The organism is Bradyrhizobium sediminis, assembly GCF_018736085.1.
GTDB classification, from domain to species: domain Bacteria; phylum Pseudomonadota; class Alphaproteobacteria; order Rhizobiales; family Xanthobacteraceae; genus Bradyrhizobium; species Bradyrhizobium sediminis.
The window spans coordinates 2572449-3478180 of the sequence record NZ_CP076134.1; the positions used below are offsets into that span (position 1 = coordinate 2572449).

873 protein-coding genes, 12 tRNA genes and 14 pseudogenes (2 of these 899 cut by a window edge) are annotated in these 905732 nt (G+C 63.5%); 467 read left to right on the plus strand and 432 right to left on the minus strand.

Going from position 1 to position 905732, the window contains the following annotated elements:
• Window positions 1–552 carry the 5' end (the start) of a polysaccharide deacetylase family protein gene (locus KMZ29_RS12410; protein ID WP_215623906.1) on the minus strand. It extends 813 nt beyond the left edge of the window, so 552 of the gene's 1365 nt are visible here — the first part of the coding sequence; the start codon lies at window positions 550–552; its stop codon lies beyond the left edge, outside the window.
• Between the two features lie 89 nt (window positions 553–641).
• Complete coding sequence (locus KMZ29_RS12415; protein WP_215623907.1) at window positions 642–1412, minus strand: polysaccharide deacetylase family protein; 771 nt, start codon at window positions 1410–1412, stop codon at window positions 642–644.
• 127 nt (window positions 1413–1539) lie between these two features.
• On the opposite strand from KMZ29_RS12415, the gene mgtE reads away from it, so the two are divergent.
• The 4 genes from mgtE (at window position 1540) to tolA (ending at window position 5194) form a co-directional block, all read left to right on the plus strand.
• A complete protein-coding gene (gene mgtE, locus KMZ29_RS12420; protein ID WP_215623908.1) occupies window positions 1540–2961 on the plus strand; it encodes a magnesium transporter in 1422 nt (473 codons plus the stop codon).
• 85 nt (window positions 2962–3046) lie between these two features.
• Window positions 3047–3349 (plus strand): helix-turn-helix domain-containing protein, encoded by a 303-nt coding sequence (locus KMZ29_RS12425; protein ID WP_215623909.1) that lies wholly within the window; start codon window positions 3047–3049, stop codon window positions 3347–3349.
• Between the two features lie 181 nt (window positions 3350–3530).
• A complete protein-coding gene (locus tag KMZ29_RS12430) occupies window positions 3531–4349 on the plus strand; it encodes an aldo/keto reductase (protein ID WP_215623910.1) in 819 nt (272 codons plus the stop codon).
• Complete coding sequence (gene tolA / locus KMZ29_RS12435; protein ID WP_249779905.1) at window positions 4346–5194, plus strand: cell envelope integrity protein TolA; 849 nt, start codon at window positions 4346–4348, stop codon at window positions 5192–5194. Before KMZ29_RS12430 ends, tolA begins: the two co-directional genes overlap by 4 nt.
• Before the next feature lie 353 nt (window positions 5195–5547).
• On the opposite strand, the pseudogene KMZ29_RS12440 reads toward tolA, so the two are convergent.
• Together KMZ29_RS12440 and KMZ29_RS12445 are read right to left on the minus strand one after the other, a co-directional pair.
• A pseudogene (locus tag KMZ29_RS12440) lies at window positions 5548–6083 on the minus strand (AraC family transcriptional regulator); the annotation flags it as partial.
• 189 nt (window positions 6084–6272) lie between these two features.
• Entirely contained in the window at window positions 6273–6950 is a 678-nt protein-coding gene (locus KMZ29_RS12445) for a DUF599 domain-containing protein (protein WP_215623911.1), read from the minus strand.
• A gap of 130 nt (window positions 6951–7080) precedes the next feature.
• On the opposite strand from KMZ29_RS12445, the gene KMZ29_RS12450 reads away from it, so the two are divergent.
• From KMZ29_RS12450 to KMZ29_RS12470, 5 genes are all read left to right on the plus strand, one after another.
• Window positions 7081–7740 carry a glutathione S-transferase family protein gene (locus tag KMZ29_RS12450; RefSeq protein WP_215623912.1) on the plus strand — a complete coding sequence of 220 codons (660 nt, stop codon included), beginning with the start codon at window positions 7081–7083 and terminating at the stop codon, window positions 7738–7740.
• Window positions 7741–7964: 224 nt separating this feature from the next.
• Window positions 7965–8168, plus strand: a complete 204-nt coding sequence (locus KMZ29_RS12455) for a hypothetical protein (RefSeq protein ID WP_215612231.1) — start codon at window positions 7965–7967, stop codon at window positions 8166–8168.
• A gap of 151 nt (window positions 8169–8319) precedes the next feature.
• The gene (locus tag KMZ29_RS12460; RefSeq protein ID WP_215623913.1) at window positions 8320–9291 is read left to right on the plus strand and encodes a hypothetical protein; all 972 of its coding nucleotides are present in this window, start codon (window positions 8320–8322) and stop codon (window positions 9289–9291) included.
• Window positions 9292–9329: 38 nt separating this feature from the next.
• Window positions 9330–9770 (plus strand): DUF1489 family protein, encoded by a 441-nt coding sequence (locus tag KMZ29_RS12465; protein ID WP_215606301.1) that lies wholly within the window; start codon window positions 9330–9332, stop codon window positions 9768–9770.
• A gap of 53 nt (window positions 9771–9823) precedes the next feature.
• Window positions 9824–10819: a DUF4365 domain-containing protein gene (locus KMZ29_RS12470; protein ID WP_215623914.1), complete on the plus strand. Its 996-nt coding sequence runs from the start codon at window positions 9824–9826 to the stop codon at window positions 10817–10819.
• A 97-nt stretch (window positions 10820–10916) separates the two neighbouring features.
• On the opposite strand, the gene panC is transcribed toward KMZ29_RS12470, so the two are convergent.
• Window positions 10917–11768: a pantoate--beta-alanine ligase gene (gene panC, locus KMZ29_RS12475; protein WP_215623915.1), complete on the minus strand. Its 852-nt coding sequence runs from the start codon at window positions 11766–11768 to the stop codon at window positions 10917–10919.
• Between the two features lie 283 nt (window positions 11769–12051).
• Between panC and KMZ29_RS12480 the strand changes: the two genes are divergently transcribed.
• The 4 genes from KMZ29_RS12480 to KMZ29_RS12495 all read left to right on the plus strand — a co-directional run bounded on the left by KMZ29_RS12480 (window position 12052) and on the right by KMZ29_RS12495 (window position 15894).
• Window positions 12052–12975, plus strand: coding sequence for a division plane positioning ATPase MipZ (locus KMZ29_RS12480; protein ID WP_215623916.1), 924 nt, complete (start codon window positions 12052–12054; stop codon window positions 12973–12975).
• Window positions 12976–13325: 350 nt separating this feature from the next.
• Window positions 13326–14201: an alpha/beta fold hydrolase gene (locus KMZ29_RS12485; RefSeq protein ID WP_215623917.1), complete on the plus strand. Its 876-nt coding sequence runs from the start codon at window positions 13326–13328 to the stop codon at window positions 14199–14201.
• A 119-nt stretch (window positions 14202–14320) separates the two neighbouring features.
• A complete protein-coding gene (locus tag KMZ29_RS12490; RefSeq protein WP_215623918.1) occupies window positions 14321–15088 on the plus strand; it encodes a vWA domain-containing protein in 768 nt (255 codons plus the stop codon).
• Window positions 15089–15165: 77 nt separating this feature from the next.
• Window positions 15166–15894 carry a DnaJ domain-containing protein gene (locus KMZ29_RS12495; protein ID WP_215623919.1) on the plus strand — a complete coding sequence of 243 codons (729 nt, stop codon included), beginning with the start codon at window positions 15166–15168 and terminating at the stop codon, window positions 15892–15894.
• A 230-nt stretch (window positions 15895–16124) separates the two neighbouring features.
• Here the strand turns inward: KMZ29_RS12495 and KMZ29_RS12500 are convergent, their stop codons facing one another.
• Window positions 16125–17951 (minus strand): serine hydrolase, encoded by a 1827-nt coding sequence (locus tag KMZ29_RS12500; protein WP_215623920.1) that lies wholly within the window; start codon window positions 17949–17951, stop codon window positions 16125–16127.
• A gap of 404 nt (window positions 17952–18355) precedes the next feature.
• On the opposite strand from KMZ29_RS12500, the gene KMZ29_RS12505 reads away from it, so the two are divergent.
• Window positions 18356–18697: a phasin family protein gene (locus tag KMZ29_RS12505; RefSeq protein ID WP_215623921.1), complete on the plus strand. Its 342-nt coding sequence runs from the start codon at window positions 18356–18358 to the stop codon at window positions 18695–18697.
• A gap of 78 nt (window positions 18698–18775) precedes the next feature.
• On the opposite strand, the gene KMZ29_RS12510 is transcribed toward KMZ29_RS12505, so the two are convergent.
• A complete protein-coding gene (locus KMZ29_RS12510) occupies window positions 18776–20137 on the minus strand; it encodes a vWA domain-containing protein (RefSeq protein WP_215623922.1) in 1362 nt (453 codons plus the stop codon).
• A gap of 504 nt (window positions 20138–20641) precedes the next feature.
• Here KMZ29_RS12510 and clpS point away from each other — a divergent pair.
• The gene (clpS, locus tag KMZ29_RS12515) at window positions 20642–20974 is read left to right on the plus strand and encodes an ATP-dependent Clp protease adapter ClpS (RefSeq protein ID WP_215612220.1); all 333 of its coding nucleotides are present in this window, start codon (window positions 20642–20644) and stop codon (window positions 20972–20974) included.
• A 230-nt stretch (window positions 20975–21204) separates the two neighbouring features.
• Window positions 21205–23625, plus strand: coding sequence for an ATP-dependent Clp protease ATP-binding subunit ClpA (gene clpA, locus KMZ29_RS12520; RefSeq protein WP_215623923.1), 2421 nt, complete (start codon window positions 21205–21207; stop codon window positions 23623–23625).
• Between the two features lie 86 nt (window positions 23626–23711).
• Here clpA and KMZ29_RS12525 read toward each other — a convergent pair whose 3' ends face one another.
• From KMZ29_RS12525 to KMZ29_RS12535, 3 genes are all read right to left on the minus strand, one after another.
• On the minus strand, window positions 23712–24071 hold the full coding sequence (locus KMZ29_RS12525) for a PilZ domain-containing protein (RefSeq protein ID WP_215623924.1): 360 nt from the start codon (window positions 24069–24071) through the stop codon (window positions 23712–23714).
• Window positions 24072–24231: 160 nt separating this feature from the next.
• A complete protein-coding gene (locus KMZ29_RS12530; RefSeq protein WP_215623925.1) occupies window positions 24232–24405 on the minus strand; it encodes a hypothetical protein in 174 nt (57 codons plus the stop codon).
• 27 nt (window positions 24406–24432) lie between these two features.
• A complete protein-coding gene (locus tag KMZ29_RS12535) occupies window positions 24433–24789 on the minus strand; it encodes a PilZ domain-containing protein (protein ID WP_215623926.1) in 357 nt (118 codons plus the stop codon).
• 236 nt (window positions 24790–25025) lie between these two features.
• Here KMZ29_RS12535 and KMZ29_RS12540 point away from each other — a divergent pair, with 236 nt between their 5' ends.
• Together KMZ29_RS12540 and KMZ29_RS12545 are read left to right on the plus strand one after the other, a co-directional pair.
• A complete protein-coding gene (locus KMZ29_RS12540) occupies window positions 25026–26024 on the plus strand; it encodes a lytic transglycosylase domain-containing protein (RefSeq protein ID WP_249779906.1) in 999 nt (332 codons plus the stop codon).
• Window positions 26025–26070: 46 nt separating this feature from the next.
• Complete coding sequence (locus tag KMZ29_RS12545) at window positions 26071–26694, plus strand: hypothetical protein (protein WP_215623927.1); 624 nt, start codon at window positions 26071–26073, stop codon at window positions 26692–26694.
• A gap of 11 nt (window positions 26695–26705) precedes the next feature.
• Here the strand turns inward: KMZ29_RS12545 and KMZ29_RS12550 are convergent, their stop codons facing one another.
• Window positions 26706–27494 (minus strand): DUF6650 family protein, encoded by a 789-nt coding sequence (locus KMZ29_RS12550; protein WP_215623928.1) that lies wholly within the window; start codon window positions 27492–27494, stop codon window positions 26706–26708.
• Window positions 27495–27719: 225 nt separating this feature from the next.
• Here KMZ29_RS12550 and KMZ29_RS12555 point away from each other — a divergent pair, with 225 nt between their 5' ends.
• The 3 genes from KMZ29_RS12555 to tsaA are packed head-to-tail and all read left to right on the plus strand — an operon-like array spanning window position 27720 to window position 29333.
• Entirely contained in the window at window positions 27720–28457 is a 738-nt protein-coding gene (locus tag KMZ29_RS12555) for an AzlC family ABC transporter permease (protein WP_215623929.1), read from the plus strand.
• Window positions 28454–28798, plus strand: coding sequence for an AzlD domain-containing protein (locus KMZ29_RS12560; protein WP_215623930.1), 345 nt, complete (start codon window positions 28454–28456; stop codon window positions 28796–28798). The genes KMZ29_RS12555 and KMZ29_RS12560 overlap by 4 nt, the downstream gene beginning before the upstream one ends.
• A 43-nt stretch (window positions 28799–28841) precedes the next feature.
• Window positions 28842–29333 (plus strand): tRNA (N6-threonylcarbamoyladenosine(37)-N6)-methyltransferase TrmO, encoded by a 492-nt coding sequence (tsaA, locus tag KMZ29_RS12565; RefSeq protein WP_215623931.1) that lies wholly within the window; start codon window positions 28842–28844, stop codon window positions 29331–29333.
• A gap of 103 nt (window positions 29334–29436) precedes the next feature.
• Here tsaA and KMZ29_RS12570 read toward each other — a convergent pair whose 3' ends face one another.
• The 4 genes from KMZ29_RS12570 to KMZ29_RS12585 form a co-directional block, all read right to left on the minus strand.
• Window positions 29437–29859 carry an HIT family protein gene (locus KMZ29_RS12570; RefSeq protein WP_215623932.1) on the minus strand — a complete coding sequence of 141 codons (423 nt, stop codon included), beginning with the start codon at window positions 29857–29859 and terminating at the stop codon, window positions 29437–29439.
• Window positions 29860–29907: 48 nt separating this feature from the next.
• Entirely contained in the window at window positions 29908–31161 is a 1254-nt protein-coding gene (locus tag KMZ29_RS12575; RefSeq protein ID WP_215623933.1) for a GNAT family N-acetyltransferase, read from the minus strand.
• 112 nt (window positions 31162–31273) lie between these two features.
• Window positions 31274–32020 (minus strand): glycerophosphodiester phosphodiesterase, encoded by a 747-nt coding sequence (locus KMZ29_RS12580; RefSeq protein WP_215623934.1) that lies wholly within the window; start codon window positions 32018–32020, stop codon window positions 31274–31276.
• A 12-nt stretch (window positions 32021–32032) separates the two neighbouring features.
• Complete coding sequence (locus tag KMZ29_RS12585) at window positions 32033–32500, minus strand: RidA family protein (protein ID WP_215623935.1); 468 nt, start codon at window positions 32498–32500, stop codon at window positions 32033–32035.
• Between the two features lie 233 nt (window positions 32501–32733).
• Between KMZ29_RS12585 and KMZ29_RS12590 the strand changes: the two genes are divergently transcribed.
• Window positions 32734–33612, plus strand: a complete 879-nt coding sequence (locus tag KMZ29_RS12590) for a cell envelope integrity EipB family protein (RefSeq protein WP_215623936.1) — start codon at window positions 32734–32736, stop codon at window positions 33610–33612.
• Window positions 33613–33768: 156 nt separating this feature from the next.
• On the opposite strand, the gene KMZ29_RS12595 is transcribed toward KMZ29_RS12590, so the two are convergent.
• From KMZ29_RS12595 to KMZ29_RS12610, 4 genes are all read right to left on the minus strand, one after another.
• Window positions 33769–33987, minus strand: a complete 219-nt coding sequence (locus KMZ29_RS12595; protein WP_215624436.1) for a hypothetical protein — start codon at window positions 33985–33987, stop codon at window positions 33769–33771.
• Between the two features lie 204 nt (window positions 33988–34191).
• Window positions 34192–34569 (minus strand): nuclear transport factor 2 family protein, encoded by a 378-nt coding sequence (locus tag KMZ29_RS12600; protein WP_215623937.1) that lies wholly within the window; start codon window positions 34567–34569, stop codon window positions 34192–34194.
• Between the two features lie 274 nt (window positions 34570–34843).
• Complete coding sequence (locus KMZ29_RS12605) at window positions 34844–36136, minus strand: DNA polymerase IV (RefSeq protein ID WP_215624245.1); 1293 nt, start codon at window positions 36134–36136, stop codon at window positions 34844–34846.
• Window positions 36137–36138: 2 nt separating this feature from the next.
• Window positions 36139–36438: a DUF3572 domain-containing protein gene (locus KMZ29_RS12610; RefSeq protein WP_215612203.1), complete on the minus strand. Its 300-nt coding sequence runs from the start codon at window positions 36436–36438 to the stop codon at window positions 36139–36141.
• A 231-nt stretch (window positions 36439–36669) separates the two neighbouring features.
• On the opposite strand from KMZ29_RS12610, the gene KMZ29_RS12615 reads away from it, so the two are divergent.
• Together KMZ29_RS12615 and KMZ29_RS12620 are read left to right on the plus strand one after the other, a co-directional pair.
• A complete protein-coding gene (locus tag KMZ29_RS12615) occupies window positions 36670–37035 on the plus strand; it encodes a response regulator (protein ID WP_215606327.1) in 366 nt (121 codons plus the stop codon).
• A gap of 12 nt (window positions 37036–37047) precedes the next feature.
• Window positions 37048–38421, plus strand: a complete 1374-nt coding sequence (locus KMZ29_RS12620; protein ID WP_215623938.1) for a PleD family two-component system response regulator — start codon at window positions 37048–37050, stop codon at window positions 38419–38421.
• An 86-nt stretch (window positions 38422–38507) separates the two neighbouring features.
• Here KMZ29_RS12620 and KMZ29_RS12625 read toward each other — a convergent pair whose 3' ends face one another.
• Window positions 38508–39107, minus strand: a complete 600-nt coding sequence (locus KMZ29_RS12625) for a TetR/AcrR family transcriptional regulator (RefSeq protein ID WP_215623939.1) — start codon at window positions 39105–39107, stop codon at window positions 38508–38510.
• Window positions 39108–39269: 162 nt separating this feature from the next.
• Between KMZ29_RS12625 and KMZ29_RS12630 the strand changes: the two genes are divergently transcribed.
• Window positions 39270–40502, plus strand: a complete 1233-nt coding sequence (locus KMZ29_RS12630; RefSeq protein ID WP_215623940.1) for an MFS transporter — start codon at window positions 39270–39272, stop codon at window positions 40500–40502.
• A 69-nt stretch (window positions 40503–40571) separates the two neighbouring features.
• Here KMZ29_RS12630 and ccoG read toward each other — a convergent pair whose 3' ends face one another.
• Window positions 40572–42011 (minus strand): cytochrome c oxidase accessory protein CcoG, encoded by a 1440-nt coding sequence (gene ccoG, locus KMZ29_RS12635; protein ID WP_215623941.1) that lies wholly within the window; start codon window positions 42009–42011, stop codon window positions 40572–40574.
• Between the two features lie 15 nt (window positions 42012–42026).
• Window positions 42027–42197, minus strand: a complete 171-nt coding sequence (locus tag KMZ29_RS12640; RefSeq protein ID WP_369810103.1) for a hypothetical protein — start codon at window positions 42195–42197, stop codon at window positions 42027–42029.
• Between the two features lie 227 nt (window positions 42198–42424).
• On the opposite strand from KMZ29_RS12640, the gene KMZ29_RS12645 reads away from it, so the two are divergent.
• Both KMZ29_RS12645 and KMZ29_RS12650 read left to right on the plus strand, forming a co-directional pair.
• Window positions 42425–42943: a YeeE/YedE thiosulfate transporter family protein gene (locus KMZ29_RS12645; protein WP_215623942.1), complete on the plus strand. Its 519-nt coding sequence runs from the start codon at window positions 42425–42427 to the stop codon at window positions 42941–42943.
• A 17-nt stretch (window positions 42944–42960) separates the two neighbouring features.
• Window positions 42961–43578, plus strand: coding sequence for a YeeE/YedE thiosulfate transporter family protein (locus KMZ29_RS12650; RefSeq protein WP_215623943.1), 618 nt, complete (start codon window positions 42961–42963; stop codon window positions 43576–43578).
• Between the two features lie 70 nt (window positions 43579–43648).
• Here the strand turns inward: KMZ29_RS12650 and rpmG are convergent, their stop codons facing one another.
• From rpmG to topA, 5 genes are all read right to left on the minus strand, one after another.
• The gene (rpmG, locus tag KMZ29_RS12655) at window positions 43649–43816 is read right to left on the minus strand and encodes a 50S ribosomal protein L33 (RefSeq protein WP_045008041.1); all 168 of its coding nucleotides are present in this window, start codon (window positions 43814–43816) and stop codon (window positions 43649–43651) included.
• Window positions 43817–44028: 212 nt separating this feature from the next.
• Window positions 44029–44763 carry an NUDIX hydrolase gene (locus KMZ29_RS12660; RefSeq protein ID WP_215623944.1) on the minus strand — a complete coding sequence of 245 codons (735 nt, stop codon included), beginning with the start codon at window positions 44761–44763 and terminating at the stop codon, window positions 44029–44031.
• 132 nt (window positions 44764–44895) lie between these two features.
• Window positions 44896–45324, minus strand: a complete 429-nt coding sequence (locus KMZ29_RS12665; protein WP_215623945.1) for a DUF983 domain-containing protein — start codon at window positions 45322–45324, stop codon at window positions 44896–44898.
• Between the two features lie 4 nt (window positions 45325–45328).
• Window positions 45329–47671, minus strand: coding sequence for a ribonuclease R (gene rnr / locus KMZ29_RS12670; RefSeq protein ID WP_215623946.1), 2343 nt, complete (start codon window positions 47669–47671; stop codon window positions 45329–45331).
• Window positions 47672–50422 (minus strand): type I DNA topoisomerase, encoded by a 2751-nt coding sequence (gene topA / locus KMZ29_RS12675; RefSeq protein WP_215623947.1) that lies wholly within the window; start codon window positions 50420–50422, stop codon window positions 47672–47674. It abuts the gene before it with no gap.
• 403 nt (window positions 50423–50825) lie between these two features.
• Here topA and KMZ29_RS12680 point away from each other — a divergent pair, with 403 nt between their 5' ends.
• A complete protein-coding gene (locus KMZ29_RS12680) occupies window positions 50826–50969 on the plus strand; it encodes a hypothetical protein (RefSeq protein ID WP_215623948.1) in 144 nt (47 codons plus the stop codon).
• Between the two features lie 36 nt (window positions 50970–51005).
• Here KMZ29_RS12680 and dprA read toward each other — a convergent pair whose 3' ends face one another.
• The gene (gene dprA, locus KMZ29_RS12685; RefSeq protein ID WP_215623949.1) at window positions 51006–52118 is read right to left on the minus strand and encodes a DNA-processing protein DprA; all 1113 of its coding nucleotides are present in this window, start codon (window positions 52116–52118) and stop codon (window positions 51006–51008) included.
• Between the two features lie 153 nt (window positions 52119–52271).
• Between dprA and KMZ29_RS12690 the strand changes: the two genes are divergently transcribed.
• The gene (locus tag KMZ29_RS12690; protein ID WP_215623950.1) at window positions 52272–53510 is read left to right on the plus strand and encodes an amidase; all 1239 of its coding nucleotides are present in this window, start codon (window positions 52272–52274) and stop codon (window positions 53508–53510) included.
• 138 nt (window positions 53511–53648) lie between these two features.
• Here the strand turns inward: KMZ29_RS12690 and plsY are convergent, their stop codons facing one another.
• From plsY to KMZ29_RS12705, 3 genes are read right to left on the minus strand one after another with little or no spacing between them, the layout of a single operon-like run.
• Window positions 53649–54242 carry a glycerol-3-phosphate 1-O-acyltransferase PlsY gene (plsY, locus tag KMZ29_RS12695; protein ID WP_215623951.1) on the minus strand — a complete coding sequence of 198 codons (594 nt, stop codon included), beginning with the start codon at window positions 54240–54242 and terminating at the stop codon, window positions 53649–53651.
• A 41-nt stretch (window positions 54243–54283) separates the two neighbouring features.
• Window positions 54284–55585, minus strand: coding sequence for a dihydroorotase (locus tag KMZ29_RS12700; protein ID WP_215623952.1), 1302 nt, complete (start codon window positions 55583–55585; stop codon window positions 54284–54286).
• A 4-nt stretch (window positions 55586–55589) separates the two neighbouring features.
• Window positions 55590–56543, minus strand: coding sequence for an aspartate carbamoyltransferase catalytic subunit (locus tag KMZ29_RS12705; protein WP_215606344.1), 954 nt, complete (start codon window positions 56541–56543; stop codon window positions 55590–55592).
• 140 nt (window positions 56544–56683) lie between these two features.
• On the opposite strand from KMZ29_RS12705, the gene KMZ29_RS12710 reads away from it, so the two are divergent.
• The 3 genes from KMZ29_RS12710 (at window position 56684) to KMZ29_RS12720 (ending at window position 60003) form a co-directional block, all read left to right on the plus strand.
• Window positions 56684–57490, plus strand: a complete 807-nt coding sequence (locus KMZ29_RS12710) for a M15 family metallopeptidase (protein WP_215623953.1) — start codon at window positions 56684–56686, stop codon at window positions 57488–57490.
• 90 nt (window positions 57491–57580) lie between these two features.
• On the plus strand, window positions 57581–59224 hold the full coding sequence (locus tag KMZ29_RS12715) for an acyl-CoA dehydrogenase family protein (RefSeq protein WP_215623954.1): 1644 nt from the start codon (window positions 57581–57583) through the stop codon (window positions 59222–59224).
• A gap of 2 nt (window positions 59225–59226) precedes the next feature.
• Window positions 59227–60003 carry a CPBP family intramembrane glutamic endopeptidase gene (locus tag KMZ29_RS12720; RefSeq protein ID WP_215624246.1) on the plus strand — a complete coding sequence of 259 codons (777 nt, stop codon included), beginning with the start codon at window positions 59227–59229 and terminating at the stop codon, window positions 60001–60003.
• Window positions 60004–60012: 9 nt separating this feature from the next.
• Here KMZ29_RS12720 and KMZ29_RS12725 read toward each other — a convergent pair whose 3' ends face one another.
• From KMZ29_RS12725 to KMZ29_RS12735, 3 genes are all read right to left on the minus strand, one after another.
• Window positions 60013–60939: an AEC family transporter gene (locus KMZ29_RS12725; RefSeq protein WP_215623955.1), complete on the minus strand. Its 927-nt coding sequence runs from the start codon at window positions 60937–60939 to the stop codon at window positions 60013–60015.
• A gap of 6 nt (window positions 60940–60945) precedes the next feature.
• Window positions 60946–61434: a Holliday junction resolvase RuvX gene (gene ruvX / locus KMZ29_RS12730; protein WP_215623956.1), complete on the minus strand. Its 489-nt coding sequence runs from the start codon at window positions 61432–61434 to the stop codon at window positions 60946–60948.
• Window positions 61435–61530: 96 nt separating this feature from the next.
• Entirely contained in the window at window positions 61531–62466 is a 936-nt protein-coding gene (locus tag KMZ29_RS12735) for a cyclase family protein (protein ID WP_215623957.1), read from the minus strand.
• A 269-nt stretch (window positions 62467–62735) separates the two neighbouring features.
• Between KMZ29_RS12735 and KMZ29_RS12740 the strand changes: the two genes are divergently transcribed.
• A complete protein-coding gene (locus tag KMZ29_RS12740) occupies window positions 62736–62951 on the plus strand; it encodes a hypothetical protein (RefSeq protein ID WP_215623958.1) in 216 nt (71 codons plus the stop codon).
• Here KMZ29_RS12740 and KMZ29_RS12745 read toward each other — a convergent pair.
• Window positions 62938–63828, minus strand: coding sequence for a LysR family transcriptional regulator (locus KMZ29_RS12745; protein WP_215623959.1), 891 nt, complete (start codon window positions 63826–63828; stop codon window positions 62938–62940). The two genes, KMZ29_RS12740 and KMZ29_RS12745, sit on opposite strands and share 14 nt — an antisense overlap.
• Before the next feature lie 105 nt (window positions 63829–63933).
• Between KMZ29_RS12745 and KMZ29_RS12750 the strand changes: the two genes are divergently transcribed.
• The 9 genes from KMZ29_RS12750 to KMZ29_RS12790 all read left to right on the plus strand — a co-directional run bounded on the left by KMZ29_RS12750 (window position 63934) and on the right by KMZ29_RS12790 (window position 71664).
• A complete protein-coding gene (locus KMZ29_RS12750) occupies window positions 63934–64917 on the plus strand; it encodes an NAD(P)H-dependent flavin oxidoreductase (protein WP_215623960.1) in 984 nt (327 codons plus the stop codon).
• A gap of 16 nt (window positions 64918–64933) precedes the next feature.
• On the plus strand, window positions 64934–66010 hold the full coding sequence (locus KMZ29_RS12755; protein ID WP_215623961.1) for an NAD(P)H-dependent flavin oxidoreductase: 1077 nt from the start codon (window positions 64934–64936) through the stop codon (window positions 66008–66010).
• 81 nt (window positions 66011–66091) lie between these two features.
• Window positions 66092–66379, plus strand: coding sequence for an Asp-tRNA(Asn)/Glu-tRNA(Gln) amidotransferase subunit GatC (gatC, locus tag KMZ29_RS12760; protein WP_215623962.1), 288 nt, complete (start codon window positions 66092–66094; stop codon window positions 66377–66379).
• 85 nt (window positions 66380–66464) lie between these two features.
• The gene (locus tag KMZ29_RS12765) at window positions 66465–66677 is read left to right on the plus strand and encodes a hypothetical protein (protein ID WP_215606356.1); all 213 of its coding nucleotides are present in this window, start codon (window positions 66465–66467) and stop codon (window positions 66675–66677) included.
• Window positions 66674–68146 carry an Asp-tRNA(Asn)/Glu-tRNA(Gln) amidotransferase subunit GatA gene (gatA, locus tag KMZ29_RS12770; protein WP_215623963.1) on the plus strand — a complete coding sequence of 491 codons (1473 nt, stop codon included), beginning with the start codon at window positions 66674–66676 and terminating at the stop codon, window positions 68144–68146. The genes KMZ29_RS12765 and gatA overlap by 4 nt, the downstream gene beginning before the upstream one ends.
• Window positions 68147–68148: 2 nt before the next feature.
• On the plus strand, window positions 68149–68442 hold the full coding sequence (locus KMZ29_RS12775; RefSeq protein ID WP_215623964.1) for a hypothetical protein: 294 nt from the start codon (window positions 68149–68151) through the stop codon (window positions 68440–68442).
• Window positions 68439–69917, plus strand: coding sequence for an Asp-tRNA(Asn)/Glu-tRNA(Gln) amidotransferase subunit GatB (gatB, locus tag KMZ29_RS12780; RefSeq protein ID WP_215623965.1), 1479 nt, complete (start codon window positions 68439–68441; stop codon window positions 69915–69917). The genes KMZ29_RS12775 and gatB overlap by 4 nt, the downstream gene beginning before the upstream one ends.
• Before the next feature lie 57 nt (window positions 69918–69974).
• Window positions 69975–70187, plus strand: coding sequence for a hypothetical protein (locus tag KMZ29_RS12785; RefSeq protein ID WP_215623966.1), 213 nt, complete (start codon window positions 69975–69977; stop codon window positions 70185–70187).
• 1210 nt (window positions 70188–71397) lie between these two features.
• Complete coding sequence (locus KMZ29_RS12790) at window positions 71398–71664, plus strand: hypothetical protein (protein ID WP_215623967.1); 267 nt, start codon at window positions 71398–71400, stop codon at window positions 71662–71664.
• 96 nt (window positions 71665–71760) lie between these two features.
• Here KMZ29_RS12790 and KMZ29_RS12795 read toward each other — a convergent pair whose 3' ends face one another.
• The gene (locus KMZ29_RS12795) at window positions 71761–72030 is read right to left on the minus strand and encodes a DUF3551 domain-containing protein (RefSeq protein WP_215623968.1); all 270 of its coding nucleotides are present in this window, start codon (window positions 72028–72030) and stop codon (window positions 71761–71763) included.
• A gap of 249 nt (window positions 72031–72279) precedes the next feature.
• Window positions 72280–72373: transfer RNA gene (locus KMZ29_RS12800), tRNA-Ser, on the minus strand.
• A gap of 952 nt (window positions 72374–73325) precedes the next feature.
• Here KMZ29_RS12800 and KMZ29_RS12805 point away from each other — a divergent pair.
• On the plus strand, window positions 73326–74846 hold the full coding sequence (locus KMZ29_RS12805) for a porin (RefSeq protein ID WP_215623969.1): 1521 nt from the start codon (window positions 73326–73328) through the stop codon (window positions 74844–74846).
• Window positions 74847–75022: 176 nt separating this feature from the next.
• A complete protein-coding gene (locus KMZ29_RS12810; protein ID WP_215623970.1) occupies window positions 75023–75304 on the plus strand; it encodes a DUF3551 domain-containing protein in 282 nt (93 codons plus the stop codon).
• 37 nt (window positions 75305–75341) lie between these two features.
• Here the strand turns inward: KMZ29_RS12810 and KMZ29_RS12815 are convergent, their stop codons facing one another.
• Entirely contained in the window at window positions 75342–77570 is a 2229-nt protein-coding gene (locus KMZ29_RS12815; protein WP_215623971.1) for a lytic transglycosylase domain-containing protein, read from the minus strand.
• 230 nt (window positions 77571–77800) lie between these two features.
• Here KMZ29_RS12815 and dapA point away from each other — a divergent pair, with 230 nt between their 5' ends.
• The 4 genes from dapA (at window position 77801) to KMZ29_RS12835 (ending at window position 80443) form a co-directional block, all read left to right on the plus strand.
• On the plus strand, window positions 77801–78691 hold the full coding sequence (gene dapA, locus KMZ29_RS12820; RefSeq protein ID WP_215606365.1) for a 4-hydroxy-tetrahydrodipicolinate synthase: 891 nt from the start codon (window positions 77801–77803) through the stop codon (window positions 78689–78691).
• A 90-nt stretch (window positions 78692–78781) separates the two neighbouring features.
• On the plus strand, window positions 78782–79195 hold the full coding sequence (gene mscL / locus KMZ29_RS12825) for a large conductance mechanosensitive channel protein MscL (protein WP_215624247.1): 414 nt from the start codon (window positions 78782–78784) through the stop codon (window positions 79193–79195).
• A gap of 67 nt (window positions 79196–79262) precedes the next feature.
• Complete coding sequence (gene smpB / locus KMZ29_RS12830; RefSeq protein WP_215623972.1) at window positions 79263–79736, plus strand: SsrA-binding protein SmpB; 474 nt, start codon at window positions 79263–79265, stop codon at window positions 79734–79736.
• 125 nt (window positions 79737–79861) lie between these two features.
• Entirely contained in the window at window positions 79862–80443 is a 582-nt protein-coding gene (locus tag KMZ29_RS12835; protein WP_215623973.1) for a peroxiredoxin, read from the plus strand.
• Here the strand turns inward: KMZ29_RS12835 and KMZ29_RS12840 are convergent.
• Together KMZ29_RS12840 and KMZ29_RS12845 are read right to left on the minus strand one after the other, a co-directional pair.
• The gene (locus KMZ29_RS12840; RefSeq protein WP_215623974.1) at window positions 80440–81129 is read right to left on the minus strand and encodes a uracil-DNA glycosylase; all 690 of its coding nucleotides are present in this window, start codon (window positions 81127–81129) and stop codon (window positions 80440–80442) included. The genes KMZ29_RS12835 and KMZ29_RS12840 overlap by 4 nt on opposite strands.
• The gene (locus KMZ29_RS12845; protein WP_215606369.1) at window positions 81107–81736 is read right to left on the minus strand and encodes a LabA-like NYN domain-containing protein; all 630 of its coding nucleotides are present in this window, start codon (window positions 81734–81736) and stop codon (window positions 81107–81109) included. Before KMZ29_RS12845 ends, KMZ29_RS12840 begins: the two co-directional genes overlap by 23 nt.
• 348 nt (window positions 81737–82084) lie before the next feature.
• Between KMZ29_RS12845 and rpoZ the strand changes: the two genes are divergently transcribed.
• The 9 genes from rpoZ to recO all read left to right on the plus strand — a co-directional run bounded on the left by rpoZ (window position 82085) and on the right by recO (window position 90419).
• Window positions 82085–82477 (plus strand): DNA-directed RNA polymerase subunit omega, encoded by a 393-nt coding sequence (rpoZ, locus tag KMZ29_RS12850; protein WP_024512695.1) that lies wholly within the window; start codon window positions 82085–82087, stop codon window positions 82475–82477.
• A 257-nt stretch (window positions 82478–82734) separates the two neighbouring features.
• On the plus strand, window positions 82735–85035 hold the full coding sequence (locus tag KMZ29_RS12855; protein WP_215623975.1) for a RelA/SpoT family protein: 2301 nt from the start codon (window positions 82735–82737) through the stop codon (window positions 85033–85035).
• Window positions 85036–85163: 128 nt separating this feature from the next.
• Window positions 85164–85952 carry a pyridoxine 5'-phosphate synthase gene (locus KMZ29_RS12860; RefSeq protein ID WP_215623976.1) on the plus strand — a complete coding sequence of 263 codons (789 nt, stop codon included), beginning with the start codon at window positions 85164–85166 and terminating at the stop codon, window positions 85950–85952.
• On the plus strand, window positions 85949–86368 hold the full coding sequence (gene acpS, locus KMZ29_RS12865) for a holo-ACP synthase (RefSeq protein ID WP_215623977.1): 420 nt from the start codon (window positions 85949–85951) through the stop codon (window positions 86366–86368). The genes KMZ29_RS12860 and acpS overlap by 4 nt, the downstream gene beginning before the upstream one ends.
• Window positions 86369–86645: 277 nt before the next feature.
• Window positions 86646–87404: a signal peptidase I gene (gene lepB / locus KMZ29_RS12870; RefSeq protein WP_215623978.1), complete on the plus strand. Its 759-nt coding sequence runs from the start codon at window positions 86646–86648 to the stop codon at window positions 87402–87404.
• Entirely contained in the window at window positions 87401–88219 is an 819-nt protein-coding gene (rnc, locus tag KMZ29_RS12875; protein ID WP_215623979.1) for a ribonuclease III, read from the plus strand. Before lepB ends, rnc begins: the two co-directional genes overlap by 4 nt.
• Complete coding sequence (gene era, locus KMZ29_RS12880; RefSeq protein WP_369810104.1) at window positions 88209–89138, plus strand: GTPase Era; 930 nt, start codon at window positions 88209–88211, stop codon at window positions 89136–89138. Before rnc ends, era begins: the two co-directional genes overlap by 11 nt.
• Before the next feature lie 11 nt (window positions 89139–89149).
• On the plus strand, window positions 89150–89530 hold the full coding sequence (locus tag KMZ29_RS12885) for a hypothetical protein (protein WP_215623981.1): 381 nt from the start codon (window positions 89150–89152) through the stop codon (window positions 89528–89530).
• Between the two features lie 133 nt (window positions 89531–89663).
• The gene (recO, locus tag KMZ29_RS12890; protein ID WP_215623982.1) at window positions 89664–90419 is read left to right on the plus strand and encodes a DNA repair protein RecO; all 756 of its coding nucleotides are present in this window, start codon (window positions 89664–89666) and stop codon (window positions 90417–90419) included.
• Between the two features lie 13 nt (window positions 90420–90432).
• Here recO and KMZ29_RS12895 read toward each other — a convergent pair whose 3' ends face one another.
• Window positions 90433–90675, minus strand: coding sequence for a toxin-antitoxin system YwqK family antitoxin (locus KMZ29_RS12895; protein ID WP_215623983.1), 243 nt, complete (start codon window positions 90673–90675; stop codon window positions 90433–90435).
• 77 nt (window positions 90676–90752) lie between these two features.
• Between KMZ29_RS12895 and parC the strand changes: the two genes are divergently transcribed.
• Window positions 90753–93005 (plus strand): DNA topoisomerase IV subunit A, encoded by a 2253-nt coding sequence (parC, locus tag KMZ29_RS12900; RefSeq protein WP_215623984.1) that lies wholly within the window; start codon window positions 90753–90755, stop codon window positions 93003–93005.
• A gap of 217 nt (window positions 93006–93222) precedes the next feature.
• Complete coding sequence (locus KMZ29_RS12905) at window positions 93223–94149, plus strand: cation diffusion facilitator family transporter (protein WP_215623985.1); 927 nt, start codon at window positions 93223–93225, stop codon at window positions 94147–94149.
• A gap of 754 nt (window positions 94150–94903) precedes the next feature.
• Here KMZ29_RS12905 and chrA read toward each other — a convergent pair.
• The 10 genes from chrA to KMZ29_RS12955 all read right to left on the minus strand — a co-directional run bounded on the left by chrA (window position 94904) and on the right by KMZ29_RS12955 (window position 104567).
• Complete coding sequence (chrA, locus tag KMZ29_RS12910) at window positions 94904–96298, minus strand: chromate efflux transporter (protein WP_215623986.1); 1395 nt, start codon at window positions 96296–96298, stop codon at window positions 94904–94906.
• On the minus strand, window positions 96295–97113 hold the full coding sequence (locus tag KMZ29_RS12915) for a chromate resistance protein ChrB domain-containing protein (RefSeq protein ID WP_215623987.1): 819 nt from the start codon (window positions 97111–97113) through the stop codon (window positions 96295–96297). Before KMZ29_RS12915 ends, chrA begins: the two co-directional genes overlap by 4 nt.
• 140 nt (window positions 97114–97253) lie before the next feature.
• Window positions 97254–97985 (minus strand): sulfite exporter TauE/SafE family protein, encoded by a 732-nt coding sequence (locus tag KMZ29_RS12920; protein ID WP_215623988.1) that lies wholly within the window; start codon window positions 97983–97985, stop codon window positions 97254–97256.
• A gap of 135 nt (window positions 97986–98120) precedes the next feature.
• The gene (locus KMZ29_RS12925; RefSeq protein WP_215623989.1) at window positions 98121–98315 is read right to left on the minus strand and encodes a hypothetical protein; all 195 of its coding nucleotides are present in this window, start codon (window positions 98313–98315) and stop codon (window positions 98121–98123) included.
• A gap of 57 nt (window positions 98316–98372) precedes the next feature.
• Window positions 98373–99542: an MFS transporter gene (locus KMZ29_RS12930; RefSeq protein ID WP_215623990.1), complete on the minus strand. Its 1170-nt coding sequence runs from the start codon at window positions 99540–99542 to the stop codon at window positions 98373–98375.
• A 51-nt stretch (window positions 99543–99593) separates the two neighbouring features.
• A complete protein-coding gene (locus KMZ29_RS12935) occupies window positions 99594–100955 on the minus strand; it encodes an NAD(P)-binding domain-containing protein (RefSeq protein WP_215623991.1) in 1362 nt (453 codons plus the stop codon).
• 49 nt (window positions 100956–101004) lie between these two features.
• Entirely contained in the window at window positions 101005–101322 is a 318-nt protein-coding gene (locus KMZ29_RS12940; RefSeq protein WP_215623992.1) for an ArsR/SmtB family transcription factor, read from the minus strand.
• Between the two features lie 90 nt (window positions 101323–101412).
• Entirely contained in the window at window positions 101413–102639 is a 1227-nt protein-coding gene (arsJ, locus tag KMZ29_RS12945) for an organoarsenical effux MFS transporter ArsJ (protein WP_215623993.1), read from the minus strand.
• Between the two features lie 4 nt (window positions 102640–102643).
• On the minus strand, window positions 102644–103684 hold the full coding sequence (locus KMZ29_RS12950; protein ID WP_215623994.1) for an ArsJ-associated glyceraldehyde-3-phosphate dehydrogenase: 1041 nt from the start codon (window positions 103682–103684) through the stop codon (window positions 102644–102646).
• Window positions 103685–103694: 10 nt separating this feature from the next.
• The gene (locus KMZ29_RS12955; RefSeq protein WP_215623995.1) at window positions 103695–104567 is read right to left on the minus strand and encodes an arsenate reductase/protein-tyrosine-phosphatase family protein; all 873 of its coding nucleotides are present in this window, start codon (window positions 104565–104567) and stop codon (window positions 103695–103697) included.
• Between the two features lie 260 nt (window positions 104568–104827).
• On the opposite strand from KMZ29_RS12955, the gene arsB reads away from it, so the two are divergent.
• From arsB to KMZ29_RS12970, 3 genes are all read left to right on the plus strand, one after another.
• Window positions 104828–105886: an ACR3 family arsenite efflux transporter gene (gene arsB, locus KMZ29_RS12960; RefSeq protein ID WP_215623996.1), complete on the plus strand. Its 1059-nt coding sequence runs from the start codon at window positions 104828–104830 to the stop codon at window positions 105884–105886.
• Window positions 105883–106290, plus strand: a complete 408-nt coding sequence (arsC, locus tag KMZ29_RS12965) for an arsenate reductase (glutaredoxin) (RefSeq protein WP_215623997.1) — start codon at window positions 105883–105885, stop codon at window positions 106288–106290. Before arsB ends, arsC begins: the two co-directional genes overlap by 4 nt.
• A 147-nt stretch (window positions 106291–106437) precedes the next feature.
• Window positions 106438–106872, plus strand: a complete 435-nt coding sequence (locus KMZ29_RS12970; protein ID WP_215623998.1) for a universal stress protein — start codon at window positions 106438–106440, stop codon at window positions 106870–106872.
• Between the two features lie 20 nt (window positions 106873–106892).
• Here KMZ29_RS12970 and KMZ29_RS12975 read toward each other — a convergent pair whose 3' ends face one another.
• Entirely contained in the window at window positions 106893–108140 is a 1248-nt protein-coding gene (locus tag KMZ29_RS12975) for an MFS transporter (RefSeq protein ID WP_369810105.1), read from the minus strand.
• Between the two features lie 149 nt (window positions 108141–108289).
• Here KMZ29_RS12975 and KMZ29_RS12980 point away from each other — a divergent pair, with 149 nt between their 5' ends.
• From KMZ29_RS12980 to KMZ29_RS12995, 4 genes are all read left to right on the plus strand, one after another.
• On the plus strand, window positions 108290–109672 hold the full coding sequence (locus KMZ29_RS12980) for an Nramp family divalent metal transporter (RefSeq protein WP_215623999.1): 1383 nt from the start codon (window positions 108290–108292) through the stop codon (window positions 109670–109672).
• A 183-nt stretch (window positions 109673–109855) separates the two neighbouring features.
• Entirely contained in the window at window positions 109856–110416 is a 561-nt protein-coding gene (locus tag KMZ29_RS12985) for a carboxymuconolactone decarboxylase family protein (RefSeq protein WP_215624000.1), read from the plus strand.
• A gap of 1 nt (window position 110417) precedes the next feature.
• Window positions 110418–111275 (plus strand): SDR family NAD(P)-dependent oxidoreductase, encoded by an 858-nt coding sequence (locus KMZ29_RS12990; RefSeq protein WP_215624001.1) that lies wholly within the window; start codon window positions 110418–110420, stop codon window positions 111273–111275.
• Between the two features lie 12 nt (window positions 111276–111287).
• Entirely contained in the window at window positions 111288–111818 is a 531-nt protein-coding gene (locus tag KMZ29_RS12995; protein WP_215624002.1) for a VOC family protein, read from the plus strand.
• A gap of 88 nt (window positions 111819–111906) precedes the next feature.
• Here the strand turns inward: KMZ29_RS12995 and KMZ29_RS13000 are convergent, their stop codons facing one another.
• The 3 genes from KMZ29_RS13000 to hemB all read right to left on the minus strand — a co-directional run bounded on the left by KMZ29_RS13000 (window position 111907) and on the right by hemB (window position 114647).
• Window positions 111907–112683: an arginyltransferase gene (locus KMZ29_RS13000; RefSeq protein WP_215624003.1), complete on the minus strand. Its 777-nt coding sequence runs from the start codon at window positions 112681–112683 to the stop codon at window positions 111907–111909.
• A gap of 169 nt (window positions 112684–112852) precedes the next feature.
• A complete protein-coding gene (locus KMZ29_RS13005) occupies window positions 112853–113419 on the minus strand; it encodes an RDD family protein (protein WP_215624004.1) in 567 nt (188 codons plus the stop codon).
• 169 nt (window positions 113420–113588) lie between these two features.
• Window positions 113589–114647: a porphobilinogen synthase gene (gene hemB, locus KMZ29_RS13010; RefSeq protein WP_215624005.1), complete on the minus strand. Its 1059-nt coding sequence runs from the start codon at window positions 114645–114647 to the stop codon at window positions 113589–113591.
• 211 nt (window positions 114648–114858) lie between these two features.
• Here hemB and KMZ29_RS13015 point away from each other — a divergent pair, with 211 nt between their 5' ends.
• From KMZ29_RS13015 to KMZ29_RS13085, 15 genes are all read left to right on the plus strand, one after another.
• The gene (locus KMZ29_RS13015) at window positions 114859–115320 is read left to right on the plus strand and encodes a DUF6163 family protein (protein WP_215624006.1); all 462 of its coding nucleotides are present in this window, start codon (window positions 114859–114861) and stop codon (window positions 115318–115320) included.
• A 411-nt stretch (window positions 115321–115731) separates the two neighbouring features.
• Window positions 115732–116247 carry a transcriptional regulator LdtR gene (ldtR, locus tag KMZ29_RS13020; protein ID WP_215606401.1) on the plus strand — a complete coding sequence of 172 codons (516 nt, stop codon included), beginning with the start codon at window positions 115732–115734 and terminating at the stop codon, window positions 116245–116247.
• 205 nt (window positions 116248–116452) lie between these two features.
• Window positions 116453–116677, plus strand: a complete 225-nt coding sequence (locus tag KMZ29_RS13025) for a hypothetical protein (RefSeq protein ID WP_215624007.1) — start codon at window positions 116453–116455, stop codon at window positions 116675–116677.
• Between the two features lie 20 nt (window positions 116678–116697).
• Window positions 116698–116919: a hypothetical protein gene (locus KMZ29_RS13030; protein WP_215624249.1), complete on the plus strand. Its 222-nt coding sequence runs from the start codon at window positions 116698–116700 to the stop codon at window positions 116917–116919.
• Window positions 116920–117091: 172 nt separating this feature from the next.
• Complete coding sequence (locus KMZ29_RS13035; protein ID WP_215624008.1) at window positions 117092–118642, plus strand: anti-phage dCTP deaminase; 1551 nt, start codon at window positions 117092–117094, stop codon at window positions 118640–118642.
• 417 nt (window positions 118643–119059) lie between these two features.
• Window positions 119060–119686: a glutathione S-transferase family protein gene (locus KMZ29_RS13040; protein ID WP_215624009.1), complete on the plus strand. Its 627-nt coding sequence runs from the start codon at window positions 119060–119062 to the stop codon at window positions 119684–119686.
• A gap of 172 nt (window positions 119687–119858) precedes the next feature.
• Window positions 119859–120899, plus strand: a complete 1041-nt coding sequence (locus KMZ29_RS13045) for an IS110 family RNA-guided transposase (protein ID WP_215621526.1) — start codon at window positions 119859–119861, stop codon at window positions 120897–120899.
• Window positions 120900–121394: 495 nt separating this feature from the next.
• Entirely contained in the window at window positions 121395–122705 is a 1311-nt protein-coding gene (glyA, locus tag KMZ29_RS13050; protein WP_249779908.1) for a serine hydroxymethyltransferase, read from the plus strand.
• A 12-nt stretch (window positions 122706–122717) separates the two neighbouring features.
• Window positions 122718–123200: a transcriptional regulator NrdR gene (gene nrdR, locus KMZ29_RS13055; RefSeq protein WP_215606404.1), complete on the plus strand. Its 483-nt coding sequence runs from the start codon at window positions 122718–122720 to the stop codon at window positions 123198–123200.
• Complete coding sequence (ribD, locus tag KMZ29_RS13060) at window positions 123197–124351, plus strand: bifunctional diaminohydroxyphosphoribosylaminopyrimidine deaminase/5-amino-6-(5-phosphoribosylamino)uracil reductase RibD (protein WP_215624010.1); 1155 nt, start codon at window positions 123197–123199, stop codon at window positions 124349–124351. Before nrdR ends, ribD begins: the two co-directional genes overlap by 4 nt.
• The gene (locus KMZ29_RS13065; protein ID WP_215624011.1) at window positions 124351–124959 is read left to right on the plus strand and encodes a riboflavin synthase; all 609 of its coding nucleotides are present in this window, start codon (window positions 124351–124353) and stop codon (window positions 124957–124959) included. Before ribD ends, KMZ29_RS13065 begins: the two co-directional genes overlap by 1 nt.
• 172 nt (window positions 124960–125131) lie before the next feature.
• On the plus strand, window positions 125132–125623 hold the full coding sequence (gene ribH, locus KMZ29_RS13070; RefSeq protein WP_215624012.1) for a 6,7-dimethyl-8-ribityllumazine synthase: 492 nt from the start codon (window positions 125132–125134) through the stop codon (window positions 125621–125623).
• 2 nt (window positions 125624–125625) lie between these two features.
• Window positions 125626–126114 (plus strand): transcription antitermination factor NusB, encoded by a 489-nt coding sequence (gene nusB, locus KMZ29_RS13075; protein ID WP_215624013.1) that lies wholly within the window; start codon window positions 125626–125628, stop codon window positions 126112–126114.
• Window positions 126115–126267: 153 nt separating this feature from the next.
• Window positions 126268–127269 (plus strand): thiamine-phosphate kinase, encoded by a 1002-nt coding sequence (thiL, locus tag KMZ29_RS13080; protein WP_215624014.1) that lies wholly within the window; start codon window positions 126268–126270, stop codon window positions 127267–127269.
• A gap of 204 nt (window positions 127270–127473) precedes the next feature.
• Window positions 127474–129594, plus strand: coding sequence for a sodium-translocating pyrophosphatase (locus KMZ29_RS13085; RefSeq protein ID WP_215624015.1), 2121 nt, complete (start codon window positions 127474–127476; stop codon window positions 129592–129594).
• Between the two features lie 155 nt (window positions 129595–129749).
• On the opposite strand, the gene KMZ29_RS13090 is transcribed toward KMZ29_RS13085, so the two are convergent.
• Window positions 129750–130751 (minus strand): Bug family tripartite tricarboxylate transporter substrate binding protein, encoded by a 1002-nt coding sequence (locus tag KMZ29_RS13090; protein ID WP_215624016.1) that lies wholly within the window; start codon window positions 130749–130751, stop codon window positions 129750–129752.
• A 150-nt stretch (window positions 130752–130901) separates the two neighbouring features.
• A complete protein-coding gene (locus KMZ29_RS13095) occupies window positions 130902–131387 on the minus strand; it encodes an outer membrane protein assembly factor BamE (protein ID WP_215624017.1) in 486 nt (161 codons plus the stop codon).
• A 122-nt stretch (window positions 131388–131509) separates the two neighbouring features.
• Between KMZ29_RS13095 and KMZ29_RS13100 the strand changes: the two genes are divergently transcribed.
• From KMZ29_RS13100 to KMZ29_RS13140, 9 genes are all read left to right on the plus strand, one after another.
• Window positions 131510–132061, plus strand: a complete 552-nt coding sequence (locus tag KMZ29_RS13100) for a ubiquinol-cytochrome C chaperone family protein (protein ID WP_215624018.1) — start codon at window positions 131510–131512, stop codon at window positions 132059–132061.
• Between the two features lie 14 nt (window positions 132062–132075).
• Window positions 132076–132648, plus strand: coding sequence for a YceD family protein (locus KMZ29_RS13105; protein ID WP_215624019.1), 573 nt, complete (start codon window positions 132076–132078; stop codon window positions 132646–132648).
• A 323-nt stretch (window positions 132649–132971) separates the two neighbouring features.
• Window positions 132972–134027 (plus strand): phosphate acyltransferase PlsX, encoded by a 1056-nt coding sequence (plsX, locus tag KMZ29_RS13110; protein WP_215624020.1) that lies wholly within the window; start codon window positions 132972–132974, stop codon window positions 134025–134027.
• Window positions 134024–135001, plus strand: coding sequence for a beta-ketoacyl-ACP synthase III (locus tag KMZ29_RS13115; RefSeq protein WP_215624021.1), 978 nt, complete (start codon window positions 134024–134026; stop codon window positions 134999–135001). Before plsX ends, KMZ29_RS13115 begins: the two co-directional genes overlap by 4 nt.
• Before the next feature lie 130 nt (window positions 135002–135131).
• Window positions 135132–135464 (plus strand): integration host factor subunit alpha, encoded by a 333-nt coding sequence (locus KMZ29_RS13120; protein ID WP_215606417.1) that lies wholly within the window; start codon window positions 135132–135134, stop codon window positions 135462–135464.
• A 35-nt stretch (window positions 135465–135499) separates the two neighbouring features.
• On the plus strand, window positions 135500–136060 hold the full coding sequence (locus KMZ29_RS13125) for a MerR family transcriptional regulator (protein WP_215624022.1): 561 nt from the start codon (window positions 135500–135502) through the stop codon (window positions 136058–136060).
• A gap of 425 nt (window positions 136061–136485) precedes the next feature.
• A tRNA-Pro gene (locus KMZ29_RS13130) sits at window positions 136486–136563 on the plus strand.
• A 243-nt stretch (window positions 136564–136806) separates the two neighbouring features.
• Entirely contained in the window at window positions 136807–138126 is a 1320-nt protein-coding gene (locus tag KMZ29_RS13135; protein WP_215624023.1) for an HD domain-containing protein, read from the plus strand.
• Window positions 138123–138665: a hypothetical protein gene (locus tag KMZ29_RS13140; RefSeq protein WP_215624024.1), complete on the plus strand. Its 543-nt coding sequence runs from the start codon at window positions 138123–138125 to the stop codon at window positions 138663–138665. The genes KMZ29_RS13135 and KMZ29_RS13140 overlap by 4 nt, the downstream gene beginning before the upstream one ends.
• Before the next feature lie 3 nt (window positions 138666–138668).
• On the opposite strand, the gene KMZ29_RS13145 is transcribed toward KMZ29_RS13140, so the two are convergent.
• From KMZ29_RS13145 to KMZ29_RS13155, 3 genes are all read right to left on the minus strand, one after another.
• Window positions 138669–140498, minus strand: coding sequence for a carbamoyltransferase family protein (locus tag KMZ29_RS13145; protein WP_215624025.1), 1830 nt, complete (start codon window positions 140496–140498; stop codon window positions 138669–138671).
• 8 nt (window positions 140499–140506) lie between these two features.
• Window positions 140507–140656, minus strand: a complete 150-nt coding sequence (locus KMZ29_RS13150; RefSeq protein ID WP_215606419.1) for a DUF5989 family protein — start codon at window positions 140654–140656, stop codon at window positions 140507–140509.
• A gap of 104 nt (window positions 140657–140760) precedes the next feature.
• Window positions 140761–141144 carry a hypothetical protein gene (locus KMZ29_RS13155; RefSeq protein ID WP_249779909.1) on the minus strand — a complete coding sequence of 128 codons (384 nt, stop codon included), beginning with the start codon at window positions 141142–141144 and terminating at the stop codon, window positions 140761–140763.
• A 203-nt stretch (window positions 141145–141347) separates the two neighbouring features.
• On the opposite strand from KMZ29_RS13155, the gene KMZ29_RS13160 reads away from it, so the two are divergent.
• Together KMZ29_RS13160 and KMZ29_RS13165 are read left to right on the plus strand one after the other, a co-directional pair.
• Window positions 141348–142535 carry an SGNH/GDSL hydrolase family protein gene (locus KMZ29_RS13160; RefSeq protein ID WP_215624027.1) on the plus strand — a complete coding sequence of 396 codons (1188 nt, stop codon included), beginning with the start codon at window positions 141348–141350 and terminating at the stop codon, window positions 142533–142535.
• Window positions 142536–142601: 66 nt separating this feature from the next.
• Window positions 142602–143570, plus strand: coding sequence for an SDR family NAD(P)-dependent oxidoreductase (locus KMZ29_RS13165; RefSeq protein WP_215624028.1), 969 nt, complete (start codon window positions 142602–142604; stop codon window positions 143568–143570).
• A gap of 153 nt (window positions 143571–143723) precedes the next feature.
• On the opposite strand, the gene KMZ29_RS13170 is transcribed toward KMZ29_RS13165, so the two are convergent.
• Window positions 143724–144665: an acetamidase/formamidase family protein gene (locus KMZ29_RS13170; protein ID WP_215624029.1), complete on the minus strand. Its 942-nt coding sequence runs from the start codon at window positions 144663–144665 to the stop codon at window positions 143724–143726.
• 166 nt (window positions 144666–144831) lie between these two features.
• On the opposite strand from KMZ29_RS13170, the gene KMZ29_RS13175 reads away from it, so the two are divergent.
• The 3 genes from KMZ29_RS13175 (at window position 144832) to KMZ29_RS13185 (ending at window position 147837) form a co-directional block, all read left to right on the plus strand.
• A complete protein-coding gene (locus KMZ29_RS13175; RefSeq protein ID WP_215624030.1) occupies window positions 144832–145629 on the plus strand; it encodes a YdcF family protein in 798 nt (265 codons plus the stop codon).
• Window positions 145630–145732: 103 nt separating this feature from the next.
• Window positions 145733–146521 carry a DUF169 domain-containing protein gene (locus KMZ29_RS13180; RefSeq protein WP_215624031.1) on the plus strand — a complete coding sequence of 263 codons (789 nt, stop codon included), beginning with the start codon at window positions 145733–145735 and terminating at the stop codon, window positions 146519–146521.
• A gap of 131 nt (window positions 146522–146652) precedes the next feature.
• Window positions 146653–147837, plus strand: coding sequence for a saccharopine dehydrogenase family protein (locus tag KMZ29_RS13185; RefSeq protein WP_215624032.1), 1185 nt, complete (start codon window positions 146653–146655; stop codon window positions 147835–147837).
• A gap of 2 nt (window positions 147838–147839) precedes the next feature.
• On the opposite strand, the gene KMZ29_RS13190 is transcribed toward KMZ29_RS13185, so the two are convergent.
• The 4 genes from KMZ29_RS13190 to KMZ29_RS13205 form a co-directional block, all read right to left on the minus strand.
• Window positions 147840–149114, minus strand: coding sequence for an O-antigen ligase family protein (locus KMZ29_RS13190; protein ID WP_215624033.1), 1275 nt, complete (start codon window positions 149112–149114; stop codon window positions 147840–147842).
• A gap of 136 nt (window positions 149115–149250) precedes the next feature.
• On the minus strand, window positions 149251–150777 hold the full coding sequence (locus tag KMZ29_RS13195) for an undecaprenyl-phosphate glucose phosphotransferase (protein ID WP_215624251.1): 1527 nt from the start codon (window positions 150775–150777) through the stop codon (window positions 149251–149253).
• Between the two features lie 140 nt (window positions 150778–150917).
• The gene (locus KMZ29_RS13200; RefSeq protein ID WP_215624034.1) at window positions 150918–152051 is read right to left on the minus strand and encodes a glycosyltransferase family 4 protein; all 1134 of its coding nucleotides are present in this window, start codon (window positions 152049–152051) and stop codon (window positions 150918–150920) included.
• Window positions 152052–152053: 2 nt separating this feature from the next.
• Entirely contained in the window at window positions 152054–152710 is a 657-nt protein-coding gene (locus KMZ29_RS13205; protein WP_215624035.1) for a polysaccharide biosynthesis/export family protein, read from the minus strand.
• Between the two features lie 181 nt (window positions 152711–152891).
• Here KMZ29_RS13205 and KMZ29_RS13210 point away from each other — a divergent pair, with 181 nt between their 5' ends.
• The 3 genes from KMZ29_RS13210 (at window position 152892) to KMZ29_RS13220 (ending at window position 157637) form a co-directional block, all read left to right on the plus strand.
• Window positions 152892–155195, plus strand: coding sequence for a GumC family protein (locus KMZ29_RS13210; protein ID WP_215624036.1), 2304 nt, complete (start codon window positions 152892–152894; stop codon window positions 155193–155195).
• A 166-nt stretch (window positions 155196–155361) separates the two neighbouring features.
• The gene (locus tag KMZ29_RS13215) at window positions 155362–156576 is read left to right on the plus strand and encodes a Bcr/CflA family efflux MFS transporter (RefSeq protein WP_215624037.1); all 1215 of its coding nucleotides are present in this window, start codon (window positions 155362–155364) and stop codon (window positions 156574–156576) included.
• 428 nt (window positions 156577–157004) lie between these two features.
• Window positions 157005–157637 carry a LysE family translocator gene (locus KMZ29_RS13220; protein ID WP_215624252.1) on the plus strand — a complete coding sequence of 211 codons (633 nt, stop codon included), beginning with the start codon at window positions 157005–157007 and terminating at the stop codon, window positions 157635–157637.
• An 84-nt stretch (window positions 157638–157721) separates the two neighbouring features.
• On the opposite strand, the gene KMZ29_RS13225 is transcribed toward KMZ29_RS13220, so the two are convergent.
• Window positions 157722–158915 carry a GNAT family N-acetyltransferase gene (locus KMZ29_RS13225; RefSeq protein ID WP_215624038.1) on the minus strand — a complete coding sequence of 398 codons (1194 nt, stop codon included), beginning with the start codon at window positions 158913–158915 and terminating at the stop codon, window positions 157722–157724.
• 132 nt (window positions 158916–159047) lie between these two features.
• Here KMZ29_RS13225 and KMZ29_RS13230 point away from each other — a divergent pair, with 132 nt between their 5' ends.
• A complete protein-coding gene (locus tag KMZ29_RS13230; RefSeq protein WP_215624039.1) occupies window positions 159048–160094 on the plus strand; it encodes a polysaccharide deacetylase family protein in 1047 nt (348 codons plus the stop codon).
• Here the strand turns inward: KMZ29_RS13230 and KMZ29_RS13235 are convergent.
• A complete protein-coding gene (locus tag KMZ29_RS13235; protein ID WP_215624040.1) occupies window positions 160091–160297 on the minus strand; it encodes a DUF2842 domain-containing protein in 207 nt (68 codons plus the stop codon). The genes KMZ29_RS13230 and KMZ29_RS13235 overlap by 4 nt on opposite strands.
• A 93-nt stretch (window positions 160298–160390) precedes the next feature.
• On the opposite strand from KMZ29_RS13235, the gene KMZ29_RS13240 reads away from it, so the two are divergent.
• On the plus strand, window positions 160391–161476 hold the full coding sequence (locus KMZ29_RS13240) for a COX15/CtaA family protein (protein WP_215624041.1): 1086 nt from the start codon (window positions 160391–160393) through the stop codon (window positions 161474–161476).
• 211 nt (window positions 161477–161687) lie between these two features.
• The gene (locus tag KMZ29_RS13245) at window positions 161688–162509 is read left to right on the plus strand and encodes an outer membrane protein (protein WP_215624042.1); all 822 of its coding nucleotides are present in this window, start codon (window positions 161688–161690) and stop codon (window positions 162507–162509) included.
• Between the two features lie 99 nt (window positions 162510–162608).
• On the opposite strand, the gene KMZ29_RS13250 is transcribed toward KMZ29_RS13245, so the two are convergent.
• The 5 genes from KMZ29_RS13250 to KMZ29_RS13270 all read right to left on the minus strand — a co-directional run bounded on the left by KMZ29_RS13250 (window position 162609) and on the right by KMZ29_RS13270 (window position 166413).
• Window positions 162609–163067: a hypothetical protein gene (locus KMZ29_RS13250; RefSeq protein WP_215624043.1), complete on the minus strand. Its 459-nt coding sequence runs from the start codon at window positions 163065–163067 to the stop codon at window positions 162609–162611.
• A gap of 84 nt (window positions 163068–163151) precedes the next feature.
• A complete protein-coding gene (locus KMZ29_RS13255) occupies window positions 163152–163367 on the minus strand; it encodes a hypothetical protein (RefSeq protein WP_215624044.1) in 216 nt (71 codons plus the stop codon).
• Window positions 163368–163461: 94 nt separating this feature from the next.
• Window positions 163462–164742 (minus strand): O-acetylhomoserine aminocarboxypropyltransferase, encoded by a 1281-nt coding sequence (locus tag KMZ29_RS13260; protein ID WP_215624045.1) that lies wholly within the window; start codon window positions 164740–164742, stop codon window positions 163462–163464.
• Window positions 164743–164894: 152 nt separating this feature from the next.
• Entirely contained in the window at window positions 164895–165479 is a 585-nt protein-coding gene (locus KMZ29_RS13265; protein WP_215624046.1) for a CoA-binding protein, read from the minus strand.
• 109 nt (window positions 165480–165588) lie between these two features.
• Complete coding sequence (locus tag KMZ29_RS13270; RefSeq protein ID WP_215624047.1) at window positions 165589–166413, minus strand: enoyl-CoA hydratase; 825 nt, start codon at window positions 166411–166413, stop codon at window positions 165589–165591.
• A gap of 74 nt (window positions 166414–166487) precedes the next feature.
• Between KMZ29_RS13270 and KMZ29_RS13275 the strand changes: the two genes are divergently transcribed.
• The 6 genes from KMZ29_RS13275 (at window position 166488) to KMZ29_RS13300 (ending at window position 170167) form a co-directional block, all read left to right on the plus strand.
• On the plus strand, window positions 166488–166916 hold the full coding sequence (locus KMZ29_RS13275; protein WP_215624048.1) for a PaaI family thioesterase: 429 nt from the start codon (window positions 166488–166490) through the stop codon (window positions 166914–166916).
• Window positions 166917–167070: 154 nt separating this feature from the next.
• Window positions 167071–167535 (plus strand): 50S ribosomal protein L13, encoded by a 465-nt coding sequence (gene rplM, locus KMZ29_RS13280; protein WP_215606446.1) that lies wholly within the window; start codon window positions 167071–167073, stop codon window positions 167533–167535.
• Between the two features lies 1 nt (window position 167536).
• Window positions 167537–168013 carry a 30S ribosomal protein S9 gene (gene rpsI, locus KMZ29_RS13285; RefSeq protein WP_215606447.1) on the plus strand — a complete coding sequence of 159 codons (477 nt, stop codon included), beginning with the start codon at window positions 167537–167539 and terminating at the stop codon, window positions 168011–168013.
• 229 nt (window positions 168014–168242) lie between these two features.
• Window positions 168243–169469, plus strand: coding sequence for a GGDEF domain-containing protein (locus KMZ29_RS13290; RefSeq protein WP_215624049.1), 1227 nt, complete (start codon window positions 168243–168245; stop codon window positions 169467–169469).
• 55 nt (window positions 169470–169524) lie between these two features.
• Window positions 169525–169761 carry a hypothetical protein gene (locus KMZ29_RS13295; RefSeq protein ID WP_215624050.1) on the plus strand — a complete coding sequence of 79 codons (237 nt, stop codon included), beginning with the start codon at window positions 169525–169527 and terminating at the stop codon, window positions 169759–169761.
• A 103-nt stretch (window positions 169762–169864) separates the two neighbouring features.
• A complete protein-coding gene (locus tag KMZ29_RS13300) occupies window positions 169865–170167 on the plus strand; it encodes an antibiotic biosynthesis monooxygenase family protein (protein WP_215624051.1) in 303 nt (100 codons plus the stop codon).
• 16 nt (window positions 170168–170183) lie between these two features.
• On the opposite strand, the gene KMZ29_RS13305 is transcribed toward KMZ29_RS13300, so the two are convergent.
• A complete protein-coding gene (locus tag KMZ29_RS13305) occupies window positions 170184–171305 on the minus strand; it encodes an AI-2E family transporter (protein ID WP_215624052.1) in 1122 nt (373 codons plus the stop codon).
• Between the two features lie 155 nt (window positions 171306–171460).
• On the opposite strand from KMZ29_RS13305, the gene KMZ29_RS13310 reads away from it, so the two are divergent.
• The gene (locus KMZ29_RS13310; RefSeq protein WP_215624053.1) at window positions 171461–172153 is read left to right on the plus strand and encodes a hypothetical protein; all 693 of its coding nucleotides are present in this window, start codon (window positions 171461–171463) and stop codon (window positions 172151–172153) included.
• A 96-nt stretch (window positions 172154–172249) separates the two neighbouring features.
• The gene (locus tag KMZ29_RS13315; protein ID WP_215624054.1) at window positions 172250–173020 is read left to right on the plus strand and encodes a gamma-glutamyl-gamma-aminobutyrate hydrolase family protein; all 771 of its coding nucleotides are present in this window, start codon (window positions 172250–172252) and stop codon (window positions 173018–173020) included.
• A 51-nt stretch (window positions 173021–173071) separates the two neighbouring features.
• Here the strand turns inward: KMZ29_RS13315 and KMZ29_RS13320 are convergent, their stop codons facing one another.
• From KMZ29_RS13320 to KMZ29_RS13330, 4 genes and pseudogenes are all read right to left on the minus strand, one after another.
• Complete coding sequence (locus tag KMZ29_RS13320; RefSeq protein ID WP_249779949.1) at window positions 173072–174109, minus strand: 2-dehydropantoate 2-reductase; 1038 nt, start codon at window positions 174107–174109, stop codon at window positions 173072–173074.
• Window positions 174110–174199: 90 nt separating this feature from the next.
• Window positions 174200–174901, minus strand: a pseudogene (locus KMZ29_RS26715) (fumarylacetoacetate hydrolase family protein); the annotation flags it as partial.
• A 229-nt stretch (window positions 174902–175130) separates the two neighbouring features.
• Complete coding sequence (glnA, locus tag KMZ29_RS13325) at window positions 175131–176540, minus strand: type I glutamate--ammonia ligase (protein ID WP_215624055.1); 1410 nt, start codon at window positions 176538–176540, stop codon at window positions 175131–175133.
• 119 nt (window positions 176541–176659) lie between these two features.
• Window positions 176660–176998 (minus strand): P-II family nitrogen regulator, encoded by a 339-nt coding sequence (locus KMZ29_RS13330; protein ID WP_011441447.1) that lies wholly within the window; start codon window positions 176996–176998, stop codon window positions 176660–176662.
• A 391-nt stretch (window positions 176999–177389) separates the two neighbouring features.
• On the opposite strand from KMZ29_RS13330, the gene KMZ29_RS13335 reads away from it, so the two are divergent.
• On the plus strand, window positions 177390–178892 hold the full coding sequence (locus KMZ29_RS13335; RefSeq protein WP_215624056.1) for an NAD(P)H-hydrate dehydratase: 1503 nt from the start codon (window positions 177390–177392) through the stop codon (window positions 178890–178892).
• 625 nt (window positions 178893–179517) lie between these two features.
• On the opposite strand, the gene KMZ29_RS13340 is transcribed toward KMZ29_RS13335, so the two are convergent.
• Complete coding sequence (locus KMZ29_RS13340) at window positions 179518–180600, minus strand: enolase C-terminal domain-like protein (protein ID WP_215624057.1); 1083 nt, start codon at window positions 180598–180600, stop codon at window positions 179518–179520.
• Window positions 180601–180768: 168 nt separating this feature from the next.
• Between KMZ29_RS13340 and KMZ29_RS13345 the strand changes: the two genes are divergently transcribed.
• From KMZ29_RS13345 to KMZ29_RS13360, 5 genes and pseudogenes are all read left to right on the plus strand, one after another.
• Window positions 180769–181164 carry a RidA family protein gene (locus KMZ29_RS13345; RefSeq protein ID WP_215624058.1) on the plus strand — a complete coding sequence of 132 codons (396 nt, stop codon included), beginning with the start codon at window positions 180769–180771 and terminating at the stop codon, window positions 181162–181164.
• Between the two features lie 128 nt (window positions 181165–181292).
• Window positions 181293–181376: pseudogene (locus tag KMZ29_RS26995) on the plus strand (hypothetical protein); the annotation flags it as partial.
• A 159-nt stretch (window positions 181377–181535) separates the two neighbouring features.
• Window positions 181536–182501 carry a heterodisulfide reductase-related iron-sulfur binding cluster gene (locus tag KMZ29_RS13350; protein WP_215624059.1) on the plus strand — a complete coding sequence of 322 codons (966 nt, stop codon included), beginning with the start codon at window positions 181536–181538 and terminating at the stop codon, window positions 182499–182501.
• Window positions 182498–183238, plus strand: a complete 741-nt coding sequence (locus tag KMZ29_RS13355; protein ID WP_215624060.1) for a Crp/Fnr family transcriptional regulator — start codon at window positions 182498–182500, stop codon at window positions 183236–183238. Before KMZ29_RS13350 ends, KMZ29_RS13355 begins: the two co-directional genes overlap by 4 nt.
• Before the next feature lie 36 nt (window positions 183239–183274).
• Complete coding sequence (locus KMZ29_RS13360; RefSeq protein WP_215624061.1) at window positions 183275–183574, plus strand: DUF1330 domain-containing protein; 300 nt, start codon at window positions 183275–183277, stop codon at window positions 183572–183574.
• A gap of 5 nt (window positions 183575–183579) precedes the next feature.
• Here the strand turns inward: KMZ29_RS13360 and KMZ29_RS13365 are convergent, their stop codons facing one another.
• Window positions 183580–184911: a multicopper oxidase family protein gene (locus tag KMZ29_RS13365; RefSeq protein ID WP_249779910.1), complete on the minus strand. Its 1332-nt coding sequence runs from the start codon at window positions 184909–184911 to the stop codon at window positions 183580–183582.
• Window positions 184912–185159: 248 nt separating this feature from the next.
• Here KMZ29_RS13365 and KMZ29_RS13370 point away from each other — a divergent pair.
• The 6 genes from KMZ29_RS13370 (at window position 185160) to KMZ29_RS13395 (ending at window position 192319) form a co-directional block, all read left to right on the plus strand.
• A tRNA-Leu gene (locus KMZ29_RS13370) sits at window positions 185160–185244 on the plus strand.
• A gap of 174 nt (window positions 185245–185418) precedes the next feature.
• Window positions 185419–186780 (plus strand): trigger factor, encoded by a 1362-nt coding sequence (gene tig, locus KMZ29_RS13375; RefSeq protein ID WP_215624062.1) that lies wholly within the window; start codon window positions 185419–185421, stop codon window positions 186778–186780.
• 279 nt (window positions 186781–187059) lie between these two features.
• Window positions 187060–187695, plus strand: a complete 636-nt coding sequence (locus KMZ29_RS13380) for an ATP-dependent Clp protease proteolytic subunit (protein WP_215612083.1) — start codon at window positions 187060–187062, stop codon at window positions 187693–187695.
• Window positions 187696–188116: 421 nt separating this feature from the next.
• On the plus strand, window positions 188117–189391 hold the full coding sequence (gene clpX, locus KMZ29_RS13385; RefSeq protein WP_028345767.1) for an ATP-dependent Clp protease ATP-binding subunit ClpX: 1275 nt from the start codon (window positions 188117–188119) through the stop codon (window positions 189389–189391).
• A 318-nt stretch (window positions 189392–189709) separates the two neighbouring features.
• Entirely contained in the window at window positions 189710–192136 is a 2427-nt protein-coding gene (gene lon, locus KMZ29_RS13390; RefSeq protein ID WP_215624063.1) for an endopeptidase La, read from the plus strand.
• Window positions 192137–192242: 106 nt separating this feature from the next.
• Window positions 192243–192319 (plus strand) — tRNA-Val (locus KMZ29_RS13395).
• Window positions 192320–192420: 101 nt separating this feature from the next.
• Here KMZ29_RS13395 and KMZ29_RS13400 read toward each other — a convergent pair.
• From KMZ29_RS13400 to KMZ29_RS13410, 3 genes are read right to left on the minus strand one after another with little or no spacing between them, the layout of a single operon-like run.
• Complete coding sequence (locus KMZ29_RS13400; RefSeq protein ID WP_215606464.1) at window positions 192421–192624, minus strand: YgaP family membrane protein; 204 nt, start codon at window positions 192622–192624, stop codon at window positions 192421–192423.
• Window positions 192625–192660: 36 nt separating this feature from the next.
• Window positions 192661–193104: a thioredoxin TrxC gene (trxC, locus tag KMZ29_RS13405; protein WP_215624064.1), complete on the minus strand. Its 444-nt coding sequence runs from the start codon at window positions 193102–193104 to the stop codon at window positions 192661–192663.
• Entirely contained in the window at window positions 193101–194387 is a 1287-nt protein-coding gene (locus tag KMZ29_RS13410; protein ID WP_215624065.1) for an NAD(P)/FAD-dependent oxidoreductase, read from the minus strand. The genes trxC and KMZ29_RS13410 overlap by 4 nt, the downstream gene beginning before the upstream one ends.
• Window positions 194388–194514: 127 nt before the next feature.
• On the opposite strand from KMZ29_RS13410, the gene KMZ29_RS13415 reads away from it, so the two are divergent.
• From KMZ29_RS13415 to KMZ29_RS13430, 4 genes are all read left to right on the plus strand, one after another.
• Complete coding sequence (locus tag KMZ29_RS13415) at window positions 194515–194826, plus strand: ArsR/SmtB family transcription factor (protein WP_215624066.1); 312 nt, start codon at window positions 194515–194517, stop codon at window positions 194824–194826.
• A 95-nt stretch (window positions 194827–194921) separates the two neighbouring features.
• Window positions 194922–195911 carry an efflux RND transporter periplasmic adaptor subunit gene (locus tag KMZ29_RS13420; protein ID WP_215624067.1) on the plus strand — a complete coding sequence of 330 codons (990 nt, stop codon included), beginning with the start codon at window positions 194922–194924 and terminating at the stop codon, window positions 195909–195911.
• Window positions 195908–199117, plus strand: coding sequence for an efflux RND transporter permease subunit (locus KMZ29_RS13425; RefSeq protein WP_215624068.1), 3210 nt, complete (start codon window positions 195908–195910; stop codon window positions 199115–199117). Before KMZ29_RS13420 ends, KMZ29_RS13425 begins: the two co-directional genes overlap by 4 nt.
• 153 nt (window positions 199118–199270) lie before the next feature.
• Window positions 199271–200128 (plus strand): class I SAM-dependent methyltransferase, encoded by an 858-nt coding sequence (locus tag KMZ29_RS13430; RefSeq protein WP_215624069.1) that lies wholly within the window; start codon window positions 199271–199273, stop codon window positions 200126–200128.
• 12 nt (window positions 200129–200140) lie between these two features.
• Here KMZ29_RS13430 and pepT read toward each other — a convergent pair whose 3' ends face one another.
• Both pepT and KMZ29_RS13440 read right to left on the minus strand, forming a co-directional pair.
• Window positions 200141–201409: a peptidase T gene (gene pepT / locus KMZ29_RS13435; RefSeq protein WP_369810107.1), complete on the minus strand. Its 1269-nt coding sequence runs from the start codon at window positions 201407–201409 to the stop codon at window positions 200141–200143.
• Between the two features lie 105 nt (window positions 201410–201514).
• Window positions 201515–201814 (minus strand): HU family DNA-binding protein, encoded by a 300-nt coding sequence (locus tag KMZ29_RS13440; RefSeq protein ID WP_215606472.1) that lies wholly within the window; start codon window positions 201812–201814, stop codon window positions 201515–201517.
• 213 nt (window positions 201815–202027) lie between these two features.
• Here KMZ29_RS13440 and KMZ29_RS13445 point away from each other — a divergent pair.
• Together KMZ29_RS13445 and KMZ29_RS13450 are read left to right on the plus strand one after the other, a co-directional pair.
• Window positions 202028–202104 (plus strand) — tRNA-Asp (locus tag KMZ29_RS13445).
• 125 nt (window positions 202105–202229) lie between these two features.
• Window positions 202230–202529: a hypothetical protein gene (locus KMZ29_RS13450; RefSeq protein ID WP_215624071.1), complete on the plus strand. Its 300-nt coding sequence runs from the start codon at window positions 202230–202232 to the stop codon at window positions 202527–202529.
• Window positions 202530–202538: 9 nt separating this feature from the next.
• Here the strand turns inward: KMZ29_RS13450 and KMZ29_RS13455 are convergent, their stop codons facing one another.
• Both KMZ29_RS13455 and KMZ29_RS13460 read right to left on the minus strand, forming a co-directional pair.
• Complete coding sequence (locus tag KMZ29_RS13455; protein WP_215624072.1) at window positions 202539–203189, minus strand: hypothetical protein; 651 nt, start codon at window positions 203187–203189, stop codon at window positions 202539–202541.
• Between the two features lie 281 nt (window positions 203190–203470).
• A complete protein-coding gene (locus KMZ29_RS13460) occupies window positions 203471–203668 on the minus strand; it encodes a hypothetical protein (RefSeq protein WP_215606474.1) in 198 nt (65 codons plus the stop codon).
• A 427-nt stretch (window positions 203669–204095) separates the two neighbouring features.
• Between KMZ29_RS13460 and KMZ29_RS13465 the strand changes: the two genes are divergently transcribed.
• The 21 genes from KMZ29_RS13465 to KMZ29_RS13565 all read left to right on the plus strand — a co-directional run bounded on the left by KMZ29_RS13465 (window position 204096) and on the right by KMZ29_RS13565 (window position 223276).
• Window positions 204096–204461, plus strand: coding sequence for an NADH-quinone oxidoreductase subunit A (locus KMZ29_RS13465; protein WP_215606475.1), 366 nt, complete (start codon window positions 204096–204098; stop codon window positions 204459–204461).
• Window positions 204452–205048, plus strand: coding sequence for a NuoB/complex I 20 kDa subunit family protein (locus KMZ29_RS13470; protein WP_215606476.1), 597 nt, complete (start codon window positions 204452–204454; stop codon window positions 205046–205048). Before KMZ29_RS13465 ends, KMZ29_RS13470 begins: the two co-directional genes overlap by 10 nt.
• Window positions 205049–205058: 10 nt before the next feature.
• On the plus strand, window positions 205059–205673 hold the full coding sequence (locus KMZ29_RS13475) for an NADH-quinone oxidoreductase subunit C (RefSeq protein WP_215619749.1): 615 nt from the start codon (window positions 205059–205061) through the stop codon (window positions 205671–205673).
• Between the two features lie 2 nt (window positions 205674–205675).
• A complete protein-coding gene (locus KMZ29_RS13480) occupies window positions 205676–206872 on the plus strand; it encodes an NADH-quinone oxidoreductase subunit D (protein WP_215619750.1) in 1197 nt (398 codons plus the stop codon).
• Complete coding sequence (locus tag KMZ29_RS13485) at window positions 206872–207828, plus strand: FkbM family methyltransferase (RefSeq protein WP_215619751.1); 957 nt, start codon at window positions 206872–206874, stop codon at window positions 207826–207828. Before KMZ29_RS13480 ends, KMZ29_RS13485 begins: the two co-directional genes overlap by 1 nt.
• 14 nt (window positions 207829–207842) lie before the next feature.
• Window positions 207843–208454, plus strand: a complete 612-nt coding sequence (gene nuoE, locus KMZ29_RS13490) for an NADH-quinone oxidoreductase subunit NuoE (protein WP_215612067.1) — start codon at window positions 207843–207845, stop codon at window positions 208452–208454.
• A complete protein-coding gene (locus tag KMZ29_RS13495; RefSeq protein ID WP_215606881.1) occupies window positions 208451–208666 on the plus strand; it encodes a hypothetical protein in 216 nt (71 codons plus the stop codon). Before nuoE ends, KMZ29_RS13495 begins: the two co-directional genes overlap by 4 nt.
• 20 nt (window positions 208667–208686) lie before the next feature.
• A complete protein-coding gene (gene nuoF, locus KMZ29_RS13500; protein WP_215606481.1) occupies window positions 208687–210012 on the plus strand; it encodes an NADH-quinone oxidoreductase subunit NuoF in 1326 nt (441 codons plus the stop codon).
• Between the two features lie 11 nt (window positions 210013–210023).
• Window positions 210024–212099: an NADH-quinone oxidoreductase subunit NuoG gene (gene nuoG / locus KMZ29_RS13505; RefSeq protein ID WP_215624255.1), complete on the plus strand. Its 2076-nt coding sequence runs from the start codon at window positions 210024–210026 to the stop codon at window positions 212097–212099.
• Window positions 212100–212103: 4 nt separating this feature from the next.
• The gene (nuoH, locus tag KMZ29_RS13510; protein WP_215619752.1) at window positions 212104–213174 is read left to right on the plus strand and encodes an NADH-quinone oxidoreductase subunit NuoH; all 1071 of its coding nucleotides are present in this window, start codon (window positions 212104–212106) and stop codon (window positions 213172–213174) included.
• Window positions 213175–213181: 7 nt separating this feature from the next.
• Window positions 213182–213676, plus strand: a complete 495-nt coding sequence (gene nuoI, locus KMZ29_RS13515; protein ID WP_215606483.1) for an NADH-quinone oxidoreductase subunit NuoI — start codon at window positions 213182–213184, stop codon at window positions 213674–213676.
• Between the two features lie 9 nt (window positions 213677–213685).
• Window positions 213686–214324 (plus strand): NADH-quinone oxidoreductase subunit J, encoded by a 639-nt coding sequence (locus tag KMZ29_RS13520; RefSeq protein WP_215619753.1) that lies wholly within the window; start codon window positions 213686–213688, stop codon window positions 214322–214324.
• Window positions 214321–214629, plus strand: coding sequence for an NADH-quinone oxidoreductase subunit NuoK (gene nuoK / locus KMZ29_RS13525; RefSeq protein WP_171581897.1), 309 nt, complete (start codon window positions 214321–214323; stop codon window positions 214627–214629). The genes KMZ29_RS13520 and nuoK overlap by 4 nt, the downstream gene beginning before the upstream one ends.
• 8 nt (window positions 214630–214637) lie before the next feature.
• Window positions 214638–216701, plus strand: coding sequence for an NADH-quinone oxidoreductase subunit L (nuoL, locus tag KMZ29_RS13530; RefSeq protein WP_215619754.1), 2064 nt, complete (start codon window positions 214638–214640; stop codon window positions 216699–216701).
• Complete coding sequence (locus KMZ29_RS13535; RefSeq protein ID WP_215619755.1) at window positions 216701–218209, plus strand: NADH-quinone oxidoreductase subunit M; 1509 nt, start codon at window positions 216701–216703, stop codon at window positions 218207–218209. The genes nuoL and KMZ29_RS13535 overlap by 1 nt, the downstream gene beginning before the upstream one ends.
• Window positions 218210–218219: 10 nt before the next feature.
• Complete coding sequence (gene nuoN / locus KMZ29_RS13540) at window positions 218220–219656, plus strand: NADH-quinone oxidoreductase subunit NuoN (protein ID WP_215619756.1); 1437 nt, start codon at window positions 218220–218222, stop codon at window positions 219654–219656.
• Complete coding sequence (locus KMZ29_RS13545; RefSeq protein WP_215619757.1) at window positions 219657–220469, plus strand: biotin--[acetyl-CoA-carboxylase] ligase; 813 nt, start codon at window positions 219657–219659, stop codon at window positions 220467–220469. It begins immediately after the preceding gene.
• Window positions 220469–222139, plus strand: coding sequence for a ribonuclease J (locus tag KMZ29_RS13550; protein WP_215619758.1), 1671 nt, complete (start codon window positions 220469–220471; stop codon window positions 222137–222139). Before KMZ29_RS13545 ends, KMZ29_RS13550 begins: the two co-directional genes overlap by 1 nt.
• 77 nt (window positions 222140–222216) lie before the next feature.
• The gene (mce, locus tag KMZ29_RS13555; RefSeq protein ID WP_215619759.1) at window positions 222217–222621 is read left to right on the plus strand and encodes a methylmalonyl-CoA epimerase; all 405 of its coding nucleotides are present in this window, start codon (window positions 222217–222219) and stop codon (window positions 222619–222621) included.
• Window positions 222622–222623: 2 nt separating this feature from the next.
• The gene (locus KMZ29_RS13560; RefSeq protein WP_215606491.1) at window positions 222624–222899 is read left to right on the plus strand and encodes a DUF1467 family protein; all 276 of its coding nucleotides are present in this window, start codon (window positions 222624–222626) and stop codon (window positions 222897–222899) included.
• A 29-nt stretch (window positions 222900–222928) separates the two neighbouring features.
• Complete coding sequence (locus tag KMZ29_RS13565) at window positions 222929–223276, plus strand: hypothetical protein (protein ID WP_215619760.1); 348 nt, start codon at window positions 222929–222931, stop codon at window positions 223274–223276.
• 5 nt (window positions 223277–223281) lie between these two features.
• Here the strand turns inward: KMZ29_RS13565 and KMZ29_RS13570 are convergent, their stop codons facing one another.
• The 4 genes from KMZ29_RS13570 to KMZ29_RS13585 form a co-directional block, all read right to left on the minus strand.
• Window positions 223282–223707: a globin gene (locus tag KMZ29_RS13570; protein WP_369810015.1), complete on the minus strand. Its 426-nt coding sequence runs from the start codon at window positions 223705–223707 to the stop codon at window positions 223282–223284.
• A 392-nt stretch (window positions 223708–224099) separates the two neighbouring features.
• On the minus strand, window positions 224100–224813 hold the full coding sequence (locus KMZ29_RS13575) for a sulfite exporter TauE/SafE family protein (protein WP_215619761.1): 714 nt from the start codon (window positions 224811–224813) through the stop codon (window positions 224100–224102).
• A gap of 87 nt (window positions 224814–224900) precedes the next feature.
• The gene (locus KMZ29_RS13580; protein WP_215619762.1) at window positions 224901–225140 is read right to left on the minus strand and encodes a hypothetical protein; all 240 of its coding nucleotides are present in this window, start codon (window positions 225138–225140) and stop codon (window positions 224901–224903) included.
• Window positions 225140–225784 carry an SCO family protein gene (locus KMZ29_RS13585; protein WP_249779685.1) on the minus strand — a complete coding sequence of 215 codons (645 nt, stop codon included), beginning with the start codon at window positions 225782–225784 and terminating at the stop codon, window positions 225140–225142. Before KMZ29_RS13585 ends, KMZ29_RS13580 begins: the two co-directional genes overlap by 1 nt.
• An 806-nt stretch (window positions 225785–226590) precedes the next feature.
• Between KMZ29_RS13585 and KMZ29_RS13590 the strand changes: the two genes are divergently transcribed.
• The 13 genes from KMZ29_RS13590 (at window position 226591) to KMZ29_RS13650 (ending at window position 240735) form a co-directional block, all read left to right on the plus strand.
• Window positions 226591–227046, plus strand: coding sequence for a DUF2946 family protein (locus KMZ29_RS13590; protein WP_215619763.1), 456 nt, complete (start codon window positions 226591–226593; stop codon window positions 227044–227046).
• A 161-nt stretch (window positions 227047–227207) separates the two neighbouring features.
• Window positions 227208–229511 carry a TonB-dependent receptor gene (locus KMZ29_RS13595; protein ID WP_215619764.1) on the plus strand — a complete coding sequence of 768 codons (2304 nt, stop codon included), beginning with the start codon at window positions 227208–227210 and terminating at the stop codon, window positions 229509–229511.
• Window positions 229512–229676: 165 nt separating this feature from the next.
• The gene (locus KMZ29_RS13600; RefSeq protein WP_249779686.1) at window positions 229677–230087 is read left to right on the plus strand and encodes a DUF2946 domain-containing protein; all 411 of its coding nucleotides are present in this window, start codon (window positions 229677–229679) and stop codon (window positions 230085–230087) included.
• 92 nt (window positions 230088–230179) lie between these two features.
• Complete coding sequence (locus KMZ29_RS13605; protein ID WP_215619765.1) at window positions 230180–232399, plus strand: TonB-dependent receptor family protein; 2220 nt, start codon at window positions 230180–230182, stop codon at window positions 232397–232399.
• A 146-nt stretch (window positions 232400–232545) separates the two neighbouring features.
• A complete protein-coding gene (locus tag KMZ29_RS13610) occupies window positions 232546–233079 on the plus strand; it encodes a copper chaperone PCu(A)C (protein WP_215619766.1) in 534 nt (177 codons plus the stop codon).
• Window positions 233080–233087: 8 nt separating this feature from the next.
• Window positions 233088–233609: a YcnI family protein gene (locus KMZ29_RS13615; protein ID WP_215619767.1), complete on the plus strand. Its 522-nt coding sequence runs from the start codon at window positions 233088–233090 to the stop codon at window positions 233607–233609.
• Window positions 233610–233618: 9 nt separating this feature from the next.
• Window positions 233619–235193: a copper resistance CopC/CopD family protein gene (locus KMZ29_RS13620; RefSeq protein WP_215619768.1), complete on the plus strand. Its 1575-nt coding sequence runs from the start codon at window positions 233619–233621 to the stop codon at window positions 235191–235193.
• 187 nt (window positions 235194–235380) lie between these two features.
• Window positions 235381–236700 carry a proline--tRNA ligase gene (gene proS, locus KMZ29_RS13625; RefSeq protein WP_215624259.1) on the plus strand — a complete coding sequence of 440 codons (1320 nt, stop codon included), beginning with the start codon at window positions 235381–235383 and terminating at the stop codon, window positions 236698–236700.
• Window positions 236701–236775: 75 nt separating this feature from the next.
• A complete protein-coding gene (locus KMZ29_RS13630; RefSeq protein ID WP_215601777.1) occupies window positions 236776–238056 on the plus strand; it encodes a lipoprotein-releasing ABC transporter permease subunit in 1281 nt (426 codons plus the stop codon).
• 7 nt (window positions 238057–238063) lie between these two features.
• On the plus strand, window positions 238064–238762 hold the full coding sequence (locus KMZ29_RS13635) for an ABC transporter ATP-binding protein (RefSeq protein ID WP_215619769.1): 699 nt from the start codon (window positions 238064–238066) through the stop codon (window positions 238760–238762).
• A gap of 262 nt (window positions 238763–239024) precedes the next feature.
• Entirely contained in the window at window positions 239025–239180 is a 156-nt protein-coding gene (locus KMZ29_RS13640) for a hypothetical protein (protein ID WP_215619770.1), read from the plus strand.
• 203 nt (window positions 239181–239383) lie between these two features.
• On the plus strand, window positions 239384–240292 hold the full coding sequence (locus KMZ29_RS13645; protein ID WP_215624260.1) for an IS1595 family transposase: 909 nt from the start codon (window positions 239384–239386) through the stop codon (window positions 240290–240292).
• A 125-nt stretch (window positions 240293–240417) separates the two neighbouring features.
• On the plus strand, window positions 240418–240735 hold the full coding sequence (locus KMZ29_RS13650; protein WP_215619771.1) for a hypothetical protein: 318 nt from the start codon (window positions 240418–240420) through the stop codon (window positions 240733–240735).
• Window positions 240736–240753: 18 nt separating this feature from the next.
• On the opposite strand, the gene KMZ29_RS13655 is transcribed toward KMZ29_RS13650, so the two are convergent.
• Window positions 240754–240909: a hypothetical protein gene (locus tag KMZ29_RS13655; RefSeq protein WP_215619772.1), complete on the minus strand. Its 156-nt coding sequence runs from the start codon at window positions 240907–240909 to the stop codon at window positions 240754–240756.
• A 13-nt stretch (window positions 240910–240922) separates the two neighbouring features.
• Here KMZ29_RS13655 and KMZ29_RS13660 point away from each other — a divergent pair, with 13 nt between their 5' ends.
• The 19 genes from KMZ29_RS13660 to lpxB all read left to right on the plus strand — a co-directional run bounded on the left by KMZ29_RS13660 (window position 240923) and on the right by lpxB (window position 263313).
• A complete protein-coding gene (locus tag KMZ29_RS13660; protein ID WP_215619773.1) occupies window positions 240923–241477 on the plus strand; it encodes a hypothetical protein in 555 nt (184 codons plus the stop codon).
• Window positions 241478–242013: 536 nt separating this feature from the next.
• The gene (gene dnaE / locus KMZ29_RS13665) at window positions 242014–245526 is read left to right on the plus strand and encodes a DNA polymerase III subunit alpha (protein WP_215619774.1); all 3513 of its coding nucleotides are present in this window, start codon (window positions 242014–242016) and stop codon (window positions 245524–245526) included.
• 45 nt (window positions 245527–245571) lie between these two features.
• On the plus strand, window positions 245572–246516 hold the full coding sequence (locus tag KMZ29_RS13670) for a DUF1186 domain-containing protein (RefSeq protein ID WP_215619775.1): 945 nt from the start codon (window positions 245572–245574) through the stop codon (window positions 246514–246516).
• A gap of 258 nt (window positions 246517–246774) precedes the next feature.
• Window positions 246775–247392 carry a TetR/AcrR family transcriptional regulator gene (locus KMZ29_RS13675; RefSeq protein ID WP_215619776.1) on the plus strand — a complete coding sequence of 206 codons (618 nt, stop codon included), beginning with the start codon at window positions 246775–246777 and terminating at the stop codon, window positions 247390–247392.
• Between the two features lie 44 nt (window positions 247393–247436).
• Window positions 247437–247961: a bifunctional 3-hydroxydecanoyl-ACP dehydratase/trans-2-decenoyl-ACP isomerase gene (gene fabA, locus KMZ29_RS13680; RefSeq protein WP_215619777.1), complete on the plus strand. Its 525-nt coding sequence runs from the start codon at window positions 247437–247439 to the stop codon at window positions 247959–247961.
• A gap of 311 nt (window positions 247962–248272) precedes the next feature.
• The gene (locus tag KMZ29_RS13685; RefSeq protein WP_215601781.1) at window positions 248273–249271 is read left to right on the plus strand and encodes a 30S ribosomal protein S2; all 999 of its coding nucleotides are present in this window, start codon (window positions 248273–248275) and stop codon (window positions 249269–249271) included.
• Window positions 249272–249405: 134 nt separating this feature from the next.
• A complete protein-coding gene (gene tsf, locus KMZ29_RS13690; RefSeq protein ID WP_215619778.1) occupies window positions 249406–250329 on the plus strand; it encodes a translation elongation factor Ts in 924 nt (307 codons plus the stop codon).
• 70 nt (window positions 250330–250399) lie between these two features.
• A complete protein-coding gene (gene pyrH / locus KMZ29_RS13695; protein WP_215612041.1) occupies window positions 250400–251116 on the plus strand; it encodes a UMP kinase in 717 nt (238 codons plus the stop codon).
• A gap of 72 nt (window positions 251117–251188) precedes the next feature.
• A complete protein-coding gene (gene frr / locus KMZ29_RS13700) occupies window positions 251189–251752 on the plus strand; it encodes a ribosome recycling factor (RefSeq protein WP_215601784.1) in 564 nt (187 codons plus the stop codon).
• 16 nt (window positions 251753–251768) lie between these two features.
• On the plus strand, window positions 251769–252527 hold the full coding sequence (locus KMZ29_RS13705; RefSeq protein ID WP_215601785.1) for an isoprenyl transferase: 759 nt from the start codon (window positions 251769–251771) through the stop codon (window positions 252525–252527).
• Window positions 252524–253369 (plus strand): phosphatidate cytidylyltransferase, encoded by an 846-nt coding sequence (locus tag KMZ29_RS13710; protein ID WP_215619779.1) that lies wholly within the window; start codon window positions 252524–252526, stop codon window positions 253367–253369. The genes KMZ29_RS13705 and KMZ29_RS13710 overlap by 4 nt, the downstream gene beginning before the upstream one ends.
• A gap of 4 nt (window positions 253370–253373) precedes the next feature.
• The gene (gene dxr, locus KMZ29_RS13715) at window positions 253374–254597 is read left to right on the plus strand and encodes a 1-deoxy-D-xylulose-5-phosphate reductoisomerase (protein WP_215619780.1); all 1224 of its coding nucleotides are present in this window, start codon (window positions 253374–253376) and stop codon (window positions 254595–254597) included.
• 44 nt (window positions 254598–254641) lie between these two features.
• On the plus strand, window positions 254642–255793 hold the full coding sequence (gene rseP / locus KMZ29_RS13720) for an RIP metalloprotease RseP (protein WP_215619781.1): 1152 nt from the start codon (window positions 254642–254644) through the stop codon (window positions 255791–255793).
• A gap of 172 nt (window positions 255794–255965) precedes the next feature.
• Window positions 255966–258488, plus strand: coding sequence for an outer membrane protein assembly factor BamA (bamA, locus tag KMZ29_RS13725; RefSeq protein WP_215619782.1), 2523 nt, complete (start codon window positions 255966–255968; stop codon window positions 258486–258488).
• Window positions 258489–258615: 127 nt separating this feature from the next.
• Window positions 258616–259683 carry a UDP-3-O-(3-hydroxymyristoyl)glucosamine N-acyltransferase gene (gene lpxD / locus KMZ29_RS13730; RefSeq protein WP_215624261.1) on the plus strand — a complete coding sequence of 356 codons (1068 nt, stop codon included), beginning with the start codon at window positions 258616–258618 and terminating at the stop codon, window positions 259681–259683.
• Complete coding sequence (gene fabZ, locus KMZ29_RS13735) at window positions 259683–260144, plus strand: 3-hydroxyacyl-ACP dehydratase FabZ (protein WP_215619783.1); 462 nt, start codon at window positions 259683–259685, stop codon at window positions 260142–260144. Before lpxD ends, fabZ begins: the two co-directional genes overlap by 1 nt.
• Before the next feature lie 206 nt (window positions 260145–260350).
• The gene (gene lpxA, locus KMZ29_RS13740) at window positions 260351–261157 is read left to right on the plus strand and encodes an acyl-ACP--UDP-N-acetylglucosamine O-acyltransferase (RefSeq protein WP_215619784.1); all 807 of its coding nucleotides are present in this window, start codon (window positions 260351–260353) and stop codon (window positions 261155–261157) included.
• A gap of 108 nt (window positions 261158–261265) precedes the next feature.
• Window positions 261266–262123: an LpxI family protein gene (locus KMZ29_RS13745; protein ID WP_215619785.1), complete on the plus strand. Its 858-nt coding sequence runs from the start codon at window positions 261266–261268 to the stop codon at window positions 262121–262123.
• Window positions 262123–263313, plus strand: coding sequence for a lipid-A-disaccharide synthase (lpxB, locus tag KMZ29_RS13750; RefSeq protein ID WP_215624262.1), 1191 nt, complete (start codon window positions 262123–262125; stop codon window positions 263311–263313). The genes KMZ29_RS13745 and lpxB overlap by 1 nt, the downstream gene beginning before the upstream one ends.
• A 68-nt stretch (window positions 263314–263381) precedes the next feature.
• On the opposite strand, the gene KMZ29_RS13755 is transcribed toward lpxB, so the two are convergent.
• The 4 genes from KMZ29_RS13755 to gltX form a co-directional block, all read right to left on the minus strand.
• Window positions 263382–263561 carry a hypothetical protein gene (locus tag KMZ29_RS13755; protein ID WP_215619786.1) on the minus strand — a complete coding sequence of 60 codons (180 nt, stop codon included), beginning with the start codon at window positions 263559–263561 and terminating at the stop codon, window positions 263382–263384.
• 150 nt (window positions 263562–263711) lie between these two features.
• A protein-coding gene (locus tag KMZ29_RS13760) for an IS630 family transposase (protein ID WP_215619787.1) occupies window positions 263712–264778 on the minus strand; the annotation gives its coding sequence in 2 pieces (ribosomal slippage) (window positions 263712–264289 and window positions 264289–264778; 1068 coding nt in all).
• A 500-nt stretch (window positions 264779–265278) separates the two neighbouring features.
• Window positions 265279–266580: a citrate synthase gene (gene gltA / locus KMZ29_RS13765; protein WP_215619788.1), complete on the minus strand. Its 1302-nt coding sequence runs from the start codon at window positions 266578–266580 to the stop codon at window positions 265279–265281.
• A gap of 159 nt (window positions 266581–266739) precedes the next feature.
• Complete coding sequence (gltX, locus tag KMZ29_RS13770; protein WP_215619789.1) at window positions 266740–268164, minus strand: glutamate--tRNA ligase; 1425 nt, start codon at window positions 268162–268164, stop codon at window positions 266740–266742.
• Window positions 268165–268299: 135 nt separating this feature from the next.
• On the opposite strand from gltX, the gene KMZ29_RS13775 reads away from it, so the two are divergent.
• Window positions 268300–269982, plus strand: coding sequence for a glutamine--tRNA ligase/YqeY domain fusion protein (locus KMZ29_RS13775; protein ID WP_215619790.1), 1683 nt, complete (start codon window positions 268300–268302; stop codon window positions 269980–269982).
• Between the two features lie 29 nt (window positions 269983–270011).
• Entirely contained in the window at window positions 270012–270398 is a 387-nt protein-coding gene (locus KMZ29_RS13780) for a YybH family protein (RefSeq protein ID WP_215619791.1), read from the plus strand.
• A gap of 30 nt (window positions 270399–270428) precedes the next feature.
• Here KMZ29_RS13780 and KMZ29_RS13785 read toward each other — a convergent pair whose 3' ends face one another.
• On the minus strand, window positions 270429–270701 hold the full coding sequence (locus KMZ29_RS13785; protein ID WP_215619792.1) for a hypothetical protein: 273 nt from the start codon (window positions 270699–270701) through the stop codon (window positions 270429–270431).
• A gap of 210 nt (window positions 270702–270911) precedes the next feature.
• Here KMZ29_RS13785 and KMZ29_RS13790 point away from each other — a divergent pair, with 210 nt between their 5' ends.
• Window positions 270912–273191: a ComEC/Rec2 family competence protein gene (locus KMZ29_RS13790; RefSeq protein ID WP_215619793.1), complete on the plus strand. Its 2280-nt coding sequence runs from the start codon at window positions 270912–270914 to the stop codon at window positions 273189–273191.
• A 62-nt stretch (window positions 273192–273253) separates the two neighbouring features.
• On the opposite strand, the gene KMZ29_RS13795 is transcribed toward KMZ29_RS13790, so the two are convergent.
• The 7 genes and pseudogenes from KMZ29_RS13795 to KMZ29_RS13825 all read right to left on the minus strand — a co-directional run bounded on the left by KMZ29_RS13795 (window position 273254) and on the right by KMZ29_RS13825 (window position 280119).
• Window positions 273254–273484 (minus strand): hypothetical protein, encoded by a 231-nt coding sequence (locus KMZ29_RS13795; RefSeq protein WP_249779687.1) that lies wholly within the window; start codon window positions 273482–273484, stop codon window positions 273254–273256.
• Between the two features lie 62 nt (window positions 273485–273546).
• Complete coding sequence (locus KMZ29_RS13800) at window positions 273547–273969, minus strand: hypothetical protein (protein ID WP_215619794.1); 423 nt, start codon at window positions 273967–273969, stop codon at window positions 273547–273549.
• Window positions 273970–274210: 241 nt separating this feature from the next.
• On the minus strand, window positions 274211–274918 hold the full coding sequence (gene lexA, locus KMZ29_RS13805; protein ID WP_215601799.1) for a transcriptional repressor LexA: 708 nt from the start codon (window positions 274916–274918) through the stop codon (window positions 274211–274213).
• A gap of 214 nt (window positions 274919–275132) precedes the next feature.
• The gene (locus KMZ29_RS13810) at window positions 275133–276344 is read right to left on the minus strand and encodes a molybdopterin molybdotransferase MoeA (RefSeq protein WP_215619795.1); all 1212 of its coding nucleotides are present in this window, start codon (window positions 276342–276344) and stop codon (window positions 275133–275135) included.
• A gap of 107 nt (window positions 276345–276451) precedes the next feature.
• Window positions 276452–277081 (minus strand): HAD-IA family hydrolase, encoded by a 630-nt coding sequence (locus tag KMZ29_RS13815; RefSeq protein WP_215619796.1) that lies wholly within the window; start codon window positions 277079–277081, stop codon window positions 276452–276454.
• Window positions 277082–277148: 67 nt separating this feature from the next.
• Window positions 277149–278356: pseudogene (locus KMZ29_RS13820) on the minus strand (MFS transporter).
• A gap of 299 nt (window positions 278357–278655) precedes the next feature.
• Complete coding sequence (locus tag KMZ29_RS13825; RefSeq protein WP_215619797.1) at window positions 278656–280119, minus strand: porin; 1464 nt, start codon at window positions 280117–280119, stop codon at window positions 278656–278658.
• Window positions 280120–280884: 765 nt separating this feature from the next.
• Here KMZ29_RS13825 and KMZ29_RS13830 point away from each other — a divergent pair.
• Window positions 280885–282057 (plus strand): NADH:flavin oxidoreductase/NADH oxidase, encoded by a 1173-nt coding sequence (locus tag KMZ29_RS13830; RefSeq protein WP_215619798.1) that lies wholly within the window; start codon window positions 280885–280887, stop codon window positions 282055–282057.
• 81 nt (window positions 282058–282138) lie between these two features.
• Here the strand turns inward: KMZ29_RS13830 and moaC are convergent, their stop codons facing one another.
• From moaC to KMZ29_RS13850, 4 genes are read right to left on the minus strand one after another with little or no spacing between them, the layout of a single operon-like run.
• Entirely contained in the window at window positions 282139–282648 is a 510-nt protein-coding gene (gene moaC, locus KMZ29_RS13835) for a cyclic pyranopterin monophosphate synthase MoaC (RefSeq protein WP_215619799.1), read from the minus strand.
• Between the two features lie 3 nt (window positions 282649–282651).
• Window positions 282652–283473 carry an indole-3-glycerol phosphate synthase TrpC gene (trpC, locus tag KMZ29_RS13840; RefSeq protein ID WP_215619800.1) on the minus strand — a complete coding sequence of 274 codons (822 nt, stop codon included), beginning with the start codon at window positions 283471–283473 and terminating at the stop codon, window positions 282652–282654.
• Window positions 283474–283488: 15 nt separating this feature from the next.
• Window positions 283489–284502 carry an anthranilate phosphoribosyltransferase gene (gene trpD, locus KMZ29_RS13845; RefSeq protein WP_215619801.1) on the minus strand — a complete coding sequence of 338 codons (1014 nt, stop codon included), beginning with the start codon at window positions 284500–284502 and terminating at the stop codon, window positions 283489–283491.
• Between the two features lie 17 nt (window positions 284503–284519).
• Window positions 284520–286421 (minus strand): peptidylprolyl isomerase, encoded by a 1902-nt coding sequence (locus tag KMZ29_RS13850; RefSeq protein ID WP_215619802.1) that lies wholly within the window; start codon window positions 286419–286421, stop codon window positions 284520–284522.
• A gap of 245 nt (window positions 286422–286666) precedes the next feature.
• Between KMZ29_RS13850 and tpiA the strand changes: the two genes are divergently transcribed.
• From tpiA to KMZ29_RS13895, 9 genes are all read left to right on the plus strand, one after another.
• Complete coding sequence (gene tpiA, locus KMZ29_RS13855) at window positions 286667–287425, plus strand: triose-phosphate isomerase (protein WP_215619803.1); 759 nt, start codon at window positions 286667–286669, stop codon at window positions 287423–287425.
• Between the two features lie 147 nt (window positions 287426–287572).
• On the plus strand, window positions 287573–287968 hold the full coding sequence (gene secG / locus KMZ29_RS13860) for a preprotein translocase subunit SecG (protein ID WP_215619804.1): 396 nt from the start codon (window positions 287573–287575) through the stop codon (window positions 287966–287968).
• 166 nt (window positions 287969–288134) lie between these two features.
• Window positions 288135–289766, plus strand: coding sequence for a CTP synthase (gene pyrG, locus KMZ29_RS13865; protein WP_215619805.1), 1632 nt, complete (start codon window positions 288135–288137; stop codon window positions 289764–289766).
• A gap of 106 nt (window positions 289767–289872) precedes the next feature.
• The gene (locus KMZ29_RS13870; protein WP_215619806.1) at window positions 289873–290199 is read left to right on the plus strand and encodes an NIPSNAP family protein; all 327 of its coding nucleotides are present in this window, start codon (window positions 289873–289875) and stop codon (window positions 290197–290199) included.
• A gap of 37 nt (window positions 290200–290236) precedes the next feature.
• Entirely contained in the window at window positions 290237–291106 is an 870-nt protein-coding gene (locus KMZ29_RS13875) for a VOC family protein (protein ID WP_215619807.1), read from the plus strand.
• 67 nt (window positions 291107–291173) lie between these two features.
• Window positions 291174–292013 carry a 3-deoxy-8-phosphooctulonate synthase gene (kdsA, locus tag KMZ29_RS13880; protein ID WP_369810129.1) on the plus strand — a complete coding sequence of 280 codons (840 nt, stop codon included), beginning with the start codon at window positions 291174–291176 and terminating at the stop codon, window positions 292011–292013.
• Window positions 292010–293224 carry an MFS transporter gene (locus KMZ29_RS13885; RefSeq protein WP_215619809.1) on the plus strand — a complete coding sequence of 405 codons (1215 nt, stop codon included), beginning with the start codon at window positions 292010–292012 and terminating at the stop codon, window positions 293222–293224. The genes kdsA and KMZ29_RS13885 overlap by 4 nt, the downstream gene beginning before the upstream one ends.
• A 361-nt stretch (window positions 293225–293585) precedes the next feature.
• Complete coding sequence (locus KMZ29_RS13890) at window positions 293586–294401, plus strand: substrate-binding domain-containing protein (protein ID WP_215619810.1); 816 nt, start codon at window positions 293586–293588, stop codon at window positions 294399–294401.
• Complete coding sequence (locus KMZ29_RS13895; RefSeq protein ID WP_215619811.1) at window positions 294370–296298, plus strand: putative bifunctional diguanylate cyclase/phosphodiesterase; 1929 nt, start codon at window positions 294370–294372, stop codon at window positions 296296–296298. The genes KMZ29_RS13890 and KMZ29_RS13895 overlap by 32 nt, the downstream gene beginning before the upstream one ends.
• Before the next feature lie 29 nt (window positions 296299–296327).
• Here the strand turns inward: KMZ29_RS13895 and queF are convergent, their stop codons facing one another.
• Window positions 296328–296780 carry a preQ(1) synthase gene (gene queF, locus KMZ29_RS13900; protein ID WP_215619812.1) on the minus strand — a complete coding sequence of 151 codons (453 nt, stop codon included), beginning with the start codon at window positions 296778–296780 and terminating at the stop codon, window positions 296328–296330.
• A gap of 504 nt (window positions 296781–297284) precedes the next feature.
• Window positions 297285–297935, minus strand: a pseudogene (locus KMZ29_RS27075) (Vgb family protein); the annotation flags it as partial.
• A 176-nt stretch (window positions 297936–298111) separates the two neighbouring features.
• Here KMZ29_RS27075 and eno point away from each other — a divergent pair.
• Window positions 298112–299395: a phosphopyruvate hydratase gene (gene eno / locus KMZ29_RS13910; RefSeq protein ID WP_215619813.1), complete on the plus strand. Its 1284-nt coding sequence runs from the start codon at window positions 298112–298114 to the stop codon at window positions 299393–299395.
• Window positions 299396–299410: 15 nt separating this feature from the next.
• On the opposite strand, the gene KMZ29_RS26725 is transcribed toward eno, so the two are convergent.
• A complete protein-coding gene (locus tag KMZ29_RS26725; protein ID WP_249779951.1) occupies window positions 299411–300598 on the minus strand; it encodes a D-alanyl-D-alanine carboxypeptidase family protein in 1188 nt (395 codons plus the stop codon).
• A 343-nt stretch (window positions 300599–300941) separates the two neighbouring features.
• On the opposite strand from KMZ29_RS26725, the gene KMZ29_RS13925 reads away from it, so the two are divergent.
• The 12 genes from KMZ29_RS13925 to KMZ29_RS13980 all read left to right on the plus strand — a co-directional run bounded on the left by KMZ29_RS13925 (window position 300942) and on the right by KMZ29_RS13980 (window position 314754).
• Window positions 300942–302081 carry a zinc-binding dehydrogenase gene (locus tag KMZ29_RS13925; RefSeq protein WP_215619815.1) on the plus strand — a complete coding sequence of 380 codons (1140 nt, stop codon included), beginning with the start codon at window positions 300942–300944 and terminating at the stop codon, window positions 302079–302081.
• Between the two features lie 222 nt (window positions 302082–302303).
• Complete coding sequence (locus KMZ29_RS13930; protein WP_215619816.1) at window positions 302304–302861, plus strand: NADPH-dependent FMN reductase; 558 nt, start codon at window positions 302304–302306, stop codon at window positions 302859–302861.
• Window positions 302862–302927: 66 nt separating this feature from the next.
• Complete coding sequence (locus tag KMZ29_RS13935; RefSeq protein ID WP_215619817.1) at window positions 302928–303245, plus strand: FtsB family cell division protein; 318 nt, start codon at window positions 302928–302930, stop codon at window positions 303243–303245.
• Between the two features lie 153 nt (window positions 303246–303398).
• Window positions 303399–304421 (plus strand): pyruvate dehydrogenase (acetyl-transferring) E1 component subunit alpha, encoded by a 1023-nt coding sequence (pdhA, locus tag KMZ29_RS13940; RefSeq protein WP_215619818.1) that lies wholly within the window; start codon window positions 303399–303401, stop codon window positions 304419–304421.
• 34 nt (window positions 304422–304455) lie between these two features.
• Entirely contained in the window at window positions 304456–305868 is a 1413-nt protein-coding gene (locus tag KMZ29_RS13945; protein WP_215619819.1) for a pyruvate dehydrogenase complex E1 component subunit beta, read from the plus strand.
• 3 nt (window positions 305869–305871) lie between these two features.
• The gene (locus KMZ29_RS13950; protein ID WP_215601827.1) at window positions 305872–306177 is read left to right on the plus strand and encodes a DUF5076 domain-containing protein; all 306 of its coding nucleotides are present in this window, start codon (window positions 305872–305874) and stop codon (window positions 306175–306177) included.
• 2 nt (window positions 306178–306179) lie between these two features.
• A complete protein-coding gene (locus KMZ29_RS13955) occupies window positions 306180–307529 on the plus strand; it encodes a pyruvate dehydrogenase complex dihydrolipoamide acetyltransferase (protein ID WP_215619820.1) in 1350 nt (449 codons plus the stop codon).
• Window positions 307530–307662: 133 nt separating this feature from the next.
• Window positions 307663–309084 carry a dihydrolipoyl dehydrogenase gene (gene lpdA, locus KMZ29_RS13960; protein WP_215619821.1) on the plus strand — a complete coding sequence of 474 codons (1422 nt, stop codon included), beginning with the start codon at window positions 307663–307665 and terminating at the stop codon, window positions 309082–309084.
• 161 nt (window positions 309085–309245) lie between these two features.
• Window positions 309246–310487 (plus strand): threonine synthase, encoded by a 1242-nt coding sequence (locus KMZ29_RS13965; RefSeq protein ID WP_215619822.1) that lies wholly within the window; start codon window positions 309246–309248, stop codon window positions 310485–310487.
• A gap of 57 nt (window positions 310488–310544) precedes the next feature.
• Window positions 310545–311516 (plus strand): tripartite tricarboxylate transporter substrate binding protein BugD, encoded by a 972-nt coding sequence (locus tag KMZ29_RS13970; protein WP_215619823.1) that lies wholly within the window; start codon window positions 310545–310547, stop codon window positions 311514–311516.
• Window positions 311517–312224: 708 nt separating this feature from the next.
• On the plus strand, window positions 312225–313949 hold the full coding sequence (gene ilvD / locus KMZ29_RS13975; protein ID WP_215619824.1) for a dihydroxy-acid dehydratase: 1725 nt from the start codon (window positions 312225–312227) through the stop codon (window positions 313947–313949).
• Entirely contained in the window at window positions 313936–314754 is an 819-nt protein-coding gene (locus tag KMZ29_RS13980; RefSeq protein WP_215601834.1) for a tetratricopeptide repeat protein, read from the plus strand. The genes ilvD and KMZ29_RS13980 overlap by 14 nt, the downstream gene beginning before the upstream one ends.
• Before the next feature lie 60 nt (window positions 314755–314814).
• Here KMZ29_RS13980 and xth read toward each other — a convergent pair whose 3' ends face one another.
• Window positions 314815–315606 carry an exodeoxyribonuclease III gene (xth, locus tag KMZ29_RS13985; protein ID WP_215619825.1) on the minus strand — a complete coding sequence of 264 codons (792 nt, stop codon included), beginning with the start codon at window positions 315604–315606 and terminating at the stop codon, window positions 314815–314817.
• Window positions 315607–315762: 156 nt separating this feature from the next.
• Between xth and KMZ29_RS13990 the strand changes: the two genes are divergently transcribed.
• Genes KMZ29_RS13990 through KMZ29_RS14000 form a run of 3 tightly spaced genes read left to right on the plus strand, consistent with a single transcriptional unit; the run spans window position 315763 to window position 320881 of the window.
• On the plus strand, window positions 315763–316890 hold the full coding sequence (locus tag KMZ29_RS13990) for an efflux RND transporter periplasmic adaptor subunit (protein ID WP_215619826.1): 1128 nt from the start codon (window positions 315763–315765) through the stop codon (window positions 316888–316890).
• A gap of 3 nt (window positions 316891–316893) precedes the next feature.
• The gene (locus KMZ29_RS13995; RefSeq protein ID WP_215619827.1) at window positions 316894–320022 is read left to right on the plus strand and encodes an efflux RND transporter permease subunit; all 3129 of its coding nucleotides are present in this window, start codon (window positions 316894–316896) and stop codon (window positions 320020–320022) included.
• A complete protein-coding gene (locus KMZ29_RS14000) occupies window positions 319988–320881 on the plus strand; it encodes an amidohydrolase family protein (RefSeq protein ID WP_249779688.1) in 894 nt (297 codons plus the stop codon). The genes KMZ29_RS13995 and KMZ29_RS14000 overlap by 35 nt, the downstream gene beginning before the upstream one ends.
• 6 nt (window positions 320882–320887) lie before the next feature.
• Here KMZ29_RS14000 and erpA read toward each other — a convergent pair whose 3' ends face one another.
• A complete protein-coding gene (gene erpA, locus KMZ29_RS14005; protein WP_215611994.1) occupies window positions 320888–321217 on the minus strand; it encodes an iron-sulfur cluster insertion protein ErpA in 330 nt (109 codons plus the stop codon).
• 108 nt (window positions 321218–321325) lie between these two features.
• Here erpA and KMZ29_RS14010 point away from each other — a divergent pair, with 108 nt between their 5' ends.
• From KMZ29_RS14010 to surE, 14 genes are all read left to right on the plus strand, one after another.
• Window positions 321326–322537 (plus strand): deoxyguanosinetriphosphate triphosphohydrolase, encoded by a 1212-nt coding sequence (locus KMZ29_RS14010; protein WP_215619828.1) that lies wholly within the window; start codon window positions 321326–321328, stop codon window positions 322535–322537.
• A 51-nt stretch (window positions 322538–322588) separates the two neighbouring features.
• Window positions 322589–324385, plus strand: a complete 1797-nt coding sequence (gene argS / locus KMZ29_RS14015) for an arginine--tRNA ligase (protein WP_215619829.1) — start codon at window positions 322589–322591, stop codon at window positions 324383–324385.
• Window positions 324386–324507: 122 nt separating this feature from the next.
• The gene (locus KMZ29_RS14020) at window positions 324508–325971 is read left to right on the plus strand and encodes an SPOR domain-containing protein (protein ID WP_215619830.1); all 1464 of its coding nucleotides are present in this window, start codon (window positions 324508–324510) and stop codon (window positions 325969–325971) included.
• 46 nt (window positions 325972–326017) lie between these two features.
• Window positions 326018–327046, plus strand: a complete 1029-nt coding sequence (nagZ, locus tag KMZ29_RS14025; RefSeq protein WP_215619831.1) for a beta-N-acetylhexosaminidase — start codon at window positions 326018–326020, stop codon at window positions 327044–327046.
• On the plus strand, window positions 327043–327873 hold the full coding sequence (locus tag KMZ29_RS14030; RefSeq protein ID WP_215619832.1) for a segregation and condensation protein A: 831 nt from the start codon (window positions 327043–327045) through the stop codon (window positions 327871–327873). The genes nagZ and KMZ29_RS14030 overlap by 4 nt, the downstream gene beginning before the upstream one ends.
• Before the next feature lie 21 nt (window positions 327874–327894).
• Window positions 327895–328611, plus strand: a complete 717-nt coding sequence (gene scpB, locus KMZ29_RS14035; RefSeq protein WP_215619833.1) for an SMC-Scp complex subunit ScpB — start codon at window positions 327895–327897, stop codon at window positions 328609–328611.
• Between the two features lie 168 nt (window positions 328612–328779).
• Window positions 328780–329016: a twin-arginine translocase TatA/TatE family subunit gene (locus KMZ29_RS14040; protein WP_215619834.1), complete on the plus strand. Its 237-nt coding sequence runs from the start codon at window positions 328780–328782 to the stop codon at window positions 329014–329016.
• An 89-nt stretch (window positions 329017–329105) separates the two neighbouring features.
• Complete coding sequence (gene tatB / locus KMZ29_RS14045; protein WP_215619835.1) at window positions 329106–329603, plus strand: Sec-independent protein translocase protein TatB; 498 nt, start codon at window positions 329106–329108, stop codon at window positions 329601–329603.
• Window positions 329600–330427: a twin-arginine translocase subunit TatC gene (tatC, locus tag KMZ29_RS14050; RefSeq protein WP_215619836.1), complete on the plus strand. Its 828-nt coding sequence runs from the start codon at window positions 329600–329602 to the stop codon at window positions 330425–330427. The genes tatB and tatC overlap by 4 nt, the downstream gene beginning before the upstream one ends.
• A 146-nt stretch (window positions 330428–330573) precedes the next feature.
• A complete protein-coding gene (gene serS, locus KMZ29_RS14055; RefSeq protein WP_215619837.1) occupies window positions 330574–331917 on the plus strand; it encodes a serine--tRNA ligase in 1344 nt (447 codons plus the stop codon).
• 107 nt (window positions 331918–332024) lie between these two features.
• Window positions 332025–332462, plus strand: coding sequence for a hypothetical protein (locus tag KMZ29_RS14060; protein WP_215619838.1), 438 nt, complete (start codon window positions 332025–332027; stop codon window positions 332460–332462).
• Window positions 332463–332468: 6 nt separating this feature from the next.
• Window positions 332469–332624: a hypothetical protein gene (locus KMZ29_RS14065; RefSeq protein ID WP_215619839.1), complete on the plus strand. Its 156-nt coding sequence runs from the start codon at window positions 332469–332471 to the stop codon at window positions 332622–332624.
• 106 nt (window positions 332625–332730) lie between these two features.
• The gene (locus KMZ29_RS27080; RefSeq protein WP_215619840.1) at window positions 332731–332874 is read left to right on the plus strand and encodes a hypothetical protein; all 144 of its coding nucleotides are present in this window, start codon (window positions 332731–332733) and stop codon (window positions 332872–332874) included.
• Between the two features lie 165 nt (window positions 332875–333039).
• A complete protein-coding gene (gene surE / locus KMZ29_RS14075; RefSeq protein ID WP_215624265.1) occupies window positions 333040–333807 on the plus strand; it encodes a 5'/3'-nucleotidase SurE in 768 nt (255 codons plus the stop codon).
• 105 nt (window positions 333808–333912) lie between these two features.
• On the opposite strand, the gene KMZ29_RS14080 is transcribed toward surE, so the two are convergent.
• Window positions 333913–334290, minus strand: coding sequence for a response regulator (locus tag KMZ29_RS14080; protein ID WP_215619841.1), 378 nt, complete (start codon window positions 334288–334290; stop codon window positions 333913–333915).
• A 242-nt stretch (window positions 334291–334532) separates the two neighbouring features.
• On the opposite strand from KMZ29_RS14080, the gene KMZ29_RS14085 reads away from it, so the two are divergent.
• From KMZ29_RS14085 to KMZ29_RS14095, 3 genes are all read left to right on the plus strand, one after another.
• Entirely contained in the window at window positions 334533–335183 is a 651-nt protein-coding gene (locus KMZ29_RS14085) for a protein-L-isoaspartate(D-aspartate) O-methyltransferase (protein WP_215619842.1), read from the plus strand.
• A 108-nt stretch (window positions 335184–335291) separates the two neighbouring features.
• Entirely contained in the window at window positions 335292–336626 is a 1335-nt protein-coding gene (locus KMZ29_RS14090; RefSeq protein ID WP_215619843.1) for a peptidoglycan DD-metalloendopeptidase family protein, read from the plus strand.
• A 275-nt stretch (window positions 336627–336901) separates the two neighbouring features.
• The gene (locus KMZ29_RS14095) at window positions 336902–338410 is read left to right on the plus strand and encodes a DHA2 family efflux MFS transporter permease subunit (protein ID WP_249779690.1); all 1509 of its coding nucleotides are present in this window, start codon (window positions 336902–336904) and stop codon (window positions 338408–338410) included.
• 5 nt (window positions 338411–338415) lie between these two features.
• Here KMZ29_RS14095 and KMZ29_RS14100 read toward each other — a convergent pair whose 3' ends face one another.
• The gene (locus tag KMZ29_RS14100) at window positions 338416–339387 is read right to left on the minus strand and encodes an ATP-binding protein (RefSeq protein ID WP_215619844.1); all 972 of its coding nucleotides are present in this window, start codon (window positions 339385–339387) and stop codon (window positions 338416–338418) included.
• 180 nt (window positions 339388–339567) lie between these two features.
• On the opposite strand from KMZ29_RS14100, the gene yajC reads away from it, so the two are divergent.
• From yajC to KMZ29_RS14125, 5 genes are all read left to right on the plus strand, one after another.
• On the plus strand, window positions 339568–339933 hold the full coding sequence (gene yajC, locus KMZ29_RS14105; RefSeq protein WP_215601854.1) for a preprotein translocase subunit YajC: 366 nt from the start codon (window positions 339568–339570) through the stop codon (window positions 339931–339933).
• A gap of 43 nt (window positions 339934–339976) precedes the next feature.
• A complete protein-coding gene (secD, locus tag KMZ29_RS14110) occupies window positions 339977–341578 on the plus strand; it encodes a protein translocase subunit SecD (RefSeq protein WP_215619845.1) in 1602 nt (533 codons plus the stop codon).
• Window positions 341579–341694: 116 nt separating this feature from the next.
• Window positions 341695–342696: a protein translocase subunit SecF gene (gene secF, locus KMZ29_RS14115; protein ID WP_215619846.1), complete on the plus strand. Its 1002-nt coding sequence runs from the start codon at window positions 341695–341697 to the stop codon at window positions 342694–342696.
• 2 nt (window positions 342697–342698) lie between these two features.
• Window positions 342699–343082 (plus strand): Mth938-like domain-containing protein, encoded by a 384-nt coding sequence (locus KMZ29_RS14120; RefSeq protein ID WP_215619847.1) that lies wholly within the window; start codon window positions 342699–342701, stop codon window positions 343080–343082.
• On the plus strand, window positions 343079–343939 hold the full coding sequence (locus KMZ29_RS14125; protein WP_215619848.1) for a phytoene/squalene synthase family protein: 861 nt from the start codon (window positions 343079–343081) through the stop codon (window positions 343937–343939). Before KMZ29_RS14120 ends, KMZ29_RS14125 begins: the two co-directional genes overlap by 4 nt.
• 98 nt (window positions 343940–344037) lie before the next feature.
• On the opposite strand, the gene KMZ29_RS14130 is transcribed toward KMZ29_RS14125, so the two are convergent.
• The 6 genes from KMZ29_RS14130 to KMZ29_RS14155 form a co-directional block, all read right to left on the minus strand.
• Window positions 344038–345162, minus strand: a complete 1125-nt coding sequence (locus KMZ29_RS14130; RefSeq protein WP_215619849.1) for a serine/threonine protein kinase — start codon at window positions 345160–345162, stop codon at window positions 344038–344040.
• Between the two features lie 7 nt (window positions 345163–345169).
• Window positions 345170–346603, minus strand: a complete 1434-nt coding sequence (trmFO, locus tag KMZ29_RS14135; RefSeq protein ID WP_215619850.1) for a methylenetetrahydrofolate--tRNA-(uracil(54)-C(5))-methyltransferase (FADH(2)-oxidizing) TrmFO — start codon at window positions 346601–346603, stop codon at window positions 345170–345172.
• A gap of 103 nt (window positions 346604–346706) precedes the next feature.
• Window positions 346707–346859: a DUF1127 domain-containing protein gene (locus KMZ29_RS14140; RefSeq protein WP_016846063.1), complete on the minus strand. Its 153-nt coding sequence runs from the start codon at window positions 346857–346859 to the stop codon at window positions 346707–346709.
• Between the two features lie 438 nt (window positions 346860–347297).
• The gene (locus KMZ29_RS14145; protein ID WP_215619851.1) at window positions 347298–348113 is read right to left on the minus strand and encodes a lytic murein transglycosylase; all 816 of its coding nucleotides are present in this window, start codon (window positions 348111–348113) and stop codon (window positions 347298–347300) included.
• An 11-nt stretch (window positions 348114–348124) separates the two neighbouring features.
• A complete protein-coding gene (locus tag KMZ29_RS14150) occupies window positions 348125–348328 on the minus strand; it encodes a hypothetical protein (RefSeq protein WP_215619852.1) in 204 nt (67 codons plus the stop codon).
• 19 nt (window positions 348329–348347) lie between these two features.
• Complete coding sequence (locus KMZ29_RS14155; protein WP_215619853.1) at window positions 348348–349259, minus strand: DUF2189 domain-containing protein; 912 nt, start codon at window positions 349257–349259, stop codon at window positions 348348–348350.
• Between the two features lie 257 nt (window positions 349260–349516).
• Between KMZ29_RS14155 and KMZ29_RS14160 the strand changes: the two genes are divergently transcribed.
• Complete coding sequence (locus KMZ29_RS14160; RefSeq protein WP_215619854.1) at window positions 349517–349888, plus strand: DUF3597 domain-containing protein; 372 nt, start codon at window positions 349517–349519, stop codon at window positions 349886–349888.
• 120 nt (window positions 349889–350008) lie between these two features.
• Here the strand turns inward: KMZ29_RS14160 and KMZ29_RS14165 are convergent, their stop codons facing one another.
• Together KMZ29_RS14165 and KMZ29_RS14170 are read right to left on the minus strand one after the other, a co-directional pair.
• Entirely contained in the window at window positions 350009–350428 is a 420-nt protein-coding gene (locus KMZ29_RS14165) for a PaaI family thioesterase (RefSeq protein WP_215619855.1), read from the minus strand.
• 182 nt (window positions 350429–350610) lie between these two features.
• Entirely contained in the window at window positions 350611–350889 is a 279-nt protein-coding gene (locus KMZ29_RS14170) for a GNAT family N-acetyltransferase (RefSeq protein WP_215601865.1), read from the minus strand.
• A 102-nt stretch (window positions 350890–350991) separates the two neighbouring features.
• Here KMZ29_RS14170 and KMZ29_RS14175 point away from each other — a divergent pair, with 102 nt between their 5' ends.
• From KMZ29_RS14175 to KMZ29_RS14200, 7 genes are all read left to right on the plus strand, one after another.
• Window positions 350992–351936 (plus strand): tetratricopeptide repeat protein, encoded by a 945-nt coding sequence (locus KMZ29_RS14175; RefSeq protein ID WP_215619856.1) that lies wholly within the window; start codon window positions 350992–350994, stop codon window positions 351934–351936.
• A gap of 155 nt (window positions 351937–352091) precedes the next feature.
• Complete coding sequence (locus KMZ29_RS14180; RefSeq protein ID WP_215619857.1) at window positions 352092–352496, plus strand: SPW repeat protein; 405 nt, start codon at window positions 352092–352094, stop codon at window positions 352494–352496.
• 307 nt (window positions 352497–352803) lie between these two features.
• The gene (locus tag KMZ29_RS26880; RefSeq protein ID WP_256441534.1) at window positions 352804–352932 is read left to right on the plus strand and encodes a hypothetical protein; all 129 of its coding nucleotides are present in this window, start codon (window positions 352804–352806) and stop codon (window positions 352930–352932) included.
• 244 nt (window positions 352933–353176) lie between these two features.
• Window positions 353177–354778, plus strand: coding sequence for an acyl-CoA synthetase (locus KMZ29_RS14185; RefSeq protein WP_249779952.1), 1602 nt, complete (start codon window positions 353177–353179; stop codon window positions 354776–354778).
• A 4-nt stretch (window positions 354779–354782) separates the two neighbouring features.
• Window positions 354783–355649, plus strand: a complete 867-nt coding sequence (locus KMZ29_RS14190; RefSeq protein WP_215624267.1) for a PCC domain-containing protein — start codon at window positions 354783–354785, stop codon at window positions 355647–355649.
• A 239-nt stretch (window positions 355650–355888) separates the two neighbouring features.
• Window positions 355889–356443 carry a hypothetical protein gene (locus KMZ29_RS14195; protein ID WP_215619859.1) on the plus strand — a complete coding sequence of 185 codons (555 nt, stop codon included), beginning with the start codon at window positions 355889–355891 and terminating at the stop codon, window positions 356441–356443.
• 476 nt (window positions 356444–356919) lie between these two features.
• Window positions 356920–357684, plus strand: coding sequence for an AAA family ATPase (locus KMZ29_RS14200; protein WP_215619860.1), 765 nt, complete (start codon window positions 356920–356922; stop codon window positions 357682–357684).
• A gap of 45 nt (window positions 357685–357729) precedes the next feature.
• Here the strand turns inward: KMZ29_RS14200 and KMZ29_RS14205 are convergent, their stop codons facing one another.
• The 3 genes from KMZ29_RS14205 to KMZ29_RS14215 form a co-directional block, all read right to left on the minus strand.
• On the minus strand, window positions 357730–359679 hold the full coding sequence (locus KMZ29_RS14205) for an endonuclease NucS domain-containing protein (protein WP_215619861.1): 1950 nt from the start codon (window positions 359677–359679) through the stop codon (window positions 357730–357732).
• A gap of 5 nt (window positions 359680–359684) precedes the next feature.
• Window positions 359685–362798 (minus strand): excinuclease ABC subunit UvrA, encoded by a 3114-nt coding sequence (uvrA, locus tag KMZ29_RS14210; RefSeq protein ID WP_215619862.1) that lies wholly within the window; start codon window positions 362796–362798, stop codon window positions 359685–359687.
• A gap of 333 nt (window positions 362799–363131) precedes the next feature.
• Window positions 363132–363872 (minus strand): outer membrane protein, encoded by a 741-nt coding sequence (locus KMZ29_RS14215; RefSeq protein WP_215619863.1) that lies wholly within the window; start codon window positions 363870–363872, stop codon window positions 363132–363134.
• 482 nt (window positions 363873–364354) lie between these two features.
• Between KMZ29_RS14215 and KMZ29_RS14220 the strand changes: the two genes are divergently transcribed.
• The 3 genes from KMZ29_RS14220 to gyrA all read left to right on the plus strand — a co-directional run bounded on the left by KMZ29_RS14220 (window position 364355) and on the right by gyrA (window position 368351).
• The gene (locus tag KMZ29_RS14220; RefSeq protein ID WP_215601875.1) at window positions 364355–364849 is read left to right on the plus strand and encodes a single-stranded DNA-binding protein; all 495 of its coding nucleotides are present in this window, start codon (window positions 364355–364357) and stop codon (window positions 364847–364849) included.
• Window positions 364850–365017: 168 nt separating this feature from the next.
• The gene (locus KMZ29_RS14225) at window positions 365018–365416 is read left to right on the plus strand and encodes a DUF2306 domain-containing protein (RefSeq protein ID WP_215619864.1); all 399 of its coding nucleotides are present in this window, start codon (window positions 365018–365020) and stop codon (window positions 365414–365416) included.
• A 205-nt stretch (window positions 365417–365621) separates the two neighbouring features.
• On the plus strand, window positions 365622–368351 hold the full coding sequence (gene gyrA, locus KMZ29_RS14230; protein ID WP_215619865.1) for a DNA gyrase subunit A: 2730 nt from the start codon (window positions 365622–365624) through the stop codon (window positions 368349–368351).
• A 146-nt stretch (window positions 368352–368497) separates the two neighbouring features.
• Here the strand turns inward: gyrA and KMZ29_RS14235 are convergent, their stop codons facing one another.
• Entirely contained in the window at window positions 368498–368755 is a 258-nt protein-coding gene (locus tag KMZ29_RS14235) for a hypothetical protein (protein ID WP_215619866.1), read from the minus strand.
• Window positions 368756–369027: 272 nt separating this feature from the next.
• Here KMZ29_RS14235 and coaD point away from each other — a divergent pair, with 272 nt between their 5' ends.
• The 5 genes from coaD to queA all read left to right on the plus strand — a co-directional run bounded on the left by coaD (window position 369028) and on the right by queA (window position 372215).
• Window positions 369028–369525 (plus strand): pantetheine-phosphate adenylyltransferase, encoded by a 498-nt coding sequence (coaD, locus tag KMZ29_RS14240; RefSeq protein WP_215619867.1) that lies wholly within the window; start codon window positions 369028–369030, stop codon window positions 369523–369525.
• A 26-nt stretch (window positions 369526–369551) separates the two neighbouring features.
• A complete protein-coding gene (locus KMZ29_RS14245; protein WP_215619868.1) occupies window positions 369552–370115 on the plus strand; it encodes a peptidylprolyl isomerase in 564 nt (187 codons plus the stop codon).
• Window positions 370116–370118: 3 nt separating this feature from the next.
• Complete coding sequence (locus tag KMZ29_RS14250; protein WP_215619869.1) at window positions 370119–370562, plus strand: UCP034077 family protein; 444 nt, start codon at window positions 370119–370121, stop codon at window positions 370560–370562.
• Window positions 370538–371002 (plus strand): peptidylprolyl isomerase, encoded by a 465-nt coding sequence (locus KMZ29_RS14255; RefSeq protein WP_215611954.1) that lies wholly within the window; start codon window positions 370538–370540, stop codon window positions 371000–371002. Before KMZ29_RS14250 ends, KMZ29_RS14255 begins: the two co-directional genes overlap by 25 nt.
• 136 nt (window positions 371003–371138) lie before the next feature.
• The gene (gene queA, locus KMZ29_RS14260; protein ID WP_215619870.1) at window positions 371139–372215 is read left to right on the plus strand and encodes a tRNA preQ1(34) S-adenosylmethionine ribosyltransferase-isomerase QueA; all 1077 of its coding nucleotides are present in this window, start codon (window positions 371139–371141) and stop codon (window positions 372213–372215) included.
• 21 nt (window positions 372216–372236) lie between these two features.
• Here the strand turns inward: queA and KMZ29_RS14265 are convergent, their stop codons facing one another.
• From KMZ29_RS14265 to KMZ29_RS14280, 4 genes are all read right to left on the minus strand, one after another.
• Complete coding sequence (locus KMZ29_RS14265) at window positions 372237–373193, minus strand: N-acetylmuramoyl-L-alanine amidase family protein (protein ID WP_215624268.1); 957 nt, start codon at window positions 373191–373193, stop codon at window positions 372237–372239.
• Between the two features lie 283 nt (window positions 373194–373476).
• The gene (locus KMZ29_RS14270) at window positions 373477–374604 is read right to left on the minus strand and encodes a hypothetical protein (protein ID WP_215619871.1); all 1128 of its coding nucleotides are present in this window, start codon (window positions 374602–374604) and stop codon (window positions 373477–373479) included.
• 218 nt (window positions 374605–374822) lie between these two features.
• Window positions 374823–375236 (minus strand): DUF1127 domain-containing protein, encoded by a 414-nt coding sequence (locus KMZ29_RS14275; RefSeq protein WP_215619872.1) that lies wholly within the window; start codon window positions 375234–375236, stop codon window positions 374823–374825.
• A gap of 490 nt (window positions 375237–375726) precedes the next feature.
• Window positions 375727–376764: an aspartate-semialdehyde dehydrogenase gene (locus KMZ29_RS14280; protein ID WP_215619873.1), complete on the minus strand. Its 1038-nt coding sequence runs from the start codon at window positions 376762–376764 to the stop codon at window positions 375727–375729.
• 324 nt (window positions 376765–377088) lie between these two features.
• Here KMZ29_RS14280 and tgt point away from each other — a divergent pair, with 324 nt between their 5' ends.
• Window positions 377089–378222 carry a tRNA guanosine(34) transglycosylase Tgt gene (gene tgt / locus KMZ29_RS14285; protein ID WP_215619874.1) on the plus strand — a complete coding sequence of 378 codons (1134 nt, stop codon included), beginning with the start codon at window positions 377089–377091 and terminating at the stop codon, window positions 378220–378222.
• Window positions 378223–378311: 89 nt separating this feature from the next.
• On the opposite strand, the gene KMZ29_RS14290 is transcribed toward tgt, so the two are convergent.
• Both KMZ29_RS14290 and KMZ29_RS14295 read right to left on the minus strand, forming a co-directional pair.
• Window positions 378312–379251 (minus strand): IS630 family transposase gene (locus KMZ29_RS14290; protein WP_369810016.1). Its coding sequence is split into 2 segments (ribosomal slippage): window positions 378312–378914 and window positions 378916–379251, totalling 939 coding nucleotides; the frame shifts between segments, so codons are not numbered across the junction.
• 91 nt (window positions 379252–379342) lie between these two features.
• The gene (locus tag KMZ29_RS14295) at window positions 379343–379558 is read right to left on the minus strand and encodes a hypothetical protein (protein WP_215601892.1); all 216 of its coding nucleotides are present in this window, start codon (window positions 379556–379558) and stop codon (window positions 379343–379345) included.
• Window positions 379559–379821: 263 nt separating this feature from the next.
• Here KMZ29_RS14295 and cysK point away from each other — a divergent pair, with 263 nt between their 5' ends.
• The 3 genes from cysK to KMZ29_RS14310 are packed head-to-tail and all read left to right on the plus strand — an operon-like array spanning window position 379822 to window position 381482.
• Window positions 379822–380799, plus strand: coding sequence for a cysteine synthase A (gene cysK / locus KMZ29_RS14300; RefSeq protein ID WP_215601893.1), 978 nt, complete (start codon window positions 379822–379824; stop codon window positions 380797–380799).
• 4 nt (window positions 380800–380803) lie between these two features.
• Window positions 380804–381043 (plus strand): BrnA antitoxin family protein, encoded by a 240-nt coding sequence (locus KMZ29_RS14305; protein ID WP_215619876.1) that lies wholly within the window; start codon window positions 380804–380806, stop codon window positions 381041–381043.
• A 43-nt stretch (window positions 381044–381086) separates the two neighbouring features.
• Window positions 381087–381482: a hypothetical protein gene (locus KMZ29_RS14310; RefSeq protein WP_249779691.1), complete on the plus strand. Its 396-nt coding sequence runs from the start codon at window positions 381087–381089 to the stop codon at window positions 381480–381482.
• A 56-nt stretch (window positions 381483–381538) separates the two neighbouring features.
• On the opposite strand, the gene KMZ29_RS14315 is transcribed toward KMZ29_RS14310, so the two are convergent.
• Together KMZ29_RS14315 and KMZ29_RS14320 are read right to left on the minus strand one after the other, a co-directional pair.
• Window positions 381539–382963, minus strand: a complete 1425-nt coding sequence (locus KMZ29_RS14315) for a caspase family protein (RefSeq protein WP_215601895.1) — start codon at window positions 382961–382963, stop codon at window positions 381539–381541.
• Between the two features lie 223 nt (window positions 382964–383186).
• A complete protein-coding gene (locus tag KMZ29_RS14320) occupies window positions 383187–384062 on the minus strand; it encodes a DMT family transporter (protein WP_215619877.1) in 876 nt (291 codons plus the stop codon).
• A 270-nt stretch (window positions 384063–384332) separates the two neighbouring features.
• Between KMZ29_RS14320 and KMZ29_RS14325 the strand changes: the two genes are divergently transcribed.
• Window positions 384333–384731 (plus strand): RidA family protein, encoded by a 399-nt coding sequence (locus tag KMZ29_RS14325; RefSeq protein ID WP_215619878.1) that lies wholly within the window; start codon window positions 384333–384335, stop codon window positions 384729–384731.
• Between the two features lie 13 nt (window positions 384732–384744).
• Complete coding sequence (locus KMZ29_RS14330) at window positions 384745–384954, plus strand: hypothetical protein (RefSeq protein ID WP_215601898.1); 210 nt, start codon at window positions 384745–384747, stop codon at window positions 384952–384954.
• Between the two features lie 190 nt (window positions 384955–385144).
• Here KMZ29_RS14330 and KMZ29_RS14335 read toward each other — a convergent pair whose 3' ends face one another.
• From KMZ29_RS14335 to KMZ29_RS14345, 3 genes are all read right to left on the minus strand, one after another.
• Window positions 385145–385708 carry a hypothetical protein gene (locus tag KMZ29_RS14335; protein ID WP_215601899.1) on the minus strand — a complete coding sequence of 188 codons (564 nt, stop codon included), beginning with the start codon at window positions 385706–385708 and terminating at the stop codon, window positions 385145–385147.
• Window positions 385653–386015 (minus strand): hypothetical protein, encoded by a 363-nt coding sequence (locus KMZ29_RS14340; RefSeq protein WP_215619879.1) that lies wholly within the window; start codon window positions 386013–386015, stop codon window positions 385653–385655. Before KMZ29_RS14340 ends, KMZ29_RS14335 begins: the two co-directional genes overlap by 56 nt.
• A 172-nt stretch (window positions 386016–386187) precedes the next feature.
• Complete coding sequence (locus KMZ29_RS14345; protein WP_215619880.1) at window positions 386188–386778, minus strand: formyltransferase family protein; 591 nt, start codon at window positions 386776–386778, stop codon at window positions 386188–386190.
• Between the two features lie 309 nt (window positions 386779–387087).
• On the opposite strand from KMZ29_RS14345, the gene KMZ29_RS14350 reads away from it, so the two are divergent.
• Entirely contained in the window at window positions 387088–387444 is a 357-nt protein-coding gene (locus tag KMZ29_RS14350; protein WP_215619881.1) for a hypothetical protein, read from the plus strand.
• Window positions 387445–387565: 121 nt separating this feature from the next.
• On the plus strand, window positions 387566–387823 hold the full coding sequence (locus tag KMZ29_RS14355; RefSeq protein WP_215601903.1) for a hypothetical protein: 258 nt from the start codon (window positions 387566–387568) through the stop codon (window positions 387821–387823).
• A gap of 60 nt (window positions 387824–387883) precedes the next feature.
• Here KMZ29_RS14355 and KMZ29_RS14360 read toward each other — a convergent pair whose 3' ends face one another.
• Window positions 387884–388453 carry a TetR/AcrR family transcriptional regulator gene (locus KMZ29_RS14360; RefSeq protein WP_215619882.1) on the minus strand — a complete coding sequence of 190 codons (570 nt, stop codon included), beginning with the start codon at window positions 388451–388453 and terminating at the stop codon, window positions 387884–387886.
• Window positions 388454–388594: 141 nt separating this feature from the next.
• Between KMZ29_RS14360 and KMZ29_RS14365 the strand changes: the two genes are divergently transcribed.
• Window positions 388595–388972 carry a DsrE family protein gene (locus KMZ29_RS14365; RefSeq protein WP_215619883.1) on the plus strand — a complete coding sequence of 126 codons (378 nt, stop codon included), beginning with the start codon at window positions 388595–388597 and terminating at the stop codon, window positions 388970–388972.
• Between the two features lie 267 nt (window positions 388973–389239).
• The gene (locus KMZ29_RS14370; RefSeq protein ID WP_215619884.1) at window positions 389240–389815 is read left to right on the plus strand and encodes a DUF2939 domain-containing protein; all 576 of its coding nucleotides are present in this window, start codon (window positions 389240–389242) and stop codon (window positions 389813–389815) included.
• A gap of 122 nt (window positions 389816–389937) precedes the next feature.
• Here KMZ29_RS14370 and KMZ29_RS14375 read toward each other — a convergent pair whose 3' ends face one another.
• The 5 genes from KMZ29_RS14375 to KMZ29_RS14395 all read right to left on the minus strand — a co-directional run bounded on the left by KMZ29_RS14375 (window position 389938) and on the right by KMZ29_RS14395 (window position 395200).
• Complete coding sequence (locus tag KMZ29_RS14375; protein WP_215619885.1) at window positions 389938–390639, minus strand: Abi-alpha family protein; 702 nt, start codon at window positions 390637–390639, stop codon at window positions 389938–389940.
• A gap of 109 nt (window positions 390640–390748) precedes the next feature.
• On the minus strand, window positions 390749–391366 hold the full coding sequence (locus KMZ29_RS14380; protein WP_215619886.1) for a hypothetical protein: 618 nt from the start codon (window positions 391364–391366) through the stop codon (window positions 390749–390751).
• 193 nt (window positions 391367–391559) lie between these two features.
• A tRNA-Lys gene (locus KMZ29_RS14385) sits at window positions 391560–391635 on the minus strand.
• A gap of 150 nt (window positions 391636–391785) precedes the next feature.
• Window positions 391786–394464 (minus strand): glycosyltransferase, encoded by a 2679-nt coding sequence (locus tag KMZ29_RS14390; protein ID WP_215619887.1) that lies wholly within the window; start codon window positions 394462–394464, stop codon window positions 391786–391788.
• A 181-nt stretch (window positions 394465–394645) separates the two neighbouring features.
• On the minus strand, window positions 394646–395200 hold the full coding sequence (locus tag KMZ29_RS14395) for a beta-1-3, beta-1-6-glucan biosynthesis protein (RefSeq protein ID WP_215619888.1): 555 nt from the start codon (window positions 395198–395200) through the stop codon (window positions 394646–394648).
• 256 nt (window positions 395201–395456) lie between these two features.
• Between KMZ29_RS14395 and KMZ29_RS14400 the strand changes: the two genes are divergently transcribed.
• Window positions 395457–397082, plus strand: a complete 1626-nt coding sequence (locus KMZ29_RS14400; RefSeq protein WP_215619889.1) for a glycoside hydrolase family 17 protein — start codon at window positions 395457–395459, stop codon at window positions 397080–397082.
• On the opposite strand, the gene KMZ29_RS14405 is transcribed toward KMZ29_RS14400, so the two are convergent.
• Both KMZ29_RS14405 and KMZ29_RS14410 read right to left on the minus strand, forming a co-directional pair.
• Window positions 397042–397422, minus strand: a complete 381-nt coding sequence (locus KMZ29_RS14405; RefSeq protein WP_215611918.1) for a hypothetical protein — start codon at window positions 397420–397422, stop codon at window positions 397042–397044. The two genes, KMZ29_RS14400 and KMZ29_RS14405, sit on opposite strands and share 41 nt — an antisense overlap.
• Window positions 397423–397534: 112 nt before the next feature.
• Window positions 397535–398743: a hypothetical protein gene (locus tag KMZ29_RS14410; RefSeq protein ID WP_215619890.1), complete on the minus strand. Its 1209-nt coding sequence runs from the start codon at window positions 398741–398743 to the stop codon at window positions 397535–397537.
• Between the two features lie 178 nt (window positions 398744–398921).
• Between KMZ29_RS14410 and glmU the strand changes: the two genes are divergently transcribed.
• Entirely contained in the window at window positions 398922–400277 is a 1356-nt protein-coding gene (gene glmU, locus KMZ29_RS14415; protein ID WP_215619891.1) for a bifunctional UDP-N-acetylglucosamine diphosphorylase/glucosamine-1-phosphate N-acetyltransferase GlmU, read from the plus strand.
• 42 nt (window positions 400278–400319) lie between these two features.
• On the opposite strand, the gene KMZ29_RS14420 is transcribed toward glmU, so the two are convergent.
• Window positions 400320–400550 (minus strand): hypothetical protein, encoded by a 231-nt coding sequence (locus tag KMZ29_RS14420; RefSeq protein ID WP_215619892.1) that lies wholly within the window; start codon window positions 400548–400550, stop codon window positions 400320–400322.
• 225 nt (window positions 400551–400775) lie between these two features.
• On the opposite strand from KMZ29_RS14420, the gene glmS reads away from it, so the two are divergent.
• On the plus strand, window positions 400776–402602 hold the full coding sequence (glmS, locus tag KMZ29_RS14425) for a glutamine--fructose-6-phosphate transaminase (isomerizing) (protein ID WP_215619893.1): 1827 nt from the start codon (window positions 400776–400778) through the stop codon (window positions 402600–402602).
• Window positions 402603–402711: 109 nt separating this feature from the next.
• Complete coding sequence (locus tag KMZ29_RS14430; protein WP_215624270.1) at window positions 402712–403488, plus strand: DUF502 domain-containing protein; 777 nt, start codon at window positions 402712–402714, stop codon at window positions 403486–403488.
• 125 nt (window positions 403489–403613) lie between these two features.
• Here KMZ29_RS14430 and KMZ29_RS14435 read toward each other — a convergent pair whose 3' ends face one another.
• Window positions 403614–403901 (minus strand): GIY-YIG nuclease family protein, encoded by a 288-nt coding sequence (locus KMZ29_RS14435; RefSeq protein WP_215619894.1) that lies wholly within the window; start codon window positions 403899–403901, stop codon window positions 403614–403616.
• A gap of 164 nt (window positions 403902–404065) precedes the next feature.
• Window positions 404066–406174 (minus strand): ATP-dependent DNA helicase RecG, encoded by a 2109-nt coding sequence (gene recG / locus KMZ29_RS14440; protein ID WP_215619895.1) that lies wholly within the window; start codon window positions 406172–406174, stop codon window positions 404066–404068.
• A gap of 174 nt (window positions 406175–406348) precedes the next feature.
• Between recG and KMZ29_RS14445 the strand changes: the two genes are divergently transcribed.
• Both KMZ29_RS14445 and mfd read left to right on the plus strand, forming a co-directional pair.
• Window positions 406349–406639 (plus strand): FAD assembly factor SdhE, encoded by a 291-nt coding sequence (locus KMZ29_RS14445; RefSeq protein WP_215619896.1) that lies wholly within the window; start codon window positions 406349–406351, stop codon window positions 406637–406639.
• Entirely contained in the window at window positions 406636–410154 is a 3519-nt protein-coding gene (gene mfd / locus KMZ29_RS14450; RefSeq protein WP_215619897.1) for a transcription-repair coupling factor, read from the plus strand. The genes KMZ29_RS14445 and mfd overlap by 4 nt, the downstream gene beginning before the upstream one ends.
• 3 nt (window positions 410155–410157) lie before the next feature.
• On the opposite strand, the gene KMZ29_RS14455 is transcribed toward mfd, so the two are convergent.
• The 3 genes from KMZ29_RS14455 to KMZ29_RS14465 all read right to left on the minus strand — a co-directional run bounded on the left by KMZ29_RS14455 (window position 410158) and on the right by KMZ29_RS14465 (window position 414703).
• Window positions 410158–411390 (minus strand): GGDEF domain-containing protein, encoded by a 1233-nt coding sequence (locus KMZ29_RS14455; RefSeq protein WP_215619898.1) that lies wholly within the window; start codon window positions 411388–411390, stop codon window positions 410158–410160.
• A gap of 87 nt (window positions 411391–411477) precedes the next feature.
• Entirely contained in the window at window positions 411478–412983 is a 1506-nt protein-coding gene (locus tag KMZ29_RS14460; RefSeq protein WP_215619899.1) for an AMP-binding protein, read from the minus strand.
• A gap of 4 nt (window positions 412984–412987) precedes the next feature.
• Complete coding sequence (locus KMZ29_RS14465; RefSeq protein WP_215619901.1) at window positions 412988–414703, minus strand: extracellular solute-binding protein; 1716 nt, start codon at window positions 414701–414703, stop codon at window positions 412988–412990.
• A 377-nt stretch (window positions 414704–415080) separates the two neighbouring features.
• Here KMZ29_RS14465 and KMZ29_RS14470 point away from each other — a divergent pair, with 377 nt between their 5' ends.
• The gene (locus tag KMZ29_RS14470) at window positions 415081–415878 is read left to right on the plus strand and encodes an invasion associated locus B family protein (RefSeq protein ID WP_215619902.1); all 798 of its coding nucleotides are present in this window, start codon (window positions 415081–415083) and stop codon (window positions 415876–415878) included.
• Window positions 415879–415968: 90 nt separating this feature from the next.
• On the opposite strand, the gene hspQ is transcribed toward KMZ29_RS14470, so the two are convergent.
• Window positions 415969–416301 carry a heat shock protein HspQ gene (hspQ, locus tag KMZ29_RS14475; RefSeq protein ID WP_215619903.1) on the minus strand — a complete coding sequence of 111 codons (333 nt, stop codon included), beginning with the start codon at window positions 416299–416301 and terminating at the stop codon, window positions 415969–415971.
• A gap of 121 nt (window positions 416302–416422) precedes the next feature.
• On the opposite strand from hspQ, the gene KMZ29_RS14480 reads away from it, so the two are divergent.
• Window positions 416423–417376: an AEC family transporter gene (locus KMZ29_RS14480; RefSeq protein ID WP_215619904.1), complete on the plus strand. Its 954-nt coding sequence runs from the start codon at window positions 416423–416425 to the stop codon at window positions 417374–417376.
• A gap of 65 nt (window positions 417377–417441) precedes the next feature.
• Here KMZ29_RS14480 and KMZ29_RS14485 read toward each other — a convergent pair whose 3' ends face one another.
• The gene (locus KMZ29_RS14485) at window positions 417442–418638 is read right to left on the minus strand and encodes a UbiH/UbiF family hydroxylase (protein WP_215619905.1); all 1197 of its coding nucleotides are present in this window, start codon (window positions 418636–418638) and stop codon (window positions 417442–417444) included.
• Window positions 418639–418770: 132 nt separating this feature from the next.
• Here KMZ29_RS14485 and pcsA point away from each other — a divergent pair, with 132 nt between their 5' ends.
• From pcsA to KMZ29_RS14500, 3 genes are all read left to right on the plus strand, one after another.
• Entirely contained in the window at window positions 418771–419505 is a 735-nt protein-coding gene (gene pcsA / locus KMZ29_RS14490) for a phosphatidylcholine synthase (protein ID WP_215619906.1), read from the plus strand.
• Window positions 419502–420227 carry a TerC family protein gene (locus KMZ29_RS14495; RefSeq protein WP_215611902.1) on the plus strand — a complete coding sequence of 242 codons (726 nt, stop codon included), beginning with the start codon at window positions 419502–419504 and terminating at the stop codon, window positions 420225–420227. The genes pcsA and KMZ29_RS14495 overlap by 4 nt, the downstream gene beginning before the upstream one ends.
• Window positions 420228–420316: 89 nt before the next feature.
• Complete coding sequence (locus tag KMZ29_RS14500; protein ID WP_215619907.1) at window positions 420317–421291, plus strand: quinone oxidoreductase family protein; 975 nt, start codon at window positions 420317–420319, stop codon at window positions 421289–421291.
• Between the two features lie 103 nt (window positions 421292–421394).
• Here KMZ29_RS14500 and KMZ29_RS14505 read toward each other — a convergent pair whose 3' ends face one another.
• From KMZ29_RS14505 to rimO, 3 genes are all read right to left on the minus strand, one after another.
• Window positions 421395–422591: an acetylornithine transaminase gene (locus KMZ29_RS14505; protein ID WP_215619908.1), complete on the minus strand. Its 1197-nt coding sequence runs from the start codon at window positions 422589–422591 to the stop codon at window positions 421395–421397.
• Window positions 422592–422873: 282 nt separating this feature from the next.
• Entirely contained in the window at window positions 422874–423602 is a 729-nt protein-coding gene (locus KMZ29_RS14510; protein WP_215619909.1) for a hypothetical protein, read from the minus strand.
• A 61-nt stretch (window positions 423603–423663) separates the two neighbouring features.
• Complete coding sequence (rimO, locus tag KMZ29_RS14515; RefSeq protein WP_215619910.1) at window positions 423664–424989, minus strand: 30S ribosomal protein S12 methylthiotransferase RimO; 1326 nt, start codon at window positions 424987–424989, stop codon at window positions 423664–423666.
• Window positions 424990–425101: 112 nt separating this feature from the next.
• On the opposite strand from rimO, the gene KMZ29_RS14520 reads away from it, so the two are divergent.
• From KMZ29_RS14520 to KMZ29_RS14540, 5 genes are all read left to right on the plus strand, one after another.
• Entirely contained in the window at window positions 425102–425692 is a 591-nt protein-coding gene (locus KMZ29_RS14520) for an ANTAR domain-containing response regulator (RefSeq protein WP_215601933.1), read from the plus strand.
• Window positions 425689–426855 (plus strand): CmpA/NrtA family ABC transporter substrate-binding protein, encoded by a 1167-nt coding sequence (locus tag KMZ29_RS14525; protein ID WP_215619911.1) that lies wholly within the window; start codon window positions 425689–425691, stop codon window positions 426853–426855. The genes KMZ29_RS14520 and KMZ29_RS14525 overlap by 4 nt, the downstream gene beginning before the upstream one ends.
• Before the next feature lie 326 nt (window positions 426856–427181).
• Window positions 427182–428963, plus strand: a complete 1782-nt coding sequence (locus KMZ29_RS14530; protein ID WP_215619912.1) for a NirA family protein — start codon at window positions 427182–427184, stop codon at window positions 428961–428963.
• The gene (locus tag KMZ29_RS14535) at window positions 428960–430567 is read left to right on the plus strand and encodes a sulfite reductase subunit alpha (RefSeq protein WP_215619913.1); all 1608 of its coding nucleotides are present in this window, start codon (window positions 428960–428962) and stop codon (window positions 430565–430567) included. Before KMZ29_RS14530 ends, KMZ29_RS14535 begins: the two co-directional genes overlap by 4 nt.
• Before the next feature lie 176 nt (window positions 430568–430743).
• Entirely contained in the window at window positions 430744–430896 is a 153-nt protein-coding gene (locus KMZ29_RS14540; protein WP_215619914.1) for a hypothetical protein, read from the plus strand.
• A gap of 9 nt (window positions 430897–430905) precedes the next feature.
• On the opposite strand, the gene KMZ29_RS14545 is transcribed toward KMZ29_RS14540, so the two are convergent.
• From KMZ29_RS14545 to pxpB, 3 genes are read right to left on the minus strand one after another with little or no spacing between them, the layout of a single operon-like run.
• A complete protein-coding gene (locus tag KMZ29_RS14545; RefSeq protein ID WP_215619915.1) occupies window positions 430906–431676 on the minus strand; it encodes a LamB/YcsF family protein in 771 nt (256 codons plus the stop codon).
• 47 nt (window positions 431677–431723) lie between these two features.
• On the minus strand, window positions 431724–432776 hold the full coding sequence (locus KMZ29_RS14550; RefSeq protein ID WP_215619916.1) for a 5-oxoprolinase subunit C family protein: 1053 nt from the start codon (window positions 432774–432776) through the stop codon (window positions 431724–431726).
• On the minus strand, window positions 432773–433504 hold the full coding sequence (gene pxpB / locus KMZ29_RS14555; RefSeq protein ID WP_215619917.1) for a 5-oxoprolinase subunit PxpB: 732 nt from the start codon (window positions 433502–433504) through the stop codon (window positions 432773–432775). Before pxpB ends, KMZ29_RS14550 begins: the two co-directional genes overlap by 4 nt.
• 239 nt (window positions 433505–433743) lie before the next feature.
• Here pxpB and KMZ29_RS14560 point away from each other — a divergent pair, with 239 nt between their 5' ends.
• Both KMZ29_RS14560 and KMZ29_RS14565 read left to right on the plus strand, forming a co-directional pair.
• Window positions 433744–434442, plus strand: a complete 699-nt coding sequence (locus KMZ29_RS14560) for a ribonuclease activity regulator RraA (RefSeq protein WP_215601941.1) — start codon at window positions 433744–433746, stop codon at window positions 434440–434442.
• A 139-nt stretch (window positions 434443–434581) separates the two neighbouring features.
• Entirely contained in the window at window positions 434582–434986 is a 405-nt protein-coding gene (locus tag KMZ29_RS14565; RefSeq protein WP_215619918.1) for a (R)-mandelonitrile lyase, read from the plus strand.
• Window positions 434987–435001: 15 nt separating this feature from the next.
• Here KMZ29_RS14565 and KMZ29_RS14570 read toward each other — a convergent pair whose 3' ends face one another.
• Window positions 435002–435361 carry a hypothetical protein gene (locus tag KMZ29_RS14570; protein WP_215601943.1) on the minus strand — a complete coding sequence of 120 codons (360 nt, stop codon included), beginning with the start codon at window positions 435359–435361 and terminating at the stop codon, window positions 435002–435004.
• Window positions 435362–435581: 220 nt separating this feature from the next.
• On the opposite strand from KMZ29_RS14570, the gene KMZ29_RS14575 reads away from it, so the two are divergent.
• Window positions 435582–435854, plus strand: coding sequence for a hypothetical protein (locus tag KMZ29_RS14575; protein WP_215619919.1), 273 nt, complete (start codon window positions 435582–435584; stop codon window positions 435852–435854).
• Here the strand turns inward: KMZ29_RS14575 and KMZ29_RS14580 are convergent.
• From KMZ29_RS14580 to KMZ29_RS14620, 9 genes are all read right to left on the minus strand, one after another.
• A complete protein-coding gene (locus KMZ29_RS14580; RefSeq protein ID WP_215619920.1) occupies window positions 435851–436669 on the minus strand; it encodes a DUF2147 domain-containing protein in 819 nt (272 codons plus the stop codon). The genes KMZ29_RS14575 and KMZ29_RS14580 overlap by 4 nt on opposite strands.
• 224 nt (window positions 436670–436893) lie before the next feature.
• The gene (locus tag KMZ29_RS14585; protein ID WP_215619921.1) at window positions 436894–437301 is read right to left on the minus strand and encodes a hypothetical protein; all 408 of its coding nucleotides are present in this window, start codon (window positions 437299–437301) and stop codon (window positions 436894–436896) included.
• A gap of 113 nt (window positions 437302–437414) precedes the next feature.
• Window positions 437415–438839, minus strand: a complete 1425-nt coding sequence (locus KMZ29_RS14590; RefSeq protein WP_215619922.1) for an amidase — start codon at window positions 438837–438839, stop codon at window positions 437415–437417.
• A 69-nt stretch (window positions 438840–438908) separates the two neighbouring features.
• Window positions 438909–439898: a hydroxyacid dehydrogenase gene (locus tag KMZ29_RS14595; protein WP_215619923.1), complete on the minus strand. Its 990-nt coding sequence runs from the start codon at window positions 439896–439898 to the stop codon at window positions 438909–438911.
• A 36-nt stretch (window positions 439899–439934) separates the two neighbouring features.
• Window positions 439935–441035 (minus strand): ABC transporter ATP-binding protein, encoded by a 1101-nt coding sequence (locus KMZ29_RS14600; protein WP_215619924.1) that lies wholly within the window; start codon window positions 441033–441035, stop codon window positions 439935–439937.
• A 5-nt stretch (window positions 441036–441040) separates the two neighbouring features.
• The gene (locus KMZ29_RS14605; RefSeq protein ID WP_215619925.1) at window positions 441041–441955 is read right to left on the minus strand and encodes a carbohydrate ABC transporter permease; all 915 of its coding nucleotides are present in this window, start codon (window positions 441953–441955) and stop codon (window positions 441041–441043) included.
• The gene (locus KMZ29_RS14610; protein ID WP_215619926.1) at window positions 441955–442893 is read right to left on the minus strand and encodes a carbohydrate ABC transporter permease; all 939 of its coding nucleotides are present in this window, start codon (window positions 442891–442893) and stop codon (window positions 441955–441957) included. The genes KMZ29_RS14605 and KMZ29_RS14610 overlap by 1 nt, the downstream gene beginning before the upstream one ends.
• A gap of 136 nt (window positions 442894–443029) precedes the next feature.
• Window positions 443030–444370, minus strand: coding sequence for an ABC transporter substrate-binding protein (locus tag KMZ29_RS14615; RefSeq protein ID WP_215619927.1), 1341 nt, complete (start codon window positions 444368–444370; stop codon window positions 443030–443032).
• A 185-nt stretch (window positions 444371–444555) separates the two neighbouring features.
• The gene (locus tag KMZ29_RS14620) at window positions 444556–444708 is read right to left on the minus strand and encodes a hypothetical protein (RefSeq protein ID WP_215619928.1); all 153 of its coding nucleotides are present in this window, start codon (window positions 444706–444708) and stop codon (window positions 444556–444558) included.
• Between the two features lie 161 nt (window positions 444709–444869).
• Between KMZ29_RS14620 and KMZ29_RS14625 the strand changes: the two genes are divergently transcribed.
• Together KMZ29_RS14625 and KMZ29_RS14630 are read left to right on the plus strand one after the other, a co-directional pair.
• Window positions 444870–445571 (plus strand): Spy/CpxP family protein refolding chaperone, encoded by a 702-nt coding sequence (locus KMZ29_RS14625; protein WP_215611877.1) that lies wholly within the window; start codon window positions 444870–444872, stop codon window positions 445569–445571.
• A gap of 459 nt (window positions 445572–446030) precedes the next feature.
• Window positions 446031–446279 (plus strand): PilZ domain-containing protein, encoded by a 249-nt coding sequence (locus KMZ29_RS14630; protein ID WP_215619929.1) that lies wholly within the window; start codon window positions 446031–446033, stop codon window positions 446277–446279.
• A 25-nt stretch (window positions 446280–446304) separates the two neighbouring features.
• On the opposite strand, the gene KMZ29_RS14635 is transcribed toward KMZ29_RS14630, so the two are convergent.
• Both KMZ29_RS14635 and KMZ29_RS27005 read right to left on the minus strand, forming a co-directional pair.
• Entirely contained in the window at window positions 446305–446631 is a 327-nt protein-coding gene (locus tag KMZ29_RS14635; protein ID WP_249779692.1) for a DsbA family protein, read from the minus strand.
• Window position 446632: 1 nt separating this feature from the next.
• On the minus strand, window positions 446633–446977 hold the full coding sequence (locus KMZ29_RS27005; protein ID WP_369810017.1) for a hypothetical protein: 345 nt from the start codon (window positions 446975–446977) through the stop codon (window positions 446633–446635).
• Window positions 446978–447152: 175 nt separating this feature from the next.
• Here KMZ29_RS27005 and KMZ29_RS14645 point away from each other — a divergent pair, with 175 nt between their 5' ends.
• The 3 genes from KMZ29_RS14645 to KMZ29_RS14655 are packed head-to-tail and all read left to right on the plus strand — an operon-like array spanning window position 447153 to window position 448575.
• Window positions 447153–447506, plus strand: coding sequence for a hypothetical protein (locus KMZ29_RS14645; RefSeq protein ID WP_215619931.1), 354 nt, complete (start codon window positions 447153–447155; stop codon window positions 447504–447506).
• Window positions 447503–448045 (plus strand): outer membrane protein, encoded by a 543-nt coding sequence (locus KMZ29_RS14650; protein WP_215619932.1) that lies wholly within the window; start codon window positions 447503–447505, stop codon window positions 448043–448045. The genes KMZ29_RS14645 and KMZ29_RS14650 overlap by 4 nt, the downstream gene beginning before the upstream one ends.
• Window positions 448033–448575: an outer membrane protein gene (locus KMZ29_RS14655; protein ID WP_440131711.1), complete on the plus strand. Its 543-nt coding sequence runs from the start codon at window positions 448033–448035 to the stop codon at window positions 448573–448575. Before KMZ29_RS14650 ends, KMZ29_RS14655 begins: the two co-directional genes overlap by 13 nt.
• A 49-nt stretch (window positions 448576–448624) precedes the next feature.
• Here the strand turns inward: KMZ29_RS14655 and KMZ29_RS14660 are convergent, their stop codons facing one another.
• Entirely contained in the window at window positions 448625–448876 is a 252-nt protein-coding gene (locus KMZ29_RS14660) for a hypothetical protein (RefSeq protein WP_215619934.1), read from the minus strand.
• A gap of 152 nt (window positions 448877–449028) precedes the next feature.
• Between KMZ29_RS14660 and KMZ29_RS14665 the strand changes: the two genes are divergently transcribed.
• Window positions 449029–449217, plus strand: coding sequence for a hypothetical protein (locus KMZ29_RS14665; protein ID WP_215619935.1), 189 nt, complete (start codon window positions 449029–449031; stop codon window positions 449215–449217).
• Between the two features lie 68 nt (window positions 449218–449285).
• On the opposite strand, the gene KMZ29_RS14670 is transcribed toward KMZ29_RS14665, so the two are convergent.
• The 15 genes from KMZ29_RS14670 to KMZ29_RS14740 form a co-directional block, all read right to left on the minus strand.
• Entirely contained in the window at window positions 449286–450311 is a 1026-nt protein-coding gene (locus tag KMZ29_RS14670; protein WP_249779693.1) for a phage portal protein, read from the minus strand.
• 28 nt (window positions 450312–450339) lie between these two features.
• A complete protein-coding gene (locus KMZ29_RS14675) occupies window positions 450340–450888 on the minus strand; it encodes a hypothetical protein (protein WP_215619936.1) in 549 nt (182 codons plus the stop codon).
• Window positions 450888–451595 (minus strand): HK97 family phage prohead protease, encoded by a 708-nt coding sequence (locus KMZ29_RS14680; RefSeq protein ID WP_215619937.1) that lies wholly within the window; start codon window positions 451593–451595, stop codon window positions 450888–450890. The genes KMZ29_RS14675 and KMZ29_RS14680 overlap by 1 nt, the downstream gene beginning before the upstream one ends.
• Window positions 451595–452848, minus strand: a complete 1254-nt coding sequence (locus KMZ29_RS14685; protein ID WP_215619938.1) for a phage major capsid protein — start codon at window positions 452846–452848, stop codon at window positions 451595–451597. The genes KMZ29_RS14680 and KMZ29_RS14685 overlap by 1 nt, the downstream gene beginning before the upstream one ends.
• Entirely contained in the window at window positions 452833–453180 is a 348-nt protein-coding gene (locus tag KMZ29_RS14690) for an HNH endonuclease (RefSeq protein WP_215619939.1), read from the minus strand. Before KMZ29_RS14690 ends, KMZ29_RS14685 begins: the two co-directional genes overlap by 16 nt.
• Entirely contained in the window at window positions 453171–454685 is a 1515-nt protein-coding gene (locus KMZ29_RS14695) for a terminase large subunit domain-containing protein (RefSeq protein WP_215619940.1), read from the minus strand. Before KMZ29_RS14695 ends, KMZ29_RS14690 begins: the two co-directional genes overlap by 10 nt.
• 136 nt (window positions 454686–454821) lie before the next feature.
• Window positions 454822–455172 (minus strand): hypothetical protein, encoded by a 351-nt coding sequence (locus KMZ29_RS14700; RefSeq protein WP_215619941.1) that lies wholly within the window; start codon window positions 455170–455172, stop codon window positions 454822–454824.
• 301 nt (window positions 455173–455473) lie between these two features.
• Complete coding sequence (locus tag KMZ29_RS14705; RefSeq protein ID WP_215619942.1) at window positions 455474–457300, minus strand: primase-helicase family protein; 1827 nt, start codon at window positions 457298–457300, stop codon at window positions 455474–455476.
• 131 nt (window positions 457301–457431) lie between these two features.
• Complete coding sequence (locus tag KMZ29_RS14710; protein WP_215619943.1) at window positions 457432–457719, minus strand: hypothetical protein; 288 nt, start codon at window positions 457717–457719, stop codon at window positions 457432–457434.
• Complete coding sequence (locus KMZ29_RS14715; protein WP_249779694.1) at window positions 457716–457997, minus strand: helix-turn-helix transcriptional regulator; 282 nt, start codon at window positions 457995–457997, stop codon at window positions 457716–457718. Before KMZ29_RS14715 ends, KMZ29_RS14710 begins: the two co-directional genes overlap by 4 nt.
• 81 nt (window positions 457998–458078) lie before the next feature.
• Window positions 458079–459224, minus strand: coding sequence for a tyrosine-type recombinase/integrase (locus KMZ29_RS14720; protein ID WP_215619944.1), 1146 nt, complete (start codon window positions 459222–459224; stop codon window positions 458079–458081).
• 158 nt (window positions 459225–459382) lie between these two features.
• Window positions 459383–459472, minus strand: a tRNA-Ser gene (locus KMZ29_RS14725).
• Between the two features lie 272 nt (window positions 459473–459744).
• Window positions 459745–460521, minus strand: coding sequence for a hypothetical protein (locus KMZ29_RS14730; RefSeq protein WP_215619945.1), 777 nt, complete (start codon window positions 460519–460521; stop codon window positions 459745–459747).
• A gap of 108 nt (window positions 460522–460629) precedes the next feature.
• Window positions 460630–461067 (minus strand): hypothetical protein, encoded by a 438-nt coding sequence (locus KMZ29_RS14735; protein WP_215619946.1) that lies wholly within the window; start codon window positions 461065–461067, stop codon window positions 460630–460632.
• Window positions 461068–461195: 128 nt separating this feature from the next.
• Window positions 461196–461792: a hypothetical protein gene (locus KMZ29_RS14740; protein WP_215619947.1), complete on the minus strand. Its 597-nt coding sequence runs from the start codon at window positions 461790–461792 to the stop codon at window positions 461196–461198.
• A 1151-nt stretch (window positions 461793–462943) separates the two neighbouring features.
• Between KMZ29_RS14740 and KMZ29_RS14745 the strand changes: the two genes are divergently transcribed.
• Window positions 462944–463876, plus strand: coding sequence for a septal ring lytic transglycosylase RlpA family protein (locus tag KMZ29_RS14745; RefSeq protein ID WP_215619948.1), 933 nt, complete (start codon window positions 462944–462946; stop codon window positions 463874–463876).
• Between the two features lie 17 nt (window positions 463877–463893).
• Here the strand turns inward: KMZ29_RS14745 and KMZ29_RS14750 are convergent, their stop codons facing one another.
• Entirely contained in the window at window positions 463894–464844 is a 951-nt protein-coding gene (locus KMZ29_RS14750; RefSeq protein WP_215619949.1) for an alpha/beta fold hydrolase, read from the minus strand.
• A gap of 164 nt (window positions 464845–465008) precedes the next feature.
• Between KMZ29_RS14750 and KMZ29_RS14755 the strand changes: the two genes are divergently transcribed.
• The 6 genes from KMZ29_RS14755 to KMZ29_RS14780 are packed head-to-tail and all read left to right on the plus strand — an operon-like array spanning window position 465009 to window position 471674.
• Window positions 465009–466283 carry a D-alanyl-D-alanine carboxypeptidase family protein gene (locus KMZ29_RS14755; RefSeq protein ID WP_215619950.1) on the plus strand — a complete coding sequence of 425 codons (1275 nt, stop codon included), beginning with the start codon at window positions 465009–465011 and terminating at the stop codon, window positions 466281–466283.
• 2 nt (window positions 466284–466285) lie between these two features.
• The gene (tmk, locus tag KMZ29_RS14760; RefSeq protein ID WP_215619951.1) at window positions 466286–466978 is read left to right on the plus strand and encodes a dTMP kinase; all 693 of its coding nucleotides are present in this window, start codon (window positions 466286–466288) and stop codon (window positions 466976–466978) included.
• The gene (locus tag KMZ29_RS14765; RefSeq protein WP_215619952.1) at window positions 466975–468021 is read left to right on the plus strand and encodes a DNA polymerase III subunit delta'; all 1047 of its coding nucleotides are present in this window, start codon (window positions 466975–466977) and stop codon (window positions 468019–468021) included. Before tmk ends, KMZ29_RS14765 begins: the two co-directional genes overlap by 4 nt.
• A 58-nt stretch (window positions 468022–468079) precedes the next feature.
• Window positions 468080–470011 (plus strand): methionine--tRNA ligase, encoded by a 1932-nt coding sequence (metG, locus tag KMZ29_RS14770; RefSeq protein ID WP_215619953.1) that lies wholly within the window; start codon window positions 468080–468082, stop codon window positions 470009–470011.
• A gap of 14 nt (window positions 470012–470025) precedes the next feature.
• Window positions 470026–470817, plus strand: a complete 792-nt coding sequence (locus KMZ29_RS14775; protein WP_215619954.1) for a TatD family hydrolase — start codon at window positions 470026–470028, stop codon at window positions 470815–470817.
• Entirely contained in the window at window positions 470814–471674 is an 861-nt protein-coding gene (locus KMZ29_RS14780) for an MBL fold metallo-hydrolase (RefSeq protein WP_215619955.1), read from the plus strand. The genes KMZ29_RS14775 and KMZ29_RS14780 overlap by 4 nt, the downstream gene beginning before the upstream one ends.
• Before the next feature lie 69 nt (window positions 471675–471743).
• On the opposite strand, the gene KMZ29_RS14785 is transcribed toward KMZ29_RS14780, so the two are convergent.
• The 6 genes from KMZ29_RS14785 to KMZ29_RS14810 form a co-directional block, all read right to left on the minus strand.
• Window positions 471744–472706, minus strand: a complete 963-nt coding sequence (locus KMZ29_RS14785) for a TRAP transporter substrate-binding protein (RefSeq protein WP_249779695.1) — start codon at window positions 472704–472706, stop codon at window positions 471744–471746.
• A 41-nt stretch (window positions 472707–472747) separates the two neighbouring features.
• Window positions 472748–474055, minus strand: a complete 1308-nt coding sequence (locus KMZ29_RS14790; protein WP_215619956.1) for a TRAP transporter large permease — start codon at window positions 474053–474055, stop codon at window positions 472748–472750.
• 1 nt (window position 474056) lies between these two features.
• Complete coding sequence (locus KMZ29_RS14795) at window positions 474057–474602, minus strand: TRAP transporter small permease (protein ID WP_215619957.1); 546 nt, start codon at window positions 474600–474602, stop codon at window positions 474057–474059.
• Window positions 474603–474885: 283 nt separating this feature from the next.
• The gene (locus tag KMZ29_RS14800; RefSeq protein WP_215619958.1) at window positions 474886–475464 is read right to left on the minus strand and encodes a LysE family translocator; all 579 of its coding nucleotides are present in this window, start codon (window positions 475462–475464) and stop codon (window positions 474886–474888) included.
• Between the two features lie 18 nt (window positions 475465–475482).
• On the minus strand, window positions 475483–476439 hold the full coding sequence (locus tag KMZ29_RS14805) for an IS481 family transposase (protein WP_215619959.1): 957 nt from the start codon (window positions 476437–476439) through the stop codon (window positions 475483–475485).
• A 213-nt stretch (window positions 476440–476652) separates the two neighbouring features.
• Window positions 476653–477237, minus strand: coding sequence for a hypothetical protein (locus KMZ29_RS14810; RefSeq protein WP_215619960.1), 585 nt, complete (start codon window positions 477235–477237; stop codon window positions 476653–476655).
• 77 nt (window positions 477238–477314) lie between these two features.
• Between KMZ29_RS14810 and KMZ29_RS14815 the strand changes: the two genes are divergently transcribed.
• Entirely contained in the window at window positions 477315–477860 is a 546-nt protein-coding gene (locus KMZ29_RS14815; RefSeq protein WP_215619961.1) for a DUF2975 domain-containing protein, read from the plus strand.
• Between the two features lie 8 nt (window positions 477861–477868).
• A complete protein-coding gene (locus KMZ29_RS14820) occupies window positions 477869–478111 on the plus strand; it encodes a helix-turn-helix domain-containing protein (RefSeq protein ID WP_215619962.1) in 243 nt (80 codons plus the stop codon).
• A 96-nt stretch (window positions 478112–478207) separates the two neighbouring features.
• Here KMZ29_RS14820 and KMZ29_RS14825 read toward each other — a convergent pair whose 3' ends face one another.
• Together KMZ29_RS14825 and KMZ29_RS14830 are read right to left on the minus strand one after the other, a co-directional pair.
• Window positions 478208–479854 carry an acyl-CoA synthetase gene (locus KMZ29_RS14825; protein WP_215619963.1) on the minus strand — a complete coding sequence of 549 codons (1647 nt, stop codon included), beginning with the start codon at window positions 479852–479854 and terminating at the stop codon, window positions 478208–478210.
• 251 nt (window positions 479855–480105) lie between these two features.
• Window positions 480106–481065, minus strand: a complete 960-nt coding sequence (locus KMZ29_RS14830; protein WP_215619964.1) for a ketopantoate reductase family protein — start codon at window positions 481063–481065, stop codon at window positions 480106–480108.
• A 212-nt stretch (window positions 481066–481277) separates the two neighbouring features.
• Here KMZ29_RS14830 and KMZ29_RS14835 point away from each other — a divergent pair, with 212 nt between their 5' ends.
• The 3 genes from KMZ29_RS14835 to KMZ29_RS14845 are packed head-to-tail and all read left to right on the plus strand — an operon-like array spanning window position 481278 to window position 483671.
• Complete coding sequence (locus tag KMZ29_RS14835; RefSeq protein WP_215624275.1) at window positions 481278–481832, plus strand: TetR/AcrR family transcriptional regulator; 555 nt, start codon at window positions 481278–481280, stop codon at window positions 481830–481832.
• A 58-nt stretch (window positions 481833–481890) separates the two neighbouring features.
• The gene (locus KMZ29_RS27010) at window positions 481891–482103 is read left to right on the plus strand and encodes a hypothetical protein (RefSeq protein ID WP_215619965.1); all 213 of its coding nucleotides are present in this window, start codon (window positions 481891–481893) and stop codon (window positions 482101–482103) included.
• Entirely contained in the window at window positions 482097–483671 is a 1575-nt protein-coding gene (locus KMZ29_RS14845; RefSeq protein WP_215619966.1) for an amidase family protein, read from the plus strand. The genes KMZ29_RS27010 and KMZ29_RS14845 overlap by 7 nt, the downstream gene beginning before the upstream one ends.
• Before the next feature lie 189 nt (window positions 483672–483860).
• On the opposite strand, the gene KMZ29_RS14850 is transcribed toward KMZ29_RS14845, so the two are convergent.
• Together KMZ29_RS14850 and KMZ29_RS14855 are read right to left on the minus strand one after the other, a co-directional pair.
• On the minus strand, window positions 483861–484667 hold the full coding sequence (locus tag KMZ29_RS14850) for an enoyl-CoA hydratase/isomerase family protein (protein WP_215619967.1): 807 nt from the start codon (window positions 484665–484667) through the stop codon (window positions 483861–483863).
• A 39-nt stretch (window positions 484668–484706) separates the two neighbouring features.
• A complete protein-coding gene (locus KMZ29_RS14855) occupies window positions 484707–485468 on the minus strand; it encodes a PA4824 family protein (protein ID WP_215619968.1) in 762 nt (253 codons plus the stop codon).
• A gap of 62 nt (window positions 485469–485530) precedes the next feature.
• Here KMZ29_RS14855 and nthA point away from each other — a divergent pair, with 62 nt between their 5' ends.
• From nthA to KMZ29_RS14870, 3 genes are read left to right on the plus strand one after another with little or no spacing between them, the layout of a single operon-like run.
• A complete protein-coding gene (gene nthA / locus KMZ29_RS14860) occupies window positions 485531–486166 on the plus strand; it encodes a nitrile hydratase subunit alpha (RefSeq protein ID WP_215619969.1) in 636 nt (211 codons plus the stop codon).
• On the plus strand, window positions 486166–486822 hold the full coding sequence (nthB, locus tag KMZ29_RS14865) for a nitrile hydratase subunit beta (protein WP_215619970.1): 657 nt from the start codon (window positions 486166–486168) through the stop codon (window positions 486820–486822). Before nthA ends, nthB begins: the two co-directional genes overlap by 1 nt.
• A complete protein-coding gene (locus KMZ29_RS14870) occupies window positions 486822–487208 on the plus strand; it encodes a nitrile hydratase accessory protein (protein ID WP_215619971.1) in 387 nt (128 codons plus the stop codon). The genes nthB and KMZ29_RS14870 overlap by 1 nt, the downstream gene beginning before the upstream one ends.
• On the opposite strand, the gene queC is transcribed toward KMZ29_RS14870, so the two are convergent.
• A complete protein-coding gene (gene queC / locus KMZ29_RS14875) occupies window positions 487205–487921 on the minus strand; it encodes a 7-cyano-7-deazaguanine synthase QueC (RefSeq protein WP_215619972.1) in 717 nt (238 codons plus the stop codon). The genes KMZ29_RS14870 and queC overlap by 4 nt on opposite strands.
• A gap of 131 nt (window positions 487922–488052) precedes the next feature.
• On the opposite strand from queC, the gene mazG reads away from it, so the two are divergent.
• The gene (gene mazG, locus KMZ29_RS14880) at window positions 488053–488868 is read left to right on the plus strand and encodes a nucleoside triphosphate pyrophosphohydrolase (RefSeq protein ID WP_215619973.1); all 816 of its coding nucleotides are present in this window, start codon (window positions 488053–488055) and stop codon (window positions 488866–488868) included.
• A 72-nt stretch (window positions 488869–488940) separates the two neighbouring features.
• Here mazG and hflX read toward each other — a convergent pair whose 3' ends face one another.
• The 7 genes from hflX to dusB all read right to left on the minus strand — a co-directional run bounded on the left by hflX (window position 488941) and on the right by dusB (window position 498348).
• Window positions 488941–490317, minus strand: coding sequence for a GTPase HflX (hflX, locus tag KMZ29_RS14885; RefSeq protein ID WP_215619974.1), 1377 nt, complete (start codon window positions 490315–490317; stop codon window positions 488941–488943).
• An 11-nt stretch (window positions 490318–490328) separates the two neighbouring features.
• The gene (hfq, locus tag KMZ29_RS14890) at window positions 490329–490577 is read right to left on the minus strand and encodes an RNA chaperone Hfq (protein ID WP_006020546.1); all 249 of its coding nucleotides are present in this window, start codon (window positions 490575–490577) and stop codon (window positions 490329–490331) included.
• A 256-nt stretch (window positions 490578–490833) separates the two neighbouring features.
• Entirely contained in the window at window positions 490834–492204 is a 1371-nt protein-coding gene (gene ntrX, locus KMZ29_RS14895; protein WP_215619975.1) for a nitrogen assimilation response regulator NtrX, read from the minus strand.
• A 17-nt stretch (window positions 492205–492221) separates the two neighbouring features.
• Window positions 492222–494549 (minus strand): sensor histidine kinase NtrY-like, encoded by a 2328-nt coding sequence (locus tag KMZ29_RS14900; protein ID WP_215619976.1) that lies wholly within the window; start codon window positions 494547–494549, stop codon window positions 492222–492224.
• A 173-nt stretch (window positions 494550–494722) separates the two neighbouring features.
• Window positions 494723–496165 (minus strand): nitrogen regulation protein NR(I), encoded by a 1443-nt coding sequence (ntrC, locus tag KMZ29_RS14905; protein WP_215619977.1) that lies wholly within the window; start codon window positions 496163–496165, stop codon window positions 494723–494725.
• Window positions 496166–496174: 9 nt separating this feature from the next.
• Complete coding sequence (locus KMZ29_RS14910) at window positions 496175–497350, minus strand: two-component system sensor histidine kinase NtrB (protein ID WP_215619978.1); 1176 nt, start codon at window positions 497348–497350, stop codon at window positions 496175–496177.
• Window positions 497347–498348, minus strand: coding sequence for a tRNA dihydrouridine synthase DusB (dusB, locus tag KMZ29_RS14915; protein ID WP_215624276.1), 1002 nt, complete (start codon window positions 498346–498348; stop codon window positions 497347–497349). Before dusB ends, KMZ29_RS14910 begins: the two co-directional genes overlap by 4 nt.
• Window positions 498349–498635: 287 nt before the next feature.
• Between dusB and KMZ29_RS14920 the strand changes: the two genes are divergently transcribed.
• Window positions 498636–499817, plus strand: coding sequence for a bifunctional 2-C-methyl-D-erythritol 4-phosphate cytidylyltransferase/2-C-methyl-D-erythritol 2,4-cyclodiphosphate synthase (locus KMZ29_RS14920; protein WP_215619979.1), 1182 nt, complete (start codon window positions 498636–498638; stop codon window positions 499815–499817).
• Window position 499818: 1 nt separating this feature from the next.
• A complete protein-coding gene (locus KMZ29_RS14925; protein WP_215611820.1) occupies window positions 499819–500421 on the plus strand; it encodes a CinA family protein in 603 nt (200 codons plus the stop codon).
• Here the strand turns inward: KMZ29_RS14925 and KMZ29_RS14930 are convergent, their stop codons facing one another.
• Complete coding sequence (locus tag KMZ29_RS14930; RefSeq protein ID WP_215619980.1) at window positions 500422–500880, minus strand: type II toxin-antitoxin system RatA family toxin; 459 nt, start codon at window positions 500878–500880, stop codon at window positions 500422–500424.
• A gap of 10 nt (window positions 500881–500890) precedes the next feature.
• Window positions 500891–501850, minus strand: coding sequence for a lipoyl synthase (gene lipA, locus KMZ29_RS14935; protein WP_215619981.1), 960 nt, complete (start codon window positions 501848–501850; stop codon window positions 500891–500893).
• Between the two features lie 145 nt (window positions 501851–501995).
• Between lipA and KMZ29_RS14940 the strand changes: the two genes are divergently transcribed.
• Window positions 501996–502595, plus strand: a complete 600-nt coding sequence (locus KMZ29_RS14940; protein WP_215619982.1) for a DNA-3-methyladenine glycosylase — start codon at window positions 501996–501998, stop codon at window positions 502593–502595.
• 235 nt (window positions 502596–502830) lie between these two features.
• Here KMZ29_RS14940 and KMZ29_RS14945 read toward each other — a convergent pair whose 3' ends face one another.
• From KMZ29_RS14945 to KMZ29_RS14970, 6 genes are all read right to left on the minus strand, one after another.
• Window positions 502831–503217, minus strand: a complete 387-nt coding sequence (locus KMZ29_RS14945; protein WP_215619983.1) for a VOC family protein — start codon at window positions 503215–503217, stop codon at window positions 502831–502833.
• Window positions 503218–503224: 7 nt separating this feature from the next.
• Window positions 503225–506092 (minus strand): valine--tRNA ligase, encoded by a 2868-nt coding sequence (locus KMZ29_RS14950; RefSeq protein ID WP_215619984.1) that lies wholly within the window; start codon window positions 506090–506092, stop codon window positions 503225–503227.
• 150 nt (window positions 506093–506242) lie between these two features.
• Complete coding sequence (locus tag KMZ29_RS14955; RefSeq protein WP_215619985.1) at window positions 506243–507022, minus strand: PopZ family protein; 780 nt, start codon at window positions 507020–507022, stop codon at window positions 506243–506245.
• A gap of 370 nt (window positions 507023–507392) precedes the next feature.
• Window positions 507393–508799 (minus strand): TolC family outer membrane protein, encoded by a 1407-nt coding sequence (locus KMZ29_RS14960; protein WP_215619986.1) that lies wholly within the window; start codon window positions 508797–508799, stop codon window positions 507393–507395.
• A 218-nt stretch (window positions 508800–509017) separates the two neighbouring features.
• Complete coding sequence (locus tag KMZ29_RS14965; protein WP_249779696.1) at window positions 509018–509695, minus strand: protein-L-isoaspartate O-methyltransferase family protein; 678 nt, start codon at window positions 509693–509695, stop codon at window positions 509018–509020.
• A gap of 166 nt (window positions 509696–509861) precedes the next feature.
• Complete coding sequence (locus KMZ29_RS14970; RefSeq protein WP_215619987.1) at window positions 509862–510041, minus strand: hypothetical protein; 180 nt, start codon at window positions 510039–510041, stop codon at window positions 509862–509864.
• A 270-nt stretch (window positions 510042–510311) separates the two neighbouring features.
• Here KMZ29_RS14970 and KMZ29_RS14975 point away from each other — a divergent pair.
• Window positions 510312–510386 (plus strand) — tRNA-Asn (locus tag KMZ29_RS14975).
• 160 nt (window positions 510387–510546) lie between these two features.
• Window positions 510547–510759, plus strand: a complete 213-nt coding sequence (locus KMZ29_RS14980) for a hypothetical protein (protein ID WP_215619988.1) — start codon at window positions 510547–510549, stop codon at window positions 510757–510759.
• Window positions 510760–510780: 21 nt separating this feature from the next.
• On the opposite strand, the gene KMZ29_RS14985 is transcribed toward KMZ29_RS14980, so the two are convergent.
• On the minus strand, window positions 510781–511038 hold the full coding sequence (locus KMZ29_RS14985; RefSeq protein WP_215619989.1) for a hypothetical protein: 258 nt from the start codon (window positions 511036–511038) through the stop codon (window positions 510781–510783).
• A 254-nt stretch (window positions 511039–511292) separates the two neighbouring features.
• Here KMZ29_RS14985 and KMZ29_RS14990 point away from each other — a divergent pair, with 254 nt between their 5' ends.
• Window positions 511293–511472, plus strand: coding sequence for a hypothetical protein (locus KMZ29_RS14990; RefSeq protein ID WP_215619990.1), 180 nt, complete (start codon window positions 511293–511295; stop codon window positions 511470–511472).
• 64 nt (window positions 511473–511536) lie between these two features.
• Here the strand turns inward: KMZ29_RS14990 and KMZ29_RS14995 are convergent.
• The 9 genes from KMZ29_RS14995 to KMZ29_RS15035 all read right to left on the minus strand — a co-directional run bounded on the left by KMZ29_RS14995 (window position 511537) and on the right by KMZ29_RS15035 (window position 528391).
• A tRNA-Cys gene (locus KMZ29_RS14995) sits at window positions 511537–511610 on the minus strand.
• Between the two features lie 78 nt (window positions 511611–511688).
• Window positions 511689–512420: a tRNA-uridine aminocarboxypropyltransferase gene (locus tag KMZ29_RS15000; RefSeq protein ID WP_215619991.1), complete on the minus strand. Its 732-nt coding sequence runs from the start codon at window positions 512418–512420 to the stop codon at window positions 511689–511691.
• Window positions 512421–512480: 60 nt separating this feature from the next.
• Complete coding sequence (locus KMZ29_RS15005; RefSeq protein ID WP_215619992.1) at window positions 512481–515588, minus strand: efflux RND transporter permease subunit; 3108 nt, start codon at window positions 515586–515588, stop codon at window positions 512481–512483.
• 60 nt (window positions 515589–515648) lie between these two features.
• Complete coding sequence (locus KMZ29_RS15010) at window positions 515649–517409, minus strand: NosD domain-containing protein (protein ID WP_249779954.1); 1761 nt, start codon at window positions 517407–517409, stop codon at window positions 515649–515651.
• A 107-nt stretch (window positions 517410–517516) separates the two neighbouring features.
• Window positions 517517–519388: a hypothetical protein gene (locus tag KMZ29_RS15015; RefSeq protein ID WP_215619994.1), complete on the minus strand. Its 1872-nt coding sequence runs from the start codon at window positions 519386–519388 to the stop codon at window positions 517517–517519.
• Between the two features lie 6 nt (window positions 519389–519394).
• Window positions 519395–522292 (minus strand): tetratricopeptide repeat protein, encoded by a 2898-nt coding sequence (locus KMZ29_RS15020; RefSeq protein WP_215619995.1) that lies wholly within the window; start codon window positions 522290–522292, stop codon window positions 519395–519397.
• Between the two features lie 154 nt (window positions 522293–522446).
• Window positions 522447–525581 carry an efflux RND transporter permease subunit gene (locus tag KMZ29_RS15025; protein WP_215619996.1) on the minus strand — a complete coding sequence of 1045 codons (3135 nt, stop codon included), beginning with the start codon at window positions 525579–525581 and terminating at the stop codon, window positions 522447–522449.
• A gap of 52 nt (window positions 525582–525633) precedes the next feature.
• Window positions 525634–526947 (minus strand): efflux RND transporter periplasmic adaptor subunit, encoded by a 1314-nt coding sequence (locus KMZ29_RS15030; RefSeq protein ID WP_215624278.1) that lies wholly within the window; start codon window positions 526945–526947, stop codon window positions 525634–525636.
• Window positions 526937–528391, minus strand: a complete 1455-nt coding sequence (locus KMZ29_RS15035) for an efflux transporter outer membrane subunit (protein WP_215624279.1) — start codon at window positions 528389–528391, stop codon at window positions 526937–526939. The genes KMZ29_RS15030 and KMZ29_RS15035 overlap by 11 nt, the downstream gene beginning before the upstream one ends.
• Before the next feature lie 556 nt (window positions 528392–528947).
• Between KMZ29_RS15035 and KMZ29_RS26740 the strand changes: the two are divergent.
• From KMZ29_RS26740 to KMZ29_RS15050, 3 genes and pseudogenes are all read left to right on the plus strand, one after another.
• Window positions 528948–529370 (plus strand): annotated as a pseudogene (locus tag KMZ29_RS26740) (DUF1365 family protein); the annotation flags it as partial.
• Between the two features lie 294 nt (window positions 529371–529664).
• On the plus strand, window positions 529665–530894 hold the full coding sequence (locus tag KMZ29_RS15045; protein ID WP_215619997.1) for an SAM-dependent methyltransferase: 1230 nt from the start codon (window positions 529665–529667) through the stop codon (window positions 530892–530894).
• An 86-nt stretch (window positions 530895–530980) separates the two neighbouring features.
• The gene (locus tag KMZ29_RS15050) at window positions 530981–532015 is read left to right on the plus strand and encodes a cysteine synthase A (RefSeq protein WP_215619998.1); all 1035 of its coding nucleotides are present in this window, start codon (window positions 530981–530983) and stop codon (window positions 532013–532015) included.
• A gap of 52 nt (window positions 532016–532067) precedes the next feature.
• On the opposite strand, the gene KMZ29_RS15055 is transcribed toward KMZ29_RS15050, so the two are convergent.
• Genes KMZ29_RS15055 through KMZ29_RS15070 form a run of 4 tightly spaced genes read right to left on the minus strand, consistent with a single transcriptional unit; the run spans window position 532068 to window position 536582 of the window.
• Window positions 532068–532808 carry an amino acid ABC transporter ATP-binding protein gene (locus tag KMZ29_RS15055; protein ID WP_305855077.1) on the minus strand — a complete coding sequence of 247 codons (741 nt, stop codon included), beginning with the start codon at window positions 532806–532808 and terminating at the stop codon, window positions 532068–532070.
• A 10-nt stretch (window positions 532809–532818) separates the two neighbouring features.
• Window positions 532819–534342: an amino acid ABC transporter permease gene (locus KMZ29_RS15060; protein ID WP_215619999.1), complete on the minus strand. Its 1524-nt coding sequence runs from the start codon at window positions 534340–534342 to the stop codon at window positions 532819–532821.
• On the minus strand, window positions 534339–535544 hold the full coding sequence (locus tag KMZ29_RS15065; RefSeq protein WP_215620000.1) for an amino acid ABC transporter permease: 1206 nt from the start codon (window positions 535542–535544) through the stop codon (window positions 534339–534341). Before KMZ29_RS15065 ends, KMZ29_RS15060 begins: the two co-directional genes overlap by 4 nt.
• A 21-nt stretch (window positions 535545–535565) precedes the next feature.
• Complete coding sequence (locus tag KMZ29_RS15070) at window positions 535566–536582, minus strand: amino acid ABC transporter substrate-binding protein (RefSeq protein WP_215620001.1); 1017 nt, start codon at window positions 536580–536582, stop codon at window positions 535566–535568.
• A gap of 354 nt (window positions 536583–536936) precedes the next feature.
• Here KMZ29_RS15070 and metC point away from each other — a divergent pair, with 354 nt between their 5' ends.
• The gene (gene metC, locus KMZ29_RS15075) at window positions 536937–538130 is read left to right on the plus strand and encodes a cystathionine beta-lyase (protein ID WP_215620002.1); all 1194 of its coding nucleotides are present in this window, start codon (window positions 536937–536939) and stop codon (window positions 538128–538130) included.
• Window positions 538131–538242: 112 nt separating this feature from the next.
• On the opposite strand, the gene KMZ29_RS15080 is transcribed toward metC, so the two are convergent.
• Window positions 538243–538407 (minus strand): hypothetical protein, encoded by a 165-nt coding sequence (locus KMZ29_RS15080; protein WP_215611795.1) that lies wholly within the window; start codon window positions 538405–538407, stop codon window positions 538243–538245.
• Between the two features lie 284 nt (window positions 538408–538691).
• On the opposite strand from KMZ29_RS15080, the gene KMZ29_RS15085 reads away from it, so the two are divergent.
• Window positions 538692–540389 (plus strand): Na/Pi cotransporter family protein, encoded by a 1698-nt coding sequence (locus KMZ29_RS15085; RefSeq protein WP_215620003.1) that lies wholly within the window; start codon window positions 538692–538694, stop codon window positions 540387–540389.
• Between the two features lie 6 nt (window positions 540390–540395).
• On the opposite strand, the gene KMZ29_RS15090 is transcribed toward KMZ29_RS15085, so the two are convergent.
• The 12 genes and pseudogenes from KMZ29_RS15090 to KMZ29_RS15140 form a co-directional block, all read right to left on the minus strand.
• Window positions 540396–541763 (minus strand): vWA domain-containing protein, encoded by a 1368-nt coding sequence (locus KMZ29_RS15090; RefSeq protein WP_215602009.1) that lies wholly within the window; start codon window positions 541761–541763, stop codon window positions 540396–540398.
• Window positions 541763–542710 (minus strand): AAA family ATPase, encoded by a 948-nt coding sequence (locus KMZ29_RS15095; protein ID WP_215602010.1) that lies wholly within the window; start codon window positions 542708–542710, stop codon window positions 541763–541765. The genes KMZ29_RS15090 and KMZ29_RS15095 overlap by 1 nt, the downstream gene beginning before the upstream one ends.
• Entirely contained in the window at window positions 542710–543786 is a 1077-nt protein-coding gene (locus KMZ29_RS15100; RefSeq protein WP_215620004.1) for an acyl-CoA dehydrogenase family protein, read from the minus strand. Before KMZ29_RS15100 ends, KMZ29_RS15095 begins: the two co-directional genes overlap by 1 nt.
• 317 nt (window positions 543787–544103) lie before the next feature.
• A complete protein-coding gene (locus KMZ29_RS15105) occupies window positions 544104–546005 on the minus strand; it encodes a UvrD-helicase domain-containing protein (RefSeq protein WP_215620005.1) in 1902 nt (633 codons plus the stop codon).
• A 2-nt stretch (window positions 546006–546007) separates the two neighbouring features.
• Window positions 546008–547861 carry an ATP-dependent nuclease gene (locus tag KMZ29_RS15110; RefSeq protein WP_249779697.1) on the minus strand — a complete coding sequence of 618 codons (1854 nt, stop codon included), beginning with the start codon at window positions 547859–547861 and terminating at the stop codon, window positions 546008–546010.
• Window positions 547862–547894: 33 nt separating this feature from the next.
• Window positions 547895–547966, minus strand: a pseudogene (locus KMZ29_RS27090) (hypothetical protein); the annotation flags it as partial.
• Between the two features lie 246 nt (window positions 547967–548212).
• Window positions 548213–548542: a lipid-A-disaccharide synthase N-terminal domain-containing protein gene (locus KMZ29_RS15115; RefSeq protein WP_215620007.1), complete on the minus strand. Its 330-nt coding sequence runs from the start codon at window positions 548540–548542 to the stop codon at window positions 548213–548215.
• Complete coding sequence (locus KMZ29_RS15120; RefSeq protein ID WP_215620008.1) at window positions 548535–549299, minus strand: glycosyltransferase family 2 protein; 765 nt, start codon at window positions 549297–549299, stop codon at window positions 548535–548537. Before KMZ29_RS15120 ends, KMZ29_RS15115 begins: the two co-directional genes overlap by 8 nt.
• A 59-nt stretch (window positions 549300–549358) precedes the next feature.
• A complete protein-coding gene (locus tag KMZ29_RS15125) occupies window positions 549359–550204 on the minus strand; it encodes a phosphatase PAP2 family protein (RefSeq protein ID WP_215620009.1) in 846 nt (281 codons plus the stop codon).
• A 1-nt stretch (window position 550205) separates the two neighbouring features.
• On the minus strand, window positions 550206–551948 hold the full coding sequence (locus tag KMZ29_RS15130) for an ArnT family glycosyltransferase (protein ID WP_215620010.1): 1743 nt from the start codon (window positions 551946–551948) through the stop codon (window positions 550206–550208).
• Between the two features lie 50 nt (window positions 551949–551998).
• Window positions 551999–554197, minus strand: coding sequence for a penicillin-binding protein 1C (gene pbpC, locus KMZ29_RS15135; protein ID WP_215620011.1), 2199 nt, complete (start codon window positions 554195–554197; stop codon window positions 551999–552001).
• Window positions 554194–559401 carry an alpha-2-macroglobulin family protein gene (locus tag KMZ29_RS15140; protein WP_215620012.1) on the minus strand — a complete coding sequence of 1736 codons (5208 nt, stop codon included), beginning with the start codon at window positions 559399–559401 and terminating at the stop codon, window positions 554194–554196. Before KMZ29_RS15140 ends, pbpC begins: the two co-directional genes overlap by 4 nt.
• A 290-nt stretch (window positions 559402–559691) precedes the next feature.
• Here KMZ29_RS15140 and KMZ29_RS15145 point away from each other — a divergent pair.
• Both KMZ29_RS15145 and KMZ29_RS15150 read left to right on the plus strand, forming a co-directional pair.
• Window positions 559692–559768 (plus strand) — tRNA-Arg (locus tag KMZ29_RS15145).
• A 358-nt stretch (window positions 559769–560126) separates the two neighbouring features.
• Complete coding sequence (locus KMZ29_RS15150) at window positions 560127–560900, plus strand: hypothetical protein (protein ID WP_215620013.1); 774 nt, start codon at window positions 560127–560129, stop codon at window positions 560898–560900.
• Window positions 560901–561020: 120 nt separating this feature from the next.
• Here KMZ29_RS15150 and KMZ29_RS15155 read toward each other — a convergent pair.
• Window positions 561021–561414: pseudogene (locus tag KMZ29_RS15155) on the minus strand (hypothetical protein).
• 321 nt (window positions 561415–561735) lie between these two features.
• On the opposite strand from KMZ29_RS15155, the gene KMZ29_RS15160 reads away from it, so the two are divergent.
• Window positions 561736–561975, plus strand: a complete 240-nt coding sequence (locus KMZ29_RS15160; RefSeq protein WP_215620014.1) for a hypothetical protein — start codon at window positions 561736–561738, stop codon at window positions 561973–561975.
• Between the two features lie 97 nt (window positions 561976–562072).
• The gene (locus KMZ29_RS15165; protein ID WP_215620015.1) at window positions 562073–562417 is read left to right on the plus strand and encodes a GrlR family regulatory protein; all 345 of its coding nucleotides are present in this window, start codon (window positions 562073–562075) and stop codon (window positions 562415–562417) included.
• 190 nt (window positions 562418–562607) lie between these two features.
• Here the strand turns inward: KMZ29_RS15165 and KMZ29_RS15170 are convergent, their stop codons facing one another.
• The gene (locus KMZ29_RS15170) at window positions 562608–563924 is read right to left on the minus strand and encodes an ISNCY family transposase (RefSeq protein WP_215620016.1); all 1317 of its coding nucleotides are present in this window, start codon (window positions 563922–563924) and stop codon (window positions 562608–562610) included.
• A gap of 193 nt (window positions 563925–564117) precedes the next feature.
• Between KMZ29_RS15170 and KMZ29_RS15175 the strand changes: the two genes are divergently transcribed.
• The gene (locus tag KMZ29_RS15175; RefSeq protein WP_215620017.1) at window positions 564118–564348 is read left to right on the plus strand and encodes a hypothetical protein; all 231 of its coding nucleotides are present in this window, start codon (window positions 564118–564120) and stop codon (window positions 564346–564348) included.
• A 52-nt stretch (window positions 564349–564400) separates the two neighbouring features.
• Here KMZ29_RS15175 and KMZ29_RS15180 read toward each other — a convergent pair whose 3' ends face one another.
• Entirely contained in the window at window positions 564401–564583 is a 183-nt protein-coding gene (locus tag KMZ29_RS15180; RefSeq protein ID WP_215624426.1) for a hypothetical protein, read from the minus strand.
• Window positions 564584–564695: 112 nt separating this feature from the next.
• Between KMZ29_RS15180 and KMZ29_RS15185 the strand changes: the two genes are divergently transcribed.
• The gene (locus KMZ29_RS15185; RefSeq protein WP_215616321.1) at window positions 564696–565049 is read left to right on the plus strand and encodes a DUF6481 family protein; all 354 of its coding nucleotides are present in this window, start codon (window positions 564696–564698) and stop codon (window positions 565047–565049) included.
• 72 nt (window positions 565050–565121) lie between these two features.
• Here the strand turns inward: KMZ29_RS15185 and KMZ29_RS15190 are convergent, their stop codons facing one another.
• On the minus strand, window positions 565122–565355 hold the full coding sequence (locus tag KMZ29_RS15190; RefSeq protein ID WP_215620018.1) for a pentapeptide MXKDX repeat protein: 234 nt from the start codon (window positions 565353–565355) through the stop codon (window positions 565122–565124).
• A gap of 273 nt (window positions 565356–565628) precedes the next feature.
• Between KMZ29_RS15190 and dctP the strand changes: the two genes are divergently transcribed.
• The gene (dctP, locus tag KMZ29_RS15195; protein WP_215620019.1) at window positions 565629–566651 is read left to right on the plus strand and encodes a TRAP transporter substrate-binding protein DctP; all 1023 of its coding nucleotides are present in this window, start codon (window positions 565629–565631) and stop codon (window positions 566649–566651) included.
• Between the two features lie 153 nt (window positions 566652–566804).
• On the opposite strand, the gene KMZ29_RS15200 is transcribed toward dctP, so the two are convergent.
• From KMZ29_RS15200 to KMZ29_RS15215, 4 genes are all read right to left on the minus strand, one after another.
• On the minus strand, window positions 566805–567710 hold the full coding sequence (locus tag KMZ29_RS15200) for a hydroxymethylglutaryl-CoA lyase (protein ID WP_215620020.1): 906 nt from the start codon (window positions 567708–567710) through the stop codon (window positions 566805–566807).
• A gap of 19 nt (window positions 567711–567729) precedes the next feature.
• The gene (locus tag KMZ29_RS15205; protein WP_215620021.1) at window positions 567730–569736 is read right to left on the minus strand and encodes an acetyl-CoA carboxylase biotin carboxylase subunit; all 2007 of its coding nucleotides are present in this window, start codon (window positions 569734–569736) and stop codon (window positions 567730–567732) included.
• 2 nt (window positions 569737–569738) lie between these two features.
• The gene (locus tag KMZ29_RS15210; RefSeq protein WP_215620022.1) at window positions 569739–571343 is read right to left on the minus strand and encodes a carboxyl transferase domain-containing protein; all 1605 of its coding nucleotides are present in this window, start codon (window positions 571341–571343) and stop codon (window positions 569739–569741) included.
• 207 nt (window positions 571344–571550) lie between these two features.
• Window positions 571551–571856, minus strand: a complete 306-nt coding sequence (locus KMZ29_RS15215) for an ETC complex I subunit (protein WP_215611774.1) — start codon at window positions 571854–571856, stop codon at window positions 571551–571553.
• A gap of 232 nt (window positions 571857–572088) precedes the next feature.
• Between KMZ29_RS15215 and KMZ29_RS15220 the strand changes: the two genes are divergently transcribed.
• Window positions 572089–573240, plus strand: a complete 1152-nt coding sequence (locus tag KMZ29_RS15220) for an OpgC domain-containing protein (RefSeq protein ID WP_215620023.1) — start codon at window positions 572089–572091, stop codon at window positions 573238–573240.
• 60 nt (window positions 573241–573300) lie between these two features.
• Here the strand turns inward: KMZ29_RS15220 and KMZ29_RS15225 are convergent, their stop codons facing one another.
• The gene (locus KMZ29_RS15225; RefSeq protein WP_215620024.1) at window positions 573301–575112 is read right to left on the minus strand and encodes a carbamoyltransferase family protein; all 1812 of its coding nucleotides are present in this window, start codon (window positions 575110–575112) and stop codon (window positions 573301–573303) included.
• 385 nt (window positions 575113–575497) lie between these two features.
• Here KMZ29_RS15225 and KMZ29_RS15230 point away from each other — a divergent pair, with 385 nt between their 5' ends.
• From KMZ29_RS15230 to KMZ29_RS15260, 7 genes are all read left to right on the plus strand, one after another.
• Window positions 575498–575785 carry a hypothetical protein gene (locus KMZ29_RS15230; RefSeq protein ID WP_215611771.1) on the plus strand — a complete coding sequence of 96 codons (288 nt, stop codon included), beginning with the start codon at window positions 575498–575500 and terminating at the stop codon, window positions 575783–575785.
• A 206-nt stretch (window positions 575786–575991) separates the two neighbouring features.
• Window positions 575992–576819 (plus strand): universal stress protein, encoded by an 828-nt coding sequence (locus KMZ29_RS15235; protein ID WP_215620025.1) that lies wholly within the window; start codon window positions 575992–575994, stop codon window positions 576817–576819.
• A 14-nt stretch (window positions 576820–576833) separates the two neighbouring features.
• The gene (locus KMZ29_RS15240; RefSeq protein ID WP_215620026.1) at window positions 576834–577661 is read left to right on the plus strand and encodes a universal stress protein; all 828 of its coding nucleotides are present in this window, start codon (window positions 576834–576836) and stop codon (window positions 577659–577661) included.
• A gap of 158 nt (window positions 577662–577819) precedes the next feature.
• On the plus strand, window positions 577820–578233 hold the full coding sequence (locus tag KMZ29_RS15245; protein WP_215620027.1) for a translational machinery protein: 414 nt from the start codon (window positions 577820–577822) through the stop codon (window positions 578231–578233).
• 124 nt (window positions 578234–578357) lie between these two features.
• Window positions 578358–579350 (plus strand): efflux RND transporter periplasmic adaptor subunit, encoded by a 993-nt coding sequence (locus KMZ29_RS15250; RefSeq protein WP_249779698.1) that lies wholly within the window; start codon window positions 578358–578360, stop codon window positions 579348–579350.
• Window positions 579347–580582 carry an ABC transporter permease gene (locus KMZ29_RS15255; RefSeq protein WP_215620029.1) on the plus strand — a complete coding sequence of 412 codons (1236 nt, stop codon included), beginning with the start codon at window positions 579347–579349 and terminating at the stop codon, window positions 580580–580582. The genes KMZ29_RS15250 and KMZ29_RS15255 overlap by 4 nt, the downstream gene beginning before the upstream one ends.
• The gene (locus tag KMZ29_RS15260; RefSeq protein ID WP_215620030.1) at window positions 580579–581289 is read left to right on the plus strand and encodes an ABC transporter ATP-binding protein; all 711 of its coding nucleotides are present in this window, start codon (window positions 580579–580581) and stop codon (window positions 581287–581289) included. The genes KMZ29_RS15255 and KMZ29_RS15260 overlap by 4 nt, the downstream gene beginning before the upstream one ends.
• Window positions 581290–581311: 22 nt before the next feature.
• Here KMZ29_RS15260 and KMZ29_RS15265 read toward each other — a convergent pair whose 3' ends face one another.
• The 4 genes from KMZ29_RS15265 to ftsH all read right to left on the minus strand — a co-directional run bounded on the left by KMZ29_RS15265 (window position 581312) and on the right by ftsH (window position 586682).
• A complete protein-coding gene (locus KMZ29_RS15265; RefSeq protein WP_215620031.1) occupies window positions 581312–581500 on the minus strand; it encodes a hypothetical protein in 189 nt (62 codons plus the stop codon).
• Window positions 581501–581528: 28 nt separating this feature from the next.
• Window positions 581529–581993, minus strand: a complete 465-nt coding sequence (locus KMZ29_RS15270) for a baeRF12 domain-containing protein (protein WP_215620032.1) — start codon at window positions 581991–581993, stop codon at window positions 581529–581531.
• 163 nt (window positions 581994–582156) lie between these two features.
• A complete protein-coding gene (gene mgtA / locus KMZ29_RS15275) occupies window positions 582157–584730 on the minus strand; it encodes a magnesium-translocating P-type ATPase (protein ID WP_215620033.1) in 2574 nt (857 codons plus the stop codon).
• A 107-nt stretch (window positions 584731–584837) separates the two neighbouring features.
• Window positions 584838–586682: an ATP-dependent zinc metalloprotease FtsH gene (ftsH, locus tag KMZ29_RS15280; RefSeq protein ID WP_215620034.1), complete on the minus strand. Its 1845-nt coding sequence runs from the start codon at window positions 586680–586682 to the stop codon at window positions 584838–584840.
• 151 nt (window positions 586683–586833) lie between these two features.
• Between ftsH and KMZ29_RS15285 the strand changes: the two genes are divergently transcribed.
• Together KMZ29_RS15285 and KMZ29_RS15290 are read left to right on the plus strand one after the other, a co-directional pair.
• A complete protein-coding gene (locus tag KMZ29_RS15285; protein ID WP_215620035.1) occupies window positions 586834–587055 on the plus strand; it encodes a ChaB family protein in 222 nt (73 codons plus the stop codon).
• Between the two features lie 111 nt (window positions 587056–587166).
• Window positions 587167–587766 carry a hypothetical protein gene (locus KMZ29_RS15290; RefSeq protein WP_249779699.1) on the plus strand — a complete coding sequence of 200 codons (600 nt, stop codon included), beginning with the start codon at window positions 587167–587169 and terminating at the stop codon, window positions 587764–587766.
• Window positions 587767–587781: 15 nt separating this feature from the next.
• On the opposite strand, the gene KMZ29_RS15295 is transcribed toward KMZ29_RS15290, so the two are convergent.
• Window positions 587782–588444 (minus strand): phosphoribosyltransferase, encoded by a 663-nt coding sequence (locus KMZ29_RS15295; protein ID WP_215624281.1) that lies wholly within the window; start codon window positions 588442–588444, stop codon window positions 587782–587784.
• Entirely contained in the window at window positions 588444–589151 is a 708-nt protein-coding gene (locus tag KMZ29_RS15300) for a dienelactone hydrolase family protein (RefSeq protein ID WP_215620036.1), read from the minus strand. The genes KMZ29_RS15295 and KMZ29_RS15300 overlap by 1 nt, the downstream gene beginning before the upstream one ends.
• A gap of 53 nt (window positions 589152–589204) precedes the next feature.
• Here KMZ29_RS15300 and KMZ29_RS15305 point away from each other — a divergent pair, with 53 nt between their 5' ends.
• The gene (locus tag KMZ29_RS15305; protein ID WP_249779700.1) at window positions 589205–590347 is read left to right on the plus strand and encodes a hypothetical protein; all 1143 of its coding nucleotides are present in this window, start codon (window positions 589205–589207) and stop codon (window positions 590345–590347) included.
• A gap of 8 nt (window positions 590348–590355) precedes the next feature.
• Here the strand turns inward: KMZ29_RS15305 and KMZ29_RS15310 are convergent, their stop codons facing one another.
• Window positions 590356–591384, minus strand: coding sequence for a ribose-phosphate diphosphokinase (locus KMZ29_RS15310; RefSeq protein WP_215620037.1), 1029 nt, complete (start codon window positions 591382–591384; stop codon window positions 590356–590358).
• A gap of 251 nt (window positions 591385–591635) precedes the next feature.
• Between KMZ29_RS15310 and KMZ29_RS15315 the strand changes: the two genes are divergently transcribed.
• The 4 genes from KMZ29_RS15315 to KMZ29_RS15330 all read left to right on the plus strand — a co-directional run bounded on the left by KMZ29_RS15315 (window position 591636) and on the right by KMZ29_RS15330 (window position 595562).
• On the plus strand, window positions 591636–592040 hold the full coding sequence (locus KMZ29_RS15315; RefSeq protein WP_215620038.1) for an Hsp20/alpha crystallin family protein: 405 nt from the start codon (window positions 591636–591638) through the stop codon (window positions 592038–592040).
• Window positions 592041–592049: 9 nt separating this feature from the next.
• A complete protein-coding gene (gene lon / locus KMZ29_RS15320; protein WP_215620039.1) occupies window positions 592050–594440 on the plus strand; it encodes an endopeptidase La in 2391 nt (796 codons plus the stop codon).
• Window positions 594441–594504: 64 nt separating this feature from the next.
• Window positions 594505–595191 carry a CBS domain-containing protein gene (locus tag KMZ29_RS15325; protein WP_215620040.1) on the plus strand — a complete coding sequence of 229 codons (687 nt, stop codon included), beginning with the start codon at window positions 594505–594507 and terminating at the stop codon, window positions 595189–595191.
• A 125-nt stretch (window positions 595192–595316) separates the two neighbouring features.
• Window positions 595317–595562 carry a hypothetical protein gene (locus KMZ29_RS15330; protein ID WP_215620041.1) on the plus strand — a complete coding sequence of 82 codons (246 nt, stop codon included), beginning with the start codon at window positions 595317–595319 and terminating at the stop codon, window positions 595560–595562.
• A 69-nt stretch (window positions 595563–595631) separates the two neighbouring features.
• On the opposite strand, the gene KMZ29_RS15335 is transcribed toward KMZ29_RS15330, so the two are convergent.
• The 4 genes from KMZ29_RS15335 to KMZ29_RS15350 all read right to left on the minus strand — a co-directional run bounded on the left by KMZ29_RS15335 (window position 595632) and on the right by KMZ29_RS15350 (window position 599309).
• A complete protein-coding gene (locus KMZ29_RS15335) occupies window positions 595632–596747 on the minus strand; it encodes an alpha/beta fold hydrolase (RefSeq protein WP_215620042.1) in 1116 nt (371 codons plus the stop codon).
• 86 nt (window positions 596748–596833) lie between these two features.
• A complete protein-coding gene (gene ligD / locus KMZ29_RS15340; protein WP_215620043.1) occupies window positions 596834–597760 on the minus strand; it encodes a non-homologous end-joining DNA ligase in 927 nt (308 codons plus the stop codon).
• Window positions 597757–598719 carry a non-homologous end-joining DNA ligase gene (gene ligD / locus KMZ29_RS15345; protein WP_369810019.1) on the minus strand — a complete coding sequence of 321 codons (963 nt, stop codon included), beginning with the start codon at window positions 598717–598719 and terminating at the stop codon, window positions 597757–597759. Before ligD (KMZ29_RS15345) ends, ligD (KMZ29_RS15340) begins: the two co-directional genes overlap by 4 nt.
• On the minus strand, window positions 598716–599309 hold the full coding sequence (locus KMZ29_RS15350) for a DNA polymerase ligase N-terminal domain-containing protein (protein WP_215620044.1): 594 nt from the start codon (window positions 599307–599309) through the stop codon (window positions 598716–598718). Before KMZ29_RS15350 ends, ligD (KMZ29_RS15345) begins: the two co-directional genes overlap by 4 nt.
• A 195-nt stretch (window positions 599310–599504) precedes the next feature.
• Between KMZ29_RS15350 and KMZ29_RS15355 the strand changes: the two genes are divergently transcribed.
• The 4 genes from KMZ29_RS15355 to KMZ29_RS15370 all read left to right on the plus strand — a co-directional run bounded on the left by KMZ29_RS15355 (window position 599505) and on the right by KMZ29_RS15370 (window position 602636).
• Window positions 599505–599936, plus strand: coding sequence for a L,D-transpeptidase (locus KMZ29_RS15355; RefSeq protein ID WP_215620045.1), 432 nt, complete (start codon window positions 599505–599507; stop codon window positions 599934–599936).
• Between the two features lie 136 nt (window positions 599937–600072).
• Window positions 600073–600615, plus strand: coding sequence for an Hsp20/alpha crystallin family protein (locus KMZ29_RS15360; RefSeq protein ID WP_215620046.1), 543 nt, complete (start codon window positions 600073–600075; stop codon window positions 600613–600615).
• 86 nt (window positions 600616–600701) lie between these two features.
• Window positions 600702–602324 carry a chaperonin GroEL gene (gene groL / locus KMZ29_RS15365; RefSeq protein WP_215620047.1) on the plus strand — a complete coding sequence of 541 codons (1623 nt, stop codon included), beginning with the start codon at window positions 600702–600704 and terminating at the stop codon, window positions 602322–602324.
• Window positions 602325–602336: 12 nt separating this feature from the next.
• The gene (locus tag KMZ29_RS15370; RefSeq protein ID WP_215620048.1) at window positions 602337–602636 is read left to right on the plus strand and encodes a hypothetical protein; all 300 of its coding nucleotides are present in this window, start codon (window positions 602337–602339) and stop codon (window positions 602634–602636) included.
• A gap of 217 nt (window positions 602637–602853) precedes the next feature.
• On the opposite strand, the gene KMZ29_RS15375 is transcribed toward KMZ29_RS15370, so the two are convergent.
• Window positions 602854–604059 (minus strand): BtaA family protein, encoded by a 1206-nt coding sequence (locus tag KMZ29_RS15375; RefSeq protein WP_215620049.1) that lies wholly within the window; start codon window positions 604057–604059, stop codon window positions 602854–602856.
• Between the two features lie 159 nt (window positions 604060–604218).
• Here KMZ29_RS15375 and KMZ29_RS15380 point away from each other — a divergent pair, with 159 nt between their 5' ends.
• Both KMZ29_RS15380 and KMZ29_RS15385 read left to right on the plus strand, forming a co-directional pair.
• On the plus strand, window positions 604219–604923 hold the full coding sequence (locus tag KMZ29_RS15380; RefSeq protein ID WP_215620050.1) for a class I SAM-dependent methyltransferase: 705 nt from the start codon (window positions 604219–604221) through the stop codon (window positions 604921–604923).
• Window positions 604920–605243, plus strand: coding sequence for a DMT family transporter (locus KMZ29_RS15385; RefSeq protein WP_215620051.1), 324 nt, complete (start codon window positions 604920–604922; stop codon window positions 605241–605243). The genes KMZ29_RS15380 and KMZ29_RS15385 overlap by 4 nt, the downstream gene beginning before the upstream one ends.
• Here the strand turns inward: KMZ29_RS15385 and KMZ29_RS15390 are convergent.
• The 10 genes from KMZ29_RS15390 to phnG all read right to left on the minus strand — a co-directional run bounded on the left by KMZ29_RS15390 (window position 605227) and on the right by phnG (window position 613307).
• Window positions 605227–606237: a lysylphosphatidylglycerol synthase transmembrane domain-containing protein gene (locus KMZ29_RS15390; RefSeq protein WP_249779701.1), complete on the minus strand. Its 1011-nt coding sequence runs from the start codon at window positions 606235–606237 to the stop codon at window positions 605227–605229. The two genes, KMZ29_RS15385 and KMZ29_RS15390, sit on opposite strands and share 17 nt — an antisense overlap.
• A 135-nt stretch (window positions 606238–606372) precedes the next feature.
• Complete coding sequence (locus KMZ29_RS15395; RefSeq protein WP_215620052.1) at window positions 606373–606984, minus strand: pyridoxamine 5'-phosphate oxidase family protein; 612 nt, start codon at window positions 606982–606984, stop codon at window positions 606373–606375.
• A 3-nt stretch (window positions 606985–606987) separates the two neighbouring features.
• Window positions 606988–607533, minus strand: coding sequence for a phosphonate metabolism protein/1,5-bisphosphokinase (PRPP-forming) PhnN (phnN, locus tag KMZ29_RS15400; protein WP_215620053.1), 546 nt, complete (start codon window positions 607531–607533; stop codon window positions 606988–606990).
• Between the two features lie 35 nt (window positions 607534–607568).
• A complete protein-coding gene (locus tag KMZ29_RS15405) occupies window positions 607569–608726 on the minus strand; it encodes an alpha-D-ribose 1-methylphosphonate 5-triphosphate diphosphatase (protein ID WP_215620054.1) in 1158 nt (385 codons plus the stop codon).
• A 14-nt stretch (window positions 608727–608740) separates the two neighbouring features.
• Window positions 608741–609439 carry a phosphonate C-P lyase system protein PhnL gene (phnL, locus tag KMZ29_RS15410; RefSeq protein WP_215620055.1) on the minus strand — a complete coding sequence of 233 codons (699 nt, stop codon included), beginning with the start codon at window positions 609437–609439 and terminating at the stop codon, window positions 608741–608743.
• 10 nt (window positions 609440–609449) lie between these two features.
• Window positions 609450–610253, minus strand: a complete 804-nt coding sequence (phnK, locus tag KMZ29_RS15415) for a phosphonate C-P lyase system protein PhnK (protein WP_215620056.1) — start codon at window positions 610251–610253, stop codon at window positions 609450–609452.
• A complete protein-coding gene (locus KMZ29_RS15420; RefSeq protein WP_215620057.1) occupies window positions 610246–611130 on the minus strand; it encodes an alpha-D-ribose 1-methylphosphonate 5-phosphate C-P-lyase PhnJ in 885 nt (294 codons plus the stop codon). The genes phnK and KMZ29_RS15420 overlap by 8 nt, the downstream gene beginning before the upstream one ends.
• Entirely contained in the window at window positions 611127–612230 is a 1104-nt protein-coding gene (locus tag KMZ29_RS15425; protein ID WP_215620058.1) for a carbon-phosphorus lyase complex subunit, read from the minus strand. The genes KMZ29_RS15420 and KMZ29_RS15425 overlap by 4 nt, the downstream gene beginning before the upstream one ends.
• Before the next feature lie 3 nt (window positions 612231–612233).
• Complete coding sequence (gene phnH / locus KMZ29_RS15430; protein WP_215620059.1) at window positions 612234–612842, minus strand: phosphonate C-P lyase system protein PhnH; 609 nt, start codon at window positions 612840–612842, stop codon at window positions 612234–612236.
• 3 nt (window positions 612843–612845) lie between these two features.
• Window positions 612846–613307 carry a phosphonate C-P lyase system protein PhnG gene (phnG, locus tag KMZ29_RS15435; protein WP_215620060.1) on the minus strand — a complete coding sequence of 154 codons (462 nt, stop codon included), beginning with the start codon at window positions 613305–613307 and terminating at the stop codon, window positions 612846–612848.
• 118 nt (window positions 613308–613425) lie between these two features.
• Between phnG and phnF the strand changes: the two genes are divergently transcribed.
• Window positions 613426–614154 carry a phosphonate metabolism transcriptional regulator PhnF gene (gene phnF, locus KMZ29_RS15440; RefSeq protein ID WP_215620061.1) on the plus strand — a complete coding sequence of 243 codons (729 nt, stop codon included), beginning with the start codon at window positions 613426–613428 and terminating at the stop codon, window positions 614152–614154.
• Window positions 614155–614169: 15 nt separating this feature from the next.
• Here phnF and phnE (KMZ29_RS15445) read toward each other — a convergent pair whose 3' ends face one another.
• The 5 genes from phnE (KMZ29_RS15445) to phnC form a co-directional block, all read right to left on the minus strand.
• Entirely contained in the window at window positions 614170–615027 is an 858-nt protein-coding gene (phnE, locus tag KMZ29_RS15445) for a phosphonate ABC transporter, permease protein PhnE (RefSeq protein ID WP_215620062.1), read from the minus strand.
• Window positions 615027–615911 carry a phosphonate ABC transporter, permease protein PhnE gene (phnE, locus tag KMZ29_RS15450; protein WP_249779702.1) on the minus strand — a complete coding sequence of 295 codons (885 nt, stop codon included), beginning with the start codon at window positions 615909–615911 and terminating at the stop codon, window positions 615027–615029. The genes phnE (KMZ29_RS15445) and phnE (KMZ29_RS15450) overlap by 1 nt, the downstream gene beginning before the upstream one ends.
• Before the next feature lie 91 nt (window positions 615912–616002).
• A complete protein-coding gene (gene phnD / locus KMZ29_RS15455; protein WP_215620063.1) occupies window positions 616003–616938 on the minus strand; it encodes a phosphonate ABC transporter substrate-binding protein in 936 nt (311 codons plus the stop codon).
• Between the two features lie 65 nt (window positions 616939–617003).
• Window positions 617004–617942 carry a phosphonate ABC transporter substrate-binding protein gene (gene phnD / locus KMZ29_RS15460; protein ID WP_215620064.1) on the minus strand — a complete coding sequence of 313 codons (939 nt, stop codon included), beginning with the start codon at window positions 617940–617942 and terminating at the stop codon, window positions 617004–617006.
• Between the two features lie 53 nt (window positions 617943–617995).
• Entirely contained in the window at window positions 617996–618811 is an 816-nt protein-coding gene (phnC, locus tag KMZ29_RS15465; protein WP_215620065.1) for a phosphonate ABC transporter ATP-binding protein, read from the minus strand.
• 191 nt (window positions 618812–619002) lie between these two features.
• Between phnC and KMZ29_RS15470 the strand changes: the two genes are divergently transcribed.
• From KMZ29_RS15470 to KMZ29_RS15490, 5 genes are all read left to right on the plus strand, one after another.
• Complete coding sequence (locus tag KMZ29_RS15470; protein ID WP_215620066.1) at window positions 619003–619671, plus strand: transferase hexapeptide repeat family protein; 669 nt, start codon at window positions 619003–619005, stop codon at window positions 619669–619671.
• Entirely contained in the window at window positions 619668–620861 is a 1194-nt protein-coding gene (locus tag KMZ29_RS15475; protein WP_215620067.1) for an alpha-D-ribose 1-methylphosphonate 5-triphosphate diphosphatase, read from the plus strand. The genes KMZ29_RS15470 and KMZ29_RS15475 overlap by 4 nt, the downstream gene beginning before the upstream one ends.
• A 20-nt stretch (window positions 620862–620881) precedes the next feature.
• Window positions 620882–621589 (plus strand): DUF1045 domain-containing protein, encoded by a 708-nt coding sequence (locus KMZ29_RS15480; protein WP_215620068.1) that lies wholly within the window; start codon window positions 620882–620884, stop codon window positions 621587–621589.
• A gap of 135 nt (window positions 621590–621724) precedes the next feature.
• Complete coding sequence (locus KMZ29_RS15485) at window positions 621725–623653, plus strand: hypothetical protein (protein WP_215620069.1); 1929 nt, start codon at window positions 621725–621727, stop codon at window positions 623651–623653.
• Between the two features lie 13 nt (window positions 623654–623666).
• Entirely contained in the window at window positions 623667–625316 is a 1650-nt protein-coding gene (locus KMZ29_RS15490; protein WP_215620070.1) for a PEP/pyruvate-binding domain-containing protein, read from the plus strand.
• 76 nt (window positions 625317–625392) lie between these two features.
• Here the strand turns inward: KMZ29_RS15490 and KMZ29_RS15495 are convergent, their stop codons facing one another.
• Complete coding sequence (locus KMZ29_RS15495; protein WP_215620071.1) at window positions 625393–626976, minus strand: alkaline phosphatase D family protein; 1584 nt, start codon at window positions 626974–626976, stop codon at window positions 625393–625395.
• A gap of 84 nt (window positions 626977–627060) precedes the next feature.
• On the minus strand, window positions 627061–627924 hold the full coding sequence (locus KMZ29_RS15500) for a LysR family transcriptional regulator (RefSeq protein ID WP_215620072.1): 864 nt from the start codon (window positions 627922–627924) through the stop codon (window positions 627061–627063).
• Window positions 627925–628087: 163 nt separating this feature from the next.
• Here KMZ29_RS15500 and KMZ29_RS15505 point away from each other — a divergent pair, with 163 nt between their 5' ends.
• From KMZ29_RS15505 to KMZ29_RS15530, 6 genes are all read left to right on the plus strand, one after another.
• A complete protein-coding gene (locus KMZ29_RS15505; RefSeq protein ID WP_215620073.1) occupies window positions 628088–629248 on the plus strand; it encodes an ABC transporter ATP-binding protein in 1161 nt (386 codons plus the stop codon).
• Window positions 629249–629297: 49 nt separating this feature from the next.
• Window positions 629298–630188: a carbohydrate ABC transporter permease gene (locus tag KMZ29_RS15510; protein WP_215624286.1), complete on the plus strand. Its 891-nt coding sequence runs from the start codon at window positions 629298–629300 to the stop codon at window positions 630186–630188.
• Window positions 630185–631021: a carbohydrate ABC transporter permease gene (locus KMZ29_RS15515; protein WP_215620074.1), complete on the plus strand. Its 837-nt coding sequence runs from the start codon at window positions 630185–630187 to the stop codon at window positions 631019–631021. Before KMZ29_RS15510 ends, KMZ29_RS15515 begins: the two co-directional genes overlap by 4 nt.
• Window positions 631022–631054: 33 nt before the next feature.
• On the plus strand, window positions 631055–632338 hold the full coding sequence (locus KMZ29_RS15520) for an ABC transporter substrate-binding protein (RefSeq protein WP_215620075.1): 1284 nt from the start codon (window positions 631055–631057) through the stop codon (window positions 632336–632338).
• 84 nt (window positions 632339–632422) lie between these two features.
• Entirely contained in the window at window positions 632423–633247 is an 825-nt protein-coding gene (locus KMZ29_RS15525; protein ID WP_215620076.1) for a phosphodiesterase, read from the plus strand.
• Window positions 633244–634092: a phosphodiesterase gene (locus KMZ29_RS15530; RefSeq protein ID WP_215620077.1), complete on the plus strand. Its 849-nt coding sequence runs from the start codon at window positions 633244–633246 to the stop codon at window positions 634090–634092. The genes KMZ29_RS15525 and KMZ29_RS15530 overlap by 4 nt, the downstream gene beginning before the upstream one ends.
• A 135-nt stretch (window positions 634093–634227) precedes the next feature.
• Here the strand turns inward: KMZ29_RS15530 and KMZ29_RS15535 are convergent.
• The 5 genes from KMZ29_RS15535 to KMZ29_RS15555 form a co-directional block, all read right to left on the minus strand.
• Window positions 634228–634304: transfer RNA gene (locus KMZ29_RS15535), tRNA-Pro, on the minus strand.
• A 66-nt stretch (window positions 634305–634370) separates the two neighbouring features.
• Entirely contained in the window at window positions 634371–634859 is a 489-nt protein-coding gene (locus KMZ29_RS15540; RefSeq protein ID WP_215620078.1) for a DUF192 domain-containing protein, read from the minus strand.
• Window positions 634860–635010: 151 nt separating this feature from the next.
• Window positions 635011–635676 (minus strand): cold-shock protein, encoded by a 666-nt coding sequence (locus KMZ29_RS15545; RefSeq protein WP_215620079.1) that lies wholly within the window; start codon window positions 635674–635676, stop codon window positions 635011–635013.
• Between the two features lie 200 nt (window positions 635677–635876).
• A complete protein-coding gene (locus KMZ29_RS15550) occupies window positions 635877–636638 on the minus strand; it encodes an SIR2 family NAD-dependent protein deacylase (RefSeq protein ID WP_215620080.1) in 762 nt (253 codons plus the stop codon).
• A gap of 84 nt (window positions 636639–636722) precedes the next feature.
• Window positions 636723–636965: a hypothetical protein gene (locus KMZ29_RS15555; protein ID WP_215620081.1), complete on the minus strand. Its 243-nt coding sequence runs from the start codon at window positions 636963–636965 to the stop codon at window positions 636723–636725.
• Between the two features lie 262 nt (window positions 636966–637227).
• Here KMZ29_RS15555 and KMZ29_RS15560 point away from each other — a divergent pair, with 262 nt between their 5' ends.
• Complete coding sequence (locus KMZ29_RS15560; protein WP_249779049.1) at window positions 637228–637419, plus strand: hypothetical protein; 192 nt, start codon at window positions 637228–637230, stop codon at window positions 637417–637419.
• A 122-nt stretch (window positions 637420–637541) separates the two neighbouring features.
• Here KMZ29_RS15560 and KMZ29_RS15565 read toward each other — a convergent pair whose 3' ends face one another.
• A complete protein-coding gene (locus tag KMZ29_RS15565) occupies window positions 637542–637733 on the minus strand; it encodes a hypothetical protein (protein ID WP_215624427.1) in 192 nt (63 codons plus the stop codon).
• A 270-nt stretch (window positions 637734–638003) separates the two neighbouring features.
• Between KMZ29_RS15565 and KMZ29_RS15570 the strand changes: the two genes are divergently transcribed.
• The 4 genes from KMZ29_RS15570 to KMZ29_RS15585 all read left to right on the plus strand — a co-directional run bounded on the left by KMZ29_RS15570 (window position 638004) and on the right by KMZ29_RS15585 (window position 640178).
• The gene (locus tag KMZ29_RS15570; RefSeq protein WP_215620082.1) at window positions 638004–638189 is read left to right on the plus strand and encodes a hypothetical protein; all 186 of its coding nucleotides are present in this window, start codon (window positions 638004–638006) and stop codon (window positions 638187–638189) included.
• Window positions 638190–638467: 278 nt separating this feature from the next.
• Complete coding sequence (locus KMZ29_RS15575) at window positions 638468–638920, plus strand: VOC family protein (protein WP_215602089.1); 453 nt, start codon at window positions 638468–638470, stop codon at window positions 638918–638920.
• Window positions 638921–639135: 215 nt separating this feature from the next.
• A complete protein-coding gene (locus tag KMZ29_RS15580; RefSeq protein ID WP_215620083.1) occupies window positions 639136–639306 on the plus strand; it encodes a hypothetical protein in 171 nt (56 codons plus the stop codon).
• Window positions 639307–639530: 224 nt separating this feature from the next.
• Window positions 639531–640178, plus strand: coding sequence for a glutathione S-transferase family protein (locus tag KMZ29_RS15585; protein ID WP_215620084.1), 648 nt, complete (start codon window positions 639531–639533; stop codon window positions 640176–640178).
• 42 nt (window positions 640179–640220) lie between these two features.
• Here KMZ29_RS15585 and KMZ29_RS15590 read toward each other — a convergent pair.
• From KMZ29_RS15590 to KMZ29_RS15605, 4 genes are all read right to left on the minus strand, one after another.
• Window positions 640221–641160 (minus strand): IS630 family transposase gene (locus KMZ29_RS15590; protein WP_369810020.1). Its coding sequence is split into 2 segments (ribosomal slippage): window positions 640221–640823 and window positions 640825–641160, totalling 939 coding nucleotides; the frame shifts between segments, so codons are not numbered across the junction.
• A gap of 91 nt (window positions 641161–641251) precedes the next feature.
• A complete protein-coding gene (locus KMZ29_RS15595; protein WP_215602092.1) occupies window positions 641252–641404 on the minus strand; it encodes a hypothetical protein in 153 nt (50 codons plus the stop codon).
• Window positions 641405–641435: 31 nt separating this feature from the next.
• Complete coding sequence (locus KMZ29_RS15600; RefSeq protein ID WP_215620086.1) at window positions 641436–641678, minus strand: porin; 243 nt, start codon at window positions 641676–641678, stop codon at window positions 641436–641438.
• Between the two features lie 35 nt (window positions 641679–641713).
• Window positions 641714–641971, minus strand: coding sequence for a PilZ domain-containing protein (locus KMZ29_RS15605; RefSeq protein WP_215616123.1), 258 nt, complete (start codon window positions 641969–641971; stop codon window positions 641714–641716).
• Between the two features lie 302 nt (window positions 641972–642273).
• Here KMZ29_RS15605 and KMZ29_RS15610 point away from each other — a divergent pair.
• From KMZ29_RS15610 to KMZ29_RS15635, 6 genes are all read left to right on the plus strand, one after another.
• Window positions 642274–642348, plus strand: a tRNA-Glu gene (locus KMZ29_RS15610).
• 146 nt (window positions 642349–642494) lie between these two features.
• A complete protein-coding gene (locus tag KMZ29_RS15615) occupies window positions 642495–643727 on the plus strand; it encodes a Zn-dependent hydrolase (protein WP_215620087.1) in 1233 nt (410 codons plus the stop codon).
• A gap of 198 nt (window positions 643728–643925) precedes the next feature.
• Window positions 643926–644216 (plus strand): type VI secretion protein, encoded by a 291-nt coding sequence (locus KMZ29_RS15620; protein ID WP_215620088.1) that lies wholly within the window; start codon window positions 643926–643928, stop codon window positions 644214–644216.
• Window positions 644217–644320: 104 nt separating this feature from the next.
• Window positions 644321–645355 carry a PrsW family glutamic-type intramembrane protease gene (locus KMZ29_RS15625; protein ID WP_215620089.1) on the plus strand — a complete coding sequence of 345 codons (1035 nt, stop codon included), beginning with the start codon at window positions 644321–644323 and terminating at the stop codon, window positions 645353–645355.
• 107 nt (window positions 645356–645462) lie between these two features.
• Entirely contained in the window at window positions 645463–646035 is a 573-nt protein-coding gene (locus tag KMZ29_RS15630; protein ID WP_215620090.1) for an HdeD family acid-resistance protein, read from the plus strand.
• Between the two features lie 232 nt (window positions 646036–646267).
• A complete protein-coding gene (locus KMZ29_RS15635) occupies window positions 646268–647353 on the plus strand; it encodes a 3-deoxy-7-phosphoheptulonate synthase (RefSeq protein WP_215620091.1) in 1086 nt (361 codons plus the stop codon).
• 157 nt (window positions 647354–647510) lie between these two features.
• Here KMZ29_RS15635 and KMZ29_RS15640 read toward each other — a convergent pair whose 3' ends face one another.
• From KMZ29_RS15640 to epmA, 4 genes are read right to left on the minus strand one after another with little or no spacing between them, the layout of a single operon-like run.
• Complete coding sequence (locus tag KMZ29_RS15640) at window positions 647511–647765, minus strand: hypothetical protein (RefSeq protein WP_215620092.1); 255 nt, start codon at window positions 647763–647765, stop codon at window positions 647511–647513.
• 28 nt (window positions 647766–647793) lie between these two features.
• On the minus strand, window positions 647794–648009 hold the full coding sequence (locus tag KMZ29_RS15645; protein ID WP_215620093.1) for a hypothetical protein: 216 nt from the start codon (window positions 648007–648009) through the stop codon (window positions 647794–647796).
• 4 nt (window positions 648010–648013) lie between these two features.
• Window positions 648014–649126 carry a lysine-2,3-aminomutase-like protein gene (locus KMZ29_RS15650; protein WP_215620094.1) on the minus strand — a complete coding sequence of 371 codons (1113 nt, stop codon included), beginning with the start codon at window positions 649124–649126 and terminating at the stop codon, window positions 648014–648016.
• A complete protein-coding gene (epmA, locus tag KMZ29_RS15655; protein ID WP_215620095.1) occupies window positions 649123–650193 on the minus strand; it encodes an EF-P lysine aminoacylase EpmA in 1071 nt (356 codons plus the stop codon). The genes KMZ29_RS15650 and epmA overlap by 4 nt, the downstream gene beginning before the upstream one ends.
• A gap of 91 nt (window positions 650194–650284) precedes the next feature.
• Between epmA and KMZ29_RS15660 the strand changes: the two genes are divergently transcribed.
• From KMZ29_RS15660 to KMZ29_RS15670, 3 genes are all read left to right on the plus strand, one after another.
• A complete protein-coding gene (locus tag KMZ29_RS15660) occupies window positions 650285–651013 on the plus strand; it encodes a hypothetical protein (protein WP_215620096.1) in 729 nt (242 codons plus the stop codon).
• Between the two features lie 203 nt (window positions 651014–651216).
• Window positions 651217–651783: an elongation factor P gene (efp, locus tag KMZ29_RS15665; protein ID WP_215620097.1), complete on the plus strand. Its 567-nt coding sequence runs from the start codon at window positions 651217–651219 to the stop codon at window positions 651781–651783.
• Window positions 651784–651798: 15 nt separating this feature from the next.
• A complete protein-coding gene (locus tag KMZ29_RS15670) occupies window positions 651799–653448 on the plus strand; it encodes a M23 family metallopeptidase (RefSeq protein WP_215624287.1) in 1650 nt (549 codons plus the stop codon).
• Window positions 653449–653451: 3 nt separating this feature from the next.
• Here KMZ29_RS15670 and KMZ29_RS15675 read toward each other — a convergent pair whose 3' ends face one another.
• Window positions 653452–653931 carry a carboxymuconolactone decarboxylase family protein gene (locus KMZ29_RS15675; protein ID WP_215620098.1) on the minus strand — a complete coding sequence of 160 codons (480 nt, stop codon included), beginning with the start codon at window positions 653929–653931 and terminating at the stop codon, window positions 653452–653454.
• Window positions 653932–653984: 53 nt separating this feature from the next.
• Here KMZ29_RS15675 and KMZ29_RS15680 point away from each other — a divergent pair, with 53 nt between their 5' ends.
• Both KMZ29_RS15680 and KMZ29_RS15685 read left to right on the plus strand, forming a co-directional pair.
• Complete coding sequence (locus KMZ29_RS15680; protein ID WP_215620099.1) at window positions 653985–654572, plus strand: MarR family winged helix-turn-helix transcriptional regulator; 588 nt, start codon at window positions 653985–653987, stop codon at window positions 654570–654572.
• Between the two features lie 56 nt (window positions 654573–654628).
• Window positions 654629–655864, plus strand: a complete 1236-nt coding sequence (locus KMZ29_RS15685) for a lytic murein transglycosylase (protein ID WP_215620100.1) — start codon at window positions 654629–654631, stop codon at window positions 655862–655864.
• A 128-nt stretch (window positions 655865–655992) separates the two neighbouring features.
• Here the strand turns inward: KMZ29_RS15685 and KMZ29_RS15690 are convergent, their stop codons facing one another.
• The 8 genes from KMZ29_RS15690 to KMZ29_RS15725 form a co-directional block, all read right to left on the minus strand.
• Window positions 655993–656802, minus strand: a complete 810-nt coding sequence (locus KMZ29_RS15690; RefSeq protein WP_215620101.1) for an SDR family NAD(P)-dependent oxidoreductase — start codon at window positions 656800–656802, stop codon at window positions 655993–655995.
• Between the two features lie 31 nt (window positions 656803–656833).
• Entirely contained in the window at window positions 656834–658675 is a 1842-nt protein-coding gene (gene recJ, locus KMZ29_RS15695; RefSeq protein ID WP_215620102.1) for a single-stranded-DNA-specific exonuclease RecJ, read from the minus strand.
• A 108-nt stretch (window positions 658676–658783) separates the two neighbouring features.
• Entirely contained in the window at window positions 658784–659503 is a 720-nt protein-coding gene (locus KMZ29_RS15700; RefSeq protein WP_215620103.1) for a haloacid dehalogenase type II, read from the minus strand.
• A 144-nt stretch (window positions 659504–659647) separates the two neighbouring features.
• Entirely contained in the window at window positions 659648–660097 is a 450-nt protein-coding gene (locus KMZ29_RS15705; protein WP_215620104.1) for a GNAT family N-acetyltransferase, read from the minus strand.
• Window positions 660098–660107: 10 nt separating this feature from the next.
• Window positions 660108–661106 carry a class II fructose-bisphosphatase gene (gene glpX, locus KMZ29_RS15710; RefSeq protein WP_215602113.1) on the minus strand — a complete coding sequence of 333 codons (999 nt, stop codon included), beginning with the start codon at window positions 661104–661106 and terminating at the stop codon, window positions 660108–660110.
• Window positions 661107–661186: 80 nt separating this feature from the next.
• Window positions 661187–662506 (minus strand): homoserine dehydrogenase, encoded by a 1320-nt coding sequence (locus KMZ29_RS15715; protein ID WP_215620105.1) that lies wholly within the window; start codon window positions 662504–662506, stop codon window positions 661187–661189.
• A gap of 80 nt (window positions 662507–662586) precedes the next feature.
• Window positions 662587–663807: an LL-diaminopimelate aminotransferase gene (locus tag KMZ29_RS15720; protein WP_215620106.1), complete on the minus strand. Its 1221-nt coding sequence runs from the start codon at window positions 663805–663807 to the stop codon at window positions 662587–662589.
• A 182-nt stretch (window positions 663808–663989) separates the two neighbouring features.
• Window positions 663990–664280, minus strand: a complete 291-nt coding sequence (locus KMZ29_RS15725) for a hypothetical protein (protein ID WP_215620107.1) — start codon at window positions 664278–664280, stop codon at window positions 663990–663992.
• A gap of 273 nt (window positions 664281–664553) precedes the next feature.
• Here KMZ29_RS15725 and KMZ29_RS15730 point away from each other — a divergent pair, with 273 nt between their 5' ends.
• Window positions 664554–666359 carry a PHA/PHB synthase family protein gene (locus KMZ29_RS15730; protein WP_215620108.1) on the plus strand — a complete coding sequence of 602 codons (1806 nt, stop codon included), beginning with the start codon at window positions 664554–664556 and terminating at the stop codon, window positions 666357–666359.
• 71 nt (window positions 666360–666430) lie between these two features.
• Window positions 666431–666829, plus strand: a complete 399-nt coding sequence (locus KMZ29_RS15735; RefSeq protein WP_215624288.1) for an MAPEG family protein — start codon at window positions 666431–666433, stop codon at window positions 666827–666829.
• A gap of 12 nt (window positions 666830–666841) precedes the next feature.
• Here the strand turns inward: KMZ29_RS15735 and KMZ29_RS15740 are convergent.
• The 6 genes and pseudogenes from KMZ29_RS15740 to KMZ29_RS26745 form a co-directional block, all read right to left on the minus strand.
• Window positions 666842–667434 (minus strand): annotated as a pseudogene (locus tag KMZ29_RS15740) (class I SAM-dependent methyltransferase).
• Window positions 667435–667475: 41 nt separating this feature from the next.
• Window positions 667476–668465: an N-acetyl-gamma-glutamyl-phosphate reductase gene (argC, locus tag KMZ29_RS15745; protein WP_215620109.1), complete on the minus strand. Its 990-nt coding sequence runs from the start codon at window positions 668463–668465 to the stop codon at window positions 667476–667478.
• The gene (locus tag KMZ29_RS15750) at window positions 668462–669145 is read right to left on the minus strand and encodes an FMN-binding negative transcriptional regulator (RefSeq protein WP_215620110.1); all 684 of its coding nucleotides are present in this window, start codon (window positions 669143–669145) and stop codon (window positions 668462–668464) included. The genes argC and KMZ29_RS15750 overlap by 4 nt, the downstream gene beginning before the upstream one ends.
• 263 nt (window positions 669146–669408) lie before the next feature.
• The gene (locus tag KMZ29_RS15755; protein WP_215620111.1) at window positions 669409–670392 is read right to left on the minus strand and encodes an MBL fold metallo-hydrolase; all 984 of its coding nucleotides are present in this window, start codon (window positions 670390–670392) and stop codon (window positions 669409–669411) included.
• Between the two features lie 166 nt (window positions 670393–670558).
• Window positions 670559–671089, minus strand: coding sequence for a DedA family protein (locus tag KMZ29_RS15760; RefSeq protein ID WP_215624289.1), 531 nt, complete (start codon window positions 671087–671089; stop codon window positions 670559–670561).
• 293 nt (window positions 671090–671382) lie between these two features.
• Window positions 671383–671535: pseudogene (locus KMZ29_RS26745) on the minus strand (translation initiation factor 2); the annotation flags it as partial.
• A gap of 95 nt (window positions 671536–671630) precedes the next feature.
• Between KMZ29_RS26745 and parE the strand changes: the two are divergent.
• The 4 genes from parE (at window position 671631) to KMZ29_RS15780 (ending at window position 675963) form a co-directional block, all read left to right on the plus strand.
• Window positions 671631–673688, plus strand: coding sequence for a DNA topoisomerase IV subunit B (gene parE / locus KMZ29_RS15765; RefSeq protein WP_215620112.1), 2058 nt, complete (start codon window positions 671631–671633; stop codon window positions 673686–673688).
• Between the two features lie 227 nt (window positions 673689–673915).
• Window positions 673916–674710, plus strand: a complete 795-nt coding sequence (locus KMZ29_RS15770; RefSeq protein ID WP_215620113.1) for an outer membrane protein — start codon at window positions 673916–673918, stop codon at window positions 674708–674710.
• A 176-nt stretch (window positions 674711–674886) separates the two neighbouring features.
• A complete protein-coding gene (locus KMZ29_RS15775; RefSeq protein ID WP_215620114.1) occupies window positions 674887–675072 on the plus strand; it encodes a hypothetical protein in 186 nt (61 codons plus the stop codon).
• 120 nt (window positions 675073–675192) lie between these two features.
• The gene (locus KMZ29_RS15780) at window positions 675193–675963 is read left to right on the plus strand and encodes an SDR family NAD(P)-dependent oxidoreductase (protein WP_215620115.1); all 771 of its coding nucleotides are present in this window, start codon (window positions 675193–675195) and stop codon (window positions 675961–675963) included.
• Window positions 675964–676072: 109 nt separating this feature from the next.
• Here KMZ29_RS15780 and KMZ29_RS15785 read toward each other — a convergent pair whose 3' ends face one another.
• Window positions 676073–676813, minus strand: a complete 741-nt coding sequence (locus KMZ29_RS15785) for an FAD-dependent monooxygenase (protein ID WP_249779704.1) — start codon at window positions 676811–676813, stop codon at window positions 676073–676075.
• A 144-nt stretch (window positions 676814–676957) separates the two neighbouring features.
• A complete protein-coding gene (locus KMZ29_RS15790; protein ID WP_215620117.1) occupies window positions 676958–678451 on the minus strand; it encodes a caspase family protein in 1494 nt (497 codons plus the stop codon).
• Window positions 678452–678885: 434 nt separating this feature from the next.
• On the opposite strand from KMZ29_RS15790, the gene KMZ29_RS15795 reads away from it, so the two are divergent.
• Together KMZ29_RS15795 and KMZ29_RS15800 are read left to right on the plus strand one after the other, a co-directional pair.
• Window positions 678886–680361, plus strand: coding sequence for a DEAD/DEAH box helicase (locus KMZ29_RS15795; protein WP_215620118.1), 1476 nt, complete (start codon window positions 678886–678888; stop codon window positions 680359–680361).
• Window positions 680362–680503: 142 nt separating this feature from the next.
• Window positions 680504–681577, plus strand: coding sequence for a GGDEF domain-containing protein (locus KMZ29_RS15800; protein WP_215620119.1), 1074 nt, complete (start codon window positions 680504–680506; stop codon window positions 681575–681577).
• Window positions 681578–681685: 108 nt separating this feature from the next.
• Here KMZ29_RS15800 and KMZ29_RS15805 read toward each other — a convergent pair whose 3' ends face one another.
• The 8 genes from KMZ29_RS15805 to KMZ29_RS15840 all read right to left on the minus strand — a co-directional run bounded on the left by KMZ29_RS15805 (window position 681686) and on the right by KMZ29_RS15840 (window position 689400).
• Window positions 681686–682135, minus strand: coding sequence for a TfoX/Sxy family protein (locus tag KMZ29_RS15805; RefSeq protein WP_215620120.1), 450 nt, complete (start codon window positions 682133–682135; stop codon window positions 681686–681688).
• A 158-nt stretch (window positions 682136–682293) separates the two neighbouring features.
• A complete protein-coding gene (locus KMZ29_RS15810) occupies window positions 682294–682707 on the minus strand; it encodes a HesB/IscA family protein (protein WP_215620121.1) in 414 nt (137 codons plus the stop codon).
• Between the two features lie 79 nt (window positions 682708–682786).
• Window positions 682787–683188: an SUF system Fe-S cluster assembly protein gene (locus tag KMZ29_RS15815; protein WP_215620122.1), complete on the minus strand. Its 402-nt coding sequence runs from the start codon at window positions 683186–683188 to the stop codon at window positions 682787–682789.
• Window positions 683185–684432, minus strand: a complete 1248-nt coding sequence (locus KMZ29_RS15820) for a cysteine desulfurase (protein WP_215620123.1) — start codon at window positions 684430–684432, stop codon at window positions 683185–683187. The genes KMZ29_RS15815 and KMZ29_RS15820 overlap by 4 nt, the downstream gene beginning before the upstream one ends.
• The gene (gene sufD, locus KMZ29_RS15825; protein WP_215620124.1) at window positions 684429–685754 is read right to left on the minus strand and encodes a Fe-S cluster assembly protein SufD; all 1326 of its coding nucleotides are present in this window, start codon (window positions 685752–685754) and stop codon (window positions 684429–684431) included. The genes KMZ29_RS15820 and sufD overlap by 4 nt, the downstream gene beginning before the upstream one ends.
• A 19-nt stretch (window positions 685755–685773) precedes the next feature.
• The gene (gene sufC, locus KMZ29_RS15830; protein ID WP_215620125.1) at window positions 685774–686526 is read right to left on the minus strand and encodes a Fe-S cluster assembly ATPase SufC; all 753 of its coding nucleotides are present in this window, start codon (window positions 686524–686526) and stop codon (window positions 685774–685776) included.
• 137 nt (window positions 686527–686663) lie between these two features.
• Window positions 686664–688145, minus strand: coding sequence for a Fe-S cluster assembly protein SufB (gene sufB / locus KMZ29_RS15835; protein ID WP_215620126.1), 1482 nt, complete (start codon window positions 688143–688145; stop codon window positions 686664–686666).
• 85 nt (window positions 688146–688230) lie between these two features.
• On the minus strand, window positions 688231–689400 hold the full coding sequence (locus KMZ29_RS15840) for a cysteine desulfurase family protein (protein ID WP_215624290.1): 1170 nt from the start codon (window positions 689398–689400) through the stop codon (window positions 688231–688233).
• Window positions 689401–689716: 316 nt separating this feature from the next.
• Between KMZ29_RS15840 and KMZ29_RS15845 the strand changes: the two genes are divergently transcribed.
• Together KMZ29_RS15845 and KMZ29_RS27015 are read left to right on the plus strand one after the other, a co-directional pair.
• Entirely contained in the window at window positions 689717–690364 is a 648-nt protein-coding gene (locus tag KMZ29_RS15845) for an alpha/beta hydrolase (protein WP_215602141.1), read from the plus strand.
• A gap of 5 nt (window positions 690365–690369) precedes the next feature.
• Window positions 690370–690511 (plus strand): annotated as a pseudogene (locus tag KMZ29_RS27015) (DUF1697 domain-containing protein); the annotation flags it as partial.
• 93 nt (window positions 690512–690604) lie between these two features.
• Here KMZ29_RS27015 and KMZ29_RS15855 read toward each other — a convergent pair.
• Window positions 690605–691285: a glutathione S-transferase family protein gene (locus tag KMZ29_RS15855; protein ID WP_215620128.1), complete on the minus strand. Its 681-nt coding sequence runs from the start codon at window positions 691283–691285 to the stop codon at window positions 690605–690607.
• Window positions 691286–691367: 82 nt separating this feature from the next.
• Entirely contained in the window at window positions 691368–692471 is a 1104-nt protein-coding gene (locus KMZ29_RS15860; protein WP_215624291.1) for an anhydro-N-acetylmuramic acid kinase, read from the minus strand.
• A gap of 168 nt (window positions 692472–692639) precedes the next feature.
• Here KMZ29_RS15860 and tyrS point away from each other — a divergent pair, with 168 nt between their 5' ends.
• Window positions 692640–693893, plus strand: a complete 1254-nt coding sequence (gene tyrS / locus KMZ29_RS15865) for a tyrosine--tRNA ligase (protein ID WP_215620129.1) — start codon at window positions 692640–692642, stop codon at window positions 693891–693893.
• Between the two features lie 54 nt (window positions 693894–693947).
• Window positions 693948–695195, plus strand: coding sequence for an MFS transporter (locus KMZ29_RS15870; RefSeq protein ID WP_215620130.1), 1248 nt, complete (start codon window positions 693948–693950; stop codon window positions 695193–695195).
• 14 nt (window positions 695196–695209) lie between these two features.
• Here KMZ29_RS15870 and KMZ29_RS15875 read toward each other — a convergent pair whose 3' ends face one another.
• Entirely contained in the window at window positions 695210–698923 is a 3714-nt protein-coding gene (locus KMZ29_RS15875; RefSeq protein WP_215620131.1) for an AsmA-like C-terminal region-containing protein, read from the minus strand.
• 205 nt (window positions 698924–699128) lie between these two features.
• Here KMZ29_RS15875 and KMZ29_RS15880 point away from each other — a divergent pair, with 205 nt between their 5' ends.
• Window positions 699129–699899, plus strand: a complete 771-nt coding sequence (locus KMZ29_RS15880) for a peroxiredoxin (protein ID WP_215624292.1) — start codon at window positions 699129–699131, stop codon at window positions 699897–699899.
• Window positions 699900–700000: 101 nt separating this feature from the next.
• Window positions 700001–701362 carry a M23 family metallopeptidase gene (locus tag KMZ29_RS15885; protein ID WP_215620132.1) on the plus strand — a complete coding sequence of 454 codons (1362 nt, stop codon included), beginning with the start codon at window positions 700001–700003 and terminating at the stop codon, window positions 701360–701362.
• A 37-nt stretch (window positions 701363–701399) separates the two neighbouring features.
• Here the strand turns inward: KMZ29_RS15885 and KMZ29_RS15890 are convergent, their stop codons facing one another.
• Window positions 701400–702626 carry an ABC transporter substrate-binding protein gene (locus KMZ29_RS15890; protein ID WP_215620133.1) on the minus strand — a complete coding sequence of 409 codons (1227 nt, stop codon included), beginning with the start codon at window positions 702624–702626 and terminating at the stop codon, window positions 701400–701402.
• Window positions 702627–702870: 244 nt separating this feature from the next.
• On the opposite strand from KMZ29_RS15890, the gene KMZ29_RS15895 reads away from it, so the two are divergent.
• The gene (locus KMZ29_RS15895) at window positions 702871–704931 is read left to right on the plus strand and encodes a carbamoyltransferase C-terminal domain-containing protein (protein WP_215620134.1); all 2061 of its coding nucleotides are present in this window, start codon (window positions 702871–702873) and stop codon (window positions 704929–704931) included.
• Here the strand turns inward: KMZ29_RS15895 and KMZ29_RS15900 are convergent.
• The 5 genes from KMZ29_RS15900 to KMZ29_RS15920 all read right to left on the minus strand — a co-directional run bounded on the left by KMZ29_RS15900 (window position 704894) and on the right by KMZ29_RS15920 (window position 712035).
• Window positions 704894–705826 carry a DMT family transporter gene (locus KMZ29_RS15900; protein WP_215620135.1) on the minus strand — a complete coding sequence of 311 codons (933 nt, stop codon included), beginning with the start codon at window positions 705824–705826 and terminating at the stop codon, window positions 704894–704896. The two genes, KMZ29_RS15895 and KMZ29_RS15900, sit on opposite strands and share 38 nt — an antisense overlap.
• Window positions 705827–705916: 90 nt before the next feature.
• Entirely contained in the window at window positions 705917–706786 is an 870-nt protein-coding gene (locus KMZ29_RS15905) for an NAD(P)-dependent oxidoreductase (protein ID WP_215620136.1), read from the minus strand.
• 3 nt (window positions 706787–706789) lie between these two features.
• Window positions 706790–707921 (minus strand): peptide chain release factor 2 gene (gene prfB, locus KMZ29_RS15910; protein ID WP_215616063.1). Its coding sequence is split into 2 segments (ribosomal slippage): window positions 706790–707851 and window positions 707853–707921, totalling 1131 coding nucleotides; the frame shifts between segments, so codons are not numbered across the junction.
• Between the two features lie 124 nt (window positions 707922–708045).
• Entirely contained in the window at window positions 708046–710535 is a 2490-nt protein-coding gene (locus KMZ29_RS15915; RefSeq protein ID WP_215620137.1) for a penicillin-binding protein 1A, read from the minus strand.
• A gap of 204 nt (window positions 710536–710739) precedes the next feature.
• Window positions 710740–712035, minus strand: coding sequence for an N-acetylmuramoyl-L-alanine amidase (locus KMZ29_RS15920; RefSeq protein ID WP_215620138.1), 1296 nt, complete (start codon window positions 712033–712035; stop codon window positions 710740–710742).
• A gap of 707 nt (window positions 712036–712742) precedes the next feature.
• On the opposite strand from KMZ29_RS15920, the gene KMZ29_RS15925 reads away from it, so the two are divergent.
• Entirely contained in the window at window positions 712743–715772 is a 3030-nt protein-coding gene (locus tag KMZ29_RS15925; RefSeq protein WP_215620139.1) for an Rne/Rng family ribonuclease, read from the plus strand.
• 105 nt (window positions 715773–715877) lie between these two features.
• Here the strand turns inward: KMZ29_RS15925 and ltrA (KMZ29_RS15930) are convergent, their stop codons facing one another.
• From ltrA (KMZ29_RS15930) to KMZ29_RS15945, 4 genes are all read right to left on the minus strand, one after another.
• Window positions 715878–717254, minus strand: a complete 1377-nt coding sequence (gene ltrA / locus KMZ29_RS15930) for a group II intron reverse transcriptase/maturase (protein ID WP_369810021.1) — start codon at window positions 717252–717254, stop codon at window positions 715878–715880.
• Window positions 717255–717713: 459 nt separating this feature from the next.
• Window positions 717714–718481, minus strand: coding sequence for an IS5 family transposase (locus KMZ29_RS15935; protein ID WP_215624293.1), 768 nt, complete (start codon window positions 718479–718481; stop codon window positions 717714–717716).
• 103 nt (window positions 718482–718584) lie between these two features.
• The gene (locus KMZ29_RS27020) at window positions 718585–719040 is read right to left on the minus strand and encodes a GFA family protein (RefSeq protein ID WP_215620140.1); all 456 of its coding nucleotides are present in this window, start codon (window positions 719038–719040) and stop codon (window positions 718585–718587) included.
• 99 nt (window positions 719041–719139) lie between these two features.
• The gene (locus tag KMZ29_RS15945) at window positions 719140–719910 is read right to left on the minus strand and encodes an SDR family NAD(P)-dependent oxidoreductase (RefSeq protein ID WP_215620141.1); all 771 of its coding nucleotides are present in this window, start codon (window positions 719908–719910) and stop codon (window positions 719140–719142) included.
• A gap of 305 nt (window positions 719911–720215) precedes the next feature.
• On the opposite strand from KMZ29_RS15945, the gene KMZ29_RS15950 reads away from it, so the two are divergent.
• Window positions 720216–722858 carry an EAL domain-containing protein gene (locus tag KMZ29_RS15950; protein WP_215620142.1) on the plus strand — a complete coding sequence of 881 codons (2643 nt, stop codon included), beginning with the start codon at window positions 720216–720218 and terminating at the stop codon, window positions 722856–722858.
• Window positions 722859–722945: 87 nt separating this feature from the next.
• Here the strand turns inward: KMZ29_RS15950 and KMZ29_RS15955 are convergent, their stop codons facing one another.
• The 3 genes and pseudogenes from KMZ29_RS15955 to KMZ29_RS15965 all read right to left on the minus strand — a co-directional run bounded on the left by KMZ29_RS15955 (window position 722946) and on the right by KMZ29_RS15965 (window position 725980).
• The gene (locus KMZ29_RS15955; RefSeq protein ID WP_215620143.1) at window positions 722946–724361 is read right to left on the minus strand and encodes a coiled-coil domain-containing protein; all 1416 of its coding nucleotides are present in this window, start codon (window positions 724359–724361) and stop codon (window positions 722946–722948) included.
• Between the two features lie 31 nt (window positions 724362–724392).
• Window positions 724393–724650: pseudogene (locus tag KMZ29_RS15960) on the minus strand (cation:dicarboxylate symporter family transporter); the annotation flags it as partial.
• A 142-nt stretch (window positions 724651–724792) separates the two neighbouring features.
• The gene (locus KMZ29_RS15965; protein WP_215620145.1) at window positions 724793–725980 is read right to left on the minus strand and encodes a pyridoxal phosphate-dependent aminotransferase; all 1188 of its coding nucleotides are present in this window, start codon (window positions 725978–725980) and stop codon (window positions 724793–724795) included.
• 116 nt (window positions 725981–726096) lie between these two features.
• Between KMZ29_RS15965 and KMZ29_RS15970 the strand changes: the two genes are divergently transcribed.
• The 7 genes from KMZ29_RS15970 (at window position 726097) to aat (ending at window position 732675) form a co-directional block, all read left to right on the plus strand.
• Entirely contained in the window at window positions 726097–727500 is a 1404-nt protein-coding gene (locus KMZ29_RS15970) for a M48 family metalloprotease (protein WP_215620146.1), read from the plus strand.
• Window positions 727501–727585: 85 nt separating this feature from the next.
• Entirely contained in the window at window positions 727586–728353 is a 768-nt protein-coding gene (locus tag KMZ29_RS15975) for a DsbA family protein (RefSeq protein ID WP_215620147.1), read from the plus strand.
• A 202-nt stretch (window positions 728354–728555) separates the two neighbouring features.
• Window positions 728556–729239: a DUF1236 domain-containing protein gene (locus tag KMZ29_RS15980; protein ID WP_215620148.1), complete on the plus strand. Its 684-nt coding sequence runs from the start codon at window positions 728556–728558 to the stop codon at window positions 729237–729239.
• Window positions 729240–729497: 258 nt separating this feature from the next.
• Entirely contained in the window at window positions 729498–729965 is a 468-nt protein-coding gene (aroQ, locus tag KMZ29_RS15985) for a type II 3-dehydroquinate dehydratase (RefSeq protein WP_215616048.1), read from the plus strand.
• Window positions 729966–730021: 56 nt separating this feature from the next.
• A complete protein-coding gene (gene accB / locus KMZ29_RS15990) occupies window positions 730022–730501 on the plus strand; it encodes an acetyl-CoA carboxylase biotin carboxyl carrier protein (RefSeq protein WP_215620149.1) in 480 nt (159 codons plus the stop codon).
• 86 nt (window positions 730502–730587) lie between these two features.
• Window positions 730588–731925 (plus strand): acetyl-CoA carboxylase biotin carboxylase subunit, encoded by a 1338-nt coding sequence (gene accC, locus KMZ29_RS15995; RefSeq protein ID WP_215620150.1) that lies wholly within the window; start codon window positions 730588–730590, stop codon window positions 731923–731925.
• 69 nt (window positions 731926–731994) lie between these two features.
• On the plus strand, window positions 731995–732675 hold the full coding sequence (gene aat / locus KMZ29_RS16000; protein WP_215620151.1) for a leucyl/phenylalanyl-tRNA--protein transferase: 681 nt from the start codon (window positions 731995–731997) through the stop codon (window positions 732673–732675).
• Between the two features lie 18 nt (window positions 732676–732693).
• On the opposite strand, the gene KMZ29_RS16005 is transcribed toward aat, so the two are convergent.
• Window positions 732694–733656 (minus strand): DUF2155 domain-containing protein, encoded by a 963-nt coding sequence (locus KMZ29_RS16005; RefSeq protein WP_215620152.1) that lies wholly within the window; start codon window positions 733654–733656, stop codon window positions 732694–732696.
• A gap of 237 nt (window positions 733657–733893) precedes the next feature.
• Between KMZ29_RS16005 and KMZ29_RS16010 the strand changes: the two genes are divergently transcribed.
• From KMZ29_RS16010 to KMZ29_RS16020, 3 genes are all read left to right on the plus strand, one after another.
• Entirely contained in the window at window positions 733894–734673 is a 780-nt protein-coding gene (locus KMZ29_RS16010) for an SDR family NAD(P)-dependent oxidoreductase (RefSeq protein ID WP_215620153.1), read from the plus strand.
• Window positions 734674–734791: 118 nt separating this feature from the next.
• The gene (gene lipP1 / locus KMZ29_RS16015; protein ID WP_215620154.1) at window positions 734792–735739 is read left to right on the plus strand and encodes a LipP1 family hormone-sensitive lipase; all 948 of its coding nucleotides are present in this window, start codon (window positions 734792–734794) and stop codon (window positions 735737–735739) included.
• 74 nt (window positions 735740–735813) lie between these two features.
• On the plus strand, window positions 735814–737034 hold the full coding sequence (locus KMZ29_RS16020; RefSeq protein ID WP_369810132.1) for an SLC13 family permease: 1221 nt from the start codon (window positions 735814–735816) through the stop codon (window positions 737032–737034).
• Between the two features lie 57 nt (window positions 737035–737091).
• Here the strand turns inward: KMZ29_RS16020 and KMZ29_RS16025 are convergent, their stop codons facing one another.
• On the minus strand, window positions 737092–738036 hold the full coding sequence (locus KMZ29_RS16025; RefSeq protein WP_215620156.1) for a GlxA family transcriptional regulator: 945 nt from the start codon (window positions 738034–738036) through the stop codon (window positions 737092–737094).
• Window positions 738037–738272: 236 nt separating this feature from the next.
• Here KMZ29_RS16025 and KMZ29_RS16030 point away from each other — a divergent pair, with 236 nt between their 5' ends.
• Window positions 738273–738959, plus strand: coding sequence for a DJ-1/PfpI family protein (locus tag KMZ29_RS16030; protein ID WP_215620157.1), 687 nt, complete (start codon window positions 738273–738275; stop codon window positions 738957–738959).
• Window positions 738960–739077: 118 nt separating this feature from the next.
• On the opposite strand, the gene ltrA (KMZ29_RS16035) is transcribed toward KMZ29_RS16030, so the two are convergent.
• The 5 genes from ltrA (KMZ29_RS16035) to KMZ29_RS16055 form a co-directional block, all read right to left on the minus strand.
• Window positions 739078–740445, minus strand: a complete 1368-nt coding sequence (ltrA, locus tag KMZ29_RS16035) for a group II intron reverse transcriptase/maturase (RefSeq protein ID WP_440131713.1) — start codon at window positions 740443–740445, stop codon at window positions 739078–739080.
• 723 nt (window positions 740446–741168) lie between these two features.
• Window positions 741169–742108 (minus strand): IS630 family transposase gene (locus tag KMZ29_RS16040; RefSeq protein ID WP_369810016.1). Its coding sequence is split into 2 segments (ribosomal slippage): window positions 741169–741771 and window positions 741773–742108, totalling 939 coding nucleotides; the frame shifts between segments, so codons are not numbered across the junction.
• 91 nt (window positions 742109–742199) lie between these two features.
• Window positions 742200–742898, minus strand: coding sequence for a DUF8737 domain-containing protein (locus tag KMZ29_RS16045; protein ID WP_215620158.1), 699 nt, complete (start codon window positions 742896–742898; stop codon window positions 742200–742202).
• A gap of 71 nt (window positions 742899–742969) precedes the next feature.
• Window positions 742970–743413, minus strand: a complete 444-nt coding sequence (locus KMZ29_RS16050; protein WP_215620159.1) for a MarR family winged helix-turn-helix transcriptional regulator — start codon at window positions 743411–743413, stop codon at window positions 742970–742972.
• Between the two features lie 72 nt (window positions 743414–743485).
• Window positions 743486–743896, minus strand: coding sequence for an NADH:ubiquinone oxidoreductase subunit NDUFA12 (locus tag KMZ29_RS16055; protein WP_215620160.1), 411 nt, complete (start codon window positions 743894–743896; stop codon window positions 743486–743488).
• Window positions 743897–744156: 260 nt separating this feature from the next.
• Here KMZ29_RS16055 and KMZ29_RS16060 point away from each other — a divergent pair, with 260 nt between their 5' ends.
• Complete coding sequence (locus KMZ29_RS16060) at window positions 744157–744717, plus strand: BA14K family protein (protein WP_215620161.1); 561 nt, start codon at window positions 744157–744159, stop codon at window positions 744715–744717.
• 62 nt (window positions 744718–744779) lie between these two features.
• On the opposite strand, the gene KMZ29_RS16065 is transcribed toward KMZ29_RS16060, so the two are convergent.
• Window positions 744780–745679, minus strand: coding sequence for a DMT family transporter (locus tag KMZ29_RS16065; protein ID WP_215620162.1), 900 nt, complete (start codon window positions 745677–745679; stop codon window positions 744780–744782).
• Window positions 745676–746575 (minus strand): DMT family transporter, encoded by a 900-nt coding sequence (locus tag KMZ29_RS16070; protein ID WP_215620163.1) that lies wholly within the window; start codon window positions 746573–746575, stop codon window positions 745676–745678. Before KMZ29_RS16070 ends, KMZ29_RS16065 begins: the two co-directional genes overlap by 4 nt.
• Before the next feature lie 772 nt (window positions 746576–747347).
• Here KMZ29_RS16070 and KMZ29_RS16075 point away from each other — a divergent pair.
• The 3 genes from KMZ29_RS16075 to KMZ29_RS16085 all read left to right on the plus strand — a co-directional run bounded on the left by KMZ29_RS16075 (window position 747348) and on the right by KMZ29_RS16085 (window position 753014).
• Complete coding sequence (locus KMZ29_RS16075) at window positions 747348–751094, plus strand: vitamin B12-dependent ribonucleotide reductase (RefSeq protein ID WP_215620164.1); 3747 nt, start codon at window positions 747348–747350, stop codon at window positions 751092–751094.
• Window positions 751095–751212: 118 nt separating this feature from the next.
• Window positions 751213–752052 (plus strand): LAPAL motif-containing putative phage structural protein, encoded by an 840-nt coding sequence (locus KMZ29_RS16080; RefSeq protein WP_215620165.1) that lies wholly within the window; start codon window positions 751213–751215, stop codon window positions 752050–752052.
• Window positions 752053–752087: 35 nt separating this feature from the next.
• Complete coding sequence (locus tag KMZ29_RS16085; protein ID WP_215620166.1) at window positions 752088–753014, plus strand: hypothetical protein; 927 nt, start codon at window positions 752088–752090, stop codon at window positions 753012–753014.
• A 711-nt stretch (window positions 753015–753725) separates the two neighbouring features.
• On the opposite strand, the gene KMZ29_RS16090 is transcribed toward KMZ29_RS16085, so the two are convergent.
• Together KMZ29_RS16090 and KMZ29_RS16095 are read right to left on the minus strand one after the other, a co-directional pair.
• Complete coding sequence (locus KMZ29_RS16090) at window positions 753726–754544, minus strand: hypothetical protein (RefSeq protein ID WP_249779706.1); 819 nt, start codon at window positions 754542–754544, stop codon at window positions 753726–753728.
• A gap of 496 nt (window positions 754545–755040) precedes the next feature.
• On the minus strand, window positions 755041–756555 hold the full coding sequence (locus KMZ29_RS16095) for an IS1182 family transposase (RefSeq protein ID WP_215620168.1): 1515 nt from the start codon (window positions 756553–756555) through the stop codon (window positions 755041–755043).
• A 711-nt stretch (window positions 756556–757266) separates the two neighbouring features.
• Here KMZ29_RS16095 and KMZ29_RS16100 point away from each other — a divergent pair.
• Together KMZ29_RS16100 and KMZ29_RS16105 are read left to right on the plus strand one after the other, a co-directional pair.
• The gene (locus KMZ29_RS16100; protein ID WP_215620169.1) at window positions 757267–757506 is read left to right on the plus strand and encodes a hypothetical protein; all 240 of its coding nucleotides are present in this window, start codon (window positions 757267–757269) and stop codon (window positions 757504–757506) included.
• A gap of 124 nt (window positions 757507–757630) precedes the next feature.
• The gene (locus KMZ29_RS16105; protein WP_215620170.1) at window positions 757631–757864 is read left to right on the plus strand and encodes a DUF6894 family protein; all 234 of its coding nucleotides are present in this window, start codon (window positions 757631–757633) and stop codon (window positions 757862–757864) included.
• A 16-nt stretch (window positions 757865–757880) separates the two neighbouring features.
• On the opposite strand, the gene KMZ29_RS16110 is transcribed toward KMZ29_RS16105, so the two are convergent.
• Window positions 757881–758066, minus strand: a complete 186-nt coding sequence (locus KMZ29_RS16110) for a hypothetical protein (protein WP_215602189.1) — start codon at window positions 758064–758066, stop codon at window positions 757881–757883.
• Window positions 758067–758351: 285 nt separating this feature from the next.
• On the opposite strand from KMZ29_RS16110, the gene KMZ29_RS16115 reads away from it, so the two are divergent.
• Window positions 758352–759266 (plus strand): hypothetical protein, encoded by a 915-nt coding sequence (locus tag KMZ29_RS16115; protein ID WP_215620171.1) that lies wholly within the window; start codon window positions 758352–758354, stop codon window positions 759264–759266.
• A 19-nt stretch (window positions 759267–759285) separates the two neighbouring features.
• Here KMZ29_RS16115 and KMZ29_RS16120 read toward each other — a convergent pair whose 3' ends face one another.
• The 6 genes from KMZ29_RS16120 to KMZ29_RS16145 form a co-directional block, all read right to left on the minus strand.
• Window positions 759286–759747 carry a septal ring lytic transglycosylase RlpA family protein gene (locus KMZ29_RS16120; protein ID WP_249779707.1) on the minus strand — a complete coding sequence of 154 codons (462 nt, stop codon included), beginning with the start codon at window positions 759745–759747 and terminating at the stop codon, window positions 759286–759288.
• A 262-nt stretch (window positions 759748–760009) separates the two neighbouring features.
• Complete coding sequence (locus KMZ29_RS16125; RefSeq protein WP_215624294.1) at window positions 760010–760846, minus strand: metal-dependent phosphohydrolase; 837 nt, start codon at window positions 760844–760846, stop codon at window positions 760010–760012.
• A 165-nt stretch (window positions 760847–761011) separates the two neighbouring features.
• Entirely contained in the window at window positions 761012–761800 is a 789-nt protein-coding gene (locus KMZ29_RS16130; protein WP_215620173.1) for an SDR family NAD(P)-dependent oxidoreductase, read from the minus strand.
• Between the two features lie 149 nt (window positions 761801–761949).
• Window positions 761950–762144, minus strand: coding sequence for a DUF2783 domain-containing protein (locus KMZ29_RS16135; RefSeq protein ID WP_215620174.1), 195 nt, complete (start codon window positions 762142–762144; stop codon window positions 761950–761952).
• A 14-nt stretch (window positions 762145–762158) separates the two neighbouring features.
• The gene (locus tag KMZ29_RS16140; protein ID WP_369810023.1) at window positions 762159–763769 is read right to left on the minus strand and encodes an FAD-dependent oxidoreductase; all 1611 of its coding nucleotides are present in this window, start codon (window positions 763767–763769) and stop codon (window positions 762159–762161) included.
• A 92-nt stretch (window positions 763770–763861) separates the two neighbouring features.
• Window positions 763862–764401: a VOC family protein gene (locus KMZ29_RS16145; protein WP_215620175.1), complete on the minus strand. Its 540-nt coding sequence runs from the start codon at window positions 764399–764401 to the stop codon at window positions 763862–763864.
• 224 nt (window positions 764402–764625) lie between these two features.
• Between KMZ29_RS16145 and KMZ29_RS16150 the strand changes: the two genes are divergently transcribed.
• The 3 genes from KMZ29_RS16150 to KMZ29_RS16160 all read left to right on the plus strand — a co-directional run bounded on the left by KMZ29_RS16150 (window position 764626) and on the right by KMZ29_RS16160 (window position 767878).
• Window positions 764626–765114, plus strand: a complete 489-nt coding sequence (locus KMZ29_RS16150; RefSeq protein WP_215620176.1) for a MarR family winged helix-turn-helix transcriptional regulator — start codon at window positions 764626–764628, stop codon at window positions 765112–765114.
• Window positions 765115–765285: 171 nt separating this feature from the next.
• Window positions 765286–765606, plus strand: coding sequence for a hypothetical protein (locus KMZ29_RS16155; RefSeq protein ID WP_215620177.1), 321 nt, complete (start codon window positions 765286–765288; stop codon window positions 765604–765606).
• A 187-nt stretch (window positions 765607–765793) separates the two neighbouring features.
• The gene (locus KMZ29_RS16160; protein WP_215620178.1) at window positions 765794–767878 is read left to right on the plus strand and encodes a methyl-accepting chemotaxis protein; all 2085 of its coding nucleotides are present in this window, start codon (window positions 765794–765796) and stop codon (window positions 767876–767878) included.
• 15 nt (window positions 767879–767893) lie between these two features.
• On the opposite strand, the pseudogene KMZ29_RS16165 reads toward KMZ29_RS16160, so the two are convergent.
• From KMZ29_RS16165 to KMZ29_RS16175, 3 genes and pseudogenes are all read right to left on the minus strand, one after another.
• Window positions 767894–768602 (minus strand): annotated as a pseudogene (locus KMZ29_RS16165) (GrlR family regulatory protein).
• A gap of 88 nt (window positions 768603–768690) precedes the next feature.
• Window positions 768691–768840: a hypothetical protein gene (locus KMZ29_RS16170; protein ID WP_215602199.1), complete on the minus strand. Its 150-nt coding sequence runs from the start codon at window positions 768838–768840 to the stop codon at window positions 768691–768693.
• A 64-nt stretch (window positions 768841–768904) separates the two neighbouring features.
• Window positions 768905–769378 carry a hypothetical protein gene (locus KMZ29_RS16175; protein ID WP_215620179.1) on the minus strand — a complete coding sequence of 158 codons (474 nt, stop codon included), beginning with the start codon at window positions 769376–769378 and terminating at the stop codon, window positions 768905–768907.
• Window positions 769379–769485: 107 nt separating this feature from the next.
• Here KMZ29_RS16175 and KMZ29_RS16180 point away from each other — a divergent pair, with 107 nt between their 5' ends.
• On the plus strand, window positions 769486–769929 hold the full coding sequence (locus tag KMZ29_RS16180) for a DMT family transporter (RefSeq protein ID WP_369810024.1): 444 nt from the start codon (window positions 769486–769488) through the stop codon (window positions 769927–769929).
• A 2-nt stretch (window positions 769930–769931) separates the two neighbouring features.
• On the opposite strand, the gene KMZ29_RS16185 is transcribed toward KMZ29_RS16180, so the two are convergent.
• From KMZ29_RS16185 to KMZ29_RS16200, 4 genes are all read right to left on the minus strand, one after another.
• Complete coding sequence (locus tag KMZ29_RS16185; RefSeq protein WP_215624296.1) at window positions 769932–770648, minus strand: tetratricopeptide repeat protein; 717 nt, start codon at window positions 770646–770648, stop codon at window positions 769932–769934.
• Between the two features lie 34 nt (window positions 770649–770682).
• Window positions 770683–771366 (minus strand): substrate-binding domain-containing protein, encoded by a 684-nt coding sequence (locus tag KMZ29_RS16190; RefSeq protein ID WP_215620181.1) that lies wholly within the window; start codon window positions 771364–771366, stop codon window positions 770683–770685.
• Between the two features lie 18 nt (window positions 771367–771384).
• Window positions 771385–772074 carry a GrlR family regulatory protein gene (locus KMZ29_RS16195; RefSeq protein WP_305855078.1) on the minus strand — a complete coding sequence of 230 codons (690 nt, stop codon included), beginning with the start codon at window positions 772072–772074 and terminating at the stop codon, window positions 771385–771387.
• Between the two features lie 171 nt (window positions 772075–772245).
• Window positions 772246–773283 (minus strand): glutamine synthetase beta-grasp domain-containing protein, encoded by a 1038-nt coding sequence (locus tag KMZ29_RS16200; protein ID WP_215620182.1) that lies wholly within the window; start codon window positions 773281–773283, stop codon window positions 772246–772248.
• Between the two features lie 558 nt (window positions 773284–773841).
• Here KMZ29_RS16200 and KMZ29_RS16205 point away from each other — a divergent pair.
• On the plus strand, window positions 773842–774042 hold the full coding sequence (locus tag KMZ29_RS16205; RefSeq protein ID WP_215620183.1) for a DUF2735 domain-containing protein: 201 nt from the start codon (window positions 773842–773844) through the stop codon (window positions 774040–774042).
• Between the two features lie 93 nt (window positions 774043–774135).
• Here the strand turns inward: KMZ29_RS16205 and KMZ29_RS16210 are convergent, their stop codons facing one another.
• The gene (locus tag KMZ29_RS16210) at window positions 774136–774450 is read right to left on the minus strand and encodes an MliC family protein (RefSeq protein ID WP_215620184.1); all 315 of its coding nucleotides are present in this window, start codon (window positions 774448–774450) and stop codon (window positions 774136–774138) included.
• A 99-nt stretch (window positions 774451–774549) separates the two neighbouring features.
• On the opposite strand from KMZ29_RS16210, the gene KMZ29_RS16215 reads away from it, so the two are divergent.
• Window positions 774550–775296: a tyrosine-protein phosphatase gene (locus KMZ29_RS16215; RefSeq protein WP_215620185.1), complete on the plus strand. Its 747-nt coding sequence runs from the start codon at window positions 774550–774552 to the stop codon at window positions 775294–775296.
• A 33-nt stretch (window positions 775297–775329) separates the two neighbouring features.
• Here the strand turns inward: KMZ29_RS16215 and KMZ29_RS16220 are convergent, their stop codons facing one another.
• On the minus strand, window positions 775330–775527 hold the full coding sequence (locus KMZ29_RS16220) for a hypothetical protein (protein ID WP_215602208.1): 198 nt from the start codon (window positions 775525–775527) through the stop codon (window positions 775330–775332).
• 224 nt (window positions 775528–775751) lie between these two features.
• Between KMZ29_RS16220 and fabG (KMZ29_RS16225) the strand changes: the two genes are divergently transcribed.
• On the plus strand, window positions 775752–776432 hold the full coding sequence (gene fabG / locus KMZ29_RS16225) for a 3-oxoacyl-ACP reductase FabG (protein ID WP_215620186.1): 681 nt from the start codon (window positions 775752–775754) through the stop codon (window positions 776430–776432).
• Between the two features lie 3 nt (window positions 776433–776435).
• Here fabG (KMZ29_RS16225) and KMZ29_RS16230 read toward each other — a convergent pair whose 3' ends face one another.
• Window positions 776436–777143, minus strand: coding sequence for a hypothetical protein (locus tag KMZ29_RS16230; RefSeq protein ID WP_215620187.1), 708 nt, complete (start codon window positions 777141–777143; stop codon window positions 776436–776438).
• 226 nt (window positions 777144–777369) lie between these two features.
• On the opposite strand from KMZ29_RS16230, the gene KMZ29_RS16235 reads away from it, so the two are divergent.
• From KMZ29_RS16235 to KMZ29_RS16245, 3 genes are all read left to right on the plus strand, one after another.
• Entirely contained in the window at window positions 777370–778056 is a 687-nt protein-coding gene (locus KMZ29_RS16235; RefSeq protein ID WP_215620188.1) for a DUF2161 domain-containing phosphodiesterase, read from the plus strand.
• Window positions 778057–778084: 28 nt separating this feature from the next.
• On the plus strand, window positions 778085–778384 hold the full coding sequence (locus tag KMZ29_RS16240) for a putative quinol monooxygenase (protein WP_215620189.1): 300 nt from the start codon (window positions 778085–778087) through the stop codon (window positions 778382–778384).
• An 85-nt stretch (window positions 778385–778469) separates the two neighbouring features.
• The gene (locus KMZ29_RS16245; RefSeq protein ID WP_215602213.1) at window positions 778470–778775 is read left to right on the plus strand and encodes a hypothetical protein; all 306 of its coding nucleotides are present in this window, start codon (window positions 778470–778472) and stop codon (window positions 778773–778775) included.
• 76 nt (window positions 778776–778851) lie between these two features.
• Here KMZ29_RS16245 and KMZ29_RS16250 read toward each other — a convergent pair whose 3' ends face one another.
• On the minus strand, window positions 778852–779475 hold the full coding sequence (locus KMZ29_RS16250) for a GNAT family N-acetyltransferase (protein ID WP_215620190.1): 624 nt from the start codon (window positions 779473–779475) through the stop codon (window positions 778852–778854).
• A 157-nt stretch (window positions 779476–779632) separates the two neighbouring features.
• Window positions 779633–780031 (minus strand): PaaI family thioesterase, encoded by a 399-nt coding sequence (locus KMZ29_RS16255; RefSeq protein ID WP_215602215.1) that lies wholly within the window; start codon window positions 780029–780031, stop codon window positions 779633–779635.
• Between the two features lie 208 nt (window positions 780032–780239).
• Between KMZ29_RS16255 and KMZ29_RS16260 the strand changes: the two genes are divergently transcribed.
• Together KMZ29_RS16260 and KMZ29_RS16265 are read left to right on the plus strand one after the other, a co-directional pair.
• Window positions 780240–781034 carry a cobalamin-binding protein gene (locus KMZ29_RS16260; protein ID WP_215620191.1) on the plus strand — a complete coding sequence of 265 codons (795 nt, stop codon included), beginning with the start codon at window positions 780240–780242 and terminating at the stop codon, window positions 781032–781034.
• A 592-nt stretch (window positions 781035–781626) separates the two neighbouring features.
• The gene (locus KMZ29_RS16265; protein WP_215620192.1) at window positions 781627–782589 is read left to right on the plus strand and encodes an IS110 family RNA-guided transposase; all 963 of its coding nucleotides are present in this window, start codon (window positions 781627–781629) and stop codon (window positions 782587–782589) included.
• A 725-nt stretch (window positions 782590–783314) separates the two neighbouring features.
• On the opposite strand, the gene KMZ29_RS16270 is transcribed toward KMZ29_RS16265, so the two are convergent.
• Window positions 783315–783668 carry a DUF2200 domain-containing protein gene (locus KMZ29_RS16270; RefSeq protein WP_215620193.1) on the minus strand — a complete coding sequence of 118 codons (354 nt, stop codon included), beginning with the start codon at window positions 783666–783668 and terminating at the stop codon, window positions 783315–783317.
• Between the two features lie 159 nt (window positions 783669–783827).
• The gene (locus KMZ29_RS16275) at window positions 783828–785108 is read right to left on the minus strand and encodes an ArgE/DapE family deacylase (protein ID WP_215620194.1); all 1281 of its coding nucleotides are present in this window, start codon (window positions 785106–785108) and stop codon (window positions 783828–783830) included.
• Between the two features lie 75 nt (window positions 785109–785183).
• Here KMZ29_RS16275 and KMZ29_RS16280 point away from each other — a divergent pair, with 75 nt between their 5' ends.
• The gene (locus tag KMZ29_RS16280) at window positions 785184–785348 is read left to right on the plus strand and encodes a hypothetical protein (protein ID WP_215624428.1); all 165 of its coding nucleotides are present in this window, start codon (window positions 785184–785186) and stop codon (window positions 785346–785348) included.
• The gene (locus KMZ29_RS16285) at window positions 785345–785629 is read left to right on the plus strand and encodes a DUF6719 family protein (protein ID WP_249779710.1); all 285 of its coding nucleotides are present in this window, start codon (window positions 785345–785347) and stop codon (window positions 785627–785629) included. The genes KMZ29_RS16280 and KMZ29_RS16285 overlap by 4 nt, the downstream gene beginning before the upstream one ends.
• A gap of 45 nt (window positions 785630–785674) precedes the next feature.
• Here the strand turns inward: KMZ29_RS16285 and KMZ29_RS16290 are convergent, their stop codons facing one another.
• Window positions 785675–786901, minus strand: a complete 1227-nt coding sequence (locus KMZ29_RS16290; protein WP_215620195.1) for a serine hydrolase domain-containing protein — start codon at window positions 786899–786901, stop codon at window positions 785675–785677.
• Between the two features lie 132 nt (window positions 786902–787033).
• Window positions 787034–787444 (minus strand): hypothetical protein, encoded by a 411-nt coding sequence (locus tag KMZ29_RS16295; protein ID WP_215620196.1) that lies wholly within the window; start codon window positions 787442–787444, stop codon window positions 787034–787036.
• Between the two features lie 186 nt (window positions 787445–787630).
• Between KMZ29_RS16295 and KMZ29_RS16300 the strand changes: the two genes are divergently transcribed.
• Window positions 787631–788047, plus strand: coding sequence for a hypothetical protein (locus tag KMZ29_RS16300; RefSeq protein ID WP_215620197.1), 417 nt, complete (start codon window positions 787631–787633; stop codon window positions 788045–788047).
• Between the two features lie 56 nt (window positions 788048–788103).
• Window positions 788104–788343, plus strand: a complete 240-nt coding sequence (locus KMZ29_RS16305; RefSeq protein WP_249779711.1) for a hypothetical protein — start codon at window positions 788104–788106, stop codon at window positions 788341–788343.
• Window positions 788344–788386: 43 nt separating this feature from the next.
• Here the strand turns inward: KMZ29_RS16305 and KMZ29_RS16310 are convergent, their stop codons facing one another.
• Window positions 788387–788935 (minus strand): CreA family protein, encoded by a 549-nt coding sequence (locus KMZ29_RS16310; RefSeq protein ID WP_215620198.1) that lies wholly within the window; start codon window positions 788933–788935, stop codon window positions 788387–788389.
• 218 nt (window positions 788936–789153) lie between these two features.
• On the opposite strand from KMZ29_RS16310, the gene KMZ29_RS16315 reads away from it, so the two are divergent.
• The 5 genes from KMZ29_RS16315 to KMZ29_RS16335 all read left to right on the plus strand — a co-directional run bounded on the left by KMZ29_RS16315 (window position 789154) and on the right by KMZ29_RS16335 (window position 795011).
• A complete protein-coding gene (locus tag KMZ29_RS16315; RefSeq protein WP_249779712.1) occupies window positions 789154–790914 on the plus strand; it encodes a L,D-transpeptidase in 1761 nt (586 codons plus the stop codon).
• Between the two features lie 94 nt (window positions 790915–791008).
• A complete protein-coding gene (locus KMZ29_RS16320; RefSeq protein WP_369810025.1) occupies window positions 791009–792658 on the plus strand; it encodes a hypothetical protein in 1650 nt (549 codons plus the stop codon).
• A gap of 76 nt (window positions 792659–792734) precedes the next feature.
• Entirely contained in the window at window positions 792735–793310 is a 576-nt protein-coding gene (locus KMZ29_RS16325) for a glutathione peroxidase (RefSeq protein WP_215624300.1), read from the plus strand.
• 170 nt (window positions 793311–793480) lie between these two features.
• Complete coding sequence (locus tag KMZ29_RS16330) at window positions 793481–794419, plus strand: polysaccharide deacetylase family protein (protein WP_215620200.1); 939 nt, start codon at window positions 793481–793483, stop codon at window positions 794417–794419.
• A 22-nt stretch (window positions 794420–794441) separates the two neighbouring features.
• Window positions 794442–795011 (plus strand): dihydrofolate reductase family protein, encoded by a 570-nt coding sequence (locus KMZ29_RS16335; protein WP_215620201.1) that lies wholly within the window; start codon window positions 794442–794444, stop codon window positions 795009–795011.
• Here KMZ29_RS16335 and KMZ29_RS16340 read toward each other — a convergent pair.
• From KMZ29_RS16340 to aspS, 3 genes are all read right to left on the minus strand, one after another.
• Window positions 794996–795448: a DoxX family protein gene (locus KMZ29_RS16340; RefSeq protein ID WP_215620202.1), complete on the minus strand. Its 453-nt coding sequence runs from the start codon at window positions 795446–795448 to the stop codon at window positions 794996–794998. The two genes, KMZ29_RS16335 and KMZ29_RS16340, sit on opposite strands and share 16 nt — an antisense overlap.
• Window positions 795449–795586: 138 nt before the next feature.
• Entirely contained in the window at window positions 795587–797896 is a 2310-nt protein-coding gene (locus KMZ29_RS16345) for an NADP-dependent malic enzyme (RefSeq protein ID WP_215620203.1), read from the minus strand.
• Between the two features lie 54 nt (window positions 797897–797950).
• On the minus strand, window positions 797951–799723 hold the full coding sequence (gene aspS, locus KMZ29_RS16350; protein WP_215620204.1) for an aspartate--tRNA ligase: 1773 nt from the start codon (window positions 799721–799723) through the stop codon (window positions 797951–797953).
• 223 nt (window positions 799724–799946) lie between these two features.
• On the opposite strand from aspS, the gene KMZ29_RS16355 reads away from it, so the two are divergent.
• Together KMZ29_RS16355 and rnd are read left to right on the plus strand one after the other, a co-directional pair.
• Window positions 799947–801425, plus strand: coding sequence for a protein adenylyltransferase SelO (locus KMZ29_RS16355; RefSeq protein ID WP_215620205.1), 1479 nt, complete (start codon window positions 799947–799949; stop codon window positions 801423–801425).
• 419 nt (window positions 801426–801844) lie between these two features.
• Window positions 801845–802993 carry a ribonuclease D gene (rnd, locus tag KMZ29_RS16360; protein ID WP_215620206.1) on the plus strand — a complete coding sequence of 383 codons (1149 nt, stop codon included), beginning with the start codon at window positions 801845–801847 and terminating at the stop codon, window positions 802991–802993.
• 44 nt (window positions 802994–803037) lie between these two features.
• On the opposite strand, the gene KMZ29_RS16365 is transcribed toward rnd, so the two are convergent.
• From KMZ29_RS16365 to KMZ29_RS16375, 3 genes are read right to left on the minus strand one after another with little or no spacing between them, the layout of a single operon-like run.
• Window positions 803038–803601 carry an isochorismatase family protein gene (locus KMZ29_RS16365; protein ID WP_215624301.1) on the minus strand — a complete coding sequence of 188 codons (564 nt, stop codon included), beginning with the start codon at window positions 803599–803601 and terminating at the stop codon, window positions 803038–803040.
• A gap of 29 nt (window positions 803602–803630) precedes the next feature.
• On the minus strand, window positions 803631–804239 hold the full coding sequence (locus KMZ29_RS16370; protein ID WP_215620207.1) for a GNAT family N-acetyltransferase: 609 nt from the start codon (window positions 804237–804239) through the stop codon (window positions 803631–803633).
• Complete coding sequence (locus KMZ29_RS16375) at window positions 804226–804834, minus strand: hypothetical protein (protein WP_215624302.1); 609 nt, start codon at window positions 804832–804834, stop codon at window positions 804226–804228. Before KMZ29_RS16375 ends, KMZ29_RS16370 begins: the two co-directional genes overlap by 14 nt.
• 68 nt (window positions 804835–804902) lie before the next feature.
• Between KMZ29_RS16375 and KMZ29_RS16380 the strand changes: the two genes are divergently transcribed.
• Entirely contained in the window at window positions 804903–805940 is a 1038-nt protein-coding gene (locus KMZ29_RS16380; protein ID WP_215620208.1) for a LysR family transcriptional regulator, read from the plus strand.
• A 13-nt stretch (window positions 805941–805953) separates the two neighbouring features.
• Here KMZ29_RS16380 and KMZ29_RS16385 read toward each other — a convergent pair whose 3' ends face one another.
• Complete coding sequence (locus KMZ29_RS16385) at window positions 805954–807111, minus strand: autotransporter outer membrane beta-barrel domain-containing protein (protein ID WP_215620209.1); 1158 nt, start codon at window positions 807109–807111, stop codon at window positions 805954–805956.
• Window positions 807112–807481: 370 nt separating this feature from the next.
• Here KMZ29_RS16385 and KMZ29_RS16390 point away from each other — a divergent pair, with 370 nt between their 5' ends.
• Window positions 807482–807685 (plus strand): cold-shock protein, encoded by a 204-nt coding sequence (locus tag KMZ29_RS16390; RefSeq protein WP_079569050.1) that lies wholly within the window; start codon window positions 807482–807484, stop codon window positions 807683–807685.
• 88 nt (window positions 807686–807773) lie between these two features.
• On the opposite strand, the gene KMZ29_RS16395 is transcribed toward KMZ29_RS16390, so the two are convergent.
• The 4 genes from KMZ29_RS16395 to purM all read right to left on the minus strand — a co-directional run bounded on the left by KMZ29_RS16395 (window position 807774) and on the right by purM (window position 811331).
• Entirely contained in the window at window positions 807774–808706 is a 933-nt protein-coding gene (locus tag KMZ29_RS16395) for a ketopantoate reductase family protein (RefSeq protein ID WP_215620210.1), read from the minus strand.
• Window positions 808707–808784: 78 nt separating this feature from the next.
• Complete coding sequence (locus KMZ29_RS16400; protein WP_215620211.1) at window positions 808785–809516, minus strand: glutathione S-transferase family protein; 732 nt, start codon at window positions 809514–809516, stop codon at window positions 808785–808787.
• A gap of 63 nt (window positions 809517–809579) precedes the next feature.
• Window positions 809580–810233 carry a phosphoribosylglycinamide formyltransferase gene (purN, locus tag KMZ29_RS16405; RefSeq protein ID WP_215624303.1) on the minus strand — a complete coding sequence of 218 codons (654 nt, stop codon included), beginning with the start codon at window positions 810231–810233 and terminating at the stop codon, window positions 809580–809582.
• Between the two features lie 24 nt (window positions 810234–810257).
• Window positions 810258–811331 carry a phosphoribosylformylglycinamidine cyclo-ligase gene (gene purM / locus KMZ29_RS16410; protein ID WP_215620212.1) on the minus strand — a complete coding sequence of 358 codons (1074 nt, stop codon included), beginning with the start codon at window positions 811329–811331 and terminating at the stop codon, window positions 810258–810260.
• Between the two features lie 157 nt (window positions 811332–811488).
• Here purM and KMZ29_RS16415 point away from each other — a divergent pair, with 157 nt between their 5' ends.
• From KMZ29_RS16415 to ppx, 4 genes are all read left to right on the plus strand, one after another.
• Window positions 811489–812031 (plus strand): CDP-alcohol phosphatidyltransferase family protein, encoded by a 543-nt coding sequence (locus KMZ29_RS16415; RefSeq protein ID WP_215620213.1) that lies wholly within the window; start codon window positions 811489–811491, stop codon window positions 812029–812031.
• A 102-nt stretch (window positions 812032–812133) separates the two neighbouring features.
• Window positions 812134–812811: a P-loop NTPase family protein gene (locus KMZ29_RS16420; RefSeq protein WP_215620214.1), complete on the plus strand. Its 678-nt coding sequence runs from the start codon at window positions 812134–812136 to the stop codon at window positions 812809–812811.
• 140 nt (window positions 812812–812951) lie between these two features.
• On the plus strand, window positions 812952–815150 hold the full coding sequence (locus KMZ29_RS16425) for an RNA degradosome polyphosphate kinase (protein WP_215620215.1): 2199 nt from the start codon (window positions 812952–812954) through the stop codon (window positions 815148–815150).
• 12 nt (window positions 815151–815162) lie between these two features.
• Window positions 815163–816665, plus strand: a complete 1503-nt coding sequence (gene ppx, locus KMZ29_RS16430; RefSeq protein WP_215620216.1) for an exopolyphosphatase — start codon at window positions 815163–815165, stop codon at window positions 816663–816665.
• Window positions 816666–816695: 30 nt separating this feature from the next.
• Here the strand turns inward: ppx and KMZ29_RS16435 are convergent, their stop codons facing one another.
• The gene (locus KMZ29_RS16435; protein WP_215620217.1) at window positions 816696–817568 is read right to left on the minus strand and encodes a TerC family protein; all 873 of its coding nucleotides are present in this window, start codon (window positions 817566–817568) and stop codon (window positions 816696–816698) included.
• Between the two features lie 63 nt (window positions 817569–817631).
• Window positions 817632–818054 (minus strand): nucleoside-diphosphate kinase, encoded by a 423-nt coding sequence (gene ndk / locus KMZ29_RS16440; protein ID WP_215620218.1) that lies wholly within the window; start codon window positions 818052–818054, stop codon window positions 817632–817634.
• Between the two features lie 307 nt (window positions 818055–818361).
• Between ndk and KMZ29_RS16445 the strand changes: the two are divergent.
• Both KMZ29_RS16445 and KMZ29_RS16450 read left to right on the plus strand, forming a co-directional pair.
• Window positions 818362–818613: pseudogene (locus KMZ29_RS16445) on the plus strand (sulfur globule protein precursor).
• Between the two features lie 118 nt (window positions 818614–818731).
• Entirely contained in the window at window positions 818732–820609 is a 1878-nt protein-coding gene (locus KMZ29_RS16450; protein WP_215620219.1) for an ABC-F family ATP-binding cassette domain-containing protein, read from the plus strand.
• A gap of 41 nt (window positions 820610–820650) precedes the next feature.
• On the opposite strand, the gene KMZ29_RS16455 is transcribed toward KMZ29_RS16450, so the two are convergent.
• The 3 genes from KMZ29_RS16455 to KMZ29_RS16465 all read right to left on the minus strand — a co-directional run bounded on the left by KMZ29_RS16455 (window position 820651) and on the right by KMZ29_RS16465 (window position 823306).
• Window positions 820651–821178: a hypothetical protein gene (locus KMZ29_RS16455; RefSeq protein ID WP_215624304.1), complete on the minus strand. Its 528-nt coding sequence runs from the start codon at window positions 821176–821178 to the stop codon at window positions 820651–820653.
• A gap of 162 nt (window positions 821179–821340) precedes the next feature.
• Entirely contained in the window at window positions 821341–821793 is a 453-nt protein-coding gene (locus tag KMZ29_RS16460) for a DNA polymerase III subunit chi (RefSeq protein WP_215620220.1), read from the minus strand.
• A gap of 10 nt (window positions 821794–821803) precedes the next feature.
• Window positions 821804–823306: a leucyl aminopeptidase gene (locus KMZ29_RS16465; RefSeq protein WP_215620221.1), complete on the minus strand. Its 1503-nt coding sequence runs from the start codon at window positions 823304–823306 to the stop codon at window positions 821804–821806.
• Between the two features lie 350 nt (window positions 823307–823656).
• Here KMZ29_RS16465 and lptF point away from each other — a divergent pair, with 350 nt between their 5' ends.
• The 13 genes from lptF to KMZ29_RS16530 all read left to right on the plus strand — a co-directional run bounded on the left by lptF (window position 823657) and on the right by KMZ29_RS16530 (window position 838059).
• Window positions 823657–824823, plus strand: coding sequence for an LPS export ABC transporter permease LptF (lptF, locus tag KMZ29_RS16470; RefSeq protein ID WP_215620222.1), 1167 nt, complete (start codon window positions 823657–823659; stop codon window positions 824821–824823).
• Window positions 824820–825917 (plus strand): LPS export ABC transporter permease LptG, encoded by a 1098-nt coding sequence (gene lptG / locus KMZ29_RS16475; protein WP_215624305.1) that lies wholly within the window; start codon window positions 824820–824822, stop codon window positions 825915–825917. The genes lptF and lptG overlap by 4 nt, the downstream gene beginning before the upstream one ends.
• Window positions 825918–825973: 56 nt before the next feature.
• Entirely contained in the window at window positions 825974–828412 is a 2439-nt protein-coding gene (locus KMZ29_RS16480) for an LPS-assembly protein LptD (RefSeq protein ID WP_369810133.1), read from the plus strand.
• Between the two features lie 74 nt (window positions 828413–828486).
• Window positions 828487–829431 carry a SurA N-terminal domain-containing protein gene (locus KMZ29_RS16485; protein WP_215620223.1) on the plus strand — a complete coding sequence of 315 codons (945 nt, stop codon included), beginning with the start codon at window positions 828487–828489 and terminating at the stop codon, window positions 829429–829431.
• A 3-nt stretch (window positions 829432–829434) separates the two neighbouring features.
• Window positions 829435–830439 carry a 4-hydroxythreonine-4-phosphate dehydrogenase PdxA gene (gene pdxA / locus KMZ29_RS16490; protein ID WP_215620224.1) on the plus strand — a complete coding sequence of 335 codons (1005 nt, stop codon included), beginning with the start codon at window positions 829435–829437 and terminating at the stop codon, window positions 830437–830439.
• Entirely contained in the window at window positions 830436–831296 is an 861-nt protein-coding gene (rsmA, locus tag KMZ29_RS16495) for a 16S rRNA (adenine(1518)-N(6)/adenine(1519)-N(6))-dimethyltransferase RsmA (RefSeq protein WP_215620225.1), read from the plus strand. Before pdxA ends, rsmA begins: the two co-directional genes overlap by 4 nt.
• 14 nt (window positions 831297–831310) lie before the next feature.
• Entirely contained in the window at window positions 831311–832369 is a 1059-nt protein-coding gene (locus KMZ29_RS16500; protein WP_215620226.1) for an alcohol dehydrogenase, read from the plus strand.
• Window positions 832370–832609: 240 nt separating this feature from the next.
• Entirely contained in the window at window positions 832610–833248 is a 639-nt protein-coding gene (locus tag KMZ29_RS16505; RefSeq protein ID WP_249779713.1) for a FadR/GntR family transcriptional regulator, read from the plus strand.
• Complete coding sequence (locus tag KMZ29_RS16510) at window positions 833245–834141, plus strand: amidohydrolase family protein (RefSeq protein WP_215620228.1); 897 nt, start codon at window positions 833245–833247, stop codon at window positions 834139–834141. The genes KMZ29_RS16505 and KMZ29_RS16510 overlap by 4 nt, the downstream gene beginning before the upstream one ends.
• 38 nt (window positions 834142–834179) lie before the next feature.
• A complete protein-coding gene (locus KMZ29_RS16515) occupies window positions 834180–835181 on the plus strand; it encodes a TRAP transporter substrate-binding protein (protein WP_249779714.1) in 1002 nt (333 codons plus the stop codon).
• Window positions 835182–835210: 29 nt separating this feature from the next.
• On the plus strand, window positions 835211–835720 hold the full coding sequence (locus tag KMZ29_RS16520) for a TRAP transporter small permease (protein ID WP_215620229.1): 510 nt from the start codon (window positions 835211–835213) through the stop codon (window positions 835718–835720).
• Window positions 835717–836994 carry a TRAP transporter large permease gene (locus KMZ29_RS16525; RefSeq protein WP_215620230.1) on the plus strand — a complete coding sequence of 426 codons (1278 nt, stop codon included), beginning with the start codon at window positions 835717–835719 and terminating at the stop codon, window positions 836992–836994. The genes KMZ29_RS16520 and KMZ29_RS16525 overlap by 4 nt, the downstream gene beginning before the upstream one ends.
• Before the next feature lie 126 nt (window positions 836995–837120).
• Window positions 837121–838059, plus strand: coding sequence for a hypothetical protein (locus KMZ29_RS16530; protein ID WP_215620231.1), 939 nt, complete (start codon window positions 837121–837123; stop codon window positions 838057–838059).
• Window positions 838060–838065: 6 nt separating this feature from the next.
• Here the strand turns inward: KMZ29_RS16530 and gmk are convergent, their stop codons facing one another.
• The 7 genes from gmk to fabD all read right to left on the minus strand — a co-directional run bounded on the left by gmk (window position 838066) and on the right by fabD (window position 844851).
• A complete protein-coding gene (gene gmk / locus KMZ29_RS16535) occupies window positions 838066–838725 on the minus strand; it encodes a guanylate kinase (protein ID WP_215620232.1) in 660 nt (219 codons plus the stop codon).
• 3 nt (window positions 838726–838728) lie between these two features.
• Window positions 838729–839616, minus strand: a complete 888-nt coding sequence (locus tag KMZ29_RS16540) for a YicC/YloC family endoribonuclease (protein ID WP_215620233.1) — start codon at window positions 839614–839616, stop codon at window positions 838729–838731.
• 104 nt (window positions 839617–839720) lie between these two features.
• A complete protein-coding gene (gene mltG, locus KMZ29_RS16545; RefSeq protein WP_215620234.1) occupies window positions 839721–841007 on the minus strand; it encodes an endolytic transglycosylase MltG in 1287 nt (428 codons plus the stop codon).
• Between the two features lie 126 nt (window positions 841008–841133).
• Window positions 841134–842399 carry a beta-ketoacyl-ACP synthase II gene (gene fabF / locus KMZ29_RS16550; RefSeq protein ID WP_215620235.1) on the minus strand — a complete coding sequence of 422 codons (1266 nt, stop codon included), beginning with the start codon at window positions 842397–842399 and terminating at the stop codon, window positions 841134–841136.
• A 96-nt stretch (window positions 842400–842495) separates the two neighbouring features.
• Window positions 842496–842735, minus strand: a complete 240-nt coding sequence (locus tag KMZ29_RS16555; protein WP_006610957.1) for an acyl carrier protein — start codon at window positions 842733–842735, stop codon at window positions 842496–842498.
• Between the two features lie 296 nt (window positions 842736–843031).
• Complete coding sequence (gene fabG / locus KMZ29_RS16560) at window positions 843032–843769, minus strand: 3-oxoacyl-[acyl-carrier-protein] reductase (RefSeq protein ID WP_215620236.1); 738 nt, start codon at window positions 843767–843769, stop codon at window positions 843032–843034.
• Between the two features lie 122 nt (window positions 843770–843891).
• On the minus strand, window positions 843892–844851 hold the full coding sequence (gene fabD, locus KMZ29_RS16565; protein ID WP_215620237.1) for an ACP S-malonyltransferase: 960 nt from the start codon (window positions 844849–844851) through the stop codon (window positions 843892–843894).
• A gap of 340 nt (window positions 844852–845191) precedes the next feature.
• Between fabD and rpsF the strand changes: the two genes are divergently transcribed.
• The 4 genes from rpsF to rplI all read left to right on the plus strand — a co-directional run bounded on the left by rpsF (window position 845192) and on the right by rplI (window position 847653).
• Entirely contained in the window at window positions 845192–845662 is a 471-nt protein-coding gene (gene rpsF, locus KMZ29_RS16570) for a 30S ribosomal protein S6 (protein ID WP_215606738.1), read from the plus strand.
• A gap of 5 nt (window positions 845663–845667) precedes the next feature.
• The gene (gene rpsR / locus KMZ29_RS16575; protein ID WP_002711478.1) at window positions 845668–845907 is read left to right on the plus strand and encodes a 30S ribosomal protein S18; all 240 of its coding nucleotides are present in this window, start codon (window positions 845668–845670) and stop codon (window positions 845905–845907) included.
• 127 nt (window positions 845908–846034) lie between these two features.
• Complete coding sequence (locus KMZ29_RS16580; RefSeq protein ID WP_215620238.1) at window positions 846035–847006, plus strand: DUF2232 domain-containing protein; 972 nt, start codon at window positions 846035–846037, stop codon at window positions 847004–847006.
• 53 nt (window positions 847007–847059) lie between these two features.
• Window positions 847060–847653, plus strand: a complete 594-nt coding sequence (gene rplI / locus KMZ29_RS16585; RefSeq protein WP_215620239.1) for a 50S ribosomal protein L9 — start codon at window positions 847060–847062, stop codon at window positions 847651–847653.
• Window positions 847654–847697: 44 nt separating this feature from the next.
• On the opposite strand, the gene KMZ29_RS16590 is transcribed toward rplI, so the two are convergent.
• The 4 genes from KMZ29_RS16590 to KMZ29_RS16605 form a co-directional block, all read right to left on the minus strand.
• Window positions 847698–848174, minus strand: a complete 477-nt coding sequence (locus KMZ29_RS16590; protein ID WP_215620240.1) for a PaaI family thioesterase — start codon at window positions 848172–848174, stop codon at window positions 847698–847700.
• Complete coding sequence (locus KMZ29_RS16595; RefSeq protein WP_215620241.1) at window positions 848171–848773, minus strand: TetR/AcrR family transcriptional regulator; 603 nt, start codon at window positions 848771–848773, stop codon at window positions 848171–848173. The genes KMZ29_RS16590 and KMZ29_RS16595 overlap by 4 nt, the downstream gene beginning before the upstream one ends.
• 96 nt (window positions 848774–848869) lie before the next feature.
• The gene (locus KMZ29_RS16600) at window positions 848870–849805 is read right to left on the minus strand and encodes a hypothetical protein (RefSeq protein ID WP_215620242.1); all 936 of its coding nucleotides are present in this window, start codon (window positions 849803–849805) and stop codon (window positions 848870–848872) included.
• A 266-nt stretch (window positions 849806–850071) separates the two neighbouring features.
• A complete protein-coding gene (locus KMZ29_RS16605; protein ID WP_215620016.1) occupies window positions 850072–851388 on the minus strand; it encodes an ISNCY family transposase in 1317 nt (438 codons plus the stop codon).
• Window positions 851389–851644: 256 nt separating this feature from the next.
• Between KMZ29_RS16605 and KMZ29_RS16610 the strand changes: the two genes are divergently transcribed.
• Window positions 851645–852895: a cyclopropane fatty acid synthase gene (locus tag KMZ29_RS16610; RefSeq protein WP_215620243.1), complete on the plus strand. Its 1251-nt coding sequence runs from the start codon at window positions 851645–851647 to the stop codon at window positions 852893–852895.
• 109 nt (window positions 852896–853004) lie between these two features.
• Here KMZ29_RS16610 and KMZ29_RS16615 read toward each other — a convergent pair whose 3' ends face one another.
• Entirely contained in the window at window positions 853005–853559 is a 555-nt protein-coding gene (locus KMZ29_RS16615) for a GNAT family N-acetyltransferase (RefSeq protein WP_215620244.1), read from the minus strand.
• A 134-nt stretch (window positions 853560–853693) separates the two neighbouring features.
• Here KMZ29_RS16615 and KMZ29_RS16620 point away from each other — a divergent pair, with 134 nt between their 5' ends.
• Window positions 853694–854152: an RpiB/LacA/LacB family sugar-phosphate isomerase gene (locus tag KMZ29_RS16620; RefSeq protein ID WP_215620245.1), complete on the plus strand. Its 459-nt coding sequence runs from the start codon at window positions 853694–853696 to the stop codon at window positions 854150–854152.
• Here KMZ29_RS16620 and KMZ29_RS16625 read toward each other — a convergent pair.
• A complete protein-coding gene (locus KMZ29_RS16625; protein WP_215620246.1) occupies window positions 854149–854289 on the minus strand; it encodes a hypothetical protein in 141 nt (46 codons plus the stop codon). The two genes, KMZ29_RS16620 and KMZ29_RS16625, sit on opposite strands and share 4 nt — an antisense overlap.
• 209 nt (window positions 854290–854498) lie before the next feature.
• Between KMZ29_RS16625 and KMZ29_RS26885 the strand changes: the two genes are divergently transcribed.
• From KMZ29_RS26885 to KMZ29_RS16640, 4 genes are all read left to right on the plus strand, one after another.
• Entirely contained in the window at window positions 854499–854621 is a 123-nt protein-coding gene (locus tag KMZ29_RS26885) for a hypothetical protein (RefSeq protein ID WP_256442489.1), read from the plus strand.
• Between the two features lie 249 nt (window positions 854622–854870).
• Window positions 854871–856373: a replicative DNA helicase gene (locus KMZ29_RS16630; RefSeq protein WP_215620247.1), complete on the plus strand. Its 1503-nt coding sequence runs from the start codon at window positions 854871–854873 to the stop codon at window positions 856371–856373.
• A 48-nt stretch (window positions 856374–856421) separates the two neighbouring features.
• A complete protein-coding gene (gene alr, locus KMZ29_RS16635; RefSeq protein ID WP_215620248.1) occupies window positions 856422–857669 on the plus strand; it encodes an alanine racemase in 1248 nt (415 codons plus the stop codon).
• 141 nt (window positions 857670–857810) lie between these two features.
• Window positions 857811–859100: a hemolysin family protein gene (locus tag KMZ29_RS16640; RefSeq protein ID WP_215620249.1), complete on the plus strand. Its 1290-nt coding sequence runs from the start codon at window positions 857811–857813 to the stop codon at window positions 859098–859100.
• A gap of 287 nt (window positions 859101–859387) precedes the next feature.
• On the opposite strand, the gene KMZ29_RS16645 is transcribed toward KMZ29_RS16640, so the two are convergent.
• Together KMZ29_RS16645 and KMZ29_RS16650 are read right to left on the minus strand one after the other, a co-directional pair.
• Window positions 859388–859786: a type II toxin-antitoxin system HicB family antitoxin gene (locus KMZ29_RS16645; RefSeq protein WP_215620250.1), complete on the minus strand. Its 399-nt coding sequence runs from the start codon at window positions 859784–859786 to the stop codon at window positions 859388–859390.
• A 5-nt stretch (window positions 859787–859791) separates the two neighbouring features.
• The gene (locus KMZ29_RS16650) at window positions 859792–859980 is read right to left on the minus strand and encodes a type II toxin-antitoxin system HicA family toxin (protein WP_215615945.1); all 189 of its coding nucleotides are present in this window, start codon (window positions 859978–859980) and stop codon (window positions 859792–859794) included.
• 241 nt (window positions 859981–860221) lie between these two features.
• On the opposite strand from KMZ29_RS16650, the gene radA reads away from it, so the two are divergent.
• From radA to KMZ29_RS16675, 5 genes are all read left to right on the plus strand, one after another.
• A complete protein-coding gene (gene radA / locus KMZ29_RS16655; RefSeq protein WP_215615944.1) occupies window positions 860222–861697 on the plus strand; it encodes a DNA repair protein RadA in 1476 nt (491 codons plus the stop codon).
• Window positions 861698–861857: 160 nt separating this feature from the next.
• Window positions 861858–862487: a CvpA family protein gene (locus KMZ29_RS16660; protein ID WP_215620251.1), complete on the plus strand. Its 630-nt coding sequence runs from the start codon at window positions 861858–861860 to the stop codon at window positions 862485–862487.
• A gap of 32 nt (window positions 862488–862519) precedes the next feature.
• Window positions 862520–864028: an amidophosphoribosyltransferase gene (gene purF / locus KMZ29_RS16665; RefSeq protein ID WP_215624308.1), complete on the plus strand. Its 1509-nt coding sequence runs from the start codon at window positions 862520–862522 to the stop codon at window positions 864026–864028.
• Between the two features lie 142 nt (window positions 864029–864170).
• A complete protein-coding gene (locus KMZ29_RS16670) occupies window positions 864171–864911 on the plus strand; it encodes an SDR family NAD(P)-dependent oxidoreductase (RefSeq protein WP_215620252.1) in 741 nt (246 codons plus the stop codon).
• Window positions 864912–865104: 193 nt separating this feature from the next.
• On the plus strand, window positions 865105–866334 hold the full coding sequence (locus KMZ29_RS16675) for an ABC transporter substrate-binding protein (RefSeq protein WP_215620253.1): 1230 nt from the start codon (window positions 865105–865107) through the stop codon (window positions 866332–866334).
• 352 nt (window positions 866335–866686) lie between these two features.
• On the opposite strand, the gene KMZ29_RS16680 is transcribed toward KMZ29_RS16675, so the two are convergent.
• The 4 genes from KMZ29_RS16680 to KMZ29_RS16695 all read right to left on the minus strand — a co-directional run bounded on the left by KMZ29_RS16680 (window position 866687) and on the right by KMZ29_RS16695 (window position 872800).
• Complete coding sequence (locus tag KMZ29_RS16680; protein WP_215620254.1) at window positions 866687–870067, minus strand: autotransporter domain-containing protein; 3381 nt, start codon at window positions 870065–870067, stop codon at window positions 866687–866689.
• Between the two features lie 308 nt (window positions 870068–870375).
• Window positions 870376–870615 carry a DUF6894 family protein gene (locus tag KMZ29_RS16685; protein WP_215620255.1) on the minus strand — a complete coding sequence of 80 codons (240 nt, stop codon included), beginning with the start codon at window positions 870613–870615 and terminating at the stop codon, window positions 870376–870378.
• A 345-nt stretch (window positions 870616–870960) separates the two neighbouring features.
• Window positions 870961–872097 (minus strand): helix-turn-helix transcriptional regulator, encoded by a 1137-nt coding sequence (locus tag KMZ29_RS16690; protein ID WP_215620256.1) that lies wholly within the window; start codon window positions 872095–872097, stop codon window positions 870961–870963.
• A 454-nt stretch (window positions 872098–872551) separates the two neighbouring features.
• A complete protein-coding gene (locus tag KMZ29_RS16695) occupies window positions 872552–872800 on the minus strand; it encodes a hypothetical protein (protein WP_215624429.1) in 249 nt (82 codons plus the stop codon).
• On the opposite strand from KMZ29_RS16695, the gene KMZ29_RS16700 reads away from it, so the two are divergent.
• Window positions 872799–873470 carry an outer membrane protein gene (locus KMZ29_RS16700; protein ID WP_369810134.1) on the plus strand — a complete coding sequence of 224 codons (672 nt, stop codon included), beginning with the start codon at window positions 872799–872801 and terminating at the stop codon, window positions 873468–873470. The genes KMZ29_RS16695 and KMZ29_RS16700 overlap by 2 nt on opposite strands.
• Window positions 873471–873601: 131 nt before the next feature.
• Here the strand turns inward: KMZ29_RS16700 and der are convergent, their stop codons facing one another.
• The 3 genes from der to KMZ29_RS16715 are packed head-to-tail and all read right to left on the minus strand — an operon-like array spanning window position 873602 to window position 876290.
• A complete protein-coding gene (der, locus tag KMZ29_RS16705) occupies window positions 873602–874987 on the minus strand; it encodes a ribosome biogenesis GTPase Der (protein WP_215620258.1) in 1386 nt (461 codons plus the stop codon).
• A 53-nt stretch (window positions 874988–875040) separates the two neighbouring features.
• The gene (locus KMZ29_RS16710) at window positions 875041–875601 is read right to left on the minus strand and encodes a hypothetical protein (protein ID WP_215624309.1); all 561 of its coding nucleotides are present in this window, start codon (window positions 875599–875601) and stop codon (window positions 875041–875043) included.
• A 35-nt stretch (window positions 875602–875636) separates the two neighbouring features.
• Window positions 875637–876290 (minus strand): tetratricopeptide repeat protein, encoded by a 654-nt coding sequence (locus KMZ29_RS16715; protein WP_215620259.1) that lies wholly within the window; start codon window positions 876288–876290, stop codon window positions 875637–875639.
• 325 nt (window positions 876291–876615) lie between these two features.
• Between KMZ29_RS16715 and KMZ29_RS16720 the strand changes: the two genes are divergently transcribed.
• Window positions 876616–876861, plus strand: a complete 246-nt coding sequence (locus KMZ29_RS16720; protein WP_215606742.1) for a PilZ domain-containing protein — start codon at window positions 876616–876618, stop codon at window positions 876859–876861.
• Between the two features lie 125 nt (window positions 876862–876986).
• Window positions 876987–877802 (plus strand): tetratricopeptide repeat protein, encoded by an 816-nt coding sequence (locus KMZ29_RS16725; RefSeq protein WP_215620260.1) that lies wholly within the window; start codon window positions 876987–876989, stop codon window positions 877800–877802.
• A 48-nt stretch (window positions 877803–877850) separates the two neighbouring features.
• On the opposite strand, the gene KMZ29_RS16730 is transcribed toward KMZ29_RS16725, so the two are convergent.
• The 5 genes from KMZ29_RS16730 to KMZ29_RS16750 all read right to left on the minus strand — a co-directional run bounded on the left by KMZ29_RS16730 (window position 877851) and on the right by KMZ29_RS16750 (window position 882981).
• Window positions 877851–879119: a CpaE/TadZ family protein gene (locus tag KMZ29_RS16730; RefSeq protein WP_215620261.1), complete on the minus strand. Its 1269-nt coding sequence runs from the start codon at window positions 879117–879119 to the stop codon at window positions 877851–877853.
• Complete coding sequence (locus KMZ29_RS16735) at window positions 879116–879859, minus strand: CpaD family pilus assembly protein (protein ID WP_215620262.1); 744 nt, start codon at window positions 879857–879859, stop codon at window positions 879116–879118. Before KMZ29_RS16735 ends, KMZ29_RS16730 begins: the two co-directional genes overlap by 4 nt.
• A gap of 39 nt (window positions 879860–879898) precedes the next feature.
• Window positions 879899–881371, minus strand: coding sequence for a type II and III secretion system protein family protein (locus KMZ29_RS16740; RefSeq protein ID WP_215620263.1), 1473 nt, complete (start codon window positions 881369–881371; stop codon window positions 879899–879901).
• Window positions 881372–881387: 16 nt separating this feature from the next.
• Window positions 881388–882185: a Flp pilus assembly protein CpaB gene (cpaB, locus tag KMZ29_RS16745; RefSeq protein WP_215620264.1), complete on the minus strand. Its 798-nt coding sequence runs from the start codon at window positions 882183–882185 to the stop codon at window positions 881388–881390.
• Between the two features lie 631 nt (window positions 882186–882816).
• Window positions 882817–882981: a Flp family type IVb pilin gene (locus KMZ29_RS16750; RefSeq protein WP_215620265.1), complete on the minus strand. Its 165-nt coding sequence runs from the start codon at window positions 882979–882981 to the stop codon at window positions 882817–882819.
• A gap of 354 nt (window positions 882982–883335) precedes the next feature.
• Between KMZ29_RS16750 and KMZ29_RS16755 the strand changes: the two genes are divergently transcribed.
• Window positions 883336–884166, plus strand: a complete 831-nt coding sequence (locus tag KMZ29_RS16755) for a hypothetical protein (protein WP_249779715.1) — start codon at window positions 883336–883338, stop codon at window positions 884164–884166.
• Window positions 884167–884289: 123 nt separating this feature from the next.
• Here the strand turns inward: KMZ29_RS16755 and KMZ29_RS16760 are convergent, their stop codons facing one another.
• The 14 genes from KMZ29_RS16760 to KMZ29_RS16825 all read right to left on the minus strand — a co-directional run bounded on the left by KMZ29_RS16760 (window position 884290) and on the right by KMZ29_RS16825 (window position 899117).
• On the minus strand, window positions 884290–885375 hold the full coding sequence (locus KMZ29_RS16760) for an IS5 family transposase (RefSeq protein WP_215620267.1): 1086 nt from the start codon (window positions 885373–885375) through the stop codon (window positions 884290–884292).
• 269 nt (window positions 885376–885644) lie between these two features.
• Window positions 885645–886711 (minus strand): IS630 family transposase gene (locus KMZ29_RS16765; protein ID WP_215620268.1). Its coding sequence is split into 2 segments (ribosomal slippage): window positions 885645–886222 and window positions 886222–886711, totalling 1068 coding nucleotides; the frame shifts between segments, so codons are not numbered across the junction.
• Between the two features lie 209 nt (window positions 886712–886920).
• Complete coding sequence (locus tag KMZ29_RS16770) at window positions 886921–888537, minus strand: class I adenylate-forming enzyme family protein (protein ID WP_215620269.1); 1617 nt, start codon at window positions 888535–888537, stop codon at window positions 886921–886923.
• A gap of 14 nt (window positions 888538–888551) precedes the next feature.
• The gene (gene panB, locus KMZ29_RS16775) at window positions 888552–889376 is read right to left on the minus strand and encodes a 3-methyl-2-oxobutanoate hydroxymethyltransferase (protein ID WP_215620270.1); all 825 of its coding nucleotides are present in this window, start codon (window positions 889374–889376) and stop codon (window positions 888552–888554) included.
• A 1-nt stretch (window position 889377) separates the two neighbouring features.
• Complete coding sequence (locus KMZ29_RS16780; RefSeq protein WP_215620271.1) at window positions 889378–889962, minus strand: NnrU family protein; 585 nt, start codon at window positions 889960–889962, stop codon at window positions 889378–889380.
• A 231-nt stretch (window positions 889963–890193) separates the two neighbouring features.
• The gene (locus KMZ29_RS16785; protein WP_215620272.1) at window positions 890194–890664 is read right to left on the minus strand and encodes a GNAT family N-acetyltransferase; all 471 of its coding nucleotides are present in this window, start codon (window positions 890662–890664) and stop codon (window positions 890194–890196) included.
• Window positions 890665–890909: 245 nt separating this feature from the next.
• Window positions 890910–892529: a peptide chain release factor 3 gene (locus KMZ29_RS16790; protein WP_215620273.1), complete on the minus strand. Its 1620-nt coding sequence runs from the start codon at window positions 892527–892529 to the stop codon at window positions 890910–890912.
• Window positions 892530–892635: 106 nt separating this feature from the next.
• Window positions 892636–893643, minus strand: coding sequence for an inorganic phosphate transporter (locus tag KMZ29_RS16795; protein WP_215620274.1), 1008 nt, complete (start codon window positions 893641–893643; stop codon window positions 892636–892638).
• 14 nt (window positions 893644–893657) lie between these two features.
• Window positions 893658–894302 (minus strand): DUF47 domain-containing protein, encoded by a 645-nt coding sequence (locus KMZ29_RS16800; RefSeq protein WP_215624310.1) that lies wholly within the window; start codon window positions 894300–894302, stop codon window positions 893658–893660.
• 158 nt (window positions 894303–894460) lie between these two features.
• The gene (locus KMZ29_RS16805) at window positions 894461–895420 is read right to left on the minus strand and encodes a branched-chain amino acid ABC transporter permease (RefSeq protein ID WP_215620275.1); all 960 of its coding nucleotides are present in this window, start codon (window positions 895418–895420) and stop codon (window positions 894461–894463) included.
• 1 nt (window position 895421) lies between these two features.
• Window positions 895422–896285 carry a branched-chain amino acid ABC transporter permease gene (locus tag KMZ29_RS16810; protein WP_215620276.1) on the minus strand — a complete coding sequence of 288 codons (864 nt, stop codon included), beginning with the start codon at window positions 896283–896285 and terminating at the stop codon, window positions 895422–895424.
• Window positions 896286–896365: 80 nt separating this feature from the next.
• Window positions 896366–897586, minus strand: a complete 1221-nt coding sequence (locus KMZ29_RS16815) for an ABC transporter substrate-binding protein (protein ID WP_215620277.1) — start codon at window positions 897584–897586, stop codon at window positions 896366–896368.
• A 33-nt stretch (window positions 897587–897619) separates the two neighbouring features.
• Window positions 897620–898369, minus strand: coding sequence for an ABC transporter ATP-binding protein (locus tag KMZ29_RS16820; RefSeq protein WP_215620278.1), 750 nt, complete (start codon window positions 898367–898369; stop codon window positions 897620–897622).
• On the minus strand, window positions 898362–899117 hold the full coding sequence (locus tag KMZ29_RS16825; protein ID WP_215615914.1) for an ABC transporter ATP-binding protein: 756 nt from the start codon (window positions 899115–899117) through the stop codon (window positions 898362–898364). Before KMZ29_RS16825 ends, KMZ29_RS16820 begins: the two co-directional genes overlap by 8 nt.
• Window positions 899118–899505: 388 nt before the next feature.
• Between KMZ29_RS16825 and KMZ29_RS16830 the strand changes: the two genes are divergently transcribed.
• Entirely contained in the window at window positions 899506–900108 is a 603-nt protein-coding gene (locus tag KMZ29_RS16830) for a PAS domain-containing protein (RefSeq protein WP_215620279.1), read from the plus strand.
• On the opposite strand, the gene KMZ29_RS16835 is transcribed toward KMZ29_RS16830, so the two are convergent.
• Window positions 900105–900482: an ArsC family reductase gene (locus KMZ29_RS16835; RefSeq protein WP_215615912.1), complete on the minus strand. Its 378-nt coding sequence runs from the start codon at window positions 900480–900482 to the stop codon at window positions 900105–900107. The genes KMZ29_RS16830 and KMZ29_RS16835 overlap by 4 nt on opposite strands.
• A gap of 76 nt (window positions 900483–900558) precedes the next feature.
• Here KMZ29_RS16835 and KMZ29_RS16840 point away from each other — a divergent pair, with 76 nt between their 5' ends.
• Together KMZ29_RS16840 and KMZ29_RS16845 are read left to right on the plus strand one after the other, a co-directional pair.
• A complete protein-coding gene (locus KMZ29_RS16840; protein WP_215602306.1) occupies window positions 900559–900717 on the plus strand; it encodes a DUF5993 family protein in 159 nt (52 codons plus the stop codon).
• A 10-nt stretch (window positions 900718–900727) separates the two neighbouring features.
• A complete protein-coding gene (locus KMZ29_RS16845; protein ID WP_215620280.1) occupies window positions 900728–901288 on the plus strand; it encodes a disulfide bond formation protein B in 561 nt (186 codons plus the stop codon).
• A 5-nt stretch (window positions 901289–901293) separates the two neighbouring features.
• On the opposite strand, the gene KMZ29_RS16850 is transcribed toward KMZ29_RS16845, so the two are convergent.
• Window positions 901294–901998 carry a glutathione S-transferase family protein gene (locus KMZ29_RS16850; protein WP_215620281.1) on the minus strand — a complete coding sequence of 235 codons (705 nt, stop codon included), beginning with the start codon at window positions 901996–901998 and terminating at the stop codon, window positions 901294–901296.
• Between the two features lie 80 nt (window positions 901999–902078).
• On the opposite strand from KMZ29_RS16850, the gene KMZ29_RS16855 reads away from it, so the two are divergent.
• Entirely contained in the window at window positions 902079–902945 is an 867-nt protein-coding gene (locus KMZ29_RS16855) for an SDR family oxidoreductase (RefSeq protein WP_215620282.1), read from the plus strand.
• Between the two features lie 4 nt (window positions 902946–902949).
• Here KMZ29_RS16855 and KMZ29_RS16860 read toward each other — a convergent pair whose 3' ends face one another.
• The 4 genes from KMZ29_RS16860 to KMZ29_RS16875 form a co-directional block, all read right to left on the minus strand.
• Window positions 902950–904164 carry an MFS transporter gene (locus KMZ29_RS16860; protein ID WP_215620283.1) on the minus strand — a complete coding sequence of 405 codons (1215 nt, stop codon included), beginning with the start codon at window positions 904162–904164 and terminating at the stop codon, window positions 902950–902952.
• A 153-nt stretch (window positions 904165–904317) separates the two neighbouring features.
• On the minus strand, window positions 904318–905010 hold the full coding sequence (locus KMZ29_RS16865) for a GNAT family N-acetyltransferase (protein WP_215620284.1): 693 nt from the start codon (window positions 905008–905010) through the stop codon (window positions 904318–904320).
• Entirely contained in the window at window positions 905007–905600 is a 594-nt protein-coding gene (locus KMZ29_RS16870) for a hypothetical protein (protein ID WP_215620285.1), read from the minus strand. The genes KMZ29_RS16865 and KMZ29_RS16870 overlap by 4 nt, the downstream gene beginning before the upstream one ends.
• Before the next feature lie 4 nt (window positions 905601–905604).
• Window positions 905605–905732 carry the 3' portion of an SWIM zinc finger family protein gene (locus KMZ29_RS16875; protein ID WP_249779716.1) on the minus strand. 1552 nt of this gene lie beyond the right edge of the window, so 128 of the gene's 1680 nt are visible here — the last part of the coding sequence; its start codon lies beyond the right edge, outside the window; it ends in the stop codon at window positions 905605–905607.

The window sequence follows — 905732 nt, forward strand, 5'->3', positions numbered from 1 at the left end:
TTCCTCGGTCCCGTCGGCGCGCGCTAGACCGGGAAAACGAAAGAACGGAGCCGGCGCACTGCCGTCTCCCAGCGCCGCGGATACCGACGCAATGCCTTCGTCGATCTCCTGCCGGGCGCGTTCGATCGGCAAGCGGTGCATGTTGGTCGGATGATTTTGGCTGTGGGTTGCGACGGTATGACCGGCGTCGCGGACCTTGCGGACGCCTTCCGGATTGGCCTGGGCCTGACGGCCGACCAGGAAGAAGGTCGCCTTCACGCATTGCGAAGCGAGGATTTGCAGAATCTGGTTGCTGTGCCGCGGCAGCGGCCCGTCGTCGAAGGTCAGCACCACCTCGCCGTCCGCAAGCGGCAGGGTTTCGCCATATTGCATGGTGCCGATGCGGGGATGATCCTTCGGATCGACCACCAGGGTTCGCGAGGTGCCGAGCGCATCGGGATGCCCCGGGCAATCGGCGGCCGACGCCGCCTGCGCGGTTGTGCAGGCGAGCAGCCCCAGCCACAGCGCGATCCGGTGCCGGGTCCGGACTTCATGCAACACATTACCGATCATGCGACACCGTCATTTCCGTTTACGCGAATAATTACATGCCGCGCCATGAACGCAGCCTTAATTGCCCGATTTTCGCACATAATTCCAGCCTAGGGGACGCGGGCGAGCCCGACGCTGCGCGCCGGCTCCAGATGAACCACTCGATAGCGATTATCATGGAGATAGCGCAAAAAGGCCGGCAGCATGGCCGCGGTCTGCGCCTTGGGGTCGTGCAGCAGGATGATGCCCTTGCCGGCGGCCTTGAGGCGGTCGGTAAGCAGCTTCAATTGCTCCTGCGGGGGCATGGGATTCCAGTCGCTTGCCCACAGGTCGGCGCCGAACACCGCAATTCGCCGCGACTCCAATTTCTCGAGCGCCTGAGGGGTCATCTCAAAGTAGGGAAAACGAAAAAATGGCGTACTCGGGGTCGACGCTGCGGCCCCGTGAAGCGCCTTCTCGACGGCGGCGATGCCTTTGTCGATTTCAGCCTCGGCATCAGCCGGCTTCGCGTATTTGAGGTTGCGGTGCGTCCAGGTGTGGTGGCCGATGGTGTGGCCTTCAGCTGCGATACGCCGAACCAGGGCTGGATGCTCCGATGCCGACTTGCCGATCAGGAAAAAGGTCGCGCGCACGCATTCCTGCGCCAACGCCGCCAGCACCCGCGACGTCGTCGCGGGCCACGGGCCGTCATCGAAGGTCAGCATGACCTCGTGATCTGCCAGCGGCAGGGTCTGCGGAAAGCTCTTCAGGCCCACCCGCGGCGTGGCGGCGGGATCGACGGTCAGAACGCGCCAAGTGCCGAGCGTCCCTGGGCGCGGACAGTCCGCCGCCTGCGCCGCCGTGGCCCACGCGATCGAGGCGACGAGCGCGATTCCCAGCATCTTCATCAGTTCAGTGCCCATGCTCGTCCGCGCGTATTTGTCATTGCGCTAGGTGTTGCCGATTGGGTATTGCGTCAAGCGATAACTCTGACGAGTTCGCGAATTCTGTCAAACGGCGAGGCGCGGTATGGCCGAAGATATCGACACTGCCCAGGCCGCCGACGCGTCGTTGCTCGACCGTTACCCGATGCGCGACGAACATGGCGGGATTCGTCACGAATTCGTCGCGGAAATCGCGCGCGCGGTTCAATCGGCCGATGCCGCATTTTTACGCGCCATCGTCGCCGAACTCCATGAAGCCGACCTCGGCGACCTGATCGAGGCGCTTGAACCCGAAGACCGCGTCAGCCTTGTCGAATTGACCGGCGCCGATTTCGATTTTTCCGCGCTCAACGAGGTCGACGACTCCGTCCGCGAGGAGATCCTCGAGGAACTCGAACCGGAAACCGTCGCGGAGGGCGTCCGTGAACTGGAATCCGACGACGCCGTCGAACTGCTGGAGGCCCTCGACGAGGAGGACCAGGAGGAAATCCTCGAGAAGCTGCCGCCGTCGGAGCGCGACGCGCTCGAGCGCAGCCTGGACTATCCGGAAAATTCCGCCGGCCGGCGGATGCAGACCGAATTCATCGCGGTGCCGCCCAATTGGACCGTGGGGCAGGCGATCGACTACATGCGCGACACGCCCGACCTGCCCGAACGGTTCTACGAGATCTACGCCATCGATGCCGCCCAGCATTGGCAGGGCGCCGTGTCGCTCGATGCGCTGTTGCGCGCGCGCCGGCCGGTGCCGCTGGCCGACCTGATCGACGAGAACCGCCGCCGCGTCTCGGTCATGGACGACCAGGAGGAGGTGGCGCGGCTGTTCGGCAAATACAATCTGGTCGCGGCTCCCGTCGTCGATACCGAAGACCGGCTGGTCGGCGTCATCACCATCGACGACGTGGTCGACGTGATCGAGGAAGAGGCGGATGAAGACCTGAAGGCGCTGGGCGGCGTCACGTCGGACGAAGAACTGTCGGACAGCGTCTGGACCATCGCCAAGGGCCGCTTCAACTGGCTGCTGGTCAACCTGGCCACCGCCTTTCTCGCCTCCTCGGTGCTCGGCCTGTTCGAAGGCCAGCTCGAAAAGATGGTGGCGCTGGCGGTGCTGGCGCCGATCGTCGCCAGCCAGGGCGGCAATGCCGCGACCCAGACCATGACGGTCGCTGTGCGCGCCCTGGCGACCCGCGAACTGGGCGCGAACAACGCCTATCGCGTGGTGATGCGCGAGGGCCTTGTCGGCCTCGTCAACGGCCTTGCCTTTGCCGTCATCACCGGGATTGCCGCGGTGGCCTGGTTCCAGATCCCGGGGCTTGGCGTGGTGATCGGCCTTGCGATCATCTGCAATCTGGTTGCCGGCGCGCTCGGCGGCATTCTGATCCCGATGGTGCTGGAGCGGGTGCGGGCCGATCCGGCGGTGGCATCGGGCACCTTCGTCACGACGATTACCGACGTGGTCGGCTTCTTTTCGTTCCTCGGCATCGCCACCCTGTGGTTCGGGCTGAAATAGCTCGGGTTTCAGCCGCCGCACGGCGCCGGTATCGTTAATCAAGACTTAACGCGCATCGCCGACAATCCTGCTTAGGGAATCGGACATGCGGCGCTTACGGCTGAAGGCGGACGGACGGATCGTCGAATTGCGGGACGGGCAGGAGTTTCCGCTCGCGCCGGCTTTGATCTCGGCCGCACCGGCAGAGGCGACGCCGCCGGTGGTCCGCGACCTTCGCCAGCGTGCGCGGCTGACCCAGCTTGAATTCGCCGCGCGGCTCGGGGTGCCGGTCGAAACCATCCGCAACTGGGAGCAGGGCAAACGCATCCCGCGCGGACCGGCGCGGGCGCTGCTCGCCGTGATCGCCGCCGCTCCCGAGACGGTTTTCGCCGCCTTGGCCAGAACCTGATCGAGACCCGATCAAGGCGTGATTAAGCAGAGCTTGATCCGGGCAGGCGATTTCAACGGATGATCGCCCGCACAATCTTAAGAACGCGATCTGACAATCCATCGTAACTTCGCGGGCCGATGTTGGCAGAGCGATCCCGGCGGGACATAATCGCGCCCGGCTTTGGCATGAGTATCGGTCCATGCAGTTCATCGAGGCCAACGGCGCCAACATCCCCGCAATCGGGCTCGGCACCTGGGAATTGCGCGGGCGAACCTGTGCGCGCGTGGTCGAGCAGGCGATGCGGCTCGGCTATCGCCACATCGACACCGCGCAGGCCTATGAGAACGAACGCGAGGTCGGCGAGGGCCTGCGCGCGTCGCGGATCCGCCGCGACGACGTGTTCGTCACGACCAAGATCTGGACCACGCATTTCGCGCCGAACGATCTCGAGCGATCCACCAAGGAAAGCCTGACCAAGCTGCGGCTCTCCGAAGTAGATCTCTTGCTGCTGCACTGGCCCAATCCGCAGGTACCGCTCTCGGAGACGCTGGGCGCGCTGGCGCATGTCAGGCAACTCGGCATGGCGAGGCATATCGGCGTCTCCAACTTCACCGTGGCCTTGATCGATGAGGCCGTCGCCACATGTCCGGAACCCCTGGTGTGCGATCAGGTCGAATACCATCCCTATCTCGACCAGACCAAGGTGAAGGAGGCTTGCGCCCGTCATGGCATGGCCGTCGTCGCCTATAGCCCGATCGCGAAGGGCCGCATCAAGACCGACCCGGCGCTGGCGGCCATCGGAAAAACCCACGGCAAGACGCCCGCGCAGGTTTGCCTGCGTTGGCTGGTGCAGCAGAATGTTGCCGCGATACCGCGGACCTCGAAGATCGAGCGGCTGTCGGAGAATATCGAGATCTTCGACTTCGTGCTGTCCGATGACGAGATGGACCGGATCTCCGGGCTGGGCAGCGCCAGCGGCCGGCTTACCGATTACGGCTTCGCGCCGAAATGGGATTGAGCCTGCCGCGGCGTCCGCTATTCTCCAGTATAGTGGAACTCAGGCAAACCATACGCACAGGCATCGCGGCATCGGCGATCGCGCATCTGTCGGTTCTGATGCTGGTGCTGCTGTTTGGCGAGGTGCATCCGTTCGGTTCGGTGACGGCCGAGCCGATCGCGGTCGATATCGTCACCGCAGAGGAAGTCGCGGAGAAAAAATCGGAGCCGCCTTTGGCGCCCGAGGCAAAGCCTTCCGATGCCTTCGACCTCGCGGCGAAATCCGCTGCTGGGAGTTCAATGGCACCGGCCGCCGCCCCGCAAGAGGCGGCCGCTCGGTCTCAAGAGCCAGCGGCGCCGTCGCCGCCACCTTCCGCCGGAAAGATGGCGGCAGTGCAGCCGCCACCGCCGTCGCAGCCGACATCGCCGGCCTACGTGCCTGCCGAGCCCGATCTGTCCGTCAAGTATCAAGTGGTGCTTGGCTTGCCGCAGGACCTGTCCCCGGCGGGATCCGGCGGAAAATCCGGCGATCCCTTCGACGCTCCCGCGTCAGTACCGGCCGACATCGCATCCAATCTCGTCGCGGAGTTCCGGCGGCATCTGAGGACATGCTTGAGGCTGCCGCGATCGATCGCGCCATCGGACCGCCTCAGGATCAAGCTGCGGGTGTACCTGTCGCCCGAAGGCAGGCTGGCGGCGGAGCCTGTGCTGATCGAAGCCAGCGCGTCGGCAAAGGGGCCGGCGCTGATGCAAGGCGCCATCGGCGCGCTGCAGGCATGCCAGCCCTATGCGATGCTGCCGGCGGACCGGTACGGCGAATGGAAGGTGCTCGACCTCAGTTTCACGCCGCAGGATTTTTCGGGCTAGGCGAGCTGGTGGGTTGGAGTTGAATTAATTCGCCGCAAGCGCGAAGCACCAACGATATGCGCCGCGGACGTGGCGCGGCGCCCACCGCAGCGCCTCTACAAAAAATCGCAAAAACAACCCCATGCAAAGTAGAATTTCTCGACTCGCAGCACTCGTACCGCTTGGCGTCCGGGCACGCGACGATGGATAGTCCGCCGTCGTGCGGGGAAGCTGGGAACGGCGAGGGGTGGTGGATAGCAGCCTGTCCGCTTCTCGCGATCGGAGGGGACAAGCCGCCATCCGAGGGCGTTGTTTCAGTGGCAGAAACAGTTCCGCGACCGCTTCATGCTCCGGCACTTCCGGGAAAAAGCTGAGCCAGCGGCCTTGCGCCACGCGATGAACCGCTGGATGGTGGCGCTTTTCGTTGCCGGGTCGCCCCGATGCTCCATGATCGCCACCGGCGTCGGTGCCACATCGCGGATCGTCACGTCGTCAGTGGTAAAAGTCTTCTGCATGAGCTTGCTCCTCGCGTTGTCGAGAGGCCCGAAGGCCGCAAGCCACGGCTCCCAGTCGGGAGACTTCCGGAACGACGAAGGCGATTGCCCAAAGCGTTGCCGAAAGGCGCGGGCGAAGGCATCCGGTGCGTCGTAACCGGCGTCCATCGCATGTCCGTGACGCTTTCGTCGTCCCTGTAGGCCAGCCGGTGCGAAGCACGCTTCAAACGGGCAAGCTGGACATAACGATGCACGGACAACCCGAAGGTCGCCGTAAACTGCCGGTGGAAATGGAACTTGGAGAAGGCCGCGACGCGGCCCACCGTTTCCAAGTCAAGATCACCGTCAAGATGCTGGTCCATGTAGTTCAGCACCCGCTGCATCCGGGCATGGTAGTTTTGAACCGCCGCCTTCATCGTTCCTCCGTGGCGGCACCAGCTAGTCGTTCATGGCCATAACGTGCTCGACCGATATTGCGGTTTGGGATGGATTAACCGGAAACTTCCCACGACCGCTTGCAGGCGAGCATCGGCATTCGCGGAATGACCGCAACTGCGTGGCAGCGCTCGGAAAGGGCGCGGGTACCAAGCGTCGGATATTGGCGACTAGCTGCCCATCGCGCGCCAGGCGTTCGAGGCGAATTGCCGGCGCCAGGTGACGATCACGACCGCCGCGGTCGTGATGAACAGCACCCAGGGGCTGACGAACCAGCCGAGATAGCCCAGTGCAAAGAAGAACGCGCGCTGCCCGCGGTTGAAATGCCTGCCTGCGGCTTCGAACAGACTTGTGGTCCTGACGACATGCGCTTCGGCTTCCGCGGTGTCGCGTTGCTGGGCCGGCGGCATCGCGCCGAGCAGGATGGCGACGTAGTTGAACAGCCGGTACGCCCAGGCGAACTTGAAGAAGGCGTAGATGAAAATCAGGATCAGCCCGACGCATTTGATTTCCCACAGCGCGGGTGTGGGCGTGAGATCGACCGGCAGCGCGCCCAGCACGGCAAGTGCTTCGTTGGTGGCGCGCAGCAGCGCCAGCGCGCCGCCGATCGCGATCAGGCTGGTGGAGGCAAAAAAGGCGGTGCCGTTCTGCAGCGCCGCCATGATCTGCATGTCGACCATGCGGGCCTCGCGATCGAGCATGCGCCGGACCCAGACCCCGCGATAGACGTTCATGCGGGCAGAAAGGCTGTCGCGGCCGTAGGCGGTATGCTCGAGCGTGATGGCGTAGACCGTCCATTCCAGGACGAAGAAGCCGAACGCCAGAATATCGACCCAATAAGCCGCCATGCATCATCCCCGTGCTTCTCGAATGCTGCCACGTGAGGTGCCATCGCGGCAACCGGTGCGACGACGGTCGGTGCGGTTGAAGAGGTGCCGAGCGCTGTGGCAAGCTGGCCCGCCAAACAGGAATCATCGCATGGCTCTGAAGCTCGTGATCGGCAACAAGAACTATTCGTCGTGGTCGATGCGGCCGTGGCTGGCGCTGCGCGCCAACGACATCGCCTTCGAAGAAGTGTTCATTCCGCTCTATACCGACGACAAGGCCGACAAGGAGCGGATACTGAGTTTCACCCATTCGGGCAAGGTGCCGGCCTTGATCGACGGCGACGTTACCGTCTGGGATTCGCTGTCCATCATCGAATACGTCGCCGAACGGTTCCCGGAAGCACGGCTGTGGCCCGAAGACCGCGCGCACCGTGCGCATGCGCGTTCGATTTCGGCGGAGATGCATTCCGGCTTCATGCCCTTGCGCAACGAATGCGGCATGAACCTGCACCGGCCGGTCCGCGCCATCGAGCTGTCGGCCGATGCGCGCGCCAATGTTGCGCGCATTCAGGAGATCTGGATCGATTGTCGCGAGCGCTATGGAAAATCCGGGCCTTTCCTGTTCGGAGCCTTCGGCGCCGCGGATGCCATGTTTGCGCCGGTGGTGCACCGCTTTCGCACCTATGCGATTCCGGTGGCGCCGGCGGCAACGGCCTATATGGAGACCATGATGTCGGTGCCGGCGTTTCAAGATTGGACGCAAGGGGGGCTTGCCGAAACCCTCCTCATCGCGAAGCTCGAGGCGGTGTGAGGCACGGAACTGCAAGGGCGGGCCACGGTTCCGGCAGGGCGGTCGGGCAAATTAGTCCAGAACCGGCGAATTGGCAACTATCTCACTGAAAAATATGCATAATCTGTGCATTTGCCATGCCCGGATGTGACTGGCCACCGCGTTTACCCCTGTGCTATGTTGTCACAGGGTTTTCAGTCGGCCGTTGCAGCGGGGACCGTGGGCATGGCTGGCGTTTTTGCGTGATGGAGAGGGCGTTGAAGCATAAATTCACCGTTGGAGAGACCGTTTATTTCACTGCCAGCAATGTTGCGCGTCCGGCCGCCAGCGGCACCTATGAAGTGATCAAGCTGCTTCCGACCGATGGCGACGACTGCCAGTACCGGATCAAGAGTTCGACCGAGGCTTTCGAGCGGGTGGCCAAGGAAAGCCAGCTCCACGTCTCCTGACGGAATTGCGTGCAAGGCCGGGTGCAGCGGTTCCCATTTCGCTCGCCGTCAAAAGGCCCCGTTCGCGGAATCATTCTAGCTGAGTGCGAAGGAATCACCGTTCGCGTTCGTTGGTTGAATGCATTTGTTGCTGCGTGAGGGGACATCGCGCATGAACTGGGCCTGGGCTACATCGCTCGATCAATTCTGGCGTTCGCCATCGTTTCCGTTGTGGCTGACCTTGGCCGCAGCGGGTTTTTTCGCGATCATCGCCCTGATCACGCTGTTGCGGGCCGAGAAATCGGTCGCCAACGGCGCGCTGACGGTGATCACGCTTTTGGCCATCGGCATCGCAAGCGCCGCCACCCTTCGCGGGTCTGGGGAATACGGCCGCAGCGCATCCGGCGAGATCCGATCTCCGCCGCCGGTGGTCACGGCGCTGCCGGCGTTGTCGTGTATCGACGATCTGGCGGGCGATGCCGTTCTGACCGCCTGCGAGAAGACGCTGTTCGGTTCCGCCGAAAACGCCGCCGCCGCGCTGGCCTATGCGGCCTCGCAGATCACGCGGCTGACCGCGTCAGGCGACGTCGCCGCCGCAAACAAGAACCTGACGCCGGAACTCGCAAGCTTGCGCCGCGCGGTCGAGCGCGACCGCTACGGGCTGATGGCGTATGTGCTGACCGCGCGCGACCATTGCACGCCGTCGGACTGCGCAGCGTTCCGGGCGCTGACCGAGCGCCGCCAGATCGTGGCCAATATGGACGAGCGGACCTATGACGGCCTGATCACGCGTTATTTGCCGACATGGAACGCGCCCGGGCCCGCGGCGGCGGCTGCTCCCGTGGCGGCGCTCGCGCCCACGATGCCGACCGGCAAACCCACCAACGCCGATTTTCCTTCGGCGGCTTCGACCCCGCCGGTCAACATCATGACGCCTGAGCCGGGTACCGCGCCGACGGCGCCGCGCGCGCCCGCGGCGGTGGCCAATGCGCCGCTGCCGTCACCGCGCCCGGCATCGACTGCCGGGGCGGCGCCGGCGGCGGCCAAGAAACCGCCCGCGCCGAAATCCGCACGCGCTGCGCCGGTCCAATTGGCGCCTGCGGCACACGCTCCTGCGGCTCCAGCGGCGGCCGACAACGATTGATGCTTTCAAAAGCCGGCACCGGCCGCTAACTTCTTTTCATGCCACTTCATCTCATCAAGCTCGCGGTCGGCTGCGAGTCCGTCAAGGAACTCAAGGGTTGGGTCGCCGAGCGCATGCAGACGGCCAGGAAAAAAGGCCTGCCGCTCCATCATATTCACGTCACCCGGATGACGCCCAAGCGCGTCGAGGAATTGCTCGCCGGCGGCTCGCTGTACTGGGTGATCCGCGGCGAGATCGCGGCGCGGGAAAAGATCATCGCGGTCGAGCCGTTCCGCGACAAGGACGGCATCGGACGCTGCCGGCTGGTGATGCAGCCGAAGGTGATCGCAGTGTCGCCGCGGCCGATGCGACCATTCCAGGGCTGGCGCTATCTGACCGAAGATGCCGCGCCGCCCGATCTCGGCAAAGCGACCGCTGCCAGCGTCGCGGCGATGCCCGAGCCGATGCGCAGGGAACTGCGCGATCTTGGACTGCTTTAGAGCAGATGCCGCGGCGCACGCCTTCCCAACAAATTGGGTCTCTCGGGCAACGGATGGCAGCGACTGCTTTTGAGCGACTTGGCGGCTGGATTGTCCGAAATCAGGAAGAGGATGTCGGCATTGACATGGAGGCGGAGCTCTCCGATCCAGACCCGAGCGGTCAATTTCTAAAATGCCAAATCAAGAGCTTCAAAGGCAAGGCGGGGCCAAAAGTAGTTCGTCTCAAAAATACCTTTTTGAAATATGTTTACGAGTGTCGAATTCCCATCATCCTAGTACAAGTCGAGGTCGTCACTGGATCCGTGTGGTTCTGCTGGCTTCAGGGTCAAATTGAGACGAAGCGACTTCAACGCTCAATTTATGGATCGAAGAGCCAGACAGCAATTGCCGCTGAATGGCTGACGCCCCTTGATGGTGCGGGGAGTGAGCAGCTCAGAGCTATTGCGCGTGGTATTCACCCCATAGCGCTTGCAACACAGATTCGTGGCCTTATTCGGTTTGGCCTTGAGATCCACGACCATGAGCTTGTGGGAGCCGCAAATAGCCTCCTGTTCAAGTATCACAAGGATATCTCTTTCTTCCCGCTCGATCTGGTGATCGATGAAGTCCTGTCCTTGGGAAATCGAATCCGAGCGACACTTGAGGGAAACGCATTATCTGAGTTGCTCTACATGCTCGCTCGCTCTTTTGGCGATTGCTTTAGTCAAGAGCAGATCCGCAAGGTGGTTGTCCGTGAGGACAGTTATTCTAGAACAGGCATCAATGCTCTGGGCATCATGTACGATCAATTTCCGGCGCATATGAGAGCCTTGCAGCTCGGTGAGCTGTTTAGGGATTTTGACGACTGGCGGGTCGCGTATTTCTGCAATCTTCGCGATAAATACGCGGGCGTGTCGGTCTTCGAACTCATGACAAGTGACTATGACTGCGCACTCGATGGCTACAACTTGCATCCCAGCGTAAAGGAACGCGGGCACGATAGATGGGCGAACCGGGGTGACTGCGCTCTTCTCGACTATGCCTACGAGATGGAGGAATCGTCGTGTTGATCTTCAGCCGGAATAGAGGCGGGTTCGAGAAGGCCGCCGTCTGCGTCGCGGCGATGCCCGAGCCGATGCGCAGGGAACTGCGCGATCTTGGACTGCTCTAAACCGCGATATTGTCGATCAGGCGGGTCTTGCCGAGCCTTGCCGCCACCAGAATTCGCACCGGTCCATCCTTGACCGAGGCGATCGGCGCCAGCGTTTCGGCGTGCCGGGCCTCGAAATAGTCGAGGATAAAACCGGCCGTCGTGATCAACGCGGCGCCGCCGGCCATCGCCGCGGCGAGGTCGTCGCCCGCACGCAAGCGCGCTGCACTTTCCTTCATGGCGCGGTACAGCACCGGCGCCGTCAGCCGTTCTTCCGGCGACAGATAGACGTTGCGCGAGGACATCGCGAGGCCGTCGCGTTCCCGCACCGTGCGCGAGCCGATCACCTTGACGCCGAGGTCGAGATCCCTCGCCATCCGCGTCACTACCCGCAGCTGCTGGAAATCCTTTTCGCCGAAGATCGCGAAGTCCGGCCTGACTTGTGTGAACAGTTTGCCGACGACCGTGGCGACGCCGCCGAAGAAGTGCGGCCGGAAGCGGTCTTCCAGTCCCGCGGTGGCCGGCCCCTCCGGCACGATCCGGGTGGCGAAGCCGTCCGGGTACATGGTCTTGACGTCCGGATTCCAGATCAGGTCGACCTCTTCGGCGGCAAGCTTGGCGACGTCGGCCTTCCAGGTGCGCGGGTACGAGCCGAAATCCTCAGACGGCGCGAACTGCGTGGGGTTAACGAAGATCGAGACGATGACCTTCCTGGCGCGGCGTTTCGCCAGCCGGACCAGCGACACATGGCCGTCATGGAGCGCTCCCATGGTTGGCACCAGGGCGGTGGTGGCCTTCTTCGCGCGGATGCCGTCGAGGGCGCGACGCAGCGCGGGGACCGTGCGGACGATCATGGGGTTTCGTGACATCTGGACTCGATCTGTCGGGGGTAAGGAGGCCGGCGCTTCCGACCGTGCGGAGGGAAGGCCGATCTTATCAAGGCCGCGGCTTGGTCGCCAAGCGGCTCGCTGCCCGCATGAGGCCGGGCCGGTCCCTTCAGATATCCACCGGACGTGCGGTCGCTCACAGACGTTGTCGATCCGGGCATGGGATTCATGATTAAGGCAGACAGCCAGTGATCCTGGAGTGCTATCGCGCATTTCACTTGACCGCGGTCGTGCAGAATTTGAAGATATTTACAGGGGCTGAATCATGTTGGTGCAGACTAGTCAGGGTCAGTCGGGTTCGGCGCACGTGGTTGTGCTGGGCAACGAAAAGGGCGGGTCGGGAAAATCCACCACAGCCCTGCACATCGCTGTCGCCCTGATGAAAGCCGGCCAGCGCGTCGCCACCGTCGATCTGGACTGCCGCCAGCAAAGCTTCACTCGCTATATCAACAACCGAAGCGCCTGGGCGCGCCGCACCGGCCTCGATCTCGAGATCCCCGTGCATCGCTGCATCAAGCTCGGCGAGACCATGCAGATCGCCGACAACGAGACTTCCGAATCCCAGCAATTCATGGACGCCGTCAGTGCGGTCGAGCGCACCTTCGATTTCATCGTGATTGATACCCCGGGGTCGGACAGCTATCTGATGCGGCTGGCGCATTCGATGGCCGACACGCTGGTGACGCCGATCAATGACAGCTTCCTCGATTTCGATGTGCTGGGGACGGTCGACCCCGCCACTTATTCCGTGACCGGCGAGAGCCACTATGCGGAGATGGTGCGCGATGCACGGCGCAAGCGCCGCCAGCTCGACGGCGCCACGACCGACTGGATCGTGGTCCGCAACCGGTTGTCGATGCTTGGATCGCGCAACAAGCAGCTGGTCGCCGATGGTCTCAATGAGTTGTCATTCCGGCTCGGCTTCCGCTCGATCGATGGCTTTGCCGAGCGCGTGGTGTACCGCGAATTCTTCCCGCGCGGGCTGACTGCGCTGGACGACCTCGACGAGGCGACGCTCGGCACCCGTCCGAGTCTCGGCCATGTGACGGCGCGCGAGGAGGTGACGAGCCTGCTGCGCCAGTTGAAGCTGCCGCTCGATGAGCGCGGCCGGCGTCGGGCCGCTAACCGGGCCGAATGGTTTACCCAGGTCGATAAGCCGCTGGAGCTCCACGACATCCTCGGCGCCTGAACCTTGCGGTGGGTGGCTACCGCAAGCCCCGACTTGGTGGTGAGAGCGGTACCGGGCGGCCGGCGAGGGTGCGGCCCGCTGGAACGGATCGCCGCGCTGCGCGTTTTTACTGGGCTTTTAACTTACAGTTGAACGGGACGTTGATTGGCCGCGTCCAAACAGGGAGGACCGGATTTGGCGTCTTCGACTGAGCGGTTGCACAATACCAGGGTGCGACGCACAACGTTCAGGCGACGAATTCACAACATTTGGTCTTCCTGTCACGTCGGCGTGACATATATCATGGACAAGGGCCCGCAGAGTCCCGACCAATAAAATAGCCCCGTTCGATGGGGGCCCTGAGGACGAACATGAAACGTGGAATTGCCGTTCTGCTTTCGCTAATCCTGCTGGTTGCGGTTGGCTATTTCACCGCAAGCAAGTGGGCGATCCGTCATGAGACGGTGACATTCTATGATGCTGCGCGAGGCAACCGTCCGGTCCCGGTCCATATCGCCGTGCGGTACGATAAGGAAATGCAGGCGGATGCCGGCATGATCACGCTGCCGGTGGCGGTCCTCAACCACGGCAACACCGTCAAGAACACCGAGTATTCGTTCCTGGCCAACGTGTTTGCCGCGCGCGGCTATATCGCGCTCAGCCCCCAGCATGATCTGCCGGGCGATCCTCCGATGGTGACCAAGCCCGGCGAGCTCTATGTCGGCCGTCTGCCGCAAATGCAGCGCGGCGTCGACAATATCCATTTTGCCCTCGCGGAAATGAAGAAGCTTCAGCCCAACGCCGACTACGCCAAGGTGACGATGGTCGGACATTCGTTGGGCGGCGACATCTCGATGCTTTTCGCCAAGGAACATCCCGACCATGTCAAGAAGGTCGTGACGCTCGACAATCTGCGGGTGCCCTTCGTCACCGAGGGCAAGTTCAAGATCCTGTCGTTCCGCTCGAAGGATGCACAGTTCAAGCCGGACCCCGGCGTCGTTCCCGATGCCGAGCAGTGCGAGAAGTCGGGTATCACCGTCGTGGACACCGGCTTCCAGCACAACGATATGCGTGACACCGGTCCGGATACGGCGAAGGCCTCGATCCAGAGCATGCTTGACAAATTCCTGAGCGATACCGACAGCGAGCTCGGGCCGGTCGATACCAAGTCGCCGAAGATCACCCAGCCGGGCCCGGTCTCGCTGCTGGACCCCGGGAAGAAAACCGCGCGCCCCGTGGCGAATTGATCGTCGCCGGTATCAAGACGGTTACCGTAACCTGTTGCGGGCGAGAGGGCGCGGTCGCTGCGCATTGACCGCCTGCCGATCCCGGCCCACATAAGGCTCGCTGCAAATTGCGAGTGCTGATGTCCGGCGAACCCACCAAACCGAAATCCGCAGGCGAGGTATCCGCATCGCAGAAGGCTGCGTCCGGCAAGGCCGGTCCGTTGCCGGAGGCGAGGCCGTCGGCTTCGGAGGAAATCGCCGCCTTCGTCGCCAAGGCCCGCGCGATGTCGCCGCATGCGGCCGGCGCGCGGGGCCGGCTGGTATTCGCGCTCGACGCCACCATGAGCCGGCAGCCGACATGGGACATGGCCTGCGCACTGCAGGCCGACATGTTTCGCGAGGCGGCCTCGCTCGGCAGCCTCGATATCCGCCTCGTCTATTATCGCGGCCTCAACGAGTGCCGGGCCACCGGGTGGATCTCCGACAGCGCGCAATTGGCGAAGCTGATGGGCAAGATCGATTGCCGCGGCGGTAACACCCAGATCGGCAAGGTGCTGTCGGAAGCGCGGCGGGAGGCGGTTTCCTCAGGCGTGCGTGCGGTGGTGTTCGTCGGCGACGCCATGGAGGAAGGGGTCGACGATCTCTGCGCCAAGGCCGGCGAACTCGGACTGCTCAAGGTGCCGGTCTTCATGTTCCAGGAAGGGCACGACACCGTCGCCGAGCAGGCGTTCCGCGAGATCGCGCGGCTGACCGGCGGCGCGTGGTGCAGGTTCGATCCCGGCGCCGCCGCGCAACTGCGCGAACTGCTGCGCGCCGCGGCGGCCTACGCCGCTGGCGGACGCGAGGCGCTGCTGCGGCTGTCGAAGACCGGCAGCGGTGCGGCCAAACTGCTCGGCCAGATGAAGTGATCGGGTTTCCCCGCTTCCGGAGCGAAGCGGCGATTGCCCGGCATGCTTTTTGTCGCTGACCCCACTATATTGGGCAGATGCCAACCCTGATCGCCGGCGTCGTCGCCGTTATCCTGCTCTATTCGCTGCTGCAGATGTTTCGTGCGGCCAACCCGGTTATTTTGGCCCGTGCCATCAAGATCGGCGGCGGCATCGTGGCGCTTGCGGTAGCCGCCTTTACCGGCCTCAAGGGTGAACTGGCCGTGGCGATCCCGCTTGGCATCTTCGGCGCCGGGCTGCTCGGCTGGTCGCCATTCGGGCCGTCAGGTTTCAGCAATATCGGCGGGATCTTCGGCGCCGGCGCGAAGCGCTCCGCCGGGCAAACCTCGAGGGTCCGTTCACAATACCTCGACATGACGCTCGATCACGACAGCGGCGAGCTGACGGGCCGGATCGTGGCCGGGCCTCACGCCGGCCATTCGCTGGACGAATTCGATCTGCCGCAGCTGACGGCGATGATTTCAGGCTTCGATGCCGAGAGTGTCGCGCTATTTGAAAGCTATCTGGACCGCCGGTTTCCCGCCTGGCGTCAGGACGCGCAGGGACACGCGGCAGGGAGGCAGAGCCGCCCGGCGCCGAGCGGCAAAATGACGGACGAGGAGGCCTACCAGATCCTTGGCCTGCAGCCGGGGGCGGGGCGCAGCGAGATCGGACGGGCGCATCGCGCGCTCATGAAGAAACTGCATCCCGACCAGGGGGGGTCTACGTACCTCGCCGCCCGTGTAAACGAGGCCAAGGATACTTTGCTTCGCACGCATCTAAGCTAACTCCGGGCAACGCCACCAAACGCTACAAGCCGAGAGTCGCTTCTGGTCTTCTCCGTCCAACGCCCCGTTGCCGCCCGCCGTTGTCCGGCGTGGTCGATCTTTGGTCATTTAGTATTAACCGCAAATTCTTGACGAGAAGTTTGCAAGCGCGGGATTTGCCGTGCGATCCCGCCAAATACGAAAATGCCGGCGCGTGGCACCGGCATCGCGACCTCAAAAGAGATGAGGGATCAGTTGCGGACGGTGATGCAGGAGATGTCGGAGCGCTTCAGGGTCCGGCAAACCGCTTCGGCCTGGTCGCGGTCGAGGCCGGCAAAGCGAGCCCGGTACAGCTTCCGGTCACCCTTGGCGACCACCGGCTCGGTGAACGGCTCGGCCTTGGCCAACAGGCCGCGGGCCTGGCCGCGGGCGGCTTCGATACGCGCGCGCGCTTCGCCTTCGCTTTCCAGCGCACCGACCTGAACGATCCATCCGGTGTGGGCGGCGGCCGGCTTGATGGCGACGTTCTGCTGAACGGTCTGCGGCTGCGCGCGGGGCGCCGGCTCGGCATAGGCCATCGCCTGCGAGGCGGGGGCGGGCGGGGCGCTCGTGGCCGGCAACACGCCGAGGATTCCGTTTCCGGTGCCGTGGTTGGCCGGCTGCGGCGGCATTTCGGGTTTGGCGACTTCCGTCCTGGCGACTTGGGTCTTGGCGACCTCAACCTTGCCGGTTTCGGCCTTGGCGACCACTGCGCCGGAGGTCTCCGGGACTTCCACGCGCGCCGGCGGGATCGCATTGGTGACCGGGGTTGCCGGCTGCGCCGGACCGGCGGAGGCCAGTTTGATCGCTCCGGCCTTGACCTGGACCGTCTTGACCCGGACCGGCTTCATCGGCTCGGACGAGCCGGGGATTGCGGCGATCTGCTGGGTTTGAATGACGCCGTTGGTCAAAGGCGCGGGCTCGGCCTTGGCATGCGTCGGCACAGCTGCGGCAGCGGCGGCGAAGATCGACGGCTTTGAAGCCGGTGCGATCGAACGGGTCGTGGGCGCTGCGGCGGGCTCCGACGGCGCGGAGGCGACCTGGACGGCAGCCTGGGGCTGCACCATCGGCGTCGGCCGCTCGGCGGCCTCGGCCACATCCGCGTTGGCGCCCGAAGCGTTGCGCTCGGCGATCGCGGCAACGGTGCGTTTGGTTGAAGCCTTTTCGAGATTTTCAGCAAGCAAATTGCGCATGATGGCGTCGCGCGAACCGCCGCTGCGGCCTCCGAGCACCACGCCGACCAGGTGACGGTTGCCTCGGCGCATCGAGGTCACGAGATTGAAGCCCGAGGCGCGGGTGTATCCGGTCTTGATCCCGTCGACGCCCTCGACGTTGCCGAGCAGGCGATTGTGGTTGCGGATCGAATGGCCGCGATAGTTGAACGACGCGGTGGCGAAATAGCGATAGTAGCGCGGAAAGCGGTCCTGGATAGCGCGGCCCAGGGTCGCCTGATCGCGCGCGGTGGTGATCTGCGCGTCGTTGGGCAGGCCGGAGGCGTTGCGATACACCGTCTTGGTCATGCCGAGCGCGCGCGCCTTGCGCGTCATCAACTGGGCAAAATCGCCTTCATCGCCGGCGATGGCTTCCGCGATCACGACGGCCGCGTCGTTGGCGGAGCGCGTTACCAGTCCCTTGATGGCGTCTTCGACCCTGATGGTTTGACCCGGGCGCAGGCCGAGTTTGGTCGGCGCCTGCTCGGAGGCGTGCTCGGACACTACCATTTCGGAATCGAGCTTCAGCTTGCCGGTTTCGAGGCGCTCGAACAGCATATAGAGTGTCATGATCTTGGTGAGCGAAGCGGGATGCCGGCTGGCGTCGGGATTGTTGGCTGTCAGCGTCGCGCCGGAATTGGCGTCGACGATGATCGAAGCGAAAGCCGGGCTGTAGCTCTGCCGCGCTTCGTGGTGGCGCACATGGTGCCGTCGGTAGCGGCGGGCGTCGGCGGCGTCGGTGGTGAAAATGACCGCAGTGGTGACGGTAGCCAGACCGAGTATGCAAACTCGCAAAACACGCGAGGAAGCCAAGGTTGTGCGAAGCATAAACTTCCCCGTCCCAATTTCTGACTTGATCACCGGTTCGTGAGGCCAAATTATGCCCAACGGCCGGCAACGTTTCCCTGCTCGAAGTCCTTGTCCCGGCCTGCATTTTTGCCGGAATGGCCGATCAGGCCACCGCTCTGGCTAAGACGCTGTTCACAAACAATTTTTCAGACTGTTGTCCGGAACGCGAACAAGTCCGGGAATCAGGTTAGGCGGGCTGAGTTTCCAAAAGATTAAGCAACCGTTGCGTAATCCCCCGGTGTTCGCGGCAAATTCCCTCTATTTGTGCATCGCACAAATATTCTTGACTTTTTTGTGCGGTGCACTATAGAGGAGAGCGTCAGGGAGCCGGGACCTCCCGGCAGATCAATCGGTTCACACATCAGTCCGGGAAGGACTCCATCATGGTCAAAGTTGAAGACATTCAGCAGTACGGCAAAGAGCAGTTCGAGACGGTCGTTGCCTCCGCGACCACCCTGCAGAACGGCATTCAGGCGATCGCCAGCGCCTACGGCGATTACACCAAGAAGTCGTTCGAGGATACCAAGTCGATGGTCGAGAAGCTTTCCGGCGTGAAGTCGCTGGACAAGGCGATCGAAGTGCAGACCGAATTCGCGAAGTCCGCCTACGAGACCTTCGTGGCCGAGTCGCAGAAGATCGCCGGGCTCTATACCGATCTTGCCAAGCAGACTTTCAAGCCGTTCGAAGGACTGGTCTCGAAGTTCACCCCGGCGGCCACGAACTAAGCCCGGCGCAGGTTTACAAGGAATCAAAAAGCCCGGCCGCGATGGCCGGGCTTTTTTCTTGTTCGGATCGGCGAAGGCCTATTTCGCGACGCGGAGTTTCGACAGCGAGGTACCGATCGAGTTGAAGACCGATACGGTCTGGCTGGCCGAGGTCACCAGGAAGAACTTGTCGGTGCTGCTGGCGCAGTATTGCAGCACCGCAGAGACCGGGTCGGGTGGCGAGCCGGTATTGACGTGGACCGTGTAGATCGTGATGCCTGCGGCCTTGGCGTTGTCGCACAGGATCTTCTGGCGGGCGTCGATCTGGGACGCGTTGTTGTACCAGCGGTTCTGCGTGTTCAGGCCGTCGGACAACAGGATGATGGCGTCCTTGTAGGTATAGTTCGGATCCTTGGCGGGCGCATTGAACGGCGCTCCGGCGCCCAGCGTCATCCATGCCCACGCCAGGCCGATGCCCTGGTTGGTCATTCCGGTCGGCTCCATGCCATCGATCAACGTTTTCAGCTGGGTCCAATTGTAGCTCAGCGGCATGATCGTCTGCAGATAGGGGTTGTTGTTCGACTTGCAGTACTTGTTGCTGCTGGAGCCATATTCTTCAGCCGGGAACAGCGTCGACCGAGTGGCCGAGGTCGGCGTCGTATTCATCGTGTCGTAGCTCTGGTCGCGGTCGGTGAGGCAACCGCTCCAGGTGTTGTGGTTCGCCGGCGTCCACGTCTTGCCGTTCGCCACGCAGGTGCTTTGCTTCTTGTATGTCGTGTTGCTGCACGTGCCGTAGTCGGTCCAGTCGATCCAGGGCTGATTGTAGTTGCTGGCGCCCATATTGACGTCCTTGGCGAAAGGAACGATCGAAATGTAGATGTCGCCGGGAGTCTTGGCGAGCCCGCTCAATTGATCGATCAGGGCTTTGGCCGCCTGCTGCAGCGCCGGCATTTTGCCGTCGTCGCGCATCGAACCGGTGTTGTCGAGCGCCATCGCCACCCGCATCCGCACGTTGCCCCAGGCCGATGTGGACGAGGTGTTGAAGTTGATGTTCGGGAAGCCGGCGACCTTCATGAACTGGGTCGTGACCGCGCCGGAGCCGGTGACCTCGATGGTGGAGCCCATGCTGGTGCTGGCCGTGTAGACCGCATTGATCGAAACAGAATTGGCGTCGGTATTGGTGTAGAGCGCGGCGAAATAGGCCTGAGCCTTGGCATTGATCTGGGATTGGTCGATGAGCCCTTCGGACAGATCCTTCGAGAGCATCAGGGCGGTCGAGTCGAGCGCGGCCTGCATCGAGGAGCGCGCAGCGTTGGCGCGGGTATAGTCGATGGCCGCGCCGATGAAGCTGATGATGGGCACGAGCGCGATGGCGAAGATCACCGCGATATTGCCCTGGTTGGCGGCGGCGAAGCGGCGGGCCGCTCCGCGAAACTGGCTGGCAATGGATGTAGCGGGCATGATTGTCACCGAAATGGGGGTTGTGCGGCCATTTCGGTTCGGGCGCCTAAACAGGTGGTGAATCCGTCTGGTGAAATCCGGCTCAATTCCCGCATAGGCCCGAATCGGCCGCCGGAAGCACTTGCTATCCTCAATGCCCGCTAAACGGTCACCAGCCTGGCTTTGTCAAATCCGGCAGAATTGATTAACCTTGCGGGGATCGCCGGGCCTGGGAATCGGTCCGCCGCGACTCGCATTTGGCTGATATTTGCGTGCTTGCGGCGAGCCGAAGCTGGACCCATATTTGGAGCTATCGACCCAGCTGGTGGGGCCGAGCCGCCCGGGAGCGGCGAGTGGAAAGTGTCTGGGAACCCGTTGGATGGCTCCGGAAGGGGACGTCAAGCGAGGCCTTCTCCGGTCGCTGCCTGGTTTCCCGTGGGGATTTCGAACGCCTGTGCCATGCTGCAATTGACTTCCAGATTTGACTCCGCCGCCGCGCCCGCTGTCGCCGCATCTGCTCCCCGAATGGGCAATGATGAGAGCAATACCGGGGGGACCGGTGGCCCCGCCACGTCCGTCATCGCCAAGGTCAAGCCGAAGACCAAGCGCCCGAATCTCTATCGCGTGCTGATATTGAACGACGACTACACGCCGATGGAGTTTGTCGTTCACGTCCTCGAGAAGTTCTTCCAGAAGGACGTCGAAGCGGCGACCAAGATCATGCTCCACGTCCATCACCATGGAATCGGGGAGTGCGGGGTGTTCACCTACGAAATCGCCGAGACCAAGGTGACGCAGGTGATGGATTTTGCGCGCAAGCACCAGCACCCCCTGCAATGCGTAATGGAAAAGAAGTAGCCTCGCGCCCAGGCCCGCCAAAATGGGAACGGGTTTTGCATCGTGCTGGGCGGGCCGGCGTCGGCAGTTCGCAGGGCCGGTTTCGGGGTAAAAGTGCCGCATCCATCCGGTGCAAAACCGTTCTTGCGGAACCGGCCTTTCGCCATGATCGTGCGTAACTATATGACAAAGGTTGTTGTTGCCTGACCGGGCAACGGCGATCATGATGGCGGGGGCCATAGAGGACGCGAATGCCAACTTTTTCTCAGAGCCTGGAACAATCCCTGCATCGTGCGCTCGCGATCGCAAACGAGCGTCACCATCAATATGCGACGCTGGAACATCTTCTGCTGTCGCTGATCGATGATAGCGATGCGGCCGCCGTCATGCGTGCCTGCAGCGTCGATCTCGACAAGCTGCGCACCAGCCTCGTCAACTATCTCGAGACCGAATTCGAAAATCTGGTCACCGACGGCGCCGACGATGCCAAGCCGACGGCAGGTTTTCAGCGCGTGATCCAGCGCGCCGTGATCCATGTGCAGTCTTCCGGCCGCGAGGAAGTGACCGGCGCCAATGTGCTGATCGCGATCTTCGCCGAGCGCGAGAGCCATGCCGCTTATTTCCTGCAGGAGCAGGACATGACCCGCTACGACGCGGTCAATTACATCAGCCACGGCATCGCCAAGCGGCCCGGAGTCTCGGAGGCGCGCCCGGTGCGCGGCGTTGACGAGGAAACCGAGACCAAGGGCAATGAGGATTCCAAGAAGAAGGGCGAGGCGCTCGATACTTACTGCGTGAACCTCAACAAGAAGGCGCGCGACGGCAAGATCGATCCGGTGATCGGCCGCAATTCGGAGATCAACCGCGCCATCCAGGTGCTGTGCCGGCGCCAGAAGAACAATCCATTGTTCGTTGGCGAAGCCGGCGTCGGCAAGACCGCGATCGCGGAAGGACTGGCGAAGCGCATCGTCGACAGCGAAGTGCCTGAAGTATTGGCGGCGGCCACCGTGTTCTCGCTCGACATGGGCACGCTGCTCGCGGGCACCCGCTATCGCGGCGATTTCGAGGAGCGGCTGAAGCAGGTCCTCAAGGAGCTCGAGGCGCATCCGAACGCGATCCTGTTCATCGACGAAATCCACACCGTGATCGGGGCAGGGGCCACCTCCGGCGGCGCGATGGACGCGTCCAATCTGTTAAAGCCGGCGCTGGCTTCGGGCACCATCCGCTGCATGGGCTCGACCACCTACAAGGAATACCGCCAACACTTCGAGAAGGACCGCGCGCTGGTGCGCCGGTTCCAGAAGATCGACGTCAACGAGCCGACGGTGGAAGACGCGATTGCGATCCTCAAGGGTTTGAAGCCCTATTTCGAGGACTATCACCGGCTGAAATACACCAACGAGGCGATCGAAGCCGCGGTGCAGCTGTCGTCGCGCTACATTCACGACCGCAAGCTGCCGGACAAGGCGATCGACGTGATCGACGAGTCGGGCGCGGCGCAGATGCTGGTCGCCGAGAACAAGCGCAAGAAGACCATCGGCATCAAGGAAATCGAGACCACGATCGCGACCATGGCGCGGATTCCGCCCAAGAGCGTGTCGAAGGACGATGCCGAGGTGTTAAAGCATCTGGAACAGACGCTGAAGCGCGTGGTGTTCGGCCAGGACAAGGCGATCGAGGCGCTGGCCGCTGCGATCAAGCTGTCGCGCGCCGGCCTGCGCGAGCCGGAAAAGCCGATCGGCTCCTATCTGTTCTCCGGTCCGACCGGCGTCGGCAAGACCGAAGTGGCAAAACAGCTCGCGGCCTCGCTCGGCGTCGAACTGATCCGCTTCGACATGTCCGAATATATGGAGCGGCATACCGTGTCGCGCCTGATTGGCGCGCCTCCGGGCTATGTCGGCTTCGACCAGGGCGGCCTCTTGACCGACGGCGTCGACCAGCATCCGCATTGCGTGGTGCTGCTCGACGAAATCGAGAAGGCGCATCCGGATCTCTACAACGTGCTGCTGCAGATCATGGATCACGGCCGGCTCACCGACCACAACGGCAAGCAGGTCAATTTCCGCAACGTGATCCTGATCATGACCACCAATGCCGGCGCCGCCGATCTGGCGCGTCAGGCGTTCGGCTTCACGCGCAGCAAGCGGGAGGGCGACGATCACGAAGCGATCAATCGCCAGTTCGCGCCCGAGTTCCGCAACCGGCTGGATGCCATCGTCTCGTTCGCGCATCTCAATCCCGATGTGATCGGCATGGTGGTCGAGAAGTTCGTGCTGCAGCTCGAGGCGCAGCTCGCCGACCGCGACGTCACCATCGAGCTGTCGGATCCGGCCAAGGCATGGCTGATCCAGCACGGCTACGACGAGCAGATGGGCGCGCGGCCGATGGCGCGGGTGATCCAGGAGCACATCAAGAAGCCGCTGGCGGACGAGGTGCTGTTCGGCAAGCTCAAGGGCGGCGGCCATGTTCGCGTCGTGCTGGTCAAGGACGAGGCGAGTGCGGAGGCCGGCGCCGAGAAGATCGGGTTCGAATTCGTCGAGGGCCCGGTGACGCCGAAACCGGAAAAGCTGCCGGGCACGCGCAAGCGCAACGTCCCGCGCAAGCCGAAGCCGGGCGGGCCCGGTGGCGGCTCGAAGGGCCCGGCCTCGCGAGGTCCGCTGGTTAAGGCCTGAGCGGTCGATACCGCGAATTTAGAAAGCCGGCGTGTCGCAAGACTGCCGGCTTTTTTGATGGATAGAGCGCGCGTCACGCGGGTGTCTCAGCCTTCGCCGATCAGCTCCTTGATGCGGCGCTGCAACTGGCGCTTTTTCTGCTCGCTCTTGCGCAAGCGCTCCTCGAGGTCGGAGACCGGCAGTTCGACGGGGGCTTCGTCGCGGAAGGCCACGCCGACGAAATTGTCGCGCCACCAGACGACTTTGGCGAGGAAGGTATGGCCTTTTCGCGTGATCTTCAGCGACATCTGCTCCCTGGGCAGCTTGACGACATTGCTGAACTCGAGATGAGCGCCTTTTTCGGAGATGTTGCGGACCACGCAATCCCTGCTCGCGCCATTTTCGCCGATTTCGGCGACGCCGCCATAGATGACCTTGCCGCGTGTGCTTTGGCGTCGTTCCGGCATCGGATAATCTCCCAATAAGGAGGCAGGACCTTACCCGGGTTCGCCGCGCGCGAAAGCCCGCGCCCGGCATTATGCGGCGTTAACGTAAACCGGCGATGGGCGGAACCGTCCGCATCCCGCAAAGCCGGCCACTCCCCGAGACGCCCTCGGTGCGGCCGGTCTAGTTGTTCTGGCGTTTCAGGGCCGCGGCGACGGCTTCATACTTCCCGGTGACGACGTCGCCGACCACATAGAGTGTAGCGGAAAGCGCCAGTCCGACGCCGGCTGCGATAATGACAAATTCGAGTCCGGTGCCGCCGCCTTCGGCCGCGAGGAAAGCCCGGAAGGTCTGCATGCTTCTTCGCATCGATGGCAGCGCCCTTCAATGCTCGGACAAGAGTTGAGCGATCCGGCTCTGCAATTCGCGCCGCTCGGACTCACAACGCCGCAGCCGCCGCGCCATATCGAGGTCGATCGGTTCGTTGCGCGATACCGAGCGGAACGTCAAACCGGCCTGGTCGGCGTTAACCCAGACCATCTTCGCGCGAAACGTGCGGTTCTTCTTTGGAATGAACAGATCGATCTCCTCCGGCAGCAACGCCGGATTTTCAAACTCGATCTTGGCGCCGTCGTCGGAAAAATTGCGGACGATGCACTCGATCGTGGAGCGCCGCTCATTGAAGGCGACCACGCCGTTATAAATCACACGCGAGCGCTGGGTTTGGCGTTGTTCGATCATGTCCGCAGCCTCCGATTAACGAATTGCTAATTATATACTCGCGGTTGTCGAATGTGGGAATGGTGAACTTTGGATTGCTGTTCTTAAGGTAAATCAGCGCGGGGGAATCAGGCCGCTGTTTCGCGCAATTCGCGCCGCAGCCGCGCCAGCGCCATCATTCTTGCGGATAGCTGCAGCTCGATAGCTGGATGGTGGGTTCCCCGTGTCAGGCGCGGCCTGTGATGAACAGAGCTACCATGCGAACGGTCATTGGTCTGCGAGCCCTGCTTTGCATTGTGGTCGTGATGCTGCTGCAGCCTGCGGCGCGGGCGACGGCCGAGGATGCGGCTGCCGGCGGCGAAGTGGCAAAGCCGGGTGCCGAGGGACCCGCCACAAGAGATGAGGACAAGGGCAGGGCGCAGAAGCCAGCGGACAACACGCGGGAGAGCGACACAAGCGAGGCGATGTGCCTGATGATCGAATCGGCGGCGAGGGCCAATGACCTGCCGCTCGAATTCTTTGCCCGCGTGATCTGGCAGGAGAGCCGGTTTCAATCCGATGCGGTCGGACCGGTCACGCGCAACGGCCAGCGCGCGCAGGGCATCGCGCAGTTCATGCCGGGAACCGCCAGTGAACGGCGGCTGCTCGATCCCTTCGATCCCGTGCAGGCGCTGCCGAAATCCGCGGAATTCCTGCGCGAATTGCGCGGGCAATTCGGCAATCTCGGGCTTGCCGCGGCCGCCTACAATGCCGGCCCGCGGCGGGTGCAGGAGTGGCTGGCCGGCTCCGGCATGATGCCGCAGGAGACGCGCAATTACGTCTCGGCCATCACCGGCGCGACCGTCGAGGACTGGGCGAGGCCCGGCACGAAGGAAAAACTGCCCGACCGCGCGCCGAACGCCTCTTGTCGCGAATTGATGGCGCTGCTCAAACGCGCGCCCAATCCCTTCGTCACCGAGTTGGAGCAGCATGTGAAGTTCGGCGCGGCAAAACCCTGGGGCGTGCAACTCGCCGCCGGCTTCAACCGCGACCGGGCGCTTTCGATGTATGCCCGCGCGATGAAGCGATTGAGCGCCGTGATCGGCGACCAGGACCCGAGCCTCCTGGGATCGACGTTCCGCAGCCGCGGCACCCGCACATTCTACCAGGTGCGGATCGGCGCCGACACGCGCTCCGCCGCCGACGAACTCTGCAACCGCATCCGCCGCGCCGGCGGGGCGTGCTTCGTGTTGAGGAATATGAGGGGCAGGGGGTGACGGCGCGTCGAAGAATGGCGCTATACTGTTCCAGACAGGATTGGCCATGGCGTTGCTCGTTGACGAGACTGCGAAGGGCATAGCCCTCGACCGACGGGCTCTGCCTGAATGCCTCCACGTACCGATCGCCGCGGTCGATGAGGACGCAATTGGCAATTACGTTGGAGACGTGGAGCGAGTTGTGTCAGGCCGAGGCTTGCGAAAAGCCCTCCTTGTCACCGTGCCAGAATCCGCCGCGATCGATCCGCTTCTGCCAATCAGCGATCATCCCAACGTCGGTATTTTCCATGCCCGCCAGCAGGTATGGGTTCACGTTGCGTATAAACCTTATCGGGCCGCCTACAAGAGGGCTTTTCCGGATGAAAATATCGACGGTCTGATCCTGAGCCACGCTATGAACCGGGACACTGCGGCTCACAAAGGCTTCGATTTCGTAAGAATTACCCCGGTGTCCGGCGTTGCGAACCTGAGTAGCGCGTTTTCGGAACAGTGGGCAAAAGAACTGCACAAGCCGAAACTGCCCGTGGTTACTCGCCGCACAGGTCCACCCTTTATTCAGTATGCCGATCTATCCGATCTGATGTTGATGCTCGACATGATGCTCGGCGGCGGCGTCATGGACGCCGTCAATGAAGGCCAGAAAATGCTGGAACGAAAAGCACAAAGTTAATATGGCGCGCGTTACTCCTCTACCGGCGTTGGCGTGATGCGCTTCAGGTCTGGACTTAGTCTGATATCGTAAGCCGCCGCCAGATTTCCGATTTGAAACCCAACTGATTTACGCAGGGTCGCTAAGGCGTCCCGGAATTGCAGCCACTCAGGGTCGTTTCCATTGCAGTGCAATGTTGAAAGGTCTGATTGCTCGACCTCGCTAAAGAAGACAAGGATGGTTTTCGTTAACGAGAGCAGGATCTGATCCAGCCCGCTGCCGTCTGGCAGGCCGCCGCGCCAAGTGGCGAGCTGTGAACGAAGCCTGTCGAGCGAATGGCGGACACGGTCTGGAAATTCAGCGTCGAATGATGCCCAAAAAACTCGATGGTCTTCGAGCATGGCGATGACCTGTTTTGCAAGCGCGGGCGCGGCGCGCCGCGTTTGAATGAGCGCGAGACTTTGGGAATAGCCTTTGGTCCGAACCTCCGCGATCATCGCCTCATGGTTGCGCTTCCATTGTCGCAACAATTCCGCGGAATGCGGCGCTGCATCCTTGTCGACGATGTCGCCGCACACGCGGCACAGCCAGAGCCCGTTTGTAATTGCCCGGCGTTCAGCAGATGACTGGGCTGGATTGTAGCGCGGACCGTTCGGGGCTGCCGCATGAATATGCGCTGCATGTCCTGTTGAAAGGCTCTTGCTCTCATCGGAGTGAGGGCCCGCCGTAAGCTTGACGCAATCCGGGTTCGAGCAGAAATGCGCTGCCCGAATTGAGAGTGTCTTCTTTGTGGCCTGCGAAAATTCGTCACGAGAGGTCATGATTTCCCGAAATCCGATGGCCCGGTCCAAGGGGGGCATTATAGGTTAGCCGGTATCGCCACATTCTAAACATGAGAACTGAGTCGTGGCAGCCTGCACGTCCGGCGAAAAGCGGGTCAGCCGTTAGGCTACGCCTGACAGGATGGCAGCTCTGCCTGCCGTTCGCTTGACGCAAGCCCCTTTCGCCAGCGTTATGCGCGCGCGACTCAAACTGGCAGGCTGCCCTTGCCCCTTCCTCCGCAGGACTCCCCGAGTTGGCAAAGTCCCGTGCGGGCATTCGCATGGGGCGTGCGCTCGGTCGCTTCGACGGTGCTGACGCTGGTGCTGTTTGCGACCTATCTCGGCATCGGCGCGCTGGCGCATGACACGCATTTCAGCCTGGGATGGGTGTTGGCGAGCACGGCTCTGGTCTGGGCGGGGCCGGCGCAGATCATCCTGATTTCGACGCTGGGTTCGGGGGCCACCGTGGTGCAGGCGGCCATCGCCGTGACCGTCAGCGCGATCCGGCTGTTCCCGATGGTGGTGTCGGTGTTGCCGATGATGCGGACGCCGACGACGAAACGGCGTCATCTGGTGCTGGCGACGCATTTCATCGCGGTCACCCTGTGGGTCGAATGTTTTCGCCTGTTCCCGAAGGTGCCGCGCGAGCGGCGTATCGCGTTTACGCATGGGCTCGGCATCGGACTGTGCTCGGTATGCCTGATCGCGACCGCGCTCGGCTATGGGCTTGCCGCCAACCTGCCGCGACTGTTCGCCGCCGCGATCCTGCTGTTGACGCCGCTGGCCTTCCTGCTGTCGACCGCGCGCAACTGCCGGCAGCTCTCCGATATCCTGGCGCTGGTGTTGGGGTTGGCGCTGTTTCCGCTCGTATCCCTGCTGCACACCGGCGTCGATATCCTGATCAGCGGCGTGTCGGCCGGCACCATTGCCTATGGCGTTCACTGGTGGCGGGAACGCCAATGAGCACCTTCATCGGCGACTGGCATGCGCTATTGGTGCTCGTGATCGCGGGCTTCCTGCCCAATGAGGTTTGGCGGATGCTCGGCCTCTGGTTCGGCGGCGGCGTCGACGAGGGCTCCGAGGTGCTGGTCTGGGTGAGGGCGGTGGCGACCGCGATCCTGGCCGGCGTCATCGCCCAGATCCTGGTGCTGCCGCCCGGCGCGCTGGCCGGCGTGCCGGACTGGTTGCGCTACGGCGCGGTGGCTGCCGGATTTGCCGCCTTCATGCTGACCCAGCGGTCGATCTTTGCCGGCGTGGTCTGCGGCGAAATCGTGATGCTGGCTGGCAAATGGTGGCTGGGCTGATACTGTCCGGCATCTCAACGCATCATCTCACTGGACTAGCGACATGGTTGCAAAGACTGAAGTTCGCGAGGGAGAACTCGCGGTCGATCTGCCCAAGGCGAGCAACGCTTCGCTCTACTTCATCGGCCGTATCCGCACGCCCTGGACCTCGCGCGATATGACGCCGCGGCAGGGCCGTCAGGACGGTCCGGTGTGCCGGCTCGAGGTTTTCGAGCCGTGGGTGCCGGCGCTGAAGGGCGTCGACTTCTACTCAAATCTCGAGGTGATCTACTGGCTGCACCAGTCGCGCCGCGATCTGGTGCTGCAGAGCCCGAAGAACAACAGGAATACGCGGGGCGCGTTCTCGCTGCGCTCGCCGGTGCGGCCGAACCCGATCGGAACGTCGATCGTCAAGCTGGTCGGCGTCGAGGGCAATGTGGTGCTGGTGCGCGGCCTCGATTGCCTCGACGAGACGCCGCTGCTCGATATCAAACCCGACCGCTGCGAATTCACCCCGCTGGCGCAGCCGCACCCCGGGGACTTCGAGGCGGAGTAAGCTCGCCTCCGTGCGTCATTGCGAGGAGCGTAGCGACGAAGCAATCCATGCCTTTCTCGTGTTGACATGGATTGCTTCGCTTCGCTCGCAATGACGATGGGGGCTACTTCAACGCCGCGATCAGCTTGGTCGCGTTGTCTTCCAGCACCTTGGCGTCTTCCCGGCGGCTGGCCGGCGGCAGCAGCGCGACGCCGTCGTGACGGGGCATCACGTGCATGTGCAGATGAAATACCACCTGTCCGCCGGCGGCTTCGTTGAATTGCTGCACGGTGATGCCGTCGGCCTTGAAGGCGATCATCGCCGCTGCGGCAATCCTGTGGGTGCCGCGCGCGACATGGGCGTAATCCTCGGGCTTGATGTCGAGGATGTTGCGGGCAGGGGCCTTCGGGATCACCAGCGTATGGCCGGGCGAGCGTGGCATGATGTCGAGAAACGCCAGCACGTAGTCGTCCTCATACACCTTGTGGCAGGGAAACTCGCCGCGCAGGATTTTCGCGAAGATGTTGTTGGTGTCGTAGGCGGGCATGGCAGTCTCCTGATATCGAATCCAGATCGCACTTCGTGATGTCGATCGTCAAGGCGCCTCTTCGGCAGCCTTGCGGAATGGCCCGGCCTCGGTGAGTTCGCGCGCGGCCTCGGCGACATAGGCGCGTTCGCGCCGCAGATATTCGTCGATGGCGCGGGCGAGGCCGGGGTCGGCGATGTAGTGCGCGGAGTAGGTGGTCTGCGGCAGGTATCCGCGCGCGATCTTGTGCTCGCCCTGCGCGCCGGCCTCGACGGTTTTCAGGCCGCGCGCAATCGCAAAGTCGATCGCCTGGTAATAGCAGACCTCGAAATGCAGGAACGGATGGTGCTCGATCGCGCCCCAGTGGCGGCCGAACAGGGTATCGGAGCCGATGAAGTTGATGGCACCTGCGATCCAGCGGCCGTTGCGTTTGGCCATCACCAGCAGCACATCTTCGGCCATGCTTTCGCCGATCAGCGAATAGAACGCGCGGGTGAGGTAAGGGCGGCCCCATTTGCGCGAGCCGGTCTCCATGTAGAAATCGAAGAAGGCGTCCCAGGCGTCCTCGGTGATATCGCTGCCGGTCAGCGCATGGATCGTGATGCCCTCGGCGGACAACGCCTCGCGGCGTTCGCGCTTGATGGCCTTGCGGTGGCGCGAGTTCAGGGTGGCGAGGAAATCATCGAAGCAGCGGTAGCCCTGATTATGCCAGTGGAATTGCTGGTCGGTCCGCTGCAGGAAGCCGTATTCAGCCAGGAACTTCCACTCCGCCTCGCGCGCAAAGGTGACGTGGACCGACGAGGCGTTGGTCGCCTCGCACAGCGCGATCAGGCCGCTCGCGAGCGCGGTGCCGATTCGCTCGCGATCGACGCCGTCGCGGATCAGCAGGCGCGGCCCCGCCGCGGGTGTGAACGGAACCGAAGCCTGCAGTTTCGGATAATAACGGCCGCCGGCGCGTTCATAGGCATCGGCCCAGCCACGGTCGAACACGTATTCGCCCTGCGAGTGCGATTTCAGATAACAGGGCACGATTCCGGCGATGCTGCCGTTGAGCTTGGCGACGAGGTGACGCGGACCCCAGCCGGTCCGCGCGCAGGCCGAGCCGGACTCCTCCAAGGCCGAGAAAAAGGCGTGTGAAACGAAGGGGTTATAAGGGCGCCTTAAACCGGCGCCGGACTCGCCTGTCGTATCGCGTGAAGCCAGCGTGTCGAGGCCATTGAGACTGTTGAAACCGCAGGCCGGATTGGCGCAGGCATCCCAATCCGAAGCCGGGATCTGGCTGACGGACGGCAGCGATTCGAGGGTGATTTCGGATGACGCCATCGGCAATTCGGACCGGTCACGGGTTGCGATCAGCCATCGCACATGGTGACCAACACCGCTAAAGATCGGGCATTGCGCCCGCGACTTCAAGGGTGGGGAACACCCACCGAGGTCAGGGTCGAAACCCCTCGAAAATCATCTGATCGGCGTAGCGCGCGGCCCGCACGCGCTGCTCCGGGGTGCGCACGGTCCAGGTCAAGAGCGGCAGGCCGAAGACATGGCGGGCGATCCAGGGAGCAGGGGCCGGCAACTGGTTGACCCAGAATGCCACGAAATGCGGCCGGGTACGGAAGGCGTGACGGAGATGCAGCATGCCGTGGCGCTGCTCCGGGGTCAGCTTCTTCCAGTAGTCGTCGTCATAATTGCGCTGGGCGACGATGCCGCGCGGACGCTCCGGGATCTCTTCGCGCAGCGCCAGCACCTGATCCGGATCGAACGACATGACGGCCGCGGGCCCGGAATAGCTGGCGAGCACTTCGGCCATCCGCGCCACCAGCTTGCGGTCGCCGTCATAGTGGCTCTTCACCTCGATCACCAGCGGCACGCGGCCCGCCACCAGCGCGCAGAGATCGCCGAGCGACATCATCCGCTCGGCGGTATTATTGAACTTGACCGCCTTCAGTTCGGCTGCGGTCTTGCCGAGCAGGGGGCCCGAGCCCTCGGTGAGGCGGCCGAGGGCGTCGTCATGATGCACCATCGCCTCGCCGTCGGCGGTGAGCTGGACATCGCATTCGATGCTGAAATTGCCGTCGATCGCAGCCTGAAACGCGCCCGGCATGTTCTCGATGATGCCACGCGACGCGTCATGCAGCCCGCGATGGGCCACCGGCCGCGCCGTCAGCCAGTCAGGTGCGCGCACGTCATGGCTCCTCTAGGCGACCTCGAAGACGCCATCGACCTCGACCGCCGCGTCCGACGGCAGCGAGGCGACGCCGACGGTGGTGCGGGCATGGCGGCCCTTGTCGCCGAAGGCTGCGACCATCAGGTCCGACGCCCCGTTCATCACCTTCGGCCCTTCGAGAAAGTCCGGCGTCGAATTGATGAAGCCGCCGAGCCGGACCACGCGCACCACCTTGTCGAGGTCGCCGAGCGCGGCCTTGATCTGAGCCAGCAGGTTGACTCCGCAACTCTGCGCCGCGGCGTAACCTTGCTCGATGGTGACGCCGGCCCCCAACTTGCCCTTGGCGGTCAGCTTGCCTTCCGCGTTGGCGCATACCTGGCCGGAAACGAACAGCAGGTTTCCGGTGCGCACGAAGCCGACGTAATTCGCCATGGCGGCGCGGGGCTCCGGCAGGACCACACCCTGTGCCGCCAGTTTCTGCTCGACCGTACCCGCCATGCTTCGTCCCCGTTTGAATTGACTGACGCCCGATTTCGCTTGCGATCGGGCCGCTTTGTTTCGCGCATCGTGCCGTCACTTGCAAGCGAGCCGCGGACCGGCGGCTGGCGCGGGAACAGGCCAAGAAACACGGCGGCCCGGCCGGCGATTCGTGCATTTTCGTGAAGCGGCCCTAGTTGCGGCGCAATAGGACGGTCACTATTGTGACGATTCAGGCGCAGGAAAGACAACATATGGCTCGATGGTTCCGGATTTCGTCGCGTGACATCCGTTCGGTGCTGCTGGCGACGGCCGCGGTTGCCGTCGCCTCCGGTTTTGCCGGCGGCAGGGTGCAGGCCGCGGCGAGCGGCCCGTTTCTCGCGCACCAGGCGCTTTATGAACTCAAGCTGGTGAAGTCGCGCGGCTCCAATTCGATCAACAATGCGCGCGGCCGCATTCTCTATAATTTTTCCGGCAGCGTCTGCGAGGGCTACACCTCGGAATTCCGCCAGGTCTCGGAACTCGACAGCGGCGAGGGCAAGCTGACGCTGAGCGACCTGCGTTCGACCTCCTGGGAGGACGGCGCCGGCAAGAGCTACCGCTTCAAGATCGCCACCCGGATGAACGACACCGACTCCAGCCCCGTCGACGGCGTCGCCGAGCGCAGCGGCGATCATATCACGGTCAAGCTGAAGCAGCCCGAGGCCAAGACCTTCACCCTCGACGGCTCCACGGTATTCCCGACCGAGCAGATCCAGCGCATCATCGCCGCCGCGCGCGAGGGAAAATCCCTGCTGGAACTGACGGTCTATGACGGTTCTGACAACGGTGAGAAGGTCTACAACACGCTGTCGGTGATCGGGCAGCCGATCCCGGGCGACCGCAGCATCGCCTCGCCCGATCCCTCCACCGCCAACGACGTCATGAAGCCGCTGACGCGCTGGCCGGTCACGGTGAGCTATTACGACCGCGACGCCAAGGCCAAGGACGGCGAGCAGACGCCGGTCTATGCGATGTCGTTCGAGCTGTTCGAGAACGGCGTCTCGCGGGCGCTGGTGCTCGACTACAATGACTTCGTCATTTCCGGCGCGATGGGCAAATTCGACGTCAGGGATTCCAAGCCGTGTAAGTGACGGCGAGATTGCTTTTTCGCAACTTAATAAAGGACCGTCATTGCGAGGAGCGAAGCGACGAAGCAATCCAGCTTGCCACGCAATGAAAGAAGCTGGATTGCTTCGCTTCGCTCGCAATGACGGGGTCTGATCTCCAGAACGCAGGAATTCCGATCGTCAACCTGACTTGTTGACCTTCTTTACCTTCGCGTCGGTGGCCTCTATCGATGCGGCCAATTCCAGGATGGCTTTCGCAAGAAGGTCGGCGGCTTCCTTCGCGTCCTGAGATCGCTCGGCTCGAAGCGCGTAATTTCTGGCTGACGATAGTGACATCGGTGACGCGGCCTTTCTCGCCGGAAAACCCGCCGGGTTGAGGCGGTGGATTTCCTTACGCACTACTTCTCGCGGCCTCTGCGGTGATCCGCGAATGACCAAGACCTAGCGGTCGGCGGTTAATATTTCTCCAGCCTGCATGACCTCGACGCCCGCAACGGCGGTCCCGCTTGATCCGCTTTACCCCCCAACAACGGACATTGTCGACTGATGAACGATGTTCGTTTGGTGCCAGTCGTGACCTCGCGCAATCAGATCCCAGCAGTATCAATTCCGTTCAACGAGTTTCCAATATGAGTCTTTTCGAACCACTTCGCCTGCGCGGAAGGTGTAGAAGTCGCAACCCTGCACTTCCACCTTCTTTCCATCCCGACCAGTGCCAGTGAGGCACCATTTCGAAATGCCGGTTTGAGATTCCGAATCCACAAAATGCTCAGCATTCCCGTAATGGACGTCGGGCAGTCCTTCAAAACGTGCAGCCAGCCCTTCTCGCACATTCTCCTTACCCTCAAAACGGGAGCCATACGGTTTACTCCCCTTCGGCATCTCCAAAACGCAATCATCCGCAAAGAATCTCATGATCCGATCCAGATCATGCGCGTTGAACGCATCGCATATCTCTACTAGCTTGGCTCGAATATCCATCTGCGCCTTGCCCTACTTCAATACGCCGCTATTTCGGCAGGCTAACGCCCCACGAGCTTAGTCAATCACGTCATCCTGGTGCGGACAACGCATAGTTGGCCCAAGTCCGCTCCGGGTCATTTCCGGAAGTGCGACAGCGCCGCTTCCAGGTCCGTTTTCGCTTTTTTTAGCGGATGTCGCAGACGATCCCGTCAGGTCCACAAATTGCCCGATGGGCGCGTTACCTGAGGAGCAAAGGCTGTGAGTCTTCCTGGCCTCCATCCGGGTTACACGTCTATTCCTCTTCCGCCTTCTCCGGCCCGTCATAGGCGATGCCCCGGATCACGGCGGCGTTGCCGAATTTCTTGCGCAGGTCGTCGATGGCGCGTTCGGCATGGGCCGAGCGGCGGTCGAGCATGTCGGTGTCGTCGGTCTGCGAGCCTTCGCGCAGCGCGCTGACGCCGGCGCCCATCAAGCGGAACGCGGTGCCGTCGATTTCCTTCGCCAGCATCTCGCGGGTCACCGCGAAGATCTTCGCCGCGAGCTGCGTCGGCGCGTGGATCGATTGCGAGCGGGTGCGCTGCCTGAAATCGGCGGTCTTCAGTTTCAGCGTGATGGTCAGCCCCGAAAGGTCGCTGCTTTTCAGGCGCGACGATACCTTTTCGCAGAGCCGCCACAGCGTCTTTTCCAGTGTGGCAAAATCGCGGATGTCGGTGTCGAAGGTGGTTTCGTTGGAAATGGTCTTGGCGCCGCGATCGGGCACCACGGGGCGATCGTCGATGCCGCGCGCCAGCCGCCACAGCCTGCGCCCCTCGGCCGCGAACTGCCGCATCAGCTCGATCTCGTCGGCGCGCTGCAGGTCGGCGATGGTGCGAAAGCCGCGCTGCAGCAGCTTCTCCTGGGTCGCCGGCCCGACGCCGTAGATGAAGCCGACCGGCCGGTCCGCCAGCATCTTCAGCGCTTCGTCCTGATCGAGCGCGGCAAAGCCGCGCGGCTTGTCCAGGTCGGAGGCGATCTTGGCCAGGAACTTGTTGCAGGACAGACCGACCGAAACCGTGATGCCGATGTCGCGCTCGATTTCGCGGGCAAAGCGCGCCAGCACTTTTGCCGGGATCATGCCGTGTACGCGCTGGGTGCCGGCCAGGTCGAGAAACGCCTCGTCGATCGACAGCGGCTCGACCAGCGGCGTCAGCGCCTGCATGGCATGGCGCACCTCGCGGCCGACCCTGACATATTTGGCCATGTCGGGCCGGATCACGACCGCGGAGGGGCACAGCGCCAGCGCCTTGAACATCGGCATCGCCGAGCGGATGCCGAAGGTGCGGGAGACATAGCAGGCCGCCGACACCACGCCGCGCTTGCCGCCGCCGATGATGACCGGCTTGTCGGCGATGTCAGGATTGTCGCGCTTCTCGACGGTGGCGTAGAACGCGTCGCAATCGATATGCGCCAGCGTCAGCGCAGGCAGCGCGTGGTGACGGACGAGGCGAGGGGAGCCGCAATGGCTGCATCGCCGGGCCGCGAAATCCAGATCATGGAGGCAATCCCGGCAAAAGCAGGTCGGTCCCTCCAATGCTGGCGCAGTCAGGTTCACGGCACGTCGCGCTCCCACCGGGGATCGTTGAGCGCCTGATGGGCCGCGGCAATGTTGGTGGGATGGAGCTGCGAGGCGCTCGCAAAAGCCTTCACGGTTGCGTCATCGCGCATGACGAAATCGAGCACTGAGGCGAGAAATTGCGGGTCAGACGCGGCGTTGCGCAGGGTCTCCGGACCGATGCCCGATTCGGCCAGGAACAGGCCCAGCCGCTCGGGGTCGCCGGCGATGAAGGACAGCGCCTGAACTGCAACGATTTCAGCTACTTCCCGGGGGTTGTGAACAGGCTTTTTCAACTGATCCGTTTGCCTTTCCGTTAACTTATGGTCTCTAATTTGGAATCATCATGCCCGAGTCTGCGGAACGTGTTCAAGCAAGTGGAAACCACTTCGCATAAAGATGGCATGTCGGCTTAACGGGTTAGAGCGAATCTGGCGCTAGTTTGAATTCACTTTTCGACATGCCCGCCGGCAGTGCCTGATGCACCGCCGGCCGGGTCTGTTTCCTAGGGGATTGGGAGGGACGGGATGGCTAAAACCGTCCTGATCGTGGAGGACAACGAGCTGAATATGAAGCTCTTTCGCGATCTGTTGGAAGCGCATGGCTATCAGACCTCGGGTACCTCAAACGGTTTCGAGGCGCTCGATCTCGTGCGCAAGCTGCGTCCCGATCTTATATTGATGGATATCCAGCTGCCGCAGGTGTCCGGCCTCGAGGTCACGCGCTGGATCAAGGACGATCCGGAGCTGCGTTCCATACCGGTGGTCGCGGTGACGGCCTTCGCGATGAAGGGTGACGAGGAACGCATCCGCGAGGGCGGCTGCGAAGCTTATTTATCGAAGCCGATTTCGGTCGGCAAATTTATTGAAACCGTCAGGCGATTTATCGGCTAGGAGTGATTTGAGATGTCAGCGCGTATTCTCGTCGTCGATGATGTCCCCGCCAACGTCAAGCTGTTGGAGGCGCGGTTGTCGGCCGAGTATTTCGACGTCCTGACCGCGTCCAACGGCACCGAGGCGCTGGAGATCTGCGCGCGCGCCGAATGCGACATCATCCTGCTCGACGTGATGATGCCTGACATCGACGGCTTCGAGGTTTGCCGCCGGCTGAAGTCGAATCCGGCAACGCATTTCATTCCGGTGGTCATGGTCACCGCGCTCGACAGCCCGGCCGACCGCGTGCGCGGGCTCGAGGCCGGCGCCGACGATTTCCTGACCAAGCCGGTGTCCGACGTCGTGCTGATCGCGCGGGTGCGTTCGCTGACCCGGCTGAAGATGATGACCGACGAGCTGCGCATGCGCGCCATCACCTCGCTCGAGATCGGCGTGCAGGCGCCGGAGCGCAGCGCGGTCGCCGATACCGGCAAGGGCGGTCGCATCCTGCTTGTCGACGACCGGCCGTCGTCCTACGAACGGCTGGCGCCGGTGCTCTCAACCGAGCATACCGTCGACGTCGAGACCAATCCGTCGGAAGCGCTGTTTCGCGCCGCCGAGGGCAATTACGACCTGCTGATCGTCTCGCTCGGCCTCGATAATTTCGACGGCCTGCGGCTGTGCAGCCAGGCGCGTTCGCTGGAGCGCACCCGGCAGGTGCCGATCCTCGCCATTGCCGACGCCGACAACAATGCCCGGCTGCTGCGCGGGCTCGAGATCGGCGTCAACGACTACCTGCTGCGCCCGGTCGACAAGAACGAATTGCTGGCGCGGGCGCGCACGCAGATCCGCAAGCGGCGCTATACCGACCATCTGCGCGACAACGTGCAGAACTCGATCGAGGCGGCGATCACCGACGCGCTGACCGGGCTGCATAACCGCCGCTACATGGAAAGCCATCTGGGAACGCTGGCCGAGCAGGCATCGAGCCGCGGCAAGCCGCTGGCGCTGATGATGCTCGACATCGATTTCTTCAAATCGATCAACGACAATTACGGCCACGACGCCGGCGACGACGTGCTGCGCGAATTCGCCGTCAGGATCCGCAAGTCGATCCGCGGCATCGATCTCGCCTGCCGCTACGGCGGCGAGGAATTCGTCATCGTGATGCCGGAAACCGACCTGCATGTCGCGGGCATGGTGGCCGAACGGCTGCGGCGCTCGATCGCGGGCGAGCCGTTTGCGGTCAACAAAGGCACCAAACGCATCGAGGTCACGATCTCGATCGGGCTGTCGACCCTGGAGCGCAAGGGCGAGTCCGTCGCCGACGTGCTCAAGCGCGCCGATACCGCGCTCTATCGCGCCAAGCACGACGGCCGCAACCGCGTGGTTTCGGCGGCGGCATAATCTCTCCACTGTCGTCCCTGCGAACGCAGGGACCCATATCCACCAGCGGTTATGGGTGAAACGAAATCCAGCAACAGCGACCTGTTCTATACCGCGCCGCCGCGGCGTATGGGTCCCCGCGTTCGCGGGGACGACGGTTGAGTGTGCTCTCCGCCAACCTCCACCCCCGCATTCGCCAGCAGCACCTTCGCGGCCTGCTTTGCCGCGCGCGCCATCGAGGGATCGTTGCGCACCAGGTCCTGCGCGATCGAGCCGTCGACCAGCAGCGTCAATTGGGTCGCGAGGCCTTCGGCGTCGGTGACGCCGAGCTGCTGCAACAGATCGCGGAACCAGAGGCGGCGGCTTTCCTTGAAGGCGATCGCGATCTTCCTGACCGACCGATCCTCGGTACCGAGTTCGGCCACCGCGTTGACGAACGGGCAGCCGCGAAAACCCTTGGACGCGAAACCGCGTTCCAGCCGGTCGAAGGTGCCGAGAATCTGTTCGACCGGTGGCTTGTCGGAGGCGGGGGCCTGCGTGAAGCGCCGCTGCAGGTAGGCCGCTATCAATTCGTCCTTGGAAGGGAAGTGGTTGTATAGCGTGCGCTTGCTGATGCCGATTTCGGCGGCGATGGTGTCGACGCCGACGGCGCGGATGCCGCGCAGATAGAACAGGCGGTCGGCGGTTTCGAGAATCCGCTCCTTCATGGCCGGTTTTTCGTGTGGCGGCATATCCCGTGGAAAACCTTTCTCCGCCTGCCTTGACAGCAGCGCCGCCTTGCATGCTAATTACACAGATCGGTGTAATCAAGTCCGATGCGACGGCAGGGCGGCAATTTTGGGCCGCGGCCCAACGGGAGAAGAACAAAAATGCCCCTGCTGCAGATCCTGCGTCCCACGCTCCCGATCCTGATCGGCGCCTCATTGATGCTCACGCTGAGCATGGGCCTGCGGCAAAGTCTCGGCATCTTCCTGCAGCCGCTGACGCAGGACATCAGGATATCGGTCTCCGATTTCACGCTGGCGCTGGCGGTGCAGAACCTCGCTTGGGGATTCCTGCAGCCGCTCGCCGGTGCGATGACGGTGCGGTTCGGCTTTCGCCCGATCATGATTGTGGGTTCGGCGCTTTACATCGTCGGCCTTGCGCTGATGGCGAGTGCGCAGGGGATGCTCAGCATCATGATCGGGGCGGGCGTGCTGATCGGCATGTCGCTGGCCTGCACTGCCAACGCCATCGCCATGTCGGTGGCGGCGCGTGCGGTGCCTGCGGCGGTGCGCAGCACTGTCATGGGCATCGTCTCGGCGGCGGGATCGCTCGGCGCGCTGCTGTCGGCGCCGATCGGGCAGGTTCTGAACGAGGGCTATGGCTGGCGGACGGGCCTGACCGGCTTTGTGATTCTGTCGCTGCTGATGCTGCCTGCGGCCTGGTACGCGGGCCGGGTCGACAAGGTTCCGCTGCCGCCCAAGGGACCCGACGACATCGCCGATACTTCGGCCGCCGTGGCGGTGAAGATCGCGTTCGGCAATGCGTCGTTCGTGGTGATGACGCTGGCCTATTTCGTCTGCGGCATGCAGCTCGTCTTTCTCACCACGCACCTGCCGTCGTATCTGGCGATCTGCGGCATGGATCCGATGCTGAGCGCGCAGACGCTGGGCATGATCGGCGGCTTCAACGTGCTGGGCAGCCTGTTCTTCGGCTGGGCCGGCGAACGATGGAACAAGCTGGCGTTGCTGGGCGCGATCTACATTTCGCGCTCGCTGATTCTGGCCTGGTACTTCACGCTGCCGGCGTCGCCGGCAACGACGCTGCTGTTCGGCGCACTGATGGGCTTCCTGTGGATGGGTGTCGGACCGCTGGTCGCCGGCGCGGTGGCCGAAATGTTCGGGCTGCAATGGCAGGCGATGATCCAGGGCCTCGCCTTCATGAGCCATCAGCTCGGCAGCTTTCTCGGCGCCTATGGCGGCGGACTGCTGTACGACCAGCTCGGCTCCTACACCATGGCGTGGCGGATCGGCGTGGCGCTCGGCCTGGCCGGCGGAATCATCCAGGTCGCATTTGCGCTGATCCGGCCATCGGCGCCGCCGATGGTGGCGGCGCGATAGGCATAGCGTTTTCGAGCGAAGTGGGTACCGGTTCGCGTAAAGAAAACGCGTCCAATAAAAGCTATCGCATCAGTGGCCGGCCGGCACAAAGTGGTCGCGTACCGAGGCGGTCTGGCCGGTTGCGGTTTCGGCGGCCCTGAACTCGATGTCGGCTGCTTCCTTCGGCAGCTTCGCCGCTGGCACCTGCACGGACACCCTGACTTCCCTGGTCTGGTCGGGCCCGACCTCGACGATCAGTTTCCCGTCCGCGCCGCGTTCGATCCCTGAGGTGCGAATCTCGGCGGCGGGAAGACCCAGCACTTCCAGCGCGAAGGAGCGGGACACGCCGGCCTTGTTGAGGAAGCGTATGGTAAAATCGTTCCGGACGCTGCCGTCGCTCAGGGTGACGAACAGCGGGCTGCGTTCGTGCAGTGCGCTGATGCCCATCGAGCTGCGGGTCGCCAGCGTGTACAGCATGATGCCGCCGACCACGGCGATGATGGCGGCGTAGAGCACGGTGCGCGCCCGGATCAGGCGATAGACCGGCGGCTTGCCGGCGAGCCGGCGCTCGGCGTTGATGTCGGTGTCGTAGGCGATCAGCCCGGTCGGCCGGTTGGTCTGCTGCATGATCGCGTCGCAGGCGTCGATGCAGAGCCCGCATTGAATGCAGCCGAGCTGGATGCCGTCGCGGATATCGACGCCGGTCGGGCACACATTGATGCATTGGTGGCAATCGATGCAGTCGCCGGCAGGCTCGCCGGCGAGGCGCAGCTGCTCGGCCTTCTTGACCGAGGTGCGGGGCTCGCCGCGGTCACGCCGGTAGGTGACGTTGAGCGCCCATTCGTCCGTCAGCGCCGCCTGGATGCGCGGCCACGGGCACATATAGATGCAAACCTGCTCGCGCGCGTGGCCGGCGAACACATAGGTGGTCGCGGTCAGGATGCCGATCCAGAGATAGGCGACGAATGGCGCCTGCAAGGTGGCGAGTTCCTTCACCAGCGTCGGCGCATCGGCGAAATACAGCACCCAGGCGCCGCCGGTCCACCAGGCGATCATCAGCCACAGGAAGTGCTTGGTGGCGACCTCGCGCACATGGCTGAAGGTCCAGGCCCGCTTGTCCTTCAGGATGCGGTCGCGGCGGTCGCCCTCGACCCAGCGTTCGACGGCGTAGAACAGGTCGGTCCAGATGGTCTGCGGACAGAGATAGCCGCACCAGATGCGGCCTGCGACCGCGTTCATCAGGAACAGCGTCATCGCCGCGATGATCAGAAGGCCGGTGAAGTAATAGACCTCCTGCGGCCACAGCTCGATGAAGAAGAAATAGAAGCGGCGATGCGGCAGGTCGAGCAGCACCGCCTGGTTGGGCAGGCCGGGTCCGCGGTCCCAGCGCACGAAGGGCAGCAGGTAGTAGACCGCCAGTCCTACCGCCAGCAGCGTCCATTTGATCCGGCGAAACCGGCCATGGACGGCCTGCGGATAGACCTTCTTGCGGGGCGCATAAAGCGGCCCTTCGATGATGGTTTCGCCCATGACTTTGCTTTCGGATTATCGCGCCGCGGAGGCACCGATCATTCTTGCGACCAGATAGGACAGCGGCATTGCCACGGCGAAGCCGGACAGCACCGCGAACGGAATGTTCTTCATCGCCTCGGTGGCGAAGGAGGGGACGGCCAGCACCGCGATCACCGCGGAGCCTGCGAGCGCAGTCCCGAGCATTATCCAAACGAGGAGTGAGATCTTGAACACAGCCCCACCTTTCCTGCTTGTAGAAAAACGTACTGCTCCAGCATATCGATCGACGCATCGATCGGCAGCCAATCACCGCTGCATTGCAACATTCTATTCGCCGCATTCGGCGAAACCGGTTGATCCATATCAATAAGGCATTGCCGACCGACAATATATTATGCAATGCTAATATACTGATTTGAGGGAGGTTGCTGATGTCGCCTTTTGACAAGGCCTGGTCGCCTTACGCCGCGGGTATCCTGATAGGCCTGTTGCAGATCCCGGCATTCCTGATCATCGAGACCGCACTTGGGGCATCGTCTTCATATGTCACTGTGGGTGCTGCGATTACCGGCCTGCTCGATCCGTCGCTGCTCAAGATCGATTATGCGGCCAAGCATATCGTGGCGAACGCCAAGAATCTCTGGCAGGTCGCGCTGGTCGGCGGCATTGCCGTGGGCGCCTTCGCATCGATGAAGCTGTCGGGCGCGGTCCGCGCGCCGGTCTCGCCGATCTGGGCAAAAGCGCTCGGCTCGCCGTCGCGCGGCTTGCGCTACGCGGTGGCGTTTGGTGCCGGCTTTCTGATGCTGTTCGGCGCACGGATCGCCGACGGCTGTACCAGCGGTCACGGCCTGTCGGGAATGGCGCAATTGTCGGTCGGCTCCACGGTCGCGGTCGCCGCGATGTTTGCCGGCGGCATTGCTACCGCCCTGCTGCTGCTGCGTCGCATTTAACCTCGGGAGGGATGGTCATGTCATCCGTTGCAGTCGGAATTCTAAGCGGCGTGCTGATGGGGATAGTGTTCGGCTTCGCGCTGGAAAAATCGCGGGTGTTCGAACCCGGAATGATCGTCGGCCAGATGCAGTTGCGCAACTGGATCATGCTCAAGGTGTTTCTAAGCGCGGTCGCGACCGGGGCAGTGGTGCTGGCGTTTCTCCATGGCTTCGGCTTCGTCAAGCTGCAGCCCAAGGCCGCGCTCTATGCCGCCGACATCGTCGGCGGGCTGATCCTCGGCGCGGGTATCGCGCTGGCGGGCGCATGTCCCGGCACCACGCTGGCGCAGATCGGCGTCGGCTATCGCGACGCGATCTTTACGCTGCTCGGTGGATTGTCCGGCGCGGTGGCGTTCTCCTACGCCCAGCCCTGGCTTGCCAAGTCGCTGATCGGCAGCGGGCCGAAACTGATCTTTTCGGATCTCGCCGGCATTCCCTACTGGCAGGGCGCGCTGGCCTTGGCCGCGGTCATCGTCGTCATCCTCGTGCTGATCGAGCGGCTGCGGCCGTGGCGCGACGATCTCGGCGCCGATGTCGACGGCGACGTTGCGGAGAAGTCATCGCAGCCGCGTGAGCGTCTGGCGCCTGCGGAATGACCTGACGCTGTTCGCCAAACAAAAACGGGGCCGCAAGGCCCCGTCCGGAAGTCGGTAACGTCCCGCGATGTTACTTGATCTTGGATTCGCGGAATTCGACATGCTTGCGCGCGACCGGGTCGTACTTCTTCTTGACCAGCTTGTCGGTCATGGTGCGCGAATTCTTCTTGGCGACGTAGTAGAAGCCGGTATCCGCCGAGGAAACGAGCTTGACCTTGATGGTGACCGCTTTGGCCATGTCGGGAACCTTTGATGTCTGGGAATCGGACGCCGGCCCATCAGGCCCGCATTTGCCGCGCAACCTAGCTTCTGATCGTCCAAAGTCAAGGTTTTAGCGGCCAAAAACCCTCGCAAAACCAGCGATTAACCCTCAAAGAAGTGGTTTTTCGGCCGCGGCAGGCCGAGAATTTCGCTGACTCTCCCTGCCATGATGGGAGGAGGGGTGGGCGCTCAAGCCTCGCCCAGCACATCCTTCTGCATCTTGCCGCCGTAGAAATGGAAGAACGGCACCGGCGCATCGTGGCTGAGCGGACCGGTGGCGAGACGCTTTTCCAGTTCGTTGAGAACGTTCCTGGTCATCGGGTGCGCGTCGGCGAGGTGCTTGGAGCCGAGATCGACCCAGACCAGCTCCACCAGTTCGGCCTCGGCATGGACCACGCCTTCGACGCGGTGCGCGATGGCTGACGCGTCCGCGGTAAAGAACCGGGTATCGAAACGGCGGACGCGGCCGGGCGGGGTGATGGCCCGCGCAATCAGGAAAAGGCCGGACGGATCTGGCAACAAGCCCGCTTCGGTGAAGGGTTTCCACGCGCCTTCCAGCGCCGGCGTCTTGCCGTCGGTCTTGCGCCCGAGGCAGAGCCCGGTTTCCTCGCAGGCCTCGCGGATCGCGGCGACCGCAAGCGATTTCGCGCGCGACGGCGTGATCTTGGGGCTGCCCTTGAGCAGGTTGGTTTCCAGCGCCTTCGTTATCGGGGCCGCCACCGGGACGCGGTTGTCCGATTTGTCGACGCGGCCGCCCGGAAAGACGAACTTGCCGGGCATGAACACCACCTTGTCGTGGCGCTTGCCGACCAGCACTTTCGGAGTGGCGGCGGCGCGATCGACCAGGATCAGCGTGGCGGCGTCCTTCGGCCGGAAATAAGGGTGGTGATCAGCTTCTTTTTCTTCTTTTGCAGCCTCGCTCATTTCGCTCCCGTTTCTTTTCTCGGGCCTTTTCGGTTCCGATCAAATCAGAACCGGGCTCGATTGTTTTGTCTGACGCGTTTTCTTCACGCGAACCGGCTTCCACGTCGCTTGAAAACGCAATGAAACGCCACGCTACTTGTCGGAATTTTGCTCGTCAAATCCATGCATGCGCAACGCCCATTGGAACCCGACCACCGCGCCTTTCACCGGTTGCAGCAACAGCAGGGAGGCGATCAGGGTGCCCGGCAGGTAGATCGACAATTGCAGTGGCACGGGAGGCGAAAAGTGGGTTTCGATCGTCAGCGCCAGCGGCACCATGACGTGACCGACGATGACGATGACGAGATAGGCCGGAAGATCGTCGGCGCGATGCGGCGTGAAATCCTGTTTGCAGACCGAGCAGTGATCGTCCACTTTCAGGAACGCGCGAAACAGCTTGCCTTCGCCGCAGCGCGGGCAGCGGCCGCGCAATCCGCGTGTCAACGCGGTCCAGACATTGCGCTTGGCGGCCGGCGCCGAATCTGCCGTCCAGATTTTCGCATGTGCAGTGACGGTATCCATCATCTCATCCTTTGAAGGGCTTGCCCTTCTTCGATTTGCCTGACTTGCCGCCTGACTTGGCCTTGCCCGGCCTGCGGTCTTTCTTGCGCGAGCTGCGGCCCGGATGCGCCTTCGCCTTGGCCCGCATCGTGTCATCAGCGCCCGGGCGTCGGTGCCCGCGCGGCGCGATCTTGCCTTCCGAAAGTAGTTCGAACCGCAGCGCGCCCGCGACCGGGGCTGCTTCTACCAGACGAACGTCGACAACGTCACCCAGCCGGTGCATGGCACCGCTGCGTGTGCCGACCAGCGCGTGGCGCGTCGCGTCATAGTTGAAATACTCGGTGCCCAGCGTCCGGATCGGGATCAGGCCGTCGGCGCCGGTATCCGAGAGTTTGACGAACAGTCCGGAGCGGGTGACGCCGGAGATGCGGCCCTGGAACGTGACCCCGATGCGGTCGGCGAGGAAATGCGCGATCAGGCGGTCGGCGGTTTCGCGTTCCGCCTTCATGGCGCGGCGTTCGGTGACGGAAATCTGGGCAGAGACCTCGGCCAGCGTTTCCACCGTCTCGGTCTCCGGCAACGCGCCTTCGCCGAGGCCGAGACCGCGGATCAGGGCGCGATGCACGACGAGGTCGGCATAGCGGCGGATCGGCGAGGTGAAATGCGCATAGCGCCGCAAGTTGAGGCCGAAATGGCCGTAATTCTCGGCGGCGTATTCGGCCTGGGATTGCGAGCGCAGCACTACTTCATTCACCAGCAGTTCGGCATCGTGCCCCCTGACCTGCGCCAGCACGTAGTTGAACAGCGAGGGACGCAACGCGCCGCTCTTGGCGAACGGCAGATTCAGGGTCTTGAGGAATTCCCGGAGGTTATGAACCTTCTCGAGCGTCGGTTCATCATGCACCCGGTAGATCAGCGGCAGCGCCTTCTTTTCGAGCATCTCGGCCGCGGCGACATTGGCGAGGATCATGAATTCCTCGATCAGTTTGTGCGCGTCCAGCCGCTCCGGCACGATCACGCGGTCCACCGTGCCGTCGGGCTTCAAGAGGATCTTGCGTTCGGGCATGTCGAGATCAAGCGGCTCGCGTTCGTCGCGTGCCTTCTTCACGGTCGCATAGGCGTCGTAGAGCGGTTTCAGGATCGGATCGAGCAGGGGGCCGGTGGTGTCGTCGGGCCGTCCGTCGATCGCCGCCTGCGCCTGCGCGTAGTTCAACTTCGCCGCCGAACGCATCAGGATGCGATGGAAACTGTGCGACCGCTTGCGGCCGTCACTGCCGATCACCATCCGCACCGCCAGTGCGCCGCGCGGCTCGCCCGGCACCAGCGAGCACAGATCGTTGGAGATGCGCTCGGGCAGCATCGGCACCACGCGGTCCGGGAAATACACCGAATTGCCGCGCGTCAGCGCATCGCGATCGAGCGCCGAGCCCGGCCGCACATAGAATGCGACGTCGGCGATCGCGACGCTGACGATGTAGCCGCCCCTGTTGTTGGGATCGGCGTCCGGTTCGGCATGCACCGCGTCGTCATGGTCCTTGGCGTCGGGCGGGTCGATGGTGACCAGCGGCAGTTCGCGCCAGTCCTCGCGGCCGGCAAGCGTCGCCGGCTTGGCCGCCTCGGCCTCGCGCAGCGCTGATGGCGTGAAGGCTTGCGGAATTTCGTGGGAGTGAATGGCGATCAGGCTGACCGCTTTTTCGGACGCCAGCGATCCCAGCCGCTCCCTGACCTTGCCCGAGGCGAGGCCGAAACCGCGTGAGCGGACGAGGTCGACGCTGACGAGGTCGCCGTCCTCGGCGCCGCCGGTATCGGCCTTGGCGATGTTCAATTCACGCCCGGCCTGTTTCTTGTCGACCGGAATCAGCCGTCCGCCGCCGGCGGGGTTGCTGCGGAAGATACCGAGCACGCGAGCCCTGGCGTGATCGATGACCTTGATGACGCGGGCGCGATAGACCGCGCCTTCGGCGTCGTCCAGTTTCTCGATGCGCAGCAATGCGCGGTCGCCGACGCCGGCCGCGGTGCCCGGTTGCGGCCGTCTTGGAATATGAATGCGGAGTTTCGGCGGCTCGCCGCTTTCGACCTCGTCCCATTCGGTCGGGGTCGCGATCAGCTCACCGTCGGCATCGCGGCCGCTGATGTCGGCCATCAGGGTCGCGGGCAGGGCGGCAGGCTCGGCGATCTTCCTGCCGCGTTTTTCGATTGCGCCGGCGTCGGCCAGTTCACGCAGGATGCGTTTCAGTTCGGCGCGATCGGCGTTCTTCAGGCCGAACTCCCGCGCGATCTCGCGGGTGCCGACCTTTCCCGGATGCGCGCGGATAAAGGCGACGATGGCGTCCCGTTCGGGAAAACCTCTGTCGCGTTGCCTGGCCATTTACCCGCGGGCCTTGCCGGCGCTTTTCTTCGCCGGCGTCTTGGGCGCGGGCTTCGCCGCCGATGTCTTGGCGGCCGGCGTCACCGGCGCGCGCGCCTTGCTGACGGAATCGGTCTTCGGCTTGGCCGCGGCTTTCTTCGCGACCGCCTTCTTGGCCGGCTTCGGCGCCTTGGCCTCCGCCTCGGCCTTGGCAGGCTTCTTCGCAGGCGCCTTCTTCTTGCCCCGCGCGGGCTTGCCGCCGCCCTTGGCCACGCGCTCGTCGATCAGCGCGATGGCTTCCTCCAGCGTGATGGTGTCCTGCGTCTTGTCGCTCGGGATCGTGGCATTGACGCCGCCGGCTGTGACATAGGCGCCGTAGCGCCCGCTCTTGACCGCGACGCCGCCGAGGGTGGGGTGATCGCCCAGCGGCTTGCCGGGATCGGCGCCGAAGCGGCGGCCGCTCGGTCCCTTGGCGATCTTCTCGGCGATCAGCGTCACCGCGCGGTTGAGGCCAATGTCGAATACTTCGTCGCCGGCCTCCAGGCTGGCATAGGTCTTTTCGTGCTTCACGAACGGGCCGAAACGGCCGAGCCCGGCAATGATCGGCTCGCCGGTCTCCGGATGCTTGCCGATCTCGCGCGGCAGCGACAACAATTTCAGCGCCAGATCGAGTTCCATGTCGGAAGGTGACATGTTCTTCGGAATGCCGGCGCGCTTCGGCTTCTCGCCTTCGGCATAGTCCTTCTGCTCGCCGAGCTGGATATAGGGACCGAACCGCCCGGCCTTTACCACGACGTCACGATCGGTCTCGGGATCCTTGCCGAGGATGCGATCGGCGCTGGCCTCGCTGTCGGCGGCGAGCGGGCGGGTATAACGGCACTCCGGATAGTTGGTGCAGCCGACGAAGGCGCCGAATTTTCCGGCCTTGAGGTTGAGCTTGCCGGTGCCGCAGGTCGGGCATTGCCTGACATCGCCGCCATCCGCGCGCGGCGGATAGATGTGCGGCCCCAGCATGTCGTCAAGCGCGTCGAGCACCTGCGTCACCCGCAGATCCTTGATCTCGTTGACGGCGCCGATGAACCCGGTCCAGAAATCCTGCAGCACCTGCTGCCAGGAAATCTCGTTGTTGGAGATGCGGTCGAGCTTCTCTTCGAGGTCGGCGGTGAAGTCGTATTCGACATAGCGGGCGAAGAAGTTTTCCAGGAACGCGACCACGACGCGGCCCTTGTCCTCGCCGTGCAGGCGCTTCTTCTCCAGCCTGACGTAGCCGCGGTCCTTCAGCACCTGCAGGATCGAGGCATAGGTCGAGGGACGGCCGATGCCGAGCTCTTCCATGCGCTTGACCAGCGAGGCCTCCGAGAAGCGCGGCGGCGGTTCGGTGAAGTGCTGGGTGACGGCGAGATCCTGCCGCTTCAGCGCTTCGCCCTCGCTCATGGCGGGAAGGCGGCGGCTGTCCTCGTCGTCGCCGTCGTCGTCGCGGCCTTCCTGATAGAGCGCGAGGAAGCCGTCGAACTTTACCACCTGGCCGGTGGCGCGCAGTTCCAGCACGCGGGAGCCGGCTTTCGCCGCGATGTCGACAGTGGTGCGTTCGAGCTCGGCGGATTCCATCTGGCTGGCGATGGTGCGGATCCAGATCAGTTCGTAGAGCTTGGCCTGATCGGTATCGAGGCGGCGGCGCATCTCGGCCGGACGTCGCGACAGATCGGTGGGGCGGATCGCTTCATGCGCTTCCTGGGCATTCTTGGCCTTGGTCTGGTACTGGCGCGGCGCTTCCGGCACATAGGCGTTGCCGTAATCCTCGCCGATCACCTTGCGCGCCTGCGTGATCGCCGAACCGTCGATCTGCACGCCGTCGGTACGCATATAGGTAATGAGTCCGGTGGTCTCGCCGCCGATGTCGATACCCTCATAGAGCCGCTGCGCGATCCGCATGGTGTGGGCCGGCGCGAAGCCGAGCTTGCGGCTGGCTTCCTGCTGTAAGGTCGAGGTGGTGAAGGGGGCCTGCGGATTGCGTCGCGCGGGCTTGGCTTCGACGGTGGAGACCGCGAAGTTGGCGGCCTCGATCGCCTTCTTCAAGTCTTCGGCTTCGGCGCCGCTGCCGATGTCGAGCCTTTGAATCTTCTTGCCGTCGGCGCCGACCAGCCGCGCCTCGAAGGCTTCGCCGCGCGGCGTCGTCAGCGTCGCCACCAGCGACCAGTATTCGCGGGGAACGAATTTCTCGATTTCGAGCTCGCGGTCGCAGACCAGCCGCAGCGCCACCGACTGCACGCGGCCGGCCGAGCGCGCGCCCGGCAATTTGCGCCACAACACAGGCGACAGCGTAAAGCCGACCAGATAGTCCAGCGCGCGGCGCGCCATATATGCGTCCACCAGCGCACCGTCGATCTGGCGCGGGTGCTTCATCGCGTCCGTCACCGCCTGCTTGGTGATGGCGTTGAACACCACGCGCTCGATCTTGTGGTCCTTGATCGCGCGCTTTTCCTTCAAGACCTCCAGCACGTGCCAGGAGATCGCTTCGCCCTCGCGATCGGGGTCGGTGGCGAGGATCAGCCGGTCGGCTCCCTTGAGCGCCTTGGCGATATCGTTGAGCCGGCCGGCCGCCTTGGGGTCGACCTCCCAGATCATCTGGAAGTTGGCGTCCGGATCGACCGATCCGTTCTTGGCCGGGAGGTCGCGGACATGGCCGAACGAGGCCAGGACCTCGTAGGACGAGCCCAGATATTTGTTGATCGTCTTGGCTTTCGCCGGCGACTCCACAATGACGATATTCATGTCATTCCAATAGCTTACGGGAAAAATAACGGGCCGGTTCCGCGAGACTCGCGCCGGCCGTTGCGACCCGAACATGGGTGGTGAGGCCGCCCCTGTCAAATCCGCAGATGTTAAGGGGGGCTCAAAGGGACACCTTGAGGCGTCCTTATGGTTGTAAAATACGTCTTATAGTTGCGCTCTCAAAAAGAGTATTTCAAAGAAATGATCGCAATAAGGGCAGCCGGCGCGAGCGCGCAGGCCGAAACGCGCCGGCGTCGGTTGGCTCTGGGATTTGGTTTCAGTTCGGCCATCCACACCTCTCGTCATTGTTGCGTGCGGCAATAAGCGTACTGAACCTTCATCGCCGTTGGGCAGATGCTTCCAAAGCAGGGAGCTTTGACCCCTGATATTTGGAGAGTCTGACATGCCGAAAGCGTTTCGCGCGTCATCTCCGGCCACCAGGAAGCCCGACAATAGCCCGCTGGTTACGATCGCATTGTTTTGCGGGAGCGGCCTGCTGGTGTCGCTCGTCGCCATGATGGCGGGCGTACAGGGGGCCTGGAACTAGCTGCGTGCACGGTGCGTGCGGAACGCGCGGTGCCCCTTAAATCAGCGACACCAGCCCGCCGCCGTGGCGTTCGAGACGTCCGGCGAGTTCGAGTTCCAGCAGCACGGCGCGCACCACGGCCGGCGAGACGCCGGCCATCCGGATCAGATCGTCGAGCAGCACCGGCGTCGGCCCGAGCAGGGCAGTGATGCGCGCGCGGTCGCTTGTTCCGGGCTCGACATCCAGCGGCTCATCGTCGGATTCGCGCAAATCGAGCGGGCGTCCCATGATCGGCTCGACGGCGGTGATGATGTCGGAGGCTTCCGTGGTCAGCGTCGCGCCCTGCTTGATCAAATCGTTGGTGCCGGCGGCGCGCGGATCGAGCGGCGAGCCCGGCACCGCGAAAACCTCGCGGCCCTGTTCGGCGGCGATTCTTGCCGTGATCAGCGATCCCGAGCGAAGCGCGGCTTCGACGACGACAACGCCAAGTGCTGCCCCCGAGATCAGCCGGTTGCGCCTTGGAAAATCGCGGGCGCGCGGCACGTGCCCCAGCGGCATTTCCGAAATCGCAGCCCCGCCGGAATCGAGTATCGCAGCCAGCAGGTCTTCGTGCTCGGGCGGATAGATCCGGTCATGGCCGCCGGCCAGCACCGCCACGGTGCCGCCGCTGATACTGGCGCGATGCGCCGCCTGGTCGATGCCGCGCGCCAGTCCCGACACGATGACAAAACCGGCATCGCTGAGATCGCGCGCCAGGGTGCCGGCAAATTTCAGCCCGGCGCCGGAGGCGTTGCGCGAGCCGACCACGGCGATCATCGGCCGCATCAGCGCGTCGGGCGCGCCGCGCACACCGAGCAAGGGCGGCGCATCGTCGAGGGTGGCGAGCCGCGGCGGATAGCTGACCTCGTCCGGCGCAAGCAGGCTGACGCCGATCCTCTGGCTGGCAGCCAGTTCGGCGCCCGCATCCTCCTCGCTGCAGATCCGGCCCGGACGCGCCGCGCCGCCACGCCGCGCCAGCTCGGGCAGCCGCTCCAGCGCGGCGCGCGCATTGCCGAAATGATGGAGCAGCGAGCGGAAGGTGCGGGGACCGACATTGTCACTGCGGATCAGCCGCAGCCGGTCGATCCGCTCGGCGTCGGTGAGGTGGGTGGTGCTGGTTCTAGTGTCCATGCTAGCGCAGCTTCGCCCAACCGTAGGGTGTGATCAACTCGTTTTAAGCGCGTGCGGCCTCTCTGCGTCATGCCTGGCCTTGTGCCGGGCATCCTTGCCCGATCCCGGCCCACTCCGTAAAAGCGGTGCGCTCTTTCACAGGAAACCATGGCCATGATCTCGCTCGCCGACCTCCAGCGCCGCATCGAAGCCGGCGAGCTCTCGCCCGATGCGGCGATCGCGCAGTCGGTCGAGGCTGTCGACGCGCATGACAAGACCATCGGTGCCTTTGTTTGCCGCGCCGAAGATCCCCGCGCGGCCAATTCCGGCCCGCTGCGCGGCATCGCGGTCGGGATCAAGGACATCATCGAGACCTCGGAGTTTCCGACCGAGATGGGTTCGTCGATCTACCGGGGTTTTCGGCCGCGCGCGGATGCGCCCGTGGTGATGATGCTGAAGCGGGCGGGGGCGACCATCGCCGGCAAGACCACGACGACGGCGTTCGCATTCGTCGACCCGACCGCGACGCTCAATCCGCGCAACCATGGTCATACGCCGGGCGGCTCGTCCTCGGGCTCGGCGGCAGCGGTCGCAGCCGGCATGATTCCGCTGGCGCTGGGGACGCAGACCGGTGGCTCGGTGATCCGGCCGGCCTCGTTCTGCGGCGTGGCCGCCATCAAACCGTCGTTCCGGATGCTGCCGACCGTCGGCGTGAAATGTTATTCGTGGACGCTGGATACGGTCGGGCTGTTCGCGGCCGGGGTCAAAGACCTCGCGCATGGCCTTTCCGCCATGACCAACCGGCCCGAATTGATGCCGAATGCGACGATCGCGACGCCACGCATCGGCGTGGTGACGCAGGATTTCGCCGGCGCGCCGGAGCCGGCGGGTGCCGACGCGCTGCGGATCGCAACGCGGGCGGCGGAACGTGCCGGCGCCACCGTCCGCGAACTGGCCTTGCCCGACATCGTCGCCGAGGCGTGGCGAATTCATCCGACCTTGCAGGAATACGAGGCGCATCATGCGCTGGCCTGGGAATACCGCACGCATCGCGACGCCATCCCGCCGCTGCTGCGCGCCAGACTCGACGAAACCACAGGGCTGCTGCCCGCCGACTACGATGCAGCGCGACGGATCGCGAACCGCGCCCGCAAGGCGCTGGCGCAACTCTTCGACGATGTCGACGTGCTGCTGACATTCTCCGCGCCGGGCGCTGCGCCGAAGGGATTGGCCTCGACCGGCGATCCCCGCTTCAACCGGCTGTGGACGCTGATGGGCGTGCCTTGCGTCAACGTTCCCGCCTACGTGGCGGACGGCGGCTTGCCGGTGGGTGTGCAGGTGATCGCGCGGTTCGGCAATGATACGGGAGCGCTGGAGGCGGCGCGGTTTGTGGAAGAGGCGCTGAGGCGGTGATGAAGGTGCCCGTCATTCCGGGACACGCGTCTTCGCGTGGACCCGGAATCTGGAGGTTGGGGAACGAGATTCCGGGTTCGCGCTAACGCGCGCCCTCAGACGCGCCAATTGGCGCGTCGGGGAATGACGACTACGTTTTCACTTCTCCCCGATCCGTCCCTCGGTGCCCGCCTGCAACCGCTTGATGTTTTCGCGGTGCATGTAGAACAGCAGCAAGGTCAGCACGGCGAACAATGAGGCCAGCGCGAGGTGGCCGAACCACCACAGGAAAATCGGCGTGACGAAGCTGGCGACCAGCGCCGACAGCGACGAGTAGCGCGTCGTCGCGGCGGTCCCAAGCCACAACACGCAGAACACCACGGCGGCCGGCCAGAACAGGCCGATCAGCACGCCGATATAAACAGCGACGCCCTTGCCGCCCTTGAACTTCAGCCAGACCGGGAACAGGTGGCCGAGGAACGCGCCGAGCCCCGCCAGCATCGCGGCGTTGGGGCCGCCGAAATAGCCTGATATCACCACCGCGACCGTGCCCTTCAGCATGTCGCAGAGCAGCGTCGCTGCGGCGAGGCCCTTGCGGCCGGTGCGCAGCACATTGGTGGCGCCGATATTGCCGGAGCCGATCGAGCGCAGGTCCTGCGTGCCGGCGAGTTTGGTGAGGAGCAGCCCGAACGGGATCGAGCCGAGGAGATAGCCGAGGATCAAGGCCACCGGCAGCCATGCATCAGGTGACATCACCGTGCCTCCCTTTGTCGTGCAACCCGCTTGAAAACGCTCTAGACATGCTCAAACACCGTCCGGCCGCCGACGATGGTGCGCACGACGCGGCCCGAGAAGCGGGCTTCGTCGAACGGCGTGTTCTTGCACTGCGATTTGAGATCGGCGGGATCGAGCACCCACGGCGTGTCGGCATCGATCACGATCACGTCGGCCGGCGAGCCCGACCGCAGCGTTCCGCCCGGCAGCCCGAGCAGTTCGGCCGGGCGCGTCGACATCGCGCGGATCAGGGTTTTGAAATCGGTCTCGCCATTGTGGATCAGCCGCAACGCCGCCGGCAGGATGGTCTGCAGGCCGATGGCGCCATAGGCGGCTTCCGCAAACGGCAGCCGCTTGACCTCGACGTCCTGCGGATTGTGGTCGGACATCACGACGTCGATCAGGCCGGAGGCGACGGCGGCGACCAGCGCGAGGCGGTCGTCCTCGGTGCGCAGCGGCGGCGACAGCTTCAGGAATGTCCGGTAGGGGCCGATGTCGTTCTCGTTCAGGGTCAGGTGATTGATCGAGACCGAGGCGGAGACCGCGAGGCCCGCATCGCGCGCGCGCTTGAGGATTTCCAGCGACTCGATGCAGCTCAGCGAGGCCGCGTGATAGCGCCCGCCGGTCAGTGCGACCAGGCGCATGTCGCGCTCCAGCATCACGGCCTCGGCGGCATTGGGGATGCCGACCAGCCCGAGCCGTGCTGCGAACTCGCCCTCGTTCATGACGCCTTCGCCGACGAGGTTGGGATCTTCGGTATGGTGCACGATCAGCGCGTCGAAGTCGCGGGCATAGGTCAGCGCGCGCCGCATCACCTGCGCATTGGTGACGCTGCGGTCGCCGTCGGTGAACGCCACGGCGCCGGCGGCCTTCAGCAGGCCGATCTCGGTCATTTCTTCGCCGCGCATGCCTTTTGTCAAAGCCGCCATCGGGTGGATGTTGACGATGGCGGTGTCGCGGGCGCGGCGCAGCACGAAGTCGACCGTGGCGGAATTGTCGATCACCGGGGAAGTATCGGGCTGGCAGATGATGGTGGTGATGCCGCCGGTCGCCGCCGCCTGGCTCGCGGAGGCAAAGGTTTCGCGGTGGCTGGCGCCGGGTTCGCCGACGAAGGCGCGCATGTCGATCAGCCCGGGGGCTATGATCTTGCCGGCGCAGTTGATGATATCGGTGCCTTCGGGCACCCCTGCGGCGCCGATGCCGCGCCTGGAATCGCGGATCACCCCGTCGGCGATCAGGACGTCGCCGGGGCCGTCGAAATCCCTGGAGGGATCGACCACGCGGGCATTGGCGAGCAGGATCGGGCGGCGGTCGGTCAGCATGGCCTCACGCGTTCGGCAGGTTGCGGGCGAGCGCTTCGAGCACTGCCATCCGCACCGCCACTCCCATTTCCACCTGTTCGCGGATCAGCGATTGGGCGCCGTCCGCCACGATCGAGTCGATTTCGACGCCGCGGTTCATCGGCCCCGGATGCATCACCAGCGCGTCGGGCTTGGCGTAGGCGAGCTTCTTCTGGTCGAGGCCGAAATAGTGGAAATATTCGCCCGACGACGGCACGAACGAGCCGTTCATGCGCTCGCGCTGCAGCCGCAGCATCATCACGATGTCGGCGCCGTTCAGCCCCTCGCGCATGTCGCGGGCCACTTCGACGCCCATCCGCTCGATGCCGCGCGGCAGCAGGGTGGAGGGCGCGACCACGCGTACCCGGGCGCCCATGATGTTGAGCAGGAGGATATTGGAGCGCGCCACCCGCGAATGCATGACGTCGCCGCAGATCGCGACCACCAGCCCTTCGAGCCGGCCCTTGTTGCGGCGGATGGTGAGGGCGTCGAGCAGCGCTTGCGTGGGGTGTTCATGGGCGCCGTCGCCGGCGTTGATCACGGAGCCGTCGACCTTGCGCGCCAGCAGTTCCACCGCGCCGGAGGCATGGTGCCGGACCACCAGGATGTCCGGGTGCATGGCGTTCAGGGTGACCGCGGTATCGACCAGGGTTTCGCCCTTGCGCATCGAGGAGGACGACACCGACATGTTCATGACGTCGGCGCCGAGCCGTTTGCCGGCGATCTCGAACGAGGACTGGGTGCGGGTCGAAGCCTCGAAGAACAGGTTGATCTGGGTGCGGCCGCGAAGCGAGGTCCGCTTCTTGTCGACCTGGCGGTTGAGCTCGACATATTCTTCGGAAAGGTCGAGCAGGCCGGTGATGTCGGCAGCGGAAAGGCCCTCGATTCCCAGCAGATGCCGGTGACCGAGGACGAAGGTCGATTTCGATGCAGGGGTCATTAAAGCGAGAGCTATAGGCAGGGTTGGCGCGCGGGGCAAGCGCGAATAGGTACCTTGCGAGTTATCCCCCGATCTGTCCGCGGGGAGGGTAAAGAGGGTTGCCGCAATGTCGCCGCGTTCGGCGCGCGGGAAGGCATAGGATGCAGAAATTGAAGCTGATTGCGGCGATCGCGTTAACCGGTTTTGCCTTGGTTGGCTCCTTGGCTGGCTCCTTGGCTGGCTCCTTGGCCGCCGGCCCGGCGGCTGCGGCCGCGCAGGCCTTGCCCGGCGGCTTCGTGTTCCTGCGCGACATCGATCCGACCATCCTGCAGGACATCCGCTACGCCGGGTCGAATAATTTCGTTGGCCGGCGGCTGGCGGGCTACGAGGCGGGCGAATGCGTGGTGAAGCGCCAGGTCGGTTTGGCGCTGAAGAGCGTCCAGCAGGAACTGGCCAGGCAAAGACTGTCGCTGAAAATGCTGGACTGCTACCGCCCGGCGCGGGCGTCGCACGACATGGTGGTGTGGGCGCAGAACGGCCGGGAGACGCCGGCCGAGCGGCGCTACAACCCGGCCATTCCCAAGAAGGATCTGTTCCGGCTCGGCTATATCGCCGAGCGCTCCCAGCATTCGACCGGGGCAGCCCTCGACCTGACCCTGGTCGATCTGGCGGCCGACAATTCTGCCGCTTTCGATCCCGCCAGGGCCTATGCCGACTGCACCGCTGCCGTCAGCGCCCGCGCGCCGGAAGGCAGCGTCGACATGGGCACCGGCTACGACTGCTCCGACGCCAAGTCGCACGCCGCCGCGCGCTCGATCGCGCCGGATCAGCGCCGCTGGCGCAACACGCTGGTGGCCGCGATGGCGAAGCAAGGTTTTGTGAACTATTCGAAGGAGTGGTGGCATTTTTCAATGCCGGGCGCGGGCGGACCCGCATATGATTTTCCGATCACGCGGCGTGCCAGGTAGCAAAGCTCGTCATTGCGAGCGCTCGCAATGACGGCCTCCCCAATCGGACTGGTTCCGTCGTAGAATGGTTGCCAATCCAAGGAACGACTCATGACCCAGCCTTCCTTCGCGACCCATGAAGTGTTCAACCAGTCGCCGCCGTTTTGCGATGTCGACCTGTTCACCGCAGACCGGCCGCTGGTCGAGGCGGTCGCCGCCAATGGCGGGGCCTCGGCCCAGAAGGAACTGTCCGAATTCGGCCAGCACTGGGGTTCCGCCGCGATGGCGGAGCGGGGCCGCATCGCCAACGAGAACACGCCGAAACTGCGGACCTTCGATTCCCGCGGCAACCGCCGCGACGAAGTCGAGTTTCATCCGGCCTATCACGAGCTGATGGCGCACAGCGCCCATGGCGGCGTGCACAATTCGACCTGGGACGCGCAGGGCCGGCCGGCCGGCGGCGCGTCGGAAGTCGTGCGCGCGGCGAAATTCTACATCGCGGCGCAGGTCGAGACCGGCCATCTCTGCCCGGTCACCATGACGCGGGCCTCGGTGGCGGCGCTGGCGGCGCAGCCGGATCTGCTCGCGAGGACCATGCCCGTGATCGGCACCCGCGCCTACGATCCGACCTTCGCGCCGTGGTGGACCAAGCGGGGCATGACGCTCGGCATGGGCATGACCGAGAAGCAAGGCGGCACCGACGTGCGCTCCAACATGACCCGCGCCGAACGGGACGGCGACGGCTATCGCATCACCGGCCACAAGTGGTTCATGTCGGCGCCGATGTGCGACGCGTTCCTGGTGCTGGCGCAGGCGGAAGAAGGCCTGACCTGTTTCTTCATGCCGCGCTTCAAGCCCGACGGCTCGATCAACGCGGTCCAGTTCCAGCGGCTGAAGGACAAGCTCGGCAACCGCTCCAATGCTTCCTCCGAGGTGGAATTCGTCGGCGCCCATGCGACGCGGGTCGGCGACGAGGGCACGGGCATTCGTACCATCATCCAGATGGTACAGCTGACCCGGCAGGACTGCGCGATTGCGTCCGCCGGCCTGATGCGTTCGGGGCTGGCGCATGCGCTGCATCACGCCCGTCATCGCAGCGTGTTCCAGAAACACCTCGCCGACCAGCCGCTGATGCAATCGGTGTTGTCAGACATGGCGCTGCACGTCGAAGCGTCGATCGCGCTGGTGATGCGGCTCTGCCGCGCCTTCGATCAGGCGCCAAACGATCCGGGCGAGGCGGCCTATATGCGGCTGCTGACGCCGGCGATCAAATACTGGGTGTGCAAATGCGCGCCGGGATTTCTCTACGAGGCGATGGAGTGCCTCGGCGGCAACGGCTATGTCGAGGAGGGCATCCTGGCGCGGCACTATCGGGAGTCGCCGGTCAATGCGATCTGGGAAGGCTCCGGCAATGTGATGTGCCTCGACGTGTTGCGCGCGCTGTCGCGCGAGGGCGAGGCGGCCGGGGCGGTGCTGCAAGGGCTCGCCGACGAGGCCAAGGGCCTGCCCGGCGCCGGCGACGCGGTCGCGTTCATCGCCAGGGCCTTCCGCCGTCCGGACGGCGAGCGGGTCGCAAGGCTCGCAGTCGAGAGGCTGGCGCTGCTGGCGGCGGCGGTGGCGCTCAATAAAGTGTCGCCGCGCCATGCCGAATTGTTCGCGGCGACCCGTCTCGCCGGCAATCACGCCAGCATGTACGGCGCGGTCGATCTCGCCAATGACGATGTCCGCAGGTTGCTGGAGCGGGCCTTGCCTTGATGATGGATTCCCTCGATCCCGCCGGTCCGCCGGTCACGGTGAGGCCTGCCCGGCACGCGCCACGAATCTGGAAGTTCTGGGGCACCGCGCTGTGGGGCCTGTTCATCTTCGCCGCGCTGTTCGTGGGACAGATCGCGGTCGTGGCCTGGTTCGTGCTGCGGCGGGAAGGGCCGATCGACATCGTCGCCGCTATCCACGTGCTCGGCGGCGGCCTCACCATCTCGCTCTCGGTGATCACGGGGGTGCCGGCCGCGCTCGGCGCGATGTGGATCGCCACTCACCGGTCGCGCACGCCGTTTGCCGAATACCTCGCGCTGCGTTGGAGCACGTGGGGCAATCTGGCGATCGGCGTCGGCGCGCTGTTCGTGCTGGTCGTCGGATGGGACCTGCTGTCGCGCGCGCTTGGCCGCGAAGTCGCGCCGGGTTTCATGGTCGACGTGCTGAAATCGGCGCGCGCCGATGGCGCGTTGTGGCTCCTGATCGTCGCGTTCTGCGTCGCCGCGCCGGTCTCGGAGGAATTCTTTGCCCGCGGCTTTCTCTACCGCGGCTGGTCGGAATCGTTTCTCGGGGTTCCCGGCGCCATTCTGCTGTCGTCGCTGGTATGGACCGCGCTGCACCTGCAGTACGACTGGTTCTTCTTCGCCGAAGTGTTTTCGATCGGGCTATTGCTCGGCTGGCTCCGCTATCGCAACGGTTCGACCTGGCTGACGGTGGTCGTGCACGGCCTCAACAATCTCGCCGCGACGCTGCAGAGCATGTGGCTCGCGGCGTACGGATAGGGCGCTCTCTTACGCCACCAGCGCAATCGCGATCGGCATGGTGATGGCCGCAAGGATGGTCTGCAGCGTGATGATCTGCGCCAATAGCGGTGCGTCGCCGCCCATCTGGCGGGCCAGCACGTAGGCGCTCGACGATGTCGGCACCGAGGTGCAGCACACTACGACCACGAGATTGGGCCCTGAGACCTCAAACAGCAGCGCCAGCGCCACCGCGACCGCCGGCATCAGGACCAGCTTGAGGAAGATGGTCAGCGCCGCCGGGGCGCTGGGGCGGAACAGTCCTTCGAGGTGCAGGCCGGCTCCGGTGACCAGCAGGCCGATCGCCAGCGACGAACTGCCGAGGGCGCTGGCGACTTCGTGCCAGACGCGCGGCAGCGGCAGATGCGACAGGTTGATGGCAAGGCCGATCGCGCAGGCCCAGATCAGGGGATTGCGCACCACGGTCATGGCGATGGTGCGGATCGACTGCTTGTCCGGTGAGGCGTAGTGCGCCAGCACGGTAACGCTGAGCACATTGACCAGCGGGATGATCGCCACCATCGCCACCGAGGCCAGCGCGAGGCCGAGATTGCCGTAGAGATTTCCGGCGACCGCGAGCGCGACATAGGTCTGCCAGCGCGTCGCGCCCTGAAAGATCGAGGTGAAAGCCGGGCCGTCGACCATGCCCTTGGCGGCCAGCAAGGGCCGCAGGGCCAGGCACAGTCCCGACATCAGCAGCGCCGACAGCAGCAGCGCGCCACCGACGCCGGCGACCGGCACCGTTGCCAGGTCCGCCTTGGCCACGGTCTCGATCAAGAGGGCCGGGAACAGCACGTAATAGACCAGCCGTTCGAGGCCGTGCCATTGCGTCTCCAGCCGCATCAGGCTTCGCTTCAGGCCGAAACCCATCACGATCAGCAGGAAAACCGGCGCCAGCGCGCCGAGAACGACACCCATCGCCAGCTACCCCTCGCGCGTTTCGCGCAAGTTCGCCAGCCGGTCCAGCGCGCCCTGCAGGATGTAGATCGCGGCGTGTTCGTCGATCACCTCGGCGCGCCGGGCGCGACTCATGTCCATGCCGATCAATTCGCGCTCGACCGCGGCGGTCGAGAGCCGCTCGTCCCACAGGGCGATCGGCAGATTGGTCAGTTTGGAAAAATTGCGGGCGAAGGCGCGGGTCGATTGCGCACGCGGACCTTCGCTGGCGTCCATGTTGATGGGCAGGCCGAGCACGAAGCCGGCGGCGTTGCGTTCGGTCGCGATGGCGATCAGCCGCGCAGCATCGGCCTTGAACGCCTTGCGCTGGATGGTTTCGACCCCGGTCGCCAGCCTGCGGTCGGGATCGGATACCGCGACGCCGATGGTCTTGGTGCCGAGATCGAGGCCGACAAGGGCGCCGCGTTCGGGCCAGTGCGCGGCGGCGTCGATCAGCGGTAGAATGAGAGCAGGCATGGCATTCGCTTAGCACGCGCCTTGCCGGTCACGCAAAGCCGGATCGCTGCGTGGCGCTCCAGGAGAGGAACGCCACGCCGCGTCGTCGATGAGTCGTTAGCGGATCGCGATGGGGTTGATCATGCTCTGCACCGCGCCTCTGAAGCGCGGCTGGCCGAGGACGAACAGGAACTCATAGGCCTTGTCCTTGGCAAGCTCGGCGGTGTCCATGTTTTCGAGAATGTAGGTGCCGTTCATCGGCAGCAGGATCTGATGCACCTCGAACACGTTCTTGGACTCGAACGGAATCGCCTCGACCGCCCAGTTGTCGGCACCGATCGCGACGACGCCCTTGCCGGTGAGATATTTGGCGCCTTCGACCCCGAGGCCGGGCTCGCCGGTAGCGAAGCGCTTGTCGTCCTTGCCGATCAGGCTGAGCCAGCCGGTGTGGAAGAGCACGACGTCGCCCTGGCGGATTTCGACGCCCTGTTTCTTGGCGGCTTCCTCGATCTCCTTGACGTTGAAGGCGGTGCCTTCCTTGACGACGTCGGTGTTGTAATAGGCCGCCATGTCCAGCAGCACGCCGCGGGTCACCATCGGCGGGACTTTCTCGATGCCGAGCTTCTTCAGGCCGGTGGGATCGGCGAATTCGAGCAGCTTGTTGCCGTTGTAATAGACGTGCTCGACGCCGATATGGCCGAGACCGTCGAGCTGACTGCCGACGCCGACCCAGCCCTCGATGATGTCGTCATTATAGGTGGTCTTGCTCGGTCCGAGGCCGGGACTGCCGGCCTGTCCGGGCTGCACAACGGTGATCTTGAAGCCGCGTGGCGGATAGGCCGGCGTCTTGGAATCGACGGGGATGCCGAGCGCATAGGTCTTGCCGGTCTTGACCAGCGACGCCGCCTTCACGACGAGCTCCGGCTTCATGTAGTTGGCAGCGCCAATCTCGTCGTTCGGTCCCCATTTGGATTTGGTCCAGTCTTGTGCGCTTGCCGTTCCGACCGTACCCAACACGGCGACAGAACAACTCAAGACAAATGCCTTCAGCATCGCAAGTTCCTCCCAGGCGTTGACGTTATGGTTGTTGATAGCTAGCGCCGCATACTAACGTAGTAGCGCGGCCCGTCCATGGTTTTTGAATCGGTGAGAGGCAAATCTCGCAATGCGCGATTTCAGTGACGCCGCCACGCGTTGCGTTGCGGAATTGTGACGGAGAATTTCCGCTTCATGGAAAGCCAGGAAAGAATTTCTGAAAAAATGAGCGCAAATCTTCTCCAGCGATCGCGCGAGAATGCTTTGTGGAGAAATAGAGGCAGAAGATGGACGCCCTTAGCCTGTTCGGACTGTTCGCCGTCACCGCGATGCTGGTGTGCTACGCGCTGGAGGATCGCAGCCACTGGTTCATCCTCGCCTTCGCGGCGGCCTGCGCGCTCGGCTCGATTTACGGATTTCTGCAGGGCGCCTGGCCGTTTGGGCTGGTCGAGGCGGTGTGGGCCGTGGTGGCGCTGCGGCGCTGGAATTTCAGGCGGCAATGACCTGATTGTTCTTCTTCAAACAGGACGCGAAGCCCTCTAATGCGCTGTATCGGTGCGCGCTGCGGCGCTGGATGAAGAGGGTGTCGACCCGCGATTGCGCCGCGTTGAGCGGATGGATACGGATGTTGTCGCTCTGATCGCTGCGCTCGACCACCGCGCGCGGCAGCAACGTGACGCCCATGTCGGCGGCGACGCAGCCGATCATGCCGTCGAGCGTGCCGAGTTCGAACCGTGCGGCGGACGGCCAGCCAAACCCGGCCAGCACTTGCTCGAGCCGCTGCCGGTAGCTGCAGCCGGTGCGGAACACCAGCGCGGTCGGACCGGATTCCGGCGTGCCGGCGCGGAGGCTTGCAAGGCTAGTCCAGCGCCGCGCGCTGACCAGCACCAGCTCTTCCTTGAAGGCGGTCACTGAGATGAGTTCGGCATGATCGATCGGGCCGGCGACGAAGGCGCCGTCGAGCGAGCCATCGAGCACGGCGGCGACCAGATCGGCGGTCGGTGCGGTGCGCAGGCTTAGTTGTACCGCCGGAAAGCGGCGGTGAAATTGCGCCAGCAGCGACGGCAGCCGCACGGCGGCGGTGGTCTCCATCGACCCGATCGACAACGGTCCCTTGGGTTCGCCGTCCTCGCGCGCCGCCAATACGGCTTCACGAGACAGCGCGGCCAGGCGCTGGGCATAGGGCAACAGGCGGCGGCCGGCGCCGGTCAGCGCCATGCCGCGGCTGTGCCGCTCGAACAGCGCCGTTCCGATTTCGGCCTCGAGCGCCTTCACTCGCTGCGTGATGTTGGATTGCACGGTGTTGAGCTCGGCGGCCGCGCGGGTGACGCCGCCGAGGCGCGCAACGGTCGAAAAAGTCACCAGGTCGGACAATTCCATGGCGTCACTTTCGTTTCATTTTTGAGATGGCAGCGTTCTCAAGAAATCATTTATCGAGAATGCTAGCCGGGCCTATGGTCGCTGTCCAGATCCGAGGAAATGGCTATGCCGATCGATACGCCTCTGTGCGGCCTGTTGGGCATCCAGCATCCGATTCTGCTGGCGCCGATGGACGTGATTGCCGGCGCGCGGTTGACGGCGGCGGTGAGCGGCGCCGGAGGGTTCGGGATTCTCGGCGGCGGCTACGGCGACAGGGCCTGGCTCGAACAGGAAACCGGCAAGCTCGAAGGCGCGCAAGCGCCGTTCGGCATCGGCTTCATCACCTGGAGCCTGGCAAAGCAGCCGGATCTGCTCGACATGGCGCTGGCGGCGCAGCCGCGCGCGATCATGCTGTCGTTCGGCGATCCCAAACCCTTTGCGCCTCGCATCAAAGCGGCGGGAGCCCGGTTGATCTGCCAGGTTCAGGACGAAGCCATGGCGCAGCAGGCGCTGGAGGCCGGCGCCGATATTCTGGTGGCGCAAGGCAGCGAGGCCGGCGGGCACGGGGCATCGCGCACCACCATCGACATCGTGCCTGCGATCGTCGATCTCGCGGCCGGCCGCGTGCCGGTGGTGGCCGCGGGCGGCATCGGCGATGGCCGCGGGCTGGCGGCGATGATGATGCTGGGCGCCGCCGGGGTGCTGCTCGGCACGCGCTTTTACGCCAGCCAGGAATGCGACGGCGCGGAAGAAGCCAAGAAGCGCATCTGCGCCGCCAAAAGCGGCTGTACCACGCGCGGCATCATCTTCGATCTGTCACGGAACAACGTCTGGCCGGCGCCGTTCAACGGACGCTGCCTGATCAACGATCATGCCCGCCGCTGGCAGGGGCGCGAAATGGAACTGCTGCAGAACGTGAAGACGGTCGCCGCCGAATATGCCGCAGCCAGGGCTTCGGGTAATTTCGACGTCGCGGCCGTGATCGCCGGTGAAGCCGTCGGGCTGATCCATGATATTCCGCCGGCGGCCGACATTGTCGAGCGTATCGTCGCCGAGGCAGACCGGATACTGCTCGGGCGGCGCAATTCCTCCACGGCCTTCGAGGCCTGACCGAAAGAGACAGACCATGTGGCCGGACCGCCGACTTATCGACCTCTTCAAGACCGAATTCCCGATCGTGCTCGCGCCGATGGCCGGGATCATGGACGCCGACCTCGTGATCGCGGCGGCGCAGGGCGGGGCGCTGGGCTCGCTGCCCTGCGCGATGATTTCGGCGGAGAAGGCGCGCGAGCAGGTGAACATCATCCGCCAGCGCGTCACGGCTCCGGTCAATCTGAACTTCTTCTGTCACAAGCCGGTCGAGGCGGATCCCGCGCGCGAGGCCGGTTGGAAAGCGCGGCTGTCCTCTTACTATAAGGAGCTCGGACTCGACCCGGCGGCGCCGGTCGCCGCCGCCAACCGCGCGCCGTTCGATGAGACGATGTGCGCTTTGGTCGAGGAACTGAAGCCGGAAGTCGTCAGCTTTCACTTCGGGTTGCCGGAACCCAAACTGCTGAAGCGCGTCAAGGCGGCCGGCTGCATCGTGATGTCGTCGGCGACCATCGTGCGGGAGGCGATCTGGCTCGAGGAGAACGGCGCCGACGTCATCATCGCGCAAGGTGCGGAGGCGGGCGGCCATCGCGGCATGTTCCTGACCGACAATATTGCCGAGCAGCCCGGCACCTTCGCGCTGGTGCCGCAGGTGGCCGATGCGGTGAAGGTGCCGGTGATCGCGGCGGGCGGCATCGCCGACGGGCGCGGTATCGCGGCGGCGTTCGCGCTGGGGGCGGCGGGCGTACAGATCGGTAGCGCCTATCTCCGTTGCCCGGAATCCAAGGTGATTGCCCCGGCGCGTGTGGCGCTGGCGCAGGCACGGGACGATTCCACCGTCATCACCAATGTCATGACCGGGCGTCCGGCGCGCGGGGTGGCCAACCGGGTGATGCGCGAGGTCGGCCCGATTTCGCCCGACGCCCCGGCGTTCCCGCATTCCGCGACCGCGCTCGGACCTCTGAAAACGGCTGCCGAAAAGCTCGGCAAGGTCGATTTCACTAATCTTTGGGCCGGGCAAGCGGTGCGGCTCGGCCGCGAGATGCCGGCTTCCGAGCTGACCCGGGCCCTGGCCGGCGCCGCATTGGCGCGGCTGAGCCAGATGGCCGGCTGATCAGGGCCTCGGCCGCGGTTGCGGCGCAAAAGGCGCCTCTGCTATACGGCGGGCTGAATTCGCCGCCAGAGGCCTTATAGTATGTCCGTCGATGCCGCCACCGTCCGCCGTATCGCGCATCTTGCGCGGATTGCGGTCACCGAGGCCGAGGTTCCCCATCTGCAGGGCGAACTGAATGCGATGCTGGCGTTCGTCGAGCAGCTGTCGGAGGTCAATGTCGAGGGCGTCGAGCCGATGACTTCGGTGACCCCGATGGAAATGAAGAAGCGCGCCGACGTGGTCAATGACGGCGGGATCGCCGACGATATCGTCAGGAACGCGCCGGCCACCGAAGACCATTTCTTCCTGGTACCGAAGGTTGTCGAGTAAGATAGCGTTTTCGAGCGAAGTGGATACCGGTTCGCGTGAAGAAAACGCGTCAAACAAAAAGAGTGTTATCGAGACGGGAAATCCGATGTGTCTCCTCTGCGACGATGAAAAGGCCTATCAGGCCTACATGAATTACCTCGACGCGATGGAGCGGCAGGGCAAGGCTGCCGATCCCGACAAGGCGATGGACGCCGTGCTCGACGCGCTCGAAGCGTCGGACAAGACCCGCAGCAAGCTGGACGACCCGGCCAACGACAAGACGCTGTCTCCGTTCTTCTGCAGCCCGGTTGATAAATGACTGACCTGACATCGCTGACGCTCGCCGAGGCCCGTGAGGGTCTCGCGAACAAATCCTTTACCTCGCTCGAACTGACCGACGCCCATCTCGGGGCGATCGAGGCGGCGCGCGCGCTCAATGCCTTCGTGATGGAAACCCCGGATCGTGCCCGCGCCATGGCGCGCGAGGTCGACGCCAAGATCGCCAGGGGCGAGGGCGGCCCGCTTGCCGGCATTCCGCTCGGGATCAAGGACCTGTTTGCGACCAGGGACGTCCGCACCACCGCGTGTTCGAAGATCCTCGGCAATTTCGTTCCGACTTACGAATCCACCGTGACCTCGCAGCTGTGGCGCGACGGCGCGGTCATGCTCGGCAAGCTCAACAATGACGAGTTCGCCATGGGCTCGTCGAACGAGACCTCCTGCTTCGGTCCCGTCGTCAATCCGTGGCGGCGCGACGGCGCCAACACCATGCTGGTGCCGGGCGGCTCCTCCGGCGGCTCGGCGTCGGCGGTGGCGGCGCTGTTGTGCATGGGTGCGACCGCGACCGATACCGGCGGCTCGATCCGGCAGCCCGCGGCGTTCACCGGCACTGTTGGCATGAAGCCGACCTATGGGCGCTGTTCGCGCTGGGGCATCGTGGCGTTTGCATCCTCGCTCGACCAGGCCGGTCCGATCGCGCGCACCGTGCGCGACACTGCGATCCTGATGCGCTCGATGGCCGGTCACGATCCCAAGGACACCACGTCGGTCGATCTCGCGGTGCCGGATTACGAGTCGGCGCTCGGAAAATCCGTCAAGGGCATGAAGATCGGTATTCCCAAAGAGTATCGCCTCGACGGCATGCCCGCGGAAATCGAAAAGCTCTGGAGCGAGGGCGCGGCCTGGCTGAAGGCGGCCGGCGCCGAGCTGGTCGAGGTGTCGCTGCCGCACACCAAATACGCGCTGCCCGCGTATTATATCGTGGCTCCGGCGGAGGCCTCGTCGAATCTGGCGCGCTACGACGGCGTGCGTTACGGCCTGCGCGTGCCCGGCCGCTCGATCGGTGAGCTCTATGAGAACACCCGCGCCGAGGGCTTTGGCGCCGAGGTCCGCCGCCGCGTCATGATCGGCACTTACGTGCTCTCGGCCGGCTATTACGACGCCTATTATCTGCGCGCGCAGAAAGTTCGCACCCTGATCAAGAAGGATTTCGAGGATTGCTTCGCCAAGGGCGTCAACGCGATCCTGACCCCGGCGACGCCGTCGGCGGCGTTCGGCGTCGGGGAGAAGGGCGCCGACCCCGTCGAGATGTATCTCAACGACATCTTCACGGTGACGGTGAACATGGCGGGGCTGCCGGGGATCGCGGTTCCCGCCGGCAAGGACGCGCAGGGCCTGCCGCTCGGCCTGCAGCTGATCGGCCGTCCGTTCGACGAAGAGACCCTGTTCTCGCTCGGCGAGGTGATCGAGCAGGCGGCGGGACGATTCACGCCGGCGAGGTGGTGGTGACCATGGCCGAATTCAAAGCCAGCCTGTCGGGCGCAGCGCCGGCGCCGGGTCTCGATGCGCCGCTCGCCGCGCTGTGGTGGGCCGCGAAGGGCAATTGGGATCAGGCGCACAGGATCGCGCAGCACGAGGCGACCGCTGACGGAGCCTGGGTCCACGCCTATCTGCACCGGGTCGAGGGCGACCTCGGCAATGCCGGCTATTGGTACCGCCAGGCCGGCCGGCCGGTTGCGAAGGATTCTCTCGATGCCGAATGGGAGCGGATGGCTTCCGCGCTGCTCGGAGGTGCAAGAGCATGAGTGCGACGACCGCAAAACTGATCAAGGGTTCAACCGGCGACTGGGAGACGGTGATCGGGCTCGAAGTTCACGCCCAGGTCACCTCGAACGCGAAACTGTTTTCCGGCGCCTCGACCGCCTTCGGCGGCGAGCCGAACAGCCATGTCTCGCTGGTCGACGCCGCGATGCCGGGCATGCTGCCTGTCATCAACGAGGAATGCGTCAGGCAGGCTGTCACGACCGGTCTAGGCCTCAATGCCAAGATCAACCTGCGCTCGGTGTTTGACCGCAAGAACTATTTCTATCCGGACTCGCCGCAGGGCTACCAGATCAGCCAGTACAAGTCGCCGATCGTGGGCGAGGGCGAGGTCGACGTCGAGCTGGACGGCGGCAAGACCGCGACGATCGGGATCGAGCGGCTGCATTTGGAGCAGGACGCCGGCAAGTTGCTACACGACCAGAGCCCTTCCATGTCTTATGTCGACCTTAACCGGTGCGGCGTGGCGCTGATGGAAATCGTCTCCAAGCCGGACATCCGCGACGCCGAGCAGGCCAAGGCCTATGTGACCAAGCTGCGCTCGATCCTGCGTTATCTCGGTACCTGCGACGGCGACATGGAGAAGGGTTCGCTGCGCGCCGACGTCAACGTTTCCGTGCGCAAGCCGGGCGGTCCGCTCGGCACCCGCTGCGAAATCAAGAACATGAACTCGATCACCTTCATCGGCCAGGCGATCGAATACGAGGCGCGGCGCCAGATCGGCATCATCGAGGACGGCGGCACCATCGATCAGGAAACCCGGCTGTTCGATCCCGGCAAGGGCGAGACCCGCTCGATGCGTTCCAAGGAAGAGGCGCACGACTACCGCTATTTCCCGGATCCCGATCTGTTGCCGCTCGAGTTCAGCGACGCCTTTGTCGCCGAACTCAAGGCCAACCTGCCGGAACTGCCGGACCAGAAGAAGGCGCGCTTCATCGCCGAATTCGGCCTGTCGCCCTATGACGCCGGCGTGCTGGTGGCCGAACGCGAAAGCGCGGACTTCTACGAAACGGTGCTGGCCGGTCTCGCCGACAAGTCGCGCGACGGCAAGCTCGCCGCCAACTGGGTGATCAACGAGCTGTTCGGGCGTCTCAACAAGGAAGGCCGCGCTATCACGGGCTCGCCGGTATCGGCAGCGCAGCTTGCCGCGATCGTCGATCTGATCGGCGAGGGCACCATCTCCGGCAAGATCGCCAAGGATCTGTTCGAGATCGTCTGGCAGGAGGGCGGCGACCCGCGCGCGATCGTCGAAGCGCGCGGCATGAAGCAGGTCACCGACCTCTCGGCCATCGAAAAGGTGGTCGACGACATCATCGCCGCCAATCCCGACAAGGTGGAGCAGGCGAAAGCCAAGCCGCAGCTGGTCGGCTGGTTCGTCGGCCAGGTGATGAAGTCATCCGGCGGCAAGGCCAACCCGCAGGCCGTCAACGATCTGCTGAAATCCAAACTCGGCATCTGAACGCCGCGTGAAGTGACGGCGACGGCATCGCCGCCGTCGCGCCGATGCGCAGCGCGCGTGCACACTTCATTCACCATGAATGCCGATGCGTCGCTCCGCGAAGCAGAAAACCGCCTCGCGAATCAGCGCCGGCGATTCGCTCGAAAGTCCGGTTTTGGCGAGCGCCGATCAGGCGCGAAGCCGGTGAGCATGAAAATTTTTTTATTGCCAAAATTCGCGACTCAGAGTCCGCGCAATCCGCTTTCAGCGGTGTTCGTCGACTCGCAATGACATCGATCGCGCGTCGACGACGCAACGCGTGAATTGCGAAAACACCTGCAGTACGGGCATATCTTGCGATATTGACAATCATCGGCGCTGCATTTTCGCGCACTATTCGCATCGTTGCGCGAATGCATTGCGGTGTTGTCGATCGACACGCGCGGTGCGCGCCCGGATCGCTGCGTCAACACTTCCTTAAGCAGGACGCTGTTTTTTTGAGTGTGTTGGTGTATTCGGGATGTAGTGCATTTCGATTCCCGAGTGCACGCAGCGATTAAGCCATCTCACTACATTAGGAGGGCAACATGGCCAAGAAAGCTAAGAAGGCAAAGAAGGCGAAGAGCGCAGTGAAGAAGACTGCGAAGAAGACCCGCAAGGTCGCCAAGAAGAAGAAGTAATCTCGCTTTGAGAAAATTGCCGGCGGCTTGATGCCGGCACGTCACTAGAGCCTTCGGAACCGATTTGCTTCTTCGAAGCGGATTTCAAGTCAGGCGGCTCTGTCGACGAAAGAGGGTGTCGGCGAGACATCAGGTCAAACGGCTGGATCGTCATTCAGGAGAGTTCGCTCTTTCGAAAAACAATCCGGCAGAAGAAACCAGTTTTCTTCGTTTGGTGCGGATCCAATGGTCCGCAATTTCACCGGCGATCTTGAGCCGGAGTGAGATTTGGTCCTGACGTGTTCGCCGACGCCCTCGTTCCCTTGAGCCGCTGCCGAAGCTGCGCGGCGCTTTGAACTCTTTCAGATATCCTGGCATTGTCGACCTGACCACCTGCGGCGCGCAGGGGCTGGGCCTTTTCGTGCGAGTTGACCTCGCCACCGCATCAATCTCCGCCGTCACCGCCCGCGGAAGCGGGTGATCCGGTATTTACAGAGCAGCCGCGATCGATCGCGAAGCCGCGGCATGACGCCGGCAAGCGCGCGCTCCGCGCCACGAGACCCGCGCCAATGGTTATCGTTTCGCGAAACGGCAGGGTAAACCGATTTTCGCGACTGCACGGAAACCCGTATGAACAAGGCACTTCTGCGATTTCGCCGCTGACGGCGCCGCGCAGCGTTTACGCCGGATTCATCGCGATGCTTAAACTGCCCTTCAAATTTGATCGGTCATGATCATCCCAACAAGCCGGCAAACGGCGTTGGGGATGACGAGGCGTTTCAACAAGCTGGACGGGAGCCGCGCTCGGGGGAGGGCGGTAAACAACAAAAAGGAGATAAGGGATGTTTCATGGGCACATCGATCTGGATACGGCGACGCCGGTGGAAGCAAGCGCGATCCCGGACGTGTTGTTCGAACGCGGCCTGTACTGGGCGAGCGGGCGTTCGGGCGTGGTCAATCTCGTCGCCGCGCACAAATGGTTCAACCTCGCCGCCCTGAAGGGCCGCACCGACGCTATCCAGCTGCGCCGTGAGGTCGCCGAGATGATGTCCGAGGTCGAGATCGCCATGGCGCAGCGCGAGGCCCGCGCCTGGATCACCGCGCATTAGGGATGAATGTCCGTTGCTGGGGGCAGCGGACATCAGGCGTCGAACTCGCGACCTGGCGCTGCCGCGCTGATGCGGGGATCGTCGGGCTGGATCGGCTCAATAGACGCGGCGATGCCGCCGGTCGTTTCGTCGCAGCGCCGCGTTGGCGCCGGCGTAATAAGGATTGATGTTGCACTGGGCCCCGCGGCCGGCGGCCGACATCGCGCATTGGGCCAGCGTATAGTAGGTGCAATCCTCGTAGGCGCCGCCTCCCCAAGCGACGACGTGCATGCAAACCGGAAACGCCGGATCATATGTCTGAGCCCGGGCTTGCCCTGCGGCCGAAACCGTCCCGATGATCAAAAGCGCCAAGGCCAGGATGCGCATTGGAAGCTCCCTCGAGATGTTGGCGTGTCATCACCGCACGGAAGCAGACCGGCCACGCTGATCCAAGTCAATTCACGTTCTCGCGCGAGTCTGCACTGGCGCGACGCGTGCAATTCGGACGTCATCGCGGGGATGAAATCCGGCGTCTGTGGCAGATCGGGCAGGGCAACCGCGACCGGGCGCAACATGTCCAGGGTAAATGTCCGGGATACGCGTCACCCATGTGTCCGGGCTGGACACTTGTTTATCTGGCGGAGCCGGAGGGATTCGAACCCTCGATAGGGCTTTACAACCCTATAACGGTTTAGCAAACCGCCGCCTTCAGCCACTCGGCCACAGCTCCGTTGAGGCGGATATGCCCGACACCGGGCCGAGCCGCAAGCGACCAATTTCAGGCCGCCGGATTCCAGCCAGTTTAATGACTCCGGGAGACCGCAATTAGGGCTCTGCCTTTGTCTGCTCGAGGCTGAAAGCCAGGGCGGCCGCTATGCGGAGGCGCAGATTCGGTCGACGCGGCCTTCGGTTTGTTCTGACGTGTATGGTTTCACCTTGGTCTTCGCGAATGGCGTCATCCGGCGATATCCGAAAGCGCCGGTGACGATTTCGATTCAGAAGACGCGCCATGCGCTTCTCGTCTGGGTTCCCGGTGCGAAACCGAAGAACGCGTCTCGATCCCGAAAAATACGGGTTTCTGCAATTTCGTGACCGGCGGGATGGAACTCGCTGCTGCGATTGTGGGCAGAATCGGGAAGGGCGCGGCAATTCCCTCGATCACCGATGTTGCACGCGGCGATTCCATCGCCCAGGCGACATCTCTCCTGTCTTGTCGTGCTGAAGATCGTTTTCGGCTTGGAATTAGCCGCTTCGTTCGCTCGATTCGGCAGCGGTGCGAAGTGCAGTAACGGCAAACCCGGCAGCCGCGGTATCGAAGCAACAAATCGCGGGTCAAATGGAACCAACCAAAAACAGCATTGTAAAACAATTACTTGCAGCGAAATCTTGATCGCGGTTGCGTGTTATTTGTGCAACACCCATCCAAAAACGGCCTGACTCACCCCGTTCTGAGCGGTTCCTTTGTTGCGTGTGCAGAAGTGTTCGGTAATTGTGTCGATGCGACGGAGGGGGGCATCCCGAGGTCGTCCCATTAGGTGGTTCGCTTAAGTCCCTCGCGTTGATGCGGGAGTGTCCGAAGGCGCGAAGCGACTAAGCGGGTTTTAAGGGACAAGGGAACCAACCTTAGGGTGTTACACCCGGCGGATCCGGAACCTTCCCTACAGAGCAACTTGGAGGTTAACATGAAGATGGTTAAGAGCCTTATCCTCGGCTCAGCGGCGGGTCTGATCGCCGTGAGTGGAGCTCAGGCAGCCGATCTTCCCGTCAAGGCCAAAGCGGTCGAGTACGTGAAGATCTGCTCCCTGTACGGTGCCGGTTTCTACTACATTCCGGGTACCGATACCTGCATCAAGCTGGGTGGCTACCTGCGCGTCGAAACCGCGCTGGGCACCAACGGCGTCTACGGCGCCGCGACCGGTAACCCCGCTGGCGCACACACCCGCTACAGCAACTACACCATCTCTCGCTCCCGCGAAGACTTCAACATCGATACGCGCACCGCGACCGAATACGGCGTCGTCCGCACCTATTTCGATGCGACCTTCAGCTGGACCGGGGCTACTGGCGCTGCTCCTGGCTTCACCGGTTCGAACACGACGCCGGCCAGCTCGACGTATTCGGGTGACGGCGTCGCTGCCGGTACGCTCGGCATGTACTATGCGTTCATCCAGTTCGCTGGCTTCACGATGGGTAAGGCCGTCTCGCAGTTCAGCGCTCCCTGGGTCAACTATCCCGGCAACAACTTCGACCAGCTGGTCGGCGGCGGCGGCTCGGTGACCGGTGTCAACCAGTTCACCTACACCGCCCAGTTCGGCAACGGCGTGTCGGCGGCGCTTTCGGCGCAGGACCAGACGGCGTACACCCAGGCTGGCGTTCTGAACCTGACCGGCGCAACCGCGGCCGGCATGATCGGTGGCGTCAACGGCCTCAACAACTACGGCGGCACGCGCTCTCCCGACCTCATCGGCATGATCCGCGTCGATCAGGCTTGGGGTCTGTTCCAGGCGTCGGTGGCGTTCCACGACAACCATACCGGCTACTACGGTTCCAACGAGACCACTGGTCATCCCAACGACAAGTGGGGCTTCGCGGTCGCGGGTGCATTGTCGATCAAGAACATCCCGACTGGTCCGGGTGACACGATCAACTTGCAGGCGGTGTATACCGACGGCGCAACCCGCTACAACATCCAGGATCTTTCTCCGAATAGCTACTCGATCTATGGTAGCACCGGCCTGGCTGGCGCGTACGGGAGCCTCGGCTTTGCCAACGCTCCTGATACCGTCTACACCGGCACTTCGGGGCTTAATGGCTCGAGCCAAGAGACCGTCAAGACTTGGGGCTTCCGTGGCGCCTACACCCACAACTGGGATCCCTACTGGAACACCGCGATCTACGGTGCGTATGCTCACGTAGACTACGGTACCAACGGCACCGCGGTCGTCTGCGCGAACGCGGTTGCGTTGCTCGGCCTGGTTGGGACCTGCAACCCGGACTTCAACGTCGCGCAGCTGGGCTTGATCACCCGCTGGACTCCGGTCAAGGGTCTGACCTTCTCGGGCGACCTCACCTGGGTCAATCTCGACCAGAAGTACTCGGGCACGGTTGTAGCCCCGCTCAACGCGGCCAAGCCGGCAGCTGTGTACGAGCTGAAGGATCAGAACAGCGTCACCTTGCTGCTCCGCGCTCAGCGCAACTGGTAATACCAGTCTAACGACACTCTAAAAGAACCCCCGGCGGTTACCCGCCGGGGGTTTTTCTTTGCTCAGGATCAAGCAGCGTGGCGGCGCCCGGGATAGGCTTGCATCACGATTCGAAGCGGGACGTTTGCCAGGGCCGCCGGTGCTTTCTCCAGGGCGATCCATCAGGGAGGTCAATGATGCGCAATTTTTTCCTGGCGACCGTCGCTGTCGGCACGATGGCTTCAATCGGCATGACGCCGTCGCCGGTACAGGCCCGGGATTATCCGTTCTGCATCAAGGGCGACATTTACGACAGTCCGGTCGGCGATTGCAGCTTCGATACCTATCAGCAGTGTCTGGCGACGGCCTCGGGCCGTCTCGCTTACTGCGACGTGAATCCGTTCTATGCCTACCCGAACCGCGGTTACCCGAAGAAGCCGGGCGTCACTGATCCGAGGAAGCGCAACAGGCTGTATTGATCAGCCATCGGCCGCGTGACGATCCGGAATCGGGGGCTTACTCGACGGTAGCGCCGCGGTGCAGGTCGGCCTCGATCTGTAGCCGCGTCCCGCCGCCGAACCGCGTGCGATAGACCTGCAAATTCTCCATGATCCGCTGCACGTAATTGCGGGTCTCGGAGAACGGGATTTGTTCGACCCAGTCGATGGCATCGACCTTGGGATCGCGCGGATCGCCGTAACGCTCGACCCATTTCTTGACGCTGCCGCGGCCGGCATTGTAGGCCGCGAAGGTCATGATGTAGGAGCCGCGGTAATCCTCGAGCAGCCCGCCGAGTTCGGCGGCGCCGAGGGTGGCGTTGTAGGCCGAATCGCTCTTCAGCCGGCCGAGGTCGTAGGTGGCGCCGTGCCGCTTGCAGACATAGCGGGCTGCATCCGGCGTCACCTGCATCAGCCCATAGGCTTGCGCCGGGGAGACGACGGCCGGATTGAAGGCGCTTTCCTGCCGGGCGATGGCGTAGATGATGCTCCGCTCGACCTCCGGCCCGATCGGCTTGAACGACGGGATTCCGGTCACCGGATAGGCGTAGAAATCAAACGGCAGGCCGCGGTTGAGCGCGGCCTTGCCGAGCAGCAGCATGCCGCGCGCGTCGCCGTTGCGCGACGCCAACTCGCCGAGCCCCACCAGCGCGTCGGGATCGCCGTTTTCGCCCATGTCGCCGAAGATCGGGATCGCGATTTCGCGCTCGTCCAGCTCATAGAGCAGTTGCACCGCGCGGACGATCTCCAGCCTTTCGATTCCGCGCGAGCGGCCGGCTTGGGCGCCGTTCAACTCGATCTGCGGCAATCCCAGCTTGGCGCGCGCCAGCTGGCCATAGTAGCTGGTCGATTGTTCGGCTGCCCTGGTGTAGGCCGCGCGGGCCTCCTGGGCGCGGCCGGCGGCCTCGGCGGCGCGGCCCTGCCAGTAGCCGGCGCGCGCCAGCGCGGTCGGGTTGACGCTGCCGACGCCGATCCGCGCAAAGTGCTGTGCCGCGGTCGCCGGGTCGGTCAGAAAGCGCAGCGCGATCCAGCCCGCGGTGAATTCCTGCTCGGTCTTGTAGATGTCGCGGGTGGGGAGTGCTGCGTCGCGTGCGATCAGGTAGGCGGTGCGGCGCTCGCCGACGTCGAGCATCTTGCGCGCCAGCAGCCGGCGTTCGATCCACCACTCGTCGAGATTGTGCAGCCGGCCCGGGTCCTTCGGCGCGCCGAGCATGAGCTGCGCCGCCTCGGCGAATTTCTCCTGGCGGCGGAGCAGCTGGATCTTGTTGAAGACATAGCCGGGATCGCCGTGCAGTTCGTGCGGAACCGCGTCGAGCAGGGCCTTGGTGTTGGCGGCCTTCTTGTAGGCTGCGATGCGCGCCTTTGCCAACGCCATCTGATTGGCGCCGAGCCGCCTGGCGGCGCGCAGCGCTGCTTCATGCTCGCTGCCGTAGAGCAGGAAATCCATCCGCGCCTTGTGATCGCCCGGCGTGATCAGAGCGCCGAACAGGTCGAGCGCCGTGCTCTCGGTCTCCTCGGACATGGAATCGTGTCGCCACGCACTGCGCACCAGCCGCTCGGCATTGGCGCGGTCGCCGCGCGCGATCATCGCGCGCGCCAGCGAGAACTTGCCCTTGGCCGATAGCGGCGATTCGCTTTCGAACCATGCCCATACCGTTGCGTCGTCGCGACGGTCGTCCCACAGCGCCGCCTCGATCCGCCGGCGCAGGAAGGTCTGCGAGGGCCAGCTTGGGTTGGCCGAGATGAATGCGCGATAGCGCTCGACCGACGCGCCGTTATTATCGCTGCGCAGGATGATCCATTCCGCGAGCTTCTTCGCCACCGGGTCCGAAATCGCCGCCTGAACCTGGGTCGCGTCGCCCGGTTTGTGCTTGCGCACCAGTTCGATGACGTTTTCCAGCGCCTCGGTATCGGCCTGCGAGGTCGATGTCGTCGCTGCGACCGCGGCCGGCGTCACCGGTCTGCGCGCCGGCGGCGGCATGGCCGAGTGCCGGCGGGGCGTGGGCGCCAGAGCGGGCGCGGCGGGAGCAGGGGCCGCAACCGGGACGGCGTTCTTGGCGGCGGCAGAGGCTGTATTCTTGGCGGCCGTGTTGGGGATGACGTTGCGCGCGATCGGCCGCGGCTTCGGCAATGGAACTTTGGGCTTGGCTGCCGCTTCCACCGCAAAGGCCGACAATCCCAAGGCTAGCGCCAGGCTTGTCGCCAATGCCGTCGATCGCAATACGGCTGCGCGGGCGGATTGGGTCACGGCGTTCCCTAACGGCGAATCATTCAATCGCTGAGGCTCTAGGTCTATTTGATTGAATATGTGGACAAAATACTAATTGCGGCGGTAGCTGCCGTTGTCTGCGCCAGCACCGCGGCAAAATCGCGGCTGGGGTAGGACCAGAGCGGCCCTTTCGCGGGAACGCCAGACCCGATATGAATTGGTCTCTATCGCCGGTAAAACGGCCAGCAACGCGCGTTCGGAGGAAGTCCATGGCAGCCAAGACGAATTTCAGGGGCTCATTCACCGCCTTGGTCACGCCATTCAAGAACGGCTCGCTCGATGAGGCGGCCTTCCGCGGGTTGGTGAGCTGGCAGATCGATCAGGGTTCACACGGTCTCGTTCCCGTCGGTACGACCGGAGAAAGCCCGACACTCAGCCATGACGAGCATCACAGGGTGGTCGAGTTGTGTATCGACGAGGCGAAGGGACGCGTGCCGGTTATAGCCGGCGCGGGCTCGAATTCCACGCGCGAGGCGATCGATCTGGCTGTCCATGCCGAGAAGGCTGGCGCCGATGCAGTGCTGGTGGTGACGCCATATTACAACAAGCCCACCCAGGAAGGTATGTATCAGCACTTCAAGGCGGTGAATGACGCAATCGGCATCCCGATCATCATCTACAACATCCCGCCGCGCTCCGTCGTCGATATGTCGGTGGAGACCATGACCCGGTTGTTCGAGTTGAAGAATATCGCCGGCGTCAAGGACGCCACCGCCAATCTTGCCCGCGTGTCGCAGCAGCGCCACGCGATGGGACCGGATTTTATCCAGCTTTCCGGCGAGGACATGACGGCACTGGCCTATATGGCGGCGGGCGGACACGGTTGCATCTCGGTCGTCGCCAATGTGGCGCCGAAGCTGTGCGCCGACCTGATGTCCGCCGTCCTGAAGGGCGATTACGCCACCGGACTGAAGATTCAGGACCGGTTGGTGCCGCTGCATGATGCCATCTTCAAGGAACCGGGCCTCGCTGGAGCCAAGCATGGCCTTAAGCTGCTTGGGCGGCTGGACGAAGAAGTGCGCCTGCCGCTGATGACGGTGACGCCGCCAACCGGCAAGGTCATCCGCGACGCAATGGTGCATGCGGGCCTGATCAACTGAGTCTTCGACGTTACCGCCAAGAATCTGGCCGCCAAGAATCTGACCGCCATGAGTCTTCCGGTTCGCGAAGCTGAAGAGAAGGGGCTGCAGATGCTCAAGGAATTTCGTGAATTCGCAATGAAGGGCAACGTCGTCGACCTCGCGGTCGGCGTCATCATCGGCGCGGCCTTCGGCGGCATCGTGACCTCGCTGGTCGGCGACATCATCATGCCGATCATTGGCGCGGTCACCGGCGGCCTCGACTTTTCCAACTACTTCACCGGCCTGTCGAAGGCCGTCACCGCGACCAATCTGGCGGATGCGAAAAAGCAGGGCGCGGTGCTGGCCTGGGGCAGTTTCCTGACGCTGACCTTGAATTTCATCATCATCGCCTTCGTGCTGTTCATGGTCATTCGCGCCATGAACACGCTGAAGCGCAAGGATGAAGCGGCGCCGGCGCCGCCAAAGCCAACCCGTCAGGAAGAGCTGCTTACCGAGATCCGCGATCTGCTCAAAAAGTCTTGACGTGCGCAGGCTCGCACCGAGTGCTATCGGTGCCCGTTCAAGTTAGATTACAAGGCATTTTTTCGTAATGGCCGAGAAGAACGAGCGGGCGATCAAGGTCGTCGCCGAAAATCGCAAGGCCCGGTTCAACTATGCCATCGAGGACACGGTTGAGGCCGGCATTGCGCTGACCGGCACCGAGGTCAAGTCGCTCCGCAGCGGCAAGTCCACCATCGCGGAATCCTATGCGGACACCAAGGACGGCGAGATCTGGCTGATCAACGCCAATATTCCGGAATACCTGCAGGCCAACCGCTTCAACCACGAGCCGAAGCGGCCGCGCAAGCTGCTGCTGCACAGGAAGCAGATCAACAAGCTGATGGGCGCGGTCGACCGCGAAGGCATGACGCTGATTCCGCTGAAGCTCTATTTCAACGAACGCGGCCGCGCCAAGCTGCTGCTGGCGATCGCGAAGGGCAAGAAGCTGCACGACAAGCGCGAGAGCGAGAAGAAGCGCGACTGGAGCAGGGAGAAGGGCCGTCTGCTGCGGGCGCGGGGATAGGGGCAATCGCCGTGTTGTCCGTCCGTCATTGCGAGCGAAGCGAAGCAATCCATATCGCTGCGAAGAGAGTATGGATTGCGTCGTCGCTTCGCTCCTCGCAATGACCGCAATACGAAGGAAGGGCGATGAATCAGAAGAACCTGCTCGAAGTCGACTGGAGCGAGATTCCGGCGCCAACCGACGACGGCGCCGCGGCGCATCTGGTGGGCATGACGATTCCGCCGCTCCGCCTGATCGCGACCGACGATACCTCGGTGACGCTGTCGGCGTTGCCCGGGCGCACCGTGGTGTTCGCCTATCCCAGGACCGGCGAGCCCGGCAAGATCAGCCTGGTCGACGACTGGGACATGATCCCGGGCGCCCGCGGCTGCACGCCGCAAACCTGCTCGTTTCGCGACCTGTTCGCGGAGCTGAAGGCGGCCGGCGCCAAACATGTGTTCGGCCTGTCGACGCAGAGCAACGTCTATCAGACTGAGATGGCCTCCAGGCTGCATCTGCCGTTCGCGGTGTTGTCGGACGAGAAGCTCGAGCTGACGCGGGCGCTGAACCTGCCGACCATGCAGGTCGCGGGCCTCACCCTGATCAAGCGGCTGGCTCTGATCGTCGACGACGCGCGCATCAGTCACGTGTTCTATCCGGTGTTTCCGCCCGATCGGAATGCCGGCGATGTGCTGGCGTGGCTGAAGCAACACCCGGCAAGGTCCTAGCCGAGATCCGCTTTTACCTTGGCGAACACGCTGCGGAACATGTCCGGCGTCAGCACCCGCGTATTGGTGTTGTAGCGCGAGCAATGATAGCTGTCGTAAAGCCTCACGCTGCGCCCCTGATGGATCGCGCCGTGCGCGAACGGCGCCGCTGCGGCGCGAAGCTCCAGCACTTTCAGCATCGATTCGTGCGCGACGCGGCCGAGCGCCACGACCGCGCGCAGTTTCGGCATCGCCAGAAGCGTCGCCGACAGAAATTGCCGGCAGGTGTTGATCTCCAGCGGCAGCGGCTTGTTCTGCGGCGGCACGCAGCGCACCGCATTGCTGATCCGGCAATCGATCAGGGTCAGCCCGTCGTCGGGCCGGGCCTGATAGACGCCTTTGGCAAAACCATATTCGAGCAGCGTCGCGTAGAGCAGATCGCCGGCGTAATCGCCGGTGAAGGGACGCCCGGTGCGATTGGCGCCCTGCAGGCCTGGCGCGAGGCCTACGATCAACAGCCGCCCGTCGGGATCGCCGAATGAGGGCACCGGCGAATTGAACCATTTCGGCTCGCGGGCGCGCGCCTCCTCGCGGAAGCTCTTGAGCCTCGGACAGAGCGGGCAATTACGGTCGGGTTCGGTGCGCAGCAGGGCGGGCAGCGTCACGCCGCGCGCCGGCTCATTCTTAATCGTCGAAATCTTCGTCATCGCCTCTCGGCGCCATGGTGGTCGCGCGCTGCAGGAATTGCGGCGCGTGATGGCGCGGCTCGCGCGGAGCCGGGCGTTCGGAGGGATCGCGGCCGAGCTTGGATTGCAGCTCCACCAGGTCGGTGAAGACGTCGGCCTGGCGGCGCAGCTCGTCGGCAATCATCGGCGGCTGGCTCGAAATCGTCGAGATCACGGTGACGCGGACGCCGCGCCGTTGCACCGCCTCGACCAGCGAGCGGAAATCGCCGTCGCCGGAAAACAGCACGATCTGGTCGACATGCTCGGCGAGTTCCATCGCATCGACCGCGAGCTCGATATCCATGTTGCCCTTGACCTTGCGGCGGCCGCTGGCGTCGATGAATTCCTTGGTCGCCTTGGTGACCACCGTGTAGCCGTTGTAATCGAGCCAGTCGATCAGGGGACGGATCGATGAATACTCCTGATCCTCGATGATCGCGGTGTAGTAGAATGCGCGTAGCAGCGTACCGCGGCTCTGGAATTCCTTGAGAAGGCGCTTGTAATCGATGTCGAAGCCGAGCGTCTTGGCGGTTGCGTAGAGGTTGGCGCCATCGATGAAGAGCGCGATCTTGTTGGAAGCAGGTGACATCAATGGTTTCTCACGTTGTTGTTACATTTTTGGCGCAGCGGCAACTGGCCCGCGCATTTCCAGCATATGCTGCCTAAAGTTCGGTGAATTTGGCCCTCGATAAACACCACCGCAAATGTGGTGTAGCAAGGGCGAAAAGACCACTACTTTTGAGGCCGCAATGAAGCGATTTCTTGTCCTGGACGGCAATTGGCCATGTCTGGACGGTCCGGCCCCTCCGGCCCGGGGAGGGGTTACCAGAGCCTGACGGGAAGGCAAATCATAAATTGGCCTTGCGGAAAGCCCCCGGGACCTATAATTACCGCGGCATAATCAACACATTCGTCCCATTTAACGGAGCGACAGTCGATGGCGCGCGTCACCGTAGAAGACTGCATTGATAAGGTCGATAATAGGTTCGATCTGGTCCTGTTGGCGGCGCATCGCGCCCGGATGATTTCGTCCGGATCACAACTTACGGTTGATCGCGACAACGACAAGAATCCGGTCGTTTCCCTGCGCGAAATCGCGGACTCGACGATTTCCCCCGAGGATTTGCGGGAAGAGCTTGTTCATTCCTTGCAGAAATTCGTCGAAGTCGATGAGCCGGAGCCCGATACCGTACCCCTGATCGGGTCGGCTGGAGCCAGCGTCGACGCCGACGACACCGAGGTCGCCGTCGAGCGGATGACCGAGGAAGAGCTGCTGAAAGGCCTCGAAGGCCTAGCGCCGCCGGAAGAGCAGCCCGAAGAGGACGAGTAAACCGTCCGCGCCGGGCCCCGGTCACAGCCGAACCCGCCTGATTTTGCCAAAGGCCCGGACATTTGTCCGGGCCTTTGCTTTTATTGACATTTTTGTGGTTACGATGCGTCGTAACGGGTGCGGCCAAATGCTGCTTTCCGGGTTCCCCGAAACCGAACATTTACCCATCCGAACGGGGTGATGCTTCGGCCCAGAACACACTAGGTTATGTCGTGAAGCGGGCCACGTCCGAGCTCCGCACATGAAGGCACTGATCGATGGCGTATTGGCGCCGCAATCCACGGCAGATGCAGGCTGCGACCGAATCGGTCGCCGTGGCGCCGTCCTCGCCTGTTCCGGCGCCCGCCAAGCCCGCCAAATCGCCGCGCTCCGGCATGATGCGGCAATACGATCTGGTCGAGCGCGTCAGGTCGTACAATCCGGACACCAACGAAGACCTGCTCAACCGCGCCTATGTCTACGCCATGAAGGCGCATGGCACGCAAACCCGCGCCTCCGGCGATCCCTATTTCTCGCATCCGCTTGAGGTCGCGGCGATCCTCACCGATCTCAAGCTCGATGACGCCACCATCGTGGCGGCGCTGCTGCACGACACCATCGAGGATACCGAGGCCACCCGCGCCGAAATCGATCATATCTTCGGACACGAGATCGGCGCCCTGGTCGAGGGGCTCACCAAGCTGAAGCGGCTTGAACTGGTGTCGCGCGAGGCCAAGCAGGCCGAGAACCTGCGCAAGCTGTTGCTGGCGATCGCCGATGACGTACGCGTTCTCCTGATCAAGCTCGCCGACCGCCTGCACAACATGCGCACGCTGGAATTCGTGCCGCCCACCTCGCGCCGCCGCATCGCCGAGGAGACGCTCGACATCTATGCGCCGCTGGCCGGCCGCATGGGCATGCAGGAGATGCGGGAGGAGCTCGAAGACCTTTCGTTCCGCATGCTCGATCCGGAAGCCTATGCCGTGGTGACGCAGCGGCTGGACTCGCTGGAGGAGCGCAACCGCAACCTGATCGGCGAAATCGAAAGCCAGCTCACCAAGAACCTGCAGAACAACGGCATGGCGGCGCACGTCTACGGCCGGCGCAAGCGGCCGTTTTCGATCTGGACCAAGATGGAGCGCAAGTCGGTCGGCTTCGAGCAATTGTCCGACATCTTCGGGTTCCGCGTCGTGCTCGACAGCGTCGAGGCCTGCTACCGCGCGCTCGGCGTGGTGCACACCACCTGGCCGGTGGTGCCTGGCCGCTTCAAGGACTACATCTCGACACCGAAGCAGAACGACTACCGCTCGATCCACACCACCGTGATCGGTCCCGGCAACCAGCGCGTCGAACTGCAGATCCGCACCGAGGAGATGGACCAGATCGCGGAACTCGGCATCGCCGCACATGCCTTCTACAAGGATGGCGTCGGCTCGCCGACCGAACTCCTGAAGCGCGAATCCAACGCCTTCGCCTGGTTGCGTCACACCATCCAGATATTGTCCGACAGCGCCAACCCGGAAGAGTTCCTCGAGCATACCAAGCTCGAGCTGTTTCACGACCAGGTGTTCTGCTTTACGCCCAAGGGCAAGCTGATCGCGCTGCCGCGTCATGCCAATGTGATCGACTTCGCCTATGCGGTGCATACCGACGTCGGCAACAGCGCGGTGGGCTGCAAGATCAACGGCAAGTTCGCGCCGCTGTCGTCCGAGCTGCAGAACGGCGACGAGGTCGAGGTGCTGACCTCGGAAGCTCAGGCAGCACCGCCGTCGGCCTGGGAATCGCTCGCGGTCACCGGCAAGGCGCGGGCCGCGATCCGGCGCGCCACTCGTACCGCGGTGCGCGATCAGTATGCCGGCCTCGGCCGCCGCATCGTCGAACGATTGTTCGCGCGCGCCAAGATCGACTACGCCGACGACAAGCTCAAGGGCGCGCTGCCGCGGCTGGCGCGGGCCTCGATCGACGATGTAATGGCGTCGGTCGGACGCGGCGAGATGAAAGCCTCCGACGTCGCGCGCGCGATGTATCCCGACTACAAGGAAGAACGCATCGGGCGGTTCGGCGCCAAGAGGAGTCTTGCGGTCAAGCTGAAGCTGAAGTCGCCGCCGGACCCGGCGCGCAGCCCGTCCGCCATTCCGATCCGCGGCATCAATTCCGATCTGCCGGTGAAGTTCGCGCCGAACGGCGGCGCGGTGCCGGGCGACCGCATCGTCGGGATCGTGACGCCGGGGGAGGGCATCACGATTTACCCGATCCAGTCGCCGGCGCTGAAGGATTTCGAGGAGGAGCCGGAGCGCTGGCTCGACGTGCGCTGGGATGTCGACGAGACGACGCCGCAGCGCTTCCCGGCGCGGATCAGGGTCGACAACGTCAACGAGCCCGGAAGCCTCGCCCAGGTCGCCACTGTGATCGCCGAGCACGACGGCAATATCGACAACATCAGCATGTCCAGGCGCTCGCCCGATTTCACAGAGCTCACCATCGATCTTGAGGTCTATGACCTGAAGCATCTCAGCGCTATTATCGCCCAGTTGCGCGCCAAGGCCGTGGTCGCCCGGGTCGACCGCGTCAATGGATAGTACAGTTCGTCATTGCCGGGCTTGACCCGGCAATCCATTGTTTTCAAGAAGATGGATGCGCGGGTCTGAGCCCGCGCAGACAAGCCAGACTCACTCTCTCGTTCTCAAGTCTTGCCGCGAGTCCGCAAATGCCCCAACTTCCCCCGCTGCGTCTCGGCGTCAATGTCGATCACGTCGCCACCCTGCGTAACGCGCGGGGCGGCGAGCGGCCCGATCCGGTGCGCGCGGCGCTGGCCGCGATCGCGGCGGGCGCCGACGGCATTACCGCGCATTTGCGCGAGGACCGCCGCCACATCCGCGACGACGACATGGCGCGGCTCAAGGCCGAAATCTCCAAACCGCTGAATTTCGAGATGGCGGCGACCGTGGACATGCTGAAGATCGCGCTGGCGACCAGGCCGCACGCGGTATGCCTGGTGCCCGAGCGCCGCGAGGAACTCACCACCGAGGGCGGCCTCGACGTGGTCGGCCAGCACAATGCGCTGGCGCCGTTCATCGCCCGGTTGAACGACGTCGGCATCCGGGTGTCGCTGTTCATCGCCGCCGATCCCGCCCAGATCGAAATGGCGGCCAGGCTGCGGGCGCCTGTGATCGAGATCCACACCGGCGCCTGGTGCGACGCCGTGGTCGACGGTCACGCGGCAACGGCGAAGGCCGAATGGCAGCGCATCGTGGCGGGGGCGGCGCTGGCGCGCGCGGCCGGTCTGGAAGTCCATGCCGGCCATGGCCTCGATTATGAGACCGCGGAGAAGATCGCCGGCCTGCCCGAAATCGTGGAGCTGAATATCGGCTACTACATGATCGGGGAGGCGTTGTTCGTCGGGCTCGGTGAGACCGTGCGGACGATGCGGGCTGCGATGGACCGCGGCCGCAGGAATCTCGAGAGCGGCGATCTGGCGCGCCAGGGCCGGGCATGATCATCGGCATCGGCTCCGACCTGATCGATATCCGCCGGGTGGCGAAAGTCATCGAGCGCCACGGCGACCGTTTTCTCGACCGCATTTTCACCGAGGCCGAGCGCGCCAGGGCCGGCCGCCGCGCCAAGAGCGAAAAGATGGTGCTAGCGACCTATGCCAAGCGGTTTGCCGCCAAGGAGGCCTGTTCCAAGGCACTGGGCACCGGCATCCGGCGGGGTGTCTGGTGGCGCGATATGGGGGTGGTGAACCTGCCGGGGGGGCGGCCGACCATGCAACTGACCGGCGGGGCGCTGGCCCGGCTCGAGGCGCTGACGCCCGAGGGCCTTGAGGCCCGGATCGACCTCTCGATCACCGATGACTGGCCGCTCGCGCAGGCCTTCGTCATAATTTCGGCGGTCAATCCGGGCAAAGCCTGACGCACGGGGCGGAGGTGTCGGGCGATCTCGCGCCAAACTAAAAATCGACGTTATCTCAAAGGATTAGCAAGTTTTGATGCGGCCGTTGATTGCGCGGCTGCGAACAACCGTCTAAAACGCCGCAGGGAACATCGAACCAGGGCGAGTTCAGGTTTGCGCCGGAATTCGCTCTCAATATCAGTATCAAGACCATTTTCTTGACGCGAAACGAAAGCGATTCGCGTGAGGAAAATGCTCTGCCACCGCGCGGTGAATCGCGACGGGAATTGGGAAAGCGATGAGCGTGACATCCGGGACAAAAACTGAAAGCGGCTTGGGTGAAACCATCCGCGTGGTCATCCATGCTCTTCTGATAGCGCTCGTGATCCGCACCTTCCTGTTCCAGCCCTTCAACATCCCCTCGGGATCGATGAAGGCGACGCTGCTGGTCGGCGATTACCTGTTCGTCTCGAAATATTCCTACGGCTACAGCCACTATTCGATCCCGCTGTCGCCGCCGCTGTTCTCGGGGCGCGTCTTCGGTTCCGAGCCGGCGCGCGGCGATATCGTGGTGTTCCGCCTGCCCAAAGACGATTCCACCGACTACATCAAGCGCGTGATCGGGCTGCCGGGCGACCGCATCCAGATGAAGGAAGGGCTGCTCTACATCAATGAAAAGCCGGTCAAGCGCGAACGCCTCGGCGACTTCATCGGCGAGGATCCCTGCGGGTCCGACGCCACCGCGCGGGTGAAGCGCTGGAGGGAGACGCTGCCGAACGGCGTCACCTATGAGTCGCTGGATTGCGTCGACAACGGCTTCTACGACAACACCACTCTCTACACCGTGCCGCCCGGCCACTTCTTCATGATGGGCGACAACCGCGACAATTCCACCGACAGCCGGGTGCTGTCGGCCGTCGGCTATGTGCCGTTCGAGAATATCGTCGGCCGGGCGCAGATGATCTTCTTCTCCATTGCCGAGGGCGAACATGCCTGGATGTTCTGGCGCTGGCCCACCGCGGTGCGCTGGAATCGCATATTCTCCATCGTGCGATGAACGACGAATCACCTGATCTCCAGACGTCATCCGCAACTGGCGACGCACGCCCCCAGGGTGACGCCGGGGGTGAGGTCGCGGCAGTGAAGAAGAAGCGCGGCAAGGTCAGCGCCAAGGCGGCGGCCGCGGCGCTCGAGGCGCGCATCGGGCATAAATTCACCGACGCCAGCCTTTTGGCCACCGCCTTCACCCACGTCTCCGCCCTGAAGCCGGTGCGCAACCGCGGCGACAGCTACCAGCGTCTGGAGTTTCTCGGCGACCACGTGCTCGGGCTTGTCGTCTCCGACATGCTGTATCGCGCCTTTCCCAAAGCCGACGAGGGCGAATTGTCGAAGCGGCTCGCCGATCTCGTGCGCAAGGAGAGCTGCGCCGATGTCGCAAAATCGCTCGGGCTGATCGACGACATCAAGTTGGGGGCGGTCGGCGCCGGCGCCGGCGCGCGCTTGCGCAAATCGGTGCTCGGCGACATCTGCGAAGCGGTGATCGGGGCAATCTTTCTCGACGGCGGCTACAGTGCCGCGGCGCAATTCGTCGAGCGCAACTGGACCGAGCGGATGCGCAAGCCGCGGCGGCCGCTGCGCGATCCCAAGACCGTGCTGCAGGAATGGGCGCAGGGCAAGGGACTGCCGACGCCGGTTTATCGCGAGATCGAGCGCACCGGCCCGCATCACGATCCGCAGTTCCGCGTTGCCGTGGATCTGCCCGGCCTCGCGCCGGCCGAAGGCGTCGGCGGCAGCAAGCGCGCCGCCGAAAAGGTCGCGGCCTCCGTGATGATCGAGCGCGAGGGCGTCGGCGGCGGGAACAATGATGGCTGAAACCCCTGAAAATGCCGCCCCGGTGGCTACCCGCTGCGGCTTCGTCGCGCTGATCGGCGCCCCCAATGTCGGCAAGTCCACGCTGGTCAATGCGCTGGTCGGTTCCAAGGTCACGATCGTCTCGCGCAAGGTGCAGACCACCCGCGCGCTGATCCGCGGCATCGTGATCGACAACAACGCCCAGATCATCCTGGTCGACACACCCGGCATCTTCGCGCCGAAGCGGCGGCTCGACCGCGCCATGGTGTCGACCGCATGGGTCGGGGCGCACGACGCCGACCTGGTCTGCGTGCTGCTCGACGCCAAGGCCGGGATCGACGATGAGGCCGACGCCATCTTCAACCAGCTCGCGACCGTGCGTCATCCCAAGATCCTCGTGCTGAACAAGATCGATCTGGTGCCGCGCGAAAAGCTGCTGGCGCTGGCCAAGGCCGCCAATGATCGCCTCGCTTTTGAGAAGACCTTCATGGTCTCGGCGTTGTCGGGCGACGGGGTCGACGACCTCAGGCGCACCTTGGGGGAGATGGTGCCGGCGGGGCCGTTCCATTACCCGGAAGACCAGATGTCGGATGCGCCGATGCGGCACCTGGCGGCGGAAATTACCCGAGAGAAGATTTTCCGGCAGCTGCATCAGGAGCTGCCGTATCAATCCACCGTCGAGACCGACACCTGGACCGAGCGCAAGGATAAATCGATCCGCATCGAGCAGACGATCTTTGTCGAGCGCGAAAGCCAGCGCAAGATCGTGCTCGGCAAGGGCGGCGCCACCATCAAGTCGATCGGCGCGGATGCGCGCAAAGAGATTGCCGAGATCGTCGGCGTTCCCGTGCACCTGTTCCTGTTCGTCAAGGTGCGCGAGAACTGGGGCGACGATCCCAACCGCTACCGTGAAATGGGACTAGAATTCCCCAAGGAATAGCCGGCGTCCCGATGACCGTACCCAGAAACGTCGTGTGGTTCGAAGTGCTGCTGTATCTGTCGCTGATGCTCGACACGTTGTCGGTGGCGTTTGCGGAGCGGACGCCGAATGCGCAGATGACGGAATCGATGATCATGGTCGCAACCCTGATGGCGGCCGGCCTGATCCTGCTTTTGGTCTACTTCGTCTGGCTCGCGGCGCGGCGGCGCAAGAACTGGCCGCGCTGGGCGCTGGCCGCGGCTCTGGTGCTGTCGGTAATCTCGCTGGTGCAGATTGTGGGCGAAAGGGGCGTCGGGTTCGACAGCGGCATCGAGATCGTGTCCTGCGCGCTGACGGCGGCTGGCCTGTATTTTTCCTTCACCGGCGACGCGGTAGGCTGGTTCAATACTTGAGACTGTCATTCCGGGGCGCGTCGTAGACGCGAACCCGGAATCTCGAGATTCCGGGTTCGATGCTTTGCATCGCCCCGGAATGACCTTGGTGAGATTACTGCGCCCGGCATCGGAATCCTGTACACTCCGAGCCATGGAATGGACCGACGAAGGCATCGTGCTGGGGGTGCGGCGGCATGGCGAATCCAGTGCCATCGTCGAGCTGCTGACTCGCGGCCATGGCCGTCACCTCGGCCTGGTGCGCGGCGGCGCCGGAAAACGGATGCGGCCGATGCTGCAGCCCGGCAACAGCGTGTCAGCGGTGTGGCGGGCGCGGCTCGACGAGCATCTCGGCTATTACGTCATCGAGGGCACGCGGCTGCGCGCGGCCACCGTGCTGGCGTCGTCGCATGCGACTTACGGCGTGACCCATCTGGCCTCGCTGGCGCGGCTATTGCCGGAACGCGATCCGCATCAAGACATCTACGAGATGCTGGAGCGCACGCTGGATGATTTCGACGACATCGGCGAAGCCGCTGTGCAGCTGATCAAATTCGAACTGGCGATGCTGACGGAACTCGGCTTCGGGCTCGATCTGGAGAATTGCGCTGCCACCGGCGAGAGGTCAGACCTTGTTTACGTGTCGCCGAAATCCGGCGTCGCGGTATCGCGGCGGGCCGGCGATCCCTGGCGTGACCGGCTGCTGCGGCTGCCGGCGTTCCTGCGCGAAGGCGGCGGCGGGCCGAACGGCTGGTCGGACCAGGACCTGCAGGATGGCTTTACGCTCACCGGCCTGTTCCTGCTGCGCCACGTGCTGGAGCCGCGCGGGCTGGGGCACTCGGACGCCCGCGACGGCTTTATCAACGCGGTGAGGAAGTATCGGGCTCGGGCCGAGGCCGCGTCACCCTAGCCCGCGCCGAACGTCAGACCTTCTTCTTTTTCGGCTTGATGGTGGTGACCTTGTAGACGGCACCGGTCCTGTCATAGGTCATCCATTCTCCGGTTTGCTCACCTTCTGAGAAGGTGCCGGACCGCAGCCGCACACCGTCCTTGCGGAACCATTCCCAATAACCGGTGGGGACGCCGCCAACGGTCTGTCCTCGCGCCCAGATGCTGCCGTCCCTGTGATACTGAATATGTGGCTCGGGTTTGGGTCTTTTCGCCATCAAAACCTTCCCGCGAAAGCGCAAGGGAACATGATTCATTTCTTGCCCGATTCGCCTCAAAAGTTTAACCCGTCCCCATGGGAAAACGACTGATTCCGCCGGAACCGGCTGAAATTCACGAGGTCATGCTGCGCGACGCGCTCGAGGAGCGCTACCTCGCCTATGCGCTCTCCACCATCATGCACCGCGCGCTGCCGGACGCCCGCGACGGGTTGAAACCGGTGCACCGGCGCATCCTCTACGGCATGCGGCTGTTACGGCTCGATCCGGGCACGCCGTTCAAGAAATCGGCGAAGATCGTCGGCGACGTGATGGGCTCGTTCCATCCGCACGGCGATCAATCGATCTACGACGCGCTGGTGCGCCTGGCACAGGATTTTTCCTCACGCTATCCGCTGGTCGACGGCCAGGGCAATTTCGGCAATATCGACGGCGATAATCCCGCCGCCTACCGCTACACCGAAGCCCGCATGACCGAGGTCGCGCGGCTTTTGCTCGAAGGCATCGACGAGGACGGCGTCGAGTTCCGCGCCAATTACGACGGCCAGTCGAAAGAGCCGGTCGTGCTGCCCGGCGGTTTTCCGAACCTGCTCGCCAATGGTGCGCAGGGCATCGCGGTCGGCATGGCGACCTCGATCCCGCCGCACAATGCGGCCGAGCTGTGCGACGCAGCACTTCATCTGATCGACAAGCCCGAGGCGAAATCGAAGACGCTGCTGAAATGGGTCAAGGGTCCGGATTTCCCGACCGGCGGCATCATCGTCGATTCCAAGGAGAGCATCGCGGAAGCCTATATGACCGGGCGCGGCTCGTTCCGCACCCGCGCCAAATGGATCCAGGAAGAGGGCGCCCGCGGCACCTGGGTCGTGGTCATATCAGAGATTCCCTGGCTGGTGCAGAAGTCGCGGCTGGTCGAGAAGATCGCCGAACTGCTCAACGAGAAGAAGCTGCCGCTGGTCGGCGACGTCCGCGACGAATCCGCCGAAGACATCCGGCTCGTGATCGAACCGAAGTCCCGGGCCGTCGACCCTGAACTGCTGATGGAGTCGCTGTTCAAGCTGACCGAACTGGAGAGCCGGATTCCCCTGAACCTCAACGTGCTGGTGAAGGGCCGCATCCCCAAGGTGCTCGGCCTTGCCGAGTGCCTGCGCGAATGGCTCGATCATCTGCGCGACGTGCTGCTGCGCCGCTCCAACTACCGCAAGGAGCAGATCGAGCACCGGCTCGAAGTGCTCGGCGGCTACCTGATCGCGTATCTGAACATCGACAAGGTGATCAAGATCATCCGTACCGAGGATGAGCCGAAGCCGGCGCTGATCAAGGCGTTCAAGCTCACGGAGATCCAGGCCGACGCCATCCTCAACATGCGGCTGCGGTCCTTGCGCAAGCTCGAGGAATTCGAGATCCGCACCGAGGACAAAAATCTTCGCGCCGAATTGAAGGGCATCAAGGCGATGCTCGGCTCCGAGGCCGAGCAGTGGTCCAAGATTGGCGAGCAGGTCCGCAATGTTCGCGACATCTTCGGGCCCAAGACGCCGCTCGGCAAGCGCCGCACCCAATTCGCCGACGCGCCAGAGCACGATCTTGCTGCGATCGAGGAAGCCTTCGTCGAGCGCGAGCCGGTCACGGTCGTCGTTTCCGAGAAGGGCTGGGTCCGCACGCTGAAGGGCCACGTCGCCGATCTCTCGGGGTTGACCTTCAAGACCGACGACAAGCTCGGTCAGGCGTTCTTCGCCGAGACCACGTCAAAGCTCTTGTTGTTCGCGACCAGCGGCAAATTTTATTCGCTCGACGTCGCCAAATTGCCGGGCGGCCGCGGCCATGGCGAGCCGATCCGGATGTTCATCGACATGGACCAGGACGCCGCGATCGTGTCGCTGTTCGTCAACAAGGGCGGCCGCAAATTCCTGATCGCGAGCCTGGAAGGGCAGGGCTTCGTCGTCAACGAAGACGATTGCGTCAGTAATACCCGCAAGGGCAAGCAGGTGCTGAACGTCGAGATGCCGAACGAGGCCTGCGCGATCGCGACCGTGTCGGGCGACACCGTTGCCGTGATCGGCACCAACCACAAGATGGTGCTGTTCCCGCTCGAACAGGTGCCGGAGATGGCGCGCGGCCGCGGCGTGCGGCTGCAAAAATACACCAGCGCTTCGCTGTCGGATGTCGCCACGTTCGAGTCGAAAGCCGGTCTCACCTGGAAGGATTCGGCCGGGCGCGAGCAGAGCCTGAGCTGGAAGGAACTGTCCGACTGGCGCGGCAACCGCGCCGACGCCGGCCGTCTTGCGCACGGCCTGCCGAAGTCGAACAAGTTCAACCGCGGCGTGGAGTGATTTCTTAGTCGTCACTGCGAACGCAGGGACCCATACGCCGTGGCCTATCATTTACGCGCTGTGGCCAGCGTCTTTCCTATCGGAATCGCTGGCGGTTATGGGTCCCTGCGTTCGCAGGGACGACGAATGTGATCGCCTCCGTAATAGTATTCGCCACTTCACGCGCGCTATAATCGCAAGCGGCCGAACCGAACGGCCCTGCAACGGTTATCCCGGAATGGCCCACCACCACGATCACTCCCACCCGCACGATCACGCCGGGCACAGCCATGCGCCCGACAATTTCGGCTTCGCATTCGCGGTCGGCATTGCGCTCAATACCGCCTTCCTCGCGGCGGAGCTGGTGTTCGGCTATGCCGCGAACTCGCTGGCGCTGATCTCGGACGCGGTTCACAATTTCTCCGACGTGATCGCGCTCATGCTGGCATGGGCCGCCGGATGGCTGGCGCGCCGGCGGCCGACGCCGCAGCATACTTACGGCTACCGGCGCGCCTCGATCCTCGCTGCGCTGGTGAATGCCGGGCTGCTGCTGATCGCGGTCGGCGCCATTGCGGTGGAGGCCATCGACCGCATCAGGGAGCCCGCCGAGGTCGCGGGGCGAACCGTGGTTTGGGTTGCGGCGCTCGGCATCGTCGTGAACGGCGCCACTGCACTCCTGTTCATGCGCGGCCGTCATGGCGATCTCAATATCCGCGGGGCCTTCCTGCACATGGCGGCGGACGCCGGCGTTTCCCTCGGCGTGGTGGTCGCGGCCTTCGCGATCATGCTGACGGGGTGGCTGTGGATCGATCCCGCGATCAGCCTTGCCATCGCAGCCGTGGTGCTGGCGAGCGGCTGGGGGCTGGCCCGCGACAGCGTCAATCTCGCGCTGGACGGCGTGCCCAAGGGCATCGAACTGGCTGACGTGAAGGATTATCTCGGCCGGCTCGAAGGCGTCACCGAAGTGCACGATCTCCACGTCTGGGCGATGAGCACGAACGAAACCGCGCTGACCGCGCATCTGGTGCGGCCCGGCGGCTACGACGATGAATTCCTGCATCATGTCTGCGCGGAACTCTCGCACCGCTTCGACATCCACCATGCGACACTGCAGATCGAGGCCGGCAGCGACGCCTGCAAGCTGGCGCCGGCGGAAGTGGTGTAGGAATGCAAGGCGGGTGAGCCGGGCCGCGACAAAGTAACCCGACGGGCAAATTTCCACTTAACCCGTCGGGCAAATCAGCACTACGACTCCGCGTGTCTCACCCGATGAGGGGCGGATCGCGATCGTCACGAACGCGCGGTGGGATGCGGTGGACGCGGAAGTTGCGACTGACGAGCGTGACTCGAGCGGACGGTGAAATCGTGTGGTTCTGACAGCCTCTGGGTTGGCGTCAAGTTGGCGGGAAGCAAAACGTCCCGCGGACGACGGTGACAAGCAAATCCTGATCGCCGGGAAGAGCACCTATAATCCGTAAACCACTGCGCAGGGAAGGCCGGGATGCCTCCGCTGAACCTGTATGCTCGTGTGCGCATCTCTTTGTGCAATCTTGCACACGAGACCGCGGGTGCAGCGTGCACCCGGTCTTCCCTGCGCCCTCTTCTTTCAGGAGGGCGTCCATCGACGCAAAGCTCGGGCGCATCGCGCCGCGAGAATGCGGACGCATATCTCCAGCTGTTTGATAATTGAATCGGAAACTCTCCCCGTCATTGCGAGGAGCGCTTGCGACGAAGCAATCCAGCTTTCGCTGTCGCTTCGCAAGAGCTGGATTGCTTCGCTTCGCTCGCAATGACGTTGATAGAGCCGTAAGGCGAATTAGTCCCGAAGCCCGGATGGAGCGCTTGCGAAATCCGGGGCCGGCTTGACGCGCTTTCCCGGATTGCGCCGTCGTCCGGTGCTTGCGCCGACCCACAAGATCTCAAATCACCCCCGCCAGCCGCAGCAGTACCCCGGCGGCGCACGAGCCTGCCAGCACCGTCAGCATGCCCAGGTTGAAGCGGAAGATCGCGGTCGCAGCCGCGATCGCCAGGACCAGCGCGGCAAGGTCGACGCTCGACCACACCGGCCTGTCGAACGACAGCCCGAACGATCGCACAGGCGAGGTCTCGCGGAACACCGTGTGCAGCGAGAACCAGATCGACAGATTGAGGATCACGCCGACCACGGCCGCGGTGATCGCGCCGAGCGCGCCGGCCAGTCCCTTGTTGCCCCTGAGTGTCTCGACATAGGGCGCGCCGAGAAAGATCCAGAGGAAGCAGGGCGTAAACGTGACCCAGGTCGCCAGCAGGCCGCCGAGCGTACCCGCCAGGACGGGCGACAGCGTGCCGGGGTCGCGGAAGGCGGCCATGAAGCCGACGAACTGCAGCACCATGATCAGCGGACCCGGCGTGGTCTCGGCCATCCCCAAGCCGTCGAGCATCTCGCGCGGCTGCAGCCAGTGATAGTGTTCGACCGCCTGCTGCGCGACATAGGCCAGCACCGCATAGGCGCCGCCGAACGTCACCATCGCCATCTTGCTGAAGAACAGGGCGATCTGGCTGAACACATTGGCCTGGCCGAACGCGATCAGCAGGGCCGCGACCGGCACCAGCCACAGCAATAGCCAGACCGCGCTGACCTTCAGGGCGCGCGAAATGCTGGGGCGGACATGGTCGGGCAATTCCTCGCCGAGCATGCTGTCGACGGCGGCGCCATTCGTGCCGCCGCCGTGCCCGACCGCGGCGAATTCGCTCCGTCCTGCCTTGGCGCCGGCATATCCGATCAGGCCGGCGGCGATGATGATGGCCGGGAACGGTACGTCGAAAAAGAAAATCGCGATGAAGGCGATGGCCGCGAGCGCAATCATGATCCGGTTGCGCAGCGCGCGTTTGCCGACGCGGAATACGGCCTGGATCACGATCGCCAGCACCGCGGCCTTCAGCCCGAAGAACAGCGCCTCGACGAGGCCGAGCTTGCCGAAGAGGGCGTAAATATAGCTCAGCCCCATGATGGCGATGATGCCGGGCAGGATGAACAGGCCGCCGGCCATGATGCCGCCGGCGGTGCGGTGCAGGAGCCAGCCGATATAGGTGGCGAGCTGCTGCGCCTCGGGGCCGGGCAGCAGCATGCAGTAGTTCAGCGCATGCAGGAACCGGCTTTCCGAAATCCAGTTCTTTTCCTCGACCAGGATGCGGTGCATCACCGCGATCTGCCCGGCGGGGCCGCCGAAGCTCAGCACCGCCACCCGTACCCAGACCCGAAAGGCCTCGCCGAAGCTGATGCCGTGACCGGTATCGGCTCCGGCGGGCTTCTCATTCGTTGCGATATCGATCACGGCCTTGCCTTGTTGGTGGGCCAGTTATGGGTTTCGCCCGACGCATCGCGGCACCAGCGATAGAAGGCGTCATAGAGTGTCATGCCGGCCTCGAGTTGCGCGAGGTCGTCATCATAAATCCTGGACAGCCCGAGCGAAGCCGCCAATAGCCCCGGCGCTTCCGGACAGAGATCGAGCCGTCCGGTGTCGGCGGCCCGCACCATCGTCGCCAGCCGCTGCATCGGCGGCGTCGCCAGGCCAAACTCCTCGACCATCACGTCGAAGGTACAGAGTTCGCCGCGATGGCTCCAGAACACGTTTTCGATATCGAACGGCACCGCGTTGAAGCGCTCGCCGACCGCGACCACTTCGGACGGCGCCACGAACAGGAACACCGCGTTGGGATCGACGAACCTGCGGATCAGCCAGGGGCAGGCGATGCGGTCGATCTTCGGCCGCGCCCGGGTGACCCAGACGGTGCGCCCCTGCGCATCGCGCGGGGCTAGCTTAGCCGCAGGTACCAAAGGAAGCTTCGCCGTCTTCCAGCCCTCGAAGCCGTCCTCAAGCGCTTCGGCGGAAACGCCGACATGGCGCAGCCAGGCCGCGGTGCCCTCGGAGAGTTTCAGGCCGCGCTGGCAGATGACGATGGCCGAACGGCCGGAATATTCCCCGCCCCAGTCGGCGGCGTCCTGATGGCTTCGCCTGACCGCGCCGGGAATGAGCCGCGGATCGGCGGCAAAGTCCTCGTCGGTGCGAACGTCGATCAGGGCAGGGGTGTTCGCCGTGCCGATCAGCCGAGCAAGTTTGTCTGATGATATGGTTGTGAATGATGACATGGAGGCGCCCTCGCAAGAGATACGGGACGCGATACTTGGGCATGTCGCCTCGTGGGGAGATCGCAAAATCCCCATAAGCTGCCAAATAAGCGAACCGGCGCGGGCTGTCAATGCGCTCGCCGGCTCGCTGTCGGGCAATTCTAGATGATCAGAAACACTCCCGACGCCAGCAGGAGCACCAGCACGACCTTGCGGAACGCTGCCTCGTCGAGGCGGCCGAACAGTTTCAGGCCAAGCCAGGTGCCGGCGAGCAAAGCGGGCAGACCCACCAAAAACAATTTGATGGTGTCCGGCGTGATCGCGCCCTTGGCGCCGATCCACAGCGCACTCATCAGGAAGGTGGCGACGGCCACCGGCTGGAACACCGTGCGCTGCACGTCCTTGGGCCAGCCGCGCAAGCCGCACCAGATGGTGACGAGAATTCCGGCCAGTCCCGTGATGCCGCCGAGCATGCCGTTGAGGAAACCGGCGGCGGCATCGGCCGCGGCGCCGCCCGCCTTGACCGGCGCAATCGCGGGACGCAACAGCGCATAGAGGCTGTAGAGAACGAGAAATGCGCCGACGCCTGCGCGGACATGCGCCGGATTGGCCCAGGTCAGGATGCTGACGCCGACGGGGACGCCGAGCGCGGCACCGAGTACGAACGGCCAGAGTTTGGTCCAGTCCAGGCTCGTGCGCAGTTTCCAGACCGCGTAGCCCTGAACGATCAGGCCGAACGCGATGATCAGGGTGGCGGTCTGCAGCGGAGTGAGGATGTAGAGCCAGATCGAGGCTGCGACCAGCCCGAAGGCGAAGCCGGAGAGGCCCGCGACAAAAGCGCCGGCGAAGGTCGCGACAACAAACAGCGGAAGTTCGAGGGATAATCCATCCATGTGCTCGCTCCAAAGAAGGGCGAGCAGCGCTTGAATGGGACCACCATTTCATGGGGAGGCTGCGATGTCCCCGGCGTCAGGCTACGCCAGTGGCACTCGCGGCTGCAAGGGCTCTCATTGCGGTTCCGTAGCGTGTCAGTTTCGCGGAGCGGACACCGGTGGTGGCGGCGCTATGCCTACGGCCTTCTTCGGCTTCAGCGTACCCAGATAGAACGACAGCCCGGCCACCACGAACAGGGCGACCAGATACACCGCATAGGCTTGCGGCGGCGTGATCGCCCAGCGCACAAATCCCTTGATGCCGGTGGCCGGCTTGGTGTCGTTTGCCATGCGGTGGTTTTGCTTGAAACGGCGCGCGATGGGAAGGGAAAATGCGATTCGCTCGGCTCAAGACCGCGGCGAGAAGCGTCTGGACCAATAGAGCGCCACCGGACCCAATAAAATACCCGCCGCCAGAACCGAGAACGCGGCCATCCATGCATTGGCGCTCGACGGTCCGCCAGCAAGATCGAGCGCGACGCCGACGCCCCAGGCGCCGAGCGCCGACAGGCTGAAGCCGACGGTGGAATGCATTGCCATGGTCGCGCCGCGATAGTCGGGATGCGCCGCCATCGACATGCCTGACGTCAATGCGCCGGAGTCCGCCGGCACCGTGATCGCGTAGGCCAGCAGCAGCGGCAGCAGGAACCACGGCGACTTGTCCGCAAACACGCCGATCAGCAGCGCCACGACGGCGGAGGCCAACATCACGATGGTGATGGCGCGATGGCGGCCGGCCCGGAGCGCGAATTCGTTGCCGAGAATGCTGGCGGGCATCGCCAGCAGGGAAAAGATCACGCTGACCACGATCGGCGTCAGGAGGGAGGTGTCCGAATTCTTCATCGCGACGAAGGTCCAGAACGCGACCACCCAGGTCCTGATGCCGTAGAGCTCGAAGCAGTGCGCGCCATAGCCGAGCACGAACCCCATCGCCTTGGTGTTGCGGAACACCGGCGCGAAATCCAAGAGGCGCCCCTGCGCCGGCTTGGGCGGAACCGGCCGCAACAAGAGGCAGACCGCCAGCATCACGATCGGGCCGAGCGCGGTTACGAAAAACGCGCTGCGCCAGCCAAGACTGTCCGCGACCAGTTGCGACACCAGAAACGACAGCCCGACGCCGAAGGAGAAGCTGGAAGTGTAGAGCGTGACGGCGCGGGAGGAATCGCCTGATGCGAGGCGGTCGGTCAGCGCCTTGAGGCCGGGCATATAGGCGCCCGCAAATCCGACGCCCGCGAGGGCGTTGAGCAGCGCGCCCGACCAGAGGCCCGAGGCAAATAGGCCGAACAACAGCGTGCCGAGCGCGCTCAGCGCCGAGCCCGCGATCAGGATTTTGCGGGCATCGATGCGGTCGGTCAGCGTCGCCAGCACCGGCACGGCCAGCATGTAGCCGGCGGCGCCCGAGCCCGCCAGCAGGCCGGCCTGCGCGCCGCTCAGATGCCACTCCGGAATCAGGAAGGCGGCGAGAACAGACGGCACCACGACGTGCGGAAGCAGGCTGCCAAGCTGCCCCACACACATCGCGATGATGACGGATCGGCCCTCGAGCGAAATACTGCTAACCTCCCGCGATCAGGATGCGCAGCCGCACCCCGTCTTGCCTTGTTGCCTGGCATTTGCGTCGGCCGCGCAACTGGCGTCAACCTCCGATAATGCAGGCCCGCCGCAGCAATTACCGGCATCTGACGCAGCGGAACGATTGCAGACACCGGTCTCCGGCAGCACCAGTTCGACGCGCTCCGCTGACTTGCGATCGCCGGCGATATCGGCGGCGATCGAGCGCACCTGCTCGTAGCCCGTGAGCATCAGGAAGGTCGGCGCGCGTCCGTAGGACTTCATGCCGGCGAAATAGAAGCCGGGTTCCGGCTGGGCCAGTTCGCGTGCGCCGTGCGGCCGCACGGTGCCGCAGCTGTGCTCGTTCGGATCGATCAGCGGCGCCAGCGCCACCGGGCACTCGATCGCGGGATCGAGCTGGATGCGGAGCTCGCGCACGAAATCCAGATCCGGCCGAAAGCCCGTCGCCACGACCAGTTCGTCCACCACCACCTGACGGCCGCAACAGGCGGAGCCGGCGCCGACGGTGAGGCGAAGGCCGCCTGTGAGATGCGAAACGCGAAATTCGCTTTCGACCTGGATCCGGCCCGCCGCAACCAGCGCGGCGAAGGTCGCGCCAAGCGCGCCGCGGGCGGCGAGCTTGTCGTTCGCGCCGCCGCCGAAGGCTTTCGCTGGATCGTTGCCGCGCAACAGCCATACCGGTTTGGTTTCCGGCTCCTCGGTCGCGAGCGTTGCGAGGTCGGTCAGCGTACCGATCGCCGAATGGCCGGCGCCGAGCACCGCGACGGTCTTGCCGGCATAGCGCGCGCGATCCCTGCCCAGCACGTCAGGCATGCCGTAGGCAATCCGCTCCGCCGCCTGCGTCTCGCCGATGGCGCGCAGGCCGTTGGCGCCTGCCGGATTCGGCGAATGCCAGGTGCCGGAGGCGTCGATCACGGCGTCGGCCCGCACGCTCCTGGGGCCTTGTCCGTTCTGATAGCGGATCTCGAACGGCGCGCTTTCGCGGCCCATGGTCTTGAGCTTGTCGAAGCCGATGCGGCTGATGTCGGTGACGCGGCTCGAAGTATGGATGTAGCTCGCAAGCGCGGTCTTGGCCGCGAGCGGCTCGAGATAGCGCTCGACCAGTTCGGCGCCGGTCGGATATTGATCGGGCTCGGGAGAATTCCACCCGGTTGGCGCCAGCAGCCGCGCCGCGGCGCGGTCGATATTGTATTCCCACGGCGAGAACATCTGGACGTGGCCCCATTGCCGCATCGCATGGCCGATCTGGCTGCCTGCTTCCAGCACGATCGGTGTCAGCCCGCGCTCCAGCACATGCGCGGCTGCGGCAAGCCCGACCGGGCCGGCTCCGATGATCGCGACCGTCTCGGCTTCACTCATGAACTTCTCCCATTAAACTAGAAATATCGAAATTGAGGGCGGCAACAAACTATGCCGCGGTCTTGGCGTCCTTGCTTTCGCTGGTCTCGGTGCAGCATTCGGCGACCAGAAAATCCACCAGCCCCCGCATGACTTCGTAGTTGGCGTGGCAGATCAGGGTAGTTGCCTCGCGCACCTGCGTAACGAGGCCGACTACCACCAGCGCCTTGATGTGGTGGGAGAGGGTGGAGGGCGCGATCTTCAGCTTGTCCTGCAGGCGGCCGACCGGCATGCCGGCAGCGCCGGCGCGAATGAGGGTGCGGTAGATCTTCAGCCGCGTGGGGTTACCCAGGGCTTCCAGATGCGCGGCGGCGTCGTCGAGTTTCATGAGCGCAGCGTGTCAAAGTTCAGATATTGTGTCAACTATATTTCTAGAATTATAGAAATATGGACTGCTGCCGGAATCGGCCGCCCAAACTCATGATCGAACGTGAGCCGGAGACAGGCCTTGGTTGATAGGAAGCAGAAACGAGATCAGCCAGCACAGCAGCAACATGATCGCCGAACCCACCAGACATCCCGTGATGCCGGCCATCTGGTAGAGGACTCCTGAAAGCGTAATTCCGAGCAGCCGTCCGGCGGCGTTCGCTGCGTAGTAGAACCCGACGTCTTCGGCTGCCTTTTCCGAGCCGGCGTAAGCCAGGATCAAATACGAATGCAGCGAGGAATTAACCGCAAAAGGCAGGCCGAAAAGCGCCAATCCTGTTACCAGGATGAGATCGGGGCGGCCGACATTTGCGACCTGCATGATGACAGCCAGGGCGATCGGCACGGCGGCGAGAACCGCCGCCCACACGCGGGCCGCCGGCACCTCGCGGCTCAGGCCGTCCGGGCTGCGGCTCACCAGCGTGGGGGCGATGGCCTGCACGCCGCCATAGGCGATGGTCCAGGCCGCGAGAAACCCGCCGACCTCGAGGAAGCGCCATCCGTTGGCGTAGAGAAATACCGGCAGCCCGACGACGAACCAGACATCGCGCGCGCCGAACATGAAGATGCGTGCGGCGGCCAGCAGGTTCACGCCGCGCGACTTGCCGAACAGTTCACGGATGGTCTTCGACGATTTCGCCTTGCCGAGCCGAGCGGGCAGCAGCAGCAGCCCTGCGACGAAGATCGCGCCGAGCAGCGCGGCCATCATCCATAGCGAGTGCGTGAATCCGACGAGGTCCAGCAACAGGCCGCCGACGAAGAACCCGATGCCCTTCATCGCGTTCTTCGAACCGGTGAACCATGCGACCCATCGGAACAATTGCCCGCTGCCTTCGGCGGAGGTCGCCTTGATCGCGGACTTGGATGCGGTCTTGGTCAGGTCTTTGGCGACGCCGGCGATGCCTTGAGCGATGACCACCCATGCGACCGATGCCGCAGCCCCCCAGCCGGGATCGAGTGCCGACAACATCAGCAAGCTGGCGATCTGGAGCATCTGGCCGACCGCGAGCATGCGCGGAGTGCCGAAGCGTGAAGCGAAGTAGCCGCCCGCGAGATTCGCCGCGATACCGGCCGCCTCGTACAGGAGAAACAGGAAGGCCAGCGTGAACGGCGTATATCCCAGCCGGAAAAAATGGAACAGCACCAGCATCCGCAAGGCGCCGTCGACCAGCGTGAAGCCCCAATACGATGCGGTGACGATGAGGTAATTTCGGACCACGGGATCAAACCCCCGCTCGTTCAACGATGTTGGCGAGATCGACCATCCGGCAGGCGTATCCGACTTCGTTATCGTACCAGGCGTAGACCTTCAGCAACGTCTCGTCCGTGACCATCGTGCTCAAAGCATCGACGATCGAGCTGCGCGGATCGTTGTTGTAGTCGGCCGAGACCAGTGCCCGGGTCTCCAGGCCCAGGATACCGGCCAAAACGCTTTCCGATGCGGATTTGAAGAGTTGGTTGATCTCCTCGACGGTGGTCGGACGTTTCAGCTCGAATACACAATCGGTCAAACTGGCGTTCAGCACCGGCACCCGCACGGCGTGACCGTTCAACTTGCCTTTGAGTTCCGGGTAAATCAGGGAGATCGCCGTAGCGCTTCCGGTGGTAGTAGGTTGCATCGAAAGCATCGCCGATCGCGCGCGCCGGAGGTCCTTGTGCGGGGCGTCGACGACGACATTGGTGTTGGTCGGGTCATGGATCGTCGTGATCTGTCCGTGCCGGATTCCGATTGATTCATGGATGACCTTGACGACCGGCGCCAGACAATTCGTCGTGCATGAGGCGGCCGTCAGCAGCCGGTGCCGGGCGGGATCGTAGAGCTGGTCGTTGACGCCGACGACGATGTTGAGTGCCGCTTCGTCTTTGACGGGAGCCGCGACGATGACCCTTTTGACGCCCCGGTCAAAGTAGGCCTGAAGCTGATCCGGCTTCAGGAATTTGCCGGTGCATTCCAGCACGACATCACAACCGAGATCGCCCCATGCGACATCGCCCGGACTGGCCATCTCGCTGAAGCCGATGCGGTCCTTGCCGATCACGATTTGATCGGAATCGACCTCAATGGACTCGTGCCAGCGTCCGTGGATGCTGTCGAATTCGAGGAGATGCGCAGTCGCCGCGATGCCGCCTTTCAACTCGTTGATGTGCACGACCTGCAGCCGGTTGTCGGCGCGAGGATCGCTGTGCGGACGGCGTATGCCGCCGAGTGCCGAACGCAGCGCTAGTCTGCCGATCCGGCCCATGCCATTGATGCCAACCTTCATGGGAATTCCTTTAGGGGGATACGCGTGTGGTATCGCCGATCTCGTCGAGGCGGGCCTTGATCGCCATGCGGCCCAGCGAATCGAACGGGAGGCTCGTGAAGATCTCGATACGGCGCCGGATCATCGCGTAGAGCTCATTCAGAAGCGTGGTCCGCTCGGTCGGCGATCCCTTGAACTGTGCCGGGTCGGGGAGCGGCCAGGCGCCGCTGACGAACTGAGCCCCGAGATCCGGACAAAACTGGCCATTGGGGGCATCGCAAAGCGCGATGATGAAGTCCATCCGGGGAGCGTCCGGTCCCTTGAACTCGTCCCATGACTTGGAATGCAGGCGTGACACGTCGTGTCCGAGCGCTTTCAGCCGGTCGATCACTTCCGGAACGGGCTCGCGGGCCGGCTCCGATCCGGCAGAATAGGCCCGGAAGCGGCCACGGCCGATCTTCTCGAGCAGGGCTTCGGCGATGATCGAGCGGGCGGAATTCTGGGTGCAGAGGAAGAGGACGTTGAACGCCGGCGTCATGAACTTGTCTGTCGGTCCGGCGGCGATGGCCTCCGGCCGCAGATCGAAAGCATCCCCACACAGTTCCGGACGGCCGTTGCAGCAGTCCCGCGAGAGGAAATCGAGCAAGCCTCGAAAGCCGTTGACATCAGCCCTGTAGTTCATCGAGCGGCCGTCCTTCTCGACGGAAACCAGGCCCGCACGGTTCAGGATGCCGAGGTGCGTCGACATCGTGTTGTGCGGCACCTCGCAAAGCCGAGCGATCTCGCCGGCAGGCAGGCTTTCCGGATGGACTGCAAGCAGATGACGAACCGCCGCGAGGCGGGTCTGTTGCGCAAGCGATCCAAAGCCTTCTATGGCACTCGCTTCCCGATTGTTTTCGTTCATGGGCTTCCCGCAAGGATGAGAATCTCAGTATCGTGTCCGCATTTATCGACACACTTTATGACGGGCGGATGAAATTCGCCGAAAAACCTACGATACGGAGGCCAGTTCGCTGAAATTATCCATTCTATATGTCGAGAAATCAAGACATGTTATTGCGGGCGCAGCAGGTTTGCACTATCCACAAGCCATTACTTGGGCGCGGCTAAGCGATACAGGTGGGGAAAGGGCGCACCAAACGCGCCCGGAATGGCGTAACCGACATGAACCTGTTCGAACGTTATCTGTCGCTGTGGGTAGCGCTGTGCATCATCGCGGGCGTCGCGCTCGGGCATCTCCTGCCGGGTCTGTTTGCAGCCATTGCCGGCGCCGAGATCGCGCGGGTCAATCTGCCGGTGGCCGCGCTGGTCTGGCTGATGATCATTCCGATGCTGCTGAAGATCGACTTCGGCGCGCTCGGCCAGGTGCGCGAGCACTGGCGCGGCGTCGGCGTCACGTTGTTCATCAACTGGGCGGTAAAACCGTTCTCGATGGCGCTCCTGGGCTCGCTGTTCATCGGCCACCTGTTCGCGCCCCTGCTGCCGTCGGCGCAGATTCCGTCCTATATCGCAGGCCTCATCCTGCTGGCGGCGGCGCCTTGCACGGCGATGGTGTTCGTGTGGTCGAACCTGTGCGAGGGCGAGCCGCATTACACCTTGAGCCAGGTCGCGCTGAACGACGTCATCATGGTGTTCGCGTTTGCGCCGCTGGTCGGCCTGCTGCTCGGCGTCGCCTCGATCACGGTGCCCTGGGCGACCCTGCTGATCTCGGTGCTGCTCTATATCGTGGTGCCTGTGATCGTCGCGCAAGCGTGGCGGCGGGCGCTACTTGCCAGCGGACCGGCGGCATTGGCGCGGACCCAGCATGTGCTGCAGCCGGTGTCGCTGGTGGCGCTCCTGACCACGCTGGTGCTGCTGTTCGGTTTCCAGGGTGAACAGATCATTGCGCAGCCGCTGGTGATCGTGCTCCTGGCCGTGCCGATCGTGATCCAGGTCTATCTCAATGCCGGGCTGGCCTATTGGCTGAGCCGGCGTTTTGGCGTGGCCTGGTGTGTTGCCGCGCCGGCAGCCCTGATCGGCGCCAGCAACTTCTTCGAACTCGCGGTCGCCGCCGCCATCAGCCTGTTCGGCCTCAATTCCGGCGCGGCGCTGGCGACCGTGGTCGGCGTGCTGGTCGAGGTGCCCGTGATGCTCTCGGTGGTCTATCTGGTGAAGGCGTCGCGCGGCTGGTACGAGGCAGGCGCCGGGACTGCCGAAACGGCCGGCAAGGAAGCGCGCACTTGAGCGTCACGATCTATCACAATCCGGCCTGCGGCACCTCGCGCAACGCGCTGGCGATGATCCGGCAAAGCGGCGAGGAGCCCGAGGTCATCGAATACCTGAAGAATCCGCCGGATCGCGCGCGGCTGATCGAGCTAATCAAGGCGATGGGAATTCCGGTCCGGGCGCTGCTGCGCGAGAAGGGCACGCCCTATGCGGAACTCGGGCTCGGCGATCCCAAATGGAGCGACGACGAACTGATCAATTTCATGCTGGCTCATCCGATCCTGATCAACCGGCCGATCGTGGTGACGCCGAAAGGCACAAGACTGTGCCGGCCGTCGGAAACGGTGCTCGATCTGCTCGACCATCCCGTCGGCTCGTTCGTGAAAGAGGACGGCGAGGTCGTCACATCAGCGAAATCGTAATGGCTCGCCGGCCTTCGTCCGTCGAATAGCGCTATCTCGCGACCTGAGATCCCGCGGCCCTGCCGGGCCTGCCGTTGATTCATATCAATGCGTGCAGCCTCGATCCTGATTCAAGTCTACGCAAAATGCGGGGATGAGGCGCGCAGCATGTACAAGCACATTTTGCTTCCGACGGATGGCTCGGATTTGTCGAAGGCTGCGGTGAAGCACGGCATCGAGCTGGCGAAAACCATCGGCGCCAGGGTGACTGCGCTGGTGGTATCGACGCCGCTCAATTCCCTCGTCGTCGATCCCAGCGTCGTCTCAACCGCGCTGGATCAATACAAGGCGCTGGTCGCTTCGCAGACCGCCAAATATCTCGACAACATCAAAAACAGCGCCGTCGAGGCTGGCGTCGAGTGCAGCGCGTTGTGCATCGAGCACGACAAGCCGTACGAGGCGATCGTCGACACCGCGAAGAAACAAGGTTGCGATCTCGTGGTCATGGCCTCACACGGTCTGCGCGGCGTTTCGGCAATCCTCGGCAGCGAAACCCTGAAGGTGCTGACCCACACCTCGGTCCCGATCCTGGTCTACCGCTAGGCCATGGTCCGGCAGGCCGGCTATGCCTGCGACGGCTCGCCGACCATCTCCGGCTGCCGCGCCAGTGAGACCGCGGGCGACAGCAGGATCACCAGCGCCTGCGCGCCGAAGATGATGGAGGCCAGATAGAGGCAGGCCTCGGCGCCATAAAATCCGCCGACGATGGCGCCGAGCGCGGAGCCGAGCGGGCGCGCGCCGTAGCTCATGATGTTGATCGCCGAGACCCGGCCGAGCAGGGAGGGCGGCGTCACCGATTGCCGCAAGGTGGTGGTTGAGATCACCCACAGGATCGGGCCGGCGCCGAGCAGGAAGAAGCTCGAGCCGGCAAGCCATGGCGAGGGAATGACCGTCGTCAACGCCATCACACCGGCGGCGATGAAGCCGGTGACCGGACCCAATCCAATCACGGTGCCGAAGGCGAGGCGCCGCATCAGGCGTGTTGCGAGCAGCGCGCCGGCCACCATGCCGACGCCGTACATCCCGAGCGTGACGCCGACGCCAGTCGCCGACAGTCCGAGACGGCGCACCGCATAGGGCACGAACACCGCCAGCAGCAGGAACGAGGCGGTGTTGAAGATGAACTGGGTGATGAACACCGGCCGCAGCAGCGGATGATGCAGCACGAACGCGGCGCCTTCCCGGATATCCTGCAGCGGATGTCGGCGCGGGGCCGGCGCACGCAGCGGCTCATAGATGCCCGACAGCAGCACCACCGCGATCACCGACAGCGCCGCGGCGAAACCGAAGGCCGGCGCGGCGCCGAGCCAGCCCACCAGCACGCCGCCCAGCGCCGGGCCGCCGGCGAACGCGATGGTGCGCGCAAGCTCGATCCGCGCATTGGCGGCGGGCAACAGTTGCGGCGTCACCAGCGACGGCACCAATGCCGGCGCCGCGACGCTGTAGGTGACGGTGCCGCATACCGCGACGAAGCCGAGCAGGGAGAGCAGGGGCAGCGACAGCAGGTCGAGCCAGATCAGCAGGAGGATTGCGAACAGCGCTGCCGCGCGCAATCCTTCCGCGCCCGCCATCAGCCAGCGCCGCGAGATCCGGTCGGCGAGGAGGCCGGCGGGAATCGCGAACAGGATGAAGGGCAAGGTCAGCGCGGTCTGCAGCGCCCCGGTCCGGCCTTCGCCGACGCCGAGTAGCAGCACCGCGACGATCGGTGCGGCGGCCAGTGCGATCTGCTCGGCCGACTGCGCGGCGAGATTGGACCAGGCCAGCCGGTTGAAGGTCTTGGGCAGGCGGAGGGCTCGGTTGATCGCGATCATGGCGTGATTCCCTGGCAGTCGGTAGGCTTGCACTGTCCGGCTCAAGGGACGGTGGGGACACCCGTTTCCCGACTGACCTCCGGAAGAGGTGACCTAGATGCAGTTGCAAATGAGTTGCATTAAGATCGATTATCGGCCATCCTTCCGAAATGGACGCAAGATCACCCGCTTTGACGCCTGATTCCCTGCCCAATGACACGCCTGATGCCTCAGGTTGGCGTGCCGACGCTTCGGCCGGCGTCCAGCACAGCCTGCCCGAGGTCTATGGGACCATTTTGGTTCCCTTCCGTGGACATTGGGTCCGCCGGCTGCTGGCCTTTGCCGGCCCCGGTTATTTGGTCTCGGTTGGCTACATGGACCCCGGCAACTGGGCGACCGACCTCGCGGGCGGGTCGAAGTTTGGCTACACGCTGCTGTCGGTCATCCTGCTCTCGAATCTGATGGCGATCCTGCTGCAGGCACTCGCCGCGCGGCTCGGCATCGTCACCGACCGCGATCTGGCGCAGGCCTGCCGCGCCACCTATTCGCGGCCGGTCAACTTCATGCTGTGGCTGGCCTGCGAGGCCGCGATCATCGCCTGCGATCTCGCCGAGGTGATCGGCACCGCGATCGCCCTGAAATTGCTGTTCGGCATTCCCCTGGTCGGCGGCGCGCTGATTGCAGCCCTCGACGCCTTCCTGCTGCTGCTTCTGATGAACAAGGGCTTTCGCTTCCTCGAAGCCTTCGTGATCGCGCTTCTGATCGTCATCGCGGTCTGCTTTGTGGTCCAGATCACGGCCGCCGCGCCGCCGGTCGCCGCGATGCTGCGCGGCTTCGCGCCGTCCACCGAGATCTTCACCAATCCCGAGATGCTCTACATCGCCATCGGCATCATCGGGGCGACCGTGATGCCGCATAATCTCTATCTGCACTCCTCGATCGTGCAGACCCGCGCCTATGAACGGTCAGACGAAGGCCGCCGCGACGCGATCAAATGGGCCACGACGGACTCCACGATCGCGCTGATGCTGGCCTTGTTCATCAACGCCGCGATTCTGGTGGTGGCGGCCGCGACCTTCCACAAGAGCGGGCACTCCGACGTCGCCGAAATCGGCCAGGCTTACGAATTGCTGTCGCCGCTGCTCGGTCTCGGCATCGCATCGACGCTGTTTGCAGTGGCGCTGCTCGCCTCCGGCCTCAACTCGACCGTGACAGCGACGCTGGCGGGCCAGATTGTGATGGAAGGTTTTCTCCACCTGCGGCTGCCAAGCTGGGCGCGGCGGCTCTTGACCCGCGGCATCGCCATCGTCCCGGTCATCATTGTCACCGCGCTCTATGGCGAGCGCGGCACCGGGCAGCTTCTGGTGTTCAGCCAGGTCGTGCTGTCGATGCAGTTGCCGTTCGCCGTCATTCCCCTGGTGCGGTTCGTCTCCGACCGGCGCAAGATGGGGAAGTTTGCAGTCTCCAAGCCGGTTGCCGCAGTGGCGTGGATCGTTGCCGGCATCATCGTCACCCTGAACCTCAAGCTGCTGTTCGAGACGTTCTTCGGGTGAGGCCTGACGCACGCCGCTGTCGCCGCCCGGCAAGAGCGCGAAGCGCGCCTTCACGCTAGAAACGCGAGATCCGGGGCGGGGCACGACGCTTGCCGCGCGCCTGGGCCGACAATTTGGCCTGATCTTCTTCCGCGGCATCTGCTATTCCTCCAAAAAGAAACACAAGAACCAAGGGAGAGAAGCGTGGCAAGGTTGCCCCTGATTGATCCGGAGACGACGACGGGCGATATCCGCGCCTCCTTCGACCGGATGCCGGTGAAGCTGAACATCTTTCGCATGATGGCCCACGCCGAAGCCAACATGATCCCGGCGATGCGGCTCGGCAATTCCATCCTGCATCGCCAGAAGCTCAGCGCCGTCAACCGTGAATTGCTGATCCTGCAGGTCGCGCAGCTCGAAGGCGGCGCCTATGAGTGGCGCCAGCACGTGCCGATCGCGCTCGGCGTCGGCGTCACGCAGCGCCAGGTCGATGGCCTCGAGCGCGGCGACTACGGCGGCGAGGCCTTCAATGCGGCGGAGCGCGCGCTGCTGGCCTTTGGCCGCGAGGTCACCCGGAATGTTCGCGTAGCGGAGCCGGTGTTTGCCGATATGCGCGAGCATTTCAGCGAGCAGGAAACCGTCGAGGCGATCGTCGCCATCGGATTCTACATGATGATGGCCCGGCTCACCGAAGCGACCGAGACCGATCTCGATCCCGCCGCCGGCATGCGCGTCTACGACGGCGGCAAGCCGCGGAGCAACTGAAGTGTCCGACGCACCATCGCCGACCGGCGCGAAGCCGGAACCCTATGTCCGTCCGCTGAGTGCGGAATCCTCGGGCAGCGCTCCCGGCAAGGGGCGGCTGAAGGGACGCCGCGTGCTGGTGGTCGGCGGCGGCCAGCGGACGTTCGATGCCGCGACCGACCCGATCGGCAACGGCCGGGCGATGAGTCTGTTGTTCGCGCGCGAGGGCGCAGAGGTCGCCGTCGCCGACCTCGATCTCGCTTCGGCCGAGGACACCGTCGGCCGGATCAAGGCAGAGGGTGGCCGCGCCTTTGCGATTGCTGCCGATGTTACGCTCGAATCCGATGTGCGGCGCATGATCGACGAGGCGCAGCGGACCATGGGCGGCCTCGACGGCATGGTTTTGAACGTCGGGACCTTCGGCAAGACCGGGCTCGACGGCGTCAGCGCCGAGGAATGGAACAATATCTACGACGTCAATGTGCGCGGGCCGATGCTGGCATGCCGCGAAGCCCTGCCCAAATTCGAGAACGGCGGCTCGATCGTCTTCATCTCCTCGATCGCCGCATTGCGGGCCGGTTCGCAGATGCCGGTCTATGATTCCTCGAAGGCCGCCCTCGGCGGACTGATGCGCAACATCGCCCATGTCGGCGCGCGGCGCGGCATCCGCGTCAATCTGCTCTATCCGGGCCTGGTCGACACGCCGAATGGACGCACGGCCGGCGCCGGGCGGCCCTCGCGCGGCAAGGGACATGTGCCGTTCGGCCGCCAGGCGACCGCGTGGGAAGTGGCCTATGCGGTGCTCTTCTTCATGTCGGAGGAAAGCGTCTACGTCACCGCGCAGACGCTCGCCGTCGACAGCGGCCTGAGCGGAATGTAACGGAGGCTTTTCATGAGCGCGTTGTTCGGCAAGGTCTGCCAGAACGGCTATGTCGTTCGCGACATCGAAGCGGCGATGAAGTTCTGGACCGAGGTGATGCGCGTCGGGCCGTTCTTCTACATCCCCGACGTCAAGACCGAATGGTTCCGCTACAAGGGCGCCGATTCAGCGGTCGAGATGAGCATCGCGCTGGCCAATTCCGGCGACCTGCAGATCGAACTGATCCAGCAGCGCAACGACGCGCCGTCGATGTATCTCGATCATCTGAAGCAGCACGGCGAAGGCCTGCAACACATGTCCTATTGGACCAATGATTATCAGGCGCTCTACGACCGGGCGATCGCTGAAGGTTTCGTGGTCGGCCATGAGGGCCAGATCGGCGGCCCCAAGGGCCGGTTCGCCTATTTCGAGACTTCAGGACACGCCGGAACCGTGGTCGAGATCTCCGACATCAGCGGCGGCAAGGGGCGCTTCTTCGGCCACATCCGGAAAGCCGCCGAGAACTGGGACGGCAGCGACCCGGTGCGGGTGATCGGGAATTAGGTTGGGCCGAGGAAGACGCGAATAGCGATTGGCGAGTAGCGAATGAAGGTTTCTCTATTCGCTATTCGCCACTCCCTATTCGCTCGTCTCAATCCTGCGGTTCGGACAGCACTTCGCCCGAAGCGTCGATGCGCAGCCAGCCGGAGGGGGCGAGGCGCTGCTGCGGCAGGAAGCGGCCCTTGTAGTCCATCTTCTTCGAGCCTTCGATCCAGTAGCCGAGATAGACGTAGGGCAGGCCGAGCCTTCGGGCGCGGATGATGTGGTCGAGGATCATGTAGGTGCCGAGCGAGCGGCTTTCCTCTGACGGTTCGAAGAACGAATACACCATCGACAGCCCGTCGCTGAGCACGTCCGTCAGCGCCACCGCCACCAGTTCCTCGGCGCGGCCGGTAATGCCGGTGTCGACGCCGCGCTTGCGGTATTCGATGACGCGGGTCTCGACGTGGCTGTCCTCCACCATCATCGCGTAGTCGAGCACGGTCATGTCGGCCATGCCGCCATGGCGGTGCCGCGCGTCGAGATAGGCGCGAAACACCGAATATTGCTCCGAGGTCGGCACCGCGCTGCGCTGCTCGCCCACGATGTCGGCGTTGCGGGCCATGATCTTGCGGAAATTGCGAGAGATGCGGAATTCGTTGGCGATGACGCGGACGGAAACGCAGGCGCGGCACTGGTCGCAGGCCGGCCGGTAGGCGATCGACTGGCTGCGCCGGAAGCCGCCATGGGTCAGGAGGTCGTTGAGGTCGCCGGCCTTGTCGCCGACGAGGTGCGTGAACACCTTGCGTTCGTGCCGGCCCGGCAGATAGGGGCAGGGCGAGGGCGCGGTCAGGTAGAATTGCGGGGTGTCACGCGAGTGCTGGGTCACGTTTGGTCGTCAGGCCTCCGAACCATGGCGTTTTCGAGCGAAGTGGGTACCGGTTCGCGTGAAGAAAACGCCTCAAAAAACCACCAGAGCAGGTTCGGCCCCGATTCAGCAGGGCCGAACAGTTTCCAGCATCGCGCCACGGAGGCCGACGGTCAATCGGCTTGCCGGTTCAAAAAGTTCTTGCAGGCTGTGCCGTCTGGGTGCGGACCGAGCTGTTGATGACCACCGTTCCGAGCACGAAATCGTGCAGCAGCCGGCAGCGGCCGTTGAACAGGCCGACCAGCAGGATCAGCGGGGTCAGGAACGAGATCGACACCCAGAACAACACCGCATGCATGGCGCCGAGCACGAAATAACCGGATGCCCCGTACCAGGTGCGCAGCTCCAGATCCATCACGCGCATGCCCAGGGTAGCCGAATGCGGTCCGCCCAGCGACGCGCCGTAATAGACCACCGCCCAGACCACAGTGGCCGGCCAGGCCAGCCAGAACAACGCCCAGCCCAGCCCCAGCGTGATCAGGCCGAACACCGCGATGAAGAGGTAACCGAGGATCACCGGGACCGCGATCACGACGACGTCGATCAGGAACGCGAACACCCGCCGCGTCGGCACCCCGCGAAACAACTCCGGCTGCAGCACCGGATCGAACGCATGCGGCTGCACCCCGCCGTCGTTGCGCCAGGCGCCGCCGGCATTACCTGCGCCGCCAGTGTTACCCGAATCGCCATAAGACATGGTCAGTCCTCCAGACCGTGCATTCCCGGGACAGGACATGGGAACCGGCTGCGCGGGTGCAAGAGCTCGGCGCACATTAACAAGCGGCAATCTTCCAGAGGCGAATGGCGAATGCGAATGGAGGTTCCCCTATTCGCTACTCGCCATTCGCCACTCACTATTCGCAGTCTTACCCCTCCGCCTTCAGCTTCTCCGCCGCCTGCGGCGCGAAGTAGGTCAAAATCCCGTCGGCGCCGGCGCGCTTGAAGCCGAGCAGGCTTTCCATCATCGCCCGTTCGCCGTCGATCCAGCCATTGCCGCTGGCAGCCGCGATCATCGCGTATTCGCCGGACACCTGGTAGACGAAGGTCGGCATCGCGAAAGTGTCTTTGACGCGCCGCACGATATCGAGATAGGGCATTCCCGGCTTCACCATCACCATGTCGGCGCCTTCGGCGATGTCGAGTTCGACCTCGCGCAGCGCCTCGTCGGAATTGGCGCTGTCCATCTGGTAGGTGCGCTTGTCGCCGGTCAGCGTTTTGGCCGAGCCGATGGCGTCGCGGAACGGGCCGTAGAAGGCGGAGGCATATTTCGCCGCATAGGACATGATCTGCACGTCGAGGAAGCCGGCCTGGTCCAGGCCGTCGCGGATGGCGCCGACGCGGCCGTCCATCATGTCCGAGGGTGCGATGATGTCGCAGCCGGCTTCGGCCTGCACCAGCGCCTGCCGCACCAACACCGCTACGGTCTCGTCGTTGAGGATCTTGCCGTCCTCGATCAGCCCGTCATGGCCGTGGCTGGTGAAGGGATCGAGCGCGACGTCGCAGAGCACGCCGAGATCGGGAAACTCCTTCTTGATGGCGCGCACCGACCGGCAGACCAGATTGTCCGCATTGGTGGCCTCGGAGCCGAACTCGTCGCGCAAGGACGGTTCGGTATAGGGGAACAGCGCGATGCAGGGGATGTTCAGCTTCATGGCGCGCTCGGCGTCGCGCACCGCCTGATCGACGGTGAGGCGATCGACGCCGGGCATCGAGGCGACCGGGGTGCGCTTGTTGTGGCCGTCGACCACGAACAGCGGCCAGATCAGGTCATCCGCGGTCAGCACGTTTTCCCGCACCAAGCGGCGCGCCCATTCGCTCTTGCGATTGCGGCGCGGGCGGATCACGAGGTCGAGCGAGGGGGCGAGGGCGGTCTTTTGCCGCGGCGCGTCGCGCATTTCGATCGGACGGCCGAATTTGATCGCCATGGTATTGTCACTCCTGGGGCGGCAGACTGGATTGGAACAATTGCAATCTTAGCATCTTGCATAGCAGGCGTCATTGGCATCTTGACCTGCCGCAAATCGCCCGCCGCAGGCCTGCCGGATTGATTTTGCCGCGCCGAGGGGCCAAGAGTCTTCCAGTTTGGGACCAGTCGACTGATGAAAGCGCATTTTGCGATCATGAACGGCACTCCGCATGTCTGAAACCCCGGCGCGCGACCAGTCGCGCGACAATGCGATGTCGGTGGCGGCGATCTCGTCGGAGCGAATCGAATCCGACGAGAATGCGTGGACCCGGCGGCTGGTGTTTTTCCTGCGCATCATGGCCGTCGTTTCGGTGGCCAAGGGCCTCTACCACTGGGCCCAGGTCACGGGCTTCATCGGCGGCGAGGAAGAGGCGTTCGAAAACCAGCCGATGGCCTGGCAGGCCGCCACGGTTTATTTCGCCGTCATCGAACTCGTCGCCGCGGTCGGGCTGTGGCTGGCGACGCCATGGGGTGCCGTGGTGTGGCTCACCACCGTGGTGTCGATGGCAGTGATCGAACTGATGTTTCCGGGAATCTATGGCGGCAGCCTCACGGTGGTGGGGCTGGAAGCCCTGATGCTGGCCGCCTATCTCGCATTGGCGTGGATGGCGTCGCGCGAGCGGCCGCCATAGGGAAGTCCAGCGATAAGATAACGCCATTGTAGAGGACGCGCAGAAAAATCGCGTTCTCGGCAAAATCCACCTCCGGTCGCATCGAATTTTCCGGAACTTTTGCGGTAACTTTTCAGTCACCCTAACGCCGCGGTCACAGGTATTACGCAGGCGTTTCCAATTTGAACGATACTGTTCCCATATGCGACAGAGCGCGCCAACGAAGCGTGAACAGGGGCGTTCCACCGTTATCGAAAGGTTGCGAAAAGTCCTTATTTGGCGGGCTTAATCCGCGATTCACTGTCTTAAATTCATGATCTCTTTATTGTCTTATTTAAGCGGATCTTCAAACCGCCCCCTTAAGTTGTAGCTATCAGGCGGAACAAAAGTTTCGTCGAATAAGTCGCTAAAAACGACAACAGGGGAAGTGTCATGATCAAAGCCGTTGCAACGGCGGTGGAAACCGCTGACCGCGCTCCGGGACAAGCTCCGGTGCAGCCACTCTACCTCGAAGCATTGACTTTGGTGGAGCGGCTGCATCGCCGTCTGCTCGACGTCATCAAGGATGAATTCGATCGCCGCGGCCGCGCCGACATCAATTCGGTGCAGGCGCTCTTGCTCTACAACATCGGCGACAAGGAACTGACCGCGGGCGAGCTGCGCACGCGCGGTTACTACCTCGGCTCCAACGTTTCCTACAACCTGAAGAAGCTGGTCGAACTCGGCTTCCTCGATCATCAGCGCAGCCGCGTCGATCGCCGCTCGGTCCGCATCCGCCTCACCGCGCAGGGCCAGGAAATCCGCAAGATCGTCGATGCGCTCTATCAGAAGCACGTCAAGACCGTGGAACAGGTCGGCGGCATCTCCAACGAGGAGTTCGCGACCCTGAACAAGTCGCTGCACCGGCTCGAGCGGTTCTGGACTGACCAGATCCTGTATCGTCTCTGAGACTTGTTCGACTGCGAGATCAGGCCAAGCCGGCGTCTCAAAAGACCGGCGGCAACTAGACCAGAAACTTCCCCAAGCGCATCGGCCCGGGCCTTCCGGACCGGTGCGTTTTGTTTTTTCAGGGGTTTTTGCCCCTGCTAGGCGGCTTTCCCGAAAATGGAACTTTTGCACCGCGCCCGGCTTATCTCGTATCGGAGGACAAGCCATGCAGGTCGAGCGCGGATTGCAGGTGCTGAACGTCGAAGTGGTCGGCGACGCCTATTCCATCGCCGCGAACTATCTGCGCCGCACCGGCGCCATCGCCGACACGCTCGCCACCCATGAGCGGCTGCTCCAGATCATCGTACAGATGTTTGAGCGCGGTGAATTCAACCGCCTTCGCCTCGCCAACAGGGCCATCGCGAAGTTCGAAGCCACTGAGCCTGTCTGATGGATAGCGAAGAGGATCCCATGGAAGCCGTCATCGATCGCATCATGATGACCTACGATCTCCTGACGAACCGCACCGCCGCGGCCAGCGCCGAAGCGCGCGCCAAGGTGACGGACTATCTCACGACACTGATGGAAGCCGGCGAGAAGGATACGCATCGGCTGACGGTGTGCGGGCTGACCTATCTGCGCGAACTCGACGGATCGAGCGATCCGGTGAAGGCGGGGTTTACGGGGCTGTAAGGCGGAGCGCGCTGCCATAGTCTCCTTCGAGTCAAATCCCTCAGCCTACAGGAGATAGGAATATGATCCGGAGGGCTCGTCAGGGATGAGTGATAAAAGGGGGAATGTCGGCTTGTAAATGTCCCGACTTTGCTGTGAGGTTGTCGAACACGAGTCCTCAACCGGAAATTTCATGGCAATCCAGCGCCGACAACCTGCACTGTTCTCCGTAGATTCCGATGTCGATCTGTTAGACGTTGAGGATCGGAAAACCGACGAGCTTGTGCTTGGATTCGTGGGGCCAATTGGCTCGGGAATTTCTTACTGTGCGAAGATGTTCAGCGAAGTACTCAAGTCCCAATTTGGGTATGAGGGTAAGAGCCATAAGGTAAGCGGTATAATTAATCAGAATACGAAGGTATTGGGCGAACAGGTCGTGGCCCCGACTGATACTCGACGTACAGAAAAACTCCAACATTATGGAACGAGACTGCGGCAGACGTTCGGCAATACCTATTTAATCGAGAAGATTGTTGCGCAGATTAATCTCGATCGAGGCTCTTCAGAGAGCCTGCCGAAAGCACGCCGTCATTTTACGATTATCGATTCCATTAAGCACCCCGATGAAGTGAAGCGATTGCGAGAGGTTTATGGCGAGACTTTTTGGCTGATCGGAATATTCGCGCCGGATGAGGTGCGCAGAGGTCGCATAATCGCAGAGGGGCATAATGAGAATTATGTTGTTGAGATTTTTAAAAGAGACGAGGACGAAGGACTTAAATCTGGGCAACGTGTCAGAGACGCGATGTTCTTGGCCGATTTTTTTATTCGGAATGACGGCGACAACGACAAAAATTTGCGACGAACAGTCGATAGGTTCTTGGATGTGATGTTCGCAATTGGCGTCCAGACACCGACAAGGGACGAAAGTGCCATGTACGGTGCAACCTCTGCTGCCGCGGAGTCGGCATGTCTTTCTCGCCAAGTGGGCGCTGTGATAGCAAATACGGACGGCGATATCATTGGAATGGGAAACAATGATGTTCCCAAATTTGGAGGAGGCCTTTACTCTCAAGACGATGGCGACGGCGATCATCGTTGCTTCCAATGGCGTGGCAAGATTTGCCACAATGATTTCAGGAAGGAAGAGATATTATCTCGGATTGCGGTGGCTTTGGGAGAGGCGGGTATCTTCGATTCGAAAAGCGGAACTGTCGATCCAAAGAGGCAAGCCAAGGCGATCGATGTTTTGCATAGCTCGGATGTCAGGAACTTGATCGAATTTTCCCGGGCTGTTCACGCCGAGATGGAAGCGATAATCTCTGTCGCAAGAAATGGCAAAGCCGGGCTTATTGGCGGAACTCTTTATTCAACGACTTTCCCTTGTCATAGCTGCGCTCGGCACATCGTCGCTGCTGGAATTAAGAGGGTTATTTACATCGAGCCTTATACTAAGAGTTTAGCTCTGAATCTTCACGAAGATACGATTTCGATCCACGAATCGGATCATACGAAGAAGGTTGTATTCCTTCAGTATGAAGGTGTGGCGCCCCGAAACATGATTCGCCTTTTCAAAGATCGCGGTGACAGGAAAAAGGATGGCAAGCTATTGTTAACGAATCGGCTTGAGGCTAAGCCGGTGTCTCTCGCGCCCCTTGACGGTTTCGAAGCGCGCGAAAGGTTGGTTGTTGCTAGGCTTACCAAGATTGAGTCAGTGCAAGCTGCTGGAGGGACTAATGGGTGAGCGACGTGACGATCGTCAATTGCATCTTTCGCTTGAAACGCGACATGAAGCCCAGCCTAACAGGTCGGATGCCATCAAAAAGGATCGTCCGGTTGTTGATCTAAGTAGCGTTCGAACGTCGCGCCACGGAACCAATGTTTTGGAGCGTGTAATACGCGAAGGCTTTACTAGGAAAAAGTAACAGCCTTTTACAATTGCGCCGTTCGTGCCGCGAAGTGAATTTGGAAGTGAGATGTATTCCATCGTTGGGGCAGCGCACCGGCCCTCCAAATCGTCTAAATCAATGGCCCTGACCTGCGGCGAGCCCGATGACAGGGCGTCAAGCCGGGCGATGACAGCGGGATTTGCGGCGCGACTGCCCTTTATCAAAGACCTCTGATACACCTCTGCCTTCAAGCAAGAGCCAGAGGAAACCCCATGCTCACCCTGCAGCATCTCAACGACTCCCGCTCGCAGCGGATCCTGTGGCTGCTGGAGGAACTGGGCACGCCCTATGAGATGAAGCGCTATCAGCGCGACGCCGTCACGCGGCTGGCGCCGCCGGAACTGGCAAAAGTGCATCCGCTCGGCAAGTCGCCCGTCATCACCGATGGCGGCATCACCATCGCGGAGTCGGGCGCGATCGTCGATTACATCATCCGCAAATACGGCAAGGGGACGATGATGCCGGCGTCCGGCAGCGCCGAGTACGAAGCCTATAACGAGTGGCTGCATTATTCGGAAGGCTCGGCGATGCTGCCGTTGATGATGAACCTCTATGTCTCGCGGCTGAAGGAGGCCGGCGCGCCGTTGCATCCGCGCATCGACAGCGAAATGGCAAACCATCTCGGCTATGTCGATGGCGCGCTGAAAGGCAGGGAATTCTTTGTCGGGACGTCGCTGACCGGCGCCGATATCCAGATGAGCTTTGTCGCCGAGATGGCGAAAGTGTTCGACAAGCTCGGGCCCTATCCGAACCTCAGCGCCTGGCTGACGCGGATGCACGCGCGGCCGGCGTTCCAGCGCTCGGTCGAGAAGGGTGGGGCGTACCGGTTCGCGAAGTAATCCCGTCGTTCCGGCGAACGCCGGAACCCATACGCCGTGCCATCGGGAAGGGGCACGGTGGCAGACGGCTTTGTCTCCAGCGGGCTTTCGTGGTTGATGGGGTGGACGGCCCCCTACGGCATCAGTTGTGCCAGAATGAGGTTGTTGCAAATCTCAGACAAAGGAGCCGTCCGTGGAACAGATTATCCGAATTGGCATGGATACGTCGAAGCATATTTTCCAGCTGCATGGGGTTGATGCGACCGAACGGCCGGTGTTGCGCAGGCGGCTCGGCCGGGCGCAAATGGTGGCATTTTTTACCAAGCAGCCGCCGACCGTGATCGGGATCGAGGCCTGCGGTGCGGCGCATTATTGGGCGCGCGAGCTTGGCAAGCTCGGCCACGAGGTGAAGCTGATCGCGCCGCAACACGTGAAGCCTTACGTCAGGCGGAACAAGAACGACGGGCGAGATGCCGAGGGGCTGTGTGAAGCGATGGGCCGACCGACGATGCGGTTTGTGCCAGTGAAGACGGCCGAGCAGCAGGCAGCTTTGATGCTGGCAGGTCTCCGCGAGCAGATGGTCGCCCGTCGCACCCAGCTCAGCAATATGATCCGGGGCTATGCGGCAGAGTTCGGCCTTGCGGTGGCCAAGGGCCTCGACAAGATCGAACCGCTTTTAGCTGGCATCGCGCAAGATGACAGCGTGCCGGCGCTGGCGCGCGAGTCGTTTGCGGTCCAGGGCCGCGAGTACGCGCAGTTGCAGGGAGAGTTGAAGGCAATCGAAGCCAGGCTGAGGGCCTGGCACCGCGGCAATGCCGATAGCCGGCGCTTGGCGAAGATTCCAGGAGTCGGGCCGATCGGCGCCACGGCGCTGGTGATGAAGACGCCTGATCCGCGTGCCTTCTCCTCGGGCCGGCATTTTGCGGCCTGGCTCGGACTGACCCCGAAAGACCACTCCACTGCCGGCAAAACCCGGCTCGGCAAGATCACCCGTGCCGGCGATGAGAGGTTGCGCAGCGTGCTGGTGGCAGGAGCGACCGCCGTGATTCAGCAGGCGAAGTACGGCCGTGGCCATCCATCGCCCTGGCTGATCGCTTTGCTCAAGCGCAAGCCGCCAAAACTCGCGGCGGTGGCGCTCGCCAACAAGATTGCCCGCATCGCCTGGAAACTGATGGTTACGGGGGATAATTACGACGGCGCGCGGATGTCTGAGGCATCGGCGTCAGCCGCCTAAGAGATCAGCCGGTAAGTTCGTCTTATCGGCTGAGCCGGAGCTGCAAGAGGAGCAGATGGTAGGATCGATCGATCCGAGGTGCGAGACAATCCGTGGGACCCATTGGCCCAAGACAGGTCGTGTGGTTGTTTGGAACTCGCGTCGCGGAAGCCATCTTGGCCAGCGGTCCAAGCGACCGCACCAACAGGCCGGACATATGGATGCAAGCGATCCGATCAGACCTCAAAAAACTCTTGTGGCACGGGGGCCGTCCACATATGGGCCCCGGCTCAAGGCCGGGGCGACGCCAGGGAGGGGTTGGGGCCGGCATTTACGGGACGAGGCCCGGCTGGAATCCGCCCGATCCCCACCATATCTTGCATAAATATCAGCCATGTACCGCAAGTGCTTGGCCGCCGCGGCCCGATATGGTATCCCGCCAGCGCCGCTTTCGATCGCCACACGTGACCGGCCGCACCTCGCCTAACAGGTTGCGGCGGTGGAGATATTTCGCCGATGAGCCCTTCGTCTTCCAGCTCCAAGACCGCTTCCGCGCCCGACTCGTTCTTTACCGCCACCCTGGAGCAGGCCGATCCCGAAATCGCCGCCGCGATCAAGGGCGAACTCGGCCGCCAGCGCCATGAGATCGAGCTGATCGCGTCCGAGAACATCGTCAGCCGCGCGGTGCTGGAAGCCCAAGGCTCGGTGATGACCAACAAATACGCCGAAGGCTATCCGGGCAATCGCTATTACGGCGGCTGCGAATGGGTCGACGTCGCCGAGACGCTGGCGATCGAGCGCGCCAAGAAGCTGTTCGGCGCGCAGTTCGCCAATGTGCAGCCGAATTCCGGCAGCCAGATGAACCAGGCGGTGTTCCTGGCGCTGCTGCAGCCCGGCGATACCTTCATGGGCCTCGACCTTGCGGCCGGCGGCCATCTCACCCATGGCTCGCCCGTCAACATGTCCGGCAAGTGGTTCAAGGCCTCGCACTACACGGTGCGGCGCGAGGACCAGATCATCGACATGGACGCGGTCGCCAGGCAGGCCGAGCAGGTCAAGCCGAAGCTGATCATCGCCGGCGGCTCCGCCTATTCGCGCGCCTGGGACTTCAAGCGCTTCCGCGAGATCGCCGACAGTATCGGCGCCTATTTGATGGTCGACATGGCGCATTTCGCCGGCCTCGTCGCCGGTGGCGCGCATGCTTCGCCGGTGCCGCATGCGCATGTCACGACCACGACCACGCACAAATCGCTGCGCGGCCCGCGCGGCGGGTTGATCCTGTGGAACGACGAGGCGCTGACCAAGAAGTTCAATTCGGCGATCTTCCCGGGCATGCAGGGCGGCCCGCTGATGCATGTGATCGCGGCGAAAGCGGTAGCGTTCGCTGAAGCTTTGCGCCCGGACTTCAAGATCTACGCGAAGAACGTGGTCGAAAACGCCAAGGCGCTGGCTGAGGCGATGCGCGCCCAGGGGTTCGATATCGTCTCTGGCGGCACCGACAACCATCTGATGCTGGTCGACCTCCGGCCGAAGGGCCTCAAGGGCAATGTCTCGGAGAAGGCATTGGTGCGCGCCGCCATCACCTGCAACAAGAACGGCATTCCGTTCGACCCCGAGACCCCGTTCGTCACGTCGGGTCTTCGCCTCGGGACGCCGGCCGCGACCACGCGCGGCTTCGGCGTCGCCGAGTTCAAGCAGGTCGCCATCATGATTGCCGAGGTGCTCAACGCGCTGGCGCAGTCGCCGGACGGCAAGGCGCCGATGGTGGAAGCCGCGATCAAGGAACGGGTCAGGGCACTCACCGACCGCTTCCCGATCTATCAGTAAGGTCTCTTCCGGATGCGATGCCCCAGCTGCAACAGTCTCGATACGCAGGTGAAGGACTCGCGTCCGACCGAGGATTCCGCCGTGATCCGACGGCGGCGGGTCTGCGTCGCCTGCAATTTCCGCTTTACCACCTTCGAGCGGGTGCAGCTGCGCGAACTCACGGTCATCAAGCGCAACGGCCGCCGGGTGCCGTTCGACCGCGACAAGCTGGTGCGCTCGCTGCAGATATCCTTGCGCAAGCGCCCGGTCGATCCTGAAAGGGTCGAGAAAATGGTTTCGGCGATCGTGCGCGAACTCGAAAGCGGCGGCGAGGCGGAGATTTCGTCGGAGGCGATCGGCGAGATCGTGATGGAGCATCTGCGCCAGCTCGACGACGTCGCCTATGTCCGCTTCGCCTCGGTCTATCGCAATTTCCGCGAAGCCAAGGATTTTGAAACCGTGCTCGGCGAGCTCTCCGGCGACGATGAAGCGCGGCTCGCCCCGTTGCGCAAATGATCTTCCGTATTCTGGAAGACCAGTACGCCCAGAAAGCCCGGGAATCCAAGGCCGCCGATCAGCGCTTCATGGCGCTGGCGCTGTTGCTGGGCCGGCGCGGGCAGGGCCGGGTCTGGCCCAACCCGGCCGTCGGCGCGGTAGTGGTCAAGGACGGGATCATCGTCGGCCGCGGCTGGACCCAGGCAGGCGGCCGTCCCCATGCCGAGCCGGAGGCGCTCAAGCGCGCCGGCGAGGCCGCCCGCGGCGCTACGCTCTATGTGACGCTGGAGCCGTGCTCGCATTTCGGCAAGTCGCCGCCCTGCGCCGACGCGGTAATCGCAGCCGGCATCGCGCGGGTGGTGTCGGCGATCGAGGACCCCAATCCCGAAGTGGCTGGCCAAGGTCACGCCAAACTGCGCGCCGCCGGGATCACCGTCGATGTCGGGCCGGGGACGGCGGAAGCCGCATGCGATCATGCCGGGCACTTCCGGCGCGTCCGCGACAAGCGCCCGCATGTGATCCTGAAGCTCGCGGTATCGCCGGACGACAAGATTGCCGCTGCCGGCCACAAGCCCGTCGCCGTCACGGGCGAGGCCGCCAAAGCGCGGGTGCACCTGCTGCGCGCGCAATGCGACGCCATCCTGGTCGGGATCGGCACCGTGCGGGCGGACGATCCGCTTCTGACCTGCCGCCTGCCGGGCATGGAGGCGCGTTCCCCGGTGCGGGTAGTGCTGGACCGGAGCTTACGGATCTCCGGCACCAGCAAACTGGTTCATTCCGCGCGCGAAACGCCGTTGTGGGTGATGACGTCGAGCCTCGCCGAAGCGCCCGCCGCCATGAAGCTCGGTGCCGCCGGTGCGCAGGTGATGCGGGTGCCCACCACGACTGCGCCGCCTCCGGGCCTCGATCTCGCCGCCGTGCTGCATGCGCTGGCCGAAAAGGGCATCACGCGGCTGCTGGTGGAGGGTGGCGCGAAGGTGGCGTCATCCTTTGTCGCAGCCAACCTCGTCGACGAAGTCTGGCTGCTGCGCGGCGCCCATCCGGTCGGCGCCGACGGCGTCCCCGCGCTGGACGCATTGCCGCTCTCGGCCATCACGCAGTCGCCCGTGTTCAAACTCCGTGCTAGCGAAACGCTGCAGAACGACACTCTCACCATTTACGAGCGCGCTTAATGTTTACCGGCATAGTCACCGACATCGGCGAAATCGTCAGCCTGACGCCGACCGCGCAGGGGCAGTTGCATCGCCTGCGCATCGCCTGCCGCTACGACCAGTCAACTATCGCCGACGGCGCCTCGATCGCCTGCAACGGCGTTTGCCTGACGGTCGTCGGCTCCGGCGTGGAACAGGGCAAGACCTGGTTCGAAGTCGACACCGCCGCCGAAACGCTGCGCATGACCACCGCGAAGCACTGGGTGGCGGGAACCAGACTCAACCTGGAGCGCGCCCTGAAGATCGGCGACGAACTCGGCGGCCATATCGTCGCCGGCCATGCCGATGGCGTCGCCACCATCGTCAAACGCGACGACCTGACCGACATGGCGCGGTTCGAGCTCTCCACCGTGCGCGAACTGGCGCGCTTCATCGCCGTAAAGGGCTCGGTGACGCTGGATGGCGTATCGCTGACGGTGAATACCGTCGATGACGTGGTGTTTTCGGTGCTGATCATTCCGCACACGCTCGCTGTGACGACGCTGCAAGGCTGGCGCGCCGGCAGCGACGTCAATCTCGAGGTGGACCTGATGGCGCGCTACGCCGCGCGGCTGTCGGAAATGAAGTAGACGCGGCCCTTGGCTTTGCCGGTGACCGCGCCTAAAACGCCCACCAACCCCTCATGGTGAGGAGGCGCTTGCACCGTCTCGAACCATGAGGCCCGGAAATATCCCATCCTTCGAAACGCGGCCAAGCGGCCGCTCTTCAGGATGAGGGCACCGATCGAAACGGAAGGATTCAATGGCAGACGCGCGGCGCGCACCCCTGAAAGACCAGACCGACATCTCCGGCGCACGCGCGCTGATCGTCGAGGCGCGTTTCTATGACGACATCCAGGACGCGCTGCTGGAAGGCGCGGTCGCCGAGTTGAAAGCCGCCGGGGTCGGCCACGACGTCATTACGGTGCCCGGCGCGCTGGAAGTTCCGGCCGCGATCGCAATCGCGCTCGATGCCGCCGAGAACAACGGCAAGCCCTATGATGCGGCGATTGCGCTCGGCTGCGTGGTGCGCGGCGACACCATTCATTTCGAAATCGTCTCGATCGAATCCTCGCGGGCGCTGATGGATCTTGCGGTGGCGAGAAAGTTCCCGCTCGGCAACGGCATCATCACCGTCAACACCGACGCGCAGGCCTGGGCGCGGGCGCGCGCCAGCGAACTCAACAAGGGCGGCGACGCCGCGCGCGCGGCATTGGCGATGCTGCGGATCAAGCGCCGTCTGGCCAGGGCCTGATCATGGCGGACAGCAAGAACAAGAGCCCGGACAAGAAGGCCAACCGGCGCAGCGCGGCTCGGCTCGCCGCCGTGCAGGCGCTCTACCAGATGGATATCGGCGGCGCCGGGATCAACGACATCTTCGCCGAGTTCGAGAGCCACTGGCTCGGCAGCGAGGTCGAGGGCGACACCTATCTGCCGGCAGAAGCCGCATTTTTCAAAGACGTCGTCGCCGGCGTGGTGCGCGATCAGTCAAAACTCGATCCGCTGATCGACGAGGCGCTGTCGAAGGGCTGGCCGCTGAAGCGGATCGACGCCATTTTGCGCGCGGTGTTGCGCGCCGGCGCCTACGAACTCGAGCATCGCAAGGACGTGCCCGGCCGCGTCGTGGTGTCGGAATATGTCGATGTCGCGCATGCCTTCGTCGAGGCCGAGGAGACCGGCATGGTGAATGCGGTGCTCGACCAGATCGCCCGTCAGTTTCGCGCCGACGAGTTCGCGCGGGGGTAGCTGAATGGGCGCCAGCCGCACGTTCCGCTGTCATCATCCGCGAAAGCGGATGATCCAGTACGCCGCGGCGGTCGTAGTTGATCACTGGCGCCGCGGCGTACTGGATCGCCCGGTCAAGCCGGGCGACGACGGTCGTGGTTTGGAGCGCGCACTATGACCGATCCCAAACAGTCTCGATCCGGCGAGGACGCACTGATCGCGCGCTATTTTCAACCTCTCGCGACCGATCCCGGCGCCTTCAATCTTGTCGATGACGCCGCGATCCTGAAGCCATCGGCCGACGACCTCGTGCTGAAGACGGACGCCATCGTCGAGGGCGTGCATTTTTTCCCCGATGACCCACCGGACACAGTCGCGCGCAAGGCGCTGCGGGTGAACCTGTCCGATCTCGCCTCCAAGGGCGCAATTCCAGCCGGCTTCCTGCTGACGTTGGCCCTGCGCAGCGCGGACGATGCCTGGCTGGCGCCGTTTGCGCGCGGGCTTGGCGAGGATGCGGCCCGGTACGGCTGTCCGTTGCTGGGCGGCGATACGGTTTCCACACCCGGTCCCAAGATGATCTCGATCGCGGCGTTCGGGCGGGTGCCTGCAGGCAAAATGGTCCATCGCAGCGGCGCCAAACCCGGCGACCACATCGTGGTGACCGGCACGATCGGCGACGCCGCGCTCGGCCTCGATATCCTGAAAGACGGCGCGGTCGCCAAGGCGCTCGCCGGTGACGCCGGGGCGAGGGAGATGCTGGTCGGCCGCTACCGCGTGCCGCAGCCGCGCAACGCCCTGGCGCAGGCGGTTCGCGACCATGCCTCTGCGGCGATGGACGTGTCCGACGGCCTGGCGGGAGATCTCGCCAAGCTGTGCGGGGCGTCCGCAGTGTCCGCCACGATCGATGCGCCAAGCATTCCGCTGTCGGCACCCGCTGCAGCCTTGCTGGCACGTGGCACGATCGGCATCGGCACCATCGTTGCCGGCGGCGACGATTACGAGATTTTGTGCGCAATCCCGGAGAATCGCATTGAGGCATTCGTGGCGGCTGCGGGGCAGGCCGGGGTGGCCGTGGCCTCGATCGGCACGGTCATCGCCGGGCCGTCAGCCCCGAAATTCCTGGACGCGCAGGGCAGGGAGATCGCGCTAAAGCACCTGTCCTACAGCCATTTCTAGAATTCCGGGAAAAAGCGCCGGCCGGGACGCAAATACCTGCCGAAATCGACCGTTTATGCCCTTCGCAGCGTTGCGCAGCGGATGCGATTTTGGCATGGTCCCGCCGATTTAAGGCCGCCCTTTTGGGCAGGGCAGGCCTTCTTTTTATGCGTCCGCCGCTTCCGCGGTGAGGCGTGGGGTTGACCAAAATCTGAGGCAAATTCAATGACAGCATTATGGGCGATCGTGCTCTGCGGGGCGCTTTCCATTCTCTACGCCATCTGGGCGACGGCGTCGGTTCTGAAATCGGATGCCGGCAATCCGCGAATGCAGGAAATCGCGGCCGCGGTGCGCGAAGGCGCGCAGGCCTATCTGAAGCGCCAGTACATGACGATCGGCATGGTCGGCATCGTGATCTTCGCGCTCTTGGCCTACTTCCTCGGCATGCTGGTCGCGGTCGGCTTCCTGGTCGGCGCGGTGCTGTCGGGTGCGGCCGGCTTCATCGGCATGAACGTCTCGGTTCGCGCCAACGTGCGCACCGCGCAGGCCGCGACGATCTCGCTGGCCGGCGGACTTGAACTCGCCTTCAAGGCCGGCGCGATCACCGGCCTTCTGGTCGCCGGCCTGGCGCTGCTCGGTGTCACCATCTATTTCGCCTATCTCACGCAGATGCTGGGGCTCACCGCCAACAGCCGCACCGTGGTCGACGCGCTGGTCGCGCTCGGCTTCGGCGCTTCCCTGATCTCGATCTTCGCGCGTCTCGGCGGCGGCATCTTCACCAAGGGCGCCGACGTCGGCGGCGATCTCGTCGGCAAGGTCGAAGCCGGCATTCCCGAAGACGATCCGCGCAATCCTGCCACCATTGCCGACAACGTCGGCGACAACGTCGGCGATTGCGCCGGCATGGCTGCCGACCTGTTCGAGACCTATGCGGTGACCGCGGTCGCCACCATGGTGCTGGCCGCGATCTTCTTCGCGACCTCGCCGCTCCTGGTGAACATGATGACCCTGCCGCTCGCGATCGGCGGCGTCTGCATCATCACCTCGATCGCCGGCACCTTCTTCGTCAAGCTCGGCGCCAGCCAGTCCATCATGGGCGCGCTGTACAAGGGCCTGATCGCCACCGGCGTGCTCTCTCTGGTCGGTGTCGCCGCCGTAATCTACTGGTTGATCGGTTTCGGTCCGCTGGCGGGCGTGAAGTACACCGGCATGGCGCTGTTCCAGTGCGGCGTCGTCGGCCTCGCCGTCACCGGCCTGATCATCTGGATCACCGAATACTACACCGGCACAGACTATCGCCCGGTGAAGTCGATCGCGGCCTCGTCGGTGACCGGTCACGGCACCAACGTGATCCAGGGCCTCGCGATCTCGATGGAATCCACCGCGCTGCCTGCGATGGTCATCATCGCCGGCATCCTCGTCACCTATAGCCTTGCCGGCCTGTTCGGCATCGCGATTGCCACCACCACGATGCTGGCGCTGGCCGGCATGATCGTGGCGCTCGACGCCTTCGGTCCGGTCACGGACAACGCCGGCGGCATTGCCGAAATGGCCGGTCTGCCGAAGGAAGTCCGCAAGGCCACCGACGCGCTCGACGCCGTCGGCAACACCACCAAGGCAGTCACCAAGGGCTACGCGATCGGCTCGGCCGGTCTCGGCGCGCTGGTGCTGTTCGCGGCCTACAATGAAGACCTCAAATTCTTCATCGCCAACGCCGCCAAGTATCCGTACTTCCAGGGCGTGCTGCCCGACTTCTCGCTGAACAACCCCTACGTCGTGGTTGGCCTGTTGTTCGGCGGCCTGCTGCCGTATCTGTTCGGCGCGATGGGCATGACCGCGGTCGGCCGTGCGGCCGGCGCGATCGTCGAGGAAGTGCGGCGTCAGTTCCGCGAAAAGCCCGGCATCATGCAGGGCACCGACAAGCCGGACTACGGCAAGGCGGTGGACCTCCTGACCAAGGCCGCGATCAAGGAAATGATCATCCCGTCGCTGCTGCCGGTGCTGTCGCCGATCTTCGTCTACTTCGCGATCTACGCTATCGCCGGGGGCGGCGCGGCCGGCAAGTCGGCGGCGTTCTCTGCCGTCGGCGCGATGCTGCTCGGCGTCATCGTCACGGGCCTGTTCGTCGCGATCTCGATGACCTCGGGCGGCGGCGCCTGGGACAACGCCAAGAAGTACATCGAGGACGGCCACTACGGCGGCAAGGGCTCCGACGCCCACAAGGCCGCGGTGACCGGCGACACCGTCGGCGATCCCTACAAGGATACGGCTGGCCCGGCGGTGAACCCGATGATCAAGATCACCAATATCGTGGCGCTGTTGCTGCTGGCGATCCTGGCGCACTGAGCGTTCGACACGGCTGAAAAAGAAACCCCGCGGTGCGAGCCGCGGGGTTTTTGTTTAGCGCCAAATTTGGTCCCTCATGGTGAGGAGCCGCGCTTCTTGCGCGGCGTCTCGAACCATCCGAAGTCTGCGAATGAGGTTGTCCGGGGAGGTGTCTCTCACTTCACCTCCATCTGCAGTCCTTCTTTCTGGATGATGCTGGCGAACTTCGCGGTCTCCGCCTGGATGAAATCGGTATACTGCTGCGGGGTGCCGTAATCGGTGCGTGCGCCGATCTTGGCGATGTTGGTCTTGATGTCCTCGCGCTCCAGGAACACCTTGATCTCCCTGTTGAGGGCGTCGACGACGGGGGCCGGCGCGCTCTTCGGCAGGAAGATGCCGAACCAGGACGAGACGTCGAATTTGGCCAGTTCCGGCCCGGCTTCGCGCACGGTGGGAATGTTCGGCGCCAGCGCGCTCCGCTCCGGCGTGGTCACCGCCAGCGCGTTGAGCTTGCCTTCCTGAACCTGCGGCAGCGTCGGATAGAGATTGTCCGACAGGATCTGGATATCGCCGCCAAGGGCGGCCTGCAGCGCCGGGCCGGCGCCGCGGAACGGCACGTGCACCACCTTCAAGCCCGTGAGCTGCAGCAGCCAGGCCATGGTGAGGTGAGGGCTCTGCCCGACGCCCGACGAGCCGTAGGTGAGCTTGTCCGGATTGGCCTTGATGTAGGCGATCATGTCGGGGATCGACTTGATCGGAACCGACGGGTGCGCCGAGATGATGTTGGGAATCCGGATCAGGTTGGAGACCGGCTGCAACTGGTCCGGCTTGTAGGTCATATTCTTGAAGATGCTGTAGGCGATGGCATTGGGGCCGGGATTACCGACCAGAATGACGTGTCCGTCGCCCTTGCTGCGCACGACTTCCGAAGTGCCGATGGTGCCGCCGCCGCCGGATCGGTTCTCCACGATCGCGGACTGGCCCCACGCCGCCTGCAGGTGCGCCGCCAGCAATCGCCCCATCACGTCGGTGGTGCCCCCCGGTGCGGCCGGCACGATCAGGCGGACCGTCTCGGTTGGCCGCCAGTCGGCACCCAGGCTCGTGCGCGGCAGGATGGCCGCGGTGGACAGCGCTGCGGCTCCGGTCAAAACGTGGCGGCGAGAAATCAGTCTGGTCACATGTCACTCCCTGCTTGGATCGTTGTTTGCAGGGAACCGTGTAGGGAATGGGCGTGGGGCGGACAAGCGACGGCGCGGCGCAGCTGGGCCCGGAGCCATGCGTTCTGATTGGTCAGGGCCGCACGGCTCAGGCTTGTTGTTCGAGGCGCGCTAGTTGAAGCTGAGCAGCTTGAACAGCGGCGTCAGGTAGCTGAGTTCCTGGCCTGAAGTGGGCGTGGTGCGGCTGACGAAGTCGAAGATCTTGCCGTCCTGCAGCCCGTAATTGGCAAGCCGCCGCACCTGGCGATTCTTGTCGAAATAGACTGCAATCACGCGCTGGTCGACTACCTGCTGGTTCATGAACGCGACCTTGCGTTCGGAACGCTGCGAAATGTAGTAGAATACCTCGCCGTTCAGCGTTGCGACCGTGGAGGGTGTGCCCATCACGATCAGCACCTGGTCCTGGCTCGCGCCGATCGGAATCTGCTCGAGCGCGCCCGGCGGCAGGATATAGCCCTTCTGGAACTGCTCGCCGGTGCAGGCACCGAGCACGGCGCACACCAGGCCGACGGCTGCAATGGCGCGCAGGCGGCTCCAGCGCGCGGCGAGGCCGCGCGGTGAGGTCACGCGGGAGGCTGTCTGGCTCAATTCGGTCATTCCGGAACTGGTCCCGTCCCCTTGCATCGCGCGAGGCGTTGACGTACCGGGCAGCACGCCGGATTGCAACAAGCGCGGGCTCCCACTACGGAAACCATGGGGGCTCGCCTGCGGAACCCACAATGCTTTGGCCGTTCAATCACTTCAGGAAACCCCGGATGCCCTCGCGCGGCACCATTGAGGTCATCTATGGCATGATCGTGACGCAAGCGCGAGAACCCTTGTTTTATCGGGACTTGGCCGTCCCGGACACGGTTAATGGCCGTTTCGATCTCTTGCTGCTGCATTTGTGGATGGTATTGCGGCGGATGCGGCCGATGCAGGGTGGGGCGGACCTGTCGCAGGCGCTATTCGATCGCTTCTGCGACGATATGGATGCCAATTTGCGCGAAATGGGGGTCGGCGACCTCACCGTCCCGAAGCGGATGCAGGCCTTCGGGGAGGCCTTTTACGGCCGGTCGGCGGCCTACGACCTCGCTTTGACCGCCGGCCGGGAGCCGCTGACGCAGGCGCTGTGCAAGAATATCCTGAACGGCGAACACCTCGACGAGGCCCGGCAGCTTGCGGTCTATGCCGAGGCGGCCATTGCCGCGCTCGAACGGCTGGACGAGGCGGCCGTGCTGGGCGGATCGTGGAAATTCCCTTCGCCAACTCCCGCGGGCGCCGAGCCATGAACAGAATGACCGACATGACAGACAGAGCCGATCCCTGGCGCGTTCCCGTCGCCGTGGCGCAGATCCCGGAGACCGGATTGCATCGCGACATCGAAGCCGACAAGGCCATCCGCGAGGCCATCGCCGAGGTGGGCGGCTTGCGCGGAGTTCTCTTCGCAAGCGCTTCGCTCGATGTGGTCCCGAAAAGCGGCGGCCGTTTTCAGGTCACCGGGCGCGTTCGGGCGCGGGTCGGGCAGACCTGTGTGGTGACGCTCGATCCGATCGAGAACGACATCGACGAAGCGATCGATCTGATCTTCGCGCCGCCGGAGCAAATTCCGCAATTGTCTGATCTGGTCGATGACGCCGCCGAGAGCGACGAGGAAATCCCGGACCCGCCGGAGCCGATCGAGAACGGCGTGATCGATCTCGGCCGGCTCGCCACCGACGCGCTGTTCCTCGCGGTCGATCCCTATCCGCGCAAGCCGGACGCGGTGTTCGAGCCGCCGGTGGTGCCCGACAATCCCGAGGATCATCCGTTTGCCGCGCTGAAGGCGCTCAAGATCGACAAAAAACCGCCCGGAGCGAAGAAGCCCAGGAAGGGCTGAGGCGGGACCAGACCGGCGCTAAAGCGCGGCTGAATCGGCCCCGGACTCGCATTCCGGTGGAAATGGATACCGCATCGATGTAAGAGTATTCTATAAGAGGCTGAGTTATATGGAGTTATCGATGTTGACCGATTCTGCTCGAATTGGGCTTGGAACCCAAAAGGCAGCGGTCAAGAGGTTGTGTCAGGCAGGGGACACGGTATTGTCCCGGCCCGGCCGGGGCGCAGCGTAGCGCTTCGCCGATCGCCGCCATTCATGGCGATTTCCTGTCCGGGGCCGAGTGCTTCAGGACCGCAGCAGAAGATCAGGTTTCCGGGACGTTCATGCCGAAAAAGGTTCGAATCGCGCTTGACGCCATGGGTGGCGACGTCGGCGCATCGGTTGTCGTCCCCGGCGCCGCTATTGCGTTGACCCGACATCCCGACAGCGAATTTCTGCTGTTCGGCGACAGCAAGCTGATCGAGGCCGAACTCGCCAGGCATCCGGCGCTGAAGGCGGCTTCGCGCGTCATTCATACCGACGTCGCCGTCAGCATGCATGACAAACCAAGCCAGGCGCTGCGCCGTGGCCGCAAGACCTCGTCAATGTGGCTGGCGATCGACGCCGTCAAGAAAGGCGACGCCGACGTCGCGGTGTCCGCCGGCAACACCGGCGCGCTGATGGCGATGGGACGGTTCTGTCTGCGCATGCTGCCCGGAATCGAGCGTCCGGCCATTGCCGCGATCTGGCCGACCGCGCGCGGCGACTCGGTGATCCTCGATGTCGGCGCCACCATCGGCGGCGACGCCCAGCACCTGAAGACGCTGGCGCTGATGGGCGGCGCCATGGCCAGCGTGTTGTTCGACCTCGAGCGCCCCACGGTGGGCCTCCTTAACATTGGCGTTGAGGAAATGAAGGGGCGCGAGGAAATCCGGGAGGCCGCCGAGTTGCTGCGCAATCTGGATCTGCCGCAGCTGAACTTCATCGGTTTCGTCGAGGGCGGCGGCATCGGCAAGGGCGCCGCCGACGTCATCGTCACCGAGGGTTTCAGCGGCAATATCTCCATCAAGGTCGCCGAGGGCACGGCGCGGCAGATGACCGAATTCCTCCGCGCCGCGATGGCGCGAACCTGGCGCTCCAAGATCGGCTATTTGTTCGCCCGAAATGCCTTCAGGGCGCTGAAGGACAAGCTCGATCCCAACAAGTCAAATGGCGGAGTTTTCCTGGGCCTCAACGGCATCGTGGTCAAAAGCCACGGCGACGCGACCCCCGACGGCTTTGCTTACGCCATCGATGTTGGCTATGACATGGCCAGCTACGATCTCCTCAACAAGATCAATCAAATGCTACATCGTGACGGCAGCGCGCTTGCGCAGACCGCGCAGGAGGCTGTCTCGTGACTGCATTACGTTCGGTCGTGCTCGGCTGCGGTTCCTATTTGCCGCAGCGGATCCTGACCAATGCCGAACTGGCTGCGCGGATCGATACCTCGGACGAGTGGATCGTGCAGCGCACCGGCATCCGGCAGCGCCACATCGCCGCCGAAGGCGAGTTCACCTCGCACCTTGCGGTCCACGCCGCGCGTGCGGCGCTGGCCAATGCCGGGATTGACGCCCAGTCGATCGATCTGATCGTGCTGGCGACCTCGACGCCGGACAACACCTTTCCCGCCACCGCGGTCGCCGTACAGAACGAGCTCGGCATCCACCATGGCGCGGCGTTCGACCTGCAGGCGGTCTGCTCGGGGTTCATCTTCGCGCTGGCGACCGCCGACAATTTCCTGCGCTGTGGCGCCTACAGGCGCGCGCTGGTGATCGGCGCCGAGACGTTTTCGCGGATTCTCGACTGGAGCGACCGCGGCACCTGCGTGCTGTTCGGCGACGGCGCCGGCGCCGTGGTGCTGGAAGCGCAGCCGCAGCCGGGCACATCCCTGGACCGCGGCCTGTTGACCACGCATCTGCGTTCCGACGGCCGGCACAAGTCGAAACTCTACGTCGATGGCGGTCCGGGCTCGACCCGCACGGTGGGCCATCTCCGGATGGAAGGCCGCGAAGTGTTCAAGCATGCGGTCGGCATGATCACCGACGTCATCGTGGATGCGTTCAAGGCCACCGGCACCTCGGCCGCCGATATCGACTGGTTCGTGCCGCACCAGGCCAACAAGCGAATCATCGACGCTTCGGCGCACAAGCTGCATATTGCGCCCGAGAAAGTGGTGCTGACGGTCGATCTGCACGGCAACACCTCGGCGGCGTCGATCCCGCTGGCGCTGGCGGTCGCGGTCCGGGACGGACGCGTCAGGAAGGGCGATCTGGTGCTGCTGGAGGCCATGGGCGGCGGCTTCACCTGGGGCTCGGCGCTGCTGCGCTGGTAAGCGCCGCCTTAAGAAATCCGCGCATATTGTTGTTCTCTTTCATGCTTCTGCATGATGAGCACTGTTGACCGTTGTGTGTTAACCTTGTAATTTCAACGACATATTGTTCGCCGAGAGTGCGGGGCAGGCGATGACCGGAACCGGAAAAACAGTCACACGTGTGGATCTGTGCGAGGCCGTCTACCAGAAGGTGGGCTTGTCGCGCACGGAGTCGTCGGCCTTTGTCGAACTGGTCCTAAAAGAGATCACCGACTGCCTGGAGAAGGGCGAGACGGTAAAACTGTCATCGTTCGGCTCGTTCATGGTGCGCAAGAAAGGCCAGCGTATCGGCCGCAATCCGAAGACCGGCACCGAGGTGCCGATTTCTCCGCGTCGCGTGATGGTGTTCAAGCCGTCGGCCATTCTGAAGCAGCGGATCAACGGCCAGCACACCGGCAACGGCGACGGCAACAAGGCCGAGTAGTCCTTTTATCGGACCACCCAACAGGGAGCGGGCATTTGGACAAGGCGCCGGATGCGTTCCGAACCATCAGCGAGGTCGCCGACGACCTCGACATTCCCCAGCACGTGCTGAGGTTCTGGGAGACGCGGTTCACCCAGATCAAGCCGATGAAGCGCAGCGGCGGCCGGCGCTATTATCGCCCCGACGACGTCGACCTGCTGCGCGGCATCCGCCGGCTGCTGTACGGCGAGGGCTACACCATCCGCGGCGTGCAGCGGATCCTCAAGGAGCACGGTATCGGCTCGGTGCAGCGCCTGGCCGACGCCAATAACGCGGCCTCGTTCGGCGCGATCGAGGAGGCGGTCGGACGCAGCCTCTCGGAAGGGGACGAGCAAGCCACGCCCGGCGTCGACCTCGATGACGATGACTACGAGAACGCCGACGGCATCGATTTCCGCCTGCTCGACACCGACGAGGACGGCATCGCCGCGCTGGACGCCGGCCCCATCCCCGGCGTCGCCGGCCCGCGCCCGCTCGACGTCGCCCGCCTGCAGAACGTGCTGGCCGACCTGATCGCCTGCCGGGAACTGCTGGATTCCGCGCTGAAGGACGGCTAGCCGGCCCTTCTGGGCGCTCATGGTTCGAGATGCGCGGCGTTGCCGCGCTCCTCACCATGAGGGTCGAGGACCTCATCCTGAGGAGCCCCGCGAAGCGGGGCGTCTCGAAGGATGCGGCCCCGCACTTGCGGCGGATCGGTTCGCCGTAAGCGCAAGGCGCCAACGATCTCGTGCCCCGGACGCGGCGCAGCGCCTGCACAGGGCCATTACAAAAAATCGCGAAAACAACCCCATGCAAAGTAAGATGTCTGGACGCGCCCGGGCACGAGAAGAAGAATGGCCCGTCGTCGCGCCCCACCTGATCCCATCCCGCGCCAGCCGGCACGATCCAGGGGAACCGGGTTTCGTGGCGCCCGTCCGCGGGCCCCGATCGCGCCTTGCTAGCTCCTTGCGCGCGGGCCTGATCGAAGCTAATGGAACGGCATCGGAGCGTGGCGCAGCCCGGTTAGCGCACTAGTCTGGGAGACTAGGGGTCGGAGGTTCAAATCCTCTCGCTCCGACCAATACTTAGCCGGGAATCGCACATATTCAACATCAGCACAGGGTAGCGCTCTCGTTCGCCTGTCTCGCTTACTGATGGTTTTGAGTTGCGGGCTCGGGCCAGATTAGGCTTCGCCTTGTTTGGGTTGTTTTGTTCCCATTATGTTCTATGCTTAGCTGTCCGGAAATAGCTGTGATCTGTCGACGGGCCCGATACTTTCGGCCGCCATAGATTGCTATGAAAAAGCTGCAGGGAAGCGAAAGCGTTGAAGCATAACCACGAATTTCGGGATGCGGTTCATGTGTTCGTCACACTGGATAGTGATGAACGATGCGTTGTTGACGCTCGCCCGTTTCAAAGGCTGAGACAGATACATCAACGCGCCGCGTCATATTTGGTGTTCCCCGGCGCCACGCATCGAAGATTCGAACACTCCCTTGGTGTGATGCACTTGGCTGGCGTGGTGTTCGACGTCGTCATGCACCCCTCAAATGTTCATTATCTAATTCGACCGGAGATGCCTGGCGATCATCAGTTGGGCTACTGGCGAAGGGTCGTTCGACTTGCGGCCTTGTGCCACGACATCGGTCATCTACCTTTCTCGCATGCAGCAGAACATGACCTCTTGCCGAAAGGCTGGAATCACGAACGCCTCACCTTCGATCTAATCAATTCGCAGGAGATGCGGCAGATCTTTCAAAATTCGGTGCCGCCCATAAACCCCGACCATGTCGCAAAGATCGCGATCGGTCCGAAAAAGCTGTCCGAGTTTGCGCCGGACATCGCATTTTCGGTTTGGGAGACTCTGCTATCCGAAATCATTGTTGGGGATGCGTTCGGTGTCGATCGGATCGATTATCTGCTCCGAGATGCTTATCACGCAGGGGTGGTCTACGGACGCTTCGATCATCATCGGCTACTCCAAACGCTCCGGATTCTCCCTAGGAGCGACCAAGAATCGGACTCCTCCGAACCTTGGCTTGGAATCGAAGCCGGTGGCTTGGAGGCAGCCGAAGCGATGTCTCTCGCACGATACTTCATGTACAAGCAGGTTTACTTCCACCACGTCAGAAGAGCCTACGATATTCATCTCAAAGACTTCCTGAAGGATTGGCTTAAAGGCTACTTTCCGACAAACAGCGAAGACCATCTGCGATATACGGACAATGAAGTGATGGCAGCTTTGCTAGGAGCCGCGCGCGATTCTAGCTTGGCAGGGCACGTCCACGCTAAGCGATTCGTCGAAAGGCAACATTTTAAAAGGCTTTACGAACGTAGCCCAACAGATCAAAAGATTAACCGATCTGCTGTTGACCTAATCTTTGATTCGCTCGTTGCGGAGTTTGGTGCCGACAGCATCCGCAGAGACAGTTACCCTCCGCGCGCTGCTGCTTTGGATTTCCCGGTGCTGCGTGCCGACAACAGTATCGAGTCTTCTCTTAACCTCTCCGAAACGCTTCAGAAGATACCATCTGCCACATTTGATTTGATTCTGTGTGATCGCACGATTCTCGCGAACGCCACTAGTTTTCTGAAGTCGAATCGGGAAAAGATCATCACTCCAGTTGAGGAAGTCGCGTCATGAGCGCCCCCAATCAAACATCAATAGTCCTTTATGTGATGAACGCGCTGAAGACCAATGGGAGCTGGTGCGGAGAAACACACGTTCAAAAGACGCTCTTCTTGTGCCAACAATTGTTCGGCGTGCCTTCAAATTTCAAATTCATTCTTTACAAGCACGGCCCATATTCTTTTGAGCTTTCGGAGCACCTACAGGGTTTGATAGCTGACGAGTTCGTTTACGTCCGCTCAAGGCCGCCCTATGGCCCCTCGTTGGAACTGTCTGAGGATGCGATTGCTCTTACTCGTTCGGTCGTCAGAGACGGCAGTTTCGCACGCAAGCTTGACTTCATCGCGTCGAAGTTGGGACGTAAGGGCGTGGGCGAATTGGAAAGAATTGCAACTGCAGTTTATGTTAACGAAAAGCACGGGGTAGCTCTACCTCTCGAACAGCGCGCAGCAATATTGACCTCTTTAAAGCCGCATGTCCCGTCTGATGCCGCACGAAGCGCTTTTCTAGAAGCTGATCAGATTGAAAAGGAGTCGCAACGTCACGCGGCCTAATTCTCAATCCGCCTCGAACCCCACACTGTAATCCACCTTCAGCCCCGGATCCTGCTCTTCCTTCTGCAGCACGCAGTTGCCGACCACGAGCAGATCGAGTTCGTTGCCCATGAAGCAGCGGAAGGCGTCTTCGGGCGTGCAGACGATCGGCTCGCCGCGGACGTTGAAGGAGGTGTTGACCAGCACCGGGCAGCCGGTCCTGGCCTTGAAGGCGCTCAGCAACCGGTGGAACAGCGGATTGGTGTCGCGGTGCACGGTCTGGATCCGCGCGGAATAATCGACATGCGTCACGGCAGGGATTTCCGAACGCGAGACATTGAGCTTGTCGATGCCGAACAGCGCCTGTTCCTCCGGCGTCATCCGGCGATGTTTTTCCCGTCTGACGTCGGCGACGACAAGCATGTAGGGGCTGTCGGATCTAAGATCGAACCAGTCCGAGACGTCCTCGCGCAGCACCGCCGGCGCGAAAGGCCGAAAACTCTCGCGGTACTTCACCTTCAGATTGAGGGTCTTCTGCATCGCGGGCGAGCGCGCATCGCCGAGGATCGAACGCGCGCCGAGCGAGCGCGGCCCGAATTCCATCCGGCCCTGAAACCAGCCGACGGCCTGTTGCGCGGCCAGCGCCTGCGCGGTGGCCTCCAGCATCGCGGCTTCATCGAGCACCGCGAATTTGGCGCCCGCGGCCGTCAACCTCCGCTCGATCTCGGCCTGCGAGAAGTGCGGGCCGAGATAGGAGCCGGCCATGCCGTCGGCGCCGTTGGTCTGGCGCGGCTGGCCCTTGAAGATGTGATGGGCCGCGAGCGCCGACCCGACCGCGCCGCCGGCGTCGCCCGCCGCGGGCTGGATCCAGATATTTTCAAAATGGCCGTCGCGCAGCACCTTGCCGTTGGCGACGCAATTCAGCGCCACGCCGCCGGCAAGGCACAGGTTTTTCGAACCGGTCTGTTTGGCGAGGCTGCGCGTCAGCCGCAGCACCGCCTCGTCCAGCACCGCCTGGATCGAGGCCGCGACATCCATGTGGAACGGCGTCAGCAACTGGTCCGGGCTGCGCACCGGCTGACCGAACAGCCTCGCAAAGCGGTCGTTGGTCATGGTGAAGCCGGTGCAATAGTCGAAATACGACATGTCGAGCCGGAACGAGCCGTCCGGCTTGAGGTCGATCAGATGGTCGAGAATGAGTTGTGCGTATTTCGGCTCGCCATAGGGCGCGAGCCCCATCACCTTGTATTCGCCGGAGTTGACCTTGAAGCCGGTGTAATAGGTGGCGGCCGAATAGAGCAGGCCGAGCGAATGCGGAAAGTGGATCTCCTGGAAGATTTCGAGGCGGCTGCCGTTGCCCATCGCCGCCGAGGTGGTCGCCCATTCGCCGACGCCGTCCATGGTCAGCACCGCCGCGCTCTCGAACGGCGAGGGGAAGAAGGCCGACGCTGCATGGCTCAAGTGATGCTCGCAGAACAGCAGCCGGCCGGTGTCGAAATCCGGTGAAAACTGCTTCAGCTCGTCGCGCAACAAGCTCTTCTGGAACAGCTTTTCCTTCAGCCACAGCGGGATCGACATCTTGAACGAGCGAAACCCACGCGGCGCCAGCGCGATATAGGTCTCCAGCAGCCGCTCGAATTTGAGGAACGGCTTGTCGTAGAACACGACGTGGTCGAGGCCGTCGGCCGCGATGCCGGCTTCTTCCAGACAATAGGCGATGGCGTTGTGCGGAAACGACGGGTCGTGCTTGCGGCGGGTGAAACGTTCCTCCTGGGCCGCGGCGACGATGCGGCCGTCCTCGATCAGCGCCGCCGCGCTGTCGTGATAGAAAGCGGAAATGCCGAGAATGCGCATCGCGTCGGCTAGAACAGCGTGTAGATAAACGGCGCGATCGCGGAGCCCTTGGTCAGCACCACGAGGCCGCCGAACACCACCATCATGATCAGGATCGGCAGCAGCCAGAATTTCTTTCGCACGCGCATGAAGCGCCAGAGTTCAGCCAGGAATTCCATCATTTTCCCTTTGTCGTCATTGCGAGGAGCGAAGCGACGAAGCAATCCATTCTTTCTTTGCTAGGCGACATGGATTGCTTCGCTGCGCTCGCAATGACGGTCCCTTAGAATTGATCTTTCATCGTCTCGGGCGCCGGCCCTGGGGGCTGCCGCACGATCCAGTAGCTTGCCGCGTCCGGCTGCCGCTTGAGCCGCAAGATATCCTTGCCCAGCGCGCGCATCACGAGGCCGGTCGGCAGCACGGTGCCGTAGAACAACATCGCCATGATCACGGGGTTGACCACGCCGTGCAGCAGCAGGCCGAATTTCAGCCAGAGCCGGTTGAGCGGATTGAGGAAACCGGGGCGAAGCAGGGCCGCGGCCAGAAACAGCGCGGCGACGCCGCCCGTCCATGGCCATATCCGCCCAACATGCCAGGCGTTCAGCAGGGACACGGCCGCGAACGCCGCCGCCATCACCAGTCCGAACGAACGGTCGGAGCCGGCCACGATCTTTTCCTCCCGGGAAAAGACCTCGTGGGTCGCCTGCTTCGTTTTTGATCGGGGATCGCCGTCAACCATGCCTGAGTTTAGCCCATACAAGATATGCGGAATCGAGGATCGCCCGTTCTTCCGCTCTGGAAGCTTTTATGCTTTGCAGTCCGTTCCGGGAAGCCGGAAAAGGCGTCCCTCCCGATGTGAGTTGAGAGGTAATGTCCGATAAGCTGGCTTTCCGGTCGTTTTTGGACGGACTGTTCGCCTGGTTCACCCTGCGGCGGGCCCTCACTTACACCGGTATGTTCTTCTATTGCCTGGCGCTGTTTCTGGCGTTTGATTTCGCCTGGTCGAGCCTGACCCGGGGCGAGGAAAAGGCCCGGGCGGCCCGGATCGCCAATCCGATCTACGACCACGGCTTTGCGGCCGACTTCGACGGTCACGACGTCTGGGGCGAACTGCGCCACCGGCTGGTCACCAACAGCCTCGGCTTCAAGGATGCTTCGGTTCGAAACATACCGATGAAACCGGCATCGCGCCGCGTGCTGCTGATCGGCGATTCCTTCGTCGAGGCGATCGGCATGCGTTTCGAGGACTCCTTCGCCGGCCTGCTGCAACAGGCCGGGCAGCAGCGCAGCGAGCAGGTCGAGTTTCTCAACGCCGGCGTCGCGTCCTACTCGCCTGTTATCTACTACAAGAAGATCAAATACCTGCTGGATATCGGGCTGCAGTTCGACGAGGTGGTGGTGTTTTCCGACACCTCCGACGTGACGGACGAGGCGAATTCCTATTTCTGCATCGACGATGATCCCAAATACCGCGCGCATTGCAGTTCCGCGGAAGGCTCCGCGCAGCCGGTGGCGGCCTCGCCGGCAGCGCCGTTGCTGGAAGTCGCGGCGGCGCCGAAGAAGAGCGACTTCTTCATCGATCGTTTCGTGGTCACCAACCGGGTGCGCATTTCCATCAAGCGGTCGATCCAGTCCTGGCTCGGCAACCGCAGGCGGGCGATCGATAACGACCACACCCGCATCGGCTGGACCATTCCGGGGCTGGACGTGGCCAGGGATTACAAGCCGCTCGGCGTCGAGGGCGGTATCCAGCGTTCCCGGCAGAACATGCGGGCGTTGTCCGATCTGCTCGCCGCCAGAAACATTCCTTTGACCGTCGTCGTCTACCCCTGGGCGCAGCAACTGGCGCAGGGCGATCGCAACAGCCCGCAGATTTCGCTGTGGCGCGAGTTCTGCGAGGGCCGCTGCAAGGCCTTCATCAACCTGTTTCCGGTCTTCTTCGCCGCCACCGAGGCCGACAAGAACTGGTACGAGCACCTCTTCATCCTCGGCGACGATCATTTCTCGGTGGAAGGCAACCGGATGATGTTTCGGGAGCTGGCGAGACATCTGCTTTGATTGGCGTTACATAAATCGGGAAGTCAAAAGAAGGCCGTCGAGCCAGGCGGCGCGAAAGGGAGAGACATGAAGGATTTTGCCGGAAAGATCGCTGTCATCACCGGAGGCGGCACGGGCATGGGCCGCGAACTGGCGCGCCAGCTCGTCGCCGAGGGCTGCAACGTCGCGATGTGCGACGTCTCCGCCGACGCGATGGCGGAAACCAAGCGGCTGTGCGAGGTCGAGAAGCTGCCGCAGGGCCTGCGCGTCACCACCCATATCGCCGACGTTTCCATCGAAGATCAGCTCAAGCGCTTTCGCGACGAAATCGCCGAGCAGCAGGCGACCGACAAGATCCACCTTCTGTTCAACAACGCCGGCATCGGCGGCGGCGGCAGCATGTTCACCAACACGCGGGAGCAGTGGGAAAAAACCTTCAACATCTGCTGGGGCGGGGTCTATCTCGGCGTCCGCACCTTCCTGCCGATGCTGATGAAGGCCGACGAGGCTCACATCGTCAATACTTCCAGCGTCAACGGCTTCTGGGCCTCGGTCGGGTTGGGAGTCTCGCACACCGCCTACAGCGCTGCGAAATTCGCGGTGAAGGGCTTTACCGAAGCGCTGATGAACGATCTCAGGCTGAACGCGCCGCATATCAAATGCTCGGTCGTGATGCCCGGCCATATCGGCACCTCGATCGTCTCCAACTCCCGCAAGATCCAGAGCGGCACCGAATCCGAGCTACTGAGCCCGAACGAACTGCTGTCGGCGCGGCAGCGGCTCAAGGGCATGGGGATGGACACCGCCGTGATGTCGGACGACGACATCCAGAAGATCGCGCTTGACCGCGCCCGCAGCTTCCGTGACGAGGCGCCGACCACGGCGGCGCAGGCCGCGAAGATCATCCTCGACGGCGTCAAGGCCGAGCGCTGGCGCATCCTGGTCGGCGACGACGCCCACAAGCTCGACGAGCGGGTGCGGCAGACGCCGGAGCAGGCCTACACGCCGGAGTTTTACCAGAGCTTCGTCGCCGAAGTCGGCTGGCGGCTGGGGTGACCTCGTACCTCATCGGGAGCGGCGGCTGCGCATCTTGACGTCATTGCGAGGAGCGAAGCGACGAAGCAATCCATTATCACCGTTGTCCTGGCTGTGGATTGCTTCGCTCCGCTCGCAATGACGGTATCGGGAGCTGTGCACCCAACGCACCTCTCACCCGTGCACCACCGCCTTCGCGATCATGCAGTGAATGCCCTTGGAACCGTTCACCGTCTGGGTCACGCGCAAATCGGCGGCGAGGCTGCAGAGGGTGTAGGCGTCCTCGCGCGACAGATTGCGCTTTTCCCCGAGCAGTACGATCATGTCGCGTAGCGCCCGCACCACGCATTGGTCGAGGTCGGGATCCATCGCCATCGTCATGTAGTGATCCGGCGTCTCGGCGCGGGGGTAGTCGAGCCGCAGGTCCTTGCGCAGCGTCAGCTTGAAGCGGCCCTGCAGCGCGGTCTCGATCGCGGTGACGCAGACCTCGCCGTCGCCCTGTACGCCGTGGCCGTCGCCGCAGGAAAACAGCGCGCCCGGCACGAACACCGGCAAATAGAGCTTGGCGCCGGGCACCAGTTCCTTGTTGTCGAGATTGCCGCCCGTCGCGCGCGGAATCAGCGAGGTGATGCGGCCCCAGGCCGGCGGCGGCGCCACGCCCATCACCCCGAAAAACGGTTTTAGCGGCAGGTCGAGGCCCCAGGGCAGCCGCCCGACCATGCGCCTCTGGTCAAGCGGGATGTTGAGCAGCCGGGTCTCGTGGAAATCGTCGGGCAGGGTGCCGGCCAGCGGCCGGATCAGGTTATAGCCCCAGTCCTGCCGGAGCTGCACATCGAGAATATCGACCTCCAGCACGTCGCCGGGCTCGGCGCCCGCGATCGCGACCGGCCCGGTCAGGATATGACCGGGCACCATCCGCTCGTTGTTGGCATGCACCGCGTCGAGTTCGGGCGGAACGTGAAATTTGCTGCGGTCCGGCACCACGTCCGGGCCGCCGCTGATGGTGTCGATGGTCACTTCATCGCCGCTGGCGATGGTGAGCACGGGCTTCAGTTTTGCTTCGAAAAAGCCCCAGTGGCAGGTTTCGGGGCTGGAATGCAGATGATGATGCGTCATGACGGGGCTTTCTCGTCGACCTTACTCGTCATTGCCGGGCTTGACCCGGCAATCCATCTTCGTTTGAAGAATGCGTATTACGAAGTTAGATGGATACGCGGGTCAAGCCCGCGTATGACACTGAATATGAGGTTCGGCCTGACATCCATCGGATAGAGAATTCGCATTGTTTTTTCTGCTCTCCAAGACCCTCGGCATCATGCTGTTGCCGACCAATTTCCTGATCGGCATCGGTCTGGCAGGCGCAGCTCTACTGGCCACGCGATTTGCCTCTGCCGGACGCAGGCTCTTGATTGTTTCGGTCGCGTTGCTGGCGATCTGCGGATTTTCGCCGCTGGGGTACCTGCTGCTTTATCCGCTCGAGCAGCGATTTCCGGCCTGGGATGCCTCGCGCGGCGCGCCCGACGGCATCGTCGTGCTCGGCGGCTCGATCTACGCGGATGTTTCGACCGCGCATGGCGTTGTCGTGGTCGGTGGCGCCGCGGACCGCATCATCGCGTCGGCGGCGCTGGCCCATCGCTATCCCAACAGCCGTATCCTGTTTACCGGCGGCAGCGGGCATCTGATCTCGAACGATGCCAGGGAAGCCGATTACGCCGCTTCGCTGTTCGAAAGCCTCGGCATCTCCCGAGAACGCCTGATCATGGAGCGGCGCTCGCGCAATACCCAGGAGAACGCCGAATTCTCCCGGGCGATTGCCGCGCCGAAAGACGGCGAGCGGTGGCTGCTGGTCACATCCGCCTACCATATGCCGCGTTCCATCGGCCTGTTTCGAAAGGCCGGATTTGCCGTGGAGGCGTATCCGGTCGACTGGCGGGTCGGCGGCCGCGGGGATGTTCTGCGGTTCGCGGCCCTGTCGCTGGATGGACTGGACCGCGTCAACGTCGGCGTCCGCGAATGGCTGGGGCTCGCCGCTTACTGGCTCACCGGCAAGATCGATGTGTTGTTGCCGGGGCCGGGCTGACCTATAGCATTTTCGAACGAAGGCCTTGTCGCAACATCGAAACAATCGGGCTAGGATCGCCGCAACAGGCGCGCCTTGGCCCGCCGATTTGGGAGTTTACGCCATGCAACAGCAGACGCCGCCGGAACAGTTCGATTTGGCCGGCATGGTGGCCGATCTGAACAGCCTGCTTCGGCTCAAGACCACCGTGATCGGCATGAAGATGTTCGCAACCGTCGAAGAGATGGCGGCGATTCCGAAGATCCGGCGTCCGACGGCCGTGCACACTACCGACCAGATCGTCAGCATGGCCTCGCGGCTGGGCTGGACCGTCGGCATCACCGGCGAGGACCTCGTCGGCGCGCAATGCCGCGCCGTGATTGGCCTCGCGCCGCAGGACGAGCAGTGGCTGGAGGGAAAATCCTATGTCGGCGTCTGGCATGGCACGGCCGAGGACGCGCGCAAGCGCCAGGAGGCGCTGGATGTCGTCGCCTTCGGAAAATACCAGGCGCTGGCGGTGAGCCCGCTGTCGAGCGGCCGGCTCAATCCGCCGGACATCTGCCTGGTCTACGCCACGCCCGGCCAGATGATTATCCTCATCAACGGCCTGCAATACACCGGATACAGGAAGTTCGAATGGGGCGTGGTCGGCGAGACCGCCTGCGCCGATTCATGGGGCCGCGCGCTCAAGACCGGCGAGCCCAGCCTGTCGCTGCCGTGCTTTGCCGAGCGCCGCTATGGTGGCGTGCCGGATGAGGAGATGCTAATGGCGCTGCAGCCTTCGCATCTGGCCAAGGCGATCGCGGGTATGAAGCAGCTCGCCAAAAACGGCCTGCGCTATCCGATCGCGCCCTATGGCATCCAGAACGACGTGCGCGCCGGCATGGGTGTGTCGTATGCGGGGAAGAAGTAGACAGTCCGTCATTCCGGGGCGATGCGAAGCATCGAACTATGGTGCGCACTTGCGCACCGGAGAATCTCGAAATTCCGGGTTCGCGCTAACGCGCGCCCCGGAATGACAGGTGAATTCAAGGGAACTCAATTATGGCTTCGTCGAAATTCGACATCGTTGTCTATGGCGCCACCGGTTTCACCGGCCAGCTCGTCGCCGAATATCTCGCCGCGCATTACAAGGGCGACGGCAATCTGAAATGGGCGATGGCCGGACGCAGCAGGGAGAAGCTCGCGACGGTGCGCGATGCGATCGGCGCGCCGGCCGACATGCCGTTGATCGTCGCCGACGCCAGCGATCCCGCTTCGTTGAAAGCCATGGTCGGGCAGGCCAAGTCTGTTATCTCGACCGTCGGGCCGTATCAGCTCTATGGCTCGGATCTGCTTGCGGCCTGTGTGGCGTCGGGCACCGACTATTTCGATCTCTGCGGCGAGCCGCTCTGGATGCGCCAAATGATCGAAACGCACGAGGCGGCGGCCAAAGCGAGCGGTGCGCGAATCGTGTTTTCCTGCGGCTACGATTCGGTGCCGTTCGAGCTCGGCGTGTTCTATGTGCAGGAAGAAGCGAAGAAAATGTTCGGCGCGCCGGCCAACCGCGTGAAGGGCCGGGTCCGCGCCATGAAGGGCACGTTGTCCGGTGGCACTGCGGCGAGCATGAAGGCGACCTTCGTGGCGACGGCGCGCGATCTCAGCCTGGTCGCGCTCTTGAGGAATCCTTTCGCGCTGACACCGGGCTTTGAAGGCCCGAAGCAGCCGCCGGGAAACAAGCCGATCTTCGACGCGGAACTCAATTCCTGGACCGCGCCGTTTGTGATGGCGACCATCAACACCCGCAATGTGCACCGCTCCAACGTCTTGATGGGTTTTCCCTATGGCAGGGATTTTGTTTACGACGAGATGGTGCTGACGGGGCCAGGCGAGAAGGGCGAAGAGACCGCCAAGCGCGTTGCTGCCGCCATCAACGCCGAGAAGATGGGGCCCTCCAGCGGGCCGAAGCCGGGCGAGGGACCCTCGAAGGAGGAGCGCGAGTCCGGTTTCTATGATCTGCTGTTCGTCGCGTTCGGGCCCGACGGGCGTCAGGCCCGCGCTGCGGTCAAGGGCGACCGCGATCCCGGCTACGGATCGACTTCCAAGATGATCTCGGAATGCGCGATCTGCCTGCTGCGCGATACGCCGGACGTTCCCGCAGGGATCTGGACCCCCGGTGCCGCCATGGGCCACAAGCTGATCAAGCGCCTGGTCGATCACGCCGGGCTGACGTTCGCGGTGGAGAAGTAAGCCTACGCGGCCACGCGCGGATCAGGCGCCGCGAGCGCCTGATCTCCGTCCGCCCTGTAGCGGTGCGCGGCGGCGAACAAGCCCCACATCGCCCCCAGCATCATCCAGAAATGCCGCCAGTGGTCGGTGTCGATGACGAAGCTCTCGCCGACCGTGCCCAGAAAGGCCGCGAATACCGCGAGATAGGCGCGCTGCCAGGGCACCCGGACGAAGACGTGCCGGAACCCCATGATCACGGTGACGAACACCAGCGTCGGATAGCAGATGCCCGCGATCCAGCCGCCGGACATGAAGGCGTTCAGATAGGAATTGTGAGTGTCCTCGGGAAAGTAGCGGTTGAACTGCAGCGGACCGATGCCGAACGGCAGGTCGAGCGCCATCTCGGCGCCGAGGATATGCCGGCCGAACCGGCCGAAGCGGCCCGAGTCATAGCTTTGGCCCAGGCTCGCGCGCTGCTTGAACATTTCGCCGATGGATTCGAACGACAGCAACACGCCGACCAGCGCCACCACGATAACGATGGCGACCAGGGTCATGACGATGATGCGCGAGCGCTGCGCATACGACTGGCTGGTCAGCACCATCAGCACCAGCATGAAGGCAGCGGTGATGACGAGCCCGCCCCACGCCGCGCGCGAAAACGCCAGCAGGATCGCAAGCGTCATGATGCCGAGCGCGATGGTGCTGCGGAGGGATTTTCCCAGACGATCCGACATCACGCTCTGCAGCGCGAACAGCGCCGGCAGGACCAGGAACGCGCCGAGCACGTTCGGGTCCTTGAAGGTACCGCGCGCGCGGCCATAGAGCGTCAGCAGGTCGTAGCCACCGGGGACGAGGTTGAAATAGCCGGCGACGCCCGCGATCGCCGCGATCATTCCGCCCACGATCAGGCCGCGGCGCAGCATGTCGAGCCGGGCTTCGGTGTCTTCCGACACCACCATCGCGAAGAAGATCACGGTGACCGCCATGTACCAGGAGGTCGCGATCCAGTTGGGGACCCCCGGCCGGTCTATCACGGCGATGGCGCCGATCGAGTAGCCGACATTGAGCAGGAACAGCAGCAGCAACAGCGGTATGAAGACCAGCCGCAGCCGCAACCCGGTGGCAAAGAACAGGACGGCCGCCGTCAGCGTCGCCAGCTCATAGGGGCTGGGCTCGATGAACACGATCGCGCCCGAGGCGCCAACCAGCCATACCAGCGCGCGCTGCAGCGCCAGCACGCCGGGCGCTGCCGTCATCGACGGGAGGGAGTTCCCGGCTGTCGCCGCAAGGGCCATCGAATACGCACTCACTCACACAACACTACAACTGCTCCTGCCGTCATTGCGAGGAGCGTCAGCGACGAAGCAATCCAGCTTGCTTCACTATGGATTGCTTCGCTGCGCTCGCAATGACGTTTTAACGTCTTCGATCTCAGTAGGCGTTCTCGCTCTTGGTCATCAACGCCAGCGGCGTCTTGAGCAGGATGTAGAGGTCGAACAACACCGACCAGTTCTCGATGTAGTAAAGATCGAATTCGACGCGCTTCTGGATCTTCTCTTCGTTGTCGATCTCGCCGCGCCAGCCGTTGATCTGGGCCCAGCCGGTAATGCCCGGCTTGACGCGGTGGCGCGCGAAATAGCCGTCCACCGCCTCGTCGAACAGCCGGCTCTGCAGCTTGCCCTGCACCGCGTGCGGCCGCGGGCCGACCAGCGAGAGGTTGCTCTTGAACACCACGTTGAAGAGCTGCGGCAGTTCGTCGAGGCTGGTCTTGCGGATGAAGCGCCCGACCCGGGTGACGCGGGGATCATCCTTGGTGACGACCTTCGAAGCGGTCGGATCGGCCTGATGGTGGTACAGCGAGCGGAACTTGAAGACGTCGATGCGCTCGTTGTTGAAGCCGAACCGCTTCTGGCGGAACAGCACCGGCCCCGGGCTGTCGAGCTTGATCGCGAGTGCGACCAGCGCCATCACCGGCAGGGCGAACAGCAGGATGATGGCCCCGACCACATGGTCGAACAGGCTCTTCATCACCATGTCCCAGTCGGTGATCGGCGCCTCGAACACGTCCAGCGTCGGCACCTTGCCGAGATAGGAATAGGAGCGCGGGCGGAAGCGCAGCTTGTTGGTGTGGGCGGACAGCCGGATGTCGACCGGCAGCACCCACAGCTTCTTCAGCATTTCGAGAATCCGCGTCTCGGCCGAAATCGGCAGCGCGAACAGCACGAGGTCGACGCGGGTGCGGCGGGCGAATTCGACGATGTCGTCGACCTTGCCGAGCTTCGGGCTGCCGGCGCAGGTCTCTAGCGCGCGATTGTCGTTGCGGTCGTCGAACACGCCGAGCACGTCGATGTCCGAATCGTCCTGGGATTTGAGCGCTTCGACCAGCTTCTCGCCGTTCTGGTCGGAGCCGACGATGATGGTGCGGCGGTCGAGCCGGCCGTCGCGCGCCCAGCCGCGGACCATCGCCCGCAAGAACAGGCGCTCGACGATCAATGCGGCCAGCCCGATGAAGAAGAATGCCGAGAGCCAGAGCCGCGACACCTCGCCGCCGAGCTTGGCGAAGAACGAAGCGCCGATGAACAGCAGGAACACGAAGGCCCAGGCCGAGACCATCCGCGTCATCTGCCGGAGCTGGCCGCGAAACACCTGGACTTCATAGATGTCGGCGGCCTGGAAGCACACCACCGCGAGCGCGGTCATGCCGAAGATCGCCGCGATATATTCCCAGTGGAAGCCGGAGAGGCGCACCACATATCCGAAATAAAGTGCGATGCCGACGAAGCTGAGCAGCAGGAAGTCGGCGAGGCGCACCGCGCCCGCGATCACGATCGGCGAATAGGCGCGGCCTACCTTCTGGTTGGCAACGGCAAGGGCGGCCTGCGACAGCCGGCGGCGCCTTTCGACCGGAGGGCGATCCGCCGTGGCAGTTACTGCGGCCGCAGCCGCGGCATCTAGCATCGAGCGAGCGTTGATCGGTTCCACTGTGTCCACATCCGTTCTTGCACAGGCATCTAGGCATGCGCGCGCCGAGGCGGAATTCCCCGCCGCACGGCTTAGAGGACAAATCGGAAGAAACGGTTAGCGCTGGTAAGGAATGGTTAACGATTGGCAAACGCGTCGCGGTAACCGGCCAGGACGCCTTCGACCATCGCCTTCTGCGAGAAGTGCAGGAAGATTCGTTCGCGCAGCGATCTGGCGCGCGCCAGCGCGGCCTCGGGGTCCTCCAGCGCGATCTCGATGGCGTCCGCCATGGCGCCGACGATGTTGGGGGCGAACAGCGCATCGGTGTGCTCGCCGAAGATTTCGGGGATGCCGCCGACATTGGCGGCAACCATCGGAATTCCGGCTGCCGCAGCCTCGATCACCACATAGGGCATCGAATCCCCGCGCGAGGGAACCACCAGCAGTCTGCCCTTGGAGAAGCCGTAGCGCGCCTTGACGTGGCCGATGAAACGCACCGCGTCGCCGAGGCCGAGCCGCTGGATCTGGGCCTTCAGGTTTTCCAGTTCCTCGCCGTCGCCGGCCAGCGTCAGCGTCACCGGCTTGCCGTCGGCGCGCAGCCGCGCCACGGCGTCGATCAGGAGGTCCGCGCCCTTGATGTGCCGGAACTCGCCGACATAGGCGACGTCGGTGGCGTCGGCTGCTGTGACGACCGGGTCGAACTCGTCGGCGGTGACGCCGTTGAACACGCAACGCACGAGGCCGGAGGGCACGCCGATGGTGCGCTGATAGGTGTCGCGGGCAAACGCGCTCTCGAACAGGAACAGGTCGGTCGAGTTCATCAGGGCGCGTTCGAGGCGGCTGTAGAGCGCGCCTTTCAGCGTGTTGAGGGGGTAGTGCAGCGAGCCGCCATGCGGCGTGTAGACGCGGATGGTCTCTTTCGAACGGGATCTCAGGCGTATGAAGGCGCCGGCCTTGGCGCCGTGGCCGTGCAGCACGTCGGGCTTCAGCCGCTTGATCAGGCGCATGATATGCGCCCAGACCAGAACGTCGGTGGGAAACGGCTCGCGGTGAATCGCCAGACGATGGACGCCGAGCTTGAGGCGCGGCGCGATTTCCTTGAGGGCTGTTTCGGCGCGTTCGCCGCCGGTGAGGCTGTCGGCGATGATGCCGACATGGTGGCCGCGGTCGGCCTGGCCGTTGGCGAGATCCATGATGTGCCGGAAAATGCCGCCGACCGGCGCGCGCACGGCGTGCAGGATACGAAGCGGCTGACCTTCGATCATGGGCATCGTCAGAACCAGCGCTCGCCGACGAGAACGGTATCGCCGGGGCTGACCGCCGTGCCGAGCGGCACCACGGACCGCATCGATCCCGAAGCGTCGGTGTGGGTGAGGGTGACGCGGTCGCGGCGGGCGCGCGGCGAGAAGCCGCCGGCGATCGCTACCGCGCTTTCGACGCTCATATTGGGCACGTAGGGATATTGGCCGGGGGCCGCGACTTCGCCGAGGATGAAGAATGGCCGGTAGGCTTCGACCTCCACCGCCACCGAGGGCTCGCGGATATAACCGTTGCGTAGCCTGGCGGCGATCGCGGCGGCGAGGCCCGCCGGAGTCCGCCCGCGCGCCGGCACCGAGCCGATCAGCGGCATGGTGATCGAGCCGCCGGCATCGATCGCATAGGTATTGGTGAGACCTTCCTGGCCGTAGACCACGACCCGCAATTTGTCGCCGGCGTCGAGATGATAGGCCGCGTCATAAACCACGGGCATGGGTGCCGCCGCATAGGCCACCGGGATCGGGGCGGGGGCCGCGGCATAGGACTGCCCATAGGCGATGGTGTCGAGATCGGCTTGCGGCTGGACCATGGCGACAGGCGCGGCTCTGCGCATGCAGCCCGACAGAGCGAGCGCGGTCAGCAGACAGACAAGGGCGGCGCGCACGCCTCGCATCGGACAACCCACAGGAATTTGTTGATTCCGATTAAGGGCTTTCATGGTTAACAAAGCATGACCGTGGCGGCCCCGGCGGGCATGTTCCCATCATCAAATCGGGTGAATTAACCCAGCGGCAACCTTAATGGAGTGTAATCGCGCCGGTTGAGTGGATGAGTGGCGTCTGCGGGAGTTTGCGATGCGTTTAGCGTTCTGGCGTGCAGGCAAGGACACGGGGGGGAGGGCGAGGGCGCTGGTCCAGAAGGCCGTCTCGAAGCCTGCGCCCGCAGCTTACGGTCCGGCCGCCGCGCCCGTCTTTGCGGCGCCGATCTCCGGCGATCTCGACCTGCGTGCGCTGGGCCAGGCTCTGTCACGCAAGAAGGGCTGGATCATCGTTCCGACGGTGCTGGCCGCCGTGCTCTCGGTGACCGCCGTCAACGTGGTGACGCCCCGTTACAAGTCCGAAGCCCGCATCCTGGTCGACGGACGCGAGAACGTGTTCCTGCGGCCGAGCGGCGAGCGCAACGAGGAGCCCACCTCGCTCGACGCCGAGGCGGTAACCAGCCAGGTGCAGCTGGTGCTGTCGCGCGATCTCGCGCGTGAGATCATCAGGAAGAACAATCTCGCCGAGCGCCCGGAATTCGATCCGGTGCTGCGGGGCGTGTCGCCCCTCAGATCGCTGCTGCCCTTGTTCGGAATCGGGCGGGATCCGTTCTTGCTGACGCCGGAAGAGCGCGTGCTGGACGCCTATTACGACCGGCTCACGGCGTACGCGGTCGACAAGTCGCGCGTCATCGTCATCGAATTCCAGTCGCGCGATCCGGATCTCGCCGCGCGCGTCGCCAATTCGATCGCTGAGGGCTATCTGGTGCTGCAGCAGAATGCGCGGCAGGAGCAGGCCAAGTCCGCCAGCCTGTGGCTGTCGGGCGAGATCGACAGCCTGCGCAAAAAGGTCGCCGAAGCGGAATCCCGGGTCGAGGATTTCCGCTCGAAATCGAGCCTGTTCGTCGGCACCAACAACACCACGCTCTCCAACCAGCAGATGGGTGAGCTGAACACCCAGTTGATCAATGCGCGCGCGCTGAAGTCGGACGCGGAGTCGAAGGCGCGGCTGATCCGCGAAATGCTCCAGAGCGGCAAGCCGATCGAGGCTTCGGAAGTGCTCAATTCCGAATTGACCCGGCGGCTGGCCGAACAGCGCGTCACGCTGCGCGCGCAACTGGCCGAGCAGTCGTCGACGCTGCTCAATAACCATCCGCGCATCAAGGAATTGAAGGCTCAACTGGCCGATATCGATCACCAGCTTCGCGAGGAAGCCAGCAAGCTGTCGCGTTCGTTCGACAACGACGCCCGCATCGCCGGCGGCAGGGTCGATGGCCTGAGCGCCAGCCTCGAGCAATTGAAGAAGCAGGCCAGCTCGACCAACACCCAGGACGTCCAACTACGCGCGCTCGAGCGCGAAGCCAAGTCGCAGCGCGATCTTCTCGAATCCTATCTGGCGAAATACCGCGAGGCCAACACCCGCGAGAATATCGACACCGCGCCGGCGGACAGCCGAATCATCTCGCGCGCCAGCGTTTCCAACACCCCGGCCTATCCGAAGAAGCTGCCGATCGTGCTGATCGCGACGCTGGCGACGCTCATGCTCAGCAGTGGCTCGATCGCAACCGGCGAACTGCTGCGCGTGACGGCGCCCCGCGCGGTGGCGGCCTTCGCGTCCTCGGCCGCTGCGATCCGCGCCGCGGCGCCGGCCGCAGCCGTTGCCCCGATCGCTGCCGCCGAGCCTGTGTTCGAACCCGGGCCCGCCTACGAGCCGGAACCGGAGCCGGCGCCGGCATTCCGCGCGCGTGATCCCGAGCTCACGCCAGGATTGTCCGAAACGAGGCTTACCGAAACGAGACTTTCCGAAATGGAGCAACTGGCTGCGGATCTCTGCCGCGCAGGCGATGCGGCGCGCAAGGTGACCGTGCTCGGCGCCGCCTCGAACGAAAGCATCACCTGGACCGCGCTGGCGCTGGCGCGCCTGATCGCGCGCGACGCGCGGGTCGTGGTGGTCGATCTGTCGGCATCGTCGCCGGTGCTCTCGTCGGCCTCCGTCGATCCGGCCGCGCCGGGGCTGGCGGAACTGATGCTGGGCGAGGCGTCGTTCGCGCAGGTCATCACCAGGGACCGGAAGTCGCGGGCGCATCTCGTGACCTCGGGGCGTCCGGGCTCGGACCGCGCCCTGCTGCAATCGCCGCGGCTGACGCTGGCGATCGACGCCTTGCTGCGGGTCTACGACCATGTGTTGCTGGATGCCGGCACCGCTTCCGACCTGCCGGCGGAACTGCTGACGGCGCAGGCGCGCGCCGTGGTGGTGCCGGATGCATCGATGGCTACCGAGGCCCGCACCCTGATGTGCGATCAGCTCAAGGCCGTCGGCTTTTCCGAGGTGGCGATGCTGGGCGCGCCGGTGCCGTCCACGGACGCTGCCGAACCCGGCCCGCGGGTAGTCGCGGCCTGAGCACGGAGCAGCTGACGTTTCTGGTTTCGCCCTTTTGCTTTTCGATTTACGACTTAAGCAAATCAAATGAGTGCACCGTAATTCCCGTAATTCCTGATTTGCCGCCTTCCCAATTCCCGCCGTCACCACCTTTCCCCGATAGCTCTAGCATTGAAGGAATGAAGTAGTGGCAAATGCCAGTGTAGCTGCTCCCAATTCGGCCCCGAAGGCTACTCTGTTCTTGCTGGCCGGATTGGTCGCGCTTAGCGAGTTTGCGGTCACAGCTTATATCCCGGCGATAACAATCATCGCAGATGGCCTAGGTGTCCGGACGGAGATAGTTCAGACGACTGTTTCGGTGGGACTGGTAACGGGCGCCATAGCAGGATTGGTCATTGGCGCTGTCGCCGACTCGATGGGACGACGCCAATTGCTTTTCCCGGCTCTGGGGCTCTATATTGTGGGTAGCGTCTGCGCTGCCTCAGCGCCCTCGATCTCCTGGTTATTTATTGGTCGTTTTTTTCAGGCCGTTGGCGCCTGCGCGGGAATAATATTGAGTCGCGCAATCGCCCGTGATCTCCATTCCGGCCCTCAGCTAACGCGATTGTTGAGTGGAGTAACACTGGTTTTTTCGTTAGCCCCGGCAGTTGCCCCCCTTTTGGGAGGGCTTCTTGCTGCATGGCTTGGATGGCGAGCGATCTTCGCATTCGCTGCCATCTACGGGTGCGCTGTATTCGTCGGCATGCTCCTTCTACCGGAAACGAAAAAGGGGCCGGCGGCACCAATAAAAGTCAAAGCAATCTTCGCTACCTATAAAAATATCCTGACTTCAAAGGGTTTCATTATTCCAAACATGGTTGCAGCGGCTCTGATGGCATCGATGTTCGCATTTTTGGTGAGCACTGCTCCCATCTTCGTGAAAGGGCTTCAATTGAGTCCGGCTTTGGTGGGAGGTTTTCCGGCCGTGGCCGTGAGCGGCACGATATTGGGTGCCTCGCTGGCGAGGTGGGCAGCAACGCGCATTGAGCCGGCGAGGATAGTGCGTGTCGGTTCATTGATTGCGTTAGCGAGTTCGATCGCGATGGCATTGATTCCGATCTCGGCTCCATATCTGCTAGGAGCAATCACTTTCTTTTGTCTAGGATTTGGCTTTGCTTTGCCGGTTACGGTCTCGATGGCGATGACTCGTTTTGGAGACAAGGCAGGTGCTGCGTCAGCTATGTTGGGCGCCATTCAGTCCGTAGGCGGTACAGTCGGCGCGTCGATGGTACCGTTGATAGGTGGTTCAATCTATCATGCTGTGCCGGCTGCAATGATAGCTGGTAGTGTTGTCGCGCTGGCGCTTAGCTTGTCGTTGGGAACCGTGGCGACCGCACAGAAACGCTCGTGTGAGCCCGCATAGGCCGACGGCTGGTCCGCGGGTGGTATGGCGGCCTGACAGGCTTATTCAAAACACAGCCCGTGTACCGACCGTTCATGGCAAACTCGTCATGCCCGGGCTTGTCCCGGGCATCCACGTCTTGGCCTCACACAGGCATGAAGGACGTGGATGGCCGGGACATCTAGCGCGAAGATGCGCTTGCCATCGTCCGAAAGGAGATTGCCTCGCCCCGAAAGTGCTCGCCCTTGTCGCGGAGGGGCGTAGCTATCGCTGGATCGCCCGCGATATGGCCATCAGCAAAAACACCGTGGCCGATATCGTTAAGCGAATACGGGACTCTCTCATCTGATGTCGGAGAACTGACTATTCGCAACTTGTCATCAGTTCAGGCTTGCCATCTTCTTCGATTTTGATAGATGGAAATTCCGGCCAACTCGAAGGAAAACGATATGCCGGATTTCTCCACAATCATGCTTTTTGCCGCCGCGTGTGTAGTGCTCACCGCCACGCCCGGACCCGATATGCTTCTCATTACTTCACGCAGCATAAGCCAAGGGCGAGCGGCAGGGTTTCTGACCTATGCCGGTATAGCACTCGGTACATATTGCCATACCCTCGCAGCAGCGTTGGGACTTTCACAGCTTTTTGCCGCAGTTCCAATGGCATACGAGGTCATTCGTTGGGTTGGCTGCGCCTATTTGATGTACTTGGCTTGGAAAACTATTCGTTCCGAGGGCACGCATTTCTCCCCTACATCGGCCCTAAAACGATTTTCAATGAAGCGGATTCTCGGCGAAGGTCTAGCAACAAATCTTCTAAATCCGAAAATGGCCCTCTTTGTCCTGGCGCTGTTTCCCCAGTTTGTGCACCCAGAGGCAGGGTCACTCACTATCCAAATGCTGGTTCTGGCTACCGTGCTGAACGGAATCGGCTTTGTCGTAAATGGCTCGGTTGTCCTGTTGAGCGGACATATCTGCAATCGTGTCACCGGTTTGGTCCGGTTCAGGAAGCTGCCGCAGTATCTTCTCGCGACAGTCTTCGCAGGATTGGCCTGCCGCCTTGCATTGGGAGTCAGAAACTAACTGCATCCCCATCCGACCAAGTCGGGCGGTTCTCGAAGGTAGTAATTCGGCCCGTCCCGCAAGCCACCTCTCTAAGGCGCGCCGTCAGCGCTGAAACGCGCCGCGCAGCTTTTGCGCCAACTCGAACAGCGCCGGATTGTGCTTCACCAGATGCTTGGCGCGGTTGACGCCCGACATCGCGGTCGCCGCCAGCTTGCCGCGCAGGCTGAGCGGGATGAAGCTGTCGAAGATCGGCTCGTCGCCCTTGCAGAACAGCCTCTTGTACTCATCCGAGCCGATGCCGAGATCGAGCGCGCGATAACCGCGCTCGGCGTAATGGTCGACGATGTCGCGCATCAGGATCAGGCCGGGGCTGTATTTGGAATTGGCCGACAGCGTGTAGGTATTGAACATCATCGAAAAGCGGTGGCCGTCGGCGACGCCGGCGAAGATCGCGATGACCTCGTCGTCGCATTCCAGCGCGTGAATATCGATGACGTGACCATCGCCGGCAAGCTTTGCCATGCAGGCGTCGCGGATAAAATCCTCCACGCCGGGGTCGGCGAACACGTTGGGCAGCTTCTGCTCGGCCATCCGGAGCGGCTTGATCTGGAAGAACCAGTCGAGCAGCCGCCTGACGTCGGCGTCCGCGGCCGCGACGTGATAGCGATAGCCGGCAAGCGCCTGCAGCTTGCGTTCCTTGCCCTTGAGCCTGCGGCGGAACGAATTCGAGATCCGCGCCGTCGGCGGCTCCTCGGGCACGATCGTCATCAGCGGGCAGTCATTGGCGGAGGGCTGGCGCGGCAACAGCGCCATCGGGTTCGGCAGATCCTGCCAGTTCAGGGGCTGTTGGGTCAACGACAGGACATCGGCCTCGGCGCGCGCGCGGATCGCCGATATCAGTGCGTCGAGATCGGCTGATGTGGCGCCGGCGGCAAAGTCCCGGTCCCACAGCGCCATGTTGAAGGTGGCGTGCTTGCCGCCCATGAAGCAGGCGGTGCGGACGCCGTGCTCGTGGCTGAGCGCGAGCGGAAGCAGCAGCAGCGGCCGGCGTTCGGCGTCATAGGCGATTACGATGAACGGGCGAAGCCCCTCGCGCGCGCCGACCTGCCGTTGCCAGGGCCCGAGGAAATCGAAGCGCTGATAGGGCGTCGAGAACTGCCGCGCATCCTCGAGGCCGCGCCAGACGGCTTCGGCCTGGGCGAGATCGGCGAGAATATCCACGCTGGCGATGCGGCTGGCTTGCGTTGATGCCGGCGCTTCCGCCGTTCGGCTTTCGATCGCGGCGGCCATGGTCATCGCAAAACCTGTTTGTAGGGGATTATTTACACTTTTCAGCTTGGGCCGACCTTTGCAAAGAAATGTCAACAAAGAGTAAGGACAATGCCGCCGCGGCGGGGGCGGGATCGGCTGCATCTGGGGAACGCGAATTTGTCATCCGAAAACCGATTGCTGACGAGCCTCCGGCTGGAACTCGCCTATTTCACCGGGCAGCCGTGGCTGAGCGGGCGCAGGACCGGCGGCGCCGGCGCGGTTCTGCGCTTCGAGCGGGTGCGCCCGCGGCGCGCCGTCCGCTTCCAGCCGCGCAGGGAATATGAAATCACCCCCAAATTCCTCGACCGGACGATCCGGGCGCTGAAGCGCTGGAAGTTCGACATCGTTTCGATGGACGAGGTTTGCCACCGGGCGGTGACGTCCCCCGCGCCGCGGCGGTTCGTGTGCCTGACCTTCGACGGCGGCTACAAGGATCTGATCGCGTCGGCCTATCCGGTGTTGTCGCGGCACGGCGTGCCCTTCACGATTTACCTGCCGACCGCCTTCCCGGACCGCCTCGGCGAGGCATGGTGGCTGGCGCTCGAGGAAATCATCGCGCGCGAGAGCAGGATCAGCCTGGTGATCGATCGCAAGGAACTGCGCTTCGACATCGGAACCAGGTCCGAAAAATATCAGCTCTACGAATTTCTCTGGGGCTGGATGCGCTCGCTGGCGCCGGTTGATCTCTCGAACGCGATCAACGATCTCTGCAAGCGATACTCCGTCAACCTCGCAGCATTGTCGCGCGAGGCGACGATGGACTGGGGCGACCTCGCAAAGCTCGCCGCCGATCCCAATGTCACGATCGGAAGCGCCACGGTGAACTATCCCGCGCTGTCGAACCTGAAAGACGCCGAGGCGGAACGCGAGATGACGATGGGGAGGGCGGTCGCCGAGGCCGCGTTCCGCCGCGATGTCAGGCATTTCGCCTATCCGTTCGGCGGTCGTACCGCGTTTGCCCGCAAGCATGTGGTGATGGCCGAGCAGGCCGGCTTCGCCAGCGCCGCGTCGGCCATACCGGGCATCGTTCTCGCGGAGGGCGGCACCAACCTGCACGCGCTGCCGCGCATCGCCTGGGACGGACGGCAGCGTTCGCTGCGCATCATGAGGGTTATGCTTTCGGGGATTCCCTTCGCTCCGGTCAAGCCGGCCCGAAGGTCCTAGGCGTCCGACCGGGCCATCCAGCTGATGATCGGCATCGCCGGCAGCACCCATCCGATGCCGGCCACGACATAGAAGATCGCCTGCAGCAGTCCGGAACTCGCCAGCCATGGCGTCTGCGCCACCGTCATTCCCAGCAGCGACCACACCACCACGAGCACCAGGAGCGCGATGGTTCCGAGTAATTTGCGGGTGCGTATGGTCATGGCGGATATGTGCAATTCTTTGCGGTAGCGCAACTTGCGCGCGGGGAGGGGCGGACTATAAGGGGCGCGCCAATTCATTCAAGCGTGGCCTCGATGATCGGTATTCCCGCGCAGCAAGCCCCGACCGCCGCCGTCAGATGGTGGCTATTCTCGATCGCAGCCCTGATCGCGATCATGGTGCTGGTCGGCGGCGCCACCCGGCTGACCGAGTCGGGGTTGTCGATCGTCGAGTGGAAGCCGGTTACCGGCACGCTGCCGCCGCTCGGCGAGGCGCAGTGGGCGGAGGCCTTCGAGGCCTACAAGACCATTCCGCAATACCGCGAACTCAATGCCGGCATGAGCCTCGACCAGTTCAAGACCATCTTCTGGTGGGAATGGAGCCATCGCCTGCTCGGGCGCGTGATCGGTGCGGCCTATCTGTTGCCGTTCCTCTGGTTTCTGTGGCGCGGCGTCCTCGGCGCGGACCTGAAGCGGCGGTTGTGGCTGATCTTCGGCCTCGGCGCGCTGCAGGGCGCGGTCGGCTGGTGGATGGTGGCGTCGGGGCTGACGCAGCGGACCGAGGTCTCGCAATATCGCCTCGCCAGCCATCTGGTGCTGGCGCTGCTGATTTTCGCCGCGATCGTGTGGACGCTGCGCCGGCTGGCCGGGCGGCCGCCAGCGATCGTCTCCGCGCGGCTCAGGATCACCGCCGTGGCGCTGTTGGTGCTGACCTTCGTGCAACTCTATTTCGGCGCACTGGTCGCGGGGCTGCGCGCCGGCAGGATCTACAACACCTGGCCGGAGATCGATGGCGCCTTCATTCCGCAGGCTTCGCGGCTGTTCTTCGAAGAGCCGTGGTGGCGCAATCTGTTCGACAACACGCTGACGGTGCAGTTCGAGCACCGGATGACGGCCTATGCGCTGTTGGCGCTGGCGATCCTGCATGCGATCGACGCCATCCGCTCGCGCGCCGGGACATTAGCGGTCAACGGCGCGGTGTGGCTGGCGGCGGCGATGATCCTGCAGGCGACGCTGGGCATCTTCACGCTGCTCTATCAGGTCCCGATCGATCTCGCGCTTGCGCACCAGGCCGTCGCGATCATGGTGCTGACGTTGGCGGTCTTTCAGGTCGAGCGTCTGGCCACGCAGCCGGCGCAGGCGCAGCCGAAACTGGTTCTCCCCGCGGGTCAGCCCGGCTAAACCGAAACCTCCGCAAGAGCGTGATGGCTTTGCGCTGGCTTAGCCCGGACGTCTGGCCCATCTGACCCGCCATCGGGTTGGCCGCTTTTGTGAGCAATTTGCAGGAAGATCATTCGCATTCATCTTCAGTGTTGCAAATTTGCACTATGTCTGGCGTGCAGCGAGTGTAGGTTTCCCCTTGAGATAGAGAATACCGGCCAAGGGGACTGCCATGTCTGCAACCAAGCTTCTCCTTTCGGGCGTTGCGCTCGCATCGGCGCTGTTTGTTTTCCAATCGGCTTCCGCGGCCGATCTGCCCGCGCGCTTGCCCGCCAAGGCACCCGTGTATGTCGCTTCGCCGTTCAGCTGGACCGGGTTCTACATCGGCGCCCATGCCGGCTATCATTGGGGTAGTGACCGCGCCTCCACGGCAGCCAATCCTGTCGGGTGGTCGGTGGCAGGCGCCGCGGACATCGATGCGTTCACTCGGGGCACTGTTCACCCCAGTGGATTCATGGGCGGCGGCCAAATCGGTTACAATTGGCAGATGAACAACTTCGTGGTGGGCATCGAAGCCGACGCGAGTTACATGGGCGGGACGGCAAGCCGCACCGTTACCGGTTTCGCGGTCATCAATCCGGCGGACGTGTTCAGGACATCTGCCGAGAGCCGTTTCTTCGGCACCCTGCGCCCGCGTGTCGGTTTGGCCGTGGACCGCGCGTTGTTCTACGTGACAGGCGGTCTGGCGGTCACCAATGCCAAATTCACCGACTCGTTCGGCTCCTTCGCGAATACCTCGGTGGCAGCGATCAGCAGCGATACCACGCGCGTGGGTTGGACGGCGGGCGTCGGCATGGAGTACGCATTTACCAACAATTGGTCCGTGAAGGCTGAGTATCTCTATGCGGACTTCGGCAACTTCACTCAAAGCATTCCAAATTGCGCCCTTTGCGGGGTTGGGAGCGAAATCTCGGTTACGCACAAATATACCGAGAACATCGGCCGTGTCGGCTTGAACTACAGATTCGGTGGCCCCGTCGTGGCTAGGTACTGAGTTCTGTTGAACTCTGGCAATTCGAGCCCCGGCATTGTCCGGGGCTTTTTTGCGGCCCGCGCGTTACTGCGCGGTATGAGCCACGTACTGGAAGATGCCCTAGCAATAGCTGTAGCCGTAGAGGCCGTAGCCGCAGCCGTAACCGTAGGGCTGGAGATTCGATTCGCGGCTCTCCGGGCCGGCGTACCAGGGGCTCTGATAATTGTAGTAGAAGGGCAGCCCCCAATCGCCTGACCACGCCGGGTAACCCGGCCACCATGCGACCCCGACCGCAGGCGGGACGTACGGCACGTATGCATCCGACGGCGTGAACGGCACCTCGGGCCCGTCGGCGACATAGACCGGGCGCAAGTAGGGCGCCGGCGTGGCGCGCGTGATCGTCGTCCTGAATTTATAGTTCGCGCGGGGAAGGCCCGCGGGCAATTGGCTGGCGGCGCGACGCGCGGCCGATTTGCCGGCGGGTCCGACAGCCTCCGCAGCGGAGGTGAGCGCGAAAGTCGCGACCACGATCGGCATCGTCCAGCGCAGCATCGTCAGCTCCGGTTTCAGAGGCAGCATGCCACTTTATCGGGAAACCGGGGATCGAATTGCGGAACGAGGGTTAACGCGGGACCGGCAAAATGCCGGATTTTCGCTACGCCTCTAGGGGCGCATGAACATGAAGTCCGTCCCGGGATCGCAATTCTCGGCGACGAAGCGAAGCTCCGACTGGACGTCGGAGACGTTCCTGGTTTCGAGGTATTTGGAGATGACGAGGCCGAGCAGCGAGCGGCAGACGCTATCGTGACCGAGCCCGGCCGCTTCCGCCTCTTCAACAGCCGCCAGGAAATGACGCTTCGCGATCTCGGTTGCGGACATCTCAGCTTCCTTTTTTTTGCGTTTGTGTCATGAAGGCCCGCGCTGCCATGGATCTGTGTCAAAGCGAAGCGCACGCCCCCGAATGACGGAAGGTCTACGCGCTCAGCGCCTGCTCGAGGTCGGCGATCAGGTCTTCCTTGTCCTCGATGCCGATCGACAGCCGCACCACGTCGGGGCCGGCGCCCGACTTGATCTTGGCGGCGTCGTCGAGCTGGCTGTGCGTGGTCGAGGCCGGATGGATCACCAGCGAACGGGTGTCGCCGACATTGGCGAGGTGCGAGAACAGCTTCAGGTTCGACACCAGGTTGACGCCGGCCTCGTAGCCGCCCTTGAGGCTGAAGGTGAACACCGCGCCGGCGCCCTTCGGCGCATATTTGCGCGCGAGGTTGTTGTATTGGTTGCCCGCCAGCCCCGAGTAATTCACCGCTGCCACCGCCGGATGGCCCGCGAGGAATTCGGCGACTGCTTTCGCATTCTCGCAATGCTTCTGCATGCGCAGCGGCAGCGTCTCGATGCCGGTCAGAATCATGAAAGCGTTGAACGGCGAGATCGCCGGGCCGAGGTCGCGCAGGCCAAGCACGCGGCAGGCGATCGCGAACGCGAAATTGCCGAACGTCTCCTGGATCTTGATGCCGTGATATTCCGGACGCGGCTCGCTCAACATCGGGAATTTGTTGTCCCTCGACCAGTCGAAGGTGCCGGCGTCGACGATGATGCCGCCGAGCGAATTGCCGTGGCCGCCCAGAAATTTGGTCAGCGAATGCACGACGATGTCGGCGCCGTGGTCGATCGGGCGGATCAAATAGGGCGTCGCCAGCGTGTTGTCGACGATCAGCGGCACGCCGGCCTTGCGGGCGACCGCGGCGATCGCCTCGATGTCGGTGATGGAGCCGGCGGGGTTGGCGATCGACTCGATGAAGATCGCCTTGGTGCGCGGGGTGACCGCGCGCTCGAAGCTGCCGATATCGTCGGGATCGGCCCACGCCACGTTCCAGCCGAAGCTCTTGAAGGCGTGGGTGAACTGGTTGATCGAGCCGCCATAGAGTTTTCGCGCGGCGATGAATTCGTCCCCGGGCATCAACAGTTGATGCAGCACGACCACCTGCGCGGCGTGCCCGGAGGCAACCGCCGTCGCCGCGGTGCCGCCTTCGAGAGCGGCGACGCGCTCTTCCAGCACCGCCGTGGTCGGATTGGTGATGCGGGTGTAGATGTTGCCGAACGCCTGCAGCCCGAACAGGGAGGCAGCGTGATCGCTGTCATTGAAAACGAACGACGTGGTCTGATAGATCGGCGTCACCCGCGCGCCGGTGGTGGGATCGGGCTGCGCGCCGGCATGCACGGCGAGGGTGGCGAAACCGGGAAGACGATCGGTCATTCTGTAGGTCCTGTTTCTTGGCTTATTTGAAATCGCGCGGCATGCTGATGGCCGAGGCGTTCGCCGTCAAGCCGGATCGGCGCTCTACCACATGTTCGAAACGGTCGTGCTGCGGCTCGTCGCATTCCCGGAACAATCGCTTCGCATTTGCATCACGCGGGATCGGTTTTGTTTTTCGCGGCGCGATCGGATGCGGGGGTTTCGCCGCCGCCGATGCTCATGCGATTGAGCGACAGCCGCATGCCCTGCGTCGGTATCGGCGCGCGCTTCGAACTCAGGGTGCGCGAATTGACGCCCATCCAGGAAATCTCCGAGGACAGCCGGCCATATTCGATCTTCGGGCAACGGTTCATCACCACCTTGAGGCCGGCAGCTTCAGCTTTCGCCGCCGCGGCATCGTCGCGCGCGCCGAGCTGCATCCAGATCACCTTCGGCAACGGGACGAGCTTCAGCGCCTCATCCACCACGGGCATGATGTGGCTCGAATTGCGGAAGATGTCGATCATGTCGACGGGGTGGCCGATATCCGCGAGCGAGGCGACGAAGGGTTTGCCGAGCAGGCTCTTGCCGACGTGGCCGGGATTGACCGGGATCATGTCGTAGCCGCGCTGGGCGAGATATTTGAAGGCGAAATAGCTCGGCCGCACATTGACCGGCGAGGCGCCCACCATCGCGATCGATTTCACGCTGTTGAGAATTTCGCGGATGTAGCTGTCGGGGTAGGCGTCGTGGTTCATTTGTTTCCCAGTTCGTCGTTCCGGGATGGTGCGTTAGCACCAGACCCGGAACCTCGAGATTCCGGGTTCGATGCTGCGCATCGCCCCGGAATGACAACGCTTTGCGTCGTCACTTGTCCTGCCATTTCGGCTCGCGCTTCTCGATGAAGGCGCCGATGCCTTCCTCGGCATCGCGGGCCATCATGTTTTCGGTCATCACCTCGGCCGCATAACGATAGGCCTCAGTGAGGCTCATTTCGGCCTGGCGGTAGAACGCTTCCTTGCCGAGCTTGATCGTGTAGGCGGATTTCAGCGCGACCTTTTGCGCCAGCGCGATGGCGGCATCGCGCTCGGTGCCGGCGGCAACGACGCGGTTGACGAGGCCGAGCTCGCGCGCCCGCGTGGCGGAGACAGGCTCCCCGGTCAGCAGCATTTCCATCGCCTGCTTGCGTGGCACGTTGCGCGACAGCGCCACCATCGGCGTCGAGCAGAACAGTCCGATATCGACGCCCGGCGTGGCGAAGGTGGCGGCTTCCGAGGCCACCGCGAGATCGCAGCTCGCCACCAGCTGGCAACCGGCGGCGGTGGCGATCCCCTGGACTGCGGCGACGACCGGCTTCGGCAATTGCACGACGGCCTGCATCATCGCGCTGCAGGCCGTCATGATCTGCGCGAAATAGGCGCGCCCGCGATCGGCGTCGGTGCGGCGGGCGGTGAGTTCCTTCATGTCGTGGCCGGCGGAAAAGGCCGGGCCGTTGGCCGCGATCACCACCGCGCGCACGCTTTTGTCGTCGTGAATGTGCTTCAGCGCCGCGTGCAGTTCGGCGATCAGGCCTTCCGACAGGCTGTTGCGGGCCTGGGAACGGTTGAGCGTGAGCACGGCGATGGAGCCCTGCATCTCCCGCAGCAGGATCGGCGATGGCGGCGACGGGGCACGGGCGGTTTGGGCGGACATCGAAAAATTTCCACTAGGGCAGATACGTCACGTTATTGTAACAAGCCTCGCGAGGCGAGGGCAGGCAAAGCGACATGGCAATTGTGAAAATGAGCGTGGCCGAACTGGAGGAGTTCCTCCGTGCCGAATTTCCGCAATCGTTCGGCAGCGGTGACACCACCATCGAAAGCGCCGACGGTACCACCTGCCTGCTGCGCCAGCGCTACAACGAGCGGATGCTGCGGCCGGGCGGGACGGTGTCGGGGCCGACGCTGATGGCGCTGGCGGATTGCGCCATGTATGTGGTGCTGCTGTCGGCGATCGGCCCGATCGGCCTTGCCGTAACCACCAATCTCAACATCAATTTCCTGCGCAAGGGGCAGGCGGGGCAGGATGTCCTTGCCGAAGCCAGGCTTTTGAAGCTGGGCAAGCGGCTCGCGGTCGGCGAGGTCAACCTGCTGTCGGGGACCTCGCCCGATCCGATCGCCCATGTGACATCGACCTATTCCATTCCAAATACTTAGTGTTTTTTACGGTAGTATAGCACCATATTTGTAAGTCATTGCTTTTAAAGGACTAAATATCGCCTTTCGGCATTGACGCGCGCGCGGGACCTATCTAGAAACCGCGCAGTTCGGCGCAGTCGCGTCCGATATCCCCTTTCACGGATTTCCTCACATGAAAACGTTTTCGGCAAAGCCCGCCGAGGTGACGAAGAAGTGGGTGTTGATCGACGCCAAAGGTCTGGTCGTCGGCCGGCTCGCCACTCTGGTCGCGATGCGCCTTCGCGGCAAACACCTCCCGACCTACACCCCCCACGTCGATTGCGGTGACCACGTCATCATCATCAACGCGGCGCATGTGGTGCTGACCGGTCGCAAGCGCGACAACAAGGTCTATTACAACCACACCGGCTTCATCGGCGGCATCAAGGAACGCACCGCCAAGTCGATCCTCGAGGGCCGTTTCCCCGAGCGCGTGGTCGAGAAGGCCATCGAGCGCATGATCCCGCGCGGTCCGCTCGGCCGGGTGCAACTCGGCAATTTACGGGTTTACCCCGGACCTGAGCATCCGCATGAAGCCCAGCAACCCGAGACGCTCGATATCGCTTCGATGAACCGCAAGAACATGAGGGCCGCATAAGATGTCCGATACCATGCAGTCTCTCGATCAGCTGTCGGCGCTGAAGCCGGCGACGCCGGAAGCGCCGAAGTACGTCAAGAAGGTCGACAAGCAGGGCCGCGCCTATGCCACCGGCAAGCGCAAGGACGCGGTTGCCCGCGTCTGGATCAAGCCCGGCGCCGGCAAGATCGTGGTCAACACCCGCGAGGTCGAAGTCTATTTCGCCCGTCCGGTGCTGCGCATGATGATCCAGCAGCCGCTGGTCGCCGCCGCGCGCGCCGGCCAGTACGACGTGATCTGCACCGTCGCCGGTGGCGGTCTGTCGGGCCAGGCCGGTGCCGTGCGTCACGGCATCTCGAAGGCGCTGACCTATTTCGAGCCGGATCTGCGCGGCGTCCTGAAGAAGGGCGGCTTCCTGACCCGCGACTCCCGCGTGGTCGAGCGCAAGAAGTACGGCCGCGCCAAGGCGCGCAGGTCGTTCCAGTTCTCGAAGCGCTAATTGCTTCCTGCAAATTTGCCGCGAATGCGGCATTAAAGAACTTCGAAAAGGGCGCTTCATCGGCGCCCTTTTTGCCGAGTATTTGCCGACGAGTTGACGCAGTTTTTCCTGAAAACTTGCCTGTGCGCGCAAACGAATTTCCAAGGCGGCGACCCTAGCGTTCAGAGTGATGGCGCGTATTTCGTTTCGGGCGCGCCGAAACGCTGCATCACAAATCGCCAGGTGGCCCATGTCACTCGACACCTCCACGCTTTATCTCGTTGCTACGATGGTTGCGGCAATGCTGGGAGCCATGCTGCTGTTTTTCGGCAAGCAGGAGAATATCCCGGCATTGAAATGGTGGGGCACCGCCTATCTGCTCGGTGCCGCTTCGGTCGCGCTCTGGACGCTCGCCGCCAACACGCTCGGCGAAGTGCTTTCGCTGGCGCTCAACGCCGTCGGCTTCGTGGCCTGCGGCATGGTCTGGAACGCCTCGCGCGTGTTCCATGGCCGCAAGCCAAACCTGCCGGGGCTGGTTCTGGGCGCGATCGCCTGGATCGCGGCCGTCATGACGCTGGCGCCCGAGGCCTCCGCGCTACGCATGACGATCGGCGCCGGCATCGTCGCGATCTACGCGGCGCTGACCGCCACCGAGCTGTGGTCCGAGCGGCGCAGGACGCTGCAAAGGCGCTGGCCGGCGATCGTGGTGCCGATGCTGCACGGTTTCGTGCTGATGCTGCCGATCCTGCTCGGCGACCTCCTGCACGCGCGTGACGGCGCGTTCTCCAGCAGCATCTGGGTCACGATGTTCGCGATTGAACTCGTGCTCTATGCGGTTGGAACCGTATTCGTGATCTTCATGCTGGTGTCGGAGCGTGCGGTGAGCGCGCACAAGACCGCAGCGTCGATGGATCCCCTGACCGGCATGTTCAATCGCCGCGGTTTCGCGGAGGCGTGCGCGCGGGTGATCGAGCGCGAAGCCAGCGCCGGCCGTCCGGTGACGGCGCTGATCTTCGACATCGATCATTTCAAGTCGATCAACGACCGCTTCGGTCATCCCGCGGGCGACGAGATCCTGAAGCTGTTCGCCACCGTCGTGATCAACACCTTGCGCATCACCGACCTGTCTGGGCGGATCGGCGGCGAGGAGTTCGCGGCCTTGCTGCCCTGTTCGCTGCAAGAGGGCGTGATGGCGGCCGAACGCGTCCGCGCGGCCTTCGCCAATTCGGGAATCGTGGTCGAGGACGGGCCGGTCGATACCACCGTCAGCATCGGCGTGGCCGGCGGGCCCGCCGGCACCGAGCTCGAAGTGCTGCTGGCCGCGGCCGATACCGCGCTCTACCAGGCCAAGCGCGGCGGCCGCAATCGCGTCGAGGCCGCGGAGGAGTTGCCGCTGTCGCTGGAAAACTGGCGGCGCAAAACCGCTGGAATCGCGCGCCAGCCTCAGCCGCGGGCGGGACTCATGGGCCTCGCGTGAGCGGGTCTGGCCGCGGTAACCTGCCGTTTACCATTCGATCGATATCATCGGTGTCATGGAAACGATCCGCAGTCACAACGCCCAAGCCGCCCTGATGTCGCTCGAAGCCGCAGCCGTATCGGCGCGCGGCGGGTTTGCCTGCATGTTCTCCACCTCCGACGAATACGAAACGGCGCTGATCACGGAACGACGCGCGCAGGGCCGCTATGCGACGTCGCGCAGCCGCTTGCCCCTGGCGATGTTCGCCGGCTGCACGCTGGTGGTCGCCGTCACGGTGCTGCTCTTCAGCTAGGCTTGCGCGAACAGGGAATGCCGGGGGCGCCGCAGGGCGCCCTTTTGCTTTGCAACCGGCTGGGCTAGAGACGTGAACTCTCCAGCGAAAGGCCGCAACCCCGATGATCACCGAAATCGCACAGATCGACATCAAGCCGGGCTCCGAGAAGGACTTCGAAGCCGCCGTCGCCAAGGCGCGCGCAGCTTTCGGCCGCTCCAAGGGGTTTCACGGGTTTGAGCTGCATCGCTCGATCGAGAAGCCGCAGCGCTATCGTCTGATGGTCAAATGGGAAACCCTCGAAAACCACACCGTCGATTTCCGCGGCTCGGAGAGTTTCACGGAATGGCGCGGGCTGGTCGGGCCGTATTTTGCTTCGCCCCCCGAGGTCGAACACACCGAGACGGTGCTGACCTCGGCGAGCTGAACGGCGACGCGCCCTCTCAGGCCGCCACCGCTTCGGGCTGTCTGCCCGCCTTGAAATGATCGATCATGACTTTCGCGATCGCCATCAGGGGCAAGGCCAGCGCCAGGCCCCAGATCCCGAACACCACGCCGAGCAGGATCTGGAAGGCGAATAGCGTGGCCGGTGGGATGTCGAGGGCCTGACGCTGGACGATCGGCGTGAGGATGTAGCTCTCCAGCGCGTGGACGCCGAGAAACAGAATGAATGCGCTGAGTGCGGCGACCCATCCGGAGGCGAGGCTTGCCAGCACCACGATCAGTCCGCCGAGGATGGCGCCGACGGTCGGAATGAAGGCCAGCAGTCCCGCCTGGATGCCCAGGATGAACGAACTCTGGATGCCGATGAGCTTCAGGCCGATCCAGGTGACGAAGAAGACGGCGGCCATGGTGATGATCTGCGCGATCAGCCAGCGCTCCAGCGTCCATCCGATGCGGTCGAAGATGATGGTGGCGCGGGCGCGGTGCCTTGCCGGCGCCAGGAACAGCAATCCGTTTCGATAGACGCTTGGCTGCGCCGCGAAGGCCAGCCCGAGAAACAGCACGATGAAGAAGTGTCCTACCGCGCTCACGGTACCCAGCAGGAGCTTGAGCGTCTGGCCCATGATAGCGCCGCCGCTCGACGCAATCGTACTTGCGCTCGGCAGATTATGCGTCGCCGCAGCCCCCGGCGCGGCCGGAGTCGTCGATGGCGCCGCTTCCTGATTGATGAAGTCGAGATAGCTGGTGTCGATGCCGTTCTTCTCGAGAAAGGCTTTGACGTTGACCAGTTGCGACTTCATCGTATTGCTGAGCACCGTCGCCTGTTGCGCGATGGTGCTGCCGCCGAGGAACACGACGCTCGACAACATTCCGGCGAGCACGACGCATACGATGGTCAGCCGCAGCGACTGCGGCAGCCTGACCACGCGGCCGAGCAGATCGCTCATGGCGTTGAGCGCGACGCCTAGCAGCATGCCGGCGAAGATCAGAAACAGCGTCGCGGCGAAATGCCAGGTGAACAGCAGCAGGGCGACAAAGGCGACGACGCCGATGCCGCCGACCGATATCGCCCATGCCAGATCGTTGCGGGCCCGAAGTCGATCGTCAGCCGAGACTGCCAAGGTGATTCCCCTTCAAAACCGGTTCGGCCGGCACTCTTTCGCCAAATGAAGCCGGGATCAAGCGCCGAACACGCGCCGGTTTGACGCTGGTGGATTCGTTGTGCAAAGCGGGGAGCGGAAGAATAGGAATCGCGGGGAGCCGAGGGGCTGATGGTATGAACTTCAAATGGCTCGGGCCGCTGGCGCTGCTGGCCGCGCTGGTAATCGGCGACCAGATCAGGATCAACCGGCCCGGTCATAAATTCCGGCTGACGGTCGAGGTGCAGACCCCCGAAGGGGTCAAGTCGGCCTCGGGTGTGATAGCGGTTCACCCCGATCGAAGCTACAGCCGCGGCGGCAAGACCACCGCCAAGGGCGATGCCGTCTATGTCGAACTCGGCGGCGGCAAGAACCTGGTCGCATTGCTGGCCCATATCGACAAATCGGTCGACTTCGACGACATCAACTATGTGGCGCTGCGCGCCTACAAGGCCGCGGGCCGCAATGTATCCTTCAATCAGATGACCCAAATGACCGGCACGGTACCGGTGAGAAGCACGGTGATGCCGGTCCTGGTGGCCTTCACCGACCCCACCGATCCCGCGACGGCGCGCGTGGTGCCGCCCGATGAGGTGGAAACGGCTTTGGGCAATGGCATCCGGCTCCGCGGCATTTCGGCCGAGGTGGTGCCGAACGGGATGTGGCCGCTCGATTTCGGCGGTCCGCTCGGCGAGCCCGTGACACGTGGCATCGAAGCAAAATTGCCGTGGCTGGGCGGTGCGGACAACGCTGCGGGCAGGGCGCTGAAGGCAGCGGGATTGCAGACCGGCGAGGCCGCCGATCCGAGACAGGCATTTACGCGGAAATAGCAATGCAGGCCCGCGCTGCAGCATAGCATATTGATCCGCCGCGGGCTGGAAGGCATGATCCGTCCAAATTTGTGATGTGAGATTGGATAATCAGCAATGAGGAGGCCGGTGGTCGGTGTGATCGCAAACGCGTATCGCATCGAGGATCGATTTGCGACACAGATGTCCGGTGAGCGAAATCTGCGTGCGGTCGCCGAGGTCGCGGGCGCGCTGCCGCTGATGTTTGCCGGCTCCCCCGAAATCACCGATATCGGCGCGCTGCTGGATACCGTTGACGGCGTGGTGCTGACCGGCGCCCGCGCCAATGTCCACCCCGCGCATTTTCGCGCCGAGCCGCACCCCAAACACGAACCCTACGACCTGCATCGCGACGACATGGCGCTGGCATTGTCGCAAGCCTGTGTCGAGCGCGGCATACCGCTGTTCGGCATCTGCCGCGGCCTGCAGGAGATGAATGTCGCCTTCGGCGGCTCGCTGCACCCCGAAATCCGCGAATTGCCCGGGCGCATGAACCATCGGATGCCGCGGCTCGAGAGCGGTGAAATCCACCCTGATCCCACCGTCGTCTTCGCCGACCGGCATGACGTCAATCTCGTTCCCGGCGGGGCCTTTGCCAAGCTTTTGGGTTGCGAGACCATCCGCGTCAATTCGCTTCACGGCCAGGGCATTCTCCAACCCGGCGAACGCGTCGTGGTCGAGGGGGTGGCGGAAGACGGCACGATCGAGGCAATCCGGATCGCGGACGCGCCCGGCTTTGCGCTCGGGGTGCAATGGCATGCGGAATACGATCCGCAACTCAATCCGATCAACCGCGCATTGTTTCAGGCGTTCGGCGAGGCGCTGGTGGCGCGCAAGCGCCCCACCTAGCCTCTCCGATATGATGAGTGGGCAGCATCCATCGGAAGGGCCCAAATCTCCTCAAGCCGCCTTGTTCGCCTTCTCCACCTTCACGCCGCCGCCCTCCAGCAACATCACCTTGTTGAGGAGCTTCACCAGCGCATAGACGGCCTCTATCGCGGGCGCCGGCGTATTGGTCAGCTTTGCCATTTCCAGAATCGAACCGATCAGTGCCTCGGTTTCGAGCGAGCGGCCGGCTTCCACATCCTGCAGCATCGATGTCTTGTGCGCGCCGACCGCTTCCGCGCCGGCGATGCGCTTGTCGATGCTGACACGGAAGGTCACGCCGAGCTTCTGGGCGATGTCCTGCGCTTCCTTCATCATGGTCGCCGCCAAAGCGCGCGTCTCGGCGAACTGGCAAATGTCCACCAGCGTGGCGTGGGTGAGCGCCGAGATCGGGTTGAACGAGAGATTGCCCCATGCCTTGAGCCAGATCTCCGAGCGGATATCCGGCAGCACCAGGGATTTCAGCCCGGCCTTGATGAAAACGTCGTGCAATTCCTTGACGCGTTCGGTCACCTTGCCGTCGAGTTCCCCGATCGGGAAGCGATCACCCTCGACGTGGTGGATCACGCCCGGCGCCGTTGCCGCCGCTGCGGGATAAACCACACAGCCGATAATGCGTCTTGGGTCGACATTCTTGGTGAGGACGCCCGAGGGATCGAGGCTCTCCAGCCGGTGATTGTCGTACTCGCCGCCGAGCCTCTGGAAATACCACCATGGCAGGCCGTTCTGCACCGTCAGAACGATGGTGTCGGGACCAAGCAGCGATTCGATGTCGCGCACCACCTGATCGAGGAAATGCGCCTTCACCGCTAGCACCACGATATCCTGCTTGCCGGCCTCGGCCGGCTTGTTGACGGCCTTCATTTTGGCGGTCTGGACCTTGCCGTCGTGCCACTCCAGCTTGAGTCCGTTCTTCTGGATCGCGGCGAGATGCGCGCCCTGGTCGATCACGGTGACATCCTCGCCCGCGAGTGCAAACTTTGCCGCCAGCAGGCCGCCGATGGCGCCGGCGCCTACCACGCAAATCTTCTTCTGCCTGGGTGGGGCGCCCAACAGGTACGGACTGGGCAGCACCTGGTCGAAAACATTGCTGAGGCTGCCAACGCCATCGATCACGATATCGACGACGTTGTGAGAGTCAGCCATCGTGCCGGCGCCGAGCGAGGTGCCGCAGGCGATGATATCGCCCGGCATCAGCGTCACGTCCCTGGAAATCGCGGCGACGAGCTTGTGCGGCGGAAAGAACATGTCGGCGACAGGATAGTTCTGCCGCTCCTTGCCGTTCAGGACGGTCCTGATCGACAGCTTCATCGGGTCGACGCCGGTGGCGATCACCGGGCCGAACACGCCGAAAGTGTCGAAGCTCTTCGCGCGCGCCCACTGTTCGAACGATTTATCCTTGCGCAGGAGGTCGACGGCGGTGACGTCGTTCACGCAGGTATAGCCGAAGATATAGTCGCCGGCTTCGGCTTCGCTGATGTTGAAGCATTTCTTGCCGATGACGACACCGAGTTCGCCCTCGTAAATGATTTTTCCGGCATAGGTGGTGGGCCGCTCGATCGGTTGGTTCGCGGGCCAATACGCGTTCGGCGCCTTGAGAAACCACAGCGGTTCTTTCGGCTCCGTGAAATCGTTCTTGGCCGCGAGCTGGTGGAAATTATTCCACAGACAGATCATTTTCGACGGATCGCACGGCGTCAAAACCTGAACGGCTGAGAGCTTCAGCGTCTGGCCGCTCGGCGTCGCACCGGCGAACAGATCGCCGGTATGAACTGCGATGGTGTCGCCTTCCAGCGTGCCGAAACCGGTCTTTCCGTCCTGCTCGAAGCGGATCCACTTTGCCATATGCGACCTCCCGGTGTGGTACAGCCAGCGTCGTTCGAAAGCGCGGCGTACCTAACTGTAATCCTCATGCCTGCTTCTGTAACCATGCACTGCATCATTGGGGGCGCAGCCAAGCCGCCGTATTTTTCCGGCCGCCAGGAAGACGCCGCCACAAAACAAGAGGCGCCCCTCTCGGAGCGCCTCTTGCATTTTCAGGCGGTGGCGTCGGCGGGAAAACGCGCCGGCAACATCACTGCGAATAGTACATGTCGAATTCGACCGGATGCGGGGTCATCTCGAAGCGCTCGACTTCGGTCATCTTCAGCTCGATGAAGCTGTCGATGAAGTCATCGTCGAACACGCCGCCGTTCTTGAGGAACGCGCGGTCCTTGTCGAGATTCTCCAGCGCCTCGCGCAGCGAACCGCACACCGTCGGAATCGACTTCAGCTCTTCCTTCGGCAGGTCGTAGAGGTCCTTGTCCATCGCCGGACCCGGATCGATCTTGTTCTTGATACCGTCGAGACCGGCCATCAGCATCGCGGCGAAGCCGAGATACGGATTGGCCACCGGATCGGGGAAACGCACCTCGACGCGCTTGGCCTTCGGATTGGTGGTGTAGGGAATGCGGCAGGAGGCCGAGCGGTTGCGCGCGGAGTAGGCGAGCAACACCGGCGCTTCATAGCCCGGGACCAGGCGCTTGTAGGAGTTGGTCGACGGGTTGGTGAAGGCGTTGATCGCCTTGGCGTGCTTGATGATGCCGCCGATGTAATGCAGGCAGGTCTCCGAGAGGTCGGCGTATTTGTTGCCGGCGAATACCGGCTTGCCGTCCTTCCAGATCGACTGGTGGCAGTGCATGCCCGAACCGTTGTCGCCATAGACCGGCTTCGGCATGAAGGTGGCGGTCTTGCCGTAGATGTGGGCGACCTGATGGATGCAGTATTTATAGATCTGCATCTGGTCGGCCATCAGCGTCATCGTGTCGAACTTCATGCCGAGCTCGTGCTGAGCGGAAGCGACTTCGTGGTGATGCTTCTCGACCTTGACGCCCATCTTGGCCATCGCGCCGAGCATTTCCGAGCGCATGTCCTGCACCGAATCTTGCGGCGGAACCGGGAAGTAGCCGCCCTTGGTGCGGATACGGTGACCGAGATTGCCGCCCTCATATTCGGTGTCCGAGTTGATCGGCAGTTCCGAGGAATCCAGCTTGAAGCCGGTGTTGTAGGGGGTGGTCTGGTAGCGGACGTCGTCGAACACGAAGAATTCGGCTTCGGGTCCGAAGAACACGGTGTCGCCGATGCCCATCGACTTGACCATGGCCTCCGCCTTCTTGGCGATGCCGCGCGGGTCGCGGTTGTAGGGCTCGCCGGTGGTCGGCTCCAGCACGTCGCAGGTGATGACCATGGTGGTTTCGGCGAAGAACGGATCGATCGTCGCGGTGACGGGATCCGGCATCAGGCACATGTCGGATTCGTTGATTGCCTTCCAGCCGGCGATCGAGGAGCCATCGAACATCGTGCCCTCGGCGAAGATCTCCTCGTCGATCATGCCGATGTCGAAAGTCACATGCTGCCACTTGCCGCGCGGATCGGTGAAACGCAGGTCGACGTATTTCACGTCGTTGTCCTTGATCGATTTCAGGACGTCTTTGGCGGTCTTCATGAATACCCCTTTTGGCTTACAGGTCATCGCGATCGGGCCGCGGGCGGCGACCGTCAGCCATGCTCAATACAATTGGGGCAGGCCCAATACAATATCAGAGTGCCGCCGAAACCGGCGATTCAGATGGCGTCCAGCCCGGATTCACCGGTCCTGATGCGAATGGCTTCCTCGATGTTGGACACGAAAATCTTGCCGTCGCCGATGCGTCCGGTCTGGGCCGCGCGCCGGATGGCGTCGATTGCCTTCTCGACCAGGTCGTCGCCAATGACGATCTCGATTTTGACCTTGGGCAGAAAGTCCACGATGTACTCGGCGCCGCGGTAGAGTTCGGCGTGGCCCTTTTGCCGCCCGAACCCCTTGGCCTCGGTAACGGTGATGCCCTGCAGTCCGACTTCCTGAAGCGCCTCTTTCACCTCGTCGAGCTTGAACGGCTTGATGATGGCTTCTATTTTTTTCACTGAACGCCTCCCGGGCACTTCCAAATTTCAGACTGCGGTTGGTTGCCACCTGACGCACGCCGCGCAAGTGATCGATCGTTTGTCCTGGACCTTCGTGCGACGATGTCCCGCTGGCCCGGCGAGCGGGCATACTCCAACAATTGGCGGTCAACACGATGGTCCAGAGCCGGCTTCCTCAAAAGCAGGGTCTATGCCAAGTTGTAAAGGTGCCTGATTTTGAAATGTTATCAGACTTTTAACGGGCATTGACCAGTGGTTAGAGTAACTGGCTCATGATACCGAAGCACATAAAATAGGCAAACAGCTCAATCGATATGCAGTCGTCAAAAATCTGGGATGTGTAAGAGACCGGAAATGCCTCAGGATGAGGCGCGTGGATCGGGAATTCGGCATGGAAGTTCTCACGACCGCTGAGATGGAGCGCGCTGACCGCCTGACCATCGCGGCGGGCACCCCCGGATTTGCGCTGATGCTCAGCGCCGGCCAGGCCGTCGCGGAGGCTGCGATGGACCTGGTGGAGGAGGGACCCATCCTGGTGGTCGCCGGCAGCGGCAACAACGGCGGCGACGGCTTCGTGGCGGCAGCCGAGCTCGCCGCACGCGGCCGTGAAGTCTCGGTCATCCTGTTGTGCGAGCGGGACAGCTTGCAGGGCGATGCGGCTTCCGCTGCGAAGGGGTGGAAATATCCGGTGCTGCCGTTCAATCCGCAGGCGATCGGCAGGCCCGCGCTGATCATCGATGCGCTGTTCGGCGCCGGCCTCAACCGGCCGGTGGAGGGCGACCCCTTCGACATGATCGAGGCCATCAACGCCAACGGCGCGCCGGTTCTCAGCGTCGATCTGCCGAGCGGCATCAACGGCACCACCGGCGCCGTCATGGGCGCTGCGATCCGTGCCACCGAAACGGTGACGTTCTTCCGGAAGAAGCCCGCGCATCTGCTGCTTCCGGGCAGGATGCATTGCGGCCGCCGGGTGCGCGTTGCCGATATCGGCATCGATGCGAGCGTGCTCGCGGAAATCCAGCCGCAGACATTCGAGAACGTTCCTTTGGCCTGGCATCCGTCATTCCCGGTGCCGCGGATCGACGGCCATAAATACGCCCGGGGCCATGCGGTTATCGTCTCCGGCGATATCGCCGCGACTGGTGCCGCGCGGCTGGCGGCGCGGGGCGCCTTGCGGGCCGGCGCCGGGCTGGTGACGCTGGCATCGCCCCGCGACGCGCTGGCCGTCAACGCCTCGGCGCTGATCGCCGTGATGGTTCGCTCCGTCGACACCGTGATCGAGTTTGGCGAGCTGTTGGCTGACAAGCGCCTCAACGCCCTCGTGATCGGCCCGGGCGTCGGCGTCGGCAATCGCACCTGCGATCTGGTCCTCACGGCGCTGTCGGCGAAACGTCGCCTGGTGCTCGATGCGGATGCGCTGACGAGCTTTGCAGAAGCGCCCGATCGCCTGTTCGAGGCGATCAAGGCTTCGCACGATCCGCAGGTCGTCCTCACCCCGCATGAGGGCGAGTTTCCGCGGCTGTTCAGCGACATCAGCAACAAGCATCCGCTTCGCTCGAAACTTGAACGGGCGCGGGTTGCCGCCGAACGCAGCGGCGCCATCGTCCTGCTCAAGGGACCGGATACCGTGGTGGCGTCACCGGACGGTCGCGCTACCATCGCCGCCAATGCGCCGCCCTGGCTGGCTACCGCCGGCGCCGGCGACGTGCTGGCAGGGATGATCGCGGGCCTGCTGGCGCAGGGCGCGCCGGCGTATGAGGCCGCCTCTATCGGCGCCTGGATGCACGGCGAGGGCGCGCGCGAGGCGGGTCCCGGCCTGATCGCGGAGGATTTGACGGAGGTGCTGCCCGCGGTGTTTCGGCGGCTCTATGACGAGTTCGGGATTGAGTATTAGGCCGCTCGAACTTGATGACGTGGGGCCGCGGCGCGCGTTCACCGAGCCGCCTTCGACTACACCTTGCTGTGGCTCACCGGTCTGCACACGCCCGAGGGAGACCAGTGATTTTATCGCGAGCGGATGTTCAATCAAAAGCGGTTGTGGCAACGTGCGTTCCCGACCGATGCGGGCGGAACCACCACGCCGCCCACCAACGGTAGCAACCTGAAGGAGCTATGGCCATGCGCAGAATCCTCGTCGCTGCTGTGATCCTCTCAACCTCTTCGGCCGCTTGGGCCCAGAGACAACCCACGTCGTGCTCCACGGGCGCGCAGATGTGCAAGGAATCGATCAGTCGGGCGCGTGATGCAACGCGGGTGAGGGCGACCCCTTCCGACTGCGATGCCGCGGCCGCCCAGTGCATGAAGACCGGCGTTTTTGTGGGTCCCGGTTCGGGTACTCGCTGGCCAGTGGCCAAGAATTAAGGCTGCCGCCAATTATCACTGCAGTTGGTAGGATGGGTGGAGCGAAGCGATATCCGTCGCCTTTGTGGCTGCAGGGGTTGATGGGTATCGCTTCGCTCCACCCATTCTACTCGCTACTTTGCATGGGGTTGTTTTAGCGATTTTTTGTAGCGAGCCGTTCACACCAGATATCTGGCGACTGCCGCTTCGTCCCAGACAAGCCCGAGGCCGGGTCCGCGCGCGGTGACCGCTCCGTCGACGATCGCGATGGGCTCGGCGAGGATGGCGCGGGCGATGTCGAGAACCTCCAGCCAGTGCGCGGTCGGCGTCACCGCCAGCATATGCGCGCTCGCCTCGGCAAACAGGTGGCTCGACATCGGGATCGATGCCGCTTCCGCTTGCCCTGCGACGCGCATCCACCCGGTGACGCCGCCGCATTTCATCAGATCGGGCATGATGAAATCGCTGGCGCCGGCCGCGATGGCCTCGGCAAAGCCGCGCGGAAACCACCAGTTCTCGCCGGCCTGAATCGGGGTCGGAGAGGTTTCCCGGACCTTGGCATGACCAAGCAGGTTTTCCTGCGGCACCGGTTCTTCGATCCAGTGCAGGCCATAGGGCGCCAGACGTTCGATACGGCGTGTTGCTTCAGCCGGATCGAGCGACTGGTTGAAGTCGATCATGAGCGCGATGTCCGGGCCGAGCAGGGCGCGCACCGCCTTCACGACCCGTTCATCATTGGCGGCGTCGCCGTCGCCGCCCTTGATCTTGATGCCCTTGAATCCCTGTTCGAGCGAACGCTTCAGGTCCTTGGCGTCGGCAACGGGGTCGACCGCGCCGTAACTGTCATAGGCCCGGATCGGCCGCGGCGAGCCGCCGAGCAGGGTGACCAATGGCTGGCCCGCCGCCCGGCCGAGCACGTCCCAGAACGCCATATCGAGGCCTGAGACGGCCATGCCCACCAGGCCCTGCCAGCCGAGCAACCTGAACCTGGCATCCATCGCGGCCATCAGGTCGAACGGCGCGACCGGCTTGCCGGCCAACTCGCTTCCGATTTCCTCGATCAGATGAACCAGCGGTTTAAGTGTCAATCTGGTGTAGGCAAAGATGTAGGAATGCCCGGTAACGCCTTGATTTGTCGCGACATCGATCAGCACCAACGGGGCCGCCTCGATCACGCCGAAGGCGTTTTTCACGGGCCGGGATATCGGGGCGACGACGGCGCGGGCCCTGACGCTGCGAATGGTCGGCGTGGCTGCACTCATGCTGGTTTCCTCCTTCGATACTCTACCATCTTGACCATCTTGGGAGGTGCGTCACCGCCGGCTCGCGGTCTCTTCGATCGACAGCGTCCGGCCAATGTCGAGTTGTTGGCACAGAAACCTCCGCTTTCCAGGCTATGTCAGAATTCCCCTTATGTGTGAGGAACCAGCATGTCCCGCGAACCTTTGACGCTTGGAAAGCCATTCGAAAAGAAGGTGTTGTTTTCGCTCGGCGTCGTCTCGTCAGGCCGGATGCTTCACACCGCCGGCATTACCGCCCGGGACGCCAATGGCGATCTGGTGGGCGCAGGCGATATGCGGGCGCAGGTCGAGCAGTGCTTCAGCAATCTGGGGGATGTGCTGGAGGCCGCGAGTGCGAGTTTCGGCGACGTCGTGAAGTATACGATCTATACTACCGACATCGCCCTGTTCGACAGCACGACACGCGACATTCGTTTCCCTTATTTCGTCGACCGGCCGGCCTCGACGCTGATCGAGGTGAGCCGGCTCATCGATCCCGGGATGCTGGTTGAGATCGAAGCGATCGCCTGTCTCGGTGAGTCATGAGGGGCGAGCCGTTGATCCCGTCGCGTCCGCTCGCGGACTTCCTCAACGCCGAAGCAGTGCAGCTTGCTAAGGCCTGTACCCGGTGCGGCAAGTGCGTCGAGGTTTGTCCGGTGGTTCCGTTCGGTCCGATGGCCTCGGTGCCGCCGCAGGATGTGGTGGAGCCCGTGGCTGCCTTCCTGGCGGAGGGGCGGCCGATGTCCGAGGCCGCAGGCGCCTGGACGGCGGCCTGCAATGGCTGCGGCGCATGTCTGCCGGCATGTCCTGAAGCCATCAATCCGCGAAAGATGCTGATGCTCGCGGCCGCGAAGCAATCCCGGATATCGTCAAAGACGCCGGAGTTGTTTCGCAGGATGTCGCGCTCCATCAAGATCATGATCGCGATGCAGCTTGTGCCGCAGGAATTCGCAAAATTGTTCGTGCCGGCGCGTCCGCGCGAGGCCGCCATGGTGTTCTATCTCGGCTGCAACGCGTTGCGCACGCCGCATCTGTTGTTCAACACCATGTTTGTGCTCGACGCGCTGGATGTCGATTACGAAGTCGTCGGCGGACCTTCATCGTGCTGCGGCGTGATCAGCACCAAGTGGGAGGGGGCGATATCGACGGGTCAGCGCGTGACCAACAACACCATATCCCAATTCGAAGGGTTCAACCCCGAGAAGGTCCTGAACTGGTGTCCGACCTGCCAAATACATCTTGGCGAAACGCTGGAAGGTTATCGGAAGACATCGTTTTCGTTCGATCACGTGACGGCCTATCTGGTTTCCCGGTTCGACGACGTGAGGCGCCGGATTGTCCGTCCGGTCGTGCGCCGGGCGGTACTGCATATCCATGCCGGTTGTATCGACGTCGGCCATGCCGTGGAGCGGCTGCTCCGGGCTGTTCCGGGCCTGGACCTTGCCGATATGGTGGTGGAGTCGGGCTATACTTGCGGAGGATCAGGCTGCAGCAGATCGCCGGAACTGGCGGCCATCGAGCATGCAGCCTTGCTCGATAGCGTGAGGGAGACCGGCGCCGATACGCTGGTGACGCTCTATCACGGATGCCACGCGATCTTTGCCGGCGCGGAAAGAGAGGGGACGTTTGAAGTCCTCAACTTCACCGACATTCTGGTCGAGGCCATGGGCGGCATTCCGCACCAGGACATGCTGAAAAGGTACAGGCTGCTGGATGATTGGGAGATGATCGTCACCGAAGCCCAGCCCTATCTCAGGGCCAACGGGATCGAGATCGACGACGATTGGCTAAAGCGGCATGGGCCGGATATCCTGGCATCAGCCGAATTCAAGGGAGGCCTCGATTGTCTCGGCGTCGCCGCGGCAGGAGCCCAACGACCATGAGCCGCGCGGCCACCATTGCTGCGCCCGTTGCCATGGCGGAAAACGGCCTGTCGCCCAAGTGGAGCCTGGCGCTGTCCGGATTGTCCGCGGCGCAGCGCAACGACATCAGAAAGCGCATGCGGACGCAGATCCTGCCGCCGCGGTCGATTTTGTTCCGGCAGGGTGCCCCCAGCGACACGCTGGTCGTACTGGAAGATGGCCGGGTCAGGCTGCTTCAAACCCAGCGCAACGGCGAGCAATTTGCGTTCGGCGTGTTTGTAGGGGGGACCGTGCTTGGTCTTGCGGCGCTCGTCCTCGACCGGCCGCGCATTCTGACGGCAGAGGCCATCGACCAGGTCGTGATCTCGGTGATGCCGCGGAGCGACTTCGTGGCCTGCACGCGGAATGTGCCAGGCTTTCTCGACAACATCACGCGGCTGCTTGCGCTGCTTTCGGTCGAGAGCATCGAGCGCAGCGGTCCGCTCGCACTCGATGACGCCTGGGTCAGGCTCGGCACTATCCTGGTGTCGCTGGCGCGCAACGATAGCCGGAATTCCTGCCCGACGATCTCGGGGCTGACTCAGGAGGATCTGGCCAAGATGGTCGGCGTGAGCCGCGCCTGGGTCGGCGCCGCGCTCGCCGAATTCGAACGCCTGTTGCTGATTTCGAAGCGACGCAGCCGGATCACGATCGAGCAACCCGACCGGCTGGCCGATTTCGTTGCGGCAAGCCGTAACCGTTCGCCCCCCCGGCGCTGATCGCGCCGCAACTTTCAGGAAACTGCGAGAACAGCCATGACCGTCTATGTGATCGCTCAAGTAAAATTCACCAGGGAAGAATGCTATCGGCGCTACCAATCGCGGTTCGCCGATGTTTTCAAACAGTTCACGGCGCGGCTCTTGGTCGCCGACGAGAAGCCGAAAGTTCTCGATGGCGAGTGGACGCGCGACAAGGTGGTCGTCATGCAATTTCCCGATGAGCCGGAAGCGATGCGCTTTCTGGACTCGCCGGCCTATCAGGAGATTTCAAACGACCGCATCGCCGGCGCCGAGGTGTTGTCGCTGCTCGTGAAGGGACTGCCGTCGCCGCTTTGAGCCATTCAGCTCTCGATTGCGTACCACCGCACGAGGCGCGCCGCCGCCCAGTCGGTCGCGACGGTTTCGATCAGCCAGCGTCCGGCGAAATCCGCGGCGAATGCGATCCGCTGGGTCTGGCCGGGATCAATCGCCAGCGTATCCAGCCAGAACGGCTTCCAGCCGTCGTCGAGCCGGTCCAGCAGCCGGAAATGATGGCCGTGCAAGTGGAAGACTTCGGGGATGTCGCCGCGATTGGTCAGGGCCAGCACCACGGTGCGGCCCGTCTTGGCGCGGAAGGCGGGGGCGGCAGTGGCAGCGAACTTCGCCGGCGTCACCCAATCGCCCTGAGGGCCGCCGAGTGTCAGGTCGATGCGCAGGGCGTTCTTGAGGTCGAGCTGGGCCGGCAGGTCATTGGGGGGCAGCGCGGCGGCGATCGGCAACGGCGCGCTCCTGATCGCGGGCTCCCGGGAGGTGACCAGCCGGGCGATCGGGCGGGCCTCTCGGCCGTCATGGAGCAGGATCGATGAGATCGAGCCCGACGGCGCCGAAGCGTCGACGAATGCGTCGACCCGGCTTCCCGGCGCCAGCACGAACCCGCCGCCGCGGGCCAGGAAAGGTTCGGCCGGCTGACCGTCGAAGGCCATCAAGCGGACCTCGTGGCCCTCAATTTTGACTGCAATGACATTGCGTTGGCTACCATTGATGAAGCGGAATCGCAGCCGTTCGTTGACGCGGGCAGGGATGTCGAGCGTCGTCAGCCCATTGATGGTGAATTGCGGCGTCGTGTCCCTGGGGTCGGTGCCAGGGGCAATGGCGGTCCCGTCCGGACGCAGACGCCAGTCTTCGATCAGGAATACCTCGTCGCGGTCGACGGCGACCGGTTCGCTCTCCCCAACGATCAGCGCCCGAACCGGCGATGGGCGCGCCTGGCCATCGCCGAGCAGGCGGAGGTCGCAAAGGAATGTGCCGGCGTGGCGCAAGGGAATGGCGATGGTCTCGCTTGCCCCGGGCGCCAATGCCGCGCGCCCGGCCAGCGGTTCGGCGGACGGAACGCCATCGATGCCGCGCCAGCTCGCTGCCGCGGGGATCGGGAGCCCGTTTCCGAGCGCGATTTCGACGGTCTCGCCGCGCTTGAACCGAAGGTCCGGTCCGGCGAGCGTCCAGATCGGCGTATCCGGCCCTCCTGGCCGCAAGGCGATGGCGCCAGCCCCGGCCCGCAGCGCCAGTGACGGCCGCCCTTGGGCGGCCGCGATGGAAGACATGGCCGGGGCGAGGGCGGTGGCGCCCAATCCGGCCAAAAGCGCGCGTCGGTCCAGCCGGAGAATGCGATCTGCCATGGGCTCGATGCGGACCATTTTCCGCCGGACATGTCCAGTTGCCGCAGGTCGGCCGGGAGGGCTCCCGGACGGCCATTTTTTTGCTGCGAACAGGTTCGCTCATGTTATAAGCCCGCCGCAACAATCGCGTTTATGACCTAGATGATGGCATGCAGGCCATAAACACGATTGATTCCATTAACTTGGAGCATGATTGGCCGCCCGAAAACCGCTTCACACTTTTCGGCAGTCATGCTCGGGCATCGCGGCCGGACATGATGCTATCAGCGGGCGTGGCGGAACTGGTAGACGCGCTGGATTTAGGTTCCAGTGACGAAAGTTGTGGGGGTTCGAGTCCCTCCGCCCGCACCAAGCGCCGATAGCGTTTGCGAGACGAATTACGGGAGGACCGGTTTCCGAAAGGGCGATGCCCCCTGAAGAAATGGGTCCGCCGATCCACCGGCGCAGGCTTTCGGGCCGCGCGTCGACCAGATTGACAATGTTCGCGCCGTTTGGGCCGGACGAAAGCGGAAGAAGATTGACGCCATGCAGGTCACCGAAACCCTCGCTGAGGGATTGAAGCACGAATTCCAGATCAGCGTTCCCGCATCGGATCTCGATGCCAAGGCGGACGCGCGCCTCGTCGACCTCAAGGACAAGGTCCGCCTCAACGGCTTCCGTCCCGGCAAGGTGCCGGTGAGCCACCTCAAGAAGGTGTACGGCCGTTCGGTGATGGCGGAGACCATCGACCAGACCATCCGCGATACCAACACGCAGATCTTCACCGAGCGTGGCTTCCGTCTTGCGACCGAGCCGAAGATCACCATGCCGACCGAGGAAAAAGCGGTCGAGGATATCCTCACCGGTAAATCCGATCTCACCTACACGGTCGCAATCGAGGTCGTGCCCTCGATCCAGCTCGCCGATTTCAAGAGCTTTAGCGTCGAGAAGCCGGTCGTCGACGTGACCGACACCGATGTCGACGAGGCCATCAAGCGCATCGCCGACCAGAACCGGTCCTACGCCGCGAAGAGCGAGGGCGCCAAGGCCGAAACCGGCGATCGGGTGACGATCTCGTTCAAGGGTACCATCGACGGCACCCCGTTCGACGGCGGCACCGGCGAGGGCATCCAGGTCGTGATCGGCACAGGACAGTTCATCCCGGGCTTCGAAGAGCAGCTGATCGGCATCGGCGCGGGCGAAACCCGCACCCTGAAGGTTTCATTCCCGAAGAATTACGCCAGCGAGAAGCTCGCCGGCCAGCCGGCCGAGTTCGAAACCACGGCCACCGCGATCGAGGCGCCGCAGGACACCAAGATCGATGACGAGTTTGCCAAGACGCTCGGCCTCGAATCGCTCGACAAGCTGAAGGAAGCCGCGCGCGAGCGGCTGGTGGCTGAATTCGCCGGCGCCACCCGCCAGCGGGTCAAGCGCATGCTGCTGGACCGCCTCGACGAAGCCCACCGCTTTGAGGCGCCGCCGTCGCTGGTCGAGGAAGAATTCAACCTGATGTGGAATTCGATCAAGGCCGAGATGGAATCCAGCGGCAAGACCTTCGCCGACGAGGACACCACGGAAGAAGCCGCCAAGGAAGAGTACCAGAAGATCGCCGACCGCCGGGTCCGGCTCGGCCTGGTGCTGTCCGAGATCGGCGAGAAGAACAAGATCACGGTTACCGACGATGAAGTCAGTCGCGCGGTGATCGAGCGTGCGCGGCAGATGCCGGGCCGCGAGAAGGAAGTCTGGGACTACTATCGCAGCAACGCCAATGCGGTGGCCCAGCTTCGTGCACCGATCTACGAGGACAAGGTCGTCGACTTCATCCTGGAACTCGCCAATGTGACCGAAAAGAAGGTCACGCGCGAAGATCTCTACAAGGACGACGAGGCGGAAAAGAGCGCGGCCTGATACCGACAATTCTGTCAGCCGGGCGTTAAGGTTGAGAAGCGAAAGGGGCGTGGCGACGGTATCCGTCGCTATGCCCGGCTGCGCGAATCAGCTTCAACTGCAACGAATTCCGCACGCTTTTGACCCGGTCTTGTCACCGGGGAATTGGCCCATATCTGTCAACTGTGTTTGAAGTCCTGCATCACGGGACGTTCGTCCGCGCCCGGCAAATCCAGCCCGTTCTGTCTTGCCGATGGATGTCCGCCTCCGCCAACCTGTCTACTAACCCTTGGGTGACTAATGCGCGATCCGGTCGAAACCTACATGCAACTTGTGCCGATGGTGGTCGAGCAGACCAACCGCGGCGAACGCGCCTACGACATTTTCTCGCGTCTCCTGAAAGAGCGCATCATCTTCGTGACCGGACCGGTCGAGGATGGCATGTCGACGCTGACGGTCGCGCAGCTGCTGTTCCTCGAAGCCGAGAATCCGAAGAAGGAAATCTCGATGTACATCAACTCGCCGGGCGGCGTGGTGACGTCGGGCCTTGCGATTTACGACACCATGCAGTTCATCCGCCCGCCGGTGTCGACGCTTTGCACCGGGCAGGCGGCATCGATGGGATCGCTGCTCCTGGCCGCCGGCCATAAGGACATGCGCTTCTCGCTGCCGAATTCGCGCATCATGGTCCACCAGCCTTCCGGCGGCTTCCAGGGCCAGGCCACCGACATCATGCTGCACGCCCAGGAAATCCTGAACCTGAAGAAGCGGCTCAACGAGATCTACGTGAGGCACACCGGCCAGACCTACAAGGCGATCGAGGATGCGCTGGAACGCGACAAATTCCTCACCGCCGAAATGGCCCGTGACTTCGGCATTGTCGACAAGGTGATCGACAAGCGCCAGGAAGACCCGACGCCGCCGAAAACCCCGTAATAATCCCGGCCGTAAGCACGCATTGAGCTTAACATGGGTCGTCGGCGGCCATTTCGGGCCTCCGGCGGGACAACTATGCCCCCTTATGGGCAGGAAGTTCCGCATTCGTGCTGGTTTGGCGGCGTGGCAATCGCGCAACGCTCCCCCGATTTCGACAGGTTCGCCTCGTGCGAACGGCACAAATCACGGTATTGTCACGGGTATCGGAAGCCCCGCCAATTAGCGAATTCTTGATAGTCGGGTGCGACCATGATTGGCTAGGGGCGTTTGGCGGGGGATTCGAGTTAGCCGCGATTCGTGCGGTATCTGAAGCGTAGGGTCTTTTTTGGTACGGATTTTGCTCTATCTAAATCTCTACCCCGGTTTAGTGCCGGAATGGGGCGATTGAGCAGACGGGATCGAACGGCGGACGGAGATAAGAATGAGTAAGGTCGGCACGAGCGACTCCAAGAACACGCTGTATTGCTCGTTCTGCGGCAAGAGCCAGCATGAAGTCCGCAAATTGATTGCGGGTCCCACTGTATTCATCTGCGACGAATGCGTGGAACTCTGCATGGACATTATCCGTGAGGAGAACAAGTCCTCGCTGGTGAAGTCGCGCGACGGCATTCCGACGCCGAAGGAAATCTGCAAGGTTCTCGACGACTACGTGATCGGCCAGAGCCACGCCAAGAAGGTGCTCTCGGTCGCCGTCCACAATCACTACAAGCGGCTCAATCACCAGACCAAGCACAACGACGTCGAACTCGCGAAGTCGAACATCCTGCTGATCGGCCCGACCGGTTCGGGCAAGACGCTGCTGGCGCAGACGCTGGCGCGGATTCTCGACGTCCCGTTCACGATGGCGGACGCGACGACGCTGACCGAAGCCGGTTACGTCGGCGAGGACGTCGAAAACATCATCCTGAAGCTGTTGCAGTCGGCCGATTATAATGTCGAGCGCGCGCAGCGCGGCATCGTCTATATCGACGAGATCGACAAGATCAGCCGCAAGTCCGACAATCCGTCGATCACCCGCGACGTGTCGGGCGAGGGCGTGCAGCAGGCGCTGCTGAAGATCATGGAAGGCACCGTTGCCTCGGTTCCTCCGCAGGGCGGCCGCAAGCATCCGCAGCAGGAGTTCCTGCAGGTCGACACCACGAACATCCTCTTCATCTGCGGCGGCGCGTTTTCAGGGTTGGAGAAGATCATCTCCGCGCGCGGCCGCTCGACCTCGATCGGCTTCGCAGCCCAGGTGCTGGCTCCGGAAGACCGCCGCACCGGCGAAATCTTCCGTCACGTCGAGCCTGAGGATCTCCTCAAGTACGGCCTGATCCCGGAATTCGTCGGACGTCTGCCGGTGGTCGCCACGCTCGAGGATCTCGACGAGACTTCGCTCAAGAAGATTCTGACCGATCCGAAGAACGCGCTGGTGAAGCAGTACCAGCGGCTGTTCGAGATGGAGAACATCGAGCTGACCTTCGCCGACGAGGCGCTTGGCGCGGTCGCCCGCAAGGCGATCGAGCGCAAGACCGGCGCGCGGGGCCTGCGTTCGATCCTCGAGAGCATCCTGCTCGAGACCATGTTCGACCTTCCGGGCCTGGAAGGCGTGGAAGAGGTGGTAATCTCGCGCGAGGTGGTCGAAGGAACCGCGCGTCCCCTGTACATCTACGCCGATCGTTCCGATCGCGCCGTGGAAAGCAGCGCCAGCGCCTGATCGCCTGATCGCGCCTTCGCGGCGGACGGATTGAGCGACCAACGAGAGCGGCTGCCGGGCCTCCGGCGGCCGTGGTGGCGTCGGTTCGATTCCGCATTCAGCCCCGATTGGCGGGCTCTTTTCAGTGACTTGACACCCCCATCGTCGATAGCCACCTAATGCTATCGGTGATGAAAGCCTAACCGTGAGATTCGCCGCTCCAACGATCCGGAGAGGTGGCCGAGAGGCAGCCATCCGACCCGGAACTTACAGGCACCTTGTGGCGGTTGCGCAAAATTGCGGGCTGCGTGCAGGGGGGCAAAACAAAAGGAACAGGCCATGACTACCGCAAAACCCCGGCCATCTATCGTTCACGGCGAAAGCCACTCTTATCCGGTGCTGCCGCTTCGCGACATCGTGGTCTTTCCGCACATGATCGTGCCGCTGTTCGTCGGCCGCGAGAAATCGATCCGCGCCCTCGAAGAGGTCATGAAGAATGACGCGCTGATCATGCTCGCGACGCAGAAGAACGCGTCGGACGACGATCCGAACCCGGATTCGATCTACGAGACCGGTACGCTCGCCAGCGTGTTGCAGCTGCTCAAATTGCCGGACGGCACCGTCAAGGTGCTGGTGGAAGGGCTCGAGCGCGCGCGCGTGCAGAAATACACCGACCGGTCGGAATATTACGAAGCCACCGCAGTCGCGCTTGCCGACACCGATGCGACGTCCGTCGAGGCGGAAGCGCTGGCGCGCTCGGTGGTGTCCGACTTCGAGAGCTATGTGAAGCTCAACAAGAAGATCTCGGCCGAAGTCGTCGGCGTGGTGCAGGCCATCACCGACTTCGCCAAGCTAGGCGACACCGTTGCCTCGCACCTCGCCGTCAAGATCGCCGATCGCCAGGGCATCCTGGAGACGCTGTCGGTCACCGCGCGCCTCGAGAAGGTGCTCGGCCTGATGGAGAGCGAGATCTCGGTGCTGCAGGTCGAGAAGCGCATCCGCTCGCGCGTCAAGCGCCAGATGGAGAAGACCCAGCGCGAATATTATCTCAACGAGCAGATGAAGGCGATCCAGAAGGAGCTCGGCGACGACGAAGGCCGCGACGAACTGGCTGATCTGGAAGAGAAGATTGCCAAGACCAAGCTTTCCAAGGAAGCGCGCGAGAAGGCGCAGCACGAACTGAAGAAGCTGCGCCAGATGTCGCCGATGTCCGCGGAAGCGACCGTCGTGCGCAACTATCTCGACTGGCTGCTGTCGATCCCGTGGAACAAGAAGTCCAAGGTCAAGAAGGATCTGGTCGCAGCCCAGGCCGTGCTCGACAGCGATCACTACGGTCTCGAGAAGGTCAAGGACCGCATCGTCGAGTATCTCGCGGTGCAGTCGCGCGCCAACAAGCTCACCGGACCGATCCTGTGCCTGGTCGGCCCTCCCGGCGTCGGCAAGACCTCGCTCGGCAAGTCGATCGCGAAAGCGACGGGGCGCGAATTCGTGCGCGTCTCGCTCGGCGGCGTGCGCGACGAGGCCGAGATCCGCGGTCACCGCCGCACCTATATCGGCTCGATGCCCGGCAAGGTCATCCAGTCGATGCGCAAGGCGAAAACCTCGAATCCGCTGTTCCTGCTGGACGAGATCGACAAGATGGGCGCCGATTTCCGCGGCGATCCGTCATCGGCGCTGCTCGAGGTGCTCGACCCCGAGCAGAACTCGACCTTCAACGATCACTACCTCGAGGTCGATTACGATCTTTCCAACGTGATGTTCATCACGACCGCGAATACGCTGAATATTCCGGGACCGCTGATGGACCGCATGGAGATCATCCGGATCGCCGGCTACACCGAGAACGAGAAGGTCGAGATTGCCCGCAAGCATCTCATCCCGAACGCGATCTCCAAGCATGGCCTGGATTCCAAGGAATGGTCGATCGACGACGACGCGCTGCTCCTGATGATCCGGCGTTACACCCGCGAAGCGGGCGTGCGTAACCTGGAGCGTGAGCTTTCGACACTCGCCCGCAAGGCGGTGAAGGAGCTGATGATCTCCAAGAAGAAGTCGGTCAGGGTCACCGAGAAGACTCTGGAAGAGTTCCTCGGCGTTCCCAAGTACCGCTTCGGCGAGATCGAGAGCGAGCCTCAGGTCGGCATCGTGACGGGCCTGGCCTGGACCGATGTCGGCGGCGAGCTGCTGACCATCGAAGGCGTCATGATGCCCGGCAAGGGCAAGATGACGGTCACGGGCAATTTGCGCGACGTGATGAAGGAGTCGATTTCGGCGGCGGCGTCTTACGTCCGCTCGCGCGCCGTCGGCTTCGGCATCGAGCCGCCCTTGTTCGACCGGCGCGACATCCACGTCCACGTGCCTGAAGGGGCGACCCCGAAGGATGGACCCTCCGCGGGTGTCGCGATGGCGACAGCGATCGTCTCCATCATGACCGGCATCCCGGTCCGGCACGATGTCGCCATGACCGGCGAGATCACCTTGCGCGGACGCGTGCTGCCGATCGGCGGGTTGAAGGAGAAGCTGCTGGCCGCTGCCCGCGGCGGCATCAAGACGGTGCTGATCCCCGAGGACAACGCCAAGGATCTCACGGAGATTTCCGATGCGATCAAGGGCGGGATGACGATCATCCCGGTGGCACGGCTCGACGACGTCGTCTCCAAGGCCCTGGTGCGGCCGCCGGTGCCGATCGTCTGGGAAGAGGACACCAAGGTGCCGGTCAAGCCGGACACGTCAGACGAGGCGGCGGGCGGCCTGACGGCGCACTGAGGCTTTCCAGCAAGACAACAGCGGCGCCCCCTCGGGGGGCGCCGCTTTTTTGTGAGGCGATACACGGCTTGCGCCCAGGGGCGGGGCAGCGGTAAACAGGCGGAGAGGGCGGCTAGCTCAGCTGGTTAGAGCATCTCGTTTACACCGAGAGGGTCGGGAGTTCGAATCTCTCGCCGCCTACCAGCCTTCGCTCGCTCCGCGAGCTTCGGCTTGGCAAGCCCCGGCGCAGCGAAGGCTGTCGCGCCGAGGTCGCGAAGCGACGGGGCGGATCAGTCCGGGCGCGTTTACGAAAACGCGTTGCCGCCTCGCAGGCCGAGCTTCTTGAAGATCATCGCTGCGGGACAGAAGCCGGTGAAGGCTGCCTGCAGCATGTTCAGTCCGGCGAAAGCGGTCAGCAGGTACCAGTAAGGATGCACCAGCCAGCCCAGCGCGAGGCCGAGTAGCACGACAAATCCTGCGAAAGCGAGCACTGCCTTATCGATGTTCATGACGTATTTCTTTCCTTCCAGGTGGGTTTGAAGTCATCAGGACCGGGCAAGCCCGGCCATCGTCCATGCAACGATTCTTTTGGTACCCATCGCGCCCGCGCTCCGCGCGATCTCCCGGCCATGGTGCATCAGCAGCAGGGTAGGGATGCCGCTGATGCCGAGGCGGGAGGAGACGGAGGGCGCAGTGTCCGAGTTCAGCTTCAGCAGCCGAACCCTGGGCTCCAGTTCCTGCGCGGCCCGTTCGAACATCGGCGCCATGGAGCGGCAGGGGCCGCACCAGGGCGCCCAGACATCGACGAGGACAGGGATGTCGCTGCTCGCGACGTGGCGACCGAACGCCTCCTCGTCCACCTCGATGGGGTGGCCGCTGAAGATCGGCTGGTGACACGACCCGCAACGCGCGTTCGTTGCGGTCCGTTCGGCGGGCAGCCGGTTGATCTTCCCGCAATGTCCACAGACGACCTGGTGACTTGCACTCATGTTCCCGTCTTGACCTCTTTGATTTTGGCGATGTTGAGCTTGTCGAGCAGGAAGCGCTCGTAGAACGGCTCGCTCTCGCCGCGGCGGATCTTGCGCAGGAAGTATTTCTCGAACGCGACCTTGGCCAAATGAACCCATTCGCCTTTCGACGACCAGTTGACGTTGCGCGGAGGAATCTGCGGCTGCGCCAGGAAGGCAACGCCGGTGTCGCCGAAATCGGCAAGGCAGATCGCGTTCCAGGTCGGCTGCGCCACCGGCGCCTGGCCCTTCAACAGCGAGCCGATGTTCATCGCCGTCGCCGTCACCATCGACTCGATCATGAATCCGGTCTTCGGCACGCCGACCGGGACCGGGGTGGCTCCGACCGGCGCAATCGCCACGCAGACGCCGATCGCGAAGATGTTGGGATATTCGGGATTGCGCTGATGCTTGTCGACGATCACGAAGCCGCGCGGGTTGGTCAGCTTCTCGATGCCGCGAACCGCGCCGACGCCGCGAAACGCCGGCAGCATCATCGAATAGGCGAACGGCAATTCGTGGGTCTTGTGGATCGATCCGTCGTCGGCGATTTCCTCGACGGTCATCTTGCCTTGCTCGACGCCCTTGACCCGGGCGTTGGTGATCCATTTGACGTGCTTCTCGCGCATCTCGCTTTCGAGCAGGCCCTTGGTGTCGCCGACCCCGTCGAGACCGAGATGCCCGATATAGGGCTCCGAGGTGACGAAGGTCATGGGTACGCGGTCGCGAAGCTTGCGGCGGCGCAGTTCGGTTTCCAGGATGAACAGGAATTCATAGGCCGGCCCGAAGCAGGAGGCCCCTTGCACGGCGCCGATCACCACCGGCCCCGGATTGGCGGCAAGCTGCTCGAAGGCGTCCTTGGCATGGGCGGCGTGGTCGACGTGACAGATCGATTGGGTGTGGCCGTCCGGCCCGAGCCCGGGGATCTCGTCGAATGCGAGTTCAGGCCCGGTCGCGACCACCAGATAGTCGTAATCGATCGAGGCGCCGTCGGCGAGTTCGACGCGGTTTTCGGTCGGATGCACGCGCTGTGCGCCTTGCGTCAGGAGCCGGACGCCCTTGCGCTTCATGATGTCGACGAGGTCGATCTCGATATCGCCGCGCTTGCGCCAGCCGATCGCGACCCAGGGATTGGAGGGGACAAAATGATAGACCGGCCCCTGGGAGACCACGGTCAGGCGATCGCCCTTCCTCAATTGCGGTAACAATTCGTAGGCCATCAGCGTCCCGCTGAGGCCGGCTCCGATAACGACAACTTCCGCCATGAACACCTCCGTTTGCTGCATTCCCTGTTGCGGCTGCGCCAATTTGCCTTGGCTTGTTCGACCGCATGCCTTGACTATATATTCGAATAATCGTATATACGCAAGTATGAAAATAGATAGCACGATAATGGAGTCGGCGGCCGACCGGGCCAGCGATCTCCTGAAGGCGCTTTCCAATCGTCACCGGCTCTTGATCATCTGCCAGTTGATCGACGGCGAGCGCTCGGTTGGCGATCTCGCGGAATTCCTGAGCCTGCGTGATTCCACGGTGTCCCAGCATCTTGCGTTGCTCCGCAAGGATGGCCTGGTGTCGGCGCGTCGCGACGCCCAGACGATCTACTACTCGATAACCAGCGATCCCGCGCGCGAGATCCTGAAGACGCTCTATGAGGTCTATTGCGCGCCGCCGAAGGCCAGCAAAGCAAAAGCTAGATTATAGGAGCGCGCAGGCGACGCCTTGAGGCAGGTCAACGTCGCCGTGGTGAATTCCAATGAGATGCTCCGACAACCGCCAGGGGCGGAAAGGCGATTCTGATGCGTAGACTGATTGTATTGAGCATTGTTGCGGCAGCGGCATTGAACGCAACTACCGCCGGTGCCGAAACCCTGACCGTTGCCCTGCGGCCGGTCGCCGACGAGAAGGCGGTGTTCGCGACCGTCGAGAGCATCAGCGTGGTTCCGGCCCGCGGGCGTATCGGCGGCACCATCGTTCAGCTCAACGTCCGCGAAGGAGATCCGGTGACGCGTGGGCAGTCGATCGCCACGATCGGCGATGAAAAACTTAGCCTGCAGATGAAATCGCTGGATGCGCAGATCGACGCGCTGCAGGCGCAGTCGAACCAGGCGCAGATCGATTTTTCGCGGATCGAGGGACTGGTGGAGCGCGGGACGCTTCCCCGGGTCAAGCTCGACGAGGCGCGCACCGTGCTCAACGTGGCGGAGAATGGCCTGCGGGCGAAGACTGCCGAACGCGCCGTGGTCCAGCAGCAATTCAACGAAGGGCAGGTGCTGGCGCCCGCCGGCGGGCGCGTGCTGAAGAAACTGGCGGCCGTTGGTTCCGTCGTGTTGCCCGGCGACCCCGTGGCGATGATAGCGCAACAGAATTTCAAGTTGAGGCTGCGCGTGCCGGAGCGGCATGCCCGCTTCCTGAAGACCGGTGACAAGATCAGGGTCGATGGCGCCGAGTTCGGCGACCAGAGCCCGAAATCGGGTGTGATCGATCTGGTCTATCCGCAGATCGAGGACGGCCGCGTGATCGCGGACGCCACTGTCGAAAACCTCGGAGAATATTTCGTCGGCGACCGTTTGCGGGTCTGGATATCCGGCGGCGAGCGGATGGCGTTCGTGATTCCGTCTGAATACGTCACCACGCGCTTCGGCATCGATTACGTCCAGATACGCCAGGGCGATCGGACCGTCAGCGCGCCGGTGCAGCGCGGGCGGAATCTGACGAGCCCCGATCTCCCCAACGGCCTTGAAATCCTGTCCGGCATTCGTACCGGCGACCAGTTGGTGCAACCGTGAATCTCGGACTTTCGGGCCGGCTTACGCGGGCCACCATCGGATCGCCGCTGACGCCATTGTTCCTGCTCGCCTCGCTGGTCGTGGGCATGATCGCCGTGGTGGTTATTCCGCGCGAGGAAGAGCCTCAGATCAGTGTCCCCATGGTCGACATCCGCATCAATGCGGACGGATTGCGCGGCCCGGATGCGGTTGAACTGGTCACCAAGCCCCTTGAAGCCATCGTCAAGGGCATCGACGGCGTGGAGCACGTTTACAGCCAGACCGAAGACGATCGCGTCATGGTCACCGCGCGTTTTCTGGTCGGGACCAAGTCCGAGGACGCCATCCTTCGCGTTCATGAGAAGATCCGCGCCAATCTGGATCGCATTCCCGTGGGCATTTCCGAGCCCTCGATCGTCGGCCGCGGTATCAACGACGTCGCCGTGACCGTGCTGACGCTTTCGCCCAAGCCCGAGGCCGCCGGCCGGTGGACGGACAAGGACCTCTACGAACTCGCCGACAAGCTGCGTGCGGAGTTGATGAAGGTCGACAGCATCGGCCTGACCTATATTTCCGGTGGCGGTGCCCAGCAGATCAGGGTGGAGCCCGATCCGGAAAAGCTGTCGCTGTTCGGCGTCACGCTGCAGCAGCTCGTCGCCAAGGTGAAGGACGCCAATCGGTCGTTCATGGCGGGACAGGTCCGCGATGCCGGCAAGGTGCGCAGCGTGTCGGCGGGCCAGACGCTGACCGGCATTCCCGACATCGGCCTGCTGCTGATCTCGACGCGTGACGGACGTCCGGTCTACGTCAAGGACGTCGCCAGCGTGGTCATCGGACCCAATGCGATAGAGCACCGTGTCTGGAGCGACGCGCGAGACGGCAAGGGCAAGTGGGAGCGGGTTCCCGCGGTCAGCCTGGCGCTTGCCAAGCGCGCGGGCGCCAACGCGGTGGTTGTTTCCGAGGAGATTACACACCGGCTTGAGGGGCTGAAATCGCGCCTGATTCCCGATGACGTCGTGGTTACCGTCACCCGGGACTATGGCGAGACGGCGAACGAAAAGGCCAACGAACTCCTGTTTCACCTCGGCCTGGCGACGATCTCGATCGTGGTCCTGATCGCGATTGCGATCGGCTGGCGCGAGGCGCTGGTCACGCTGGTCGTCATACCGACGACTATCCTGCTGACGATGTTTGCCGCGAATTTGATGGGCTACACCATCAACCGGGTCAGCCTGTTCGCATTGATCTTCTCGATCGGCATCCTGGTCGACGACGCCATCGTGGTGGTCGAGAATATCGCCCGCCACTGGGCGATGCGGGATGGGCGGCCGCGTCTGCAGGCCACCATCGAGGCCGTCGCCGAAGTCGGCAACCCGACCATCGTTGCGACCCTGACCGTCGTTGCCGCGCTGCTGCCGATGCTGTTCGTGTCGGGGCTGATGGGTCCGTATATGGCGCCGATACCGGCCAATGCGTCCGCGGCGATGCTGTTCTCGTTCTTCGTGGCGATGGTGGTGGCGCCGTGGCTGATGCTGCGGCTTGCGCCGAAGGAGGGTGTTGCCGGCGCGGCGCATGACGCGCACGACGAAGGCGTTCTCGGGCGCCTCTATCGTCGCTTCGCAACCCCGATCGTGGCCAACAAGCGTTCGGCCTGGATATTCCTGATCGGCGTCGGGGTCGCCACGCTGCTGTCGATGACATTGTTCGCCACCAAGTCGGTGACGGTCAAATTGCTGCCGTTCGACAATAAATCCGAGATCGCGGTGGTGGTGGATCTTCCGGAAGGCGCCAGCCTCGAGGACACCGAACGAACCCTGTTTGCCGCCGCCGATGTGGCCCGCGGCCTGCCCGAGATCACCTCGGTGCAGTCCTATGCCGGCACCGCCGCGCCGTTCAATTTCAACGGCCTCGTCCGGCACTATTATTTGCGCGCGCGTCCGGAACTGGGCGAACTCCAGGTCAATCTTGCCGCGCGATCCGACCGCAAGCGGGCGAGCCATGACATTGCGCTCGATCTGCGTCAGCGCCTCAAGGCCGTCAGTGTCCCACCCGGCACCAGCATCAAGGTTGTCGAAGTGCCGCCCGGTCCGCCGGTGCTGGCGACGTTGCTGGCCGAGGTCTACGGACCCGACGCGGCCACCCGCCGGGCGGTCACGGGTGAGCTCAAGAAAATCTTTACTGAGGTGCCGTTCATCGTCGATATCGACGATTCGATCGGGGAGAAGCGGCCGCGGCTGCGGCTTTCGATCGACCAGGACAGGCTCGAATTCTTCGGCGTCGAGCAGCGCGACGTCTATGACACCATCCAGACTCTGTTCGGCGGAGTGTCCGTGGGCTACTCGCACCGCGGCGAGGACCGCAATCCGATCGAGATCGCAGTCCGGCTGCCGAAGCGCGACCTTGCCTGGACCGAAGCGCTGGCTTCCACGCCGGTGCCCGCCAACACGCTTCCCGGCAGCAAGACCGTCGTCGAGCTGGGGCAGCTGGTCAAGGCGACGGTTGAAGAGGGCTCGCCGACGATCTTTCGCCGCGACGGCCGGTTCGCCGACATGGTGATGGCCGAACTGGCCGGCCGTTTCGAAGCGCCGCTTTACGGCATGCTGGCGGTTTCCGACCGCATCGACGCGCACGATTGGGGCAAGCTGCAGAAGCCCGTCATCGGCCTGCATGGACAGCCGGCCGACGAGTCCCGGCCGACGCTATTGTGGGACGGCGAATGGGAGATCACCTATGTCACCTTCCGTGACATGGGTGCGGCGTTTGGCGCGGCGATCCTCGGGATCTACGTGCTGGTAGTGGCGCAGTTCGGCAGCTTCCGCCTGCCGCTGGTGATCCTGACGCCCATACCGCTGACGCTGATCGGCATTCTGCTCGGGCACTGGCTGCTGGGCGCGCCGTTCACCGCGACTTCCATGATCGGCTTCATCGCGCTCGCGGGCATCATCGTCCGCAATTCGATCCTGCTGGTCGACTTTATTCGCCACAGCGGCGGCGAGAACAGATCGATGCGCGATGTCGTGCTGGAAGCCGGCGCGGTGCGTTTCAAGCCGATCCTGCTCACCGCACTGGCCGCCATGATCGGCGCCGCGACCATCCTGCTCGATCCGATCTTTCAGGGGCTCGCGATTTCGCTGCTGTTCGGCCTGGCCTCGTCGACCCTGCTGACGGTTCTTGTCATCCCTGCGATCTACATCGCGCTGCGCGACCGATCACCCAAGGTGTCCTGAACGGCGCGAGCGGCGGAGGCCGACAGCGCCGGTTCCCTCATGGATCGATCGGTGGCGGCGTGCTAATGGTGAGGCAGGGAGCAAAGGCATGAGAATTCTCCGCGCTGGAGCCGTGATCGCGTCTTTGGCCGGGCCTGCGGTGGATTAGGTGCGATGGATATTCCTGCAGGCCACCAACAAAACGCCGACCAGATTGCGTACTGGAACGGCCCCGCCGGCCAGCGCTGGACCGACCGGCAGGCGGCGCAGGACGTCGTGCTCGCACCGGTCTCCGAGATCCTGATCGACCGCGCCAAAGTCAGGGCAGGCGAGCGGATCATCGATATCGGCTGCGGCTGCGGCGCCACCACCATCGCGCTGGCGCAGCGAACGGGGCCGACCGGCCATGTGTTGGGCATCGACATCTCGGCGCCGATGCTGGCGCGCGCCCGGCAGATCGCGCCGCCGGACCTGCCGGTCGACTTTGTGCTCGCGGACGCAACCGTTTACCCGTTCCACCCCGCCAGCTTCGATCTTCTGGTCTCGCGGTTCGGTGTGATGTTCTTCGCCGAGCCGGCGCTTTCCTTCGCCAATATGCGCAAGGCGTTGCGGCCGTCGGGACGGCTGGCCTTCGCCTGCTGGCGCGAGCCGCGCCACAATCCATGGATGATGGCGCCGCTGCAGGCGGTCTACAGGCACGTGCCGAAGCTGCCGCAGCAAGGGCCCGAGGACCCCGGTCCGTTCGCGTTTGCATCCGAGCAGCGCGTGACGAGGATTTTGAGCGAGGCCGGATTTTCCAGCATAGCCATGGAGCCGTGCAATCTGTCGCTCGACATCGCGATCGGCCGCGGTCTCGATGCCGCGGTCGAGTCTGCGCTGGAAATCGGCCCGTCCAACCGCGCGCTGGAAGGTCAGCCGGCGGAGGTGCGAACGGCCGCCAAACAGTCGATACGCGAGGCGCTGGCGCCCTTTGTCCAGGGCCAAACAGTGCCGCTCGGCGGATCGATCTGGATCGTGACGGCAAGCGCTTAAGGAACGAACGCGTCAGGCCCGCTCTTCCCAGATCATCGCGAGATGCACGATGGTCTGCATGGCTTTTTCCATGTCCTGCACGCTGACCCATTCCAGCCGCGAATGAAACGCGTGCTCGCCGGCGAAAATGTTGGGGCAGGGCAGTCCCATGAACGACAGCCGCGAGCCGTCGGTGCCGCCGCGGATGGATGTCTTCACCGGCGTGAGCCCGGTGCGGCGGATCGCTTCCATCGCATTGTCGATGATTTCAGGGTGGCGATCGATCACCTGCTTCATGTTGCGATACTGCTGCTTGACCTCGAGCCGGTAGGTCGAGCGCGGAAAGCCCTTCATCACGTCCTTGACGATGCCTTCCAGCAGGGCTTCCTTCTCTTTCAGGCCGGCCTCAGTGAAGTCGCGCACGATGAAGCCGATCGTGGCTTGCTCTAAAGCGCCTGAAATGCTGATCGGATGCAGAAAGCCTTGCTTGCCTTCGGTGGTTTCGGGCGAACAGGTGGTCTTGGGCAGGCGCTCGACGATGCCGGCTGCGATCTTGATCGCGTGCTCCATCTTGCCCTTGGCAAAGCCCGGATGGGTGCTGACGCCCTCGATGGTGATGGTGGCGCTGTCGGCGGAAAAGGTTTCGTCCTCGATATTTCCCGCGGTTTCACCGTCGATGGTATAGGCAAAATCGGCGCCGAGCTTTTTCAGGTCGGCCTTGTCGACGCCGCGGCCGATCTCTTCGTCGGGTGTGAACAGGATTTTGATGGCGCCGTGCTTGATCTGGGGATTGTGGATCAAAAAATGCGCCGCATCCATGATTTCGGCGAGGCCGGCCTTGTTGTCGGCGCCTAACAGGGTCGTGCCGTCAGTGGTGATGATGTCGTTGCCGATCTGATCCCTCAGCGCGGGATGATCGGCGGCGCGGATCACCTGCGTGGGGTCGGCGGGCAGCACGATGTCGCCGCCGCGGTAGTTCCGCATGATCTGCGGCTTGACGTCCTTGCCGGTGCAATCGGGCGAGGTGTCCATGTGCGAGCAGAAGCAGATTACCGGAACCTGCTTGTCGGTATTCGCCGGGATCGTCGCATAGACGTAACCGTGTTCGTCGAGATGGGCGTCGCGCAGCCCCATCGCCTGCAACTCGCTTGCCAGCAGGCGGCCCAGGTCTTTCTGCTTTTCGGTGGAAGGGCAACTGGGGGAGGCCGGGTCCGACTGGGTGTCGATGACGACGTAGCGCAGAAAGCGCTCGGTCACGGTGTGCGTGAATCCCAACGGCGAAGCTACAGAGGGCGAAACCACAATCAAAACCGCCGACAGGGAGGGGAAGGCTGAACCCGGAACCAAGCGTCATTCCGGGGGCCGCTACGCCGGAATGACGCCAAGTCGGGACGGAAACGCGTCTTATCAGACGGCTTCCTTGAGTTCCTTGGCCGCGCGGAAGGCGACCTTCTTGCTGGCCTTGATGTGGATGGCTTCGCCGGTGGCGGGATTGCGGCCCATACGGGCGGCGCGCTTGCGCACCTGCAGGATGCCGAGACCGACGATACGGATGCGTTCGCCCTTTTTCAGGTGCTTGGTGATCCGGGTGACCAGGTCGTTCAGGATCGATTCGGCCTGCTTCTTGGACAATTCCTGCTCCTCGGCGATCGCCGCCGCCAGATGCTTGAGCGTCACGGTGGTCGGGGTCGCTGCTTTCTTCGCCATGTTTGGCCCTCCTCGTTGTTGATGGCTTACGGAAAGTAAGGCGTATCAGGCCTTAAATGATTCGGGGGCTGAATGACTACGCTGTTTTGCCTGTAAACAGGCCATTATTTGCATCGACGTCCCAAAAATGCCCGAGTGACAGGGGGATTCGCAACAACCTTGACTTGGATTGGTCCCGCCTTTAAGTCCCACCTCGCGCGGTTTCGAAATCACGCGGGAGTAGCTCAGTTGGTTAGAGCGCCGGCCTGTCACGCCGGAGGTCGCGGGTTCGAGCCCCGTCTCTCGCGCCATTGAATCAATGGCTTAGCCCCGGACAACGAGTTTCCCTTCGGTCCGCCGGTCGCGACGATCCCTTTCCCGGCGGTTCTCCTGCAGGCTCTCGAATTCGGCTCGTCTTTGGCGGGGCAGGCAGGTCATGAAATATTTTCCGGATGAGCCGGCCAGCGGCATCTGGGCGAGATACGCGGTTGCCGCGCTCCCGCCCGTCTATCTTGCGGTGGCTCTGCTCTATTCAGCCTGGTCCGCGCCGTGGGGACGGCAGGTCGACCCGGAATCCGCCTATGCGATGAACGGTCTCGCTTGGGCGGCTGGCTATCCCATGATCAAGAACGATCATCCCGGGACGACCACGATCCTGCTGATCGGGTTGATCGTCAAACTGTGGACGTTCCTTGCCGGCCGTTCGGATGTCATCGAATTCGGGCTGAAGAACTAACGCGATCATCTACGTCTCACGTGCGGCCGAGGCATTGATCCTGTCCGGCGCGCTGCTGGCATCGGGCATCATCGTCAGGAACGCGACGCGGAGCGCGCCGGCGGCCTTGCTGTTCCAGGTAGCGCCGTTCGTGCATTTCGAGGCCATGCATTTCGAGATATTGCTGATTCCCGAAAGCCTGATGGTTTCCTCGGCGATTTTCGGGATGGCGCTGGTGCTCAAGGCGGCGCTCGACGAAACGCCGCCGAGCGTCCGCCTCGGCGTCGCCCAGGCTGGCTTGTCAATTTGGCGACCCACAAAGGTGTCTACGGCGAAGGCGAAGCAGGCTTCATCGACTTCAACGTTTTCTGGCCGAACATGGCTCAAATCATTTCGTCCGGACCGCTGGTGTTCGCCGTGTTCGTGACCGGCGCACTGGTCGCGCTGGCGCGGCGTTCTGGTCCTGACCTTGATCGAGGTCAGAAGGTTTATCCCCAGCCTTTCGCCGTCTGTGACGTTCGGCGCTGCCGCTTTGGTTTGCGTCGGATTGGTCGCGACGGCGTTGCTTGAGGTCAGGAGCCAAGCGCTCAGATGGCGCGCCCTCAACGATATCGGGGCAAGGCTGTCGAAGGCCGTGGTGGCGGCCGGTCCGTTATGCGCCAACGTCTCCGGCATGTTCATGCGGCATGTTCATGCGGGCGCCTGAGAATGAACTGAACCACGGCGCTGGCCACCCCGCGGATGGAACACAGGTTTTCCGAAGCCTACCTCCGCGTTTTCGATGTGCCTCTGCTGGAGCTATGCCAAGCTGGCCGCGGAATATCCCTGCATCGTGGTGCGGACCTCCGAGAAGCTCAACGCAAAGACGTCAGCTGGATTGATGGAATTGAAGCCGTGGCCGAAATGCAAAAGGCCGCCCAAAGGGCGGCCAGCTGCCAAATCGTTGGATATTCGGTCTTGTCCTAGCGGACCAGCGAGGTGTTGGAGCTCGTCACTGTCATCAGCTTGCCGGCCTTAACGACGTGAGCAGTCTGGGTGTAATCCGACGAGCTGGTGCGAGCTGAGATCCCGAAGGCTGCCACCGCGATGCCGGCCACGAGGGCGACAACCACGATCTTCAGGTGGGTGGAGCGGTCCGCCGAGTGAATTGAATGGTTCATCTGAGCCTCCTGGCGACGTCTGCCGCCTCGCCGTTGGCTGCAGAAGTACGCCGGCACTGTTTCAGGATCGTTTCGTGGGTTCCCAAAAATGGTTTCGTGGGTATTTCCGGGTCATTTCGGGTTCCGGCCGGTCCGGTCTGCCCCCGGAAGGTTAGGTTGCCCGCTGGATATCGTCGCGGATGGAGCGTGCCGCCCACACGAACAACAGGGCGCCCAGCGTGGTCGTGACCGTGCTCAAGTTGGCGTCGATCGGCCGCAATTATCCCTCGATGGATCCGGCATTCCCGAGTTATCCCGCCGCATCTGGGGCCGGACGGAGCCTCGAAAATAGCTTGTCTTGCGCCCCTTGTTGCGCTGCGCTAAGGCTCAGAACAATTCCAATAACGAATCTGCGGTCCCCAGAAACCGCGGAATAAAGGCACCGCCGATGACCGGCATTCTGCAGAATTACCTTCCCCTTGTGGTGTTTATCGGGGTCGCGGCCCTGATCGGTTTGGCGCTGCTGATCGCTCCCTTCCTTCTGGCCTTCCAGCAGCCCGACCCGGAAAAGCTGTCCGCCTATGAATGCGGATTCAACGCTTTTGACGATGCCCGCATGAAGTTCGACGTCCGGTTCTATCTGGTGGCGATCCTCTTCATCATCTTCGACCTCGAAGTGGCATTCCTGTTCCCCTGGGCGGTGGCGTTCGGGAAACTTGGGGCCACCGGTTTCTGGTCCATGGTGGTTTTCCTCGCCGTCCTCACCGTCGGCTTTGCCTATGAATGGAAGAAAGGCGCGCTCGAATGGGATTGAGCCCCACCGCCGCAACGCCGGGATTTGCACCAGCGGTAGCACCTGCCGCCACAGGCATCCTCGACCCGCGCACCGGCCGGCCGGTCGGCGCCAACGACCCGTATTTTCTCGAGGTCAATCACGAACTGTCCGACAAGGGCTTCTTCGTCACCGCCACCGATGACCTGATCACCTGGGCGCGTACGGGATCGCTGATGTGGATGACGTTCGGTCTCGCATGCTGCGCGGTCGAGATGATGCAGATGTCGATGCCGCGCTACGATGCCGAACGGTTCGGCTTTGCGCCGCGCGCATCGCCGCGGCAGTCCGATGTGATGATCGTCGCCGGCACCCTGACCAACAAGATGGCCCCGGCGCTACGCAAGGTCTACGACCAGATGCCGGAGCCGCGCTACGTCATCTCGATGGGATCGTGCGCTAATGGCGGCGGCTACTATCACTATTCCTATTCGGTGGTGCGCGGCTGCGACCGCATCGTGCCCATCGACATCTACGTGCCCGGCTGCCCGCCGACGGCGGAAGCGCTGCTTTACGGCGTGATGCTGCTGCAGAAGAAGATCCGGCGCACCGGAACCATCGAACGCTAAGGGTTTGGGTATGGACGACGGCAGGCTCGACGCCCTGGGGCAGACGATCGTTGGCGCACTTGCGGGCGCCGCGATCGACCACAAGGTCGCGTTCAATCAGCTTACGGTGACGGTGCAGGCCGGCAAGATCGTCGATGTCGTCAAGTTCCTGCGCGACGATCCCGGTTGCCGCTTCGTCAGCCTGATCGACGTCACCGCGGTAGACTATCCCGGCCGCGAAAAGCGCTTCGACGTGATCTATCACTTCCTGTCCCCGACGCTGAACGAGCGCATCCGCCTGCGCGCGGAAGCCGATGAGGCCACCCAGGTGCCTTCGATCATCGAGGAGTTCCCTGGCGCCGACTGGTTCGAGCGCGAGACCTACGATCTCTACGGCGTGATCTTCACCGGCCATCCGGACATGCGGCGGCTGTTGACCGACTACGGCTTCGACGGCCATCCGCTGCGCAAGGATTTCCCGCTCACCGGCTTTGTCGAGGTGCGCTACGACGACCAGGAGAAGCGGGTGGTCTACGAACCCGTCCGCCTCAACCAGGAATTCCGCAAATTCGATTTCCTCTCGCCGTGGGAAGGCGCGGACTATCCCGTCCTGCCGGGCGATGAGAAGGCGGGGCCGAAGGTCTGACCATGAACGAGCAAAGCCAAAATCTTCGCAACTTCACGATTAACTTCGGGCCGCAGCATCCGGCGGCGCACGGCGTGCTGCGTCTGGTGCTCGAGCTCGACGGTGAAGTGATCGCCCGCGTCGATCCGCATATTGGGCTGTTGCATCGCGGCACCGAAAAGCTGATCGAGCACAAGACCTATCTGCAGGCGATCCCGTATTTCGACCGGCTCGATTATGTCGCGCCGATGAACCAGGAGCACGCGTTCTGCCTCGCGGCGGAGAAGCTGCTCGGCATATCGGTGCCGCGCCGCGGACAGCTGATCCGGGTGCTGTACTGCGAGATCGGCCGCATCCTGTCGCATCTGCTCAACGTCACCACGCAGGCGATGGACGTCGGCGCGCTGACCCCGCCGCTGTGGGGCTTCGAAGAGCGCGAAAAGCTGATGGTATTCTACGAGCGCGCCTCCGGCAGCCGCATGCATGCGGCCTATTTCCGCATCGGCGGCGTGCACCAGGACCTGCCGCCGAAACTGATCGACGATATCGATGCCTGGTGCGATCCGTTCCTGCAGGTGGTCGCCGATCTCGAGACGCTGCTCACCGGCAACCGCATCTTCAAGCAGCGCAACGTCGACATCGGCGTGGTGACGCTGAAGCAGGCCTGGGAATGGGGTTTTTCGGGCGTGATGGTGCGCGGCTCCGGCGCGGCCTGGGATCTGCGCAAGGCGCAGCCCTATGAGTGCTACGCCGAGATGGATTTCGATATTCCGATCGGCAAGAACGGCGATTGCTACGACCGCTACTGCATCCGCATGGAAGAGATGCGCCAGTCGGTGCGCATCATGAAGCAGTGCATCGCCAAGCTGCGCGCTCCGGACGGGCAGGGGCCGGTTGTGGTCGAGGACAACAAGATCGCGCCGCCGCGCCGCGGCGAGATGAAGCGCTCGATGGAAGCGCTGATCCATCACTTCAAGCTCTACACCGAAGGCTTCCACGTGCCGGCCGGCGAGGTCTATGCCGCGGTCGAGGCGCCGAAGGGCGAGTTCGGCGTCTATCTGGTCGCCGACGGCGGCAACAAGCCCTACAAATGCAAGATCCGCGCGCCGGGCTTTGCCCATCTGCAGGCGATGGATTTCATCTGCAAGGGCCATCTCTTGGCCGACGTCTCCGCCATCCTCGGCTCGCTCGATATCGTGTTCGGAGAGGTCGATCGGTGATGGCGATGCCGCCCATCCAGTTTGACCGGGCTACCGGCGTGCTCCAGGGCGCAAATGCGTGGGAGCGTCTGGCTGCGGTTGCCCTGTCGACGGGTTCGAAGGTGGCGTCGTCGTTTTCGCATCGCGGCTACAACATGTGCGCCAATCTCCTGCGCAGGACGCTGCCCGAGCGCGACATCGACATCAGGCTCAACGCGGACGCGACCTTCGCGTTTCCTTATGGCGACGGCTACTGGAGCAAGCTGCTCAACCGCTCGTTTTCCTATGAAAACGAACTCGAACTGCTGTTTCGCGATTCCGCTGATGTCGATTACACGCTGCTCGATTGCGGCGCCAATTACGGCTACTGGTCGGTGCTGGTCTCGAGCGCGCCCTACGGCTCGCACAAGGCGATCGCGATCGAGCCGTCGTCGCAGAATTTCGCCAAGCTCAAGCACAACGCCGAGATCAACGGCAATCGTTTCGAAGCGATGAAATGCGCGATCGGCGCGGCGCGGGGCACCGCGCGGCTGTCCGGCACCAAGCACGAGGCGCTCAGCATCGCCGGCGGAGCCTCTGACGGCGGCGAGGACGTGCCGGTGATCGCGCTCGACAACCTGCTCGACGACGGCAAGGTTGCCGCCGGCGGAAAATTCCTGATCAAGCTCGACGTCGAAGGCGTCGAGATCGAGGCCATCAAGGGCGGCATGCGGCTGTTGCAGGGCGACAGCGTGCTGCTGTGCGAGGAGCATGGCAACGATCCGCATCATACCGTGTCGCGCTACATCCTCGAACAGACGCCGCTCAAACTGATCGTCTACGATCCCCGCACAAGTCGCCTGGAAACGGTGACCGAGCTTTCGATCCTCGATCGCATCAAGGTTTCAACCCACGTTGGCTATAACGTGTTCGGCACCGCAAGCGCTTTCTGGCTGGACCGGATCAGCGCCCTGAACGCCAAGCGCCGCGCGCAATGAGAGACTGAGAGACCATGTCCGTCCGCCGCCTTGCACCGAAGGAACTTCAGCCCGCGAGCTTCACGTTTACAGCGGAGAACCTCGCTTGGGCGAAACAACAGATCGCCAAATATCCAGAAGGCCGGCAGGCCTCGGCCGTGATCGCGATCCTGTGGCGGGTCCAGGAACAGCATGAAGGATGGGTCTCGGAAGCGGCGATCCGCGCGGTCGCGGACCTGCTCGAAATGCCCTACATCCGCGTGCTCGAAGTCGCGACCTTCTACACCATGTTTCAGCTGCAGCCGGTCGGCAAGAAAGCCCATGTGCAGGTCTGTGGCACCACTCCGTGCCGGCTGCGCGGCGCCGGCGACATCATCGAGGTGTGCCAGAGCCGCATCCACCACGATCCCTTCCATCTGTCGAAGGACGGCAATTTCAGCTGGGAAGAGGTCGAGTGTCTCGGCGCCTGCGTCAACGCGCCGATGGTGCTGATCTGGAAGGACACCTACGAGGATCTGACCAAGGAGAGCTTCGGCAAGGTGCTGGACGGCTTTGCCTCCGGCAATCCGCCGAAGCCGGGACCGCAAATCGACCGGCAGTTCTCGGCGCCGGTGGGCGGACCGACCACGCTGAAGGAAACCACATGAAGCAGGACCGCGCATCACGGGCGGCCGGACAGGGGAGTGTCGGTACGATGAAGCACTGGCGCTATATCGCTCTGCATACGGTGGCGGCGGCCGCGTTCATTTTCCTGCTGCAGCGTTACGCGCTGAGCGCGACGCTTGAATCAAGCCTGCTTTGGGCGCTGACCTTCGGCGGATGCGCCGCGGGGCTCGCCTACATGCAGTCCAATCGCTGACCGAAGGGAAGCTTCTCGTCATGCTCGCTGACAAGGACCGCATCTTCAAGAACCTCTACGGCCTCCACGACTGGGGCCTCGAGGGTGCGCGCCGCCGCGGCGCCTGGGACGGCACCAAGGCGATCATCGACAAGGGCCGCGACTGGATCATCAACGAGATGAAGGCTTCGGGCCTGCGCGGTCGCGGCGGGGCGGGATTTCCGACGGGGCTGAAATGGTCGTTCATGCCGAAGGAATCGACCGACGGCCGGCCGAGCTATCTCGTGGTCAACGCCGACGAATCCGAGCCCGGCACCTGCAAGGACCGCGAGATCATGCGGCACGATCCGCATCTTTTGGTCGAGGGCTGCCTGCTCGCGAGCTTCGCGATGGGCGCGCACGCCTGCTACATCTATGTGCGCGGCGAATTCATCCGGGAGCGCGAGCATCTGCAGGCCGCGATCGATCAGGCCTATGAGGCCAAGCTGGTCGGCAAGGACAACGTCAACGGCTGGCCGTTCGACGTCTACGTCGCGCATGGCGCCGGCGCCTATATCTGCGGCGAAGAGACTGCGCTTTTGGAAAGTCTCGAAGGCAAGAAGGGCCAGCCCCGGCTGAAGCCGCCATTCCCGGCCAATGTCGGCCTCTACGGCTGCCCGACCACGGTCAACAACGTCGAGTCGATCGCGGTGGCGCCGGATATTCTCAGGCGCGGTGCGGCGTGGTTCGCCGCCATCGGCCGGCCCAACAATGTCGGCACCAAGCTGTTTTGTATTTCCGGCCATGTCGAGCGGCCCTGCAACGTCGAAGAGGCGATGGGGATCCCGTTCCGCGAACTGATCGAGCGCCATTGCGGCGGCATCCGCGGCGGCTGGGACAATCTGAAGGCCGTGATCCCCGGCGGCTCCTCGGTGCGCATGGTGCCGGCGGAGCAGATCATCGATACGCCGATGGACTTCGACAGTCTCGGCAAGCTGCGCTCCGGTCTCGGCACCGCCGCCGTGATCGTGATGGACAAGTCGACCGACCTGATCCGGGCGATCGCGCGGATCTCCTATTTCTACAAGCACGAGAGCTGTGGCCAGTGCACGCCGTGCCGCGAAGGCACGGGGTGGATGTGGCGGGTGCTGACGCGCATGGCCGAGGGCCGCGCCCACAAGCGCGAGATCGACATGCTGTTGGAAGTGACCAAGCAGGTCGAGGGCCACACCATCTGCGCGCTCGGCGACGCCGCGGCCTGGCCGATCCAGGGCCTGATCGCGCATTTCCGTCACGAGATCGAGGCGCGCATCGACGAATATTCGCACAAGGCGGACGTTGACGATGTCGGCGTGCGCGATCCCGCGCACATGGTCGCGGCGGAGTAGTTACGATGGCAATGACCAAACTCATCGTTGACGGCAAAGAGATCGAGGTTCCGGCGGAATACACGCTGCTGCAGGCGTGCGAAGCCGCCGGCGCGGAAATTCCGCGCTTTTGCTACCACGAGCGGCTGTCGATCGCCGGTAATTGCCGGATGTGCCTGGTCGAGGTGAAGGGCGGCCCGAAGCCGGTCGCAAGCTGCGCCTGGGGCGTCCGCGATTGCCGTCCCGGTCCCAAGGGCGAGCCGCCGGAAATCTCGACCCGCTCGCCGATGGTTAAGAAGGCGCGCGAAGGCGTCATGGAATTCCTGCTGATCAACCACCCGCTGGATTGCCCGATCTGTGATCAGGGCGGCGAGTGCGATCTGCAGGACCAGGCGATGGGCTACGGCGTCGACACCAGCCGCTTTGCCGAGAACAAGCGCGCGGTCGAGGACAAGTATCTCGGCGCGCTGGTCAAGACCTCGATGAACCGCTGCATCCAGTGCACGCGCTGCGTCCGTTTCTCCGCCGAAGTCTGCGGCGCGCCGGAGATGGGCGCGACCGGGCGCGGCGAGGATATGGAGATCACGACCTATCTGGAATCGGCGTTGACCTCGGAACTGCAGGGCAACCTCGTCGACATCTGCCCGGTCGGCGCGCTGACCTCGAAGCCCTATGCGTTCGCAGCGCGGCCCTGGGAGCTCGGCAAGACCCAGTCGATCGACGTGATGGACGGCGTCGGCTCGGCGATCCGGGTCGACACCCGTGGCCGCGAGGTGATGCGGATCCTGCCGCGTGTCAACGAGGCGGTGAACGAGGAGTGGATTTCCGACAAGACCCGGCACGTCGTCGATGGCCTGCGCACGCAGCGGCTCGACCGGCCCTATGTCAGGGAGAACGGCAAGCTGCGCGCGGCGTCATGGCAGGAAGCCTTCGCGGCGATTGCCGCCAAGGCCGGCCGCATCGACGGCAAGCGGATCGGCGCCATCGCGGGCGATCTGGCCGCGGTGGAAGAGATGTTCGCGCTGAAGGAGCTGCTGGCGAAATGTGGTTCCGCCAATCTCGCGGTCCAGGGCGGCGACGGCTTCGACGTCAAGGCTGGCCGCGCCTCCTACATCTTCAATCCGAGTATTGCCGGCATCGAGCAGGCCGACGCACTGCTGATCGTGGGCTCGAACCCGCGCAAGGAGGCGGCGCTTCTCAATGCACGCATCCGCAAGCGCTGGCGCACCGGCCAGCTCAAGGTCGGCGTGATCGGCGCCAAGGCCGATCTCACCTACACTTACGACTATCTCGGCGCGGGCACGGATTCGCTCGGCGAACTCGCCGCCGGCAAGCATGCCTTCTCGAGCGTGCTGAAGGACGCCAAGAACCCGATCGTACTGGTCGGCGCCGGCGTGGCAGCGCGGCATGATGGCGCGGCCGTCCTCGCAGCGGCCGCCAAGCTTGCGCTCGATGTCGGTGCGGTGAAGGACGGCTGGAACGGTTTTGGCGTTCTGCACGATACCGCCTCGCGCGTCGGCGCGCTCGATATCGGCTTTGCTGCGGGTACCGGCAGCCTCAGCGCGGCGCAGATGGCGACGTTCGGCACGCTCGACGTGTTGTTCCTGCTCGGCGCCGATGACGTCAAGGTGCCGGACGGTACCTTCGTGGTCTATATCGGCACCCATGGCGATCGCGGCGCGCACCGCGCCGACGTGATCCTGCCGGGGGCGGCCTATACCGAAAAATCCGGCATCTACGTCAACACCGAGGGCCGGGTGCAGATGGCCAACCGCGCGGCATTCCCGCCGGGGGAGGCGCGTGAGGATTGGGCGATCATCCGCGCGCTGTCGGACCTGCTGGCCAAGAAGCTGCCCTACGATTCGCTTGCCGCGCTGCGGCAGGCGATGTTCAAGGCGGTGCCGCACCTGATGCGCATCGACCAGATCGAGGCCGGCAAGGCTGATGATGTCAAGAAGCTCGCGGGCAGGGGCGGCAGCGTCGAGAAGGCGCCGTTCAAGATTACCGTTGAGGATTTTTACCTGACCAACCCGATCGCGCGTGCGTCGGCGGTCATGGCGGAATGTTCCCGCCTGGCCTCCGGTCAGATGCTGACGGCGGCGGAGTGAGCTGATGGCCGAATTTTTCGCAAGCGCGTTCTGGACCGGCTTCCTGTGGCCGCTGATCGTCATGCTCGCACAGAGCGTGCTGCTGCTCGTCGCACTCTTGATCGCGATCGCCTACATCCTGTTGGCCGACCGCAAGATCTGGGCGGCGGTGCAGATCCGGCGCGGACCCAACGTGGTCGGGCCCTGGGGCCTGTTACAGTCTTTCGCCGACCTCCTGAAGTTCGTGCTGAAGGAGCCGATCATCCCCTCCGGCGCCAACAAGGGCGTGTTCCTGCTGGCGCCGCTGGTGAGCTGCGTGCTGGCGCTGGCGGCCTGGGCGGTGATCCCGATGGATCTCGGCTGGGTGATCTCCGACATCAATGTCGGCGTGCTCTATATTTTCGCGATCTCGTCGCTGTCGATCTACGGCATCATCATGGCCGGCTGGTCGTCGAACTCGAAATACCCGTTTCTCGCAGCACTTCGCTCGGCGGCGCAGATGGTGAGCTACGAAGTCTCGATCGGCTTCGTCATCATCACGGTGCTGCTGTGCGCGGGCTCGCTCAATCTGTCGGCTGTGGTCGAGGCGCAGAATGCCCATGGGCTCGCCAGCCTGATCGGCCTGCCCAAGCTGACGTTCCTGAACTGGTACGTGTGGCCGCTGTTCCCGATGTTCGTGATCTTCTACGTCTCGGCGCTGGCGGAAACCAACCGCCCGCCGTTCGATCTGGTGGAAGCCGAATCCGAACTGGTCGCGGGCTTCATGGTCGAGTACGGCTCGACGCCGTATCTGTTGTTCATGCTCGGCGAATACGTCGCGATCACCACGATGTGCGCGATGGCCGCGATCCTGTTCCTGGGCGGCTGGCTGCCGCCGGTCGCGGTGGTGCCGTTCACCTGGGTACCCGGCGTGATCTGGTTCACGCTGAAGGTATTTTTCATGTTCTTCCTGTTTGCGATGGCGAAGGCGATCGTGCCGCGCTACCGCTACGACCAGTTGATGCGGCTCGGCTGGAAAGTGTTCCTGCCGTTGTCGCTGGCGATGGTGGTCGTCGTCGCCGGCGTGCTGCACTTCGCCGACATCGCGCCGAAATGAGGTCGCTATGAGTGTCAATGTAAACGCCACAGCCCGCTCGCTTCTGCTTTCCGAATTCGTGTCGGCGTTCTTTCTCGCCATGCGTTATTTCTTCCAGCCGAAGCCGACGCTGAATTATCCGTTCGAGAAGGGGCCGATCTCGCCGCGCTTCCGCGGCGAACACGCGCTGCGCCGCTATCCCAACGGCGAGGAACGCTGCATCGCCTGCAAGCTGTGCGAGGCGATCTGCCCGGCGCAGGCGATCACGATCGAGGCCGGCCCGCGCCGCAACGACGGCACCCGCCGCACCGTGCGCTACGACATCGACATGGTGAAATGCATCTATTGCGGGCTGTGCCAGGAGGCCTGTCCGGTCGATGCCATCGTCGAGGGACCGAATTTCGAATTCGCGACCGAAACGCGCGAGGAACTCTATTATGACAAGGCGAAACTGCTCGCCAATGGCGACCGCTGGGAGCGCGAGATTGCGAAATCAATCGAACTCGACGCGCCGTACCGGTGAGGTGAGGGCATGATCCTTCCAGCGCTGTTCTTCTATTTGTTCGCAGGCATCTGCGTCGCCTCGGCGGTGATGGTGATTGTGTCGCGCAATCCCGTGCACTCCGTGCTGTATCTGATCCTGGCCTTCGTCAACGCATCCGGGCTGTTCGTGTTGATGGGCGCCGAATTCCTGGCGATGATCCTGGTCGTGGTCTACGTCGGCGCAGTCGCGGTGCTGTTCCTGTTCGTGATCATGATGCTCGACGTCGACTTCACCGAACTGCGCGAGGGCTTCCTGGAATACCTGCCGATCGGCCTCGTGATCGGCGCGATCTTCCTCGCCGAACTGCTGCTGGTCGGCGGCGGCTGGGTCATCAGCCCCAATGTCGCCAAGTCGATTACGGCGGCGATCCCGGCCAACGTCAGCAACACTGAAGCCCTCGGGCTCGTGCTGTATACGAAGTACATCCACTACTTCCAGATCGCCGGCATGGTGCTATTGGTCGCGATGATCGGTGCCATCGTGCTGACGCTGCGCCACAAGGTCAGCGTCAAGCGGCAGGACATCAACGTACAGAACGCGCGGACGCCCGAGCTTGCGATGAGCGTGCGCAAGGTGGCCTCGGGCCAGGGCCTGCAGGACGCGGACGCGCCGGAGTGGGTGAAATGACGATCGGTCTCGGACATTACCTCGCGGTCGGCGCGATCCTGTTCACGCTCGGGATCCTCGGCATCTTTCTCAACCGCAAGAACATCATCGTCATCCTGATGTCGATCGAGCTGATCCTGCTCGCGGTCAACATCAACCTCGTGGCGTTCTCGACCTTCCTCGGCGACATCGTCGGGCAGGTGTTTGCATTGCTGGTGCTCACGGTGGCCGCGGCGGAAGCGGCGATCGGGCTCGCGGTGCTGGTGGTGTATTTCCGCAACCGTGGCTCGATCGCGGTTGAAGACGTCAATCTGATGAAGGGTTAACGCGCCAAATGATCCAGGCAATCGTCTTTCTGCCGCTGATCGGCGCGATTCTCGCGGGCCTGATCTCTATCTTCGGTGCGCATGCGCGCAACCCGAGCGGCGACACGGTCGAGCATCATGATGACGGGCACGGTCATGGCGCCGATGCGCATGCGACGCATGCCCATGACGACCACGGCCATGACGACCATCACGCGGCCGAACCGCCGGCGGCGGGCTCGCGGGCGGCCGAACTGATCACGACCGGCCTGCTGCTGGTCTCGGCCGGCCTGTCCTGGGTAGCCTTGGTCGACGTCGGCTTCATGCACCATGACGCGCGGATCGCGCTGTTCCCCTGGATCAATTCCGGCGACCTGCAGGTGGCGTGGTCACTGCGGGTCGATACGCTGACCGCCGTGATGCTGGTGGTGGTCAACACCGTGTCGTCGCTCGTGCATCTCTATTCCATCGGCTACATGGACGAGGATCCGTACCGGCCGAGATTCTTCGCTTACCTTTCGCTGTTCACCTTCGCGATGCTGATGCTGGTGACCGCGGACAACCTCGTGCAGATGTACTTCGGCTGGGAGGGCGTCGGTCTCGCCAGCTATCTCCTGATCGGATTCTGGTACCAGAAGCCGTCGGCGAACGCCGCCGCCATCAAGGCCTTCGTGGTCAACCGCGTCGGCGATTTCGGCTTCGCGCTCGGCATCTTCGCGATCTTCATGCTGGTCGGCTCGACCGACTTCGAGACCATCTTCGCCGGCGCGCCGGCGCTGACCGGCAAGACCATCAACTTCTTCGGCTGGCACGCCGACGCGCTGACGCTGACCTGCCTGCTGCTGTTCATGGGCGCAATGGGCAAGTCCGCCCAGTTCCTGCTGCACACCTGGCTGCCGGACGCCATGGAAGGCCCGACGCCGGTCTCGGCGCTGATCCACGCCGCGACCATGGTCACCGCCGGGGTCTTCATGGTGGCGCGGCTGTCGCCGTTGTTCGAACTCGCGCCCAACGCGCAGGCCGTCGTGATGTTCTTCGGCGCCACCACCGCGTTCTTCGCTGCCACCGTCGGCCTCGTGCAGAACGACATCAAGCGCATCGTGGCATATTCGACCTGTTCGCAGCTCGGCTACATGTTCGTGGCGATGGGGGCGGGGGCCTACTCCGTCGGCATGTTCCACCTGTTCACGCACGCCTTCTTCAAGGCGCTGCTGTTCTTAGGGTCAGGCTCGGTGATCTATGCAATGCACCACGAGCAGGACATCCGCAACATGGGTGGGTTGAAGGACCGGATTCCCTTCACCTACATCGTGATGGTGATCGGCACGCTGGCGCTGACCGGCTTCCCGCTCACCGCCGGCTACTTCTCCAAGGACGCGATCATCGAATCCGCTTATGTCGCGCACAATCCGTTCGCGTTCTACGGCTTCCTGATGACGGTGATCGCCGCGGGGCTGACCTCGTTCTATTCGTGGCGCCTGATCTTCAAGACCTTCCATGGCGAGCCGCACGATCAGGAGCACTACGAGGCCGCGCATGAGAGCCCGCTGTGGATGTTGGTCCCGATCGGCATTCTCGCCGCCGGATCCATCCTCGCTGGGTTCCCGTTCAAGGAATTGTTCGCAGGCCACGGCGTCGCGGAATTCTTCCGCGAGTCGGTGAAGATGCATCCGCACATCATCGACGAGATGCACCACATCCCGCAGGCCATCGCGTTCCTGCCGACGGTGATGATGGCGCTGGGATTCGTGGTGTCGTGGCTGTTCTATATCCGCCGGCCCTACCTCCCGGTCGAACTCGCCAGCCAGCATCAAGTGCTCTACCGGTTCCTGCTCAACAAATGGTATTTCGACGAACTCTACGATTTCATCTTCGTGGGCCCGGCGAAGTGGCTCGGCCGCTTCCTGTGGAAGAAGGGCGACGGCTACGTGATCGACGGCTTCGGCCCCGACGGCGTGTCGGCGCGGGTGCTCGATATCACCCGTAACGTGGTGAAAATTCAGACCGGCTATCTCTATCACTACGCCTTCGCGATGCTGATCGGGGTCGCAGGCCTGATCACCTGGTTCATGTTCGGCGCGGGAGCCCAGTGATGACAACCTGGCCCATTCTTTCCGTTGTCACCTTCCTGCCGGTGGTCGGCGCGGCACTGGTCTATCTGAGCCGCGGCGACGACGAAGCCGCGCGGCGCAATTCGCGCTGGATCGCGCTGTGGACCACGGTGATCACCTTTGCCGTGTCGCTGATCCTGATCTGGCGTTTCGATGCCGCCCAGCCGGATTTCCAGTTCGTCGAAAAGGCGCCGTGGCTCGCCAATACCATCACCTATCACATGGGCGTCGACGGCATTTCGCTGCCGTTCGTGATCCTGACCACCGCATTGATGCCGTTCTGCATCCTCGCGAGCTGGAAATCGGTCACCGTGCGGGTGCGCGAATACATGATGGCGTTCCTGCTGCTGGAGACGCTGATGGTCGGCACCTTCGCCGCGCTCGACCTCGTGCTGTTCTATTTGTTCTTCGAGGGCGGCCTGATCCCGATGTTCCTGATCATCGGGGTGTGGGGCGGACCGCGCCGGGTCTACGCCTCCTTCAAGTTCTTCCTCTACACGCTGCTCGGCTCGGTCTTGATGCTGCTGGCGATCATGGCCCTGTACTGGAACGCCGGTACCACGGACATTCCGACCCTGATGCACACCGCCGTGCCGCGCTCCCTGCAGACCTGGGCGTGGCTGGCGTTCTTCGCCTCCTTTGCGGTGAAGATGCCGATGTGGCCGGTCCATACCTGGCTGCCGGACGCGCATGTCGAGGCGCCGACCGCGGGGTCGGTGATCCTGGCCGCGATCCTCCTGAAGATGGGCGGCTACGGCTTCCTGCGCTTCTCGCTGCCGATGTTCCCGCTGGCGTCGCATGATTTCGCGCCGCTGATCTTCACGCTCTCGGTCATCGCCATCATCTACACCTCGCTGGTGGCCTTGATGCAGGAAGACATCAAGAAGCTGATTGCATACTCGTCGGTGGCCCATATGGGATTCGTCACCATGGGCATTTTCGCCGGCACCACCCAGGGCGTCGCCGGCGGCGTGTTCCAGATGGTGTCGCACGGCATCGTCTCGGGTGCGCTGTTCCTCTGCGTCGGCATCGTCTACGACCGAATGCACACGCGCGAGATCGCGGCCTATGGCGGTCTGGTCAATCGAATGCCGCTCTACGCGCTGGTATTCATGGTGTTCACCATGGCCAATGTGGGCTTGCCCGGCACCTCCGGTTTCGTCGGCGAGTTCATGACGCTGATCGGCACCTTCAAGGTCTCGATCCCGACCGCGACCGCGGCGACGTTCGGCGTCATCCTGTCGGCGACCTATGCGCTGTGGCTCTATCGCAAGGTGGTGTTCGGCGCGCTGACCAAGCCGTCGCTCGCCAGCATCAAGGATCTCACTTTCCGCGAGAGCCTGATTCTGATGCCGCTGGTGGCGCTCACGATCCTGTTCGGCGTCTATCCGAAGCCGGTGCTCGACATGTCGGCGTCGTCGGTGCAGCAACTCGTCAACAACTACAACACCGCAGTGACTGCCGTTAAGGCAGCCGCGCTGCTGCAGTAAGGCCCTAGACATGAGCTTCCAGAGTGCAGGATATCAACTGCTGCCCGTGCTGCCGGAGCTGGTGCTCGCGGTCGGCGCCATGGTGCTGCTGATGCTAGGTGCCTATCGCGGGCAGGAGACGACGCGGCTCGTCACCGGCCTTGCGGTCTGTCTGCTGGTCCTGACCGGCGTGCTGGAACTGATGCTACCGGCCGGCAAGCTCACGACGTTCGGCGGCAGCTTCATCGTCGACGACTTCGCCCGCTTCATGAAGATGCTGGTGCTGATCGGCTCGGCGGCGACGCTGATTCTCTCGGTGGAGTTTCTGGCCGACCCGTCGCGTCGTATCTTCGAATATTCGATCCTGGTGCTGCTCTCGACGCTCGGCATGATGGTGCTGGTCTCGGCCGGCGACCTGATCATGCTCTATCTCGGGCTCGAGCTGATGTCGCTCGCGCTCTACGTGGTCGCCGCCAGCAACCGCGACAACGCGAAATCGACCGAAGCCGGCCTGAAGTATTTCGTTCTCGGCGCGCTGTCGTCGGGCATGCTGTTGTACGGCGCATCGCTGATTTATGGCTTCACCGGTACGGTCGGCTTCGCCGGCATCGCGGCGGCGGCGAAGACCGGCAATGTCGGCCTGGTGTTCGGTCTGGTGTTCCTGCTCGCCGGGCTCTGCTTCAAGATCTCGGCGGTGCCTTTCCACATGTGGACGCCCGACGTCTATGAGGGCGCACCGACGCCAGTCACCGCGTTCTTCGCCTCGGCGCCGAAGGTCGCGGCGCTTGCCGTATTCACCCGCGTCACCCTGACGGCATTCCCGGGGATCGTCTCGCAATGGCAGCAGATCGTGGTGTTCGTGGCGATCGCCTCGATGGTGCTGGGGTCGTTCGCCGCCATCGGCCAGACCAACATCAAGCGACTGATGGCCTATTCGTCGATCGGCCACATGGGCTTCGCGCTGGTGGGGCTCGCCGCCGGCACCGTGGAAGGCGCACAAGGCGTGCTGGTCTACATCACGATCTATGTGGCGATGACGCTCGGCACCTTCGCCGTGATCCTGACCATGAAGCGCAACGGCCAGAACGTCGAGAGCATCAGCGACTTCGCCGGGCTGTCGCGCACCAATCCGCTGCTGGCGTTCTTTTTTGCGATGCTGCTGTTTTCGCTGGCCGGCGTCCCGCCGCTGGCGGGCTTCTTCGCCAAGTTTTACGTGTTCGTCGCGGCGATCAAGGCCGGGATGTTCACGCTGTCCGTGGTGGGTGTCCTCGCCAGCGTGGTGGGAGCCTACTACTATCTCCTGATCGTCAAGGTGATGTATTTCGACGAGCCGCTCGCTCAGGTCGATCCGATGCGGATGGAACTGCGCACGGTGCTGGCGGTGGCGGGCCTCTTCAACATCCTGTTCTTCGCCTATCCGGGACCGCTGGTCAGCGTCGCGACGTCAGCAGCGAAGTCATTATTCTAGATGACATTCAAGCTCGGTCCTCGAGCCATATCGGCGGGTTACCGGCTCGCGGCCTTCGACAAGACCGGCTCGACCAACGCGGAAGCGATGGCGCGGGCGCGCGATGGCGAGCGCGGGCCGATGTGGTTCGTGACGTCGGAGCAGACGGCCGGACGCGGGCGGCGGCATCGCCCCTGGGTGGCGCCGCGTGGTAACCTCGCCAGCAGCATTCTCGAAGTCATCGACGTATCGCCGGCCGTCGCGGCGACGCTCGGCTTTGCTGCGGGACTTGCACTGGAGGCGGCGCTACAAAGGGTAAGCGTCGAGGCGTCGCTGAGGTCAGCGGGATCGGACCATATGAAATACCAGCTGAAATGGCCCAATGACGTGCTGGCGGGACGGCAAAAGCTTGCCGGCATCCTGCTGGAAGCCGAGGCCGTGGCCGACAATCGCCTGGCCGTCGTGGTCGGCATCGGCACCAACGTCGTCGCCGCACCCGAGGGCACGCCGACGCCCGCGACCTCGCTGGCAGCGCTCGGGGTCCAGGTCGGCGCGGAGGAACTGTTCGCGGAGCTCTCGGACGCCTGGGCGGAGTTCCGCGGCATCTGGGACGACGGGCGCGGCTTCGGCGAGATCCGGCGGCTCTGGCTGGAGCGCGCGGCCGGGCTGGGACAGCCGGTCGCGGTGCAGGCGGGCGGCACGGCCGTCGAAGGGACCTTCGACAACATCGACGAGCAGGGTTGCCTGATCGTCCGCAAAGCGGACGGCACCCGGGTTCCGGTATCGGCGGGCGACGTCTATTTCGGCTCGGCGGCGTCGGCGGGGGCAGCCTGATGGCGCGGCCGGATGAACTGACCTTTGCGCCGCTCGGCGGCGTCGGCGAGATCGGCATGAACCTGTCGATCTACGGCCTCGGCAACCGCCACCAGCGGAGCTGGCTCGCGGTCGACCTTGGCGTATCCTTCGGCGACGAGGAGCATCTGCCGGGCATCGATCTCATCATGCCCGATATCCGCTTTCTGGAAAAAGAGCGGAAGAACCTCGTCGGCCTGGTGCTGACCCACGCGCATGAAGATCATTTCGGCGCCATCATCGACCTGTGGCCGAAGCTGAAGTGCCCGATCTACGCGACCCAGTTCAGCGCATCGCTGTTCGAGGCCAAGTGCAATTCCGAGCGCAACCCGCCGAAAATTCCGGTGACGGTGGTGCCGTCAGGCGGACGCATCGACCTCGGGCCGTTCAGCGTCGAGTTTATTCCTGTCGCGCATTCGATCCCGGAATCCCATGCGCTGGCCATCCACACCTCCGCCGGCACGGTGCTGCACACCGGCGACTGGAAGATCGATCCGACCCCGATCATCGGCAAGCCGACCGACGAGCGGCGGCTGCGCGAACTCGGCGACGCCGGCGTGCTGGCGCTGATCGGCGATTCCACCAACGCGGTGCGGGAAGGGCGCTCACCGTCGGAGGCCGAAGTCGCCAAGACCATTACCGAACTGGTAAAGAATGCCAAGGGCCGGGTCGCCGTGACCACCTTTGCGTCCAACGTCGCACGGCTACGCGCGGTGGCGGACGCCGCCAAGGCCGCCGGGCGCGAGGTGGTGGTGGTCGGCCGCGCCATGGAGCGCGTGGTGCAGGTGGCGCGCGAGACCGGTTTTCTCGATGGCGTGCAGAATTTCCGCGGCGCCGATCTCTACGGGCATTTTCCGCCGGACAAGGTGCTGGCGATCTGCACGGGAAGCCAGGGCGAGCCGCGTGCGGCGCTGTCGCGCATCGCCAATGACGATCATCCGCAGGTCACGCTGAACAAGGGCGACTGCGTGATCTTTTCTTCGCGCACCATTCCCGGCAACGAGAAGGCCGTGGGCGCCATCATCAACGGCCTGGTGACGCAGGGCATCGAGGTCATCACCGACCGCACCGATCTCGTCCACGTGTCCGGCCATCCGCGCCGCGACGAATTGCGCGACATGATTTCTTGGGTGCGTCCGCAACTCTTGATTCCCGTCCATGGCGAAGCGCTGCATCTGTCCGAGCACGCCAAGCTGGCGCGGGCCGCCGGCGTGCCCAAGGTCCTGATCTGCCGCGACGGCGATCTGGTCAGGCTCGGCCCCGGCGAGCCCGCCATCATCGAGGAATTGCCTTCGGGGCGGCTCTACAAGGACGGCTCGATCCTCGAGGAGTCCAAGTCGCGCGCGGTCGTCGAACGAAAAAAGCTGGCGTTTGCCGGCTGCGTTTTCGTGGCGGTCGCGGTGACCGAGAAGGGCGAGTTGGCCGACGATCCCGAGGTTGATCTCGTCGGAATCCCCGAGAAGAATACCGCCGGAGAGATCATCGACGAGATCGTGTTCGACACGGTGGTGTCGACGGTAGAGGGCCTGCCGCGGGCGCGGCGGCGCGATCCCGATGCGATGGCGGAGTCGGTGCGGCGGGCGGTGCGCGCCACGATCAACCAGCATTGGGGCAAGAAGCCCCTGTGCTACGTTCACGTTCTGACGGTGTAGGATTTGGCGCGTGTTCCGCAAGATTGGCTACCGGTTTTGCGATCGGAACACGCGCAAACGTAAAGCGGAGGACTGCCATGCTGGGCCGGCTCAATCATGTGGCGATCGCGGTCAAGGACGCCGAGAAAGCCGCCAGGATCTATGGCGCGGCGTTCGGCGCCGAGATCTCCGCGGCGGTGCCGCTGCCCGAGCACGGCGTCATCACCGTGTTCGTGACGCTGCCCAACACCAAGATCGAATTCATCCAGCCGCTCGGTGAGGCTTCGCCGATCGCGAAGTTTCTCGAGCGCAACGCCGACGGCGGCATCCACCATGTCTGCTACGACGTGCCCGACATTGTCGCGGCGCGCGACACCCTGATCAAGGAAGGTGCGCGGGTGCTCGGCGACGGCGTGCCCAAGATCGGCGCTCACGGCAAGCCGGTGCTGTTTCTGCACCCGAAGGATTTTTCCGGCGCGCTGGTCGAAATCGAGCAGGCCTGACCATGGCCTATTCGATCTCAACTGCGCTGGCGATCTACTTCGTACTGTGGTGGGTCACCCTGTTCCTGACGCTGCCGTTCGGCGTGCGCAGCCAGCACGAGGACGGCGAGGGCGCCCCCGGCACCGATCCCGGCGCACCGATCAAGAGCCAGATCGGGCGCAAGCTGATCTGGACCACACTGATCTCGGCAGTCATCTTCGGTATCGGAATGCTGGCGCATCGTGCGGGCTATCTGAATATCGAACGGATGTCGAAGCTGATGGGGTTTCCGTTCTGAGCGCTGGATTTCCGGGAGGCGAGAAGGGAATGACGCTGCAAAGATTGATTGTCGGGGTGTTGGTCCTGCTGATCGCGGGTCTTGCGGGCGCCTTCTACATGAACTGGAAAACCCTCACCCAGCTTCGGACCATGAAAGCCTTCGTCGAGGGCTATGTTTTTGCCGAAGCCGTGGCGGCCTGCGAAAGGGCCCAGAGCACCACCCCGTTCAAATGGAACGATGGCACCAGGACGTCGATCCTCGGCCTGAATTCGGTCAAGCTCGACAAGTACACGGTGATTGCGAGCTACACGCTGGTCGCCGATGGCGTCTATTGCGATTTCGACCCGATCAAGAAGAAGGCCAACATCGGTTCGAATTTCCTCGAGCGGGATTGAGGGCGTCAAGCCTCGATCTGCGCCTGGCTCTCGGCGACCAGGCGACTGATCTCATCAAGCAACTGCCGCCACGCCGCATCGATCTCGGGCGTCCAGTCGTTCCCGAGGATCTCGCGCATGGTGTCGGCGATTGCGCCGAAGAACGATCCGAACAGCTCGCGCGGCGTGCCGTAGGCGTCGTGCGACTGAACCTCGCAGCCGATCAGGCGGAAATGCCCGGTGCGCTCGCCTGCCAGGTCCATCATCGCATCGATGGCCAGCGCCAGCATCGAGCCTTTCACCAGGTCGCCGCCTTCGCGGCGAAACAACGATTCGGCTTCGGGGTGTTTGCGGAACAGGCGGCGATAGACCAGCGGCGTCAGATCCTCGCAACGTTCCGCGGCGAGTTCGAAACTGTGCTGGATTGGATTGGCCGGGTTTGTCATGTCCATTGCGTTGCGATCCCGATGCATGGGCGACGTCCAAGCTTCACGAAAAACAAGCGTCGCGAAAAAAAAGAGCAGGGCGCAAGCCCTGCTCTAAAAATTGTGTCGACCCTATTTCCCCGAAAATTTGGATTTGATCTTGATTGACGGGGCGACGCTGCTTGTGCGCGCCAGGGCTCCTCCCGAGACTTGGACCACCAGACTTAAACCTCTCGGCCAGCCTGAGCCCGCACTCGTAGACTAATTTTTTCGTCTTGTCACCAATTTCAGCAACGAATGTTCAAAATTCGAGCAAACTGCGAAATGATCGGAATTGCGCGATCCCTGGTTGTATCCGACAGTAAGAATCCGCAAGGCGGGTAAGAGAGTAGGCGGGGCATCGATTGTCCCGGAACGCTTCAGCCAGACCGGCACCACGCCGCAAATTCGGCAGGCGAGATGCCGGCGCTGACAATTCCGACCGTGATAATGACGATTCCGACCCCATTCCGCAGCCACACTGAGGTCGCCCGGCGGCGCAGCAGCGGAAGCCCGAGGCCTGCGCCGATCAGAACCGGCAAGGTGCCAAGACCAAAACCGGACATCGCCAACGCCCCGCCGAGCCATGAGCCCGAGAGCATCGCGTAGAACAGGGCAGCGTAGACCATGGCGCAGGGCAGAAAGCCCCACACCGTCCCGCTTACGAAAAGCCCCAACGTCGGCGGCAGTCGTGCCATACCCGCGACGGCGTCCATCGCTTGGCTGACGCGTGAGCCAATCCGGTACAGCACGACGGGGAGCGGCAGGACCTCGAGCATCGAAAGCCCGATCCAACCCAGCGCCGCCGCGGCGGCCCAGCGCAGAACAGCGTGGCTGAATGATTGGTCGAACGCGCCGAATACGCTCGAACCGGCGCCGCCGACGATCGCGCCCGCGATCACGTAGCCGGCGATCCGCCCTGCATTGATCAGCAACGTCGTTGCCAGGAGATCGCGTGCGGGGCGATTGGGATCGAGACCGGCGGCGAAATGCAGGCTGGCTGCAATGCCGGAGCACATGCCGAAGCAGTGCAGGCTCGATGACAGCCCCAGCAGCAGTCCGGCAGCAAACAGCGGTTGGTCGAAGTCGAACATCTGACGGTCCATGGGTCAACCGAACTTGTATCCGACACCGGAACCGCGGGATCATTGCGCTGTATCAAATTGCGGTGGCGATCCCTGTCAATTATCGATCAGGAAGCCGATCGCCTGGTTGGTGCCGATCGCCAGCGAACCGAAGGTGCAGGCGATCGGGATGAGGCCGAGGTCGAGGATGCTGCCTCCGCTCGCTGTGACCAGCGTTCGCATGCTGCCCACGTCCAGGTAATAAACGGCGCACAGGAAGAACGCGCCCAATCCGGCCCCGGTCGCAAATGGAATAACGACATGGGCGGTCAGTAACCTCAGGTTCGTCCGGTTCATCATTTGGCCCCCAGATCGATCAGTCGCCGAAGTTTCACGCGCGCCATCATTTCCGGCTCCTGATAGTTCATCAGGCCGGTGAATTGCCCCTTGCTGTTCATCATGTAGATCGTTGCCGTATGATCCATAGTGTAATCGCCGCCTTCCAGCGGGACCTTTCGCGCGTAGACACGATAACCGGTCATGGCGTCGGATATCCTCTCCTGCGTTCCGGACAAGCCGGTGATGCGCGCGTCGAACGACGAGAGATAGAGCGCGAGTTGCTGCGGCGTATCGCGCTCTGGATCGACGGTGATGAACACAACGTTCAATCGGTCGGCGTCGGGACCGAGCTCCTTGAGCCTCGTCGTTAATTCAAACAGCGTCGTCGGGCACACATCCGGGCAGTGGGTGAACCCGAAGAATATCAGCGTCGGTTTGCCCAGATAGTCGCGCTCGGTGACGGATTTGCCGCGGTGATCGACGAGCGTGAACGGTCCGCCGATTCCGGCCATCGCCGGCAATTCGTCATCCTTGCGTGCGGTGGGCCAGGTCAGGGCAATCGCGAAAACAAGAATCGGAATGGCAAGCGCCGCCCCGATTCCTGCGACCTTCAGATTGTTTGCAGGCATCGCTAAGTAGCCGTGTGTTCGAGTTGAAGCCAAGCCTCGCGGCGGTGGCCGCGGCAGGAGGGATTCGGATGCATTTTGCGCTCCCGCATGGCGGCCATGTCCAGACGGACACAGCGGCGCTGCCGGGTTCAATCAATGGGGAGACGTGGGCCGCCAAGGGCCGCAAAGCGCTTCAGGTCAAGTGTGGAGGTGCGCGAGGTTTGATTGGCAAGAGTTCGGCTGCACCAAGCGGGCCCAGTGCGATGCGCGGCGTTAGCGGAAATGAGCGCCACGATGGATAGTTCGGTGCCGGAACGCCAATTTCGTCACCGGCCGCAGCCAGTCCGGGGACCATGCAAAGGATGCAGCATGCGTCGTGCGGGTGATCGGCCGGCGCATCAGGAGCCTTGTCCCGGGTCGGTGCGGTGCCTAGCGACAGGCAGATGATGGAGAGGCTGTCGAGCGGATTGGCCTTTCCCTGGGCCAGCGGGGCAAGGCTGGACAACAATGCCGAAAGCATCAGCGCACAGGCCGCGACAAGCGCGACATACGCCCTCCAGTGCGGTTGCCGTCGATCTATCATGCCTTAGACATACAGAGCAGGCGTATCGCTGCGATGACGCACTATAGAGGACATGGCTCCGTCCGGCGAGAGCCCATCTCGTTGAAAGTGTATCGCGAAGAGATCTGTTCTGCCTCGAACGCTTCAATCGGAAGTCATTTGTCGAATACCAGCTCGTGCAAAATAGCGGTTGCATGGCAGATGGCTGTCCGGTCTATTCCATGTTTAGGGGAACCGGCATCGGTAAGGGGCTCGATTGAAGACGGGGCGGCACCAGCATCAACTCATCCGGAAGCGGATGAATCAGCCTGCGCGCGAGCGCGCGGACCTTTGGCGCCTGCTCCGGGATGTTGCCGCGGCTGCTCGCGGCATTCCGGGCAGCAGGAATGTTCTCGGCGCCGTCCGTTTTGCCGTCGTCTGGTTCGCAGCGCTCGCGTTGATTTTTCAGACCTCCCTTGCGGCGGTTTCGACGGCGGCAAACGCAAGCCAGACGAATATGCTGGCGCTCTCGGCGATCTGCAGATCTGTTGACCAGCAAGACCCTGCTGATTCCCACGATCGGGTCGCGGCAGGCCATCTCAAATGCATCGCCTGTGTGATCGGGCACAGCTTTGCGCCGCCATCGCTGTCGATGACGCCGCTGCCGGCGCTGGCTGTTGTCGGCGTTTCCCATACGTTGCCGTTCTCCGTGCCGGCCCTGTACACGGCTCCGTACTATTCTCACTCAGCACGCGGACCACCCGCAGCGGCTTAAGCCGCCAAATTCATTCGCCTGGGTGTCGCGCGAGCGGCAGTCCGCGATGGATTGGGCCATCCGTTGTTGTCATGCGGACCATGCCGTTCCTCGGCGGTTCTGCGGACGATTGTCGTGCGAGCAGTGAATCGCTGCTTGCGAATTCAACTCGAGAAATAGTCATGCACTCCATCGCTCAGCCCGGCGCTCGCCGATCCTTGCTCGTGACCAGCGCCCTCTTATCGCCATCCCTGGCGCTCGCGCTCCTGTCTGCGGCGTCGCTAGCGCCCACTACGGCTTACGCCCAGGCCTCCAGCGCCATTCCTCCCGTCGTGGTGGATGCGCCGAAGCCAAGGCCGAAACCGCGGGCCGTGCCGTCCCGTCGCAGTACCCAGAGCGCCCCTGCCGTGAATGCTCCCAACACAGTTCCGCTTCGGAGCCCTGAAGGGCTCGCCGTGCCCGCCAACACCGCAACGATTTCCGGCGAGAGTGCATTTTCGCGCGGCCTCGGCACCAGTGATTCCGCATCGCTGATTGCCGATATTCCCGGCGGAGCGGTTTGGGGCGCAGGCGGCGTATCGAGCCTGCCCGCGATCAACGGGCTCGGCGCCGACCGGATCCAGGTCGCGATCAACAGCATGCTGATCAGTCCGGCCTGTCCCAACGAGATGAATCCGCCGCTGTCGTTCGTCAACCCGGCCATGATCGCCAGGATGCGCGCCTATCTCGGGGTCGCGCCGGTCAGCGTGGGCGGCGACTACATCGGCGGCAAGATCGACGTGACGACAGCGCCGCCGCAATTCGCTACGGGTGGCGGTTGGCAGTCGAGCGTCATGGTGTCCGGATTTTTCCGCAGCATCAGCAACGCCTATGGCGTCGATGCGACAGCCACGCTTGCCAACAAGGATACCAGCGTCACCTATACCGGCGGCTGGGTTCGCGCCGGCGACTACAAGGCGGCCGACGGCACCAAGGTGAAGTCAACGCTGTACGAGACGCAGAACCATGCGTTGAGCATCTCCAAGGAAAGTTTCGGAAACCTGTTTACGGTGCAGGTCGGCGGTCAGTTCATTCCGTATCAGGGCTATGTCAACCAGTACATGGACATGGTCTACAACCGGAGCGCCTTCATCAATGGGCGTTACGAGGGGGTGTTCGACTGGGGCAAAGTCGAAGCCAGCGGCTTCTATCACCAGATTCGCCACACCATGGGCTTCATCGCGCCCGACAAGGTCAGCCAGATGCCGATGGATACCAGGGCGTCCGATGTCGGCTATGCGCTGAAGGCGACCTTCGCGGCGTCGCGGCAGGACTTGGTCCGCGTCGGCAACGAATTTTACCACAACCGTCTCGACGACTGGTGGGATCCCGTTGCCGGTTCAATGATGATGGGACCCAACACCTTCATCAACATCAATGACGGCCGCCGCAGCCGGCTCGGCACCTTCGTGGAGTGGGAGCGGCACTGGGATCGCGAGTGGACGACGCTGGTCGGGCTGCGCAACGACGTGGTCTGGATGAACACCGGCAATGTTCAGGGGTACAACGCGATGATGTATGGCGCCGATGCCGCGGCATTCAACGCGCTCGACCATGCCAGGACGGATATCAATCTCGACGGTTCCGCATTGGTGCGCTACGAGCCCGACCAACTGAGCCAGTTCGAACTGGGCTTCGCCCGCAAGACCCGTTCGCCCAATCTCTATGAGCGCTACGCATGGTCAACCTCGGGCATGGCCATGAACATGATTGGCTGGTTTGGCGACGGCAACGGCTATGTCGGCAATCTCGACCTTAAGCCGGAGAAATCTCACACGGCGAGCTTCACTGCGGCCTGGCATGATCCCGCCCAGAAGGTCTGGGAATTTAAGGTCACGCCATACTACAGCTACGTGCAGGACTATATCGACGTCGATCGCTGCGCGGTCCAGATGATGTCGGCGTGCACCGCGGCGAATCTAACCAAGACCAACGACTTCGTGTTCCTGCGGTTTGCCAACCACGATGCGTGGCTCTATGGCGTCAATCTCGACGGCAAGCTCGCGCTGTGGGACGATCCGCTGTACGGCCGGGGCGTGTTCCGCGGCCAGCTCGGCTATGTCCGCGGCCAGCGCACTGATGGTGTCAACCTCTATCACGTGATGCCGATCAACGCGAAGCTGGCGTTCGACCATACGCTCGGCGGTTGGAACAACGGCGTCGAGCTGCAACTGGTCGGGTCGAAAGATCAGGTGAACCAGGTCCACAATGAATTGACCGCGCCGTCTTATGCGCTGGTCAATCTGCGCTCGGGCTATCAGTGGCAGGCGGTCCGGGTCGATTTCGGTGTCGATAATCTGTTCAACCGCCATTATGTGTTGCCGTTGGGCGGCGCCGATCTCGTCGATTACAGGGTCGTGTCAATGATGGGTTCGTCGCCTGCTTACGGGTACAACGTGCCGGGTCCGGGGCGTTCGTTCAACGGTCGCCTGACAGTGAAGTTTTGAGCCGCGGCTCGCCGACACACCAATATCCCGGCCCGGGAGTGTCCGGACCGGGATATTGAAATGCGGCCCGTCAGCCTGTGCCCGGGGAGTTCCTTTGGTATCGAGATTCAGGTCCGGGCATAAACCAGCGCGCTGCGGCGAAAATCTCGACAAGCGGTGAGGCGAGTGCTACCAGACCCGAGTATTTTGGGGAAAATCATGCGACGGCGGCTGGAAGTAATCATTCCAATCGTGCTGCTCTCGATCCTGGTGCAAGTGATTGCGCCGATCGGGGCTTTTCGCGCGGTCGCTCACGCCGCATCGGATCCCCTCTATATGGCGTCGATCTGTTCGGGGATGGCTTCCACTGCGTACGATGCGCAGACGGCTCCGGCCAGCGCGCAGCATGACCGCGGCGATTGCTGCGCCTTCTGCGCGGGCACTGGCAGCGGCAATGCCCTCGAGCCACCCCCACTGATTTTTGTAAGCCTGCAGCGCCAGTATCAGCGCATGTCGTGGCTGCAGGCCGCAGATCCGATGCCGGCGCTTCGGGTCGGCTCGAACGCGCAGGCCCGCGCTCCACCCACCATTTCCTGACGACAAAACACTCTCGTGATCGGTGTGGCCTCGGCCGCGCCAAATTGTGTCGTTGATCGGGCTGGCCGCTGCGCCAGTGTCAGGAATGTTAGATGTCCAGGGTTCGTAATTTCCCGAGCGTGTTCGCACGCAGCTTGTTGTTTTCATCCGCCGCTGTCGTCATTTCCGCTTCGGCCGGGGCGCAAAGCAACTCCCAAGGTCCGCTGCCGCCAGTGACCGTGGAGGCTCCTCAACAAAAGCGGGCGGCTGCGGTCCGTTCGCCGCAACGCACCGGCGTTCGGACGGCGAGGGCAAGCCGCGCACGCAGTGCTCCGGTTGCGCCGATCGCGAACGATTTGGCGAGGGGGCCCGCGCTGACGGTCCTCACCGTGCAACAGGCGCTGCGCGATATTCAGCAGACCCCGGGCGGCGTTGCCATCGTTCCCGCCGCGGCCTACCGGAGCTCGACCGTCGCCAATACCATCAAGGATGTTCTCGATTACGTTCCCGGCGTGTTTGCGCAGCCGAAATGGGGCGACGACACGAGGCTTTCGATCCGGGGCTCCGGCCTGTCGCGAAACTTCCATCTGCGTGGCGTCCAGCTCTACATCGACGGGATTCCGATCAACACCGCCGACGGTTACGGCGATTTCCAGGAAATCGATCCCACCGCCTACAAATATGTTGCGGTCTACAAGGGCGCCAATGCGCTGCAATTCGGCGCCAATTCGCTCGGCGGCGCCATCAACTTCGTCACACCGACCGGACGCGATCCCTTTCCCAACGGCGTATCGGCTGATCTCGGAGGGTTTGGATTCCGCCGCTTACAAGCCAATGCGGGCGGCACGAATGGCCCATGGGATGGCTTCATTACCGCGTCCACCCAGGCGGCAGAGGGATTCAGGAATCACAGCAGCGGGCATGCCACGCGGGTCAGCGGCAATGTCGGCTATCAATTTTCACCGGATGTCGAGACCCGGTTTTATCTGAACGCGAACGACGTTCGGCAGCGCATCCCGGGCTCCGTCACCAAGTCTATCGCTCTTTCCTCGCCGGAGACGGCGGCGGTCGGGAACGTCATTAATGACTGGCAGCGCAACCTCGACACCGTCCGCGTCGCCAACAAGACCACCATCCGCTTCGAGAATACGATCCTCGATCTTGGCGCGTTCGCGGTCGACCGGCATCTGATGCATCCGATCTTCCAGTGGCTCGATTATCGCTACAAGGACTATGGCGGCTTCGCAAAGGTCACCGATGATCGGATCATCGGCGGCTTCCGCAACCGGTTCGTGGCCGGGGTCAACATTCTCAACGGCACCAACGACGCCCGGCAATTCGTCAACACTGGCGGGTTGAAGGGGACGCCGACATCCTCGTTGGTGCAAAAGCCGGAAAACTATTCAGCCTATGCGGAAAACTCGTTCTATTTCGTCCCGAATGTCGCGTTCGTGGCTGGCACGCAATATCTCTTTGCGGTCCGCGACCAGCGCGTCAACTTCTCGACCAACGGCGACGTCAACGGACGCAGCACCTTCAGCCTGTGGAGCCCCAAGGTCGGACTGCTATGGGACGTCGATCCCACCTGGCAGGTCTTCGGCAATATCTCGCGCAGCGCCGAGGTGCCGAGTTTCGGCGAGAGCGTCAGCCCGAATTTCCTCAATCCGAACTACCCAACCATTCCATTCTTTCTGATCCGACCGCAAATCGCGACGACCTACGAGATCGGCACGCGCGGCAAAAGCCCCGACTTCACCTGGGAATTGGCCGCCTATCGCGCCAACATCCGCGACGAGCTGCAGTGCCAATACAGCTCGTTCGGCAATTGCAACGTCACCAATCTCGACCGCACCATTCATCAGGGCATCGAGGCGGGTGTCGGCGCCGCGGTGTTCAGGAACATCTTCGTCACGGGGAATGCGCCGGACAAGATCTGGCTAAACCTCGCCTACACGTTCAACGACTTCCGTTTCGATAACGACCCCACCTTCGGAAACAATCAGCTGCCGGGCGCCCCGCGTCACTATCTGCGGGCCGAGATGCTCTACAAACATCCGAACGGATTCTATATCGGCCCCAATCTCGAATGGGTGCCCGAGTCCTATTTCGTCGACAGCGCCAACACGCTGAAGACCGAACCCTATGCGATCTGGGGATTCAAGGCGGGCGTGGACAATGGCGGAACCTATTCGATGTATGTCGAAGCCAGGAACATCGGCAACAAGGCCTACATTGCCTCCGCCAGCATCATCGACCGGGCCAATCCGGCATCGCCACTGTTCGAGCCGGGTAACGGTCGTGCCGTGTATGCCGGCGTCAAGGCGCGCTGGTAAAGTGGACCGCAGGCCCGGCGGGCGGAGATCGGGCATGGAATCGTTGACAATCGTCGTCACAAGGGAAACCCGATCATTCTCAAATTCTGAGGCGACGTCACCCCATCTGGCGACCTACTCGTTCACGGAAGAAAAGGAAGAGACACATGAAACAAATCGTACGTACCCTCGCTTATGCCGTTGCCTTCGCAGCTCTGCTGGCCGCGCCCGCGGGCGCCGAGGAGGTCAAGGCCGGTGACCTCGTGATCACGCAGGCCTGGAGCCGCGCCACGCCGGGCGGCGCCAAGGTGGCGGGTGGGTACCTCACCATCGAGAACAAGGGCTCGGCCGCAGATCGTCTGATCGGCGGCGCAGTGGATGTTGCCGCCAGGGTCGAGGTCCACGAGATGTCCATGAAGGACGGCGTCATGATCATGCGCCAACTCGACAAGGGTCTCGCCATCGAGCCCGGCAAGACGGTCAAGCTTGCGCCGGGCGGCTATCACCTGATGCTGATGGATCTCAAGAGCCCGCTCAAGCAGGGCGACAAGCTGCCGGTCACGCTGGAGTTCGAGAAGGCGGGCAAGGTGAAACTTTCGCTGGATGTGCTGGGTGTGGGCGCGCAAGCTCCCGCGGGCGCGGGCCATTCCGGCGGTCATGACATGAAGGGTATGCCCGATCATTCCGGCATGAAGAAGTGAGGCTGACGATGTCGAGGACTATCTTTCTCGCGGCCATTGCCGCGCTCGCTGCGTGGCCGGCCGGCGCACATGTCTCACTGGAAAACAAGCAGGCGACGATCGGTGCGTCCTACAAGGCGGTGTTCGCTGTGCCGCATGGCTGCGCCGGTTCGGCCACCGTCAAGATCCGCGTTCAAATTCCCGAAGGCGTGATTGCGGTGAAACCGATGCCGAAGGCCGGCTGGAGCGTTGAGGCGATCAGCGGAAAATACGCCACCGAGTACGACTACCACGGCAAGAAATTCTCGGAAGGCGTCAAGGAAGTGGTGTGGAGCGGCGGCAAGCTGGCCGACGGCAATTACGATGAATTCGTCGTCAGCACCTATCTGACCGGCAGGCTCAAGCCCAACAGCATGCTGTATTTTCCGGTGGTGCAGGAATGCGAGCAGGGCGTGAGCCGCTGGATCGATATCCCGGCGGAAGGCCGTGCCGGCCATGGCCATGACGGCAAGTCGCCGGCGCCAGGGGTCAAGCTGGTGCCCAAACCGTAGAGTTTCGCGATGCGTCTCATCGCCGGCCTCGCCACGTTGTTGTTGGTTCTCGGGTTGGCAAACGGCGCCTCGGCGCACGCCGTGCTGGTGTCGATGGAGCCCGGCGACGGCAGCGTCCTCTCGCAGGCGCCGAAGTCGGTTCAGTTGCGCTTCAACGAAGCGGTGACGCCGGCGGTTGTCAGCCTGATCGATGCCGAGGGCAGGGCGCGCGACGATGCGACGGTGAGCGGGGTTGGCGAAACCATCGTTATCGCGCTGCCCGACCAGCTGCCGCGCGGCACCCAGGTCGTCAGCTATCGCGTGATCTCGGAAGACGGCCACCCGGTCGCGGGATCTCTGGTGTTTTCGATCGGCGCCCCGACGGGATCGGCGGCGAACCCGGCAAGGGCCGGCCCGTTGAACGGCCTGATCTGGCTGGCGCGGATCGGCGTCTATCTCGGGCTGTTCGCGGGCGTCGGCGGGGCGTTCTTCGCCTGCTGGATCGGGTGCGTGCGGATTGGTGCGAGGCTGACCGCCGCCGCCCTGACGTTGGGGCTTGTCAGCGCGGCGGCATCGCTCGGGGGGCAGGGGCTCGATCTGCTGGGTCTCCCGCTCGGCGGCATCCTGACGGCGGCGCCGTGGAAAGCCGCGGCGCTGACGAGCTTGTTTCCGTCCTTGCTGATATCAGCGGTGGCGATGATCGCTGCCATCGCTGCCCTGCGAACCGAGGTCACGGGCACCGCCGCCATGCTGTCGGCGTTGGCGTTGGCCGGCGTCGGCCTGTCGCTGGCGTCCAGCGGTCATGCCGCCAGCGCATCCCCGGAATGGCTGACCCGGCCTTCGATGTTTCTGCATGGCGCAGGCGTTGCCTTTTGGGTCGGCGCGCTCGCACCGCTGGCGGCGATGGCGTGGCAACGGACCGAGGGGCTGCTTTTCGTATTGCAACGTTTCTCGCGCGCGGCGGTGCCGGTGGTGGGCCTGCTGGTGCTGACCGGACTCACTCTCGTGGTCGTTCAGCTGCAGAGTCTTCGCGACCTGATCGAGACGAAATATGGAATGATCCTCTCGATCAAAATCGCGCTCGTGCTTTTGCTGCTGGGCCTCGCGGCGCTGAACCGCTATCGTCTGACACCTCGGCTGGCCCGCGATCCCGCCAACACGCGCCCGCTGCTGCGGTCGATTCTGGCCGAATGCATCATCGTCGTGGGGATCCTGGCGGTCGTCGCCGGCTGGCGCTTCACGCCGCCGCCACGCGCGCTCGCTGCCGCCGCCGTCACCCCGCTCGCGGTCCACATCCACACCGATACGGCGATGTTCCAGGTTCGGGTTTCGCCGGGCAAAGTGGGCACCAACGGTTTTATCCTGCAGCTGATGAACGGCGACGGCAGCCCGTTGCCTGCCAGGGAGGCGACCCTGGCGCTGAGCCTGCCCGAGCGCGGCATCGAGCCGCTGGAGCGCAAGGCGCTGCTGGGCGCCGACGGTTACTGGCACGTCCGCGATGTGCCGATCCCGCTGGCCGGCCGCTGGCATTTCCGTATCGACGTCCTGGTCACGGATTTCGAGAGGATCACGCTCGAGGACGAATTCGACGTGCCGGCGCCCTGATCGGGATGTCCCCGGCGGGCTTTACCTGGGCCCCGTTTGCGCCTTAATCGCAGGCTCAATGTCGGGCGTTAAAGATGGCGGGTAATCTGCTGTTTTAGCGGCTTTTTCCGGCCCCGCCCTTGTGTTTTTGCAGCCGATCCGGTTTCACTGGCACTCTCCCGTGTCCGACCGATTCTTCTGGTGCCCCATGCGATTGTCGCGGTTCTTTCTGCCCATCCTCAAAGAAAATCCGAAGGAGGCCGAGATCGTGTCGCATCGTTTGATGCTGCGCGCGGGCATGATGCGGCAGGAGGCGGCGGGCATTTATGCCTGGCTGCCGCTGGGCTTGCGGGTCCTGAAGAAGATCGAGCAGATCGTCCGCGAGGAACAGAACCGCGCCGGCGCCCTCGAGCTCCTGATGCCGACGCTGCAGCTCGCCGACCTCTGGCGCGAAAGCGGCCGCTATGACGCCTATGGTCCGGAAATGCTCCGCATCACCGACCGGCACAAGCGCGAGCTCTTGTACGGGCCGACCAACGAGGAAATGATCACCGAGATCTTTCGTTCCTACGTGAAGTCCTACAAGAGCCTGCCGCTCAATCTCTATCATATTCAATGGAAATTCCGCGACGAGCAGCGCCCGCGTTTCGGCGTGATGCGCGGCCGCGAGTTCCTGATGAAGGATGCCTATTCCTTCGATATCGACGAGGCCGCGGCGCGGCGTTCCTACAACCGGATGTTCGTCGCCTATTTGCGCACCTTCGCGCGGATGGGACTGAAGGCGATCCCGATGCGCGCCGAGACCGGCCCGATCGGCGGCGATCTCAGCCACGAATTCATCGTGCTGGCGGAGACCGGGGAGTCCGCGGTCTATTGCGACAGCGACGTGCTCAACCTGCCGGTGCCCGGCGAGGAGGTCGACTACGAGGCCGATCTCAGTCCGATCATCAAGCAATGGACCTCGGTCTACGCCGCAACCGAGGACGTTCACGACGCCGCGCGCTTCGATCGCGAAGTGCCCGCGGACAAAAAGGTGCACACCCGCGGCATCGAGGTCGGCCAGATCTTCTATTTCGGCACCAAATACTCCGACTCGATGAAGGCGCTGGTCGCCGGCGCCGACGGCGCCGAGGTGGCGATCCATGGCGGCTCCTACGGCGTCGGCGTATCGCGGCTGGTCGGCGCCATCATCGAGGCCTGCCACGACGATGCCGGCATCAAATGGCCGGAGGCGGTGGCGCCGTTCAAGGCGGCGATCCTGAATCTGAAGCAGGGCGCCGACGACACCGATGCGGCGTGCGAAAAGCTTTACCGCGAACTCGACGCCAAAGGCGTCGAGGTGCTGTACGACGATACCGACCAGCGTGCCGGCGCGAAATTCGCCGCCGCCGACCTGATCGGCGTTCCCTGGCAGATTCTGGTCGGCCCGAAGGGGCTCGCCGAAGGCAAACTCGAACTCAAGCGGCGCAGCGACGGGTCGCGCGAGAATCTGACGCCGGCGGAAGTGGTGGCGAAGCTCGCCTCGTGACGAATTATCCACCGCAGGCGCCGGAATATCAGACGCTACGGCCACAATTAGCCCGAATCGTGTGAAAATCGAACTATGGATGATGCCATGAGCGAGCCAGTTCGAACCCCACCTTTCGCGCCGTTCGAATGGCTGTTGTCCGGGCGCTATCTGCGCGCCCGTCGCAAGGAAGGCTTCATCTCCGTCATCGCCGGCTTCTCGTTCCTCGGCATCATGCTCGGCGTCGCCACGCTGATCATCGTGATGGCCGTCATGAACGGCTTCCGCAAGGAATTGCTGGACAAGATCCTCGGCCTCAACGGCCATCTGCTGGTACAGCCGCTGGAATCGCCCTTGACCGACTGGAAGGACGTCGCCGAGCGCATCAACCAGGTCTCGGGCATTCGTCTCGCAGCCCCCGTCGTCGACGGCCAGGCGCTGGCATCCTCGCCGTTCAACGCATCGGGCGTCTTCGTCCGCGGCATTCGCGCCGACGATCTCAACAACCTCACCTCGATCGCCAAGAATATCAAACAGGGTACGCTCGAAGGTTTCGACGAGGGGCAGGGCGTCGCGATCGGGCGCCGGCTCGCCGATCAATTGTCGCTGCACGCCGGCGACAGCATCACGCTGGTGGCGCCGAAGGGCGCGGTGACCCCGATGGGCACGACGCCGCGCATCAAGCCCTACAAGATCGCCGCGGTGTTCGAGATCGGCATGTCGGAATATGACGGCACCTTCGTGTTCATGCCGCTGCCGGAGGCGCAGGCCTATTTCAACCGCAAGGATGACGTCACCGCGATCGAGGTGTTCACCACCAATCCCGACCGGATCGACGTCTTCCGCAAGAGCGTGACCGAAGCGGCGGGACGGCCGGTGTTCCTGGTCGACTGGCGGCAGCGCAACTCGACCTTCTTCAATGCGCTGCAGGTCGAACGCAACGTGATGTTCCTGATCCTGACCATGATCGTGCTGGTCGCCGCCTTGAACATCGTCTCGGGCCTGATCATGCTGGTGAAGGACAAGGGCAGCGACATCGCGATCCTGCGCACCATGGGCGCCTCGCAGGGCTCGATCATGCGGGTGTTCCTGATCACCGGGGCTGCGATCGGCGTGGTCGGCACGCTGACCGGATTCTTCGTCGGTCTCCTGATCTGCCTCAATATCGAATCGATCCGGCAATTCCTGTCCTGGCTCACCAATACCGAGCTGTTTTCGCCGGAGCTTTACTTCCTGTCCAAGCTGCCGGCCGAGGTCGATTTCGGCGAGACTACCGCTGTCGTGATCATGGCGCTGACGCTGTCGTTCCTCGCCACGCTCTATCCGTCGTGGCGTGCCGCGCGCCTCGACCCCGTCGATGCGCTCCGGTACGAGTGAGGGCGAGATGGAGCAGGAGGCAGAAGATGTACCGGTCGTTTATCTCCACGAGATAAAGCGCCAGTACACCCAAGGCACCGAGACCTTGACCATTCTCAACGGCGCCAAGCTTGCGCTGTGGGCGGGGCAGTCGGTCGCGCTGGTGGCGCCGTCGGGCGCCGGCAAATCGACGCTGTTGCATATCGCGGGCCTCCTGGAGACCCCCGACGACGGCGAGGTTTATATCGGCGGCGCGCCGACCTCGCAATTGTCGGACATCGAGCGAACCCTGATCCGCCGCACCGACATCGGCTTCGTCTATCAGTCGCACCGGCTGCTGCCGGAGTTCTCCGCGCTCGAAAACGTCATGCTGCCGCAGATGATCCGCGGCCTGAAGCGCGCCGAGACCGTCAAGCGCGCCACCGAAATCCTCGCTTATCTCGGCCTCGGCGAGCGCATCAAGCACCGGCCGGCGGAATTGTCGGGCGGCGAGCAGCAGCGGGTGGCGATCGCGCGCGCGGTCGCCAATGCGCCGCGCGTGCTGTTCGCCGATGAGCCGACCGGCAACCTCGATCCCCATACCGCCGACCACGTGTTCGGAGCGATGATGCAGCTCGTCAAGGCGACGCGCGTCGCGATGCTGATCGTGACCCACAATATGGAGCTGGCCAGCCGCATGGACCGCCGCGTGTCGCTCGAAGAGGGCCAGGTCGTCGAGCTCGACTAGCCTGAGGGCTGGGCACGGCGTCCCCCCGGCGGTGCAGGGCGGCCTTGACAAAAAACGCGAAAACGACCCCATGCACAGTAAGGTGGACCCCCGCTCGCAGCACTCGTGCTGCGCTGCGTCAGGGGCACTGGCTCAATCGGAACCGGCTCCGGGCCGGGTCGCCGTCATCCTGCAATAACGGCTTGAACCGCTCCCCTCCAGGCAGGCATAGATAGGGCATGCAGAATTCCATCGGACCATCATCGCCGCGGTCGTGATCAGCGTGGCGCTCTTCGTCCTGTTCCGGTGGGAACTGGTCGCCGCGGGCGCCGGCATGGCCACCAACGGCGTTTACCGGCTGGATCGCTGGACCGGGGCGATCGTCGCCTGCGGTCAGCGCGCCAACCCGCCGGTCACGCTGGACTGCGAGCCGAAATAGCCCGCGGGAGGCGGCAGAACCGCCGAGGCGGTCCAGGGCCGGTGCCGGATCAATCTCGGAATTAACCACGGGGCTCACTTCCCAAACTGCCCCACTATCTCCCCTTGACTGGGAATTATATACTTGACACCACAAGGCCCGACATATAGTAAATGGGCATCGAAACCGGATCGAACGCCATGCCCGCCGCAAAGAAGCCTTCAGTGTCCAAGTTCAGCGCTCCCCATTTCCAGACCGTCGAAGCCGCCAGAGAGTATCTGGAAGCCCTTCGCTGGGGCGCTGAGCGCGTTTGCCCGCATTGCGGCACCGTGTACGCCTCGTTCGCCACCAAGAAGCCCGGCGTGTACCGCTGCCAGTCCAAGGGCTGCCGTAAGGATTTCAGCGTCACCACCAAGAGTGTCATGGAGTCGAGCCATATCAAGCTGAACGTATGGCTTCAGGCGTTCTTCCTGATGGCGTCCAGCAAGAAGGGCATGAGCAGCCATCAGCTTCATCGGGCGCTCGGCATTACATACAAATCGGCTTGGTTCCTGACCCATCGTATTCGCGAAGCAATGCGCGCTGGCGGCTTGCTGGCCCCGATGGGATCAGGCGGCGCCCAGGTCGAAGCTGACGAAACCTATTTCGGTCATCTCGACGGACAGCCCAAGAAGGGCCGTCGCGGAACGTCCAACATGAACACCATCGTTACTTTGGTCGAGCGCGGCGGCTCTGCCCGCAGCTTCCACGTTGACGGAAACCGCATTGCGGATATCGCCCCGATCTTGCGCGCCAACCTAAGCCGCGAAGCCAAGCTGATGACTGACGAACACGGGTCCTACAAAGAGGTAGGCCGCGAGTTCGCGAGCCATGACACCGTGAACCACAGCCGGGACGAATACGTTCGCGGCGATGCCTACACCAACACCGTCGAAGGCTACTATTCGATCTTCAAGCGCGGCATGAAGGGCGTCTATCAGCATTGCGCTGAGAAGCACCTGCACCGCTACCTGTCAGAGTTTGACTTCCGTTACTCGAGCCGCGTTGCGCTCGGCGTCAACGATGGGGAACGTGCGGATCTTGCCATCAAGGGTGCAGCTGGCAAGCGTCTCACGTATCGTCAAGCTAACTGAGCCTGACTTTAAGCGGCTGTGCCGGCGCTTCCTGCGTTGGCGAGCCCGGCTGAAGAAGCCAAAACCTCGATTCGTCAAATACTGGCGGACGCGCTAAAGTTGTCCTCAGACTATGGGGAGGGCTTATGAGCACGGTTGGGAACCATCTGGCCAAGGCCGCAGAGGACGCCGCTAATAGTGCGCAAGAACGCATAGCGAGCTTTGATCGGCAACTTGCTGATATCGAGAAAAAGAAGGCTGATATAGAGGCGAACCGCGCGGCGTTGCGCGGTTCGCTTCAGCGCCTTGCAAATTTTCCGGTCAAGAGCGGGGCTAATTATCTTTGCCCCCTCTGTTGGGTCGATGAGGGGAAAATGTCCCCTCTCGCGCCTGTCGCAAGCGACAACCGAGATGATATTTTCCGTTGCAGGATGTGCCATTATGAAGCCGTGATTCCGGGTTGACTCATAAAAAAACCCGGCTCACTTGCCGGGTTTGTTCGTCGATTTCTTCGCCGCTTTCTTCGCCTTGGGTTTTTCCTTCAGCGGCTTGTGAGGCGTGTTCATTGCGCCTTTGAGCGCGGCCTCAAAGCGGGCCGTCGCCTCTTTCGCACTATAGTTTTCATCCGGCTTTTTCATCGGGGATACCAGAATGAGAAAATTGCCACATGCAGCCATCCCGGCCGCCATGTTTCCCATTATCACCGACCTGCCTCCCTCCGTCTATGAGGGGATTGGCAAAGTTGTTTCGGCTCACGCGTTTCTTGAAACGCAGGTCACGGAGTTACTGTTTGAGCTTTCAAAAATCGACTACCCGATAGGTAGGGTCACACTGAAGTACCAAGCAGCCAGCGAGCGATTCAAAACCGTGAAGAAACTTTTGGTACTGCACGGCTTCAGCCCACCAGAGCTAAACTTGAACGAGCTTTTCAAACAAATCGAAACATGCTGCCGAGTGCGAGACGAGCTATCCCATGGGGTTTGGGTGCAAACCCCACAGGGTAAATTGGCGCTTCGCTTGACCAAGGGCGATTACGAAACTGAGGACGGCATAGCCGACCGATCATTTATCCCGCAAGCCAATGAAATCCCAGATACCCACTATGACCAGGCTCGGAATATCATCCTGCTTACGGCCAACGCTGTTGCCCGCCTGAAGGCGGAATCTACCGCCTTTCTGAAAGGGCAGCACGCAGCAGCCGAATAACCGTTTGTTCGGTCGAATAGTCCTCTGGATCGTAACCCATGAACACTTCAACCCCAGCCTGAATCATGGCCGGGGTGATTTCGATATCGGGCGCGCCAGCTTCCCCGTTACCGGGGCCGCTCGCCTTAACTATATCGTGGGGCTGTGGTGTCAAGTATATAATCCCCCCTTGACTTCGAGAACAAAAAAGGAACAATGTTCCTCATATGTTCTTCTATTAGGAGTCGGGCATGTTGAAGACATTCGTGGAAGAAGCGGCGGCGCTGGCGTCGATCACGCTGTTTGTCGGGATGATCGCGGTCTGGGCGCAGCTGATTCCCCAGCTCTGAGCGTTCGGGGACATGGCCGACACCCGTTCGGGGACATCGCGGCCACCCTGGGGAAAAGCCGGACAGCCGACTGGAAGGGGGCCTTCTGCGTGGACACGTCCGGGCTGAGGCATCACCATTGCGGGGCGAGTCGGCCTTTGAGGGCGGACCGTCCCCCTCACGCCAGTTGATCGCTTGACCACCATGACCTCAAGACCGTCGGCAACAATGTCCAATGCCGGATTTGTCCATCTCCACGTCCATTCCGCCTATTCGCTGCTGAAGGGGTCGATCAAGATCCAGAAGCTCGGCGAACTGGCGAAGGCGGACCGCCAGCCGGCGCTGGCGCTCACCGACACCGACAACATGTTCGGGGCGCTGGAATTCTCCGACAAGATGGCCGGCTACGGCATCCAGCCGATCATCGGCTGTGAGTTGGCGGTCGATTTCGGCGACCAGGACCCGAACGCACGCAATGCGCTTGCCGCAGGACCATCGCGGATCGTGTTGCTGGCGGCGCGCGAGCGCGGCTATCGCAGCCTGATGCGGCTGAACTCGCGGGCGTTCCTGGAGACCCCGATCCATCAGGCCCCGCACATCAAGTTCGAATGGCTGCAGGACGACGCCGAGGACCTGATCGCGTTGACCGGCGGTCCCGACGGCCCGATCTCGCTGGCGCTCGGCGCCGATCATGCCGCACTGGCGGCCACCCGCTGCGACCGGCTGGCGAGCCTGTTCGGTGACCGGCTCTACGTCGAATTGCAGCGCCACGGCATCGACAAGGAGCGCCGCACCGAGGCCGGCCTGATCGATCTGGCCTACGCCAAGGGCCTGCCGCTGGTCGCGACCAACGAGCCGTATTTCGCGGCCACCGACGACTATGAGGCCCATGACGCGCTTTTGTGCATCGCGGGCGGGCGGCTGATTGCCGAGACCGATCGCGATCAGCTCACCCCGGACCACCGCTTCAAGACCCGCGCCGAAATGGCGGTGCTGTTCGCCGATATTCCGGAAGCGCTGGCATCGACCGTCGAGATCGCCGAGCGCTGTTCGTTCCGCCCCAGGACGCGCAAGCCGATTCTGCCGCGCTTCACCGTCGGCGCGAGTTCGAACGCCGCCGAAGCGGAGAGCGAGGAGGCGGCCGAGCTGCGCCGTCAGGCCGAGCAGGGCCTCGGCAACCGGCTCAAGGTTCACGGCCTCGCGCCGGGCCAGACCGAGGAAAGCTATCGCGCCCGGCTCGCCTTCGAGCTCGATGTCATCACCCGCATGAACTATGCGGGCTACTTCCTGATCGTTTCCGACTTCATCAAATGGGCGAAGTCCGAGGGCATTCCGGTCGGACCGGGCCGCGGCTCGGGCGCGGGCTCGCTGGTCGCCTATGCCCTGACCATCACCGATCTCGATCCGATCCGGTTCGGGCTCTTGTTCGAGCGCTTCCTCAATCCGGAGCGCGTGTCGATGCCCGACTTCGACATCGACTTCTGCCAGGATCGGCGCGGCGAGGTCATCGACTATGTTCAGCGCCGTTACGGCCGCGATCAGGTCGCCCAGATCATCACCTTCGGCACGCTGCAGGCGCGCGGTGTGCTGCGCGACGTCGGGCGCGTGCTGCAGATGCCCTATGGGCAGGTCGACAAGCTGACGAAACTGGTGCCGCAAAATCCCGCAGCGCCGGTGACGCTGGCAGCGGCGATTGCCAGCGAGCCGAAGCTGCAGGCGTTCCGCGACGAGGACCCGGTGGTGGCGCGCGCCTTCGACATCGCGCAGCGATTGGAGGGGCTGACCCGGCACGCTTCCACCCACGCCGCGGGCATCGTGATATCGGACCGGCCCCTCAGCGAACTGGTGCCGCTCTACCGCGATCCGAAATCCGACATGCCGGTGACCCAGTTCAACATGAAATGGGTCGAACCCGCAGGGCTGGTGAAGTTCGACTTCCTCGGCCTGAAGACGCTGACGGTGCTCGACGTCGCCGTGAAGCTGCTGAAGCAGCGCGGCGTCGAGGTCGATCTCGCAACCCTCCCGCTCGACGACGCCAAGAGCTACCAGATGCTGGCGCGCGGCGACGTGGTCGGCGTGTTCCAGGTTGAAAGTCAGGGCATGCGGCGGGCGCTGGTCGACATGCGGCCCGACCGTTTCGAGGACATCATTGCGCTGGTGGCGCTCTACCGCCCGGGTCCGATGGCGAACATCCCGACCTATTGCGCGCGCAAGCACGGCGACGAAGAGCCGGAATACCTTCACCCGATGCTCGAGCCGATCCTGAAGGAGACTTTCGGCGTCATCATCTACCAGGAACAGGTGATGCAGATCGCGCAGGTCATGGCCGGCTATTCGCTCGGCGACGCCGACCTGCTGCGCCGCGCGATGGGCAAGAAGATCCGCTCGGAGATGGAACAGCAGCGCGCGATCTTCGTCGCCGGCGCGATGAAGAACAACGTGACGAAAGGCCAGGCCGACACCATCTTCGAACTGCTCGCGAAGTTCGCCGATTACGGCTTCAACAAGAGCCACGCCGCCGCCTACGCGCTGGTGTCGTATCATACCGCCTACATGAAGGCGCATTACCCGGTCGAATTCCTGGCGGCGTCGATGACGCTCGATCTCTCCAACACCGACAAGCTCAGCGAGTTTCGCGCCGAAGCGCAGCGGCTCGGCATCAAGGTCGAGGCGCCCTCGGTCAATCGCTCCGGCGCCACCTTCGAGGTCAGCGACGGCACCATCTATTACGCGCTCGCGGGCCTGAAGGGCGTCGGCCACCAGGCGGTCGAACTGATCGTGGAAGCGCGCAAGGACGGCCTGTTCACCTCGCTGGCCGATTTTGCCGCGCGGGTGAATCCGCGCGCGATCAACAAGCGCGTGATCGAGAGCCTGGCTGCGGCCGGCGCCTTCGATGCGCTGGATTCCAATCGCGCGCGGGTGTTCGCGGGCGCGGAGGCGATCCTTAGCGCGTGCCAGCGCAGCCACGAGGCTGCGACCATGGGGCAGAACGACATGTTCGGAGGTGCCGCCGACGCGCCGACCATCATGCTGCCGCAGATCGAACCCTGGCTGCCGGCCGAACGGCTGCGGCGCGAATACGACGCGATCGGCTTCTTCCTCTCGGGCCATCCGCTCGACGACTACGCCATGGTGTTGAAGCGGCTGCGGGTGCAGTCCTGGGCGGAATTTTCCCGCGCGGTGAAAACCGGCGCCACCGCGGGCAAGGTTGCCGCCACCGTGGTGTCGCGCATGGAGCGGCGGACCAAGACCGGCAACAAGATGGGCATCATGGGCCTGTCGGATCCGACCGGCCATTTCGAAGCCGTGCTGTTTTCCGAGGGGCTCGCGCAGTATCGCGACGTGCTGGAGCCGGGGGCTGCGGTGCTGCTGCAGCTCGGCGCCGAGCTGCAGGGCGAAGACGTGCGGGCGAGGGTGCTTCATGCCGAGCCGCTCGACGCCGCCGCGGCCAAGACCCAGAAGGGTCTTCGCATTTTCGTCCGCGATGCGCGGCCGCTCGAATCCATCGCCAGGCGGCTGCAGATGCCCGAGGCCGCGCCGCCGGGCGGACCGGCCCGTGGCCTTCAGGCCAAACCGGCTCCCGCGCCCGCGGGTGGGGCCGACGGCGATGTCTCGCTGGTCATGATGCTCGACCTCGAAACCGAGGTGGAAATGAAGCTTCCCGGCCGTTTCAAGGTCTCGCCGCAGATCGCCGGCGCGATCAAGGCGGTTTCGGGCGTGGTGGACGTGCAGCAGCTGTAGGCGGGCGAGGCGGCGGCCGGACGGCGTTCGATCAAGGAGCTGACGATGGATCCCGCGCAGGTGATCGAGCAATTGGCCGTTCCGGGGCGTTTGCCGGTCGAGGCGATCCGCGCCGCCCAAGCCAATCGCGAGACGATGGTTCCCGTCTTCCTGCGCACGATCGATGATTTCCTGGAGTTGAAAGGGCCGGTCGATCCCAACGCGCTGTTCTTCATTTTTCATCTGCTCGGCGAGTGGCGCGAGAAATCGGCATATTGGCCATTGGCCGTTTTCCTGCGGTTGCCGCCCGACGTCCTCGATACGATCCTTGGCGATTGCATCACCGAGACGAGCCATCGCGTGATGGCGGCCGTTTTCGACGGCGACCCCGCACCGCTCTATGACATCATTCGGGATCCGGAAGCCGACGAGTTCGTTCGCGCCAAGATGTGCCAGACGATAGCCATGCTGACGCGGCGAGGCGAACTGCGGCGCGATGCGACGGCGGCTTTCCTGCGCGATTGCTTTGCGCAACTCGAGCCGCAGCAGGACTGCTACGTCTGGAGTGGCTGGCTCGACGCGGTGGCTTGGCTCGGATTGAACGAGCTGAAGCCTCTGGTGCAACAGGCCTTTCTGCGCGGATCGATCGATCCGATGTGGCTCAAATTCAAGGATTTCGAGGAGGACCTGCAATATTCGGTCGACCATCCCGATGCCGAGCCGCTCAACGCGGATGGAGATCTCACTCTCTTCGGCGAAACGGTCGCGGAAATGTCGGGGTGGGCCGGTTTCCAGCCAAAGGCGGCGGGCAACGCCACGTCCGATTGGGGGCGGCCGGCTTACCTTGGGATGCCGCACCGCGATCCGTTGCGAAAGGTTGGACGCAACGATCCCTGTCCCTGCGGCAGCGGAAAGAAATTCAAGAAATGCTGCCTGACATCGGCTTCCGCCCCGCTGTCCGAAGACGCCCCTCCCTGGGAGGCTACCGCACCGTATATCCGGGATCGTTAGCCGCTCGTCGGCGGAAGATACTGCACTCAAAGCATCCTTCGCGCCGCCGCTATTCAGTTTCGAGGTCTTCCAGACGGACTCCGAGCCCTGCCCGCAGACTGTCACGCGCCTGCTCGATCCGCCGCAGGAATAGCGGATCGTTTTCGAGCCGACAGTCGAACCAATCCTCCTCAGATTGGCGCAATCGGCAGCCTATATCCCTTGACAAATCTTGGGATTAGGAACTGAATTGAATTCAGTTCAATATCTGGGTCTGATATGGGTGCGGCGGCAAAAATCGGAACGCGCGAAAGGCTTATCCGGGCCGCTCAGGAGGAACTGATCCAGGGCCACGGTCATCTTGAGATGCAGGCCGTTGCCAAGCGGGCCCAACTTTCTGTTGGGTTGGCCTACCATCATTTTGGGTCGAAAGCGGGCTTGATCGCCGCCGTAGTCGAAGGGTTCTACAGTCTTCTGGATGATGCCGCGTTCAACCGCGCAAACTTGAGCTCAGAATGCTGGGCCGACAGAGAAAAAGAGCGGATCTCCGCCTACATCGTATTTCACTACGAACACCCATTTGCTCCCCTTGTTATCGGCGCGTTGAGCCGCGCGCCCGAGGTGCTTGATGTCGAGACGGCTTTCACCAATCGGCAACTCGCGGCGGGTGCACGCATGCTTCAGGCGGCTCAGCGTGACGGCATCATTCCTGCGGACATTGATCCTCACCTAACGATTGCGCTGATGATAGGCGGGATCCGTCAAGCGTTGATTGGCGCACTCACGAGCGAACAGCGTCCTGATCCGGAGAAACTGACGAACGCAATATGGGCCTTCATGGCGGGCGCCCTGCGCCTGACGCGAGACCGTGAGCAAGAGCGCGACAAGATTACCTGATGCTCAATAACAGGAACCCAATTTAACAAGAAGGTCACTTTGCCTTGTCAAATCCACACGGTTTTCACACGCCACAATCCTCCTACTCCAAGGAAGAACTTCTCAAATCCAGCAATGGAGGTTATTTCGGCCCGGGCAACGCGCAGTTGCCTGCGCCGCCAATGTTGATGATGGATCGGATCACGGAGATCAGCATGGACGGCGGCGAATTCGGCAAAGGCCATATCACCGGTGAATTGGATATCACGCCGGCCCACTGGTTTTTTGATTGTCATTTTATCGGTGACCCCGTGATGCCGGGATGTCTGGGTCTGGATGCCATGTGGCAGATGGTCGGCTATTGGCTTGGCTGGTCGGGGTCACCGGGCAAGGGCCGCGCCCTCGGCGTTGGCGAGGTAAAGTTCAGGGGGCATATCACGCCAGACATCAGGCGCGTGCGTTATGAAGTTGATATGCATCAGGTACGGCGCGGCAAACTGGTTCTGGGCATCGCAAATGGCCGGGTGTTTGCCGATGATTCATGTGTCTATGTCGCCGAGGGCTTGAGAGTCGGCCTGGTGGCGCCCTGATCGCAACCCGGTGCATCTCGAACCATGGGTCGTTGCTCGACAATGCCAGCTGTTTTCTGCCGCTGGCGCGGCATCTTGGGCTGATCGAAGCGGATGACGGCCTAAAGCGGAAATTGGCCATCCCGGGGGCTACGAGTTCAATCGCCGGGGGCCCCAAAACCGGCCGTATTTCCTTGCTTCTCGCGAAAATACCGCTATATACCGCGCCATCTCACACGGAAGCATGGCTCAAAAGGCCGTCCGGTGGCAGCCGGGCCGAAAAGGCTCGTATGCTCACACGCTTCCGGAGGAACCAACCGGAGAATTGAACTATGGCGCTACCCGATTTCTCTATGCGTCAGCTGCTCGAAGCTGGCGTTCACTTTGGCCACCAATCGCACCGCTGGAATCCGAAGATGGCGGATTACATTTTCGGTGCCCGCAACAACATCCACATCATCGATCTCGCCCAGACCGTGCCGCTGCTGCATCGCGCGCTCCAGGCCGTCAGCGATACCGTCGCCAAGGGCGGCCGTATCCTGTTCGTCGGCACCAAGCGCCAGGCGCAGGACGGCGTGGCCGAAGCCGCCAAGCGCTCGGCACAATACTTCGTCAATTCGCGCTGGCTCGGCGGCACGCTGACCAACTGGAAGACCATTTCCGGCTCGATCAAGCGGCTGCGGCATCTCGAGGAAGTGCTCAATTCGGGCGACGCCAGCGCCTACACCAAGAAGGAGCGGCTGACGCTGCAGCGCGAGCGCGACAAGCTCGACCGTTCGCTCGGCGGCATCAAGGACATGGGCGGTCTGCCCGACATGATCTTCGTGATCGACACCAACAAGGAAGACATCGCGATCCAGGAAGCCCAGCGGCTCAACATTCCGGTCGCCGCGATCGTCGATACCAATTCGGACCCCAAGGGCATCACATACGTGGTCCCGGGCAATGACGACGCCGGCCGCGCCATTTCGCTGTATTGCGATCTGATCGCACGCGCCGTCATCGATGGTATCTCGCGCGCGCAGGGCGAGTCCGGGATCGATATCGGCGCCTCCGTGCAGCCGGTTCGCGAAGCGATTCCCGCGGCAACCCAGCCCACCGGCTTCCAGGGCCTCGCCGGGCCGCGCGGCACCGCCGACGACCTCAAGAAGCTTACCGGCGTGTCCGGCGCGATCGAGAAGAAGTTCAACGATCTCGGCATCTTCCATTACTGGCAGCTGGCCGAACTCGATCACGACACCGCGCACAAGATCGGCGAAGAGGTCGGACTTCCGTCCCGCGCCGATGGCTGGGTAGCCCAGGCCAAGGCGATGACCGCGGAAGCGGAATAACAACCTGAGGCGTGCGGCCGGAATTTCCCGGCCGCAAATTCGGTTTCAAATACGACATTCCCTGGTGGTGGACGGCGGCGAGGCGGCAACAGCTGCGCCGCGGCCGCCCTGACAGGCAAGAAGGACGTTCAACGATGGCAACGATTACAGCGGCGATGGTCAAGGACCTGCGCGAGACGACCGGCGTCGGCATGATGGACTGCAAGCAGGCGCTTGCCGAGAACGACGGCGACATGCAGGCGGCGATCGACTGGCTGCGCAAGAAGGGCCTGTCGAAGGCCGCCAAGAAGGCCGGCCGCGTCGCGGCGGAAGGCCTGATCGGCGCGCTGATCGCGGGGACCAAGGGCGTCGTGGTCGAGGTCAATTCCGAGACCGATTTCGTTGCGCGCAACGAGCAGTTCCAGGGTCTGGTCAAGATGATCGCCCAGGTCGCGCTCGAAGTCGGCGCCGACGTGGAAAAGATCAAGGCCGCGAAGGTCGGAAGCGTGACGGTCGAGACCGCGGTCTCGGACGCGATCGCGACCATCGGCGAAAACATGACGCTGCGCCGCGCGGCTTCGCTCGAAGTCGGCAAGGGCGTGGTGTCGAGCTATGTGCACAACGCCGTGGTCGAAGGCGCCGGCAAGATGGGCGTGATCGTGGCGCTGGAATCCACCGGCAAGACCGAGGAACTGGCCGCGCTCGGCCGTCAGCTCGCGATGCACGTTGCCGCCGCCAACCCGCAGGCGCTGGATCCGGCCGGGCTCGATCCCGCGGTCGTGAAGCGCGAGAAGGACGTGCTGGCCGACAAATACCGCCAGCAGGGCAAGCCCGAGAACGTGATCGAAAAGATCATCGAGTCCGGTTTGAAGACCTATTACAAGGAAGTCTGCCTGCTTGAGCAGGCCTTCATCCATGACAACGCCAAATCGGTCGCCCAGGCGGTCAAGGAATCCGAGGGCAAGATCGGCGCGCCTGTGAAGATCACGGGATTTGTGCGCTATGCTCTGGGCGAGGGAATCGACAAGCAGGAAACCGATTTCGCGGCCGAAGTCGCCGCCGCCAGCGGCAAGAAATAACGGCCGGAAGTGTTCCTTCCGGCGTGCTCGCGCCGGAGCGGCCGCGCTGGCCAGAGGAAAGCGACTAACAATGGCTGAGCCGGTCTATCGTCGGGTGGTGATCAAGCTTTCGGGCGAATATTTTGCCGGCGCGCATTCGTTCGGAATGGATCAGCCGACCATCGACCGGATCGCCGGCGACCTGATCGCCGCCAGGCAGCTTGGCGTCGAGGTCGCGGTCGTCGTCGGTGGCGGCAACATGGTGCGGGGCGTCGAAGTTTCCTCCCGCGGCGTATCCCGGCCGACCGGCGACACCATGGGCATGCTGGCTACCGTGATGAACTGCCTTGCGCTCGAAGCCGCGATCGAGCGGCGCGGGGCCCCGGCCAAGGCCCTGTCGGCCTTCGTGATGCCGCAGGTCTGCGAACTCTATACCCGGGGTGCGACGCACAAATATCTCGCCGAGGGCCGAATCGTGCTGCTCGGCGGCGGGACCGGCAATCCGTTCTTCACCACCGATACCACGGCGGTGTTGCGGGCGGCCGAAATCGGCGCCCATGCGGTGCTGAAGGCCACCAATGTCGACGGCGTCTACACCGCCGATCCGAAAAAGGACCCGTCCGCCAAGCGGTTCGACCGCTTGACGCATTCGCAGGCGATCGAAGGCGGCTACAAGGTGATGGATGCGACCGCATTCGCGCTTGCCCGCGAGACGTCGCTGCCTATCATCGTGTTCTCGATCGCCGAGCCGGGTTCGATAGGCGCGATCCTGCGCGGCACCGGCCACGGCACCATCGTCGCCGGCTGATGGGCTGGTGACGCATCCGGCGTGCGCGAGCCTGACGGCCTCGACGATCAGTTTTCAGGAGGGGAGAGCGTTATGCCCACGGGTAGTTTCGACATCAACGAATTGAAGCGCCGCATGCAGGGCGCCACCCAGGCGCTCAAGCACGAGCTGGGCGGTCTGCGAACCGGCCGCGCCGCAGCCTCGATGCTGGAGCCGGTGCAGGTCGACGCCTACGGCACGCATATGCCGCTCAATCAGCTCGCCACCATCAGCGTTCCCGAACCGCGGCTGCTTTCCGTGCAGGTATGGGACAAGTCGATGGTCAAGGCGGTAGAAAAGGCGATCGTCGATTCCAATCTGGGTTTGAGTCCCGCCACCGAAGGGCAGGTGCTCCGCTTGCGAATTCCCGAACTCAACGAGGAGCGCCGCAAGGAGCTGGTCAAGGTCGCGCATAAATATGCCGAAGCCGCGCGTGTCGCGGTTCGCCATGTCCGTCGCGATGGCCTCGATACGGTCAAGAAGCTCGAGAAAAATCACGAGATTTCCGAGGACGATCAGGAGCGTCTCGCCACCGATGTGCAGAAGGCGACCGACGGGACGATTTCGGAAATCGATCAGTTGCTTGCGGCCAAGGAAAAGGAAATCCTCACCGTTTAGCCCTAAGGATTGACCGATGACGAACGCCGCCGCCCCCGCAACCGAAGCACCGGATCCGTCCGGCGCTCCCTTGCATGTGGCGATCATTATGGACGGGAACGGGCGCTGGGCGGCGGCGCGCGGTTTGCCGCGCGCCGAAGGCCATCGCCGCGGCGTCGATGCGTTGCGGCGGGTGGTTCGTGCCGCCAACGAGCTCGGCATCCTCTATCTGACGATTTTTTCCTTCAGCTCCGAAAACTGGTCGCGTCCGGCGACCGAAATCGGTGACCTCTTCGGATTGCTTCGACGCTTCATCCGCAACGACCTTGCAACGTTGCACCGCGACGGGGTGCGGGTGCGGGTGATCGGCGAGCGCGACGGACTGGAACCGGATATCTGCGCGCTCCTGAACGAGGCGGAAGAACTCACCAAGGCCAACACCAAGCTCAATCTCGTGGTCGCCTTCAACTACGGATCGCGCCAGGAGATCGCCCACGCCGCGCAACGGCTGGCGCGCGAGGTCGCGGAAGGCAAGCGCGATCCGTCATCGATCGACGCCGAAACGCTCGGCCGCTATCTCGATGCCCCCGACATTCCCGATCCCGATCTGATCATTCGCACCAGCGGGGAGCAGCGGCTTTCGAATTTCCTGATGTGGCAGGCCGCCTACAGCGAACTCGTCTTCGTGCCGATCCACTGGCCCGATTTCGACAAGGCCGCGCTCGAAGAAGCGATTGCCGAATATGCCAGACGGGAGCGCCGTTTCGGCGGTCTGGCCGCGAAAACCGGATCGTGACCGAGGGCAAAGCCGCACCGACGGCGAGCGAGCAGGGGTCGCGCAATCTCGTGATGCGCGTCGCCGCAGCCTTTGTGCTCGCGCCGCTGGCGATTGCCATCGCCTATGCCGGCGGATGGCTGTGGGCCGCGCTGGTGACTTTCGCCGCGGTCGGCCTCTATGTCGAATGGCTGATGATCGTGGGTGCGGCGCGCGAGATGCGCGTGATGGCGCCGGGCGTTGCAGCCCTTGCCGCTGCCGGGCTTTGTTTCGCAATCGGGCGGATCGATGCCGCCCTCATTGTCCTGGCCATCGGTCTCGCGGCGGTTGCGCTGCTCTCGCCGGAACGCCGCATCTGGACGGCGACGGGATTTGCCTACGCCGCCGCAGCCGAGATCGCATCGGTGCTGGTGCGTCTCGATCCGGCGCAAGGGTTTGCCGCGCTGATGCTGGTCCTTCTGGTGGTGTGGGTGACCGATATTGGCGGCTATTTCGCCGGCCGCGGCATCGGCGGACCCAAGCTGTGGCCGCGGGTCAGTCCCAAGAAGACCTGGGCGGGCGCGATCGGCGGCTTTGCGGCGAGCCTGGCGATCGCGTCCGCCTTCGCGGCGCTTGGACTCGGCAAAACCGCCCCGCTGCTGCTATTGGGGGCAGTGCTCTCGATAGCATCCCAGCTCGGCGATCTCTTTGAGTCCGCAGTAAAAAGGCGCTTCGGCGTCAAGGATTCCAGTCACATCATTCCCGGGCATGGCGGGTTGATGGATCGTCTCGACGGCTTCATCGCCGCGATCGTCCTGGCGGCGATTTTCGGCCTTTTGCGGGGTGGCGCGGATGGCGTCGGCCGCGGTCTTATGGTTTGGTGAAAAAATGAGCGCAGTCCCGTTGCGTAACAACAAGGCCGCGGCATCCGCCGTGCGCACCGTGAGCGTGCTGGGCGCCACCGGCTCGATCGGCGACAGCACGATGGATTTGCTGCGGGCCTCGCCCGACCGCTATCAGGTCGAGGCCTTGACCGCGAATACCAACGTCGAGGGACTGGCGAAGCTTGCAAGGGAATTCGGCGCGCGCTATGCGGCGGTCGCCGATCCCGATCGCCTCGGCGCGTTGAAAGACGCGCTGGCCGGCACCCGCACCGAATGCGGCGCCGGCGAGAGCGCCATTATCGAGGCCGCCGCGCGTCCGGCCGATTGGGTGATGGCCGCCGTCAGCGGCGCGGCCGGACTGAAGCCCGCGCTTGCCGCGGTCGATCGCGGCGCGAGCGTGGCGCTCGCCAACAAGGAATGCCTGGTCTGTGCCGGCGATTTCTTCATGCAGCGCGCGGCTAAAGCCGGGGCCTGCATCCTGCCGGCGGATTCCGAGCATAACGCGTTGTTCCAGGCGCTGGGTTCGGGCAATCGCGAAGAACTGGTTCGTGTCATCATCACCGCTTCGGGCGGACCGTTCCGGACCTGGGCCGCCGCCGACATCGAACAGGCGACGCTGGCGCAGGCCCTGAAGCATCCGAACTGGAGCATGGGGCAGAAGATCACCATCGATTCCGCGTCGATGATGAACAAGGGCCTCGAGGTGATCGAAGCCTCCTATCTGTTCGCGCTGACGCCCGACGAAATCGACGTGCTGGTGCACCCGCAGTCGATCATCCACGGCATGGTCGAATTCTCGGATCGTTCCGTCGTCGCCCAATTGGGCGCGCCCGACATGCGCACGCCGATCGCGCATTGCCTTGGCTGGCCCGACCGTATCGTCGGACCCGCCGCCAAGCTCGACCTTGCCAAGATCGGCCAGCTCACCTTCGAGGAACCCGACTTCGGCCGGTTCCCGGGACTTCGGCTGGCCTACGACGCGCTGCGGACCGGGCGCGGCGCGACCACGGTCTTCAATGCCGCCAACGAGGTCGCGGTGGCGGCGTTCATCGGCGGCAAGATCAGGTTCGGCGCGATCGCGAGGCTGGTCGAGGCCACCATGAACGACTGGGTTCGCTCCGGAAATCTGGCCCCGCTGACCTCGGCGGACGATGCCATCGCCGTTGACCATAATGCGCGAAATAAAGCTGCCACCCTATTGCCTCAAATTGCCTTAAAGGCATCCTAGAGGGTTGGGGGACAGGGCTTTCGGCTCTGCTTGAGGGGAATCGAATGTCCGAGTTTTTTCTACATAGTTTCAATACGTTGAGCCATGGGTTCATTGGCTACATCATTCCCTTCCTGTTCGTCCTGACCATCGTCGTCTTCTTCCATGAACTCGGCCACTTCCTGGTCGCCCGCTGGGCCGGCGTGAAGGTGTTAACGTTCTCGCTCGGCTTCGGGCCGGAACTCGCCGGGTTCAACGACCGCCATGGCACCCGCTGGAAGATTTCGGCCATTCCGCTCGGCGGCTATGTGAAGTTCTTCGGCGACGACAGCGAGGCCTCCACGCCGTCGTCGGAAACGCTCGCCGGCATGACCGCGGAAGAGCGCGCGGGCAGCTTCCATCACAAGAAGGTCGGACCGCGCGCCGCAATCGTGGCGGCCGGCCCGATCGCCAATTTCCTGCTCGCGATCGTGATCTTCACCTGCCTGTTCACCTTCTTCGGCAAGCCGAGCACGACGGCGCGCGTCGACAAGGTCGAGGTGGGCAGCGCTGCGGAGAAGGCCGGCTTCCAGGCCGGCGACGTCGTCACGTCGATCGATGGCAAGACCATCGGAAGTTTCACCGATATGCAGCGCATCGTCGGCACGCGGGCCGGCGAGCAGCTGTCGTTCACGATCAGGCGCGGCGATTCCACGGTGCAACTGCAGGGCACGCCGCAACTCAGGGAAGTGAAGGATTCGTTCGGAAACGTTCACCGGCTCGGCGTGTTGGGAATCACCCGCGCGACCGCGCCCGGCGACGTCGTGACCGAACGGGTCGATCCCGCGACCGCACTGTGGCTCGGCGTTAAGGAAACCTGGTTCGTGGTCGAGCGCACCACGGCCTATATCGGCGGCATCTTTACCGGGCGCGAAGCGGCCGATCAGGTCGGCGGACCCCTGCGGATCGCCCAGATATCGGGGCAGGTCGCCACCATCGGCGTTGCCGCGCTGATTCACCTGGCCGCCGTGCTCTCGATCTCGATCGGGCTGCTCAACCTGTTCCCGGTGCCGCTGCTCGATGGCGGTCACCTTTTGTTCTATGCGGTGGAAGCCTTGCGTGGGCGCCCATTGTCGGAGAGGGCGCAGGAAATGGGATTCCGAATCGGACTGGGCCTTGTCCTCATGCTGATGGTGTTTGCGACCTATAACGACATCCTGCACCTGGCGGCATCGTGAAACGGCTTTTTTGTGACGTGGCCGATGGGCAACGTCTTGGAATGAAATTGAAATTGCACTGCGATAGGACGTTTGCCCCTCCGGCAAAATTGGCTACAAGCAGAGCAGCAAATGGGAATCTGCCGGTTCGTGGGGTGCGGGCCGGCACTGGAATGACAAGGGCGCGTTGCGCATGAATGTTGGAATGCGAGTGCGGGGGGGCTTGTTCTCCGCTCTGATCATGTTCGCGATGCCGGTGGCTGGGACGCTGGCCGCTATGCTCGTGTCGTCTTCGGCGACGGCGCAGACCGCTGCTTCGATTCAGGTCGAGGGGAACCGGCGGGTCGAGGTCGAGACCATCCGCTCATATTTCAAGCCGGGTCCGGGCGGGCGCCTCGATCAGGGCCGAATCGACGACGGCCTGAAGGCGCTGATCGAAACCGGCCTGTTCCAGGACGTGCGAATCAACCAGGCGGGCGGGCGGCTGGTGGTGACCGTGGTCGAAAACCCGGTGATCGGCCGCATTGCCTTCGAGGGCAACAAGAAGGTCAAGGACGAGCAGCTTTCGGGGGAAATCCAGTCCAAACCGCGGGGTACGCTGTCGCGCCCGATGGTGCAGTCCGACGCCCAGCGCATCGCCGAAATCTATCGCCGATCCGGCCGCTATGACGTCCGCGTCACCCCTGAAATCATCGAGCAGCCGAACAACCGCGTCGATCTGATTTTCACGATCGCCGAGGGCGCGAAAACCGGCGTCAAATCCATCGAATTCATCGGCAACGTCGCCTACTCGTCGTATCGCCTCAAGGACGTCATCAAGACCCGCGAATCGAACCTGCTGAGCTTCCTTGGCGGGAATGACGTCTACGATCCGGACCGCGTCGAAGCCGACCGCGACCTGATCCGCCGCTTCTATCTGAAGCACGGCTATGCCGACGTCCAGGTGATCGCCGCGCTGACCGAATACGATCCGGAGCGCAAGGGCTTCCTGGTGACGTTCAAGATCGATGAGGGCCAGCAATACCGGGTTGCCCAGGTCAACTTCGCCTCCAGCATCGGCACCCTTGACGGCAATACGATGCGCGGCTTCTCGCGCGTCAACGTCGGCTCGCTCTACAATGCCGAGGCGTTGGAAAAATCCGTCGAGGAAATGCAGATCGAGGCATCGCGGCGCGGTTATGCTTTCGCGATCGTGCGTCCGCGCGGCGATCGCAATTTCGAGGCGCACACCGTCTCGATCACCTTTGCCATCGACGAAGGCCCGCGGACCTATATCGAGCGCATCAACGTACGCGGCAATACCCGCACCCGCGACTACGTGATCCGCCGCGAATTCGATCTGTCCGAGGGCGATGCCTACAACCGCGCACTGGTCGATCGCGCCGAACGCCGCCTGAAGAATCTCGATTTCTTCAAGTCGGTCAAAATCACGGCCGAGCCGGGGTCCTCCAGCGACCGCGTAATTCTGGTGGTCGATCTTGAGGAGAAGTCGACCGGCGACTTCTCGGTGTCGGGCGGCTATTCGACGACCGACGGCGCGCTCGCCGAGGTCAGCATTTCCGAGCGTAACTTCCTCGGTCGCGGTCTCTACGCGAAGGCGTCGGTGACCTATGGCCAGTACGCCCGCGGTTATACGCTGTCGTTCGTGGAGCCCTATCTGCTGGACTATCGCGTCGCGCTCGGGCTCGACCTGTTCCAGCGCGAACAGCTCGCCAACTCCTATATTTCATACGGCACCAAAACCATCGGCTTCAGCCCGAGGCTCGGCTTCGCGTTGCGTGAAGATCTCTCGCTGCAGGTCCGCTATTCGATCTACCAGCAGAACATCTCGCTGCCGTCCACGCTCCGCAATTGTAACAACGATCCGACGAATCCGCTTTACAATCCCAGCCCGGCCTCTTTCGCGCCAGCATTGGTCAGTCCCGTCAATGGCTCGTCGCTCGGCTGCTACGTCGACGGTGAAGCGTCGCTGCCGGTCCGCAAGGAACTGCAGAACGGCAAGACGCTGACGTCGGCGATCGGTTATACGCTCAACTACAATACGCTGGACAACAACAAGAACCCGACCGAGGGTCTGCTGGTCGATTTCAAGCAGGACTTCGCCGGCGTGGGCGGCGACGTCAGCTATCTGAAGACCGCGATCGATGCGAAGTATTATCAGACGCTGGTTTCCGACGTCGTCGGGTTGATCCACGTCCAGGGCGGCATGCTGAACCAGGTCGGGAACAGCAGCCTCCGGATGCTGGATCATTTCCAGATGGGTCCCAATCTCGTCCGCGGCTTCGCCCCTAACGGTATTGGTGCGCGCGACATCAACCCCTACGGCACTGGCGACTCGCTGGGCGGCACCAAATATTGGGGCGTGTCGGCGGAGCTGCAAATGCCGTTCTGGTTCCTGCCGAAGGAAGTCGGACTCAAGGGCGCGGTCTATGCCGATGCCGGCGGGCTATATGATTACAAGGGGCCCACGTCCTGGGCCTTTACCAACGAAATTAACGTGCCTGGCTGTATTCCCGGAACGACTACTCCGCTGCCGGCCGGATCCTGTACGGGATTGGTATATGATAGCGGCAACGTCGTCCGCTCCTCGGTCGGCGTCGGCCTGATCTGGGCGTCGCCGTTCGGCCCGCTGCGCTTCGACTATGCGGTCCCGCTGACCAAGGGCCAGTATGACCGGGTGCAGCAATTCAAGTTTGGCGGCTCGTCATCGTTCTAAAGCCTCTTCAAGCGAAGTGGATACCGGTTCGCGTGAAGAAAACGCGTCAAAACAGTGATAGACCCCGGTTGTGATTCATCAGAACCGGGGCTCTCGTTCAATGACCGGCCAGACCGCGACGGGTGGAATGGCGCAGCCGACATTCACCAAACAACCGCCTTGCTTGACGCTGGCCGAACTCGCCGCGCTGACGAATGCGGCTCTGGTCGATCCGTCGCGCGGCGGCCAGCAGGTCAGGGGGCTGGCTTCGCTCGAAGAAGCTGGCCCGATGCATCTGGCGTTCTTCGACAACCTGAAATACGCCGACCAGCTCGCCGCGACGAAGGCGGGCGCCTGTATGGTCAGCCCGCGGTTCGAGGCCAGCGTTCCCGCCCATGTTGCGGTTCTGCGCGCGGCGCAGCCTTTCCGCGAATTCGTCAAGATCGCGCGAGAGCTTTACAGCGATGCCCTTCGCCCGCAATCCTGGTTCGGCAATGATGGCATCGCACCGTCCGCCGTCATCGATCCGACGGCGCATCTGGAGGACGGCGTGATCGTCGATCCCCTGGCCGTGATCGGGCCGAACGTCGAAATCGGCGCCGGGACGGTGGTCGGCTCGGCAGCGGTGATCGGCGCCAATGTCCGGATCGGCCGGGACTGCAATGTCGGCGCGCATACGGCAATCCAGTCCGCGTTGATCGGCAACAACGTCCTGATCCATCCCGGCTGCAGCATCGGACAGGACGGCTACGGATTCGTCTTTTTCGGCCCGGATGGCCATCTGAAGGTGCCGCAAACCGGCCGCGTCCTGATCCAGAACGACGTCGAAATCGGCGCCGGAACCACCATCGATCGCGGTAGCCTGCGCGACACCGTGATCGGCGAAGGCACCAAAATCGACAATCAGGTCCAGATCGGCCACAATGTGACCATCGGCAGGCGTTGTCTGCTCGCGGCCCAGATCGGGCTCGCGGGCAGCCTGACGATTGGGGACAATGTGGCGCTGGGCGCCAAGGTGGGGATCAACAACCACCTCAAGATCGGCGATGGGGCCCAGGTCACGGCGATGAGCGCGGTCAAGGATGACATCCCTGCGAATGGGCGTTGGGGCGGTCACTTTGCCAAGCCGACCCGGCAGTGGTTCCGGGAGATCGTTGCAGTGGAGCGTCTGGTGCGCGATAGCGTAGCGGATCCGAAGGGCGAGGGGCGGGAGTGATGGTGGAGGAGGCCGCGGTCAGATTCGAGCTCGTGGATATCAATGAGATCCTCAAGACGCTCCCGCACCGTTATCCGATGCTGCTGATCGACCGGGTCGTCAGGATCCGGACCGATTACAGCGGCATCGGCATCAAGAACGTCACCATCAATGAGCCGCCGTTCCTCGGGCACTTTCCCGATCGTCCGGTTTACCCGGGGGTGTTGATGATCGAAGCCATGGCGCAGACCGCCGGCGTGATCGGCATCAAGTCGGTCGAAGGCACCGAGAAGCCGCGCGCGGTTTATTTTCTCACCATCGACAAGTGCAAATTCCGCAAGCCGGTGATGCCCGGCGATACCATCGAATACCACATGCGCAGCATCGGCCGGCGCAAGGCCATGTGGTGGTTTCACGGCGACGCCATCGTCAACGGCGTGACCGCTGCCGAGGCCGACGTTGGCGCGATGCTGACCGACTGATCAACGCGATCGGCGGCAGGCCTCGGGGCGCGCCGCTTCGGTAAATCAGCTCATTTCTGAAACGCAGCCGATGCCGGGCCGATCGTCTTCGAACCAAGCCGTGCCGAAACACAGCGTAACCATACGTCACTAGACAGTATCGGGACGTCGCGGTAACCACCGGAAAACCTGAGCACATCAACGGCGATATTGGCGAATAGCGGACCATGAGCAGGATCGATCCCACCGCGCGGATTGAGGACGGCGCCGTGATCGGCGAGGGTACCTCGATCGGACCCTATTGCGTCATCGGCCCGCACGTCGTCATCGGCGCCAACTGCAAGCTGCTGGCGCATGTCTATATCACCGCGCAGACCACGATCGGCGACGGCTGCACGATCTATCCGTTCGTTTCGCTCGGCACCCCGCCGCAATCCCTCGGCTATCGCGGCGAATTGACCAGGCTCGAGATCGGCCAAGGCTGCACCATCCGGGAGCAGTCGACGATGAGCGCCGGGACGGTGGCCGGCGGCGGCATCACCCGCGTCGGGGATCGCGGTTATTTCATGAATTGCAGCCACGTCGGGCACGACTGCATCGTCGGCAACGACGTGATCTTTGCGACCTCGGCGACGCTCGGCGGCCATTGCGAGGTCGGCGATTTTGTTTTCATCGGCGGCCTGTCGGCGGTGCATCAATTCGGCCGCGTCGGCTCGCAGGTGATGGTCGGCGCGCTCACCGGCGTGCGCAGCGACGTGATTCCGTTTGCCCTTGCCAGCGGGCAATTCGCTGCGCTGACCGGCCTCAACGTCGTCGGCATGAAGCGCCGCAAGTTCAGCCGCGAGCGCCTCGCGGTGGTAAGATCATTCTATCGAAAGCTGTTTCACGGGCCCGGCGTGTTTGCCGAGCGCCTGGACGAGGTGAGGCATCTGGCGGACGCAGATCCTGCGATCGCGGAAATTCTGAATTTCATCGATGCCGGAAAACATCGCGAATTATGCCAGCCGCAGAAAGCCGGCAATGGGTCTCGATGAGTTCCGCAAGGAATTTTTCGCGGTAAAATACCCGCAAGTTATTGAGCAGGGCATTTTTCTTGACGGAGGCCGGATTCCACTCCGCCGGAAAATGCACTGGGGCGAACCATGACGAACGCGGTTCTGCAGATATCATCGCCCGTCGGCCTGATCGCGGCCGGCGGCGTCATGCCGTTCGCGGTCGCGGACTCGCTGATCGCCCGCGGCATCGAGCCCGTCCTGTTCGCGTTGAAGGGCGCCTGCGATCCGGTTCGGGTGACGCGCTTTCGCCATCACTGGATTTCGGTCGGTCAGGTCGGCCGGGCGGTGAAACTATTTCGCAGCGAGAACTGCCGCGATCTGGTCTTCATCGGCACGCTGGTGCGGCCGGCGCTGTCGGAGATCCGGCTGGATTGGGGCACGCTCCGCGTTCTCGGCCGGGTGTGGGCGGCGTTCCGCGGCGGCGATGATCACCTGCTGTCCGGCATCGGCCGCATTCTCGAACAGGACGGTTTCCGGATGGTGGGGATCAAGGACGTCGCCCCGGACCTGCTCGTGCCCGAGGGATGCCTCACCCGGAAGGCGCCGGATGAAAATGCCGCTGCCGACGTCGCCAGGGGGCGCGATGTGCTGCGGGCGCTGAGCCCGTTCGATATCGGTCAGGCCGCGGTGGTGATCGATGGCCACGTGGTCGGGGTGGAAGACATCGAGGGCACCGACGGCCTCCTGGCGCGCGTCGCACGGTTGCGTGACGAGGGCCGCATTCGCGCCAAGGCGGCGCGGGGCGTGCTGGTGAAGGCGCCGAAGAGCGGCCAGGATTTGCGCTTCGATCTTCCGACCATCGGGCCGCGAACCCTCGAAGGCGCCGTCAAGGCCGGACTTGCCGGGATCGCCGTCGTCGCCGGAAATACGATTGTGGTCGAGCCGCAGGCCATGATCGAGGCGGCGGACGCGGCAGGCCTGTTCGTGACAGGGTTGCCCGCGTGATTCAGGCACGAGCCCCCGCCAATGTCGCGCGAAAGATATTCCTGATCGCGACCGAGGAATCCGGCGACCGACTCGGCGCCAGCCTGATGAAGGTGTTGCGTCAGCGGCTCGGCGGCGCCGTCCACTTCGAAGGCGTCGGCGGTCAGGCGATGGCGCGCGAAGGACTGGTGTCGCTGTTCCCGATCGAACGGCTGTCGATCATGGGACTGGCGGCGGTCGTCAAGCAGTTGCCGATGATCCTGCGGCATATCAGGGAGACCGCCGCGGCGGTGACGCAGGCGTCGCCCGATGTGCTGGTGATCATCGACAGCCCCGAATTCACCCATCGCGTGGCGCGGCGCGTCCGGGCGAGGGACCCCGCGATACCGATCATCGATTACGTATCTCCTTCGGTCTGGGCCTGGCGGCCCGGCCGGGCGCGGGCGATGTGCGCCTATGTCGATCACGTGCTGGCGCTATTGCCTTTCGAGCCCGAGGAATACCGCAAGCTGCGCGGCCCGCCCTGCAGCTATGTCGGCCATCCCCTGACCGAGCAGCTCGGGAGCTTGCGGCCCGGGGCCGACGAGCAGAAGCGCCGCGAAGAAGCGCCGCCGGTTCTGCTGGTGTTGCCGGGAAGCCGCCGCAGCGAGATCAGGCATCACATGGCGGTATTCGGCAAAACGCTCGACCTGCTGCAGGCACAGAACGTGGCGTTCGAGCTGATCCTTCCGACCATGCCGCATCTGTTCGAGGCGGTGAGGGAAGGCGTGGAGAGCTGGCCGGTTCAGCCGCGGATCGTGCTCGGCGAGCAGGAAAAGCGCGCGGCATTCAGGATCGCACGCGCCGCACTGGCCAAGTCCGGCACCGTGACGCTGGAGCTGGCGCTTTCCGGGGTGCCGATGGTCACGGCCTACCGGATCGGTTCCCTGGAGGCCTGGATCATGCTGCGCCTGATCGAGGTGAAGTCGGTCATCCTGGCCAACCTGGTGGTCGGCGAGAATGTCGTGCCGGAATTCCTGCAGCAGGATTGCACGCCGGAGAAGCTGTCGCGCGCGCTCCGTGACGTGCTCGAAGATTCGCCGCTGCGGCGGCGGCAGCTCGAAGCCTTTGCAAAGCTCGACGCGATCATGTCGACCGGCAACCAGACGCCGAGTACGCGGGCGGCCGACATCGTGCTGGCGGCGTTGCGAAAATCGCGGCGGGCGGGTTAGGAATCGTAGGGTGGGCAAAGGCGCGCTTGCGCGTGCCCACCATCTATCAACGGCCGCCTTGCGCAGGTTCAACCGAACTGCCGAGCGTGCAGATAGAGCGCAAGTTCACGCATGTGCCGGCCCCAATGGAAGTAGTGCAGGCGGTAGCACCAATGTGCATCGTCAACGCCCAGATTAACGCTGCGCCAGACCACTTCGCGCAAGTCACGGGTGATATCGGCAATGTCGTCTATTGCATCACCCATCATCTGCGCTTGGCCCACCGACGCCAAAGGATCAGCCGTGGGATATAGACCGTAATCTGGAAAGCGAGCCGAAATTTGTCGATATAGCTCTGGACCATCTTGCGCTGGCGGTTCCGACTCAACGTCCGCCGGTTTGCTCTCATACCAACGGCCTCAAGGAATGACCGTCGCCCAGGTTCTGGATGTGATTGAGGCAACGCGCTCGGGGTCGTCGGCGAAGAAGCGCCAAGCAGCGCAGGATTTGTCGACAATGTCGTCGTAGCTTTCGAACACGGTGATGGCGAGTTTGTTGCCGCGCAGATATTCCCAGACATTCTCGACCGGGTTCAGCTCTGGAGCGTAGGGCGGCAGGCGGACGAGCGTGATGTTGCTTGGAACGGAGAGACGCGCCGCGACGTGATAGCCTGCGCCATCAATGACGAGCGCAGCATGTGCTCCCGGCGCAACACGGCGGCCGATTTCGGCCAGATGCATGGACATGGCATCGGTATCGGCGGCGGGCAGGACGAGCGCCGCCGTAGCTCGGCGTTGCGGACAGACGGCGCCAAAAATGTAAGCCCACTCGTAGCGTTGGTCGCGTGGCGCACGAGGCCGTGTTCCTCGCTTGGCCCAGACGCGGGTCAGCGTCCCTTGCTGGCCGATGCGGGCTTCGTCCTGGAACCAGATTTCGATGGGTTTGTCTTTCGCGCGGTCGGGGAGTTGCGCCGCGACCGTTGCGGCAAAGTTTTTTTAAAGGCCTCCTGGGCTTCTTCGTCGGCCTGCGGATGGCGCGGACGCACCGAGAGCCGGCGGTAGCCGAGCTTCGCCAGCACCTTGCCGACCGAGCGTTCATGCAATGCGACGCCAAAGCGCCGTTGCAACTCGTCGCGCAAATCCACGCGCCGCCAGCGCACTACCCCATGGCGAGCCGGATCGGGCCCGGCCTCAACCAGCTTGGCCAGTTCGGCTTGCTGCTCCGATGTGAGTTTTGGCGTGGGACCTGGCGTCTTCAAATCGTGCAGGCCGTCCAAGCCCTCAGCGTTGTAGCGATGCACCCAATCCCGCAGGGTCTGGCGATCCATGCCGCAGCTCTCCGCCGCCGACTTGCGATCCATCCCATCGAGCACCATCGCAAGAGCCAACATCCGCCGTGCTGCTGAACCATCCTTCTCCCGGCCCGCCGCCGCACGAAGGTCCTTTGCCGTCAAATCAAGCCGTAGGATCCTAACCGCTCCACCCATCGATGCTGCTCCTCTCTCAAGAGCAAACATCGAGTCAGAGTTTCTCTGATTTGGGAATCCCAAAATGAGTCAAAAGCCGCGGCCGTTGGTATCAGGGGTTTGGTGGTACGCGACTGCGAGTCCATCCAGTGCACAGGCAAGTGCTTCATGACTGGGCCGGCTTCCCTCGAAAACGACCGAGAGAAAGTGGCGCGCTGCATCCACGGCGGGAGATCGGTTCATGGGCCAAAGGTCGCATAACGCGTGATGGCATTCAACGGCTGCTTAGAGCGGGCGGCCGACATCGTGCTGGCGGCGATGCGGAAGGCCCTGCAAGATCGCGAAGTTATGTCTTGACGTCATTGCGAGGAGCGCTTGCGACGAAGCAATCCGGCATTCGCTGTCGTTGCGCAAGAGCTGGATTGCTTCGCTTCGCTCGCAACGACGTTGATGGATTCCGGGAAACGAAAAAGCCGGATGCGGCGACCGCACCCGGCTTTCAAATTGTCGCAAGGCTGCGCTTACTTGCGCTTGGCCATATCGACGTAATCGCGACGGGCGACGCCGGTATAGAGCTGGCGCGGCCGGCCGATTTTCTGGTGCGGATCCTCGATCATCTCGCTCCACTGGCTGATCCAGCCGACGGTGCGGGCGACCGCGAACAGCACGGTGAACATCGAGGTGGGGAAGCCCATCGCCTTCAGCGTGATGCCCGAATAGAAGTCCACGTTCGGATACAGCTTGCGGTCGATGAAATATTGATCGCTCAGCGCGATCCTCTCCAGTTCCAGCGCGACCTTCAGCATCGGATCGTCGCCGTGGCCGGTCTCTGCCAGCACGGCGTGACACATCTTCTGCATGATCTTGGCGCGCGGATCGTAGTTCTTGTAGACCCGGTGGCCGAAGCCCATCAGGCGGACTTCGCTGTTCTTGTCCTTCACCTTCTTGATGAAGTCGGGAATCTTGTCGACGGTGCCGATGTCGGCGAGCATCGCCAGCGCTGCTTCATTGGCGCCGCCATGGGCCGGACCCCACAGGCAGGCGATGCCGGCGGCGATGCAGGCGAACGGATTGGCGCCGGACGAGCCGGCGATGCGCACCGTGGAGGTCGAGGCGTTCTGCTCATGGTCGGCGTGCAGGATGAAGATCTTGTCGAGCGCGTCCGCCAGCACCGGATTGATCTTGTAGTCCTCGCACGGCACCGCGAAGCACATATGCAGGAAGTTCTCGGCGAAGGAGAGCGAGTTCTTCGGGTACATGAAGGGCTGGCCGACGGTGTATTTGAACGCCATCGCCGCCAGCGTCGGGATCTTGGCGATCATCCGCATCGAGGCGATCATGCGCTGCCGCGGATCGTTGATGTCGGTGGAGTCGTGATAGAACGCGGCCAGCGCGCCGACCGCCGCCACCATGATCGCCATCGGATGAGCGTCGCGGCGGAAGCCCTGGAAGAAGCGGGCCATCTGCTCGTGAACCATGGTGTGATGGATCACGCGGTTGTCGAAATCGGCTTTCTGCGCCTTGGTCGGGAGTTCCCCGTAGAGCAGGAGGTAGCAGGTCTCGAGGAAGTCGCCTTTTTCAGCGAGCTGCTCGATCGGATAGCCCCGGTACTCCAGGATGCCGGCGTCGCCGTCGATATAGGTGATCTTGGACTGGCAGCTCCCGGTCGAGGTGAAGCCCGGATCGTAGGTAAACATTCCGGCCTGGGCGTAGAGCTTGGCGATGTCGATGACATCGGGCCCGACCGTGCCGCTCAAAATCGGGAAATCAAAGGTCTTGTTGCCAACCGTCAGCGTTGCGGTTTTTTTGTTGGATGCGTCCATCGTGAAGTCCCCGATGAGATCGTTGCGAAAACCGGCGGCCGGGAGCGCCAAGACGTTGGAGATGGCGCAGGAAACCGGGTGTTCTGGGAGTGCCTCAGAAATGGGTATCTTATTGCTGTTTGCACTGCAAGACGGCCACTCCGGGCCCGCAATACCACCTTATGAGGGGGTCTGGTCGCCAAGCCGGGCCAGGCATTCCTGCCGTCCCAGCACCGCCAGGACGTCGAAAATTCCCGGCGACGTGGTGCGGCCGGTCAGTGCCACCCGGAGTGGTTGGGCCACCGCCCCGAGCTTGAGGTTGTTGGCTTCGGCAAAGGCGCGCATCGCCGCCTCGGTGGTTTCCGAGGTCCACGATGAAACCGGCTCCAGCGCGAGCCGGAGCTTGCCGATCAGTTCGCGGTTTTCCGGCGTCAGCAGGGCCGCGGCTTTCGGCTCGATCTCGAGCGGCCGGTCGGCAAAGATGAAATAGGAACTGTCGATCAGCTCGATCAGTGTCTTGGCGCGCTCCTTGAGGCTCGGCATCGCCTGCAGCAGTTGCGCCCGCGTGGTGTCGTTGAGCTTGGTCTTGAGGTGAGACCGGTCCGGAACATAGTCCAGCACGTCTTCGAACATCGCCACCAGCGATCGATCGTCGGCGTGACGGATATAGTGGCCGTTGAGGTTTTCCAGCTTGGCGAAGTCGAACCGCGCGGCCGACCGTCCGATCGCGGGTAGGTCGAAGGCGTCGATCATTTCCTGGGTCGAAAAAATCTCCTGGTCGCCATGGCTCCATCCGAGCCTGACCAGGTAATTGCGCAGCGCCGCCGGCAAGTATCCCATCGCGCGATAGGCATCCACCCCCAGCGCCCCATGACGCTTCGAGAGCTTCGAGCCGTCGGGGCCATGGATCAGGGGAATGTGGGACATGCTCGGCAGGTCCCATTCCAGGGCATCGTAGATCTGCTTCTGGCGGGCGGCGTTGATCAGGTGATCGTCGCCCCGGATGACATGGGTGACGCCCATGTCATGGTCGTCGACCACGACCGCGAGCATGTAGGTCGGGTTGCCGTCGCCGCGCAGCAGGACGAGATCGTCGAGGTTCTCGTTCTGCCAGACCACGCGGCCCTGGACCTGGTCCTCGATCACGGTTTCGCCTGTCTGGGGCGCCCTGAGGCGGATCGTGGGCTTCATGCCGGCTGGCGCCTCCGACGGGTCCCTATCGCGCCACAGGCCGTCATAGAGCCGCGTACGGCCCTCGGCGCGCGCCTTTTCGCGCATCGCCGTCAGTTCTTCGGCAGTAGCGTAGCAGCGATAGGCTTTGCCGCTGGCCAGCAAGGCTTCCGCCACCTCGCGGTGGCGTGCGGCCCGGCTGAACTGGTAAATGACGTCGCCGTCCCAATCGAGCCCGAGCCATTTCAAGCCGTCCAGGATCGCCGCGATTGCCGGTTCCGTCGACCGCTCCCGGTCGGTGTCCTCGATTCGCAACAGCATCTTGCCGCCGCGCTTTTTGGCGTAAAGCCAGTTGAACAGCGCCGTGCGGGCGCCTCCGATATGGAGAAAGCCGGTCGGCGAGGGGGCAAAGCGGGTGACGACGGAATCGGGCATGCCAACAGCGTTTCGGGGACAATAAGGGGTTGCGCAAGGCGCGGTGGTGTATAGCAGGAACCGTGCATAACTAAAGCCTTCCTTGGAAGGTGCGGATTTGGCAGAAGGGCCGCTGATTCCGAACGGGAACTAAGCATGACAGCAGAAACGGTGGCGGCAGAGGCAGGCCGCGATTTCATTCGCGACATCGTCCAGGCCGATCTCGATGCCAAGAAATACCGCCAGATCGTGACGCGCTTCCCTCCGGAGCCGAACGGCTATCTGCATATCGGCCACGCCAAGTCGATTGCCCTCAATTTCGGCATCGCGCAGGAATTTGCCGGCCGCTGCCACCTCCGGTTCGACGATACCAATCCGACCAAGGAAGAGCAGGAATATATCGATTCGATTCAGGCCGACGTGCGCTGGCTCGGCTTCGACTGGGGCACCGACCTCTACTACGCGTCGGACTATTTCGAGCAGCTCTACGAATGGGCCGAAGGCCTGATCCGATCAGGCCATGCCTATGTCGACGACCAGTCGCAGGAGGAAATCCGCCTATCACGCGGCACGCTGACCGAGCCCGGCAGGAACTCACCGTTCCGCGACCGACCGGTCGAGGAGAACCTCGATCTGTTTCGCCGCATGAAGGCCGGCGAATTCCCGAACGGCGCGCGGGTGCTGCGCGCCAAAATCGACATGTCCGCGGGCAATATCAACCTGCGCGATCCCGTGCTCTACCGCATCCTGCACGCCACCCATCCGCGAACCGGCGACAAATGGTCGATCTATCCGAGCTACGATTATGCGCACGGGCAGTCGGACGCGATCGAGGGCATCACCCATTCGATCTGCACGCTGGAATTCGAGGATCACCGGCCGCTCTACGAATGGCTGCTGGACAAGCTGCCGGTGCCCTCGAAGCCGCATCAATACGAGTTCGCGCGGCTCAACCTGACCTACACGCTGCTTTCGAAGCGGGTGCTGACCGAGCTGGTGCGCGGCGGCCACGTTGCAGGCTGGGACGATCCGCGCATGCCGACCATTGCCGGGCTGAAACGGCGCGGGGTGCCGCCGGCGGCGATCCGCGAATTCGTCAAGCGCATTGGCGTTGCGAAAGCCAACAGCGTGGTCGACGTCGGCATGCTGGAATTCTGCATCCGCGAGCATCTCAACAAGAGCTCGCTGCGGCGGATGGCGGTGCTGCGGCCGCTGAAAGTCGTGATCGAGAATTACCCGGAAGGTGCGAGCGAGGAACTCGAGGCGCAGAACCATCCGGACGATCCGTCCGCCGGCACGCGCAAAATCGCGTTCGGCCGCGAGCTCTATATCGAGCGCGACGATTTCATGGAAAATCCGCCGAAGAAGTTCTTCCGGCTGTCGCCGGGCAACGAAGTGCGGCTGCGCTACGCCTATTTCATCAAGTGCACGGGCGTGATCAAGGACGCGGCCGGCGAGGTCGTCGAGCTGCGCTGCAGCTACGATCCCGCCACCAAGGGCGGCAACGCGCCCGACGGGCGCAAGGTGAAGGCCACCATGCACTGGCTGCCGGCCAAGCAGTCGCTGCCGGCTGAAATCCGCATCTACAATCAGCTGTTTTCGAAGCCCAATCCGGATGCGGCCAATTTCGCCGGAGATCTCAACCCGCAGTCGCTGGAAGTGTTGAGCGATGCGCGGATCGAGCCCGCGATCGCGGCCAGCAATTCGTCCGAGGTGATGCAGTTCGAGCGGCAGGGCTATTTCACGCGCGATCCGGATTCGACGCCGGATCGTCTGGTCTTCAACCGGACCATCGGCCTGCGCGATACCTTTGCAAAGGAAGTCGGGGCCAAGGGCTGATGAGGCGGCTCTGTTGATGGGATCGACCGATGCGAAGCGCCGCCGACGACATTGTGTTCGCCATCATCGAGCAATGGTCGGCGAATTTCAGCAGGCTCGACGCTGACGCGCTCGCGTCGCTTTATTCGAACGGCGCTTTGTTTTTCGGTTCGAACCCTTCGCTGTATCGCGGCAGGGATGGCGTCGCAGCCTATTTCAAGGCGCTGCCGCGATGGCGCGCGCCCGCCGTTCAATTCACCGACGTCGTGGCCGCGCCGGTTGGCTCCGATCTGATCAACATGGCGGGCACCGCGTCCTTCGTCGTCGAAGAAGGCGAGCCGACCCTGTCGGTCAAGATCACCTGGGTCATCGTTCGCGAAGACGGCTATTGGAAAATCCTCAGCCATCACGTTTCGTCGAAAGTGCCGCTGCTTTAGCGGCAGGGCTCATTCAAGCGGCCGGGATCGTCAGCAATAGCCGTAGAAGCCGCAGACATAGGGCAGCCGCGCACCGTCCCAATAATAGGGCCCGCCGTAATAGGGGCCGGGGTAATAGAACGACCACGACGAGCCGTAGTTATAGATGCCCCGGTTCCACGGCGGATTGGGCAGCTGATTGTAGGGAATGATCGGCGCCACATATTCGGCCGTCCGGTAAACGACCGCAGGGGGCGGAGGCTCCGCAAAGATCGCGCCGAGCCGGCTCTGGGTCGGCAGATCGGCGGCATCAGCAGCGGTCATGGCGCTGACGGCGAGCGCGAAAACGGCAAAAACGGGAAAAACGGAAAGCATGATCCTGTACGGCATGGCCGGGCACCCGATTGATTCGGGAATCCTATCCCTTGGCCCGTTAGCAATAGTTAACGGAATTCTCCATCCGTTCCGCTAGCCGCCCGGCAACAGCTTCCGGTAGCCTGACGATCTCCAAGGGATCGCAGGGTGTAGTACCCGATGGCAGAGCGGGGCAGGGCTCCAGGCCGGACGCAGGGATTTGCCGGCACCTGGCCGCCGCGCGGGGCGGCGCAGGCCGGCGGCCTTGCGCCGTCGGGCCTCGATGCATGGCCGGCCCTGGTCGCGAAACTGCGGACGTGGCTCGCCGCCGAAGCCGGCGCCGGCCGTTTGCTGCCGTGGGTGCCCGTCGCCTTCGGCACCGGGATTGCCTTCTATTTTGCCGCTGACCGTGAGCCGGTTCTGTTCGCCGCCGCGGCCGCGGCGATCGGACTCTGCCTCGCGGCGTTCCTGCTGCGGCGGCAGAAGCTTTTCCCCGTCGCCGTGATGATCGCCGCCGCCGCCGCCGGCTTTGCGGTCGCGACCTGGAAAACCGCGCGGGTCGCGCATGGCGTATTGGCGAGGCCGATGTATTCGGTGTCGCTGTCCGGCTTCGTCGAGACCCGCGACATCCGCGAACGCACCGACCGTTTCGTGCTGCGCGTGACCAGGATGGAGAGCCCGCGCGGCGCCACAACACTGCAGCGCGTGCGGCTGTCGGTGCGCAAGGGCACTGCGCCTGCGGTCGGCAGCTTTGTCGAATTGAAGGCCCGGCTGCAGCCGCCGCTCGCGCCGTTGCGGCCGGGTTCCTACGATTTCGGCCGCGACATGTATTTCGCCGGCATCGGCGCCTCCGGTTTCGTGATGGGCGCCATCAAGACCGCAGAGCCGCCCGACAGCGGCGGCTTGGCGCTGCGTTACGCCGCCGTCATGCAGGGCCTGCGCGATGCGATCGACGCCCGGATCCGCACCGCGCTGGAGGGCGACCGCCGTGCAATCGCGACCGCGCTTCTGACCGGACGCCGCGACGCCATCTCGCCGCCGGTCAACGATGCGATGTTCATCTCTGGATTAGGCCACGTGCTGTCGATCTCCGGCTATCACATGGCGGTGGTCGCCGGCGTGGTGTTCTTCGCGGTGCGCGCGCTGCTGGCGCTGATCCCGCAACTCACCGTCGGCTTTCCGATCAAGAAATGGTCGGCGGCTGCGGCGCTCGCCGCCGCCGCTTTCTATCTGCTTCTCTCCGGCGCCGAGGTCGCCACCCAGCGCTCGTTTTTCATGACCGCGGTGGTGCTGATCGCCATCATGGTCGACCGCCGCGCCGTGACGTTCCGCACGCTGGCGGTGGCGGCGATGATCGTGCTTACGATCGCGCCGGAAGCGCTGGTGCATCCGAGCTTCCAGATGTCGTTCGCGGCGACGCTCGGGCTGGTGGCGCTGGTGCAGATCGGCATGCCCGCTTTGTTGGCCGCGCCCGACAATTCGGCCACCGCGCGGGCGGCGCTGTGGGGCGGACGGGAGGTTGCGATGCTGGCGCTGGCCTCGTTGGTGGCGGGGCTCGCGACCATGCCCTATGCCGCCTTTCACTTTCACCGGGTGACGCCCTATGGCGTGCTAGCTAATCTCGCGGCGATGCCGGTGGTGTCGGCGGTGGTGATGCCGGCGGGCCTGCTCGGCATGGTCGCGATGCCCTTCGGTTTCGACAGCGTGTTCTGGCAGGTGATGGGTTGGGGCATCGACTGGATGATCACGGTGGCGCAATGGGTCGCCGCACTCCCGGGCGCGATCGGCCGCATCGCGGCGTTCGGGACCGGGCCGCTGATCGCGGCAAGTCTCGGCATCATCCTGATGGGGTTGTTGCGCACGCCGCTGCGCTGGGCGGGCGCAACCCTGGTGGTGCTGGCAGTGGCATGGGCGCTGGTCCGGCCGCAGCCGGATATCCTGATTTCCGCCGACGGCCACAATATCGGCGTCCGCGGCAGGGACGGACGCCTGCATCTGATCCGAAGCGCCAAGGAGGCTTTTCTGCTGCGGGAATGGCTGGCGGCCGACGCCGACGGCCGCGTCGTTGCGGATTCCTCGCTTGCGGAAGGCGTGTCCTGCGACCAGGCCGGCTGCGTGGCGCAGATGGCCGATGGCGGCCTTGTCGCGCTGGCGCTGCGGCCCGAGGCGCTTATGGACGATTGCGAGCGCGCGGCGCTGCTGGTGACGGCACGGCAGGTATCGCCGGCCTGCGGCGCGCTCGTCGTCGACCAGGATCGCCTGCGCAGGCAGGGCGCGCTGGCGCTGCGGCGCAGCCGCGACGGATTTACAGTCGATGCGGTCAGGCCGAAAGGCGTCGATCGGCCATGGTCGCCGGCGGTGGCGGGCGATGCGGAGGACGGGACCAGTCTGGTGCGCCCGGCCATCGCGAAGCCGGCGGACGCGACGCCGTCGGAAGCCGACCTGCAGGCGGAAGACTGAGGCGGCGAGGCCGGTCAATCGCCAAGTCACCCATCAGGTCACCCATCAAGTCACCCACCGTGTCAAATCTCACCGCCGGACGGCGGATTTTCCGGCAGTTCGAAGGCGCCGAGATGAAATTCGTCGACGTCGTCCGTGGCCGCCATTTTGACCAGCGTGAAGGACGCATCCGGGAACTGCTGCCAAATGACCAGATCCTCCGCCGCAACGGTGAGCCAGCCGAACGTGAACATGTACCGGCCGGGCTCGGTCACCCGTCCGACTTTTTGCCAAGTGACCTTGCGGACCGCCAACTGCGTCCCCTTCGCGAGCGGTCCCCACCGGCCTGGACCGGCAGGGATATCTACATGGCCATTCAACCGGCGGAGATCGCCGCCGCCATTGGCGTTGCGGCTGCCGGTCGCTCGTGCGCCGTCGCCTGCTGCACCACGGGCAGTTGCAGCACGGTCGCGCGCTGACCTTCGCAGAGCTGTGTCACCAGCACATTGCTTCCATCCGGAAATTCGATCGCGTCGTGATGGCGCTGCGGAACGTTCGGCTCGACCGCGCCGAATTTTCCAACCCGGAAATCGAGGGCTTTGGTCCAAATCCACCCGTTGTCGTATTTGACGTTGTCGGCGAACGCCAGTTCGGTTCCGGGAAGAATGCAGACCGCCACCTCGGGCTCGGCTTCCGAGGCGAAGCCGCGCGTCGAGGTGCCGCGGAATGTCGTCGTCATCAGCGTCTCTCCGACTTTGGCGGGGCGGGACGCTACGGCGTGCAGACTATAGTCACACATCGGATCGCTCCTCATTCGAGATAGCCAACCCGCGCCCCTTGAGAGGCGCAGGCCTCTATCAGAGTGAACGCGTTAAGATATGCCCAATTGTGGGCAATTCTACGGCTCTCGACGACGAGCTCGATCACAAATGCGTTTGAGGATTTGGCCGAAATAGCTGCGGCTGCGCGCGACAGACAAACCATCGCGGCCGCCATCTGCCGCGGCATCGCTGATTGGAACAACCGATCCGGGGCGCGGATCAGTACTTCCGGTACAGCCCGATCAGCTTGCCCTGAATCCTGACCCGGTTCGGCGGCAGGATGCGGACTTCGTAGGAGGTGTTGGCCGGCTCCAGCGCGATCGACGCGCCGCGGCGGCGGAAGCGCTTCAGGGTTGCTTCCTCCTCGTCGATCAGCGCCACCACGATGTCGCCGGTGTCGGCACTGTCGTTGCGCTGGATCAGCGCCATGTCGCCGTCGAGAATGCCGGCGTCCACCATGGAATCGCCGCGCACCTCGAGCGCGTAATGCTCGCCGGAGCCGAGCATGTCCGGCGGCACGCTGATGGTGTGACTGCGGGTCTGCAGCGCCTCGATCGGCGTGCCGGCGGCGATGCGGCCCATGACGGGAACCGCGACCGGACGCTCGCCGTCACTCTCGGAACCGGCACTGCTGGAACGCACCTTGCCGAGCGTGCCTTCGATAACGCTGGGCGTGAAACCACGGCGGCCGTTGCCGGCACCGGCGCCTGAAATCTCGGGCAGCTTGATGACCTCGATCGCGCGGGCGCGATTGGGCAGGCGGCGAATGAAGCCGCGCTCTTCCAGCGCGGTGATGAGACGGTGAATTCCGGACTTCGAGCGCAAATCCAGCGCATCCTTCATCTCGTCGAAGGAGGGCGGAACGCCGGATTCCTTCAGGCGTTCGCTGATGAATCGCAGGAGTTCATATTGTTTGCGCGTGAGCATCTCGACCAATCCCCAGTTTGACAGTGTCGTTCGATTCCGAGAGGCGTTCAGGGAACCGAGGCGTTCAGGGAATCAAAGACTCCAGAACTTCGATTAGTTGGCACCAATACTCGAAACAAATCATGAACGGACACTATATGTTCCATATGTGTTCCGCAACCACTTAATTTATCGTCAACGCGGCGGGATTTGTTGGGACAGGTGGTTTTTGGGGTCAGTCCGGAAGCCGCAGGATCTCGCAAGGCGTGCCGGCGGCAGCGGCCGGCGCAAACGGGCGGCGCATCACGAGTGCCGCTGCCGCAGCGAGATTTCCGAGCAGCGAGCTGTCCTGATGGTTGACCGGAGTGGCGATCAGGACGCCGTCGGCGCGCCGCTTGAGGCGCGCGCGAAGATAGTCCTCGCGGATGTCGTTGGCGGCGACGTCGGACCCGAGCAAAGCCGTCTCGCTGACGTGGTGGACGGCCGATCGGCCGGACAGCGCGCGAATCAGCGGCGCCAGGAACAGGAAGCCGCAGACATAGGACGACACGGGATTGCCGGGCAGGCCGATCACCCGCATCGCGCCGAGCCGCCCGTGCATCATCGGCTTGCCCGGCCGCATCGCGATCCGCCAGAACGCCATGGCGACGCCCTCGGCCTCCAGCGAGCGCTTGACGAGGTCGTGGTCGCCGACCGACGCGCCGCCCATGGTGACGAGGATGTCGGCGCCGGCGTCGCGGGCGCGGCGGATGCCGCTCGTCGTGGCCTCGACGGTGTCGGCGGCGATGCCGAGATCGACGGTCTCCGCGCCTGCACCCCTGGCCAGCGCCCGCAGCGCGTAGCCATTGGAATAGACGATCTGCCCGGGGCCGGGGATCGAGCCCGGCATCACAAGCTCGTCGCCGGTGGCGAGCATCGCCACCTTCGGCCGGCGATGCACGGCCAGCTCCTTGTGGTTCATGCCCGCGGCCAGCGAGAGATCGCGGTCGGTGAGGCGGGTTCCGCGGGGCAACAGCACGTCGCCCTCGCGAAAGTCGATGCCGGCGGGGCGGATATGCCGTCCCGGGCGCGCGGCTTCCGTGATCGTGATGCCGCCGTCTTCGGCGACGGTATCTTCCTGGATGATGACGGCGTCGGCGCCGGCAGGGATCACGCCGCCGGTAAAAATCCGCACCGCCTCGCCCGTGCCGACCGTCTTTTCGAACGGGCGGCCGGCCGCGACCTCGCCGATCACCTTGAGCCGCGCCGCCACATGAGCGGCGTCGGCGGCGCGCACCGCATAGCCGTCCATCGCCGACATCGCCTGCGGCGGCTGGGTCCGCAACGCCGCGGCGTCGCGCGCGAGCACGCGGTGGTAGGCCGCATCCAGCGCGACCATTTCCTCCGGCAGCGGCTCGACGCCAGCGAGAATCGCGGCCAGGGCGTCGGCGACGGGCATCAGTGCCACGGTGAAACTCCCACTTTGACGTCATTGCGAGGAGCGCAAGCGACGGAGCAATCCAGCTTGCCGCTCCATGGATTGCTTCGCTGCGCTCGCAATGACGGCCTCATCATCTAGATCCCCAGCTCAGCCAGCGCCTTCGCCACGTCATCGGTCGACCTCACGTGAATGCCAATCAACCCCCGCGCCCGCGCGCCCTCAATATTGTCGGCTAGATCGTCGAAGAACACGATGCGCGACGCCGGCACGCCGATCGCCTTCACCACATGATCATAGGCGTCAGCGTCGGGTTTCCGCAGCCCGATCGCGGACGACAGAAACATTTCCCGGAAATGGCCGAGCACGTCGGCATAAGCGACCGGGAAATATTCGACATGGGCGTTGTTGGTGTTGGAGAAGGCATAGAGCGGCAGACGCTTTGCGGCGCGGGCCAGCAGCGCGGCGATGCCGGGCATTTCGCCGACGAAAATCGCATTCCATCCTTCCAGCAGTTGCCCGTCGGAAAGCCTGATGCCGAGCGATTGGCGCAGGCTTTCAAAATACGCGGCATCGTCGATCTTGCCGACCTCATGATGCCGGTAGGATTCCTCGCGGACAAAGCGCGCGGCGATCTCGGCAGGCGCGCAGCCGGCGTGACCGGCCCAGCAGGTGAGCGCCTTGTTGAAATCGATATCGAGCACGACGCGGCCGAGATCGAACAGCAGCACGTCGGCGTCGCCGGGGGTGAGGAGAGGCGGGTCCATGGAGGCGGTGTACGAAAAACGAACGAAGCGGGCAACGGTGATAAGCGCTTGAAGCCCTGCAAAGCCTTCAACCCGATCGCAAGACCTCCTCCGGCGGTTTCGTGTGGCGGAACATCCGCAGCAGCGCCAGGTCGTAGCCAATCTTCAGGCATCCGCACACCACCAGCGGCAGGCCGGAGAACGGGCCGGCCAGCATGAAGCCGGCGATGGCGGGACTGATCGAGGAGGCGAGGCTGCGCGGCACCGCGGTGACGCTTGCCGCCGCGGTGCGCTCGGCAGGGGTCACCACGGCCATGACGTAGGATGACCGCGTCGGCACGTCCATCTGCGACAGCGCCGAGCGAACCAGCAGCAGTGCCAGCACCACGGTCAGGTCCGACGAAAACGCCGCCGCGATCAGGCAGAGGCTGGAGGGGATGTGCGTGAACACCATGGTGTTGATGAGGCCGATGCGGCCGGCGAGCCAGGCGGCCACCGGAAATGACATGGCGCCGAGCAGGCTGGAGAAAAAGAAGTAGACGCTCGCCGCCTCCAGCGACAGGTTGAAGCGCTGAAACAGCCACAGCGCCAGCAGCGACTGCACCACGAAGCCGCCGGCAAAGGCGTCCATGCTGAACAAGGCTGCGAGCCGGTAGACGATGTTGCGCGATGGTCCGAGTGCAGCCTTCGGCACATCCGCCGCGTGGCTATGGTCGCGCGGCAGACGCCGGTAGAGCAAGGCCGCCAGCAATCCAAGCGCGGCGTACAGGTAGAACATCAGCTTGATCGCAGAGAGCCTCGACCAGCCGCTGGACACCAGCGTCTCAGGCAAGGCCGCCGCCAGCGATCCGACGGCCGCGGTTAGAGAGCCGATCAGGCTGTAGCGGGCAAAGATGGCGGTGCGGTCGCGATCGGCGGTCTCCTTCGTCAGCAGCGCATGTTCGAGCGGCACCAGCATGCCGAGATCGCCGCCGGACGGATTGATGCTGCCGATGAAGGCGATGAGCAGGACCAGAGCGAGCGTCTCCGCCGCCGGAATATCAGGCCGGTGAAGACCATCAGTCCGGCGCCGGCCAGGAAGAGACTTCGCAATTCGAACCGTGGCGCGATGAAGCCGGTGATCAATGTCAGGGCCGCCGTTCCCAGCAGCGAGGCAGAGGCGACGACCCCGATCGCCTGCGGGCTGAATCCTGCCGCCGAGAGGTAGACCGGCAGGATGATGATGGCGAAGCCGTCGCCGAAGCCGCGCAGTGCGCGGGCGCCGTAGAGGCAAAGAATATCGGAGGGAGTTCTCATCGAGCTGCCGACCATGTCTCATCTCCACTGACGGAGCGAGACAACGCTTGGCTGCGCACAGCTGACCGGGCGGTTGCCGATGGCCCGGATTTGAATGGATTTAGATCACGCGAATCCCGGGCATTCAAGTGGATCGCCGGGATTTGATCGCGCTGATGACCGCCATTCCAGGCTGGTCGTGCCTCCGATTCCGGCTTCCCGTCAAAGCGGGCCGCTATCGTCAGTTCAGCGCGATCAAGTTGTCGGGTCGCCCTGGTTGAGGCTCGGGCGCAAGGCGCGTGTGAGACAGGATCGGCGTCCTACCAGTTGCGCTGGGCGCGGATGGAGAATGTCCATGTGCTCTGATCCTTGAGATCGTACAAGGCTGCCGGCTTGGTACCCACGGCAGGCAATGCGGCCAGGCCGGCGTACTTCTGATCCACGAAGGTGTACATCGCCTCGCCTGTAAAGGTGAGGTTCTTCACCGGCGTCCAGCGCGTATTGCCGCCGATCTGCGCGACGTTGAAGTCCGGGTTACAGGCAGAACCCGGCGTCAGCAAAGCGGCAATAGCGGCACAGACATAGCTCTTTGCCGTGGCGTTGTAGCTGACGGAAGTGTACGCACCGAAGATCGCAGAGTCCCAGTAGGCGTCCCAGTTGTGCGTGTAACCACCGCGTAAGCCCCACAGCCTGGTGGTCTCGATGCCGGTGCCGTTCGCCGAAGTCGTCCCGGCGAAAACGCCGTCGGAAACACCGGCAATCCCGAGGCTCTGATAGACGCCAGCCAGGCCTGTGCCGTCGTACATGGCGAAGGAAGGCGCGACCTGGCTCCGCCAGACGTAGCGGCTCGCACCGTCGGCATAGCCAACCGTAATCTCGATATGGTCGCCCTGGCCAGTCGGAATGTTTTTGATCGACAAGGCCAGCTGACCAGCCCAGCCCCACTTGTCGCTCGGATAACCTGAGGTTTCCGTCGCGCCGTAGTAGCCGGAGTGGATGTTGTGCGCAGCTACGGACGCCTGGAACAGGCCCCAGGCCTGGTTAACCCGGATCATGCCGACGATGTCGGGAGCCCGCGCGCCGCCAAAGTTATTGGTGCCATACACGCCCGTCGCGAAGGTGGCGTCGGTGAGGCCCGATGTGTTCCACAAATTGGATTGGTAGTAGGCGACCTGATCCTGCAGGGAGATCGTGCCGGTGATGCCCTGACCGAAGTCCGCCGTATAGGAGAACTGGTTGACGCCGGTATTGTCGGCGTGGCCGCCGATGAGCCCGTCACCGATGTTGCCGGGATAGCCGGTCCAGGGCGCGTCGAACTGGGATACGGCCTTGCCGATTGTGAAGCCGGCGAACTGGATGAACGCGAAGTACACGCCCAAGGAACCCGCCGCCACGCCGTCCGTCCCCGTGGTCCAGCTGAACGTCGTATCGAAGTATGTCCGCAGTACGCCGTATTCGGTTGCGGTACGCGTATCGATGTTGACGTTTTCGCGGGCGCGAGCGATGTAGTAGTTGTTCAGTCGGTTCTTCTGACCCGCGTTGCCATTCCAGGCCGGCGTGCCCTGAATGCCACTGCCGTTGAACGTGACGTCGGAGCGCAGGTAACCGCCGAGCTTGATGCAGGTGTCGGTACCCGGGATGTAGTAGTAGCCCGTCCCATATGAGGAGCAGATCCTCACATATTCGATCGCCTTGGCCTTTACCGGAAGATCCGCCGCCTGAGCGCCGCCCATTGCGACGAGGCACGCCGCTGAGCCCAGCATTGCGCTCTTGACTATCTTCATGGTCCGCCCCTCATCTCGCCAGGCAGGATTGAGGGCCCGCTGAGGAATCCGCAATCAGCTTCCCCCAAGCTGGCGCGGAGGGCCTTTGCGTCAGGCTAACCCCGCAACGATTCCCGGATGCCCTTGGGTCCCTTTTTTACGTCGTGACCTGAGTAACGCAACCAGGGGCACTTCGAACCTGTCTCTTCGGCCTGCTTTTTTTGGGGAGTGTTGCGCAAAGGCACGCGGTGCCGCCTTTAGTTCCCGCCGGCACGGGTTTGGCAATGCGCAGGGATCGGCCGGACCTTTGAACCCGGTCGCCGGCTTCGTGGCAACCTTACCGCAACCGGGCATCAAACCCTGGCTCATCGGGGCGCGGGTTCGATCAAGCGATCGAACTCCCTCACGGGCGGAGAGATTTTCAAAGCCTCGGGCGCCTCGCGCCGCCTATTCCGGAGACGCCAGCGATAGAACCGATAAGCTGCGGCGTACTGGATCCCCGCAGGAGCCTGTCATCGGGCTCGTCGAAGGCGAGACCCGGTGGCGGGGGATGACGGTCGTGGGGCGTCATTGCGAGGAGCTTAAGCGACGAAGCAATCCATTCTTCTTTTTTCTTTTGCCGGCGCGATGGATTGCTTCGCTTGCGCTCGCAATGACGGTCTTGGAAGAATCGAGGTTCATGAAGGCTTTGCCGTCGCTGTGCCGCGCGTATATCGTCACGCCCAGAAGAAGACCGCCCGGCCAGCACGCCGGGGTGACGATGTCCGGAAGACGAGGAAACCATCCATGACCGAAACGCTGCTGTTTTCACCGCTGACCATCCGGGGCGTCGAGCTGAAGAACCGCATCGTGGTGCCGCCGATGCACCAGTATTCCGCGATCAAGGGGTTTCCGACCGATTGGCACCTGATGAATGCCGGCAAATTCGCGGCTGGCGGCGCGGGCCTCGTCGTCGTCGAGTCCACCAAGGTGGAGCGCCGCGGCTGCGGCACGCTCGGCGATCTCGGCATCTGGGACGACAAGTTCATCGAGCCGCTGGGGCGCCTGGTCAAGTTCATCAAGCAGCAGAACGCGGTCGCCGGCATCCAGCTCGGTCATTCCGGCCGCAAGGCGCGCGCCAACCGGCCCTGGGAAGGCGACGGCCCCTTGAAGCGGACGCCCGACATCGACGACTGGGACGAATGGACGCCGGTGGCGCCGAGCGCGATCGCCCACAGCGAGAAATGGCCGGCGCCGCGGGCGCTGCAGCGGAGCGAGGTGAAAGACCTGGTGCAGGCCTGGGGCGAGGCGGCCCGCCGCGCCGATGCGGCCGGCTTCGACGTGCTGGAGCTGCACGGCGCGCACGGCTATCTCGTGCACGAATTCCTGTCGGAAAGATCCAACCAGCGCACCGACGAATATGGCGGCTCGGAAGCGAACCGCATGCGCTTCATCACCGAAGTGACCGAAGCGGTGCGCGTACACTGGCCCGAGCACAAGCCGCTATTCGTGCGGCTGTCGGTCGAGGACAATGCCGGCTGGGGCCCCGAGCAGAGCGCGCGGCTGGCAAAGCTCCTCAAGACAAAAGGCGTCGATGTCATCGACTGCTCGTCCGGCGGCATCACCGACGTGGCGCCAATCCTCGGCAAGGAAATCAGATACAGCTATCAGGTGCCGCTGTCGGAATATGTCCGCCGCCACGCCGACATCATGACCATGGCGGTCGGCCTGATCATCCACGGCGACCAGGCCGAGCAGATATTGCGCGACGGGCAGGCCGACCTGATCGCGGTCGGACGCGAGATCCTCAACAATCCGAACTGGCCGATGGACGCGGCGCTGAAGCTCGGCGTCGAGGGGCCGTTCCGCAACGTGCCGCCGCAGTTCGGCTGGTGGCTCGGCACCCGCGACAAGCGCGGCTTCGGCACCAGGCCGTCGACCTGGCAGAGCGGTCTGCACGATCCCGGCAAGGTCTCCTGAATTCGGGGAGGGTGGACCGGCGTGTTGTCTGTCGGACTATTGAGGGAAGAATTCGGCGTCTGCGGCGGGCGAACGCAATCCTCAGGCGCGATAATGCCCGGACTTGCCGCCCTTCTTCTCGACCAGATGAATGGCTTCGATGCGGACGCCGCGCTCGACCGCCTTGATCATGTCGTAGATCGTGAGACAAGCGACCGACACCGCGGTCAGCGCTTCCATCTCGACGCCGGTCGGGCCGGTGACCTTTACCGTGGCGCGGACGATACAGCCGGGCAGCTTGTTGTCCGGAGCGATATCCAGCGTGACTTTCGACAGCGCCAGCGGATGGCACAGCGGGATCAGGTCCGAGGTGCGCTTTGCCGCCATGATGCCGGCGACGCGCGCGGTGCCGAGCACATCGCCCTTCCTGGCATTGCCGCTCACGATCAGTTCGAGCGTCGCCTTGCTCATGATGACGCGGCCTTCCGCCACCGCGGTACGTTCGGTTGCGGGCTTTTCGGACACGTCGACCATCCGCGCTTCACCCTTGGCGTCGATGTGGGTGAGGGCGGAACCGGCCTTTGAGGTTTCCTTGGAGGATTTCCGCGCCATCGATCAGCGCGTCCCGGTGGCGCGCGAGGCGTCGGTTCGCGCCAGCAGCGCGCGGGTGGCGGCGGCGACATCTGCCTGCCGCATCAGGCTTTCGCCGACCAGGAAGGTCGACATGCCGACGCGGGCCAGCCGCGCCAGGTCGGCAGGCGCGAAGATGCCGCTTTCGCCGACCATCAGCCGATCTTTCGGAATCAGCGGGGCCAGCGCTTCGCTGGTTGCGAGCGTAGTCTCGAAGGTGCGCAGGTTGCGATTGTTGACCCCGATCATCGGCGAGCGGAGTTTCAGCGCCCGGTCGAGCTCACTGCGTTCATGGATCTCGATCAGGACATCCATGCCATGGGCGATGGCGGCGTCCTCGATGTCCCTGGCTGCGGCGTCGTCGAGCGCTGCCATGATGATCAGGATGCAGTCGGCGCCGTACGCGCGGGCCTCGACCACCTGATAGGTGTCGAACATGAAATCCTTGCGCAGCACCGGCAGCGAGGTGGCCGCGCGCGCCGCCACCATGAAATCGAGATGGCCCTGAAATGACGGCGTGTCGGTCAGCACCGACAGGCAGGTGGCGCCGCCGGCCTCATAGGCCTTGGCGAGAGCCGGCGGATCGAAGTCGGCGCGAATGAGACCCTTGGAGGGCGACGCCTTCTTCACCTCGGCAATCAGCGCATATTCGCCCTGGGCGAGCTTGCGGCGGATCGCGCCGACAAAGCCGCGCGGCGCGGAAGCTGCCTTCGCCCGCGCCTCCAGCCCGGGAAGCGGGTGCGCGCGCTTGGCGGCCGCGATCTCCTCGCGCTTGTAAGCCTCGATCTTGGTCAGGATGTCGGACATGCCGGGCCCCTTGGGTCAGCCGTTGGAGACCGCGATCAAACGCTTGAGCCGCGCCAATGCCGCACCCGAGTCGAGCGACTGGGTGCCGAGATCGACGCCTTCCTTCAGATTCTTGGCGCGGCCGGCCACGATCAGCGCCGCGGCGGCGTTCAGGAGCGCCACATCCCGGTAGGGGCTCGGCATCCCGTCGAGCACGCTTTGCAGCGCGATCGCGTTGGCGTCGGCGTCGCCGCCCTTCAAGGCGTCGCCGCCGACGCGCTTGAGGCCGGCTTCCTCCGGCGTCACCTCGAAGGTACGGATGTTGCCGTTCTCGAGCGCCGCGACGAAGGTGGGTCCAGAGAGGGTGATTTCATCGAGGCCGTCGGAGCCGTGCACCACCCAGACGGATTCGGAGCCGAGATTCTTCAGCACCTGCGCCAGCGGCTGCACCCATTGCCGGGAGAACACGCCGACCATTTGCCGCTTCACGCCGGCCGGATTGGACAAGGGGCCCAGCAAATTGAAGATCGTGCGGGTCGCCAGCTCGACGCGGGTCGGGCCGACGTTCTTCATGGCCGGATGATGCGCCGGCGCGAACATGAAGCCGATGCCGGCTTCAGCTATGCAGCGGCCGACATGGTCGGGCGAGATGTCGATCCTGACCCCGAGCGACGAGAGCACATCGGCCGCGCCCGAGCGCGACGACAGCGCGCGATTGCCGTGCTTGGCGACGGGCACGCCGCAGCCCGCGACAATGAACGAGGCGCAGGTCGAAACGTTGACCGAGCCGGAGCCGTCGCCGCCGGTGCCGACGACGTCGACGGCCTCGGCGGGAGCCTTGACCCGCAGCATCTTGCTGCGCATCGCCGACACCGCGCCGGTGATCTCGTCGACGGTTTCGCCGCGCACCCGCAGCGCCATCAGCAATCCGCCCATCTGCGACGGCGTGGCCTCACCCGACATCATGCTGTCGAAGGCGGATGCCGCTTCGTCGCGCGACAACGTCGCGCCGGTGGCGACTTTTCCGATGATAGATTTGAGGTCGTCCATCGCGTGCTTTCGGATGCTCAGTTATTTGCGCCCGTCACCTGTGCGAAGGCGGCCTGGTTGATGGTGGTGCCGATCGTGGATTCGATCTTGGTGACGTATTGCGCGACCTGTTCGTCGGTCAGCCCGCGCTGAAGGGTGTCCTTCAGTTTCTTGACGCCGTCCGAGGCGAGGTCGACCGGCGGCACGCTGATGTCGGTGACACGGAACACGATCCATTCGCTGCCGCCGGCGCCGGCGGTTTGTCCGGCCGCGTCCTTGGCGGTGCGGAACGCCGCGGTGACGGCGCTGGCGGGCAGGCCGGGTGGGGAGGCATCGCGCCGCAATCCGCTCACGGTTTCGACTTTCGACCCGACAGCCGCCGCTTCCGCCGCGAGCGTGCCGCCCTGGCCGAGCTTCTGCACCATCTCGGTCGCCTTGGTCCGCAGCCGGCTCGCGATCTGGTCCTCGCGCCATTTGGTCTCGATCTGGTCCTTGACCTCATCAAGCTTGCGTTCGCGCGACGGGGTGATGCCGAGCACGTCGTACCAGACGTAACCGCCGCTGAACTGGATCGGATCGTTGTCGACGCCGACGTCGCTGTTGAAGGCCTGCGAGACGACATCGAGGCCGCGCGGTACGTTGGTGACGAGCTGGCCGTCGGGGAGGCGACCGGAACGGTCGACCGCGTCGATGGTCACGGGGGTCAACCCCAGCTTCTGGGCGGCCTCGACGACGCTGGCGCCGCCGCCACGCTCGTCTTCCATCTTGTTGTGGAGGTCGGCGACCTTGGCGCGCGCGCGTTCGGTGGCGATTTCCTTCTTCAGGGTCGCGGCGACGCTTTCATAGGAGGGCGTGGCCCCCGGCTCGATCTTGCCGATCTTGACCAGGGCGACGCCGAACCGGCCGGGTACCGGCTGGCTCAACTCACCGGACGGCAGCGAAAACGCCGCGTCCGCGATCGCGGGATCGATGATGGCGGATTTCGCGATGATGCCGAGGTCGACGTCGGACGGGTTGAGCCCGCGCTCCTTGGCGAGATCCTCGAACGATATTCCGCCCGCGATGCGGCCGCGCGCGGCGGCGGCTTCCTCCGCATTCGGGAACACGATCTGCGACACCTGGCGCCGTTCCGGCGTGCCGAGCTTGTCGCGGCGCTGCTCGAAGACCTTCCTGGCGTCCTCGTCGGAAACCTCGGACCACTTGCCGATCTCTTCCGGCGTGACCGCGACGAAGGAAATCTTGCGGTATTCGGGGGCGCGGAACTGGGTCTTGTGATCCTCGAAATAGGCGGCCAGCGTCTCCGGCGACGGCGGATCGATGGTTCCGGCCTGCGCGGCGTCGAGTTTGACGTATTCGATCGTGCGCTGTTCGTTCTGGAAGCGGCTCAGCGCATCGATCAGCACTTTCGGCGGCTCCAGGCCGGCCGAGATCGTGCCGGCGATCTGACGCCGCAACGACACCCGCCGCTGCTCTGCGATATAGCGCTGTTCGCTGAAGCCGAATTGCCGGATCGTGGCCTGGAAACGTGCCGGATCGAAATTGCCGCTCACGCCCTTGAAGTTGGGGTCGCTGTAGATCATGCGCATGATCTCGGCGTCGGACTGGGCGAGCCCCATCCGCCGCGCTTCTTCGTCCAGAGCGGCTTCGGCGATGGTCTGCTGCAGGACCTGGCGGTCGAGGCCGAACGCGCGGGCCTGGTCCATCGTCAGCGGGCGGCCGAACGAACGGCCGAGCTGCTGCAGCTTCTCGGTGTAGATCTGGCGGAATTGTTCGGTCGAGATTTCGGTGCCGCCGATCGTGGCCAGCGTCGACTGTCCGAACCCCTTGAAGATGTCGGCGATTCCCCAAACCGCAAAGCTGAGGATCAGCACCCCCATGACGACGCTCATGATGGTCTTGCCGAGCCAGTTTGATGAGGCTTTGCGTATTCCTCGAAGCATGGGTCCAACTTGTTTGCAGGAGGGAACCGGGTCCCGCCCAGGGGGAATTCGGTATCGAATTCCGCGAACGGGCGTCACCGGATTGATAAAGCATCATAAAGTGGCAGCCGCGCCGTCGCAACCTTGGCGGGGAGGGCCAATTGAAGCGGTTAACGGCCTGAGCTGCCAAACCGGTATCTGGAACTGGCCGCTGCGCTCTGCTAGCGCATGCCTGACCGAACCAATATTTGCCAGGGAAGCCCGATATGACCGACGCCATCCGGCCGCTGATTGCCGGCAACTGGAAAATGAACGGCCTTAAGGCCTCCACGGCCGAATTCGAGGCCATGCTGGCGGGCGCCGCCAAGGTGGCTGCCAAGGCCGATCTGCTGGTCTGCCCGCCTGCCACGCTGATACCAGCTTTCGCCGACAAGGCGCGCGGCTCGAAAAACCTCAAGGTCGGCGCGCAGGATTGCCACCAGAAGGCGTCGGGTGCCAATACCGGCGATATTTCGGCCGAAATGCTGGCCGATGCCGGCGCCAGCGCCATCATTGTCGGCCATTCCGAGCGGCGTGCCGATCACGGCGAGAGCGACTTCCTGGTCAGGGCGAAGGCCGAAGCGGCCTGGCGCGCCGGCCTCACCGCCATCGTCTGTATCGGGGAGACCCAGCATCAGCGCGATGCCGGGCAAACCCTCGATATCTGCCGCGGCCAGCTCAATCTGTCGCTGCCGCCGGCAGCGACGTCAGGCAATCTCGTGGTGGCCTATGAGCCGGTCTGGGCGATCGGCACCGGGTTGACGCCAACCGTCGGAGATATCGAGCAAATTCATAGGTTTATCCGGGAGTTCCTCATCGCCAAGTTCAACGGCGAGGGGGCCAGGATGCGGATCCTCTATGGCGGCTCGGTCAAACCCTCGAACGCGGCGGAATTGATGGCGGTCGCCAACGTCAATGGCGCGCTGATCGGCGGCGCCAGCCTGAAAGCGGCCGACTTTCTTGCGATCGCGGGCAGTTACGCCTAACTAACGGCAAGGCGGTGTCGGGGTGACGATCTCTCCCCGGGGGTGACAATGCCCCTTCCAATCGTGTAACACCGCGCGACTTCAAACACCGCAAAGCCCGATCTGCAGCCGGACGCCGGCGCTTTTGGTTTGCGACGGAAGGTAGAGATGCAGACTGTCGTTATCGTCATTCACCTCATGATCGTCGCGACGTTGATCGGCGCGGTGTTGCTGCAGAAATCCGAAGGCGGCGGCCTCGGCGTCGGCGGCGGCGCCGGCTTCATGTCGAGCCGCGGCACCGCCAACCTGCTGACACGCACCACGGCGGTTCTCGCGGTCGGCTTCTTCGTGACCAGCCTGCTGCTGTCCTGGCTCGCCAGCTACGACCGCAAGCCGAGTTCGATCATCAATGCCAATCCGGCCTCGCAAACGCAGCCGGCGGGCCCGGCGACGCCGATTTCGCCGCCGACCGGCGGCGGCATTCTGGATTCGCTGAAGAAGGCGGACGAGAAGCAGCAGAATCAGACCGTGCCAGCCGGCCCGCAGGCGCCGCGTTCGCAATAAAGCAGGGTGGCCATGCAGGACGCGATCTGGCGTCCTGCATCAACAATGCCCATCAACTCGCTGACAGCGCGTTAGAATCCACGTCACCCACAGCCCGACAGAATGTTCGGCGCGACCGGCGATTCGTTTTGGCGAATCGGGCCGGCAGCCTTAAAGGTTAAGCCCCATGGCGCGGTACATCTTCATCACCGGCGGCGTGGTTTCTTCGCTCGGAAAAGGTCTGGCTTCGGCGGCACTCGGCGCCTTGCTGCAGGCGCGCGGCTACAAGGTCCGCTTGCGCAAACTCGATCCCTATCTCAATCTCGACCCCGGAACGATGTCGCCGTATCAGCACGGCGAAGTGTTCGTGACCGACGACGGCGCTGAGACCGATCTCGATCTCGGCCACTACGAGCGCTTCACCGGCCGGCCCGCCACCAAGGCCGACAACATCACCACGGGCCGCATCTACCAGGACATTCTCACCAAGGAGCGGCGCGGCGACTATCTCGGCGCCACCATCCAGGTGATCCCGCACGTTACCAACGCGATCAAGGATTTCGTCCTCAGCGGTAACGACGAATTCGACTTCGTGCTGGTCGAGATCGGCGGCACCGTCGGCGACATCGAAGGTCTTCCGTTCTTCGAGGCAATACGCCAGCTCAAGAACGAGCTGCCGCGCGATCATGCGGTCTACATTCATCTGACGCTGTTGCCGTTCATTCCGAGCGCGGGCGAGCTGAAGACCAAGCCGACCCAGCATTCCGTCAAGGAATTGCGCTCGATCGGCATCCAGCCGGATATCCTGTTGTGCCGCACCGACCGGCCGATCCCCAAGGAAGAGCGGCGCAAGCTCGGCCTGTTCTGCAACGTGCGCGAAAGTGCTGTGATCGAGGCGCGCGACGTCGACAACATCTACGCGGTGCCGGAGGCCTATCACGCTGCCGGGCTCGACGACGAGGTGCTGGCGGCATTCGGCATCGAGTCGAAAATTCCGCCGGCGCTGCAGAGCTGGCACGTCATCAACGAGCGGATCCGCAATCCCGAAGGCAATGTCACCATCGCCATCGTCGGCAAATACACCGGCATGAAGGATGCCTACAAATCGCTGATCGAGGCGCTGTCGCATGGCGGCATCGCCAACAAGGTGAAGGTCAATCTCGACTGGATCGAGAGCGAGGTGTTCGAGAACGAGGATCCCGCGCCGTTTCTCGAGCACGTCAACGGAATCCTGGTGCCGGGCGGCTTCGGCCAGCGCGGTGCGGAAGGCAAGATCAAGGCGGCGCAGTTCGCCAGGGAGCGCGATGTGCCGTATTTCGGCATCTGCTTCGGGATGCAAATGGCGGTGATCGAGGCGGCGCGAAACCTGTGCGGCATCGAGCAGGCCAATTCCACCGAGTTCGGGCCGACGCCCGAACCGCTGGTCGGTCTGATGACGGAGTGGCTGCGCGGCAATGAGCTCGAGAAGCGCTCGAAGGCCGGCGATCTCGGCGGCACCATGCGGCTCGGGGCGTATCCCGCGGTGCTCAAGAAGGGCAGCCGGGTGTCCGGGGTCTATGGCGGCGCCACCGAGATTTCGGAACGCCATCGCCACCGCTACGAGGTCAACACCGCCTACAAGGACCGGCTCGAACAGCACGGGCTGAAATTCTCAGGCCTCTCGCCCGACGGCGTGCTGCCGGAGATCGTCGAATACGAGGATCATCCCTGGTTCATCGGGGTACAATTCCATCCCGAACTGAAATCGCGGCCTTTTGAGCCCCATCCATTATTCGCGTCCTTCATTCAGGCGGCGATGGTGCAGTCGCGACTGGTTTGATGTCATGCATCGGCGGCCTTTGACGAAGCCGTCGATTGTTGCGACAAATCGCTCCCGATACCGCAAGAGCAATCGACAAGAACAATAGAACAGGGGAGTGGAGCCGATGATTTACGAGACCCGGATTTATCGCTGTCTGCCGGGCCGGCTGCCGGCGCTGTTGAAGCGTTTCGAGACCACTACGCTGAAACTGTGGGAGAAGCACGGCATCCGGCCGGTCGGGTTCTTCACGACGCTGGTCGGCGAATCCAATCAGGAGCTGACCTATCTGCTGGCGTGGGAATCGCTGGCCGAGCGCGATAAAAAGTGGACCGCCTTTCAGACCGATCCGGATTGGATTTCAGCCCGGGCGAAGACCGAGGAAGATGGCCAGATCGTCGGCAACATCGTCAATCAGCTGCTGGTGCCCACAGCTTTCTCAGCGCTGAAGTAGCAGGCGCCTCGCGCATAACCTCAGGTCCTCCGCCAGAATGCCCCACGGGCTCGACCACATCGTGCACGCCGTCCGCGATCTCGACGCGGCGGCGGACATGTATTGCCGCGCCGGCTTCACCGTCGGTGCGCGCAACCGCCATCCCTGGGGCACCCACAACCGCATTGTGCAGTTGAAGAACTGCTTCATCGAAATCCTGACGGTTGCCGAGCCGGAGCAGATCCCGCCGCACGGCGCGCGCTCGTTTTCGTTCGGCGCCTTCAATCGCGACTTTCTCGCCGCGCGCGAAGGTTTGTCGATGCTGATTCTCAACAGCCGCGATGCCCGCGAGGATGCGCGCTCGTTCGAGGCGGCCGGCATCGGCGGCTTCGAGGTGTTCGATTTCGCCCGCGAAGGGAAAAAGCCGGACGGCACGCCGGTCAAGCTTGCATTCTCGCTGGTGTTCGCAACCGATCCGGCATCGCCCGATGCAGGCTTTGCAGCGTGCCAGCATCATTTTCCCGAGAATTTCTGGAACCCGGCGTTTCAGATCCACGCCAACGGCGCCACCACCGTGCCCGGCGTGGCAGTCGTCGCCGACAATCCGACCGGCCATCACGTCTTCCTCAAGGCCTTTACCGGCGTGAGCGACCTGCATGCGAGTTCGATCGGCGTCCGGGCCTCTACCGAAAATGGCGACGTCGAGATCATGGAGCGGGTGGCGTTTCGCGACCGCTTCGGCGTTTCGCCTGAGGTGAGGGGCGAGGGGATGGCGTTCCACGGCTTGCGCTTCGCCGTCACGGACATTGCGGTGGTCGAAGCGCTGCACCGGCAGAACGGAATTGCCTCGCAGCGCCATGGCGGGGCGCTGGTGGTGCCGCCGGATGCCGCTCATGGCGCAACCCTGATATTCGAGGGCGTGAAATAGGGTTGATCCCTCTGCCGCTGCCCGGCATGGTCGCGTCGAAAATAAGGAACATGCCTTGAACGCCAATATGCGAGCTGCGCCGGTCGTCGCCGCCGGATCGGTCGAATTCGGCAACGATCGGCCGATTTCGATCATCGCCGGGCCGTGCCAGCTCGAGAGCCGCGCGCACGCGCTCGAAGTGGCGTCTGCGCTGAAGGAGATCGCGGCGCGCTTGAGGATCGGGCTGGTCTACAAGACCTCGTTCGACAAGGCCAACCGCAGCAGCGGATCAGCTCCGCGCGGCATCGGACTGCAACAGGCGCTGCCGATCTTTGCCGAGATTCGTTCCTCGCTCGGCATGCCCGTGCTCACCGACGTCCATGAGGCCGCGCAATGCGCCGAGGTAGCGCAGGCGGTCGATGTCCTGCAGATTCCGGCATACCTGTGCCGGCAGACCGATCTCCTGCTGGCGGCGGCCGCGACCGGCAGGGTCGTCAACGTCAAGAAAGGTCAGTTCCTGGCGCCCTGGGACATGGCGAACGTCGTCGCCAAGATCACCGACGCGGGAAACCGCAATGTGCTGGTCACCGAGCGCGGTGTCTCATTCGGCTACAACACGCTGGTCTCGGACATGCGGGCGCTGCCGATCCTGGCGCGAACCACCGGCGCACCGGTGATCTTCGACGCCACCCATTCGGTGCAGCAGCCCGGTGGCAAGGGGACATCATCGGGCGGGGAGCGCGAATTCGTGCCCGTGCTGGCGCGCGCCGCGGTCGCGGTCGGCGTCGCCGGCGTGTTCATCGAGACCCACCCCGATCCGGACCATGCCCCGTCGGATGGCCCCAACATGGTGCCGCTGCGCGAGTTCGAAGGCCTGGTGCGGAGGCTGATGGCATTCGATGCGCTTGCCAAGGGCGCGGTGCGTTGAAGCCGCAGGCAGGATCGCCGCCACACGACCAGCGTATTCCACCGGCCATCAACGTTATTGCGCTCGCGAGCTTCTCCGCCAGCTTGTCGGCGCGGGCGCTCGATCCGGTGCTGCCGCATGTCGCCGAAGATTTCGGCGTCACCATCGCGACCGCGGCGGGCTTCTCGGCAGTGTTCGCCTTCACCTTCGCCATCATCCAGCCGGTAATGGGCGCGGCCGCGGACTTGTTCGGCAAGGCGCGGCTGATGGTGGTTTGCCTGGTGCTGCTGGGGGTTGCGAATGTTCTCGGCGCGCTGTCGACCTCGTTCCCGTTGTTGTTTGCGACGCGGATTCTCGCAGGGATCGGCTCGGGCGGCGTGTTTCCGATCGCGCTCAGCCTGACCAGCGATCTGGTCGGCGCCGAGAAGCGGCAGATTGCGATCGGGCGCACCCTGGCCGGCGCCATGACCGGCAACCTGCTGGGTGCGTCAGCCTCGGGCCTGATCGGTGACTTGCTGGGCTGGAGAGGGGTACTTGCGGTGCTTGGCGTGCTGGTGATCCTGGCCTCGGTCGCCGTGGCCCTCGGTTTTCGGGGCGCAGCACTGGCGCGGCCGCCGAAGACCAACCTGTCGGCGCTCAGGCACGGCTATCGCACGATCTTCTCCAATCCCAACGCACGCATTTGCTACGCCGCTGTGTTTATCGAGGGGTGCTGCGTGCTCGGATTGTTTCCGTTCGTGGCGGCATTCCTGTTCGATCTCGGCGAAACCAGCCTGTCGCTTGCGGGAATCGTGATCGCAGGTTTTGCGGTCGGCGGCCTGTTCTACACCATGAGCGTTTCGCGTTTCCTGCCGCGGCTCGGCGTCAAGGGCATGATGATCGCGGGGGCCGCGATGGTCGGCTTGCAGCTGGCGGTGGTGGCGTTCGGGCCAGGCTGGAAGATTCATGCCCTCAGCCTGCTGTTCATGGGCTGGGGGTTCTACATGATCCATGGTTGCCTGCAGGTATTTGCCAGCGAGCTTTCAGTGGAAGCCCGCGCCACCGCGATGTCGCTGCACTCGTTCTTCTTTTTCATGGGACAGACCGTCGGTCCGATCGCGTATGGATTTGGCATCGAGAATCTCGGCAAGCTTCCGACCTTGCTGACATTCGCGGCCGTGATGGTTGCGCTGGGCTTTGTCTGCGCGCGGCTGCTGCGGCAGACAAGGCCGGCGGATGCGAGTCCGGCCTGATCAAGGTGTGTCGTTCTTGCTGAATGGAGACTGCAATAATTGAAAGGCGGGCGCTGATGCCGCGCTTCTCGAAATGAGAAAAATCCAACTGTCGGCTGGGAAGCGGTCGAGGGCTCGCCGCGGCAGAAGTCCTGGAAGCACAACCCGGCCGCCCCGCGATGGGCGCACGATCGCGTTTGCTGCGTAGTCAGCGAGCGCCCCTGCGGGTGCGAAAGCACAGCGGAGCCGGAATAGCGCGAATATTTCAGCAAAACTTAACCGGTATTTAGGGCTTGGCGGCAATCCTGAAAGAGGACGGGAAGATTGTTGAGGTATGTCCTTGCTCCGGCGGTTCCATTTCCCAACGCTCCTGCTGTTATGTTTGATCGCTGCCGCGGCTGCCGGTCTCGCCAGCGCGGATCGGGCAACCGCAGCGGACACCATTAAGATTGGCGGCACCGGGGCGGCGCTCGGCGACATGTCGCGGCTGGCTGATGTCTATATGCAGACGCACCCGGACACCAAGATCGTCGTGCTGCCGAGGAGCCTTGGTGGCGACGGCGGTATCAAGGCACTGCGCGCTGGCGCCATCGATATCGCGCTTGTCATCGAGCCGCTGTCTCCCGATGAGCGCGCCCCCGGATTGACCGCGTCCCCTTACGCGAAGTCCGCGCTTGCCTTCGCAACGCGGCTCGATACGCCATTCGATGCGGTGACGACTGATTGGGTGGTCGACGTCTACCGCGGCGCGGTGACGCATTGGCCGGACGGCAAGCCGATACGGCTGGTGCTGCGTCCGTCGCATGACAGCGACATGAAAATCCTCTACGCCCACTCCGACGCGATGAAGCAGGCGATGCAGGCGGCGCTGGCGCGGTCCGGTCTGCTCATTGCAGATACGGCGCAAGCGGCTGCCAGGAAACTCGAGCAGTTGGAAGGCTCTCTCGGCAGCACCACGCTTGCTCAGATCCAGAGCGAGCAAACGCCGCTAAAGCTGCTCACCTTTGACGGCGTTGCACCGACCGCCGAGATGGTGGCTGCTGGCCGTTATCCGCTGGTGAAATTCTTCTATCACGTCACGAGGCCGGACGCCTCCGCCGTGGTACGCGATTTCGTCTCATTCCTTGGATCGGCCGAAGCCGCCGCAATCCTGCAGAAGACCGGCAATGTCCACATTCCCAATGCGCCACGAGGCTGATGTGGAACATCAAGAAGGCGCGCTTCTCTCCCGGATCACGACAACGATCGCGCTGCTTGCTGCGGTGATCGTCGCCATCGGAGCGCCATTCGGATATTTCTACCTCATGTTGGCGAGTGATGAGGGCCGGCTGCGGGCCGACGCGAACGTGCGCTCATTCCTGATCTCGCAGGTGGTGAGCAGTGACCCGGATATGTGGAAGTTCGAGGGACACGCGATCGACGGCATCATCAGCCGGAGATTCCATGAGGAGGAAGTCGATTCGCTCGCCGTCCGCGATGCGAGCGGCGCCGTCATGTACCAACACGGCCCTGCGAAGCAGCCGTGGCCAGCTCTGACGACCGTACGTCCCATCTACGACTCAGGGCATGTCGTCGGCGAGATCGAATTGCGGCATTCGATCCGCCATATTTTCCCGCTTACCGCTCTCATCGCTCTCATTTCGTCGATCGTCGGGCTGGGCGTGTTCTTCGCCGTGCGCATGTTTCCGATGCGCGCTCTCGAGCAGGCATGGCAACGCGCGACCCACGACCCGCTGACTGGACTGCCGAACCGCCTCTTGCTCGCCGACCGGATCGAGCAGGCGGCGGCGCTCTGCGCCCGTTCCGACACGACCTTCGCGATCCATTGCCTCGATCTCGATCATTTCAAGGAAATCAACGACACACTGGGTCACCGTGCCGGCGACCTCCTTCTCACACAGGCCGGCGAGCGAATGGCTCAATGCCTGCGCAAGGGTGATACGCTTGCCCGCACGGGTGGCGACGAATTCGTTGTTCTGCAGCCCGACGTCAGGACGCCCGACGACGCAGCCGCGTCAGCCGAGAAGCTGATCCATGCAATCAGCCGGCCGTTCGACCTGGAAGGCCATCAGGTGATGTTGACCACCAGCGTCGGCATCGCGCTGTATGAAAAGAGCGGGCAAAGCACGACCGAGCTCCTGCAAAACGCCGACAATGCGCTCTACCGCGCCAAATCGCTTCAACGCGGAACCCTGCATTTCTTCGATAAAGGGTTGAACGAACGGCTCGATGCCCGCAAGAAGGCGGAGCGGGAGTTGCGCGCCGCGCTGGCGACGAACCAGTTCGAATTACTGTACCAACCGCAGATCAGTTTGCCGGACGGCGCGATCACCGGCGTCGAGGTGCTGATCCGATGGCGACACCCGATCCGCGGATTGGTCGATCCAGACGAGTTCATTTCGCTCGCGGAAGAAACCGGCCTGATCGTGCCGATCGGGGAATGGATCTTGCGCACGGCCTGCTCGCAAGCTGCCAAGTGGAATGATCTCACGCTCGCGGTGAATGTCTCCCCGGTGCAGTTCCGCAAGGGGCACATTGCGGCGACCGTTCGGGAGGCGCTGGAAGAATCTGGCTTTCCGCCGGATCGGCTCGAACTTGAGATCACGGAAGGCATTCTGATTGCCGATACCGAGACGACGTTGAACACCCTCAACGAAATACGCAAGCTTGGCGTCCGCATCGTGATGGACGATTTCGGCACCGGCTATTCGTCGCTCGGCTATTTGCGCAAATTCCCCTTCGACAAGCTCAAGCTGGACAAGTCTTTCGTCCGCGACCTTGGGCAGAACCCCGACGCGGACGCGATCGCGCACACCATTATCGACCTGGCGCGCACCCTGAAGATCACCTCGAATGCCGAAGGTGTTGAATCGCAGACGCAGCTCGACTGGCTGGTCCAACAAGGATGCGGAGAAGCGCAAGGCTACTGGTTCGCCCGGCCGCTGACCTATTCCGACGTCGATCAATTTGTCGCCGCATTCAAACCCGGCGTGACGAAGGCCGAAGAGGGGGGCCTCTCATCCGCCGAGGCATCCAAAAATGCCGGCGTCGTGCACTCGGCATTGCGCAAGTCCGCGAAATCCATCGGCGGATAAATGACGCGCTGACGGCACATCGGGCAGGATCACCCCCGGCCGCGATAGGGCGCGACGCCCTGATCGGGAATCCACATGCCATCAGGCAGTTTGCCGGTTTGCCAGAACACGTCGATCGGAATGCCGCCGCGCGGATACCAGTAGCCGCCGATGCGCAGCCATTTCGGCTTGATCTCGGCCGTGATCCGCTTGCCGATGGCGACCGTGCAGTCTTCGTGAAAGGCGCCATGATTGCGGAAACTCGCGACATAGAGTTTCAGCGATTTCGATTCCAGCAGCCATGGCCCCGGTACGTAGTCGATCACCAGATGCGCGAAATCCGGCTGGCCGGTGACCGGGCAGAGCGAGGTGAATTCCGGGGCGGTGAAGCGCACCAGGTAATTGGTGTCTTTCTGCGGGTTGGGCACGCGGTCAAGCTTCGCCTCGTCAGGCGTCCTGGGCCATTCCACGGCGCGGCCGAGCTGCAGTGATTTTCGAGCCATCTTCGTTGTCCTGTGCGAGCGCTGACATGGACGCAAGCGGGCGTCGCCGTCAACCGTCAGCGCGACGCGGGGTCGGCCAGAAAGCGCACCAGCGCACCGCGCTCGGCCGCATCCAGCGGCGGCCGGGACGCCGCCGGGATCGCGGGCAGCAACAGAAAAGGGAACACTCTCACGCGGCGGTCTGGACCACGACCAGCCGGTCGGTGCCGGATTCGCCGCCCCAGGCTTCGCCGGCCTGCCGGCCATCTGCCGGACATTGGCGCCGGGCTTGTCGCTGGGGAACGCGTTGAATTTCTCCGTCGCGGGATCGAAGCGCACGATCGCATTGGCCGCGAAATCGGTCAGCCAGACCCTGTCCTTGTCATCGACATAGACCGAATAGGTGCGGGGGGCGTTGCCCGGCAGTTTCCAGGCTTTCCAGGAACCGTCGGCAGGATCGTGCACCGACACGTTGCCGCTGTTCCATTCGCTGACCCAGAGCCGGCCTTTTGAATCCGACCACGCCCGCAGCGCGCCCTGATGGGGCGTCGGCGGCTCGACCACGGTCGCGTGACCGGTCGACGGATCGATTTTGGCGATGTGATTGCCCGCGAGCGAGGCGTACCAGACGTCGCCCTTCGGTGTCACCGTGATGCCGTAAGGTCCGTGGCCGTGCGGCGCCTTGAACACGGTCATGTCACCCGACTTCGGTTCGAGCCGGCCGTAGATGCCGGACTGGCCGGTGAACCAGTAGATCCCGCTGTTGTCGAACACGCCGGTGTTGAGGTTGGCGTAGGCCTCCTTTTCGGGCAGGCGGAACAGGGTCACCCTGTGATTGCCGGGGTCGACGCGGGCAATGGCATTCTGCCCGCCCTCGGTCACCCAGAGCGCCCCGTCGGGGCCGATGACGACCCCGTGGGGGGCGGCGCCCTTGCCGAGATCGACCAGTTTGAACGAGCCGTCCCGCGGATCGAGCCGCCCCAGGGCGCCGTTGTGCTGGCCGCAGAACCAGACCGCACCATCAGGGGCGGGCGCGACGTCGCGCGAGCCCATGCCGGCGGCGACCGGATAATATTTCACCCGGAACGGGCCTTCCTGGCCGACGGCCCCGCGCAACAGCGCCGGCGCGGCAAAGATTCCGGCGGCCGTTGAAACGAGAAACTGACGGCGATTCATTGCGTTACCTTGGGCTTATGAGAAGGAAGGCTTGGACGCTAAGATCGACCTTTAGGCAGCATAGCCCGACCATGTCCCCCGTCAGGGCAAGGCCGCGGGGCAAGCGTTCACATTTGCTTGCGCGCCGTGTAAGACGCGCCCCAACCAAGCCAGCACTATCAAGGGAAGCACAGGACATGACAGCCATCGTCGACATCATCGGCCGCGAAATTCTCGACAGCCGCGGCAATCCCACGGTCGAAGTCGATGTGGTGCTGGAAGATGGCTCGATCGGCCGCGCGGCGGTACCGTCGGGCGCGTCCACCGGCGCGCATGAGGCGGTCGAACTGCGCGACGGCGACAAGGCGCGCTATCTCGGCAAGGGCGTGCAGAAGGCCGTGGCCGCCGTGAACGGCGAGATCTTCGAGGCCCTGAGCGACATGGCGGTCGAGGAGCAGGTCCAGATCGACCAGATCATGATCGATCTCGACGGCACGCCGAACAAGAGCCGGCTGGGCGCTAACGCCATTCTCGGCGTCTCGCTGGCCTGCGCCAAGGCGGCCGCGGAATCCTTCGACATGCCGCTCTATCGCTATGTCGGCGGCACCTCGGCGCGCACGCTTCCGGTGCCGATGATGAACATCATCAATGGCGGCGTGCATGCCGACAACCCGATCGACTTCCAGGAATTCATGATCATGCCGGTGGGTGCTGCGACGTTCGCAGAGGCTTTGCGCTGCGGCTCGGAAATCTTCCACACCCTGAAGTCGGAGCTGAAGAAGGCCGGCCACAACACCAACGTCGGCGATGAGGGCGGCTTCGCGCCGAACCTGCCGTCGGCGGATGCGGCGCTCGAATTCGTCATGGGCGCGATCGGCAAGGCCGGCTACAAGGCAGGAGGCGACGTGATGCTGGCGCTGGATTGCGCCGCCACCGAATTCTTCAAGGACGGCAGTTACGTCTACGGCGGCGAAAACAAGACGCGCTCGCGTTCGGAGCAGGCCAAATATCTCGCCGATCTCGCCTCGCGCTATCCGATCGTCTCGATCGAGGACGGCATGTCCGAAGACGACATGGACGGCTGGAAGGAACTGACGGGGCTGATCGGCAGCAAGTGCCAGCTGGTCGGCGACGACCTGTTCGTCACCAACGTGACGCGGCTTGCCGACGGCATCAAGAACGGCCGCGCCAATTCCATCTTGGTCAAGGTCAACCAGATCGGCACGCTGACGGAAACGCTTTCCGCCGTCGAGATGGCCTACAAGGCCGGCTACACCGCCGTGATGTCGCATCGTTCGGGCGAGACCGAGGATTCCACCATCGCCGACCTCGCGGTCGCCACCAACTGCGGCCAGATCAAAACCGGCTCGCTGGCGCGTGCCGACCGCACCGCCAAGTACAACCAGTTGCTGCGCATCGAGCAGGAACTGGGCGGCCAGGCGAAATATGCGGGCAGGGCGGCGCTCAAGGCGCTGGCGTAGCGCCTTCAGAAATCGTCAGATCGTTCGTCCCTTCGACGATCTTGCGACGACCGGCCGTTTCGCCGCGGACGGTTTCACGTGCGCGGCCTGCCGGTGGCGCTTCTTCACATCCGCGTCCGCGGCCTTCGCTCCGCCGCGGCGAGAGGCGTATTCCTGGCCGTCGATCGGCCCCACATGCGGGGGATCGCGACCGAGATACGGTCGGCCGATTCCGAACTGCTTCCCGTTTGCATCGACCCATTTCCAGAGGGCTTCGGTCGAAACCCACCGCTTCGCCCGCGTCTCGCCATTGACGCTCACGATATCAGCCGCAAGCCCGTGGCCATAGCCGCCGCGGAAACTGCCGCCGTGGTACGACCTGTCGCTCGCCGCTTTCAGGCCGCTTGCGATCGATTGACGATAGTCGTCGCGGAACGCGCTGGTGATGCCGGGTTGCAGTCCGGCGGCCTCCGCGGCGTGAAGCGCATGAAACAGCTTTATCTTGAAGCTGCGATCCATGCCGCCGATCACGTAGTCCATCATCGACATGCCGGCTCGTTCCGCCGCCTTGGGATCCTTCCACGTGAAATCGTTATCGACCAGTCTGGTAAAGCTTCTGGTGACAGTCACCAGTTTGCCCTTCCTTTTGACCGTTACTTTCCTGAGCTCACGCTCCTTGATGGTGTCCTCCTTGGGCGTCCGCTGGTAGAGCGCCCAGAGGAACTGGTCGATGCAGGGCTTCGCCACCAGGCACTCGCCGACAATCTCGATGCGGCCGGCTGTCGTCGCGGCGTCCTCGGGCGGCGCATCGGCCGTGCTTGCGGTTGGCGCCTGCGCGGGCGGGATTTCCGCTGGCAGAACTTCCGCCGGATCGGTCAGTGCGGCAACGACGAAGGGGCGCGATGCCGCCTCTGTTGTTGTTGTATCGGTGACAGGCATCGTATCGGCGAAGGGCTTCGCCACAAGTTCGGCGGCCGCGGCCACTTCGGGCGTATCGGGCGCGACGTAGCTCATTGCAACTGATTGCGGCGCATTGGCCTGCGGCGCGGCCGCGACGTCGACGCTGGCGGTCAGCAATGGCGCGAGGCGGTCCACGACGTGCGCCGCTGCGGCGTTCTCGATACGAGGTGAACCAAGGCCGGCAAGGCTGACGAAAGCCCAACCTGCAATGACCACGGCTGGAAAAAGCGCCGCTGCTACTGTTGCCGATCGTCGCGGGTTCATGGTTCCAGCCTCCAGCGACTCCAATGAGCCAGGTTGCACAGCCAAGCATCCGACGCCTGAAGTTTCGGGGGACAATGAGGACGCGCAAGGGCGAATTCGGCGGGTCATGACTGTTTCCAGGAAGGTGTTGCCAGAGTGCAACGCGCCGCCGCAGCCCATTTTGGGGCGCGACCTTCGCCATCGTCGGCTGATGTGCGCGGGCGGAATAGGCATGCGAAGGCCTTGACTGAAATCGCTGATACGGCTGGACATCATTGCCGGCCGAGACCATACCGCCAATGGTTCTGAAGCTAAGCACGGATCGGCAATAGGATGCTGAACCGCAGGCAGGAGGAAAATGAGTATGGGTGACACCAAGACCGGACTGCAACTGCGCTCGCTGCTCAAGAAGAGCGGCGAACTCGAACTGTCGCTGGTGAATGTCCCGACGCCCGAACCGGCTGACGACGAAGTTGTGGTCCGTGTCGAGGCCGCGCCGATCAACCCGTCCGATCTCGGGCTGCTGATCGGCCAGGCCGATATGTCGACCGCCAAGGCTTCAGGCACCAGGGATGCTCCCGTCGTAACAGCCAGGATGCCGGAAGCTGCCATGAGGATGATGTCGGCGCGGCTCGATGAATCGATGCCGGTCGGCAATGAGGGTGCGGGCGTGGTGATCAAGACCGGATCGTCGGATGCCGCCAGGGCGCTGATAGGCAAGACGGTCGCGATGATCGGCGGCGCCATGTACACGCAGTACCGGGTCCTGAAGGTCAGGGACGTGATGGAGCTGCCGGCCGGCGCTTCGCCTGCCGACGGCGCGTCATGGTTTGTCAATCCGCTGACCGCGCTCGGCATGACCGAGACCATGCGGCGCGAAGGTCATAAGGCGCTGGTGCACACTGCCGCCGCATCGAACCTCGGCCAGATGCTCAACAAGATCTGCATCAAGGACGGCATCGGCCTCGTCAACATCGTACGCAGCAAGGAGCAGGCCGACATCCTGCACAAGATCGGCGCCAAATATGTCGTCGATTCAACGGCGCCGACCTTCATGGACGACCTCACCAGCGCGCTGGTGGAAACCGGCGCAACGATCGCGTTCGACGCCATCGGCGGTGGCAAGCTGGCAGGCCAGATTCTCACCTGCATGGAGATCGCCGCCAACAAGACGGCGAAGGAATACAGCCGCTACGGCTCGAACGTGTACAAGCAGGTCTATATCTACGGCAGCCTCGATAACCGTCCGACCGAATTGAGCCGGACGTTCGGTCTCAGCTGGGGTGTCGGCGGCTGGCTCTTGACGCCGTTCCTGCAGAAGATCGGCCCGGCCGAAATTGGCAGGCTGCGCCAGCGCGTGGCTTCCGAGCTCAAGACCACCTTCGCCAGCCATTACACGCAAGTGGTGTCGCTGCAGGAGGCATTGCAGCTTTCCCACATCGCCATCTACAACAAGCGTTCCACCGGCGAAAAATACCTGATCAATCCGAACAAGGGCGGTTGAGAAGGACGGCGCGAAATACCGGCTGATTCCGGCGCCGTGGAATCCGGTGATTTGATCGGGGCTCAAAGGATTTGAAACGACAGGCTGTCCCGGGCGGGGCGGCCCGTTCGCTTTCGGGCGCTCGCTCGCCCAGATTTTGACAATTCATGCACTTGCATCTTTCCGCGGCATGGCTAGGCTGGGGCCGAGCCGTTCCGGCACCCTGCGTCAAAAGGAAATTCCATGGCCACCCCGTACAACGTCGTCGTTATTGCCGGCAGCCTCCGCAAAGAGAGTTTTTCACTCAAGATCGCCAACGCACTGGCCAAGCTCGCGCCGGCGACGCTCAAGCTCGACGTCGTCACCCTGCACGACATTTCGTTCTTCAATCAGGATCTGGAAGCGGCGCCTCCGGCTGACTGGGTGGCATTCCGCGAAAAACTGCAGAAGTCGAACGGGGTGCTGTTCGTGACGCCGGAATACAATCGATCGATCCCCGGCGTGTTGAAGAACGCCATCGACGTCGGATCGCGTCCCTACGGCAAGAGTTCATTCCTCGGCAAGCCGATCGGCATCGTCGGCAACTCGCCGGGCGCGCTCGGCGGCGTCGCCGCCGTCAAGCATCTGCAGAACATCATGCCGGGCATCGCTGGCCCGATCATGGGGCAGCCGGAAATCTATCTGAACGGCGTCGGCGACGCCTTCGACGACAAGGGCAATCTCACCAAGGAATCGGTGCAGAAGGTGCTGCAGCAATATATCGACGCTTTTGCGGTCTTCGTCGAAAAGCAAAACAAATAGGCAGGCGCGAGGGCGGCGCGGGCAGGTATTAGTCTTCCGTTAACCGCGCCGCCGCATGGTTGTGCCATGGTTTCGCGCTCCCGACTCAAATCCCTGTTGACGGGGCTCGCCCTCTATACGATGGCGGCGGCCATGGTCGGCTATTTCGGTGTCAACGCCTATACCGGCAAATACGGCTTGAATGCGCGGCAGGAACTCGACCAGGAGATCATCGCGCTGACGTCGGAGCTGGCGCGGTTGAAGCGCGAACGCGCCGAGGGCGAGCAGCGGGTATCGCTGCTCAGGTCCGACCGGGTCGATCCCGACATGCTGGACGAGCGCGCGCGCTATCAGCTCGATTACGCCAATCCGCGCGATCTGGTCCGGACCATCCATCCGAAGTAATCGTCATATTTCAAAATCCATCGAAATCAGTTTCGAAAATGTCGCGTCGCATTGCACTGCGGCATAGCGAATTATTCGCCGCGTCACGCAATCCTTTCATGGCGGTTTGAGTTGGGATAGAGAGGGCTATTCATTCTCTCATCCGGAATTGCCATGGCCGCACCGAAGAAAAGCGTCACAAAGGAAACGGGACAGGAAAAGGCTAACGGCTCCCCTCCGGAATTCACCAGGCAACAGGAACTCAGCGCACTGCGCGACATGCTGCTGATCCGGCGCTTCGAGGAGAAGGCCGGCCAGCTCTACGGCATGGGCGCGATCGGCGGCTTCTGCCACCTTTACATCGGCCAGGAAGCCATCGTCGTCGGCATGCAGATGGCCCTGAAAAATGGCGATCAGGTCATAACCGGATACCGCGACCACGGGCATATGCTGGCCTGCGGGATGGAAGCCAAGGGCGTGATGGCCGAATTGACCGGACGCCATGGCGGCTATTCCAAAGGCAAGGGCGGCTCCATGCACATGTTCAGCAAGGAGAAGAATTTCTTCGGCGGCCACGGCATCGTCGGCGCGCAAGTGTCGCTCGGCACCGGCCTTGCCTTTGCCAACCGCTACCGCGGCAACGATCATGTCAGCCTGGCCTATTTCGGCGACGGCGCCTCGAACCAGGGCCAGGTCTACGAAAGCTTCAATATGGCGGAGCTGTGGAAGCTGCCTGTCATCTACATCATCGAGAACAACCGCTACGCCATGGGCACCTCGGTGACACGGGCCTCCGCGCAAACCGATTTTTCCAAGCGCGGCATCTCTTTCAACATTCCCGGCAAGCAGGTCGACGGCATGGACGTCCGCGCGGTGAAGGCCGCCGGCGACGAGGCGGTCGCGTGGTGCCGCGCCGGCAACGGGCCCTACATCCTGGAGATGCAGACCTACCGCTACCGCGGCCATTCGATGTCGGATCCGGCGAAATACCGCACCCGCGAGGAGGTCGAAAAGGTCCGCCAGGATCAGGATCCGATCGAGCAGGTTCGCAATCGCCTGCTGGCGGCCAAGATGAGCGAACAGGACTTGAAGGCGATCGACGCCGAGGTGCGTGAGATCGTCAACGCATCCGCCGACTTCGCGCAGCACGATCCCGAGCCTGATGCGTCCGAATTGTGGACCGACGTTTATCGCTGAGCGCAGACGAGAGAGCGAATTTCCTGGAGTTACCATGCCAATTCAAGTGCTGATGCCTGCGCTGTCGCCGACCATGGAGAAAGGCAACCTTTCGAAATGGTTGAAGAAGGAGGGCGAGGCGATCAAATCGGGCGATGTCATCGCCGAGATCGAAACCGACAAGGCGACGATGGAAGTCGAGGCCACCGATGAGGGCACCCTCGGCAAGATACTGATCCCGGAAGGCACCGAAGACGTCGCCGTCAATACGCCGATCGCGACCATTCTGGCCGACGGCGAGACAACAGCCGATCTCGGCAAGGCGCCGGCTCCGAAGGCGGCTCCGGTCGCGCCCAGTGTCGCGCAGGAAGTGGCCGAGTCGCGCTCGCCGGCCGGCGAGGGCAAGCCGATGATTTCGGCCCCCACCGCCTCCGTCGCTCCCGCGGCTGTTGCCGAACCCGATCCCGAAGTGCCCGCCGGCACCGAGATGGTGACCATCACCATCCGCGAAGCACTGCGCGACGCGATGGCCGAGGAGATGCGGCGCGATCCGGACGTCTTCGTGATGGGCGAGGAAGTCGCGGAGTATCAGGGCGCCTACAAGGTCACGCAGGGACTGCTGCAGGAATTCGGCGCCAGGCGCGTCATCGATACCCCGATCACCGAACACGGCTTCGCCGGCATCGGCGTCGGTGCGGCGATGGCGGGCCTGAAGCCGATCGTCGAATTCATGACCTTCAATTTCGCCATGCAGGCGATGGACCAGATCATCAATTCCGCGGCCAAGACGCTGTACATGTCGGGCGGCCAGATGGGCTGCGGAATCGTGTTCCGTGGCCCGAACGGCGCCGCCGCCCGCGTCGCCGCCCAGCACAGCCAGGATTATTCGGCCTGGTATTCGCAGATTCCCGGCCTCAAGGTGATCGCGCCGTATTCGGCCGCCGACTACAAGGGCCTCTTGAAAGCTGCGATCCGCGATCCCAACCCGGTGATCTTCCTCGAAAACGAAATGCTGTACGGCCACACCGGCGAGGTGCCGAAATTCGACGATTATGTGATCCCGATTGGCAAGGCGCGCGTGGTGAGAACGGGCGGTCACGTCACGATCGTCTCGTGGTCGAACGGCATGAGCTACGCGCTGAAGGCGGCCGAAGAACTGGCGAAGGAAGGCATCGAGGCCGAGGTGATCGATCTGCGCACGCTGCGTCCGATGGATACCGAAACCATCGTGGCGTCCGTGAAGAAGACCGGCCGCGCGGTGACGGTGGAGGAGGGCTGGCAACAGAATGGCGTCGGCGCCGAGATCGCCGCCCGCATCATGGAACACGCTTTCGATTATCTCGATGCGCCGGTGGCGCGGGTGTCGGGCAAGGACGTGCCGATGCCGTATGCCGCCAATCTCGAAAAGCTGGCGTTGCCCTCCGCGGCCGAAGTGGTCGCGGCCGCCAAAGCCGTTTGTTACAGGTAGGCCATGGCCGGGCCTAGGGAGCAGCCATTGCCTCCGGACGTCATGGGCCGTGATGACGCCACGGAGGTGTTGCGCGCCTTCGTCGTCGATGGCGGATTGTCCATCGCGTTCCAGCGCGCGTTCGAGGAGCCGGATATGTGGGGCCTGCTCCTGGTCGATATCGCGCGCCATGCCGCGCGCGCCTATGCGCGCGAGAGCGAGTACACCGAGGAGGATGCGCTGGCGCGCATCGTCGACATGTTCGAATCCGAAATCGCGCGGCCGACCGACCTGGGCAGCACCACGCCGCGGTCGCAACAGGGTCACTGACAATGCCAATCAATATTCTGATGCCTGCGCTGTCGCCCACGATGGAAAAGGGCAACCTTGCCAAGTGGCTCAAGAAGGAGGGCGACAAGGTCAAGTCCGGCGACGTCATCGCCGAGATCGAGACCGACAAGGCGACCATGGAAGTCGAGGCGGTCGACGAGGGCACCATTGCGAAAATTCTGGTGCCCGAGGGCACCCAGGATGTGGCGGTCAACGACGTCATCGCGGTGCTGGCCGGTGACGGCGAGGACGTGAAGTCGGCGGGGGCAGGGGCCGCCGCCGCGCCGAAGGCGGCTCCGGCGGCTGACGCGGCCGCGAAGCCCGCGCCGGCACTTGCTGCAGCTCCTTCCGCGGCCAAGGCTCCTGCGCCTGCCGCCGCGGCTCCCGCGCCGCAGGCCGCGCCTGCGCCACAGGCCAACGGCCATGCCCGCACGTTTTCGTCGCCGCTGGCGCGCCGGTTGGCAAAGGAAGCCGGCATTGAACTCGCGCGCATCAACGGATCAGGCCCGCATGGCCGCGTCGTCGCCCGCGACGTCGAGGATGCAAAATCCGGCAGGGGACTGAAGGCGCCGGCTGCAGCGCCTGCGGCCGCGCCGAGCATTGCACCGTCGATGTCGGACAAGCAGATCCTCGCGCTATTTGAGGAAGGCTCCTACGAGATCGTGCCGCATGACGGCATGCGCCGCACGATTGCGCAGCGGCTCACCGCATCGGTGCAGACGGTGCCGGTCTTCTACCTGACCATGGACTGCGACATCGGCAAGCTGCTCGCGGCCCGCGAGGAGATCAACGCCGCCGCGCCGAAGGACAACGAAAAGAAGCCACTCTACAAGCTGTCGGTGAACGACTTCGTCATCAAGGCGATGGCGATCGCGCTGCAGCGGATTCCCAATTGCAACGTGAGCTGGACCGAAGGCGGCATGGTCAAGCACCGGCATTCCGACATCGGCGTGGCGGTGGCGATGCCCGGCGGGCTGATCACGCCGATCATCCGCAAGGCCGAAACCAAGTCGCTCTCGACCATTTCCGCCGAGATGAAGGATTTTGCCGCGCGCGCCCGGTCGCGCAAGCTCAAGCCGGAGGAATACCAGGGCGGCACCACGGCGGTGTCGAACCTCGGCATGTACGGCATCAATCACTTCACCGCCGTGATCAATCCGCCGCATGCGACGATCCTGGCGGTCGGCACCAGCGAGGAGCGCCCCGTGGTCCGTGCCGGCAAGATCGAGATCGCGCAGATGATGAGCGTGACGCTGTCCTGCGATCACCGCGCCATCGACGGCGCGCTCGGCGCCGAGCTGATCGGCGCCTTCAAGATGCTGATCGAAAATCCCGTCATGATGATGGTGTGACAGCCGTCATTGCGAGCGCAGCGAAGCAATCCATTTCACGACCGGAAGCATGGATTGCTTCGTCGCAAGTGCTCCTCGCAATGACGGAGGCGAACAGTCGATCCGGTTGAACGATGAGAATGAGCGAGTAATCATGGCCGACACCTCCTTCGACATCATCATCATCGGCTCCGGCCCCGGCGGCTACGTCACCGCGATCCGCGCCGCGCAGCTCGGCTTCAAGACCGCGATCGTGGAGAAATCCTATCTCGGCGGCATCTGCCTGAACTGGGGCTGCATCCCGACCAAGGCGCTGCTGCGCTCGGCGGAAATCTATCACTACATGCAGCACGCCAAGGACTACGGGCTCTCGGCCGAGAAGATCTCGTACGACCCGAAGGCGGTGGTGCAGCGCTCGCGCGGGGTCTCGAAGCGCCTCAACGACGGCGTCGGCTTCCTGATGAAGAAGAATAAGGTGACGGTGATCTGGGGCGCGGCCTCGATCGATGCACCCGGCAAAGTCACCGTGAAGAAATCCGCTGTCGAGGCGCCGAAGGGCGCGCTGGGCGAGGGCGCCTACCAGGCCAAGCACATCATCCTCGCCACCGGCGCGCGGCCGCGGGTGCTGCCGGGGCTCGAGCCCGACAAGAAATTGATCTGGACTTATTTCGAGGCAATGGTGCCGGAGAGGATGCCGAAGTCGCTACTGGTGGTCGGCTCCGGCGCGATCGGTATCGAGTTCGCGTCATTCTTCCACACCATGGGCGCCGACGTCACCGTGGTCGAGGTGCTGCCGCAGATCCTGCCCGTCGAGGACGCCGAGATCGCCGGCCTCGCGCGCAAGCGCTTCGAGAAACAGGGCATCAAGATCCTCAGCGGCACCAAAGTCACAAAACTCGAGAAGAAGAGCGACAGCGTGGTCGCCACCATCGATGACGGCAAGGGCAAGCCGCAGGCGGTCGAGTTCGAGCGGGTGATTTCGGCGGTCGGCGTGGTCGGCAACATCGAAAATCTCGGGCTCGAAAAGCTCGGGGTCAAGACCGACCGCGGCTGCGTCGTGATCGACGGCTACGGCAAGACCAATGTGCCGGGCATCTACGCCATCGGCGACGTCGCGGGCCCGCCGATGCTGGCACACAAGGCCGAGCACGAGGGCGTGGTCTGCGTCGAGGCCATCAAGGGCCTGCATCCGCATGCCATGGACAAGAACCTGATTCCCGGCTGCACCTATTGCCATCCGCAGATTGCATCGGTCGGCCTCACCGAGGCGAAGGCGAAAGAGGGCGGCCGCGAAATCCGGGTCGGGCGCTTTCCCTTCGTCGGCAACGGCAAGGCAATCGCGCTCGGCGAGGATCAGGGGTTGGTCAAGGTGATCTTCGACAAGAAGACCGGCCAGTTGCTCGGCGCGCACATGATCGGCGCCGAAGTCACCGAACTGATCCAGGGCTACGTGGTGGCCATGAACCTGGAAACGACGGAAGAAGAACTGATGCACACCGTATTCCCGCATCCGACGCTGTCGGAGATGATGAAGGAAGCCGTACTGGATGCCTATGGCCGGGTGTTGAATACGTAAGACCGCCGTCATTGCGAGCCAACGGGTCGCGCGAACGCGCGCCCGATGATAAACTCCGCGAAGCAATCCACTTATCCACTCGCGGTGCTATGGATTGCTTCGTCGCTGACGCTCCTCGCAATGACGGATAGCAAGACCGCTGGGACAAGAAAGAACGACACGTGAAAGACAATGACAATCTGACGATCGAACGCCCGACCTTCGTGACCCATCTCGAATGCGCGATGGAGGGCGATCGATATCCTGCTGACCAGGTTCACAACCTATCCAAGGCCGGCAAGCCGCTCCTGGTGCGCTACGACCTCGCCGGCGTGAAGAAGGCTTTGACAAAGGATGCGCTGGCGCAGCGCCCGGCCGATCTCTGGCGCTATCGCGAGATGCTGCCGGTGCGCAAGGCGGCCGACGCCGTCAGCCTTGGCGAGGTGACGACGCCGCTGATCCGCCTGCCGAAATTGGCGAAGAAGATCGGCGGCGGCGAAATCATCGTGAAGGACGAGGGCCGGCTGCCGACCGGCTCGTTCAAGGCGCGCGGGCTTGTCATGGCGGTGTCGATGGGCAAGGCGCTCGGCATCAAGCACATGGCGATGCCGACCAACGGCAATGCCGGCGCGGCGCTGGCCGCCTATGCGACCTCCTGCGGCATCAAGACCACGATCTTCTGCCCGGCCGATACGCCGGAAGTGAACGTCAGCGAGATCGAGCTGCAGGGCGCCACCGTCTATCGCGTCAACGGATTGATCGACGATTGCGGCAAGATCGTCGGCGAGGGCAAGGCCAAGGCCGGCTGGTTCGACACCTCGACGCTGAAGGAGCCCTACCGGATCGAGGGCAAGAAGACGATGGGCCTCGAACTCGCCGAACAACTCGGCTGGGACGTGCCGGACGTGATCTTCTATCCGACCGGTGGCGGTACCGGCCTGATCGGTATGTGGAAGGCGTTCGCCGAACTCGAAGCCATCGGCTTCATCGGAAGCAAACGGCCGCGCATGATCGCGGTGCAAGCGGCAGGCTGCGCGCCGATGGTGCGGGCTTTCGAGGCCGGCACCGAGCATGCGCCGCGCTGGGAGGATGCCCACACCATTGCGTCGGGAATCCGCGTGCCGCAGGCGATCGGGGATTTTCTTATCCTGCGCGCGGTGCGGGAGAGCAAGGGATTTGCGATTGCGGTTGATGACGAGAAGATTTCTGCTGCGCTCAACGAAGTCGCGCGCGAAGAAGGCTTGCTCTTGTGTCCGGAAGGTGCGGCGACCTATGCTGCCTACAAGCAAAGCCTTGCCGATGGCCGTGTGACGAAAAATGACCGGGTGATGCTGTTCAATTGCGCGACAGGGCTCAAATATCCGCTGCCGCCGGTCACGCGCACCCTCGATCGTCATCAACCGATCGACTACGCTAAGCTGTAATCCATCGTAAGAGCCGTAATCCATCGTCAGAATGGTGCGGCGCAAGGGGAGGGTGTGATGCGAAGAACAGTCCTGACTGCCTTGATCGCGATGCTGTTATCGGGCGGCGTCGCGCGCGCGGATAATTTCCCGTCGCATCCCGTCACCATCGTGGTGCCGTTTGCCGCCGGCGGTCCGTCCGATGTGATGGCACGGATACTGGCCGAGCGGATGAAGACAACGCTCGGCGAAACCGTCCTGGTCGAGAACGTGACCGGCGCGGGCGGTTCGATCGGGGTCGGGCGCGCATTGCGCTCGCCGCCCGACGGCTACACCATCAGTTTCGGCCATCTCGGCACCCACGTCGCCAACGGCGCGATCTACAAGCTCGGCTACGACCTCGTGGCCGACCTCGAGCCGGTGGCGCTGTTGCCCAGCAATCCGATGGTTCTCGTCAGCAAGAATGCGGTTCCGGCAAAATCGCTGAAGGAGCTGATCGAGTGGCTGAAGGCGCGGCCTACCCCGGCTACCGCCGGCACCGCTGGCGCCGGTTCGGGAAGTCATATCGCCGGGCTTTATTTCCAGAACGTCACCGGCGTCAGACTGCAATATGTGCCGTATCGCGGCACCGGGCCGGCGATGAATGATCTCGTGGCCGGGCAGATCGATCTGATCGTCGATCAGCTTTCCAACTCCATCAACCAGGTGCGCGCCGGCACCATCCGCGCCTATGCCGTCACCGATACCAAGCGCGGCGCCTCGGCACCGGAGATTCCGACCACGGACGAGGCCGGCCTGCCCGGGTTCCACATGACGCTGTGGTCGGGCCTGTGGGTGCCGAAGGGGACGCCGAAGGATATTGTCGCCAAGCTCAACGCTTCCGCGGTCGATGCGCTGAACGATCCGGGCGTGCGCAAGCAGCTGGAAAACCTCGGTCTGCAGATGCCGCCGAAGGATAAGCTGTCGCCGGAGGCGCTCGGCAGCTGGCAGAAGGCCGAGATTGCGAAATGGTGGCCTATGATCAAGGCCGCCGACGTCAAGGTGAATTGAACCGGCGAATTGCCGACCTCACCATGAGGTTCCAGAGCAGTGAGTAACCTCTACGGCACTGCGGCTGCGGCAAATTAACCCGACGGGCAAGGTATCGCTTAACCCGTCGGGTAAATCAGATTTATCAGTTCGCCCGTCTCACCCGGCAAGAGGGGCGGGTCGCGATCGTCACGAACGCGGGTTGAGATGCGGTGGACGCGGCAGCGTCGGGCGGTTGGTGAGAACCGCCCGTTCGCACATGACAGATTTTGCAGACACAAGAGCACGGCATAAGCCGTAAAACCATTGCGCAGGGAAGGCCGGATTGCCTCCGCTGAACCTGTATGCTCGTGTGCGTTTCTTGATGCACACTTTGCACACGAGACCGCGGGTGCAGCGCGCACCCGGCTTTCCCTGCACCCTCTTTTCTTCAGAGGGACAAAATTCGCCTCGCGCCGCGGGAAGCCACATCCTGTGGATGTATGGATGAGCCATAACACTGGATGCAATCAGCCCATGGTTGCCGATGCGCCACGATTGTTGCTTGGCCGCAACAGTCAGCGAAGATTTAACCGTCATCGCAGCAAGCGCTTGCACGCGCCGCTATTTGGCCACACCCCTCAATGAAATCATTCCTTCGTAGGCTTACGGCCACGGCGCTCGCGAAGGCGAAGGGAACCTGCTCAATTCCCGGGTCTAACAAGAGTTGGCCGGGGAAACAGGTTCGCGATGGACGCCAGGACCGACATCAAGAAGCGACTGCCGAGCCGTCATGTGACGGAGGGCCCGGAGCGGGCACCGCACCGGTCGTATCTTTATGCCATGGGACTGACCACCGCGCAGATCCACCAGCCCTTTGTCGGCGTGGCGTCCTGCTGGAACGAGGCCGCGCCCTGCAACATCTCGCTGATGCGGCAGGCCCAGGCGGTCAAGAAGGGCGTCGCCTCCGCCGGCGGCACCCCCCGCGAATTCTGCACCATCACCGTCACCGACGGCATCGCCATGGGCCATGACGGCATGCGCTCGTCGCTGCCTTCAAGGGAATGCATCGCCGATTCCGTCGAATTGACCATGCGCGGCCACGCCTACGACGCCCTCGTCGGGATCGCCGGCTGCGATAAGTCGTTGCCGGGCATGATGATGGCGATGGTCCGGCTCAACGTGCCCTCGATCTTCATCTATGGCGGCTCGATCCTGCCGGGCAATTTCCGCGGCCAGCAGGTCACGGTGCAGGACATGTTCGAGGCGGTCGGCAAGCATTCGGTCGGCGAAATGTCCGATGCCGACCTCGACGAAATCGAGCGGGTGGCCTGCCCGTCCGCTGGCGCGTGCGGTGCACAATTCACCGCCAACACCATGGCAACGGTTTCCGAGGCCATCGGGCTGGCGTTGCCGTATTCGGCCGGGGCGCCCGCGCCCTACGAAATCCGCGACTCGTTCTGCATGACCGCGGGCGAGAAGGTGATGGAGCTGATCGCGCTGAATATCCGGCCGCGGGACATCGTCACCCGCCGCTCGCTGGAAAACGCCGCGGCCGTGGTGGCCGCTTCCGGCGGATCGACCAATGCTGCACTGCACCTGCCTGCGATCGCCCACGAATGCGGCATCAAGTTCGACCTGTTCGACGTGGCGGAAATCTTCAAAAAAACACCATATGTCGCGGATTTGAAACCGGGCGGCCGTTATGTCGCCAAAGACATGTTCGAGGTTGGCGGCATACCGCTTCTGATGAAGACGCTGCTCGACAATGGCCACCTGCACGGGGATTGCTTGACCGTCACGGGCCGGACGATCGCCGAAAACCTCAAAAGCGTAAAATGGAATCCGCACCAGGACGTGGTGCGTTCCGCCGACAAGCCGATCACCGTCACCGGCGGTGTGGTCGGCCTGAAGGGGAATCTCGCGCCCGAGGGCGCGATCGTGAAGGTCGCGGGCATGTCGAATTTGAAATTTACCGGGCCGGCCCGCTGCTTCGATCGCGAAGAGGACGCCTTCGAGGCTGTCCAGAAGAAGACCTACAAAGAGGGCGAGGTCATCGTGATCCGCTATGAGGGGCCGCGCGGCGGTCCCGGCATGCGGGAAATGCTCTCGACCACGGCGGCGCTGACCGGGCAGGGCATGGGCGGCAAGATCGCCCTCATCACCGATGGCCGGTTCTCCGGCGCGACCCGAGGGTTCTGCATCGGCCATGTCGGGCCGGAGGCGGCCATTGGCGGGCCGATTGCGCTGCTGCGGGACGGCGATATCATTGAAATCGACGCCGACGTCGGGACTCTTAACGTAAAATTGACCGACGCCGAGCTCGCCGAACGTAAGACCAAATGGAAGCCCCGAGAGACCAATCATACATCGGGTGTGCTCTGGAAATATGCCCAGCAGGTTGGGCCGGCGGTGGATGGCGCTGTAACCCATCCGGGCGGTGCGCACGAGAAGCAGTGTTATGCGGACATCTAGGCGTATCATTCTTGCGTTGATTTTGGGGGCCGCCCCGGTGGCGGCTCCGGCCTTCGGATTCGACGGCGCGCCGGTCAACGCGGATACGGCTATTCCGGTGGTTTCGGCTCAGCCCGGCGCCGCAGCGGCCCTGAAGAAGGCGGTTCCGCCGGCGGCCTCGACCACCTCGCTGACTTCGCTGCAATATGCCGCCGAGGGCGGCCACCCGATCGCGCAATGGAAACTGGGCCGGATGTACGCCGACGGCGATGGCGTCGCCCAGGACGACCTGCGCGCCTTCGAATATTTCAGCCGCATTGCCAACCAGCATGCCGAAGACAGTCCGTCGGCGCCGCAGGCCGGGGTCGTTGCCAACGCCTTCGTGGCGCTCGGCCGCTACTACCTCAAGGGCATTCCCAACTCGAAGATCAAGTCGGATCCGGACCGGGCGCGCGAGATGTTTTCCTACGCCGCTTCGTATTTCGGCAATGCCGACGCGCAATACGATCTGGCCCGGCTCTATCTCAAGAGCGCCGGCTCGTCGCGGGACGATTTCCGCTACGGCGCGCGCTGGCTCGGCCTTGCCGCCCAGAAGGGCCAGCATCAGGCGCAGGCCATGCTCGGCCAGATGCTGTTCAACGGCGATCAGATGCCGCCTCAGCGCGCCCGCGGGCTGATGTGGCTGACGCTGGCGCGCGACAGCGCGGCGCCCGACGAGACCTGGATCAAGGAAAGCTACAACAAGGCGATCGCCAGGGCGTCCGAGAACGACCGGGCGATGGCGCTGCAGATGCTCGAGCACTGGGTGCAGGGCCGCAAGGACTGACGTCCAACTCAGTCCGTGGCGCGGGCGAGACGTGCCCGCCATTCCCTCAAATCGCAGCCGTCAGGCCGCTTCCAGGTCGAGATCGATCCAGACCGGCACGTGGTCCGACGGCTTCTCCCAGGCGCGCACATAGCTGTCGATGCCGGCGTCGATCAGCCGGTCGCTGGCCTGCGGCGACAGCAGCAGATGATCGATACGCAGGCCGTGGTTCTTCTGCCACGCGCCCGCCTGGTAGTCCCAGAAGGTGTATTGTCCGGGGGCATCGGTGACCGCGCGCACCGCGTCGGTCAACCCGAGACCAAGCAGCGACTGGAAGCTTTCCCGGGTCTGCGGGCGGAACAGGGCATCGTTGACCCAGGCGGCGGGGTTATGGACATCCTGCGCCGCCGGAATGACGTTGAAATCGCCGGCCAGCACCAGCGGCTCTTCCGCTTTAAGCCGCTGCTTCGAATACTCAAAAAGTCGTGACATCCATTTGAGTTTATAGGGATATTTCTCGGTCTCTGGTGGATTGCCGTTGGGCAGATAGAGGCAGGCGATCCGCAGCACGCCGCGTTTCAGCTGGACCACGCCCTCCAGAAACCGGGCGTGGGCATCCTCGTCGTCGCCCGCCAGGCCTGATTTGGTTTCATCGAACGGCAGCTTGGACAGCAGCGCCACCCCGTTGAAGGTCTTCTGGCCATGGGTGACCACGTTGTAGCCGAGCGCTTCGATTTCCAGCCGCGGAAACGCCTCGTCGACGCACTTGATCTCCTGCAGGCAGACGATGTCGGGCGCACAGTCCTTCAGCCAGACCAGGAGATGGTCGATCCGCTGCCGGACCGAATTGACGTTCCACGTAGCAATACGCATCAGGGGTTTCCGGGCAAGTAACGACAAATTTTGGGTTCACTGGCATACCATGCGCGGCGGCGCTGTGATAACCGTTTAGAACAAGGCGGAAGGTCGCCATCAAGGGGCAGGAACGGACCGTCCCGGTCGCAGGTGGACCGGCCGACGTGAAATGCGATGAAAAAACGAAACCTCATGATTCTGGCGGGCGCGCTCGGCATCGCGGCGCTGGCGGCCTATGTAACCCGTACGTCATGGATGAGCGGCGGCAGTGTCCAGGGACCGCCCCGGGCCCGCGTGGTGTCGGTTGAACTGGCCAAGGCCGAGCGCAAGCCGGTGCCGGTCGATGTCGATTCGATCGGAACGGTAACGCCGATTTCCAGCGTGGCGCTGAAATCGCGGGTCGAAACCACCATCGTCTCCGTCCATTTCGAAGACGGCGCCAAGGTCAACAAGGGCGATCTGTTGTTTACGCTCGACGCGCGCCAGATCGATGCTCTGATCGAGCAGGCCGAGGGCGTGCTCGCCAAGGATCAGGCGCAGCTCGAAGCCGCGCTACGCGACGTCCGGCGCTTCGGCGACCTGATCGGCAAGGGCGCGACCACGCAAGTCAACCTCGATAACGCCAAGACCCAGGCCGATATCCTGACCGGCACCATCAAGGCGGACCAGTCCGCGCTGGACAATCTGAGGGTCCAAAAGAGCTACACCACCATCCGCGCGCCGTTTTCGGGACGGATCAGCGTCGCCAATGTGAAGGTCGGTAATTTCGTCCGGCCTGCCGATACCGCGCCGCTCGCCGTCATCAATCAGATGGCGCCGGTCTATGTGACCTTCGCCATCCCGCAGCGCGCTTTGGTCGAGCTGCGCGATGCCATGGCGGCCGGGGGCTCCAAGGTGATTGCCACCATCCCGGGCCACCAGCGATCCGAGGACGGCAAGGTGGCGATGGTCGAAAACACGGTCGATGCCACCACCGGCATGGTCACCGTGCGCGGCATCATGAACAACGAGAACGAGACCCTGTGGCCGGGGACGCTGGTGAATACCAGGCTCATCATTCGCACCGAGGACGGCGTGACGGTGCCCACGGCCGCCGTGCAGCGCAGCCAGAGCGGCAATTTCGTTTTCGTCATGAAGGACGGCAAGGCCCACGTTCAGCCGGTGACGGTCAGCCGCACCTTTCAGGGATCATCCGTGATCGCCAGCGGGCTGTCCGGCGGCGAGGATGTCATCGTAGACGGGCAACTGTTGTTGTCGGAGGGGACTCCTGTCGCGCCGCGCGGCGCCAAAGCGGGGGCCTGACCGATGACCCTGTCGGAGCTTTGTATCCGCCGCCCGGTCATGACGGCTCTGATGACGGCTACGATCATCGCTTTCGGCGTGTTCGGCTTTCGGCTGCTGCCGGTCTCAGCCCTCCCCAAGGTGGATTTCCCGACCATCGCGGTGACCGCGACGTTGCCGGGTGCCAGCGCCGACACCATGGCGGCTTCCGTCGCCGGTCCGATCGAACGCCAGCTCTCGACCATTGCCGGTATCTCGTCGATGTCCTCGACCTCCTCGCAGGGCACCACCGCGATCATCATTCAATTTGATCTCAACCGGAACATCGACGCCGCCGCGCTGGACGTGCAGACCGCGCTGACCATCGCGCAGCGCCGGCTGCCGGTCGAGATGATCACTCCGCCGACTTTCCGGAAGGTCAATCCCTCGGAATTCGCGGTGCTGTTCATCTCACTGAGGTCGGAAACGTTGCCGCTGTCCACGGTCAACGAATATGGCGACATCACCATCGCGCAGGCGTTGTCGCAGATTCAGGGCGTCGCCCAGGTCGTGATTTTCGGCAGTCAGAAATTCGCCGTTCGCGTGCAAGCCGATCCTGAAGCCGCCGCGGCGCGCGGCCTGACGCTGGATGACATCAGGACCGCGGTCGCGCGCGCGAACTCGTCCACGCCGGTCGGCACGCTGAACGGGCCGAAACAGGACGTGGCGCTTCAGGCCTCCGGCCAGATGGCCAATGCGGCCGACTACCGGCACGTGATCGTCGCCTGGCGCAATGGTTCGCCGGTGCGGCTCGACGAGGTGGCGCGCGTCTATGACAGCGTCGAGAACGACAAGATCGCAAGCTGGTTCAACGGCACCCGCTCGATCGTTCTGGCCATCTTCAAGCAGCCGGACGCCAACACGGTAGCCGTCGTCGACGGCGTGCTGGCGAAGCTGCCAGCGTTGCGCGCGCAGATTCCGCCGTCGGTGACGATCCAGGTCGCGATGGATCGTTCGCAGTCGATCCGGCAATCCGTCGCCGACGTCGAAGAGACCCTGCTGATCGCCATCGGCCTCGTGATCCTGGTGATCTTCCTGTTCCTGCGCTCGGCGTCCGCGACCTTTATTCCGGCATTGGCGGTGCCGATCTCGCTCTGCGGCACCTTCGCCGTCATGTATGTGCTGGACTTCTCCGTCAACAACATGACGCTGCTGGCTCTGACCTTGTCGGTCGGTTTCGTGGTCGATGACGCCATTGTCATGCTGGAAAACATCGTCCGCCACATCGAACATGGCGTGCGTCCGTTTGAGGCGGCCCTGAAGGGCGCGCGCGAGGTCGGCTTTACCATCATTTCGATCACCTTCTCGCTGATCGCGGTGTTCATTCCCGTGCTGCTGATGGGCGGCATCGTCGGCCGCGTGTTCCGCGAATTCGCGGTCACGATAGCGGTTGCGATCATGGTTTCCGGTTTCGTTTCGCTGACGCTGACGCCGATGCTGTGCGCGCGCGTGCTGAAGGCCCATGACGAGACCAGGAAACCGAACATCGTGCTGCGGGTGTTCGAGCGGATGTTCGATTCCTGGCTTCGTGCCTACGAATGGTCGCTCGACTGGGTGCTTGCCCGCAAGCCGATGATGCTGGTGGTGACGCTGGCGACGCTCGCCGGCACCGTCGCGCTCTACGTCGTCGTGCCCAAGGGATTCTTTCCCCAGGAAGACACCGGCTTTCTGTTCGGTACGACCGAAGCCGCGACCGACACGTCGTTCGAGGCCATGACGGTACGCCAGAAGGAACTGGCCGATCTGCTCAGCAAGGACCCGGCGGTACAGTACATCAACAGTACCGTGGGCGCGGGCGGCCCGAACACGACTACCAATTATGCGCGGCTGTTCATCGCGCTGAAACCGCGGAAGGAGCGGGAAGCGGCCCCGGTGGTGATGGCTCGTCTGCGCCAGAAGGCGGCCCAGGTGCCGGGGATGCAGGCGTTTTTCCAGAGCGTCCAGAACCTCAACATCGGCGGCCGGCTGTCCAAGAGCCAGTACCAGTACGCCCTGCAGAGCGGCGATACGGAATCGCTCTACCGGGTGGCGCCGGAAATGCGCGACAGGATCGCCAAGGTCCCCGGGCTGCTCGACGTCACCACCGATCTCTACATCAAGAATCCGCAAATGACCGTCGAGATCGACCGCGAGAAGGCCGCGGTCTACGGCATCACCGTCGATCACGTCCGCAACCAGCTCTATAACGCCTATGGCGGCCGGCAGATCGGCACCATCTACATGCCATCGAACGACTATCAGATCATCCTCGAGGTGCAGCCGCAGTTTCGCATCGATCCGTCGAACCTGTCCAAGCTCTACATGAAGACCGCCAACAACCAGACCATCCCGCTGGATGCGGTGGCCAAACTGGTGCCGACGGTCGGCCCGCTGCAGATCAATCACCAGGGCCAGCAGCCCGCGGTGACGGTCTCGTTCAACCTCGCGCCCGGCTATTCGCTCGGCTACGCCGTGAACGAGATTACCAAGATCGAGCAAAGCTCGAATCTTCCTGCCACCATCGCCACCGGCTTCTCCGGCACCGCGCAGGTGTTCCAGGATTCCCTGCGCGGGCAGGGGGTGCTGATCCTCGCGGCGGTGTTCGCGGCCTTCGTGATCCTCGGCATCCTCTACGAAAGCTTCATTCACCCCATCACGATCATTTCCGGCCTGCCGTCGGCCGGCATCGGCGCGATCCTGACGCTGATGGCGTTCAACATGGAACTGTCGGTCATCGCCATGATCGGCATCGTGATGCTGGTCGGCATCGTCAAGAAGAACGCCATCATGATGGTGGACTTCGCGCTGGAGCGCCGCCGAGTCGGGTTGAGCGCCGAGCACGCCATTCGCGAGGCCGCGTTGCTGCGGTTCCGCCCGATCATGATGACGACGTTCGCGGCGATCTTCGGCACGCTGCCGATCGCGATCGGCGCCGGCGCCGGCGCCGAGCTGCGCCAGCCGCTCGGCATTGCCGTGGTCGGCGGTCTCTGCGTCTCGCAGCTGCTGACGCTGTTCATCACGCCGGTGATCTACATCTACCTCGACCGGATCGACCGCCGGCTGAAGCGCCGCCTCGAACCGCAGGCGGAGGAGGGCGACAATGTCGAGCGGCCGCATGTCGCCGCGGCGGAGTAATGACGCCGGGCCGAAGATGACGCCGCACCGTGGACACGTGGCGGCCCTGATTGCCGCGAGCCTGTTCGCCGGCTTGGCTGAGCGCGTTCTCGCCGACGAGCCGATCGAAATCTTCGACGCGCACCTGCACTACAACTGGGAACCGAAGCCGTACTACCAGCTCGATGAGGTGCTGGCGCTGCTCAAGAAAAATCGCGTGACCGGTATCCTCGCCACCAGCCGCCCCAACACCGGCACCCATGCGCTGATGGATGCCAAGGCCGAGGGTCTGCAGGTGGTGCCCTTCATCAGGCCGTACCGGGTGCGTCCCGATATCCAGACCTGGTTCAAGGACCCCGTCATCTTCGAACTGGTGCAGGACGAGTTCAAGCGCGGCTATTATCGCGGCGTCGGCGAGTTTCATCTGTCGGGACAAGCTGCCGACACCGAGGTGGTCAGGGACACCGTCAACTTTGCCGTGGCAAACGATCTCTATCTGCACGCCCATGCCGATGAGGCCGCGCTGGAAATCCTGATGCGGCATAATCCCAAGGCGCGGATCATCTGGGCGCATACCGGCTTTGGCATCCCCGGCGAGCGCGTCGCCGCGATGCTGGCCAAATATCCCAAGCTGTGGGGTGAATTGTCGTACCGCAGCGGCATCACCGACGGGGCCGGGAAACTGACGCCGGAATGGCGAGCGCTGTTTGAGCGCTATCCCGACCGTTTCCTGCTCGGCTCGGATACCTGGGTCCCGGAGCGCTGGGCGAGCTACGGTGAAATCATGGCCGGGTATCGCGCCTGGCTGGCGCAATTGCCGCCCGATGTCGCCCGGCAGATCGCGCACGGCAACGCCAGGGCGTTGTTCTCAGGCCGCTAGATGTTCTCAGATCGAGAAGCTGGTGCCGCAGCCGCAGGATGCGGTGGCGTTCGGATTGACCACCCGGAACGAGGCGCCGATCAGGTCGTCGACGAAATCCACTTCGGAGCCGGCCAGGAAGGGCACCGAAGCCGGATCGACCAGCACCACGGCGCTGTCGCGCTCGATCACCAGATCATCCTCGGCCTTCGCGCGCTCGACGTCGAACTTGTACTGGAAGCCCGAGCAGCCGCCGCCTTCGACGCTGATCCGCAGCATGGCGCCGTCACCCTCGGTCTTGAGGATTTCCCCGATGCGGCGGGCGGCCCGCTCGCTGATGGTGACGGCAGTCGTCATGTGAGGTCTCCGGTCGCCGGTGCCATAGCCAATTTATTTGGTATCCGGCGCTGCCCATAGTTAAGTGCGCCGGCCACGGGAATCAAACCATTAGGGGATCAATACATCGTGTCGGTCGGAATGGCTGCTCCTCGCTCGGTCTATGCCTGCGACCCCGACCGCAGCCGCGGACGGCTGTTCGGGGAGCCGCCGAGCCAGACCCGCAGCCCGTTCCGCCGGGATTGCGACCGGGTGATCCATTCGACCGCCTTTCGCCGCCTGAAGTACAAGACCCAGGTCTTCGTGTTCCACGAAGGCGATCATTACCGCACCCGGCTGACCCACTCGCTCGAGGTCGCGCAGATCGCCCGGGCGCTGGCCCGGCAGCTCGGCCTCGACGAGGACCTCACGGAAACCCTGGCGCTGGCGCATGATCTCGGCCATCCGCCGTTTGGCCATGCCGGCGAGCGGGCGCTGGACGCCTGCCTGCAGGCCCATGGCGGGTTCGATCACAACGCGCAGACGTTGCGCGTCGTCACCGCGCTGGAACATCGTTATCCCGATTTCGACGGGCTCAACCTGACCTGGGAATCGCTGGAGGGCATCGTCAAGCACAACGGGCCGCTGACCGATCGCGGCGGCGCCGCCATCGGCCGCCATCGCGACCGCGGCGTTCCCGCAGGGATATCCGACTATGTCGGGACCCATGACCTGGAACTGTGGAGCTTTGCCTCGCTGGAGGCGCAGGTCGCGGCGATCGCCGACGATATCGCCTATGACGCCCATGATATCGACGACGGCCTGCGCGCCGGGCTGTTCGGGGTTGACGACCTCAAGGTGATGCCGCTTGCCGCAGACATGATCGCGGAGATCGCGCGGCATTATCCCGATCTCGACGACATCAGGCGCGGCGCGGAACTGGTGCGCGAACTGATCTCCTATCTGATCGGGGCCGTGGTCGCGGAAGCGCGCCGGCGTCTGGAGATCGCGCGGCCGCAATCGGTCGATGACGTCCGCAACCATGGCGACGTCTTGATCGCGTTCCCCCCCGGCGTCGCGCAGGCGGAAGCCGAGATCAAGGCGTTCCTGAAACGGGGGATGTACCGCCATCCCCGCGTCATGCGCGTGATGGGCGACGCCGAACAGATCGTATCCGAGCTGTTCGCACGCTATCAGCGCGTGCCTGGCGACCTGCCGGCGGAATGGCTGCCCGACGCTGCCGGCCACGAGACCGAAACCGAGCGCGCGCGGCGGATCGGCAACTTTATCGCCGGGATGACCGACCGCTTCGCGCTGACCGAGCATCACAGGCTTTTTGACTCGACCCCGGATTTGCGTTAGGCGGCGGCCTCAAGCCGCATGCGCGGCGCAATCCCCGGTCCAGTCACGCCCATGGTCGAATCCAGACAACCGCAGCATCTTTTCGCCAACGTGCTCGCGCGCGTCCATGCGGTTTGCGGTGCGCTCGCATCCGAAGGCGGCTGGCCCGTCAATATCGACCTGTCGCGCGTCGTGGTCGAGCCGCCGCGGGATGCTTCGCACGGTGACATGGCGACCAACGCCGCGATGGTATTGGCCAAGGAGGCGAAGGCAAAACCGAGGGATCTCGCCGAACAAATCGCCGAAAAACTACGTGCCGACGATCTGATTGCGTCCGTCGATGTCGCCGGTCCCGGCTTCATCAACCTCACCCTGAAGGCGTCGGCCTGGTCGGATGAACTGCGCACGGTGTTGCGTGAGGGGGCGTCCTACGGGCAAAGCGCGATGGGCGCGGCCGAGAAGGTCAATGTCGAATATGTCTCGGCCAATCCAACCGGGCCGATGCATGTCGGACATTGCCGCGGCGCGGTGTTCGGCGATGCCTTGTGCAGCCTGCTGCAGTTCGCGGGCTACGATGTCACCCGCGAATACTACATCAACGACGCCGGCGCCCAGGTCGACGTGCTCGCGCGTTCGGCGTTCCTGCGTTACCGCGAAGCGCTCGGCGAGAACGTCGGCGAGATTCCGGAAGGGTTGTATCCCGGCGACTATCTGAAGCCGGTCGGGCAGGCGCTGGCCGCCGAATATGGCGACAAGCTCAAGACGATGCCGGAAGACGCGTGGCTGCCCGCCGTGCGCGACAAAGCCATCGCGATGATGATGGACGAGATCAAGGGCGATCTCGCCGCGCTCAACATCCGGCATGACGTGTTCTTCTCGGAGCGGTCGCTGATCGAGAATGGCAACAACAAGGTCACGGAGACCATCGATTTTCTCCGTTCCAAGGGCGACATCTACGAAGGCCGGCTGCCGCCGCCCAAGGGTGGCGCACCGGTCGAGGACTACGAGGATCGCGAGCAGACGCTGTTCCGAGCCACCGCCTATGGCGACGACGTCGATCGTCCGCTGATGAAGTCGGACGGCAGCTATACCTATTTCGCCTCCGATATCGCCAACCACAAGAACAAGTTCGACCGCGGCTTTGCCAACCTGATCGACGTGTTCGGCGCCGATCACGGCGGCTACATCAAGCGCATGCAGGCGGCGGTGAAGGCCGTCACCGCGGGCAAGGCCATGCTGGACGTGAAGGTGGTGCAGCTGGTGAGGCTGCTGCGCCATGGCGAACCGGTGAAGATGTCGAAACGCTCCGGCGATTTCGTCACCCTGCGCGAGGTGGTCGACGAGGTCGGTTCCGACGCGGTGCGGTTCATGATGCTGTTCCGCAAGAACGACGCGGTGCTGGATTTCGACCTCGCCAAGGTGATCGAGCAGTCCAAGGACAATGCGGTGTTCTATGTCCAGTACGGCCATGCCCGCGGGCATTCGATCTTCAAGAACGCCCGCGAGACGATCCCCGGCCTGCCGGAAGATACGCGCGCGCGCGCCGCGTTCCTGGATGATGCGGCGGTGGAACGGCTGACGGACCCCGCGGAACTCAGCCTGCTCAGGCTGCTGGCGCTCTATCCCCGCATGATCGAGGCCGCGGCGGTCGCGCATGAACCGCACCGAATCGCGTTTTACCTGTATGATCTTGCCAGCGAATTTCACGCACTATGGACGAGGGGCCGGGATTTGCCCTATTTACGCTTCATTATCAATAATGATGCAGAGATCACAAAGGCGCGGCTGGCGTTGGTCCAGGGCGTCGTCTCGGTCCTGGCATCTGGGCTCGCCGTTCTCGGCGTCCATGCTCCGGACGAGATGCGGTAGGCGGGACGCGAAGCCCCTCACATGGGGATCTGTGAGGGCATCCGGCAAGGGCTGGTTCGTTCGTACCTGGTTCGTTTGTAAGGGCGGGTTGGCAGCTTTCCCGAAGGGGACGCATCATCACGATGGCTGATCGATATCAGGACAGACCTTTTCCGGCGGGCGATGACTACGATCGCAGCGCAGACCCGCACGCGCAGCCGCCGAGGGCCGAGAGCGATCCGCTGGCCGAGCTGGCGCGGCTGATCGGCCAGACCGACCCGTTCGCGATGGGCAGGGCCAATCAGCCGGTGCAGCCGCGTGGCGTCGAGCGCGCGCAGTATCAGCCGCCGGCGCCTGCCGGCGATGAGCCTCCCGCGGGCCCGCCGCCGTGGATGCGGCGCGCCACCCCGCAGCCGGCTCCAGTCCCAACTCCAGCTCCGGCCCCGCAGGAAGATTACGCCGAAGATTACCCGAGCACCGTGCATCCGCTGCATCGCTACGCAGCCCAGCCAGCCGCGCCGGAACCGGACTATCACCAGGCGCCATCCTACGCCGAAGCCGACTACCAGCCCGATCCGTCGCGCTATGACGATGCGCTGTACGGTCAGCCCGACCCCGGCGCACAGCAATCCCAGCACGATCCGGCCTATGCCGACGATGCCTATGGCTATCAGGACGGGTACGACGACGGCCTCGAAGAGGAGCCGGTCCGGAAGCGCGGCGGCGGCATGGTCACCGTTGCGGTGGTGCTTGCGCTGGCCGTAGTCGGGACGGGCGCTGCCTTTGCCTATCGTACCTATGTCGGATCGCCCCGCAGCGGCGAGCCGCCGATCATCAAGGCCGACAACAGCCCGACCAAGATCGTGCCGGCCCCATCGGACGGCACCGCCAAGGTGCCGGACCGCATGGCGACCGGCGATGGCGCCGAAAAGATCGTTCCGCGCGAGGAGGCCCCGGTCGACGTCAATCGATCCGGCCCGCGCGTGGTGTTTCCGCCGCTGAACCCGAATAGCAGTCCGCCGCCGGTCGCGAGCGTCACCCCCACCGGCCCGCCGCCTGCGGGCACCGGCAACGGCACGCTGTCGAGCAGCGAGCCGCGCAAAATCAAGACGCTGGCCGTCCGCGGCGATCAGGCCGATGCAGCCGCGGTGCCGGTCAATGCGCCGCCGCCGGCCAAACCGGCTGCCGCGCCCAAGGCGGCTGCGACGGCACCGCCGGCCACGCGAAATCCGCCATCGTCGGCCAATGCCAGTGCCAATGCGCCGCTGTCGTTGACGCCGCAGGGCGGTCCGTCGGCTCCAGGCCCCGGAACCCGGGTTGCGGCCACCAATCCCGTGCAGACCGCGCCCAGCGGTGGCGGGGGATACATGGTCCAGGTCGCCTCGCAGAAGAACGAGGCGGACGCGCAGGCCTCCTACCGGGCGCTGCAGAGCAAGTATTCCTCCGTGCTCGGATCGCGTTCGCCGGTGATCAGGCGTGCCGACCTCGGCGACAAGGGCGTTTATTACCGCGCCATGATCGGTCCTTTCGGGTCCGCGGATGAAGCGTCGCATTTCTGCGGCAACCTGAAGACTGCCGGCGGGCAGTGCGTCGTCCAAAGGAATTAACGGCCGTTTCCTTGACCCCTGGAGGGCGCGCGGGCTAATCGGCCCCATGGGCAGCCGCGCATTCATCACTGGCGTATCCGGATTGGAACTCAGCGCCGCCGAGCGCGAATTCATCCGCGAGGAGCGGCCATGGGGCTTTATTCTGTTCAAGCGGAATATTGAGACGCCCGCACAAGTCGCTCAGCTTGTTCAGGAGTTGCGAAATGCCATCGGTAGCGCGGAGGCGCCGGTCCTGATCGATCAGGAAGGCGGTCGGGTCCAGCGCCTGGGGCCGCCGCACTGGCCGGTCTATCCGCCCGGGGCCGTCTTCGGGGCGCTGTACGACCTCGATCGCGCGGCCGGCCTGTCCGCGGCCCGCCTGAGTGCCCGGCTGATCGCAGCCGACCTCTTGGAACTCGGGATTACCGTCGATTGCCTGCCGCTGGCGGACGTCCCGGTTGAAGGCGCCGATGCGGTCATCGGCAACCGGGCCTATGGCACCGAGCCGGCCAAGGTCGCCGCGATCGCCCGCGCCGTGACCGAGGGGCTGGAGCAGGGCGGCGTCTTGCCGGTTCTCAAGCACATTCCCGGCCATGGACGGGCCACCGCAGACACCCATTTCAGGCTCCCGGAGGTCGATACGCCCAGGGGGGAGCTGGAACGGACCGATTTCGCCGCATTCCAATCGCTGGCGGACCTGCCGATGGCCATGACCGCACATGTTGTGTTTAGCGCGCTGGACCCCGCCCATCCGGCGACGACTTCTGCGACAATCATCGAACAAGTGATTCGCGGCGTGATCGGGTTCCAGGGTTTGTTGATGAGTGATGACGTGTCCATGAACGCTTTGGCCGGATCGATTGCCGAGCGGACCCGGGACATCGTCGCCGCAGGCTGCGACATGGTTCTGCATTGTAACGGCAAGCTCGACGAAATGCGCGAGGTCGCCCGTGAGACGCCTGAATTGTCGGGTAAGGCGCTGGAGCGCGCCGGCCGGGCACTGGCGTCGCGCAGGGCGCCGCAGCCGCTGGACCGGCTGGCGGCACGGGCTGAACTGGACGCATTGATCAATCGGGCAGGGATGGCGGGCGCATGAGCGCGGAAATTCTATCGTTTGAAACCGGACGGCCGGCCGAACTCGCCGACGACGAGCCGTCGCTGGTCGTCGATGTCGAGGGCTATGAGGGGCCGCTCGATCTGCTGCTGGCGCTGGCGCGGCAGCAGAAGGTCGACCTGCACAAGATCTCCATTCTGGCGCTGGCCGACCAGTATCTGGTGTTCATCGAGGCGGCCCGGAAAATCCGCTTGGAGCTTGCCGCCGACTATCTGGTGATGGCGGCGTGGCTGGCATTTCTGAAATCGCGGCTGCTGCTGCCCGAACCCGCCACTGCGGATGGGCCGAGCGCCGAGGAAATGGCAACTGCGCTCGCCAACCGGCTGCGCCGGCTCGAGGCCATTCGCGAAGCCTCGAACCGGCTGATGAACCGCCCGCAATTGATGCGGGACATCTTTCCGCGGGGAAGCCCGGAATCGATCGCGGAAATCAGGCACCCCAAGTTTACCGCGACGCTGTTCGACCTGCTCACCGCCTACGCCGCGCAGCGCCAGCAGCGGGTGCTGGCGACGGTGCATCTGGCCAAGCGCACGGTGTGGTCGCTGGCGGAGGCGCGCGCGTCGCTGGAGCGCCTGGTCGGGATGGCCGAGGACTGGAGCTGCCTCGACGAATATTTGCTCAATTACGTCGTTGATCCCTCGCAAAAGGCCACGGTCTTTGCGTCCAGCTTTGCAGCGGCACTGGAACTGGTCCGGGAAGGCGAGATGGAACTGCACCAGAAGGAGGCGTTCGCGCCTTTGTTTTTTCGAAAGCGTCCGCCGCAACCAGTATCCGACGCGATGACCGCGCCGGATCTGCCGGCTGAGTAAGTGGAAGAAGGAGACCGAGCCATGGCAAGCCTGGCGGAAAAACGCGTAGCGGATGCCGAGGAGCCTTCTATGGACCCGCAAGCGCGCCCCGAGGAACTGCGGTTGCTCGAAGCGCTGCTGTTCGCCTCCTCCGAACCGCTCGATCAGGCTGCACTTGCCAAGCGGATGCCCGACGGCGTCGACATCAAGACGGCGCTGGCGCAGCTGCAGGCGGACTACGCCCCGCGCGGCGTCAATCTGGTTCGCGTCGCCAACAAATGGACCTTCCGCACCGCCGGCGATCTGTCCTGGCTGATGACGCGGGAGAGCACTGAGACGCGGCGGCTGTCGCGTGCGGCGATCGAAATGCTGGCGATCATCGCCTACCACCAGCCGGTGACGCGCGCGGAGATCGAGGAAATCCGCGGCGTGATCACCTCCAAGGGGACGCTGGATGTCCTGCTGGAGACCGGCTGGATCAGGCCGCGTGGCCGTCGCAAGACGCCGGGACGTCCGCTGACCTTCGGCACCACCGAGGCCTTCCTGTCCCAGTTCAGCCTGGAGGCGCTGGGCGATCTGCCGGGCCTCGAGGAGTTGAAGGGCACGGGCCTGCTGGATTCGCGGCTGCCTTCCGGATTCAGCGTTCCGACGCCGTCGGACGACCCTACCTTGCGCGATGACGAGGATCCGCTCGAGGTCGGCGATCTGGAACTGGCGCTGGCGCCGGCGGTCGAGCCGGAACAGGGCGGCGAAGGCTAGCGCCGGCCGGAAGGCTGCGACAGGTCGGCGTCGACGCGCCGTGCCGGTTAACGGTAGTGCGTTAACGCCGATTTGACGCGGCTTAAGTCCTTGTTTTTGACACCTCCTGAGCCTACTTTCCGGACAGATTGGGCCGGGTCGCCGGCCGCGTGTTTGGAGGGATGCAGGATGGGTTCGCTTAGCATTTGGCACTGGATCGTGGTGATCGCAGTCGTCCTGCTGCTGTTTGGTCGCGGCAAGATTTCGGACCTGATGGGCGACGTCGCACAGGGCATCAAGGCCTTCAAGAAGGGCATGCAGGACGATGACAAGACGGCTGAAAAGCCGGCCGAGCCCGTGAAGACGATCGATCACAATGCCGCGCCGTCGGCGGCACGCACGGATGTCGGCAGCAAGGCTGTCTGAGCAGGAAGCCGGTTGCAGAAGGACGCGGGCGGCCCCAATCTTGGCTACAGGGATTGGGGCGGGAATGCCTCGCGTGAGCGGAATTTTTCATGTTCGACATCGGGTGGAGTGAACTGGTCGTCATCGGCATTGTCGCGCTGATCGCGATCGGCCCGAAGGAACTGCCGGGCGTGCTTCGCATGGTCGGACAATGGATGGGCAAGGCGCGCAAGATGGCCTCTGAATTCCAGGGCCAGTTCCAGGAAGCCATGCGCGAGGCCGAAATGGCCGACCTCAAGAAGTCCTTCGACGAGGTCAAGGACGCCGCCACCGGCTTCACCACCGACAACGTCATGACCTCGCTGCAGAAGGACGTCGGCGACGCTCTCAAGATCGACGACATCGACAAGCCGGCGGCGATCGAACCGCCGGTGACGTCGGATGCCGACGTACCGGTGCCGCCGACGCCGCAGAGCTTTGTCGAGGCGGACGCCCACACCGCGGCAGCCGAGCCGCTCGTGATTGCCCGCGAGGCGTCGCCGGAGCCGGAGCGTCTGGGTATCATGCCTGAAGATGCCGACGTCCTGAAGGACGCCAAAGCGTCATGAGCGCCGAAGACATCGAGGCCAGCAAAGCGCCGCTGATGGATCACCTGATCGAGCTGCGCTCGCGGCTGATCAAGGCGCTGCTCGGATTCGGCATCGCCTTCATCTTCTGCTTCTTCTTCGCCAAGCAGATCTACAACGTGCTGGTGTGGCCGTTCGTCTGGGTGGCGGGGCCGGAAAATTCGAAATTCATCTACACGGCGTTGCTGGAATATTTCCTGACCCAGCTGAAGCTGGCGCTGTTCGGCGCAGGCTTCATCTCGTTTCCGATCGTGGCGACGCAGATCTACAAATTCGTGGCGCCCGGCCTCTACAAGCACGAGCGCGGCGCGTTCCTGCCGTATCTGATCGCGACGCCGTTCTTCTTCGTGCTGGGATCGATGCTGGTGTATTTCGTGGTGCTGCCGATGCTGGTGCGGTTCTCGCTCGGCATGCAGCAGGTCGGCGGCTCCGAAACCGCGCAGATCCAGTTGCTGCCGAAGGTCGGCGAATATCTGTCGCTGATGATGTCGCTGGTCTTCGCGTTCGGGGTGGCGTTCCAGTTGCCGGTAATCCTGACGCTGCTCGGCCGGATCGGCATCATCACCTCGAAGCAATTGCGCGAGAAACGCCGCTACTTCATCGTCATCGCCTTCGTCATCGCCGCCATCCTGACGCCGCCCGACGTCATCAGCCAGGCCTCGCTCGCGATCCCCCTGATGGTGCTGTATGAGGGTTCGATCATCGCGGTCGCCATGGTGGAAAAGCGCGCCGCCGCCGCCAAGACCGCCGCCGGTACGCCGCCGTCGGCGAGCCCGCCGCCGCCCGAGGCCAATCCGGCGGAGTAGGGATTTACAGCCCTGTTTCCTCTATCGTCGCGTCGCGCTGGCCATGATTCGTCATGCCCGGGCTTGACCCGGGCATCCACGACTTGTTCTAAGGCAGCAAAGACGTGGATGGCCGGAACAAGTCCGGCCATGACGGGAAAACTGCCATGCACGACATCAAATCGATCCGCGACAACGCCACCGCTTTCGACGCCGCGCTGAAGCGGCGGGGACTGGGGCCGCTGTCGCCGTCGCTGCTGGCGATCGACGAAAGGCGCCGCGCGGCGATCCTCAAATCGGAGCAGGCGCAGGCGCGGCGCAATTCGGCCTCGAAGGAAATCGGTGAAGCCAAGAAGGCCAAGGATGAGGCTCGCGCCGGGGCGCTGATGGCTGAGGTCGCCGAGCTCAAGACCACCATGCCGGAACTCGAATTGGCTGCGAAGGCAGCAGACGACGAACTCGCCAGGGAGCTTGCCGCAATACCGAACCTGCCGGCGGACGACGTCCCCGAGGGCGCCGACGAGCACGGCAACGTGCAGCGTCATTTGTTCGGCGCGGTGCGCAATTATGCGTTCGCGCCGAAGCCGCATGACGATCTCGGCGGCGCGCTCGGCTACATGGATTTCGAGGCGGCGGCGAAGCTTTCCGGCGCGCGCTTCGTGGTGCTGAAAAAGGGCCTCGCCCGGCTCGAGCGCGCGATCGGGCAGTTCATGCTCGATCTCCACACGGGCGAGCACGGCTACACCGAAGTCAATCCGCCCCTGCTGGTGCGGGATCACGTGATGTTCGGCACGGGGCAGTTGCCGAAGTTTGAAGACGATCAGTTCTGGGCTGTCAAAGGCGAGTTGCTGACAGCGGGCGACGCAGAGGCCGTGGACAAACTGAGGAGCGAACGTCTCGGGCTCATCCCGACCGCCGAAGTGCCGCTCACCAATCTTGTCCGCGAATCCATTCTCGACGACAAGGAATTGCCGATGCGCCTGACGGCGCTGACGCCGTGCTTCCGCGCCGAGGCCGGCGCCGCCGGCCGTGACACCCGCGGCATGATCCGCCAGCATCAATTTACGAAAGTCGAGCTGGTCTCGATCGCAACACCAGAGAACGGCAAGGACGAGCACGAGCGCATGCTGGCCTGCGCCGAGGAAGTGCTGCGGCGGCTCGACCTGCATTACCGCGTGATGACGCTCTGTGCCGGCGACATGGGCTTTTCGGCGCAGAAGACCTACGACATCGAGGTCTGGATGCCCGGGCAGGGCGAGGGCGGCGCTTACCGCGAAATCTCGAGCTGCTCGCTGTGTGGCGATTTCCAGGCCCGCCGCATGGACGCCCGCTATCGCGGGGCGGACGGCAAGCCGCGCTTCGTGCATACGCTGAACGGCTCCGGCACCGCGGTCGGCCGCGCGCTGATCGCGGTGATGGAAACCTACCAGCAGGAAGACGGTTCGATCGCCGTGCCCGAGGTGCTGCAGCCCTATATGGGCGGGCTGAAGGTCATCGCGCGCGATCGGTAGTACCGGTTTATTGGCCACAATCCGCGCGCCCGCTGTTGCCTGCGCGGCGGCGCCGGATATCTTCGTTTCAGCCGGCGGCGAGCCTCCGAAGGAAACGAACACCGACAATGGCGTTGCATCGCGACATCTTCTGGGTTGGCCGGCAGTGGGCCGTCACCGGCTATGGGGTGCAGGCGGTCGATCCGAAGCTGAAGGGCCAGTTCGATATCGAGGTCTCCAGGCTATGGGAAGACGGCCTTGCCGAGAGCCTGCATCGCGATGGATGGCTCAATCGCGAGGATTTCGACAAGGCGCTTTCGGCGGCGCGGGCGCGATATCCGGAGCCGCCGCGAAAGGTCGCGCCGCCACTGCCGCCTGCGCCACTTGCTCCGCCCGCGTCATCCGGACCAGCTACGTCGCTTGCGCCGCCTGAGCCGAGTACTTCGCGCGTGATGGAAAGCGCCCCGGCTGAACCGCCGAAACCCGTGGTTCAGGAATTTGCCATGCGGGTCCAGGGCTGGCCGGCGAAATTCGTGCGCCCGTGGCGCGCGCGTGTCCGGCGGTAGCGGTGTTTGGCCCGCGGCATTGGCGGCCTGAAAATTAACCGGCAATTTGAATTGCAGTGTCGCACGGCCAGCATCAATCCGTTCACCCTGCTCATTCATGTTTGGAACCTGCGCGGCTTTGACCTCGGCATGCACGGCTGGAAGGGCTATCCTTGGTTGTAATGTGGCTAGATCATCGCGGGGGGCGTGCATGCCCGAATACCAGCCGGTATCGTCATCGCTCATTTGGGCCGAACGGCCACGCTGCCCGAATTGCCGGCATGACCGCATGCTGCCGTCAAAGTTCGAGGCGAGCCACCACCGCTTTGAGTGCCAGAATTGCGGTCACGTCGAAATGATGGTGGTCGAGAGCGACCCCATGACCTCAGGCGCGCTCGGCTGGCTTGCCGGTGAACTGAAGCCACCAACCTGAGGTGCTGCGCGACCTCGCGTTGCCTGCTCGATCACGCCCTCGATGCCTCAAAAAACGCGGCAGGAGGGCAATTTCGCCTGCATTTTTCCGGGTTTGCCTCAGTGGCGATAGCCGGATAAAGACTGCGCAAGCGTTATGGAATCGACGCAGGAGGCGACCAGGCGGATGCGAATTCTCTGCACCAATGACGACGGCATCCATGCCCCCGGCCTGAAAATCGTCGAGGAGATCGCCCGTGCGCTGTCGGACGACGTCTGGGTGGTGGCGCCGGAGCTGGACCAGTCAGGTGTCTCGCATTCGCTTTCTCTGAACGATCCGTTGCGGCTGCGCGAGGTCGGCCCGCGGCACTTCGCGGTGCGGGGAACGCCGACGGACTGCGTGATCATGGGCGCACGCCACATCCTCGGTACGACCATGCCGGATCTGGTGCTGTCGGGCGTCAACAAGGGCCGCAACGTCGCCGAAGACGTCGTCTATTCCGGCACTATCGCCGGCGCGCTGGAAGGCACCATTCTCGGACTGCCGTCGTTTGCGCTGTCGCAGGAATTCAGCCTGGAGACCCGCAATGCGCCGCTCTGGGAGACGGCGCTGAAATTCGGCCCGCAAATCCTGCGCAAGGTCATCGCCGCCGGCGTTCCCAGGAACACCGTGATCAACGTCAACTTTCCCGCCTGCGCGCCCGAGCAGGTTGCGGGCGTGCGCGTGACGCGGCAGGGCAAGCGCAACCTCGGCTTTCTCAAAGTCGACAAGCGCCACGACGGCCGCGGCAATCCTTACTTCTGGATCGGCTTCGAACGTGCGGCGATGATGGACACGCCGGCCGAAGGCACCGACCTTGCCGCGCTGGCGGCGCGCTATGTTTCGGTGACGCCGCTGCGGCTCGACCGCACCGACGAAGCCTTCTCGGAGGCGCTGACGGCGACGCTGAAATAGGCGCGACCAAACACAGCCTCATCCCCCGCGAAGGCGAAGGCGGGGGATCCAGTACGCCGCGGCTTCACGGTTCCATGACTGCGTCTTTGTGCGGGGAGAGCCGCGCTAAACCGTCGCGCTCTTCAGCGCGGTGTCGATCATCTTCGCCAGTGTTTCGAGCTGGAACGGCTTCTGCAGCGCGGGGCGGTCCCGATATTCCTGCGGAAGACCCGAAGAGCCATAGCCGGTCGCGAAGATGAACGGGCGGTTGCGTGCCTGGATCAATTCGGCAACCGGCGAAATCACCTTGCCGTTGACGTTGACATCGAGAATGGCGAGGTCGAATTCGGTGCATTGGGCCAGCCTGATCGCCTCGTTGATCTCGCCGGCCTCAGCCGCGACGCTGTAGCCCAGTTCCGCCAGCATGTCGGCGACCATCATCCTGATCATGACCTCGTCCTCGACGAGAAACACTGAACCGCCTCGCGGCCGCGTCGCAGTCATGATGACGTCCTTGCCCATCCCATTGGTAAAGATCGCAAATAGCGCTATCAGGCGCAACGTTAAAGTGCACCGGTACGCTACACGCGCCGTTGCGAGCGAGCGGCAAGATTGCCCGATCCCATAACGCGAGGCAGGACACCGGGTTCCGTTGTATGGAACCTGGATAAGATATTCTGCATTCTTTGATTCAAACTGTTCGGCCGGGCGCGCTAGGGTGCCTCGGCGGAGCTTGCGAGACCGAGATGCCTGCCGTTCAAAACCCACCCGAAAAAATGATGTTTCAGCTCAACCTGCGGCGGCGCGGGATCAGCGACCAGGCGGTGCTGCGCGCCATGGAGGAGATTCCGCGCGACGCGTTCGTGGCGCCGGCCGATCGCGCTGATGCCTACCGCGACAGCGCGCTCGGCATTGCCTGCGGACAGACCATCAGCCAGCCCTTCGTAGTGGCCTATATGACCGAGCAGTTGCAGCCGCAGAAGCATCATCGCGTGCTGGAGATCGGCACCGGCTCCGGTTACCAGGCCGCCATCCTGGCGCGGCTCTGCGGCCACGTCCTGTCGATCGAGCGTTACCGGACGCTTGCCGACAGCGCCCGGGCGCGGCTTGAGAAGGTGGGATGCGACAATGTCGAGGTCATGCTGGGGGACGGCTTCGACATCCCGGCCGGCGGCGGCGATTTCGACCGCATCATCGTCACCGCCGCGATAGAGCAAATCCCCGAAAGCCTGACGCAGCGGCTCGAGCCCGGCGGTATCCTGATCGCGCCGGTCGGGCCGCATCAGGGCGTCCAGACCCTGGTCCGCTTGGTCAGGACCGAGGCCGGTTTTGAGCGCAAGGAGCTGGTGGACGTGCGTTTCGTGCCGGCGCTGCCGGGCATCGCCCGGGAACTGTAGAAATCCGGATTGGCTGTTCCGCCAACGTCTTATTCCCAGGGTTAAGCGGTTGTTTACTGGGGAGGTGTTTACTCAAAACAGTAATTTGTTGCGTACGAGTGAGTAACCATGTCCCGTGTCGTCGAGTTGCTTTGCTCGCGTCGCGTGCCGCACGTCGCGGCGCTGGCGCTGATGTCATTTGGTTTCGCCGGCTGCAGCGCCGACATGTCGACGCGGCTTTCGCAGAGCTCATATTCCAATCCCTTTGCATCCCAACCGGAAGCCACAGGCTCCGTGCGGACCCCCGCGGTCGAGCGCCGCGAACTGCCGCAATACACCCGCCCGCATTCGCAATACCAGTCGCAGCCATTGCCGCCGCCGATCGCGGCGCCGCAGTCCTATCCGGCCGCGAACGCCGGCGTGTCCGGAGGAGGGCGTGGATTGGCCTCTTACGCTCCGCCCGCCCATCCGCCGCTCGAGACCACGGGCACCGTGCCGCGCTCGGTCGCGGCGACCCGTGCTCCGGCGCAGGGCGGGACCACCATCATCGTCGGCACCAGCGATACGCTCGATACGTTGTCGCGGCGCTACAACGTATCGTCCGCCGCGATCCTGCAGGCCAACGGCTACAAGGGGCCGCGCGCGCTGTCGCCGGGCCAGCAACTGATCATTCCGCGTCCGACCAACGCCGCTGCCGCGCCCGCATTGGCGGCGCCGGCCAGCAAGCCCGTGGCTGCTGCGCCGTCGGTTCATGTCGTCAATCGCGGCGACACCCTGCTCAGCATCGCGCGCCGCAACCATGTGCCAGTGGCGGAGCTGGCAAGGGCCAATAGCCTGGATGCTAGCGCGAAGCTCAAACTCGGTCAGAAGCTCACGGTGCCCGGTGCAAAGACCGCGGCTGCTGCACCCGCTGCGCAGCCGTTGGCTCAGCCCGCCGCAGCGTTGACGGCGCCCGCTACCCGAACGGCTGCCCTGGCCGGTTCGCCTCCGCAGAGCGCGCGGCTCGCCCAGGCTACCACGAAGGTGGAGGAATCTCCGGCGACGGCCGAGGCTCCGGTCAAGGCCAGTGAAGCCACCGGCGCGTTGCCGACCTTCCGCTGGCCGGTGCGTGGCAAGGTGATCACCAGCTATGGCGCCAAGACCAACGGCAAGTCGAACGATGGCATCAACCTGGCGGTGCCGGAAGGCACGCCGGTGAAGGCGGCAGAGGACGGCGTCGTTGCCTATTCAGGAAACGAACTCAAGGGTTACGGCAATCTGGTTCTGGTTCGGCACTCCAACGGTTACGTCACCGCATATGCCCATGCGAGTGAACTGCTGGTGAAGCGCGGCGACACCGTCAAGCGCGGCCAGATCATTGCCAAGTCGGGTCAATCGGGCGAGGTGGGGTCGCCGCAGCTCCACTTCGAGATCCGCAAGGGATCTTCTCCGGTTGACCCGCTGCAATTCCTCAACGGGGCGTGAAGCCGCGCTGCGAGGCATGGTTAGTCCATACCTTTGACTCCGATCGCCCGGCATCGCCGGGCGATCCCGCCTTCCGGCGCAGTTGCGATTGAATCGCGTGAGGTGGCTGCCGTCGTCTCTCCCGGCTGCGCACCTGACCAAGGTGTACATTGTCGCCTCGGTCGGCTATTTCCTCCAGACGTTTTTGTCGGAATGGATTTCAGGACGTTCGGTTTGCGTTGCACGCAGCAAATCGTGCCTGGCGCCCCGCGTGAGACCATGCTGCGCGACGTAAAATGATCTGGCGGACCACCAAGGCAACCGTCGCGACCTGGTTCGGTTTCGTCCTGATGTGCCTCGGCATGTTCATGGCGATCCTGGACATTCAGGTCGTCGCGACGTCACTGCCGACGATCCAGGATGCGCTGGCGATATCGCCCGACGCGATGAGCTGGATTCAGACCGCCTATCTGATCGCGGAAATCACCGCGATTCCGCTGACGGGCTGGCTGACGCGGGTGCTCACCTTGCGCTGGCTGTTCGTTCTCGCCATCTTCGTGTTCACGCTGACATCGGTCGGCTGCGCCTTCAGCAACACCTTCGCGTCCCTCGTCACCTTCCGCATCTTTCAGGGGTTTTCCGGAGGGACGCTGATCCCTGCGGTGTTCTCCGGCATCTTCCTGTTGTTTCCGGCGCGCGCCCACCCGTTCGCGGGTACCATCGCCGGCATCATGGCCGTGCTTGCGCCCACGGTTGGACCGGTGGTCGGCGGCTGGATCACGCACCATTATTCCTGGCCCTGGCTGTTTCTGGTCAACGTCGTCCCCGGTGTCATCGCCGTGATCGCGACGCCATTCCTGCTGCCGCGCGGCAGGCCGCGGCTGAACAGTCTGAAGAATTTCGACGGGCTCTCGCTGGCACTGATGGCGGTGGCCTTGGCGAGCCTGGAGATCGGTTTGAAGCAGGCGCCGCAACAGGGCTGGTTCTCCACGGTCTGCTTCGGCCTGTTCGCGCTGTGCGCGGTCGCGACGGCCCTGTTTGCGGTCAGAACACTGAAGGCGGTGCAGCCGGTGGTGGAACTTGCAACGCTGAGGGTGCGGCCCTTTGCGGTCGGCTGCGTGCTGAGCTTTTGCCTCGGCGTCGGGTTGTTCGGCGTGGTCTATCTGATGCCGGTATTTCTCGCTTATGTCCGGCAGCACGATGCGCTGCAGATCGGCTCGATCATGCTGGTCACGGGAGCGGCCCAGCTGGTGGCCGCGCCGATTGCGGGCGCGCTGGAGAGCCGGCTCGACCCGCGCTGGCTGTCGGCGTTCGGATTCAGTCTGTTCGCCGTCGGACTGGGCTTGAGCGCGTTCGAAAGCCGCACCGCTGATTTCGACGAGATGTTCTGGCCCCAGGTCCTGCGCGGCTTCGCCGCGATGTTCTGCCTGCTGCCGCCGACGCGGATGGCGCTGGAGACCTTGCCGCACAAGCAGGTGCCGGACGCCAGCGGCCTGTTCAATATGATGCGAAATCTCGGCGGCGCGGTCGGCATCGCGCTGATCGATACCATCCTCTATGGACGCACGTCGGGACATGCCGAAGCCATCCGCCAGCGCCTGATCGCGGGCGATGCGACCGCCGCGCAGGCGATCGGGCTCGACCGGATCCCTCCCGATCTATCGGAGGCTCGTTCCATGATCGAGCAGGCCGCGCTTGCCACCAGCGCCAACGAAGCCTGGGCACTGCTGGCCTCGGTCGTGTTGCTCGGCCTGCTGCTGATTCCGCTGGCGAAGCCGCTGCGCGCGGACGCCGCCGGCGGCTGATGCGATCAGTTCGGCTTGAGCCTGACCCCGAGCCGTCCCGCCAATTCCTGCGTGAACTGCCAGGCGACGCGGCCGGAGCGCGAGCCGCGCGTGGTCGACCATTCCAGCGCCTCGCGCTCGAGTTCTTCCTCGGCGAGCTTGATGCCGAAATGGCCGCAATAGCCCTTCACCATGGCAAGGTACTCATCCTGGCTGCAGCGATGAAAGCCGAGCCAAAGACCGAACCGGTCCGACAGCGAGACCTTCTCCTCGACCGCTTCGCCGGGATTGATGGCGGTCGAGCGTTCGTTCTCGATCATCTCGCGCGCCAGGAGATGCCGGCGGTTGGAGGTCGCGTACAGGATCACGTTATCGGGGCGGCCCTCGATGCCGCCCTCCAGCACCGCCTTTAGCGACTTGTAGGAGGCATCGTTGCCGTCGAACGACAGGTCGTCGCAGAACACGATGAAGCGGAATTCGGAGCTGCGCAGCATGTCCATCAGCGCCGGCAGGCTTTCGATGTCCTCGCGGTGGATCTCGATCAGCTTCAGGCGTGCCGCTGGCTTGCGGCTGACGTTAAGGCTGGCATGCGCCGCCTTCACCAGCGACGATTTGCCCATGCCGCGTGCGCCCCACAACAGGGCGTTGTTGGCAGGCAGGCCGTCGGCGAAGCGCTCGGTGTTCTCGATCAGGATATCGCGCATCCGGTCGATGCCCTTGAGCAGCCCGAGATCGACCCGGCTGACGCGTGGCACCGGCGCCAGCCGGCCGTTCGGGTGCCAGACGAAGGCGTCGGCGCTGGCAAACGAGTCGGCGGGCTCCGCGGCCGGCGATGCCGCGGACAGGTGGGAGGCAATGGCCTCCAGCGCGCGCGCGATCCGCGCCGCACTATCGTTCTCGGGCGCGGCGGCCGGACGTTTTGTCGCGGCTCTAACGGGCTTGCGCGCAGCCGCCCTGGAGGCGGCCCGGGGCCCGGTTTTTCTGGCTTTTTTCGACATTTGTGAAGTTCCTGATCCTGCAGCCATATCGGCCCTTTGAGCGTCCCGCAAGCGGTGTAAATGAGGGGGCTGGCAGCGTTGCAATTGGGGCGCTGGTCGCTATAGTCCGCGCGAATTTGCCCGAACCGGCCTGACGCCGATGGGTTGCCGGTTTACCCCCGTTTCACGAGGATTGTCCGAATGCTGATTACTCCTGCGTTTGCCCAGGCCGCGGCCGGTGGCGATACCAACAGCATGTTGATGTCGTTGCTGCCGTTCGCGCTGATCTTCGTGATCATGTATTTCCTTATTCTGCGGCCGCAGCAGAAGAAGGTGAAAGAGCACGCCGAGCTGGTGAAGAACATCCGCCGCGGCGACACCGTCGTCACTTCGGGCGGCCTCGTCGGCAAGGTGACGAAAGTGGTCGACGACGACCAGATCGAATTCGAGATCTCCGACGGCGTGCGCGTGCGGCAAATGCGGCAGATGATTTCGGGCGTGCGCGCCAAGGGCGAGCCGGCGAAGGAAAAGGCTGATACCGCCAAGGACGAGACGTCCGCGAGCTAGCTTTTTGCGCGCCGCTTTTCCCCAGATCTGACGGGTCAACTCGATGTTGTATTTCACGCGGTGGAAGGCGCTGGCGATCATCCTCACGGCGCTGGTGGTGTGCCTCTGCGCCGTTCCGAACTTCTTCCCCGAAGCCAAGGTCAAGACCTGGCCAAAATGGGCCCAGCGCCATCTCGTGCTCGGCCTCGACCTGCAGGGCGGCTCGCACATCCTGCTCGAGGTCGATTCCAACTCGGTCAAGAAGGACAAGCTCGACCAGGTTCGCGACGACGTCCGCCGGGCGCTGCGCGAAGCCAAGATCCCCTATACCGGGCTCGCCGTGCGCAATGACAATGTCGAAGTGCGCATCACCAAGGACACCGATCTGCAAAATGCGCTGACCAAGCTACGCGAGCTGTCGCAGCCGCTCGGCGGCTTGCTCGGCTCCAGCGGCCAGCGCAGCCTTGAGGTCAGCGATGCCGGCTCCGGGCTGATCCGACTCAACGTGCCGCAGGCCGCGATCACCGAACGCGTCCGCCAGTCGGTCGAACAGTCGATCCAGATCGTCGAACGTCGTGTCAACGAACTCGGCACCGTCGAGCCGCTGATCCAGCGCCAGGGGGTCGACCGCATTCTGGTGCAGGTGCCGGGCCTGCAGGATCCGACCCGACTGAAGGAACTGCTCGGCAAGACCGCCAAGATGGAATTCCGGATGGTCGATCTCACGGTGCCGCCCGACCAGGCGGCTAGCGGCCGTGTGCCGCCCGATTCGGAATTGCTGCCGAGCGCCGAAGCGTCGGGCGCGCCCCAGGTCATCAAGAAGCAAGTTCTGGTCTCGGGCGGCGATCTCACCGACGCCCAGCCGGGATTCGACCAGCGCAACGGCCAGCCGATCGTGTCGTTCAAATTCAACACATCGGGCTCGCGCAAATTCGCACAGGCGACGACGGAACACGTCAAGGAACCGTTCGCGATTGTTCTCGACGGCAAGGTGATCTCGGCGCCCGTCATCCAGGAGCCGATCACCGGCGGACAGGGACAAATTTCCGGCAATTTCACCGTTCAGCAGGCCAACGATCTGGCCATCCTGCTGCGTGCGGGCGCGCTGCCGGCGCCGTTGACCATCATCGAGGAGCGCACCGTCGGTCCCGGCCTCGGCCAGGATTCGATCGAGAAGGGCGAACTTGCCGCCTATGTCGGCTCGATCCTGGTCATCGTGTTCATGCTGGTGACCTACCGGCTGTTCGGCGTATTCGCCAATATCGCGGTCGCCATTAACGTCGCCATGATCTTCGGCGTGCTGTCGCTGCTCAACGCCACGCTGACCTTGCCCGGCATCGCCGGCATCGTGCTGACCGTCGGCATCGCGGTCGACTCCAACGTGCTGATCTACGAGCGCATCCGTGAGGAATTGCGCGGCGGGCGCAACGCGATTTCGGCGATCGACGCCGGCTTCAAGCGGGCGCTGTCGACGATTCTGGATTCCAATATCACCACTTTCATCGCCGCGGCCGTGCTGTTCTATATCGGCACCGGACCGGTGCGCGGCTTCGCCGTGACGCTCGGCATCGGCATCATCACCACGGTTTTCACCGCGTTTACGCTCACCCGCCTGATCGTCGCGACCTGGGTCAGGTGGAAGCGGCCGCATAGCGTGCCGATCTAGGGCATGATCCCGAAAAGTGGACACCGGTTTTCGGAACAGATCATGCCCTCACAAAATAAGGGGACGAATGTGATCCAGCGCAGCGCGATCATATTCCAGGGAATGCGGAGCCGGCTTTGACACAACTCGTTCTCATCGGACTCGGCGTCCTGATTGCCGTGCTGACGGTCATCAGCTGTTTCGGCTGGCTGCCGTCGCTGCGGATCGTGCCTGATGATACGCACTTCGATTTCACCCGTTTTCGCCGCATCAGCTTTCCGATTTCGGCGCTGCTCTCGATCTTCGCGATCGTCCTGTTCTTTACCCATGGGCTGAATTTCGGCATCGACTTCAAGGGCGGCACGTTGCTGGAGGTGCAGGCCAAGTCCGGCACCGCCGACATCGCAGCGATGCGCGGCACGCTGGGCGGTCTCGGTCTCGGCGACGTGCAGCTGCAGCAGTTCGGCGGACCCGCCGATGTCCTGATCCGGGTTGCCGAACAGCCGGGCGGCGATACCGCCCAGCAGGCGGCGGTGCAGAAGGTGCGCGGCGCGCTCGGCGACGCGGTCGAATACCGTCGCGTCGAAGTGGTGGGGCCGCGCGTCTCCAGCGAACTGCTGGCTTTCGGCATGCTGGGCCTGATGCTCGCGATCTTCGCGATCCTGATCTATCTCTGGTTCCGGTTCGAATGGCAGTTCGCGCTCGGCGCCATGATCGCCAACGTCCACGATATCGTGCTGACCATCGGCTTCATGTCGATCTCCCAGGTCGACTTCGACCTGACCAGCATCGCGGCGCTGTTGACGATTCTCGGCTATTCGCTGAACGACACCGTCGTGATCTACGACCGGATCAGGGAAATGCTGCGGCGTTACAAGAAGATGCCGATGCCGCAACTGCTCAACGAGTCCATCAATTCGACGCTGTCGCGCTCGATCATTACCCACGTCACGGTGACGCTGGCCCTGCTGGCGCTGCTTTTGTTCGGCGGTCATGCCATCCACAGCTTCACCGCGGTGATGATGTTCGGCGTGGTGCTGGTCGGCACCTACACATCGATCTTCATCGCAGCGCCGATCCTGATCTATCTCGGCGTCGGCACCAACCGGGATGCGCCGGACAAGCCTGCCAAGAAGTAGCCATGGCGAGTAGCTCGGACGCCCCGCATCTTCCGAGGTCGGCGCCGATCGAGGCCTACGGCAAGGGCGGTTTCGCCTTCGCCGGGATGTCGCATCGCGGCTCGCTGTTGTGCCTGCCGGATGCGATCTGGGCTTGGCCGGTCAAGAGCGCCGCCGGAATCGATGAAGCGTCGCTGCAACGGGTGTTCGCCGCCGCCCAAGGCATCGATACGCTGATCGTCGGCACCGGCAATGAAGTCTGGCTGCCGCCGCCTGGCCTGCGCGAGGCGTTGCGCGCGGTGAAGGTGGTGCTGGATCCGATGCAGACGGGACCGGCGATCCGTACCTACAACATCATGATCGGCGAGCGGCGGCGCGTCGCAGCGGCATTGATCGCGGTGCCATGAGCAGCGTGGACGGCAACAGGGAAGATGCGGCCTTTTGCGCCGACCTGGTGCGGACGCATGATTTCGGCCGCTACGCTTCCACGCTGTTCGTCCCGGCCGGCCAGCGGCGTGCGCTGCTGGCTTTGTTTGCCTTCAACGTCGAGATTTCCCGGGTCCGCGAGCAGGTGAGCCAACCGCTGCCCGGCGAAATGCGCCTGCAATGGTGGGCCGACATGCTGGCGGGCGCCGGCCATGGCGGCGTCGAGGGCAACCCGGTCGCAGCCGAACTGAAGCTGGCGATCCGCAACTATCGTCTGCCGGTCGAGTGGCTGTCGCGGCTGATCGACGAGCATCAGTTCGATCTCTACAACGATCCGATGCCGACCATGGCGGCGCTCGAAGGCTACATCGACGACACCTCCTGTGCGCTGCTCTCGTTCGGTGCTGCGATCGCCGGGCACCAGTCCGGTGATGTCGAACACCTCGCGTGCCATGCCGGGTTGGCGCAGGGCATCGCCCAGGTGATCGCCGCATTGCCGCTGGATGCCTCGCGTCGGCAGCTGTTCGTGCCGCTGCAACTGCTGGAGAGCCACGGCTGCGGAATGGAAGAGGTGTTTGCCGGCAAGCAAACCCCGAAACTGCGCGCGGCGCTAGATCAGCTGATCGCCGAGGCGCGGGGCCACCTGAAGACCGCCTTCGCGCTACTGGCGAACGCGCCACCGGAGGTGCGGCAGGTATTTCTGCCGCTGGCGCTGGTGCACCGCGATCTGCAGCGGATGGCACGTGCGGACAACGATCCGTTCGTGCCGCAGGTCAGCTCAAGATTCCGGACGCTGTGGACGTTGTGGCGAGCATCGAAGTCGCGGGAGTTTTCGTGAGGCCGAGCAGCCACCCGATCTGAAGTCGTCATACCCGCGAAAGTGGGTAGTACGCCGCGGCATCTCGATTGAACCTCGAATGCCTCTGGGATACTGGATCACCGGCCTTCGCGGGTGATGGCGCCTGTTGGCGTTGACGGCACGGTCGCCTCGAAATTGAATCGATCCCGCAAATTCTTCCGCGACTCCAGAATGCTCTTGAGGAATGCGCGATCCGTCTCGCTGGTCATCATCGGCTCGATCAGGTCGAGCTGGTTCATCGCGACCAGTTGCAAAATCTCGGTGCGCGGCTTGCCGGCCGCATCGCGCGGCAGGGCCTGCACCACCTGAATATGCTCGGGCGGTTTCGGACCCTTCGCCGCCGTAAGGTCGTTGCGCAATCGCGTTTCGAGCGTGGCTTGGTCGGCCTCGACGAAGGCATAGAGCCCGACGCCGCTGCGCCGGTCGGCAAATGCGACGATGGCGACGTCGCGGATGTCAGGGTTTTTCCGGATCAGTTCGATCAGGACGGGGGCGTCGTTGACCAGCCGCCGGCCGCCGCCTTCGCGGTCGGTGAAATTGAACAGGCCGCGGGTGATGGCGCGGTAGACCTTCTTGCCGGTCTTGAGCCAGATGCTGGCGACCAGCGACTTGCGCGCGAGGATCTGGCGTTCTTTCGCCGTCAGCGCCTGCGGCGCATAGCTGCGCTTGTGCTTCAAGAGATGCCGGAGGTCCTCGTATGCCGCGATCCGGAACAGCCGGCCTCGTGTCTTGAAACAATGCGCGAGTTGAAAGTCGGTGAGGTAGGCGCGGCCGTCAGTGCCGCGCAGCCAGTTCTGTTCCTTGGCAAGGTCGTTGTGGCAGATGCCGGCGCGATGCAGCTTGCGCAGTGCCTGCTTGGCGGAACGGAAATAGGCGACGTCGCCGTGTGGTTTGGCCAGATGCAGCGCAACGCCGTTGATGAAGCCGCGCACCAACGCCTGCTTGCCGGCCCACAGCAGTTCCGGCCCGACGCGGAGATCGCGCGCCAGCGCCAGGGCGCGGCGTTCGCGTCCGAACAAATGACGCGCCGGGATGTAGGACCACCACGGCACCTGGTCGAGCCGGCGCAATACCGCGTCGACCTCGCCGGCATCGCTGCGAAAGCGTCCGCGTTCGACAGTCGAAAACACGTCGCGCTTCAGCAGCACGCCTTCGGTCCATCGCGTCGACAGCGCTGCTGCGTCGTCTCTTGGCAGGCTCATGAAGCGCTCACGCCGCCGCCGCAACGCGCAAATGATCGGCGATCCAGCGATCGAGATCTGACAGCGCGCGGGCGCTCATCGCCTGCTTCTTGGCCACCGTCTTTTCGTTGCCGCGCAGCCGCGAGCCGTCGGGCTTCTTGGTGGGCGGATTGGCGAGCGGCGGAAACAGCCCGAAATTGATATTCATCGGCTGGAACGACCCCGGCCCGGCGTCGATGGTTTCGATATGGCCGCCGGTGATGTGGCCGAGCAGCGATCCCAGCGCCGTGGTCGCGGGCGGCGGCGCCAGCGCCGTTCCGCGCGTATCGGCGGCGGCATAAAGGCCGGCGATCAATCCGATGCTGGCGGATTCCACATAGCCTTCGCAACCGGTCATCTGGCCGGCAAAGCGCAACCTCGGCTGCGCGCGCAGCCGCAACTGGCTGTCCAGCAATTTCGGCGAATTCAGGAAGGTGTTGCGATGCAGGCCGCCGAGCCGGGCGAATTCGGCGTTCTCGAGCCCGGGAATGGTGCGGAACACGCGCTGCTGGGCACCGTGCTTCAGCTTGGTCTGGAAGCCGACCATATTGTAGAGCGTGCCGAGCTTGTTGTCCTGGCGCAGCTGCACGATGGCGTAAGCCTTCACGGTGGGATCGTGCGGATTAGTCAGCCCGACCGGCTTCATCGGCCCGTGGCGCAGCGTCTCGCGCCCGCGCTCGGCCATCACTTCGATCGGCAGGCAGCCGTCGAAATAGGGCGTATTGGTCTCCCAATCCTTGAAGTCGGTCTTTTCGCCCGACATCAGCGCATCGACGAAGCCGTCATACTGTTCTTTGGTCATCGGGCAATTGATGTAATCGGCGCCGGTGCCGCCGGGTCCGACCTTGTCATAGCGCGATTGAAACCACGCCTTGGACATGTCGATGGAATCCTTGTGCACGATCGGGGCGATCGCATCGAAGAACGCCAGGGAGTCTTCGCCCGAGAGCGCCCGGATCCCGTCCGCCAGCGGCGCCGATGTGAGGGGGCCGGTCGCAACGATGACGTTGCTCCAGTCCGCGGACGGCAGGCCGGCGACCTCGCCGCGGCGGATCTCGATCAGGGGATGGTCCTGCAGTGCCTTGGTGACGGCGGCGGAAAATCCGTCGCGGTCCACCGCCAGCGCGCCGCCCGCGGGCACCTGGTTGGCGTCGGCGGCGCGCATGATCAGCGAGCCCAGCCGGCGCATTTCGGCGTGCAGCAGGCCGACGGCGTTGTTGGCGGCATCGTCGGAGCGGAAGGAATTGGAGCACACGAGTTCGGCGAGGCCGTCGGTGCGGTGAGCCTCGGTCATACGGTCGGGGCGCATCTCGTGCAGCACCACGCGAACGCCGGCACTACCGGCCTGCCAAGCGGCTTCCGAGCCGGCGAGGCCCGCGCCAATGATGTGGACGGTTTCCGAGGACGATTTTTTGGCTGTCATGGCGAGACAGGTAGCGCTTTTCCGTCCCGAGTGGAATGCGCCAGAAACGACAACGCCCGCAGCGAGGCGGGCGTTATCCGTTCGTCAGTCGGCTGAAAACGGATCAGCCGTTGTAGGTACCGGCTGCAACGCGCGGAATGTCCGAGCGATCAAGGCCGATATCGGCCAGCTCGCGATCGCTGAGCTGGGACAGTTCGCTGACATTGCGCTGGTAGTCCCGGAACGCCTGGATCATGCGGATGAGCGAGAGCAACATGGGTAGTCTCCTTGTATTTACGATTCAGCTCTTGGAGGAAGCCTCATCGTTGAAATGAATATAGGGAAATATACCGCAGTGCGGAAGTCACCGATGTTGCGATGCAGCTAGGTAAGAAACGCATGACAAGCGTAAGAATCGATTAACCTTTCGGGATAGCTCTCGAGACCGCAGCCGATGAAGCCCCGTTGTGATGCCATCACGCAAAAAATGGCCTACAATCGCAGGATTGTCGCAATGGCGACACATCGGTTTACGGAAATTGAGATGGCCTCGAAGGCGCTTGTTTCAAGGGTGGATCGCAAATCTGGATCATTCTGGGTCGTCGCAATATCCAATCATGCATGCGTGATTCGCATGCAATATTCAAATAAAAATGAATCGCAATTCAATATATTGCGATTCCGTTCGATATGGGGGAGCCGGAGGCTGGACTGTTCAGGGCGCGCGCGACAACTGGCTTGCGAAATGAGCGATCGTCCTCGAATAGACCTCGCTCTTGTTCCATTGCTGGATCACAGCGAAATTGGCGCTGCCGGGCTCCCAGTCCTTGCCGCGCTGCCAGCCATGGCCGGCGAGGTAATTGGCGGTCGACGCCAGCACGTCAGGTGCGCTGCGCAGCAGATCGCGGCGGCCGTTGCCGTCGAAATCGACCGCGTATTTGATGTAGGACGACGGCATGAACTGGGTCTGCCCGAGTTCGCCCGCCCAGGCGCCGCGCATTTCCAATGGCGCGAGATCTCCGCGCTCGACGATGCGCAACGCGTCCAGGAGTTCGGCCCGGAACATCTCCGTTCGCCGGCAATCATAGGCCAGCGTCGCCAGCGAACGCAGCGTCGGGAATTTTCCAATGTTGGCGCCGTAGTCTGTCTCCAGCCCCCAGATCGCCACCAGCACTTCGCCCGGCACGCCGTAATCTTTCTCGATGCGCGAGAGCACCGAGCCGTATTGCTTCAGCATGTTGGCGCCGCGTCCGAGGCGGGGCGGCACCATGCGACCGGAAAATTCCTCAAAACTCTGGCTGAACACGCGCTGCGAATGATCGCGCGAAAGCACGCTCCGATCCAGCGTCACACCGCCCAGGCCCGCGGCAATCGCGGTTTGCGAAATTCCCTTGGCCGCGGCTTCGGTCTTGAAGTCGTTGAGCCACGCCTCGAAACTGCCGGTGCCGCAAGGCGCTGCAAATGCCGATGCCACAGGCGTCGTCAGGACAGCGCCGATCGCGATCGCTCTGAAGAGAGATTGCAGACTCATGCTGCAAAATGTCAGCGCCAACCGCGGCCAAAACAAGGCTCGCGCGGGCGCCGATCGATCGCAACTTCGCGTGATGAGAAGTTCAGCGGCCGGATGAGGCCGCGAAGGCGTTCGGGATCGGCGATGTCAAATTGACTCAATTCGTTTTGGCGTAACGCCTGCGCGAACCAACGACCGCCGGTCGACAGGCATCCGGCGGTCGCACAATAGCTCATCGAGCGGCCTTCGCGCGCGTTACGCGTCGGTCTTGCGCCGCCACGGGAACAGGTTGGCCGGAAAATCCGCAGCCGGACGCCGCTCGCGATGCGGCCGGGGGGGCAGCGGTTGCGGATTGAGTTCGGGCGCAATCACCTGGCGATAGAGATGCCAGGTGGCGTGGCCGAGCAGCGGGATGACGACGGCAAGCCCGAGGAACAGCGGCAGCGATCCCGCGACCAGCAGCACTGCGACGATCAATCCCCATGCCGCCATCGGCACCGGGTTGCGTGCCACCGCGCGGAGCGAGGTCACCATGGCGTCGCCGACGCCGGCGTGACGGTCGAGCATCAGCGGGAACGAAACCACGCTGACGCACAGCGCCACCAGCGCAAACAGGAAGCCGGTGCCGCAGCCGACCACGATCAGCCACCAGCCCTGCGGCGTGGTCAGAACGCGTCCGGCAAAGTCGGGCATTCCGGCCGCCGTTTCGTACCCGAACGCCGCGACATAGATCGCCTGTGCGGTCGCTACCCAGGTCACGAACAGCGCCAGCAGCAGCGTGCCGAGCCCGAGCATGGCGCCGAACGACGGCGAGCGGAACACGTCGATGGCGTCAAATGCGGAGGCAGGTTCGCCTCGCTCGCGGCGCCGGCTCAATTCATAGAGGCCGAGTGCCGCGAACGGGCCGAGCAGGGCGAAGCCCGCCGCCAACGGAAACAGCAGCGGCAATACCGAATAACCCAGCACCGTGCGCGCCAGCACCAGCCCGAGCACGGGATAGATCAGGCAGAGCATGATGGCGTGGCTGGGTATGGCTTTGAAGTCCTCCCAGCCGAGTTGCAGGACCCGGTGCAGATCGGAAAGCCCGATCTTCCGTATGATCGGAGCTGCCGCGCTGTCTGGCGCGGGTTGAGCGAGTTGAGTGACATTCCCAGGATAGTTGGCCATGGTCGTCGTCTCCCTTGCCGCAACGACCATTTTCGCGCCGGTTGGGGCGCGAGGGCGATTGCGGAAACGATCACGATCAGACCAGACGACAGGAAACCAAAGCTGGCCGTGTCGCGAACTGAGCCATCATCGTATCTCAATCGGCCGATGCCATTGCTCACGGTTCGGTGAATGCCGCATTGGCAAGCCTCGGTGAGGAGGTTAAGGTCCGGATGGGACCATTACGCGGTGTGGAACGCCTATTGGGAGAGAGAACGATGAGCATTTTCGGAAAAATCATGAGCGCGATCTTCGGCACCAAGGCCGACGCGACCCCGGGAGCCGGCGGCGCAGCGGCAGGCACCGCATCGGGCGGAGCGGCGCCCGCGGCCACCGTCGATGTCGCGCCGATTCTCGACGCGGCGGTGAAGGCCAAGGGCGAAAAGCTCGAATGGCGCACCTCGATCGTCGATCTGATGAAGGCGCTCGATATCGATTCCAGCTTCACCGCGCGCAAGGAGCTTGCCAAAGAGCTCGGTTACACCGGCGACAGCAATGATTCCGCGAGCATGAACATCTGGCTGCACAAGCAGGTGATGACGAAATTCGCCGCCAACGGCGGCAAGCTGCCGCCGGAGATCAAGCACTAGGCAGCCGGCCATAGACGGATCGTCAGCCGAAATCAGAAGGCCCGCCGGACGGCGGGCCTTTTTTGTCCGATCCAGGCTGAAGCGTGTCATGATCCCGCGCGCCCGCGCGGGCGAGGGCGGTTACTTCCGGGGCCCGCCCTCGAAGATACGGAAGATCGCGGTCGCCGTGACCAGCAGTCTGTCGCCTGCGAAAGCCTCGGCGTCGACGAAGGCAAAGCTGCGGGTCAGTTTCCTGACCGTGGTGCGGCCGCCGACCCATTCGCCCGGCGCCGCCGTGCCGATGAACCGGCTGTCCAGCGAAATGGTGGCGCAGGGCCGCTGCGTGCCCGTGACCACGGCGTGGCCGAGGATGGTGTCGAGAAAGCTCAGCACAGCGCCGCCATGCAGGACGCCATTGGGGTTGCCATGCCGCTCATCGGTCTGAAAGCCGAATTCAAGCTGGCCCGCGGAATCCTGACGCCAGTAATACGGGCCGTTGTGCCCGATGAAACCGTCCGTCACCCCGAACGGCTTAAACCCCGCCGGGGGTGAATCGGTCATCGCCGGATTGTCCCTGAAACGTTGCTGCCCAAGGGAAAGTGAATGCCACACGGCGCCATCAAGGGCAACGGGCCCGGGATTCGGCCTCGGTCATTCCGGGGCGTGCGTCAGCACGAACCCGGAATCTCGAGATTCCGGGTTCGACGCTTTGCGTCGCCCCGGAATGACAGATTGTAATTCGTTCACCCGGCCAGATCGGCAAACTCAGGATTCTTGTGCAGGTAATCGACCACGAAACTGCAGCCGGCGATCACCTTCAGCCCATCGGCGCGGATCAACTGCAGCGCGCCATGCACCAGTTGCGAGCCGATGCCGCGGCCGCGCAGCGCGCGCGGCGTCTCGGTGTGAGTGATGATGACGGCCGAGGGCGTCAGGCGGTAGTTCGCGAACGCCAGTGTGCCTTCGACATCGAGTTCGAACCGGCTCTGCGCCTTGTTGTCGCGAACGGATGCTGCAGCCATGCCCAAAACTCTCTCAAAGCGATTCCAGGAGGTCATTTAGGCGCGTGAACCCGCCGATGCAAACCTGCGACCAACGAAGAGGCGCATGGAGACATCGAAAATATGGATATTTCGACCGGCCTGACCGCAGCTCTGCTCGGCGCAGCATTGACGCTCTCGTACCCCGCCACCGGTTCTGCCCAGGCCGACCAGACATGGCAGGCTTGCATCGGCATGACGTCCGCGCCGGATGACAGGATATCGGCCTGCTCGGCGGTGATCGACGCCAAGGCGGAGACCGGCCGCAGGCTGGCTGCAGCCTACTGCAACCGCGGCCACGGCCTGACCGAAAAGCGCGAACTCGACCGCGCGCTGGCCGATCTCGATGAGGCGGTCCGCCTCGACCCGGCCTATGTCTGCGCCTACACCAACCGCGGCCGCGTCTACGCGTTCAAGCGCGACATCCAACGCGCGATGGCCGACTATGACGAGGCGATCCGCATCGACCCCACATTCGCGCTGGCCTACAACAACCGCGGCGATGCCTGGCTCGGCAGGGGGGACTTCGAGCGGGCTTTGGCCGATTTCAATGCGGCGATCCGGCTCGACCCGGCGCTGGCCATCGCCTACGGCAATCGCGGCTATACCTATTATCGCAAGCGCGACATGGCGCGCGCGATCGAGGACTACACCATGCAGATCAAGCTCAGGCCCGATCTGCTCGCTTACATCAACCGCGGTAATGCCTGGCGCGATTCCGAACAGCTCGACCGCGCCGCCGCCGATTATGCCGAGGTGATCAGGCTGGCGCCGACCGACGCGCGCGGCTGGCGCAATCGCGGCATGATCCGGCTGTACAAGGGTGACAACGAGGGCGGCCTCGCCGACTACGACAAGGCGCTGCAATATGATCCCGCCGACGTGTTCTCCTGGAATAACCGCGGTCAGGCCAGGTTGCGGCTTGGCGACAAGGCCGGTGCGATCGCCGATTTCAGGAAAGCCCTGGAGCTTCGCCCGGATCTCGCGACGGCGCGCGCCAGCCTGCAGAAGCTCGGCGTCACGCCCTAGCGCCAAAATTGCGGGACGGGGGCTTGCAAGAGCCGGGGCCTTCCCCACGTCTTGAACAGACATACGCCCCCGATGCGGCCGGATCGGTCGTTTGACAGTCGGAGTGTCAGGCTCGCCAGCCGCTGACGTATGCCTCTTTTAATGGGAGGTTTACTATGTCGGACTTTCGGTTTCTAGGCATTCATCGAACATGGGAAGACTGGTGCGGCATGCTGCTTGGCGTGCTGATCGTGCTGTCGCCGTGGCTTTCCACGCAGTCTGGCCAGGAAACTGGCGGCGGGGAGCGTAGCTACGTGATCCTGAATACGCTCACGATCGGCATCCTGGTGTTCGGCCTCGCCCAGCTTGAATATGTGGCGCTGCAGCGTTGGGAGCAGGTGGCGGAGGTCGCCGCCGGACTTTGGCTGATCGCCTCGCCTTACATGTTCGGCTACTCCGGCGAGGGTGCGCTGCGGTTCTGGCATTCAATCCTCGGCGGATTTGTGGTGCTGCTGGCGGCACTGCAGCTGTGGCAGGACTGGGACATGAACGATCAGGACCTGCTCAAGCACGGGCAATAGCGCAACGGGGCTGCCGGCCTCACAACGGGCCGGCAGGCCGCCCGCCCAGCCGAAACTTCAGGGGATGCCGATAGCATCGCGTGGACGGACCATGGCCGGCCATTGGCCGCGCCCCTGATATCGTCGATCTTCCAACCGCGGCTTTCACGCAAACAATCATAACGCCGGTGGAAATCGCCCGTCCGGCGGGTGATGATGGCGGTTCCTGAATTGGTCTTGAGCCGACTTATAAGGGGCGTGCCGCCGCCGGTTAATGCTAAGGCATAGCCGAGCACGTCCATTTCGGCGCGCCGGTCTGGAGGCGATCATGGCCAATGACAAGGGCCCCAACATCAAGAAGAAGCAGAAATGCAAGAATTGCGAGGGCAAGGGCTTGCTGAAGAAGGGCGACAAGGTGGTGAAATGCCAGCGCTGCGGCGGGACCGGGTTGCGCTGACTCTCGTCCGTGCACGCATGAAGCGTAGCGATACGCGGAGGCGGCTTGCGGGTGTGGGGTTATCTCCGGATTGCGCGGCGCTCGATCCGGGCTACTGGGCATTGAGGCGCGGTCGCTGATAGGCTTCATACAACCTTATCGATAGAAGGTGTTCCATGCCGAATGGTTTGACAGGAATTGCGATGGAGTATGCGGGGTGACCGAGGCTGTCAGCATAGCCGCGCCGGCAGGCGGCGTGGCGCGGATGTCGCGCCGGGTCATGAACCTCGCGCATCTGCTCAGGCAAAATGCCCGCCGCCACGGCGACCGGCCCGGGTTGATCTGGGGCGACAAGTCCTGGAGCTGGCGCGAGATCGACGCCCGGGTTTCGGCGCTGGCGGCGGCGCTCGCCGCGCGTGGCATCGCCAAGGGCGACCGCATCCTGGTGCATTCCAAGAATGGCGACGAGATGTTCTGGTCGATGTTCGCGGCGTTCCGGCTGGGCGCGGTCTGGGTGCCGACCAATTTCCGCCTGATGCCGGACGAGGTGGCGTATCTCGCGACCGCCTCCGGCGCCAAGGCGTTCTTGTGCCATGGCGACTTTCCGGACCATGCGGCCGCGGTGCAAGCCGCGAGCCCGGCGCTCGAATTCACCTGGCGGATCGGCGAGGGCGCATTCGGCGAAAGCTCGGTGAGCGAAGCGATATCGGCGCATGCGGGTGCGAAGTTCGGGAACACAGCGGTCGACTATGACGATCCCTGCTGGTTCTTCTTCACCTCGGGCACCACCGGGCGATCCAAGGCGGCGGTGCTGACCCATGGCCAGATGGCGTTTGTCGTCACCAACCATCTCGCCGACTTGATGCCGGGCACCACGGAGAAGGACGCGTCGCTGGTGGTGGCGCCGCTGTCGCATGGCGCCGGCGTGCATCAACTGGTGCAGGCCGCGCGCGGCGTGCCGACCATCCTGTTGTCGACCGAGCGCTTCGATATCGATGAGGCGTTCCGGCTGATCGAGACCCATCGCGTCAGCAATATCTTTACCGTGCCCACCATCCTGAAGATGATGGTCGAGCATCCCGCCATCGACCGCCACGATCATTCCTCGCTGCGCTACATCATCTATGCCGGCGCGCCGATGTACCGCGAGGACCAGAAGGCGGCGCTGAACAAGCTCGGCAAGGTGCTGGTGCAGTATTTTGGGCTCGGCGAGGTCACCGGCAACATCACGGTGCTGCCGCCCGCACTGCACGACCCCGAGGACGGTCCGCAGGCGCGGATCGGCACCTGCGGCTTCGAGCGCACGGGCATGCAGGTCTCGATCCAGGGCGACGACGGCAGCGAGCTGAAACCGTTCGAGACCGGCGAGATCTGCGTGATCGGCCCCGCGGTGTTCGCCGGCTATTACGATAATCCCGAGGCCAACGCCAAGGCGTTTCGCGACGGCTGGTTCCGCACCGGCGATCTCGGCCACATGGACGAGGAGGGGTTCGTCTACATCACCGGCCGCGCCTCCGACATGTACATATCGGGCGGCTCCAACATCTATCCGCGCGAGGTCGAGGAAAAGATTTTGACTCATCCCGCGATCGGCGAGGTCGCGGTGCTGGGGGTGCCCGACCCGTTCTGGGGCGAGGTCGGCGTCGCCGTCTGCGTCGCGCGCGAGGGCGCCGGCTCAGTGACGGAAGCCGATATGGCCGCGTTCCTGGCGCCAAAGGTGCCGCGCTACAAGATGCCGAAGCGCTTCTTCTTCTGGGACGCACTGCCGAAATCCGGCTACGGCAAGATTCCAAAACGGCTGGTGCGCGACGAGCTTGAGGCGCGGGGGCTGCTGGACCTCATGAAGCAAGCCGATGGCGGTCGCTGAGAAGATGCGAAGCATCCAGCAACCCGGCGCGCCCGTGACCCAGCGCATCCAATGGGCCGAGGCGCGCGGCCGCGCCTTTTCCTTCACGCTGCAGGCGGGCGTGCCGCTGCTGGAGGCCGCGCGCCGCGGCTTTGCGGCAGAGGGCTTTGCCGGCGGCACCTTGAACATCCGGGGCGGGGCGCTCGGCCCGTTCGCCTATGTGATGCCGGCGCTGTCGAAGACCGGCGAGAATGCGGCCTTCTACAGCGACACCTTCCGGCCCGCCGGCGTCACCCGCCTCGAGATGGGAGCGATGACGCTTGGTAGCCGCGACGGCGCGCCGTTCTTCCACTGCCACGCGCTGTGGGTTGAAGCCGACGGCCGCGCCGGCGGCGGCCATATCCTGCCGGAGGAGACTATGGTCGCCGAGCCGTTCGAGGTGGAGGCGTTCGGTATCGACGGCGCGCTGTTCACTGCGGAGCCGGATACCGAGACCAATTTCAAACTGTTCGGGCCGGTGCCGTCTTCGGCTACAGGTGCGGAGACCAAGAGCCGCGCCTTCGCGCTGCGCTTGCGGCCGAACCAGGATTTTGCCGGCGCGCTGGAGGCGTTCTGCCGTGAGCGCGGCATCACGCAGGCGAAGCTGCATGGCGGCGTCGGCAGCACGATCGGCGCGCGCTTCACCGGCGGCGGCATCGTCGAGCCGTTCGCGACCGAGTTGATGATCCGCTCGGGCATCATTGCAGCCGGGGCAGGCGGCGCGCTCGAAGCGGAGCTGGACATAGCCCTGGTCGACTACACCGGCGGCCTCGCCGAGGGCCGGCTGATACGCGGCGACAATCCGGTGCTGATGACGATGGAACTGGTGATTGAAGTGCTTGACGGCTCTTAGGGCGGGCAAGGGCGCCTCCTCGCGCCGTGCCCGCCATACGCAGTGCTCGCCCCAAGCTAAAATGTCGAAAACAACCCCATGCAAAGTAAGAGTTGTCGGGCCGGGGATGATTTGAGAGATCCAGCGAAAACATTTTGACACGTCGGGCAAATCACCGGCACTATTCCATTATTCCGCAACTTGAAGAGCGCTGCCGGAACCTCTTCAGAGAAGCACGGGCAAGCGATCCGTCTTGAGGGATGGCCGGGGACGTCAGCCGTGCAAGACGCTACCCTTTGAATTCAATTCACGGCACCGTCCGGGCAATGCGACACTCGATCCACCATACATCGCTTGATGCGAAGAAAGCCCGCATACTGATCAACGCGCTGGTCGATTGCGCCAAGGCGGGGATCAAACCGAGCTTCTCGACCACGCAAATGCTTCGGGGACTCTCGTTTTACCTGGAATGCGGGAGCTTCCACAACAAGAGCTGGCGAACATATCACCGCGCCAGTGAAGCCGCCAAGCTGGTGATAGCGTCGGGCGACAAGAACTGGAAGAGCAGGGTCACGTTTGAACATGTGCGCCCTCTCAGCAAGATGTATCAGATGTTTCTGGATGAGAGGGCAACCCTGACCCTTGAAAGGGCGGCGTTCATCATTGGCGAATATCCGCCGGTCCTGATCACCATGGAAGAAGAGCTCCGGATGGCGAAACTCGGATTCAGCGCTGAGGGCACGCCGGAACAGCGATACGCCGAGATTCCATTTTCCGGTTTCAGTCTGCGTTCGGACGGCGCGATGCCGGGTTGACGCTCGGTCGATTGCTGCGTTCGCCAAGTTGTCCCGGACCTCATCCTGAGAGTCCGGCTCAAAAAGCAGCCAATGAAACAGACCTCTCGAGCAAAGCTCGTCATGCCCGGCCTTGTGCCGGGCATCCACGTCTTAGCTGCATCCAAGCAAGTAAGACGTGGATGGCCGGGACGAAGCCCGGCCATGACGGAAAGTGAATCATTTTCAAGCGCTTGGAAAAAGTCTGAAGATATTGGCTGCTCTTTCGGTTGGGCTCTGAGGAGCCGCGCGCCTTTGCGCAGCGTCTCGAAGGATGGCGACGGCGTGCCAGATGGTTCGCGACGCGCGCCGGCAGCGCAAAGCGCTGCCAACGTGGCTCCTCACCATGAGGGAGTTGAATATGCCGCTTTAGGAGCGGCCGGATCAGTTGATTTCGACACTTCCAAGAGCATGGCGTTCCTGTTATGTTCCCGCAACCCAACTTGCGGAGCGGGAGCATGGCCAGACGAAATCGCTCAATCAATCTGCCCGCGCCGTATCTGCGCCGCGTCTGGCTCGATCCCGCGCGCATCGCCGACCGCGAGGCCTATCCGTTCTGCCTGCCGTTCCTGGGCGATGAGTTCGAGCTGAGTTTCGATCGCGCCATCACCATCATCGTCGGCGAAAATGGCACCGGCAAGTCCACTTTTCTCGAAGGCATCGCCGTGCTCGCCGGTTATGACGAAGCCGGCGGCGGCAAGGGCTACCGGCCGGTCGATCATTCCAGGGCGCTGGAGAAAATGGGCGGGCAGCTTTCAAAAGCGCTGCGTGCGAGCTGGCTGCCGAAGATCACCAACGGCTGGTTCTTCCGCGCCGAGAGTTTCTTTTCCGTCGCGAGATATCTCGACGAGGCCGCCCGAGGCGGCGGCGGTATGCCGCCTGACTTCCTCTCCCATTCCCATGGCGAGGGCTTCCTGCGCTTCTTCGAAGAGCGCTGCCAGCGCCAGGGCATCTTCATCTTCGACGAGCCGGAATCCGCGCTGTCGCCCTCGCGCCAGATCGAGTTTCTCAAGCTGATGCGGCAGATGGAAAATTCCGGCCACTGCCAGATCATCATGGCCACGCATTCGCCCATGCTGATGGCCTATCCGAACGCGCGGCTGCTGCGGCTGTCGAAGTACGGGCTGGAGCCGGTGACCGTGAAGGAGACGGATCACTACAAGGTCATGCGGGAGTTTTGCGATGATCCGGCGGGGTTCGTGGAGGCGGCGATAGAGGAGTGATTACTCGGCTGCTCTTTGCTCGCCCCGCGCTTTCGCTCTACAACCCTACTCTTCATCCTCTCTTGGACCAAAGCCCCCGACTAATAGCCAGCCTTCCGGAGTACGTGAATAAAGTTGTCCGTAACCCCAACCAATTTTCGCTTCTTGTTCGACGAAACATCGACTGCACATGCACGCCCAAGCGCCGTATTTTGTTGCGGCGTCGACCATGAAGGTGTCATTTTCAAAATCATGGCCGCACGTGTCGCAGCGGACGATATCGCCATACCAGAACTTGCTCCGGGATCGGCCTTCTTTCATGTCTACAAGCTTCTTTAGCGCGTGTTCGCCAACGCTCTCGTCTTGAATCATTTGGCCATCCCAACGCGAGCCGATTTCCAACGCTAAGTCGGCTACAAGCGTCTCTCGTTTCACGAGAAACTCAAAGACAGAGGTTAGTGGGTTTACAAAGTCGGTTGGTCTCCAAGCGTCATCGCTCCACACGAAATAATGCTTACTATCTCCATCTAAATCACATCGAAAAGATCGGTACGAAAGCCCGATGTCCTCCAAGATTGTGGGATCTCGTCCTTCATAACCGCCCCAGGTCAGCGTAAAAAGTAAACCGAAAAGCTTGCCGTCATAGTATTTTTTCAAGACTTCTTGAAACGACAATCCGCCTCCAGTATCCACGAGACAGCCATAATACAGACGAGGGACCTTGTCCCCGTCGTGAACCGTCAAACCATAGTTTGGTACGTATAGGACGCCGTTCTTATCATTGGCTGCGAGAAACAGTGTTATAAGACACGAACTGGGATTAAATATATTAACGTCCACTTCACTGTTCGGAAATTGTTTTGCAATTTCATCTAGCGCCCTAAGCGTTTGCTCCTTCCAAGCTTCGTTCTGCTCTAGACATTCAGCAAGGGAGGTACGAGCCGACGCAAGATGTGCAGCATTATTTATAGAAATGCGCCGTTTGAAGCGCTGACGGGTAGTGCCCTCACTGCCGCCAAGATCCTCAATTATTGCTTCGTCCGTTAGCAGCTTATTTCGAGAAAATACTCCAAATCGGCTCACCTCTCGAATTTTCCAGCCTTCTTGATCGAGAAGGCGGCTTCTAAATTTTGCCGGATAACCGATCTCATACCCATTTCGATAAGGCGTCGGCTCAACGGCATACACAGTTTCGTGCAAATAACAGATAGCCTCATCCTCCTCCATATCCGGCAGGCACTCTCTTGCTTCAGCGGATTGATCTTCGTCGGCAGCAATGATTTTCAGGCATGCCTCTCGGTGGAGCAATTGCATACCGAAATAGATGATCGAATGATAATCATCGAGCTTCTGAACCAGCGATTCTATATGTCCCTCGTCCGGCTCTTTGCCAAAGTCTGTTTCGATTGACCGCATTCGTAAACGAAAGCTCTCTTTTGCGGCTTCGTTGAATCCCGCTGGGGCATCCAAAATCACTAAAACATAGTCTTCTATTCCCTTTTGCTTACAACTGCTGTCGTACTCACGAAGGCCCCTTTGTAAGTCTGTTTCACTTTTGTAGAAATTAAGTTCATGCCAAGGAGCGATTACCCGCCCTCGAGCGGTTGAGACGGGTGACACAACGGTTGCTTCGAGGCGACCTCGAAAATCTACGCTCAGATTTATTCCACGAACCGCTAGCCCGCTATCCGACACAAATCGCGAGAAGGGTACAAGCAATTCCCTCCAAGTGGTTGAGACAATTAAGACCCGAATTTCATGATCTCTTGCCCCAAGATGGGCCTTTACGCCTTCGACGTATTTGAGGATTTCATGTATTGCCTCACGGGCGGCTGCATCACTGCGCTTCAGTTCTATCAAAACAAAATGGCCATCTGCATCTTGCGCGACAAGATCGATGAATCCGCGAGTACCGAGCTTGCTCGGTATGTACTTTTCCTTTTCGAGGAGGACTAACCCGGGCTCAAGTATTTCGATTTGGGTACCTAAGACGTCTCTTAATTCGTCTTCGGTCATGCGCCTCACTCCGCCGCTTCGCTCGCCCCGCGCTTCCTCTTCCCGCCATCCGCCTTCGCCAGCACCGGCGCCAAAAACTTCCCCGTATAGCTCCGCGGCGCCTTGACGATGTCTTCCGGCGGGCCCCAGGCGACGATTTCGCCGCCGCCGTCGCCGCCTTCGGGGCCGAGGTCGATCACCCAGTCCGCCGTCTTGATGACCTCGAGATTGTGCTCGATCACGACAACCGTGTTGCCCTGCGACACCAGCTCGTGCAGCACTTCCAAGAGCTTCTTGACGTCGTGGAAATGCAGACCGGTGGTCGGCTCGTCCAGGATGTAGAGCGTGCGGCCGGTGGCGCGCTTTGACAGTTCCTTTGCCAGCTTGACGCGCTGGGCTTCCCCGCCGGACAGCGTGGTGGCCTGCTGGCCGACATGGATGTAGTCGAGACCGACGCGGTGCAGGGTCTTGAAGGTTTCGCGCACCCGCGGCACCGCCTTGAAGAAGTCGGCGGCTTCCTCGACGGTCATGTCCAGCACGTCGGCGATGCTCTTGCCCTTGAATAGCACTTCCAGCGTTTCGCGGTTGTAGCGCTTGCCCTTGCAGACATCGCAGGTGACGTAGACGTCGGGCAGGAAGTGCATCTCGATCTTGATGACGCCGTCGCCCTGGCAGGCCTCGCAGCGGCCGCCCTTGACGTTGAAGGAAAACCGCCCCGGCTCGTAGCCGCGCGCCTTGGCTTCGGGCAGGCCGGCGAACCATTCGCGGATCGGCGTGAAGGCGCCGGTATAGGTGGCGGGATTGGAGCGCGGGGTGCGGCCGATCGGTGACTGGTCGATGTCGATGATCTTGTCGATATGCTCGAGGCCCTCGATGCGGTCGTGAGGTGCTGCGCCTTCGCTGGCGTTGTTGAGTTTTCGCGCGATCGCCTTGTAGAGCGTGTCGATCAGCAGCGTCGACTTGCCGCCGCCGGAAACACCGGTGACGCAGGTGAAAAGGCCCAGCGGAATCTCCGCCGAAACGTTTTTCAGATTGTTGCCGCGGGCATTGACGACCTTGATGGTGCGGCGATGGTTCGGCGGCTTGCGCTCGGAGATTTCCACCGACAACTCGCCGGTGAGATATTTTCCGGTCAGCGATTTCGGATTGTTCATGACGTCGGCGGGCGAACCTTGCGCGACGATGTGGCCGCCATGGACGCCGGCGCCGGGGCCGACGTCGACGACGTAGTCGGCCAGGCGAATGGCGTCCTCGTCATGCTCGACCACGATCACGGTGTTGCCGAGGTCGCGCAGCCGCTTCAGGGTTTCCAGTAGACGCGCATTGTCGCGCTGGTGCAGGCCGATCGAGGGCTCGTCGAGCACATAGAGCACGCCGGTCAGTCCCGAGCCGATCTGGGAAGCGAGCCGGATGCGCTGGCTTTCGCCGCCGCTTAGCGTGCCGGAGGCGCGTGCCAGGGTCAGGTAGTTGAGGCCGACATCGAGCAGGAACGACAGCCGCTCGCGGATCTCCTTCAGTACGCGGCCGGCGATCTCGTTCTGCTGCGCATTCAGCGCCTTCGGCACGGTCTCGAACCATTCGCCGGCGCCGCGCACCGACATTTCCGAAATCTCGCCGATATGCTTGCCACCGATCTTGACGCACAGCGCCTCCGGCTTCAGCCGGTGGCCGTGGCAGCCCTCGCAGGGGACGTCGGAGAAATATTTTGCGAGTTCCTCGCGCGCCCATTCGCTCTCGGTCTCGCGATAGCGCCGGTTGATGTTGGTGACGACGCCCTCGAACGGCTTTTTGGTGTCGTAGGAGCGCACGCCGTCTTCATAGGAGAACTTGATTTCGTCCTCGCCGGAGCCGTGCAGCAGCGCCTGCTGCACCTTCTTCGAAAGGTCCTTCCACTTGGTGTCGAGCGTGAACTTGTAGAACTTGCCGAGCGCGGTCAGGGTCTGGATGTAATAGGGCGAGGACGATTTCGCCCACGGCGCAATCGCGCCCTTGCGCAAGGTCAATTCCTTGTCGGGAATGACCAGGTCCTCGTCGATGTGCTGCTCGACGCCGAGGCCGCCGCAGGCAGGACAGGCACCATAGGGATTGTTGAAGGAAAACAGCCTGGGCTCGATTTCCGGAATCGTGAAGCCGGAAACCGGGCAGGCGAATTTTTCGGAGAACAGGATCCGCTCCGGCCCGCTCTTGTCGTGGATCTTTGCGGTCTTCTTCTTCTCGTCATGGCCGGGCTTGACCCGGCCATCCAGCTCTTTTGAAGAAGATGGATCACCGGGTCTCGCGCCATCCAAGTCGGCTGTAGCCGACTTGGACCTATTTGATTGCTGATCTCGGGTAGACCCGAGATCAGTGGCGCGGCCCGGCGATGACAAGGGCGGCGCGTCCGCATATTCGATCACCGCGAGGCCCTCGGCGAGCTTCAGCGCGGTTTCAAAACTTTCCGCCAGCCGCTGGCCGATGTCCGGCCGCACCACGATGCGGTCGACCACGACATCGATGTCGTGCGGAAATTTTTTGTCCAGCGTGGGCGCTTCCGAAAGCTCGTAAAACGTACCGTCGATCTTGACCCGCTGGAATCCCTTCTTGAGATAGTCAGCGAGCTCCTTCTTGTACTCGCCCTTGCGGCCGCGCACGACCGGCGCCAACAGGTAAAGCCGGGTGCCTTCGGGCAGCGCCAGCACCCGGTCGACCATCTGCGAGACGATCTGGCTTTCGATCGGCAGGCCCGTGGCCGGCGAATAGGGCACGCCGACGCGCGCCCACAACAGCCGCATGTAGTCGTAGATCTCGGTGACGGTGCCCACCGTCGAGCGCGGATTCTTCGAGGTGGTCTTCTGCTCGATCGAGATCGCCGGCGACAGGCCGTCGATCTGGTCGACGTCGGGCTTCTGCATCATCTCTAGGAACTGGCGCGCATAGGCCGACAGCGACTCGACGTAACGCCGTTGTCCCTCGGCATAGATGGTGTCGAAGGCGAGCGAGGATTTGCCGGAGCCGGACAGGCCGGTGAACACCACGAGCTTGTCGCGCGGGATTTCCAGGTCGACGTTCTTGAGATTGTGCTCGCGTGCGCCGCGAATCGTTATCGCACGCGTGGCGGATGCGGCGTTCTGTTGGCGCTTCGCCCTGATCACTTCATCCATATCGGCATTCCCAGGCGCGTTGATCGCGCCGCGTTCAGGCGCGCATCTTCCGGAAGCCGGGGATCGGACGCCAATGGGTGAGTTCGGAACATAGGAAGAACGCGCGGCGATTTCCAGTGTTCCGTGCCAGCCATCAACGGATAGTTTTGCGAAAGAGCGCTTTCAAGCGAGAGCCTGCCCCGCACCTGATGCGGGGTGGAGACCGGCTCGCGTGAAGAAAGCGCGTCCAGCAGAAAAGGCTAGCTGCAATGGCAGCAGCTGGCAGCGTCCCGCCAACAAAAAGGCCGGCGCGAGGCCGGCCTTTCGTAGCTCAATCGAGAAGAGGTCGAGAGATCAGTACTTCGCGACGACCGGGCCACCCCAACGGTAGTTGATGCGGGCGGTGACGAGATCGACATCCTGACTGATATTCGAGGTTGCATTCAAAACCCCTGCAGGAGTGTTGAAGCTGATGTCCCGATCACCCAGGAACATGTGGTTGTATTCGACACCCACCGACCAATTCGGCGCGAAGCCGAATTCGAGACCGGCGCCAACCACGGCCCCCCAGCGGGTTTCCTTGGCGCTGTCGTTAAGCGCACCGGTCGCAATTACGGTGGTGTTGTACTTGTCGCCGACAACCGCGGCGCCGCCCTTGACGTAGAGCAGGGCGTTATTCCAAGCATAGCCGACCTGACCGGTGAGTAGACCGAACGCATCGATCTTCGACGTGTCCCGGAGAAGCACGTTGGTTAGGTTGGTGTTGGAGCCGCTGAAGTCAGCCCAGTTGCCCTGTCCTTCCAGGCCGAACACCCACGAACCAGCCTGCCAGCGATAGCCGATCTGTCCGCCGACGGTGCCGCCGGTTGCGTCATGGCAACCCTCAGCCAAGACCGGAGGGCCGATGAGATCCCAGCACTTGTGGCTCGATCCCCAGCCGCCGTTGATGCCGATGTAGAAGCCGCTCCAGTCATAGACTGCGGCGATCATCGGGGGGGCCTTGGCGTAGGGGCGGGCAGCGAGATCGGCGGCCGAAGCCGGAGCCGACAGGCTCAGCGCGACCAAACCAACAGTACCTAGCAAAATCTTCTTCATCGTAGTCTCTCCGGTTTTGTCCGCTTCCTTTGGTCCCGAAGCGGTTTTTAATTTTCGGTGCGAACGCCCAAGCGATCTGAGTTCCCGGATACGTATACCCGATTCAGCGCAAAAAGCCGTCTCCCAAATGCAACACCCGCCAGCGAAGTGAATTGTGGCAAGTTAGTGATTTGTTTACCGAATTCCGGAGCCGGCGGGGAACCCGAGGGAACCAGCGATCGCTACCGGCCGTGACGGCGTTGCTAGAGTATCGCCACCTCTGCTCTGCAAACATACGAAGCGTGGAACAAAACTGGAACATGGGATCCGGGAATGCTATATGTGGATAACCGGGGATCGCCGGGCTCGCGGGACCGGTGAGCGTATAGGGTCGTCCCAATGTGGTCCCGAGAGGTCTCGAAGGCGTGGCGGCGGCTCAGCCGGCGTCCGGATCAGGCGGGGCTGGTGGTTTTGCCAGTAAATTCGAAGAGTGGAGAGCGGCGATGGCGGGAAGCGTGAACAAGGTGATTCTGGTCGGAAACCTCGGCAAGGATCCGGAAATCCGGCGGACCCAGGACGGGCGGCCGATCGCCAATCTGAGCGTGGCGACTTCCGAGAGCTGGCGCGACAAGGCCACCGGCGAGCGCAAGGAAAAGACCGAGTGGCATCGGGTGGTGATTTTCAACGAAGGCCTTTGCAAGGTCGCCGAGCAATATCTGAAGAAGGGCGCCAAGGTTTACATCGAGGGGCAGCTGCAGACGCGCAAATGGACCGACCAGAGCGGCGTCGAGAAGTACTCCACCGAGGTGGTGCTGCAGGGCTTCAATTCGAACCTGACCATGCTCGATGGCCGCAGCGGCGGCGGGGGCGGCAATTTCGGCTCCGATGATTCCGGCAGCGATTTCGGCTCCAGCGGGCCCTCGAGCGCCGCACCCCGGCGTGCCGTTGCGGCGGCCGGCGCGCGCAACAGCGACATGGACGACGATATTCCGTTCTGATGGCTCAGGCTCGGAGAGGGCCGCCTGCAGGCGGCCTTCGCCCGGCGGCGCGGAGAGGGCGGAACCGCGCGGCGATTGATCTTGACATTGGAAAGATAGATGTAAATACTCCTCACATCAATCTTCCTTCCTGCCGATCCTTGGGGGTCTGGCCCCTGGGGGTTTCAAATGTCGCTCGCGCCGCTGTTGAATGCCGCTCCCGAAATCCAGCTACACGCCTTTGCCGCGATGGCGGCCTTTGCCCTCGGCGCGGTCCAGTTGGCCGCGCCCAAAGGCACGCTGCCGCACCGGACGCTGGGGTGGGTCTGGGTGGTGCTGATGCTGGTGATCAGCGGATCCTCGTTTCTGATCCACGGGATCAAGATGTGGGGACCGTGGAGCCCGATTCACCTGCTGTCGGTGTTGACGCCCATCACGCTGGTGATGGCCGTGCTGGCGGCCCGCGCACACCGCGTGCACGCCCACAAGACCGCGATGATATCGCTCTTCGCCGGTGCGCTACTACTCGCGGGGTTGTTCACGCTGGTGCCGGGACGGATCATGCACGACGTCCTGTTCGGCTCCTAGAGAGCCCCGGCAAAAGCCTGTCGGGGCCAGGCTTTTTCCGCCGGCTCGATGGGCTGGTTTCGCGGCGTCGGCATCCAGCGCCAATGGCCCCGTAAGTCCATGAAAAAACAAAGGGAAAAACCGCTCGCTTGAACCAGTTAGGGGGTGGTTCGAAGGCGTTCGAACTGCTATATGATTCGAAGCCAAAACTGACCGGATTCCCCCTTTGTCTGACCCTGAAGATACGCCCGGCGAGCCGCCGGCGCCCTCGGATATTCGTCCCGTATCCATCCTCGACGAGATGAAGCGCTCCTATCTCGATTACGCCATGAGCGTGATCGTGGCGCGTGCGCTGCCCGATGCGCGCGATGGCCTGAAGCCGGTGCATCGCCGCATTCTCTTCGCGATGTACGAGAACGGCTTCGAATGGAACAAGCCGTATCGCAAGTCGGCGCGCACCGTCGGCGACGTCATCGGTAAATACCATCCGCACGGCGACCAGTCGGTCTACGACGCGCTGGTACGCATGGCGCAGGAATTCTCCATGCGCGTGCCCCTGATCGACGGCCAGGGCAATTTCGGCTCGGTGGACGGCGATATGGCCGCCGCGATGCGGTACACCGAATCCCGCCTCACCAAGATCGCGCAGTCGCTGCTCGACGACATTGACAAGGACACCGTCGATTATCAGGCCAACTACGACAATTCGGAGAAGGAACCGTCGGTACTGCCGGCCAAGTTCCCGAACCTCCTGGTCAACGGCGCCGGCGGCATCGCCGTCGGCATGGCGACCAATATCCCGCCGCACAATCTCGGCGAAGTGATCGACGCCTGCGTGGCGCTGATCGAAAATCCCGCGCTCACCATCGACGAACTCATCAACATCGTTCCGGGTCCGGATTTCCCGACCGGCGGCATCATCCTCGGTCGCCAGGGCATCCGCTCCGCCTATCACCTCGGCCGCGGCTCGATCGTGATGCGCGGCAAGGTCTCGATCGACACCATCCGCAAGGACCGCGAAGCGATCATTATCTCGGAAATTCCCTACCAGGTGAACAAGGCCACCATGGTCGAGCGCATCGCCGAACTGGTGCGCGAGAAGAAGATCGAGGGCATCTCGGACCTGCGCGACGAATCCGACCGCGACGGTTTCCGCGTCGTCGTCGAGTTGAAGCGCGATGCGATGCCCGACGTGGTGCTGAACCAGCTCTATCGCTTCACGCCGCTGCAGACCAATTTCGGCGCCAACATGGTGGCGCTCGACGCCGGCCGCCCGCTGTTGATGAACCTGAAGGACCTGCTGACGCTGTTCATCGCCTTCCGCGAACAGGTCGTCACGCGCCGCACCAAGTTCCTGCTCAACAAGGCCCGCGACCGCGCCCATATCCTGGTCGGCCTTGCGATCGCGGTGGCCAATATCGACGAGATCATCCGCGTCATCCGGACCTCGCCCGATCCCAACACCGCGCGCGACACCCTGATGTCGCGCGACTGGGCGGCCAAGGACGTCGCGGCGATGATTACGCTGATCGACGATCCGCGCCACCGGCTCAACGCCGACGGCACCGCGCGGTTATCGATGGAGCAGGCCAAGGCCATTCTCGACCTGCGGCTGCAGCGGCTCACCGCGCTCGGCCGCGAGGAAATCTCCGAAGAGCTGGACAAGCTGGCGGTGGAGATTGCCGATTACCTCGAGATCCTGCGTTCGCGCGCCCGGGTCCAGGCCATCATCAAGACCGAACTGGCCGACGTGAAGTCGGAATTCGCGACCCCGCGCAAAACCGTCATCATCGAGCAGGAAGGCGAGGTCGAGGACGAGGACCTGATCCAGCGCGAGGACATGGTGGTCACGGTCTCGCACGCCGGCTACGTCAAGCGCGTGCCGCTGTCGGCCTATCGCGCCCAGCGCCGCGGCGGCAAGGGCCGCGCGGGCATGCAGACCCGCGACGAGGATTTCGTCAGCCGGCTGTTCGTGGCCTCGACCCATACGCCGGTGCTGTTCTTCTCGTCGCGCGGACAGGTCTACAAGGAAAAGGTCTGGCGGCTGCCGATGGCGGCGCCGAATGCGCGCGGCAAGGCGATGATCAACATCCTGCCGCTGGAGCAGGGCGAGCGCATCACCACCATCATGCCGTTGCCCGAGGATGAATCCTCCTGGGGCAATCTCGACGTGATGTTCGCGACCACCGGCGGCAATGTCCGGCGCAACAAGCTGTCGGATTTTGTCGACGTGCGCCGTTCCGGCATCATCGCCATGAAACTGGACGACGACGAGGCGATCGTCGACGTGCAGATCTGCACCGAGCACGACGACGTGCTGCTCACCGCCGCCGGCGGCCAGTGCATCCGCTTTCCCGTCACCGATGTGCGGGTGTTTTCCGGCCGCACCTCGATGGGCGTTCGCGGCATCGCGCTGTCCAAGGGCGACAAGCTGATTTCGCTCTCGATCCTCAGGCATGTCGAGGCGACGTCGGATGAGCGATCGGCCTATCTGAAAATGCGCCGCGCGGTGGCGGGCGAAGCCGCGGCCGAAGAGGGTGCGGAAACCGACACCGAGGAAACCTCGGGCGCCATTCAGCTCAGTTCCGAGCGTTATGTCGAGATGTCGGCGCAGGAGCAGGTGGTGCTCACGGTTTCCGTCAATGGATACGGCAAGCGCACCTCGTCCTACGAATACCGGACCACCGGCCGCGGCGGCAAAGGCATCGTCGCGATGTCGGTCAATAACCGCAACGGCAAGCTGGTGGCCTCGTTCCCGGTCGAGGATGGCGACCAGATCATGCTGGTGACTGACAAGGGCCAGCTGATCCGATGCCCGGTCGAGGGCATCCGCATCGCGGGCCGCTCGACCCAGGGCGTCATCGTGTTCGACACTGCCGAGGACGAGCATGTGGTGTCCGTCGAGCACATCGGCGAGGACGCCGAGAACGGTAATGGAAACGCGGGTGGCGAGTGAGGGGCGAATGGCGAGTAGCGAATAGCGAGTGGCATTCTAATTCGCTATTCGCTACTCGCCATTCGCCTCGCCAAGAATCGATGAAGTCCCCGGGGGGCATCCCGGGGACTTCAAACCAGAGCAATCTGGAATAGATGCGGCCGCCGTTATGGCGTGCGGTCGGCGGTGACCAGGCGGGCTTCCCGGATCGCGGTCTTCTTGCCGGCGACGCGCAGGCAGGAAGCTTCGAAATTTGGCCAGGCCTGCTGCGAGCAGCTGGTGCCGACCGGGCGGATGTCGAGGCGGTCGCCCTTGGCGAGGGCTTGCGGCACGCTGGCTTCGACCCGCGGGGCGAAGCCGGGCAGAACGGTCAGTCCGGCGGCAATGAGCGCAGCGATAGCAATGGCTGAAAATGCCTTGATCATGACGGTCCCCTGTCATTGGGCCTTTTTGGCCCGCCGTTTCGTTGGTTAATGGATAGCCAGAGCCGGTTTCCGGACGTCTTCACGGCTGACGAAAATGGTTTCGTCCGGCCGGAGTTTTGTTTCGTGGCCGGTCCGGGGACGAAACATTGCCGGCCCGCGCAGGAGACGCCGCGATGGCGGGAGTGATTTGGGTGGCTGACCTGAAGTAAACCCGCGCCGGACGGGGAACCGCCCGGCTTGCCCGGTCGCCCGGGGCGGGGTAGACGGGGTTTATGCCCCGCATTGCACTGTATCCCGGCACATTCGACCCCGTTACCAATGGCCACCTGGACGTGGTTAGCCACGCCGTCGGGCTGTGCGACCGCCTGATCGTCGCGATCGGCGTCCATCCCGGCAAAAAGCCGCTGTTTTCGACCGAAGAGCGCCTGGAAATGGTCCGTGCGGTATTCGAGCCGGTGGCCCGAAAGGCCGGCTGCGCGTTCGACTGCACCACCTATGACAACCTCACCATCACGGCGGCGCAGAAAACCGGGGCGGCGATCATGATTCGGGGCCTGCGCGACGGCACCGACCTCGATTACGAGATGCAGATCGCGGGCATGAACGAGACCATGGCGCCCGGGGTGCAGACGGTGTTCGTTCCGGCCTCGGTGGCGGTCCGCCCGATCACCGCCACACTGGTGCGCCAAATCGCAGCCATGGGCGGCGACGTCTCGGCGTTCGTGCCGCCAGGGGTCGCGGCCGGCCTCAAGACCAAATTCGCTACCTGACCCGCTTTCTCTGATCCGGAGTTTTCATGATCCGAATTCTTGGCCTGCTCGCCGCGCTGATCCTTGCGGCCCCCGCGATCGCGCAACCGCTGCCCGCCAATCTCGACAAGGCAAATGCCGTTGTCATCGATACCACCAAGGGCCGCATCGTCATCAAGCTGCGCACCGACCTCGCTCCGCAGCATGCCGAGCGGATCAAGCAGCTCGCGCGCGAAGGCTATTACAACAACGTGCCGTTCCATCGTGTGATGGATGGGTTCATGGCGCAGACCGGCGACGGCCAGAATTTCAACGGCACCGGCGGTTCGAAATACCCCAACCTGAAACAGGAGTTTTCCAAGGTGCCGTTCACACGCGGCATCGTCGGCATGGCGCGCCGCGGCGACAACGTCGATACCGCGAATTCGCAATTCTTCATCATGTTTGCGACGGGCTCGAGCCTCAACGGCCAGTACACCGTGATCGGCGAAGTGGTGTCGGGCATGGATGTGGTCGACAAGCTCAAGAAAGCGCCGCCGGGCTCGAGCAGCGGCGCGGTCACCGACCCCGACAAGATGGTGAAGGTGCAGGTCGCATCCGACATCAAGTGAACCATGGCGCCGCCGCGCAGCAAGCCGCTCCTCCGGTTTGCCGCGCTGCTGCTGGTGCCGCTGTCGACCGCCCCGGCGCAAGGCCGGCCAGAGCGGCTCGACACCATCAGGGACGTGTTTGCCAGACTGCATTCCTGCTGGAAGCCGCCGCCGGCCTCGCGCGCCAATCCGATCGACATCACGGTGATCGTCAGCTTCAACCGCGAGGGCGCCATCCTCGGTCACCCCAGGATTACCTATGAATCGGCAGGCGCCACCGACCATGACCGTTTGGCGTACCGCATCGCCGTCATGGAGGCGTTGCAACGCTGCACGCCATTGCCATTTACCGAAGGACTGGGCGGCGCCGTCGCCGGCCGGCCCTTCGCGGTTCCCTTCAGATACCGTAAGAAAACCCCACTCAAACCCGCAGAGCAGAGAGCATGGCTGATACCGAAAATACTTTGATCCTCGAAACCACCCAGGGGCCCGTCACCATCGAAATGCGCCCCGATCTTGCACCCGGCCACGTCGCCCGGATCAAGGAGCTGGTACGTGAGGGCTTTTACGACGGCATCGTGTTCCATCGCGTGATCGAGGGCTTCATGGCGCAGACCGGGTGTCCGCAGGGCACCGGCACCGGCGGTTCCGGCAAGAAGCTCAAGGCGGAATTCAACAAGGAGCCGCATGTGCGCGGCACCACCTCGATGGCGCGCGCCGCCAGCCCGGATTCCGGCGACAGCCAGTTCTTCATCTGCTTCGACGATGCCTCGTTCCTCAACGGCCAGTACACGGTCTGGGGCAAGGTGACGTCAGGCATGGAGAACGTCGACAAAATCAAGCGCGGCGAGCCGGTGCAGAATCCGGACAAGATCGTCAAGGCGCGCATGGCGCTCGACGCGGCGTAATATAAGCCGTCATTCCGGGGCATGCGAAGCATGAACTACGATGTGCTATTGCACATCTGAGAATCTCGAGATTCCGGGTTCGCGCTAACGCGCGCCCCGGAATGACGTTCCGAGGCATGCTGGAGCGCATTGCGCCATGCGCACCGATCTCTTCGATTTCGAACTTCCCGCCGACAGCATCGCGCTGCGGCCGGCAAGCCCGCGCGATTCCGCACGGATGCTGGTGGTGCAGCCCGACGGCGTGTTGCGCGACCGCATCGTCGCGGATCTTCCGCACTGGCTCGAGCCGGGCGATCAGCTGGTCGTCAACGACACCAGGGTGATAGCGGCCCAACTCAGGGGCCGCCGCATCGGCCGCGATACCGAACCGAAGATCGAGGCGACGCTGATCAAGCGCCTCGACGGCTCGCGCTGGCAGGCGCTGGTCAAGCCGGCCAGGAAGCTGGCGCCGGGCGATATCATCCGCTTCGGCAATGAGGGCAAGGTCTGCCTGCTCGGCCATCTCGACGCCGAGGTCGAGGCCAAGGGCGAGGAGGGCGAGGTCACGCTTTCCTTCTCCTTCCACGGGCCAGCGCTCGACCAGGCGATATCAGATCTCGGCAGCCCGCCGCTGCCGCCCTATATCGCCTCCAGGCGCGCGCCCGACGAGCGCGACGCCGCCGACTACCAGACCATGTTCGCGGTCAATGAGGGCGCGGTCGCGGCCCCTACGGCAGGGCTGCATTTTACCGCCGCGCTGCAGGCAGGCTTGCGCGAGCGCGGTGTCGGGATCCACCGCGTCACCCTGCATGTCGGGGCAGGGACCTTCCTGCCGGTCAAGGTCGAGGACACCGCCGGGCACAAGATGCACTCCGAATGGGGCTCGGTGTCGCGGGATACCGCCGAGGCATTGAATGCGGCTCGCGTCGATGGCGGCCGCATCGTCGCGGTCGGCACCACCTCGCTGCGGCTGCTGGAAAGCGCTGCCGCTGAAGACGGCACGATCCTGCCGTTCTCGGGCGAAACCGCGATCTTCATCACCCCGGGCTACCGGTTTCGCGCGGTCGATATTCTCCTGACCAATTTTCACCTGCCGCGCTCGACGCTGTTCATGCTGGTGTCGGCCTTCTCGGGCCTCGACACCATGAAGCACGCCTACGCCCACGCCATCAAAAGCGGCTATCGCTTCTACTCCTACGGCGACGCCTGCCTGCTGTTTCGCGCGCGTGACTAGCCAGGGCGCTAGCGTGTTGGCTCAGAGCGCACCGAGGATGGCCCATCGAGGATCGCAGAACTCCCTCACGGCCGCCGTGACGCCGCTGCTGATGATGTCCCGGCGTTCAGGCGAGTCCATCTTGAGCTCTTCGTCCCGATTGATGATCGAGCCCGCCTCCAAAAGGACGGCAGGCATCCGGGTCGTTCGCAGCACGACGAGCTCATCGTAGCTGTAGACGCCGGTTTCCTTGTTCAGCAGCGGGCGCCGGTGCCGGCCCATGATGGCCTGGCTGTATTGCTCGGCATATTGCAGGCCCCGGGCCTTCATTTCCTTGCCGAGCAGTTCGGCGAAGGAGAGGCTCGTCTTGAAGTCCGGATTTCCGCGGGAGACGAAGACGGAATAGCCGCTGAAGCGGTCGCTGAAACGGCTTTTCTTGCCCTCGAACTCCCATTCCTCGAGGAATTTGTTGGGCACGGAATCGTGGTGGATCGACAGGAAGAGATTCGCTTGCAAATCGTTGGCCGCGGCGACGCGCTTGACCAGGCTGCGCCTGGCCTTGCCCTCGGTCAGCAGCAACATGGTCTCGGCAAAGCCTTCGGCCTTCAATTTCTGCTCGATCCGCTGCGCGAGGCGCAGATTGAAGACGAACTCGGAGACGTTGCGGGCGCTCATCGCGCCTTCCGATTCGGCGGTATGTCCGACATCCAGAACGATCCGGAATTTCGATGGATTGCATGTCGATGCGGCCGGTCTCAAAGCGGAAGGATTCAAGGTGACCGGCCCCAGGGCGGCAAGCCTTACATTGCGGGGCTTTGACGAGGCGGCAGGTTTCGCCAGGGCGGCTCGCTTCGCCAAGGTCGCTCGCTTTGGCGAGGTGGCGTGCTTTGGCGAGGAATGATGCTTGGGCGATTTGCCGGGCTTAGCCGAGCTTTTGAAGACATCCGACAGCCAGCCGGCATCGCTGACCTCGATCGGCAAAAGCACCAATGCGGCCATCGCGGCAATAATGGTGCGGCGGCGGGGCCGGACGCCAAAGCCTGACCCGGCGAATTTTCTCGCTAGCGACAGCAATCCCAGCTTTCCCCCGGAGCGATGATCTGTTCGCGCCTCATGACAGCGTGGCGTACGAATTCTAGCAGAAATTATGAACCATGAATGCCTGAAAAACCATTGCGCGCCGGATTTGGCCGGGGGTCAACAAAACCTCTTCAAGAGCAAATAGATATCATTGCTGCCGAGCGCGCATTTTTCGCCCCTGTCGGATTGCCGTCGGCCGACTTCAACCCTTTGACTGCGTTCTGATCTCGTCGAATGTGGAAAGCGCGCGTTCAAATTTGGCGTTGAAGAGCCACATCGCCTCAAGAATTTCGCGGAAGGTTGCAGATGTTCGTGCCCGGTCGGCTCGTCCGAAGGCGAAGATGCTGTTGTTTCGCAGATATCCCATGATTGTCGGGTCGGAAATTCTATAGTTGAGCAGGTCGCCTGACCTCAGTGCGGACCTGGTCGGGGTTGGAATAATCTGGATGAGTTCAAAGAGCTTCATTTGATCGATCGGGCCTGGCAGCGTTTTCACGATCGCCGTTACTTGCGGGAAAATATCCGCGTGTGCGTTCATGAGGCCGTCTCGCACGGCGGTCCAGTGGTTGAATCGATGGTCCAGATTGCCGACCCTTGCCTCTTCCTTGTCGTCACGAATGCTCAGTGCGGGATCAAGGGCTGCGATCGATTTCTTTATTGCTGCCCACTTCCTTCGGCCATTTTGATCTTCGGATGGGCCGGTTTGAAAACTTCCCTTGTATTTGTTCGAGCGCGCATTCCCCACGTTCTGATTGCCATTCGTCTCGGCAAAGAACAGCCCCAGGCTGATACGGCCTGCCGCTTCGGCATTCGCCGCATCGAGGCCCTTGGCTCGCGCAATGGCAATTGCCAGATCGACAACATCCCCGAATGGCGTATCTGATTTTTGCGCGTTGGCCGGCGGCGCTTCCATGTGGTCGAAAAGTTTCCTGTACTCGTCGATCAGCGCCTCACTTGCGGCGTCAAAGTACGCCGGAGGGATTCCGAATTTATTTGGCCGTCCGATCCTGGACGGAAGCACGTCGGTGAGGTCTTTGTAGGCGCTCATCATGCCGTTGCGTGCAAGATAGAGTGCTTGTCCCGGCAAGTTCGGCAGCCCTTGTTTCGCGTTGATCTGCGCGCGCCGCTGGCCCAGGATCGACTCGAAGTTTCTTAGGGCGTTGTCGTAGGTATCGAGCGCATCCGATTGTTTCTTTGTGAGTGTGCCTGGCTGCCCCATGGCAGGGGACATCAAGCCGAGATTGCCGACGGCGATGGAAACCGCCGGCATGAAGAAGAGTCCGAGCGCGAGAGCTGCCGCGGGCGCAGCGGTATGACTTCTTGTCCCCATGGCAATCTCGCAATGCCTGTGTTTCACCGGATACGACTCATCGGATCGTAAACAACGAACGCGCCGCTTGGCGAGACCAAAGCCCCAACTCCGGTGCAATGTCCGCCATTGGGCACGAACCGCAGGTGACGGGCGCGCTGCCGGCGAGTGGCGGATCACGCTTCGCTGATCCGCCCCATGGACTGCTTTGTGTAGAATTGGCGGTGACTTGCCATCAGTTACATCACACCACGGGACAGTATCCATAGATGCGTCGTGCCATCTCTGAGCCTATCGATAGCTCGGTGAGCGGCGATCCTGTCGATCTCAGCACGCGTCACGCCGATGTCCATCAGCTCCCTGTCACTCAGGTCGTGCAAGCTGGCTCGCAACCTCTGGCGTTGGCGCCGCTCCTGAAACGCACGCCAATACCCCTTGAGCAAGCTCAAGACGCTCCGCGTCGATGCGGCCGGTGGTCCAGCAGCATCCTTTTCCGACAAGACGTCTCTCAGCGCTAGGATGGAGGCATCGGGGCGCGCCGCTGCCAAAGCTTCGCCCCTCGCGTCTTTCACCAACGCGATGGAGAGGTCGAGGCCGAGCCCTGCGGCATCGCGCCCGGTCTCGGATGTGAGGTTCGTCTGTTGGGGTGGCATCGGATGCTCCTGCTGTTGCGCCGGCAGGGAGCGTGGCCAAACAAAAGGCCCCGTCCGATGCCGGCGGGGCCTGATGAAAAGATCGCGTCGTCGAATTCCTAGCGCACGACTCCTTCCACGGCCCAGCAAACGCGGGACGTGTGTTTACGGTTGACGATGCGCACTGATCTAATCATGAGACGCAGATACCACGGACATCGCGCAAGATCAAGGGATGTGCCTGGCGTTGCCCGCATCCTCGAGGCGAGTTCTCCTGAGCTGACTCGAAGTCTCCCTCGGGCCATATGGTCAGAGGATCTGGCGAGGCAGTTCCTTCGAGCTTTCTTTATCGCTTCTGCGTCTTTGGAGGGAATGGAACGTCGGGCAGGTCCGGAATCGGCACTAAGCGGACCTCTCGCCGTGCCCGACGAGAGTCCGCAATGCTCAGCAAAACGGACATCCGTCAACGCCATGGATTTTGGAGCTCACGCTCCAAAAGGGCGCCTTCACCTCACGCCGTCACGCGCTGCGGCAGCAGTTCCGCGATCTGAACCGCATTCAGCGCGGCGCCCTTCAGCAGCTGGTCTGCAGACACGAACATCGAGATCGAATGGCCCGAGGGGTCGCTGAGATCCTTGCGGATGCGGCCGACCAGGACGTCGTCCTGACCCGACGCATCGATCGGCATCGGGAAGTAGTTTTTCTGCCGGTCGTCCACGATCCTCACACCCGGCGCCTTCGCCAGGATCGCTCGCACCTCGTCCTCCGAAATCGGCCGTTCGCATTCGAAGGTGATCGCCTCGCAATGCGCGCGCAGCACCGGCACCCGCACGCAGGTCACGCCGATGGCAATGCGGTCGTCTTCGAAAATCTTTCGCGTCTCCTTGATGACCTTGGTCTCTTCGTCGTTGTAGCCGGTCTCGGGATCAACAGCCGTGTTGTGGCTGAACACGTTGAAGGCGTAGGGATGCGGGATCACCTTGGGCGTAAAGGGCCGCCCGTCGAGGCTGGCGCGGGTCGATTCCAGCAGTTCCTCCATGGCTGCCGCACCGGCCCCGCTGGCCGCCTGATAGGTCGACAGGATCACGCGCTTGATGCGGTTCGCCCTGTGGATCGGCCACAGCGGCACCAGCGCGGTAATCGCCGAGCAGTTCGGATTGGCGATGATGCCCTTGTGATCGCGGATCCTGATAGCGTTGATCTCGGGGATCACCAGCGGCACGTCCGGATCCATCCGGAACGCCGACGAATTGTCGACCACGACGGCGCCGGCCTTGACCGCGATCGGCGCGAACTTCCTGGAAATGCCGCCGCCGGCCGAGAACAGCGCGATGTCGACGCCGTCGAAGGAGCGTTCGTTGAGTTCCTCGATCAGGATTTTCTGCCCGCGGAAATCGACGGTCTTGCCGGCCGAGCGGGCGCTCGCCAGCGCCTTCAGCCTGCGAACCGGAAATGCGCGCTTGTTCATGGTGGCGATGAATTCGGCGCCGACGGCGCCGGTCACGCCGGCAATGGCAACAACGGGATCGTTCTTCACGGGTATCTCCATTTATTTGAGCATGCCCTCCGCGCAAACGCTTCGCGTTTGTCGCAGGGAAAACCGGTGCCCACGTTTCCGGATCATGCTCCAGGCAATAAAAAAGCCCCGGTCCTTTTCAGGCGGGGCTTCGGTTCAAGATGATGCGGTGGTGTACCTACGCGCGCACGTCTCCCGAAGCCCGGCGGGGCTTGGTGGTTTTCGCGGTGCGTTTGGTGGTGGTCGTCATGGCGCGGGCTTATGCGGGAGATTTCTGACGGCGTCAACGCCTTTCGGACGGAAAATCTGATGCAACGAGGTTGAACAGGGCGTCCCTGTCGCGCCATAAGCTGACTCATGAGCCTTCCCAATCACTTCGATCTCCTCGCCACCGACGGCGCCGCGCGCACCGGCAGGCTGACGACGCCGCACGGCATGGTGCGGACGCCGGCGTTCATGCCGGTCGGCACTGCCGGCGCCATGAAGGGAATCCATTGGCGCGAGGTGCGTGACGCCGGCGCCGACATCGTGCTCGGCAACACCTATCACCTGATGCTGCGGCCGGGCGCCGAGCGCATCGCCGCGCTCGGCGGCCTGCAGCGCTTCACCGGCTGGAATGGCCCCATGCTGACCGATTCCGGCGGCTTCCAGGTGATGTCGCTGTCCGAGCTGCGCAAGGTCACGGAAAACGCCGTCACCTTTCGCTCGCATCTCGATGGCGCCAAGGTCGAATTGTCGCCGGAACGCTCGATCGAGGTACAGCGGCTGCTCGGCTCCGATATCGCCATGCAGATGGACGAATGCGTGCGGCTGCCGGCCGAACGCGCCGACATCGAGCGCGCCATGCAGCTGTCGCTGCGCTGGGCCGAGCGCAGCAAGCGCGCCTTCGAAAGTGCCGCCCCCGGCTACATGCTGTTCGGCATCGCGCAGGGCGGCGATGTGCCCGAACTCCGTCACGCCAGCGCTCGCGGCCTGGTTGAGATCGGCTTCCACGGCTATGCGATCGGCGGCCTCGCGGTCGGCGAGCCGCAGGCGGTGATGCTTGCCATGATCGAGGAGGTCGCGCCGATCCTGCCCGAGGGACGCCCGCGCTATCTGATGGGCGTCGGCACCCCCGAAGACATTCTGGAGGCGGTCGCGCGCGGCATCGACATGTTCGACTGCGTGATGCCGACCCGCAACGGCCGCCACGGCGTGGCGTTCACGCGGTTCGGCCAGGTCAATCTCCGCAACGCCCGCCACGCCGACGATCCGCGGCCGCTGGATGCGGAAAGCGAGTGGCCGTCGACACGCGATTGCGCGCGCGCCTATTTGCATCATCTCGTGAAGTCGGGCGAAACCCTGGGCGCAATGCTGCTGTCGGAAATCAACGTCGCCTACTACCAGCGCCTGATGCAGGACATCAGGGACGCGATCGCAAAGGGAACGTTCGAGGAATTCCGTCAGCGCACCCGCGCCGATTGGGCGCGCGGCGACATCGCGCCGCGCTGAAAGGCGAGCGCATGTATGGTTTTCGAGCGAGGTGGGACCCGGTTCGCGCCAAGAAAACGCGTCAAACCAAAGCCTAAAGCGTGATGGCATTAGGTTCGATAGCCTGAATTTTTGAGGTAGTTGGCGCATTCTTGGGGTGTGAAGGCGTTGAGCAACTGACCGATTACGGCGCAGACCGCATCGACGGTTCGCGCGGCGGCCTTTCGGAGCAGATGTTTGAGCTTGGCAAAGACCTGTTCGATCGGGTTCAGGTCGGGTGAGTATTTGGGCAGAAAGAACAGCTTGGCACCGGCAGAACGGATGAGCTGACGCACGCTCTTGCTTTTGTGGCTGCCGAGATTGTCCATGACGACGATGTCGCCGGGCCGCAGGGTCGGCAGGAGAGCCTTTTCGACATAGGTCCGAAAGCTCTCGCCATCGATCGGTCCCTCGATGAACCATGGCGCATCGATCCGGTCATGGCGCAGGGCCGCCAGGAAGGTCATGGTCTTCCAGCGCCCGTGGGGAACCTTGGCGGGCAGTCTGCGCCCGCGCAGTGCCCATCCCCGCAAGGGAGCCATATCGGTCCGGGTCCAGGTCTCGTCGATGAAGACCAGCCGCTCAGCTTCGACGCGACCTTGATACTTTGTCCACTGGGACCGCCGCCGCGCCACGTCGGGACGATCGCGCTCGCCAGCCACCACGCTTTTTTTTGAAGCTGAGCTTCTCGGCATGCACGAAGTCCCACACCGAGTGGTAGTCGACCTTCAGGCCGCGTCCGGCGAGTTCGGCAACGAGCCCGCGTATGGTGAAATCACTGTCCCTGAGCCGCTGCGACAGCCAGACCGCGTGGTCTCCCGAAATTGCTTTCGGCTTGTGGCCACCCATCTGGCCAGGCTCAACGCTGCCGGTCTCCTCGACCCGCTGCATCCAGCCGATGGCCGTGCTGATCGCGACCCCAAACCGCTTGGCGGCCTGATTGCGGGACATCCCTCCCTCAATTGCCGTCACGACACGCTTGCGCAAATCCAGAGAGTAAGGCTTGCCCATACATGCTGGCCTCCTAACCCAGCCTGCATGGTGAATCAGAAACACGCTGATTTGGGAATCCCAAATCGATTCAACCTAACCCCATCCCGCTTTAGTTGCAGGCAAACCGCTTGAGCGTGTGCCTGGTGACGAAGCCATAGCCGCAGGTGTCGCAGGTCCAGAGATAGCTGATGACGTTGTCCGACAGGTAGGCGGAAGCCTCAGCGGCCACCATGGAATCGGCGCAGACAGGGCAGGTCGGCAGGTCACACCCGCGCGGGGCGGGGTTGGACGCGACGGTCGACAGGAATTCAGCGACTGCTGGCATCGTGACCTCCTTGCGATCTGGACCTCTTGTTGCGCTCTGAAATTAGCTTGCTGCACTCTCAAATGTTAAACTTTAGCATATACCGATCTGTTTGACGATGTCGCAACAGAAATGCGGTGGTTTTAAGCTATTTGGCCGCGCTTCCGTTTTGCAATGCAGCGAAACTCTGGCGCAGCCGATTCCGGCTTGCACACCGCCTCAAGCTCACCCTAATGAGGGAACAGCTTCTATCTTCACGCACATTGCTTGCACAGGAGTTTGCCATGGACGCCTCGTCAGCCACGAGTGCAGTGCACCGTCCCGGCCGGGGCCGTGTTTTCGACTCGATCGTCGATGCGGTCGGCGACACGCCGATCGTCCGTCTGCGCAAACTGCCGCAAGCCCATGGCGCGCACGCCACCATCCTCGCCAAGCTGGAATATTTCAACCCGGCGGCCAGTGTGAAGGACCGCATCGGGGCGGCGATGGTCATCGCGATGGAAAAGGCCGGCCTGATCAATGCCGACACCGTGCTGATCGAGCCGACGTCGGGCAATACCGGGATCGCGCTCGCCTTCGTCGCCGCTTCGCGCGGCTACCGGCTGAAGCTGGTGATGCCGGAATCGATGTCGATCGAACGCCGCAAGATGCTGGCATTCCTCGGCGCCGAGATCGTGCTGACGCCGGCCGCCCAGGGCATGAAGGGCTCGATTGCGACCGCCGAAGAACTGGTGCGCACGACGCCGAACGCAGTGATGCCGCAGCAATTCAAGAACCTCGCCAACCCCGAGATTCACCGCCGCACCACGGCGGAGGAAATCTGGAACGACACCGGCGGCAATATCGACTTTTTTGTCGCCGGCGTCGGCACCGGCGGCACCATCACCGGCGTCGGGCAGGTGCTGAAGCCGCGCAAGCCCGGCTTGCGGGTGGTCGCGGTAGAGCCGGAGGAAAGTCCGGTGCTGTCGGGCGGACAGCACACCCCGCACAAGATCCAGGGCATCGGCGCCGGATTCATTCCCGACATCCTCGACCGCTCCGTGATCGACGAGATCGTCAAGATCAACAGCGCGACCGCGATCGAAACCTCGCGCGCGCTGGCGCGCAACGAGGGCATTCCCGGCGGCATTTCCTCCGGCGCGGCGATCGCAGCCGCGCTGCAAATCGCCAAGCGGCCGGAGAACGCGGGCAAGACCATTCTTGCGATCGTGCCGTCATTCTCCGAGCGCTATCTGTCGACGGCGCTGTTCGAGGGGATCTAGCGCCATGGCAGATCAACCGAGACGGCCGCGAACCCTGAGCGACGCACGCACCGAGGCAGAGGCGGCATTCAAGAAGACCACGACCAGGGTTCCGGAAGCGCCGCCGAAGAAGGCCGCACTTCCGGGGGTGAAGGAACTGGTGTCGCTGCGGATCGATCAGGACGTGCTCGAGCACTTCCAGGAGGGCGGACCGGGCTGGCAGGATCGCATCAATGACGCCTTGCGGAAGGCCGCGGGCAAATAGGCCGTTACAGTGCTTTGCCGCGAAGCCTGCTCATAAGGCGACCATGCGTCAGCGCCCGGCCGACCGACAACTGTTTCCGCTAGTCGGACTTGGTAAAAAACTTGGCCTCGCACTTGGCCTCGCCGTTGGCCTGCTGTGGCTCGGCCTGCTGGCGGCGCCGGCGCTGGCGGAATCGGTGCCGTTCTCTTGCGTGATCTTGCCGGGTGACGACGTCGCCAGCATCACGCTGACGAATTCGCTCGCCGGCGACGCCTCCTGTTTCGTGACCTGCAGGTTCCAGACGACGAAATACAACAACAATCCGCAGATCACCTGCGCCAAGCCGGTTCCGGCCGGCAAGGAAGTGGAGATGTGTCGGCTGACGTCTGGCGGCGACAAGATGGTGAAGCTGCGGGAAGGACACGCCGAGTGCACGAGATTGCCTCGAGCCGTGAACTAAAAAGCCCGGCGCGAGCCGGGCTTCTTGCTGGTTGATGTCCTGGCCTTGGTGGACGATCAGCGACGGAACATGCCGCCCACCATGCCGCCGACCACGCCGCCGACGAAGGCCGCACCGGGATCGCCGCCGCTACGCTGCGGGGCGGGGGCGCTGCCCCCACTGTTGCTGCTCCGCTGCTGCGGCGCGCGGCGGACCGGCTTTTCATCGGCGTCGCTGGAAGCGGTCGGCACCGCCGCGACGATTTCCGTCAGCAGCGCCTTGTGCTGCAGCCTGTTGAGGTAGCCGCTCTTGGGATAGCCGCGGGCAGCCTGCCAGCGCGTGATCACCGCGCGGGTCGATTCGTCGAACTTGCCGGACACCTTGGTGTCGAAGCCGAGACCGTTCAGCCGGCGCTGCACGTCGCGGCGCTGGCCCTTGTCGAGGCCGATCTGGTCTTCGGTGGTCTGATTGGCTTCGTCCTTGAACGTTGCAGGATCGATGCCGGCAGTGAGATTGCGGGTCGCCGTCGACGAGCTATCCTTGAGCGAGGCGATCCGCGCCAGCGCCAGCGACCTGAATTGACCGTTCGGATAGCTGCTCAGGTAGGCGTTGAGCTCTTCGGGCTTGTTCGATTCCCGCACCGAGCGCCAGAATTCGACCTCGACGTCCGAATTGCCGGAGGAGGCAACAGCGGCCGGCGCCGACGGTCCCGCGGCCGTGGCCGCCGGCGCCGCAGCCCCGTTCAAATAGACCGCGCCGATCAGGTTGGTGTGTCCCCAGGGCAGTTGGCCCTTGTTGGTTTCCTCGTTGACCTGGGCGCGGACCTTGGTCATCGCCTGCTGGATCTCGACGCCGGGCGTCGTGATGTTGGCGATCAGCGCCCGCGTGAACGGGCTGTTGGTGCCTTCCTTGCCGTCGAGCGCGGTTTGCCCGGGGCCGGTTGCGAATGCGATCAGCGTGCCTTCGCCGGATTTCATTTCCGCAAGGCCGGTCTGCACGTTGACGCTGCGGGTCGCGGCATTCGACTTGATCTTGGCGGCGAACGGGTTGTCGCGGCAGGCGTCGAGGAACACCAGCTTGACCTTGGCGTCGCCCATGGTCTGTTCGAGCGTCAGGTCGATATTGATCGCGGCGCCGAGCTTGACGTCCATTTCCGATTTGATGTCAGCGTCGATCGGCAGCAGATAGTTGGTGCCGCTGATGGCGATGCCGTGGCCGGCATAGAAGAATACCGCGACGTCGGCGCCTTGCGCCTTCTTGCCGAACTCGAGCAGCCGCTCGGTCATCTTGTCGCGGGTCAGATTGGTGCCTTCGACAACCTCGAAGCCGACATTGCGAAGCACGCTCGCCATCGACTTGGCGTCGATCGCGGGGTTCGGCAGCGGCTGAACATTCTTGTAGACGCCGTTGCCGACGACAAAGGCGACACGCCGGTCGGCCTTGGCCGACTGGGCGGCAAATACCATGCAAATCAGGGAGAGAAATAGGGTGAGGTAGCGCATCTAAAATCCCCTAGTGGAATCGGGCGTCTCAGGCAGCGACGCGCCATGCAAGTTTACACGAAAAGACCACACTTCGTGCCACAAAAAATGGAGCCCTTGCCCAATTTTTGGCGACGGCCGTCCCCGGCAGAATCAACGGTAGCAAGCCGGCGTCCGTGCTTGCGTGATCTAGATCACAATCCGGCGCAGCGGTCCGAAAAAACGCCGGTCGGCGATGAACCGCTCAGGTTGCGCGCGCGGCAACCGATGTTGGCGCTTTCAGGTTCAACAGATTGCCGGCGAGGATCAGCGAGGCGCCGAGCACGGTGAACATGTCGAGCCGCTCCGAATAGATCAGCCAGCCGGCGGCGGCGGAAAGCGGCACCCGCAGGAAATCCATCGGGATCACGACCGTCGCATCGGCGTGCAGCATCGCGCGCGCCATGCAGTAATGGGAAAACGTGCCGCAGAATGCAATCACGACGATCCAGCCCCAGGCCCAGGCCGACGGCCATATCCAGACATAGATCGACGGGAAGAATCCGGCCGCCGACTGCACCGCCAGCATCCAGAAGATGATGGCGAGGGTATTTTCGGTGCGGGTCAGCGACTTGACCATGGCGATGGAGATGCCGAATCCGACCGCCGCGGCGAGCGCGATCAACTGGCCCGGATTGATCTCGCCGGTCGAGGGCCGCACGATGACGATGACGCCGACGATCCCGAGCACGATCGCCGCCACCTTCCACACCGTCATGCGCTCGCCGAGGAAAGCCGCGGCGAGAATCGCGGTCCAGATCGGCATGGTGAATTCGATCGATACCACCTGACCGAGCGGAATCAGCGTCAGCGCGAAGAACCAGCCGAGCTGCGCGCCGTAGTGAATGAGATTGCGCGCGACATGCTGCAGCGGTCGCGATGTCTTCATGACCGCAAAGCCGCCGGCGCGGCGGATCAGCGGGTACAGCATCAGGAAGCCGAGGATCGAGCGCACCTCCATGATCTGGAACACGTTCAATTCGCGCGTCGTCTCGCGGCCGGCCACCGCCACGATCAGCATCAGGGCGAGCCATCCGGCCATCCACAGCGCGGCCCTTGGTATGGAGGGTGTTCGGTCCATCGTTGAGTGATTGCCGGGCATCCCGCGCGGTGCGTAGAAGCGGTGAGGGCAGGCCGGTATCGGCGACCCCGGGCGAATATGCAACGCGCAAATATGCCGATGCAGTGATGCGCGGCGCCGAAATCTGGGGTGGGAGAGCCCGCACAAACGGTGCTAAGGATGCTCGTCATTCCGGAGCGCGAGTGAAACGAGCGAATCCGGAATCTCGAGATTCCGGGTCTGGTCCTTCGGACCATCCCGGAATGACGATGCAATCCGGGAGAATTCTTCATGCTCACCTTGCAACCGGCCGAATGGTCGAAGCCACGCGGCTTTTCGCACGGCGTCGCCGTCGATGGTCCGGGCCGATGGATCGTGCTGGCCGGCCAGACCGGCGGCGACGAGAAGGGTGACTATGCGCCCGACATGGCCGCACAGGTCGGCATGGCATTGCGACGCATCGTCAAGCTGCTCGGCGAGGCCAGCGCGGGACCCGAGCATATCGTCCGCCTGACCTGGTACCTGACCAGCCGCGAGGAATACCAGGCTGCGGGAGCGGGAATCGGCGCGGCCTGGAAGGAGACACTCGGGCGAAACTTCCCGCCCTCGACGCTGCTCTACATCTCAGGTCTGGTCGACGCGCGCGCCAAGGTCGAGATCGAAGTCACCGCATTCGTACCGAAGGTTTGAAGGAAATCTACCGATGACAAAGCGATCCACATCCGCAGACTATGTGACGGCCTTCGCCACCGGTTGGCCCGAGCAGCAGCCCGATATCATGGTGCTTTCGCTGACCACGCATAAGGGCGTTCAGGATTTCGCGATGAACAAGGAACAGGCCCTGCTGATCGCAAAGACCATGAAGGAAACCGCCGCCCGGCTGGTGGTGCCCAAAAGCAGCAAGACCAGCTAGAGCTGGGCCTCATGGTTCGAGACGCGCGAAGACGCGCTCCTCACCATGAGGGACTGAGACCTCATCCTGAGGAGCATCGCCAACGGGTCGCGCGAATGCGCGCCCGATGACAGGCTCCGCGATGCGTCTCGAAGGATGGAGCATCTGAGGTGGAAATGGCTCTGGCTGGGCCGATCGCTGCGCGGCAACGCTATTTGCGGGACAGCGAAATCGATGTCACCCGGAAAGCGCCCTGGGAGCGGATCACGACGGATTGTCTGTTGCCGCGCGTCGTCAACGCAATGCTCGCGGTGAATCCGGGGCCGCTGGCCATGACCTGAAAGTGGCCGCCGCCGCCACGGCCTTCGAGGTTGCCGCTGACATTGCGAATGCTTTCGCTCCATGTCCCGGACAGCGCTCCGGCCCGGGCCATGACGTTGCTGGCGAGATTGAATTTGTAGCTGTCGCTGGCGCAGGTCAGGGACTGGTTGAGACCGTTGCCGCCGGCGCCGACGGCGTAGCTGGCGCGGCATCTGATACGCTCGGTCGATCCGTCGTCCAGCGTGATGGTGCCGCTGCCGGACCAGTTGCCGGCCATCCCGGCGAAAGGCCCCGATTGCGCGTGGCTGGCGGAGCCGGACGCAGCCACCAAGAAAAACGCGACGGCTGCGAATGTCAGCCGTCGCGTGAGCGCGAAGAATTCCGTTGTTGGGTTCGGCTTACTGCCGCGACGCTTCCCAGCGACCGCTGCATGGTACACCCGCGGATGCCCCATTCCACTTCCCCGATCCGGTTTTGCCGTTGAGCTGACCGTTCGCATATGCACCATTGATCGAGACTCGCACAAGTCCCTCGCGGCCGACGGTTCCGGAAACGGGCGCGCCACCGGCAGAGACCTTGCCGTCCGACACGGTCAGGGTCGAACTGGTGCTCGGCTCGCAGCTGCCGCTCTTGGTCACGACCGTGACGTTCCAGAGCCCGTCATATGAGTGGTCGGCGGCCATGGCCGGAGCGGCGGCGAGGGCGCCTGCAGCGGCGAAGGCGGAAGCAAAAAAAGCGGCGCGAATGCGATTGTGGCGCATAAATCAAATCCCTGTGTGTGTGATGAGGCGGCATATTCAGGTACAATGTGTTCAAAATTTGCTGCATCGCGACAGCGATAAAAACACCATATAAAGCAGATGGTTAATGGACGGATTTATTCCGCCGCGGGAGCGGAATTTGTTCCGGACGGCCACCGTTGCCGGTAAAATATTACTTCGGAAGATTCGGGGCGTTGGTCGCGAACTGCTCGTCCTGCGGTTTGGCCGGCAGGGCGTGGTGGGCCTTGGCGTAGTCGATGACCTCGCCCAAGAGCTTCTGGCCGAGCGGCGCCAGGGCGCGTTCCCACAATTCGCGCGCCGTTTCGCCCTTTTTGACGAAGCACCATTCCTGCGCGGCGATCGCGCCGGCGTCCATGCGGTCGGCGAGATGGTAGACGGTGCCGCCGGCGATCGGATCGCCCTCCTTGATGGTCCATTCGACCGCGGCGATGCCGCGGTGCCGGGGCAGCAATGAGGGGTGGTAGCCGATGCCGCCGAACCTGGCCGCTGCCAGCGCATCCTCGCCGATGCGGGCGTGGCTGTGCGCGGTCACGATCAGGTCGGTACCCGCCGCGATTTCCGAAGCGACCACGAGCCTGGGATCGGCCTGCACGGTGACCTCGATCCCGGCAGCCTTGGCGGCGGCGGCAAGCCGGTCCTCGGCGTCGGCGACCACCACCCGGACGATATCGACGCCGTGCTGGCGCAGCATGTTCAGGGTCGTGACGCCGAAATGGCGGGAGCCGACGAGGGTAATCCGCATGGTGTTCTGTTCCGTCCTGGGCAAAGGCGTCCCGTCGATAACACGTCGCAGCCCACTGTCACCCCGCCCGCGCCGGGGCGGTCGGGTTATCAACAGGGCGGGGGAATCCCGACGGATTGCTGCGATTGGCGGTGAGCGCCGAGCAAAAGGCCGCCGGCAGGCGGCCCTGGGCGGAAATCGAACCCAATGCGGGTCGAGCGAGAGCCCAACTCCTCACAAAAACATCATTCGAAGCCGCCTTGCACGGCGCAACGCCGGGGGATTACGCTAACTGCATTGCGGGCCGGGCCAATGTTGGAGTTTTTTTCCATGCAAAAAGTTTTCCTTGTCGCAACAGTGATTGCTTTCGCGTCCTTGCCGGCAAGTGTGGTGCTGGCCCAGACCTCATCCGGTACGGGGGCGACGACAACAGCGCCGGCGGTCGCAACAACAACACCGCCTGCCGCAACGACGACACCGGCGCCTGCCGCAACAACGACACCGCCGGCATCAACCTCAAAGGAAACGACGACGACCGAACCGGCCAAGACCAAGAAAAAGGCCGCGAAGAAGGAAACCAGGCAGCAGGAGATCGACAGGTCGGTCCAAGAAGGCACCGTTCCCTCGCGCTATCGAAGCCAGGTGCCGAAGGAGTACCAGCAATATATTCCGTTCGAAAAGCGGTAGCCGCCGAGCCGAGTCCGTGAGCAACGAGGCCGGCGCGGTCGGCCGCTGAGGCACGTGCTCCGCAATTCAGCCGCAGAGCCGCGATCAAAACCGATCTGCACCTTGAAGCGAGGCCGTCCATATGCCGAAAAAGGGAATTACCGGACACGACGAATGGGTTGTCACGGAAGCCTTGGCCACGGCGTTGGTCGCGCTGGAACAGCTGCCGCCAGTCAACCAGCCGCGCGCCCACATGGAAGATGTGAAGAAGCTGTTGGCCGCCGGTTGCCAGCCCGGCAGCGTGAACCTGCATCTGGCGCAGGCGAAATGCAGATTATTTCCCGACCGCGATCCGCTGACGATCTATCGGGAGTACGGGTTGGAGGACGGGCAGGGGTGAAGACCGATTTCGCCGTAAGTCCGCAACGTCTTTGCCGCAGCATCGGACCGTGCGGTCTCCTCACGCCGTACCCAGGAGGTCGCCGGGGAGGGATTTGAGAAAGCTGCGGAATGGTCGCGTCGTGCCCACGCCGCGTGAGAAAACCAGACTGCCCTGAAGCATCATCACGCCGCGTTCGGCGCGTTTTCGCGCAATCGTCCTGTTCACGCCGGCATCGGTCAGAACAGCGGTGAGCGCTTCGATCCAGGCATCGAAGGTCTGCCGGATCAGGTCGGTGAATGGCCCGTCGTGAATGCGCGCCGATGACAGCATGTTGAGCAGACAGGCCTGCTTGCCGCCGGAATAGAAGGCGTCGAGTTGGCGGACCATGTCGTCGATGCGGTCTTTCGGCGCGCCACCGCCCTTGAGCGGCGACAGGATGTGCTTGTCGAGCCAGGCTCCCGCGGTCTCCAGCACTTGGCGGGCCATCTGCTCCTTGCCTCCGGGAAAGCGATGGTAGAGGCTCGCCTTCTTCAGACCCGACGCCTCCGCCAGCATGGTCAGCGACGCACCTTCATAACCGACATCGCGAAACACCCGGCCTAGCCGGTCCATCAATTCCGCGTCTTCGACCGCTACCTTGCGTCCCATCGGGGTGATCGCTCCGCTTCGTTTCAAATCATTGTAACCGAACGATCGTTAAAATGGAACTTGACAGGGCGCCTCTCTGTTGCCAATTATATTATACCGAACGTTCGGTAAACGTGCAATCCATCAACAGGAACTCCCCGCATGTCGAAAACAGCTATCTTCATCTATTCGGACCCCAAGGCCGGCTCCGACGAGGCGTTGGGCCGCCTCTTCAATGGGATGTTCGTCGCCTACGAACTTCAGGAGAAGAAGCAGGAGGTCGCGCTCATCTTCCAGGGGGCAGGGGTGCGCTGGGTGAGCGAGGTCGTCAAGCTCGACCACCCCGCCCATGCGCTCTACGATGCCGTGAAGGATACGGTGGTCGGTGCCTGTCGTGGCTGCGCCGATGTCTTCGGCGCCACCGACGGCGTCCGGGCGGCGGGGCTGTCGCTGATCGATGAGAAGGCCATCCCCGGCACATCCGGCATCGTCGACGTCTCCAAATATCTCGACGCGGGCTACCGTGTCCTGACGTTCTGAGCCCTCGTCACGGCCAGAGGTGCCGCAGCAGGATGCGGCACCCACTTCCCACAAGAAGTGAAATTACCCGCCGGTCCCCATCATTCCGGCGAATGCGACGGCGCCGTCGCGCGCGGCATTTCACGAAGTCCGACTACCGCGATCGAACGCGACCGAGCCCCAAAATGCGCTGGGCAGAGATGGCCTGCGACCATCTGTACCGGCGGCCGAGCATCGCATGTCGCGGACGGATGACTACTTAGGAAACTTCGATGTCAGGAGTTTCCCATGCGCTGGATCGTCGCGGTATTCGCAGCGCTGCTCGTGCTGCTGCTGGTGTATGCGGGCTCGGCCTTCGTCTCGTTGGACAGGTTAGTCAAAGCCGCACGCGCGGCCGATATCGACGAAGTCATGGCCCGAACCGACCTGGAGCGAACAAAGCGTTCGCTGGTCGATCAGATCGTCGGCGCGTACTTGAAGCGACTGGGCGAAAAGCGGCCCGTCAGGCCCCTGGAGCGAATGGTGGCCCATACCTATGGCGCGTCGATTGCCGATGCTCTCGTCGGAAAAATGCTGACCAAGGAAAATCTGGCCTCGTTACTGCAAGATGGCAAAGTCAGAGGTGTCGACGGGGTCACGGACATATCGCTTGAACCGCTGAAATCGATCGAGCTGTCGGACCTCGGCCACGTCATCCGCAGGATCTCGCTGGTGAAGCCGGTCGAGTTCTCCATCCGACTCGGAGACGCCGAAGATGCCGGCGGAATCAGCCTTCATTTCAACGGCGCCGGATGGCAGCTCTCCGGAATCCAGCTGCCCGCAAGAGCCGCCCAAACGCTCGCGGCGACGCTGCCAGTGAGATAGGGGGCGCTATGCGCCGCCGTTGCACGCCACCCTCGGCGCACGTGCGCGCAAAAGATAGCTCAGCATACCTTGGAAGGCGCTTCATCGTTGCGCAGCCAGATTATTTGGAGTTCACCGAATCGTCAGTCGTCCGATTTTTTATCCTCCGGTGCGCTGATGAAGGCGAGGAAGGATTTGCCTAGGTTGGTGATGCGCGGCTGCAGCATCGAGTCGCCGCCACTCATCATTGCTTTAAACCAGCCGGTATCAGCTAAACCGAGCCTTCCAAGGTCACCACTCACGCGATCAAAGATGGTGTCATCGCTGGTGAGGTCAGGGAGAGCCGCCTCGATGACACGCACCATTCCGCCGGCCATCATCGACTTTGCTTTCGCCACCGCCGCGGGATGCGCCTTCGGATTGCTCAGGAAGCTGAGCAGCACCGCATGCATGGGCGTGATTTCGTCAATCATTTGCATGAAGATGTGCCGGATGTTTTCGTCCATTGAGCCAATTGCAGAATTTATAATAGCGTTTTGCAGCATCCGCTTTTTGTCCTGCGATGCAGTTGTAGAAGCGACACGAATGGCCTGCAAGAAAGTCGCCTGAAATTGCTCATTTGCATGCAAGTTTTCGGGCTTCACTTGCTCGAAGTCCTCCTGCAGCTTCGATAGCCGTTCAAAGGTGTCGCGCATAAAATCATCGCGGCGTTCCTGTGCGGGGTCGCCGATAACGAAGGTCAGCATTTCAACCAAGGGGCTGCCGACAACGGGTAGCATACTAACGCCGGCCTTGATGCCCTTGTTCAGAACGTCCTCTAAGCGGTTCGCGAATGGGTCCGTCATCCAAAAAGCTCCAATATCCAATCCAAATTGATTGGGATGGCAAGCTGTCGATAGATCAAGATCAAGTCGGGTACGTCGGTTGGGGGAAACCCGCCCCCACTGATGTCTTTTATTCCTCTGTGAACAGTGCGGTGGATCCAATTGCAGCCAATTGCTGCATCTCCCACTGCGCGGCAAGTCCCTTGCTCTGTAGGGGGATCAGAACCTCGTTCGCGATCTGTCGAATGATCGCTTCAATCGAATTTTCGACTGGCTGCGAGGGGGCGTCTTGCGAGGGCTGATAGCTAAATCCCGCTCCCCGAAGCAAGACGGCTTTGTAAGCAGGGGATGAAATTGTCTCATCCAAATGTGCGCCGCCGTCGCGGTCACGCGTAATCCTGATGATGTCCAGACGGGAGAGGGTTCCTTCGGACCCCTTCAGGACTACCTCGTTCCACCATTCATTGATTGAGAGACGAACATCCTTTCTAAAAACGGCCGCTTCCCGGCCGGCTGGGAGCGCTTGAATGAACCACGAGGCCGGTCGATCGCCCACCGCCTCGACGGGAATGCATTCGACGGACATTAAATTTCCTGACGGCACAGTCGTGGGCATTTCAATGTCCCAGTTGAGAGCCTCAACAACTGAAGTATGGGTGCGTGAACGGGGTCCCAGTAGAATAAAGATCGCGTTGGCGATGCGCGCGGCCTCTGCAACATGTCCAAAATCGAACGACGAGACTGACATCCTTAGCGCGCCATGTTGACGTTGAAATGCGCGGAGAAGGCCAAACCGGGTGCGCCTTAGCAAAGCAAGCCCTCCGTGGACTCAAAATTGGACCCAAACAGTCGATACCGGGCCTGTCGTCATTCAAGACCGATGCCATAAATCGCTCGGCCAAGCCAAGGCGAGCCTCACTCGAAAATTCAAAATGATTTCATGGTGAGCGCGGAGGGACTCGAACCCTCGACCCCATGATTAAAAGTCACGTGCTCTACCACCTGAGCTACGCGCTCACTGCCGCGCTGTGTAGGGGGCGGCTGGATGCGGGTCAATAGCGCGGCGAACCGCAAATGCGCCGTTGGGGACGGCCCGGATTTTCGAGCCGGTGCCGGCCGTTAGCGGCTTTTCTTCATGCCCCGCGGAGGCCGGAAAACCGGCTTCCGTCAACTGGCTTCGCGGCGAACCTCCGACGCCACCGGCTGCGAGGTGCCGGTGACCGTCGGCATCGCCACCGGGCGCAGCCCGATCAGTTCGGCGCTGCGCACCCCGGCATAGCGCCAGAACTCGAACGAATTGATCCGCGAACTCTCGAGGATGGCGATCGCCACCGCCGACAGGAACGGCAGGCTTTCCAGCACTAGCACGGCCGCGAAGATATAGATTTCGCGGACCTCCTTCTGGCTGTTGGTGACCACCAGCACAGCGGCGCCGACCAAGAGCAGCACGCCGATCACGGCCTCCCAAAACGCCTGGAATTCGATCGACATCCGCGACAGGCCGCCCTTGGAGGTGCGGGCGAAGGGCAGGTGTTCGGTGATCAGGCCGTTGGCGACCGCGCGCGACACCGTCCACTGCACCGACATCGCCGCGACCATGGCGCCCAGCATCTGGCCCCATTTCACCGGCACCCGCAGCCGGTACAGGATCATGAAATGCAGCAGTGAGACGACGAAGGCGGCGATGATCGGCAGCGTCAGGATCTTGTCGGGAATGGCGATGCCGGCAAACGCCACGATCGGCACCCAGATCAGATTGAGGATCGCGACCAGCACGCCGAGGCTTTCGGCGCCGAGCCAGTTCAGCCAGCCCAGCGAAAATTCGCGTTTTTGATCTGGCGAGAGCCGGCTCGCGCCCGGCAGGAACCGCCGCCAGTGCTTCTTGACGATCTGGAAGCCGCCATAGGCCCAGCGATGGCGCTGCTTCTTGAAGGCCTCATAGGTGTCGGGCAATAGGCCATGGCCGTAGCGGTGGTTGGTATAGTGCGTCAGCCAGCCGTGCTCGATGATGGCGAGGCCGAGATCGGTATCCTCGCAAATGGTGTCGCCGGCCCAGCCGCCGGCCATGTCCATCGCCGCGCGCCGGATCAGGCACATGGTGCCGTGGACGATGATCGCGTTGGCTTCGTTGCGCTGGACCATGCCGATGTCGAAGAACCCGGCATATTCGCCGTTCATGATGTAGTGCATCAGCGAGGTATCGCCGTCGCGATGATCCTGCGGCGCCTGCACGAGGCCGACGCGCGGATCGGCGAACACCGGCACCAGATCCTTCAGCCAGTCCGGCTGCACCACATAGTCGGCGTCGATGATGCCGATGATCTCGGCGTCCACGGCGGTGCGCGCCATGGCGATGCGCAGCGCGCCGGCCTTGAAGCCCTCGACCTTCTCGGCATTGATGAACACGAAGCGCTCGCCGAGCGCCCGGCAGTGATCCTGGATCGGCTGCCAGAATTCCGGATCCGGCGTGTTGTTGATGATGACGACGCATTCGAAGTTCGGATAGTCCAGCCGCGCCACCGCATCGAGCGTCTGCTTGAGCATCTCGGGCGGTTCGAAATATGCGGGGATGTGGATCGATACTTTGGGGAAGGAGACGCTCTCGCCGATCGTCGCCGGCGCCACGGGCTCGCCCTTGACGATCAGCCGGCGCGGCTTGCGGCCGAAGGCGATGGCCGCGATTTCCTCGATCCGCGCCATCGCGATCAGCACCAGCGGGATCAGCAGGATCAATCCCAGCGTCAGCGCGAAGGCCGAACCGAACACGAAGTAATGGCCTTCCCAATAGGCGAACACGGTGGCGGCCCAGGTGCCGACGCCGGCGGACGCCGCCGACAGCACCAGCGCCTGCATGATGGTGGGTTGGGCGAGCCGCAAAATCGGCAGCGACAGCAGGATGCCGACCAGCACCGCTATCGTCGCCAGTTTCCAGTAATTCTCGTTCACGACCGGGCCGGTCCAGGCGAATTTGGGCTCCCGGGCCGCATTGAGAATGCCCCAATAGGGCCCGACGCCGCCTTCGAAGAACTTCCAGGGCTGATCGATCGCCTCGACGATGTTGTATTCCATGCCGATGGCTTCGGCGCGGGTCACGAAGTTGCGCAGCACCACGGCCTGCTCGAAGGTGCCGGGTTCGGCGTTCTTCAGATTGTAGCCGGCGCTGGGCCAGCCGAATTCGGCGATCACGATCCGCTTGCCGGGAAACTGTTCGCGCAACAGCCCATAGAGATAAACGGCCTGATCCACCGCCTGCTTGTCGGTGAAGTTTTCCCAATAGGGCAGCACATGCGCGGCGATGAAGTCGACCGAGGACGCCAGCTTTGGATTGTCGCGCCAGATATTCCAGATTTCACCAGTCGTAACAGGCACATTGACCGATTTCTTGACCTGCTTGATGAGTTCGATCAGGTCGTCGACCTTCTGCTCGCCGCGGTAGATCGTCTCGTTACCGACGACGACGCCGTTCACATTGCTGTTGCGCTTGGCGAGGCTGATCGCGGCCTGGATCTCGCGTTCGTTGCGTTCGGAATTCTTGTCGATCCAGGCGCCGACGGTGACTTTCAGTCCGAATTCCGCGGCGATCGGCGGCACCAGCTCGACGCCCCCGGTCGAGGAGTAAAGCCGGATCGCCCGCGTCATCCGCGACAATGTCTTGAGGTCGGCGCGGATTTTTTCCACGCTTGGAATGTTGTCGACGTCGGGATGCCCGGTGCCTTCGAACGGCGCGTAGGAGACGCTCGGCAGGATGCCCTTGAAGTCCGGGGCTTGCTGCTTGTCCCGCAGCAGCCCCCACATGGCAGCGTGAACGGCAGTCACAAACAACAGAACGGCGACGACGGCGCGCATCGCGACAAAACCATACGGGGCTTGCATTGAAAGAAAGCGAACCCGTCCCCTAGGTCCGACCGACACGGCGGCAACTCAAAGGATAGTCCTGCCACGCGATTTAACAACTGGTATGACGCCGTGGCGTTTTAAGGGCGCAGCCGATTCAAAATCGCGAGAACACGGTTTGGTTCGCTTTCGGCTATTTCGTTGGCGCGGCGGCCGGTGCGGGTGAGGCCGCAGGCACTGTGCTTCCGGCCGTCGTGGCGACCGGAGCTGTCGTGGCCGCCGCGGCGGCCTGCGGTTGCGCCGCCGGATTGATCCAACAGGCGTGAATGCGGCCGGAAAGCGACTCCGGAACCTTCGAATCGATCGACGCGCCGAACCGGGTCAGGCAGCGGAAGGTCGCCTGGATGTGGCCGCCGGGGCAGCCGAAACGGTCGTAGAGATCGAGATGGCGAAAGGCGGTATCGAGATCGTCGAGCCACATCAGGCGCACCATGCGGCGGCCGAGCCAGACGCATTCCGGGTTTCCGGCCGGGCCGTTGATGGCCTGCGACGCCTCGACGAACTGGTCGGTCTTGCGCTGGTCGTCCTTGGCGGTATCGGCGGGATTGGTGGCGGGCGCCTTGGGGTCCTGGGCGCGGGCATCACCGCTCTGGGCGAGGGCGCTGCCGACACCGATGAGGAGGACGAGCCCGGGAATGGCGAGGTGGCGCAAAACCGCATTTCTAGTCTGAAGCACCCGTCGACGCATAGAATCCCCGATGTGTTGCCCGTCCGCGCTCGGTCCGGACGGCTGGTGTGATGCCGCCTAAATGGGTCCCCAATGCGGCGGCGACCCTGCCGGATTCCCATGACGGACATTTCATATTTTGTCCAGCAAACTCACAACTTTATCGCACCGTTTTAAGCCGCCCGCATGGGCGGGTCCCGAATTGCGGCCACCCTGCCGCTATCCTGCTCTTGGCAGACGGCCGGTGACAAGCTAATCGACGATCCCGGCCCGGAGGATGGAACCGATTTCTCTTCGTACGCCACTGGCGCTTCTCCTGATATCCCTGAGTGCGATCGCCGCCGCCTGGTGGTGGTTGGCCACGCCTATCAATCTGGCGCGCGCGCCGATCGATCCCAACGCCAAGTTGCTGTGCGTGTCCTACGCGCCGTTCCGTGGCGACCAAACGCCGCTGGTGCCGACCACGCATATCGGACCGGAACAGATCGCCGAGGATCTGGCGCAGCTCGCCAAAATTTCCGACTGCGTGCGCACCTATTCGATTGAAAACGGCCTCGACCAGGTTCCGGCGCTCGCCGCCAAGGTCGGGCTGAAGGTCATTCAGGGCATCTGGCTCGGCAGCAACCGCCTGAAAAACCTGGCGCAGATTTCGACCGTGGTCGGCCTGACCAAGGAATATCCCGGTGTCATCACCTCGGTCGTGGTCGGCAACGAAGTGCTGCTGCGCGGCGAGATGACCACCTCCGACCTCGTCGCCATCATCCGCTCGGTCAAGGCGCAGGTCGCCGTTCCCGTCACTTACGCCGATGTCTGGGAATACTGGCTGCGCAACCGCGAAGTCTATGACGCCGTCGACTTCGTCACCATTCACATCCTGCCTTACTGGGAAGACTTCCCGATCCGCGCCAAATATGCCGCGATCCACGTCGACTCCATCCGCAAGCGGATGGCGGTGGCGTTTCCCGGCAAGGAAATCCTGATCGGCGAGACCGGCTGGCCGAGTGCGGGGCGGATGCGCGAGGCGGCGCTGCCGTCGCGCGCCAACCAGGCGCGCGTGGTGTCGGAGATCCTGGCGCTGGCGAAGCGGGAAAACTTCCGCGTCAATCTGATCGAGGCCTACGACCAGCCGTGGAAGCGCCAGCTCGAGGGCACCGTCGGCGGCTACTGGGGCCTGATCGATTCGGTCAGACGCGCCGTGAAGTACCCGCCGGGCGAAGCCATCACCAACTATCCATTCTGGAAGCTGCAGATGGGAGGCGGGATAGCCCTGGCCGTTCTCGTGTTCGGCGCGGCCTGGCTGACGCTGCGCCACCGGCCCTGGACGCCCCGGCCGGCAGCCTGGGTCGCGGTCGCCATATCCGCCACCTCGGCCGGCATCCTGCTCGGGATCGCCGGGGACAAGATGGTTTACGAAAGCTACGGTATCGGCGGCTGGCTCAAATGGGGTGCGCTGCTGGCGGCCGGCATCGCCGCGCCCTTGCTCGCGACCAACGCCTTGATGTCGGGGCGTTCGCTGCCGACCTTCCTGGAACTGCTCGGACCGCGCGACGGCAGCCCCCGCCCGTTGCTGGGCATGCTGCTCGCCGTGGTGCTGGCGATCACCACGCTGATCGGCGCCGAGACCGCGCTCGGCTTCGTGTTCGACCCGCGCTACAAGGATTTTCCCTATGCGGCGCTGACCATGGCGGTGGTGCCGTTGTGGACGCTGATGGCGCTGAACCGCCCGCAGGAGGGCGCCCGCCCGATCGCGGAGGCCGTGTTCGCCGGCCTGCTGGCGGCGTCCGCGCTCTACACCGGGTTCAATGAGGGCAGGGACAACTGGCAGTCGCTGTGGACCTGCGCGATGTATTTCCTGCTGGCGATCACGCTGTGGCGGGCGCGGGGCGTGCAAAGCCCAAAATGAGCAGGCCGATCGCCAGCCCCGACAGGCTGATATTGTAGAGCACGATCCCGAACCCGGCTGCGACCAGCCCGCCGGTCAGCAGCACGATCGACGGCCGGATGACGTGAAGTGCGGCGATGATCAGCGCGACGATGCCGAACACTGAATTCTTGAACAGCGACGTCACCAGCGTCCGGGTCTTGCACAACATGGTGTGCAGGCCGGCATCGCAGGCCAGCGCCACGGTGGAAAACTCGATCGCAAGATAGCGCAGATAAAGCGCGTAGCCGACGGTGACGAAGCCGACGACCAGCAGCCATTGCACCTGATAGGGCGTCAGCCGGAACGGGGTCTTTTTCATTTCGCGAATATGCTCGGGAACGCGTTGCGGGACAACCCGGCGCATGCCGTCAGGCGACCAACCGCACGAAATTGCATCAAGACGCGGATACAACACATTGTGATTACAGGATTTATTGACTGCGCCGACTGAACATCGACGTCAGCATGGAGGAGGATTCCGGCTTCTTGGCCGGCTCCTCGACCGCCGCCACCGGCCGTTTCGGGCTTGCGCGCTTGCGCGGCGCGGGTTTGACGGCGGCAGCGGGCGGCTCGCTGCCCGTCAGGGCCAGACGCTGGCCGTCGAACACCGTGGTCTCGCAGGTCCGGTCGTTTTCAATCATGACCGCGCAGATTTTCGCCGCGGCGGCGGCATCGCTGAGGGGACCTGCGACCAGCCGCAGCTGCATGCCGAGCCCGCCGCTTCCTTCCTTCACCACGATGATCGGCCGCAGCGCCGCCAGCGGCGCGTTGGACTTCGACTTCAAGAGGCCGCGCCACAGCGCGCGCAAGCCGCCGACCGAATTCGCACCCCCGACATCGACGCCGAATTCGGTGCGCTGCACCGCGAGTTTGGCAGCCGCCGCCTCCGGCGCGCCCGGATCGGCGTCGGCGGCTACCGCCGCCACTTCCGGGATCGGCGCAGAGGTGACGGCCTGCTTCGACGCCTCGGGTTCGATCAGTTTTCCTGCCGCGGCATCGGGCGGGGCCATCATCGATTTCGCCGGCATCAGCGGCGTTGAAGTGCCTGCCGCCGGCGGATTTGGCGTTTCCCTGGCAACGGACGAGACCGTGGCTGGTGCCGGCTCGACCGCCGCCATGGCCGTGCGCGGCTTGTCGATTGCGGCCGCAGCCGTCGTCGCCACCGGCGCGACAACCGGGGACGGACTGACCGGCACAGCGGCCGTCTCGGCCGCCGGCCAAGCGGGAACCGGCGGCGCCGTGGCGGTGTTCTGCCGCGCGATCGAGCCGGTCACGGAATCCAGTCCCTGTTCCAGAACGGTGACGCGGGTATAGAGCCGGTCGCGATCGCCGTTCAGCGTCTCGATCGCGGATGCCAGCCGCCTGGCTTCGCTGTGGCTTTCCTTGGCGACCGACTGAATCTGCTGCTGCGCCTGGCGCGCCAGATCGGCGGCGGCGACCTGCTCGCGCCGCGATCCGATCGAGGACTGGTTGACGATCACGGCGAGCACGAGGGCGCCGACCGAGGCGACGCCCCACGAGCCGAGCCGCCACAGCGTGCGGCGGTCGAATTCGTCTTCCTCCGCCAGAAAACCCGATAGCACGCCGCCGGTGTTTTCGGCCTCGAAGCCGTCAGCCAGATGGTCGGTATTCTTGGCCATACGAAATTGCCGGCCCTCCCGAGGCCCACCCGAATCAGACGGCAAACATTAACAGGAAATACGTCCTCATCTTGAATCCCCCCGGTTGGCCTGACGGCGAATCGGGTTTCCAAGAGGGAGCAAAACGCTCTAAGAGGGCGGCGGCGCTGGCGTCAGCCGCCATTGAACAGGGAACAGGATGACTGCTCGTTCCAGCCTCACCATCGTGCTCGCAGCCGGCGAGGGCACGCGCATGCAATCCTCGCTGCCGAAGGTGCTGCATCCCGTGGCGGGCCAGTCGCTGCTGGCGCATGTGCTCGGCGCCGCCCCGAAGGGAGCGGGCGCCTCGCTCGCCGTGGTGATCGGCCCCGACCACAAGGCGGTCGCCGACGAGGCCAGACGCGTTCGCCCCGATGCCGCCACCTTCGTGCAGCGCGAACGTCTCGGCACCGCGCATGCGGTGCTCGCCGCCCGCGAAGCGCTGGCGCGCGGCGCCGACGATCTCCTGGTGGTGTTCGGCGATACGCCGCTGATTTCGGCCGAGACAGTTTCGCGTTTGCGCGCGCCCCTGAAAAACGGCGCGGCGCTGGCGGTGCTCGGCTTTCAAGCTGCCGATCCCACCGGCTACGGCCGGCTGCTGGTCGAGGATGGGCGGCTGGTGGCGATCCGCGAGCACGCGGACGCGACGCCTGCGGAACGCGCGATCACGCTCTGCAATGCCGGCGTGATGGCCTTCGATGGCCGCCGGGCGCTGCAAATCCTCGACCGGATCGGCAATGCCAACAGCAAGGGCGAATATTATCTGGTCGATGCAGTGGCCATCAGCCGGGATATGGGATTGGAGGCGATCGTGATCGAAACCAGCGAGGACGAAGTGCGGGGCATCAACACCAAGGGCCAGCTCGCCGAGGCCGAACAGGTCATGCAGGCGCGGTTACGCAAGGCAGCGCTGGAGGCCGGCGTGACCATGACCGCGCCCGACACGGTCTATCTCGCCGCCGACACGAGCTTCGGCAAGGACGTGACGATCGAGCCGTTCGTGGTGATCGGCCCCGGCGTTTCCATCGCCGACGGCGCGGTGATCCATTCGTTCTCCCACATCGTGCAGTCCTCGATCGGCAAGAACACCTTGGTCGGCCCCTTTGCGCGGCTGCGGCCGGGAACCTCGCTCGGCGATGGCGCCAAGATCGGCAATTTCGTCGAGACCAAGGCGGCGACGCTGGAGGCGGGCGTCAAGGTCAATCACCTCTCCTATATCGGCGACACCCATGTCGGCGCCAAGGCCAACATCGGCGCCGGCACCGTCACTTGCAACTATGACGGCTTCTCCAAGCACAAGACCGAGATCGGCGCGGGCGCCTTCGTCGGCACCAATTCGTCGCTGGTGGCGCCGGTCAGGATCGGCGCCGGCGCCTATATCGGTTCGGGCTCGGTGATCACCAAGGACGTGCCCGACGACGCCATGGCAGTCGAGCGCAGCCCGCAGACCAACCGCGAGGGTGGGGCGAGGCGGTACCGCGAGTTGAAGACGCGCAACAAGGCGCCGAAGGCTTGAACCCGCCGCGGTGTGATTGGGAAGGCTGCTGGCGCGAGCGCGCTACTCGTCGTCGGCAAATTCCGAAAAGATCGCACGCGTCAGCCGCCAGCCGCGCGGTTTGGCGCGCTGGACCGGCTCGCCCGGCTGGTGCTTCACAAGCACGGGCTTGGCTTCGTGCCCGCGCATCGGCGGCGGCCATTGGGCAAGGTGGGTGCCTGCGGTCTCGCTGGCCCGCAAATGCAGGGAAGCGAGGCCTCGGTCGCCAGGTGAGCGGTCGCGTGTGTCTGTCACAAGCCTTTCTCCGGTTCGTCAATGTTTCCGAAAAAGAGTTGATGGCCCGTTAATGAACTTCTCAATTCGGGTGACGGGCAGGGCTTCGGAGAGGCTTGTTAAGGCCTAAGCTTTACCCTGTCGCAATCCGCAATAATTATTGAGTATCTGGGAGCAGGCGATTTTCGTTAAGAGGGTCGCGCGCTGTTTTGGAAATCTTTCGACGATTTGGGGATATTTACCCGCATGTGCGGCATTGTCGGCATTCTCGGACGCGCTCCGGTCGCGGAGCAATTGGTGGATTCGCTCAAGCGCCTTGAATATCGCGGCTACGATTCCGCTGGAGTCGCCACGCTGGAAGGCGAGCACATCGAGCGCCGCCGCGCCGAAGGCAAGCTCAAGAATCTGGAAACCCGGTTGCGCGCCGAACCGCTCGCCGGTCATACCGGCATCGGCCACACGCGCTGGGCCACCCACGGCAAGCCGACCGAGAACAACGCCCATCCGCATGCGACGGATCGTGTCGCCGTGGTCCACAACGGCATCATCGAGAATTTTCGCGAACTGCGCGAAGAGCTCGAGAAGAAGGGCGCGGTCTTCAAGACCGAGACCGACACGGAGATCGTCCTGCACCTCGTCGACAGCTATCTGGCCAAGGGCATCAACCCCGTCGAAGCGGTTAAGGCGTCGCTGTCCCGGCTTCGCGGCGCGTTCGCACTTGGGTTCATTTTCGCAGGCGACGCCAACCTGATGATAGGCGCGCGCAATGGACCGCCGCTCGCCATCGGCTACGGCAAGGGCGAGATGTATCTGGGCTCCGACGCGATCGCGCTCGGCCCATTCACCGACACCATCAGTTATCTCGAGGATGGCGACTGGGTGGTACTGACCCGCGACGGCGCCGTGATCTACGACAAGCACAATGCAGTCGTTCATCGCGAGGCCATCAAGCACTCCGCCTCGACCTCGCTGGTCGACAAGGCCAATTATCGCCACTTCATGGCCAAGGAAATCCACGAGCAGCCGGAAGTGGTCGGCCATACGCTGGCGCGCTACGTCGACATGGCGACCGAACGCATCGCGCTGCCGGTAAAACTGCCGTTCGACTTCAAGGACATCCAGCGCATCTCGATCGTCGCCTGCGGCACCGCGAGCTACGCCGGTTACGTCGGCAAATACTGGATCGAGCGTTTCGGCCGCCTTCCGGTCGAGCTCGATGTTGCCTCCGAATTCCGCTACCGCGAGGCGCCGTTGCGCAAGGGGGATCTGGCGATCTTCATTTCGCAGTCCGGCGAGACCGCCGACACGCTGGCCGCGCTGCGCTACGCCAAGGCGGAGGGCGTGCACACGCTGTCGGTGGTCAACGTGGCGACCTCGACGATCGCCCGTGAAAGCGAGACCGTGCTGCAGACGCTGGCCGGCCCCGAAATCGGCGTCGCCTCGACCAAGGCCTTCACCTGCCAGCTGATGGTGCTGGCCGCGATCGCGGTCGCCGCCGGCAAGGCGCGCGGCGAATTGTCGGACGCAGACGAAAACAGGCTCGTGAAAGGGCTGGTGGAAATTCCGCGGCTGATGGCGGCGGCGCTTTCGACCGAGCCCCAGATCGAGAAGCTGGCGCGCGAGATCGCCAAGCACAAGGACGTGGTCTATCTCGGCCGCGGCACCAGCTATCCGCTGGCGCTGGAAGGCGCGCTGAAGCTGAAGGAAATCTCCTATATCCACGCCGAAGGCTACGCCGCCGGCGAGCTCAAGCACGGCCCGATCGCGCTGATCGACGAGAACATGCCGGTGGTGGTGATCGCGCCGCACGACAAAGTGTTCGAGAAGACCGTCTCCAACATGCAGGAGGTCGCCGCCCGCGGCGGCAACATCATCCTGATGACCGACGCCAGGGGCGCGGCGGAAGCGACCGTGGACTCGCTGGTGACGATCATGCTGCCCGATATGGCCTCGGCCTTTACGCCGATGGTCTATGCCGTTCCGGTGCAGTTGCTGGCCTATCATACCGCCGTGGTCATGGGCACCGACGTCGACCAGCCGCGCAATCTGGCGAAATCGGTGACCGTGGAATAGGGGACCGGGGAACAAGTGTCACACCTCAGGCGGTGGCCGCGGTCTTCAAAAACCTGCTAGGATGGCTTAGCTGGCACTGTACGGTAGCCGCTCCGACCAACCTGGAACCCTGATGAATTCAGACGATCTGCCTCCGCCCGTGCCCGAGGACGAAGTCCCGCCCGAAGTCCACAGCGGCCTGATGGCCCGATTCCGCAACTACTTCCTGACCGGCCTGATCGTCGCCGGTCCGATCGCGATCACCTTTTATCTGACCTGGTGGTTCGTCACCTGGGTCGACGGCATCGTCCGGCCGTTCGTTCCCCTGGCGTACCGGCCGGAAACCTATCTGCCGTTCGGGCTGCCGGGCTCCGGGCTGATCGTCGCCGTGTTCGCGCTGACGCTGCTCGGCTTCCTCGCCGCCAACCTGATCGGGCGAACCCTGGTCGATCTCGGCGAGCGGCTGCTGGGCCGCATGCCGGTGGTGCGCGCGATCTATCGCGGCCTCAAGCAGGTGTTCGAGACGCTGTTCTCGGGGCAGGGATCGAGCTTCCGCAGGGTAGGCCTGGTCGAATTCCCTTCGCCCGGGATGTGGTCGATCGTGCTGATCTCGCAGTCGCCGAGCGTGGAGATCGCCAACAAGCTACCGGGCCAGGAGGAGCACATCTCGGTGTTCCTGCCCTGCGCGCCGAACCCGACCACCGGCTTCTTCTTCTATGTGCCGAAGAGCAAGATCGTCGATATCCAGATGAGCGCCGAGGACGCCGCGACCCTGATCATGTCCTGCGGCGTGGTGCAGCCCGGCTCCGACCAGCAGAAGAAGCTTGCGGCCTTGGCCGGCATGGCGAACGCCGCACGGGTGGCGAATTCAACCCCGCTGCAGCCGGAACCGGCGAAGGTGGAGTGACGGCTTGCCTATGCCACCGTCGTCATTGCGAGGAGCGCAGCGACGAAGCAATCCAATCTTTCTTTGCGCGGCGCCATGGATTGCTTCGCTGCGCTCGCAATGACGGGGAGGGATCGGGGCCGAACTCACGCCAACGTCTCAAAGAGATCCTTCCATTCAGGATTTAACGCTTCGATCAAGGCCAGTTTCTTTGCCCGGCTCCCCGCCTTGATCTGCTTCTCCCGCGTGATCGCCGCGATCATGCTGTCGTGCACTTCGTACCAGACGAGTATCTTGCAGCCATATTTCTTCGTAAACCCTCTTACCAATCCCTCGCGATGCTCAAAGGTGCGTCGTGGCAGGTCGGAAGTGACACCGGCGTAGAGCGTACCGCGATGCTTGTTTGCCATGATGTAGACGCAGGGTTGTTTCATCTGCTTCATTTCCAACGTGGTGGGTCAGTATACGCCGTCATTGCGAGGAGCGCAGCGACGAAGCAATCCATCTTTCTTTACTCGGCAAGATGGATTGCTTCGCGGAGCCTGTCATCGGGCGCGCATTCGCGCGACCCGTTGGCTTGCAATGACGACGACAGGCTTCACCCCGCCCCGATCAGCGGTATCGCTTCGTCCCGTTCGAACAGATAGAGCAGGCAGCGCAAGGCCTCGCCGCGTTCGCCCTTCAGCTTCGGATTATCCTTCATGATCCGCAGCGCTTCGTCGCGCGCTTGCGTGATGAGTTGGCCATGCACTTCGGAGCGCGCGATGCGGTAGCCGGGCAGGCCGCTCTGTCTGGTGCCCAGCACGTCGCCTTCACCGCGCAGTCGCAAATCTTCCTCGGCAATCCGGAAACCATCGGTGGTCTCCCGGATCACTTTCAGCCGTGCCGTCGACATCTCGTTGAGCGGCTCCCTGTAAAGCAAGAGGCAGGTCGAGGCTTCGGAGCCGCGGCCGATCCGGCCGCGCAACTGGTGCAGTTGCGCAAACCCGAAGCGTTCGGCGTTCTCGATCACCATGATGGTGGCGGCGGGCACGTCGACGCCGACCTCGACCACGGTGGTCGCGACCAATAGCCCGATTTCGCCGGCGGCGAATTGCGCCATCACGCGGTCCTTCTCGGCGCCCTTCATCTGGCCATGCACCAGACCGACGCGGTTGCCGAAACGCTGCTGCAGGCTTTCGAACCGTTCGGTCGCGTTGGTCAGATGTTCTGTGCCCTCGGCCTCGGATTCCTCGACCAGCGGGCAGATCCAGTACACCAGCTTGCCCTTGTCGAGCGCGCGGCCGACGGCATCCATCACCTCACTGAGGCGGCTGTTCGGCACCGCCCGGGTATCGATCGGCTGCCGTCCGGCCGGCTTCTCGCGCAGTTCCGAGACGTCCATGTCGCCGAAATAGGTCAGCACCAGCGTGCGCGGGATCGGCGTCGCGCTCAGTACCAGAACGTCGACGGCGTCCCCCTTGGTGGTCAGCGCCAGCCGCTCGCGCACCCCGAAACGATGCTGCTCGTCGACCACAGCCAGCGCCAAAGCCTTGAACACCACGTCGTCCTGGATCAGCGCGTGGGTGCCGACCAGGAAATCGATCTCCCCTGCGGCGAGCCGCGCCAGCAGTTCGCGGCGTTCCTTGCCCTTCTCGCGCCCGGTGAGGATGGCGACCCGCAAGCCCGCGCGCTCGGCCAGCGGCGCAATCGTCTTGATGTGCTGGCGCGCCAGGATTTCGGTCGGCGCCATCAGCGCGGCCTGCTTGCCGGCCTCGGTGACGGCGGCGGCTGCCAGCAGCGCCACCACGGTCTTGCCGCTTCCGACGTCGCCCTGCAGCAGCCGCAACATGCGGACCGGCTGACGCAGATCCTCGGTGATGGCGGCGACGGCTTCGCGCTGCGATGCGGTCAATGCGTAAGGCAGAGCGTCGATGATCCGGCTGCGCAGATGGCCGTCGCCGGCGTGGCGGTCGCCGGCGGGGCGGCGCAACTGCGCGCGCACCAGCGCCAGCGCCAGTTGGCCCGCCAGCAATTCGTCGAAGGCGAGCCGCGACCAGAACGGACCGTCGGGCAGGATATCCGTGAGCTCGACCGGCACGTGCACCCGGTGGAGCGCTTCCGCAACCGGCGGAAATTGGCAGCGGCGGATCACTTCCGGGCTGATCCACTCGGGAAGATCCGGCAGCTTCTGCAGCGCCTGCGCCATCGCACGCCGCAGCGAGCCCAGCGCCAGTCCCTCGGTCAGGGGATAGACCGGATCGATACCCGACAGCTTGGAGAAGCCCTCTTCATCAACGACGCGGTCGGGATGCACGATCTGCGGGACGCCGTCATACATCTGCAAGGTGCCGGAGACGTAGCGCTTGGCGCCGACCGGCAGCAGCTTCTCGACGTAGCCGGGTTTGGCCCGGAAGAAGGTCAGCACCACGTCGCCGGTGTCGTCGCTGGCATAAACGAGGAACGGCGCGCGCGCATTGCGCGGCGGTGGCGGGCGGTGACGGTCGACGGTCACCTCCAGCGTAACGATGGTTCCCTGGGCGGCGTCGCGGATTTTCGGCCGCGCGCGGCGATCGATCACGCTGGCCGGCAGATGCAGCAGCAAATCGACCAGCCGCGGCGTCTCATCGCGGTCGAGCAGATAGCGAAACAGTTTGTCCTGCTTCGGCCCGACGCCGCTGAGGGTCGTGACCGGCGCAAACAGCGGATTGAGCAGAGCAGGGCGCATAGGAAGACTTAAGACCGTTCCTGTCCGTGATGCCCTGCTTTATTGCGGCATCCACGGCTTTTTCTGTGACCACGACAATTCCCGCGAAAGCGGGGCTGACATTCGCCACAACGAACGCTATATCAACCCCGCCCGGCACGTCCGGGCTTTTGGCGTTCGGATGGGAATCGGAACATGACGGGATCGACACGATCGAGCGGCGGCCTGGACGACCGCCGCAAGCGGCTCTTGTTTCGCTGCTGGCATCGCGGCACCCGCGAAATGGATCTCATTCTCGGCCGCTTTGCCGACGCCGAGATCGCGAATCTCTCGGATGAGGAACTAACTCAATTCGAGTATCTGATGGATGTGCCCGACCCCGATCTCTATGCCGCGCTGACCGGCCACATGCCGCCGGCGCCGGAATATGCGAACCGCCTGTTCGACCGCATCCAGTCGTTCCGCTCGTCGGATCACGGCGCATGAAATCGCCCGTTCGATCGCCGGCTGAATTGCTGTCGCCCGGCCGGGCGCTGACCTTTGCCAACGTCGCCGAGGGCGCTGAAGGGCTTGTCGTGTCGGATCTGGCGCGCGCGGTGGCGGCGCGGCCCAAACCATCGGCGGTCAGCCTCGCCGTGGTCTGCCGCGATGGCCCGCGCATGCAGCAACTGGCGCGCGCGCTGGAATTCTTCGCACCCGATTTGCCGGTCATGCAATTCCCGGCCTGGGACTGCCAGCCCTATGACCGGGTGTCGCCGCATGGCGGCATCCTGGCGCAACGGCTGACCACTCTGGCGCGGCTGTCCCGGCTAGCCGGCAGCGACAAGCCGCTGATCGTGCTGACCACGGTCAACGCCGTCGTGCAGCGGGTGCCGGCGCGGGAAACCGTTGCGGCGCAAGCGTTGTCGGTCGCGCCCGGTCATGTGGTGCCGATGGACTCCATCGTGGCGTGGCTGGAGCACCACGGCTACAACCGTTCTTCCACCGTGCGCGAACCCGGCGAATACGCCGTGCGCGGCGGCATCCTCGACCTGTTTCCGGCCGGGCTCGATCAACCCGTGCGCTTCGACTTTTTCGGCGACAGCCTGGAATCGATCCGGACCTTCGATGCCGAAACCCAGCGCACGCTGCTCGACATGCGCGCGCTCGACCTGGTGCCGGTCTCGGAATTCCAGCTGGTCACCGAAACCATCCGCCGCTTCCGCATGGGCTATGTCGCGGCCTTCGGCGCGCCGGAGCGCGACGATCCGCTGTACGAGGCGGTCAGCGAAGGCCGCCGCCATCCCGGCATGGAGCATTGGTTGCCGCTGTTCCAGGAGCGGATGGATACGCTGTTCGATTATCTCGACGGCGCGCCGATCGCGATCGAGCCGCAAAGCGAGGACGCCGCGCGCGAGCGCTTCAAGCAGATCGCCGATTACTACGACGCGCGGCGCGAGGCGCTGGAGCATCCCGGCGGCGGCGCGATCTACAAGCCGTTGCCGCCGGACCGGCTTTATCTGACCGAAGACGAGTGGAGCAGGCGGCTGCAGGAGTCGGCGCTGGCACGGCTGACGCCGTTCGCCATGCCCGACGCCGGCGCCGGCGTGGTCGATGCCGGCGCGCGGCAGGGGCGCAATTTTGCGCCGGAGCGCACCGATACTTCCGTCAACGTGTTCGAGGCCGTTGTCGCGCATGTGCTGGCGTTGCAAGCCCAGCGCAAGAAGGTTGTAATCGCGCTGTGGAGCGAAGGCTCGCGCGACCGCATGCGCAGCATGCTGCAGGACCACAAGCTCGTCCACCTCACCAGCGTCAACAGCTGGCGCACGGTGCAGGCAACGCCGCGCAACGAGGCCATGCTGGCGGTGGTCGGCATGGAATCCGGTTTCGAGACCGACCATGTCGCCGTCATCAGCGAGCAGGACATTCTCGGCGACCGGCTGGTGCGGCCGCGCAAGGCCAGCCGCAAGCTCGATAATTTCATTTCCGAAGTCACCAGCCTCGCCAGCGGCGATCTCGTGGTGCATGTCGAGCACGGCATCGGCCGTTTCGTCGGGCTGCAGACGCTCGAGGTCGCCGGCGCGCCGCACGACTGTCTGGAGCTGCATTACGCCGCCGACACCAAGCTGTTCCTGCCGGTCGAAAACATCGAACTGCTGTCACGCTACGGTTCCGATCACGCCAATGTCGAACTGGACCGGCTAGGGGGCAGCGGCTGGCAGGCGCGCAAGGCAAGGCTCAAGAACCGGATCCGCGAGATCGCCGGCGAACTGATCAAGATCGCCGCCGAGCGGCATCTGCATGAAGCGCCGAAACTGCCGGTGCAGCCCGGGCTGTATGACGAGTTCTGCGCGCGCTTCCCCTACGATGAAACCGAGGACCAGCTCGGCGCGATCAATGCCACGCTGAAGGATCTCGAAAGCGGCCGGCCGATGGACCGCCTGATCTGTGGCGACGTCGGCTTCGGCAAGACCGAGGTGGCGCTGCGGGCGGCGTTTGCGGTCGCGCTCGACGGCAAGCAGGTCGCCGTCGTGGTGCCGACGACGCTCTTGGCGCGGCAGCACAGCAAGAATTTTGCGGAGCGGTTCCGTGGCTTCCCTGTCAACGTTGCGCAGGCGTCGCGCCTGATTCCGGCCAAGGAACTGACGCAGGTCAAGAAAGGTCTGGCCGACGGCTCGGTCGATATCGTCATCGGCACCCACGCGCTGCTCGGCAAGTCGATCAAGTTCAGGGATCTCGGTCTTCTGATTGTCGACGAGGAGCAGCATTTCGGCGTCAGCCACAAGGAAAAGCTCAAGCAATTGCGCGCCGAGGTGCATGTGCTGACGCTCTCCGCGACCCCGATCCCGCGCACGCTGCAACTGGCGCTGACGGGCGTGCGCGATCTTTCGATCATTGCCTCGCCGCCGGTCGACCGTCTGGCGGTCCGCACCTTCGTGGCGCCGCACGATCCCCTGATGATCCGCGAGGCACTGCTGCGCGAACGTTACCGCGGCGGGCAGGCGTTCTACGTCGTGCCGCGGATCGAGGATCTCGCCGGGGTAAAGGACTTCCTCGACAAGAACGTGCCGGAGATGAAGGTCGCGGTCGCGCATGGCCAGATGCCGCCGACTGTGATCGAGGACATCATGTCGGCGTTCTACGACGGCAAATACGACATCCTGCTCTCGACCACGATCATCGAGTCCGGGCTGGATATCCCGACCGCCAATACCCTGATCGTGCATCGTGCCGACATGTTCGGGCTGGCGCAGCTCTATCAGCTGCGCGGCCGGGTGGGGCGCTCCAAGCTGCGGGCCTATGCGCTGTTCACCCTGCCGGCGCAGCAGAAGATCACGGCGCAGGCCGAACGCCGGCTCAAGGTGCTGCAGTCGCTGGAAACGCTGGGGGCCGGATTCCAGCTTGCCTCGCACGATCTCGACATCCGCGGCGCCGGCAACCTGCTCGGCGAGGAGCAGTCCGGCCATATCAAGGAAGTCGGCTTCGAGCTGTACCAGTCGATGCTGGAGGAGGCGATCCTCAACCTCAAGGCCGGCGTGGTCGAGCCCGCCGCCGACCGCTGGTCGCCGCAGATCACCGTCGGCATGCCCGTGCTGATTCCGGAGGATTACGTGGCCGATCTTTCGGTGCGGCTATCGCTGTACCGGCGGCTCGCCGATCTCGATACTGATGACGAGATCGACAATTTCGCCGCCGAACTGCGCGACCGCTTCGGCGTGCTGCCGGACGAAGTGCGCTACCTCTTCAAGATCGCCGCGATCAAGAGCTATTGCAGGAGAGCCAATGTCGAGAAGATCGATGCCGGGCCGAAGGGCGCGGTCATCACCTTCCGCGACAACAAATTCGCGCAGCCGGATCGGCTGGTCTACTTCATCCGCCAGCACGGCCAGGCGGCGCGGGTGCGGCCCGACATGAAGGTGGTGTTCTTCCAGGATTGGCAGACGCCGGAGGAGCGGCTGATGGGCACCACCGAGATAATGCGGCAGCTCGCCAATCTCGCGGAGGACAGGAAGGCGGCGTGACGGTCAGGACGCGGCGCGACGCGCTTGGTCATAGAGCCGCGTGAGCAACGACTTCGCCGAATCGTTCGGCATCAGGGTCGCGACCGTCACGGCCGGCTCCGATCGTGGGTCGCGTTTGCCGTAGCTGGTATGGCGCATCACGCTGGAAAGCCGCCGCGCGATCATGTGGGCGGTGCGCAGATCGGTATCGGCGAACGCCACGATCACCGATCCGTCCGGCTGGGTGGCTCCGAAATCCATTTGCCGCATCAGCCGGCTGAGTATCCGCGCGCCATCGAGCTGGGCGCGGGGGTGGGCGGGATCGAACGCAAAGCGCGCCACCGACAATCCGCCGCCGCGCGACAGCGTTTGGTAGACTGACGTGGCGAAGTCCCGGCTGAACGCCTCCGGCGTCAAGAGGCCGGTCCGCGGATCGAGCAGGCCCTCGGCGTCGATCGATTTGAGGGTTCGGGTCAGATGGGCCTCGAAGGCATGCTGACGGATCAGCGGCAGCGCATTGGCGGCAATGTAGGCCGGTTCGCCGGATATGATTTCGAGATTGGGCAGCTCATAGTCCGGCGCCAGCCCGTCCGACGTCACCACAACAGGCAGATTGCGGAAGCGGGCGTCCTCGGCCAGCACCGTGAGGAAGGCATCCACCACGCGCGGACTGAAACCTTCGCCAAGCACGATGCCGTCGATGTCGCGGGTGTTGAGATGTTTCGCCGCGGCCTCGATCGAGAGCGCGCCGACCAGCCCCATCCGTTCGCCGAGCGATACGGAAAGTGCTGGGTAGGCGGCGCCGCGGCCGATCAGGAGCACGGTAGCGTCGCGGGTGGGATCGAAGTCGGGCAATGCGGTTCGCGCCAGCGATGCGCCGTCTAGCCTGCGCATGACCGTGATGTGCAACGTCCGCACCCGCAGGCTGGCCCGCAGTCGCGCCATCAAGCGATCAAAATTACCACCCGTCTGCGAGAAAGGCAGGGCGTTTTCCGGCAGACGTGTCGTGGGATCGACCGCGATCAGCGGCAGATACGGCTGCAGCGCGGCGATCCGTTTGGCCAGCGCGTCGAAACCGGGTTCGGCGGTCGCGGAAGTCGCAACCAGAACCGCGGCCGGGTGCATCTGTTCGACTGCGCGTACCGCATCGGTCAGGCCGGTGTCGATGACCGGGAAAATCCTGGCCTCGTCCAGCGCGCTCGCGAACGGCGGCCGGCCGGCGGTCGATACGACGATGATCGGGCCTTGCTGGGACATCTGATACTCGGACCGGCGCTCTGGGATAAGCGCGGAATCCTAGTTGGGCGGTCTTAATGCCGCGTCAACGGAGCCCCCCGACTTCTATCAAGCCTGACTTGCCCGATCGCGAAACGCTTCCACCATCAACGGGTTAAGCCCGAGCTCGGCAAGCGCCTCGCGGGCGCGGGCATTGTCCTGGGCGCGTCCGGCAAGCCGGTGACCGCTGAGCCGGTCGGGCAACGCCGTCAGCAGTGCGCCCTGGCCGAGCCGCCGGGCCCATTCCTGCAGGTCCTGCGACAAGAACCGGTAGCCGCCGACCGCCATGATGCCCGAGGGCGGCGCGGTAATGCAGATCGCCCCGGTCGAACGGTCGAGCCGAGCGGCGTAGTCGGTATCGATGTAATCGCGCGGCGGCTGCGCAATCAAGGAGTCGCTCGATGGCGGCGGGGGCGCGTAAGCCGACGGGGATATCATCGGCCCGCGCAAGGCCAGCGTTCCCCGCGGCGTCAGAAAGATCTCGCCTGAAATCGACGAGCCCGGAACCTCCCGCGGGGCGCTATGCGGCCCCGGCAGGATCGCCGCCGGCGCGCCATCGGCCGCGGTGCGGCGGGCCCCGAACAGTCCGGCTTCACCGAACAGATAGACGTCGGTCAGCGAGGCGTGTTGCGCTATCCAGGGCGGACTCGATGCGACCTGTTCCGGCGCGCGCCACAGGCCGATCACATTGCGCAATGCCGGCAGACGCGACGCCATGTCGATCTCGGCCAGTCGCAACGCCAGTTGCGCAGGAGCGACCAGGGTATCGCAGGAATGCTCGACGATCTGCTGTTCGAGCAGGTCGCCGTCGAAGGGATGATGCAGCGCCAGCGTTCCGCCCGACAACAGCCAGATCACCAGCGACGAGGTCAGGCCCGCGAATGACGATGGCGCGAATGCCGACATGATCGTCGCGCCCTGCGGCACGTCGCTTTCGAGCGACAGTGCGAGGCCGCCGGCGATCAGATTGAGATGCGTGCGCGGCACCGGGCGGAAGCCGTCCGATGTCACGTCGAAGGAGATCACCGCCGCCTTGCGGCCGTCCTGCACGACGGCGCGCGACGTGGTGGAGCCAGTCGACATTGCCAGATCGAGCGAGGCCATGCCCTCGGGCAGGTCGGTGCCGAAACCGCAGACGTAACGGATCGAGAAGGCCTCGGCCGCGGCGTTCATGGCGAGATCGGCGTGAACCACACCGTCGATCCTGCTTGACGTCACGATCGCACGCGCCCCGGTGCGATTGAGCGCGACGGTCAATTCCGCCTGCCGCCACAGCAGCGGAAACAACGCCACCACCAGGCCGGCGCGATGAGCGGCCAGCACCGTCAGCGCGAACTCGACCGTGTTCGGCAGTTGCACCGCGATCACGGAATTGGACGGCAAGCCGGATTCGATGAAATGCGCTGCCAGCGCCGTTATCGCCCGGTCGGCCTCGGCGAAGGTCAGGCGTTTCGGCGGCTGGCCGGTGACGCGCAGCTTGTTGATGGGGTCGAGCAGCGCCGGCGCATTCGGCTTGCGCGCCAGGATCCGCTTGAACAAGACGTCGAGCGTCGGCGATGCGTTGGTCTGGATCACGGGATCACTTCGCTTGCGGGGCCGGCTTCTGCCACCAGGTCTCCGGGAGGTAACCCGTCAGCGCGGTGGCCTTTGGCCGTTCTATCCGATTCCACCGCGCGATCCATTGCTCTTGAACGTTAAACAGTGGAATTGCGTAGAAGCCGGACATCAGGGTCCGGTCCAGCGCCCGCACCGCCGAGACGAAGCCGGGATGCTCGCGCGCCTCGAGCAATGCCGCGATCAGGACGTCGATGGCGGGATCCCTGGCTCCCATGTAGTTTCGCGTGCCTTGAATTCCAGCGGCCTCGCTGCCCCAGTAGAACGACTGCTCGTTGCCGGGCGACAGCGATTGATCCCAGCGGTTCTGGAGCATGTCGAAGTCGAAGCCGAGACGGCGCTGGTCGAACTGAACGGCGTCGACCGCACGCACCGAGGCCTCGATGCCGGCGCGCTTGAGATCGCGCTGATAGGCCAGCGCGATCCGCTCCTGGTCGCGCGTCGTCACCAGGATTTCAAAGGTGAGGGGAGCCCTGGTCGAACGCTGCCGCAGCACCGTGCCGTCGAGATCGTAGCCGGCCTCCGACAACAGCGTCAGCGCGCTGCGCAGCGTGGCGCGGTCGCGGCCCGAACCGTCAGTGACGGGAAGGCGATAGCTGCCGTCGAGGATATCCGGCGGCATATGCGACGCGAAAGGTTTCAGCAGTTCCCGCTCGCGCTCGTCGGCGGGACGGCCGTAGGCCGACAGTTCGGAGCCGGCATAGAAGCTCGCCGAGCGCCCATAGAGCCCAAAAAAGTAATTGCGGTTGATCCATTCGAAATCGAACAGCAGCGTCAGCGCCCGGCGCACGCGGATGTCGGAAAATGCCGGCCGCCGGGTGTTGAACACCAGGAATTCGGACGGCTGCGGCATTCCGGTCTTGATCGCATCGCGGATCACCTCGCCGCTGCGGGCTGCGGCAAAGTCATATCCGTCATGCCAGCGCAGCGGCTCGGTCTCGACGCGGAAATCATAGAGGCCACGCTTGAACGCTTCGAACTGGCCGTTGGCCTCGCGATAGAAGTCGAGCCTGATCTCGTTGAAATTCCACAGACCGCGGTTGGCCGGCACGTCGCGGCCCCAATAGTCGGGATTGCGCGTCAACGTGACGCTGGCACCGGGCTTGACCGCCGTGACGCGATAGGGGCCCGAGCCGATCGGCGCCGCCATCGAGGTTTCCTCGAAGGTCGCGACGTCGACGGCATGCTTGGGCAGTACCGGCATCAGGCCGAGGATCAGCGGCAGCTCGCGGTCATTGGCACCTGCGAGATCGAACCGCACGGTCAGCGCATCCGGCGCTTCGGCCTTGGCGACTTTCGAATAATACTGGCGATGATTGGGACGCCCCTTGTCGCGCAGCAGGGCCCACGAAAACAGCACGTCCTCGGCTCGCACGGGCTGGCCGTCGGAGAACCGCGCCTTCGGATCGAGGTGGAAGGTGACATAGCTTCTGCTGTCGTCCGTCTCCACGCTTTTTGCCAACAGGCCGTAAAGCGTGAAGGCCTCGTCATTGCCCCGCGCCATCAGGCTTTCGACCACGAACCCTCTGACCTGCTGCACGGCGAGGCCCCTGACGATCAGCGGGTTGAGGCTGTCGAAGGCACCGAGGACCCCCCACACCAGGCGGCCGCCCTTCGGCGCTTCGGGATTGGCATAGGGCATGTGGATGAAATTGGCCGGCAGGGCAGGGGCGCCGTGCATGGCGATGGCATGGCTCGGTTCTGCCCGGAGCGGGTCATCGGCAGCAAGCAGGAATCCGCCAAACAGAGTGCCGAAAGCACAGAGGGAAGCAAGAAGGCGCGAGCACCGGGAAATTCGCAACGCAGCGCTCGAATTTGATTCGATATTGGTCACCAAAGCATTTTACCATAGCCGTCACATCCGGTCCCGGCAGTTGGCAAATATGCCTGTCGGCATTGATCTTTTCGCCCGCCGCTGTATTGAAGGCGGGCAATTGACCAAGACGGCAGGGCCTGTCACGTATCCGCCTCAATTGGCACAGAGACAGCCGCCCCAACGGCTAGGTGTTGGTACCTGCAGCGGTTTCGGCCGTCCCCGTTCAGAAAGGGTTTTCCGCAATGAATTTCCGTATCTTGGCCGCGACGGTTTGGCCGCGTGGGCGGGTTATCGCTCTGCTCGCGGCGACCGCACTGTCCGCCTCGTTGCTGGCTCCCGGCGCGCAGGCGCAGCAGCCGGCTCCGGCCCCCGGGGCACCCAAGGCGGCGCCGAAGGCCGCACCGAAGGCTGCGCCGAAGGCGCCAGCCCCGGCTCCGCAGGCCCAGCAGGCACCCGCCGCCCCGCCGGCAGGCGCTGCACAGCCCGCCGATCAGCAGGTTCAGCTGATCTATGCGCCCTGGACCAAATTCTGCCTGAAGGGCCAGGATGCCGGCGCCAAGCAGGTCTGCTTCACCGGCAAGGACGGACGCATCGAATCCGGCCAGCCCGTGATCGCCGCCGTCATCATCGAGCCGGAAGGCGAGCCGAAGAAGATCCTGCGTGTCACGCTTCCGCTCGGCATGCAGCTCGTTCACGGAACGCGTGTGATCGTCGACACCAATGCCCCGCTGCAAAGCCCCTACGTCATTTGCTTCCAGAATGGTTGCATGTCGGATTACGAGGCATCGCCGGAATTGATTGCCAGCATGAAGAAGGGGCAGAATCTGGTGGTCCAGGCGATCAACTCCAACGGCGCGCCGCTCACTTTGCCGCTGCCGCTGGCTGGCGAATTCGCCAAGGCCTATGACGGCCCGCCGACCGACCCGAAGGTGTTCGAGGAAACCCAGAAGAAGCTGCAGGAAGAGCTGCAGAAGCGCGCCGAGGAAGCGCGCAAAAAGCTCGAGGCCAATCCGCCCGCGGCCAATCCGGCTGCGAAGTAACTGGGCGATCCTGTCGACCAAAAAAAGGCGCCCGGAACGGGCGCCTTTTTAATGGGTAACAACTTTAATGGGTAACAACCGGCGGCGGCGCTAGTTCAGCGACGAATTGCGCGGGCGATAGCCACCCGATTTGTCCTTCACGAAAATCTCGGCGACCTGCGAATGCCGGATCGGCTCGCCCGACTCGTCGGGCAACAGATTCTGCTCGGAAACGTAGGCGACGTACTCCGATTCAGAATTCTCGGCGAGCAGGTGATAGAAGGGCTGATCCTTGCTCGGACGTACTTCCTCGGGGATCGACAGCCACCATTCCTCGGTATTGTTGAATACCGGATCGATATCGAAGATCACGCCCCGGAACGAAAAGATCCGGTGACGGACGATCTGTCCGATCTGAAACTTAGCGGTCCGCGTTTTTATCATAGCTCGTCGAATAGACCATGATTGTGGCCGATGCTAGAGGCAACGGGCGAATTAACCTTTGCCGTGCCGGTCCGTTCAGGGTGCCGATCGGGGCCAACCATGCTGAAAAAGACGCCACCTGATGATCGACATTCTCAATCTCGCGTTACCGTATTTCGGCTTGATTTTCATCGGGTTCGCCTGCGGCAAGGCCAAGGCGATTCCCGAGGGCGGCCTGGCGTGGATGAACTTCTTCCTGCTCTATGTTTCGCTGCCGGCGCTGCTGTTTGGAATCATGGCAAAGACGCCGTTTGCGGAACTCAACAATCCGCCGTTCCTGATCGCGACCACCCTCGGCACCATGAGCGCCTTCGCCATTGCCATGGTGGTGGGTCGCGGGATCGGCCGGCTGTCGTTCCGTGAGGCGACGCTGGCGGGGCTATCCGGCGGCTATGGCAATATTGGCTATATGGGTCCGGGCCTGGCGCTGGCCGTGCTGGGCGCCAAGGCCGCGGCACCGACCGCGTTGATCTTCTGCTGCGACAGCATCTTCCTGTTTTCAATCGTACCGCTGTTGATCGCGCTCACCGATCGCGAACACCAGTCGCTGCTGCACACGCTCGGCCAGGTGGTGAGACAGATCGTCTTGAATCCGCTGATCATGTCGGCGGCCGCCGGTGCGCTCGCGGCTGGGCTCCATATTCATCCGCCGGTCGCGATCGACAATACGCTACTGTTTCTGCAGAACGCCGCAGCGCCGGTGGCGCTGTTCGTGCTCGGCGTCACGGTCGCGTTGCGCCCGTTCGGCCGCATGCCATGGGAAGTCCCGGGTGTCATCGCGATCAAGCTCCTGATCCATCCGCTGGTCGTTTTCGGATTGATGCTGCTGTTCGGACCCTTCGCGCAGCCATGGGCGGCGACCGCGGTGCTGATGGCGGCGCTGCCGCCGGCGCTGAATGTGTTCGTCATTTCCCGGCAACACGATACCTGGGTCGAGCCCGCGTCCGTCGCCGTACTGATTGGAACCTTCGCATCCGTCGTCACGCTCACCAGCGTGATGTGGTTCATTCAGACCGGCCGGCTGGTGTTTCCGTGAGATAGCGTTTTCGACCGAAGTGGGTACCGGTTCGCGCAAAGAAAACGCGTCAAACAAAAAAACTTCTAACTATGTCTGGATGACCGCCACGACGGCGCCAGGCCCTCGCGCATGGCGAGGCGGCGGAGCGGGCCGACCGAGCCGATCAGATGCATTCCGGCCGCGCGCAGCGACTGCACGGGAAGGAAATCGCTTAGCAATGAACGGTTCGCCAGATCGATCGCGAAAGTGCGGCTGGTCACATCGGTGCGCCGGACTGAATCGTAGCGCGTGAGGACCTGCGGCGCGCCGGGATCTTCGCCTGACGCCATCGCCTCCCGCACGATATCGGCGATGTCGGCGGCGTCGCGCAGTCCCATGTTCAGCCCCTGCGCACCGATCGGCGGGATCACATGCGCGGCTTCGCCGACCAGCACGATACGGGCCTTTGCGAATTGCCGGGGCTGCTCGATGCCGAGCGGAAACACGTACCGTCCCGGTTCGACCGTGACGCGGCCGAGAATGGAATGCGATTGCCGCTCCGCGGCCTCCGACAGCTCGTCATCGCTCAGCGCCCTCAGCCGCTCGGCCTCCTTCGGTGTGGCGACCCACACCACGCTGCTGCGGTCGCCCGGCAGCGGCACGAATACACACGGGCCGTGCGGGGTGTGAAACTCCGTGGAGATATTTCGATGCGGCCGCGAATGGCTGATATTGAAAGTCAATGCGGCCTGATTCAGATTGTGGCGCGTAACCTCGATATGGGCGGCCTCCCGGCACAGCGATTGCCGCCCGTCAGCGCCGACGACGAGGCGGGCCGACAGTGAATTTCCGTTGTGCAACCGGATCGCAACAACGGCGTCGCCAGGGTCGATCGCATCGGCTTCATCGTCGAACCGGGTCAGACCGGGAAGCTCGGCGGCGCGTTCCTCCAAGGCGATCATCAGCGCGCGGTTCTCGATGTTGTAGCCGAACACCTCGAGACCGATTTCGTCGCAGGAGAACCGGACCTCCGGGGCCCGGATCAGCCGGCCGGTATCGTCGACCAGCCGCATCATATGCAAGGCCGCCGCCTTGTTCTTGCAGCGAGGCCAGACTTCCAGCTGTTCGAGCAGATCGATGGAGCCGCCCAACAGCGCCGTGGTGCGATTGTCGGCATAGGGGACGCGGCGGGCCACCAGAGCCGTGTTCGCGCCGGCATCCGCCAGCGCGACCGCCGCGGCGAGCCCCGCGGGGCCGCCGCCGATCACGACGACGTCGTAGGTACCGGATCCATCATTCATACCGGGACAATTGACGTTCCCGGCAGCATTTTCAAGGCACATCATGGAGTAAATGTTCCGGCGATTTGCGCGGCCGAACGCCGCAAGCATGGATGTGCAAATCACAGCGATTCCTGATAGCAGTGCGGTCCGATGGACCAGTCGAACCAGCCAATTTCTCCACCGGTATCGCCGGCCACGCGGGCGGCAGCATTTTCCGTGCATGTCTTCACGGCGATGGGAGCGGGCATTGCCCTGATCGCATTGCTGGAGGCAGTGCGCGAGCACTGGGCGGCGATGTTCGCCTGGCTTGGGCTCGCGCTGGTGGTCGATGCGCTCGATGGCCCGATCGCGCGCCGGATGGATGTCGTGCGCGTGCAGCCGAACTGGTCGGGCGAGGTGCTCGATCTCGTGGTCGATTTCGTCACCTATGTTTTCGTGCCGGCCTATGCGATCACCGCAAGCGGCCTGCTGTTGCCGCTGGCCGCGCCGATCCTGGGCGCCGGCGTAGCCATATCGGGCGCGCTCTATTTCGCGGATCGCCGCATGAAGACGTCGGACAATCATTTCCGCGGTTTCCCGGCGCTGTGGAATGCGGCGGCGTTCTATCTGTTTCTGCTGCATCTGCGGCCGTGGCTGTCTAGCCTCCTGGTCGCGGCCCTCATCGTGCTGACCTTCGTGCCCTTCAACGTGCTGCATCCCTTCCGCGTCGTGCGAATGCGAGGGCTGACCTTGTCGCTGATCGGGATCTGGGCCGTGCTCGCGATCGTCGCGCTGGCCAGCGATTTCGCCGTCAGTGCGCCCGTAACCATCGGACTCTGCGCGATCGCCATCTATATCGTGGCGAGCGACGCTGCCATCCGTATCGTGAGGTCCTTCAAAGCATGATCGAATTGTTGACCAGTCCGGAAGCCTGGGCGGCGCTGTTGACCCTGACGGCGCTGGAAATCGTGCTCGGCATCGACAATGTCATCTTCCTGTCGGTGATCGTCTCGCGCCTTCCCGAACTGCAGGCGAAGCGCGCGCGGCAGATCGGGCTTGCGCTGGCGCTGGTGTTCCGCATCCTGCTGCTCAGCGTTCTGGTGTGGCTGATTGGTTTGACGCAGCCCGTCCTCACCGTGAGGGATATCGGGTTTTCGTGGCGCGACATCATCCTGATCGGCGGCGGGCTGTTCCTGATCGCGAAGGCGACCCACGAGATCCACGGCGAGGTGGAGGCGCGCGACCACGAGGACGGTGGCACGCCGACGGCCAGCGCGTTCTTCTGGGTGATCGTCCAGATCATCATCATCGACTTGGTGTTCTCGCTGGACTCCATCATCACCGCGATCGGCATGGCGCAGGATCTCGAGATCATGATCGCCGCGGTCATCATCGCCGTCATCATCATGTATGTATCGGCTAACCCGGTCGCGCGGTTCGTGGCGGAGCATCCGACCACGAAAATGCTGGCGCTGGCGTTTCTGGTGCTGATCGGCGTCGCGCTGGTGGCGGATGGATTCCAGTTTCATATCCCGCGCGGTTACATCTATTTTGCCATGTTGTTTTCGGCGGCGGTCGAAGCCTTCAACGTGCTCGCCAAGCGCAACCGCAAGAAGGCCGTCAAATAGCCCGTCGGCGATGCTCCCTCTCGCCTCGAGTTGACAACGCGGCCTCGATGGCTATCGCTTGAGTGCTAAGAAATGAAGGAGAGCCTGAGATGACCATGGCCGTGCGCGTGCACAAGGTAGGGGGCCCGGAAGCCCTGGTCTACGAAGCCGTGGACGTGGCTGCGCCGGGACCCGGCGAAGTCCGCATCCGCCAGCATGCCGTGGGTCTGAACTTCATCGACGTGTATTACCGCACCGGCCTCTACAAGGCGCCGGGGCTGCCGTTCATCGCCGGCAATGAAGCCGCCGGCGAGGTTCTGGCGGTTGGGTCCGGCGTGACCAATTTCCATCCCGGCGATCGCGTCGCCTATTATTTCAATCTCGGCGGTTACGCCACCGAGCGCAACATCCCCTGGGACAAGCTGGTCAAGCTGCCCGACCATATCACCTACGAGCAGGGCGCCGTCCTGATGCTCAAGGGTCTGACGGTCTGGTATCTGCTGCACAAGACATTCCAGGTCGAGCCGCACCATCGGGTGCTGATCCACGCCGCTGCCGGCGGCATCGGCCTGCTCGCGTGCCAATGGGCGAGGGCGATGGGCGCGCATGTCATCGGCACTGTCGGCTCCAAGGCCAAGGCCGATCTTGCCCTCGCCAATGGCTGCGATCATGTCATCCTCTACAATGAAGAGGATTTCGTCGCGCGGGTGAAGCAGATCAGCCGCAACGAGCTTTGCGACGTCGTGTACGACGGGGTCGGCAAGACCACCTTTCCGGGTTCGCTGTCCTGCCTCAAGCCGCGCGGCCTGTTCGTGAGCTTCGGCAATGCGTCGGGTCCGGTGCCGCCATTCGCGATTGCCGAACTCAACAATCACGGCTCGCTGTTTGCGACCCGGCCGAAGCTCAACGACTACATCGCCAAGCGCTCGGACCTGCTGGAAGGCGCCGACACATTGTTCTCAGCCGTTATCAACGGCAAGCTGCACGTGCCGATCAACCACGCCTATGCGCTGAAGGATGCGGCGAAAGCACATATCGACCTGGAGAGCCGAGCCACGACCGGCGCGTCGATCCTGAAGCCGTAGAAGGGCACTGTCATTCCGGGCTGGTGCGCTAGCACCAGACCCGGAATCTCGAGATTCCGGGTTCGATGCTTCGCATCGCCCCGGAATGACGCGAGACTTCGAACTACGCCACCCGCCGTGCCGCGCCCATTCTGGTCAGGATCGAATCCAGACAATCGATCATCAGGGCGATCTCTTCGCGCGTGACATTGAGTGCCGGCATGAAACGCAGTGCGTCAGGCTGCGGCGAGTTCAGCAGCACGCCATCCGCCAGCGCTTCCCCGACAATGGACGCGCCGATCGGGTGCTTCAGGTCGAGCGCCAGCAGCAATCCGCGGCCGCGGACCTCGCCGAGACCATGCCGGGCGGAGATCCGCTGCAACTCGCTCTCCAGAAACAATCCGGCATCGGCAGCCGATTTCAGGAAGTCCGGTTTGCTGACCTCGGCCAGAACGGCGAGCCCGGCCGCGCACATCAGCGGATTGCCGTTGAACGTGCCGCCCTGGTCGCCATGCTCGAAACAGGAAGCCTCGTCCGTCGCCAGCAAGGCCGCCAGCGGCACGCCGCCGCCGATACCTTTGCCCAGCGTCATGATGTCGGGTGTAATGCCGGCATGCTCATAGTGAAACAGCTTGCCGGTGCGGCCCATGCCGGTCTGGATTTCGTCTGATATCAGCAGCAGGCCATGCTCCGTGGTCAGCGCCCGCAACTCCCGGAGGAATTGATCGGTCGCCGGCCAGACGCCGGCTTCGCCCTGGATCGGCTCCAGCATCACGCCGACGGTCTTGTCCGAAATCAGCCGCTGCACCGAGCCGAGGTCGTTCAGCTTCGCCTTGGGAAATCCGGAGACCTTCGGCTCGAACAGCGGCTCGAACGCCTTCTTGCCGGAGGCCGACATGGTGGCGAGCGTGCGACCGTGAAAGCCGCCTTCGAAGGTGATGATCTCGTAGGCGCCGTTCTTGTGCAAGGCGCCGTACTTGCGGGCGAGCTTGATGGCGCCCTCGTTGGCTTCCGCGCCCGAATTGGCGAAGAACACCTGATCGAAACAGCTGTGGTCGGTGAGCGCCTTGGCAAGCTGGAGGCTGGGGCCGTTGTAGAATGCCGGGCTCGGCGTCAGCAGCAGTTTGGCCTGCGCGGCCAGCGCTTCGGCGACTTCAGGTGGCGAGTGGCCGAGACAATTGACCGCCCAACCCTGGATGAAGTCGAGATAGCGCTTGCCGCTGTCGTCCCACAGATAGGAGCCTTCGCCGCGGACGAAAACGGTCGGCGGCCGCGCGGTGATTTCCATCAGCGCATCAAACGGATGTGTGGCGATGTTCATGTCGAACTCCTTGCGGGCTAGGGTGAGGAAGCGGGCCGAAACGCAAGAAGGCCGCACTTTTCAGGGTGCGGCCTTCTCGAAAACGTTGCTGATCTATCTGTTCAGCGTTGTCGTCGGACACGGCGCGACCCATCATCGTCGACAGAGCGACGACGGAAAGTGGCGCGGCGGATGGTCCGGTTCAACATCATGACGCCGCCATACAGCCGAAGGGCGCGGGCTGTCAAGAGCCTTAGCCAAGTCAACAACCTGACGATGGGGCGAGGGTGCCCAGTTCAAATATCAAGGAGGGCTGCTTCCGATGAACGTAGCCGACGCCGAAAGGTATCGATTGTTGGAAAGCGTATGCGTTTTCGAAGTTCCATCAAGATCACCCACAGGCAAGCCAACCCAACAAGAGAACCCGCAACGGCTTTCGTCACCCTCTTTCCAACACGCCTCGAGCATCAGCGGTTGAGCCTGCGGCTCGTGAAGGGGAGAAAATCCGGCGTCCGGCTTCTGCGTCTTGTTTCTTATCTCATTAGGCAGAAGGATCGCCGTGGCTTCTCCCAACTTCTCGTTTTTCTTCCAGACGACAAGTGGCTTAACTTTGTTCCAAACATCAAACACGCCTAGTTCAAGATAATCAGGTGTATCGCGGACAAGCTGCCGTTCGCCAAGGACGTCGCGTGCTTGCTGAACAACGTGGCGAAGAGGGCTTCCTTTTGGACAACCGGTCAAAAGGGCCTGAATGGCCTTTGATTTTGCTTCTGGCTGTAAATGAGTAATGCGAACGCCAAAGAAAAACCGCTCACTGCTGGCGAATTCAAACAGGGCCTCGAAAGCAATATTGTTGGTCGCCTGTTGGTCGAGCCAGCGCTGGATCCGTACTGCAGCCCGATCCGGTGAATGCTCAAAGAAAATACGCTCCGCTCCATCCCAATCACCGTCGGCTGCAAACTGCCAGCCTATCAGGCCAGCTTCCCCGAAAGCTTCTTCAACTCTGGAAATCGGATCCTTGTCATCAGACATCTAGTTTACCAGATCGATCCACTTGAGACCGTCCCGCGCCGGGCCGTGCGCAGCAAGTGCGTCAGAACCCCGCGACGCTGCCGTGCAGGTCGTATTCGTCCGAGCGTTCGATCTTCGCGGTGACGATTTCGCCGACCCGCAGCGGGCGGCGGCTCGAGACATAGACCGCGCCGTCGATCTGCGGGGCGTCGGCTTTGGAACGGCCTTTGGCCACTGTCGGACCGACCTCGTCGATGATGACCTGCTGCCGCGTGCCGACCTTGCGCTTCAAACGGCGTGCGGAGATCTTCTGCTGCCGCGCCATCAGCGCATTCCAGCGCTCCTGCTTGATCTCTTCGGGCACGGCATTGGGAAGCGCGTTCGACGACGCGCCGGCGACCGGCTCATATTTGAAGCAGCCGGCGCGATCGATCTCGGCTTCTTCCAGCCAATCGAGCAGATAGGCGAAATCGGAATCGGTCTCGCCGGGAAAACCGACGATGAAGGTCGAGCGCAAGGTGAGGTCAGGGCAATGCTCGCGCCACTTCTTGATCCGCGCCAGCGTCTTGTCCTGCGCCGCCGGGCGCTTCATCGCTTTCAGGACTTCCGGGCTCGCGTGCTGGAACGGAATGTCGAGATAGGGCAGCACCTTTCCTTCCGTCATCAGGTCGATGACCTCGTCGACATGCGGGTAGGGGTAGACATATTGCAGCCGGACCCAGGCGCCGAGCTCGCCGAGCTCTTTCGCGAGGTCGAAGAATTTGGCGCGGACCTCGCGGTCTTTCCACGGGCTCGCGGCATACTTCACGTCGACGCCGTAGGCCGAAGTATCCTGCGAAATAACCAGCAACTCCTTGACGCCGGCGCTGACCAGCTTCTCGGCCTCGCGCAGCACGTCACCTGCGGGCCGCGACACCAGGTCGCCGCGCAACTTCGGAATGATGCAGAAGCTGCAGCGGTTGTTGCAGCCTTCGGAAATCTTGAGATAGGCGTAGTGCCGCGGCGTCAGCTTGATGCCCTGCGGCGGCACCAGGTCGAGGTGGGGATTGTGCACCGGCGGCAGCGCACGGTGCACGGCGGCGAGCACGCTCTCATATTGCTGAGGCCCCGATATCGACAGCACGCCGGGATAGGCGGCCTCGATCTGCTCGGGTTCCGCGCCCATGCAGCCGGTGACGATCACCTTGCCGTTCTCGGCCATGGCTTCGCCGATGGCGCCCAGCGATTCCTGCTTGGCGCTGTCGAGGAAGCCGCAGGTGTTGACGATCACCAGATCGGCGCCGTCATGCTTGCGCGCCAGCTCATAGCCCTCGGCGCGCAGCCGGGTGATGATCCGCTCGGAATCCACCAGCGCCTTGGGGCAACCCAAGGAAACAAAGCTGACTTTGGGCGCGGCGGCCTGTTGCATGTTTGATTTGCCTGATTGATGGGCAGGAGCTAGTCCCAATTGTCCACAATTACAAGACTTTGAGCCGGCCTATGGCGTGGTAAGAGATGTTTTGCCGGAATGCGAGTGACCGATGGGCGCCGAGTCGTCTCCGAAAATCGTCATCGTCGACGAAAGCCCGATCCGCGCGGCCATCCTCGAGGAGGGGCTGCGGGAAGCGGGCTTTACCGGCGTCACTCACATCAGCGAGATGCACAATCTGCTGGCCCGGATCTATTCGCTCGATCCCGACGTCATCCTGATCGACCTCGAAAACCCCAGCCGCGACGTTCTCGAGCAGATGTTCCAGGTCAGCCGGGCTGTGCGCCGGCCGATCGCGATGTTCGTCGACCAGAGCGACGCCGCCTCGATCCAGGCGTCCGTCGATGCCGGCGTCTCCGCCTATATCGTCGATGGACTGAAGAAGGAACGCATCAAGCCGCTCCTCGACCTCTGCATCTCCCGCTTCAACGCCTTTTCCAAGCTGCAGGGCGAGCTCGATCGCGCCAAGTCCGCGCTCGAAGACCGCAAGGTGATCGACCGCGCCAAGGGCATCCTGATGAAGCTGAAGGGGCTCACCGAAGAGGAGGCCTACGTCCTGCTGCGCTCCACCGCGATGCGCGAGAAAAAGAAAATCGGCGAGATCGCACAGTCGATCCTGACCGCTTCGGAGATGCTGAAATGACCACACCGCTGCGCATAGGTTTCATCCCGCTGGCCGACGCCGCGGCCCTGATCGTCGCCGTCGACAAGGGATTCGCCGCCGCGGAGGGGCTCGATGTGACGCTGGTCCGCGAGGTGTCGTGGTCGAACGTTCGAGACAAGCTCAACATCGGCATGTTCGACGCAGCACATCTGCTGGCGCCGGTCGCGATCGCCTCCAGCCTCGGACTCGGGCACGTCAAGGTGCCGATCGTGGCGCCCTTCAATCTCGGCATCAACGGCAATGCGATCACGGTATCGCCGGCGCTGCATGCGGCGATCATGAGCGAGATCGAAGGCGATCCGTTCGATCCGATGGCAACCGCGCTGGCGTTGTCCCGCGTGGTGGCGACACGGCGCAAGAACGGCGCCGAGCCCCTGACCTTCGGCATGACCTTTCCGTTCTCGACCCACAATTATCAGCTTCGGTTCTGGATGGCGGCTGGCGGCGTCGATCCGGATGAGGACGTTCGTCTTGTGGTGCTGCCGCCGCCCTATATGGTGGACAGTCTCGCCAACGGTCATGTCGACGCCTTCTGCGTCGGCGCGCCCTGGAATTCGGTCGCCGTCGACCTTGGCGTCGGTCATATCCTGCATTTCGTCGCCGACATTCTGGTGCGTGCGGTGGAGAAGGTGCTGGCCGTCAGGCAGGACTGGTCGGAGAAGAATCCCCAAGTACTGGCCGCGCTGGTGCGGGCGCATGATCGCGCCGCCGACTTCATCGAGCAGCCGCAGAACCGCGCCGAGGCGGCGCGCATCCTCGGCGCGCCGGAGCGGATCGGGATCGATGCCGAGGTGATCCGGCGCACGCTGGATGGCCGCCTCAAGATTTCGCCCGATGGAACCATTCGCGAAAGCAGCCGCTATCTGCTGGTGGGGCGGGAAGGTGCGGCGCGGCCCGACCCGGTGCAAGCCGCCTGGCTCTACGCCCAGATGGTGCGGTGGGGGCAGACCACGATCAGCCCCGAGGCGCTCAAGACCGCCATGGCGGTGTTCCGGCCCGATCTGTACGACGCAGCGCTGGGGCGCGAGGCGAGGGCCGCCCGGGCCGCCGACGCCATCGGCGCGTTCGCCGGCCCGGCGTTCGACGCCAACGACATTGCAGGCCATTTGGCGGCCTTCAAGATCGGGCACTGGAAGGCCTGATACCGAAGTCGATGGGCGATCGTTGGGCCGTCACCTCAAATGGCTAATTTTTAGGCGGCCTGCTTGATATTGGCGGCGGAGTCCGCCACCAAGGTCCCCGTTCAAAATATAACCGATTGAATAGTATACAGTTTTTACTGAAACCAGCATGGCACGCAACTTGAATATTGCAGTGCAGCCAGCCGTCGCCGATGCCGCTGGCCTACGTCCAAGATGGATTTCCGCAGCAACGAAGCTGGGCGGGCCGCTACCTCTGGTTTGAGCGGGTCGTATGCCTTTTTCCGTTGAAAGCCACCAGTCGTGGCCGCAGGAGCTTCGTCGCGCACATGAAAATCGAAAGTCTCTCCATCGACTTTACCGACGAGCAGAAGCGCTATCTCGAAGGATTCACCACCGGCCTGCAGATCAGCCGGGTCGGGCGGGGGCTCAGTGGCGCGGCTGCGGGCAAAACCAGCAGCGAGCCGACCGGACCCGACGCCGCCCACATCAAGGCGCAGGACAAGACCGTAGCGTCCGGCAAGAAGCTCGCCGACCAGGAGAAGTTCAAGCGCGAGGAACATCCGTTCGACGCCTATCCGCGGCTGAAGGAGCAGGCGCGCACCAACGCGCCGCCGTCGCCGGCGGATAATTTCCGCTGGCGCTATTACGGCCTGTTCTATGTCGCGCCGGCGCAGGATTCCTACATGTGCCGCTTGAGGATACCGAACGGCATCCTCAAGCACTGGCAGTTTTCAGGACTCGCCGACCTGATCGAACCGCTTTGCGGGCCGTTCTGCCACGTCACCACCCGGGCCAACCTGCAGGTGCGGGAGATACCGCCGAAGAATGCCGTGGCCCTGATCGAGGGTATCCAGGACCTCGGTCTGTGCTCGCGCGGCTCCGGCGCCGACAACATCCGCAACGTCACGGGCACGCCGACCGCCGGCATCGATCCGCAGGAGCTACTGGACACCCGCGAATATGCGCGCGAATGGCACTACCACATCCTCAACGACCGCTCGCTGACCGGGCTCCCGCGCAAGTTCAACGTCGCCTTCGACGGCGCCGGCAGGATCGCAGTACTCGAGGACACCAACGACATCGCGTTCGCTGCTGTCGAGGTGAGGGATGGTTTCGGCGTCCAGCCCGGGATCTGGTTCCGGCTCGGGATCGGCGGCATCACCGGTCACAAGGATTTCGCCAGGGAAACCGGCATCATCGTCAAGCCGGCCGATGCGACCAAGGTCGCCGACGCCATCGTCCGCGTCTTCATCGATCACGGCGACCGCACCAACCGGCTCAAGGCGCGTTTGAAATACGTCATCGACGGCATGGGCATGGAGAAATTCCTTGACCTGGTCGAGGAGAAACTCGGCCACGCCTTCACGCGGGTGCCGCCGGAGGCGCTGGCGCCGCGCCCGGCTTTCGACCGGATGGCCCATATCGGCGTGGTCAAGCAGAAGCAGGCCGGCCTGAACTGGATCGGCATTGCCTTGCCGCTCGGCAAGGCGACCTGCGAGCAGATGCGGGGCCTTGCCAAAATCGCGCAGGATCTCGGCGACGGCGATATCCGCCTCACGGTCTGGCAGAATCTCTTGATCCCCGGCGTGCGCGACGACAATGTCGAACCCGCGATCGCGGCAATCAAGAAGATCGGGCTGGCCGTCGAGGCCTCGCAAATCCGCGCCGGATTGATCGCCTGCACCGGCAACGCCGGCTGCAAGTTCGCGGCGTCCGACACCAAACGGCATGCGGCTGCGATCGGCGACTGGTGCGAACCGCGGGTCGAACTCGATACTCCGCTCAACATCCATCTCACCGGCTGCCACCATTCCTGTGCGCAGCATTACATCAGCGATATCGGCCTGATCGCCGCCAAGGTGCCCGTGGGCGAGGAGGACGACACCGTCGAGGGCTATCATCTGTTCGCCGGTGGAGGGTTCGGCCCGAATGCCGATGTCGGGCAGGAGGTCTATCACGACCTGAAGGCGGAGGATGCGCCGAAGACGGTTGAGAAGCTGTTGAAGGCCTATCTCGCGCATCGCGCCTCTCCTGATGAAACCTTCCTGACGTTCGCGCGCCGCCACGACGGCGAGACGCTGCGCAAGCTTGCCGAGGCTTCCAAATGAACCAGATGACGCCGCCTCCGAAGATCGAGATCATCCCCTCGAGCGCGCCGTTTTCCGAAGCACAGCGTTCCTGGCTGAACGGCTTCTTTGCCGGGCTGTTGTCGACCGACGCCCCGATGGCGCTGTCGACGGAGCAGGGCGCCGCCGTTCTGCAGGGCCCTGCAGGCGACGGCGATGACGGCGAGGCGCCTTGGCATGACCAGACCATGTCGATAGCCGACCGCATGAAGCTCGCCGAAGGCCGGCCGCTGCGGCGGCGGATGATGGCGGCCATGGCGCAGCAGGATTGCGGCCAGTGCGGCTACAACTGCCATGACTATTCGGAAGCGATCGCGGGCAAGACGGAAGCGCGTCTCAACCTCTGCGTCCCCGGCGGCAAGGAAACCGCCCGGATGCTGAAGACCCTGCATGAGGAACTGGAGAAGGCGCCGGCGGCCTCATCGGGTCCGGCAGCCGCGCCCGCGGCGGCTGCGCCGGCCGTCGTGGCGGAGCCCGGCCGTTCGCGGGACAATCCGGTGGCCGCCACCTTCCTGTCGCGGCGCCTGCTCAACAAGCCCGGCTCGGAAAAAGAGACCTGGCATATCGATTTCGACCTCTCGGGCGCCGGCCTCGATTATGTCGTCGGCGATTCCTTCGGCATCTTTGCCCGCAACGATGTCGGCCATGTCGATCAGATCATTGCCCTGCTCGGCGCGTCCCATACCACCAAGGTAAGAGGCAAGACGCTGCGCGAGGTGTTGATCGACGACGTCTCGCTGGCGCCGGCCCCCGACAGCCTGTTCGAACTGTTGTCCTTCATCACCGGCGGCGCACTGCGCGAGAAGGCACGCGCGCTGGCGCAAGGCGAGGATCCTGACGGCGACGCCGCGACACTGGACGTGATGGCGGCGCTGCAAAAATTCTCCGGCGTCCGTCCGCATCCCGAAGCCTTCGTCGAGGCGCTGGAGCCGCTGCAGCCGCGGCTCTATTCGATCTCCTCGTCGCACAACGCGACGCCCGGCAAACTGTCGCTTACGGTGGACTGCGTGCGCTACGTGATCGGCAAGCGCAAGCGGCTCGGGCTCGCCTCTACCTTCCTCGCCGAACGCATCAATCCCGGCGACGAGGTCAAGGTTTATGTGCAGAAGGCCCACGGCTTCGCGCTGCCGCAGGATCCGAAGACGCCGATCATCATGATCGGGCCGGGCACCGGCGTCGCTCCGTTCCGCGCCTTCCTGCTCGACCGCAAGGCCACCGGCGCGCCCGGCAAGAACTGGCTGTTCTTCGGCCATCAGCGCAGCGACTGCGATTTCTTCTATGCCGACGAGCTCAACGCCCTCAAAACCTCGGGCGTGCTGACGCGATTATCGCTGGCGTGGTCGCGCGACGGCGACAAGAAATTCTATGTGCAGGACCGCATGCGCGAACTCGGCCGCGAAGTGTGGACGTGGTTGGCCGACGGCGCCAACCTCTATATCTGCGGTGACGCCAAGCGGATGGCGAAGGATGTCGAACGCGCGCTGGTCGATATCATCGCGCAGTTCGGCGCACGGTCGACCGACGAAGCGGTGCTGTTCGTCGCCGATCTCAAGAAGAAGGGGCGGTTCCAGCAGGATGTCTACTGAGCGGGTTCCAGACCGATTCAATTCGAACAAATAATATTCTCGTCCGAATCCGCCGCAGAGAATTTTTGACTGCAATTGGACTCTATCGGGGCGTTGATATCGCTATTTCCGGGATGGTCTTGCATCCGGCAGCGGACGGCATTTGATTATGCCCGATGCTGCGTTGGAGATCGACCATGCGCGAACTATCGGCGGAAGCCCGCCTGCACCTTTACGCGCGTTCGCTGTCCAGGCGAAGCGGAACCGGATTTCACGCGGCCGCGCTCTACGGCGCCTTCGCGGTCATAGCCGGCATTTTATTGGGTACGCTCTCGGTTCACCCATTCTAGGGCAACTCCCTAATTAGCCTTCTTGAACGGCGCCACCTCAATCCCCCCGACCTTCAGCGCTTGCCTCACGCCGCGCGCGATTTCGACGGCGCCCGGGGTATCGCCGTGAATGCACACGGTGTCGGTGCGCATCTTGATCACCTTGCCCGTCACCGAGACCACCGCGCCGTCCTGCACCATCCGCACCACGCGATCCGCGATTTCCCTGGCGTCGTGCAGCACCGCGCCGGGCTTGCGGCGCGACACCAGCGAGCCGTCGTCTTCATAGGCACGATCGGCGAACACTTCGTGCACCATCGGCAGATTGGCGGCTTCGCCCGCCTGCACCAGTTTCGAATTGGCGAGCACCACGAAAACCAGATTGGGATCGACCGCCCTGATCGCGGAGGCGATCGCCTTCGCGGTCATGTCGTCCTCGCAGGCGACATTGGACAACGCGCCATGCGCCTTGACGTGGGTGACCTTGTGACCGGCCGCGGTCGCGATCGCCTGCAGCGCGCCGATCTGGTAGGCGACCAGGTTTTCGATCTCCGACGATTTCAGGCCGACCATCGGCCGCCGGCCGAAACCGTGCAGGTCGCGGTAACCGGGATGGGCGCCGATGCTGACCCCGCGCGCTTTCGCAAGTTCCACCGTCCTGCGCATGATGTCGGCATCGCCGGCGTGAAAGCCGCAGGCGACATTGACCGACGTGGCCAGTTCGATCATGGCGGCGTCATTGCCCATTTGCCATGCGCCAAATCCTTCGCCGAGATCGCAATTCAGATCGATGGTCTTCATGATGTGTCCGCTTCGCGTGAGTGGATCTTGAATTCGTCGTGCGCCGGCTAGTCCGGGACCTCGACATCCGCTGCCGATGGTGCATGCCACGTGCCGGCATCGACCGCGCTGACGGCGGCGCCAGCGACATTAGCATCATGCAGGGCTTCGATGTTGAGATCAAAATTTTCGATCGGTTGGAGCCGGTCGGGCAGGGTGCGCAGCAGTTCCGCCGACTTTCGCAGTTCCGCCTGCGCTTCCGCCATGCTGACGGCCTTGAAGCGGAAAACCTTTCCTGCCGGAATCTGCGCGAACCGCCCGAGATCGGCGGTGATGACGGTTGCGATCTTCGGATAGCCGCCACTGGTGCCGCGGTCCGGCATCAGCACGATCGGCTGGCCGTTGCCGGGCACCTGGATGCTGCCATTCACGGTGCCGTCGGAGACGATGTTGTGGCCGTGCAGATGTTTGATCACGGGGCCTTCCAGGCGGTATCCCATACGGTCGCTGGTCGCCGATATCTTCCATTCGCCGTCGAGAAAAAGCCTGGTGGCGTCACCGAACTCGTCGTCCTGCGGGCCCATCACCACCCGGATCGGCGCGTCCGCCATCGCAGGCAAATCGAGCCGCCGCTCGGCCGCGCCGCTTGCGAGCGCGGTCTGCAATTCGTCGCCGGCCTGCAGCGGACGCGGATAGGGACTGCCGAGGCCGGCGCGGGCGTTGACCGCGAGGCTGCCGAACATCGGCTCGCCGGCAATACCGCCCTCAATCGCGAGGTAACTGAAGGCGCCGCCGCGTGCAAAGCCCAAGGTCAGGGTCTCGCCGTCCGCGAGCGTCATCGATGTATTGAACGCGACCGCGCGGCCGGAAATGTCGGCGTTGCGCGAGGCGCCAGCGAGTGCGACGCGAACCGCGCCGCCGCGCGCCTTGAACGCCGCTCCGAACGGACCGATTTCGATCGCTGCGGCCAATGTCGGGTTTCCGACCAGAACGTTCGCCACCGCCAGCGCGAGCATATCCATCGCGCCGCTCGGCGTCAGGCCGTAGCGCTGGGTGCCATGGCGGCCGCCGTCCTGCACCGAACTCGCAGGGCCGATCGCTGAAATGACGAGCTTGCTCATGCGGCGATCAACTCGGCGACGATTTTGCCGGCTTCAGCAGCGCGATCCTGCTCCGCGAAGGTTTTCGCATCAATCGCCGAAAACGTCACGCGATCGCCGGGCTCCAGCAGAAAGATCGGATCGCGATGCAGCTGATAGGTCCGGACCGGCGTCCGTCCCAGGAGGTGCCAGCCGCTCGGACCGGCCAGGCACTGAACGCCGGTCTGCACGCCGCCGATCGAGACCGTACCGGCTGGCGTCAGCAGGCGCGGGTTCTGCCGCCTTGGCATATGCAGCGACGGATCGAGGCCACTGAGATAGGACCAGCCCGGCGTGAATCCGATCATGGCGACGCGGTAGTCGCCGGCGACGTGCCGCGCCACGATCTCGTCCGGCGTCATGTTCAGCGCCTTGGCGACGTCCTCGAGGTCGATGCCATGCTCGCCGCCGTAGACCACGGGAATCCGCCAGCGCCGGGCTTTTGTCGTCGGCGGAACCGGCAGTTGCGCCAGCGCAACCAGCTTTTCGCTCAGCGCGTCGAATCCGATCTGCAGGGGATCGTAATGCACCAGCAGGGATCGATAGGTGGGTACCGTTTCGGTCACGCCGGCGACCGGTTCACGCGCGAGAATGCGATCGAGTGCCAGCACTCGCCGGTTTGCGGCGTCATCGATGTTGCGACTGAATTCGACCGTGATGGCGCTGTCGCCACTCGGCAAAATACGGGGAGGGGAGAGTGTCGCGGCCATGGCCTCACAAATTCATCGGCGGACACCAAGCTCTAACGTGTTTCGCGGCGAAGTGGAATTCGCTTTGCGAGAATGGGCCTGCAAATTCAATAAATTAATCAGCATACCCGTGATAAGGGATTTTGATTGCGTCATGCCATGCATCCCGCTCGGCCGTGGGTTAGTGTCGCCCCTTGACGCGATGCCCTTGCCCCGCAAGATGCGCGCGCCCAATAAATCCCCTAGGAGCCACCTTTTCGATGTCCCTCACCCCCGAAGCGATCGCAACCCTGTCCCGCGTCTCCACCGCCACCATCACCACGGTTCTGCTCAAGAAGGGCCTGCGCAACGTCTGGATGCGGGGCTCGCGCCCGCTGCGGCCGGGACAGCCGCGGCTGGTCGGATCGGCCTTTACACTCCGCTTTGTGCCGGCGCGGGAGGATCTGGCGACGCCGGAATCCTGGTCGTCGCCGATTTCGACCCGTACCGCGATCGAGGCCATGCCGGCGGGCTGTATCGCCGTGGTCGACGCGATGGGCGTCAAGGACGCCGGCATCTTCGGCGACATCCTGTGTGCGCGCATGGTCAAGCGCGGCGTGGCGGCGCTGGTGACCGACGGCGTGGTGCGCGATCTCGAAGGCGTGCTCGGCACCGGCCTGCCGGTATGGTGCGACGGTTTTGCCGCGCCGCCCTCGGTCGCCGGATTGACTTTTGTCGGCTGGGGCGAGCCCATCGGCTGCGGCGGGGTGGCGATTTTCCCCAATGACGTCATCGTCGCCGACCAGGACGGCGCCGTGGTGATCCCGCAAGCGTTCCTCGACCTCATTCTGGCCGAAGGCGCCGAGCAGGAGCGGATGGAAGCCTGGATCGTCGAAGAGGTGAATGGCGGTGCTGCGCTGCCCGGACTCTATCCGATGAATGCCGAGACCAAGGCACGTTACGCAGCCACGAAGAAATAGCCGCCTCCTGAGAGCGGCGACTTCGCCGCGTCTCGAGGGACGGCCTCATGGTTCGAGACGGCGCACCGGACAGCGCGAGAGCGCTGCCGGGAGAGCGCCTCCTCACCATGAGGGACTACCAGTCAAGAAGGAGGACTTCATGGATATCCATCTCGCCGGCTCACGGCCGACGCGCCGCGCGCCCCAAGAGTACTTCGTCGGCACGGTGTGGCAGGATCCGATCATTGCCGCCGAAGCGCCGGCACGGATCGTCTCGACCCGCGTCTCCTTCGAACCGGGCGCGCGGACGAATTGGCATTCGCATCCGCTCGGCCAGACACTGTACGTGATTTCGGGAGTGGGGCGGGTTCAGACTGCGGGCCAGCCGGTGCGCGAGATCCGGCCAGGCGACGTGGTCTGGATCCCGCCAGGCGAAAAGCATTGGCACGGCGGCTCGCCCAGCAATGGCATGACCCATATCGCGATGCAGGAATCGCTGAATGGCAGCTATGTCACCTGGATGGAGCCGGTGAGTGAGGCGGACTACTCGGCCAAGGTCGGATAACGATTCATCGTTCCGTCAAATCCGCTGCGCCGTCCAGGTGCCGGAGCACATGGCGCCGCGCCACGTGCCCGATCCCGACGTGGCGGTGAGTCTGCCCGAGCCGACCGCCCGCTTCATGCCGCTCGAGAGCGTGACGCTGATGGTGCCGGCGTCGGCGACGCGGCCTGACGCGGTAACCGAAGCATTGTTGGACTCGACCTGACCGTTGTTGATGCCGATCGAGACGCTCGTCCCGCTGGGGCAGGCCGCATTGCTCGAGGCAATCTGGACATTCCACGCGCCGTCAAACGTCGACGCCGCAGCCGGTGTGACGGCCGACATGCCGACGAGGATCAGGATGCGGCTGGCAATAAGCATCTTGCGAAACGGTTGCATGGCGCGACCTCATGGTTGGACGCCAGCATGGTTACAGAGGTCTTCGCCGGCGAATGTGATCGCAGTCACCCGATTTTGCCGTGAACGCCGCGCGGACCTGGCGCGACGTGACGTACCGCACACCCAGAGGTTAATTCCGGACCGATGGCACGATCCTCGCAAACCTCCGATCGGCAGGAGGCCGGCTGTTCCGAGACGACTGCCCAAAAGGATACGACCGATGATCAGATCGTTAGCGGCACGTAATTTATCGGCACGCCAGAAATCGAGCATTCGCAACATCGCCTACCGGCTGGGCGGCTATACCAGGCGCCCGGTAGAGGTTCTGGTGGAAGACGTCGTCCTGAATGACGGCGCGCGGACCTTTCTGCAGATCGGCGCCATGACGGCTATCTCTCCGATCCGCTCAGCGTCAGTCAAAACGAATCGGTCCATCCATCGCTTGAATCACAACAAACTCCGGATGAGAATCCTGAATCCCAACAGACCCTAGTTCAGCCGGCTCCAGGTCTGACCGCCGCAGAACATGCCGCCAAACGCACAGCCCTGCACCCGCAGGCTGTCATTGCCCTTCAGCGCGATCGTCGAGTCGTAGGTGCTGCCGGAATTCGGGTCGAGGATTCGCCCGCTCCATTTGGAATCCTTGGTGGGCCTCATGTTGATCAGAACCTGCTCACCGTTCTGGTTCGACTTGGCGTCCACGGAATATCCGCAGAGATTGGGGCCGCACTGCTCGATCCGGACCTTGCCTTCCTTCTCCTCGGTCAGCCAGACGCCGAGCGGCGAATTGGCCGCCGCGGGGGCGGGTGCCTGCGGCTTGGGAGCAGGGACTGCTGCCGGCGCCGGCGGAGCCGTCGCCAAGACAGGAGCCGGGGCGGGCTGGGCAGCTGGCGCGGGCTGCGCAGCGGGTGCCGCATTCTGCTGAGGCTGCGGCGCGGGCGCGCTGGCGGGAGGTTGTGCCGAAGGGGCGGCATCCGCCGGTGCGACATTCGCAGTTGCCCTGGAAGGTTCGGCTGGGGCGGCGGCGGTCGCAGGGGCTTGTTGGACGGGCGCCGGCGCAGGCTCAACAACGGGTGCCTGCGGATCGTTCTTTGCCTGCTGCGGCGCCTGTCTGGGCGTACGGTCAATCTCCTGATCGTCGCGCGGGCGCTTGGCCTTCCGCCCGGTGTTGTCGTAGACGCCCGGGATCGAAACCGTTCCGCGATCCGGATCGATGCGGATGGTGCGTCCGCCATATTCGAAGGTGTACTGGGCCTGCGCGGCTGTGCTCGCCAGCAACAACGCGGCGACAGCAAAAAGCTTCTTCATCATGATCCCCTGAGCAGTGAAATCTCAGTGTCGACCGTACGTTGCCGTGGTGTTCCGCAACGTGATCCAGGTCACTTTCATGGCTATGAGTCGTGTGTCTAGCGGGTTTGGTTCAATGCGTCTTCTAGTGACGGCAGTCAAAATCAGGACCGCGGAAGCGGTCAATTTTGCGGCGAAAGCCGTTCATTCAACAGCAGGCGACGACCTGTACGCCCCCTGAGCATTCACATCTCGCCACTGTCTCTCCGGACCAAATTCGCGGCTGCAGCGCGTCCCGCCATTTCGCTTCGAAGCTGTTCGAATCGCTGCCGCGCCTCGCTTGCGCGATCGTCCACCAGCCGGATGGCGGCATCGGCGGGCATCGGCCCCGTGACGACAGGTGCGGAACTCTGGCCGATCGTCTCGTGCACATAATATTCGCCCTCGTCGTCGCGGCGAACGGTCCATTTGAAACGGAGCGCCGTCATCGGCCCGGGACCGATCTTCGAATAGCCGTCGGCCTCGACCGCCACGGGCGCGACAGGCTTCTCCTCGACCGCGGTCTTCTCCTCCGGCTCGCGATGAGGCTCCGGGTGATCGAGGATGCTGGCAATGGCCGCCAGCGCATGATCGGTCGGGTCGCTCTGGCTCACTATTCGCCTCCGGATGAAAAACTCCGTCAGCGGAATCGGTGTCCCCGTTGCCGTGCCGGTGGCTTTTCTTCGCGCGCGAATGAGGCTGAGTTTTGTCCGTGGTAAGTGCGCGCTTACGCACATACCGGCGGCAATTTGTCCTTCCAGGGCCGCTCCTGTTCGAACTGGCCTGCCAGACGGAATAAAGTTCCCTCGTCACCAAATTTGGCGGAGAACATCATGCCGAGCGGCAATCCGGCCGCATTCCATGCCAGCGGCACCGACATCGCGGGCTGGCCGGACATGTTGAACATCGCGGTGGCCGGCATATAGCGCCGCAAGATCGGAGCGATGTGCGACAGATCCTCCGACATGGTGTTGAGTTCACCAATCCGCAGCGGCGGCGAACATAGCGTCGGGCACAGGAACACATCGCAGCTCTCGAAGAAGGTGGCCAGCGCCCGCGAAATCTGGAATGTAGCCAGTTGCGCGGCCACATAATCGGTCGACGTCGCCTTTTGCGCGTTGTGGGCGCTCGCCAGCGTCAGCACCTCGAAATCATCAGTCGTCATCGCGCGCTTGAAGCGCTGCTCGGCAAACCGCACGTTCAGCGCGGTATTGGCAGCCACGATGGTCGACATCGCGACCGCCGGATCGGCGGCGAGCGGCGGCGCCCGTTCCTCGACGTGATGGCCGAGGCCGGCGAGCAGCGCTGCGATCTCGCGGGTGGCTGCGGCGATTTCCGGGTCGATGGCGTCGCCATAGGGCGACTTGTCGGTGAAAGCGATGCGCAACCGCCCGGGATCGTGCCCGACCTCCTCGATGAATGGCCGCGCCGGCGGCGGCGCCACATAGGGACTCGACGATTCAGGCCCGTGGACTGCGTCCATCATCGCGGCGCTGTCGCGGACGCTGATGCTGACCACATGGCCGCAGGAAAATCCGCCCCAGCCTTCGCCGCGATCGGGACCGAGCGGATTGCGCGCGCGGGTCGGCTTCAATCCGAACACGCCGGAGGCGGAAGCGGGAATGCGGATCGAGCCGCCGCCGTCGCTGGCATGCGCGACGGGAAGAATACGCGCGGCAACCGCAGCGGCGGCCCCGCCGGACGAACCGCCCGAGGAATGCGCCAAATTCCACGGATTCCGGGTCGGACCGAACAGCCGCGACTCGGTGGTCGGCATCAATCCGAATTCGGGACTGGCGCTCTTTCCGAAGATGGTGACGCCGGCGGCGAGGAAGCGCTGGGCGAGGGTGCCGGTATGATCGGCGACATCGTCCTTGAAGACGCTGGCGCCGAAGGTCGTCCGCGTGCCCTCCAGGATGTCCAGATCCTTCAGCAGAAACGGCACGCCGGTGAAGGGCCCGTCCGGAAGCCCCTTGTCGATCTGCCGCTTCGCATAGTCGTAATGCTTCACGACGACGGCGTTGATCTGCGGATCGACCTTGGCGGTGCGGGCGATCGCCTCGTCCAGCAATTCGCCGGGGCTGACCTGCTTGTTGCGGACGAGATCGGCAAGACCCGTCGCGTCATAGCTGCCGTATTCCTTGAAAGCCATGTTGATATCCGTAAAGCCGCTGAAGGGGTCTGGTGCAGTCAAGTCGTGCCGGACGTCGACGTCTCGGGCTTAGCCGAGCACGTCCTGATTGATGACGTTCTGGCGTATCGGCTGGCCGTCGAGCGCGCTCAGGATATTGCGCGCAGTCTGCTCGCTCATCCGGTCGACCGCTTCCCGTGTCACCCCCGCCACGTGCGGCGCCATGATGACATTGGGAAGCTCGAACAGCGAATGCCCTGATGGCGGAGGCTCCTGCTCGAATACGTCGAGACCGGCGCCCGCAAGCTGGCCGGACGCCAACGCGTCATACAGCGCCAGCTCGTCGACGATGCCGCCGCGCGCGGTGTTGATCAGGTAGGCGGTGGCCTTCATCCGTTTCAGCCGCGCCGCGTTGAACATCCCGACCGTTTCCGGGTTCTTCGGGCAGTGGATACTGACGAAATCCGCACGCGGCAGCGCGGCATCGAGATCGGCGACCGGTTCGCAGCCGGCCGCCTTGATCTCGGCGGCAGGCTTGTAGGGATCGTAGATCAGAACGTTCATTTCCATGGCCAGGCAGCGCTTGGCGGTGCGCGTCCCGATGCGGCCGAAGCCTACGATCAGCACGGTCTTGCCGAACAGATCATAGGGCAGCATGCCGAGCCGGCTGGCCCATTTGCCGTCCTTGACGATGGAATGCATTTCGACAGCGCGCTTGGCCAGCGTCAGCATCATGAACAGCGCCTGTTCGGCGACCGACGGCGAATTCGCGGTACCGGCGACCATCAGCGGCACCTTGCGGCGGCTCAGCGCCGGAACATCGACGGCGTCGTAGCCGACGCCGATCCGGGTCACGACCTTCATGTCCTTTGAGGCCTCGAGCTCCGGTTCGCCGAAACGGGTGGCGCCGAGCGCCACGCCATGTACCGGCGCCTGCTCCTTGAGCATGGCTTCGAAATCCCCGGCGGATATCATATTCGGGAATTCGACGAGGTCGATGTCGTCACGTTCCCGTAGCAGAGCTCGTCCCGATTGCGAAAACGATTCAGTGATGAGAATTTTCTTCTTGTTCGTCGCCATTCGCGCGCCCCTGGTCCTTTTCTTGTTATGCGGCCGTCACAACACAGCGCCGGTGGCCTCGTTTAGCAGGTGCATATTGTTGAGGTCCACTGCCAATCGGAGCGGGGCTCCATCGCGCGCGCCGGCATTGGGATTGACCCGCCCGCAGATCTGCGCGCCTTCCATCGTGAAATAGATCAGCGTCTCCATGCCCATCGGTTCGGTGACGTCAAGCATGGCCTCGAAGGTCTCGACCCCGGGCTCGGCGTGCGCGCTCGCTTCGGTAATGTGCTCCGGCCGCAAGCCGAGCTGCAGCTTCTCGCTTCGCGGGATGCCCTGATACCTTGCCGCGCGAGCCGGCGGCAGCGGGAAGGCGAGGCGGTCGGTCAGTCGGATGTGCAGCTTGCCTCCGACGTCCTCGAGCCGGCAGGGCACGAAATTCATGGCCGGCGAGCCGATGAAACCGGCGACGAAACGCGTGGCCGGGTTGTGATAGAGCTCGTTCGGCGTCCCGATCTGTTCGATGCGGCCGTGGTTCATGACCACCACCCTGTCGGCAAGCGTCATCGCCTCGACCTGGTCGTGGGTGACGTAGACCGTCGTGGTGCGTACCTTCTGATGCACCTTCTTGATCTCGATCCGCATCTGGACGCGCAGCTTGGCGTCGAGGTTGGACAGCGGTTCGTCGAACAGGAACACCTTGGGGTTTCGCACGATGGCGCGGCCCATCGCGACGCGCTGGCGCTGACCGCCCGACAATTGCTTCGGCTTGCGGTCGACCAGCTCGACGATATCCAGCATGCGGGCGGCCTCGTCGATCCGCGTCTTGATCTCGGCCTTCGGATAACGCTTCAGGCGCAGTCCGAACGACATGTTCTCCGCGACCGTCATATGCGGATAGAGCGCGTAATTCTGGAACACCATCGCGATATCGCGATCCTTCGGCGGCACGTCGTTGACGACGTCGCCCCCAATCATGATATCGCCGTCGGTGATATCTTCGAGCCCCGCGATCATCCGCAGCGTGGTCGATTTTCCGCAGCCCGAAGGCCCCACCAGCACGACAAACTCATGGTCGGCGATGTCGAGATCGATGCCGCGCACCGCCTCGACCTCGTCGTAACGCTTGACAACCTTTCGCAACGTGACGTCAGCCATGAGGTTCAACCCTTTGTCGCGCCGGCGGTCAGGCCGGCAATGTAGTAGTCCATCAGGAACGCGTAGATGATCAGCGGCGGCGCGGCCCCGAGCAGGGCGCCGGTCATGATCTGTCCCCAGGCGAAAACGTCACCCTTGATCAAGGTGGTGATGATGCCGACCGGCAGCACCAGCTGGTCGGTCGACGTCGTGAACACCAGCGGATAGAGGAATTGCGCCCACGACACCGTGAAGGCGAAGATGGTCGCTGCGATCAGGCCGGGCAGGGCGACCGGAATGAAGATGCGGGTCAAGGTCTGAAACCATGACGCGCCGTCGATAATGGCGGCTTCGTCGAGTTCTTTCGGGATCGACGCGAAGTACCCGATCATGATCCAGGTACAGAACGGCACGGTCAGCGTCGGATAGACGATCAGCAGCACATACCATTTGTTGATCAGCTGAATCCCGGTCAGTTCGCCGAACACCACGAACATCTTGAACAGGGGCAGAAACAGCAGCGTCTCGGGGATCAGGTAGGTCAGGAAAACCCCGGTCGCGAGGATCGTCGAGCCCCAGAACCGCATTCGCGCCAGCGCGAACGCCGCGGGCACGCTGATCAGCATGGTAATCGTCACCACGAAGATCGACACCAGCGCCGAATTGCGAAAGAAGGTCAGGAACTGGTTCGATGTCAGCAATTCGATATAGTTTGACAGCGTCGGATGGAAAACGAACCAGGGGTTCGTGGCCGCGGAAATCTCTGCACTGGTCTTCAACGAAGTGATCACCATGTAGAGCGGCGGCACCAGCGAGAAGATCGCGAACAAAGTGAGGAAGAAGTACGACCATCTCAGCGCCCAGGTGCGGTCGCGGCTCATGCTGCCGTATTTGACCTTGCGGGTCGGGGCGGCCTTGTCGATCACTACGGTGCTTGTCATCAGGCTTCATTCCCGCGTTTGTTGATGTCGCGCAGGATGAAGATCGCTGCGATCGCGAGTATCGGAAACATGAACAGCGAGACGCTGGCGCCGAGCGGAATATCGCTGCCCTCGATGCCGATCCTGAAGGCCCAGGTCGCGAAGATGTGGGTATGGTCGAGCGGACCGCCGGAGGTGAGGATGCGCACGATATCGAAATTGGCGAAGGTCACGATCAGCGAGAACAGCGTGGTGATCGCGATGATGTTGCGCATCATCGGCAGCGTGACGTACCAGGTGCGCTGCCACCAATTGGCGCCGTCGATGGCCGCGGCTTCGTAGAGCTGATCGGGCACCGACTTCAGCGAAGCCAGGTACATGATCATGAAGAACGGGGCGCCGAACCAGATGTTCACGAGGATGACCGAGAACCGGGCCCAGCCGGTCTCGCCGGTCCACGGAATCCGGTCGACACCGACACCGGCCAGCAAATAATTGAAGGCGCTGTACGACGGATCGAATAGCCACAGCCACGCCAGCGTGCTCATGGCCGGCGGAATGACCCACGGCACCAGCAGCATTCCGCGCCATTTGCGCTGGCCCTTGGCCGGAATGTTGTGAACGAAGTTGGCGACGATGAAGCCGATCAGCGCCTTGAAGACGACGGCCGTGATCGCGAAGATGCAGGATTGCTCGACGACCAGCCAGAACGTTTCTCGCTTGAACAGGAACTGGAAGTTTCCGAATCCGACGAAACGCTGCATCGACTTGTTCAGCGTCGCCAGATGCAGCGAGTAGAAGGCGGGATAGATTACCAGGAGCGAGATCAACAGGATCAGCGGCAGCGTCATCAGAAAGGCCGCAGTGGATTTTCGCTTTAGCGCGGTGCGCAAGCTGGACCTCTTCCGCGCCGTCTGCGGAGGGGCAGCACTACTGCGCTCGATCGCGACATCAGCCATGACGAATCTTCCTCGCGAGTTTCATTTCATAGAAGCGGATTTTCCGCGTCGAGAAGCCGGCGTAACGCCGGCTCCCGGTGCAGGCAACGCGCCGCAGCGGCCAAAACGGACCGGCCGCCACGGCGATTGCTCTGCCTCAGCTCCGCATAAAGCCTTCGAGCTCGCCTTCCGCCCAGGCCAGCGTCTTCTCCATCGGCTCGCCCTGATAGAAGCGCACGCACATCTTGGTCAGGGTCGCCCGCGTGTAGATCTGCTGGGCGATCTTCGGCGGGGCCGGCGATGCCGAGATCGAAAGCAACTGATGCTTGTGCGGATTCGGATAGTGGTAGAGCGTCCCCTTCGGCGGTCCTTCCTCCGCCCAGGTCTTCAGGGTCGTGAGCTTCTCGAACGCCGGCAGGTCGTAGCCGCCGCTCGCCGCCACCATTTTTTCCACCGCGGCCGGCTGCGACAGATGCATCAGCACGCTCTTGGCCGCCTCCTTGTTCTTGGAGAAGCTCCAGACGCCCCAGAAGTACGGAAGGAACGGGGCGAAGCGGCCCTTGGGACCGACCGGGAAACCATGGGTCCAGCATTGCTCCGCAATCTTCGGCGCGTCGCGCTTGGCCACCGCCCATGCACTCGGCGGGTTCATGATCAGCGCCCCTTTGCCCGAAACCAGCCACCGGTTGTTGGAACCGTCGTCCCACGCCGGCGCGTCCGACGGCAGGAAGGCCATCAGTTTCTTGTAAAATTCGAGGACCTGCCGAACGTTGTCGTTCTTCACCACGACGTTGCCTTTGACGTCGACGACTTCAGCCCCGAAGGAGAGGAAGAACGCGCCGACGGTATCGACGGAGTCGCTGGTCTCGCCGAGACCGATACCGAAGGGAACGCCGCCCTTTTGGCAGGCCTCGGCCGCCTTCAGGAATGCATCCGTGGTCCAGGCGTCGGCTTTCGGCGGCGCGCCGGCCGGATACATTGCCTGGACGTCGATGCCGGCGTGCTGCTTCATCAGATCGATGCGCGAGCAGGGCCCCTTGATCTGGCTGCCGACGCAGGCCGGCACGGCCAGCCACTTGTCACCGGCCTTGCCGAGGTATTTGACGGTGCCGTTGACTTCGCCGTTCTGCTTGATGAGCGCTTCGACGACATCGTTCATGGGCTCGAGCTGTTCGGCATGTGCGTGAGGCCACCATGTCGGCATGGCGAGGATGTCATGGCCGGATTTCGCCGCCGCTTCGGCGGCGATGGTCAACGTGTTCTTGCTGCCCTGGCTCGGGATGTAATCGATCGTAACCTCGACCTTCTCCTTCTCGGCCCACTGATTGACGAGCTCCGTGCTGGCCTTGTTGGCGCCGGGCACCCAATGATCCCAGAAACCGATGTTGAGTTTGCCGGCGGCATTGGCGGTTCGGATATACGGCGCCGATATCAGCGCCGCAGATGACAGTGCGGTGGCAGCTACGAATTGTCGTCGAGAAAGTTTCTTGGATGACATTAGTTTCTCTCCCTGGTGAACCAATCGCGGTGCGAGGTGGTCTCGTTGTTGTTTTTTATTCGCCGCCAGGCAGGCCGAGATGGCGTTGCAAGACGTCGCAGAGACTTCGTTATTGACGATCAGAGCAGAATTGCCGGCGTCTGTCGAGAAATCAGGTGGCTCGGCTGGTAGAACTAACGTTGTGCTCAAATCGGCAGCAGAAGATTGTTCATGATCCGGCCGATCATGATGTCGGTGGCGTCCGACCGCGTCGGCGCGGACCGCGAAGCGATATTGCGCTGCACACATGCCGCGAGCGCTTGTAGAAAAAGGGCGCGCAACAGCGCCGCAGGTTCCATGGCGACCAAACCAAGTTGGTTCTGTGTCGGATATTTCCTTCATCGGTACCGGCGTCGCGGCGGCGGTAGACTAGCTTGATGCGAAACCGATAATGTCCGACTCAACGTGAGCACTGCCAGATTCTCCGCCAGCCCATCGAAATCATCATGGAGAGCGACGAATGATCAACCCGACACCAGCGGCGCGTGCGCGATTGTGCTTTGCGCTTGGCGCAGTTGTTGCGGTGCTTCTCTGCGCTCCCTCTGCTGCGGATGCACAAGTGGTTGAGGGCGTTCAAAAAGGCGCCCGCGAAGGCAACAAGGCCGCCGGACCGGTCGGTGGCGTGTTGGGCGGCGCGATCGGCGGCGTGGTCGGCGTGTTTACCGGCGTCCTCGGCGCCGGCAAGAGCGCATCGACGCCGCCAGCCAACGACAAGCAAGGCAGCTCGGCCAAACCCGCAAAGGGCGCCAAAGGCGCGAAGGGAACCAAGCAAAACGCCGTGCTGACGCAGGATGGCGCTCCGCAACTGACGGCCGAACAGATCGTCGCCAACAGCGATGCCAACATCGAACGGATCAAGACCGAATTGAAACTGACGCCCGAGCAGGAGAAGCATTGGACCGGCTTCAACAGCGCCATGCACTATCTCGGCCACAACGGCGCCGACCGCCTCAACCTGCGAATTGCCCGCGCCAAGCGCGACCCGCCGGACGATATTATCGAGCAGATGCGCAACGAAGCCCAGTTCCTCAACGATCGCGCGGTGGACCAGCGCAATGTCGCGGACTCCGCCGAACCGCTGTTCGCCAGCCTCGACGACAGGCAAAAGCAGATTTTCATCAATGAAATGGTGCGGCTCAGCCGCGAGCGCGGGCTGGATTAGCGCATGTCCGACTGATCAGGCTTCTCTGACATTCGCGGCGGCCGCCGCGAATAGCCGGGCACACGTGCCCTGGGGTAGGTTGAGAGGCGCGGTACCCGGCTATCCTGCCGCAGCGGCGCGGCCCTTCCAATCGTCATGCAATGATGAAGAAACCCTGTCCGACTCGCGCCCGACTGATGGCGCAGTCGGGGCCTTGTAAGGAACGCCTGCTTTTCGCATTCAGGTGTTGCGCGGATACATCGTTTGCGCTCGGCACGGCGTATCGCCGGCGTGCGCGCGGGCTTGCACAAGTCGGACTTTGGACGGCGCGATTGAAGATTGCGACCATCGCAAGGCTCGCGCTCAGGTCGCTTCAGCGCCCGCCCGATGTCCGCCTTCGCAGGCGCGAAACGCGATAGAGCCTTTTATTTAGGGTTTGACGCTAGGCTTTCCCGCAGATGCCAGCCAAGGCCGACGTCGATGGAAGAAAAGCGAAAATATCCGCGGTCCGAAATCAATGAACCGGCCTACGTATCGTCGGGCGGCTCGGTCATGAGCTGCACGGTCCGGAATATCTCGCTCGAGGGCGCCGCCATCGACGTGGAGAACGCGGCTTTCGTGCCTGCGCACTTTCGTCTGGTGATGGCCAACGACTCCTCGGTCCGCGAGTGCCGAGTCGTCTGGATCCAGCGAAACCGGATCGGCCTGACCTTCGTTGCAGTGCCGTAAGGACAGCTCGCATGGCGCGCAGCCGTCAGTGCTTCAGCAGCGATTTGACCTTGGCTTCCAGTTCCTCGAACGACATGGCGCCCTTCAGTCTCTCGCCATTGACGAAGAAGGTCGGCGTTGAATCGACCTTCACCACATCGAGAGCGAACCGTTGGTCGGCGGCGAGCTTGTCGAGCAGGGTCTGATCCTTCTCGCAGGTCTCGACGGCCTGTTCGCTCATCCCGGCCTGCTTTCCGATCAGTATCAAGGTATTCCTGGTCTGCGCCATCAACAGCTCCTGCTGCTGGAACAAGAGCTGGACGGTGCCGAAATATTTCTCGGCATCGCCATTGGCGATGCAGCGCGCCAGCAAATCAGTTCTTCGAAATGCCGAGAATGCTGGCCACCGTTTTCGCCGTGACGGCAAGCCGCTCGGAGGTGAGCTCGGCTTGCAGCCTTTCCCTGGCGCGCTCTTCGATCAACAGGTCGATAAGGGCGAGCCGCGTGGGCTCATCGACCGCTTCAGCCAGCAGCTTTCGATAGCGATGGAAATCGTATCCCGCATCCGGCTTCGCCACCCCACGCCCCCGCAGCGCGTGTCCCCGGTCAAATTGTTTCTCAACCTGCGGAAGAGCGCAATAGCCGATGCTCACCTGCGGGTTTCGCAACTGTCGCGGCAGCAAGGGGGACAACGACGAGCGGAGGAGGGTGGCGATCACGACGCGCAGTCGAGACCGAAGGGCCGACGAAGTCCTGGAGTAAGGTTCCGTCAACCATGACCATGCCCTAAGGTAATCCAGCCATTCAAGATTCGCCGAGGCGGCTATGAAGACTTCGGGTCGATCAATTGTTGCGTTGGTTGCACTGCTGGCGGTCACGGGGAGCGGGTCGGCATTGGCCCAGTCATGGACCGGACCTTTTGTCGGTTTGACCGCGGGCTATAGCAGCGGCCACTCCGACCAGACCGACTCCGGCATCCCGCCCTCGATCGTACCGCTCGGAGACGGCGGTTATCGCGTCAGCGGCGGCCTGACCGGCGCGACCATCGGATACAACCGGCAACAAGGCCCCTGGGTTCTCGGCCTCGAGGGCGATTATTCCTGGTCCAATATCAGCGGCAGCTCGCCGGTTTGCGCCGCCAGCACCGCAACGCCTCACCCCTGCGGAACGAAACTGGACGCACTCGGCACGCTTCGCGGCCGGGTCGGTTACGCAATGGGGCCGTCGGGCTCGGGCTGCCATACATGACGGGTGGCCTCGCGGTCGGCAACGTGCAGGGTTGGGACAAGCTGACGCCGTCGGAAGGAAGCGGGTTCCGCACCGGCTGGACCGCGGGCGCCGGCATCGAGGCGCGGATCGCGCCGCAATGGACGGCGAAGCTCGAATACCTCCACGTCGATCTCGGCCCCAGCGTGCTGTTCGATGTGGTTCCGCTGGTGCCGGAGACCGTCAGCTTCCGCGCCGACATCATTCGGGTCGGCCTCAACCGCAGTTTTGGCGATCCGGTCGTCTCCGCGCCCGCGCCGATGTACGCCAATGCCCACGCGAAGGCCCACGCGAAGGCGCCGGTGCTCGCGCCCGCCTACGACTGGAGCGGCTTCTGCGTCGGCGGCGATATCGGCGGCATGGCGCAAACCGGCTCGGGTACCTCCGACTTCTTCCAGAACGATCCGGACCCGGCCTTCGCCAATAATGTCCAGGGGCAGTCGCCCAGCTCCAGCAGCTTCATCGGCGGCCTGCTGCTGGTTTCAACTGGCAATTCGCGCGGTCCCTGGTGGCGGGCGTAGAGGGGGACTGGCAATGGATGAACGCGCACTACCTGTTCTGCCGCCAGACCGACATCGCAAGCGCGGCCTGCGCCGATAACGGCCGCGGCTTCGCCTATGGCAGCAGCGAAGCGAAATCGCTGGCGACGATCAGGGGACGCCTGGGCCTTACCTTCGATCGCCTGATGTTCTACGGCACCGGCGGCATTGCGTTTGCCGAGGTCAATTCGTCGCTCGGAACCAATTGTCTGGTTAACGGCTGTGCGGACCAGGGCGGCGCCAGCGCGGCGCTGTCGAATTACACCACCAAGAAGACCGGCTGGGTCGCCGGCGGCGGCATCGAATGGATGCTCGACGCCAACTGGGTGGTGCGCGGCGAGTACCTGCACGCCGACCTCGGCAACGTGACCAACCTCCTGGTCCTCGACCCCGTCAACAGCTGTTTCGCCGGCGGGCCGTGCGGGGCGACATTCTCGCGCGACGTCCGCTACGACATCGTGAGGCTGGGGGCGAGCTACAAGTTCGGCGGACCGGTGATCGCGCGGTACTGAGGTGGCGGAAGGGGTGTCCGACCTTTGATTTCGTTCATGTAATTCGCATTTATTGGGTCGCATCCACGAGCGTATCCACGTCATCGCTTGTAGTCATCGCGGCCATGCGATTTCCGGGATACTGAGCGTGCCAGCGCGCAGTGTCGGCCGAAACACCGAGCGCCATCAACGCACGCAGTAATTCCGATCGCGAGCCGCCGAGTCGGAATGCCTCGGTCGCGTCATCGTAAGCCGTCAAAGCCGCCTCGTTGGCCAGCGGCAGCAAGCCGTTCTCAATGGCGTATTCGCGGAGACTCGTCATATGTTCCTCCTGATGGCCGGGAGCGGCCTGCATCAATCAGCCACGAATCCGCTAAAAGGTCACGGCTTGAACTAATTTAAGTTATTGATATAATTGGACATTACGTTGACAATCAACATAAATGCTAACTGTCAACATACGGGGGAAATCGAATGAGCGCGGATAATCAAATTGCGGCGACGCTCGCCGCAGCACTACTTCAACAACCCGATGGCATGACCGAAAAAGAGCACCCGAAAAGGGCGGCACTTGCCGTCGCCACCTATTTTCAGTGCCTCGACGCGCTCGCTGCGGAAACAAAGAAGCGTAGCAAGTCGTCCAGTTCACCGCTGAACATCTAAAAAAAGGGCGACGCATCCCGTGTCGGTGCGCCGCCCCAAGGTGTCCGCCGTCTCGCTAAAGCAGCGGATTAGAGATCGACCAGATCGAACGCCGTATCCAGATCGGCCTTGGAAACTTCGCCAGCCTTCGCAGCGGCGAGCGCTTGAACAACTGACAGCATCGCCCGAGCACGCCCGCCCGAGTCGTAAGCCTGCAACGGCCGCAATAGATCGATCGTCACGGTCGAGCCGAGCTTGTCGGTGGCTTCCTCGGCGAGCAGCGCGGCAATCGGCTGCAATGTCCATTGGCAAAGATGGCGCTGGCATTCGCGCACCATCGGCCCGGTCGTGGCACTGTTGAACAGGCCAGGCAGCACGCCGAACGCCCCAAGGATGGCATCGCGTGAAGCGTCCAGCGTCTCGCTGGTCATGCTTTTTTCCAGATTTGGCGACATATCGGCCGGTTTCCAATCCGACGCCGGGGCCGGCCCGCCCGCCGCGCTGACGTTCACCGACTCGCGCAACAGAACGCGACCGCGACGGCCACGGAAGCCACGCCCCAAAGTTTCAAGATCAGTCTCGCCAGACTCCGGGAACGGCATGACCAAAGAGCCGAGCGGCGCATTTTCGAAAACCTCTGCCAGTGCGCTTTCCACCGCATTGAGCATGCCGGCCGTGAGGCTGGAACGCTTCAACGGCGCTGTGCCGTAATATGGCGCGGCGGGATCCGATCCGATGCGGAGATGCAGCACTTCGCCAGCAAGGGCGGTTTGCGTGGTGCCGCCGCCCGCCTCGGGGATGCTGATACGGTATGCAGTCGGGCGCCCGTAGCGCGTCCGCAAATCCCAATCGCTGGCCGGCACGAGAAAGTCGTCTTGAATCAGGAACACCGACTCGCCACGCAGCGCCAATGATCGGCCGATCAACGCGAGCGACTGCCGATTGAGCATTTCAGTGCCTTGGACATCGGCCAAGGCGAAACCGTTCTCCCAAAGCGAAACGCAGCTTTGCGCCGTGGCGGTCATCTCAGCAATGCCGCGCCGGCCGGAGATGTAGGCTTCGCGCGCCTGGATAATCTCGGCGGTGAAGCCGCTGCCGGCGGAACGCTTTTCCACGGCCGGAGCCGATCGCTTGAATAGCCAATCAAACACGACGATACCCCCTCAACAGATCGGCCGCGCCGCTGTTCTGCAATGCCATCGCCATCCAAGATTCGGAGCGCGAATGCGATGTGGAAATTGAACCGGCCGTAATGGATTCGGAGCGCGCACCGGCCTTACTACGCGGCGCCGCCATGTATTCGGCCAGCCGCTTGAATGCCTCATTGACCGCCGCGGGCACTGTCGGCGCGGGCGATCCGCCGCCAACCGTTCCGGTGAAGCGATACGGGCCGGTACAAGGCAGGTAATAACCGCCCAATGGCGAGGCATCGAGAGTCGCGACTTCCCACACATCGGCGGCGGACCAAACTTCGACCGTGGAAATGCTGGCTGGCGAAAGCGGCGGGTGCCATTCACCGGGGCCGTCGACGATCCAGATCACAGCGCGCGACGTGTAGCGATGCGCGACATACGACTCGATGCGGTCCCAAACGACGGCGGGAGCGAGCGCAGCCGCGGCCGTGGACAAGCCTGAGGGCGTTGCGGGGTATGACGCCGGAATCGCTTCGGTCTGTTTGATGGTCGTGGCCATTAAAGCCTCCAACGCTTGAGTACGGGGGCGAAGGTCGGCACGGTGACCAATGACGTCGGTGGCGGAACGAGCACGCCATTTTGCCAAGTCCATCCCGCCGCGACCTTTTCGTCGTCGGTTTGCGGCTCTTGCTTATCGGGCGCATCGGCGGCGGAAATGCCACTCTCTTTGTAAGCAGGCCGCGTCACGATCGAAAGTTCGTAGAGCAGCGCGGAAAAGATTGTGCGGATCGACGCATTGAACATGCCCCGGCTCGGGTCCATGCCTTCGTCGGTGAATTTCTCCGGCGTTTTGACTCTGCGCGGCGGTGGCAATCGAAAGCCGGGACTTATGCCGTAGGCAAGGCCGGAATCGATTTGAGCGAGCACGTCAATGCCGTAACTGGTCGCCGCGATCTCAGGCGCAATGTCCGCCTCAAACGTCAGCGCCTCGTCGCTATCGGTAAGGCGTAGCGAATTTGTCAGCTTGCTGGCCAAGGGCCGATTGAAGTCATGCCCAACCAAAAGATGGATTTCTTTGTCGGGCGCAGCGACCCGGAAGCCAAAAGCCCTTGGCGCAAATTCCTCTTTCTGCGGACGACCGCCATTCCGACCGCCATCCGATAGAACAGCGCGTTTTTTGTACGGAAAGCGACCACGGAGCTTGCGCCCCCCACGAGGGGAGGCGCGCACTTCCAGTTCGCCTATGAGATTGGCGAACTCGTTCATTACTGGATGCCGGTCAAGATTTGGAGCTGTTCGGCGCGCGATGCAGTCACGTCGAGCGTGGCCAACGCCGTCAAGCGAAGCCCGCCCGATGCGGCGTCGGAGAACGGATCGCGGATCAGGTCGATTGCACCCCACGTTCCAACGAAGATCGGCGAAACGCCGTTCGCGGTCGTGGTCAGCAATGCCTTGGTGGCGAGCGGCGAGCCGACCGGCGCAGCGAGCGCATTGGACGACATGACCACGTTGCCGGCGCCGATGTTTTTGATCAAACGATCCCACTCCGAAACCGCGGTGTTGGTGATCAGGTCATCGTCCATCGCGTCCCACACTTCCGGACGGATCAGCAGCTTGACGGCAGACGGGCCGTTCGCGGCGTTCGCCACGATGAACCGCTTGATTGCCGCGCGGAACGCAGCCCACGACGCAGCCGCCGAAACCGCCGTGCTCGTGATGCCGTAGCTGCCGACCAGAATGCCGGCCGGTTCACCCGACGCGCCAGCGCCAAGGAACACGGCCTTGTCCAGGGCAACGGCCATGCAGCCGTTCATGTCACGCCGCACCGCCTGCTCAAGACCATCGCCCGACTGTTTCAGGGTCTTGCGGGTGATCTTCATGGTGATGCCGAGCGTATTGTTCGGCGCAAGCGAGCGCTCTGCCGTGCTGTACGCGGTCGGGCCGCCTACGGAGCCGGTTTCCGAAGTCTGCCAAGCGGCAGCAACGCTGCTCGACGTGATCGGATATTCGTTCGTGCCCTGGTCGATGTTGACCATTTGCGCGCCCATCTGCACCGCAGCGGAGTCGGCGAAAATGCGATCGATGATCGGGCCGGTCGTTTTCGGCGCCGGCGTGCCGCTGGCAACGGTTTCGCCCGACCGCTTTTCGAGCGCCTGCCACGGAACGGGAACGCCGCGATAGCCGCCCTGCGAGCGAAGTTCCTGCACCACTTCGGCGGTCGCGCCGTCAATCTGCCGCCCTTCGTCCAGCATCAACGCGACCTGACGCAGTTCGAATTTGTCGATCAGGGCGCCATAGTCCCTGTCAGATCGGGTTTCCAGATCGTCCTTAGCTTCGCGACGCTCGGAATCTTCCACGATCAGCGCAGCGCGAAACTTGGTTTCGTTCGCCTGATACTCGGAGTCGAGCGACTCCATCGAACGGGTTTCATCCTCGCTCGGCTTGTCTTTGCCAACGAGCGCCGCGAGGTCTTTCCGAATCTCGGACTGACGACGGCTAATCTTTACAGAGTGCAACATAGAGACTCCTTTGGTTGTGGTTTCGCCAGCATGGCGACGAGATCACGCCATGCGGCGCGAGCGGGAGAGATTTCGTTTCCGAAACCGCATTCGATTTTCGTTTTGGCGGAGTGGCAGGGCTTGCAGAGCGTCTGCAAATTGCTCAACTCAAACGCCAGATCGGGCGCATCCTTGACGCGCTTTATGTGATCGACTTCCAGCATGCCGCTGGCGCTGCATTTGACGCACTTGAATCCATCACGGCGCTTTGCAGCGAGCCGAACAACTTTCCACCTCGCAGAGCGGATCACGGCTGCGCTGTGCGAGTCGTATTCACCGCGCTTCAAACCCATGTCGCCATCCGAGCTTTTTTGACCGGAGCGGCGAGCATGCGCGCGCCTTGTGCGACGGCGAGCACGCTGGCGGATGCAGCATCGATACGACCGAGCGACCGGGCTTTGGCCAATTTGATATTGTTCGCGGGATCACGAAGGCACACCGCGTCGGCGAATGCAGATCGCAACAGCAGCGACGGCGATGCCTTCACCAATCCGTCGAAGCATGCACGGCGGAAACGGTCGCAATCTTCGTTGCCATCGCGGAAACCGAACCCGCGCCACACGAGCGGGCAGCGAATGCCGGCCGCGTCAATGGCCTGGCCAAGTTCGGCTTGCTTGTACCGATCCATGGTCAAAGCCGCGACGGGCTGGCCTTCTACGTGGCGCATGACTTCCGACAGCCAAGGCGCAACCGGAACGGTCGCATTTCCCAAGGTGGACAGTTCGCCACGGCTCGACATCTCGCTGTAGCGCGGGCCAACACCATCAGCCGCGCCGCGATCGGCGAGATTGGGCGCGGAGGGAAACCAGCCGAGACATTCCAGCCTGCCGGTTTCAGGCCAGAAGAATGCCGCGGCCGTCATCGAAGCGGAGCCGCCAAGGTCAACGCCGATGACCACGGCACCAGAGCGCGGCGGTAAATCGTCCACCTCGCACTTTAGCCATTCGTCGGTTGTCAGCAGAACGTCGCGAGTCTCGCCGGAAACCCGTTCGTTGCGATTGTACAGGCGGAACGTCGTCAGGCTCGATCCACCGCGCGCGATGGCGCGGCGTGCCTGCGACTGCAACCATTCAATGTTTGAACCGATGCCACACGCAGCGCCGGGATTGGCGATCAGCAGACTCGCCAGATCGTCGGCCGGCAAGCCGGGCGCGGGTCGGTGCTCTTGGCGATAGACGCCGGGCTGTTCCTCGTCCAGCCACTTGCTGAAAGGATGCGCGTCGTCGGGCGCGCTGGTCGAGATAATCAATGCGCGACCGCCGCGCTTGCCGCCACCGGACAGCAGCGCATGTTCCAGTTCGTCGCCTTTGCCAGCAGCCCAATGGCCACGTTCGTCCAGGATGGTCAGCGTCGGCGCGCCGCCAAGGGCGGATTTTCCATCGGCCGCGAGGCAGCGCAGCAGGTGCGTGCCGTTCGCGTCCGCATACTCGATCTCTAGCCGTGGCGCGCGGCGGAACGTAAGCCGCTTCTGCACGTCGTCGGGCAGGTAACGCGCGTAGCCGGCCACGAAATTCCAGACGAGTCGGGCCTGATCTCGCGTTCTGGCGCCGACCGGAATCTCTCTATTCGGCTGCGTGTCGCCGATCTCGCCGAGCAATTCGCCAAGGGCAAGGCCCGCGCTCAATGCCGTCTTTGCATTGCCGCGGCCAATCGACAGGGCGGCAACCGAAATGCCCGGAGCAAGCGCGCCGGTAACGAATTGCTTTTGGAACGGCGCCAGTTTCAGCGACTTTCCAGCCGCCGGACCTTCTGGCACTTTGAGTCCTTGGAGGAATTTGATTGCCTTTTTGGCGTTCAATTTTGGCCCCGGTCGCGAGAGAGAAAGGAAAAGGCCCCCCCTCCGAAGGCTCCCCCCAAACAAAACGCGGGGATTGGCACCGCTGCGGGCTTGCCGTCGTCGCTGGCGCGTTGGCGCGCGAGGCGTGCGCTCGGCATCAGGTGCGGCATTGGCAAACCCACGCGCAGCCAGCGGGATCGAGCGCAACGCTGATGATTGAGAAGGTCGAGCCGGCAATCGCTACGGTGTTGCCAGGCACAGGCGTGACAGCGAGCGTGCTTGCGACGATGAACACCTTGCGGTCGTTCACTTGCACATTCGAGTCGACGTGATCGATGGTGCTATAGGTGTCTATCCACCCCGAGCAGTCATAGGGAACGTCAGTGATGACCGGCTCCCATGCGGGGCCGCTCGTCTCTTGCACCGTGACCACAGCGCTTTGCGGAATGTCCGCATTGATCAGGGCATCGGAAAGTTGTTCTGCTAGATAGCCATCAAGGATGGACAATCGTGTTCCTGTATAGACGTGTGCGGACACTGCCGCATGCTCAAACGAAAAAGCCCCGCCGCGATCTTGCGATCGAAGCAGGGTTATTGAATGCGCAGCATACTACATTTCTAGGCTTTGCGCAAATCAGTGCGTGCCTGTCGGTGGTGTCGGTGAAGTCGGTGAAAAACCATTGCACTCACTGTGACCATCACCACCGCATATCCATTCAACTCATAATTTCAGAACACATGAGAGCAATGGGTATTGGTACAGTCTAGTGGACGCATTGAATTTTCACCGACTTCACCGACCAGACCGATCAGGATGGCGATGGCAACATGGTCAATCGTTCCGCCGCTGCGACCTGATCACGCAAGCATAGTTCACGCTTCGCATAGACGGTCTGGCGTCGGCCCGCGATCTTCCATTGCCCGTCGCGGGCATCATCGGGGTTGCGCACTGAGACATATCCGCAGCCTTCGAAGCGATGACCGATCTTTCGACGGTTCTTGCGATCACGCAGCCAATCGGCAAACCCCATCGAGGATCGGCCTAGCACTTGCTGCGTCGTCACCGCGGCGGGCTTGCCCAATGCGTCGATAGCGTCGGCCATCTCGGCATCTTCCGGCGCGCGGGATGCGTCCACGATCTCCCAAAAGGCTCGCGTCTTCGGCGGCGGTGCCTTTGCGTCGAAGGCGGACAGGTCGAGCGTCGCCAGATGGTGCGCAACGATTTCATTGCCGCCGGTCGCGAACCAACTGTAGAGCGCGGACCAATATCCAGGTTGGAAGTCGTCCTTGCTTCGCGGCGACCACGCGACGAAGTGTCTGCGGTCATCGGCAGGCAAATGCAGCGCGTCCTTATTGTTCGTCGTCTGGATCACACCGCAGACGTTCAACACCGCATGTTCGCGCAGATGCTTTTCGTCCACCCGCAGCACATCGGGCGGCGCGGCCGTCAGTGTCTTGAGGTGTTCGTAAAACGCGAACCGATCCGTATCGCCAAGGTCGCGCGCCTCTGAGATACGCAGGATCACGGACTTCACAAATGAGTTGAATCGGCCGAGCACTTGCTGCGGCGACACCTCGGAACAGTTCCACGGCCCGACTGCCGCCTTGACTGGTTCGAGCAATGTATCTTTGCCAATGCCCTGATTGCCGCCCAACACCAACGCATGATTGATCTTGATATCGGGACGCTGCACGCGCTGCGCCAGCCAAGAAATGATGTGCTCGGCTTCCTCGGGATAGACCCATCGAATGTGGTCGATCCACGGTGACGCATCGCCAGCTTTCGGCTTTATCGTCGGCGGTCGGTACAGGTTGAACGTCTTGCAGCCCGCGCGGTCGATCCAGCCACCATCGGCGATCAGTCGATCCGCAATAATCTGCGATTGGCCCGGCGCCCAGGTCGCTTGTTCAACCGATCTGTTCTGGTCGAGGAATGTAGCGGCGGGAATCGGCTTCTCCCTCATTGGCACGATGACAGGTGCGAGGCGTGAGTTCACGGTTGACGCCGGCCAATGCTCGCCGGTCGGAACGAAGATGTACGAGTGAGCCGGGCTATAGGCCCAAAAATCCTCGTGCTTCACAGCATGCACGTCAGCAGCCTTGGCAGGAAACGGAACCACGTTGCCCGGCTTGATGATTGTCACTGGTCCAAGTTTCCTTTCAGGCGCGAGATACCAAGCACCATATTTCGTTCGCCAATTGGCAAGCTGCTCCGACGTGGCCGCGCCTTTGAAGGCCAGCCAAACCTTTTCCGCATCGGCGCATAGACGCAGACGATCACGTTCCGATCGCCATGAGCCGATCACGTCAATGAGATATTCGTCGCGCCACGCTTCCGGTTCGTGGTCGTCGTCCCACCACATCTTGACGACATCGCGCGCGCGGAGCGGCGTGGCGTCCCAACGGCGCGACGCATAGAGCAGCATCCGGCGCCCTTCAGATTCGCCGAGCGTCCTTTGCAAGTCCCACGCGATGGCGCTGGTCGGATGATCAGGGGATTTGTCGATGGAAAATGCGTCGATGTATTCCACGATCTCATCGCGGGTCGCGCGCTCGGCACCATCTGCCGGCGGGCAGCCACGATTGAAGTCGTAAGCCTGGCAGAGTCGTTCCGTAAAACATAAAGCGGTGTTCATATGGGTTCCTTGTGTGAAGTGAACCCAACGAGATTGTCCTTGAAAATTGAAACGAGTTGCGTTATCGAATGATTGTCACATCTATATCGATAAAGCCGCTCGCCGAGGTCACCTCGTCGGGCGGTTTTGTTTTAAGCGGCGACATCCTCGACGCCGCCCATTGCTACAAAAACGCTGTGCGCAGACGCCGCCATTGCTTTCCTGATTTCAGGATCAACAATGTCAACGAGGCGCCGGCCTTCCTCGGGCCTGACGCCGCGCGGTGCCTGCGCCAGTAAGAATCCCCGACTCGCGCGGACCAATAGGCATTCTCTGATCCGAATGCCGGAGTACTCGACGTCGAAAAACGCGAGCAGCTTATCGCCGGTTTTCCAGGGCTTCTGACCGGGCGCGACGATCGAAAGGGCCGTGATCTTCATGCGGCCACCTTGTTGCTTGCGGCCTCGCGCGCCGTGACCCATTCGTCATTCGCGTTCTGCGAAATGCGGGTGCAGCGTCCAACCTTGAACGTGCGCGGTCCTTCGCCCCGAGCCTGCAACGCATAGAAAAACGAGCGAGACAGGCCGTGGGCTTTGCACCATTCGTCGATACTCTGAGACTTCATTGGTAACCTCCGGTTAGAAACAAAAAATCCCCGCCGCGACAAATCAATGTCGAGGCAGGGCGGGTCATCAAAAAAGGCGCCGCGCTCAATCAAGAGCGAAGCACCTTCGATTTAGAATCCTCTAGCGAACACGAATATGCGCTTAAGTGTCCCCAAAGTCAAGCCGGGACCCGTTTACAGCGTGTTAACGGAATCTTTAGTGCAGTAATTCGCCCAAGCCGCCATCAACTCACGGCGCTTCACCAGCGCAGTGCTTCGCCGGTACGCAGCCTCGGTTTCGTCGCCGACAACGTGCGCCAGCGCAGCTTCCGCAGTTTCCCATGCAGCCTCGGTTTCGTCGCCAGCCCAATCGCGAAACGTCGATCGCATTCCATGCGTCGTTGCCGGGGTGTCAGTGTGGCGGGCGATGCACTTGGAAAGCGACACGTCGCTTACAGGGCGGAAGGGCAACTGCGCCAAGGCCGCCGCGGTGAGCGGGACAAAGTGCGGACGTTCGGCCTTCATGCGAATCGCCGGCACGGTCCAAAGATCGCCTTTCACTTCACTGCCGGTATCCATCTCAGCCGCTTCGTTGAAACGACAGGCGGTCAAAACAATCCAGCGCAACATGCGCGCGGTGTCGGACGTGTCACTGGCCAACGATTTCCAGAATTGCGGCATTTCCCCATAGGGCAAAGCCGGGTGATGTTTCACATCGGACTTGCGGCGGCGGGCAAGTCCCACCTGATCAAGGTGACCACGCCAGAGCGCCGGGTTTTCGCCAGCGCGCAATCCTTCGGCCTTGGCGCTATTCAAGATCGCTTCAATTCGGCCGCGCACGCGCCGCGCCGTTTCCTTCTTTGTGGTCCAGATCGGGCGCAGCACCTTTAGCACTGCTTCTGTGTCCACATCGGCGACGGCCAAATGGCCAATGATCGGATAGGCGTAATCGCGGAGGCTGTTCGTCCATTGCTGCCGATGCTTGTCGTTTTTCCACCCTGACTCTTTGCCGGCAATGTACTGCGTGGCGTAAGCCTTGAAGGTGATCGAGCGGGACGCCTCGACCTTGGCAGCCGTCCGCTGTGCGTTCCGATGCTCGATCGGGTCAACACCCTTGCGAAGCAACGCGCGGGCTTCCTGTGCCGCGTCGCGAGCCTGCGCCAGCGTCACGTCGGCAGCGGGGCCAAGGCCGGCGTACCGCTCTTTGCTGGTCACCGGGGACGTGAAGCGAAACACCCATGCCCGGTTGCCATTGCGATCAACGTCGAGCCGCAGCCCGCCGCCGTCGGTCAGCTTGTCGCCGGGCTTCGCATTTTTAACCTGGAGCGCCGTCAGTGCCATGAAAGTGTCCGCCTAACCCCACGAGGCCACCCCCGTTTAGGACGTGGATACTAGCGCAATTCGGCGGACATCTAAAGGCGCCAAGCGAATGAAAGCCCTGCACCGCAGGCACTTGCATCTCACAGAAGGACGTGGGTGGACACTGAAAGACAGTAAGGTGGCGGAAGGGGTGGGATTCGAACCCACGGTACCCTTGCAGGCACGCCGGTTTTCAAGACCGGTGCCTTAAACCACTCGGCCACCCTTCCGTCTGCAATAACAATCACTTAAGAGGCGGTGCTTGCCGCCCGCTGCGCCATTTGGCCGAATTGGCACCGTAAACGCATTGGGACAGGGTGGGATGTTCTTATTCTACCCCTGCAAACGACGCTTCCATGATCGCGGCTGCCCGGTCGTCCGTCTTGAACAGGTGGCCATAGACCTTGAGAGTTATCGCGGGTGATCCATGCCCTAGTCGACGGCTGATCGTCAACACGTCCAGGCCCGACGCTGGCATGGGTATGGCGCCATCATTTATTCGCTATCTTATCCACCAAGGACGGCCAGTCAGGGTTTGAAACGGGCCGCTGGATACCTTTTCGCGCCGCTCGATCATCTCGTACAGGCGAGGGTGCTCCTCTGCCCAAAACCGCATGTTCCTCAACGCATCCCTAACTTTGTCCCAGGTCAACAAAATGGGTAGGTCCGTCTCACGTCTGCGCGCATAGTTGTAATAGATCGAAGCGCCCGCATAGATAGATGCTGAATCTATGATCCGCCCTTCAAGTTCGTTTCTTAGTACAAGCCGACTCGTCGACGGAGCGGTGTTGTCCTGGACGAGGCTTCGCATCCGGGATTCGTGAATTTGTATCCAAGCTACGGTGGCTTCGAGCACTTCGAGGCTTCCCCTGTCCGTGAATTCGATGAAATCAGTGAGAGTCTCCAGCGCCTCGGGCGCGAGGATTTGAATAAGGCTGTCGGTCGCGGTACCGTGGGGCAGCGTCTCGCCATCGCATTTGCTGACAAGTTCGTTCAGAGATTGAGCTGAATTTGCCGCGTACGAATTAACTTGCGACAGCGCTAGAGGTAGCACGGCGCGAACCGCCGCATGCTTTCTCTCCCTTCGGTTTTTCTCCATGCCTTCCGCGTGGACGAGTGAGCGGGACGTGTTTTGAAACGCGACATATGCGGCAATTGAAGCAATGGTCGACGCAATGGTCGCAGCTATCAAGGACTGCCAATGATGCAGCCAATTCGATACCCCCATAGGCAGTGGACCGAAGATACCAAGCCAGACGCCAAGCAGCCCGATCAGCAAAAGCGAAATCGGAAGCCCCGCACGCCCTAACATCTCGCTTCACGCCTCATGCGTTTTCCCGAGTAAGTCGTGAGAAATATCATTATCGTAAGCAATGGATGGTGCGCGTCACCTTGGTTGGCGATCCGGCTTTGCGCTGGCGCGCAACTCATCGGCGATGCGGTTCGTCGAGTACATGATCACAGCAATCAACGCACTGGTGAAATAAACGATCGCGGCGAGCACCATATCGATAACGGTCCGAGAGCCCACCAAGACTGTAAAGCAGACAACCAAAGCGACGATGCTCACAACCACGGTGAACGGGTCGCCCGACCGCGCCGCATAAATCAGCGGCGCAATTGCTGTTAGGAGGAAGCAAAGGCCGACCGCTAGGACCGCCAGGCCGGAAGCGCCAACGCCGATTGACGGCGCCACTTGCGTCAGTATTTGCCGGAAGTCGGGTTGCGGAATGTCACCGTTGTACATCAGAAATGCGACTGTACCTGCAGCCGCCACTAAGATGCACAGGGACGCAAATCGAACCGTAAAGACAACGTACTGCATTCCATAGCTCCCACCTCGACAGCGTGCATAGTCTTCCGCAACCATCGCGAGAGAGCAAGAGGTCGAACGTATATCGATTGCAAACAGAGATATGGTCCGTACCGCGCTTTACTCGTGAGAATTGGCCCTCATCGCATGCTCTTCAAGTCCCGGCGTTGCGGAAACTTGGTACCGCTATAGGTCAACAAATTGCGAAAAAATCGTTGCGTCCCCGTCAGGATGAACTCGTCATCCAAGTCGCGCCCCAGGGACTTGATCGCGGCATTGTAAGCAACGGACTCGGCCGCTTTGTAGACTACGGGGTCATCCCCGGCGGTGCGGATCAGCTTCGCTCTTAACAGTCGCACAGCACTTTCATCGTCCGCCGCTTCTTCAAGCTGCGCCGCCAGGTCGTGATACGTTCGGCGGCGATCTTCGTGCTTTCGCGCGTTGCCAGCAAAATCGAAGGCGAGCGAGGCCGCGCTGACAAAAGCTAGAAGCAGGCTCGCGGCGACGATTAACCAGCGCTGTTGCTGCAGCAGCGTCGCAACTGCAGCGGTTCCCAAGAACGCATTAGCGAACATCGATCCGCGGTGCAGAGCGATAAACCAAGTTAGCCTGTCTCGATGGTACAGAGCCGCCGTGACCAATTCAAACCACAGCGACTCCTTACCACTCACTTGCGTTGCGGCGGCTGCGTTGGAGGTGGCTTCGTCGGCGGCGAGGCCGGCGCCTGACCGGGCCAATTGGTGCCGGGCGTAGGCCTCGTTGCGGCCGGCGCTGCCGGTGGCCAGTTTCTGGTCTCAACCATGGCAAATCCCTTCAGTGCGATCTGATTCGTTTAATTTACCAGCGTTCAACCGAAAAGGTGTTTGAAACCTTAGATATCCACCACCCTCCTGAGAGCGCCCCGTGCTCAAGCCCGCGGCGGAATAACCTAATTTGGCACCGTACGGAATGGGACGGGGCGGGGCGGTACAGCAAGGGACGAAAGTCCCGGTTTGTGGCGAATTTTCTGCATGAAACAGGACGCGTCAACACAACCGAGTACAGGGCAAAACGAGCGAGTGAGAATTTCAAGACCGGTGCCTTAAACCACTCGGCCACCCTTCCATCCGTAGAGATCAGCGACTTAGCAGGGGCATGCGCCCGGGGAAAGTATCAATTGCCGGTCGAACGGGCCGGCGGGCGCGCTCGACTTGTCGATGCGCCGAATAGCGCTGAGTCCGGGAGTTCTGAGCTGGCCTGCGCCCCGACTAGGTGAACGCGAAAGCGAGCAGACTGGAGCACAGCAGTGCAAAGCCGGCCGCTGTCAGTGCGAGGAACCCGTCGGAGACCAAGTCATGATGGCGCATGTCTCACCTGCCACTTTCGATGCTCGTCCGAATTAATTAAAGCTTTCGGAATCGGCTTCCCTGAAAGAGGTGCTGCGGCTCTCGCAGGCTTCAGGCCCGCGAGCGAAAACCCTCGAAGGCGTGGGCCAGGAAAATGCCCGCGCTGAACAGACCCAAACACGCTGTAACCGTCTCAATCATCGCAAATATCCTTGCGCCCCGGCCCCGACACAACGATACGGCACCGCGCACAGTCAAAAGGATTCCTTGCCGGAATCGAAAATCGGGCCGGAGTGATGCTTTCGCACAACAGATTCGTTAACGGCGCGCCGCGGACGAGCATGCGACGGCGTCCGGGTGAGGGCTCGCCCCCGCAAAAATCCGGGAAAACCGACGGGCTCTGCCCCGGCAACCATTGATTCACCACCTCGCGCTCACCCCATTTCCGCCGCGTTCGGGATGCGATATCGTTATTGGCAGGTGCGGAGGTGGGCTGCATCGGGGCGTATGACCGGCGGCGCCGTGACGTAGGCGTGTGGCCGGTGAAATGGTATTTTGGGGGGATGGGGATTCGACAGTCAGATCCAGCGGTACGGGTGGCGCGGAGCGCCGCTGCCGTGGCTGCGTGCTTCGTCCTCGCCAACTGCGCCTCCTCGGGCAAGTTTGCCAGCCGGGTCGATCCCAAATACGGCGTTTCCAGTAGCCCCCGGGTGGTCGCGATGGGCGAACCCGTGCCGAAGGGCGGCGGCACCTACCGCGTCGGCAAGCCCTATACCGTGGCGGGACGGGTGTACGTGCCGGAGGAGGACCCCAACTACCGCGCCGAGGGGATCGCCTCCTGGTACGGCGACGATTTCCACGGCCGGCTGACTGCCAATGGCGAAGTGTTCGACATGACCTCGCTGACCGCCGCCCACCCAACGCTGCCGATCCCGTCCTATGCGCGGGTGACCAATCTCTCGAACGGCAAATCGCTCATCGTCCGCGTCAACGACCGCGGCCCATACCATGGCAATCGGCTCATCGACGTCTCGAACAAAGCTGCCGAACTACTTGAATTCAAAGGCCATGGCGTGGCCCGCGTGCGGGTCGAATATGTCGCCCGGGCGCCGCTCGAAGGTTCCGACGACCGTCAACTGGTAGCGACCTTGCGCACTGGCGTTCCGGCGCCATCACCGTCGCTGGTCCGGGTCGCCTCGGCCCGTCCGTTCGTTCCGGAAACGTCGAGCCGCGCGATCCGCGGCGAGGTCCCGATGCCGGAGGGGCGGCCCTATAGCCTCGGCAATACGTCCCAGGATCTGGCGTCGATCAACGCGACCTCCGAGCTGTCCGCCTCGAGCCGCGTCCGTCCAGCCGGACGCGCGATCGAAAATCCCCGCGCCGTTTCCTATGAGAACGACGCTCGCTATGCCCCCGGTGTCAGGCCGGTCAGTGCCTATGCGCCGGTCGACCCGCGCGGCCCCAGCGAACTGCTGAGCGGGCGCGGGCTCTACTGAGCCCTCCACATCCTGCCTTAGCCGGCATTCGCTTTGAGGAAAGCGATCAAGGCGGCGTTGACCTCGTCGGCGCGTTCCTGCTGGATCCAGTGGCCGGCGCCGTCGATGATGAGTTTCTGCCTGAGGTTCGGCAGCACCCGCTCCATATCGGCCACCCGTTTGTTGCCGATCAACCCGGTGATGACGGAATCCTTCGAGCCCGCAATGAACAGCGACGGCTGACGGATCTGCGCGCCCTGCCACGGCGAGGTCAGTTCCCAGTTGCGATCGATGTTGCGGTACCAGTTCAGTCCGCCGCGGAAGCCGGATTTCCGGTAGGCCTCGCTGAAATAGACGAGGTCGGCCTCGCTGAGCCAACCCGGCAATGGCAAATCGGCGCGCGGATTGCGGAGAAATCCCTTGCCGTCCTCGACGAACATCGAAGCCGAGGGATCGGAGAATCCGCGTCCCAGCAGGGTTCGCATCGATAAATTGACGTCGCGCTCGAACTCGGCCTCGGCGACGCCGGGCGTCTGGAAGTACTGCCAATAGAAATTGCTGATGCCGCTCTCGCGCAAAGTATCGAGCGGCCGGCCGCGCCCCCGAAGGGGCGGGGGCACACTCAGGCCGGCAACGGCAGTGAAGACATCGGGCCGGAACAGCGCCGCATGCCAGGCGACCGGCGCGCCCCAGTCGTGGCCGATGATGACCGCCCGCTTTTCACCGAGCGCTTCGACCAGCGCGACCATGTCGCCGACAGTGTCGAAAATGGTGTAGGCGCCGATGTCGGCGGGTGCGCTGGTCTGCCCGAAACCGCGCATGTCCGGCGCGGCAACCCGGAAGCCCGCCGCCGCGATCGCGGGAATCTGGTGCCGCCAGGAATAGGATAATTCCGGCCAGCCATGGCAAAGCACGACGAGCGGACCCCGGCCTTGCTCGCGCAGAAAGATATCGATCCCGTTGGCGGAAACAGTACGTGTCGATGGCATCGCTATTCCGCCTTGTTTCGGGGATCTTGTTTGAGCAAACCGCAATGCCGCACGATAGGGTCGTTTGAATGGCACGGCAATCCGACCGGACCGCGGCATCGGCCAAAACCCGTGTTGTTTGCGATACTTCCAACTGGTAGAACGCCGGCTTCAAGGCATCACCGATGGCAGTCGAAACCTCATCCTCCCGCAAGCCCAGCTCCTCGACAGGACGCTGCTGGCGCCGCCTGATTGCGGCTGCGGTCGCCGGCGCCATTGCGGCCACCCTGGGGTGGGGCGGCATGATCTACGCCGCCAACAACAGCGTGCAGGGCGCCAAGAAGGAAGTGGAGGGCGGCTTCGACGGCGACGCGCCGACCGCGATCCTGATCGAAGCCAGTAGCGGCAGCGTGCTGTTCGAGAAGAACGCCGACGAGCTGCGGGCCCCCTCCAGCATGATGAAGCTGATGACGGCCGAGGTCGTCTTCAACGCCATCAAGAAGGGCGAGATCAAACTCACCGACGAATATCGCGTCAGCGAGAATGCCTGGCGTAAGGGCGGCGCGCCTTCGGGCGGGTCGACGATGTTTGCGGCGATCCACAGCAAGATTGCCGTCGACGACCTCTTGCGCGGCGCCATCATCCAGAGTGGCAACGACGCCTGCATGGTGCTGGCGGAGGCCATGGCCGGCAATGAACGTACCTTCGCCGCAGAGATGATGACCAAGCGCGCGAGAGAGATTGGTTTGGAGAAATCGACCTTCGGCAATTCCAACGGGCTGCCCGATCCCGCCAACAAGATGACGGTGCGCGAACTCGCCAGGCTCGCCCGCCACATCATCCAGACCTATCCCGATTTCTACAAACTGTTCGGTGAGCGCGAATACACCTGGAACAAGATCCGGCAGCAGAACCGCAATCCGCTTCTGACCTCGCTCGAGGGCGCCGACGGGCTGAAGACCGGCTTCACCAAGGAGGGCGGCTACGGCATGGTCGGCTCGGCCGTGCAGAACGGCATGCGGCTGATCGTGGTCGTCAACGGTCTTAACGATCCCGACGACCGCGCTTCCGAAGCCAAGAAGATGCTTGAATGGGGATTCCGCAATTTCGAAGCGCGCACGCTGTTCGCGGCCCAGCAGCAGGTCGGCTACGCCAAGGTGTTCGGCGGCGAGAGCCGCTCGGTCAAGCTCGCCAGCCCCGAACCGATCAAGGTGATGGTGCCGAAGAACGGCAGCGAAAAATTGATCGCGCGCATTGTCTACAGCGGGCCGGTGCGCGCGCCGATCGAGTCCGGTCAACGGGTCGGGGTCGTCAAGGTGTGGCGCGGTCCGAACGTCGCGTTGGAAGCGCCGGTCTATGCGGCCGAGCCGGTCGCCAGGGGATCGACGATGCGGCGGGCGATCGATGGCGCCAGCGAACTCGTGATCGGGATGTTTCGCGCCGGCGCCGAGAAACTCTGACGATGTCCGAGGCAGCGGTCAAACGAACTCCCGGGCGCGGACGATTCATCTCCTTCGAGGGTGGCGAAGGATCGGGAAAATCCACCCAGATCAAGACGCTCGCGGAACGCCTCAACGCGGCCAAGCTGCGCACCCTCGTCACGCGCGAGCCCGGCGGGTCGCCCGGCGCTGAAATCATCCGGCATCTGGTCCTGTCCGGCATGGGCAAGCTGCTCGGTCCTGACGCGGAAACGCTGCTGTTTGCCGCGGCGCGCGACGACCATGTGCGCACGGTGATTGAGCCGGCCCTCAAGCAGGGGATATGGGTGCTGTGCGACCGGTTTTCGGATTCGACGCGCGTCTATCAGGGCAGGCTAGGGCAGGTGGCTCCCGAGGTCCTCAACGCGATGCAGCGGGTCACCATCGGCGACCTCAGGCCCGATCTGACCATCATCCTCGATGTACCCGTCGAGGTCGGGATGAAGCGGGCGGCCATGCGGCGCGGCACCGGCGCGCCGGACCGGTTCGAATCGGAAGACCTGAAATTCCATCAGGACTTGCGCGATGCCTACCGGCAGATCGCAGCCGAAGATCCGCAGCGCTGCGTGCTGATCGACGCCAACGCCGACGCAGCGACCGTCGCCGCCAGCGTCTGGGCCGCCTTGCGCGACCGTTTCTTCAAGGCCGATGTCGGCGGCATGGCCAATCTCGCATGAGCGCCCGCAAGGTCGAGCCTGAGGTCGCTGTGCCTCATCCGCGCGAAACCACCGCGCTGTTCGGCCACCATGACGCCGAAATGGCGCTGCTGAATGCCTATCGCAGCGGGCGCATTCCGCATGCCTGGCTGATCGGCGGCGCGCAGGGTATCGGCAAGGCGACGCTGGCCTACCGGATGGCGCGGTTCGTGCTCGCTCATCGCAATCCGCTTGGCCCGGAGGTGCAGCGCGCCGGGACGCTCCAGATCGATCCGTCGGCCCCGGTCGCGCGCCTCGTTGCGGCCGGCGCCCATGGCAGCCTGCTCACGCTCGAACGCAGCCTCAACGACAGGGGCGTGTTGCGCACGGTGATCACCGTCGACGAGACCCGGGAAACGATTTCGTTTTTCGGCTCGACCGCGGCGGTGGAGGGCTGGCGGGTCTGCATCGTCGATACCGTCGATGAACTCAATCCCAACGCCGCCAACGCGCTATTGAAAATTCTCGAGGAGCCGCCGCAGCAATCGTTGTTCCTTCTGGTCAGTCATGCGCCCGCGCGCGTGCTGCCGACGATCCAGTCGCGCTGCCGCAAATTGCCGCTGCGGCCGCTCTCGACCGATGACGTCATCCGTGCCGCCGCTGCGGCCGCCAATATCCCGATCGACGATCCCGCGCTCGCAGAGGCCGCCGAAGCGGCGGAGGGCAGCGTCGCACGCGCGCTGACCCTGCTCGGCGGCGACGCCCTGAAACTTCACCAGCGCACCGCGGCACTATTGGCGACCCTGCCGCGGGTCGATCCGCGCGAGCTCCATGCCCTCGGCGACGCGCTCGGCGGCAGCGACCGGGTGGCGCTGGCGGCGTTCATCGACAGCGTCGATCGCTGGGTCAGTGCGCGGCTGCGCGCCGACGACGCCAACGCCAATGCGAACCTGCCCCGCCTTGCACGGCTGGCGGAGGTGTGGGAAAAGATCAACCGCGCCGCGCGCGACACCGAATCCTATAATCTTGAACGAAAACCGCTGGTTTTCTCGGTGTTCGGGATGCTTGCGGAAGCAACGCGATAAGCGTTCGCAGCAATTATCATCCCCCGGCAATCCGGATTGAGCCAAAAAGGAAATTGTGGTGGCGACACCTAAGAAGAAAACTTCCAGGAAGCGAAAAACGAAGAAGGTTCGCAGTGCCTCCGGGGCCAGCGCCGCCAGGGCAGCGGCCGCGAAAAAGCGCGCCAGGGGCACGGTGAAGAAAGCCAAGAAGGCCGGCCGGAAAACGGCGAAGAAAGCCACCAAGAAAACGACAACGAAAACGACAAAGAAGACGGCAGAGAAAACCCGAAAGCCGGTTACGAAAAAGCCTGCCAAGAAATCGGCGAAGAAGTCCGCCAGGCAGGCAAAATCGAAGACCGTTACGACGCCGACACAGCCGGCCGTTGCCAAAGAGATTGCCAGGAAACCCGCCGCCGGCAAGGTGAAGAAGAAGGCCGCCCCGGTCGCAATCAAACCGGCCTCGACCGACAGGAACAGCTTCTACATCACGACCGCCATCGCCTATCCCAACGGCGTGCCGCATATCGGCCACGCCTATGAAGCGATCGCGACCGATGCGCTGGCGCGTTTTCAGCGGCTCGACGGCAAGGACGTGTTCTTTCTCACCGGCACCGACGAGCACGGCCTGAAGATGGTGCAGACCGCGCAAGCCGAAGAACTTCCGACCATGGAGGTTGCGACGCGCAATGCGCAGCGGTTCAAGGACATGGACGAGCGCCTCAACGTCTCGTTCGACCGCTTCATCCGCACCACGGAAGAGCAGCATCATCGCTCCAGCCAGGAGATCTGGAGGCGGATGGCCGCCAATGGCGACATCTATCTCGACAGCTATGCCGGCTGGTACTCGGTGCGCGACGAAGCCTATTACGCCGAGGACGAGACCGTCGTCGGCGAGGACAATGTGCGGCGCGGGCCACAGGGCACGCCGGTCGAATGGGTCGAGGAGAAGAGCTATTTCTTCAGACTGTCCGCCTATCAGGACAGGCTCCTCAAGCTGTACGAGACGCAGCCGGATTTCATCGGACCGGACTCGCGCAAGAACGAAGTGATCAGCTTCGTCAAAGGCGGACTGCGGGACCTGTCGATTTCGCGAACCACGTTCGACTGGGGCGTCAGGGTTCCCGGCGACCCCGAGCATGTGATGTATGTCTGGGTCGACGCGCTCACCAATTACATCACCGGCGTCGGCTTTCCGGACGAGAACGACGCCAACTGGCGCTACTGGCCGGCCGACGTTCATATCATCGGCAAGGACATCATCCGTTTCCACGCGGTGTACTGGCCGGCGTTCCTGATGTCGGCGGGCATTCCGGTGCAGAAGCGCGTCTATGCCCACGGCTTCCTGTTCAGCCGCGGCGAGAAAATGTCGAAGTCGCTCGGCAACGTCGTCGACCCCTTCAATCTCGCCGACCAGTACGGCGTCGATCAAGTGCGCTATTTCTTCCTGCGCGAGGTGCCGTTCGGACAGGACGGCAACTATAATCACGAAGCGATCGTCGCTCGCATCAACGCCGATCTCGCCAACGATCTCGGCAATCTGGCGCAGCGCTCGCTGTCGATGATCGCCAAGCAGCTCGACGGCGTGCTGCCGGAGCCGGGCGCCTTCACCGACAACGACAAGGCGATCCTGGCGCAGGCCGACGGCATGCTCGCGCTGGCGCGCACGGCGATGGCGACCCAGCAGATTCACCAGGCGCTCAATGTGGTCTGGGCCGTGGTGGCGGAAGCCAATCGCTATTTCGCGGGCGAGGCGCCGTGGGCGCTGGCGAAAACCGATCCGCTACGCCAGCGCACGGTCCTGTACGTGACCGCCGAGGTGGTCCGCCAGATCGCCATATTGGCGCAACCGGTGATGCCGGCATCGTCGGCGAAGCTGCTGGACAGTCTCGGGGTGCCCACGGAAGCGCGTAACTTCGCGGCACTCGGCGGCGCGACGCGCATCAAGCCGGGCACCAAGCTGCCGGCGCCGACGGGCGTTTTTCCGCGTTACGTCGAACCGACCGCCGGCTGAACGGTTGGATTGCAATGCTCGTCGATAGCCACTGCCATCTCGATTTTCCCGATTTTGCCGAGGATCTCGACGGCATCGTCGCGCGCGCGGAAACGGCCGGGATCGGGCGCATCGTCACCATCTCGACGCGGGTGAGGCGCCTTGCCGGATTGCTGGAGATCGCCGAGCGGTTTCCGAACGTCTATTGCTCGGTCGGCACCCATCCGCATCACGCCGACGAGGAAGACGGCATTCCAGCCGCCGAATTGATCGAACTGACCAGGCATCCGAAGGTGGTGGCGCTCGGCGAGGCGGGGCTGGACAATTTCTACGACAACGGCTCGCCGGAAGCGCAGGAGCGCGGCTTTCGCGCCCACATCGCCGCTGCGCGGGCGACCGGGCTGCCGCTGGTCATACACACCCGCGAGGCCGACGAAGCCTGCGGCCGCATCCTCGAAGATGAAATGGCCAAGGGACCGTTTCGCGCCGTGCTGCATTGCTATACCGGCGGGCGCGATCTGGCGATGAAGGCGATCTCGCTGGGGCTTTCGATCTCGTTCACCGGCATTCTGACCTTCAAGAAATCGCAAAGCTTGCGCGAGCTCGCGGCCGAGCTTCCCGCCGACCGCATCATGGTGGAAACCGACGCGCCGTATCTCGCGCCGGGAAAGTTCCGCGGCAAGCGCAACGAGCCTTCTTACGTGGTCGAAGTCGCAAAGGTGCTGGCGGAAACGCGCGGCGTCTCGTTCGAAGAGATCTCCCGCCAGACCACCGAAAACTTCTTCCGCCTGTTCTCCAAGGTCCCGGCGACGAAAGCTGCGGCATGACGCTGACCCTGACAGTGCTCGGCTGCGGTTCTTCCGCCGGCGTGCCACGTCCCGCGCTCGGCTGGGGCGCCTGCGATCCCGGCAACCCGAAGAACCGGCGCCGCCGCTGTTCGCTGCTGGCCGAGCGGGTATCGGAAGGCGGGATCACCCGGATCGTGATCGATACCGCGCCCGACCTGCGCGAGCAGTTGATCGACGCCAATGTCGATCATATCGACGCGGTGTTCCTGACCCATGAGCACGCCGACCAGACCCACGGCATCGACGATCTGCGTTCCGTCGTGATGCACCAGCGCCGGCGCATTCCGGTCTATCTCAACCGGTCGACCGCCGACCACGTCCTGCTGCGGTTTTCCTACTGTTTCGTGACGCCGCCGGGCAGCGAGTATCCGCCGATCCTCGACCAGCATGGAATCGAGGCCGGCGAAAGCCGCACCGTCGAAGGGAGGGGCGGTGCAGTGACGCTTTCGGCATTTCTCCTGCAGCACGGCAATATTCAGGCGCTTGGCTACCGGATCGGCGACGCCGCCTATACACCCGACCTCAGCGACATTCCGGCCGAGAGCTGGCCGTTCCTGAAGGATCTCGATCTCTGGATCATCGACGGGCTGCGCTATGCCGGCCACCCCAGCCATTTCAGCGTCAACGACGCGCTGGCCTGGATCGACCGCTTCAAGCCGCGCCGGGCCGTCATCACCAACATGCATTCCGACCTGGATTACGAAGTGCTGCGGCAAAGCCTGCCCAAGGGCGTGATCCCGGCCTATGACGGATTGCGGCTGACGGTGGAGCAGACGGGCTGGTCTGGATGTGAGCTCTCAATAGGTTGTCCATCCGATCCGGACCGAGGAAACTGAGGTTGCGAAGCTTCAGAGTCCAAGGAGGGACCGGATGAACATGCATAAGAATGCCCGCCTGACGCCCACCTATTTCTTATAGGCGGCGATCACGGCTTCGCCATCGGAGCCGGCCTTTTTCGACCAATCGGCCGTCAGCTGCTCGCCGATTTTCTCGAGGCCGGCCTTCAGCGCCGGAGGTGGCGGAAGCACCTTCATCTTGTTGGCCTGAAGCTGTTCGAGATACCACTTCGCCTTTTCTTCCGCGAGCTTCCAGCCGCGTTCCTCGGCGACAACAGCCGCCTTGAGGATCGCATCCTGAGTCGGCTTGTCGAGCGCGTCAAAAGCCGCCTTGTTCACGAAGGTCGCGTTCTTCGGAATCCAGGCCTGCGCATCATAGAAGTGCGTCATGGTTTCCCAGGCCTTGCTGTCGTAGCCGGTCGAGCCTGAGGTCATGAATGCGTTCACAACGCCGGTAGCCAGCGCCTGCGGCAATTCCGCCGCCTGGATGGTGATAGGCTGCGCGCCGACAAGCTCGGCGATGCGCGAGGTGCCGACATTATAGGCGCGCCACTTCAAGCCTTTCATATCCTCAATGGTGTTGAGGTCTTTCTTGGCATAAATGCCCTGCGGACCCCACGGCACCGCGAAGAGAAGCAGCAGGCCTTGCGATGCGAGCTTCTTTTCGACCGCGGGTTTTGACGCCAGCCACAGCTTCTTGGCTGCCGGATAGCTCGTCGCCAGGAACGGGACAACATCGATGCCGAAAAGCGGGTCCTCGTTCTCATGCAGCGAGATCAGAACCTCACCCGCCTGCGCCTGACCGGTTGCGACCGCGCGCTTGATTTCCGGCGCCTTGAATAGAGACGCCGCAGGATGCACGGTGATTTGCAGCTTGCCGCCGGTGGCGTCGGCAACATCCTTGGCAAACGCGATCAGGTTCACCGAATGCGGATTGTCCGCCGGATAGGCCGCCGGAAGATTCCATTTTGTCTGCGCCATCGCGGGAACGACAAGTGCGGGAACGGCAAGAGCCGCGACGCAGGCAGCCATTGCGCACGTTTTAACAAGCCTGAACATGACAATACCTCTCTCTAGCCAGGGAACGCTATCCGCGGCAGCAACATCACGATATCAGGAAAGACCGTGATGATGGCAACCGCAAGAACGAGCAAAAAGAAGAACGGTAGGGCCGCCTTGGCGACCGTGTTGGAATCCTTGCCGCTCATGGTCTGCAAGACGAACAGATTGAAGCCGACGGGAGGAGAGACTTCAGCCATTTCCACCACCAGCACCAGGAAAATACCGAACCAGACGAGATCGAAGCCGGCCTGCTTCACCATCGGAATGACGATGGCGGTAGTTAGCACGATCATGGAAATGCCGTCGAGTGCCGTGCCGAGCACGATGTACATGACGGTGAGCGCCGAGATCAGCGAATTGGGACTGAGTTGGAGGCTGTTCACCCAGTTCGCGAGCGCCAATGGGATGCCGGTGTAGGCCATCGACGTGCCCATGTAGGAGGCGCCCGCCAGGATCAGCAGGATCATGCAATTGACCCGCGTTGCGCCCATGACGCTCGCCCAGAACGCTGACCAGGTCAGCGCGCCTTGCCACCAGGCGATCGCGAGCGATCCCAGCACGCCCCAGGCTGCACATTCCGTCGCCGTCGCCCAGCCCATCAGCAACGATAGAAAGACGAAAACGATAAGCAGCAGACAGGGAATAAGATTGAGAGATTCTGCGATGCGCTTGCGAAGACTCATGGGCGGATCGGCCGGCGGCGTGCGCTTCGGATTGGCAAGTGACCAGGCCGCGATGTAGCCGGAATAAAGCGCCATCACCAGCAAGCCCGGCAGAAATCCAGCGAGGAAAATCTGAATGATGGAAACGTTCGCCTGGACGGCGTAGACCACCATGGTAATCGACGGCGGGATCAGAATGCCGAGCGTGCCCGCACCGGCCAGGGAGCCGAGGCTCAAGCCTTCGTCATAGCCGCGCTTCTTCAGTTCGGGCAGGGCGATCTTGGCAACCGTGGCGCAGGTCGCGGCTGACGATCCGGACACCGAACCGAACACGCCACAGGCGAGCACATTGACGTGCATGAGCCGGCCCGGCAGCCAGTTCAGCCAGGGCGCAAATCCGCGAAACATTTCCTCCGATAACCGCGTGCGGAAGAGAATCTCGCCCATCCAGATGAAGAGTGGCAAGGCTGCGAGCGACCACGAAGCGCTGTTGCCCCACACCGTTGTCGCAAGCACGCTGCCCGCCGGAATGCCGCCGGCGGCGAATTGCATGCCGGCCCATCCCGTCGCCATCAAGGCGACGGCGATCCAGACGCCGGCGCCAAGCAGCAGCGCAAGAAATCCCAGCAGAATCGCGGCGATGGAGAGAAGCTCCATGTCAGACCCCGCTCTGTATGGCGCGCTCGACGATTTCCTCGGCGCTCTCTGGTTTTGGCAATTCGTAGCGCGGCGCGAAGCCACGCAGGACATGGATCAGCTCATCCACAAAAGCGATGAAAAGAATCACGAGGCCGCCGCTGTAGCCGAGCTGCGGGATCCACAGCGGCACCGCGATGACGCCTTGCGAAATGTCGGAAAATTTCCACGACTGCCAGGTCATGATCGCGGCATGCCAGGCGAAAAAGCCGATGAAGCCGGTGCCGACGAGGAGCGCAGCGATCTCCACATAATGGCGGACGTTGTCGTTGAGACGGTCGATCAAAAGACCGACGCGGATCATCTCGCCGTGCTTGAACGTATGCGCGAGCCCGAGGAAAGCTGTTGCCGCCATGCACCAGGAGATGAAATCGTCGCCCGCCGGAATATTGATGCCGAGAGGCCGGCCGGCCGAAAGCAACATCATCAGCACAAAAATCGCAATGAGGAAAACTCCGGCGAGATAGCCGGAGAAAAGGTAGACTCGATCGAGAAACCGGCGGATCATAGTGTGTTTTTCCCCCTCACACATTTCCCGGAAGCAATAGACGTACCACTTCCGGCAACGGTCGCCTTTCCGGAGAGGGCCTGTCGATCCTGGCCGTGCCGAAAACGGGCTACCTGAAATCAGTCCGGTAGAAGGGACAGGTTTTGCTCGGGACCGTCAAGGCAAGGGGAGGAAAATCCTGCAACTCCCGCGTCAGGCCTGTCGCGAGCCGACGGTTGATTCAATTGCGACCGCCCGCCGCCGGATCGGTGACGCCCGGACCGTCGCCGAGGCGGCGGCCAGTTCATTTGAACGCGTGCGCGCTGACAATCCCAGCGAGCAGCATGAGAGCGATGGCGCTCGCCCGGTAACCAATACTGGGAGGGATCACTCCACGTAAGCCGCGCCTCAGCCAAGCGCCGGTAGCGATCCAAGCGCTACCGATCGCAAATATCTGAACGGCCAGCGCGGCAAGCCACGGACAAAGCGGCAGAAGGTCGATCCCCTGCGGGAGAAGCGTAAACGCAAAGATGATCCCTTTGGGATTTAGGAGTGTGGTCACGAAGACTCGCGAAATCGTAACGGGGCTGGACCCGCTAATCTCGGCCGCTCCGTGTAGCCAAAGCTTGGCCGAAAGATAGAGCAGGTACAACACCACGGCTATGCGCAGGAGAATTTCGAACGCCGGGATCGCGGCGACAACCGGCCCGACCAAGACCCGAAGCAGCGTTATCGCAGCCATGTAGCCGCATAGCTCGGCGGCAAGCAGGGGGATTGACCGGTGAACGCCGATGGCGGCACCGGATGTGGCAAGCAGGGTGTTTGTCGGCCCTGGTGTTGCAAGGAGCGCTACGCTGGCAGCGACGAATGCTGTGGGTTCCATCGATAAATAATGGAAGCGCTAGATGTGGAGCCTCAAGAGGTTGTCCTCGGTCAGGCCGAGTCTACTGATTGGTGTTTTTGATTTTAGTCCGCCGTGGGGGCGGTGCCAATTGTATCGGTGGAGCCAGCGGGGGAGTTCGTCGGCGCGGCGCTCGGATGTGGGATAGGCTTGGGCGTAGGCCCATTCCCTGAGCGCAGTCTGAATGAAGCGCTCGGCCTTGCCATTGGTTTTGGGTGTGTAGGGCTTGGTGCGGACGTGTTTGAGGCCCAGGCCTGTGCAAGCATCGCGGAAGTCGAAGGCCTTATAGCAACTGCCGTTGTCGGTCATGACGCGGGTGACGGTGACGCCGAGGCTTTTATAGTAGGCGACGGCGGCACTTAGAAAGGCGACAGCGCTAACGGCCTTCTCATCGGGCAGGATCTGAGAGAAGGCAACGCGCGAATTATCGTCGATGCAAACATGGACATACTCCCAGCCGACGCCGCGGCTGTTGCTCTGACCGGTCCGATCCCCCGTGATGCGATGGCCGACCTTGTCGAAGCGGCCGAGCTTCTTGATATCGATGTGGATCATGTCGCCGGGATGCTCTCGCTCGTAGCGACGCACCGGTTCGGCCGGTTCCAGATCGCGCATCCGGTTCAGTCCCAGACGCCGCAAGATGCGGCTGACGGTCGCCGCCGATACACCGGCCTCGGCGGCGATCTGCTTGCCGGTGTAGCGCTGCCGACGCAAAGCCTCGACCACCGCGCAAGTGGCTGGCGCTGTTTGGCTCGGCAATGAAAGCGGCCTTGAGGAGCGATCCCGCAAACCATCGACGCCGTCCACGCGGAAGCGTTCGACCCATTTGGCGACAGTCTTCGACGTGGTGTTGAACTGGCGTGCGGCGGCGGCCTTGGATAACCCCCCGTCCACTACACATCGCACCATGGCCTCTCGACCTTTGGGCGTCAGGGAGGCATTCTTGTGGGTGTCCATTCGGTTCTCCGCGAATCGCTGGTGGTTTGGCGACTTCAGAGTTCCCGGTCAGGGCCGAATGGACAACCTCCTGAAAGACCACAGCTAGAGCGCGACAGCATTGATCTGAATCAGGGTCGAAAGCACCACCGGTGCGCAATCACTCCGTCACGCCGATATTGCCTTCGCGCCGAAGCGCCGCAGTACTACCCGCCGGCCGAGCGGCGCGTCTGATCATGGCGCGCAGCGCAGAATTTCGTCCACAATGGCGCGGTCCCGCATGATCGTGCGCAGATCGACATCGCGCGCCAGCGTGACATAGTCGCCAGTCTCAGCCGTTCGCAGGTATGTGGTGAAATAGACGGGACCGTGGGACAGTTCTCCTGCCTGGCAGGCCTGCGGCTGTACCGAGATCGAAATCGAGCCGCCCTGGCCGCTGTTTTTTTTCGCGATCAGTTCAGCACGAAACGTGGCGAGGCGGGTGAGGTCGGTCTCGTCGATGCGGTAGGCAAAGACGTGGACGTTGCTGCCGGCTTCGCGCGTCAGCTCGGGCGGCGCGGGAATTTCCCGCAACACAAAATCGCGCGCCTCCTCCGGCGCGCGTCCGACCCGCACGGCGATGCGGAGCAACACGCCATTCGGCCTCGGCCGCAAGCCCCGCGGCAATTTGATCGCGGCACGCAGTTGCGCAGGATCCGAGGTCTCGAAATCGACCCGCGCGAGCTTCACCATTGACGTCACCGGCATATGGCCGCAGCCGGCGAGTACGATCGTGACGCAGGCGCGCAGGAAAACGTGCAGCAGGAGTTTGGGAGGCATGCGGAATCAACCATCTTGACGATAATAACTTATCGTATTACGATAATTTTATCTCGCGTCAATAGCAGGATACGACCATGACCGCTTTCGCCCATTCGGACCGCTTGCGTCGCTTCTCCAACGCCATGGTGATCGTCACCACACTCGGTATCGTGCTGATCGCGGTTGCGATGTGCCTGGTGTTTCTCGTGCCGGAATGGACGCGCAATCTGCTGCTGGCGCGGCTGGGCGCGGCCGGCCGCGACCTCGCACTGACGCCGGGACGCCTTGCCGCCGGCGCCGCCATATCAGCCATTCCCGTCGGCGTGATGCTGTTCGGGCTATGGCAGGTGCGGGCGCTGTTTGCGGATTTCGCTGCCGGTCGCGTGTTCACGCTGAGCAGCGCACGGCGGCTGCGCGATTTCGCTGCATGCGTGCTGGCGCAGGCGATCCTCGGTCCGATCTCCTCGACCGCACTGTTGCTTGCGTTCACGCTCAGCAATCCGCCGGGCAGCCGCCAACTCGGGATTTCGCTATCGGTGAACGACTATCTTGCCTTGATCGTCGGTGGCGTGCTGCTCGCGGTCGCCTGGGTCATGGTAGAGGCGACACGGATCGCCGACGAACACGCCTCCTTCGTGTGAGCCGCGCCATGCCGATCGTCGTCAATCTCGACGTCATGCTGGCGCGGCGCAAGATGCGCTCCAAGGAACTTGCCGAGCGCATCGGCATTACCGAACAGAACGTCTCGCTGTTGAAATCCGGTAAGGTGAAAGGCGTGCGCTTCGACACGCTGGCGCTGATCTGCGAGACGCTCGACTGCCAGCCCGGCGACATCCTCGAATATCGCGACGAGGTGGCCGGCACCGCCGTGCCGCTGCGGGCGAGGGCGTAGCCCAAGTCCGTCATTCCGGGGCGATGCGCAGCATCGAACCCGGAATCTCGAGATTCCGGGTCTGGTCCTTCGGACCATCCCGGAATGACGGCGGCTTCAGGCCGAAATTGCCTTCGCCGAGTCCACCTGGTTGCGCAGCAGGAATTTCTGGATCTTGCCGGTGGACGTCTTGGGTATCGGCCCGAACACCACGGCCTTCGGCGTCTTGAAGCCGGACATGTGACTGCGACAGAACGCGATGATCTCGGCTTCGGTCGCGCGCGCGTTCTCTTTCAGTTCGACGAACGCGCAGGGCACTTCGCCCCATTTTGAATCCGGCTTCGCCACCACGGCGGCGAACAGCACGGCGGGGTGCTTGTAGAGAATGTCCTCGACCTCGACGGAAGAGATGTTTTCGCCGCCGGAGATGATGATGTCCTTGGAGCGATCCTTGATGATGACATAGCCGTGCTCGTCGAGCACGCCGAGGTCGCCGGTGTGGAACCAGCCGCCGGCGAAGGCTTCCTGGGTGGCCTTCTCGTTCTTCAGATAGCCCTTCATCACGATATTGCCGCGGAACATCACTTCGCCGATGGTCTCGCCATCGCACGGGACAGACTGCATGGTCTCGGGATCGAGCACGGTGACGGCTTCCTGCAGCGGGTAGGGCACGCCCTGCCGCCGCTTCAACTGCGCACGCTGATCGGCGGGCAGGTCGTCCCAGCCCGGCTGCTCCGCGCACACCGACGCCGGGCCATAGACTTCGGTCAGGCCATAGACGTGCGTCAGCTTGATGCCGATGCCTTCGGCTCCTTCCAGCACCGCGACCGGGGGCGCTGCGCCCGCGATCAGTCCGACCACGGGACGCGCCTTGCCGCCCTTCGGCGCATCCGGTGCGTTGATCAGGGTGTTGTAGACGATCGGCGCGCCGCACATGTGGCTGACGCCGTGCTTCGGGATCAGATCGAAGATCTTGCTCGGATCGACCTTGCGCAGGCAGACATTGACGCCGGCGGACGCCGCCACCGTCCAGGGAAAACACCAGCCGTTGCAGTGGAACATCGGCAGGGTCCAGAGATAGACCGGGTGCTGGCCAAGATTGCCGGCAAGGATGTTGCTGACGGCGTTGAGATAGGCGCCGCGGTGATGGGTCACGACGCCCTTGGGATTGCCGGTAGTGCCCGAGGTGTAGCTGAGCGCGATGGCGTCCCACTCATCTTCCGGCAGTCGCGCGGCGAAGTTTTCATCGCCCTGCGCCACCGCAGCCTCGTATTCCAGTTCGCCGATCCGTCTTCCGCCGGCAAAAGCCGCATCGTCGACGTCGATGACGAAGGGTTTTGGGCCTTTCATCAGGGTGAGCGCCTCGCCGATCACGCCGGCAAATTCCGGGTCGACCAGGATGATCTTGGCGCTGCCATGATCGAGCTGGAAGGCGATGGAGGGCGCGTCGAGCCGGATGTTGAGTGCATTCAGCACCGCGCCGGCCATCGGCACGGCAAAATGCAGCTCATTCATCGCGGGGATGTTCGGCAGCATCGCAGCCACCGTATCGCCGCGGCCGATGCCCCGGCCGGCAAGGTAGGACGCGAAGCGGCGGCAGCGCGCATAGGTCTGCGACCAGGTGAAGCTGCGGCCCTCATAGACGGTGCTGAGGTGATCGGGATAGACCGCCGCGGTGCGCGCCAGGAAGCTCAACGGCGTCAGCGCCACGTAGTTGGCGGGCGTCTTGTCCAGACCGATGCCATACTGGCCTTCGCTGCTCATCTTTCCTTGCCTCCCGTCATTTCGTTGCACGCAGCTTATTGCAGGAGCCGCGCTTCGTCAGAAGTGTATTTTCCAGATCAACGCCGCTGACGGCTTGGTCTGCTGAGGGATGGTAGCGCGGCTCGCATTATCTCAAAACGAGAGAAATTTCCTCTAATTCTTTGGAACACCAAGGGTATTTTATATTCCATAATATACCTTATGCGAATCTGACTATTGATGGCGGGCCCGGCCTTCTCCTGTTCCAGCGATCATCGCTCATGATCGGCGCCCGCGGCATAGTTGTCGACATAGCTGCACAATCGCTGCATGTCGGCGGCCTCGACTCCACTCATGGCGATCATCTTCCGGCAATCGTCGGCGAGATCGCGCATGTCCTCGGGAGCAGCCGTTGCGTGGCCATCGATGGCGAACTCGGCCAGCTTCGACGAGAAGAACTTTTTCAACGAATGAAGCAGAATGGGTTCTGGCAGCAAGGAGACCAGCAACCGCAGCTTCATTGGCAAGGGATTGAGCCCGAGCGCCCGGAGGCAGCGAAAACCTTCCCTGACGCCGCGACGCAGCAGAGCCAGCCCCTCACGGTCCGTAGCCAACTTCGCCGACACGCCGCCATTCCTGTAGAGAGCGCCACAGATCGCGGCGATGAGGAAGGCGTGGGTCTTCAGCCATGCATCCATGTCGGGCACGATGGAGGTACCAAAGCCCGCGCCGTCAAATAGCTTTGCCAGGGAACGAGCCTTGCCGTCGCCCTGCCCGGCGACGGGCCCGAATGTCGTCGGCTGCTGGCGAACGGCACTGTAGCGGACAGTTGTCCCGGCACGGACACCGCCGGCGCCTGGGAAACCGAACAGGGCGCGCTCGCTTCCGAAGCGCTCGACGAGTTCGTTGACGCGCAATGGGCAGTTCAGCAGGAACAGGATGTCGGGTGTGCCGCCCACTCTTTCGATGATCGGCAGGACGTCGGCGAGCTGCCGATCGCGCACGGCAACCATGACGAGATCGTACCTTTCATCTGCGGCGGGAGTCTCGACCGCTCCGACTTGAACATGGCTGTGCCGTCCCGTGGTGACGTCCTCGAGTCTCAAACCGTCCGAGGCGATCTCGGTCAATCGACGACCGCGCGCGAGCATCGTCACATCGTGGCCCGCCTCGGCGAGCCTCCCGCCATAGATCGTGCCGATGATGCCGGCCCCGACGAGCAGGATTTTCATGAGAATCCCTTTCCGCGTCAGCTTGAAGTTCGCCTCCGGATGGAGGCCTCCAGCAATTAAAGCAATATCTAGTGCGTTAATCAGGGCTAGTAAAGCAATAAATGTTGCGTTAGCATGATCACATGTTCGCAGCCACATCAGCGGTCGATGACAAGTCACGCCGTACAGGGGGCCGCAGCGCGCGAGTTCGCACGGCGGTCCTGCAGGCGACGATGGACGAACTGGCCGAGAAGGGTCTCGCTGGCCTTTCCATCGGCGCTATCGCCGCGCGTTCCGGCGTCCACCCGACGTCCATCTATCGGCGCTGGCATACCGTCGAACATTTGGGAGTCGATGCCGCGCTGGCCGCCGCCGCCATGCACGTAGAGATCCCCGACACGGGTTCCCTGCGCGGCGATCTCTCGGTGTTTCTCGGGCAGCTCGAGGCCCATGTGCGCTCGCCACTCGGTCGGGCCCTACTCGCCATTTCCGGCGTGAGCGATGCGGCTGCGGAAGCGAGAAAAGTCTTCTGGCGTGAGCGTGTCGGGCTGGCGAAGGTCATGTTCGAGCGCGCCGCGGCGCGGGCGGAGATCGCTGAAGGCACCGACCCGGTTTCCGCTCTCGAATTCGCGATCGCTCCCATCTATCTGCGCGCAGTCATGCTTCGGCAGCCGGCGGACGATCGGGAAATCAGCCGTCAGACCGATTGGGTCATGCGTGCTTTCGCCGTCCCGACGCAAAGTCCGGAACACACGACGGCCACCTCCTCCACCAGGCCCCACTCATAGCCTCCGCGGCCGACGCGGAGCGCCAAGCAACAACCGTCTGCATCCGACGATACGTCAAATGACGATGATGCTGGTGCGCCGCTATTACGCGGATTTCGGTCCACCCCTCGCCGCCGAAAAGCTCGCCGAGCAGCACGATTGCCGGGTTTCACGCGAGACGTTGCGCAAAGGCGAAGGTGTGCGCATGATCTCAAGTTGGAATCCTGAGAACTCCCGCGTCAGCCTCGCCTCGCCGCGGCTGCCGCCAGCGCCGAGGCGCCGACCATGCTGAAGCTCGAGAACGCGCCTATGAGCGATATCATCGATGCTTTGGCCGGTGAGCGGGTCACCGCGACCGCGCTGACCAAAGGCTATCTCGCGCGCATTGAGGCCTACGACCGCGATGGGCCGATGCTCAACTCCATACGCGAGCTCAATCCCGACGCGCTCACGATCGCGGGCAAGCTCGACGACACCAAGCCATCGATCAAACGGCCGCTGGCTGGCATACCGGTGCTGGTGAAGGACAACATCGCGACTGGTGACAAACAGCCCACCACGGCAGGCTCGCTGGCGCTGGAGGGCGCGCGCGCCAAGGATGACGCCACCGTCGTCAAGCTGCTGCGCGAAGCCGGCGCGGTGATCCTGGGCAAGGCGAACCTGACGGAGTTCGCCAACATGCTCGCGATTGGCATGCCCTCGGGCTACTCATCGCTTGGCGGTCAGGTCAAGAGCCCCTACGCGCCGACGCTGATGGACGATCACGGCATCCCGGTCGTGCAGCCAGGCGGATCGAGCTCGGGCTCCGCGGTCGCGGTGGCGGCCGGTCTGTGTGCGGCCTCGATCGGCACCGAGACCTCGGGCTCGTTGCTGTCCCCCGCCAGCCAGAATGGCCTCGTCACCGTCAAGCCGACGGTCGGACTGATCAGCCGTGCCGGCATCGTGCCGATCTCGCACAACCAGGACACCGCAGGCCCGATGACCCGAACGGTGCGCGACGCGGCGATGCTCATGAACGTGCTGGCCGCCAAGGACCCGCTCGATCCGGCGACGCAACGGCAGCGGCGGCCGGCCGATTACACCGCCGACCTCGCGCACGATGCGATGAAGGGCGCACGCATCGGCGTGCCGAGCGACCCCGCCGACCCGCTGAACGATTGCTACTACGGCAAGCTGCTACCCAACAGGGCCAAGGTGATGACTGAGGCGATCAAGGTGCTGGAGGACCTGGGCGCCATCGTCGTGCGTGCCAGCATGCCGACGGCCGGCTGGATTGGCGGCCCCGGCACGACCATGGCTGTGCTCAACCGCAATCCGCTGAGCGGCAACAAGGGCAATCCGGCGATGCAGTGGATCGTTTTCCTCTACGAACTGAAGCACGACCTCAACCTCTACCTGAAGGATTGGGCGACCGACACCGGAATCAAGACCATCGCCGACGTCGTGGCCTTCAACGAGGCGAACGCCGGCAGGGCGCTACGTTTCGGCCAGGACCTGTTCCTCGCCGCCAACGACACCAAAGGCGACTTGAGTGAGCGCGAGTACAAGTCGGCGCGTGCCATGGACCTGCTCGCCGCCAAGACACGCGGCATGGACGCCTACATGAACCAGCACAAGCTCGACGCCGTGCTGTTCGCCGGCGCTTTGGGCGCCGCGATCGCCGCCAAGGCGGGCTATCCCAGCGTCATGGTACCCGGAGGATTCATCTCGGGGACGACCGACGGCAAGGACACGCCCGACTATCCGCTGGGCATCACCTTCGCGGGTCGCGCCTGGAGCGAGCACAAGCTGCTGCGTCTGGCCTACGCCTTCGAACAGGCTTCCCACATGCGCAAGCCGCCGCCCGACCTGCTCTCCTAATAGGACTTTGCGCCCTCGGTGCCATTTCTGTCTTGCGCCGACGCCGATATTGCGCAGCACGAGTGCTGCGAGCCGGGCTCCACTCTACTTTGCATGGGGTTGTTTTCGCGATTTTTGTCCAGGCCCTCCCTCCGGTGCACTCCCGAAGGGGCGCTATGCCGGGTCCGGCACACGAGATCGTTGGTGTCTCTACCGCCCCCTGAACCGCGGCTTGCGTCGGGCGAGAAACGCTTCCACGCCCTCCTTGTGATCCTCGGTCAGGCTGGCCAGCGCGAACTGGTCGACGTCCATGTGGCTGGCGAGGTCGTCGAGCGCATGCGCCAGGCGATTGACCGTCAGCTTGGTCATGGCGACCGACAGCGGCGGCTGTGCCGCGACCTTGGCGGCGAGCGCCATGGCAGCGTCGAAGGACTTGCCGGGATCGGCCACCTCCTCCACCAGGCCCCACTCATAGGCCTCCGCCGCCGAGATGCGCTGGTCGGCCAGAATCACCGCCTGCTTGGTGCGGGCCGGTCCGATCAGGTGCAGCATGCGCGGCACGCTCTGCCAGCTCATGTTCATGCCGAGGCCGATCTCGGGCACCCGCATGTGGCCGTCGCTGGCCATGACACGAAAATCCAGCGCCACCGCCAGCGCGACGCCGCCGCCGACGCAAAAGCCTTCGATGGCGCCGATCGTGATCTGCTCCATCTCCTGCCAGGCGCGGGTCAGCCGTGGCCCGAGCTTCAAGTGCCGGCGCAGCGCGCCGAGATCCATGGCCTGGCGCGCGCGGCCTTCAGGGTCCTTCAGGTCGAAGCCGGCGCTGAAGGCCTTGGTCCCGCCGGTCAGCACCACGACCGAGGTTTCCCCGTCGTCCTCGAAACTGCGCGCGGCGTCGGTGAGCTGGCGCAGCGCTTCCGGCGACAGCGCGTTGATGCCGTCGCCGCGGTCGAAACGCACCACAGCGATGCGTCCGTCGGGCCCGAGGCCCTTTTCGATACTCACGAAATCCACCAACTCGACGCCTCCCTGCCCGCTATTTCCTGCAACGATGGCTCACAAAGGTCCGGAACGTTCACGCGCGGGTCTGCCCTCCGGTACAGGAAAACGGATCGTGGTGCCAATGGTGATCCAGTTGGCGCTTTCGCCTGAAATGTTGTGGCCGTAGATGACGTCGAGCGAGAAGATCTCGTTCGGCCGGTAGCGGATTCCGGTTTGAAACCGGGGTCGGATGACGCTCGAGGTATCCGATGCCCCGGCTTGGCCGAACGCCTCGATCGTCCACTGCAGGGTGTCGGTGAATTTCCAATCGAACCCCAGGCCATAGGTCAGGTAGTGCCGGTCGAGGCTGCGATCCCATAGCCAGCCGCCATTGAGGTTGACCCGCATCGCTTCGGACAGCCGGAACGTCGCCGGCACCACCGCGAATGCGGTGAGGTTTTCCCCGGTCATCGCGTCGAACGAGCCGCCTGCATAGAAGGAATAGCCCAGTCTCCCGATACCTGTCGGCGCGATGTTGGTCTTGGCCTTCGGCGCCAGCGTCGTGCTCCACTCGCCATCGCTGCGCGAGCGGATGTTCTGCATGCTGAATTCCACCGGCCTGAAGACATTCACCACGCAGGAGGGATTGGCCACGGCGGAAAAATCGGTGTTGGTGGCCGTGGATAACCAGCTCTCGACCTTGCAGGAGCCGGTTTCGGCAATGTCGGCGGCATCGACTGCGTAGGCGCCGTTGGCCGCCCGGGCGCCATCCGATGGCAGCAGCGCCGCGATCACCGCCAGGCCCGTGAAGGCTATGCGTCCTGCCCCTTGCCCCATGAGCGAACGCTAGCAGAGACCATCGGCCTCGACATACCCATAATCTTGCGTATCTTCCCGGTATGACCAGCCATGACCACGACCACCATCATCACGATCACGACCATTCGGAATTGTCCGAGACCCAACTGCGGGTACGCGCGCTCGAGACCATCCTGACCGAAAAGGGCTATCTCGATCCGGCCGCGCTCGATCTCTTGATCGAGACCTACGAGACCAAGGTCGGGCCGCGTAACGGCGCCCACGTGGTAGCGCGGGCCTGGTCCGATCCGGCCTTTCGCGCCCGCCTGCTCGAAGACGCCACGCCGGCGATAGGCGAGCTCGGCTATGCCGGACGCCAGGGCGAGCACCTCGTGGCGGTCGAAAACACCCCGCGCCTTCATAACATGGTCGTGTGCACGCTGTGCTCCTGCTATCCATGGCCGGTGCTCGGGCTGCCGCCGGTCTGGTACAAATCCGCGCCCTATCGCTCGAAGGCGGTGAAGGACCCGCGCGGCGTGCTGGCGGATTTCGGATTCGAATTGCCCGCGGGCACCGATATCCGGGTCTGGGATTCGACCGCGGAAATCCGCTATCTGGTGCTGCCGATGCGTCCCGCCGGCACCGAGGGCTGGAGCGAGGAACGGCTGGCGGACCTCGTCACCCGCGACAGCATGATCGGCACCGGTTTGCCGAAACAGCCGCACGAGGTCGCCTGATGGATGGCGCGCACGATATGGGCGGCGTCGCATGGTCCGGTCCAGTGCGACCGGAGCCGAACGAGCCGGTGTTTCACGCCGAATGGGAGCGGCGCGCTTTCGCGATCACGCTGGCGATGGCGATGCCCGGCGGCTGGAACATCGACATGTCGCGCTTTGCCCGCGAGAACCGGCCGGCGGAAGACTATCTGGGCATGAGCTATTACCAGATCTGGCTCGCAGGCCTCGAACAGCTGATGCTGGAACGCGGACTGGTCGCGGCAGACGAGATCGAGGCCGGCAAGCCGCTGCACCCAGCCAAGCCGGTGGCGCGGACGCTGTCGCGCGACGCCGTCGCGGCCATGCTGCACCGGGGCGGGCCGACCGAGCGCGAAGCGAAGGGCCCTGCTCGCTTCGCCGTCGGCGATCGCGTCCGCACCAGGATGATCCATCCGCCGACGCATACGCGGCTGCCGCGTTATGTGCGCGGGCATATCGGCACCGTCGAGATGCTGCATGGCGTTCACGTATTTCCCGACAGCAACTCGCTCGGCCAGGAGAATCCGCAATGGCTCTACACCGTGACCTTCGACGGCCGTGAATTGTGGGGGCCTGACGGCGATGCCTCGGTGAAGACGTCGGTCGACGCCTGGGAATCCTATCTGGAGCCCGCCTGATGCCGCTCGATCCGCAAGCCGCGCAAAATGCGACCAGCGCCGTCCCCGGCATCCCCCGCGACGCCGATGGCCCGGTGTTTCGCGAACCCTGGGAGGCGCAGGCCTTCGCGATGGCTGTGGCGCTGCATGCCCGCGGCCTGTTCACTTGGCCCGAATGGGCGGCAACGCTCGCCGATGAAATCAAGCGCGCCCAGGCGGCCGGCGATGCCGATACCGGCGAGACCTACTACCGGCACTGGCTGGCGACGCTGGAACGACTGATCGCCGAAAAGGGGGTAACGACCTTCGAGACCCTGCATCGCTACCGCGACGCCTGGGACCACGCCGCCGACCGCACGCCGCATGGCTCGCCGATCGTATTGAAGCCGGAGGATTTTGCGAGCTAAGCGGTCCGCGCCGCATATTCGCGCCAGCCCCTGGCGCGCAGCGCGCAGGCCGGGCATTCGCCGCAGCCATAGCCCCAGTCGTGCCGCGCACCGCGTTCGCCGAGATAGCAGGTGTGGGAATGCTCGCGGATCAAATCGACCAGCCCCGCCCCGCCGAGATCATGCGCCAGCTTCCAGGTCTCGGCCTTGTCCAGCCACATCAGCGGCGTATGCAGTTCGAACCCCCTTGCCATGCCAAGGCTGAGGGCTTTCTGCAGCGCCTTGATGGTCTCGTCGCGGCAGTCCGGATAGCCGGAATAGTCGGTCTCGCACATGCCGCCGATGATGTGGGCGATGCCGCGCCGGTAGGCGAGCGCGGCGGCAAAGGTCAGGAACACCAGATTGCGACCGGGCACGAAGGTGTTGGGCAGGCCGTCCTCGCCCATCGCGATCGCAACATCGCGTGTCAGCGCGGTGTCGGAGATTTCAGCGAGCGTCGGAATGGCCAGCGTATGGCTCTCGCCGAGCTTGGCCGCCCAATCCGTGCGCAGCGACTTTATGCCGTCGAGCAGATGGGCGCGGCATTCGAGTTCGATGGCGTGGCGCTGCCCGTAATCAAAGCCGAGCATTTCGACGCGCGCAAAGCGTTGCAGCGCCCAGGCGAGACAGGTGGCGGAATCCTGTCCGCCGGAAAACAGCACCAGCGCGGTCTCGGATTGAAATTGGTCGCTCATGGGCTGCCCATAGCACTCATCGCCCCCCGGGCCAATCGGTGGAAAGTGCCGCCTGCCCGGCTCGTTTCGCTGGGATCGACGCTCCTCATGCGGCATAAAGCCTGATCCTCCCTCAGGCCTTCGGTAGCGCCATGACCCCCTCCCGCGATATTTCACGCCTGCTCGAGATCATGGCGGCGCTGCGCACGCCCGGCAGCGGCTGTCCATGGGACCTCGAGCAGGATTTTGCGACCATCGCGCCTTACACCATCGAGGAAGCCTATGAGGTGGCCGACGCCATTGCGCGCGGCGATCTCGACGATCTCAGGGACGAACTCGGCGATCTCCTGCTGCAGGTGGTCTATCATGCCCGGATGGCCGAGGAGCAGGATGCGTTCGCGTTCGGCGACGTAGTCGAGGCGATCACCCGCAAGATGATCCGGCGGCATCCCCACGTCTTCGCCGACAGTGACGGCCGGCTAACGCCGCCGGGCGTCACGAGCGCCTGGGAACGTATCAAGGCCGAGGAACGCGCCGAACGCGCGGCGCGGCGGCCGGTCGGAGAAGTCTCGCACCAATCGCTGCTGTCCGGCGTCAAGGCGGGACTGCCGGCCTTGTCGCGCGCGATGGAATTGCAGCGCAAGGCGTCAAACGTTGGATTCGACTGGAACGATCCCCGCGAAGTCCTGCGCAAAATTCGCGAGGAAGCCGACGAGATCGAGGCCGCGCTCGATCGCGGCGACGCGCAGGAGCTCGCGGAAGAAACCGGCGATCTCCTGTTCGCGCTGGTCAACCTGGCGCGCCATGTCGGCGCCGATCCGGATCTGGCACTGCGCGGCACCAACGCCAAGTTCGAACGCCGCTTCGGCTATATCGAGCGCACGCTGGCGGCGCAGGGGCGAACACTCGAGGACGCCTCGCTCGCGGAGATGGACGCACTGTGGGACGAGGCGAAGAGCAAGGAATAGAGACTCATTTCTTTCCGTCGCCCTCTGCTCTTTCCGTCGCCCTCTGCGTTCGCACGGACGACGGCGCGCAAATCACATCTGATGCGGCACGGCATCGAAACGGTTGACGACGATGTCGCGCTTGGTCTCGTCGACGCGAACGGTCATGTCGTAGCGCCCGTCGTGAAGCTCCTTGTTGAGCACTTCGGAATTGCGGTGCAGCCAGCTGATGCCGGCGCCGTCCGCGGCGTCGATCGACAGATCCAGCGTCATCCGCGTCGCGGCCAGCCGATCCTCGATCGCGGCCAGCAGCGCATCGACCCCCTCGCCGGTTTCGGCCGAGACCAGGAAGCACGGCCGCTCCGGCGGGCGGCGGGCGGCGATATTTGTCAGGTTCTCGCGCATCTCGGGATCGAAGCGATCGATCTTGTTCCAGACCTCGAGAATGCGGCCGGCGTCGGGATCGATCCCGAGCTGGCGCAGCACGGTATCGACGTCGCGCTGCTGCGCTTCGGCGTCCTCATGTGAGATGTCGCGGACGTGGAGAATGACGTCGGCTTCCAGCACTTCCTCCAGCGTCGCCCGAAACGCCGCCACCAATTGGGTCGGCAAATTGGAGATGAAGCCAACGGTATCCGACAGCATCGCCTTGCCGCCATGCGGCAGGCTGAGCGCGCGCAGGGTCGGATCGAGCGTCGCAAACAGCATGTCGGCCGCCTGCACCTCGGCGCGGGTCAGGCGGTTGAACAGCGTCGACTTGCCGGCATTGGTGTAGCCGACCAGCGCCACCACGCGGTATGGCACCCGCTTGCGGCCCTCGCGATGCAGCCGGCGGGTCGCCTGGACCTTCTTCAGTTCATTCTCGAGCCGGGAAATGCGGTCGCCGATCAGGCGGCGGTCCGCTTCGATCTGCGTCTCGCCGGGCCCGCCCATGAAGCCGAAGCCGCCGCGCTGGCGTTCCAAATGGGTCCACGACCGTACCAGACGGCTGCGCTGATAGTTCAGATGCGCCAGCTCGACCTGCAGCGCGCCTTCTTTGGTCTTGGCGCGGCGGCCGAAGATTTCGAGAATCAGGCCGGTGCGGTCGAGCACCTTGGTGTTCCAGGCCTTCTCGAGATTGCGCTGCTGGATCGGCGACAGCGCGCAATCCATCACCACGAGTTCGATCTCGTGACCGGTGATGAGCCCGACGATCTCTTCGACCTTGCCCTTGCCGAGAAAGGTCGCGGGCCTGATCTGGCTGATCGGCGCGATCAGCGCATCCGCGATCGTGAGGTCGATGGCGCGCGCGAGTCCAACGGCCTCCTCCAGCCTCGCTTCGGAGCCGCGTATGACATGATCATCCGTCTGCGCCTCGGGGTCACCGCGGCGCATACGCAAATAAGGGCCGATGACGATCACCCGCCCCGAGTCTTTGCCCCCTGCCGACCGCGGACGGTCGGCGCCCCCTTCAGGATTTCGGGGTTCCAATCAGATCAACCTCAAGCCGGTGCATCCTCGCCGCCTTCGAACAGCTGGATCGGAGCGCCCGGCATGATGGTCGAGATCGCATGCTTGTAGACAAGTTGCGAATGACCGTCGCGCCGGAGCAGCAGGCAGAAATTGTCGAACCAGGTGACAATCCCCTGCAGCTTTACCCCATTGACCAGAAAGATCGTCAGTGGCGTTTTGGTTTTACGAACGTGATTAAGGAAGGTGTCTTGTAGATTTTGTGCGCGGTCTGCCGCCATTGTTTTTATCCCGCAGTCTTGTTTGCTTCTTTTTATTGAACCGATTGCTGCTCTCTAGCGGAGCCTCCCCCGGTTGCCGGCTTCCCCTGAGATCCCCCTCCGAGGGCGCGGCAGTGCGATTAGAAGGCAGGCGCGCTTTTTAGGCAAGCCAGTTCGCGCGCCAAGCCGGCGGAACACCGGGGCAATTCTCCGTAAAGGCCCGGAAAGAGATGAATTTTCTCAAGCAAATGCATGGAATAAGCGATCTAAGCCCGACTTAGCCGACCCCAAGCGCCTTCAGCTTGCGATGTAGCGCCGAGCGCTCCATGCCGACGAATTCCGCCGTTCGAGAGATATTGCCGGAAAAACGGCTGATCTGCGCGATCAAATAGTCGCGCTCGAACACTTCCCGCGCCTCGCGCAGCGGCAGCCCCATGATGTGTTCCCCGTTGTTGCTGGTCGGCATCGCCGGCACCATCGAGCCCACATCCTGCGGCAGCATATCGGCGGTTATGATGACCTCCGGACCGCCGCTGGCCAGAATCATCACGCGCTCGACATTGTTGCGGAGCTGCCGGACGTTGCCGGGCCAGACATGCGACTGCAATACCGCCATCGCATCTTGACCGATCTGGCGTTTCGGCAAGCCGGTCGCCACCGATATCTGGTCCATGAAATAGTCGATCAGTTCGGGGATATCCTCGCGGCGCTCCGACAGCGGCGGCACCCGGATCGGCACCACCGACAGCCGATGATAGAGATCTTCGCGGAACCGGCCTTCGGCGATCTCCTCCTCCAGGTTGCGTGCGGTCGAGGAAATGATGCGAACGTCGACGTGGACCTTGGTGGTGCCGCCCGAGCGCTGAAATGTCTGGTCGACCAGGACGCGCAGGATCTTGTTCTGGGTTTCCCGCGGCATGTCGCCGATTTCATCGATGAACAGGGTGCCGCCATGGGCTTCTTCCAGCGCCCCCGGCTTGCGCTGCTGCTCGCCGTTGGACTGCTCGATGCCGAACAGCTCGACTTCCATCCGCTCCGGCGTGATCGCCGCGGCGTTGATGACGACGAACGGACCTTCGGCACGGGTCGATAGGCCGTGCAGCGTGCGCGCCGCCAGTTCCTTGCCGGCGCCGGACGGGCCGACGATCAGGATGCGGCTGTTGGCCTTGGCGGCCCGCTCGATGGTCTGACGCAGCTGGTTCATGCAGGCCGAGCGTCCGGTCAGCACGCTGGCTGCCGGCGCCAGTTGCTTGAGTTCCTTCACCTCGCGCTTCAGCCGCGACGTTTCCAGCGCCCGCGTCGCCACCAGAATCAGCCGGTCCGACTTGAAGGGCTTCTCGATGAAATCGTAGGCGCCGCGCTTGATCGCCGCGACCGCCGTTTCGATATTGCCGTGACCCGAGATCATCACGACCGGCACGTCGGCATGGTCTTTCTTGATGGCCTCCAGGAGTTGCAGACCGTCGAGCTTGCTGCCCTGCAGCCAGATGTCGAGGAACACCAGATGCGGACGGCGATTGGCAATCTCCGCCAGCGCCGAATCGCTGTCGCGCGCGGTCCGGGTGGTGAATCCCTCATCCTCCAGAATGCCGGCGACCAGATCCCGAATATCCGCCTCATCGTCGACAATCAGAATGTCATTTGCCATGGGTCGCGCCTGTCTCGTCAGTTGCCTGTTGCGGCTTCGATTTTTGCTTGGTCGTTAGTCGTTTCAGTGGGCTCAATGGTTCCGGCTGCCGGCTGTTTTGTTTCGGCCGCCGGCTCCTTGGTCTCTGCCTTCGGGGCGTGGCCCGATATCGCAAACCGCAACCGCATCCAGGCGCCGCGCTGGCCCGGCCGGACGTCCGCGGCATCGTGGAGTTCGATCTTGCCGCCATGGTCTTCCAGTACGCGGCCGACGATCGCCAGACCAAGGCCGGTGCCCTTCTCCCGCGTCGTCACATAAGGCTCCAACAGACGCGCCCGGCTCACCTTCGGCAGGCCGATTCCGTTGTCGATGACGTCGATCACGATGTCGTCACCCTCACGCGCGGCAACGACCTCGATCCGGCCCTTGCCCAGCTCCTCCGCCGGAACGGCCTCGATCGCCTCCGTGGCGTTCTTGATGATGTTGGTCAGCGCCTGCGAAATCAGCCGCCGGTCGAACTGCGCCCGCATCGGGTCGTCCTTGATCTCGGCCTGAATGTCGATTTCGGGATGTCCGACCCGCATCAGGAACACCGCCTGCCGGACGGTGTCGGCGACATCCTCGCCTTCCATCACGGGCTTCGGCATCCGCGCAAAACGCGAGAATTCGTCGACCATCCGCCTGATATCGTCGACCTGCCGCACAATGGTATCGGTGCACTGTTCGAAGATGGCCTTGTCCTCGGTGATGGCCTTGCCGAACTTGCGGCGAATGCGTTCGGCCGAAAGCTGAATCGGCGTCAGCGGATTCTTGATCTCGTGAGCGATGCGGCGGGCGACGTCGCCCCAGGCCGAGGTTCGCTGCGCGGAGACCAGTTCGGTGATGTCATCCAGCGTGATGATGTAGCTGTCGCGCGACTGGCTGGTCTGCTCGGCGCTGACCCGGACCGAAAGGTTGCGCTCCTGGCCGTCGCGGTTGATCGTGATCTGGCCCTGCACCAGCCGCTGCGTTCCCTCGCGCGCGGTCTTCATCATGTCGTCTAGTTCGGGCAGCACATCCGACAGCGGATGATCCAGCGTCTCGGATTCCGCGTGCCCGATCAGCTTCTCGGCGGAACGATTGAGAATGCCGACGCTGCCGGAGGCATCGACGCCGATGATGCCGGCGCTCGCCGACGACAACACCGCTTCGATGAAGCGGCGGCGGCTGTCGATCAGATCGCTGGCGTTCACCAGTTCGTCGCGCTGGGTGCGCAGTTCCTGCGTCATCTTGTTGAAGGTTTCGCCGAGCTGCGCGAGATCGCCCTCCGACTTGTGGACCGGCACTTGCACGTGCAGATCGCCGGTCGAAACGATATTGGCGGCGTTCATCAGTCGCCGGATAGGCGCCACCAGCCAGTTGGCGAAATTCAGACCGATCAGCACCGAAGCCGTCAGGATGGTCAGCGCGATCACCGCGAACATCAGCGCGAACGCCACCTGAATGCCGAGCTTGCGCGATTCGATTTGGGCGTATTCGGCGACGCTCGCCTGGGTTTGCCTGAGTTGCGCCACCACTCGCGGATCAAGCAGACGCGCGACGTAGAGGAAGGTGTCGTTGAACGTCCGCAGCCGGATCACCGCAGCGACATAGTTCGCCTCGATGAAGACAGCGATCTGAGGTTCCGTTTCATCGACGCCCTTCAGAAATTCCGGCGCCGGCGTCGTGAAGGCCTGCTGGATGCCGGTTTGCGCCGTTTCCAGGATATTGCGGTCCTTGTCGATCAACATGGCGCCCGGCAGGTTGCGCGAGGCCGCGCTCTGCGTCAGCAGTTGGCGAAAGGTTCCGCGATCCTGGTCGAACAATGGCCGGGCGTTGGCGATATCGTTGGCCATTCCCAGAATATCGCCGCGAATGGCCCGCGCGTGCTCGTGCAGATAGGCGTTGGCCACGATCAGCGAATTCTGAATCACTTCCTTCGTCGGACCGGAAAATAGCCGGTCGAGGCCGCGATCGATGGTGATATTGGCGACGATGGCGACCAGTACGGCCGGCAACACCGCGATGACGGAGAACAGGCTGACGATCTGGACGTGCAGTCTCGCCGCCGCCCGGCCGCGGCGTCGGGCCTGGACCACTTGCCAGACCTCGCGAACGATGATGCCGACCAGGAGCAGGATGGTGGCGGCATTGATCAGCAGGAACGAATAGACGACCTCGCGGGTCGGCTCGATCGGCGTCAGGCCGGTGAGCACCACGAAGGTCAGGAACGCCGACAACAGCGCGGTGCCGACCGCAAACGGCGCCAGCCACCTCCGAAGGGGCGATCCCTTGGATTCGGTCAACGACGGATCGAACGATGGGACCGAAGTGTCTGCGCTGGTCATTCCGGCAAAGGTGCGAGCTGAAGGCCTTACGTCCGCCGGCAGCGGACTGATGCATTCATATCACAATGTTGCCGAATTGCGACAATTCCGCGGCGCAACCTACGAGCGGAACGCGCAATCGCTAGATCTTCACAACAACCGCGCGAAACGAACGAATTCCGCGCGCGAAATCACTAACCGCCGCTCCGATAAACCTGAATGTCGAGATCCCGGATCTTCTTCCGCAGCGTGTTGCGATTGAGGCCGAGCAGATCGGCGGCGCGGATCTGGTTACCCCGCGTCGCCGCCAGCGCGGCCGTGAGCAATGGAACCTCGATTTCCTTGAGAATGCGGTGATAGAGACCCGGCGGTGGCACGCCGTTCGGGAAGCCCGAGAAGTGCGACGACAGATAGGCTTCCACCGCGCCGCCGAGATTGTCGACGTTCTGGCTGGAACTGCCGCCCGAGGTCACGGCCGGAGGCGCCAGCTCGCCATCGATCACCGAACTGGTGATGACGTCCTGCGGATACAGCGCCGCAAGCCGGCGCGCGAGGTTTTCGAGTTCGCGCACGTTGCCGGGCCAGCGGTGCTGCTTCAGCCGCTCCAGCGCCAGCGTGTCGAGCTTCTTCGGCGGCAAGCCGTCCTTCTCGGCCAGCGAGAAGAAGTGTCGGATCAGATCGGGCAAGTCCTCGATCCGCTCGCGCAACGGCGGCAGCCGCAGCGGCACCACGTTGAGGCGGAAGAACAGGTCTTCGCGGAACAGGCCCTGCTGAATCAGGATCCGCAGATCCTTGTTGGAGGCCGCGACAATGCGCACGTCGGTCTTGATCGGGGTGCGGCCGCCGACGGTCGTGTACTCGCCCTGCTGGAGCACGCGCAGCAGGCGGGTCTGCGCTTCCATCGGCATGTCACCGATTTCGTCGAGGAACAATGTCCCGCCTTCGGCCTGTTCGAACCGGCCGGAGGCGCGGGTGTTGGCGCCGGTGAACGCGCCGCGTTCGTGGCCGAACAGCTCGGACTCGATGAGATCGCGCGGGATAGCCGCCATGTTGACGGCGACGAACGGGCCGTTGCGCCGCTTGCCGTAATCATGCAACGCGCGCGCGACCAGTTCCTTGCCGGTGCCGGACTCGCCGGAGATCATCACGGTGAGGTCGGTCTGCATCAACCGCGCCAGCACCCGGTAGATTTCCTGCATCGCCGGCGAGCGGCCGACCAGCGGAATGGAATCGAATTCGGAGTCGTCGGGGTGACTGGCCACCCTCTCCTTGGGCTCCGCCAGTGCGCGGCCGACGATGGTTATCAGCTCCTTGAGGTCGAACGGCTTTGGCAGATATTCATAGGCGCCGCGTTCCGACGCGCGGATCGCCGTCATGAAGGTGTTCTGCGCGCTCATGACGATGACCGGCAGATTGGGCCGCATCTTCTTGATCCGCGGCAACAGATCGAAGGCGTTCTCGTCAGGCATCACCACGTCGGTGATGACGAGATCCCCCTCGCCCTGGCTGACCCAGCGCCACAAGGTCGCGGCGTTCCCTGTCAATCGCACCTCATATCCGGCACGCGAGAGGGCCTGATTCAGAACCGTACGGATGGCGGTGTCATCGTCGGCTACAAGTATGCTACCTGCGGGCATTGTAATTCCTCATCTTGAGTCCTGTGAGGCATGCAACGGCGTCCCCGAAACGTCGTTACGGTTGCTTTGGTCGAAATGCTTGGCGGTGTTGAACATCGGCAGCAGCACGCGGAAGGTGGTTTTCCGCGGCTGGGATTCGCACTCGATGATGCCACCGTGATCGCCGACGATCTTCGCCACCAGTGCGAGCCCGAGGCCGCTGCCGGTCGGCTTGGTTGTCACGAACGGATCGAACAGGTTCGGCAGCAGGTCTTCCGGCACGCCGGCGCCATTGTCCTTGACGCAGAATTCGAGCGGCAGCGACACCCGCGATTTCTTGCCCGGCACCGACAGGCGCACACCCGGCCGGAACGCGGTGGTGAGCTGGATCTCCGCGTCGCTGCCGAGATCGACAACGGCCTCGGCGGCGTTTTTCACCAGATTGAGAAACACCTGGATCAGCTGGTCCTGGTTGGCCAGCACCGGCGGCAATGACGGATCGTAGTCTTCGACGAAGCGGATGTTGCGGGCGAAGCCCGACTGGGCAAGCCGCTTGACGTGGTCGAGCACCGAATGAATGTTGACCGGGCCGCGCGCCACCGGCCGGTCATCGCCGAACACTTCCATGCGATCGACCAGCGTGACGATGCGGTCCGCCTCGTCGCAGATCAGCCGCGTCAGCATGCGGTCTTCCGACGAAGCCGCCTGCTCCAGCAGTTGCGCCGCGCCGCGGATGCCGGACAGCGGGTTCTTGATTTCATGCGCCAGCATCGCGGCCAGCGCGATCACCGAGCGCGCCGCGCTTCGATGCGTCAACTGCCGGTCCATCTTGTCGGCGATGGTGCGTTCCTGCAGCATGACAACGATGTGGCCGGGCCGCTCGGTGAGCGGCGCGACATGGAGATCGACCTGGCGATCGCCACCAATCCGCGGCGTGCCCAGATCGACCTTGTATTCGTTGACCGGCGAGCCGCTGGCGCGCACCTGCTCGATCAGCGCCAGCAACGGACTGCCGAACGGCACCAATTCCTTGAGCGACTGGCGTTTCAGAAACTGGGTCGAAATCTCGAAGAAGGATTCCGCCGCCATGTTCGCATCGACGATCTTGCCGTCGGGCGCGACCAGCAGCACCGGATTGGGCAAGGCGTTGAGAATAGCCTCGCTGTCCGAGGGCACCGGCCGGCGATGTTCTGCGGCTGAACTCATGCAGCGGCACTCCATGCAAAGTCGTCGAATGCATCCCCGAGAGAGCGATGCACGCGGTGCGGATTGTCGGCGGTGAGAATTTTCTGGCGCCAGGTCTTCAGCGTCATCGCCGGCGCGCGGCTGCACTGGGCGGCGACTTCGAGGGCCCAGCCGAGATGCTTGCGCGCATGGCGCAGGCCGATGCGCAGGCCGTAATGGCTGCACACGTCATCGTAGAGGGCGCGGACGTAGTTGAGCTGATCGGCGAGCGATGGCTCCGATTCGGCCACACCGGTTTCGAGCCGGCGCCCGATCTGGCCGGGCAACCATGGCTGGCCCTGCGCGCCACGGCCGACCATGACCGCGTCGGCGCCCGACATTTCGAGTGCAGTCACCGCTTTCTCGAACGAGGTGATATCGCCGTTGACGACGAGCGGAATGCCGATCGCGTCCCTGACCGCGCGCACCGCGCCCCAGTCCGCCTCGCCCTTGTAAAACTGACAGCGGGTGCGGCCATGCACCGTGATCATCTGCACGCCGGCGGCTTCCGCGCGGCGCGCCAGTTCGGGCGCGTTGAGAGAACGATCGTCCCAGCCGAGTCGCATCTTCAGCGTCACCGGCACCTTCACAGCCGAGATCGTCGCCTCAATCAGCGTCAACGCGTGATCAAGATCGCGCATCAGGGCGGAGCCCGACTGGCCGCCGGTAACGTGGCGCGCCGGACAGCCCATGTTGATATCGATAATGTCGGCGCCTGAGGCCTCCGCGACCCGCGCGCCTTCCGTCATCCAACGGCTCTCGCAGCCCGCGAGCTGAACGACGTGGGGACCAATGCCGGTCGCCTCGCATCGCAGCAGGGACATAGGGCGGCCATTGACGAGATCATCGCTGGCAGTCATTTCGGAGACCACGAGTCCCGCCCCGAGGGCGGCGGTCAGGCGTCGAAACGGGGCATCGGTGACGCCGGACATCGGCGCGAGAAGAACCCGGTTGGCGATCTCAATATCACCTATTTTCAATGGCTTAGGATGTAAACATTCCAGGCCGGTCACGGACTTCTCGTCTTTCTGGCGGATGCAACATCGCAGCCGCCGGGGACCATAATGAGCACAATTCTTGTGCAGTCAAGTTTCATGCCTACACTTTAGACAGTTCTGACAATTGTGCAAGTGCACTGCAACAAAAAAGGCTTTTCCCACAGATATCGGGAATCTATCTGTTCTTAGCCCTCCGCCATGATAAGGGCATGGCGGAGCGAACCCGCGCTCCCCTCCATCAACCCCGAATCGTCAGTCATTGAAGCCAAATGCCCAGACCTGAGCGGACTGCAGCCATCCTTGTCGCAGCCGGACGCGGGCTTCGTGCCGGTTCGGGGGGACCCAAGCAGTATCGTTCGATCGGCGGAAAGACCGTAATCTTCCGGGCGATGGAGCCATTCTGCCGGCACCCCGATGTGTTTGCCGTGCAGCCGGTGCTTAATCCCGACGATACCGCCATGTTCAACGATGCCGTCAGCGCGTTGCGCCACGAACCGCCGGCCAATGGCGGGGCTACGCGGCAGGCCTCGGTGCATGCCGGCCTGGAAGCGCTCGCCAGCCAGAGGCCCGATGTCGTGCTGATTCACGACGCGGCGCGTCCGTTCGTCACGGCGGCGCTGATTTCGCGCGCGATCGACGCCGCCGGCCGCACCGGTGCGGCGGTTCCCGCCATACCCGTCGCCGACACCATCAAGCTCGTCGGCGAGACCGGCAACGTGGAAGCGACGCCAGAGCGCGCGCGGCTGCGTATCGCGCAGACACCGCAGGCGTTCCGCTTCGACGTCATTCTCGACGCCCACCGCCGCGCCGCGCGCGAAGGCCGCAGCGATTTCACCGACGACGCGGCGCTCGCGGAATGGGCGGGATTGACGGTAGCGACATTTGAAGGCGATCCTGCGAACATGAAACTGACCACCCCGGAAGATTTCGTCCGCGAAGAAGCCCGCCTCGCCGCCCAGCTCGGCGACATCAGGACCGGCACCGGCTACGACGTGCACGCCTTCGGCGACGGCGATCATCTGATGCTCTGCGGCGTGCGCGTGCCACACACCAAAGGCTTTCTCGCGCATTCCGACGGCGACGTCGGCCTGCATGCGCTGGTCGACGCCATCCTCGGCGCGCTGGCGGACGGCGATATCGGTTCGCATTTTCCGCCAAGCGACCCGCAGTGGAAGGGGGCTGCGTCCGACCGCTTCCTGAAATACGCGGTCGATCGCGTCACTGCGCGCGGCGGCCGCATCGCCAATCTTGAGGTCACGTTGATTTGCGAGCGCCCGAAGATCGGACCGCTGCGCGACACCATGCGGGCGCGGATCGCCGACATCACCGGGCTGAACATCTCGCGGATCGCGGTGAAAGCGACCACCAGCGAGCGGCTCGGTTTCACCGGCCGCGAGGAAGGCATCGCCGCCACCGCGAGCGCCACCATCCGCCTGCCCTGGAGCGACTGATATGAGCGGCAGCGACGCCCGCGCCCTCTCCCGCTCGCTGCTCGATCTCTGCCGGATGCGCAAGCTGACGATTGCGACCGCGGAATCCTGCACCGGCGGCATGGTCGCCGCCGCGCTGACCGATATTCCCGGCTCCTCCGACGTGATCGACCGCGGCTTCGTCACCTATTCCAATGACGCCAAGCGCGCGATGCTCGGCGTCAAGACCACGACGCTGGCGACCTTCGGCGCAGTCAGCAAGGAGACCGCAACCGCGATGGCGTTCGGCGCGCTGGAGAAGGCCGGCGTCGATCTCGCCGTCGCCATCACCGGGATCGCCGGCCCCGGCGGCGCCACCCCCGGCAAGCCGGTGGGCCTCGTCCATCTCGCCGTCGCCGCGCGCGACGGCCGCATCCTGCATCGCGAATGCCGCTTCGGCGCGATCGGCCGCAGCGCGGTGCGGCAGCGCTCGGTGGTCGAGGCGCTGCGCATGCTGACGGAGCTGGCGCGCGGCCCGCAGGCGCCCGCCAAGCCGCGGCGCGAGGCCGCCAGCCGGCTGCGTCCGCGCGTGGCGCGCTCGCCGCGCCGCAGCGCCGTCAAGCGCCGGCGCCCGCCGCGGGCGTAGTTAAGGCGACTTTCCGTAAACCGCGTCCGCGCGTTTTTCGAACGCCGCGGCAAAGCGATGGAACGCGGTGTCGAACATGGTTCCCATCAGGACGGCCAGCATCCGGCTCTTGAACTCGTAGGCGAGGAAAAACCCCACGTCGCAGTCGGTTTCGGATTTCGGTTCGAACGTCCAGCGGTTCTCGAGATTGCTGAACGGCCCTTTCAGATATTCGACCAGGATCTTCAGGTTGGGACGGTCGAGCGTCACCCGGCTGGTGAAGGCCTCCCGCACCAGCTTGAACGATACGGTCATGTCCGCGATCACCACCTCGGTGCCGTCGGGTTTCGGCGTCCGCTGCCGGATCTTGAGCGACTGGCACAGCGGCACGAATTCCGGATAGCGCTCGACATCGGCGACGAGATCGAACATCTGCGGCGCGCTGTGGTGAACCCGGCGCTTGCTGGAGAATTTCGGCATCGCGTAAAACTCAGCGGGCTAGCGCCGCGCGCGCCGCCTGCAGCTTCGCGAAATCATCGCCGGCGTGATGCGACGAGCGGGTCAAGGGACTCGCCGACACCATCAGGAAGCCCTTGGTGTAGGCGACTTTCTCATAGCCCTGGAATTCATCGGGAGTCACATAGCGCATTACGGCGTGATGCTTGCGGGTCGGCTGCAGATACTGCCCGATGGTCAGAAAATCGACATCCGCCGAGCGCAGATCGTCCATCACCTGCAGCACTTCATGCCGCTCCTCGCCGAGACCGACCATGATGCCGGACTTGGTGAAGATGGTGGGGTCGATCTCCTTGACCCGCTGCAGCAGCCGGATCGAATGGAAATAGCGCGCGCCCGGACGCACCGTGAGATAGCGCGACGGCACCGTTTCCAGATTGTGATTGAACACGTCGGGCTTGGCCTTCGCCACCACTTCCAGCGCGCCTTCCTTGCGCAGGAAGTCCGGCGTCAGGATTTCGATCGTGGTGCTTGGGCAGCGGGCGCGGATGGCGCGGATGGTCTGCGCGAAATGTTCGGCGCCGCCGTCGCCGAGATCGTCCCGATCGACCGAGGTGATCACGACATGGGCAAGTCCGAGCTTGAAGGTGGCTTCGGCGACGTGCTCCGGCTCGGACGCATCGAGCGCGCCGGGCATGCCGGTCTTGACGTTGCAGAAGGCGCAGGCGCGGGTGCAGGTGTCGCCCATGATCATGAAGGTGGCGTGCTTCTTGTCCCAGCATTCGCCGATGTTCGGGCAGCCCGCCTCCTCGCACACCGTGACGAGGCCGTTTTCCTTGACGATGTTGCGGGTGTCGGCATAGCCGCGGGTATTCGGCGCGCGCACCCGGATCCAGCCCGGCTTCGGCGGCGACAGGGCGTCGGGCCGGTTCACCTTTTCGGGGTGGCGCGGGCGGAGCGGCGTGGCGGAGATGGTATCGACGACAACGACCATGGAATGTCCATATCTTGGAAGTGCTTAGCTAATCCCCTTGAAGGGGAATCGCAACCGCCCGGCTTGTTGGCTGCCATGCTTTAGCATATTGGCTTCGCCCACGCATTCCGCCCTCCCCAAGCCCGGTTTGCAAACCTGATTTTGAATGGATCAAAGTCGCATATCCGCAACGCCACCCGTTCTCGGCAAACCGCTCAAGCGCGCGTTCTTTGCCCGCAGCGTGCATGAGGTCGCGCCCGACCTGATCGGCGCGACGCTTGTGGTCGACGGCGTCGGCGGCGTCATCGTCGAGGTCGAGGCCTATCATCACACCGATCCGGCGGCGCATTCCTTCCGCGGGCCGACACCGCGCAACCTGGTGATGTTCGGTCCGCCCGGCTTCGCCTATGTCTATCGCTCCTACGGCATCCATTGGTGCGTCAATTTCGTCTGCGAGAAAGAGGGCTCGGCCAGCGCGGTGCTGATCCGCGCGCTGGAGCCGACCCATGGCATTGCCACGATGCGCCGCCGCCGCGGCCTGCAGGACGCCCGCGCGCTGTGCTCCGGACCGGGCAAGCTGACCGAAGCGCTCGGGATTACCGGCAAACACAATGGACTGCCGCTCGATGCTCCGCCGATCGCGCTGCATGCGCGGGCGAAAAAGCCGGACATCGTCGCCGGCGTACGGATCGGGATTACAAAAGCGGTCGAACTGCCGTGGCGGTATGGACTGAAGGGGTCGAAGTTTCTCAGCAAGCCGTTTTGATATGAGGCGCGCTCCCGTCGCGATCCTGCGACCGCCATGACGACGGAGGGCGTGGCGCGTTGCATTTCAATGAATTTCCCAAACACACCCCCCGCGATCCCGCGGCGTGAAACGCCCGGGCTGTGCCTGAAGTCTCCGCCCAAAGAGGGCGTGGGGAATGCCGGGTGCCAGCGCACCCGCAGCCGCGTGTGCAGCAAAAAGCACACGCGTCAGCGACCGCAAGGTTCTGACCTCCTCACACCGGATAATGGCAAACCGCCTCGATCCGGTTGCCGTCGGGGTCCCTGAGGAACGCCGCATAGTACGAGGCGTGGTAGCTGCGCAGGCCCGGCGGGCCATCATCGCTGCCCCCGGCAGCGATGCCTGCATCCCAGAAGGCATCGACCTCGGTCCGCCATTTCGCCTTGAAGCACCAGTGGCGGCCCGGCGCATCATCGGGCTTCTCCCCTTTGCGGATCGAAATATAGATCCGCTCGGGATAGGCGGGCCGCGCCCGCTCGCCGTAGCCGAGCCAATCGTCGCGGCGGCCGACCTTGACCACGCCGAGCATCTTCATGATCGCGTCGTAGAACGGCTCGGCGGCCGATATGTCGGAGACGGTGATGGAGACGTGGTCCAGCATCTATCCGTCAGCTCGCGTTCCTGAGCCGCTCCAGCGCCTCGAGGATCTTGGCTTTCCTCGCCACCGCGGCTTCGCGCTTTTCTTTTTCTTCCTCGACGATTTCTTCCGGCGCGTTGGCAACGAATTTCTCGTTGGCAAGTTTGCCATCGACGCGCTTGATGTCGCCTTCCGCCTTCGCCAGTTCCTTGTCGAGCCGGGTCTTCTCCGCCGAAAGGTCGATCACGCCCTTCAGCGGCAGGGCCGCGACCTCGCCGCGCACCAGGAGTTGCACCGCGCCTTCCGGCGCGCGGTCGGCAAAGGAGATATCGGCAAGCCGCGCCATCCGCTTGACGACGTCGTTCCAGCGTTGCGCGCGCGCCTTCGTTTCAGGCGATGCGCCTGAAAGAACCAGCGGCGTCAGCGTCGCCGGCGTGATGTTCATTTCCGCGCGCACCGAGCGGATCGCGGTGACGAGATCGACCACCCAGCCGATCTCGGCTTCGGCGGCGGGATCGCTGAAGTCGGCGGCCTCCAGCGCCAGCAGCAACGGCGGCACCAGTGCATCGTTCGGGCTGGTCGTCGTCACCAAGGCCAGTTGCTCCGCCGTCAGGCCGCCGGCCTTGCGCGGCCATTCCGTCAATACCAGAAGCCCATCGCGCTTGGCCGTCACCGCCCAAAGTTCTTCGGTGATGAAGGGCATGAACGGGTGCAGCAGCTTGAGGATTTCGTCGCGCGCCCACGCCACCATGGCGCGGGTCTCGGCCTTGGCGGCGCCCTCCTCGCCCATCAGCACCGGCTTGGCGAGTTCGAGATACCAGTCGCAATAGACGTTCCAGACGAAACGGTAGATCGAGGCGGCGGCGTCATTGAAGCGGTAGGCTTCGATCGCTTCGGTCACCTCGCGCGTGGCGCGCGCGGTCTCGTGCGCGATCCAGCGGTTCAGCGTCTCCTTCGCCTCGGTGGCGTCGAAGTCCGGCGGCAAGGCGCAGCCGTTCATCTCGGCGAAACGGCAGGCATTCCATAGCTTAGTCGCGAAATTGCGGTAGCCCTCGACACGGCTCGAGGCGAGCTTGATGTCGCGGCCCTGCGCCGCCATCGCAGCCAGCGTGAAACGCAGCGCGTCGGCACCGTAATCGTCGATCAGGTGCAGGGGGTCGATGACGTTTCCCTTCGACTTCGACATCTTGGCGCCCTTCTCGTCGCGGACGAGGGCGTGGATGTAGACTGTCGGGAACGGCACGTCCTTCATGAAATGAAGGCCCATCATCATCATGCGGGCGACCCAGAAGAAGATGATGTCGAAGCCGGTGACGAGAACGTCGGTCGGATAATAGCGGTTCACATCCTCCTCGTCGTCGGGCCAGCCGAGCGTCGAGAACGGCCACAGCGCCGAGGAGAACCAGGTGTCGAGCACGTCCTCGTCGCGGGTGATGAAGCCTTCGCGCTTGGCCGGGTCGAGCGCCATCTCGCGCCCCTGCTCCGGCGTGATGACCTCCTGCTCGGCGTAATAGCCGAGCGCGTTGCCGACCGCTTCCTCTTCGGTCTCGGCGACGAACACCTTGCCGTCGGGCCCGTACCACGCCGGAATCTGATGGCCCCACCAGAGCTGGCGGGAGATGCACCAGGGCTGGATGTTTTCCATCCACTCGAAATAGGTCTTTTCCCAGTTCTTCGGCACGAAGGTGGTCGCCCCCGAACGCACCGCCGCGATCGCCGGCTGCGCCAGGGTTTTCGCGTCGACATACCACTGGTCGGTGAGGTACGGCTCGATGACGACGCCGGAGCGGTCGCCATGCGGCACCATATGCGTGTTCGGCTCGATCCGCTCCAGGAAGCCGAAATCCTCCAGCCGCGCCACGATCTGCTTGCGCGCGGCGAAACGCTCGACGCCATGCAGTTCGTCCGCAAACTGGCCAGCGCCTTCCGGCAGTCCGCGCAGATAGTCCTCGTTGTCGGCAAGGGCGAGGCAACCCTCCTGATCGAGCACGCTGATCTGCGCCAAATGGTGGCGGCGGCCGACCTCGAAATCGTTGAAGTCGTGCGCCGGGGTGATCTTCACCGCGCCCGAGCCTTTTTCGGGATCGGCGTAGTCGTCGCCGATGATCGGGATGCGGCGGCCAACCAGCGGAAGAATGACGTGCTGGCCGATGAGATGCTTCAGCCGTTCATTCTCGGGATGCACCGCGACCGCGCTGTCGCCGAGCATGGTTTCGGGGCGCGTGGTGGCGACGACGATGAAGGTCGCGGGATCGTCCGGATTGAAGGTCTTGCCCTCGATCGGATAGCGCAGATACCACAGGCTGCCCCTGACCTCGGTTTGCTGCACTTCGAGATCGGAAATCGCGGTCAGCAATTTCGGATCCCAATTCACCAGCCGCTTGTCCTTGTAGATCAGCCCTTCGCGATGCAGTTCGACGAACACTTTCGCGACCGCACGCGACAGGCCCTCGTCCATGGTGAAACGCTCGCGCGACCAGTCGCAGGAGGCCCCGAGCCGCTTCAGCTGGTTGACGATGACGCCGCCGCTCTCGGCCTTCCACTGCCAGACCCGTTCGAGGAATTTGGCGCGGCCCATGTCGCGGCGGCCCGGCTCCTGCCGCTCCATCAATTGCCGCTCGACCACCATCTGGGTGGCGATCCCCGCGTGATCGGTGCCGGGCTGCCACAGCACGTCGCGGCCGCGCATCCGCTCGAAGCGGCAAAGAATGTCCTGCAGGGTGTTGTTGAGCGCGTGCCCCATATGCAGCGAGCCCGTTACGTTGGGCGGCGGGATCACCACGGTGAACGGCCTGGCGTCGCGACGCTCGGGCCGTCCGGCCCGGAACGCCCCGCTTTCCTCCCAGATCCGGGCCATGCGGGTTTCGATATCGGCGGGCTGGTAGTTCTTCTCGATCATCGGGGTGCAATTCTCAGGGGCTATGGAACGGGCTAGAAAGCCGCCGGAACGCGCCAAGTCAACACGACAGGCACGCCGAAAGCCGCATTAGGCCGGATCTGGGACTGAATGAGGGCCGGCAAGCGGCCCGCGGCGGTGCCGGAAAATGCCCTAGCGCCCGCGCGAAACCCGCTCGATTTCCGCTTTCACGATGCGCTCCACGAGACCCGGCAGATTGTCGTCGAGCCAGGATTTCAGCATCGGGCGCAGCATTTCCTTGACGAGGTCTTCCAGCGTCCGCGCATTGTTGCTCAGCACGGTGTTGGCGAGCGTATTGAAGGCGGATTCGACCGCCGACACGGTCGAGCGCGACAGGATCTGCTGCGGCGGCGCCGTTTCGAAGGGCGGCGGCTCGAAGGGCGGCGGCTCGAACGCGGGCGGCTGCTGAATCGCTCGGGTAGCGGCGGTTTCGGTGAATTCCAGATCGTCCCTGGGTTCGATCTTCTGGAACGCAGGTTGCGGCGGTGGCGGTTCCGGCACCGCCATCTCGTCGGTCAGTTCGAACACGTCGCCGTCGGGCTGCGGTGGCCTGATCTCCTCCGCGGAGGTCGCTTCATCGAGCCCGTTCAGCAGCGCGTCGATGTCGTCCTGGCTGTTCGAGGCGGCCGGCGCGGCGGGAGGCGGCGCAGGCTTGGCCGGCGGCGGCGCGGCCTTCGCCGCGGCGGCCTGGGCGGCGGGGATGGCCGACGGCGGAATATCCTTCATCACGGCAGGCTTGATCACCGGAGCCTTGGCTGCGGGTGCCGCAGGCGTCTCCGGCTTTGCAGCGGCGGGCGGGCTGGCGAGCTTTTCGGCGGCCGGCGGCTTCGACTCATCGTCGGCAATGATGCGACGGATCGACGCCAGAATCTCCTCCATCGAGGGTTCTTGGACCTTTGCAGGCTGCGTCATCTCCGACTCCACATCATCAACGCCCTCCTGCGCGTTTTACACCAAGCAAGACGGGATTCGCCGGTCCTGGCGATGCCGGCCGGAATTTTCATCGCACAAGCCCGACTTGTCCCCAGATCAAGCGCCATCAGAGACATCGCACGGGATCTCGCCCCTGCCCAGGCACCGAAGAGCGTCGCGGCCGAGTGGTGCAGGCTTCGGCGCGAATCGCTCTGCTGCCTCATGCAAAGGTATGTCAGGGCAATAATTGATTGCAACGCTCAAGCACACGGCCGCCGACGCGTGCCCTCGGACAGAAGCGCAAAGCGCGTCTTCGCGCCAGACGATCCGAGGACATGCGCGGCTTGGGCCGCGGATGTCGACGAAGCGATCAGCGGCCGTCGGGATTGCGAACGCCGAACCAGCTGTCGCGAACCTGGTGATAATGCACGCTCGGATCGTAGACGGTGGTCGGCAGATTGAGCACCTGCGGCGACAAGCGCCCCACGGCGTTCAACACGGCGTATGAAGCGACCACGCGATCATGCTGCGCGGTGACCAGTGCAACGCGGGCGTTGACCAGCGCCTGCTGCGCGTTCAGCACGTCCAGCGTGGTGCGCTGGCCGGCCTTGGCCTCTTCGCGCACGCCGTTCAGCGCGATCTCGGAAGCCGTCACCTGCGACTGGGCAGACTGGACCTGCGCCTTGCCCGCAACCAGTTGTCCCCATGCCGTCACCACGTTGGCGCGGGTCTGGTCGCGGACCTGCTCGAGATTGAGGCGCTGCTGCGCCAGGGTTTCCTTGGACTGGCGGATCAGCGAGTATTCGGCGCCGCCCTGATAGACCGGCACCGACAGCTGCGCGACCGCCGAAGCGCCGAACGAGCGCTGGATCGTCATGGTCTGTTCGTAGGATTGCTGCACCGAGGCCTGCAGCGTCACCGTCGGCAACAGCGCGCCTTCGTTGACCTTGACCTGAAGATAGCTGACGTCGATGCCGAACATAGCGGCGGTCACGTTCGGATTTTGCGTCAGGCCCACTTCGACCGCCGACGGCAGCGTTCCCGGCAGGAAGCGATCCATCGGCGAGCCCGGGGCGAGAGCCTCGGGCTCGTTGCCGATGATTTGGCGGAATTTCGATCGCGTCGTCGTCAGGTTGGCTTCGGCCGTCAGCAATTGCGTCTTGCCGGCAGCGAGTTGCGCCTCCGACTGCGCGACGTCGGTACGCGTGACCTCGCCGACGTTGAAGCGGTCGCGGGTCTGCTTCAAGGTTTGTTCGAGAACGCGGACGTTGCTCTTCTGAACCTCGACGATCGCGGAGTCGCGCAGGTAATCCATGTAGATCGTGGCGCCCTGCAGCAGCACCGTCTGTTCGAGCACCCGCAACGCTTCGCGCGCGCCCGAGACCTGGCTCTCCGCCGCGCGGGTCTTGTTGGCGGTCTGCTGTCCGTTGAACAGCGTCTGCGTCACTGTAGCGCCGATGCTGCGCGGCGAGTTGGCGCCGCGATTTCCAGTTCGGACGAGTTTCTCGGGCGTGCCGCCCGCAGTGGTGAGCGTTTCGGTGAATTGGTAACCGGCGCTGCCGGTGACCGCGACGCGCGGGCGATAGCCCGACAATGCCTGCGGCACGCTCTCGTCGGTCGCCCTGACCGAGGCGCGCTGCGCATTGAGCTGTGGATTGTTCTGATAGGCGCGCACCAGCGCGGCCTCAATCGTATCGGCCAAGGCGGGCGCCGGGCCCGCAAAAGCCAACAGAAGGGCCGCAGCCGCAGCTCCGGTAACGACCTTCACCCCACGCATCCCGTGTAATCCATTCGTTTTCACTCACCGGTTCGAGCGAGCGAACCGGACGTCGGCATTGCAAGTGAGTCCCACCTCACCTTATGCCGGAGGCAAGCGGGACGAAACCCTCAGGCAACCGAACCCGGCGGAAACTCTTCACGTGGGGCATCCGGGCCACACTTCTGATTCAGAACGGAATTTTAACAGCGATCGGGGGCTGGGAAGGCCCGAATCGGCTAGAAAACGAAGGCCGGAAGCCGCTCCATCCCGGGCAGAACCGGAACCGCGGCGTCGAACAGCGCCCGATGCCCGAAATCGCCATGCGACCGGGTCACGATCGTAGCCCGCTGCGGCTGCGTTGTGGCGAAGACGCCGACCAGCCGGCCGCCCTCCTTGAGCTGACCGCAGAGCCGGTCCGGCGCGATCTCGGTCGCGCCATTGAGCACGATCACATCATAGGGTGCGTTGGCCGGATCCCCTTCGGCGGCCGCGGTCACGCGGACCGTCACATTGCCGAGCCCAAGCTGGAGAAGCGCGTCCCTTGCCTTGGCGGCCAGCGCAGAATCGCCTTCGGTCGCCGTCACCTGCCCGGCCAGTTTGGCAGCCACGGCCGCCGCATAGCCGGTCGCGCACCCCACCACCAGAACGCTGTCACCTTCCTTGATCTCGGCCGCCTGCAGCATCTTCGCCGTCACCACCGGCTTGATCAAAAAGCGCTTCGCGGAAGGCCCCTCGCCGACATCGAGATCGAGGTCCAGATAGGCCAGCGCGCGCTGATTTTGCGGGACAAATGCTTCGCGCGGCACCGCCAGCATGGCGTCGAGGATCCTGATATCGGTGACGTCGCTGGGGCGAACCTGACCATCGACCATCTTCTGGCGCGCGGTTGAAAAACCGGACGAAAAACCGGGCATGGGCGAACCTTTGGGCGAACCTAAGAAAGCGGCGGACATAGCCCCGCGGGGTGAGCGAAACCGCGCCATCTTTGGAACAAGGCTCGCCAAAACGCAACACGGCGCTGGCGCAGGCCGGAACCAGCATTCCGCCCTGCTTCCCGCGCTACCTGCGCGCCGGCGATGCCTATTCGATCGTCGCTATCAGCCGCCCGATCAGCCGCGCCACCTCGTCCAGATGCTCAGAATCGTGTTCGGCGACAGCCCGGGCGAGCCGGCGCAGGCATTCGTCGTCGCTCAGCATGGGGATGTCGCTCGGGACGATCGACGGCACCGGTTTCAGCAGGTCGGTCAAGACGTCTGGCATCGAATCACCTCAGGGGTTCGAGTCCGGCAGCACCAAACGTCGTCCGCGAATGGGTCGATTTGGCGGCAGTCATGACGCGGGCGCGCCGACAGCCGCGGCGACCGGCTACCGGCGCCGTGTCCTCGCCGGGCCGGAAACCGCAAAAAACCTTGCGCGGCAAGCGGTTTCGGCGCCCTCCCGAGACCGCGTCAGAACGGGATATTTCGTCCTTTGCAAGCCCGGAAGGCTTTGTTATACGCTGCCCGTCTCGCGAACGACTGGTTCGCCTGTTCCTCGGTAGCTCAGCGGTAGAGCATTCGACTGTTAATCGAATGGTCGCTGGTTCGAATCCAGCCCGGGGAGCCAAAGTCTCTCAACCTGCCACGAGACTGATGCGCTAATTCAGGCGAACAGCGTTTCTTGCTGTCCGCGCCGCTCCTTAATGACGCGTTAACCACCTCAGCCGCTAGCTTCGCTATCGTTGCTGAGCGAATCCAGACGATTCTCTGGATTGGAGGGTCCTGTCATGAGCCTTTCCGAGGTCAATGCCGCAAAAGCCATTTTCGGCTGGCCGCTCTATTCGACCTTGAACGCGGTGTCGTTTTCCGGTGCGCAGCCGGATTGGCGGACCAAGGTCACGACTTTCACGCAATTTCTGCCGGTGCTTTGCATCACGACGGCGATCTGGGCGATCGGTTGGGCGACGTCGATCTGGTTGCTGGCCTCAATCGTCGTTTGAACCGACGCGGGCCCCGTCGTCTCACTGTTCGAACACCGCCCGGCAGGCCTCGCTGAGGCTCGCCTTCTGGCGCCGCAGGCAGTTGGTGATGGCGCGGACGTTGGGGATTTCGCCGGGGCAGAGACGGTAGACGTCCGGGCTGCAGGCCTTGCGCTGCTCCGGGCTCGCCAGCGCGGCGGACGCCGAATGCGATGCCGACAGCGCCAGCAGGAAACCGATCGTACCAGCCAGATTGGCGCGGCTCGCTTTGGCCCAGGCACGCTGAAACTTCGCTGTCATCGCCGTTCTCCCTCGTTCGCTTGACGGCTCGCCGGAGCCGTGGTGGTTTGGCAAATACGGGAAAATTTTTCAGGAAAATGTGATTTTTCTCACATTTGGACGCGGATGGAACCGCCTAGTCTGCCGGCGGGGAAATTAGGGCAAAAGTAACCAAGACGGCTGGGATTACGGGATCGATACAATTTGATCGATCCGTTCAATCTGGAAACAAAACACTTTTGAGATCGTGCGTTCTCGAACCAGGAGAGCGCGCGATGAGCGAAGTTGAATACAACCGATTGCTGGAGAGCGTCAGAATGGCGATTGAACCCGCGCCGCAGGAAGATTTTTTGGCCGGACTGCCGCTGTTCGAAGAGGCGCCGAAAGCCGCCAACGACAACCAGCACGCCTGGCCGCTGGTTCCGTTTCCCGAAGGCTGGTACGCCGCCTGCTGAGAGGACGCCCAATCGACCTCTTTCGGCCTCTTAGATAATCAGTGCAAGGCATTGATTAAATTAATGGAGGCCACGACCAGAATTGAACTGGTGTACACGGTTTTGCAGACCGTTGCGTAACCACTCCGCCACGTGGCCCCTTGGGGGCGAACTCATATACGGCCTGCCTGCCATAGGCAACCAAGGCGCTGAGAGCCTCTCTCGAAAACGCTTTGCTCAAGCCCGTCTGCGCCGCCGGTAATCCTTCTTCTTCGGCTTGGGCACGAGTTCGGGCATCGTGCCCTGCACTTGTCGATACCTCGCCAGCATCCGCTCAAAACTAGCATGCAGCGTTTCCGCGATGTCGGGCCGCTTTTCCAGGCTCGAAAGCAGCATCGCCGCCGCCTCGATGGTGGCAAGGCCGTCGCGGCGCGGCTCCTTGCGCAGCCTGCCGTAGCGCGAGGGGTGCGCGGGGCCCAAGATGACGCGCTGGCATTTCAGCATCCAGGCATTGCGCCACCACAGCGCCTTGGCCTGGCTCCAGGTGCCGTCGAGCAGCACGATACCTTCGATATCCCGCAAGATTCCGCGCTGGTGATCCTCGACCTCGCCCTTGCGGTTGATGGCGACGATGTCCTGGTCGGTGTCGAGGTCGGCGACTTTCGCCGAACCGAGATAGAGCACCGCCCAGCGCGAGGGATCGGCGACGGGCCGTCCCAGCGCCTTGGACAGGCTCGGCCATGACAGCCCGATCTTGAGTACCGCGTTCTTGAAATGCAGCGCGGTCAGCCGCGCGGTGCCGAGCGCCCTGTCCTGCTCCTGCGGATGCTGCAGGATCAACAGCTCGATCCTGTTCTCGATCGGCGTGATGCTGTCGCAGATGCACAGCGGCATCGGTTTATGGCATTGCGGACAGTCCGGCACCGCCTCAGCGGCGGCGCCCGTTTCAGGCTCGGATGGTTTTGACATGGGCCCGCTATACGCTTCGCGGGCCTGCGCTTCAACAACGCAAACGCCCGTCCGATGGGGCTATTCCGCGGGCGCCACAGCCGCGACCGGCCCGGATCGCCGCCGCCGCAGCCGGTCGATCAAAAGGTAGATCACCGGCGTTGTGTACAGCGTGAGGATCTGCGAGACGAACAGGCCGCCGATGATGGTGATGCCGAGCGGCCGGCGCAGCTCGGTGCCGGGCCCGGTGGCGATCACCAGCGGGATGCCGGCGAACAGTGCCGCCATCGTCGTCATCAGGATCGGGCGGAACCGGGCGCTACAGGCCTCGAAAATGGCATCGGCGGACGAGAGGCCGCGGTGACGCTCGGCGTCGAGCGCGAAATCCACCATCATGATGCCGTTCTTCTTGACGATGCCGATCAACAGAATGATACCGACGAAGGCGATCACGGTCAGCGGCGTATTGGTCACCTGCAGCGCCAGCAGCGCGCCGAGCCCAGCGGACGGCAGCGTCGAGATGATGGTCAGGGGATGGGCGAGGCTCTCATAGAGCACGCCCAGCACGATATACATCGCCACCAGCGCGCCGAGAATCAATAGCGGCTGCCGCCCGCTGGTCTTGTTGAAGTCGCCGGCATTGCCGTCGAAACTGCCGCGGATGCCCTCGGGCATGTGCAATTCGTCGACCGCGCGCTGGATATTCGACGTGGCGACCTCGAGCGGCACATCGGGAAGCAGGTTGAACGACACCGTGGTCGAGGGAAACGACTGGGAATGATAGACCGCGAGCGGCGACAGTCCGCGGGTGGTGTGCACCACGGCGGATAACGGCACCTGCACGCCGCCTGCGCCTGCGACGAAGATCTGCTCGAGGTTGGACGGATCGGACTGGAACTTCGGATCGATCTCCAGCACCACCATGTACTGGTTGCGCTGGGTGTAGACGATCGAAATCTGCCGCTGCGCGAACGCATTGTTCAGCGCATTGTCGATGTCCTGGACGCGGACGCCGAGGCTCGACGCCGCCCTGCGGTCGATCGCCAGCGTCAGCTGCAACCCGCCGGGATCGCGGTCGCTGGAGACATCGGTGATGCCCTCGACGGTCTCCATCCGCTTGGCGACGATCGGCGCCCATTTCTGCAGGAGGTCGAGATCGGTGCTCGACAGCGTATACTGGTAGTCGGAATCGCTTTGGCGACCGCCGGCGCGGATATCCTGTGCCGCGAACATGAACAGCCGGATGCCGGCGACCCGGTAGAGATCCTTGCGCAAGCGGTCGATCACGAGCTGGGTCGAGATGCCGCCGCGCTCCTCCGGCGGCTTCAGGCTGATGTACATCACCCCGCGATTGGCGCCGCCGCCGCCGGGACCGCCGGGGCCGCCCAGCACCGAACCGATCCCCGCCACGGCCGGATCGGCCATCACGATATCGGCGAGCTGCTGCTGCAGCTTCAGCATCGCCTGGAACGAGGTGTCGGCCGAAGCCCGGGTCGAGCCGATCACGAAGCCCGAGTCGTCGACCGGGAAATATCCCTTCGGGGTCTTGATGTAGAGCACCACGGTCAACGCGATGGTGGCGAAGAACACGACCAGGGTCAGCAGGGGAAAGCCGAGCACGACCCGGAGCGTCCGCTCATAGAAGGTGACGATGCGCGACAACGTGCCCTCGACGGCGCGGTCGAACCAGGTCGCACGACCGGAGGTCGCCGCCTTGATGTAGTGCGCGCAGATCATCGGCGTGATCGTGAGCGACACCACGGTCGAAACCACGATGGCGAAGGTCAAGGTCAGCGAGAATGCCCGCAAGAGCCGGCCGACGATGCCGTCCATGAAGATCAGGGGCGTGAAGGCTGCGATCAGCGACAGAGAGATCGACAGCACCGTGAAGCCGATCTGCTTGGCGCCTTCGACCGCCGCTTCGTAAGGCTTCATGCCCTGCTCGAGGTTGCGGTGCATGTTCTCGATCATGACGATGGCGTCGTCGACCACGAAGCCGACCGAGATCGCCAGCGCCATCAGCGTCAGATTGTCGATCGAGAAACCGGCGAGCCACATGCCGGCGCAGGTGCCTGCCAGCGCCAGCGGCACCGATACGCCGGCCGCGATCGTCGGCGTGATCCGGCGCAGGAAGGCAAACACCACCACCATGACCAGGAAGGCGGTCGCCAACAGCGTCCACTGCATGTCCCGGACGCTGGCGCGGATGGTGCCGGTGCGATCGACCAGGGTCGAGATCTCGACCCCGGCGGGAAGCCATTGCTTCAGTTCGGGAATCAGCGCCTTCACGCGATCGACGGTATCGATGACGTTGGCATCGCCCTGTTTGGTGATCTGGATCAGCACTGCCGGCTGCTTGTTGAACCAGGCGATCGACCGGCTGTTGCGGACGGCATCCTCCACCTCGGCGACATCGGAGAGCCGGACGAAATTGCCGTTCGAGCTCTTGACCAGGATGTCGCGGAATTCGGCCGCCGTCCGCATCTGCCGGTTGGTCGACAAGGTCTCGCTCTGCCGGTCGCCATTGAAAATTCCGACCGGACCGAGCGGATTGGCGTTGATGATCGCGAGCCGGACGGCATCGGTGGCAATCCCGGCATTGGCGAGCGCGACCGGGTTGAGCGCGATGCGCACCGCGGGCTGGTCGGCGCCGCTGACGATCACCTCGCCGACGCCGGGCACCTGCGAGATGCGCTGCGCGATCACGGTATCGGCCGCGTCGTACATCGCGCTGGTAGTCAGCGTCTTCGACGTCAGCGCCAGCACGAACACCGGCGCCGCCGCGGGATTGGCCTTGCGGAAGCGCGGCAGCGACGGCAGGTCGCTCGGCAAGTCTGCCAGCGAGGCGTTGATCGCGGCCTGCACGTCGCGCGCGGCGCGGTCGATGTTGCGGCCGATGGCGAATTGCAGCTGGATGCTGGTAGTGCCGAGCGAACTCGTAGAGGTGATCTGGGTGATGCCGGCGATCTCGCCGAGCCGCCGTTCCAAGGGGGCAGCAACGGTCGCCGCCATCACCGAAGGGTCGGCGCCCGGCCGCGACGCGAACACCCGGATCATCGGGAAGTCGACGTTGGGAACCGCGGCGACAGGGAGAAACGCGTAGGCGACCATGCCGACCAGGAACAGCCCGACCGCCAGCAAGGTGGTGCCTACCGGACGGCGAATGAACGGCTCCGAGATCGATGCCATTGCTACTGATTTCCGCTCACCTAACGACCCACATCGGAGTCGATCGCCGCCCCCCTTTCTCTAGTTCTTTGACGCTCCAGGCGCAATCGCACCAATCGTATGCCCTTCCGAGGCAAGCCGCGCCAACTCAGAGTTTGCCCCTGGCTGGTAGTTGCCCGGCGTGTCGCCGAAACCGGGATCGAATGCGGTATCGGTCGCGCCCTTCAGGTCGTCGGCGGGCATTACGGAGATGTAAAACTTGTCGCCGGAACCGGTTGGCAGTTGATCAGTCCTCAGATAGTTGCCGTCCAGCAGCGGGTATTCCCGTCTCGCCAGGTTGCCGTAGACATTGTTGTAGTTCAACCGCGCCTTGGCATCGACGTCGACCGCCACACCGATCAGATTGTAAGCGACCAGATTGTGGTCGAGACTAACGTCCGCCTGCCCTCCGACAATCTCAAGTCCCTTGTTCTTCTGATAAACAACCGTGTTGCCGGATATGACCGCGCGGCCATCGAGGACGAGGATGCCGTGTTGATTGGCTTCCACGATATTGCCGGAAATGACCGCTTCGGTTCCAGATCCAGCCAATATCGCTATCCCATTGTGCATGGAAATCTTGTTGCCGCCGACATCCACTCGCGCCGTCGCGAGGCGGGCATCACGCTTGCCGGTCTCGACCGTGACGCCGTTGCCCTGGTTGAAATACATGGTATTGGCCGTGACACGCACGTTGCCACCGTGGATCTGGACGACATTTTGATTCTGGGAGGCGGTGTTGCCGGTCAGCGTCGCCTCCACGCCCGTCAGGTCCACGCCGACCTGATAGTCCCGAATGGTATTGGCTTCGATCAGCGCCCGGCTACCGACCAGTGCAAGTGCAAAATTCCCGGCGCCACCGATCGAATTTCCGCGGATCGTAAGCTCGGAGTCCTTCGAAACAACCGCATACTGATTTTCCGCGAACAGGTTTTGCAGGATCACGCCGCGATTTCCCGAGCCGATACCGACGCCGATCTTGTGCCCATGCAGGACCGAATCGGCAATGGCCGCTTGCGAACCGGAAAGCCGTATACCGAAGGTGTCCGCGCCGCCGCTGATGGCGACGTTCCGGATCAACACGTCGCGCGATTTGGACACTGCAATCCCAGCTTGCGTGCCGGAAACTTCCACGCTGAAATTCTTCAGCGTAATGCCGGATGCGTTCTGGACGACCATTCCGGTTCCGCTTGGGCTTGGCCCTGACTGAATGGCGGGGGTCACGCCGTCGACGCTAACGTTATTGACTCCGACCAGCCTCAGCGGATTGGCGGCCTCGACGGCAACGATCCCGCTGTCCTTCGTCTGGATGCGGATGCCAGAGACCGCTACGAGTTCCTCTCTGTAAATGCCTGATTGCACGATGATCGTGTCACCCGAACTGCTTTTCACAATCGCGGCGGTAATGGTCCGGTAGTTTCCTCCGCCCGACGGGCCGACCGTGATCGTCCGCGGCGCCGCTGCCGTCTGGGGCGAAACCAGCTCGGCGCGATCCAGATCATATTGTTCCGTGGTGATTGTTTTGGTGACCCGGTTTCCCTGCCGCAAAATCGTGACATTGCCGCTCTTCCCTGCTTCCGTCAGACGATTGTCGATCGCGACAATGACGTCGCCGCGTTCGATCCCGGCCCGGTCGAGCGGGCCGCCCTTGCCGACACCCAGGACGAGAGACGCCTTCTCGGGAATGCCGAGGTCGCGGGCCAACTCCGGGGAAACGGGCGAAAAGAATGCCCCGACGAGGTAGTCCCAGTTTGCCCTGACGTCAGCCCGCGACGGCGTGCTCACCATGATCGCGAGAACCACCGTGATCAACGCTGGGGCTGGACCACATCGGCGAACGCAGGAACCGGAATTGCACCGCATCATCGACTCCATTCCATCTCTCAACGCCCTGGTCGGGACCGTACCAATCACCGGCCCGACGCGGCTCGCTGCATCATCGGCTTGCCGTCGGGATTCTTGATCAATTCCACGTGCGGAAGTCTGACCGTGGCCGGCGAGCGCACCGGATCGAGGGACAGAGAATAGTGATCCGCCCAGCTCGTATCGAGCGAAACGCGGTGGTTCTTCAGCCAGCGAATGATCGCGACCGTCTGGGCTGCTGTCTTGAGATCGTTCAGGACAGGGAAGCGAACGGCCAACCCGTCGTAGTGACGGGACGAGAACTCGCCCAGCCACAGGTCATAGGGATCCAGGGAATCGTTTTGGCCGTCGGCCGACCAGATTGCGAGTTTCATCCGGACGGGTCCGAAACTCAGCGCGTCACCGGTCCGGGTCAAGACGACCTTTTCCGGAATCCAGGTGAGGAAAGTCGAATCCAGCCACCATTTCTCCGGCGCTGCCGGTCGAGCGCGGCGCGCGGGCCTGGCGCGCTCCGAAGTGCCGGCAAGGGCGGCGCGCGCCTCGTATTCGAGGCTTGAGCGATAATTCTCGATAGCGATCGGCGGCAGCGGCTTCCCGTACACGCTGTCGACGCCCTGAATGAGTTCCAGGATGACGCGATCCGCCGCCAGCAGCACGTTGCCGAGCCGCGTATCGGCAATCGGCCCATAATACAGCACGCGCTGCATGCTGGGCTCGGGAGCGGCCATGAGGCCGATCGCCGGCCCCAGCATCAGGTCCATCTCTCCACCATCGCGCGGCCGAGGCCTCGGCGACGGCAGGAACTCCTTATTCCAGACGAGTTCGCCATAACGGTCACGGCCGGTGTCGATCACCACGGCCGCGGATTCGTCAGCAATTAGCTTCCCGCCGACGATACCTTCGCCGCCATAGATCGAACGAATTGCCAATGCCAGAAAATCCAGGGGAAGATCGGGAAACGCCAGTCGCTCGTTCCCGTAATTCAGATGGAGGCGACCGCCGGCGATCTCGGCGCCTTTGATCGCGCCAGGATCGAGCGGCGGCTCCACCTCCGCAGCGAGGTGCAGCGAGACACCACCCGGTCCGGCGCGGCCGGATCCGAACGCTTCCGTTGCGTCCTGCATGATGTTCTTGATGTTGACGGTCTGGCGAACGATCCGCAGCTCTCTGTCGTAGGCGTCCGACTGCTTCAGGATGCCCGATGCATGACCGGAGAACTGTTCGACGGTCGGCCGTCCGGGGCGTTGATCCGTGTCCGGTTTGTCAGCGGTCCGGTATTTCCAGTCCGGCCCATGAAACCAGCGCAGCAGGGCTTCGGCCGCGGTGGTTTGCCGTTCGAGCTGCTTTTCCAGCAGCCGCAATTTGAGTGGATTGCTCTCGGTTCCGATCTGCCCTTGAATTTTAGCAACAACCTGGCGCGTGTCCCACAGCAATTTCGATTTCACCTGGATATCCAGATGGATGGCGTTGTCTACGGTGGCCGCCTTGGCTTCCGCGACGGTCATTGGTTTTTTCTTCGCGCGCTCGATCTCCATATCCATACGAATCATGGCTGCCGATTCCTCGATTGGCGGCGGTTTCTTGGTCAGGAGACGTATGTCTGCTTCGATCTGCTTCTTTGCCATCCATTCGTTCAGTTCTCGATATTTCCGATCATTTTCCTTGCGTTGCTGCTCATCTTTGATCGCTGCTTCCTTACGGGCTATTTCCATAAGCGCAGCGGTCTCGGCGAGTACCCGGTCAGCGCGTGACATCGTCCCAACGAGTTCGCTCTTGTCGTCGGCTGCGGCGCCCGCGCTGCCGAATGTCGCGACCAAGACGCCGGCCAGGAGCGCGATGCGCCAGCCCGCTCCCCGCCGGCTTCGCGCAGGCGAAGATGGCCGTATCGTCATCCCTGCACTTGCGGGTATCGCCACCATGTCGAACTACCCTCCGCGCAACCGCTTCAGGGCCGCGGTTGCAACCTTGTGGCCGGGATCAAGCGCGAGCACGCGCTCGTAGTCGGCGATGGCCTTCTGGACATCGCCGGCTTTCTCGTAGGCGTCTGCGCGGCTCCAGAAGGCGAACGTATTTTGTGGATTCAGCCGTATCGCTTCACTCAAATCGGCAATTGCGTTGCGAAAATCGCCCTTGTCCGAATAGGAGCGTCCGCGAAACAGATGGAGCATCGCGACCTGAGGTCGCAGCTTGATCGCCTGGGTATAATCATCGATGGCCCGATCGAAGTCGCGCTGATCGTTATAGGCCCTGGCGCGATTGGCGTAGCCCCTGAACTCGGAGGGGTTGAGCCGGATCAATTCGGTGAAGTCGGCGATCGCGGCGGGCAGGTTTTTCGTTTCGGAATAGGCCGAGCCTCGCGCAAAATAGGAATCCGCGGACCGCGGGTCCAACCGGATCGCGTCGTTGAAATCCGCGATGGCCTTGTCGTGCTGTTGCTTGAATGCATAGGCGCGACCGCGATCGAGATACGACTCGGCGTTTTTCGGATTGATCCGGATCACTTCATTGAAATCGGCGATCGCCTGGTCGTATTGCTTTTTGTTGCCGTAGACACGACCGCGATTGCGGTAGCCCTGCGCGTTTTTCGGATCGAGTTCGATCGCTTTCGAGAGATCGACGATCGCCGTGTCGAGTTCTCCCTTGCCGGCGTAAGCGAGGCCCCGCTGGAGATAAGCGAATGAATCTTTCGCATCCAGGACGATTGCCTGATTCAAATCGGCAATGGCGCGATCATGATCCTCCTTGTTTACATAGACCATTCCGCGAAAGCTATATGCTTCGCGGTCCTGCGGATCGCGTTCGATCGCAGATGTATAGTCTGACAATGCCCTGTCGTAGTCCTTCCTGAGGAGGTGGACATTGCCGCGCTTGGTATATGAGGAAGCATTTTCCGGATCGAGCGCGATCGCTTCGTTGAGGTCCGGCAGTGCGCGGTCGAATTGATCGGTAAGGCTGTAGGCATACCCCCGCAGCAGAAAGATCGTGGCCGTCACCGGGTCCCGCGCGCCGTGGGCCGGCTTCTCAAAGGCCGGTTGCCGCAAGGCTTCGTTAAAGTCGGCAATTGCGCGATCATACTGCTTGGCTCGAATGTAGGTCCGGCCGCGATCACGAAGCGCCACGGCAACGCCGTTTCTGGCGGAATAGGAATCGGCCGTCGCCTGCTCCGGCTGCGCGAACAGTCTGATCGCCGCCTCAAAATCCGCGATGGCGCCGTCGTATTCGCCCTTCGACTCAAACGCGTTGCCGCGCCGCGCATAGGCCATGGCGCTACTGGCCTGGAGGCGAAGGACTTCGTTGAAATCCTCAATCGCCTTGTCGTAGGATTTCTCCTCTTGCCGGCACTGCCCACGTTCCAAGAAGGCGCGCGCGAAAGCCGGATTGATCCGGATGGCCTCCGAAAAGGCCTCGATCGCTGCCCTGCAGTCCTTGGCCCCAGCATGCCGAATCCCATTCAGAAACGCAGCGATGGCGGGATCGCCCCCGGTCGCCGGATCAAGGAAGCGCTGCTGAATGAACTTGGCGATCGATGGCGCCACAGACGTCCGGAACTCGGGACTGTAGATGAACAGAGTGACATATTCGGGTAGTGCTTCCACCGGGTGGACGCAGGAATACGGACTCGGCATACCTGCCGATCGCGTGAGCGCGCGCCTATGCGCGGCAGCCTCCTGACGTTCGCGTTCCGATCCAAGCCGACTCGCAAACTCCAGTTGGTAGCAGGTCTCGCCATGCAGGTTCAGCAACCGGTCATTGACCTGTTTGATGACGGGTTCGATCAGGTCACGCCATTCCTTGCTGTCTGCGATGGTGTCGCCGGCATCCACGTAATGTACCAACTCGTGGATTAGATAGAGCACGGCAAGCGGGATATCCGGCCCGTCAACGAAATGGTAATGATCGCGGCGGCGCGCGCTCTCCGGAAATCGCTGTAGAAACTCGTCGAATATCACGACGCTCCGGCCGTGGCTGGAAAAGGCAAGCGCCTGCGCTCCCACCCCGGTTCCAGCGCCAATGCCCGCGGAGCGATAAACCTTCAGCGGCCCATAGGCGGCGACTCTGCGCATCAAACCCGGCGCCAATTCGGAAACTGTATTGAAGGCTCCGCCGACGCGCCGCTTGTCGTCGCCGGTCCAGGTCTTCAGCGGCAGGTGCGCCGCGATGCCAGGCAGCTTCTCTCCTTCGGCAAAGACAATATCGGCGGCAGGTGGGGAGCCTGCCCGCGCCGCCTCGGCCGCCGGCGCCACGGGCCGGGGTGGACTTTCGGCAAGCGGCCCAACTGCAGGTTCGGGCTTTTTTGGGCGTACGGCTTCCGCCGTTGCCCGCGACGTCTGGGCCCGTTGCGTTTCGGCCTGCCGTTCCTGTGCGGTTCGTCCTGCTCGGCCAGTTGGCTCTGTCTCGCTCCCCGGCCTTGGTGTCGTTGGCCGCTGAGCGCGCCCGGCTTCCTTGTCTTCCTCCGCGGCGATTTTCGGCGCGGCTCCGATACGGCTTGCCGTGAAATGCTCGCCGATGACATTGTCGCCCTTCAACGAACTTGCCCCGGTTGGCGTAACCCAGGTCGTGAACAACCCGCCGAGCCACTTGATCTGGACGCGCCCCGATTTCGGGTCGAGGCAACGCCAGGTTCCCCTGTAGGTGATGCCCTCGCCGCGCGCGCTCGCCGCGCCGCCGAGCGAGAATGTGGCTTGCCGCCCGCGCGGCCAATTCCATGCTCCGGCCACGAGGTCACAACGGTTCGCTGCTGCTTCTGCTTCGGAGGTTGCCGTAACAGCGGTCAAAATCGCCACAGCCGCCACCAGCGAGAACCCTCGTGGCGTCTTGCCCAACCTGGATCCAAAATGAGCCATGACGGCAAACTTAGTACGACCTTCGCCGGGCGATCCGCTTGAGCTATGTCAATTCAAGTCGCTGGACTGCCAGGCCAATGCAACCGGGCATTGCCTACCGGACGGCGAATGAACGGCTCCGAGATCGATGCCATTACTGCATCCCCTCGGTGGCCCCCGCGACCGGCGGTGACGGCAGTTCGGGCGCCGGCGGCGGCACCGCCCTCTCGATCCTTCGATTGATCCGGTCGAGCGCGAGATAGATCACCGGCGTCGTGTACAGCGTCAGCAACTGGCTCAGCAGCAGGCCGCCGATGATGGAAATGCCGAGCGGAAAGCGCAGCTCGGCACCGGTGCCGCTTTCCACCGCCAGCGGCAGCGCGCCGAGCAGTGCGGCCAGCGTCGTCATCATGATCGGGCGAAACCGCAGCAGGCAGGCCTGCACGATCGCGTCCGTCGCCGACATGCCCTGGATGCGCTCAGCGTCCAGCGCGAAGTCGATCATCATGATCGCGTTTTTCTTGACGATGCCCATTAACAGAATAATGCCGATCAGGCCGATCACAGACAGATCCTGTCCGAACAGCATCAGCGCCAGGATGGCTCCGACGCCCGCCGAGGGCAGCGTCGAAAGAATGGTGATCGGGTGAATGTAGCTCTCATAGAGCACGCCGAGCACGATGTAGATCGTGACCAGCGCCGCCAGGATCAGCCACGGTTGTCCGGCGAGCGACTTCGAGAACTCGGCCGCATCGCCGGCATAGACGCCGACGATGCTGCCGGGCATGCCGATGCGTCGTTCAACGGTCTTGACTGCATCGACGGCGTCGCCGAGTGCGCCACCGGGCGCCAGATTGAAGCTGAGCGAGACCGCCGGGAACTGGGCCTGATGCGCAATCGCGAGCGGCGCCGTGGTGCGCGTCAGCGTCGCCACCGCCGACAGCGGCACCTGCGCCCCGGCTACCCCGGGCAGATAGAGCTTCGACAGGATCGACGGATCGCGCTGGTAAATCGGCATGGCTTCCAGCACCACCCGGTACTGGTTGGCCTGCCCGTAGATGGTGGAAATCTGCCGCTGCGCGAAGGCGTCGTTGAGCGTATCGTTGACGCCCTGGATGCTGACGCCGAGCTGGCCCGCGCGCTGGCGGTTGATGTCGAGCGAGGCGCGCAGGCCGCCCTCCTGGGCCTCCGAAGAGACGTCGCGGAACAGAGGATCGCGCCGCAGTTCGGCAACGAGCTTTTTGCCCCACTCGCTCACCAGCGGGGCGTCGGTGCCCGTCAGCGTGTACTGGTATTGCGAGCGGCTCGACTGGGTCGAGATCTGCACATCCTGCACCGGCTGGAAGTAGACCGTCATGCCCGGGATCGAGGCGGTCAGCGCCTTCAGGCGCACGATGACGGAGGCAACGTCGTCGCGCCGCTCGCCACGCGGCTTCAGCGTCATCACCAGGCGGCCGACATTGGTGGTCGGGTTGACCGAACCCGCGCCGATCACCGAGACGACGCCGGTTACGTCAGGGTCGGCCTTGATCGCGGCCGCGGCCCTGCTCTGCCGGCTCTGCATTTCCGCAAACGACACGTCGGGACCGGCCTCGGTGACCGCAGTGATGGAGGCGGTGTCCTGCAGCGGCAGGAAGCCTTTGGGCGCGACGACATAGAGGATCAGGGTCGCGACGATGGTGGCGAAGGTCACCAACAGCGTTGCGCGCTGGCGCTGCAGCACCCAGAGCAGCGTGCGGCGATAGAATTCGACCATGCGGTCGATACCGCCGGAGACCGCGGCAAGCCCTGGCACCGCGAATTCTTCATGGACATGCTTCAACAGCCGCGAGCACATCATCGGCGTCAGCGTCAGCGACACGACAGCCGACGTCACTACCGCGATGGTCAGCGTCAGCGCGAATTCGCGGAACATGCGCCCGACCAGTCCCGACATGAACAACAGCGGGATGAACACGGCGATCAGCGACACCGTCAGCGAAATCACCGTGAAGCCGATTTCCTTGGCGCCCTTGAGCGACGCCTCCATCGAGGATTCGCCGTTCTCCATATGGCGGACGATGTTCTCAATCATCACGATGGCGTCGTCGACCACGAAGCCGGTGCCGATGGTCAGCGCCATCAGCGACAAATTGTCGAGGCTGAAGCCGCAGAAATACATGATGCCGAAGGAAGTGATAAGCGACAGCGGCAGCGCCACGCCGGCGATCAGGGTGGCGCGCAGCGAGCGCAGGAACAACAGCACCACCAGCGTCACCAGCACCACGCTCAGAATCAGCGTGAATTGCACGTCACGCACCGAGGCGCGGATGGTGACGGTGCGGTCGCTGACCACGGTCAGGTTGACGCCGGCCGGGATGGCGCGCTGCACCTTCGGAATCTCGCTGCGGATCTGGCGCACCACCTCGATGACGTTGGCGCCGGGCTGCCGCTGGATGTCGATGATGACGGCCGGCGTGCCCTGGTACCAGCCGCCGGTGCGGTCGTTCTCCAGCCCGTCGACGATGATGGCGACGTCGCCGATGGTCACGGGCGCACCGTTGCGGTAGGCGATGATGATCGGCTTGTAGGCTTCCGCCGCCGCGATCTGGTCGTTGGCGGCGATGGTGTAAGCCTGCTGCGCGCCGTCGAGCGATCCCTTCGGCCCGGAGACGTTGGCGCCCGCGATCGCGCTGCGCAAATCCTCCATCGAAATGCCGTAGGCCGCGAGCCGCGCCAGGTCGGCCTGCACCCGAACCGCGGGCTTCAGCCCGCCCAGCACCGCGACCCGCCCTACCCCCGAAATCTGGCTGAGGCGCTGCGCCAGGATGGTGTCGGCGAGATCGCTCATGGCGCGCAGCGAAATCGTCTCCGAGGTCAGCGCCAGCGTCATGACCGGCGCGTCCGCGGGATTGACCTTGGCGTAGGTCGGCGGATACGGCAGGCTTTTCGGCAGGATACCGGCCGCGGCGTTGATCGCGGCCTGCACGTCCTGGGTCGCGCCGTCGATGTCGCGGTTGAGATCGAACTGCAGGGAAATCTGGCTGACGCCGAACGAACTGGTCGACTGCATCGACGACAGCGACGGGATCTGGCCGAGCTGGCGCTCCAGTGGCGCCGTGATCAGCGAGGCGACGACGTCGGGGCTCGCGCCCGGCAATTGCGTCGTCACCTGCACGGTCGGAAAATCGACCTGCGGCAGCGCCGACACCGGCAGCGCCCAATAGCCCAGCGCGCCGCCGATCAGGAGCGCGATCCCCAGCAGCGAGGTCGCGATCGGGCGGCGGATGAATGGTTCCGAGACGCTCATGGGTGCGTGCTCACGCTGGCGAAATCAGGCATTCAAGTCGGGAGTTCTTCGGTCATGGCTGCGACTTCGCTCCGCCGCCTGACTGTGCGCCCCCTTTTGCGTCCTTGCTCTGAGTGTCCGTGCCCTGCGGGGTCCTGGTTCGCTTGCGCGGGGCGAGATCGACTGACGGCGTCTGATCGGACCTGCCGATGAAGACCTTGGCGCCATCGGACAGATTGGCAAAGCCTGTCGTCACCACGCGATCGGAAGCCGACAGCCCGCTCGCGATCACGGCTTCGGTTTCGTTCTGCTGCGTCACCACGACGGGCTTCGCCGTGGCGATATTGTCCGCGCCGATGACGTAGCTGAAAGTCCCTGCCGGGCCGCGCTGCACGGCGGAGGTCGGCACCACCACCGCCTTCGCAAGCGTTTCGACCTTCAGCCTTACATTGACGAACTGGCCCGGCCAAAGCTGGAAGTTCGCATTGGGAAATTCGGCCTTGAGCTTGAGGGTGCCGGTGGTCGGATCGACCTGGTTGTCGATGCCTTTCAGGGTACCGCTGTCGATCACCGTAGTGCCGTCGTTGCCGAACACGTCGACGGTCAGCGCGCCCCTGGCGGAGGCGGCGTTGACCCGCACGATCTGCTGCTGCGGCAGGCTGAACTGCACAGCGATCGGTTGCAACTGGGTGATGATGACGAGACCGGTCACGTCGGAAGCGCGAATAATGTTGCCCTGGTCGACCTGCCGCAGCCCGGCTCGGCCTGACAATGGCGCGATGATCTTGGTATAGCCGAGTGTCGCCTGGGCGTTGTCAATCGCGGCCTGGTCGGCGTTGACCAGCGCTTCCTGCTGCGCGACCACGGCGCGCTGGGTGTCGGCCTGCTGCTTGGATCCGGCGTTGGAGGCGGCCAATTGCTGATAGCGCGCGAGGTCGATGCGCATATTGGCGAGCTGCGCTTCATCCTGCGCCTTCTTGGCGACCGCCTGATCGTACTGCGCCTTGTAGATCACCGGATCGATCTCGCCGAGGACGTCGCCCTTCTTGACGTCCTGTCCCTCGACGAAATTAACTGCGATCAGCTTGCCATCGACCTGCGCACGCACGATCACGTTGTTCAGCGCGCGGACGGAGCCTACTCCGTCGAGATAGACCGGCACGTCCTGGATGCGAGGGGTCGCCGCCAGCACCGGCACCGGCAGGTCGCGCGGCATGCCGCCACGGTTGTTGGCGGCCTGTTTCTGCTGCAGCGCTGTCCAGCCGATGTAGCCAAGGCCGCCGAGTATCACGAGCGTAATCGCAATCGACACGATGCGGCGGCCCGCGCTGTGCGCGACACCCTTGCCGGCAGCCTTCGCGGTGTCCAAATCCGGCTTAAAGAGCATCAACCGGCCTTTCCATCCTTGGCTCCCAGCCGCCCCCCAGCGCCTGATACAGGCTGACGATCGCCAGCATCCGGGCCAGTTGGGCCTGCGACAGCGAATCTTCCGCCTGGAAAAACGTCAATTGCGTATTCAACACAGTCACGATGTCCGCCGTGCCTGCCCGCAGCTGCTGCTCGGACAGTTGAAAGGCCCGCCGTGAGGCCGCCAACACCTCGCGCTGCAGCCGCAACTTCTCGGTGGTCTGCCGGATCGACACCAGCGCGTTGTCGACGTCAGCGAAGGCCGAGACCACCGTCTTGCGGTAGGCCTGCAGCAGCTCGTCCTGCCTCGCCTTGGTGAGTTCGAAATTGCCGAGAATCTGTCCGCCGTCGAAGATCGGCTGTGTCAGGCTGCCGACGACATTGAAGAAGGCGGCATGGGGCTGGAACAGCGATACCAGCGACGAACTCTGATATCCGCCCGCCCCCGTCAACTTGATACTGGGAAAGAACTGCGCGCGGGCGTTGCCGACATTGGCGGTGGCGGAAGCAAGCTGCGCCTCCTGACGCCTGATATCCGGCCGCTGCGTCAAGAGTTCCGATGGCAGGCCCGGCGTCACCCGCGGCGACGCAATCCGGTTCAGTGAGCCGCCGGTGACGCGCACGCTTTCCGGCGGCCGCGCCACCAGCGTCGCCAGCGCATTGATGTTCAGCGCCAGCGTCTGGCGCAGCGGCGGCACCGCGGCGCGCTGGCTGGCGAGCACGCTTTCCTGCTGGGCAACATCGAGGTCGGTTCCGGTGCCGGCCTGCAGCCGCTGCTTGATGGCGTCGAGGATGCGCGAGGCGCTGGCGATATTGCGCTCGGCGGTGCGAAGCCGGTCCTGTGCTGAAAGCACCTGAAAATAGGCATTGGCGACGCTGACAAGCGCGGTCAACGCCACCACGTCGCGATCGAAGCGACTGGCGATCGCGGTTTCTTCCGCCGCCTGCGCGGCGTCGCGGTTCTTGCCCCAGAAATCGAACTCATAACTGGCGCTGAGCGAGGCCTGGTAATTGGTGGTCTCTCGCCCGCCATTGGTCAGGCCGCTGGCGCTCGAGCCGGAGCTGCGGGCATAGGTCTGCTGACCGGTTCCGCTGAGGCTCGGCAGCAGCGGCGCGCCGGCAATGCGCGCCTGCGCGTCCGCCTGGATGAAGCGCGCGGTCGCCGCCGCGATGTCCAGATTGACGGTCTGGGCTTCCTCCATCAGCGCGGTCAGTTCCGGCGAGCGGAAGCCGCGCCACCAGTCCAGTGTCGGCGGCGCGTCCGGATCGGCCGATCGCGCGGCTTTGTAGCCTTGCGGGATATCCAGCGCCGGATCGGCCAGGTCCCTGGTGAGAATGCAGCCGGCTGAACTGACCACCATGCACAGCGCGGCAAGCCATTTCGCCGCCCGGTCGAGGCCAAAAATTGCGGCAAGGCCGCCCATGGCAGCATCAGCGGGACCCTGTTTCACGTCCGCCCTCCGCCGGGAGCATCGCCCGGCATCCGACGATTCGAGGAGCACCCGACCGACTCGCTGATGACATTGGTGGTAACGGCCTGCGACCCGGTCACGACTGTGATGCTTCCTCTGGAACCCGGTCGCCATACTAGCCGGGCGTTCCGGGGGCGGACAGTCCTGTTCCGCTCTGCATCGCGCATCCCCCGATCGTGGCCGGGGCTGCGAACCGCCCAGTTTCCCTTATTTCATGCGGGCTTCTGGCGATCGGCACGGTCTTTAGGCTGCGGCAATCTTACCAAGATTTCATGTGTTTTTCGCCATTCGGACGATTCGAGGCCGCCTCACCCGCGTCGCCCGGGCGCTGCTGAAACTTCGCAAGCCACGTGCCGTATCTCGCATGGCAACCAATGGGGGCTATCGAATGCGAGTCGCGGTGATCGGAACGGGAATTGCGGGCAATGCTGCGGCCTGAACCTTGTCAAAACGCTATCCGGTCACGGTCTACGATCGCGAAATCAGGCCCGGCGGACACAGCCACACCGTGACCATCGACTACGACGGGACACAGCTTTCGGTCGATACCGGCTTCATCGTCTACAACGAGCTTAACTATCCGGACCTCACCGCCCTGTTCGCCCATCTCGGCGTCGAGACCGTCGCAAGCTGCATGAGCTTTGCGGTCACCGCCGGCGCCGGCCGCTTCGAATGGAAAGGCGGCGGCAACAACTGGCGCGAGACCGCCAAGGGATTGTTCGCGCAGCCGCGCAACCTGCTGTCGCCTTCCTATCTGTGGATGCGCGATGGGTCGCCCTTGCGCAGCCACGCGCAAGCCTGCGCCGCCGGGCGCGGCATCGATCTCGCCGGCGGGCGGGTGTGGCTGTTGTGCTATCCGCGGCTGCTCGGCTTCACCTTCAATCCGCTGTCGGTGTATTTCTGCTACGCTAGCAGCGGCGAGCTGGCGCTCCTCATGTACGAGGTCCGCAACACGTTCGGCGACATCCACGCTTACGTGCTTGCCGTGAAGCCCGGCGGGAAGCCCTGCGGCTTTGGCTCAAAGGCGCGCGACTGGTGCCGCGGCCGAATGCTGCACCGGCGAACACGGCGAATACCGTCTTGGCGAGCGGCGAATGCCGCGACTATACTGCGGAAGCGTTATCTGCCGCCGGGCGGAAGCCCGGAGCGCGGGAAAGCGCTCTGGTCCAGTGACCTTGGGACGACTTGGCTGGACACAGAGCCGCATCAACCGATGGGCCTGGCGATGTCTGCGTTGATTCCTATTACTCCCGATAATCTGGAGGCGGTGCTTGCCGATTTGCCCCGCGTGGTCCGGCTGGCCCTGGGCTTCGCGTCAAGGCTGAGACGCGGCACACTCGACATCACGCTTCCCGACGGCCGCACGCTTCGGATGGGCGGCATGGAGCCGGGCCCGGCGGCGGCCATGACGTTGTACAATTACGGCTTCGCCTCGCGGCTGCTCAACGGCGGCGACATCGGGATCGCCGAAGCCTATCTGCAGGGGGAATGGGACACGCCCGATCTGACGCAGTTCCTCTATCTGTTCTGCGTCAATCACGATCTCATTCAGCAGATGCTCGGCGACAAGCCGCTGATGCGTTTTGTCCAGATCGCCCGGCACTGGCTCAACCGCAACACCAGGCGGCAGGCTCGCCGCAACATCTATGCGCATTACGACATCGGCAACGCGTTTTATTCGGCCTGGCTCGATCCGAGCATGACCTATTCCTCCGCATTGTTCGAGGACGACACCCCCGATCTGACGGCCGCGCAAAACAACAAATACCGCCGGCTCGCCGAGGCCATCGATCTGAAGCCCGGCCAGAAACTGCTGGAGATCGGCTGCGGCTGGGGCGGCTTTGCGGAATATGCCGCCAAGACGTACGGCGCCAAAGTGGTCGGGCTTACCATCAGCAAGGAGCAGCGCGATTTCGCGGAAGCGCGCATTTTCAAGGCCGGCCTCAGCGACAAGGTCGAGATCCGGCTGCAGGACTATCGCGACGAGCGCGACCGCTACGACCGGATCGCCTCGATCGAGATGATCGAGGCGGTCGGCGAGCAGTTCTGGCCGAAATATTTTTCACAGTTGCGCGACCGGCTGCTGCCCGGCGGCCTTGCCGGCATACAGGCCATCACCATTCAGGACAGCCTGTTCCAGGCCTATCGCCGCGAAGTCGACTTCATCCAGCGCTACGTTTTTCCGGGCGGCATGCTGCCCTCGCCGCAGGTGCTGAAATCGCTCGGCGAGCGCTTCGGCGTTCCCGTTATCCGCGAGCGCATTTTCGGGCAAGATTATGCCAAGACGCTCGCGATCTGGCGAAGCAATTTCCGCGCGGCCTGGCCGAACCTGATGCCTTCGGGGTTCGACGACCGGTTCCGGCGGCTGTGGGAATACTATCTCGCTTATTGCGAGGCCGGTTTCCTGTCGGGAAATATCGACGTGCGCCAGGTGGTGTTCGCCAAATCGCCCTAGCGGAGCATTGCGGCGTCGGCTTGTGCCTCCCGCGACGGTCCTTTAGGGTCGCCTCCGGTGAGGAAACAACTGGCAATTCCCAAGACATGACAATCAACAACGACGTCGTTCAGGCGATCGGTAACACGCCGCTCATCAAGCTCAGGCACGCCTCCGAGGCGACCGGCTGCACCATTCTCGGCAAGGCGGAATTCATGAACCCCGGCCAGTCGGTGAAGGACCGCGCCGGCAAATGGATGATCCTGGAAGCCGAGAAGCGCGGCGACCTCAAGCCCGGCGGCCTGGTGGTGGAAGCGACCGCCGGCAATACCGGCATCGGGCTTGCGGTGGTGGCGAGCGCGCGCGGTTACCGGACGCTGATCGTGATTCCGGATACGCAGAGCCAGGAAAAGAAGGACATGCTGCGGCTTTGCGGCGCCGAACTGGTCGAGGTGCCGGCGCTGCCCTTTTCCAATCCGAACTGTTACCAGCATGTCGGAAAGAGGCTGGCCGCACAGCTTCGTAAGACCGAACCGAACGGCGTGTTGTTCGGCGATCAATGGAACAACCTCGACAACGCCAGGGCGCATTATGAGTCAACCGGCCCGGAAATCTGGCGCGATACCGGCGGCAAGATCGACGGCTTTATCTGTTCGGTCGGGACTGGCGGCACGCTTGCCGGCACCAGCCGGTATTTGAAGGAAAAGAACGAGGGCATCACCATCGCCTGCGCCGACCCCCACGGTGCGGCAATGTATGAATTGTTCAAGAACGGCACCGCCAAATCGACGCCAGGCGGATCGATCTCCGAAGGCATTGGCCTTGGGCGCGTCACGCCCGTGATTGAAACCGCCAAAGTGGACACCGCCTTCCTCATTCCCGATGAAGAATGGGTTCCGGTGATCTACGACCTGCTCGAGCACGAGGGACTGTGCCTCGGCGGCTCCACCGGCGTCAACGTTGCCGGCGCCATCCGGCTCGCCAGGCAGCTCGGGCCCGGCAAAACCATCGTGACCATCCTGTGCGATTCCGGAAACCGCTATCAGTCGAAGCTGTTCAATCCGGAGTTCATGCGCTCGAAGAACCTGCCGGTGCCGGCATGGCTGGAGAAGCACAGCAAGATCGACGTGCCGTTCGAGTGAAAGTGGCGAGTAGCGAATGGCGAATGATCGCTCCATTCGCCATTCGCCCATCTCACCGCAAAATCTGGCTGAGGAACAGCTTGGTCCGCGCGTGCTGTGGGTTGGCGAAGAAGCTCGCCGGCGTGTTGGACTCGATGATCTGCCCGGCGTCCATGAACACGATGCGGTTGGCGACTTCGCGGGCAAATCCCATTTCGTGGGTGACGACCAGCATGGTCATGCCCTCATTGGCGAGGTCGACCATGGTGTCGAGCACTTCCTTGACCATTTCGGGGTCGAGCGCCGAGGTCGGCTCGTCGAACAGCATCACCTTCGGGCTCATGGTCAAGGCGCGGGCGATGGCGACGCGCTGCTGCTGACCGCCGGACATCTGGCCCGGATATTTGTTGGCCTGGTGCGGAATCTTCACCCGCTCCAGATATTTCATCGCGGCGGCTTCGGCGTCCAACTTCGGGATGTTGCGCACCCAGATCGGCGCCAGCGTGCAGTTCTCCAGCACGGTCAGATGCGGAAACAGATTGAAACTCTGGAACACCATGCCGACTTCGCGCCGGACTTCGTCGACCCGCTTCAGGTTCGGCCCCAGTTCGATGCCGTCGACCACGATCTCGCCTTCCTGGAACTCCTCCAGCGCGTTGATGCAGCGGATCAGCGTCGATTTACCCGAACCCGAGGGGCCGCAGATCACGATGCGCTCGCCCTTGGCGACCTCGAAATTGATGTCGCGCAGCACGTGAAAGTCGCCGTACCACTTGTTGAGGCCGTTGATGCTGACGATCGAATTCGCGGTCATGGTCATTTGCTCAATTGCGCCGATGCGCGTTCACCCTGTTCTCGACGAACAGCGAATAGCGCGACATGCCAAAACAGAAGACGAAGTAGATCATTCCGGTGAAGGCAAACCCGGTGAACAGGGTTGTCGGCGTCGACCATACCGGATCGCTGAAGGAAGCCTGCAGACTGCCAAGCAGATCAAACAGCGCCACGATCGAGACCAGCGAGGTGTCCTTGAACAGGGCGATGAAACTGTTGACGAGACCGGGGATAACGTGGCGCAGCGCCTGCGGCATCACGATCAGGCCGGTGGTCTTGGCCCAGGACAGGCCGAGCGCGCTCGCAGCCTCCCCCTGCCCGCGCGGGATCGCCTGCAATCCGCCGCGGATAACTTCGGCCTGGTAGGCGCCGGCAAACAGCGCGATACCGATCAGGGCGCGGACCAGACCGTCCACCGTAAAATTGCCTGGCAGGAACAAAGGCAGCATGTAGGTGGCGAAAAACAACACCGTGATCAGCGGCACGCCGCGCCAGAACTCGATGAATGCGATCGAAAAGATCCGGATCAGCGGAATCGTCGAGCGCCGCCCCAGCGCCAGCGCGATGCCGACCGGCATCGAGGTGACGATGCCGGTGACCGACACCACCAGCGTCACCAGAAGCCCGCCCCACAGCCGCGTATCGACCACCGGCAGGCCGCCGCGGTCGAGGCCCAGCAACGCGATGACAATGCCGATGCCGGCAAAGACCGCAAGACTGTTGACGAGGGCCCGCCATCCAGCGCGGACACCGCCATTGAGCAGAAACAACAGAATCGAGACGATCGCGGCGGTGGCCACGAAGTCGGCCCATACCGGCCGTGGGAATATCTGAGTCTGGTCGCGAAGCCAGGTCAGCGGCCAGATCAGCCAGGAAATCACCGTGCCGAGCAGCATCAGCAACTTTCCGAGCAGCCACAGCAGCGGGCCGATCACCGCGATCGCCTCGCCCACGCTGACGAGCTTGCGGCCGCCCTCGCCGATGCTGTCGCCCAATCCCGCCAGCAGTCCTGCCGTCCAGCTGACGCCCAGTCCCTTCAGGCCGCCGCCATGCAGCAGGAAGAAGGCAACGATGGGGAAAGCGACGAAGAACAGTCCGGCGTTGAGGCCTTTGGCCGGCAGCCGCGGAATCAGCAGCGGCAACAGCAACAGCGCCGCCAGGAAAAACGTCAGGTTCACCCGCCAACGTTCGGCCTCCGGATAGAAACCGTAGATGAACTGGCTGAATTTCGCCTGGATGTAGGGCCAGCAGGCGCCAACCGTATGTCCGGCATTTTCCGCAAGGCAGGCGTTGCGATCCTTGCCGGTCCAGATCGCATCGATCAGGAGAAACTTCACCGCCGGAACGATGGTGAACCAGAGCAGCAGCACGCCCAGAATGGTCAGGAGAACATTGGTCGGTGAATTGAACAGGCGCGTGCGCAGGAAACCGACAAAACCAGTGGTCTTGACCGGCGCAGAGCGCTCGGGGACAAGTTCCTGGCGAACGAACGGCGAAACGGAGATATCGCTCATGGGCCGGCACTCCGGCCGAGCCGCCATCCGTAGAAGCTCATGATCGCGCTGGTGACCAGCGAGATCAGGAGATAGACGCCCATCGTAATCGAAATGATCTCGATCGCCTGCCCGGTCTGGCTCAGCGCCGTGCCGGCGAATACCGAAACCAGGTCGGGATAGCCGATCGCCACCGCCAGCGACGAGTTCTTGGTGAGATTGAGATACTGGTTGGTGAGCGGCGGCAGGATGACGCGCAGCGCCTGCGGCACCACGATCAGCCGCAAGGTCGATCCGCGCGACAAACCAAGCGAAGCACCGGCTTCCATCTGCCCCTTGTGAACCGACAGAATGCCGGCGCGAACGATTTCGGCGATGAAGGCCGCCGTGTAGGTCGAGAGCGCCAGCGTCAGCGCGACAAACTCCGGAATGACGCGCGAGCCGCCGGCGAAATTGAAGCCCTTGAGCGCGGGGAATTCGAAGGTGACGGGCCTGCCGAACAACAGCGACGCCAGCAAGGGCAGACCGATCAGCAATCCCAGCACATAAGGCCAGATCCTGATCAGTTTACCGCTTTCGAACAGTTGCTTCCGCGCGTACCACCGCAGGCCCAACGCAGCGGCGATCGCGATCAGGACCGCCAGCGCGAATGGCTCGAGGCCCGGATCGGCGATCGGCTTCGGAATCACCAGCCCGCGGTTACTGAGAAAAGCGCTGTCGAGTATCGAGTAGCTCTGTCGCGGGTTAGGCAGCGTCGCCAGCACGGCCCGGTACCAGAACAGGATCTGGAACAAGAGCGGCAGGTTGCGTATCAGTTCGACGTAACCGCCTGAAATCCGCGACAGCAGCCAGTTCGGCGACAGCCGGCCCAGCGCGACGATGAACCCGATGATGGTGGCAAAGAAGATGCCGATGACCGAGACGATCAGCGTGTTCAGCAGGCCGACCAGGAACACGCGGGTATAGGAGTCGGAACCGGAATAGGGAATCAGGCTCTGGCTGACGTCGAAGCCCGCCGTATTCTCCAGGAAGCCGAGGCCGGATGTGATCCGCTGCGCCTGCAAATTGGCACGCGCATTGGCGACGATTTCAAAGCCGATCCACAGCAGCGCGGCGACGAACAGGATCTGAAAGACAAACCCGTTCCAGCCCGCCCGACCGCCGAGCGCGCGTTGCAGCCTGAAAAGAAACTGCGACGGAGGCGCTCGGGCTTCGATGGACATCGCCGTGCCGGTGGCTCGCGATCAGCGGATCGGCGGCGCGTACTGGATTCCGCCCTTGTTCCAGAGCTGGTTGAGTCCACGGGCGATCCCGAGCTTGGAGCCGGCGCCGACGTTACGATCGAAAGATTCGCCGTAATTGCCCGTCGCCTTCACGATCCGCGTCACCCAATCCTTGGTGAGGCCAAGCTGTTCACCGAGATTGCCGTCGGCGCCGAAAACCCGCTTGAATTCCGGCTTGTCCGATTTCGCCAGTTCATCGACGTTCTTCTGGGTGACGCCCATTTCTTCGGCGGTCACCATCGCAAACAGGGTCCACTTCACGATATCGAACCACTGGTCGTCTCCATGGCGGACCATCGGGCCGAGCGGCTCCTTGGAGACCACCTCCGGAAGCACGACGTGGTCGGCCGGATTGGCAAGCTTCAGGCGCTGGGCATAGAGCTGCGACACGTCGGTGGTGAAGACGTCGCAGCGGCCGGATTCATAGGCCTTGACGGTCTCGTCGGCAGTACCGAACGCGATCACCTCATACTTCATGTTGTTGCCCTTGAAGTAGTCGGCGAGGTTCTGCTCGGTGGTGGTGCCGGTCTGCACGCAGACCGAGGCGCTGTTCAGTTCGAGCGCCGAGTTCACCTTCAGCGCTTTTTTGACCATGAATCCCTGGCCGTCATAATAGGTGACGCCGGTGAAGTTGGCGCCGAGCGAGGTGTCGCGCGACACGGTCCAGGTGGTGTTGCGCGACAACACGTCGATTTCGCCGGACTGCAGCGCCGTGAAGCGGTCCTTGGCCGACAACGGCACGAACTTGATTTTGGTCGGATCGTTGAAAACCGCCGCGGCAATCGCGCGGCAGACATCGACGTCGAGGCCGGTCCAGTTGCCCTTGTCGTCGGGAGACGAGAAGCCCGGCAGGCCCTGGCTTACGCCGCAGGATAGCTGGCCCCGGTCCTTGACCGTCTTGAGCGTCTGCGCGGTGGCCGCCTGGCTCGAAAAACCGGCGGCGAGTGCGAGGGTAAAAACCAGTGATACGCGTTTCATGGCAAAGCCTTTCAAGGGTCGTCCGGAACGTTTGCTTATCCTCGCGCGCGCCGATGGGCCTACCCGGTGATCCACTTTCCTGCCGTCCCTGCAAATCGCTCCTGCAAACGGCATGCCGTAACAGGCAGTTTGACGCAGAATCGGTCAAGCAATAGATCGACGGTCGCGGCAGGCCCCTCAACGTGCAGCGACTGAATAGCTCGCCTGCATCACAGAACGACTGGCGAGCCGGGTCAAGGGGTTGACGGCCGTCTTCTGTGTCCTGTTATTAACAAACCCAGCCCGAACCCGCCGCCCGGCGGGGCTTTCGACGGTCGCGGCTGTGGCAAAAAATCTTTTGGTGGCAGCCGGCGCATGAGTTTTTCAGGGGATGACGGAACAACGAACCTGCACAAGGCCGAAACACTGCTGGTGACGGCGGGCCGAGACACCAAGGCGCAAAAGGGATTCGTCAATCCGCCGGTGGTTCACGGCTCCACCGTGCTGTATCCGACCGCAGAGGACCTGCATGCCCATCGCGGCGAGTTCCAGTATGGCCGCCGGGGAACCCCGACCACCAAGGCGCTGCAGGAGGCGCTGATCGCGCTCGAAGGCCCGCAATGCGCCGGCGTCGGCATCGCGCCGTCGGGGCTGGCGGCAATCTCCACCACCCTGCTCGCCGTGCTCAAATCCGGCGATCATCTGCTGGTCTGCGACAATGCCTATCGTCCCACCCGCAATTTCTGCAATGGCATGCTGGCCCGCTACGGCGTCGAGACCACCTATTTCGATCCCCTGATCGGCGCCGGCATCGCGGCATTGTTCAAGCCCAACACCAAGGCGGTGGTGGTTGAAGCGCCCGGCTCGCAATCCTTCGAAATGCCCGACATTCCCGCGATCGCCTCGGTGGCGCATGCGCGCGGCGCGCTTGTCATCGACGACAACACCTGGGCGACGCCGCTGTATCACCGCTCGCTGGAGCTCGGCGTCGATATCAGCATGCAGGCGGCGACCAAATATATCGGCGGCCATTCCGACATCATGTTCGGCACGATTTCGGCCAATGCCAGGGCTTGGCCGCTGGTGGCCGAGGCGATCCAGTTGCTCGGCGTCTGCGCCGGACCGGACGACGTGTTCCTGGCGCTGCGCGGCCTGCGCACGCTTTCGGTGCGACTGGCGCAGCATCACAAGTCCGCGATCGAGATGGCGCGCTGGCTCGCCGGCCGGCCCGAAGTCATCAGCGTGCTGCATCCGGCGCTCGAAAGCCATCCGGGCCACGCGATATGGAAGCGGGATTTCACCGGCGCGTCCGGCCTGTTCAGCGTCGTGCTGCAGCCGAAGCCGCAAGCCGCCGTCGATACCCTGCTCGACACCGTAAAACTGTTCGGCATGGGCTATTCCTGGGGCGGCTTCGAGAGCCTCGTCATCCCGTTCGACTGCGCGCCCTACCGCACCGCCACCACATGGGCGCCGGGCGGCCCCAGCCTGCGGCTGCATATCGGGCTGGAGAATGTCGAGGATCTGAAAGCCGATCTGGAGCGCGGATTCGCCGCTTTCAACGCGGCGTAGGACGGCATCTCGCCATTACCCAGGACGCGGACGCCCTTCGCGGCGAGCGACAAGTCTGCCTTGCGCCAGACTCGCCCGATGGTGATCCGATTCAACCTGATCGGATCATGATCTAGGCTTTGACGTCGACCAACGCCTCTTGTTCGGCCTGCCGCTGAACCTCGATGACGGCTTGCACATCGCTGTTGATGACCGTCGCCGGCGCCTTCGCAGTCTCGTCGATGACAAGCTGGACTTTGGCCTGCGTCACCGCTGCAGGCACGGGATAAATAACCATAGAGCCCTCCCCTACACCTCCAAGTTGTCAGGGGGCCGTTTACGGCCTGTAAAAGGTTTGGGTTAATGACGATTTTTTAACCAGTCGCCCGAGCACATTTTCGCGGACTCTGTTCGTTCTCCGTGAACAGAAGGAGTCCGCGGGACCGCGCGGCGGCTCACGAAGCCGGTCGGTAGGCGCGACTCCAGGCGCATTTCGGCAGCCAACCGCAAATAAAACGATTGATCCGCGGGTATTTGGCGATAGCCTGAGCTTTCGACTCAATTCCTAAAGAGCGGACGAGCATGGGAAGCGTGGTTCTTCTCGACCTGATGGGCGGAGTAGCTTTGCTGCTGTGGGGCCTGCATATGGTCCACAGCGGCATTCTGCGCGCCTTCGGTCCCGATCTGCGTCAGCTTCTGGCCAGGGCGCTAAGCAACCGGTTCACCGCTTTCGCCGCCGGCATCGGCCTCACGGCGCTACTGCAAAGCAGCACCGCGACCGCGCTGATCACGAGTTCCTTCACCGCCGAAGGCCTAGTCGGCCTGGTGCCTGCGCTCGCGATCATGCTCGGCGCCAATGTCGGCACCACGCTGATCGTGCAGATACTGTCGTTCAACATCGCCGCGGTGGCACCGGTTCTCTTCATCATCGGCCTGGTCGCGTTCCGCAGCGGCGCGCGCTCCCGCATCAAGGATGTCGGCCGCGTCTCTATCGGCCTCGGCCTGATGCTGCTGGCGCTGCATATCCTGCTCGACACGCTGGCGCCGGCGGAAAACGCCCCCGGCATGCGCGTCTTCATGAACGCCATTACCGGCGACCCCGTGCTATGCATCCTGATCGGCGCCATCGTCACCTGGGCGGTGCATTCCAGCGTCGCCAGCGTCCTGCTGATCATGTCGCTGGCCTATGCACAGTTCATTTCGCCCGCAGCGTCGCTGGCGCTGGTGCTGGGCGCCAATCTCGGCAGCGCGATCAATCCGGTTTTCGAAGGCGCGCACCGCGACAACCCCGCGAGCTACCGGCTCCCGGTCGGCAATCTCATCAACCGGCTGGTTGGCGTGCTGCTGGTGGCGCCGTTCCTGCGTCCGATCACCGAAATCCTGCAGGCGTGGCAGCCCGACCTCGCCAGGCTGACGGCCGGATTCCATATCGCCTTCAACGTGGCGACTGCGGTCATCTTCATCGGCCTGCTCGACGGCATGGCGAGGCTCCTGAACAAGCTGCTGCCCGACCGGGTCCGGCAGACCGACCCGTCAGGGCCACGTTATCTCGACGAGAGCGCGCTGGAGACGCCCTCGCTCGCGCTGGCGGACGCCGCGCGCGAGACCCTGCACATGGGCGATCTGGTCGAGGTCATGCTGCGCAAGGTGATGGCCGCGATGATGACCAACGATCGCGCGCTGGTCGACGAAGTGTCGCGGATGGACAACAGCGTTGACAATCTCGACGAGGCGATCAAGCTTTACGTGACCAAGCTCACGCGCGGCAGTCTCGACGAGCGCGAGGGCCAGCGGGCGATGGAGATCATTTCCTTCGCCATCAATCTCGAGCACATGGGCGACATCATCGACAAGAATCTGAGCGAACTCGCGACCAAGAAGATCAAGCGCAGGTTCCAGTTTTCGCCCGAAGGCGCCGAGGAACTGTCGGCCTTCCACAAGCGGACCACGGATTCCCTGCGGATTGCGTTCGGCGTGTTCATGTCGGGCGACGTTAATGAAGCGCGCAAGCTGCTCGCGGAGAAATCGAATTTGCGCAATGTCGAGCTGGCCGCCACCGAACGTCATCTCGACCGGCTGCGCGAAGGCCGGCCCGAGAGCATCGAAACCACGTCGCTGCATCTCGACGTGCTGCGCGACCTCAGGCGCATCCACTCGCATATCTGTTCGGTGGCCTACCCCGTGCTCGATGCCGCCGGCGAATTGCCCATCCAGCAGCGCGCGGAATCCGATCTGGCCTCCCTGCCCTCACCCGCGGCGCATCCCTCCTTGCCGCGGTAGCCGGTATTACTGGTACGCCGCGACGATGTCGGACACCGCCCGCTCCAGCTGTTTTGCGGTAGCGCACTGGCGCACCACGCTGCAGAAACCGGCATAACGCGGCATCTCGGAATCACCCCAGCCCCAGGCCATGCGGCCTTCGGGGTTGAGCCAGACCAGTCGCTTGGACCGCTCCGAAATGGTGCGCAGGATGTCGGCGCGCGGATCGAGGTTGTTGGTGCGGGCGTCGCCGAGCACGATCACCGTCGTCTTCGGCGTCACCGACCGCATGAAATCCTTCTCGAAATCCCTGAACGAACCGCCATAGTCGGAGGAGCCGAATCCGACTTTGGACATGATCTCGCTCATCGCCTCTTCCGGCGACTTGGTATCGAGGATGTCGCTGACCTCGATGAGGTGACCGGAGAACGCGAACGAGCGCACGTCGTCCACCACCTCGTGCAGGCTGTGGATCAGCAGCAGAAAGAAGTCGGACACCTGCGCCACCGAACCGGAGACGTCGCAGATCGCCACGATCTTCGGCCGGTCGCGGTGGCGGCGTTTCCAGGAGGTGAGAAACGGGACGCCGCCCCAGGCGGCGTTGCGCCGCAGCGTCTTACGGGTGTCGAGATGCCCGCGCCGCTGCCGCTTGCGCGGCTTGCTGTAGCGCTCGCGCAGCCGCCGCGCGATGGCGCGGATCAGGGCCTTCATCTGCTCGACCTGCCGGCGTTCGAGACGGGCCAGCGGCGCGTTGCGCAGGATTTCATTACGCAGGTTCTCGGTCTCCTCGCGGCCGTAGAGCACGAGCGCCTGATTGACGACCTCCCGCACGTTTTCGCGCAGCCCCTGCAGCGCAGCCGCCAACCGCTCGGCTTCCGCCGGATTGACCGCCGTCAGCGCGTCGAGGTCGTCGCGCAGCCGTTCGATGCCGAGTTGCTCGAGAATCCGGGTCGAGAAGATGCCGCGCTGGGTGAAATAGCGGATGTCGGACAACGAGGCGGCATTGGTGGCGGCAGCCATGGCGGCCGCGATCGCATTGCGGTCGCGCGACATCAGCATCTGCGCGAGCTCGCCGAGCTCCGGTGCCGGCGCGCCCGGACCGCCCGGTTCGTTCTCGTTTGCCGCCGAGCCGGCCCCCTTGTCTTCGTCGGCATCCTCCGGCGCGGTCTCTTGCGGCGCCTCCGGCTGGCTGAAGAAGAGATCGAAACAGGCGGCCAGCGCCTGCTTTTCATCCTGGCTCTTGGCCAGCGTCAACAACAGCGTGTCGCGCAGAATGCCGCGGTCGGCAAATCCGACATCGGCCACCGCCTTCATCGCATCGATGCTTTCCGCGGGCGATACCCGAACGCCGGCTCCGCGAGCCGCCCGGAAGAAACGATGCAGTTCCTCGCGCATCAACCGAACACGCCCTGCCGGCCGGCCTTGGCGACGAAACTCGTCACCTGCGGCAGCGTTGTCTCGATGTCGGCCTCGTATTTCAGGAGCACGTTGAGAGTATCCTTGACGGTCTCATGATCCAGCTCCGACGACTGGAGCAGCACCAGCACGCGCGCCCAGTCGATGGTTTCGCTGACCGAGGGTAGCTTCTTCAGATCCAGCGCGCGGACCTGGTTGATAAAGCCGACGATCTGCCGGCGCAGGGTTTCCGAGATGCCGGGGACGCGGCTTTCGACGATGCGCTCTTCCAGCCGCTGCTCGGGGAAACCGATATGCAGATGCAGGCAGCGCCGCTTGAGGGCATCGGAGAGGTCGCGCTCGCCGTTGGAGGTCAGGATCACCGTCGGCTTCACGATCGCCGCGACGGTTCCCAGTTCGGGGATGCTGACCTGGTAGTCGCTGAGGATTTCGAGCAGCAGGGATTCGAACTCGGCGTCCGACTTGTCGATCTCATCGACCAGCAGCACGCAACCCTTTTCCTGCTCCAGCGCCTGCAGCAAAGGCCTCGGCTCGACGAACTCCTTGGAGAAGAACACGTCGCCGAAATCGTGCAGCTTGCCGAGCGCTGCGGCCAGCGTATCGGCGCCGCCGAGCACTTCGCCGAGCTTGTCCTTCAGGATCTGGGTATAGAGCAGCTGCTTGGCGTATTTCCATTCATACAGCGCCTTGGCCTCGTCGAGCCCTTCATAGCACTGCATGCGGATCATCTTGAGCCCACGCCATGCGGCCAGCGCCTTCGCCAGCTCGGTCTTGCCGACGCCGGCAGGTCCCTCCACCAGGATCGGTTTCTCGATGCGCTCGGCCAGATAGACCGCGGTCGCGATCTGCTTGCTGGCGATATAGCCCGCCGATGCCAGTCCACGGGTGACGGCTTCGATCGAGTCCGCCGGCAGATGGTTATTCATTATTGTCTCTCGCTTCCTATGGAATTTCCAAGCCTGATCTGACGCACCTTGCGCGGCTCGCGCGCGACCGAGGCCAACAGATCGAACGCGGCAAGTGCGCCCGCGACCGCTTCGTCTTGCGGCTGACCCAGCGCCAGCAATTCGCGGATCTCGCCGACGATGTCGCGAGCCAGCAGTCTTACGCCGATCACGCGCGCCGGAACATCCTGTCCGTCGCCGTCGAGCGCCGCCACCGCGAGCCGGCTCGCCGCCTGCACCAGCGACACCAGACCGGCGATGCGGCCGAGCCGCAATGCATTCTCTTCCGTGCGTTCGATCCGCGCCGCGGCCCTTTCCAGCAGCCAGCTCAGCAACCCCGAAACATTCGCCGTGCCGACGGTGTCCTCGACATCGCGAAACGGCAAGGCCATCGCCGGATAGGCGTCAGGCATATCTCCGACCCGCGCCGACGCCGGGATCTCGCATCCGTCGAGTTCCAACTCGCAATGGGTCGCCGGCGCCAGCACGTCCAGCGTCGCCATCGGCTTTATCACAAGGCCGGGCGTCGCCTTCGGCAGCATGAACAGGCCATAGCGCTTGCGGCCGTCCTCGACCGCGACCACCGCCAGCACCAGAAACAGATCGGCTACCGGGCCGTTGGTGACCCAGGCCTTGCGGCCGCTGATGACAAATCCCGCGTCACGGGATTCAGCCGTCGTCTTCAGCAGTTTCGGATGGGCGCCGGCGCCGGGCTCGGAGATCGCGACCGCCGTGCAGACCTCACCGGCCGCAATGCGCGGCAGCCACGCGGCGCGCTGATCGCCATCGGCAAAACCCGCAATGAAAAATCGCGCCGTCATCTGCCGCGCAGCGAACGCGCTCGCCAGCCCCAACAGCCCGGTTTTCGCGGCAATCGCCTGCTCGGCTGCCGCGATCGCGCCGTAGCTGTCGAGTGCTGCGCCCGCGCCGGGCAGACCGATCTGAAACAGGCCAGCCTTCGCCATCGCTCCGAACGGGTCGGTCAGGACGTCGCGCCCAGCGCTTTCCCACCAGCGATCAACGCGGCGAGCGACTTCAAGGCTCGAATTCTGCGGCATCTATTCAACGACCCGGATTCCGACGCGCGCCTTTCGCGACATCGGGACGCTTTTAGAGTACTCGGCTGCCGCTCGCGAGTTCATTTTTGGCACGCAGTCCGGCGCTGGACGCAACGCTCGGTCCTAGCTAGTGCGCTCCAACCTGGGCAAACAGGGCATCAAACTCATCGCGGAAGAGACCGGCCAAAGCGGCCGCGGCTGCCGGAAAGTCTTCGCTGCAATAGGTGCGATAAGGCCAGCACCGCTTGCTCGCATCAAGAAGCTTGCGGCGCCAGAAAGGGTTGATGCATCTCGCGCTTGTAACGCCGGCCGCAGTCTCAAGCGATTTTGATTGTCTTAACGCCAGCTTCAGTCAAAAGCTGATAGAGCGCCGCTATCTTGCTCCGGTCGCCGCGCTGAGCGCAATACGAAAACACGACGCGCTGCTTTGCCCGCGTAAAGGCAACGAAAAAGCCCGCCGTGGCTTCGATTTTGTCGTTGGAAAAGCTCCACCATGCCTGGTCGTCAAGGCCCACGAAAATCACTGTGTGATATTCGAGGCCCTTGCTCTTGTGGACGGTCATCAGGGGGACCGAGTACGCGCCTTCGTACTCGTCCAAGGCCTCAGACCAATTTTTTGCGGATTTGCACGACGCCTCCAAGTGAAGCGCCGCGGCTTCACTCACCTTGTCGAACCAGTCGCCCTGACGATATGCCGGGGATGCGGCAAGGATGTTCGCCCTTCCGATAAATGCAATAAGCAACTGCACCACCTCCTTTGCGTCGGCAGGATCTGAGAGCGGTGCAGGATAGGTATTCCTGAAGTCGGATTCGAAAGTGTTCAGCCGTTTAACAACTTTCGCACGTCCCGCATAGTCATCCAGAGCGAGCCCAAGGAGCGTGCACATCAGATCGAGGCAGGTTGTCCAATGACGCCCTGCCCGAACGCTCGTAAATAGGCGAAGTAGCACCACGAGATATTCCGAGAGGTCTTCAACTAGGAGTTCTTGGAGCGTGACATTGCCGACTAGCTCAACTTCGTTCCTGAGCGGCAACTTCAGCTTGGCGAAAGCGGGCTCCAGCACCTTCATGTAGTCGCCTGCTTTCTGCCGGACGAGAATGCAAAAATCACGCGGGTCCAGTTTATGTTCCGCCATTTGCTTGCTGACGAAGTCAGCGAGACGCGCGGCCTCGGTGCCGGGCGTCGTGAAGTCCCAAACAGCACAACTGTCGCCTGAGACCGTCCCCTTAGTCTTGGAAACGGGGGTAGACGATCTTGCGTCGAGCGCTTTCGCCAAGACGTCTTGGATGCGCACGAGGTCTGGCGAGGAACGGTAGTTATGGATCAGCGGCGTTCGCTGCGCCTTGAACTCGGCTTCGAATGGCATGAACGGGTCGTCCATCGCCAAGGCCCACCTCATGATCTGCTGTTTGTTGTCACCTACCGCTGTAACCACGGTGTCAGAGCCAAAAAAAATCGCCTTTACTAAGTCGTATTGCGCTTGGGTTGTATCCTGAAACTCGTCCATAAAGAGGTGCGAGTACGTTAACCGCAAGGCATGACCAACCATGGGGTTGCTGGTTACAAGCAAACCTGCCAAGCGGCTGATCATTGGAAATGTAAGCGATGTGCTCTTTCCTTCATGGAGCCATGATTGCCAGAAGCGGTCAGCCGCCCATTCAGCCGCATTTGAAATCCTTGGAGCGCCCTCAGGTAGCGGTGTCCCGAATAGCCATCGACGCTGGAAGTCCTTCGTGTGGACAGCGATAATGTCCGCGCGGCTGCCAATTTCGGGGGGCGGCGTGAGAAATCGCAGGAAATTGTCGAAGGTCCGGTCAGTCGCATCGACGACGACTTGGTAATCGGGACGCGGCCGCCATCGCTCTGGCAAAGCCTGCCCGAAGCGATCGACGAGACTCTTGGCAAACGCATCGAACGTCAGAGAGTCGAATCGGTAGGCGTGGTCCGGATGGCAACGGCTGCGTACGCGCACGGCAAGATTAGTGGCGGCGTCGCGCTTGTAGCTGATGGCAAGTATCCGTCTCGGTGGCCGCGCGATCCCGCACTGAAGCAGGTAGGCTGCGCGCTGCGCCAGGAGTTCGGTCTTCCCGGAACCCGGACCCGCTATGACGCAGCGATTGTCAGTCGAACGGACAACGTCCATTGCGTTCTCTTCGAGCGCCTCGACGTCAATCGGTTTCCATTGGTCAGGGCGAACCCGGCGGCTGACGAGCGTCATGGCTAGTCCCGATTCAAGTTTTCGTCGATGCGCTTGATGAGTCGCCGATACACCTCCGGCATACCCTTTTTGAGGGTTTTATCGTCGACCTGGGCGAGCGCCTGTACATGCGTGGCGGGCTTGCTGCGCGTCAAAAAGTGATAGCGATATGCAGGCGTGTGATCTTTGTAACCGCCGAATTCGGTTGCCTTGTAGTCCTTGATGCCGCTCCCACCCTTTCCGAGGACGATCTCAACAGCCTCATCCGGAGTGAGTGATGGGCCGCCACCTTTAGGAATGATCGTCTTGTACGCATCGGGAAACGCGGCGAGCATTTCCATATCAAGATCGAGGGGCGAGGAATAGAAGACACCGTGATCCTCGAGGAAGGTCACCCAGCTCTTCAGCGTCTTCCAGTCAGACGAGTCCCAGGCCTTCATTCTTTCGATATCTGCGACGCCCGTCTCTGTCTTGAGAAGCTTGGACTTGTCAGCCCCGTTGGCGATCAGCTGTTCGAGAGCTGTGACGAGCCGACCATATCCGCCGCCCTTTCGGCCAAGATCGAGATCCACCAACGTCGCATACGGTATCGATAGGTTGTCGAGCAGCTTCCAGAAATAGTTTACGTGGCGGCCTCCGATCGGCACAATAGCGACGAAGGACGGGTCCAGCATCAGGCCTTCTGCCTGCGCGAGCCGCGGGATGACGATGCGTTCGGAGTCCCCTTCGACCAGGACCACGAACCGCGCGAAATAGAGCTCTGGAAACGCCAAGAATGCGCCTCGGATAAATTTTGCGGCTTCCGTTGCTCCAGAGGGAAGCTCGATCGCTCGTACCGCCGAAGCAGAAGTATCAGGGTCGCGCCGGCAATAGCGAACCTCAGTGGGTTCGATCCGGCTGAGAACGGACGGCGAGTGGCTCGTTATGATCGCCTGTGCAGCGTTGCCGCTGACGATTGATCGTACTTGCGTCACGATGCGTGAAAGATAGTACGGCGATAAATGGTTCTCCGGCTCCTCGATGCCAAAGAGGCTGAGCGCGGGTATGCGCAGTTCCTCGGCGCGAAAGCCCTTGATCTTTGCGGCTACGGCGTCCCGTTCCAGATCAAAAACCGCAGCAGCAAGAGCCAAGTAGAAGAGCGACTGCTGCCCGTCGCTCAGAACTTCGAGGCCGCGCTCAATTTTCGCCGGACCGTGCTGAAACATGACCTGAACGTGCGCGACGACTTCTTCGAACCGTTTGCTGACGAGTGACAGACTCGGATCAGTGTCCGTCTGCTCGTCGTGCAACTCCTTCCACCGTGTGCTGAGCGCCTTGCTGATGGAGCCGATGGCGGCTTCGCTGTCGAATGCGTCCGCGAGTTTTTTGGTCGAATCGTCGACCGCCTTGCGGGTGTCTTTGGACCATTCGATCGCTTTCAGGAGGCGCGCCGCCAGAGCGCCGGTGGTCGCGCGAATTTGCGCCGTGGCGTCGCGCGAGGCTGGCGTGTAGTAAAATTGGATCAGGCCGCGGTCGGCCGGCGAAACGGCGTGCTTGTCATCCGGGTCGACTTTCTCGTTGAGGTGATCGACCCAGAATAGCTCTTGGGTAACTTCACCCTCAGCGGTGCTATCGTCCTGCCAACGAGCCTCAAGTCGCATGCGGCACATAGGCAGCTTCTTTGGCCCTTCGAGTTGCTGATGCCGGAATGTCGGCGCGACGGTTTCAGCGGTTGCCGAACCGTCCTTCAGCTCGGGCAGCGCGATCACGACATCGATGAACAAGTCTCGCGTCGTCCTGTCGTCGGGTGCCACATCTTGCGGCAAGTGAAAGTCCGATCGCTGGAGCGTGCGCTGCGATCGGGTTACGCCGAACATTTTGGCCAGGGCTTGCAGCATTGCCGTTTTCCCGGACGCATTCGGCCCCACAACCGTGGTAAGGTCATTCGCAAGGTCAATACGTTGCGCGTCGGACCCGAAGGAACGAAGGCCAGAAATCGTCATCGATTGGATGCGCACCGCTTCCCCCCGTGTAGGCGAACCATTAACTTTTTGCCCGTTTTCGACTGAACGGGTTCCGCCGTCAATGTCGCTGCCTAGCCTAGGCGGACAGCGAGTGAAAGGTATTATTAAACCATTTCACGCAAAGACATCTTACTGTGCATGGGGTTGTTTTCGCGATTTTTGTGGAGGCGCCGCGGGAGGGTCGCGCGGCGTCCGGGCATCGTCTTGGTGTCGCGAAGGCTTCACTCAATTTTTCGCCGAAGCCTGCCGTCCGTTGACGACGATGAAATACAGATTGCGGACATAGACCACGAGGCCGAGCGCCTGCCCTGCGATGAAGACCGGATCGCGGCGATACAGCGCGTAGATCAGCAGCAGCACACCGCCGCCGATCGAGAAGAACCAGAACGCCACCGGGATCACGCTCTTGCGCGCGCGCTCGGAGGCGATCCATTGCACCACGAAGCGCATGGTGAAGAATGCCTGCGCGACGAAGCCGAGGACGACCCAACCGTCGAACTTGATGATGAAGACGTCATGAAGGTAGGCAGCGAGCATGTTGAACAGGTCAATCATGACTTGTCACCTCGGTCGCAACGGGCGTCGGCTTCTTGCGGCGGATCAGCCACCACACGCCGGCGAGATCCATGATCCCGATCCATAACCGATCGAAGAAGCCGTAATTTGACACGCCGGAATGGCGCGGCCGGTCGATCACGTCGACATAGGCGATCTCATAGCCTTCGCGGCGCACCAGCGCCGGCAAAAACCGATGCAGCCCGTCGAAATACGGCATCATCAGGAACACGTCGCGGCGGAACGCCTTCAGGCCGCAGCCGGTGTCGCGGGTGCCGTCGCGCAGGATCGCATTGCGCACGCCATTGGCAATGCGCGACTGCAGTTTCTTGAAACCGGTGTCCTTGCGTCCGATCCGCTGTCCGGCAACAAGGCCGATGCGGTCGCCGCCCTTTTCGATCGCCGAAATCAGATCCGGCAGGAACGCCGGATTGTTCTGGCCGTCGCCGTCGAGCGTCGCCACGACGGCGCCGCGCGCGGCGCGGACCCCGCTGCGCACCGCCGCCGATTGCCCGGCCGAGCCCGCATGCCGGATCTGCCGCAAGTTTGCCCGCGCCTTCATGATCGCGGCGATCCGGTCGGCGGTCGCATCGGTCGAGCCGTCATTGACGTAGATGATTTCATAGGCCCATCGGCCGTCGAGCGCGGCAGCGATTTCCGCGATCAGCGGCGCCACGTTGTCGGCCTCGTTGCGCACGGGGACAACGATGGAAACGGCCACTTCTGTCGGATCAGATGAAGGCAAATCGACGCTCATCGTTGGAGTTGGCGTGCAGCTGGAACCGCTGCGCCCGGCGCCCCTGCGGCGTCCGCTTCTTATGGGGCGAACGGGCCGCGGGCAACCCTTTTGAGATGCCCCAGCGAGGGTCCCGGAAGCGGCGCGATGGCCCCGTCATGGCGGATGGCAAAACCGAGCCGGCGCGCGGCGAACCAGTAGCGCACGGCCATCGCACCGATCAGACCGACCAGCGCGCCGGCCACTACGTCGCTCGGGTGATGCGCCAGCAGCACGAGACGGCTGAGCGCGATCGCGATCGCATACACGATCATCACCAGGCGTGCCTGCGGCCACAGCGCGGAAACCGCGAACGCCAGCGCGAAGCTTGTGACGGCATGACCGGAGGGAAAGCTGGCAAAGGCCTCAGTGCCGCCGAAATGCCTGAAGTTGAAGACGTTGGCCTCGCCGCCGACGAACGGCCGGCCGCGCCCGACGATCCACTTGACAACATCGCCGACGAGGACCGGCACCAGCACTGCGAAGAACACAAATTGCAGACGGGTGCCGAAACCGAGCAGCATGGATCGCGAATTGCCGCGTAGCGCCGGGGAAACAATCGCAACGACCAACAACAGGCCTGCCAGCGTCCACAGCACATAGGCCGCCTTGCCGAAATCGGTCAGGATGCGGATCGGCCACAGGCTGGCGGCGCCGCGCGGCGGCATCAGCGCGATCTCGCGCGCATCCAGCATGATCATCAGCGCGATGATCGCCACACTGAGGATGGCGGTGAGCAGCAGGATGTGGCGCGCCGATCGCCGCGCCGCCTCGGCGCGGCGCGAATGCGACGGCGAGCGCACGAGCTGCGCCAGCGACCGTCCGGCCACCACATAGAACCGGGAGAAGTAGTTCGAGGATTCGCCGCTACCGGCCCGCACGGACATCTTACTCCGTGCCCTCGGAGCGGAAGATCGCGATCGAAATCGCCCTGCCCTGCGAGATGTTATAGCCGTCGATGCGGGTGGCCACGTTATAGCGCAGCCCGATGGCCTCGGCGCGCGCAGCAAAGCCACGTTCCGAGCGCGCTTCGACCAGCGCGAAGCGGCAACTGCCCTGCTTCAGGAAATCCGCAGCCCCCGATCCGTCGGTCAGAAGCGTCGAGGTGCCGTTCATGAAGACCAGGCTCGGCTCATGAAAGCCCGCCGCGGCGGCCTTCGGTCCGACGCAGACGACGTTGCGCAGCGCACGGGCAATCTCGGCGCTCGGGAACAGCGGCTTCAATGACGGCAGCACGATGCCGTAGACCGCCATCGCCAGGAACATCGCCGAGACCACCGCGTTCAACAGCGAACGCTCGGCGCGGCCGTCCTCGTACAGCCACCACGCAAACAGCCCGAAGATCAGCGATGCCGCCACGAACGGCCACGCCAGAAACACCGGCTGGCGCGTCAGCGCAATCGCGCCGACGACGGCAATGACAGATCCCCCGGCCGGAATCACGAACCACCAGGCGGCGCCTCGCATCAGCCATGATCGCGACAGCACCCGGCGCTCCAGCGCGCCGATCGTGAGAATCGCAATCGCCGGATAGAGCGGCAGCACGTAATGCGGCAGTTTGGTCAGCACCAGTTCGAACACGATCCACGACGGGATCAGCCACGCCAGCAGATACTGCGCGCCCGGCTCCCGCCTCGCCCGCCACACCGCCGGCGCCGCCATGCCCGCCAGCGCAGCACCGGGCCAGAACGTCACCCAGAACAGCAGCAGATAGAGGCCGGGCGGCGCGCCGTGGGATTCCTGCGCGGCGAATTTCGCGAGCATGTCGCCGCCGATTGAATCGGTGAAGAACGTCTCGCCGGCGCGCCAGAAGATCGCGACGAACCACGGCAGCACCAGCACCAGCATCCACATCAGGCCCCAGACCGGGCGCAGCCGCCACAGCCAGGCCGCCGAGCGGTCGAGGATCGCCAGCGTGACGATCGTCAGCACAATGAACATCAGGATCAACGGGCCCTTGAGCAGGATGCCGCCGGCCAGCGCGGTCCAGAAGATCGCCGGCCAGGACCATGGCGGGTGCTCGGGGTCCTCGCCGCGCTGCCATGACAGATAGACCCGCGCCAGCGCTCCCATCGCCGCCACCACCGTGAGCAGCAGCATGGCGTCGGTCTTGGCGAGCCGCGCCTCGGCGCCGAGCAGCACCGAACTGCACATGATCAAACCGGCAAAGATGGCGCCGCGCCGCGTCACGAACGCCAGCGCGGTCCAGTAGGTCAGCAGCACCGCGCCGATGGCGCCGATCAGGGACGGCACGCGGTACAGCCAGATCCGCAGCTGCGCGCGCGGCAGGCCCAGCGCCGAAGCGGTTTCGACCACCGCCGCCTGCAACCAGTAGACGCCGACCGGTTTCTTGTAGCGGACGTCGTCCTGGAAGCGGATGTCGACGAAATCGCCGCTTTCGACCATTTGCTTGGTCGCCTGCGCGAACCGCGCCTCGTCGCGATCGATCGGCGGGATGTTGAAAAAGCCGGGCAGAAACAGGATCAGGCCGCAGACCAGCAGGAAGGCCGCCGCCCGGACGTGGCTGGCCGCCACGAGGTCAATGACGCTGGCAAGCCGGCTGCCCGGATTCACCCGGTTCTTCGGCTCGCGCGGCTCTCCAAATCGGGGACGGGTATAGGTCTCGACCATTGGTTCCGCATACGCCGAAACCGCTATCCCTACAACCGGTTAGGTGCCCTCTATTGAATTCTGATGACAACTGTGTCCGCGGCGCCCGCAGCGTCGATCACGGTCAGTCGGGCAAAGCCCGGCCCGGGCGGATCGACCAGCCGCTGGCGGCGGCCGTCGAATTCACCCACCGAGACGCCGTTGACCAGCATGGTCATCGGAAGCACACCGCCGGCGACCCTCACCGGCATCGCTGCGAACTGGCTGCCGGCCGAGCGATCGACATCGATCCGCGACCCGTTGAGGGGAAACTGGATGCGCGGCGCCTGATCGCTGCCGGTGCGCACCAGTTCCCCGGCCGGGCGGAATCGGCGCAGCGGCAGCGGCAGCTTGGCATTGCTCGCCAGCAGCGCCCCCTTCGGCGGCTTCGGCAGAGCCGCCGGCAGTTTCCCGGTGCGGGCGAAGGCATCGAACAGGATCGGCGCGGCCGCGGTGCGCCCGACCAGACCCGGCACCGGCGCACCGTCAGGCCGCCCGACCCAGACCCCGATAGTGGTACGGCCGTCGAAGCCGACCGACCAGGCATCGCGATAGCCGTAGCTGGTGCCGGTCTTGAACGCGATCCGGTTGTGCGCGGCATTTTCCGGCGGCGGCGTGCCGATCAGCACGTTGCCGACCTGCCAGGCCGCGACCTGGTCCATCAGGCGCAACGGCTCGCGCGCGTCGTCCGACGCCTTCACGATCTCGCGTAGCGGCCGCGTATGGCCGAGCCGCGCCAACCCCGAATAGAGCTGCACCAGATCCTGCAGCGTGACGCCGACGCCGCCGAGGCCCATGGCGAGGCCCGGTGCCTCGTCCTTCGGCAGCACCAGATTGGCTCCGGCCTGCTTCAGCCGCGACGACAGCCGGCTCGAGCCGACCCGGTCGAGCAAGGCGATCGCCGGCACGTTGAGCGACAGTTGCAGCGCCTTGCGCACCGGCACCGTGCCCTGAAATGTCATGTCGAAATTTTCCGGCGCATAGGAGCCGAACCGAATCGGCCGGTCGTCGATCAGGCTTTCCGGATGGACAAAACCGTCCTCGAAGGCGAGCCCGTAGATGAACGGTTTCAACGTCGAGCCGGGCGAGCGCACCGCACGGGTCATATCGACCTGCCCAGCGCGGCGGTCGTCGAAATAATCGGGGGAGCCTACATGCGCCAGCACGTCGCCGCTCTCATTGTCGACCGCGACGATCGCCACGGAAATACTCGGCCCCAGCGCGGCCGCTCGGTCGCGCGCCAGCGCTTCCAGCACCTTCTGCAGCCCGGAATCCAGCGTGAGCCGGATCACCGGCGCATCCTTCACGGTGGCGATGGCCTGATCGGCGGAATGCGGAGCGAGTATCGGCATCGGCTTCCGCAGCCGCGGCACCGCAACCGCCTTGGCCTGAGCCGTTTCCTCCGCCGGCAGGCGGCCGTCTTCGACCATGCGGTCGAGCACACGGTCGCGGGCGATGCGCGCGGTGTCGGGGTGACGATCGAGACGGCGGGTTTCCGGCGATTGCGGCAGCGCCACCAGCAGCGCCGATTCCGCCAGCGACAGCCGCTTCGGCTCCTTGCCGAAATAGGCGATCGAGGCAGCGCGGACGCCCTCGAGATTGCCGCCGAACGGCGCCAGCGCCAGATAGAGATCGAGGATCTGGTCCTTGCTCAGTTGGCGCTCGATCTGGACCGCGCGGACCATCTGGCGCAGCTTGGCATGGACCGAGCGCTCGCGGCGCGGCTCGATCAGCCGTGCCAGCTGCATCGTGATGGTCGAGCCGCCGGAGACGACGCGACCGTGGGTGACGAGCTGCAACGCGGCGCGGCCCAATGCCTGCGGATCCACGCCGTGGTGCGAATAGAAACGCCGGTCCTCGTAAGCCAGCAGCAGCTTGAGATAGGACGGATCGACGCCGGTTCGCGCGTCGACCGGCAGCCGCCAGCGGCCGTCAGCCATCGCATAGGCGCGCAAGAGCTTGCCGTTGCGGTCGACCACCGTCGCCGAGATCTGGCGGGCCTGCTGCAGCGGCAACGGGCCGAGCGAGACGACCCATGCCCCTATCGCAAACGCCGCAACGGTCACGACCGCGAATGCAATGGCGGTTAAACGAATAACGCGCCGCTTCCTCACGCCGTCATGCCCGGGCTTGTCCCGGCCATCCACGCCTTCTGGTGCCGCCGACAAGGACGTGGATGGCCGGGACAAGCCCGGCCATGACGTCGAGTTGTTGTCGCCCGTCTCGCTCATTTCGCCGGACGTACCTCGACTGAACCGGTGCCGGTGCGGCCATAGCGCGAAGGATTGTACATGTCCTCGACGTAAGCCTGCGGCAGTACATATTTGCCGGGCGACACCGCGCGCACCACATAGGCCACCGTGAACACCGTTTTGTCGTCGCTGGCGCGATCGATGGCTGCCGTGAAGCGGTCGTCGCGGAACTCGGTATTTTCCGGCTCCTCGCCGTCCTCGATCCAGTCCAGCGTGCCGGTGTCGCCTGACGACACCAGATGCGGATTGTCGATCTCGAAGCCGGCGGGCAGATAATCTGCCACCATGACGTGACCGTATTCCGGCTTGGCTTCGGTGATCTTCAACACCACCGCGAAGCGATCGTTCTGCTTGGCCTTCGAGACGTCGGCCGGCTTGCCGTCGAGCGTGAAGTAATTGCGCTCGATCTTGAAGCCGTTCGACGCCGCCGGTTCCGGCGTGATCGGCGAGCCGGAGACCGAGACCACCGCCTGTACCGGCGTATCACCGGTGTTGGTGATCTTGATCGGCTGGCCGGCCATCTCGGCCGCCTTGTAGCTGCGATAGACCGCGGTCTTGGCCGACGCGCCGTTGATGTCGAGGGCCATGGTTTCCCTGGCCAGAGCGCGCGAGGCCAACACCAGCCAGGCGTTCTCTTGCGTGGATGTGTAAGGCGTCAGCCCGCGCGCGGTCTCGACCCGGGCGACCGCCTGCGTCAGCGTCGCCTTCGGCGCATTGCCTTCGCTCGCGAGCGAAACCAGTGCCGCGGCATCGCGCAAGGCGCTGCCGTAGTCGACCCGGCCGAACTCGATCACCGGCTTCGGCGCGAGGCTTTCGAGCGCAGCCGCATAGACCCGCTCCGCCCTGCCCTTGTCCCCGACCAGCGCCAGCGCCGCCGCCAGTTGCGACTTTGCGATCGGGGTGGCGAGGTTGCCGAGCTTGGTGTCGGCGAGATAGCGCAGATCGCCGATCGGCGCCGCGCCGTTGCGGGCGAGCACGTAGAGGCCGTAGGCCAGATCGCGGCCGCCGTCCTTTTCCGGTTCGTTGGCGTTGACGACGGAGTTACGGATCCGATCGAGCGCGCTCTTGAACGACACATCCGGCACCGCAAATCCCTTTTCACGGGCGCGGGTCAGGAAGTCCATCACGTAAGCATCGAGCCAGGCGTCGTCGCCGCCGGCCGACCACAGCCCGAACGAGCCGTTCGAGCCCTGCCGCGCCAACAGCCGGTCGATCGCATCCCTGATGCGCTGATCGACCGCGGTATCCATCGCCAGATGCGCGCCCGCCGCCAGATCGTTGACGTAGAGCAGCGGCATCGCGCGGCTGGTGATCTGCTCCGAGCAGCCATGCGGATAGCGGTCGAGCGCCTTCAGGATGGTAGCGGCGTCGAGCGCGGTGGACAGGCTGACCGACAGCGACACGCCGCCGGTGCCCTGCACCAGATCCGAGAACATGTCTGACGTCAGCGTCAGGCTCTCGCCCTTGGCCAGCGTGCGGATCGAACGGCGCGCCAATATCTGCGTCGCCGCCTTGACGTCGAGCGCGTAATGCCGCGCCAGCGTCAGCCCGTTCGGTCCCTTGATATCGACGTCGATATTTGCGGTTCCGGCACCGCCGGCATCGAGCGCCAGCGACATCGACGTTCGCTGCTTGGCGGCGAGTTTTACGGTGGTGGCCGGATTACCTGTGACTTTCACCGGACCCGTGGTCTTGACGCTGATGGTGTAGTCGCCCGCCGCGCCCTCGACGTTGTCGAGGTCGAAGCTCATGGTGCCCTTGTCGCCATTGAGCAGGAAGCGCGGCAATGTCGCCGTCAGCACCACGGGATCGCGGATCGTGACATCCGTCGTGGCGCGGCCGAGCTTTGTCGATGTCCACGCCACCGCCATCACCCGCGCAGTGCCGGCGAATTCCGGTATTTCGAAATTGATCATGGCCGTGCCGTCGGCGGCGACCGTGACAATGCCGGAATACAGCGCCAGCGGCTTTTGCGTCGGCGGGCTGCCCTGCAGCTCGGCGCCGGCGGAGTCGCCGCCAGTCCTGATCTGACCGCGGGTGCCCTGCATGCCGTCGATCAGCTGTCCGTAGAGGTCGCGGATTTCCGACGTCATCCGGCGCTGGCCGAGATAGTAATCGTCGGGCGCCGGCGGCTTGTAGTTGGTCAGATTGAGAATCCCGACATCGACGGCGGCAACCACGATCTTGGCGTCCTCGCCGGCATTGAGCCCGCCGAGTTTGACCGGAATCTTAAGCGCGGTTCCCGGCCGCACCAAGGCCGGCGGCGAGAGGTTGACGGCGAGCGTGCGGGTCTTCTTGTCGATGCTGAACCATTTCAGCCCGATGGCGCGACCTGGCATCCGCAGTGCGGCAGCATCGAGCGGACGGCGCAGCGTCGCCACCACATAGGCGCCGGTGCCCCAGTCCTTACCGACGGGAATCTTGACCTGCGCGGTGCCTTGCTTGACGTCGGTGGTTTGCGTAGTCAGCAGCCGGTCGCCCAGCACGTTGATGGTCAGCTTGCCGGAAGAGCGCGCATTGACCGATACCACCATGGTGTCGCCGGACTGGTATTCCGGCTTGTCGATCGAGGTTTCCAGCAGGTCCGGCGTATCCGCGCTGCCATCGGAATACCAGCCGACGTCGAATTGCACCGACGTGATCGGCCCTTCGGCCTCGGTCGACTTGACATCGAGGCGGTAGCGGCCGGGCTGCGGCAGCAGCGTCACCCGCGCGGGCTTGTCGGCGGCGAGGTTGAGGTCGCCGTCGCCGACCCGCTTGGTCGATTTGACCGGCTCGTACTCCCAGGACGAATTCTGGCGGTACCACTGATAGCGGGATTCGATCTTCAGGAGTTCGTAGCGCAGGCCGCTGCGGGCGAGCTGCTTGCCGTCGGGCGCGACGAACACCACGTCGAACTCGGCCTTGTCGCCCTCGGCGACGCTCTTGTCGCCGAACAGTGGCTTGACCCCGATCAGGGCGATTGAGGGCTGCACCGGCAGCACCAACTTGCGCTCGACGGCGCGGCCGCCGGCCTCCGTCATCCGGATGAAGATCTGCGCTTCCTGCGGGCGCGTCGATGACGGCGGCTTGGCGAGGCTGACCGGGAAGGTCGCAATGCCATTGGCGTCGGCCTCGGGCAGGTTTTCGATCGGCGTGCGCTCGTTGCTGGAGGTCTCCTCGTCGGCGACGCCGAACTGGTAGCCGGGGTAACCGGGACGTCCCGAGGCCGCCGGCGCGACCAGCATGTCGCCTTCCAGCTGAAGGCCGGAAGCCGGCGCACCATAGAGGAAGCGACCGGCCACCTTAAGTTCCACTGGAACTTCAGCCTTGATCTGTTTCTCCTTGCTGGTCAGCTCGAATTCGATCCGTTCGGGGATGTAATCCTCGACCATGAAGCTGGTTTCGCCCACGGAAGCGCCTTTGGGATCGGTGAAGGCGCGCGCCCGCCATGTCCCGGTCGGGACCGCGGAATTGAGCGGCACGGCCAATGACCGGCCGCCCGCACCCTGGTCCGGCAACACGGCGCGGCGGTATTCGACACCGTCGGGGCGCTCGATCACCAGCGTCAGAGGGCCGCCGGTGACGGCATTACCCAGGCCGTCGCGCACCAGCGCGGTGAGATAGACCGTCTCGTTGGAACGATAGACGCCACGTTCGGCATAGACGAAGGCATCGGCGCCTGCGGGCACCGCCCGGCCTGAAACGCCGCGGTCGGACAGATCGAAGGCGTTGGATTTCAGGCTGAGGAAGGCGTAGTCGGCCTTCTCGCCCGACACCGTCAGCATCGCCGGCGACAGGCCGCCCTCGCCGCGCGCCAGCCCGGCCTCGAACAGCACGTGGCCGCTCTCGTCGGTCTTGCGGGTGGCGAGGATCTCGTTGTTGCGCGCCACCAGCCGCACCTCGGCTTTGCCGACCGGCTCGGTCGAGGCCAGCGAATTGACGAAGACGTGGATGCCGTCATTGCCGGAGAACGCGGTCAGGCCGAGGTCGGAAACGATGAACCACTGTGTCGCCAGCGAGCCGTCGCTGTCGCTGCCCGGGCCTTTGGCTTCAGCCGTCATGACGTAGATGCCCGGCTGGAGGTCACCCAGGGCCTGGTCGACAGGGAACGCTGTGGTGACGTCCTGATTGAGCGTGGTCGCGGTGGCGAGTTCCCCGGACCAGACCTTGACGCCGCGCTCGTCGCCGAGGTCGGAGAGTTCGTATTTGCTGAGCGCCCGCTGGAAATCGGCGCCGATCACGGTGTTGATCAGGTTGCGGTCGCCGATCCGGAACACATTGACGGACACCGCAGGCGTATTGACGCTGACGACGGGAATGCCGCGCTGGCCGGTGCGCGGCAACACATAGGCCCGCCCGGTGAAGCGCACGAACGGTTTGCGGTCGCGCACATAGATGTTGAATTCAGCCGATTTCGGCAGGGATTCCTTGACCGTGGACGGCAGCCCGGCGCGCAGATTGACGTTGTAGCGCTCGCCGTGCTTGAGGCCGTCGATGCACAACTGCTTGCCTTCCGCCGACAGCGCCGGCTTGTCGCTGCCTGCCAGCGCCAGGAACGGCGCGAAATCGACGCGCTTGGCCAGTTCTTCCGAGAACTGGAAACAGGCGCGCGGCGAGGCCGCGTCGGAATCCACGGTGTAATCGAGCAGCCGGAAACCGTGCTGGTCGCGCATTTTCTCATATTGGCCGCGCACCTCGGCGACTTCGCGCAGGTCGAGCGACAGCCGCAGGCTATCCAGCGCCGGGCGCCACAGCTTGCGTTCGGACATCGCGCGGCCGAGCACGGCCAGCGCGTCGGCCTCTTCCCCCGCGTTGCCGGCGCGCTGGTAGGCGATATAGGCCGCGGTCGAGGCGCGCTCCAGCAGGAAGGTCTGTTCGCTGCTGCTGGCGGGGCGGATCTGGAAAATGGTCCGGGCCAATTTCAGCCAGTTGGCGCTGTCCTCCGGGGTCGTGGCGGCGATTTGCCCGAGGATCTGCAGCCCGGTGCGAAAATCGCTGCGCTTGAAGGCGGCGTCGGCATCGGTTTTCAGGGTGGCGTTGGTCTTGGCCACCGCTCCGGCCTCGCTCTTGATCTGGGCCTCCAGCTTGACCGCCGAATCGGCCAGATCGTCGCGTTTGAAGGCCTTATCCGCCGCCTGCGCCGTGACCAGGCCAAGCGCCAGCGTTGCGCAAAGGGCTGCGGCGCGAACCAAACCAATCATGATGGAGCTCCTTGGGCCGCGGACAAACGCCGCGTAACGAACAGAAGTGCGCGAAAAGGTGACGGACTGATGGCCGCGAAAGGGATCAGCGAAAAAGCCGCATGCAGCATTGGGCGAAGCGAGCCTCTGGGCGTCAGCCGGGAGCCGGCTGCGGCCCGACATTGCGTTGAGGGCGGGCCAGGCGCATCGCCCCGCCCTTTGGCTATGTCGCCTGGAAGCGGAAAAGGGTTCGGAAAGGGCTTGGCCGGGCAGCGGATTTTTCATATTGGCAGTGCTATTGATACTCGGACGGTCCCATAGCTCAACTGGATAGAGTAACGGATTTCTACTCCGTGGGTTGCAGGTTCGAATCCTGCTGGGATCGCCAGTTACGCCTTCGTTTTCAATCCCGCCGTTCGATTGGACGACGCTTTCAAATATTCCGGACCGCCACCGCAAATTGGCCTGCCTGCTCAGCATTGGCGTTCGCCTGAACATTCGTGAACCGACCCCGGAAATAACAGGCCTGCAAAACGATATGAGAAGGTCGAGCTTCACCTTCTCGGCCTGCGACGCCGCGATCATAAATTAACCATGTCGCCCCCCGCGACCTTCAAGAATATCGCTTCACCGCATTGTTCGGATGAACGCGGGGTGAATTTGCAGAAAACGGAGGTCGGCGGCGGCGGCTTGGCCAAACTCTGCAAGTTCGTGCTAGATTTTGATGAATTTTGGGATGGCAGGACATGAAGCACGAGACCGGGCTCGGCTCGAAGCCGGACAAGAAGGCCATCGCCAACGCCATCCAGCGCTATCTGGACGCCAACGGACTGGCGCGGAAGGACCTCATTCGCGAACACCTGTCGAAATCATCGATCGAGAAGCTGTTTCAGGGCGATTTCACCGAGCGCACCCTGAACAAGGTCGAGGGCCTTCTGAAAACCAGCTTTCAAAGGCCGCCCGCGGTCAAGGACACCGCCGCGAAATCGGTCGGCGGCTATGTCTTCGATGCCGTCGAATATCTGCAAGGCGACTATCTCTGCGTTCGCCCGATGTTCGCCAACCCCGCCAACTTCAATGCCTATCTGATTACGATCGCCTGGAACGACGAGCAGAATTGCCTCGTCTTCGAGGAGAAATCGCGCTTCGACGGCAAATACAGGCAGCAGGGCACGGTCTATATTCCGTTCGGCACCGCGTTCATGAATCTCGTGAGTTCGAGCGCGGGCAACGTCCGGACCATCCTGCTGTCGCTGCCGGATTCCGAAGACATGATGCGCGGCATCATCTCGACGCTCTCCAACCCCAAGGGCTCGATCTACATTCCCGTTGCCGCCCCGATCGTGCTGCGCAAATTGCAACCTGGGGAAACGCCGGAGCTCGGCGTGATCTCGCGGGACAACAGCCGCTATGGCGAATACCAGTCCTGGCTGGCGACCGTGCTGACCGAGGAATTCGGAATCTTCGCCGTTCCGCAGCCGTCCACGCCACGGAAGAGCAAGCGCGCCGTCAAACGCTGATAGCGACTGCGCTGCACGAAATTCGCCAAGGCGAAGCCTTGCGCCACCAATGAAAAGGCCCCGAATCGCTCCGGGGCCTTTTGCCTATCATCAAGCCCTCGCGGGCGATTTTGCGACGCGTCAGTAGCCGCAGGAGAAGCAGCGCGGCGGCGTCGCCACATAATATTCGCGCGCGGGCGCGACCATCTCGACACGCTGGCGGGTGGCGTATTGCGGCGGGGTGCGCTCGTACTGCACGCCTTCAGGCGCTACCATCACGGTCTGCGGCACCATGACGGTCCGGTACTGCGCCGGCGTGCGATGCGCGATGACGGCGCCGGGCGACACCATCACGGTTTCCTCGACGGTGCGGTACTGCGGCGGCATACTGCGGCGGCACGACCTGGCGCTGATAGCAGGTGGCGCAGGGCTGCGGCGGCGGCACATAACAGCCCTGACATTGCGCAGACGCCGCGGTCGGAAGCGCGACTCCCGCAACGGCCGAAGCGATCAGTGCTGCATATAGGCGTGACATGGTCATTGGGTGCCTTCCCCGCGTGGCTTGAAAAAAATGCTGATCGGCAAAGTGTTTTGCGGCTTCGATCGTCGACGAGAGAGGCAAATTTCCCTTTAAGGGAAATCATTAACAAAATGCTTCCGGAAGGTTTATTCCCGGAACAGGCGGCCATTGCCGGATTGAACAGCGCGAACTGGCCCTGCCCTCGGGAAATGCCCATACTGGACCAAGCACTACGCACCCCAAGAACCCGATCGTTGGAACCCGATGCCCCGCTCAGCTCCTCGCGTTCGATTCACCTTCGCGGTTTGCGCCGCGCTCGTGTGCAGCCCTGCCGGCGTGACCGCGCAGTCTCCGCTCCACACCCAACCCGGTCAAAAGGAAAAGCAGAAGCTCGCCGAACAGATCGCCGCCGAGGGCCTCAACTGCCCCAGGGTCGGCGTGGTCGACGATGCCGGCAAGGACGACCGCGGCACGATGATCCGCATCCACTGCCGCTCCCTGAACGGCTCTGCCAGTTGGGACGTCCGCGGCATCGCTGCCAAGGGCGCCGCCGGCCTTCGTTTCGAGGCCTGGTGAAGCTCCTCAATAGCGCGCATTGTTTCGCGCCATTGGACCCGAACGGCGGCGATCCAAATCCTGCTATAGTCGGCGGAGGCCAGCCGGACACGCCAACATGAAGAACGGGCTCTACTCGGTTCACATCCAGATGGGCGACGGCGTCAAGGGGCGGGCCAGCGGGGTGATCGTGCTTCGCGACGGCCGGATCTATGGCGGCGATCCCTATTTCTGGTCGGTAGGCTCCTACACGGTCAGGGACGGTACCTGGAAGGGCGATCTCGTCACCAACCAGCACACACCCTACCGCGACCCCACCGCGCGGCCGGTCTTCGGCGGCCGCGAGGTCACGACCGGTTTTTCCGGAACCTGGCGCGACGATACTTCCGAGGTGTTCGGCACCTCGCTGGTGGGCACAAGGAGCATCAGTTTTCACGCGACACTGCGCCGGTTGACCGACTGACGCCGTTCGAGTCGGGACAGCATCGTTGCCGAAACGGACAGGCGGGATCACGCGTTTAGAATCCGGGATAACTTTCGCCATCGCGTGTCCGTAGCGGGTGAAGTTGTCGTATTTTTGTAGCTCGTGATCTGTCGCCTTCGTTATTGAGTTTCGGAGGAGCCGGAAGGCGTGGACGGTTCCGCCGGTTTGGTCATGCCATGGATATTGGTGGCAGGTTAGCCCCTCGGGTTGGTTTCTTTGTTTGACTTGAAGCCCGTTTCTCCGCCCCGACCCGCGCTATCTCGACGGCGGCGCGCGCAGGAGCGGTCAAGGACGCGCACTTGCGCGCCCGTAAGGGCTTGTCCTTGACGGCTCCGAGCACGCTGCCAGGCTGAGGCGCGTCGGGGCTGATCTGCTGTCCATCGGCGGCAAACCTCGCCAATCGGTGCGGGCCAAGGAACACGCCCACGGTGCCATCGGGATACCCGTGAACCCGCACCACGGCCTTGACGAAGTGGGGCCTGAGCCGGCTCTCCGGCAACTGCAGCCGCCGGCCGCTCCATGCGATCGTGTTGTCGTTGGCGACGGTTCGCTCTTCGATCACGCACAGCGCTTCGCGCCAGGCCTCGTGCCGGTCGGCTACGAACGCCGTGCCTTGCTGTTCGGCCACGATCGCAAACGCCGCATTATGCTCGGCGATGTAATGCGCCTTCAACCACGCATTGGCGGCCTCGACCGTCCTGATCCCGGCGAGCCGCAGATCCTTCGGCAGCCGGCCCTGCAGCGTGCCGAACACCCGCTCTGAACGCCCGCGCGCCTGCGGCGAATAGGCCGCGATATGCTCGATCCCAAGATGCGATAAAGCCCGTCCCACCTGGGTTTGTTGCGTCTTCGAGACCTTCGCGCCGGCCTTCGGGGTGTAGAAGTAATGGCTGCCGCGATCGGTGTAGAGCGCGCAGAACAGACCACGCTCGCCAATCACCTCGCCCAAGGCCCGGAACGTCGACGCCGTCCCTTCTTCCTCGACCAGCAGCATCGAGTAGATCTCGCTCGTCGCATCGTCCATCGTGACGATCAGGTCCATCGCCGGCAGACCTTCGATCCAGACGTGGCGCGACCCGTCCTGGTGAAGCAGCATGCCCCGAAGCGGCCGGCGCGGACGCTTCTTGCGGTGCGCCGAACGCTTCGGCGCCTTCTGCACCAAGCCCGCAGCATGCAAGGCCAGCTTCGTCACCGTGTAGCCCAGCACATAGCCATGTCGCTTTTGCAGCTGCTCGTGGAAGTGCTTCACCGTGAAATCGGCGTACTTGTCCCGGAACAGCCCCAGCATCCGCTCCAGCTCTTCCTCCGGCGCACGCCTCGGTGATCGCCGGCCCATGCGCCGGTCGACCAGCCCGTCATCGCCCTCCGCCTCAAAGCGTTCCGCCCAACGTTGGAACGTCCGCACGTTGATCCCCAGAAGCTCAGACGCCGCCTCCTGCGTCAGCTCCTTCGCCTCAGTCCGATCCAGCAAACTCGAAAACCGCATCCGTCGTACACCCTCGTGAATGGATGCCGTGCCCATCGTGCCCCCTTTGTTCCGGGGCACCAAAAACACGACACTTCACGAGCTACAAACAGGCGACAGATCACGAGCTACTGACAAACTTTCGCCATCGCGTTGCGCCCGCGCACGGGTTGAGAAACACTGTCCCTCGGGGACGGGCGTACGGGGGCGTACCATGAGCAAGCAGGACGCGGGCTACGACTACAATCGCTACAGGATATTGCTGGCCGAAGCGGTCGACGAAACCAAGCGGCTGGAGCTGATCGAGCTCATGATCAGGGAGAAGGCCCGCGACAGGCTGGAGGCGCAGCGCACCTCCGATCGGGTTGCCATGACGGCGGCGACCGTATCCAGGATCCTCGGACCGATCGCCGGAAGCCGCCGCGACAGTTTCAAGTTCGATTAGGCGCCGTGCAAGCCGCTGACGCCGCACCATGGCGGCAAAGCGGCGCTCGCCATCATTTTTCCGTCGCATGCATCAGGACCGAGCCGACCAGAGCGACCAGCGCCAGGGCCAACAGGCAATATTGCAATACCGCAAGCGCCTGTCTCGGCGCCTCGGTCGCGCTCGTCATCTCGTAAATGAGCCAGCCGGAAGTCACGGCACTCATCAGCATCACCTTCGGCCATTTGCTCTGCATGGAAGCACCCCCAGCGTTGTTCCCGCCCTTTGACGCTGGTATTTTGCCCCGGGTTCACCTAGTAAGCGCGAAAGCGATTATCCCCGGTCTCACAATCGACAAGGCCCGTTTAATGAGTGGATTCAAGGAACCTAGCTTTGCGGACCGTCAAAAGGCGGCGCAGCAGGCAAGGAAGGACATTTTGAACAAGTTCCGCGCCCAGCCGGGGCCGGACGATCCGGAGGTTGCCAAGCGGCGGGCCGAGCGCGAGGCGCAGGCCGCGGAGCGGGCCAAGGCCAAGGAGGCGCGCGAAGCCGCCAAGGCCGAGCAAAAGGCGCGCGAGGCTCAGGCCGCCGCCGAGGCCGCGGCGCAGCTCGCACGCGAAAAGGAAGAGGCGATCGCCCGCGAAGCCGCGCTCGAGGCGGAACGCAAGGCCGCGCGCGACGCGCGTTATGCCGCCCGCAAGACCAAGGGCAAGAAGCGGTAGCGTTCGGGTCGATCGGAAGCATCACAGGCCCGCCGATCGAGGCGAGCCTGCGTAATGCGGAAGCGGCGAGGCTTACTTCTTCATTCCATCGTCTTTCTTCATGCCATCTTTGGACATGGCGTCCTTCTTCATGCCGTCCTTCGCCATGGCGTCGTCCTTCTTCATGCCGTCCTTGGACATGGTGTCCTTCTTCATGGCGTCGTCCTTGCCCATCTTGTCCTGGGCGAAGGCGGCGGGCGCCAGCGCCAGGCTGAGTGAGATGGCGGCGGCCGAAATTCCGAGTGCGATGCGGGTGCTGATGGTCATTGGCTGGTCTTTCCTTTGAAACCGTTTTGAAAGCGACTGATGCCGCTATGGTTCAGGACGGACCCGCGATGGTCTTTGTTACCTGCCGATCGAAAAATTTTCGGCCTGAGGCTTTTAGCGCCGGCTGCGGGGTTCAGGAAAAGAACCCTCAATTTCCGTCAAATCTGCCCGCGAGTGTGCGCCGCAACAGAATCAAGCCCGGCCTCCATCTATCAGGCTGCAGAAGAATCCGGCATATGTCGTGAACGCCGGGCCGGCTCCAAGGAGAACGCCATGCTGACACGCCGCCAAGCCCTCATGGCTGCGGTTGCTGCGCCCGCGATCTTGCGTTTCGGGGCCGGAACGGCGCAGGCCGCAACCACGCTGAAAATCTCGCACCAGTTTCCCGGTGGCACCATCGACAACGGTGATTTCCGCGACCGGCTCTGCCGGATGTTCGCGGCCGAAGTCGCAAAGCGCAGCGGCGGCGAGATCGCAGCCGTGGTCTATCCGAACTCCTCGCTGATGAAGACCCACGCGCAATTCTCGGCGATGCGCAAAGGCGCCCTCGACATCAGCCTGTATCCCCTGCCCTATGCCGGTAGCGAATTGCCGGAGACCAATATCGGCCTGATGCCGGGACTGGTCTCGACCTACGATCAGGGCCTGCGCTGGAAGGGCCAGCCGGTCGGCAAGGCGCTGACGGACTTCTTGGCCGACAAGAGCATCATCATCCTGACCTGGGTGTGGCAGGCCGGCGGCGTCGCCAGCCGCTCCAGGCCGATGATAGCACCCGAGGACGCCAAGGGCCTCAAGGTCCGCGGCGGTTCGCGCGAGATGGATATGGTGCTACAGACCGCGGGTGCCGCGGTGCTGTCGGTGCCCTCGAATGAACTCTATGCGGCGATGCAGACCGGCGCCTGCGACGCCGGCATCACTTCTTCCACCAGCCTGATCTCGTTCCGTCTCGAGGAGGTCGCAAAAAGCCTGACTTCGGGCGCTGACGCTTCCTACTGGTTCATGATGGAGCCGCTTTTGATGTCGAAGACGATTTTCGACAAATTGCCGAAGAACCAGCAGGACATCATCGTTGCGGTGGGGGCCGAACTTGAAGGCTTCGGCAAGAAGGGCGCGCAGGACGACGATATCGAAGTCGCCAAGGTCTATGAAAAGGCCGGCGCCAAGGTCAGCAAGCTCGACAAGGCCACCGTGGGCAAGTGGCGCGACATTGCGCGCGATACTGCATGGCGGGACTATAGTGCCCGGACGGCGACCTCGGCCAACCTGCTGAAGCTCGCGATCGACGTCTCCGTGTGATGCCCCTTTACAAAAATCGCGAAAACAACCCCATGCAAAGTAAGCTCGGAAAATGTTCCGATTTCATGTTGCAGGGCCATTCCTGGGCCGTAGGAAAGGCGCAGAAGCCTCGCCGCTTCTAGATGAGTCGCACTCCTCACCATCCGGGATCAGCTACCCCACCCGCCCCTTCGCATTCATCGCCGCCGCCACGCGGCTCGCCGGCGGGCGGCCGATTAGCCGGCTGATCTCGTTGGTGGCCGCCACCAGTTTCGCCATGTCGACCCCGGTCGCAATGCCCATACCTTCCAGCATGTAGACCACGTCCTCGGTGGCCACGTTGCCGGTGGCGCCGGGCGCATAGGGACAGCCGCCGAGGCCGCCCGCCGCGGAATCAATCACGCGACAGCCCTCCTCCATTCCCGCATAGAGATTGGCCAGCGCCTGGCCGTAGGTGTCGTGAAAATGCATCGCCAGGTTCGCCATCGGCACGCTGCCGGCCACCGCGCGCAGCAGTTGCCGCGCCTTCAGCGGCGTGCCGACACCGATGGTGTCGCCGAGCGAGACCTCATAGCAGCCGAGATCCCACAGCGTCCGCGCGACGTCGACCACGGCCTGCGGCCTGACCTCACCGTCAAAGGGACAGCCGAGCACGCAGGAGATATAGCCGCGCACCCTGACGCCGTCGGCCTTGGCACGAGCCACCACCGGCTTGAAGCGCTCGATCGACTCGGCGATTGAGCAATTGATATTGGCGCGTGAAAAGCCTTCGGAAGCCGAGGCAAATACCGCGATCACCCGGGCGCCCGACGCGCGCGCGGCCTCGTAGCCCTTTTCGTTCGGCACCAGCACGTGGAATTCGTTGCCAACATGATCGATAACGCCGCGCAGCACCTGATCTGAACCAACCATCTGCGGAATCGCCTTCGGCGACACGAAGGCCCCGACCTCGATGGTGTGCAGCCCGGCGCTGATCAGCGCCTCGATGAAGGCGATGCGGTCCTCGACGCTGACGGGCGTCTTCTCGTTCTGCAGGCCGTCACGGGGGCCCACTTCGACGATGCGGACGGAATCGCTCATGGTGATCTCGCGAAGCTGTTCACGAAGCTGCCGGCTCGACCTCGGCAAGTTCGACGCCCTCGCCGACGATATCGCCGACCTTGCACTTGATCGCCTTCAATACGCCCGCAAACGGGGCACGCAGGGTCTGCTCCATCTTCATCACTTCGAGCGTCAGAATCGGCGCGCCCTTCTCCAGGCTGGCGCCGACTTCCGCCAGCAGCGCCACCACGGTGCCCGGCAAGGGCGCCACGATCTTGTCCTCGCCGACCTGCTCTTCGGTCTCACCGCCGAACGGATCGACCCAATGCAGATCGAAGCAGCCGTTGCGGGTGCGCAGATAGAGTTCATGGCCTTCGATCACGGCGAACACGTGGGATTTGATGCCGTGCAGCCTGAACTCGAAACCGCCGGCAGCATCGGGCGAGGTGGTGAAGGCCAGTTCGCGTTCGCCGATCGACAGCGTCGCGGGGCCGTTGCCGTAGGTCAGGGTGACCTTATGTTCGGCCCCCTGCCCGTGCCGGAACGTAAACACCCGCTGCCGCCGGCCGACCGGCATCCAGCCCGACGTTCGCCACGGTGAATGCACCTCGGCGCCCGCGGCTTTCACTTCCTCGGCCAGGATCGTCACAACAGCCGCGCCGAGTTCGAGATCGTGCGGCGCCGGAGCCGCCGGCGTCAGGTTCTTCAGCTCGCGCTCGATGAATCCGGTGTCGATGGTATTGGCGCGCACGTCAGGGTGCGTCACCAGCGCCGACAGGAAGGGAATGTTGCTGACGATGCCGCGAACGTCGGTCTCCCCGAGGCCGCGGTTGAGCCGTTCGATCGCCTCGTCGCGGGTCGGCGCCCATGCGATCACCTTGGCCAGCATCGCGTCGTAATGCGGCGACACCGCGTCGCCCGCGCGATAGCCGGCGTCGATCCGCAGGCCGATGGTTTCCGCCGGCGTCCGCCAAGTCCTGATGCGGCCGACCGAGGGCATGAAGTTCTTGTGCGGGTTTTCGGCATAGACCCGCGCCTCGATGGCGTGGCCGTTGAGCGTGATCTGGTCCTGCGTCAGCGGCAGCTTCTCGCCGAACGCCACCCGCAGCTGCCATTCCACGAGATCGATGCCGGTGATCAGCTCGGTCACGGGATGTTCGACCTGCAGCCGCGTGTTCATCTCGATGAAGAACACGTCCTTGCCGTCGGACACGAATTCGATGGTGCCGGCGCCGACATAATTCACCGCTGCCGCAGCCTTGCGCGCGGCGGCGCACACCGTCTCGCGCTGGGTCGCATCCAGCGTCGGCGAAGGGGCTTCCTCGACCACCTTCTGATGCCGCCGCTGCAGCGTGCATTCGCGCTCGAACAACGACAAGAGATTGCCGTGGCTGTCGCCGACGATCTGCACCTCGATGTGGCGCGGATTTTGGACGAATTTCTCGATCAGCATGCGGTCGTCGCCGAACGCGGCCTTGGCCTCGCGCTTGGCGCTGACGATCGAAGCGGCCAGCTCAGCGGCCGAACGCACGATGCGCATGCCGCGGCCGCCGCCGCCGGCGGAGGCCTTGACCAGCACCGGAAAGCCGATCTTGTCGGCCGCCTGTGCCAGTGTCGCCTCGTCCTGGGCGTCGCCGTGATAGCCGGGCACCAGTGGCACACCAGCCTGCTCCATCAGCAGCTTCGAGCCGGATTTCGAACCCATCATCCGGATCATCGCGGCGGTCGGACCGACGAACACCAGTCCGGCGTCGAGGCAGGCTTGCGCGAATTCGGCGCTCTCCGACAAAAAGCCGTAGCCCGGATGCACGGCTTCGGCGCCGGTCTTGCGCGCCACCTCGATGACGCGTTCGATATTGAGATAACTGTCGCGGGCACGCGCCGGTCCGAGCAGCACGGCTTCATCGGCCATGGCAACATGCATAGCCTCGGCGTCGGCCTCCGAATAGACCGCGACCGTGCGCAGTCCCATCGCTTGCGCGGAGCGGATCACGCGGCAGGCGATCTCGCCGCGGTTGGCGATCAGCAGGGTGTGAAATCGCCGGTACTGCGCTTGCGATTTCATCGTCACATCCTGAACAGGCCGAAGCGCGTCGGCTCGATCGGCGCATTCGCCGCCGCCGACAGGCCGAGGCCGAGCACCAGCCTCGTATCGGCCGGATCGATCACGCCGTCATCCCAGATCCGGGCGGTGGCGTAATAGGGACTGCCCTGGCTTTCATACTGGTCGCGGATCGGCTTGCGGAACTTGTCTTCCTCTTCAGTCGACCACGTATCGCCCTTGGCCTCGATGTTGTCGCGCCGGACTTGACTCAACACCATGGATGCCTGTTCGCCGCCCATCACGGAGATGCGGGCGTTGGGCCACATCCAGAGGAAACGCGGGCTGTAGGCGCGGCCGCACATGCCGTAATTGCCGGCGCCGTAGGAGCCGCCGATCACGACGGTGAATTTCGGCACGCCGGCGGTGGCCACCGCCGTCACCAGCTTGGCACCGTCGCGCGCGATGCCGCCGGCCTCGTATTTCTTGCCGACCATGAAACCGGTGATGTTCTGCAGGAACACCAGCGGTATATTGCGCTGGCAACACAGCTCGATGAAATGCGCGCCCTTCAGGGAACTCTCGCTGAACAGGATGCCGTTGTTGGCGATGATGCCGACCGGATAGCCCCAGATATGGGCGAAGCCGCAGATCAGGGTCTGGCCGTACAGCTTCTTGAATTCGTCGAATTCCGATCCGTCGACCAGCCGCGCGATGATGTCGTGCACGTCGAACGGCTTGCGGCCGTCGGCGGAGACAACGCCATAGATTTCCTCCTGCGCAAACAGCGGCTCGCGCGGCGCGCGCATGTTCAGATTGGCGCGCGTGGGCTGCTTCAGCGTGGCGACGATGCGCCGGGCAATGCCGATGGCGTGACTGTCGTTCTGGGCGTAATGGTCGGTGACCCCTGATTGCCGCGAGTGCACGTCAGCGCCGCCGAGTTCTTCCGCCGTCACCACCTCACCGGTCGCCGCCTTCACCAGCGGCGGACCGCCGAGAAAGATCGTGCCCTGGTTGCGCACGATGATGCTCTCGTCCGACATCGCCGGAACATAGGCGCCGCCGGCGGTGCAGGAGCCCATCACGATGGCGATCTGCGGGATGCCTTGCGCCGACATCTGCCCCTGGTTGTAGAAGATGCGGCCGAAATGCCGCTCGTCCGGAAAAATCTCGTCCTGCATCGGCAGGAAGGCGCCGCCGGAATCGACCATGTAGACGCAGGGCAGGTTGTTCTGCCGCGCGATATCCTGGGCGCGCAGATGCTTCTTCACCGTCATCGGATAATAGGTGCCGCCCTTGATGGTCGCGTCGTTGGCGACCACGACGCATTCGCGCCCCGATATCCGCCCCACGCCGGTGATGACACTCGCCGAATGCACGTCGCCGCCATAGAGGCCGTGCGCCGCCAGCGGCGACAATTCGAGAAACGCCGTGCCGGGGTCGATCAGGAGATCGACGCGCTCGCGCGCCAGCATCTTGCCGCGCGAGGTATGCCTGTTACGCGAGACTTCGCCGCCACCGCCGGCCACGGAATCGAGCTTTTGACGTAGTTCGGCGACCAGCGCGCGCATCACCTCGGCGTTGCGGGCAAAATCGGACGAGGTGGTGTCGATCGTGGAATGAAGCGGCATGTTTTTCCGCAGTTATGGTGCGCCGCAATCGGGCATCGGGCTTGCGTTAAGATGTCATTGGGTCGCCGTCTGGCGCAACCTCGACTTTGCGAAGAGATTGTGCCCGGGGCGACACTAGCGCTATTAGGTCAAAACGCCCCTCTGAAATGTCTTTTTCCCGACATTCCCTCCGGCAATTTCACGGCCTCGCCAAATGGATGCCGCCCCCTAGTGGGTCCAGGGTTCGCCGCGCCGGAATGCAAAATTGTCGGCATAGGCGGCCTGCCGGCGGGCCGGTTCCTTCGGCTCGATCACCTGGTAGGGGATGCCCTCGCGCTCGCAATAGGCCACGGCGTCTTCCTTGGTGTGGAAGCGAATGGTGAGCTGCTGCTTCATGTCGCCGGACGAGGTCCAGCCCATCAACGGCTCGATCGCCCGCGGCTGCTCGGGCTCGTAATCGAGCTGCCATTCCCTGGTCTTGGCCTTCCCCGATTGCATCGCGTTTTTGGCGGGCTTGGAGATGCGTGCGGTCATGGATGATCGGGCCCCGTTGGATCTGCGGCATGTAAGCGCGTGGTGGAAACGGCCGGGATAGTATAGAGACACCTTTCAGGAATTTGATCGGTGATTCTGACCCCGGATGTTACATTTTCCGGACCGGTATAGTCATTATGCTGCGCTGTGACAATCTTGGCCGGCCGCGCGGCTGAGGCCCCCCTCGCCTGCGGCTCGATATCACCCAAAGCATCGCTTCGAAACGGCACCCATGAAAATCAACGCCACCCTGCCCGAAAAAGGACGCGACCTCCGGCTCGATCTGTTTCGCGGCGTCGCCAACTGGGCGATTTACCTCGACCACATCCCCGACAACGTCGTGAACTGGATCACCACCCGGAATTATGGTTTCAGCGATGCCGCTGATCTGTTCGTCTTCATCTCCGGCTATACCGCCTCCTTTGTTTACGCCCGGATGATGATCGAACGCGGCTTCATCGTCGGCGCCACCCGCCTGACCAAGCGCGTCTGGCAGCTCTACGTCGCCCACGTCTTCCTGTTCGTGATCTACATCGTGGCGATCGGTTACGTTGCGCTGCGTTACAGCGATCCGGAGATCATCAGCGAATTCAACCTCGCGGGCCTCGCCGGCGACCAGGCGATCGAAACGCTTCGCCAGGGCCTGCTGCTCAAGTTCAAGCCCGTCAACCTCGATGTGCTTCCGCTCTACATCGTGCTGATGGGATTGTTTCCGCCGGTGTTGTGGATAATGCTGCGCCAGCCCAATCTGACGATGCTGGCGTCGATCGCGCTGTGGCTCGCCGCCCGGCAGTTCGGCTGGAACCTGCCGGGCTATCCGGCCGGGGTCTGGTACTTCAACCCGTACTGCTGGCAGCTGTTGTTCGTGTTCGGCTCGTGGTGCGCGCTCGGCGGCGCCAGGAAATCGATGGCGATCATCAACGCACCGGCCACGCTCTATTTCTGCATCTTCTACATGATCCTCGCGCTCGTCATGACCATGGCCGCCAAGTTTCCGGATTTCGGCGCGCTGTTCCCGAGCTGGCTCTACGGCGCCTTCAATCCGAACGACAAGACCAACCTTGCGCCTTATCGCTTCCTGCACTTCGTGGTAATCGTGATTTTGGTGATCCGTTTCGTGCCGAAGGACTGGCCGGGCCTGGAATGGAAGGTGTTCGATCCGCTCGTGGTCTGCGGCCAGCAATCGCTCGCCGTGTTCTGCGTCGGCGTCTTCCTGTCCTTCGTCGGGCATTTCGAACTGATGATGAGTTCAGGCTCGCTGTTCGCGCAGATCTTCGTCAGCCTGACCGGGATCGCGATGATGACCTGCGTCGCCTACTACATCTCCTGGTCGAAACGGCAGGACAAGCCGCTGCCCAAACCTGCCGCGGCCAAAATCAGCTGACATCAGGCTGAATTCGCCCCCCGGGGGGCCCCGCGTCGGCGGATCAGGCGGCGCGGCCGGTCATACCGGGCGGGTGCTCGACAGCACCAAGTTTGCCACATCGGTGTAGATGCCGACCAGCGGTCCGACGACCCTGTGCCATGCGTTTTTCGAGACCACGGTGTCGTGCAGTATCAGGTTGTCGATCCCCGTCGTCAGGAAACAGATCATGGCGTCGCGCGGCGTCTCCACGATCGGTTCGCCCTTGACGTTGAATGACGTATTGATCAGCACGGGAACCCCGGTCAGCGCCTCGAACTCCTTCAGCAGGCGGTACAGCACCGGATTGGTCTCCGCGCGGACGGTCTGAACGCGCGCGGTCCCGTCGACATGGACGATCGCCGGAATCCGGTCGCGCCATTCCGGACGAACGCGCTTGGCGATCAGCATGAACGGCGAATCCTCTTCACCTTCGAATATCTCCCTGGCCCGTTCGGCGAGAACGATCGGCGCGAAGGGACGGAACGGCTGGCGGTGCTTGACGCGGCGGTTCAGGATGTCCTTCATGCCGGCCTTGCGCGGGTCGGCCAGCAGGCTGCGATTGCCGAGCGCGCGAGGTCCGAACTCGGAAGCTCCCTGGAACCAGCCGATCACCTTCTGCTCGGCCAGGAGTTTTGCCGTGTCGCGGCAGATATCGTCGCTGCGCACCGCCGAGGTTTGAATGCGCACCAGAAACTTCGCGCCGGCGTTGCTGACGTCCTGATCGGTGTAGCGTCTGCCGACATAGGAATGATCCATCACAAAGGCGCGGCGCCGTTTCAGAATTTCGAGCCAGCCGTAATAGGCGCAGCCGATCGCGATGCCGTCGTCGCCGGCCGCCGGCTGGATCCAGACGTTCTCGAACCCGGCCTCCCGCGCCACGCGGCCATTGGCGACGCAGTTCAGCGCGACACCGCCGGCGATGGTGAGGTTCTTGGCGCCGGTGGATTCGCGCAGCCACCGGGCGCGGGCGAGCAGCACGTTTTCGGTGTCGTCCTGCACCCGCCAGGCAATATCCTCCCAATGCCGCATCGACGGGCTGGTTTCCCATTTCTCGTCGCCGTCCATGACGTAGGGCTGGTTGAATTCCCTGGTCCAGTGCGGGACGTGCAGCTTGCCGTCGGTCAGTTCGAGCAGTTGCCTGACCTGCTCCTTCCGGCCATATGGCGCCAGCCCCATCAGCTCACCGCACTTGTTCCAGTCGCCGAAAATGTAGGTTGAGGCCCGGCTGTAGAGCGCGCCAAGGCCGGGCATGTTGTAGAATTCGTCGCTCAGGAAGCCGCGATCGGGCTCCATCCAGACCTTCTTCAGGCATTCGAGTTTCGAGCCGCTGAACTTGTAATAGCTCTCGGACTCGCGGGCGAGCGGCGTGGCAGTGTCGGTCGGCGGATAGGGCTCCATGACGTCGGATTGATAGCTGCCGACGCCGTCGACGATCATGACAACGCCTTCCTCGAACGGCGATACCGCAAAGGCGCTGTAGGCGTGCGCCAGATGGTGGGAGATCGAGACAACTTTATCGGAATGCGACAGGTACAGCGGATGCTTTGGAGCCCCGGCACGCTCGTGTGGGGGCAGGAAGCCAGGCATGTCCTGATAGACCAGCCGTTCCTCCATTTCCGGGACTGGAAGAATGTAGCAATTGCGGACGACCAGATCGACATCATCAAGCGTGATACCCTCGGCATTCAGGCAATAGTCGATCACCTCCTGGTAGAATCCCGTAGCGTGCTTCTCGCGCGTGATCCGTTCCTTGGCGATCGCGAAGGCAATGGCGCCGTCGCGCAGCAGGCAGGCACTCACATCGTGGTCGTAGGTATTCAGACCGAGAACGTAGGTGTGTTGTTTGGGCATCGATACTCTTTTGAGGTGATCTGGATTTGGGATTTGATCTGGATCAATGTCGGGACGCGAGGGCGAATCTTAGTCTTGAAAAAATTCGCTTTGGCAGGATTGGTGTCCATTTTTGGCGGAATCGGCGCATCGCGTCACGAAGGCGGGGATGGCGCAATGCACAATTTGTTCAAATGCAGTCGGATGTTTGAACCACTTCCCCATCTTCGGCCGACAGACACTGTAACTTGACCTCGCTTGCGCCTCCCAATAGCATCTTGAAAAGTCACAAGAACAACATTTTTCTGATGAACTTATAAGGCTGCCGGAACAGAAGGCAGGTCTCCCAAGTCGGCTGAGACCGGCTGAGAGTTGACGGCGATTGGAATGACCCAGGAGATCCCTAATGGCTAAACGCTACAATATCGTTTCGCGGATCATCGCCGCGGCGGCTTTGGTCTTCGTTTACATGGTCAGCGTCGTCGGCACGTCGGGTCTCTTCCTGGCGGCATCCACTTCGTCGGCGGAAGCCCAGTGGGGCCGCGGTCGAGGCCGCGGCTATTATCGTGGCAGGGGCTATTATCGCGGCAGAGGCTATGGTCGCGGCTATGGCATCTATGTCGCGCCGCCGATCGTGCGCGGTCGCGGCTGCTATTTCAGCCCGCGCTGGGGCCGGGTGATCTGCCCGTATTGATTGATCGCGACTTGAATCGGCGTATTCGCTACGCCTGATCGGAACAGAAAATCAGGAGCGTCGGTCAGCCGGCGCACCTGATTTTTTTTGGATCGGGCTCGACCAGCGTCCAGCGTCTGGCATGAGATAGATCAAAATGCCCCGGGCATCGGCGGGCATAATCGCTTCCTGTGAAATCAGGCCACCTAGCCAGAAAGCGACCCAGCATGTTGAACGATATCGCCGTCCTTCTTCCCGTCGATCGGCCTGCCGGCCCCCTGATCGACTGCGCCGCGGCAGTCGCCGGTCTCTTCGAAGCCCATCTCGACGGCATCGCATGCGCCTATCAGGCATTGAATCCGATGATAGCGTTCGAGGCTTCCGCCGTCGTCATGGCCGCTCAGTACGAAACCGGCGTCGAGCAGGCCGCCGTCGTACTCGACCAGTTCGAGATCGTGACAAGACGCCTCAACATCCCGCATGACGCCAAGAGCACGTTCAACGTTTCCTATGCCGCGACCCGCACCGTGACCGAGCTGTCGCGCCTCTACGATCTGAACATCGTCGGTCAACCCGATAGCTCGAAGCCGAGCCAGACCGATTTCATATCCGAGGCGGTGCTGTTCGGATCCGGACGGCCGATGCTGATGGTGCCCTATATCAACCGGGGCGCCTTCAAGGCAGATCGCGTGCTGATCTGCTGGGATGGTCGCGCGCCGGCGGCGCGGGCGGTCCACAATGCCGCGCCGTTTCTGCGCAAGGCGAAAGCCATCGACGTCGTGACCGTCAACGAGAATGAAGATACCGTCGGCGAAGCGTCATTGGCGGCGTTCATCACCCATCTCGCCCGACGCGACCTGCCCGCAACCCCTCATCGGCTGACGGCAGCCACATCCAATATCCACAACGCGATTCTGTCGCTGGCCGCCGACAACGACACCGATCTGATCGTGATGGGCGGCTACGGGCATTCCAGATTTCGGGAGTTCGTCCTCGGCGGCGCGACGCGCGGCATGTTCGAATCGCTCACCGTCCCGGCGTTGATCTCGCACTAAGTCGGGAGGGCGGCGTGACGTATAAAACGATTATGGTACATCTCGACCTCGAACAATACAGCGAGCCTGCCCTGCGCGTGACCTGCGAGCTGGCCGACCGGTTCAAGTCGAAGGTGATCGGAGTCACGGCCGGCCTTCCCAACGTGCCGATTCATGCCGACGGCATGATCGCGTCGAACGTGCTTGAAGCCGATTACGAACAGCTGAACCAGGCCATCGGCCGCTGCGAGAGTCACTTCCGGTCGGCACTCAAGGACTTCAACGGTGCGCTGGAATGGCGATCGGACGCCGCCTACCCCGTGGATTTTCTCGTGCAGGAAGCCCGGGCCGCGGATCTCCTGGTGGTCGGCCGCGCCGAGAACTACAATCTCCTCGGCCCGAACCATCTGCTCGAGATCGGCGATGCCGTCATGAAGGCAGGCCGGCCTGTATTGGTCGTGCCGCCCCGCAGCACCAGCCTCGCCTTCAATCGCATCCTGATTGCGTGGAAGGATTCCGCCGAGGCGCGGCGGGCGCTTCCGGCGGCGCTTCCGCTGCTCAAGCGAGCCAAGGAACTGATCATCGTCGAGATCACCTCCGACGAGAGCGAACGGGGCGCTGCCAATGAGCGCGTCGCCGACGTGGCGAAATGGCTTCAGCGCCATAACGTCCCGGCGTCGGCACGGGTCGAACCGTCCGCCGGTGCCCCCGGCAGTCAGCTCGAAGCCATCGCGTCCGAAGCGAGGGCCGATATCATCGTCGCCGGCGCTTACGGACATACCCGTCTCCACGAGTGGATATTCGGCGGGGTGACGCGTCACCTCCTACAGCACGGCTCGACCTGCGCGCTCCTGGTCCACTGATCCCGGCAGGACGTCATTGTTCGATTGACTTGAATCAATCGACCGATCCCGCATTGCGGTAATTTTTCTTTAAATGCGCCGCCGGGCTCAAAAATGCCGCATGCGCGCGTATCCATTGAACAATTGGCAGCCGATCGCTGTACAAAACGGATTCGAAAATGCCGCCCCACTTCCACGCGATCGTCTGGATCGACCACGCGCAGGTCAAGGTATTCCATGTCGGACGTACCGGCGATGACGAGATGGTCATGCATCGGCATCTACCCGCCAAGTACCTGCACCACAAGGCCGGCTCGATCGGCAGCGGCCATGCGGCGCCGGACAAGGAATTTCTGACGCAGGTCATGAACGCCGTCAGCGACGCCAGCGAAATCCTGATCATCGGCCCTGCCGGCGCCAAGGCGGAGCTTGCCAAATTCCTCCGCGAGCAACATTCGAAAATCGGCGATCGCATCGTGGCCGTGGAGCCCGCCGATCATCCCAGCGATCGCGAGATCGTCGCCTATGCCAAGAAGCATTTCAAGATCGCTCCCCCGAGGGTAGCGGCGGCAAGCGGGGCGGCCAATGGCTGACCCCGTGCCGCGGTCAGCCGGGGTTTGATTGATCATGGACATGAGGGTTGCGCCAACCGAAACGACGGAAACCGCAACCGGGCCGGCGGCGAACGACCGGCGTCCATTTCCATGGAAACTGCTGATGGCGGTGCTGCTCGCCGCATCGCTGGCGGCTATCGCGTGGTGGATGTCGCGCGGACCGGCCATTACGGTGGTTCGGGTCACCCGCGGCGCCGCCGCTGAAATCGTTTATGCCACCGGCGCGGTCGAGCCCGAGACCTGGTCGCGCTCGACGCCGCTGGTGCGCGGCCGCATCATCGAACGTTGCCGATGCGAGGGAAAAAGCGTCAAGAAGGGCGACGTCCTCGCCCGCCTCGACGACAAGGAGGCGCTGGCTACGCTGAACGACCTGCGCGCGCTGGAGGAATTCCAGCGCCGGGAATTCGACCGCCAGTCGCAATTGCTGGCGCGCGGGGTCGCGACCTCGCAGGCCTATCAGCGCGCCGAAAGCGACCTTGCGCGTATCCATGCGCAGATCGCCGCCCAGACGCAGCGGCTGGAATACTTCAAACTGGTCGCGCCGATGGACGGCACCGTCCTCAAGGAGGACGGCGAAGTCGGCGACATGGTCGACCCCGGCACGATTCTCTACCGCGTCGGCCTGGAAAAGCCGTTATGGGTGGTCGCCGACGTCAACGAGGAGGATATCCCCCGCGTTCGGGTTGGCCAGAAAGCGCTGCTGCGCACCGACGCCTTCGCCAATCAGGTGCTGCCGGGCTTCGTGAAACAGATTACGCCGGCCGGCGACCCCGTCTCCAAGACATTCCGCGTCCGGATCGGCCTGCCCGAAGATACGCCGTTGCGGGTCGGCATGAGCGTCGAAGCCAACATCGTCAGCCGGGAGAAGCGGGATGTCCTGCTGGTCCCCGCCAACGCCGTGGTCAACAACAGCCTGCTGATGATCGAAAACGATCGGGCGCGCCTGCACAAGGTAGAGACCGGCATTCGCGGCACAGGCTTCGTCGAGATCGTCGGCGGCGCCAGCGAGGGTGAACTGGTCGCTTCGCCCGCCACCACCAATATCCAGGACGGGTCGCGGGTCCGGCCGCTGCTCGCCGAGCCGGCCGTGCGGTGAACCTGATCCTGACCATAGCCTGGACCCATGTCCGCCACCGCGCCCGCCAGACGCTGGTGGCGATTGCCGGCGTCATGACCGGCGTCGGATTCTCCGTGATGATGGCGGCAATGATGGAGGGATCGCAGGACGATTTCATCCGGACCCTGGTCGACGCGCTGCCGCATATTTCGATCACCGATGAACTTCGGCAGCCGACGCGGCAACCGGCGGATATCGCCTACGCCGCCGCCGAATTCCACGGCCTGACGCCGGACGTCCGGCGCCCAGGCATCAAGAATCCGATGGCCACCATCGCGTCGCTGCATAGCTGGGTGCCGGGCGCGCTGACGCCGTCGGTACAGTCGAAGGCGGTGCTGCGGTTTGCCGGGCGCAACCTGACCATCTCGATCATCGGCATCGATCCCCGCACCGAGGCCGATGTCTCCAATCTGGCAACCCACATGAAGCAGGGAACGCTGCACTCACTATATCGGTCGTCCAACGCCATCCTGCTCGGCGACCGCCTCGCCAACAAGATCGGCGCGCGGGTCAACTCCAACATCACGCTGGCTTCCGCCGAAGGCGCCACCATGAACGCCACCGTGGTCGGCACCTTCCATACCGGCTTCCGCATGACCGACGAGACCACCGGCTATGTCCTGCTCAAGACCGCGCAGATCCTGGAAAAGCAAACCGGCATCGTCAACGAGATCCGCGTGCGCACCCATGATCCCATGGCGGCCCGCCTGATCTCGGAGCGGATCGGTGAACAGACCGGCTATAAGTCGATCTCCTGGCAGGAGGCGCAGGAGGATCTCTTGTCCGCGATCACGCTGCGCAACGTGCTGATGTATACGATCGTCGGCGCGATCCTCCTGGTCGCGAGTTTCGGCACCTACAACATCATTTCCACCATCACCCATGAGAAGACCCGCGACATCGCCATCCTGAAATCGCTGGGCTTCAGGGACCAAACCATCCGGACCGTCTTCATCGTCGAGGCACTGCTGGTCGGTCTGGTCGGCGCTGTGCTGGGCTGGATCTTCGGCTATCTCCTGACCCGCGGGCTGGCGTCGCTGGAATTCAAGACCCCATTTTCCGACTACAACCACCTGCCGGTGCTCTATTCGGTCAAACACTATCTGCTCGCCACCGGCGTGGCGCTGGTGTCGAGCCTGGTGGCCGGCTATTTCCCGGCCCGATCCGCGGCGCGGCTGCACCCCGTCGACATCATCAGGGGCGCGACATGAGCACGGCGCTGATCGAGGCCCGGGGCGTGACCAAAGTCCTCGGCGGGATCGTCCCGGTCACACTGGTGCAGGACATCGACCTCTCCATCATGCCGCGCGAGTTCATCGCCATCACCGGCCCGTCCGGCTCCGGCAAATCGTCGCTGCTGTATCTCTTGGGGCTGTTGGATATTCCGACATCGGGCGAAGTCCTGATCGACGGCCATTCCACCACCGCAATGACCGAGGACGCGCGCGCGAAAGTGCGGCTCACCCGCCTCGGCTTCGTCTTCCAGTTTCATTTTCTGCTGCCGGAATTCTCGATCACCGAAAATGTCGCATTGCCGATGCGGGCGCTGGGCAAATTGTCGCCGCGCGCCATCACCGCACGCGCCGAGGAACTCCTGGAATCGTTCGGGCTCGGCGATCATCGCCACAAGACCCCGGATCAATTGTCCGGCGGCCAGCGGCAGCGCGTCGCGGTGGCGCGGGCGTTGGCCAACGATCCCCCTGTCATCCTCGCGGATGAACCGACCGGAAGCCTGGATTCGGTCTCCACCACGCAGGTATTCGGCATCCTGCGCGACTTGGTGGCGCTGCGCGGAAAAACCGTGGTCGCCGTCACCCATGATCTCAATCTGGCTGCCCAGATGCACCGCCGGATTCATGTCGTCGACGGCCGGCTGGCGAAGGACGAGGAGGTCGCCGTGTCCGGCGCCCCGTCATAGGTCCGGAAACACGACGACGCTTTCAGTCCTCGAATGCCGGCGGATCGGGCCGCTGATGCGGCTCGGCGCCTTCGATGGGCTGGTTGTCCTCCGCGGGGATTTCGCGTTCGACCTCGACGCGATCCTTGTCGATCAGGCCCGGCGCCTCATCGGTTTGCTCCGAAGGCAGGCCCTTTCGCGGCGGCGACGCCGCTCTGTTTAAGTCGCCCATCTGCTCCTCCGCCGGCCGCCGCGACGCCTCAGTGTGAATTGGCATCGCCGGTCAGATGCTTCTCGATTTCCCACACCGGATGCTTGGTCAGATCCTTGTTGATCTCGGCCACGATACAGGCCTTCACGTCGGCATGGAAAGCGTCGCGCAAGTCGGCAAGGGTCCTCGGCGGAGCCACCACCACCAGCGCCTGCACCTTCCGCTCGCGGATCACCTGCTCCAGGGCGGCAGCAACCTTTCGTGCGAAATGATGCTCTTCGATGTCGTGCCAGTCGGTCGGCGCGACGGTGCTTCTTTGGCCCGATTGCGAAGCCTTGCTGACGCGGCCCGGGCGCTCGGTGCCCTGGTCATGGCTGGTCGGATGTTCCTCCGCAAAGACCGTCTCGGTCTTGAGATTGGGAAATTTTTCATCGCCATCGTTGCGCAGGAACAGGGCCTTGCGGCCATCGCCGACGAACACGAAAGCATTATGCGGGATCTTGAGGTTGTTCATGTGGTCCTCTCGGAAACTCTGGCTCTCGCCAGCACGTTAGTTCAATAACGCTAGGGCCGCCGCAGTTTTCCGGCTTGATCAGCATCAAGGCGCGCGGGGGAAAACATTCTTATGTCGGCGCCCTTTCCCGATTGCAGGAGCACGGAGCGGACCTTCCATCAGGTCAACTAACCCGCATGCGAATGCCCCGCCTTGACTTGCCTCGATAGAACCAGAATTTCGCTGCTTCCGTCGCGGCAATGTAGCCGATGACGATCACAATGACGGCACCCATTTGGAGGGCTGAGAGCGGCACAAAACCGAACACCGCACCCGGGGACCCGAGGAACGGGATCGCGAGAGTGGCGACGGCCACCGCAAGCGTAGTCCACAACAGTAAGCCGCTGGGCCTGCTGCGAAACGCGGGTTTGTGCGTCCGCAGCACAAGCACGACGGCAAGTTCAGTCAGCAGCGAGACTATGAACCAGAACGTCTGAAACGTGGGTTGATCGGCATGAAAGACCAGGAGCAGCACAGCGAATGTCACGAGGTCGAACACCGAGCTGATCAGCCCAAAGACCACCATGAAACGCTGAATGTCCCCGATGTGCCAGCGCTGAGGCTGGCGGACGCGGTCGCGATCGACATTGTCGCTCGAGATCGCGATCGACGGCACGTCGGAAAGAAAATTGTTCAGCAGAATCTGCTTGGCCGCCAGCGGCAGGAATGGAAGCAGCGGCGCCGCCAGCGCCATGCTCAGCATGTTCCCGAAGTTTGCGCTGGTGGTAATCGAAATGTACTTGAGCGTGTTGGCGAAGGTCCGCCTCCCGTCCTCGACCCCAACGCGCAGGACGTCGAGATCGCGGCTCAGCAGGATAATGTCGGCGCTCTCACGGGCGACATCCACGGCCTCCTCGACCGAGATGCCGACATCGGCGGCATGCAGGGCCGGCGCGTCGTTGATGCCGTCGCCGAGATATCCAACCGAGTGGCCGGTTTTCTGCAGGGCACGGACGATCCGCTCCTTCTGCTGGGGATCGATTTCCACGAAGAGATCGGTCCGCGGCGCGAGGTGCCACAATGCCTCATCCCGGAGTTTCCCGAGGTCGCTGCCGGTGAGTATCGACTTCGCATTGAGGCCTACGGCTGCCGCCAGATGTGCCGTCACAAAGCGGTTGTCTCCACTTATGACCTTGATGCGAATACCCAACCGGGCGAGATCCTTGATCGTTCGTTGAGCTTCCAGCTTGGGCGGGTCCAGGAAGACGAGAAACCCGCGAAAAGTCATGCCTTGTTCGTCATCGCGACCATAGCGCGGCCTGGCCGCGACCCTGCGGGTCGCCACCGCCAGCACCCGGAACCCCTCGGCCCCCTTGGCTTGAAAGACCGCATCGAGTTGAGCGCGCAATTCGATCGTGAGCGGGATATCGACGGCATCCCGTTCGAGCGATGAGCAGTTGTCGAGCACGTTTGAGAATGCGCCCTTGGTAACGATAAGGTGCTGCGTCGGATTGCCGTCTTCCGCCACGACGATGGTCAGCCGGCGGCGAAGAAAGTCGTAAGGGATTTCGTCAATCTTCGTAAAGCCCTGCGTCGTCAGGCCCGCGGTCTTTCCTGCAGCTATGATCGCGGCATCAAGCGGATTGTCGATACCGGTCTCGAATGCCGCATTGAGAAAGGCCAGCCGGCTGACCTCCTGAGATGACCTATTTTCAGGGTCGAGGACGCCATTGAGAACAATGGTTCCCTCGGTCAGCGTACCGGTCTTGTCGGTGCATAGAATATCCATGCTGCCGAGGTTCTCGATGGCTTCCAGGCGGCGGACGATGACGCCGCGCTGGCTCATGGCCCGGGCGCCGGCGGACAGGGTGACGCTGACGATCGCCGGCAACAGTTCGGGCGACAGACCGACCGCAAGCGCAACGGCAAACAGGAGGGACTCGATTACCGGACGACCGAGAAGCAGATTCACGGTCAGGACGAACAAAACGATGACGACCATCGCACGGATCAGAAGGTATCCGAATTGGCGCACGCCGCGCCCAAAATCCGTCTCGGGCTCGCGGGTTCTGAGCCGTGCCGCGATCGCCCCGAACGCAGTATGGTGACCGGTTTCGACAACGAGGACCTTCGCCGTTCCGCTTCGCACCGACGCGCCGAGAAAGACTGCGTTGGTCCGGGCCGGGAGCGCGGCCTCCGGCTTGACGATCCCGGGCCGCTTTTCGACGGGAAAGGATTCTCCCGTCATGCTGGCTTCGGTGACCAGGAAATCCTCCGCTTCGATCACCAGTCCGTCAGCGGGAATCAGATTGCCTGCCGACAGCAGGATCAGATCGCCGGGCACGACAACGCTCACGGGCACAACCAGTTCAACGCCGTCCCGCATGACGCGGCACGTCAGCGCCAGCCGCTGCTTCAATTCCTCGACCGCCGTCGATGCCCGGTATTCCTGAAAGAAGCCGAGCAGCGTGCTTCCGACCACGATCGCCAGAATGATGGCCGAGTCTACCCATTGCTGTAGCAGCAGCGAAATTGCAGCGGCAAATATCAGAATGAGAACGAGCGGGCTCTCGAATTGGCGCAGAAGCAAACGCAGTGCGCTCAGCTGCGATTCTTCTTCAACGCTGTTGGGGCCGACCAGGCGAAGCTTTGCCGCGGCGGCCTCCGACGGAAGGCCTCCGGGGCCAGACCCTAACGCCGCGCTGAGCGCGGCGGCATCCTGGCTCCAATAGGGGGCATCAATGCCTGGACTGCTCATTTCGATCCTGGACTCAGACTCTGCTGGAGCTTGGCAGCGCCGGTTCCCGGAAAATCCCAAAAGACTGGATTTCGCAGACGCTCTACGGCTCCTCACGCCGCGGCCTTTCAAGCAGTCGCCTTCTCAGCTTCCCGCCCGGCAACCGGGCGCAACGGCGCGAATTCCTCCACGGTCAGGGTCTCTCTGGCGATCAAGAGTTGCACGCCGGCATCGAGATCGGCCCGCCGCCTTTCGAGAATGGCGCGCGCGCAGGCGTCGCCCGCCTCGATCAAATCGCGCACGGCCAGATCGATCTCGCGCCCCGTCGCTTCCGCGGCGCTGACGACCGTATCCTGAAGGGACGGCAGGAAGGCCTGCGGCCGGGGCGCATAGGTTCGCTGCCCCACTTTCGCATCCATGCCGTATTTCGTGACCATCTCGACGGCGATCTCGGTCGCCCGCTGCAGGTCGTCGGCCGCACCAGTCGAGATGTCGCCATCGAAGATCAGCCGCTCGGAGGCGCGACCGCCCATCAGCACGGCGATGCGGTTCTTGAGTTCGCTGGCCGAAAGCAGAAAACGGTCTTCGGTCGGTCGCTGCATGGTGTAGCCGAGCGCGCCGACGCCGCGGGGAATGATCGAGACTTTCTGCACGGGATCGACGCCCGGCAGGCTCGCGGCGACGAGGGCGTGACCCATCTCGTGATAGGCGACCCTGCGGCGCTCCTCCTTGCTGAGCACCCTGCTCTTCTTCTCGATCCCGGCAACGATCCGCTCGATCGCGATCGTGAAATCGTCGAACGACACCTCTTCGGCATTGCGTCTGGTCGCGGCGATAGCCGCTTCGTTGATCAAATTGGCGAGATCGGCGCCGGTGAAGCCGGTGGTGAGAGCCGCGACCTTGTCGAGATCTACATCCTTGCCAACACGTATTTTCCGGACATGCACCTTGAGAATGGCGACACGGCCGCCCTTGTCCGGACGGTCCACCAGCACCTGCCGGTCGAACCGTCCTGCCCGCAGCAGCGCGGGATCGAGGATTTCGGGCCGGTTGGTCGCCGCCAGCAAGATAACGCCCGCTGAAGGGTCGAAGCCGTCGAGTTCGGAGAGCAGCTGGTTCAGAGTCTGCTCTTTTTCATCGTAGCCGCCGAAGGCGCCGGGCGCGCGGCTGCGTCCAAGCGCGTCCAGTTCATCGATGAAGATGATGCAGGGCGCGGCCTTGCGCGCTTGATCGAAGAGGTCGCGGACCCGGGCGGCGCCGACGCCGACGAACATCTCGACGAATTCGGAGCCGGAAATGGAAAAGAACGCCACCCCGGCCTCGCCGGCCACGGCGCGGGCGAGCAAGGTCTTGCCGGTGCCGGGCGGTCCGACCAGCAATATCCCTTTGGGCACATGGGCGCCAAGCCGACCGTAGCTCTTGGGATCTTTCAGAAAGGAGACCACCTCCTGCAGTTCGAATTTTGCTTCGTCGACGCCGGCGACGTCGGCGAAGGTGACCTTGGTGTCCTTCTCGACATAGACCTTGGCCCGCGACTTTCCGATCGACATCAGGCCGCCAAAACCCTGGCGATCCGCCAGCCGGCGTCCGAGGAACACCCAGATCAGGTAGAACATCAGCCCGGGCACGATCCATGACAGAATGGTCTGGAACAGCCCGCCCGACGGAACGCCGGTGACCTGAACGCCCTTGGCCTCCAGCTTTTCCGCCAGCGCCGCATCGACGCGCGCGGTGACGAAGGCCGACTTGCCGCTCGGCAACTTGTCCTTCAGTTTTCCATGGATGGTATCCTGGCCGACGGCAACCTCGGTGACATGGCCCTGGGCGACGAGCTGCTCGAATTCGCTGTAGGGAATGGTGTCGACGGTATTGTAGGTCGCCAGAATCCATTGCAGCAGCAGCATGCCGATGCTGGCGGCGAAAATATAGCCAACGGCAATGCTCTGCTTGCGTGACGATGGGTCCGATTCCATTTCATTCTCCGGCCGGAACTCTCCTGAGATTTCTACCAGCCGCGGGTTCCGGCCGCTTGCTCTGGATCAATTGGCGCGATCTCGTGGCGTTTATGTAGATTTTGAGGCGTCTTGATACCGCCCGGCGTCGCATCGAACGTGGAGGGTTGGCTTGCCCTACCTGACAGTCGAAGACCTCCCCCCACCGATCCAGGCCCATCTGCCGCTGCATGCGCAGGAAATCTATCTCGGCGCCTTCAATAGCGCCTGGACGCAGTATGCGGATCGCGGTCCCGAACAGCGCGAGAGTACCGCGCACCGCGTTGCCTGGGCGGCGGTCAAACGCAAATATGAAAAATCCGGCGACCGCTGGATTCCACGCGAGTCCGACTGACGGCCGACACCTGAACCCGGCGGCTGGCCCCCGCCGCGCATCCCGATTGATCCCGATCAACATCCCCATCGCCGAACGATGCGACTGACCGCCAACCAAGGAGGCGAGATCATGATTGGCATCACGTTGAGTTCGGAACAGATTCGCACCGCTCCCCCGGAAGTCCGGCGCTGGATCGAGCGCGAGGTGATGACGTCCCTCGGATTGCAGGCGCCACCGGCAGAGAACGGCAAGCCCCATGCCGAGCATCTGGCGGTCTGCAGCGAAGAACACGCTGCCGCCATCCTGTCCCAGATTCAGGGCGCACTGCCTGCCGTCAACGTGTTCTTCGAGTTCGGCCGCCAGGGCGCCGTCTTCGGCCAGCCCAACATCGAGGCGTTCCGGCTGATCGACATCGCCCACCATGTCCGTCTGCCTGATGCGGCTCAGGTCGTGGCCTGCCTTGACCTCATCAACCAGGCGTTCGGTCGCGCTTGCGGCGATGCGAGCGCGAAATTCTGCGGCTTCGACCGCGAAGGCCACTGCTTCATCGCGGCAGAAACCCAGCAAAATATCCTGCGGCTGTGGCAGAAGGTGATCGCCAGCCAGCAGCTCGCGCGCCAGGGCCAGCAGGAGCATGCGCCGGCCCGAGGGCTTACCGGCGCGGTCTCCAGCGCGGAGGCAGAAACGGAGGCGGAGCGGCCCGACAAGGAAGCGGGCATCGCAGACTAGCGCCGGCCTGCACTCTCAGGCGATCGAAGTCTTTCCCTTGACCGGAAAGCGCTTCAGGGTTTCCACGACCTCTTCATCCCCGACCTGCCGGAAGTCCCGATAGAAATAGCCGATCGCGCCAAACAATTCCGGCATCTCCAGGCAAATCAGGGCATCGACTTCCGCGCGCAATCGCTCGATCGTGTCGGGGGGAGCCACGGGAACGGCAAGCACCAGTTCCTTCGGTTTGCGGTTACGGATGGCCTGCAGTGCCGCCCGCGTCGTCGCGCCGGTTGCGATGCCGTCGTCGACGATGATGACCACCTGCCCCGCAATCGGCGCCCGGGTACGTTCTCCCAAATAGAGCTTGCGCCGGCGTTCGATCTCCGACAGTTCCTCTGCGCACACCGCGTCGAACTCTTCCGCTGTCGTGCCCGAAAGCTCAATCACCTCCTGATTGCGAACGACAATCGGCGCCGGGCCGTCCACCACTGCCCCCATCGCCAGCTCCGGTTGGGACGGCACGCCGATCTTGCGAACAAGGACCAAGTCGAGGGGAGCATCCAGCGCCTCGGCAACCTCTGCCGCGACGGGGACGCCACCGCGGGGCAAGGCGAGAACGACGACATTGCGGCCCTTATAAGCCGAAAGCGCTTTGGCCAATCGGCGGCCGGCATCCGATCTGTCCCTGAATGTCATCATCGATGTGCATCCGATTTGCGATTGCCAGCGAGATGGCGCTCGAACCAGTCCGCGGCGAGTTCAATAACGGCATCCAGCGCGCCGGCTTCCGGAAAGAGATGCGTTGCGCCCGGCACGATCTCGATCGCCTTTTCGGCTTCAAGACGCTGCAGCGCCCATTGGTTGAGTTCGATCACGCCGAAATCCTCACCTCCGACGATCAGAAGCGTCGGCGCCTTCACGTCGGCCAGGATGTCACCCGCGAGATCGGGACGTCCGCCGCGCGAAACGACGGCGCCAATGTGGTCACCGAGCACGCCTGCCGCCACCAGCGCCGCCGCCGCGCCGGTGCTGGCTCCGAACAATCCGATTGGCAGAGCGCTCACGCCCGGCTCGTCGCGGGCCCAGCGCACCACCTGCGTCAGCCGCTGCGCCAACAGCTTGATGTCGAACACATTGCTGCGCTCGGCCTCTTCTTCGGGCAGCAGCAGGTCGAACAACAAAGTCGCCATGCCCCGGCGGTTGAGCGCTTCCGCAACCTGAATATTGCGCGGGCTGAAGCGACTGGAACCGCTGCCATGCGCGAAGATAATCAGGGCTTGAGCTTGCGCCGGATGCCTCAGGGTACCTGCCAGGCCAAGGGGTGGGATCTGCACATCACGGGCGAAAGCGGTCGATGGACCCTTGTTTCCATCTTCGCCGCTGGATGCCGGGGCTCGATGCATGACCGGTTCCCTCCGTTTCAAGAAAAATGCTATCCCCCGGCCCGGTACCGGTCTTGATCAGCATCAAACCGGACGGAATAGATCGAATTAGGTTTTCAACAATGAAGCCTTTGCAAACGCTACCGGAGGCCGGCAGATATCCTTGTGATCAAGCCGCACCTACGCTCGGCGACAAGGTGCGGTTTCTCAGCCAGTCGGCATCGTATTCCAGCGCGCCAGCGCCAGTGGTCACCCGCGAGACCCACATGTCCTGGGTCTTCCTGGCCGGGAATCGCGTTTACAAGCTCAAGAAGCCGGTTCGCTTCGCCTATCTCGATTTTTCAACCCTGGAACGGCGCGCGGCCGCCTGTCGTGCGGAATTCCTGCTCAACCGACGGCTCGCCCATGACGTCTATCTCGACGTCGTCCCGCTGACCATCTCGCCATCCGGTCTCGCCATCTCCGGCGACGGACCGGTGGTCGATTGGCTGGTGGTGATGCGCCGGCTCGAGGAAAATGCGACGCTGGAGGAGGCTTTGCGTGGGGGCTGGCTCAAGCCCCAGCAGGTCGATCGGGTCGCGGCTCGGCTCGGCGCGTTTTACGCGCATGCGCCCCGGGTCCAGCTCGACCCCGAGCAGTATCTTGCCGGATGGCAGAAGGCGCTCCGGGACAACTGCCGTGTGCTGTTCGACGCCCGCCTCGGCCTTCCCCAAGGGCGCGTGGAGCGGATCGCTCAGGTCCAGCGCGGCTTTTCCGCGAAACGCGCCGCGCTGCTGCTGGCAAGAATTCGCGCGCGGCGATACGTCGATGCCCATGGCGACCTTCGCCCCGAACATATCTGGCTCCGCGACGGTGTAACCATCATCGACTGCCTGGAATTCGACCGAAATTTGCGGGCGCTCGACCCCCTCGATGAGATCGCCTTCCTGCATCTGGAATGCGAGCGCCTCGGCGGCCTGTGGGCGGCCGAGCGGATCAGGCGGCATCTGGCGCGTGCCCTCGATGACGACGCCCGTAGCGGGCTTTTCCTGTTTTATCGCAGTCATCGGGCGATGCTGCGCGCGCGCCTGTCGATCGCCCATCTGTTCGACGCCAATCCTCGCACCCCCGAGAAATGGCCTCGCCAGGCCCGCATCTATCTCGAGCTTGCGGCAGCCGATGCCGCGCGCCTCGAACGTCTTCTCGGCGATGGCCGCAAGGCTCGGCCAAGCCGCTGAGACCGCCTTCAGAATACCAAGAGATCGCCGAGCGCCTTGTCTTCATGGAGCCGGCGGATCGCCTCCGCCAGCAGCGGCGCGGCCGGCACGATATCGAGCTTGTCGCGCACCGGGCCGGCGGGCAGCCGGAACGGCGGCACAACGTCGGTGGCAATGATGCGATCGATGGCCGGATCGGCGAGTGCCGTTTCGGCCCCCGGCATGAACAGGCCATGGGCAACGCAGGCCACGACCCGACGCGCGCCACGGGCACGCGCGGCCCGCGCCGCCCGCACCAGCGTGCCGCCGGTACTGATGAGGTCATCGACGATGATGCAGGTGGCGCCATCGACGTCACCGACGAACAGGTCGCCGGAAACCACCCCGCCGCTGCGGCGTTTTTCGGCAAACGCCTTGCCGATCGGGCGGCCCAGCACGGCTTCCAGCGCTTCCCGCAGCAAGTCCGCCCGCTTTCCGCCTCCCTGATCCGGCGAGATCACGGAAAGCGGCTCGTTGCCGACGGTGGCCTTGATCCGGTCGATCATCAACGGCGCCGCAGTGAGCGCAACGGCGCGGCAATGAAACGCATTCTCGAACGCCGTCTCGTTGTGCACTTCGAGCGTGATCACGGCATCGCAGCCGATCGCCTCGAATAGCGCCGCGACGTAACGTGTCGTCACCGGATCGTTCGCCTTGGTGCGGCGATCCTTTCGCGAATAGCAGAGATAGGGCGCGACCGCAGTGACCCGCCGGGCGCCTGCGTCTTTCAATGCCCCGATGAAAAACAGCAGCCGGCAGAGCTTGTCGTTGGCGCTTTGCTCCGGTCCGCCATGAAGGCTGTGGATCACGTAAACGTCGGCGCCGCCGACGGGATCGAGCGGCCTTGCCTTGTGCTCGCCGTCCTCGAACTCCCGCTCCTCATGCGCGCTGAGGGAATGGCCGAGGATATTGCCGATCTCGCGGCCGAGCTCGTCGGTTCCGTTCAAGGCGAACAGCCGAAGCAGACGGTGACTTGCAACCGGCCCGGCGGCAGCGGGCGACCAGGTCTTATTTTCCATCACACGCCATCCCAATCTTCAAACGAGAGTGACGGGCCGGCACCAAGGATCGGCCCGATTCCAGCGAAAGTCCGGCTCTGGATTGTCATCTTTGATAGGCATCGGATCGAACCGGCGCTTGATTTGGGTCAATAACATCCCGGCCGGAGCGCCGATCAGTTGCGATCAATCAATTCGGCGTGCGGCCGACATTTGGCAAAAAGCCGAGCGCGACCCTATCTAGCAATTGAATGTGGACGGGAGAGACATGAATGCCCCCCAAGGACCCCATCAACTGGATGCTGTCCGACGCCATCGAGACGCTTGCCCGGGCCGAGCGTCTACACCAGCAGTTTTTGAATCTGCAGCCCTTGGTCGGCTCGCGCGAGCCGAGTTGGGAGCCGCCGATCGACGTGCTGGAGACCGACAGCGAGGTGCTGATCTTTATCGCCCTGCCCGGCGTCGACCCCAATGAGGTGAAAGCCGTGATCGACCAGGGAATCCTTGTCGTCAGCGGACACCGGGTGCTGCCTCCGGAACTGCGTAACGCGCGGATCCTCCGTCTCGAGCTGCCGCAAGGGCACTTCGAACGGCGCATCAAATTGCCGCTCGGCCGCTACACCATCACCCGCTTCGCCGCCAACGGCTGCGTCGGCTTGCGCCTCGCCAAGTCCTGAGGAATGTCCATGTCGGTCAATGATAGCAACGCCCCCGCCTCCGGCCCAGCCTCCAAGCAACCGGTTTCGATACCTTCGGACGCTCTCATCATCGTGCCGGTGCGCAACACCGTGCTGTTTCCGGGGGTGGTGTTCCCTATCACGATCGGCCGGCCGCAATCGGTCGCGGCCGCCCAACAGGCCGTGCGCGAACAGCGGCAGATCGGCCTGCTGTTGCAGCGCGATCCCGAGGTGAACGAGCCCGGCCCCGACGATCTCTACCGTATCGGCACGCTCGCGAATATCGTGCGCTACATCACCGGCCCCGATGAAACACACCATGTCGTCTGCCAGGGCGTCCAGCGCATCCGGGTACTCGATTTCCTGCCGGGCACGCCGTTCCTCGCGGCCCGTGTCCTGCACATCCCGGAGCCCACGGCGAGTTCGCCGGAAATCGAGGCCCACTTCCTGAATCTGCAGCGGCAGGCGATCGAAGCCGCCGAGCTGTTGCCGCAAGCGCCGCAGGAATTGATTGCCATGCTGCAAGGCACCACTTCACCCTCGACACTGGCCGACCTTGCGACCTCCTACATGGATATCAAGCCGCAGGAGAAGCAGGAGATCCTCGAGACCGTCGACCTTGCGCTTCGCATGGACAAGGTTTCGCGGCATCTGGCCGAGCGCATCGAAGTGCTGCGGCTCAGCGCCGAGATCGGCAAGCAGACCAAGGCGACGTTCGACGAGCGCCAGCGCGAGGCGATCCTGCGCGAGCAGATGGCCACCATCCAGCGCCAGCTCGGCGAAGGCGACGGCAAGGCGCAGGAGGTCGCGGAGCTGAACGAAGCCATCACCAGGGCCAAGATGCCGCCGGAGGCGGAAAGCCAGGCGCGCAAGGAGGTCCGCCGTTACGAGCGGATGCCGGAGGCGGCCGGCGAAGCCGGCATGGTCCGCAGCTATCTCGATTGGCTGATCGAATTGCCCTGGAGCCTGCCGGAGGAAAAGCTGATCGATATCGCCGGTGCGCGGCGCATTCTCGACGAGGATCACTATGGCCTCGAGAAGATCAAGAGCCGGATCGTCGAATATCTCGCGGTCCGCAAGCTGGCGCCGCAGGGCAAGGCGCCCATTCTCTGTTTCGTCGGCCCGCCCGGCGTTGGCAAGACCTCGTTGGGGCAATCCATCGCCCGCGCGATGCAGCGGCCGTTCGTGCGCGTCAGCCTCGGTGGCCTCCATGACGAGGCGGAAATCCGCGGTCATCGGCGCACCTATATCGGCGCATTGCCCGGCAACATCATCCAGGCAATCAAGAAGGCGGGCGCGCGCAACTGCGTCATGATGCTCGACGAGATCGACAAGATGGGGCGCGGCATTCAGGGCGACCCTTCGGCCGCCATGCTGGAGGTGCTCGACCCCGAGCAGAACGCCACCTTCCGCGACAACTATCTCGGGGTACCGTTCGATCTGTCACGGGTGGTGTTCGTGGCCACCGCCAATATGCTCGACAGCATCCCGGGGCCCCTGCTCGACCGCATGGAGATCATCAGTCTCGCCGGCTACACCGAAGACGAGAAGCTGGAGATCGCGCAGCGCTATCTGGTCCGCCGCCAGCTCGAGGCCAACGGGCTGAAGGCGGAACAGGTCGAGATCGACGCGGATGCGTTACGGCTGATCATCAAAGGATACACGCGCGAGGCTGGCGTCCGCAGCCTGGAGCGCGAAATCGGCAAGGCCTTCCGCAACGTCGCGGTTCAGGTTGCGGAAGGCAGCGCAAGCCGGGTTGCCCTCACCACCAAGGATATCGCTGATGTGCTTGGCCAGCCCCGATTCGAAAGCGAGATCGCCATGCGTACCAGCGTGCCCGGCGTCGCCACCGGGCTCGCCTGGACCCCGGTCGGCGGCGACATCCTCTTCATCGAAGCTACCCGCACATCGGGCAAGGGCGCGCTGATCCTGACCGGCCAGCTTGGCGAGGTCATGCGCGAAAGCGTGCAGGCGGCGTTGACGCTGGTGAAGAGCCGCGCCGCGCAGCTCGGCATCGATCCCGCGCTGTTCGAAAAGAGCGACATCCACGTCCATGTCCCCGCCGGCGCTACGCCAAAGGACGGACCAAGCGCGGGTGTCGCCATGTTTACCGCCCTGACCTCGCTGCTTACGGATCGTACGGTCAGAAGCGACACCGCCATGACCGGCGAGATTTCGCTGCGGGGCCTCGTGCTTCCGGTCGGCGGCATCAAGGAAAAGGTAGTTGCCGCCGCCGCCGCCGGACTGACCCGCGTCATGCTGCCGGCGCGAAACCGGCGGGACTTCGATGACATTCCGCTGACTGCCCGCGAGAAGCTGGAGTTTATCTGGCTCGAGCGGGTCGACGACGCCATCGCCGCGGCGCTGGAAGCCAAGGCCGCGCCGGCTACCGCAGCTTGACCTGAATCAACGACAGCAGCGGGGCCTCGCCCTTAAATGAAAATATTATTGATGGAGATTTGCCATGCTAGTCCGCGATGTCATGATTTCGCCGGTCATCACCGTCAAGCCCTCCACGACCGTGGAGGAGGTCGCAAGACTGTTTCTGGATAAGAGAATCAGCGCGGCGCCGGTATTGGACGACACCGGCAAGATAGTCGGCATCGTCAGCGAAGCCGATCTCCTGCATCGCGTGGAGGCCGGCACGGAGCGACAGCGCTCCTGGTGGCTTCAGGCATTTATCCAGAACGACACGCTCGCCACCGAATATGTCAAGGCTCACGGCCGCAAGGTCTCGGATGTCATGACCCGCAGCGTCATCGCTACAGCTCCCGATACGCCGCTTCACGAAGTCGCTACCTCCATGGAGAAGAACGCAATCAAGCGATTGCCTGTCCTGGAGAATGGTCAGCTTGTCGGTATCGTCAGCCGATCCAATCTGCTTCAGGCGGTGGCTACCGGGCGCAAGCTGATCGAGATGACGCCGTCCGACCAGGACATCCGCGAGCGTATCCTCTCCAGTCTGAGGAAAGAGCCTTGGGCTCACACGGGACTGCTGAACGTCACCGTATCCGATGGCGTCGTCGATCTCTGGGGTGTTGCGGAATCGAAGGCCGAGCGCAAAGCCATCAAGGTCGCGGCGGAAGCCGCTGCCGGCGTCCGGGCAGTGAATGACAATTTGGTGACGTACTCAGGCGGCACATGGGCCTGAACTAGGGTCGCCGCCGGCAACCCGTTGCCTCCGGCGGCGCACTTCTATGCCTTATGGGTCTTGACCCTTCCCTCCATGCGCTGAGTAGTGTCCTGCAGTTGCGCCGTGCCCGCTTGAAAGCGTCATTGATCGCGAACGGCAAATCTGAGTGGCGCTCGTCGGACTTCGGTGTCCGCCCCACATTGACCTCGCGGCCATCCGGTAACGGCCAGGCGAATGTTGACGTCATACAGACCGCCGGTCTGATGCCGATTGCCAGGGCCTTTGACGACGATTCGGCACGCCGTGATCCGGCCATAGCGCTGCTCGAACGTCCTCACCTGATCCGCTATCAACTGCTCGATCGCAGGACTCTGGCAGCCATCCCCTGAAATTCCAGTTCGACAGGGGTTTGCATAGCTTCCGTGAGCCCTCCGTGCACCTGCGGTCGTTGATGCATGTCAAGGAAGAAAGCGCGGAGGTTCCTTCATCCAATGCACAATGCGCGGCCAGGATTCCTCCAGCGTCCGCTTACCCATGAACAGACCCAGATGATTGGACCGCGTGACCTCCTTAACGAGCTGCTCCGGCGGCGTTCCGACCAGCGGCGCCACCGCAAATAATTGTTCCGAAGTGACCACCTCGTCGTCGCTTCCGGCAAGAAGATACATCGGAAGCCGCAACCGCGAGAGGTCGATCCTTTGTCCCAGGGCGACGAAGCATCCCGTGGCAAGCTCGTTGCGCTTGTACAGTTTTTCGATGATTTCGAGGTAATAGGTACCGGGAATATCGATGGTCCAGGAATTCCAGTTCTTGAAGATGGCCTCGATCTTTGCGAATTCGGGTGAACCGATCGGCTCAAGCGTCTGTAGCGCTTCGCGAATATCGTCTTCTGCGACGCTGTCGTTTCCCCAGAATGTCGCGACATGACGGCCGATCACGCGACCTTCGCCGAGACGAACCAGGTTCTTGAACATGGTGAGCGGCGTCGCCTCGGCGACCGCCGACAGTGCCGACTGGCGCGCGGCAATATCAACCGGTGCCCCGGCCATCACGAGCTTGCGCACCTTGGCTGGAAACCGTGCGGCATAGACCAGGGATAGCCAGCCGCCCTGACAGAGCCCGACGAGATCGACCAGGCCGCCGAGATGATCGACCAGGACGTTGAGATCGGCGAGATAGTCGTCAATTCCACGAAACCGCATGTCGGCGCTGGCCGTGCGCCAGTCGGCCATGAACAGCCGTTCGACTCCAGCGCCGCGCAGGGCGGCAACGAGGCTATGCCCGGCGGCGAGGTCGGCAACGGCGGCGCCATGCAGCGCGAGCGGTGTGCACAGCAGGGTCGGAGCGCCGCTGCTGGCCAGGGCAAAATCACGGAGCCGGACCGTATGCAGGTCGAGCGCAATCTCGCTTGGGGTCGCCCCTTCCGGCGATCGTGGGGCGCTGGCACCGGCGCTGCCCAGAACCTCCAGAAAATGCGCCGCCATCAGCGAAGCTGTTTCGCTGACTGACGCGGCGGCAAGCGCCGGCCAGAAGAACGCCGCGTATGGGAACTGCCCTCCAGGAGGCCTATACATTTTAAAATCCGGACGCCAAATCTTCTCCCGCCGTCTTGAGCTGGATCAATCTCATTGCTCGGGTGAGGCTGCCGGGGAGGAAGCCCCTATTTTCTGGCAGGGCGTCCCTTCGCAGGCTTTGCCGGCAACGCCATGCCCTTGAGCGAGCTCTCAAGCTTTCGCAGGCTGTTCGGTTTGCCGATCGCGGCTTCCCAGAGGTCACCTTTCATTCTGACTCTTCTGACCATCGATCTCAAATGATAGCGCGCCGGACTGCAGCCCGCCGTCAGTTCCCGCCAGTCGAGCGGCGCCGAAACGGTGGCCTTGGCAAATGCCCGCAGCGAATACGGGGCGACGGTGGTCTGGCCAAATCCGTTACGGGCGCAGTCGAGAAATATCCGGTTCTTCCGTCCGCTGAGCCTTGGCGAAACCGTCGTCAGCTTCGGCATCCGGCGGTTGACGATCTCGGCGACCAGCCTCGCAACCGTCCGCACCTCATCGAAATCGTAGATCGGACGTAGCGGAACATAGACGTGGATGCCCCTCTTGCCGGAAGTCTTGACCAGGCTTGTCCCGCCCGCGGCCGCGATGACCTTGCGGGTTTCCTTTGCCACCGCGACAATTTCGGCGAATGTGTTTCGACCGGGATCGAGATCGATCACCATGTAATCGGGACATTCGAGCTTGCGGACCCGCGACCCCCAGCAATGCATTTCGATGCAGCCGAGGTTGGCGAGATAGAGCAGCGTCGCCTTGTTGTTGCAGACGACGCACTGCACGTTCCTGCCGGTGCTCCGCGCACGAACTTTCGCGGTTCGGACGAATGGCGGCAGGTGGATCGAGGCGACATTCTTTTGGAAAAAGCTGCCTCCCTTGATACCGTTCGGATGGCGCACCAGCACCATCGGCCGGTCTCTCAGATAGGGCAGGATGACGCCGGCCATGCGCTCGTAATATTGAATGACGTCGCCCTTGCTGTAACCCTCCTTCGGCCAGAATATCTTGTCGAGGTGCTTGAGTTCGACCTTGGTCATGCGAGTGACCTCCTCTCGCGCACGACACTCCGCGCCGGCTTGTCCGTCCTCAAGCCCAGGAAGGCCGGGTGCCGCATCTGCCCGTCATTGGTCCATTCGGTGAACTTCACTTCACACACCAGACGTGGGCGCACCCAGGTGGTGGTGCGTTCGCCCGGAACCTCTGCGTCGATCGGCTTCCGCGCCGACCGCAGCGGCGTCAGTTTCGCATGGATGAATTTGAGACTGTCTCGGTCAAACCCGGTTCCTGCCCGCCCGACATACTGCCATTTGTTGCCCTTGCGCACGGCGAGCACCAGCGCACCGAAATACTGCCGTGACCGCTGCGGGCGGGTATATCCGACGATCACGACTTCCTGCCGCAGCACGGTCTTGATCTTCAGCCATTCGCGCGTGCGCTTGCCGGGGAAGTAAGGCCCTAGCGCCCGCTTCGCTACGATGCCTTCGTAGCCGTGGCGCCTCGCAGCGCGGAATGCGGCATTGCCATGGCCTTTGACATGCCGGCTGAAGCGGATCGCCCGGTCCGGCGGCAGCAGCGCCTTCAACAACCGCTTGCGCTCGATCAGCGGCGACCGGCGCAGATTGCGGCCATTCAGGAACGGCAAGTCGAATACATAGTAGACGAGCCGCGCCCGGGTGTTGCGCGCGTTCTGCAGCAATTGAAACCTCGAACGGCCGCGGCTATCGAGCGCGACGAGTTCGCCGTCGATGACGGCCTGATGCGCGCGCTTGAGTTTTCCCAGGGCCGCGGCAATGCCCAGATAATCCGGGGTAATCACGGTGCCCCGGCGAGACAGCAGCACGACCTTCCCGCGGTCGATCTTTGCGATGACCCGGTAGCCGTCCCACTTGGTTTCGAATACCCAATCCGGGTCGTCGAACGGCGCGCCGATCAGGGTCGCAAGCATCGGCTTGAGTGCCGCCTTCGGGATCCCGGTCTTCTGCCTGCGTTCCGTCACGTTCTTCGCCGCTTTCGGTCTACCTTCTCTGGTTTCGAATCAGGCAACCTGCGATGCGACTTCACCGAGCAATCGTCCAGCGTCACATCCCGCAGCGTCGCGTATTGGTCGTTGGCCTTGATCAGCAGCCATCGACGCGGCGTACCGAACCGCACCAGCGCAAATCCACCCCTGAGCTTGTGGCCCCGCAGCACAATCTTGAGTGACCCGTTGCGCAACTGGCGACGCAGCGCGGCTTGGCTGTCCGCCTCGGCACATCGATAGGTACCCCTGTCCCAGACGATGACATCGCCGGCGCCATAGTTCCCTTCCGGGATGGTACCCTCGAAGTTCCGGTAGTCCCAGGGATGGTCCTCGACGCGGATTGCGAGCCGCTTCTGCCTGGGGTCGAGCGAAGGTCCCTTCGGGACCGCCCAACTCTTCAGCACACCGTCCAACTCCAGCCTGAAATCGTAATGCAGGTGCGACGCGCGATGCTTCTGCACCACGAAGGCGAGACTGCTGCGGCGTTTTCCGAGCGCCGGTTTCGGCTCCGGTGTGCTGGCAAAATTGCGCTTGCGGCGGTAGCGGCTCAGACTGCGGATGGGCATCGGCCGGTGTCCTCGGCGCGAAATTTATCTAAACAGCTAGAACGCCGAATTTCATCCGACCTTGATCTATCTCACGCGCCCCTGCCAAGGCCCGCTCTATCAAGGCCTCCTTCGACCAATGCAAGCCGGCATTGGCCGGTTGAACCCGTGAGGAATCCAGCGCAACACCGCCGAGACCGGATGCGCGTCCCAGTCATGAATGCTCGTGTCCCGTTTCATCTCCTCCTCGCGGCGCTGTTTGCCGGCCCAGCGGCCGATCGCGCCGGCGCGAGCATCGCGGTCCGGATCCAGCTTTCGCAGCAGACCATGAACGTGGCGGTCGATGGTACTGACTTTGCCACCTGGCCCGTGTCGACGGCCAGACGCGGCTATCGGACGCCGCCCGGCAGCTACCAGCCCTATTCGCTGCAGAGGATGCATTACTCCAGGCTCTACGACTACACGCCGATGCCTTATTCGATCTTCTTTCGCGGCGGCTACGCCATCCACGGCACCACCGAAATCCGCAGCCTCGGGCGCGCGGTGTCCCACGGTTGCATCCGGCTTAGCCCCGAAAATGCACGATCGCTTTTCGGTCTGGTGCAGAGCCACGGGCCAAGCAACACGACCATCGAGATCGTCGAGTAGCCCGGTTGGCGCACCCCACACGCCGATGTTTTGATGGAGATCAAGGCCGCCCGCAGCCTGAGGCATATCGTTTTCCAGCTCAAACGCCGGAGCCCCAACCAGCGGACTCTGGCTCTAACTCCAAGGAGTGTTTGTCATGGCAGAAGCTGCAACAACATTACCGATCGAGACCGAAGCTGGCCCGGCCGCACCGGCGACCAAACCCGCGGACTGGCAGCCCTTTGAAGCGCTGCGCAATCAGGTCGACCGGCTGTTTCACGATTTCCAGACCGGCTTCATGCAGGCCCCGTTGTTCCGCCCGCTGCCCGACATAGAATCGTTCTGGCGCCGCGACCTCGGCTTCAATGTCACGCCGGCGATCGATGTCGTCGAAAAGGACAAGGCGTTCGAGGTGACGGCCGAACTGCCGGGGCTCGACGTCAAGGACATCGACATCCAGCTCGCTGACGGTGTGCTGACGATCAAGGGTGAAAAGCAGGAGCAAAAGGAAGAGAAGACCAAGGACCGCTACGTCTCCGAGCGCCGCTACGGTTCCTTCCGCCGCTCGCTGCAGGTGCCCGGCAGCGTCGACGCCGGCAAGATCGAGGCGAGCTACAAGAGCGGGGTCCTGACGGTGACGCTGCCGAAGTCGCCGGACGCGCAGAACAACCAGAAGAAGATTCCCGTAACCTCGAAATAGACACACTATCGACCTCGCCGCATCACGATGTTGACCGGCGAGGGCGCACGTCATTCTGACGACCCGCATGCACCGAGAGGCAGCGAATGGCCCACAAGCAAATCCTGTTTCATTCCGCGGCCCGCGAGAAGGTGTTGCGGGGAGCCACGCTCCTCGCCGACGCGGTGCGGGTCACGCTGGGGCCGAAATCGAAATCGGTTCTGATCCAGAAGAGCTGGGGCGCGCCGATCGTGTGCAACGACGGTGTCACCATCGCCAAGGAAATCGACCTCAAGGACCCCGAAGAAAACCTCGGTGCCCAGGTTCTTCGCCAGGCGGCGGAGAGGACCGGAGACGTGGTCGGCGACGGCACCAGCACAGCGACCATCCTCGCACATGCGATCCTTGCCGACGGCGTACGCAATGTCGTGGCAGGCGCCAGCGCCATCGATCTCAAGCGCGGACTGGACCGTGCCGCACGTGTTGCGATCGAGGCGCTGCGCGCCATGTCTCGCCCGGTGAAGACGAAAGCAGAGAAGGCCCAGGTCGCAACCTTGTCGGCCCACAATGATCCGGCGATCGGCGATCTTGTTGCCGACGCCATCGAGAAGGTCGGCGGCGACGGCGTGATTTCGGTCGAGGAATCCAAGACCACGGAGACTACGCTGGACGTGGTCGAAGGCATGAAGTTCGATCGCGGCTTCATATCGCCTTACTTCGTCACCGACGCAGAGCGCATGGAAGCCGTGCTGGAGGATCCGTACGTGCTGCTGTGCGATCACAAGATCGGGGCGCTGCGCGACCTGATCCCGGTACTCGAACAGGTCGCCAAGTCCGGCCGCCCGTTGTTGATCGTGGCCGAGGACATCGAGGGAGAGGCGCTGGCGACGTTGATCGTCAACCGGCTCAGGGGCGTTCTCAAGGGCTGCGCGGTCAAGGCACCCGGCTTCGGAGACCGGCGCAAGGCGATGTTGGAAGACATCGCTATCCTGACCGGCGCGCAGGTGATCTCCGAGGAGATCGGCCTCAAGCTGGAAAGCGCCACTTTGCAGCAACTCGGCCGTGCGGCGCGCGTGGTCGCAGACAAGGAAAACACCACCCTGATCGGCAGTGGCGGCGACCGCGCCCGGATCGACGGCCGGATTGCGCAAATTCGGCGCGAAATCGAAAAGACCACCAGCGACTACGACCGCGAAAAGCTTGAGGAGCGGCTCGCCAAACTGGCCGGCGGTGTCGCGGTGATCCGCGTCGGCGCGCCGACGGAAGCCGAGATGAAGGCCAAGAAGGAGGCGCTCGATGACGCCATCAGTTCCACCAAGGCAGCGGTGGCCGAAGGCATCGTGCCGGGCGGCGGCCTTGCGCTGCTCAAATGCATTGAAGCGGTCACCCGGGAAGAAGCAGCTTGCGAAGGCGACGAAAGGACCGGGGTCCAGATCCTGAAGCGGGCGCTCGATGCCCCTGCCCGCCAGATCGCAGTGAATTCCGCCGTCGATGGCGGCGTCGTGGTAGCGCGGATGCTGGGCGGCCAAGGCAATTTCGGCTTCGATGCCGCGCGCAAGGAATATGTCGACCTGGTCGAGGCCGGCATCGTTGATCCCGCCAAGGTGGTACGTACCGCGCTGGAAAACGCCGTGTCCGTCGCAAGCGTATTGCTGCTCACGGAAGCGACGATGACGGAGATTCCGGAGCCGAAGCGCGAGCGGCCTGCCGAGCCGGAATTGGCGATGTGATCGGCGGGCCCGATGCCGCGCAACAGGACGGGTGCGAGCGCCATCGTCTCAGCCGCCGCGATCGCGTCGGCGGCCCTGCCCGCCCATGCCGTAACCCCTGAAGAAGCCTTCAAGGCGGGTTGCGGCGGCTGTCATGGCTCGGACAAGAATATCCTTCGCGAAATCCCGACGGGCCCGGATGAGGTACGGCGTGCCTGGATTCTGAAATTCATGGCCGGCCACCCCAATGAAATGGATTCGGTCAAACCTCAAATCGTCGAATATCTCGTGGAGAAGAGCGCTACTGCGAAGAGCTGGTGGCAATTCTGGTGAGTTGCAGGGCGGCGACACGGCCAATCCGCCGAACACGCATAGCCCGCCACCTTGTTTGATCCAGCGCAACGACGCGGTAGCGGAATCGGCTCATTTTATGTTTGCGGATGTTCCCTTCCCTGGACAATGCCGCTTAACTTCCGGATGCTCTTGAGTTCGGCTCGGGAGCATCTTTTTCTCCAAGCCGATGCCTTGGCCGGGCTTTTTGAAGCGGCGATCAGCGCCGCTTGTAACAATGGAACCCGCCATAAATCCCCGACCGGTCGCGCGTGAAACCGGTCGCGCTCCGTTCCTCGTCGCGACGCCAGATCTGCCGGAGCGGCGCCAATTCCTCATTCTCCAGCGGAGATTCCCTCCCGGCGGTACGAAAAATGACCCGAACGTCCTCGCTGCCGGTGCGATCGATGGCATTCCAGAGCGCGCGGATCTCCTCGGATGCCATCCAGTCCTGCGAGTCCAGCAGCACCACCGCATCGACCTCACGCGCCGGCAGGGCCTCCAGGAATTGCCGGAGATTGGCGTGCACCGGAATGATCAATCCCGCGCCGTCGCGCATGCGTTCGAACTGGCTGCGTTGCAGGTAAGGCGGCAAGCAGGCATCGCCCGGCCCGGGATAGCTGCGATGCAGGGCCTGCCATGCAAAGTAATTGGTCGCGTTGGGGTGGCCGTTGATCAAGCGCAGCAACCGCTCGTGAAGCACTTCGTTGAGCGGCGCATCAGCTCCGAGCAGCGCCCGCTGCTGGGGCGGAATGCCGAGGCTGAACAGCAACGCGGGAGTTCCCGTGATCAGTCGCGCCAGCGGCGAATGAAACAGGCGATGGAGGCGATCCAGCGCCTGAATGCGTTCGGGAGCATCCGCCTTCCCGTTCAGCAGAGCCGCCAGGTCGATCCGCGCCAATTTCGCCAGCAGGTGGGCAAGGCCGATGAAGCGGCCGAGCATACCGTGACGGTAGAATCCGTCGGTGAAATAGGCATGCCGCGGTCGCCCAAGGACGTTGCACTTGTCCCAGTAGGCGCGCGTCTCGGCGTCGAGCAAAGGTCGCAGCCGCTCTAGATAGAGGCCGGTGTTGGAGATCGAGGCGGCCTCGCCGAAGAACTGCCAGAATTCGGCGTAGCTGGAGAAGCCCCGAAGCCCGGCGAGCTTGAGGTTGAGCAGCGAGAGGTGCGCCTCGTTGAGGTCGACCGCGTACACCTGCGCCGGTCGCGCGGTGAGATAGGACAGCGCGTTGCATCCGCCGGATGAGATAGTGACGATGGTCGAGCCGACCGGCAACCGAAGCGCGGCGAGATCGGCTTCGGGGTCCTCCCAGATCTGGGTGTAGACCAGTCGGCGGAACCAGAACGCGAATAGCCGGTCCCAGACCGTCGCTTCGTCGAGACCCCTGCTGTTGCGGACCGCGTCGGCGATAAGCTGCGTATTCATCCATCCTCCGAATCAACAATCCGATGACGGTATCGCGGGCACGCTGCAGTTTTGCGACAGCAACGACGGCAAGGCCGCAGCTACCTGCGTACGCTGTCACACCCTTGTCGCGCGAACATCGCAAGGAGAAAACCATTGCAGGCAATGCGAGGTGTTTGGATGTCGGCTTATTCCCGGGATATCGGCGCAGATAGCTCATGGCCGGTCGAGGCAACCGTTCGCATGAACCGGATGTACCGCCGGCAGCGCCACATCTACGACGGCACGAGACGATATTACCTGCTCGGCAGGGACCGGCTGATCGCGGACTTACGGCCCAACGCCGGCGCGAACGTGCTGGAGATCGGCTGCGGAACCGGCAGAAACCTCGTGCACGCCGCCCGGCTCTATCCCCAGGCGAGATTTTTCGGCATCGATGTCTCGACGGAGATGTTGACGTCGGCGATATCGGCGATCTCACGGCGCGATTTGACCAGACAAATTCGCGTCGCCCACGGCGACGCAACCGCGTTCGATCCGCAGCCTTTGTTCGGCGTCACGGCATTCGATCACGTGATGATCTCCTACAGCCTGTCGATGATCCCGGACTGGCGCGGCGTTCTGGCGGCGGCCGCGAGCTGCCTCAGGCCGGGGGGATCCCTGCACATTGTCGACTTTGGCAATCAGGAGCGCTTGCCTGCCGTGACCCGTCCTCTGCTCCGACGCTGGCTCGCCATGTTCGACGTCACGCCGCGCGACGAACTCCAACGGGTGCTGTCAGCCACGGCTGATGCCGCCGGCGCCGATCTGAGGTTCGAACGGCCGTTCCGCGGCTATGCGCAATACGCCGTATTGGCGCTCCCCCCGGGGCCGACTCTGCCGTGAGCGCCTGGCTTGCATTGCTGGCGGCCGGATTGTTCGAGATAGCCTGGGCGTTCGGCCTGAAATATTCCGATGGCTTGACCCGGTTTTGGCCGACGGCCGCAACCCTGGTCGCGATCGGCCTCAGCTTCGGGCTGATGGCCGTCGCGCTCAAGTCGCTGCCGTTCGGCACGGCCTATGCGGTGTGGACGGGCATCGGTGCCACCGGCAGCATCCTCGTCGGAATGCTGATCTACAGCGAGCCGGCCGACCCGGTCCGGGTACTGTGCCTCACGCTGATCGTGGCCGGGATGGTCGGGCTCAAGCTCAACTCGCCGGTGTGAGAGACCGCTTCGCGCGCCAGCTCCGCCACCCTTCCACTGCGCCGAACAGAACGAGCGCCATTAGAAACGGAAGCAGGTGATACCAAACCCGGAATATCAATAGGGCCGCAATCAGCGGTTCCCTGTGCTCGCTACCGAGTCCGACCAGTATCGCTGCGTCGAATACACCGATGCCTGCAGGCGCATGACTGGCAAAGCCCAGCAACGTCGCCGCGATGAACACCGCGATCACGTGGAAGATCCCGATATCCATTCCGGCCGGAATCAGCACGTACATCGCCAGCGCGGCGGCGCCGAGATCGACGATCCCGATCCCGATCTGCAGCAGGACCATGGGCCCCGAAGGCAACCTGACCGGCCACCGGCTGGTGCCGAAGCGCCTCGGTGCAAGCCAGGTCCAAAGCAGGAATGCAAATACCCCGACAAGCAGCGCCGCCGCCAGCAGCCGATTGACCGCCGGCGGCAGAAAGTCGATCAGGCTGATGGCGCCGGGCTCGCCGAGCAGGCTCAGCGCGAGCGCCGTCAAATTACCCAGCCAGAATGTCAGCCCGGTCAGAAAGCTGATATTGGCGACGTCGAAAACGCCGAGGCCATGATGCGAATAGATGCGATAGCGGATCACCGGCGCAATCAACGCGACTGCGCCGACGCCGTGTGCAATCGGATAGCTGGTGAAACTCGCGAGAGCCGCGACCCGGTAGGTTACGTCGTCGCGCCTGATCGTACGCAGCGCCAGCAGATCGTACAGCGTCAGGCTGAGGTATGAGATCGCGACCAGCAGCAGCGCCAGCCCGACGAGGCCGGCACTCGTGCGCCGAACGGCCTCGAATACCTCAACGTAGTCGACGTTCTTGAGCGCATGGGTCAACGCGTATATCGCCGCCGCCGCGATGGCGACGCTGACGACGACACCCAGGCCCCGCAATCGAGCGCCGCCGAGGGTCCCTTGCGGCACAATGGCTTTCAGCGGGCGTGTCCATTCGGGCAACGACATCAATGATCGTGCGGCCTGATTCGGGGTGGTCGACACGATCCATTGGCATGTTGTCGTGACAGCCGCGTTACCGTCGCACCGCGACTCCGGAAAGCGCTGCAATCGAAATCAGGACGCGGCGGCCTGGCGTGCCACCTACCACAGCGACTGCCGCGCGCGTTCCGGCCAGGCCCGGTCATAGTCCTCGCCGCCAACGCGGTTGTCGCTCATTTCGGCGAGGATCTGGCCCGGGGTCGGCAAGCTTTTGGGATCAATCCGCTTGTCCGGATTCCAAAGGTCGGAGCGCACGATGGCGCGTGCACACTGAAAGTAGACCTCGTCCACCGTCATGACGATGACCGTACGCGGCGCCTTGCCGTCGATCCCGAACGACGCCAGCAAGCCAGCTTCCGCCGACAGCTGCGCGCGGCCGTTGACCCGCAGCGTACTGCCGGAGCCGGGAATCAGAAACAACAGCGCCACCCTGGGGTCGCGCACGATGTTGCGCAGCGAATCGACGCGGTTGTTGCCGCGGCGATCCGGCATCATCAGCGTCTTCTCGTCATGGACCCGGACAAAGCCGGGCAGATCGCCGCGCGGCGAGCAATCCAGTCCCTCCGGCCCGCACGTCGCCAGCGCCGCGAACGGCGATTTGTGGATCAGCATCCGATATGGCGGCGTTATCCGGTTCGCGACCTTGACGGTCGACGCCTCGTTCGGCTGCCCGTAGATCGCCTCCAGCTGTTCGATCGTTGCAATCATCGGCATCGCTCAAACACCCCTGATGACCAGCAATAGTTCACGCGCGTGATCCTCGGCGCGGCCGATATTCATGATCGTCACATCGGGCGCTGCGGCATCATCTACAGCGCGATTGAGCCGGTCCGCAACCCGTCCGTCGCTGCCACGCGCCCGCGTGGCAAGCCGCTCGGCAAGCATTTCGGGAGGCGCCGTGATCGAGACCACAGTGACACCAACGTAGGCATGGCGCATCGCCCCAACGACCGTGCGCGAGACGTTGGCGACAACGGTGCGTCCGGCGCGGATCTCGTCGGCGATCGTGCGGCGCAGTCCGTAGCAATGGCCATGCGCCTCCCAATGCATCGCAAATTCGCCTAGTGCCTGTGCCTGTCGAAAGGCATCAAGGTCCATTTGCTCATTGTCTTCGGACGGCGAGGCCGCCCGCGTCACCACGCGGCGCGGAAAGACGATACCACCATCATCGGCGCAGGCGGCCCGGGCCAGCCCGATCAGGGTATCCTTGCCGGCGCCGCTCGGGCCGACCACCAGCACGAGCCGGCCGGGGCCGATCTCCATGCCAGGCCAATCGCCGGATATCGTCGGCGCCCCGGTCACGCCACGCGATGTCCTTCGCGCCAGACGCTGCGCACCACCGGGACATCGCGGGCGACATGGACGCGGATCAAATCGGCGCGCTTGCCGGCCGCGATCTCGCCCCGGTCGGCAAGACCGACCGCTTCGGCTGGCGTCTTGGTGACGGTGCGGACCGCGGAGGCCAGATCGATGTCGGGCACGCGCTGCGGCAATTGCAGCGCCGCCATCAAGAGGCTCGAAGGGATGTAATCGGAGGACAGGATGTCCAGCAGTCCCTCGCGGGCGAGATCGACCGCGGCGATATTGCCGGAATGCGAGCCGCCGCGCACCACGTTGGGCGCCCCCATCAGGATGCCGATGCCGGCCTGGTGCAGACCGCGCGCGGCTTCCATGGTGGTCGGAAATTCCGCCACCGAAACGCGATCCCTGATGGCATCGGTGACATTTTCCTCGGTGGTGTCGTCGTGACTGGCGAGCGGGATCTCGTACTGATGCGCCAGCGCCACGATCTCCCGCATGTTGGTCGCAGCATAGGCCTTCTGATAGGCAAACCGCCGTTCGAACAGCGTGTCGAGTTCGGCGTCGGTCATGCCGGCGCCTTTGCCGCGGTAATAGTCGCGCAGCTTGCCTTCGTCGCGAAATTGGCGTTGTCCGGGCGTGTGATCCATCAGCGACATCAAGCGGATGTCCGGCCGCCCGATCAGTTCCTTGGCTTCCTCGACCACATCCGGCATCGGGATCTCGCAGCGCAGATGCAGGAAATGATCCGCGCGCAGCAAATTGGCGTCACGCGCCGCCGTGATCGCCCCGGCCAGCACGCCTGCCCTGCCGTCGACGTCCTCGGCGCCGTCTTCGCGCCAGACCCGCAACGAATCGAGCACCGTGGTGATGCCCGATGTCGCCAGCTGACCATCATAGGAGACGACGGCTGCGATCGGATCCCAGAACACCTTTGGCCGCGGCACATAATGCGCTTCCAGATGATCGGTGTGCAGCTCGATCAGGCCGGGCATGATCAGGTCGCCGCCGGCGTCCTCGCTGCCCGCCTGGGCGTTGCCCTCGCCGAACTCCGCGATACGGCCGTCGGCAAAGGCGACCCAGCCGCGCTCGATCACGCGGTCCGCCAGTACGATCCTGGCGTTGCCAATAACGGTTTCGGAACCGGTCGAATTCATGTCAATTGTCTTTCCTATGCCGCTGATGCAAACGACGTCACGTCGACGATCCGGTCGGCGATCAGATGGCGGATCTCGTCGTCATGGACGATGGCGACCATGGCCACATGGGCTCGCTTCTTCTGGTCGATCAGATCCACCACCACGGCGCGGTTAGCCGCATCGAGCGAGGCGGTCGGCTCGTCCAGCAGCAGGATCGGCAGCTCGGAGATGAAGCCGCGCGCGATATTAACGCGCTGCTGCTCGCCGCCGGAAAAGGTCGAAGGCGGCAGCGCCCACAGCCGTTCCGGAATGTTGAGACGGCGCAGCAACTGCCCTGCCCGCTCGCGCGCCTCGGCCCGCGCCGTTCCCGTCGCAATCAGCGGCTCGGCGACGACGTCGATGGTTGCCACCCGCGGCACCGCGCGCAGGAATTGGCTGACATAGCCGATGGTGTCGCGGCGCACGCCAAGCACCTGCCGCGGCTCGGCCCTGGCGAGATCGACCACGCCGCCCCGGTGGCGGATGCCGATGCGGCCGCCATCGCAGCGGTAATTGCCGAAGATCATCTTCAGGATCGAGGACTTGCCGGCGCCCGAGGGGCCGGACAGCACCACGCACTCGCCGGGCTCGACCCGAAACGAGACTCCGCGCACGACTGGAAGCTGCACGCCACCCTGCAAATGCATGGTGAAGGTCTTTTCGGCATTGCTGATATCGATCATCGCAGTCATTAATGCACGCTCATGCCGGTAGAATCGAGGAAACGAGCAACTGGGTATAGGGCTCACGGGGATCGTCAAGCACCTGATCGGTCAAGCCGGTCTCGATCACGCGACCGCCCTTCATCACCATCACCCGGTGCGACAGCAGCCGCGCGACGGCGAGATCATGGGTGACCACGATTGCCGCCAATCCGAGTTCGCTCACCAGATTGCGCATCAAATCGAGCAGCCGCGCCTGGACCGACACGTCGAGGCCGCCAGTCGGTTCATCCATGAAGACGAGCCGCGGCTCGGTCACCAGATTGCGCGCAATCTGCAGCCGTTGCCGCATGCCGCCGGAATAAGTCCGCGGCGCATCGTCGATGCGCGCGGTGTCGATCTCGACACGCTCGAGCCAGGATGACGCGGTGTCGCGGATGCGGCCGTAGTGATTCCAGCCTACCGCCATCAGCCGCTCGCCGACATTGGCGCCGGCCGATACCCCCATCCGCAGTCCCAGCGCCGGATCCTGGTGCACAAAGCCCCAGTCGGTGCGAAACAGGAACCGGCGCTCGGCTTCGCCCAGCGCCGCCAGATCGCGCATCACCCCGTCGCGCATCCGGTACGACACCCGCCCCGCACTGGGCGCGAGCTGCGCCGACAGCAGTTGCAGCAGCGTCGACTTGCCCGATCCGGATTCGCCGACGATCGCCAGCACCTCGCCGGGGTAAAGCGCAAAGGACACGTCACGGCAGGCGGCCAGCCGGCCATAGTCCTTGCCGAGGCCCTCGGCCATCAGCAACGGCCGGTCATTGTCCTGCCCGGCGATTTCAGCCTCAGCCATGCGCGCTCTCCTTGTGCGGCGGCGCGCTCTCGCTGCCGCGGCGCCCCTGGGCCTGGCGAGTCTCGCAATAATCGGTGTCCGAACAGACGAACATCCGGCCGCCCTCGTCGTCGGTGACGATTTCATCGAGATAGGAATCATCGGCCCCGCACAACGCGCAAGGCGCGTCGAAGCGGTAGCGCGTGAACGGGTGATCCTCGAAGTCGAGCGAGGTGACCTGCGTGTGGGGCGGAATCGCATAGATACGCTTTTCACGGCCGGCGCCGAACAGCTGCAGCGCCGGGCAATTGTCCATCTTCGGATTGTCGAATTTCGGCGTCGGTGACGGATCCATCACGTAACGGGCGTTGACCTTCACCGGATAGGCATAGGAGGTGGCGATGTGCCCGAAGCGGGCGATGTCCTCATAGAGCTTGACGTGCATCAGGCCGTATTCGCCGAGCGCGTGCATACGCCGGGTCTCGGTCTCGCGCGGCTCCAGGAAGCGCAGCGGTTCCGGGATCGGCACCTGATAGACCAGCACCTGTCCGCCATGCAGCGGCGCTTCGGGAATACGATGCCGGGTCTGGATCACGGTGGCCTCCGGCGTGGACGTCGTGGTGGCGACGCCGGCGGTCCGGGCGAAAAACTTGCGGATCGAAATCGCATTGGTGGTGTCGTCGGAGCCCTGGTCGATCACCTTCAGCACATCCTGGGGCCCGAGGATCGCCGCCGTCACCTGCACGCCACCGGTGCCCCACCCATAAGGCATCGGCATTTCCCGGCTGGCGAACGGCACCTGATAACCGGGGATCGCGATCGCCTTCAGGATGGCGCGGCGGATCATCCGCTTCGTTTGTTCGTCGAGATAGGCGAAGTTGTAGGCGGGCGCGTTCATTCCGCGGCCTCCTGCATCGGCGGCAACGCTTCCGCCTCGCCGAACTCCTCCCGAAGTTTGCGCAGCAGACCGAGTTCGGACTGGAAGTCGACATAATGCGGCAGCTTGAGATGCTCGACGAAACCGGTCGCCTGCACATTGTCGGAATGCGACATCACGAACTCCTCGTCCTGGGCCGGTGCGATAATTTCCTCGTCGAGTTCGCGGGCTCGCAGGCTCCTGTCCACCAGCGCCATCGACATGGTCTTGCGCTCGCTCTGTCCGAACGCCAGCCCGTAGCCGCGCGTGAAACACGGCGCCTCGGTGGCCGAGCCCTTGAACTGGTTGACCATCTGGCACTCCGTCAGCGTGACCGCGCCGAGCGGCACGGCGAAGCCGGCATCTTCGGCCATGAACTCCACCTCGACCTCGCCGAGGCGAATTTCGCCGGCAAACGGATGGTTCCGGCCATAGCCGCGCTGCGACGAGTAGCCGAGCGCGAGCAGAAAGCCCTCATCGGCACGCGCCAGATTCTGCAGCCGCAGGTCGCGATCGGCAGGGAAACTCAGGGGCTCACGGGTGAGATCGCCGACCGCCGAGCCGGCATCGGCCCGCAGCGAAGGCTCGATCAGGCCGTCGCGGCCGAGAATGTCGGTGACGCGCGGCATCACCGCCGGCGATGCCTCCCCGGTCGCTGGCGCCTCGGGCATCGATGCCCCCGCCAGTTCCGGATCGAGCAGGCGATGGGTGTAATCGAAGGTGGGCCCGAGAATCTGGCCTCCCGGAATATCCTTGAAGGTCGAGGAAATCCGGCGGCGCACCTGCATCTGCCCGGTATCGACCGGTTCGCTCGCGCCGAAGCGCGGCAAGGTGGCGCGGAAGGCGCGAACCAGGAAGATCGCCTCGATCATGTCGCCGCGCGCCTGCTTCAGCGCCAGCGCCGCAAGCTCGCGATCATAGAGCGAGCCCTCCGTCATGATCCGATCGACGCCGAGGCTGAGTTGTCCGGATATCTGATCGAGCGAGAGTTCGGGAACGCCGCGATCGCCGCGGCGCTCATGCGCCAGCAGGCGATGGGCGTTCTCGATGGCGCGTTCGCCTCCCTTGACGGCGACATACATGCTTCAATCTCCCTTCGCGGCGACCCGCGTGGTTCGCGGTATCGCGACAATGGCATCGTCGGCCACCAGGACGACATCGATACCACGCGGAAACAGCGCAGCGTTAATGGCCAGCCGTTCGAACAGGTCCACGGGCTGCAGCGCGGCCCGCAGGATGGCGGTGCCGTCGATGCCGGGGCCGCGCAGTTCGAAGGCGGTCCCCTGCGTCAGACTTTGCACCTGCAGGATCAACGTCGTCGAACGATCGGGATACTCGGCGCTGCCAAAGGCAAAACGGTCGAGAGCCGGGAGGGCTCGTGCGTCTGCGATGAGCGCAAAACTGCAGATCGCGGAATCCGCGATCACCGGTGCGCCGGTGTGGAACCTGAGCCATTTGCCGACGTCCGATGTCTCCGACATCTGCGGATCGAGCCAGAGCGGCGTATCGTGATCGAACAGCGTCATCGCAATCGCGGCGGTGCCGCACATCATGGCCGGCGGGGCACCGGTCACGCTCGCGATCTTGCGGACGCTGCCCGGGCGCGCCATTGCATCCATCACCGACCGAAAGATCGTTTGCGCGGACAAAACCTTGTCAGCGAAGCCCGCGGGCAGTTCGGCAACCGTCGTCATCGCTCAATCCTCACCGCGCACCAGCGTGTAGAAATCGACCCGCGTCGCCGCAGTCTCCTGCGCCTTGCGGTTGCGCTCGGAGATCATCGCCGCGCGTAACGGTGCGACCACGATTTCCTCCACGGCTCCCGCAAATTCATCCGACTGCACCAAAGCGTCGCACAGCGCGATCATCTGCGCCTTCTGCCTGTTGCGGCCGAGCACATAGCCAAACCCCACCTCGCCGGTCGAAAGCCGCACCGCGGCGCGCGAGACCGTGGCCTCGCCGAGATTGAACGGCGCACCGTCGCCGCCGATCCGGCCGCGCAGCATCACGAGGCCATTCTCCGGCTCGCGCAGGGTTTCGTAGGCCGGCGCCGCGACCGCGTCGAGACAACGGGCAATCTCCGCCGCATCGGAATTCGCCAGCACCGTCATAGCCGCCTTGCGTTGCGCCTGTTTGCCGTTTTCGCCCGCTGCGGTCATGCCAGCCTTGCCGGAATCAAGTTGTCTATGTTAATAGACAACTTGATAGCCAGGCGCCATGACTGTTTCGTGACAGCGGGATGATTTTTCCGATGCCCTTCCCCAACCTTCCCAAGCCATGACCATACAGGACGCGGCCTCCGGGGTGGCGCTGTGGCGGCAGGTCGCCGACGGCATCGAGCGCGGCATCGCCGATGGCAGCTTTGCCTCCGGCGAACGGCTGCCGGGCGAAATGGAAATCGCCGAGACCTATCGCGTCAACCGCCACACCGTGCGCCGGGCGCTGGCGGCCCTGGCCGAACGCGGCCTGGTGCGCGCCGAGCGCGGCAGCGGCACTTACGTCGAAGCGCCACGCATGGCCTATCCGCTGCGCCCGCGCACCCGGTTCTCCGAGATCGTCGGCGCCGGCGGCCGCGAGCCGCGCGGCCAGTTGATCGGCGCATCCGAAGAGCCCGCGACGCGCGAGCTGGCTCGCCAGTTAGGCGTGAAGACCGGCGCGCCGCTGATCCGGATCGAGGCGCTGCGGCTCGCCGACCGCACGCCGATCTGCGTCGGCACCACCTGGCTTGCTGCGGAGCGCTTCCCCGACGCCGGGCGGATCTATGAGCGCGTGCGCTCGACGACGAAGCTGCTGGCGCATTATGGTATCCGCGACTATCGCAGGGCCTCGACCCGCGTCGCAGCCGCCATTGTCGACGCCACCGACGCTATCCGGCTCGATCTTGCACTCGGACGCCCCGTTCTGGTGGTCGACAGCGTTGACGTCAATGCCGACGGCAAGCCGCTCCTGACGACGCACGCGCGCTTTGCCGCCGAGCGGATCGAGTTCGTGGTCGAGAACGGCTAGTCCGGCTCCGAAACCTTACGCGATTGCCCGCTGTCCGATGATCGCGAAACGGAGTTGCGACGACCCCCAGTCGATGATCGCTACCGTGATCAGTATCATGATGATCAGGAACGCAACATGGTCCCAGTTTTGCTGACCAATTTCATTCGAAAGGTAGAGACCGATTCCGCCAGCGCCGACGATACCAATAACGGTCGCGGAACGAGTGTTCGATTCGAAGTAGTAGAGCACCTGACTGAGGATGACCGGCAGCACCTGAGGAACGATGCCAAATCGAATCTGATGGAGCGCCGAGCCTCCCGTCGAAGTCACACCGTCAATTGGCTTGGTGTCGGCCGTCTCGATGGCCTCGGAAAACAGCTTGCCGAATGAGCCAATGTCGGACATCGCGACCGCCAGAATTCCGGCGAACGGTCCGAGCCCGACCACATTGATGAAGATCAGCGCCCAAATCAACGTGTCGACACCGCGTATCGAATCGAGAAACCGACGCGACAAGAAATGAACGGCTCGCTGCGCGACAACATTCTTGGCGGCAATGAAGGCGAGCGGGAATGCTATCACGGCCGCTAGCATCGTTCCAAGAAGAGCAATCGCCAGGGTCTCGGCGAGGCCCTTCAGATAGAGGTGAAGCAGGTTGCCCGGGGTCGGCGGAAACATCAGCCCGATGATGACGCCAAGTCGGCTTATTCCGGTTGCCAGCTTCTCGAACGAGAATCCCAGCCACATCATGCCGAACAGGAACAGCCCCACAAGCGCTGCAATAGTTGCGACGGTTTGTATTCGCTTCAGAGGCGACGGACTGAAAATGTCGGGATAGGCTTGCGTAAGCCGGGCCCTGTCAACTCCAGCGAGGGGGGAGGATTGCGACATCAACGATGTCCCTCAATGCCGAGAAGTCGATGGCGCAGCCGTTCGGTAAGCAGGTCGATGACGACCACCGTCGCGATGATCATCAGGAGAATTGCGCTGACGTCCGAGTAATAGAATTGCCGGATCGAGCTCAACAACTCCTTGCCGATTCCGCCGGCGCCGACGAAACCCATGACCGATGCGCCCCGCACGTTGATTTCGAATCGCAGGAGCGTGTAGCTTACAACGTTTGACAAGACCTGAGGTACCACTGCGAACCGAATTTGCTCCACCCAGCTCCCGCCTGTTGCGCGGACGCCCTCGACGGGATTCATGTCGATGTTTTCAACCACCTCGGCGAATTGCTTGCCAAGCGCTCCCACCGTGTGAATCGCGATAGCGAGCACACCGGGTACCGGGCCGAGGCCCAATGCGTAAACGAACAAGAGCGCGAAAACGATTTCCGGTACGGTGCGGCAAAACTCCAGCAAGCGGCGCACCAAGCCGCGCGCCAGCGCATTCTTCATCAGGTTTGCGCTCGCAAAGAAACAAAGCGCAAAGCCGATCGTTGCGCCGAGAAACGTTCCGACATAGGCAACAAGGAGCGTTTCGGCCAGAAGCCGGAGCCAGCCGTCCAAATTCCAGAACCACTCGGTAAAGTCGGCGCTGAAATGCGAAGGCCGCAACTTGGGCAGGATGTCGTAGAGATAGCTCCAAAATCTCGGAAGCCCTTCGGCAAATTTGCGCAGATCAACCTCACCGCCCCAAGCAGCGAGCGCGGCAGCCACGGCGACAGCAAGCGCGAAGACCACTGCACGACGGCGCTTTGCGGCCACAGCCGCGCCGTACTGGCCGAGGAGTGCAGCGGTCTGCTGGTCGGGAAGGCGGTGAAGATGACTCGTCAACGTTCGACTGGCTCGCATAAGCGATGGATAATGAGCAAACAAGTGGCGGCGGCGGCCTGCAATGGAGCGCCGCCGCCAATGAGTTTTCGCCTCAGGACGCCTTCTTCTTCCGTTGCTCGTCGAGCCAGAGATTCATTTTGACCGACTCTTGGTAGTCTTTCGCAGTTACCTCGACGAACCCGCGATCCTTGCCGTCGGACAGCTTGGCAAACGCCTCCTTGTCCTTTTGCGGTGCTTCAACGAAGGCTTTCGCAATCGCCTTCTTGAGATCGTCCGGCATGTCGTTCAGATAGGCAAAGGGCGACCCCGGCAGAAGCGGCGATTTCCATGCAATGCGGAAGTCTTCCTTTTTCATGAGCGACCCGTCCGGCCTTTTCACCATGCCCTTGTTGAGCATGCGCGTCAGGTTCGAATCATCCTCCGAGTTCCACCAGTTGACGGCGGCGTCAACCGTCCCGGCGGCCAGCGCGAGCACGGCATTCTCGTGACTTCCGGTGGTCTGACCGACCTTGAAGTACTTGTCGATCGGGAAGCCCTGCTGCGTCAGGAAGAAATTGGGCGCCTTGAATCCAGATGTGGATTCCACGTCGACAAAGCCGAGTTTGGTTCCTTTCAGATCTTCAATCGATTTGTAGGCACTGTCGGCCCGAACGTACATTACCGAGTAATAGCCGATTGAACCGTCGCTGTTCTGCGTCGTGACGAACGGCACAACATTACCGGCCGAGACGGTGTTCGCGCGCGCATACGAGCCGGGCCCATAGAATCCGATGTGAATTTGCTTGTTCTTTTGGCCTTCGATGACCGCCGTGTAGTCACTGGCAACCCGCAAAGTCACTTTTACGCCCAGTTCCTTGGAGAGATAATTGACGAACGGGGTAAAGCGATCCAGCGTCCCGGTTGCATTTTCGGCAGGAACGAGTGCGAAGACCAACTCAGGGTACTTGTCCTTCCAGGACTGGGCCAGGGCCGGGGTCGTCATTGCGAGACCGACCGTCAAGACGAGAAGGCTGCGGCGCGTTATCATCGATTTCTCCCTCTATGATTCTGAAAAACACTCGGCGGATTGAATGACAGTGAGATGACGCGAAGTTAGTTACCCTTGTGCTTTCGCTGTGCGTCCAGCCATAAGTTCATCTTGACCGATTCAACGTAGTCTTCCTTGGATACCCGGGCGAAATTCTCAACCTTACCGTCGGTCAGGGCATCGAACGCTGCCTTGTTCTTCTTCGGGGCATCAACAAATGCCTGAACAATAGCCGTCTTCAACTCTTCAGGCATATCGGCAAGAAGCGCGAAAGGAGAGCCCGGCAGCAATGGCGACTTCCAGATGATGCGAAAATCGGACGGCGTCATCGGAGCGCCGTCAGCCTTCTTCAGCATTCCCTTGGTGAGCATGCGCATCAAATTCGAGTCGTTTTCGCCATTCCACCAATTGACCGCCGCATCAACGGTCCCGCCCGCAAGTGCAAATATCGCGTTCTCGTGGCTGCCTGTTGGCTGCGCCAGCTTGAAGTGCTTCTCGATCGGGAAACCCTGGTCCGCCAGAAAGAACGTCGGCGCCTTGAAGCCCGATGTGGATTCCACATCCACGAGCCCTAACGTCTTTCCCTTTAGGTCGGCGATCGACTTGTACTCACTGTCGGCGCGCACATACATCACCGAATAATATCCGATCACGCCGCCGGAATTGCGCAACGTCGCAAAGGGGATGACGTTGCCGTTGGACACAGCGTTGGCCCGCGCATAGGAGCCGGGCCCGTACTGACCAATGTGGATCTGGCGGTTCTTCTGGCCCTCGATTACCGCGGTGTAGTCGTTGGCAACGCGCAGGGTCACCTTCACGCCGAGTTCTCGGGTCAAATAGTCGGCAAATGGTCCAACACGCGCCAAAACTCCCGTGGCATTTTCGGCAGGAACCAGAGCCATCACCAGTTCCGGATACTTTGTCTTCCACTCCTGCGCCGACGCGGCGGAGGCGGAGAACGCCAGCGCCGCGGCGCCGGCGAGAATGAGGCGGCGATTGATCATGACGTCCCCTGCGTTACTAAGCGTTGCCCGTGGCGCCCTACGGACGCGGATGCTCAGGCCGCGGCGGCGGTGCCGAGAGCCGGAATGGTGGAATCAACGGGCGCCTGGCTTGGAGCGACGCCCATCACCTCATCCGCCTCGAGATCGTAAAGCTCGCGCGCGATCCGATCGGTCAGCGCCGCGGGCGCGCCGTCGAATACGATCCGCCCCGACGCCATGCCGATCAGGCGGTCGCAGTAGCTGCGCGCCAGATCGAGCGAGTGCAGATTGCAGACCACCGTGATACCGAAGTGCTTGTTGATGCGCAGCAGCGCGTCCATCACGATCCGCGTGTTGCGAGGATCGAGCGAAGCGATCGGCTCGTCGGCGAGTATCATCGAGGGCTGCTGAACCAGTGCGCGCGCAATCGCGACGCGCTGCTGCTGGCCGCCCGAGAGCTGATCGGCGCGCTGCGCCGCAATCGAAGCCATATCGAATTGCTCGAGCGCCGACATCGCAATTGCCTTGTCGTGATCGGGCCACAGCTGCGCCAGCGAACGCCATGCCGGCACCGTTGCGAGCCTACCCATCAGCACGTTGGTCAGCACGTCGAGACGGCCGACCAGATTGAACTGCTGGAAAATCATCGCCGACCGCGCGCGCCATTGCCGCAGATCCCTGCCGCGCAGCGCGGTGACGTCGACGCCCTCGAACAGAATGCGTCCTTCGGACGGCTCGGCGAGGCGATTGATCATCCGCAGCAGCGTCGACTTGCCGGCCCCGGAACGGCCGATCACACCGACGAAGCCGCCGGGCGCAATCGAGAACGACGCATTGTCGACCGCCGCCTTCGTACCGAAACGGCACGTCAGACCTTCCACCACCAGCATGCAATGCTCCAATGCCCTTAGCTGGCACCAGCGCTAGCGCCTGAATTCAACAGTTGTGTGACAGTCGCGCCGCGGCGCACTCGCCATCCACAGCCATGCCGGCCGTCACTCGATCGTCATGACACTGTCATTAAGCCCATCGATGACGTGCGGGCTTCTCAATCAATCCGCTTCGCCCTTGGGAATCCCGCATGACCGGCAAAATGCTCTCGGTTGAACCGACGATTGATCCCACTGCGACACTGCACGAGACAAAGCTCGGCGCCTATTGCGAGGTCGGCGCCCGCACGATCCTGCATGAAGTGGCGATGGACGACTATTCGTATGTCGTGAACGATGCCCAGATCACCTACACGACGATCGGGAAATTCTGCTCGATCGCGGCAATGACGCGGATCAACCCGGGCAATCACCCCATGCAGCGGGCTTCGCAGGCCCACTTCACCTATCGCGCCAGCGCCTATTTCCCCGGCGAAAGCGACGATGCGGAATTCTTCGAATGGCGGCGCGGGCATCATGTCCATATCGGCCATGACGTCTGGATCGGGCACGGCGCCATCGTGCTGCCGGGCCGCAACGTCGGCACCGGCGCCGTGGTCGCCGCCGGTGCGATCGTGACCAAGGACGTGCCGGCCTACACCATCGTTGCCGGAAATCCGGCGCGGATCATCAAGCGGCGGTTTCCGGAAGATGTCACCAGCCGGCTGGCGGACCTCGCCTGGTGGGACTGGGACCATGAAACCCTGCGCCGCGCCCTGCCCGACTTCCGCAAACTGGCCGTCGAGGATTTTCTCGGGAAGTATGAGGCTGCGGCGATCTCCGGGCGTTCGCACGCGAGACAGCGAAGCGCCGCGTCATGACCAGTATATCGATCGAAGGCGGCCGGGCGCTGCTCGGCGGAAAGTTTGTCGATACCACGTTGCGGATCTCCGGGCGCGACATCACCGCTCTGGATTCGGCACCGCAACGAGGCACCTTCGGCATCGATGCCAGCGGCCTGAAGGTGCTGCCGGGCATCATCGACCTGCACGGCGATGCGTTCGAGCGCCAGATGATGCCGCGGCCCGGCGTCGACTTTCCCGTCGACGTGGCGCTGGCCGACAGCGACCGGCAGGCGATCGCAAGCGGCATCACGACCGTCTTTCATGCCGCGACCTGGTCCTGGGAGCCGGGCCTGCGCAGCGCTAACAACGCCCGACAGTTGCTCGAAGCCATCGAGGCGCTGAGGCCGCAACTCGCGGCGGACACCCGCTTCCACCTGCGCCACGAGACCTACAATCTCGATGCCGAAGCCGAGATCGGCCAATGGCTGTCCGGCGGCAGGATCGATCTGTTTGCGTTCAACGACCACATGGATTCGACGGTCGCCAACCTTGCCAAGCCGCAGAAGCGAAGCCGCATGGTCGAACGCACCGGCCTTTCGAGCGAGGCATTCGATTCGTTGGTCGAGCGCGTCGTTTCCCGCAGTCACGACGTCCCGGCGTCGATCTCGCGGCTGGCGAAGGCGGCGCGCGGCGCCGACGTCCGAATGCTGTCGCATGACGACGAGAGCCCGGCAATGCGCAGGGCATTTCGGTCCCAAGGCGTCAGCATCGCCGAATTTCCGGTCAACGAGGAAACCGCGCGCGAGGCGGCCGAAGCCGGCGACTTCATCGTGTTCGGCGCGCCCAATGTCGTGCGTGGGGGCAGCCATACCGGCTGGACCAAAGCCGCCGACATGGTCGCCAAAGGCTTATGCTCGGTGCTCGCCTCCGACTACTACTATCCGGCGCAGCTATTGGCCGCGTTCCGCCTCGCCGCCGACGGCGTGCTGCCGCTTGCCGACGCCTGGCACCTGATATCGGCGGGCCCGGCCAACGCCGCGGGCCTCACCGATCGCGGCGTTCTCGCGGAAGGCCGGCGCGCCGACATCATCCTCGTCGATGACGAGGCGCCGCTGCGACCGCGCATCGTCGGCGTCCTCGCTGCGGGCCGGGTGGTTCATCTCACGGAAGCCGACCGCTTGACCCGGTTCACGACCGTCCCGCGCAAGGCGGTTGCAGCCGCGTGAAGCGACTTTATTCTGCTGATATGGCCGACTTTCCCCGCTACGCGATCTACTATACCCCGGCGCCCGGCAGCGGCCTCGATCGCTTCGGCGCACAACTGCTCGGCTATGATGCCTACAGCGGCGAAGACCTGCCCTTTCCGGACGGCATCCTGCAGGAAGTACCGGATTGGCGCGAGATGACCGGCGATCCGCGAAAATACGGCTTTCACGCCACGCTGAAGGCGCCGCTGTCGCTGGCGCCCGGGAGGACCGAGGCCGAGCTTGTGGCCGCCTGTGCGGCCTTCGCCGCCACGCCCCGGGCGATTCCGGTCATCAGCCCGGTCGTCGGTTCGATCAGCGGCTTTATCGCGGTGATCCCGGCGGAGCCGTCACCGGAGCTGATCCGCCTCGCGGCCGATTGCGTCAGTGAATTCGATTCATTCCGTGCGCCGCTCACCGAAACGGACCGCACCCGGCGCAATCCTTCCCAATTGACATCGCGGCAGCGCGAACATCTCGATCGCTGGGGATATCCCTATGCGATGGAGGACTTCCGCTTCCACATGACGCTCACGGGCCGACTTGATGCCGCGCGGCGAGATCCGGTCCTGGCGATGCTGGCGGGCCGCTTTTCCGCGTGCCGACTGACGACGCTGCCAATCGACCGGATCGCCGTTTTTCGTCAGGAGAACGCCGCCTCCCGATTTCGGGTCGTCGGCCACTGGCAACTGCGCCCAAGGCACTCCTGACCGGACGAGACTCCTGCCGATGCCAAGCGTCGGCGGGAAGGCACTTCGAATATGAAGTTTTCATGAATGATCTAGCGCAATGAAACTGTCGCCAATGCCGGGCATATCCTCGCCACTGCTTTGGATTGACAAGCCATGAAATCTCAAATCATCGAACAGCTCGGACAAGCCGACATTCTGCTGCCCTCGCTCGTTGCGGAGGGATTGGCCGCCAACGATCGCGTCAAGGTTCGCATGAGCGCGCTTCAGGCGGCATCACACCACGCGCAGCAGCCCGACCGCCCGGCCACCGATTTGCATGTCGAATGTCACGCCGCCGGCATCGCGCCTGCGGCACTTGCGACACTGATTGGCGGCGCACATCTTGCTGGCGACGGCCGAATGGCTGCACCCAATCTCGCCAGGCTGATGAAGGAAATCCACGACGACGTGGCGGCGATGATCCGGGCCGTGAACGCCGGCAAGCCGTCCGAGGGCGAAACCATGGGTGCGCGGCTCGCGGCAATCCGCGCCGCCGGCACGCTCGAGGCGTCGAATGAAATCGAAATCGCGCGCATCGCCAAATTGACCGGCGTGGCGCAGGACGGCGCCGACAGCCTGCATCGGCTGGTGATGGACTTGCACAAGGCGCTCAACCGGCTGGCCGCGGGGTGCTCCGAGGAAATCCTGGCGGGCGCCCATGTCTTCGGCCTGCACCCCGAGGACCGTGCGCCTGTGGAAAGTTTCATGCAGGGGCTCAACGAAACCCGTACCCTGAAGTTCGAGCATCCTGGCCTCGATACCATGGCGACGCGGTCGGGCGGCCGATTGCTGATTCAGAACGATATCGGGACCACCGATGCCCATGTGGTGGTCATCGCGGTCAAGAAGAATGCAGTGACGGTGACCTATACCGACGTGCATCGGGCGCGCGCGAAGTTCTTCATCGCCCTTTTCGACAAATTCGAGGCGAAATGGAGTGGACTCGATCGCCATACCGCTGCCGGTCTCGGCGACGACAACGCCTTCTATCTCGTCACCGGGCAGTATCAGGCCGACAGCGCCGCGGATCGCAATGCCTTCCTGACCGCCCTCGGCGCGGCACTGGTGTTCCTGATCGACTGGAACAAGGCGCGCAAGCTCCTGCGCAACTGGGTGGCAAAGGAAGATGCGGCCCGTATTCTCGAATGGGCCGCCCGGCAACGATTCGGTCACCGCGCCTTCCTCGAGCTCGGCGGCAATGAATTGCTCGGCGCCGCGGTGCGCAATGCAGCACCGGCGCGAATCGGCTTCGGCGAGCGCCTGGATCAGGCGCTCGGACGCAACGCCGCGGTCGATTTCCTCAAGACCGCAATGCGCGTTTCGAGCGAGGCGCTTGGCGCGGGGCAATCGGTCCGGCTGGTGCGCGACCAGATTGAGGCGGATCTGGTCAGGCATCTGGAACGCGTCGACAGCACCCTGCTCACCACCGTCCTCCGCCAGGTGGGGTTGGCGCACGACGTGGCCGCCGCCATCGCTCACCACATTGCTGCGCTGCAGGCCGGCCGCCCGGCCGACGGCACTCTGCTCGCGGCCCGTACCGGCCTCATCGAGCGCAAAGCCGACCGCATCGCAATCGAAGCCCGCGAGGAAGCGACCCGTCTCAATGCCGGCCCCATCATTGAACAATTGGTGGACCGCGTCGAGGAAGCCGTCGATGAGCTGGAACAGGCTGCGTTCATCGCCTCGCTGGCGCCGGCCGGGATCGATCCGCCGTTACTTCAGGCACTTGCCGCGTTGTGCGCCGTCGCTACGACGGCGACGGAAGCCGCAGCTTCGGGGCTTGCCGCCGCTATCGAAGTCCCGGAAGGCCGCCGTGCCGACTCCGAAGACGCGCTGGCCGCCGTCGTCCGTCTGATCGATGCCGAGCACGCCGCAGATTCACGGGAACGCGACGTCACTACGCAGGTGTTCGCCGGCGGCTACGACGTCGCGACGTCGCTCTCGGTTCTCGAGCTTGCCCGCGCGATCGAACGCGCCACCGACCGGCTCGCAGGATTCGGGCATCTGCTGCGCCGGCACGTCATGATCGATCTGTCAGCCTAGGAAGGGCCAGCCTATGCATATCGTGCGTATCGGCGGTGTATCGACCGAGCAACATTCCGCCGACGCGATCGGCGCCAAGGCCGCCAACCTGGCGCGGATGGCGGCCCTCGGTCTGCCGGTACCGCCGGCCTTCGTGCTCCCGGTCAAGCTCTGCACTGCGATCATCGATGGGGATGCGCATGCCGAGCGCCACCTGCGCGACGGACTGAAGGGAGGCATCGAGTTCCTGGAGAGCGCGACCGGAAAACGCTTCGGCGACGTCAGTCAGCCACTGCTGGTATCGGTGCGGTCGGGAGCCGCGCGATCGATGCCGGGCATGCTGGACACCGTACTCGACGTCGGTTGCACATCGACCGCCGTGCAAGGTCTGATCCGGTCCAGCGGTCGGCCGCGGCTGGCATGGGATTGCCGACGGCGCTTTCTCGAGAGCTACACCGAAACGGTGCTGGGCCTCGATCCCGGACCGTTCGCAGCGCGCCTTGCGGAACTCATCGCCAGCGAGGGCGTCACTGACGACCGTGAGCTCGATAGCGAGGCGCTCGAACGTCTCGCCGGGGACCAACTGGCGCTGATCGAGGATCGCGACGACGACTGGCTGGAGGACGCGACGGCGCAACTCGACAGCGCGGCGAGGGCCGTATACCGGTCCTGGACGAGCGAGCGGGCGCAGGCCTATCGCCGTCTCCAGAAACTCGACGATCTCCGCGGCACCGCGGTCACGGTTCAGGCCATGGTATTCGGCAATGGCGGGCTTTCATCGGGGGCCGGCGTCGCGTTCTCGCGGGATCCTTCAACCGGCCAACCGCAGCCCATGATCGACCTCGTGCTCGATGCCCAGGGTGAAGACGTCGTTTCGGGGCGCCGGACGCCCGACACGGAAGAGACCTTCGCCCGCGCGATGCCGACGATCGCGGCCGAGCTCAAGGATATTCTCAAGCGCCTCGAACGCGAGTTCGGCGACGTCCAGGATGTCGAGTTCACGATCGAGGACGGCAAATTGTGGATTCTCCAGACGCGTTCCGCGAAGCGGACGCCGCGTGCGGCGATCCGGATCGCCATCGACCTCGTGAACGAGAGACTGATGACGCGGTCCGAAGCGCTGCAGCGGCTCGACGGCATCGATCTCGCCGCCCTCGTCCAGGTTTCGCTGGCATCGGCAGACGATCCCGTCACAGCCGGAATCGGCGCCTCAGGCGGCATCGCGGTGGGACGCGCGGCGTTCTGCTCCGAAAGCGCCCAACGCCTGGCCGCCGCAGGTGACCCGGTGATTTTGATGCGACCCGATACCAGCACCGCCGACGTCGCGGGCTTTGCCGTGGCGGCAGGCATTGTGACATCGGTAGGCGCCCGCACCGCGCATGCAGCGCTGGTCGCGCGCCAGATGGGGAAGCCCTGCGTCGTTGGATGCAGCGGCATGACGATTGACGGCGCGGCCGACCGCGCGCAGCTTGCAGGCACGACGATATCGGGAAGCGACTGGATCACCATCGACGGCGACAGTGGCAAGCTCTATCTGGGCCGACGCGAGACGATCGCGACGCGGCCCGAGGCAGAGCTTGCTGAAATAGCGGGCTGGCGATCCCGCACTGGTGACGACCATCTTCGGAAGTCAAAGGCGGGCCCGCCTCGGACCAGGCGGAAAGAGATGCAGGCCGGTCAATAGAAAGCCCGTTCCGGGAGAGTTGCGTCATAGCGAGCAAGCGATTGGCTGTACCCGCCGTGGGGCTGCGCCAATCGGCTCAAAACTGAGCCAGGGTTCGGGCCGGCCGCGCGTCCGGCCGCGGCTCGATATCGACAGACCACAGGTCCCGATCGTCGACGTCCTTCAAGGTCACCGTCATGACCTCCGACCGGCCGTCGATATCGACGCGGCCGAAGAACTGCAGTCCGAAACACGGCGCGAGGTTCTCGCCCTGCTCTGCGCTGCAGCCCTTTTGAAACGCCGCCACCGGACCGAATGTATTATCCAGCTGGCCGGGCGCCCAGGTCCCGGCATGCAGCGGGCCGGAGACGAATTCCCAGAACGGCTCGAAATCCTGGAATACCGCGCGGTTCGGATCGTAACGGTGCGCGGCCGTATAGTGCATATCGGCGGTCAGCCACACCGTATTCCTGATGCCGGCGCGCTTCATGAACGACAACAGATCGGCAATTTCGTTTTCGCGCCGCTCCGGCGGGCCATCGCCAAGTGCAATCGCATCTTCGCTGATCAACCCGATCGGCAGGTCTGCGGCGATGACCTTCCAGGTCGCATTCGAGGCCGCGAGCTCGCGCTTCAGCCAGGCCAGCTGGACCGCTCCGAGGACGCAGGTGTCGCTGCGGTCGTCGCGCTTGTTCCATGTCGAATCGCGGTAGCTGCGCATGTCGATCAGGAAGGCGTCGAGCAGCGGCCCGTATCCGATCCGGCGATAGAGCCGGCCCGCCTGTGTCGGCACCTTGCGGATCGGCATAAATTCGTGAAAGGCGCGGGCCGCCCGAGCCACCAGTTTCGACGTGCCGTCCTCGGCATATCCGGTATCATCGGTGGTTCCGAGCGGCGACCAGTCATTGGTCACTTCATGATCGTCCCACTGCGCGAGCATCGGCACCTGTGCGTTGAAAGCGCGCAAATTCACATCGAGCAGGTTGTATTTGTAGTTGCCGCGAAACTGCGCGAGGCTGTGCGCGACAACGGATTTCTCTTCCGTGACGATGTTCCGCCAGATGTTGCCGTCCGGCATTTTCAGTTCGGACGGGATCGGACAATCGGCGTAGATGTGATCGCCGGAATGAATGAAGAAGTCCGGGCGGTTTTCGAGCATGGTCCGGTAAGTCCGCATGCCGCCGCGGGAGGGATCGATGCCCCAGCCCTGGCCCGCGGTATCGCCCGACCAGACGAACGAGATCGAGCGGCGCTCAACGGGCGCCGTGCGGAAATGCCCGGTCTGCGCTTCGCCCGCGATCCCGGTCTCAGTGATATCTTCGAAGCGCACCCGATAGAAGATGTCATGCCCGGGCGGCAGGCCCTCGATCAGCAGTTTTGAAGTAAAGTCGGAATCCGGCAACGCTTCCGACGATGCGACGCCAATGATGGTCCTGAAACTTTCATCAGTGGAGCACTCCACCAGCATGCGCGCCGGCCGATCGGCTCTCGCCCATATGACAGCGGAATCGGCTGCGACATCACCCGATGCAATTCCGCCTGCAATCCGCGGGCGATCCGCGGCGCGGCTCAGATAGGGAATCGCGAGGCCTCCCATCCCCGCCAGCGCGACCGTCGATGCTGAACGGACCAGCAACTGCCGTCTGGTCAGAAAGTGTTTCGCGCGTATTGCAAAAGTCATCCCCGGCGCCCTCGTCGAATCGCGACGAAGGGTGCCCGCTCAACTTGACTCTGGGCCGAAGGTTTTGCGACAGGCCGATGACCCCTATGGCAGCAGGCTGCGAGAGTGAAAGAACAATTCCACGAGCTTTCCCTTCGCGCCGATCAGCGAGAAAATATACTCGGGCAGTTCAACGTCCATTTCCGTCACCACGACTTTCGCGATCCGATCGATGCGGCTTGACCCGTGCTCCCAGATAAACCCGATGCCGAGCTGGTTCGCCACCGCCTCCAGCATGCCTTCCCTTGTATTGACGACGATCGCGGGCTCGGGCCGCAGTCCTGCTGCACGGAAAGCCTTGTCTACGACGCCTTGGGTTGAGGAATTTCCGGTGCGGAACACCAGAGGGTATTGCATCAATTCGGCGATCGACACCTGGCACCGATTTAGCGGATGCCCGGGATGGCAAATCGCGACGACCCGCTGGCTGAGGCAAACCTCCGATCGAAAGCGGCGATCCTGGGGTACTTCGGGGAGTACTGCGACGTCGACGCGCCGGTCGATAACGGCGGCCACGATGTCCGACCAGTTACCGATTTCAACGCGAATCTGGATTTTCGGATAGACCCCCTTGAACGAGGAAATGAGCGCCATTCCCGGCATCGAGTTACCGAGCCCGACGCGCAGTTCACCTCCCGCCAATTCCTCACGCTGCTCGAGGATCGCGACCGCATCGGCTTCCATCGCTTGGATTCGGTTGGTCGCCGCATAGAGCTGACGGCAAAGCGGGGTTGCCACCAGGCTATGGCCATGCCGATCAAAAAGCCTGACATCGAACTCGGACTCGAGTTCGCGAACCAACTGCGCGATCGAAGGCTGCGAGACGCCGAGACGTCTTGCCGCAGCCGAAAAATTACCGGCTTCAAAGACCGCATTGACGGCACGCACGCGCGAAGACGTCAAAGCCATTTCAATTCAAGCCTCCAGCACCGATCGCCTCCCATGGTGCTCGGGAATGAGCCAGAGGGAAAGGTTGGGTTGAAGATAAGGAAATCCTTTGACTGTTATGTGACTGTCAAGCGCCTCCCCTAATCATCGCCCATTGCTGCATTGCAGTTGGGGCACCGACGAAATGGCGAAGATCGAACTTAGAGAAATCCGCAAGACATTCGACTCGACGGAAATTCTGAAGGGCATCGATCTTGCGATCGAGGACGGCGAGTTCATCGCGCTGATCGGTCCCTCCGGCTGCGGCAAGTCGACATTGCTGCGCGTCATCGCCGGTCTGGAGCCCCAGAGCTCCGGTGAGGTACGTATTGAAGGCGTTCAGGTCGACGGTATCAGGCCCAGCGCCCGCAACCTCGCGATGGTGTTTCAGTCCTACGCGCTGTATCCGCACCTGACCGTGTTCGACAATATTGCCGTGCCGCTGCGGATGCGACGCCATTCCGCGCTGGCGCGCACGCCCCTGGTCGGCCGACTCCATCCCGGCCGCGCCCGCACCGAACGCAGCATCCGGGAAGAGGTCGAACGCGTGGCCGCCCAACTCGAACTTTCGGGGCTGCTCAAGCGCAAGCCGGGACAACTGTCCGGCGGCCAGCGGCAGCGTGTCGCCGTGGGCCGCGCCATCGTACGCCAGCCGGTCGGCTTTCTGTTCGACGAGCCGCTGTCGAACCTGGACGCCAAACTCCGGGTGCATATGCGCACGGAGCTCGCGCAACTGCACCGCCAACTGAAGGCCACCTTCGTCTACGTCACCCATGACCAGGCCGAAGCGATGACGATGTCGAGCCGCATCGCGGTCATGATCGGGGGCCACATCGTTCAGATCGGAACGCCGGCCGAAGTCTACGAAAATCCCCAGGATATCCGGGTCGCGGAATTCGTCGGCAGCCCCAAGATCAACGCCCTGCCCGGTGTCGTCCGCGACGACGGCGGCCTGGAGGTACTGGGACGGCCGCTTGGCCTGAGCACCCCGGCCGCGGCGGGCCGCTGCTCGGTCTGCGTGCGCCCGGAGCGCATGGAGCTCGGCGCCGGCCCGGGCGCCATTACCGGCACCGTCGTGCATCTGGAAAACCTCGGCGCGGAGGCATTCGTTCACGTCCGGGTCGATCGCATCGACCTGCCCTTGCTCGCGCGGGTCAGCCCCGACCGGCCGCTGCCGGCGATCGGAAGCGCGATCCACCTCGGCTTTTCCGCCAGCGCCGTCAGGGTATTCGACACCGCCGGCAAGCGCATCGAGGTCGCGGCGCCGGTTCGCAGCGGGCGCGTGCGGGAGAAGGCCCTTGGCTGATACCCTCATCACGACAGCGATTCCGGCCGGCCGCCGAGCGGTCGCAACGATGCAGCCAAGGACGCAAGGCCAAAACCGCTCGCGGCCTGCGCTGGCGATGGCGGCACCCGCCTTCGTCCTGATGTGCCTGCTGCTGCTCGGGCCGCTGCTCGGCGTCATCGCGCTGTCGTTCACCGACTACCAGCTCGGAAGCCCGCAATTCTCCTGGATCGGCCTCGCGAACTATCAGGAGATGTTTGCCGACAGGGTGTTCTGGATCTCGCTGCGCAACACACTGACCTATGTCGCGATCGTGGTGCCCGCAGCAGTGGCGCTGGGACTCGGCGTGGCGCTCTTGATCGAGAGCGGCAGCAGCTTGAGGGCGTGGTATCGCACCATCTACTTCCTGCCGGTGATGGCAACGCTGATTGCGATGTCGATCGTCTGGGAATTCATGCTGCATCCGCAGTTCGGCCTGGTCAACGGACTGCTGCACGGCATGGGGCTCGAGGGTCACAGCTGGCTGCAGGACCGCCGCACCGCACTCTATGCGCTCTGCGTGATCGGCATCTGGCAGGCGCTCGGATTCAACATGGTGCTGTTTCTCGCCGGCCTGGTGTCGATCCCCAAGCAGCTCTACGACGCCGCCGAAATCGACGGCGCACACGGCGCCTGGGCGCGGTTCCGGCTGGTGACCTGGCCGATGCTGGGACCGACCACGGTGTTCGTTCTGGTTATCACCGGTATCCGTTCGTTTCAGGTGTTCGACACCGTCCATGTCCTGACCAAGGGCGGACCGTCGAAATCATCCGAAGTCCTGATCCACACCATGTATGTCGAGAGCTTCGAGTTCTTCCGTTCGGGCTATGGCGCGGCACTGACCGTGGTATTTCTAATTTTCGTGCTGCTGCTGACGCTGGTCAAGTCGACACTGGCGAACCGCGGAGTACATTACACATGACGCCGCGCCGCCACACCGTCGCCTGGTCCGCCGTCCGGCATGTACTGCTGCTATGCGGCGCCGCGTTCATCCTGCTGCCGTTCCTCTGGATGATTTCGACGGCGTCGAAGCCGCAGACCGAGATCTTCACCACCAATATCCACTTCATCCCGCACAGCTTCGCGCTATGGGACAATTTCGCCGTGGCCTTCGGCAAGGCCAATCTGTGGCGGTTCCTGATCAACGGCGTCGTGGTCACGGTATCGATCTTCACCCTGCAGGTGCTGATCGCCCTGCCCGCCGCCTATGCGCTGGCCAAGCTGCGGTTCGCCGGCCGTGAAGTGTTGTTCGCACTGGTGCTGTTCTGCATCCTGATTCCGCCCCAGGCGACCGCGATCCCGGTGTTCCTGCTGTTTCACAAGCTCGGAATCCTGGACAGCTATGCGGCGCTGATCGTGCCGTTCACGATCTCGGCGTTCGGGATATTCCTGATGCGGCAATTCTTCAAGACCGTGCCGGACGACCTGATCGAGGCTGCGCGCATGGACGGCATCTCCGAATTCGGCATCGTCTGGCGCGTGATGCTGCCGACCGCGATTCCGGCGCTGACTGCCTTCGGCATCTTCTCGGTGGTCGCACACTGGAACGACTATTTCTGGCCGCTGATCGTGCTCAACAGCGAACACTTGCGCACGCCGCCGCTCGGCGTCGCCAGCTTCCGTAACGAGGAGGCCGGCACCAATTACGGCCCGCTGATGGCGGCCGCCATCGTCATCATCGCGCCGCTGGTCGTCGCGTTCCTGCTTGCCCAACGCCGGTTCATCGAGGGCATCACGCTGACCGGCATCAAATAGACCTCAGGTGCAATCGCAACGAAGGAGATATCGATGTTGAAGAGAATGACAGCCGCCGCACTGGCGGTGCTTGCCGGCGTCGCCGGCGCACACGCCCAGAGCCAGACCGAAGTGGTGCTGCAGTATCCCTACCCGGAACTGTTCACCGAGACCCACAAGAAGATCGCGGAAGAGTTCGCCAAGGTCAGGCCGGACATCAAGGTGACGCTGCGCGCACCTTATGAATCCTACGAGGACGGCACCCAGCGCGTGCTGCGCGAGGCCGTCACCAGCCAGATGCCCGACGTCAGCTTCCAGGGCCTCAACCGTATCCGCGTGCTGGTCGACAAGAGCATTCCCGCTCCGCTCGACGGCTACATCGCCGCCGAAAAGGACTTCGACAAGCAGGGCTTCCACCAGGCCATGTTCGACATCGGCACCTCCAGCGGCAAGGTTTACGCGCTGCCGTTCGCGATCTCGCTGCCGATCGTCTATGTCAATCTCGATCTCGCCACGAAGGCCGGCGCCGATCCGGCAAACCTGCCGACGACGTGGGACGGCATCATCGATCTGGCCAGGAAGATCAAGGCCAGCGCGCCCGACGTCAACGGCATCACCTATTCCTGGGACATCACCGGCAACTGGCTGTGGCAGGCGCCGGTGTTCGCCCGCGGCGGCTCGATGCTGAACGCCGATGAGACCAAGGTGGCGTTCAACGGCCCGGAAGGCCAGTTCGCTATCCGGACGCTGGCGCGCCTCGTCAGCGATGGCGGCATGCCCAACCTCGATCAGCCCGCGATGCGCGCGGCGTTCGCCGCCGGCAAGACCGGCATCCACGTCACCTCGACCTCGGACCTGAACAAGGTGACGCAGATGATCGGCGACAAGTTCAAGCTGAAGACGCATACCTTCCCCGACGTCGTGAGCCCGAATGGCCGTCTGCCGGCCGGCGGCAACGTGGTCATGATCCTCGCCAAGGACAAGGCCAAGCGCGACGCGTCGTGGGAGGTGGTAAAATTCTGGACCGGCCCGAAGGGCGCGGCGATCATGGCCCAAACTACCGGTTATATGCCGCCCAACAAGGTCACCAACGAAGTCTATCTGAAGGACTTCTACGTCAAGAACCCGAACAACTACACCGCGGTCAAGCAGCTGCCGCTCCTGACCAAGTGGTACGCATTCCCGGGCGACAACGGCCTGAAGATTACCGACGTCATCAAGGACCACCTCAACACCATCGTGAGCGGCACGCGCACCAAGGAGCCCGATGCCGTGCTCGCTGACATGGCCGCCGACGTGCAGAAACTGCTGCCGCGATCGGTCGGCTCGGCCCGCTGATCTGCGCAACCGGGCACTCGCCCGCCTTGACCCAATGCAGCGGGGCGCCACGGCGCCCCGCTGTCGATCGCAGCGAGGTTCACCATGAAGCTCATCCATCTAAGCGACATCCATCTGACCGCCCCCGGAAGCACCATCGGCGGCCGCGACCCCCGCCATAATTTCGAGCGGGCGCTCCGACATGTCCTTGCGGACCACAGCGACGCCGAGCTGATGGTGATAACCGGCGATCTCTCCGACTGGGGCGACCGGGCGGACTACGAGTGGTTGCGAAGCCGGCTGGACGGCTTTCCGCTTCCGGTCCGGCTCTGCATCGGCAATCACGACAACCGCACGGACTTCCTCGGCGTTTTTCCGGAATATGCCGAGTCCGATGGCTTTGCGCAGGGATTTCAAGATACCGCCGCCGGCCGCTGCCTGTTTCTCGATACCACCGAACCCCAAACCCATGCCGGCCGCTATTGCCCGCCGCGGCAGGACTGGCTGGAGCAGCGGCTGTCCGAACATGACGGGCCGTTTCTGCTGTTCATGCATCACAATCCGATGCCGACCCACCTCGGCCCGATGGACCAGATCCGGCTCCTCGACGACGCGGCGTTCCGCCGGATCGTCGGACGGCACCGCGACAAGATCCGGCATATCTTCTTCGGTCATTGCCATCTGCCGCTGGGCGGCTCGGTAGCCGGCGTGCCCGCCAGCTCGCTGCGCGGCACCAACCACGCGAGCTATCCCCTGTTTTCGGAGAAGCTGATGCTGAGCGCGTCCGATCTGCCGGAAGCCTATGGCGTCGCGTTCGTCGGCCCCGACTATGTCACCGTGCACATGGTCGAGTTCGGCTATCAGGGTGCGATCCGGACCGAGGGATCGCCGGATTTTGCAATGTGGAACCGGGAGACCATGCAGCGATGAAATTTGTCATTCTCACCGATACGCATTTCGTGCCGCGCGGCAGGAAACTGTACGGGCTCGATCCGGCACAACGCCTCGCGGTCGCGGTCGAGAAGATCAACACGACCCACAAGGACATTTCCTTCGTCATCGTGTCCGGCGATCTCGCACATTGGGGCGAACAGGCGGCCTATGCCAGTCTCGCCGGCGTGCTCGCAGGGCTCGACGCCCCCACCATCCTGATGATGGGAAACCACGACAAACGCGCTGCTTTCCGGGCCGAGTTTCCGGGCGCCGATCGCGATGCCGACGGCTTCGTGCAGGCCGTGCATATCTTCGACGCCGCGACTGTCGTCACGCTGGATACGCTGAACGAGGATACGCCGGATCATGCCGGTATCTTGTGCGAAGCGCGGCTGCATTTTCTGGCCGAGGCGCTCGGCTCCGCACCTACCGACCGGCCGCTACTGCTGTTCCAGCACCATCCGCCATTCGACAGCGGCCTGCGCTATATGGACACCATCAAGCTCGCCAATGGCGAGGCCGAATGGGACCTCATCGCCCGCACGCGCAAGCCCGACCATATGTTCATGGGCCATCTGCACCGACCGATCGCCGGAACCTGGCGCGGCATACCCTTCCACATCCAGCGTGCACTGACCCATCAGGTCGCGTTTGATTTCGAGACCGAGGGCCACATCCCGGGAACGCATGAGGCGCCGGACTACGCCCTCGTCAACGTGGACGGTGGAAACATCGTCATCCACCAGTGCTCGTTTCTTTACGATGGTCCGGCGTTTTCGCTGCACGACCGCGAGGCGCAGATGTCGCAGTCGCCCGGCGAACTGGCTAAGGTCACTGCCTAGGACATTCCACAAACGCTCGTGGTGCGAGCCACGGTTCGCGCCTCTGCGACGTGCCGGTGCGGTGCCGACCTTCAATTAACAGCTAAAGCGCCCTGAAAACCTGCAGCGCCAACCACTTGAAGAAACGAAGCTATTTGGTCGGGGCAGCTGGATTCGAACCAACGACCTGCAGTACCCAAAACTGCCGCGCTACCAGGCTGCGCTATACCCCGAATGCTTGGGAAACCAAGTCGTTACACGCTTCAGGCGCTGCCAGCAAGGCGGCTTGCGGCGGGCCCTCAGCGCCGATTGAACAGCGGATGGGCGACCTTATCGCCGGGCGCGATGCCGTATTTTTGCGCCGTGCCGGCGATCACCTCCAGCACCCCCTTGGCGAGCCCGCCCGACGAGATGATCTTGGTGGATTCCGGCTCGGTGTTCTCGGCAATGCGCAGGATCCGGCCGTCGGCGCGAATGAAGATCATGTCGAGCGGGATGTAGGTGTTCTTCATCCACATCGATATCTGCTGCTCCGGCGAGAAGTCGAACAGCATCCCCTTCCCGTCCGGCAATTCCCTGCGGTACATCAGGCCGGTTTGCTTCTCCTCGTCGGTCGTCGCCATCTCGACCGAGAACACATGCACGCCGCTCTTGGTGACGATCTCTAGCGGCTGGATGCTCGCCGCATGGGCGCCGAAACCGGCCAGAGCGCAAAACGCGAGCGCCGCGGCCAAAGGCCAGAGCCATGCGCCGGCGCGACGCCAGGCAACGCTTGAATCAGAACTCATCGAAAACGCTCACCGAAAGCCCAAGAGGAACTTCAAGAGGAACTTCAAGAGCGAATCCTAGCCCAGGGATCGTGGCAAATACCAGACCTTCGGAACCGCGCGCGCCGGCATTTTCGATTACCGGCTAACGCTTCCGTGAAGTGGCGTGCGGTCAGTGGGAAGAGAGCCCGGGCGAGCCGGTTTCCGGCTGGATTTCGGCGGCCATCATGCCCTTGGATCCGGGCCCAAACCGCACCAGCACGTACTGGCCGGGGCGCAGCTCGGTCATCCCGAAGCGACGCAGGGTTTCCATGTGCACGAAGATGTCCGGTGTACCCTCGCCGCAGGTCAGGAAGCCGAATCCGCGCAGCCGGTTGAACCATTTGACCTGCGCCCGCTCCAATCCGCTGGTCGGGGTGACGCTGACATGGGTCCGCGGCGGCAGCATCTGCGCCGGGTGGATCGCGGTGGACTCATCCATCGAGAGAATCCGGAACGCCTGATAGCCTTTTTGGCGCTGCACGCATTCGCAGACGATCCGGGCGCCCTCATAGGCGGTCTGAAAGCCGTCGCGCCTGAGCACAGTAACGTGCAGAAGCACATCCGGCCAGCCATTGTCGGGCACGATGAAGCCGTAGCCCTTTGAGGCATCGAACCATTTGATGACGCCGGAGATTTCGACCAGATTGGCGGCGGCATCGCCGAGCCCCGACAGGGCGTCCACCGCCGGGTCGCGCCCGGTATTGGCTGCAAACTCGCCAGGCCCAAGACGATCCAATCCTGTCCCGGCTGACGCCGGTCCCCCGAACTTCTTGGACTCAAAACCGTCCGACCCCATGACCCCGGACCCCACCCATCATCGACGACCTCGTCACCGCTGCGACGCCGCCGGAACACGCGCCCATCAATGACAATTCATGATGACGCCACGCGAATCTCTCGAATCAAAAGATAACACTCCCGCTTGCGGCGCATAGATAAAAAACAAATCCATGTGGAACTATGAACAGCCTTGCGCGACTGCGAATCAAACGGGCATCAATTGCCCACGAATGGCCCCAGCGTCTCCCCGATGTCGTGCCTGATCACGAGATCGGCAATGTCGTCCTGTTCGGTGGGCTCGTTGTTGATGATCACCAGCCGGGCGCCGCAGTTCTTGGCGATCATCGGAAAGCCGGCAGCCGGCCACACCACCAGCGACGATCCGATCGCGATGAACAGGTCGCAATGCTGGGCAAGCTCGGTGGCGCGCCGCATGGCGTCTTCCGGCATCGCCTGCCCGAAGGAGATGGTGGCGGTCTTGACCGGCTCGCCGCAATCGGCGCAATCCGGCGCGCCGCCGGTCTCCTCGAAGCGCAGCTTCGCCCACGCCAGGTCGTAGGCCTTCCCGCAGCCGATGCAGCGGGCATAGGTGGTATTGCCGTGGAGTTCGATTACGTGCTCGTCGGCGAAGCCGGACATCTGATGCAGGTTATCGATGTTCTGGGTGACGATGGCGGGGATCTTGCCGGCCCGGTAAAGCGAAGCGAGCGCGCGGTGGCCACGGCCTGGTCTTGCCGCGGCAAAGGTCGGTTCCATCGCAAAGCGCCGCCGCCACGCCTCGTCCCGGGCGTCCGGACTGGCGACGAATTCGTCGAACGGGATCGGGCGATTTCTGGTCCACAATCCGCCCGGCGAACGGAAATCCGGAATGCCGCATTCGGTGGAAATGCCGGCGCCGGTGAAGGGAACAATGGTTGAGGCCTCGGCGATCATGTCGCCGAGCTGTTCCACGCCGCTGCGAAGATCCTTGGCGATCACGGGCAAATATCCGAAAAACCGGCGATGCCGATTATAGCACGGCCGGTCGGATTGCTAAGTCGAGCGCAGGACCGGCGCGCTTGCTCAGGCTGCCTTGGCAACCGGCTCCTTGGCCACATCGGCCTTCTGCTCGTCGCTCTTTTTGGCCTTGGCCACCGGGGCCGCCTGGGATTTCCTCGCAAGCTTGTCGTATTGCGACAGCTTTTCCAGTTCGGCTTCGAGCTCGGCCCGCCGCGCCGCGACCTTTTCCATCAATTTGTCGGTTGCGCTCTCGCGCAGGGCGGCGAGTTCTTCGATGCTCAGCAAGTCCAGATCGTTTTTTGCCATGGCGGGCCTCCCGTTTGTTTTTGGCTACCGGGAAGGCGCGGATGCCACAAGCGCGACGCCACCTTTATCCACCACGAACGTGGAACGTCCCCAATTTCATTGGCGTCGTCACTGCCTTGCTGCGTTGCCGTCGGCTGAGCCCGATCGCGTCGACTGACTTCACTTTGCCCGAGGGCCATCACAATCCCGCAACGTCTCGTCCCAATTCGCGCCCCAATCTCGAACCCCAATAGGCACGGGACAAGAATCAAAAGGGATGGGCATGACCGAGCAGCTGAGCCACGCCGCGCGCGAGCGGGAAGAAATCACAGGCCGCCTCGCACACTTCAAAGCCACGCAGCAAAAATTCCAGCACGAGCGCGAAGAGTATTACGCCACCACGCTCGGGAATGCGTGGAGCGGATTTGGGCGAACGGTCCGCAGCGAATTCGAGGATCCGCCGTTCTGGTCGTAAGAAAGAGCGGGGCATTTCTCTTTCGCGCCGCCACACAACGAGCCGTCATACACCCCGCGAAAACTTCTGCGGGTGATGGCAGCCAAAGTTGCGGCGCGCTGCGAGCCCCGCCCGATCGAGCCTTATTTGCCGAGGATCTCGCGTGCCCGGAGTCCGGGCGCGGGTTGGAAACGCCCGAGCGAGAAATGGCTCTGGCGAATCCGCTGCAGCGCCGCCTGAAGGCTGAAGGCGATCAGCACTTCATGATGCCGCAAGCCCTTGCCGCCCTTCACGAGACCGAGGTCCCGTATCAGGCAGTAGCGGCCGCTGCTCATGCGGGCGAGCCTGCAATTCCTAAATCCGAACATGCTGCGAGCATGCATTGCCCTGCGATTCCGTCAATTCTTGACACGAATCGATTCCGTTTTGTTCACGGAGGAACGAACAGGGGGCACGCTTTCGCACTCAGACACATCTTAACAAAGCAAGAATTTTTTGGTGCGGGAAATCGGACACAGCGACGGCGGGGCGCGGGCGCAGCCTGCGAAACGAGGAGCCGTAGCGATACGGGTTCTCTTTTGAACGGATTGCCTGCATAGTGCGGCATGGCAAAAGCAAAAGTGACCTTCAAGATCATCCGAAACGCCGAGGACGACTGGAACATCCTGGCGGAATATCCGGGCGCCGAGCCCCGTCACATCACCGGCCTGACAAGCAAGGCCGACGCCGACGACTGGTTGAATGGAGACCGCCGCATCGGATGGCTGCGCTCCCAGGGTTACGCGAAGTAATTCCGCGCCGCCGCCCTCAGCAGCGGTTGTTTGGCCACAGCCACCGCGCTGTTCAGACACGGGTTTGAACGGGCATGGTTCTCGCGGCCGTGCCCCAGCGGCCCATAAGTGACCAGTAAGCCGCCAGAGCTGAATCATCTGGAGAACGCCGTTCAACCACCTGGAGCAAGCGCGAGTAGCGCGCGCGTCTGGAGCACCCTGCCCCCGTCCTCATTTTGCTGCTATCAAGCGCCCCGAGCCAACAACAGCCTCTTCAATCCCAGGGAGCAAGCCAAACCATGCGTTATCTCCACACCATGCTGCGCGTGCGCAATCTCGATGCCGCGCTGAAATTCTACCAGGACGCGCTGGGACTGAAGGAGGTTCGCCGCATCGACAACGACAAGGCGAAGTTCACGCTGGTGTTCCTGTGCGCGCCGGAGGACGAGCACCTCTTGAAGAACACCCCCAAGACCCGCGGTGCGCCGCTGGTCGAGCTCACCTACAACTGGGACGAGGAGAAATACGGCGAAGACCGCTATTTCGGCCACCTCGCCTACGAGGTCGACGACATCTATGCCACCTGCGACAGACTGATGAAGATGGGCGTCACCATCAACCGGCCGCCGCGCGACGGCAACATGGCCTTCGTCCGCTCGCCCGATCTGCACTCGATCGAGCTGTTGCAGAAGGGCGATCCCAAGCCGCCGGCCGAACCGTGGCTGTCGATGCCGAACACCGGCCACTGGTAGGTCCTGCACAACTTCTACGTCCGCCTCCGGCATCCCGCCTACCGGCTGGTGATATCAGCGGATGCGCCGTTCCCATCAGGCGCATCCGAGGCCGACTGGCACCGGCATCCGCCAACAGATCACGTTGCGGTGACGTCCCGCGAAGCGGCTGCCCAAGCCGTTCACCTTCGGTGAACCTTTTGCCCTCAGACTCGACCCAGATTCTGAGGTGTCATATGAGCCAAGCCAAGCACTACCAATTCCAGGCCGACCAGGCCAAGCGTCTGGCCCGCCAGGTCACGGATGAAGCGGTGCGCGAGCGGCTTTTGGAAATGGCCGGTGAATACAGCCGCTACGCGGAGCTGATGCAAGCCCGCGAGAGACCGCTCGAACGGGCCGCAGGCTAAGCCACCCGGCCCTGCCCCCAACCGGTTAGACCAGCCGGGCAATATCCTCGACACAGTCGGACACCAGAACCGGCGAATCCTGCCGCAATAGCTGGGCATGATCCGCCCACCCATACCATGAGGTTTCTTTCGTTCTTCCGGCAGGCCGCGATGAGACGGCGCGCGCATTCCCCCGCGACATCCGCTATGAACGGACAAAAGCCGATCATGGGGAGAACAAGCGCGTGCCGGACAACAAGCAGAGCCAACTGACGATCTGGGGCCGGGCCAATTCGGTCAATGTGCAGAAAGTGCTGTGGTGCCTGGCCGAACTCGACCTGCCCTACCGGCGTATCGATGCCGGCATGGCGTTCGGCAAGAACGACCAGCCCGAATATCTCGCGATGAACCCCAATGGGCGCGTGCCGACGCTGGTCGACGGCGACTACGTGCTGTGGGAATCCAATTCGATCATGCGCTATCTCAACCTCGCCTATGGCAAGGGATCGTCGATCTATCCCGCCGCGCCACGCGCGCGCGCCGGAGTCGACCGCTGGCTGGACTGGACGTTGTCGACGCTGCAGCCGGTCGATCGCCCGGTGTTCTGGGCGCTGGTGCGGACCCCCGCCGAGAAGCGCGACATGGCGGCGATCCAGAAGGATGCCGACGCCGAAGCGGTGCAATGGCGGATCGTCGAGGCGCAGCTGGCGAGCCGGCGCTTCATCGAGGGCGACGATTTCACCATCGCCGATATCGCGCTCGGCGCCTATGCGCGGCGCTGGTTCGGCGTCGAAGGCATCACCAAGCCCAGGCTGCCGCAGCTCGAACGCTGGTTCGCGCAATTCGCCGAACGGCCGGGATTCAAGCAGTTCATCGCGCCGCCGATGTCGTGAGGCCGGTGCCGTGAGCGTGTCAGGGCCTAAAGCGTGATGGCATTAGGTTCGATAGCCTGAATTTTTGAGGTAGTTGGCGCATTCTTGGGGTGTGAAGGCGTTGAGCAACTGACTGATTACGGCGCAGACCGCATCGACGGTTCGCGCGGCGGCCTTTCGGAGCAGATGTTTGAGCTTGGCAAAGACCTGTTCGATCGGGTTCAGGTCGGGTGAGTATTTGGGCAGAAAGAACAGCTTGGCACCGGCAGAACGGATGAGCTGACGCACGCTCTTGCTTTTGTGGCTGCCGAGATTGTCCATGACGACGATGTCGCCGGGCCGCAGGGTCGGCAGGAGAGCCTTTTCGACATAGGTCCGAAAGCTCTCGCCATCGATCGGTCCCTCGATGAACCATGGCGCATCGATCCGGTCATGGCGCAGGGCCGCCAGGAAGGTCATGGTCTTCCAGCGCCCGTGGGGAACCTTGGCGGGCAGTCTGCGCCCGCGCAGTGCCCATCCCCGCAAGGGAGCCATATCGGTCCGGGTCCAGGTCTCGTCGATGAAGACCAGCCGCTCAGCTTCGACGCGACCTTGATACTTTGTCCACTGGGACCGCCGCCGCGCCACGTCGGGACGATCGCGCTCGCCAGCCACCACGCTTTTTTTTGAAGCTGAGCTTCTCGGCATGCACGAAGTCCCACACCGAGTGGTAGTCGACCTTCAGGCCGCGTCCGGCGAGTTCGGCAACGAGCCCGCGTATGGTGAAATCGCTGTCCCTGAGCCGCTGCGACAGCCAGACCGCGTGGTCTCCCGAAATTGCTTTCGGCTTGTGGCCACCCATCTGGCCAGGCTCAACGCTGCCGGTCTCCTCGACCCGCTGCATCCAGCCGATGGCCGTGCTGATCGCGACCCCAAACCGCTTGGCGGCCTGATTGCGGGACATCCCTCCCTCAATTGCCGTCACGACACGCTTGCGCAAATCCAGAGAGTAAGGCTTGCCCATACATGCTGGCCTCCTAACCCAGCCTGCATGGTGAATCAGAAACACGCTGATTTGGGAATCCCAAATCGATTCAACCTAACCCCATCCCGCTTTAGGAGCCCGATCGCTCGAACAACACGACGAGAACGATCACGGCCAGCGTCACCGCTGCCACCACAAGCCGCGTGGTCCAGCTCATGCCGCGGCTGACCCACCACGCCAGCGCGCAGCTCATGACGACGGGAACGATGATTTCGAGCTGCATTCTGGCCTCGTAGCTGGTAACGCGCGCGAAGCTAGCGGCTGCCGCCGACCCCGACACTGACCGCGCCACCGATTCTGACACAGGTTTCGGTGCCCTCGACCTTGACGAAACCGGGACCATACGCCGCACAGGAATTCCGGGCGCCCGGGCCTTTCGGCGACAGTTGCCTGGGGGTGGCCGCGGACTTGTTGGGCTTTGTGGCCAAAGGCTGTTCGGCGAGCGCTGACGCGGCCGGCAGCACCATGGCAAGGATCGCAATGAAGACGCTTCGCATCCGGCCTTTTATCGCCTGCGGACCGGCCGGGCTAGCTAGCGGACGAATTTGATGCCCACGGTCTTGCCGCGGCGCCAGACCACTTCGCAGTTCCGCCCGGTCCGCGCGTCGCGCGAGAACGCCAGCCGCAGTTTCGCGGGCAGCATGTTGGGATCGTCGATGGTGATCTTGGCGCCGGTCGAGGACATGTCCTGCACCACGCAAGGCCGCGCCGCAAAGCCGCCTTCGAGGGTGATCCAGCCGGGCTGGCGTATGGATTTGCGCGTTTCGCGCTTCTTGGCTGCTGCGGCCATTACGATATCTCCTGCGCGCCTACCCCTTACCCCGCGGGGGCTTTAGAAACTGTTGCGAGACGGTGAATATTCCCGGCCCAATGGGCGCGGAACCGCTTTCCACCGGCCGTGAAAACGGGACCTGCGATGGCTTGCCCGGCCGCGCAAACGCCACTATACGTTCGCCCGCTGCCTTGAACGTGTCGCCACGGTCGGGGGCCGGCACGGCGCCACCGCCCCTCCAAAGCGTTGATTTGCCGGGTATATTTGAAGCGAGACGGCAGTGCCGCGGCCAAATTGGCTGTGGCGGGGCCTCAAGTTTCGCTCCCTTCGTCTATCGGTTAGGACGCCACCCTTTCACGGTGGAGAGAGCGGTTCGATTCCGCTAGGGAGCGCCAAACGTCCATTTCGGGATGGACCTGCATCCGCCCTCCGCCCGTTTCCGCTGCACCGCCGCGCCGAGTTCCAACGTCGCCAGATTTGCCAGCGCGACCTTATTTTGAGACGGTCCGCGCAGGAACTCCTCACCGCAAGAGAGCCAACATTGCCTTACCATCGCCCACACGTCGACGGCGCCCGGGTCCTCAGGGATCTCAATACGCTGCGCGGCATCGGCGCCTACAAGACCGGCGTCCACAAGCCGACTTTCTCCGAGCCGCATATGCGCTCGCTGCTATGGCTCGCCGAGCGACTGCCCGAGGCAGGACTCACGGCCGAAATCGACGGCATCGGCAATGTGCTCGGCACATCCGCGAAACCCGGACCAAAACTGCTGGCCGGCTCGCATCTCGAGAGCCAGAATTACGCGGGCTGGCTCGATGGGCCGCTCGGCGTGGTCTATGCGCTCGAAGCCGCCCGCGTCATCAATCCCGATCCGAACGCCACCGGCGCCGTCGAGGTCGCGGCCTGGTGCGATGAGGAAGGACATTTCGGCCATTTCCTCGGTTCCAGGTCCTATGTCGGCGCCGTCAGCGAGGACGACATCGACGCCGCGCGCGACCGCAGCAGCGGCCGCACTATGCGCGAGGCCCTGCGCGACGCCGGCCTTGCCGGCCGGGCGCGGGCCAGCGTCGAACGCGGGCGCCACATCGGATATCTCGAGGCCCATATCGAGCAGGGCTCGACGCTGGAAAGCGGCGGCCTCTCGATCGGCGTCGTCACCTCGATCGTCGGCATCTGGCAATACCGGATCGTCTTTGAGGGCGAGCAAAACCACGCCGGCACGACCCGGATGGCTGTCCGCAAGGATGCCGGCCTGGCGCTGGCGCGATTCTGCGTCGATATCGACGATCGTTTCCCGTCCCTGTGCGGACCGCGCACGGTTTGGACCACCGGCCGCATCACACTCGATCCCGGCGCGCCCAGTATCATCCCGGGACGTGCGGAAATGCTGTTCCAGATTCGCGACGACGATCCCCGCGTGATCGAGCGCCTCGAAGACCTGTTGCGCGGCATGGCCGCGGATGTCAGCGCGAAGGGCCGCTGCACGGTCACGATAGAGCGTCTCCGCACCGGCGCGCCTGCGATGATGGATGCCGGCTTTCAGCATGCAATCGAAGCCGCCAGCGCAGCCTTCGCCGGTGGCAAATCCATCCGCATGCCATCAGGCGCTGGTCACGACGCCCAGATTCTCGCCACCATCATGCCATCAGGCATGCTGTTCGTGCCCTCGATCGGCGGCATCAGCCATCACTGGAGCGAGAACACCGGCGATGCCGACATCGTCACCGGCGCCGAAGTGTTCGTCGACGCCTGCCGGCGCCTGCTGGCGCGATGAACGTACCGGCTTCATCCAACCTTTCGACGGCCTCGTCTCCGAGACGAATAAAATGAGCAAACTGCTTGATTACGCTCGATTATCGCCTTTCACCCAGCGACGTCGAAACCCAGTCATCTCGCTGGCTTTTGTTTCCGACAAATGCGTTTCGAACTGATATCGTTGCTTAGGCCGGACCTTGCCGGTTGGGGGATAAACGTGAAATTCATTGCCGTACTGACCGTGCTCTGCACATTTTCCGGGACTGCGATCGCGCAAGGCGCGCCATGCCAGTCAATCGCCAAGGCAGGCGATCGCCTCGCCTGTTATGACAAGGCTGCGCCGCCGATCGCGCTGGCCAAGCCTGCTGCGTCCAAAACGCCGGCTGCGCCGGCCAAACTGGCAATCTCCCAGACGTCGACCGAGCAGCAGGGCCATGTCGTCGATCTGCTCGCCGCCGAAAACGCGAGACTGGACGCCAAGCTCAAGACCATCTGCCGCGGCTGCTGAGCCGCGGCCCGGGCACGAGCGCTCCGGAACACCCGAGGCTTGCTGTCGCATGTGCATGTTTCCGGCAGCGAACAAGATCGAAAAATGGCATATCTGCCATCCTGATGCTGCTACTCGAAGCCCTCCCCACCGTCATTGGCACCGCGGCGATCGCGCCGGCGCTCCTGATTCTGTGGCTGGTGATCGCCGCCGGCGAGCGGCCGGAGCCGCCGGCCAAGGTGTGGACCGCATTTCTGCTCGGCGCCGCCAGCATTTCGCTGCTCGGCGTGGCACGCGCTCCGTTTGCCTCGCTGCTCGCCGTCCCCGGACATCCCTGGACCTCGCAGGTGCTGCATTCGATCCTCGGGGTCGCCGCGCCCGAGGAGATCGTCAAGATCCTCGTCATCGTCGCGGTCTCGACACGGCGCCGGCCGGGCGCCGACCCGATGGACGCCGTGGTCTATGGCGCCGCCGCCGGCCTCGGCTTCGCGGCCTACGAGAATCTGGCCTACCTCGTGCAACATCAGGAGATCTGGCGCTCGCTGGCGGCGCTGCGCAGCGTGCTAACCGTGCCGTTCCATGGTGCGCTCGGCATCATCGCCGGCGCCTATCTCACGCTTGCGCGATCCGGAACCGCGCTTGGCGCGCACCGGCACAACCGCGACTGGGCGCGCATCTCCAGCCGGATACTGATCCTGCTGGCGCCGCTGACGCTGCACGCCGCGTTCGACTTCCCGCTGCTGACGCTGCAGCAGAATCCGGACCTCGAACAGTCCACCCGGTTGGTGCTGGGCACGGCCAGCGTGCTGATCGGCTTCAGCTCGATCGCCTTTGCGGTGCGGCTGGTGCGGCGGGTCGGCCGCCATCACGCGCCGCGCACCGAAGTCGCGCGCGAGCGGCTCAGCCAGTTGCGGCGAATGTGGGCGCTCTTGGTGGCGGGCGGCGGCGCCGGATTTGCCGGCCTCGCCTTCGTACTGACCTCGATCCATCACTGGCTGGTCAATCCCGAACGCAACGTGGCGCTGGTTCTGGTCCCGATCGGCCTGACGTCGATCCTGATCGGCGCGGCGCTGCTGCTGGCAACCACCGCGGTCTATGTTCTCGGCCGCAATCGCATGCGCACGACATCGGAGGGGTTTTCCTCCGTGCCCGGCCAATGACAACGCCGGGCTGACAACGCCGGTCGCCAAAAAATTTGACCCGGCGGCGCCGGCGCAGGCTATATTGCCCGAGTCACCTCAGTGTTGCCGGCATCGGGAGACTTTCCATGACCCTTCCCCAGGACATCGCCAAGCTGCAATCCGAAATGAACGCTGCGGTCCGTGAGCACTGGAAGGCTTTCCTGTTCGAAGGCATCCTGCTGGTGATCCTGGGCTTGGCCGCGATGATCGTGCCGCCGCTGGCGGGCCTCGCAATCACGATCTTCCTGGGCTGGATGTTTCTCATCTCCGGCGTAGCAGGACTAGCGATGACATTCTGGGCCCGGCAGATGCCGGGCTTCTGGTGGTCGCTGATTTCGGCGGCGCTGGCGATTGCGGCCGGCATCATCCTGCTGGCAAAACCCGCGCAGGGCGTACTGACCCTCACGATCGTGATCGGCGCCTATTTCCTCGCCGAAGGTGTCGCCACCATCATGTACGCATTGGAGCACCGCCGCGAATTGTCCGAGCGCTGGAGCTGGATGGCATTCTCCGGCATACTGGACATCCTGATATCCGCGATGATCATCACGGGATTGCCGGGCTCGGCGGAATGGGCGATCGGCCTCCTGGTCGGCATCAACCTGCTGTTCGGCGGCGCATCGCTGATCGGAATGGCGCTCGCTGCGCGCAAATCCTGAACCGGGCCCTTCGCCCTTTTTGGGGATGACAAGCCGTACCGCATGCGCTATAGGCCAGCCATGATCACCGTCGCCACCAGCTATTATTGGTACTTTAGCTTCGACAGCTCGCTGGCGGCGGGAGGATCGCGCTCAATCTGACAAATTGCAGCAGAAAGTCCGAACAGCCGCCGCCCGATCTGGCGGCTTTTTGTTTGGCCGGCAGGTCCCTCAAGAAACAGGAGCCATAGCCGTGTTGAGCACGACAGACGATCTTCGGATTAACGAAATAAAAGAGCTGACTACGCCGCAAGAGGTCATGCGCGAGATCCCGCGCACCTTGACCGCGACGCGCGTCGTGATGGCGGCGCGCAACGCCATCCACGCCATCCTCAACGGATCCGACGATCGCCTTCTGGTCGTCGTCGGCCCCTGCTCGGTCCACGATCCCGCCGCAGCCATGGACTACGCCGAGCGCCTCGTCGCGCTACGCGAGCGGCTTGCAGACCGGCTCGAAATCGTGATGCGGGTCTATTTCGAGAAACCGCGCACGACGGTGGGGTGGAAGGGACTGATCAACGATCCCGACCTCGACGGCAGCTTCAACATCAACAAGGGCCTGCGTCTCGCCCGCAACGTGCTTTCCGCCGTCAACAATCTCGGGCTGCCCGCCGGGACCGAGTTCCTCGATCTCACGACACCGCAATACATTGCCGATCTGATGGCTTGGGCGGCCATCGGCGCGCGCACCACGGAAAGCCAGATTCACCGCGAGCTCGCGTCCGGACTGTCCTGCCCCGTCGGCTTCAAGAACGGCACCGACGGCAATGTGCGGATCGCCGCCGACGCGGTCAAATCGGCATCGCATCCTCACCATTTCATGGCGGTGACCAAGGGAGGCCGTTCGGCGATCGCGGCGACATCCGGCAACGAGGACTGCCACATCATTCTGCGTGGCGGCAGCAGACCGAACTACGACCAGCCAAGCGTCGCTTCGGCCTCGGCCGAACTTGCTCGCGCAGGCGTGGCGCCGCGGATCATGATCGACACCAGTCACGCCAACAGCAGCAAGAAGCCGGAGAACCAGCCGCTGGTCGTTGCCGATATTGCCCGCCAGCTATCCGACGGCGAACAGCGCATCATCGGGGTTATGATCGAGAGCAATCTGGTCGCGGGCCGCCAGGATGTGTTGCCGGGTACGGCGCTGACCTACGGGCAGAGCATTACGGACGGTTGCATCGACTGGCAGACGACCGTGCCGGCGCTCAACCTGCTGGCTGACGCCGTTGCGGCAAGACGGGACGCGAAGCGCCGCAAATTACGGGAGCTTTCGGCCTAGGCTTCCAGTTCGGTGGATCCATCCTTCGAGTCGCGAGCAAGAGCACGCTCCTCCAGCGATAACGGCTTTGCCGTTACGCGGGCATGAGGTCATGGACCCTCGTGGTGAGGAGCGCGGCAACGCCGCGCGTCTCGAACCACGAGGCCGCCGGCGCGGCCTAGCAGCCGCGGCAGATGCTCCTGATCTTGCGATCGAGGGCGGCGTTTTCCTTGTTCAACGGATCGTTCGGGTCGCTCAGGTTCTTCTCAGAGGGAACGTCGCTGGCGCGCGGCTGGCGGTGGCCGATCGGGGCCTGCGGAATGGGTTGATTCTTTGCGGCGGTGGATGATCCGCCGCTAGTGCCGGTTTGTGCGATGGCTGCCGGACTGCCGATCAGGACCAACAACGCCGCTACCGTGAACAGTTTTCCCATCTTGTTTCTCCTGTCTCAGAGATTTCATCTATCGCGTCCGGTCGAAAACCTCGATCTCTGCGCAATTGCGGCGCCCCTGGGCGGCGCAGTCCTGAACCTTTCGCACGTCTGCCATGGTGCTCAATAGCCAGACTCCCGCCGCCGCCAGCACCAAAAAGAAACCCAGCAACACCGCGTTCTCGACGTGGCGGTTGCCTTCGTCCTCCGACGGCTCCGGCCCTGCCTTTCCTCCGTCCGTCGTCATCGGATCATGGCGTCGGAGGATAGAGATGAACGTCGCCGCAATAGTCAACGACACGATAGCGCGTTTCGGCTCCGACTTCACCTTCCGATGTGGAATTCGCCTGCGACAGGTAGCTCGGGCCGACCGGCGCCTTGCCATGGCCGCCGGGAATATCCAGCACGAATTCCGGCTGGCACAGTCCGGACACCCGCCCCCTTAAACTTTGCATCAATTGCTGGCCATGCTCGATCGTGCTGCGCAGGTGCGCGGTGCCGGGCGCGAGATCGCCGTGGTGCAGGTAATAGGGTTTGATACGGCATTCGACGAAGGCCCGCATTAGCGCCTCCAGCGTCGCAACATCGTCATTGACGCCGCGCAGCAATACCGACTGGCTGACCATGGGAATGCCGGCGTCGACGATCCCGGCGCAGGCGGCGCGGGCCGCGCCGGTCAATTCGCGCGGATGATTGGCATGCAGCGCGACCCAGGTCGTGGCGCCCGCAACCCTCAGCGCCGCGATCATCTCTGCGCTGATGCGCCGGGGTTCGACCACCGGCACCCTGGTGTGAATGCGGATGATCCGGACATGGCCGATGGCGGCGAGATCCGCCATGATCTCGGCGAGCCGCCGCGGCGCCAGCATCAGGGGATCGCCGCCGGTCAGGATCACTTCCCATATTTCGGAATGCGCACGGATATAGGCCAGCGCGTTGTCGTAGGCGCCCTGCGAGAGCGCGGTCGACTTGCCCGGGCCGACCATTTCGCGGCGAAAGCAGAACCGGCAATACACCGCGCAGACGTGAACCAGCTTGAACAGCACCCGATCGGGATAGCGATGCACGATGCCCTGGAGCGGCGAACGCGCAAAATCGCCGATCGGGTCGGGATTCTCGCCGGGCTCGCGCACCAGCTCCTCGGCGCTTGGAATGAACTGCCGCGCGATCGGATCGGCGGGATCGTCGGGGTCGATCAGCGCCGCCATTTCGGGCGTCACCGCCACCGCATAGCGCGCCGCGACCCGTTCCAGGTCACCAAGGTCGGTCACCGCCGCAAGGCCGCGGCCGACCAGCTCGGCGGGCTCGCGCAGCGTGGCGGCTGACGTAACTGACGTGACTGACGTGAGATTGATCCTGTTCATGCCTCACCTGCCGGCGGCGTCCACACCACCTGATCGATCCGCAACGCCCCGCTCGCCAGCATCACCAGCCGGTCGAAGCCGAGCGCAACGCCGCTGGCCTGCGGCATTTGCCCGACCGCGGCGAGGAAATCCTCATCCAGCGGATAGCGCTCGCCATAGCGCCGCTGCTTTTCATCCATCGCTTCCGTGAAACGATGGCGCTGCTCCCGCGCGTCCGTCAACTCGCCAAAACCGTTGGCCAGCTCGACGCCACAGGCATAGATCTCAAACCGTTCGGCGACGCGCGGATCGGACGGTTTGGTGCGCGCCAGCGCCGCCTCCGGCGCCGGATATTCGAACAGCACGGTCAAACGCCCCTGCCCCAGTTTCGGTTCGACGTGCTCGACCAGAACCTTGCTGAAAATATCGGACCAAGTGTCGTCGTCCGAAATCCGCACCTGCCCCTTTGCCGCAGCCGCAAGTCGCGCGCGATCGCCTGCGCCGTGCGCGATGGTGGCGAGCAGATCGATCCCGGCAAAGCGCTCGAACGCGCCCGCGACCGTCAGCAATTCCGGTTCGGCGAAGGGATCGGCGACCTTGCCGCGAAACGAAAACTGGCCGATGCCAGTCGCCTGCGCCGCATGAGCGATGACGACGACGCAATCGGCCATCACGGCATCATAGGCTTCGCCGGCGCGATACCATTCCAGCATGGTGAATTCCGGCAGATGCAGGTCGCCGCGCTCGCGGTCGCGAAACACCCGCGCCAACTCGAAAATTTTCCGCTCCCCTGCCGCCAGCAATTTCTTGCAGGCGAATTCCGGCGACGTCCGCAAGTATCGGCTGACGCGTTCGCCGTCGGCGCGCGTAAGTTCGGTGCGGGGCGCATGCAGGTGGGTCTCATTGCCTGGCGAGACCTGCAGGATCCCGGTCTCAACCTCGACAAACCCCTGCTCGTCGAACCAGGCGCGCACCGCCCTGGTGACGGCGCTCCGCGCCATCAGGAACGGCCTGACGTCGGCATGCCGCGCAGGCGCCCACCAGGGCGACGGCAACTCGGCGGTTTCGGCGATGGGGTTGCGATTCATCTGGGCCGTTTGTGTTGTGGCGTCATCTGCATGCGTCGATCTGAACCATCGGCGCGATCCCGCTGACTAACCGAAAATCCGGATTACAGCCATGTTTGACCACAGATTCATTGGAACGTGGATTCTGCTCTTGCTTGGCATCGCCATGGCGGCGCCGGCGCATGCCGGCGGTCCCCGGCCCGGTTTCAGGCTGAACGCGGAAGCAACGATTACCTCCCCGGATCGAACATTGCGGGTGGAGCAATATTCCAGGGAGCTCGGGGATCGCGGTCTCCTGTACCAGTTTTGGACCTTCGACAGGGATCACCGGCATCCCTTTCTCCTCAATCCCGGCGAGGGCGACGAATTGGCTGGATATCAGGCGGGCTTTCGATTTAGCCCGGACAGCCAGTGGTTGGTGCGAATGCAGAAACTGGGAGCGGGTTATCAGACGCTGTTCCTGTATCGCCGGAATGGGTACCAATTTTCACCCGCGACGACCAAGCCCCTTGGCGATCTGGCCTGGGATTATTTCTTTGGCTCGCCGGCGTCGAAAGGGATGCGGCGGGACCCCAGGGACCGCTACTCGCTCCATCACGCGCAGGCTAACCTGCTCAAGGGGATGGAAGAAAATTACGCCTGGCTGGGGCAACAGTGGCCGGACAGCCGCTACGTCGTGATCAGCCTCTCCTTCGACACCCAGGGTCAAGAAAAACCGACGCCGTGGATCGAAGGCTGGCGCTGCGTCTATGATCTGGAAACCGGGACGTTCTCGGTGCCCGCCGGCTTCGCCGAGCACAACGCGAAGGCCGTCAAGAATCCTCCACCCCGATCGGAATGACCCCGCAACGAGGCGGGCGTGGCAGCCGGCCCCGCCATGGTAAAATCCGGCCGTTTTAGGCCCTCAGCGGGGCCCCTCGAGAGCCCGCAAATCGCTGGCATCGACCGGCAAAATCAGTATGTTGCAGCCCGAAACCGCCTCATTGGCCGTAGGGCAACCTTGTCCGGATCGGGCCCGGGCCAGAATCATCAGGAAAAGCAGCTTTGAAAGTCATCGCCAGTTCTATTCGCAAGGGCAACGTCATCGAGCAAGACGGCAAGCTTTATGTGGTTCTGACCGCCGAGAACATCCATCCCGGCAAGGGAACTCCGGTCAGCCAGATCGAAATGCGCCGAATCAGCGACGGCGTGAAGATCTCCGAGCGCTACAAGACCACCGACCAGGTGGAGAAGGCGACCATCGAGGACCACAATTACAACTACCTCTATGAAGACGCCGACGGCTTTCACTTCATGAATACCGAGAACTACGACCAGGTTCAGGTGCCGAAGGACGTGATCGGCAACGCCGCCGCGTATTTGCAGGAAAACATGACGGTCAAGCTTTCGCTGCACGGCGTCCTTCCGGTGGCGATCCAGATGCCGCAGCGCGCGACGCTGGAAGTCGTGGAAACCGAGCCGGTCACCAAGGGCCAGACCGCCTCGTCTTCCTACAAGCCCGCCATCCTCTCCAATGGCGTTCGCACCGCGGTGCCGCCGCATATTGGCGTCGGCACGCGGATCGTGGTCATGACCGAGGACGGGTCCTACGTCGAACGCGCGAAGGATTAGGGCTGCAGGACAAGTCTGGCGCCGGGGGGCGACGCATTGGGTACCAAGGCTGTCCGGTCCGTCACACGTTCGCTGGCATCTTTCGTCTTGCTTGTTGCCGGCACGGTCACTGTTGCCGCGGATGAATTCCGGACGCCTTCGGTCTCCGCCGTGCGCGTCGAGTGGCCCGCCGTGCTCGATCAGCTGCGAAGCGAGATCAACACCCAGCCGGCGGTAGCCTCCGACTTCGCCTTCACTGGCCAGCGCCGGCTGCTCCCGCCGTTCGATCCGCGCACCATGCCGGCGCTGGTGCAGCTCAACGCGGTGACCTCGCAGGTATTCAACGGTATCGGGCGCAGCCGGGTGCCGGTGTTGTTGCCGTTCGATGCCGCGGCGTTTCTCGAAGCGCGACGCAACGGCGCGCCCGATGGCCTGTCGTTGTCGCGCTACCAGGCGGACTTCCGGCCCGTCGACCTGTTCGACGCCGGTCCGGCCGGCTACGATGCGGTGTTTTCGCTTCAACCCGGCGCCGGCGACGGCATGTCGCAACGGACCTTTGCCAGGCCGGTCGAAGTGCAGATCACCGGCTCGATCCTGCTCTACGACATCAGCGATCCCCAGGGCGGCAAGGGCGAGCCGGTCAAGTCGCTTACGGCGCAATTCCCGGATCTGCGCCGCTTCATCCGGGAAGGCTATGTGCGCTATGCCTTCACCCGCTTCGGCGTTCCCTATGTGGTGTCGATCCAGTGCCTGGACTCGACACCGCGGCCGCGGCGGCTGGCCTGCCGCGAGGCCTACCCCGTCGCCGAGCGCTTCCTGAAGGCGCTACGCGTCGCCGGCGGCCAGCCGTCGCGGTCGCGCATGGACATTCCTTCCGTCGTGGCCGAACGACCGCTTCAGCGCGCTGCGGATTTCACCTATCGGCCGCCCGGCGACATCATCGCCAACACCGGCCTTCGCAAGCAGGGCGGTCGCGTCGATTTCACCACCTATTCGCAGATCCGCTTTCCGCTGGAAAAGCCCCCGGCCTTCGCCCATTCGCAATCGTTCCGGAAGCGCCGCGCGACCGACGAGGCGGCCGGCAGCCATGCGGGATATCCCTGGCAGGATAATTTTTGCGAGGCTCGCAGTTTCAACGTGGGCCAGTGCGGCGGCGGCTTTGGCCATCAGGGCCAGGATATCCGCCCCGGGGAATGTGCGACCGCAGGCCAGGAAGGCGGCGACAAATGCGATCCCAAGCAGCAGGGGGTGGTCGCGGTCCGCGACAGCGTCGTGATCCGCGCACCGAAGCAGCAGGCGGTGACGCTGCAGGTCAACAGCCGCACCGAGCACATCCGCTTCCGCTACATGCATATGAACCCGGCGAGCCTCGATGCCGACGGCATCCTGAACGGACGCAACGTCGCGGAAGGCGAAAGGTTCGGTGTGGTTTCGAATTACCTCGACCGTCCCAACGGCACCAGCCGCCATTTGCACTTCGACGTCCAGGTGTTCACGCGCGACGGCTGGATCTGGGTCAACCCCTACGTCACCCTGATCTCGGCCTATGAGCGACTGATCCGCGGCCGCGGCCGCGAGGTCGGACCGCAGGCTGCTGCTGCCGCGGCGGCTGCTGCGCCCGCGGTGGCCCATGCCCTGCCGGAGCAGGTTGCCGCTCCCAATGCGAGGGAAGGCAGCGAGAACTGACGCCTATGACGCCGCGGCCTGCGGCGCCGGCTTCCGCGCCGGCGGGGTCCAGCGATAGCCGGCGCCGAACCGGTTCCAGACATTGATCGAGGCGATCGCGGACGTCAGATACATCAGTTCCTTCTCGGAAAACTCGGCGCTCGCTTCCGCATAGGCTTCGTCGCTGACACCGCCGGGCAGCAATGTCAGCGCCTCGGTCCACGCCAGCGCGGCGCGCTCGCGCGCGGAAAACAGCGGCGCCTCGCGCCAGACCACGACGAGGTTGAGCTTGTCGGCGGACATGCCGAGCCTTTCGCCCTGCAGAATGTGATACTGCACGCAGAAGGCGCAGCCGTTGATCTGCGAGGCGCGCAGCTTGATCAGTTCCAGCAGTTGCTTGTCGATGCCGGCCTTGGCGGCGGCCTGGCCGAGCGCCATCACCGCGTCGTAGGCATCGGGCGCCAGCGCCTTGAAGTCTTCGTATTCGCTGCGAGCGTGTGACATTTCGATGTCCTCATGTTATCAGTGTTCTGATTTCTTATAAGAGCCCTTATATCATGCGCAAGATGGCAGCGTCGGCAAAATCGCGCCGGTCCCGAAAAGCGCCGAAACGGCGAAAATCGGGGCCCGCGAAAAAATCCGCGCCGGCGGCGAAAAAGCCCGCCCCGGTTCCGGCGCTGGCCGGCGTCCGCCCGCCGCCGCCCGGCCGGGGCAAGCGCGGCGAAAGAGGCTACCTCGCCTATCTGCTGCGGCAAGCCCAGGCCGCGAGCCGGCTGACAATGGAACGGGCGCTCGCCGACCTCGGCGTCACCCCACCGCAATTCGTCGTGCTGACCATGCTCCGGGCCTATCCCGGCCTGTCCGGCGCGGACCTTGCCCGGGTGGCGCTGCTGACCCCGCAGACCGTCGGCGTCATCATCCGCAACCTGGAACGATCGGGCGCCATCCGGAAGACCCCCCACCCCGTGCACGGGCGGGTGCTGATGTGGACGCTGACCCGCCGCGGCGGCACCCTGCTCGAAAAATGCCGCAGGCATGTTCAGGCCGTGGAACGGCGGCTGACAGCCGGGCTTTCTGCCAAGGCGCAGGCGACGGTGCGGCGCTGGCTGTCCAAAATTGCCGCAGATCTATCGCAGGAAGCCTAGTTCCAGCGGCGCCATGACATCTGCCGCGGTCCCTCCAGCGCCGCTAGACTGCCCCGATGAAATCATCTGATTCTCTGACTACACCGACCCGCCGCGCCGTGCTGCAGTCCGGCCTTGCCGCGGGAGCCCTGCTCGCGCAGCCGGTTGCGGCGTTTGCTGCGGCCCCGCCCGGCTTTGACCAGTGGCGCGACGGCTTTCGCACCCGGGCGCTGGCGAAGGGCATTTCGGACGCGACCTGGACCCGCGTGATGGGCCGCATCGAGCCCGATATGTCCGTGTTCAAGAAGATGGCGAAGCAGCCGGAATTTCACGAGCAGATCTGGCAATACGTCAACCGCCGCGCCTCCGATTGGCGCATCATCGCCGGCAAGGAGGCCTTACGGAAAAACGAGGCGCTGTTCGCGCGGATCGAACAGGATTTCGGGGTCGAGCGCGGCACGCTGCTGGCGTTGTGGGGCGTCGAGTCGGCTTACGGCGATCCGCTGGTGCAGCAGAACCACATGCGCCCGGTATTTCCCTCGCTCGCGGCACTCGCCTGGAACGAGCCGCGCCGCCGCGCCTATTGGGAAACCGAACTGATCAACGCCCTGAAGATCGTCGACCGCGGCTGGGGCACGCCGGAGGAAATGCGCGGCTCCTGGGCCGGCGCGATGGGCCATACCCAGTGGATGCCGGAAGTCTGGCTCAATGTCGGCATGGACTATGACAGGGACGGAAGGGTGTCGCCGTTCGGCAGACCCGACGACGCCCTCGGCTCCAGCGCGCGCTACCTCGTCAATCGCGGCAAATATCACCGCGGCGAACATTGGGGCTATGAGGTGCGCGCGTCGGGCGCGTCATCCAGCGGCAACCGCAGCTACGCGGCCTGGGCCAACGCCGGGGTGAAGCGCGCCGACGGCGAGCCGTTTCCGCAACCCAATGCGAGCGCGCAGATGTGGGTGCCGGTATCAGGCGGCCCGGCGTTCCTGTTGGGTCCAAATTTCTACGCGGTGAAGAGTTACAATCCCTCGATGAACTACGCGCTGGCGATCTGCCATCTCGGCGACCGCATTCTCGGCGGCCCGCCCTTCATCCAGCCCTTCCCCGGCTCGGAACGCGCATTGACGCTCGCCGAAGTGCAGGAAATGCAGACGCGATTGACAAAAGCCGGCTTCGACACCGGCGGCACCGACGGCCGCGTCGGCAACGACACCATGAAGGCGGTCAAGGATTATCAGACCAGGATGGGGCTATTGCCGGCCGACGGTTACGGCGGGCTGAAGGTGCTGGCACGGTTAAGACAGGGCGGATAGCCGGTGCACCGTCATTGCGAGGAGCGCAGCGACGAAGCAATCCATTCTTCCTTTGCTGCCCCATGAAATCTTCGCGGAGCCTGTCATCGGGCGCGCATGCGCGCGACCCGCTGGCTCGCAATGACAGCTCACCCCTGCCTCACCACCCCGCCCGCGTTCATACCGCCGTCGATCACGAGCTCGGTCCCGGTCACATAGCGCGACGCATCGGACGCCAGATACAAAACGCCCTGCGCAATTTCCATGGCATGGCCGGCGCGGCCGAGCGGCGCGGCGAGCCGCGCGCGTTCTTCGGGATCGATCGGGGCATTGGTTCCGCTGCCCGACGCTTCCATCGGAATCTTGCCCCAGATCGGGGTGTCGATGATCCCGGGATGTACCGAATTGACCCGGATGCCGTCGCCGAAAGACGCGCACTCCATCGCGATCGCTTTCGCAAACAGCCGCACGCCGCCCTTGGTCGCGCAATAGCCGGCCAGCGTTTGCGCGCCGCGCAGGCCCGCCAGCGACGACATCATGATGATCGAGCCGCCGCCGCGCCGGCGCATCGCGGGCAGGCAATGCTTCACCGAAAGAAATACGCCGTCGAGATTGATCGCGGTCTGCCGCCGCCAGTCTTCCAGCGACATGTGCACGATCGACGGCACCGAAATTCCGATACCCGCATTCGACACCAGGATATCCAGCCGGCCGAAGCGTTTTTCGACTTCGGCAACCACTTCCGCCCAGCGAGGCTCATTGGTCACATCCTGATGCAGGAACACCGCCTCATGACCGCCTTTCTTGATGCCGGCAACAACTTCGGGCCCTTTGAGGTCGTCGATATCGGTCACGACAACCGTGGCGCCCTCGCGCGCCAGCAACTCGGCGACCGCCGCGCCGATGCCGGACGAACCGCCCGTGACCAGTGCGACCTTGTCTTGAACCTGCCCCGTCATTTCCACTCCCATTGTTATCGTTGTTGTCGATCTACCTGATCACCGCCGGGCCCGGATCCGGCACCGCGACGTCGATGACCCGGAACTGCACGCGCTCGGTGCCCTGCCAGCGATCGACCGCGAGCGATCCCGCGACATGCAGCGGCTGCCCGCGATGTCCGATCAGGGCGTGGCCGAGCTTCTGCCCAACCGAGCGAAACGCGATGCCGTTGACGATGGCGCCGTCGCCGGCCTTGAAGCGCAGCCGCAAATGCGCCTGGCCGACTTCATCGGCGTAGACCAGCTGATGCGACGGCAGCGCCACCACCGGCTCGGGATTGCCGGCGCCGAAGGGGCCGGCGCGGTTCAGGGTAGCGGCAAATTCCGGCGTCACGCTGCGCGCGCTCACCGCGCCGTCGATGAACAGCTCGTTGTCGTGCCGCGAATTGGCGACGTCAGCGGCAAGCGCGGTTTCCATATAGGCGCGGAATTCCGCCAGCTTCTCCTTGCGCAGCGTGACGCCGGCAGCCATGGCGTGGCCGCCGCCCTTCAGCAACAGCCCGTCATGAACGGCCTGCCGCACCGCCTTGCCGAGATCGACGCCGGAGATCGAGCGGCCGGAGCCGGTGCCGATCCCGCCCGGCTCCAGCGCGATGGCAAACGCGGGCCGCGAGAATTTTTCCTTCAGCCTGGAGGCGACGAGACCGACCACGCCGGGATGCCAGCCTTCCGAGGCGGTGACGATGACCGAGCCCTTGTCTTCCAGTCCGAGCGAGGCCAGCGCTTCGGCTTCGGCCTGCGCCTCGGCCATCTGCTCGATGACGCGGCGCTCGGTGTTGAGACGGTCGAGCTCGGCGGCGATCCGTGCGGCTTCGGAGATATCGCCCTCCAGCAGCAGCCGCACGCCGAGATCAGCGCGCCCGATCCGCCCACCGGCATTGATGCGCGGCCCCAGCATGAAGCCGAGATGCCAGGCTTCCGGCGGACCGTTCAGCCGCGACACATCCATCAGCGCGGTATGGCCGACATGATCGCGACGCCGCATCGCGATCAGGCCCTTGGCGACAAAGGCGCGGTTGAGCCCGGTCAGGGGCGCGACATCGGCGACGGTGCCGAGCGCGACATGATGCAGCATGCCCAGCAGATCTGGCTCGGGCATTTCGGCGGTCCAGAAGCCGCGGCTGCGCAGTTCCCGGTTAACCGCGACCAGCGTCACCAGCACGAGACCGACCGCGGCAAGGTGGCCGAGACCCGAGAGATCGTCGGGCCGGTTCGGATTCACCAGCGCGTCGACATCGGGCAATTCGTCGCCACATTGATGATGGTCGATGACCACGACCGACATCCCCTGCCGCCGCGCTTCCGCCAGCGGCTCGAGGCTGGTGGTGCCGCAATCCACCGTCACCAGCAGCGTGGCGCCCTTGCCCGCGAGCATGCGGATCGCCTCAATATTGGGGCCGTAGCCTTCGAAAATCCGGTCGGGAATATGGACCAGCGGGTCAAGCCCGCAATGGCGAAGGTGCCACGCCAGCAGCGCCGCCGAGGTCGCGCCGTCGACATCGTAATCGCCGAAGATCGCCACCTTCTCGCGGCGGGTCGCGGCGTCCGCGATGCGCTTGGCGGCGGCTTCCATCTGCGTCACGGTATGGGGATCGGGCATCAGCTTGCGGATGGTCGGATCGAGAAAATCCTCGACCGCGTCGAGCTCGACCCCGCGCCCCGCCAGCACCCGCGCGAGCATTTCCGGCAATTGATAGCGCTGCGCGATCGCCAGCGCCCGCGCCGCCCCCCGCGCATCGAGCCGGTCGCGCCACAGCTTTCCGGTCGCGGAGCGCGCGACGCCGAGAAATGCCGGGGGCGCTTCGACGGGCAATGCGGATGCGGGGAGCGTCATGATGCTTTCGAAAGATAGGGACAGCGATTACTTCCGCAACACGGGTCCGTCATCCGGCCGGCGCAAGTGTGCTCATCCGGGGATGAGGTTAGAGCCTGCGGCCCTGGCCTAACAGCCCATTCGCTCGGCTATCCCGTTAAAATCCTTGGCGACGATATCCCAGTCGCCGTTGGCCTCGAAATCGTATTTCTGGTGCGGGCCGTATTCGGTCGGCCGCGCCACGAAAGCGGTCTTCAGTCCCAGTTGCTGCGCGGCCTTCAGGTCGTTGTTGTGCGCGGCCACCATCATCACCTGCTCCGGCGGCAGGCAAAGCAGCTTTGCGGCGCCGAGATAGGTCTCCGGATCGGGCTTGTAATGCTCGAACAGTTCGGCCGACATGATCAGGTCCCAGGGCAACCTCGCGAACTTCGCCATGTCGGTGAGCAACGCCACATTGCCGTTGGACAGCGGCGAGATGATGTATTTCGTCTTCAGCCGCGTCAGTCCAGCCACGGTGTCGGGCCAGGCATGAAGCCGATGCCAGCCCATGGTCAGGTGATGCAGGTCGGCCTCGGTGAGGCCCGAAATCTTGAACTGCGCAACCAGCTTTTCCAAAGACTGCCGGTGCAGCGTGTCGAGGATCATGTAGCCGCGCTCGGGGTGCTTGCGCACTTCGTCCATCGAGCCGGCATAGACCGCGCGCCAGCCGTCTACCAAAGCAGTCCAGTCGGCTTTGATGCCTCGCGTCTCCGACCACTTGGTGAAATCATCGATCAGGCTGGTGCGCCAGTCGACGCAGGTGCCGAACACATCGAACACCAGCGCCTTGACAGCGGAACTATCGGACATGGTCGCTCCCCGTTTTCTTGTTCGTCATTCCGGGGCGATGCCAACGGGTCCGGCCTCTGGCCGGCCCGATGACAAGCTCCGCATCGAACCCGGAATCTCGAGATTCCGGGTTCAGCCCTGCGGGCCGCCCCGGAATGACGTTACTTAGAGCACCTTGCGGTACTGGATGAAGCCGAGATTGTCGGCGACCGTGTCGTAGAGTGCGCGCGCCTGCGTGTTGCTCGATTGCGTAAGCCAATAGACGCGGCTCGAATTCGCCGCCCCGGCCTTCTCGTAAACCGCCTCGATCAGTGCCCGTCCGAGCCCTCTGCCCCGCGCCGATTCCGCGACAAACAGATCTTCCAGATAACAGTATCGGTGGGGAGCCCAGGTCGAACGATGAAAAAGGTAATGGGCGAACCCCGCCAGGTTGCCGTCGACATATCCGCCCAGCGCGAACATCGGCTCGCCCGGATCGTGAAACCTCGTCCACGTGAGATCGCTGACGTCCTGTGCCAGCGCCGTCTTGTAGAAGGTGAGGTAACCCGCCCATAGCGGGTTCCACGCTTCACGCTCGTCTTCGCCGATCGGCCGGATCACCACATTGCCAGCCATGTCAGCGCCTTCAATCGAGGTGGAATTTCTCGAGCTGCCGGTGTTCGGCCTTGATGTAGCGCACGGTGCCGGTGACCGAACGCATCACCACGGTCTCGGTCTGGATCACATCCTTGCGGAACTTGACTCCCGACAGCAGCGAACCGTCGGTAACGCCGGTGGCGGCGAACAAACAGTCGCCCTTCACCATGTCCTCGATGCCGTAAATCATGCGCGGATCGCTGACGCCCATCTTGTGGGCGCGCTCACGTTGCTCCTCGTTGTCAAGAATGAGCCGGCACTGCATCTGGCCGCCGATGCACCGCAACGCCGCCGCCGCCAGCACGCCCTCGGGCGCGCCGCCGGTGCCGATATACATGTCGACGCCCGTATTGTCAGGATCAGCGCAATGGATGACGCCGGCAACGTCGCCGTCGGTGATCAGGCGCACCGCGGCGCCCGTCGAGCGCACGCCGTTGATGATGTCGGCGTGACGCAGGCGTTCGAGCACCAGCACTGTGATCGCGGACGGCGGCACACCTTTCGCCTTGGCGAGGCGGTGAACGTTGTCGGCGGGCGATGCGTCGAGTTCGACCACGCCCTTGGCGTAGCCCGGGCCGACCGCGATCTTCTGCATGTAGACGTCGGGCGCGTGCAGTAGCGTGCCGCCATCGGCCATCGCCATGGTCGCGATCGCCCCCGGCATGTTCTTGGCGCACAGCGTGGTGCCCTCGAGCGGATCGACGGCGATATCGACTTGCGGCCCGGCATTGATGCCGACCTTCTCGCCGATGAACAGCATCGGCGCCTCGTCACGTTCGCCCTCGCCGATCACGATGGTGCCTTCGATCGGCAACTTGTTGAGCTCGCGCCGCATCGCGTCGACGGCGGCCTGGTCGGCGGCCTTCTCGTTGCCGTGGCCACGCAGCCTGGCTGCAGACACCGCCGCGCGCTCCGTCACCCGCACGATCTCGAGCGTCAGGATGCGCTCCAGCAGCAGCTGCGGCGGAACGGAAATATGGGTCGACATCGGCGAACTCCTTAAACTTCACAGCGGGTCCCAAAAACCCGCAACCACGCATATCGCGCGCCGTCCGTGCGGACGCCGCGCTAGTTCTTTTCGATCCGTATCACCTGCGGCCGGCCGCTGATCACCTTGTCGCGCTGGACCGCTTCCAGCGCGCGATAGACCGCGTCCTCGCTGGTGGCATAGGTAATCAGAATGACCGGAACCGGTGAAGCCTTCTTCGCCGTACCGTTGGCGCCAACGCCGTCAGGATGGCGCTGCACGATCGACTCCAGCGAGATCTTCTGCTCGGCAAGCCGGGTAGCGATGGTGGCGGCGGTGCCGGCGAGATCGCGCGCCATCAGGCGGATGTAGTAGCCGCCCTCATGACGCTCCATCGGCGCCTTCTTGGTCGCGCGCAATTTGTCGACCGGCCGGCCAAATGGCTTGGCGCGGATGCCGCGCGCGACATCGGCGATGTCGGCGAGCACGGCGGACGCGGTCGCTGCACCTCCGGCGCCCGGACCGACCAGCGTAATCGGCGGAATGCCCTCGCCGTCGATGGTCACGGCGTTGGTGACCCCCATCACCTGCGCGATCGAGGACGTCTTCGGCACCATGGTCGGATGCACGCGCTGCTCGATGCCCTTGGCGGTGCGCACCGCGACCCCGAGCAGCTTGACGCGGTAGCCGAGCTCTTCCGCGGCGCGCAGATCTTCCGGCGCGATCGAGGAGATGCCTTCGACATAGACCGCGCCCTGCGCCACCTTGGTGCCGAAGGCGAGACTGGCCAGAATGGCAAGCTTCTGCGCGGTGTCGTGGCCATCGACGTCGAACGACGGGTTGGCCTCGGCATAGCCGAGGCGCTGCGCGTCCTTCAGGCATTCGGCGAACGACAACCCTTCCTGTTCCATCCTCGTCAGGATGTAATTGCAGGTGCCGTTGAGAATGCCGTAGACGCGATTGATGCCGGTGCCGGCGAGACCCTCGCGCAGGGTCTTGACCACCGGAATGGCGGCGCCGACCGCCGCCTCGAAATTCAGCGCGCCGCCGTGTTTTTCGGCGGCATGGGCCAGGCGCAATCCATGCTTGGCGATCAGCGCCTTGTTGGCGGTCACCACCGACTTGCCGGATTTCAGCGCCGCCTCGATCGCCGACAGCGCGGGATCGCCGGAACCGCCCATCAATTCGACGAAGCAATCGATGCCGGGATCGCTGGCCAGCGCCAGCGGGCTCCTGGCCCATTCGATGCCGCGCAGGTCGAGCTTGCGCTTCTTCACCTTGGAACGCGCGGTGACGGCGACCACGCGCACGCCGCGTCCGCAGCGCGCCGACAGCGTCCGGCTCTGCTCTTCGATGAGGCGGACGACTTCGGCGCCAACAGTGCCGAGCCCCGCAATACCCACTTTCAGGGGTGCGACCATGAGGAAGAAGACCTGCCGAGGAGACTTGAACTAAGCATGATCTGGTCCGAAAATTGGAAGTCCACTTTTCGGGATCATGCCTACCGCCGGTTGGCGAGAGGAACCACGTTGTGCAACGTTTCAATGCCGCTTTCAAGGAAGCGGCGCACGCCGCGGGCGGCCTGGCGGATACGTTGCTCGTTTTCCACCATCGCGATGCGGACATAGCCCTCGCCGTGCTCGCCGAAGGCGACCCCCGGCGACACCACCACGCCCGATTTCTCGACCATCAGGGTCGCGAACTGCATGCTGCCGACGTCGCGGAATGCCTTGGGCAGCGGCGCCCAGGCGAACATCGAGGCTTCCGGCGGCGGGATATCCCACCCTGCCCGGCCGAATGACTCGACCAGCGCGTCGCGGCGCTTGCGGTAGGTTTCGCGCATCTCACGGATGCAGTCGTCCGGACCGTTCAATGCCGCGGTCGCGGCCACCTGGATCGGCGTGAACGCGCCATAATCCAGATAGGATTTCACCCGCGCCAATGCGGCGATGATGCGGTCATTGCCGACGGCAAAGCCCATCCGCCAGCCGGCCATCGAGAACGTCTTCGACATCGAGGTGAATTCCACGGTCACGTCGATCGCGCCGGGAACCTGCAGCACCGAGGGCGGCGGGTTGTTGTCGTCGAAATAGACTTCCGCATAAGCGAGATCCGACAGGATGAAGATATCGTGCTTCTTCGCGAACGCGACCAGATCCTTGTAGAAATCGAGGCTCGCGACATAAGCGGTCGGATTGGACGGATAGCAGACCACCAGAGCCAGCGGTTTCGGGATCGAATGGATGATGGCGCGTTCCACCGCCTCGAAGAATTGCGGGGTCGGTTCCGATGGAACCGAACGGATCACGCCGCCGGCCATCAGGAAGCCGAAGGCATGGATCGGATAGCTCGGATTGGGACACAGAATGACGTCGCCGGGTGCGGTGATCGCCTGCGCGACGTTGGCGAACCCCTCCTTCGAGCCCAGGGTGGCGACGATCTGGGTCTCCGGATTGAGTTTCACGCCGAAGCGACGGCCGTAATAGGCGGCCTGCGCCTTGCGCAAGCCGGTAATGCCGCGCGAGGCCGAATAGCGGTCGGTCCGCGGCTTGCCCAAGGTTTCCTTGAGCTTTTCGATCACATGGGGCGGCGTCGACAGGTCGGGATTGCCCATACCGAGATCGATGATATCGGCGCCGGCATTCCGCGCGGCCGCCTTGGCCCGGTTGACCTGCTCAAACACGTAAGGCGGCAAACGGCGGATGCGGTAAAATTCTTCCATCGGTCTCATAGCTCCGGAAGCGGGTCGGGCAGGGATCGCCAGCGTAGCTTGCAGCGGAACTCGATTCCGCGCAGAAAGCACGCTCAATCAATGATTTAGGCCAAATTCCGCGCCAAACCATTAAATCGGGATTGTTTTACCACGCAAGCGCCGCTGCGCCAGCCGTAATAGCGCGCACTTGTTCACTTTGCGGCGGAGTTTTTCGCGGCGGCGGAGGCCTGCCGGTCCCGAGCAGCGGCCAATTCGCGCTGGATCTGGGCCTGCGCGGCCGGCGGCAGCGCGGCCTCCTCGCGATCGGGAGGCAGATCATGGACCGGGAGGTAGGCGCCGGCTTCCTTCGGCCGCGCCGGTGCATCGGCCGGGGTGCCGACCAGCGGCAGATCGGCGATCGACGTCGAGCAGCCACTGAGCGCGAGCGCCGACAGCAACAGCGCTCCCACTGCAATCGCCCTCATGTGCCGATTGGCCGTCATCCGTTTGAACATCCCCGGTCAGCTGTTAAGCCGCTGGTATGAGCCTTGCAGCGCCATAACGTCTAGTTCCTCTGATCTGGCCTAATCGTTCAAACCATTGTCGCCCGAAACGATTAGAGCCGAAACAACAAAACGGAGCGTTGGGGCCTCAATATGTCGGAACCAAGAAATTCTATCGCAGTGCAACAGCGCGGGTGCGGAAGGTTAACCGCAAAGCCGTCCGCGCCGATTGCGCGCGGTGACGAACTTGAAATGAATCGATAGTGTCCGCCCATGAGTGAAGTCACGACCGAGACCCAGGCTGCGAGGAAGTTCGACCCCGAAGCCTTCGCCATGAACCTTGCGAAGGCGCTGGAGAGCAGTGGCCAGGCGCTCGCGGCCTATCTGAAGCCGCGCGAGAACGGCGAAGCCAAGGACAAGCCGCCGAGTGAACTCAACGAGCTGATCAAGACTTTTACCGCGGTCGCGGAATATTGGCTGTCGGACAACGAGCGATCGGCGGACCTGCAGGCCAAGATCGCCAAGGCCTATCTCGATCTGTGGGGCTCGTCGGTGCGCCGGCTGGCCGGCGAACAGGCGGCGCCTGCGATCCAACCCTCCCCGCGCGACAAGCGCTTCCAGGACCCGGAGTGGAGATCGAACCAGTTCTTCGATTTCGTGATGCAGCTCTATCTGCTGACCACGCAGTGGGCGCAGGACCTGGTGCAAAACGCCGAAGGCCTCGATCCGCACACCCGCAAGAAAGCCGAGTTCTACGTCAAGCAAATCACCAACGCGCTGGCGCCGTCGAATTTCGTCCTCACCAATCCGGAAGTGCTGCGCGAGACGCTGACCTCCAACGCCGGCAACCTGGTGCGCGGCATGAAGATGCTGGCCGAGGACATAGAGGCCGGCCGCGGCACGCTGCGGATCCGGCAGTCCGACCCCTCCAATCTCGAGGTCGGCGTCAACATGGCGACGACGCCGGGCAAGGTGATCTTCCAGAACGACTTGATGCAGCTGATCCAGTATCAGCCTTCGACGGAAACCGTGCTGCGCACGCCGCTTCTGATCGTGCCGCCATGGATCAACAAGTTCTACATCCTCGATCTCAAGCCGGAGAAATCCTACATCAAGTGGTGCGTCGATCAGGGCATCACCGTGTTCGTGATCTCGTGGGTCAACCCGGACAAGAAGCTCGGCCAGAAAACCTTCGAGGACTACATGAAGGAAGGCCCGCTGACGGCGATGGACGTCATCGAGAAGGTGACCGGCGAAATGAAGGTTCACACCGCGGGCTATTGCGTCGGCGGCACCCTGCTCGCCTCGACGCTGGCGTGGCTTGCGGAAAAGCGCCGGGTACGCGTGACATCCGCCACCTTCTTTGCCGCCCAGGTCGACTTCACCCATGCCGGCGACCTCCTGGTATTCGTCGACGAAGACCAGATCTCGGCGCTGGAGCGCGACATGCGGGCGGCGGGCGTGCTCGAAGGCAGCAAGATGGCGATGGCTTTCAACATGCTGCGCTCGAACGACCTGATCTGGCCCTATGTCGTCAGCAACTACCTGAAGGGACAGCCGCCCTCCTCGTTCGATCTCCTGCACTGGAATTCGGATGCGACGCGGATGCCGGCGGCGAACCATTCCTACTATTTGCGCAACTGCTACCTGGAGAACCGGCTGTCGGCCGGCACCATGGTGCTCGACAACACGCTGCTCGACCTGTCGAAGGTGAAGGTGCCGGTCTACAATCTGGCAACCCGCGAGGATCACATCGCGCCGGCGGATTCGGTGCTGTACGGCTCGCAATTCTTCGGCGGGCCGGTGAAATTCGTGCTTTCCGGGTCCGGCCATATCGCCGGCGTGGTCAACCCTCCGGCGTCGGGCAAATATCAGTACTGGACCAACGACAATATCAGGGACGTGACGCTCGCGGACTGGCTCAAGGGCGCGCAGGAGCACAAGGGCTCGTGGTGGCCGGACTGGCGCCAATGGCTCGAGAGCATCGATGCCGAGACGGTGCCGGCGCGGCAGGTCGGCAGCGACGCGCTGCCGCCGATCGAGGACGCGCCGGGCAGCTACGTCCGGGTTCGCGCGTAGCGCAACGGTACCAGCTTAGGTTATAAATCAGCCGTCCCGCCCGGGATTCGAAATTGAGTGAGGGGGAAACCATGACGCGCGAACTGTTCTGGCTGACGCTGACGGTGATTTTGACGGGGCTGATGTGGATCCCGTACGTGCTCAACCGCTGCCAGGTGCGCGGCCTCATGGGCGCGATGGCCAATCCGTCGCGCAACGACAAGCCGCATGCGGAATGGGCCAATCGCATGATGTTCGCGCATGACAATGCGGTCGAGAACCTCATCATCTTTGCGCCGCTGGTGCTGATCCTCAACTCGATCGATTATTCGACCAAATGGACGGTTCTGGCCTGCGCGGTGTATTTCTGGTCCCGCGTCGCGCACCTGATCGTCTACACCCTCGGCCTGCCGGTGTTCCGCACCCTCGCCTTCACCGTCGGCTTCTTTGCGCAAGCCGTGCTGGCGCTGGCGATCTTCAAGCTGCTGTGAGAACAGAGGGGGTCAGAGGCTCTTGCGGGCCACCACGAACAGCATCTCGGCCCATTCGTTGTCGAAGCCTCTGACTTCGCCCTGCTCGATCGACAGCGAACTCCAGCTGCCGGCGCCGGAGTAAGTGGCGCGCAGCCATTCCGGCGACGGATAATTGTAGTAGCGGTTGAGCGTATCCCGGCCGTCTTCCTCGCCGGCCTTGAAGCTGGCGTAGAACTGGCCGCCGGGCTTCAGCGCCCGCCAGATCAGGGTCAGCACCTGCGCAAGCTCGGGCCGAGGCACGTGCAGCAGGCAGGCGTTGGCCCAGACGCCGTCATAGGCTTCGAGCTCGTCGAGGTCATGGAACAGCAGCGTCTCGACCGGACGCCCGAGCCGGCGCGATGCCTCGGCCGCCAGTTCCGGCGAACCGTCGGTGGGGCGAACGTCGAATCCCGCCGCCAGCATTTGCGCGGAATCGGCGCCGGCGCCGCATCCGAGTTCGAGGATCGTCGCCCCCGGAGGCAGCAGCGCGAGAAAGCGGGTCAGCCGCGTGTGTGCTTGGCGATCTCGCGCGCGGCATAGGCTCGCGCGTTGCTGCGGTAGAACCGGAGCGTATCCTCGTCCACGGTAACTCCTCAAATCAGGGAACGGCGTGGTATGCCCTGCCTTACGTTTCGGCAAACCCCAGCATCAAACGCATGTTCTGCACCGCCGCACCCGATGCGCCTTTGCCGAGGTTGTCGAGACGCGCGACGAGAAGCGCCTGTCGGTGTTTTTCGCTCGCGAATACGTAGAGCTCGAGCATATTGGTCTCGTTGAGCGCCTCCGGCTCGAGCCGTCCGCTTTTTGCAGCCGCATTGTCGAGCGGCATGACCGAGACATATTTGCTCCCGCCGTAGCGCTTTGCCAGCGCGGCATGGAGATCCGCACCATCAGGCTTGCCCGGAAGTGTGTCGAGATGGAAAGGCACCGACACCAGCATGCCCTGTCGGTAATTGCCGACCGACGGCACGAAGATGGGCCGGCGCGCGAGATTTGCGTAAAGCTGGGTTTCAGGCACGTGCTTGTGCTCGAAGCCGAGGCCATAGAGCTCAAAAGCCGGCGCCGTGCCGTCTTCGAAGCTTGCAATCATGGATTTGCCACCGCCCGAATAGCCGCTGACCGCATTGATGGTGACCGGGTAGTCCGCCGGCACAAGACCGGCATCGACGAGTGGCCGCAGCAGCGCCACGGCGCCGGTCGGATAGCAGCCGGGGTTTGAGACTTTCCGCGCCGTCCGGATTTTGTCCGCCTGATCCGGCGCGAGTTCCGGGAAGCCGTAGGTCCAGTCGCTAGCGACCCGAAACGCCGTCGAGGCATCCAGGATCTTGGGAGCTTTGCCTCCCATGCTGTCGATCAGCGCGACGGTTTCTTTCGCAGCATCATCGGGCAGACAGAGGATGACGAGATCCACTTCCTCCATCAGCGCAAGCTTTGCCGCCGCGTCCTTGCGCTTTTCCTCAGCTATGCTTTTCACCGTGACGTCGTTCTGAGCGCCAAGGCGCTCGCGAATGCCGAGGCCCGTCGTTCCGGACGCACCGTCGACGAAGACGGCTGGCCTCTTCGAGGCGCCGGCGGATGGGAGCTGGCCTTTCGGCTGGGTGTCGGAGACGGTCATGGCGCGTTCCTTCCATCCGCGGGGATACTGACATTCAATGATGACATGTAGTTCAACTGCGGCCGCAGCGCGACCATCTGGTCTCCGATTGTCCGTGCGGCCGCATCGTGCTGTTGCGTCAGCGCCGAGGCAATCGCCAGATGGTCGGCGTCGGATTTGTGCTGGTTGAGCTTGAAACTGCCCTCGACTTCTTCGACCGTCATGACCAGACCCACGATCGCCTTCTTCATCGCATCCAGGCGGCCGGCCGTCATCTTCGAGGACAGCCATGGCGGTTTCGGCGCCAGCCAGTTTTCGAACTTGGCGCTCAGGGTGTCGAGATGCCGGCCGAGTTCATCGCCGGACAAGGGCCGCACGGTGCCGGTGAGATGCACGGCCTTGTAAAGCCAGGTCGGCACCTGATCCGGCGAGGCGTACCAGTCCGGCGACACATAGGCGTCGGCGCCGTTGACGGCCATCAGCCATGACGATGCCCCGTCCGCAAGGCTCGCCAGCGGATTATGGCGCGCGACGTGAAACATAGCCTGCGGCGTACCGTCGTCGGCCGAGGTGAGAAAGAACGGCAGCGAGGACGCGACCGGCCGCGAGCCGTTCCACGCGCAGACCGTGCCGAATCCGCGCGCTTCCGCAAAGGCGAGGCTTGCGGCGCGATCGGTCTTGAACATGGGAGGCGTGTACATCTTCGGACTCCGGCTTGACGTTGGGAGCCGCCGGGTCAGATCACGCTGCAGTAAAAGAAGATGCCGCGGACCGGATCCGGCGGCAGGGGCGACAATCTCAGACGCAAACGTCCGCCCATACCGCGAAAGTGCGACGGCGGCGAGCGGTCAGGATGGTCGCAGCGTTGATCATGGGCGCGGGCTATAAGGCCGCGCTGCAATACGGTCAAGCCGAAAGACAAGGCCGCCCGCACGGGACGGCCTGCCCGGTTCCTCGGCGGCGGCTACAGCACCGGCTGCCACGCCACCGGATTGTACCGATAGCCGTTGCCGTCCTTCTCGATATAAGCGGCGGCCGGGAACGAATAATGGAAGGCCTGGACCATCATCCTGTCGGCGACCAGGCGGTCGTAGAGCTTTCGCCGCGTCTCTTCGGCCTTCGGCCCGTCCATGTCGAACGAGGCGTGCCATCCCGGGTTGCGAACGAATAGTTGCGGCAGGTTGGTTACGTCGGCCTGGACGACCACGCTCTGCGACCCCGACGAAACGATGTGGGAAGTGTGGCCGGGCGTATGGCCGGGGGTCGCCACGGCCTGGATACCCGCTATCAGTTCCTTGCCGCCCTCGTATTGCGTGACCTTGCCACCCAACGCGCCGAAGATGCGGCGAACGTTGGCAAAGGCACCTTTCATTCCTTCGGGCGCGCGGCTGGCGTTACCCTCATCCATCCAGAACGCCCACTCGCCTGCTGGCACCAGGATCTCGGCATTCGCGAAGGCCGGCTTTCCGTCCGCGGTCACGAGGCCGCCGATGTGGTCACCGTGGAAATGCGAGATCACCACCATGTCGATGGTCTTGGCGTCGATTCCGGCCGCCGCGAGATTCGTGTGATATTGGCCGACCCATCCCTTGCTCGTCTCGTAAGCCGCCGGACCATTCCCCGTATCGATGGCAATCAATTTCGTGCCGGTGTTGACCACCACGGGATTGAAGAAGAAGGGAAACTTGTCCTTTTCCAGAAAAGATGCCTGGAGCGCGGCATTGACCTCGTCCTTGCTGGCGTTCTTGACCAGGGTATCGGGGAGCGGACCCGACCGGGTCCCATCGGTAACGACGGTGACTTCGAAGTCGCCGACCTTGTAGCGGTAGACGCCCGGCGCCTGCTTGCCCGCGGCGGGTGCGGCGGCCTCGGCATTCCGGACTTGCAGCAAGGGTGAAGCCGCGAGAGCTGCGGCGCCGGCAAGCGCGTGACGTCGTGTCAGTTCCATAGTGTCCTCCCAGTGAGACGATGACTGCAGAATTCCCCGCTTCTAGGCATAATGTCCGGGCGCTCTTACCCGTGTTCCGCGCGCCGCCGGAGCGGGCGCAACGCACGGCATTCAAGGGGGCTAACACCCCCGCACCCGCCTTATTCCGGCCGGGCGGAATGCCGCCCTATACCGCCCGCCACAGCCATCCGGCGATCAGCGCCATCACGTCGCCAAACAACAGCAGCACCGCCGACCAGACCAGCGCGGATACGAAATTGGCGATTTGAAATTGCCAGTAAGGCATCTCGAATATGCCGGCCGCGAGAGGCACCGAAGCCCGCAGCGGCCCGAAAAAGCGCCCGATGAAAATGCTGGGTACGCCCCAGTCCTTCACAAACGCCTCGCCGCGCTCCAGGATCCCCGGGTAGCGCGACAACGGCCACATCTCGGCGACGTGTTCCTTGTATCGGAAGCCAAACCAATAAGAGAGCCAGTCGCCGAGTGCAGCGCCGATCCCGCCGGCCAGCCACACCGGCCAGAAGCTGATGCCGCTGACCCCGATCAGCGCACCGATCGCGACCAAAGCCCCCCAGGCCGGGACAACCAGCGAGATGAAAGCGATCGATTCGCCGAATGCGAGCAGGAGCACGATGGGAGCGGCCCAGACCTGATGATCGCGCACGAAGTCAGCCAAAGCGCGCGTAAAATCTTCCATGTTTAGAGAGCCTTCCCCGGCTGCCGGCCTGATCGAGCGGGACATCGGACCTTTCCGGGATTCCAATGCCTGAGGACAGGTAAGCCAACCCCTTCCGTGACATCAAGTCACAAAGGCGGGGACTGTGCGTGAGCCCCGGGGTCTCCCGAACGGCTTTACATCCCCTCCCCACAAACAATGCTGGGAAAAACGGATGATCGGGACCTGGGCCGCGTGGTTGTGCCGGTCGGAATGCCGGCGGGCATCGCCATGGGCATTCAGCGGAAACTCATGCTGAGGCGATCTGCCGCCCCTCAGCTCTGAGGAGGAGGCGGCCGCTTCGGCGGCCGCGGCTTCGCCGCGCGCGGAGGCGTCGGCGCGACGGGTTGCAGGGTGACGATCACCGGATTTGGCTTGTGATCCAGCGCAGCCCCCGTGACGGCATCCACGCCGATGCCAACCAACCCGCGAATGCGCCCGCCGTCACTTTTTGAGCTCATCCGTGGCATAGTCAGAGCAATCGATTCGCCGCGCCCGACGCGCGCGCAACACATGAAGAGCCATGTCCAAGCCATTGAAATCTGCAGCAAAAACCAAAGCCGGTAAAGATCTTTTCGAGGCATCGACCGCGAAGGGCCGCGCCCCGCTCAAGGTCGCATCGCGCGCCTCCAGCGCCGAAGCCGGCTACACCGCGGCCGATATCGAGGTGCTCGAAGGCCTCGAGCCGGTGCGCCGCCGGCCCGGCATGTATATCGGCGGCACCGACGAGAAGGCGCTGCACCACCTGTTCGCGGAAGTGATCGACAATTCCATGGACGAGGCGCTGGCGGGTCACGCCTCCTTCATCGAAGTGGAGCTTTCCGCCGACGGCTTTCTGACCGTGTCGGACAATGGCCGCGGCATCCCGGTCGACCCGCATCCGAAATTCCCGAAGAAATCCGCGCTCGAAGTCATCATGTGCACGCTGCACTCCGGCGGCAAATTCGACTCCAAGGTCTATGAGACCTCCGGCGGCCTGCACGGTGTCGGCGTCTCCGTGGTCAACGCGCTGTCCTCGCGGCTCGAGGTCGAGGTCGCCCGCAGCCAGAAGCTCTATCGCATGAGTTTCGAGCGCGGCCATCCCAAGGGCAAGCTGGAGGACCTCGGCAAGATCAGCAACCGCCGCGGCACCCGCATCCGCTTCAAGCCGGATACCGAGATTTTCGGCGCCAAGGCCGCCTTCAAGCCGCAGCGGCTGTTCAAGATGGCGCGCTCCAAGGCCTATCTGTTCGGCGGCGTCGAAATCCGCTGGCGCTGCGATCCGGCCCTGCTGAAGGGCCTCGAGGGCGTGCCTGCCGAGGACACCTTTCATTTCGCCGGCGGATTGAAGGATTACCTCGCCGCGGCCGTTCATGCCGACACGCTGGTGCATCCGGATATCTTCTCCGGCAAGTCCGGCCGGGTCGGCGCCCACGGCGCCTGCGAATGGGCCGTGGCGTGGACCGCGGACGCCGACGGTTTCCTGTCTTCCTATTGCAACACCGTGCCGACGCAGGATGGCGGCACCCACGAATCCGGCATGCGCAGCGCGCTGTTGCGCGGCCTGAAGGACCACGCCGAACGCGTCGGCCAGGGCAAGCGCGCCGCTTCCATCACCTCGGAAGACGTCATGGTCGGCGCCGCCGTGATGCTCAGCGTGTTCGTGCGCGAGCCGGAATTCCAGGGCCAGACCAAGGACCGCCTCGCCACCGCCGAAGCCCAGCGCATCGTCGAGCAGGCGATCAAGGACCCGTTCGACCACTGGCTGTCGGGCAATCCGCTGCAGGCCAACAAGCTGCTGGATTTCGTCATCGAGCGCGCCGACGAGCGGCTGCGCCGCCGCGCCGAGAAGGAAATCTCGCGCAAGACCGCGACAAAGAAAGCGCGCCTGCCCGGCAAGCTCGCGGACTGCACCAATACCGCCGCCGAAGGTTCGGAACTGTTCATCGTCGAGGGCGACTCGGCCGGCGGCAGCGCCAAGCAGGCGCGCGACCGCAAGACCCAGGCCATCCTTCCCTTGCGCGGCAAGATCCTCAACGTCGCCTCCGCCACCAAGGACAAGCTAACCGCCAATGCGCAGCTTGCCGACCTGATGCAGGCGATCGGCTGCGGCGCCGGCCCGCATTACCGCGAAGAGGATCTGCGCTACGCCCGCATCATCGTCATGACCGACGCCGACGTCGACGGCGCGCATATCGCCTCGTTGCTGATCACGTTCTTCTACCGGCAGATGCCGCGGCTGATCGACGAGGGCCACCTCTACCTCGCGGTGCCGCCGCTCTACCGCCTCACCCACGGTTCAAAGACGGTCTACGCCCGCGACGACGCCCACAAGGAGCTGCTTCTGAGGAGCGAATTCAACGCCAACGCCAAGGTCGACGTCGGCCGCTTCAAGGGCCTCGGCGAAATGATGCCGGCGCAGCTGAAGGAAACCACCATGGATCCGGCCAAACGCACCTTGCTGCGCGTGGTGCTCTTGGCCGACGACCGCGAGGGCACCGCCGATTCGGTCGAGCGGCTGATGGGCACCAAGGCGGAAGCGCGCTTTGCCTTCATTTCCGACAAGGCCGAATTCGCCAGCGAGGATTTGCTGGACGTCTAGGGGGCCGGGACCGTCGGGAAGTGTCCGGGGGAGCGGCGTCGATTCCGCTGTCCCCATGCGGATTTGCCGCCTTTTTGGGCTTTTCCAGCCTGGCGCGTTTTCCGGCGTGTGTGCTCCCCCTGCAACAGCATTTTGGACGGAACTGCGTATAGTTCCGCCTACAAGGTTTACGGGAATCGGTGCAGAGGCACCCGCGCGGTCGGTTTCGAACGCTCAATACTGGGGAATTGAAAATGAAGAAATTAGTGCTCGCGCTGACCGCGTTTGCGGCGTTTGCTGCCCCGGCTGTCGCGGCCGACATGGCCGCCAAGGCCCCGCTGCGGGCTGCTCCCGTTGCATATGCCCCGTCCTGGACCGGCTGCTACATCGGTGGCGGTGGCGGCTTCGGTATGTGGAACCAGGAAAACACCCGTTATATCGATGGTCCGCCGCGGACTCTGGTTTCCGCCGAAACGACGGCCGGCGGTCGCGGCTACTTCGGCACCATCGGTGGTGGCTGCGACTACCAGTTCTCGGCCGCAGGCGCACAGTTCGTGGTCGGCGCCTTCGCCGACTATGACTTCGCGAGCATCAAAGGCCAGCTTGGTACCCTCAACGCTGCTATCGTTGGCGAAGAGAAGATGAGCTCGGCCTGGGCGGTCGGCGGCCGCATCGGCTGGCTGGCATTCCCGCAGCTTCTGACCTATTTCTCGGGTGGCTACACCGAGGCGACCTTCGACCGGATCAACTTCAACTTCGCCGGCGCCCCGTTTGGAACGGCCAACACCTACCTCGACAAGGCGACCTACAAGGGTTGGTTCCTCGGGGCCGGCGACGAATATGCGCTGAGCTTCCTGCCGGGCCTGTTCTGGAAGACCGAATACCGCTTCTCGGAATTCGATCTCCGGAACAACCCCTTCAGGAACGCCACCACCAATGCTCTGAACGGCGACTCGCTGGACTCCAAGAAGTACACCCACACCATCCGCAGCGAGCTGGTCTACCGTTTCAACTGGGGTGGCCCGGTCGTCGCGAAGTACTGATCTCTCCCGAGAGTAAACAACTTAAAAGCCCCGGCATATTGCCGGGGCTTTTTTGTGCCTATGGGGTCTGTGAGCGCCCCACCGGGAAGCCTCCGGCGCCCGCCCCTTGCCCTCGCTGATTCCGCACGTCAAGGTGGCCGCGTCCCCACCGGGGCCACGGCCAGCGGGGAAGAGCGATGCGCAGATGGTTTTTGATCGCCGGCATCCTTGCACTCGCGATCGGGTTGCTCTGGATCGGCCAAGGCACCGGCGTGATTGCCTGGCCGGCATCGAGCTTCATGATCAGCCAGATCCAGTGGGCCTGGTACGGCGCGGCGCTGGCCGCGCTCGGACTGATCCTGATCTGGCAGAACCGGCGTTGAATCCACATCCGACGTGGCGTGGTCGCCATGGCCGGGCTTGTCCCAGCAATCCACCTCTTTAAAAACTGGCGATCAGGACGAGGATGCCGGCATAGAACCGGGCGTGACGGGGGAATGTCCATGAATTCAAAACTGTTCGATCTCAGCGGCAAGGTAGCCATCGTCACCGGCGGCAATGGCGGCATCGGGCTCGGGATGGCGCGAGGGTTAGCGGAAGCCGGCGCCGGCATCGCCGTCGTCGGACGCGACGAAGCGAAGTCCAACGCTGCGGTCGCAGACCTCAGGACGCGCGGCGTCAAGGCAATCTCCGTCACAGCCGACGTCACCAGCCAATCGGCGGTCGAGGCCATGGTCGAGCGGGTGAAGAACGAACTCGGGCGCGTTGACATTCTCGTCAACAATGCCGGCATCAATATTCGAAAAGCGCCGCACGCACTCGATCTGGCGGAATGGGACAGCGTCATCAAGACCAACCTCACCAGCGCGTTCCTGTGCTCGCAGGCGGCCTACCCCGCCATGAAGGCCGCAGGCGGCGGCAAGATCATCAATATCGGCTCGATGATGTCGATCTTCGGCGCCAGTTTTGCGCCAGCCTACGCCGCGAGCAAGGGTGGCATCGTGCAGTTCACCCGCTCCTGCGCGGTGGCTTGGGCCGTTGACGGCATCCAAGTCAACGCCATTCTGCCGGGCTGGATCGACACCGAACTGACCAAGCGCGCCCGCGAGCAGATCGACGGACTGCACGACAAGGTGCTGGCGCGCACGCCGGCGGCGCGCTGGGGCGCCATCGCCGACTTCGCCGGCATCGCGGTGTTCCTGTCGTCGAGCGCCTCGGACTTCGTCACCGGCACCGCGATCCCGATCGATGGCGGTTTCTCGATCATGGGCTAAGCAAGCGCGAAGCACCAACGAGCTGGTGCGCCGGACGCGGCGCCTACCGCAGTGCCCCTACAGAAAATCGCGAAAACAACCCCATGCAAAGTAGAATGCCTCGCCGGTGTCAGCGGGTCGGGGCTACCGGCGAATGTACATGCTCCGGCCGCACCCCAAGGCCGACGAACCGCGCGGTAACGCCCTGCAGCCACGGTACCGCGTTGATGAGGCGCACCGGCAGCGGTGGCTTGAGCGGCCGGCCGCCGGGCTTGAGCGCGACGCTGATGACGTTGTTCTGGACCACCACCTGCATGGCCTGCGTCATCCGCACCGGAAATTCCCGGCGCCGCCGCACCGCATCGAGCTCCTGTTCGGAAGGACAGCCGTCTGCCAGCTTGGCCGCCAGCAGGTTCGCCGTCGCGACCGCATCCTGCACCGCCAGCTTCACGCTGATGACCGTTTCGCCCGACCGGATCAGGTCGGTCGCCTCAGCATTCATCATCACCCTGAGCGACGGGAATCGTTGGCCGCTCTCGCGCAGGAAATTGAGAAAGTCCCATTGCGGCATGAAGGCGATGAAGGGGTACTTTGCCTTCAGACGGCTGAGGTCCGCGATCCGGATGGTGGCGCTGCCGAACTTGCCGTCCATCTTCCGCAGTCGCTGGTGCGGCAGCTTGAGAAATCCATCGATCAGGCCGAGTTCGTCCATCACCTGCAGCGTCGAGGGATGCACGGTGTCGCCGCGAAAATCGCGGAAGAAGTCGGCGTGCTTCTCCAGCACGATCGTATCGACGCCGGCGCGGCCGAGCAGATAACCCAGCATCATGCCGGCGGGACCGCCGCCGACGATGCAGCAGCGGAACTTCATAGATGGCTCCATGGCGACCTCCAGGACAGGAGCATACGCCGGATCGCACCATTCGTCATTGCGAGGAGCGACAGCGACGAAGCAATCCATCTATCCCCGCGGGGACAGGTGGATTGCTTCGCTTCGCTCGCAATGACGGACGTGTCAGCGCCGGAAACTCTTGATCTCGGAAACGCTGCCGTCGCGGTAGGTCAATTCCACCGACACCGATCTGGTCGCGGGCGCGAGCTTCAGATAGGGCTGCGCCTCATGGGGAATGACACTGGGATCCCTGGGATCGCAGGGCGGCATTTTCAGCACCTTGTCCGGCACCGTGGTATCGATGCCGACGCGCACTTCGCGGATCGCGCAGCGATACGACATCAGGTGGGTGTAATAGACCAGCAACCCGTTGAACTCGCGGAACGACAGCCAACTCGTCGCGGTCATGTCGAGGATCTTGCGCTGATCGCGGATCAGCGCGGCTTCCGGATCGAACCGGATCGGGAACGGTCCCTGCAACTCGCCCTGGATATCGACATAGCGGACCTGGATCGTCGCCGCCGGCGCGTCGGCGGGCAATTCGATCGACGGGTTGGGCATCCGCTTGCGTGTGCGCGGATCGAGCGTGTCGATGAAACCGGTCTCGCGGAATTCGCTGGTCTCGCCGATCCGCCATGAAATCCCGAGCGTCGGATCGGCGATCGAGAACACCACGGTCCAGCCGCCATTGTGGCGGGAGAACGCGGCGATCGGCGCATTGACGCTTTCGTTCGACGGCGCAAGGCGCTGCACCGGCGGCAAGGCCGCGACCTTCTGCAAGGGCTCGGCGGCTGTTTCGGCCTGCCCCTTCGCAACGCCGTTCAGAAACACGTCGTCGACCATCTGGTCGAAATAAACCGGGATCTGCTTGTGGCGCACGGTCTCCGCCGCCTCACTGACAAGGCGCCGGGTGCGCTGCGCGACCTGCACGAGATTAGCGCCGGGCTGCGTCAGCTCCTTGGCGAAAGTCCGCGTGAACACCGAATTGGGATTGTCGTCATTGTTGGAGAGCCGGTCGAGCGCGGTCTGCCGCGGGCCCGCCGAAAATACCGAGAACACGCCCTCCGGCAATTGCGTCATCGGCGCCAGACCGCCGCCGCCGGCGACCGCGCGGGTGCCGGCGCGTTCGAACGGATTGTTGCGGCAGGCGTCGAAGACCAGAATGGCGGTACGCGCCTTCTTGTTCTGCAGCCGTTCGATGACGCGGTCCGCCAGGATCGATGCATCGCGTACCAGCTCTTCCTGGCCCTCGGTCGCCGCAGGCACGTCGGTCGGCAGCAGAAAGTTCTGTCCGGCGATCTCAAAACCGTGGCCGGCGTAGAAGAAGAACGCGGTATCGCCGGGCTCGACCGCCTTGTCGAACGCCAGCAGCGTCTGGCTGAACGCAGCCCGCGTCTGGTTCTCCGCCACCATCACGGAAAAGCCGAGCTGCTTCAGCGTATCGCCCATGGTGCGGGCGTCGTTGACCGCCTTCTGCAGTTTCGGAACGTTCCTGTAGTCGTTGTTGCCGATGACCAGCGCGACCCGCTTGGCGGCTTGTGCAGGCGCGGCAAACGCCAGCAACGACCCCGCCAGACACCACGCCAGAGCGGTCCTGAAGGACAACCAGCTATTCATCCGTATTCCCCGACTGCGCGAATCATCCGCGGCTCGTGCGATCCGCTCTATGCCATAGTCGATAAATGAACAGCGCCGGTTCAATGGCGGGGATTGCCCGCGGGAGTTGTGAACCGGCGCGCAAGAGAACCAGTCTCGCCCTGCCAATCCCCCCGGCGCGGCCTCGCCACGTGACCATTAGATGACGAGGCGCCCCTTATTTATGCGAAAACGTTAAGCTTTTTCGGCCATTTGGCCGGTTCCAAGATTGACTTTGGCCGTTTCGTCCCTATGTTCCGTTTCAACGCGGCCCTGGATCGAAACGCGATTCCCTTGGGTTAGCCGCTCGTCAGCGTAAGTCAGAGCCCCCAGCTTCATAAAGCGCGCCGTTTCGGGGTTGAACGCGACAGCCTTTCTATCCTCGATTCCGAACGGCGGTGTCGACTAGAGGCTCAATGTCTTTTTCCCATCTCGGACTTTCCGACAAGGTGCTCGCCGCAGTTGCGGCCACCGGTTACACCACCCCTACTCCCATTCAGGAACAGGCGATCCCCCACGTTCTGGCCCGCCGCGACGTTCTCGGCATCGCCCAGACCGGCACCGGCAAGACCGCGGCCTTCGTCCTTCCGATGCTTACTCTGCTGGAAAAGGGCCGCGCACGCGCCCGGATGCCCCGCACCCTGATCCTGGAGCCGACGCGCGAACTCGCAGCCCAGGTCAAGGAGCAATTCGATAAATACGGCGCCGGGCAGAAGCTCAACGTGGCGCTCCTGATCGGCGGGGTTTCGTTCGGCGACCAGGACACCAAGCTGACGCGCGGCGTCGACGTCCTGATCGCGACCCCGGGCCGTCTGCTCGACCATACCGAACGCGGCGGGCTGTTGCTCACCGGCGTCGAACTGCTGGTGATCGACGAAGCCGACCGCATGCTCGACATGGGCTTCATTCCCGACATCGAGCGCATCTGCAAGATGATCCCGTTCACGCGGCAGACACTGTTCTTCACCGCGACGATGCCGCCGGAAATCGCCCGCATCACCGAAACCTTCCTGCATAATCCGCAACGGATCGAAGTTTCCAGGCCCGCCACCACCGCCGTCGGCGTGTCGCAATTCCAGATCAGTGTCGGCCGCGAGCCCCACGAGAAGCGTGAAGTGCTGCGCCGCCTGTTGCGTGACGCCCAGGATCTCAACAACGCGATCATCTTCTGCAACCGCAAGCGCGAGGTTGCGCTGCTGTACAAATCGCTGCACAAGCACGGCTTCAGCGTCGGCGCCCTGCACGGCGACATGGACCAGTCGGCGCGCACCGCCGCACTCGATCAATTCCGCAAGGGCGAAATTCCGCTGCTGGTCGCTTCCGACGTCGCTGCCCGCGGCCTCGATATTCCGGCTGTCAGCCACGTCTTCAATTTCGACGTCCCGCATCACGCCGACGATTACGTCCACCGCATCGGCCGCACCGGCCGCGCCGGACGCGCCGGCACCGCGATTTCCATCGTCTCTCCGCTCGATCATAAGTCGATGGCGGCGATCGAAAAGCTGATCGGACAAAGCATCCCTCCCGTCGAAGGCGGCAGCGCCGTTCAGCCGATCGAAAGCACCGCAGCTGTGCCCGGCGGCGACTCCGAGCAGCCGCGCCACTCCCGCGGACGCGATGGCGCAAGAGAAGGTTCAAGGGAAGGTTCGCGCGGCGGCCGCAAGCCGCGGCGCGAACGCGAACCGCGGCGTTCAGGCGGCGGCCGCAGTTCGGGTCCGCAGCCGCAGGCCGCCGCGGCGGCGTTCACGCCACCGTCGGCTCCGCCTCCCTCGCGCACGCCTTCGATCGGCCGCCCCGAAGCGCCCCCGGCGCCACGCGACGCGTCATCGGAGCCTGCCGATCACTCGCACCTTCCGGCATTCCTGTTGCGTCCGGTTCGCGCCCGAATCTAAACTTTTGTTCCGAACTTCAGTTAAAGGCCGGTAGGAACCCGTTTACCGGCCGTTCATTCTCCTCCATTAACCTGCCGCCGATAATTTTATTGATTGCTGCGGGACGGCGGGCAACGCTGCCTGCCATGTGGGGACGTGACCTGTGATTAAGGTGCTGGACGAACATGAACGCACGATGGCCTTCGCCGAAGTCGCGCTGGGCCAGATCAAATCCCTCCGGCAAACCGCCGTCCCCCGCAACTATGAAATCTGGTACGTCTACGCGACCGGATATAATTCCCCGCTCAACAAGATCATCAACGAGACGCTGGCGCGCAACGGCAAGCTGACCGAGGCCGATCTCGAACAGATCTACGAGACCTATCTTTCCCAGATCAAGACCACCGACCGTATCGACAAGGTCGGATCGCGCGTGATCGGCGAAATCGACGACGTGATGACGCTGATCGGCGAAGCGCTCGGCATGGCGGCGAGCTATGACGACAACCTGACGGGCGCGGCCCGGAAGCTCTCGGTCGCCCAGAAACCCGACCAGATCAAAGCAATCGTCGAATCGCTGGTGAAGTCCACCCGCGAGATGCGCGAGACCAACAAGGCGCTGGAAGACCGGCTGTCGCTGTCGAAGAACGAAATCAGCAACCTGCAGCAGAGCCTCGAGGCGATCAGGGCCGAAAGCCTGACCGATCCCCTGACCGGCCTCGGCAACCGCAAATATTTCGACCGCTCGATCGAGACGGCGGTCCAGAACGCGCTCGCCAGCGGCGAACCGCTTACGCTCCTGATGTTCGATATCGATCACTTCAAATCGTTCAACGATTCCTATGGCCACCTCACCGGCGATCAGGTGCTGCGGCTGGTAGGCATGTCGCTGAAACAGACCATCAAGGGCCAGGACATCACCGCCCGCTACGGCGGCGAGGAATTCGCGGTGGTGCTGCCCAACACCGCGCTGCGCCAGGCGCTGACGGTCGCCGATCACATCCGCCGCGCCGTCATGGCGAAGGAATTGAAGAAGAAATCTACCGGCGAAATTCTCGGCCGCGTCACCATCTCGGTCGGCGTTTCCATGCTGAAGCCGGGTGACGATACCGACGCGCTGATCGAACGCGCCGATGCCTGCCTCTACGCCGCCAAGCGCAACGGCCGCAACCGCGTGATCTGCGAAGTCGACCCGGAATACGCCGCCGAGACCCAGAGCCAGGTCCAGGTGGCGTGAGGCGAACATCCTCCGCTCGTCGTCCCCGCGAAAGCAAGGGACCCATACGCCGTGCATTCTCGTTCGGGTACGCTGGCAGACGGCTTCTGCAACAATCAACGGCGGTGGTTATGGGTCCCGGCGCGCGCGCGAAGGGCGCTTGGCCGGGACGACGGCTGTTGCTCCCTTCTTTTTGGCCATAGCCTTCTTCTTGACTACGAGCTTCTTCTTCGCCGCCTTGCGCGGCTTCGGGCGCTTGCGCAAGGCCGCGCGCTGCGCCGCCGCCAGCGCCGCCTTCGCCCACACGCTCAGTTCCTCCGAATCGTCGAACAGCCGCGCCGGCAACTGCCAGTACGAATTGACGGTAACGGTCTTCGCCCGCGTCTGGTACTGAAACGGCGTCGACCCCTCGGCCTCGAACTGCGGTATCGTCGCCTCGTCAGCGCGGAAATAGAGGCCGGATCGCAACGCGAGCGCGAAGTTGGTGCCGTCGGCGGAAATGCCGAAGCCCGAAAACATCCGGCGGATGGTGACCGGGCCAAAATCCGAAAACAGATCGATCAGAAAATCGCGGTCCATCTTTCCACCGTCGTCCCGGCGAACGCCGGGACCCATACGCCGCAGCCTCGCATTCAGGCAGTGTGGTCGACGATCTCCGCAACAATCAACAACGGTGGTTGCGGGTCCCGGCTCAAGGCCGGCACGACGCTTGGTTAGAGTTAGATCCGGGCCGAGATCTAGCCATCCACGATCTTCGCAGGCGTCAGTTGCACGGATTCGCCGCAGCCGCAGGCGCCAGTCTGGTTCGGATTGTTGAAGATGAACTGCGCCGACATCTTGTCGACCTTGTAGTCCATCTCGGTGCCGAGCAGGAACAGCACCGCCTTGGGATCGACCAGTATCTTGACGCCCTTGTCCTCGACCACCTCGTCGGTGGGGCGGATCTCGTGGGCATATTCGACCGTGTAGGATTGCCCGGCGCAGCCGCCGTTCTTGATCCCGACGCGAAGACCAACGATTTCGGAATCGGCGCGCCTGGCAAGTTCGGTAATGCGCTGCGCGGCGGCCTCGGTCAGTTTCATGACCTGCGGCCGGGGACGCGGCTTCGGCTTGGAGGCCGGTGTCGTTGAAGCGGGTGTCATGTTGGTCATTTGGTCATTCCTGGCCGCCGATCAATGCCGTGCCACGTTCTCGTGAAAAGCTTAAGCTCAACTCCACTAACGTAACGCTTCACCACATATTGAGGACGAGGCGCGCCTCGTCGGTCATGCGATCCGGCGTCCATGCCGGCTCCCAGACCAGATTGACATTGACCACGCCGACGCCGGGAACGCTGGCGACCGCGTTCTCCACCATCTGCGGCAATTCGCCCGCCGCCGGACAGTTCGGCGTAGTCAGCGTCATCATGACGTCGACGGAGCGGTCGTCCTTGATATCGACCTTGTAGATCAGCCCGAGCTCGTAGATGTCGGCCGGAATTTCCGGGTCGAACACGGTCTTCAGCGCGGCCACGATCTCGCCGCCGAGCCGCTCGGTCTCCTCCGGCGGCAGCGCCGAGTTCGTTTCCATGTTGCTGGTCTTGGCTTCCAGATTCCTGGATTCCAGATTCTTGGCTTCGACGGTATCGCTCATGAAAACAATTCCCGCGCCTTGATCAGCGCCTGTGCCAGATGGTCGACTTCTTCACGGGTATTATACATCCCGAACGAGGCACGGCAGGTGGCCGTGACGTTGAACCGCTCTAAGAGCGGCATCGCGCAATGGGTTCCCGCGCGCACCGCGATGCCCTGGCGGTCGATCACGGTCGCGACATCGTGGGGATGAGCGCCCTTCATCTCGAACGAGATCACCGGGCCCTTGCCGCGCGCGGTCCCGATCAGCCGCAGCGAGTTGATCTCGCGCAGCCGCGCTTCGGCGTAGGTCAAAAGATCGTGCTCATGCGCGGCGATCCGCTCCTTGCCGATCGAATTGACGTAGTCGATCGCGGCACCCAGCCCGATCGATTCCACGATGGCGGGCGTACCCGCCTCGAACTTGTGCGGCGGATCGCCATAGGTGACCCAGTCCCGCGCGACCTCGCGGATCATCTCGCCGCCGCCGTTATAGGGCCGCATCGCGACCAGGTGCTCGTGCTTGGCGTAGAGCACGCCGATGCCAGTCGGGCCGTACAGCTTGTGGCCGGTGAAGACGTAGAAATCGGCGTCGATATCGCGCACGTCGATCGCCAGGTGCACGGCGGCCTGGCTGCCGTCGACCAGGACCGGGATGCCCCTGCTATGCGCGAGCTTCACCACATCCTTGACCGGAACGATGGTGCCGAGCGCATTCGACATCTGCGTGATCGCGACCAGCTTGGTGCGCGGGCCCAGCAGCTTTTCGAACTCGTCGATCAGGAAGTTGCCTTCGTCGTCGACATCGGCCCATTTCAGGACCGCGCCGTGACGCTCCCTCAGGAAATGCCAAGGCACGATGTTGGAATGGTGCTCCATAATCGAGAGCACGATCTCGTCGCCCTCGCCGATATTCGGCTCGCCCCAGGACGACGCCACGAGGTTGATCGCCTCGGTGGCGTTGCGGGTGAAGATGACCTCTTCGTTGCGCCCGGCATTGATGAATTTCGCGACCTTGGCGCGGCCGCCCTCAAAGGCTTCCGTCGCCGCATTGGCGAGGTAGTGCAGTCCGCGATGCACGTTGGCGTATTCGCTCTTATAGGCCAGCGTCATGCGGTCGAGCACCGCGGTCGGCTTCTGCGCCGAGGCGGCGTTGTCGAGATAGACCAGCGGCTTGCCGTAGATCTTCAGCGACAGCGCGGGAAAGTCTTCCCGGACCCGGGCGACGTCGTATGAACCGTTTGCGACTGCCGGATGCATGGTCATCCCCGAGCCTCCAGCCAGCGCTGCGCCGCCGAGATCGCGAGTTCGCGCAGGCCGTCATTGACGATGGATTCGATCGCCTCGCCGACGAAGGCCTGGATCAGCAGCGCCTGGGCCTCCTTCTCGGGCAAGCCCCGCGCGCGCAGGTAAAACAAGAGGCTCTCATCGAGAGCGCCGGTGGCGGCGCCATGGCCGCAGGTGACGTCGTCGGCGAAGATCTCCAGCTCCGGCTTGTTGTCGGCCTCGGCCTCGTCCGACAGCAACAGAGCCCGTGTCATCATCTTGGCGTCGGTCTTCTGCGCGTCGGGGCGGACGATGATGCGGCCCTGGAACACCGAATGGCCGCGGTCGTCGACCACGGCGCGGAAGATCTCGCGGCTGACGCAATTCGGCACCGCGTGGTCCATGAACAGCGTGGTGTCGGCGTGCTGGCGGCCGTTGAGCAGATTGACACCGTTGGTCTCGACCTTCGAACCCTCGCCGGCAAAGGCGATGACGGCCTGGTAACGGCTAACGCCGGAGCCGGAGGTCATGCCGAAGGTATTGAAATGGGCGTGGGAGCCGAGCCGCACCACCGATGAGGAAATGTTGAAGGCGTCGCGGCCATCCTCGACCAGGCGGACATGATCGAGCCGCGCGCCGTCGCCGATCGACAGCACCAACGCATCATGGACCTGATAGGCCCTGGCGCCATCGCCGCTGATGTAGCTTTCCACCAGCGTCGCGCCGGCGGCCTTGCCGAGGCGGAGCAGCGAGCGGGTGAACATCGCCGCAGGCTTCGCGCCGCTGACGATATGGACGATATGCAGAGGCTGCGCCAGCACGGCGCCGTCGGCGACCTCGATCACGAGACCGTCGGTCATCATCGCGCTGTTCAGCGCCACCATGGCATCGGAATCGTCCGGCGCGAATAATTGCGCCTGCAGCGCCGCGTCGCCGGTTTCCAGCGCCTCGCGCAGCGTGCAGATGGCGAGGCCTCGTTCGGGATTGGCCGTTTCCGACAGTTTTGGCGCGAACACGCCGTCGACCAGCACCAGCCGGCGCGCGCCTTCGATCGCGTGCAGCTTCAGCGCGGCGGCCGCGCGGGTCAGCGCCGCCGCGTCCGGTGCGCCAGCCAGCGGCAGCACCTCGCGCATTAGCGCGCGCAGGTCGGTGTATTTCCAGTCCTCGATCCGCCGGTGCGGCAGGCCGGCGCGCTCGTAGGCCTCGAACGCCTGCCGCCTGCGATCCGCGACCTTGCCCGCGCCGGGCAGCCGGTCACGCGCGACCGCAAAGCTGTCGCTCAGCGCGCGTCCGGTCTCGGTCTTTGCCAATGCCACGTTCATTACAACATCCGCTTCAGGTTCAGGCTGCGGCTTCGAACTGCGCGTAGCCGGAAGCCTCGAGCTCCAGCGCCAGTTCCTTGCCGCCGCTCTTCACGACGCGGCCCCTGGACATCACGTGCACGAAATCCGGCACGATGTAATTCAACAGCCGCTGATAATGCGTGATCACCACCATGGCGCGATCCGGCGAGCGCAGCGCGTTGACGCCGTCGGCGGCGACCCGCAGCGCGTCGATGTCGAGGCCGGAATCCATCTCGTCGAGGATGCACAGGCTCGGCTCGAACAGCGCCATCTGCAGCACTTCGTTGCGCTTCTTCTCGCCGCCGGAGAAGCCGACATTGACGCCACGGCGCAGCATGTCCTGCGGTATGTTGAGGGACTTCGCGACTTCGCGAACCTTCTTGAGGAAATCCGGCGTCGAATATTCGCTCTCGCCGCGCGCCTTGCGCTGGGCGTTCAGCGCGGTGCGCAGGAAGGTCATGGTGGCGACACCCGGGATTTCCACCGGATACTGGAACGCCAGGAACACGCCCTTGGCAGCGCGCTCGTCCGGCGACATCTCCAGCAGGTTCTCGCCCTTGAACAGGATCTCGCCGCCGGTGACTTCATAACCGGGCTTGCCGGCGATCACATGCGACAGTGTCGACTTGCCGGAGCCGTTCGGTCCCATGATGGCGTGAACTTCGCCCGGGTTCACGGTGAGCGAGAGCCCGTGGAGAATCTCGCGCTCATCGACACGGACCTGCAGGTTTTTGACTTCGAGTAGCGACATTACGTTGTTCCGTCTTTCCTTCGTTTTCCTCGTCCTGAGGAGCGCCGCAGGGCGCATCGCGAAGGACGTGGCCGACAATCTCTCCTCTCACCCTTCGAGACGGCCGCTCACGCGGCCTCCTCAGGATGAGGCACTCGCTATCCAACCGATCCTTCGAGGCTGATCGAGATCAGCTTCTGCGCTTCCACCGCAAATTCCATCGGCAGTTGCTGCAGCACGTCCTTGACAAAACCGTTGACCACGAGGCCGACGGCTTCCTCCTGCGACAGCCCGCGCTGCACGCAATAGAACAGCACATCCTCGGATATCTTCGAGGTAGTGGCTTCGTGCTCGAACAGCGCCGAGGAATTCTTGGCTTCGATATAGGGCACGGTGTGGGCGCCGCATTTGTCGCCGATCAACAAAGAATCACACGCCGTAAAATTGCGCGCACCGGTGGCTTTCCGATGCGCGGTCACAAGTCCACGATAGGTATTCTGCGACACGCCCGCGGCGATGCCCTTGCTGATGATCCGGCTCGTCGTGTTCTTGCCGAGATGGATCATCTTGGTGCCGGAATCGACCTGCTGGTGGCCGTTCGAAATCGCGATCGAATAGAATTCACCACGGGAGTTATCGCCGCGCAGGATGCAACTCGGATATTTCCAGGTGATAGCCGAGCCTGTCTCGACCTGGGTCCAAGAGATCTTCGAATTGTTGCCGCGGCAGTCGCCCCGCTTGGTGACGAAATTGTAGATGCCGCCGACACCTTCGGAATTGCCGGGGTACCAGTTCTGCACCGTCGAATATTTGATCTCGGCGTCGTCGAGCGTGACCAGCTCGACCACGGCGGCGTGCAACTGGTTCTCGTCGCGCTGCGGCGCGGTGCAGCCTTCGAGGTAGCTGACATAAGCGCCCTTGTCGGCGATGATCAGGGTGCGCTCGAACTGGCCGGTGTTGCGTTCGTTGATACGGAAATACGTCGACAGCTCCATCGGACAACGCACGCCCGGCGGCACGTAGACGAACGAGCCGTCGGAGAACACCGCCGAGTTCAGCGTGGCGAAATAATTGTCGGAGGTCGGCACCACCGTGCCGAGATATTTCTGCACCAGATCGGGATGCTCGCGGATCGCCTCCGAGATCGGCATGAAGATCACGCCGGCTTTCTTCAGCTCTTCCTTGAAGGTGGTCGCTACGGAAACCGAATCGAACACCGCGTCGACGGCGATCTTGCGTTCGCCCTCGGGGCGGGCGACGCCCTCCAGCACTTCCACCTCGCGCAGGGGAATGCCGAGCTTCTCGTAGGTCTTGAGAATTTCCGGATCGATCTCGTCCAGTGACGAGACCTGCTTCTTCGGCTTCGGCGCCGAGTAGTAATAGAGATCCTGGTAATCGATCTTGGGGTAATTGACCCGCGCCCAGGTCGGCTCGGTCATGGTCAGCCAGCGCCGATAGGCCTCCAGCCGCCATTCCAGCATCCAGGCCGGTTCGTTCTTTTTCGCCGAAATGAAACGGACGGTATCTTCCGATAACCCCTTGGGGGCCTTGTCGGACTCGATTACGGTCTCAAACCCATAACGATATTGATCGACGTCGATCCGGCGCACCCGATCGACGGTCTCTTGTACGGCCGCCATTCCATCCTCCGCTCGCGGTTTCAAGGACCGCGGTGTGGATCATCTTGAAAGACTATTACGATGTTTCCTGGAGGAAATCACCTGCTTAGAACCGTTCAAGCAGTGTTTCGTCACTCCTCTTAAGTAAGGTATTGGCGAGCCTTCGCCAAGCCTCAAGGGTCCGATCGACGTCCGCAGGCGTCGTGGACCAGCCCAGACTGAGCCGCACGGCTCCCTGGGCCAGTTCGGGGCCGAACCCCATCGCCTCCAGCACGTGCGACGGCTGCACCTTGCCCGACGAACAGGCGGAACCTGAGGAGACAGCGACGCCGGCGAGATCGAAGCCGATGACGGCGGTTTCCGCCTTGAGGCCGGGAACCGTGAACAGCGTGGTGTTGGGCAGCCTTGGGGCGTCGCCGGAGAACACGACCAGCCCGGGGGTCTGCCGCAGGCCTTCTTCAAGCCGGTCCCGCAGGCCCTTAAGGCGGCGCGCATCGCCCTCCAGCGCGGCCATGGCGGCCTCAGCCGCGGCCCCGAAGCCTGCGATTCCCGCCACATTCTCGGTTCCCGCCCGGCGGCCGTGTTCCTGGCCGCCGCCGCGCAGCACCGGTTCGAGGCCGAGCAAGCCCTCGGCCATGACCACCGCGCCGACGCCCTTGGGGCCGCCAATCTTGTGCGCCGAAAGCGTCAGCAGATCGGCATTCAACACATTGATATCGAACGGTATCTTGCCAAGGGCCTGGATCGCATCGACATGCAGCAGCCCGCCCGCTCCATGCACGATCCCGGCGGCCTCCATGACCGGCTGCACCGCCCCGGTTTCGTTGTTGGCCAGCATCACCGAGACCAGCGCCGGCGGCCCGTCAGCGAGCATTGCCCGCAGGCGGTTGAGGTCGAGCAGGCCCGACCGGGTGACGCCGACGACGCTAATGGCATCGGCCGGGAATCGCCCGCCCGCGAGCACCGAGGCGTGCTCGACCGCCGTAACCAGGAGCCGCGGCACGGGAACCCCGCTCTCCCGCCGCAGGCCCGGCATCAGCGCCAGCGCATTGGCTTCGGTTCCCCCCGAGGTGAAGACGACGACGTCCCGTGCCGACGCGCCGACCGCGGCTGTGATCGCGGCCCTCGCCTCCTCGACCAGCCGGCGGGCCTGGCGGCCCTCGGCATGGACCGAGGACGGATTGCCTGCGAGTTCCCATGCGGCGACCATCGCTTCCCGGGCTTCGCGGCGAAGCGGCGTGGTGGCGTTCCAATCGAGATAGACCCGGTCAGGCATGGAGTAATATATTACCTGGAAAGAGAAATGCGGTGGCGGCAGCACCCTACACCGTCCGACCAACCCTATCGCAATTGGGGATCGCGCCGCCGCCCGGCAATCGCCAACGCTAACGCCGTGAAGGCCCCCGCGAGATGCTCAAGAAGCTTGCTTTTTGCCCCTCGCCTCATGCTAGAACGCGGCGACCACTTCACCAGGCGCCGTTCGCGCATCGCCCAACGACGTCTGATCAGCCCTTATCTCTCTGCAAGACTTCATCTGCCAAAGCGCCGGATGAAGCCAGCACAAAGTCGGTTGATTTTGCCAAGGATCACCAATGCCTGAAGTCATTTTCACCGGCCCCGCAGGCCGTCTCGAAGGCCGTTATCATCCGGCCAAGCAGAAGAACGCGCCGATCGCGATGGTGCTGCACCCGCATCCGCAATTTCGCGGCAGCATGAACCACCCGATCGTCTATCAAGTCTACTACGCCTTTGTGGCGCGCGGCTTTTCGGTGTTGCGGTTCAACTTCCGCGGCGTCGGTCGCAGCCAGGGCACGTTCGACCATGGCACCGGCGAACTGTCGGATGCGGCATCCGCGCTCGATTGGGCGCAGACCATCAATCCGGAAGCGCGCGCCTGCTGGGTCGCGGGCTTCTCGTTCGGCGCCTGGATCGGCATGCAACTCCTGATGCGCCGGCCGGAGGTCGAAGGCTTTATCTCGATCGCGCCCGAACCCAACCGTTACGATTTTTCGTTCCTGGCGCCGTGCCCCTCGTCCGGCCTGATCGTCCACGGCGACAAGGATATCGTGGCGCCGGCGAAGGACGTCACCACGCTGGTCGAAAAGCTGAAGACCCAAAAGGGTATCGTCATCGACCAGCAGACCATTCCGGGCGCCAACCATTTCTTCGAGGACAAGCTGGAGCCGCTGATGGAGACGGTGACCGGTTATCTCGACATGCGGCTCGCCAACGTTCGTTGAGGCCGATGGGCGCGTTCGTGGCGCTGCTGCGGGCCGTCAATGTCGGCGGCACCGGCAAGCTGCCGATGAGCGACCTCAAGGATATCTGCGAGGAGCTGGGGTTCGGTGCCGTCCGCACCTACATCGCCAGCGGTAATGTCGTCTTCACCTTCGGCAAATCCGAAGCCGCCATCAAGACCGCGCTGGAGAAGCGCCTGCAAGCCGGTCGGCGTTCTCGTGCGCAGCGCCGCCGAAGGAACGTTACGCCGCGGCGCGCGCCTCGGCCTGCAATTGCGACAGCCACGACCTCCGCCGGTCGATGAAATCGCGCAGCAGCGCCGGATAGTCCGTGCTGACCGCTGTGCGCACCGATGACCGCGCCGCAAGCGACGTGCGCCAGCGCGCAAGTTTCGGTTTGTCGGACAAGATTCCGAAATCGCCGATGTCGTCGAACACGTCGAAGTAGCGAAACACCGGACCGAATACCGCATCGACCAGCGAAAAATTCCCACCATCGAACCATGGCGCGGCCACCACGCGCTCCTCGAGCCGCGCAAATTTCTGTTCGAGCTGCGCCGCCTTGGCCTTGAACGTAGCTTCGTCCGGCGCGGCATAGAAGCCGGCGATATCGTTCAGCACCGCCGAGCCGAATTCGATCCAGCCGCGATGCTCGGCGCGCGCAAGCGGATCGGCCGGATGCAGCGGCTTGGCTTGCGTTTCCTCCAGATACTCCAGGATGACGGCGGACTCGAAAATCGCCTTGTCGCCGACCTGCAGCACCGGCGTCTTGCCAAGCGGCGAGATGCCTAGGAACCAATCCGGCTTGTTGGCGAGATCGATATCGATCCGCTCGAACGGGACACCCTTCTCGGTCAGCGCGATCACCGCGCGCTGCACATAGGGACAGAGCTCGTGGCTGATCAGTTTGAGCGGCGCGGTCATGGCACATCTCGCTATTACATGCAGATGCATATAACTACATGCATCTGCATATAATGTCAAGATCGACGCATCTGCATCTTGATCACGGCCGCGCGATCAGCCCGCCGGTCATCGGGATCGGCACGCCGGTGGTAGCCGGATAGCTCAACGGAAGGCCCTTCAGGCCGCGGGCGGCCAGGAAGCCGAAGGCCTGCGCCTCGAGGGCGTCGGCCGCCCAGCCCAGCGCCTCGGCGGGCTCGACGGTGGCGGGCTGAAGCCGCTCGCGCAGCATCCGCAGCATGGTGAGGTTGCGGGCACCACCGCCGGCGACGATCCAGCTCTTCGGCTCCTTCGGCAGCAGCGGCACGATCCGGGCGATGGCTTCCGCCGTGAACGCCGTCAGGGTCGCCGCGCCATCGGCCGGAGACATGTCGCGCAGCACCAGCGAAGCGAAGTCGTTGCGGTCGAGCGATTTCGGCGGCGGCAGCGCAAAGAACGGATGCTCCAGCGCGCGAATGACCCATGGCACATCCACCGCGCCTTGCGCCGCCATGCGGCCCTCGCAGTCGAACGGCTGGCCCATGGTGCGGAACATGTGATCGTCGAGCAGCGCGTTGCCAGGCCCGGTATCGCAGGCGATCAGGATATCCGACCCGTCGATATAGGTGATGTTGGAAACGCCGCCGATATTGACCACGACGATCGGGCCCTCGCGCTCCAGCGATTGGGCCAGCGCGCGGTGATAGACCGGCACGAACGGCGCGCCCTGCCCGCCGGCGGCGACGTCGGCGGCGCGAAAATCATGCATCACCGGAATATGGATGGCCCTGGCCAGCGCCGCGGCGTCACCGATTTGCACGGTCATCCTCTGCGCCGGCCGGTGCAGCACGGTCTGGCCGTGAAAGCCGACGATATCGATGTCCTGGCAGGAGATGCGGTGCTGCGCGTTGAAGGTGGCGACGGCCTCGGCATGGGCCAAAGTGACGGCGCGTTCGGCCTCGCGCAGGATGCCCGGCCGCGCATCGCGCTGCGGCAGGTGGACGGCCTCGGTCAGGGCCTGGCGCAACAGACCACGTTCCTGGCTTGTGTAGGCCCGGTAGCCGGATGGGCCGATCGACTTCACCCGCCTGCCGTCGGTTTCGATCAAGGCGACGTCGACCCCGTCGAGCGAGGTGCCGCTCATCAGACCGAGTGCCGTCAGCATCATTGCCATGTCGTGACGCCCTGCCCTCGACGCCCTGCTGGTGTCAAACCTTGTGTCAAACCAACACATCTTATAATGCCACAGCGCGCCGGCCTGCGGCAGCCTATTCCGACAGGGTTCCGCACCCCCGTGAAGATACCGTGAAGCAAGCATGATCAGAGTCGCACACAAATGACTGTATTTAAATCTGATTTTCTCCATGTGCTGCAGAGCCGCGGCTTTATTCATCAGATATCTGATCCCGGCTCGCTGGATGCGCTGGCGGCCCGTGGGGAACTGACCGCCTATATCGGCTTCGACTGCACGGCGCCCTCGCTTCACGTCGGCTCGATGGTGCAGATCATGTGCCTGTACTGGCTGCAGCAGACCGGCAACAAGCCGATCGCGCTGATGGGCGGAGGCACCACCAGGGTCGGCGATCCCTCCGGCAAGGACGAGACCCGCAAGATCCTCTCGATCGAGGACATCGAGCGCAACAAGGACGGCATCAAGCAGGTGTTCTCCAAGTTCCTGCGCTTCGGCGAGGGCAAGCAAGACGCCGTGATGCCCGACAACGCGGAATGGCTGACCAAGCTGAACTGGATCGAAATGCTGCGCGATATCGGCCGGCATTTCTCGGTCAACCGCATGCTGGCGATGGACTCGGTCAAGCTCAGGCTCGAGCGCGACCAGGAAATGAGCTTCATCGAGTTCAACTACATGATCCTGCAGGCCTATGACTACGCTGTGCTGAACCAGCGCTACGATTGCCGGCTGCAGATGGGCGGCTCCGACCAGTGGGGCAACATCGTCAACGGCATCGACCTCGGCCGCCGCATGGGCACGCCGCAGCTGCACGCGCTGACCACGCCGCTGATCACGACCTCGTCGGGCGAGAAGATGGGCAAGACCGCCAGCGGCGCGGTCTGGCTCAACGCCGACATGAAGAGCCCCTACGAATACTGGCAGTTCTGGCGCAACACCGAGGACGCCGACGTGCCGCGCTTCCTGAAACTGTTCACGACGCTGCCGCTCGCCGAAGTCGGGCGGCTCGCCGCCTTGCAGGGCGCCGAGATCAACGAAGCCAAGAAGGCGCTTGCGGACGCCGCGACCACGCTGCTGCACGGCGCGGAGGCGGCCGATACCGCCGCCGAAACCGCGCGAAAAACCTTCGAGGAAGGCGCGATCGCGGAGAACCTGCCGCGAGTCGAAATTCCGCGCGGCGAACTCGAAGCCGGGCTCGGCGTGCTCGCTTGCTTCGTCAAGGCGGGCCTCGTCGTCTCGAACGGCGAGGCGCGGCGCCAGATCAAGGGCGGTGGCCTGCGCGTCAACGATGTCGCGGTCAGCGACGAGAAGATGATGCTGGCGCCAAAAGACCTCACCCCCGAAGGCGTCATCAAGCTGTCGCTCGGCCGGAAGCGCCACGTCCTGCTCAAGCCTGCATAGGCGCATTCGCTTTACGCCCTTGCTCGGAGCAGCGGAAACGCGCTCCCTGCTGATATGGATAAGAATACCCCGCGGGAGGATGCGCCGACCCAGCCGCCGAAGCCGGCGCGCGTCGCGCTGAACGTGCTGGCATTGTGCTTTGCACTGTCGGTGCTCGGCCGCGGTCTCGGTGAAAGCTTCACCGTGTTTCTCAAACCGATCTCGGAAGATTTCGGCTGGGACCGCGCCCAGGTGGTTTCGGTCTATTCGCTGACCTGGCTTGCGGGCGGACTGACGGCGCCGCTGGTCGGCCGCCTGTTCGACCGCTCCGGGCCGCGCATGGTCTACTCGCTCGGACTGCTGCTGCTCGGAGCCGCATTCCTGATCGCGTCACATGCACAGCATCTCTGGCAGGTCCAGTTGAGCGTCGGGTTGAGCGTCGGCCTCGGCATCGCCCTGATCGGCAACGTGCCGAATTCGATCCTGCTCGGCCGCTGGTTCGGTCCGCGGCTGCCGACCGCGATGGCGATCCTGTATTCCGCGACCGGTGCCGGCATCCTGATGCTGCTGCCGGCGTCGCAGGTCCTGATCGACCGCATCGGCTGGCGCGACGCCTACCAGTTGTTCGGTATCGTGGCGCTGTGCCTGCTGCTGCCGCTGCTGGTGCTGCCGTGGCGGCTGTTCGCCACCGGCTCCCCCCACATCGTCAAGAAAGCCGATGCGGGTTTCGTCGACAACGGCTGGACGCTTGGGAGCGCGATACGCCACCACGCCTTCTGGGCGCTGTTTTGCACCTTCTTCTTCACCGCGGTCGCGATGTACGCGATCACGGCGCAGATCGTCGCCTACCTGATCGACGCCGGCTTTCCGCCGTTGCAGGCGGCGACCGCCTGGGGCTTTTCCGGCATCCTGACGCTGTTCGGCATGCTCGGCATCTCCACGCTCGACGGCATCGTCGGCCGCAGGCCCTCGGTGCTGTTCAGCTACGGCGTTTCCATCATCGGGATCATCCTGCTGTGGCTCATTCAATATTATCCGAACTACTGGCTGCTGACGGGCTTTGTCATAAGCTTCGGCAGCATGATCGGTTCGCGCGGGCCGCTGATCACGGCGACCGCGCTCAACATCTTTCGCGGCGAGCGGGTCGGCACCATCTACGGTACGATTTCGATCGGCAGCGGGCTCGGCTCGGGGCTGGGCTCATGGAGCGGCGGCCTGATCCATGACTGGACCCAGAGCTACGATTGGCTGATCGTGTTCGCGCTGGTCAATGTGATCTTGGGATTGATTCCGTTCCTGGTGGTGCCGGCGCTGCGGCGCTAGCAGAGGCAGGCCGATCAATTGTTGTTCGGAAACTCCACCGGGTTGTTCTGCCTGCCGGTGCCGAATTCAAAAATCTTGCGGAGCACGCCGGGCGCCATCGCCGAAATCGGATTGACGCGCAGCACCGGCGCGCCGGGCGTACCGACGATCTCGTAGGTCACTCCGATCAGCCCCTCATTGCTGCCGCCGCCGATGATCAGGCCGACGATCGGAATCTGGCCGAACATGTTGTTCAGTCCGTACATCGGCACGAAGGTGCCGCTCATGCGCACCTGGTTGCCGGGGATATCGATGCTGCCTTCGATGGTCCCGCCAATCATCGGGCCTTTCAGGACACCCTCCCGGATCTTGAGCTGCCCGTTCTGCCGGGTAAACTCTGCGCGCACTCGCGAGAAGGAAACGCCGTTCTGCAGGCCGGCCGTCCCGCCGGCGGCCACGCGATCGAGCGAAGCCTCCCCCTTGATGGCGAAGTCGCGGACGTTGATCAGGCCCTCGCGCGGGCCGGGATCGGCCGTCGGAGGATCCATGGCCAAGGTGAGCTGGCCGCCGACCACCTTGGAGTAGGTGTCGGTGAATCGCAAAAATGCGCCGGCGTCGTTGGTCTCGAGATAGATCAGCTCGCGGCCCTGGGCGCGGCCGCGCAGATCCGCCGTCAGCGGCGTGTCGCGGCCAAGCTTGCCGCTCAGCGTAAAGCTCCTGATGACGCCGTTGCGCCGCGATAGCTTGGAATCGACGCTGCGCACCGCCTCGCCATTGAAGCCGGCCACCGCACCGAGTTTCACGTCCACATCGAGATCGATGCTCCTGGTCTTGCTCCTGGCGTCGGCGTCCTTTCCCGAAATGGCCGACTTGAGGAAGCCACGGCCATCGAACACGTCGCCGCGCATCGTCACTTTCAGCGTGCCATCCGGGCCGCGCTCGGCCTTCAGCGAGCTCTTGTCACCTTCGGAGGGCGAATAGGTCGGGAAGTTGGCGCTGATCAGGTCGCTGTTCTGGTCGACCTCGAGCGAGCCCTTGATCGATACGCCGCCGCCGTCGATGACGATGTCCTCGAGCCGGGTGGATTGCGGCTTCTGCACGACGTTGAACACCGCGCGGCTCGACTTGCCCGGCATTTTGACCCAGCCCGGCAGGATATTGTCGAGTCTCAACGCGGTCAGATCGGCCTCGATACCGAGGCGGCTTTCGCGATCGGGGCCGCCGATCTTGCCGATCAGCTTGACCGGCAGGGCCCCGCTGACCGCCGATCCGAGGTCGAGGCCAAGGCGCGCCCGGCTTGCGTCATCGAGGGTCGCCTGCAATCTGACATCCGCATCGCCCTCGCTCGGCTTGCGGTAATCCAGCGAGGCCGCCTGCCCGTTGATCTTGACGTCGCCCTTGACCTGATAGCCGGCATTGTTGGCTGTCACTTTGAGCGTGTTGGCTTCGAGCTTCTGGTTCATCACGAGCTTGTCGGCGGCAAACCCGCCGAGATCGGCCGTGATGGAATAGGTGGTGTCGGCCTTGGTCAGTTCGCGCTTGATCGGCAGGCCGAGCGTGACCACGGCGGACATCGTGCCCTTGCTCATATTGGGATCGATCAGGGTGCCGGAAAATTCGCTCAGCCGATCGGAGGCGAGAATTTCGGCCGCGGCCGGCACCGGGCCGTCGATCCGCAATTTGACCCGCGCCGGCGCGGGCTTCGGCGCCATATCCGGCACCTCGAATACGAGGTCGGTGATGTTGAGCTTGCGCCCCGCGGGCGTATCGGACACCGCCTGCCCGATGGTCACGGTCGCGGTGCGGCCGGTAACGCGGGCCTTCAGATCGGCATCGCGCACCAGCGGCATTTCATCCACCGGCCGCAACGTCACGCCTGTTGCGACGATGTTGACGGCAAGGCCGTCATCGGGAATCGGCGGTCCCCGCCGCGACAGATTTCGGACCGGCGAGTTGACGCCGACCTCGATGCGCTGCAGCGAGCCGCGTTCGATCCGCTCGATCACCCATTCGCGCACTTCCGGAACGATCAGGATCGGCCACATCCGCTTCAGCGCCGACGCCGACATCGGCGTTCCCGCGAAACCCAGAGTCAGGCGCGCCTCGCCCGAATAGTCCACGCTGCCGGTTCCAGCGATGCCGATTTCGCCGTTGCTGATGTCGGCCTGCGTCAGCAGCACCCGCTTCCTGTCGGTATCGAAGCGCAGCCCGATGGCGATGCGATTGAAGATCAGGGGTTGCTCGTTCTCCATCCCCGCCAGCACGATGGTGCCGCCGGAAAATCCCAGCTGCCAATCGGCGATGCTGCCATTCGGCGGTTCGAGATGGGCCAACAGCGTGACCCGGTTGGAGCCGGAAATGATCTTGAAGGGTGCGACCAGCACGCGCCGTCCGGAATCCCATTCGACGTTGATGTCGGCCGAGTCGATCGCCATCGGATAATCAGGCGTGTCGCTGTCGATGATGTGGCCGGCGCCGGCGGTAACCTTGCCGCGGAAATAGGTCGGCAGGCCGTCGCGGCCGAGTTCGCCCTTCAATTCGCCCGACAGCGGCAAATCCGCGCTGTAGGTGAGGTCCTTCACCCGCATCGCCAGCAGGATATTGGCGGCCGGGACTTTGTCGGCGCGGATGTCGACCGATCGCACGCCGTTGGCAGGAGGTCCGATCACCACACGAAGCGACCAGGCACGCGCGCCCTCTTCGCCCAGGCTCAGCGCCACCCCGCCGCCGCTCGGCCGGCGCAGACTGAGGCTGATGTTTTCGAACGTCCATTTGTTGCCGCGCTGCTGGTCGTCGACGACGAGGTTTCCATTCTTCAGGCCGATCTCGTTGAGGTTCTGCCCGTCAAGTCCGGTCAGGCTCAGGCTATCGAGCCAGTCGAGGCCGGCAAGCAGGCCGCTCTGCGTGCTGTCCGGCGCGGGCGCAGATGGGGCGCCGGGCGGCAGCGGCGCAGCGGTTCCAAGCGGTTGCGGCGCTCCCGGGATTTGCCTCGGAAAGGTCGGCGCCAGACCTGCGTCCTTTTTCGAAGCCACGCCGGTGGCGAGCGGCTTTGCGGTGTCGCCTGCGGAAACCGTCACGGTGCCGTCCGGAGTGATGCGCACCGCGAGTTCGGCGTCGACCAGATTGAGGCTTTCGGCGCGAAGCCGCCCCATCAAGAGCGCCGTGCCGGAAAGCTTCACCTCGGCTTTCGGCGCGCTGGCCACGATGGCGCGGTCGCGGTCGCGAACGATGATATCGCGGATACGCACCGCGATGCGAATCCGCCCCGCCCGCTCGATCTGGGTGCCGCCGATCTCGACCGTATTGCTGTGGCCGATATTTTCCTCGATCGCCGATGCGAGCCACGGCGTCGCCATCTCGAGATTGATCGGCCCGGCGCCAAGCCGCCACCACAGGCCGCCGAAGCAGCCTGCGAAGATCACCAGCAAGACCGCTATGACGACGGCAAGGCGCTTGACCCAGCGTTCGCCGGCAATCCACCGGCGGAAGCTCCTGACGCGATCGCCGAATTGGTGAAGGCCGGAGTTCGACCGCGACAACAGCCGCCGCGCGCGATAGCCAGCCGCCTCGTCCTGGTCCTGATCCCAACGGGCATCATCCCACTGCGAGGGCTGGACGTCAGCACGCGGATTCGATCCCTTGGGCGACGTATTTCTTGCCATTGCCTCTCGGTGCTGGCGCTGATTGTAAGATTGATCGCCGCCAAGACCGCGCTCGTCCACACGTAACGAGCGCTCCCGTGCCGGCATCCCTGCCAATCCTCGATTAATACTGTTACTCGTCATCGGCCCCAAGGAGCACATTGAACGAGCGGACGGGTGGTGCCTCGAATTCCCAGTAACCATACTCCGGGGTCGTCGGATTTGCCCAGCAGTCGGACCGAATCCCGCTTGCCCGGACAACACCCGCAATACCCCAATGATTGATCCGCCGAAAGCGACGAAAGGAAGGCGTATGTCCAAGAAAACGCGCAAGAAATCCCCCAAAACCCCGCCACTGAAGGCGGTCCGCGCCAAGTCCGGGAAATCGGCCAAGACCTCGACCAAAACATCGGCCAAAAAGCCTTCCGCGAAGACCAGCAAGGCGGCCGCCAAAAAATCGGGCAAGGCCGCGGGCAAACCAGCTGGCGCCGCTTCAGCGAAAGCATCCCATAAGGCCCCCTCGAAACCGTTAAGGAAGACCGTCCCGGCCGCTTCGCCCGCGCGGACCGTGGCGGCATCGAAAGCGCCCGCCAAGCCGGTGGCACCGGCGTCGCGCGCGTCCGGCTTGACCGAGGGGGCGATGGCGCCCGCCTTCCGCCTTCCCCGCGACGGCGGCGACACCGTCTCGCTCGCCGATTACCGGGGCCGGAAACTGGTGCTGTTCTTCTATCCGCGCGCGGACACGCCAGGTTGCACCAAGGAGGCGATCGACTTCACCCGCTTGTCGAGCGCCTTTGCCGAACACCAGACCGCGGTGCTGGGCGTCTCCGCCGACCCGCTCAAGGCCCAGGAAGCGTTTCGCGACAAGCACGGGCTCGCCACTCCTCTGGTTTCGGATGAGCAGCACGCGATGCTGGAGGCCTACGGCGTCTGGGGCGAAAAATCGATGTATGGCAGGACCTTCCTGGGCATTGTTCGCACCACGGTTCTGCTCGGCGCCGATGGCCGGATCCTCAAGGTTTGGCGCAATGTGAAGGTCGACGGCCATGCCGAGGAGGTGCTCGCAGCCGTGCGTGCGCTCTAATTTGTCCGGCTCCATTCGCTAAAAATTAACCATGAGACGGTCAAATCACCCCTGCAAAAGAGGCCGTACGGAACCCCACTCCGACCGGCGCGGGAGTGTCGATGTCGCATCGTTCCGGACATTATTCCGAGTATCCCCAACACCACCCGCATGACCACGCCAGGCCGTCCCCTCGCCGCGCGGCGGCCGGCCGTGCGGCGGTCGCGGCGTCCCGCGGTCAGGACGGCTATACCCTCGTCCATGCCGGCAAGCAGGTCCGCTTTGGCCCGGTGGCGTTCTGGATCGTGGTCGGCACGGTGACCGTACTCGGCATGTGGTCGGCGGCGACCGCGACCTATTTCGCCTTCCGCGACGACGTGCTCACCCGCCTGATCGCCCGCCAGGCGGAGATGCAATACGCCTATGAAGACCGGATCGCCGAACTGCGCGCCAGGGTCGACCGCACCACCAGCCGCCAATTGCTCGACCAGGAGCAGTTCGACCAGAAGCTCGACCAGATCATGCGCCGCCAGACCACGCTGGAATCGCGCGCCACCGCGCTCGGCGCGATGCCCGACGTCGCGGTCACCGGTTCGATCAGGCCGCCGGCGCGCGGCGCCTCCGGCGACGCGGCGTCCTCAGGCACGCCAAAACCAAACCCGATCAGCGATACCGTGATCTTCGTGGCGCCGCCCGATCGCGAGGCTCGGCTGGAATCCCGCGCGCCGGTGGCCGTCAAGGCGCCGCCGAACCAGTTCGCCAAAGTCCAGGGCTTCGACAACGTTCTGGTCCGTTTGCAGACATCGCTGGACCAGGTCGAGCGGCGCCAGATGGCGGCGCTCTCCTCGGTCGAGGACAGCATGGAATCGCGCGTCCGCCGGATGCGCGGGGTGATTTCCGATCTCGGTCTCGACATGGCGCAGCTCGAAGCCGCAGCGCCCCGCGCCGCCGTCGGCGGCCCCTTCGTTCCGGTCAAACTTCCTCCGGATGCCGGCGCCTTCGAGCGCCAGCTCTACCGGATCAACAGCACCCGCGCCCAAATGGATCGCCTGAATCGCACGCTCTCGCTGGTGCCTTACCGCAAGCCGGTGATCGGCGAAGTCGAGTTCACCAGCGGCTTCGGGGTCCGCAGCGATCCGTTCGTCGGCCGTCCCGCCATGCATACCGGCCTCGATTTCCGCGCCGCGTCGGGCGACCCCGTGCGCGCCACCGCGGGCGGCAAAGTGGTGACCTCGGGATGGATGGGCGGCTATGGCCGCATGGTCGAGATCGACCACGGCAATGGTCTGTCGACCCGCTATGGCCACCTGTCGGAAATCAACGTCAAGGTCGGCGATCACATCAAGATCGGCCAGGTGATCGGCGCCGTCGGCTCAACCGGCCGATCGACCGGTCCGCATCTGCATTACGAAACCCGGATCGACGGCGACGCGGTCGACCCGCAGAAGTTCCTGCGCGCCGGTGTGCGCCTGAGCGCGGGCTAGAATCCGCAGGCCCAACTGCCCGCCCGAGCAACCAGCCCTAGTGGCCGACCTCGCCGGTGATGATTTCACCGAACAGCTCCCAGCTGGTGCCGTTGAATTTCATCAGTTGCATCTGCTCGATCGGGAAGTAGTCGTTCGGACCCGTGTTGATCCTGATGCCGGGCAACAGCACGTCGCTGGTAAAACCCTTCAGGCTGGCGGCCTGCTTCATCACGTTTTCTCGCGTGAGATTGTCGCCGCACTGCTTCAGGACCTGAACCATGGTCTGCGCCGTGGCATAGCCATAGGCGTTGTTGTTGTTGGTCTTGTCGCCATCAGGGAAATACTTGTCCATGAAGGCCAGCCAGGTCTTGATCCCCAGGTCGTCCTTCCACACCGGATCGGTCGGATCCTTGATGTAAGCGGTCGAGATGATGCCCTTGGCATTTTCGATACCGGCCGGCTTGAGCACGGTGGCCACTGAGGTCGAGACGTTGCCGATGAAATAAACCGGCTTCCAGCCGAGTTCGGCGACCTTGCGGATCGCCTGCGCCGCGCCCTTTGGCGCCGCCCATGTCGTGAGGATATCGGCGCCGGAATCCTTCAGCGCCACGATCTGCGAGTCGATGGTGGGATCGCCGATCTCGTAGGACTTGTCGGCGATGATCATGCCGGCCTTGTCGCCGAGGCCGTCGCGCAAGCCCTTCATCTGGTCCTTGCCGGCGTCGTCGTTCTGCCAGAGCGCAGCGATCTTGCCGTTCGGGAAATTCTTCAGGATGTAGGCGGCATAGATGCGGCCCTCGCTCTGGTAGTTGGGCTGCCACCCCATGGTCCAGGGAAAGTTCTGCGGGTCGCCCCATTTGGTGGCGCCGGTCGCGACAAAGAGCTGCGGCACCTTCTTGGTGTTCATGTATTTCTGGATAGCCGAGTTGGACTGGGTGCCGAGCGACTGGAAGATCAGCAGCACCTCGTCGCTCTCCACCAGCTTGCGCGCCTGCTCCACCGCTTTCGGCGGGCTGAAGGCGTCGTCATAGCTGATGAAGTTGATCTTGCGGCCGTTGATGCCGCCCTCGTCGTTGATCTTCTTGAAGTAGGCCGCCTGCGCCTTGCCGATGGTGCCATAGGCGGATGCCGGACCGCTGTAGGGCATGATATTGCCGATCCTGATTTCGCTGTCGCTGGCGCCGGGATCGTATTTCTTTTGTGCCGACGCCGCGGTCGCGGCCATCGCGGCGGCAGCGGCAAGCGCCGCCAAGGCAACAAGACTTCGGATACGAGCCGGCATCGTTCTCTCTCCTGTGAAGATCTGTTTTCTCAGAGTGTCGCAAGCCGCGCGCGCCCTTGCAAGCATCGGTTTATTCCGCAACCCGAAACGGCATTGTTGCGCGCCGCCAAGTGTGATCAGTTACGATACTCTCCAATTTCTCGAGGCAAGCGGCTTGGATACGGCACGAATACGCATCGGACCGCGGCATCCCAAAATCTCAAAGGCAGGCTATCGGCTTACGCGCTGGCTCACTGAGCCAGCGATGGCGCGCATCGGCTTCCACCGGATCGACAGCGAATTCGCCGTCCGGAAAATTGCGTCGATCAGGGAACGGCTGCAGCGCGGTGAGACCGTCTACATCGCGGGCCTCGCAGCATCGGGCACGCACAATACCGGTGTGGCGCTGATCGAGGTGACCCGGGACGGCGGCCCGCGCATCATCGTGAACAACGAGGAAGAGCGCTTTTCCGGCAACAAGCACACCACAGAATATCCGCGAGCCTCGATCGAAGCCATGGTCGAGACGCTGCGTCAAAGGGGGCGCAGTGCCGGCGATATCGCAGCCTTCGTCACGACCTGGGACTATCCGGCTCTTCTCGCGACCATCGTGCGAACGGTCATCGAGGAGGCGCCCGACAGTCTCAAGCTCCTGACGATGCCGATTACTCCCGCCATCGACCGCCGTCGCATGGACCAGATGCTGCGCACGCCGAAAATTCTCGCCAGGCAACTCGGCCTTTCGGACCGGGTGCCACTGATCTGCATGCCGCACCACGACAACCATGCCTGGTTTTCGTACGCGGCCTCACCTTTCGCCGATGGCAATGAACCCGTTGCCATCGCGGTCATTGACGGCACCGGCGATGAGGGCTCGATCTCGCTTTATGTCGCGAAGGACGGCGCGATGCGCCGCCTTTACTGCAATGACAGCGTGTTCGATTCGCTCGGCGCCTTCTACAGCGTGATTTCATCGACGCAGGGCGGCTGGACCTGGCTCTCCAGCGAGGGACGCTACATGGGAGCGGCCGCCTGGGGCGACATGAACCGCGCCAGCAATCCCTATTACATCCGGCTGAGAGAGGTCCTGCACTTCGGCGCGGATGGCGAAATCCGGCTCAATCGCGCGATGGCCAACTGGTACTGCGATCCGTACGAACATCCCTATAAAGCACCGCTGATCGATATCCTTGGGCCGCCTCTGAAACCCGACCAGCTCTGGAATCCCGACGCGGTGCTGCGGGTTGAGGACATTGAGCACCGGCCCGACACCCAGGACCGCCTTGACAAGGCCGCCGCCACTCAACTGGTGTTCGAGGACGCCATGATCCATGTCGTCGATCATCTGCTGCGCCAGACCGGTGCGAGCCGGCTGGTGCTGACCGGTGGCGTGGCGCTGAACGCGGTCGGCAACATGCGGCTGCTCGAGCACTTCGACGAGGCCTGGTTCGCGCAGGCGCAGCAGCGCAAGGCCCGCCTGCATCTGTGGGTGCCGCCGACACCGGGCGATCCCGGCGTCACCATCGGCGCGGCCTGGCTGTTGGCCCATCTCGCAGGCGCGCCGCGCGGCGCGGCTTTGACGCACGCCTTCTACTGCGGTCTGCCGCCGACGGATCAGGACATCGCGACGGCACTCGAGGCCGGCGACATCGCATCACAGCGGATCGGCGACATCTCGACGCCGGACGGACGCGACGCGATCGCCGATCTGATGGCCTTCATGGTGGCGCATGACAGCATCATCGCGCTCTATCAGGGCGCGGCCGAGACCGGGCCGCGCGCGCTCGGCCATCGCTCGATCTTCGCCAATCCCTGCGCCCCCGACGCGCGCGAGCGGCTCAATGAGCGCGTCAAATACCGCGAGGCGATCCGCCCGCTGGCGCCGATGGCGACGCTGGAAGCGGCGCGCGAATATTTCGAACTGCATGAGGGCGCCTCCGACGGCAACTACAACGCCTACAATTACATGGTGCTGACCGCGCACTCGAAGCCGCCCGCGCGCGCGAAGATCCCCGCGGTGATTCATGCCGACGGCACCGGGCGGATCCAGATCGTGCGCGAAGAGGACGATCCCCTCACCTACGCCTATCTGAAGGCGCTCGGCCGCCGTATCGGCGTCGAGATCTCGGTCAACACCTCCTTCAATGTGGCAGGCCCGATCGCGCAGACGCCGCAGCAGGCGATCGATACGCTGCGCCGCTCCAAGGGCCTCGACGCGGTGCTGCTGGTGGCCGATGACGGCGCGGTGTACGCCGCCTGGCATGGCGGGGAGCGCGACAGCGGCCGGTTTACGGGGTGGCTTTCGGAGTGGAAGCAACGCCGCTGATATAGCTGAACACGCGGCCGTCGATCACCAGCAGCGCGCTGCCGATCACCAGCGCGCCGACGATTTCGGCAAGCGAGATGCTCTCGCCCAGCACGAGCCAGCCGAGCAAAATTGCGGTGACCGGTATGAGCAGCGTCACCAGCATGACATTGGTCGAGCCCGAGCGCCGCAGGATCTGGAAAAACACGATGTAAGCCAGCGCGGTCGACAACGCCGCAAGACCGAACAGCGCCAGCCAGGTCACCGTATCAGGCATCGGCAGTTGCCAGGGCCGCTCGAACACGCCGGCGATGACAATCATCATCACCGTGGACGCCAGCATCTGGAACGTCGCGGTCGCCAGCGGCGGTGAGTTCGACAGCCGCCGCCGCGCATACAGCGCCGACAGTCCGTAGCTGAAGGCAGCGGCGAGGCAGAGTAGAATCCCGAAACCCTGGCCGCTGCTGAAACCGAGGTGCTGGACGTGGAGAATGGCGACCCCGATCAGGCCGATCACGACACCAGCGACGCGCCGGGCATGCAGTCTTTCGTCACCGGCGGCCGCCATCACCAGGACGGTGAACAACGGCGTCGTCGCGTTCACAACCGAGGCCAGCCCGCTGGAAATATAGGTCTGTCCGGTGACCATCAGGGAGAATGGCAGGACGTTGTTGAGCAGCGCGATGACGAAGAATGGTCTCCAGCCCATCAGCCCCCTGGGGAAACCTGTTCGATAGGCCCATAGCACCGGCAGAAGAATGAGTGCCGCGAGCGCCACCCGCAGCAGGACCACCGTCAGTGGCGGCAATTCCCGGATCACGACACCGACGAAGAAGAACGAGCCGCCCCACAGCACCGACAACACGGCAAGCAGCGACCAGTCACGGGCATCAATCCGATGGTCGTTGGACGTCATTTGCGGCTCATATCTGCGGTTGCGCCGACGCTTACCGCAAAGTCCGGATGCTTGGCCACCCGGTTTCCGGGCATGCCCGCTGCGCCCCGCCTATTTCGGCCGCGACACAATCTCGATCATCCTGCCTTCGTCGTCGTCGGGCGCGTGGGCTTTCGCACGGTCGTATGCCGCCAGCGCCGCGCGGCTGACGGGAACGCCTGATAGCAGCGTCTCCGCCAGCGCGACGGCGTAAGCCGCATCCTTGTGGCGGAGCGCCGCGGTGAAGGAAGCGCCCGAGAAATCGCGCGCCACCATCCGCTTGGAATGCCGGATCACCTGCGGGCTTGCGACTGCGCCCGTCGCCATCGCTTCCGCCACCAGGTTCATGTCGAGCCCGGCCCGCTCGGCGATCGCAATCCCTTCCGCGAGGCTCGCGATCTGCACGGCGCCCATCAGATTGTTGATCAGCTTGTAGACCGTGCCGCCGCCGACCGCGCCGAAATGCCGGATCGTCGTGCACAGCGGCGCGAGAAAGGGGCGCGCCTTTTCCAGATCGGCAGGCTCAGCGCCCGCCAGCAGCGTCAATTTTCCGCTCGCTGCCGCTTCCGGCAGGCCGGTCACCGGGCAATCGATGTAGACGAGGCCGCGGCCGCGCAGTTCGCGCGCGAGATCGAGCGCGTGCTGGTACGACACCGTGGAGCATTCGATCGCCAGCGCACCGGGTTTCATCGCTGAGGCCGCGCCGTCCTTGCCGAGCCACACCGCACTCGATGCCGCATCGTCGGCGACCATGGTCACGACGGCGTCGGCACCCTCGGCGGCATCCGCAGGCGACGCAGCCCAGCGCGCGCCGCGCGCGATCAGGTCTTCCGCCTTCGCCTTGCTGCGATTCCACACCGCGACCGCAAAGCCGTTGTCGAGATAGCGGCCGGCCATGCCGTGGCCCATGCGGCCCAAACCGATGAAGGCGACCGTTGCCATCGGCTAGTCCACATCCTCGACCGCGGCGGGTGCGGTGCCGAATGCGCGCTGCGCCAGGGTTGCCGCCATGAACTCGTCGAGGTCGCCGTCGAGCACGCCTGACGTATCCGACGTCTGCACGCCGGTGCGCAGATCCTTCACCATCTGATAGGGCTGCAGCACGTAGGAGCGGATCTGGTGGCCCCAGCCGATATCGGTCTTGGCGGCCTGGTCGGCGGCGGCCTGTTCCTCGCGCTTCTTCAGCTCGATCTCATAGAGCCGTGCGCGCAGCATGTCCCAGGCCTGCGCCTTGTTCTTGTGCTGGGAGCGGCCGGCCTGACAGACCACCGCGACCCCGGTCGGAATGTGCGTCAGCCTGACCGCGGACTCGGTCTTGTTGACGTGCTGGCCGCCGGCGCCGCCCGAGCGCATGGTGTCGACGCGGACGTCGGACTCGGCGATATCGATCTTGATGCTGTTGTCGACCACCGGGAAGATCGCGACCGATGAGAACGAAGTGTGCCGGCGCGCATTTGAATCGAACGGCGATATCCGTACCAGCCGGTGCACGCCGGCTTCGGTCTTGAGCCAGCCATAGGCGTTGTGACCGCTGATCTGGATGGTGGCGGACTTGATCCCGGCTTCTTCGCCCTGGGTCTCTTCCAGATATTCGATCTTGAAGCCGTGCTTCTCGGCCCAGCGCGTGTACATGCGCAGCAGCATCGAGGCCCAGTCCTGGCTTTCGGTGCCGCCGGCGCCGGCGTGAACCTCGAGATAGGAGTCGAAACGGTCGGCCTCGCCCGACAGCAGGGCTTCGAGTTCGCGGCGGGCGACTTCCTTCTTCAGGGCTTTCAGGGCGTTCTCGGCTTCGGAGACGACGCCCTCATCGTTCTCGGCCTCGCCGAGCTCGATCATGCCGATATTATCCTCGAGCTCGCGCTCGACCCTGCCGATGCCGCCAAGCGCATCCTCCAGCGAGGTGCGCTCCTGCATCAGCTTCTGGGCCTTCTGGGGATCGTTCCAGAGATTGGGATCTTCGGCGAGCTTGTTCAGCTCGGCCAGACGCGCCGTGGATGCATCGACGTCAAAGATGCCTCCTCAGCAGCCCGACTGACTGCTTGATCTCTTCGACGAGGCGTTCGACTTCGGCGCGCATGTTCTCTTCTCTGACCTGCGGCGCAAGCCGCATTTGGCAACGATGGTGGGATGTAGCGGCGACTGCGCCAAAGCGCAATCGCGGGAGGCTTGTTTCCGGGGTTTTCCCGGGCCGCGACGCGCGCTCAGTAGAGCCTGCCGGTTCCCGGAAGCATGATATTGCCGGCGTCCGGCGGCGCCATTAATGTGCGGCCGTCCGCATCGGCAACCCCGATGACGCTGTAATTATCCGGCGGCGCTGTGCCCGGCTTGAAGGCTTCCAGGATGCTCCGGCCGCCGTCGCCCGGGCCGGCGCGCATGCCGCTCTTGGCGTCGACGCGGATCAGCTTGATGCCGGCGGGAACCTTGAACGGGATCGCCGGCTTGTCGGCGAGCGCGAGCTTGAGGAAATCCTTGGCGATCGGGGCCGCCAGATGGCCGCCGGTGGCGCCCTTGCCGAGATTGCGCGGCTTGTCGTAGCCGACATAGATGCCGACCACGATATCCGGCGAGAAGCCGATGAACCAGGCGTCCTTCTCGTCGTTGGTGGTGCCGGTCTTGCCGGCGATCGGCTTGCCGACTTCCTTCACCACGGTTGCGGTGCCGCCCTGCACGACATCTTCCAGCATCGAGGTGATCTGGTAGGCCGTCATGGCATCGAGCACCTGCTCCCGGCGATCGACCAGCTGCGGCTCGGGCTGGTTCTTCCAGCCGCCAGGCGCGTCGCAGCCGCGGCATTCGCGCGCGTCGTGCTTGAAGATGGTGCGGCCGTAGCGATCCTGGATGCGGTCGATCAGCGTCGACTTCACGCGCCGGCCGCCATTGGCGAACATCGAATAGGCCGTCACCATCCGCATCACGGTGGTTTCGCCGGCGCCGAGCGCATAGGACAGATAGTTCGGCAATTCGTCATAGACCCCGAAGCGCTTGGCGTATTCGCCGATCAGCGGCATGCCGACGTCCTGCGCCAGCCGCACCGTCACCGTGTTGAGCGAGCGCTTCAGCGCATTGCGCAGCGTGGTCGGCCCATAATATTTGCCGGTCGAATAGTTTTCCGGGCGCCAGACGCCCGCACCCTGCCCCTGGTCGATTTCGATCGGCGCATCGACCACGATGGTTGACGGCGTATAGCCATTGTCGAGCGCCGACGAATACACCAGCGGCTTGAACGACGAGCCCGGCTGCCGGTAGGCCTGGGTCGCGCGGTTGAACTGGCTCTGGTCGAACGAGAAGCCGCCGACCATCGCCAGCACACGGCCAGTCCAGGGATCCATCACCACCATCGCGCCGGAGACTTCCGGCAGCTGGCGCAGCCGGTACTGGCCCTCGACAATATTGCCCTCCTTGGCGATCAGCGGATCCGCATAGATGACGTCGCCCGGCGCCAGCACCTGGGCGACGTTGGTCGGCGTCTTGAAGCGCGTCGGCCCGGAGGCGGCCTTGGCCCACCGCACGCCATCGAGCGTGATGATTCCGGTCTGCCGTTCCTTGGCGACGGCGCCGCCCAGTTCGCGGCCGGGCTGAAAACCGATTCGGGCCGACTGATCGCTGGTCTCCAGCACCACCGCCATCCGCCACGGCGAGATATCCGACAGCGACTTAACGTCCGCGAGCTTCACGCCCCAGTCGCCGGATATATCGAGCTTGCTGATGGCGCCGCGATAGCCGGTCGCCTCGTCGAACTTCACGAGGCCGGCGGTCATGGTCTTGCGCGCCATCACCTGAAGCTTCGGATCGAGCGTGGTCCGCACCGACAGGCCGCCTTCATACAGTTTCTTCTCGCCGTAGCGCTCGAACACGTCGCGGCGGACTTCCTCGGCAAAATACTCGCCGGCGAAGATGTGCGCGGCGTTGCTGCGGCTGGTCACGGTCAGGGTATCCTTGCGGGCCTTGTCGGCATCGGCCTGCTTGATCCAGCCATTTTCCAGCAGACGGTCGACGACATAGTTGCGCCGCTCGACGGCGCGGTCGCGGTTGCGCACCGGATGCAGCGCCGCCGGCGCCTTCGGCAGCGCCGCCAGGTAGGAGGCTTCGGAAACCGTGAGTTCGTTCACCGATTTGTCGAAATAGACCAGCGAAGCAGCGGCGACGCCGTAAGCGCCGAGGCCGAGATAGATTTCGTTGAGATAGAGTTCGAGGATCTTGTCCTTCGAATAGGTGCGCTCGATCCGCATCGCCAGCAAGGCTTCCTTGATCTTGCGGGTGAACGACACTTCGTTGGTCAAAAGGAAGTTCTTCGCGACCTGCTGGGTGATGGTGGAGGCACCTTGCGGCCGGCGGTTGGAGCCGTAATTCTGCGCATAGAGCACCGCGGCGCGCGCCATGCCGGTGAAGTCGATGCCGCCGTGCTCGTAGAAGTTCTTGTCCTCGGCGGCGAGGAACGCGTTGATGACCAGTTTCGGGACCGCCTGGATCGGCAAATAGAGGCGGCGCTCCTTGGAGTATTCGCCAAGCAGCGCGCCATCCGACGCATGGACGCGCGTCATCACCGGCGGCTCATAATCCTGAAGCTGCGAATAGTCCGGCAAGTCCTTGGAATAATGCCAGATCAGCCCCGCTACGGCGGCGACGCCGACCAGGAACACGACGGTTCCGGCGGCGAACAAGAAACCCATGAACCGCACCAGCAAGCGCATTATCGAAGTTCCGTTCCAACCCTTGCGCCGCAATAGCCGGCGTTTTCCTCAGCAAATACCCCGCGCGGCGATCTGCCGTCTCGCACAGGTGGATAATACGTTGGCCGGGAGGGAATTTAGATCGATTCCGACGCCCTCGCGGTGGTTTTTATAGTGCCGTCGCTGTGGCCAAACTAGGGCTTCCAGCCCCGGACGGCGCGCTTTTCACTTGGCCGGCCCGGCCGTTGCCAGCCGTTTGGCAAGGAAGGCGTCGATCGCCTGCGCCATCGATCCGACGGTCCGGGTGCGCCAGTTCTCCGAGACCAGGTGTTGGAGGTCGCCCTTGTTGGAGACATAGCCGAGTTCGACCAGAACCGACGGCACGTCCGGGGCCTTCAGAACCCTGAAGCCGGCGGACTTCAGCGGGTGCTTGTGCATCCGCACCGTAGTCTTCATCTCGCCCATCAGGAGGCGCGCGAAGCGGTTTGAGAAGGTGCGGGTTTCGCGCTGCGCCAGATCGATCAGGATGTCGGCCACCTCGACCGGCTCTTCGGTCAGGTTGACCCCGCCGATGGCGTCGGCCTTGTTTTCGGCTTCCGCCAGCCGTTCCGCCTCGGCGTCGGAGGCCTTGTCGGACAGCGTGTAGATCGTCGCGCCCTGCGCATCGCCCTCGCGGCGCGGCAAGGCGTCGGCATGGATCGACACGAACAGCGCCGCCGACGCGTTGCGGGCGACCTTGACCCGGTCGGCGAGCGGAATGAACGTATCGTCGGTGCGGGTCATGACGACCCGGTATTTGCCTGTTTTCTCGATGCGGTCGCGCAAAGCCAGCCCGAATCCCAGCACCAGCTCCTTCTCCATGGCGCCATTGGCCTGGGTGCCATTGTCGATGCCGCCATGGCCGGGATCGATCACGATCAGGGGGCGTGAATCCGCCGGTGCGGCGGGCTTGGGAGCGCTGATCGCCTCGGCGGGCGCGGCGGCCTTGGCGTCGGCGATCGCGGGCTTCAGCTCGGGCCGGCTTTCGGGCGCCAGCGACTGGACGAAAGCGGTGCGGTCGACCTGCTCGAGTTCGAGCACCAGCCGCGGCGGCTGGCCGTTGGCGGCCTCCAGCACGTAGGAATTGGCAATCCTGGCCGGGCCGGTCAGGTCGAACACGATCCGCGAGCCGCCGGGCATCACCAGGCCATAACGGAAGGCCTTGACCAGCCCGCGCCCGGCGGTGCCGACCCCGGCGGGAAGCTGAAAACTGACCTGGGGAATGTCCACGACCACCCGATAGGGATCGGCCAGCGCAAAGGCACGGAACTGGATCGGCCGGGTGAGGTCGAGAACGAAGCGGGTTTGCCTGGCGTCGCCGGCCAGCCGGACATCGGAGGCGATCGGGAAGCTCGAGGCTCCGACGGGATTCGGCGCCTCGCCCTCTGCAGCCTTGCCGATGGCGGGAACCGAACATAGTAATGCTGCGGCGCACAACAGCGCCCGACCCTGCAAAACACGATGATTTGCGCGGCTCGCCAACGAATCCATGCCTCCGAGCAGCCCTCTTATCGCATTAGAAGCACAGGGTTAACGAGAGCTTAAGGCGCTTACAACGAATAAGACCGGGTGTTGCCGCGCTGTGACGCTTCCCTTGCACGCGGGCCCCAATCAACGTATGTACAGCAGGCTGACGGCTAAAACTCCCGGTTGTGTCGCGTTCAGCCTCCCGGTGCAGCGCCGGAACTCTCTGATATCAGGGGATTCCTGCGTCTTTCCGATCCCTCCACGGCCAGCGCAGCGCGCGGCTGACAAGGAGCGGCGGTTTCGAGCCCGAGCGGCGGCCGGTCCCAGGTTACCATCTTGTTCCAGGGACGGCTTCAGGCACGGCATGACTGATTATCCGGACCGCACTCGGTCCGATATGCGATGGCCGGCGAGCGCTTCGGCGCCGCGCCGGGTCTTCAGCGACAGAAAATAAGGCGGCGCTTCCTGCCGCCCACGTGTTCAGACGGGCCGACGCTTGATGCGCCAGACTGTGTTGCCGACCAAGATCCATGGAGAAACCGCGACGACGCGGAGCGCAAGCTCGGCACGTCGCCTTGCTCCGATGCGATCCCGTTCGGCGTGGCGCCCCGGGTTGCGTTTTGGCCTTCCCCTCACCCCCGAATCAGGTGGACCGTCGCGTCACCCGGCGGCGCGATACGCGCTCACGGAAACACGCGCCCGCCGCCGTCATGAGTTTCAAAATGCCCAACAAAATGTTGATCGATGCTACCCACCCGGAAGAGACCCGGGTCGTTGTAGTCCGCGGTAATCGCGTCGAAGAGTTCGATTTCGAGACCGCCCAGCGCAAGCAACTTCGCGGCAACATCTACCTCGCCAAGGTCACGCGCGTAGAGCCGTCGCTGCAGGCGGCCTTCATCGAATATGGCGGCAACCGCCACGGCTTCCTCGCCTTCAGCGAAATCCATCCCGACTACTATCAAATTCCGGTCGCCGACCGTCAGGCGCTGATCGAAGCCGACGAGCGCGCCCATCGCGAGGCCGAGGAAGAGAGCGAGAACCGCTCCAACCGCCGCCGTCCGCGCCACCGCAATTCGCGCCGCCGCGGCAATGGCGAGCGGGTCCAGAGCGAGATCGTGGAGAGCGCGAGCCCCGACCTGATGCAGGTCGCTCCGCCGCATGAAGGCCAGGAACACGGCGAAAGCTTCCACGCCGAGGACGGCCACGCCCACGATGCCGAACATCACCACGATGCGGAGCATCATGATCATGAGGACCATGCGCACGATGAGCACGATCGCGCGCAGGACCAGGGCACCGAGACCCACGCCAGCGAGACGCTGGCCGCGGTAACGCTGCCCGATACGGCTGCCGTCGAGGCGGCCACGGCAGAAGTTCGCGAAGAAGAGGAAGAAGAGCACGCGCATCATGAACATCATGAAGCGCACGCACTCGAAAACGCGGCTTATGCGGACGACGCCCCCCACGCCGAACACGCTGACGGCGAGACCGCCGCGTCGGATCAGGCCGAACATGCCGTCGCCGGTGGCGATGAGAATCACGACGATGAGGACGAAGGCGAGGACGCCGAAGAGGAAGTCGTCGAGTCCGTCGGCGGCGACGACGTCATGGAAGAAGTGCCGGAGCGCGCCTTCCGCCCGCGCCGCCAGTACAAGATCCAGGAAGTCATCAAGCGCCGGCAGGTGATGCTGGTGCAGGTCGTCAAGGAAGAGCGCGGCAACAAGGGCGCGGCGCTGACGACGTACCTGTCGCTGGCCGGCCGCTACGCCGTGCTGATGCCCAATACCGCGCGCGGCGGCGGCATCAGCCGCAAGATCACCTCGGCGCAGGATCGCTCGCGCCTGAAGGAAGTAGTGCAGGATCTCGACGTGCCCGAGGGCATGGGCATCATCCTGCGCACCGCGGGTGCCTCCCGCACCAAGCCGGAAATCAAGCGCGACTTCGAATATCTGATCCGCATGTGGGAAACCGTGCGCGACATGACGCTGAAGTCGCAGGCCCCCACCCTCGTCTACGAGGAGGGGTCGCTGATCAAGCGGTCGCTGCGCGACCTCTACAACAAGGAAATCGACGAAATCCTGGTCGCCGGCGAAGCCGGCTATCAGGAGGCTCGCGATTTCATGAAGATGCTGATGCCCTCGAACGTACGGGCGGTGAAGCAGTATCGCGACGGCCAGCCGCTGTTCTCGCGGATGGGCGTCGAGAGCCAGCTGGATGCGATGTTCTCGCCGACCGTGCAGTTGCGGTCCGGCGGCTACATCGTGATCAACCAGACCGAGGCGCTGGTCTCAATCGACGTCAATTCCGGCCGCTCCACCCGCGAACACCACATCGAGGATACCGCGCTCAAGACCAATCTCGAGGCTGCCGAGGAAGTCGCAAGGCAATTGCGCCTGCGCGATCTCGCGGGCCTGATCGTCATCGACTTCATCGACATGGACGAGAAGCGCAACAACCGTTCGGTCGAGCGCAAGCTGTCCGATTGCCTGCGCCAGGACCGCGCGCGGATCCAGGTCGGACGCATCTCGCATTTCGGCCTGCTGGAGATGTCGCGCCAGCGCATTCGCGCCAGCGTGCTGGAGAGTTCGACCGAGCCCTGCGCGCAATGCGGCGGCAGCGGCCATGTGCGTTCGGTATCGTCGGTGGCGCTGCAACTGTTGCGCGGCATCGAGGAAATCCTGATGAAGGGCGCCACCCATAATCTCGTGGTGCGCACCCGGACCGAAGTGGCGCTCTACGTGCTCAACCACAAGCGCGGCCATCTGCGCGATCTCGAAAATAGCTTCAAGGTCGCCCTGGCCGTGGTCGCCGATCCCTCGGTGAGCGGCCAGCAGTCGTTCATCATCGACCGCGGCGAGCAGGTACATACGCTGGAAGCCGCCAAGGCGCTGCTGGCGGCGCAGGTTGCGGCCTTCCCGCCGCAGACCGAGGAAGCCTTCGACGAGGAAGGGCCGTTCGACGTCGAAACCGAATCCGAAGTCGAGACCGACGAGACCGAAGGGCTCTCTGATGAAGCCGCCGGCGAAGAGACCGGCAGCGAGGCGGATGGCGGCCCGAGGCGCAAGCGGCGGCGGCGGCGGCGTGGCCGTTCCGGCGAGCCGCGTGAAGGCGGGCCGGCCCGCGATGACAGCGATAGCGTCCGTGTCCCGTTTGAGGCGGCCGCGGTTGCCGCTGCCGTCGCGGACGAAAGCGAAACCGACGAGGACGAGTCCGAAGAACAGCCCGGTCTCGAGCGCGGCGATCAGGCGCCGGGCGGCGAGCGCCGGCCCCGCCGTCGCGGACGCCGTGGCGGACGCCGCCGGCGCGGCGGGCCGGAGGACGGTCTGGTCGGATCGATCGCGGACGAACTCGGCCCGAGGTCGGCGCCCGAGGTGAGCAGCGCGGTTGCCGATTTCGACGGATATTCAGCCGAGCCGGCCCCGCTGGTCGTTCAATCCGAACCGGTTGCGCAAGCGCTGGCGCCCGAACCGCAACCTGCGGAGCGCGCTCAGCCGGAGCCGGCCCAGGCTTCTGCCGAGACCGAAACGGCGCAGGAGGCCGAACGAGCCGCCGCACGCCGGCGTTCGACCGTGCGCGAAAAGGTGAGCTTCGTGGTCAACGCCCAGCCCGAAGCGCCCGCGCCCGTCAGCCACAGCCAGCCCGAACCGCCGGTATCAACCCCGGCCCCGGCGCAGAACGCGGCCGACACGACGACCGACACCCAGCCCCGCAAGGCCGGCTGGTGGTCGCGACGCTTCGGCAGCGGCGAATAAGGATTCTGGTTTGCGATCGGCATAGGGGCGTGGAGGTTTGTCTCCGCGTCCCCTGCCACACCACCCGGCATGCGGGTCCGCACCGGGCGGTTCGACGGGTTGAGGTCAACTGGCAAGTTTTGGGACTCCCAATCGTTTGAAGAGGTCATTCGGCAGCACCGTGTTGAGCGCGATCGCCGAGTTGCGCCACCAGCGTCTGCTGTTGGCGGCTGCTCGTCTGGCCGCGGCCGGGTATGCCCCCCGTGCGATCATCTCGCGGTAGATAACCCGACCCCGTTTCCAGTGCTTGAGCTGCACCGCCCGCAGGCGATGACGGACCCAGGCATCGATGTCGGCAAACACCCCAGGTGTCTCTGCGAGGCGGAAGTAGCCTTTCCACCCGGTCAGATACACCCCAAGCGATTTGCACGTCTGCGCGAGGCTTCGTCCGGCACTGCGCCGGGTCAGTTCCCGCACACGCTCCTTCATGCGCTTGATGGCCGGTGGAGCGACGCGCCGCCGGATCGTCCGCCCTCTGCCTGTCCAGAAGGAGAAGCCGAGGAACTTCGATGCCGTGGCACGCCTCACCTTGCTCTTGGCCTCGTTGACGCGGAGCTTCAGCTTTCCGAACTGCTTGCGCAGCGAGGCCATCACCCGCTCGCCCGAACGCTGCGTCCGAACATAGACGTTCAGATCGTCGGCGTAGCGGACGAAGGTATGGCCCCTTCGCTCCAGCTCCTTGTCGATTTCGTCCAACAGCACGTTGGCCAACAGCGGCGAGAGTGGGCCGCCTTGCGGCGTGCCTTCCTCCCGCCCGATCACCACCCCGTCGGCGAGCACGCCCGCGTTGAGGTAGCGGCGGATCAGCCGCAGCACCCGACGGTCCGCGATCCGTCTGGTCAACCTCCCCATCAGGAGGTCGTGGTTGACCCGGTCGAAGAACTTCTCCAGGTCGATGTCCACGACAAAGCTCCGACCTTCCTGCACGTAGGCTTGCGCGCGACGTATCGCGTCGTGCGCACTCCGTCCGGGCCGGAAGCCGTAGCTCGCATCCGAGAAGGTCGGGTCGAACAGCGGTTGCAGGACACCCAGCAGGGCCTGCTGGATGAACCGGTCGAGCGCCGTCGGGATGCCGAGCTCACGCTCGCCCCCGCCGGGCTTGGGAATCGCCACCCGTCTCACCGGCTGCGGCTGGTAGCGTCCGGCGAGCAGTTCCTCGCGCAAACGCGGCCAGTGCACGCGCAGATAGCCGGGCAGCTCTTCGACCGTCATCCCGTCGATGCCGCAACTTCCCGCGTTCTGTCGAACGCGCTTCAATGCGGCCTGAAGGTTTGGGCGTTCGCACACCCGCTCCATCAGGTCGTTACTTCCCAGGCACTCGTTTCCACTGCCAGTCAGGGGCGCTTCCACACGTCCGTCCGACCCCTGCGGCTTCACCGCATTGGCCGTTCGAGCGCTCGGATCTTCATCCGACTTCCGTGGCATAATTCCCCCGAGGCCCATGGGCGTCTCGCCCTTCCCATCGTTTGGCCCTTCGTCATGCCGTCGCCAAGGCTTCGGCAGAACTACTATGGCCTCTGCTGACTTCTCGCTCCGCCGGCCTTTCGGCCATCGTCGCCCTTTCAGGCACAAGGCGAGATCTCCCCGGGTAAGAACATCGGCCTTCGCTGCACGACCGCCGGATCTACGTCGCCTCGCCTTGGTCACGAGAGCTTCGCGGCCGTATGCCCGCTCGCCCTGCTCGGCTCCGCCTTCTATCCGGTTCCTGTTCGTCGGCCCGCAGCTTCGTTCCACGCTTCCTTCACGCCGTCCTCACGGCCCGACGCTCTGCGTTTCCCTTCGCTCGCTGTGACCAGCTCACGGGAGGACTTTCACCTCCAAGTCAATGCCCATGCCGGGCGCACATACGAAAAACCGCCCGGCACAACCGGGCGGTTTTTTATTGAGGCGGAAGATGGCGATCTAGGAGGCGTTGACAAATTGGCGCATCCACAAGCGGATTGAGACAATTTGAATGAAGCCTAGATAGCTGTCGGCAGTTTTGTCGTATCGGGTTGCCAGCCTTCGCGCATTTTTCAGTTTGTTGAAGCAGCGTTCAACCATGTTGCGCAGGGCATAGATGGCGGCATCAACGGGCAATTGGATCAACCTGTTTCGCTTGGTCGGAATAATCGCAATGCCGCCGCGTTTCTCCATGTCTTCACGAATGAAGTCAGCATCATAGCCCTTGTCGGCGAGCAGGACCTTGGGCGTTGGCCCATCAGCATCCATCACCGGCATATATCCCTTGAAGTCGGAGGCTTCGCCGCCGGTCAGCGCAAACGCTATTGGCAGGCCCATTGCATTTATGCGGAGATGGATCTTGGTCGTGAAGCCACCTTTTGAGCGGCCAAGACCCTGACGCGCAGTCCCCCTTTTAGCACCGGCTGAACAGTGGTGCGCCCGGATTATGGTGCTGTCGATCATTTGCAAGCTGGGATTGCCACCGCCGCTTTCGTTGAAGGCTTCGAGAAGCAACTCCCACAAGCCCAATAACGTCCAGCGCCGGAACTGGCGGTAAACCGATGACCATTTGCCAAAGTGTTCGTGCAGGTCGCGCCAAGCGACACCTGTCCGCGCAATCCAGAAAATCCCGTCCAGAACAAGGCGATGATCCCTAGGCCGCCGCCCGCTGCGCGCCCCGCGTTCAATCACAAAGGGCTCGAGATAGGCCCATTCTTCATCGTTCATCAAACCACGGATCAAGGTAGCTTCTCCAAAAGCTACCTTGAATCAGAACCTACGCTATTTGGGAATCCCTTCACCAAAGTCTCAGTTTGAATTTGGTCGGCGCTCAAATACCGTCCTCGGGCTTCCAGCCCGGCTGTACTTCGAAGGATTGGATTGCCGGATTAGGCCGGTCCCAATCGCGTCGCGTTCGCGTAAAGATTTCAACCTGGGGCAACATTCCATCGGACGTATCTAATGTTCCCATTGTCACCGTCATGACACCGGGCATGCCGGTGTTCTTGCCAAACAGTGGGCTACCGCAGGTTCCACAAAATAATCGTTTGACTGTATTCCCCGCCTCGCTCTGCATTGCATAGGTAGCCGGTTGGCCAAAGAGACGAATACCGGACTCTGCGTACATCGCGCCTGTCGAATGCCCGGTGCCGCTAAGTCGTTGGCAGTCCGTACAGTGGCAGATAGCTATCACTATCGGATCACCGTCAATCTCATAGCTGCACGCGCCACACAAACACTTTCCTACGCGCACAAATATACCTCCGCATTGTTTCACTACTGTCACCAGCCCGCAATACCTACCAGTGCGAGTTGGATTTTCAAACAGTTCCCTTTGTCAACACTTCCTAGGTACTTCGCCAATCTTCCGCGGCAGCGCCGCTCGTCAAACCGAAATATGAAAGCCGCCGTCCACCGCGATATGCTGGCCGGTGATGTAGGACGCGCCGTCCGAGAGCAGGAAGCAGACCGGCTTGGCCGCCTCCTCCGGCTGCGACCAGCGGCCCATCGGAATCCGCGCCAGGATGCCCTCGCGAAACTTGTCGCCCCGGATGGTTTCCGTCATCGGGGTCTCGACCACGCCGAAACATACGGAGTTGGTGCGGACACCGAACTTCGACCATTCCTTGGCGGTCGACATGGTCATTCCAAGCAGTCCGCTTTTCGCCGCGGCGTAGTTGATCTGGCCGATCGAGCCGGCGCGTCCGGCATCCGAGGAGATATTGACGATCGAGCCTGGGCTCGGCCGATCGGCCTTGCCCTGCGCCACCATGATCCGGCCCACCGCCTGGGTCCACAGGAACGCGCCGGTGAGATGCACCGCGATAACCTCGTTCCACTGCTGCAGAGTCATCTTCTCGATCATCGCCACCCGGGTAATGCCGGCATTGTTGACGAGGCCGTGGATGGCGCCGATCCGCGCGGTGACGTCGCGTACCGTCGCTTCGGTAAACTCCGGATCCGCGACGCTGCCGACATAGGGCAGCAGCCGGCCGTTCATCGAAGCCGCGAAAGCGTTGAGCTTGTCACCGTTGAGATCGACACCGATCACCCGCGCCCCAAGCTCGACCGCCAGCGTCGCAATCGCGCGGCCAATTCCCTGCTCGGTGCCGGTGACGACAACGGTTTTTCCCTCCAACGACATGACGTCTTGCATCTATCGATCCCCCTCGCTCGTTTCTTTATTCACTCGACTGCCGTCCTGTGTGTATCGGAGCTTTTGGTTCCGCAACCAGATAGTTCCGCCCAGTCCGGGGCTGCTGCCGAAGCGGATATGCACTCGGCGATCATTCGCACCTGGGATGACGGTTAACGAATTCTTAGGGATGATATTTTTCCGCGGGGCGGAACCGAAGCGAACAACCCTTTTAATACCATTGAGCCGATACGCTTTCGGGCAAAACGGTGCCTCGCCACCGGGGCCTGCCCCCGTCGGCTTTCAAGCGGCATCGGAGCTGGATGATGCGCACACGCGATTACCCTGTGGTCGAAACCCCGGATTTCCTGCTGGCGGCGCTTGAGCAGGCGAACGATGCCGTGGTGATCGTCGATAGCGATCTTCATGTGAGCTATTTCAACGCCGCGGCCGAACTCATCTGGGGGCTGGATCGCACCGAGGTGCTCGGTCGTCACGTAAGCTGTCTGGGGCTCGAGGAGCTGCAATCCGTTGCGACGCCGGCTTCGGATCAGATCGGCGGCGACGACGTCATCCAGGATCGCTGCTCCGAGATCAGGATCGAGCGCAGGGATGGCAGCCGGATTCGTGCCGCACTGTCGCTTTCGCATGTCGAGGCCGGCGATCAAGACCGCACCATCGCCTTCGTCCGGGACATCACCAGGGAGGTCGAACGGCGGGAAAGGATGGCGCTGCTCACGTTGGTCGCCGACAGGACCAACCGCGCAGTTATCGTCACCGATCGCGATCTGAAGATCATCTATACCAACGCTGCGTTCGCAGGATTGTTCGGGTACTCGATCGGGGAAGTGAGCGGGCAGCAGGCAATCGATCTGCTTGCGGGGCGCCATACCGACCGCAGGACGCTGGCAAGGTTACGACACTGGATCGGCGAGGAACGCGGCGGCGAGGAGGAAATCCTCGCCTACGACAAGAACGGCGACGAGATCTGGATCTCGGCCAACGTCAAGGCGTTCCGCGACGGCCGCGGGCGGGTCAAATACACGTTCGCCCTGCTGACCGATATCTCCGAGACCAAGCAGTTGCGATCGCTGCAGCAGTTGATCCTGAGCGCGCTGGCCGATGAAATCCCCATTACGGAGATCGCGGATCGGCTGTGCAGACGTGTCGAGGAAATCGCGCCCGATGTCGTTTCCTCACTGCTGCACATCGACGCCGGCGGATTGGTTCATCCGCTGGGCGGCCCCAGCCTCCCCGAGGACTATTCGCGGGCGTTGGATGGCGTCGCGATCGGTCCGGATGTCGGTTCCTGCGGATCCGCGGCATTTTACGGCAAGCCGGTCCTTGCGACCGACATCGATACCGATCCGCGCTGGCAACCGTACAAGATCCGGCCGCTCGAAGTCGGCCTGCGCGCCTGCTGGTCCACGCCAATCAAGTCGAAGGATGGCCGCGTGATCGGAACCTTCGCCTTCTATTTCAGGGAATCTCGCCCGCCGAGCCGCTGGCACGAGCGCATCGTCGATGCCTGCGTGCATCTCGGCGCGCTGGCGATTGAGCGCTGGGAAGCCCGCGCCCAGATCGCGCGGCTCGCCTATTACGACATGCTGACCGGCCTGCCGAACCGCGCGCGCCTGCGGGACTTGATCGCCGAAGCGATCCGGGCCTGCCACCCAGGAAAGCACGTTGCGCTGGCGTTCCTCGATGTCGATAATTTCAAGGACGTCAACGATACGCTCGGGCACTCTGCCGGCGACGAATTGCTCGTCGAGCTCGCCCAACGCCTGCGCGCGCAGATTCAGCCGCACGACATGCTGGGGCGTCTGGGCGGCGACGAATTCGTGATCGTGCTGCCGAACCGTGACGCCGGCGAAGCCGCGCTGGTCGCCTCGCGGATCACCGAATCCCTGGTCGTGCCGCTCCAGATCGGCACCAGACAGGTGCCGATCTCCGCCAGCATGGGCATCAGTATCTATCCGGACAACGCGACCGACATCGACCCCCTGATACAGCAGGCCGATGCGGCGATGTACCACGCCAAGCGCGCCGGCCGCTCCACCTACCGATTCTTCAGCGCCGATATGAACAGGCTCGCCGAGCAACGGCTGGCTCACAGCTCCGCACTTCGCACCGCGATCGCAAACGATGCCCTGAAATTGCATTATCAGCCGCAGATCCGGACCAGCGACGGCGCCATTCACGGCGTCGAGGCGCTGGCGCGCTGGCGTGACCCGGAGCTCGGCGAAGTGTCGCCCGCGAAGTTCATTCCGCTGGCCGAAGAGTGCGGGCTGATCGAGCAGATCGGCCAGTGGTCGATACGCGAGGCCTGCCGGCAGATGGCGGAGTGGCGTGAAGCCGGGCTGGATATCCCCTGTGTGTCGGTCAATCTGTCTCCAATCAATTTCCAGAACCCGAGCCTGGCATCTGCCGTCACCGGGATCCTCGCAGACCATGGCCTGCCGCCTGAAATGCTTATGCTCGAGGTTACCGAGGGCGTGATCCTGAACGAGCGCTCGGTTGCGATCGAGACGATGAATGCCCTTCGCAATCTTGGAGTAGGCCTGTCGTTGGACGATTTCGGAACCGGCTATTCCAGCCTCAGCCGGCTGGCGCACTTGCCAATTCGCGAGTTGAAGATCGACCGCAGCTTCGTGCGTGACGTCGAGGCAGACCCCAGCGCGCGAGCGATCGTTACCGCGGTGGTTCGCGTCGGCCAGAGCCTGCAGCTCTCCGTCGTCGCCGAAGGCGTCGAAACCGACGGGCAACGAGACTTGCTGGCGGAACTGGGATGCGACGTCATTCAGGGATTTCTCTACGCGCCTGCGCTGTCAGCCGCTGCGTTCGGGCGCTGGCTGCTTGACCATAGTGCCAAGCGGGCCAGTGCGATGCTCAGGCGCGTCGGCCGATCCCTGGCCCGGCCGCCGGCCGGGTCTTCGCCTCACGTCTCCACCACCAAGGGGCTCGGTTAGCGTCCCCGGCGAATGTCCGCAGTTTGACCCGTGGCGAATATTCGTCCCCTCGCCATCTCGAGTCGGTTGCAACTCGTCGTCGCGCCATCAACCGATCCTGTTGAGGGTGCCCCTTATCGTCGTGAAGATCCCGCCGATATCCTTTCGTATCGAATCGAGTTTTGCGAAATGGTCGAACACCTGGGCAATTCTCTCATCGATCTCGCGCTTGCTGCTGGAGAGCACTTCCACGCGCGAGCTGAGCTTGTTGTCACCGTTCGCTTCGATCTCGCCGAGGGTTTTGGTCACGAGATCGCGAATGGCATGCACCTCCGCGATCAGGGCCTCGATGCCGAATACCGGTGCCTGCAGGGGCACAAGGTCTGCCTGTGACTGGGCCAGTTCCTCCCTGAACCGGTTCAGCATCGCGGATGAATCCTGCAGCGTCCGGAGACGCAAACGGGACTCTATGACGAATTCGTTCAGCGCGTTCTGGCGATCCATGAGGCTCTTGCCGCTGGAATCCGTCTCCACCTCCGCAATCGAACGCTCCAGACGCGCCTGGCGTTCTCTGAGTTCTTCAAGATCCAGACGAATCGTATCCAGGATATTGAAGCAATCATCGAGGCGCGCGACCCTCCGCTCGATCTCGAGTTTGTTTTTGGAGAGCGCTTCCACCCGCAAACCAAGCGGTTCGTCGCCGCTCGCTTCGAATTCATCGAGAGACTTGGTCAGCCGATCACGGCTTAGACGCAGTTCATCGATCAGGGCGTTGATTCCGGCCTCCGGCGACCGCAGGGGCACCAGCTCAGCCTGGGCTTTGGCCAGTTCCTCCTTGAAGCGGTTCAGCGTCGCCAGTGATTCCTGTAACGCGTTCAACCGCGCCTGGATCAGCGATACGTCGCCGTCCAGTTCCTTCATCCGAATGGCAAGACTGTTTTTGCTGTCGTCGGTTTCGAGTTCCGTCAGCGACCTCTCGAGCTGACGCTGACGATCCCTGAGTTCGCCGAAGACAGGCTCCATCGCCCGGCGTTTTTCGGCCACGGCGCCGACCAGCTCCCGAAGCGCATGCTGGCGGCGCCGGATGTCGCCCAGCCGATCCGGCATATCGGCGGCTTCGTTCCGGCTCTGCTGCAAAACTGCCCTTTGCTCGGTATCCGCCAGCTTCTCCTGCAGGGACGAGATCGCTTCCTCTGGGTCGCTGTCGACGAGATGCTGGACAGCCGCGTCGAAGCGGTTCTGCGAGTCGTGCGCGACTACGGCGTCCTGCCGGAAGCCCTTGAGGCGACCGCGCAGCAAGTTCAGGTTTCTTTCCTGGCGTGCAATTCTGTAAGCTTGAATTATGGTTGCCCCGATCAGCGAAATTGCCATGAAGACAATAGTGCCGGTCGCGAGACGCTGCATTGCGGGCAGCGCAGCGTAGAGAGCCGACATCCTCGCGAAATCGTAACCGAATGCCTGCTGCGCAAAGAGCGCTATCACGGCCAATAAGCCTAACCAGGCAAGCACGAAAAACAGCCACATTTTAAATACCTCAGTTCAGCAAATACTGGTTCGCCTCCGCATTGGCCGTGGCGCCGCCGAATCCCGCGCCGGAACGCGTCAGGCTTCCGGCCACCGGGCCGAGCCCGAGGGCAAAGGTCGAGACAGTCTCAAGATGGATTAGGGCCGTGACGCCCATACGACCGACTGTCCCAGCATCCTGGATATGCGCGATACCGGAAACCACCGCGCAGAGGACGATCGGCGCGATCACCCTCTTGATCGGCTTGATGAAGCCGTCGCCGGGCGCCTTGATCCTCACGCGGGTCGCGTGTCTTGCCGCCACGACAGTCCCCCCTCCCTCCAGAATTCGCCGTTCTGCCGGTCGTTCCTGCAAAAACGGCCATTTCCCCGTCCATAGCCAAGATCAACTAGGTCATGGGAGTCAATGGCGCGGGGTGTCTATCCGGGCCCTACCGCAGCCATTGCGCGATGCGCGCGACGGCCTCGCGCATCTCGTCGGCCGAACGCGCGTAGGAAAAGCGGATGAACTGGCGGCCGTGGATCGGGTCGAAGTCGACCCCGGGGGTCGCCGCGACGCGGGCTTTTTCCAGCATCTCGCCGGCAAATTTGAAGCTGTCGGAGGTGAATTTGGAGGCGTCGGCATAGAGATAAAACGCGCCGTCGGCGGGAAGGAATGTGTCGAGGCCGGCCTTGGGCAGGCCTTCGATCAGGATGCGGCGGTTCTCCTGATAACCGTGCTTGATCTCTTCCATCTCGGCGCGGCCCTCGAAGGCGGCCTCGGCGGCAATCTGCGACAGCGTCGGCACCGAGATCGCCAGATTCTGCTGCAGCCGTTCGATCGGCCGCACCAGCGGCTCCGGCACCACCATCCAGCCGACCCGCCAGCCGGTCATGCAGAAGTATTTCGAGAACGAATTGATCACCAGCGCATCCGGCGACAGTTCCGCCGCTGTCACCGCCGGAAAGGCATAGTCGAGACCGTGATAGATTTCGTCGGAGATGAAACGGATGCCTGCGCTCTCCGCCGCCGCCATCAGGCTGGTGAGCGCCTCGCGCGACATCATCGTTCCCGTGGGATTGGCCGGGCTACCGACCAGTACGCCCTTCAGCGGCGTCTTGCGATGCGCCGATAGCAGCGCCTCGCCGGTCAGCGCGTGACGGGTTTCGCTCGAGGTCTCTATCAACACCGGCTCGCAGCCGAGCGCGGTCAGGATGTGGCGGTACGGCGGATAGCCGGGAACCGTGACCGCGACGCGGTCGCCCGGCTCGAACAGCGCGAGAAAGCCCAGGATGAACCCGCCCGACGACCCCGTGGTAATCACTACCCGCTCGGCGTCCACGGCGCAGCCGTAGGTCTCGCGGTAATGCCGCGCGATCCGTTCGCGCAGCGAGGGAATGCCGAGCGCCGAGGTGTAGTCGATCCGCCCGACGTCGAGGGCGGCGTGGGCGGCCAGAATCGCGGACCTCGGCGCCGAAGCCGCCGGCTGCCCCACTTCCATGTGAATGACATGGCCGCCGGCCGCCTCGATGCGCGCCGCCGCTGCCATCACGTCCATCACCATGAACGGCGGAACATTGCTTCGTCCGGACGCCGTCAGCAGGCTTTTGGCGCGGTGTCTCAGTGTCGCATCAGGCATCGATATCTGCTATTTGAGCTCGGGAAACGGGACCCTGGTGCCCCAGACAAGCCGCATTCGGCGGCTTGTTAGGGCATATATCGTATCCAGGCCGCCGCCAATCCCTGAAGACCGCCATGTTGCTACGCATCGCCCTGCGCCGGAAAATGTCGAGACTGACCGCCATCGCGACGGCGGTCGCGCTCGTCGTTGCGCCGGTGCCTGCGCTGGCGCAAGGACGGGGCCCGCCGGTCATCCGCGATACCGAGGCCGAGCAGTTGCTGCGCGAATATACCCGCCCGATCCTGCGCGCGGCAGGGCTGGAAAAGCAGAACATCCAGATGGTCATCATCAACGAAAGCGTATTCAACGCCTTCGTTGCGGACGGCCGGCGGATTTTCGTGAACTACGGCGCGATGATGCAGTCCGACACCCCGAACCAGATCATCGGGGTGCTGGCGCACGAAACCGGCCACCTGGCCGGCGGCCATCTCTCCAAGCTGCGCGAACAGCTGGCGGCGGCGCAGACCCAGATGATCATCGCCATGCTGCTCGGCGCCGGCGCGCTGGTCGCCGGGGCACGCAGCGGCAATGCCAATAGCGGGCTCGCCAACGCCGGCGCCGCGGCGATGTCCGCGCCGCAGGAAGTGATCCGCCGCTCCCTGCTCTCTTATGTACGCCAGCAGGAGGAAAATGCCGACCGCGCCGGAGTAAAATTCCTCACCGCCACCGGCCAGTCCGCCAAGGGCATGTACGAGACCTTCAAGCGGTTCACCAGTGAGAGCCTGTTCGCCGCGCGCGGTTCCGATCCCTACGTGATGTCGCATCCGATGCCCGCCGAGCGCGTCGCAGCGCTGGAGGAGCTGGCGCGCACCAGTCCCTATTGGGACAAGAAGGACGATCCGGCGCTGCAATTGCGCCACGACATGGCGCGCGCCAAGATCTCGGCCTTCATGGAACGGGCGGACACCGTCCACCGGCGCTATCCGCAGTCGAACGACAGCCTGCCCGCGCGTTATGCCCGCGCCATTGCGACTTACCGGCACGGCGATCTGCGCAGTGCGGTCGCCCAGATCGACGCCCTGATCCAGGGACAGCCCAATAACCCCTATTTCCATGAATTGCGCGGCCAGGCGCTGCTGGAAGGCGGCAAGCCGGCGGAGGCCATCGCGCCCTTGCGCAAGGCGGTTCAACTATCGAATAACGCGCCGCTCATCGAGATGTTACTTGGGCAGGCGCTCGTGGCGACTAATAATAATGCCCACACTGACGAAGCGATTGCGATTCTGCGCGCGGCGGTGGCACGAGAAACCGAGGCGCCGCTCGGCTATACCCAGCTCGCGATGGCCTATGGCCGAAAAGGAGATTACGCGCAGGCAGACCTTGCTTCCGCCCAGGCGGCCTTCTTGCGCGGCGACAACAAGACAGCGCGCGATCTGGCATCGCGGGCCAAGACCCGGTTCGCGATCGGCACGCCGGGCTGGGTCAAGGCCGACGATATCGTCTCCGCAAAGCCGCTGCCCGGCCAGAAGAGCAACTAGAAATAAACCGAGCCGGCGTAACGAGTTTCGCAACGCCGGCTTCCGCTGCAACTTACCCAATCAATTGGTCCAAGAGGATTTGCCAATGCCTTCGTTCCGCCTGCTCGCCGCCGCCCTGTTCGCGCTCGCACTCTGCGGGGCGCCGCCGGCGGCCACCGCGCAGAGCTTTTCCGACACCCAGCGCAAGGACATCGAAGTCATCGTCCGCAACTATCTGCTCGCCCATCCCGAAGTGCTGGAAGAGGCGATGACGGAGCTCAGCAAGCGCCAGAGCGCGGCCGAGGCCGAGAAGCATCAGGCGGGCGTTACCAAGAACGCGGAGGCGATCTTCAATTCGCCGCGCGACGTCACCGTCGGCAACAAGGCCGGCGACGTCACCATGGTCGAATTCTTCGACTACAATTGCCCCTACTGCAAACGCGCCATGACCGACATGATGGAGCTGATGAAATCCGATCCCAAGCTGAAGGTGGTGCTGAAGGAATTCCCGGTGCTCGGCCCCTCTTCCGTCGAAGCCGCCCAGGTCGGGATCGCCGTGCACATGCAGGATGCCAGCGGCAAAAAGTATCTCGATTTTCACCAGAAGCTGCTGAACGGCAGGGGCCAGATTGACAAAGCGCGGGCGATGGCGGCCGCCAAGGAGGTGGGCGTCGACATGGCCAGGCTCGAAAAGGATCTCGCAAGTCCGGAAGTACGCGCCACGCTCGAGCAGAATTTCAAGCTCGCCGAGGCGATGGGCATGAACGGCACGCCGAGCTACGTGATCGGCAAGCAGGTGGTGATCGGCGCGGTCGGCGTCGAAAACCTGAAGGAGAAGATCGGCATCGCGCGTTGCGGCAAGGCGACCTGCTGAGCGCGTCTGCGACGATCCGATGCTGCATCGATGAATTGAAAGGCCGGCCATCGCGCCGGCCTTTTGTTTGCGCCGTTTTCGCGGCGATGCGGTTCATCGCGCGTTCACAAAACAAACCCGATGGAACCGGCGATCCCGCGGAACATCGCCCCTCACCTGCCGTTGTCGGCGCGGGCAATACAGATACGTGAGGAGATATTCGATGACTAATCGCTTCTTGATCTCGGTCGCCGCAGCAGCGCTGATCGCCGGAACCGGTTTCGCCAATGCGCAGGGAACCGGCATGAGCCGTGAGGACGGCGCAGCAGGCGGCATCACCACCCAGCAGAGCGCGCCTCCTTCCGAACGTGGCGCGCCTGCGGCAGCTCCGATGAACCGCGATGCCGGGGAGTCCAAACACATGAAGGGTGCGCAGTCGAACGAGAAGATGGCACCGGGGGGCAGCAAGAACCAGCGCGCCCAGGACAACACAATGTCGGGTCAGAAGTCGAAGGGCATGGCTTCGGAGCAGGACCGCGCCAAGGACGGCGTCAAGGGCGCGGCGGACAGCAAGTCCCAGACCACGACCCAGTCGCAGACCGGACAGAGCAGCCCGTCCACGACCACCACGGGCCAGGCCGGCGCCGGCGCCAAGCTCTCGACCGAGCAGCGCACCCAGATCACCAGCGTGATCAAGGAACAGCGCGTTGCTCCGGTCACCAAGGTCAACTTCTCGATCGCGGTGGGCACCAAGGTGCCGCGCAGCGGCGTGACCTTCCATCCTCTGCCGGCGCGTGTGGTGACGATCTATCCGCAATGGCGCGGATATGAATTCATCCTCGTCAATGAGCAAATCGTGGTGGTGAATCCGAGGTCGCTTGAGATCGTAGCTATCCTGGAAGCCTGATATCCGGCGGTCGAGGCGCGTTTCGGGGCGGGCAGAGATGCCCGCCCCTTTCGCGTGGCGCCATGCCGGGGTCGCGAATAAGCAACCGCGCCCCATTCCCTTAATTATTGGTTAACCAGCGGTTTCAGTAGCTTCCGCGCGCCTTTTTATGAACAGGATGAGGCATTTGAAAGGAGTACCGAACGGCCTAAAGGCTTCCCCTTGGGCCTGATGTTACCTATAACCCCGCCACCTGCCGCAAGCATTACCGGGAATTGGATGGCCGAAAGACCTGCCGAGACGATCTACGTGCTCAACGGCCCGAACCTCAATCTGTTGGGGACCCGCGAGCCCGAGACCTACGGCCATGCCAGGCTCGCCGATGTCGAGGCGCTCTGCGCGCAGACCGCTGCGCAATTCGGCATGAAGGCCGATTGCCGGCAGTCCAACCGCGAAGGTGAACTGATCGATTTCATCCACGAGGCGCATGCGAAGAAGGCGGCCGGCATCGTCATCAATGCCGGCGGTTATTCGCACACCTCGATCGCGCTGCATGACGCCCTGATGGCGGTGAAGATTCCGACCGTCGAGGTGCACATCAGCAATATCTACGCCCGCGAGAGTTTTCGTCACCACTCCTTCACCGCCAGGGCCGCATTCGCAACGCTGTGCGGCTTCGGCATCGACGGTTACCGATTGGCGATCAACGGCCTTGCCGCCAGGATCGGCGCCAAGCCCAAAGCCTGAAGGCAAAAGCCTGACGCCCCCGCCCGTCACCATTCAGAAAGTTCCGGATCAAGATCATGGCGCGCCAGCCTGACGATAAAAAGACCGCAAAAATCACCAGCGACGACAGCGGGCTGATCCGCGAACTCGCGCTGCTGCTCGACGAGACCAGTCTCACCGAGATCGAGATCGAACGCGCCGGCCTGCGGGTGCGGGTCGCACGCAACATCAGCATCGCCGCATCGATGCCGTCGCATTTCCAGGCCCCCGCTGCCGCCCCGGGCGCGGCGGCCGCGGCTCCCGTCGCCGACATCGCAAAACACCCGGGCGTCGTGCCCTCGCCGATGGTCGGCACCGCCTATTGGGCGTCCGAACCCGGCGCCAAGCCGTTCATCGAGGTCGGCACCAAGGTATCGGTCGGGCAGACGCTCTTGATCATCGAGGCGATGAAGACGATGAACCAGATTCCGTCGCCACGCGCGGGCACGGTGACGCAGATCCTCGTCGAGGACGGCCAGCCGGTCGAATTCGGCGAACCGCTGGTGATTATTGAGTAGAGGCGAGTAGCGAATGGCGAATAGCGAATGGTTTTCCGATCGACCATTCGCCACTCGCTATTCGCCATTCGCCCCTTAGGAACCCCATGTTCGACAAGATCCTGATAGCCAACCGCGGCGAGATCGCACTGCGCATCCTGCGCGCGTGCAAGGAACTCGGCATCTCCACCGTCGCGGTGCATTCCACCGCCGACGCCGACGCCATGCATGTGCGGCTCGCCGACGAGAGCGTCTGCATCGGCCCGCCGCCGTCGAAGGACAGCTACCTCAACGTGCCGGCGCTGCTGGCCGCCTGCGAGATCACCGGCGCGGACGCGGTGCATCCCGGTTACGGCTTTCTGTCGGAAAACGCCCGCTTCGCCGAAATCCTCGCCGAACACAATCTGCATTTCATCGGGCCGAAGGCCGAGCACATCCGCCTGATGGGCGACAAGATCGAGGCCAAGAAGACCGCCAAGCGGCTCGGCATTCCCGTGGTGCCGGGCTCCGACGGCGGCGTCGGCCCCGACGACGACGCCATGGCGATCGCGCAAGAGATCGGCTTTCCGGTGCTGGTCAAGGCAGCAGCCGGCGGCGGCGGCCGCGGCATGAAGGTCGCGCACTCGGCCGAAGGCCTGATGCTGGCGCTGTCGACCGCTTCCAACGAGGCCAAGTCGGCGTTCGGCGACGCCTCGGTCTATCTCGAAAAATACCTGCAGAAGCCGCGCCACATCGAAATCCAGATTCTCGGCGACGGCCGCGGCGGCGCCATCCATCTCGGCGAGCGCGACTGCTCGCTGCAGCGGCGCCACCAGAAGGTCTGGGAAGAAGGCCCCTCGCCGGTGCTGGCGGCGGCGGCGCGCGCCAAGATCGGCGCCACCTGCGCCAAGGCGATGCAGGATATGAAATATCTCGGCGTCGGCACCATCGAATTCCTGTACGAGGACGGCGAGTTCTATTTCATCGAAATGAACACCCGCATCCAGGTCGAACATCCCGTCACCGAGATGATCACCGACATCGATCTGGTGCTGGAGCAGATCCGCATCGCCGCCGGCGGCGAGTTGCCGGCGACGCAGGATGAGATCCAGATTATCGGCCACGCCATCGAATGCCGGATCAACGCGGAAAATCCGCAGACCTTCCGGCCCTCGCCGGGCAAGATCATGCAATATCATCCGCCGGGAGGCCTCGGGGTGAGGATCGATTCCGCGGTCTATCAGGGCTACGTCATCCCGCCCTATTACGACTCGCTGGTCGGCAAGCTGATCGTCCATGGCAAGACCCGCGGCGAATGCCTGATGCGGCTGCGCCGCGCGCTGGACGAAATGGTGGTGGAAGGCATCGAGACCACGCTGCCGCTGTTCCGCGCCCTGGTGCGGGAACCCGATATCATCGACGGCGATTACCATATCCACTGGCTTGAACAGTATCTGGCCGGCTAGCCGGCCGGCTGCCCCCGGCCAAGGCTGCAAGCTAGCCTCGCCCGCCTTCGCCCTGCTATCCTGCAGCGCATGACGTCACGCGACTCCGCCTCTTCCGACATCACGCCCGAAGTGCTGCTGCGCGCCTATGCCTGCGGCATCTTCCCGATGGCCGAGAGCGCCGACGATCCGACCCTGTTCTGGGTCGAGCCGGAAATGCGCGGGGTTATCCCGCTCGACGGCTTTCGCGTCTCTTCGCGGCTTAAGCGCACCGTGCGCTCCGACGTATTCACCGTCACGGTCAACACTGCCTTCAAGGCGGTGATCTCAGGCTGCGCCGCGCCGCAAGCAGGCCGCGACGACACCTGGATCAACAAGCGCATCCGCGATCTCTATGTGGGCTTGCACGCAATCGGGCATGCCCATAGCGTGGAGGCCTGGCAGGACGGCGACCTGGTCGGCGGATTGTACGGCGTCAGCCTCGGCCGCGCCTTCTTCGGCGAGAGCATGTTTCATACCGCCCGCGACGCCTCCAAGGTGGCGCTGGTGCATCTGGTGGCGCGGCTGATCGAAGGCGGCTTCGAACTGCTCGACACCCAATACGTCACCGAGCATCTGCGCAGCTTCGGCGCGGTCGAGATCTCGCGGCGCCGCTATATCGCGCTGCTCGACAAGGCGATCAAGGGCGGTAACGCCGATTTCCTGAAGCTAAGGGTTGATCGTCCCGTCAGCGGCGCAGAAGCGCTGGAGATCATCGCCGCGCGCGGCTAGCTCCGTAGGCGATCTCGGCTAATTCCCGAACAGTCCGCCGAACAGGCCGCCGGGCCGCTGCTGCGGAGGGGGCGGCGGCGGGGGCTGCTGCTGGAATTGCGGCTGTGGCGGCGGCGATGAACGCTGGACCTGCTGCTTCGGCGGGGCACGCTTCTGCTGCGGCGGCGGTGGCGGCGGTTTCACCACCTCGGGCGCCGCGGTCACGATGGTGGTTTCCGGACCTTTGCAGTCGGTCAGCCAGATATCGTAGATCGGATGCTCGACGCCGTGCAGGCCGGGGCTCGCGGCATACATCCAGCCGGAGAAAATCCGCTTCACCTCGCCCTGCAGCGTGATCTCGTCGACCTCGACGAAGGCGTCGGTGTTGGCGGCCTCGGTGGCGGGGCGCGTGTAGCAGGCGTCGGTTTTCACCCGCAGCGCGCCGAACTGGACGGTCTCGCCGATATCCTCGTCGAAATTGATGATGCGCCCGGTGATCTTGTCGAGTCCGGAGAAGCTCGCCTTCTTGTTGACGATCTTCTGCGCCGGCGGCTCGGTGACCACCTCGTCGCCGGGTTGCAGCGAGGCCGGGGACTGCGGCACACCCTTCGGCTGGCGCTGTCCCGGCGGCAATCCCGGCAGCGGCGCGGCGCCGGGCTGCGGCGGCGCCACCGCAATGCCGGGCTGGGTATTCTGGGGGATGACGGTGGTGCCGGGCGGCGGCGCCAGGGGCTGCGACTGCACCGATCCGGGAGGCGGCGCGCCCTGCCCCGGCGGCGGCCGGTTGGGGGTCGGCAGCAGCCGGCCCCGCGGCAGCTCCGGCACTTCCTCGTCGTCGTCGGGCTGCTGTTGCGGCTGACCGCCCCGCGGGATGGCGCCGGGCGGCCGCGGCGCGGGATCGGAAAAGATATTGCCGATCTGCGCGCGCGCCGGCGGCGCAAGCGAGATCGTCGTGGCGGCTACCAGGGCCGCAAGACAGGTCAGGGCAATGGTTCGAAACATCTCGCAGCTTTAACAGGCGAATCGGGCCAGCGACATCCTACAGGACCTATCGCCGCTCGCAGGGGCTCCGGTTAACACGGCGAATACGGCGGGGAAAGGGCGGTTTGCCTTTCCTCCGCCCCACTGGTCAGCCCCTGCCACAAATGAAATAGTCGCGCCCGGCGATCGTTTGCGCGGGCCACCGCGCCGAACCAGCAGAAATCCGGGACAACCGGAGCAGAAGGGGAAACACCAGACATGACCGATCGAATTCGGCTGGACGGCAGGGTTGCCGTTGTCACGGGAGCGGCCGGCGTCATTGGAACCGCGACCATGCGGCTCCTGGCCGAACGCGGCGCCCGCCTGGTCGCGGTCGACCGCAGGGAGCAGGACCTCAGGACCGCCATCAAGGACCTGCCCGCCTCGGCGCAGGCGCTGACCGTCACCGCCGACGTCACCGATGAGGATGAGGTCGCAGGCTATGTCCGCGCTGCAATCGAAAAATTCGGCACCATCGACGCCTTCTACAACAACGCCGGCATCGAGGGCGACATCAAGCCGATCACCGAATATTCGCTGGAGAGCTTTCGCCGTGTGCTCGACGTCAACGTGGTCGGGGTGTTCCTGGGGATGAAGCACGTGCTGCCCGTGATGCTGAAGCAGAACAAGGGCAGCATCATCAACACCGCCTCGATCGCCGGCCTGATGGGATCGCCGCTGATCGCGGTCTACAGCGCCAGCAAGCATGCGGTGATCGGGCTGACCAAGACCGCTTCGTGGGAATGCACCGGCACCGGCGTGCGCGTCAATTGCGTCTGCCCCGGCCTGATCGACAGCCGGATGCTGAGCACCATCCTGCAGGGCCGCAGCCCCGGCAACGCGCCTCCTCCCAACGACAAGATCGTCGACCGGATTCCGGCGCGGAGACTGGGACAGGCCTCCGAGGTCGCTTCCATCGTGGCCTTCCTGGCGTCCGACGAAGCAAGCTATGTTTCCGGCTCGGCCTACACCGTCGATGGCGGACGCACCGCCGCGTAAAGCGTCATTCCGGGGCGCGCTGAAAGCGCGAACCCGGAATCTCGAGATTCCGGGTTCGCCCGCTTCGCGTGCGCCCCGGAATGACAACAATACAATTCGCAACTGAGGTCGTCTCCCCATGCCCGCCATTCTCGATCCCGATGCCGCCGCCGTATTCAAGGCTTTCCAGGAAGCCGGCCGCCCGCCCTACGAAACGCTGTCGCCGGCGGAAGCCCGCGAGTTCTACCTGGCCGGCCGCGTCGTCTCCAACCCGGAGCCGCCCGAGCTTGAATCGGTGGAGCCGCTTTCGATCCCCGCCCCGCACGGCTCGATCCCGGCCCGCGTCTACACGCCGAAGCATCCGCGCAAGGCCGACGGTCTGGCGCCGGTGCTGGTGTTCTTTCACGGCGGCGGCTGGGTGATCGGTGATCTCGATTCCCACGACGTGGTGTGCCGCAAGCTCGCCGACGAAGGACAGATGATCGTGATCTCGGTCGATTATCGCCTGGCGCCCGAACACAAATTCCCGGCGGCGGTGGATGACTCGATCGCTGCGACCAAGTGGATTGCCGAAAACGCAAAGCAACTCGGCATCGATGCTTCAAGGCTGAGCGTCGGCGGCGACAGCGCCGGCGGCAACCTCGCCGCGGTGGTGGCGATCGCCGCCCGCGACGGCAACGGGCCCGCCATCGCAGGCCAGGTGCTGATCTATCCGGCCACCGATTTTGCCATGACGCATCCTTCGCACCGCGAGCCGGAGACCAGCATCCTGCTGACGCATTCGGTGATCCGCTGGTTCAGCGATCATTATCTGAACGGCGCCGCCGACGTGCACGACTGGCGGGCATCGCCGGCGCGAGCCAAAACCCTGATCGGCCTGCCGCCGGCCTATGTGCTGACCGCCGGCGCCGATCCCCTGCGCGACGAAGGCGACGATTATGCGAGGCAACTGAAGGAAGCCGGCGTGCCGGTGACGTACCGGCACTTTCCCGGCCAGTTCCACGGCTTCTTCACCATGGGCAAATTGCTGCAGCAGGCCAACGTCGCCGCAAGCGAGATCGGCATCTGGCTGAAGGCGCTGAACTAGCGTTCGGGTATACGGCGCGGGATCATCCACTCTCGCGTCTTGAATTTCCTCCAACCGTTGTCGAGGCCGTCGTGATCGAACCGATCGTGGTGTTTGGAATACCCGTCGATTTCATCCTGTTCGCGCTGACGCTGCTCGGCGTGGCGCTGTTCCATCGCCACACGCTTCCAGTGGCGCTGACCGGGCTTGCGGCCATCATTGTCTACAAGCTGGCCTTCACCGGATTCAAATTCGGCGTCGGCCTCGGCGGTCTCGGCCACCATATGGCGCATGAATGGGTCACGCTGGCCAACCTGTTCCTGCTGCTGATGGGATTTGCGCTATTGTCCCGGCATTTCGAGGAGAGCCGAATTCCGGACGAGATGCCGGCGCTGCTGCCCGACGACTGGAAGGGCGGCCTCGCGCTGCTGTGCATCGTGTTCGTATTGTCGAGCTTTCTCGACAATATCGCAGCCGCCCTGATCGGCGGCACGGTGGCGCGGCACGTCTTCAAGGGCAAGGTTCATATCGGCTATCTCGCCGCCATCGTTGCGGCCTCGAACGCTGGCGGATCCGGCAGCGTGGTCGGCGACACCACCACGACCATGATGTGGATCGCCGGCGTCAGCCCGCTCAGCGTGGTCGAAGCCTATGTTGCCGCCATCATTGCGATGCTGGTGTTCGCCGTTCCGGCGTCGATCCAGCAGCATCGGTACTCTCCGATTCAAAAGGATCCGCCGAAGGGATTGAAGATCGACCCGGCGCGGGTGTTCATCGTCGCGGCCATTCTGGCGGCGGCGCTGGCGGCCAACATCACGGCGAACCTGAAATTCCCGGCGCTTCTGGATACGATCCCCGTGCTCGGGCTTGCGGTCTGGGCCGTCATCCTGCTGACCGCGGGCTTGCGGGCGCCGGACTGGAAGGTCATGCCGGAGACTTTCAAGGGCACCATCTTCCTGCTGGCGCTGGTCACCGCAGCCTCGATGATGCCGGTCGAAAAACTCCCCATTGCCTCGTGGCAGACGGCGCTCGGTCTCGGCTTCGTCTCGGCGGTGTTCGACAACATCCCGCTCACCGCGCTGGCGCTGAAGCAAGGCGGCTACGACTGGGGCTATCTCGCCTATGCCGTTGGTTTCGGCGGCTCGATGATCTGGTTCGGCTCTTCGGCCGGCGTGGCGCTGTCCAACATGTATCCGGAAGCGAAGTCGGTCGGACGCTGGATCACCCAGGGCTGGTTCGTCACCGTCGCCTACGTGATAGGATTCTTCGTGATGCTCGTCGTGCTCGGCTGGCACGCCGACGTGCCGCTGAAGTAATGGTTTTGCTTGACGCGTTTTCTTCACGCGAACCGGTACCCACTTCGCTCGAAAACGCTATGGCTGCCCCGCCCGCGCCGCGCGGCGCAGCGATTGCGGCGGCTGGCCGAAGGCGCGGATGAAGGCGCGGCGCATCCGCTCGGGATCGCGAAAGCCGGTGGTTTCAGCGACACGCTCGATCGCCTCAGAGGAGGACTGCACGCGCTGGCGGGCTACTTCGATTCGCAGGCGCTCCACCGCCTTCGACGGCGTGGTGCCGGTCTCGGCAATGAAGGCACGCGCAAAGTGCCGCGAACTCATGCCGGCCTGCTCGGCCATGTCCTCCACCGTCAGCGGCGCGTCGAGATGTTCGCGCGCCCAGGCGAGTAGCGGCCCGAACCGCCCCGTCGGCGCCTTCAATTCCAGCAGCGAGGAAAATTGCGACTGGCCGCCGCTGCGGCGGTGGTAGAGCACGAGCTGGCGCGCGGCCTGCTGCGCGATCTCGTCGCCGTAATCTTCCGCGACCATCGCCAGCGACAGATCGATGCCGGCGCTGATCCCGGCCGAACTCCAGATATTGCCGTCGCGGACGAAGATCCGGTCGGGCTCCAGCTTCACCCGCGGATAGGCCTTGAGGAAGTGCCGGGTGCGCTGCCAGTGCGTGGTGGCGCGGCGGCCGTCGAGCACGCCGGCTTCGGCCAGGATATAGGCGCCGGAGCACACGCTGGCGACGCGGATACCGCGCTTGGCCAATCTCCGCACGAAGCCGAGCGTCTTCGCGCAGGTCGCCGCCTCCCGCACCCCCTCGCCGCCGGCCACGATCAGGGTCGTGATCGCGGCTGACGGCTGCAGGCCGCGCGCCAGCATCTCGACGCCGGAAGAACTGCGAACCGGGCCCGGCTTCACCGCCAGCACCTTGATCGACGGCGGCTGGCGCGCGAAGCGGGCCCCGACCTCGAACGCCGAGATCGGCCCGGCGGCATCCAGCAATTGGAAATCGGGAAATATCAGCACGCCGATCATGATCTTGGCGATGTCCTTAAATGAGGGAAATATGGCATTTCGGACATGAGCCGACCATGCCATCATCCACACGTCAAGCGTTGACGCGCCGCATTCCTCGTCATTGCCGGGCTTGACCCGGCAATCCATCCTCTTCGCAAGGACTCCTTCGAAATGGATGGATGCCCGGATCAAGTCCGGGCATGACGACTGAATTTGCGGCGGCAAATCCTAAAAAACTTCGAAAGGATCTCATCATGTCCGCGCCGCTTCAGATCGGTATCGTGCTGTTTCCGCGGGTAACGCAACTCGACTTCACCGGGCCGCTGCAGGTGTTCTCCAGCGTGCCGGGCGCCAAGGTGCATCTGATCTGGAAGCGGATCGAACCGGTCGCCAGCGACTCGGTGCTGACGATCACGCCGACCGTCAGCTTCGCCGATTGCCCGCAGCTCGACGTGATCTGCGTGCCGGGCGGGTTCGGCACCGACGACATGGTCAATGACGAGGAGATGCTCGCCTTCCTGCGCAAGCAGGCCGGCGGCGCCAAATACATCACCTCGGTGTGCACGGGATCGCTGGTGCTGGGCGCGGCCGGCCTGCTGAGAGGCTATCGCGCGACCACGCACTGGACCGCGATCGATTATCTCGGCGAGTTCGGCGCGACGCCGACCAGGACGCGGGTCTGCGTCGACCGCAACCGCATCACCGGCGGCGGCGTTACCGCAGGCATCGATTTCGCGCTGACGCTGGTGTCGATCCTGGTCGACCGGCGCACCGCCGAGGCGGTTCAGCTCAGGCTCGAATACAACCCGGCGCCGCCGTTCAATGCCGGTTCGCCGGATACCGCACCGCCGGAAATCCTCGCCTTCATGAAAGACCGGATCGCAGCCTCGCAAGCGCGCCGCGGCGAGATGATTCATCGCGCCGCGGCACGGCTGGCTTAGCCGTTCGATCCGCCGATCAGAAGCGACTCTAATCGGCATAGGGGGCGACCTTTTGGGTCGCTCCCCTGCCACACCACCCGGCATGCGGGTCCGCACCGGGCGGTTCGAGAAGTTGAGGTCATGAGAGCCGGGGCAGTCCCAGCCGGTCCGACCAGTTCAGGGTCAACACGGCGTTGAGGAGCATGCCGCTGTTACGCCACCAGCGACGGCTGTTGGCCGCCACCTTTCGCGCAACGTCAAGCTTGGCTCCCAGCGCCAGCAATTCCCTGTACATGGTCGTGCCGCGCTTCCACTGCTTGAGCTGGATGGCACGCAGCCGATGACGCAGCCACCGGTCGAGCTCTCGCCAGACCCGTGGGGTTTGCGCCAGCCGGAAGTAAGCCTTCCATCCCCGAATGTAGGGCCGCAGATGATCCACCACATCCTGCATACTGCGCCCGCCATTGCGGCCGGTCAGTTGCCGGATGCACTGCTTGAACGTCCTCAGCGGCTTGTCAGCAACCTTGCGTTTGATCACACCACCCGGCCCCGGCCAGAAGCCGTAGCCGAGGAACTTGCGACCGAACACACCGGTCACTGCGCTTTTGGTCTCGTTGATCGTCAAGCGCAGTTTGCCGTAGAGCCGCCGAAGCAGCGCCATCACCCGTTCGCCCGCCCGGCGGCTGCGAACGTAGACGTTCGCATCGTCGGCGTAGCGCACGAAGCAATGGCCCCGACGTTCCAGCGCCTTGTCCACTTCATCGAGCAGGACGTTGGCCAGCAGCGGCGATAGCGGGCCGCCCTGCGGCGTCCCCATCATGCGCGTCCGGACCACGCCATCGTCCATGATCCCGCTGTTCAGATACGCACGGATCAGCCGGATGACCCCGGTGTCCCCGATCCGTTTCTGGAGGCGGTCGATGAGGATGTCGTGATCGACCCGGTCAAAGAACTTTTCCAGGTCCACGTCCACCACGATCCGGCGGCCCGATTGCACGTATGACTGCGCCACAAGGACGGCGTCATGCGCGCTTCGGCCCGGCCGGAAGCCGTAGCTGTGCTCGCTGAAGGTTGGATCAAGAATGGGCTGCAGCACTTGCAGCAGCGCCTGCTGGATCAGACGATCCGTCACCGTCGGGATGCCAAGCTCGCGCTCCCCACCCTCAGGCTTGGGGATCGTCACCCGTCGCACCGGACTGGGCCGGTACGTCCCCGACAACAGTTGCTCGCGGAGCACGGGCCACGCCGTGCGTAGATGCGCGGCAGTCTGGTCAATATCCAGACCGTCTACACCGGCTACGCCTTTGTTGGCCCGCACCCGCTTCCACGCCCGTTGCAGGTTCTCTCTCGCCAGTACCGCTAGAAGCAGCGCTGACCCTGTGTCCTTCGGTTCATGCCGCGGGAGACGAGCTTCATCGCTGCCCGAGCCACACGCGGATTCACCGCGTCCTACCCCGGGCCGCCCTGCTCGCGCAGGCATCTGATGCGATGCTCGCCACATCGACATGGCGTCGAACACTCCCTCTCGTTCGGCCCTTCGCCTGCAAGACGGCTCGCAGCCTTCCCACCGACTACTACGACCTCGGCTGACTTCTCGCTCCGGCTCGACACCGTTGCCCTTTCGGGCACAAGGCGAGATCTCCCCAGGTAAGAACGCACTCCTTCACTGCACGACCGCCGGATTTACGCCGCTTCCCCTTGATCACGAGAGCTTCGCGATTTCTTGCCCGCTCGCCCTGGTCCGCAACGCCTTCTATCCGGTTCTTGTTCATCGGCCCGCAGCTTCGCTCCACGCTTCCTCCCCACACTCGGTCTCCCTCATGCAGTTGCGCTTCGCTTCGTTCGTTGTGATCAACTCACGATGGGACTTGCACCCATAAGAGTGCGCCCATGCTGGGCGCACAAGAAAAAGGCCGCCTGGTTTCCCAGACGGCCTTTCCTGTCCTACGGCAGCTGCACATTGACGGGCGATTTCAGGACCTCAGCGCCGGGGGCCTATTTCCCAGCCACATCCTGATCGGCAGCCGCTGCATATCGGGGCAGTCGCGAACTGTTGCCCGAACCGATGCGATGGTCTCCCATCTCCGTAAGATGGCCCATTGAGCCACCAATGCGTCCGGCGCTCAATGGCGTCCTGGCAAATGTCCCCGTTGTTCCCGCTGTTCACAGGCCGCTCCAATCGCGGCAGCGCAACTGCAGCATCCGCGGAACCGGCTAAAGCGTGATGGCATTAGGTTCGATAGCCTGAATTTTTGAGGTAGTTGGCGCATTCTTGGGGTGTGAAGGCGTTGAGCAACTGACCGATTACGGCGCAGACCGCATCGACGGTTCGCGCGGCGGCCTTTCGGAGCAGATGTTTGAGCTTGGCAAAGACCTGTTCGATCGGGTTCAGGTCGGGTGAGTATTTGGGCAGAAAGAACAGCTTGGCACCGGCAGAACGGATGAGCTGACGCACGCTCTTGCTTTTGTGGCTGCCGAGATTGTCCATGACGACGATGTCGCCGGGCCGCAGGGTCGGCAGGAGAGCCTTTTCGACATAGGTCCGAAAGCTCTCGCCATCGATCGGTCCCTCGATGAACCATGGCGCATCGATCCGGTCATGGCGCAGGGCCGCCAGGAAGGTCATGGTCTTCCAGCGCCCGTGGGGAACCTTGGCGGGCAGTCTGCGCCCGCGCAGTGCCCATCCCCGCAAGGGAGCCATATCGGTCCGGGTCCAGGTCTCGTCGATGAAGACCAGCCGCTCAGCTTCGACGCGACCTTGATACTTTGTCCACTGGGACCGCCGCCGCGCCACGTCGGGACGATCGCGCTCGCCAGCCACCACGCTTTTTTTTGAAGCTGAGCTTCTCGGCATGCACGAAGTCCCACACCGAGTGGTAGTCGACCTTCAGGCCGCGTCCGGCGAGTTCGGCAACGAGCCCGCGTATGGTGAAATCGCTGTCCCTGAGCCGCTGCGACAGCCAGACCGCGTGATCTCCCGAAATTGCTTTCGGCTTGTGGCCACCCATCTGGCCAGGCTCAACGCTGCCGGTCTCCTCGACCCGCTGCATCCAGCCGATGGCCGTGCTGATCGCGACCCCAAACCGCTTGGCGGCCTGATTGCGGGACATCCCTCCCTCAATTGCCGTCACGACACGCTTGCGCAAATCCAGAGAGTAAGGCTTGCCCATACATGCTGGCCTCCTAACCCAGCCTGCATGGTGAATCAGAAACACGCTGATTTGGGAATCCCAAATCGATTCAACCTAACCCCATCCCGCTTTAGACCGCAGCCACCGGGTTGGCCCGCCGCAGTTTGGCGAAGATAATGCCGTGGGTAAGCAGGTAGAACGGCACCAGCAGGGTCGGAATGTTCGACCATGGCAGCATCACGACGGCGGACGACCCGATGGTTTCGCCGAAGATCTGCAGCGGCGAGCCCGGCGCGGACATGATCCCAAGCGTCACCGCGGCGATCAGGTCGAGCGCGCCGAACAGGTTCCATGCGAACAATGCGCCGCGGTTGCCCTGGGGATGGCGGACGATCGTCATCGTCAGCGGAATCGCGGTCAGGCCGACGATGATGTCGCCCCACCCTGCCGATTGCGGGAACGGTCCGCTCAACCTGTCTTGCGCGGCCAGCAGCAGGAAGAAACCGCCGAACACCCGCATCGCGTTGAGCCCCACCAGCAGGGGCAGCGGCAGCGCCAGCAAGGTCTCGCGCACGCTCGCAAGCGACAGCGCCGCGATGGTGGCCGCCACCAGCGGCAATCCGGCCATCACGCCGATCGCCGGCACCGGCGTCGAGGTAACGGCGTAAACCCCGGCACTCGCCAGCGCGACGGCGAGCCCGATCCACAGGCCGGCGATCGCGACCGTAGTCAGCTTCTGCGCCGACGATAGCGGCATCATGGTGATGGCGGCATTCAGGTTCACCGCGATCGCAGCGGTGAGGACGGTGGTACCAATCAGATCGAGCATGTCAGCCTCCTCGTTATATGTAATTACACCTATCGAACCAAATGAAGGAGCGGCGCGACGCCAGCTGCGTTTCACCCCAGACTGCGGGAAGCCAGAATTTTCAGCGCAGCCTCGCCGTCGGCGCCCAGCAATCTGGCGACATGGGCCTGCGCTTCGGACCAGAACGGAAAGCCGCGGCGGACGGCGCCCCGCCCCTGCGCGGTGATGGCAATCATGCGCGCGCGCGGATCGTCGCCGGCCTTGATCGAAATCCATTTCCTGGCTTCGAGCGGCGTCAGATTCCGCGTCAGCGTGGTGCGCTCCATCCCCAGCAGCCCCGCGAGCTTGCCGATCGGCATTTCGCCGCGCAACATCAGCTGCGACAGGATCGTGAACTGGGTGATGCGGATCCCCGATTTCTGCATGTGCCCGTCATAGAGACGGGTGATCTTGCGCGCCGCCTGCCGCGACGCCAGGCAGAAGCAGTCGGCGCAGGCCATGTATTCCGCGAGATCGGGGTCGCCGGGGCGCTTCATGACATGAGTGTAAATACACTTATTTGGGTCCGCAAGGGCCGGAGCCGCCTGCCGGCCTGATTTATTGGAAGCTCAGTTGCCGGGGGTCCAGGGCTGGTAGTCGCCGGTCGCCTTGGGGCGGCGGCCGCTCGCCAGCGTCGAGCCGGACGGGCGGTAGGCCTGCGGCGTCCCGGTCATGTTGGGGACGTGCGGCTTTTCCCATTCGCGCGGGGTGTAGCTCTCTTCGGTCGGCGCGACATCGACGGTGTGATGCAGCCAGCCGTGCCAGGACGGCGGCACGCGGGTGGCCTCGGCATAGCCGTTATAGACCACCCAGCGCCGCTCGAAGCCGAGCGTGGGATCGATCTTGCGCCCCTTGGTGCGGTAGTAGCGGTTGCCCTGCTCGTCCGTGCCGACCAGCTCGCCGAACCGCCAGGTCCACAATTGCGTGCCGAAAGTCTGGCCATTCCACCATGTGAAGAGCTTGAGCAGAAACAGTTTCATGGGCGCGGCCGGTTCGAGAACAGTTGAGGGCTCTGATGCCATCGGCAAGCCCGATTGTCCAGTTTCGTCCGCCTCGTCCGGACCGGCCGGAGCCGGAGCCAACACCTTTAAGTGACCGGATGTCGCGGAAAGGGCCCAATCTGTTCATTCAGGGTACAGTTCCCATCTGACAGTCTGGAGGCCGCGCATGATTGGCGCGGGGTCCGGGAACGTCCGCCCTCCCCGAGGGTTTAGACGAAGTCCTGTGGATGGAGCCGAGAATGATCGATCTGAAGGTTTTGAGTGTCGCTGCTGCGATGGCCCTGGTGTTGCCGCTGGCAGCACCGAGCGAGAGCTTCGCGCAAGGGAAGGAAGGGGGCGGCGGGCCGCCCACCCGCGGGGGCGGCGGCTCGGCCATCGGCGGTGGCGGCGGCGGTTTCCGCGGCAGCGGCCCGCCGGCCATCGGCGGCGGCTCGAAATTCGGCGGTGGCGGCGGCGGATTCGTCGGCGGCGGCGCTCCGGGACCGCGCTTTAGCGGCGGTGGCGGGAACTGGCACGGCGGCGGTTATGCCGGCGGCTATCGGCGTCACCACCGTGGCGGCGGCGGCTTCATCCCCGGTGCGGTGATCGGCGGCGTCATCGGCGGCGCGCTGGCGTCGCAGAGCTACGGCTACTACTATGGCGCACCGTATGGCTATTACGACGACGGATACTACTACGACGACGGCGCGGTCGCGGTCGGCGACGATGCGGTCGCCTACTGCATTCGGACCTATCGTTCCTACGATGTGCGATCGGGAACCTATCTCGGCTATGACGGCTTGCGGCACCCCTGCCCGTAACGAGCGCCTGAGCTTTCCGGACTTCAAGGACGGCGCATCGCTGATGCGCCGTCTTTCTTATGTCAGGACCGCAGCGCCATGGTGACGCCGCCGAGCGTCACCACCAGCGCCGTGATTTCGCGAAAACCGAGCGGCTCGTGCAGCATCGCGCCGGCCGACAGCACGCCGATCACAGGCACCAACAGGGTACCGATCGAGGCGGTCGCCGCCGGCAATCGCTCCAGCGCTGCGAACCAGCAGACGTAACACAGGCAGAACTGGATCAGCGTCATATAGGCCATCGACGCCCAGCCGACGCCCGACAGCGCCGCCAAATGCGGCTGCTCGACGATGAGCCCGACGATCGCGATCGGCAGGCAGCCGATGCCGATCTGCCAGGCCGCCAGCGACAGCGGCGGCATCGCCAGCGGGAAATGCTTGGTCAGGACGGTCCCGAGCGCGACGCTGACCGCACCCGCCAGCACGCACAAAAATCCCGGCAGCTTTTCCAGGCTGGCCTCGATGCCATTGCCGCCGATCAGCACGGTGATGCCGGCGAGCGCGACGGCCAGTGAAATCGCGCGCAGCAGCGACAGCCGCTCCCCCAGCACCGGCCACGCCAACAGCGCCACCCACACCGGAATCGAAATGGCGAGCACCGCGGCCTCGCTGGCATTGAGCCACAACAGCGCCAGCCCCATGAAGGCGACCCAGCCGCCGATCGTCAGCACCGATACCAGGACAAGCCGCGACCACATCGGCCGCGGCGCGGCCAGGCTCTCCCGCCGCGCCACCGCAAACAGCGCCAGCGCCGCGGCGCCGATCAGGCCGCTCAGCCCGCGCGACGACAGCGGCGGCCACTCCGAGAGCAGGTTCTTCATGATCGGGAAGTTCAGCCCCCAGCCCACCGAGGTAACGGCGAGGAACAAAAGACCGAGCGGCGAGATCCGGTGCGCCGCGCGCGTGCCTGCCGAGGCCGTCATGACCGCGTCGCCAGCACCACGCCCGCGAGCGTGAAGATCAATGCCGCGATCTGGCCGGGGCCGAGCGGCTCGTGCAGCGCCACCGCCGAGGCCACCACGCCGATCACAGGCACCGCCATGGTGCCGATCGCCGCCACCGAGGCCGGCAGCCGCGCCAAGGCCGCGAACCACGCCACATAGGCGATGCAGAACTGGATCACCGTGGAATAGAACAACAGCCACCAGCCGAGCGGCGAGATCGCAGCAACATGCGTCGTCTCGATCAGAAGGCCGACGATCGCGATCGGAAAACAGCCCAGCCCGATCTGCCAGGCCGCCGCCGGGATCGGCGCCATCTGCAGCGGATACTTCTTGGCGAGCACGGTGCCGAGCGCGAATCCGATGGCGCCGCCGAGCGCCATGATGATTCCCGGCAGCTTCTCGGCGCTGGCGGTAATGCCGTTGCCGCCCATGATGGCGGCGAGCCCCGCAAACGCCATCACCAGCGCGATGGTGCGCAAGACCGTCGGCCGCTCGCCGAGCACCGGCCAGGCCAGCATCGAGGCCCACACCGGCATGGTGTAGGCGATCAGCGCGGCCTCGCTGGCGGGCAGCCAGAGCAGCGCCAGCCCCATCAGCACCATCCAGCCCGTGACATTGAGCAGCGCCGCCAGCATCAGCCGCGGCCATAGCGCGCGATCCACCTTCAGGCTCTGCCGGCGCAACAGCGCCAGCGCCGCCAGCAGGCAGGCGCCGATCACGCCGGTGACGCCGCGCAGCGTCAGCGGCGGCAGTTCGCTCAAGAGGTACTTGGTGACCGGCCAATTGAAGCCCCAGCCCACCGAGGTGATGGCGAGGAACAGGAGGCCCGCGGGCGTGATGGGTGCACGCGCGGCCGTCGGATTTTGCAGCTTCATGGGGTGAGTCGACCGATGGAATCGAAGGCACCTTGAAGCTTTTCCGGGCTCCAGACCATCGGCCGGCGGGCATGCCTGCCCGGACATCCCCGTAGCGTCACGTGAGTCTTCCCGGAGCAACCCCCAAAGGGCCCTCGAGGTGCAAAATATAGTTGCCCTGTGAACAGCGGGGTGAAGCCTCGGCCGGCTCACGAAAACAGATTTTTTTCACTTGGGAATCCCTGAGGACTCACTGATACTTGCGGGCATCAGCGGGGCTCGGCGCCCCCCTGTTTTCCCCCGCTTTGCACCATATTTAGTATTTGATTCAGAAACTCGTACTAATCCTTGACGGGCGCGAGGGAGTTGTCCTAGCTTTCATCCTGTTCGGCGCGAGTGTGTTTGGGTCCCGCCGGTCGCTCCCAGATGGGTTCCTGAATTGACCACTTCGCCGGCCGGTTGAGGCAGCGGGGCTGGGCTTTTTTGTCCCGGATTCCCGGAAATTCCTCTCGGAATTCCCCGGGCCTTGGGGGCGCCAAGAACGGGCAAGAACGGGCCGGAATCGGCCCAGGTAGACGAGTTGGGTTGATGAGTTGGGGCGTTGAAAGCGTGACCTGAACCGGAGCCGGCGCTCCCGCCAGGACGTGCGTAGAGAAACAGGGCCGGATCCACCGGTAGAGCTTGCGGGTCCCTCGGCCAAAGTTGCCTGCAACTTTGGTCCGGGAGGTTCGCTCAAGGAAAAACAGCCGGCCGTTGCGAAACGGTCCGGTCACAAGAACGGGGCACGACCAATATGCGAATCGAGCGGCGCAACACCACGGCAGGCCAGTCACCCTACGCTGGCATTGATTTCAGATTGACGACATCGGAGATCCGCAACCCCGATGGCTCGGTGGTGTTTCGCCTCGAGAACGTCGAGGTTCCGGAATTCTGGTCGCAGGTCGCCTCCGACGTGCTGGCGCAGAAGTATTTCCGTAAAGCGGGCGTCGCCGCCCGCCTGAAGAAGGTCGAGGAAGAGACCGTGCCGTCCTGGCTGTGGCGCTCGGTGCCCGACACCGAGGCGCTCGCAACCCTCCCCGAGAACGAGCGCTATGTCAGCGAGCTCTCGGCCAAGCAGGTGTTCGATCGGCTGGCCGGCTGCTGGACCTATTGGGGCTGGAAGGGCGGCTACTTCGGCGCTTCGGAAGAAGACGCGCAGGCCTTCTATGACGAGTTGCGCTTCATGCTGGCCAAGCAGATGGTCGCGCCGAACTCGCCGCAGTGGTTCAACACCGGGCTGCACTGGGCCTACGGCGTCGATGGGCCGGGCCAGGGCCACTACTATGTGGACTGGAAGACCGGCAAGCTGACGAAATCGAAATCCTCTTACGAGCACCCGCAGCCGCATGCCTGCTTCATCCAGGGCATCGAGGACGACCTCGTCAACGAGGGCGGCATCATGGACCTCTGGGTGCGCGAGGCGCGCCTGTTCAAATACGGCTCCGGCACCGGCTCCAACTTCTCCCGGCTGCGTGGCGAAGGCGAGCGCCTGTCCGGCGGCGGCCGTTCGAGCGGCCTGATGAGCTTCCTCAAGATCGGCGACCGCGCCGCCGGCGCGATCAAGTCCGGCGGCACCACCCGCCGCGCCGCCAAGATGGTGGTGGTCGACGCCGACCACCCCGACATCGAGACCTATATCGACTGGAAGGTGAAGGAGGAGCAGAAGGTCGCCGCCCTCGTCACCGGCTCCAAGCTGAACCAGAAGCACCTCAAGGCGGTGCTGAAAGCCTGCGTCAACTGCGAAGGCTCGGGCGACGACTGCTTCGATCCCGAAAAGAACCCGGCGCTGCGCCGCGAGATCAAGCTCGCCCGCCGCGCCATGGTCACCGACCCCATGATCAAGCGCGTCATCCAGTTTGCGAAGCAGGGCTACAAGGAGATCGATTTCCCGGTCTACGACACCGACTGGGATTCGGAGGCCTACCTCACCGTATCCGGCCAGAACTCCAACAACTCGGTGTCGCTGAAGGACGATTTCCTGCGCGCGGTGGAGACCGACGGCGACTGGAACCTGATCGGCCGCACCAGCAAGAAGGTGACGAAGACGCTGAAGGCGCGCGACCTCTGGGAGAAAATCGGTCACGCCGCCTGGGCGAGCGCCGATCCCGGCCTGCACTTCAACACCACCATGAACGACTGGCACACCTGCAAGGCGTCCGGCGAGATCCGCGCCTCCAATCCGTGCTCGGAATACATGTTCCTGGACGACACCGCCTGCAATCTGGCGTCCGCCAACCTGATCACCTTCTACAACACTACGACCAAGCACTTCGACGTCGACTCCTATGAGCATCTCTGCCGCTTGTGGACCATCGTGCTCGAAATCTCCGTGATGATGGCCCAGTTCCCGTCGAAGGCGATCGCCGAACTGTCCTACGAGTTCCGCACTCTCGGCCTCGGCTTCGCCAATATCGGCGGCCTCTTGATGACCATGGGCCTGTCCTACGACTCGAAGGAAGGCCGCGCGCTGTGCGGCGCGCTCTCGGCGATCATGACCGGCGTGGCCTATGCGACCTCGGCCGAGATGGCCAAGGAGCTCGGCCCCTTCCCCGGCTACAAGAAGAACGCCGCGCACATGCTGCGGGTGATCCGCAACCACCGCCGCGCCGCGCACGGTGAAAGCAGGGGCTACGAGGCGCTCGCCGTCTCGCCGGTGCCGCTCGATCACGCCTCCTGCAGGCAGGCCGACCTCGTCGAGCACGCCAGGGCCGCTTGGGACAAGGCGCTCGAACTGGGCGAAATCAACGGCTACCGCAACGCGCAGACCACGGTAGTGGCGCCGACCGGCACCATCGGCCTCGTGATGGATTGCGACACCACCGGCATCGAGCCCGACTTCGCGCTGGTGAAATTCAAGAAGCTCGCCGGCGGCGGCTACTGGAAGATCATCAACCGCGCCGTGCCCGAAGCGCTGCGCGCGCTCGGCTATCGTGAATCCGATATCGCCGAGATCGAGGCCTACGCGGTCGGCCACGGCTCGCTCTCCAACGCGCCTGCCGTCAACGTTTCCACCTTGAAAGCCAAGGGCTTCACCGACGAAGCTCTCGCAAAGGTCGAAGCCGCCCTTCCCACCGCCTTCGACATCAAGTTCGCCTTCAACAAGTGGACTTTCGGCGAGGACTTCCTGCGCGACACGCTGAAGCTCGAGCCCGAAGCCATCGCCGCGCCGAATTTCGACCTGCTCACCGCGATCGGGTTCACCAAGCGCGAGATCGAGGCCGCCAACGTGCACATCTGCGGCGCGATGACGGTGGAAGGCGCACCGCATCTGAAGGCCGAGCACTACAGCGTGTTCGACTGCGCCAACCCCTGCGGCAAGATCGGCAAGCGCTATCTCTCGGTCGAGAGCCACATCCGCATGATGGCGGCGTCGCAGCCGTTCATCTCGGGCGCGATCTCGAAAACCATCAACATGCCGAACGACGCCACGGTGGAGGACTGCAAGGAAGCCTATCTGTTGTCCTGGAAGCTGGCGCTGAAGGCCAACGCGCTCTACCGCGACGGCTCGAAGCTGTCGCAGCCGCTGAACTCGCAGCTGATCAGCGACGACGACGAGGAAGACGACGCGATCGAGAGCTTCATGGAGAAGCCGATGGCCGCGCGCACCGCCGCGTTCTCGGAAAAGGTGGTGGAGCGTCTGGTCGAGCGCATCGTGGTGATGCGCGAACGCGAGCGCATGCCGGATCGCCGCAAGGGCTACACCCAGAAGGCCGTGGTCGGCGGGCACAAGGTCTACTTGCGCACCGGCGAATATGACGACGGCAGGCTCGGCGAGATCTTCATCGACATGCACAAGGAAGGTGCCGCGCTTCGCTCCATCATCAACAACTTCGCGATCGCGGTCTCGCTCGGCCTGCAATACGGCGTGCCGCTCGAGGAATATGTCGATGCCTTCACCTTCACCCGCTTCGAGCCGAACGGCCCGGTACAGGGCAACGACTCGATCAAGTACGCGACCTCGATCATCGACTACGTATTCCGCGAACTCGCGGTCAGCTACATGAGCCGGTTCGACCTCGCCCATGTCGACCCGACCGAGTCCAACTTCGACGCCATCGGCAAGGGCGTCGACGAAGGCCGGCAGCCGGAGCAGCCCAGCAACAAGTACCTGTCGAAGGGCCTGACCCGCTCGCGCACCGACAATCTCGTGGTGATGCGCAGCGGCAGCGAGCCCGCGGCCGACGCGCGGGCTTCCGGCAACGTGACTTCGATCGGGTCCGCCGGCCCGACCGCCCGCGCCGCCGACGCGGTCGAAGGCGCCGTCGCCCTGAAGCAGGAAGCCCAGCACGAGCTGTCGCCGACCGAGAAGCTGGAAGCCCTGCAGTGGAGCAAGGCGGGCGCGGCGCAACAGGCGGCCCCGTCCAAGGCCGAACGCCGGGCGGAAGCGAAAGCCAAAGGTTACGAAGGCGAGATGTGCGGCGAATGCGGCAACTTCACGCTAGTAAGGAACGGGACCTGCATGAAGTGCGATACGTGTGGAAGCACGACGGGGTGTTCGTGAGACAACTATGTAGGGCACGGAATTTGAGCAAGGGGCGGTCCTAGTAGACCGCCCCTTTCTTCTTTGTGATTGAATAGGATTATGACAATTTAAAGATGCATTATTGGAGCGTCACCACATGGCTGAGGGTCAAAACATATCGCTCTACTATAAAGGCAGCTTGAATCCCTCGACAATGGAGGCAAGGGAACTCATCCAAGTCCTTAGTGCCTTCACACGGCTTACAACAAAGGCAAACAGAGCCTATCACGGTTCGACCGCCAGAACTTCTGTACGCATCGAACGGGTTCAACCCGGGTCGCTGGATCTCCAGTGGATTCATGAGGTCGCCGCCAATGCTCAAACTGCCTTTGCGGCTCTACCCGCGCTCTCATTCGGAATCAAAGACGTCGCGGGGCTCATAAAAGCTTGGCTCGACCTCCTAAAGTTTCTTAAAGGTCAACCGCCACAAAAAGTACAGAACGTCACAAATGGAACCGCTCTTCAACTTGAAAATGTGAGTGGCCAAACCACCATCGTGAACGGAAACGTCTACAATACCTTCATCTTAAATGGGATTGGGACCGACGCCGAGAAGCTCGAACTTCCAGCTAAGCACGGCGCCGAAAAGCTCGAATTGAAATCAAGAGGCCACAGAATCGGCTCATACAGTAAAAGCGACCTATCGAACTTCAAACCGATCAAACCAAAGGATAAGCCGATAGAGAGTGAGATTGAGGCAATTCTCGAGGTCGTCGCTCCTGTCCTAGAGGGAGACGGCATGTGGCGGTTCAAATATGGTCGCACGTCAATAACAGCAAAACTAACAGACGAAGACTATCGGCAAAGAGTTATAGATGGTGAAGAAAGCTTCAGCCACGGAGATCGGCTGCACGCTAGGCTTAAAACAATTCAAGAAAATCTCGGTGACAAAATCAGTACGAAACATTTCGTCACAAAGGTGCTTCAACGAAAATAGCGTAGACCGCAGGGAGCCCAGCAAGGCACGTGCCCATGTTTAATAGCCGAATTGCCGTTGTGGTGGGAGCGGGAGCCGGCGTTGAGTACAACATGCCCCTAGGCTACAAGTTGGCGGCGGACATCGCCGAAGATGTTCGATTCCGGTTTGAACATTACTCGCATGCGCCTTCGAAGGGGGACCGAGACCTCTTCAATCTGCTTTTCCGGCGATATCAAACAGACAAGCCAAAGCTCGATCGCTTTACTCGGGGCGGAAACGAGTTGGCCGCGGCAATTTCGTCTGCGGTCTCTGTTGATGACGCTCTGTTTCAGCTCAGCGAGAATGTAGAGGCGGTAACGCTCGGCAAGCTTTGTATTATACGATCGATATTGAAAGCAGAGCAGAATAGCGCTCTTGCACTTTCTTCGCGAACCGGACGCCTTGATGAGGATGCAGGACGTGATGGCTGGGTCGAACAGCTATTTTCTATGGCAATAACAGGAGTGAAAAAGAGCGAAATTCATACCGCATTCGACAATATTACTTTTGTGAATTTCAACTATGATCGTTGCATTGAGCAATACCTTTACTTCGCTCTTCAGCGGATTGGAATCGAAGAGCCACAGGCCGCTTTGATTGTCGCCGGCTTGAACATGATCAGACCATACGGGAGCGTCGGGTCTCTCCTCCCGAGCATCCCTAACCATGTCCTTTTTGGAGGTGCGGTCGATCCATTTGAGATGTTGGCGGGCATTCGAACGTATACGGAAAACGAATCACTGCACGATAGCGGTCACTTGGTTAACGCCCTACAGGAAGCAAAGCTGGTTTTATTTCTAGGCTTCGGCTTCCACGCGCAAAACCTGCGGCTTCTCCAGTTGCCTGATCCTCGCGCCAAACACGTGATGGCCACCGTAAAAAGGTTCATCAAGCAAACAGGATCGATATTCAAAGCGCGCTTGGCTCCACGCTTCGCATAGATGCCCACCAAGATGTTGAACTGTATGATATGACTGCGCCTGAGATACTAAGGGAGCTACGCCTGAAAATCATGATGAGGGCCGGCACATAGCTCGTAGGTTGGGTGGAGCGAAGCGATACCCATCAATTGCTATTCATGGGTCGATGGGTTTCGCAAGAGCTCGTCGAAAAAAAAGCCCGGCTCACCGCCGGGCTTTTCGTTCATTGGTGCTTGTCCTGACCGTGGCCTCCGCCACCGCCCGGTCCGCCGCCACTGCGCGGTGCGGCGTTGATGTGCGGCGCGCCGCCGCCCTGCGGCGTCGCGGGCGCTGCTGCGCGCGGGGCGGCCGGGGCCGGCATCTGCGCGCGTGCGTTCACCGGCGGGCCACCGCCGCCGCGCGCCGCATTGGGCTACGTCATGTGGGGCGTGGCACGCTCGATCCGCGGCGTAGCCGCACGCGGCTCGTCGTGACCGCGGGCCATGACCGGCGGCGTCTGCGTGCGGGCGCGGGCCGCTTTGCAAGCGAACAGCAGGTCGAAGCCGTGTTCGCGAAATTCCACGGTAAATGAAAGTTGTCTACACCGAGGAAGCGCCTCGGGATCTCGCTGCAATTCCGACTGGCTGATGCTATCCAGCCGTGGCGCCTTCCGTCGATGACCAGACGTAGTGCGCAGGGCGAATAACAAAGCGCCTTCCGCAATTCACCCCTGCCCGTTACGCCCTGCCCTTGTCAGGCAACATTGGCCTCGGCGCTCTCTTTGCCCTCCGCGGCAAGGAGATCGAGATCGATGAGCTGCGGATCGTCGGGATCGGGTTCGCCCTGGAACCGGCCGCTGCCGTGGACGTGCATCAGGGTCTGTACGCGCCGGGCATTCAGATAGTCCACATGCTGATGCCGCAGCGCGACCGGCAGCAGTCCTTTCGGCAGCCCGACCAGCGCGAACGCCGCGGCCCGGCGCACCTCGCCGCCCTCCCGCCACAGCAGCGGATTGAGCGTGTAGATCAATTGCCGCTCGATCTCCGGGAGCGGCGGTTGCTCTGCCTCGGCCGGCGCCGGGAATGCGGCGTTGGCGTTGCCCGCGCGCGTGCGCACCGCGGCGGACCGCAGCTCCCAGCAAATCAGGTCCGCGGCCGCGAGAACCTCGCGGCGCAGCGCTTCCACACTGGTCGAGAACCTGGTCGCTTCCGGCATCGACGCCGTGCTTTTCGTGACAGCCTCCACCAGCGCCGTGGCGCCGGCGCCGAATCCCGGAGCGGCCTGCTCGATTGCCGCGGCCATCGCCTCGATCCCCTCCGCCACCATGTCGCGGTCGCGCTGCGCTATGGCGTCGGCCAATGCGCGCTCGGTCGAGGCGATCTGCTCGTCGAATTCCGCCAATGCGGCGCGCAGTGTCTTGGCGTGGTCCTCGACGGCGCGCATGTTGGCCTCCGCGCGATCGAGCTTGGCATTGGCGGCTCCGGCCACGGCCAGCCGCTCGGCGGCGGCGCGCTTTTCTGCAACCACCGTTTCGGCCAAGCTGAGGCGGTCGGCCAGCTTCTGCCGCGCCACCTGCTTCTCCCTCAGCGTATTCCCGAAGCGCTCGACCGGGCTGAGCTCACGCTTGAAAAATGCCATGGCCATACCCCGCGAAAGCGATCCTCCACCGAATCAGCCGGTAGATCCAATGCGCGAAAATTAGTCGGGAACTTGGATAACATTGCGGCCTTGGGTAGGGCGCACGCCGCGACGGATTTCGCGCCGGGCGTTCGCGCGACTTGTGAGGTATTTCGCTTCACCGCTATTTCCCGACTGCGAACTGCGTCGCCGCGCGCACAAGCGAAATCTCGCGACCCCACCGCGACAAAACAACCCGACGGGCAAATCACTTCTGATTTTCCGAAGCGCGAGTCAAGCTCCGGAAGCGAAAATAAATCGCTTAACCCGTCGAGGCTGGGCAAGAATGCTGATTATGAGGCTGGGGTGGCGCGGAAAGGACTGACTGCGAGCCACAGCAGGATTCTAGTCCGGAAGGGCCGCAAAGCAAGCTGAAGGGCGCGCAGAGTGCTTATAGGAAGGTTTTCGCGGGCAATGGCGCCTTTTCAAGGTACGCGACGAAGCGGTCGAAGCCGAGAATGTTGAGCACGCGAGTGAAATTGTAGCAGAGGGCCATCAGGCTCCATTCGCCACGGACCTTGTCGAAGCCGCGCACGAGAAAGTGCTGATACCCGGCGCGGCATTTGAGCGTTCCAAAGGGATGCTCGACGATGGCGGAACGGCGGCGCATCAATTTTTTGGCCTCCTCACTTTCCATCCTCGCGCGGTGACGTTCGAGAACATCCTCGTGTTCCCAGCGAGCGATGCTCCGGTAAGGTGCCTTCGGGGCGAGACACTGCGCTCTCAGAGGACAGGCTGCGCAGGCCGCCTTGCGCCCCAGGTAGCGGATCTCGACGCGGCCGCTCGCATTCTTCCAGCGCCCTTCCGTTGGACGCAGCAGTTCTCCGGTCGGGCAACGGTAGACGTCGGCGCTCGCATCGTAGCGGAAATCCTTGCGGCTAAAGCGACCCTCCTCGAGCTTGCCATTGCCCTCATGCATCGGCACATAGGCTTTGATGCCGTCATCCTCGCAGGCCTTCAGGTCCTCGCTATTGTAATAGCCGGTATCGGCCGCCACCCGCAGGGTCTCCACATCGAGAACCTCTTTTGCCGCGTTTGCCATCTCATGAAGGTGGCCTGCATCGCTGCGATTGACGACCTCGCTGGTAACAATGAGCATGTGCTTGTCGTCGACAACGCTCTGCACGTTGTAGCCCGCAATGGTCTGATCGCCCTTGCTCAGAAGCCTCGCGTCGGGATCGGTCTTCGAGAGTTGCCCCTTGTTGCTTGTCTCCAAGTCCTTGAGGTCGGCTTGCGCGCGTTCGCGCCGGGCCATCAGCTCCTTCACCTTCTCGCCGACGTCGCCACTACCACCCTTGCCGTCGCCCCGCGAACCGTCGCTTCGCTGCTTGGCCTCTTCCGCATCATTGGCTTCGAGAGCCTTGCCATAGGCCTCGATCTCCTTGTCCAAGGCGGCGATCTGTTTGGTCAGCCTCCTTTGCGTGAAGATGCTTCCCTTGCTGGCGTTGCCGTGGAACAAGGCGCCGTCGAGCGCAACAAGGCTCCCTCCGATCAGATCGAGTTCGCGAAGCAGCAGCACGAAACTGCGGTTCGCGGCCTTCAGCGCTGCCCAGTTCTCCTTGCGGAAGTTGGCGATCGTCCGATAGCCCGGCCTCAGGTTCTTCAACAGCCAGATCAGCTCCAGATTGCGACCTGCTTCCCGTTCCAGCCGGCGCGATGATCTGACTTGGTTGATGTAGCCGTACAGATACAGCTTCAACAGATCGGCCGGATCGTACGGTGGCTGCCCCATCTCGTCCGCCCCGCGCGCCGCATGGAGGAAACCGAGCTTTGCAAGGTCGAGGGCACACACAAAGCTCTCGATCGCCCGCACCGGGTTGTTCGGCCCGACATAATCCTCAATCCGTGGAGGAAGCAGGCTGGTCTGATCCCGGCTCGCGCCGGTCTTGAATGTGCGATTCGTCATGAACCGAATCGTACATCAACTCCTCAAAATGCCGAGTTCTTGCTCAGCCTCGACGGGCAAATCATCACTATAGACTCGCCCGTCTCACCCGATGAGAGGGGCGGGTCGCGATCGTCACGAACGCGCGGTGGGATGCGATGGACGCGGAAGTCGCGACTGACGAGCGTGACTCGAGCGGACGGCAAAGACGTGTGGTCCTGACGCCCCGACGCTGGCGTCAAGTTCGCGGGAAGCAAAACTTCCCGCGGATGATGGTGGCAAGAAAGCCCGGTCACCAGGGAGAGCTCGGAATAAGCCGTAGAACCATTGCGCAGGGAAGGCCGGATTGCCTCCGCTGAACCTGTATGCTCGTGTGCGCTTTCCTCAATAACAATTGCACACGGGACCGCGGGTGCAGCGCGCACCCGGTCTTCCCTGCGCCCTCTTCTTTTTCGAGGGCGAAAATCGAAGCAAAGCTCGGACGCATCGCGCCGCGAGAATGCGGACGCACATCTGCTGTTTGACAGTTGAATCCGATGCCCCAGATCGTCATTGCGAGGAGCGTAAGCGACGAAGCAATCCATGCCCCAGCAAGCGGTGAAATGGGTTGCTTCGCTTCGCTCGCAATGACGGCTCCGCTGTTTGACAGTCGAATCCGTAGATGGGGAGGCAATTTCCCTGACATCACGATTCCCGGATTGCGCTTCGCTCTATCCGGACTACAATTGAACGATGCTGATCGTCTCGATCATTCTCGAAGCCACCGTCATGGCGATCGCTATCCTCGCGGCGCGCGACGGCAGGCCGTACATGTATGGGCTGGCGTTCACGTTCGGCGCCTACGTGTTCTACGATCTCGCCCGCTTCCTGCGCTGGGATGTCGAGGGCCCGCTGTTGTCCGGCCTGTTCCTGATCGCAACCGCCAGCGCCCTCTTCTCGGTGTGGATGCTGTACAGGGACCGGCCGCGGTAGCGCCGGCGCGACGAAACAACAAATTCCCGCTCCTCCGTAACTCCCCTTAGGGAATCTATCCGAATTTTCCGCCGGCCTTGCCGCTGTTATCCATGCGGCCTGCACCTCTCGCAGGAGGCGGAATATGGCTCAGGTCTATTTCCATTGCTCCAACACCGAACAAGCATTGATCGATCAATGCGGCGCCTCCGTCGACGATCTGGCCGATGCACGTGAACACGCCGCCCTCGTCGTGCAGTCGCTCGTCACGACGGCCAGCCTGGTAGACTGGCGCGGCTGGGTGCTGCACGTCAGCGACGATCTCGGCGACGAGATCTTTTCCGTGCCCTTCGCCTCCGTGCTCGGCAAACCGCATTGAGAGGGCGCCAATCCCCTCAGCTTTGATGCGGTCCCCGCATCATCTTCATGGCGTCCTCGATATGACGCCACTCCCTGGCTTCCTCCGCCTCGCCCTTGCGCTCGCAAGCCAGGGCATTGCGGGCCGCTTCGGCGATAGCGTCGAAGCCATGCCGCTCGAACATCTGCCGCGCGATGGTGTGGATCTGCATCTCGGATCTCATCTCGCTCTCCCCTGAGTTTCTCTCGGAGCCGCGGCAACCGGTTCCGCAGGTCCGGCTCGCGGCTTTACCTGAAACCGCCGAACCGCGGTCTGGTTCCATCGATTGCCGGCCGCCTCGTTCGGGTTCCCGCAATGCCGGCGCGAGCTGCCGCCCCAACCTCTCCTTCCCAGCGCCTTGCTTTGGTCAAACCGGGTTGGACTCTGGAGCCGGGCTGAGGATCGTCGACGTAGCCTGAATCCGCCGGCCACCCCACGCGGGTGAGTCTGGACCGAGCACGGAGCGCCCATGCAATCCACGCTGAAGCCGAGAGAAGCCGATCCGCACGACGACTTTGCGATCGTACCGGACGCCGTCCCCGCCGCATGGGCCGACAAGGTGCTCGCCGACATCACGGGCGACACCGCCAGCCCTCTCCTGGATCGGCAGCCCCCTGACGAATCCAGCGCCGCCGCCGGCACGCCGGCGCCAACGGTCGATACGACGTTTCGCGCGACCGACACCGCCGATGTTGAAGTCCGGGGCGGCCGGCCGTCGACCAGGAGGTGGGCGGCAACTGCGGCCTGGGCCTTCATGCTTGCACTGTGCAGCGGGCTCGCGGTCGCCGCCTGGCAGCACTACGGCGATGCGGCGGGGCAAATGATCTCGAACTGGACGCCATCGTTCGCCGTCAACTCATCGCCGCCGCCGCAACAGGCCGATACACCCAGCGTGCAGGCATCCGCGGCAGATCGGACACCTCCGCAAGCAGCAGCTCCGCAAGCGTTGGCTCCGGCCCAGCCCGCGGAAAGCGCCGCGCCGGCCGCCGCCGCGCTCGCTCCCGATACGGCGCAGTTGCAGGCGATGGCGCGCGACGTTGCGGCGATGAGCCAGCAGATCGAGCAGCTCAAGGCCAGCATCGACCAGCTCAAGGCCAGCCAGCAAGCCATCTCCTCCGACATCGCCAGGACTTCCGCGACACAAACTTCCGCAACACGAACGCCCGCAACAAAGTCGTCCGAGCGGAACGTTCGGCCGAAGATGCCGCCTCCGCCTCCGCTGCGATCGGCCGCGGCGCCGTCACGGCCGCCGATGCCGGCTTATCCGTCAGCGCCGGCGGCAGCAGCGCCGTTGCCGCAAGCAGCCCCGCCTGCCGCACCGCCGCCAGCCGTGGTCTCGACCGACGACGAACCGGTACTGCGGCCGCCGATGCCGCTGCGCTGACCAATGCTCATGCGGGTCGCTACTGGACGACGTCGAGCTTGACCCTGGCAAGACCGCCATCGACCATGCCGAGCGTTTCGGCGGCGGAATAGGAGACGTCGACGATTCGCCCGGGAACGTAGGGACCGCGGTCGTTGACCCGAACCGTCACGGCTTGCCCGGTAGCGACGTTGGTCACGCGCAGCTTGGTGCCGAACGGCAATGTCGGATGAGCGGCGGTCAACTGGCTGGCATCGAACTTCTCGCCGCTCGCGGTTCGCGTTCCCTCCGAGTAGAAGCTGGCGATCCCGTGCGAGGCGCTCGGGGTCGCGGCGGCATCCTTGCGCGCAACGAACGGGGAATGCTTCCTGATGGACGCGACGCGTCCGTTCGTCGCCGATCGATCGTGTGGCAGCGACGCCTGCCGGCTGGTGGAAGGACCTTCGGAATTTCTGGTGACGACGGAGGACTGGGCGCAGGCCGCCAGCAGAACCCCTCCCATAGCGACCACCAACAACCGCGCAACGTTACGGCCTGTTCTGGCGTCGACCCACAAACCTCTGGCACAGCCGATGGACAACATGTCGTATCCCCAACTCGCGCCCCCAAGCCCAAGCAGAATCCAACACGCCCATGGCGCGATCCAATCGGGGCGGATCCGTGACCGGCCGGTGCGGGCATGGCATCCCCCTGCACGATTTCATTCAGGTGTGATGTTCCGGTCACAGCTTGCGGTTGCGCAGCGCCGCCTGCCGGGGCGACGCCTACCGCTGCGGGCCGGAAAGCGAGATATCCCGTTCGGCGCGGAAGACATTACTGTACAGGCTAGCGATCCACTGCCGTCCGCTCGAGGTCATGTTGAGGTAGCGTATCTCGGTCTGGATATGAGGCGCCACGCTGTCCCAATAGAACTGGGGATAGCGATTGACGATGTCGGCGGGTGAATCATAGCCGAGCTGGCGATTGATGCCCACCTCCTCGAACTCGTGGTAGAGCGCGTTTGCTTTCCTGATGTAGTTGGGATCTCCGAGCTGCCCGATGAAATCCGCCGCCCGGACGATCGAGGCCTCCTCATCCCATTGCTGGTCTGCCCGGGGTGGAAACCGGGTGCCTTCGATCGCGTCAACGATGCGTTGCTTGTTGAGCGGAGCAATGCCTTCGATCCTCCGCATGACGTAAAGCTTCGATCGGTCGACGTGGTGCGGCATCAGGCCGGCGTCCGATGCACCGCGCGGCAAGGTCACCTTGCTGCCGGTCGCATCGATCACGAATCCGTCGGCGTCGTCGTCCCTGAACAGGCCGCGCACATAACCGATGTCATGGGTCAGGCAGGCGATGATGACATGCGCGTAGTCGTCCGCAGTCATATGGCTGTGCAACGCACGGCCGCGCAGGATGTCGTGTCCCGCCAGCGTGACGAGCAGCGTATGCTCGACATTGTGGTAAAGGGCATCGCTGTTCCCGATGCATTCGAGCGCGATGCGCGCGGCCGCCGGCACGATCTCGATGAGACGCGTTTGCGATGACCCGAACCGGCGGCGCATATAGGAACCGAGAAACTCTTCCAGGGAGTCTGCCGCCAGTTCCGGTAAAGTCATCATGGCTGCTACCCCGTTCGGAAACCTTCTCGCGCGAACCCCTCGCATCTCGGTCACGGCCAGCGCGGCAAGCATAGCTCATCTCCGGTCCGGTGACCAAACGCCTGATGCCGCGCCCGGGAGAAAAGCGGAATAATATTGCGGTGCCACTGCACCGCGTGGTCTCTCTCAGAACTCACCCAACTCAGGCGCCTCGAACCAGTTCGTCAACGACAGCCCGCCGTCGACCACGATAGCTGCGCCCGTGACATAGGCCGACACCCGGTTCGACAGCACGGCCAGCGCCATCGGCGCGAGGTCTTCGGCCTGGCCGAGGCGGCCGAGCGGGATGTGTTTTGCCAGCGCCGGATCGGCGACGAAGCCGCCGGCGGCGATGGCGCCGGGCACCAGCGCGTTGACGCGGATTCCGAAGCGGCCCCACGTCTTGGCCAATTCCTTGACCAGCATGGCCATGCCGGCCTTTGCCGTCGAATAATGCGGCAGGTTGCGCGGCGTGCCTGAATGCAGCGAGGTGAGAAACAGGAACGAGCCGGGCTGTTTGGCCGCGATCAGCGCGCGCGCCAGTTCGCGCACGAGGTGAAAGCCGGCCTCGAGGTTCACCGCATGCATCTGCTGCCAGGTCTCGCTGCTCACAGCCATGGCGTGATCGGCTTCGCGCCGCGGCGGCGAGGCGCTGTGCACGAAGTGGGTCACCCGCCCGATCGCGGACTGCGCCTGCGCCAGCAGCGCATCGCAAGCCGCGCGATTGGCGAGGTCGCCGACCCAAGGCACCGCCAGTTCCGGCCGCGGCGAAGCCTTTACCGCAGCCGCGACCGTATCGGCGTTGACGTCGGCGAACACGGTTCGCACGCCCTCGCCCACCAAGGCTTGCGCGATCGCGCGGCCGATGCCGTTGCCCGCGCCCGTCACCAGAGCGGCCTCGCGCGCGGGGTCGAATGGATTGTTCAAGAGGCTCATATTGTCGGCTGCTCCCTGCGATCGGATCCGCGCTTGCCTTGTGCGGGCAATTCACGGGAACAGCGAGCATACACACGATTGTTTGCAGGCCTCAACAGCACCGCAGATACCAGCCGCAAAGATCGTCTCAAAACCCGTGCGCCCGTCCCTCAGTCCGGCTTCCCGGCAGCGCGCTTCAGCGCCTCGCGCAGCACCTCCCTGTCGCCGATATGGTTGGCGAGTATCAGCACGAGCTTGCAGTTCATCAACTCGGCCTGGCCCTCCTCCAGATCGCGCTGGGAATCGATCAGTTCCTGATAGAAGCCGTCGGGATCGGCGATGTTGGCCCTGATTTCAAGCGGCATGATCGTTCACTCCTTCAGGCGGCCACCGCGCGGGCCAGAGCCTTCTCGATTTTCCCCGGATCGAAGTCGCGCCAGCGCGCCGCGACGTGCTGGTCGGGCCGGATCAGATAGGTCGTTCCCGGCTGTCCGTCGTAGCGGCCGGCAAGCACGCCCTTGTCATCGATCAGATCGGCGCCGACCACGGCGACGCGCGCCCTGATCTTGCCGAATGATATCTCGCGCACTTCGGGCCCGCCGCCGAACGTCAGCACCACGAAGCCGTCGCCGATCCCGTTGAGAAACCAGCCGCTGCGGCCGTCCTTCGAGACCGGCGCGTCGTCGCAATTGGTGCCCGGCGCCATCCTGCCCTTGAACGGGGAAGCGTCCGGCGTATTCAGCGACGAGTGCAGATACGGTGTCGGCGTCGACAGCCGCCCGCTGTTGACCAGCGGCCGCGCAAACGCATTGTCCTCGGCAAGTTCGAGCACGGCGTCACGGAAGCGCCGGCTGGCCTGGCTCTTCGGCGTGATGAAGTCGGTCGAGCGTGTCGAATTCAGGAGATTGTCGTCAGCGGCAAACGCGCGTTCCTCGTTGTAGCTGTCGATCAGCGAAAGCGGCGCATCGCCATCGATGACGAGCTTCAGCTTCCATGCGAGATTGTCGATGTCAGCCACGCCGGTGTTGGCTCCCCGCGCGCCGAACGGCGAAACCTGATGCGCGGCGTCGCCAGCAAACAGCACGCGGCCATAACGGAAATTATCGACCCGACGGCAGGCGAACTGGTAGATCGACGCCCATTCGAGTTCGAATTCCCTGTCGTCGCCGAGCATGGCGCGCACCCGCGGGACGATCTTCTCCGGCTTCTTCTCCTCGTTCGGATCGGCGTCCCAGCCGAGCTGGAAGTCGAGCCGCCACACGTCGTCGGCCTGCTTGTGCAGCAAGGCGGACTGGTTGCGATGGAACGGCGGATCGAACCAGAACCAGCGTTCGGTCGGAAAGCTCGCCTTCATGACGACGTCGGCGATCAGGAACCGATCCTGGAAGAACTGGCCGGTGAATTTGGCGTCCACCATCCTGCGCGTGTCGCTGTTGGCGCCGTCGCAGGCGATCACCCAGTCGGCCTCCATGGCGAACACGCCGTCCGGCGTTTCGACCGTGAGGACGACGTGATCGTCGGCCTGTTTCAGGCTGAGCAGCTTGTGCTTCCAGCGCAACTCGACGCCGTCGCGTTTGGCGAGTTCGGCGATCAGGTATTCCTCCAGATAATATTGCTGGAGGTTGATCATGGCCGGCATCTTGTGATCGGCCTCGGGCAGCAGGTCGAACTGGTAGGACAGTCTGTCCCTGAAGAACACCTTTCCCACCTTCCAGCTCACGCCTTTCGCGACCAGGCGGTCGCCGCAGCCCAGACGATCCCATACTTCCAGCGGCCGCTTGGCGTAGCAGACCGCACGCGAACCGATCGAAACGGTGTCGCTGTCGTCGATCACCACCGTCTCGATGCCGCGGTAGGCGAAGTCGAGTGCTGCGGTGAGGCCGATCGGTCCGGCGCCGATCACCACCGCCTGGTGACGCCTCGGCTTGCCGCTGCTCTGTTCATCCGAACGGACATAGGCGAATTTCGGATATCGATAGGTGTTCAGCATTTGCCGCTCCCCACGCGCCCGCCGCCGCCGGCGAACGGGCCGGACGGGCCGGACGGGGCAGCGTCCCTCACAAATGGAATTTGCGTCCGGCCTCAGTTCGGGCCGAACTCCTTTTCGTGCAGCCAGGCGGTGTGACGCGGCGGCTTCTTGGTGCGTGACCATTCCTCGATCATGTCCTGCGCGCTGTCGGCCATGCGCTTCATCTTTTCGGGCGTCGTCGTCCAGGTGGCGATTTCGAGGCGGTGTCCGCTGGGATCTCGAAAATAGATCGACTGAAAGATGTTGTGGTCTGTCGGACCGACGACTTCGAGCCCTGCAGCCTCGGCGCGCGCCTTGGCCTCCATGACGACGTCCATGTCCTTGACCTGGAAAGCGATGTGCTGTGTCCAGTCCGGCGTGTTTTGATCGCGCCCCATCGGCGGCGAGTTCGGCAATTCGAAGAAGGCCAGGATGTTACCCTGCCCGGCGTCGAGGAAGATGTGCATGTAGGGATCAGGCTCTTTCGTCGAGGGAACGCGATCCTCGGCAATGGCGCCGATCAGATCCATGTTGAGGACCTTCTTGTAGAACTCAACCGTCTGCTTGGCGTCCTTGCAGCGGTAGGCGACGTGATGAATCTGGTCGATCTTCATGAATTCCTCCCTCATTGCGTCCGGCTTCGCATCCGCGCGTTGATTATTTAGTAACATTAGTTACTATTGACGTCAAGCGATACCGCCCCTGGAATCGGCTTGTTGGAATGTGGATATCAATATTTAGCAGACGATTGAGCGACATGGACGGGGCGAACGCAAGCTATCTTGCCTCCATTAGATACGGATGTTACTATTATTCTTGTATGAGAAAAGGCTGAGCAGTGGCACAGGTGCAAACGGCGACGGACCGGGAAGCGAGCGATGGCGTGATCGATCTCCAGCGCTTTTTCCCTTACCGGCTGGCCGTACTCGCCGAGGAAGTGTCGCGCACCGTCGCGCAGCTCTACAGCGACCGCTTCGACCTGACGCGGCACGAATGGCGTGTGCTCGCGGCGCTCGCGGCCAATCGCCAGATGGCGGCAAAGGACGTTGCCGGCTACACCACGCTCGACAAGATGTCGGTCAGCCGCGCGGTGGCCGCGCTGGAGACCAAGGCCTATCTGACCCGCGAGGAAGATCCGGCCGATCGCCGCAACAAGATCCTCAGGCTGACGCCGGCCGGCCGCGCGCTCTATCAGAAGATCGTGCCGCTGGCGCGTGCCCGCGAGCGCCACATCCTCGACGCCCTCACGTCAGCCGAACGCGCCGCGCTCGACGTCATCATGAAAAAGCTGCTGGGGCGCGCGCGCGACCTGCGCGAGCGCGGCTGATTTTACCCGACGTGCAAATCAAGATGCGCGGAGATGACGGTCTTGGTTGGCAAAAACCTCGCCGCGTCGTTTGAACGCACCTCCGCCTGGACGCGACTAGAAAGGCAGTCCGCCCCCATCCCTGCCGAGCTGCGGGAGGCGGACGCCATCTGGCCAAACGGGGGTAAAGCCATGACCGTACCGCAAACGCAGACGACCGCCACCGCCGGCCGCGGCGGGGTGATCGCGATCCTGCTGCCCTGTTTCTTGATCGGCAATCTTCTCTGGAAAGTGCTGATCCCGGCGCGGGATTTTCCGATGCGCACCGAGCAGGTCATGACCATGACCCTCGATCTCCTGATGGTCATGGGCCTGCTCGGACTGAAGAAGTCGATGCCCGCAGCGCTGTTCTGGACTGCGCTCTTCGCCGGCGTCGGGCTGTTTGCGCTGCGGCTCTCTCATGACGGCTGGTGGACCGGCCATCTCACCTATTCGATTCCTGCGATGAGGTGACGGCGCGCCGACGACCATCGACGAACTGATTGCCGAGGCAGCTTACCTGCCGCTGCGCGACGCCCGCGACTGGGTCGCCTGCAACATGAAGTAAAGGGGGCCTGAGAACATAAACCTGGGATTAAGCCGGATTACTTAGGGTTCAAGGGCCCCGCTCCTCTCCTCCGTCGCAATTGGTCCAAATCCCATGAAAATCGGTACCCTGCTGACTGCCGCGATCGTCTCGCTTTCCGCCGTCGGCGGCGGGCTCGCAGTCTACGTTGCCGCCACCAAATACCAGACGATGGACAAGGTTTCGGTAGCCCAGCGCCGGCTGGAGATCGTTCGCGCCGTCGGCGACATTCCGCGCTATCTCAATCCCGAACGCGGCTTCGCCACCAACATCCTGTTCGGGCCCCCCGCCGTGGATCCGAAGTTGCGGTCGGAGCTCAACGACAAATACCGTAAAAATACCGACGGCGCGCGCGACAAGATAAACGCGATCCGCAAGGCCCTGCCTGGCGACCTCGAGGACGGCGCCGCGGTCGCTGGCGCCATGGATGCCCTGAATGCCAAGTTCGCCGCGCTACGCGAGGCCATCGACAACGCGATTGACGGTCCGGCCGAGGCACGCCGCGACGCCGCCAAGAAGATTGTCGCCGACAACGCGGTGTTCAACAACGGCGTCACGGCGCTGCTCGGCGAGCAGGTCCGCAAGATCGCCCTGCTCGACGGCGACGCTTACCGGCAGGCAAGCTATGCCAACATCGCCTGGAATTTGCGTGACGTCGGCGGCTACAATGCAAGCCTGCACAAGAACGTCCTCGGCGCCAAGCGCGTGGCCACCGACGCCGAAAAGATGGATCTGAGCCGTGCCCAGGGCCGGGCCGACCAGATCCTGATGTCGCTGCAGGAGTTGCGCGGCAATCCCACGACGCCCGCCAACGTCGCAGCCGCCCTCGACCGCATGAACGCAGCCTATGTCGAGGGATTCGGCAAGGAACTGAAGATGATCAAGGAAGGCGCCATCAGCGGCAAATACGAGCACGACGCCGCCGCCTTTTTCGCGGAGTCGCAACGCGGCCTCGGTTCGGTCATCGAGGTGCGCGATGCCTTCTACGAGAACGCCGAACAGATCCTCGGCTCGGCCTGGTCTTCCGCGCGCTTCAGCTTCCTGATCGCGCTCGCCGGCCTCGCCGCCGTCGCAATCGCGAGCGTCGGCCTCGTGCTGATGGTCCGCCGCCGCGTCTGCAAGCCGATCGTCGACCTCACCGCGACGATGTCGCAGCTCGCCGGCGGCGACGTCGCCTGTGAAATCCCCGGCGCCGACCGCAACGACGAGATCGGCGCGATGGCGTGCGCGGTGCAGGTCTTCAAGGACAACATGATCAAGGCCGAGCGCCTGGCTGCCGAGAAGGAAGCGGAGAACGACGTCAAAATGCGGCGCGCCCGCATGCTCGACGATCTCACCCACGCCTTCGAGGCCAAGGTGACCGAACTGGTCGGCGGACTGTCGTCGGCTTCCGCCACGATGGAGGATACGGCGCAGTCGATGTCCTCGACCGCGGCGGACACCAACCGCCAGGCCGCCGTCGTCGCTGCGGCTTCCGAACAGACCTCGACCAACGTGCAGACGGTCGCCAGCGCCACCGAAGAGCTGACGTCCTCGATCTCGGAGATCAGCCGTCAGGTCGCCCAGTCCACCGCGATCGCGGCCCGCGCCGTCGAGAACGCCCGACGCACCGGTGATACCGCACGCTCCCTTGCCGAGGGCGCGCAGAAGATCGGCGACGTCGTGACCCTGATCCAGAGCATCGCCGAACAGACCAACCTCCTTGCGCTCAATGCGACCATCGAGGCGGCGCGTGCCGGGGACGCCGGACGGGGTTTCGCGGTCGTTGCTTCCGAAGTCAAATCGCTGGCCGGCCAGACCGCGAAAGCCACCACCGAAATCTCGGAACAGATCGCCTCGATCCAGACCGCCAGCGACGAGACGGTCACGGCGATCAGGAACGTTGCCGACGTAATCGCCGAGATCGATCAGATCGGCATTGCCATCGCTTCCGCCATCGAGGAGCAGGGATCGGCGACCAAGGAAATCTCCCGCAGCGTCCAGGAAGCCGCGCGCGGCACCCAGGAAGTCAATTCGAACATCTCCGGCGTCCAGCAGGCGGCCGACCACACCGGCTCAGCCGCCAATCAGGTGCTGGGTGCCGCAGAACAACTGTCAACGCAATCGCGGGATCTCGCCGGGCAGTTCAACCGCTTCCTGTCCGAGGTCAGGGCAGCGTAGCAACACGCCACCGGATTACGCCGGGCGCATCAGTTTGAGGGTTGCCGTAAGGCGTAGGCTGCGCTTGCCGGCGAGCGCGATCGCTTGGAGTTCGGCGCCCTGTTCGCTGCAGGTGCCGGAGAAGCCGATGCCGACCTCGTAGCCGCCGAACACCGGGTTCTCGCCCTTTGCCGGCGTGTGCTCCTGATTGACGATTTCGCCCTTCCAGCGGCCGTCGGCCGAGGTGTAGGAGCCGAGATAATAAAAGAAGGCGTCGCCACCGAGAATGCGGCCGTCGATCAGCAACATAACACCGGTCAGGCCGCCGTCGATGCCGTCGAGGGTGCGGATATCGATGGAATAGAGCCCGTTGACGATGCCGCCCGGCCCTACCGCGCCGACCGGCGGAACGGCCGCGTCGTCGAGCCGGGTGAGGTCGGCCCAGAACACGGCACCGGGCGCCGGCGCGGCGTTGCCCTCGAAGCGAAGCTTGCCGCCTTCGACCCTGCCCCGCACCTTGATCGCGGCGACGTCGGCGCCCATCAGCGGCTTGCAATAGGGGTCATCATTGTGGCGCTGGGTGATGATCTCCGGCTGATATCTCGCCGTTGTCCTGTTCGTGATAGGCGCCGAGATAGGCGAAGGCGGAATTGCCGCCCAGAAGCTTGCCGGCATGCATGCACATCACGCTGCGGCCGAACGCGTCGTTTACGCCGTACTCGGCCTTGTAAAGTCCGTCCAACAACGAGGGTACCCGGCAGCACTGTTGAATCTGTCGCTACCAGATAGCACCGCCGGACCGACGGGTACATGACGCCTTTGCGCGAAATCCGTCAGTGCCGCTTGAAATACTGCACGGCGCGCTCGTGCTTTTCCGCCGCCGCGCGCGACTTGAAGGTGCCGAGATTGCGGCGCTTGCCGGTCTTCGGGTTCACTTTTCGCGAATAAAGCCGATATTCGCCCGACGGCAGTTTGCGGATCATGGCAGAGCCTCCCTCGGCAAAGCATTTCCTCCCTCAACCGCGGTTCCCCGCTGGCGTTCCACCCCTACTGCTTGCCCTGCGGCGGAAACACCTGGTTGCTGAAGGGTTGCTCCGTCGGCACCCGCATCACGATATAGCCGCGGTCCATCGACTGATGGCAGCCGTTGCATCCCGCCGTCAGTTCACCGAACAGCTTCGCAAACCGCTTGCCGTCCTTTGCGGCAATCGCCTCGTCGATCGACTGAATCGGCGCCGTCATCGTCGTGACGTTGCTCACGGGAATGCCCTCATACATCACGGCGGCTTCTACCAGGCCGGCCTTGAGCTGGCCAAGTTCATAGGCCGCCAGTCCCCAGTTCTGGGTCTTGCCGGCGAACAACAGCTTGATGTGCCGCGTCTGGATCGAGTTCATGAGGTCGCCGAGCTGAGGAACATATTTTGCGCTGCCCGTCGCGCGCATGGTGCCGGACTGGGCAACGGCCAGCGACGTCAACGAGCAGGCCATCAGCAGTGCCACTATGTATCCGCGTAATTTCATTCGATGCTCCAACCGTCAGTCCTTATAGCGAAGTCATATAGCGTTTCGCGATTCCCGTCCTATTGATATCCATCAAGGCGGTCATGCGGAACCGACTGGGGGATAATGTGCAAGCCTTTTTCCTGTATGTATTCGCGCTCGGCGCCGGCGTCAGCGTGGCCGTCCAACAGGTGCTGAACGGCGGCCTCCGGGCGGCGCTGGGGTCCCCCGCCTGGGCAGGCCTCGTCAGCTATATCGGCGGCCTCCTGACTATGATCGTCGTGCTGCTCGCGCTCGGCGAGAACCTGCCGTCATGGAAGGCTATCGCCAATACGCCGTGGTGGGCCTGGTCCGGCGGCGTGCTGGGCGGCGTGTTCATCCTGCTGATGATCCTGCTGCTGCCCTCGCTCGGCGCGGCCACCCTGATCGCGCTTGTCGTCGCGGGCCAGATGGCTGCCGCGATCGCGCTGGACCATTTCGGCGCGTTCGGATTGGCAGCGCATCCGGTCAGCATTTCACGCCTGGCCGGCGCGGCGCTCTTGCTCGCCGGCGTGGTCCTGATCAGGGACTGAGGCTAGAAACAGAGGTTGGTGACGACGTTGCCGCGCTTGTCCTTGATCACGTAGGGGCAACGCAGGCGCTCCAGCGCGGCTGGATGATTTTGCGCGGCAGCCTTTTCAAACAGCGCGCGCGCAGCAGCGTCGTCCCTGGCGCCGCCGGTCCCCTCTGCCATCATCATCCCGAGCTGGTATTGCGCCTCGGCGTTGGTCTCGGCGGCCTTCGCCAGCAAATCCCTTGCCCTCGCGGGATCGGACGAGGTGGCACCACCGCCGCCGAGCGCTGCGAGATTAGTGACGCCACGCGGATTGCCGGCTTCGGCCGCACGCTCGAACAGCTTGCGCGCCTTGGCATCGTCTCTCGCGACGCCCGCGCCGGTCCCGTAGAGCACGCCGAGTTCGACCATCGCCGAACTCGAGCCCCTGTCGGCCGCCTTGCGCCAGGCGGCGACGGCCTCTGGCATTTGTCGGTTGGCGGCATAGGCTTGGCCGAGCTGGTACAGCGCGCGACGCGGCGCGCCGGTTGCAGTTTTACAGAATTTGATCGCGGTGGCGATATCGGACGAGGCGACGTCGGGCACACCCTTGACGTCGGCGGGCCTGTCCGGGTCGGAAGCAAGCCGGTCGCACAGAACGAGATCGGCGGATTGCGCCTGCGCCGAGGTCGGAACCGCCGCGATCGAGACCGCGACGGAGAACGAAAGCGCGTGAAGCGATCTGGTCAGAGCGCACATCTTGCCGGAAGTTTGCTTCGAAGGGCCGGCCAATTCAAGGCTCCAGCCCGGACTCCCGCAGCACCGGCGCCGCCTCCGGCGAGGCCAGATATTTCAACAACCGGTCGGATTGAACCACGTTGTTCGATGCCGCCAGGCGGCCGGCGGAGAATACGGCCGGGACTTGCAGGTCACGCGGAATCGGTCCGACGATCTCGACGCCCGGAACCAGCTTCAATTCGCTGATCTGCTGCACCGCGAGATCGGCCTCGCCGGTAATGAGCCGTTCAGCGGTGAAGCCCGACGGAATGATCGTTGCGCGGGCATTGATCTCATTCGCGATCCCCAGCCGCTCGATCAGTTGCACGAAAAAGATGCCGCTGGCGCCGATCCGCGAATAGGCCACGCGACCGCCCAGCAACGTTGTGCGCAACGCTTCCGGTGTAGCTATATCAGGAAGCGCGGCGCCGGCCTTCACGGCGATGCCGACAAAGGAGCGCGCCAGATCGGCGCTGCTGTCCGCCGCCACAATCCCCTTCGCAGCGAGATCGTCGAGCGCCTCCTTGGTCAGGATGACGACATCGGCGCCCTCGCCGCCGCGCATGCGTTCGAGCAGCGCCAGCGTCGGCGCGAAATCGGCGTCGATGCGTGCGCCACCTCCCGCTTCAAGTCGCGCCGTAAGATTGCCGATCGCGCCTTTCAAGGCGAGCGTCGACAGGACCCGAACCATGTTTGCCATCGATCTACGCCGGCCGCATCAGCTTAAGCACCGCGGTGAACCGGAGACTGCGCTTGCCCGCCAGCGCAGTCGCTTCCAGGAGCGCGCCGCGGCCGTCGCACGTGCCGGCAAAGCCGATGCCGACCTCATGCCGCCGAAGATCGGGTGCTCGCTCTTGGCTGGAGTGTGCTCCTGGTTGAGGATTTCGCCTTTCCAGCGGCCGTTCGCCGAGGTGTAGGCGCCGAGATAGTAGAAGAAGGCGTCGCCGCCGAGAATGCGGCCGTTGTTGAGCAGCATCACGCCGGTCAGGCCGCCATCGACCCCGTCGAGCATCCTGATGTGAACGGAATAGAGACCATTGACGATGCCGCCCTCGCCGACCGCATCCATGGGAGCCACGATCCGATCGGAGATCGGCGTCATTACCGAGCGAAACACCGCGCCCGGCATCTGCGGCGAGCCGCCTTCGAAGTGATAGACGTCGCCCTCCGCGCGGCCGCGAACATCGATGGTGGCAATGTCGGAGCCCAGCAGCGACCGGTAGTTGGGGTCGTCGTTATGGCGGTGGCTGGTGATCTCGGAGGTGACGACGCCGTCGACCTCGCTATAAGTGCCGTAATGCGCCAACGCCGAATTGCCGCCGAGCATGCTGCCGCCATCGGCGTACATCACGCTCCGGCCGACAGCGTCATCGACCTGGAACCTGACCTTGTAAAAGCCTTCTAGCAAGAAAGCACTTCCCGGCAACCACGATACAATCCAGCTATCTAGCCTGCTTCGCGAGCCCGGGAAACGGATTTAAACCGGGACCATAAAACGCCATGATCCGCCAAAGCGTTTGGCGCTTTGGCGGATCAGATTGCGGCCCGGACGCCCCCGCTCCGGGCCGTGCGTGAGCGCTTAGGCGGCAGCCGACTTGGAGGCGGTCGGGACCGAGGCGATCGTCTTCAGGATCTGCGAAGCGATCTGGTAGGGGTCGCCTTGGGAGTTCGGACGGCGGTCTTCCAGATAGCCCTTGTATCCGTTGTTGACGAAACTGTGCGGGACGCGGATCGAAGCGCCGCGGTCCGCAATGCCGTAGCTGAACTGATGGATCGATGCGGTCTCGTGCTTGCCGGTCAACCGTAGATGGTTGTCCGGGCCATAGACCGCGATGTGATCTTCGCGGGCCAGTTCGAACGCCTTCATCAGCTTCTCGAAATAGTCCTTGCCGCCGACTTCGCGCATGTAGGTGGTGGAGAAGTTGGCGTGCATGCCGGAGCCGTTCCAGTCGGTGTCGCCGAGCGGCTTGCAGTGATATTCGATGTCGATGCAGTACTTCTCGGTCAACCGCTGCATCAGGTAGCGGGCCATCCACATTTCGTCGGCGGCCTTGCGGGAGCCCTTGCCGAAGATCTGGAATTCCCACTGGCCCTTAGCGACTTCGGCGTTGATGCCTTCGTGGTTGATGCCGGCGGCGAGGCAGAGATCGAGATGCTTCTCGACGATCTCGCGGGCGACGTCGCCGACGTTCGAGTAGCCGACGCCGGTGTAATACGGGCCCTGCGGCGCGGGGTAACCGTCATTGGGAAAGCCGAGCGGACGGCCGCTCTTGTAGAAGAAATACTCCTGCTCGAAGCCGAACCAGGCGCCCTCGTCGTCGAGAATGGTGGCGCGCTTGTTGGTGACATGCGGGGTCTTGCCGTCGGGCATCATGACTTCGCACATCACCAGCGCACCGTTGGTACGCGCGGCGTCGGGATAGATGGCGACCGGCTTGAGCACGCAATCCGAACTATGGCCTTCGGCCTGCAAGGTAGAGCTTCCGTCGAAGCCCCACAGCGGAAGCTGTTCCAGCGTCGGGAACGAATCGAATTCCTTGATCTGCGTTTTGCCGCGCAGATTCGGCGTCGGCGAGTATCCGTCGAGCCAGATATACTCGAGCTTATACTTTGTCATTGAGCTCTCTCATGTTGGTGATGCGAAAGGTGGGGCAACCGAGACCCTATTGGTCGCCACACGCGTACCCGGCCGCCATCGGCCGCTTCTTACCAAGCAAATAAAATGCCAATAAGTGCGGTGCGGCATGCCTCCCCCGGGAGGCGGTCACGCCGGCGGCCCGACTGCCATGCAAATTCATGGTGCGGCAAAGCCGCGCGGGTCGCAGGGCCGGTTAGGCCCCGGAGAGCCCCGACTTGGGCCAGAATTGCGCCCGATAACGCGGCAGTCGGCAGGCCGCCCTTCGGCCCGATTAAATCCGCGCCATTCGAAGCCGGCCTTGACCGCGCCCTCCGGGCCACCTTCGCAATCATGGCCACGGCTTAAGCATTAGCCAGCCACCGGTTGCTTCCTCGGAGGCCATGGGCGGAAATGCTCAAAATATATACAGTGAGTGGCCTTGTTTTCATCAGGTTGCACTAACCGGGGGCACCAACGATATCGGGATCAGTAACGACTCGCGAACGAGTCGGGCGCACCATCAATTAACTGCGCGCCGCGCACCAGGAGATTATGGAGATGAATACAAGTTTGAATCATGGGTCCGCCAAGATCTACCAATTCCCTGCCGGGGGCCGCTCGGCTCTCGGGGGACGCCGCTACCAGGAGACCAAGACCGCCACCGACCTGGCCTCATCGCGCGTCAGCGAGATTGCCGTTGGCGGCGCTTGGTACCACGACGCTGCCATCCAGGAGTCCGAGCCGGGGCATGAAAGCTGATGCGGACGGCGCCCAAGATGCCAACGCACCGACGGCGGTTGGTGCGATCCCAGGAACGGAAAAAGGGTCGAAACGAAAGCGTTTCGGCCCTTTTTATATCATCTCGCACGCCGTCGCCCGCCGCTTGGCGCGCTTGAGGGTGGTGCCGGCCTTGGTGATCGTCAGCGTGACGCCACTGCCGGAATAACGCGAGCCAGACAGCGCCAGGCGCTTGCCAAGCGTCACCGATTTTCCATCGATCTGCAGATGGGCGCGCTTGTCGTATTCGAAAAACCCGACAATGAACTGGGAACCGTCGGCGCAAGCGTAGTTCTGGAACGTCGTCTGCGCGAATCCGCGCGTTGGACCGGCTGCGGCCCCCGCAACACACAGCGCCGCACCGAAAATGACGGTCTTTTGCCGATTCATGGTTCCCCCTCAAAGGGGAGTATAGACCAGAGCCATCCGATCAAGCGATATGCCTCTCCGCGATTTCGTCGCCCCCGCAGGGTGGCTTAAGGTAGTCCGATGTCAGAATCCCCTGCCCGTCATCTCGATCTGGAAGGCGCCAGCAATTTCCGCGATCTCGGCGGCTACCCCGGCAGAGGCGGCCGCGCCGTCCGCTGGCGGCAGATCTTCCGCTCCAACCATCTCGGCCATCTCACGGAGGCCGATATCGAGGTGCTGCGCGGCCTCGGCGTCAGGAGCGCATTCGATTTTCGCGGCACCGAGGAACGGGTTGCCGCCCTGTGCGGCGTCGCCGGGATCGCGGTGCATTCGCTGCCGGTCGAGCCGACCGTGGTTGCAGCACTGCGAGCAAAGCGTGACAGCGGCACGACCCTTTCATCCGCCGATGCGCTGGAGGTGATGCGCGATTCCTACCGCAATTATGTCCGTCAGAGCACGCCGAGCTTTCGCGCGCTATTTGGCCATTTGCTTGAGGACCGCGCCCCGCTGGTGATTCACTGTACCGCAGGCAAGGATCGCACCGGTTTCGCCTGCGCGCTGATCCTGCATGCACTGGGCGTGCCGGACGATCTGATATCAGAGGATTATCTGCTGACCAACCGGTTCTACCGGCGCGACCCCACCGCCAGCAACGACCTGCCCGAGGAAGTGAAGCAGGTGCTGGCGTCGGTGCAGGCCTCCTTCCTCGCCGCCGCCTTCGAGACCATCAACGCCGACTACGGCAATCTCGAAAACTATTTCAGCGAAGGCTTGCGCATCGGCGCCAGTCAACGCGCCGAACTGCAGTCGCGTTACCTGGAATCCTGATTGCTGACCCTCGAGAGGAACGGGAAAACCGCGTTACGCAGCCGCTTCCAATTCGGCGTCGAGATCGGCGATGACGTCCTCGAATGCCGAGATGGCCTGCTGAACCGCGGCGATCTGCATCAACTCCCAGCCGCTGACCGGGCCATTGCGGTTTTGCAGCGCGACAATCAGATCCCGCCGCTGCTCCTTGAGCTGAACAAGCGGTAAACCGTGATCGGGTAGATTTCTCATCGTGATGCGCCCCTGTCCAGTGATTGGACGATCCCAAGCCTAGCCCGATATTTCTGCAGTCCGCTTACGGAACTCCGGCAAATTTTATCGATCGGCCACCGTAGCAATACGGGGTGTTACGCCGTCGCAACCGGGTGCGCCCGCAGATGTCGGGGCAAGTGTTGCAAGGCCGTGGCGCATCAGGCATGTGAATTGTCCGTTGCGGCCTTCACCGGAGACCAATCATGGACGGAAAAGTCATTGTCGTCACCGGCGCTTCGGGCGCACTCGGCAAGGTGGTCGCGGAAGCAGCCCTTAAGCGCGGCGCGAAGGTGGCGGGCCTCGATCATGCGGCAACGCAGCTGTCGCCAACGGCGAGCCGGATCGAACTCGGCGGCGTCGATCTCTCCGATGCGGCCGCAGCCAAACAAGCCATCGACGCCGCTGCGTCGCATTTCGGCAAGCTCGATGCGCTGATCAATATCGCCGGCGGCTTTGCGTTCGAGGCGGTCGCCGAGGGCGATCCGAAAACCTGGCAGCGCATGTACGCGCTCAATGTGCTGACCGCGCTGAACGCATCGCGGTCGGCGATCCCATATCTCGCCGCTTCAGGCTCGGCGCGGATCGTCAATGTCGGCGCGATGGGCGCGCTGCAGGCGGGCGCCGGCATGGGCGCCTACGCCGCCTCCAAGGCGGGCGTGCATCGCCTCACCGAGGCGCTCGCTGCCGAGTGGAAAGGCAAGATCACCGTCAACGCCGTACTGCCGTCGATCATCAACACAGCAGCCAATCGCGCCAGCATGCCGAAAGCGGATTTCGCAAAATGGGTGACGCCGCAGGAGCTGGCCGACGTGATCCTGTTTCTCATAAGCGACGCCGCCAGCGCCGTCACCGGCGCTTTGCTCCCGGTGAGCGGGCGGGTCTGATCCCTACGCCTCCGCCATCCTCCTCAGCACCGCGCTGAAGCGAATGCTGCGCTTGCCGGCGAGCGCGGTTGCCTCCGCGACCGCGCCCTCATCGGTGTAGGTGCCGGAGAAGCCGATGCCGACCTCGTAGCCGCCGAACACCGGCCGCTCGCCCTGGCTCGGCGTATGCTCGTGATTGATGAGTTCGCCTTTCCATCTGCCGTTGGCGCTGGTGTAGGCGCCGACATAGTCGAAGAAGGCGTCGCCGCCGCGGATCTGCCCGTCGTGCAGCACCATGACGCCGGTATTGCCGCCGTCAACGCCGTCGAGCATCCGGATATGGATCGAATAGAGACCGTTGCGAATGCCGCCCTCGCCGGCCGCGACGACCGGCGGCGCGGCTTCTTCGCTGATCGGGGTCATCACCGAATGGAAGGCAATGCCGGGCAGTTGCGTGGTGCCGCCTTCGAAAAAATACTGCTCGCCCTGCTGCCTGCCCTTGAGCGACAGCGTGATCTTGTCGGTCTTGAACAGCGGCTGGAAATTCGGATCGTCATTGTGGCGCATGGTCGAGATCTCGACCGAGACCTCTCCGTTTTCGGTTTCCTGGTAGGTGCCGACGAAGGCGAAGGCCGAATTGCCACCCATCATCTTGCCGTCATAGACGTAGAGGACGCCACGGCGCGAACCGTGCACGGTATGCATCTCGACCTTGTAGAGTCCTTTCAGCATTGGCGCTCCGGCCCTCGACGAAATGCCACGCGACCCGGCAATCCCCTCTGGACTTGCAGGCCACCCGTCCGACGCTATCCGCCTTGTCCCGCAGTCATGCTACCCGCTCCCCCGCCCGCTGATCAAATCCCCAGAACGCAAATCAGGCTAGACTGGCATCGCTGAGTCGCGCCGGCGGCGTCGGGCCCATGCCGGAGCCCGCATCGGCGCCCATATCGGAGTCCCCTTGGAAACCGCGCTGTATCTGCCCGTCAAACGCTTCCTCGAGAACCTCGGCTTCACGGTCAAGGGCGAGGTCGGCGGTTGCGACCTGGTGGCCTTGAGCGGCGAAGAGCCTCCGATCGTGGTGATCGGCGAGTTGAAGCTTTCCTTCAATCTCGAGCTGGTTCTGCAGGCGGTCGATCGCGCCGGCGCTGCCGACGAGGTCTGGCTGGCCGCCAGGATGTCGGCGCGCGGCAAGGGCCGCGAGAGCGACGCACGCTATCGCAATCTGTGCCGCCGGCTCGGCTTCGGCATGCTCGCGGTCACCAACACCGGCGACGTCGAGGTGCTGGTCAAGCCACCAACGACCGCTCCGCGCCGCAATCCCAAAAAGCGCTCGCGCCTCGTCGCCGAGCACCGGCGGCGCAAGGGCGATCCCGCGCTGGGCGGCAGCACGCGCGCGCCGATCATGACCGCCTATCGCCAGCAGGCGCTGGCCTGCGCCTCGGCGTTGTCGCACGGACCGCGGCGGGTACGCGATCTCAAGCCTGAGATACCGGACGCGCCGAAAATCCTGCTGCACAACGTCTATGGCTGGTTCGACCGCGCCGAGCGCGGCATCTATGTCCTGACCGATGCCGGCCGTGCCGCGCTGAAGCGGTGGCCGCAACAGCCGGTGGATTTTGCCGGCGCCGGCGATGTAGTCCCATGACCATGGCAGGCAACCGCGGAGCAAGGCGATGATTGTGGTCACCGGCAGCGTCACGACCCGGCCGGATTCCCTGGACGAGGTCCGCAAGCTGAGCCTCGAGCACGTCCGCCGTTCGCGGCTGGAGCCCGGCTGTATCTCCCACGCCGTGCATGTCGATTGCGAGAACCCGCTGCGGCTGGTGTTTTTCGAGCAATGGGCCGATCGGGCGGCGCTATTGGCGCATTTCGCGGTGCCGGCCTCGCGCGATTTCGTCCGCGCCCTGCAGCCGCTCGCCGCAACCGCCACCACCATCGAGCTCTACGACGCGACCAGGCTGGAGAAGTTGTAGTGCATGGCTGCCTTGCCACGCCAATTCCATATTGCAATGCAACATAAGGGCACCTAGGTATCTGCCGAAGAGATGCGAGGCCCCAATGAGTGAAGACTGGAACACCAAGTACGGAACCCGGCGCGTGCGGCGCGACCCGCCGACCCTGGAAGAGGCGATTTTTGCCGCCGTCGGCATTACCGACGACCTGGAGGCGCAGGCGGAGATCGCGGCATCGCTGATGGGGCTGCCGATCGAAGCGGTTCAGGCTGAAGTGAAGAAGGCCGCGCGTCCCGTCTTGGGGCGTTCGACGACCCGCGTCATCGCCGGCGAACAGGGTGCGCAGCGCTCGGTCGTGGTCGAGCGCCGCATCGTCAGGAAGTTCGGCAACGACAAGCGCACCGGCACCTGACGTTCCTCATTCCGGCACCACTACAGCCCTTCGCAGATCCGGGATCGGCGAAGGGCTTTTTGCGACCGGTTACCGGTCAGGCCGTCCGGCCCCAGCCGTACATTCGCAGCCACATCTGCCAGTAGGCGCGGTTGATGTTGATCATCGCGCGCGCCGCATCGGCCGGGGTCGCGATCGCTGCCCTTGCCGGCTCGGGCTGCGGTCGCTGCCTCAGATCGATGCTCCCTGTGGATTCGCCGTGGCGGAACGTCAGATGCGCACCGAACTTGTGGGCAAGCGCCCGCATCGCCTGATTCTGCGCGCCGGTGGTGATCCGCAAGAAGTGGTAGCCCTTCGCGCGCGCTTCCGCGATCAGCTTCCTGAACAGGATGCTGCCGACGCCCTGCCGCCGTACCCGCGCTTCCACGCTGAAGGCGATCTCGGGCAGCGAATCCGCGGATTGATCCGGCGGATGCAGTTCGGCCGCGCCACGCACCACGCCGTCCTCGATATAGGCGATGATGACGGTGCCGTCGTCGGCGCATTTCTTGGCATAGCGTTCGATGAAGCTGTCATCCATGAAGCCATGGAAGCGGTCGTGCCGGCTCTCCGGGTCAAGCCTCAGGAGGTGGTCGCGCAGCAGCGGCAACTCCTCCTGCTGGCGCAGGGTCCGAACGGTGCCGCTGGCACGGGTCGAACCGGTAATAGCTTCGTGTCGCATCTGGTATCTCCTCTTGGATATCCCTCGAGGAGGCGTCGAATCCCTAGACGACAGATATTGTGCATCGCACCATCAATTTCAACCCCTTGTCCTGCCTCAATAAACGTCAGATTTTTGGTCACAATTTGTTAACCAATATGGGCCCTGCCGCCGCCTGTCAGAGCACCATCTGGGTCTGGGTCACGACCGCCACGAGCTTGCCGTCCTCGGTCTCCAGCCGGGTCTGCCAGACCTGGGTGCGGCGGCCGCGATGCACCGGCGTTGCGGTCGCAATCACCGTCGTCCCTTCCCTGGCGCCGCCGATGAAATTGGTCTTGCTCTCGATCGTGGTGGTGCCCTTGGCATCCGGAGGCAGATTGATCACCGTCGCGGCAGCGCCGACCGAATCCGCGAACGCCATCACCGCGCCGCCGTGAATCGTATGGTGCAGCGTGCAGAGATCGGGCCGCACCAGCATCCGCGCCACCACGCGGTCCTTGTCAGCCTCGGTGAATTTCACGCCCTTCAATTCGGCAAACGGCATCTTCATCGAATTGAGTTTTTCCAGCGGCGTCATCCCGGTCGTCTCCCTTTTCTTTCAAATCGTCATACGCGGGCTTGACCCGCGTATCCATCAATCTTCATTGAAAACGCTTTTGATATGATGGATTGCCGGGAGCGCAGACAAGTGTACGTAGTCTGCGCAAGGCAGACTACGTTGCCCGGCAATGACGTTCAACGTAATTGCAGTGACAAACGATTTGTCATTCGCCATACCCTCTTCCATGCGCCAGTTCCCTCCTCGCCGGATCGTCTGTCTCACCGAAGAGACCGTGGAGACGCTGTATCTGCTCGGCGAAGAGGACCGCATCGTCGGCGTTTCCGGCTATGCGGTGCGGCCGCCGCGGGTGCGGCGCGAGAAACCGCGGGTGTCGGCCTTCATCTCGGCGGACATTCCGAAAATCCTCGCGCTGCAGCCGGACCTCGTGCTGGCGTTTTCGGACTTGCAGGCGGACATCGTCGCCGACATGGTGCGATCAGGCGTCGCCATCCATGTCTTCAACCAGCGCGACATCGCCGGGATTCTCGCGATGATCCGCACCCTCGGCGCGCTGGTCGGTGCAGCCGAGCGTGCCGATCGACTTGCAGCCGGCTTTGAGGCGCGCCTCGCAACCATCGCAGCCACGCCGCGGCCATCGGCGCGGCCAAGAGTCTATTTCGAGGAATGGGACGAGCCCCTGATCAGCGGCATCGGCTGGGTTTCCGAACTGATCGAGATCGCCGGCGGCGAAGACGTGCTGCCTCACTTGAGGTTTCAACAGGCCGCGAAAGACCGCATCATTTCGCCCGACACGGTGCGCGCCGCAGCACCGGACGTGATCCTCGCTTCCTGGTGCGGCAAGAAGGTGGTCCCCGACAGGATCAAACAACGGCCGGGCTGGAGCGAAATTCCGGCTGTCCGCAACGACCGCATCGTCGAGATCAAGTCGCCGCTGATATTGCAGCCGGGGCCAGCGGCGCTGACGGACGGGCTCGATGCGATCGTGAAGGCATTGTGGCCGACGTTGCCAGGCGCCTGACCATCAACCGTCATTGCGAGGAGCTGGTGGGCTATGTGCGGGAGCGACGGATGGTGGCGGGGCATACGGTTTGGCCTATCAACGTCATTGCGAGCGCAGCGAAGCAATCCATTCTTTCTTTGCCTGGAGCGAATGGATTGCTTCGCTGCGCTCGCAAAGACGTGGTGACATTTCGATTCGAATGTCAAACAGCAAATACACGTCCGCATTCTCGCGGCGGGAAGCGCCCGAGGTTTACGTGTCGTTGTCCCTCCAACGAAGAGGGAGCAGGGAATACCGGATGCGCGCTGCACCCGCGGTCTCGTGTGCAAAATGCACGAGTAAAAAACGCACACGAGCATACAGGGCAGCGGAGGCAATCCGACATTCCCTGCGCAATGGCTTTACGGCTTATAGCGCGCTCTTGTGTCCGCAAAATCTGCCAGAATGTGCGAACGGGCGGTTCTCACCAACCGCCCGTCGCTGGATCTGAGCCCGTTCGTGCTCGAAGGCCGTTAGAGCCTGCCGGGGAGCGTGGGACAGATCCGGTGTCTTCCTCAACCCGAACAGTTGCATGGGCTTAGAGCCCGGACCGAGCAAGGAAGGGAGCTGGATGATGGCACAAAATGATCTCGTTGTCGCGGGGATCGATGTCGCTAAAGACAAGGTGGATGGTTGCATTCGTTCGCTGTCGTTGAGGCGCACGTTCGCAAACACGGCGGAGGGCCGGCGCGAGTTGGCCTCGTGGCTCCGCCGGAAGAAGGTCGGCAAGGCGGTGATGGAGGCGAGCGGCGGCTACGAGCGCGAGTGGGCCAAGGTGCTGCGTGACGCCCGGATCGAGGTTCGGATCGTCGATCCGAAGCGGGTTCGCAGCTTCGCTCAATCGGCCGGGCGGCTCGCCAAGAATGACACGATCGATGCCGAGATGATTGCCTGGTTCGCCGAGACCTTCGACGAAGCTCGGGGCCAGGCCTACGATGCGACGCGCGAGCAGCTTCACCAGATGGTCAATGCGCGCCAGGCACTGAAGGATATGCAAACCAAGCTGGCAAGCCAGGGCGAGCATGCGTTACCGGCTGCGGTGCAGCGGATTCACGCCCGGATATCGAAGACGATCGCCGTCGAGTTGGTCAAGATCGAGGCTGAGATCTCAGCCATGATCCAGGCCACGCCGCGTTTTACCGAACTCGCCGAGATCATCGAAAGCGTTCCGGGACTCGGCCGTGTCACCTCTGCTGCGCTCATTGCCGCCATGCCGGAGCTGGGCCAGGCCAACAACAAGATCGTGGCCTCCTTGTTGGGTGTAGCTCCTTACGATGACGACAGTGGCCGACGTCGAGGCGAACGGCACATCAAGGGCGGACGGCGCCGGACCCGCAACATGTTCTATATGGCCTGCCTTGGGGCGGCGACACAGCACAATCCAGTGTTGAAGGCCTTTTACGACCGCCTGGTGGCGAAGGGAAAACTGAAGAAGGTGGCGCTCACTGCCTGCATGCGCAAGCTGATCAGCATTCTCAACATCATGATCGAGCGGCGCCAGAAGTGGGACGCCAAACGCTACGCGGTCAGCTGATCGAGCGAACCCTGCGCTCGGTCCAGGACCGAGCGCATGCAAAGCCAAAAGACCGGTGAGCGGACGGGGTCAAGGCCGTCAGCCGCCGAAGGCGGTGGCGCGCAGCGCCAGCCTTGAGGCCGGCCGATCACAGGTCTACGTAAAATACAGTTGCTCCCCGGCGATCAGGATTTGTTTGTCACCGTCGCCCCGCGGATTGATGGCTTGCCCGACGCCCGGTTGGGCCGGCTTCGCCTCCGCGGGACTTGACGCCAACCCAGAGGCTGTCAGGACCACACGACTTCACCGTACGCTTCAACACCGCTCGTCCGCACGTCCTGTGACCGCTCACGGGCCGTGAAGCCCGCCCTGCCATCCCATTGCGCGCACGATGCCGCCGCGTCCACCGCATCCCATCCCAACGTTCGTGACGATGGCCAACGCCCCTTCCTCCGGGACAGGATGGCGGGAGTCCTAGAAGTGATTTGCCCGACAGGTTAAGCGAAATTTTGCCCGACGGGTTGTTTTGTCGCAGGCGCCGCAGAACTCGTAGGATGGGTTGAGCTTTTCGCGAAACCCATCACCGCTCGTGCGGAATATGATGGGTATCGCTTCGCTCCACCCATCCTACGTGCTTAAGCTCTGAACGACGAGGCTTTCTGGTCAGCGCTTGAAAAGAATGGGCGGTGAGCCGGCCAACTCGCGCAATGTCGCAGAGCCAGGTGGGCGACGTTGGTCGTTCAGGATCATTTCTTTCGCAGAATTTTATCCATCGTTTTTCCCTGCGCCAGCTCATCGATTAGTTTATCCAAGTAGCGAATTTCCCGCATAGTTGGTTCCTTGATATCCTCCACTCGGACACCGCAAACCACGCCTTTAATCAAGGCTCGAGAAGGATTGATTTTAGGGGCCCTTGCAAAGAATGTTTCAAAGTCAGTCTGTTTTTCCAGTTGAGTCTCTAGCTCCTTCTGACCATAGCCCGTCAACCAAGAGATGACCTGATCGACCTCTGCTTTTGTGCGTCCTTTTTTCTCTGCTTTCGCAACGTAAAGTGGGTAAATGCTGGCGAAGCTCGTTGTATAGATCCGGTGTTTTGCCATGAGTGATCCAAAAGGGTCCCTTATTAAAGCACGTAAGCCAAGACCATCAGGGTGGCGGGCCGCCCCCACTTGCACAGAAGCCGTGCATCACTGCTCCCGGGCTCAGCGCAAAGTATTTGCACCCGAATGCTATTGAGGCAACGTGCTCAAATTCGTGGTCTAAATCGCCTCCACCCCGCACCATTCCGCGATGAACAGCGCGGTGGCCTTGGTCGATTTGCGCAGCGAGTCCAAATCGACATATTCGTTGAAGCCGTGCATCGCCGCGCCGCTGGCGCCGAAGCACAGGCTCGGGATGTTGTAGTTCAATCCGTAGAACCGCGTGTCGGTCAGCGCGGTGAACACGAGGTCTTCGACGGCTCCGCCATAGACCGCGTTGAAGGCCTTGCCGAAAGCGGCTTCCGGCGCCGCGGAATCCTTCAGTTCATAACCCTCCGACAGAAAGCCCGACCATTCCACGTCCGGCGGATTGTTGGAAAGGAAGCGATGATCGCGCGCCGCCGCCGAGACGCAGGCGAGGATTTCGTTCTGGCAATCGGAAACCGACCAGCCCGGCAGGATCGCGATCCGGCAATCGACATCGCACCACGCCGGCACGCTGGAAGCCCAGTCGCCGCCCTTGATGATGCCGGGATTGAAATTGATCGGATGCGTCACCGCCTTGAAATGATGGTCGGCCTTGGCGCGCTCGTTCCATTCGGCCTCGAGCTTTCCCAGCGCATGGATGAGGTGATAGGCCGCCATGATCGCGTTGGAGCCTGAGCCGGCCTCGAACACGTGCACCGGAAAGCCGCGCACCCTGAGGCGGAACCAGATCACGCCGACCTGCGAGCGCACCATCTTGCCGCCGGTCGGCTCGGGAATGAAGCAGGCGTCGGCGCGATAGCCGCGCTGCAGGGTCGAGAGCGCACCGACACCGGTTGACTCCTCCTCGATCACGCTTTGAAAGTGAATCCGTCCCGTCGGCTTCAGGCCGGCGGCCTTGATCGCATCGAGCGCATAGAGCGCACCGATGGTGCCGGATTTCATGTCGCAGGCGCCGCGGCCATACATCCTGCCGTCCTTCACGACCGGCGAGAACGGCGGCGTCTCCCACATCTCCAGCGGTCCGGCCGGCACCACGTCGCAGTGTCCCTGCAGGATCAGCGATTTGCCGGCATTGTTGGACGGCCGGTAGGTGCCGACCACGGTGCGCGCCCTGGAGAAATCATGCTCGATCGGCCCGAAGCCGCGCAGATCCTTCAGCTCCTCGACATCGATGTGCCAGTCGTCGACCTCGTAGCCGCGCCGGCGCAGGAGATCGCCGATCATGTCCTGGCAAGGCCCCTCCGCGCCGCGGGTCGAGGGTATAGCGACGAAGTCGCGGGTGGTGGCGAGCTGTGCGTCGAAGCCGGCATCGACGGCGTCGAGGATTTTTTTCTTGGTGTCGAGAGCGTTCATTTCCGTCACTTTTCCTGTTGGCGCTTTCAGAATCGCACCCGCGCCAATACACTCCGGGGTGAGATTTCGGCGCCCATGGAGACACGGATGCCCGGCAACCGCAATATCCTCTATCTCATCATTGGTATGCTGGTCGTCGCGGTGGGTGTGCTCGGCTACAACCTCTACCAGGCCAGGAAGCAACCGGAAGGCCTGCAGATCAATGTCGGCCCCGGCGGACTGACGATCCAGAACAAATGAAACAGGATGCGCGCGCCATCATGAAGTCTTCTCCGATCAGGCGATTGTCGATGCTGCTGCTCGCAGCTTTCGCGCTGTGCGCGTTGGCGCCATCGGCGATCGCCGAACAGGTGTCGCGCGAGCGGGACATCGTCAATCTGCGGTTGGGCCAGCGCGTCCTGGTCGATGACGGCTCCTGCCCCGCCGGCCAGATCAAGGAAGTATCCGGCGCCCAGTTGACCACAACGCGAGTCATCCCCGCGCGAAAATGCATTCCACGCCTGGGGTCCAGGAAACGCTAGACGCAGCGAGGCCCTCGCCGGCTGGCTTGGCGCCGCCAGCGATCCCTACCGGCTCCCGAATTTACGGATCACTCCGCGCCAGACTGCGTCGCGCTCCGCTGCGAAGGACTCTTTTCCGACGCTGGCGTTCCTTGCCGCGGCTGTAACGACCATCACGAGCTTGAGTTCGGGGTCAACGAAGATCGACTGACCATAAACGCCCAGCAAGGCGAACCTCCGCTTCCAGCCCGGAAAAGTCCAGAACTGGTAGCCATAACCGAAAAGCGGCGTGGCGCGCCCCGGCGCGAACGCTTCGGGTTGCCGGTGCCAGTCGGTCGCTTCGAGCAGATAGTCTTTCGGCACGACCTGCCGCGCGCCGACCGCGCCGTCATTGGCCAGCAGCACACCCAACCGTCCGTAGTCGCGCAAGGTCGCATTGAAGCTTCCCGACGCGCTTTCAATGCCGTCCGGCGTCTTGACCCATGTCGCGTCGGCTTCCGCGCCCATTGGCTGCCACAGCCGTCCGGTCAGGTATTCGCTGAGCGACGTTCCGGTCACCGCACGCAGCAGCACCGCCAGGATGACGGTTTCGCTGGAGGCGTAATGAAAGCGGGCGCCCTGCTTTGCTTCGCGAACCCTGAATTCACGCAATGCTTCGATCGATCCATGCCAGTTTCGAAGCACCGAGAACCGCGTCAGATCGTCCTTGCCGTCATAGACTTCCCTGAATGCGACGCCGGACGACATTCTCAGCACATTTCGGATCGACGTCTCACCATAGGGACTGCCGGCAAGCTTAGGCACGTATCTGGAGACCAGATCGTCCAGCGAAGCGATCTTGCCTTCGGCCAGCGCCATCCCGACTGCGATGCTGACGATGGATTTCGCCATCGAGTGGGAAACGAAGCGCTGCGACGGCTTGCGATCATATTGATAGCGCTCGAACAGCACTTCGCCATCCTTGATCAGCAGCAGGCCGGTGATGCGCCGGCGAGCGAGAAAATCGTCGAGCATCAGCGTCCGATTTTCGAACCGGTATTCGATCTTCGGCGGGCTGGCGGCCGTGGGAAGCGGCAGCGGTGAGGCCGCCTTCTGGAGCGTGTAGTGGGGTAACAGCGTGTCGAGGTTGCTGAACGAGCCAACCCGCACGCTTTCGTCGTAGAACCAGCTGGCGCGGGTGCCGATCGGATAGCCGGCCGATTTTCCCAACAGTTCTTCGTCGGGAGCGGCGGCGGCCGGGAACGCCAGCGCGACAAGCGCCGCGCACGGCATCAGGATTCGCCGTAGCTGCATTTGCCCCCTCATGCCGGCGGATCGCTGGACCGGCCGCTCAGGCTGCCACGGTTACATCAGGGGTTGTTGCGGTGTCGAGCCCGCAAGCTACGGGCCATTGCAGGAACAGGCGTCGCCCGGGGATTGCGGCGGTCAGTTCAGCGGCTCGAACATGCATTGCAGCGTCGGCTTCGCGATCTTGGTGAAGGTCGGTCCGATCTGGGATTGCTTGGCCGGCGGCACCCATTCGGTCTCGATGGTCGGCACGCCGGTCTCGCTGATGCCACGCAGCAGCGCTTCGCGAAGGTCGGTGTCTTCGACGGTGGCTGCGGCGTAATCGTGCAGGCAGCCGCACACGGATTCCGGATGCGCCCAGCGGCCGAGCATATGGGGCGCGCACAGGCGCACGAACTCGCCGCGGGGATCGGGCATCTTGAACAGCGAACGAAATTGAATCTGCTGAAGCTTGGTCTGCGGGATCGGGATTTGCGAGACCTCAGCCTGCGCCGAACCGGCCAAAGCGAGGGACACGACGATCACTGCGCAACGGATGCTTGAAATCATGATGGCCTTACCGGCAACTTTCTTTGATTGGCGCGGCTCCCGCCTCAGCGGGCGGCAACGACGATAGCCTGAGGAGCGGAGGTAGCGAAAGGCGACCCGTTATAGGCGAAGGTACCGATACCCGGCAAAGCACTATCCGACGAACCGGCCATCGAAGGGCCAGTCAGCGCAAACGCCAGGGCAAGGATGAAACTGAAGGTCCGCATTCGACTGTCTCCGGTTGGGCCTGCCGGCGCTGCCCGCCGTTTTGGTGGGCCACCTGATAACCATCCGTTGTTTCCGGATGTCTGCGCGAAAAGCGGGAAATGGTTTCGTCGCCAGGAGAATTGTTTCGTCGGCGGCTGCCGGACGAAACAATTGCCCGAAAACTTTAATGATTTCAGCCGGCCCAACGGGAGACTGGTCCGCTGGGCCAGCCGCATCGTTCACTGGCCGACCCCGGCCATCAGTTCCGGCGCCGGGGTCAATATCGGCGAGCCGCACCGCAAAACCCGCCGGTTCGAAGCTCTGTCCGACTCTTTAACGTTTCTGTGGTGGAGAAGGCCCCTCGGCAACGCGACGACCTTGAACCGAAGTCCCGTCGGAGCCGACTCACCCGAATGACGTGCAACCTTTTGGAGCGTTGGTTGTTACTGAAATTTCAGCAAAGGATCGCAGTCGTGGGCAATGGCAACATCGATGTTGGCAATGAAACCTCGACTCGCAAACCGGGCGAGCCGCGGATCGAGGCTCCCAATTCCGTCAGGATGAAGCGGCCGGGAAATTGTGGCGCGATGTCGCAGCAATGCGGCGACAGCGGCAACTACTCGACGCCGCAAAAATTCGTCCAGCTGGTGGGCTGCCGGGAGCCCAAGGCCCGGCCCGAACCGTGGGTGCGCCCCGGCCCGGCCAAGCGATAGGGGACCAAGCGAAAGACTTGGAATCGGATCTTTCGGATCCCGGTCACTGGATGAACTCGCCGCATTTCTGAACCGTGCCATCGGCGGCTCCCCACGGCATGATCGGCACCGTGGAGGTCGAATTCTTCGGCGACCCTTCGATCAGCTTGTCCGAGTACACCATATAGACCAGCACGTTACGCTTGGCGTCGCAGCCGCGGACGATCTGCATCTTCTTGAAGAACAGCGAGCGGCGCCTCCGGAACATGTCGTCGCCCTGCTCCAGCCTGCCCTTGAAGCGAATTGGAGCGATCTGGCGGCAAGCCAGTGAAATATCTGACACTTCTTCGGCAAGCCCGAGCCAACCTTTGAAGCCGCCCCTCTCCGGCACCGTGAAGTGACAAGCCACGCCCTCGACCTCGGGATCGTCGACGGCATAGGTCGCAAGCTTGTCGTTGGGGCTGATCCACTTGAAGACGGTCGAGCGGCGAAAGATCAGGTCCGGCTCGTCGGCTGCGAATGCCGGCGCTGCCGGCGCCAACGCCAATACAAGCGCCAGCAAGGCCCAAAGCCTCCATTTGGTGTCATACGGGCTGGGGGCTTTGCATGTCATGGATGTCTCCGTTGGCGAAGGTTTCCACCCATGTAGGTGGGCGTGAGTCCCGCAGGAAGGTTTGCGGTAGCCGATAACCGCGGCCGTTTAACCGAATGTGAGGCTTTTTTGCTACCCTTGGGCGAAAGTCGCAGCCTTCACGGCGCGTATGCTGGTGAACATGTTGTGCCTCTGCGACAACTAACCATGCAGAGTTTTGGGATTCGAGGATATTGCGCGTGGACGGGCATCGGATTTCTGTTGCGGCGATTGCGACCGGACGGTTCTGGCAAGTTGCGGCTTTGACGGCGGCCGGAGCGATCGGCTCCGCCTCCCAGGCTGAAGCCGCCCTCTATTACTGGGGGTACTCCGAACCCGGATATTATCGGCCGGGCCCGACGGTTCAGCCGCGCCGGCAACGGCCGCGCCGGCAAACGACCGCCAAGCCCGCGGCGGAAAAGCAAGCCGTCGCCAAGCCGGTCGGACCGCTGATCATTGCGATCTCGATCGAGAAGCAGAAGGTAAGGGTTTACGACGCCAACGGTTTCTTTGCGGAAAGCCCGGTCTCGACGGGGATGAAGGGTCATCCGACGCCGATGGGCGTGTTCAGCATCATTCAGAAACACAAGCTGCACCACTCCAACATCTACAGCGGCGCGCCGATGCCGTTCATGCAGCGGATCACCTGGTCCGGCGTCGCCATGCACGCCGGCGTGCTGCCGGGCTATCCGGCGTCGCACGGCTGCATCCGCATGCCGATGGCGTTTGCCCAGAAGATGTGGAACTGGACCAGGATGGGCGCGCGGGTGGTCGTCACCCCTGGCGAGATGACGCCCGCCAGTTTCTCGCATCCGCTGCTCATGACCCAAAAGGTGGTGCCGGTTGCCAACGACGCCCCGCAAGTGGATGCGCCGCTCGGCGTGAAATCCGACAAGGGCGCCGATGCCAGGCCGGCAAGCAAACCGGCCGACACCGCCGAGACGAAACTTGAGTTGCGATCGACCGTCGGCCACGGCCAGTTGACCCAGACCGCCGATGCCAGCAGCGCCATGCCGGCGAATGCCGCGGTCATCATGTCCGACGCTTCGTCCGCCGGCGAGGCCGCTCCGGCCAAGGCCGCGGAAGGCTCCGGCGCTGAAGCGAAGCCGGAAGCCGCAAAATCCGACGAGGTCAAACCGGAAACCGCCAAATCCGAAGCTGAACCGGAGAGTGCAAAGACCGCAGATGCAGCGGCGTCCGAGGACAAGCCGGCCAATGCCAAACCGGCTGACATCGTCACCGGCGAGGTCAAGGCGGCTGAGCCCGACAATTCCGCGGTAAAGGCCGAAGCCCAGCCGGAAACGACCGCGGGTGTTGCGAAAACCGGGTCGCCCAAAGCCGAGACCGTCAAGGCAGAAGAACCGAAGGCGACCGAGAAGCCAGCCGAACCCGCCAAAACGGTTGCGGACGCGCCCGCCACTGCGCTTGATGCGAAAACGGATGAAGTAAAAAAGGATCCCGCGCGCCTGCCGGCGGTCGAAAAGGCCGCAAGGGCGGAGCCGAAGCGCGAAGGCCAGATCGCGGTGTTCATCAGCCACAAGGATGGCAAGCTGTATGTCCGGCAGAACTTCAAGCCGGTGTTCGACGTACCCGTGACGATCGCGCCGAGCGACCGCCTGCTGGGCACCCATGTATTCACGGCGGAGGCCGACAGGAGCGATCCCAACAGGCTGCGCTGGTCGGTGGTGTCGCTGCCGGTTTCGGCGCGCAACGCGCAGAAGAACGACGACGAGCGCCTCTCGCGGCGGCGCAAGGTCGCGGGCACGGCGCCCGCCGAAGTGAAGCCGTTGCCGGCGCCGAACAGCCCGGCCGAGGCGCTGGACCGCATCACGATTCCGCCGGACGCGATGGCGCGCATCGCCGAGGCCCTCACCACCGGTGGATCGATCGTAGTGTCCGACCAGAGCATCAAGCAGGGCGAAACCGGCGAAGGCACGGATTTCATCGTTCCGCTGCGCTAGCGGACTTGAGCGAAGGACCCGGGCAAGGGACTTGCTCTCGGCCTCCGCGGCGGCCGTCGCTTTGGCCCGGCGGCTCAGCTAAAAGACCGCCGGCATGAATGAGCTTCCCACCACGGCCCCTGCGACCGCGCCGCCGATGACGGCGGCCGGGGACGCATTCGGCCGGATGACCTTTCTCGGCCGGCGCTGGGGACTGGCGGCGATCGTCGCCGGCCTGGCCTTTTCGTTCTTTCTGTACGGCTACGCCCTGATCTATTGGCGCAACGCCGACATGGATTTCATGGTGATCTACAACGCGCTTGCCCTCAACGACGGCAAGCCGCAACGCTTCTTCGATCACACCGCCTACATCACCATCCTCTCGGTGAAGCTGTGGTTTCAGCTGCTGCACGCGCTCGGCCTGCTCGACGCCTGGTCGCTGTCGGCCATTCCGCCGGCATCCGATGTGGCCGCCTTCGACGCCGCCATGACCAGCGCCGTGCGCGCCGGACGCCTGCTGGCCTTCCTGATCGCGACCGGCTGCGTGCTGATTTTCGCGGGTTTGACCCGCCGAGTGGTGCGCGACTGGCGCGTCGCCATGCTGGCGACGCTGGCCTTCGCATTCTCCGGCGGCATCGCGGTGCATTCGCGCATCCTGCGCAGCGAGCTGGTGGCGGCGTGCCCGGTGATCTTTGCGCTTCTGATCCTGATCGCGATCGGGCGTAGCGCCAGCATCGCGCGCCCGCTCTGGATGGCGCTGGCCGCCGGATTATGCGTGCTCGGACTCGAGAACAAGGTGCAGGTCATCCTGCTGATCGGCGCGCTGCCGCTATTGCTGCTGCCGTTCGGAAGCCGCGACAGCGCAAGCGTCGCATTCTGGAACAACACGCCATCAGCCTGGCTGGCGGCGGTTGTCGCGGCGATCGCAGCGTTCGCGGCGGTATGGGCGGCGTGGCCGCTGATCGCGACCGGCTTCGATCGCGCCCTGCTCGAGGCCGCGCAGTTCCGTCCGCTGTTGCTGGGCCGCTATGGCATCTATCAGGCGGCGCTGTCGGTGCTGATCGCCGGCTGCATGATCGCCTATGCCGCGATCTGGCGGATCAGCGCGGCCGAAACGCTGGCGTCGATGCTTGCCATGGCAGCCGGCGCCCTGGTCGCGCTGCTCGCGCTCGATCTCCAGTACAACGCCGGCAATGTGATCGCGGTGATCAATCCGCTGGAGAAGATGCTGACCTTTGCCGACGCGGCCACGTCAGATGCCGCCAGCGGTTCAAGCCTTTCCGGAATTCTGCGGCTGCTGCTCGAGGGGATTGCGTCGGTGCTGGCGCGCTACACTTTCGTGCTGCACTCCTCGCCGCGTCCGACGGTGTTTCTCACCTGGCTGATCGTGCCCGGCATCGTCTACACATGGCGCCGCGGCGAGAGGCTGGTCGCGATCCAGGCGCTTGCGTTGCTGCTGGCCGCGATCGGGATCGACGCGCTCGGCGTGCGGCGCGGTTTGAAATCCGAATATTTCATCTTCACCGATCCCCTGATCATCCTCTCGGGCGCAATCCTGCTGGATTCCTTAGCCGATCTGCGCTTTCGCAAATGGACTTATGCGATCGGCGCGGTCCTGTTCGGACTGCATATCGCCGTCGGCCAGGCCGAACCGATCAAATACGCCTTCATGCGCAGGGGGCCGGAGCCGATCTGTCAGTGGCGGCCGTACTACACCCCGCTGCTGCAGCTGCCGTGGTGCCCCGCCCCGCCGGCCCGGCCATAACGCCTTGTTGAAAGGCATCGGCTTTCCGGTTGCGCTATCGTGGCTCGAACCGGATCGCGGATGAAGAGAGATGACAATGCTCGACCGCAGGACCATTTTCATGGCGGCGCTGGCCGCGGTCGCGAGTCCGGCCTCGACACGGCACGCGCTCGCACAGGCCCCGATCAGCCGAATCACCGCCTACGCATTCTCGTTTCCCGCGCTCGCGGGCGGCGATATCAGGCTCGCGGACTATGCCGGCCGGCCGATTCTGGTCGTCAACACGGCCTCGCTCTGTGGCTTCACCCCGCAATATGCCGGCCTGCAGGAGCTGTGGACCGAGTTCCAGGGCCGCGGTCTGATGATTCTGGGTGTTCCCTCGAACGATTTCGGGGGACAGGAGCCCGGCGGCACCACGGAGATCGCGAACACCGCACAGCAGCACTATGGGGTTACCTTTCCCATTGCGGCAAAAGCCGTCGTCACGGGGGCCAATGCGCACCCCTTCTACAAATGGGCCGCCGACGCGCGCCCGAAGGATGTCCCGCACTGGAACTTCCACAAGTATCTGATCGGCCGCGACGGTTATATCGCCGAGGTTTTTTCCGAGCGCGTCGAACCGACCGACACGCGAATAAGAGCCGCCATCGCGCGGGCGCTCGCGGCCTCCTGAGCTCAAGGGCTCTCCCCGGAATTAACCGGACTGGCCGACAAATCGGCCACAGGGGATAAAAGCCGTTGCCGTGGCGGCGCGGGTCCAACTAGGCTACCATGATCAGGGGCAGGAAGCGGCTCGGGCGAGCGTCACAAGCCCGGGCTTGGGATCAATTCGAGGGATATCCAATGCGTATTGCGGCAGGTTTGATCTTTGCAGGCGCGGTTTCGCTGTGTGCAACGGGCGCAGCATGGTCGCAAGCCACCACCGGCGCCAAGAGCGCGGCCGTGCCCCCGGCCGCTGCACCGGCGCCAGCCCCGGCGCCCACTTCTGCGAAAGCCGCATGCGCCAACCCTGACGCGCTGGGCGTCGCCCGCGTGGTGGAGATCGACACCACCGGCGGACCCGGTTTCGGCTTCGAGCATTTCAAGCAACTCGATTTCCTGCGCGACAAGGAAGTGGTGCTGACGTTCGACGACGGCCCGTGGCCGGTCAATACGCCCTCGGTGCTGAAGGCGCTGGCCCAAGAATGCACCAAGGCCATCTTCTTTCCGATCGGCAAGCACGCGAGCTACTATCCGGAGATCCTGAAGCAGGTGGCCGCCGCCGGACACACGATCGGATCGCATACCTGGTCGCACGCCAACCTCAACAACAAGAAGATGACCGAGGCGCAGGCCAAGGAGGAAGTCGAAAAAGGTTTCAGCGCGGTGAAATGGGCGCTCGGGGCCGCACCGGCGCCGTTCTTCCGCTTCCCGGCGCTGCAACATCCGCCGGTTATGGTGACCTATCTCGGCGAGCGCAACATCGGGATATTCTCCTGCGATCTCGACTCGTTCGACTTCAAGGCGAGGACGGCCCAAACCATCATCGACAGCGTGATGAAGAAGGTCGACAAGCTGGGCAAGGGCATCATCCTGATGCACGACTTCCAGAAGCACACCGCCGAAGCCCTGCCCGATCTGCTGCGCAGATTGAAGGCCGGCGGCTACAAGGTCGTGCAGATGAGGGCCAAGGCGCCGGTGCTGACCATCGCGGCGTTTGACGAGAGCGTCATCAAGGACATGAAGCTTCCGACCGTGAGCAACCGCCCGCTCAACAGCGTGGTGCAGACGATCTCGGAATAGCGCAAGCCGCGCGACGACGCATATGCCGGTGTTGCGCATCGACGGCTACGTCATCGTGTCCGCCGACGGCATGCTGGCGAACGCCGATCGCATGATGCCGGACGAACTGAAGTTCGAGGGCGACAAGCGGTTCTTCACCGCGGCCCTCGATCATGCCGACCTGATCGTGCATGGGCGCAATTCCTTCGAGGATCAGCCGAACTCGCCGCAGCGAAAGCGCATCATCCTGACCCGGTCGATCGCTTCGCTCGCGCCCGATCCATCCAATCCCAAAGCCACGCTGTGGAATCCGGCCGGGGCTTCCTTTGAAGCCGCCTGCGAGCGCGCCGGCGTCCGCGCCGGCACGGCGGCCGTTATCGGTGGACCTGACGTATTCGAAATGTTCATGGACCGCTACGACACATTCTGGCTGTCGCGCGCGCCGCGGGTAAAGTTGCCGGGCGGCGAGCCCTGCTTCCCCGGCGTGCCGGCACGCTCGCCCGAGGAAATCCTGGCCGCCCATGGCCTCGAGGCCGGCGAGGCCCGGATGCTCGATCCCGCCTGCGGCGTCACCGTCACGCCGTGGCGGCGTATCGCTCAGACGTCGCTATAGGTGGGTTCCGGCGTCTCCGAGGACCGGCCATAGCCGGCGATGATGAACAGTGCGCCGATGATCGAGAGATTCTTCAGCGCATCCACCAGGCTCTTGGCGCTTTCCGGCGACGACTGATTCCAGAAATCGTGGAAGTAGAAGGTTGCCGCGGCCACGAAGACGATCAGGAGAATGGCGAAGAACCGCGCGCCGAAATTGAGCGCAATCATCAATCCGGCAATCACCTCGAAGGCTCCGACGGCAATGGCGAGCATCTGCGGCGTGGTCATGCCCGTCATCGTTTCCAGCTGCGCGGTATAGGGCGTGAGCAGAGCGGGAATGGCGACCTTGGCTGCGATGAATTCCGACGTGGCCTGGATGCCGAACAGCTTGGTTGCTCCCGTATAAATAAATAGCACGGCGAACAGAATTCGCCCGAAAGTAACAAACGCTGGCATGGTTGGCCTCGTTGAATGCTGCAAATGCCGATGTCGCGGCGGCGGAGGGATTATGGGCGCTCCGCCTCGGCTTTTCAAACAGTCAAATCAATCCGAAACGCCGACGGCGGCAACCGCAACCGGTCGGTCTCCGCCCCCCTAGCCAAACAGGCTCGGTTGCTGGCGGCCGGCGCGCTCCTGGGCTTCGACCGCGGCAACCGCCGTCATATTGAGAATGCCGCGCGCGGTCACCGAGGGAGTGAGGATGTGGGCCGGGCGCGAGGGCCCGATCAGGATCGGCCCCACCGGAAGCGCGTCGGCCAGTACCTTGATCATCTGATAGGCGACGTTGGCGGTATCGAGGTTCGGCATGATCAGGATATTGGCGACGCCTTCCAGCTTCGAATGCGGCAGGATCAGTTTGCGCGCGGCTTCGGAGAGCGCGGTATCGCCCTGCATCTCGCCATCGGCCTCGATCTCCGGATGGTTCTCCTTCAACAGCGCGGTGGCGCGGCGCATCTTGCGCGAGGAATCGGTGTCGTAGCTGCCGAAATCGGAATGGGAGACGAAGGCGACCTTGGGCTTGATGTTGAAGCGCTGGACGTGGATCGCCGCCAGCGCCGCCACTTCCGCAAGCTCCTCGGCGCTCGGGTTCGGCCGCACCTGCGTATCGGTGATGAAATAGGCCCCCTTGCTGGTGATCATCAGCGCCAATGCAGCGAAATCGCTGACGCCGGGCAGGAATCCGACGATCTCGCGAACATGGCGCAGATGGCTCATGTAGCGGCCCTCGACGCCGCAGATCATGGCATCGGCCTCGCCGCGCACCACCGCCAGCGCGGCGATGACGGTAGCGTTGGTGCGCACCACCGTGCGCGCGGCGTCCGGGGTCACGCCATGCCGGCCGGCGACGTCAATGTAGGACTGGACATAGGATCGGTAGCGCGGATCGTCTTCCGGATTGACCAGATCGAAATCCCGTCCGGCCTTGATGGCGAGGCCGTAGCGCTTGATGCGCGCCTCGACCACCGAGGGACGTCCGACCAGGATCGGCCGCGCCAGATTTTCCTCGAGCACGACCTGGGTCGCGTGCAGCACCCGCTCGTCCTCGCCTTCCGCATAGATCACGCGAACCGGCTGAGTCCTGGCCTTGGCGAACATCGGCTTCATGACGAGGCCGGAGCGGAACGCGAAGCGCTCGAGCTGGGCGGCGTAGTCCTCGATGTTCGCAATCGGGCGGGAGGCGACGCCGGACTCCATCGCCGCCTTGGCGACCGCCGGCGCAATGCGCAGGATCAGCCGCGGATCGAACGGACTGGGGATCAGCGAGCCCGGGCCGAACCCTTGCGCTTCGCCGCTGTCGAAACCTTGCGCGGACGCGTCCGACGGCGGATCGCGCGCCAGCTGCGCGATCGCATCGACCGCGGCCTTCTTCATTTCCTCGTTGATCGCAGTGGCGCCGCAATCGAGCGCGCCGCGAAAGATGAAGGGAAAGCACAGGACGTTGTTGACCTGGTTGGGAAAGTCGGAGCGGCCGGTGCAGATCATCGCGTCGGGGCGCGCCTTGCGGGCTTCGTCCGGCATGATTTCCGGCGTCGGATTGGCGAGCGCCATCACCAATGGCTTGTCGGCCATCGCCTTCACCATCTCGGGCTTCAGCACATTGGGCGCCGAAAGGCCTAGAAAGATGTCGGCGCCGCCGATCACGTCCGCCAGCACGCGCTTGTCGGTCTTCTGCGCATAGACCGACTTCCAGCGGTCCATCAGCGTGTTGCGGCCTTCATGCACCACGCCGTCGATGTCGCAGACCCAGATGTTCTTGCGCTGCGCGCCCATCGAGACCAGCAGATTGAGGCAGGCGATCGCCGCCGCACCGGCGCCGGAGGCGACAATCTTGACGTCCGAAAGCTTCTTGCCGTTCAGCAGCAGCCCGTTGGTGATCGCAGCGGCGACGATGATCGCGGTGCCGTGCTGGTCATCGTGGAATACCGGGATCTTCATCCGCGCCTTCAGCTGCGCCTCGATCTCGAAACATTCCGGACCCTTGATGTCCTCGAGATTGATGCCGCCGAAGGTCGGTTCCAGCGCCGCCACGGTCTCGACCACGCGATCGATGGTGTCGGCGGCGATCTCGATGTCGAACACGTCGATGCCGGCGAATTTCTTGAACAGAACCGCCTTGCCTTCCATCACCGGCTTCGATGCCAGCGGGCCGATATTGCCGAGGCCGAGCACCGCCGTGCCGTTGGAGACGACGGCGACGAGGTTGGCACGGGTGGTCAGCGATGCCGCTTCCGCAGGATTTTCGGCGATCGCCGTGCAGGCGGCAGCCACGCCCGGCGAATAGGCCAGCGCCAGGTCGCGCTGGTTGGCGAGCGGCTTGGTCGCCTGAATCTCAAGCTTGCCCGGCCGGGGCAGCCGGTGATAGGCGAGCGCCGCGGATTGCAGATCTTCAGAATGGGACGACATACATTTCCCCTCGCGGCTTGCTCGGCCCCGAATTGAGACTTCAGTGACCAGTTTTCAGGTTTGCGGCAGATTGAGCCGGATGTGTAGTTCGCGCAACTGCTTCGGCGCGACCTCCGAAGGCGCTCCCATCAGCAGGTCGACGGCCTGCTGATTCATCGGGAACAGCGAGATTTCGCGCAAGTTCGTGGTGCCACAGAGCAGCATCACGATGCGGTCGACGCCGGCCGCCATGCCGCCATGCGGCGGCGCGCCGTACTGGAACGCACGATACATGCCGCCGAACCGCTCGACCACGTCCTTCTCGCCATAGCCGGCGATCTCGAACGCCTTCACCATCGCCTCGGGCCGATGATTGCGGATGCCGCCGGAGGCGATCTCGTAGCCGTTGCAGGTGATGTCGTACTGAAACGCCTTGATGGTCAGCGGATCCTCGGTCTGCAAAGCCTCGAGCCCGCCCTGCGGCATCGAGAACGGATTGTGCGAGAAATCGACCTTCTTGTCTTCCTCATTGTACTCGTACATCGGGAAATCGACGATCCAGGCGAGCTCGAACCGTTCCTTGTCGATCAGGTTCAACTCCTCGCCGAGCCTGGTGCGCGCGAGGCCGGAGAACTTCCAGAATTTTTCCGGATCGCCGGCGACGAAGAACGCGGCGTCGCCTTCCTTCAAGCCGAGCTGCGCGCGGATCGCTGCGGTGCGCTCCGGTCCGATGTTGTTGGCCAAGGGACCCGCGCCCTCACCGCCCTCGCGCCACATGATGTAGCCAAGCCCGGGCTGGCCCTCGCCCTGCGCCCAGGAATTCATCCGGTCGCAGAACGCGCGGCTGCCGCCGCCGGTGCCGGGAATGGCCCAGACCTGGTTCTTCGGGTCTTCCAGCATGCGCGCGAACACCTTGAAGCCGGAGCCGCGGAAATGTTCTGACACGTCCTGCATGACAATGGGATTGCGCAGATCGGGCTTGTCGCTGCCGTATTTGCGCAAGGCTTCGGCGAAGGGAATCCGTGGCCAGCCTTTGGTCACCGGCTTGCCCTTGGCGAAATCCTCGAACACGCCGGTAACGACCGGCTCCATCGCCTCAAACACGTCATCCTGGGTGACGAAGCTCATTTCGACGTCGAGCTGGTAGAACTCGCCGGGCAAGCGGTCGGCGCGCGGGTCCTCGTCGCGGAAACACGGCGCGATCTGGAAGTAGCGATCGAAGCCCGACATCATCAGGAGCTGCTTGTACTGCTGCGGCGCCTGCGGCAGCGCGTAGAACTGTCCGGGGTGAATCCGCGACGGCACCAGGAAGTCGCGTGCGCCCTCCGGCGACGACGCCGTCAGGATCGGGGTCTGGAATTCGAAGAAACCCTGCTCCTTCATCCGCTTGCGCATGGAATCGACGATCGCGCCGCGGGTCATGATATTCTGGTGCAGCTTCTCGCGGCGCAGGTCGAGGAAACGGTACTTAAGCCTTATGTCTTCAGGATATTCCTGCTCGCCGAACACCGGCAGCGGCAGTTCGGCGGCCGGGCCGAGCACCTCGATCTCGCTGACGTAGATCTCGACCATGCCGGTCGCCAGTTCCGGATTGTCGGTGCCGGCGGGACGGCGGCGGACCCTGCCGTCGATCCGCACCACCCATTCCGAACGCAGCTTTTCGGCATCCTTGAAGGCCGGCGAATCCGGGTCGGCCACGCACTGGGTCAGTCCGTAATGGTCGCGCAGGTCGATGAACAGCACGCCGCCATGGTCGCGGATACGATGGCACCAGCCCGACAGCCGAACCGTCTGGTCGATATGGCTCTCGCGGAGCGCGCCGCAGGTGTGGGACCGGTAACGATGCATGGAATTCCCAAAAACTGATGTCGGAGAGGTCGAATCGAGGCCAAAAGCCCGTCCGAGGAGGGTCAGGGTTTACCCGACGCGGTCAGGCGCGGCAACCGAATGCAGGACCGATTTTGGGCAGCAAAATCGCCCCCGAGGACAGGAAAACTGAGCGAAAACCCGCCTTCCTCCACCAACCGCGCAAGAAGATTGTCTATTCCCCGGACGCACCTATCTTGACCTCATGACGGTCCATTTCCCCTTCCAGAACACCTATGCGGCGCTGCCGGCGAACTTTTTCGCGCGCGTGGCGCCCACCCCGGTCGCCTCCCCGCGCCTGATCAAGCTGAACCGGCCGCTCGCGATCCATCTCGGCCTCGATCCCGACCTGCTCGACAGCCCCGAGGGAGCCGAAATCCTCGCCGGCAAGCGCGTCCCCGATGGCGCCGATCCGATCGCGATGGCCTATGCCGGCCACCAGTTCGGCCATTTCGTTCCGCAACTCGGTGACGGCCGCGCCATCCTGCTCGGCGAGGTGATCGACGCCGACGGCGTCCGCCGCGACATCCAGCTCAAGGGAAGCGGCCCGACGCCGTTTTCGCGCCGCGGCGACGGCCGCGCGGCGCTCGGTCCGGTGCTACGCGAATATATCGTCAGCGAGGCGATGGCCACGCTCGGCATTCCAACCACGCGATCGCTCGCCGCCGTCATGTCAGGCGAGAATGTGATGCGCGAGACGCCGCTGCCCGGCGCCGTGCTCACCCGCGTCGCCGCCAGCCACATCCGCGTCGGCACGTTTCAATACTTCGCGGCGCGCAGCGATACCGAGGGCGTGCGGCAACTGGCCGATCACGTCATCGCCCGGCACTATCCGCAAGCCGCCACTGCCGAGCGCCCCTATCACGCGCTGCTCGAAGCCGTGATCGCGCGGCAGGCCGAACTGGTGGCGCGCTGGCTGCTGGTCGGCTTCATCCACGGCGTCATGAACACCGACAATACCTCGATCTCCGGCGAGACTATCGATTACGGCCCCTGCGCTTTCATGGATCATTACGACCCCGCCACCGTGTTCAGCTCGATCGACGAGATGGGCCGCTACGCCTACGCCAACCAGCCGCGGATCGCCCAATGGAACCTGACCCGGCTGGCCGAATGCCTGTTGCCGCTGCTTTCCGACGACCGCGACAAGGCCATCGCGGAGGCGCAATCGGCGATCAACGGATTCGTGGCGGTGTTCGGCAGCGCCTGTCAGGCCGGCCTGCGCAAGAAGATCGGCCTGTTCACCGCGCGCGACGGCGACGAGGCGCTGGTGCAGGATCTGCTGGACGCCATGGCCAGGAACCAGGCCGACTTCACCCTGACCTTCCGGCGGCTGAGCGACGCCGCGCTCGATCCCGACGGTGAAAGCGAAGTCCGGCAACTGTTCGCGGACCCCGCCGCCCATGACGAATGGGCCGCGCGCTGGCGGCAACGGATCTCCGAGGAGCCGCAGGCCCCGGCCGAGCGGCAAGCCGCGATGCGCGCGGTCAATCCCGCCTTCATTCCGCGGAACCACAGGGTCGAGGCGGTGATCGAAGCCGCCGTCAACCGCGACGATTTTGCGCCGTTCGAGCAGCTGCTGGCGGTGCTGGCAAAGCCGTACGAGGACCAGCCGGCAATGGCGGCCTACGCCGAACCGCCCGAACCGCACGAGCGCGTGCTGCAGACCTTCTGCGGGACCTGACGCGCTAACCCGCCGTTAAACATCCGGCGAGGCACAAGCCTCCCGCGCCGCAAGAATTAAGAAACGGTCAATGCGTTCCCTACAAATCTAGCGGCCTGGCTTGAGGGAACGCTCGTGTTTGACGCATTGGTATTTGAGTTCATGGGATTGGCGATGCTCGCGCTCTGCATCATCGTGCTTGCCGTGCCGTCGCAGCGGCGGCCCTCCCGGCGCGTCAGCGACACCTGAGGGGTCCGGGTCCGGTTTCCCGGGCCGGTTGACGAAACGGCGCCGGCCTGAATTCGAGGCGCCCAGGCGGCCGCTGAGTCTTGCGGCAGATACTGAGGTTGCGGAAATGCAAGGCTCGAATTCAGCGCAAGACCCTTGACATATCAGCACTTTCGGCAGAACGCGGTCCTGAGAAGCGTTATGGACCGTTCATGGATCTGATTACCACCACCTCGGAACTGGCCGCGGCATGCGTCCGGCTCGCGAAACACCCAGTCATCACCGTCGATACCGAATTCCTGCGGGAAACCACCTATTACCCCCTGCTCTGCGTGGTGCAGATGGCGAGCGCCGAGGAGGCGGTCGTGATCGACACGCTGGCCCCGGGGATCGACCTCAAACCGTTCTTCGCCCTGATGGCCGACGAAAAGGTGCTGAAGGTGTTCCACGCCGCCCGCCAGGACATCGAAATCGTCTGGCATCAGGCCGGCATCGTCCCCCATCCGATTTTCGACACCCAGGTCGCGGCCATGGTGCTCGGCTATGGGGATTCCATCGCCTACGACCAGCTGGTCGAGCGCATTTGCGGCCACCGGCCGGACAAGACCCACCGTTTCACCGACTGGTCGCGCCGGCCGCTCACCGCGGAGCAGATGCATTATGCGGTCTCCGACGTCACCCATTTGCGCGAGGTGTTCGCCGCGCTGGACGCTGATCTCAAGAAGCGTGGCCGCAGTGACTGGGTCAGCGAGGAAATGGAGGTTCTGACCTCGCCGAAGACCTACGACTTCCACCCCGAACGGGCCTGGGAGCGGCTGAAGACACGGGTACGCAAGCCGAAGGAGCTGGCGGTGCTGATGGAGGTCGCCGCCTGGCGCGAACAGGAAGCGCAAAGCCGCGACGTTCCGCGCAGCCGCGTCCTGAAGGACGATGCGGTCGGCGACATCGCCACCCACGCGCCGACCAGCCTCGAGCGCCTCGCCAATCTGCGCTCGCTGCCGAAGGGTTTCGACCGGTCGAAATGGGGCGCCGATATCGTGGCGGCGGTGCAGCGCGGCATCGCCCGCGACCCCGCCTCCTTGCCGAAGATCGAGAAGCCGCGCAGCAATTCGAACGGTGCGGCGATCGTCGAGCTTCTGAAAGTCCTGCTGCGGATGACCTCGGAGCGTCACGCCGTCGCCAGCAAGATCATTGCCACGGTCGGCGATCTCGAGGAGATCGCCGCTGACGATAACGCCGACGTGGCCGCGCTGCACGGCTGGCGCCGCGAGCTGTTCGGCGAGGCGGCGCTGGCGCTGAAGCATGGCCAGCTCGCGCTCGCCATCGAAAAAGGCCGCGTGGTCCGGGTCGATCGAAACTAGAGCCTTGTCTGCTCTGATTGAATCAGAACCGGGCTCTGATCAGGTCACACCGAAATCACGGCATTGGCTTCGATCAGGTCGGCACTCCCGACGATGCCGGCAAAGTTGCCGATCACGTTGACGACCGCCAGCTTGTAGGAAGCGGCATCGCCGATGCCCGGACGCCGGCAGGCCACCGCATCGCTGACCACCTGATAGCGATGGCTGCGATGAAATCCGTCGACCACGGTCGACAGGATGGTCTCGTCGAGCGAGAACCCCGACAGCACGCAGCGGATGTTCCTCATGTTCGCCATGTATTCGGCGAACCGCGAGGAACTGTAGGCCGACGGCAGCGGATGCTCGAACGCCAGTTCTCCCGGCCGCGGCTTGAGGTCGGCAATCCAGTCCGTCAGGTTCGATGCCGGATTGAACCACGCGGCCTGGGCAATCCGCTTCAGGTGAATGATCGGCCAGAGGTTGTCGCGCCACAGCGTCATCAGTTCGAGACAGCGCGACCCAATCGCGTCGGGGTCCGCGATGACGTGACGGCGGCCCTCGGTGAGATACTCGGTTTGCAGATCCGCGCAGACGAGGATCGGCGGATCGTCGTGAATCGAGACCGCCAGCTTTGGATGGGTCATCATGCCACCGAATGTCACGCCGTCCGCAGCGGTGATGTCACCGGTCGGCCGGCCGACATGTCGAGAACCCCGGGCCTGTCCCAATCGCCCTCCGGCCGGATGATCACATAGGGATCGCTGTCGAGCGTGATGGCGTCGGCGGTGGGTTCGAGGTCGAGAACCATTTCGGTATAGGAAAAATCCGAAAAGGTGATCTTGCGGTTGTGGCCGAGCGGCTTGGCGCCGAAATGCGCCCAGAAATCCACCAGCCGGTCCTGCGCCTGGCCGTAGATCTTTCGGAATCCCTTGCGCTTGATGTAGTCGACGCTGGCCTGCACCAGCTTGAACGACACGCGCGTGCGCCGGAACTGGTGGCGCACGGCAAGCCGCTCGACCTTGGCGAACTCGCCGAAAAATCGCACCCGCAGGCAACCGGCCGGTTCGGCTCCGACAAATCCGAGGAAGTGGGCCGCGACCAGATCGTTGCCGTCGAACTCCTCTTCGATCGGGCAATCCTGCTCGGCGAGATAAACCGCCGACCGGATCGCCGTCATCAACATCAGGTCGTTGGGGTCGCGCGCGATGCGGACCGTGATCGCACGCGATTGGGTTTTCATCGCCGTTGATGAATTAATGCCGTGCATCTGCAAAGCTCCTCGCGGGTTGGACTGCTGGCGTGTTGATCGGAAGCCGGTTCCATGGACGCTGGTAGCGCCACAGCTCGTGCTGATAGCTCGGGATCGGTTCGAAGCCGATCGCGATCATCAGGTTGCGTCCGTCCGCGCTCGACGGCTGGGCATAGAGATCGGCCGGCGCCAGCCGCGACTGTGAAAGATGCGCCGACACGTTACCCAGTCCCGCCATCGCCCTGCCCTGACCTGCGATCGCCCAGACATAGATGGCGGACACCTCCTCCGATGCACCGGCAAGCAATCCAAGATCGGGATGCGTCAAATTGATGTCGTCGAGAATGAGAGCATCATGGCCCCTGTCGTTGAGATAGAGAAACGCCACTGCACCAAGCAATTTCCTCTTTCGGCTGAATGTCAGAATGCTGCCGGGGTCAAATGCGTAATACCGCGCGAGATCCGGTTCCGTCATTTGAACTCCCGGCACCAGCCGGTTGGCCATGTCGGCCAGCGCACCAAGCTCGGAACGCTGTGCGGGCTGCACCTCGATTTCTGCGCTTCGGGGCAGCAGATCGAAATCGCGTTTTGCGGCCAAAGTGGGCCTTTCCATATCGGGGTCACGCATCTATCGTCGCTCCTGCCTGTCGGCCAGCACCATATCGGGCGGGGAATTGGGGTATGCAGCAACTATTGCACCGGGGTGCTGCAATGACGCAGCACCGGACCGACGAAGTTCTGGATGCATCCTGGGATGACCTGCGATCGTTTCTGGCTTGTGCGCGATACAAGAGCTTTCGCAATGCGGCGGAGGAACTCGGCGTAACCAGCACCACGCTGATGCGCCGGATCGACCGGCTCGAAGAGTCCATCGGCTGCAAGCTGTTCCTGCGCGACCAGAGCGGATTGACGCTGAGCGACGCAGGTTCTGCGATGATCGGCGACGTGATGGAAATGGAACGTCACGCCTTCAATATTTTCCGGCGCGCGGCCCGATCAGACGATGCCGCCGGCACGGTCCGCGTCGCCGTCACCGAGGGTCCCGGCAATTTCTGGATTCTTCCACGGCTGATCGACTTCCAGAAAACCTACCGCAAGATCACGGTCGATCTACGCTGCGCGATGGAGCAAGCCGACGTCGCCCGGCTGGAAGCCGATATCGCGATCCAGCTCGAACGGCCGACCAATCCCGACCTCATCGTCACCAAGCTCGGCCGGCTGCATGTATATGCATTCGTTTCGGAAGACTATCGCAAACTCCACGGCGTTCCCACGCTTCCCGAAATCAGGAATCACCGGCTGGTGATCCAGCATGCGCCGCAGATCGACGATTCCGCCTATGCCCGGGTGCTGGGACTGACGTCGCTGGAGGGCATCGTCGGGATCAAGACCAACTCGAGCATCGGCGTGTTGTACGCAGTGGAGCGCGGCGCAGGAATGGGTTTCCTGCCGACATCTTCGGTGGCGCTCGGAGCGGCGCTGGTTGCCGTCGACCTCGGCGTCCATCATCACGCCGATCTGTGGCTCACCTATCACAAGGAGTTTCGAAACTCCGACCGGCACAAGATCGTCATCGACTGGCTGAAGAAAATATTCGATCCGAAAACCTATCCTTGCTTCAAGGACGAGTTCATCCATCCCAACGACCTCGTGCCGCTGATGGCGGCATCCAGGGCGAATTTCGGTCTTCAGGGATACGTAGCCGCGGGCCCGGCCTGATCGGGCGGCGGCACTACCATCTGAACTCGACGCCGAGCGTGCCCTGATGCGACTGCATCGAGGCGCGATACTTGCCGTCGTAGTTGAGATAGAGCCGCGCGGTGTTGCTCAGGCTGAGCGAAGCCGACGCCCCGGCATCCGCGCCATACCGGCTTTCGCCGATGCCCTGCACCACGACGCTCTGGGTGCCGAGGCTGACTGTGACCGCGCCGAAATTCTGCATGACATTGTCGACGAACTTGCCGTAGGCGGACAAGTCGAGAATTTTCCGGTCGAAGATCCAGTAACGCCCGATCTCGGCGCCGACGAGGATGCGCGCGCGCTCCGCCGTTGCGCCTGATGCCATGACCGGATCGAGCCCGCCGTACTCCTGCAGCGATGCGGTCGAGGCGCGCACATATTCGAACGCGGCCTTCGGCACGATGCGGCTCTGGTCCTGGCTCCAGTAATAGCTGAGTTCCGTCAGCGCGCCGTCGAGCCGGGCGTTGTAGCCGGCGGTCGCGACACCGAACCCGGTGTCGCGGTTTGAATTCACTTTTCCGAATCCGTGAACCAGGGCGATGGCCCAGGTCCAGGGCCCCTTGTCGACCGAGGCATTGAACCCGAGCTGGGTCAGATCGAGCGTCGCCGACTGCAGCGCCAGCGGGATGTCGATGGCGGTGCGGCTTTGATCGACGGAAAAACCGACGTTGACGCCGGGCGCGACGCGCGCCCCCAATCCCGCGACGCCGCCCCAGGTGCGACGGCGATCGCCAACGAAATAGCCGAGCGGACCGGTGGTGGCCGAAAGCCCGTAAAGCTCGCCCCAAGCGCGGAACTGCGGGGCCTCGCTACTCTCGGAAGCACCACCACCCCCCGGATTGCTGCCCAACGCCTTGCCGAGGCCTGACGTCGCCTGATTGCCGATGCGCTCTAGGAAGTTGCTGCCGAGGTTCGTCACCGTCGAACCTGCCGAGAAACTGGAATTGATCACCGTCGGTGTCGGACTGGGGGTCGGCGACGGTGTTGGGGTTGGGGTCGGGGTCGGGGTTGGGGTTGGGGTTGGCGATTGGGCCTGAGCGGACGACGACGCGACGGCGGCAGCGAGAACAACAGCCGCCGCAAAGACCAGGAACAGCCTGCGGCCCAGTCCAGCCCAATTCGCTCGCGAAGGCCGCGATGAGCAGCGCATGAATTTCAGTCCCAAAAAAGGAGCGCCAGCTCGAAAAATGCCAATTCCTCGTCGGCCCGAGCCGATTTGCGCCCAGTTCACCGGGAGCGTCAATCGGTCTGGGTGCTGCGCAGCACCGGATTGCGCGGCGTTGTTGTTCCGCTGCCACAGGGCGGTAACGAGGATTGAATCCCTCTCGATTTCCTGAGCCACGCCAGAGGCTTGCTAACGCGCAAATTTCGTGTTGCAATCTTGAGTACAATCGGATTTGGGCCGTTCGACTGTGCGTTTCGCGACCAGGAAATTCAGCAAACTTCCGGAATCCCGCTTGTGGCGTGGCACGCGAAATGCGTGGCCGCGTCTTTTTTATGTCTAGACCAGGAGACAGGCGATGCAAAAAGGCACCGTCAAGTGGTTCAACCCGACCAAGGGTTATGGGTTCATCAAGCCGATGGTCGGCGATAAGGATGTGTTCGTCCATATCTCGGCGGTCGAGCGCGCTGGGCTCTCGACCCTCAACGAAAATCAGGTGATTGAATACGACCTTGTGGAAAATCGCGGCAAGACATCCGCGGAAAATCTCAAGGTCTCCTAAGCTTCGTCACGATCCGCGCAAGCAATCCTGATGCACCCCCGGCCCGCGCCGGGGGAGTCGTTTTCGCAAACATTGGGCGGGAGCGCGACTAGCCTGTTGCGAGCATCCGGCGTTCGCGCGCCCTGATGAGGCCGACCACCGTCTCGTTGACGGGCGTGGCTACTCCGAGCGGCTTGCCGAGACGCGGGATCGCACCATTGATGGCATCGACCTCACATCGGCGGCCGGCATTGTAATCCAGCAGCATCGACGGCCGCGCGTCCGGTATCTTGCCGCCGAGTTTGCGGATGTGCTCCAGGGGATCGCCGACATTGAGCCGGACATTGGAAGCCTTCGCCACCGCGATCGCTTCCTCGGCGCAGCCCCGCGCCACGCTCCAGGCGTCGGCATCGCCAAGGATTTCGCCGATCGTCAGCCCGGTGGCGCAGGACGTCCCCGAGAAAGCGACGTTCATGATCAGCTTTTCCCAGACCATCTGCTTGATGTCGTCGAACAGGGCGACCTTGAAGCCGGCCGATTCCCAGATCTTCGCCGAGGCCTGCAGGAGTTGCTTCGGCAGCCCGGCAAACGCGCCGAACCGGATCATCTCCATGCCGTTGTGATGGGCGTGGCCGGGCGCCCGTATCGAGGCGCCGAAACCGCCGACGACGCCGACGGCAATACGATCGGCGCCGAGGATCGGTGCGGCGACTTCCGGCGATCCGAGCCCGTTCTGGATGGTCTGCACGATGGTTTCCGGACCCAGCAACGAAATGCAGGACTGCGCCGCCGCCTCCACATCGAATGCCTTGGTGGCTATGATGACGAGGTCGCACGGCCCGATGCCATCCGTCGTCGTGGAAGCATGTATCGGCACCGTGCGGTCGCCGCTGGCGCCTTCGCAGCGCAGGCCCCTGGAAGCCATTGCTTGGGCGTGATCGGGCCACAGCGTTACGGCGTGAACCTCGTGGCCGGCATCGACCATGAGCGCGGCATAGACCGATCCCATGGCGCCGCAGCCGACAATCGCGACCTTTGCCATTCCTGTTCTCCCTCATCAATCCCGCTCGATGCTTGCCAGGCAAGCCGTCGGGGAATCTTTTTTTGACTCTCGAATATTTCAGGCCGCTGCCTTGCAGCCGGCGAGCTCGCCAAGTTCCGGATAGAAGCGCGCGATCATGCGGCCGACGTAATGCCTCAGATTGTCGTGGCTCACGGCCGCCTCTTGCAGTGGCGACTTGAAGACGGGACACATCGCACTAACGACAAACGCAAAGATGGTGGCGTCGGCGCCGGTCGGCTCAGTGCCCATGAAGAATGGTTTGCTGCCGAGGTAGTCGGCAATTGCCTGGAGTGAATGCGATCCCAGTTCGACGATCTCCTTCGGGCTGTGCCGTCCCATGCCATGGCCGTGCAGGGATTTGCGGACCCGACGCCGGACCATCGCAACAACCAGCGGGCGGATGACGGCGGGCGCAGCTTTGAAGAATTCCCGGGGACCTCTATTGAAGTTCGCTTCATCCATCCAGCGAATATGGACAATGGCCCAGTAGAGATTGTCCTCGGCCATCTTCTCGAATGCCCACGCCGTCGCGCGTTGTTCGCTCGTCAGCCCCTTGTCGAAATCGACCCCGTATTTCTTTTCGAGGTGCCAGCGGATAAAGGTGGAATCGCCGAGCAGCTCACCATCGTCCTCGATATAGGGGATCTTGCCTTTGGGAGCCTTCGAGAAGCTCATCGGGGCTTTCTCAAATGGCAGCTTCGACATCCGCAACAAGGTTTCGGCCTTGGTGACGAAGGGGCTTGCGTCGGGAAGACCGAAATTAGGACCGGATCCGAACAATGTAATCATGGGGCTCCCTCTATCTTGCGAGACGAAGAACTGACGCGAGTTGATGGCGCCGAAGGCGCTGCATCATTCCGTGGCAGGCGAAATCAACGTGTCGTCGGGGTTGGCTTTGGCCAAGGTCTTGCAGACATCGCCCTCCAGCCGGACCTGGCCGCTGGCAAGCAGCCGCAGCGCCTCGGGATAGATGCGATGTTCGATGCCGAGGATCCGCTCGGCCAGCGTATCCGGCGTATCGGCGTCGGCAACCGCCACCGCCCCCTGCATCACGATCGGACCGGCGTCGGTTTCCGGAATGACGAAATGCACGGTCGCGCCGGAAATTTTCACACCGGCGCGCAACGCCTGGGCTTGCGGTTCGAGGCCCGGAAACGACGGCAGCAGGGAGGGATGGATGTTGAGCATCCGGCCAAACCAGCGCTGCACGAATTCGGCCGTGAACAGCCGCATGAAACCGCCGAGGCAGATCAGTTCGACCCTGTGCTGGTCCAGCGCCGTCTGCAGCACCGCTTCGAACGCCGCGCGATCCTTGCCGAACGGCTTGCTTTCGATGGTGACGGTCGGGATGCCGCTGGCCCTGGCGCGATCGAGCCCGCCGGCATCGGCGCGGTTGGAAATCACGACCACGATCTCGGCCGGGAAATCCTTGGACCGTGCCGCCTCGATCAGGGCAGCCATGTTCGATCCACGCCCGGAAATCAGGATAGCGACACGGCGCTTCACGGCTTCACCCATGCGAGATCGATCTCACCATTTGAGATCGAGATGACCGTTATAGACTACGCGATGTTCGTTCTCGGCCGGGATCACCTCGCCCAGCAGCGCCACGTTCTCGCCGGCTTCGGTGAGAACGGCGGTGACTTGGTCGATGGCGTCCGGCTTGACGATGGCGACCATGCCGATGCCGCAGTTGAAGGTGCGCAGCAGTTCGAGCTCGGCGATGCCGCCCTGCTCGGCCAGCCACTTGAACACCGGCAGCACCGGCAGGCGCGCAAGGTCGATGCCGACGCCGAGATGCTTCGGCAGCACGCGCGGGATATTGTCGGTGAAACCGCCGCCGGTGATGTGGGCGAGCCCCTTGACCGCGCCGGTCTCGCGGATCGCGCGCAGGCATGACCGGACATAGAGCCGGGTCGGCGCCAGCAGCGCGCCGCCGAGCGTCATGACCGGCGAAAACGGCGCTTTGGCCTCAAAGCCGAGGCCCGACCGTTCGACGATCTTGCGGACCAGGGAAAAGCCGTTGGAGTGGACGCCGGAGGAGGCAAGCCCGATCACCGCGTCGCCGGCGGCGATGTCGGGCCGCGGCAACAAGGTGCCGCGCTCGGCGGCGCCGACCGCGAAACCGGCGAGGTCGTAATCGCCATCCTTGTAAAGCCCGGGCATTTCCGCGGTCTCGCCGCCGATCAGGGCGCAGCCGGATTCCCGGCAGCCCTCGGCGATACCGGCGACGATCACGGCGGTGGCTTCCGGGTCGAGCTTGCCGCAGGCGAAATAGTCGAGGAAGAACAGCGGTTCGGCGCCCTGCACCACGAGGTCGTTGACCGACATCGCCACCAGGTCAATGCCGATGCCGCCATGCAGGCCGGTCTCGATGGCGATCTTGACCTTGGTGCCGACGCCGTCGGTGGCCGCCACCAGCACCGGGTCCTTGAAGCCGGCGGCCTTGAGGTCGAACAACCCGCCGAACCCGCCGATTTCGGCGTCGGCGCCGGCGCGCGCGGTGGCGCGAACCATCGGCTTGATGAGATCGACCAGACGATTGCCTGCATCGATATCGACGCCCGAATCCGCGTAAGTGAGCCCGTTTTTGCGGTCGATCATGCCCTAATCCAGATGACGGCGGCTGGTTACGTCGGATTCCACTGATGTGCAATGGCTCGCAAGCGGCGTCAGCATATACTATGTAGACAGGAACCGGTCTGGGCTACAAAGGGCCGGATCATACGCGAAATCAGGCCGGTAGCCGGGAAGCGCCGAGTTGAGTATTCCGAACATCATTACGCTGGGCCGCATCCTGCTGGTGCCGGTCATCGTGTGGGCGATCGCCTCCAACCAGATGGAAATCGCCTTTGCGATCTTCATCATCGCCGGCGTCAGCGACGCGATCGATGGCTTCCTCGCCAAGCGCTTCAATATGGCGAGCGAACTGGGCGCCCTGCTCGACCCGCTCGCAGACAAGGCCCTCCTGGTCTCGATCTACGTCGCGCTCGGAATCTGGGGCGCGGTGCCGCGCTGGCTGGTCATCCTCGTGGTCTCGCGCGACATCATGATCGTCGCTGCCGTGATTGTGTCATGGTTGTTCGGCAAGCCGATCCCGATGAAGCCATTGATGGTATCGAAGCTCAATACGGTGGCGCAGGTGGCATTCGCGGCACTGGTGCTCGCGGCACTGGGCTTCGGCTTCAATCCGACGCCCTATGATCTGATCCTGATGGGTTTCGTCACGGTGTTTACGCTGGTTTCCGTATCCCTCTATCTGGTGGAGTGGGTGCGGCATATGAGCACGATCGACGTAACATAGAGGCCTTGTTTCGAAGCATTTTTCTCGGGGCGAACCGGTGTCCACTACGCCTGAAGACGCTATAGGTATGCGCCGGCCGGTGCCGGCATGGAGATCTTTCTCGTGACGGCCCGCGTTCAACCTCGTCAGCTTGCATTCGCGCTGCCGCACGCAGAGAGCCTGACCCGCGACAATTTTCTCGAAGGCCCCGCCAACGAGGCGGCCCTGGCGCTGGTCGACAGCTGGCCGGAATGGCCAAACCGGATCATGCTGCTGGTCGGCCCGGAAGGCTCCGGCAAGAGCCATCTCGCCGCAATCTGGGCCGAGCAAGCCGGCGCCCGCTCGATCTCGGCGCATGCCCTGACCGCTGCCGCCGTGCCCGGCGCACTGGCGACGGGGGCGCTGGTGGTCGAAGATCTCAGATCGTCTGATGTCGATGAACGGGCGTTGTTCCATCTGATGAATCTGGCGCGCGAGGACGAGGCGTTCGTCCTGATCACCGCGCGCGAGCCGCCATCGGCGTTTGCGGTCGAATTGCGCGACCTACGGTCGCGCCTGCGCGCGGTACCGGCGGTATCGCTGATGCCGCCCGACGATCAGCTGTTTCGCGCCCTGATCGTCAAATTTTGCGCCGACCGGCAGCTCAGCGTCGATGAGACCGTGGTCGGCTATCTCGCCACCCGGATCGAGCGTTCCTATGCGGCCGTACGCCAGGCTGTCGAAATGCTGGACACCGAAGCCCTGCGGCTGGGCCGTCCGGTGACCCGGGCGCTGGCTGCCGAATTGCTGCGCAACGCCTGATCCCCGGGGCGCTGCGCCATCTTGACGGCGCAGCAGGCGGGAACATCAATGTCATTGAAACGTCATCGCGATAACACATGCTCTGCTGCCGCATTCGGACGGAATCGCGCAAGCCTGACGCCGGGATGGACTGAAGCTTTATGGAATCCTCACAAGCCATTGTAATTAAAGAGAAAGAGACGGAAGCGGAGACGGCGCCGGCGATCGCTTCCAGCCCCGAACGCTTCATCAATCGCGAGCTTTCCTGGCTGCATTTCAATCGCCGGGTGCTCGAGGAATCCGTCAATCCCGGCCATCCCGCGCTGGAACGGGTCCGGTTCCTGTCGATTTCCGCCAATAACCTTGATGAGTTCTTCATGGTCCGGGTCGCCGGCATCAAGGCCCAGGTGCGCGAGGGCATTGCCGAGCGCAGCCCCGACGGCCTGACCCCGGCCGAGCAGCTGGTCCTGATCAACGAGGCGGTGTCAAAGCTCGCCAGCGACCAGCAGGCCATCTGGCGCGATCTGCGCGGCATCCTGGCCGACGTCGGCATCGTTCTGGTCGACGGCCGCGACGTCACCAAGACCGAACGAACCTGGATCGAGGACCATTTCCTCCACAATATTTTCCCGTTGCTGACGCCGCTGGCGATCGATCCGGCGCATCCGTTTCCATTCATCCCGAGCCTCGGCTTCACCGTTGCGCTGCAGCTGGCGCGGACCTTGGACGGCAAGCCGATGAACGCGCTGATCCGCATGCCCGGCAAGATCGACCGCTTCATCCGGCTGCCCGCGACCAAGGATGGCGCGGTGCGGTTGATCACGCTCGAGCAGGCCACCGGCCTGTTCATCGGCCGGCTGTTCCCCGGCTATACCGTCAAGGGCCAGGGCGCCTTCCGCATCATCCGCGACAGCGAACTGGAGATCGAGGAAGAGGCGGAAGATCTGGTCCGGCTATTCGAAACCGCTCTGAAGCGGCGTCGGCGGGGATCGGTGATCCGACTCGAAATCGAGGCCAATATGCCGGAAGAACTGCGGGCATTCGTGCAGCGGGCGCTTTCCGCCTCCGATGACGAGGTGCTGCTGGTCGACGGCGTGCTGGCGATGAACGAGCTGTCGCAACTGACCCGGCTCGACCGGCCCGATCTCGAATTCCCTCCTTATGTGCCGCGCCACCCCGAACGCGTACGCGATCACGGCGGCGATATCTTCGCGGCGATCCGGCAGAAGGATCTGATCGTTCATCACCCTTACGAATCGTTCGACGTCGTCGTGCAGTTCCTGCAGCAGGCCGCGCGCGATCCCGACGTCGTCGCGATCAAGCAGACGCTGTATCGCACCTCGAACAACTCGCCGATCGTACGGGCGCTCGCGGAGGCCGCGGAAGCCGGAAAGTCGGTGACCGCGCTGGTCGAACTCAAGGCGCGGTTCGACGAGGAGGCCAATATCCGCTGGGCGCGCGACCTCGAACGCGCCGGTGTCCAGGTGGTGTACGGCTTCATCGAATTGAAGACCCACGCCAAGCTGTCGCTGATCGTGCGCCGCGAGGGCGGCAGCCTCACGACCTACGTCCACACCGGCACCGGCAACTATCATCCGGTGACGGCGCGCATCTACACCGACCTGTCCTACTTCACCTCGGATCCGATCATCGGGCGCGACGCCGCGCGGGTGTTCAACTACATCACCGGCTACGCCGAGCCGAGCGACATCGAGAAGATGGCGGTATCGCCGCTGACATTGCGCAAGCGGATGCTCGAACATATCCACGGCGAGACCAATTTTGCCCGTCACGGCAAGCCGGCAGGAATCTGGCTGAAGATGAACTCGCTGGTCGATCCCGACATCATCGACGCGCTCTATGAGGCGTCACAGGCCGGCGTGCCAATCGAGCTGATCGTGCGCGGAATTTGCTGCCTGCGGCCCGGCATTCCCGGACTTTCGGAAAACATCCGGGTCAAGTCGATCATCGGCCGTTTTCTCGAACACGGCCGAATCTACTGCTTCGGGATGGGACAGGGCCTGCCCAGCGCAAAAGCTGCTGTGTATATCTCCTCAGCCGATATGATGCCGCGCAACCTCGACCGGCGCGTCGAAGTCCTCTGTCCGCTGCAAAATCCCACGGTGCATCAGCAGGTTCTCGAGCAAATCATGGTCGCGAATCTCAAGGATAACGAGCAGAGCTGGCAGTTGTTGCCGGATGGGTCGTCAACGCGTATGAAGGCCGCGAAGGGCGAAGAGCCATTCAATCTGCACAATTACTTCATGACGCATCCGAGTCTGTCAGGCCGTGGAAAGTCGCTCAAGGAATCTTCGCCGCGCCGCCTCACGCGCCGTACCGAGCGCCATCAGTCCTCATAAGGGGTACACGCGGTGAAGCGGCCGCGCAAACGCGCGTCCAGCGTCGCGGTCATCGACATCGGTTCGAATTCGGTGCGGCTCGTCGTCTACGAATCGATGGCGCGCAGCCTGACCACGATCTTCAACGAGAAGGCTTTGTGCGGCCTCGGCCGCGAGGTCCAGACCACCGGGCTCCTGGCGCCGGACGCCGTCGCCAAGGCCCTCACCTCGTTGCAGCGCTTTCGCGCGCTGTGCCGGGTGATGAAGGTCGGCCGCGTCTATGCCATCGCCACCGCCGCATGCCGCGACGCCCGCAACGGCCCCGACTTCATCGCCAGGGCCGAGCGCACCTGCGGCTGTCCGATCGAGATCCTGTCGGGTCCGCGCGAGGCGCATCTGTCCGCGCTGGGCGTCGTTTCCGGCGTCCATAACCCGGATGGCATCGTTGGCGATCTCGGCGGCGGTTCGCTGGAGCTAATCGACGTGCACGGCAACCGCGTACGCCGGGGCGTGACGCTCCGGCTCGGAAGCCTGGCGCTGCAGGATATCTCGCACAAGTCGCTGAAGCGCGCCGAACGCATCGTCAGGAACGATCTTGCCGACGTTGCGCAGCTCAAAGCCGGCCGCGGCCGCACCTTCTATGCGGTCGGAGGAACGTGGCGGGCGCTGGCCCGCATTCACATCGTCCAGAGCGGTTATCCCCTGGGGGTGATGCATGGCTATTCGCTTTCGGCGGCGGATGCGCTGGATTTCGCGCGGCGCCTGCGCCGACTCGCGTCAGCCAACATGCTGGCCAATATCGAGGTTGTCGCCGACGCCAGACGGCCGCTGCTGACCTACGCAGCCCTCGTCCTCGAATACATCATTCGCGTCGCCAAACCGAAGACCATCGTGTTCTCGACCTTTGGCGTGCGCGAGGGCCTGCTTTACGCGATGCTGCCGCAGGCCGAGCGCTCCAAGGATGGATTGATCTGCGCCGCGCAGAGCCTGAACGAGCTGCTGTCGCGATCTGCACGCCATGCGGAGGAATTGATCGAATGGACCGATCGCCTGGTCCGGGTCGTCAGGCTCAAGGAAACCGACGAGGATCGCCGCCTGCGGCACGCCGCCTGCCTGCTGTCGGACATCGGATGGCGGGTGCATCCTGACCATCGGGGCGAGCAGACGCTCAATCTCATCACCAACGGAAATTTTGGCTCGATCAGCCATCAGGGCCGGGCGTTCGTCGCGCTGTCGGTGTTCTACCGCTATGCGGGCCTGAGCGAACAGAATGAACCGCCGACGGTGATCCAGGAAATGGTGCCGCCGGCCATGATCGAGCGCGCCCGCCTGCTCGGCGCGGCATTTCGCGTCGCCCATCTGATCTCGGCGGCGCGGCCGGGCGTCTTGCCGCTGACCCATTTCCGAAGCCGGGACCGCAAGCTGATGCTGGTGTTCGAGCACCGAATGGTCGATCTCGTCGCCGATCGCGTCGGCAGCCGGTTCAAGCAGCTGGCGCGGCTGATGGGCCGCTCCGGATCGATCGTGCGGAGCTAAGATCGCAATTAGGGGACCGATCGCGCCGACTTACGGCCGATCGATCGTCTGCGCCGCCTCATCCGCGGCATGCGACGCTGCATGCTCACCGCCCTGCAGCTTGCGCTTCCGCCAGATCGATCCGGCGGCCAGCACGATGGCAATGCCGATCAAGCCGCAAACCACCTCGGCGCCGTGACCGCCGCCGGTAAAGCGCGGCGACACGCCGAACAGCGCCAGCAAGGCGTCGAGCTTGACGCCGACCGGACCGTCGAAGATGACGTGCAACACCGGTTGAACCGCCGGATCGCTCGCTATCACCTCACCGGCGATCCAGCCCAGCAAGGCGGCGCCGGCCCATACCAGGATCGGCAACCGGGTGAGCAGCGCCATGATCAGCGCCGCCCCGGCGACGATCAGGGGAATGCTGATAGCAAGGCCGAGCACGAGCAACGGGACGCTGCCCTTCGCAGCGGCGGCGACCGCGATCACATTGTCGAGGCTCATGACGATGTCGGCGACCACGACGATCTGAATTGCGGCCCAAAGATGCGAGGCCGACTGTACGCCCTCCTCGTCCTCGTCTTCAGGTACCAGCAACTTGGCGGCAATCACGATCAGCGCCAGTCCGCCGACCAGCTTCAGGAACGGCAGCGCCATCAAGGTCGCGACGATGAAAGTGAAGATGATGCGCAACACCACGGCCGCGGCAGCGCCGAAGATCATGCCCCAAAGCCGCTGGCGCGGCTCCAGCGCACGGCACGCCAGCGCGATTACCAGCGCGTTGTCGCCCGACAGCAGCACGTTGATCCAGATGATCTTGCCGACCGCCACCCAGAAGGCCGGCTGCTGCATCTCGCTCTGAAACTGGGTGAAGAACGCCCCGATGGTCGCCGGATCGAAAATTTGCAACAGCCAGTTCACAGCGCGTCCCCTCTCGGCCAGATGATCGTCTTCGCGGCTATTGCTTGCCGCCGGTGGTATGCATTAGCCGACGATTTCGTTGCCCGAGAAGAACTGGGCGATTTCGATCGCCGCCGTCTCAGGGGCATCGGAACCATGCACAGAATTTTCGCCGATCGAATTCGCGTACAGCTTGCGGATGGTTCCTTCGGCCGCCTTGGATGGATCGGTTGCGCCCATGACGTCGCGATGCCGAAGCACGGCGCCCTCGCCTTCCAGCACCTGGACCACGACCGGTCCAGAAATCATGAAGTCCACGAGTTCGCCGAAAAACGGACGCGCCTTGTGGACCGCGTAGAAGGTTTCGGCCTGGTCGCGAGTCATGCGGATGCGCTTCTGGGCTACGATCCGTAGTCCCGCCTTCTCGATCACCGCGTTGATCGCGCCCGTCAGATTGCGCGCGGTCGCGTCGGGCTTGATAATCGAAAAGGTGCGTTCAATCGCCATGATCTCGTCCTTGAATAGCGGTGGAGGGAGTTGCGGCGCTTATATCGGCGCCATCCGGGAACGGCAAGCGGCCGTCCGGGAACGGCAAGCGATCAGGCGATATGTCGCGGGCCGCGCGCCCTGCCATCCGGCGGCGCCGAAATGACAGCAATTTCACGAAAATGAACCCTCTCTGACACCGGCGTCCCGGTTTCGTTCACGTTCCCAGGGGTAGGCTTCGATGGACCGGGCGCCTTTGCGAATGCGGGGCGTTACGGGGCAGCAACTCCACCGTGCGCTGACAGCGCCGAACCCTGAGGAGACGACCATGTTACGCAAACTCTCGCTTGTTGCCGTTGCCGCGGCTTCGCTGGGTGCGGCCGCGCTGGCGCCGACCTCCGCCTCCGCCTGGAGCGGCCATGGCTGGCACGGTGGCTGGCACCGCGGCTGGGGCTGAGGCGGTCCGCGTATCGTCGGCGGCGGCCCAGCCTACGGTTACGGCTATGGCGGCTGTTATGTGCGGCGATTGGTTCCGACTCCGTGGGGACCCCGCTGGCGCCTGGTGAATCGCTGCTATTGAGCCGCTCCCGACGAATGCAGCCGAACCAGGCTATAATTGCAGCATCGGGAGCCCGCGCAGAGCCTATTCGGCTCAATTAACGGGTTGCGTTTTTGGACGGCAGCGGTGACAACGCCGCATGCTTTCAATATCAGACATTTCGGTCCGGATTGCCGGACGGCTTTTGATCGACAACAGCTCGGTTCAGATCGTGCCTGGCGCACGCGTGGGTTTTGTCGGCCGCAACGGCGTCGGCAAATCGACGCTGTTTCACGCGATCCGCGGCGAGTTGCCGACCGAAAGCGGGACTATCACGATCCCGCCGCGCTGGCGCATCGGCAGCCTCGCGCAGGAGGCACCCGACGGTCCGGAAAGCCTGATCGAGGTCGTGCTGAAGGCCGACCTGGAGCGCGATGCGCTGCTGGCCGAAGCCGAGACCGCGCACGATCCTTCGCGCATCGCCGACATTCAAACCCGTCTCGTCGATATCGACGCGCATTCGGCGCCTGCCCGCGCCGCGGCGATCCTTAGTGGCCTCGGATTCTCCACCGCCGATCAGGCGCGGTCCTGCTCGGAATTTTCCGGCGGCTGGCGGATGCGCGTCGCGCTGGCGGCGACGTTGTTTTCAGCGCCCGATCTCCTGCTGCTGGACGAGCCCACCAACTACCTCGATCTCGAAGGCACGCTGTGGCTCGAGGATCATCTGGCCAACTATCCGCGAACCGTGATCGTCATCAGCCATGACCGCGACCTGCTCGACACCTCGGTCGACCAGATCCTGCACCTCGATCGCGGCAAGCTGACGCTGTACAAGGGCACCTACTCCTCGTTCGAGGAACAACGCGCCACGCGCGAGATGCTCGACGCCAAGCACGCCAAGCGGCAGGCCGACGAACGCAAGCGGCTGCAGGCCTTTGTCGATCGCTTCAAGGCCAAGGCATCGAAAGCCCGCCAGGCGCAGTCCCGCGTCAAGATGCTGGAGCGGATGAAGCCGGTCACCGCGCTGGTGACGCAGGATGTGCGCGAGATTTCATTTCCGGTGCCGGAGAAGATGCTGTCGCCGCCGATCATCGCGGTCGACAACGTCTCGGTCGGCTACGATCCGAAGAAGCCGGTGCTCAATCGCGTCACCCTGCGCATCGATACCGACGATCGCATCGCCTTGCTCGGTTCCAACGGCAACGGCAAGTCGACGCTGGTCAAGCTCCTAGCCAACAAGCTGGCACCGTTCTCCGGTCATGTCACCCGCGCGGAGAAGCTGTCGATCGGGTATTTCGCGCAGCATCAGGTCGACGAGCTCGATCTCGACGGCTCGGCCTACGATCACGTCCGCAGACTGATGCCGGACGCCCCGGAAACCAAGGTACGTGCGCGCACCGGCGCGATCGGTTTCTCGGGCAAGGCCGGCGACACCCTGGTGAGGAGCCTGTCGGGCGGCGAGAAAGCGCGGCTGCTGCTGGGACTTGCGACATTCTTCGGCCCCAACATGATCATTCTCGACGAGCCGACCAACCATCTGGACATCGACAGCCGCGCCGCGCTCGCGGAAGCGATCAACGATTTTCCAGGGGCCGTCATCATGGTCTCCCATGACCGCTATCTGATCGAGGCCTGCGCCGACCAATTGTGGGTTGTGGCCGATCATGCGGTCACGACCTATGACGGCGACCTCGACGATTACCGGCGCATGGTGCTGTCGGCGCGCGGCATGCGCGCCAGTGCGCGCGACCGCGCCGACAACGACCGTGGCGGCGGCCGCGACAAGCCGCAGCGGGCCAGGACCGAGAAGCGCGTACCGCTGAAGCAGAAGATTTCTGACGCCGAGGCCGAAATCGCGCGCATCAACGGCATCATTGCCAAGATCGATACCGCGCTGGCGCTGCCGGATCTGTTCACGCGCGACCCGAAGCAGGCCGCCCAGCTCAGCAAGGCGCGGGCCGGCGCGGAGAGCGCGCTGCAGCGCGCCGAGGAAGAATGGCTGGCGGCGAGTTCGCAATATGACGAAGCGGCGGGCTGAGCCCATTCACGGCCGATCGGGAAGAAGCGCGCCGACAACGATTACGTCGCGGCCGGTTTCTTCTTCGCTTTCGGCTTCGCTGCCTTCGGCGCGACCGGCTCGGCGCCACGCTCGATCGAGGTCAGGCGCCCCGCGGTGAAGGTATAGATGCCGGCGCGTTGTCCCTGCGTATAGGTGACGACCGCCACCCGATCGCCACGCGCGTTGTTGGAGAGATTGACGCTGGCAGGTGCGCCGATGCCGCGCACGACGTCGCATTCGGTATGGCCGAGCGCCACCGTTCCCCGCGTCGAGGGCACCACCGGCGCGCCGGCCGCGCCGTCGGTCAGGGCGTTGGCGTCCGCCGGCCCGCCGGGAGGCGCCATTCCCGGGCACGCCCCGTCGGCGCTCACCAGATCCTCGGCCGTCACCGGCTTGTCCGGGGTCAACGGCGCCGTTTCAATCGAAATGTTTCGGGTGAAGAGCCGGCCGGAGCGCGAAAACCATTCCGCGTCTTTCGACAGCAGATCGGAGGAAAACATGTTGGACGTGCCCGAGCAGCCCACCACCAGGGGGGCCAGCAGGAGCAACGCCAGCAGGCGTTTCCGATGAAGGTCTTTATCGCGCACGATTACCTAAGTTCCCAGCCCTGTCGCCTAAGCGCTTGTCCCACCATCACTTTGCGGCACGACCGTGGCTTTGTCCAAGCGCGCGGGCCGAAACTGCAAATTATCATTAATTGCCCGAGATCGCTATTCCCGCCGCTGCCAGCGGCCGCGCTCGTCGGCCTGCCAATAGGTGACCTCGAACCCCCGCGACTTGCAATCGGTCCAGGCCCCCCGCGCCGCCGTCAGCGCGCTGTCGTCATCGCCGTTGAAGACCAGGACCACCCGATCGTAGACGTGGGAGTCCGCGGGTAAAGCGGCGCTGTCGACCAGAAACCTCACATTGGCCCGGTTCGGATTGCCCTCCTCGACCGCCAACACGATCGGCTGATCCTGCGCATCGGCGGCGCGCCAGGTGGTGTGCGGCAGGAATGAGTCGTCGCGATAGGTCCACAAATGGGCGTCGAGCGCGTCGGCGCGCTCTTCCGACGTCGACTGCACCACCACCCGCCAGCCGCGATCGAGCGATTTCTCGAGCAACGGCGGCAACACGTTCTCCAGCAACATGTCCTGCAGATGGTAGAACAAGACTTCGGTCATCGGTTTCCAGCTATTTCTTGGCTTCGTAATACTCCGCGACCAGCCGATCCAGCAGGCGAACGCCGTAGCCCGAGCCCCAGCTTTGATTGATCTCGGATTTCGGCGCGCCCATCGCCGTTCCCGCGACGTCGAGGTGTGCCCACGGCGTGTCGTCGACGAAACGCTGCAGGAACTGCGCGGCGGTGATCGACCCGCCATGGCGGGTACCGGTGTTCTTCATGTCGGCGAACTGCGAGTCGATCTGCTTGTCGTATTCCGGACCGAGCGGCATCCGCCAGACCCGCTCCCCCGTCGCCAACCCGGCCTTGGTCAGCCGTTCGGCCAGTTCGTCGTTGTTGGAGAACAGGCCGGCATATTCGGTGCCAAGCGCCACCATGATGGCGCCGGTCAGCGTCGCCAGATCGACCATGAATTTCGGCTTGAACTTCTTCGCCACGTACCAGAGCACGTCGGCCAGCACCAGACGGCCCTCGGCGTCGGTGTTGATGATCTCGATGGTCTGGCCGGACATCGAAGTCACGATATCGCCGGGGCGCTGCGCATTGCCGTCGGGCATGTTCTCGACCAGGCCGATGGCGCCGATCGCGTTCAGCTTCGCCTTCCGCGCCGCCAGCGCATGCATCAGTCCGACCACGCAAGCCGCACCGCCCATGTCGCCCTTCATATCCTCCATGCTGCCCGCGGGCTTGATCGAAATACCGCCGGTGTCGAAACAGACCCCCTTGCCGACGAAAGCGACCGGCTGCTCGCCCTTCTTGCCGCCGTTCCAGCGCATCACCACCATCCGGCCCGGCTGGGTCGAGCCCTGGGCAACACCGAGCAGCGCGCCCATGCCGAGTTTGGTCATGGCCTTGACGTCGAGGACCTCGACATCGACGCCGAGCTTCTTGAGCTGGCTGGCGCGGCGCGCGAATTCCACCGGATAAAGCACGTTCGGCGGCTCGTTGACGAGCTCGCGCGCCATGATGACGCCATCGACGACGTGCGCACGCGGTGCAAAGGCCTTTCGCGCAGCGGCCACATCGCCGACCGCGAGCGAAATGTCGGCGCGCACGGCGGTGTCCTCGCCGTCCTTCTTCCTGGTCTTGTAACGATCGAACTTATAGGCGCGCAGCCGTAGCCCCGAAGCCACCGCCGCCGCCTGCTCCGGATTCATTGTCCCATCGGGCAATTCCGCCACGATCGTCATGGCGGTATTGCCGCCGAGCAGCTTGCCGGCGGCCGTACCGCCGAACTTGAGAAAATCGTTGTCCTTGAGGGCTGAGAGCTTGCCGGCGCCGACGATGATCAGGCGGGAGGCCTTGAGCGCCTCCGGCGCCAGAATATCGAGCGTGGAGCCGCTCTTGCCCTTGAATCGGTTGGCATCCGCCGCCCGCTTGATGGTATCGGCCGCCGCCCCCAGCACCTTCCGCGTCTCCGCGCCGAATTTCAGCGTGTCGTCGCAAAATACCACCAGAATGCCGCGCGGCGCGGTGGAAAACGGAACGAAGCCGACCTTGACGGCGTCGGACATGGGCAAATCCTCCAAGAATCAGGGGTGTCGCTGGGGCGGGAGCCCGCCAGGCGGTGTTTCGAATGGCCCCTTCGGCTGTGCTGCACATCCGTCAAGAGCGTGGTCCGCAGCACTATGGCCCGTCCGGCGTCGCGCTGCCAAGCGCCGCAGTGGCTCCAGAGCCACATAACGCGAATTATTAAGCATATCTGGAAGGTGCCTTGGCTCAGCCATTTTGTTGACGGATCAAAGGGATGGTAGTGAGACTGTGAGCCGGCAGGACGACTGCGGCGCGGCCAAAAGGGGATCCCGGTCTCGGGATTGGTCGCGAACCGCGGTTTTGGCTCGCAAGGTGGGATCGTGCGGTAGCGATGGGGTCGATCGACAAGTACATTTTTCGCACGACGCTGGCGTCGTTTGCGCTGATTCTGGTCAGCCTGACAGGGGTGATCTGGATTACGCAGGCGTTGCGCGGCATCGACCTGATGACCAGCCAGGGCCAGACGATCGTCACCTTTCTCGGGATCACGGGCCTCGTGATTCCCGCGCTGGTGCTGATCATTGCGCCGATCGCGCTGATGATCGCGATCTCGCATACCCTGAACAAGCTCGCGACCGACTCCGAGATCATCGTGATGAATGCGGCCGGCTTCTCGCCGTTCCGGCTGTTCCGCCCGTTCTTCTACGCCACCTGCGTGGTGGCGCTGCTGGTCGCCTTCATCGCATCCTACATGGCGCCCGACGGTATGCGCCGGATCAAGCAGTGGGACGCCGAGATCACCGCCGACGTTCTCACCAATATTCTGCAGCCCGGCCGCTTTGCCCAGCTCGACCAGAACCTGACGATCCGCATCCGCGAGCGCCAGCCGGGCGGCATCCTCGCCGGCATCTTTGTCGATGACCGCCGCGACCCGAAGGAACGCATCACCATCATTGCCGACCATGGAACGATCCTGAAGAACGAGAGCGGCTCGTATCTGGTGCTCGAGGACGGCAATCTCGAACGTTTCGAGGCCGGCAAGCGCGATCCGGCGCTGGTGGCGTTCGGCCGTTACGCCTTCGACATGTCGAAATTCTCGAAGGGCCGCGACTTCACGCTCGGAATCCGCGAACGCTACATCTGGGAATTGCTGTCGCCCTCCCCTGAGGATCCGGTTTACCAGCAATTGCCCGGACAGTTCCGCGCCGAATTGCACGACCGCTTCCTCGCGCCCCTCTACCCCTTCGCCTTCGCGGCTTTGACTTTCGCGTTCCTCGGCACGCCGCGCACGACGCGCCAGAGCCGGAATTTTTCGATCGGCGGTTCGATCATCGCCGTATTCGGGTTGCGCATGGCGGGATTCGCCTGCTCCGTCTTGACGGTGAAACAGCCGCTTGCCGCCCTCGTTCAGTACCTGATGCTGTTCGCGGCGATCGGCGGCGGGATGTGGATGATCCTGGCCGGCGTCGTGGTGGAACCGCCCGCTGCCCTGATGGAAGCCATCAACAGGTCGAACGAGCGTATCCTTCGGCTATTTGGGCGGCCCGCCGCAGCATGAGTATGATGACCAACACGCTCGGGCGATATTTTGCCGGCCGCTTCGTGATCTCGGCGGTTGGCGTGTTCGCGAGCATTTTCCTGCTGCTGGTGCTGGTCGACTACATCGAAATGGTCAGAAAGACGTCGGGGCTGGCTTCGGCCTCCGCCATCACGGTCGCGCAAACGTCGCTGTACCGCGTCCCGCAACTGCTCGAAAAGATGATGCCGTTCTGCGTCCTGATCGGGGCGATGACCTGCTATCTCGCGCTGTCGCGGCGGCTCGAACTCGTGGTCGCACGCGCCGCCGGCGTTTCGGCATGGCAGTTCATTGCCCCGGCACTGGCAAGCTCGATCGTGCTCGGGACTCTGGCGACCGTCGCCTACAACCCGATGTCCGCCAACTTGCGCGAACTCTCCAAGCGGATGGAGGCGGAACTGTTCGGCTCCGCTCCCGGCGGCGGGATCCAGGATGCCTCCGGCTTCTGGCTCAACCAGGTCAGCAACGACGGCCAATGGATCATCAATGCCGCCCGCAGCGAGCAGCAGGGCGTCCGGCTGACCGGGCTGACGGTGTTCAGGTTCGATAACGACTTCCAGTTCAAGGAACGAATCGAGGCGCGCGAGGCATCCCTCGAGGAAGGCCGCTGGGCGTTCAAATCGGCGCGCCGATTCTCCCTCGACGCCCCCCCGGTCGATCAGGAGACCTTCTTCGTCCCCACCACGCTGACCCCTGCCCAAGTCCGCAACAGTTTTTCGACCCCTGAAACTGTGTCTTTTTGGCAACTACCGGGCTATATCCGATCGTCCGAAAGTTCTGGATTTGCGACCGCCGGGTACCGATTGCAGTACCACAAACTCATTGCGCAGCCGTTTTTGCTGGCCGCAATGGTGATGCTGGCGGCCTCGGTGAGCCTGCGCTTCTTCCGCTTCGGCGGCGTGCAAAAGATGGTTTTGAGTGGCGTGGGCGCGGGCTTTCTGCTCTACGTTCTGTCGAAAGTAACTGAGGATTTGAGCAAGGCTGAGTTGATGCATCCGATCGCTTCGGCGTGGCTGCCCGTTTGTGTGGGCGGCCTCACCGGCTTTTTGGCCTTGCTGTACCAGGAGGACGGGTAGTGGCCGTTGTCGCCGCCCGCCAGGAAAGGCCGTCCGCGTTCCGGCGGCGCACGCTCGTGCGCCGCCACTGGATGCGCTCGACCGTGACCGCCGGACCCGTTTTGGCCGTGATTTGCGGGCTGATTCTGGCCGCCGTAATCGGCGTTGCCGGCACCGCACCGGCGTCCGCCCAGAGCTTTACCTACAATCCGAGGCCCCCCAAGCCGGCGCCCGTGCGTCCCGCCAATGACGGGCAGATGCTCGTCCAGGCCGTCGAGGTCGATTACGACTACAACAATCAGCGGGTCGCGGCGGTCGGCAACGTGCAGATGTTCTATAACGGCACCAGCGTCGAGGCCGACAAGGTCGTCTACGACCAGAAGACCAAGCGGCTCCACGCCGAGGGCAACATCCGCATGACCGATGCGGAAGGCAAGATCACCTACGCCAACATCATGGATCTGAGCGACGATTACCGTGACGGTTTCGTCGATTCGCTGCGCGTCGACACCGCCGACGCGACGCGCATGGCGGCAACCCGCATGGACCGTTCCAGCGGCAACTACACCGTCTTCGAGAATGGCGTTTATACCGCCTGCGCACCCTGCAAGGACGATCCGAAGAAGCCGCCGCTGTGGCAGGTCAAGGGCGCGCGCATCATTCACGACCAGACCGAGAAGATGCTCTACTTCGAGAACGCGCAGCTCGAATTCTTCGGCGTTCCGATGGCCTATCTGCCGTATTTTTCGACGCCCGATCCGACGGTGAAGCGCAAGACCGGTTTCCTGATGCCCGGCTCTTCCACGGTTACGGCCTACGGATATGGCATCGAAACCCCGTTCTATTGGGCCATCGCTCCGGACTACGACGCAACCTTCAACCCGCGTTTCACGACCCGGCAAGGTGTGCTGTTGCAGGGCGAGTTCCGCCAGCGCTTGATCAACGGATCGTATCAAATCCGCGGCTACGGCATCGACCAGCTCGACCCCGGCGCCTTTACAGGCCAGCCCGGCGACCGCCAGTTCCGAGGCGGCGTCGACACCAAGGGCCAGTTCGCGCTCAACGACAAATGGGTGTGGGGCTGGGATGGCGTCCTGCTCTCGGACTACTCCTTCTTCACGGATTACAGGCTGTCCCAGTACCGGGATCCGCTGGGCTCGTTCCTGAGCCTGCCGACCGAGGCGATTTCGCAGCTCTATCTGACCGGCGTCGGCAACCGCAGTTTCTTCGACGCGCGCGCGATCTACTATCTCAGTTTTTCGGGCCTCCAGGACAAGGTTCCCGTCATTCATCCGGTCATCGACTATTCGAACGTGATCAACAGCCCGATTTTCGGCGGCGAGGTCAGCTACAGGACCAACTTCACCAGCCTGTCGCGGAACACCGCGGCGTTCGACCCGATCACGACGCTCGCAAATACCAACAGCCTGTGCACGACCGCCTCTGCCGACCCGCTGGCGCGGCTGCCCAGCCAGTGCCTGCTTCGCGGCGTGCCCGGCACCTACACGCGCCTGACAGCCGAGGCGCAATGGCGGCGTTCATTCACCGATTCCGTCGGCCAGATCTGGACGCCGTTTGCCATCATCCGCGCCGACGCGGTCAGCGCCTCGATTTCGAACCAGCCCGGCGTCTCGAATTTCCTCCCGGTCGGCGACACTGAGGCGCTGCGCCTGATGCCGACCGTCGGCATGGAATATCGCTATCCCTTCATCAACGTTCAGCCGTGGGGCTCTACGACGATCGAGCCGATCGCACAGATCATCATTCGTCCCAACGAAACCTATGCGGGCCGGTTCCCCAACGAGGACGCGCAGAGCATGGTGTTCGACGCCAGCAACCTGTTCTCCGTCGACAAGTTCTCGGGCTACGACCGCGTCGAAGGCGGCGGCCGCGCCAATGTCGGCGTGCAGGCCACCACGCAATTCGACCGTGGCGGCTCCATCAATGTGTTGTTCGGCCAGTCCTACCAGCTGTTCGGCCTGAACTCGTACGCGGTGGCGGACGTGACCAACACCGGCCTCGCCTCCGGCTTGCAGAATTCCCGCTCCGACTATGTCGGCCGCGTCAATTATTCGCCGAACCGGACTTACACGTTCAGCGTTCGCTCGCGCATGGACGAGGCCACGCTGAATATCAATCGTTTCGAGGCTGAAGGCCGCGCCACTTTCGACCGCTGGTCGGTCAGCCTGCTGTACGGCAATTACGCCGCGCAGCCCGAACTCGGCTACCTGACGCGTCGAGAAGGATTGCTCGGCACCGGCTCGATCAAGGTCGCCGCAAACTGGGTGGTGACGGGTGCGGCCCGCTGGGATCTTGAAGCCAACAAGGTCAATCAGTACATCGTCGGCGCCGGCTACGTGGACGACTGCTTCGTGCTCGCCGCCAACTACGTGACGTCCTACAGCTACTCTGCGGGCACCACGCCGCCGGTACTCAGTCACGCGTTCATGCTGCAGATCGGCCTGCGGACGCTTGCCAACTCGTCCTCAACGGGCAGCGCCAGCGGCATACAATAAAGCCGGCTTCGATTGTTGCCGGAGGATCATTCCCGCGTCGCGGACCCACTTCGAATCGGGTTGATATAGCGAATATGACCATGACGAGCCCTCCGCTGTTTCACCGCTTTTGGTCTCTCATCCTGGGTTGCGCCACGGCGCTGATCCTGATGGCCGCCGGTTCGCCGCTGCAGGCGCAGACCGTCGTCGTCATGGTCAACGGCGAACCCATCACCAACTACGACATCGAACAGCGGGGCAAGCTGAACTTCCTGACCACGCGCAAGCCCGCCGTCCGCCAGGAGGTGATCAATGAACTGATCGACGAAAAGGTGAAGATCAAGGAAGGCAAGAGATACGGCGTCGACCCGACCAGTTCCGATATCGATCAGTCCTATGCGTCGATGGGCGCGCGGATGCGCCTGGCGCCCGACCAGCTCACCAAGTCTCTCGAAAGCCAGGGCATCCGTCCGGAGACGCTGAAGGCGCGCCTGAAGGCCGAGATGGTTTGGAGCAGCCTGGTCCGCGGGCGCTACAGGCAGAGCCTCCAGGTCGGCGAAAAGGACGTCGCCGCCGCTGTGCAGGCCAACGGCAACGAGAAACTGGAGGTCGAAGCCTTCGAATACCGGCTGCAGCCGGTCGTATTGATCGTCCCGAAAGGATCGCCCCCTGCCACCCTCGAGGCACGGCGCAAGGAAGCCGAAGTGTTGCGCGGCCGCGTGCAGACCTGCGAAGAGGCCAACTCCTACTTCAAGTCGATGCAGAACGCCGCGATACGTGAGGTCGTGACCAAGACTTCGGCCGACATACCGGCTGTACTTCGTGAAGTGCTCGACAAAACCCCGATCGGCCATCTGACCGCGCCCGAGGTGACCAAACAGGGCGTCGAGATGGTTGCGCTATGCGGCCGGAAGGCGACCACCGTCGACACGCCGAAGAAAAAGGAAATCCGGGATAAGATGTTTGTCGAGAAGTACGAGGCGAAGTCGAAGTCGTACCTGCAGGAAGTCCGCAGAGCCGCGATGATCGAATATCGTTGATGCATGGCAAAGCCGCTCGCGCTGACCTCAGGCGAACCTGCGGGAATCGGGCCCGACATCACGATCAAGGCGTGGCTGCGCCGCGATGAACTGAAGCTTCCCGCATTCTACCTGCTCGGCGATCGCGACTATCTCAGTCACCGCGCCAAGGCGCTGGGACTCGCCGTGCCGTTCGCCGACGTCCGGCCCGAGGACGCACCCGCTGCATTCGCCGACGCATTGCCTGTCGTCGCTACCGGCCATGCCGCAACGGCGCGGCCGGGCCACCCCGATGACAGTAGTGCCGAGGCGGCGCTGGCCTCCATTCGTCAGGCGGTCGCCGATGTCGCCAGCGGGCGGGCTGCTGCGGTCGTTACCAATCCAATCGCGAAAAGCGTGCTCTACCGCGCCGGGTTCCGGCATCCCGGCCATACCGAATTCCTCGCCGAGCTCGCGGCGTCAGGCGGCCATACGCCGCAGCCGGTGATGATGTTGTGGTCGCCCGCCCTCGCCGTCGTGCCGGTGACGATCCACCTTTCGCTGCGCGAGGCGATCGCGCAGCTGTCGAGCGAGTTGATCGTCACCACGGCCCGCATCGTGGTCGCGGATCTGAAAGCCCGTTTCGGCATCGCACGTCCGCGTCTTGCGATATCCGGCCTCAATCCCCACGCCGGCGAAGACGGCTCGCTCGGCGTCGAGGACCAGACCATCGTGGCGCCGGCCGTCGAAATCCTGCGCGGCGAAGGCATCGAAGCCAGGGGCCCGTTGCCGGCCGACACCATGTTCCACGCCGCCGCGCGCAACACCTATGACTGCGCGATCTGCATGTATCACGATCAGGCGCTGATCCCGATCAAGACGCTTGCCTTCGAGGACGCGGTCAACGTCACCCTGGGATTGCCGTTCATTCGCACCTCGCCGGACCATGGCACCGCCTTCGACATCGCCGGCACCGGCCGCGCCAATCCGTCGAGCCTGATCGCGGCGTTGCGGCTGGCCGCCCGCATGGCGGCGGCGCAGCCGGCATGAGCGCGATCGACGACCTGCCGCCGCTTCGCGAGGTCATTCGCCAGCATTCCCTGTCGGCCCGCAAATCGCTCGGCCAGAATTTCCTGCTCGACCTCAACCTCACTGCGCGGATCGCGCGCGCGGCAGGGCCGCTGCAGGACGCCACGGTGATCGAAATCGGTCCCGGCCCCGGCGGCCTGACGCGCGCACTGCTGGCACTGGGCGCGCGGCGCGTCATCGCGGTGGAGCGCGACGAGCGCGCGCTCGGGCCGCTCGAACAGATCGCACGGCGGTATCCGGGACGGCTGGAAATCATCTGCGCCGACGCGCAGGCCTTCGATCCGCGGCCGTTGCTCGGCGGTCAACCGGCGAAGATCGTCGCCAACCTGCCCTACAACATCGCGACCGCGCTCCTGATCGACTGGCTGTCGATCGAGCCATGGCCGCCCTGGTACGAAATGATGGTGCTGATGTTTCAGCGCGAAGTGGCCGAGCGCATCGTCGCGCGCGAGAACGACGAGGCCTATGGGCGGCTGGCGGTGCTGGCGAACTGGCGCACGGAGACGAAGATCCTGTTCGATATCTCGCCGGCGGCCTTCGTGCCGCAGCCCAAGGTCACCTCGTCGGTGGTGCGGCTGGTGCCGCGCAAGGCGCCCGAGGCGTGCGACCGCCGGGCGCTCGAGCAGGTGGCAGCGGCGGCGTTCGGCCAGCGGCGAAAAATGCTGCGGCAAAGCCTCAAGTCCCTTTCCGTCGATCCGGCCCGGCTGGCCGCCGCCGCGCAGGTCGATGTCACACGGCGCGCCGAGACCGTCCCGGTCTCCGGCTTTGTTGCCATGGCCCGTGAATTGATAAATATACGCGCGACAAAAACGTCCTGAAGGAGAGAAACGTCATGGCGCTGATGCGACGCCAATCACTGGTCAAATTCGATGCGCCTCTGTGCGAAACCATCGTCGAGACGCCGAAGCCGCAAGGCAGAGAGGTCCTCGTCCGCATCGAGCGCTGCGGGTTGTGCCATTCCGACCTGCACATCCAGGACGGCTATGCCGATCTCGGCGGCGGCAAGAAGCTCGACACCACGCGCGGCATGACGCTGCCTTTCACGCTCGGACACGAGATCGCCGGGATCGTCGAGGAAGTCGGTGCCGATGTTTCGAAGGATCTGGTCGGAACGAAGAAGGCGGTATTCCCCTGGATCGGCTGCGGCCAGTGCCGCGACTGTCTCAACGGCGATGAGAATCTCTGCGTCAAGCAACGCTTCCTCGGCGTCTCGATCGACGGCGGTTTCGCCAGCCACGTGCTGGTGCCCGACGCCAAGTATTTGCTCGACTACGAACCGCTGCCGGTCAATCAGGCGGCGACCCTGATGTGCTCTGGCGTCACCGCCTATGGCGCGCTGAAGCGCCTGGTCGACCGGCCCCGCCAACGCAATCTCTTGCTGATCGGTCTCGGTGGCGTCGGCATGATGGGGCTTTCGTTCGCGCAGGCGATGTTCAAACAGAAGATTTCGGTGGCGGATCTCAGTTCGGCCGCGCGGGATACGGCTTTGAAGAATGGCGCAGCGGTCGCCTACGATCCTTCCGAAGCGGATGTGGTCAAGCGCATCGTCAAGGAAACCGAAGGCGGCTTCGACGGGGTCGTCGATTTTGCCGGCAACGAGAAGTCGATGGCCTTTGCGGTCGCCGCAGTGGCGCGCGGCGGCAAGATCGTGGTCTCCGGGCTGATGGGCGGCAATTTCAGCCTGCCGATGGTGCAGTGGGTCTACAAGCGCATGACCATCGAGGGCTTCATGGTCGGGACCTTGGCCGAAGGCCAGGAACTGATGGCGCTGGCCCGTGCCGGAAAGATCAAGCCGACGCCGATGAAGGAGGAGCCGATGGGCGACGTCCAGAAGTGGATCGACGAATTGCGGGCCGGCAAGGTCGTCGGGCGCATCGTGCTGAAGAACTGACGCAGCGCACCCACATCATTGCAAGGACGGCGCATCTGACCGGCGGCGGTTAGGAGCACCGGACCGCGCCCCTGCGAACTACGGAAAGAAAGAAAGTTCAGCGGCCCAATCACGGCACTTGTCAGTTTCACGCTTGTATGACAACCTAATGACATGACTATTGGCTCGATCGTCCGTGGCCCGCGCCTGTCCGACGAGGTCGCCCGCCAGCTCGGCGCGGCGATCCGGGGCGGCGAATTTTTGCCTGGCGCGCGGCTGCCCTCCGAGAAGGAGCTGGCCGAGCGGTTCGACGTCTCGCGTATGGTCGTGCGAGAGGCGATGTCCCGACTGAAATCGGATGAGTTGATCGAGACGCGCCAGGGGCTCGGTGCTTTTGTCTCGGCTGAGCCAGGCAGGGGCCTGTTCCGGCTTCAGTCCGATCCCGCCGCCGTCAAGGATCTGCATGACATCTTTCAGCTCCGCGTGGCGGTGGAAGGAGCGGCAGCCGGCCTTGCTGCTGTCAGTGCAAACCGCAGCGAGCTGGCCGCCATGCGCGGTTCGCTGCGTGACCTGAAAACCGCCATCGCGGCCGGCGAGGATGGTGTCGAGGCCGACAACCGTTTTCACGCCGCCATCGCGCAGGCCTCGCGCAATCCCTATCTCGGTCGGTTCCTGACCTTTCTCGGAGCCAATCTGCATGGCGCCATCGCCAGGGCGCGTTCGAACACTGCCGCGCGTCACCCTGAAAGCATCCTGGCCGTGCAGGCCGAGCATGAGGCGGTCTTTACGGCGATCGAGCAGCGCGACGCGCGCGGAGCGGAAGCGGCGATGCGTGGTCATTTGTCGGCGGCGATGGAGCGGCTTGGTCTCGGGCCCTTCGCCGGAAGTGCGCGGTCATGAACGTAAAGCCGCAGGAGGCGCCGGCTTGCCAGGGGCCGAACCCAATCGTGGACCCGCCCGGCTTCGCCGTTCCGGCGAATGCTTGCGACACCCATGCCCACGTCATCGGGCCCGCTGATCGCTTCTCCCTGGTCGCCAACCGCAGCTATACCCCGCCTCCGGCGCTGGAGGCCGCCTATCTCGGCATGCTCGACAGTCTCGGCATGGCGCGCGGCGTACTTGTCCAGATCAGCGTCTACGGCACCGACAACCGCTGCATGGTCGAGAGCTGCAAGGCGCATCCCGACCGGCTGCGCGGCGTCGCGGTGGTCTCGCCCGATGTCGACGACGGGGAACTCGAAACGCTCGACGCTGCCGGTGTGCGCGGCATCCGAATCAACGTCCTCTTCGGCGGCGGCGTGGCGATTGACGAGATGGAGCGGCTTGCTGCCCGTGTCGCGCCGCTCGGCTGGCATCTCCAACTGCTGATCGATGCGCGCAACTTGCCCGAACTGGGCCCGCGCATTGCGAAGCTGCCGGTCGAAGTCGTTATCGACCATATGGGCCACATGCCGATGTCGGCCGGTGTCGCCCATCCCGGCTTCCAGTGGATGCTGCGGTTGCTGAAGGACGGCAAGGCGTGGACGAAACTGTCGGGCGCCTACCGCATCTCGCAGGCCGGGGCGCCGTTCCACGACACGCAGCCCTTCGCGCAGGCGCTGGTTTCGGCTGCGCCGGAACGTTGCCTCTGGGGCTCCGATTGGCCGCACGTCGCGGTCGAAGGGCCGATGTTCAACACCGGCGCGCTGCTCGATTTACTGCCGCTCTGGGTCCCGGAGGAAACGGTGCGCAAGCGCATCCTCGTCGACAACCCCGCGCGCCTCTACGGATTTCCCACCGCGACCGCCGAATAAACGGCGGCGCTTTTCGACCAACCGGAGGAGTTACACCCATGGCCAGCCTGATCACACGCCGCGCGCTCGCATGCGCCTTCACTGCCGGAATAGCGCTTGCGGGCGCGCCGGCTTTCGCCCAGCAGAAAACGGTCATCAAGCTCGGCTGGACCACCTCTGACGGCGCGCAGGATCCTTATGCCGTCGGCGCGCGTGCTTTCAAGGAGCGCATCGAGGCGGGCTCGAACGGCCGCATCGAGATCCAGCTCTATCCCAACCGGCAACTCGGCGACGAGAAGCCGATGATCGAGGGCATGCGGCTTGGCACGGTCGATGCCGGCATCATCACCAATGCGGTCGTTGCCCAGATCGAGCCGGCCTTTCAGCTCAATGACCTGCCGTTCCTGTACGAGAACGAGGCGCAAGCCCAGCGCGTGCTCGATGGCCCGGTCGGCCAGAAGCTGGCGGCCAAGCTCGAAGCCAAGGGCATCAAGCTGCTGGGCTGGATGGAAGGCGGCTTTCGCAACATGATCAACAATGTCCGTCCGGTCGAGAAGCCCGACGACGTCAAGGGCGTGAAATACCGTGTCATGCAGAACCCGGTCTTCATCGGCATGTTCTCTTCGCTTGGCGGCAACGCGGTGCCGATGGCCTGGGGCGAGACCTTCACTGCCGTGCAGCAGGGCGCCATCGACGGACTGGAGATTCCGCTCGCGGTCATCGACCAGAGCAAGTATTTCGAGGTAACGAAGTTTCTCTCGATCACCAACCACACCTATTCCGCCATTCCCCTGCTGATGGCCAAGCGCGCCTTCGACAAATTGCCTGATGACCTGAAGAAGGTGGTGATCGATTCCGCTGCTGCCGCCACCAAGGCTCAGCGCGAGGCTGCTGGCGCCGCAGCGAAGGATGTTGTGGCCAAGCTCGAGAAGGCCGGCATGAAGGTCAACCGCGTCTCCGACTTCAAGCCCTTCCGATCCTCGGTGCAGAGCGTCTATGAGCAATTCAAGGGCTCGATCGGACAGGAACTGATGCAGGAAGCGACCGCTGCCAAACTGTGACGGACCTGTTATCCCGCGAACCAGCAGCCATGGATAACCCCGTCCTGCGTGGTGTCGAACGCGTCATCGCGTTCGTCGCCGGCGCTTTGAAGTTGAGCCTGATCGCGGCAACCGCGATCATGGTGGGTTGCATCGCCATCCAGGTGGTGATGCGCTATGTTTTCGGCCGCACACCGTCCTGGTCCGAGGAACTGGCCGTATTGATGTTCTCATGGACTGTGATGGGCGGGCTGGCACTCGGCGTGCGTGAGGGGTTCCATGTCCGGCTCGACATCCTGATCAACCTCGCTCCGCCCGGCGGCCGGCCCTGGGCGGAGCGCGCGATCGAGGCGCTGACGGCGGCGTTCGGCTTCTATCTCGCATGGTCAGGCCTGCGCTTCCTGGAGATGACTGGCGGCTCCGTCTCAGCTGCAATCGGCTACCCGATCGAATTGCTGCATGCGCTTGCCCCGATTGCCGGGGCGCTGATCGGCTTGTTTGCAAGTTGGCGCATGCTGACCAACGCGCCTGCCATACCGTCCGCGGAACTAGCGCCATGAGCGCCAGCGTCCTGCTGCTCACTGCGGGCTTCGCCAGCCTCGTTACGCTTGGCATACCCTTTGCCATCGCCATCGGCGTAATCGTCATGCTGGTTCTGACGGCGGCTGATATCGAGCCCGCCTTCCTGGCACAGCAATTGGTCGCTGGATCGCAGTCCTTCAGCCTGCTCGCGATCCCGCTGTTCATGCTGGCCGGCGAACTGATGACAGCCGGCGGCCTCTCTCAGCGCCTGATCGACGTCGCAGCCGTGCTGGTGCGCCACCGCACCGGCGGGCTCGCCATGGTCGCGGTGCTGGCCGCCCTGGTGTTCTCGGCGATCTCGGGTTCCGCGCCCGCGACTACCGCGGCGATCGGGGCGATTCTGATACCGGCCATGGCAAAGGCCGGCTACGACAGAGCCTTCGCGGCCGCGATCGCGGTCAGCGCTGGCGTGCTCGGCCCGCTGATACCGCCCTCGATCGCCTTCGTGATCTGGGGCATCGTGGCCGAGCAATCGATCGGCAAGCTCTTCCTTTCGGGCATCGTGCCGGGCCTTGCCATCGCGGCTGGATTGCTGGTCGTTTGTTATGTCCACGCCAAACGCAACAGCGTTCCCAAACAGGAAAAAGCGCGCTGGCCCGAGGTGCGCGAGGCTTTCGCGCGCGGCAAATGGGCACTGCTCTCGCCGATTGTCGTGCTCGGCGGCATCTATGGCGGCATCTTCACGCCGACCGAGGCCGCCGGCATGAGTTGCATCTATGCGGTGATCATCGGCCTCTTCGTCGAGCGGCAGATGAGCATCAAGGCGCTGCCGGCGATCGTTCTGCGATCCGTGCGAACCAGTGCCATCGTCACCGCCATCATCGCGGTGTCGGCTGGCTTCGGCGTCCTGATTGCGCAGGAGCAGATTGCAACGGGATTCGCCGCATGGCTCGCCAGCCATGTCACCCAGAAATGGATCGCGCTCGCCGGGCTCAACATCGCCTTCTTCCTGCTCGCCGCCGTCATGGACGAGATCGCGATCATGGTCATCCTCGGCCCGATGCTGATCGCCATCGCGACAAAGTTCGGCGTCGATCCCATTCATTTCGGCGCGATCATCGTCACCAATGTCTCGATCGGCATGGCGGCCCCGCCGATCGGCTACTGCCTCTTTGTAGGCATGGCGATCTCGGGGCTGAGCCTGAGCCAGATCTCACGGGCGATCTGGCCGCACATCATCGTGATGCTGATCGTGCTGTTCCTGACGACCTATATCCCTTCCTTCGCGCTGATGTTCGTGTCGGGCAAGTGAGCCGGTTGAGGCGCCCCTGCGAGCCTAAATTAAGCCCTACCCCCTCCGGAATTGCGGCTCATTGCCACCCAAGTCTTTGGCGAGATTTGGAGCGTGAAGCGTCGCGTATCATTCCCGGAGATGCACATGTCCAAACGAGCCGCGAAATTCGTCTCGGCCATCTTCGCCAGCCTTCTCGCCGGCATCCCTTTCGCAACAATTTCGCACGGCGCGCCGGAAGTGGCCGATAGCTGCCTCGCCGGGCCGAAGGGCGCGCCGCCGCAAGGCGGCCATTGGTATTACCGCATCGACCGCGTCACCAAGCGCCAGTGCTGGTACCTCGGCGACGAAAAGGAAAAAGTCTCGCGCGCCGCACCGGAAACATCGCCGCCGCCGGACAATTCGGCCTCTCCGCCCAAAGATGCCGGCACGCGGCGCTCGATCGCCAACGCGCGCGCTGAGTTACCGTTGCCGCAGACCCGCGTCGAGCAGGACACCAGCGTGTTCGCCGGCCAGCGGGCGCCGGCTGCGAAGGCGGATGCGCCGCCCCCTTGGAATAATCAGCGGGTAAACGCCGTCGATGCCGATGGCCAACGTTCGATTGTGGCGTCGCGCTGGCCTGAGCTGGCGGCCGGGAATTCGTCGCCCGCTCCTGCACCATCGGCGGTCAATGCGGCAGCCAGACCGCAACAAACTGCGGAGGCCGCGCCGCCGCCCGTGATTGCCGCGGTCACACTCGCCACTGCGGACGCGCCGGCGGCGAAACCCTACGGCTCCGTACAGATGCTGCTGATCGCCATGATCGGCGCATTGTCGGTGGCGAGCCTGATCGCAAGCGTGATCTTCAGGTTCGGCGGCAGGCGGCGGGCCGGCCGGCGCAACGTCAGGGGCGACCGCCGCGTCAACTGGGATATCCCGAGAGCCGATCGCCCGTCGCTGTCGGAAGAGGCGCGCGCCTCGGCATCGATGCGGGAGATCGACCGGCTGCCCGAGGGCAGCCTTCCCCGCGAGGCGTTTGCGGCGGATGATCCGAATGAAAGAACCGTTCGAATGCTGGCGCGGCTTGCACGAAGCGCGGCGAACTGACGGCTTCTATGTCTCGAGTTGCCGCTGCAGCTCGCGCACGAACGTCGTCAGGCCGGTGCGGCGTTCGCGCTTCAGCCGCTCGGCCTTCAGGATCGACTGCACCTCGGCGAACGCGTCATCGATCGCATGATTGATGACGATATAATCGTATTCCGCCCAGTGGCTCATTTCGTGGCTGGCACGGCTCATCCGTCCCCGGATCACCTCGTCGGAGTCCTGCGCGCGGGAGTGCAGCCGCTTTTCGAGTTCGGCCGCCGACGGCGGCAGGATGAACACGCTGACGACATCGTCGCGGGCTTTCTCCCGTAACTGCTGGGTGCCCTGCCAGTCGATGTCGAACAGCACGTCCTGCCCCGCCGCCAGGGCGGCCTCGACCGGCGCCCGCGGCGTGCCGTAGCTGTTGTCGAACACCGTGGCCCATTCCAGGAGTTCATCGCGCTCCGTCATCGACTCGAAGGTTGCCTTGTCGATGAAATGGTAGTCGCGGCCATCGACTTCGCCCGGCCGCATCGGCCGCGTGGTCGCGGACACCGACATCTTCAGGCCGGGTGTCTGTTCGATCAGCCGCCGCGACAGCGTGGTCTTTCCCGCACCCGATGGCGACGACAGCACGAACATCAGTCCACGCCGTTCAACTCCTTCGAAGCCGTGGCCGCCAGCCGTCATCTGTCACTCCAGGTTCTGGACTTGTTCGCGGAACTGCTCGACCACGTTCTTCATCTCGAGCCCGGTATTGGTCAATTCGATATCGTTCGACTTGGAACAACAGGTATTGACCTCGCGGTTGAATTCCTGCGCCAGGAAGTCGAGCCGCCGTCCGACCGCTCCACCCTTGCCGATCATCTCGCGGGCCTGCGCGATGTGCGAGGCGATGCGGTCGAGCTCTTCGCGAATATCGGCCTTGGTCGCAATCATGATCGCTTCCTGATTGAGCCGGTCGGCATCGAAGCGGTCGGAGGTCTCGAGCAAGGCCGCGATCTGCTCGGCGAGCCGTGCCCTGATCGCCTCGGGCTTGCGGCCGGGCGCGGCCTCGGCCTTCTTGGCCAGGCGCTCGATCTCGTCCATTCGCTGCGACAAGATCTGCCCGAGCGTCACGCCCTCGCGCCGCCGCATCTTGACGAGATCGGCCAGCGCCTGCTCGAAAGCCGCCAAGGCTGCGATCCTCGCGGCCTTGTCCTCTTCCTCGTTGCTTTCGGGTTCGACCACCTCGATGACGCCCTTGATCGCCAGCAGCCCGTCGATGCTCGGCGCCACCGCATCGATCTTGCCGGCGAGCGCATGGGCCACCTTGAGGACCGAGGCAAGCACGTCCTCATTGATGCGGATGCTCGAGACCGCGTTGGCGCGCTTGACGTTCAGATTGGCATAGACCGTGCCGCGCGACAGCACCTCGCCGGCGCGCTTCTTGGCCGAGGCCTCGATATCGTCCCATCCGGGCGGCAGACGCAGGCGCAGGTCGAAGCCCTTGGCATTGACCGACTTCAACTCCCATTCGAACGTGTAGGGTCCGCTGGCGCCGTGGCTTCGGGCAAAGCCGGTCATGCTCGACAACGCCATCGCTGGAATTTCTCCGGAGGTAGGGGAGTGAGATTCGCCAGAAACTGCTTAAGCCTAAAGCGTCTCCGGCCAAAGTGGAATTCGCTTGCGGCGGCGGCCGGCAGCTAGCGCTGCACCACCGGGGGGGACGCCGTCGTCGACTGCGCCGCGCCCTGCCGGGCCGGCGCGGGCGGAGCGGCCGGCGGGGCCGCACGGGCGGGCTTCTTCGGCGCAACCGGCCTGGGCGTCGTGGCGGTCGGGTTGGTATCGGCCGGCGCGCCGGCTGCGGCCGGCTGGGCCTCTTCTGCCGGAGGTTCGACGGTGTCGTTCTGGATCTGCTTTTCGATCGCACGCAGCTTGACGACGTTCTTCTGATGCTGGTCGTAGGTTTCGGTGAAGGTGTGGCCGCCGGTGCCGTCGGCAACGAAGAACAGGTCGCGCGTGCGCGCCGGATTGGCCGCAGCCTCCAGCGAGGCGCGTCCAGGATTGGCGATCGGTCCGGGCGGGAGCCCATCGACCACGTAGGTGTTGTACGGTGACGGCTGCTGGATTTCGGAGCGCTTGATCGGCCGGCCCAGTGTGCCCTTGCCGCCGACCAGTCCGTAGATGATGGTCGGATCCGACTGCAGCTTCATCTTCTGCCGCAACCGGTTGACGAACACTGCGGCGACACGGCTGCGTTCGTCCGGCTTGCCGGTTTCCTTCTCGATGATCGAGGCCAGCGTCACCAGCTGCTCCGGCGTCCTGACTGGGATATCGGGATTGCGGCGATCCCAGATTTCCGCCAGCACGCGTTTCTGGGTCTGCTGCATGCGCTGGATCACCTGCTCGCGCGTGGTGCCGCGCGGGAACTTGTAGGTCTCCGGCAGCAAAGTGCCTTCGCGCGGCATTTCCCTGACCGAGCCGGCAAAGATATCGTTCTCGGAAAGGCGGGCCACGATCTGCTCGGAAGTCAGCCCTTCCGGAATCGTCACGGCGTGCTGGACCACCTTGCCTTCGACGATGGTTCCGATGACGTCGCGCAGGCTGGCGTTCTTCTGGAACGAATATTCGCCGGGCTTCAGTTCGGAACTCGCCTTCAGTGCGAACACGCCGCCGATGAACGCCCAGGGATTGACGTCGATCACGCCTTCGCGCTGCAGGACGTCGGCGATGTCGCGCTTGCCGGCCCGCGCCGGAATGTTGACGATCTTGTCTTCCTTCAGCGGACCAGGCGCCTCGAGCAGCTGCTTGCCGTAGACATAGGCGCCGCCGGCGCCGATCATCGCGACCAGCAGGATGGTGATGATCGCATTGCCGACCACCACGAACGGGTTACGGGCACGGTCGGACCGCTTCGGCGGCGGCGGAACCTGCTCCGGCTCCAGCGCAGCGCGCGGGCTACGTGGCGAAATGGGCGGCCTCTCACTCATCGATGCAACCTGAATCCTGTCGGTTTGATCGCGGCCCGGCAAATCCCTGCCATGCCAATAGCATACGCCCGCATCTAGGAGTTATCGCCGAATACGGCAAAACGGTGGAGTCGTTCTAATCACAAGCTAGTTGGTCACACGCTGCACGATCACGGATGCGTTGGTGCCCCCGAAACCGAACGAATTCGACAGCGCGACATTGATCTCGCGCTTGCGCGGGGTCAGCGGCACCAGATCGATCGCCGTTTCCACCGACGGGTTTTCGAGATTGATGGTGGGCGGGGCGATGTTGTCGCGGATCGCCAGGATGCTGAAAATCGTCTCGATCGCGCCGGCCGCACCGAGCAGATGTCCGGTCGACGATTTGGTCGAGGACATCGACACCTTGGAGGCGGTGTTCCCCAGGAGTCGCTCCACCGCGCCGAGCTCGATTTCGTCTCCGACCTGCGTCGAGGTGCCATGCGCATTGATGTAGTCGACATCGGAAGGCGTGATTCCGGCGCGCTTCATCGCGGCACTCATGCTGCGGAATGCGCCGTCGCCGTCCGGCGATGGAGATGTGATGTGATAGGCGTCGCCGGACAGGCCGTATCCGGTCACCTCGGCATAGATCTTGGCGCCGCGCCTTTTTGCGTGCTCGTATTCCTCGAGCACCACGATCCCGGCGCCTTCGCCCATCACGAAGCCGTCGCGGTCCTTGTCGTAGGGGCGCGAGGCTTTTTCCGGAGTTTCGTTGAAGCCGGTCGACAACGCCCGGGCGGCGCAGAATCCCGCCATCGACAGCCGGCAAATCGGCGATTCCGTTCCGCCCGCCACCATCACGTCGGCATCGCCGAGCGTGATCAGCCGGCTGGCGTCGCCGATCGCATGCGCTCCGGTCGAACATGCGGTCACCACCGAATGGTTGGGACCCTTGAGGCCATGCTCGATCGAGACGTAGCCCGAAGCCAGATTGATCAGCCGGCCGGGAATGAAGAACGGCGACACCTTGCGCGGTCCGCGCTCCTTCAACAGCAGCGCCGTATCGGCGATGCCGGACAGGCCGCCGATCCCCGAGCCGATCATGGTGCCGGTGGCGCAGCGCTCTTCTTCGGTGGACGGATGCCAGTTGGCATCATCGAGCGCCTGGCGCGCCGCGCACATGGCGAAAATGATGAAATCGTCGACCTTGCGCTGATCCTTCGGCTCCATCCACTGGTCGGGGTTGAAGGAACCATTAGAGCCGTCGCCTCGCGGAACCACGCAGGCGATCCGGCTGGTCAGATCGGACACGTCGAACGTGTCGATCTTCCTGGCGCCGCTCTCGCTATTGAGGATGCGCTTCCAGGTCGGCTCGACGCCACAGCCGAGGGGCGTGACCATGCCGAGGCCTGTGACGACAACCCGCCTCATATCCAGCACTCCAGCCCAAAATTCGCGGCCCACAACAAGAAACCGGTGGACCGCTCGACCACGGCCCGTCCGGCTTCCTCAGCACCGCGCGGGGCGTCAGCTCTTCGCGTTCTTTTCAAGAAATTTTGTAGCGTCGCCGACGGTCAGAATCGTCTCCGCGGCATCGTCGGGAATCTCGCAACCGAACTCTTCTTCAAACGCCATCACGAGCTCGACAGTATCGAGGCTGTCCGCGCCGAGGTCGTCAATGAAGCTCGCGTTGTCGACCACTTTTTCGGGTTCAACACCAAGGTGTTCGACCACAATCTTCTTAACTCGCTCGCCAATCTCACTCATCGTTCAACCTCGTCCTTGTTCCATTAGACCCGTCCCCAAGACGCTACGAGCCATCGTGGTCGTTAAACTTCCTTCGCAATCGCGCATAGTCTTGATTTGGCCCCGTGATAGCGACGAAGGCCCGGCGAACGACGGCAGGCTCCCGCTCGCCAATATACAGGGTTTCAAATTCCTGCAATGGCGTTCTTTGCCCATCCGTTGCTGGTTCGGTTACCATACTTCCCATGCCTTGACTACACGCCTCGATCAACCCGCCGAAACCGTCCCTCGCCTTGTGGACGGGGCCGGTAACCGGTTCAAAACATGGCCATTCCGCCATTGACGTGTATCGTCTGTCCGGTGACGTAAGCGGCTTCGTTGGAAGCCAGATAGACCGCCGCCGCGGCGATGTCTTCCGGCGTTCCCAGCCGCGCGGCAGGGACCTTCGACAGGATGGTTTCGCGCTGCTTGTCGTTGAGCGCATCCGTCATCGGCGTCTTGATGAATCCCGGCGCAATGCAGTTGGCGGTGACGTTGCGCTTGGCGTATTCGGCACCCAGCGTCTTGATCATGCCGATCAGCCCGGCCTTCGACGCCGTGTAATTGCCCTGCCCCGGATTGCCGGTGACGCCGACGATCGAGGTGATGGCGATGATGCGGCCGAAACGCTTGCGCATCATCAGCTTGGTCGCGGCCCGCGCGAGGCGAAAGGTCGCGGTCAGATTGACCTTGATGACCTCGTCCCAGTCCTCGTCGCGCAACTGCACGAAGAGATTATCGCGGGTGATGCCGGCATTGGCGACGAGAATATCGACCTGGCCCATGGCGGCCTCGGCCGCGGGCACCAGCGCCTCGACCTCGGCGCTGTCGGAGAGATTGCACGGCAACACATGAACGCGTTCGCCCAGTTTGCCGGCGAGCGTGTCCAGCACCTCGCGCCGCGTTCCGGAAATGGCCACCGTCGCGCCCTGCGCGTGCAAGGCTTGCGCGATCGCATTGCCGATGCCGCCGGTCGCGCCGGTGACGAGCGCCGTCCTGCCAGTCAGATCGAACATCAATATCTCCTCTCGACCGCCTGGAGCCTGTCCGGTTCTGACCGAATCAGAACCGAGGCTCTAATCTTTTGTCTGACGCATGTTCTTTACGCGAACCGGTACTCATTTCGCTCGGAAACACGCTAGGCCGAATGCGCGGCCGCCAGGGCTTCCTTTGCGGCGGCAATATCGCCGGGCCCGCCCACTGAAATTCCGACCGCGCCATCGGCGATGCGCTTGACCAGCCCGCTCAGCACCTTGCCGGCGCCGATCTCGAAAAATCGCGTGACCCCGTGGCTCGCCATGTAAGCCACCGATTCGCGCCAGCGCACGGTGCCGGTAATCTGCTCGATCAGGCGGCGGCGGATCTCGTCGGGATCGGTGATCGGCGCGGCCAGCACGTTCGACACGACAGGCGAAACCGGCTGCCTGATGGTCACGCCGGCCAGCGCCGCGGCCATCGCATCGGCCGCGGGTTGCATCAGCCGGCAATGAAATGGCGCCGACACCGGCAGCAGCATGGCGCGCTTGGCGCCCTTGGTCTTGGCAATCTCGAGCGCGCGCTCGACCGCCGCCTTGTCGCCGGAGACCACGACCTGCCCGCCGCCATTGTCATTGGCGGCCTGGCAGACCTGACCCTGCGCGGCCTCGTCGGCAACGGCGACCGCAGCCTCGTAGTCGAGGCCGAGCAGGGCCGCCATTGCGCCGGCGCCGACCGGCACCGCCTTCTGCATGGCAAGGCCGCGGGTGCGCAGCAGGCGCGCAGTATCGGAGATGCTGAGGCTGCCGGCGGCGGCGAGCGCGGAATATTCGCCGAGCGAATGGCCGGCCACGAAGGCGGCGTCCCTCCCGACCGAGAAGCCGGCCTCGGACTCCAGGACCCGCAAGGTGGCCAGCGAAACCGCCATCAAAGCGGGCTGGGCATTTTCGGTGAGCTGCAGGGTGTCGGCCGGGCCGTCCCAGATGATGGCGGTCAGCTTCTCGCCGAGCGCCGAATCGACCTCAGCGAAAACCGCGCGCGCCGCTGGAAATGCGTCCGCCAGGGCCTTGCCCATGCCGACTGCCTGGGAACCCTGCCCCGGAAATGTAAATGCTGCCGTCATCGGCGCTCCCTGAACGTCCCGATCCCTAAAGTTGGGCCGAAAGACACCGCGGGGGACGGTTATGTCAAGCCAAGGGGCGGATCCGGGCCCTTATTGGCTTGGAAGGGGGCCAGTTTCCCTTGCCATTGCCCGCAATATCCTTATAAACCGCGGCATCCGTGGATCCCGGCCGGGAGCTGAACGGACGGTCTCAGCAATTTCACCTTTTCGGCGATTTTGATGCGGCAGGGCCAGTCGGTCCGTCGTCCCGTGCTTCCGCCTTCTGAGCATATCGAGTCCTTTCCGAAGGGTTCGAAGGGCTTGCCGCCGGGAACCGCGCCAACACTAGGAAAGGACACCCATGCCTCTTTATGAGCATGTTTTTCTCGCGCGTCAGGATGCGAGCACCCAGCAGGTCGAAGAACTGACCACCCAGATGACCGGCATCGTCGAAGGTCTCGGCGGCAAGGTCGTGAAGATGGAAAACTGGGGCGTACGCTCCCTCACCTACCGCATGAACAAGAATCGCAAGGCGCACTTCGTGCTCCTTAACATCGACGCTCCCTCGGCGGCGGTCGCCGAAGTCGAGCGCCAGGAGCGGATCAGCGAAGACGTGATCCGCTATCTCACCGTTCGCGTCGACGAGCACGAGGAAGGCCCCTCGGCAATGATGCGCAAGGCCGATCGCGACCGCGATCGCGATGACCGTGGCGGCGGTTTCCGGGGGGACCGCGAAGGCGGCTTCCGGGGCGACCGCGAGGGCGGTGGCTATCGTGGCGATCGTGGTCCGCGCCGTCCGCGCGAAGACGCCGAAGCAGCGGTTGAGGAGTAAGAATCATGGCTGAAGCTGGTGCACGCCGTCCGTTTTTCCGCCGCCGCAAGACCTGTCCGTTCACGGGTCCGAACGCGCCGAAGATCGATTACAAGGATTCCAAGCTGTTGATGCGTTACGTGTCCGAGCGCGGCAAGATCGTGCCGAGCCGCATCACCGCCGTATCCGCCAAGAAGCAGCGTGAACTCGCGCGCGCCATCAAGCGCTCGCGTTTCCTCGGACTGCTGCCTTATGTGATCCGCTAAACAACTCCTTGACCGGCGGCATCGCTGCCGCCGGTCGACGCTATTCATAAGGCTTCCGGGTCGTCCGGTTGCCGATGGTTGGGGTTCTCAAGGAACCTCTAACCGCTCGAAGGGAGCGGGACAGCTGATGATCATGATCGTTCTCATAGCGGTTGCGGCCGGCTGCGCGTCGGCGCTGATGTTCGCCTCGATCGTCTCGGGCGCGCTGATCTCGCTGCTGCTGTTCTATCTGGCGCCGCTGCCGCTGATGGTGGCAGGCCTTGGATGGGGCCCCCTCAGCGCCACCATCGGCGGGATTGCCGCCGCCACCGGGCTCGGCGCGATCTTCGGCCTGCCCTATTGCATCGCCTTTGTCCTCACCGTCGCGCTGCCTGCCTGGTGGCTCGGACACCTCGCGCTGCTGGGCCGGCCCATGGCCAATGGGGCCCCCTCCGGCAACGGCGCAACCCCGGTTACGCCTGCTCTCGAATGGTATCCGGTCGGCCGCATCCTGCTTTGGATCGCGGGCTTTGCCGCACTGACCACAATGGCAGCCCTGCTGACGCTCGGCAGCGACGCCGACACCATCACCGGCGCACTGAAGCGCGGCTTGATGCGCATCCTCGGCCCGCGCAATGCGACGTCACGCGGCGAGATCGAACGATGGGTCGATGCGCTGGTGATCATTGCGCCGGCTGCGGCCGCGATCGTCGCGATGATGACGCTGACGATCAATCTCTGGCTCGCCGCACGAATCACGTCGACGTCGGGACGGCTGCACCGCCCCTGGCCCGATCTGAAAAGCGCCGAACTGCCGCCGATGACGCTGGTGGCGCTGTCGGTCGCGATCGCGTTCTGCTTTACCGGCGGCTTGCTTGCGATCATGGCGCAGATCGTCAGCGCGGTCCTGATGATGGCTTACGCGATCACCGGCTTTGCCGTCCTGCACACGCTGACGCTGGCCTTGAAGAGCCGCGCGCTGTGGCTGAGCTGCGCCTACGCGATCGTCGTGGTGTTCGGCTGGCCGGTTCTGGCGATGGTGGCGCTCGGCGTTGCCGACGCCATCTTCGGATTTCGCCAGCGTTATCTGCAAGGGAGGCCGCCGCTCCCTGCGTCCTGAATCCACACTTCACTGCAACCTCACAGTACTCATCACCTCAAAGGAGAACGAATATGGAAGTCATTTTGCTGGAACGCGTCGCCAAGCTTGGCCAGATGGGCGAAGTCGTCCGCGTCAGGGACGGCTATGCCCGCAATTTCCTCTTGAAGCGCAACAAGGCGCTGCGCGCCACCGCGGACAACCGCGCGAAGTTCGACGGCATGAAGGCAGAACTCGAAGCCCGCAACCTGCAGGCCAAGGGCGAGGCGACCAAGGTCGCCGAGAAGATCGACGGCCGCAACGTCGTCGTACTCCGTCAGGCTTCTGAGACCGGCCAGTTGTTCGGCTCGGTGTCGGTTCGCGACATCATCGCCTCGTTCGAGGCGGATGGCGTCGCCATCAGCCGCAGCCAAGTCATGCTGGACGCGCCGATCAAGACCATCGGCAAGCACAACATCGCCATCGCCGTGCATCCGGAAGTCGAGGTCAGCGTCACCGTGACGGTCGCGCGCAGTGCCGACGAGGCCGAGCGCATCAATCGCGGCGAAGACATCTCGACGCGTCAGGAAGACCAGGACGCTGCCGCCGAGGCGCTTGCCGCCGCCGGCGAATTCTTCGATCCCGAAGCCCACCGCGACGAGCAGCCGCAGGAAGGCGCCGCCTCCTGATCGTATCGGGGCTCTCTACATCACGCTGAACACCAAGCCCGGCCTCAGGCCGGGCTTGGCATTCGTGCCGTCACTTCTCCCGGCAGCATCGCAATCGACGCCAGCGCGGTGGCGGTGTGTTTCTCGACTCCATCGATGACACAGAACACGTCGGCGGCGACTACCGCGACCTGCCGTCCGGGCTTGATTACGCGCGCGCGGCAGATCAGGCGCTCGCCGGAAGCCGGCGACAGTAAATTCAACTTGTATTCCGCCGTGAGCGCCGGCTGGCCGCGCGACGTGGCCGCCGCAATCGTGGTCGCGTTGTCGACCAGGAATGCCGTGACACCGCCATGGAACAGGCCGTGCTGCTGCAACAGTTCCGGCCGGCGGTCGACGGCGAGCGTGCAGGAGCCACGCGCGAGATCGGACAGTTCTGCGCCGACATGGCCCATGAAACCCTGACGGCCGACGCTGTCGCGGATTCGCGTTGCGATTCCAGCGAAGTCCAAATCGGGCTTCGGGTCGGGATTCCCCGTCATGGCGTGCCTCCGGTCTGTTGAATGGCTTCCGGCGCGACCAGCGCGCGGATCGCGCAGGCGATCAGGATGTCGGCCTGAAGTCTTGGGTCGCTGCGGTCGCGGCCCGACAGCCAGGCGCGACAGAAAATCTGCGCGGGTCCGACGATCTGGCTGAAGAACAGCGTCGAGGTCATCGGCAGCAATTCGCCGCGCGCAATCAGTGGCGCGCGCCAGCGTTCGACGCCCTCGGCGAGGCGCGAATTCTGCGTCCGTTGCGCGTCCCTGACCTCTTCGGTCCATTCGCTGCGCGAAATCTCGAACAGATAGCGCGCCTCGCGGCGGCTGTTCACCACCCAATCCAGATGCGCGCGGATCAGGCGGCCGATGCCCTCCTGCGCGCTGCACGGCGCATCGATCGCAGCCAACACCGCGGCGTGATAGTGCTGCAGCACTTCCAGAAACAGCGTGCCCGCCAGTTCCTTCTTCGATCCGAAAAAATGGAAGAAGCTGCCGTTCGAGGCCCGCGCGCGGGTGCGAATGGCCGCCACCGTCGCCCCCTCGAAGCCGTCACGGTCGAACACCGCCAAGCCGGCGGCCAGCAGATCCTCGCGTACAGCCATCCCGATCTCTCGAATTCGCCTAGATGATTACTCTAGAGCATCACTCTAGAAATGGTCAAGCGCGGGCGTGGGGCGAAAACGCGACCCAGCGATAGCCTATTGGGAGATCGGGGGGGCTGGCGGTCCCGCCGGGGGCACCGGTGGCAGGGCCGGCGCGGAGGCTGTCACGGCGGGGGGTGGAGCCGGTGGCGCTGCTGGCTGCGCAGGCGCCGCGGCCGGCTCCGATGAGCCGCTGGAGACGGCGGCCGATACCGACGGCGCTTCAGCCGGCGGGGCCGGTGTAACCGGGGGGACCGGATCGGGCCGCAGCGCCGGGGTGGCGCCGCCGGTCTCCTTTGGCGCATCGACCTTGGCGGTCTCGGACTTGCTCTCGCCCGACGGTTTGGCGGCCTCGTCCTTGGCGGTGTCGCTCTTCGGCGTGTCCTCTTTCGCCGCCTCGCCCTTGGCAGGCTCTTCCTTGGCCGCATCGCCCTTGGGCGGCTCTTCGCTGCCCGGCTTGCCCTTCTTGCCCAGCTTCTGCCTGGCAACCGATTTGCGGCCATCGGGGCCGGTTGTGAGCGCGGCCTGCGCCGGTTGCTGCTGGCCATCGGCCGCGGGTTTGGCCGCGTCAGGCGCCTCCCCCGGGCGTGCCAGCCGCTTGGCATTGCGGCCCGGATGCGCCCCAGGTCCGTCCGCATCGGGCCTGGCGGCATGCTGCGGCTCGGCACCAGGCTTGGCGTCCTTGCCCTGCTTCGCTTGATCCTGCTTCGCCTGATAGCGGGGATCGGCGGCGCCGCTGGACACCAGGAAGGACGCCAGCACCCCGGCCATCTCACTGGAGGTGGTGTAGTGCTGGCGCAGGAAGCCCGGCAACGAGGAGGCCGACACGGTTTTCAGGAGACCGCGCGGGCTCTTATGGCAGGCGTTGCAGGTGCCCGCGAAGATCTGGGAAGGGCTCTTGCCGGCATCGAGATTTTCCGCCCGCACCGGGATCGCCGCGAGACAGCCGATCAGAAACATCACCGTCGCTAAACTGAGCGCTCGGCTCAACATCTCGTCATTCTCCAGATGCGGAATTCGCGCGCCCCATCCAAAATCCGACCGGCGTGGCAGCGGTCACCTTTTAGCCGATTGTGACGCGAATGGAAGCGCGCACATCTAACGCATCTGCGTGATCGCCGGATCCTCAGATATCCGCTTTGTGCACAATGCACTGTCCGTAGCGGGTGAAGTTGTCGTATTTTTGTAGCTCGTGATCTGTCGCCTTCGTTATTGAGTTTCGGAGGAGCCGGAAGGCGTGGACGGTTCCGCCGGTTTGGTCATGCCATGGATATTGGTGGCAGGTTAGCCCCTCGGGTTGGTTTCTTTGTTTGACTTGAAGCCCGTTTCTCCGCCCCGACCCGCGCTATCTCGACGGCGGCGCGCGCAGGAGCGGTCAAGGACGCGCACTTGCGCGCCCGTAAGGGCTTGTCCTTGACGGCTCCGAGCACGCTGCCAGGCTGAGGCGCGTCGGGGCTGATCTGCTGTCCATCGGCGGCAAACCTCGCCAATCGGTGCGGGCCAAGGAACACGCCCACGGTGCCATCGGGATACCCGTGAACCCGCACCACGGCCTTGACGAAGTGGGGCCTGAGCCGGCTCTCCGGCAACTGCAGCCGCCGGCCGCTCCATGCGATCGTGTTGTCGTTGGCGACGGTTCGCTCTTCGATCACGCACAGCGCTTCGCGCCAGGCCTCGTGCCGGTCGGCTACGAACGCCGTGCCTTGCTGTTCGGCCACGATCGCAAACGCCGCATTATGCTCGGCGATGTAATGCGCCTTCAACCACGCATTGGCGGCCTCGACCGTCCTGATCCCGGCGAGCCGCAGATCCTTCGGCAGCCGGCCCTGCAGCGTGCCGAACACCCGCTCTGAACGCCCGCGCGCCTGCGGCGAATAGGCCGCGATATGCTCGATCCCAAGATGCGATAAAGCCCGTCCCACCTGGGTTTGTTGCGTCTTCGAGACCTTCGCGCCGGCCTTCGGGGTGTAGAAGTAATGGCTGCCGCGATCGGTGTAGAGCGCGCAGAACAGACCACGCTCGCCAATCACCTCGCCCAAGGCCCGGAACGTCGACGCCGTCCCTTCTTCCTCGACCAGCAGCATCGAGTAGATCTCGCTCGTCGCATCGTCCATCGTGACGATCAGGTCCATCGCCGGCAGACCTTCGATCCAGACGTGGCGCGACCCGTCCTGGTGAAGCAGCATGCCCCGAAGCGGCCGGCGCGGACGCTTCTTGCGGTGCGCCGAACGCTTCGGCGCCTTCTGCACCAAGCCCGCAGCATGCAAGGCCAGCTTCGTCACCGTGTAGCCCAGCACATAGCCATGTCGCTTTTGCAGCTGCTCGTGGAAGTGCTTCACCGTGAAATCGGCGTACTTGTCCCGGAACAGCCCCAGCATCCGCTCCAGCTCTTCCTCCGGCGCACGCCTCGGTGATCGCCGGCCCATGCGCCGGTCGACCAGCCCGTCATCGCCCTCCGCCTCAAAGCGTTCCGCCCAACGTTGGAACGTCCGCACGTTGATCCCCAGAAGCTCAGACGCCGCCTCCTGCGTCAGCTCCTTCGCCTCAGTCCGATCCAGCAAACTCGAAAACCGCATCCGTCGTACACCCTCGTGAATGGATGCCGTGCCCATCGTGCCCCCTTTGTTCCGGGGCACCAAAAACACGACACTTCACGAGCTACAAACAGGCGACAGATCACGAGCTACTGACATTTGTGCACAATGCACTAGCGCCCCCGGAACATCGCTACTATCATTGCGTTGTCACGCTCCCGGGAGCCTCTCTCCGGCGGCGTCGCGTGTGACGGCCGGCACGTTAACCTCGTTGGGATCGCTCCGTTTGGTGGTTTCGATGGACCGCTTGTTGCGTTACTTCCTGAGTCAGTTCATTCGCCGCGGCTCGATGAGCTTCACGACCGCGAGCGGGACGAAATTTACCTGCGGCGACGGCACCGGCGAGCCGGTCTCGGCCCGGTTCCTGACTGCCGACGCCGAGCGCCGGATTCTCCTCAACCCTGAGCTGGCGCTGGGCGAAGTCTACATGGACGGCACATTCGTCGTCGAGAATGGCTCGATTGCGGATGCGCTGGCGATCCTGATGGATCAGCCCGACATATTGCCGCGCAATGCCAAGCTGCAATGGTGGCTGCGTTACCTGCTCAGACACATCAGGCAATTCAATCCGCGCGGCCGGTCCAGGGATAACGTCGCGCACCATTACGATCTCGATGGCCGCCTTTACGCCCTCTTCCTTGATGCCGACAAACAATACAGCTGCGCCTATTTCGAAACACCTGACGCGACGCTCGACGACGCCCAGCTCGCCAAGAAGCGCCATCTCGCCGCCAAGCTGTTGATCCGGCCCGACGACCGCGTGCTCGATATCGGCTCCGGCTGGGGCGGCCTTGGCCTCTATCTGGCCGAAATGACCGGCGCCAGCGTCACCGGCGTGACGCTATCGACCGAGCAATTGCACGCATCGAACGCCCGCGCAGCCGAGAAGAACCTGACGTCATCGGCGAAGTTCTTTCTCGAGGATTATCGCGACATTCCGGGCCCGTTCGACCGCATCGTGTCGGTCGGCATGTTCGAACATGTCGGCGTCGATTTCTACGAGACCTATTTCCGGCGCTGCGCCGAGCTCCTCACCGATGACGGCGTGATGGTGCTGCATTCGATCGGCCGCTCGGAGGGGCCCGACGCTACCAATCCCTGGATCACGAAGTACATTTTCCCCGGCGGCTATATCCCCGCATTGTCCGAGGTGACCCGCGCGATCGAGCGTTCCGGACTGCTGGTATGCGACGTCGAAATTCTGCGGATGCATTACGCGGAAACGCTGAAAGCGTGGCGCGAACGTTTCGCGGCGCGGCGGGAAGAAGCCGTGCGGCTCTATGACGAGCGCTTTGCGCGAATGTGGGAGTTTTATCTCGCATGCTCGGAAATGTCGTTCCGCAAGCAGAACATGATGAACTTCCAGATCCAGCTCACCAAGCGTCAGGGCGTCGTGCCGATGACCCGGGACTACATCACGGGCGAGGAAGCCAAACTGCGCGGGATCGAGCCCGGCAAGCGGCCGCGCCTACAGATCGCGGGCGAATAGGTTCTGGGGCGTGAATTCATAAGCCCGCCTTCGATAGCTTGCCTGCTTTAGAAGCGTAAGCAGCCGTCACTCACCACTGGCGACACTTCAGGAATGTGTCAGGACAAAGCTATCGGCACAATTCCCGTCGCATAACATGCCGACGAGTTCCTGCTCGGCCGACCTCACGAAATCCTGCTGCTATAAACGTCTGTACGTATCCCATAAAACGATAGCTGGGCGAGTCTGGATCAACGGGATACGCTTCGACAACGGTCGCTCCACGCTTCTCGGCGCTCTGCACCGCTGCTTCGATGACTTGTTTCGTCAGTCCCTGTCCGCGCAACTCTCGACGAATGAAAAAGCAAACCAACGACCATACTTGTTCAGGACGTTCGCCAGCGTCGTTCGGACCGCCAAGGTCACGGTATGTTGGCCTGGGGGCGATCGAGCACCATGCAACGGGCTCACCTTCGGAATAGCCGAGCAACCCGATTGGCATGTCATCGCTGACATACTGCTGTATTGCAGCTTTCCGATCTGGACCCTTAGTGGTTTTGGCACCGGCTCTCCACACCATGCACCAGCAGTTTTTTGGTCCACCCCGGCTCTCGAACAAGCGCTCGAAATCTCCCCAGCGTGCAGCATCTACTTCGTGATACTCAAGATTATGCATGCGCTTCATGATCACGAATCTCCTCATTCGTGCAATCAATGTAACCGGGAAAAGCCCGCTGCCGAGCAGCGAATTGCCGAGCTGAATAGAAAGCTGGGTGTGTAGTCGCTACCATCGGCGATTGATTGATGGGGGGGCAACGAATGACCGACGAAGACGAGAGGGCGCGTTTAGAACGCATAGTAGCCATTGCCTCGATCACGGGGGGTTGCCCCCTCAAAGAAGCCCTGAAAGTCGCTTTGCCCGATGTGAAGTGGCTGGATTTGGGCACAAATAGCGCCGATTCCGTCGACTATCCCGATTTCGCCGGCAAGCTGGCCGATGCCATCAAGGCCGGCAAGGCCGGACGCGGCATTCTGGTCTGCGGATCGGGCATCGGCATTTCGATCGCCGCCAACCGCCATGCGCATATCCGTTGCGCGCTTGCGCATGATGTCACGGGCGAGCGGCTGTGCCGCCAGCATAATGACGCGAATGTTTTGGCGATGGGCGGACGGTTGATCGGCGAAGCGGTAGCGAAAGAATGCGTCGAAGTGTTCTTGAGCACGAAATTCGGCGGCGGTCGCCATCAAAAGCGCGTCGATAAACTGGGTTCCTGTTAGTTGCGCAGGCTGAAATGGGATCCGTGGTGCGCCCAGGGCGCCGCCGGACGCGAAAGCTGCGCGTGAAAAGCCGCCAGCACCGAACGATCGCAGGGGGACTTGCAGCTGGAAACCTCTTCCATGGCGTCGATCAGCATCGACAGCCAGGCTGTTTCGCCGCCTGCCGACGGCCAAGGTCTCGAAGTCGGTAGCTGCTGACCCATTGCGATCCCTTGCACCCTCTCCCAGCCCGTCCCAACCAATCCGGACGCCGCCAAGACGTTCCCGCCGACCATGGCCTGAAGAAAATTAACCGAGTGTGACCTGTTTCACATAAGATTTGGCCGGGCTGCCCTAAACGTCCGGAATGGCCCGGAAAACCTACCCATCATCGTTCGATCCGCACGCCGACATCGGCACCGACTACGCCTTGATCGCCACCGGCGTTGGCGCTGCCGTGGTCGCGCTGATCTATCTCCTCCTGATCTGAATCAGCGGCGGAGCGCACGTCGCCCGCTTCGGGTGAGTATGCCGCGCGCGGGATAAGGTTCACGCCGCGCCAAGTTTTCCGGGAAACCCGTCAAGCGGAATGCGTCCGCGTCGGGTTTCATCCACTAAAAAATATCAGAATCGTGCATAAGGGACGAAGCGGCTTCCACTGTGAGCGGGAGTGGCGCTTTATTCGCGCCCCGCTTCGAAGAATCCTAAAACGACCCCAATCCGAAGAACAATCCAGCCTATGGCCCTGACTGATTCGAACGTCCTCAAGCTTGCGCCCGATCCGGGCACTCCGGCCTATCGGAGCGCACCGCACAATATCGAGGCGGAGCAGAGCCTGTTGGGCGCGATCCTGGTCAACAACGACGCCTTCTACCGGGTTTCGGACTTCCTCGAGCCGCGGCACTTCTTCGAGCCGATCCACCAGACCATTTTCGAGACGGGCGGCAGCCTGATTCGGATGGGCAAGGTCGCGACCCCCGTCACGCTGAAGACCTTCCTGCCGGCCGACACCGACATCGGCGGCATGACGGTCGGCCAATACCTCGCCCGCCTCGCCGCCGAAGCCACCACCATCATCAACGCCCAGGATTACGGGCGGACGATCTACGAACTGGCGCTGCGCCGCGACCTGATCCGGATCGGCGAGGACATGGTCAATGTCGCCTTCGACGCGCCGGTGGATTTTGCGCCGCGCGCGCAGATCGAGGATGCCGAGCGCAGGCTCTATGAACTGGCGGAATCCGGCCGCTATGACGGCGGCTTCCAGCGCTTCGCCCAGGCCCTTACCGTCGCCGTCGACATGGCGGCCAAGGCATTCCAGCGCGACGGCAAATTGTCGGGCATCGCAACGGGCCTGCGCGATCTCGACACCAAGATGGGCGGCCTGCAGGCCTCCGACCTGATCATCGTCGCCGGCCGTCCCGGCATGGGCAAGACCGCGCTCGCCACCAACATCGCCTACAACGTGGCGAAAGCGCATCGCGCCGAAATCCAGGCCGACGGCACCATGAAATCGGTCAATGGCGGCGTCGTCGGCTTCTTCTCCTGCGAAATGTCGGCCGAACAGCTCGCCACCCGTATTCTCGCCGAGCAGACCAGCATCGCCTCCAGCACGATCCGCCGCGGCGGCATCACCGAGAGCGACTTCGAAAAGATTCGCGACTACTCGATCGAACTGCAGTCGCTGCCGCTCTATGTCGACGAGACCGGCGGCCTGTCGATTTCGCAGCTCACCGCGCGCGCCCGCCGCCTGAAGCGGCAGAAGGGCCTCGATCTGATCGTGGTCGACTACATCCAGCTGCTGCAGGGCTCGGGCAAGCGCGGCAACGACAACCGCGTGCAGGAAGTCACCGAGATCACCACCAGCCTGAAGGCGCTGGCCAAGGAACTCAACGTTCCCATCATCGCGCTGTCGCAGCTCTCGCGTCAGGTCGAAAGCCGCGACGACAAGCGCCCGCAATTGTCGGACCTGCGCGAATCCGGCTCGATCGAGCAGGACGCCGACGTCGTGATGTTCGTCTATCGCGAGGAATATTACCTCGCCAACAAGGAGCCGCGCGTCGGCACGCCGGAATACGAAAAGTGGCAGCTCGACATGTCGCTGGTGCACGGCAAGGCCGAAGTCATCATCGGCAAGCAGCGCCACGGCCCCACCGGCACGGTGGAACTGGCGTTCGAGGGCCAGTTCACCCGCTTCAGCGATCTCGCGCAGGACAGCCATATGCCGGCGCAGAGCTACTGACCCGGCCTGCCCGGTTGAACCGCCGCAGGCCTGTGCGTAAAGTGCGGCATGAACATCGTGTCCGATCCGAAATCGATTCCGGGAGGCTCCGTCCTCTCGCCTGAGGCGAACCAGGCGGCGGCGCTGGCGACCTTCCCCGGCGTGCTCACCGTCGATCTCGACGCCATCATCGCCAACTGGAAGAAGCTCGAGAAGACCGCGGTGCCGGCCGAATGCGCCGGCGTCATCAAGGCGAACGCCTATGGCTGCGGCGCCGGGCCGGTGGCGCGCGCGCTCGCCGCCGCCGGCTGCAAGACCTTCTTCGTGGCGACCCTCGATGAAGCCCGCGCGGTCCGCGCGGCAGTGCCCGCCGTGGCGATCTATGTGCTCGGCGGCTTCTTCCAGAACACCGGCGATGCCTACGCCAAGATCGACGCCAGGCCCGTGATCGGCGATCTCAACGAGCTTGCGGAATGGGACGTGTTTTGCCGCCGCTCCGGCTGGGCCGGGGGTACGGCGATTCACATCGATACCGGCATGAACCGGCTCGGCCTGACGGTGACGGAAGCACAGGGTATCATTCCACGCATCAACGCCGGCGATCACGGCATCACGCTGGTCATGAGCCATCTCGCCTGCGCCGAGAGCCTCAATCATCCGACCAACGCCCGGCAGCTCGCGGCCTTCCGCGAGATCGCCAGCCTGTTTTCCGGCGTGCCGGCATCGCTGTCGAATTCGTCGGGGATCTTCCTCGGCGCGGCGTTCCAGTTCGACATGGTGCGGCCGGGTGCGGCGCTCTACGGCGTCAATCCGACGCCGGAGGCCGATAACCCGATGCAGCCGGTGGTCGAACTGAAAGCCCGCATCGTGCAGATCCGCAACGTCGACAAGGGCGAGACCGTCGGTTACGGCGGCACCTGGACCGCGCGGCGGCCGACCCGGCTCGCGGTCGTCTCGGCCGGCTATGCCGACGGCTATTTCCGCGCCGGCAGCAGCAATGACGGCACCCGCGGCGCCGAGGTGATGGTCGCGGGCAAGCGCTGCCCGATCGCCGGCCGCATCTCGATGGACCTGATCGCGATCGACGTCACCGACCTCGAGAAGAACGCCGCGCGGCGCGGCCACATGGTGACGCTGATCGGCGAAGGCATCACCGTCGATGAACTCGCGCACCATTTCGGCACCATCGGCTACGAGGTGCTGACCAGCCTCGGCTCGCGCTATGCGCGGATCTACAAGGGCGGTGCGACGACCAGCGAAGCGGCGGCCGAGCCGGCACCTGCGACGACCGAGGCACCCCCTACGACACCGGCCTGACAAACTTGCCGGCGGTTTTCGCGACCGGTTTTCTGGTATGTCCGCCATGAATACCTATATTCGCTATGATGCCCGGCCGCCCGGCGGGGGCAGGCAGATTTCGGGATCGTCTTGTACTGATCCCGCTTACGAAGGCTGAACGTGCTCTACCTGGAACTCGGGATCGTCACGGTCCTGATCGTCGTCAATGGCCTGCTCTCGATGTCGGAGCTCGCCATCGTTTCCGCGCGGCCCGCGCGGCTGGCAGCACTGGTCGAGAAGGGCGTCACCGGCTCCCGCCGGGCCCTCGCTTTGGCCTCCGACCCCGGCAAGTTTCTCTCCACCGTGCAGATCGGAATCACGCTGATCGGCGTGCTGTCCGGCGCCTTCTCCGGCGCGACGCTCGGTCAGCGCCTGACCGCGTGGCTGACTGAAGCCGGACTATCGCAGGGTCTTGCCGACGCGATCGGCGTCGGCAGCGTCGTCGGTGTCATTACCTACGCTTCGCTGATCGTCGGCGAACTGGTGCCGAAGCAGATCGCGCTGCGCGATCCCGAGGCGATCGCGGTCAGGGTTGCGCCGGCGATGATGGGGCTGGCGAAGGCATCATTGCCGCTGGTGTGGCTATTGGACCGGTCTGGCAAGCTGCTGCTCTGGCTGCTCGGCCAGCGGGGCGCGGCGGAAGAAAAAGTCAGCGAAGAGGAAATTCGCACCCTCGTCGTCGAAGCCGAGAATGCCGGGGTGCTGGAGCCCGGCGAAAAGGAGATGATCGCCGGCGTGATGCGGCTCGGCGACCTGCCGGTCGGCGCCGTGATGACGCCGCGGCATGAGGTGGACCTGATCGACCTTGCCGATCCCGACACCGAGGTGGCGACCACGATCCTGAACAGCAATCACTCGCGCTTCCCGGTATTCGACGGCAACCGCGACAATGCGCTCGGCATCGTCAATTCAAAGGATCTGCTCGACGCCTTCCTGTCGGGACAGACGCCGGATATCCGCCAGCTGATCCGCGAGGCGCCGATCATTCCGGAGAGCGTCGACGCGCGCGACGTGGTGGCTATCCTGCGCGAATCGCCGGTGCATATCGGCCTCGTCCATGACGAATACGGCACCTTCCAGGGCGTGGTGACGGGCGCGGATATCCTGGAAGCGATCGTCGGCGCCTTTCACACCGAGGAAGGACCTGCAGAGGCCGCCTTCGTGAAGCGCGCCGACGGCTCCTACCTGATCTCGGGCTGGATGCCTGTGCTCGAATTCGCCGACCTGCTCGGCATCGTGCTGCCGTCGTCGCGGCCGTATCAGACCTTTGCCGGTTTCCTGCTGCAGGAATTCGGGAAAATTCCCGGCGTCGGCGACAAGGTCGAAGCCGGCGGCTGGCGGTTCGAGATCGTCGATCTCGACGGGCGACGGATCGATAAGGTGCTGGCGAGCCGGGTGGAGGGGGCGTAGGGCGGCCCAAGCAATGCTTGAGGCCAGCCCTTCCGCGCTGCGGAACGCGGCGCTGTCACCATGTTGGACTCCTGTAGCGCGAAGTGGGGTGCTCTCGATTGGGTAAAGCCTCGCCATTCGCCGCCTGCCCTCACTCCTCCCGATGCCTGGAAACTTCCTTGCGGTGCACCAAATGCGACGGACCAAGACCGAGCGAGATTCTGCGCCAGTGAGCACTCGAAGGCGAAGAATATGGCAAAGAAAAAGCCCAGCAAGTGAGCCGGGCTACTTCTCAAAAGCAGTTTAGATCAGGCGGCCTCAAGCATCGCTTTTTTGGCGGCCTGAGTTAGGAAGCCAGATCTGGAAAGCCCGTGCGCCTCTGCATATTTGTCGATTTGCTCCAAGATATCACCGGGCAAGGTCACGTTTACCCGGACAACCTTGGGTGCCTCAGTCTTCGCTGCAACCAGGATTGCGACGCCGGATTGATTGTCTGGATCGGCCATAACGTCTTCAAGGCTGGAGGGTTCGGGGATGGCTTCTCCATCCTCGACCAAACCTTCAATATGAAAGGCTAGGGCTTCTTCTGCCATAGCTCGGGCGTCATCCAGTGTGGTCCCGGCGGTAGCAACACCCGGGAAGTCTGGAAACGATACGCCAAAGTGGCTGTCTGCTTCTTTATGGATAAGACCAATATACTGACCCATGGCTCTTACCTCAGTTTAAGACCCGATTGCTTTTCGATGCTTTTGAGTGTCCCGACCGGGATATCTCGTTCAGGGTGCGGAACGGTTACGCGGCCCTTTTTTCGAGGGTGCTTGAATTGAACGTGGCTTCCCTTCCGGGCGACCTCATGCCATCCATCCCTTTGAAGGGCCGAGATAATTTCCCGACTTTTCATGGTGTGTATTAATACACATCAATTCTGGGGTGTCAACGGATGGTTGAACCAACGGCTCCTACCCAGTCCGGCAATATTTCACGCATTTGGGCTTTGGCTACCCACCAGGCAGGAAGCTCCGGGCGGGCCTCAGCTCCTTCCGTGTCTGGAGTCGACAGAACAAAATAAGAACATAAAGTCAACCCTTGCGATTTTCGTGCTATGAAACCTCCAGCAATCCTCGGCGACTCACCCCCTCCCCATGGCCAAATCCACCCTCTCCTTCGTCTGCCAGAACTGCGGCGCGGCCTTTAACCGCTGGCAGGGCAAGTGCGAGTCCTGCGGCGAGTGGAACACGCTGGTCGAGGAGGACACGACGGGTGCGACCTCGATGCCGGTCTCGATCCGCTCGAAACGCCGGGGCCGGCTGTTCCAGTTGGAGAGCCTGACCGGCAAAAGCGCGGATGCCCCTCGCCTGCCCTCGGGGATGGCCGAACTCGATCGCGTCACCGGCGGCGGTTTCGTGCGCGGCTCGGTGCTCTTGGTCGGCGGCGATCCCGGCATCGGCAAATCGACGCTGCTGACGCAGGCGACCTCCCTGATGGCGCGGGCCGGCCATCGCGCGGTGTACATTTCAGGCGAAGAGGCGGTGGCGCAGGTGCGGCTGCGCGCCGAACGGCTCGGGCTTGCCGACGCGCCGGTGCAGCTCGCGGCGGAAACCTCGGTCGAGGACATCGTCTCCACGCTGTCCGAAGGCAAGGTGCCGCGCCTGATCGTGATCGACTCGATCCAGACGATGTGGACCGACACGGTCGAGTCTGCGCCCGGCACGGTGACTCAGGTACGCGCCTCGGCGCAGGCGCTCATAAGATTTGCGAAGAAATCCGGCGCCGCGATCATCCTGGTCGGTCACGTGACAAAAGACGGCCAGATCGCGGGGCCGCGCGTGGTCGAGCACATGGTCGATGCGGTGCTGTCGTTCGAGGGCGAAGGCTCGCAGCAGTTCCGGATTTTGCGCGCGGTGAAAAACCGCTTCGGCCCGACCGACGAGATCGGCGTGTTCGAGATGACGGGCCTCGGCCTGCGCGAAGTCTCCAACCCTTCCGAGCTGTTTCTGTCCGAGCGCGATCTCGGCAGTCCGGGCACCGCCGTGTTCGCAGGGATCGAAGGCACCCGCCCGGTGCTGGTGGAATTGCAGGCGCTGGTGGCGCCGACCACGCTGGGCACGCCGCGCCGCGCGGTGGTGGGCTGGGACCCGAGCCGGCTGTCGATGGTGCTGGCGGTGCTGGAGGCGCATTGCGGGGTGAAGCTGTCGGGCTACGACGTCTATTTGAACGTGGCGGGGGGCTTGCGGATCCAGGAACCGGCCGCCGACCTTGCCGCCGCCGCCGCCCTGGTGTCCTCGCTGGTCAATGCGCCGCTGCCGACGGATGCGGTCTATTTCGGCGAGATTTCGCTGTCCGGCGCGGTCCGACCGGTGGCGCAGACCTCGGCGCGGCTCAAGGAAGCGGCCAAGCTCGGCTTCGGCCGCGCGATCCTGCCCGAATCGGCGCGCGGCGAGGTCGGCGGCGACGCCGGGCTCTCACTCAACAGCGTCGGCGGGTTGACCAGCCTGGTCGCGGATATCGCCGCCCGCGGCACGCCAAGAGGAAATCGGGAGGGCAACCGCGAGCCCCGGGAGGGCGCCGCGGCGGAGAAAAATGCCACACCCCAAAGATTCCGGCGTCAGGAAGGCTAGCCGGGCGTGACGGCACCTGCCCCCGCCGCTATACAACCCGCGCGCAAGGCGGGAATAGCGCGATTTCCGGCCTTGCGGGACGCCCGATATGACCATCACTTAGGGCGGCACCGACGTTGCCGATTCGCGGTTTGAACTTACGAGCGGACCTGACCAGCCGATGCCGATAACGATACTCGATCTCGTCCTGCTCGGGGTGATGCTGATCTCCGGCCTGCTCGCGATGGTCCGCGGCTTCATGCGGGAGATTCTCTCGATCGCGGCGTGGGGCGCCGCGGCACTGGTGACGCTGTATTCGTTCAGCAAGCTGCTGCCGACCGCCAAGACCTATTTCAACAACGATACCGTGGCGAGCGTGGTTGTGGTCGCCGGCGTGTTCATCGGCACCCTGATCGTGGTTTCCATCGTCACGGTGCGTATCTCCGACATGATCCTGGATTCCCGGATCGGCGCGCTGGATCGCACCCTCGGCTTCCTGTTCGGGCTGGCGCGGGGCCTCCTGATCGTCGTGGTGGCCTTCCTGTTCTTCTCCTGGCTGGTTCCGGACAAGCAGCGGCCGGATTGGATCACCGGGGCCAAGTCCCGGGTGGTGCTGCAGGGAACCGGGGATTGGCTGATGTCGCTCTTGCCGGATGACCCTGAGAACACCATCTTGAAGAGATTCAAGAAGAATAAACTAGACGATGAGCAAACTGACGCCGACCAGGCAGCCCCGGCCGGCAGTGACGGCTATAGTAAACCTGCCCGCGACAGCCTGAAAAAGCTGATCGAGAAACCCGCGGCACGTTGATTTTGGCCCCAGAGAGAGGCGCGATGGACGAGATGAAAAACCCTTCCGATCCCGCCCCCCACCCTGACCTCACCCCCGCAGCAATCGAGCTGCAAGACGACCTCGAAGGCGACACGCTACGCGAGGAATGCGGCGTGTTCGGCATCTTCGGTCACCCGGAAGCCGCCGCCATCACCGCGCTCGGGCTGCACGCCCTACAGCATCGCGGCCAGGAGGCCGCCGGCATCGTCTCCTTCGATGGCACCCGCTTTCATTCCGAGCGCCGGCTCGGCCTGGTCGGCGACACCTTCTCCCGCCGCGAGGTGATCGAGCGCCTGCCCGGCAGCCTCGCCGTCGGCCATGTCCGCTACTCCACGACCGGCGCCACCATCCTGCGCAACGTGCAGCCGCTGTTCGCCGAGCTCAATGCCGGCGGCTTCGCGGTCGGCCACAACGGCAATCTCACCAACGGGCTGACCCTGCGCCGCGAACTGGTGCGCAACGGCGCCATGATGCAATCCACCACCGACACCGAAGTGATCCTGCATCTGGTGGCGCAGTCGAAGCGCGGCCGCTTCATCGACCGCTTCATCGAAGCGCTGCGCGCGATCGAAGGTGCCTATTCGCTGGTGTCGATGACCAACAAGAAGCTGGTCGGCGCCCGCGATCCGCTCGGCATCCGCCCGCTGGTGCTCGGCGAGCTCGACGGCTGCCCGATCCTGGCGTCGGAGACCTGCGCGCTCGACATGATCGGCGCGAAATACGTCCGCGACATCGACCCCGGCGAAATCATCGTGTTCGATGAGCACGGCGCCGAAAGCCACAAGCCGTTCCCGCCGAAGCCGCCGCGGCCCTGCATCTTCGAATACATCTATTTCTCGCGGCCGGATTCCATCGTCGGCGGCCGCTCGGTCTATGAAGTCCGCAAGGCCTTCGGCGCCCAGCTCGCGCGCGAAAGCCATGTCGAGGTCGACGTCGTGGTGCCGGTGCCGGATTCCGGCGTGCCCGCCGCGGTCGGCTACAGCCAGCATTCCGGGGTGCCGTTCGAACTCGGCATCATCCGCAACCATTATGTCGGCCGCACCTTCATCCAGCCGACCCAGAGCGTGCGCGAGCTCGGCGTGCGCATGAAGCATTCGGCCAACCGCGTCGCGATCGAAGGCAAGCGCATCATCCTGATCGACGACAGTCTGGTGCGCGGCACCACCTCGAAGAAGATCGTGCGCATGATGCGCGACGCCGGCGCCAGCGAAGTCCACTTCCGCCTCGCTTCGCCGCCGATCCTGTACCCCGACTATTACGGCATCGACCTGCCGGACCGCGGCGGCCTTTTGGCTGCGACCCACTCGCTGGAAGAGATGCGCGAGATCATCGGCGCTGATTCACTGGCGTTCCTGTCGATCGACGGCATGTATCGCGCCATGGGCGAACCCGGCCGCGATCCCGCCAATCCGAAATTCTCCGACCATTGCTTCACCGGCGCCTATCCGACCCACCTCACCGACCAGACCCAGACCGAGCCGCAGCCCCGGCAATTGTCGCTGCTGGCGGAAGCGAGCTAGCTGTCGTCCCTGCGAACGCAGGGCCCCATAACCACCGGCCTTGGTGTTTCGAACGCCATTTGATACGAACACCTTCCGCCTCATAGCCATCACGGCGTATGGGTCCCTGCGTTCGCAGGGACGACGATAGAGTTTACTTTCCATGACCCCTCCCCTCGACACCCGCATCGCTCTCGTCACCGGCGCCTCGCGCGGCATCGGCTATGCCACCGCCCGCGCGCTGGCCAGGGCCGGCGCGCATGTGGTTGCGGTGGCGCGGACGCAAGCCGGGCTCGAAGAGCTCGACGACGAAATCCGTAAAGACGGCGGAGTCACCACCCTGGTGCCGCTCAACCTCACCGATTTCGACGGCATCGCCCGGCTCGGCGCGGCCCTGCATGAGCGCCATGGCAGGCTCGACATTCTCGTCGGCAATGCCGGCGTCGCCGGTCCCTCCTCGCCGCTCGGGCATATCGACATGAAGTCGTGGAACGACGTGATAGCGATCAACGTATCCGCGAACTTTCAACTGATCCGCTGCATGGAGCCGCTGTTGAAAATGTCCGACGCCGGCCGCGCGGTGTTCGTCACCTCGGCGGCGGCGAGCAAGGCCAGCGCCTATCTCGGTCCCTACGCGGCGTCGAAGGCGGCGCTGGAGACGCTGGCGCGGGCCTGGGCGCAGGAAACCGCCAACTCAAAGCTCCGCGTCAACCTGTTCGATCCCGGCCCGATCCGGACCCGCATGCGCGCGTCGATATTTCCGGGCGAAGACCCGTTGACGCTGGACACGCCGGAACAGGCGGCGGAATTCATTGTGCCGATGTGCGCGCCCGACTGGACCGCAACCGGCAGACTGTTCGACTACAAGACCCGCAGCCTGAAGAATTTCCGCGAGCCGGCATGATGCCGACCCGATACCGGAAATATATCTCCGAGATCGTTGCAGGAAATTCAGACTGACCTCCGACGCTCCACGACAAGCGCATTGCCGCGCCGCGACAGACGTACTAACGGGAAAGCCGGCCGGCTGGTCGACCAACCTGGCGAGGCTCCCTGAAGAGAGCCTTCCGGGCACTTAAACTCTTTGGAGGAACTCAATGAAGAAGAAAACACTCGCGCGGCACACCGCCGCGCTCATCGCATGCGCCGGGCTGGGGCTCGCCTCGCCCGCGCTGGCCCAGGACAAGATGGTCAAGATCGGCGTCCTCAACGACATGTCGAGCCTCTATGCCGACATCGGCGGCCCCAACTCGGTGGCCGCGGTCAAGATGGCGGTCGAGGATTCCGGACTGACCAAGAAGGGCTGGAAGATCGACGTCGTGAGCGGCGACCACCAGAACAAGCCGGACGTCGGCGTCAACATCGCGCGGCAGTGGCTGGACAGCGACAAGATCGACGTCATCGCCGACACGCCGAATTCCGGCGTCGCATTGGCCGTGAGCAACCTCGTCAAGGAAAAGAACGCGGTGATGCTCAACTCCGGCGCCGCCACCGCCGACCTCACCGGCAAGGCCTGCACGCCGAACACGATCTCCTTCACCTACGACACCTACATGCTCGCCAACGGCACCGGCAAGGCGCTGACCAAGGCCGGCGGCGACAGCTGGTTCTTCCTGACCGCGGACTACGCCTTCGGCCACGCGCTGGAACGCGACACCGCCGCAGTCGTTACCGCCACCGGCGGCAAGGTGCTCGGTGGCGTCAAGCATCCGATCAACACCTCGGACTTCTCGTCGTTCCTGCTGCAGGCGCAGGCCTCGAAGGCCAAGGTGGTCGGCCTTGCCAATGCCGGCGGCGACACCACCAACGCGATCAAGCAGGCCTCCGAGTTCGGCATCGTCTCGGGCGGCCAGAAGCTCGCGGCACTTCTGCTGTTCATCAACGACGTGCATTCGCTCGGCCTCAAGACTGCGCAAGGCCTGACGTTCACGGAATCTTTCTACTGGGACCTGAACGACCAGACCCGCGCCTGGTCGAAGCGCTTCCAGGCGGCATCGCCCAAGGGCACCATGCCGTCGATGACGGTCGCCGGCGTCTACGCCGCCGTCCTGCATTACCTGAAAACGCTGGATGCGCTCGGCGGCAATCCGCATGATGGCGCCAAGATCGTCGCCAAGATGAAGGAACTGCCGACCGACGATCCCTTGTTCGGCAAGGGCCCGCTGCGGGCCGATGGCCGCCGGCTGATCCCGGCCTACCTGTTCGAGGTGAAGAAGCCTGAGGAGTCGAAGTACCCCTGGGACTACTACAAGATGATCGCCACGATCTCGCCGGACGACGCGGCCAAGCCGCTCGCGACCAGCGATTGTCCGCTGCTGAAGAAGTAACTGCGTAGCAGTCATTCCGGGATGGTGCGTCAGCACCATTCCCGGAATCTCGAGATTCCGGGTTCGATGCTTCGCATCGCCCCGGAATGACTCTCAAGATGAACGACCATCCTTTTGGCCCGCCAGCATGCGCGCTTCGTCGATCAAGATCTGCGCTGGAGTCTGCGGGCGACGGGGCTATCGCCCGCAGACTAACACACGCACCGGCACGGATGGCCCGACCCGGTTCGGGAATCCCGCCGACTGACGAAGCGGGACTATTCCATGTACCGCCGCCGTCTTCTTCGATCGGCGGAGGCGGCAACCATTCCATGTTCATGACACGACGCCGTCCTCGCCGCGCGATACGACGTCAAAACGCGACGCGCACACCGCCTTTTGCCGTTCCGATACGGCTCTGGTCGGACATCATCATGCCTTCGACGGCGCCGAACACCGCGACGTTTGCGCGGATGCGGTAGTCGAAGCCTGCACCGGCCACGGCACCGACGGTGCTGCCCTTGCCGGGCGTCGCAAAGGCGAGGTTCTGCCCGATCAAGATGGTGCTGATGGTGGCGTCGCCTGCCCGCTGCTGGGCAATCACCCCGCCATGCACGTTGGTCTTGAGGTTGTGATCGCCGCCGAAGAAGGTCGTCACCCTCGATACATCAAGCTCGCCGCGCTCCTCGAAGTTCTGCAGCGTGCGGCTGCCGACCGTCAGTCCCTGCGCCGAACCGGTTTCGCCGTAGCTGTCGAACATCCCCGCGACATAGCGCAGGCGCGCGGTCGGCGTCAGCACGTAGCCGTTGCCGACGCCGTAGCGGAAGCCATAGGCGACCTCCGGGCTGACGAACCAGCCGTCGTAGCTTGCGGTCGCCGTCTCGACGCCGCCTGCGGCGAGATTGTTCAGCACCAGCCGCCTTGACTTGTTGGAAGCATTGCCGCCCTGCACCGCGAAATCGACGAACTGCGAGGCCCATTCGAAGCGGCTGTAGACGCCACCGAACACGTAATCGGTATCCACCGCCTGCGAATTCAGGTCGACCGAAAGTGCGCCGGCACCGCCGCCGATGAACCCGCCGACCAGCCAGTCCGGCCGCACCCTGCGATCGATGCCCATGGCCGCGCCCCAGGCCGTCGAGGTGGCGCGCAGCGTCGCATCCGTCTCATCCTGGGTACGCTGGCCGCCGAAGCTCGAGGCCCATACCGTGATCGGCGCAGGGTTCGCCCAGCCGGAATTCATCCCGGGGGCCTTGATGAAACGCCCGGCATTGCTGCTTTCGGGCGCATAGGCCATCGCCATCATCGCGCCGTTTTTGGACGGCGAAACGCCGTTGAGGCGGCCCTGTACCAGCGACGACACGCCGCCGGTGAAATCCATCAGGGTACGGTCGGTCTGCGCCAGCGCGGTGGGATCGAGCGTGGCGAGCTGGCTGCCGGCCTGCACCGCCGGACCGGTGAACCCGCCGCTGACGAAGCTGGTGTTGAGGACGCCGGTGAAGTTGATGAAGGTCGGAAGCCCAATGGTCGTGAGTGACGATACCCGGCTGCTCGGCGCGGCGCCGATTACATTCACGACGTCGTTGCCGAAGCCCATATCGACCACGCCGACGATGCGCGAACCGTTCAGCAGCGTCAGGGTATCGGCGGCGTTCGACAGTCTTATCGCCGTGCCGCCGGTGCCGGTGATGATGCCGGAATTGACAATGTTCGAAGCTCCGTTGCTGAAGATGCCAGTCGCTCCGGAAATCGTGCCAGAGTTGCTTACGACCAAGTTGCCGAACGCAAAGATGCCGATGCCGACCGGACCTGTCCCAGAGATAGTGCCGGAGCTTCGGTTGGTCACGTTCACCGTATCAGCGCTGATGCCGAAAGCTCCACCCGAGAGGGTGCCGGCGTTGTCCAAATTGACGGTGCCGGCGCGGATGCCGACCGCCCCGCCGGAGATGGTTCCGCTCGTCATGTTGGTCACGTTGGCTATAGCAGTGCTGCCGTTGGCTCTGATGCCAACGCCATCAGCCGCCGTCGCCGTGATCGTGCCCGCGTTGATGACGTTCGCTGTATCGGCCCCGATTCCCTCTTCATCCGCTGCGATGACGCCGGTATTCGTTACGGTGGCGAGGCCGGCTTTGATGCCGGTTCCGGCGGGTGCCAAGATGTTGCCGGAGTTGTTTATGTTGGCCGTACCAGCGCTGATGCCGAAGGTACCGCCCGAGATGGTGCCTGCGTTGTCCACATTGGCAGTGTCAGCGCGGATGCCGGCCAACCCGCCGAAAATGTTTCCGGTGCTCACGTTGGTCACGCCGGCCGTGGCGATCCCGCTGCTGCTGGCGTTGACGCCGACGCCGTCCACGGCCGTTGCCGTGATCGTACCGGCATTGACGACATTGGCCGCCGTAAGGGCATTGACTCCCCTGCCATTCCCACCAGTTGCGGAGATCGTCCCCGTACTCCTGTTGGTCACGTTGGCCGTGGCGATGCCGCCGCGGGCATCGACCCCGACGCCGTTTTGGGCCGTCGCCGTGATCGCGCCTTCGTTGATCACGTTGGCTGTTTCGGCATGGACGCCCGCACCATTCGCGCCCGTCACCAGGATGACACCGGTGCTCCTGTTGGTGACCGTGGCCGTGGTACCGGCGAAGACGCCAGTGCTGCCCCCAAGCGTCGCGGTGATGTTGCCGGCATTGTCGGCCCTGGCAGTGGAGTTGGCGGCGACGCCGAAGAGGCCCCCCGAGATAATGCCGGTGTTGGTGTTGACCACGTCAGCGGTACCGGTGTTGCTGGCGTTGGTGCCGAAGATGCCATGGCCGAGACCCGAGATGGTCCCGGAATTGGTAACTGTGGCGGCGCTGGCCCGAACTGCAACTCCAAAATTGCCGGTCGCCTGAATCGTTCCGGAGTTGCCTATGTTGGCTGTATTGGCGCTGATGCCGGAAGTGCCGCCCGAAATCGTGCCGGTGTTGTCGGTGACGTTGACGGTAACGCCGTTGATGCCAACACCGGTTGCGCCCGTCCCCGAGATAGTGCCGGCGTTGCTGACGTTGATGGTGGCGGTACCGTTTGAAGCAACGATACCGAAGGCATCGCCGGTTATCGTGCCCGTCCCGGAATTCCTCACTGTGGTGATCGAGTCGTTGCGCGTGCTCCGGATACCGGCACCGTTCGCGCCGATCGCCATAATGTCCGCTGAGTTGGTGATATCGACGGTCTCGCCGCTGGCATTGATGCCGTTGGTTACGCCGGATATGACACCACCGACTCCGGAATTCGTCAGGACGAGCCGATGAGCGACGATGCCAAAACTGCTGGCGGCCGTACCCGTGATCGACCCCGAGTTTGTGACATCGAGATCGGAGATCGAACTAATGCCGCTATGGGCTCCCGATATGGCCCCGGCATTGTTCACGCTGGCACTGCTGTTCTTCACGGCATCCGTATCTGAACTGATGCTGCCACCACTATCGACATTGACTATACCATCGTGATTGAACTGTATGCCGGGTACTCCCGTTGCGGTGATCGAAGCGCCGGATCCGACGTGGTAAGTAAGGCCGTTGTCAGTCGGGGCGCCAAAGCCGGGGTTATTGGTACCGGTGCATTCGACCGTGGTGCCGGTGGTGGTGCACGCCGCCTCTGCGCGCTCCACCATCGCGAACGGCGCGATGCCTATTGCCAGTGCAAACACATGACCTTGCGCAAAGCGACGGCGTGCCGAGGGCAGCTGCGCGAATCCGTTGATGACGGCCCGGTCCATTCCCATTCCCATTCTTCAATTCGATGCGTCGAATCGCCGAAGCCACGCTTCGACGCATTCACCGTAGTCACGCACAGAACCGCCGGCGTCCCTCGAACGCAGGAGCCGGCGAAGCGCACGGATGGTTCTTCGCGCCATTGTCGGCGACTGTTGCATAAATGCGACATGAAACCTCGGGTTGTGACGCAGTACCGATGGCGCAGGCGCGGACTCGATACGCGACGCCCCGATCGGCTACGACAGGGGCGAAACGCGCGGCAATACAGCAACAATCCTGAAGGCGCGTAACGTCGCTCCGGCGCCCATCCTCATGTCGTGCTGCCACCGGCAGCGTCGGGATCGATCGACGATCGGTAGACCTCCCTTCTGCGCTCGTCCCTGACACGTATCCAGCTTCCGCTGTTACGCAGTTCCGATCGCATCAGGAGAAGGTGCCGCGCCAGTTCATCCGCCGCCGCTGACGCGCTGGTCGGGTACTCGAACAACATTCCTCCGGGATCGAGAACAACATAACGATCGAAGAAGAGATCAAAGAAGAAACGAGGCATGCTTTTGGCACCATGAAGAGAGACGCGGCCGAGGCCGCATCGGGATTCATCGGTCGTATTTTGCTAGGCCCCACGACTTCACCCCGGCACCGCTTGCGGCAGAGGCGAATGACCAGCAACGTTGGATTACCTGGCTTTCCCGATGGTGGAATCGGGCAAGCGGCACACCCTGGCTCGCAGCCTTGGGGCAGCGAAGGATATTCATACCTGTGCCTGATGCGGCTGGCATCATTCGAACGCAGGAGACAAGGATGCGCGCACGGCGGCGAACCGCTACTGGCGCAAGCCCTCAGCGCATCGCACCCCGACTTTTTTGATCCTTACGGAAAACCGGTACTCGCCTCATCACATGCCCTGGCTGATCAGCGGCGATGCAAATCCCGCAACGATCTTGACAAGATCGGCCTGGCGATCGGCGCCGGTCTTTCCAAACAAGCGGCGGAGGTGCGTCTTGATCGTCGTTTCCCCAACACCGAGCGCGGCAGCGACTTCCGGAACACCGCCGACCTCAACGATGGCGAGCAGCACGCGCAACTCGGTCGGGGTCAGCTTGTAAGTCCGGGCAATGACCTCGGGAGGCGACGGGGTTTCGAGCGCGACCCTGCGAATGAACACCGCCGCCGCCGCAGTGTAGACAATGCCGGTAATGCGCCGGGCACCAGACGTCAGCGGCAGCGCGTGGATCACGTAGCGTGTGCCGTCCTGCCCCGTCAGCGGCAAGGCGATGCCTTGCGTTCCGATTGCCGCATCGCCACCGCCCGCAGCCGCAAAAAGCTGCTGTAAGGTGCGATCGATTTTCGTATCGCGCGCGACGAGCCGCCCTTCGGCCGCAAACAGGGCATTGCCGGCGTCGAGAATGACATGACAGGCAAGGTTCGCATGAACGATCCGTCCCGAGGAATCGACAAGGCAGATCCCGGTGTTAAGGCCATCGAGCGTATCGGCGAAAGTCGCAACCTCCGCCGATTTGAGATCGAACAGTCTGCCGACGAGCACCGACCGTCGAACGTGCGGAGCGATAAGGCGCATGCGCCGCCGCACCTCATCGTCGACAACACCGTCGCGTTCGTGGCGAAACACTCCGAAAAAGGCGGCGGTGGTCATTGATTTATCGAGCACCGCCGATACGAAATCCACCAGGCCCTGTGGCTGGACCCACTCCTTGTAAATCCGAGTGTCCAGGAATTCATCGTAGGGCATCAGGTCCGCTACCGCGATCGGTTGCCCGACATCAGCAAAGTAGTGGCCGGTCGTGGTCGGGTCGAATTTTATGTATTTGTCGAAATAGAGTTGCCGATAGTGCGGCCCGATGCCGGACTCGTAATGGACACTGCCCTCCCCGGAGATCGGACTCTTGGAAAAGATCGACGCCGCAGGGCCGCCGACGAAACGCCCGGCCTTGCCAACAACGTGCTCCCACAGCGAGGGGTCAAGCGCGGCATCATAAATTTCACTGATGAGTTCGGAGAGTTGTTCTGCCATGATCCATGGTCATCCTCGAAGACGGACACCCCGGCCAGCGGTCGTCGACGCAACCGCAGCCGAGTTGTGAGCCGCTGGCACAATTGATGTGACCCAAGGCCCGGTTTCGCCGCCCCCTGCAGCATAGATGAGATCGGGACACAAGGCCTGGAGGGAAACGATGGCGAGCTGGACCAAATGCGAAGCACCTCAATTCGGCAGTTCCATCGCTACAATAACCGTAGCGGTTTACCACATTATTTGGAGCGCTGCCGCAAGGGGCCGCCGATGCAGGAACAGGTTTCTGCCATGAAGGAAAGCAGGTCTCATCGGCGACCAGCACGCCGGCTCTTGTCGATTCGATTCACGAAAAGTTGAATATCCTTCACGACGAATGCTCGCGCCTGTGGGTGAACGGATTGGCTTTCTCCCATCGCCCCATCAGATCCCATTTGTTGACGCGCGCGCGCCTCTCTCATCTTGCAGCATTTTCGCAACACTCATCGCGTTTCTCTTCAGCATCGATCGTTCGATGGACGAGCGGCCCGGCAGCTTCGGAGTACGACGTCTCTAGGCAGAGATTCGACTTCTCGGCTGACCGATCGAGAGGTGTCATGGCAAGTTCAAGGCTCATTGTTTCCGCCGCTGTAATCGTCATCGCCGGAACGAGCGCGGCGTCGGCCGCAGACTTACCGGCGCCGGTGTACACAAAAGCTCCGGTCATGGTGAACCCCGCCTACGATTGGTCGGGGTTCTATGTCGGTGCCCACGTCGGACATCTCTGGGGCTGGGGCAGATCGCGCGTATTCGACAACGGCGTGCTGACCGAGTCCGGAGCGCCAACCAATGGTGCAGTGGGCGGTATCCTCGCGGGATACAATTGGCAATCAGGACCGCTTGTCCTGGGAATTGAAGGAGACTTCGGCTGGAGCGACGCGCAGGGGCACGGTACGGTGCCTCCGCCTCCTCCACCTCCACCGCCACCGCCACCGCCACCGCCACCGCCACCGCCACCGCCACCGCCACTGCCTCCCGTTATTCAACATGCACCCAATACCTATAACTTAAGGTGGGACAGCCACTTCGTCGGCAAGGCTGGCTTTGCGTCAGATCGATGGTTGGTTTTCGCCACGGGCGGCCTGGCGATCGCTGGCCTCGACTTTCAAGAGGGCGCGGCACCTCCCGCTCCGCCTGCCGACGGAATCAGCGAAACATATGTGGGCTTTTCGGTTGGGGCCGTCGTCGAGTACGCATTCAGCCAAAATCTGCTCGGTCGGCTGCAATATATCTACGACGACTTTGGCAGTAGAGACTACGTTGCTTCCGATGGCGGTGCGTACCGCTTGAGGCTCACCAGCCAAACGCTGAGGGGCGCGCTTTCCTGGAAATTCTAGATCAGCGTCACGGACATCCACTTCGTTCCATCGGCTTGATCGACGTTGCCGTCAGCGGCGGTTCGACAGCCGCGAACCACAGGCCGGTGGAGACACAACATTGACAGGCGGCCCGCCCGTGCGCCCTTCGCTTACGACGGCCGCTTGCGCTTGTGGGCGAAGGGGTTGGCTTTTTCGCGCAAGGAGATCCGCACCGGCGTGCCAGGCAGTTCGAAATATTCACGCAAGGAGTTGACGAGGTAGCGCAGGTAGGATTGCGGCACGGCGTCGGCGCGCGAGCAGAACAGGATGAAGCTCGGCGGCCGCGCCTTGGCTTGCGTGATGTAGTTCAGCTTGAGCCGGCGGCCCGACACCGCGGGCGGCGGGTTGGCGTCCACCGCCTGCTCGAACCAGCGATTGAGCGAGGCCGTCGGCACCCGCTTGTTCCACACCGCGTAAGCCTGTTCGATCGCGCTCATCAACCGGTCGATGCCCTCGCCCATCAGGCCGGACACCGCGACGATCGGCGCGCCCCTGACCTGCGGCAACAGATGATCGGCGTCGGTGCGCAGCGCCGATATCAGGCTCGACTGTTTCCCCATCAGGTCCCATTTGTTGACCGCGATCACCAGCGCGCGGCCCTCGCGCTCGATCAGGTCGGCGATGCGCAGATCCTGTTCCTCGAACCTGTTCTGCGCGTCCATCATCAGCACCACGACTTCGGCGAAGCGGATGGCGCGCAGCGCATCCGACACCGAGAGCTTTTCCAGCTTTTCCTCGATCCGCGAGCGCCGCCGCAAGCCTGCGGTGTCGAACACGCGAAAATCCCGGCCCTGCCAGGTGACTTCGACGGCAATCGAATCGCGGGTGGTGCCGGCCTCGGCGCTGGTCAACAGCCGCTCCTCGCCGAGCAGGTGATTGATCAGCGTGGATTTCCCGGCATTGGGACGACCGACGATCGCCACGCGGATGGGGCGCTTCGCAAGATCCTCGTCGGACACGATGATGTCGTCATCGTCGAATTCCTCGGCTTCGGCGGCAGGCTCCGGCATCAGCGCGCGCAGCGCGTCATAGAGATCGCTGAGGCCTTCGCCGTGCTCGGCCGAGATCTGGATCGGCTCGCCGAGCCCCAGCGCATAGGCTTCCATCGCGCCGGCATCGCCCTGCTTGCCCTCGCTCTTGTTGGCGACCAGCACCACCGGCTTGTTGGCGCGGCGGGCGAAATCGGCAAAGCCGCGATCGTTCGGCGTCAGCCCGGCGCGCGCGTCGATCACGAACAGCAGGGCATCGGCAAGCGCGATCGCGGTCTCGGTCTGCTCCTGCATCCGCGCGGTGAGCGAACCCTTGGCGCCCTCGTCGAGGCCGGCGGTGTCGATCAGGGTGAATTCGAGATCCCCGAGCCGCCCCTGGCCCTCGCGGCGGTCGCGGGTGACGCCAGGCGTGTCATCGACCAGCGCAAGCTTCTGCCCGACCAGCCGGTTGAACAGCGTCGATTTTCCGACATTCGGCCGGCCGATAATGGCGATCGTGAAAGACATGAGATTTCCGTGCGCTCTTTGGGAAGCGCGTGTCAATTGGATGAAGCAACGTATTAGCGCGTAAAGGTGCCGCTCGGCAGCGGCGCCGGGAATGGCGCGGCGGATTGTTGCGATTGCGCAGGCTGCGCGGGTTGGGCGGCCGGCGGATCCGGTGGCGGCGCGGTGGTGCGGCGGCGCACGATCTTCGCCGGCTTGGGCGGCGGCGGCGCCGCGGCGGTGCTGCCATCCTCCTCAGGTGCGGCATCGGGATCCGGCGCGGCGGCAGGTTGTGGCGCCCGGCTGGCGGTGACTGGCGGCTTGCTCGACTTCGCCCCGCGCTTGGCTTTCGGCTCCTCCGCAGGCGGCGCGGCGGCGGCCGCCGCGGCCTCGGCGTTCTGCCGATCGATCTGCTCCTGCCGGGAGCCCTTGTACAAATCCTTCGGCACTCCCTGCTCAAGGCCCGGCACGCCTTCGGGAAATACCGGCTTGCGCTCGCCGGGCAGCTTCTTCTTGGTATCGAGGAAATCGAGCAGATCGGAGGGATCGAAGCCGCCCATGCCGCCGGCGCAGCCGGCCAGCGCGCCCGACAATGCGACGACGACGGCGGTGGCGATCAGGCGTTGCGAGCGGCGCATGGTCGATTTCTCACTCAACTCTCTTATTCCCGCCGTCAGCTCTTCGCGACCGGCGGAAGCAATGCCTGCAGCGCTTCGGCGCGCGAGCGCAGGCTCGGCGGAGTCTCGCCGTCATTGGCAATCAGGTCCAGCCACTTTCGCGCGGCCGTGGTGTCGTTGGTGCGCCAGGCCGACAGCGCGAGCAGCTCGCGCGCGGTATGGCGAAAGGTCGCCCCTGGTGCTGCAGCCGGCTCGAGGCGCTGCAGCATGTTGGGATAGGTCGACGTCTCCAGCAGCAGTCCGGCCGCGCGGATCCTGGCCAGGTCCTGCTCCGGCGCGCTGACGCTGCGATCGGCCGCAATGTCGTCATAGAGCTTCGCCGCTGCCTGCGGATCGCGGCTTCCGGCTTCCGCCGCCGCGCGCAGCCGCGCCAGCATGCGGTAGCCGGACGGCGCCTTGGCGGCCAGGTCGGTGAAGGCCGCTTCCGCCTCGCTGTGCTTGTTCTGCTCGGACAGCTCGGCGGCCTTGTCGAAGGCGGCGCCGGCCTCGGCGGCCTTCTTGGCCTCGAGATACTGGTAGCCGCGCCAGCCACCCACCGCGGCAATGATCAAAAACGCGCCGGCGACAATGTAGATCGAATACCGGTCCCACAGCTTCTTGAGCTGGTCGCGACGTACGTCCTCGTCGACTTCATCAAATAATTCAGACACTTAAGGTTATCCCATCCCCGGTGAGGCGCGCGAATCCGCATGCGCGCGCCAATCATCCGATCCCGGCGTGCGGCGGCGATACCCTAGCGATATGGCGCTGGCAAGGCAAAGCCAGCCGGATCAAAGCGTTAAGGACGATCGGCCGCTACCCGGGGGGCCCGGCGCGGCATTGGGGCCCCCTGCGAGCACGGAAGCCCCCGGTAAAGGAACCTCAAAGGTAAATGATCAATTTCGAAGCGTTGCGCTAGCCCTATTCCAACGATTCTTCTGTAAACGAGAGACAAGAATGCCGGATGGCGCATTTTGGGTAAGGCAAGGGATCAACATGCTGGCGAATCGACGTAAGAGCGAACGTCGTCTATGCAGACGGGTCGCGAAGATCCAGTTCGGGACCGGCTCGCTGCCGCGCGACTGCATGATCACGGACATTTCGGCGGGTGGCGTGAAAGTCATCGCCGATTATCCCGACATTCCCCCCGAGTTCACCATCATCCTGTCGACCGGCGATCCGCGCCAATGCCGGCTGGCGTGGCGGATCGGTTGCGAATTCGGCGCTCAATTCGTCGATTAGGACAAAGGCGCCCCGCAATCGGTTGACCGCAGCCGGGGCGCCCGCCTCCTTAACGGGAACTTAGGGTTAAACTGTGAGCATTTCTGGTCAGTCGATGATCAGGGTCAAACTTCGTGCTCCAGCATATGCTCCAACCACATCGCTTCGCGAGGCTTCGTGCCTTCGCGGCATCGTCCGCGATCCTGGCGCTGGGGCTTTGCGGCTGCCAGACCGCGGGCTCACCGGACATTACGGGCTCGCTGGGCGACAAACCCGAGGTAAGCCGCGCCGCCGCCTCGCCGCAGCAGCTGGAAGTCTATCGCGACCGCTTTCGCGCCAATCCCAAGGACGCCAATGCGGCGCTGGAATATGGCAAGGCGCTGCGCGCCTCGGGGCAGCGGTCGCAGGCGGTCGCAGTGCTCGAGCAGGCCACGATCGCTCACCCCGGCAACAAGGCGCTGCTTGCCGCTTACGGGCGAGCGCTGGCCGACAATGGCAATTTTCAGCAGGCCTACGACGTTCTCACGCGCGCCCATAGCCCCGACGATCCCGATTGGCGCATTCTCTCGGCGCAAGGGGCCGTACTCGATCAGCTCGGCCGCTACGAGGAAGCACGGCAATACTATGCCAGCGCGCTGAAGATCGCGCCCGACGAACCTTCCGTGTTGTCCAATCTCGGCCTCTCCTACGCCCTTTCAAAGGACCTGCCCAAAGCGGAAGAAACGCTGCGCCGCGCCAATAGCCGCGCCGATGTGAACCCGCGCGTGCGGCTGAACCTGGCGTGGGTGGTTGGCCTGCAGGGCCGTTATGCCGAGGCCGAAAGCATCGTGAAGGCCGACCGGCCGGCCGAGGAAGCGGCGGAGAACGTCGCTCAGCTGCGGCGGGTGCTGTCCCGCAAAGAGAAAGAGAATGCGCGCGCGGAAGCCGGCAAGACGCCGGCAACGACCCGGCGCTCCGATTGATCTTCATTGTCTTGCCGTGCGAAGCGCGGTGGCGCTTCGCAAGCGGGCCTACTTTGCCCGCAATTTCCTGATCAGCGGCGACAGGAACGAGCCCCGCCGCTTCCTGGCGTCGCCACGGCCGGTCAGCTGCTGCGCGATGCCTAGGAAGGTTTCAGTGGTGCGGTGACGGGCTGAGATCTCCGCGATCATCTGGCCGTTGTTGGCCGCCGCGCCGAACAGCTTCGAATCGAACGGGATCGTCGCGATCGGCTGGCTCTCAATGGCCTTGGCGAATTCGCGGGCGCTGATTTCCGGACGCTTCGGCAGGCCGACCTGGTTGAGACAATAAAGCGGGGTCCGGTCGTTGGGCCGCGCCCCCTTCAACATGGTGAGCATGTTCTTGGCGTTGCGCAGATTGGCGAGGTCCGGCTCGGCAACGATCAGGATGTCATCCGCGCCGAGCAGAACGCGCTTGGTCCATCCAGACCACTGGTGCGGAACGTCGAGCACGATGCAGGGCGTCGTCATGCGCAGCGTATCGAAGATCGAATCGAAAGCTTCGGCGCCGAAATCGTAGACCCGCTCGAGCGACGCCGGCGCCGCCAGCAGGCTGAGGTTGTCGGTGCATTTCGCCAGCAGGCGTTCGATCAGGGCGCTGTCGGGCCGATCTCCCGAGAACACCGCGTTCGCAATGCCCTGCAACGGATCCTTGTTGTAGTCGAGGCCGGCGGTACCGAACGCGAGGTCGAGATCGATGACGACGGAATCCAGCGAGAGGTCGCGCGCGATCGCCCAGGCCACATTATGCGCGACCGTGGATGCGCCGACGCCGCCCTTGGCGCCGACGACGGCGATGATGCGGCCGACGGCTATCGCCTCCGACGCCGAGAACAGGCTGCAAACCGAACGCACCACGTCCAGCGGAATGACCGGCCCGATCACGTAGTCGCTGACGCCGCGGCGCACCAGCTCGCGATAGGGCGCGGCATCATTGGCATTGCCGATCACGACGACGCGGGTTCCGGGATCGCACACGGTGGCGAGTTGATCGAGGCCGGCAAGAATATCGCTGCAGCCTTCGGTTTCCAGGACGATCACGTTCGGCGTTGGCACGGTGCGATAGGCGTCGACAGCCGCTGCCATGCCGCCCATTTGAACCGTGATGTGGGCCTTGCTGAGGCGGCGGTCTTCGGCCGCCGACCGCACGGCAGATGCGGTTTCCACGGTCTCGCAAAAGGCCTGCACCGACACGCGCGGCGCCGGCGCGATGTAATCGTCCGCGGGCGGCGGGCCGTTGTCCGGCAGGTCTTCGGAATTTCGACGGACGGAGCTGATCATTTGCCTGTATCGCTGAGTTTGGCCTTGTCGGCTTCGGGATAAACGGTCGTGGTCGGATCGCCCTTGCGGTACCTCTCGAATGCCGCCGTGCGCCGCGCCGTATAGGCGGGAGATTCGGGGCGCGGCTGTTCGAGGTCCGCCGGGTTGTCGATCATTGCGGCGAGGTTGCGCTGGGTCGCGCAGCCGAAATTATGGTACGGTCTGTTCTGGGAATATTCGGGGTTCAGCACCGAAGGCCCGAGATCGTCCGGCCACAAACCGCAGGGCCCGGCCACCGCCGCGATCTTGGGATAGGTCAGCCTGATCGTGGCGAACTCGCGGGGATCGTCCGGACGGTAGCGATTCAACTTGATCCCACGGGAAGGCACGCCGCCCGCGACGAGCACCGAGCGGATTTCCTGGTAGGCCGACGCCGCAGCCCGCGCGTTCGGCGTGTCGACCGGCACGTCGGCCACGATCGCGCCGGTGCCTTCGCGAACCCAGGTCCGCGCCAGTCCGGCGACGTCGGCGCGCTGCGAGGCGGACAGGCCGCCGCGAGCATGACCAACGAAAACGACGATGGAGTGATCGCCTTCGGTGACGGCGATCGGATGACGCAGGCGGTAGTCGGTGGGAGTGCTCGCCGTCACCAACTCTGCGGTGGTGTTGTAGGTGCACGCACCCAGGACGGCCGAGAGGCCGACCAGCGCTCCCAGCAGGCGCAGGCTTCGATAGCGATCGACCGATATCATGTTTGTCATCGTTCCGTCCTCGTCCCGCCCTGGCCGGGCGCCCCCGTCTCAGTCAATGATGAAGCCGAAATTGCCCTGGAAGCCCCCGATCGGTTCGACGCGACCGGGGATGCCGTAAATCCGGTTGATCTGGGCCAACAGCGTCGATTGCGAATCCGACGCAGGTGCAAATCCGTCATCGGGACGCGATAACTCTTTCTGGGCAACCGCCCGGACCACATAGGGCGTCACCAGGACCATCAACTCGGTCTGGTTGTTGACGTAGTCCTGGCTGCGGAAAAGCGCGCCAAGAATCGGCAATGAGTCGAGACCGGGCAAGCCGTTGACGGCTTGCTTGGTCTGTTCCGCGATCAGGCCGGCCATCGCCATCGAGCCGCCCGAGGGAATTTCCAGGGTGGTCTCGGCGCGGCGGGTCTTGATCGAAGGCACGGTCAGCGAATTGCCGGCCTGGTTCAGCGTGATGGCATTGTCGTTGGAGAGTTCGGAGACTTCGGTCATCACGCGCAGGCTGATCCGTCCCTCGGAGAGGACGACCGGCGTGAAGTTGAGCGAAATGCCGAATTTCTTGTAGCTGATCTGGGTGGTGCAGACATGCGTGACCGGATCGCAGGAATAGCCTGCGGGGACCGGGAATTCGCCACCCGCGATAAAGGTGGCGGACTCGCCCGAGATGGCGGTCAGGTTGGGTTCGGCCAGCGTACGCACCACGCCGGCGCTTTCCATTGCGCGCATGGTGGCGGTGACCGTGGGCAGCCCCTTGGTGATGGCGGCGGCGGTGAGGCCATTGTCGCTGACGAGCGGGCGGCCGTAGGCGGTGAACGGATTGCTGTTGTTGAAGTTCACGATCGCGGTGCCGTAGTTCATGCTGGCGCTGAGATCGACACCCATCTGCTTGATGATGTCCCGCCGGACTTCCGAGACGTTGACCTTCAGCATCACCTGGTCGCGGCCCTTGACGACGATCGAGTTGACGACCTTGTCGGTGCCGCCCACCAGCCGCGCGGCGAGATCGCCCGCCTGCTGCGCCTCGATCGGCGACGATACCGAGCCGGTCAGCATGACGCCCTCGCCGACGCCCTCGATCTGGATTCCCGGCAGGGTCTGCTTCAGCGCGGCGCGCACGCCGTTGAGATCGCGCTTGACCGCGATGTCATAGGCGGCGACCTGCTGGCCTGCGGCATCGAAGAACACGACGTTGGTCTGGCCAACCCCGGCGCCGATGATGTAGGCGCGCTGCGCCGAGCGGACCACGGCATTGGCGATCTTGGGATCGGCGACCAGCACATCCTTGACCTCGCGCGGCAGGTCGATGATCACGGATTTGCCGATGCCGAGGGCGAGAAAACGCACCTTGGTCGATCCGACGGTGGCAACCGGCGCTGGAAGCGGCGCCGCGGCGACATCGTCATTCGCCAGCACGGGCGTCATGGCCGGGTTGAGCGTCAGCGCGGCGACGGCCGAGAACGACAGGGCGCGAACCAGCACGGCCCGCACTGACGATTGATTTCCCCTGCACTTCATATCGAGCGTCCTTCCGTCACTTCTGTGTCATTATCGAGCTGTGGACGCCGTAGCGAACCACATTGATGCTCTCGCCCCGCTTCAGGGCTGCCTGCTCGTCAGTTGTATTCTCGACTATGTTGACATCGGCGATGCTGCGCAGCGCCAGCGCCAGCGAGCCGCTCTGGCGCGCGCGGGCCAGCGTCTCGGCCTGTTCCGGCTTCAGCTCGAGCGTCACGGTCTTGCCGACTACGGCGTTCTGGCCGTCTTTTTCCTTCGGCGCCTGATCGATCGCGAGCACGCGGACATTGCTCAGGATGATCTCGGAATTGACGACGTCGGGGCCGTTGCGGCCGGGGTTCTTCTCGCGCTTGGAAAGAATCACGTCGACCCGGTCGTTCGGCAGGATGAAGCCGCCGGCGCCGGTCTCCGGCGAAATTTCGGTGGAGATGGCGCGCATGCCGGTGGGCAGGATCGCCGCCATGAATCCGGATCCGTCGGCCTTGACCAGCTTCTGCTCGCGGATCGGCTCGCCGGCGATGAAAGGCGCGCGCGCGATCGAGCCCGCGACCTGGTTGGTGGCGTCAGGGCGTTCGCCGCGGCGAATGAAGGTGCCGCTGGTGGCAGTCGCCGGCCAGGTCTGCCACTGTAGATCGTCGGGCTTGAGCGACTGGCCGAGGCCGATGTCGGCCTTCGCCACCAGGATGTCCACGGTCTGCAGTTGCGCGACCGGTTGGGCCGGGACGGATTTGTCGCCGGAGCCGCTCGCGAGATAGGCGGCAACGCCGCCAGCACCGAGAGCGATGGTCAGGACCACAATACGGGCGGTATTCATTACGCTTTACGATCTACTTTTACGCCAGGCCCCTGAACCTCAGGGTGATGACAACTTCTGCTCCAGGCATGACTAAGCAGTAAAAGTATAAGTGAACTTGAGGACCGGATGAGTTTGCGGAAACGAGCGATGGATTTGTCGTCATGGTGAACGGGACGTTGATGGTGAAGAGAGCGTTACCCGTCCGGCACGCGGGGTCAGCAAAACTACGGGCATAGCGGCTTTGAGCGGTCATGCGAGCGCGACAACTTCCGTGTCAACCGGCAGGCGCTCCCGGATTTCCAGGCAGTAAGGAGGCGGTGGACGCAACAATCGCAGGCAGCGCCGATCGACGACTTCGAATTGCGCGGTCGGCGCCCGCGCAGGCCAGCGGGCCTTGGCGCGCGATCTTGCTAACCGGCTACGCTCGTGCCGGTTCGGGTTGCCGCGCGGGCTCAGGAGGACGGGAAAATGGTGGCGGCCGGGAATCCAGGTTCTCGCTCGCGTGCTGCCATGCCAGCACTTTGCTCCGTCAGTCAGTGGAAAAAGAGTGGGCGGAAAAGACGTCCGACAGGAAACCGGCGGCAAAGCCCATTCGAGCTGCCGCCGGTAACCGGATTGCGTTGCCACCCCCTGGGAAGGGGATGCGTCGTTACTTCAGCGAGTTGTTGATCGAGGTGAACCTGGCATTCAGGTTGGTGCCGAGGCCGTTGACCACCGCGATGATCGCAAGCGAAATGCCGGCGGCGATCAGTCCATATTCGATGGCCGTGGCGCCGGATTCGTCATTCCAGAAATTCAAAACGGAACGCTTCATGTGATGCTTTCTCTCTCTCGCTATGGGGCCCTGCTCCACCAGTTCCCTCGCACGCAACCTAGTGCGGAAATTTCTAAGCTTGCATGAAGCGAATTGGCGCAAATTCCCTAGACATTGCGCGCAGTTTCAGAAGCAAATTTGACGCGATTTCGTTGCCGACGACCTCGATCGTTTCGGCATATCGCCGTAAAGAGCCGCCCCGACCCATAACGCCGGAAAACGCCTTGGAGCCTGGATTTGGCCAGAGCGTATTGACATCGCGGCTCGAAAATTGTCGTAATCTTTTCGCCTTACCCGATCTTTTGTATTTGCAGGTGGTTCATGCTTCGCCACGCTTTGATTGCAGTTCTTGCCATGGGCCCGGCGGCGTTGCCCACAGCTTCCCTGGCCTACGACATCAAGCCGAAGACACCGGAGTCGGCGTTCGCGGCAAAACTACGCCCGGATATTCTGGGTGTCTCCACCGACTCGTCGGCCGAATCCGCGCGGGCGATCTTTGAATCGGCTTTCAGGGGACGCACCAATACCAGTACGGATATCCAGCAGCCGAAATTCGGCGGCACCGCCATCAGCTACACCGCTGCGCTGGTTTTCAGCCTTCCCTCCGGCCCGAAACAGACCGGCGAAGTGCTTTCGGGGAGTTTTTCGTCGCCTGCCAGCAGCAACCGCGCTTATTTCGTAAGCCGCAACCTGACATTTGCGCAGGACCAGCAACCGTCCAAGGCCGAGATGATCAAGCAGGTCATGGACAAATACGGCGCCCCAACCATCGTCGGAAACCAGCACCTTTATTACATCTACCGCGCAGGCAAGATCGTATCCGTTGGCGCGAAGTACAAGGAAGCGACCGCACTGGAGGCCGTCGACCGGCCGCTCGAGCCGAGAACGGCGATCAAGCTGAACGACGCCAATGGCCGCGGCAGCTGCGTGGCCATCGTGAAACGCTCGCTGGCCAAGGAAAAAACGCTGAGCGCGATGCTGGGCGAGGCGAAAGGCGCCAATTGCGACGGCGCGCTGAGCGTGGAGCTGACCACGGGAAACACGCCAGACCGGGTCGGCAATGCACAATTCACGCTGCTGGATTTCAAGCGAATGATAAGCGCGGCCGCCATCGACGGCGAGGCCCTTGCCGCGGAACAGAACGAGCGAAATCCGACGCCGCGGGCAAGCGCGCCAAAACTCTAGCAGTCTGCTGAAAAACCTTGAAATGGAGAGTTTTCGTATTGTCGCCGGTCGTTGTTGGGGCGGCGCGGTGGAGTTGGATGTAATTTTCTAGTCTGGTGTTGGGTGTACCCTGACGCCGGGTGGCTAAGCGGCAAGCAGTTTGGGAATGCGGATCAGGTTATAGGCGATCAGATTGAGCAGGAAGTCGGCGGCGACGCGGCCGATGCCACGATGTTTGGTCTTGCGCATGGTGCCATGCTGCTTGCCCCATCCGAAAATGCACTCGACCATCGCCCGGCGCGATTGCGACATGCCGTACCCCGAATGCCGCGTGGTTCGTTCGTCGATGGCGCTGTTGCGGTTCTTGCCGGTTTTGGTGACGGCCTGGTTCTGTGTCACATGCGGCGTCACGCCGATGGCGCGAAGATTGGCGACGTGATCGGCCGTATCGTACGCCTTGTCCTCACCGACCGTGATGCGGCGGCCTGCGGCTTTGCGTCTCGCCTTCAGCATAGTCTCCGAAGCCCGGCGTTCGGCGGTGCCATTGGCATGCGTGACCCTGCCGGCCACCGCCAGCCCATGCCGGTTCTCCATGGTGGCGTGGCCCATATAGCAAAGCTTGGCCTCCCGTCCGGCCGCCTTGCGATAAAGCCTGCTGTCCGGGTCGCTGGTACTCGCATGGGTGTCGTTCTTGCGCTTCTGGCCGTGGAAGTTGGCGCCGTCATCATCGTCACCGCTGCCGTCCTTGGGGCGAAAGCTCTTCTGTGACGCCCAGGCTTCGATCAGCGTTCCATCCACCGAGAAGTGCTCGTCCGACAGCAGCGGCTTGACCTGCGGATGGTTCAGAAGCCTGGTCATGAACTTCGTGAACACATCGCCGTTCTGCAGCCGCTCCCGGTTCTTGGTGAAAGTGGTCGGGTCCCAGACCGGATCGTCCGGCGACAGCCCCACGAACCAGCGATACAAAAGATTGTAGTCCAGTTGCTCCATCAACTGGCGTTCCGAGCGGATGCCGTAGAACACCTGCAGCAGCAAGGCGCTCAGCAATTGCTCTGGAGGGATCGAAGGACGTCCCTCGCTGGCGTACAACCTCCCAAGGCTGCGGTTCAAATCACTCAAAACATCCCGGACAAGTTCCCGGACCTTCCGCAGCGGGTGGTTCGCTGGCACACGCCTGTCCGGCGCAATGTACGAAAACAGGCCGCCCTGATCCGTAAACCTGCCGCGCATGATCGCCTCCGCCGATTCGAGATGATAAAGTGAATCATCAAGCACCCTCCGTGGCGAGGGGGTTCTTCAGCAGACTGCTAGAGCCTCTTCCGTTCCGATTGAATCGGAACGGGGCTCTATCTTTTGTTTTGACGCGTTTTCTTCACGCGAACCGGTATCCACTTCGCTTGAAAACGCTCTGGTACCTGGAATCGTAAATCGGTAATGCAGCCATCCTTCGAGACGGCCGCTTCGCGGCCTCCTCAGGATGAGGTCTAATACCAACGGCCTCAAGGAATGACCGTCGCCCAGGTTCTGGATGTGATTGAGGCAACGCGCTCGGGGTCGTCGGCGAAGAAGCGCCAAGCAGCGCAGGATTTGTCGACAATGTCGTCGTAGCTTTCGAACACGGTGATGGCGAGTTTGTTGCCGCGCAGATATTCCCAGACATTCTCGACCGGGTTCAGCTCTGGAGCGTAGGGCGGCAGGCGGACGAGCGTGATGTTGCTTGGAACGGAGAGACGCGCCGCGACGTGATAGCCTGCGCCATCAATGACGAGCGCAGCATGTGCTCCCGGCGCAACACGGCGGCCGATTTCGGCCAGATGCATGGACATGGCATCGGTATCGGCGGCGGGCAGGACGAGCGCCGCCGTAGCTCGGCGTTGCGGACAGACGGCGCCAAAAATGTAAGCCCACTCGTAGCGTTGGTCGCGTGGCGCACGAGGCCGTGTTCCTCGCTTGGCCCAGACGCGGGTCAGCGTCCCTTGCTGGCCGATGCGGGCTTCGTCCTGGAACCAGATTTCGATGGGTTTGTCTTTCGCGCGGTCGGGGAGTTGCGCCGCGACCGTTGCGGCAAAGTTTTTTTAAAGGCCTCCTGGGCTTCTTCGTCGGCCTGCGGATGGCGCGGACGCACCGAGAGCCGGCGGTAGCCGAGCTTCGCCAGCACCTTGCCGACCGAGCGTTCATGCAATGCGACGCCAAAGCGCCGTTGCAACTCGTCGCGCAAATCCACGCGCCGCCAGCGCACTACCCCATGGCGAGCCGGATCGGGCCCGGCCTCAACCAGCTTGGCCAGTTCGGCTTGCTGCTCCGCTGTGAGTTTTGGCGTGGGACCTGGCGTCTTCAAATCGTGCAGGCCGTCCAAGCCCTCAGCGTTGTAGCGATGCACCCAATCCCGCAGGGTCTGGCGATCCATGCCGCAGCTCTCCGCCGCCGACTTGCGATCCATCCCATCGAGCACCATCGCAAGAGCCAACATCCGCCGTGCTGCTGAACCATCCTTCTCCCGGCCCGCCGCCGCACGAAGGTCCTTTGCCGTCAAATCAAGCCGTAGGATCCTAACCGCTCCACCCATCGATGCTGCTCCTCTCTCAAGAGCAAACATCGAGTCAGAGTTTCTCTGATTTGGGAATCCCAAAATGAGTCAAAAGCCGCGGCCGTTGGTATAACTTGTTGATACACAACGACCTCATGCTGAGGAGCGAGCATCGCGAGCGTCTCGAAGCATGGGCAACAAGCGACTCACTGACCATTAATAGTGAGTACTAGCCCGGACCGGCAAGCCTACTGCCGCACCGCGGCCCAGGTCGCTGCTGAAGCCTCGCGTAATTGCCGTTTCATCACCTTGCCGTTGGCATTGCGCGGCAGCGGCTCCACGGTGAGGTCCATCGTCTCCGGCACCTTGTAGTCCGACAGCCGCTCGGCGCACCAGGCACGCAAGGCCTCGGCGCTGACATCGCTGCCGCGGGTCACGATCACGGCGTGCACCCGCTCGCCGAGCACCGGGCAAGGTCTTGCAATGATGGCGCTCTCGACCACACCGGGATGGCCGGCCAGCACGGATTCGACTTCGGCGGAATAGATCTTCAGCCCGCCGCGGTTGATCATGTCCTTCTGGCGGTCGAACACGCGCACGAAATTTTCCCGGTCGATCGAGCCGAGATCGCCGGAATGCCAGAACCCGGCGGTGAAGCTTTCCGCCGTCGCCTTCGGATTGTTCCAATAGCCCTTGATGACCGAGCCCGAGCGAATCCAGATTTCGCCGATCTCGCCGCGCGGCAGTTCGCGGCCATCGGCATCCACCACGATGATGTCGGCGCCGGGACACGGCAGGCCGACGCTGTCGATGTGCCCTGCGGTCAATTCCGGCGGCATGATGGTCGAGGGCGAGGTGGTCTCGGTCGAACCATAGGCATTGATCAGCTTCAGGCCGGGAATTTTCGCGGCGAGCTTTTCGATCGTCGCAATCGGCATCGGCGCGCCGCCGAATCCGCCGATCCGCCACGCCGAGAGATCGTAGCTGTCGAAATCCGCCTGCAGCAGGCAGAGATTATACATCGCCGGCACCATCACGGTCTGCGTGGCGCGCTCGGTGGCGGCGACCTTCAGGTAATCCGCGGCCTTGAATTCGGCGACGATGATCAGCGTGCCGGCGCAGCGGACCATGCTCATGATGTTGGCGACCACGCCCGTCACATGCGCGAGCGGCACCGCCGCGATCGAGCGGTCGGTCGCGGTCAGTTCCATGCAAGCCTCATAGACCATGGCCGAATGGATGATATTGCAATGCGCGAGCATCGCGCCCTTGGGCCGCCCCGTCGTGCCCGAGGTGTAGAGGATCATCGCGGTGTCTTCTTCGCCGACCGCAGCAGGCTCCGGCAAAGGCGCATGATCGGCGAGGATTGCGAACTGCGACGCGCGCGGGTCGTCATCGACCGATATCCGGTGCACGAGGTCGGGCACGTCGCGGGCGTCAGGCAGGCGATCGGCAAGCCGGGCCTCGTAAATCAGCAGTTTCGCGCCGCAGTCGGTCAGCACATAGGCGATCTCGGGCTTTTGCTGGCGGGTCGAGAGAACGACCGACACCAGGCCGAGATAGGCGGCGGCCGAGACCGCCAGCACGAATTCGATTCGGTTGCCGACCAGCAGCGCGACGCGGTCACCATGCTGCAGGCCCAGCTTGCGGAAGCCCGCCGCGATTTGCGCCGATTGCTGCGCGACCTCGCGCCATGTCATCCGCCGCCCGCCGCAGACCAATGCCTCGCCGTCCGGATGTCCGGCGGCCGCCTCCGCGATCATCGCCCAGACGCTGGCCGGCCGCTCGCAGAACGCCGGTACCACGCGATCGCCGAACCGCGCCTCGAGCCGCATCGGGGGAATTGAATATTGCGACCAGTCCATCGTCGCGCTCTGCTTCAGCTCTTGGCCTTCATGCCGTAGACGTGTTCCGGCCCCGGGAAGGCGCGCGAGCGTACATCGGTGGCATAGCCCTCGATCGCGGCTTCGATCATGGGACCGAGGTTGCCGTAGCGGCGGACGAATTTCGGCGCCCGCGGCGACAGCCCCAGCATGTCCTCCAGCACCAGCACCTGGCCGTCGCAGGCCGCGCTGGCGCCGATGCCGATGGTGGGAATGGCGATGGTCCCGGTGATCTTCCGCGCCAGCGGTTCGGCGACCGCCTCGATCACGACCGAGAAGGCGCCGGCCTCAGCGACCGCCAGTGCGTCGTTCTCGATCGGCTCCCAGCTGCCCTCCTCGCGGCCCTGGGCGCGAAACGAGCCGAGCGCGTTGATCGACTGCGGCGTCAGCCCGATATGGCCCATCACGGGGATGCCGCGCTCGACCAGAAATGCGATGGTCTCCGCCATCCGCGCGCCGCCTTCGAGTTTTACGGCGCCACAATGGGTCTCTTTCAAAATCCGCGCCGCGGAATGGAACGCCTGCTCCTTCGAGGCCTCGTAGGAGCCGAAGGGCATGTCGACCACGACCAGCGCGTGCTGCGAGCCGCGCATCACGGCACGGCCCTGCAGGATCATCATATCGAGCGTCACCGGCACCGTGGTCTCGAAACCGTGCATCACATTGCCCAGGGAATCGCCGACCAGGATGACGTCGCAATAGCGATCGACCAGGGCCGCGGTATGGGCGTGATACGAGGTCAGCATCACGATCGGCTCGCCGTTCTTGCGGGCGCGAATATCCGGCGCAGTTCTGCGCTTGATGGCGGACTGAACCGACATTCTAGGCTCCGACGACGGAAACGCGGATGACGACGGGATGGAAGGCGAAAGCCAGCGCCAGATAGGCGACAAATCCGACCGCCACCGCGATCAGGTCGTTGCCCATACCGCCCACCGGGATAGGCGGTCCGCCCGCATCGGTGCGACGCTTGAGCGAGATCCGGTCGAACACCGCCCATCCCAGGAACGCGCCGAACAGGATGATCGAACCGAGGTCGCCATTGGCCAGCAGGTGCGCCGCCGCCCACAGCTTGATGCCGGTCAGCATCGGATGCTTCAGCGTGGTGTAGATGCGGCCGCGGATGTAGGAGGCCACCACCAGAATGACGGCGGCCAGCATCAGCGCCGCCGCGACGTGTTTCATCGCCGTCGGCGGGGTCCAGACGTCGATCCAGCCGGTCGCGCGATACCTGGCAAACCCCAATACGATCAGGGCGAGGCCTGCGGCCGATAGAAGCGAATAGCCGATCTTGTAGCCGCCCTCGCCCGCAGACGCGATCAGCCGCGCCCGCAAGGTGCGCTGCGTGGTCAGCGTGTGGACGCCGAGGAACAGCACGAGACCCAGGATCATCACCGATAGTCCCATGACGTTTCCTCCGTTGCAGGACAGTTCTTGCAGGCGCAGCTTTCCGGCCTTTCGGGTACCACTTTAGGGGCTTGGGCCGCAATGCGCCAAAATCGCTTGCCGTCATTCCGGGATAGCCCGAAGGGCCAGACCTCCGATGTGCAGTCGCACATCGGGGAATCTCGCGACGTGTCCTGGCGATCGAGTTGAAACGCCGGCGCTATTGGATTTTGGCCCTCGGCGGTAAAGCGCTCACCCAGGATGCTCGGAAAGTTCCTTTTCCATGAATACGCTGAGCGGATCCTCTCGATAGTCACCGAACGGACCTCGCTGCCTGAAACCTGCGTGCTTGTAGAGACCAAGAGCGGCATGGCTCTCCACACCGGTTTCCAGCCGCAGGACCGCCACGTGCTCGCTCCGAGCCCTCGCTTCGAGTACCGCCAGTATGGCCTTGGAAACGCCCTGCCCCCGCGCGTCCGGTACGACCCACATGCGCTTCAGCTCAGCCCAGGGGCCATGCAGCACCAGCGCGCCGGTCGCGACCGCGCGCCCGCTACCGTTGCGAGCGACAAAGAACCGTACATTCGTCGAGCGCAGGGCGTCGAGAGGAAGATGGTGATTGCTTTCGGCCGGGTAGAGCTCTGCCGAATGCTCTTCGCCGTCCCGCAGGAGCTCAATGATCTCAGGTTGAGCTGGATCTTCAACGGCAATGTGCAGCGCCATGACGGTCGACGTGCTTGTTTCCATTGGCCAACAGAATACGACCCTCGCTCAGCTGTCCACCCCATAGGCAATTTTCCGACTGAGACAACGCACAGAGCAAAGCAGGCGGCATCAAGCCCGGCCCGCTCACATTCCCGCGTTCATGCCGACAGTTCAGTATTCCAGAGATACTGGCGATTAATCGAGAGGCCGCGGCGTACCGGGTCCCCCGGTCGAGGCGGGGGACGACAAAGGATGGGCTCGTCCTACGCCTTCTTCTTCACGTCCTTGACGCTGGAGAAGACGATGCCTTCGGCGCGTTCCCTGGTGTAGCCGAGATAGAATTCGTTCTTGGCCAGAAACACCGGATCGCCGTCGACGTCGTCGGCGACGCCGGAACCGTTGGCGGCAATGAAGGCGTCGAGCTTCTTGCGGTCGTCGGAGGAAATCCAGCGCGCCAGCTGGAACTCCGAGACCTCGAATTCGACCGGCAGCGAATATTCGGCGTCGAGCCGCGCCTTGAGCACGTCGAGCTGCAGCGGGCCGACCACGCCGACCAGCGCCGGCGCGCCGTCGCGGGGACGGAACACCTGGACCACGCCCTCCTCCGACATCTGCTGCAATGCCTCTTTCAGCTTCTTCGCCTTCATCGCGTCGGTGAGGCGGACGCGGCGGACGATTTCCGGCGCGAATGAGGGCACGCCGACGAAGGTAAGATCCTCGCCTTCGGTCAGGGTGTCGCCGATCCGCAGGGTGCCGTGATTGGGAATGCCGACGACGTCGCCGGCAAAGGCTTCGTCGGCCACCGAACGATCCTGCGCGAAGAAGAATTGCGGGCTGGACAGCGTCATGCTCTTGCCGGTGCGCACCAGCTTCGCTTTCATGCCGCGGGTCAGCTTGCCCGAGCACAGCCGCGCGAACGCGATGCGGTCGCGGTGGTTCGGATCCATATTGGCCTGGATCTTGAACACGAAGGCGCTCATGCGCGGCTCCGCCGCCTCGACCTTGCGCAGGTTGCTCTCCTGCGCGCGCGGTGGCGGCGCGAACTTGCCGAGGCCTTCGAGCAGATCGCCGACGCCGAAGTTGCGCAGCGCGCTGCCGAAATAGACCGGCGTCAGATGGCCCTCGCGGAACGCCTCGAGATCGAACGGCTTGCAGGCTTCCGACACCAGCTCGAGCTCGTCCTTGACCGCGCCGACGTCGAGATTTGGATTGCGGCCGGCGAGATCGGCGATGTCGATCTCGAGCGCAGCACCGGTCTTGGCGCCGCCACCTTCGAGCAGGCGAACGCCGCCGGTGGCGAGATCGTAGGTGCCGAGAAAATCGCGGCCGCGTCCGACCGGCCAGGTCATCGGCGTGGTGTCGAGCGCCAGCGTCTTTTCGATCTCGTCGAGCAGATCGAAGGTATCGCGGCTCTCGCGGTCCATCTTGTTGATGAAGGTGATGATCGGGATATCGCGCAGACGGCAGACCTCGAACAGCTTGCGCGTCCGTGCCTCGATGCCCTTGGCCGCATCGATCACCATGACCGCGGAATCGACCGCGGTCAGCGTGCGGTAGGTGTCTTCGGAGAAGTCTTCATGGCCCGGCGTGTCCAGAAGGTTGAACACCAGGCCCTCGAATTCGAAAGTCATCACCGAGGTCACGACCGAGATGCCGCGGTCGCGCTCGATCTTCATCCAGTCGGAACGGGTGTTGCGCCGTTCGCCCTTGGCCTTGACCTGGCCTGCCAGGTTGATGGCGCCGCCGAACAGCAGCAGTTTCTCGGTCAGCGTGGTCTTGCCGGCGTCCGGATGCGAAATGATCGCAAAGGTCCGGCGCCGCGCCACTTCGGTGGCAAGCGGCGAGCGGGACGGCGATTCGGCGGTGAGAGCAAGGTCGGACATGTTTTGCGTGCGTTTGGCAGGGAAACCGGGCCGGATCAAGCGGGATCGGCACACCCCAATATAGGAATTGCGCGGCGAAATCCCAATCAGGTGGCGCGGTTTTGGGTCATTTCGGCAGCAGCAACAGCGCCCAGTAGGCCAGCGCCGCCACCAGCGCCGCGGCCGGGATGGTGATGACCCAGGCATAGACGATCGAACTCGCCACGTTCCAGCGCACCGCCGAGACCCGCCGCGCGGCGCCGACGCCGACGATCGCGCCGGTGATGGTGTGGGTGGTCGAGACGGGAACCCCGAGCCAGGTCGCCATGAACAGCGTCGCGGCCCCGCCGGTCTCGGCGCAGAACCCCTGCATCGGCGTCAGCTTGGTGATCCGCAGGCCCATGGTGCGGACGATCCGCCAGCCGCCCATCAGGGTGCCCAGCGCCATCGCCGCCTGGCACGCCAGCACCACCCAGAACGGCACCGAGAATGTCGTCCCGAGATGCCCCTGCGAATAGAGCAGCACCGCGATGATGCCCATGGTCTTTTGCGCGTCGTTGCCGCCGTGTCCGAGCGAATACAGCGAGGCCGAAACGAATTGCAGGATGCGGAAGGCGCGGTCCACCGCGTACGGCGTCGAGCGCACCGAGGCCCAGGACACGATCGCGACCAGCACCAGCGCCAGCAGGAATCCGACCAGCGGCGACAACACGATCGCGAGCAAGGTCTTCGACAGCCCGCTCCAGACCGCGGCCGAAATGCCGGCCTTGGCCATGCCGCCGCCGACCAATCCGCCGATCAGAGCGTGCGAGCTGGAGGACGGGATTCCCAATCCCCAGGTGATCAGGTTCCAGACAATAGCACCTACCAATGCGGCGAATATCACCTGCGCGTCGATGACGCTGGGCGCGATGATCCCGGTGCCGATGGTGTTGGCGACATGCAGCCCGAACACCAGGAATGCGACGAAATTGAAAAACGCCGCCCACAGCACCGCATATTGCGGGCGCAGCACGCGGGTCGACACGATCGTCGCAATCGAGTTGGCGGCGTCGTGCAGCCCGTTGAGGAAGTCGAACAGCAGCGCGACTGCGATTAATCCGACCAGAATCGGAAGACCAAGCGTGGCGTCCACTGCGCGGCCCTGCCCTATACCTGTTCGATCACGATGCTGTTGATCTCGTTCGCAACGTCATCGAAGCGATCGGCGACTTTCTCCAGATGGTCGTAGATCTCGGCGCCGACGATGAAATCCATCGTGTTGGCGTTGCGGTGCTTGAGAAAAAGCTCCTTCAGCCCGATGTCGTGGAGGTCGTCGACCCGGCCCTCGAGCTTGGTCAGTTCCTCGGTGATGGCGGTCAGCATCGAGACGTTTTGGCCGATCGATTGCAGCAGCGGCAGCGCGCGTCCGACCAGATTGGCGCACTCCACCAGCAGCGTTCCCATCTCGCGCATCGGCGGCTCGAAGCTGCGGACCTCGAACAGGATGACCGTTTTGGCGGTCTGCTGCATCTGGTCGATGGCGTCGTCCATCGAGGTGATCAGGTTCTTGATGTCGCCGCGGTCGAACGGCGTGATGAAGGTCCGGCGCACCGCAGTGAGCACCTCGCGGGTGATGTTGTCGGCGTCATTCTCGAACTGGTTGACCCGCTGGCAGAACACCGGGGTTTCCTCGCCGCCGCGCAGCATGCCCTGCAGCGCCAGCGCGCCCTGCACCACGGTCTGGGAATGCCGGGCAAAAAGCTCGAAAAACCGTTCTTCCCTCGGAAGAAAGGCGCGGAACCAGCGCATCAGCATGGGTTATGTCCGTTGTCGCAGAAATGGCCGGCCCGGGGCGACCCGTCACACAGGTGTCATAAACCATTTTCCCGGGCAAGCGCCGCACGAGCGGCGGATGGAACCGGTTCATCCACCGCTTTGTGAGGGCTCAAAACGGCTCGAAAACGATCCGTTTACAGGGATCGCCGGAAGTAATGCGCGATCTCGCCGACCACGCCGCGGCGGAAGGTCAGCACGCAGACCACGAAGATCACGCCCTGGATCACCGTCACCCACTGCCCGAAACCGGCCAGATATTGCTGCATGGCGATGATGACGAAGGCGCCGACGACGGGACCGAACACGGTGCCGAGACCGCCGACCAGCGTCATCAGCACGATCTCGCCCGACATCGTCCAGTGCACGTCGGTCAGCGAAGCATTCTGCGCGACGAACACCTTGAGCGAACCGGCAAACCCCGCCAGCGTCCCGGACAGGATGTAGGCGAGCAGCTTGTACTGATCGGTCTTGTAGCCCAGCGAAATCGCGCGTGGCTCATTTTCGCGGATGGCCTTCAGCACCTCGCCGAACGGCGAGTTGATGGTGCGATAGATCAGCAGGAAACCGCCGAGGAAGCCGGCCAGGATGACGTAATAAAGCACCGTCGGCTTGGCGAGATTGAAAATTCCGAACAGGTAGCCCTGTGGAATGCCCTGGATGCCATCTTCGCCATGGGTGAACGGCGCTTGCAGATAGATAAAATACAATAGTTGCGACAGCGCCAGCGTGATCATCGAGAAGTAGATGCCCTGCCGCCTGATGGCGACGACGCCGGTAATGACACCGAGCCCGGCGGCGCCGACCACGATCCCCAGCTCAGGCGACAGGCCCCATACCTTCAGCGCATGCGCGGTGAAGTAGCCGGCGGTGCCGAGGAACATCGCGTGACCGAACGACAGCAGTCCGCCATAGCCGATCAAGAGGTTGAAGGCGCAGGCCAGGAGCGCAAAGCACAGCGCCTGCATGACGAAGAACGGATAGATGCCGGTCAGTGGCACCGCCGCCAGCAGCGCCGCCATCCCGGCGAACATGATCATCTCGTCGCGGATGGCGCGCGGGGTTACCGGTAAGGTGTCGTCGGTCAATGCGCTCATGTCAGGCCGCCCGTCCCGTCAGTCCCGTCGGCTTCACCAGCAGCACCAGCACCATCAGCACGAATACCACGGTGTTGGAGGCCTCGGGATAAAAGTACTTCGTCAGTCCCTCGATCACGCCGAGTGCAAAGCCGGTGATGATCGAGCCCATGATGGAACCCATGCCGCCGATCACCACCACCGCGAACACCACGATGATCAGATCGGCCCCCATCAACGGCCGCACCTGGTTGATCGGCGCCGACAGCACGCCGGCGAGCGCGGCAAGTCCGACGCCAAGCCCGTAGGTCAGCGTGATCATCCTGGGCACGTTGATGCCGAAGGCCCGCACCAGCGTCGGATTTTCGGTGGCCGCGCGCAGATTGGCGCCGAGCCGGGTCCGCTCGATCAGATACCAGGTGGCAATGCAGACCACGAGCGAGAACACCACCACCCAGCCGCGGTAGATCGGCAGGAACATGAAGCCGAGATTCATGCCGCCCCTCAGCTCATCGGGGATCGCATAGGGCAGCCCCGAGGAACCGAAATAATTCTGGAAGACGCCCTGCACGATCAGCGCGATTCCGAACGTCAGCAACAGCCCGTAGAGATGATCGAGCCCGGACAGCCATTGCAGCATCGTCCGTTCCAGGATCATGCCGAAAATGCCGACCGCGATCGGCGCGACGATCAGCGCCGGCCAGTAGCCGACGCCCGCCACGTTGAGCAGGAAATAGGCGCAGAACGCGCCCATCATGTAGACCGCGCCGTGCGCGAAATTGATGATGTTGAGCATGCCGAAGATCACGGCGAGCCCAAGGCTCAACAGCGCGTAGAACGAGCCGTTGATCAGTCCCACCAGAAGCTGCGCGTAGAGAGCCTGCATCGATCGATCTTTCGAAACTCAATCTTCTGTAAACACCGGGCGAAAACCCGCCGGCGCCAGGCGCCGGCGGGCAGCCATTGTTACTTCTTTACCAGCGGACATTCGCTTTCCGAAAGCGGCCGGAAAGCCTGCTCTCCGGGGGTCGTCCCGATCAGCTTGTAATAGTCCCAGGGCCCCTTGGATTCGGCGGGCTTCTTGACCTCGAACAGATAGGCCGGGTGAATCTTGCGGCCGTCCGCGCGGATCGTGCCCTTGCCGAACAGCGGATCGTCGGTCGGCATCGACTTCATCTTCTCGACGACCTTGATGCCGTCATGCGGATTGCCACCCATCGCTTCGACTGTCTTGAAGTAATGGATCAGGCCCGAATAGACGCCGGCCTGGATCATCGACGGCATCGCCTTGTTCTTCATGCGCTCGGAAAAGCGCTTCGAAAACGCCCGGGTCCCGTCATTGAGGTCCCAGTAGAACGTTTCCGTGAAGTTCAGCCCCTGCGCCACTTTCAGACCGAGCGAGTGAACGTCGTTGATGAACAGCAAGAGACCGGCGAGTTTCTGGCCGCCCGCGACGATGCCGAATTCCGACGCCTGCTTGATGGTGTTGGTGGTGTCGCCGCCGGCATTGGCCATGCCGATGATCTTGGCTTTGGACGCCTGCGCCTGCAGCAGGAACGAGGAGAAGTCCGACGAATTCAGGGGATGCCTGACGGTGCCCAGCACCTTGCCGCCCGACTTCACCACCACCGCGGCGGTGTCGCGCTCCAGCGCGTGACCGAACGCATAGTCAGCGGTGAGGAAGTACCAGGTGTCGCCGCCGGCCTTCACCAGCGCCTGACCGGTGCTGTTGGCGAGCATGTAGGTGTCGTAAACCCAATGAATCGTGTTCGGCGAGCATTTGGTATTGGTGAGATCCGACGACGCCGCGCCGGTGTTGATCATGATGACGTTCTTTTCCTTCACCAGGTTGCTGACCGCCAGCGCGACGCCGGAGTTCAGCACGTCCATGAAGATGTCGACCTTGTCGACGTCGATCCACTGCCGCGCGGTGTTGGTGCCGATGTCGGGCTTGTTCTGATGGTCGGCGGAAACGATGTCGATCTTCCAGCCCTTGGCCGCGAGGCCGGAGTCCTCAACCGCCATCTGGGCGGCCAACGTGGACCCTGCGCCGCCGATATCGGAGTACAGACCCGAATTATCGGTAAGCACGCCGATCTTGATGGTCTTGTCCTGCGCCAAAGCAGCGCCACTTGCGCCAAGCGCCAGTGCGGTACCAAGCAAAACTGCCGAGATTCTATGTTTCATATCTTCTCCGTTGGATCGTGCTTGAGAGGTCGTTCAGACGCCGAGATAGGTGTGAAGCTTGTCCATGTTGGCTTGCAGATCGGAGTTTGCGAAACCGTCGATCACCTTGCCGTGCTCGACGATGTAGTAACGGTCCGCGACGGTCGCTGCGAACCGGAAGTTCTGTTCGACCAGAAGGATCGTGAAACCCTCCTTCTTGAGGCGCGCGATGGTATGGCCGATCTGCTGGATGATGACCGGTGCCAGTCCCTCGGTCGGCTCGTCCAGCATCAGGAACCGTGCGCCGGTGCGCAGGATTCGCGCGATTGCCAGCATCTGCTGCTCGCCGCCGGACAATTTTGTGCCCTGGCTGTTGAGCCGCTCCTTGAGATTGGGAAACAGGTCGAAGATCTGGTCCAGCGACAACCCGCCCGGGCGCACCACCGGCGGCAGCAGCAGGTTTTCGCGCACATCGAGGCTAGCGAAGATTCCGCGCTCCTCGGGGCAGAAGGCGACCCCCATGCGCGCGATCTTGTCCGACGATGCCCGGATGATCTCCTGATCGCCGAAGCGGATCGAGCCGGTGCGCTTGCCGATGATCCCCATCACCGATTTCAGCGTCGTGGTCTTGCCCGCGCCGTTGCGCCCGAGCAGCGTAACCACCTCGCCGGCGTTGACGTTGAAATTGATGCCGTGAAGGATGTGGGATTCGCCGTACCAGGCTTCGAGATTCTGCACCAACAGCACCGGCGCGCCCGCGCCGGACTTGGTCGCGGCGGCATCGGCCATCTTCAAATCAGCCATGACCGGCCCCCAGATACGCTTCCTTGACGCGCTCGTCCTTGGTGAGCTCGGCATAATTGCCTTCCGCCAGCACCTGCCCGCGCGTCAGCACCGTGATGATGTCGGAAAGGTTGGCGACGACGCTGAGGTTATGTTCGACCATCAGGATGGTGTATTTCGCCGAGATCCGCTTGATCAAGGCGGCGATCTTGTCGATGTCCTCGTGTCCCATGCCCGCCATCGGCTCGTCGAGCAGCATCATTTCCGGATCGAGCGCCAGCGTGGTCGCAATCTCGAGCGCGCGCTTGCGCCCATAGGGCATCTCGACCGCGGGCGTGGCGGCGAACTCACTGAGGCCGACATCGTCGAGCAATTCGTGGGCACGGCCGTTGAAACGGTCGAGCACCGATTTGGAACGCCAGAAATCGAAGGACTGCCCGTGCTGGCGCTGCAGCGCGACCCGCACATTTTCAAGCGCGGTGAGGTGCGGGAACACCGCTGAAATCTGGAACGATCGGACCAAGCCGAGGCGCGCGACATCGGCCGGCGCCATCGCCGTAATATCCTGTCCCTTATACAGAATCTGGCCCGCTGACGGCTTCAGGAACTTGGTCAGAAGATTAAAGCACGTCGTCTTGCCGGCCCCGTTCGGACCGATCAACGCATGAATGCTGCCACGGCGGACCCTGAGATCGACATCGCGAACGGCAAAGAACCCCGCGAATTCCTTGGTCAATCCGTGGGTTTCGAGAATGAACTCATCGGCCAATCAAATTTCCCCCAACAGCCTACGTCGCGAATGCCACCGCGCGTGACCGAATTCCTGCTAACCGGCAGGTTCTCCTGAGGGCGCCCCGAGGGCGCCCCGGAAGATCCCGTCCCGGACCTGCCGCCTCCGGCCGGAATATGCCGTCAACGGCCCGGTTTGCGCAAGGTGGAAAGCTGCCATGCGCGGCGAGCAGAAACCGGCTCCGGCTGTGCCATTAGTCGAATTATCGGCGGATTGGAATAGCCGGCCGGCCGAGGCCTTCGGCCTCCCCTTCAATCCGTGCGGAAAGCAAGCGTTAACGGAGTTCTGACACGATCCGGTGGCTTCATCAAAAATTGCCCGTCGGCTCGATAGTTTGTTGCTTTGTATTCAAGATCGGATTGCAGCCGTGGAATTTGAAAGCGCCAACCCGTCGGTCGTTAAATCGATCAAGCAGCGGGACCTGCTGAACACCTGGCTGCGGCTTTTTGCCCGCGAACGGTTGTTGCCGCGCATCGAGGAATACCAGCCGGCTCGGATCGAGGACGAACTTCCGGACCTCGTGTTTTTTACAGTGGATACCGCCAGCTGGCCGCCGCGCCTGACCATCGAGAGCGACGGCACGCGGATGTCGAGCGCCTATGGCCACACCGGCAAGGGCCGGCTTCTCGACGAATATCTCGGCGCCAGACTCGCGCCCATGATGATGCCGGTCTATTACGAATGCATCGCCCGCCGCCTCCCCGTCTACACAATTGCCAACATCGACGATGTCTATGGACGAATCGTCGCCTATGAGCGGCTGCTGCTGCCGTTCTCGAACGGCGACAATGTCAGCCATGTGATCGCCTCGCTGAAGACCATCAGCGAAGACGGCAACTTCGAGATCAAGAATCTGATGCGCGGCAACGACTCGCTGCCGACGCCGAAACTCCGTGCGGTCATCGATCGCGATCTCTTCCATCGCGCACCCGGCCGTATTCCGGCCGGCGACCAGATCGAATTCAGCTAGGCCTTTCGCGCCCGCGATCCGCCCGACGGCTTGACTTCCCTGGCATAGGTTTCCGGCTTGAAGCCCACCAGCAATTTGCCGCCGAGATCGAGCACCGGCCGCTTGATCATCGAGGGCTGCGCCAGCATCAGCGCCAGCGCCTTGCGCTCGTTCAGCCCTTCTTTGTCGCTATCGGGCAATTTGCGAAACGTGGTGCCGGCGCGGTTGAGCAGAGCTTCCCAGCCGAGCTCGTCGCTCCAGCTTTTCAATTTGTCCTTGGCGATGCCCGCGGTCTTGTAGTCGTGGAATCCATGCGTGACGCCATGACTGTCGAGCCAGGCGCGGGCTTTCTTCATGGTGTCGCAGTTCTTGATGCCGTAGATGGTGATGGGCATTCTGATCCATTCCGGAATGGTGCGGTTCGATCGTCCATTATAGGGTATTGCAGGCTTCCTTGCATCCGGGGCGAACATGGAATTCACCGCGCTTTTTCTGGCCGTCGCGATCGTCATGGTCGTCGCCTGGCGAGGTCCACGGCCGCTGGCGCTGGCATTATTCGCGGCGGTGCTTGCAGCCTCTGTCGCGACCTATCTGCATCATGCGACCGACACCTTGAAACTGTCGTTCTGAGGCGCCGTGCATGACGCGATCATTGGCCGTCACTCTCAATGCGCTCGGCCTCTACGCCGTGGCGCTGGTGCTGACGGCGGCGTTTGCCGCGCAGCTCCTGCTGCATGAACTGCCCTGCCCGCTGTGCCTGCTCCAGCGCATCCAGTTCGCGGCGCTCGCCGTCGGTCCGATCCTGAACGTCCGCTTTGGACCGCGCCCCAGCCACTACGCCCTATCGTTGTTTGCCGCCGCCGCGGGCTTTGCTTTTTCGACACGCCAGGTGCTGCTGCACATCATGCCCGGCGACGCCGGCTACGGCACGGCGCTGCTCGGCTATCACTACTATACCCTTGCCTTGATCGGCTTCGCCGTGGCCATCGTCCTGATCGCGGTCATCCTGTTGTTCGACCGTCAGTTCGAACGGGATGGCGCAGAGGTGCAGCCTGTCGCACCCGGTCCTTTCGCGACGGTGGCGGTGTGGTTGGTGATCGCCTTGACGGCCCTGAATGTCGCCTCGACTCTGCTGGAATGCGGTTTCGGGGCTTGCGCCGACAATCCGCTGGATTACGAACTACTCAAGCGCGGGGCGTGAGGCGTTCACAGCCGCTTCGGAATCTCGAGCCCGCGCTGCACCGCCGGCCGCGCCAGACCGCGATCGAGCCAGGCCGAGACGTTGCCAAAATCATCGAACCCGACCAGCTCGCGCGCGCCGTAGAAGCCGATCAGGTTGCGCACCCAGCCGAGCATCGAGATGTCGGCGATGGTGTAGTCGTCGTCCATGAACCATGACCGGCCGGCCAGCCGCGTCTCCATCACGCCGAGCAGGCGTTTGGACTCCGCGACATAGCGCTCCAGCGGCCGCTTGTCGGCAAAATCCTTGCCGGCGAATTTGTGGAAGAATCCGACCTGGCCGAACATCGGCCCGATCCCGCCCATCTGGAAGTGGACCCACTGGATGGTTTCCCAGCGGCGCGCGGCGTCGGCCGGCAACAGCTTGCCGGTCTTCTCGGCGAGATAGTGCAGGATCGCGCCGGATTCGAACAGGCCGAGCGGTTGGCCGCCGGGTCCGTCCGGATCGAGGATCGCGGGAATCTTGCCGTTCGGGTTCAGCGAGAGAAACTCCAGCGTCTTCTGGTCGTCCTTGTTGAAGTCGACCAGATGCGCTTCATAAGCGAGCCCGATCTCCTCCAGCATGATGGAAACCTTGACGCCGTTCGGCGTCGGCAGCGAATAGAGTTGGAGACGGTCGGGATATTTGGCGGGCCAGCGTTTGGTGATCGTAAAGGCGGAAAGATCGGACATCACAACTCGTTCTTTGCTTCGACTCTATTGCGTGGCTACTGTACGGGGACTGCCTGACGTGACAAGGGCCGGCGCCATCGATGGATGACCAAGCGAACGCAAAACCCGGCCTGACCGACGCGGAGCTTGCGGTGCATCCGACGATTTACGCACCCGATGCGCTCAAGGGTCAGGTCGCGGTCGTGTCCGGCGGATCGGGCGGCATCGGCCGCGCGATCGCCTGGCTGTTGGCGCGGCTGGGCGCGCATGTCGTCATTGTCGGGCGCGATCAGCACAAGCTCGACATCCTTGCCGGCCAATTGGCCGGCCGCGGTTTGAAGGCCTCCGCGCATGCCGCCGACATCCGGGAACCGGACGCGGTCGACGCGCTGTTCGACAAGGTCTGGGCCGCGCATGGCCGCATCGACAGCCTCGTCAACAGCGCCGGCGGCCAGTTTCCGCAACCCGCGATCGATTTCTCGGTGAAAGGCTGGAACACGGTCATCAACACCAACCTCAACGGCACCTGGTACATGATGCAGGCCGCGGCAAAACGCTGGCGCGACCACGGACATCCCGGCAGCATCGTCAACATCGTGGTGGTCACCACCCACGGGCTCTACGGCATTGCGCATTCGGTCGCGGCGCGCGCCGGCGTGATCGGCCTGTCGCGCGCCGTCGCGGTCGAATGGGCGCCGCTGAACGTCCGCGTCAATTGCGTAGCCCCCGGCGTGATCGAGACCGAGGGCTGGAACGTCTACACGCCGGAGGCCCGCGCCGCCTACCCGCGCTCCAATCCGATGATGCGCGCGGGCTCGCCGTGGGACATCGCGGAAGCGTGCGTCTACCTCGCCGGGCCGTCGGGACGGTTCGTCACCGGCGAGACGCTGACGGTCGACGGCGGCGGGCAGTTGTGGGGCGAGACCTGGACGACGGGGAAGCCGGATTATTTTGGCGGCGACCATTGACGGATCACGCGGGCGCGGGCGCGGCCTGCGCTTTTGGAAAGGGCCGGAAACTCAAGGCCATCAGGAACGCACCGATGCCCATGCCCCAGGCGCCGATATAGAGCCAAGCGTAGCTGGCGAAGGTGTCGTAGATCAAGCCGCCGGCGATCGGTCCCGTGGCCATGCCGAGACTGCCCGCCATCGCAATGCCGCCGATCACGGTGCCCATCATCTTCAACGGGAAATTTTCCCGCGCCAGCACCGCATAGAGCGGCATGACGCCGGCATAGATGAAGCCGAACAGCGCCGCCACGGCATAGAACGCGGCCAGTTCGCGCACGAACACATAGGCCAGCGCGCCGAATGCCTGCACCAGCAGTCCCGTGACGAGCACGCGCTTGGCCCCGAACCTGTCGCCGAGCAGGCCGAACGCCACGCGGCCGCCGAGGCCGGCGAGCCCTTCCACGCTGTAGATCGAAACCGCGGCCAGCATCGGGATGCCGCAGCTGATGGCATAGCTCACGGTATGGATGATCGGTCCCGAATGCGTGGCGCAGCAGAAGAAATTCGTCGCGAGCAGGATGACGAATTGCGGCGAGCGCACCGCTTCGCCCAGCGACATCTCGGCCGACGGCGCGCCGGTTTCGGATGCAGGTGCGTTTCCGCCCGCGAGCGCCGGCGCGCGCCGCACCAGCAGCGATACCGGGATCATGATGGCGGCGACGATGACGGCAACGATTTGCATCGTGGTTCGCCAGTCGTGGAAGGAGACGAGCCATGCCACGAGCGGCGACATGGTCATGGGCGCCATCCCCATGCCGGCCGACACCAGCGACACCGCAAGGCCACGATGGGTATCGAACCAGCCGGCGACGCACGCCATCAACGGCACGAAGATCGCAGCGGTTGCGCCACCCACCAGCAGCCCGAAAAGGAGTTGAAACTCGATCAGCGAGGTGGCGCGGCTCGCCAGCGCCAGGCTTGCCGCGATGACGATCGAGCCCGTCAGCACCACCGGGCGCGGCCCCACGCGGTCGGACAGCGTGCCCCAGATTATGCTGGCGAAGGCCATCGCGAGGAAGCCGATCGTCATGGCGCTGGATACGCCGGCGACCGACCAGCCGGTATCCCGCGTGATCGGCTGAAGCAAAACCGGCAATGAAAACATGCCGCCGATCGCGATACAGCCCAGCACGCCGCCGGCTGCGACGATGACCCAGCGATAGCGAGAATTGCTCATCCCATATCTCCCGTTCGAGTTCTCTGCGCACAGGACGAATGAGGAGGTGCAAATGGCGACACGCTTGCCTTGCGTGCGGCGTCACTTCTTTGTGAGCGTCCCGGCCGCACCGGGCGGCGTCGAGCCGCCCGGCCTGCGGTCTCAGCCGGCCGTTCACTTTCGCCGATGCAACACGGTGACGTGGAAACGGCGGCGGATTTCCACCCCCTGCCGCCGGTACAGCGCGATGGCCGAGGTGTTGTTCGTGAATACGTGCAGGAACGGAAGCTCTCCCCGCGCCAGGATCTGGCGGGAAATCTCGCCAAGCAGAGCTTGCCCGTAACCTCGGCCGCGGTGCGATGGGTGCACGCAGACGGCCGTGATCTCGGTGTAGTTGGCGGGCTTCATTCGCTCGCCGGCCATCGCAACCAGCCGACCATCGATCCGGATCCCGAGAAAGATTCCCAGCTCATGCGCTCGCGCGCTGAAGGGACCGGGTTTTGTCAATTCGGTCAACGCGAGCATCTCAGGAACGTCATCGGCCCCGAGTGTGACGATTTCCACGCCGCGGATCGAAGCTTCCGCGAGCGTCCCGATCATCTGCTCTCCGGTCTCGGCGAGCAGAACCTTGAACTCGGCGGGCGGGGTCACGGGGTCGGGCGTAAACAGCACGGCCATGTCGGATTTCGACATCAGCGCGTGAAGCGCCGCAAAGCTCTGCGGTGACATGTCCACCATTGCCGCAAACGGCGCGATCGCCGGAGGATAGCGCCGCGCCAGCGCGCCGCCTTCCGCCAGGGCCTGCTGCCGGGTCGTCAATGCGGTCCAGATCGGATGATCGAGCGGATGGGCTGACGTCGGCCTCATGGTTGCCGCGCTTCGATCGACGGCAGTTCGAGGGCGGAGCGCAGTACACCGGAACCCCGCCGATACAGCATCGCCTCGGCCGCCGAAGCCAAAAGGTCGGCACGCGGGACGAAATCCGCAATTTGCTTGTTGAAGGGAATGGCGCCGCAGCCGGCAATGAAACAGGGAGGTTTCCGCTTCGGACATTGGTTGAACGAGCACAGCCGGCCGAGGTAGCGGTCGCTTTGCGGCTCGAACAGGAACACGTCGACCTGGTGGTTCGCGACACTGATTCCGACGCCGCTCTCAAAGGCATCGCGCAATGCGCGGTCGCGCGCCCGTCGCAACTCGCCGAGGCGGTGCAGCGAGTCGATCCACAGCGCCAGATCGAGGTCGCCGCATTCATGCCAGATCTCGACGCGCTGTTTCCGGAACTCGCTGAATCTCGGAACCTCCTTCCACAGCGGCTTTGCCACCGAGCCTATGACCGCAATCGCCTCAACCTCCGGAAACACCATCCAGCACTTTGTCACGACGTCAGCAGCCACTCGAAACTCGCGCTGCTGTCTCACCATACGATTGTTTTCCTCTTCTATTTTGGCGCGCCGCATCCATTCACTCCAACAACTGGGTGAAATGACGCCGGCGGCCGAAGCGCTGCCTGAGCCCGAGAACGTAGGCAACCTGCTCGCCCCTTGGGCGGAGTTTTGCCATCCTCGCGACCAGCTTCGCCGCCTGCTGGT

Coding starts and splice junctions, on each gene's coding strand:
- KMZ29_RS12415 (WP_215623907.1), bottom strand. CDS start 1,412: ATGCTGGGAATCGCGCTCGTCGCCTCGATCGCGTGGGCCACGGCGGCG.
- mgtE (WP_215623908.1), top strand. CDS start 1,540: ATGGCCGAAGATATCGACACTGCCCAGGCCGCCGACGCGTCGTTGCTC.
- KMZ29_RS12425 (WP_215623909.1), top strand. CDS start 3,047: ATGCGGCGCTTACGGCTGAAGGCGGACGGACGGATCGTCGAATTGCGG.
- KMZ29_RS12430 (WP_215623910.1), top strand. CDS start 3,531: ATGCAGTTCATCGAGGCCAACGGCGCCAACATCCCCGCAATCGGGCTC.
- KMZ29_RS12445 (WP_215623911.1), bottom strand. CDS start 6,950: ATGGCGGCTTATTGGGTCGATATTCTGGCGTTCGGCTTCTTCGTCCTG.
- KMZ29_RS12450 (WP_215623912.1), top strand. CDS start 7,081: ATGGCTCTGAAGCTCGTGATCGGCAACAAGAACTATTCGTCGTGGTCG.
- KMZ29_RS12455 (WP_215612231.1), top strand. CDS start 7,965: ATGGAGAGGGCGTTGAAGCATAAATTCACCGTTGGAGAGACCGTTTAT.
- KMZ29_RS12460 (WP_215623913.1), top strand. CDS start 8,320: ATGAACTGGGCCTGGGCTACATCGCTCGATCAATTCTGGCGTTCGCCA.
- KMZ29_RS12465 (WP_215606301.1), top strand. CDS start 9,330: ATGCCACTTCATCTCATCAAGCTCGCGGTCGGCTGCGAGTCCGTCAAG.
- KMZ29_RS12470 (WP_215623914.1), top strand. CDS start 9,824: ATGGCAGCGACTGCTTTTGAGCGACTTGGCGGCTGGATTGTCCGAAAT.
- panC (WP_215623915.1), bottom strand. CDS start 11,768: ATGTCACGAAACCCCATGATCGTCCGCACGGTCCCCGCGCTGCGTCGC.
- KMZ29_RS12480 (WP_215623916.1), top strand. CDS start 12,052: ATGTTGGTGCAGACTAGTCAGGGTCAGTCGGGTTCGGCGCACGTGGTT.
- KMZ29_RS12485 (WP_215623917.1), top strand. CDS start 13,326: ATGAAACGTGGAATTGCCGTTCTGCTTTCGCTAATCCTGCTGGTTGCG.
- KMZ29_RS12490 (WP_215623918.1), top strand. CDS start 14,321: ATGTCCGGCGAACCCACCAAACCGAAATCCGCAGGCGAGGTATCCGCA.
- KMZ29_RS12495 (WP_215623919.1), top strand. CDS start 15,166: ATGCCAACCCTGATCGCCGGCGTCGTCGCCGTTATCCTGCTCTATTCG.
- KMZ29_RS12500 (WP_215623920.1), bottom strand. CDS start 17,951: ATGCTTCGCACAACCTTGGCTTCCTCGCGTGTTTTGCGAGTTTGCATA.
- KMZ29_RS12505 (WP_215623921.1), top strand. CDS start 18,356: ATGGTCAAAGTTGAAGACATTCAGCAGTACGGCAAAGAGCAGTTCGAG.
- KMZ29_RS12510 (WP_215623922.1), bottom strand. CDS start 20,137: ATGCCCGCTACATCCATTGCCAGCCAGTTTCGCGGAGCGGCCCGCCGC.
- clpS (WP_215612220.1), top strand. CDS start 20,642: ATGGGCAATGATGAGAGCAATACCGGGGGGACCGGTGGCCCCGCCACG.
- clpA (WP_215623923.1), top strand. CDS start 21,205: ATGCCAACTTTTTCTCAGAGCCTGGAACAATCCCTGCATCGTGCGCTC.
- KMZ29_RS12525 (WP_215623924.1), bottom strand. CDS start 24,071: ATGCCGGAACGACGCCAAAGCACACGCGGCAAGGTCATCTATGGCGGC.
- KMZ29_RS12530 (WP_215623925.1), bottom strand. CDS start 24,405: ATGCAGACCTTCCGGGCTTTCCTCGCGGCCGAAGGCGGCGGCACCGGA.
- KMZ29_RS12535 (WP_215623926.1), bottom strand. CDS start 24,789: ATGATCGAACAACGCCAAACCCAGCGCTCGCGTGTGATTTATAACGGC.
- KMZ29_RS12540 (WP_249779906.1), top strand. CDS start 25,026: ATGCGAACGGTCATTGGTCTGCGAGCCCTGCTTTGCATTGTGGTCGTG.
- KMZ29_RS12545 (WP_215623927.1), top strand. CDS start 26,071: ATGGCGTTGCTCGTTGACGAGACTGCGAAGGGCATAGCCCTCGACCGA.
- KMZ29_RS12550 (WP_215623928.1), bottom strand. CDS start 27,494: ATGACCTCTCGTGACGAATTTTCGCAGGCCACAAAGAAGACACTCTCA.
- KMZ29_RS12560 (WP_215623930.1), top strand. CDS start 28,454: ATGAGCACCTTCATCGGCGACTGGCATGCGCTATTGGTGCTCGTGATC.
- tsaA (WP_215623931.1), top strand. CDS start 28,842: ATGGTTGCAAAGACTGAAGTTCGCGAGGGAGAACTCGCGGTCGATCTG.
- KMZ29_RS12570 (WP_215623932.1), bottom strand. CDS start 29,859: ATGCCCGCCTACGACACCAACAACATCTTCGCGAAAATCCTGCGCGGC.
- KMZ29_RS12575 (WP_215623933.1), bottom strand. CDS start 31,161: ATGGCGTCATCCGAAATCACCCTCGAATCGCTGCCGTCCGTCAGCCAG.
- KMZ29_RS12585 (WP_215623935.1), bottom strand. CDS start 32,500: ATGGCGGGTACGGTCGAGCAGAAACTGGCGGCACAGGGTGTGGTCCTG.
- KMZ29_RS12590 (WP_215623936.1), top strand. CDS start 32,734: ATGGCTCGATGGTTCCGGATTTCGTCGCGTGACATCCGTTCGGTGCTG.
- KMZ29_RS12600 (WP_215623937.1), bottom strand. CDS start 34,569: ATGGATATTCGAGCCAAGCTAGTAGAGATATGCGATGCGTTCAACGCG.
- KMZ29_RS12615 (WP_215606327.1), top strand. CDS start 36,670: ATGGCTAAAACCGTCCTGATCGTGGAGGACAACGAGCTGAATATGAAG.
- KMZ29_RS12620 (WP_215623938.1), top strand. CDS start 37,048: ATGTCAGCGCGTATTCTCGTCGTCGATGATGTCCCCGCCAACGTCAAG.
- KMZ29_RS12625 (WP_215623939.1), bottom strand. CDS start 39,107: ATGAAGGAGCGGATTCTCGAAACCGCCGACCGCCTGTTCTATCTGCGC.
- KMZ29_RS12630 (WP_215623940.1), top strand. CDS start 39,270: ATGCCCCTGCTGCAGATCCTGCGTCCCACGCTCCCGATCCTGATCGGC.
- ccoG (WP_215623941.1), bottom strand. CDS start 42,011: ATGGGCGAAACCATCATCGAAGGGCCGCTTTATGCGCCCCGCAAGAAG.
- KMZ29_RS12640 (WP_369810103.1), bottom strand. CDS start 42,197: ATGCTCGGGACTGCGCTCGCAGGCTCCGCGGTGATCGCGGTGCTGGCC.
- KMZ29_RS12645 (WP_215623942.1), top strand. CDS start 42,425: ATGTCGCCTTTTGACAAGGCCTGGTCGCCTTACGCCGCGGGTATCCTG.
- KMZ29_RS12650 (WP_215623943.1), top strand. CDS start 42,961: ATGTCATCCGTTGCAGTCGGAATTCTAAGCGGCGTGCTGATGGGGATA.
- rpmG (WP_045008041.1), bottom strand. CDS start 43,816: ATGGCCAAAGCGGTCACCATCAAGGTCAAGCTCGTTTCCTCGGCGGAT.
- KMZ29_RS12660 (WP_215623944.1), bottom strand. CDS start 44,763: ATGAGCGAGGCTGCAAAAGAAGAAAAAGAAGCTGATCACCACCCTTAT.
- KMZ29_RS12665 (WP_215623945.1), bottom strand. CDS start 45,324: ATGGATACCGTCACTGCACATGCGAAAATCTGGACGGCAGATTCGGCG.
- rnr (WP_215623946.1), bottom strand. CDS start 47,671: ATGGCCAGGCAACGCGACAGAGGTTTTCCCGAACGGGACGCCATCGTC.
- topA (WP_215623947.1), bottom strand. CDS start 50,422: ATGAATATCGTCATTGTGGAGTCGCCGGCGAAAGCCAAGACGATCAAC.
- KMZ29_RS12680 (WP_215623948.1), top strand. CDS start 50,826: ATGCCGAAAGCGTTTCGCGCGTCATCTCCGGCCACCAGGAAGCCCGAC.
- dprA (WP_215623949.1), bottom strand. CDS start 52,118: ATGGACACTAGAACCAGCACCACCCACCTCACCGACGCCGAGCGGATC.
- KMZ29_RS12690 (WP_215623950.1), top strand. CDS start 52,272: ATGATCTCGCTCGCCGACCTCCAGCGCCGCATCGAAGCCGGCGAGCTC.
- plsY (WP_215623951.1), bottom strand. CDS start 54,242: ATGTCACCTGATGCATGGCTGCCGGTGGCCTTGATCCTCGGCTATCTC.
- KMZ29_RS12700 (WP_215623952.1), bottom strand. CDS start 55,585: ATGCTGACCGACCGCCGCCCGATCCTGCTCGCCAATGCCCGCGTGGTC.
- KMZ29_RS12705 (WP_215606344.1), bottom strand. CDS start 56,543: ATGACCCCTGCATCGAAATCGACCTTCGTCCTCGGTCACCGGCATCTG.
- KMZ29_RS12710 (WP_215623953.1), top strand. CDS start 56,684: ATGCAGAAATTGAAGCTGATTGCGGCGATCGCGTTAACCGGTTTTGCC.
- KMZ29_RS12715 (WP_215623954.1), top strand. CDS start 57,581: ATGACCCAGCCTTCCTTCGCGACCCATGAAGTGTTCAACCAGTCGCCG.
- KMZ29_RS12720 (WP_215624246.1), top strand. CDS start 59,227: ATGGATTCCCTCGATCCCGCCGGTCCGCCGGTCACGGTGAGGCCTGCC.
- KMZ29_RS12725 (WP_215623955.1), bottom strand. CDS start 60,939: ATGGGTGTCGTTCTCGGCGCGCTGGCGCCGGTTTTCCTGCTGATCGTG.
- ruvX (WP_215623956.1), bottom strand. CDS start 61,434: ATGCCTGCTCTCATTCTACCGCTGATCGACGCCGCCGCGCACTGGCCC.
- KMZ29_RS12735 (WP_215623957.1), bottom strand. CDS start 62,466: ATGCTGAAGGCATTTGTCTTGAGTTGTTCTGTCGCCGTGTTGGGTACG.
- KMZ29_RS12740 (WP_215623958.1), top strand. CDS start 62,736: ATGGACGCCCTTAGCCTGTTCGGACTGTTCGCCGTCACCGCGATGCTG.
- KMZ29_RS12745 (WP_215623959.1), bottom strand. CDS start 63,828: ATGGAATTGTCCGACCTGGTGACTTTTTCGACCGTTGCGCGCCTCGGC.
- KMZ29_RS12750 (WP_215623960.1), top strand. CDS start 63,934: ATGCCGATCGATACGCCTCTGTGCGGCCTGTTGGGCATCCAGCATCCG.
- KMZ29_RS12755 (WP_215623961.1), top strand. CDS start 64,934: ATGTGGCCGGACCGCCGACTTATCGACCTCTTCAAGACCGAATTCCCG.
- gatC (WP_215623962.1), top strand. CDS start 66,092: ATGTCCGTCGATGCCGCCACCGTCCGCCGTATCGCGCATCTTGCGCGG.
- KMZ29_RS12765 (WP_215606356.1), top strand. CDS start 66,465: ATGTGTCTCCTCTGCGACGATGAAAAGGCCTATCAGGCCTACATGAAT.
- gatA (WP_215623963.1), top strand. CDS start 66,674: ATGACTGACCTGACATCGCTGACGCTCGCCGAGGCCCGTGAGGGTCTC.
- KMZ29_RS12775 (WP_215623964.1), top strand. CDS start 68,149: ATGGCCGAATTCAAAGCCAGCCTGTCGGGCGCAGCGCCGGCGCCGGGT.
- gatB (WP_215623965.1), top strand. CDS start 68,439: ATGAGTGCGACGACCGCAAAACTGATCAAGGGTTCAACCGGCGACTGG.
- KMZ29_RS12790 (WP_215623967.1), top strand. CDS start 71,398: ATGTTTCATGGGCACATCGATCTGGATACGGCGACGCCGGTGGAAGCA.
- KMZ29_RS12795 (WP_215623968.1), bottom strand. CDS start 72,030: ATGCGCATCCTGGCCTTGGCGCTTTTGATCATCGGGACGGTTTCGGCC.
- KMZ29_RS12805 (WP_215623969.1), top strand. CDS start 73,326: ATGAAGATGGTTAAGAGCCTTATCCTCGGCTCAGCGGCGGGTCTGATC.
- KMZ29_RS12810 (WP_215623970.1), top strand. CDS start 75,023: ATGCGCAATTTTTTCCTGGCGACCGTCGCTGTCGGCACGATGGCTTCA.
- dapA (WP_215606365.1), top strand. CDS start 77,801: ATGGCAGCCAAGACGAATTTCAGGGGCTCATTCACCGCCTTGGTCACG.
- mscL (WP_215624247.1), top strand. CDS start 78,782: ATGCTCAAGGAATTTCGTGAATTCGCAATGAAGGGCAACGTCGTCGAC.
- smpB (WP_215623972.1), top strand. CDS start 79,263: ATGGCCGAGAAGAACGAGCGGGCGATCAAGGTCGTCGCCGAAAATCGC.
- KMZ29_RS12835 (WP_215623973.1), top strand. CDS start 79,862: ATGAATCAGAAGAACCTGCTCGAAGTCGACTGGAGCGAGATTCCGGCG.
- KMZ29_RS12840 (WP_215623974.1), bottom strand. CDS start 81,129: ATGACGAAGATTTCGACGATTAAGAATGAGCCGGCGCGCGGCGTGACG.
- KMZ29_RS12845 (WP_215606369.1), bottom strand. CDS start 81,736: ATGTCACCTGCTTCCAACAAGATCGCGCTCTTCATCGATGGCGCCAAC.
- rpoZ (WP_024512695.1), top strand. CDS start 82,085: ATGGCGCGCGTCACCGTAGAAGACTGCATTGATAAGGTCGATAATAGG.
- KMZ29_RS12855 (WP_215623975.1), top strand. CDS start 82,735: ATGGCGTATTGGCGCCGCAATCCACGGCAGATGCAGGCTGCGACCGAA.
- KMZ29_RS12860 (WP_215623976.1), top strand. CDS start 85,164: ATGCCCCAACTTCCCCCGCTGCGTCTCGGCGTCAATGTCGATCACGTC.
- acpS (WP_215623977.1), top strand. CDS start 85,949: ATGATCATCGGCATCGGCTCCGACCTGATCGATATCCGCCGGGTGGCG.
- lepB (WP_215623978.1), top strand. CDS start 86,646: ATGAGCGTGACATCCGGGACAAAAACTGAAAGCGGCTTGGGTGAAACC.
- rnc (WP_215623979.1), top strand. CDS start 87,401: ATGAACGACGAATCACCTGATCTCCAGACGTCATCCGCAACTGGCGAC.
- era (WP_369810104.1), top strand. CDS start 88,209: ATGATGGCTGAAACCCCTGAAAATGCCGCCCCGGTGGCTACCCGCTGC.
- KMZ29_RS12885 (WP_215623981.1), top strand. CDS start 89,150: ATGACCGTACCCAGAAACGTCGTGTGGTTCGAAGTGCTGCTGTATCTG.
- recO (WP_215623982.1), top strand. CDS start 89,664: ATGGAATGGACCGACGAAGGCATCGTGCTGGGGGTGCGGCGGCATGGC.
- KMZ29_RS12895 (WP_215623983.1), bottom strand. CDS start 90,675: ATGGCGAAAAGACCCAAACCCGAGCCACATATTCAGTATCACAGGGAC.
- parC (WP_215623984.1), top strand. CDS start 90,753: ATGGGAAAACGACTGATTCCGCCGGAACCGGCTGAAATTCACGAGGTC.
- KMZ29_RS12905 (WP_215623985.1), top strand. CDS start 93,223: ATGGCCCACCACCACGATCACTCCCACCCGCACGATCACGCCGGGCAC.
- KMZ29_RS12915 (WP_215623987.1), bottom strand. CDS start 97,113: ATGTCATCATTCACAACCATATCATCAGACAAACTTGCTCGGCTGATC.
- KMZ29_RS12920 (WP_215623988.1), bottom strand. CDS start 97,985: ATGGATGGATTATCCCTCGAACTTCCGCTGTTTGTTGTCGCGACCTTC.
- KMZ29_RS12925 (WP_215623989.1), bottom strand. CDS start 98,315: ATGGCAAACGACACCAAGCCGGCCACCGGCATCAAGGGATTTGTGCGC.
- KMZ29_RS12930 (WP_215623990.1), bottom strand. CDS start 99,542: ATGTGTGTGGGGCAGCTTGGCAGCCTGCTTCCGCACGTCGTGGTGCCG.
- KMZ29_RS12935 (WP_215623991.1), bottom strand. CDS start 100,955: ATGAGTGAAGCCGAGACGGTCGCGATCATCGGAGCCGGCCCGGTCGGG.
- KMZ29_RS12940 (WP_215623992.1), bottom strand. CDS start 101,322: ATGAAACTCGACGACGCCGCCGCGCATCTGGAAGCCCTGGGTAACCCC.
- KMZ29_RS12950 (WP_215623994.1), bottom strand. CDS start 103,684: ATGAAGGTTGGCATCAATGGCATGGGCCGGATCGGCAGACTAGCGCTG.
- KMZ29_RS12955 (WP_215623995.1), bottom strand. CDS start 104,567: ATGAACGAAAACAATCGGGAAGCGAGTGCCATAGAAGGCTTTGGATCG.
- arsB (WP_215623996.1), top strand. CDS start 104,828: ATGAACCTGTTCGAACGTTATCTGTCGCTGTGGGTAGCGCTGTGCATC.
- KMZ29_RS12970 (WP_215623998.1), top strand. CDS start 106,438: ATGTACAAGCACATTTTGCTTCCGACGGATGGCTCGGATTTGTCGAAG.
- KMZ29_RS12975 (WP_369810105.1), bottom strand. CDS start 108,140: ATGATCGCGATCAACCGAGCCCTCCGCCTGCCCAAGACCTTCAACCGG.
- KMZ29_RS12980 (WP_215623999.1), top strand. CDS start 108,290: ATGGACGCAAGATCACCCGCTTTGACGCCTGATTCCCTGCCCAATGAC.
- KMZ29_RS12995 (WP_215624002.1), top strand. CDS start 111,288: ATGAGCGCGTTGTTCGGCAAGGTCTGCCAGAACGGCTATGTCGTTCGC.
- KMZ29_RS13005 (WP_215624004.1), bottom strand. CDS start 113,419: ATGTCTTATGGCGATTCGGGTAACACTGGCGGCGCAGGTAATGCCGGC.
- hemB (WP_215624005.1), bottom strand. CDS start 114,647: ATGGCGATCAAATTCGGCCGTCCGATCGAAATGCGCGACGCGCCGCGG.
- KMZ29_RS13015 (WP_215624006.1), top strand. CDS start 114,859: ATGTCTGAAACCCCGGCGCGCGACCAGTCGCGCGACAATGCGATGTCG.
- ldtR (WP_215606401.1), top strand. CDS start 115,732: ATGATCAAAGCCGTTGCAACGGCGGTGGAAACCGCTGACCGCGCTCCG.
- KMZ29_RS13025 (WP_215624007.1), top strand. CDS start 116,453: ATGCAGGTCGAGCGCGGATTGCAGGTGCTGAACGTCGAAGTGGTCGGC.
- KMZ29_RS13030 (WP_215624249.1), top strand. CDS start 116,698: ATGGAAGCCGTCATCGATCGCATCATGATGACCTACGATCTCCTGACG.
- KMZ29_RS13035 (WP_215624008.1), top strand. CDS start 117,092: ATGGCAATCCAGCGCCGACAACCTGCACTGTTCTCCGTAGATTCCGAT.
- KMZ29_RS13040 (WP_215624009.1), top strand. CDS start 119,060: ATGCTCACCCTGCAGCATCTCAACGACTCCCGCTCGCAGCGGATCCTG.
- glyA (WP_249779908.1), top strand. CDS start 121,395: ATGAGCCCTTCGTCTTCCAGCTCCAAGACCGCTTCCGCGCCCGACTCG.
- nrdR (WP_215606404.1), top strand. CDS start 122,718: ATGCGATGCCCCAGCTGCAACAGTCTCGATACGCAGGTGAAGGACTCG.
- ribD (WP_215624010.1), top strand. CDS start 123,197: ATGATCTTCCGTATTCTGGAAGACCAGTACGCCCAGAAAGCCCGGGAA.
- KMZ29_RS13065 (WP_215624011.1), top strand. CDS start 124,351: ATGTTTACCGGCATAGTCACCGACATCGGCGAAATCGTCAGCCTGACG.
- ribH (WP_215624012.1), top strand. CDS start 125,132: ATGGCAGACGCGCGGCGCGCACCCCTGAAAGACCAGACCGACATCTCC.
- nusB (WP_215624013.1), top strand. CDS start 125,626: ATGGCGGACAGCAAGAACAAGAGCCCGGACAAGAAGGCCAACCGGCGC.
- thiL (WP_215624014.1), top strand. CDS start 126,268: ATGACCGATCCCAAACAGTCTCGATCCGGCGAGGACGCACTGATCGCG.
- KMZ29_RS13085 (WP_215624015.1), top strand. CDS start 127,474: ATGACAGCATTATGGGCGATCGTGCTCTGCGGGGCGCTTTCCATTCTC.
- KMZ29_RS13095 (WP_215624017.1), bottom strand. CDS start 131,387: ATGACCGAATTGAGCCAGACAGCCTCCCGCGTGACCTCACCGCGCGGC.
- KMZ29_RS13100 (WP_215624018.1), top strand. CDS start 131,510: ATGCTTTGGCCGTTCAATCACTTCAGGAAACCCCGGATGCCCTCGCGC.
- KMZ29_RS13105 (WP_215624019.1), top strand. CDS start 132,076: ATGACAGACAGAGCCGATCCCTGGCGCGTTCCCGTCGCCGTGGCGCAG.
- plsX (WP_215624020.1), top strand. CDS start 132,972: ATGCCGAAAAAGGTTCGAATCGCGCTTGACGCCATGGGTGGCGACGTC.
- KMZ29_RS13120 (WP_215606417.1), top strand. CDS start 135,132: ATGACCGGAACCGGAAAAACAGTCACACGTGTGGATCTGTGCGAGGCC.
- KMZ29_RS13140 (WP_215624024.1), top strand. CDS start 138,123: ATGAGCGCCCCCAATCAAACATCAATAGTCCTTTATGTGATGAACGCG.
- KMZ29_RS13145 (WP_215624025.1), bottom strand. CDS start 140,498: ATGCGCATTCTCGGCATTTCCGCTTTCTATCACGACAGCGCGGCGGCG.
- KMZ29_RS13150 (WP_215606419.1), bottom strand. CDS start 140,656: ATGGAATTCCTGGCTGAACTCTGGCGCTTCATGCGCGTGCGAAAGAAA.
- KMZ29_RS13160 (WP_215624027.1), top strand. CDS start 141,348: ATGTCCGATAAGCTGGCTTTCCGGTCGTTTTTGGACGGACTGTTCGCC.
- KMZ29_RS13165 (WP_215624028.1), top strand. CDS start 142,602: ATGAAGGATTTTGCCGGAAAGATCGCTGTCATCACCGGAGGCGGCACG.
- KMZ29_RS13170 (WP_215624029.1), bottom strand. CDS start 144,665: ATGACGCATCATCATCTGCATTCCAGCCCCGAAACCTGCCACTGGGGC.
- KMZ29_RS13180 (WP_215624031.1), top strand. CDS start 145,733: ATGCAACAGCAGACGCCGCCGGAACAGTTCGATTTGGCCGGCATGGTG.
- KMZ29_RS13185 (WP_215624032.1), top strand. CDS start 146,653: ATGGCTTCGTCGAAATTCGACATCGTTGTCTATGGCGCCACCGGTTTC.
- KMZ29_RS13190 (WP_215624033.1), bottom strand. CDS start 149,114: ATGGCCCTTGCGGCGACAGCCGGGAACTCCCTCCCGTCGATGACGGCA.
- KMZ29_RS13195 (WP_215624251.1), bottom strand. CDS start 150,777: ATGCTAGATGCCGCGGCTGCGGCCGCAGTAACTGCCACGGCGGATCGC.
- KMZ29_RS13200 (WP_215624034.1), bottom strand. CDS start 152,051: ATGCCCATGATCGAAGGTCAGCCGCTTCGTATCCTGCACGCCGTGCGC.
- KMZ29_RS13205 (WP_215624035.1), bottom strand. CDS start 152,710: ATGCGAGGCGTGCGCGCCGCCCTTGTCTGTCTGCTGACCGCGCTCGCT.
- KMZ29_RS13210 (WP_215624036.1), top strand. CDS start 152,892: ATGCGTTTAGCGTTCTGGCGTGCAGGCAAGGACACGGGGGGGAGGGCG.
- KMZ29_RS13220 (WP_215624252.1), top strand. CDS start 157,005: ATGCCGGATTTCTCCACAATCATGCTTTTTGCCGCCGCGTGTGTAGTG.
- KMZ29_RS13225 (WP_215624038.1), bottom strand. CDS start 158,915: ATGACCATGGCCGCCGCGATCGAAAGCCGAACGGCGGAAGCGCCGGCA.
- KMZ29_RS13235 (WP_215624040.1), bottom strand. CDS start 160,297: ATGACCATACGCACCCGCAAATTACTCGGAACCATCGCGCTCCTGGTG.
- KMZ29_RS13240 (WP_215624041.1), top strand. CDS start 160,391: ATGATCGGTATTCCCGCGCAGCAAGCCCCGACCGCCGCCGTCAGATGG.
- KMZ29_RS13245 (WP_215624042.1), top strand. CDS start 161,688: ATGTCTGCAACCAAGCTTCTCCTTTCGGGCGTTGCGCTCGCATCGGCG.
- KMZ29_RS13250 (WP_215624043.1), bottom strand. CDS start 163,067: ATGCTGCCTCTGAAACCGGAGCTGACGATGCTGCGCTGGACGATGCCG.
- KMZ29_RS13255 (WP_215624044.1), bottom strand. CDS start 163,367: ATGTCCGCAACCGAGATCGCGAAGCGTCATTTCCTGGCGGCTGTTGAA.
- KMZ29_RS13260 (WP_215624045.1), bottom strand. CDS start 164,742: ATGACCGATCGTCTTCCCGGTTTCGCCACCCTCGCCGTGCATGCCGGC.
- KMZ29_RS13265 (WP_215624046.1), bottom strand. CDS start 165,479: ATGAACCACGACGCCTACCCCGACAGCTACATCCGCGAAATTCTCAAC.
- KMZ29_RS13270 (WP_215624047.1), bottom strand. CDS start 166,413: ATGTCCGCCCAAACCGCCCGTGCCCCGTCGCCGCCATCGCCGATCCTG.
- KMZ29_RS13275 (WP_215624048.1), top strand. CDS start 166,488: ATGGCAATTGTGAAAATGAGCGTGGCCGAACTGGAGGAGTTCCTCCGT.
- rplM (WP_215606446.1), top strand. CDS start 167,071: ATGAAAACGTTTTCGGCAAAGCCCGCCGAGGTGACGAAGAAGTGGGTG.
- rpsI (WP_215606447.1), top strand. CDS start 167,537: ATGTCCGATACCATGCAGTCTCTCGATCAGCTGTCGGCGCTGAAGCCG.
- KMZ29_RS13290 (WP_215624049.1), top strand. CDS start 168,243: ATGTCACTCGACACCTCCACGCTTTATCTCGTTGCTACGATGGTTGCG.
- KMZ29_RS13295 (WP_215624050.1), top strand. CDS start 169,525: ATGGAAACGATCCGCAGTCACAACGCCCAAGCCGCCCTGATGTCGCTC.
- KMZ29_RS13300 (WP_215624051.1), top strand. CDS start 169,865: ATGATCACCGAAATCGCACAGATCGACATCAAGCCGGGCTCCGAGAAG.
- KMZ29_RS13310 (WP_215624053.1), top strand. CDS start 171,461: ATGAACTTCAAATGGCTCGGGCCGCTGGCGCTGCTGGCCGCGCTGGTA.
- KMZ29_RS13315 (WP_215624054.1), top strand. CDS start 172,250: ATGAGGAGGCCGGTGGTCGGTGTGATCGCAAACGCGTATCGCATCGAG.
- glnA (WP_215624055.1), bottom strand. CDS start 176,540: ATGAAGACCGCCAAAGACGTCCTGAAATCGATCAAGGACAACGACGTG.
- KMZ29_RS13335 (WP_215624056.1), top strand. CDS start 177,390: ATGGAAGTTCTCACGACCGCTGAGATGGAGCGCGCTGACCGCCTGACC.
- KMZ29_RS13340 (WP_215624057.1), bottom strand. CDS start 180,600: ATGAGTGCAGCCACGCCGACCATTCGCAGCGTCAGGGCCCGCGCCGTC.
- KMZ29_RS13345 (WP_215624058.1), top strand. CDS start 180,769: ATGTCCCGCGAACCTTTGACGCTTGGAAAGCCATTCGAAAAGAAGGTG.
- KMZ29_RS13350 (WP_215624059.1), top strand. CDS start 181,536: ATGATCGCGATGCAGCTTGTGCCGCAGGAATTCGCAAAATTGTTCGTG.
- KMZ29_RS13355 (WP_215624060.1), top strand. CDS start 182,498: ATGAGCCGCGCGGCCACCATTGCTGCGCCCGTTGCCATGGCGGAAAAC.
- KMZ29_RS13360 (WP_215624061.1), top strand. CDS start 183,275: ATGACCGTCTATGTGATCGCTCAAGTAAAATTCACCAGGGAAGAATGC.
- KMZ29_RS13365 (WP_249779910.1), bottom strand. CDS start 184,911: ATGGTCCGCATCGAGCCCATGGCAGATCGCATTCTCCGGCTGGACCGA.
- tig (WP_215624062.1), top strand. CDS start 185,419: ATGCAGGTCACCGAAACCCTCGCTGAGGGATTGAAGCACGAATTCCAG.
- KMZ29_RS13380 (WP_215612083.1), top strand. CDS start 187,060: ATGCGCGATCCGGTCGAAACCTACATGCAACTTGTGCCGATGGTGGTC.
- clpX (WP_028345767.1), top strand. CDS start 188,117: ATGAGTAAGGTCGGCACGAGCGACTCCAAGAACACGCTGTATTGCTCG.
- lon (WP_215624063.1), top strand. CDS start 189,710: ATGACTACCGCAAAACCCCGGCCATCTATCGTTCACGGCGAAAGCCAC.
- KMZ29_RS13400 (WP_215606464.1), bottom strand. CDS start 192,624: ATGAACATCGATAAGGCAGTGCTCGCTTTCGCAGGATTTGTCGTGCTA.
- trxC (WP_215624064.1), bottom strand. CDS start 193,104: ATGAGTGCAAGTCACCAGGTCGTCTGTGGACATTGCGGGAAGATCAAC.
- KMZ29_RS13410 (WP_215624065.1), bottom strand. CDS start 194,387: ATGGCGGAAGTTGTCGTTATCGGAGCCGGCCTCAGCGGGACGCTGATG.
- KMZ29_RS13415 (WP_215624066.1), top strand. CDS start 194,515: ATGGAGTCGGCGGCCGACCGGGCCAGCGATCTCCTGAAGGCGCTTTCC.
- KMZ29_RS13420 (WP_215624067.1), top strand. CDS start 194,922: ATGCGTAGACTGATTGTATTGAGCATTGTTGCGGCAGCGGCATTGAAC.
- KMZ29_RS13430 (WP_215624069.1), top strand. CDS start 199,271: ATGGATATTCCTGCAGGCCACCAACAAAACGCCGACCAGATTGCGTAC.
- KMZ29_RS13440 (WP_215606472.1), bottom strand. CDS start 201,814: ATGGCGAAGAAAGCAGCGACCCCGACCACCGTGACGCTCAAGCATCTG.
- KMZ29_RS13450 (WP_215624071.1), top strand. CDS start 202,230: ATGAAATATTTTCCGGATGAGCCGGCCAGCGGCATCTGGGCGAGATAC.
- KMZ29_RS13455 (WP_215624072.1), bottom strand. CDS start 203,189: ATGAACATGCCGGAGACGTTGGCGCATAACGGACCGGCCGCCACCACG.
- KMZ29_RS13460 (WP_215606474.1), bottom strand. CDS start 203,668: ATGAACCATTCAATTCACTCGGCGGACCGCTCCACCCACCTGAAGATC.
- KMZ29_RS13465 (WP_215606475.1), top strand. CDS start 204,096: ATGACCGGCATTCTGCAGAATTACCTTCCCCTTGTGGTGTTTATCGGG.
- KMZ29_RS13470 (WP_215606476.1), top strand. CDS start 204,452: ATGGGATTGAGCCCCACCGCCGCAACGCCGGGATTTGCACCAGCGGTA.
- KMZ29_RS13475 (WP_215619749.1), top strand. CDS start 205,059: ATGGACGACGGCAGGCTCGACGCCCTGGGGCAGACGATCGTTGGCGCA.
- KMZ29_RS13480 (WP_215619750.1), top strand. CDS start 205,676: ATGAACGAGCAAAGCCAAAATCTTCGCAACTTCACGATTAACTTCGGG.
- KMZ29_RS13485 (WP_215619751.1), top strand. CDS start 206,872: ATGGCGATGCCGCCCATCCAGTTTGACCGGGCTACCGGCGTGCTCCAG.
- nuoE (WP_215612067.1), top strand. CDS start 207,843: ATGTCCGTCCGCCGCCTTGCACCGAAGGAACTTCAGCCCGCGAGCTTC.
- KMZ29_RS13495 (WP_215606881.1), top strand. CDS start 208,451: ATGAAGCAGGACCGCGCATCACGGGCGGCCGGACAGGGGAGTGTCGGT.
- nuoF (WP_215606481.1), top strand. CDS start 208,687: ATGCTCGCTGACAAGGACCGCATCTTCAAGAACCTCTACGGCCTCCAC.
- nuoG (WP_215624255.1), top strand. CDS start 210,024: ATGACCAAACTCATCGTTGACGGCAAAGAGATCGAGGTTCCGGCGGAA.
- nuoH (WP_215619752.1), top strand. CDS start 212,104: ATGGCCGAATTTTTCGCAAGCGCGTTCTGGACCGGCTTCCTGTGGCCG.
- nuoI (WP_215606483.1), top strand. CDS start 213,182: ATGAGTGTCAATGTAAACGCCACAGCCCGCTCGCTTCTGCTTTCCGAA.
- KMZ29_RS13520 (WP_215619753.1), top strand. CDS start 213,686: ATGATCCTTCCAGCGCTGTTCTTCTATTTGTTCGCAGGCATCTGCGTC.
- nuoK (WP_171581897.1), top strand. CDS start 214,321: ATGACGATCGGTCTCGGACATTACCTCGCGGTCGGCGCGATCCTGTTC.
- nuoL (WP_215619754.1), top strand. CDS start 214,638: ATGATCCAGGCAATCGTCTTTCTGCCGCTGATCGGCGCGATTCTCGCG.
- KMZ29_RS13535 (WP_215619755.1), top strand. CDS start 216,701: ATGACAACCTGGCCCATTCTTTCCGTTGTCACCTTCCTGCCGGTGGTC.
- nuoN (WP_215619756.1), top strand. CDS start 218,220: ATGAGCTTCCAGAGTGCAGGATATCAACTGCTGCCCGTGCTGCCGGAG.
- KMZ29_RS13545 (WP_215619757.1), top strand. CDS start 219,657: ATGACATTCAAGCTCGGTCCTCGAGCCATATCGGCGGGTTACCGGCTC.
- KMZ29_RS13550 (WP_215619758.1), top strand. CDS start 220,469: ATGGCGCGGCCGGATGAACTGACCTTTGCGCCGCTCGGCGGCGTCGGC.
- mce (WP_215619759.1), top strand. CDS start 222,217: ATGCTGGGCCGGCTCAATCATGTGGCGATCGCGGTCAAGGACGCCGAG.
- KMZ29_RS13560 (WP_215606491.1), top strand. CDS start 222,624: ATGGCCTATTCGATCTCAACTGCGCTGGCGATCTACTTCGTACTGTGG.
- KMZ29_RS13565 (WP_215619760.1), top strand. CDS start 222,929: ATGACGCTGCAAAGATTGATTGTCGGGGTGTTGGTCCTGCTGATCGCG.
- KMZ29_RS13570 (WP_369810015.1), bottom strand. CDS start 223,707: ATGGACATGACAAACCCGGCCAATCCAATCCAGCACAGTTTCGAACTC.
- KMZ29_RS13575 (WP_215619761.1), bottom strand. CDS start 224,813: ATGTTCGACTTCGACCAACCGCTGTTTGCTGCCGGACTGCTGCTGGGG.
- KMZ29_RS13580 (WP_215619762.1), bottom strand. CDS start 225,140: ATGAACCGGACGAACCTGAGGTTACTGACCGCCCATGTCGTTATTCCA.
- KMZ29_RS13590 (WP_215619763.1), top strand. CDS start 226,591: ATGAATCAGCCTGCGCGCGAGCGCGCGGACCTTTGGCGCCTGCTCCGG.
- KMZ29_RS13595 (WP_215619764.1), top strand. CDS start 227,208: ATGCACTCCATCGCTCAGCCCGGCGCTCGCCGATCCTTGCTCGTGACC.
- KMZ29_RS13605 (WP_215619765.1), top strand. CDS start 230,180: ATGTCCAGGGTTCGTAATTTCCCGAGCGTGTTCGCACGCAGCTTGTTG.
- KMZ29_RS13610 (WP_215619766.1), top strand. CDS start 232,546: ATGAAACAAATCGTACGTACCCTCGCTTATGCCGTTGCCTTCGCAGCT.
- KMZ29_RS13615 (WP_215619767.1), top strand. CDS start 233,088: ATGTCGAGGACTATCTTTCTCGCGGCCATTGCCGCGCTCGCTGCGTGG.
- KMZ29_RS13620 (WP_215619768.1), top strand. CDS start 233,619: ATGCGTCTCATCGCCGGCCTCGCCACGTTGTTGTTGGTTCTCGGGTTG.
- proS (WP_215624259.1), top strand. CDS start 235,381: ATGCGATTGTCGCGGTTCTTTCTGCCCATCCTCAAAGAAAATCCGAAG.
- KMZ29_RS13630 (WP_215601777.1), top strand. CDS start 236,776: ATGGATGATGCCATGAGCGAGCCAGTTCGAACCCCACCTTTCGCGCCG.
- KMZ29_RS13635 (WP_215619769.1), top strand. CDS start 238,064: ATGGAGCAGGAGGCAGAAGATGTACCGGTCGTTTATCTCCACGAGATA.
- KMZ29_RS13650 (WP_215619771.1), top strand. CDS start 240,418: ATGAGCACGGTTGGGAACCATCTGGCCAAGGCCGCAGAGGACGCCGCT.
- KMZ29_RS13655 (WP_215619772.1), bottom strand. CDS start 240,909: ATGAAAAAGCCGGATGAAAACTATAGTGCGAAAGAGGCGACGGCCCGC.
- KMZ29_RS13660 (WP_215619773.1), top strand. CDS start 240,923: ATGAGAAAATTGCCACATGCAGCCATCCCGGCCGCCATGTTTCCCATT.
- dnaE (WP_215619774.1), top strand. CDS start 242,014: ATGTCCAATGCCGGATTTGTCCATCTCCACGTCCATTCCGCCTATTCG.
- KMZ29_RS13670 (WP_215619775.1), top strand. CDS start 245,572: ATGGATCCCGCGCAGGTGATCGAGCAATTGGCCGTTCCGGGGCGTTTG.
- KMZ29_RS13675 (WP_215619776.1), top strand. CDS start 246,775: ATGGGTGCGGCGGCAAAAATCGGAACGCGCGAAAGGCTTATCCGGGCC.
- KMZ29_RS13685 (WP_215601781.1), top strand. CDS start 248,273: ATGGCGCTACCCGATTTCTCTATGCGTCAGCTGCTCGAAGCTGGCGTT.
- tsf (WP_215619778.1), top strand. CDS start 249,406: ATGGCAACGATTACAGCGGCGATGGTCAAGGACCTGCGCGAGACGACC.
- pyrH (WP_215612041.1), top strand. CDS start 250,400: ATGGCTGAGCCGGTCTATCGTCGGGTGGTGATCAAGCTTTCGGGCGAA.
- frr (WP_215601784.1), top strand. CDS start 251,189: ATGCCCACGGGTAGTTTCGACATCAACGAATTGAAGCGCCGCATGCAG.
- KMZ29_RS13705 (WP_215601785.1), top strand. CDS start 251,769: ATGACGAACGCCGCCGCCCCCGCAACCGAAGCACCGGATCCGTCCGGC.
- dxr (WP_215619780.1), top strand. CDS start 253,374: ATGAGCGCAGTCCCGTTGCGTAACAACAAGGCCGCGGCATCCGCCGTG.
- rseP (WP_215619781.1), top strand. CDS start 254,642: ATGTCCGAGTTTTTTCTACATAGTTTCAATACGTTGAGCCATGGGTTC.
- bamA (WP_215619782.1), top strand. CDS start 255,966: ATGAATGTTGGAATGCGAGTGCGGGGGGGCTTGTTCTCCGCTCTGATC.
- lpxD (WP_215624261.1), top strand. CDS start 258,616: ATGGCGCAGCCGACATTCACCAAACAACCGCCTTGCTTGACGCTGGCC.
- fabZ (WP_215619783.1), top strand. CDS start 259,683: ATGGTGGAGGAGGCCGCGGTCAGATTCGAGCTCGTGGATATCAATGAG.
- lpxA (WP_215619784.1), top strand. CDS start 260,351: ATGAGCAGGATCGATCCCACCGCGCGGATTGAGGACGGCGCCGTGATC.
- KMZ29_RS13745 (WP_215619785.1), top strand. CDS start 261,266: ATGACGAACGCGGTTCTGCAGATATCATCGCCCGTCGGCCTGATCGCG.
- KMZ29_RS13755 (WP_215619786.1), bottom strand. CDS start 263,561: ATGATGGGTGATGCAATAGACGACATTGCCGATATCACCCGTGACTTG.
- gltA (WP_215619788.1), bottom strand. CDS start 266,580: ATGGACGCATCCAACAAAAAAACCGCAACGCTGACGGTTGGCAACAAG.
- gltX (WP_215619789.1), bottom strand. CDS start 268,164: ATGCCCGATTCCGTCGTCACCCGCTTTGCCCCCTCGCCGACCGGCTTT.
- KMZ29_RS13775 (WP_215619790.1), top strand. CDS start 268,300: ATGACAGCAGAAACGGTGGCGGCAGAGGCAGGCCGCGATTTCATTCGC.
- KMZ29_RS13780 (WP_215619791.1), top strand. CDS start 270,012: ATGCGAAGCGCCGCCGACGACATTGTGTTCGCCATCATCGAGCAATGG.
- KMZ29_RS13785 (WP_215619792.1), bottom strand. CDS start 270,701: ATGACCGCTGCTGATGCCGCCGATCTGCCGACCCAGAGCCGGCTCGGC.
- KMZ29_RS13790 (WP_215619793.1), top strand. CDS start 270,912: ATGGCAGAGCGGGGCAGGGCTCCAGGCCGGACGCAGGGATTTGCCGGC.
- KMZ29_RS13800 (WP_215619794.1), bottom strand. CDS start 273,969: ATGTGTGACTATAGTCTGCACGCCGTAGCGTCCCGCCCCGCCAAAGTC.
- lexA (WP_215601799.1), bottom strand. CDS start 274,918: ATGCTCACGCGCAAACAATATGAACTCCTGCGATTCATCAGCGAACGC.
- KMZ29_RS13815 (WP_215619796.1), bottom strand. CDS start 277,081: ATGGACCCGCCTCTCCTCACCCCCGGCGACGCCGACGTGCTGCTGTTC.
- KMZ29_RS13825 (WP_215619797.1), bottom strand. CDS start 280,119: ATGAAGATAGTCAAGAGCGCAATGCTGGGCTCAGCGGCGTGCCTCGTC.
- KMZ29_RS13830 (WP_215619798.1), top strand. CDS start 280,885: ATGACCGAAACGCTGCTGTTTTCACCGCTGACCATCCGGGGCGTCGAG.
- moaC (WP_215619799.1), bottom strand. CDS start 282,648: ATGGCGCGGAAATCCTCCAAGGAAACCTCAAAGGCCGGTTCCGCCCTC.
- trpC (WP_215619800.1), bottom strand. CDS start 283,473: ATGTCCGACATCCTGACCAAGATCGAGGCTTACAAGCGCGAGGAGATC.
- trpD (WP_215619801.1), bottom strand. CDS start 284,502: ATGGACGACCTCAAATCTATCATCGGAAAAGTCGCCACCGGCGCGACG.
- KMZ29_RS13850 (WP_215619802.1), bottom strand. CDS start 286,421: ATGCTTCGAGGAATACGCAAAGCCTCATCAAACTGGCTCGGCAAGACC.
- tpiA (WP_215619803.1), top strand. CDS start 286,667: ATGACCGACGCCATCCGGCCGCTGATTGCCGGCAACTGGAAAATGAAC.
- secG (WP_215619804.1), top strand. CDS start 287,573: ATGCAGACTGTCGTTATCGTCATTCACCTCATGATCGTCGCGACGTTG.
- pyrG (WP_215619805.1), top strand. CDS start 288,135: ATGGCGCGGTACATCTTCATCACCGGCGGCGTGGTTTCTTCGCTCGGA.
- KMZ29_RS13870 (WP_215619806.1), top strand. CDS start 289,873: ATGATTTACGAGACCCGGATTTATCGCTGTCTGCCGGGCCGGCTGCCG.
- KMZ29_RS13875 (WP_215619807.1), top strand. CDS start 290,237: ATGCCCCACGGGCTCGACCACATCGTGCACGCCGTCCGCGATCTCGAC.
- kdsA (WP_369810129.1), top strand. CDS start 291,174: ATGCGAGCTGCGCCGGTCGTCGCCGCCGGATCGGTCGAATTCGGCAAC.
- KMZ29_RS13895 (WP_215619811.1), top strand. CDS start 294,370: ATGTCCACATTCCCAATGCGCCACGAGGCTGATGTGGAACATCAAGAA.
- queF (WP_215619812.1), bottom strand. CDS start 296,780: ATGGCTCGAAAATCACTGCAGCTCGGCCGCGCCGTGGAATGGCCCAGG.
- eno (WP_215619813.1), top strand. CDS start 298,112: ATGACAGCCATCGTCGACATCATCGGCCGCGAAATTCTCGACAGCCGC.
- KMZ29_RS26725 (WP_249779951.1), bottom strand. CDS start 300,598: ATGAACCCGCGACGATCGGCAACAGTAGCAGCGGCGCTTTTTCCAGCC.
- KMZ29_RS13925 (WP_215619815.1), top strand. CDS start 300,942: ATGGGTGACACCAAGACCGGACTGCAACTGCGCTCGCTGCTCAAGAAG.
- KMZ29_RS13930 (WP_215619816.1), top strand. CDS start 302,304: ATGGCCACCCCGTACAACGTCGTCGTTATTGCCGGCAGCCTCCGCAAA.
- KMZ29_RS13935 (WP_215619817.1), top strand. CDS start 302,928: ATGGTTTCGCGCTCCCGACTCAAATCCCTGTTGACGGGGCTCGCCCTC.
- pdhA (WP_215619818.1), top strand. CDS start 303,399: ATGGCCGCACCGAAGAAAAGCGTCACAAAGGAAACGGGACAGGAAAAG.
- KMZ29_RS13945 (WP_215619819.1), top strand. CDS start 304,456: ATGCCAATTCAAGTGCTGATGCCTGCGCTGTCGCCGACCATGGAGAAA.
- KMZ29_RS13950 (WP_215601827.1), top strand. CDS start 305,872: ATGGCCGGGCCTAGGGAGCAGCCATTGCCTCCGGACGTCATGGGCCGT.
- KMZ29_RS13955 (WP_215619820.1), top strand. CDS start 306,180: ATGCCAATCAATATTCTGATGCCTGCGCTGTCGCCCACGATGGAAAAG.
- lpdA (WP_215619821.1), top strand. CDS start 307,663: ATGGCCGACACCTCCTTCGACATCATCATCATCGGCTCCGGCCCCGGC.
- KMZ29_RS13970 (WP_215619823.1), top strand. CDS start 310,545: ATGCGAAGAACAGTCCTGACTGCCTTGATCGCGATGCTGTTATCGGGC.
- ilvD (WP_215619824.1), top strand. CDS start 312,225: ATGGACGCCAGGACCGACATCAAGAAGCGACTGCCGAGCCGTCATGTG.
- KMZ29_RS13980 (WP_215601834.1), top strand. CDS start 313,936: ATGCGGACATCTAGGCGTATCATTCTTGCGTTGATTTTGGGGGCCGCC.
- xth (WP_215619825.1), bottom strand. CDS start 315,606: ATGCGTATTGCTACGTGGAACGTCAATTCGGTCCGGCAGCGGATCGAC.
- KMZ29_RS13990 (WP_215619826.1), top strand. CDS start 315,763: ATGAAAAAACGAAACCTCATGATTCTGGCGGGCGCGCTCGGCATCGCG.
- KMZ29_RS13995 (WP_215619827.1), top strand. CDS start 316,894: ATGACCCTGTCGGAGCTTTGTATCCGCCGCCCGGTCATGACGGCTCTG.
- KMZ29_RS14000 (WP_249779688.1), top strand. CDS start 319,988: ATGTCGAGCGGCCGCATGTCGCCGCGGCGGAGTAATGACGCCGGGCCG.
- erpA (WP_215611994.1), bottom strand. CDS start 321,217: ATGACGACTGCCGTCACCATCAGCGAGCGGGCCGCCCGCCGCATCGGG.
- argS (WP_215619829.1), top strand. CDS start 322,589: ATGGTCGAATCCAGACAACCGCAGCATCTTTTCGCCAACGTGCTCGCG.
- KMZ29_RS14020 (WP_215619830.1), top strand. CDS start 324,508: ATGGCTGATCGATATCAGGACAGACCTTTTCCGGCGGGCGATGACTAC.
- nagZ (WP_215619831.1), top strand. CDS start 326,018: ATGGGCAGCCGCGCATTCATCACTGGCGTATCCGGATTGGAACTCAGC.
- KMZ29_RS14030 (WP_215619832.1), top strand. CDS start 327,043: ATGAGCGCGGAAATTCTATCGTTTGAAACCGGACGGCCGGCCGAACTC.
- scpB (WP_215619833.1), top strand. CDS start 327,895: ATGGCAAGCCTGGCGGAAAAACGCGTAGCGGATGCCGAGGAGCCTTCT.
- KMZ29_RS14040 (WP_215619834.1), top strand. CDS start 328,780: ATGGGTTCGCTTAGCATTTGGCACTGGATCGTGGTGATCGCAGTCGTC.
- tatB (WP_215619835.1), top strand. CDS start 329,106: ATGTTCGACATCGGGTGGAGTGAACTGGTCGTCATCGGCATTGTCGCG.
- tatC (WP_215619836.1), top strand. CDS start 329,600: ATGAGCGCCGAAGACATCGAGGCCAGCAAAGCGCCGCTGATGGATCAC.
- serS (WP_215619837.1), top strand. CDS start 330,574: ATGCACGACATCAAATCGATCCGCGACAACGCCACCGCTTTCGACGCC.
- KMZ29_RS14060 (WP_215619838.1), top strand. CDS start 332,025: ATGGCGTTGCATCGCGACATCTTCTGGGTTGGCCGGCAGTGGGCCGTC.
- KMZ29_RS27080 (WP_215619840.1), top strand. CDS start 332,731: ATGCTGCCGTCAAAGTTCGAGGCGAGCCACCACCGCTTTGAGTGCCAG.
- surE (WP_215624265.1), top strand. CDS start 333,040: ATGCGAATTCTCTGCACCAATGACGACGGCATCCATGCCCCCGGCCTG.
- KMZ29_RS14080 (WP_215619841.1), bottom strand. CDS start 334,290: ATGACTGCGACGCGGCCGCGAGGCGGTTCAGTGTTTCTCGTCGAGGAC.
- KMZ29_RS14085 (WP_215619842.1), top strand. CDS start 334,533: ATGCCTGCCGTTCAAAACCCACCCGAAAAAATGATGTTTCAGCTCAAC.
- KMZ29_RS14090 (WP_215619843.1), top strand. CDS start 335,292: ATGTCCCGTGTCGTCGAGTTGCTTTGCTCGCGTCGCGTGCCGCACGTC.
- KMZ29_RS14095 (WP_249779690.1), top strand. CDS start 336,902: ATGATCTGGCGGACCACCAAGGCAACCGTCGCGACCTGGTTCGGTTTC.
- KMZ29_RS14100 (WP_215619844.1), bottom strand. CDS start 339,387: ATGTCGAAAAAAGCCAGAAAAACCGGGCCCCGGGCCGCCTCCAGGGCG.
- yajC (WP_215601854.1), top strand. CDS start 339,568: ATGCTGATTACTCCTGCGTTTGCCCAGGCCGCGGCCGGTGGCGATACC.
- secD (WP_215619845.1), top strand. CDS start 339,977: ATGTTGTATTTCACGCGGTGGAAGGCGCTGGCGATCATCCTCACGGCG.
- KMZ29_RS14120 (WP_215619847.1), top strand. CDS start 342,699: ATGGCGAGTAGCTCGGACGCCCCGCATCTTCCGAGGTCGGCGCCGATC.
- KMZ29_RS14125 (WP_215619848.1), top strand. CDS start 343,079: ATGAGCAGCGTGGACGGCAACAGGGAAGATGCGGCCTTTTGCGCCGAC.
- KMZ29_RS14130 (WP_215619849.1), bottom strand. CDS start 345,162: ATGAGCCTGCCAAGAGACGACGCAGCAGCGCTGTCGACGCGATGGACC.
- trmFO (WP_215619850.1), bottom strand. CDS start 346,603: ATGACAGCCAAAAAATCGTCCTCGGAAACCGTCCACATCATTGGCGCG.
- KMZ29_RS14140 (WP_016846063.1), bottom strand. CDS start 346,859: ATGTTGCTCTCGCTCATCCGCATGATCCAGGCGTTCCGGGACTACCAG.
- KMZ29_RS14145 (WP_215619851.1), bottom strand. CDS start 348,113: ATGAGTCTGCAATCTCTCTTCAGAGCGATCGCGATCGGCGCTGTCCTG.
- KMZ29_RS14150 (WP_215619852.1), bottom strand. CDS start 348,328: ATGAGCTATTGTGCGACCGCCGGATGCCTGTCGACCGGCGGTCGTTGG.
- KMZ29_RS14155 (WP_215619853.1), bottom strand. CDS start 349,259: ATGGCCAACTATCCTGGGAATGTCACTCAACTCGCTCAACCCGCGCCA.
- KMZ29_RS14160 (WP_215619854.1), top strand. CDS start 349,517: ATGAGCATTTTCGGAAAAATCATGAGCGCGATCTTCGGCACCAAGGCC.
- KMZ29_RS14165 (WP_215619855.1), bottom strand. CDS start 350,428: ATGACCGATTCACCCCCGGCGGGGTTTAAGCCGTTCGGGGTGACGGAC.
- KMZ29_RS14170 (WP_215601865.1), bottom strand. CDS start 350,889: ATGGCTGCAGCATCCGTTCGCGACAACAAGGCGCAGAGCCGGTTCGAA.
- KMZ29_RS14175 (WP_215619856.1), top strand. CDS start 350,992: ATGGATATTTCGACCGGCCTGACCGCAGCTCTGCTCGGCGCAGCATTG.
- KMZ29_RS14180 (WP_215619857.1), top strand. CDS start 352,092: ATGTCGGACTTTCGGTTTCTAGGCATTCATCGAACATGGGAAGACTGG.
- KMZ29_RS26880 (WP_256441534.1), top strand. CDS start 352,804: ATGGCCAATGACAAGGGCCCCAACATCAAGAAGAAGCAGAAATGCAAG.
- KMZ29_RS14185 (WP_249779952.1), top strand. CDS start 353,177: ATGTCGCGCCGGGTCATGAACCTCGCGCATCTGCTCAGGCAAAATGCC.
- KMZ29_RS14190 (WP_215624267.1), top strand. CDS start 354,783: ATGCGAAGCATCCAGCAACCCGGCGCGCCCGTGACCCAGCGCATCCAA.
- KMZ29_RS14195 (WP_215619859.1), top strand. CDS start 355,889: ATGGCCGGGGACGTCAGCCGTGCAAGACGCTACCCTTTGAATTCAATT.
- KMZ29_RS14200 (WP_215619860.1), top strand. CDS start 356,920: ATGGCCAGACGAAATCGCTCAATCAATCTGCCCGCGCCGTATCTGCGC.
- KMZ29_RS14205 (WP_215619861.1), bottom strand. CDS start 359,679: ATGACCGAAGACGAATTAAGAGACGTCTTAGGTACCCAAATCGAAATA.
- uvrA (WP_215619862.1), bottom strand. CDS start 362,798: ATGGATGAAGTGATCAGGGCGAAGCGCCAACAGAACGCCGCATCCGCC.
- KMZ29_RS14215 (WP_215619863.1), bottom strand. CDS start 363,872: ATGAAGAAGATTTTGCTAGGTACTGTTGGTTTGGTCGCGCTGAGCCTG.
- KMZ29_RS14220 (WP_215601875.1), top strand. CDS start 364,355: ATGGCGGGAAGCGTGAACAAGGTGATTCTGGTCGGAAACCTCGGCAAG.
- KMZ29_RS14225 (WP_215619864.1), top strand. CDS start 365,018: ATGTCGCTCGCGCCGCTGTTGAATGCCGCTCCCGAAATCCAGCTACAC.
- KMZ29_RS14235 (WP_215619866.1), bottom strand. CDS start 368,755: ATGATCAAGGCATTTTCAGCCATTGCTATCGCTGCGCTCATTGCCGCC.
- coaD (WP_215619867.1), top strand. CDS start 369,028: ATGCCCCGCATTGCACTGTATCCCGGCACATTCGACCCCGTTACCAAT.
- KMZ29_RS14245 (WP_215619868.1), top strand. CDS start 369,552: ATGATCCGAATTCTTGGCCTGCTCGCCGCGCTGATCCTTGCGGCCCCC.
- KMZ29_RS14250 (WP_215619869.1), top strand. CDS start 370,119: ATGGCGCCGCCGCGCAGCAAGCCGCTCCTCCGGTTTGCCGCGCTGCTG.
- KMZ29_RS14255 (WP_215611954.1), top strand. CDS start 370,538: ATGGCTGATACCGAAAATACTTTGATCCTCGAAACCACCCAGGGGCCC.
- queA (WP_215619870.1), top strand. CDS start 371,139: ATGCGCACCGATCTCTTCGATTTCGAACTTCCCGCCGACAGCATCGCG.
- KMZ29_RS14265 (WP_215624268.1), bottom strand. CDS start 373,193: ATGGCCGCATTGGTGCTTTTGCCGATCGAGGTCAGCGATGCCGGCTGG.
- KMZ29_RS14270 (WP_215619871.1), bottom strand. CDS start 374,604: ATGGGGACAAGAAGTCATACCGCTGCGCCCGCGGCAGCTCTCGCGCTC.
- KMZ29_RS14275 (WP_215619872.1), bottom strand. CDS start 375,236: ATGCCACCCCAACAGACGAACCTCACATCCGAGACCGGGCGCGATGCC.
- KMZ29_RS14280 (WP_215619873.1), bottom strand. CDS start 376,764: ATGGAGATACCCGTGAAGAACGATCCCGTTGTTGCCATTGCCGGCGTG.
- tgt (WP_215619874.1), top strand. CDS start 377,089: ATGAGCCTTCCCAATCACTTCGATCTCCTCGCCACCGACGGCGCCGCG.
- KMZ29_RS14295 (WP_215601892.1), bottom strand. CDS start 379,558: ATGCCAGCAGTCGCTGAATTCCTGTCGACCGTCGCGTCCAACCCCGCC.
- cysK (WP_215601893.1), top strand. CDS start 379,822: ATGGACGCCTCGTCAGCCACGAGTGCAGTGCACCGTCCCGGCCGGGGC.
- KMZ29_RS14305 (WP_215619876.1), top strand. CDS start 380,804: ATGGCAGATCAACCGAGACGGCCGCGAACCCTGAGCGACGCACGCACC.
- KMZ29_RS14310 (WP_249779691.1), top strand. CDS start 381,087: ATGCGTCAGCGCCCGGCCGACCGACAACTGTTTCCGCTAGTCGGACTT.
- KMZ29_RS14315 (WP_215601895.1), bottom strand. CDS start 382,963: ATGCGCTACCTCACCCTATTTCTCTCCCTGATTTGCATGGTATTTGCC.
- KMZ29_RS14320 (WP_215619877.1), bottom strand. CDS start 384,062: ATGGACCGAACACCCTCCATACCAAGGGCCGCGCTGTGGATGGCCGGA.
- KMZ29_RS14325 (WP_215619878.1), top strand. CDS start 384,333: ATGCTCACCTTGCAACCGGCCGAATGGTCGAAGCCACGCGGCTTTTCG.
- KMZ29_RS14330 (WP_215601898.1), top strand. CDS start 384,745: ATGACAAAGCGATCCACATCCGCAGACTATGTGACGGCCTTCGCCACC.
- KMZ29_RS14335 (WP_215601899.1), bottom strand. CDS start 385,708: ATGGGGCATCCGCGGGTGTACCATGCAGCGGTCGCTGGGAAGCGTCGC.
- KMZ29_RS14340 (WP_215619879.1), bottom strand. CDS start 386,015: ATGCGCCACAATCGCATTCGCGCCGCTTTTTTTGCTTCCGCCTTCGCC.
- KMZ29_RS14345 (WP_215619880.1), bottom strand. CDS start 386,778: ATGCGGATTACCCTCGTCGGCTCCCGCCATTTCGGCGTCACGACCCTG.
- KMZ29_RS14350 (WP_215619881.1), top strand. CDS start 387,088: ATGCAAAAAGTTTTCCTTGTCGCAACAGTGATTGCTTTCGCGTCCTTG.
- KMZ29_RS14355 (WP_215601903.1), top strand. CDS start 387,566: ATGCCGAAAAAGGGAATTACCGGACACGACGAATGGGTTGTCACGGAA.
- KMZ29_RS14360 (WP_215619882.1), bottom strand. CDS start 388,453: ATGGGACGCAAGGTAGCGGTCGAAGACGCGGAATTGATGGACCGGCTA.
- KMZ29_RS14365 (WP_215619883.1), top strand. CDS start 388,595: ATGTCGAAAACAGCTATCTTCATCTATTCGGACCCCAAGGCCGGCTCC.
- KMZ29_RS14370 (WP_215619884.1), top strand. CDS start 389,240: ATGCGCTGGATCGTCGCGGTATTCGCAGCGCTGCTCGTGCTGCTGCTG.
- KMZ29_RS14375 (WP_215619885.1), bottom strand. CDS start 390,639: ATGACGGACCCATTCGCGAACCGCTTAGAGGACGTTCTGAACAAGGGC.
- KMZ29_RS14380 (WP_215619886.1), bottom strand. CDS start 391,366: ATGTCAGTCTCGTCGTTCGATTTTGGACATGTTGCAGAGGCCGCGCGC.
- KMZ29_RS14390 (WP_215619887.1), bottom strand. CDS start 394,464: ATGCGCGCCGTCGTCGCCGTTCTGTTGTTTGTGACTGCCGTTCACGCT.
- KMZ29_RS14395 (WP_215619888.1), bottom strand. CDS start 395,200: ATGCGTCGACGGGTGCTTCAGACTAGAAATGCGGTTTTGCGCCACCTC.
- KMZ29_RS14400 (WP_215619889.1), top strand. CDS start 395,457: ATGGAACCGATTTCTCTTCGTACGCCACTGGCGCTTCTCCTGATATCC.
- KMZ29_RS14405 (WP_215611918.1), bottom strand. CDS start 397,422: ATGAAAAAGACCCCGTTCCGGCTGACGCCCTATCAGGTGCAATGGCTG.
- KMZ29_RS14410 (WP_215619890.1), bottom strand. CDS start 398,743: ATGGCCAAGAATACCGACCATCTGGCTGACGGCTTCGAGGCCGAAAAC.
- glmU (WP_215619891.1), top strand. CDS start 398,922: ATGACTGCTCGTTCCAGCCTCACCATCGTGCTCGCAGCCGGCGAGGGC.
- glmS (WP_215619893.1), top strand. CDS start 400,776: ATGTGCGGCATTGTCGGCATTCTCGGACGCGCTCCGGTCGCGGAGCAA.
- KMZ29_RS14435 (WP_215619894.1), bottom strand. CDS start 403,901: ATGAAACAACCCTGCGTCTACATCATGGCAAACAAGCATCGCGGTACG.
- recG (WP_215619895.1), bottom strand. CDS start 406,174: ATGCGCCCTGCTCTGCTCAATCCGCTGTTTGCGCCGGTCACGACCCTC.
- KMZ29_RS14445 (WP_215619896.1), top strand. CDS start 406,349: ATGACGGGATCGACACGATCGAGCGGCGGCCTGGACGACCGCCGCAAG.
- mfd (WP_215619897.1), top strand. CDS start 406,636: ATGAAATCGCCCGTTCGATCGCCGGCTGAATTGCTGTCGCCCGGCCGG.
- KMZ29_RS14455 (WP_215619898.1), bottom strand. CDS start 411,390: ATGTCCCAGCAAGGCCCGATCATCGTCGTATCGACCGCCGGCCGGCCG.
- KMZ29_RS14465 (WP_215619901.1), bottom strand. CDS start 414,703: ATGCACGGCGCCCCTGCCCTGCCGGCCAATTTCATCCACATGCCCTAT.
- KMZ29_RS14470 (WP_215619902.1), top strand. CDS start 415,081: ATGAATTTCCGTATCTTGGCCGCGACGGTTTGGCCGCGTGGGCGGGTT.
- hspQ (WP_215619903.1), bottom strand. CDS start 416,301: ATGATAAAAACGCGGACCGCTAAGTTTCAGATCGGACAGATCGTCCGT.
- KMZ29_RS14480 (WP_215619904.1), top strand. CDS start 416,423: ATGATCGACATTCTCAATCTCGCGTTACCGTATTTCGGCTTGATTTTC.
- KMZ29_RS14485 (WP_215619905.1), bottom strand. CDS start 418,638: ATGAATGATGGATCCGGTACCTACGACGTCGTCGTGATCGGCGGCGGC.
- pcsA (WP_215619906.1), top strand. CDS start 418,771: ATGGACCAGTCGAACCAGCCAATTTCTCCACCGGTATCGCCGGCCACG.
- KMZ29_RS14495 (WP_215611902.1), top strand. CDS start 419,502: ATGATCGAATTGTTGACCAGTCCGGAAGCCTGGGCGGCGCTGTTGACC.
- KMZ29_RS14500 (WP_215619907.1), top strand. CDS start 420,317: ATGACCATGGCCGTGCGCGTGCACAAGGTAGGGGGCCCGGAAGCCCTG.
- KMZ29_RS14505 (WP_215619908.1), bottom strand. CDS start 422,591: ATGAACATCGCCACACATCCGTTTGATGCGCTGATGGAAATCACCGCG.
- KMZ29_RS14510 (WP_215619909.1), bottom strand. CDS start 423,602: ATGTCTGATGACAAGGATCCGATTTCCAGAGTTGAAGAAGCTTTCGGG.
- rimO (WP_215619910.1), bottom strand. CDS start 424,989: ATGCAACAGGCCGCCGCGCCCAAAGTCAGCTTTGTTTCCTTGGGTTGC.
- KMZ29_RS14520 (WP_215601933.1), top strand. CDS start 425,102: ATGGGCGCCGAGTCGTCTCCGAAAATCGTCATCGTCGACGAAAGCCCG.
- KMZ29_RS14525 (WP_215619911.1), top strand. CDS start 425,689: ATGACCACACCGCTGCGCATAGGTTTCATCCCGCTGGCCGACGCCGCG.
- KMZ29_RS14530 (WP_215619912.1), top strand. CDS start 427,182: ATGAAAATCGAAAGTCTCTCCATCGACTTTACCGACGAGCAGAAGCGC.
- KMZ29_RS14535 (WP_215619913.1), top strand. CDS start 428,960: ATGAACCAGATGACGCCGCCTCCGAAGATCGAGATCATCCCCTCGAGC.
- KMZ29_RS14540 (WP_215619914.1), top strand. CDS start 430,744: ATGCGCGAACTATCGGCGGAAGCCCGCCTGCACCTTTACGCGCGTTCG.
- KMZ29_RS14545 (WP_215619915.1), bottom strand. CDS start 431,676: ATGAAGACCATCGATCTGAATTGCGATCTCGGCGAAGGATTTGGCGCA.
- KMZ29_RS14550 (WP_215619916.1), bottom strand. CDS start 432,776: ATGAGCAAGCTCGTCATTTCAGCGATCGGCCCTGCGAGTTCGGTGCAG.
- pxpB (WP_215619917.1), bottom strand. CDS start 433,504: ATGGCCGCGACACTCTCCCCTCCCCGTATTTTGCCGAGTGGCGACAGC.
- KMZ29_RS14560 (WP_215601941.1), top strand. CDS start 433,744: ATGTCCCTCACCCCCGAAGCGATCGCAACCCTGTCCCGCGTCTCCACC.
- KMZ29_RS14565 (WP_215619918.1), top strand. CDS start 434,582: ATGGATATCCATCTCGCCGGCTCACGGCCGACGCGCCGCGCGCCCCAA.
- KMZ29_RS14570 (WP_215601943.1), bottom strand. CDS start 435,361: ATGCAACCGTTTCGCAAGATGCTTATTGCCAGCCGCATCCTGATCCTC.
- KMZ29_RS14575 (WP_215619919.1), top strand. CDS start 435,582: ATGATCAGATCGTTAGCGGCACGTAATTTATCGGCACGCCAGAAATCG.
- KMZ29_RS14580 (WP_215619920.1), bottom strand. CDS start 436,669: ATGAAGAAGCTTTTTGCTGTCGCCGCGTTGTTGCTGGCGAGCACAGCC.
- KMZ29_RS14590 (WP_215619922.1), bottom strand. CDS start 438,839: ATGGCTTTCAAGGAATACGGCAGCTATGACGCGACGGGTCTTGCCGAT.
- KMZ29_RS14595 (WP_215619923.1), bottom strand. CDS start 439,898: ATGGCGACGAACAAGAAGAAAATTCTCATCACTGAATCGTTTTCGCAA.
- KMZ29_RS14600 (WP_215619924.1), bottom strand. CDS start 441,035: ATGGCTGACGTCACGTTGCGAAAGGTTGTCAAGCGTTACGACGAGGTC.
- KMZ29_RS14605 (WP_215619925.1), bottom strand. CDS start 441,955: ATGACAAGCACCGTAGTGATCGACAAGGCCGCCCCGACCCGCAAGGTC.
- KMZ29_RS14610 (WP_215619926.1), bottom strand. CDS start 442,893: ATGGCTGATGTCGCGATCGAGCGCAGTAGTGCTGCCCCTCCGCAGACG.
- KMZ29_RS14615 (WP_215619927.1), bottom strand. CDS start 444,370: ATGTCATCCAAGAAACTTTCTCGACGACAATTCGTAGCTGCCACCGCA.
- KMZ29_RS14620 (WP_215619928.1), bottom strand. CDS start 444,708: ATGGAACCTGCGGCGCTGTTGCGCGCCCTTTTTCTACAAGCGCTCGCG.
- KMZ29_RS14625 (WP_215611877.1), top strand. CDS start 444,870: ATGATCAACCCGACACCAGCGGCGCGTGCGCGATTGTGCTTTGCGCTT.
- KMZ29_RS14630 (WP_215619929.1), top strand. CDS start 446,031: ATGGAAGAAAAGCGAAAATATCCGCGGTCCGAAATCAATGAACCGGCC.
- KMZ29_RS14650 (WP_215619932.1), top strand. CDS start 447,503: ATGACGGGTGGCCTCGCGGTCGGCAACGTGCAGGGTTGGGACAAGCTG.
- KMZ29_RS14660 (WP_215619934.1), bottom strand. CDS start 448,876: ATGACGAGTCTCCGCGAATACGCCATTGAGAACGGCTTGCTGCCGCTG.
- KMZ29_RS14665 (WP_215619935.1), top strand. CDS start 449,029: ATGAGCGCGGATAATCAAATTGCGGCGACGCTCGCCGCAGCACTACTT.
- KMZ29_RS14675 (WP_215619936.1), bottom strand. CDS start 450,888: ATGGCCACGACCATCAAACAGACCGAAGCGATTCCGGCGTCATACCCC.
- KMZ29_RS14680 (WP_215619937.1), bottom strand. CDS start 451,595: ATGAACGAGTTCGCCAATCTCATAGGCGAACTGGAAGTGCGCGCCTCC.
- KMZ29_RS14685 (WP_215619938.1), bottom strand. CDS start 452,848: ATGTTGCACTCTGTAAAGATTAGCCGTCGTCAGTCCGAGATTCGGAAA.
- KMZ29_RS14690 (WP_215619939.1), bottom strand. CDS start 453,180: ATGGGTTTGAAGCGCGGTGAATACGACTCGCACAGCGCAGCCGTGATC.
- KMZ29_RS14705 (WP_215619942.1), bottom strand. CDS start 457,300: ATGAACACCGCTTTATGTTTTACGGAACGACTCTGCCAGGCTTACGAC.
- KMZ29_RS14710 (WP_215619943.1), bottom strand. CDS start 457,719: ATGAAGATCACGGCCCTTTCGATCGTCGCGCCCGGTCAGAAGCCCTGG.
- KMZ29_RS14720 (WP_215619944.1), bottom strand. CDS start 459,224: ATGGCACTGACGGCGCTCCAGGTTAAAAATGCGAAGCCCGGCGACAAG.
- KMZ29_RS14735 (WP_215619946.1), bottom strand. CDS start 461,067: ATGCAGTACGTTGTCTTTACGGTTCGATTTGCGTCCCTGTGCATCTTA.
- KMZ29_RS14745 (WP_215619948.1), top strand. CDS start 462,944: ATGGGGATTCGACAGTCAGATCCAGCGGTACGGGTGGCGCGGAGCGCC.
- KMZ29_RS14750 (WP_215619949.1), bottom strand. CDS start 464,844: ATGCCATCGACACGTACTGTTTCCGCCAACGGGATCGATATCTTTCTG.
- KMZ29_RS14755 (WP_215619950.1), top strand. CDS start 465,009: ATGGCAGTCGAAACCTCATCCTCCCGCAAGCCCAGCTCCTCGACAGGA.
- tmk (WP_215619951.1), top strand. CDS start 466,286: ATGTCCGAGGCAGCGGTCAAACGAACTCCCGGGCGCGGACGATTCATC.
- KMZ29_RS14765 (WP_215619952.1), top strand. CDS start 466,975: ATGAGCGCCCGCAAGGTCGAGCCTGAGGTCGCTGTGCCTCATCCGCGC.
- KMZ29_RS14775 (WP_215619954.1), top strand. CDS start 470,026: ATGCTCGTCGATAGCCACTGCCATCTCGATTTTCCCGATTTTGCCGAG.
- KMZ29_RS14780 (WP_215619955.1), top strand. CDS start 470,814: ATGACGCTGACCCTGACAGTGCTCGGCTGCGGTTCTTCCGCCGGCGTG.
- KMZ29_RS14785 (WP_249779695.1), bottom strand. CDS start 472,706: ATGGCTGCCTGCGTCGCGGCTCTTGCCGTTCCCGCACTTGTCGTTCCC.
- KMZ29_RS14790 (WP_215619956.1), bottom strand. CDS start 474,055: ATGGAGCTTCTCTCCATCGCCGCGATTCTGCTGGGATTTCTTGCGCTG.
- KMZ29_RS14795 (WP_215619957.1), bottom strand. CDS start 474,602: ATGATCCGCCGGTTTCTCGATCGAGTCTACCTTTTCTCCGGCTATCTC.
- KMZ29_RS14800 (WP_215619958.1), bottom strand. CDS start 475,464: ATGGAACCCACAGCATTCGTCGCTGCCAGCGTAGCGCTCCTTGCAACA.
- KMZ29_RS14805 (WP_215619959.1), bottom strand. CDS start 476,439: ATGGACACCCACAAGAATGCCTCCCTGACGCCCAAAGGTCGAGAGGCC.
- KMZ29_RS14810 (WP_215619960.1), bottom strand. CDS start 477,237: ATGCCTCCCAAACTCCTGCTGCACGTTTTCCTGCGCGCCTGCGTCACG.
- KMZ29_RS14815 (WP_215619961.1), top strand. CDS start 477,315: ATGACCGCTTTCGCCCATTCGGACCGCTTGCGTCGCTTCTCCAACGCC.
- KMZ29_RS14820 (WP_215619962.1), top strand. CDS start 477,869: ATGCCGATCGTCGTCAATCTCGACGTCATGCTGGCGCGGCGCAAGATG.
- KMZ29_RS14825 (WP_215619963.1), bottom strand. CDS start 479,854: ATGAGCAGCGAAGGCCAGTATGGCATCGGTCTGGACAAGACGCCCGCC.
- KMZ29_RS14830 (WP_215619964.1), bottom strand. CDS start 481,065: ATGAAAATCCTGCTCGTCGGGGCCGGCATCATCGGCACGATCTATGGC.
- KMZ29_RS14835 (WP_215624275.1), top strand. CDS start 481,278: ATGGACGAACTGGCCGAGAAGGGTCTCGCTGGCCTTTCCATCGGCGCT.
- KMZ29_RS27010 (WP_215619965.1), top strand. CDS start 481,891: ATGACGATGATGCTGGTGCGCCGCTATTACGCGGATTTCGGTCCACCC.
- KMZ29_RS14845 (WP_215619966.1), top strand. CDS start 482,097: ATGCTGAAGCTCGAGAACGCGCCTATGAGCGATATCATCGATGCTTTG.
- KMZ29_RS14855 (WP_215619968.1), bottom strand. CDS start 485,468: ATGGGGCAAGGGGCAGGACGCATAGCCTTCACGGGCCTGGCGGTGATC.
- nthA (WP_215619969.1), top strand. CDS start 485,531: ATGACCAGCCATGACCACGACCACCATCATCACGATCACGACCATTCG.
- nthB (WP_215619970.1), top strand. CDS start 486,166: ATGGATGGCGCGCACGATATGGGCGGCGTCGCATGGTCCGGTCCAGTG.
- KMZ29_RS14870 (WP_215619971.1), top strand. CDS start 486,822: ATGCCGCTCGATCCGCAAGCCGCGCAAAATGCGACCAGCGCCGTCCCC.
- queC (WP_215619972.1), bottom strand. CDS start 487,921: ATGAGCGACCAATTTCAATCCGAGACCGCGCTGGTGCTGTTTTCCGGC.
- mazG (WP_215619973.1), top strand. CDS start 488,053: ATGACCCCCTCCCGCGATATTTCACGCCTGCTCGAGATCATGGCGGCG.
- hfq (WP_006020546.1), bottom strand. CDS start 490,577: ATGGCGGCAGACCGCGCACAAAATCTACAAGACACCTTCCTTAATCAC.
- ntrX (WP_215619975.1), bottom strand. CDS start 492,204: ATGGCAAATGACATTCTGATTGTCGACGATGAGGCGGATATTCGGGAT.
- KMZ29_RS14900 (WP_215619976.1), bottom strand. CDS start 494,549: ATGACCAGCGCAGACACTTCGGTCCCATCGTTCGATCCGTCGTTGACC.
- ntrC (WP_215619977.1), bottom strand. CDS start 496,165: ATGCCCGCAGGTAGCATACTTGTAGCCGACGATGACACCGCCATCCGT.
- KMZ29_RS14910 (WP_215619978.1), bottom strand. CDS start 497,350: ATGAGTTCAGCCGCAGAACATCGCCGGCCGGTGCCCTCGGACAGCGAG.
- KMZ29_RS14920 (WP_215619979.1), top strand. CDS start 498,636: ATGCCCAGACCTGAGCGGACTGCAGCCATCCTTGTCGCAGCCGGACGC.
- KMZ29_RS14925 (WP_215611820.1), top strand. CDS start 499,819: ATGAGCGGCAGCGACGCCCGCGCCCTCTCCCGCTCGCTGCTCGATCTC.
- KMZ29_RS14930 (WP_215619980.1), bottom strand. CDS start 500,880: ATGCCGAAATTCTCCAGCAAGCGCCGGGTTCACCACAGCGCGCCGCAG.
- lipA (WP_215619981.1), bottom strand. CDS start 501,850: ATGGTCGTTGTCGTCGATACCATCTCCGCCACGCCGCTCCGCCCGCGC.
- KMZ29_RS14940 (WP_215619982.1), top strand. CDS start 501,996: ATGGATCAAAGTCGCATATCCGCAACGCCACCCGTTCTCGGCAAACCG.
- KMZ29_RS14945 (WP_215619983.1), bottom strand. CDS start 503,217: ATGCTGGACCACGTCTCCATCACCGTCTCCGACATATCGGCCGCCGAG.
- KMZ29_RS14950 (WP_215619984.1), bottom strand. CDS start 506,092: ATGATCGAGAAGAACTACCAGCCCGCCGATATCGAAACCCGCATGGCC.
- KMZ29_RS14955 (WP_215619985.1), bottom strand. CDS start 507,022: ATGACGCAGCCTGCAAAGGTCCAAGAACCCTCGATGGAGGAGATTCTG.
- KMZ29_RS14960 (WP_215619986.1), bottom strand. CDS start 508,799: ATGCGTGGGGTGAAGGTCGTTACCGGAGCTGCGGCTGCGGCCCTTCTG.
- KMZ29_RS14965 (WP_249779696.1), bottom strand. CDS start 509,695: ATGCCCGGTTTTTCGTCCGGTTTTTCAACCGCGCGCCAGAAGATGGTC.
- KMZ29_RS14970 (WP_215619987.1), bottom strand. CDS start 510,041: ATGCCAGACGTCTTGACCGACCTGCTGAAACCGGTGCCGTCGATCGTC.
- KMZ29_RS14980 (WP_215619988.1), top strand. CDS start 510,547: ATGAGCCTTTCCGAGGTCAATGCCGCAAAAGCCATTTTCGGCTGGCCG.
- KMZ29_RS14985 (WP_215619989.1), bottom strand. CDS start 511,038: ATGACAGCGAAGTTTCAGCGTGCCTGGGCCAAAGCGAGCCGCGCCAAT.
- KMZ29_RS14990 (WP_215619990.1), top strand. CDS start 511,293: ATGAGCGAAGTTGAATACAACCGATTGCTGGAGAGCGTCAGAATGGCG.
- KMZ29_RS15000 (WP_215619991.1), bottom strand. CDS start 512,420: ATGTCAAAACCATCCGAGCCTGAAACGGGCGCCGCCGCTGAGGCGGTG.
- KMZ29_RS15005 (WP_215619992.1), bottom strand. CDS start 515,588: ATGGCATCGATCTCGGAGCCGTTCATTCGCCGTCCGGTAGGCACCACC.
- KMZ29_RS15015 (WP_215619994.1), bottom strand. CDS start 519,388: ATGGTGGCGATACCCGCAAGTGCAGGGATGACGATACGGCCATCTTCG.
- KMZ29_RS15025 (WP_215619996.1), bottom strand. CDS start 525,581: ATGAGCGTCTCGGAACCATTCATCCGCCGCCCGATCGCGACCTCGCTG.
- KMZ29_RS15030 (WP_215624278.1), bottom strand. CDS start 526,947: ATGCTCTTTAAGCCGGATTTGGACACCGCGAAGGCTGCCGGCAAGGGT.
- KMZ29_RS15035 (WP_215624279.1), bottom strand. CDS start 528,391: ATGGGCGGCCTTGCCGCAATTTTTGGCCTCGACCGGGCGGCGAAATGG.
- KMZ29_RS15045 (WP_215619997.1), top strand. CDS start 529,665: ATGTCTGCGTTGATTCCTATTACTCCCGATAATCTGGAGGCGGTGCTT.
- KMZ29_RS15050 (WP_215619998.1), top strand. CDS start 530,981: ATGACAATCAACAACGACGTCGTTCAGGCGATCGGTAACACGCCGCTC.
- KMZ29_RS15055 (WP_305855077.1), bottom strand. CDS start 532,808: ATGACCGCGAATTCGATCGTCAGCATCAACGGCCTCAACAAGTGGTAC.
- KMZ29_RS15060 (WP_215619999.1), bottom strand. CDS start 534,342: ATGAGCGATATCTCCGTTTCGCCGTTCGTTCGCCAGGAACTTGTCCCC.
- KMZ29_RS15065 (WP_215620000.1), bottom strand. CDS start 535,544: ATGTCCATCGAAGCCCGAGCGCCTCCGTCGCAGTTTCTTTTCAGGCTG.
- KMZ29_RS15070 (WP_215620001.1), bottom strand. CDS start 536,582: ATGAAACGCGTATCACTGGTTTTTACCCTCGCACTCGCCGCCGGTTTT.
- metC (WP_215620002.1), top strand. CDS start 536,937: ATGAGTTTTTCAGGGGATGACGGAACAACGAACCTGCACAAGGCCGAA.
- KMZ29_RS15080 (WP_215611795.1), bottom strand. CDS start 538,407: ATGGTTATTTATCCCGTGCCTGCAGCGGTGACGCAGGCCAAAGTCCAG.
- KMZ29_RS15085 (WP_215620003.1), top strand. CDS start 538,692: ATGGGAAGCGTGGTTCTTCTCGACCTGATGGGCGGAGTAGCTTTGCTG.
- KMZ29_RS15090 (WP_215602009.1), bottom strand. CDS start 541,763: ATGCGCGAGGAACTGCATCGTTTCTTCCGGGCGGCTCGCGGAGCCGGC.
- KMZ29_RS15095 (WP_215602010.1), bottom strand. CDS start 542,710: ATGAATAACCATCTGCCGGCGGACTCGATCGAAGCCGTCACCCGTGGA.
- KMZ29_RS15100 (WP_215620004.1), bottom strand. CDS start 543,786: ATGCCGCAGAATTCGAGCCTTGAAGTCGCTCGCCGCGTTGATCGCTGG.
- KMZ29_RS15105 (WP_215620005.1), bottom strand. CDS start 546,005: ATGACGCTCGTCAGCCGCCGGGTTCGCCCTGACCAATGGAAACCGATT.
- KMZ29_RS15110 (WP_249779697.1), bottom strand. CDS start 547,861: ATGCTGCAAGCCCTGGCCAAAATGTTCGGCGTAACCCGATCGCAGCGC.
- KMZ29_RS15115 (WP_215620007.1), bottom strand. CDS start 548,542: ATGATTGACCTGTTCAACATGCTCGCTGCCTACCTTCATGACGTCTTC.
- KMZ29_RS15120 (WP_215620008.1), bottom strand. CDS start 549,299: ATGAGCGTCGATTTGCCTTCATCTGATCCGACAGAAGTGGCCGTTTCC.
- KMZ29_RS15125 (WP_215620009.1), bottom strand. CDS start 550,204: ATGTCCGTGCGGGCCGGTAGCGGCGAATCCTCGAACTACTTCTCCCGG.
- KMZ29_RS15130 (WP_215620010.1), bottom strand. CDS start 551,948: ATGGTCGAGACCTATACCCGTCCCCGATTTGGAGAGCCGCGCGAGCCG.
- pbpC (WP_215620011.1), bottom strand. CDS start 554,197: ATGAGCGAGACGGGCGACAACAACTCGACGTCATGGCCGGGCTTGTCC.
- KMZ29_RS15140 (WP_215620012.1), bottom strand. CDS start 559,401: ATGATTGGTTTGGTTCGCGCCGCAGCCCTTTGCGCAACGCTGGCGCTT.
- KMZ29_RS15150 (WP_215620013.1), top strand. CDS start 560,127: ATGAAGCACGAGACCGGGCTCGGCTCGAAGCCGGACAAGAAGGCCATC.
- KMZ29_RS15165 (WP_215620015.1), top strand. CDS start 562,073: ATGAAGAACGGGCTCTACTCGGTTCACATCCAGATGGGCGACGGCGTC.
- KMZ29_RS15170 (WP_215620016.1), bottom strand. CDS start 563,924: ATGCGGTTTTCGAGTTTGCTGGATCGGACTGAGGCGAAGGAGCTGACG.
- KMZ29_RS15175 (WP_215620017.1), top strand. CDS start 564,118: ATGAGCAAGCAGGACGCGGGCTACGACTACAATCGCTACAGGATATTG.
- KMZ29_RS15180 (WP_215624426.1), bottom strand. CDS start 564,583: ATGCAGAGCAAATGGCCGAAGGTGATGCTGATGAGTGCCGTGACTTCC.
- KMZ29_RS15185 (WP_215616321.1), top strand. CDS start 564,696: ATGAGTGGATTCAAGGAACCTAGCTTTGCGGACCGTCAAAAGGCGGCG.
- KMZ29_RS15190 (WP_215620018.1), bottom strand. CDS start 565,355: ATGACCATCAGCACCCGCATCGCACTCGGAATTTCGGCCGCCGCCATC.
- dctP (WP_215620019.1), top strand. CDS start 565,629: ATGCTGACACGCCGCCAAGCCCTCATGGCTGCGGTTGCTGCGCCCGCG.
- KMZ29_RS15200 (WP_215620020.1), bottom strand. CDS start 567,710: ATGAGCGATTCCGTCCGCATCGTCGAAGTGGGCCCCCGTGACGGCCTG.
- KMZ29_RS15205 (WP_215620021.1), bottom strand. CDS start 569,736: ATGAAATCGCAAGCGCAGTACCGGCGATTTCACACCCTGCTGATCGCC.
- KMZ29_RS15210 (WP_215620022.1), bottom strand. CDS start 571,343: ATGCCGCTTCATTCCACGATCGACACCACCTCGTCCGATTTTGCCCGC.
- KMZ29_RS15215 (WP_215611774.1), bottom strand. CDS start 571,856: ATGACCGCACGCATCTCCAAGCCCGCCAAAAACGCGATGCAATCGGGG.
- KMZ29_RS15220 (WP_215620023.1), top strand. CDS start 572,089: ATGAAAATCAACGCCACCCTGCCCGAAAAAGGACGCGACCTCCGGCTC.
- KMZ29_RS15225 (WP_215620024.1), bottom strand. CDS start 575,112: ATGCCCAAACAACACACCTACGTTCTCGGTCTGAATACCTACGACCAC.
- KMZ29_RS15230 (WP_215611771.1), top strand. CDS start 575,498: ATGGCTAAACGCTACAATATCGTTTCGCGGATCATCGCCGCGGCGGCT.
- KMZ29_RS15235 (WP_215620025.1), top strand. CDS start 575,992: ATGTTGAACGATATCGCCGTCCTTCTTCCCGTCGATCGGCCTGCCGGC.
- KMZ29_RS15245 (WP_215620027.1), top strand. CDS start 577,820: ATGCCGCCCCACTTCCACGCGATCGTCTGGATCGACCACGCGCAGGTC.
- KMZ29_RS15250 (WP_249779698.1), top strand. CDS start 578,358: ATGGCGGTGCTGCTCGCCGCATCGCTGGCGGCTATCGCGTGGTGGATG.
- KMZ29_RS15260 (WP_215620030.1), top strand. CDS start 580,579: ATGAGCACGGCGCTGATCGAGGCCCGGGGCGTGACCAAAGTCCTCGGC.
- KMZ29_RS15265 (WP_215620031.1), bottom strand. CDS start 581,500: ATGGGCGACTTAAACAGAGCGGCGTCGCCGCCGCGAAAGGGCCTGCCT.
- KMZ29_RS15270 (WP_215620032.1), bottom strand. CDS start 581,993: ATGAACAACCTCAAGATCCCGCATAATGCTTTCGTGTTCGTCGGCGAT.
- mgtA (WP_215620033.1), bottom strand. CDS start 584,730: ATGAGCAGTCCAGGCATTGATGCCCCCTATTGGAGCCAGGATGCCGCC.
- ftsH (WP_215620034.1), bottom strand. CDS start 586,682: ATGGAATCGGACCCATCGTCACGCAAGCAGAGCATTGCCGTTGGCTAT.
- KMZ29_RS15290 (WP_249779699.1), top strand. CDS start 587,167: ATGATTGGCATCACGTTGAGTTCGGAACAGATTCGCACCGCTCCCCCG.
- KMZ29_RS15295 (WP_215624281.1), bottom strand. CDS start 588,444: ATGACATTCAGGGACAGATCGGATGCCGGCCGCCGATTGGCCAAAGCG.
- KMZ29_RS15300 (WP_215620036.1), bottom strand. CDS start 589,151: ATGCATCGAGCCCCGGCATCCAGCGGCGAAGATGGAAACAAGGGTCCA.
- KMZ29_RS15310 (WP_215620037.1), bottom strand. CDS start 591,384: ATGGAAAATAAGACCTGGTCGCCCGCTGCCGCCGGGCCGGTTGCAAGT.
- KMZ29_RS15315 (WP_215620038.1), top strand. CDS start 591,636: ATGCCCCCCAAGGACCCCATCAACTGGATGCTGTCCGACGCCATCGAG.
- lon (WP_215620039.1), top strand. CDS start 592,050: ATGTCGGTCAATGATAGCAACGCCCCCGCCTCCGGCCCAGCCTCCAAG.
- KMZ29_RS15325 (WP_215620040.1), top strand. CDS start 594,505: ATGCTAGTCCGCGATGTCATGATTTCGCCGGTCATCACCGTCAAGCCC.
- KMZ29_RS15335 (WP_215620042.1), bottom strand. CDS start 596,747: ATGTATAGGCCTCCTGGAGGGCAGTTCCCATACGCGGCGTTCTTCTGG.
- ligD (WP_215620043.1), bottom strand. CDS start 597,760: ATGACCAAGGTCGAACTCAAGCACCTCGACAAGATATTCTGGCCGAAG.
- KMZ29_RS15350 (WP_215620044.1), bottom strand. CDS start 599,309: ATGCCCATCCGCAGTCTGAGCCGCTACCGCCGCAAGCGCAATTTTGCC.
- KMZ29_RS15355 (WP_215620045.1), top strand. CDS start 599,505: ATGAATGCTCGTGTCCCGTTTCATCTCCTCCTCGCGGCGCTGTTTGCC.
- KMZ29_RS15360 (WP_215620046.1), top strand. CDS start 600,073: ATGGCAGAAGCTGCAACAACATTACCGATCGAGACCGAAGCTGGCCCG.
- groL (WP_215620047.1), top strand. CDS start 600,702: ATGGCCCACAAGCAAATCCTGTTTCATTCCGCGGCCCGCGAGAAGGTG.
- KMZ29_RS15370 (WP_215620048.1), top strand. CDS start 602,337: ATGCCGCGCAACAGGACGGGTGCGAGCGCCATCGTCTCAGCCGCCGCG.
- KMZ29_RS15375 (WP_215620049.1), bottom strand. CDS start 604,059: ATGAATACGCAGCTTATCGCCGACGCGGTCCGCAACAGCAGGGGTCTC.
- KMZ29_RS15380 (WP_215620050.1), top strand. CDS start 604,219: ATGTCGGCTTATTCCCGGGATATCGGCGCAGATAGCTCATGGCCGGTC.
- KMZ29_RS15390 (WP_249779701.1), bottom strand. CDS start 606,237: ATGTCGTTGCCCGAATGGACACGCCCGCTGAAAGCCATTGTGCCGCAA.
- KMZ29_RS15395 (WP_215620052.1), bottom strand. CDS start 606,984: ATGCCGATGATTGCAACGATCGAACAGCTGGAGGCGATCTACGGGCAG.
- phnN (WP_215620053.1), bottom strand. CDS start 607,533: ATGGAGATCGGCCCCGGCCGGCTCGTGCTGGTGGTCGGCCCGAGCGGC.
- KMZ29_RS15405 (WP_215620054.1), bottom strand. CDS start 608,726: ATGAATTCGACCGGTTCCGAAACCGTTATTGGCAACGCCAGGATCGTA.
- phnL (WP_215620055.1), bottom strand. CDS start 609,439: ATGACTGCGATGATCGATATCAGCAATGCCGAAAAGACCTTCACCATG.
- phnK (WP_215620056.1), bottom strand. CDS start 610,253: ATGGCTGAGGCTGAAATCGCCGGGCAGGACAATGACCGGCCGTTGCTG.
- KMZ29_RS15420 (WP_215620057.1), bottom strand. CDS start 611,130: ATGAACGCGCCCGCCTACAACTTCGCCTATCTCGACGAACAAACGAAG.
- KMZ29_RS15425 (WP_215620058.1), bottom strand. CDS start 612,230: ATGTATGTCGCCGTCAAGGGAGGCGAACGCGCCATCGAGAACGCCCAT.
- phnH (WP_215620059.1), bottom strand. CDS start 612,842: ATGACGACGGTTGCCGAACTGCCCGCGGGCTTCGCTGACAAGGTTTTG.
- phnG (WP_215620060.1), bottom strand. CDS start 613,307: ATGACCGCAGCGGGCGAAAACGGCAAACAGGCGCAACGCAAGGCGGCT.
- phnF (WP_215620061.1), top strand. CDS start 613,426: ATGACCATACAGGACGCGGCCTCCGGGGTGGCGCTGTGGCGGCAGGTC.
- phnE (WP_215620062.1), bottom strand. CDS start 615,027: ATGTCGCAATCCTCCCCCCTCGCTGGAGTTGACAGGGCCCGGCTTACG.
- phnD (WP_215620063.1), bottom strand. CDS start 616,938: ATGATAACGCGCCGCAGCCTTCTCGTCTTGACGGTCGGTCTCGCAATG.
- phnD (WP_215620064.1), bottom strand. CDS start 617,942: ATGATCAATCGCCGCCTCATTCTCGCCGGCGCCGCGGCGCTGGCGTTC.
- phnC (WP_215620065.1), bottom strand. CDS start 618,811: ATGCTGGTGGTGGAAGGTCTGACGTGCCGTTTCGGTACGAAGGCGGCG.
- KMZ29_RS15470 (WP_215620066.1), top strand. CDS start 619,003: ATGACCGGCAAAATGCTCTCGGTTGAACCGACGATTGATCCCACTGCG.
- KMZ29_RS15475 (WP_215620067.1), top strand. CDS start 619,668: ATGACCAGTATATCGATCGAAGGCGGCCGGGCGCTGCTCGGCGGAAAG.
- KMZ29_RS15480 (WP_215620068.1), top strand. CDS start 620,882: ATGGCCGACTTTCCCCGCTACGCGATCTACTATACCCCGGCGCCCGGC.
- KMZ29_RS15485 (WP_215620069.1), top strand. CDS start 621,725: ATGAAATCTCAAATCATCGAACAGCTCGGACAAGCCGACATTCTGCTG.
- KMZ29_RS15490 (WP_215620070.1), top strand. CDS start 623,667: ATGCATATCGTGCGTATCGGCGGTGTATCGACCGAGCAACATTCCGCC.
- KMZ29_RS15495 (WP_215620071.1), bottom strand. CDS start 626,976: ATGACTTTTGCAATACGCGCGAAACACTTTCTGACCAGACGGCAGTTG.
- KMZ29_RS15500 (WP_215620072.1), bottom strand. CDS start 627,924: ATGGCTTTGACGTCTTCGCGCGTGCGTGCCGTCAATGCGGTCTTTGAA.
- KMZ29_RS15505 (WP_215620073.1), top strand. CDS start 628,088: ATGGCGAAGATCGAACTTAGAGAAATCCGCAAGACATTCGACTCGACG.
- KMZ29_RS15510 (WP_215624286.1), top strand. CDS start 629,298: ATGCAGCCAAGGACGCAAGGCCAAAACCGCTCGCGGCCTGCGCTGGCG.
- KMZ29_RS15515 (WP_215620074.1), top strand. CDS start 630,185: ATGACGCCGCGCCGCCACACCGTCGCCTGGTCCGCCGTCCGGCATGTA.
- KMZ29_RS15520 (WP_215620075.1), top strand. CDS start 631,055: ATGTTGAAGAGAATGACAGCCGCCGCACTGGCGGTGCTTGCCGGCGTC.
- KMZ29_RS15525 (WP_215620076.1), top strand. CDS start 632,423: ATGAAGCTCATCCATCTAAGCGACATCCATCTGACCGCCCCCGGAAGC.
- KMZ29_RS15530 (WP_215620077.1), top strand. CDS start 633,244: ATGAAATTTGTCATTCTCACCGATACGCATTTCGTGCCGCGCGGCAGG.
- KMZ29_RS15540 (WP_215620078.1), bottom strand. CDS start 634,859: ATGAGTTCTGATTCAAGCGTTGCCTGGCGTCGCGCCGGCGCATGGCTC.
- KMZ29_RS15545 (WP_215620079.1), bottom strand. CDS start 635,676: ATGGGGTCGGACGGTTTTGAGTCCAAGAAGTTCGGGGGACCGGCGTCA.
- KMZ29_RS15555 (WP_215620081.1), bottom strand. CDS start 636,965: ATGGCAAAAAACGATCTGGACTTGCTGAGCATCGAAGAACTCGCCGCC.
- KMZ29_RS15560 (WP_249779049.1), top strand. CDS start 637,228: ATGACCGAGCAGCTGAGCCACGCCGCGCGCGAGCGGGAAGAAATCACA.
- KMZ29_RS15565 (WP_215624427.1), bottom strand. CDS start 637,733: ATGAGCAGCGGCCGCTACTGCCTGATACGGGACCTCGGTCTCGTGAAG.
- KMZ29_RS15570 (WP_215620082.1), top strand. CDS start 638,004: ATGGCAAAAGCAAAAGTGACCTTCAAGATCATCCGAAACGCCGAGGAC.
- KMZ29_RS15575 (WP_215602089.1), top strand. CDS start 638,468: ATGCGTTATCTCCACACCATGCTGCGCGTGCGCAATCTCGATGCCGCG.
- KMZ29_RS15580 (WP_215620083.1), top strand. CDS start 639,136: ATGAGCCAAGCCAAGCACTACCAATTCCAGGCCGACCAGGCCAAGCGT.
- KMZ29_RS15595 (WP_215602092.1), bottom strand. CDS start 641,404: ATGCAGCTCGAAATCATCGTTCCCGTCGTCATGAGCTGCGCGCTGGCG.
- KMZ29_RS15600 (WP_215620086.1), bottom strand. CDS start 641,678: ATGCGAAGCGTCTTCATTGCGATCCTTGCCATGGTGCTGCCGGCCGCG.
- KMZ29_RS15605 (WP_215616123.1), bottom strand. CDS start 641,971: ATGGCCGCAGCAGCCAAGAAGCGCGAAACGCGCAAATCCATACGCCAG.
- KMZ29_RS15625 (WP_215620089.1), top strand. CDS start 644,321: ATGCTGCTACTCGAAGCCCTCCCCACCGTCATTGGCACCGCGGCGATC.
- KMZ29_RS15630 (WP_215620090.1), top strand. CDS start 645,463: ATGACCCTTCCCCAGGACATCGCCAAGCTGCAATCCGAAATGAACGCT.
- KMZ29_RS15640 (WP_215620092.1), bottom strand. CDS start 647,765: ATGGGAAAACTGTTCACGGTAGCGGCGTTGTTGGTCCTGATCGGCAGT.
- KMZ29_RS15645 (WP_215620093.1), bottom strand. CDS start 648,009: ATGACGACGGACGGAGGAAAGGCAGGGCCGGAGCCGTCGGAGGACGAA.
- KMZ29_RS15650 (WP_215620094.1), bottom strand. CDS start 649,126: ATGAACAGGATCAATCTCACGTCAGTCACGTCAGTTACGTCAGCCGCC.
- epmA (WP_215620095.1), bottom strand. CDS start 650,193: ATGAATCGCAACCCCATCGCCGAAACCGCCGAGTTGCCGTCGCCCTGG.
- KMZ29_RS15660 (WP_215620096.1), top strand. CDS start 650,285: ATGTTTGACCACAGATTCATTGGAACGTGGATTCTGCTCTTGCTTGGC.
- KMZ29_RS15675 (WP_215620098.1), bottom strand. CDS start 653,931: ATGTCACACGCTCGCAGCGAATACGAAGACTTCAAGGCGCTGGCGCCC.
- KMZ29_RS15680 (WP_215620099.1), top strand. CDS start 653,985: ATGCGCAAGATGGCAGCGTCGGCAAAATCGCGCCGGTCCCGAAAAGCG.
- KMZ29_RS15685 (WP_215620100.1), top strand. CDS start 654,629: ATGAAATCATCTGATTCTCTGACTACACCGACCCGCCGCGCCGTGCTG.
- KMZ29_RS15690 (WP_215620101.1), bottom strand. CDS start 656,802: ATGACGGGGCAGGTTCAAGACAAGGTCGCACTGGTCACGGGCGGTTCG.
- recJ (WP_215620102.1), bottom strand. CDS start 658,675: ATGACGCTCCCCGCATCCGCATTGCCCGTCGAAGCGCCCCCGGCATTT.
- KMZ29_RS15700 (WP_215620103.1), bottom strand. CDS start 659,503: ATGTCCGATAGTTCCGCTGTCAAGGCGCTGGTGTTCGATGTGTTCGGC.
- KMZ29_RS15705 (WP_215620104.1), bottom strand. CDS start 660,097: ATGGCTGGCAATGTGGTGATCCGGCCGATCGGCGAAGACGAGCGTGAA.
- glpX (WP_215602113.1), bottom strand. CDS start 661,106: ATGTCGACCCATATTTCCGTTCCGCCGCAGCTGCTGCTGGAGCGCATC.
- KMZ29_RS15715 (WP_215620105.1), bottom strand. CDS start 662,506: ATGGTCGCACCCCTGAAAGTGGGTATTGCGGGGCTCGGCACTGTTGGC.
- KMZ29_RS15720 (WP_215620106.1), bottom strand. CDS start 663,807: ATGGAAGAATTTTACCGCATCCGCCGTTTGCCGCCTTACGTGTTTGAG.
- KMZ29_RS15725 (WP_215620107.1), bottom strand. CDS start 664,280: ATGACGGCCAATCGGCACATGAGGGCGATTGCAGTGGGAGCGCTGTTG.
- KMZ29_RS15730 (WP_215620108.1), top strand. CDS start 664,554: ATGAGTGAAGTCACGACCGAGACCCAGGCTGCGAGGAAGTTCGACCCC.
- KMZ29_RS15735 (WP_215624288.1), top strand. CDS start 666,431: ATGACGCGCGAACTGTTCTGGCTGACGCTGACGGTGATTTTGACGGGG.
- argC (WP_215620109.1), bottom strand. CDS start 668,465: ATGACCGTCTCCGACACCCAGCCGAAAGGCCAGCTCCCATCCGCCGGC.
- KMZ29_RS15750 (WP_215620110.1), bottom strand. CDS start 669,145: ATGTACACGCCTCCCATGTTCAAGACCGATCGCGCCGCAAGCCTCGCC.
- KMZ29_RS15755 (WP_215620111.1), bottom strand. CDS start 670,392: ATGGAACTGACACGACGTCACGCGCTTGCCGGCGCCGCAGCTCTCGCG.
- KMZ29_RS15760 (WP_215624289.1), bottom strand. CDS start 671,089: ATGGAAGATTTTACGCGCGCTTTGGCTGACTTCGTGCGCGATCATCAG.
- parE (WP_215620112.1), top strand. CDS start 671,631: ATGTCCAAGCCATTGAAATCTGCAGCAAAAACCAAAGCCGGTAAAGAT.
- KMZ29_RS15775 (WP_215620114.1), top strand. CDS start 674,887: ATGCGCAGATGGTTTTTGATCGCCGGCATCCTTGCACTCGCGATCGGG.
- KMZ29_RS15780 (WP_215620115.1), top strand. CDS start 675,193: ATGAATTCAAAACTGTTCGATCTCAGCGGCAAGGTAGCCATCGTCACC.
- KMZ29_RS15785 (WP_249779704.1), bottom strand. CDS start 676,813: ATGAAGTTCCGCTGCTGCATCGTCGGCGGCGGTCCCGCCGGCATGATG.
- KMZ29_RS15790 (WP_215620117.1), bottom strand. CDS start 678,451: ATGAATAGCTGGTTGTCCTTCAGGACCGCTCTGGCGTGGTGTCTGGCG.
- KMZ29_RS15795 (WP_215620118.1), top strand. CDS start 678,886: ATGTCTTTTTCCCATCTCGGACTTTCCGACAAGGTGCTCGCCGCAGTT.
- KMZ29_RS15805 (WP_215620120.1), bottom strand. CDS start 682,135: ATGGACCGCGATTTTCTGATCGATCTGTTTTCGGATTTTGGCCCGGTC.
- KMZ29_RS15810 (WP_215620121.1), bottom strand. CDS start 682,707: ATGACCAACATGACACCCGCTTCAACGACACCGGCCTCCAAGCCGAAG.
- KMZ29_RS15815 (WP_215620122.1), bottom strand. CDS start 683,188: ATGAGCGATACCGTCGAAGCCAAGAATCTGGAATCCAGGAATCTGGAA.
- KMZ29_RS15820 (WP_215620123.1), bottom strand. CDS start 684,432: ATGACCATGCATCCGGCAGTCGCAAACGGTTCATACGACGTCGCCCGG.
- sufD (WP_215620124.1), bottom strand. CDS start 685,754: ATGAACGTGGCATTGGCAAAGACCGAGACCGGACGCGCGCTGAGCGAC.
- sufC (WP_215620125.1), bottom strand. CDS start 686,526: ATGTCGCTACTCGAAGTCAAAAACCTGCAGGTCCGTGTCGATGAGCGC.
- sufB (WP_215620126.1), bottom strand. CDS start 688,145: ATGGCGGCCGTACAAGAGACCGTCGATCGGGTGCGCCGGATCGACGTC.
- KMZ29_RS15840 (WP_215624290.1), bottom strand. CDS start 689,400: ATGCCTGACCGGGTCTATCTCGATTGGAACGCCACCACGCCGCTTCGC.
- KMZ29_RS15845 (WP_215602141.1), top strand. CDS start 689,717: ATGCCTGAAGTCATTTTCACCGGCCCCGCAGGCCGTCTCGAAGGCCGT.
- KMZ29_RS15855 (WP_215620128.1), bottom strand. CDS start 691,285: ATGACCGCGCCGCTCAAACTGATCAGCCACGAGCTCTGTCCCTATGTG.
- KMZ29_RS15860 (WP_215624291.1), bottom strand. CDS start 692,471: ATGATGCTGACGGCACTCGGTCTGATGAGCGGCACCTCGCTCGACGGG.
- tyrS (WP_215620129.1), top strand. CDS start 692,640: ATGACTGTATTTAAATCTGATTTTCTCCATGTGCTGCAGAGCCGCGGC.
- KMZ29_RS15870 (WP_215620130.1), top strand. CDS start 693,948: ATGGATAAGAATACCCCGCGGGAGGATGCGCCGACCCAGCCGCCGAAG.
- KMZ29_RS15875 (WP_215620131.1), bottom strand. CDS start 698,923: ATGCCGGCACGGGAGCGCTCGTTACGTGTGGACGAGCGCGGTCTTGGC.
- KMZ29_RS15880 (WP_215624292.1), top strand. CDS start 699,129: ATGTCCAAGAAAACGCGCAAGAAATCCCCCAAAACCCCGCCACTGAAG.
- KMZ29_RS15885 (WP_215620132.1), top strand. CDS start 700,001: ATGTCGCATCGTTCCGGACATTATTCCGAGTATCCCCAACACCACCCG.
- KMZ29_RS15890 (WP_215620133.1), bottom strand. CDS start 702,626: ATGCCGGCTCGTATCCGAAGTCTTGTTGCCTTGGCGGCGCTTGCCGCT.
- KMZ29_RS15895 (WP_215620134.1), top strand. CDS start 702,871: ATGGCGCGCATCGGCTTCCACCGGATCGACAGCGAATTCGCCGTCCGG.
- KMZ29_RS15900 (WP_215620135.1), bottom strand. CDS start 705,826: ATGACGTCCAACGACCATCGGATTGATGCCCGTGACTGGTCGCTGCTT.
- KMZ29_RS15905 (WP_215620136.1), bottom strand. CDS start 706,786: ATGGCAACGGTCGCCTTCATCGGTTTGGGCCGCATGGGCCACGGCATG.
- KMZ29_RS15915 (WP_215620137.1), bottom strand. CDS start 710,535: ATGCGCTTGCTGGTGCGGTTCATGGGTTTCTTGTTCGCCGCCGGAACC.
- KMZ29_RS15925 (WP_215620139.1), top strand. CDS start 712,743: ATGCCCAACAAAATGTTGATCGATGCTACCCACCCGGAAGAGACCCGG.
- ltrA (WP_369810021.1), bottom strand. CDS start 717,254: ATGGGCCTCGGGGGAATTATGCCACGGAAGTCGGATGAAGATCCGAGC.
- KMZ29_RS15935 (WP_215624293.1), bottom strand. CDS start 718,481: ATGAACGATGAAGAATGGGCCTATCTCGAGCCCTTTGTGATTGAACGC.
- KMZ29_RS15945 (WP_215620141.1), bottom strand. CDS start 719,910: ATGCAAGACGTCATGTCGTTGGAGGGAAAAACCGTTGTCGTCACCGGC.
- KMZ29_RS15950 (WP_215620142.1), top strand. CDS start 720,216: ATGCGCACACGCGATTACCCTGTGGTCGAAACCCCGGATTTCCTGCTG.
- KMZ29_RS15955 (WP_215620143.1), bottom strand. CDS start 724,361: ATGTGGCTGTTTTTCGTGCTTGCCTGGTTAGGCTTATTGGCCGTGATA.
- KMZ29_RS15965 (WP_215620145.1), bottom strand. CDS start 725,980: ATGCCTGATGCGACACTGAGACACCGCGCCAAAAGCCTGCTGACGGCG.
- KMZ29_RS15970 (WP_215620146.1), top strand. CDS start 726,097: ATGTTGCTACGCATCGCCCTGCGCCGGAAAATGTCGAGACTGACCGCC.
- KMZ29_RS15975 (WP_215620147.1), top strand. CDS start 727,586: ATGCCTTCGTTCCGCCTGCTCGCCGCCGCCCTGTTCGCGCTCGCACTC.
- KMZ29_RS15980 (WP_215620148.1), top strand. CDS start 728,556: ATGACTAATCGCTTCTTGATCTCGGTCGCCGCAGCAGCGCTGATCGCC.
- aroQ (WP_215616048.1), top strand. CDS start 729,498: ATGGCCGAAAGACCTGCCGAGACGATCTACGTGCTCAACGGCCCGAAC.
- accB (WP_215620149.1), top strand. CDS start 730,022: ATGGCGCGCCAGCCTGACGATAAAAAGACCGCAAAAATCACCAGCGAC.
- accC (WP_215620150.1), top strand. CDS start 730,588: ATGTTCGACAAGATCCTGATAGCCAACCGCGGCGAGATCGCACTGCGC.
- aat (WP_215620151.1), top strand. CDS start 731,995: ATGACGTCACGCGACTCCGCCTCTTCCGACATCACGCCCGAAGTGCTG.
- KMZ29_RS16005 (WP_215620152.1), bottom strand. CDS start 733,656: ATGTTTCGAACCATTGCCCTGACCTGTCTTGCGGCCCTGGTAGCCGCC.
- KMZ29_RS16010 (WP_215620153.1), top strand. CDS start 733,894: ATGACCGATCGAATTCGGCTGGACGGCAGGGTTGCCGTTGTCACGGGA.
- lipP1 (WP_215620154.1), top strand. CDS start 734,792: ATGCCCGCCATTCTCGATCCCGATGCCGCCGCCGTATTCAAGGCTTTC.
- KMZ29_RS16025 (WP_215620156.1), bottom strand. CDS start 738,036: ATGATCGGCGTGCTGATATTTCCCGATTTCCAATTGCTGGATGCCGCC.
- KMZ29_RS16030 (WP_215620157.1), top strand. CDS start 738,273: ATGTCCGCGCCGCTTCAGATCGGTATCGTGCTGTTTCCGCGGGTAACG.
- ltrA (WP_440131713.1), bottom strand. CDS start 740,445: ATGTCGATGTGGCGAGCATCGCATCAGATGCCTGCGCGAGCAGGGCGG.
- KMZ29_RS16045 (WP_215620158.1), bottom strand. CDS start 742,898: ATGCTCGATCTGATTGGTACCACCGTCCTCACCGCTGCGATCGCGGTG.
- KMZ29_RS16050 (WP_215620159.1), bottom strand. CDS start 743,413: ATGAAGCGCCCCGGCGACCCCGATCTCGCGGAATACATGGCCTGCGCC.
- KMZ29_RS16055 (WP_215620160.1), bottom strand. CDS start 743,896: ATGAAACTGTTTCTGCTCAAGCTCTTCACATGGTGGAATGGCCAGACT.
- KMZ29_RS16060 (WP_215620161.1), top strand. CDS start 744,157: ATGATCGATCTGAAGGTTTTGAGTGTCGCTGCTGCGATGGCCCTGGTG.
- KMZ29_RS16065 (WP_215620162.1), bottom strand. CDS start 745,679: ATGACGGCCTCGGCAGGCACGCGCGCGGCGCACCGGATCTCGCCGCTC.
- KMZ29_RS16070 (WP_215620163.1), bottom strand. CDS start 746,575: ATGAAGCTGCAAAATCCGACGGCCGCGCGTGCACCCATCACGCCCGCG.
- KMZ29_RS16075 (WP_215620164.1), top strand. CDS start 747,348: ATGCGAATCGAGCGGCGCAACACCACGGCAGGCCAGTCACCCTACGCT.
- KMZ29_RS16080 (WP_215620165.1), top strand. CDS start 751,213: ATGGCTGAGGGTCAAAACATATCGCTCTACTATAAAGGCAGCTTGAAT.
- KMZ29_RS16085 (WP_215620166.1), top strand. CDS start 752,088: ATGTTTAATAGCCGAATTGCCGTTGTGGTGGGAGCGGGAGCCGGCGTT.
- KMZ29_RS16095 (WP_215620168.1), bottom strand. CDS start 756,555: ATGACGAATCGCACATTCAAGACCGGCGCGAGCCGGGATCAGACCAGC.
- KMZ29_RS16100 (WP_215620169.1), top strand. CDS start 757,267: ATGCTGATCGTCTCGATCATTCTCGAAGCCACCGTCATGGCGATCGCT.
- KMZ29_RS16105 (WP_215620170.1), top strand. CDS start 757,631: ATGGCTCAGGTCTATTTCCATTGCTCCAACACCGAACAAGCATTGATC.
- KMZ29_RS16110 (WP_215602189.1), bottom strand. CDS start 758,066: ATGAGATCCGAGATGCAGATCCACACCATCGCGCGGCAGATGTTCGAG.
- KMZ29_RS16115 (WP_215620171.1), top strand. CDS start 758,352: ATGCAATCCACGCTGAAGCCGAGAGAAGCCGATCCGCACGACGACTTT.
- KMZ29_RS16120 (WP_249779707.1), bottom strand. CDS start 759,747: ATGGGAGGGGTTCTGCTGGCGGCCTGCGCCCAGTCCTCCGTCGTCACC.
- KMZ29_RS16125 (WP_215624294.1), bottom strand. CDS start 760,846: ATGATGACTTTACCGGAACTGGCGGCAGACTCCCTGGAAGAGTTTCTC.
- KMZ29_RS16130 (WP_215620173.1), bottom strand. CDS start 761,800: ATGAGCCTCTTGAACAATCCATTCGACCCCGCGCGCGAGGCCGCTCTG.
- KMZ29_RS16135 (WP_215620174.1), bottom strand. CDS start 762,144: ATGCCGCTTGAAATCAGGGCCAACATCGCCGATCCCGACGGCTTCTAT.
- KMZ29_RS16140 (WP_369810023.1), bottom strand. CDS start 763,769: ATGCTGAACACCTATCGATATCCGAAATTCGCCTATGTCCGTTCGGAT.
- KMZ29_RS16145 (WP_215620175.1), bottom strand. CDS start 764,401: ATGAAGATCGACCAGATTCATCACGTCGCCTACCGCTGCAAGGACGCC.
- KMZ29_RS16155 (WP_215620177.1), top strand. CDS start 765,286: ATGACCGTACCGCAAACGCAGACGACCGCCACCGCCGGCCGCGGCGGG.
- KMZ29_RS16160 (WP_215620178.1), top strand. CDS start 765,794: ATGAAAATCGGTACCCTGCTGACTGCCGCGATCGTCTCGCTTTCCGCC.
- KMZ29_RS16170 (WP_215602199.1), bottom strand. CDS start 768,840: ATGATCCGCAAACTGCCGTCGGGCGAATATCGGCTTTATTCGCGAAAA.
- KMZ29_RS16175 (WP_215620179.1), bottom strand. CDS start 769,378: ATGAAATTACGCGGATACATAGTGGCACTGCTGATGGCCTGCTCGTTG.
- KMZ29_RS16185 (WP_215624296.1), bottom strand. CDS start 770,648: ATGTGCGCTCTGACCAGATCGCTTCACGCGCTTTCGTTCTCCGTCGCG.
- KMZ29_RS16190 (WP_215620181.1), bottom strand. CDS start 771,366: ATGGCAAACATGGTTCGGGTCCTGTCGACGCTCGCCTTGAAAGGCGCG.
- KMZ29_RS16200 (WP_215620182.1), bottom strand. CDS start 773,283: ATGACAAAGTATAAGCTCGAGTATATCTGGCTCGACGGATACTCGCCG.
- KMZ29_RS16205 (WP_215620183.1), top strand. CDS start 773,842: ATGAATACAAGTTTGAATCATGGGTCCGCCAAGATCTACCAATTCCCT.
- KMZ29_RS16210 (WP_215620184.1), bottom strand. CDS start 774,450: ATGAATCGGCAAAAGACCGTCATTTTCGGTGCGGCGCTGTGTGTTGCG.
- KMZ29_RS16215 (WP_215620185.1), top strand. CDS start 774,550: ATGTCAGAATCCCCTGCCCGTCATCTCGATCTGGAAGGCGCCAGCAAT.
- KMZ29_RS16220 (WP_215602208.1), bottom strand. CDS start 775,527: ATGAGAAATCTACCCGATCACGGTTTACCGCTTGTTCAGCTCAAGGAG.
- fabG (WP_215620186.1), top strand. CDS start 775,752: ATGGACGGAAAAGTCATTGTCGTCACCGGCGCTTCGGGCGCACTCGGC.
- KMZ29_RS16230 (WP_215620187.1), bottom strand. CDS start 777,143: ATGCTGAAAGGACTCTACAAGGTCGAGATGCATACCGTGCACGGTTCG.
- KMZ29_RS16240 (WP_215620189.1), top strand. CDS start 778,085: ATGATTGTGGTCACCGGCAGCGTCACGACCCGGCCGGATTCCCTGGAC.
- KMZ29_RS16245 (WP_215602213.1), top strand. CDS start 778,470: ATGAGTGAAGACTGGAACACCAAGTACGGAACCCGGCGCGTGCGGCGC.
- KMZ29_RS16250 (WP_215620190.1), bottom strand. CDS start 779,475: ATGCGACACGAAGCTATTACCGGTTCGACCCGTGCCAGCGGCACCGTT.
- KMZ29_RS16255 (WP_215602215.1), bottom strand. CDS start 780,031: ATGACGCCGCTGGAAAAACTCAATTCGATGAAGATGCCGTTTGCCGAA.
- KMZ29_RS16260 (WP_215620191.1), top strand. CDS start 780,240: ATGCGCCAGTTCCCTCCTCGCCGGATCGTCTGTCTCACCGAAGAGACC.
- KMZ29_RS16265 (WP_215620192.1), top strand. CDS start 781,627: ATGATGGCACAAAATGATCTCGTTGTCGCGGGGATCGATGTCGCTAAA.
- KMZ29_RS16270 (WP_215620193.1), bottom strand. CDS start 783,668: ATGGCAAAACACCGGATCTATACAACGAGCTTCGCCAGCATTTACCCA.
- KMZ29_RS16275 (WP_215620194.1), bottom strand. CDS start 785,108: ATGAACGCTCTCGACACCAAGAAAAAAATCCTCGACGCCGTCGATGCC.
- KMZ29_RS16280 (WP_215624428.1), top strand. CDS start 785,184: ATGGAGACACGGATGCCCGGCAACCGCAATATCCTCTATCTCATCATT.
- KMZ29_RS16285 (WP_249779710.1), top strand. CDS start 785,345: ATGAAACAGGATGCGCGCGCCATCATGAAGTCTTCTCCGATCAGGCGA.
- KMZ29_RS16290 (WP_215620195.1), bottom strand. CDS start 786,901: ATGCAGCTACGGCGAATCCTGATGCCGTGCGCGGCGCTTGTCGCGCTG.
- KMZ29_RS16295 (WP_215620196.1), bottom strand. CDS start 787,444: ATGATTTCAAGCATCCGTTGCGCAGTGATCGTCGTGTCCCTCGCTTTG.
- KMZ29_RS16300 (WP_215620197.1), top strand. CDS start 787,631: ATGAAACTGAAGGTCCGCATTCGACTGTCTCCGGTTGGGCCTGCCGGC.
- KMZ29_RS16310 (WP_215620198.1), bottom strand. CDS start 788,935: ATGACATGCAAAGCCCCCAGCCCGTATGACACCAAATGGAGGCTTTGG.
- KMZ29_RS16320 (WP_369810025.1), top strand. CDS start 791,009: ATGAATGAGCTTCCCACCACGGCCCCTGCGACCGCGCCGCCGATGACG.
- KMZ29_RS16325 (WP_215624300.1), top strand. CDS start 792,735: ATGCTCGACCGCAGGACCATTTTCATGGCGGCGCTGGCCGCGGTCGCG.
- KMZ29_RS16330 (WP_215620200.1), top strand. CDS start 793,481: ATGCGTATTGCGGCAGGTTTGATCTTTGCAGGCGCGGTTTCGCTGTGT.
- KMZ29_RS16335 (WP_215620201.1), top strand. CDS start 794,442: ATGCCGGTGTTGCGCATCGACGGCTACGTCATCGTGTCCGCCGACGGC.
- KMZ29_RS16340 (WP_215620202.1), bottom strand. CDS start 795,448: ATGCCAGCGTTTGTTACTTTCGGGCGAATTCTGTTCGCCGTGCTATTT.
- KMZ29_RS16345 (WP_215620203.1), bottom strand. CDS start 797,896: ATGTCGTCCCATTCTGAAGATCTGCAATCCGCGGCGCTCGCCTATCAC.
- aspS (WP_215620204.1), bottom strand. CDS start 799,723: ATGCATCGTTACCGGTCCCACACCTGCGGCGCGCTCCGCGAGAGCCAT.
- KMZ29_RS16355 (WP_215620205.1), top strand. CDS start 799,947: ATGACGGTCCATTTCCCCTTCCAGAACACCTATGCGGCGCTGCCGGCG.
- rnd (WP_215620206.1), top strand. CDS start 801,845: ATGGATCTGATTACCACCACCTCGGAACTGGCCGCGGCATGCGTCCGG.
- KMZ29_RS16370 (WP_215620207.1), bottom strand. CDS start 804,239: ATGCACGGCATTAATTCATCAACGGCGATGAAAACCCAATCGCGTGCG.
- KMZ29_RS16375 (WP_215624302.1), bottom strand. CDS start 804,834: ATGGAAAGGCCCACTTTGGCCGCAAAACGCGATTTCGATCTGCTGCCC.
- KMZ29_RS16380 (WP_215620208.1), top strand. CDS start 804,903: ATGCAGCAACTATTGCACCGGGGTGCTGCAATGACGCAGCACCGGACC.
- KMZ29_RS16385 (WP_215620209.1), bottom strand. CDS start 807,111: ATGCGCTGCTCATCGCGGCCTTCGCGAGCGAATTGGGCTGGACTGGGC.
- KMZ29_RS16390 (WP_079569050.1), top strand. CDS start 807,482: ATGCAAAAAGGCACCGTCAAGTGGTTCAACCCGACCAAGGGTTATGGG.
- KMZ29_RS16395 (WP_215620210.1), bottom strand. CDS start 808,706: ATGGCAAAGGTCGCGATTGTCGGCTGCGGCGCCATGGGATCGGTCTAT.
- KMZ29_RS16400 (WP_215620211.1), bottom strand. CDS start 809,516: ATGATTACATTGTTCGGATCCGGTCCTAATTTCGGTCTTCCCGACGCA.
- purM (WP_215620212.1), bottom strand. CDS start 811,331: ATGATCGACCGCAAAAACGGGCTCACTTACGCGGATTCGGGCGTCGAT.
- KMZ29_RS16425 (WP_215620215.1), top strand. CDS start 812,952: ATGGAATCCTCACAAGCCATTGTAATTAAAGAGAAAGAGACGGAAGCG.
- ndk (WP_215620218.1), bottom strand. CDS start 818,054: ATGGCGATTGAACGCACCTTTTCGATTATCAAGCCCGACGCGACCGCG.
- KMZ29_RS16450 (WP_215620219.1), top strand. CDS start 818,732: ATGCTTTCAATATCAGACATTTCGGTCCGGATTGCCGGACGGCTTTTG.
- KMZ29_RS16460 (WP_215620220.1), bottom strand. CDS start 821,793: ATGACCGAAGTCTTGTTCTACCATCTGCAGGACATGTTGCTGGAGAAC.
- KMZ29_RS16465 (WP_215620221.1), bottom strand. CDS start 823,306: ATGTCCGACGCCGTCAAGGTCGGCTTCGTTCCGTTTTCCACCGCGCCG.
- lptF (WP_215620222.1), top strand. CDS start 823,657: ATGGGGTCGATCGACAAGTACATTTTTCGCACGACGCTGGCGTCGTTT.
- lptG (WP_215624305.1), top strand. CDS start 824,820: ATGAGTATGATGACCAACACGCTCGGGCGATATTTTGCCGGCCGCTTC.
- KMZ29_RS16485 (WP_215620223.1), top strand. CDS start 828,487: ATGACCATGACGAGCCCTCCGCTGTTTCACCGCTTTTGGTCTCTCATC.
- pdxA (WP_215620224.1), top strand. CDS start 829,435: ATGGCAAAGCCGCTCGCGCTGACCTCAGGCGAACCTGCGGGAATCGGG.
- rsmA (WP_215620225.1), top strand. CDS start 830,436: ATGAGCGCGATCGACGACCTGCCGCCGCTTCGCGAGGTCATTCGCCAG.
- KMZ29_RS16500 (WP_215620226.1), top strand. CDS start 831,311: ATGGCGCTGATGCGACGCCAATCACTGGTCAAATTCGATGCGCCTCTG.
- KMZ29_RS16510 (WP_215620228.1), top strand. CDS start 833,245: ATGAACGTAAAGCCGCAGGAGGCGCCGGCTTGCCAGGGGCCGAACCCA.
- KMZ29_RS16515 (WP_249779714.1), top strand. CDS start 834,180: ATGGCCAGCCTGATCACACGCCGCGCGCTCGCATGCGCCTTCACTGCC.
- KMZ29_RS16520 (WP_215620229.1), top strand. CDS start 835,211: ATGGATAACCCCGTCCTGCGTGGTGTCGAACGCGTCATCGCGTTCGTC.
- KMZ29_RS16525 (WP_215620230.1), top strand. CDS start 835,717: ATGAGCGCCAGCGTCCTGCTGCTCACTGCGGGCTTCGCCAGCCTCGTT.
- KMZ29_RS16530 (WP_215620231.1), top strand. CDS start 837,121: ATGTCCAAACGAGCCGCGAAATTCGTCTCGGCCATCTTCGCCAGCCTT.
- gmk (WP_215620232.1), bottom strand. CDS start 838,725: ATGACGGCTGGCGGCCACGGCTTCGAAGGAGTTGAACGGCGTGGACTG.
- KMZ29_RS16540 (WP_215620233.1), bottom strand. CDS start 839,616: ATGGCGTTGTCGAGCATGACCGGCTTTGCCCGAAGCCACGGCGCCAGC.
- mltG (WP_215620234.1), bottom strand. CDS start 841,007: ATGAGTGAGAGGCCGCCCATTTCGCCACGTAGCCCGCGCGCTGCGCTG.
- fabF (WP_215620235.1), bottom strand. CDS start 842,399: ATGAGGCGGGTTGTCGTCACAGGCCTCGGCATGGTCACGCCCCTCGGC.
- KMZ29_RS16555 (WP_006610957.1), bottom strand. CDS start 842,735: ATGAGTGAGATTGGCGAGCGAGTTAAGAAGATTGTGGTCGAACACCTT.
- fabG (WP_215620236.1), bottom strand. CDS start 843,769: ATGTTCGATCTGACTGGCAGGACGGCGCTCGTCACCGGCGCGACCGGC.
- fabD (WP_215620237.1), bottom strand. CDS start 844,851: ATGACGGCAGCATTTACATTTCCGGGGCAGGGTTCCCAGGCAGTCGGC.
- rpsF (WP_215606738.1), top strand. CDS start 845,192: ATGCCTCTTTATGAGCATGTTTTTCTCGCGCGTCAGGATGCGAGCACC.
- rpsR (WP_002711478.1), top strand. CDS start 845,668: ATGGCTGAAGCTGGTGCACGCCGTCCGTTTTTCCGCCGCCGCAAGACC.
- KMZ29_RS16580 (WP_215620238.1), top strand. CDS start 846,035: ATGATCATGATCGTTCTCATAGCGGTTGCGGCCGGCTGCGCGTCGGCG.
- rplI (WP_215620239.1), top strand. CDS start 847,060: ATGGAAGTCATTTTGCTGGAACGCGTCGCCAAGCTTGGCCAGATGGGC.
- KMZ29_RS16590 (WP_215620240.1), bottom strand. CDS start 848,174: ATGACGGGGAATCCCGACCCGAAGCCCGATTTGGACTTCGCTGGAATC.
- KMZ29_RS16595 (WP_215620241.1), bottom strand. CDS start 848,773: ATGGCTGTACGCGAGGATCTGCTGGCCGCCGGCTTGGCGGTGTTCGAC.
- KMZ29_RS16600 (WP_215620242.1), bottom strand. CDS start 849,805: ATGTTGAGCCGAGCGCTCAGTTTAGCGACGGTGATGTTTCTGATCGGC.
- KMZ29_RS16605 (WP_215620016.1), bottom strand. CDS start 851,388: ATGCGGTTTTCGAGTTTGCTGGATCGGACTGAGGCGAAGGAGCTGACG.
- KMZ29_RS16610 (WP_215620243.1), top strand. CDS start 851,645: ATGGACCGCTTGTTGCGTTACTTCCTGAGTCAGTTCATTCGCCGCGGC.
- KMZ29_RS16615 (WP_215620244.1), bottom strand. CDS start 853,559: ATGAAGCGCATGCATAATCTTGAGTATCACGAAGTAGATGCTGCACGC.
- KMZ29_RS16620 (WP_215620245.1), top strand. CDS start 853,694: ATGACCGACGAAGACGAGAGGGCGCGTTTAGAACGCATAGTAGCCATT.
- KMZ29_RS16625 (WP_215620246.1), bottom strand. CDS start 854,289: ATGCTGATCGACGCCATGGAAGAGGTTTCCAGCTGCAAGTCCCCCTGC.
- KMZ29_RS26885 (WP_256442489.1), top strand. CDS start 854,499: ATGGCCCGGAAAACCTACCCATCATCGTTCGATCCGCACGCCGACATC.
- KMZ29_RS16630 (WP_215620247.1), top strand. CDS start 854,871: ATGGCCCTGACTGATTCGAACGTCCTCAAGCTTGCGCCCGATCCGGGC.
- alr (WP_215620248.1), top strand. CDS start 856,422: ATGAACATCGTGTCCGATCCGAAATCGATTCCGGGAGGCTCCGTCCTC.
- KMZ29_RS16645 (WP_215620250.1), bottom strand. CDS start 859,786: ATGGGTCAGTATATTGGTCTTATCCATAAAGAAGCAGACAGCCACTTT.
- KMZ29_RS16650 (WP_215615945.1), bottom strand. CDS start 859,980: ATGAAAAGTCGGGAAATTATCTCGGCCCTTCAAAGGGATGGATGGCAT.
- radA (WP_215615944.1), top strand. CDS start 860,222: ATGGCCAAATCCACCCTCTCCTTCGTCTGCCAGAACTGCGGCGCGGCC.
- KMZ29_RS16660 (WP_215620251.1), top strand. CDS start 861,858: ATGCCGATAACGATACTCGATCTCGTCCTGCTCGGGGTGATGCTGATC.
- purF (WP_215624308.1), top strand. CDS start 862,520: ATGAAAAACCCTTCCGATCCCGCCCCCCACCCTGACCTCACCCCCGCA.
- KMZ29_RS16670 (WP_215620252.1), top strand. CDS start 864,171: ATGACCCCTCCCCTCGACACCCGCATCGCTCTCGTCACCGGCGCCTCG.
- KMZ29_RS16675 (WP_215620253.1), top strand. CDS start 865,105: ATGAAGAAGAAAACACTCGCGCGGCACACCGCCGCGCTCATCGCATGC.
- KMZ29_RS16680 (WP_215620254.1), bottom strand. CDS start 870,067: ATGGACCGGGCCGTCATCAACGGATTCGCGCAGCTGCCCTCGGCACGC.
- KMZ29_RS16685 (WP_215620255.1), bottom strand. CDS start 870,615: ATGCCTCGTTTCTTCTTTGATCTCTTCTTCGATCGTTATGTTGTTCTC.
- KMZ29_RS16690 (WP_215620256.1), bottom strand. CDS start 872,097: ATGGCAGAACAACTCTCCGAACTCATCAGTGAAATTTATGATGCCGCG.
- KMZ29_RS16700 (WP_369810134.1), top strand. CDS start 872,799: ATGGTGAACCCCGCCTACGATTGGTCGGGGTTCTATGTCGGTGCCCAC.
- KMZ29_RS16695 (WP_215624429.1), bottom strand. CDS start 872,800: ATGACCGGAGCTTTTGTGTACACCGGCGCCGGTAAGTCTGCGGCCGAC.
- der (WP_215620258.1), bottom strand. CDS start 874,987: ATGTCTTTCACGATCGCCATTATCGGCCGGCCGAATGTCGGAAAATCG.
- KMZ29_RS16710 (WP_215624309.1), bottom strand. CDS start 875,601: ATGCGCCGCTCGCAACGCCTGATCGCCACCGCCGTCGTCGTCGCATTG.
- KMZ29_RS16720 (WP_215606742.1), top strand. CDS start 876,616: ATGCTGGCGAATCGACGTAAGAGCGAACGTCGTCTATGCAGACGGGTC.
- KMZ29_RS16725 (WP_215620260.1), top strand. CDS start 876,987: ATGCTCCAACCACATCGCTTCGCGAGGCTTCGTGCCTTCGCGGCATCG.
- KMZ29_RS16730 (WP_215620261.1), bottom strand. CDS start 879,119: ATGATCAGCTCCGTCCGTCGAAATTCCGAAGACCTGCCGGACAACGGC.
- KMZ29_RS16735 (WP_215620262.1), bottom strand. CDS start 879,859: ATGACAAACATGATATCGGTCGATCGCTATCGAAGCCTGCGCCTGCTG.
- KMZ29_RS16740 (WP_215620263.1), bottom strand. CDS start 881,371: ATGAAGTGCAGGGGAAATCAATCGTCAGTGCGGGCCGTGCTGGTTCGC.
- cpaB (WP_215620264.1), bottom strand. CDS start 882,185: ATGAATACCGCCCGTATTGTGGTCCTGACCATCGCTCTCGGTGCTGGC.
- KMZ29_RS16750 (WP_215620265.1), bottom strand. CDS start 882,981: ATGAAGCGTTCCGTTTTGAATTTCTGGAATGACGAATCCGGCGCCACG.
- KMZ29_RS16755 (WP_249779715.1), top strand. CDS start 883,336: ATGGGCCCGGCGGCGTTGCCCACAGCTTCCCTGGCCTACGACATCAAG.
- KMZ29_RS16760 (WP_215620267.1), bottom strand. CDS start 885,375: ATGCGCGGCAGGTTTACGGATCAGGGCGGCCTGTTTTCGTACATTGCG.
- KMZ29_RS16770 (WP_215620269.1), bottom strand. CDS start 888,537: ATGGACTGGTCGCAATATTCAATTCCCCCGATGCGGCTCGAGGCGCGG.
- panB (WP_215620270.1), bottom strand. CDS start 889,376: ATGTCGGTTCAGTCCGCCATCAAGCGCAGAACTGCGCCGGATATTCGC.
- KMZ29_RS16780 (WP_215620271.1), bottom strand. CDS start 889,962: ATGGGACTATCGGTGATGATCCTGGGTCTCGTGCTGTTCCTCGGCGTC.
- KMZ29_RS16785 (WP_215620272.1), bottom strand. CDS start 890,664: ATGGCGCTGCACATTGCCGTTGAAGATCCAGCTCAACCTGAGATCATT.
- KMZ29_RS16790 (WP_215620273.1), bottom strand. CDS start 892,529: ATGTCCGACCTTGCTCTCACCGCCGAATCGCCGTCCCGCTCGCCGCTT.
- KMZ29_RS16805 (WP_215620275.1), bottom strand. CDS start 895,420: ATGAGCGCATTGACCGACGACACCTTACCGGTAACCCCGCGCGCCATC.
- KMZ29_RS16810 (WP_215620276.1), bottom strand. CDS start 896,285: ATGCAGGCTCTCTACGCGCAGCTTCTGGTGGGACTGATCAACGGCTCG.
- KMZ29_RS16815 (WP_215620277.1), bottom strand. CDS start 897,586: ATGAAACATAGAATCTCGGCAGTTTTGCTTGGTACCGCACTGGCGCTT.
- KMZ29_RS16820 (WP_215620278.1), bottom strand. CDS start 898,369: ATGGCTGATTTGAAGATGGCCGATGCCGCCGCGACCAAGTCCGGCGCG.
- KMZ29_RS16835 (WP_215615912.1), bottom strand. CDS start 900,482: ATGCCCATCACCATCTACGGCATCAAGAACTGCGACACCATGAAGAAA.
- KMZ29_RS16840 (WP_215602306.1), top strand. CDS start 900,559: ATGGAATTCACCGCGCTTTTTCTGGCCGTCGCGATCGTCATGGTCGTC.
- KMZ29_RS16845 (WP_215620280.1), top strand. CDS start 900,728: ATGACGCGATCATTGGCCGTCACTCTCAATGCGCTCGGCCTCTACGCC.
- KMZ29_RS16850 (WP_215620281.1), bottom strand. CDS start 901,998: ATGTCCGATCTTTCCGCCTTTACGATCACCAAACGCTGGCCCGCCAAA.
- KMZ29_RS16855 (WP_215620282.1), top strand. CDS start 902,079: ATGGATGACCAAGCGAACGCAAAACCCGGCCTGACCGACGCGGAGCTT.
- KMZ29_RS16860 (WP_215620283.1), bottom strand. CDS start 904,164: ATGAGCAATTCTCGCTATCGCTGGGTCATCGTCGCAGCCGGCGGCGTG.
- KMZ29_RS16865 (WP_215620284.1), bottom strand. CDS start 905,010: ATGAGGCCGACGTCAGCCCATCCGCTCGATCATCCGATCTGGACCGCA.
- KMZ29_RS16870 (WP_215620285.1), bottom strand. CDS start 905,600: ATGCGGCGCGCCAAAATAGAAGAGGAAAACAATCGTATGGTGAGACAG.